The sequence below is a fragment of the Streptomyces sp. YIM S03343 genome (assembly GCF_054729195.1).
This window is the reverse complement of record NZ_JBPUKX010000001.1, coordinates 1,539,717-2,462,462: the sequence shown is the minus strand read 5'-3', so window position 1 is coordinate 2,462,462 and position 922,746 is coordinate 1,539,717. Positions and strand designations below refer to the sequence as shown.

Below are 922,746 nucleotides of genomic sequence, written 5' to 3'. Positions count from 1 at the left end.
GCGCACCGTCGAGGCACTGCATCCGCTGCTGCGCCGCCGCCCGGAGTTCGCGATGCTCAAGGGCAGATCGAACTATCTGTGCCTGCACCGCCTGCGTGAGGGCATGCCGCAGGACGAGGAGGAGGGCCTGTTCGACCAGTTCGAGGCCGCCGCGCCCACCAGCAAGCTGGGCCAGGATCTGCTGCGCCTGCGGGACTGGTCCGACGAGACCGAGACCGGCGACCGCGACGGCCTCACCCCGGGCGTGTCGGACCGTGCCTGGGCGCAGGTGTCGGTGTCGTCCCGGGAATGCCTCGGCGCCTCCAAGTGCGCGTACGGCGCGGAGTGCTTCGCGGAGACGGCCCGGGAGCACGCCAAGCTGGCCGAAGTAGTGGTCACCAATCACGCGCTGCTCGCGATCGACGCCATCGAAGGCGCCCCCGTGCTCCCGCAGCACGAGGTCCTGATCGTCGACGAGGCGCACGAACTGGTCTCCCGTGTCACCGGCGTCGCCACCGGTGAGCTCACCCCCGGCCAGGTCAACCGGGCGGTCCGACGCGCCGCCAAGCTGGTCGACGAGAAGGCCGCCGACCAGCTCCAGACCGCTGCCGAGGGCTTCGAGCGGCTCATGGAGCTGGCTCTGCCCGGCCGCCTGGAGGAGATCCCGGAGGACCTCGGCTACGCCCTCATGGCGCTGCGCGACGCCGCTCGCACGGTCATCTCCGCGATCGGCGCGACCCGCGACAAGTCCGTCCAGGACGAGGACGCGGTCCGCAAGCAGGCCCTGGCCTCCCTGGAGACCGTCCACGATGTGGCGGAGCGGATCGTGAACGGCTCCGAATGGGACGTGGTCTGGTACGAGCGGAACGACTCCCGCGGCGGAGCCGCATATCGACCCAGCGGCGCGTCCCTGCGGGTGGCCCCCATGAACGTCTCCGGGCTGCTGAGGGAGAAGCTCTTCGCGGACCGCTCCGTCGTCCTGACCTCGGCCACGCTGAAGCTCGGCGGCGACTTCAACGGCGTCGGCGCCTCTCTCGGGCTGGCCCCCGAGGGCACCCAGGGCGACGACCTGCCGCAGTGGAAGGGCGTCGACGTGGGCTCGCCGTTCGACTACGGCAAGCAGGGCATCCTCTACGTGGCCAAGCATCTTTCGCGCCCCGCGCGCGACGGTGACCGCGCCGACATGCTCGACGAGTTGACGGAGCTGATCCAGGCCGCCGGCGGCCGCACCCTCGGTCTGTTCTCCTCCATGCGGGCCGCGCAGCTCGCCGCCGAGGAGCTGCGCACGCGCATCCCGGAGTTCCCGATCCTGCTCCAGGGCGAGGAGACCCTCGGCGAGCTGATCAAGAACTTCGCGGCTGAGCCCGAGACCTGTCTGTTCGGCACGCTGTCGCTCTGGCAGGGCGTCGATGTGCCCGGCCCCAGCTGCCAGCTGGTCGTCATGGACAAGATCCCGTTCCCGCGCCCCGACGACCCGCTGATGAGTGCCCGCCAGAAGGCGGTCGAGGAGGCGGGCGGCAATGGCTTCATGGCCGTCGCCGCCACCCACGCGGCCCTTCTGATGGCTCAGGGCGCAGGCCGTCTCGTCCGGGCGTCGGGCGACCGGGGTGTCGTGGCGGTCCTCGACCAGCGGCTGGCCACCGCCCGATACGGGAGCTATCTCAAGGCGTCGATGCCGGACTTCTGGTTCACCACGGACCGTAACCAGGTGCGGAAGTCCCTGGCAGCCATCGACGCGGCGGCCAAGCAGCAGCAGTAGCGGAGGCGGCAGCCCCGGTATCGGCGCCGCCCGGTCTGCCGGGCCCCGGGGTGCCGCGCCGACCGCCCGGCCCGGCTCCCGGGGTGCCCGACCACCGGCCCGCGGACGCCCTTCGGCGGGGGAGCAGTGTCCGCACACAGCAGGACCCCGGAACCGGCGCAGTTGGTTCCGGGGCCTGTCCAGGGGGCAGGGAGATGAGGCCCGCCCGGCGCTGTCGTCAGACGCGGCGCAGTACGGCCACCACCTTGCCGAGGATGGTCGCGTCGTCGCCCGGGATGGGCTCGTAGGCCGCGTTGTGCGGGAGCAGCCACACATGGCCGTCCTCGCGCTTGAAGCGCTTGACGGTGGCCTCGCCGTCGAGCATCGCGGCGACGATGTCGCCGTTCTCGGCGACGGGCTGGCGGCGGACGGTGACCCAGTCGCCGTCACAGATCGCGGCCTCGATCATCGAGTCGCCGACGACCTTCAGCACGAACAGCTCGCCGTCACCGACGAGCTGCCGGGGCAGCGGGAAGACGTCCTCGACCGACTCCTCGGCGAGGATCGGGCCACCGGCGGCGATCCGGCCGACCAGCGGCACGTACGACGCGGCGGGCTTGCCCGCGGTGTCCGTGGGCTGCATGGAGACGGCCTGGTCGGAGCCGCGCACCTCGTACGCACGCGGGCGGTGCGGGTCGCGGCGCAGGAACCCCTTGCGCTCGAGCGCCATCAGCTGGTGCGCGACCGAGGAGGTGCTGGAGAGCCCGACGGCCTGGCCGATCTCCCGCATGGACGGCGGGTAGCCCCGCCGCTGGACGGAGTCCCTGATGACCTCGATCACCCGGCGCTGCCGGTCGGTGAGCCCCGAGCTGTCCGCCCGGATGCCTGGAGGTCGGCCCGGCAGGGAGCGCTTGTGTCCCTCTGGACTGATGGCTTCGTTCATCGCGTGCACCGGCTCGTATCGGCCCTGGGAGCGGTCCTGGGCGGTCATGGTGGCACTGTCTGCGGTGGTGGTCACGTCGTCGGCCCCTCTCGATGGTCTCCCTGCTGCACAACGGTAGTTGCTTTCGAAAGGTTGCGCCAAACACACGTTCGAGTGAAAAAGTGTGGATTGCCGGACTTGATCATGCGTCCGGGTGTATGGCCAACGCGACGCTGGGCGGGCGAAGGGGCTGGTTGTTGTACTCTTCGCCGCCGGGGTGCGACCTCGTGGGTGCCGCCCCAGTCTGTCATCCGGCGTTCCGCGGAGCGGGGTCGGACCCTTCCTGTGCGGGAGCTCCGAGCCTCCTCCGTGCGGCGCCCACGGTATCCGTGCGGCGGGCTCGGGGATACGGCCGTGCGCCCGCGTGTTCCGCCGTGGCGACCCTGGGTGCCCGGTGTGCGGCTGTCCGTAGGCGACACGCGGGATTGCCTCACTGTATGGGCCAATTCCCACATCTAGTGGTTGGATGGCTGAAGCGGCCCACAGGTTGTGGTCCCCCGGGTCTTCGCGACTCTGGCGATCGCCTATGCTTGGGGCTGCTTCGCGGGGCCCGAGTGGTCTGGCGAGGCCGTTGAGTCTGCCGTGAGGAGGGTTGGAGATCATGCACTGCCCCTTCTGCAGGCACCCCGACAGCCGCGTCGTCGACAGCCGTACGACCGACGACGGCACGTCGATCCGCAGGCGCCGCCAGTGCCCGGACTGCTCCCGTCGCTTCACGACCGTGGAGACGTGTTCGCTCATGGTGGTCAAGCGGTCCGGAGTCACCGAGCCGTTCAGCCGTACCAAGGTCATCAACGGTGTGCGCAAGGCATGCCAGGGACGGCCTGTCACCGAGGACGCACTCGCCCAGCTCGGCCAGCGGGTCGAGGAGGCGGTGCGCGCCACCGGGAGCGCCGAGCTGACCACCCATGACGTGGGACTGGCCATACTCGGCCCGTTGCAGGAGCTCGACCTTGTCGCCTATCTGCGATTCGCCTCCGTCTACCGGGCGTTCGACACGCTCGAGGACTTCGAGGCCGCCATCGCGGAGCTGAGGGAGGCGACACGAGGCCCCGCCGCGGACGACGAAGACGCGGGAGCGGGGAGCCACGAGGACGGAGCCGGGCCCGGAGGAACCGTGCAGTTCCCCGAGCCGGCCCACGCCGCCGACTGACAGGCGGGCCGGAAACCGGGCGGAGGCCCCGGATCCGGTCGCGCGGCGGCGCAGTGAAGACCTGTTGCGGGCGGCAGCGTGAGCGTGCCCGCAACACCAGACAGAAACACGATGTCACGGGAACAACGTGGCATTTCAGGGCGTTTTCGCCCGTACATGGGAGGCGGCATGACAGAGACGGCGAGCGGTCCGGCACGAGGTTCCCGGGCCAAGGGAACCAAAGCCGTCAAGGGACTGCGCATCGAGCGCGTCCACACCACCCCCGGCGTGCATCCGTACGACGAGGTGGTCTGGGAGCGCCGTGACGTCGTCATGACCAACTGGCGCGACGGCTCGGTCAACTTCGAGCAGCGTGGCGTCGAGTTCCCCGACTTCTGGTCGGTGAACGCGGTCAACATCGTCACCAGCAAGTACTTCCGGGGTGCCCTCGGCACCCCGCAGCGCGAGGTCAGCCTGAGGCAGCTGATCGACCGCATCGTGCGGACGTACCGGAAGGCCGGAGAGGACCACAGGTACTTCGCTTCGCCCGCCGACGCCGAGATCTTCGAGCACGAGCTGGCATACGCCCTGCTGCACCAGATCTTCAGCTTCAACAGCCCCGTCTGGTTCAACGTCGGCACCCCGCAGCCCCAGCAGGTCTCCGCCTGCTTCATCCTGTCCGTCGACGACTCCATGGACTCGATCCTCGACTGGTACAAGGAAGAGGGGATGATCTTCAAGGGCGGCTCCGGTGCCGGCCTGAACCTCTCCCGCATCCGCTCCTCCAAGGAACTTCTGTCCTCCGGCGGCAACGCCTCGGGGCCCGTCTCCTTCATGCGCGGCGCCGACGCCTCCGCCGGCACCATCAAGTCCGGCGGTGCCACCCGCCGCGCCGCCAAGATGGTCATCCTGGATGTCGACCACCCGGACATCGAGGGCTTCATCGAGACCAAGGTGAAGGAGGAGGAGAAGATCCGCGCCCTGCGTGACGCGGGCTTCGACATGGACCTGGGCGGCGACGACATCACGTCCGTCCAGTACCAGAACGCCAACAACTCGGTCCGGGTGAACGACGAGTTCATGAAGGCCGTCGAGCAGGGCGGCACCTTCGGCCTGCGCGCGCGGATGACCGGCGAGGTCATCGAGGAGGTCCAGGCCAAGGCCCTCTTCCGCAAGATGGCCGAGGCCGCCTGGGCCTGCGCCGACCCCGGCATCCAGTACGACGACACGATCAACAACTGGCACACCTGCCCGGAGTCCGGTCGTATCAACGGCTCCAACCCGTGCAGCGAGTACATGCATCTGGACAACACGTCCTGCAACCTCGCCTCGCTGAACCTGATGAAGTTCCTCAAGGACGACGGCAAGGGCACCCAGTCCTTCGACGTCGAGCGCTTCACCAGGGTCGTCGAACTGGTCATCACGGCGATGGACATCTCCATCTGCTTCGCCGACTTCCCGACCGAGAAGATCGGCGAGAACACCCGTGCGTTCCGCCAGCTCGGCATCGGCTACGCCAACCTCGGCGCCCTGCTGATGGCGACCGGCCACGCCTACGACTCCGAGGGCGGCCGTGCCCTCGCCGGCGCCATCACCTCCCTGATGACCGGCGCGGCGTACCGGCGCTCCGCCGAACTCGCGGCGGTCGTCGGCCCGTACGACGGCTACGCGCGCAATGCCGACGCCCACTACCGCGTCATGGAGCAGCACGCCGACGCCAACACGGTGGCCGTCCGCATGGACGACCTCGACACGCCGATCTGGGCCGCCGCCACGGAGTCCTGGCAGGACGTGCTGCGCATCGGCGAGAAGAACGGCTTCCGCAACTCCCAGGCGTCCGTCCTGGCGCCCACCGGTACCATCGGCCTGGCGATGTCCTGCGACACCACCGGTGTCGAGCCCGACCTCGCCCTGGTCAAGTTCAAGAAGCTGGTCGGCGGCGGCTCGATGCAGATCGTCAACGGCACCGTGCCGCAGGCCCTGCGCCGCCTGGGCTACCAGGAGGAGCAGATCGAGGCGATCGTCGCCCACATCGCCGACAACGGCAATGTGATCGACGCCCCCGGCCTCAAGCACGAGCACTACGAGGTGTTCGACTGCGCCATGGGCGAGCGCGCCATCTCCGCGATGGGCCACGTCCGCATGATGGCCGCCATCCAGCCGTGGATCTCCGGCGCCATCTCCAAGACGGTCAACATGCCGGAGTCGGCGACCGTCGAGGAGGTCGAGGAGATCTACTTCGAGGCCTGGAAGCTCGGTGTCAAGGCCCTCGCGATCTACCGCGACAACTGCAAGGTCGGCCAGCCGCTCTCCGCGAAGACCAAGGAGAAGGACAAGGCCGGGATCGCGGAGAAGGCCGAGGACACGATCCGTACGGCGGTCGAAAAGGTCGTCGAGTACCGCCCGGTCCGCAAGCGCCTGCCCAAGGGCCGCCCGGGCATCACCACCTCCTTCACGGTCGGCGGCGCCGAGGGCTACATGACCGCCAACTCCTACCCGGACGACGGTCTCGGCGAGGTCTTCCTGAAGATGTCCAAGCAGGGATCGACCCTCGCCGGGATGATGGACGCCTTCTCCATCGCGGTTTCGGTGGGCCTCCAGTACGGCGTGCCGCTGGAGACGTACGTCGCGAAGTTCACCAACATGCGCTTCGAGCCGGCCGGTATGACGGACGACCCGGACGTGCGGATGGCGCAGTCGATCGTCGACTACATCTTCCGCCGCCTGGCGCTCGACTTCCTGCCCTTCGAGACGCGCTCCGCGCTCGGCATCCACTCCGCCGAGGAGCGCCAGCGCCACCTGGAGACGGGTTCGTACGAGCCCGCCGACGACGAGGTGGACGTCGAGGGCCTGGCACAGTCGGCGCCGCGTGCCCAGGAGCTGAAGGCGGTTGCGGCCGCCGCGCCGGAGGCCGCGACGGCCAAGCCCGCCCCGCGGCAGGCCCACACCAGCGCCGAGCTGGTGGAGATGCAGTTGGGCATCCACGCGGACGCCCCGCTGTGCTTCTCCTGCGGTACGAAGATGCAGCGGGCCGGCTCCTGCTACATCTGCGAGGGCTGCGGCTCGACCAGCGGCTGCAGCTGACGCCGGGCGCCCGCCGGGCGTGAGACGACACGCCGAGGGCGGTGGAACCGGGAGCCCCGGTTCCACCGCCCTCGGCGCTGTCCGTCAGGACTGCCGGGCCCGGCCCATGACCCTCGTGAAGATCGCGGGGTCGTCCTCGAAGCCGTGCAGACCGGGACGGAAGTCCCAGCCGCCGCCCTCCCCGCGCACGAACTCCGCGACCGTGCTCGCCGTGGCGGCGGGCACCGAGCGGAACTCGTCCTCGGCGAGCACGGTGTAGCCCTCGCGGACACGCACAGCAGGGTTGGCGACGCCCGAGAACGTACGGTCCATGCCGCGCTGCTGGATGACGACACCGACGATCACGCGCGCGTAGCGGTCGTCGAGCCGGTCGAGTTCGACCGTCATGACCTCGTCCCAGCCGAAGCCCTTGCCGTCCGTGCTGTCACGGTTGAGGTAGATCGTGCCGTCGGGCGACCGGCTGTCGAAGTGCACCACGTATGCTGGCGGTCCGTACGGATCGCCCGACAGATAGGTCGCGGCGACGAGATCCAGATCGGTGGGCGGCTGCCCGGCCGGACTCGGATCCCACTTCAGCGCGACCTCGACCTTGCGGATGCCTTTGCTGAGGCCGTTCAACAGGCTTCCCCTTCCCCGTTCCCGTTGCCTCCACCCCAACTGCGGGGACAACAGGGCTTTTTGTCCATCGTGCCACGCGCGCGGGGGAGCATGCGCGGGTACCGTCCGCCGGGGCCATGCCGGTGGTGCGGTCCCTGGCCTTACCATGGCGCGGTGCTGGTCAAGTGGATTCGCTGCACCGTGGTGGACCGCCGCGGTTTCGAACGGGGACAGCGGAAGTGGGCGGGGCTTCTGGGGGAGCCGGGGTTTCGCGGGCAGGGCGGCGGCTGGAGCCGGGGGCGTCCCGGGGTGGCGCATGTCTTCGCCTTCTGGGAGAGCCGTGCCTTCTACGACTCCTTCATGGCCCGTTCGCACGACCGGCTGGCCGCCACGCAGGCGGGCACCTTCAAGGATGCCCAGGTCAAACTGTTCGAGTACCGCTTCGATGTGAAGACGGGCTTCGAACCGCGCTTCACCGAAGCCGACCTGGTCCGGCTGGCGCTGGCCCGCGTCCACAAGGAGCGCGTGGACAACTTCACCCTGATGCAGGAGAAGGTCTGGAACCCCGCCATGGCCGGTTCGCCGGGCATGGTCCGCGGGCTGTTCGCCGAGGCCCCGGGGAACGAGTTCCTCGTGATGTCGATGTGGCAGTCGAGCGCCGAGCACGGCAAGTACCGCACCGAGCGGGTGGAACGGCTCGCCCTGCGCGCGCAGACGGAGGCCGATGTCGCCGCCCTCACGGGTGACATCGTGGAACTCGAACCCACCTGGACGGTTTGAATTCCGGACGCACCGGGTAACAGGGATGGGCGTGAAGCCGGGGTGGAGGCCGTGCGCGGCGGGGTGCGGAGGGGACGACTGGTGCAGGATTGATGTGATCTACGCCGTATGGAGCCCGTACGAGTGCTCGATCGGCGGCAACCCGATCTAGGGTTTCCTTCCATGGCAAGACCACGGCGCATCGTCCTTGTCCGGCACGGAGAGTCGGCCGGCAATGTCGACGACTCCGTGTACGAGCGTGAACCCGACCATGCGCTCCCGCTGACGGACCGCGGCTGGCGGCAGGCGGAGGAGACGGGCAAGGCCCTGCGGGAGATCTTCGGCCGCGAGCGGGTGAGCGTCTACGTCTCCCCGTACCGCCGCACCCATGAGACCCTCCGCGCCTTCCACCTCGACCCCGACCTCATACGGGTGCGCGAGGAGCCACGGCTGCGGGAGCAGGACTGGGGCAACTGGCAGGACCGCGACGACGTACGGCTCCAGAAGGCGTACCGGGACGCCTACGGCCACTTCTTCTACCGCTTCGCCCAGGGGGAGTCCGGCGCCGATGTCTACGACCGGGTCGGCGGTTTCCTGGAGAGCCTGTACCGCAGCTTCGAGGCCCCCGACCACCCGCCCAATGTGCTCCTGGTGACCCATGGGCTGGCCATGCGGCTGTTCTGCATGCGCTGGTTCCACTGGACGGTCGCGGAATTCGAGTCGCTGTCGAACCCCGGGAACGCGGAGATGCGCATGCTCGTTCTGGGGGACGACGGCAAATACACCCTCGACCGGCCCTTCGACCGCTGGCGGGACCCCGAGTCGTACGGGATCGGCCGTTAGGACCTGTCCGGCGGATCATGCCGGGGGCGCGGGGGCTAGAGTGGCAGCTCGATGACCGCACATTCCTCTCTCGACGTACGTCTGGAGCGTGCCCTCGCCAGCCTGCGCGGCCTGGCGGTGGGAGATGCGCTCGGCTCGCAGTTCTTCGTCCCCGACAACTATCCCCTCCTCAGACGCCGGGAGCTGCCGACGGCTCCCTGGCAGTGGACGGACGACACGGAGATGGCCTGCTCCGTGGTCGCGGTCCTGGCCGCGAAACGCCGCGCCGACCAGGACGCCCTGGCGCAGTCGTTCGCCCGGCACCACGACTTCGACCGCGGCTACGGCCCGGCCGTCGGACGGCTCCTGCGGCTCGTCCGGGAGGGCGGTGACTGGCGCGAGCTGGCCGCTGGCCTCTTCGACGGCCAGGGGTCGTGGGGCAACGGCGCCGCGATGCGCATCGCCCCGCTGGGCGCCTGGTACGCCGACGACCCCGAACAGGCGGTCCACCAGGCCGAGATCTCCGCCTACCCCACCCATCAGCACCGCGAGGCGGTCGTCGGCGCCATGGCCGTGGCCGCTGCGGCCGCGCTGGCCGGCGCCCCGGGCGGACCGCCGACTCCTACGGCGCTGCTCGACGGCGTCGTCGCCCTCGTCCCGAAGAGCGCCGTCGGCGCGGGCCTGCGGCGCGCCCGGGACATGCTCGACTACGGCGACGCCACCACCGTCGCGGCCGTCCTCGGGTGCGGTAGGCGGACGTCCGCCCACGACACCGTTCCCTTCGCCCTGTGGTCGGCCGCCCGGGCCCTCGGTGACTACGAGACCGCCTTCTGGACGACCGCGCAGGTCGGTGGCGATGTGGACACCACCTGCGCGATCGTGGGCGGGGTGCTGGCCGCAGGGACGGGGACACCACCCCCTGCGTGGGTGGCGCACACGGAGCGGCTGCCGGACTGGGTGCCCGGAGCCGCCTGACACGGTGTTCCGGGGCTCGGTCTTCCGTGGCTCCCGCTGACTCCGCTTTCCTGACTCCGCGTGTTCGGCGGGAACTCTGCGTGATGCCCACCCGTTCTTCTCTCATCCGCCGTGCGACGTACGGGTGCGCACGGGGCGGTGGAGGAGAAGGCGCGGGAGGTGGTCATGCCGTTGTGGCGTTCCGTACGGTCCGCGTGGCTCGGGTTGATGCTCGTCGCCCTGACGGCCGTGGCCGCCGCACTGCGGCGGCCACGACCTCCCACCCGCCCTGCCGGACCGGCCGGTTCTGCGTGGCGGGTCCGGCAGGGCGGGTCAGCCGAGCCCGGGACCCGCCGTGCCGGCGAGCGCCTCGAGGTCGCTCCTGCGGACCTTGATCACGAGCCCAGCCGTGACCAGGGCGAGCCCCGCCATTCCGACCGCCGGGACAAAAGCGGTGGAGATGCCGTGCGCGAGCACTTCGTGCCCCCAGGGCGCGGGCAGCTGGTGCGTCTTGGCGAACTCCGCCTTCTGCTGGGGCGAGCCCTCCGCCAGGAATTTCGGCAGCTGCTTCTTCGCCTCGTCCTTGCTGGCCGTGCCGAACACCGTCGTCAGGATGGACAGGCCGAGCGAACCGCCCACCTGCTGGGTGGCGTTGAGCAGACCGGACGCCGCGCCGGCCTCGTGCGGGCGACCCCGGAGACGGCGGTGACGGTCACAGTCGCAAAGTTCAGACCCATGCCGAAGCCGAACACCACCATCGGCGAACACTCCGAAGGCCCGGTTCCGTTCCGGGCCCTCGGGGAAGGTGGTGGTGATCAGCGCCAACGAGGTGGGCGACGCTATCGCGCCGCCCACGCCCTGCAAGGCACGTGCGGCGAGCAGTTGCCACGGCTCCTGGGCGAGGCCGCCGAGCAGGGAGGCGAAGGTGAACAGCAGGATGCGTGTCATGAACACCCGGCGGCGGCCCAGGATGTCCCCGGGCTGTGCGCCGAGGAGCAGCAGGCCGCCGAAGGTGAGCGTGTAGGCCATGACGACCCACGTGAGGTCGGTCGTGCTGAACCGCAGCGCGTCTTGAGGTTCCGAGTTCAGCTTGCGGGCTGATGACGTCCACCCGCTGTCCCCCGATCGGCGGCGAGTCGTGGAAGCCGGCGCGCACATTCTGCGGGCGCCGTACGCTCGAATCATGAGCGCCAACATCGGCAAACGTCTTCAGGAAGTGCGCAAGCGGCGTGGCCTGACCCAACGCCAACTGGCCAGCGAATCCGGCGTTTCCCTCTCCCTGATCCGAAAGCTGGAACAGGGGGAGCGCGCGGATACGCGCTTGGAGACCGCGCGCCAGCTGGCACAAGCATTGCGGGTGCCGACCACAAACCTCATTGCCGACCATGAGGAGGAGCGGCAGGCGGCTCCTGGAGCGGATGAGCGTTGGGAGGGAGTCCGGCGGGCGCTCGTGGCTCCGGTCCGCGCGGACGGGCCGAGTGAAGAGCCGACCGTGCACGGTGTGCGGGGCGCTCTGGAGTCGGCCCTGCCGTTGTTCTCCGGCGATCGTTTCGCCGAACTGAGCGTTCTTCTCCCGCCACTGCTGCGGGACGCCGACCTCATCGCCGAGCATGGCCCGGAGGGACGGGCCGTGCGAGTACGGCTCTCTCAGCTGACGGGTTGGTTGCTGACTCAGACTCGGCAGTTCGAAGCGGCAGACATTGCCCTGTCCCGGTCTCTTGAGGAGTCCTCGGACCGGCTTCAGGCGGCGGCGACGGTGAGCACGCAGTGCTGGCTGCTGCTGCGACGCGGGCGTCTGGCGGAGGTGCGGACATTGGCGACGCGGTGGGCGGACGAGGTGGAGCCGCGCATCTCGCGGGCGACCCCTGGGGAACTGAGCGCGTGGGGCTGGCTGCTGTTGCGGGCCTCCGCTGCCGCGATCCGCGACACCGGCCTGGAGCGGCCGAGGATGCCTTGCGCTACGCCAACTCGGCGGCGGTCGCGATGGGGCGGGAGTTCGCACCTCGCGACGACTTCTTGCAGGCTTTCGGCCCGGTCACAGTGGCCCTGAAGCGTGCAGAGAACGCCATGATCGTCGACAAGCCGGACCTCGTGCTCAAACTCTCGGCGCGAATTCCGACCGGCGGCATGCGGCCGACTTCCAACAACCGAAACCGTCATCTGCTGGATGTGGCAGAGGCGCATGCGCGTTCTCGTGACTACGCGAAGACGGTTGAGGTTCTTCAAGGAATCCGCGCGGACGCTCCTCAGTGGCTGCCGAACCAGCGCTACGCGCGGGACATCTTCGGCCAGGTGATCGCGCGTCGGCGTACCCTCACGCAAGAGATGCGGGACCTTGCCGACGCCATTGGGGTACCGCAACACCAAGGCGTTCGGCCCGCCTCCGGGCGGCGGTCACAAACCCGGACGCCACCCGCAGGTCAAACTCGTCCTGCTGATCGCATGCGGCACCCGCGGCATCGTCGATGCCCGTTTCGGACCACGCCGCGACAACGAAGTCGCCCTGGCCAAGCACCTGGCCACGGCCCCGACCCTGTCCAGCGGGCAGCTCGTGCTGATGGACCGGGCCTTCCACGGCCACGACATCCTCACCCGGATCGCCGCCGGCGGCGCCGACTTCATCGTCCGGACCCACGCCCACCACTGGCTGCCCCACCTGCGCGAACTGGCCGACGGCAGTTTCCTGTCCTGCGTCCCGGACCGGGCCTCCAGCCAGCGCCAGGCCGACTCCCGGTTCTGCAACCGGCGCATGCCTCCAGGCCACCCGCACGGCATCCCGTGCGGGTCGTGGACGCCGACATCACCGCCACCCCCGAACACGGACCGCCCCGCACCCGCCCGCTGCGGGTGATCACCAGCCTGCTCAACCCCGACGAAGCACCCGCCCAGCAGGTCGCCGCCGTCTACGCGGAACGCTGGAACAGCGAAACCAGCCTGTCCGAGGCCAAGATCCTCCAACGCGACCACCGGCCCCTGCTGCGCTCCCACAGTCCCGACGGCGTCACGCAGGAAATCTACCGACTGCTCATCACCCACCAATACCTGCAGTCCCAACGCGCCCGAGCCGCCCAGGCCAGCCTGGATCCCACCACCGGCCAGGAACTGGACCCCGACCGCATCTCCTTCACCGCCGTCCTGCGCACCACCCGCCGCTACCTGCACTACCTACCGACCACAGGACAGCCCCCGCTGAGCACCCTCGTCCGGGCCGAGGCCCTGGCCCAGCTCATCCCCCGCAGACCCCGCCGCGTCAGGCCCCGCGCCAGACAGGGACCCAACCACCGCGTCCGAGCCCCCGGCCCCGTGCCCACCGGCAATGTCACCTACACGATCACCATCTGCCGCCGAGACGAGACACCCCGCGTCACACCTCAACCACCAGCCAAATAGCGACGCGACGTTAGGTCCACAGACTGCCCGACTCGGCGGAAGCTTACGGGGCCATGATCACTCGCCCCATGGCAGCTCCAGCCCAAAGTCTCGGAGCCAACCTCTCGCCATCGTCGTCTTCGGATCGCGGATGGCGATTCCAAAGACGGAACTCGATTGCAGTTCCTCCCACGTCTCCGGTGATACTCGGCCATGAGCAGATTCGCCGAGGTCATCGTGTTGGCCAGCAGCGCAGAAGAGATCATGGAACCGCTGACCCAACCGGACCGCAACCGTAAGTGGTCTGGGCAATTTGCCGATATCGGGCATGGCCTGTTCGGCGGCTGGGCCATCGAGTTCGCGCGACGGAGCAACTGGGTCGGACTCCTGGAACACCTGGAGTCTCAGCCCTGGCCATCCCCGCACTCCGTACAGGTGCTGATCCACGACGAGGAAGATGACTGCTTCGGCTTGTGGATGATGCACGACGGCCGACTTGTGGAGGTGCCGCTGCCGCGCACCAGTCGCTACTTCTGGCGAAACCACTACACGGGCGAAGTCGATCCAGACTGCCCCGGCATTCTCATGCGCACGGACAAGTCCGGTGGCTCACCCGAAGGGGACTGAGTGCCGATTTCGCATTCACAAGTTCGCGATGCCACATGGTGGCGACATTCCGAGCGCTCATGATCGCGCAAGTGCTGGCCGTCATGCTGCCCCGTCCAGGCAGGCTGCCCCGGGGTCCGATACAGCAATGAAGTACAGCAACCTCCTCGCCCACGACCGACCGCCTCCAGACCCAAGCGCTCGGCTGACGTGCCTGGTAGACCTCAGCGACCGCCCCGCCCATAGTTCGCATCGAGAGGGTCGCAATCCGGTCCGCTCCCTCATGTCACACTCCTACAGCGCCTGCTGAGAGCGCATCGGACTTGGAGGCAGACATGACGACTCCACGCATTCGAAGAATCGCCGGCCAGATCATGTTCTGTGTCAGCCTGCTCTGGGCCTGTGGGGAGTCGATCTATGAAACCGGCATGTATCGCGTCGCCTCCAACCTGATGTTGATCGTCGGCGGGGTGACGCTTGTCGGCACGGCCCTCGATCACATCCGTCCCCGGCCGAAACGTCGCAGAGCGCACAAGCAGGATGCCGAGAACTGAACACCCGCCCCGCCTGCCCGCCGTGTGCCCGCCTGAGGGAGGCCCTGAGACGGCGGTACAGCAGCGAAGTACAGCAACCACAGCAACCGGTACCGTCCCGTAGCGTCCCTGTAGACCCGAAGCGCGGCCTGTATGACCGTCACTGACCGATCTATCTAGAGCTACGGTTCACAAGGTCACGCCACCCATGAGGCGGCTCGGCGACTGGCCGGGCCGTCTCAGTTTCCGTCTCATTCAGCTTCCATGGCGTGGTCCGTGTCGACGGTCCGGCCGGTCCCGGCGCCTCGTCCCCCCAATGGGCCACAGCCGAACTGCTCACCGGCGCCGTACACGCGGCTGCCGCTGCGGCGAACGTGCGCGTCCCCGATTCCGACGCCTACGGAACTGAACTCCTCGTCTTTGGCGACCAGTTGGTCGTGCGGCCATCTTGGCCTTCGCCGACGATGAGGGACCCACCGATGACGCGGTCGCCGCTTACGTGGCCAAGTACGTTTCCAAGGGGACCGCTGAAACCGGCGCAGGACTGGACTACCGCGTCACCAGCCCGGACGACATCCACGCGGCCGTCGTCACACCCCACGTACGGGCCCTCATGGTCACGTGCTGGCGCCTGGGCGGCCTGCCGGGACTGGAACTCCTCCGGCTGCGCCCGGACAGCTCATTCACCACTCCGACCACGGCTGTCAGGGCGGATTCAATCGGTCGTTGCAACACCTCGTCCTCGGAGGTGTTGATGGGCAGGCCGGCGGGATCGATGGCGGCGTTGAACGGACGGTCGCCGATGAAGTCTCCGGGTGCGCCAGCGCTTCGGCGGGAAGTAGAACGCCAGTTCTGGCGGCAGATCGCGAAGGGGCTGCTTGCCGAGGAGGCGGCAGCTGCGGTCGGCGTATCCCAGGCGGCGGGTTGCAGGTGGTTCCGTCACGGTGGCGGCATGCCACCAATGGATCTTGCTCCGCAGTCCGGCCGGTACCTGTCCTTTCACGAGCGTGAAGAGATCGCGCTCCTCAAAGCACAGGGCATCGGAGTCCGGGAGACCGCGCGACGCCTCGGCCGCGATCCATCGACGGTATCCCGCGAGCTGCGCCGCAACGCCGCGACCCGCGGCGGCCGACTGGACTACCGGGCTTCGGTCGCGCAGTGGAAGGCCGACCTTGTGGCCCGGCGCCCCAAGACAGCAAAACTGGCCGCGAACGACCGGCTGCGGGACTACGTGCAGCAAAGGCTTTCCGGCCAGGTCAGCGGCCTGTCCGGGACGGTACTGGGGCCGGATGGCCCGCGGTGGAAAGGGAGGAACAAGCCGCACCGCGGCGACCGCCAATGGGTCATGGCGTGGAGTCCGGAGCAGATCGCGAACCGGCTGAAGGTCGACTTCCCCGATGATGAGTCCATGCGGATCAGCCATGAGGCGATCTACCAGGCCCTGTTCATCGAAGGCCGGGGAGCACTCAAGCGTGAGCTCGTTGCCTGCCTGCGCACCGGCAGGGCCCTGAGGGTGCCTCGTGCCCGGTCCAAGCGGAAGGCGTGGGCCCACGTCACACCGGAGGTGCTGATCAGCGAACGGCCGGCCGAAGCCGACGACCGCGCCGTACCGGGACACTGGGAAGGCGACCTCCTGATCGGACTTGAGCGATCGGCAATCGGCACGCTGGTCGAGCGCACGACCCGGTACACGGTGCTTGTCCATCTGCCCCGCCAGGACGGCTACGGTGTCGTCCCCCGCACCAAGAACGGACCGCCGCTGGCCGGTTACGGCGCGGTGACGATGAAAGACGCGCTTGCGGCGACGATCAGCACCCTGCCCGAGCAACTATGGCGGTCGCTGACCTGGGACCGGGGCAAGGAGTTGTCGGCGCACGCCCAGTTCACGATCGAGACCGGCGTCCCGGTTTACTTCGCCGATCCACACAGCCCCTGGCAACGCGGCACGAACGAGAACACGAACGGCCTGCTGCGCCAATACTTCCCGAAAGGAACCGACCTTTCTCGATGGGTGGCTGAGGATATCGAGGCGGTCGCAGCCACGCTCAACAGCCGCCCTCGCAAGAGCCTCGGCTGGAAGACACCCGCCGAAGCCCTCAACGACCATCTACTATCGATCAAATAAGGCGGTGTTGCATCCACTGGTTGAACCTGGCCAGTACACGTCGAACTCCTGGACTCACAGCCTCGGCTACCGGGGCCACATCCTTACCAAATCCCGCCGTTACTCCACCACGTACGGCGCACTGTGCGAGGAACGAGCCGAATACCAGCGCGGTGACACACAACCGACCGACAACCAGGCCGTCATTACAGAGTCGAACTGGCGCTACTTCGGCTCTGGATACACCGCCGGTGCTGCCCGGCTCGCCGCTGGCATTGCCGAGGATATCGCCGCAAGCCGCGAACTGGCCCGTGAGGAAAAGGCGGATCGGGGGTTTGAGGCATGAGCCGGAAACGGGTCGAGCATCGGGCTGACGGATCCACTGTCGAAGTTTGGCGTACGGCTGACTGGGGGCCTGCCGAACGCAGGCGGCTTGCCCGGCTCCTCTTCAGACACCTGGCGGAGAAGGAAGGCAATGCAACCGAGAGGAACGAGAGTTGGCGGGTCGGAACGTGACCACGACACGGGGCGCGAAGGCTGAGGTAGCCGTATCAGAGAACGACCCCGGAGAGACGTTGGCGCGCACTCCGGGGTCGGGCCAACCGACAGGCTGGCCTGCCAGTCGCGAAGGGACTGACATGACCCATACTCTCACGTCCGCCGTCCAGGTTGTGGGCACGGCCGTCAAGGGTGCTCAGCTCCGGGCCGTCGACTACCTCAGGGTGTCGACCGAGGAACAGGCCAAGGGCTACGGCATCGCCTACACGGGTAAGAAGACGGCGCAGTACATCCAGAAGAAGGGGTGGCACCACATTGCCACCTATGCCGACGAGGGCGTGAGTGGGAGTCTCGAAGCACATGAGCGGGACGACCTGAAGGGGCTCATGCAGGATGTCCGGCAGGACCCCCGGCCCTTCGATGTCGTGGTCGTCCCTGAAGGCCGTGCGATCGGTCGAACCGGTCGGGCCTTTTGGCGTTGGGTCTGGGAACTTGAAGATCTTGACGTCTATGTCGCCGTTGTAAAGGGCGACTATGACAACACAACCGTCGACGGTCGTAAGAAGATGCGTAAGGATGCCGACTACGCGGAAGAAGAGCGTGAGGTTATCCGAGAACGCACCCAGGGTGGTGTTCAGGAAAAGGCGGAAGAAGGCGGTTACACGGGCGGTACCGTCCCATATGGGTGGCGAGTCCAGGTAACTCGTTCCGGAGCGCCGTGGTCGAGTGAGAATCTGAAATGCCGCATGATGTCACGTGCTGTGCTTGAGGGTGTCCAGGTCTTCAGGGATGTCGAGTCAAGGGATTCCCGGTACGGTCGTGGTGCAAAAGTTGACTCCGACGGAAACCCGCTTTACGGGGCGACGGTCACGATTCGTCTGGATCCTGTGCTAGACGAAAAGCAAGTGGAGAAGCTGAAGAATGCTGCTGAGAAGATTACAAAGCGACGCTCCCCACGAAAGGGGAAGAATGTTTACCCGCTCTCCATGAGGATTGAAAGCCTTTGCGGCTCTTACTATGTGGGTCGAGTGCAATCCTCCACGGGTGAGCGCACCTACGTCTGCTCCGGGAAGCAACCGAAGTACGCTGGAGCTCCCGTGTGTAAGTGCAGTCAGATCAACGCCGAGCAGATTGAGGCTGAAGTGTGGGGCCGCACTGCCAAGATCTTTGGAGATCCCGAAGAATTGGTGGCCCTCGCCTCCGAGTGGATTGATGTGACGCTCGGGGGTAACTTGGAGCACGAAGACCGAATCGAAGACCTCGATCGCAATATGACGGTACAGGAAAAAGCGATTGCTGTCGTCATGGGGATGACGGCGAAACAGGCTGCAGAGATGGGCCTGGAAGGTCATGCAGCGCAAGAGCTGATTGCGGCCGCCGTCAAGCCGCTCACCGAGGAATTGGCGCGGCTCAAGAAACTCAAAGATGAAGCCGTTGCCTGGCAGATGGAAACCCTTGCGGCCGAGCAGAGGGCGCGAGACCTGCGGTCGCTCGCCGAGCTGGCCCGTACAGAAATGCCCAGCATGCCGCCAGAAGATCAGGCTGGGGTGATCGACCTCGCAGACATCAGGGTTCGAATTCAGGGGACGGTGCCGGTAAGAAGGGCTGGCAAGGAATGCTCAGTGGGTGCGTCGTTCCGGGAAATGGGCCTGGGCATTCCCGTAGTTGTTACCGATGATGCCTGGGCTCGGATTGAGCCGCTGGTGAAGAAGACTGGTCGGGGTTCTGGAAAGAAGACCGATCTGCCTCTCAGGGATGCCGTCGAAGCCATCTTGTGGAAGGGGCGCACGGGGGATGGCTGGAGCGAGGCTGCTGCTCGCATGCAGCGAGGCGCGAGCAAGTCCCTTATGTCGCGCTGGTCAAGGTGGGCTTACGACGGGACTCGGGGCCGTGTGGTGGCCGCTCTCGCTGGTGCTGAAACCGTTCCGGTGCCGATCATGTCCACAGCCGTTGGCCTGCCTGACCTGGAGATCTCCGGGGCCGTTGAACCGCGCCTCCTTTTGGAGGACTCTGAGACTCATGACCAAGCGGGTGCGTCGAGTACCACCATGAGTTGGCAGGCCGCGATGACGGTGAGCGCGATGCCGGGATGCCCGTCCCGGCGGGCCGCACCCGGCTTCTGTTCCTGAATCAACTGAGAGGTTGTCACTATTGGGTCCCTCACGAGTACGTTAGTGAACGCATGCGTTCACTGTCTGGACCACCTTAATGAGTCCCTCATAGAGAACGCAAGCGTTCACTTAAGTCGTTGTCGCGCGGTGTCTCCCCCCTTGTCTCCGCGTGGCACCTCCCCCGTCCCGCACGTTTCCGCTCCCCCTGTCCGCTGGAGAAACTCAGATGATTACCTCGCGCTGGACGGCCGCTCCCGCTCATGCGGCCTCCCTTCGCAGGCGCGGCGCCGTACTCGAACGCGCCATCCTCGACGCCGCGCTGGAACAGCTCAGCACGGTCGGATGGAAGGGCCTGACCATGGAGGGGGTCGCGGCCGCCGCCCAGACCGGCAAAGCCGCGGTCTACCGGCGCTGGCCCTCCAAGGAGGACCTCGTCGCTGACGCCCTTCAGGCCGGGCTGCCGCGTTTCGACGCGGCACCCGATCTCGGCGGTGTGCGTGAGGATCTGCTGGAACTCTGCCGCCAGGCGCGCGGGGCGATGTACTCACGTCCCGGATTCGCACTGCGCTCGGTCATTCACGAATGCGACCCGGCACAGGCCGAGCGTTTCCATGGGGTGATCTTCGAGGGGCTCCTGGAACCGGCCACCAGGCTGCTTCGCGAGGTCGTCGACCGTGGCATCGAGCGGGGAGAGGTGCGTCCCGATGCGTCGAACAGCTTTGTCTACGACGCCATCCCGGCCATGATGATGTACCGCGCCAAGGTGTGCGGGAGCGAATGGACCGAGGCTGACATCGAGGAGATGGTGGATCAGCTGATGCTGCCGCTGCTGCGACCGGTCACCCGCTGACGAAGAGTGGTGCACACCGCACACCCGCTCGGGGAAACCTGGGTGTCGCGGGGGGATCCAGGCGGCGTACGCTATGGGCGCCATGCCGTACGAACCGCCTACTCACACCGTTGAGCGCTCCCTCCGTGCCACGACCGGGGCGAAGGTCATCGCCGGTGTCGACGAGGTGGGGCGCGGCGCGTGGGCCGGTCCGGTCACCGTCTGCGCGGCGGTCACGGGACTGCGTCGCCCCCCTGAGGGGCTCACCGACTCCAAGCTGATCACCGTGCGGCGGCGTACCCAGCTCGCCGAGGCACTGCGCACGTGGGTCACGTCGTACGCGCTGGGCCACGCCTCACCGCAGGAGATCGACGATCTGGGGATGACGGCTGCGCTGCGGCTCGCCGCGGTGCGCGCCCTGGAGGCCCTGCCGGTCCGGCCCGACGCGGTGATCCTCGACGGGAAGCACGACTACCTCGGTGCCCCGTGGCAGGTCCGTACGGTCGTCAAGGGCGACCGGTCCTGTGTGGCCGTCGCGGCTGCTTCCGTGATCGCCAAGGTTCAGCGCGACAAAATGATGGCCGAACTGGGTATGGAACATGCAGACTTCGGTTTTGCGGACAATGCCGGGTATCCGTCGCCCGTGCACAAGGCCGCGCTGGAGGAGCGGGGACCCACCCCGTATCACCGGTTGACGTGGGCGTATCTCGATGCGCTGCCCCAGTGGCGGCACCTCAAGAAGGCCCGCAGTTGGGCGGACCGAGGCGGTCCGGAGATCGAGGGGCAGCTGGGCTTCGACTTCTGATCGTTCCGTTTCGCACTCATGTGCCACCCGACGGCGCGATCCGCGCCGACGTTTGATAGACATCAGCTCATGCCTCTCATTCCCGAGGAGCCTCAGATTCACGAGAGTGCCCAGGGTCCCCGCGCCACTCCGGCCAGTGGCCGTACCGCGCCGACCCCCCGCCCTGTACCCGGCCCGCGCCCCGCGGCTCCGTCGCGTCCGGGTCGTCCCGGACCTCTCCGGCCCACGCCTCCGGCGCAACGCACGCCGCGCGACGTGGCACCGGCCAAGCCCGGACCCAAGGGTCCGGCCGCTCCCTCCCCGTCCTCCGCTGCTTCCGCGACCCCGCAGATCCAGCTGATCCCGGCCACGGTCGGCGGTGCGCTCGACGCCGCCGAGGAAGCCGTGGACCTGCTGCTGGAATCGGGCCGTTCCCCGGGTGAGGTGCTGGTGATCACCACCGGCGAACCGCACCCGTGGGCCGCGCACGAACTGTCCTTCGGCGAAGCCGCCTACTGGGCGCAGCACGACGCGGGCGACGACGTGTTCTACACGGACGCCGCCGGTGTCGGACGTGCCGCGCCGCGTGCCGTGGTCGTCGTCGCCGTCAACGGCGACGACACCGCTGCCGTCACAGCCCTTCCGCTGGCCCATGCCAGGGCTGGTGCCCTGCTGATCGTCTGCGGCGACCCGCAGCAGATCAACTCGGTGCTGGGCGCGGGCGTCTGAGCGTCTCCGCGGCCCGGGGACGCTCGGGGGTGTGACGGAAGGTGCCGCCGAGGCGGCACCGGCACAGAGCGGCCTTCGGCGTGCCCGGACGGCCGGCGGCCGGGCATCCGCAGGCCTGCCGTCCGGCATCCGCGCCGCGCCTGTCGCCCGCGCCCCGGAAACTCGCTGAGTACCCGTGGGCCGGAATCGGCGCGCGCCCGACGCACTGTGACACGCGCATCCGCACGGCGTTCCGCGCCACCCTCGGGGCAGGGTGTCCTGTGCCCGGCAGCCGGACGCGGTGGATGGTTCCCGCTGTTCCGAGAGTGACGGCGCGCGGGTACGGCCGACGCTCGCTGCGTTCATGTCTTGAAGGCGGCGCGGGCCCCGTCCGGCGCCTGCAGGGCACAACCAGCCGACGTACGGGGCGGCCGGCCGCGTGCCCTGGCTGCCTGCCGTCGCTTCACCACGGCCTCAGCCCCAGCCGCAGCCGGGGCTGCGGCCGTGGCCGTGGCCGAAACGGGGACCTATCTCACCTGGCGGCCGCGCGCCGCAGGACCTCGGACACGGCACCGCCGGTGCGCGGCAGCGGGGGAGGCATCTCCGACAGCGCGAAGGGTTCGGGCGACGAGTGTGCGTTCGGACGGCGACCGCCGCGGCCCTCGCCGAGCACGTTCCAGCCGTCGTTCGTCAGCGTGATGTACGCCCCGCAGCGCAGCCCGTGCAAGGTGCACGCGTCACGCAGTCCCCACATCCATGCGCCGTCCTCCTCCGTCCAACCCGGTTCGCCCTCGCGGCAGTAGACCAGCACCGCGGTGCGCACGGGGGTCCGGCGCCGCAGGTCGTGCGGGATGATCCGGCGCAGCTGGGAGAGCAGCGCGTTGCGGAACATCCAGCCGTCGACAGGGGTGGGACGGCGGACGAACGAGGCGCTGGCCAGCAGCCGCTCCTCGGGATCGAGGACGGCCACGATCGCGGTCGACGGTCTGGGGCGGTGCCGGGAGTGCAGGCCGCTGACCACTTCACGGGGATTGCTCAGCAGCGGGATCCCGGCGGAGGCCCACTCCGCGGGCTCCAGCAGACGGCTGGCGGAAGCGGCGGACGCGGACGTCGACAGGGATGCCGCTGAGGACGGAGTGAATCCGAAGGTCACGTTCCTCCCTTCGGCTACGCGCCCACACTGCGGGCGAGGGGTCGGATTCGGGGGCGCACACCGCAGCAGGGCTCAACCTGGTCACGGCCGGGCCGTGCGGGGAGCGGACTTCAATTCTTGCTGTCGAACTGAGATGCGGCAACGAGCAATTGGGACCACTGGAAATTATCTAGTGATGTGTGGCAAATGTTCTTACCCAGCCTGCCCTCCGGAGATGCCCGGTGCGGGCGGGCGGTGCCATCCGGGCGACGGATCAGCCTCGCACGGCGAGGACCAGCGGCAGCACCTCCTCGGCACCGGACCGCAGAAGCATCCGGGCCGCGACGGCGAGCGTCCAGCCGGTTTCCGTGTAGTCGTCCACGAGGAGCAGGGGGCCCCTGGCTTCGGTGAGCGCCGCCGCCAGGGCGGGTGGCACGGTGAGGGCACCCTCCAGCAGCTTCAGCCGCTGAGCGCTGTTGCTGCGCGGGACCGGCGCGGTGTCCGCCTCGTACGCCACCGAGCCCAGCAGCGGCAGCCGTCCGACCTCCGAAATGCGCATGCCGAGGGAATGGATGAGCTGCGGCCGGGTCCGGGAGGAGAGGGTGACGACGCCCACCGGGCGGGGTCGGGCGTCGGCCGCTTTGGAGGCCCAGCCGCCCGGCCCCTTGGCCCAGTCCGCCAGCACGTCCACCACCGCCCGCGCCACATCGTCCGGCACCGGGCCGTCGGCGGCCCCGGGTGCCAGCAGCGGCCGGAGCCGATTGCCCCAGCCGATGTCGGACAGGCGTCCCAAGGCCCGCCCCGCGGCAGCCTGTTCGCGGGGCGGAATACGCCCCTTGAGGTTGATGCCGATCGCCGGCAGACCCGTCGGCCACATCCGGCGCGGCTCCACCTCGACGCCTGCCCGGCCCAGATCGGCGAGCGCGGCATCCACCGCCGCCGCGGAGGTGTCCGCCGTGAAGCGGGCGCCTGCGCAGTTGTCGCAGCGGCCGCACGGCTTGGCGCCCTCGTCGTCCAGCTGGTGCTGGAGAAACTCCATCCGGCAGCCCGTCGTCGCCGCGTACTCCCGCATCGCCCGCTGCTCGGCCGTCCGCTGCCGTGCCACCCAGGCGTACCGTTCGGCGTCGTACGCCCACGGCTGCCCCGTCGCCACCCAGCCGCCCTTGACGCGCCGGACCGCGCCGTCGACGTCCAGGACCTTGAGCATGGTCTCCAGCCGGGAGCGGCGCAGTTCCACCAGTGGCTCCAGCGCGGGCAGCGACAGCGGCCGGTCCGCGCCGGTGAGGACGCCGAGAGTGCGGCGCACCAGGTCCTCGGGCGGGAAGGCGAGCGACGCGAAGTACTCCCAGATCGCCTCGTCCTCCCTGCCCGGAAGGAGCAGCACCTCGGCGTGCTCGACTCCGCGGCCGGCGCGGCCGACCTGCTGGTAGTAGGCGATGGGCGAGGACGGTGAGCCCAGATGCACCACGAAACCGAGATCGGGCTTGTCGAAGCCCATGCCCAATGCGGAGGTGGCGACCAAGGCCTTGACCCGGTTGGCGAGCAGATCGTCCTCGGCCTGCTGACGGTCCGCGTTCTCCGTCTTTCCCGTGTACGCCGACACCGTGTGACCGCGCTCCCGCAGGAAGGCCGTGACCTCCTCGGCGGCGGCCACCGTCAGGGTGTAGATGATCCCGGAGCCGGGCAGTTCGTCGAGGTGGTCGGCGAGCCAGGCCATCCGGTGGGCCGCGTTCGGCAGCCGCAGCACCCCCATCCGCAGGCTCTCCCGGTCGAGCGGTCCGCGCAGCACCAGCGCGTCCGACGAGACGCCCGTGCCCAGTTGTTCGGCGACGTCCGCCGTCACCCGGGCGTTGGCGGTGGCCGTGGTGGCGAGCACGGGCACGCCCGGCGGCAGTTCGGTGAGCATGGTGCGCAGCCGCCGGTAGTCGGGGCGGAAGTCGTGTCCCCAGTCGGAGATGCAGTGCGCCTCGTCCACGACGAGCAGACCGGTGGCCGCGGCGAGCTCGGGCAGCACCTGGTCGCGGAAGTCGGGGTTGTTCAGCCGCTCCGGGCTCACGAGCAGCACATCCACCGCACCGGCCGCGATCTCCTCCTGGACGGTGTCCCACTCCTCGGTGTTGGCGGAGTTGATCGTCCGGGCGTGGATACCGGCGCGCGCCGCTGCGTCCACCTGGTTGCGCATCAGCGCGAGCAGCGGGGAGACGATCACGGTCGGCCCGCTGCCTCTGGCCCTCAGCAGCGAGGTCGCCACGAAATAGACCGCGGACTTGCCCCAGCCGGTGCGCTGCACGACCAGTGCCCGCCGCCGCTCGGCGACCAGCGCCTGGACGGCCCGCCACTGGTCCTCACGCAGCCGCGCCGCCCCCGTACCGTCGCCGACGAGCCGGGCGAGGACCGCGTCGGCCTCTGTCCTGAGATCCGCGTCGTTCGTGTGCTGCTCCATGCCCCCATCCAACAGGACGCCACTGACAAGCACCGGCCACGGCCCTCGCCGGTTGTCGTGTTCTTGATCGAACTTATCCACAGGCTCCGACGCGATCTTGGGAATCGCGAGATCGTCGGCGCATGACGAATCACAGCGAAACGACTGGATCCTCGGAAAACGGTGACATCGCCGGACGTGACGGGCACGGCGCGCGTGATGCGGGTCATGGGCGTGACGGCCATGGTGGGCACGGTGGGCTGGACGGGCACGGTGGGCAGGGCGGGAGTGCGGGTGACGGCGACGGCGCGTTGTACGACGTGCACTCCACGACGCACCAGGTCACCCTGCGCACGCCGGGCGAACTGGCGGACGCCCTGCCGTACCTCCTCGGATACCGTCCCGAGGACAGCATGGTCCTCGTGGCCCTCCATGAGGAGGACGGACGCGGCAGGCTCGGCGGACGCGCCCGGCTCGGTATCCCCGGGAACGCCGACGACTGGGCCGCGGCCACCCGGCAACTGGTCCAGGGCCTGGTCACGGGCAGCGAGCGCAGAGGAACACGCCCCGCTCAGATGGTCGCCTACGTCTGCCAGGAACCGGCGGACGGTGAGTCGGGGCGCGCGACCATGGAACGGCTGCGCCCGCTGGCCCAGTTGCTCCGCACCGAGTGCGGCCGACTCGACATCCCGGTGATCGAGGCGCTGTGCGTCTCCGACGGGCGCTTCTGGTCGTACTGCTGCGAGCAGGAGGCATGCTGCCCGTCCGAGGGAACGCCGATGGGCCTGGCCGGCACCTCCGTGCTGGCCGCCGCCGCGGCCTACGCCGGGGTCCAGGTCCGCGGCTCCCTCAGCGGGCTGCGGTCCAGGCTGATGCCCTGGGAGTGCGCTGCCGCGCTGGATCAGGAGAGCGCGCTCGACACAGCGGCGCGGACCCTGGTCCCACGGATCGTCGACGACGGGGCGCGCGCGGACGTGGCACGGGAGACCATGGTGCTCGCCGAACGCCTGGTGAACCGCTTCGCGGCGGCCTCGTCCGTGTCCGGCACGCTCCCGGCGGACCTCCGCGACGACGAACTGCTGGCGCATGACGAGGCGGCCACGCTCATCCTCGGCCTCCAGGACCGTACGACCCGTGACCGCGCCGCCGAGTGGATGGAGGGCGAGGAAGCGCCTCCGGCCCTGCGACTGTGGCGTGCGCTGGCCCGTCGCTGCGTCGGGTCCTACGGCGAGCACGCGGCGGCGCCGCTCACCCTCGCCGGATGGGTCGCATGGTCGACCGGTGACGACATCGAGGCCCGGGAGGCCTTCACCATGGCTCTGGCGGCTGATCCCGACTACCTCTTCGCCCGTCTGCTCCACCAGGCGTGCAACCAGGGCCTGGACCCGGAGTCCGTCCGCCGTTGCCTCCGCACGGAACGGGGCGGGCGGACGCAGACGTCAGTGAGCGGGGAAACCACGGGACCGGAAGGCACGGGACCCGAAGGCACGGGACGGGCAGGCATGGGACCGGAGAGCGCCGGGCCGGATTCCGGGCCGGTGAGCGGGGAGGCCGACGGGCCGGGCGGAGGAGGCAGGACCTCAGCCTGGCGCGGGACGACGAGGCGGACCGGGCCCGGTCCGCAGACGACGGCGACCGCCAGGTCGTGCGCCGACGCCGATGCCGGCCTCCTGGCCCGCCGCCGACGCCTCGCACGCCGTCGGGCGGAAGCCGCCGTCCTCCGCCCTCGCACCGCGCGCACCGTCGGGCGGCAGACGCGCCGCACACCCGCTGGCGGCCCCACCCACCCCGGCCCTGCCTCGCCCGGTGCACAGCGCAGGCGCACCTCAGGACCGGACGACGTGAGGCATGGTGGTGTCGGCTCCGGCGGCCGAGGACGGGCGTCCGCCGACCCGGACGGCTCGCGTCCCGTGAGCGAGAACGACACCGCTGAAGGGGAGGTGTGACCGGCCGACATGATGTGCGGGTCACGCGAGTGGTGCGGCCGGCCCCTCGGGCATCGAGCCGTGGCCGGGGCAGGGCGACTCCGCGTCGGCTCCGGACACGTCCGGGCGTGAACCGGATGACGGGCGGCGGCAGGTGTCCGCAGGGAGCACCGCCGCCCACCCGCCGCCCCGACCAGGCGCGGACCCGCTGCGGAACGATGCGGATCAACCATCGAAGCGATCGGCGAAGAGAGTGTTTATCGTCAGGAAGACGACTATGATCGCGGCATGCCCTACGACCCGTCAGCCTTTCCGCCCTTTGCCGTCACCGTGGACCTGGTCGTGCTGACCGTGCGCCGCCATGCCCTCTGTGCGCTGGCGGTGCGCAGGGGGGAAACGCCCTACCAGGGACGCTGGGCACTGCCCGGCGGATTTGTGCGGGCCGACGAGGATCTTGCCCAGGCGGCGGCGCGCGAACTGGCCGAGGAGACCGGGCTGCGCGCCCACGACCCCGCCGCCCCCGTCCAGGACAACGGCGCCCACCTGGAACAGCTTGCCACCTACGGCGATCCCGACCGGGACCCCCGTATGCGCGTGGTCAGCGTCGCCCACCTCGCGCTCGCCCCCGACCTCCCGGCACCCCGGGCGGGCGGCGACGCCAGCAACGCGCGCTGGGCGCCGGTCGAGGAACTGCTGCAACAGGGCGGATACGGACGGGACGGCGAACAGGCGGCCCCCCTCGCCTTCGACCACGCCCAGATCCTCTCCGACGGGGTCGAGCGGGCCCGGTCCAAGATCGAATACTCCTCGCTCGCCACTGCCTTCTGCACTCCTGAATTCACGGTCGGTGAACTGCGCCGGGTCTATGAAGCGGTCTGGGCCGTGGCTCTCGACCCGCGCAACTTCCACAGGAAGGTGACGGGGACGCCGGGCTTCCTGGTCCCCACCGGGGGCACGACCACACGCCAGGGCGGCCGCCCCGCCCAGTTGTTCCGCGCGGGCGGCGCCACCCTGCTCAACCCTCCGATGCTGCGCCCCGAGGTGTGACGGGGGAGGACCACGCGGTGAACCGCGGTCCTGAACTGGCGAGCACACATCGCCTGCCACGTCGCGTATGCCCCGAAAACCGAACATAGCGCGCTATCTTGCTGCGGGTGATCCAGGCGATCGGACTGACCAGCACCCCCCGCAAGGAGCATCCCCCCGCCGTCGACGACGTCTCCTTCGAGGCGCACACAGGCCATGTCACCGCGCTGCTGGGAGCACCGGGCGCGGGCAAGTCGACGGCGCTGCGGCTGATGCTCGAACTCCAACAGGGCCGCGGAATGACGTACTTCAGGGGCCGCCCCCTGCACCGCATCCCCCATCCCGCGCATGAGGCCGGAGTGCTGCTGGGCGATGTGCCCGGCCACCCCGCTCGCACAGTGCGCGGCCATCTGCGCATGCTGTGCGCGGCGGCGGGCGTTCCGGCCCGCCGCGCCGATGACGTCCTCGAAGAAGTGGGCTTGGTCAGCCTGCGCGGTGAACGCCTGGACACCTTGTCCCGCGGCATGGACCGCCGCCTCGGGCTCGCCTGCGCGCTGCTGCCCGACCCGCACGCCCTTGTGCTCGACGACCCCGCGGACGGTCTCTCGGTCGGTGAAAGCCGCTGGCTGCACGGCATGCTCCGGGCACATGTGGAGCAGGGCGGCACCGTCCTGTTCGCCACCGCGGACCCCAAAGAGGCTGCCCGCACCGCCGACCGGGTCGTCACCCTCGACCAGGGCAGGCTGGTGGCCGACCAGGAGGCCCGCGACTTCGCGCGCACCCGGCTCCGCCCCCGCGTGGCCGTCCGCAGCCCGCACGCCGCCCGTCTCGCGGTACTGCTCACCAAGGAGGCCCGGAGCGCCCGGTGTTCCGTCGAGGTGGTCCGGGAGAACGGCAACCGCCTCTCGGTCTACGGCAGTACGTGTGCCGATGTCGGTGAGGCCGCGTTCCGCCACGGCATCCTCGTCCACCAGCTCGCCGATGAAGTCGGAGACATGGGGCCGGGCGCCGTCGGAGAGTCCCCGGGGCACGACTCGACCGGACCGGATGCCCAACTGCCCGCGTCGCATGTGCTGCCCGCGCGGCATGTGGTGCCCTCGCCGCATGTGCTGCCCACGTCGTTTGTGCTGCCTGTATCAGGTGGGCTGCCTGCGTCAGGTGTGCGCCCCGAGCCTGCTTCGCTGGATGCAACGGATGCGCTGGATACGTCGTATGTGTCGGGCGCCCGGCCGCCGACACGGGTGCCCGCCGCGCTGGGCGCGACCGACACGGCGGACCCACCGCGCACTCCCGATCCGTCGGTACCGGCCGTGAGCGCGCCACTGCCCGCCGGGGCCCCGCAGCCGTCGCCGAACCCCCAGCCCGCCGAGGAGCCTCGGGCCGCCGCCACGCCCCATGACCCCGACGGACCTCAGCCGACCGGCACCGGGCTCTCACCGACACTCGTTCTCCCTGCGACGACCGGCATCGCCGACGATGACCTGTCCCCGCTCCCACCTCCCATCGCCGTCCGCCCGGTACGCAGTCCCCTGCGCCCGATCCGCTATGAGCTCCGCCGAGTCACCGGGGTGAGCACCGGCTATCTGATCGGCGCCGCCGTGATCGCGGTGTCCGCCCTCACCGCCGTACTGCTGGCCCGTGTCGGACACACCCCGCAGGCACGCCTGCTCGCCGCCTGGCCACGGGAACTGCCCCTGCCGCCCGCGGCCCTCGGTGCGGGACTGCTGGGCGCGCTGGCCTTCGGTGACGAGTTCCGCCACCCCGCGCTGGCGGCCGATCGCGGTACCGTGCCCCGCCGACTGGGGCTGCTCACTGCGAAACTCCTCGTCTCCACGGCCGTCGCACTGCTGCTGGCCGCCCTCACGATCGGCTGCGACGCGGGACTGCTGTATCTGTTGTACGGCCGGGAGATCGCGGAAGTTCCCGCCGACTGGTTCCCGCTCACCGCGAGTTGGCTGGGCCTCGCCGCCGGGTGCGCGTGGGCCGGAGTACTGGCCGCCGGCGTCTTTCGCTCCACCACGGCGGGACTCGCCGCCGTCGTGGCCGTACCGGTCCTCGTCGTGCCCCTGCTGCACAAGGCACTCGAAGGTCCGAACGTACGGACGGCGGCGGGCGTTCCGCTGCGGCTGCCGCAGCTGCTCCTGTGGCCATGGCCCTTCGGCGGCGAGCGTCACCTGCTCGCCGCGGTCCGGACGGCCGCCCAACCCGTGGGCGGTGCACTGGCGTTGTCGCTGGCCGTCCTGCTCTGCGCGTATCTGCTCACGACCCTGCGCAGCAGGGCTCGATGACGACCATCCGCTCCGTTCCGGTCCCGACTCGCGCACAACTCCCCATCGAAAGGCCAATTCTTTCCGATAAGGCGTCAATTGCGACGGGGTGAGCGATCACCCTTTCGTGTGCTTTTCACCAAAGCCCTCAAGGCAGTTGGGGGCGACGCCGACAAAAGATCCGTGAGTACCCTTGCGCACACCATGATGACCGCCGCCCGCTCCGCAGACTCCGGTCTGGCCGGCCCGGGCGAACTCGACCGCTACCCCTATGCCGAGGGCCCCGCCCCCGATCGCATCGGACCCCACATCTGGGACGGCGCAGATCCCGAGCTGACCCGGGTGGGCCGACGCGCCGCAGGCAGCCGAGGCCGTGGACTGCACGGCCAACTCGTCCAGCAGCTCGGTCAGATGATCGTCTCGGGTGATCTGGGCGCCGACCGCCCGCTGGTCCCCGAGGAGATCGGCCAGCGTTTCGAGGTGTCCCGTACCGTCGTCCGTGAGTCGCTCCGGGTCCTGGAGGCCAAGGGGCTGGTGAGCGCCCGCCCGAACGTCGGCACGCGCGTGCGTCCCGTCAGCGACTGGAACCTCCTCGACCCGGACATCATCGAATGGCGCGCCTTCGGACCGCAGCGCGACGACCAGCGCCGCGAACTGAGCGAGCTGCGCTGGACCATCGAGCCGCTGGCCGCCCGCCTCGCCGCCGGACACGGGCGCGAGGACGTCCAGCAGAGGCTCTCCGACATGGTCGAGATCATGGGCCACGCCATGGCGCAGGGCGACGCGCTCACCTTCTCGCGGGCGGACGCCGAGTTCCACGCCCTGCTCATCCAGGTCGCCGGCAACCGCATGCTGGAACACCTGTCGGGGATCGTCTCGGCCGCGCTCCAGGTCTCCGGCGGGCCGGTCACCGGCTGTGAACGGCCGAACGAGGCGACCCTGGCGCAGCACGGCCGGATCGTCGCCGCCCTCGGTGAGGGCGACGGTGCCGGAGCCGAGGCGGCCATGCGGCAGCTGCTCATCGTCCATCCCGAGGTCGAGCGTGTGGTGCCCGCCCCCCGCGAGCACTGACCCGCACACCGTGTGCGACGCCTCGCCGGGACGCGTCGCCGCTCGAACAACCGCCCGGCCCCGGGGGTCGCTCACTCGCCGGACCCTGCCGGACCCCGCCGTATCCTTCGGGAGACCGGCGGGGTCCGGTGCTGCGGCGGGGTGTACGCCGCAGCCGTTCGGCCCTGTCGAGCGGTCACAAGATCACACATCAGCCGCCCTGTGTGTATATGACTGGTTTTACATGCTTATGGGGTGTGACTCGGGCCACGCGGAATCGGCGTAACGCTCGTGGAAACAGCGCGATGACTTAAGAGGTGACAGCCGCGGAGGGAATACGGACGCCACGCAAGGCGCTGTGCATCTTCCCGGCCCCCGCCCGCGCCGTCGGCCCATCCCCAAGCCGGCGGTCGGCTCCAGTCCGTCGTGGACGGGGCCGGAAGCCGTTTTCCAACGTTCCGAGAGGTTGTTCGTGTCGGCCAGCACATCCCGTACGCTCCCGCCGGAGATCGCCGAGTCCGTCTCTGTCATGGCGCTCATTGAGCGGGGAAAGGCTGAGGGGCAGATCGCCGGCGACGATGTGCGTCGGGCCTTCGAAGCTGACCAGATTCCGGCCACTCAGTGGAAGAACGTACTGCGCAGCCTCAACCAGATCCTCGAGGAAGAGGGTGTGACGCTGATGGTCAGTGCCGCGGAGCCCAAGCGCACCCGGAAGAGCGTCGCAGCGAAGAGTCCGGCGAAGCGCACCGCCACCAAGACGGTCGCCGCGAAGACGGTGACCACGCGTAGGGCCACTGCCAGCACCGCGGCCGCCCCAGCCGCGCCCGTCGCCGGTGACCCCGCCGAGGAAGCCGCCCCCGCGAAGAAGGCCGTCGCCAAGAAGGCCGCGCCCGCGAAGAAGGCAGCGGCAGCCAAGAAGGCCGCGCCCGCCAAGAAGACGGCGGCCAAGAAGACCACCGCCAAGAAGGACGACGCCGAGATCCTCGAGGACGAGGTGCTCGAGGAGTCCAAGGCCGGTGACGAGCCGGAGGGTACGGAGAGCGCCGGTTTCGTGCTCTCCGACGAGGACGAGGACGACGCGCCGGCCCAGCAGGTCGCCGCGGCCGGTGCCACAGCCGACCCGGTCAAGGACTACCTCAAACAGATCGGCAAGGTTCCCCTGCTCAATGCCGAGCAGGAGGTCGAGCTCGCCAAGCGGATCGAGGCGGGTCTCTTCGCCGAGGACAAGCTGGCCAACGCCGACAAACTCGCCCCGAAGCTCAAGCGCGAGCTGGAGATCATCGCCGAGGACGGGCGCCGCGCCAAGAACCACCTCCTGGAGGCCAACCTCCGACTGGTGGTCTCCCTGGCCAAGCGCTACACCGGCCGCGGCATGCTCTTCCTGGACCTCATCCAGGAGGGCAACCTCGGTCTGATCCGCGCGGTCGAGAAGTTCGACTACACCAAGGGCTACAAGTTCTCCACGTACGCCACCTGGTGGATCCGCCAGGCGATCACTCGCGCGATGGCCGACCAGGCCCGCACCATCCGTATCCCGGTGCACATGGTCGAGGTCATCAACAAGCTCGCGCGTGTGCAGCGCCAGATGCTCCAGGACCTGGGCCGCGAGCCCACCCCGGAGGAACTGGCCAAGGAACTCGACATGACCCCGGAGAAGGTCATCGAGGTCCAGAAGTACGGCCGTGAGCCCATCTCCCTGCACACCCCGCTCGGCGAGGACGGCGACAGCGAGTTCGGTGACCTCATCGAGGACTCCGAGGCCGTCGTCCCGGCCGACGCCGTCAGCTTCACGCTTCTCCAGGAGCAGTTGCACTCCGTCCTGGACACCCTGTCCGAGCGCGAGGCCGGTGTCGTCTCCATGCGCTTCGGTCTCACCGACGGTCAGCCGAAGACCCTCGACGAGATCGGCAAGGTGTACGGCGTCACGCGTGAGCGCATTCGCCAGATCGAGTCCAAGACCATGTCGAAGCTGCGCCACCCGTCACGTTCGCAGGTGCTGCGCGACTACCTGGATTAAGCCAAGTATCAACAGAGCGCCCCTGACCTGCTGAATCGCGGGTCGGGGGCGTTTTTCATCGCAAGCGCAGCGCTCCTAGACCAGATATCCCAGCAGGGGATTGGCATATGCTTTCGGCATGAATGAATCGGACATGCGTGCGCTTCTGGACTCTTGGGTGCTCCATCTGGCGGCCGAACGGAAGTCTGCCCAGACCCTGAAAACCTACGGTGACGGGGTGCGGTCCTTCCTGCGGTGGACGGCCTCGACCGGCATTCCCCCGGCGCTGGACCGGCCCACGGTGAACGCCTTCACGGTCGCACTGATTGACGGCGGAGCGCAGGCGTCCACCGCACGTTCACGTCAGCTCGCGGTCCGCCGGTTCTCGGCATGGCTGGCCGACGAGGGCGAGATCGACCACGACCAGCTCGTCAATCTGCGCCCGCCGAAGCTGGATGCGAAGGTCGTCGAATGCCTGGATGACGATCAGCTGAAGGCGCTGATAAAAGCGTGCAAGGGAAACGATCTCCGCGACCGGCGCGACGAGGCAATCATCCGACTCATGATCGAGACCGGAGCGCGTGCCGGAGAGGTCGTCTCAATGACCCTGGACGACATTCACCTTCGCGACGGCGGTGCGGTCATCCGGAAGGGTAAGGGTGGGAAGGGTCGGACCGTACCTTTCGGCGCCCAGACCGGGCGTGCCATCGACCGCTACCTGCGGCTGCGCCGAGCGCATCAGCTCGCTGACACGCCTGCCCTCTGGCTCGGCGATCGGGGCAAGGGCTTCGGCTATGACGGCTTGTACGTCGCTCTGAAGGGTCGGGCGGAGCTGGCCGGTATCGATGGCTTCCACCCCCACCTGATGCGTCACACGGCAGCGTCCAGGTGGCTGGCGGCCGGTGGCAGCGAGGGCGGGCTGATGGCCGTTGCCGGATGGACGCGGCGGGACATGCTGGACCGCTATACCCGCGCGTCGTCCGAGCGCAGGGCAGCCGACGAAGCCCGCAGGCTCAACCTGGGGGACCTGTAAGCGGTACCGAGAGCATCCTCTGCGGTCCCGGCAGGGTTGCGACCGCTTTGTATGCCTGCGTGAACCTGTCGAGCCGCACCGGAACGTCAGCACCGCAGCGACATCGCCACCGCAGCACACGCTCATTGGCTACGATCCGGCCCGGAACCGAGCCTTCGCTGTACCGGAACAAAGGACGCTCGGCATCTCCGTAAATGTGATCGAGAGTGCGGCGGCAGTTGCCGCAGCGGACCCGCACCATGATCTCGTGATCACGGTTGAGTAGCGCACGGATCTTTCGCCCGGCGTCCCATACCATGAGCGCAATGCTAGCCTTGCGAGGAAATCTGCATCGCTACATGCGACGGGACCGGTAGAGCGCAATCCCGGATAAACGCTCCCACGCACCCACCCTCTCGGTGAGGTGCCGGGAGATCACGTGTCCGACGACATCACCGAGCGCACCGGCTTGAACGCCGGGCAGCGCCGCATCCGCGCCCGGATCGCAGCAGACACCCTCTGGTCCAAGACCGAAGACCCCTCTGCCCACACGGCACCTGCCAGGGCTGCCTTCCTCGACCGCTTCGAGCGGCAGGTCGACCCGGACGGCACTCTTGCTCCGGAAGAGCGCGCACGCCGCGCTGAGCACGCGCGCAAGGCCTACTTCAGCCGCCTGGCCCTGGCTTCGTCACGTGCCCGCGCCGCCAAGGCCGCTGCCCGCCGCACCGCCAAAGGCGGAGGTGGCGAAGATGCGGCATAACGGCACCGGAGCCGCCGCCCACGGCCAGGGCAACGGCTCCGCAATGATCAACAACCAGGCAACGGTTTCGATCCGTGCCAGGGTAACGCCGATGGCTGCCGCCATCAGCTGCGCCGAGCGTGGCTGGCGGGTCATCTGGGCACCGCCCGGCAGCAAGCACCCGACCGTGAAGGCGTGGCAGGAGCGCGCCACCACCGACGTCGCCACTATCGAGCGTTGGTGGACGCAGTGCCCTGACGCCAACGTCTGCATCGTCACGGGGCAGGCATCGGGGATCTGGGTACTCGACATCGACGACAAGAACGGGGCCGTTGGATCGACCACCCTCGCCGACCTGGAGCGCCGGTACGGAGAACTCCCGCTGACGTACGCCGTAGGTACCGGGAGCGGTGGCGTCCATTACTACTGGGCGTGGCAGGGCGTCGACTTCGACCTTGGCAACTCCGCTGGCAAGCTCGGCCCTGGCCTGGACACTCGGGGCAACGGGGGGCAGGTCGTCGCACCCCCGTCAAGGGCCGACGACTCCGCGCACACCATGGCGTATGTCGTGCTCGATCCCCGGCCGCCTGTCGCTGCGCCGGCGTGGCTTCTCGGCCTGCTGCGGCCCGCGCCGAGGCCGGTCACATCGAAGCCGCGTTCACCACTCCCTTCAGGCGATGTGGGCGGCATCCTCGGGTGGCTTGCCAGCGTTCACCCGGGCAACCAAGATGGCGCGCTCTGCTGGGCGGTCAGGGCGCTGCGGGATGAGGGGCTGAGTCCGCAGGAGGCGTGCGACCAGCTGCGGCCGATCGTCTTTGCGTGGCCCTGCTCGCGGGCCCCGTGGACTGAACGCGATATCCAGCGGCATCTGCGCTCCGCGTACAAGGGGGTGGCTGCATGAGTACCCCCGACGAGTTCATGAGTAGTGCCGCGTCCGAAGCGGCTTCAGACCGGTGCGAGCACGACCAGCTCAAGGGGAGGTGCATGCGCGCGGGGTGCCCAGACGGCTTCGGTACCGCTTCCGCCCTGCCCGAGGAGTACACGGCGTCGGCAGACGGCGCCCGGGTCCTGGATGAGCTGTACAACGCAATGCGTGAGTACGTCGTCTTCCCCAGCGACGCCGCCGCGGTCGCCGTCACCCTGTGGATCGCGGCCACGCACACGCAGCGGCACAGCTTTCATGCGCCGCGGCTCGCCGTGGTTGCCCCGAAGAAGCGGTGCGGGAAGTCCCGTCTCCTGGACGTGGTGTACGAGGCGTCCCATAAGCCGCTGTTGACGGTCAACGCGACCGTGGCAGCGGTGTTCCGGTCGATCGACGAGCACGACCCGCCGACGCTGTTGGTCGATGAGGCGGACTCCATCTTCGGCACGAAGAAGACCGCGGAGAACAACGAGGACTTCCGTGGCCTGCTGAACGCGGGTCATCAGCGCGGAAGGCCCGCGACCCGGTGCTCTGGGCCGAACCACGAGGTGAAGCAGTTCCCGACGTTCGCCATGGCGGCGCTGGCCGGTATCGGCGACCTGCCCGACACGATCATGGACCGTGCCGTAGTCATCCGTATGCGCAGGCGCCACCACGGCGAGGAGGTGAAGCCGTTCCGGGCACGGCGCGACGCGCCGCGGTTCAACGAGATCCGGGACAGCCTCGCCGTCTGGCTGGGCGCCGCGGACATCGCCGACACCTACCCCGACATGTTGCCCCTTGAGGACCGGGCCGCAGACACGTGGGAGCCGCTGTTCCTGGTGGCCGACCTTGCCGGGGGCTGGTGGCCTGACGCCGCTCGGAAGGCCGCAGGCGAGCTGGAGAAGGCCCGTGAAGAGGCGGAAGACGGCGCCGAGAACGCCATCCTCACGGATTGCCGCGACGCCTTCGCTAAGGCGTCCAACCCGAACGAGATGAAGACCGAGACGCTGTTGCAGTACCTGAAGCAGGACCCGCACTCGCAGTGGGCGACGTACGGCCGCGACGGGCTCAACGCGCACCAGCTCGGCAAGCTCCTCGCGCCGTACGAGATCCGGCCGAAGCAGATCCGGTTCTCCGACCATACGAGGCAGCGTGGCTACCTCCGGCCGCAGTTCGAGGACGCCTGGAATCGCTACTGTCCGTCGCCGCAGGAGGAGTGATGGAAGGTCCCGCTCCGCCCTAGCGAGACAAGTGGTCCAAGCGGGACATCACAGGTCAGGGCGCTGAGGCCGTCTCGCTTGTCTCACTTACCCGCTCTAAGTGAGACAGCCAAAAGTCTCTGACCTGCGGCGTACCGCTTGTCTCGCTTGTCTCACTTATGTGGGACGGGATGGTCGCCTCCGCCTCCGAAAGTCACTCTCCGCTGCCACGAATGGAAGATCCCCATGTGCCGCAGGAAGCCGCACAAGCCTCCCCGTGCGAGGCCCGACCGCCCTCAGCTTGCCGCGATGGCCGATGCCTACCGCTGCTCGGAATGTCACAGCGAGACGCGCTTCTCGTACGACGAGAAGCGCGGCATCGACTGCATCGACGTCTTCCACGACTCCAGGTGCCCGGCGCCGACGGGAGCGACCTCGTCGCTGGCCGACACCATGCGGGCCGTGCAGGCCGCGGGGGACGGTCCCGTGCTGGTCGGCCCCATCGCGCTCGCCGCGACGACGCCGAGGGGGCAGGGCGATCCTGGACGCCGAGGAATCCGCCCGCGAGACGGTCGAGGCGGCCGAGGAGCGGCAGGCCCGGGAGCTTGATACGCGCCCATCTGACGCCCTGCCAGTACTGCATCGGCAATCACTCACCGACCGCCTCAGCGCTGGCAGGTCCTGATGGCCGCGAAGACGGACTTGCGACCCCATTGCGGCCGACGAGGCACCCCCACTCGCCGCCTAATTTCTTGCCACCCCCGACTCCCTCTGCCTGGCGCGGTGCCATCCCACACCCCATCTGGCCCTTGTGCCGCCCCTCATGCCATGAGTGATGTGTTCATAACCATCAACATCAGAACAAGGCAAAGGAGAATCGAAGTCATCGAGTCATGGAACGAGTCGAAAGGGATCGCAGGGACTTTTGAGTGATCTTGTGGGCCTGGTACACGTACCCGACGTGCAACGTGACTCTCGCCGATGTCCTCGTCGGCTACCGAGCGGGTGGTCTAGCCCGAGTGCAGGGGAGTCCCCCTGGCCAAGGGGGGGAGGGGCTGCACGTAGCGAGATCAAGGGCCGCAGACTCCGCCCAGTCTGCGGTTTTCTCTCTCTAATGTGAAATGGTCCTAGTTGATCTTTGAAGCGGCCACCCTACGGAGAATCGAGGAGCTCAGCGATGACGGCCGCTCCGAGTTGCGCGGATCGTCCGCTTCGCCCGCCAGTAGAGCCCAGCGCAGCCCGATCAGTTACGCCACCGACCTTCGCACCGCGTCGACCAGCGAAGCTGCACGCATGTCGTCGGTACCCCCGATGATGTTGTTCATCACGTAACCGAAGGCAATGCCGTGCTCAGGGCCGGCGAAGCCGAGTGAGCCGCCTCGCCCCGTGTGGCCGAAGGCGCTCAGGCCGGTCATGGGGTTGGCCTCGGTGGGCAACATGTATCCGGAGCTGAACCGGCTCAGGATCAGCATGACCTGGTCCTTCCCGCTGGCCTGTTCCTTGGTCGCCGCCTCCAGGGTTTCCGGGGTGAGCAGGCGTACGCCGTTCACCTCGCCGATGAGCGCGGCGTACATGCGCGCCAGTCCGCGAGCGGTGCTGATGCCGTTGGATGCCGGGAGTTCCGCGGCCTGTACCTCGGGCGAGTCGAAGTCGATCTCGGTGGGGTCGGTGACGGCGTACGCCCTGTTGCTGAAGGAGCTCGGGTCGCGCCAGGCGGCGACCACTTCGCGGAGTTCGTCGGGAATCGACTCGGCGGGCACGGTGGTGAGGTCGACGTCCGGACGCTGGTACACCATGCGGCTGACCCGGTCCCGTTCATCCGCCGGCAATCCGATGAAGAAGTCCAGCCCGAGAGGGGCGGCGATCTCGTCGGCGAAGAAGCGGCCCGGCGTGCGGCCGGACACTCGGCGGATCATCTCGCCGACGAGCCAGCCCCAGGTGCGACCGTGATAGCCGTGTGCAGTGCCCGGCGTCCACAGTGGACGCTGAGCGGCCAGGGCGGCCGCCATCGGGTGCCAGGCCAGCGCCTCGTGCAGCGGGACCGGTTGGTCCAGCGCGATCAGGCCAGCCTGGTGGGACAGGAGCCAGCGCACCGGGATGTCCGCCTTGCCGTTCGCGGCGAACTCCGGCCAGTACTTCGCCACCGGCGCGTCCAGGTCCAACATGCCGCGCTGGGCCAGCATATGGGCTGCTGTCGCGGTCGCACCCTTGGTGGCCGAGTAGACCAGTTGCAACGTGTCCCGTGCCCATGGACGACCGGTCTCCGGATCGGCGACGCCACCCCACAGGTCCACCACCGGTCGGCCGTGCTGGTACACGCATACCGCCGCGCCGATGTCCCCGTGCTGGGAGAAGTTCGCCTCGAACGCCTCACGCACCGTTTCGAACCCAGCCGCGACCTCACCGTCGATCCTCGTCATGCCGTCCATCCTGGCATTTGGGCCGACTCCTCCTACGGGGCGGGCTCGCCCTCGGATTCCGAGAGGGCGCTTGTCAGGCCGCGATGGGAAGCGCCTGAAGACGCTCGCGGAACTCGCGGACAGCGGGGACGGACTTGCGCGGTTCGAGTCGAGCGGAGAACTCCTTCAAGCGGTCCAGAGCCCGCACGGAGCTGACACTGCTCTCCAAGAGCCCGGCGCCGTAGTTCGCGGCGTCCAGCGCCCCCTCCAGGTTGCCGCCGGCGAGCCGTGCCTCTGCCAGGCGGCTGGACCGTACGGCCTTGTCCCGAGGAGCCGCGCTCTCCACGGAGGTCTCCAGGGAACTCGTCGCGCGCTCTACCTGCCCGGAACGCAACAGGACCTTGCCTTCGGTCGACTTCAACTGCGCCTCGCCGAACCAGTTGAGCCAGTCCGGGTTCTCCTCCGCCGAGCCGTGCTCCCCGAGGGACACGGCTCGGTTGAGTGCCGTTCCGGCGTTCCGGTGGTCGCCATCGCGTGACAGTGCCTCGGCCTTGTGCAGGTAGAGGAAGGACTGGGTGTACGGCGACAGCGTTTGAGGCGCGTTGTCGATGGCGGTCGAGATGAGGTTGACCCGCTCGGCGGTCCGTCCTGCCTCGGAGACCTGGACTCCCATCTCCGCGAGGATGAAGGCGCCGAAGGCGTCGTCTCCGGAAGTTCGAGCGCTACGCAGGGCCCCGACGTAGTAGCGCTGGCCGGCGGACCGCAGGCCAGCGTCGTAGGCCATCCAGCCGGTCAGGTGCGACACCCGGGCCGCCAGCGAGTAGAGGCGGACGCGAATCCTGTCCGTGTACCGGCCGGTGCCGAGGAGACCAGTCACCAAGGCGAGGTCACCGCGTGCCTGCTCCAGGAGCCGGGCGCCTCCGAGCTGGTCGTCGAGCGTGCGAAGCGTGCTGATGCGCTGCTCGATCGTCGAGACCATCGTGTCCGTGACCCGGTCGCCGTTGAGTGCCGAGGCGAAGGCGGAGGGCGCGTCCGCCCAGCTCGCTGCGAGGCCCGTCAAGGCGGCGCCGGTGATGGTGAGAAAGCCCCGGCGGTCCATGCGGCCACTCCCCACGAGTTCGGACAAGGCTTCAACGGTACCGGCCTCGGTCCACGGTGTGGTGAGCCCCGCGATCTCCCAGACCGGGAGCCACCGTGGCCAGCCTTCCTCCCGGACCTGCTCGTACGGGACACACAGCAAGTCGGCGAGAACGCGCTGGGCGTCCGCGTCCGGCTCCTGGCCCTGCTCCCATTTCCACACGGTTGTGCGGTTGGTCGCCAGCGGGATTCCGAGTGATCTCCCGTGTGCTTGCATGAGGCGGGCGAACTCGGCCTTGCCCCATCCGCGCGTGTGGCGGAGGAAGCTCAGCGGGTGGACTGCCAACGGTTCACCAGGCACGTCATCACTCCCGTCATCCCCTCGCGGCGTAGTGGGGAGGCTACTTCGCGTGTCCGTGTAAGGGGAGGGCGTCCCCATGAGGAACCCCCTAGAAACGTTCCGCCTTGCCTGCTGGGGCCGTTGACTGAGTATCAGCCGTCCAACGAGGAGCGCGCGCAGGGCGACCGCTTCGGGAACGGTTCCTCAGATCGGCGGCTTCGCCCCCGTGTCCCCCGTCGGGGACGACGCCGCTCTCCAGCTCTTCGGAGGCGTCCGCCATGCCCACGCTCGTCCATCGGTTCGTCCTTGCGGGTACGGAAAGGGAGGTGCCCCTTGCCCGGCGCCAGGTCGTCGACAAGGTGCGTACCTGGGGTGTGCCGGTGGACGACGAGACAGCTGACGCCATCCGCCTTGTCGCTTCCGAACTCATCACCAACGCCGTGGTCCATGGGGAGGGGCCCGTCACCGTCGCCCTGTTCCACCGCCCCGGCAGTTTGGTGATCGACGTCGTCGACGGCAATCCTCTGGCCCCGCAAATGAGTTGTGCCCAAGACAACGATGAGAGTGGGCGCGGTCTTGCGCTGGTGGGTCTTCTCGCTTCGCGGTCTGCCTGGGAGCCCTCCGGTGGCGGGAAGCGCGTATGGGCGGAGATCGAGCTTCCCAGGGCGGCGTCTGCCATCCGAGCCGCCGTTCTACGCAGGTTATTCGCGCGCCGGCCGAAGCGCGGGGTCGTAGCCGAGCCCGAGTCGCTCACTCTGGCGGTCGCGTGATGGGACGGCACGCATTACGAGCGAATCCGCTTCCTGACCCCGACGTGGTCTTCCGGCCCACCCGCCGCGACATCGACCCCGTCACGAAGGAGCCCACTGATTACGCGCTGTGGGATCGCCACGAATGGCAGGCACGAGGCGAGTGCTGGCTGTGGTGCGGACGGGACGACGTCGAGGTGACGTGGATCGGGCCCGTCCGGTCGAGCGGTATGCACGCGGCCCTCTACGCCTGTCGTGCGTGCCTGTACGAACTGGACCAGCGCGTTCTGGAGATCAACATGCGCGAGGACGCAGGCGCTCGGCCGATTCACCGCTGATCTGCCCGGTCCCTGGCTCGGGACTGCGGCTCATCACGGTGCCCAATGACCGCCGCCCCACACGGCAACCCACTTCTCCCACGCCCGTGGGGCGGCCATCGACCTCCCGCCAGAGCCCTGGTGGGAGAACCGAAGAGGAAGGAGTACGAGGTGGCAGAGCCCACGACACCGCCTCCGGCCCGAAGTGGCCTTCTGGTGGCGGTAGAAGAGCTGACCGCCGTCCACGACCGGTACGACAGCCTCCGGTCGGACAACGCCGGGAGTTCCGGCGACGCGCCGTGGCCGGGTGGCGACGGCAACCTGCACGACAGCGAGTAGGCACCAAGCGGTGGGGTCGGAGCGGTCGGCCGTGCCGACCCCACCGCGCCCGAAGCACGTGGTCGAACCCATGGAGGAACGCACCGATGGAACATCAGTTGATCAGCGCCATCGAGACAGCACTCGGGTGGAGTGGAGCGGAGGAGCTGGGCAAGGGCTTCGTACGCGGGAGCATGGACGACCCCGAACTCGTCTCCCGCATCATGACCCCGAACCGCCTGCTCGACATCGCGATGCGCAGGAGCCTGAACCGCCCGCAGTTCCGGTGCTTCCAGACGGGCGAGGAGGTCCATCCGGCCATCTACTACACCGACAGCGTCAGCCCCCGGGGCCAGAGCATCCCCATGGTCAACATGCGCAGCCTGGGCAGGCTCCTGGGGGAAGGCGCGACGGTGATCATGGACCAGGCCAACGTCTTCGATCCGACGATGGAGGTCGCCTGCCGGGCCCTGCAGTGGTGGTCCCGCGAGCGAGTCCAGGTCAACGCGTACCTGACGACGAACGACGCCTCCGGCTTCCCCCTGCACTGGGACGACCACGATGTCGTCATCGTCCAGCTCGCGGGTGAGAAGGAGTGGGAGGTCCGTGCGACCTCCCGCAACGTCCCGATGTACCGGGACTCCGACCCCAACAACACTCCGAGCGACGAGATCATCTGGTCCGGCGTCATGCGGACCGGTGACGTCATGCACATCCCCCGGGGCCACTGGCACCAGGCGACACGCACAGGCAGCGGATCGGGCAAGAGCCTTCACGTCACGTTCGGCATTACCAAGCGCACGGGAGCGAGCTGGCTCGCGTGGGTGGCCGACTGGTGCCGCGAGCGCGAGATCTTTCGCCACGACCTCGACCGCTGGCAGGGGACCGGCGGCGAGGCCCTGACCGCGGCGGCCACCCAGCTGGTAGGTGAACGCTCGCCGACTGACTTCCTGGCCAAGTACGAGCAGGAGACGGCGCTGCCTCGACACGTGCCGTTCCTCGACATACTCGGCCCGCTCGACGCCGTGGTGTGCACCACCCACTTCCCTCCCCGGATCCAGGAAAACGGGGAGACCGTCGACGTCTTGGTCTCAGGGAAGAAGCTCACTCTCGCGGCCAAGGCCCTGCCCGTGCTGCGTCTGCTGCTGAGCGGCAGGCCGGTCGAGCTGGAGCGGGCCGCGACTGTCGGCGGGGCCGAAGTGGCGGAGGTCGCCGAGATCCTGGTGAAGGAGGAGCTGTGCGCGGTGCTGACCCCCGAGTTGTCCTCGGGCTACACCGGTCTCGTCACGAACGCCGTGTCCTGACTGGGGCGTTGGACCTTGGTGTCACCGCGCTCGACACCAGCACCAACTACCTCGGCTTCCGCTCGCATCAGGTCCTGGCGAGGACAGCCGGCGACCTGTTGCCGAAGTTCACGGTCTCGACGAAGGTCGGTTATTTCCCGGAGCCGGGTGGGGCGGAGCACTCCCTGGATCCCGCACGGCTGTACGCGGCTGTGGAACAGGCGGCTAAGGACCTCGGACGGGAGCCGGACCTGGTGTTCCTGCATAACCCGGAACATTCGCTCCCTGAAGCAGCCCCACGCAACCAGGAGTTGCTGGCACAGGCGTGCACTGCCCTCGACGATGCCACAGCGACGGGGCTGTGCGCCGCCTGGGGCGTGGCGTCCTGGGACCCGGCACCGCTGCTGAGCCTGATCGACGCGACCGTACCCAGGCCATCGGTCCTCATGGTCCGCGCCGGCCTGCTTGTCGGAGCCAGAACGCTGGATGCTGCGGATGCCCTCACCAAGGCGTGGGGTATGGGCGGCGAGGTATGGGGGATGAGCCCCTTCGGAGGCAGCACCAGTGCGCCGGTGTGGGCCAGGATTGACCCCCGCGTCTTTCTCCGGGACGGCGGTCAACTTTCCCGCGTACAGGCGGCCTTCAGAGCCGCCTATCACCTCCCGCTGGTGGACTCCGTCGCCGTGGGCACCGATGAGCCCGCACACCTGGGCGAACTCGTCGGCGCCCTGGCCGGCGAGATCGAGCAGCGGACCATTCAGGAGTACTGGAGTCTCCTTCGGGACCGCTGGCGCGATCAATCGGCCTGAAGCTCCTTGATGACCTGTTCGACCATGCGCCGGGCAGGTTCCAGGCGGGGGTCTTCTGGGTGCGCGTAAGGGCCGAGGATCTTCGAGCAGACGAACAACGTCATCAACTTGCCGTCCCGGCATTCGAAGTCGGACCGGCGCTCGTGCCATACACGATCGGCCAGAGCCGGGACGGCAAGGGAACTCGCCCACAGGGAGGCCGAGTCCAGCCCCCGCGGTGCGCTGCCCCAATCTTCCCAGTCGAAGAGGCTGAACGCCGGCGCGGTCATGTTCGCCCAGTTCAGGTCCGCGTGGGCCGGTACCCACCGCTCCACAGTCGTATCGAAGTCGCCGGAGAAGACGCCGCGGATGGACTCGGCGACGAGGGCTTGGGTGATGGTGACGGTGTCCGGTGTGGCGGTCCGCCTCGTGTCCTGTGCCGCCAGAGCGTCCAACGAGGCGTTCAATGCCTCCCACCAGGTGTCCGGCAGCTCCGGGGCGTCACTCAAGATGGCGTTTCCGACGGGAGGCCCTGGCAGGAGCTCGGTTTCGTCGGCTCGCCACATCACGGGCTCGTCCGTGTCCCGCCATACCAAGCATCCGTGCCATTCGGGCTGGGCGATGCCTGCCAGACGTGCGGCACTTTCAGTGCCGTTCCACCCCTGGTCGGGGATCTTGTCGGGCAAGCGTCGCTCGACGCGCACCCAGGTGTCGCGGTCTGTTCTGGCTCCGACGGATCGGCGTTTGCGCACCACCGTGTCCGGGAGCAGGCGCACTTGGAGGGACCGCTCGACGCGATCAAGAACCTCGTCAACCGGCTGTACCCGTAGATCAACAGCCTGACCCGTGGAGACCGAGAGAGTCATGAACGCGACCGTAGCAGTGGTGCGGCGGGAGGTTCCCGTCGTCGTTGAGTGGCAGCCGCCAGCCGCACTCAGAACCTGACTGTAGAGACTGCGCCCCGCGGGCTCTGCTCGCTGTGATAGAGCTCGTCCGCCAGCGGCGCCGGATCCGCGTGGACCAGGAACTCAGAATCTTCGAGCAATGCGCCGAGCTTGTCGGCCAGCGCGCTGTGGCGGGCGGCATGGCGCAGGAGGTACGGCTCGGCGGTCGCCCAACGCCCATTTCGTGCGGCGCCCATTCCTACCGTCGCGAGAAGACGCTCCCAGACTGTCACCGCATCCAGGACAGGCCGACCCCGGAGTTCGTCTGCGAGACCTTGGTGAAAAAGGCGGTACAGCGGCGTGCCGTCGCGGTCGACGTTTCGGCGTACGTAGAAGCGCAGGACCTGGAGGAGCTCCGAGGAATCCGGCTGTTCATCGCCACTCACGTCAGGTGCGATGCCCGCGACGTAGGCGAGCAGCCGCTCCGGCATGCCGGAACCTTCGGCCCACGCCAGCGCGGCGATGAGCTCGCGCAGCCCGGGACGGGCGAGGAATTCCAGGTTGAGGTCGAGGATCGCACCGAGAGTACGGGGCACGTCCCTGCCAAGGGCCTTGGCCTCGGTAGTGGTGGCCGGTGGGGTCTTCTGCTCTCGGAGGAGACGGAGGTAGAGCCCGGCTACGAGGAACTCACCCCATTCCCGAGATCCGCTCAGGAGGGTGTCCGCCATCGCCCGGCCCAGGCTTTCGGCGGCGGGTAGCGAGCACCACGCGGATACGCCGGTGCCGATGGGCCGGAGTACGCGGCTGACGAAGTTCACCAGGTCCCGTCGCAGTCGTTCGGCGGGGACCTCATCCAGGTCGAGCAGACCATCATGTTCGGCGGCGGCCTCGAAGAGATGCCGGAGTCCTTCTTCGGGACGGGTCGCGATCAGCACCCTGCACAGCGGCTTCATATCCACCCGTTGAGTCGACGTCAAGGGCAGCAACAGGGCGGTGACGAGGTCGTCGGGATGTTCTGCCTCATCCACGGCGTCCACGATCAGATAGGGAGGTTCGGCCCTCGTGCGCAGTGCGGCCACCAGTTGGTCCGTGGTCCAGGTCTTGCCGCGGGTAGGTGAGTCCAGGTTCCACTGGGCTGCAAGGGAGGAGAGTACCTCCGCGAGGGTCCGCCGCCGCGCGTGCACGACGGCCAGTCCTTCGACCGCCCCGGGCAGGTCGCCACCGGATGGCCTCCAGACCCGCTCTGTGGCTTCGCGCAGTGCAGGGTGTGCGGCGCAGGCGAGGAGACCGACCAGGGCGGACTTTCCGGCGCCGGCCACTCCTGTGATGACGCGCAGGGATGAGCCCTCGCCCTCCAACCATGTTGAGAGCTCGCGTAGTTCGTCGCTGCGACCCGTGAAGGTCGGCATGCCGCTGTCCCCGAAGGCGCTGTTGGCACCCTGGGCTCGGACCACGAAGTGACGCGAGTCGGCCACCTCGTCCAGGAGCGTGAACACCGCGGGATCGATGCCCTCGCGGCTGCGGAGGGCGGCCGGCTCGTAGCGCGGGTTGGGAAAGAAGCGGAGGTGCGACAGGTCGGCGCCGACTGCGGCCAGTGGAAGCCCGACCGTCTGTGGATAGGAGCCCACACTCTGTTTTTCGACGCTGAGGACGACTTCGCGGCAGAATAGGTCAAGCGGTATGTATTTCTGCGATTCGTCGAGCTTCAGAGCGCCGGATGCGAAGCCGCGGAGCACTTCGTCGACCGCGAGGCTGAGGCGGCCGTCGTAGGCGGACTGGGCGGAGTTACAGGCGGCCAGTACCCAGACACGTCGCCGCCCCGGGTCGACCAGCGATTGCAGATGTTCGGTCGCCACGGTGCCGGACTGGCACAGATCGAGTATCAGTAGTACTGCTGGCTCGTCTTCTCCGTCCGTCCTCCGGTTCTCGGCCATCTTGATCCAGCGCGCGAGAGTCTCAGTGAACTCGCCGTCGCCTCCTACGGCTTGGAGACCGTCGCCGTTCTGTTCGGGCTCCCCGTGCGCAAGCAGGTGGATGACAGTGAAGTCCGCATTGCCCATGACGGCTCTTGTGAGGGCATCACCGAGCGCAGCCGCAGTGGAGGCGGGGTCGGGGTCGGGCTCCAAGAGGACGTAGGAGTACTGCTTTCCTAGCACATCGCGTAAACGTTGCGCGTACGGCTTCGCGTACCCAAGTGGCTGCCATTTCGGCGGCGACTCGTCTGCCGGGCCTCCGATAGGGCCTTCGACGCCGACCACGAGCGCTTGACGGTGTATCACCGATCCCCCGTTCGCACGTGCCTCCTCCCTCAGCCCGGCATTCGTGTGAGGGAGGGACTCGACATCCTCTCGTAGGCTTCCGGCATCAGTTTCGCAGATCGTGATCAGCGACAGGCCGCGGTTGGCGACCCGTCCCACCGCACCCTCACGGGCATCCTGATTGCGGGCACCGAGACCGACCCCAGCCGGGCACGGGTAGATCGACGGACCGTCGGGCGCCAGCGCGGTCGACTTGAATGCGGCGTTCGCTCGCGGCGCGGGCTCGCAGTCGAGACTGTGTTGCGTCCGCGTCGACGGAAGCCTGCTTGACGAGGACAAGTGTCGTGTCAGATCAGGTCGGTTTCGATCAACTTCGGCTATGCGCTTGATCCCTCTACCGGCTCTCGCTCATTCTGATCGAGTTCGAAGAAGCAGAAGATGTCCGACCTTGGCGCCGTGCCAGGGCGGCTTCTGACTCGCGGACGTTGGAGACTCCGTGGACGTCCATGTCCTACGGGCTAGTTCGGCATACCTGTCGAACCGCGCCCTTGCACAACTGCTCGCTTTGCCCGGCGCTGACGATCCCGCGTCGTTCGTCTCAATCGACGCCTCCAGCCCGTTCGGTGCGACCTGGAGGGTCCGATGAGCGCACCGAAGTTCGAGCCGACCATCCCTCAGCAGACGGCGATGGTGGACCACCTCGTCAAGGCCGTCGTACGCGATGCGACCGGCGAATCGGACGGAGACGTCTGCCTGGGCGAACCTCCCAGCGCCCGCTACTACATGGCGAGCCTGGCCCCGAACGCCGGGCCCGGTGGCTCTGCTCAGAGCTACGGCCGCGCCGCTCCGGACAGCCTCGGCTTCGAGTTCGAGGCCCAGAACGCCAGTGAGATCAGCGTGAAGGCCCGTGCCTCCTTCTACTACGCCGTACTGCCGACCCGTGACCAGCAGCTGCAGTGGGCGGGCGAGCGCACGGAGCCGTACAGGCTCGCGCCCGTGTTCCGGCGTCTCGAGGTGGCGGTCGGACCCGTCGACGTCGTCCTCGGGCAGACGGGCCTGCGCCAGACGAAGACTCTGGAGCACGAGTTTCGTCGAGCCTTCGACGAGGCCGTGAGGCAAGCGCAGCGAGACCCTCGCATCGACCGTCGTCACGGACACGATCGTCGGGAGCGGATGGTCCCACCCGCCGCGATGGCCGACGAGGCGGCCTTCGAGCAGTGGCTGGCCCGGGAAGCCGTCGGTGATCCCGTCGTGCCGTCCCCCGACGCCCATGTCGTGATCACTTCGCGGCCTGTGGACACGGGCCGGCTTCGAGTGACCGCGACTCTGCAGAACCTCGCCACCGACCCGATGATCACCGTGCAGGGGCGCGGCACCAACGCCGGGCGATCCCGCCGAGACGAGGCCAGAGACCACACTCTCTTCCGGGCGGCACTCGAGATCGAGGGCGACCGTCTGCTCCCCATCGAGATGGACCTCGGTGCCGATGCGTATCGCTACTCCCGCGAGCTGGGCGCGTATGCCAACAACTGCGGTGTCGAGCGCTGGGGCGATGGACGTCTTGTCGGCATCCGCAGCGTGCCGGTTCCGGTGCACGACACGCACCGCGCCGTTCCCCGCACCGGCGAACGGTGGGCATACGACGCTCTCGCCGCCGATCCGCTCCCGGCCCTCGACGAGTTGGCAGACGCCATGGAGTCGTACCTGTCGAAGCCTGTGTGGGGCACCGTCGACCTCCAGGACGAACCGGCGCAGGCCCGTCAGAAGGAGGCCGACAGGGAGGCCTCTGCGTTGGAGGTGGCTCGGTTTCGCGACGGCATCGCCTGGCTGAGGCGTGATGAAAAATTGCTCCTCGCCTTCCGACTGGCCAACGAGTCGATGGTGGAGGTCAACAGCCGTAGTACGAAGCCGAGTCGAGGATGGCGCCTATTCCAACTCGTGTCCATCGTCAGCCAACTCGGCGCTCTGGCATGGCGTGAGCACCCGGAGGAGGAGTTCACGGCGGGACTCTGGGGCGACGAGTACAACGTCGATCCCACCGAGGCGGCGACGATCATCTGGTACCCCACGGGCGGCGGCAAGACCGAGGCCTATCTCGGACTGGTCGTGGTGTGCATGTTCTACGACCGGATCCGAGGCAAGAAAGAGGGCGTTTCAGCCTGGTGCCGGTTCCCGTTGCGTCTGCTGACCCTTCAGCAGACACAACGACAGCTCAATGTGGTCGCCGCGGCTGAGACCGTACGCAAGCTCGAGCGCAACGCGGCACGGATCAAGGCCATGGGCGGCGCCGACTGGCCCTTCTTCATCGGTTTCTACGCCGGTAGCGGAAACACGCCCAACTCGCTGTTGGCGGACGGGATGCTCGACCGACTGCGCACGAGTGAGGAAGCCCGCCACGAGTACCGCCTGGTGCACGAGTGCCCTTACTGCCGCGAGGCGTCCGTCAAGATTCCGCCCCCGGATCCGAGGAAGCTCAGGCTCCTGCACGTATGCGGCAATGAGCAGTGCGGGGAGACCCTGCCGATCATCGTCGTGGACACGGAGATCTACCGCTACCTCCCCACTGTGGTGGTGGGGACGCTGGACAAACTCGCCAACATCGGTCTGTCCGACAAGTTCGGCGCCCTCTTCGGCGATGTCGACTGTCACTGCCCCGACCACGGCTATGGACGGGGCGGGAAGTGCCATGAGCGCCATGCTCCGGGCCACTCGAAGGTCGCCCCCCGGCGCTTGAGGGAACCTCTCCGCGACCCCTCTCCGTCCCTAGAGATCATCGATGAACTCCACATGGTCAACGAAGAGTTGGGGGCTTTCTCCGGGCATTACGAAGGTCTGTTGGCCGAGGTCCAGCGCACCCTGTCGGCCCGACAGCGTACCGACGGTCGGGGCGTACGGATGAAGGTCGTGGCGACCACCGCGACCATTCGCGGCGAGGACCGTCAGAGTGAGCACCTCTTCGGGCTTCCGTCGGTGGTGGTGCCGCTTCCCGGACCCAGCCCGGACGAGAGCTTCTACTGGAAGCTGGACCGAGACCGGCCCATGCGCAGCTTCGTCGGGGTCATGCCGACCCGCGGCACGGCCGAGATGACGCTGGTCAGGATGCTCACCTCGGCGCATCGCGCGCTCTGGAAGCTCGTCCTGCGCAAGGACCTGCCCGATGAGTTCGCCGGTTGGCCGGCGGAAGAGCTGGCGGCGACGGTGGACCTCTACCGTACGAGCCTGACGTACGTGACCTCGCTCGTCGACTTCGGGAAGATCCGTCGCTCACTCGACACTCAGGTCAACGAGACCCTGCGCCGGGACGGATTCCCCGATCTCCGGGTGGCGGAGCTGAAGAGCGAGAACAACAGAGGTCTCGACGGTGTCCGCGGCGTTCTCGAGGATCTGAGCACCACCGACGGGGAGACGGGCATGGTCGTGGCCACCAGCATGGCCAGCCACGGCGTGGACGTGGACCGTTTGAACCTCATGCTGTTCAACGGCATGCCCCGCTCGATGGCCGAGTACATCCAGGCCTCTTCTCGCGTCGGCCGTGCCTATCACGGCCTGGTGTTCATGCTGTTCAACCCCGTACGGGAGCGCGACCGATCGCACTACCGCTATCACGGCAAGTTCCACGAGTACCTGGACCGCATGGTGGAACCCGTCGCGATCAACCGCTGGAGCCGCTTCGCGGTTCGCCGCACCCTCCCGGGCATCCTCATGGGCCAAGTCCTGCAGATCGCCAATCGCGATTGGTGGCAGGCGGGCAACGGCCCCGGGCATCTGCATGACCTGTCCAAGATGCAGGCGGCTCTGCGTGCCCCGGCTGTCGGAGGCCTGTCCACGGTTCAACTCACCCGGTTGTTGGAGACGATGCACGCCGTCTTCCAATCGTCGCGTCCCGAGGGAGAGGAACTGCGGACCGATCTGGAGCGGTTGGTGGAGGACGCGATCACCCATCTCCGGTCCGCCGGTGCATCCGCTGGCCTGGCGGGCGGCGACAACCGTGGTTACCGCTCGACCGGCGACCATCTGGGCCTGGAATACCGGCCCATGACGAGTCTCCGAGACGTCTCCGAAGGCATCCCGTTCCATATCGTGTCCGACGGGCGGAGGTCGTGATGGCCGTGTTCAACCCCCGAGAGCACGACATGTCCCGCGACCGAGGCCAGGTCCTCTACCGCTTCCGCCCGGGGCAGACCTTTGACCACCGCGGCGGATACACCGCTCAGGTGATGCAGTACGGCCGCGACGACGAGTTCGACGGCCCATCGCTCGACCGCGACCAGTTGGTTCAGGCCGCGATGCGGTTCGTCCGCACCTGGCGAGCAGCAGGTCGGGCGCAGGCGGCCGGCGCGGATCGGGCCCCCGAGTTCCCCGGCGATGAGGACCGTCTGGCTTCGCGGCACTACGAGGTCGTCGTGCCCGGCAAGGTGTTCTGCCGCGTCTGGCCTCGGGTCGTACGCTGCTCCAGCTCCCGCTGCGGGCATGTGTGGGCGGCCGGTGATCCGCGCCCGGGCGCCGACGAGTGGCCGCCGCCCTGTCCGCGCTGCGGCAACGGATTCGGCAATCGCCAGCTCCAGTTCGTCTTCGCGCACCGTTGCGGGGAGATCTCGCCGATGTATCCGCCGCAGAAGTGCCCGAGGGGGCATACGAAGTTCAAGCTCGACGACCGGCCGAGCCGGTTCCGCGACTTCCGCTGGGAGTGCTTGGACTGCGGCTTCCCTCTCCCGGTGCAGAGGAGCTGCGGAAACACTTCGTGCGGCTACCCGGACAAACTCATGAGCCCCCTGCTGCACACGGCCGGAACCGCGCACGTCGGCCAAGGCCTCACCCTCGTCAACGTCACCACGACCGAGGAAGCGGCGCGACAGAACAATCCGAACTACACCGTGGCGGTGCTCGGCCGTTGGCTCGGAGAGATCACCGAGGGCGAGTTTCGACGCCTCACCGACGGACACACGGTCGACGTTCCCGACGAGGTGATCGAGAGCGTCCGGGCCATGGAACAGGCCGGTCTCGTCGACCAGGCGAGAGCGCTGCGGGCGAGGTTCATGCCCGTCGAAGTGGGCGGCCTGCGCGAGCAGGTCGGCAAGACACTCGGCCTCGACGTCGACGGTGACGAGGCTCGCGCATTGGCCGCGGAGCTGCACACCTATCAGCGGGTGCGCAATCTGCACCGCCTCGACATCCGCCGCCTGGCCAAGGAGGCACGTACCCCCGCGCGTCGGGCGCTTTACGATCGGTACCCCGGGGTGCTCTCCCGAGCCGGCTTCGACGGCGAGCAGACCTGCCTCGTGACCGAGCTGCCCATCACCTATCTCGCGATCGGCTACAGCCGCACAGGCTTCAGCCCGGACGAGGCGGACCTCGTTCCCTACCGGGGCCGGGCGGGGAGAGGCGCTCCGGAGAAGACCCTTCTCTATGCGCACCCCACGCAGGCGGAGGCGTTGCTCTTCCCGGTGGACCGGGAGAGGATCAGCCGCTGGTTGGTGCGCAATGACTTGGTCGATCGCAACGACTTGGTCGAGGCAGGGGGTGTCGCCCGCTGGCTTGTCCACCAGCTCGGCCGCAGCGGAGGCAAAGCGCTCGCACACGAAACGCCACCGGCCGAAGGCCACCCCGACTTCGCGGTGCACGAACTGTTCGGGCTGTTGCACTCACTGTCCCACCAGCTGCTGCGGGCCCTGGCGGTCGACAGCGGGTACAGCGAAACGAGCTTGTCCGAATACCTGTTCCCGAACGACCTGGCCTTCGCCATCTACCCCAATGGAGGGAGTGACTTCACCCTCGGCGCCCTGCGCACCGTGCTCGAACAGAACCTGGACGCTGTGGTGACCAGAGCGGTCGACAACGACTCCTGTCTGTACGACCCGAACTGCATGCTCACCAACAAAGGTGCGGACCACGGCTGTCTGCAACTCCCGGAGACGGCATGCCAGTTGTGGAACCGCAACCTTTCGCGATGGCATCTCTACGGCACGCCGGACGGCGTGAAGATCGGTTATTGGGATCCGACGCTCTAGCGAGTCACCGCCCCGGTGCCCCTTCGTCGAGTGTTCGGCGCGCATGCGCCATAGCCCTCGAAGTGTCTCTGGGGCGGCTCACTTGCCTACATAGCGGCCAGCGGGACGGTGCCCGTGTTCGGCTCGCTCAGCAGGTGCACGCTGGCTATCGTTCCAAGACATAACAAAGTGGGGGAGGAAGAAGAAGCGATGGCGGGCACACAGCAACGACCGTGGTCACCGCTACCGTTAACGGCTGCCGACATCACCCGGGACGCCGTCATCGTCATCCCAGGAATCATGGGTAGTGCGTTGGAGGACGGTGCGACCGGCGAGCCCCTCTGGGGACTGAGCGTCAATCTGCTGGCGCGGGCCTGGAGCTGCCGCGACGGACTCCTGCCGCTGCATCTGACCGCCGAGGAACGCGCCGGTAAGTATGGACGGGTGAGAGCGACGGGACTGTTGAAGGTCCCGGCTTGGGCTCCGTTCCTGCAGGGCTTCGAACCGTACGGTGATCTGGTCGTCGCCGTGAGGAAGGCCGTTGCGGACCCTTCGGCCATCCTGGAATTCCCCTACGACTGGCGGCTGCCTGTGGCCGTCAACGGCGCGCGGCTTGCCACGGCGGCGCGCTCCCATCTCGACGTCTGGCGCGCTCATCCGATGGCCTCTGGAGGCGGCCGCCCCGCGCGTCTCGTCTTCGTCGCCCACTCGATGGGCGGCCTCGTCACCCGCGCCGCCCTTGCAGATCCGAATGTCGACCTGACCTCTGACACGCGTGCCGTGATCACCCTCGGTACCCCGTTCCACGGGTCCGTCAAGGCGGCCGCCATCCTCAACGGAAGTCGCCACGATCCTCTGCCCACCTTGCCTCGATACCGAATGGCCGCCTTGGCGGCGACCCTTCCCGGCGTGCACGACCTGCTGCCCGAATTTCGGTGTGTCGACGCAGGTCTGGAGGTCCACCGGTTGACCCCGCGTGACGTGGGCGGGCTCGGCGGCGACGAAGAACTCGCCGAGCATTCACAGGAGTTCCGGCAGCGGATACGGATGTCCGGTCCAGAGGCCTTGCCCGGTCATCGGGCCGTCGTCGGTATCGCTCAACCCACCATGCAGAGCCTGCGATTGGAGGGCGGGATCGTCCACGTGCAGTACGTCGGTTTCCGCCCGGACACCGACGGCGACCTCCGTCGCACCCCAGACGGTGTCCCCGAGCGTCACGACCGTGCGGGAGACGGCACCGTCCAGCGGGATGCCGCTTCTCTGAGCGGTGTCGGCGTCACCTATCTGCCCCTGCAGCACGGTGCTTTGGCCAAGGACAGCGTGGCACTGCGCTACGTGCAGGCGGTTCTCACGGAACCCGATGAGGAGTTGGGCCTCCCATTGGGAGCTGGCGAGATCGGCCTCGCCGTACCGGACGCGGTCGAGGTGGGGGAGACCTGGACTTTGCGTGTGACCGGTGCCGACTCGCCTGCGAGCATCCTCTGCAGTATCCACGACGCCGAGGACGATCGCCGACTCGACACCCCCCGTCTGAGGTGGATGGACGGTGAGATCGGAGCTCCGGTGACGCTGACGTCCCCCGGGCTGTACCGAGTCCGGGTTAATACCGGCGGCAATTCCCCCGTGACGCAGTTGCTTCTGGCGGCCGCGCTCGACGCCTCGGACTTGGACGGGTGAGGGAACGGTCGCCGCCATGCCGACGGATTCCGAGGACTCGCGTCCCCTTCAGTACTTCCCGGTCGCCATCGGCCGGTACGACCACCACGACCCGCTCGACACGACGGTGGAAGTCGAGAGCGTGGCCGAACTCCTCGCTCCGTTCGGTGCCGAGGTCCACCCGTGGGAGGTGCCCGACGAAGACCGGGGCGCTGACGCGGTCGAGGAACGCCTGAACGCCTGGGCCGCGCCGACCATCCACGCCGACACATTTCTGTACTGGCTCGGTCATGGGGAGAGCGACGGCCAGTCGGCGCGATTGGCCCATTCCCGTAGTCCTCGCCCGCTCACGACCGGCGGCGTGTCCCCCGAGAGGCTCGTTGACTACCTCACGTCTCGCCAGGGCCACAAGTTGGCGGACGGGACATGGGCGATCGTCGTCATCGATGCGTGCCGCTCCGCCAGGTTCGTCCAGCTGATGAGCGCCGAAGCCCATAGCGATGCCGCCGGTGGCCCACGCAACGTCCTGATGGTGGCGACCTCGGAGGAAGGTATCGCCAACCTGGGCCGGTTCCGCAAGGCTCTTGATACCGCCCTCACGGTCAACTTTCCCGCCGAGAACACCATCAGCCTATGGACCCTTGCGGCCGAACTCAGCCGGAACCTGCCTGGTTGCCCGGTCATACCACACGGCATCGAACCCACCGCTGCGCTGGAACGCAGGATTCCAACCTTGGCTGGCGCAATCGCAGCTCCACTGGACGTCCTCGCCGATATCGAAGCCGTACTCGCTGGTTTCACCGACGACGAGCGCCGCCACTTCATTCCCAAAGCAAGCGGCGCCGAATTCGGGGAACAGGCTTGGTATTTTGAAGGCCGTTCAACCGAGCGTGATCAGCTTTTGAACTGGCTCGACACTGCTCAGAGCGGCCTTGCAGTCGTCACAGGTGCGTCCGGTTCCGGTAAGTCCGCGCTCTTGGGGCATGTCCTAGTTCATACGCGGCCGCAGCTGTGCAACCTGTTGGAACGCGCGGGGCAACTCGACCCCCTGCCTTCTGGCGCTCCGCGCCCGTGCGACCCCTTCGACGCCGTCCTTCACCTGAGCGGTGCCACCCCGCAGGACGTGGTGTCTCGGATCGCGAAGGCAGCGGGGCTTCCCATGCCTCCCGCGGACCCGTCACCGACCGTCCAAACGGACTGGCTTCATACGCAGATGAAAGGACGGAGCAAGCCCTTCACCTTGCTCGCCGACGGCCTCGACGAAGGGCACCTCCCCGAGGTGACCGCCCAGCGCATCCTGCGTCGACTCGCGAAGCTCCCGCTGCTACGCGTCATCGTCGGTACCCGGCGGTCCACCAAAGAAGGGCCCGACCTCCCCCATCCCGATGACGAGGGTCTACTCGAGGCACTCGGTCGGGCCGACCTGTCGATCCACGTTCCCCGAGACGGTGACGCGGTGACGCGCTACGTACGCCGCCGCCTGACCGATGCCGTGTCCGCTCGGTCGGATCTGAGCCCGTCGGATCGCATCGAGCAAATCGCCGACGCCATCGGCGGCCGCGACCGGGAGTTCCTCTACGCACGTCTCGCCGTGCACGAGATCTTGCAGAACCCGACTCTGCTCACCGGGGACGGTGAGGACGAACTCAACGCCCTACTCGACGGCGACCACCGGAGTCTCTTCGGCCGCGCAGTCGACCGTTTGGCCGCCGGCGCCGAGGCGAACCGCCCTCTCCTCGAAGCACTCGCACTGGCTCAGGGACACGGGATGCCTTTGCGTGACGGCGTCTGGGCTTCAGCGGCGTCCGCGATCGCCGACGGTCTCACCGTGACGGACGAACACATCGACACTCTGACCCGAACCGCGGCCCCCTACCTCATGCTCGACGTGGAGTCCGGGCAGAGCGTCTATCGCCTTGCTCACCGCACATTCGCAGAACACTTCCGAGCCCCGTCCCTACCCGATCCCCGCCACCACCACATCTCGGCCCGCCTCACGACGGACGTCGAGTCCCGTCTCCCCGATCACGAGCTCAACGCCTACATCTCCCAGTACCTGCCCGCGCACGCTGCGCTCGGCGGTGTTGAAGCCTGGGAGGACCTGGCAGGCCACCCCGGCGTTCTGGACCGGCTCGACCCCACAGCGGTCACGACCAACGTCATGCTTCACACGTTCGGTCGCTCGAAGCTGCCGCCCGTGATCGCGGGGGTTCTCGGTGCACAACACATGCTCGCCGGTGCGGCACCCAGTGACCGTCGAGGTATCCGAGAGCTGGCGACGGTCCGCTACGCGGACCACTCTGAGAAGGTTCTTCCCCGGCCGGAGGTGCACGATCCGGTGTGTGCCTGGACAGTGAAATGGGCACGCCTGCCCCGACACTCCGTACATCTTCCCCTGACCGGCCACAGCGGCGGAGTGGGCGCCGTGGCGGCATTCACCGGCGGGGACGGCCGTGCCCGGTTGGCTTCCGGTGGTGACGACGGCATGGTGCGGGTTTGGGACGCGGCCAGTGGAACTCAACTCGCTGCTTGGCCCGCCAAGGTGCCCTGGGTGGGAGCTGTGGCGGCGTATGTCGGTTGGGACGGCGGTGTACGTCTGGCCACTGGCGGTGACTTCGGCGATGGGGCCGTTCGGATTTGGGATCCGAGCGACGGCGCCGAAATGGATGTATGGCCCAGTCGCCCCGGCTCAGTTGGCGCAGTGGCCTCCTTCGGCGACAGAGAAGGGCGAGTGCGGCTGATCTCCGGAGGCGGCGACGGTGCGCTGCGGATCTGGGATACGGAGAGCGGCAAGGAGATCGCCGAGATGACGGGTCATTCCGGTTCCGTGTGGGCGATCGCCGTCGTCACGGTCGAGGACAATGGCGTTCGTCTGATTTCAGGCAGTGGTGACGGTACGGCACGCGTATGGGATCCCGACAGCGGTCGCGAACTCACAGTGCTTGCCGGTCACCTCGGTGGGGTGTGGGCGGTGACGACGTTCACTGGACAGGACGACCGCGTCAAGGTGGCCACCGGTGGTGACGACGGGTTCGTGCGCATTTGGGCCGCAGACACCGGAGTCGAACTGGCAGCATGGACCTGCCACGACGGCGGGGTGTGGGCCGTGGAGGCACTTACGGGTCAGGATGGCGAGGTGCGACTGGCCACCGGGGGGAACGATGGAACGGTGCGTATCTGGGATCCGCGGACCGGTACCGAACTAGGGATGTTGGCCGGTCACAGTCGCTCGTTGGGATCGGTCGCGGCATTCATTGGCACCGGCGGCCGCGTGCTGCTTGCCACCGGCGGGACGGACGGGACAGTCAGGATCTGGGATGCGGCCGGCGGCATCGAGCGCGTCGAGCCGGTCGATCAGATCGGTGACACGCAGGCGGTCGCGCTGTTCGCGGGTACGGACGGTGCCCCTCGGCTGGTCACCGGCGGGGCGGACGGCATGGTGAGGATCCGCGATGCGGACGCTGGAAAGGAGCTCTCCGCATGGCTCGGCCATGTCGGAGGGATCCATGTTGTGGAGACGTTCATCGCCGGCGGCAGCGTTCAGATCGTCACCGGCGGAGCGGACGGCATGGTGCGAATCTGGAATCCGGACGGAGGAGTTCAGCTCTTCGCGCTGAACGGCCACGCGGACTCCGTCGGCTCGGTCACGGCATTCGCGGGCGTCGACGGCCTGACGCATCTGGTGACCAGCGGTGTGGACGGGACGGTGCGGATCTGGGACCCGAGCAGTGGCGACCATCTCGCCCCATGGGGTGGTCGCGGCCGCGGTGTGGGAGCGGTGACGACGTACACCGGAACGGACGGCGATGTTCGGCTGGCCCTCGGCGGGGCCGACGGCGTGGTACGAATCTGGGATCTGGATGGTGGGACGCCGGTGGCAACACTGACCGGCCACGTCGGGGAAGTGGAGGCGGTCGCTGCCTTCACCGGCTCCGACGGCAGGGCGAGGTTGGCCACCGGCGGGACGGACGGCACGGTGCGGATTTGGGATGTCGAGAGCGGTACCGCATCCACCACGCTGACCGGCCACTTCGGCGGGGTGCGGGCGATCGCCGCGTTCACTGGCATGGATGGCCGTATCCGATTGGTCGCCGGTTACGAAGGTGTCGTCCGGATCTGGGATCCACTCAGCGACCACGTTGAACTGACCGTTCCTCTGGGGACCTCGGTTCGAGACGTTGCAGTCCTCGGCGCGGACCTTTCGATTGCCACAGAGGAAGGCATCGTTCACATCTCGCTCACGCAACCGGTGCGGCAAGAAGAGCAGCAGACCGATGATCGGCAGGCCGGCAATGAATCGAGTGGCACGCAGTCAGATTGAACTCGCTTCCCTTCTGAGGCTCTGACACCGTACGGAGGCGCCCCAGGTTGGGAAGCCGCCCCGGCATCGCGTCGCAGCATCAGCGACCTGCACCGAGTTGCGGTCACTGCAGCAGGATCTCTTCCGGACGGCGATTGGTGACGGCGGTCTCCTGGCCGTTGAGGACTTGATCGATGCACGCAGACAGGTCCCCTCCGTGGTCGTCGCGGGCCATACTTCGGAGTTCTTCAACCAGAGTTCGGCCGTTGATGAGGACGATCGGGTATTGATCTTCGACCATCTCCAGCTGCGCCGCCTCCGAGTAGGAGCCCGTTGTCACGTAAACACCGATCCAACCTCGGTGGAGTCGGGCGACAACGCGGGCGACGTGCTCGGCGGTGATGAGGGTGTCGGGCCTGACGCACTTGGCCTGTCCGAGTACGACGAGGCTCGTTCCGGCCAGGCCGCTGCCGATGTCGAGTCGGCCGACGAAATCTGCTCCTCCGTCGCCGGAACGGCGCGTCAACCAACCCTCGATGTAGCCGTGGCCGGCGCCGCGCAATACACGGGCGGCCACAGTCGCAGCCAGTGCTTCGAAGTCGTGTTTGCGCCCGTCGAAGTACTTGTAGACCGCCTCCAGGTCCGTGGCATCCCTGCTTTCCGGGCGGGAACGCTGGTCGCGCACTTTGGCGACCTTGGCTCGGGCGACGCGGCGGCGGAGTCTCGGGAGAGCCGAGCTGCCGTGCTTGACCCATTCCCGCCACGATCGTGGCGCCATTTTGAGGGCCTCGGCATGGGTCACGTTCCCGTCTCGACGAGCGCGGATCCACTCCCATGCAACAGTGTCGTCCTCAGCGGTCAAATCGAGTAGAGCGATGTCGTAGACGAAATTGACGAAGGTCGTGTGTTCGCCACCGCCCCATTGGACCAGTCGCTCTGTGCGCTCGATTACGCCTACACCGCAGAACTCCACATATCCCTTTACCTGGCCGTTCCGTGAAACGGCGCGAAAGAGGAGAAGGGGGGCCGCAGCTGTGCGCTCCTCGGGAGTTCGGCCTTGATGGCCGGTGAGAGCATCCAAGAGCGCCGAATTTCCGGTGGTAGAGCCGGGTGCAACGGTCAGGCCGGGTTTGTGGTCGCCGAAATAGCGAACGTGACCGTTGGCCAGGCCGAACACGTCGTGCCATGGCGTCTGTTCGGTGCCGGCCTTCCATGGGCTCGACCGAATGAGGATTGCGGGGCGCCGGATTCCATCAGGCGCCTCGACTTCTGCTATCCCGTTGATTCCTGCGGTCAGCAAGACCCTCTTGAAACCCGGTGAGTGCGTGACGTAGTGGAAGTTCGAGTGGTCGTTCAGAGTCGCCGGCTTCGGGTCCTGGCTGCCTGCATAGCGATAGACCTGTCCGACTCGTAGCCCGCTGGCCAAAGTTCACCTGTCCGGATTCGAAACTTATTCGAGTGATGTTCACGGTCGCGAGATCGTCTCACCCGCTGGTGTAGGCCGAGCGTTCATGTGTTCTCGCCTGGATCTCCCTCATCTTGTCAGCGCGGCACGGGCCTCGGACCGGACCTTCCTCACCAAGTGCCCTAGTTCCGGCTCCGATGTGGAGTCGAGGTCGAGGAACGCCGTAAGTCGGAGAAGCCGCATCAGGCTCTGCCGGAACACCTCCCGGGTGGAGACGCTCCCGTCGGCCATGTCTTCCCGGTGCGCCCGGACGATCGCCCTGACTAGCACTGGCGACGCGGCGAGAGCGAAGCGTCTGGCCATGATCTGGTCGAGATCGTTCTCGCCCAAGACGTCCAGCAGGTGGTAGGGATCGTCGGCGGTCGGGTCGTGGAGCACATGCGCACGGGTCCACAGACGGGCGAGCGCGTGGCGGGTCAGGTCGGTTCCCTTGAAACGGTCGGCCGGGTAACGACCGTCCGAGTCCGCCTGCCACCTCCAGGCACACACGTCGGGGAGGAGGACAAGTGAGAGGAACGCCCACACCTGTCGCTGTGAGGCTTCGCCGGGCGCCATGAGGCACTGCTCGTACAGCATTTGGGCTGTTGTCCGGTCGAAGAGGCTCCGTTGCACGGTGGATCGGGATGACGGGAAACCTTGCTCGCGGGCCACGCGAACGATGCCGTCCCGGAGCTGATCGAGTTCCTCGGGTGAGATCCGGCGGCCTCCAGTGGCCGCGTAGACGGCTCGGCGGGAGTGGTTGGCAACAATGGTCGGGTGCTGGTCTGGAGCCGTGTCGTGGAGTACGCGAAAGCGGTGCTCCGTCTCGCTGGGGAGTAGGCGCGGGTAGAGCAGGCTCATGCCGTGGCCTCCCGTGGGAATCTGACGCCGGCGTGGACATCGGCTCTGAACCGGGACGGATCCCTGCGGCGTTCGTCGCGCAGCCGCTTGATCGCCTGCTCGGCGGACTCACCCGGACGCGATAGGTACGTGCGCACGAGCGCACGCACCAGACCCGCCATGGTCAAGTCGCCGTCGGGGTCGTCCGACGGTGTTTCATCGACGAACGCGTCGTCGTCCAAGGCCCGTCCCACGAGGTCGGTGACGATATCGACCTCGAGCACGCTCCACACCATTCCGGAGAGTTCGCCCTGCGCGGCTTCCATCGCCTGCTTGACCGCGGGATTGTCCTCGTTCAAGAGCACGAGCAGACTGCCCATCGCGGCTTGTTGCCAGTCCCCGCCGTCCATGCTCACGTACCAGGCTGAACCCGCCGGGAGACCGGCCTCCCTGAAGGACACAGGGGCGACTGGCAACAGACCGGCTCCACCCTCGAGATGGATGCGTTTCTGATCGCTCCACAAGATCGACCCGGTCCGGGTGGCGACGAAGGGCTCGACGGTAGGCAGGTCGGCGGCCAGTTCTATGAGCGTCTCGACGGTCAGGAAACCGCCGAGCTGAGCGCTGTCGGCTGAGATCTGCACCTCGCACGAGGCTCGGTCCGAGTGGGAGGGGAGCTCCTCCACGAAGGCGGACTTGCGAAGGAGTGACGTCGAAGGCCAGTAGCGCACGCACAGGCGCAGGGGCGCATCGCCTGGCAGCCCGCAGTCCTTGCGGAGCTCGGCTAGGTCGATTTCGACCACCCGTCTCAACGTAAAGTCGGTGGTGTAGTCCCAGGCCGTCAGCGCGTCGGGTGCGGGCTCGCCGGTCGCGTCGCCCGATCTCCACTGCTCGGCATGCACTCGGTCGACGGGCTTTCGGTACGGCCAGACGCGAACGCTCATGAGCGCCCCACCACATTGATGTCTATGAGCACGTCGGCGACGGCCCTGATGAGCAGATCGACGTCGGTGGCATCACCGGAGTGATAGAGGACCTCTCCGACCACGATGCGGCCGTCCACCGGTACACGCCAGCCGTACACCTCGGGCTGCACCGCACCCGTGGGGGACTGGCTCTCCGTTCCTCCGTCACCGGTGACGACTCGCACGGAACCTTCCACCCGGTCAGGCCCGTGAAGCCGAACTCGCTGTACCACGACCGGCATCCCGTTGATCACTTCGAAGTGCGGCTCGGCCGTCAGGGTGGGCCTGCGCACCCGTTGCCTTCTTCCGCCGCCCTGTTCCCAGCGACCGCCATGTGGCCCGCCCTCCCCCTGCGGAGCCGGCCCTGAGGGCGTCGGCGGGGCCTGAGTTCCCGATGCGTCGTCGGGCACGGGAGCCACTAGGGGCCGAGAGGTCCCGGGAAGTGGGCTGGCGGGCAGTACGGCGGCTCCCGTCCCGCCTGGGCCCGCCAACAGATGTCCCAGCCGTTGTGCCACCGAGCCCATGGCGTAGGTGCCGACTTTGACTGCCCTTCGTGCCTGGGCTCCGCTCAATCTGTCGCACTGGTCCTTCAGTCGCCGCCCTGTGGTGCGTACGAAGGTCGCCTCTCGTCCCTGCAATTGCTGGTGCTCCCACGCATCGTGGGTCGGCGGCTCTGCTCGTGCGAACGTCTCATCCAGTTCGTCGGTCACCTTGAAGACGGCGGCATAGCCGGCGTCCGGGTGCGATCTCTCCGGGCCGGAGTGGTACCGAACCACGAGCTCGGGACCGCGCAGAAGACAGACATGGTGCGGAGCTCCCTCGATGCCGAGTTCACGGGCCGCCAGGGAGGTTACGGAGGCCCCGTAGGTGTACTGGTAAGCGAAGTGCCCCAAGTCCTTGCGCGGCTTGCCACAGGCCAGTGGCTGCGCAGTACCTTCGGCGATCTTGTGATAGGCGGACGCGAATTCGGCGAGCGTCGCATCGGTCTCGGCGTTTGGAACGGCGATGTCCGTGCCGTTTGCCGTGACCGCGACATCCATGCGTACGGCTCGATCGACGAGTGTGATCGGCCACAGGTTCCACGCTGTCGCGTCAGCGAGGTAAGCGCCTGCCTCGTGCACGGACAGTTCCGGAGTCGTGTCCGAGTCCGGCAGGCTGGGGTCCGTCAGGTCGGGGTCGACCACGACGAGCGTCGTCCCGGTTTCCTCCATGTTGAAGACCGGGATGCCCAACTCGCGAGCGACCGTGTCCGCTTGAGCGTCCCGCAGCGGCTCACAGTGTTCCCGCTCCGGTAGACCCCACCAGTGTCGTCCGGTGTATCGAGAGTCTCCATCCCAGAAGGATTGACGAATGGCGACGCCGATGAAGCGCGTGCATAGGCGTCCGTCATCGCCCTTGAAGCGGGTGTATACGAGGACGCAGCCGGCTTTCGACAGTTGGAACAAAGCGCTCTTGCCGTACCCGTACGTACCCCCACTCGACGTGTTCGCGACTCCGTCACGATCGCCGCTGTTCAGCACGAACCGCGCCCACTCTCTTCGCGCAGTTTTTCCGGCGTCGGACCGGGTCGGGCCAGCGAGGCCGGTGGTGCCACGATCGGAGACCGCCAGATATCGGATGGCCGTCGCTTGAGTGAGTGAACGGAACATCCCGTTCTGGTGGCCGACGTTCGAGGACCCCTCCGAGAACATGCGGCGCCACGCGGCGGCATGACCGGCGCCTGCGGTGCTCAGGTCGAGTCGGAAGCGGACGACGGATTGCTCCGGCAGGCGGGCATCCCATGAGTTCTGGGCCGCTTCGCGGACGAGCAGCGTCAGCTGCGACAGACTGGGGCGCCCGAGCTGGCTCAGTAGACCGTTCGCGGTGATCCCGCCGTCGGCGCGAAAAGGCTGTGCGTACCAGCCGGGTTCGCTCACAGATCGGCCCCTACACGCTCGAGCACGGGCTCCCGTTCGGTGATGTGCGGGACTGTGTCGAGGTCTATTCGATATTCCAGATCCTGGACCCCGACGGGGACGGCTGCTCCGACGAAGCTCTGGGGGATAACCCGAGGAAAATCCTCGGATACTTCGTACCACCGTTGCTCCGTGGCGAGAAAACGGGTTCGGCCTATCGGCCCCTCATCGTCTTGTGGGAGACCCAGGGCTGTCAGCCGGGTTTCCAAGGCGCTGAGGTCGTCGGTCATTCCGCGACACTCGGCGAGCAACTCGAGAACGGAACGGGCGCCGGGGGCCGTCGACTCTGTGACTCGCAACCAGGCGAGGGTGAGGGTGCCCTGCTCCGGTGCCTCCAGCTGATCCACACCGTGGATGTGGACGACGCGGCCTTCGGCGGACGCGGTGCCCTTGACCTCGATGGCGTGGTGGGCGCCGCGGAAGTCCTGAGGGCACCCGAGGGGGCCCAGCCACGCACGGACGGCTCGCGGATCCACACCCAGCAGCTCCTCCAGCACGACGAGTTCGGCGAACAATCCCGCCAAACGCGGGACGGTCCATCGACTGGATCCTCCTCCGAACAGGAGCCTCCAGGCGTGCAATGTACGGACGATGAGCGAAGGCGCCCGATAGGGCTCCATCGCGATCAACCCGGCCAGGTCCGCGACCAGTCCTGTGAACGTTCCGGCGAGATCGCGTCGCCGACAGGCGATGTCGGCGTATCGGACGGGCAATGCGTCGTCGCTGGACAGCGTCCGAGTTGTGAGGTGGACGCCGGTGCTGCGAAGGTCGTCGTCGACTCTGTCGCCGGGGCCGATGGGCACGAGCAGGTGGCGCAGTCCCTCGGAATCACGGCCGAGCCGAAGAGCGCCGTGGATGGTGCCGACCTCCAGCCCTGCCGTGATCATCGCATCATCGATGGCTGTGGCAGCCTGTTGGTCGAGCAGGTCCCAGAGCCCCTCGAGCAGGTCCCGCAGTCGGAGAGAGGCAACTGACCAGCGGTGCTCGGTCATGCAGCAGCCTCGTTACCGACATCGAGATCCTGGTAGAGCACCGAGACGTCTTCGTCCTCGTCCTCGCCTGCGGACGGGAAGACCCGCGAGAGGTCGACTTGGAGGTAGTCGTACTCGACGCCCAGGTCCGGTCCGTTGGTCGGCTCGGGGAAGACGAGGGCGACGCCCCACACGATCTCACCCGGCGCGTCCAGCGGGGCCCGACCCGTCACCGGCTCTTCCTCGCCGTTCTTACTACGGATGGGCACGGGCGCCTTCGAATCGATCGGATAGAGGAGAATCAAGCCTCGCTCAGGCTGCTGCGACACCCTCAAGCGCTTGAGCAGTGTTCGGTTGACCGGCCCGTCGCCCTTCGAGAGGTCAAGGTCCAACGCTTCGTCGCGGGGACCTGTGAGCGTCTTGATGTCGGCGACGGATTCGTCGGCCGGCGATGCCAGACGGGTACGGACCACGGGATCTACTGAAGCGCCGTGAGGCAGTTCGACCCGGCCGCTCTCGGAGGTCGGCCTCTTCCCGATGACTCCGATGTTCCAGCGGGTCAAGCCGCTAGAGTTCTTGCTCCTGTTGACGATGTAGTCCTGCAGCAGATTGCGAGCGGCATCGAGGTCCTTGGGGTCGAACTGGTACTCGTCGATGAAGTTGAGGACGTGCTCCACGGGAATACCACGCCACAAGGCGCGACCGTCGGCAACATCGACGTCGACTGTCCCATCGCGATGCGCGGCGGTCATCAACTTCCACACGGCAAGACCGTTCTTGGCGTGCCATTGCTCGTCTTCCTCGTTGTGCCTGCATGGGAAGTAACGAGTCTCGACGAGCTGTCCTCCGTAAGAAGCTGCGGCACGGACTGCACTCTTGGATTTGGAGGGAGCGGTCACCTTCATCTTCGGGTGGGTTCGGATCCGCACACCCATGTCGAGTGGGGTGAGGTGTTCGGTGAGGTATCGGTCGATCTCGATGCGCATTTCCTCTTCGACCGTCGCCAGGTGGGCAAACCAACGTCGGGTTTCGTCGGGCATGAAGATGCGAGGAAGATCCTCATAGCCGGGGCGGTATCCAAACCAACGACCCATCTGAAGCAGCGTGTCGTAGACATTGGACGAGCGAACGAAGAAGCTGACTACGAGGCCCTCCAGAGTGAGCCCCCGGGAGAGGGTGTTGCCTCCCACTGCGATGACATTGACCGGCCCCGAGGCATAGTCGAGACGGTCTGTGCTGCGGTAGTGGTCCATGACGATTGTGGTCGTAGAGACGACCGCCTCCAGAGCCGGGAACACAGTCTCGAAGTCGAACTGTCGATTCCCGTCCGCAGGTTTGACGCGGCGAGACTCTTCGTCCCACAGCTTCCGTAGTTCCTCGACGACGCCGTCATTCGCCTGGATTCCCCGGAGAACCTCGTGGCGGAGTGTTTGGAGTACGGGGTGGTAGGAGTCATGGACACGTGTGTCAGAGTGGGCATGGATGAGCATCGAGGAATGCTGGTCGCTCTGCCCTCTGGCATGCCGCGCAGCGGTAGCCAGCCAGAACCAGAAAACGGCGCGGCGAAGGGAAGGAGCCGCTGTGGGGTTGAAGTCGGGAATCTCAGCCTTTTTCGCTGGCCGTAGGGCGCTCAGCTCCTCTACGGGGATGCTCCGGATCATGTCGAGTCCGCCTGGAACTTCGGACGGGTCTTCGTGCTCGAGCGGGTACCGACCAAACAGCGTCTCTGGTCCCTGATACCGCTCCCCGCGAGGAAGGCTGAGGATGAAATCTCGAGGGTAGAAGTCCTCGTGGTCCACGGGGTCGACGAGGAGGTTGGCGAACGGCGTGGCTGTGTATCCCACGTAGCAGACTTTGGGGATTCGGCCGATCACATCTCGGATGAGCGGATTGATCCGGCGGGTGGCAAGGGTTGCTTGGTCAGCCTCGTCATCGATGATCAACGTGGGGCAATTGCCGAGCTGCTCGCGCGCTTCCTCAAGCCAATCTCGCAACTTCTTGAGTACGGGGGCATTCTTCTTGACCACCAGAAGGAGGTATTGGTCCTTGGACGCCACCAATGATTGAGCGTTCGCCGGTGGTTGGAAGTCATGCTCCGGCTTGGTGATCTGATGCCACAACGCTGGATTGAGGTCCACCAGGTCGCGGATAAGGCGGGTTTGGGTCTGCTGGCGCAGTGAGTTGTGGATGCCGGACAGTACGATGAACATGCGGTAGCCGCGGTCTGCGGCCTTGCTCACGACGGCCGTGAAGTTACTCGTCTTGCCGGACTGCACGTGCCCGATGACCAGACCGCGGGAACGGAAGTTCGGGGTGGCCGGATGGTCGAGCATCGCGACGACGCGATCGGATGCCTCGTCGATCTTCCTGACTTCGTCCGCGTCCAGTTGGCGCCGCAGGCGCTTCTCGAACGCCGGCCAGTTCTTGTCCCCTGCTCGCGATCCCGCGTACCAGGGAGGGGTGTTCTCCCGACCGACTGCAAGCGGCTCCCGAAGGCTGACGATCTGTGTCGTGGCGGCTTCATGACGCTGCAGCATCTCTTCGATCACCTCTTCAGGCACGAAGAGATCGCGGAGCTGCTGTGTGGCCTCGTGCGGGAGCATCCCATCGAGCATGCTCCGAAAGCGTTCCCAGGCCGCGTCCATACGCGGGTTGCCCACCATGCCTCACAAGTGATCACAGTCGGCCAGCATCCCTGCCTGGCCGACACGACGTCCTTCCACTGACTTACGCTACCGATCAGCACTGACAACCGCGCCGGCTCTCCCCGAATCGACTCGCATTCTGGTTGCTCGGGCCGAAGCGCAGGTGCTCACGCCATTCGTAGAACGTCTCCGCCAGTGCCACTCGGGCGGCACCTCAGGTGGCTTTTTCCAGTGATGCCCCGTCGAGTGGTGTAGCCGCCATCGCAGCGAAGACGCAGTCGCGCACACGACCAGCCGCTCCGGCGCTCGTGGTCACCTGACTTGCCGTCAGTCAGCGGTCATGGTCGCGATGGCCGGCGCCAAGGCCATCCCGCTGGCCTTGGCGAAAGTCGTCACCACCGGCGATGCCACGCGAAGGCGGCCACGACTGACGCACCATCAGACTCGTGCGTTCGACTGGCCGTGGGTCAGGGCAGCGGTCCTGCGCTTTCACTGTGATCGCCGCTGTACCACGCGGCGGGGCACAATCCTCTTCCCCGGCTGTCACGCGCGTGTGTAACGCCAACCCCGGTTCGTCGTCAGCCGAGTGCCCATCCCGGTGGTGCTCCGTTTCCGAGGCGCTGGCCTGCCCCACCCGCTTCGGGCGGGTGCTGAACACGGTCCGACGCAGCGGGCTTGAGCCCGCCACAAGGCCCGTAACTTACACCGGTTGGTTGACGGGCAATGCCGCCTGCACAGGGAACGCTTCCTGAATCTGCAAGCCGGTGCTCCTGTTCCCAGCGGGCAACGGTGCCGATTCCGGCGCTGCCGCACGGCAGGCGATCGCCTTCTTGATAGCGGCGTCGCGAGCCTCGTTCCCCAGGTACAGCGCAGCGGCGAGGACGTGGACGGCGAGAACGGGCGGAACGGCGTTGCCGATCTGCTGGGAGGGGTCACTGCCCTGCCAGGGGAAGCGCTCGGGAAAACTCTGCAGTTGGCCGGCTTCGGCGTCGGTGAAGCGGTCTGTGGGGTCTGGGTCGCCGGGAAGACCCACCTTATTCCTGCGGATTTTGCCCGTGACGGTGAAAGCCGGCTCGTCGTCTCGTCGTCTGCCGCGGTTGCCAGGGATGCCGCCGGTGCCGTAGTTGGACTTGACCTCGAACGGTTTTGGGCGGCGGAGCGCATCGCCCATCGTCACACAGGGCCGCATGGTCTCGTCTTCCGGGGTGATCTTCTTGCGGAACGCGCGATGTGTCTTCTCCGGCAGCATCGCCGGTCCAGTGCCGCTGAGACGAGCGATCAAGACGGCGCGTTTACGGGTTTGCGGCACCCCGTACTCTTCGGCGTGCAGCACATCCGTGACCGCCGTGTAGCCCTTGCGCCTGAGGATGCTGCCGAAGGCTTCCCAAACCGGCAGCACGGTGGGGACCTGTTCCAGCACGATCGCCTCGTAGGGGGTCCCGTCCTTTAGGGCGGTCAGCGCCCACCGCAACGGTTCGAGGACCAGGCCCGTGCGGCCCTCGTCTCCCGGCGCTTCAGCCAGTTTGGCGAGCTTCCTTTCGACGTTCTTGCCCTTGGCCATGAGGTCGGCCAACCCGAGGACCTGGTCGAGTGCCCGGCGTCCGGCGCCCCCGGAGCGTCCGCCCGCGACGGTGTACGTCTGGCACGGCGGGCCTCCGGCCAGCACTCTGGCATAGGGGAAGTCGGCCGGGCTGAAGCCCTTCACGTCGCCTTGTTTGGTGACCAATCCCGCTGCATCGCGTGTAGCGCAGGCCAGGGTGTCCAGTTCGATGCCTGTGACGGGGATATCCAGCCACCCTGCGGCCACGTCCAGTCCACCGGGACCGGCGAAAAGATCCACAATCTGGTGGTCGGGCACGTAGTCTCCAGGCAGTAAATGGTCCGCGGCGGTGGTCACGAGGATGTCGCGAACGTGGCCGCCTCGATCTCCCCCCAAAGGGTCGCCGTCGTCGATCCGACAGAATAACCCCTGTTCATGGTGGCTAGCCACCATGGCACGCTAAGGCCATGCCGAGCCAGCACAAATTCCCGGCGGTGGTCTGCCGCCCGGCCCCGGAGCTTCACGAACGTGCCAAGCGAGCGGTCGCGGAGGTCGGCTCGGACATGAATGCTCACCTCATCGCGTTCCTGCACTGGCTCGTCGGCGACACGGACGAGCTCCCGACACGCCCGACGCCGCCGGACGACGAGTGATCACAGGCCCAAGGCCCCACCCGGGGAACTGGTCGATCCGCGTCCTGGGACTTCGGCGTGGAGGCATGTGATCATGCCAACGTCCCTTTTTCGATCAGATCGCGCATGGCATCCTCGGCACGGCGTAGCACGATGCGTCCGTCGCCCTGGCTGAAGGCCACAACCGAGCTCTCAGGGAAGAGTCCGGCTTCGGCGAGGAGCCCGAGGGGAAGCTCGATGCGGCCGTTCTCGTCGATCTTGATTTCCGTCGGTTCGCGAATCATGCGGTTCAGTCTGGCAGGCCCGAGTGCCGAGCGAGCCCGAAGGTCAGGAGCGGGCCGTGCCCGACCCTCTGCGAGCATTCCTGCGCTCAGCTTGAGCTCTCTCGAGCTCTTGGCTCCGCCGGCCGTAGACCTCACGCACTTGAAGTGCGGCGAGCTTCGGGTCTTCGTGCTCCCACACACGGAGCACCTCCCACCCCGCGTCGTGGAGCCACTGGTCCGTCTGGCGATCGCGGCGACGATTCGTCTCGACCTTATCCGTCCAGAATGTCGTGTTGGTCGCCGCCAGGGTGTGGTGCTCCGGGCAGCCGTGCCAATAACAGCCGTCCATGAAAACGGCTAGCCGAACCCGGGTGAAGACCAGGTCTGCAGTGCGCCTGACCTTGGGCAGTGGCCGTTCCGACACCAGGTAGCGAAGCCCCAAGCCGTGGACGGCACTGCGGAGTGCCAATTCAGGCTTCGTATCCCTCCCCTTGTTCGACTGCATACTCGCCTGCGTGGCGGGCGATGATGCCCAAGAGGGCTTGCCATCCTTGCGAAGGGCAGTGCTCTTGGCCTTGGCTTTTCGGGGGAGGGATGGGGCGGGTGGCATCGTCTGACCTCGATGGGACCACTCGTGACGGTGTTGGCACCCGAGAGTACTCGTCTGAGGACACGCAAGGATGATGAACCCCCGCGAGCACCCAGCGGGGCAAGCCGGACCTCAGTCCTCGCCCATGTCAACGAGTCGAAACGTCTACGGCGGCAATGGGAAAGGGTGAGGGCTCGCAGGCATCTGGCCGGCATCGAATCAGGTAAGGCGGCGGGCGACCCAACGTGAGATCGCAGCGCGGCGAGGCAGCGTGGATAGCCCAGCGGTCAAGTCGGGGGCATCCATGGCCACGAGGTCCAAAACCACCCAGGAACCGCCGAGCGCGTCCTTCCGGTCGGCTTCAATGCCTGGCTCCTCGACTGCGCGCCGGCCCCCGGCTGCAAGGTGTGTGCCGCGAACTGGAGGCAACTCAGCGCCGCGAAGGACGACGGCGACATTACGAAGGCCGTCAGGCACAGCCACCGCGATTCGCGATCACGCCGGAGGCGGGCACTGATGACCGTGGACTTGCAGATCTACCGGGACGGCCGTAAGCAGGCTACGAACGCAGCAGGGGCGATCCGGGCGGGGCTCGACCTCCCCGAGAGTGTCGGGGGGCAGTGTCCGGCCGATGGCGACCCACAGTGGCAAGGCTTACGTGCATCTGGGCATGGTCCGTGCTGACGCGGCCGAGCGGATGGCCGAAGCCATGAGCGCAGTTGGTCTCGCCCATGAGTAAAGCCGGGCAAGACTGTTTGCCCACCGGGGGCACGATCACCTGAGAGGCCCCGGTGGGCAAATTTAGACGATCTTCACCTTCTGAAGCTCGCCGGGCTTCTCCTCCACGTAGATCGCCCCTCCGTTGCGGTCGAGCTCTTCGAGCCAGCCGTTGATGATCAGTGCTCGGTTGACGGTGTCCGTCTTCGACCGGCCGGTGAGCTTGTGGACCTCTTCCAGTGCTGCATGCGCCCGCTCGGTGAGGTTCACGGTCAGACGATGCAGCTTCACGACCGGCTCTGTGGGGTTTCGGGTTTCAGTGGCCATTGTTGACACCTTCTAGATCTGCAGGGATGGGATTGCGAGGCGCTCTCACGGCCTCTTGGCCATCTTGCAAGCCTACCGCCTCATGCGGCTGATGTACATATTCTGCATGTGCTTCGTATGGTCCTAGACCATACATCTGATGGTCTACGTATGCCCACTCGCCCCAAGATGCACTCAGGTCCCACAGTTTGCAGACTTTCACATAAGAGTCGTAAGTGCTGAAACGAGGCGGCCATGGGTGTGCAGAGTGATCCCAAAGTGGACGAAGCGGGCGCTGTGATCGCGAGCAGCGAAGAAGATCTTTCGCAGGAGCGGCCGACCGAAGATGCGGAACCTCACAAGATCGTCGGGGCCATGGAAGGGAGTCCTGGCGGATGACCGGCGGTCTATTCCGGCGCGGTGCTCGCAAGGCGCAGGGGTCTCAGAGGCAACATGCTCCGTCTGTGCCTGAGTCGGTACCCAGGGTTGAGATCGTCTCGGAGGAAGACCTTTCCACCGATATTCCTTCCAGAGATCCGATGGAAGAGACCGAGTTCAGCTTCGGTGTCGCTTCGGGCAAGGTGAAGAGTCTTCCCGGTGGAATGTTGAACCGGGCCGCTGCGCTCGGCGCAGTGGTCGTAGTAGCGGTGATCGCCGGTCTTGCCGCGACCGAGGTGTGCTCTAAGAGGGCGGTATGAGAGTGGATAGGAGTTTTGTCGTCACCTGATCGTGTGGCGGTGCGGCGTCCCGGCCGGCTGGCGGCCATGGGCATGTTGGGCTGGTCGCCGTGAGCGAGCGCAAGCCCTACAAGACCGACGTGAGCGACGAGCAGTGGGCGCTGGTCGAGCCTGTGATCACCGCGTGGAAGGCCGCGCATCCGTCGGTCAGCGGCCATCAGGGTCGGTACGCGATGCGGGAGATCGTCAATGCGCTGCTCTACCAGGGCCGGACCGGTTGCCAGTGGGAGCTGCTCCCGCACGACTTTCCGCCGCCCGGCGCGGTGAAGTACTACTTCTACACCTGGCGTGACGACGGCATCGATCAGACCATTCACGACCTGCTGCGCTGGCAGGTGCGGGAGATGGCGCGTCGGAAGGCGGACCCGAGCCTGGTGGTGCTCGATACCCAGAGCGTGCGCGCGGCGGCTGGGGTGCCCGCTGAGTCGACGGGGTGTGATGCGGCAAAAAAAGTGCCGGGCCGCAAGCGCGGCCTGGCCGTTGACGTTCTGGGGCTGGTGATCGCGGTGGTCGTGGCGGCCGCGTCGGCGCACGAGAACGCCGTCGGCATCGCGCTGCTGGACAAGGTCGCCGCCGACACCGACACCGTGGAGAAAGCCCTGGTCGACCAGGGCTTCAAGAATGCCGTCATCGCGCACGGCCAGAAGGTGGGCATCGAGGTGGAGATCGTCGAGCGCAATCCCGCACAGAGCGGGTTCGTTCCCCAGGCCAAGCGGTGGGTCGTGGAGCGCGCCCACGGGATCTTGATGCTGCACCGCAGGCTGGTGCGCGACTACGAGCACCGGCCACGCAGCTCGGAGTCGCGGGTGTACTGGGCGATGACCGCGGTGATACTCCGTCGGCTGACCGGGGCCACCGCTACGGCCTGGCGCAGCACATGACCGGCGGGGAGCTGACCCTCGGGGCGGTACTGGCGCGACTGGAGGAGCAGGAACGGGAGATCGCCGTGCAGGCCGAGGTGACGAGGGAGCAGATCGCGCAGCTGACCGCACGGCTGGACGAACTCGGCCGGGCCGCCGAGGAGGTCCGGATCACCCGCAAGACGCTGCTGGCGCTGCCCGATCCGGCCCCGCCCGCGCCACCGGCCCCGAAACTGCCGGACCATCCGGCCTACCAGCAGATCATGGCGGTGTTCACCGCGGCCGACCATCCGCTGCGTGCGCGGCAGGTGTGCGAGGCGATGGACCTGGCGATCGCGCCCAACAACATCAACAACACCCGACTGAAACTCAAGCGGCTCGCCGAGCGCGGCATCCTGGCCGAGACCGAGCCGGGCTTGTTCACCCAGCCTCGGCCGTAGTCGCCCGGCGTCGCCACGACCTGCCCGCCTGTCCCGCACGAAACGAAGAATCGGGCATCAGGTCTCATACCGCCCTCTAAGGGGCATATGAGCGGCACCGTCGTCACCTGGGTGGGCCTGGGCACCATGCTTGGGGTGTTGGTCTTGGGCCTTGTCTGGATCACCCGTCGTCGCAGGAACCCCGCGCAAAAAGGGGGCGGTGCGAGGCGGCCCGCCTGACGCGCTGGACACGCTTAGTGATGATCGGAAACGACCCCAAGCGGCGGTCACCATATGCCCACGTCAGAGGCCCGGCGGCCGAGTCGTCACAGGTCGGGACACGCTCCGGTTAGTGCCGGGCGTATCTATAAACAGAGGGCGCGCATGCAGGGCGCTCAGTCCCGGAGATAGGGCCGGTGTCAGTGGCGTTCACTGGGGACCTTGGTCCACTCGGCGGGGAGCTGCTCCCGCTTGTCGCTGGGAAGCTCGTCCAGGGTTGGGCGAAGTCCCTCGATGATCTTCGCTATCTCCTGTGGGTCGCGCCGGACCGGCAGACCGAGGTGGTGGGCGATCGTGCGGAGGGTCATAGCGGTTCGGTTCATCTCAGAGGGCGGTATGAGACCTGATGCCCGATTCTTCGTTTCGTGCGGGACAGGCGGGCAGGTCGTGGCGACGCCGGGCGACTACGGCCGAGGCTGGGTGAACAAGCCCGGCTCGGTCTCGGCCAGGATGCCGCGCTCGGCGAGCCGCTTGAGTTTCAGTCGGGTGTTGTTGATGTTGTTGGGCGCGATCGCCAGGTCCATCGCCTCGCACACCTGCCGCGCACGCAGCGGATGGTCGGCCGCGGTGAACACCGCCATGATCTGCTGGTAGGCCGGATGGTCCGGCAGTTTCGGGGCCGGTGGCGCGGGCGGGGCCGGATCGGGCAGCGCCAGCAGCGTCTTGCGGGTGATCCGGACCTCCTCGGCGGCCCGGCCGAGTTCGTCCAGCCGTGCGGTCAGCTGCGCGATCTGCTCCCTCGTCACCTCGGCCTGCACGGCGATCTCCCGTTCCTGCTCCTCCAGTCGCGCCAGTACCGCCCCGAGGGTCAGCTCCCCGCCGGTCATGTGCTGCGCCAGGCCGTAGCGGTGGCCCCGGTCAGCCGACGGAGTATCACCGCGGTCATCGCCCAGTACACCCGCGACTCCGAGCTGCGTGGCCGGTGCTCGTAGTCGCGCACCAGCCTGCGGTGCAGCATCAAGATCCCGTGGGCGCGCTCCACGACCCACCGCTTGGCCTGGGGAACGAACCCGCTCTGTGCGGGATTGCGCTCGACGATCTCCACCTCGATGCCCACCTTCTGGCCGTGCGCGATGACGGCATTCTTGAAGCCCTGGTCGACCAGGGCTTTCTCCACGGTGTCGGTGTCGGCGGCGACCTTGTCCAGCAGCGCGATGCCGACGGCGTTCTCGTGCGCCGACGCGGCCGCCACGACCACCGCGATCACCAGCCCCAGAACGTCAACGGCCAGGCCGCGCTTGCGGCCCGGCACTTTTTTTGCCGCATCACACCCCGTCGACTCAGCGGGCACCCCAGCCGCCGCGCGCACGCTCTGGGTATCGAGCACCACCAGGCTCGGGTCCGCCTTCCGACGCGCCATCTCCCGCACCTGCCAGCGCAGCAGGTCGTGAATGGTCTGATCGATGCCGTCGTCACGCCAGGTGTAGAAGTAGTACTTCACCGCGCCGGGCGGCGGAAAGTCGTGCGGGAGCAGCTCCCACTGGCAACCGGTCCGGCCCTGGTAGAGCAGCGCATTGACGATCTCCCGCATCGCGTACCGACCCTGATGGCCGCTGACCGACGGATGCGCGGCCTTCCACGCGGTGATCACAGGCTCGACCAGCGCCCACTGCTCGTCGCTCACGTCGGTCTTGTAGGGCTTGCGCTCGCTCACGGCGACCAGCCCAACATGCCCATGGCCGCCAGCCGGCCGGGACGCCGCACCGCCACACGATCAGGTGACGACAAAACTCCTATCCACTCTCATACCGCCCTCTCAATCCAAGATATTTCGCAGACTGCGCTCCGCACCCACCTGTATCCATGCAAGCCAAGCACAGCGCTCACCCATCCATACTGCGCGACTACCTCGACTAGCACCGACTAGCACCGTCGTACACCACCACCAGGCCCGGTTCCCCTCGGGGAGCCGGGCCTGCGTGCTGCCGCGCGGGTGCGGGGTCCGGCCGTCTGGATCACTCTGGGTGTCTCGTAATCATCCCAGAGTGAGGAGTCTGTATGCGTCGTTCCCTGGTCCGGGCCCTGGCCCGGCCTCTGGTCCTGTCGGCTGCGGCGGCCGTCATACCACTGGCGTCGGCGGCCCCGGCGACCGCCGGCAGTGTCGTGGTCGGCGGTTTCCCGGTCGATGTGTCCGAGTCTCCGTGGACTGTGGCGCTCTCCAGCCGTGACCGGTTCGGGGGTACCCGCGCGGGACAGTTCTGCGGCGGGGTGGCGGTGGGCCCGACCACCGTGCTGACCGCGGCCCACTGCCTGGGCGACGAGGTGCTGGGCGCACCACCCCACCGCGCGTCCGACCTCAAGGTCATCGCGGGCCGTACGGATCTGCTGGCGGCCGGGGGAGAGGAGATCGCCGTACGCGACGCCCGGGTCGACCCGGGCTACGACGCCGCGAGTGATTCCGGGGACTTCGCCGTGCTCACCCTGGCGACCTCGCTCCCGGCGAGCGCGGTGATCGCGACGGCGGGCGAGGGCGACCCGGCCTACGCGACGGGCACACCCGCCACGGTCTACGGCTGGGGGGACACCTCGGGCACCGGCCAGTATGCGCACAGTCTGCATGCGGCACACCTGCATGTGCTCGCCGACGGCCAGTGCGAGCGCGCCTACCCGGGCGGCTTCGACGGCACCTACCGGGCCGACACGATGCTGTGCGGGGGTGAGACCGAGGGCGGTCCGGACGCCTGCCAGGGCGACAGCGGCGGCCCGCTCGTGGCAAAGGGGAAGCTGATCGGGCTCGTGTCCTGGGGGAGTGGCTGCGGACAGGCCGGGAAGCCGGGCGTCTACACACGGGTGTCGTACGTCGTGCGCGCGCTGGGCGGCGGCCGGGACGCTACGCGGGCGCAGGGGGCACTGAAAGGCCGCTGAGGGCGCGCGGGGGAACCGATGGGTACACGAAGGCGGGCGGTCGCCCCTTCTGCCAGGAGCCACCGCCCGCCCGCCGGCCTGTGCCGGAGATGCTCGTCGTGGGTGCGAGGTGTCAGCGCTCTTCGTCGGATGCCGATGCCGGAACGGTCGTCAGCCGCTCCGTCTCGTCCTGTATCTCAGCGGCGATCTTCTTGAGTTCCGGCTCGAACTTGCGACCGTGGTGGGCGCAGAAGAGCAGTTCTCCGCCGCTCAGCAGGACGACGCGCAGGTAAGCCTGGGCGCCGCAGCGGTCGCAGCGATCAGCGGCCGTCAGTGGGCTCGCGGGGGTCAGAACAGTAGTCACGTCGCCTCTTCTCTAGCTCGACGAGCTGTCGTACCAGGGTCAACATCCAACCAGGCCCAAAACGTTCCCGCTCGGGCCTCTCACTCGAAAAAAATCTACGAGGTGGCCGTCTGCTGCCGGTTGGCGGCGAATGTGCCGTAATGCGTCTCTCTGTGTCTTACGGTTTCGCGCTGTCGGTCAGTGTGTCGGTCCTCCCGGCCGGCTTGCCGTTTGTTCATGAGGACGTGCCCGGAGCCTAAATGGTTCATGCGCCGAAGGGAACGTGATATGTACTTCACTCCGTCGAGTGATCGAACACGCTTACGACTCTCGACTAGGCTGAGGGGCTGACGAGGGTGGCGTTACAACGGCTCTACCAGGGCTCGGTACCCTCATGGCGGCGAACGGAGCCGCACCCTTACCCCGAAGGGTCCCACTCAAAATTCAGCGAGGAGCGAACCGCGTGACCGCCGAGACGTCCGTGCCGTCCACCACACTGCTGGCCTCAGCAGACCGGGACGGTTCCAACTACACCGCGCGGCACCTGCTCGTCCTGGAGGGGCTCGAGGCGGTGCGCAAGCGCCCGGGCATGTACATCGGGTCGACCGACAGTCGCGGCCTGATGCACTGCCTGTGGGAGATCATCGACAACTCCGTCGACGAGGCCCTCGGCGGCTACTGCGACCACATCGAAGTGATCCTCCACGACGACGCATCCGTGGAGGTGCGGGACAACGGCCGCGGCATCCCCGTGGACGTCGAGCCCAAGACCGGCCTGTCCGGTGTCGAGGTCGTCATGACCAAGCTGCACGCCGGCGGCAAGTTCGGCGGCGGCTCGTACGCCGCGTCCGGCGGTCTGCACGGCGTCGGCGCCTCCGTGGTGAACGCCCTGTCGGCCCGGCTCGACGTAGAGGTGGACCGCGCCGGACACACCCACGCCATCAGCTTCCGCCGCGGTGTCCCGGGCGCCTTCGCGGCGAGCGGCCCGGACGCCGGGTTCGAGGCCGCGAGCGGGCTGCGCAAGGCCAAGAAGATCCCCAAGACCCGCACCGGTACGCGCGTCCGCTACTGGGCCGACCGCCAGATCTTCCTCAAGGACGCCAAGCTCTCCCTGGAGACGCTGTACCAGCGCGCCCGCCAGACCGCGTTCCTGGTGCCCGGCCTGACCATCGTCGTCCGCGACGAGTACGGCCTCGGCCCGGACGGCAGCAAGGGCGACGAGTCCTTCCGCTTCGACGGCGGCATCAGCGAGTTCTGCGAATACCTGGCCACCGACAGGCCGGTCTGCGACATCCTCCGCTTCTCCGGACAGGGCACCTTCAAGGAGACGGTCCCCGTCCTCGACGAGCACGGCCAGATGACCCCGACCGAGGTCACCCGCGAACTCGGCGTCGACGTGGCGCTGCGCTGGGGCACGGGCTACGACTCGACCTTCAGGTCCTTCGTCAACATCATCGCGACCCCCAAGGGCGGCACCCATGTCGCCGGCTTCGAGCAGGCCGTGAGGGAGACGATGAACGAGGCGCTGCGCGCCAAGAAGCTGCTGCGCGTCGCCGAGGACGACATCGCCAAGGACGACGCCCTGGAGGGGCTCACCGCGGTCGTCACCGTGCGGCTTGCCGAGCCGCAGTTCGAGGGCCAGACCAAGGAGGTGCTCGGCACCTCGGCGGCCCGCCGCATCGTGAACACAGTCGTCTCCAGGGAGCTCAAGGCGTTCCTGACCTCCACCAAGCGTGACGCCGCCGCCCAGGCCCGGGTGGTCATGGAGAAGGTCGTCGCCGCGGCCCGTACCCGCATCGCGGCCCGCCAGCACAAGGACGCGCAACGCAGGAAGACGGCCTTGGAGTCGTCGTCGCTCCCCGCCAAGCTGGCCGACTGCCGCAGCGACGACGTCGAGCGCAGCGAACTGTTCATCGTCGAGGGCGACTCCGCGCTCGGCACGGCCAAGCTCGCCCGGAACTCAGAGTTCCAGGCGCTGCTGCCCATCCGGGGCAAGATCCTCAACGTCCAGAAGTCGTCCGTGACGGACATGCTGAAGAACGCCGAGTGCGGCGCGATCATCCAGGTCATAGGAGCCGGCTCGGGCCGCACCTTCGACATCGACGCGGCCCGCTACGGCAAGATCATCATGATGACCGACGCCGATGTGGACGGCTCTCACATCCGTACGCTGCTGCTCACGCTGTTCCACCGCTACATGCGGCCGATGGTCGAGTCCGGCCGGGTCTTCGCCGCGGTGCCGCCGCTGCACCGTATCGAGATCGTCCAGCCCAAGAAGGGCCAGGACAAGTACGTGTACACGTACTCGGACCGCGAGCTGCGGGACAAGCTGCTGGCGTTCCAGAGCAAGGGCATCCGGTACAAGGACTCCATCCAGCGCTACAAGGGCCTCGGCGAGATGGACGCCGACCAGCTGGCCGAGACCACGATGGACCCGCGCCACCGCACCCTGCGCCGTATCAACCTCTCGGATCTGGAGGCCGCCGAGACGGTGTTCGACCTGCTGATGGGCAATGACGTGGCGCCGCGCAAGGAGTTCATCTCGAACTCGGCGGCCACGCTCGACCGGTCGCGGATCGACGCGTAAGGGCTGTCCGGCTCGATCCGGGCCGGATCCGGCCCGGATCGAGCCGGAGGATGCCGTTGGCGCTCGTCGGCCCAGGTGAGCCCCCCTCCGGCAGAATGCGCCGTACGGGTCCCAGGGTCTTTACGGCGAGAACGCCCCGGCCGAACACCCGGGCCGGGCCCGCCTGCCACGTCCAGGCGGGCACCCGGGTTGCCCCCGTCCGGTCCGCCCGCCCCGTCCGTCGGCCTGGTCGGCGGACGGGGGCTGTTCTCCACCCGTGGGTGGAGCCCCGTGCGGTCGCGGATCCACCCAAGATCCACCCTCGCTCCGATCCGCCGACCTGCGGATTTCCGTAGCGTCGAAGGTGCCGGCAGCTCTCGCTGCCGGTTCACCCTTCCCGCTCACGGAGGCTGCCCATGCCCGGGCTCGTCAAGGTGCTGGTGATCGCGGCCGTCGCCGTCCTCGTCATCGCCCGCCAGTTCGGCGCACGCGAGATCACCACGGAACGGCGCTGGTGGGTCCTGCCCGCGGTCCTCGCCGTCGTGGCGTTGGGCGAACCGGGCACCCTCGACGCCCACCACCGCACCGGGTCGGGCGTCCTGCTCGGCGCCGAACTGGTCATCGGCCTCGCGATCGGAGCCGGCTGGGCCTGGACCACCCGCATATGGGCGGAGCCGGACGGCGCGGTGTGGAGCCGGAGCACCAGGGCGAGCCTGGCCGTCTGGGGTCTCGGCATAGCCGTACGGGTAGGGCTGTTCGCGCTGGGCGCCGCACTCGGGGTGTACCAGAACAGCTCGGCCCTGATGCTGGCCCTCGCGGCGACCCTGCTGGTGCGCTCCGGGTTCCTGGTCCTGCGTGCGCAGTCCCTGACCGCGACGGCCGGTCCGGCGCCGGCGTACGGTGACCACGGGGTCCGGCCCGCCCGGAAGGAGCGCGTGTGACGGAGAACGCCTGGACACGCTGGCCGTCCCGGGAGGCGCTCGGCCGCGCGGGGATCTCCCCGCTGCGGCGCCTGCTGTCCTGGGCTGTGCGGGCGCTGGTGTTCCCCATGCTGCTGTGGGGAGCCTTCGCGAGCCACCATGTGCACGGCTGGGGAGTGGCCGCCGCGGTCGCCGGGATCCAGCTGACCGGCGCGCTCGCCTGGGCGTTCTGGCGGACCACGCTCCAGCACCGGCTGCTGTCGTCCCTCTGCCTGATCACCTTGCTGCTCGGGATGGCGGGCGTGGCGTACGCCGGCGGATTCCGGGGACCCGCGGTCGTCGTCTCGTGCGGCTGTGCGATCTCCGCACTGGAACGGATTCCGCTGCGGGCGGCCCTGCCGGTCGCGGCCGTCGCCCTCGCCGCGTTCGCCGTCGTCAACAACGACGTCTGGCTCACGACGGCCGCCACCGTCACGGGCCTGGCGCTCGTCGGCTATGTCCAGCGGCTGGACGCCGAGGCGCGCGGCAGCGCCCAGCGGCTGCTCGCCCAGGAACGGGCCGCGAGAGCGGCCGAGGCCCGGTCGGCGGCGCTCGCCGAGCGCGCACGGATCGCACGGGAGATCCACGACGTGCTGGCCCACAGCCTCTCGGCGCAGCTCGTCCACCTGGAGGCGGCCCGCCTGCTGATCGAGCGCGGCGCCGACCGGGACCAGATACTCGATCGGGTCGTGGCGGCCCGGGGCATGGCCCGCGACGGTCTCGCCGAAACCCGTCAGGCACTCTCCGCGCTGCGCGGTGAGCTGACCCCGCTGGAGGACTACCTGAGTGAACTCGTCGGTACCGCCGACGGGGCGGCGGAGGTCACCGTCACGGGTGAACGCAGGGCGCTGGCCGCCGAGGCCTCGCAGGCGGTGCGCAGGGTCGCCCAGGAGGCCCTGACCAACGTCCGCAGACACGCTCCGGGCGCCAAGGTCCAGGTGTGCCTGGACTACGGCGAGCACGAAGTGACGCTGGACGTCCGGGACTCCGGCGGCTCGCCGGGCGAATTCACCGCGTCGGGAGGGGGGTACGGTCTGCTGGGCATGCGGGAGAGAGCCGAGCTGCTGGGCGGTTCGCTGGCGGCCGGTCCGGACGAGGAAGGGTTCGTGGTGACCTTGAAGGTGCCGGCATGACGGAGGAGACCGGCCTCAGGACCGCGCGGGTGGTCGTCGCCGACGACCAGACCGTGGTCAGGGAAGGCATCGTGATGCTGCTCGGGCTGCTGCCCGGCGTCGAGGTGGTCGGTGCCGCGGGCGACGGGGACGAGGCGGTGAAGCTGGTCGCCGAACTCGACCCGGACGTCGTCCTGATGGACCTGCGGATGCCGCGCTGCGACGGTGTGGAGGCGACGCGCAGGATCCGGTCGGAGCACCCCCGCACCCAGGTGGTGGTGCTGACGACGTACGCGGACGACGATTCGCTGTTCCCCGCGCTGAGAGCGGGGGCGCGGGGCTATCTCACCAAGGACGGCGGCGGCGAGGAGATCGTGCGGGCCGTGCACAGCGTGCTGTCCGGCGACGCGGGACTGTCGCCGAGCATCCAACGGCGCCTGCTGGAAAGGCTGTCGGAGCCCGTGCCGCAGCCGCCGGCCCCCGCGGAGCCGCCGGACGGGCTCACCGCACGGGAGACCGAGGTACTGGTCCTGATGGCCGAAGGGCTCGACAACCGGGAGATCGCCCGGACGCTGCAGGTCTCCACCGCGACGGTGAAGACCCACATCAACAATCTGTTCGCCAAAACTGGGCTCAAGGACCGTGCGGGGGCCGTGCGTTACGCGTACGCGAAGGGGCTTGTGCGCCCTCCAGGGGATCCACTCACCTGATGGGGTGAATACCCCGAAGAAGAAGTTTTGGTGATCTTCCCGTTCTGTCCATCCTTGGGGTATGCAGTCAAGCAATGTCCGTCCCCGCGAGAGCGGCGGCGGCTCCGAGAGCTGGGCCGATAACGGCTGGCGTCCCGCGTCGGCGGCACCCGTGGCGGGGGAGCCGGCGTACGAAGATCCCTGGTACGACCTCCTCGCCCCCGGCTGGGGGGAGTCGGTCGGCCGTGGAACTCCGGCCCCCGGTCCCGCCGTTGTGCCGGCCGCCCGCCAGGAGCAGGAGGTCCCGGCCGTCCGCGCCGCTGATGTGTATCTGGAGGTGCAGCGCAGCGCGGCCTTCCAGGAGGTGCGCCGGCGGTACCGAAGGTTCGTGGGACCCGGAACAGCCGCCTTCCTGAGCTGGTACGTGGGCTATGTGGTGATGGCGACGACCGCGCCCGGCCTGATGGCACGGCCGGTGGCGGGCGTCGTGAACGTGGCGATGATCGCGGGACTGGGGCAGTTCTTCACCACGTTCCTGCTCACCTGGGCCTACGCCCTGCACGCACGGCTGCGCAGGGACCGGGCGGCGCTCGAACTGCGCTGGGACACACAGGAACTGACGCGTGGCATGGAAGGCGGCAAGCGGTGACGGGTCCGCACCAGACGCTGGCGCTCCTGCTGTTCAGCGTCTTCGTCGCCGTCACCCTGGCGATCACGACATGGGTGAGCCGCAAACGGCAGGGCTCGGCCGAGGAGTTCTACGCGGGCGGGCGTCTCTTCACACCGCTGGAGAACGGGTTCGCCATCGCGGGTGACTACATGTCGGCCGCCTCCTTCCTCGGCGTTGCCGGGGTGATCTCGCTCTTCGGCTACGACGGGCTGCTGTATGCGGTGGGCTTTCTCGTCGCGTGGCTGGTGGTGCTCTTCCTGGTCGCCGAACTGGTGCGCAACTGCGGGCGGTTCACCCTCGCCGATGTGCTCGCCGCGCGGATGAGCGAGCGGCCCGTGCGGATCGCGGCGGGAACCTCCTCGGTCATCGTGTCCGTCTTCTATCTGGTGGCCCAGATGGTGGGAGCGGGCAGCCTGGTGGCGCTGCTCCTGGGCGGCACGGGCGCCGCGGCCCAGGCATGGACGGTCATCGGCGTCGGCGCGCTCATGGTGATCTATGTGTCGTTGGGAGGGATGCGGGCCACCACCTGGATCCAGATCGTCAAGGCGGTCCTGCTGCTCGGCGGCACCGTCGTGCTGACGGTGCTCGTGATGGTGCGCTTCCACGGCGACTTCAACCAACTGCTGCGGACGGCCGCCGAACGCAGCGGCCACGGGGACTCGTTCCTGGCACCGGGCCTGAAGTACGGCGGGGACTGGACCGAGCGGTTCGACTTCATCAGTCTCGGCCTGGCGCTGGTGCTGGGCACCGCCGGTCTGCCCCACATCCTGTCCCGCTTCTACACGGTGCCGACCGCGCGGGCCGCCCGCCGTTCGGTGATCTGGTCGATCGCGCTCATCGGCGGCTTCTATCTGATGACCGTGGTCCTCGGCTTCGGGGCCACCGCGATCGTCGGCCCGGAAGCCGTCCGGGAGTCGAACGCGGCGGGGAACACCGCGGTTCCGCTGCTTGCCCTCGACCTGGGCGGCGGCGCGGATTCCACCGGCGGGACCGTGCTGTTCGCCGTCGTGGCGGCCGTCGCCTTCGCCACGATCCTCGCGGTGGTCGCCGGGATCACGCTCGCCTCCTCGGCGTCCGTGGCGCACGACCTGTACGCCTCGCTGCGCCGCCGGACCAAGCCGCGCAGCGAGGTGGCCGTGGCCCGGGTGGCGGCGGTCGGTATCGGCGTCGTCGCGATCGCCCTCGGCCTGCTGGCCCGGGACCTCAACGTCGCCTTCCTGGTGGGCCTCGCCTTCGCGGTGGCGGCCTCCGCGAACCTGCCCGTACTGCTGTACTCGCTGTTCTGGCGCGGCTTCACGACACGGGGCGCGCTGTGGGCGGTGTACGGCGGGCTCGTTCCGGCGCTGGTGCTGGTGGTGCTCTCCCCGGTGGTGTCCGGCAGCCCCGAAGCGCTGTTCCCGGGCCTCGACTTCCAGTACTTCCCGCTGGAGAACCCCGGCCTGGTCTCCATCCCGCTCGGCTTCCTCGCGGGCTGGATCGGCACGGTCACCTCGGCCGAGGCCCCGGACGAGGCCCGGCACGCGGAGACCGAGGTGCGCTCGCTGACGGGGGCGGGGGCCGTCTGACGGGACGCGGTGCCGTCTCCGCCGTAGCGTCTCCGCGCCGTGCTCGCGGGCTATGGCGGCTACGGCGGCTACGGCGCCACCCAGGCGTAACGGTGCTCGGGGCGGCCCGTGTCGCCGTACTTGAGGGACAGCCGTAGCCGCCCGGCCCGTTCCAGATGGCGCAGATAGCGCTGGGCCGTGGAGCGGCTCAGACCGGTGCGGGCGGCGACCTCGTGGGCGGACAGCGGCTCGCCGGCGCGGTGCAGCACACCGCAGATCAGGTCCGTGGTGGGCTCCGTATGACCGCTGTGCAGGCCGGGCGAGGACGACGGGGGCGCGGTCCGCAGCGCGCCGAAGATACGGTCGACCTGCTCCTGGCCCGCCAGGCCACGCCCTCCGACCCGGTCGACGGTGCGGCGCAGGGCGGCATAGGAGTCCAGCCGGGTGCGCAGCGCGGCGAAGGTGAACGGCTTGACCAGGTAGTGCAGCGCGCCCAGCCGCATGGCCCGCTGCACGGTCGTCACATCGCCGGACGCCGTGATCATGATGACATCGGCGCCGTGCCCCTGCTCCCGCAGGCGGTGCACGAGTTCCAGCCCGGTCTGGTCGGGCAGATAGTGGTCGAGCAGCACCAGATCGATACCGCCGCGCTGCACCGCCGTCAGGGCCTGGGCGGCGCTGTGCGCGCGGGCGGCCACCCGGAACCCGGGAACCTTTCCCACGTACTTGGCGTTGATCTCGGCGACGCGGAAGTCGTCGTCCACGACCAGGACGTCAATCATCGGGCCTCTCCCTCGAAGGTCGGCGAGCGTAAAGCCCGTGTTTCGTGCTGGCTTTTGTAGCGCGAGCAAAACGAGCACAACAGGCTCTTGCGAGCAAAAGAACGGCTTGCGACCGGAAGACTGCCGTGGCGTCCCGGGCCGCTTCTACGGTCCGGGCCATGAGCGCAGACACCAGCCCCGCCATCGAACTGCGGGGCGCGAGCAAGATGTTCAGGACCCCGTCGGGGGCCTTGCACACGGCCGTCAGTGGACTGGATCTCAGGGTCGGCCGGGGCGAGTTCGTCGCGGTCGTCGGCCCCACCGGCTGCGGGAAGTCGACCACACTGACCCTGGTCAGCGGTCTGGAGAAGCCCACCGAGGGCGAGGTCCTGGTCGCCGGTGAGCTGGTGCGTGGTGTGGGCGACAAGGTCGGCTTCGTCTTCCAGCAGGACGCCACCTTCCCCTGGCGCACGGTGCTGTCCAACGTCATGGCGGGCCCGCGCTTCCGCGGTGTACCGAAGGCCGAGGCCAGGGCGAGGGCGCGGGACTGGCTGGACCGGGTCGGCCTCGCCGGGTTCCACGACCGCTATCCGCACCAGCTCTCCGGTGGCCAGCGCAAGCGTGTCGCCCTCGCCGCGACCTTCGTGAACGACCCCGAGATCCTGCTCATGGACGAGCCGTTCTCGGCGCTGGACGTGCAGACCCGTGCCCTGATGTCGGACGAGCTCCTCGACCTGTGGGAGGGCACCGGCGCCTCGGTGGTCTTCGTCACTCACGACCTCGAGGAGTCCATCGCGCTGGCCGACAAGGTCGTCGTGATGACGGCCGGGCCCGCGACCGTGAAGCACATCTTCGACATCGACCTGCCCCGCCCGCGCAAGGTCGAATCGGTGCGCCTGGAACCGCGGTTCATCGAGATCTACCGGGAGATCTGGGAGTCGCTGGGCGAAGAGGTCCGTATCACCCGGGAGAGGGGTGCCGCCCGTGTCGCCTGACGTTCTCGCCGAACCTGTCGCCGACGCCGTCTCCGCCGCCGTCCCCGAGCGTAGGCGGTCCGGGGCCGGAGCCGCGCGCAGACGCAAGGCCGTCGTCATGGCCGCCCGTGTCCTGCTGCTGGTCGTCGTGCTCGGCCTGTGGGAGTCGCTCTCCCGGGCCGAGGTCATCGATCCGTTCAACTTCTCGATGCCCTCGAAGATCTGGGACCAGATCCGCACCTGGGTGATGCACGGAACCGCTCAGGGCTCCCTGGGCGAGCAGATCTGGTACACGCTGCACGAGGCGCTGCTCGGCTGGGTGCTCGGGGTCGCGACCGGTGTGGTCCTCGGCATCGCCCTCGGGCGGATCGCCTTCCTCGCCGATGTCCTCGGCCCGTACATCAAGGTCCTCAACTCCATTCCGAGGATCGTGCTGGCCCCGATCTTCGTGATCTGGTTCGGGCTGGGGCCCGCCTCCAAGGTCGCGTCGGCCGTGGTCCTGGTGTTCTTCCCGGTGTTCTTCAACGCCTTCCAGGGCGCCCGCGAGGTCGACCGCAATCTGGTGGCCAACGCGCGCATCCTGGGCGCGAGCGACCGCAGGGTGACATTCCAGGTGGTCGTTCCGTCGGCTACCTCGTGGATCTTCACCAGCCTCCATGTCAGCTTCGGCTTCGCTCTCATCGGCGCGATCGTCGGCGAGTACATCGGGGCGACCAAGGGCATCGGCCTGCTCGTCGCGCAGTCGCAGGGCACCTTCAACGCGGCCGGTGTGTACGCCGCGATGGTCATCCTCGCGGTCGTGGCCCTGGTGGCCGAGGGCCTGCTGACCTTCGCCGAGCGCCGCGTCTTCCGGTGGAAACCGGCGCACTCAGACCACTGAGCGCGCCCCTTCGCACTCCGACACCACCCCCCTCGGCCCGCACAGCCCTCTCACAAGGACGTGACACCGCCATGCGCAAGATCCGCACGATCCGCAAGACCGTCACCAACGTCAGAAGCGCCTCGCTCGCGACTGCCTGCCTGCTCGCCCTCGCCTCCCTCACCGCCTGCGCGAACGACGCGGCGAGCACCGCGTCCACCGGCTCCGGAGGCAAGGGCGACGGCAAGGGCGAGAAGGTCAAGATCATGGTGGGCGGCCTGGACAAGGTCATCTACCTGCCGGCGATGCTCGCCCAGCGGCTGGGCTACTTCGACGCCGAGGGCCTCGATGTGGAACTGCTCAGCGAGCCCGCGGGCGTTCAGGCGGAGACCGCGCTCGTCTCCGGTCAGGTCCAGGGCGCGGTGGGCTTCTACGACCACACGCTCGACCTTCAGGTGAAGGGCAAGACCGTCGAGTCCGTCGTGCAGTTCTCCCGGGCACCGGGCGAGGTCGAGATCGTCGCCGCGAAGCACGAGGACGACATCACCTCCCCGAAGGACTTCAAGGGCAGGAAACTCGGCGTCACCGGTCTCGGTGCCTCGACCGACTTCCTCACCAAGTACCTCGCCGTCAAGAACGGTGTGGGGACCGGCGAGTTCACCTCGGTCGCGGTCGGTGCGGGACCGACGTTCGTCTCGGCGCTCCAGCAGGGTTCCATCGACGCCGGTATGACGACCGACCCGACGGTGGCCACCGTCCTCGCCAAGAAGGCGGGCAAGGTCCTCATCGACATGCGCACGCCGGAGGGCTCGCAGTCGGCGCTCGGCGGGCCGTACCCCTCGTCGAGCCTCTATATGCGCACGGACTGGGTCGACGGCCACAAGGCCACCGTCCAGAAGCTCGCCGACGCCTTCGTCAGGACGCTCGGCTGGATGGCCACCCACAGCGCCTCCGAGATCGCCGACAAGATGCCCGCCGACTACTCCCAGGGCAACGGTGTCCTCTACGCCGCCGCGATCAAGAGCACACTGCCGATGTTCACCAAGGACGGAGTGATGCCGGAGAACGGGCCCGAGACGGTCGAAAAGGTCCTCAAGGCGTTCAATCCCGCGGTCAAGAACGCGGATGTCGATCTGAGCAAGACCTATACGACCGAGTTCGTGAAGAACGCGGCCGAGAACTCCGCGGGCTGACATACGTATGAAGGAGGGCGCGGCCTCTTCCCCCCCTCGCCCCCACGGGCCGTGCCTCAGGCGCGGGTCGCCCCTGCGACGGTGTCCCGGGCGACCCGCGCCGCCGTACGCCGTGAGCGCGGGTTGCTCATCGCCGCTCCTCGACGGCGGGCCCGGGCCCGGCATCCGGTACCGGCTCCGGCCCGGCCTCCGGTACCGGCAGCAGCTCCTGCCCGGCCAGCGCCTCCGGGAGCGGCAGCAGCTCCTGCCCGGCCAGCGCCTCCGGGAGCACCACCGTGAACTCCGCGCCCCCGCCGTCCGCCTCGCCCACCGTCGCGCTCCCGCCCTGGCGCTCGGCGAGCCGCCGTACCAGCGGGAGCCCTATGCCGCGCTGTCCGTGCGCGGGCGGCCGCTTCGTGGACCATCCCTCGGCGAAGACCAGCTCACGCTGCTCGGCCGGGATCCCGGGGCCCGTGTCACGCACCGTCAGGACGGCGGTACGGCCCTCGGCGCGCATCTCGACCTCCACGCGTGCGTGCGGACCGCCCGCGACGGCGTCCAGGGCGTTGTCCACCAGGTTGCCCACCACCGTGACCAGCCCCCTCGGATCGATCAGCCGGTCCGGCAGCCGCGTCCGCTCCGACACCCACAGGGCGACACCCCGCTCGGCCGCGACGGTCGCCTTGCCGACGAGCAAGGCGGCCAGCAGCGGATCCGCGACCTTCCCGGTGATCTGCTCCGCCGTGACCCGGTGATCACCCACGACCTCCCCGACGAACTCCACGGCGTCGTCGTACATCTCCAGCTCCAGCAGGCCCAGCAGGGTGTGCATGCGGTTGGCGTGCTCGTGGTCCTGGGCGCGCAGCGCGTCGATCAGGCCGCGTGTCGAGTCCAGCTCGCGGCCCAGCTGCTCCAGTTCGGTGCGGTCGCGCAGGGTGGCCACGGCGCCGCCGTCGCCGGTGGGCATGCGGTTGGCCACCAGGACACGGTGGCCGCGCACGGTGAGCAGGTCGGTGCCGGTCACCCGGCCCGCCAGCACATCGGTCGTACGGCCGGCGCCGAGCGCCTCGTCGAGCGACCGGCCGACGGCCTCGTCACCGATCGCCAGCAACCGGCGCGCCTCGTCGTTGAGGAGGCGCACACGGCCGGTGCGGTCCAGGGCGACGACACCCTCCCGGATGCCGTGCAGCATCGCCTCGCGCTCCGCGAGAAGCGCCGAGATGTCGGAGAAGGCCAGGTCACGGGTCTGCCTCAGGACACGCCGGGAGACCAGCCAGGCGGCGAACGCACCGACGGCCAGGGCCGCGCCGGTGTAGGCGAACAGCCCCGGGATCGCGCTCATCAGACGGGCGCGCACACTGTCGTAGGCGATGCCGACCGACACCGCACCGACGATCCGGCCCCGCGTGTCGCGCAGCGGCACCTTGCCCCGGGCCGAGCGGCCCAGGGTGCCGGTGTCGATCTGCATGACCTTCTCACCGGCGAGCGCCCTGCTGGGGTCGGTCGAGACCCGTCCGCCGATCATCGCCGGGTCGGTGTGCGACCAGCGCATACCACGCAGATCCATTACCACCACGTACTCGGCGTCGGTGGCCAGCCGAATCCGTTCCGCCTCCTGCTGCACGGGCCCGTCCGCCGTCGGCGCGGTGCTCTGGAGGTCCTCGGCGATCTGCGGCTCCTGCGCGGCGGTCTCGGCGATCGCGAGGGCGCGCCGCATCGCCTCATGGTCCAGCTGGTGGCTGAGCGGCGCCAGGAAAAGTCCGGTCGCGAGGACCGCGACGCCCGCCGCGATCGCCAGCTGCATCAGCAGGACCTGCGAGAACACCCGCCGGGGCAGACCGAGGCGCAGGCGGCGTACGGATGCGGTGCGACTCATGGCGACGACGGTACGGGGCAGGGCGGGGCGTACCGAAGGGGTGTGACGTGGATCGTTGCGGCCACAGGGCGCGGGACGGGTTGCGGCCTCCGCGCGCGTGAGGCCGGCGACGTCATGCATCGACCTGGCAGGGCATCACCAGGGGCCTCCTCGCGCGCGTGCGGCCGATGCCGCTCGGTGTCGCCTCGCGCGCGTGCAGTCGTTTTCGCCACGCGACACCCCGCGCGCGTACGGACGCCTCCGCGCCGTCCCACGCGCGCGGGCCGTGCTCCCGTGGTTCAGCGGGGGAGCACCGCCGCCAGCTCGTGCACCGCGACCACGTCCATGCTGCCCGGTGTGCCGAGCACGGAGGCGCCGCAGCTCTCCGGGCGGGGCGGCAGGGCGGCGCCCTGTGCCACGACGACGAGCCAGCGGCGCCCGTCGGTGTGCGCGACGGTCACCTCCCAGCGCGGCGCCGCGCCCTCGATGCGTACGACGCTCAGCGCGTCCGCCGTGTACTCGCCGGCAGCCGTGCGCACGGCCAGCTCGGCCGACTGCCCGGGCCGCTGCCAGGCCGAGTTGCCCCGACAGCCCTCGACGACGACGCGCCCCTCCTGGACGCTCTGGAGGATCTCCTTGACCGCGGGCGCCTCGACCCGCCCGTATGCGTAGCCGTACGGCAGCACGAGCACCGTGGGGGAGAAGCGGTGACCGCCCAGATGCGTGACCTCCCAGACACCCGGGACGCCGGAGGCACTGAGCTCGGCGGCGAGGGGGCGGCCGAGCAGGGCGCAGCAGCGGTCTCGCTTGCCGTTGGTGCACACGAGCGCGAGCGGATCCCGGGTGTGCCGGCTGCCGCCGAGTGCCGCGCCGAACGTGCGGTGGTCGCCGCGCCCGAGGGCGGCGAAGTCGAGGTCGAGCAGTCGGCGGGGGTCGCAGGTCGTGGCACTGTGCAGCCAGGCGTTCCCGGGCACTGTGTGGGCCGCGTACACCTGGCGTACGGCGGGCCCGCCGGGGTCGGCGTGCCGTCCCGGGCGGCGGATGAGCGCCATCCGTACGCCGGTGCCCTCGGTGGCCTGCTCCAGCGCGCGGCCGACCGCGGGGTCCAGGTGACTCGAGGTGAGCGCTCTGGCACCCCACGGGCCGGGCTGTTCCAGCAGCAGCCACGTCGTCGCGGTGGCCGCGGTTCCGGCGACGGGCTCGTCGAGGCTGCGGGAGACGGTCGCGCACGTACTCACGCAGGTGAGCCTAACCTGACTTACTGGTGACGGCCTCCAGGCATCCTGGTGCCGGGCTCCGGCAGCGGTCGAGGCGGCCGTTCCCCCACGTAGTGGCCGACGGGCCGCATGCGCAGGGGGCGTTCGCCGTACTCCTCCAGGGCGTGCGCGATCCATCCGGCCGTGCGGGCGACCGCGAAGACCGTCTCACCGGCCGAGGGAAGCATGCCGGAGGAGACGGTGAGCACGGCCAGGGCGAGGTCCACATTGGCGTGCAGCGGGGTGTGGCGCACGGTCGTGGCGATGATGTCGCGGGCCGCCGCGAGGGCGGGCGCGGCACCGGGAACCTCCTCCAGGAGGGTGAACAGGGCACGCGCGCGCGGGTCCTCGCCCTGGTAGAGCCGGTGGCCCAGCCCGGGGATACGGCGCCCGGCGCGCAGTTCCTCGGCGACGACCGGGCCTGCGCTGCCGTGGTCCAGTACTTCCAGCAGGAGACGGTGGGCGAGCCCGCTGGCCGCGCCGTGCAGCGGACCCTCCAGCACCCCGAGCCCGGCGGAAACCGCAGCGTAGGGGTGCGCGCGGGCCGACGCGGCGACTCGCACGGCGAGGGTCGAGGCGGCCAGGTCGTGGTCGACGAGCAGGCCGAGCGCCGTGTCCAGGACCCGCAGCCGCGCCTCGTCGGCCGGGTGACCGGTGAGACGGCCCCACAGCCGGTGGGCGAGCGGGCCGTCGTCACCGTGGCCGTGCATGCCCGGCAGGGCGGCGACCAGGGTGGGGATGAGGATGCGGGCGGTGCCGAGCACGGCCTCCTCGGAGAGGTCGAAACGCATCGGGTCCTCGGCCCCGGCCGCGATCGCCGCGACCCGCAGCCGGTCGGCGGGCCCGGTGTGTTCCGGCAGGGCGCCGACGGCGTGGCGGGCGGCGGTCACGGATGCCTCCGGAGCCGTGAAGGTGACGCCGGGGTCCAGCCGTCCGGTCCACAGCCACTCGGCGATCTCCTCGTAGGAGTGGCGCGCGGCCAGCTCGGTCGCGTCCACGCCCCGGAAGTAGTACCGGTCCTCCTCGATCAGCGTGATCCGGGTCCGCACCGACAGCTCGCCGCCGGAGCCCGGACTCTCCGCGCTCTCGCGCCTGTTGCGCCGGGCGAGCGCGGTCACCTCCTCGGGGTCGAAGGTGCTGCCGCGTCCGCCGGGCGCGCGGGCGCTGCTCAGCTGGCCCCGGCTCACATAGGCGTACACGGTCTCGGGCTTCACGCCGAGCTGCTCGGCGGCTTCCTTGGTGCTCAGCCTCCGCGCGGGGTGGCCGGCAGCGGGTTCCTGGTCAGGCATGCGGATCACCGTATCCACCGGGAGTAGATGTGTTGACTGATGTGTTGACTGAATCAATATTGACACCTATTTCATCAATCATGGACAGTCGAATCAAGTCCGAGGAGGAATCATGTCCGTCAACATGTCCGTCAACGGGGCCGCATCCACCCTTGTCGACGTACCGCGGGGGCTCGCGGGCGTCGCCGTCACCGACACCGCCCTGGGCGACGTCAGGGGGCGGGAGGGTTTCTACCACTACCGTCAGTACTCGGCCGTCGACCTCGCGCAGAGCCGCGGCTTCGAGGACGTCTGGCATCTGATGGTCCACGGCGAACTGCCCGGTGCCGCACAACTGGCCGCGTTCACCGCCCACACGGCGCGGCTGCGCCGACTGCCCGAGGACGTGCGCGCCGCGCTGCCCTCCGTCGCCGCCGCGAGCGGCCCGAGCGGGCCGCTGGCCGGTCTGCGCAGTGCGCTGTCCCTGCTCGGTGCGTCCAAGGGCTTCCGGCCGGTGTACGACGTCTCCGCCGACCGGCGCCGCGCGGACACCGTCGCCGCCGTGGCGGCCGTACCCACACTGCTGACGGCGCTGTACCGGCTGGGGAAGGGCCTGGAGCCGGTCGAACCGTGCACGGATCTGCCGTATGCCGCGAACTACCTGTACATGCTGACCGGTGCGGAACCGGACGCGGAGCGGGCCAGGGCGATCGAGCAGTATCTGATCTCCACCGTCGACCACGGCTTCAACGCCTCCACCTTCACCGCACGCGTGATCACATCGACGGGCGCGGACGTGGCAGCCGCCCTGGTCGGCGCCGTGGGGGCGCTCTCCGGTCCGCTGCACGGCGGCGCTCCGAGCCGCGCGCTGGACACGCTGGACGCGATCGGCAGCCCCGACCGGATCGACCCGTGGATCCGCGAACACGTCCTGGCCGGCGAGCGCATCATGGGCTTCGGCCACCCCGTCTACCGCACCGAGGACCCCCGTTCCCGCTTGTTGCGCGGCATCGCACAGCGGTTCGGCGGCCCGCTGGTGGACTTCGCGACCGAGGTCGAACAACGCGTGGAGGCCATCCTGGCCGAACTCAAACCCGGCCGGGAACTCCACACGAACGTCGAGTTCTACGCGGGCGTGGTCATGGAACTGTGCGGTCTGCCCAGGGAGATGTTCACACCGACGTTCGCGGCGGCCCGGACGGTCGGCTGGAGCGCCAACATCCTCGAACAGGCGGAGGACCCGAAGATCATTCGTCCGGCGGCCCGCTATGTGGGCCCCCAACCCCCGGCTGCGGTACCGGCGTTGCCCTGACGCCCGGGCACCGGCGAGGTGTCATGCTTGAGTCATGGGATCGGGGCGACGAAGTCAGGCCGAGCGGGACGAGATCACGGTGGAGATCGGCTATGCGCTGCTCAGCGCGTGCTTCCTCGCAGCTGTCATGTTCGCGGCGATCGCCGGTCCCGTCGTCGTCTGGCACCTTCCGCCCGCCGTCGACACGTTCCTGCTGGTGACGGGCGCTTCGGTCGCCGGAGTTCTCGGGGCCGTCCGTGTCGTGCATGTTCTTTGGCGACACGCCGCACACTCTCGCTGACCTCTGGATACCGTGGGATCACCCCAAACCCCCGGTCCCCGCCGGGTCGCTGTCCGGCGCGCAGGCCGGTGTGAAAGAGGTCGCACGTTGAGCCAGCCGAGCCCGAGCCAGAGCCCGGCCACCGGATCGCCGGACCCGGACAGCGACCGGCTTCGCAGCACCCGGCAGATCCCCGTCGTGGTCCTCGCCGGTTTCCTCGGTTCCGGCAAGACGACCCTGCTCAACCATCTCCTCCACCGCAGCGGAGGCAGCCGTATCGGCGCGATCGTCAACGACTTCGGGGCGATCGAGATCGACGCCATGGCCGTCGCGGGCGCCCTCGGCGGGTCCACGGTCTCGCTCGGCAACGGCTGTCTGTGCTGCGCGGTCGACACCGGTGAACTCGACGACTGTCTCGGGCGGCTCGCGCGGCAGTCCCTCGGTGTCGATGTCATCGTCATCGAGGCCAGCGGCCTCGCCGAACCTCAGGAACTCGTGCGGATGGTGCTCGCCAGCGAGCAGCCGGACATCGTGTACGGCGGGCTGATCGAGGTCGTGGACGCCACCGAGTTCGACGGCACCCGGGCCCGGCACCCCGAGATCGACCGGCATCTCGCCCTCGCGGACCTGGTCGTCGTCAACAAGGCCGACCGCGCCGAGGACAGCGGGCGGATCCTCGCGCTCGTACGGTCCCTCGTCGACCGGGCCGCCGTCGTACCGGCGTCCTACGGTCGCGTCGACCCGGAGCTCCTTTTCGACTGCCGGCCCGGCGAGGAGCGCATCGGGCAGCTGTCCTTCGACGATCTGCACGACCACACCGGCGACGACGTCCACGACCTTCACGCGGGCCATCTGCACGCGGCCTACGACAGCCTCTCCCACGTCAGCGAAGTGCCGCTCGACCCGCGCCGGTTGATGGCCTTCCTGGACAGCCGCCCGCAGGGCCTCTACCGCATCAAGGGGTACGTCGACTTCGGGCCGTACGACGTCCGCAACCGTTACGCCGTCCACGCCGTGGGCCGGTTCCTGCGCTTCTACCCCGAACCCTGGCCCGCCGCCGAGCCACGCCGTACCCAGCTCGTCCTCATCGGCTCCGGCATCGACACGCCCGCCCTCGCCAAGGAGCTGGAGCAGTGCGCGAGCGACGCCCCGCACACCGACGAGCACGGCATGTGGGGCGTCCTGCGCTATGTGCAGGAACCCGAGCAGCAGGACCCGGATCCCCGCACCCCGGCCCTCTGAGCCCGCGGCACTTCCAGCCGCACTTCCACCGGAGCGCTCAGGCCCGGTCGCCTTCCAGGGCCTGTCCCTAGGCGGGACCCGCGACCACCGACACCGTCTTCGCCAGCGACGTGCCCGAGCCGTCGCGGCGCGGGTCGACGTCCGGCAGGTCCACCGGGGTGCCGTTCTTCTGGGCGGCACGGGCCGGGGTCGGGCCCGCCCAGGCCAGCGACAGACAGTCCTCGCCCTTCAGGAACCGCTGGCAGCGCACGCCGCCGGTCGCGCGGCCCTTGCGCGGGTACTGGTCGAACGGGGTCAGCTTGGCCGTCGTCTGCACCGAGTCGTCCAGCGTGCCGCGCGAGCCCGCGACGGTGAAGACCACCGCCTCCACCGCCGGGTCCACCGCGGCGAAGCAGATCACCTTCACGCCGTCCGCGAGCTTGATGCCCGCCATACCGCCTGCCGGGCGCCCCTGAGGGCGGACCTGGGAGGCCTGGAAGCGCAGCAGCTGGGCGTCGTCGGTGATGAAGACCAGGTCCTCCTCCCCGGTGCGCAGCTCGGCCGCGCCGACGATGCGGTCGCCCTCCTTGAGGGTGATGACCTCCAACTCGTCCTTGTTGGACGGGTAGTCCGGGACGACGCGCTTGACGACGCCCTGTTCGGTGCCGAGCGCCAGGCCTGGGGAGGACTCGTCCAGGGTGGTCAGGCAGACCAACGTCTCGTCGTCCGTCAGCGGGACGAACTCCGTGAGCGATGCCCCGCCGGCCAGGTTCGGCGCGGACGCCGTCGCCGGAAGCTGCGGGAGGTCGATCACATTGATCCGCAGCAGCCGACCGGACGATGTCACGGCGCCGACCTCACCGCGCGCCGTCGCCGGGACCGCCGAAAGGATCACATCGTGCTTCGCGCGCGTGCCGTCGTCGTCCGTGTGGAACGGCTCGCCGTTGACCGTGCGGGCGAGCAGGCCCGTGGAGGACAGCAGCACCCGGCACGGGTCGTCGGCGACCTGGAGCGGCACCGCCGAGGCCGGGGCACCGCTCGACTCCAGCAGCACCGTGCGCCGCTCGGTGCCGAACTTCTTCGCCACCGCCGCCAGTTCGGCCGAGACCAGCTTGCGCAGCTCCACATCCGACTCGAGGATCCGGGTCAGCTCCGCGATCTCCTCGGTGAGCCGTTCCTTCTCGGACTCCAGCTCGATGCGGTCGTACTTGGTGAGGCGGCGCAGCGGCGTGTCGAGGATGTACTGGGTCTGCACGTCCGACAGGGAGAAGCGCTCCATCAGGCGTTCCTTCGCCTGCGCGGAGTTCTCGCTGGAGCGGATCAGCCGGATGACCTCGTCGATGTCCACCAGCGCGGTGAGCAGGCCCTCGACGAGATGCAGCCGGTCGCGCCGCTTGCTCCGGCGGAACTCGCTGCGGCGGCGCACCACTTCGAAGCGGTGGTCGAGGTAGACCTCGAGGAGCTCCTTGAGGCCCAGGGTGAGCGGCTGGCCGTCCACCAGAGCGACGTTGTTGATGCCGAAGGACTCCTCCATCGGCGTCAGCTTGTAGAGCTGCTCCAGGACCGCCTCCGGCACGAAGCCGTTCTTGATCTCGATGACCAGGCGCAGGCCGTGCTGGCGGTCGGTGAGGTCCTTGACGTCGGCGATGCCCTGGATCTTCTTCGAGCCGACCAGGTCCTTGATCTTGGCGATCACCTTCTCGGGACCCACCGTGAAAGGCAGCTCGGTGACGACCAGGCCCTTGCGGCGCGCCGTCACCGTCTCCACCGACACCGTGGCGCGGATCTTGAAGGTGCCGCGGCCCGACTCGTACGCGTCGCGGATGCCGGCCAGGCCGACGATCCGGCCGCCGGTGGGCAGGTCGGGGCCCGGGACGAACCGCATGAGGGTGTCCAGGTCCGCGTTCGGGTAGCGGATCAGATGGCGGGCGGCCGCGACGACCTCGCCGAGATTGTGCGGCGGCATGTTGGTCGCCATACCGACGGCGATGCCGGACGCGCCGTTGACCAGGAGGTTCGGGAAGGCGGCCGGGAGGGCCGCCGGTTCCTGCTCCTGGCCGTCGTAGTTGGGCGCGAAGTCGACCGTGTCCTCGTCGATCGACTCGGTCATCAGACCGGTCGCCGCGGCCATCCGGCACTCGGTGTACCGCATGGCGGCGGGCGGGTCGTCGTTGCCCAGCGAGCCGAAGTTGCCGTGGCCGTCGACCAGCGGGAGGCGCATCGAGAAGGGCTGGGCCATGCGCACCAGGGCGTCGTAGATCGACGCGTCGCCGTGCGGGTGCAGCTTGCCCATGACCTCGCCGACGACCCGCGCGCACTTCACATATCCGCGCTCAGGACGCAGTCCCATCTCGCTCATCTGGTAGACGATGCGGCGGTGCACCGGCTTGAGGCCGTCCCGGGCGTCGGGCAGGGCGCGGGAGTAGATGACCGAATACGCGTACTCGAGGAAGGAGCCCTGCATCTCGTCCACGACGTCGATGTCGAGGATCTTCTCCTCGTACGAGTCGTCGGGCGGCGGGGTCTTCGTGCTGCGGCGGGCCATCCTGCCGGCTCCTCCTGTTTCCTGGTCGCTCGCCTGCGGGGCACGCCCCTTCGGCTCGCTCGTGCTGAAGCGTGAACGGGATCTGCTGCGGACCATTGTGGACCGCTGGACTGACAACGCGGACCGGGACCGGTCGCGGCAGGGGCGCGCGAAGGCGCCCTGACCTGCGCGTCAGCGGCCCGGAACGGGTCCGCCGAGGGTCCGGCGACGCCCGCGCGGGGCAGCCGCGCCGCCCTCGCACCGTACCGCCGCGGTTCCGTACCGTACCCGCGCGGCCCTCGAACGGTACCCGCCGTGGCGCCGCACCGTGTTCTCGCCGCACCCGCACCGTACCGCCGTGTCCCCGGCGCCCGCGCCCTCCACATACCGCGGCCGCCGGGGGACGATCTCGCTCTGGGCGTACGGTCTCCGGGAACTTCGCCGCGGCACCGCACGCTTGCATACAGTGGCAGGACCGGCAGGATTCTGCAGTTCCGACCACAGTTTCCGCCAAAGCTCCGCGAGCGAAGGGACGTACATGCCCATGGGTCACACGGCCACAGCCGAGGCAGGCTCCGGGGGCCTGACAGCGACCGAGCACCGCCTGGCCAACGGTCTGCGCGTGGTGCTCTCCGAGGACCACCTGACCCCGGTGGCGGCGGTGTGCCTCTGGTACGACGTCGGCTCGCGCCACGAGGTCAAGGGGCGCACCGGTCTGGCTCACCTCTTCGAGCACCTGATGTTCCAGGGCTCCGCCCAGGTCAAGGGGAACGGTCACTTCGAGCTGGTGCAGGGCGCCGGCGGTTCGCTCAACGGCACCACCAGCTTCGAGCGCACCAACTACTTCGAGACCATGCCCACCCACCAGTTGGAGCTCGCCCTCTGGCTGGAGGCCGACCGCATGGGCTCCCTGCTCGCCGCCCTGGACGACGAGTCGATGGAGAACCAGCGCGACGTCGTGAAGAACGAGCGCCGCCAGCGCTACGACAACGTGCCCTACGGCACCGCGTTCGAGAAGCTCACCGCCCTCGCCTACCCGGACGGCCACCCCTACCACCACACCCCGATCGGCTCGATGGCCGACCTGGACGCGGCCACGCTGGAGGACGCGCGCGCGTTCTTCCGCACCTACTACGCGCCGAACAACGCCGTCCTGTCGGTGGTCGGCGACGTCGACCCGGCGCAGACGCTCGCCTGGATCGAGAAGTACTTCGGCTCCATCTCGTCGCACGACGGCAAGCCCGCGCCCCGCGACGGCTCGCTGCCGGAGGTCATGGGCGGGCAGCTGCGCGAGGTCGTCGTGGAGGAGGTGCCGGCCCGCGCGCTGATGGGCGCCTACCGGCTGCCGGAGGACGGCACGCGCGCGTGCGACGCCGCCGACCTGGCGCTCACCGTCCTCGGCGGCGGCGAGTCCTCCCGTCTCTACAACCGGCTCGTACGGCGTGACCGCACCGCTGTCGCCGCAGGGTTCGGCCTGCTGCGGCTGGCCGGGGCGCCCTCCCTGGGCTGGCTGGACGTGAAGACGTCGGGCGACGTCGAGGTCCCGGTGATCGAGTCCGCCATCGACGAGGAACTCGCCCGCTTCGCCGAGGAGGGCCCCACGCCCGAGGAGATGGAGCGCGCCCAGGCCCAGCTGGAGCGCGAATGGCTGGACCGGCTCGGCACGGTCGCGGGCCGCGCCGACGAACTGTGCCGCTACGCGGTCCTGTTCGGCGACCCGCAGCTCGCCCTCACCGCCGTCGGGCGCGTCCTGGAGGTGACCGCGGAGGAGGTCCAGGAGGTCGCCAAGTCCCGGCTGCGCCCCGACAACCGCGCGGTGCTCGTCTACGAGCCCGCCACAGGCGCCGACCAGCAGTCCGCCGAGGACGCCGGGCACACGGAGGACCCGGAGTCCGCGGCGACCGTGGAAGCCACCGACGACAACGAGGAGGCGGCCAAGTGACCGAGCTGGCCACGATGGAGTTCCACCCCCGGCCCCAGGCGGGCACGGCCAGGCCGTGGGCCTTCCCCGCACCCGAGCGCGGCGCGCTGGACAACGGTCTGACGGTGCTGCGCTGCCACCGCCCCGGCCAGCAGGTCGTCGCCGTCGAGGTGCTCCTCGACGCGCCCCTGGACGCCGAGCCGGCCGGCCTCGACGGTGTCGCCACGATCATGGCGCGCGCGTTCTCCGAGGGCACCGACACGCTCTCCGCCGAGGAGTTCGCCGCCGAGCTGGAGCGCTGCGGCGCCACCCTCGACGCGCACGCCGACCACCCCGGTGTCCGGCTGAGCCTCGAAGTCCCCGCCTCCCGGCTCCCCAAGGCGCTCGCGCTGCTCGCCGACGCCCTCAGGGCGCCCGCGTTCGCCGACAGCGAGGTCGAGCGGCTGGTGCGCAACCGCCTCGACGAGATCCCCCATGAGCTGGCCAACCCGGCCCGCCGTGCAGCCAAGGAGCTGTCCAGGCAGCTCTTCCCGGAGACCTCCCGCATGTCGCGCCCGCGCCAGGGCACCGAGGAGACCGTCGAGAAGATCGACTCGGCGGCGGTGCGCAGGTTCTACGAGCGGTACGTACGTCCCGCGACGGCCACCGCGGTCATCGTCGGCGACCTCACCGGTGTCGACCTCGACGAACTGCTCGCGGACACCCTCGGCGCCTGGACCGGCGCCCCCGCCCGGGACCGTGCCGTGCCGTCGGTGAGCGCGGACGACACCGGACGGGTCGTGATCGTGGACCGGCCCGGCGCCGTCCAGACGCAGCTGCTCATCGGCCGGATCGGCCCCGACCGCCACGACCGGATGTGGGCCGCCCAGGTGCTCGGCACCTACTGCCTCGGCGGCACCCTCACCTCCCGCCTCGACCGCGTCCTGCGCGAGGAGAAGGGCTACACCTACGGCGTGCGCGCGTTCGGCCAGGTCCTGCGCTCCACGCCGGACGGCACCGGCGCGGCGATGCTCGCCATCAGCGGCTCCGTCGACACGCCGAACACCGGGCCCGCGCTCCAGGACCTGTGGACGGTGCTGCGCACGCTGGCAGCGGAGGGGCTGACCGACCCCGAGCGGGATGTCGCCGTGCAGAACCTGGTCGGCGTGGCGCCGCTGAAGTACGAGACCGCCGCGGCCGTCGCGAGCACGCTGGCCGACCAGGTCGAGCAGCACCTGCCCGACGACTTCCAGGCGACGCTCTACCGGCAGCTCGCCGCGACCGGCACCGTGGAGGCCACCGCGGCGGTCGTGAGCGCCTTCCCGGTGGACCGCCTGGTGACCGTCCTCGTCGGCGACGCGGCGCAGATCAAGGAGCCCGTCGAGGCCCTCGGCATCGGCGACGTCACGGTCGTCACGGCGGAGTAGTCACACGGCAGCGACAAGCGCGCGTGCCGACATCAGGACGGCACGCGCGCGTGCTCGCATCAGGCGCCACGCGCGTGCCCGCATCGGACCGAGGCGTGCCTCACCCGGCAGGGCGTCGCTCGACGGGCCGCTGTGCCGCAGCCGTTCCAGGGCAGCCGCGGAGCGCGACGGCAGGGGGGCAGCAATAGCGGGCACACCGGCGCCCGCCGTAGGCCACCGGGACCGCGAGTCCGGAAGCATGGCGTGCGTGAGCCTCGTTCCGTGGCCCGCCGTGTCGCACGCGCCGCGGCGGCACCCGCACCTGAGCACGTGGACACGCGGGCGCACGAGACCCTCCGTGCGGCGACCGCGCCGACCCACGCGCGTGGGCCCGGGCGGCTGAGGCGCCGTCAGAGCGCGAGCCTCGTTCACCAACGGGACCGCCAGGGCTCCCGTTTGCCCGATTTGAGGCCGAGGGGCCCTGTCTGTCCTGTGGCATGCGCTACAAAAGTCGTGATCCGTTTGAGGACGGAAAGCCGCCCCGTCTAGCGTCGTCCGGGCCTGTCCGTCAGGCAGCACGCCGCACCCGCGGCACCGGACAGCCATCGCCGAGTCCCCGTACGGCGCGAGCCAGGGGAGCCGGGGACCCACAGCAGTCCCCTGGGGTGAATCGGGCGCCCGCGCGTGCAGCGAGGGGGTCCGTAGGAGACCTTCCTGCTCCGAACCCGTCAGCTAACCCGGTAGGCGAGAGGGAAGGAAAGGACCACCCACTTCATGGCGTCGTGCGCCACCGGGAAGCACCGTCGGCCCAGCCGGATGCAGCGTTCCACCGCCCAGGCCGCCGGTATCGCGGCCCTCGCCACCGGCGGCGTCGTGGGCACCCTCGCGGCTCCCGCACTCGCGGCCGAGGACTCCGCGCAGAACGCGGTCGAGACGAGCGGCCTCATCCCCGTCGTAGCCCTGGGCGACAAGGTCGCCGACAAGATCGACGCCCAGGCCACCGCCCAGCAGGCGGCCGCCGAGCGCAAGGAGGCCGAGCAGGCCGCCCGCAAGCGCGCCGCCGAGCTGGCCCAGAAGGCTCGCGAGGCCAAGGAGCGCGCCGCCCGCGAGGCCGAGCGCAAGCGCCTCAACACCTTCGTCGCGCCGATCTCCCACTCGTACGTCTCCACGGGCTACGAGGCCAGCAGCTCGCTGTGGTCCTCCGGCGCGCACACCGGCATCGACTTCCACGCCGCGAGCGGTACGACCGTCCACGCGGTGGGCTACGGCACCGTCGTCGAGACCGGGTGGGGAGGGGCGTACGGCAATCAGATCGTCATCAGGATGAACGACGGCACCTACACCCAGTACGGCCACCTGTCGTCCATCGCGGTGTCCGTGGGTCAGCGGGTCGTCACCGGCCAGCAGATCGGCCTGTCCGGTGCGACCGGCAACGTCACCGGACCGCATCTGCACTTCGAGGCCCGTACGACCGCGGAGTACGGCTCCGACATCGATCCCGTCGCCTACCTCCGCCAGCACGGCGTGAACGTCTGACACTCGCTGCCACCCACCCCGCGCGCGGGCGTACACCGACGCGCGGCAGGCATCCCGCGGGGCCCCGGCTCGTCCGAGCCGGGGCCCCGCGGTGTTTTGGGCGGCCCACTGTCCAAAAAATATCCCCGGATTCCGGTCCGCCGTCGGAAATTCCGTCCCGTTGCAATAGAGTCACGGAACACATGTCAATCGTCGACGTTTCACGGGGATTAAGGCGGAGGTCGGTCATGCGTATTCCGGCGCACTCGGTGTGCACCGCGATCCGGGACGACATCGTCGCCGGTGCCTACGAACGCGGCAGCCGCCTCACCGAGGAACTCCTCGCCCGCCGCTACGGCGTCTCCCGCGTCCCCGTCCGCGAGGCCCTGCGCACCCTGGAGGCCGAGGGCTTCGTCGTCACCCGGCGGCACGCGGGCGCGTGCGTCGCGGAGCCGACCGAGCACGAGGCCGCCGACCTGCTGGAGATGCGCATGCTCCTGGAGCCGCTCGGTGCCTCGCGGGCCGCCCAGCGCCGCACCGAGGCCCATCTGAAGGTGCTGCGCGGCCTGGTCAGGCTGGGCCAGGAACGCGCCCGGCGGGGCAACAGCGAGGATCTGCGCTCCCTGGGCAGCTGGTTCCACGAGACGCTCGCCCAGGCGTCCGGCAGCCATGCCCTGACCTCGATGCTCACCCAGCTACGGCACAAGATCGCCTGGATGTACACGGTGGAGGCACCCGCCAGCCCGGTCGACTCCTGGGCCGAGCACGGTGCCATCGTGGACGCGGTGGCGCGCGGCGACAGCGAGCGCGCGCGGGCGATCACCGCCCTGCACACCGAGCGTGCGACGGCCGCCCACCGGCTGCGCTTTTCCGGCGGCCCGGACCGTCTGGAGCGTGTGAGGACTTCGCAACCTCCCGTAAACATGACGGGTCTACGGCATTAACACGCGCACCGTATACAAAGAAGTGTTATTCCGCAGGGATGTATTTCCGCTGCCCGGATTTCCGCGCCCCGGTGTATTCCGCCGGTGCGCCTTTTGCATGCCCGCGTGACGCGTTCGATGTATGCCCCGGGTAATTCCATGCGCGCCGCGGTGACATCGCGGCCGGTGTGGCGAAACTCACGAGCGGTTCTGGAAAGCAACGGCGCCCGGAAAGCGACGCCGCCCGGGAACGGCATGGCCCGGGAGCGGCGACGCCCGGGTACGACAGAGCCGCGCCACCCGTAAGGGGGACGCGGCTCCGTGGTGTCTCGCCGTGGTTCAGACCGTCTCCGGAAGCTCCTCGAGCCCCTCGGCGACCAGCTTCGCCAGCCGGTCGAGAGCGGCCTCCGCGCCCTCGGCGTCGGAAGTGAGGACGATCTCCTCGCCGCCCTGGGCACCGAGGCCCAGGACCGCCAGCATGGACGCCGCGTTGGCGACGGTGCCGTCGGCCTTGGTGATCGTCACCGGGATGCCTGCGGCCGTGGCGGCCCGGACGAAGATGGAAGCGGGACGGGCGTGGAGGCCCTCGGCCCAGCCGACGTTGACGCGGCGCTCAGCCATGTGATGCTGCCCTTCAGAGTTCTCAGGGTTGTCTAGACCAGTGTTGCATATTGTGAGGAGTGTCCGGATGGGCCGTCCGGCCCGTCCGGGAACGGCCGCCGGGTCGCGGCCTCGGCCCGGTCTGCGTCCTCACAGGCTGCCCCGCGCCGTTGTCATGGGCGAGCCGTACGCTGGGCCCCATGCAGAGCTCGCCGGACCGGCACGAGTACCCCGCCCACTGGGAAGCCGACGTGGTGCTGCGTGACGGCGGCACCGCGCGGATCCGGCCCATCACCGCCGACGACGCCGACCGCTTGGTCAGCTTCTACGAGCAGGTCTCGGACGAGTCGAAGTACTTCCGTTTCTTCGCGCCCTACCCGCGGCTGTCCGCGAAGGACGTCCACCGCTTCACGCACCACGACTTTGTGGATCGGGTGGGACTCGCGGCCACCGTCGGCGGCGAGTTTATCGCCACCGTGCGCTATGACCGAATCGGCCCCGGCGGGACACCCGCCTCCGGACCCTCCGACGAGGCCGAGGTGGCCTTCCTGGTGCAGGACGCGCACCACGGGCGGGGCGTCGCCTCCGCCCTCCTGGAGCACATCGCCGCCGTCGCGCGCGAACGCGGCATCCGCCGGTTCACCGCCGAGGTGCTGCCCGCCAACACCAAGATGATCAAGGTGTTCAGGGACGCCGGCTACACCCAGAAGCGCAGCTTCGAGGACGGCATCGTGCACCTGGAGTTCGGCATCGAGCCCACGGACCGCTCGCTCGCCGTCCAGCGCGCCCGCGAGCAGCGCGCCGAGGCCCGCTCGGTGAGGCGGCTGCTCGCCCCCGGTTCCGTCGCCGTCGTCGGCGCGGGCCGCACCCGCGGCGGCGTGGGTCACGACGTCCTCGGCTACATCCGGGACGCCGGGTTCACCGGCCGCCTGTACGCAGTGAACCAGGCTCTTCCCGAGGGGCAGAAGGAACTCGACGGCGTCCCCGCCCACCGCTCCGTGCGCGAGATCGAGGGCCCCATCGACCTCGCCGTGATCGCCGTACCGGCCGAGCAGGTGCCCCCGGTCCTCGCCGAATGCGGCGAACACGGCGTCCAGGGCCTCGTCGTCCTGTCCGCCGGGTACGCCGAGAGCGGCCCCGAAGGCCTTGAGCGCCAGCGCGAACTCGTCCGGCACGCGCGCGCGTACGGCATGCGGATCGTCGGACCCAACGCGTTCGGGATCATGAACACCGCACCCGGTGTGCGGCTCAACGCCTCCCTCGCCCCCGCCCTGCCCCGCACGGGCCGGATCGGAGTGTTCGCCCAGTCCGGCGCCATCGGCGTCGCCCTGCTCGCCCGGCTGCACCGGCGCGGCGGCGGTGTCACCGGGGTCACAGGAGTGTCGACCTTCGTGTCGTCCGGCAACCGCGCGGACGTCTCCGGCAACGACCTCATGCAGTACTGGTACGACGACCCCGACACCGATGTCGTCCTCATGTACCTGGAGACCATCGGCAACCCGCGCAAGTTCACCCGCCTCGCCCGGCGCACGGCGGCGGTCAAGCCCCTGGTCGTCGTCCAGGGCGCGGGCTCCGTCCCGACGGGACACGCCGTCCGCGCGACACGCCTGCCGCGCGACACCGTCTCGGCCCTGCTGCGCCAGGCCGGCGTGATGCGCGTCGACACGATCACCGAACTCGTCGACACGGGCCTGCTCCTGGCCCGCCAGCCGCTGCCGGGCGGCCCGCGCGTGGCGATCCTCGGCAACTCGGAGTCGCTGGGCCTGCTGACCTACGACGCCTGCCTCGCCGAGGGCCTGAAGCCACTGCGCCCGCTCGACCTCACGACGAGCGCCTCGGCGGACGACTTCCACGCCGCCCTGACGAAGGCCCTGGGCGACGACGAGTGCGACGCCGTGGTGGTGACCGTCATACCCGCGGTCGGCGAGGACGCCACCGGGTACACCGAGCTGGCCGAGGCACTCCAGTCGGCCGCATGGCAGGTCCCCGGGAAACCGGTCCTCGTCGTGCACGTCGAACTCGGCGCCCTCGCCGCGGCCCTGTCCTTCGCCGCGGGCACCGCGCCCGAGCCGGACACCGACATCACCACCGAGCCCGCCGGCGACGCGGCCGGCCTCGGGCCCCGCACCGCGGAAGGACCCGCCACCGCACCGCCGCCCGCCCCGGTCACCGGCACCGCAGCCCCCTCCGCCGCACCCGCCGCCCCCACCCCCACCCACGTCCACTCCCGCCTCATCCCCGCCTACCCCGCCGCCGAGCGGGCCGTCCGCGCCCTCGCCGAAGCCGTCACGTACGCCCAGTGGCGGGCCGACGCCGCCGTGCCCGGCAAGGTGCCCGACCACGAGGACGTCGACGCGGAGGGCGCCGCCGCCGTCATCGGCACCCTCCTCGCCCGCGGCCAGGGACTGACCCTCAGCGACGAGGAGACCTGCGAACTGCTCGGCCACTACGGCATCGACGTGCACCGCGCCCTGCCCGCGGCCACCCCCGACGCCGCCGCCGAGGCCGCCCGCACCCTCGGCTACCCCGTGGCCCTCAAGGCCACCGCCCCGCATCTGCGCCACCGCGCCGACCTCGGCGGCGTACGCCTCGACCTCGCGGACGAGCGGGAACTGCGGCGGGCGTACGGAGAGTTGACCGAGCTGTTCGGATCACCCGTGGAGCTGCGGCCGGTCGTGCAGCGGATGGCGCCACGCGGTGTCGACACCGTCATACGCGCCGTGATCGACCCGGCGGCGGGCGCCGTCATGTCGTTCGGCCTCGCCGGAGCGGCCTCGCAACTGCTCGGCGACATGGCCCACCGGCTGATCCCCGTCACCGACCGGGACGCCGCCACCATGATCCGGTCGATCCGGACGGCACCGCTCCTGTTCGGCTGGCGCGGCTCCGCACCGGTCGACTCGGCCGCCCTGGAGGAACTGCTGCTGCGCGTGTCGCGGCTCGTCGACGACCATCCCGAGGTTGTCGCGGTCGCCCTGGAACCCGTCGTCGTGGCCCCGCACGGCCTGAGCGTCCTCGGTGCCACCGTGCGGCTGGCCCGGCCCCCGGCACGCGACGACCTCGGCCCCAGGACACTGCCGGTCTACTGAACAGACACCGCCGGTCCACCGGGAGGGGCACCTCCGGTGCACCGAGACGACCGCGACAGGTCCCTCGCAGTCAGTGCACCCCCGTAGGATGGACGTCATGGCCAAGACCAGTACGTCGACCCAGGGGCTGCGCGCGGCGATCGAGCGCAGCGGCTACTACCCGGCCCTCGTGGCCGAGGCGGTGGAGGCCGCCGTGGGCGGCGAGCCCATCCGGTCGTACCTGGTCCACCAGGAGACCACGTTCGACCAGAACGAGGTGCGCAGGCACGTCACCGTGCTGGTCCTCACCGGCAACCGGTTCATCGTCAGCCACACCGACGAGCAGACCGCCGACACCACCTCCCCGACGCCGTACGCGACCACCTCGACCGAGTCCGTGAAGCTCGGCCGGATCTCCTCCGTCGTCGTCAGCCGCGTGGTCGCCAACCCCGAGCAGTACGTGCCGGGCACCCTGCCCCGCGAGGTCGTGCTGACCATCGGCTGGGGCGCCGTCGCCCGCCTGGACCTGGAGCCCGCCGCCTGCGGCGACCCCAACTGCGAGGCCGATCACGGCTACACCGGCAGCTCGACGGCGGACGATCTCAGCCTCCGCGTCAGCGAGGCCGGCGACGGCCCGGAGACGGTGCGCCAGGCGCTCGCCTTCGCGCAGTCGCTCTCCGAGGCGACAGCGGACCTCACCCGCTGATGTCGCAGCCCACACCCGCCACCGCCCACGACCGGGGAGACCGCGTGCCCGTCCCGGCCGCATCGGCCGCCTGGGACGAGCCCCAGGCCCTCGCCCCGGACTCCGCGCCGCTGCCCGAGTACGGCAGCGGTTCCCTCGCCGACCTGCTCCCCACCCTGGCCGCCGGCCTCGCGGTCCCCGGCACCACCGCGGCGATCACCGAGCTCACCCCCGCCGACCGCAACTGTGTGTTCCTGATCGACGGCCTCGGCTGGGAGCAGCTGAGGGAGCACCCCGAGGAAGCGCCGTTCCTCACCTCGCTGCTCGCCGGCTCCCGCGGCGGCACCGGCCGCCCCCTCACCACCTGCTACCCGGCGACCACCGCGACCTCCCTCGCCTCCGTCGGCACCGGGCTGCCCCCGGGCGTGCACGGCCTGCCCGGCTACACGGTGCGCAACCCGGCGACCGGCGAGCTGATGAACCAGCTGCGCTGGCAGCCCTGGACCTCGCCGCAGGTGTGGCAGCCGTACCCCACGGTCTTCCAGCAGGCCCACGAGGCGGGTGTGCACACCGCTCAGGTGTCGTCGCCTACCTTCGAGGCCACCCCGCTCACCAAGGTCGCCCTCAGCGGCGGAACGTTCCTCGGGCGGCTGTCCGGCGAGGACCGCGTGGATCTCGCGGCCGAACAACTCGCCGTCGGCGACCGCTCCTTGGTCTACACCTACTACTCCGAGCTGGACGGCGCGGGCCACCGCTACGGCGTCGCCTCCGACACCTGGCGCGGCCAGCTGATGTACGTCGACCGGCTGGCCCAGCGGCTTGCCGAACAACTGCCCCCGCGCAGCGCGCTGTACATCACCGCCGACCACGGCATGGTCGACATCCCGTTCGACGAGCACCACCGCATCGACTTCGACGAGGACTGGGAGCTGCGTGCCGGGGTCGCCCTGCTCGGCGGTGAGGGCCGTGCCCGCCATGTCTACGCCCTGCCGGGTGCCGAGAACGATGTGCTGACCTGCTGGCGCGAGGTGCTCGGTGAGCAGTTCTGGGTGGCCTCGCGGAACGAGGCGATCGCGGCGGGCTGGTTCGGGCCGCAGGTCGACGAGCGGGTCCGCGGCCGGCTCGGTGACGTGGTCGCGGCCGCCCGGGACGACGTTCTGATCATCGCTTCCGAACGGGAGCCCAAGGAGTCGGCGATGGTCGGCAACCACGGCTCCATGACGCCCGCGGAACAACTGGTCCCGCTCCTCGAAGTACGCACCTGAAGCCGCCGCCCGCCACCACCCTGACCCGACCTCGCACTCCCTGTTCACGTTCCGCCGAAAGGTGCTCAACCTTCCATGTCCGAGCTGGTGTTCTTCTCCGGAACGATGGACTGCGGGAAGTCGACTTTGGCGCTCCAGATCGGGCACAACCGCTCGACCCGGGGGCTTCAAGGTGTGATCTTCACGCGGGACGACCGGGCGGGTGAGGGGAAGCTGTCCTCGCGACTGGGCCTGATCACGGAGGCTGTCGAGGCCACCGAGGGTATGGACATGTACGGGTATCTGGTCGATCAGCTGTCCAAGGGCGGCAAGGTCGACTATGTGATCGTCGACGAGGCGCAGTTCCTCGCGCCGGAGCAGATCGACCAGCTGGCGCGGGTCGTGGACGACCTCGGGCTCGACGTCTTCGCCTTCGGCATCACCACCGACTTCCGCACCAAGCTCTTTCCCGGCTCGCAGCGGCTGATCGAGCTGGCCGACCGGATCGAGGCCCTCCAGGTGGAGGCCCTGTGCTGGTGCGGCGCCCGCGCGACGCACAATGCCCGTACGGTGGGCGGGGAGATGGTGGTCGAGGGTGCTCAGGTGGTCGTCGGCGACGTCAACCGCCCGGCGGAGGAGATCGGTTATGAGGTCCTGTGCCGCCGCCACCACCTCCGCCGGTTGACCAGTGCGTCAGCCCGCGCCGGCGTGCTGTCCCCCGACGTCCTGCCGGTCACATCGGCTTGACCGCGACGTTCCGCCTCGTAGCCCTGCCGGGCAGACCGGCGCGATGTGGCTTCCGGCGTTCTTCCTGACGGGCAACCTTCGGGGCATCCCGTGCATCACATGTGCATGAAACCCAGGTACACGGTCTTCGGAGCAGCGCTGGTCGCCCTGGTGCTCGGCCTGGCGCCCGGTGCAACCGCCGTGGCCGGCGATCCGTCTGTCACACCGTCTTCTCTGCCCACGCAGGCATACGCGAGGATCGAGGCGGAAGCACAGCTCAACGTGGGGTCGACCGCGCAGACGGCCGGTGTGAGCTGGGGGTTCCAAAACGACGGTGCGCAAGTCCCCGTACCCACGAACGACACGCTCGTCATCGATGCGCGTGACCTCGCGGGCATGGCGAGCGTGGCGGTCGTTGACCCGAGATGCAAGGCCGACGGGCAGGTCATCACGTGCGTCAACACGGATTCCGCACAGAGCCCTTCGGCCCAGTTCACCGTGCGTGCGGACGCGGGCGCCGAGCTCGGTGACAGCGGCACGATCACGTACACGCTCACCGCCGACCATGCCACCGGCGCCACCGCGAAAGCGAAGGTGGTCGTCGGCATTCCGAACCTGGTCGTCGGCAAGGTCCCAGATGTGCCGCACGCCGAGATCGGATCCCGGCTCGCTGTTCCGCTCCGGCTCCGCAACACCGGGAATCTGGCCACCGACCGGCGTGTCATGGTGCAGTGGGAATCGGCGGGCGGTCTGGTCTTCGACCGGAAGTTCTCCAACTGCACCTACGGCGAAGGGGACGATGCTGTCGACCCGGGCGAACCGGGCGGCCGCGCATCCGTCACCTGCATCTTCAAGGCCCCCGTGCCCGCCGGTGCCACCGTGGAGCTGAGCAGTCCCCTGACCGCCACCGTCGGCAAGCGTGCCCTGAACGCCGTGACCGACTACTCGGTCACCTTCCTCAGACCGAACGAGCAACCCGGCGGCGGCAGTGAGCGGGGCACCGGACCCGCGCTCACGCTGGTCCCGGCTTCCGGGCCGGGAAGCGGCTTCGAGTCCGGCGCCAAGGGCCGCTTCACCGTCTCGGCCGACAACTCCGCCGACCTCGCCGCCACCGCCACGGCCAAGCCCGGCCGCAAAGCGGGTGAATGGACCCTCGATCTCAACGCCGTCAACCACGGCCCGGCCTCCGTGTACAACATCGTCAGCAAGGCCGTCGCCCAGGTCGATGTCGTCCTGCCCGAGGGAGCGGTCGCGACCGGCAACGCCTTCGACGAGGGCGAGGACACCCCGTACGGCCAGTGCCTGCTCCGGGTCGGCAACACCAGGACTGCGCCGTTCGAGGCGGGCCATCGGCACTACGTGTGCCCCGTGCCCTACGGTGTCGCCGCCGGCAAGAGCAGGCTGTTCGTGCTGTGGGTGAAGACCGCCGAGGGGTACGACGGGGCCAAGGGCACAGCGACCGTGCGTCCCGGCCCGGCCGGTGTCCCGCTCTACGACCCGGACGCCGCCAACGACCGCGTCACCTTCGCCTTCGGCGTGTCGGCCACCTCGACGGCACCGTCCGGCGGCACCGTGGCCGCCACGGGCGCGGACCGGACGGCACTCATCGCCACCGCGGCGGGCTGCGCCGCTCTGCTGGGCGGTGTGGTCCTCGTCGTCCGTCGGCGCAGGGGTTCGCACTGAGCGCCGGACGACCCGACAACGAGCAGGGAGGCTGAACCGGCAACAGGTTCAGCCAACCCCGCTTGTTTCAAGGGGACTATCAGTGTCCGTCGCCTCGGACTACGGCCGCTCGGCCGCCAGCAGTGCCGGAAACGCCTCATGCAGAGCCGCACGCCAGTCGCGGATCGGCTCGATGCCGACGGCCGACCAGCGGTCGTGGCCGAGGACGCTGTAGGCGGGCCGGGGAGCCGGGCGGACGAAGGCGGTGCTGGTGGTCGGGCGAACCCGCTCGGGGTCCGCGCCGAGCAGCCGGAAGATCTCCCGGGTGAGGCCGAACCACGTGGTGTCGCCCCCGCTGGTGCCGTGGTAGATCCCGGCCGGGGCGGCACCGGTCAGGGCGGAGCGGCCGAGGCGGACGAGCCGGTCGGCGAGGTCGACGGTCCAGGTGGGCTGGCCCCGCTGGTCGTCGACCACGTCGAGGGTGTCCTTGACACCTTCCAGTTTGATCATCGTACGGATGAAGTTGCCGCCGCCCGCTCCGTACAGCCATGCCGTGCGCACCACGTAGCCCGAGTCGGGGAGCTCGGCCAGTACCGCCTGCTCACCGGCGAGTTTGGTGCGGCCGTAGGCACTCTTGGGGGCGGTGGGGGCGTCCTCGGCGTACGGAGAGGTGCCGTCGCCGGCGAAGACGTAGTCCGTGGAGACCTGCAGCAGCTTGGAACCGGTCTTGGCGCAGGCTGCCGCCAGGTTCCGGGGACCGTCGCCGTTGACTCGCAGCGCCTCGGGCTCCCGGGTCTCCGCGTCGTCGACGGCCGTCCACGCGGCGCAGTTGACCACCACGTCCGGCTGGTGCTCCGCGACGGCCCCGTACACCGCCTCCGGGTCCGTGATGTCGACGTCCGCCAGGTCCAGGCCGACGCTCTGTACGCCGTCGGCCGCCAGACGGGCCAGGAGGTCTTTCCCGAGCATTCCGGCCGCACCGGTGATCAGCCAGGTGGAAGTCACAGCGCCGCGCGCTCCTTCAGGGGCTCCCACCAGCTGCGGTTGTCCCGGTACCAGGTGACGGTCTCGGCGAGGCCGGTGGCGAAGTCCTTGCGGGGTTCGTAACCGAGCTCCGTGCGGATCTTGGTGCAGTCCACGGAGTAGCGGCGGTCGTGGCCCTTGCGGTCCTGGACGTACTCGACGCTGTCCCAGCCGGCGCCACAGGCCTCCAGCAGAAGGGTCGTCAGTTCCTTGTTGGACAGCTCGGTGCCGCCGCCGATGTTGTAGACCTCTCCGGCACGGCCCTTGGTGCGTACCAGGTCGATGCCCTGGACGTGGTCGTCGATGTGCAGCCAGTCGCGAACGTTGGCGCCGTCGCCGTACAGCGGGACCTTCTTGCCGTCCAGCAGGTTCGTGATGAACAGCGGGATGACCTTCTCGGGGAAGTGGTGGTGCCCGTAGTTGTTGGAGCAGCGGGTCACCCGCACGTCAAGGCCGTGGGTGCGGTGGTACGACAGGGCGATCAGGTCGCTGGACGCCTTGGCCGAGGAATAGGGCGAGTTGGGCTGCAGCGGGTCGGTCTCCGGCCAGGAGCCCTCGTCGATGGAGCCGTAGACCTCGTCGGTGGAGATGTGCACGAAGGTCTTGATCCCGGCCCGGTGCGCGGCGTCGATCAGGGTGTGCGTGCCCACGACGTTCGTGCGGACGAACTCGGCCCCGCCGTCGATGGAGCGGTCCACGTGCGACTCGGCCGCGAAGTGCACCACCTCGTCGTGCTCGGCCATCAGCTTCCCGACGAGCTCGGGGTCGCAGATGTCGCCCTGCACGAACGCGAAGCCCGGGTGGCTGCGTACCTCGTCGAGGTTGGCCGGGTTGCCCGCGTAGGTGAGCTTGTCCAGGACGGTTATCGCCACGTCGCCCGGGCCCTCGGGGCCGAGCAGGGTACGCACGTAGTGGGAGCCGATGAAACCGGCGCCGCCGGTCACCAGGATTCGGGTTGTCATGAGGAGATCTGCACCTTGCTGTGGTCGCCGAGGACGAGACTGTGGGCTGCGGGGTTGCGGGGCGCAGGGGTGACCTCGACGCTGCGGCCGATGAGCGAGGTCTCGATGCGCCGTACGCCGGTGATGGAGGAGTCGCGCAGGACGATGGAGTACTCGACCTCGCTGTCGTCGATCCGGCAGCCCTCGGAGATGGAGGTGAACGGGCCGATGTACGAGTCGGTGATCACCGAGCCGGGGCCGATGATGGCGGGGCCGACGATGCGCGACCCGCGGACCTCGGCACCGGCGTCGATCCGCACGCGACCGATGATCTCGCTGGACTCGTCGACGGTGCCTTCGACGGTCGGCTGGAGCGTCTCGAGGACGGAACGGTTGACCTCCAGCATGTCGGCGACGTTCCCGGTGTCCTTCCAGTAGCCGGAGATGGTCGTCGAGCGGACGTCCTTGTGCTGGTCGACCAGCCACTGGATGGCGTGGGTGATCTCCAGCTCGCCGCGCCAGGAGGGCTCGATGCTGCGGACGGCCTCGTGGATCGAGGGTGTGAAGAGATACACACCGACCAGCGCGAGGTCGCTCTTGGGCTGCTTCGGCTTCTCCTCCAGCCCCTTGACGCGGCCGTTCTCGTCGAGCTCGGCGACACCGAACGAGGTCGGGTTGGGCACCCGGGTCAAGAGGATCTGGGCGTCGGGGCGTTCGGCGCGGAATCCGTCGACGAGGCCGGTGATGCCACCGACGATGAAGTTGTCGCCGAGGTACATCACGAAGTCGTCGTCACCCAGGAACTCGCGTGCGATGAGCACCGCGTGGGCCAGGCCGAGCGGCTTGTCCTGGGGGATGTACGTGACGTTGATTCCGAGCTTCGACCCGTCGCCCACGGCTTCCCGGATCTCTTCGGCGGTGTCGCCGACGATGATCCCGACGTCGGTGATGCCGGCGTCGGCGATGGCCTCCAGGCCGTAGAACAGCACGGGCTTGTTGGCGACGGGCACCAGCTGCTTGGCCGATGTGTGGGTTATGGGGCGCAGACGGGTGCCCGAGCCACCGGAGAGAACGAGAGCCTTCATGCGGCGCATCCTAACCGGGCTCTCAGCCGAGCACCTCTCCGTGTGTTCCCTCACAGTTCGCCAAACCATTGCGGGGGCTTTGTGATCTGTTCGTGCCCGTGGCCGCCGTTTGACGTGACCACGGTGCGACCGTGACCCGTTAGCCTTAGCCCTTGGTGGGCGGCGCCGCGCGCCGGGTCATCACATTGTGACTCCCAGTGACTGAAGCGGAAGAAGAGACATGCCCGTCAAGGTGAGCGTGGTGATCCCGGTCTACAACCCGGGCAAGTACATCGAGGACTGCATCGCCTCTCTTCTGCGCCAGAGCCTGCCGGACGACGAGTACGAAGCGATCTTCGTCGACGACGGCTCCACCGATGAGACCCCCGAGCGCCTGGACAGGCTTGCTGCCGAGCACCCGCACATGCATGTCATCCACCAGGAGGGGTCCGGGTGGTCGGGCAAGCCGCGCAACGTCGGTATCGCGGCGGCCAAGGGTGAGTTCATCCAGTTCGTGGACAACGACGACTGGCTGGGCGACGAGGCCCTCGAACGTATGTACAACTACGGCGTGGAGAACAACGCCGATGTGATCGTCGGCAAGATGGCCGGCAAGGGCCGCCCGGTCCCGCTGGAGCTGTTCCGCAAGAACCGCCCGCACGCGAACGTCGAGAACGCCCCGCTGATCGACAGCCTGACCCCGCACAAGATGTTCCGCAAGGAGTTCCTGGACCGGCACAACCTCCGTTACATGGAAGGACGCCGCCGTCTCGAGGACCACGTCTTCGTCACCGAGGCCTACCTGCGGGCCGAGAACATCGCCGTTCTCAGCGACTACCTGTGCTACTACCACGTCAAGCGCGAGGACGCGTCGAACGCGGGCTTCCAGCGGTTCGACCCGGTCGGCTACTTCAAGAACCTGCGCGAGGCGCTCGACATCGTCGAGGAGCTCACCGAGCCCGGCCCGCTGCGTGACCGGCTCTTCCGCCGCTGGCTGCGCAACGAGATGGTCGAGCGCATGCGCGGACAGCGTCTGCTCAAGCTGCCGGAGGACTACCGCCGGGAGCTCTTCGGCGAGATCCACAAGGTGGTCGTCGAGCGTTTCGGGCCCGGTGTCGCGGCCGGTCTGCAGCCCACCCAGCAGATCGTCGCCGGCCTGATCGCGGCCAACCGGCTCGGCGACATCGAGGAGTTCGCCCAGTGGGAGGCGGGGATCAAGCCCTCTGGCGCCCTGGAGAACCTCGGCTGGGAGAACGGCGAACTGACGATCGATTTCACCGCCGAGTACAAGTCGGGAGGTGAGCCCATCACCTTCCGCGCCGATGGCGACAAGGACCTGCTGGTTCCGCCGCTGCCGCAGACCAGCCTGGACGCCATCGCCCTGCTCGGCGCGGACACCTCCGCGCCGCTGGCCAAGTCCAAGGTGGACCTCGTCGTGCGTGAGCGCGCGACGGCTGCGGAGTTCTTCCAGCCCATCGAGCTCACCCGGGAGAAGGTCGCGGTGGAGGGCCGGGAGGGATACCTCCGTCAGGTCCTGCACGCCACCGCGCGGGTCGATCCGCTGGTGGCGGCGAACGGCGCAGCGCTGGACACGGGTGTCTGGGATGTCGTCATCCGCATCAGCTCGTGCGGGTGGACCAAGGAGACCCGTCTCGGTGCCCTGCGCAGCGAGGCGGCCGGGCGCGGGCGCGGTGCCGCCGTTGTCGGCTCCCCGGCCCAGATGGTGCTGCCGTACTGGACCGACCCGCACGGCAACCTCTCGCTCGACATCGACCAGAAGACCAACCGGATCTCGTACGAGTTCGCAGGTCTGGTCCCTGCCGACGTCACCGTGACGAAGGACCCCGGCCGGCTCGCCGTTGTCCTGCCGTTCCACGTCCAGGGCGAGAGTGAGGCAACCCTGAAGCTGACGAACGTCGCGACCAGCCGTTCGGTCGACCTCACCGCCACGCTGACCGCCCGCGTGACCGGCGACGCCGATCTGAAGGCCGACCTGCCGTTCGACGAGCTGGTGGACGGCTGGTGGCGGCTGGAGCTGACCCTGCCGTCGACCGGAGTCCGCAAGCCGGTGCCCCTCCCTCTGGCGCTCGATGTCTCCGCGAGCGGTGGTGCCGTGGTCAAACGCCTCGCTGACGCTGCCGCAGACCTGGCAGCCAAGGACCCCGGGCGGCGCAGCTCCGCCTCTCGTTCCGCCGAGCCGACGATCTTCAGCCGCGCGGCGGGCAAACTCCGTCGCGCTCTGAAGAAGTAACCGAACCACGCGAGCAAGGATCAACACGTGCGACCACTGGGCATTGAGGGCGCTTGGGTGCTGGAGCCCAAGGTCTTCCCCGACGACCGCGGCAGCTTCCACGAGTGGTTCCGCGGCGCCGAGTTCCGCGAGGCGACCGGCCAGGACCTCGACCTGGTTCAGGCCAACTGCTCTGTCTCCAAGTGGGGCACGCTGCGCGGCATCCACTTCGCCGACGTTCCGCCGAGCCAGGCCAAGTACGTCAAGTGCGTGCGCGGCGCGGTCATCGACGTCATCGTCGACATCCGCGTCGGCTCACCGACGTACAAGCAATGGGAAGCCGTGCGGCTCGACGACCAGACCCACCACGCCGTCTACCTGTCCGAGGGCCTCGGCCACGCCTTCTTCGCTCTGACGGACGACGCGACGGTGGTCTACCTCTGCTCCGAGGGCTATGCCCCCGAGCGTGAGCACGGCATCCATCCGCTGGACCCGGATCTTGCCATCGAGTGGCCGGCCGGCATCGAGCCGCTGCTGTCCCCGAAGGACGAGCAGGCGCCGACGCTGGCCGAGGCGGAGGCACAGGGTTTGCTCCCCTTGTACGAGGAATGCGTCGCCTACCGCAGGACCCTACGGGGCGACTGACGGCCGTTCAGGTTCTCGACGGGCCCTTCCGTGGACACACGGAAGGGCCCTGGTCTTTTTCCCTTTAGCGCCTTTTGGGGAACGCGGAAGGGCTCACAGCACTCCTTCTGGGTGACGGAAAGACCACGGGCAAGGAAATCAGGGATTGAGTGGTATGAGCCTGACCAGCGAGACAACCGTGTATGTGATGGCGGCTCTGTCCGCCGTTTGTGTAGCGCTGTTGGTCTGGTTGTGGCCACGCCTCGCCCGGCAGGGGCTGTGGCAGGTGCTCGGACGGCTGGCGGCCGTCGGAGTGACACAGGTGACGATCATCGCGGCTGTCGCGTGCTGGCTGAACTCGTCCTACCAGTTCTTCGGATCGTGGGGTGAGCTTTTCGGCAACGTCGACACGGCCCCCGTCGGTGTCACGGAGGCGTCGGTCCACAACGGCGACGGCCTGACGCCGGGTGGTTCCGTGCAGGGAGCGCTGATACAACCCGCCACCGATGAGCAGCTGAGCCGGGTCAGCGGACTGCCCACCGGTCCTGCGGCGGTGAACGGGCGGGTGGAGTCCGTGAAGGTCATCGGCCGCCGCACGGGTGTGGTCAACCCCGCGTTCGTCTACCTGCCGCCGCAGTACTTCCAGAAGGCGTACCACAGGCAGCGCTTCCCGGTGATCGTCGCGCTCAGCGGGTACCCCGGCAGCATCTTCAACCTCGCGCAGCACCTTCGGGTGTCACAGACCGCCGGTGACCTGCAGAAGAGTGGCCAGATGCAGCCCACCATCATGGTGATGATCCGGCCGACGATCGCTCCGCCGCGCGACACCGAGTGCGTGGACGTCCCGGGCGGACCGCAGACCGAGACCTTCCTGGCCAAGGACCTTCCGGACGCTCTGAAGTCCGCCTACCGGGTGGGCCACTCCGCCGGTTCCTGGGGTGTCATGGGCTACTCCTCGGGCGGCAGTTGCGCCCTGCAGCTGACGATGCGCAACCCCCACGTGTACACGACGGCCGGCGCCCTTTCGCCCGACTACAAGGTCAAGGACGATGCCACGACCGGGAATCTCTTCGGCAGTGGGCTGGGCCGGATCAAGCGGGTCAACGGGCACGATCTGATGTGGCGGCTCAAGCATCTTCCCGTGCCGCAGGTTTCCGTCCTGGTCGCCGAGAGCAAGCACGGAGAGAAGGGCTACCCGCAGACGCTGGCGTTCATCAAGGCCGTCAAGGCACCCATGCGCGTCGTGTCGATCCTGCCCGACCAGGGCAGCCACAACTTCCCCACCTGGGTACGGGAGATGCCGGCCACCCTGAAGTGGATGAACCAGCAGTTGACCTTCCCCCAGGACGTGGTGCCCCGGCACCACAAGAAACCGGCCCACACCACGGTGCGTGCCTCAGGCGCCGAACCGACCAAGGCGGCCACCACCCGCAGGTGACGGACAGCTGCCAGGGCCTGTCGTTCGGATCGAGCCGCGTCTGCGGCATGATCCGAACGACAGGCCCTAGTGCCGCGGCAGGCAACGTTTGCCCGTGAAGGAGCGGCGTCTGGTGCGTGCTCTCGGCGTGCCGGCCGGAGGCCCTCGTACTGGACGTACTTGGGTCTTCGGCCGGTGCGGCGAGAGTGCGTGCCGGGCGTCGCGACGGGGCGAACGTTGCCTGCCGCGGCACTAACTCTTCGGTACGTGGATGTCCGTGCTGCTCAGGGTCTGCGGCCTGTCGGTGAAAGCCCTCAGCCGTACCCGCAGGTGGGGCCGGTTCGGGAGGGAGTAGCGTCCGGTACTCGACACCAGGACGTAACGCGCCGACTGATGCGGGCGCAGCACGCTCGGGCCGCTGCGTACGGTCCAGTACGCAGATGTGCTCTGGCCGGTACTCGACGCGAAGTGCGGGGTCAGTGCGGTGTCACCGGTGTTCGTCGCCTGCACGGTGAGCCCGCTGATACCGCGGCTGTCACCCTGGACGTCGTTGACCGTCAGCCGGATCGGCGGCCCGCTCGCAGCGGCGATGGTCACAGAGACAGCGGCCGGAAGCAGCGCCGCCGCTGCCACGGCCGCGTTGACCGCCCGCCGTCGGCCCAGCGGCAACCGGGGCTGCCAGGCGGATGTGAAGGCGGACCAGGGGGCGGTGGCTGCGGCCGCGACCCACAGCGGTGTCATCATCAGGTAGTAGCCGTCCTGCGACCGTGTTGCCACGTAGAACGCGCACCACGGCAGTACGGTGGCGGCCGGGCCCAACCGCCGTACGAAGAGCACGAACAACGCGAGCAGTCCGGCGGCCAGCAGCATGCTGGCGTACGAGTAGAAGTCCAGTCGGCTGCTGCCGTCGGAGAAGTAGTACGACAGGCCCATGATGCCCTGGCCGTGCAGCACCCCGTGCTGGGTGAAAGGCAGGATCAGGCCGGAGACCCAGGCCCGCGGGCTCTGCGCGATGAAGTAGGCGTTGGCGGCCAGGGCCACGCCCGCGGAGATCGCGGTGAAGCGTGCGACCAGACCGAACGCGGCCCGCCCCGAGAGCTCACCGCGCCGCACCGCGTACAGACCGGTCAGCAGGAACGGCGCCACGAACCAGGGCAGTTGATGCGTCGCGCACGCGGCACCGAGAAGCCCCGCGCGAACGACGTCCCAGCGGCGAAGCCGCCCCCCGGCGCCGATGGAGGGCCAGCGCGTCACCACGGGGATGAGCAGGACGAGTGCCGGGATCGCCGGATAGCCCATGGCCGCGTACCCCTTGAGCATGGGGAAGCCGAGGCAGACCGCCGTCGCGGCCGACCGCCAGGGCGTCGGCAGCAGTACCCACAACACCGCGGCACCGACGATCAACAGGATCGTCGGGACGAAGGTGACCGCCTTGGTGCCGATCAACGCGTACACGGGGGCGTTGAACAGCAATGCCAGCGGCGGATACGCGAAGGAGTAGTCCGCGCCGCCCGACATGGTCTTCGTGACCCCGACATGGTGGCGCTGGAACACCCACGGCCACTCGTGCCCGTACACCGCATGCCCGTGGACCAGCTCGTGCGTGGCTTGGGTCATCAGCACCGTCTCGTCGTTCATGCTGGTGGCGAGAACGTACGAGCACAGCGCCAGAACGATGCCGAGCAGCAGGGCGCCCGCGTCGACGCGCACGAGGGCGCGGCGGCTGCGCACCGCGAGGGCGAAGATCCCGAGAGCCAGGATTCCGGCGTAACCGAGGGTGATGACAAACGCGATCGCCGGACGCTTCGCGATCGCGGTGCCCCAGTCGGCGCGCATGCCGATGAACAAGCTGATGATGGCGAGCAGTGTGATCGCGCGATGCAGTGGCGCGGGGTCGGCGGGTGACGACAGACCCGGACGGCTGGACGCGGTATCGGGGACGACGTCGGCGGCATCGGCCGTCTGGATCATGCGAGGAGACCTTCGGTCGAGCGAGTCATGATCAGATGAGGGAGCTCTCGTAGCACAGACTCGCCATCTTATCGGTGTCGGTGGCCGAGTCTTCCGAGGCCAACCCCATGACCGGCCGGCAGACAGCCGTGTTGCCGGTGCCCTGGATCTGCACGGCAGGGCCTTCGGGCTCCCGGTACTACAGGCTGAACGAGAAAGTGCTTTTGAGTCGATACCGTACGGCCAGGCGGCTGTTGTAAACGCCGACATTGTCAGGAATCCGGTGAAAGGCTTTCCTGGATGCAGGCCGTCTTTGTTAGTCCATGATCGCGCGGAGAGGCCGCCGCCAAAGCCCCGCCCGTCGGATCTTCGCGGCGCTTATGTGAGGTTCCGGCGATCAGATGTGCTCGCTATAGTGTCGTCCCAAGAATGGAGTGAGGTCGGACCGACCTGGGAGGCAGCCGATCTATGTCGGAGCGATTCGACTCCCGGCGTCACCAGTCGCCGCCGCTACTCGGGACCCTGTACGCCGATCAGCGTGCTGCCGCCGAAATGGTGCTCCTCGACCCGCAGAGCACCGTTATAGGACGGCTTCGTTTCCGTACCTGCAATAGCTGTCGCACGGGACTGATCCTCGATATCTGGATACACGAGACGTTTCAGCGTCAGGGGCTCGCTCGTGAACTCGTCCACGACCTTCTCGCACATCGCCACGGGTTTCGGTGGACCACCACCCGTCAAACCACGCTGGGGCAGCACTTTTTCCGGGCGATGACTCAGGAGACGTCGGTCTCCTTTTCTCATGGTGGCCCATTGTGCGTACATGTGGCAGGGCCGTTCGCGCGGATGTGGCGCCGCCTGATCAGCCGATGCGGGCTGGCTTCCGCCGACAGCACGACCTACTGATCACATCCCGAACTTCCTTGGCCCTGGCCTCCTGACGGTGAGTCCGACGGTGGAAGTCACGAAGATCGCCAGTCGCGAGGTTCTGTGCCGCCGCCACGACCACCGCCGCCGCATGACAGCGGCGAGGGCCCGGGCGGCGGCACTCTCCCCGGACGTCCTGCCGGTGCACCCGTCCTGAGCTGTCTCACACAGGTGCCCCGCCCGTCAGGACGGGTGGCGTCGGCTCAGTGCGGATCCTCGATCACCGAGAACACCGCACCCTCCGGATCCGCCACCGTGGCCACCCGGCCGTGCGGGCTGTCGTGGGCCGGTTCCAGGATCCTGCCGCCGAGTTCGGCGACCTGCCGCAGACTCTTGTCCGTCTCGGCCACCTCGAAGTACGTCCTCCAGTACGGGCCCCGGTCGCTCGGCACCGCGTTCCCGACGCCGTGGACACCGGCCACCGGCCTGCCGTCCACCGAGAGGTCCATGTAGTCGAGGCCGGCGGCCTCCACCGTCTCCTCCTGGTAACCGAACACCGTCCCGTAGAACTTGGCGACGCTCTGCGTCTCGTAGGTCACCAGTTCGTTCCACGCGGGCGTGCCGGGCACGCCGGTGATGCCGGTGCCGAGATGCCGTACGGCCTGCCAGATGCCGAACACGGCGCCCGACGGATCGGAGCCGATCGCCATGCGGCCCGCGTCCGCCGCGTCCAGCGGGCCCACCCCGATCGTGCCGCCGCACAGCCTGACCGTTTCCGCAGTCAGATCCACGTCGTCGGAGGCCAGATACGGTGTCCACGAGACCAGCAGATCGCGCTCCGGCGGCAATTGGCCGATGCCCGCCACCTCATGTCCGTCGAGCAGGGCCCGCAGTGAAGGGCCGAGCTGCCGCGGGCCCTCGATGAACTCCCAGCCGAACAGCGCCCCGTAGAACTCCTCGGTGGCGGCCAACGCGTGCGCCATGAGACTCACCCAGCAGGGTGTGCCGGGCGGGCGCCGGGCGTGCGTGTCGCCGTTCGGGCCCGCCGAAGCACGTGCGTCGGTCATCGTCACTCTCTCCCCGGCCACCCTTGTGATGGCCGTGTCGCTTCCGCTCTCCGCAACCCACGTACAGCAACCGCGCGCACGCTCGTGCCGATGCTCGCACCGCCGGCGGCACCACATGCCCTGCCGCGCCGCAGGTCCCCGCGCGGTCTGCGGGAAGGATGCCCGGCCTGTGGTGTCCCACCCGTCGACCGGGCGGCAGCCGTCGAATTTCGGTCGGCCGTACAGCATGTGCCCGATCCGGTACGCCCGGTGATCGAGACTGTTGGCGGAGCAGAGTAGCCGGACCTGGACGGCGCGGCCACCCCTGACGTAAGGATGGTGACCATGGAAGCCATCATCACCGCGTCCCGGCTCGCGGAACTGCTCCGCGGCGAGGACCCGCCCACCCTGCTCGACGTCCGCTGGCAGCTCACCCTGGCCAAGGCCGACGGCGAGCCGCCCTTCGACGGCCGGGCCGAGTACATGGCCGGGCACATCCCGGGCGCCGGCTATGTCGACCTCGACCGGGAGCTGGCCGCAGCCCCTGGCCTGCGGGGCCGTCATCCCCTGCCTGACCTGGCCGAATTCGGCGCAGCGATGCGTCGCGCGGGCGTGTCGGGCGACCGTCCGGTGGTCGTCTACGACGGCGGAGCGGGCTGGGCGGCGGCCCGCGCATGGTGGATGCTGCGCTGGACGGGTCACCCGGACGTGCGGGTTCTCGACGGCGGGCTGCCGTCCTGGGAGGGGCCGCTGGAGACCACGGAACCCGCTCACCCGGAGGGCGACTTCGTCCCGGCCCCGGCGGACGTCGCACTTCTGGACGCCGACGCGGCCGGCGCCGTGGCGCGTTCCGGGGTGCTGCTCGACGCGCGCGCGGGGGAGCGCTACCGGGGCGACATCGAGCCGATCGACCGGGTCGGCGGGCACATTCCGGGCGCTCTCTCTGCGCCGACGACCGAAAACGTGGCCGCGGATGGCCGGTTCCTGCCGGTCGACGAGCTGCGGGCGCGCTTCACGGCGCTCGGCGCGGCGGACGGCGCGGATGTCGGCGTCTACTGCGGCTCCGGGGTGTCCGGGGCGCACCAGGTGCTGGCCCTCGCGGTGGCGGGCATTCCGGCGGCGCTGTACGTCGGTTCGTGGTCGGAGTGGTCGTCGGATCCGGAACGGCCGGTGGCGGTGGGACCGGATCCGCAGTAGGGGCGGGTGGTTCTGATGCGGGCCGCGGTTCGTGGGACGTCAACGGTGGGTTGTGGGTCGTCGACAACGGTGGGTCGTGGGTCGTCGACGCTGGGCCGTGGTTCGTCAACGGCGGTCAGCCGAACAGCAAGCGGCGGCCGCCGAACGTCAAACAACGGCAGCCGAACGTCAAGCGGCGGCAGGCGAGCGTCAACTGCGTGCTGACGGGTGTCGATCGCGTGACGTCAATGGCGTGTTGACCGGCGTCCAGCGTGTGCCGGCGGGCGTTGGCTGCGGGCGGTCGGATGTGATCGCCAGCAGCCGGACGTCGGTCGCAGACAGCCGGAAACAGGGCCGCCGCCGCACTCGACCAGTGCCGCGGCAGGCAACGTTCGCCCGTGAAGGAGCGGCGTCTGGTGCGTGCTCTCGGCGTGCCGGCCGGAGGCCCTCGTACTGGACGTACTTGGGTCTTCGGCCGGTGCGGCGAGAGTGCGTGCCGGGCGTCGCGACGGGGCGAACGTTGCCTGCCGGGGCACTAGCTGCGCGGCCCCGTTGTCGTACGACCGGCTACTCCTGTTTCTTCCGCCGTGTCCCGAACACGATCTCGTCCCAGCTCGGCACCGCCGCCCGGCGGCCCGGGCGGACACCGTCCGCCTCGGCCTGGCGGTCCGTGGCACCGATGAGCCGGTCGCGGTGGCTGCTGACGGCGCGCGGCATGAGGACATCGGCGTAGGCGGACCCTGCCGACGCGGCGGGCGCCGGGGGTTCCTCCGCCACGGGCTCCTGCCCGGGATCCTCGGACGGTTCCGTCGGGCGCTCCGGTACGACCATGTCGCCCCGGAAGCTCGGCACCGCCTCCAACAGGCTGGTCAGTGAGTCGCGTTCGCCCGCGCTCTCCTCGGCCGGCTCAGGTGACGGCGAGGGCAGCATGGGGCGCTCGGGCCGGTCGAGGCCACGGTCGCGGGGCAGCCGTGCGATGCGCGGTACGAAGGGAAAACTCGGCTCGGGCACGGCGAGGTCGTCGGCCTCGCCGATCAGCGAGCGGGCCTCGTCGTCCACGGCCTGTACGAGCCGCCGAGGCGGGTCGTACGTCCAGCTCGCCGAGTGCAGTTCGCTTGCGACACGGTAGACCAGCAGGACCTCCCAGGTGCCGTCGTCGCGGCGCCACGAGTCCCACTGCACACTGTCCTTGTCGGCACCGCGCAGCACCAGCCGCTCCTGCACGGCCTCGCCGAGCTGCGGTCCCGCGTTCTCCCCGGGGCGGCGGACCGGGGTCTTGCGGGCCCGCTCCGCCATGAAGGCACGCTCGGCGAGCACCGGTCCCTCGAAGCGCCGAACACGGTCGACGGGGATACCGGCGAGCTGCGCGACCTCTTCCGCGGTCGCGCCGGCGCGTATCCGCGCCTGGATGTCGCGGGGGCGGAGATGGCTCTCCACCTCGATCTCGATCTGGCCGAGGCGGGGACGGTCGCCGCGCACGGCGGCACGGAGACGCTCGTCGATCGGAAGCGTGTACTCCGTGCTGTCCGCAGCCTTCAGCACCAGCCGTGTGCCGTCATTCGAGACGGCCACGACACGCAGTTCGGGCATGGGGACCTCCCGGGTGGTGCCTGCCGACGTCACGTGCGTCGCTGCTTCCGCTAGTCGAGTGTGGCCTGCCCGGGTGCAGCCTGCCACAACCTTGCCGAGTTGCCCGGCGTGTCGGGCGCGGGCCCTGGATCGCCGTTATGGCACGGTTACCTATTCGCAACGCTAAGTGACTGACCCTGTCACCCTGTGCAACAAGCCCCCTCCTGGCGGTCCAGCAGGGCCCGAAGCACCCTGGCGGGAAACTGGGCCCAGGGCTCGCAAGACTACTCCATTTGGACCATGTGCGTGGATGGGCACGCCGCTCAACTTCTGGCAAGGAGCGGGACTTGGTCGTACGGGACCGGCATTTCCTGATCTTGACAGTGGCACACTTCACGCAATCCCCGGAAACGGAACTCTTGATTTCGTAGGTATGCCCCTTCCTGCACGATCGATTCCTGTGGGGGCGGCTGCAGACGTGAACGGCGCCCGGTGGGCGCCGTTCCTGGTAGGTCGGCCGTTCCTCGTCGGGGCTAGTCCCCGAGAACCCTTCGCAAGTAGTCGTTCTGGAACAGACGATCGGGGTCGAGCCGGTCACGCAGTGCGAGGAACTCACCGAAACGGGGGTAGACCCCGGAGAGGTACTCCGCGTCGCGGGTGTGGACCTTGCCCCAGTGCGGGCGCCCCTCGTGCGCTGTGAAGATCCGCTCGGCGGCGGTGAAGTACTCCTGGTACGGCGTGCCCCGGAACATGTGGATGGCGATGTACGCGCTGTCACGGCCGGATGCCGTGGACAGCGTGATGTCGTCGGCCGGGGCGGTGCGCACCTCGACGGGAAAACTGATTCTGAGACGTGAACGGTCGACCATCGCCTTCAGTTCCCGCAGCGCCTCGACCACGGCCTCGCGCGGAACGGCGTACTCCATCTCCACGAACCGCACGCGCCGTGGCGAGGTGTACACCTTGTAAGGGATGTCGGTGTAAGTCCGTGCGGACAACGCCTTGCTGGAGATCTGGGCGATCGCCGGAATCGTCGCCGGTACCGCTCGGCCGATCCAATTGGCCGCCTGGAAGACGCCGTTGGAGAGGAACTCGTCCTCGAACCAGCCCGTCAGCCGCCCCACCGGCCGCTCCGGGCCTGCGCTGCGGTTGTTGCGCTTGGTATTGGTGCTGCCCGTGTGCGGGAACCAGTAGAACTCGAAGTGCTCGTTCTCGGCCCACAGTTCGTCGAAATCGGAGAGCACCTGCTCGAAGGGCATCGGCTCCTCGCGGGCCGTGAGCAGGAAGAGCGGCTCCACGGCGAAGGTGATGGCCGTGACGACGCCCAGGGCGCCGAGACCGATGCGGGCGGCCGCGAAGACCTCCGGGTTCTCCTTCTCGGAGCAGGGGAGCACCGTGCCGTCGGCCGTCACCAGCTCCAGGCCTCTGATCTGGGCGGCGATCGAGCCCGAGTCGCGGCCCGTGCCGTGGGTTCCCGTGCTCGTCGCGCCGGAGACCGTCTGGACCATGATGTCGCCCATGTTGGTGAGCGACAGCCCCTCACGTGCGAGGGCCGCGTTGAGCCGCTTGAGCGGCGTGCCGGCCTCCACGGTGGCGGTGCCGGCGGCGCGGTCGATGTGCCGGATGCCCGTCAGCAGCTGAGGGCGGATCATCACACCGTCGGTGGCGGCGATGGCGGTGAACGAGTGCCCCGAGCCCACCGCCTTCACCTTCAGACCGTCCTCGGCGGCCTTCCGTACCGCCGCCGCGAGTTCCTCGACGGAGGCGGGCTCGACCTCCCGCGCGGGGCGCGCGCCCACATTGCCGCCCCAGTTATGCCACGTGCCGTTCCTGCCGTTCGCTGTGATGCTCAACGGTGCCTCCCCGACCCGTAGCCGGCCTGCTGAGCCGGCGGTACCCGAGGAAACCGACCGCGACCGCGACGGATCCGGCCACGGCCGGAACCCCGTACCCGGAGCGCGCACCGGCCGCGTCGATCACCCAGCCGGCCACCGAGGAGCCGAGGGCGACCCCCACCGCCAGGCCGGTGCTCACCCAGGTCATTCCCTCGGTCAATTGCGCGCGTGGTACGTGCTCTTCGATGAGGGACATTGTCGTAATCATCGTGGGAGCGATGGACAGGCCCGCAACGAACAGCGCCACGGCCAGAAACGGTAGGTTCCCGACCAGTAGGAGGGGGATCATACTCACGGCCATCGCACATACGCCCAGCAGCCACCGGCGCGCGGGCGCCCCTGAGAAACGCATCAGCCCGAACACGATGCCCGCCAGGCAGGAACCCGCCGCGTAGAGCGCCAGGACGACGCTCGCGGCGCTCTTGTGGCCGTGCGCCTCGGCGAAGGCGACGGTGACCACATCGACCGACCCGAAGATCGTCCCGGTCGCCGCGAAGGTGGTCACCAGGACCTGGAGTCCGGGCGAGCTCATGGCCGTGCCACCGCCGTGGTGCTCACGAGGGTGCGGCTCGGGCTCCGTGGCCCGCTGCGAGGTCAGCCAGAAGACACCGACCATCAGGAAGCCCGAGGCCAGCAGAGGTCCCGCCTCCGGGAACCAGGCCGTGGACAGGCCGATGGAGAGGATGGGTCCGAAGATGAAACAGACCTCGTCCACCACGGACTCGAAGGAGTAAGCGGTGTGCAGTTGCGGCGTGCCCCGGTAGAGGACCGCCCAGCGGGCGCGGACCATCGCGCCGAGGCTAGGCACCGAACCTATTCCGGCGGCACACACGAACAGCACCCACTCGGGCGACCGGAAATGCGCCGCGAGGAGCAGTCCGGCCGCCGCGGTGAGCGCGACCAGGGCCGCGGGGCGCACTACGCGCCGCTGCCCGTGCAGGTCCACGAGCCGTGAGATCTGCGGCCCTATCACCGCCGCGGCCAGCGCGATGGTGGCCGACAGCGCGCCCGCGAGCCCGTACCGTCCGGTGAGCTGGGAGACCATCGTGACCACGCCGATGCCCATCATGGACAGCGGCATGCGCCCGATGAAGCCCGCGGCGGAGAAACCCTTGGTGCCGGGGGCGGCGAACAGGGCGCGGTACGGGCTGGGCACGGGACGCTCCGGTGGTCCGGTCACGCGCGGACGACAGCTCGGCGCGACGTGAGGGAAATGCGGCTCGGACAAGAATGCCGTATTCGACAGGCGTGAATCCAGCGAATACAGCTGACGACTTAGGTAGCCCTAAGAAACTTCCGGCCCCCTTGCCGCAGGTGACGGCTGGGTGCCGGGGGTGAACGCGGTCGGTGAGTACGGCGTCCAGCGCGCGTGCGTGGCAGGTGCCCGGCGCGTCGCGGCGTGTCGTCCCGTGCCTGCAGTGCCTGCGCGCGGGGCTGGATCGGCCGTGGGCACGGACGCCGGCCGGGCCGCCGCTGCGCGCTGCGGCAGCGGGTGGCGTGTTCATGATTGGCCGTGCGGGCCGTGTGCGGGTGGCGGCCGTGGTGGTCGAGTGGCCGGGCGATCGTCAGACGGGCTGCGCCAGACGGGCTGCGCCGACGGGTGATGGCGGCGGACGCGGAAGGACCGTGTGGCATGCGGGTGGGCGTGACACGGCGTCGCTGTGGTCGTCCGCTCGCCAGCGGAGTCTGTTGTGCGGCGGACTTGCTCGTGTCCCTCGTGTCCCTCGCGTCTCGCGTGTTCATGGCGCTCGGCGCGTCCGCCGTGCCAGGTTGCCTGGGCTTGGCGGTCCGTTCGCTGACGGCGCGGCGCGCACGCTGGTTCGGCAGGGTGGCCGGTCGGGCGTCTGACCGGGCTCCCGCGGCGGTCCTGAAAGCCCAAACGTTCCCCCTGCCGCTATGGCCGCCGCCTCACCCGCCATGGCCCGCCGCCTCACCGCAACGGCGCGCCGCCCACCCGCCGGGGGCCACCCGTCGTGCCCGGGCGTCAGTGGTGGGTGGGAGGATCGGGGCATGCCAGATGTGCTCGATGCCACCCCTTACGACGCCCTGCTCCTGCTCTCGTTCGGCGGCCCCGAGGGGCCGGACGACGTGGTGCCGTTCCTGGAGAACGTCACGCGAGGCCGCGGCATCCCCCAGGAACGCCTCAAGGAAGTCGGCCGGCACTATTTCCAGTTCGGCGGGGTCAGTCCTATCAACGCCCAGAACCGCGCCCTGATCGACGCCCTCCGCAAGGACTTCGCCGACCATGGCTTGGACCTCCCGGTGTACTGGGGCAACCGCAACTGGGCGCCGTATCTGACGGACACCCTGCGCGACATGGTCGCCGACGGCCGCCGCCGCATCCTGGTCCTGACGACCAGCGCCTACGCCTCCTACTCGGGCTGCCGCCAGTACCGCGAGAACCTCCACGACGCCCTGGCCACGCTGGAGGCCGAGGGCCTGGAGATCCCGTCGGTCGCCAAGCTGCGCCACTACTTCAACCACCCCGGCTTCCTGGAGCCGGTGATCGACGGGGTGGTCGAGGCCCTCGCCGACCTCCCCGAGGAAGTCAGGGACAGCGCGCACATCGCGTACTCCACGCACTCCATCCCGGCCTCTGCGGCGGACGCCTCGGGTCCGGCCGAGGGCCACGGCGAGGGCGGGGCATACATCCGGCAGCATCTCGACGTGGCCAGGACCGTCACCGACGCCGTCCGCGAACGCACCGGCGTCGAGCACCCCTGGAAGCTCGTCTACCAGTCCCGCTCCGGTGCCCCCCACATCCCCTGGCTCGAACCCGACATCTGCGACCACGTCCAGGACCTGCACGACGCCGCGGTCCCGGCGGTCGTCATCGCCCCGATCGGCTTCGTCTCCGACCACATGGAGGTCATCTACGACCTCGACACGGAGGCCAGGGCCAAGGCGGAGGAACTCGGTCTGCCGATGCGCCGCTCGGCCACCCCGGGCGCCGACCCACGGTTCGCCGCCGGGATCCGTGAGCTGGTCCTGGAGCGCGCGGCGACCGAGCGCGGCCAGGAGATCCCGCGGTGCGCTCTGGGCACGCTCGGCGCCAGCCACGACCTCTGCCCGGCCGGCTGCTGCCCGGCCCGCACCCTCCGCCCCGCCGCCGCGGGCACCGACAGTACGTACGCGTAAGGAGCATTGTGAACGACCCCGTGACCGACCCTGCGACCGATCCCCTGCACGCGGAGCTGCTGAGGATCGCCCTGGAGGCCGCCCGCCGCGCGGGCGAGTTGCTGCGGGACGGCCGCCCTGCCGACCTGGCGGTCGCCGCCACCAAGTCCAGTCCGATCGACGTCGTGACCGAGATGGACATCGCGGCGGAGAAGCTGATCACCGACCTGATCGCCGGATACCGCCCCGACGACGGCTTCCTCGGTGAGGAGGGCGCCTCCGTCGAGGGCACCAGCGGCATCCGCTGGGTGATCGACCCGCTCGACGGCACGGTCAACTACCTCTATGGACTGCCGACCTGGGCGGTGTCCGTCGCGGCCGAGAAGGACGGCGAGACCGTGGCCGGAGCCGTCTCGATCCCGATGCGCGGCGAGATGTTCCATGCCGTGCGCGGCGCGGGGGCCAGGGCCACCGGCGCGTGGGAGGGCGAGCGCGTCCTCGCGGTCCGCCCCGCACCGCCCCTGGACCAGGCGCTCGTCGCGACCGGGTTCAACTACGTCGCCAAGGTCCGTGCCCACCAGGCCGAGGTCGCCCATCTGCTCATCCCGCTGCTGCGCGACATCCGGCGCAGCGGTTCGGCGGCTGCCGATCTGTGCGACCTGGCGGCGGGTCGGTTGGACGGCTACTACGAGAAGGGCCTCCACACCTGGGACGTGGCCGCGGGCGACCTCATCGCGCGCGAGGCGGGCGCGCTGACCGGTGGACGCCCCGGAGAGCGCCCGACGGGCGATCTGACGGTCGCGGGCACCCCGGGGGTATTCGAGCCTCTCCAGACCCTCCTGGAGGACTTCGGGGCCTGGCACGACTGAGAGCGGGCCGTCACGGCTGAGCGGCCTGTCACGGCTGGGCGGGCCGTGCGGGTCACCCAGGACTCGCCTGGGACTGAGACCCAACAGACACAAAACGGGACCCCGGCGCTGGATTCGCCGGGGTCCCGCTCCGCTAGGGCTGTCAGACGCTGGACGCGCCGACCTCCACACCGTGTTCGGCCGCGAGGCGGCGCAGGTCGTCGAGCTCGCCCTGCTCCACCTCGACGAGGAAGTCGTCGCCTTCATTGCGAGCCCGAGTGAGGTCGGACTCGGTCGTCCTTATGCGCTGCAGAAGTCCTGCGGTGAATGCGTCCATGTGCGCCCCCTCGTCCTGGGTCGTGGGTCGGGTGGCACGGGGGTGTGCCGTTCGGGAAGGGGCGATCACGACTCCTGTGGGGTGCCCAGCGCTGCCCTGCCGGGCGGCCTCGGTGCCGGACATCCACGCCCGCTCCGGGTAAGCGGATGGTGACGTACCGCATGGCGCTGCGGCAGACACGCACAGAGCGTGATCGCGGGGTGTAAAGCCGTCCTCCCCCCGCTCCCTTCCACGGAAACCTCAACCGCACGAGAAAATTCCGCATTCCCGGACTCCCGCCCGACCCGCCCGCACCATCCCCCGGGGCTCGGCCCGCGTCCACGCCCGGAGATGACCACCACCCGGGCCGGGGGCCACCAACGGGAGTGGCGGCCGACTACCGGAAGGGCGTCCGCCGGGAACCCGGCCTGTGCCCCGGGAACCCAGTCCAGTGCCCTCGGGAACCCTGGCCCGTGCCCGCTTCGGCACCTTGACCCGTCTGGCCGCCCCGATCCTTACCGGCCCCGGGCCCGGCCCGCATGCATGTCCAGGTCCGACCACCACCCTGACCGGTGTCCAACGACTGGGGCTGCCCGTCCGCGCACCTGCACCGTCCCCCGGCCTCGGCCCTCGTCCGCGCCCGCGTCCAGATCCGTGTCCACGTCCGGAGCGAACCACCATCCGGACCGGTGCCAAACGGCAGGGCGCTGCCGCCCACCCCGCACCGGCCCCGCGCCCACCCCTGCCGCTCCGTCACCCGCCTTACCCCCGACTTATGGCTGAAAAGGGCAGGATGGAGGTCACACACTCACGCACACCCTGCCCGCGCCTGCCCGAGTGGCGCTACGCGGGTGGACAGAGGAAGGACAGCGACGTGCGCGTACTCGTCGTCGAGGACGAGCAGCTGCTCGCCGATGCAGTGGCCACCGGACTGCGCCGGGAGGCCATGGCCGTCGACGTCGTGTACGACGGTGCGGCCGCCCTGGAGCGCATCGGCGTCAACGACTACGACGTGGTCGTCCTCGACCGCGACCTCCCGCTCGTGCACGGCGACGACGTCTGCCGGAAGATCGTCGAGCTCGGCATGCCCACACGCGTGCTGATGCTCACCGCCTCCGGCGATGTCAGCGACCGCGTAGAGGGCCTGGAGATCGGCGCCGACGACTATCTCCCCAAGCCCTTCGCGTTCAGCGAGCTGATCGCGCGCGTGCGCGCCCTGGGCCGGCGCACCAGCGTGCCGCTGCCGCCCGTTCTGGAGCGCGCCGGGATCAAGCTCGACCCCAACCGCCGCGAGGTCTTCCGCGAGGGCAGGGAGGTCCAGCTCGCGCCGAAGGAGTTCGCCGTTCTCGAGGTGCTGATGCGCAGCGAGGGCGCGGTGGTCTCGGCGGAGCAACTGCTGGAGAAGGCCTGGGACGAGAACACCGACCCGTTCACCAATGTGGTGCGGGTGACGGTCATGACGCTGCGCCGCAAACTGGGCGAGCCCCCCGTCATCGTCACCGTCCCCGGCTCGGGTTACCGGATCTGATGACTGTGGCCGCCACCCCCGCTCCTCCCCAGGCACCGCCGAAGCCGACCTGGGACCCCAGGAGACCCGAGCCCCCGTTCCCCTGGCTGCGCCCGACGATCCGTATAAGGCTCACGCTGCTGTACGGCGGCATGTTCCTGATCGCCGGCATCCTTCTGCTGTCGATCATCTATCTGCTGGCCGCCCAGGCCCTGAACACGGGCAACCAGCCCCTGTTCAAGATCGTCGGCGGCGGCGCGGACATCAGGGTCACCAGCGACAACTGCCCGGCCGTCACGGGAAGTCTGAAGCTTTCCGAGTTCAACTCGGCGATCAGCCGCTGTATCGACCACCAGCGCCAGGTCGCCCTGGACAACCTGCTCAGCCGGTCGCTGCTGGCCCTGCTCGGCCTCGCCGTGATCGCCTTCGCGTTCGGCTACGCGATGGCGGGCCGCGTGCTGTCCCCGCTCGGCCGGATCACCCGGACCGCCCGCGCGGTGGCGGGTTCGGACCTGTCGCGCCGTATCGAGATGGACGGCCCGGACGACGAGCTGAAGGAACTGGCCGACACCTTCGACGACATGCTGGAGCGGCTCCAGCGGGCCTTCACGGCCCAGCAGCGCTTCGTCGGCAACGCCTCGCACGAGCTGCGCACCCCGCTGGCGATCAATCGCACGCTGCTTGAGGTGCACCTGTCCGACCCGCAGGCGCCGATGGAACTCCAGCAGCTCGGCAAGACCCTGCTGGCGACCAACGAGCGCAGCGAGCAACTCGTCGAGGGGCTGCTGCTGCTCGCCCGCAGTGACAACCAGATCATCGAGCGCAAGCCGGTCGACCTGGCCGAGGTGGCCTCCCAGGCCATCGACCAGGTGCACGCCGAGGCCGAGGCCAAGGGCGTCGCGATCCGCGGGGAGTGCAGTCCCGCCGTCGTCCAGGGCAACGGCGTCCTGCTGGAGCGCATCGCGCTGAACCTCGTGCAGAACGCGGTGCGCTACAACGTGCCCGAGGGCGGCTGGGTCGAGGTCAGCACCGAGGTGCAGCACGGCCAGGCGGTGCTGGTGGTGTCGAACACGGGGCCGGTCGTGCCGGCGTACGAGATCGACAACCTCTTCGAGCCGTTCAGGCGGCTGCGCACGGAGCGCACGGGCAGCGACAAGGGCGTGGGCCTCGGCCTGTCCATCGCGCGGTCCGTGGCCCGGGCGCACGGCGGCCACATCGCGGCCCAGCCCCGCGACGGCGGCGGGCTGGTGATGCGCGTCACTCTGCCCCTGTGAACCGGTGCCGAAATGAGCGGGTGCCGCAGGTGTCCCTGCGGCACCGGGAGCAGGCCGCCGACACACGGAGGATGTTCGCTTTGCGCGGAATTTTCCGGTCAACCGGCGGACCGCCGCATGTGTGATCGATCACATGGGCGATTTTCCAGCCATATACTCTCCGTGGCCGAAGTGCCTGCCGTAAAGCCTGGAAAGTCCGGGTTTTCGGGGCTCTTGATCACGGGAAGTACTCGGTGAGACGCCTTTGAGGTGCGGCCCTCGGACCGTGTACGGTCCCGATCGCCATCCAAGCCGATCACTCTTGAGGAGTCCGGTTGGGTGTCGATTGAGTAACAGACCTTGATGTGAGGCAAAATCTCCGCCTCAGGTCGGGCACAAGTCCGGCCTCTCGCGCGTTACGTGCGCTGGAGACACCGCAGACACCCAGAGGGGGAGAGCGACATGGCCACCGATTACGACACTCCACGCAAGACCGACGACGACGTCGATTCGGACAGCCTCGAAGAACTCAAGGCTCGGCGCAACGACAAGTCGGCCTCCGCTGTCGACGTCGACGAGTTCGAGGCCGCCGAGGGGCTCGAGCTGCCCGGCGCCGACCTCTCCAACGAGGAACTGGCCGTCCGTGTGCTGCCGAAGCAGCAGGACGAGTTCACCTGCATGAGCTGCTTCCTGGTGCACCACCGCAGCCAGCTTGCGCGGGAGAAGAACGGTCAGCCGATCTGCCGCGACTGCGACTGAGGCGGGGTCGGCCGTGACTGGCTCGACCCCTCCCCGGAAGCGCCGCTTCCCCCGGTCGGAAGCGGACGAGGGGCCGTCCGACGGCCCGCAGCGTGTACGCGACGACGAGCGGGGCTCATCCGGTGCCGGACCATCCGGCGGAGGGGCCCCGCTCGACGCTACGACCGCCCGGGACGACCTCCCGGCGGTGACACGACCCGCCGTGCCCTCGGCCCGGCGGCGGATGGCCGAGATCCGGGACAGGGCCCAGGAGAGGGCCCTCCAGGGGGTCCGCAACGGCGGCAACCGCGCCCGCGCGGGGCTGAGCCATCTCACCGACCGGATCATCGACATGGCCCCGCGCGTCCCGGTGCGTGACCTGGCCACGCTCCGCGCCCAGTTCCCGGGGCTGGGACCGGAGCAGCTCGCCGACAAGCTCGTGGCGGGCGCCGCGGCGGCGACCTCGGCGGTCGGGGCCGGAGTGGGGGCGGCGGCGATGCTGCCGGTGCCGCCCGCGATGCCCACCGAGATCGCGGTCGAGATCACCGGGGTCGCGGCGATCGAGCTGAAGCTGATCGCCGAGCTCCACGAGGTCTACGGCCTGCGACCGCCCGGAGGCCTCATGGACCGCAGCACCGCGTATCTGTCTTCCTGGTCGGGGGAGCGCGGCATCGAGGTGCTCAAGCCGTCGACCGTCAACGCGGCCGTCGGCAGCCATATGAAGCGCGAACTGCGCCAGCAGATCATGAAGCGCACGATCCGTGACCTGCCCAATCTGATGCCGTTCATGGTGGGCGCCGCCGTCGGTGCGGCCATGAACCACCGCGACACCGGAAGGCTCGCGGCGCGCATCCGCAAGGACCTCAGACATGCGCAGGTCCCCTGGGACGCGCTGCCCGAGCTGCCGCCGCTGGAGACCCCGGCCGACCCGTTTCCGATGGACGAGATCATCGGAGAGTCCGGCACCGGCACCGATATCGGCTGACGCCGCCGTGGCCGCCGTAGCCCCGACCGGGGCCCGGAAGGCGCCAGAAGGTCGCTGTCGCTGCCCTGGCTGCCGTGAAGACGTGCCAGAGGCGCTACGACGTGCTGCGGGCTCGCGCGCTACGCCGCGGCCTTGCGGGCCGTCTCGATGGCGGCCGCCAGCCGCTCCGGCTCCCGCGTCGACAGATACAGATACGGCGTCGGGTCCTCGGGGTCGGTGACGTCCACACGCAGGGCCGTGGGGATGTACGAGCGCAGCAGGAGGAAGGCACGGACGTCGGCCTTGTGGGTGCGCCAGGCGCGCGCCTCCTCGGCGTCCATGACATGCGCCTCGCCCAGCGCCGACACGGGGATCTTCGCCTCGCCCGCGATCAGCGAGTCGCCCACCACACGGATGCGCAGCGAGCCGTACGCACTGGCGACCACCGCCGCGGCCGCCGTACCGCCGACCAGGCCGCCGAGCAACGGCAGGGTGCCCAGCGGCAGCAGGATCAGCGCGAGGGAGATCCCGACCAGGAAGCAGATCACCCACCAGGAGCGGGGAGCGGTGAGGCGTTCGTCGTACGGGGACGAGGAGGGCTGCATGGGGCCAAGCTTGGCACGGTGTCCGAATCGGGCCGACGCGCGGGTAAGGTCTGCGGCTGTGAGTCGTAGTTCCGCAGCTCTTGAGCCTCCCGCCGACGCCGTGACACCGGTGCGTCACCCCGAAGCCCCCGCACCCGGCGAACTGCTCGGCGCGCACTACGGGGAGTGTTTCGGCTGCGGGGGCAACCAGTCCCACGGACTGCATCTGGCGGCCCGTGCGGGCGAGGGCGTCTCATTGACCGCCGAGTTCACCGTGCAGCCCGCGCACCAGGGTGCGCCGGGCCTTGCGCACGGCGGTGTGCTCACCACAGCCCTCGACGAGACGCTCGGCTCGCTGAACTGGCTGCTGCGCACCATCGCGGTGACCGGGCGGCTGGAGACCGACTTCGTACGGCCCGTGCCGGTGGGCACCACGCTGTACGTGGAGGCCGAGGTGACCGCGGTCGCCGGCCGGAAGATCTACTCGACCGCCACCGGACGCATCGGCGGCCCGGAGGGGCCGGTCGCGGTCCGTGCCGACGCCCTCTTCATCGAGGTGAAGGTCGAGCACTTCGTCGACAACGGCCGTCCCGCGGAGATCCGCGCCGCGATGAACGACCCGGACCAGGTCCGCCGCGCCCGCGCCTTCGAGGTGAACCCTTGACCGGTGAGCCCATGACGGGTGCCCCCGTGACCGATGGACCCGTGACCGGTGCCCCCGTGCCCGACGGACCCGTGGCGGGCTGGCCCGTGAGCCGTGCACCCCTCCAGGTGCTCATCCGGCGCGTCGACCCCGACGTACCGCTTCCGGCGTATGAACACCCCGGCGACGCGGGGGCCGATCTGCGCACCACCGAGAGCTGCGAGCTGGCACCCGGAGAGCGTGCCGTGCTGCCCACCGGGGTGGCCGTCGCGCTTCCCGAGGGGTACGCGGCCTTCGTGCATCCTCGTTCGGGTCTCGCCGCCCGGTGCGGCGTCGCCCTGGTGAATGCCCCGGGGACGGTTGATGCCGGGTACCGTGGGGAGATCAAGGTGATCGTGGTGAATCTCGACCCGCGCGAGTCCGTGCGGTTCGAGCGCTTCGACCGGATTGCCCAACTGGTCGTCCAGCAGGTCGAGAGGGTCCGCTTCCAGGAGGTCGCGGAGCTTCCCGGCTCGGCACGGGCCGAGGGGGGCTTCGGGTCCACCGGTGGCCATGCCGCGGTGGGCGGCGGGAGCGGCACAAGCGGTCAGGTCGCCGAGGGCGGCCGGACGGGTGGGAATCGATACGCTTCGGTCGTATCCGACCGGGAAGGACAGTGACGTGTTCGGACGTCGCAAGAAGAAGGGTGCCGCCGAGGACGCGGCCGGCGAGGCCGAGCAGGTCGTCGACAGCGTCGACACCGAGGCGGACGAGGAAGAAGTCGAGCGGGAGCGCGTACGGCTCGAGCCCGAGCCGAGGCCCGACGGGCCCTGGGACGGCTCCGAGGTGCGCGAGCCCGGTGAGGGCAGGGTCGACCTTGGCGGACTGTTCGTGCCCGGTGTCGACGGCATGGAGCTGCGGGTGGAGGTCGCGGGCGACGCGATCGTCGCGGCGACCGTCGTTCTGCGTGACAGCGCCGTGCAGCTGCAGGCGTTCGCCGCGCCCAAACGCGAGGGCATCTGGGGCGAGGTGCGCGAGGAGATCGCGTCCGGCATCACCCAGCAGGGCGGCATCGTCGACGAGGTCGAGGGGCCGCTGGGCTGGGAGCTGCGCGCGCAGGTGCCCGTCCAGCTGCCGGACGGCACGGGCGGCTTCCAGGTCGTCCGGTTCGTCGGCGTGGACGGTCCGCGCTGGTTCCTGCGCGGTGTGATCTCGGGGCAGGGCGCGGTGCAGCCGCAGGCCGCCGGGCTGCTCGAGCAGATCTTCAGGGACACGGTCGTGGTGCGCGGCGAGGGGCCCATGGCGCCCCGCGACCCGATCGTGCTGAAGCTGCCGAACGATGCCCAGATGGTCCCCGAGGGTGCCCAGCAGGAGGAGGGCGCCTCGCGCTTCTCGGGCGGCATGGGCCAGCTCCAGCGCGGTCCGGAGATCACCGAGGTCCGCTGACCGCGGGCCACATCAACAGAAGGGCCGTACCCGGGCGCCGGGTGCGGCCCTTTTCTCATGCCCCGTGCACCCGTGCCCCGGGAGCCGGCAGCCGGCAGCCGGGAGCAGCGGGGTGGCGGGGGCCAGAGGGAGGGGCAGGGCGGGTAGGGGATGGGAAATGGGGCCGGGGTGCCCACATGGGGCTCAACAGGGACTCAACGGGCCCTGTTTCCAAGCAACTTGACGGAAGTCTGGTCCAGACCTATGGTCCGGCGTGCGCGCGCGTTCAGAAGCCCATCTGTCGTTCACGTACAAGAACGGACGGTCCATGTCAGACACCCCCACACGACACCGCCGCGGAGCGCGTCCCGCTCTCGTCACCGGTGCCGCTGTCACCGCCCTCGTGGCCGGACTGCTCGCTTGGCCCGGAGCCCGCCACGCGGGCGCCGCCCCCACGGCCTTCGCGCACCCCGGAGTCACCGTCTCCCAGGCCCAGCTCGATTTCGCCCGTGGCAAGGTCCTCGGCGGAGCCCAGCCCTGGAAGGGTGCGTATGACCAGATGATGGCCAGTAAGTACGCCGATCTGAACCGCACCCCCAAGCCTCGCGCGACCGTGGAGTGCGGTCCGTACTCGAACCCCGACTACGGCTGCACCGACGAGCGCCAGGACGCCATCGCCGCCTACACCGACGCCCTGGCCTGGTACATCACGCGCGACGACCGCTACGCCAAGAAGGCGATCGCGATCATGGACGCCTGGTCCGCCGTGGTCAAGGACCACACCAACAGCAACGCCCCCCTCCAGACGGGCTGGGCGGGTGCCTCGTGGGCCAAGGCGGCCGAGATCGTCAAGTACACGTACACCGGCGGGTGGTCCAACTCCAGCCGGTTCTCGACCATGCTCCGGGACGTGTACCTGCCCAAGGTGATCAACGGCTCCAACTCCAACGGCAACTGGGAGCTGACGATGACGGAGGCCGCCGTGGGCATCTCCGTCTTCTTGGAGGACAAGACCTCCTACGACAAGGCCATGGCGACCTTCCGCACCCGCACCGCCGCCTACGTCTATCTCTCCACCGACGGCGATCTGCCGAAGACCGTGCCCAGCCAGCATCTCGACACCAAGGCCAAGATCGTCTCGTACTGGCAGGGCCAGTCGACCTTCGTCACCGGACTGACCCAGGAGACGTGCCGCGACTTCACCCACACCGGGTACGGCATCTCCTCGATCTCGCACATCGCCGAGACCAGCCGGATCCAGGGCCAGGACCTCTACGGCACCGATGTCGGCGAACGCCTGCGGCAGGCCCTCGGATTCCAGGCCAAGTACGAGCTGGGGGCGGCCGTGCCGAGCTCGCTGTGCGGAGGCTCGCTCAATCTGGGCCTCGGCCCGATCACCGAGGTCGGCTACAACGCGATGCACAACCGCCGGGGCGTGGCCATGACCAACACCCAGGCACTGACCGAGCGCAACCGCCCGGCTGGCACCAACAACCTGTTCGTCGCCTGGGAGACTCTCACGCACGGTGACAATCCCGCCTGAAATTCGTTGCTCAGAGTGAAACCATCCGGGAGTCTCGACCGTTGAAGTGGTGAGAGGCCGACCAGGCGACCGATCGACGGGCCGGGTGTCCAGCCAGCCGCACTGGCACCCGGTCCGCCCGCGCCAAGGGATCGCACGAGACCAAGGGATCGCACGAGACGGAGGGACCGGAGGTGAGCGACAGGGAGCGATGACACAAAGACAGGGTCAGTCCGTGCTCATGCCCGTGTCCGCGCGCATCAGAGTTGCGTAAAGGACGGCTCGCGGCCCCCCTTCCCGTCCCGCCCGGCGGGATGGATGGCCGTAGGGTCGACGCTGCGTAGGCGGACGTCACGGGAAGACAATGAGGCCATGGCACGCGGCAGACTGCGGATCTATCTCGGTGCGGCACCGGGCGTCGGGAAGACCTACGCCATGCTGTCCGAGGCGCACCGCCGCGCCGAGCGGGGCACCGATGTCGTGGTCGCCTTCGTCGAGAACCACGGGCGGCCGCGCACCGAGGTGATGCTGCACGGCCTGGAGCACATGCCGCGCAAGGAACTGGAGTACCGCGGCGGCACGTTTACCGAGATGGACGTGGACGCGGTCCTGCGCCGTGCTCCTGCTGTCGCCCTGGTGGACGAGCTCGCGCACACCAATGTCCCGGGCTCGCGCAACGCCAAGCGCTGGCAGGACGTGGCGGAGCTGCTGGCCGCCGGGATCGACGTGGTCTCCACGGTCAACATCCAGCACCTGGAATCGCTGGGTGACGTCGTGGAGTCGATCACCGGGGTCCGCCAGCAGGAGACCGTGCCGGACGAGGTGGTGCGGCGTGCCGACCAGATAGAGCTGGTCGACATGTCACCGCAGGCACTGCGTCGGCGGCTGGCGCACGGCAACGTCTACCAGCCGGACAAGATCGACGCGGCCCTGTCGAACTACTTCCGGCCGGGCAACCTCACGGCGCTCAGGGAACTGGCCCTGCTGTGGGTGGCCGACCGGGTCGACGAGTACCTGACGGAGTACCGCAGCGAGCACCGGGTGTCGCGGATCTGGGGCTCGCGGGAACGGATCGTCGTCGGGCTGACCGGTGGCCCCGAGGGGCGGACGCTGATCCGGCGTGCGGTGCGGCTCGCGGAGAAGGGCGCGGGCGGCGAGGTGCTGGCCGTGTACATCTCGCGCAGCGACGGCCTGACCTCGGCCTCCCCGAAGGAACTCGCCGTGCAGCGCAACCTGGTCGAGGACCTGGGCGGCAGCTTCCACCATGTGGTGGGGGACGACATACCGGGCGGCCTGCTGGACTTCGCGAGAGGAGTGAACGCCACACAGATCGTCCTCGGTTCGTCCCGGCGCAAGGCATGGCAGTACGCCTTCGGACCGGGCGTCGGCTCGACCGTCGCCCGTGAGTCGGGGCCCGACCTGGACGTCCACATCGTCACCCATGAGGAGGCGGCGAAGGGGCGCGGGCTTCCCGTGGCGCGGGGCGGCCGGCTCAGCCGGGCCCGCGTGATGTGGGGCTGGGCGGTCGGGGCGGGCGGACCCGTGGTCATGGCGGTGCTGCTCAAGACCGTGGACCTCGGGCTGGTCAACGACATGCTGCTGTTCCTGACGGTGACGGTGGCGGCCGCCCTGCTCGGCGGGCTCTTCCCGGCGCTGACGTCGGCAGCCATGGGGTCGATGCTGCTGAACTACTACTACACACCGCCGCTGCACCGGCTGACGATCTCCGACCACCGCAACTTCGTCGCCATCGTGATATTCGTCGGCGTTGCAGTGTCGGTGGCGTCGGTGGTGGACCTGGCGGCCCGGCGCACGGACCAGGCGGCCCGGCTGCGCGCGGAGTCGGAGATCCTGTCCTTCCTGGCGGGCAGTGTGCTGCGCGGTGAGAACACCCTGGAGGCGCTGCTGGAGCGGGTCAGGGAGACCTTCGGGATGGAGTCGGCGGCCCTGCTCGAACGCGGCGGCGGTACGGCTCCGTGGACCTGCGCGGGCCGGGTGGGCCGGGGCCGGCCGCTGGAACGGCCGGAGGACGCGGATGTGGACGTCCCGGTCGGCGACCACATGGCGCTGGCCCTGTCGGGACGGGTGCTGCCCGCGGCCGACCGGCGGGTGCTGGCCGCCTTCGGTGCGCAGGCCGCCGTGGTGCTGGACCGCCAGCGCCTCCAGGAGGAGGCCGACAAGGCCCGGGTGCTCGCCGAGGGCAACCGCATCCGTACGGCCCTGCTGGCAGCGGTCAGCCACGATCTGCGCACCCCGCTGGCGGGGATCAAGGCGGCGGTGTCGTCGTTGCGCTCGGACGACGTCGAGTGGTCGCCGGAGGACCGGACCGAGCTGCTCGCGGCCATCGAGGAGGGCTCGGACCGTCTGGACCACCTGGTGGGCAATCTGCTGGACATGTCCCGGCTCCAGACGGGTACGGTCCGGCCGATCGTCACCGAGGCCGACATCGACGAGGTGGTGCCGATGGCGCTCGGCGGGGTGCCCGAGGGCAGCGCGGAGCTGGACGTCCCCGAGACCCTGCCGATCGTGCTGGTGGACAAGGGGCTGGCGGAGCGGGTGGTGGCTAATCTGGTGGAGAACGCGGTCAAGTACAGCCCGCGCGGCGAACCCGTCCTCGTCTCCGCCAGTGCCCTCGGGGACCGGGTGCAGGTGCGGGTCGTCGACCGTGGGCCGGGCGTGCCGGACGTGGCCAAGGAACGCATCTTCGAGCCGTTCCAGCGCTACGGCGACTCCCCGCGCGGCTCCGGGGTGGGACTCGGTCTCGCCGTGGCCCGGGGCTTCGCCGAGGCGATGGGCGGCACTCTGGAGGCCGAGGACACACCCGGCGGCGGCCTCACCATGGTCCTCACCGTCCGCGCGGCCACGCCCCGGTCCGAGCCGCTCGACGCCCTGACGGCAGCCGGTCCGCCCCCTGCCGACCCGCGCTCGGCCGACCCGTCGCCGGCAGGCCCGGTACCGGCCGACGAGCCGCTGACCGGCGAGGCTCCGGTCGGCCCGCCTGTGGTCGGCTCGCCCGCGGACAACCCGTCTCCGGACAACCCGTCTCCGGACGATCCGACGCCGGCCGATCCGGCGGCGGTCGCCCCGTCCTCGGCCGATCCGCCCACTACCGACCCAGCCGCGTCCAGAACCGATACCGCACCGCCCGGAACCGCCCCAGCACCGCCCGGCGTCCCCTCCAGCCCGGCGCAGAGTGGTGAGCCCGTGGAGGGCTCCGTACAACCAGAAAGGCAGGCCTCATGACCCGGGTGCTGGTCGTCGACGACGAGCCGCAGATCGTGCGCGCCCTGGTGATCAACCTCAAGGCGCGCAAGTACGAGGTCGACGCGGCGTCCGACGGCACCACCGCCCTCCAACTGGCCGGTGCCCGCCACCCCGACGTGGTCGTGCTGGACCTGGGGCTGCCCGACATGGACGGCGTCGAGGTGATCAAGGGGCTGCGCGGCTGGACCCGGGTGCCGATCCTGGTGCTGTCCGCCCGGCACTCCTCCGACGAGAAGGTCGAGGCGCTGGACGCGGGCGCCGACGACTACGTCACCAAGCCGTTCGGCATGGACGAGCTGCTGGCCCGGCTGCGGGCGGCGGTGCGGCGGGCCGAGCCGGTCGGGGGCGGCGAGGACGATGCTCTGGTGGAGACCGACGCGTTCACGGTCGACCTGGCGAAGAAGAAGGTCAACCGGGACGGCAAGGACGTACGGCTGACCCCGACGGAGTGGCATCTGCTGGAGGTGCTGGTGCGCAACGCCGGCCGTCTCGTGGGGCAGAAGCAGCTGCTCCAGGAGGTGTGGGGGCCGTCGTACGGGACGGAGTCGAACTATCTGCGGGTGTACATGGCGCAGTTGCGCCGGAAGCTGGAGGTGGACCCCTCGCACCCGAAGCACTTCATCACGGAGCCGGGGATGGGATACCGGTTCGAGGGGTGACTGTCGGCTGACCGCCGGGTGGCCTACGGGCGCGACGGCAGGTGGCCGAGAGCGGCCGGTTCGCGTGACGGACCCACGGGTACGTAGCTGTCATTGCACCCCGGTACGCTTCAGACATGGGTGCTGTTCCTCGTTCCGAAAAGCCGGCGGGCCGCTTCCGGCGCATGATCGGTCGGCTCTCCTCCTCTCAGGAGGATCTGGAGTCCGAGGAGTTGCGTGAGGACGCGGACGACACGGGCTGCACCAGGATCGGCGACTGCCATGACCGGCAGCTCGTCACGGTTACTGGTACGTTGCGCACGGTCACCCTGCGGCCGCGTGCCGGAGTTCCGGCCCTGGAGGCGGAACTCTTCGACGGGACCGCCGCGCTGGACGTGGTGTGGCTCGGCAGACGTTCCATAGTGGGGATAGAGCCAGGGCGCAGACTGATCGCATCGGGCCGGATCTCGATGAGCCGGGGCCGCCGCGTGCTGTTCAACCCGAAATACGAACTGAGACCCCTCGGACGGGAGTAGCCGGTGACGTCACTCGACAAGCCGACGACCGAAGACACCACTCAGCAGGACGACGCCCGGGCGGTGACCGAGGCCGCGCTTTTCGAGGCGTTCGGCGGTGTCCGGGGCATGGTCGAGACGGTGCTGCCCGGCCTGCTCTTCGTCACCATCTTCACGATCAACAAGGATCTGCACTGGTCGGCGATCGCCGCCCTCGCGGTGTCCGTGGTGCTGGTCGTGGTCCGGCTGGTGATGCGGGACACCGTCAAGCACGCCTTCAGCGGTGTCTTCGGCGTGGTCTTCGGCGTCGCCTTCGCGATGCTGACGGGCAACGCCAAGGACTTCTATCTGCCGGGCATGCTCTACACCCTGGGCATGGGCGTGGGGTACATCGTCTCGACGCTCTTCGGGTTCCCGCTGATCGGTGTGCTGCTGGGCCCGGTCTTCAAGGAGAACCTCTCCTGGCGTAAACGCAACCCCGGCCGCAAGACGGCGTACGCGAAGGCCAGCTGGGCCTGGGGCCTGATCCTGCTGGGGAAGTGCGCCGTCCTCTTCCCGCTGTACTGGTGGGCCGACACCACCCAGCTGGGCTGGGTCCTGGTCGCCCTGAAGATCCCGCCGTTCCTGCTCGCCGTCTGGCTGACCTGGGTCTTCCTGGCGAAGGCGCCCCCGCCGATCGATGTGTTCGCGGAGATGGAGGCGGAGGAGCGGGCCGAGCGGGAGCGCGAGGAGGCACTCGCCCGAGAGGGCGGCGATGCCCCGGCAGGCGGCCGCCACCGCCGCGGGGCGTAGGTCACCCCCCGAGGTCGCGCCGACGGCCACCGGCAGGCGTGCGCGTGCAGCCGCCGCACGACTGACGAACCTCAAACGGGGCAGCCGCCCAGCGGCAGACGTCACACGACAGACGCGAGGGCGCCTGGAGGAGATCCCTCCGGGCGCCCTTCGCGCTACAGGCGTCGTACGAGCCCCTGACCCGGGGCGGCGCTGACGTCGGCTGACGCGCTTCTCACTCTTCCTCGGCGTCCTCCCGGCGCACCGACAGCAGATCCTCCAGCTGTCCCTCGCGGGCCTGGGCGGCCACGAACAACAGCTCGTCGCCCACCTCCAGGGCGTCCTCGCGGGACGGCGTGAGGACACGGGTGCCGCGGATGATGGTGACCAGGGAGGTGTCCCGCGGCCACTGCACATCGCCGACCGCGGTGCCCGCCAGCGCGGACTCCTCCGGCAGGGTCAGCTCGACGAGGTTGGCGTCGCCGTGGCTGAAGCGCAGCAGCCGGACCAGGTCGCCGACGCTCACCGCCTCCTCGACCAGGGCGGACATCAGACGGGGCGTGGAGACGGCGACGTCGACGCCCCAGGACTCGTTGAAGAGCCACTCGTTCTTCGGGTTGTTGACGCGGGCGACGACGCGCGGGACGCCGTACTCCGTCTTGGCGAGGAGCGAGACGACCAGGTTGACCTTGTCGTCGCCGGTCGCGGCGATCACGACGTTGCAGCGCTGGAGCGCGGCCTCGTCGAGCGAGGTGATCTCGCAGGCGTCGGCCAGCAGCCACTCCGCCTGCGGGACGCGCTCGACCGAGATGGCGGTCGGCGCGTTGTCGACGAGCAGAACCTCGTGACCGTTCTCCAGCAGCTCGCCGGCGATCGAACGACCGACCGCACCGGCACCGGCAATGGCGACCCTCATCGGTGACCGCCCTCCTCGGGACCCTCGGCGAACGCCGACTCGACCTTCTCGACCTCGTCCGTGCGCATCATCACATGCACGAGGTCACCTTCCTGCAGAACCGTCTGCGAGGAGGGCAGCACCGCCTCGCCGAGCCGGGTCAGGAACGCCACCCGGACGCCCGTCTCCTCCTGGAGCTGGCTGATCTTGTGCCCCACCCAGGCGGACGAGGCGTGCACTTCGGCGAGCTGGACGCCGCCGGTGGGGTCGCGCCACAGCGGCTCGGCCCCCGAGGGCAGCAGTCGGCGCAGCATCTGGTCGGCGGTCCAGCGGACCGTGGCCACGGTGGGGATACCCAGGCGCTGGTAGACCTCGGCACGGCGGGGGTCGTAGATACGGGCCGCGACGTTCTCCACACCGAACATCTCCCGCGCCACGCGCGCCGCGATGATGTTGGAGTTGTCGCCGCTGGAGACGGCGGCGAAGGCCCCGGCCTCCTCGATGCCCGCCTCGCGCAGGGTGTCCTGGTCGAACCCGACCCCGGTGACCCGGCGGCCGCCGAATCCGGGGCCCAAGCGGCGGAAGGCGGTGGGATCCCTGTCGATCACGGCAACTGTGTGTCCGTGTTGCTCCAGGGTCTGGGCGAGAGCTGAGCCCACTCTGCCGCAGCCCATGATGACGATGTGCACGACCGTCCTTCCGAAGGCGAGAATTGTCCGATGTCAAGAATATTTTGACTTGGCCTTACCAGGTTCTCAGAACCGGCGCCCAAGCTACACACGAGCCTTCCCCGGACGGCACCCCCTTGCACGGGGGCCATGATCAGCGGCGGCTGATGCTGCGGACGCTGGCGAAGGTCAGAAGGGCGAGGCCGACAAGTGCGGCTGCGGCACCGATGATTTCCGCGGGAGTTGATGACATCGAAGTCTCCGGGAGACGGTTGGACGGGGCAGGGGAAGGGCAAAGGTGAAGGCGGTGGCCGAAAGTGATGGGAGTAACAAAGGTGACGGGGGTTACCGCGGGTTCGGTTCCGGGGGCGGACTTCGGGACCAAAGGTGCTGACATCGGGACCAGAGGCGCTGACATCGGGGCCAGAAGGGTTGACATCGGGACCAATGGCACGGTCAGATCGCGCCAGGCCCCGGCAACGGCTGTGCCGGAGACCGGAGTCATGACTCCGGTCATCAAGGCATACGGACGCGTGCAGGGGTGCCGCCCGCCCCGTCGGCGGTCCATATTTCACTCGGATGTGCCCATGACGGCGCCAGAGCCTTACGATCCTCTCTCGTGTCCAAACTGACCGACCTGCCCAAACGGATTCTCATCGGGCGTGCCCTGCGCAGCGACCGGCTGGGCGAAACGCTCCTGCCGAAGCGCATCGCGCTTCCCGTCTTCGCCTCCGACCCGTTGTCCTCCGTGGCGTACGCACCGGGCGAGGTGCTGCTCGTCCTGTCCATCGCGGGCGTGTCGGCGTACCACTTCAGCCCGTGGATCGCGGTAGCGGTCGTGGTGCTGATGTTCACCGTGGTCGCCTCGTACCGGCAGAACGTGCACGCCTACCCCAGCGGCGGCGGCGACTACGAGGTCGCCACCACCAACCTCGGCCCCAGAGCGGGCCTCACGGTGGCCAGCGCCCTGCTCGTCGACTACGTCCTGACCGTCGCCGTGTCGATCGCCTCCGGCATCGAGAACCTGGGCTCGGCGGTCCCGTTCGTCGTCCAGCACAAGGTGCTCTGCGCCGTCGGCGTGATCCTGCTGCTGACCCTGATGAACCTGCGCGGTGTCAGGGAGTCCGGCAAGCTCTTCGCGATCCCGACGTACGTGTTCGTCACCGGCGTCTTCATCATGATCGCGTGGGGTGCCTTCCGCGGCCTCGCCCTCGGCGAGACCATGCGGGCGCCGACCGCCGCGTACACCATCAAGGCCGAGCATCAGGGCCTGGCCGGTTTCGCCCTGGTCTTCCTGATGCTGCGCGCCTTCTCCTCCGGCTGTGCGGCGCTCACCGGCGTCGAGGCGATCTCCAACGGCGTGCCCGCCTTCCGCAAGCCCAAGTCCAAGAACGCGGCGACCACGCTCCTGATGATGGGCCTGCTGGCCGTCACCATGTTCTGCGGCATCATCGCCCTCGCCCTGGTCACCAAGGTCCGGATGGCCGAGAACCCGGCCACCGACCTGCTGAAGAACGGCGTCGGGGTCGGCTCCGGCTATGTGCAGGACCCGGTGATCACTCAGGTCGCCGAGGCGGTGTTCGGCAAGGGCAGCTTCCTGTTCATGCTGCTCGCGGCGGCCACCGCGCTGGTGCTGTTCCTCGCCGCCAACACCGCCTACAACGGCTTCCCGGTGCTCGGCTCGATCCTTGCCCAGGACCGCTATCTGCCCCGCCAGCTCCACACCCGCGGCGACCGGCTCGCCTTCTCCAACGGCATCGTGATGCTCGCGGGCGCGGCCATGGCACTGGTGGTCATCTACGGCGCCGACTCGACCCGGCTGATCCAGCTCTACATCGTCGGCGTGTTCGTGTCCTTCACGCTCAGCCAGACCGGCATGGTCCGGCACTGGAACCGCCATCTGGCGACCGAGACCGACCCTGCGGTGCGCAGCCGTATGATCCGCTCCCGCGCGATCAACACCTTCGGCGCCTTCTTCACGGGCCTCGTCCTGGTCGTCGTCCTCGTCACGAAGTTCACGCACGGCGCCTGGGTGGCGCTGCTGGGCATGTGCCTGTTCTACGCGACGATGACCGCGATCCACCGCCACTACGAGCGTGTCTCCGCCGAACTCGCCGCCCCCGAGGGCCCGAGCGACGACAGCGTGCGCCCCTCGCGGGTCCACTCCGTCGTCCTCATCTCCAAGATCCACCGCCCCACGCTGCGCGCCCTCGCCTACGCCAAGCTGATGCGCTCCGACACCCTGGAAGCCCTCACCGTCGGCGTGGACCCGGCCGAGACGGCCGAACTGCGCAGGGAGTGGGAGCGGCGCTCCATCGACGTACCGCTGAAGGTGCTCGACTCGCCCTACCGGGAGATCACCCGGCCGGTCATCGAGTACGTGAAGAGACTGCGCCGCGAGTCCCCGCGCGACGCCGTCTCGGTGATCATCCCGGAGTATGTGGTCGGCCACTGGTACGAGCATCTGCTGCACAACCAGAGCGCGCTGCGCCTGAAGGGCAGGCTGCTCTTCACCCCGGGCGTGATGGTGACGTCGGTGCCGTACCAGCTCGAGTCCTCCGAACTGGCCCGCGACCGTGCCCGCAGACGCCAGGACTGGAACGCGCCGGGTGCGGTGCGCCGCGGCCCCGCGGAGGAGGAGCGGCGGGCGAAGGAGGCCGAGTCGCGCGGCTGACGGTAGCCCAGGCCCTGTCGTCAGGGTCTGGGGGAAGGCGCCCCTCGCTCACCCCGTAGACTGGTGGGCTGTTGCCGACCGGCACCGCTGCCCGAGGGTACGGCCGCCGACCGGCGACAGCCCACCGGTTCCGTTCCGGCACCGGCAACGGCACCCCGCCGCCCACCTGGATCGTCCTTTCGATGTGGAGTCACCCCGCCATGCAGGCAGAACCGAAGAACTCGCTGGTGGGGGAGGAGTACGAGGTCGAGGTCGGCCCCGTGGCCCACGGCGGGCACTGCATCGCCCGCACCGACGAAGGTCAGGTGCTCTTCGTACGGCACACCCTGCCCGGTGAGCGGGTGGTGGCCCGGGTGACGGAGGGCGAGGAGGGCGCCCGGTTCCTGCGCGCGGACGCGGTACGGGTGCTCCAGGCGTCCAAGGACAGGGTCGAGGCCCCCTGCCCCTACGCCGGTCCCGGCCGCTGCGGCGGCTGCGACTGGCAGCACGCCAAGCCCGGGGCGCAGCGCCGTATGAAGGGCGAGGTGATCGCCGAGCAGCTGCAGCGGCTGGCGGGGCTGACCCCGGAGGAGGCCGGCTGGGACGGCACGGTGATGCCGGCCGAGGGCGACAAGCTGCCGTCCGGCCAGGTGCCGCAGTGGCGGACCCGCGTCCAGTTCGCCATCGACGACGAGGGCCGCGCCGGCCTGCGCCGCCACCGCTCGCACGAGGTGGAGCGGATCGACCACTGCCTGATCGCGGCGGAGGGCGTCAGCGAGCTGGGCGTGGAGAAGCGTGACTGGACGGGCATGGCGTCGGTCGAGGCGATCGCGGCGACCGGCTCCCAGGACCGCCAGGTGATCATCACCCCGCACCTGGGCGCCCGCCTCCCGATCGTGGAACTGGACCGCCCGGTGTCCGTCCTCCGCATCGGCGAGAAGGACGGCGGCGTCCACCGCGTCCACGGCCGCCCCTTCGTCCGCGAGCGCGCGGACGACCGTACGTACCGCGTCGGCAACGGCGGCTTCTGGCAGGTCCACCCGAAGGCCGCCGACACACTCGTCACGGCGGTGATGCAGGGCCTGCTGCCCCGCAAGGGCGAGACGGCGCTGGACCTCTACTGCGGGGTCGGCCTCTTCGCCGGAGCCCTCGCCGACCGCCTCGGCGACCGGGGCGCGGTCCTCGGCATCGAGTCCTCCAAGCGAGCCGTCGAGGACGCCCGCCACAACCTCGCGGCCTTCGACCGAGTCCGCATCGAACAGGGCAAGGTCGACACGGCCCTGCCCCGCACCGGCATCACAGAGACAGACCTCATCGTCCTGGACCCACCCCGCGCAGGCGCGGGCCGCGCAACGATCGCCCACCTGACCTCCCTCACCGCCCGCCGCATCGCCTACGTCGCCTGCGACCCCGCGGCGCTGGCCCGGGACATCGCCTACTTCCGCGAGGGCGGGTACCGGGTGCGGACGCTTCGGGCGTTCGATCTGTTTCCGATGACCTCGCACGTGGAGTGCGTGGCGATTTTGGAGCCTACTGCAAAGGGGCTCTGACCTGCGGCTTTCTCGTGTTTTCCAGATGTGGTCGGTGGTGCTCGACCTGTTTCCCAAAGTTCACCGCGTGGAGCCTGTTGTAGGTAGCCGCCACGTGGCTCACCTGCGGTTTCGCAGCGGGAGCGTGAGTCCAGAACGCTCTGCTCAACTCCGTCAGAGACGGGTTCGGGAAATGTCTTGACGCTCGTTCGACGCTGTTTCTGACGGAGTGTGAGGTGGTCGTCCTGGGACCAGATGCGCGGGTCAATCGACTTTTCGGGCTCAACCCGTCGAGTAGCGCGTTAGGTCTGTTCTTTGGGCTTGGGCTATACGGCGACAGGTCTCGGATAGACGTGTGCTGATTGCGCTGGCCTCGTTACCCTGTGTCGCAGGGAGTGCCGAGGTACGTGGGGGCGGAGATGAGCACGGGGGATGCGGTGCGTCGAGCGGCTGCGGTGGAGCGGGGAATTGCGTCCGCCGATGCGCTCTTCTCCATGGAGGGCATCCCAGAAGGAGCCGTCGTACCGGAGCCGGAGGGTGAGGCGGCGACTGAGGCGGCGGTCGAGCGACTCGGCAGCCGGTTCGCGCGACTGGACGGTCAAGTACGGCACGCGCTGAGACGTACCCGAGATCACGCGGGGAATCTGTCGAGCGACCGTCTCCAGGGACTCTCGGAGATCGTGCAGAACGCCGAGGACCTCGGCGCCACGGACGTACGCATTCTGATGTGGGGACGGGAACTCCTCGTCGCCCACAACGGCAGTCCCGTACGGTTGCCGGACGTTCTGGCCCTGGCGATGCCCTGGCTGACGAGCAAGGCAGAGCAGGCGGAATCCACCGGTAGGTTCGGGATCGGCCTGATGACCCTCCAGTCCCTCTCCCCGCATCTGGAGGTTCACTGCGGGCATTACCGGTTCCGGGTCGGCGATCCTGACATCGCCGTGGCCAGGCCGTTCCCGTTGCCTGACTGGTTCGCGGGCGACACCTGGACGGTTCTACGGGTTCCTCTGGAGCCGGGCGTGCTCGGCGCGGACGAGGTGGACGCGTGGCTTGCCGAGTGGGGGGGACAGCGCGCTGCTCTTCCTCGGCAGTGTCGGCAGCGTCACGCACCTGGACGAACAAGGTCGTGTCCGGCACCCGCTGGCGCTCGACCGTGAGACCGGCGCGCCGTTCGAGGCCGTGGTGGGCGGGCAGAGCGCCGACGTGGAGACCGGCGAGGCACGCGCCGGCGACGGGTCCCGGTGGCTGATCTGCCGTACGACCGTTCCCAGCCCCTCCGGGATCACTCGGTCTCACAAGGCGGTGGGGTCCACCACCGCAATCGCTGTGGCTCTTCCTCTCGGACCCGATGACGCCGGGCGGATCTACGCCGGTCTTCCGGTCGCGGACACCGCTCTGTCCCTCTGTATCAACGCCCAGTTCGATCCGATCGCCAGCCGTCAGGCGCTCGACGACACCCCGTGGAACCGCGCACTGATTGAACTGGTGGGCGACCTGTGGAAGGCCGCCGCTCTGTGGCAGTTCCGGCGGGATCCGGCACGGGCCTGGCGCACCGTGCCGCTCCCTGACGACATGCGCGACTCCCGCGACCCGGTCGCTGCGCTGGAGCGACTACTCCTCGACCGTGCCAGGGCGGGCGTGTCCCACGGTCTCGTCCTGGACGTCCCGGGCTACGGGCCGCTCGGCCTGGATGATCTCGCGGTGGAGGACGAGACGCTGGTGGGCGTGGTCACCGAAGAAGAGATCTCCCGCGTCGCCGAGCGGACCGCCGTGCTGCCCAAGGTGGCGCGGGACGAGGACGGTCGATGGCGCGAGGTGCTGGCGGACTGGGAGAACCACGACAGTGCGGTTCCCGTGACGGTGGGCCTTTACGACGCGCTACGCCTCCTCGACGACGAAACCCGGTCGCCGCAGGCGAACATCCGCCTCGCCGCGGTGGGACTTGCCTCGAATATCTACTCCTCCTTGCTGTCGAGCCGCTGGCTCGTGGACAGCTCAGGGGGCCGTCACCGTGTGCCCCGGCCCGCGGAGCCAGCGGTGTTCACCGACGCCCCGCGGGGCCTCGGCGCCAGTCTCGGATTCTCCCGCGAAATCCATCCGGCATTCCTCGCCGACACCGACGAGGCGCGGTCGGTGAGGACATGGCTCCGTAAGCGGGAGGCGCTGCTGACCGACGCGGACGCGGTGGCCGTGATCCGGCGCCTCGCGGCCATCGGCGCGGCGGGGAGCAGCGGCCCGAACGTACTGCGGCTGACAGATGACCAGCTCATCGAACTGCGCGACGGGTTCGCACGAGTGCCGGACCATGAGCGTGAGACCTTGGGGCGCGACGTGGGCCAGGCAATCCGGCTGCAGGGGCATCGCTACGACCGGGCCGGAAAGCGTGAAGACATCGACGTCGCTCCCGCCCGGGCGTACCTACCCGCCCGACTGGACAGTTCGGAACGCGAGGAGAGCTTCGCCTTTGCCGCCGGTCGCACGGCCGGGCTGGTGTGGCTGCGGCCTCGGTACGCCGAGGTCCTGCAGCGCGGCGGCGCGGGGATGGGCGCCCGTAAGTTCCTGAGGCTCCTGGGCGCGGAGACCGCGCCGAGGTTGCGCAGGCACCCGGGGGCGCGGGAACGCTTCACGCAGAGCCCGAAGGGGCTGCCGGCGGCGGTCATTTCGGGACCTCGAGCACGCACTGATGCCCTGCGCGTTCTGGAAGCGACCTTCACGCTCGACGACTACGAAAGCCCCGACCTACGTGCCGTCGCCTCTGGCATAGCGGCGGAGCAGGACCCGCAGCTCCGCAGGCGCAGGGCGGCAGCGCTGTTTCACGTCCTCGGGCGGGCATGGAGCCGCTTCTCCGACCACGACGAGGTGGATGCCGTCCACGACTACTACGCATGGCAGAACCGGGGCAGGACCGCAGCTTTCTGGCTCTGGCAGTTGCGCGACACACCATGGTTGGACGCCGGTAACGGCGCACTGTCTGCCCCGGCTCGACTCCGCATGCGGACCACCGGCACGGTCGCGGTGTACGGGGCGGACGACGAGCGATTCCTCCATCCCGAGATCCAGCAACTGGTCGGCAGACGCAGTGATGTGCTGCGCGCCCTGGGCATTTCTGCAGAGGCCGCACGGAGGACCTCGTGGAATGTCTGCAGCGCCTGCGCCGACGGGAGGAACAGGGCGGCGACAGGGATGTGCCCGCGGCGCTGATCCTCTACCAAGCCCTGGCAGAGCGCGACGCGTGCGCGACTTGGCAGAGGGAACCGCTCGGTGCCGCTACCGATTACGAGTGGGGGAGCGACGGTGGCGGGCTAGCGGCCACCGTTTGCGGGGACGGCGAGGGCTCCGGACCGGTCGGCGGGACGCTCGAGGTCCCGCGGCTGGCCCGGAGGCGCGCAGCCTGGTCGTGTGCGGCCCACAGCACCATGGCCGTCAGCTGAAACACGGACTGTGATGACAGATCGTCCAGCGTCTCCAGGACCTGCCAACAGGTCCAAGTGCTGCGCAGGACCGTCACCGCGATGCTCACGGGCGTCCGCCGCGGCGCGCCGCCCGTCCGAAGGCGGGCGGCGGGACCGCGCAGGAGCCACGGCCCGACGCGGCGGGACCGCCCCGACGGGTGGCCGCGCCCGGCGCAAAGAGGATTGATCATCAGGTGATGCCCCTTCCGTACCTCAAGCCGGCTGGAGAGCCGGTCGATAGGGAAGGCTAGAGAGGCATCGTCCCCCGTATGTCCTCAACTTCCTTGAGACGTAAGGAGACGCAGGGAGGACTGTTGGCTCCGCCGGCGTCACCACTCCCAGCGGAAGCCGACGACCGTCTGCTCCATGTGGTCCAGGCAGTAGGCGGCCGTACCGGAGTCCGACAACGCAAGCGGCGTCTCACGGATGTGCATGCCGAGGTAGTGGTCCTCCCACACGGCGAACCACACTGATCGTGGCAGGGTATTGCGCGGAAAATGCACGTGCAGTGAGGGGTTGTAGGTGCGCTTCCGCGCGGGTCTGCGCACCTCCGTGACGCGCCTATCCGGCTCGTAGAAGGTCTGGTACTCGAGCGAGGCGCGCTCCCCCTTGCTCAGCACACGGTCGAGGATGATGTCGTCGCTGATCAGGCCCTCCCCGTACTCGTAGTGCCGGCCGAGCCGACCACCGTGGATCACGTCGATCTGTGTCGCGTGGGGTTCGTGGTTGTAGAGGTAGCTGTCGACGCCGTCCTCCAGCGCCTCCACACACTGCACGGTCCGGCGGCGGGACAGCGCCGACCGCTCGTCGATGTGCCAGTGCTCGAAGAGAGACAGCGTCCGGTGCCATTGACGCTTGCCGTGGGCGCGCGGGGTACGGATCGTGCCCTCGACCGCATGAGAGCCGGTCAACGTGCGCCACAGGTTGCCTTGATCGTCGGGGGTCATGTCGAAACCCTCGATGAAGTCCGCTAGGAGCTGACCGGGCAGGCTCTGTCCGGCGAAGGCGCGGTGGACGGAGTTCTTCAGCCGCCGGATCACCAGGGGTTCGGTGGGGTCTGAGATGTCGCCCCTCTCGTACTCCACTTGCGCGAGCACGCGGGCCACCGCGCGCTGGTTCACCTCGCCCCGCGCCCGCTGCCCGTGGACGCGCCACGTGCGCATGTACTGCGGGGTGGTGGTGAGCAGGCGCTGGAGGAGGGCGGCGGTGGCGGCGACTCCCGCTGAACTCTTGCCGGTCATGCCAGCCTCTTGGAGACATAAGCGGGACATAGCTGTGGTGGGATGCGGCTGAGATCGGAGAGGGTCGCCGGGTCCGGTACTTCTGGGTGCGTGCCGGCAGGGTGGGAAGGGGAGATTTCCATGGTCTACGGCTCATCCAGCCTTATGGACAACCTCAGGGGAGCAGTGCGCTCGATCAGGCGGGGCGACGGGTACGGGCCGTTCGCGATCCGGCGGGCCGCCGACGAGATCCGCCGTGAGCGGGAGGCCCTGGAGGGACCGCGCTACCCGAGGCCCTCGGGTGCGGGCTGGTACTCGAAGTACCGGCAGGACGACGGCAAGGTCCATGTGATGGTCGACCGCCACGGGGAGCCCACGACCAAGTACCCCCACGTCCATGTCATCCATGATGAGCGGGGCGGTGAGGTGGTCGTAGTGATCTCCCGAGGGGGAGGTATGCACGAGGAGAAGACCGTTCTCCGCGGGAGCCCCGGTGGCAATGAGGTGAATGCGGTCGTGGACCGGCTGCGCCGAAAGCTGTGAACCGGGATCAGTCCCATGGACACTCCTGGGTGATGCTGCCGACGTCGACTTCCTGACGGCCCCAGGCCAGAGCGTGACGGTACCAGTACGGACGACTGTCAGGCGTCTCGTACGGGTCGCCGGGGAACGGGGGAGAGGCGGGGCCGATCCACGAACTCGCCAGAAGGACGACTCCGCCGGACGTGCCCAGCACCAGGGAGACGGTGTGCGACGGAACGGGCCGCCGGGACCTGGTGAAGCGAGAGTAAGTGTCCCGGTTCAGGCGGCGGGCGTACACGATGTCGTCGGTAGCGTCTGTGGGGACGAGGTCCTGCTCGCCCACCACACGGTCGAACATGACGGACACGACTGTGGGCCCGTCGGACACCGTCAGGCGTGCCAGAGCCTCGCGGGTCAGTGCCGCGAGTTGCGGGGTGTCGGCGAAGTGGGTGGCGGCGTGCGAGCCCACAGGGGCGTAGTGGACTCGCACGCCGTCGGCCGATGTCGCCAGTACCTCCAACGGAACTGCCACGCTCGTCGGCTCCCTCAGTCTCTCGGGCCTTCGGGCCTGCCTGCCCAGCCCACTTGCTGTTCGCGCTCCACGGGGTCGACAGGGAGGATCAACTGATGACCGATGATCAGTTCTGCTGTTGGACCGTCCTCGCCCTGCTTCTCGACAACCTGCCAGAGCGGTGCGAGGGTCGCACGGTAGTGGGAATGCAGAGGCTCTGTGACCGGTGTTCCGGACTCATCGACCTCCTGGAACCTGTTCTGCTTGGCGCCTTCGCGGAAACGCATGCTGCCTTCGTGGTTCAGCAGAGTGAAGAAGTCGACCGTTGGCCGGCCGTCGACGTCGGCGGGTCTGACGCCCTCCTTCTGCGACTGCCCCTTCGGTACGTGCCATCCGGGCTTCATGACGATGAAGTCGTCGGAGGTCCTCGGCTCCTGCTGCTTGTCGTCCCGCTCCGGGAACCTTGGGCGGGCTGCCTCCCGGAGAGCGGTGGTCATCTCGGCGACCGCCTTCCGATCCGCCGCAACGGGCACCAGTACCGGCCGGCCTTCGACAGCGGCGCGCTGGGCCCGATCCGCGGCCGAGATCTCTGCGTCGACACTCCGCACTTTGGCATTCATGGCCCGTGTGGTCTCTCTCAGCTGCGCCAGCCGTTCCGCCAGCCGGGCGACGGTCGCGGGGTCGGCCCCGGCCGCCTTCGCACGGTCCATCGCGGATTGCGCTTGGCGCATCTCCTTCTCGGCCTTATCCAGTTCAGCAGGCGAGGGCACATTCAGGTCGGTGGGGTGACGCTGCTCCCACGCGGCGTGCAACAGGGCCTGCTCCTCCAGGCTCGTGCCCGGTGGCACGGTCGGGCCGAGGCTCTCCACGGCGGGCGTCGTCTCCCCGCCGGGCTTTGCGCAACCCATCGCCCTACCCCCTGCTCGCGCGTGTCCGACGCTCGTGCGCGCAGCCAAGAACAGCGCACTACCGACCGTAGTGTCAATGGTTTTAGGGATGTTTGAGGCATATATCGGAAAGAGTGTCGACATACTTCTGTCGTGCCCTAAGGTGCTCACACCTAGGAGGTCATGCGTTGTCCATAGCGTCACCCCCGCCTGTGTTAATAGATTTCGTCCGCGCTGCGGAAGAGGCGCTGGAGGTTGTCCTCCCGGACGGTGTGCGCACTGTCTACGCCGCTCCTCCATCTGGTTCGGAAGGGCTGCTCTACCGTCCTGATTTGGCGTCCGACGACCCCATGTCGCTGGCCGCCGCGCTCAACGCGCTGACCACCAGCGCCCAGACCGTGCCCCGCAACATCGTCCCCGTCGCACCGGTCGACGACCGGTCGTTCGCGGTGGTCGTCTGCCGGAAGCCTGGCATGGCGACGGTCCAGGGGGAGGGCGCCGTGCTGCGGTGGCACCTGGACGACATCCCCCGTGACCGTCAGGGAGTACTGCTCGACATCACCGCGCCGGACTACCTCCGCACGAGAACCCAGGAACAGGCCGCACGCGGGCGAGGTCTCGCCGAGATGGCAAAAGCCCAGGCCACCTATGCGGAACGGTACAGCGAGCCGGGCGTCCGGCCTCCTGGCTATGCGTTGCGCCCCGTCCAACTCGCCTGCCAGAACGTCGTCGTGGGGCTCGCGGCCTTCCGGCACGACTCGTCCTTCGACGGACTCAGTGTGCCCCTGTGGCAGACCTGCGAAGTGCCCCATGTCGCCACGCACGAAGGAACGCGTGCCCTGTCACTGCTCATGCTCTGCGACGCGTTCGCCTGCGGCGGCACCATGGAGATCCGGTTCCGCGGCCATCCGGAGCAGTCGGTGCCGGCCGCGCTCCGGCGCTTCGCCCGTACCAAGGGCATCACCCTCGGCCGGGAACGCCGCGACCTGATCACCCCTGAGGAAGCCAGGCGACTGTTCTGGGCGGCGACCGACATGCCAGCCGGACTGGCCAAGCGCGCCGCCGAGTTGACGGACAGCGGCCTGATCACCCCGGAGCGGCTGTGCTACATGCTGGCGGCCGGAGTCTGGTGGGACATCGAGCTGGACTTCATGCTGGCCACGAGCGGGCGAGCCGCGTCGGTGCTGGCGGGCGGTGCTCTGCCCGAGGAGCGCCGCGCCCGCGCTGCGGAGAGCGAGGTGTGCCGGGCCGCCGTGCTGGCGGGGACGCTCCACCGGCGGCTCGACTCGGTGGACTCGGCGGGCCGTACCGGACAGGCCCGGGTCTTCGAGGACGGGCGGCGGGGGGTCACCTGGGTGGTGGACGGCCTCAACGCCACAGTGGAGTTCACCGGCGTGGACACCCCGCTGCCCTGGCTCCCGGACCCGGAGGACCTCGCCCAGGCCGCGGACCGACCGCTGCTCGTACTCCCCAGGGCCCGGCCGACAGCCGAGGACGAGAGCCTCGGCGTCGACCTTGCCCGGCGTAGCGGGGCGCGGGTGGCGCTCGTGGTCCCGGACGACGCAGCTGGCCTCGACGGCTGCCGGCTGCCCGTGCTGCGCTGCCCGTACACCCTCTACGAACTGGACAGCAGTATCGAGGGCAAGCTGCTGTCGGCGCGGGTGAGCCGGGCATGAGCGCGGAACTCTTCCTGCTGATCGCGCTTGAGGGCGGCCAGCGTGACGAGGCGATGGCGCTCCACGACCGCTCCCGGAGCGCATTGACGCGTGCCGCCAGCAATCCGGCCGACAACGCGATCGACGTGGCGCGGTACGAGCGCGCGCAGAGTGCCCTCGAAGCGCTGGCGCTGGCGGCACGGGCGGCCGGGGCGCCCTGGACGATGAGCGACAGCCCGGTGGGCCGGGGGAGTTCGGCGCTGCTGGACACCGCCCCGCCCCCGTCCCCCGCGCCCCCGGAGGTTCGCCGCCTGCTGGAACGCGCCGGACCCGGGGCGGTGGTGGTCGAGGTGGTCTGGCCGTTCGCTCCCGGGGCGACGGTGCTGCCGGAGAGGGGGGACGCGGAACTCCCGCCGGCTCGCCGTTGGTCCGCCCAGGGCATGCGGGCCAAGGAGGCGATACAGGTCAGGTTCCGCGGTCAGCTGGAGGTCGCCATGAACACGGCCGTGGAGTCCCCGAGCCGCGGCCGGATAGCGTCTGGCACGGCGCGACAACGCCCCGAGGCGATCGTGCCGAGCGGCATCCCGAACGCCGTGCTGACCGACACACTGAGGGAGTTCGTTGCGCAGGTTCCTGGCCGAGGACCGGTCGACGTGCCGGTCCGCTATCGGGACGGATCGCGCGCCAAGCCGTTCCCCCTCGGCGCGGTTCCCATGGGCCGGACCTGGGAACCGACCGCACGCCTGCTGAGGTTCGCGCTGATGTCGATCCGTCACGTCGAACTCGACGCGACGGTGGACGGCGCCTGGCTGCGGAACAGCGAGATCAGCCGGCCCCGCCCCATGGCACAGACGGACGAACTCGTCTATGACACCAGCCGTTGGCAACTGGCGGCCCTGACCGGTACCGGCCAGGTCGCCCTGAAGATCTATCAGAGCGGTCTGGAGCCGGCCGTCGTCGGCTTCTACCGCGCGGTTGTGGACCACTTGCGCGAACAGCCGGGTTCTCTCGCCGTGCTGCCCGTCTTCTACCGCGACGACGGACCCTTCGGTGAAGGCATTCCATGGAGGTCACCGTGAACTCACAGCCGCCCCCCTCCCGTGGAACGGCGACGACCCACAGTTGGACGGCGGGCTGCAAGGACTGCCGGAACACGACCCGGGACGAGGAAGTGTTCGAGTACTCGGGCGAATGGTCCGACCGTGTGCTGGAACGCGGCGGATCGCGCTCGGACCGGTGCCCTCGCCATCGACGTGAACACCGCGACGCCATCCGGGCCATCGCGGTGCCGTACGTCGACCTGGCCGTTCTCGGCTCGGTGGCCGATCCGGCCGACCCCCGGGGGCCGCTCGGCGGACTGGGGCCGCTGCCTACGACCCACGAAGAGAAGTCCGTCGGCGTGGCACTGAGCGACCACGAGTTCGGCCTCGAGGATCGGCACATCCTGAACCTGCTCGACGGCCTCGCCGACCACCCCGGGCGGGTCACCAAACGCGTCGCGGTGTTGGAGGCCGGGACGGGGACGGGGAAATCGACCTTCGCCCCCCTGAGACTGATGCATCCGCCCGACGGCGCAGCGCTCCGACTCACGGACGCTGGTCCCATTGTGGTCACCGAACCGCGGATTCCGGCGGCGACGGGACTAGCTTCCTTCGTCGGCGAGGCGCTCTGTTACGGACACGACCCTGATTGCGGACGGCATACCGGGCCCGGCTTCCCCGTCGGCTTCCAGACGAGCGGCAACCAGCATTGGGACGACGCCTGCCGGCTGATCTACGTCACCGACGGCACGATGATCAACTGGATCCGGGACGGCAGACTGGCCCGGATTGGCGCGGTGATCGTCGACGAGGCCCATGAGCGCAGCGAGAACATCGACCTGATCCTCGCGCTCCTGAGGGAGCAACTGCCGCGATACCCGAGGCTGCGGGTCATCATCGCCTCCGCCACGATCGACAAGGACTTCTTCGTCGAGTACTTCGGCGGCCACGGACGCGTGCACCACTTGCCGGTGCCGGCCGTCAAGTCGTTCGGCTATGGCATCCCGTTCTTCCCGGACCTCGCTCTCGACGCGGCCGTACTCGCCGAAGGCATGGACGACGGACTCGACGGCCGGTTCGCCGGATTCGACGACACCGTGCTCGACGGCTCCGGCCAGACCGTGCACGACCACGCCCTGCACCTGGCCACCCTCCGTCCCACGACGGCGGTCGACCTCTGGGAATGGACCGAACGCCCCTCACCCGACGCCGAGAAGCGGGTGTCCGCGGCCGTCGCCGAACAGGCGTTGCGGGTCCTCGACGGCACGGAGGCCGGAGACATCCTCTGCTTCCTCCCCAAGTCCAGGATGATCGATGCGGCCGTGGCCGCCATCCAGGACGGCATCGACGAGCGGAACCCGGACGACGGCACCGTTCGGGTCCATCCGCTCCTAGCCTCCACCGACGACCGGATCAAGAAGCAGGCACTCGCCAGGTCGAAGCCGGGACAGCGCAAGATCGTGGTCTCCAGCAATCTGGCCGAGACGTCCCTCACTGTGCCCGGTGTCCGGTACATCATCGACTCCGGACTGATCTGCCAGTCGGAGTGGGACCCTGCGCTGGCCAAGGGCGACATCGTGACCAGGCAGCACAGCCGGTCCGGTGCCCGGCAGCGCTGGGGGCGGGTGGGACGGGACGCGCCCGGCTTCGTCTTCCCGCTGTACGACCACGAACAGTTCCTCCGGGTGATGCCCCGGAACACCCCGCCCGAGTCCACGCGCACCAACCTGGAGCAGTTCGTTCTCAGGCTGAAGTCGGCGGATGTGGACGACCCCGCCGCTCTGACCCTGCCGGCCAACTTCACCCACGAGGACTACGAGCCCGACGCCCACGGCAGGCGCAGCGCCACCCTGTTCACCACCGAACTGGCCCGCGCCAGAACCGCGTTGACGGCATCGGGCGCCTTCGATACGGAGGGGAACCTGACCGCGCTCGGCCGGGAACTGGAACGCGCCGAGGGCTCTGCACAGCGTGCCGTGGCCATCATGCTCGCTGACCGCCTCACCTGCCTGCACGAGGTGGCTGCCGCGCTGCATCTCCTCGACGGCCCCCTCACTGGACGCTCCGGTCTGTTCCGCTTCGACTTCTCCTGGCCGGCCGTGTGGCGCGCGCACGCCTACTCCTGCCACCGGGCCCTGGCGGTCGGCTGCGGCGACGATCTCGAACTGGTCCTGCGGGTGTTCAGCGCCTGGCAGAACGCTGAGAACCGCGAGGAGTGGGCGCGCACCTGGTGGCTGGACCACGACGTGCTGGTGGCGGCCGAGAATCGGGTGAAGGAGACGGTGGGCGGCTTGTCCTCGCACATGAAGAAGTCGGCCGACCGGTCCCTGGATCTGAGGCTCCTCGGGCGGGCCAGGGGCGTACTGAGCCGCGCCTACGCCATGACCGGCTTCACATTCGGCAACAGTGGTGAGGCGTGGACGGACGCCCAGGACCCCGGGAAGACGGTGACGCTCGCGCCGTTCCAGCTGACCCGCCCGGAAGGGCTGGTCGTCGCTTTCAGACGCACCCGACCGCTCGACAGGACGGCAGCCGCCGGGGAAGGTGATGGCCGGGAGACCGTCATCGGGCAGCTGCTCCGCATCGCAGGGTGGGCGGTCGAGGGTTCACCTGACCCCTTCGCGCTGTTGGAACGAACTTCCCGCCACGCTCCGCCCCTTCCTGAGCCTGCCGACCGGCGCACTCTCGATCTGCTGTGTGAGGCGCTGCCGGTGGGCGTGGTCGTCGACACGTCCTCGGGCCGCCCCCGGGCGGTGAGTGCCCCGCTCCCGTACCCCGGCGACAGCGCCCAGTCGGCTGAGGCCCCGGCAGACGGCTCCCGGACTCGCCGGCCGAAGCGCGGGAAGCGAGTCAGGACCGCCACACAGGGGCGCGGCCGGTCAGGAGGAACACCAGGAGCGAACCGCTCGGCGCAGTCGGACATCGAGGTGAACGTCCCCCTGGGACCCGTGCCGCAGGGAGAGGTGCCGGAGGAGGAGACCGCCCTCGCGCTGACGGCGCTGGAGGAGACCAACGACGAAGGCCCCGCCGCAGAGTGGACAGAGGATCGCGAGACGGACACGGGGCCGCGGGGCGGGTTCCCCGACGGCGTGCTTCTGCGGTGGACAGGAGAGCCCGAGCTGTACGACGTCGCCGACGACCACGGATGGTACGACCAGGGTCTGGGCAAGGTGGTCGGCTATGACCTTGCTGACGGCCAGGTGACCCTGCTCCTCGAACCGCTGAAGGAGGCCGGCGCCGCGAGCCTCGGCCTGGACGAGCGGTTCGGCACCGAACTGACTCTGAGAGCGGGCGGCTGGACCAGGGACTACCTGGACGAGTTCCGCGTCCTGTGGGCGGCCGACGGTCGGAGATTCCTGCTGCATCCGCAGACCCGGGGCCTGGGAGCCAGGCACGTGGACCTGCCGGGCACGCTGGCACGGGACACGGAGGCGGCCTGGACGGTCGTCCCAGGCCCGCGCGACAGGGACCCAGCCGAGCTGAGTCCGCTCCCCGCGCTGCGCCGGGCCCTGAGCCGGGCGCGTACGACCCCGGACGGCTGGTACCCGGCCCTTCTGGAACCAGCTGATGACCGGCAGGATGGCCCCGGCCCGCTGATACGCCTCACCCTCCCGGACCGAGACACCGGACTGTCCGCGCTCACCGTGTCCCCCCGCCTGATCGAGGGACTGGCGGCACGGGACACGTACGCGGAGGACGGCATGGTCGGGGAGCCGGCGAAGACCCGGGAGGTCGAGGTACGACTCGGCTCCGAGAAGGACCCCTCCCTCACCTGGCAGGGGAATCCCGCCGCTCTCACTCGGCTCGTGTCGGCGCACGCCGCCTTTTTGCGACTGGACGGTGCCCGCACGCTCAAGCCGACGGCGGACACGCTTCCCCGGGCCACGGTCGACGGGCTGCTGAGAGCGGACGACGACAACGGCTGGCAGCGGCGCGTCTGGCGCTTCTGGCTCGAAAGCCAGCGGCTGAGCGTGCGCGAAGTGCGCGTCACCGGGTCCTCGGACGTGGTACCTGCGCCGCCGTGGCTCCATGACGCGTGGCCGTCCGCCGTCGGCAAGAAATGGGCTGAGCAGTTCGGTCTGGACCGGCTCGTCTCGCGGTCCGCGGAGATCACGCTGGTGGGACCGCCTGCCGCGGTCGAATCCGCTCGAGCGGAACTGGCGGACGCGCAAGCCTGGGCCGGTGTACGCATCGAGGTGGACCCCGCCGTCATCGGCCGGGTACGCGGCAGACAGTCCCGGTACCTGGACGAACTCCTCGCCCTGCCGGATGTCCTCGTCTGCGAGATGCGGGGAAACAGCATGGTGCTCATCGGCCGGCGGCGCGCGGCACTGGTCCCCGCCGTCACCCGCGTACTGCGGAAAGCGCGGATCGTTGACGTGGTCATCACGCTGGACCCCGCGTTCCGGGGCCGCCCTATCCTCAACGGCACGGAACGACGCTCCCTGCTCACCCTGAGCGGCTGCACCTTCCTCCGGCAACGCGAAGCCGACCCGGTACTCGAAGCCACGGCTTCCGATATCGGCCAGATCCGTGCCCTGGTGGAGCTGATCCGACAACGGGTCGATAGGTGGGCCGACTTGAGCACGGCAGACGTCCGCTCCGTGCAGAGCACGGACCTGGCAACCGGGCGGGCGTGGGAGCACACCGAGTCCGAAGTCACTGACCCGTTCCGCGACTTCCGCCCGCCGCCGGTGCCGACGGCGCGCCGCCCGTCACCGCGGGGTCCTCAACTCCGTCCGTCAACCGGATTCGGCTGCATGCCGCCGGTGCCACTGCCCCCCATCGAGCAGGAGGGCCCCACAACCGAACAAGCCGTACAGGCCGGCCTCGCCCGCCTGGGGCTGACGAGCGACCAGGTGAGTATCGAGGTCCTCCGCGAGGCCCGGTACTCCTTCTTCCGTAAAATCCTCCAGGAAACGGCGCTGGTACGGCTCACGCCGCGCTCGACGCGGTAGCGACACCGCGCGTCTGCTCATGAGGGTTTTCGATCAGTCCGTGCCCGAAGGAGTAGTGGAGAAGTCGCCGCGCGGGGTTGGTCGGCAGTTGTGCGGGAGGTTTGCCCACACGCGGAAGTATGGTCAGCGCGCCTGTCGCACGTGGGGGAGTCGCTCAGCGCGAGCGGGCGGCGATAGGGCGGGGCGGGCCTGACGACGGTGTTACGTGAGGGCTGGGTCTGTGGTCACGGCCGGGCTTGGTCCAACCCAGAGGGTCCACGTGGCCATGTTCCGCGTCGGATGCTGAGCGGCGAAGGCGTCGCGAACTGCACTCCTGCGTCCCCAGCGGGGGACTTCCAGCGGACGTGTCGCCCGTGCACAGTGCAATTCCACCCGGCTTCGGAGAGGTTTCGCGTGCCGTCGGGGAGGATTTTATCGTCGACCGGTCGGTCGTGGGGTCTATCCAAGTCTCCGTCGGCGAGATGGTCCAGTAGTCGCTACAGCACGGGGGCAGACTTCGGACCGGACGGCGTCGATGAACTCGGCGGGCGGTCCGTAGAGGTGGTCGACGATGTAGTGGATGATCAGGTTCGGAGCGACGTAGAGCACTCCGTCGTCCGAAACGGCCCGAATCTCGGCATGGCCGAGCCTGTACGTGAAGCCCGCCCGTGCGGAGGTCGCCGTATGCTCGGTGTACTCCGGACAGAGGGTGCACGTGTGCCAGCCCCTGCTCGCGTGTTGCAGCAGCGAACCGAGATCGATGATGTTCGCGAGATCTTCCTCGGAGATCTCATCGATGGTGTAGTCGTGGCCATCCTCCAGCCAGCCGATGGTGAGACCCTCGGGCTCTTCGTATTCGATGAAGTCGTAAAGTGACAAATCCGCGTAGTAGGTCATGCCGTTTCTCGCCCCACCGATCGGTCAGGTCATATTTGGAATGGGTCGAACTCACGGCACAACGCCATACACCACCCATGCCCTGTTTGATCAGAACGCTGATGTGATCAGGGAGGATGTCAAAAGGACGGCGTAGTCCTCAGCCATCAGCGTCCGCGGGGCGGCGGGAGATCACCTGGGGGAGTTTTCCCGCCTTCCAGTAGCCGTCGAGGATCTTGAGCAGGCGTTCGTGGTCACGGAAAACCTCGGCGATCCGATCGCCGTATTCCTCGAGGAGCGGGTCGCTCTCCACCATCTTGCGGCCGGCGCCGTGGAAGGACGACGAGTAGGCGTGACAGTTGCCGCACCACAGGTAGTTGATCCACGCGGGTTCGGTCCGGCCGTATGTCGTGTGGTGGTAGATGCGCATGGTGACATGGCCGCAGATCGGGCAGGTTCGTTCGGTCACGGGCAGGTGCAGTTGGGCGCCGAGCGCTTCAAGGTGCTGCTGGTCGTAGGGGCGGGGCATGGTTCTCGGACCTCTCTGCAGAGCAAGGACGGGCACCGAGCCGGTCGGCCGTGGTGGGAGGTGATCCCACCACGGCCGACCGACGTCGCGTCAGCTCCTGGTCCTCGCAGCGCGCCGTCCTCCGCTAAGAGACCGTCAGCCTTCTACCGCCGCACCCAACTAAAACTCTGCGGAAGCACACCATCTTCCCACAGTCGGTCGAGTCTCGCGAAGAACTTGGAAAAGCTCGCGTCGAACTCTTCCCACGCCACCGGATCCACTTCTCGCCATGGATCAGAAATAATCAGCCCGACTGGAAGTGGGCCGGTGGAGCCGGACATCTTGCGGCAAGCAGCGCACCAAGTGTAGCTGATCACGGCGGGGCGATCCGGGTGCGGGACATTTCTGAGGTAGGTGCGAACCGAAACCTCTCCACACGAAGGGCAACGCCACTCCGACTGATTCTGGAGGAAATTCCACTCCCTCCCGAGGGTCTCGATTTCCGATTGCGTGAAACGCTTCATCTGAATCACGACCCCACCCTTCGCCTAAAAACGCTGAGCATGGATTCCCCATAGCTCTCTGCAGCGGACTCCTTGCCACCCAAAGACTTTGGCCAGGTAGCGAACATGCGATGGTGATAGGTCTCGTGAAAGATCGTTTTCACGGCCGTATCCATGTCAGCCAGCCCCATGTTCGAGATTTGAATCACAGGCCGCCCACGGGGGCCAAGGCTCGGTTTTCCAAACCCATCGTGAGGACTGTTCCCGTAAGCAGGCATGCCATTCGTTCCTCTGATTTCCGGCACGTGCACGATGTCATACCGGGAAACGCTCATGCCGGCTCTACCCAGCGCCATCTTCACCTGCTTGATACTAACGGCAGCGCCGTTCTTGCCCCCGGGGGCACTTTGGGGTGCTGCTCCCCTTTGGTCCGAAGGGGACTCGTTCGGCTTCGACTCGGGCTTGGGCTCCGGGGCCGGAGTCGGCTCCTCCCCGCCCCCGGCCTTCCCGCTGCCGCCCGGTTCCTTGCCGCCCTTGCCGGTGCCGGACTTGGGTGTGGACGGCGCGTCGCCGGACTTGGGCGTGGTGGGCGCGGGGTCGGCCGGGGTGGTGGTGGGCAGGTCACCGGAGAGCAGTCTCTTGACCGCTCCGACGAGGTCTTCGCCCTCCGACATGGCCGCCTTGACCGCCTTGACGGCCTTGATTCCGCCGCTGACCGCCTTGTAGGCGCCGTAGCCGTCGACGGCAAAGGTGCCGACCACGCCGGTCCACTGGCCGGCCACGTACGAGGTCGAGCCGGTGTCGACGCCGAAGAGGTTGGCCAGCGGGTGGTCGTCGACGTAGCCCGTGTAGCCGAGCTGGAACGGAGTCTCGTTCGAGTAGCCCGTCCAGCCGTTGAACCACTGGTTGTCGCCGTTGACGATGCTGGCGAACCCGTTCCAGCCGTCGGAGAGCTTGTTGACGCTCCACTGCCACGGGTCGCCGACGAAGCTGTCGCCCACGCCGCAGAAGAAGCTGCCGATCGAGCTGCCCCAGCCCGAGTACCAAGACAGTCCGTTGGGATCGCTTCCCGAGACGGGGTTGCCGGCTCCGTAGCCGTAGCCGCCCATCTGGTTCGGGTCGTCGCTCTCGAAGAGCGGGTCGACCGACAGGAAGCGGCCGGTGACCGGGTCGTAGTTCCGTGCCCCGAGGAGGTCCAGACCGGAGGTGGCGTCGGTGGGCTTGCCCAGATATCCGTGGTTGTCGGCCCACCCGGTCGGCGCGGGGCCGCGCGGGTTGCCGTACGGGTCGAAGGCGCGCCGCGTGACGGCCAACGTGCTGCCGTCCACCTGGAGCTGGGCGGTGCCCTGCGGCGTGGTCGGCTGGTAGCTGAACTGGCCCTTGCTGGAGCGGACCGTCATCGTGCCGTCAGGGGCGCAGTAGTAGCGCAGACCCGTGACGGCCTTGGTGGCGGTGTCGAGGCTGAGCTGCTCGTTGCCGCCGAAGAGGTAGAGCGTGTTGTTGCCCGGTCCGCGCTGGATCAGCAACTGGCCGTCGGCGTCGTAGAGGTAGCCGGTCTTCTTGCCGTCGGTGGTGGTGGCGGAGGTCAGGCCCTCCTCGTTGTACTCGATCCCCTGACTTCCCGGGCGGGCTCCGGTGGTGGTCCGGGTCTTCGTGTTGCCCGCGTCGTCGTACTCCGGGGTCAGCACGGACGTGCCGGTGGTGGGGTTGCGGGTGGTGACGGTGGACACCGCGTTGGGCCGCTTGGCGGGGGCCGTGCCGGCGCCCGGGTAGGCGAACGTCTGGGTGGTGTCCTTGGCGGCGTTGCCGGTCACGTCGTGCGCGACCTGCTGGGTGCGGTCACCGAGCTGGTTGAACTGCCAGTCCGTCCAGTACGGGGCCGGCCCGCCGATGGTCGCCGGGCTGGGGCGTGAGGTGGTGCACCGGGCGAGCTGGCCCGCGGCGGCCGTGGTGAGGCCCTTGGTATCTGTCCAGGCGGTGGTCAGCCGGTCCTGTGCGTCGTAGGCGAAGCACTGGGTGTCGGCGGTCCGGTCCGTGCCGCCGCTGGAGCGGATGTCGGAGATTGCGGTGATGTTACCGGCCTGGTCGTAGCCGTAGGTGGTGTCCGAGATCGGGTTGGCGGTGTTGGTCTGCAGGGTGACCCGGTTGGTGGCCAGTCGGCCCGTCGCCTGGTCGTACGTCTGCGCGGTGCGCAGCTGCTTCGACGGGGTGCCGACGGTGGTCTGCAGAACCTCCCCGAGCGGGCTGTAGTTGACCGTGGCGACGTACGGCCGGCTGGGCGTGCCCATGCTGACCAGGCCGCCCTGGAGGTTGTAGCCGTAACCGACGGTCTCGGCCGGCAGAGCGCCGTCGGCGCCGTACGTGGTCGCGGCCAGCAGGCCGACGTTCTCGGTGTAGGAGGCCTTGGCGGTGTAGGTGCCCGCCAGCGGGCCCTCGGCGTCCGGGATCACGGTCGAGGTGCTGGTCGGCTGGCCGATCGCGTTGTACGAGTCGATCTTCTGGACGTAGGCGCTGCCGTTTTTGCCGCCGACGTAGCGGATGGACGCGACGGGCAGTCCCTTGCCGAGCTCGTCGTAGGTCCACTCCGCCAGCAGCTTGGACGGGTCCGTCGTGCCCTCGCCCGAGTACTCGGCCTTGCGGCGGCCCAGCAGGTCGTGGGTGAAGGACAGGGTCTGCTTGCGGGCGTCGGTGGTGCGGTCCAGCCGCCCCATGTCGTCGTAGTGGGAGGTGGAGGTGCCGGTGTCCGGGTCGGTCTGGGAGACCACGCGGCCCTGCAGGTCGTAGTCGTAGGACCAGGTGTTGCCCACCGAGTCCTTGACCGTCTCGACCTGTCCGCCGCGCGTGTAGGTGTAGCGGGTGGTGATGTCCGCCGTCGCCGCCTTGTCGGGGGTCCCGGTCGACCAGAGCACGGTGTTCGACGCGTCGTACACCGCGACGTTGTCGTCGGACTGCACTTTCAGATAGCCGCCGGTGTGGCCCGAGGTCCGGCTGGACCACAGGGTGGTCTTGCCGGTGGCGTCCATGACCGCGAAGTTGCCGTCGGTCTGCATGACGGCGTACGCGCCCGGCTTACCGGCCGTGTCGGACGACCACAGCACCTTGTCGCCGACCAGCGAGGTCAGTACCAGGTTGCCGTCGGCCTGCATGGCCAGCCGGACACCGGCGGAGACCAACGAGGTGCCCGAGGCCAGCTTGCCGCCGGAGGCCAGCTTGCGGTCCGGCGTGGTGTCGCGCATCACCGTGGATGTGGTGCGGCCGAGAGCGTCGGTGTAGGTCGTGGTGGACTTGCCGCCCTGCGGCGGGGTGGTGTCGACCCGGTCGATGCCGCGGTAGTCCGTCGAGGACGTGAACAGAGTGCTGGCGAAGGAAGCAGTCGAGGTGGTGACTGGCCTGCCCTGCCCGTCGTACGACGTGCGGGTCACCGATGGGCCGGTGCGGTTGGTCTCCGCCCACATCGTGCTGCCCGGCTCGTGCTCTGCATCGGAGTACGCCGCGATGTCGGAGACGGTCCAGCCGTGTGAGTCGTAGTACGTCGAGGAGACGAGTCGGCCAGCCGAGTTGTCCGCCGGGGTCGACTGCGTCTGGCGGGGCTGCAGCGTACCGTCGTAGATGGTGACGGAGGTGCTGTAGGAGCCGTCCTCACGCAGGCTCTTGGACGTCACCGACGACGGTGTGGGGTTGTCGCCCACGCCGTGGACGTCGTAGCTGTAGATCCGGTCGGGGGTCTCGCTGTCCTTGTCCCGGCCCGGCGACCAGACCTTCTCCCGCCGCCCGAGCGCGTCGTAGGTCGCGTCGGTGACCTGCTTGTTGACGTCCACCGCGTGGGTCACCGAGCCGCGGCCCGGTGAGACCGTACTGGTGGCCGTCCACTTCAGCGGGTTCGTCGTGGACAGGGTGGTGGGCAGGATGCCCGAAGCGGGCTCGTACGACGAGGTCGTGGTGTTGCCCGCCGCGTCCGTGTTCGCGACGACCCGGCCGTACTTGTCGTACGACATGCCGCCGAGCGTCTGGTACTTCGGGTCGCCGCTCGCGTCGTACGAGGTGACCGACTGGGTCGCCGTGACCAGACCGAGCGAGTCACCGTTCTGGCCGAGTCTGCCCAGGGTGCCGACCTTGTCGACCGAGCCGTCCCCGTCGTAGAAGATCCGCTTGTCGGAGAGGGTGGTGTCCTTGCCGGGGGCGGTGCCGCAGGGGCCGGCGACGCTGCTGGTCTCCTTGGGGTAGACCAGCATCATCGGGTTGTCGGCGGGCGCGTCGGCGTAGTTCGTGGTGGTGCAGGTCTCCTGTGCGGGCTTGGAGACGTCGCCCTCGTCGTCGACCTTCCAGGTCCGGCCCTTGTCGTCGAAGGTGGTGCCGGAGCGGGTGGTGCGCCAGGTGCCGTCGGAGAGCAGCCCCATGGTGCGGGACGAGGTCGCCGTGATGCGGCGTGCCGTCATGTCCGGCAGGGTGGAGAGCTTGTCGGGCTTGGGGTCCTCGGACGTCCACGCCGTGCGGTTCCGGGAGACGGTGACCTTCGAGGTGGGCGGGTCGGTGAGGGTGCGGCCCACGACGGTGCCGCCGGCCTTGGGGTAGGTCAGGGCTTGGTACGGGGTACCGGCCAGCCAGGGGCTGTCTGTGATCTCCTCGTCCAGCGCGTTCTTGACCTTGACACTGCGCTTGGACCCGTCGGACTTGTAGTCGCCGTCCATACCCTGGAGGTAGGAGACGGTGTTCTGAGTGACCGGGTCCGGCGCCGCGCCGGTGGTGGTGGTGACGGTGCGGAAGCCCCGGAAGTCGTTCCAGGTGCGGTGCTTGTCGTCGGTCAGGTCGGAGTCGTCCCGGTGCCAGGCCGCGCCGCCGCCGTAGGTGTAGTTGGTGACCTTGGCGGGCGAACCGGCCTTTGTGCGGTCGCTGTCGGTGACCTGCGCGACGAGCGTCTTGTGGAACCAGTCCTCGATGGGCTCCACGCCGCCCGGGGTGTTCCAGAACACCGGGTAGCAGGCCATGGTGTTGCTGTCGGCTGAGGCCGGCATGTTCTTCTTCTCCCGCGAGCACTCCGGCGCGCGGTAGGTGACCGCGACCGACTCGCCGGTCTCGGTCTGCACGCTGGAGATCCGGGGGTGGAACAGCGGCGGGGCGGCCGGGGTCAGGCCGTCCACGCGGTTGTCCATCTCGATGCCGGCGAAGGTGACCGGGTCGAGGGTGATCGGCTTGTCGCCGCCGGCGGAGGTGTCCTTGCCGGTGTGGACGATGGAGGACAGCCACATCACCGACTGGAGCGAGCCGGTGCTCTTGGGGTCCTGGGTGTTGCCGGTGACCGGGTCGTAGGTGCCGCCCGCGTCCGAGAACACCTGCCCCAGGTCGTAGCTGTCGACGTCCTGCCAGCCGGAGGCGGTGCGCACCGAGGTGTCGATGCCCTTGAGCCGGTACGTCGACCAGAAGGTCGGACCGGAGGTCAGGCAGACGCCGTCGGTGTCGTCGTCCTTGACCTTGTTCTTCCAGTCGGATTCGCAGTGCAGGTCGTACGGGGTGTCCGGCCAGTTCTTCGCGGTCTTGGAGGAGAGGTTGTCCGCTTTGCAGACCGTGTCGGAGGTGGTGCAGCGCTGCGCGGTGCGGAAGACCACCTTCGCGGCCGGTTCGCGGCCCGCCCGGGCATCGGCCAGCTGGTAGCCGTAGGAGATCTGGGTGAGGTGCCCGCCGCGGACGTACTTGGTGATCTTGCCGCCCTTGTCGTCCTTGGCGACCTGGCCGTAGCCCATGTTGTAGTAGTTGGACTCGGTCGCCCAGTCGTAGCGCTGGACGTTGCCGTGCGGGTCGACGACGAAGTCCAGGTTGAACCGGTAGCCGACCGGCTTGTCGCACTGCGAGTCGTCGCCCTTGTCGGAGTCGTGGCAGGGGTCGCCCGACTTGGGGTGGTAGACCGGCACGCCCCAGGCGCTGTCCGTGGCGCTGTCGTCGGTGGTGCCGGGCGCGTGGTTCAGGCCCAGGTAGTAGGCGGTGCCGTCGGTCGTGGTGACCTTGAAGTACTCGCCGTCCCACAGGCCGTTGGACGCTCCGGTGAGCCGCTGGATCCGGGTGCCGTCGTCGGCCTGGAGGTGGTACTCGCCGTCCGAGTCGCGGACCAGCTGCCCGTTGTGGGTGCCCAGCTGGATGGTGGCGTTCCAGCCGCCCCAGCACTCGTCACCGGAGTCCTTGATGCCCTGGTCCTTGCAGCTCTTGTAGGAGCGCTCGATGAACCCGGGGCTGTAGGACCAGCCGTCGCCGACCCAGGAGGACTGGGAGTTGCGGGCCGAGGTCTCGCCGTCCACCGACTGGGAGTCGTAGGAGAGGCCGACGTTGGGCGCCTCACCGCCGAGGGAGGGCGGCACCGTGATCGGGTAGTTGTACGTGAACGCACCCGAGGCCGAGGATGACCAGGCGCCCGAGGCGGACAGCGAGGTGGCACCGAAGTCGCCCTGTGAACCGTTGCTGCCCGCTACCGCCGCGACCGCAACGCCCGAGGAGGCCAGGGCGGTGCGGGCGGAGGGAACGGCGGGCTTGCTGGGTGCCTTGGCAGCGGTACTGCCGGGTACGGCGACGGTTGCGGTCACCTTCCGGGCCTGCGGGTCGTTGACCGACTCCAGCGGCGTGCGGGCACGGCATTCCGCTACCTGAGGTGTCGTCAGGGCACAGGCCGGCATCGCCACCAGGCGCAGCCGGGAGGCCCAGCCACCGCCGTACGCCTGCTCGATGGCAGCGTAGTTCAGCGAGACGGACACGCCGCCGGCGCCGGTGCGGTGGTCGGCGCGCGCCAGGCCGACCAGCAGTCCGTCGACGCCGGCTCTCTTGGCCTGTCCACGGCCCGCGAGTTGCACCCGTACCGCGCCTGCCGGGGCCACCGGGGCGCTTCGCCCGACGAGTGCGCGGGCGTGTCCACCGATCGCCGACGGCGCGGCGGGCGACAGCGAGACGGGCAGCGAAGCGGCCTTCACCTTGCCCCCCGCGGCGGCCGCGGCCCGGCTCCGCACCGTGGGCGCCTTTCCGAGGTCGACGGTCGCGGTGGCGCCGACAGGCCACTTCGGGGTCTTCACCCCGTGTCGGGCAAGCTCGCGGGCGCCAGGCGGCGGGGTGGGTTCCCTGAGGCCGGGGCTGTCCGCGGGGTGTCCCGGGACCTTCGGCTGCTCGGGCAGCGGATCGGCCGCCCAGACCTCGTCCTTGTACTGGTAGCCGCCGACCACGACGTCGGCTACGGCTGGCTGAACCGCCAGTGAAAAGGCGGTGGTTATCGCCGCCCAGAGAAATATGCGCCGCACCCATGCCTGCTTTTGGGCGCGTTGATGTCGAACTGGTCTTCCGCGCATGCGTGAGTCCCCCATGTGAAGAGTCCAGAAGCCGAATTGAGCAGTGGTCAGCTGACGGCCTGTCTGGTCAGATCGGAACCGTATTGCGATGTCAGGGGCACAGCAATACCCTTCCTCAGCGGTCACACTGCTCTCAGCCTTAACACAGGTCCCTCATGAGTCCTTCACAGCGGGGCACGGCAGAAGAAACACCGCAAATCCGACACGCGACGGCCCTCGGGGGGACGCGCGCTGTGAGAAGGACCACAGCGGAGCGCCGGGGGACGCCGCCCACGCTCCTCGAAAGGGCGATTCATGGGGGAGTTCACCCGCGTCCGGAGTCATCCGGCACGCAATTTGACACGGCGTCTGTCGTTGTCGGCGGCCGTCATCGGCCTGTTGCTCGGCGCTGTCGGTCCTGTCTCGGCGGCAGTCCCGTCCGCGTCGGCGGCCGCCGACGGCGCGGACAGCTCACCGCTCGCGGCCGCCAGCGCCGAGGCGGCCAGGAGCGGACAGCCGGTCACCGTCGGCCAGTTGACCACTGAGACCACGGAGACCGTCGCCAATGCGGACGGCACCTTCACCCAGACCACGCATCTCCAGCCGACCCGGGTCCGCAAGGACGGTGACTGGAGGGACGTCGACGCCGGCCTGGCCCGGAACTCCGACGGCACGTTCTCCACCAAGGCCACGCCGTCGGCGCTGACCCTGTCCGGCGGTGGCGACGGACCGCTGGCCACCCTCGTCAACGAGGACGGGCACCGGCTTTCGTACACCCTCCCGTTCCGCCTGCCCACCCCGGTCGTCAGCGGTGCCGGCGCCCAGTACAGCGACGTGCTGCCGGGCGTGGACCTCAAGGTGACCACCACCGACCAAGGTGGCTTCCACGAGGTCCTGATCGTCCACGACGCCAAGGCCGCCGCCGACCCCGCCCTCGCCTCGCTCCGTCTGACCACCGCGACGAGCGACGGCATGGCCGTGAACGCCGACCGGGACGGCCAGGTGACCGCCGCCGCGTCGGACGGTACCGCCCTGTTCAGCTCGCCCACACCGATGATGTGGGACTCGTCCGGCTCACACTCCCCCGCCGCGGCGTCGAAGACGGTGGTCCGGAGCTCCGCCCGCGCGGAGAACGCCCCGGCCGCGAAGGGCGCCACCGGAGAGACCACCTCGACCGCGGAACAGCCGGGCAGCGCCGCACAGGTGAAGCCGATCGCCGTCACCAGCGAACCGGGCGCGCTCACCCTCACCCCGGACGCAGACCTGCTCGGCGGCAAGGACACAGTCTGGCCGCTCTACATCGACCCCTACACCAGCCCGATCACGAGCAAGAAGAGCCACTTCATCACGGTCAAGGAGGGCTGCCCCTCGCAGAGCCCGTACGACGACGCGCAGGACAACGGCGAGGGGGTCGGCTACGAGCACTGGCGGAACTGCTTCGGGCTCAACCGCGCGTATTACGAGCTCAACACCGGCAACCTCACCAAGTCGATGGTGATCTCCAAGTCCGTCGTGCACCTCACCTCGACCTACGGTGCCTCCTTCGACTGCGACAACGAGACGAGCGTGCGGCTCGCCACGGTGTCGGGGATCAGCAAGAACACCGACTGGGACCACCAGCCGAAGCTCGCCGGCGACGGCTACATCGGTGGTACGCAGAAGGTCAAGAGCTCCAACATGAGCCAGCACTGCGGCGACCACGACGTCAACTTCGACGTCACGGGGCAGATCAGGAAGCTGGCGGGCAAGGACGACAGCTGGACCTTCGGCCTGTGGGGCAACGAGTCCAAGTCCTCCAGCAATTACGACTTCGTACGGTTCGCGACCAACCCGTACCTGACCACGGTGTTCGACATCGCCCCCTCGGAGCCGGACAGACTGGGCACCACACCCGCCACGATCAACCCCGCGAGCAACGGCTGCGACGGCGCGGCCGACGGCTGGATCGGCGAGTCCGGGCTCGCCGGCGACACCTCCGACATCACGCTGAACGCGCACCTGAACACCGACATGAGCGGGGTCAACCTGCGCGCCCGGTACGAGGTGTGGGACACCAAGACCGCGGACGACGACGGCAGCTCCACCAGCAAGAGTAAGCCGGTCAGCGGCTGGGTCAGCGACGGCGGCACCACCCGGGTCAACATCGGCTTCAAGGCCGCGGACGGCCACCAGTACGGCTGGCACGTCAGGGCCGACGACGACACCCTGATGAGCGGCTGGTCGCCGAACTGCTACTTCAAGATCGACCTCAGCGCGCCGAGCATCCCCTCCTTCACCGACTCCACGGTCTTCCCACCGCTCGGCGCCGATCAAGCACCCACCGGCCACGCCGGCGACGAGGGCGTCAAGATCAAGGTGACCGCGAACGACCCGACGCCCACCGGCTGCACCCGGGGCAGCTGCGTCAGCAGCGGCATCGACCGGTTCGAGTACTCGCTGGACACCAACATCCCCGGCAACGGCGCGACCAAGGTGGACGCCGTCGCCGGCACGGGCGGCACCGCCACCGCGGAGGTCCCGATCGTACTGAGCGCCGCGCAGTGGGGCGCGCACACGCTCTACGTCCGGGCGGTCGACAACGCGGGCAACACCCAGGGCACCGTGGGGCAGTACAGCTTCTTCGCACCCTGGAACCCGAAGACCAAGGTCACCGCCGGTGACCTCGACGGCGACGCCGTGCCCGACCTCGCCGCTCCCACCCGCGACGGCGACCTGGTCCTGGTCCGCGGCAACGCCGATCCGGCCGCTCCGCCCAGCACGATGTCGACCAAGGCGCAGAGCCCGGACGGCACCGGCTGGGACAACTATCTGGTCGCCCACCGTGGCACCGCCACCGGCAGCAACGTGGACGACCTGTTCGCCTACAACAAGACGACCCACGAGCTTTACCTCTACGCCAACGACGCCGTCACCCCGGGCGGAACCGCCGGGCACTTCACCCTGACCCAGAACGTCGTTCCCATCCGCAATTCCGATTCCTGCCCCGCTAAGGGCTCCGACGGCACCTGGGACAACGTGACGCAGATCCTGGCGCCCGGCAAGCTGGCCCAGTTCGCGGACGTGCCCGACCTGATCACGGTCGACAACGGCGAGCTCTGGTACTACCCCGGCACCTTCCAGGCCGGCTGCAACCTCGGCCCGGGCGTGAAGATCGGTACCGGTGACTGGTCCGACACCACCCTGCTCGCCCCCGGCACCGTGGGCGGCGTCCCGACCCTCTGGGTCCGTGACAACGCCACCGGCGCGATCAGCAGCTTCCCGCTGACCTTCTCCGCGGGCGTCCCGACCGCCAAGCCGGCCGTCCCTCGGCACGCGCCGCTGGTCTCCGGCGTACTCGACACCAACAACAAGAACCTCTGCCTGGACATCGCCAAGTCCGGCACCGCCAACGGAACCCCGGCGCAGATGTACACCTGCAACGGCACCGACGCCCAGATGTTCACCCTGGGCACCGACCACACCGTGCACGTACTGGGCAAGTGCCTGGACGTCACCAAGGGCGACACCGACAACGGCACCCTGGTGCAGCTCTACCAGTGCAACAACACCGGCTCCCAGGAATGGGTCCCCGGCCCCTACCCGGGCACGCTCAAGAACCCCCAGTCCGGCCGCTGCCTCGCCGACCCCGCCGGCAACCGCAACCCGCGCACCCAGGTCGTCATCTGGGACTGCAAGAACATCGCCGACCAGAAGTGGGCCGCCACCAACGGCAATGTGCTGCCCGCCGCCCAGCCAGTGCTTCCGGTCGCCGTAGGCGAACAGGACTACCCGACCGCTGCCTCTCCGGGCGACGTGCAGGGCACCGGCTTCCCGGCGCTGTACGCCGCGTCCCGGTCCGGCCGCATGATCGAGTACCCCGGTGCCGCGGCCGAAGGCGGGCTGGCACAGTTCACCACCCCGGTGAACATCGGTCACGTCCACCGGCCCGCCGACTGGTGGAAGCTGGACGGCACCGCGGACAGCGTCCGCCCCGCCAACAGCCTCACCCTGAACGGCGGCGCCGCCCTGACCGCCGACGCCGCCCGGGGGAGCGCGCTCGCCCTCAACGGCAGCACCGGCTACGCCGCCACCTCGGGGCCCGTGCTCGACACCAGCCGCAGCTACACCGTCTCGGCCTGGGCCAGCCTGAGCAGCCTGACCGCGAACTCCACCTTCGTCTCGCAGTCCGGCACCAGCGCCAACGGCCTCCAGCTGTACTACTCCAGCGGCGCGCACGCCTTCGCCTTCGGCCACGCCCACGCGGACGACACCGAGGGCCAGTTCACCAGCGCCTACGGGCCGACCACGGGAGTGCAGAGCCCGAGGACCAACACGTGGTTCCACCTGGTGGGCGTCTTCGACGCCGACACACAGCAATTGCGTCTCTACGTCAACGACGACCTGGCTGCCACAGCCTCCTACGAGGGCACGGTCTGGAACGCGACCGGACCGCTGCAGATCGGGCGCAGGATCGCCGAGGGCACCTACGGGGAGTACACCGCCGGCAAGGTCGCCGACGTCCAACTCTTCACCGAGGCCCTCACCCCCGGCGGGGTGGCCTCACTCGGCCGGAACCGCCCTGTTCCGACCCAGCTTGGCTGAGTTCCGGGTGCTGTGGACGGGGGCCCGCCCACCCAGGGCTAGGGGTGGGCGGGGCTCCGCGCTTGTGCTACACAGAGCCGTACCGGCCTGCCCATGGCTGCCCGGGTGCGGGAGGCGAGTTGGGGGAAGGCGTCTTCCCACACGGTGCGCACGGTGCGGCCGACGAGTGTGCGCAGCACCGGCCACAGCTGGAGGAGCAGTTCCTGGTTGAGGTAGCGGGGCAGATCGGCGCGCAGTCCCTCGTGCAGGACGGTGCGGTACAGGCCCATGCGCTGGCGAGGCTTGCCCAGGTCGTACGAGGTCATCCCGTACCAGGCCATGTGCAGCGGTAGCTCCACGCCCCCTGGGTCGGGCCGCGCAACTCGTCCAGTGACTCCGGCAGACGCCGCCAGAACTTCTCCCGGTACAGCGCCAGGTCCTCGGCAACCGCGCCCGAGAGGTCGCTCGGCCTGGGTTGGGGGGTGCTGCGGGCTGGAGGGAATGACTCCATTATGGCGACCGGAGAAATCGTGCGGGGCATGATGTGCGAGTTGGCGTCCGGAGTGAGCCGAGGCGGATCCTGCCGGTGAGCTGGATGTGCAGTCTCTTCTGCTTTGAGCAGCAGGGACGGGCTGTCGGCCGTGACGCTCGTTTGACGCTCTGGACACCCGCACGCAGGGCGATGAAGCGAGAAAGGTGATCTGACCTGGTCTTTTCCGCGACTCGCTCAGACCGACATCTTTCCGATGACCTCGCACGTGGAGTGCGTGGCCATTCTTGAGCCCGCGGCAAAGGGTCACTGACCAGCGTTTTCGCGGTGATCTCGAGGGTCTGACCTGTTTCCGTCCTCGCAACAGGTCGATCCGCCCGCACCGGCACTGACCTGCGCGTTCCCGTCGGTCGGGGCCGCTGTGGCGCCCGATGGCATCGTCTTGTCGGAAATCTTGACGCTCATCTGACGCTCGTCCAAGCAGACCTGTACGTGTGGCGGAGTATTGGACCTGTTCCGATGTGAGGTCTCCTTGGACAAGAACTGCCGTGCCTCCTGCGTCCCGACACGATGCCCTCGTCACGCTCGCCGACCCCGTCATCCGCTGACGCTGCCTCAAGCCGCCATCCCGGAGCAGGGTTCGCGGAACAGGGTCGATGCCATCGCCCTGGCCCTCGGTGAGCGTCCGCAGGCTCCCCGTGCAAGGTCGTCCCCATCGGCGAGGCCAAGGCCACCGCCGCCCGCCGCGGCACCGGCTATCTGCCACGGTGCCTGGATTCCGGACGGCGACGCTCGGGACCTGTACGGATCGGGTGCGGATCTTGGTGACGGCCTGCTCCCGGGCGCCTGCTGGCCGACGGTGCGGGTGATGGGGTCGCCATCGTCGAACGGGCGGGCGCATTGACGTAGTTGACGGTGATCGGTTCTGGTGGGCACCCCGTCTGCTGACTGCGTCGGCAGTCAGGTTCGGTGTGCCGACCCGCGCTCCGCGTACGCTGCGGTCGCGAACGCCGGGCTGCCGGAATTCGGTTGTTTCGTCCGGGCTTCGGGAATCCACTACCAGCCACCCCGCGCGCGGGTGATGATACAAACGACAGGTGATCAGGTCGGTGGCCGCGTGAATACGGTGGAGTGGCCCGCCCGGATGAACTTGGGGGAATTTGTGACGTTCGAGCAGGAATGGGATGAATTGCGCGGGGCGGCGGCCAAGCGGACAGCCATGCAGATCGACAGCATTCCCGCCGACGGCGGCGGAGGTGGTGGCGGGGACGACCTGGTGGTCAATCGGGACGACCTCGGCGCAATCGGCAATGACGCGTATGAGCTGCTGGGTCGCCTGGGGAAGGAGGGCGACATCGCCCGTTCCTCCACATTCGACGCGGCGACGGCGCTGACCAACGGGAACTTCGTGAGCGGTTCGGCCGTGCTGAAGGTGCATGACTTCTGGCAGGCTCACCTGAAGACGCTGCTGGATTCCTGTGCGCAGATCTCGAATCACCTCGATTACAGCAAGGCCCAGCACGCCAAGGACGAGGCGAAGGTCGAGGGAGACCTGCAGCGGATATCCGTGCTCACGGAATACATGAAATAGGGCTCGGGGGAGCGCTCAACATGCTCAAGTACGAGGACATAGTCGACGCCCCGGTGGCGAAGCTGAAGGCCGCCGCCGACGACTGGTCGGAGATGGCGGAGAAGCTGGACAAGCTCGCCGCCGACGCCGCCGACGGGATGAAGGCGAAGGCGGACAGCGCATCCTGGGAGGGCGTCAACGCAGGGGTCACCAAGGCGTTCATCGGCAAGACGGCCAAGGAGTTCGCGGACGCCGCGGCCGAGGCCAAGGGTGTGAAGCTGATCCTGGAAGAGGGTTACGCGGCCATCAAGAAGGCCAGGGACGACCTGGTCGGCATCCGGGGCCACGAGGGGCCCGCGGCCGGTATCCACGTGGACGGCAGCGGCAAGGTCACGGCGCGGTCTCCTGTGTCGGAGGACCAGGGGGCGCGGCACGACCCCGACTACAGCGAGATGTTGCGTCAGGAGAAGCGCAACATCGAGTCGTGGCAGCAGAGGATCGACCTCATCGTCGACAACTGCAACGACACCGACCTCTCCCTCAAGAACTCCCTCGAGGCCAACGTCACCGACCGCAAGGACTTCAACGCTCCGACGTACACGAAGCTGGACCAGGAGGAGGCCGCCCGCGCCGCCGCGCTGGCGGCCAAGGGCCGGGACATCACACACACCGAACTCGAGCAGCTCAACGAGCTGCTGAAGGACAACAGTTCGTCGGTCGAGTTTTCCAAAGACTTCTACGAGAAGCTCGGCCCGGAGAAGTCGCTCGCGTTCTTTGGCCAGCTCGCCACGGACACGTACGAGTACGGCAAGGTCGACCCGGAGCGCCTCAAGGACGTCCAGGAGCTCCAGAGGAACCTGGGTCTCAACCTGGCCACCGCCTCCCACGACAAGGAGTTCACCGACAAGTGGGGCCCGGAGCTCCGCAAGTTGGGTACGGAGCGCATTCCGCTGGCCAAGAACGACTACAACGGACCGTTCGGATACCAGCTGCTCGGCGGGATCATGCGGTACGGGAACTACGACGCGAAGTTCCTCAACCCGATCGCCGAACACGTGGCGCAGCTGCACAAGAAGGACCCGTACATGTTCGCCGACAACAAGGTGGTGAACAGTCCGTTCAAGAACCCGTTCAACCCCTCCGGAGTGAACGGTGCCGGCTACGACCCGGCCACCGCCATGCTGGAAGCGCTCGGCAACAGTCCGGAAGCGGCGAAGAAGTTCTTCACCGACCCCCCGACCGCGTACAACGAGGACGGTACGGTCAACCACGGAGCCACAGCCGACCTCGGAAAGGACAAGGACGGCAAGGCGATCAACAACTACCTCGACTTCTTCGGCAACGAGAAGTGGGAGTCCTTCCCCGACGTCAACTCGCTCGACGAGAAGGAACTCAAGGCGTCGCTCGACCAGATGCCCGACGCCCTCGGCCACGCCCTCGAGGCAGCGACCCTCGGCTACCCGGCCGGGCACCCGGACGGCACCGTGGTGCGGGACGCGGACAACGCCGCGGTCATGCAGAAGGTCATGGAGAAGTACGGTGCGGACCCGGGCCTGCTCAAGGAGCACCACGAGGCGATGGCCGACAGCCTGGGCGTCATGGGCGCCGGCTACATCGACGACATCAACTGGGCGCTGGACAAGAACGATCCAGACAGCGTGTTCGCGCCGGGCAAGAACCCGGACGGGCACTTCGACTTCGCGGACACCACGGACATGAACGGGCGGAGCGTCGCCCGGAGCTTCCTCAGCACCCTGGGTCAGCACCCGGACGCCTACGCGACGGTCTCGACCGCGGAACAGGTCTACACCCGTAGCGCGCTGGAAGAGACCGTGGGCCCGGACGGAAAGATCGACGAGGGCGCTGCCAGGGCGACCGTGCGGGTGGGAGCCGAAGTGCAGGGCATGCTCGACCAGTCCCGGGCCGACCAGGTGGAGGCGACGAACCTCAAGACCCACGAGGACTACGAGAAGGCGGTCGCCAAGCGGTCGGGCTGGGTCGAGTTCGGGGCCACGGCGGGCGTCGCGGCGGGCGTCGCCTTCCTGCCCGCGACCGCGGCCGTGGGCACGGCCGCGGTGCTCATCCCGCTGGCGACCGATACCGCCAGTGGCGCTGCCGAACAGGTCATCAGCCAGATGGTCGGCGACATCTCCGACAACTCGGTGGATGAGCACAAGGAGAAGATGGAGGAGCTCACCAGGGAGGATAAGACCAAGATCTACTCCGCCGGTGAGAACATGGCCGAGTCCCCGATGAAGGAGTTCCTGCTGCAGCACGGCGTGGACAAGCGCAGCGTGTTCAGGCAGGACCTGCACGAATCGATGCTGATCGGCTACGGGGTCGGCAACGATCGGGAGAACCAGCAGGGCAACGACCCTGAGACCGGCTGAGGCCCGTGGACGGCCGACGACACATAAGGATGCGGACAGTGATCAGTCGTAGGTCGGTACGCGGGGGACTCCTCGCCGCGGCCATGGCCGGCTCGTTGTTTCTTGCGGCCACGGGTTGTGGAGGAGACGGAGACAAGGGCGGACTTCCGAAGGACTACAAGGTCGTGGCGGGGACACAACTCTGCGGTGGGGGGGCTGTGTCCGCCGACGCAGCCAGAGCACTGAAGGTAATCACGGGGGCGTCGCGGTTCGAGGCGTCGGCAGAGAAGTACACCGTCGCGCAGGCCGCGGCGGTCCTTGTCGAGGCGTCCCCGGCCTCCACCGTGACCGAGGACGTCTGCCGTGTCTACACGCCGCTCGGCACGCCGGATTTCGAACTCAGAATCACCTGGGATCTGGTCGACGGCGCCTCGACGGACGCCCCGGCCCCGAAGTTCACCGTTCTGAAGATGGGGGAGGATGCCGTGACGGCGGCGGACAGCGCGTTCGTCCAGTTCGCGTGCAGGAGTGACAGGTTGGCCGGGTCGTCGAGTGCGGCCCACATCATCATCGGCGTGGAGCGCGGGGGTATGCCGAAGGAGCCCGAGGGCGACGTCAAGGCGTTGAAGGATGCCTACGCGACCGTGGCCCACTCCTTCTCGCTGGCCATGGCCAAGGAACTGCGCTGCGAGAAGAACGGCGGGCTCCCCGCGCGGCCCGTGCTGGATCCCGCGTAGCCGCCGACGTACGCGGAAACGACATCAGCGGGCCCTTTCTGTCCGGAGGAGGGCCCTCTGATCTCCGCCCCCGTCGTCGTCCTCCGTCACGTGCCGATCCCCTTCAGGATCAGGTCTGCGAGCATCACGGCCACGGGTGCGGAGCACACCCCGAGGTGGACGAGTGCGTACCGGGCCTCGCCCTCACGCTCGTCCGCCCATGGGGTGCGGATGTCCATCGCGGGGAGCTGGATGCCGGCCCGGGTGAGGGCGGAGGCGAGGGCGTCACGGGCGTCCATGGCCTCCTTGATCTTCGGGCCGCTGGGAGGCGGGCTGTCCGGGACGGACGCGTGCGCGATCGTCGTGGCGTGGTCCGGGTGTCGTGGTGTGGGGGGCATCGTCATCCTTCTCGGTCCATTCCTGGGGATTCCGCGTCCCGGTTGCGCTGCGTGTATTACGTTGCGCAGTCCGGGCGTTACGAGAATGCGCCCGGATCGGGACAACTGAGGTGTGGACGGGGTCGTGCTTCCCCGGGCCCCGGAGGCCGTTCCACATCTTCCACACCGTCCACGTGAGTCGCTCGGAGGGGAGCCAGTCGTATGCCGCAACGACGCGTCATCACCGGCCGCAGCCAGGAGCCACGCCAGCGCTTCGCCGAGGAACTGCGCCGCCTGCGGGTTGCCAGCGGGTTGAGCCTGCGGCAGCTCGGAGAGCGGCTGGGCTGGGACTGGTCCCTGTTCGGCAAGATGGAGAAGGGTGAGACCCTGGGCAGCCCGGAGGTCGTCCAGGCCCTCGACACGCACTACGGAACGCCGGGACTGCTGCTGGCCCTCTGGGAGTTGGCCGCCGGGGACCACACACAGTTCCGCGAGCGGTACCGGCGGTACATGGCGCTGGAGGCGGAGGCGGTGTGCCTGTGGCACTTCGCGGTGGGTGTGCCTCCGGGTGTCCTCCAGACGCCGGGGTACGCGAGGGAGGTTCTGGCGGCGGGACGGCTGAAGGGCAAGGAATTGGAGCAGCAGGTCAAGGCCCGGCTGACTCGACGTGACCTGCTGGAAGGTGAGGACGCGCCACACTTCCGTACGATCCTGTCCGAGACGGTGCTGCGCACGCCGTTGCGGGACACCGCTGCATGGCGTGAGCAACTGGCCCATCTGGTCGAGATGTCCGAGCGGCCCATGGTGGCGATCCAGGTGCTTCCGCACAGCGCGGGACCTCACAGCCTCTCGCACACCGACGTGATGTTCCTGCGAGTGCCGGACGGCCGTGCCGTGGCCTATGTTGAGAGTGCGAGCCGGGGAGACCTTGTCGAGAACGCTTCCCAAGTCGAAAATCTCCAGCAAATGTACGATGCGGTGCGGGACTTGGCCCTGTCCCCGGACGAGTCTCGGAAGTACATCCGGCGCGTGTTGGAGGAAGTGCCATGCGAACCATCGACCTGAGCGCCGTTGCCTGGCGCAGGAGTAGCTACAGCAACTCGGACGGCGGTCAGTGTGTCGAGATCTCCGACGACTTCGCCGCCGTCGTCGTCCCGGTACGGGACAGCAAGGCCCCCCGAGGTCCGGTGCTCGTCTTCCCGGCCGACGGCTGGTCCTCCTTCGTGGCGGCCGTCAAGAGTGGTCGCCTGGGCGACTGATGTTTCAGGACGCCGCTGCCGATGTCGGCGAGAATCCCCTTGTTCTCCGTGGAGGTCACCGCCGACATGAGTCCCCTGGAACCCGAGTCCGGGAAAGCCAAGACGTTCTACGTCAGCACCCCCATTTACTACGTCAACGACACTCCTCACCTGGGGCACGCCTATACGACGGTCGCGGGCGACGTGCTCGCCCGCTGGCACCGTCAGCGGGGTGAGCAGGCGTTCTACCTCACCGGCACCGATGAGCACGGCCAGAAGATCATGCGCACGGCCGAGGCGAACGGTGTCACCCCGCAGGAGTGGTGCGACCGACTCGTCGACGAATCCTGGAAGCCTCTCTGGGAGCACCTGGGGATCGCGAATGACGACTTCATCCGCACCACGCAGCAGCGGCATACCGGTCGTGTTCAGGAATTCGTGCAGGACCTGTACGACAAGGAGCAGATCTACAAGGGAAGTTACGAAGGCCCGTACTGCGTCGGCTGTGAGGAGTACCGGCTTCCCGGTGAATTGCTGGACGGCGAGGCACAGTACGCGGGGCAGAAGCTGTGCCCGGTCCACAGGACGCCGGTGGAACTTCTCAAGGAGGAGAACTACTTCTTCCGGTTGAGTGACTACGCAGACAGGCTGCTCGCCCACTACGAGGCGAATCCGGGCTTCATCCGGCCCGAGTCGGCCCGCAACGAGGTCGTGAACTTTGTGAAGCAGGGCCTTCAGGACCTGTCGATCTCCCGCTCGACCTTCGACTGGGGCATCCCGATCCCGTGGGACGACAAGCATGTGATCTACGTGTGGGTCGACGCACTCCTCAACTACGCGACGGCCGCGGGATACAACGAGGACCCACGGAAGTTCGACTCCACCTTCCCCGCCGACGTCCACCTGATGGGCAAGGACATCCTCCGCTTCCACGCGGTGATCTGGCCGACGATGCTGATGGCGCAGGGCCTGCGGCTGCCCGGGAAGGTGTTCGGGCACGGCTGGCTGATGGTCGGCGGCGAGAAGATGTCGAAGTCGAACCTGACCGGCATCAAGCCGCAGGACCTGACCTCGCACTTCGGCGTGGACGCGTTCCGCTGGTACTTCCTGAGGGCGATCGCGTTCGGCTCGGACGGGTCCTTCTCGTGGGAGGACTTCACCGCCCGCTACACCTCCGAGCTGGCCAACGACTACGGCAACCTCGCCTCGCGCGTCGCGGCGATGGTCGGCAAGTACTTCGGCGGTGAGCTGCCGGCGTCGACGGCGGACGGTGACGCCGAGAAGGTGATCCACGAGGTCCTGGCGAAGACCGTGGCCACCGCCGACGAGAAGATCGGCGAGGAACTCGACTTCCAGGGCGGCATCCTGGCGGTCTTCGACTTCGTGAAGCAGGTCAACGGCTACATCACGGAGCAGGAGCCCTGGAAGGTCGCGAAGGACGAGTCCGAGGAGGGCCGTGCCCGGCTGGCGACGATCCTCTACACGGCCGCGGAGTCTCTCCGCGCGGTCGCGATCCTGCTGAACCCGGTCATGCCGGAGACCTCCCAGAGGCTCTGGGAGTCCCTCGGCGCCGAGCCGACTCTGGGCGCCCTGGCCGGCCAGCAGGTGCAGGACGCGGGCACGTGGGGCCGGCTCCCCGCGGGCGCCACGGTCACGAAGGGCGCGGTTCTCTTCCCCCGCCTGGAACAATCGCCACCACTGAGCACCGCGGGTCGACCCGACGCGGTGGGGGTGTGAGCGGCCGGTCGGCGCCTGCGGTGCTGCCCCCGGCGCTGCGCGCGTGGCTCGGGCCGATCGCGGCGCTTGCCGCGCTGGTGGTTGTCGTGGTCGGGGTTCTGTACGCCGGACGCAGTCGGCCCGGCAGGGTGGACGCCTGGATCCAGTCGGCGGTGTACGGCGTGCGGTCGCCGTGGCGGCAAGTCGCTCTGGCCATGGACTTCTTGGGGGAGCCCGTGGGATCGGTGATGGTGGTCGGGGCCGCCGTAGCGGGGTGCCTGCTGCTTCGGCGTCCTCGTTTCGCGGTGCTCGTCGTGGTCGGCGTCTGCATGACCGTGGGGACGGCGACGCTGCTCAAGCATCTGGTGGGACGCACCATCCACGGCGACGGCAACCTGTCCTACCCGAGCGGGCACACCGCGTTCGCCACCGCGCTCGCCCTAGTGGCGGGGCTGCTCGCGACCGGCATGCTCGGTCTCGGCACGGCCGCCGGCACGTCACTCGTGCTCGCCGCGGCGCTGGTCGCCGGTGCCGCCATGGGCTGGGCGCAGGTCGCCCTGGGTGCGCACTACCCGACCGATGTTCTTGGTGGCTGGTGTACCGCGCTGGCGGTGATACCGGCGACCGCGTGGTTGGTCGACCGGCTGGCTGACCGGCTGGCCGATCGGACGGCCGATGCCGGTCTGCGGCAGCGTCACTGATGTCGTGTTACGTCACGCCAAGCGGCGGAACACCGGCTTCACCGGTCGTCCGGCCAGCCAGGGGGTGGGGTCGGCGGCGTCCAGTGCCTTGCGATACACCGCGCATGCCTGGGCCACCACCTCGACGGTGTGGTCGATGTCGGCCTCGCTGAGTGCGCTGCTCACCACGAACGACGGGGCCAGCACTCCGCCCGCGAGGAGCCGGCGCAGGAACAGGGTGCGGTAGTGCTGTGACGGCTGCCGGTTCTCGTCGAGGGTGGCGAAGACCAGGTTGCTGGCCCGGCCCCGGACGACGATGTGGTCGCCGACGCCCATGCCCGCCGCGGCCTCGCGGACACCGGCGGCCAGGCGCTCGCCGAGGGTGTGCAGCCGCGCGGTGACGCCCTCTTCGACGTAGGTGGTGAGCACGGCCATCGCTGCTGCCAGGGAGTGCGTTTCCGCACCGTGTGTGGTGGACAGCAGGAACACCCGGTCGCCGGAGTGACGCAGCCCGCCCCGCTCCATCAGATCGCGGCGCCCGGCCAGCGCGGCGACGGCGAATCCGTTGCCCAGCGCCTTGCCGAACGTGGAGAGGTCGGGGACGACGCCGTACAGGCCCTGGGCGCCCGCCTCGGACCAGCGGAAGCCGGTGATCATCTCATCGAAGATCAGTACGCAGCCGTGCCGGTCGGCCAGTTCGCGCAGGCCGGTGAGGTACCCGGGCGGGGGCTCGGTGTGGGTGGCGGGTTCGAGGATCAGGCAGGCGACCTCGTCCTGGTACCGGGTGAGCAACTCCTCCGTGGCGGCCAGGTCCCCGTAAGGGAACGCCACGGTGAGTTCCTTGGTCGCCGCCGGAATGCCGGCGGACATGGGTGTGGTGCCGATGAACCAGTCGTCGACGGAGAAGAACGGGTGGTCGGCGCAGATGGCCACCCGATCCCGCCCGGTGGCGGCGCGGGCGAGGCGTACTGCGGCGGTGGTGGCGTCGGAGCCGTTCTTCGCGAACTTCACCATCTCGGCGGTCGGCACCGTAGACAGAAAGCATTCGGCGGCGTCGACCTCCATGATGGACGGCCGGACGAAGTTGCTGCCGCGGCCGAGTTCCCGCCGCACCGCCTCGATCACGCGTGGGTGGGCGTGGCCGAGGCTGACCGACCGGAGGCCGGAGCCGTACTCGATGTAGCTGTTGCCGTCGATGTCCCATACGTGGGCACCGTGGCCGTGGCTGATGACCGGGGCCAGGTTCTCGGGGTACTGGTCGTCGCCCTTGGCGTAGGTGTGCGCGCCCCCAGGGATCAGGGCGTGCAGCCGCTCGTTCGCCCTCCGCGACCGGGGGAGGAGGGGCCCTCCGGTGTCTTCGGTTTCTTCGGTGGTCACGCCGACCTCAACTCTCTTGGTGCTTCAGGACCTCGGCGAGGCTCGGCGCCTCCCGGTCCCGCCGGGACATCGAGGTGACCGGCAGCGGCCAGGGAATGGCGAGCTCCGGGTCGTCGAAGGCGATCGTCACGTCCTCGGCCGGATCGTGCGGGCGGTCGATCCGGTACGAGGTGTCGGCGGTCTCGGTCAGCGCCTGGAAGCCGTGCGCGCACCCCGCCGGGATGTACAGGGTCACCTGCGTGTCGCCGGACAGCTCGAAGAAGGCCCGGTTGCGGTACGTCGGTGAGTCCGGCCGCAGGTCCACGACCACGTCGAAGATCCTCCCGTACGAGCACCGCACCAGCTTGGCCTCGCCCGCGCCGGAGCGCAGGTGCAGGCCGCGCAGCACGCCCCGGACCGAGCGGGACACGCTGTCCTGGACGAAGGCGTTCGGGTCGAGGCCCACCGAGCGGACCACGTCGGCGTCGAAGGTGCGGCAGAAGAAGCCGCGTTCGTCGGCGTACGGGGTCGGCTCGAACAGGTATGCGCCGGCGATCTCCGGGACTTCGGTCGCTTTCATGGAGCCTTCCGCGGGGCGTGGGCGTGGACGTTCGCAGGGAACAGGGTCGTGGTCAAGGCGGTGAACTGGTCGGCGAGTTGCTGCGCGGCGACCCGGTTCCGCTCGGTGAGGGTCTGCCGTAGCTCCGCCGAATGCTTCTCCAGCTCCCGGAACTGTTCGAGCAGTCGGTCGGCGTCGACCTCGCGGGCCGGGTGGCAGTACGTGCCGAGGCCCATCCGGTCCATGAGGGCGTCGCTCTTCGCCGCGTAGCAGAGGGCGAGCACGGGCGTTCCGGTCTTCAGCGCGCAGATCAGGTTGTGGTAGCGGACGGCCACCACGGTGTCGGCGGCCGCCATCTCGTTCATCAGGTCGGCCAGTGAGGCCGGTTCGGCCGCGGTGACCAGCGGTGAGTCGACGGCGTCGAGGATCGCTGCGACCACCGACAGATCGCACTGGTCGCCGGTGAGCAGCCGGACCGGCCTGCCCTCCTCGACCAGCGTGCGCACGAACTTGATCGTCCCGTCGAGGTAGCGGCGGTATATCTCGTCGGCCCGGGCGCGGTCGTCGTTGCCGCCGTGGAAGTCCATGACGCCGAGGCAGACCGGGCCCGGCGAGCCCGAGGGCGTGCTCGCCGGGGGTGTCGGCAGAGAGAACGCGAGGTCCGGGTAGACCTCGTCGCGCGAGGTGTTCACGCCCATCGCCCGCATCGCGTCGCGGGACGGGGCGTCCCGGTACGACCGGTACGCGGCCAGCCGTGCCGACCAGCGCACCAGGACCCGGGTCGGCCGGTTGCCGATCGTCGCGGCGCCCACGCTGACCAGCGCGACCCGGGTGCGCAGCAGCCGACCGCTCGCGCAGAGCAGGAACAGCGAGTACGGGAAGCCCCACGGCCGCAGCGGCAGCGTGGCCTCCAGGACGCCCATGCCCGGCACGATCACCACATCGTGCCGGCGCACCCAGGCTGCCGTGCGGAAGACGTCGACGAGCTTGCCCAGACCCTTCGACGCGATCGCGCCCGCACGTGACGCGGTCCGGTACTCCCCGCGGTACCAGTGCAGCCGCGTCGCGGGGATCCCGAACCGGGCGGTGACGGCCTCGGGTCCGCCGCACAGCGCGTCCACGACCGCCTCCGGGTGCTCGGCGCGGAGATACCCGAGCACGGCCTCCAGCGACCCGTCGTTGCCGAGGTTGCCGGAGCCGAGCAGGCCGAACACCCCGACGCGCACCGGAGCCTTGTCCGCGGACGTCATGCCTGCCCCCCGTTACGACCCTCACGGCCGGCGACCAGGGCGTCGACGGAGACGGTGAGCAGGCCCGGGTCGACCGGGGCGCGGTCCTCGACCCGCTCGCCGGCGCCCGGCCGGACCCGGCTGGTCATCCATGCGGCCAGGTGGCGGTAGCACGCGCGCCGGTCGGCCGGGGACAACGGTGCCCGCCGGACCGCCGCGACGAAGCCCCAGACGTACTCGGCGAGCAGCCGGGGCGTCGGGTGCAGCGGGCCCGCCCGGCGCGGGTCCAGATTGACGCACCGGGCGCGCTTGGAAGGGTTCGCCCGCTCGGCGCGGGTGGGGTGGTCGCGGCGGAAGTACAGCAGTTCCGGGACCTGGTAGAAGGGCCCGTGCAGGGTGATCTCGGCGACGAACGTGCGGTCCGCGTGGTGGTAGCTGTCGAGCGGCTTCACCCGGCGCAGCATGTCGGCCCGCATCACCCCGTAGAAGTCGTCGCCGCCCGGCTCGAACAGCAGGCTCCGGAAGCGCTCCGGCGCGTGCGGCGAGTCGGTGGCGAGCCCGTACTCGTAGGGGACCTTCACCTGGCCGTCGCCGTCGATGACCGCCTGGCCGGTGTGCGCGAGGATCACCTCCGGCCGCTCGTCCAGCGCGTCGACGCAGCGCCGCAGCAGGTCCCGGCCGTAAAGGTCGTCGTGGGAGGCCCACTTGAACAGCTCGCCGCGGGACTCGGCGAACACATGGTTGTGGTTCGGTGTGGCGCCGATGTTCCGGGGCAGGCGGAGGTAACGGATGCGTGAGTCCTGCGCGGCGTACTTGCGGCAGATCTCCTGGGTCCCGTCGGTCGAGGCGTTGTCGGAGACGACCAGCTCGAAGTCCTCGTAGGTCTGCCCGAGCAGGGCGTCGAACGACTCGGCCAGGTACTCCTCGCCGTTGTACACGGGCAGGCCGATGCTCAGCCTGGGTCGGGCGGTCATGAGGTCCTCACTTCGGGAACTTCGGGAACGGAGTTGTGGTGGTGCTCGCGCAGGGCGGACCGCAACTGCAGCCACCACACGGCCGAGCCGCTGACGGTCGCGGCGGCGACGCCCCAGGCCGAGCCGACCGTGCCGGCCACGACCGCCCCGCCGAGCCCGCCGCCGACATAGCACGCGGAGGCGAACAACTGGCAGCGCAGGCTGCGCCGGGCCGCACCGAGCGCGCGCAGCCCGGCCGCCGCGCCGGTGCCGAGGCCCGCGCCCGCGACGCCGAGGGTGATCGGCACGATGAGCTCCGCGGCGGAGTGCCAGACCTCGCCGAGCGCGAACTCGCCGAGCCGGTCCGGCATCAGCAGCATCGCCCCGCCCCAGAGCAGCGCGCCGGTGGCCTGCCCGCCGCCGAGGAGGAGGCAGAACTTCCCGAGCCGCTGCGGGGCCTGCCGCAGCACCCGGGCCGCCTCCGGGACGGTGACCAGCGACAGCCCCATCAGTACGGCGAGGAACGGGCCCATCAGGAGCTCGGCGCCCCGCACCGCACCCACCGCGCCGACCCCGGCGATCGCGCCGAGCCCGTACGCCCGCAGCTGGCTCGCGCCGCTGAGGCTGACGTTCTCGACCAGGTACCGGTAGCCGAGATCGCGCTGCTCGCGAAGCCACCCGCGCGCCCCGGTCGGCCGGGGCCGGATGCCGGACTGGAGGCAGCCGTACGCGGCGGCCACCGCGGCGGACGCGCCCCAGGCGAGCACGAAAGCGGCCACGCTGCCCTCGTGGGCCGCCACGACCATGGCCGGGACGAGCGCGATGCCCCACACCACGTCGTTGACGAACGCCTTCCGCCCGTTCCCGGCGGCGAAGAACGAGAACCGCCAGGCGTCCTGCAGCAGCAGGCCCGGCAGCATGACGCCGAGGCAGGCGAACGCGGGCCCCACCCGGCCGCCGAGAGCAAGGCCGGCCACGAGACACGCCGCGCCGATGGTGGCACCGACGCCGAGCGCGGTACCCGACGACCGGGCCACCGCCCCGCGCCAGGACGCGTCCGGCACACCGCTGAAGCGCACCACGAGCGGGTCGGTGGCCAGCCCGCGGGAGACGTTGAGCACCACGCCGTAGGTCACCCAGGCCAGGCTGAACACGCCGAACGCGGTCACCCCCAGCGAGCGCGCCACGTAGATCCCCACCGCGAAGTTGGAGATGCTGGAGGCCGCCTGGTCGGCCAGCCCCCAGGACAGCCGGCCGACGAGGGCCCGCTTGGCGGATTTGGCCGGTGGCGCCGTCGTCTGCGGATTCTCCCTCTCGGCGGTCATCTCCCCCTCAGTGGTCTTCTCCCTCTCGGTGGTCATCTCCCTCTCGGCGGTCGTTTCCCCCTCGGCGGTCATCGGCGTCACGCCTTGAGCAGTTCGGCGCCGCGCAGGGCGTCCGCCGCGGCGGCGACGGCGTCGAACGGCAGCCCGGACCGCTCGGCGACGTCCAGCAGACTGTGCTCGCCGTCGGAGAGGCTGAGCACCCAGAGCATGGCCATCTGGGCCTGTTTGGTGTCGCTGCGGCCGCCGAGCGCGTCGTACAACCCGCGCCGGCCCAACTGCGGCTCGCCGTAGGGGCTGAGGTTGACGTACCGCCGGTTGCGGTCGAGGATGCCGAACGCCTCGCGGCAGACCGCGAGGGTGTCCGCCATCGCCTCCGGGGAGACGAAGTCCAGGTTGTCCGCCGAGGTGTGGTACTCGGGGTAGCCGGCGTACGGGGTCCGGCTGAGCGAGCCCACTCCTAGATCGAACCCGGGCGAGCAGAACTGCCGCTCGTCATAGCCGTACGGGGTGAACTCGGCGATGTGGTGCGGGCGTTCGGAGGCGGTCAGCACATGCCGCATCACCCGGTCGATCTCCGCGTCGCCGCGCCTGCTCCGCTTGTACGTCAGCTGCCCAGGGTCACCGGCGCAGGCCAGCACCACTCCGTGCTTCACGCGTTCCACCCGCTCCGCGTTGCGGGCCAGCCAGGTGATCGCCCCGATGGTGCCGGGCGCGAACAGGAACCGGTAGGTGTAGTACGGCGTCTGCTCCGCCAGTGCCCTGGCCAGGAACGTCGCCACCGCGATGCCGGCCAGGTTGTCGTTGGCCAGCGACGGGTGGCAGACATGGCAGGAGACGATCACCTCGTCGGCGACCTGCCCCGGGACCACATGCTCGGCGTAGGTGAGGTGGCCGTCGGCGAGCGTGGAGTCGACGCGCACCTCGTACTCGCCGTCCGGCAGCGCGTCCAGGGTCTCCTGGGCCAGGCAGAACCCCCATTCCGGCTGGTAGTAGCTGGTGCGGTACGGCACCCAGGACGGGTGGTCCGGCAGGGTGTGCAGATGTCCGCGCAGCTCGGCCAGCGGCATGGTCGCCGACACCGGCACGCTGTAGCCGAGCACGTGCAGGCTGGACTCGGCGAAGTCGACGACCCGCTTCCCGGCGGAGTCGGCGATGTACGCGTCCCGGATGTTCCACTCCTGCGGCACCGTCCAGTCGAGCACCTGAGTCCCGGTCGGCACCTCGTGCACCTGCAGCGGGACGTACTCGCCGACGATCTCCAGGGTGGCGCGCACACCGTCGCCGGTGATGCTCCGGCACAGCGGGTACAACCGCTCCACCAGCGCGTACATCTCCTCGCCGGCCGTCGTCATCGGCGCCACCGCAGGGTGTCGTCGACGGTGCCGGCGTCGGACGCCGCGCGCAGCACGGCCAGCCGGGTGAAGCGTCGCTCGAAGTCCTCCCGGGTCAGCCCGTGTTTCCGGTAGGCGTCGGCGAGTTCGAGCGCGCCCTGCTTCACGGTCCACTCGCAGTCGAAGCCGGGTATCGCCGTGCGGAACCGGGAGAAGTCCACCCGGTACGACCGCGGATCGGCACCGTTCTCCCCGGTGATCACCACCTTGGCGCCGGACACCGCCTCGGCGACCTGCTCGGCGATCTCGGCGACCGTGACGTTGTTGATCTCGCTGCCGATGTTGAACGCCCGGTCGTGCACCGCTTCCCGCGGCGCGACCAGCGCGGCCGCGAAGGCCCGTGCGATGTCGGCGGCGTGCACCAGCGGGCGCCAGGGGGTGCCGTCGGAGAGCACCAGGACCTCGCCGGACAGGAGCGCGTGGCCCACCAGGTTGTTCAGCACGATGTCGGCGCGCAGCCGGGGGGAGTAGCCGAAGGCGGTGGCGTTGCGCATGTACACCGGGCTGAAGTCGCCGTCGGAGAGCACGTGCAGGTCGTCCTCCACCCGCACCTTGGACTCGGCGTACGGCGTCACCGGGCGCAGCGGGGCGTCCTCGGCCACCAGGTCGTCGCCGCCGGCGGCGCCGTAGACCGAGCAGGTCGACGCGTACAGGAAGCGCCGCACTCCGGCGTCGCGGGCCAGCCGGGCGAGGCGGACGGACGCGTGGTGGTTGATGTCGTAGGTGAGTTCCGGCGCCAGCGATCCCAGCGGGTCGTTGGACAGCGCGGCCAGGTGGATCACGGCGTCCACCCCGGCCACGTGTTCGGCCGTGACGTCGCGCAGGTCGACAACGTGCCCCGGCGGGTCGGCGGGTGTCGGGCCGAGGACACAGTCGGCGAACAGGCCGGCGTCAAGACCGACGACGTCGTGTCCGGCGGCCGTGAGGACCGGGGCCATCACGGTGCCCAGGTAGCCCTGGTGTCCGGTCAGCAGTACGCGCAAGGTTCAACCCCCCAGGTTGAGCGTGAGTTTGGTGACGGCGAACGCCTCGGCGTAGTGCGCGTGGCATTCGATACCGCGGATCCGGGCCAGCCCGAGGAAGGCCTCCCGGTCGAACCAGGGCCGGTGCCGCTGCGAGGGGTAGTGCTCCTGCAGCAGCCGCACCTTCTGCTCGGCGATCTCCGGGGACAGCGGCTGGTACGCCGCCGGACGGCCGAGATCGCCGTCCCACTTGACGATCTCGTAGCCGAGCACGAGGTGGTCGCGGAACGCGGTGGGTATCAGCTTCGCCAGGCCGCGGTGATCCTGGTGCGCGTCATCGGTGCGCGGGGCCAGCACGAGATCAGGCTCTGTCCCCGCGCGCAGCTCCTCGACCGCGGCCTTGGCCTCTTCCCAGTGCGCGGGCAGCCGGCCGTCGGGCAGCTTGTGCACGGTCAGCCGCAGGTCGGCGCCCGGGCAGAAGGCGGCCAGCGCGGCCCGCTCCTCCTGCTCCCGCTCGCCGCCACCGCCGGAGAGCACCAGCGCGTCGACGCGGACACCCGGCCGCGCGAGGCACAGCGTCAGCAGCGTGCCACCCGCGCCGATGGCGATGTCGTCGCAGTGCGCGGCCACCGCGACGATCCGGTCCAGGCGCCCGGCGCCGAGCTGGATCACGAGGTCCTCACCCCGGCGTTCGCCCCCGCGCCGCCGTGTTCCCACACGGCCCACGGGCGGTCGCCCCGGGCGTAGGCGTCGTCGAGCGCGGCCCGCTCCTTCACGGTGTCGGTCGGCTTCCAGAAGCCGCGGTGCTGGTGCGCCACCAGCCGCCCCTGCTTGGCCAGTCGGGCGCATCCGTCGGCGACCAGGTCACCGCCCTCAGGGATGTGGTCGAAGACCTCCTGGCGGAGTACGAAGTAGCCGCCGTTCTCCCACAGCGGCAGTTCGCTCACCGGGGTGATGCCCCCCACCAGGCCGTCGTCGCCCAGGTCCACGCAGTGGAACGAGGACTGCGGCGGCACCACCATCATCGACGCACCGGCGTCGCGCCTGGCGAACCGGTCGATCATCTCCGGCAGCGGGGCATCGGTGAGCACGTCGGCGTAGTTGGCGAGGAACATCTCGTCGCCGTCCAGATGGTGCCGGACCCGGCGCAGCCGTTCCCCGATCGGTGACTCGACGCCGGTCTGCACGAACGTGATCGTCCAGGAGGCGATGTCGGTGGACAGCAGCTCGGTTTGCCCGCCCCGCAGCACGAAGTCGTTGGACGTCGTCTCCTCGTAGGTGAGGAAGAAGTCCTTGATGTGGTGCGCCCCGTACCCGAGACACAGGATGAACTCCGTGTGCCCGAAGTGCGCGTAGTAGCGCATGACATGCCAGATCAGCGGCCGCGGTCCGACCATCGCCATCGGCTTGGGCACGTCGTCGGAGGTTCCGTTGCGCATCCGCAGCCCGTAGCCGCCGCAGAACAGTACGACCTTCATGGCTTGACCTCGACAATGCTCAGTTCCGGTACGGGGAAGACCAGTCGGCCGCCCCAGGCGTGCACGAAGGACAACTGCTCGGTCAGCTCGGCCCGCAGGTTCCACGGGAGGACGAGGACGTATTCCGGTCTGTCGGTGCTGATCTGCTCGGGCGGCAGGATCGGGATGCGGGTGCCCGGGGTGAACCTGCCGTGCTTGTACGGGTTGCGGTCGACCGTGTACGGGAGCAGGTCGGGCCGGATGCCGCAGTGGTTGAGCAGGGTGTTGCCCTTGCCCGGGGCGCCGTAGCCGACGACCGTCTCACCGCGCTCGGCCGCCTCGATGAGGAACCGCAGCAGGTCCCGGCGCACCTTGGCCACCCGAGCGGAGAACTCCGTGTACCCGGACAGCTCCTGCAGCCCGGCGGCCTTCTCCCGGTCCAGCACGTCGGCCACTTGGCGGCTCGGCTCGCCGGCCACCTCGGCCGGCCGGGCCCACAGCCGGATGGAGCCGCCGTGCGTGGGCAGCAACTCGACGTCCACGAGCGCGAGTCCGCCGCTCGCCAGCGCCCGGGCCGCGGACGCGACCGTGTAGTACTGGAAGTGCTCGTGGTAGATCGTGTCGTACTGGTTCTCCTCGATCAGGGTCAGCAAGTGCTGCACCTCGATGGAGACCCAGCCGTCGTCGGCGACCAGGGCACGCAGCCCCCGGGTGAACCCGACCACGTCGGGGATGTGCGCGTACACGTTGTTCGCCACGACCAGGTCGGCCGGGCCGTGCTCGGCTCGGACGCCGGCGCCGGTGTCCGGGTCCAGGAACGCGGTGAGCGTGGGCACACCCGCGTCCCGCGCCGCCGCGCCGACGTTCACCGAGGGCTCGATGCCGAGGCAGCGGATCCCGCGGTCCACCACATGCCTCAGCAGATACCCGTCGTTGCTCGCCACCTCGACCACGAAGGCGTCGGGGCCGAGAGCAAGGCGCTGTACGGCGTCGGCGACGAAGGTGCGCGCGTGCTCCACCCAGGAGGTCGAGTAGGAGGAGAAATACGCGTACTCGCTGAACGTCTCCTCCGGCGTGATCAGCGGAGGGATCTGCGCGAGCCAGCAGTCGGTGCAGACCCGCAGGTGCAGCGGGTACGCCGGTTCCGGCTGGTCCAGTTGGTCCGCGGCGAGAAAACTCTCACACGGCGGCGTCGCCCCGAGATCGACGACGCTCGCCATCGCTTCCGAGCCGCAGAGTCGGCATCGTGTCATCTACTGTCCCCATCCCCCCTGCTCGCGCGGGTGTCCCCGCCGCGAGCCAGTGCTTTCTTCCCCTGTCTTCGGCGGGCTGTCCCCGCCGTCGTACCGACCCGCGATCGCGGTGCGGTACCCGTCCACCAGGCGCTCCAGTCCGACGGCCGGGCTGAAGCCCTGCTCGTAACGGCGCCTGGCCGCTTGGCCCATCTCCTGGTTTCGGGCGGACTCGGCCGTGATCCGGCGCAGGCAGGACGCGAGCGAGGCGGGCTCGCCCGGCCGGTGCAGCAGCCCGGTCACCCCGTCCTCGACGAGTTCGACGAAGGCGCCGTGACCGGCGGCGACGGCCGGGACCCCCGCCGCCATCGCCTCCACGACCACCAGGCCGAACGCCTCCAGCCATGTGGAGGGAGCCACCACGGCGACCGACCGCGCGATGGCCTGCCGGCACTCCGCCGCGTCGTACAGGCCGACGTATCGCACGTCGTCCCGGCCCGCCGCCCAGGCGGTCACCTCCGGCTCCAGCGGCCCCGCGCCGGCGATCACGAGCGGCACGCCCACACCGCCGCCGGCGGCGATCTCGTCCCACGCGGCCATGAGCAGCCGTACGCCCTTGGCCTCCGCGAGCCGGCCGAGATAGAGCAAGTGCTCGCCGTTGCCCGCTCGGCGGACGTCCGGGTCGGGCACGAAGTTGTGCTTCACCGCCAGCCGCTCGGCCGGCATACCGGCCCGCACCAGGACGTCGCGCTGCGCCGCGGAGATGCAGAAGAACCGCTCCACGCCGGACCACCACCGCCGCCGGTTGACCGACATGCTGACCGCGAGCGGCACCGTCGCCAGCCGGGAGTTCCGGTAGCAGCCGTGCCGGACGGCGGGCAGCGGCGTGGACCCGACGCACTCGGCGCAGGGCCGGCCGTCCCGCTGCAGCGTGCCGGGCGGGCAGACCTGGGTGTAGTTGTGCAGCGTGGCCACGGCGGGCACGCCGGCGTCGGCGCAGGCGGCCAGCACTGCCGGCGACAGGAGCGGGAAGACGTTGTGGACGTGCACCACGTCCGGCCGCTCGGTGCGTAGTCGGGCGGTGAGCTCCGCACGGACCGCCGGGTTCCACGGCACCAGCAGTGGTACCGCGGCCTTGCCCAGCAGGGACCGGGCGGCGATGTCGTCGCTGCGCCGCTCGAACACCTCGACCCGGTGGCCGGCCCCGCGCAGCAGCGCCACCTCCTGGTCGACGACCTTGTTCTCCCCGCTCGGCTGCGCCGAGGCGTAGCGGTTGTGCACCGCGAGGATGTGCATGCTCAGGTCACCTCCGAATCCGGGGCCCATCGCGGGACGCGTCGCCGACGGACTTCTCGCGTCGGACGGACCTCGGGCGTGACGTCGGGTGTCGCATGGACGTCGGGTGTCGCATGGACGTCGGGTGTCGCACGGACTTCGGGCGTCGCACGAACGTCGGGTGTCGTACGGATTTCGGGCGTCGAGAGGGGAGTGGCCGCGCCCGGTGCCGGTGTCGCCAGCAGCGAGGCGGCCAAGGCCAGATGCAGCAGATACGGCGAGGCGTCGCCCAGCCCGGCCTCGGTGTACGACGCGATCGCGCAGTAGCTGATCAGGAAGATCGCGCAGGCCCTCGACAGCGACGGCGGCCGCAGCAACGCGACGCCGCCCAGCACGATGATGAACGCCGCGACCAGGGCGACGCCGATCACGCCCTGCTCGTTGAAGACGGCCAGCCAGCTGTTGTCGATCGGCAGCCCGCCGAACGACTTGTCGCCCAGGCCCACGCCGAACAGGTACTCCGTGGTCGTCCGGGGCGCTGCCAGCAGGGCGTTCCAGACCTTGGCCCGACCGGTGAGGCTGGAGAAATTCTCCTGGCTCTGTCCGCGCAGGAACCACGCCTGCAGCAGCGAGCCGAGCGCCACCGCGGCCACCGCGGCGCACAGCACCGCCCAGCCGAAGAACCGGCGGGCGGCGGCGCTGGTCAGGACGAGCGAGCCGATCGCCAGCGCCAGCCCGAGGAGCAGGCCGAGTGTGGCCGTCCGGGTATGGGTCAACGCGAGCAGGACGAGTGACGGCACGATGACCACCACCGCACTGGTCCTGTCGGTCCGGCCGCCCAGGACGAGCAGCACGGTGAGCCCGATGATCACCGCGGCGTACTGTCCGATCTGTGGCGGGGTGAGCGGCCACAACGCGCCGACCAGCCGCCCGCCGTAGAGGTCGGGCAGGGCCATGCCCGGTGAGACGACCAAGCCGGCGGCCACCGACCCGAGTACCGCGAAATACATCCGGATGTGGTGCCGGACGAACGTCAGACCGCCGTCCCACCAGCGGCTCAGCAGCCACAGCGTGCCGACGAAGAGAGCCAGCCGGAAGCAGCGGAACAGCGCGCCGAACCCGGACTCCAGATGCACGCTGGAGATCACGCTCTCCACCAGCAGCAGGGTCAGCAGGAACACATAGGCGCCGGCCCGGATGCGCAGCCGGAGATTGACCGTGAGCGCCAGCGCGAACGCGGCGACCAGTGCGCCCATGGTGACCATCTGGATGAGGGAGCGGGGCAGCGGGACGATGGTCTTCGCCCCGGCGGAGCCGAGCGTGTTGAGGACCAGCAGCCCCCAGACCGTCCCGACGATCTTCGGCGTGCGGGAGGTGCGGTCGGTGCTCATCTCAGTGTGGGACGCGTGGTGGGTGCTCATCTCAACCACCGTCCCCTGCACGGAAGGTGCTGCCCGCGTCCTGCTGGTACGGCGTGCCCTGCCACTGACCGGAGTCGAGTATCCGGCTCGGGTCGTGGACGACGAATGTCCACGGTCCGACGTAGACGTTGTCGTGCCAGCGGTTGTGCTGCTTGAGGGTGATCGCCTCGGCCACCCGCTCGCCCTGGTACGGCGACCAGTCCGGATAGGTGCCGTAGTTGGCCAGCACCGCCATGCGGTCGCACTTCACCGTGCAGCCGACGACGGACTTGTCCAGCACGAACCGGTTGCCGTGGATGTCCACCCGCTGGGTCTTCCACCGGCAGTCGGCGTAGAGCGGTGCGGTGGCGATCGCCGGCTGTGCGCAGCGGTCGGTCTTCTTCACCAGCAGGGTGCAGTCACCGGACGAGGTGTTGGCCGGGCTGTTGCAGAACCGGTCGGCGTTTTCCCACAGGGTGATCCCGGACCAGTTGTTCTCCAGTACGTTCCGGTAGATCTCGATCTTGTCCGTGCGGGCCCGGATCCGTGGTTCGCCGCCGGACTCGGACAGATAGACGGTCGCGAACGGGAAGTTGTCGCCGCGGTCGGCGTACCTGCGGCCCTCGACCCAGTTGTTCCGCCGGATCGTGTTCTTCCGGATGACCGCGTTGTAGCTGGTCTCGTAGATCAGCGCGGCACCGTCGTTGGCTTCGAGCACGTTGTTCTCGATGAGGAAGTCGTTGTTGTCGGTGTCCGCCCACAACCCGGTTCCGCGGTTGTCGTGCACCCAGTTGCCGCGTATGTCGGCGCCGTTGACGGCCCAGAACTTGACGCCTCCGGTGCAGCCGCAGCCCGGCCGCCGCCGCTCCCAGTCGTCCTTGTTGTTGCCCACGATCTCGTTGCCCTCGACCACCAGGCCGCTGATACGGCCGGTGGCCTTGTACGCGTTCATGCCGTACTGACCGTTGCCGCGCAGGCAGTTGGCGCGGACACGCTGGCGGGCACCGGCCATCAGCCCGGCGCCGGAGTTGTTCTGGATCGTCGCGTGCTCGATCACCCATCCGTCGGCCGAGTCATGGTTGACCACACCCTCGTCACGCGGCGCGACGAAACCCTGCACGGTCAGATAGCGGATGGTGACGTCGCGGGCGGTGCCGCCGAACGCGTACTGGTTGGTCTTCCGGCCGTCGAGCACGGCGCCCGGCGCGCCGAGGTAGCTGTCCCCCTCCTTGGGGATGACCTGGGCGTAGCGGTTCGAGTCAAGCCTGTGCTTGCCTGGTCGGAGCCAGAACGTGGTGTGCGGGGGGCTGCTCTTGGTCTTCGCCGCCAGGTCACCGGCCACCGCGGGGTCGACCGTCACCGCGCCCGCCGGCGCCTTCGACGGACCGGCCGCGGGATCGGCGCACACCCGGGCCACGGACGTGGCGGGCGCGGCGGCCGGCTTCGGCCGCGCGTCCGGCGTGCTCTCACAGCCGGTCGCCGCCAGCAGGACCAGCGCCAGCGGTGCCGCCGGTAACGCCCAGTACCGCCACTTGATCTCCAAGCCTCCTCCCCCCTAGCCGCAGAACGTGAGCACGGTGGTGAACTCCCCAGACAGCGCGGTGCCGTCGGCGAAGCCGGTGCCGATCAGCGTTGTGGTGGGTTCCTTGCGTCCGAAGCCGGGGGAGTACCAGCCCAGCGGTGGGTCAGTCTCGCCGCGATGCGCCCGCCAGTTCAGTTGTCCGGGCAGGTCGAGCGCCGCGGAGCGGTCCTCGCCGTCCCGGGTCCAGGTGAGCACCGCCCGGTGCCCCACCAGATCCGCGGCGATCGCCGGGCCGAGGTGGAACGCCAGGCGTACGGCCCGGCGCGGGCCGCGCACCTCGTCGACCACCCTCAGCTCCCGGCTCGCGGCCGTCAGCTCCACGCGGCGACGGTGCACGGACTGCTGGTAACCGTCGTGCTCGGCGCACCAGCGGGCCGTCCCCCCGTCGACGGAACCGGAGGTGTCGGCGACCAGGACGCGGCTGCGGGCATGCCGGGTCCACAGGAACGGGCCGCCGGAGACTGACTGGTCACCGCCGTCCAACTCCAGGGTGTTGTGGCCCAGGGTCGACCGGAAGTACTGCCGCCACTCGGGCTGCCCGTGGTAGCAGAACGTCCCCGGGTCGGCGAGAACGTCGACCCCGTCGTGCCGGACCTCCACGGACAGCGCGTCCGCGTGAGCGTGCGCGGCGATGGACAGGAATCCGTGCGGACCGCCGTCGCAGCGGCACCAGATCTCTCCCGCGTCTCCCGCGTCTCCCGTGCCTCCCGTGCCTCCCGGACCGCGCAGGATGGTCATGCCCGCGTCGGCGAAATGGTCCGGTCGGCTCGCCGGGCGGGACACGGCCGGTGCGGTACCGCTTTTCGCGTACGGCCGGATGAGCGCGGCCAGCAGCGGGGTGCGCACATCGGTGCCGGTCACCGCCGGCCACCAGGCGAGCCGGCCGAACACGGCGTCCCCGGTGGCCAGCAGCGAGCCCCAGCGGTCGGTGCCGCCGCCGTCCACGATCAGACCGTGCCCGTCGTCCGCGTCCCCCTGGCGGGGTGGCCGTAGCCGGTTGTCCACGACGGCCGCGAGCGCGTCGGTCATCCGCAGCAGCACCAGCCGGACCGACGCGGGGACCGGTACGCCGGCGGTGTCCGCCTCGGCCACCGCGGCCAGGCCGAGCTCCAGCACCAGTCCGTGATACTCGGTGGCCAGCTCGCGGTTGAGGCCGGAGCCGAAGGTGTTGCTCCGCAGCTGCCGCTCAAGGGACCGCAGCGCGTCGGCGCGCCAGCGCGCCGAGGAGGGGAACCACCTGAAGGCGCAGGCCGCGGCGAACTGCCCGGCGGCCTCGGCGATGATGTGGTTGTTCGCCGAAGAACCCCGGCTGGGGAAGGCGGCCAGCCAGCGCTGGTGGTGCCAGATCTGGTTCAGCGCCACCGGGTTGTCCTCGAACAGCCCGGTCACGCCGGGCCAGCCGTCGAGCAGCCGGCGGATCCACACCCAGGACAGCAGCCGGATCCCCAGCTCGATGCCGCTGGTCCAGTGCACTCCGCGCAGCGGCGCGTTGGCCGCCCACCACGACCGCAGGTGCTCGGATATTCGCTCGGCGTACCGCTCGTCCCCGGTGATCGCGTAGGCGGCGGCGAGCACGGTGAGGTACTGATGCCGGGACAGCTCCCAGATCTGCTTGATGTCCCCGACCACGTCCTCGTTCCGGTACGGCACGTCGAAGGCGTAGCCCCACGGCGCCCGGCGCCCGGTCTTCGGGTCGTACCACCAGTCCGGGTCGGCCAGATCGTCGCGGTCCACCCCGAAGTACTCGGCGTGCCCGGCCATCAGCCGGTCCGCCTCGGCGACGAGACGTTTCGCGGCGTCCGGCGGCACCGCGGCGATCGTCCCCGCGGGCAGTACCGCGGTGAACCGGGCGCCGGTCACGCTCGGGCAGCCCGGCCGCGCCGAGCGCCACCGCCGCCTGCGCACCGCGTCGCCGACCCGGCCGCCGACCTCCCGCGGCCCCATCCGGGACAGCCGCCGCAGGTACCAGCCCGCACTCCCCGCACTCCCCGAGCTCACCGTCATCGCGCCGTCGCCAGCGTCACCGGAGCGCCGCCGGCCAGACCGGCCTGCACGGCGAGGGTGGCCGCCGTGGTGGAGACCAGCGACTCCAGCGGCACCGGCATCGGTGCGCCGGTCCGCACGGCCTTGACGAACGCGGCCAGTTCGGCGGACTGGCCCTTGTCCCGGGCCTTGGGCAGCCGCGAACTGACCCACCGCTTACGGCTGTACACCGAGGCACGGACGAAGTCGTCGAGCCGCAGCACCTTGCCGTCCGCGACCAGGTCCAGCGTCTCCTTGGGGAAGCCGGGTGCGCCGGTGGTGACGTAGCTGATGGTGGCCGTGGACCCGTCCGGGTAGCGCAGTACGACCTGCAGATCCTCGTTGCCGGACGCGGCGACCGCGTACACCGAGACTGGATCGGCGTCGAGCAGCCAGCTCGCCGTGTCGATGAAGTGTCCGCCCTCGCCGGCGAACCGCGAGCCCTCGGTGCCCTGTTGGAGGTACCAGCTGCCGTGCGCCAGCCGGCCCGCGTTGACCAGATAACGCAGGCTTGCCGGACCGGTCCTGACGCCGAACTGCCTCTTTGCCTCCTGCAGCAGCGGCGCGAACCGTCGGTTGAAGCCCACCTGCAGCCGGTCGTTGCCGGACTGCTCCACCGCCGCGAGCACACCGGCCAGTTCGTCCTCGGTGAGCGCCAACGGCTTCTCCACGAACACCGTCTTTCCGGCCAGCAGCGCCCTTCGGGTCAGCTCGGCGTGCGAGCTGTGCCGGGTGACCACGAACACCGCGTCGACGGACTTGTCGCCGAGCACGGCGTCGAGATCGGTGGTCGCCTCGGCGAAGCCGAACTTCCGCTGCGCGTTGGCCGCGGACAACGCCGTCGTGGTGACGACGGTCGACAGCTCGACGCCGTCGCGCTGTGCCAGGTGCGGCAGCAGCATCGACGTCGCGTAGTTTCCGGCGCCTACGAACGCCAGCCGCACCGGCGTTCTGACGGCGGCCCGGGCTGGGGCGGGCGCGGAACCGCTGCCTCGCTTCACCGCGGGCACGGCCACCGCCGGGGTCTGAGCCTCAGCAGCTTGGTCGGGGTGCTCGGGGTACCGGAACAGCACAGCCACGGCCTTCAGTTCGCCGTCCTTCAGACGCCGGTACGTCTCGACGGCGTCACCGAAGTCGGCGATGTGGGAGACCAGGGGCTCCACGTCGACGCGCCCGCGGGCGACGAGGTCCAGGAAGCACGCCAGATTGCGGCGCTCGGTCCAGCGCACGTAGCCGATCGGGTAGTCGCGCCCTTCGAGCTCGTACTCCGGGTCGTAGCGCCCGGGGCCGTAGCTGCGGGAGAACCGGACGTCGAGCTCTTTCTCGTAGTACGCGTTCCACGGCAGGTCCAGGCGGCACTTGCCGATGTCGACGACCCGGCCGCGGTCCCGGCTCAGCCGCGCGGCCAGCTCGACGGGCTGGTTGCTGCCGCCGCCGGCGGCCAGATACACCTGGTCCACGCCGTGACCGCCGGTGAGTTCGGCGACCGCGGCTTCCACGGCCGCGGAGGCGGGATCGCCGCAGGCCGCGGCGCCCAGGCGCTCGGCGAGCTCGCAGCGCACCGGGTCGGGGTCGACGCCGACGACGCGGACTCCCGAGGCGGCAAGGAGTTGCACCACCAACTGCCCGATCAGCCCCAGGCCGATGACCAGCGCCACCTCGCCGAGCTGTGGCTCGCCGCGGCGGACGCCCTGCAACGCGATCGACCCGACGGTGCCGAAGGCCGCGTGCCGCGGCGCGAGACCGTCCGGCACCGGGGCGTAGAGGTTCTTCGGCACCCAGTTCAGCTCGGCGTGCAACGCGTGCTCGTTGCCGGCGCAGGCCACGAGGTCGCCGACCTTCACGTCGTCGATCCCGGCGCCGACCTGCTCGACCACCCCGCACAGCGAGTAGCCCAGCGGCGTGTAGGAGTCCAGCTTGCCCATCACCTTGCGGTAGGTGGCGGGTACCCCGTTGGTGGCCACGCTCTGCATGACCTTGGCCACCTGGTCCGGCCGGGAGCGGGCCTTGCCCAGCATCGACATGCCGGCCTCGGACACCTTCATGAGTTCGGTCCCGGTGGATATCAGCGAGTAGGCGCTGCGGACCAGCACACCGCCCGGCTTGCATCCCGGCACCGGCACGTCGAGCACCGCCAGCTCGCCGCTCTTGTAGTTCTGTACAACCTGTTTCACCCGAAGTCCCTTGTCTCTGCGCCTGTCTCTACGCCGTCTGGTCTGTCTTCTACGCCGTCGAGGGAGAGTTCTGGCCGGACCCGGAGGTCGCGCCGCGATACCAGTACTCGAGGGTCAGCACATGCCACAGATGTTTGGAGAAGTCCCGCTGCCCGGCGGCGTCCTCGGCGACCATGCGCTGCAGCGCGTCCCGCCGCAGGAGCCCTGAATTGACGAGCACGCCGTCGTGCACCACCTCGCGCACCAGGGGTGCCAGGTCCCGGCTCATCCAGGCCCGCAGCGGGGCGCTGAACAGGCCCTTGGGCCGGTACACGATCTCCCGGGGCAGGATCGAGGTGGCCGCCTCCTTGAGGACGGCCTTGCCCTGCCGTCCGACGATCTTGCGATCACCGGGCACGGCGAACGCCGCCTTGACCACCTCGACGTCCACATACGGCACCCGCACCTCCGTCGACGCGGCCATGCTCGACCGGTCCGTGTAAGCGAGGTTCAGGCCCGGCAGGAACATCCGGGCGTCGCCCAGGCACATGCGGTTGACGAAGTCGTCGAGGTCGTTGTCCTCGTAGACATCGGCATGCTCGGTCAGCACGTCCTCGACCGCCGGGGCCAGGTCCGGATCGACCAGGGCGAGCAACTCGTCCCGGTCGTACATGGTGTAGCTGCGCCGGAACGCGGTCTCCTCCGGCAGATCGGCGAAGGAGAGGAACCGCTTCGCGAAGCGCACCGACCGGTACCCCCGGCGGGCCGTGGCCACCGGCAGCCGGTCCACCGCCCTGGACAGGCCGCGCCGCAGGGGCCGCGGGACGCGCTGGTAGCGCAGCGCGATCAGGTTGGCCAGGTGCTTGCGGTAACCGGCGAACAGCTCGTCGGCACCCATCCCCGAGAGCATCACCTTGACCCCGGCCTCCCGGGCGGCCGAGCAGATCAGGAACGTGTTGATCGCGGCGGGATCGCCGATCGGCTCGTCAAGGTGGTACGTCATCTGCGGCAGCAGGTCGAGCACATTCGGAGCGATCTCGATCTCCTGGAGATCGACGCCGAACCGCTCGGCCACCCGCCGGGCATAGCGCAGGTCGTCCGGCATCGCCTCGAACCTGGCGTCCTCGGCGCGGAACCCGATCGTGTACGCGGAGATCCCGGGCCGGTCGCGGGCCGCCAGCGCGGTCAGATAGCTGGAGTCCAGCCCGCCGGAGAGGAAGGTCGCCACGGGTACGTCGGAGAGCAGATGGCGGCGGGTCGACTCCTCGACGACGGCGGCGACATCCGGCTGCTCGCCGCCCCGGGCCCGGTCCCGGGCCTCGGCGGCGACGTCCCTCAGGTGCCAGAACCGGCCGCGCTCCACCCGGCCGTCGGGCCGGCACCTGAGCCAGCTCCCCGGCGGCAGCTTCTCCGCCTCGCGGAACGCGCACCGTGAGTCCGGCACCCAGTAGTACAGCAGCGAGGCCACCAGCGCCGCATGGTCCACCTGCAGCGACCTGCCGGTCACGGCGGCGAGCGCCTTGAGCTCGGAGGCGAACACCAGACCCTCGCCGCGCCGCAGCAGGAACAGCGGCTTGATGCCGAGCTGGTCGCGGGCGAGCACCAGGTCACCGGTGCGCTCGTCGAAGATCCCGAACGCGAACATACCGCGCAGCCGGGGCAGGCAGTCCGTGCCCCAGCGCCGCCAGGCCTCGAGGAGCACCTCGGTGTCGGAGGTACCGCGGAAGCGCACCCCGGCGGCTGCCAGTTCGGCACGCAGCTCGGGCGCGTTGTACAACTCGCCGTTGTAGGTCAGGACGAGGCCGCCCGAGACCATCGGCTGGGCGCCGGTCTCGGACAGGTCGATGATGGCCAGCCTGCGGTGCCCGAGGTGTACTTCGCCGTCACCGGCGGGGTGGCTGTAGCGGCCCGCCCCGTCCGGGCCGCGGTGGGCGAGGGTATCGGTGAGCCGGTCGGTCACGGCCTTCCCGTCCGGCCACCGGTAAGTGCCTGCGATGCCACACATGTACTACCGCGCCTCCTGGTCGCTGTCCGGGACCCGTGCCGCCGGCATCGGCAGCCGCTCCGTCCCCCGTCGGCCCTCCCCCACTGCCTGAACGGCGTGGGAGGTACCGCCACCGTTCTGCCGGGCCGGCCGCTCGTTCTGGCCGCGCAGCGCGGTGTGCGGCCCGTCCCACAGCGTGCCGTCGGTCCGGTCACGCGGATCGGGGTCGATCAGCACCACACCGATCACCACAATGCGCTGGTCCGAGAGCTGCCGCGCCACGGTGTGCAGCCATGCGGCGCTGCCGTGCCCGGCACGCACGACGAGCACGGTCCGAGTGCCGAGGTACTGGAGGTCGGTCCACGCCGTGCCGGGCGTCACCGAGCCGACGCCGAGCCGGAGTTCCTGATGCGACAGGGCCGCGGCACGTTCGCCGCCGACCACGGTCGGGTCTCCCGGTTGTGGGCGGCGCCTGGTGAGCTGCGAGCCGGGCAGACCGTCGATGACGGCCACGGGGCCGTCCGCCGCCAGTGCCCTGGCGAGGTCCAGGGCGATCACGCTCGCGCTGCGCGCACAGCCCAGTTCCAGCAGCGACACCGGTTCCGCGGAGCCGCGTACGGTGCGGGCCAGGGACACCGTGAGCCGTTCGCGTGCCGCCCGGACCCGTCGGCGCCGGAACAGCCTGGGCGACCGGCGGGGCAGCTCCGCGAGTACCGAGGCGCCGAGGTGCGCCGCGATCTCCCGGCGCAGCACGGGGCGGTCGGCCACCACCGTGCCGACCGCGGCCACCGCGAGCCCGAGGAAGAGCCCGAGAACGAGCCCGATCACGGCATCGGTGGCGGCGGTCCTGGGCAGGGAGTGCTGCAGTGCGTACGGGGCGTCCACGATCTGTGTGCCGGCCACGAGCTGGGGCGTGCCGATGCCCGCCTCCGCGGCGCGCTGGCCGAAATCGGTGATCCGTGAGGTGAGTTCGGCCCGGCGGGCGAAGAGCGACTCCAGGTTCGACGCCTTCGCCCCGCTCTCCTGTGATCCGTCTCCGATCGCCTTGTTGACCTGGGCGAGTTCCTCCCGCAGCCGGTCGCGTTGGGCGAGCAGGGCCTTGGCCTCGGCGTTCGCGGCTTCCTGAATCCGCCTCACATGGTCCGCGACGAACGCATCGGCCACCGCCTTGGCGCGGGCCACCGCTTCCGCGTCGCTGTCACCTGTCGCCGTGATCTGCAGCACGTTGTTGGTCAGGCCGATACCGCTGTAGGCCTGCATGAAGTCCTCTGGCTTCTCCGAGGACCCGAGGGACCGCAGGGCCTTGCCGGCGATCCGCGTGGTGTGCAGCAGTGCGACATCGGTGCGGATCAGCGTTCCGGGGTCGTTCGGCTGGTCCGCCTGATGGGCGACCAGCACCTTGGTCACCGCGGTCGGCGGCGGCGGCATCAGGACGGCCAGCGCCGCGCCGACGACCAGCCCCAGCAGCGCCATGGAGCCCCAGAGGCGGCGCCGCCTTCGCACCGCCACCACCAGCGCCTGCAGGTCCAGCAGCGGAGCGGCGGCCGACTGCTCCGGGGTCGAGCTCGTCGTCACACCGAACCTCCCGTCGCGTCGCTGCGCACCGCGAGCGCCGGTGCGGCGTCGTCCGGAGGAGGGGCGGCGGGCCGTGCCGGACGGGCCCGGACGGTGCCGGCGACGACGACGCCGACCACCTCATGCCCTGCGTCCGTACACGCCTCGGCGATGCCGGCGAGCTCCCCCGCGGTCCAGCTGCCCGCGCTGAGCACGACCAGGGCACCGGACTCGGTGTCGCGGTCCGGCACCATCGGCTGGGACACCGAGACCCCCACCACCCGCAGCATGGGGTATCCCCTGCTCGAAGAGCTCGGGGAAGGATCGTTCCCGGCCTCGGCGGCGAGCTGTCCGGCGGCCCGGCGGGCGGTCTCGTCGCCGTCCGGTACGACGACCAGCAGCCGCAGGGGGGCCGGAAGCCGGTCCCGGAGGCGGGCGTACACCCGCCGGTAGCGGATCCGCATGCTGGTCTCGTCGCCCGATGGCCGCGGGGTCGGTATGTCCCACCGGGTGTCGACACCCAGCATGCGCTTCATCAAGGCACGCGGGCGGCGGCCTCCTGGCCGGTGCCCGGGCCGTTCATCAGGCACGTCGACGGTGCCCAGCAGCACCGAGCCCAGCGCTGCGGCGATCTCCGGTTCGGTGCGCAGCCGACGGCTCATCCGTGCGGCGGCGAGATGGCCGATGACCGCGAGCAGGAAGAACAGCAGTGCCCCGGCGACGATGAGCTGCATCCTGGTCGGCGGTGCCGTGCCGGTCGGCCGGGCCGCCGACCCCATGACGACCATGTTGGCCTTGTTCGTCGCCGGGCCGGCCTGGTCCAGCTTCTTCATGGCCTCCGCCAGGGTGGTACGCAGCTTCTCGAGCTCGGTGCGGGCCTGCACGCTCTCCACGGTCTGCCCCGGACCGGCCGCATCGGCCAGGTCGGTGATGCGGCGGTTGGTCTGCACCACCTGCTGCCGCAGCGCTTCGAGCCCCGCCGCCGCGTCGGGGTCGGTGTTGTCGCCCGCGATCCGCGCGGCGAAGGTGACGAACTGCTGGGCCGTCTGGTCGGAGAGTTTCTGCGCGCGCTCCGGGGTCTCGGCCGTGCCCGAGATCTTGATGATGTTCCCGTCGGCGGCCGTGGCGCTCACCCGGGTTCGCAGCTCGCTGCCGCCGACCCCTCTCCAGCCCAGCGCGGCGGCCACGCGGTCGACCACCGCCGAACTGGTCGCGACCTGCGCCTGGGTCAGCAGCTCGCGCTCCTCCCACTGCCCCGACAGCAGTACCGAAGCCGACGTCGTGTAACGCGGCGGGAACAGCAGAGAGGCGCCGTAGCCGACGAGCGCACCCACCACGGCGAGGATGGTGAGCAGCCGCCAGCGCCGACGGAAAATCCGCCCGATCGTGACCAGGCGTATCGTGTCATCGCTCAATGGTGCGGCCTCCTCCCCGCCCGGTCCGGGCCGCCCGCCGATAACGGAGCGTGGTCACGGCAGGCAGCGGCGTAGGCGGCGAGCAGCGAGCGCTGGGAATTCCGCCAGGAGAGCGGCCCGTTGATCCGCTCCTGGCCGATCTTGCCCATCCGGGCCCGCTGTTCCGGATCGTCCAGCAGCAGCGCGATGAGCCCCGCGAACTCGCCCTCGTCGTCGGCGGGCGCGTACACAGCGGCGTCACCGGCGGAGACCCGGGCCTCCCGGAGGTCGAACGAGACCATCGGCCGGCCCATCACCATGTACTCCAGGACCTTGTTCATGGTCGACACATCGTTGAGCGGATTGTGCGGGTCGGGGGAGAGGCACACGTCCGCGGTGGACAGGTAGCGCACCAGGTCGGCGTCCGGTATGCGCCCGGTGAACTGCACCTGCTCCGAGAGCCCGAGGCGCCGGGACAGCTCCACCATCGCGTCGAAGGTGTCGCCGCCGCCGACGAACACCGCGTGCCAGTCGGTCCGCCCGAGCTCGTCGCGCAGCTTCGCGAGGGCCCGTAAGGCGTAGTCGACGCCGTCCTGCGGGCCCATGACGCCGAGGTAACACAGCAGATGAGGCTTGCCGCGCTTCAGCTCGGGCTCGGGCGGTACGGGGTGGAACCGGTCGATGTCGGGCGCGCTGCGCACCACGAAGACGTCCTCCGGCCGCCGGCCGCCACGGCGCACCGCGACGTCCCGGTAGCTCTCGTTCGTGGCGAGGACGATGTCCGCGGCCCGGTAGGTCCGCCGTTCCAGCGCGCACACGGCGCGGTAGAGCAGATCTTCGCCGCGGCCGAACCGGGAGAGGTACAGCTCGGGCACCAGGTCGTGCTGGTCGAAGACGAACCGCGCTCCGCGCCGCTTCAGCCACAGGGCCGGCAGGAACAGCAGGTCGGGCGGGTTGCAGGCGTGGACCACGTCGACCGGGCCGACCTTCCGGGCCAGCCGGAGCGTGTGCCACAACGCCGATCCGTACTCCCGCAGATAACCGGCGGGCCCTCCGGTGGCCGCGCGCAACGGGTAGCGGTGGATCCGCACCCCGTCGATCTCCACCTCGGGTTCCGTGTCCCGCTTGCTCCCCTGGGGACAGATGACGTGCACCTTCCAGCCCGCGTCGCGCAGCGTCGTGCACTCCTGCCACACCCGCCGGTCGAACGGCACCGACAGGTTCTCCACCAGGATCAGCGCGCGCCGGCCCCGCCGGCCGCCGTCGGCGTTGTCACCGGACGATGTGTCAGTAGATGATGTGTTACCAAACGATGTGTTGTCAGGCGATGTGTTGTCAGGCGATGTGTCACCGAACGATGTATTACCAAGCAAGGCCCATGTACCCCGGTTCGGCCCGGCGCGCCTCGGCGTCGGGAAGGCGGATGAGGTCGACTATCACCGGGCCGTCACCGTGGGGCAGCGCCGCCAGCACGGCCGGATCCCTGGTGCCGACCAGGCACACCTCGGCGTGTTCGAGCACCTCGTCGACGGAATCCGCGAGTAACTGCGCGAGGTGCGGCAAGCGGGTCTGGATGTACTCGCGGTTCGCGCCGAGCAGCCGGGAGAGGCTCACATGGGCGTCGTAGATCTTGATGTCGTACCCCTTGCCGAAGAGCCTCTCCGCCAGTTCGACCAGCGGGCTCTCACGGAGGTCGTCGGTGCCGGGTTTGAAGGACAGCCCGAACAGTCCGACCCGGCGCTTGCCGGTGCGCTCGACCAGCTCCACCGCGCGCTGCAGATGATCGGAGTTGGAGGGCAGCACATGGGCGAGGATGGGCACCGAGACGTCGGCCCGCTGCGCCGCGTGGACCAGGCTGCGCAGGTCCTTGGGCAGGCACGAGCCACCGAAGGCGAAGCCGGGCCGCAGATAGGCGGGGCTGATGTTCAGCTTGCGGTCGGCCAGGAAGACGTCCATCACCTGGTGCGAGTCCACCCCGAGCGCCTGGCACACCGCGCCCAGCTCGTTGGCGAAGCCGATCTTGAGGCCGTGGAACGCGTTGTCGGCGTACTTGATCGCCTCGGCCGTCGGGACCGGCACCCGGAACACTTCGCCGGGCAGGCCGTCGTACAGCGCCGTCACCGCATCGCCGCTTGCCGGGTCGAGCTCGCCGATGACGGTCTTGGGCGGGTCGAAGAAGTCCCGCACGCTGGTGCCCTCGCGCAGGAACTCCGGGTTGACCGCGACCCCGATGTCCGCCCCGGCCGTGCCGCCGACGTACTTCTCCAGGATCGGTACCAGCAGGTTCAGACAGGTGCCCGGGAGCATGGTGCTGCGGAACACGACGGTGTGCCGGCCCCTCTGCCCGGCCCCCTCGGCCAGCGCGGCGCCGATCTGCTCGGTGACCCGCTCCAAGTACGTGGTGCACAGGCTGCCGTTGGGCTCGGACGGCGTGCCCACGCAGACCAGCGACACCTCGCTGCCCATGACGGCCTCGCGGACGTCGCCGGTGGCGCGTAACGCCCCGGTCCGCACGACCTCGGCGATGAGCTCGCCGATCCGCTCCTCGACCACCGGGGCCTTGCCGTCGTTGACCAGGTCGACCTTCACCTGGTTCACGTCGACCCCGATGACCTCGTGACCCATGCTCGCCAGGCACGCGGCCGACACGCAGCCCACGTAGCCGAGCCCGAAAACGCTGACCTTCATGACGCGTTCCTCCCCCCAGACAGGCCCTGTGGGCCTGCGGTCCGCGCACCGACCGGACGACAACTCCCGCGCATCAGTCCGACCGGACGACAACTCCCGTGCATCAGTAGGCCCCCTGCCCGTAGAGCACCGCACGCAGCGTCTTCCACAAGATCACCGTGTCCAGGGCGAGCGACCAGTCCTCCACGTAGCGCAGGTCCAGCCGGACGGCCTCCTCCCACGACAGGTCGCTGCGTCCGCTGATCTGCCACAGGCCGGTGAGCCCGGGCTTGACCAGCAGTCGCCGCCGGATGTCCGGGCCGTACGCGGCGGACTCCTCCGGTAACGGGGGCCGTGGACCGACGAGCGACATCGATCCGGTGAGCACATTGAAAAGCTGCGGGAGTTCGTCGATCGAGTACCGGCGCAGCACTCCTCCGACCCGGGTCACCCGCGGATCCCGGCGGAGCTTGAACAGCAGACCGGCACCCTCGTTGCGGTCGGCCAGCTCGGCGCGTGCCCGGTCGGCCCCGGCGACCATGGTGCGGAACTTGAGAATGGTGAACTCGCGGCCGTCCTTGCCGACTCTTCGCTGGCGGTAGAACGCCCCACCCCGGCTGTCCACCAGGACGAGCAGCGAGACGAACAGCATCAGCGGAGCGAACAGCAGCAGCAGGACCGCCGCGCCCATCCGGTCGACGACCCCTTTGACCGCCCGGCGGCCCCCGGCGAAGGTCGGCATGCTGACCCGCAGCAGCGGGATCCCGAGCACCGCGTCGACGTGCAGCCGTGGGCCGGCCACCTCCATCAGCACCGGGGCCACGATCATCTCGGCGTCGCTGCCTTCGAGGTTCCAGGCCAGCCGCTGCAGCCGGGCCGGTGACCAGTGCGGGTCCGGTGTGACCGCGACGACACGGTAGCCGTCGCGGTGGACGTGGCCCGCGACGTCCGCCAGCCGGCCGACGACCGGCACTCCGTCCAGTTGGTCACCGTCGAGCCCGAGACCGTCCGTCGTGCACACCGCGTCCACCCGCCAGCCGAGGTGCGGGAACTTGCGGGTCCGGGTGATCAGGTCGCGTACGGTGGCCACGCTCCCGGCGGCGAGCACCGGTCTCAGGCACCGTCCTTCTTTGCGCTGTTTGTGCAGCCAGAGGCGCAGCAGATATCGCGCGGTCATGGTGATCAGCGCGATCGCGGGGATCGCGACGAAGATCCAGAGCTTGATATTGCGCGAGGTGAGGGCGATTCCGCCGAGCGCCAGTACGACGGTCGCCGTGAACAGTGAGCGTCCGAGCCGGCGGAATTCCTCGGCGCCCTGGCCGAGTACGGCCGGCGCCCACGACCGGCTCACCGCAAGCGCCCCGAGCACCAGCAGTTCGGTGCCGAAGGCGAGGATTCCCCACTTCTCGTGCCAGTTGGCCGCGTCCCGGGCCCCGAAGAACTGGCCGATCGCCGCCACCACGAAGGCGGTGGCCACGGTATCGCTGATGATCACGGTACGGCGGTACCGCTGCTCCCAGTCGATCGCGGGCCGGTTGATCTCCCCGTCCGCCAGATGCCCGCGCTCCGACGGAAACAGGCTGACTTGTCCCCCTTGCCGCACAGAACCCCCCAGGTTCCCAGTGGTTCGACGTGTTCGCCTCGCACTGTTGCTCCCCCCGGGAGGCCCCCGCCCCCCGCGCCGCGCTGTTCCTCCCCGTGGGAGGCCCCCACCCCTCCCCGCGCATGACGTTCCGGCTGTTTCAGAGCAATGTGAACAACCCACCCTGGCGGCATCGGACTCGTATGTCCTGCCAGACTCTCGAGGTGTGCGGGAACCCGTCGAAACCCCGGGTGCTCCCCGCACCCGAAGCCCCTTCTCGGGCTCCAAGAATTGATCACCCCCACGTCCGGCGCCGGGGACGCGACTACTTGTTCTCCGTAGCGCCGGACTTATAGATCATTATTGATCGCCTCATGTCCGAACAGCTGAAGCACCGGTCAATCTAGACCATGAAAGCCGGTATGAAGAGGGGGATGTATGTAATTTGTGCTGAACGTGTGAGGCTGGCTCACATTGATCGGTGACCGGCTGCGGGCGTCCTGACGCCACCCCCCGCGCGTTCCGGCAGCCCGCCCGGCCCCCGGGCGCGGCCTTCGCGCGGTGGTGATCGGCGAGCGATCGGCGAGCCGCGGCGGTCCTTCTGCGACGCCCGGTTCGGCGACAACTTCCCGTTGTTCGTGCACTACGGCGTGGTGCTGCGGGTGCCCGGGGCGGGCTGGGCGATCGACCCGGGCGGTCAGGAGCCGGCGCTGGGGGAGGGCGGGGCCGTGGAGTTGCGGACCACGAGATGGGTGCCGACCTCCATGTGCTCCATGAGCAGTTTCTTTCCTTCGACGAGGGTGAGCAGCGCGCGGGCCGCCTTCTGGCCCATGTCGTGCAATGGCTGGCGAACGGTGGTCAGACCGGGGAAGCTCTGCGCCGCCTGCGGGAGGTCGTCGAAGCCGACGACGGAGAAGTCCGTGGGCACGTGGAGCCCACTCGCCCGGGCGGCGTCGACGGCGCCGAGCGCCATCAGATCGGCGCCCGCGACGATCGCCGTGGGGGCGTGCTCGGCGATGATGCGGGTGGCGGTGCGGAAACCGCAGGCGTAGGAGAAGTCGCAGGAGACGACCATCCGCGTGTCCACCTCCAGCCCGGCCAGCCGCATCGCGTCCTCGAAGCCCTGGTAGCGGACGGACGTGCTGTCGAGGTCCTCCTCGCCGCGAAGGTAGGCGATCCGGGTGTGGCCCAGGTCGATCAGGTGCTGGGTGCCCTGGCGCATGCCGTGGTAGTTGTCGACGGTCAGCCGGGGCAGCGGCACGTCCAGGCGCAGGGGATCGATGATGACGCAGGGCAGGGACTGGCGGCGCAGCAGCTCGACCGTCTCGTCCTCCAGGACCGGCGCGATCATCAGGACGCCGTCGACGAGGCCGCGGCCCAGGAACTCGATGCGTGGTGCATCGTGACAGGAAAATCCGGACATCGTTCACAGTCACCGCCGGTGATCCGGAACAATGGACCGACGATGACCTCGCCGACCTCCGACCCCGTCCCGCCGCCCGGATCCGAACCAGCCGCGCCCCTCACCGACTACACCCCCTTCGCTCACCTCACCGCTCCCAACGCCCCCCTCTACCGCCAGGTGATGCGTGCCTTCCTCGCCGCCAAGGAGCGGTTCGCGGTCCATCTGCGGCCCGAGGACGTCCACGCGGCCCTGGATGCCGCCACCCGGCCGGGTGACGTCGAGCCGGTGGTGAAGGCGCTCGACAGCCTCGTCGCCTGGGGGAACCTGCGGGCCGACCCCGACCATGCGCGGGTGACGGCGGTCGAGGATTTCTACCGCAGGCGGTTCATCTACCAGCTCACCCGGGCAGGTGAAGCCGCCGAGGCGGCGCTCGGGACGTACGACCAGGCACTCGGGCGGCGCGGGGAACTGCAGGCGGTCGCGCTGCACGACATCGTCACCCAGTTGCGGGCGCTGCTGGTGATCGCCGGCGAGGACCAGCCGGATCCTGCCAAGGCCCACATCGCGCTGGCCGTGCTGACAGCACGCTTCACCGACCTCGCGGACAACGCACGTGCCTTCATGGGGTCGTTGCAGCGCACCATCGATCTCCACGACATCGAGGTCGAGGCGTTTCTCGCGTACAAGGACCGGCTGATCCAGTATCTGGAGCGGTTCATCCAGGATCTCATCACGCTGGGCGGCCGGATCGCCCTGCTGATCGGGGAGTTGGAGGAGCAGGGGAAGGTGGGAGCGTTGCTGTCGCTCGCCGCCGACCGGGAGTCCGCCGACGCCGCTCCCGAGGACGCCGAGCACGCTCGGGCCACGGCCGAAGAGAAGTGGGCCGCGCGGTGGTCCGGGCTCGCCCGGTGGTTCGTATCGGGCGAAGGGCGCGAGTCGCAGGCCCGTCTGCTGCGCGGGCGTGCGCTCGGGGCGATTCCGCAATTGCTGTCCGTCGTACGCCAGTTGAACGAACGACGGGCCGGGCGGTCCGACCGCTCCGCCGACTTCAGCACGCTGGCACGCTGGTTCGCGCAGGCGCCGGACGACGCGGCACGGCACCGGCTGTGGCGGGTCGCGTTCGGACTGCACTCCTCCCGGCACCTCACCGTCGACGCCGACACCCTCGCCGAACGGACCGCCACACCGGAGCCGGCCTCGACCCCGTGGGCCGCGGCCAGCCCCCTGCGGATCAGCCCTCAGCTCCGCCGCACCGGAAGCTACGAACGCCGCGGCAAGCCACGCCGGGTGGCCGACCGGAGCGAGGCCAGACGCAGACTCGCCGAGATCGCAGCCCGGCAGACGGAGGAGAGCCGGCAGGCCCGGGAGCGGTTGGCGACAGGCGGACCGATCCGGCTGTCCCGGCTGGGCGAACTCGACCCGCCCGTCTTCCAGTTGTTCCTGCGCCTGCTCGGCGACGCCCTCGCCACCTGGCGACCGGGAATGACGACCACCACGGCGACCAGCGGGGACGGAACGATGGAGATCCGGCTGACCGCGCTCGACGACGGGCGCACGGCGGAAGTGCGCACACCCGACGGGGTGTTCCGCGGCCCCGACCATCTGGTCGACATCGTCGACCTCACGGCGGGCCACGACGGCCGGGTGACCGCTCCCGGTTCGGGGCAGCCTGCCGGCGTTTCGGGGCAGCCTGCCGCTGTTTCGGGAGAGTCTGCCGCCGACTTGGGAGAGTCTGCCGCCGTTTCGGGGCAGCCCGCCGCTGTTTCGGGAGAGTCTGCCGCCGACTTGGGAGAGTCTGCCGCCGTTTCGGGGCAGCCCGCTCCCGTCCGGGGGCAGCCTGCCGCCGTTTCGGGGCAGCGTGCCCTCGCCCCGGGGCAGTCTGCCGCCCTCTTGGGAGAGCCCGCCGTTTCGGGGCAGCCCGGCGTCGTCCCGGGAGAGCCTGCCGTCGTCTCGGGGCAGCCCGCCCTCCTCCCGGCACACCCCGCCCTCGCCCCCGTCCCAGGACGACCCGCCCCCCTACACCTCACCCCCCGGCTCACGGAGAACCCATGACCGCCTCCGTCACCGAGATCCTCGACGGCCAGCGCGAGGCCGACCTCCAGCGGGCCGCACGGGCCCTGCTCAAGGAGCCACTGCTCACCTTCGACGGGCCGTACGCCGACGAGTTCCGGCTGGTGCGACGGTACGCGGCGGAACTGCGCGGCTGGTTCGAACGCAACACCGGCTGGACCCTGCGCACGGACGCCGACGCCGCACGGCTGCGCAAGACACCGGGTACCCTCACCGACGCCGCACACCCCGCCCGCGAGGCGTCCAGGGCCGGGCTGCCCTTCACCCGCCGCCGCTACGTCCTGCTCTGCCTGACCCTCGCCGCGCTGGAGCGGGGCGAGGCACAGGTGGCCCTCGGACGGCTCGCGGAACACGTCGTGCTGGCCGCGGCCGACCCCGAACTCGTCGCCGCCGGGATCACGTTCACCCTGGAGCGGCGCGACGAGCGGCTCGACCTCGCGGCTGTCGTACGCCTGCTGCTGCGGCTGGGCGTGCTGCGGCGGGTGGCCGGAGACGAGGAGGCGTACGTCAGCGGCTCGGGGGACGTGCTGTACGACGTGCGCCGACGCGTACTGGCAGGCATGCCCGCCACCCTGCGCGGCCCCTCCCTGGTCGAGGCGGAGGACTTCGAGGAACGACTGGTGGAGATGACGGCGCCCACCGCCCTCGACAGCGACGAGCTGAGGTTCCGCGCCATCCGCTGGACGCTGACCCGCCGCCTCCTCGACGATCCCGTGCTCTACTACGCCGACCTGGCCGACGACGAACTCGCCTACCTCACCCGGCAGCGCGGCTTCATCACCGCACGTATCGGCGAACTGACCGGACTGGTTGCCGAGGTACGCGCGGAAGGCATCGCCATGGTCGATCCGCAGGACGACCTCACCGACGTACGCATGCCGGAACAGGGCACACACGGCCACATCACTCTGCTGCTCGCCCAGCACCTGGCCCGCGCCGACGGGCCCGTCACCCCCGAACAGTTGGCCCTGCGGGTACGTGAACTGGCCGCCGAGCACGGCACCTTCTGGTCGAAGACGGCCCGGGAACCGGGAGCCGAACCCGCCTTGGTGGAACAGGCCCTGACCAAGCTCGAAGCCCTCGGGCTCGCCGAGCGCACCGCACGAGGCGTCGTCGCGCGCCCCGCCCTGGCCCGCTACGCCGTCGGCGACGCCGTAGTCCGGCACACCGGCGATGCCGCAGGCCGGCACACCGGCGACGAAAGGTGATCCGCCCAGTGACCGCGCCGACCCCGACCCCCGTCCATCCGGCCCCTGCCCTCCCGTCCCCCGCCCTCCCCACCCCCGTCCCCGGCCGGTGGCGCCCCCTGCGGATCGGGCTCGTCGACCTGTTCCACTACGACGTCGAGGAGTTCTGGTTCCGCGACGGGCGGCTGCTGCTGCGCGGCAACAACGGCACCGGCAAGTCGAAGGTGCTCGCCCTCACCCTGCCGTTCCTGCTGGACGGCGACCTCTCCGCCCGCCGCGTCGAGCCCGACGGCGACCCCGGCAAACGCATGGAGTGGAACCTGCTCCTGGGTGGAGAACATCCGCACCCGGAACGGCTCGGCTACACCTGGATCGAGTTCGGACGGCTCGACGAGACCACCGGCGAGGCGCACTTCCGCACCCTGCTGTGCGGGCTGAAGGCCGTCACCGGACGCGGCATCGCCCGCCACTGGTTCGCCGTCACCGGCCAGCGCGTCCGCGCCGGACTCGACCTGCTGGACGCCACCGGCACCGCGCTGTCCCGCGACCGGCTCGCGGAGGCCATCGGCGGTCACGGCATGGTGTACGACACCGCCAGGACGTACCGCCGGGCGGTGGACGAGGCGCTCTTCGGGCTGGGGGAGCGGCGCTACGGCGCGCTCGTCGACCTGCTGATCCAACTGCGCCAGCCCCAGCTCTCCAAACGCCCGAGCGAAGCCGCCCTGTCCCGGGCGCTGACCGAGGCCCTGCCGCCCATGGACCAGGCGGTCGTCGCCGACGCGGCGGAGGCGTTCCGGTCGCTGGACGAGGAGAAGGAGGAACTGCGCGCCGCCCGTGAGGCCGAACAGGCATCCTCGGCCTTCCTCGACCACTACCGGCGCTACGCCCGCATCGCCTCCCGCCGCCGGGCCCGCCTGCCCCGCACCGAACACGCCCGCTACGAACACCTCCAGCGGGAACTCGGCAAGGCGCAGGCCGACCGGGACCAGGCCGTGGCGGACCGGGCGGAAGCCGAGGAGCGGGCGCGGACGCTCGCCGAGCGGGCGGCCCGGCTGAGCGCCCAGGACGCGGCACTCAGGTCCGGGCCCGAGATGCGCGACGCACGCGCACTCGACCAGGCGGCGGCCGACGCCTCCCGGACAGCCGCGGAACGGACCCGGTCCGACACCGACCGGCAGACGGCGTCCCAGGCACACACCCGTGCCCTCGGCCGGCTCACCACCGCGCGGAACCGGCTGACCGGGGCCCAGGAAGCACTGGACGACATCCGGCACCGGGTGTCCGACAGCGCGGCGGCGGCGCGGATCTGCGTCCCGCGCACCGAGGGCGCCCCCGTCACCTCCCTGCGCCGCGCGGCGGACGAGGCCACGGCGGCCAGACGGCGCGCCGTGGAGCACGTCGAATCCCTGGTGACCCGGGCCGAACGCGCCGAGGAGGCACGCACGGCAGCCCGGCTGCGCGCCGACGAGGCCGACGAGGAGGCCGTGCACAGCGCCGAGCGGCTGGCGGAGGCCGAGGAAGGCGTCGCGGAAGCGGGGCGCGCACTGGTCGCCGCCGTGCGGGAGCACCTGTCGGGCTGCGTGGAACTGCACGTGGAGGGCCTGCCCGGGGTGCTGGACGCGGTGCAGGGCTGGGCGGGCGGACTGAACGGCCCTCACCCGGCCCGCGCGGCGGCGGACGAAACCCACCGCCGGATGGCCTCCCGGCTGGCCGACCGGGCCGCTGCCCTCGACCACCGCCGGGCGGCGACGGCACAGCGCCTGCGGTCCGTCGCCGAGGAACTCACCGCCCTGGAGACGGGCGGGCAGCGCGGCCCCGCCGCACCCCACACCCGCGCCGCCGACGCCCGCACCCTGGCACTCGGGGCACCGCTGTGGCGGCTGGTCGACTTCCTGCCGCACGTGACCCCTGCCGAACGCGCGGGCCTGGAAGCGGCACTGGAGGCATCGGGGCTCCTCGACGCCTGGGTACGACCGGACGGCTCCGCGACGACGGCGGACGGCCACGACGTGCTGCTCGCCCCCTTGGACCCGTTCGATCCCCCCTTGGGCCCGTCCGATCCACGACTCGCAGGACAGCTCGCGGGCGGTCTCGGCCGCGCCCTGTGCCCGGCGATCGACCACGCCGACGTGCGGGCCGCCGCCGTGGGGGAGGACACGGTAGGGCGGCTGCTGGCCGCCATCGGCCTCGCGGACGGCCACGGTGACGGAGCACAGGAGCAGCACATCCCAGTGACCGGTGGCGGTGGCGGGAGCCACGGGACATGGGTCTCGACGGACGGACGCTTCCGCGTCGGGGCGCTGATGGGGAGCTGGGCCAAGGACGGCGCCCAGTACGTGGGGGACGGGGCCCGGGAACAGGCCCGCCGTGTCCGGATCGGCGAACTGCGCGACGAACAGCAGACGTTGGAGACAGAGCTGGAGCAACTTGCCGGGGAACAGCGTGCGCTGTCCGAGCGCCGCCGGGTGCTCGACGCCGAGCTGGCGGCCGTACCGGGCGACGACGACCTGCGCCACGCCCACGCACGGGTCGGCGCGCTGGCCGACACGGTCCACCGGACCCGTACCCGGCAGCGGGAGCGGGCCGCCGAACTGGCCCGCGCGGCAGGGAAAGCCGACCACGCCGCGGCCGAACTCGTAGAGATCGCAGCAGATCTGACCCTCCCTCGGGACCGGGACGGGCTGGGCACCGTACGACAGGCACTCGCCGATCACACCGCCCACCTCGCCGCGTTGTGGCCCGCGTTGCGCGAGCGCGCGGACGCCGGACAGACGGTCACCGAGGAGCAGGCCGAGACCGACCGGGCAGAGCAGCAAGTCGTCGAACTGGCCGGGCGTGCCACCGAGGCGGCGCGGCTGGCCGTCGCGGCGGACGAACACCTGCGCACGCTGCGCTCCACCGTCGGAGCGGCCGTCGCGGAGCTCCAGCGGCGGCTGGAGGAGACCGCGGCCGCCGTTGTGGCCTGCGAGACCGAACAAGAGCGTGCCCAGCAGAGCATCGGCGACGCCGACCGGCGGGCGAGCCACGCCGAGGGCCGTATAGAGCGGCTCGCCGAGGACGTCACGGACGCCACCGCCGCGCGCGAACGGGCCGTCGCGGCGCTCCAGCGCTTCGTGTCGACCGGACTGCTCGCCGTCGCCCTCTCCGACCTCCCCGTGCCGGACGACGACGGCGGACCGTGGGCGGCGACTCCCGCCGTGAGCCTCGCCCGTGCCGTCGAGTCCCGGCTCTCGTCGATCGACGACTCGGACGCCGCCTGGGAACGTGTCCAGAAGCGCCTGAGCGAGGAACTCGGCAGACTCCAGGACGCGTTGTCGCGGCACGGCCACACCGCGACGGCCCGCCCGAGCGAGGACGGCATGCGCGTCGACATCGTCTACCAGGGCCGGGAGCGGGCCGTTCCCGAACTCGCCGCGGCCTTGTCCACCGAAGTCGCCGAACTGACCCGTCTGCTGTCCGCGCACGAGCGCGAGATCCTGGAGACCCACCTGATCACGGAGGTCGCCGGGACGCTCCAGGAACTGATCGGGGCGGCCGAACGCCAGGTGCGCGCGATGAACCAGGAACTGGAGGAGCGCCCGACCTCGACGGGAATGAAGCTGCGCCTGTTGTGGCGGGCCTCCCGCAGGGCCCCGCAGGGGCTGGCCCAGGTCCGTGAGCGGCTGCGGCAGTCCGCCGACGCCTGGTCGCCGCAGGACCGGGCCGCCGTCGGCGCGTTCCTCCAGGAGCAGATCGCCCGCCGTCAGGCCGACGACAGCGTCGGTAGCTGGCAGGAGGACCTCGCCGCCGCCCTCGACTACCGTGCCTGGCACGAGTTCGGCGTCGAGCGCCATCAGCACGGAAAATGGGTCCCGGCCACCGGACCCGCCTCGGGCGGCGAACGCGTACTGGCCGCGTCCGTGCCCCTCTTCGCCGCCGCGTCCTCCCACTACGCGAGCGCCGCGGGCGCGTACGCCCCCCGCCTGGTCACCCTCGACGAGGCGTTCGCGGGAGTGGACGACGACTCCCGCGCCAAGTGCCTGGGGCTGCTGCGCGCCTTCGACCTCGACGTCGTCATGACCAGCGAGCGGGAGTGGGCCTGCTACCCGCAGGTCCCCGGTATCGCCATCGCACAGCTGTCCCGGGTCGACGACATCGCAGCCGTCCTGGTGACCAGGTGGGAGTGGGACGGCGCTGAGAGACGGCACGGCACCGAGCCCGGACCGCTCACCGGACCAACAGGGTCCGCGGGACCCGGCAGCGCCGGAGAACAGGATTCCCTGTGGAGGTGAAGGCGAACGTGGACGTGAACGTGAAGGGTGCGGCGGACCCGCCCATGCCACCACAAGACGACAAGCGGGTCGATACGGAACGCCTGGGACGATTGCTCGGAGACCCCGGTCTCGCCTGGCTCCTTGAACGACTTCGCCGGCGGATGGCCGAGGCCCGCCCGCTCACCGGCACGGTCACCCTGGCACACCCCGACGACCTCCAGCGCCGGGCTGCCGAGCGTCTGTTGGGGCGCGCTCCGAGCGCCGGGCGCTCTCTCACCGTCCGCCTCGAAGCGGTGGACACGGTCCTGCGCCGCTCCGGCGTCAGCCCCGACGGCCTGGATGCCGCCGTGGTGGCCCTGACCGGACCTGTCGCACGGCGCGCGGAGACGCGCGAAAGAGAGGCACAGGCATGGGAGGAGGCGCTGACGCCGCTGGCCGCCCTGAGTACCGAACTGCCCGACTGGACGGACCGCCTCCGCAGGGATGGTCTCGTACGACGCCTCGCCCGCACGCCGGAAGCAGCCGGACCGCTCGTGAGGGCCGCCGTACAGGCACTGCGCGAGCTGCCTGCGGTCCCCCCGACGTCACGGGCGGCGTTCGCGGCACGTCATCTCTCCGGTGCCCACGCTCTGGACGAGGGAACACCCCTCGCCACACTGGTCCTGTCGGGGATCCGCGCCCTGACGGGCTTCCCCGACGGCGCCGGAGCCGAGTGGCGCCGCGCAGCGTGGGCTTCGGCCGGCCTGCTCAGGGACGACGTGTCGTCCACCGTCCTGACCCTCAACCTCCGAGGCACACCGGCCCTCGACTGGATGGCCGACGAGGGCGAACCCGCGGTCCTGACATTGCGTTCCCTCACCCACCACGGCACGACAGGCATCACCACCGCCAGTGGAACCGTCCACGTGTGCGAGAACCCGGCCGTGCTGTCCGCCGCCGCCGATGCCTTGGGTCCGGCCTGCCCTCCCATGGCGTGCCTCCAGGGCCAGCCGTCGGCAGCCGCCCTCGCCCTGCTGCGCGCCCTGTCCGCGCGAGGAGCGGTACTCCTCTACCACGGCGACTTCGACTGGGGCGGAGTGCACATCGCCACGGTGCTGGGCCGCGGAGTCCCCTGGCGCCCCTGGCGCTACGAGACCGCCGACTACCGGAAAGCGGCGGCCGGAGCGACCGATCCCCAGCCCCTGACGGGCCCGGCCACCCCGACGCCGTGGGATCCACCCTTGGCCGCCGCGATGACCGAGCACGCAATACGCGTCGAAGAGGAGTCGGTCCTCGACGCTCTCCTCTCGGATCTGGGGAACGCGGCCCACTGAACCAGGTTTCCGAGCGGTCTTCCCGCTTTGTGGTGTGGCCCCAGCGTGGGCCTGATCGCCGTCAAGGCCGGGGTCGCCAACCACGTGGCCGTGGCTCATGCCCTGCGGGCGGCTGTGCCGGAGCGTCCCTGCGCGCCCCAGCGCATCCCGGCTCAGACGGTCCGGTAGCGGGTGGCGAGCGCCGTGCTCTGTGCCCCGAACGCGGCGAGGTCCGCACGGAAGACCGCGTCCAGGAGCCCCGCGTCCTCGACCCCCGGGGCGCAGACGGTCTCGCCCAGTTCGAGACCGCGCAGGCTGGCGGTGACGACGTCCTCGGGGCTCATCCGGGGGATGCCGCTCAGGTCCAGGCCCTGCCGCTCGTGGAACTCGGTGGCCACCACGCCCGGGCACACGACCTGCACACCGACACCGGTCCCCGCCAGCTCGGCACCGAGCGTCTGGGACATCGCGACGAGATAGGCCAGGGTCCCGCCGTAGACGACGCGCCGCGGCAGCTGGGAGTGCGGGGCGGGGCCGCTGAAGGCGATCATCCCGGCGATGGTGACGATGGTGCCCCGGCCGCGTTCCTGCATGCCGGCGACCGCGGCGCGGGTGAGGAGGGTGGGGGCGAGGACCTTGACGTTGACGAGCTCGGTCGCCTTGTCTGCGGGGAGTTCGGCCAGCGGCATGTAGTGGGCGACCCCGGCGTTGTTCACGAGCATGGTCAGCGGCTCGCTCGCGCAGATCCCGGCGACCGTGCCGATACCCGTCGTAGTGGACAGGTCGGCGGCCACCGTCCTGACGTCGGCCTCCGGGTGCGCGGCGGCGAACTCCTCCAGGCGGTCCTTGCGCCGTCCGACGATCACCAGGTCGTAGCCGTCGGCGGCGAGGCGCTCGGCGAAGGCCCTGCCGATTCCGGAGGTCGCGCCGGTGACGAGTGCGAGCCCGCGCACCCCTGTTTCTTCTCGTTCGCTGTACGTGCTCATGAACCCAGGCTGCGCGGTGGCCGTACGGTCGGCCAGATGTCCCGGCTTCCTGGGAACGGCAGTACCAGGAAGACCGGAGAACGGGCAGGCACACTGGCTGTCATGGCGACGACGGAATTCGGGCAGGCGGTACGCCGGTGGCGCGACCGGATGCCGCCGGAAGCCGCCGGACTGCCCGTCGGCGGTCAGCGGCGTGCCCCGGGGCTACGACGGGAGGAACTGTCCCTGCTGGCGGGGATCTCGGTGGACTACATCACCCGGCTTGAACAGGGCCGGGCCACCAGCCCCTCCGAACAGGTCGTCGAAGCCCTGGCCCGGGCCCTGCGCCTGACGGACGTCGAGCGTGCCTACCTCTTCCGGCTGAGCGGGCTTCGACCACCGGGGCCCGACACCATGCCCACCCACCTCACCCCGAGCGTGCAGCGCATCCTCGACCGGCTGACCGGCACCCCCGTCGCCGTCTACGACGCCGCCTGGACCCTGCTCCTCGCCAATGTGCCCTACGCCGCCCTCATGGGCGATCCGTCCGGCTGGAGCGGTCACCGGCGCAACGGGGTGTGGCGCACCTTCCTCGGCCTGAACGACCGGGTGCGACGCACTCCGCAGTCACAGCGCGAGCTGGAGACCGCCCTGGTCGCCGACCTCCGCACGGCCACCTCACGCTACCCGGCCGACCCGCGGCTCAGGCACCTGGTCGCCGAACTCCTCGCCCACAGCGCCCGGTTCGCCGAGTTGTGGGAGACCGGCATCACCGGCCGTCACGAGGCGTCCCGCAAGACGATCGACCATCCGCACGCCGGTGCGGTCACCCTCGACTGCGACATCCTGACCGTGGCGGGCAGCGATCTGCACATCATGGTCTACACGGCCGAACCCGGCACGGAGGACGCCGAACGCCTCGCACTGATCACCACACTCGGCACACAGACACTCCTACCGTCGACACACGTCACGTGACCAGGAATTTCGGCAACCGCTCAGGTTGCTTTCAGGTTGTCCGCGTGAATTCAAAATTCATGCACCAGGGCCCTCAAAACCATGGCAAAGGCCCCTGGGGCACCAGGAGTTCACTGTGTCATCGTGCGGTTCATGTTCACAGAGCACCTCCTCGACGACCGTTCCCTTGTTCCTCTCCGCACCATGGCGAACAAGGTGCCGGAAGTGACCGTCTACTTCTGGATCATCAAGGTGCTCACCACCGGAATGGGCGAGACGGCGTCGGACCTCCTGGCACGAGTCCTCGGCCCGGTGCCCGCGGTCGCGCTCGGCGGTCTCGCCCTGGTGGTCTCGCTGGTCGTGCAGTTCGCTGTCCGCCGGTACATCGCCTGGGTGTACTGGACCGCCGTCGTCATGGTCAGCGTGTTCGGCACGATGGCCGCCGACGTACTGCACATCGGCCTCGGCGTGCCGTACGCGGTGTCCACCCCGTTCTTCCTCGTCGCACTGGCCGCGGTCTTCGCCCTCTGGTACGCCGTCGAGCGCACCCTTTCCATCCACAGCATCCGCACCCGCCGCCGTGAGAGCTTCTACTGGGGGGCCGTACTCGCCACCTTCGCCCTCGGCACCGCCGCCGGCGACCTCACCGCCACCACCGGCTTCGGCTATCTCGGTTCGGTCGCCCTCTTCGCCGCCGCGATCTGTGTCCCCGCGATCGCCCACCGCTACGCCGCCCTGAACGCCGTCACCGCCTTCTGGACGGCCTACGTCATCACCCGCCCCCTCGGCGCCTCCCTCGCCGACTGGATGGCTCTCGCCCACAAACGGGGCGGCCTCGAACTGGGCCTGGGACCGGTCACCGCCGCCTGGACGGTCGCCATCGTCGCGTTCGTCGGCTACTTGGCCGTGTCCCGGCGGGATACGGCCGGTGTTGGAACGGTCTGATTCCATGGGGCCCGGGTGACCGTCCTGGGACCCGTCGTCCTACCTGACGTTGAGGGGAGCTCGTGGTGCGCCCCTTCCGGTTCCGTGAGGCGGGCGCCTTCTGGGGGGTGGCGGACGAACCCGAACTGGCCTTCAGGATGCACGCGTTGCTGGGGGGCACCCCCGCGTACAAGGAGATGTGCGGGGGCGCGGGGCCCGACGGCCTCGCGGATTTCGACCGCTGGGTGGCCACCGGCTGCTGAATCCGGCGTCCGCCATGTTCCGTGAGGGCGGGCTGCTGCTGCGCGAGGAGCCCTCGATCTCGGACCCGACCTCGTACGCCGCCGTCCTGGCGGCGGTGAGCGCCGGTCATCACCGGCGGTCCGAGATCGCCGGTGCGCTGGGGCGGCCGAGCAGTGCGCTGGCGCACCTGCTCTCCGGACTTCAGGACATCGGGCTGCTGGAGCAGACCGAGGACGCCATAAGGGACAAGCGGAGCGTCTTCCGGGTGGCGGAGCCCGTGGTACGACTCCACCAACTGCTGATCCAGCGGCATGAACCGGAACTCGTGGTGGGCATGGCCGACCGGGTGTGGGAGGAGAACGCGGACACCGTCGCCGGGAAGATCTACGGCCCCCACTTCGAGGAACTCGCCCGCCAGTGGTGCTTCGAGCACGCGGCACCGGAGACTCTCGGCGGCCGTCCGAGCTGGGTACGCCCGACCGAGATCGCGTGCAGGGAACACCGCCAGGGCCACGAACTGGACCTCGTCGTGGCGGAGTCGCCCGCGTTCGGGACCGACCGGATCACGGCGATCGGTGAGGCGAAGGGCACTCTCACGCCTGTGAGCCTGCCGCAGTTGGAACGCCTGGAACATCTGCGGGGGCTGCTGCCCGCCGCCCGCGTGGCCGCACTGCCCAAGCTGCTGCTCTTCGCCCGCTCCGGCTTCACCGCCGACCTCCGCCGGGAGGCCGACCGGCGAGGCGACGTCGAGCTGATCGACATGGCACGTCTGTACCACGGCGAATGACGCTCGTGCCCGACCGTGCACGGGCCGTACGCCGTACGCCGGATGCGGGACCGCGGTCGCGGTCGCCGAATGATGCGGCGGATGTCGTCCCGGGCCACCCTCGGTGGCGGGGACCCCGGGGCCGAGACCGGCGCCGTCGGCGCGGCGGGCCTCACCCGGCTCGGTGGCCACGACTTCGGGGACGGTCGGGGGAGGGGAGAGGGTTCGGCATCCCACCCGTGCTGCCGCCGCACTGCGGTGCAGTGGGACCTGCCCGCTGGGGTCCAACGGCCCTGTCCCGGGGCGAAGGTGAGGCGGTTGACTTGGTGACGGCCCGGGTGGAGTCGTCTTCTCCTCCGCCCGGGCCATTGGCATGCGGACGCCGTCCCGTGGCGGTGGCCTCAGCCCGCCCCGCCGAACGCCTCCAGGATCCGTTCCGCCGCCGTCGTCGCCGTCAACCGGCCTTCCCTCACCTGCTGTTCGAGGCCGGGCGTCAGCTCCCGTACCGCAGGGTCGGAGTGCAGCCGGGTCAGCAGCTCGTCGTGGACCATCGACCAGGTCCAGCCGACCTGCTGATCGCGCCGCTTCGTGGCCAGCCGGCCGGTCCCGTCCAACAGCGAGCGGTGCTGTTCCAGCCGCTCCCAGACGATGTCAAGACCCATCGACTCACGGGCGCTGCAACTCAGCACCGGCGGAGTCCAGAACGCGTGCCTGCCGTGCATCAGCCGTAGCGCGCCTGCCAGTTCACGGGCGGCGGCGCGGGCGTCGCGCTCGTGCGGGCCGTCCGCCTTGTTGACGGCGATGACGTCGGCCAGCTCCAGCACGCCCTTCTTGATGCCCTGGAGCTGGTCCCCGGTGCGGGCCAGCGTCAGCAGCAGGAAGGAGTCGACCATGTCGGCGACCGCGGTCTCGGACTGGCCGACGCCGACGGTCTCCACCAGGATCACGTCGTAACCGGCCGCCTCCATCACGACCATGGACTCACGGGTGGCCTTGGCGACCCCGCCCAGGGTGCCCGCGCTGGGGGACGGCCGTACGAAGGCGTCGGGGTCGACCGCCAGACGCTCCATGCGGGTCTTGTCGCCCAGGATGGAGCCGCCGGTGCGGGTGGAGGACGGATCGACGGCGAGCACTGCCACCCGGTGCCCCAGCGAGGTCAGCTGCGTGCCGAACGCGTCGATGAACGTCGACTTGCCCACCCCCGGCACACCGCTGACGCCGATGCGCCGAGCCCGGCCGCTGTGCGGGAGCAGCTCGGTGAGCAACTCCTGCGCCAGCGCCCGGTGCTGCGGCCGGGTGGACTCGACGAGGGTGATGGCGCGGGCCACGATCGCCCGCTTCCCGTCGAGCACGCCCTTCACATACGCGTCCAGTTCGATCGCTGCCATGGGCGGCTACAGCTCGTGGCCGAGGTCGGCGGCCAGCCGCTTCACCAGGTCGTACGCCGCGTCCGGGATCACCGTCCCGGGCGGGAACACGGCCGCGGCACCCATCTCCAGGAGCGTCGGCACGTCCTGCGGCGGGATCACCCCGCCGACCACGATCATGATGTCCCCCCGGCCCTCCTCGGCGAGCTGCTCGCGCAGCGCCGGTACGAGGGTGAGATGACCGGCGGCCAGCGAGGACACGCCGACCACATGGACGTCGGCCTCCACCGCCTGCCGGGCGACCTCCGCCGGGGTCTGGAACAGCGGGCCGACATCGACGTCGAAGCCGAGGTCGGCGAAGGCGGTCGCGATCACCTTCTGGCCGCGGTCGTGGCCGTCCTGGCCCATCTTGGCGACCAGGATGCGCGGACGGCGCCCCTCGGCCTCCTCGAAGGCGTCCACCAGGGCGCGGGTGCGGTCCACGTTCGGGGACTCGCCTGCTTCGTTGCGGTACACGCCGGAGATCGTACGGATCTGGCTCGCGTGACGGCCGTAGACCTTCTCCAGGGCGTCGGAGATCTCTCCGACGGTCGCCTTGGCACGGGCCGCTTCGACGGCCAGCTCCAGAAGATTGCCGTCGCCGTCCGCCGCCCGGGTCAGCGCGTCCAGCGCGTCACGGCAGACGGTCTCGTCACGCTCAGCGCGCAGCCGCCGCAGCTTCTCGACCTGCTGGGCACGCACCGAGGAGTTGTCGACCTTCAGGACCTCTATCTGCTCGTCGCTGTCCACCCGGTACTTGTTGACCCCGATCACCGGCTGCCGCCCGGAGTCGATACGGGCCTGGGTGCGGGCCGCCGCCTCCTCCACACGCAGCTTGGGGATCCCGGCGTCGATGGCCTGCGCCATGCCGCCCGCCTGCTCGACCTCCAGGATGTGCTGCCACGCCTTGCGCGCGAGGTCGTACGTCAGCTTCTCCACGTAGGCGCTGCCGCCCCACGGGTCGATGACACGGGTGGTGCCCGACTCCTGCTGGATGAGGAGCTGGGTGTTGCGGGCGATACGCGCCGAGAAGTCGGTGGGCAGCGCCAGCGCCTCGTCGAGGGCGTTGGTGTGCAGCGACTGGGTGTGGCCCTGGGTCGCCGCCATCGCCTCGACACAGGTGCGCGTCACGTTGTTGAACACGTCCTGCGCGGTCAGCGACCAGCCGGAGGTCTGCGAATGGGTGCGCAGCGAGAGTGACTTGGGGTTCTTCGGCTCGAACTGGGCGACCAGCTTGGCCCACAGCAGGCGGGCCGCGCGCAACTTGGCGATCTCCATGAAGAAATTCATGCCGATCGCCCAGAAGAACGACAGACGCGGCGCGAACGCGTCGACGTCCAGGCCGGCTTCACGCCCTGCGCGGATGTACTCCACCCCGTCCGCCAGCGTGTACGCCAGCTCCAGGTCGGCCGTCGCACCCGCCTCCTGGATGTGATAGCCGGAGATCGAGATGGAGTTGTAGCGAGGCATCCGCTGCGAGGTGTACGCGAAGATGTCGGAGATGATCCGCATCGACGGCTTCGGCGGATAGATGTACGTGTTGCGGACCATGAACTCCTTGAGGATGTCGTTCTGGATGGTCCCCGCCAGCTTCTGAGGCGGCACGCCCTGTTCCTCCGCCGCCACGATGTACAGCGCCAGCACCGGCAGCACGGCGCCGTTCATCGTCATCGACACCGTCATCCGGTCCAGCGGGATCCCGTCGAACAGCTGGCGCATGTCGTAGATCGAGTCGATCGCCACGCCCGCCATGCCGACGTCACCGGTCACCCTCGGGTGGTCGGAGTCGTAACCCCGGTGCGTGGGAAGGTCGAACGCGACCGACAGGCCCTTCTGGCCGGCCGCCAGATTGCGCCGGTAGAACGCGTTGGACTCCTCGGCGGTGGAGAAGCCCGCGTACTGGCGGATCGTCCAGGGCTGGTTGACGTACATCGTCGCGTAAGGGCCGCGCAGATACGGCGCGATGCCCGGGTAGGTGCCCAGGAAGTCCAGGCCCTCCAGATCGCGCCCCGTGTAGAGCGGCTTGACGGCGATGCCCTCGGGCGTCTCCCACAGCGGCTCCTCGGAGCCGGTGGCCGCCTTGAGGGCCGTACGCCACGCGTCCGCGCCGCCGTCGGCGGACGGCTGTCCAGGTTGTCCAGGGGTCCCCAGGTCGATCCCGGAGAAGTCGGGGATTCCCATCCGGCCCATCAGGACACTCCCATCCGGTCCAAGGTCGCGGACAGCACCGCCACGGCGTCGCAGCCCGCGAAGACGTACGAGTCGACCGCCGGGTACCCGGCCGGACGGCCCGCCAGGAACACATGCCTGGCACCGGCCGACTTGAGCCCCTCGGCGGCCTGCGCCGCCTGCTCCTCGTACAGTGCGTCGCTCGAGCACAGTACGGCCTCGGCGGCCCCGCTGTCCTCGAAGCCGCCCCCGGTGACCGGCTCGATGCCGCCCGCCTGGAAGAGGTTCGCGGCGAATGTGGCCCGCGCGGTGTACGCGGCGGCCGGTCCGATCGTCGCCAGGTGGATCCGTGGACGGCTGCCGGTCGCCGCGAGATGGGCGTCGGAGCGGGCCCGCAGCGCCTCGAACGCCTCGTCGCGCCGTACCCGGGGCAGCCCGCCCTTGAGCGGCTCCGGTGCCGGCTCGCGGGTCACCGGCTTCTCGACCAGGTCCGGGAATTCGCTGACGCCGGTGATCGGTTCGCGCCGCTTGGCGAGCTTCGCGCTGCGCGCCTGCCAGGTCTCGGCAAGTTCCCCGCCGAGCCGCCCGGAGCGCAGTACCGCAGCCTGGCCGCCGTCCCGCTCGATCCCGCGGAAGAACTCCCAGGCGGCGTGCGCGAGTTCGTCGGTCAGCCGCTCCACGTACCAGGAGCCGCCCGCCGGGTCGATCACCTGCGCCAGATGCGACTCCTCGACCAGGATCGACGAGGTGTTGCGGGCGATACGGCGTGCGAACGCGTCCGGCAGGCCCAGCGCGTGGTCGAACGGCAGCACCGTCACCGAGTCCGCGCCGCCGACCCCGGCGGCCAGCGTGGCGACCGTGGTGCGCAGCATGTTCACCCACGGATCGCGACGCGACATCATCACCGGCGAGGTCACCACGTGCTGGAGCTGGGCGCCCGCGCCCTTCGCGCCGCTCACCTCCGCGACCCGCGCCCACAGCCGCCTGGCCGCGCGCAGCTTTGCGATGGTCAGGAACTGGTCGGCGGTGGCCGCGTAGCGGAACTCCAGCTGGGCGAGCGCCTGTTCCACCGGCAGCCCGGCCTCGGTCAGTGCGCGCAGATACGCGACGCCGGTGGCGAGGGACGCGCCCAGCTCCTGCGCGGCCGAGCCGCCCGCCTCGTGGTACGGCAGGGCGTCCACCGTGAGGGCCCGCAGCCCCGGGTACCGCTCGGCGCAGCGTACGGCGAGTCCGGCGGCCGGGGCGAGGTCGAGCGGCTCGCCGGTGCGGGCCTCGTACGCCAGTGGGTCGGCACCGAGGTTGCCGCGCGCCGTCTTGGCGGCGACCCCGCGTTCCTCGTGGACGCGCCACAGCTCCCGGGCGGCGGCCTCGGCCTCGGCACCCGGGTCGAGGACGACCGGGGCCAGATCGAGATACACCCCCTCCAGGACCGCGCCGAGCGAGCCGACGGGGATCCCGCCGTCGCCGGTGACCAGCCACAGGGAGGTGGCGCCGTTCTCCAGATCCGCGAGGACCGCGCCGTCCTGCACCGCCGTGTGACGCTGGCGCACGTCCCAGCCGCCGGTGAGGTTCCCCTCCGCACGGCCGCCCCGGACGTACGGCGCGAAGCCGGGGAAGCCCGTGTCGGGCGCGGTGTGGTGCGAGGCGCCGGGCGCGGTGCCGTGCTTGGCGCCATGCGCAGTGTCGTTCGCGGTGTCGTTCGCCGTGTAGAGGGGGCGGGTGCGCAGCCCGTCCTCCAACGTCGTGGACAGGGCCTCCTCTGCGGCAGTGCCGGAGACTTCCTTGCCCGACTTGCGCAGCACGCCCTCGACGAGGCGTTGCCACTGCTCATGTGTCGCGTCAGGGAACTCGGCGGCCAGGGAGAGCCCGTTCTCAGGCAAGACCGTCATGTTCGGATGCTAGGGGTGCGGACTAAAGCCGGGGCGCAGCCGGGCCTGTGACCTTGCCCTCTCCCGAGTTGTGACGTGGGCCTCTTGGGGTGGGGTCCGGGGCCGGTCGGGTAGGGGGCGGGGGCTCTTGGGGCCTTTCGGGCTCGGCTCGGTGTTCGGAGCAGTGCTCGGAGCGGTGTTCGGAGCAGTGCTCGGAGCAGTGCTCGGCTCAGTTCTCGACGAGGCCGGGGAGCAGACCGTTCACGGCCTCGCGCTGGGCGGGGCCGACGAACTGCTCCAGCGCCCGCTTCACGGTCTCGGCGAGTGTCCCGGAGGCGTCCTTGAGGAGATCGCGGGCCTTGCCGGTGAGGGCGACCTCCACACCGCGCCGGTCCCCGGAGACCGCCTTGCGGTTGACCAGCCCGGCGTGCTGGAGACAGGCGATCTGGTACGTCAGCCGGGTCTTGGGCCGCCCCAGCAGCTCCGCGATCTGTGTCATGCGGAGGCCGTCGGCGGGCTGCTCGGCCAGCAGGCACAGGACCAGGAACTCGTCGTGCGAGACCCCCAGGGACCCCTTGACCACGGTGCGCAGCTCCTGCTCCACCGCTCCCGTCGCCGCCAGCAGGATCATCCAGGCGTGCAGCTCGGCCGGCAGCAGGCCGCCGCCCTGCGCGGAGGGACAAGCGGGCTGGTCGGAGGGGGGTTCCTCGGGGGCGGGCATGCGGCGAGTATACCGCGTTGTCCAATTTTGAATGAGGCGGGATGAAGGGGTTGTTCAATTTTGGATGACCGGTTAACTTGAGGTCATTCAAATTTGGATGATCCAAGGATGATCTCTGGATGATCTGATTTCTGATCCGGACAGGAGTAGAACCATGACCGTCGCCGTGGAAACCGGGCTGTGGCAGCTCGACCCGACCGCCTCCACCGTCGCCGTGCGCCATCGGACGATGTGGGGTCTGGTCACCGTGAAGGGCGGCTTCGGCACCGTCGGCGGCCGTGGTGAGGTCCAGGCCGACGGCTCCGCGACCGGCACCGTGACCATCGGTGCCGCCTCCCTGGACACCAGGAACGGCAAGCGCGACAAGCATCTGCGGTCCGCCGACTTCTTCGACGCCGAGCAGCACCCGGAGATCGTCTTCGCGGTGCGTACCGCGGGGCCGCTCACCGAGGAGGGCACGGTCCCGGTCGGCGGTGAGCTGACCGTGCGGGGCATCACCCGGCCGCAGGACCTCACCGCCCGCGTCACCGGCGCGGACACCGGGGCGGTCACCCTGGAGACGGAGTTCACCGTGGACCGGGAGCAGTTCGGCATGAGCTGGAACCAGCTGGGGATGCTGCGCGGTCTGACGACGGTCGTCGCCACGCTGCGGTTCACGCGCGCGGAGGCGTGAGCGGGCGGGGCGTGAACGAAGGGCACGCGCGCGTGGGGATGTGCGCGACGTGCGCACGGTGCGCACGGTGCGCATGGTGCGCATGGTGCGTGCGGGATGGGGATGGGGATGGGGATGGGCGCCACGCGCGCGTGCGGCCGAGATGGGTGGCACGCGCGCGTGGACGCAGAAATGAGCTCCACGCGCGCGCTGGCGGGAGTCGGGTGCGCGCGCGTGGAGGCATGAGGGGCGGTGAGCCCGGGCGGCCCGCCCCCGGTCAGGGACGGCGTCGCGGATCCGGGCCGCCGCGGCCGGCGGCGGTGGACGGACCCGGAGGCCGCCCGGGGCCCGTCCACCGCCGCTGCCGTACGGCCGCCTACCGCCGCTGCGGCAGCCGTACGTCCGTGGACGAGAGGGTCTGTGGCGTGGCCGTGAACGCCCGCAGCCGGACCCGGACTCCGTTGCGGGGCAGGTCCCAGTGCCCCGACACCGGCCGGAGCACGACGTTTGCGCTGCTGTGCGCCGGAAGCGTGGCCGGGCCCTCGGTCAGGTCCCAGAATCTGCTCATGCCCTGTCCGGTCGTGACCATGAAGTGCGGGGTCAGGGTGCTGTCACCCGCGTTGGTGACCTTCAGTGTCAGCCGGGACAGGGCGGTGCCCGAGGCACGCTTGGCGGCGACGACCTGCATCCGCAGCGGGGGAGTGCCGGTGACGGCCAGCACCGCGCTCAGCAGCGCCGGGGCCACCAGCAGGGCCGACACGGTGACCAGGGCCGTACGTCGGTGCGGTCCGGTGATCAGCCGCGGCCGGGGCTGCCAGGCACCGGCGAACTCGGAGGCGGGCGCGGTGACGGCGGCGGCCAGCCACAGCGGGGTCATCATCAGGTAGTAGCCGTCCTGGGACCGGGTCGCCAGGAAGAATGCGAGCCAGGGCAGTACGGTCGCCGCCGGGCCCAGCCGCCGCATGAAGAGCACGAGCAGCGCCAGCAGGGCCGCGGCGAGCAGGAGGCTGGCGTGCGAGTACCAGTCCAGCCGGTTGCTGCCGTTGGTCATGTACAGCGAGATGTCGACCAGACCCTGGCCGTGCAGGACGGCGCCCTGGGTGAGCGGCAGCGCGATGCCTTTCAGCCACTGACCCGGCTCGTGCACGATGAAGTAGGTGTTGACCAGCAGCCAGACGAGGGCGGCGATCCCGACGACACGGAGCACGACGTACGCGGCCTGCCGGGCTCCCAGTTCGCCGCGGCGCACCGAGTAGATGCAGGCGAGCAGGAACGGCGCGACGAACCAGGGCAGTTGCTGCGCGGCGCAGGCCAGGCCGAGGCATACCGCCCGTGCGACGCCTGCGGCGCCGAGCCGTCCGCCCTGTCCTGTACGTGGGAAGCGCACCACCACCGGGATGAGCAGTGCCAGACCGAGGATCGCGGGGTAGCCGAGGCGGGCGTAGGTGGGCAGAAAGGCGAAGCCGAGGCAGGTCATGGTCGCCGCCGAGCGCCACGGCACCGGCAGCATCCGCCACAGTACGGCCGTGGCGGCGAGCAGGGCGACGGTGCTGACCGCCGTCGCCGCGCTGCCGGCGTGGTGCAGCCACAGCAGCGGCGCGGTGAGCAGCATCTCGAGCGGGGGGTAGCCGTAGGTGTAGTCGTACGTGCCGCTCACCGTCGGGGTGAGCGCGATGCCCGTGTTGTGGAAGAGGAAGGGCCACGGCTGGCCGTAGGCGGCGTGTCCGGAGACGAGCTCATTTGCCGCCTGGGTGGTCAGCACGGCCTCGTCGCCGCCGTTGTGGGCCATCACCCAGGCACAGAGGGTGAGTGTCATCGCGGTGATCAGGACGACCAGGTCCACGCGGGCGAGCGAGCGCGTACGGCGGACCGTCAGCGCGAGCACGCCGCACACCAGGATCGAGGCGTAGCAGAGCGAGACGATTGCGGCCACGGCCGGACGGTGGGTGGCCGCCGAGGTCCAGATCGCCCGGGTGCCGATGAAGAGGCTGACATCGGCGAGCAGGGTCAGGACGCGATGCCACTGAGCGGGGGGTTCCGGGGCGGACACCGCCGACTGTGCCCGCCGACCGGGTGCCACCCGCTGTGTTTCTGCCAAGTGCACGTCACCGCACGCTAATAGGGGCCGGTGAGCGGGGCCCCGAAGGATGTGAAGAGTCCGGTGTGAGCGCGGTAAGAACCACCGTATTCGGCGCGGATCGGAACAGAAGTGGCTGTCGGCGTGTCACACCGTGTCGTTGTTGGGCCGATCGGGTGACTTGCCGTAAGAATTGGCCGGTGCAGGCAATGACAGCGAGCCAGGTCGGGGGGAGCCGGTGAACCGTCGCGACGTCACCGATGAACAGTGGGAAGGACTCGCCCAGGTCGTGCCCCTGCGCGGCCGGGACGCCTGGCCGTCGGCGGTGGACCACCGCGCCAGGCCCGAGGCCGAGACGGAGGCGCGGCGCCGGTTCGTCGTGCTGCGCGTCAATGTCTTCGCGGACGCGCGCGAGGTCGCCGAGACCCTGATGTCGGGCATTCCGGTCCTGCTCGACCTGACCGGCGCGGAGGGCGACGTCGCCAAGCGCGTCCTGGACTTCAGCACGGGCGTCGTCTTCGGTCTGTCGAGCGGGATGCACCGGGTCGACCGCAACGTCTTCCTGCTGACCCCACCGGGCACGGAGGTCAGCGGGCTGATGGCGGGGATGCCTACCGGCTGACGGCGCAGGGAGCCCTGCGTCGTGGGGCGGCTTCGGGACGAGGTCGCCCGGGGCGGACCTCGTGGGTCCGGACGGACCGAGCCGGGGGTCCCGGCTTCGTCCGCCTGGGGTGCGGCGGGCCCCGGTGGCAGGCCGCGTCAATGCGGGTGGTCCCCCGGGGGTGGGAAGGGCGGGGTGCAGGAACGGTTCGGCCGGTGGGGCGGGTCTACGGTCCGCACATGACCGTGCCCTACGTGACACCGGGCGGCGCTGTCGCGCTGGAGACGCCCCCGCGGTCCTCCGGCCGGCTCCGGCCTCATGTCACCGAGCTGCATCTCTCCGCGTTCGCCGGACACCGGCGGGCCGGGTTCCCGCTCGGGGCGGTCACCTTGTTCGCCGGGCCCAGCGGCTGCGGCAAGAGCAGCGCGCTCAGGGCGTACGAGGCTCTCGCGCGGCTCGGCGGCGGGGCCACCGTCGGCGAGGTGTTCCCGGACCCCGTCGCCTGTGTACCGGAGCGGTCCAGGCCCGACGCGCTGCGCCGCCGCGGCTTCCGCATCGGCTGCACTTCCGACGGCCCCGCCGGACCGGTCCGGCTCGACCTCGCCGTACAGGCCGAACCGGAGCTGCGCGTCATGGGCGAACGGCTCACGTCCGGCGGACTCGTCCTCCTGGAGACCGCCCTGCGCGACCCCGCCGAGCCCGTCGTCCACGCGGTGTGCGACGCCGCCGGACCCGCACCGGTGACCCGCGCCCCGCTGCCCGACGACCGGCTGGCCACCGCCCTGCTGCCGCTGCGGGTCTCCGGGACGACCCGCGGCCAGCGCCATGTCCTCGCCGCGGCCGAACAGATGCTCGTCGCCTTGCGGTCAGTCTTCGCCTGCGACCCCCGGCCCGGCCTGATGCGTGCCCCCGTCCCGGCCGGTTCCGGACGGCTGCTGCGCGACTGCGCCAACCTCGCCGACGTCCTGCGCCGCACCCGCGCGGAGTGCGCGCAGCGGCACGCCCACCTCGTGGCGGCGGTGCGCGAAGGATGCTCGGGCCATGTCGCCGACCTGCTCGCCGAACCGCTGCCCGACGGCACGGTACGGGCGCTGCTCGACCGCGGCGACGGCTGCCGGACGGACCTCGGCCGCCTCGGCCACGGCGAACTGCGCTACGTCGCCCTCGCCCTGGTGCTGCTCACCGGACCCGGTGTCCTGGAGGTCGACCCGGCAGGTGAGGTGCCCGGTGCCCTCCAGGCGCTCACCGTCCTCGCCGACGGCTTCGACCGCGGCCTCGACGCCGGGCAGCGCGTCCGGCTGCTGCGGCTCGCGGCACGGATGGGTCGGCGTGGGCACATCCGCTGCGTGGGCGCGGTGAGCGACGCCTCCTGGGTGACACGGGCCGCGGGGGTCGCGGGCGTCACGGTGGTACACCTGGACGGTTGAATCCTCCCCTCCCTGAAGGAATCAGGTGAACCAAGAGCCCGAGCAACACCCGGACGTGCCCCGACTCCAGCGCAGGCTGGCCGAGTTCGCCGCCGCGCGGAACTGGCAGCCCTACCACACCCCGAAGAATCTCGTCGCCGCGCTCAGCGTCGAGGCGTCCGAACTGGTCGAGATCTTCCAGTGGCTGACACCCGAGGAGTCCGCCCGCGTCATGGCCGACCCCGGCACCGCGCGCCGGGTCCGGGACGAGGTGGCCGACGTGCTGGCGTATCTGCTCCAGCTGTGCGAGGTGCTCGACGTCGATCCGCTGGCGGCGCTGGAGGAGAAGATCGAGCGCAACGAGGTGCGGTTCCCCAGGCCGGGCGGGGAGTGAGGCAAGGAGTGAACGGCGGGCGGCTGACAGGGAGCCAGCAGGGAGTCCCACCGTCCACTTTCACTCTCCGGAGTCAAAAATGGCTCTGAAATCGATTTGTTGTCCATAGATTTCCGTCTTCCTCTAGCTTTTCGTCCCACCGTCCCTCACTCTGGGTAGTGGACGCGCGACCAGTGCGACGGGGACGGACGGGGACAGCGCATGGATGCGATGCGGCTCATCGTGACAAGCAGACGGGCCCTGGTGGGAAGCGGCGATGTGCCGCAAGTGATGACGGAGGTGTGGCAGGCACAGGCCCTGGCCCAGGCCATCGGCAGCCGTCTCGCGGTCTTCGGACCGCCGGAACTGCGGGGTGAGGCGCTGGGATTGACCGAGCTGGCGGGGCGCGGGTGCGGGGTGCTCGACACGCCTCGGCTCGCGCCGGGTGAGCTGCGGGCGGCGCAGTTGACCGAGTTGGGGGATGCGCGGCAGACATTGCTGTGCCTTGCCGGGCTGCTGGGGGAGGTCGGGATCGCGCTCGTGGGTGCGGCTTGCGCGGCGGGGGAGGAGGGCGCGTACTGGCAGTGCATGGAGGCGATCGATGCGGCGGACGAGGCGCGGGACCGGGTGATGGAGATGCTGCGGAAGCTGGCGGATCGGGAGGCGGTGGTGGCGGAGGCCGGCTAGCGGGGCCCTGCCAGGGTGCGGTGCGGTGGGGTTCTCGCCCCCGCCGCCCCTTCCGGTCCCGTCCTGGGGGCTGCGCCCCCAGACCCCCGTTCGGCCTGGACGGCCTCGTCCTCAAACGCCGGACGGGCTGGTGGGGGCCGGACTGGGTGGGAGCGTGCAGGATGGGGATATGGATGTTCGTCTTCGTATCTTCACCGAGCCTCAGCAGGGCGCTTCGTACGACACCCTGCTCGCCGTGGCCAAGGCCACCGAAGCGCTTGGGTTCGATGCCTTCTTCCGGTCCGATCATTATCTCCACATGGGTGATGTCGACGGGCTGCCCGGGCCCACCGACGCCTGGATCACCCTCGCAGGGCTCGCCCGTGAGACCAGCCGTATCCGCCTCGGCACCCTCATGACCGCCGGTACCTTCCGGCTGCCCGGTGTGCTCGCCATTCAGGTCGCCCAGGTCGACCAGATGTCCGGCGGCCGGGTCGAACTGGGGCTGGGTGCGGGGTGGTTCGAGGCGGAGCACGCTGCCTACGGCATCCCGTTCCCGAAGGAGAAGTTCGACCGGCTGGAGGAGCAACTGGCGATCGTCACCGGGCTCTGGAACACCAAGCTCGGCGACACCTTCGACTTCCACGGCGCCTACTACGACCTCACCGGCTCGCCCGCCCTCCCCAAGCCCGCGCAGGCCAGGATCCCGGTCCTCGTCGGCGGCCACGGAGCCAGCCGCACCCCCCGCCTCGCGGCCCGCTACGCCGACGAGTTCAACATGCCGTTCGCCTCGATCGAGGACAGTGAGCGCCAGTTCGGCCGGGTGCGGGCCGCCGCCGAAGAGGCGGGCCGGGCCGCCGACGACCTCACCTACTCCAACGCCCTCGTCGTATGCGTCGGCAAGGACGATCAGGAGGTCGCCCGCCGCGCCGCCGCGATCGGCCGTGAGGTCGATGAACTGAAGACCAACGGACTCGCCGGTTCCCCGGCCGAGGTCGTCGACAAGATCGGCCGCTATGCCGTGGTCGGCTGTCAGCGCGTCTACCTCCAGGTCCTTGACCTCCACGACCTGGACCACCTGGAGCTGATCGCCGGTCAGGTGCAGTCCCAGCTGTCGTAGGGGTTCGGCGGGATCTGGTGGGGTTCCGGGCGGCCGGAGTGCCGGAATATCCGCGGGCGCTCGCATGATCGATATGGCATGTTGAGTCGGTCGTCGCGGCTCCGGCCGCCCCAACACACCCAAGGCCCGCCCATGTTCCTGACCATCACCACCACCGGCACCCCCGAACACCCAGCCACCGACCTCGGGTTCCTGCTGCACAAGCATCCCGGGAAGGTCCAGGCGTTCAGCACCTCCTACGGCACGGCCCACGTCCTCTACCCCGAGGCCGACGCCGAACGCTGCACGGCGGCGTTGCTGCTGGAGGTCGATCCGGTGGCGCTGGTCAGGCGCGGCAGGGGCAAGGGGCGCGGCGGAGCCCCCGATGCGGCGCTCGCCCAGTACGTCAACGACCGCCCCTACGCGGCCTCTTCACTGCTCGCCGTGGCGCTCAGTTCGGTGTTCTCCAGCGCCATGCGCGGCGTGTGCAGCGCCCTGCCCGAGCGCGCCGCCCAGCCCCTGCCGCTGCGCGTCGAGGTGCCCGCGCTGCCCGCCCGCGGCGGACCGGACCTGGTGCGGAACCTGTTCGAGCCGCTCGGCTGGACGGTCACCGCCGAACCCGTCGCCCTGGACACCGAGTTCCCGGAGTGGGGCGACTCGCGCTACGTCCGCCTCGTCCTGGAGTCGGCGACCCTCACCCTCGCCGCCGCCCTGCGGCATCTGTACGTCCTGCTCCCCGTCCTCGACGACGCCAAGCACTACTGGGTGACGTCCGAGGAGGTCGACAAGCTGCTGCGGGCCGGTGAGGGCTGGCTGCCCGGCCACCCGGAGCAGCGGCTCATCACCAGCCGGTATCTCTCCCGCCGCTGGTCCCTCACGCGCGAGGCGATGGACCGGCTGGAACTGGTCCGGCTCGCCGAGTCCGACGACACCGACGTCGAGGAGATCGACAACGCGGTCGGGGCGGAGGAGGAGAGCGAGGGCCAGGGCCAGAGCCAGAGCGACGCCGGTGAGACCATCACGGCCGAGATAGGCACCGCCGACGCCGCCGACTCCGGCGCCGCCGGTGAGAAGCCCGTTTCCCTCGCCGTGCGCCGCCGGGAGGCGATCCTGGCCGCGCTGAAGGAGTCCGGCGCCGCCCGGGTCCTCGACCTCGGCTGCGGCCAGGGCCAGTTGGTGCAGGCCCTGCTGAAGGACATGGCGTTCGACGAGATCACCGGTGTCGATGTGTCGATGCGGGCGCTCACCACCGCCTCCCGGCGGCTCCGGCTGGACCGCATGGGTGAGCGGCAGGCCTCCCGGGTGCGGCTCCTCCAGGGCTCGCTCACCTACACCGACAAGCGGCTCAAGGGCTACGACGCCGCCGTGCTGAGCGAGGTGATCGAGCACCTCGACCTGCCCCGGCTGCCCGCCCTGGAGTACGCCGTCTTCGGCGCCGCCCGCCCGCGCACAGTCGTCGTGACCACGCCGAACGTGGAGTACAACGTCCGCTGGGAGAGCCTGCCCGTCGGACACACCCGGCACGGCGACCACCGCTTCGAGTGGACCCGCGAGGAGTTCCGCGCCTGGGCGGACTCGGTCGCCGTACGGCACGGTTACCGAGCCGTCTTCCGCTCCGTCGGCGACGACGACCCCGAGGTCGGGCCGCCGACCCAGATGGCCGTGTTCACCCTCCACAACCCCGACCCCGACGACAACCGCAGCCCCAGCCCCAGCCCCAGCCCCAGCCCCAGCCCCAACCCCAGCCCCAGCCCCAGCCCCAATGGGTCCGACAGCAGCACCGCCGCGAAGGAGGCGAAGGCAGCATGACCGAGAACCTCACGGACACCGCGTCCCCCGGACGTGTCCTCCCCGTCACCGACCTGTCCCTCGTCGTCCTCGTCGGCGCCTCCGGCTCCGGCAAGTCCACCTTCGCCCGGCGGCACTTCGCGCCCACCGAGATCATCTCCTCCGACTTCTGCCGCGGCCTCGTCTCCGACGACGAGAACGACCAGAGCGCAACCAAGGACGCCTTCGACGTCCTGCACTACATCGCGGGCAAGCGCCTGGCGGCGGGGCGTCGCACCGTGGTCGACGCGACCAGCGTGCAGTCCGACGCCCGGCAGCAGCTCATCGGCCTGGCCAGGCAGTACGACGTGCTGCCCATCGCCATCGTGCTCGATGTGCCGGAGGAGGTGTGCGCCGAGCGCAACGCGGGCCGCACCGACCGGGCCGACATGCCGCGCCGGGTCATCCGCCGCCACATACGCGAACTGCGGCGCTCGCTGCGGCACCTGGAGCGCGAGGGCTTCCGCAAGGTGCATGTGCTGCGCGGTGCGGAGGAGGCCGAGCGGGCCACCGTCGTCACCGAGAAGCGGTTCAACGACCTGACCCATCTCACCGGCCCGTTCGACATCATCGGTGACATCCACGGCTGCTCGGCCGAACTCGAGTCGCTGCTCGGCAAGCTGGGCTACACCGACGCCGGGCACCCGGAAGGCCGTACCGCCGTGTTCGTCGGCGACCTCGTCGACCGCGGGCCGGACAGCCCGGGCGTGCTGCGCCGGGTGATGTCGATGACCGAGGCGGGCCACGCGCTGTGCGTCCCCGGCAACCACGAGAACAAGTACGGGCGATATCTGAAGGGCCGCAAGGTCCAGCACACGCACGGACTCGCCGAGACGGTCGCGCAGATGGAGGGCGAGAGCGACGAGTTCAAGCGGCGGGTGCGGGAGTTCATCGACGGACTGGTCAGCCACTACGTCCTCGACGGCGGCCGGCTCGTGGTGTGCCACGCCGGTCTGCCGGAGAAGTACCACGGCCGCACCTCCGGCCGGGTCCGCTCGCACGCGCTGTACGGCGAGACCACCGGTGAGACCGACGAGTTCGGGCTGCCGGTGCGCTACCCGTGGGCGGAGGACTACCGCGGCCGGGCCGCCGTGGTCTACGGCCACACACCGGTCCCGGAGGCCACCTGGCTCAACAACACCATCTGTCTCGACACCGGTGCCGTCTTCGGCGGCAAGCTGACCGCGCTGCGCTGGCCGGAGCGGGAACTGGTCGACGTACCGGCCGAGCAGGTGTGGTACGAGCCTGCCAGGCCGCTGCGCAGCGATGCGCCCGGCGGTCATGACGGGCGCCCGCTGGACCTGGCGGACGTGCACGGGCGGCGGGTCGTGGAGACCCGGCACGCGGGCCGGGTCGCGATCCGCGAGGAGAACGCGGCGGCCGCGCTGGAGGTCATGAGCCGCTTCGCGGTGGACCCGCGGATGCTGCCGTACCTCCCGCCGACCATGGCGCCGACGGCGACCAGCCGCGTCGAGGGGTATCTGGAGCACCCGGCCGAGGCGTTCGCACAGTACGCCGAGGACGGGGTGGCGCGGGTCGTCTGCGAGGAGAAGCACATGGGCTCGCGCGCCGTGGCCCTGGTGTGCCGTGACGCGGAGACCGCCGCCAAGCGCTTCGGCGTCACCGCGACCCCGGGCGCACCGGCTCCCACCGGCTCGCTCTGCACCCGTACCGGCCGGCCCTTCTTCGACGACCCGGCGATCACCGAGGAGATCCTCGGCCGGCTGCGCGCGGCGATCGACGCGGCCGGGCTGTGGAGCGGACTAGAGACGGACTGGCTGCTGCTGGACGCCGAGCTGATGCCCTGGTCGCTGAAGGCGCGCGGCCTGCTGCGCAGCCAGTACGCCGCGGTCGGCGCCGCCTCCGGCGCGGTGTTCCCGGGTGCGCTCGCCGCGCTCCAGGGCGCCGCGGACCGCGGTGTCGACGTGGGTGACCTGCTGGCACGGCAGCGCGAACGCGCCGACGACGCGGCCGCGTTCACGGCGGCGTACCGGCGCTACTGCTGGACCACCGACGGCCTCGACGGCGTCCGCCTCGCCCCGTTCCAGATCCTCGCGGCGCAGGGCCGGAGCCTGGCCGCACTGCCGCACGACGAGCAGCTCGCGCTCATCGACCGGCTCGTCGAGCACGACGGCACCGGCCTGCTCCAGACCACCCGGCGGCTCTACGTCGACACCGGCGACCCCGAGTCGGTGCAGGCGGGCGTCGACTGGTGGCTGGAGATGACCGGACGCGGCGGCGAGGGCATGGTCGTCAAGCCGCTCGGAGCGCTGGTGCGCGGCGAGTCCGGCCGGCTGGTCCAGCCCGGCATCAAGTGCCGGGGCCGTGAGTATCTGCGGATCATCTACGGCCCCGAGTACACCCGCCCGGACCACCTCGCCCGGCTGCGGCAGCGGTTCCTCAACCACAAGCGGTCGCTGGCACTGCGCGAGTACGCGCTCGGTCTGGAGGCCCTCGACCGGCTGGCCGGGGGCGAGCCGCTGTGGCGGGTGCACGAGGCGGTGTTCGGGGTGCTGGCCCTGGAGTCGGAGCCGGTCGACCCCCGGCTGTGACCCGGTGCGATCGGTACGGCCCGGCTTGATCGGTACGGGTCCCGGCCCGATCCGCATGGGTGCGCTCCTCGCGCGTGGCATGCTTCGCGTGATCGACACGTCGTAAGCGGTGGGGAGTGCACCTGTGCGGATCTACATCAGCGCCGATATGGAGGGCATCACCGGACTCGTCGACCGCGACGACGTCCAGCCCGGCGGCCGGGACTACGAGCGCGGCCGCCGGATGATGGCGCTGGACGTCAACGCGGCGGTGCGGGGGGCCTTATCGGCCGGGGCGAGTGACGTCCTCGTCAACGACGCCCACGGCCAGATGCGCAATCTGCTCCCCGAGGACCTGCACCCGGCGGCCCGGCTCATCCGCGGCAGGCCCAAGCAGTTGGGGATGCTGGAAGGGCTGGCCCCCGAGCACGACGCGATGATCTGCGTCGGCTACCACGCCCGCGCCGGTGCCCTCGGCGTGCTCAGCCACAGCTTCATGGGCCACGAGATCGAGGACATGTGGCTGGACGGCCGCCCGGTCGGTGAGATCGGGCTGGCGCAGGCCACGGCGGCGACGCTCGGCGTCCCGGTGGTCGCGCTGACCGGCGACGACACCGCCTGCACCGAGGCCACCGAGTGGGATCCGTCGATCACCGCGGTCGCCGTGAAGTACGCGACCGACCGGTTCTCGGCAGAGCTGCGTCCCGAGGACGACGCCCGTCAGGCGATCGAGGACGCGGTGTCCGCGGCGCTCGCTGCACCGATTTCCTCACCCGAGCCGGTGGAGGGGCCGGCTGTCCTGGAGGTGCGGTGGCAGTCTGCGTCTGTCCCCGCCACGTTGCTGGGGCTGCCGGGTGTTACGGCGACCGACTCTCGCACGGTTCGCGTCGAGGGCGAACTTCCCTCTCTGTATCGCCAGTTCGGCGTCTGGATGCGGGTCGCTACGGCGCTTGGCCATCAGCCGCCGTATTGCTGACCGTCGGATTTCGTCTGCGGGCCCGTTGTGGCCGGTCGCGCAGTTCCCCGCGCCCCTAGGGAGTTGCGGCTCACGTCAGCCCGAACGGCGACCCCCGAGCCGCGGGCAGCCTCCCGCCCCAGCCGCGGGCAGCCTCCCGCCCCAGCCGCGGGCAGCCTCCCGCCCCAGCCGCGGGCAGACGCCCCGCCCAGCCGCGGGCAGTCGTGCCGCTGGGGCGGCACGGGTGGGCGCGGGCGGCACCCCGTAAGCGCCGGGCTGCGCGACCCACCCCCGGCCAGCCCCAGTAGCGTCGCACCGCACCCCCGGCCAGCCCCCGCGGCAGCGCCCCTCACCCCACCAACCGCAACCGCTCCCCGCACACCCCCACCCGCACCGTCTGCCCCCACGTCAGCTCCAGCGCGTCGCCCTCCATCCCGTCGCCGAAGGCGATCAGGCGTTCCGATTCCACGGTGAGCCGGAGCCGGGCCGAGCGGGTCAGTTCGCCGGAGATCAGGGTGGTGCCGGTGGCGGGGGAGGGCCAGGCCTCGCGGACGTACCACAGCAGGCGCTCCTCCGTGGGCGAGGGCAGCCGCAGCCCGCCCCCACCCCGCCGCTCCTGCCACACCGAGCGGATCCAGCCGGTCGCCCCGGTCCCGGTGCCCACCAGCACCCCGGAGGAGGCCTGGGCCTCGACGGCACCCCTGTCGCCGTCGAGTCCCAGGCGGTACCGAGCGGTCTGATGACCCGCGGCGCCGAGGTAGATCTCGTTGAGCGCCACCAGCCGCTGCGTGTCGTCTGCTACGGCCTCGACCATCGTGAGTTCGTCCGTCCCCGTGCCCCGGGCGAGCGCGGCGGGCAGCAGCGTCGCCGCGTCGGCGGCCCGGTGCCTTACCAGCACACCCGGATTGCGCCCCGGGTCGGTGTCGATGCCCACCACCGGCTGGCCCGCCAGGTACTTGGCGACGTTGGCCACCAGACCGTCCTGGCCGACCACGACCACCACGTCCTCCGGGGCGAACAGAAAACGGTCCAGGTCGGCCCGCTCCACGCTGGCCTGACGCCAGGTCAGGGGCACGGCGGCGGTCACCTCGGCGAGTGCCGCCTTCGTACGGCGATGGCGCTCGGCGACCTCGTCGATGCCGCGCCCCCGCGAGGACAGGAAGAACGCCGCTTGGCCGTGCGTGCCGTGATGGGCCACCAGCTCCTCGTACTCCGTGGTGCGATGGACCAGCACGACCCGCGGCGCGAGGCTCACGCCTCCTCCCGCCCGGCGAGCTTCGACAGCAGCCCGGTCAGTACGTCCGGCGACACCGTCACGCTCTCGATGTGCGGCAGGTTCTCCGCCAGCCGCGTCCCGGTGAGCGCGTGCAGCGTCGTCACGTCGACGTCCCCGTGCACCCGCAGCCAGGCCGCCTGGGCCTGGGCCCGCGCCTCGCCGACCTCGCGGGCCGCCTCGGCCTCCGCCCGGGCGAGCCGTACCGCACGCGTGGCCTCGGCGTCCGCCAGCTTCACCGTCCGCGCGGCCTCCGCCTCGGCGAGTTTCACCGTGCGGGCCGCCGCCGCCTCCGCGCGCACCGCGTCCGCGGCGGCGTGCTCCTCGGCCTCGCGGCGCGCGTTGGTGCCGCGCTGCTCGACCAACTGCTCCTCACGGCGGGCGAGTTCGATCTGGCTGGCCAGCTCGTTCTCGGCGATCGTCCGCTCCCGCTCGACGGCCACCGCGCGCCGCTCGTACGTCGCCCGGTCGGCCTCCTGCTGGATCTGCTCCCGGGCCGGGGTGCGCAGCGCCCGCTCCACCTCCGGCTCGGGCCGCAGCGCCACGACACGTACCGCGACCACCTCGATGCCGGTGGCCGGCAGCCGGGGCTCGGCGCCCAGCCCCTCCGCGACCCGCTCGCGCACCGCGGCCACCCCGTCGGCCAGCGCCGCCGACAGCGGCGTACGGGCGAGGACGGCCAGCGCGTGCTGCTGCGCGGTCTCCGTGAGCAGGGTGCCGAGCTGCTCCAGCGGGGCACCGCGCCACACGCCGGTGTCGGGGGAGACGGAGAAGTCGAGGCGGGCGGCAGCGACGGCGGGGTCGCTGATCCGGTAGGTGACCGTCGCCTGCACCGTCACGTCCTGGAAGTCGGAGGTGCGGGCGTGGAAGGTCATCGCCAGTTCGCGGTCGTCGACCGGTATCTCCGACAGCGCCGCGTGCAGCGCCCGGAACCAGAAGCTCAGCCCGGTTCCGTCATGGGCGAGCTGACCCGAGCTGTGGTGTCTGATGTGCGCCGTCGGCGCGCCCCGAAGATGGCGCCAGCCCAGGCGCCGGGTGATGTCGGCCATGTGGCCCCCCTTGCTGATTTTCGTCATGTGGACGATAAGCGGAACGCCTGCTTGTCGTCAAGGGGACGAAAACAGGGATCTCGAAAACAGGACTCCCGGCCGATCGGTGCCGCGATGTGACGGCCTCGTCCCGTCTCGTGGTGAGACGATCTCGTTATCGCACCACAATGGGTGAAGGCGGGCGCCGGTGGTCAGGATGGAGTCATGGGATTCCACGTCGACTCCGAGGCCGGGCGGCTGCGCCGCGTCATCCTGCACCGCCCCGATCTCGAGCTCAAAAGGCTCACCCCCAGCAACAAGGACGCCCTGCTCTTCGACGATGTGCTGTGGGTGCGCCGGGCCCGCGCCGAGCACGACGGGTTCGCCGATGTGCTGCGCGACCGCGGTGTCGTCGTGCACCTCTTCGGCGACCTGCTCACCGAGGCCCTGGACATCCCGGAGGCCCGAAGACTCGTCCTGGACCGGGTCTTCGACGAGAAGGAGTACGGCCCCCTCGCCACCGACCACCTCCGTGCCGCCTTCGAGGCGCTGCCCTCCCGTGAGCTCGGCGAGGCGCTGGTCGGCGGCATGACCAAGCGCGAGTTCCTGGAGGCCCACCAGGAGCCGACCTCGGTGCGCTTCCATGTCATGGAGCTCGACGACTTCCTGCTCCGCCCGCTGCCCAACCATCTCTTCACCCGGGACACCTCCGCCTGGATCTACGACGGCGTCTCCATCAACGCGATGCGCTGGCCCGCCCGGCAGCGCGAGACCGTGCACTTCGAGGCCATCTACCGGCACCATCCCCTCTTCCGGGACGAGGAGTTCCACATCTGGTCCGAGGGCCAGGCCGACTATCCGTCCACCATCGAGGGCGGGGACGTGATGGTCATCGGCCGTGGCGCCGTCCTCATCGGCATGAGCGAACGCACCACCCCGCAGGCCGTGGAGATGCTCGCCCACAAGCTGTTCGCCGCCGGGTCCGCCCGTACGATCGTCGCGCTCGACATGCCGAAGAGCCGGGCCCTGATGCATCTCGACACCGTGATGACGATGGTCGACGGCGATGTCTTCACCCAGTACGGCGGCCTCGGCATGCTCCGCTCGTACACCATCGAACCGGGTGTGAGCGAGAAGGAGCTCAAGGTCACCGACCATCCGCCGGAGCATATGCATCGCGCGATCGCCGCCGCCCTCGGGCTGAGCGAGATCCGTGTCCTGACCGCCACCCAGGACGTGCATGCCGCCGAGCGCGAGCAGTGGGACGACGGCTGCAATGTCCTGGCCGTCGAACCGGGCGTCGTCGTCGCCTACGAACGCAACTCCACCACCAACACCCACCTGCGCAAACAAGGTATCGAGGTCATCGAGATCCCGGGCAGCGAACTGGGCCGGGGCCGCGGCGGCCCGCGCTGTATGAGCTGCCCGGTCGAACGGCTGGCCGTCTAGGCGGCCTTCCCGGCGGATGGGCGGTCGCCGAGAACGGGTGCCGGTTGCACGGAACGGGTGGCCGGTCGCATGGGACGGGTGCCGGACGAGTCGAACGGGTGGCTGTATAGAAATGCTGAGCCTCGTATAGACTTCCGGGACTGATCGTCCGAGCCCCTCTCCCTCCTCCCACCCCCGCACCACCCGCGACCCCAGGAGCACGACCCATGGCGACCGTCCCGACCGCCCTCACCGGCCGTCACTTCCTCAAGGAGCTGGACCTCACCGACGGCGAGTTCCGCGCGCTGATCGAGCTGGCCGCCGAGCTGAAGGCGGCCAAGAAGGCCGGGACCGAGACGCGGTATCTGTGTGGGAAGAACATCGCGCTGATCTTCGAGAAGACCTCGACCCGCACCCGCTGCGCGTTCGAGGTCGCCGCCGCCGACCAGGGCGCCTCGACGACGTACCTCGACCCGTCGGGCTCGCAGATCGGGCACAAGGAGTCCGTGAAGGACACCGCGCGGGTGCTGGGCCGTATGTACGACGGGATCCAGTACCGCGGCGACAGCCAGGCCAAGGTCGAGGAACTCGCCGCGTACGCCGGGGTCCCCGTGTTCAACGGCCTCACCGACGACTGGCACCCCACCCAGATGCTCGCCGACGTGCTCACCATGACCGAGCACTCGGCCAAGCCCCTCACCGAGATCGCCTACGCCTACCTCGGCGACGCCCGCTTCAACATGGGCAACTCCTACCTGGTCACCGGCGCCCTGCTCGGCATGGACGTCCGGATCGTCGCACCCCGCGCCTACTGGCCGGCCGAGGACATCGTGGCCCGGGCCCGCAAGCTGGCCGAGGGGACCGGCGCCCGCATCACCCTCACCGAGCGGACCGACGAGGGCGTGCGCGGCGCCGACTTCGTGGCGACCGACGTATGGGTGTCGATGGGCGAGCCCAAGGAGGTCTGGGCCGAGCGCATCGCCGCGCTGTCGCCGTACGCCGTGACCATGGACGTCCTGCGCGCCACCGGCAACCCGGACGTCAGGTTCCTGCACTGCCTGCCGGCCTTCCACGACCTGGGCACCAAGGTCGGCCGCGAGATCCACGAGGAGTACGGCCTGGACTCGCTGGAAGTCACCGACGAGGTCTTCGAGTCCCCGTACTCGGTCGTCTTCGACGAGGCGGAGAACCGTCTGCACACCATCAAGGCGGTGCTGGTGGCGACCCTCGCCTGACCGCCCCCGCTCACGGCCTGCTCAAGGCCTGTTCACGGCCTGCTGAAGGCCTGCTCGCGACCCGTTCACGGCTGGGTCCGGTGCCGCCGCTGCGGCGGCACCACGGGCAGCCGGAACCACACCGCCTTGCCGGACCCACTGCGGCGATGCCCGCAGGACGAGCTGAGGGAGCGGATCAGCAGCAGCCCGCGACCGTGCTCCTGCCAGGGATCGGGACTGCCGTCCGTACCAGGCCGGGTCAGATCGCCCGGCGGCGCCGGGTCCGGGTCGTGCACCTCTATCCGGCACCCCGTCGGCAGCAGCTCCATCACCAGCTCGATCGGGGTGCTCCCGGCCGTGTGCTCCACGGCGTTCGCCACCAGTTCCGCGGTGAGCAGTTCCGCGGTGTCCCGGTCGGTCCCGTGCTCCGCCCCGGCGAGTGCCGTGCGGATCAGCGCGCGGGCCACGGGCACGGCCGCGGCCGAGTGGGGCAGCGCCACCCGCCAGGAGGCGGACGCTGAGGGACGTTCTTGCACGGTCGTTCCGTTTCTGAGCAGGTTGTCCTGCCTTCAACCTTATGAAGGGTGCGGCTCCGTCCGGCAGGGGCGTTTCGACGGATGCCGTACGGGACCTTCGGCCCCGGTACCAGGCGGAGTACCCCCGTCCGTGCCCGCCCTCCCGCGCCCGGGCAGTTTGTTACCACGCCATCGACGATCCGTGACACGTCGACGGGCGCCCCTCACGTTGTATCGCCTTGTATTGCTCTCGTGACGACGGTCACGAGAGAGTGATAACTTCGTAAGCAGGCCGAGCGATTCGGGCCCGCTGCTCACAAGATCCGCCCAGAGATCCGCCCAACGGATCCAACCAGAGATCCTCCGAGAGATTCGTGTCCGCGCCACCGTCCGAGGAGGCCGCACGTCATGAGTCCCTTCACCGGCTCCGCCGCCCGCACCCCCCACTGGCGGCATCTGCGCGTCGACATCGCCGACGGGGTCGCGACCGTCACCCTGGCCCGCCCGGAGACGCTGAACGCGCTCACCTTCGGCGCCTACGCCGATCTGCGCGATCTGCTCGCCGAGCTGTCCCGCGAGCGCTCGGTGCGCGCCCTGGTGCTGGCGGGGGAGGGGCGCGGCTTCTGCTCCGGCGGCGACGTCGACGAGATCATCGGTGCCACCCTCGCCATGGACACGGCGCAGCTGCTCGACTTCAACCGGATGACCGGGCAGGTCGTACGGGCCGTACGGGAGTGCCCGTTCCCGGTGGTCGCCGCGCTGCACGGGGTCGCGGCGGGCGCCGGGGCGGTGCTCGCCCTCGCGGCCGACTTCCGGGTCGCCGACCCCACCTCCCGCTTCGCCTTCCTCTTCACCCGCGTCGGTCTGTCCGGCGGCGACATGGGCGCCGCCTATCTGCTGCCCCGGGTCGTCGGGCTCGGCCATGCCACCCGGCTGCTGATGCTCGGTGAGCCGGTACGGGCCGCCGAGGCCGAGCGGATCGGCCTGATCAGCGAACTGACCGAGGAAGGCGGGGCCGACACGGCCGCCCGCGCTCTGGCCCGCCGCCTCTCCGAGGGCCCGGCGCTCGCGCTGGCGCAGACCAAGGCGCTGCTCACCGCCGAACTCGACATGCCGCTGGCTGCCGCCGTCGAACTGGACGCCGCCACCCAGGCCCTCCTGATGAACGGCGAGGACTACGCCGAGTTCCACGCCGCCTTCGCCGCGAAACGCCCGCCGAAGTGGCGGGGGAGGTGAGGCGATGGCCCAGAAGACTGCCTTGAAGGTCGCTGTGGCAGGCGGCGGACCCGGCGGGCTGTACGCGGCAGCGCTGCTCAAACGTCTCGACCCGGCCCGCGAGATCACCGTCTGGGAGCGCAACGCCCCCGACGACACCTTCGGCTTCGGTGTCGTCCTGTCCGACGAGACGCTCGGCGGCATCGAGCACGCCGACCCGGTCGTCCACGCCGCCCTCGAACGGCACTTCGTGCGCTGGGACGACATCGACATCGTGCACCGCGGCACCCGCCGCACCTGCGGCGGCCACGGCTTCGCCGCCCTCGGCCGGCGCACGCTCCTCCAGATCCTTCACGAACGCTGCCGCTCCCTCGGCGTCGAGCTGCGCTTTTGCACCGAGGCGCCGTTCCCCGCACGGCCGACGGAGGACTACGACCTCGTCATCGCCGCCGACGGTGTGCACAGCGCGCTGCGCACGGCCCACGCCGAGGTGTTCCGGCCCCGGATCACCGGCCACCGGTGCCGCTACATCTGGCTCGCCGCGGACTTCGCCTTCGACGCCTTCCGCTTCGAGATCGCCGAGACCGAGCACGGCGTGATGCAGCTGCACGGCTACCCTTACGCGCCGGACGCCTCCACGGTGATCGTGGAGATGCGCGAAGAGGTGTGGCGGGCGGCCGGGTTCGACCGGCTCGACGAGCGGGAGTCCGTCGAACGCTGCGCCAAGATCTTCGCGGACGCGCTCGGCGGACGGCCGCTGTCGTCCAACGACTCGGCCTGGACGACCTTCCGCACGGTCGTCAACGAGCGCTGGTCGCACGGCAATGTCGTCCTCCTCGGCGACGCCGCGCACACCGCCCACTTCTCCATCGGCTCCGGCACCAAGCTCGCCGTCGAGGACGCCGTCGCCCTGGCCGCCTGCCTGAGCGAACACCCCTCCCTGGAGGGGGCGTTGGCTGCCTACGAGGAGGAACGCAAGCCCGTTGTCGCGTCCACCCAGCGGGCGGCGCGGGCAAGTCTCGAATGGTTCGAGAACCTCGCCCTCCAGGTCGGCCAGCCGCCGTACCGGTTCGCGTTCAACCTGCTCACCCGCAGCCGCCGCGTCACCCATGACAACCTGCGGCTGCGCGACGCCCGCTTCACCGCGGCCGTGGAACGGGAGTCCGGCTGCCCGCCCGGCACGCCTCCGATGTTCACCCCGTTCCGGCTGCGCGGACTGACCCTGCGCAACCGGGTCGTGGTGTCCCCCATGGACATGTACTCCGCCCGCGACGGAGTCCCCGGCGACTTCCACCTCGTCCATCTCGGCGCCCGGGCGCTGGGCGGCGCCGGACTGGTGATGACGGAGATGGTGTGCGTCAGCCCCGAGGGGCGGATCACCCCGGGCTGTGCGGGCCTCTACACCGGGCAACAGGCCCAGGCGTGGCGGCGGATCACCGACTTCGTGCACCGCACGGCGCCGGGCACCGCCATCGGGGTGCAGCTCGGGCACAGCGGCCGCAAGGGGTCCACCAAGCTCATGTGGGAAGGCATGGACGAGCCGCTCGATGAGGGCAACTGGTCCCTGGTGGCGGCGTCACCGGTGCCGTACCGGCCCGGCGGGCAGGTGCCACGCCAGCTGACCCGAGCGCAACTCACCGACGTCAGAGGCCAGTTCACGGAAGCCGCGGTCCGTGCCGCCCGCGCCGGGTTCGATCTCCTCGAACTGCACTGCGCGCACGGCTATCTGCTCTCCGGCTTCCTCTCCCCGCTCACCAACCTGCGCACCGACGCCTACGGCGGCTCACCGGAGAGACGGCTGCGCTTCCCGCTGGAGGTCTTCGACGCCGTACGCGAAGTGTGGCCCTCCGAACGGCCGTTGACCGTGCGCATCTCCGCCGTCGACTGGGCCGACGGCGGCAACACCCCCGACGACGCGGTGGTGATCGCGCGGGCCTTCGCTGCGCACGGCGCCGACGCGATCGATGTGTCGGCCGGGCAGGTCGTGTCCGACGAACGGCCGGAGTACGGGCGGTCGTACCAGACGCCGTTCGCCGACCGGATCCGGCACGAGGTGGGCGTACCGGTGATCGCGGTCGGTGCGATCTCTTCCTGGGACGATGTCAACTCGCTGATCCTGGCGGGCCGTACAGATCTGTGCGCCCTTGCCCGCCCGCATCTGTACGACCCGCACTGGACCCTGCACGCCGCGGCCGAGCAGGCCTACGACGGCCCCGGCGCCGTCTGGCCCGCCCCCTACCGCGCGGGCAGCCGGCCGCCGCGGACCGGGCGCACGGACACTCCCCTGCCCCGGCTCGGCCGTGCCTGAGCCTCAGCCGCCGACCACCTGCCGATGGCCGCTGACCACCCGTCGGTCGACGCTGACCACTTGCCGATCGCCGACAGCGGATGGGCTGCCGACGCCGGCTGACAGGTGGTCAGCGGCAGCTCAGTCGCCGACCACGGCCATGCCCGCCGTCAGCGTCGCCCCGTCGGCCGCGTCGATCAGGATGAACGCGCCTGTGCGGCGGGAGACGGCGTACTCGTCGAGGGCGAGCGGCTCGGCGGTGCGCAGGGTGACCCGGCCAAGGTCGTTCACGGTCAGCGACTCGGCCCCGGCGAGGTCGTGGACGATCGCCTTGACCGTGCGGGTGGTGTGCTTGATCAGCACCCGGTCGCCGACCCTGAGCGGCCGGTCGGCCAGATGGCAGACGGACGCCCGTACCACCTGGGTCAGCGCGGGCACGTCCACCCCCGCCGTGATCATGTCGCCCCGCGAGACGTCCCGCTGGTCGGCCAGCCGCACCCCGATCGACTGCGGCGCGTACGCCTCGGTGACCTCGGTGCCCAGCACGTCGATCCCGGTGATCTCGGAGCTCTCCCCGGACGGATGCACCGTCACCCGGTCGCCGACGCGCAGCGTGCCGGACACCAACTGGCCCGCGTAAGAACGGTGTTCGCCGTGCCGAATGACGTACTGGACGGGGAAGCGGGCGGGGGCGTCGGCCTGGTCGACGTGGACCGGGACCTCCTCCAGGAACTCCAGCAGCGCCGGGCCGGTGTACCAGTCCATGTGCGCCGAGCGCTCTACGACGTTGTCGCCGATGAGCGCCGAGACCGGGATCGGGGTGAAGCCCGGCAGGTCCAGTTCAGCCGTCTGGACCGTGAAGTCCTTGACGATACGGTCGAATTCGGCCTGCTCGTAGCCGACCAGGTCCATCTTGTTGACGGCGAGGACGACATGCGGCACCCGCAGCAGCGCGGCGACGGCGGCATGCCGGCGGGTCTGCTCGACGACGCCGTTGCGGGCGTCGATCAGGATGATCGCCAGCTCGGCGGTCGAGGCGCCGGTGACCATGTTGCGGGTGTACTGCACATGGCCGGGGGTGTCGGCGAGGATGAAGCGGCGCTTCGGGGTGGCGAAGTAGCGGTAGGCCACGTCGATGGTGATGCCCTGTTCTCGCTCGGCGCGCAGGCCGTCGGTGAGCAGTGCGAGGTCCGGGCCCTCCTGGCCGCGGTTGCGGGAGGCGTGCTCGACGGCCTCCAGCTGGTCGGCGAGGACCGACTTGGAGTCGTGCAGCAGCCGTCCGACCAGGGTGGACTTGCCGTCGTCGACGGAACCGGCGGTCGCGAACCGCAGGGTGTCGATCGTGGCGCAGGGGGCCGCGGCCGACGGCAGCCCGGGCGCGGACGTCAGATCCGCGGACGCCGGATCCGCGGTCGCCGCGGCGGGTTCGGTGATGGTGGTCATGCTCAGAAGTACCCCTCGCGCTTACGGTCCTCCATGGCGGCCTCGGACAGCTTGTCGTCGGCACGTGTGGCTCCGCGCTCGGTGAGCCGGGAGGCGGCGATCTCGGAGATCACCTTCTCGATGGTGTCGGCGTCGGAGTCGACGGCGCCGGTGCAGGACATGTCGCCGACGGTGCGGTAGCGCACCTGGCGCTTCTCGACTCTCTCGCCCGCCCTTGGCCCGCCCCACTCTCCGGCGGTGAGCCACATGCCGCCGCGCCGGAACACCTCGCGGTGGTGGGCGTAGTAGATGGACGGCAGTTCGATCTCCTCGCGGGCGATGTACTGCCAGACGTCCAGTTCGGTCCAGTTGGACAGCGGGAAGACCCGGACGTGCTCGCCGGGGGCGTGGCGGCCGTTGTAGAGGTTCCACAGCTCGGGGCGCTGGCGGCGCGGGTCCCACTGGGAGAACTCGTCGCGCAGCGAGAACACCCGCTCCTTCGCCCGCGCCTTCTCCTCGTCGCGCCGTCCGCCGCCGAACACCGCGTCGAATCTCTCGTTCTGGATCTTCTCGGTGAGCGGCAGCGTCTGGAGCGGGTTACGGGTCCCGTCGGCCCGCTCGCGCAGCACTCCGCGGTCGATGTAGTCCTGGACCAGGGCGACGTGCAGCCGCAGCCCGTGCCGGGCCACCGTGCGGTCGCGGTAATCGAGCACCTCGGGGAAGTTGTGTCCCGTGTCGACGTGCAGGAGGGAGAAGGGAACGGGCGCCGGGGCGAACGCCTTCAGCGCGAGGTGCAGCATGACGATGGAGTCCTTGCCGCCGGAGAAGAGGATCACCGGCCGCTCGAACTCACCCGCCACCTCACGGAAGATGTGCACCGCCTCCGACTCCAGCGTGTCCAGATGCGAGAGGGGGACGCCGCTCACACCAGCCTCCGCTCCGCCAGCAGCGCGTACACCGCGTCCGCGGACTGCGCCGGGCTCTGCTCCTGGGTGCGCAGCACCAGCGCCGGATCGGCCGGCGGCTCGTACGGGTCGTCGACCCCCGTCAGCCCGGACAGCTCGCCCGCCGCCTGCCGGGCGTACAGGCCCTTCACATCCCGCTCGCTGCACACCTCGACCGGGGTGGCCACATGCACCTCCAGATACGGCGTGGCGCTCTTCTCGTGCCGTCTGCGCACCGCCTCCCGGCTGTCGGCGTACGGCGCGATGACCGGGACGACGGACAGCACGCCGTTGCGGGCCAGCACCTCGGACACCAGCCCGATGCGCTGCACATTGGTGTCGCGGTCCTCGCGGGAGAAGCCCAGACCGGCGGAGAGGAAACGGCGTATCTCGTCGCCGTCGAGCACCTCGACGCGCCGTCCTTCGGCCTTGAGCCGGTCGCCGAGCAACCGGGCGATGGTCGTCTTCCCCGCACTAGGCAGCCCCGTGAGCCAGACGGTGGCTCCCTGAGCCCTAGCCGTGGTGGTCATCCGCACCTGTCCTCTTTCTTACCTCGGGCAAACGCTGGTTGAACGCTAGGTAAGAAACATGAGAAGAGGGATGGAATGAGCTGAGGGTTCACTTAGGGCCAGCAGATGTGCCAGGGATCACAGCTACGTGCCGCCGGATCACAGGCGCGCGCCGCCGTCACGAGGATGTGCGTGCCGCCGTCACGAGGATGTGCGTGCCGCCGTCACGACGACGCTCAACTCCCGTGTCACACCCCGGCGAACACCGCCCCCGCGTCCCTCAGCCGCTCGTGCAGCCCCCGGAACACCGCCGTCGAGCGCGCGCCCGGCCAGTCGTCCGGCAGCAGATGCGCGGGCAGCCCGGGGTCGGTGTAGGGCAGCCGGCGCCAGGAGTCCAGGGCGAGGAGATAGTCGCGGTACGCCGCCTCGGGCGGGGTGTCCTGCCGCACCTCCCACGCCCCGAGGACGTCCGCGTACCGGTCGAGGAACGTCTCGTGGGCCTCGGCGATCGAGGCCAGATCCCACCATCGCGCCACGGCCTGCGCGGTCGGCGCGAAGCCAAGATGCTCACCGCGGAAGAAGTCCACGTAAGGGTCCAGCCTCAGCCGCCGCAGACTGTGCCGGGTCTCCTCGTACAGCCGCGCCGGGGCGATCCACACGCCGGGTGCCGCCGTGCCGAAGCCCAGGCCGGCCAGCCGGGAGCGCAGCACATGCCGCTTCTGCCGCTCCGACTCCGGCACCGAGAACACCGCGAGCACCCAGCCGTCGTCCTCGGGCGGCTTGACGGCATAGATCCGCTGATCGCCGTCCTCCAGCAACTGCCGGGCCTCCGGCGAGAGTTCGTACCCCGCCGCGCCCCGAGCGGTACGGGCGGGCATCAGCAGCCCGCGCCGCTTGAGCCGGGACACCGAGGACCGCACGGAGGGTGCGTCCACACCGACCGCGGCGAGCAGCCGGATCAGCTCGGCGACCGGTACCGGGCCGGGCACGAAGCGGCCGTACGCGCCGTAGAGCGTGACGATCAGAGACCGTGGAGCATGCTGGTCGGACACGTTGATCATCTTAGGTCTTCGGCATCACTACTGGTCACCTTCTGTGCGCAGTCTGAACCGCTGGAGTTTGCCGGTAGCGGTGCGTGGCAGGGCCGCCACGAAGACGATCTCACGCGGGCATTTGTACGGCACCAACTCGGCCTTCACAAAGGCACGCAGTGCCTCCGCGTCCCGCCGGGCATCCTCGCGCAGCACCGCGTACGCCACCACGACCTGCCCGCGCGCCTCGTCGGGGCGCCCCACGACCGCCGCCTCCACCACGTCCGGATGCCGCAGCAGCGCATCCTCGATCTCGGGTCCCGCGATGTTGTACCCGGCCGAGACGATCATGTCGTCGGCGCGCGCCACATAGCGGAAGTACCCGTCGCTCTCCCGGACATAGGTGTCGCCGGTGACGTTCCAGCCGCCCCGCACATACTCGCTCTGGCGCGGATCGGTGAGATAGCGGCAGCCGACCGGGCCGCGCACCGCCAGCAGCCCGGGCTCGCCGTCCGGCACGGGCTCGCCCCGCGCGTCCTGCACCCTCGCCTGCCAGCCGGGCACCGCGACGCCCGTCGTCCCGGGGCGGATCAGCCCGTCGGCCGCCGAGATGAAGATGTGCAGCAGTTCGGTCGCGCCGATCCCGTTGATGATCCGCAGCCCGGTCCGCTCGTACCAGGCCCGCCAGGTGGCCGCGGGCAGATTCTCCCCGGCGGACACACAGCGCCGCAGACAGGAGATGTCGTATGCGTCGAGCCTGCCGTCGCCGAGCATCGCCCGGTAGGCGGTCGGCGCGGTGAAGAGTACGGACACCCGGTGCTCGGCGATCGCCGGCAACAGCTGCCTGGGCGCGGCCTGTTCGAGCAGCAGCGCGCTCGCGCCCGCGCGCAGCGGGAAGACGAGGAGACCGCCGAGCCCGAAGGTGAACCCCAGTGGCGGACTGCCCGCGAACACGTCCTCCGCACGCGGCTTCAGCACATGCTTCGAGAAGGTGTCCGCGATCGCCAGCACGTCCCGGTGGACATGCGTACACCCCTTGGGGCGCCCGGTGGTGCCCGAGGTGAACGCGATCAGCGCCACATCGTCGGCCGCGGTGTCCACGGCGGTGTACGGCCCCTCGGGCGCCGGGCGGCCCAGCAGATCGTCGGGTGCGTCACCGCCGTACACGCTGATCCGCAGGCCGGGTATGTCGGCCTTCACGAGATCGTCGACGGTGCGCGCGTCGCACAGCGCGTGCCGCACCCCGGCGATCTCGCACATCGTGCGCAACTCCTGCGGCCGCTGCTGCGCCAGCACCGTCACCGCGACCGCGCCCGCCTTCAGCACCGCCAGCCAACAGGCCGCCAGCCAGGGTGTGTTGGGGCCGCGCAGCAGCACACGATTGCCGGGTACGACACCCAGGGCGCCGGTGAGCAGATGCGCGAGGCGGTCGACCCGGGCGCGCAGCTCGCCGTACGTCCACACCTCTCCGGCGGCGGTACGGACCGCGGGGCGGCCGGGGGCGGTGTGCGCCAGCAGTTCGGCGGCGGCGTTCAGCCGGGGCGGGTAGCGCAGTTCGGGCAGGTCGAGGAGGAGGTCGGGCCACTGGTCCGGGGGCGGGAGGTGATCGCGGGCGAAGGTGTCGACATGGGCCGAGGGCGTCGCCGGGGAGGGCTCCCGGGCGGAGTCTTCGGTGGGTTCCACGATGGTTCGCCCCCTTGCCTCGAACGCCTCGACGGCCTCGATGGCCGCGACGGCGCTGTGGTGGGCTCGCACAGGGAGCGTATCGTGTTGGTGACGGCAGTCAACTGTGCGCGATAACGTCGCGGTGGTCGTGGTGGCGGTCGCTTTCGTGGTCGTGGCCGTGGTCGTGGCCGACGGGAGCCGGGTGCTGCCCGGCCGGGGCCACGACCGGCACCGGGGCGCCCAGCAGTCGGGCCCCGTGGTGGTCACGGGTGCGGAGAGGACCGGGATGCCCGCATTCTCGCTCGAACCGGAACGGCTCGCCTGGTGCGCCGAGTTGCGCGACCTGGCCGCTGAGCGGCTGCGCCCGCTTGCGGAGAAGGGCGAGCCCGGCCGCGTCAACCGTTCCCTCGTCACCGAACTCGGCCGACTCGGGCTAACGGCCCGGCTGTTCGGGGCGGGGGCACTCGAACTGTGCCTGATGCGCGAGTCGTTGGCCTACGGCTGCACAGAGGCGGAGACCGCCCTCGCCCTCCAGGGCCTCGGCGCCCACGCCGTGCACACCTACGGCACCCCGGCCCAACACGCCCACTGGCTCCCCCGGGTGACCGACGGCACGGCGATCGCGGCCTTCGCCCTGACGGAGCCGGGGGCGGGGTCGGATGCGGCGGGGTTGGGGTTGCGGGCGGTGGGGGAGGCGGGGGGCGCAGGGGGCGGTGGCGCGGCCGGCGGGGCTTTGGCGCCCGGCGTGGGTCGGGGCGGGGATGGGGAGCGGGGGGACGTGGCTGCTCGGGTGGCGGGTGGCGCCGTAGCCGAAGCGGTTGCGGGGCCCGGTTCGGGCCGAGGCGCCGGAGGTCAGCCCGCCCCGCCCTTCGGCCCCGGCGACCAGGCCGCCGTAGCCCCCGATCTCGCCGCCGAGGCCGACGGCCCCCGGCGCTGGCGGCTCACCGGAGAGAAGTGCTGGATCTCCAACGCGCCCGAGGCCGACCTGTACACGGTGTTCGCCCGCACCACCCCCGGCACCGGGGCCCGGGGCGTCACCGCCTTCCTGGTGCCCGCCGACCGTCCCGGACTCACCGGCGCACCCCTCGACATGCTCTCCCCGCACCCCATCGGCACCCTCGGCTTCGACGCCGTCCCCGTCACCGACGACGACGTGCTCGGCGAGGTGGGCCGGGGCTTTCGCGTCGCGATGGGCACCCTGAACCTCTTCCGCCCCAGCGTCGGTGCGTTCGCCGTCGGCATGGCCCAGGCCGCGCTCGACGCCACCCTCGCCCACACCGCCGGTCGCGACGCCTTCGGCGGCAAACTCAAGGACCTCCAGGCCGTCTCCCACCAGGTCGCCGAGATGACCCTGCGCACGGAGGCGGCCCGCCTGATGGTGTACGCCGCGGCGACGGCGTACGACACCGGCGATCCCGACGTCCCGCGCCGCTCCGCGATGGCGAAGCTGCTCGCCACGGAGACCGCGCAGTTCGTCGTCGACACCGCCGTCCAGTTGCACGGCGCCCGCGCCCTGCGCCGCGGCCATCTGCTCGAACACCTCTACCGCGAGGTCCGCGCACCCCGGATCTACGAGGGAGCCAGCGAGGTCCAGCGCGACATCATCGCCAGGCAGTCGTACGCGCGGTACGTGGCGGCGGAGGGGCACGCGTGAGCGTCGAGCGTGTCAACCCGCGGGAGTTGTCCCCACCGGCCGGCTTCTCCCACGCGGTCGTCGCCATCGGCTCCCGGCTGGTCTTCCTCGCCGGTCAGACCGCCCTCGACACCGACGGTGAGGTGACCGGCGCGACGCTGCCGGAGCAGTTCGAGCGGGCGCTGGCCAATCTGCTGGCGGCGCTGCACGCGGCGGGCGGCACCCCGGCCGACCTCGCCCGCGTCACCGTCTACGCCACCGACGTCGCCGCGTACCGCGCCCACGCCCCCGAACTCGGCCGCATCTGGCGGCGGCTCGCGGGCCGGGACTATCCGGCGATGGCGGTCGTCGAGATCGTACGGCTGTGGGACGACCGGGCACTGGTCGAACTGGACGGCTTCGCGGTGCTGCCGTAGGACCGTGCGGTTCGGCAGCGCCCCAAAGGGGCGCGGGGCTGTATCGATATGCGGCTCCGCCGCGTGGGCGCGACCAGCCACGACGGCGCCGCAGACGACAGACGTCACATAGCGGCACACCCAGCGGAGCGCTTACGCAGCGATGACGTGCCCGGTACGGCAGTAACCCGGTGCGGGGCGACGATCCGGCCGTCGGGGAGCAGTTCGCCGGTGTCGTCGAAGACGATCACGCCGTCGCACAGCAGGGTCCAGCCCTGCTCGGGGCGGGCGGCCACGATGTGCGCGGCACGGGAGTCGGCAGGGCACGAAGGCTGGCGGGAACACATGGCGCACCTCCAGGTCGGACGGGTGCCGGCGGCTTCGGCGCCGCCTGACGCAACTCAACCATGCGCCGCTCGTGGACTCCTAGGAACGGCCTGGAGCCAGGTGTGACACGGTGCGGACGATCTCCGGACCGTTCCGCGAATCTCGCCGCAGATCCGTGCACTTGGGCGTGTACTCGCCACCGATGGGGTGACGGTCACACCGTTGGCCGTCGCCGACCGGTACCAGTGACCCCGGGCCCGCACGGCATCCCCGGCGGTCCCGCGAAGAACACACTCACCGCCTTCCTCATCGGAGGTACGTCCATGTTCACGACCAAGAGCGCGAGACCCGCACAGCGCCGTCGCGGCCTGCTCGGCACGGCTGCCGCTGCCGTCGCCGCGGCGGCCCTGCTGGTGCCGACCGCGTCGACCGCGTCCGCCGCTCCCGCCGCGCCCGCGAAGAAGCTCGCGCCGAACGAGTTCATCACGATCGACGCGACCGGCAGCGTCTCCGCCGGCGGCACCATCACCCTCTCCGGCACCTACTCCTGCACCGACGCCATCGGTCTGACGTTCGTCGGCGCGTCCCTCACCCAGAACTCGGGCTCGGGCACGGTCGGCGCCGGTGTCGGCGGCAGCCATGCGGTGTGCGACGGCACCGTGCACACCTGGGTGAACACGGGCGTGAGCCTGCCCGGCACGTTCGTGGCGGGCGCGGCTCACGTCGACGCCGCCATCGTGGAGCTGCGGCCGATCAACGGTCTGCCGCTGCCCCGCATCCACGCGATCGCGCGGCAGGACATCACCCTGGTACAGGTGTGACGGGCAGAGGTCCGACGGTGGTCTGAGGGCCGCCGGCGATCAGCGCCCCGCGTCCGCCTCCAGCGGAATCCGCCAGCGCAGGCGGGTGCCACCGGCCGCGGGGCTGGTCGCCTCGAACGTGCCGCCCAGCTTCTCCGCCCGGCGGCGCAGATTGGTCAGACCGCTGCTGCGGGTCGGCTGCCCGAGACCGCGGCCGTTGTCGGTGACCTCCAGCAGCAGATCGCGCCCGGCGTGCACGACGACCGTGACCGCGGAGGCGTGGGCGTGCTTCACGACGTTGGACAGCGCCTCACGCACCACCGCGAGCAGTTGGACGGCCGTCTCGTCGGGCAGTGCGGCGTCGACCGGGCCGTGGAACTCCACCACCGGCTCGAAACCGAGCCGTTCCGTGGCCGCGCTCGTCTCGTCGACGACCTGGGCGCGCAGGCTGATCGCCTTCTGGAGCGGCTGGTGGAGATTGAAGATGGTGCCGCGCAACTCCCGGATGGTGGCGTCGAGTTCGTCCATGACCGACTGAAGGCGCGGTGTGATGTCCGGGCGGTCGAGCCGGGTGGTGATGCTCTGCAGCGCGAGCCCCGCGCCGAACACCCGCTGGATCACCATGTCGTGCAGATCGCGGGCGATGCGGTCGCGGTCGGCCATGACCTCGCGGTCGGCGCGGGCGGCGGCCAGTTCGGCCCGGGCGGCCAGCTGATGCGTGATGTCCCGCGCCGTCGCGGCGAAGCCGATCAGCGCGCCCTCGGGGTCCCGCATCGCCGACACGGAGACGGACACGTCCACCTCGCTGCCGTCGGCGCGAAGCCAGTGCGACTCGTAGGAGTCCGCGCGCCGCTCGGCGCGGATCCGGTCGACCGCCGTGTGGAACGCCGTACCGGCCTCGCCGGACATCAGTACGTCCGTGGACTCACCGACGGTCTCCGCCTCGGTACGGCCGAGCAGCCGCTGGGCGCCGGGGTTCCAGGTCTGGATACGGCACGCGAGGTCCAGCGCGAACATCGCGTCGTCGGAGGAGGCCACGATCGCCGCGAGCCGGGTCTCCGCCCGCCGGGCGTGCTCCAGCTCCGTGTGCAGGGCGATCAGGCCGCGGTTGGTGTCCTCGAGCTCCTGACGCAGCTCGTCGATGAGACGGTCGCGGTGCGCCAGCTCAGTGTGCTGCGGCGCCGAGTCCCCGGAGCCGCTCCCGGGCCGGGGGCCGAGGGTGTCCCCCATGCTGTCCGTCCTTCACCACTGGGTGCCTGAGCCGCGCTCATCATGTCATGTCACCCGGCCGGACGACCATGTCACCCCGGTGGCGGGTACCGGACAACCCGGACGGGTGCAGTTGCGGCGGACGGGTGACTTCCTGGCCGGGGGCGGGTGGCCCGGCCCGGGGTGACTGGGGCGGTCGGCGCTGCGGACCGTCGCCCGGCCGCGAGGGGGAGCCGTGGCCCGGCCGCGAGGGGGAGCCGTGGCCCGGCCCGCCCCCCACCCCGTCTACGACTGCTGGACCACGAGGACCGTGGCGTCGTCGTTCGGTCTGCCGTACTCGCGGTGGAGCACAGCGGCCACCACCGCCGGATGGTGTCGCAGCAGCCCTGGGTGGTCCTCGGGCGCGGGAGTCCAGCCGGACCGGATCCCGTCGCTCACCAGGATCAGCGTGGACCCCGGCTGCCACGGGCAGTGCTGGACGCGGATCGTGGGCAGCGGGATATGGGTGCCGAGGGTGCCGGGGCGGTCCAGCAGATGCGTGCCGTGGCCGCCGGTGACGACACGGCCGGTGACATTGCCGACCGCCGCGTAGCCGAGTTCGCCGCGCACCGGGTCGATCAGACAGACGCCGAGCACCCCGCCGCGGGTGGCCCGCAGCACCTCGTGGGCGTGCCGGACGAACGGTTCCAGACCGGTCATCGGCGTCCGCTCGAACTCCGCGACCGCCGCACGGGCGGCGACTGCCGCGGCAGGGCCGTGCCCGAGGCCGTCGACGACCAGGGCGGACAGCGTCCGGCCCGGCGTCACCGCCCAGGCGTCGCCGGACTCGCCGTCGCCGCCGTAGGGGATGTTCACACCGCCGAACCGCCAGCCGCCGTCCCGGCCGGCGGAACCGGTGGGCGGCGGGCTGCCGAGACGGGCGTAGACGACGGTGCCGCGCCGGTTGGAGTACAGATCGAACTCGGCCGCCTGACGCCGCACGACACCGAGGCCCGCGTTGAGCCCGCCGCCCCGGTACGGCGGCGGGGGAGCGGGCGGCACCCCGGGAACGGAGACGGCGGCGGGAACGACCCTCTCCTGGCCGGACAGCGCCCGGGACACCGCCGTGGCGGGCATCCCCGGACCGCCGTCGACGGAGATCAGCTCGATCCCGTCGCCCGCCTTCCGGGCCAGCACATAGCCGCCCGGCATGGCGTGCCGCAGCAGATTGGTGCCCAGCTCGGTCGCCACCAGCTCGGCGGCACCGGGCCGTACCCCGGACTGCGTCACCGCCAACCGGGCCACGGCACGGCGCAGCGCCCCGACGTCCTCCTCGGCGGCGACGGGATGCCGACGGTGCTCGCTCTCACTCAGAACGGCACCACTCCTCGTACGCCGCCACCGTTCTCGGAGACCACTCCCGAGACCACTCCCGAGACCACTGGTACCCGACCGGCGGGCACGGCCGCCCCTCCGGCGCTCACCGCTGCCACTTCACGATCACCACGGTCGTGCCCGTGTCGCTCGCCGAGGTGAGGGTCATGCTGTCCACCAGGCGTTTTGCGCCGGGCAGCCCGAGGCCCATGCTGCCGCGGGTGCTGAAACCGTCGGTCATGGCGGCGTCGAGGTCGGCGATGCCGGGCCCGTCGTCGGCGAAGGTGGCCTGCACCCCGGACCGGCCGTCCCGCAGCACCCGCGCCACGCTGAAGCGGCCCCGGCCGCCGGTGGCGTAATTCAGGATATTGCGGGCCAGCTCGCTGCCCGCGGTGATCAGCTTGGTCGTGTCGACGAGGTTCAGCCCGGCGTCCTCGGCCTCGGTGCGCAGCACCTTGCGGACGCGGATGAGGTCGGACTCGTCGATGATGTCGAAATCGGCGGGCTCACGGCTCGTAGCGGTCTCCGCGCGCACGGTCATTCCGTACCGGAGGCGTTGCGGCGCAGCCGCCGGAGCAGCGCGAGGCCCTGCTCGGCGTTGAGCGCGGTGTCCAGATGCCCCATGGGCACGCCGAGTTCGACCAGGGTGATGGCCACGGCCGGCTGGATGCCCACGATCGCCGCCTGCGCGCCCAGCAGCCGCACCATGGCGACGATCCGGGCCAGCACACGGGCGATGAAGGAGTCGACGACGCTCAGCCGGCTGACGTCGACGAGCATGCCCGTGGCGCCGGTGCGCGCGACCTCGCGGGTGAGCTGTTCCTCGATCTGGATGACGGTGGTGTCGTCGAGGTCGCCCTGGAGCGCCACCAGCAGGGTGTCACCGATCTGCATGACCGGGACGACGTCGTCACTCACCGCGGCCTCCGGAGATCAGCGCACGGGCGGCGGTCGAGGCGCTGTCCGCGCGCTCGGCCAGCACCGCGAGGGCGAGCTGGAGGGCGTCCGAGAGGGTGTTGCGCGAGCGCAGCCGCCCCATGTCGATGCCCAGGTGCACCATGGACTGCGCCGTCTCGGGGCGCACCCCGCTCATGATGCTGACGGTGCCCATCAGGGCGGCGGCCTGCACGGTCTTGAGCAGATGCTGGGCGACCTGGGTGTCGATGGTCGGCACCCCGCTGATGTCGAGGATCGCGACTTCGGCCTGGGTCTGCGCGATCTTCTCCAGCAGACCCTCGGTGAGCCGGGTGGCGCGCAGGGTGTCGAGCGTGCCGATGATCGGAAGGGCGAGCACCTTGTCCCACACCTGGATCACCGGGGTGGACAGTTCGAGGATCTCGTCGCGCTGCCGCTGGAGCCGCTGCTCGGTCTCGCGGCGCTCGGTGACATCGCGGACGGCGGCGGCGACCAGCTGCCCCTCGGCGGTCTCCAGGGGGCTGAGGCTGATCTCGACGGGGAACTCGGTGCCGTCGCGGCGCATCCCCCACAGTTCGAGCCCGGCGCCCATCGGCCGCACCGTGGGGTGCGCGAAGAAGCCGCTGCGGTGTCCGAAGTGCCGGTCACGGAACCGGCCGGGCACCAGCACCTCGATCTCCCGGCCGATCAGCTCGGCGCGCTCGAAGCCGAACAGCACCTCGGCCTGTCGGTTGACCAGCACGATCCGCCCGTCCGAGGCGACGATGACCATGGCGTCCGGGGCGGACTCCAGCAGCCCGTGGAACAGCGACTCGGCGCGGGCGCTCTCGGTGGCGTCGCGCAGCACGGTGACGAAGCCGCTGCCGTTCCGGTCGGCCGTGAGCGAGGTGTGCGCGAGGAACCGCTCACCGCCCTTGCGGACCCACCAGCTCTGGAACTCGCGGCGCCCCTCGTCCCGTACCGCCGCCAGCTCCTGGTCGACGAATCCGGCCTCGCGGTCCTCCTCGGTGCGCAGCAGCGACAGCTGCCGTCCGACGACCTCGTCCTCGGTGTACCCGGTCATCGCGCGGGCACTGCTGCTCCAGCGCACGACCGCACCGTCCGGCCCCAGCTTGATGACGGCCTGGTCGGTCAGCGCGTCCAGCATCGATTCCAGGTCGCGCAGGCGCCCCTGCGGATCCTGCCGGTCCTGCCCGTCCTCCGGTGGCACAGTCATGGCCAGCCCCGCCCTTCGCCTTCTCGATCTGCGGTCGGGGCCCCGCTAGGCATACGTGAACCCCGGCGGGGCCGATGCTATCTCGCCGGTGTTCGGATGATCACAGGGGTGGTGCAGACGGAGGACGGTGGACGGTGGCGGTGGATGGTGGACGGTGGCGGTGGATGGTGGACGGTGGCGGTGGATGGTGGACGGTGGCGGTGGATGGTGGCGGTGGATGGTTGCGGTGGACGGTGAAGGGGTTGCGACGACCTCCGATACTCAGATACGACCGGTGTCGCCGAGCTCCCGCCCGGTGACGATCTCGGATTCGATACGTACGAAGATGGCGTCGGCGATCGGCATCCAGGACCGCGGCCCGGTACGGCTGAGCCGCTCGTGCTCGGCGGGATCGGTCACCACGGCCGCCCGCCCGGTGACGACGACGCTCCAGCCCGACCGGAGGGTGACGTCGAAGGCGTCGGCCTCGAACGCGACCACGACACCGTCGATGGCCCGCACCAGCTCGGACGAGGCCGAGGTGCGCAGCAGCACGGACGTGTCGGAGTCGATGGAGAAGTTGACGGGCAGCACGGCGGGCAGCGCATGCCGGGTGAAAACGATACGGCCGACCGGCGCCTTGGAGAGCAGGCGCAGGCATTCTTCCCGGTCCAGTGCCCGGAACGCATCGTCGTCGTGAGCCATCGACCCATCGTCCTCCACACGGCCTGAGCGAGGTTAGGGCCGGTCGGCCCCTTCCGCTTCCACGACATGGGCCGGACGGCTCGCCCACCCGACGCCGCGATGCCTGCGCCCGGGCCCCTCGCAGGCGTCTGCGGACCCGGGAATGACCATGGCCTTGGCGGAGAAGGGGCTGGTCAGGGCCGCAGGTGGGCCAGCAGTTCGTCACCGGCGGGGTATCGCTGCTCCTGGGGAAGCAGTCGTGCCGCGGAGTCCAGATCGCCGCGATCGACGAGTGCGCGGATCTCCCGGGCGAGCGGAGTCACGTCGCTGATGGACACGGTCCACTCGTCCGCGTAGCGCGACGATGCCTCGCCCGAGAGCCCGAGTTGCAGCGAACGGTGCGGCAGGGGACGCAGGTTCAGGTCGCGTTCGGGGTCCCACTGGACACGGGCCGGTGCGCGCTTGAGTTCACGCTGCCAGGTGCCGCGATCGGGATGCAGGCCGTGAACGTAGCTCGACAGGCAGGCGTGGCGCAGCGCCCAGTCGAAGCCGACGCGAGCGATCTCGACGGCAAGAACGGTCTCCTGCCCAGCACTGGTGCCCCAGTTCGAGCGGTACATCATCCATAGGAAGCTGGGCTTTATCCACGTCATGCGATTCCGCCGCCAGGTGGAGGGAAAGCGGCCGTCGCGGACGGCGGCCACGCCGAAATCAGGGGCGTAGGCCTGGTAGACGGTGATCGTGGATGCCGTGTGGAGCGCGCGGATCCCGCGGTGCGGTTCTTCCATGGCGTACAAGCGTGGGGTCGGCCGGCTCAGGCGGCCACCGATTTTCGACTGCTGCTCGCCGCGACGGAGCACGTCGGCCGTAACACCGTGCGAGTTGCCAGTCTCACGGCCGCCTTCTTCGGGCGCCTGCGCTTCCGTCGCTGCGGCTGGGCCACCAAGCCTGACCAGGAGCAGGTCCTCTCCATCGAGTTGATGGACTGAACGCGTTCCCCTCGGTGCTCCTCTCGGCTGTGTTCAGCTCCCGGACGGCGAAGAGCCGACGGTGACCGGGGGCCCACAGCGCCGCTGTCCTGTGCCGAGCAACGGGTTCGAGTTCTGCGCGGTCAGTCGAATGCCACCACCAGGCGGACACCGTCGTCACCGAAGCGGCCGGCCAGAGCCTTCATCACAGCGAATACATGCTGCCAGTGAGTCTCCGCACCCAGGACAGCTCCGGCGGTCAGTGGCTCGTAAACGCAGACCAGATCGCCGGTGGTCCACTCAACACGTTCTGAAGCATTGCGAAAGTCCAGAGGTGGCTCGCCCACCACGGACAAGAAATCCGACGACCACCGATGGGATACCGCCTGGCGATGCAGTGTCGACGGCAGTGACTTCTGGTACCAGGTCACACGACCGACGAAGTGCTCGGGCCCGGTCGCGGGATCGAGGGAAGCGAGCTCCCCCCAGCTGACCCAGCTCGCGCCGTCCATCTCGCCCCGCTCGACCCAGGAGCCCAACTGCGAGCGCATACCGCTCGACAGGTCATCGGGAAGACCACGACCGGGTGCAAGCGGCGGGAAGCCCACGTAGTTGCGCACCCCGAAGAGAAGGCCGAAGGCCGTGTAGTCGGTCTCGTCGTACAGCGGCCACAGATCCATGGCAGTCACCCATGGCTCGCCGCTGTAGTCATCGGTGCCGGCATAGGGATGACGAAACTCGATCCCGCCATAGATGTCCGTGCCCATGACGGCGCACCCTAACGGCCCTGGCTTGAACGGCGCACGTCACTATGGGCCGGCCTGTCGAGGCGTGGATCATGGGGCCGTGAAGAAGCGGACGAAGAGCGGGACCTCAGCAGGGCAGTCGGAGCATGAGCCAGAACTCTCGGCGTACCAGAGGGCGATGCGGAACCGGCTTCTCGCGGCCCCGGTGGTGACCGCACCCGAGCCCTGGCGACCCGTCTTCGAGAGTGAGTACGGCGTTGCTGTCGGCGGACTGCTCGGAATCGGGTTCGCGTCGGACCCCGGTACCGGCCGCGAACTGGTGATGGTCGTCTCGTCCGACGGGCACGGTCTCTTCGACGCCGTCACCGGGGAGAAGATCGCCAGGGATCGCGACCCCGATCCCGCGGACAGCACCCCCGACGCGGTTGCCGATCTGTCCTGCCCGGGGCTGGGGCCGATCGCCGGGAGCCGCGTACGCATCGCGGGGCTCTTCGGCGGAGGGCTGCACACCACCACGGAGGACGGCTGGACTCTGGAGGTCGTCACCCCGGCCTGGCCGAACGACCGTGTCCTGCTGTCCCGCGACGGCGGGCTCCCGCACGCGGGTCCGCACGGAGAGCGGTGGTGGCACATCTTTCATGCGAACTGCTCCACACTCCGTACGGCCGGCTTCTCGCCCTCAGGCCGCACCATCGCCGTAGCGACGAGCAGCGACTTCTCCCTGTGGACACGTGAGACGGCGAAAGCCCCCGATCCTGCCGGAGCCCGAGATCTCCTTCCCCAGGAACGCCCGTACCCTCTCACCGATTGCCTCACGACCCGAATCGGCCGTCTCTGAAAGTGGAGGAGATATTCCATGAGCCAGCAGTCCTGGTACGGCGTCAGATGCCTGTTCCGGCACCGTGCCCTGGAGGTCTACGAGGAACGGATCACCGTGTGGGTCGCCGGTTCCCTGGATGAGGCGATCGGCCGTGCCGAGGAGGAGGCGGCCGAGTACTGCGAAGACCTCGACGGAGTCGAGTACGTGCGATTCGCGGAGGCCTGTGCGATGGACGGCTCGCCGGACGACGGAGCCGAGATCTTCTCCTTGATGAGGGAGAGCAGCCTTGCACCGCCGGCCTACGTCCGCAGCTTCCACGCCACCGGAGCCGAGCGGACCGCGTGGCTGACGTGACCGGCAGCAGCCCCGACCGGCGGCCTGGACCCGGTCCTGACCAGGCCGCCGGTCGCGCCGCCCGGTTCGCGGGGGCGAGACGTTGTCCCCACGAGGACTGTCGGCAGACCACGTACCCGTCCTACCTGTAGAAGACGGCAACGCCCCCATGGTGCGAACAGGCGCCCTGGTGGTGGGCGGCGTAGGAGTAGGTGCCATCGTTGCAGAGTGCGGTGGCACCGTTCCCGGCAGTGCTGGAACCCCCTGAAGAGCCTGAGCCGCCGCTTGTGGACGACCCCCCGGACGAACTGCCGTTGCCGTCCGAACCCGCGGCCGCTGCCCCCGCGGTGACGGTCACCTTCACCTTGACCGTTTTCGTTGCCGTCACCGTCGGTCCGGGCTCCGGTGCCGCGGTCTTCGTCGCTGTGGCTGTCGCGGTGACCGTGGCGGTCGGCTGAACCGTGGCTGCCGCAGCCTTTGCCTCTTCCCCACTCCCCTGCCCGTCGGCGCCGACGCCGAGGAAGAAGGCCAGCCCGAGCGCTGGCAGCACGTACCGCTTCCGCGCCCACTTCGGGGCCGTTGTGACGCGCGGCTGTGGTGGCATGGTGTATGGATTGGTCATATGTCCCCCCCCAGGACGTACTTGCACAGCTGACCCTAGCGTCAGTTGTGATAGGTGGGGCCTCTTCGATGCGGCAGTCACCTATCTGTGACGTCTCCCCAGCGGACTCGACCGGGCCTCGCAACCGGGCCGCGCGACCGGGCCGCGCAACAGCATCGCCGGCCTGTGGGTCCGGACCGGCGGCAACGGGTCGGTCCGAGTGCACTGAGCTTCGGTCGACGGTGCCGCCGGATACCGGTATCTGACGGTCCGGAAGGAATCGCCTAGAGGGAGTCGAGGCCGAGTTCGTGGTTCTTGACGGCCTCGCGGACCGCGCTGACGAAAGCGTTCCAGAAGTGGTCGGCGTAGGGGCTGTCGGTGCTCGGGACGCCGGCCGTCGCCCTGCGCTTGGCGCCGCCGGAGAAGTCGCCGAACATCGCCTTGCGGAGCGCCGTCGACAGTTCCAGCTGGGCGCCGGCGGCGGTGCGGGTACGGTTGACGATGTTGGCCGGGTCGTCGCCGTTGATGGGGTCGGTGGCACCCGCGAAGGCCACGGTCACGTCCCAGTCGGCATTGGTCGCCGGGGAGGTCAGACCGTACTTCGTGAAGGCCGCCAGCAGGTTGCGCTTGAGGCGCTCGTCACGGCCGCCGATGCTGATCGTCCTGGTGGTCGTGTCGCTGGAGCCGTGCAGGGAGACGGCGTACAGGTTGTCGGCGCACACCGCGAGGGCGGCCGGGTCGTCGCAGTGTGTGGAAGTGACGTGCTGCGCGGCTGAGTTGGCCAGAGCTTCGAACATCCAGTAGTCCCGCTGCGGCTCTCCCGTCACCGCAGCGCTCGCCGGGTCCGTATCCGCGTCGAAGGGCGTGTAGCCGGCGACGGCCATGCACAGCTCGCTCGTACCTGCCTCGATCCCTCCGCCGTGCGGGGCCAGTACGGCCGTGCTGCCGAGGGGGCTGCTCGTGCTGCGGGCATTGTCCGTGACCGGCGTCGGCGCTCCGATGCGGAACCGGCGCATCCAGTCGGTGCCCTCCTTGTCGGCGGTACGGGTGTACAGCTCGCTGTTGGACGCGTACTGGTCGGCTGCGGCGGCCGGTGTCGCGCCCTTGCCGACCACGGCGTTGAGGGTGGGCAGCCCGGCGGCGACGGCGGCGACCGAGGCCAGGACGGTGCGTCTGCGGGTGTTGTTCATGGGGGTGATTCTCGTGGGGCCAACTGTCGCAGGGTCAAGTTCGTTTGCCAGTACGCGGCCACCGGCAACACCCGGTCTTCCAGCGGCAGGTTCCACGGCCGGCCCTTGCGGACCGGGTCCGCGTCAGCTTGATCGTCTCAACGATCGACGGCGTGGGACGATGACCGCCATGTCGGCTCCGGTCTGGGTGTCACTCATATCCTTGGGCGGCGTCGTCCTCGGCGGTTCGTTGTCCTACCTCGTCCAGCACAGGACACAGCTTTCGGCGGAACGTGCTGAACAGCAACGGCAGCAGATCGCCTTGTCAGAGGCCCGGCGAGCGGAACGGCTGGCGCTGCTGGAGCGGTTCGTCGAGGTGGGGGCCGAAGCGGAACGCGCGGCGTTCAGCAGGCCGGCCGAGTGGGACGACACCCACGACTGGTACCTGACGACCCGGGACGTCATGAACAGGCTGTGGGTCGCGGAACGGCTCATCCGCATCCAGTTCCCCCTGCCGGTGCATGACGCGGCACGCGCGTACTTCCTCGACCTCAACCGGACCGTGTGGGAAGGCCTGCCCGACGGCGAGAGCGTTCGGGACTACCTGGAGGACAACCGGCTGGCGTTCCTCGACGCGGCTCGCGCGGTCATGGGATAGCGCACGGCCGACCTCCGAAGCTCTCTCCGGGAGAACCGCTCCCCAAGATGCCGAACGCGGCACTCAGGGCCCGGCGCAGTCAACAGCGTGGCCCGTCTTCATGATCCGGACTGGTGCTTGTCCACCCAGCGGCGGGCGCCCACTTCGGCGGCGGACTCGCGAACGGCCAGGACGACGAGGAACTCGCCGACGGCGTAGGCGAACACCGCGGGCATGACCGGGATCACGACCAGCATGAGGATGCGGCCGGCCAAGGCCAGCCCCACACTGCGGCCGGCCCGGGCCCGTCGCGCTGCACGTGCCTCGCTCGGCGTGGGCGGGTCCAGGAGCGCTTTCTCGTGCCGTCGGCGCGCCGCCACCCATCCCCAGACCAGGGTCATGCAGGCCACGGCCACCTGTGCACAGTCCCACACCAGACGCAGAGTGGACGGCAGGTCAGCTCGGAACGACTGGTAGAGCCGGACCACGACATAGCAGGTAAAGGCCAGCACGGTGAGCCAGAGAAGTCCCGTGAGAACCCGGCGCAGCCAGTAGCGCGCCCCGCGCTCGTACCAGGAGGTGCCGAGTCCCGGCAGGGACGGGATCTGAACCGGGTCGTGGGGAGCGGCGGTGTCGGAAGATGCTCTTGAAGCCATGCCAGACGTCGTCCTTCAGCTGTACGAAGTCGTCCCCCCAGTCTCCGAGAGGACGTTGCCGGAGCCGTACAGTAGACCGCCGAACACACCGTGGCCGTGACTCCTCCACCCCGTAGGCGGGGCGGCTTCGCATGCCGAGGAGGCCGACCACGTCCGCAGCTTCCACGCCACCCACGATGTGGTCGGCGAGTGGATTATTGTGTACATTGTCAACGCGCTCTGCCCTAGAAGGGTAGCTGTGCCCCGTGTACGCTGGCCCCATGACGGACAATGCCGCTTCAACGGTCGGCCCGCTGGTCACCGGTTCCGAGATCGCTCGGCTGGCCGGTGTCACGCGGGCCGCTGTGTCCAACTGGCGTCGGCGTTACGACGACTTCCCCGCGCCGGCGGGTGGTGCCGCGAACAGTCCGCTCTACGCGCTCACCGAGGTCCAGGCGTGGCTGGACAGGCAACGCAAGGGGCAGGAGGTGGCGCCCGAGGTCGAGTTGTGGCAGGCGCTGCGGGCCGCGTACGGCGAGCAGATGATCGCCGGTCTTGCCGCGGTGGCCGGGTTACTGACCGGAGAGGCCGAGTCCGGACTGCCGGACTCCGTCGCCACCCGGCTGCAAGCGCCGCCGCTGTCAGAGTCACCCGTCGACCTTGTCAACGGACTCACCGAGCGTTTCCTGGACTCCGCCCGGCGTGCCGGATCGGACCAGGTGACACCCGAGCGCGTGGTGCGCGCCGTGTGTCGATTTGCACCCGGACTGCCGCCCCGCGCCACGGTGTTCGACCCCGCCTGTGGAATCGGCGTGCTGCTCCTGTCCGTCGCCGCCGAGGCGGCCTCACGGGTGGCCTCCGGGGCGGCTTCCGAGGCGGGCGCGCGCTGCTGCGGCCAGGAGGTGGACGCCGACAGCGCCCGTTTCGCACAGCTGCGCGCCGACCTCCTGGGGCGGTCCGACGTGCGCATCGTGGCCGCTGATTCACTGCGCACCGACGCATGGCCCGATCTCAAGGCGGACCTCGTCGTCTGCGACCCTCCGGCCGGTGTGACCGAGTGGGGGCGGGAGGAACTGCTGCTCGACTCCCGCTGGGAACTCGGCACCCCCTCCAAGGCAGAGGGCGAACTCGCCTGGCTCCAGCACGCCTACGCGCACACCGAGCCCGGCGGCCATGTCCTCATGGTCATGCCCGCCTCCGCCGCCTACCGCAAGGCCGGCCGCCGTATCCGGGCGGAGCTCGTACGCCGGGGCATCCTGCGCCAGGTGGTCGCCCTGCCACCGGGCACGGCCACCTCCCACGCCCTGCCCGTCCATCTGTGGTGCCTGCGGCGCCCGGAGAACCCCGGAGCCGCCGACACGAGCCTCACCGTCCGTATGGTCGATCTGACCGGCAACAGCCCCGACGTCGACGGAAGCCTCGACCCCCGACCCGACCAGACCGCCGACGTACCCCTGATCGAACTCCTCGACGACACCGTCGACCTGACTCCCGGCAGCCACCTGCGCACCCGCCACCGCGACTACCCCGCCGAGTACGCCGCCCTGCGGGGGGAACTCCACGACCGGATCCGCCGACTGGTCGCACTCCTGCCGGAGTTGGAGCCGGGCGGCGGACCCGGCTCGCTCGACGGCGCCACCACCAGCGTCGCCGACCTGGCCCGCGCCGGACTCGTCGCCTACGACGGTCCCGAAGCGGTCTCCGCGAGCGAGCAGCTCGACACCGACTATCTGCAGGGCTTCCTGCGCAGCTCCGTCAACTCCCGCCGCTCCACCAGCGCCAGCGGCACCTACCGTCTCGACAGCCGGGGCGCGCGCATCCCCCGTATGGGCATCGACGAACAGCGGCGCTACGGCTCCGCCTTCCGGGCCCTGTCCGCGTTCGAGGAAGGCATGCGGAAGGTGGAGGAGTTGAGCCGGCGACTCGCTGAGATCGCCCGCGACGGCCTCGCCACGGGAGCCCTGTCGCCGGAGGAGTGAGCAGGCGCAGGCGGTACGCGGCCGGCCCGCCCGCTCGGCAGGCACGCCACCGGGCCCCGTACCGCCCGCAACTCCGGCAACCTCAGGGGGCGTTCGGCCGCCTCAGCCGGCGTCCGGCAGGAACGGACTCGCCGCCCCGCTCCACGTCACGCTCAACGCCTCCCGCGCCCGCGTGCACGCCACGAAGAGCAGACACCGTTCCCTGAGCAGATCGGCGTCGTGCTGGAGCGGGTCCGCCTCCCGCGGGGTGATCTCACGGGTGAACGGGACGGCGCCCTCACCGACCCCGAGCACGGCCACCGCACGGAACTCCAGCCCCTTCATCGCATGCATCGTCGCCAGCCGCACGCCCTCGGCGCCCTGCGTGTCTTACGTACCTTCGGCGAGCCGCCCGGCGATGTCCCGTACAGCCGACAGGAGTTGCCCGGGCTCGCGGGAGAGTTCGAGGCTGTGCTGATACAGCCGCAGTCCCCGCCCCTCCGGCCCCGCCGCCGTACCGCGCACCTCGTGGCAGCGTTCCGGCTGCCGCCCCGCCGCGTACACCAGGTGCGCCTCGCGCAGCCCGAGCACGGTGGCATAGGCGAGCGCCTGGTAGAGGTCGGCGTTGTGGAGCCCGTCCGCCTTCTCGACCTTGTACTTGGCGTCGACGACCGCGAGCGGCGTACGGCCGTCCCCGGTCCGTACGACGAGATCGGGCCGCATCCGCACCAGCCGCGCGGTGTCGAGGTGGTGGGAGTCCTGGAGGCGCGCGGTCAGGCCGTGTTCGCGCAGGGCCTCGCGCAGGGCCACCGTGACGAAGTCCTCGAACAGCTTGTTCATGTCGAGCCGGAAACCGTCCACGGCGAGCGGCTCGGCCCCGGCCGGCCGGTGCTCCGGCGATGCCCCGCGCAGCACGGCCTCGGCGAGCCGCAGCGCGGGCTGGTAACGGGAGTTGAGCCGCGACGGCTGCCAGTGCGGCAGCTCCTGCCCACGTACGATCGGCAGGGCGTCGGCGAGCCGGACACGCTGGTGGGCCAGGCGCCGCCGTACGGCACCGGGCACGCCCGGCAGCCGCAGCAGCCGCTCCACGGCGCCGCGCAGAAGCCGGTTCTCGGCGGTGTCGGCGGTGTACGCGTCGTAGGTGATCTCCGCGGGCGGCGTCCGGCCGATGCCGCCGGATCTGCTCGGCCTCGCGCAGCCGCCCCCGTACGACCAGCGCGGACTCCTCCACCTCCCGGTACCCCTGGAGGACACCCCGGCGGAGCGCCGCGTCGATCCGGCGCTCCACGGCATGCGCGAGGGCGGGGACGATGTCGTCGTAGGAGCCGGTGTCCACCGTCCCCTCCCGGCTGTCGCGCCAGGCGCGGGCCGGGTCGAGGCTGAAGCCGAGGAGGAAGAACAGCCGGGTCACGGGGGTCTTGGGGGTGATCCGTACGACCGTTCCGCCCGGTGTGCGTACGGCGCCGACGCGGCTGCCCGCCCGCAGCAGCCAGTGCCCGTCCCGGCCGGGGTCCGGGTTCGCGCTCTCCAGGATCCCGGAGGCGGCCAGGGCCCGTCCGGCCGCCGTGTCCAGCGGTACGGAGACGGCGGGACCGTACTCGCGCAGCGTCACCTCGGGTGCGCCGGTGGCCACTGTCACGGGTGCTGCTCGCGCAGGGAGCCGAGGCCGTAGCGGGCGGAGACGTCGAGCCCCTCGCCGTAGTGGTGCTCCTCCAGCAGCGGCAGGATCTTGGTCCGCCAGGTCCGCTCAAGACCGCCGTCCCGGTAGACGCCCGGCTTCATGAGGTACGACGGCCCGATCGCGAAGTCGGCATCGTCGATACGGGAGTTGAGGGCGTCGAGAAGCCGGGCGGGCTCGGCGTCCCGGCCCTCGCTCACCAGCCAGCGCGCGAGCAGCCCGGCGGTCGGCTCGGTGCGCGGGGACAGCTCCACGAAGGCGAAACGGCGCCGCATCGCCGCGTCGACGAGGGCGATCGAGCGGTCGGCGGTGTTCATGGTGCCGATCACGAAGAGATTCGGGGGCAGTGCGAAGTCGTCGCCGGAGTAGGTGAGCCGGACCGATCTGGTCCGGTACTCCAGGAGGAAGTACAGCTCGCCGAAGACCTTGGCGAGATTGGCGCGGTTGATCTCGTCGATGATCAGGAAGTGCGGGATGTGCCGGCTGCCCTCGCGGGAGGCGAGATCGGCGAGTTCGCGCAGCGGTCCGGCGGTCAGCCGGAACGCCACCTCCCGGGTCTCGGGATCCTCCACGGGCCGGAAGCCCTCGAAGAAGTCCTCGTAGGCGTACGACGGATGGAACTGCACGATCTTGACCTGCTCGGGGCCGCCGCCGAAGTACTCGGCCATCTTCATCGCCAGGTACGTCTTGCCGGTGCCCGGCGGTCCGTAGAGGACCAACTGCCGCTCGTCGAGCAGCAGTTCGCGCATCTCTTCCAGCCAGGCGCGGTCGTGGACGAGGAGGTCGGCGGCGAGGTCGTCGGTGATGTCGGGCAGCGTCAACTCCCGTGGCGCGGGCCGCTCGACGACGGGGTGCTCGCCGGTGCCGTCGGCGGACGGCGGGACTTCAGTCCCACTGGGTCCGCTGAGCCCACCGGGCCCACCGGGACCGCTGGGCCCACTCGGCCCGATGAGCGTGTCGAGCGCGTCCATGACGCCGGTCAGATCGACGACGTCGTGCTGCACGGACAGCTTCTGCTGCACCTCGCCGGGCAGTTCCTCGTAAGCGTGGCTCTGCGACGACCAGTTGACCTTCCGGCGGAGATTGGACAGCCCGCCGGGTGAGGTGTTCTGTACGGCGTCCCCGGTGATCCGCCCGGTGTGCAGCAGGCCGTCCGCGATGGTGACCACCGTGTCGCCGACGCGCATCTGCGCCAGGAAGGCGTGCATCTCGTCGACCAGGTCCCGCTTCTGGTTGTACGACGTCGCCCCCTCGTACCCTTCCTCGACGAAGCGGCGCAGCGTGCTCTTGGTCGGGTCGCTCTCCTCCAGCGGAGGCAGGTGCGCTCCCGCGAGCGAGACGATTCCCTCCGTCAGCCACAACTGCCGTACCAGGTTGTGCCCCGAGACATTGGAGCCGCGTACCAGCCACGCCTTGCGCGGGGGACGCCAGCCGGTGGACAGATAGTCGGCGAGCGGGTGGCCCTCGGCGGTGCGCCAGGACTCCGGGCCGGAGGCGTCGTAGCCGTACACCAGCGCCGCGGCGGCCGAGGAGGAGTTGCACTCGATGTCCCGGGTCGTCACCCAGCGCGGCGGTGCCTGCGGCCGGTCGGGGTCGGGGGGTGTGTCGGCGAGGGCGCCGCTGGCCCGCAGTTCGGCACGCAACCGGCGTGCGTAGTCGCCGAGTCCGGGCCATGCCTCGGCAGCCAGCGTCGACCCCTCCAGCAGGAGGAACTTGTTGGTGCCGTTGCCGCCGTACTCGGTGAGCAGGTACCCCCGCGCCTCACCGCCGTCCTTGGGGAGTCCGATGCGGAACTCGGGCGTGCCGGGGAGCCGGTCGAGCTGCGGCATGGGTGACCTTCCGGGTCGGACGAGGCCTGCGCGAACAGCCCACACCCTACCTGTTGACGTTGTCAAGTGACGCAAAGTTCCGAGTGGGCATATTCAAGAGATGCGTTGACGGTGCAAACGCGCCGATCGTAAAGTAAGGGCAACTCTGGCCGGATCCTTCGCTCGGACACCGGCGCTTGGTCGCTGAATTGGGGGGGCACTCGGCGTACCGTCACCGCCGCGGGCGACGACATCCCCGCCCAGTTGCGCGGCCTCGACTATGGAATCGCCATTGCCTTCGAGGGCGGGTGTGGGTGAGGTCCAAGACCGTAACGGACCGCGGCCGAACAGACCACGCGGCTCGTAACACTCCTCGCGAGCTGACTGCCAGGAACATTTCGGTTCGAGTGCGGAGCCGGCAAGCACCGTTCCGAGGAGCTCCTTAAATGGGACGGCGGCCACCAACCGCCCAGTCGGCACCAAGGAAATGGCGCCGACTGGGGGACCCACGCATCTAGGGGGTGCCCATCGCGGCATCAAGCTCGACGCTGGGCTGCCCCACGCGCAAGGCAGGCAGCGGCCGGACCGGATACCGCGCCCCCCGAGAGGCTGGGCTACCCACCGGTTGGATACCTCTAGTGACGCAGGACGTGGAATATGACGCAAGAGATATGATGTCCAGTCACCCGATCGGTGGGGCGCACCGAGGAGCGCATTTCCAGAAGGATTAAGATATTCCCGAAAATCCTGCTCGTCGACAGTAGGGAACGCCTCTCGAGCATCCGCCGGGTGACTTTCAGTGGCGGTCCTGCTGCTTCAGCGTCATCTCGTCGTTGCTGTCGGTGTATGCGTTCACCGATTCCGAACGGCGACGAAGGTACGCCAATTTCATCTGATCAATACACGTGTGTGGGCCGGACGCAGATCGCCGTCCGGCCCACACACGCATCGATCACACGTAGGTGAATCCGCCCGCAACGGTCGCACTTCCGCCCGGGGTCGTCACGACGACCGCCTGGTTTCCGACCACTCCGGCGGGGGTGACGGCCGTCAGCACCGTGCCGGTGACGTCGACGACCACGCCGGTCGCCGGGACACCGCCGATGGTCACGGTCGCCCCGGTGAGGTTGGTGCCGACGATGGTGATCGGCGTACCGCCGACGGCAGTGCCGACAGCCGGGGTGATGGAGACCGCGGTGGGCGGCGGCGTGGCGACGTAGGTGAATCCGCCGGCGACAGAGGCGCTGCCGGCGGGAGTCGTCACGACGACGGGGACGTTGCCGGCGGCGTGCGGCGGCGTGATACCGGTCAGCACCACACCTCCGACGACGTTGACCCCGACGGCGGGTACCCCGTCGAAGGTGACGGTCGCGCCGGTGAGGTTGGTCCCGACGATCGTGAACGGGGTGCCGCCGGTCGTCGGGCCGGCGGTCGGGGTGATTCCGAGGACGGTCGGGGGCGGGGGCACGATGGGCCCCACGTAGATGTAGTTCGTCGGGTTGCTGACACCGGCCGGCGTGGTTACCACGACGGGCACGTTGCCGGCGGCGTGCGGCGGTGCGGTCACGAGGATCAGGACTCCGAAGGGGTCCTGGAAGACGATGGTCGCGGGCGAGCCTCCGAAGGTGACCGAGGTCGCACCGCCGAGGTTGGCGCCGATGAGCATGACGGGGTTGCCGCCGGCGGTCGGCCCGAAGCCGGGGACCGCGGCGAACAGCGTCGGCTGCGTCAGGACGGGGAGCAGGGTGGTTTGAGACATGAGTGTCCTCCTGGACTGGGTCGTTGTTGTACGAGGCGCATCAGCCGCTCCCCGCGGGTGCCTGCCTTGCCTTGTGCCGAGTTGGCACGGCCGCATCGGCGGGGGAGATGGCCTGGGCGAGGCGTTGGAGATCACGGTGCCGGGCGAGAGGCCATGAGCCTTGATCGACGGTGACGGCCTTCGGCGAGCTGGCGAAGACCTGTCGGTCAGCTCTCGACGTGGGCTGCGGCGCAGCTGCATGTGCTACTGACGCGCATGAGACAGCTGCGGGCATCAGCGATACGCACTACCCGAATGGGATGGGCCGCCCACCGGTATCTCCATTGATGCATACGGGTGATGGGGCGGCAAAGAGAAGTGACGGAACATCACCCGTATGGCGGGGCGCGCGGACGGGTGTCGAAGCCGCACAGCCCCCACCAGGCTTCCAGAGCACCTGCGTGCGCCCCAGTTCGCGGCGCTGCGAGTGTTTCATCGACGGCGGAGCACCCCTGCGCGCGCCGTGCCGCGGAGCCTTCTTCGGCCGGGAGCGTCGCCTGTCAGCGCAGTTGGTCGAATGCCTGGTCGGCGTCGGCCATGGCCTCGGGGTGGACGTCGTGGGCGGTTCGGCCGTCGGCGATCTTCTGCCAGTTGGCCCGGGCGAGCACCCGCTGGACCGCGAGTACCTGCGCGGCTCGCAGACGTGCCTGGATGCCTTCGCCGAGGGCGTCCGCCAGTGCCTCCTCGTCCTCCAGCTGGTACCGGGTGAGCCGTCCCGCCAGGCTCGGTGTGGTGAACACCAGCCGATGGAACGCCACCACCTCGGGATGATCGTTGAGACCGGTGACGGGGTCGTGCCGATCGAGGCCGGCCATGAAGTGCCGGTGCAGAGCCGTCACCGGCTCGATGCCCGAACTGCGGTCACGTACGACACGTGCCGCCTCGCCCTGGTGGTCCGCGAACCGGTGCAGCACCAGGTCTTCCTTGGTGGGGAAGTACCGGAAGAGGGTCGGCTTGGAGACCTCGGCCGCCGCGGCGATGTCGTTGACCGAGACGCGGTCGAAGCCGTGCTCTAGGAACAGCGAGACGGCCGCGTCGCCGATGGCGTCACGCGTCCGCTCCTTCTTGCGGGCCCGCAGTCCCGTCGGCTCGCTCATCTGACCAGACTAACATTCATTACCGGGTTGCTTTTTTAACCGAGTAACGTTTCCATGGACGGCGTGAAGCAGACAGACATTCCTCCCGTGCTCGTCACCGGGGCGACCGGCCGGATCGGCCGTGTCGTCATCGACCAACTCCTCGACGCGGGCGTGCCGGTCCGCGCCCTCACCCATCGCACCGAGGCGGCGGCGACGCTGCCGGCGAAGGCCGAGGTCTTCACCGGCGACCTCACCGTGCCCGAGTCGCTCGACCCGGCATTGCACGGCGCCGGTGCGGTCTTCCTCGTCTGGACCGCCCCGCCCCAGACCGCCGCGGCAGTCGTCGAGCGGCTGGCAGCCCACGTGCGGCGGGTCGTCTTCCTCTCCTCCCCGCACCAGACGCCGCACCCCTTCTTCCAGCAGCCCAATCCCATGGCGATGCTCCATGCCGACATCGAGCGGCACATCGCGGCCACCGGACTCGAGTCGACGATCATCCGGCCGGGGATGCTCGCGTCGAACTCGCTGGCCTGGTGGGCGCCCGCGATCCGGGCCGGCGAGGTCGTCCGGTGGCCTTACGGCGCTGCCGAGACCGCACCGGTCGACGACCGCGACGTCGCAGCCGTCGCCGCGCGGACGCTCTGTCAGGACGGACATGTCGGAGGCGACTACGTCCTCACGGGCCCCGAGTCGCTGACCCAGGCCGCGCAGGTGGGCGTCATCGGTGACGTGCTGGGGAACCGGATCGCATTCGAGGAGATGACGCCGGCCGAGTTCCGGAGCCTGTCGGAGGGCACGGCGCCCAGCCCGGTCGTCGACATGCTGCTCGCCGCGTGGAGCGCGGCGGTCGGACAGCCCGCGTACGTCACCACTGCGGTGGCCGACATCCTCGGAACGCCGCCGCGAACGTTCCGCCAGTGGGCCGCCGACCACGCCACGGCGTTCACGGAGAGTCCGGAGGGTTCGTAACCTCGTCGACCGGGGGACCTGCGCCCCCGGCCGCAGCCCTCAGCCCGCTGTCGCTCCGGCCCACGCGCGGCCTGTGCGCTACGTCTGTGCCGGGATGTCCAACTCCCCTGTGTTCCCCGGGATCTGTCCACATGCCCTCCCGCAGATTCGGCCACGGCCGGGAATCGACGACCGTGACCGAAAGGTAGAAGCGCCCCCTGTGGATCGATCCACTTCACGGGGGCATCCGCGGTCTTGACTGTGCGCCGACCGCGTGGAGTTGAGGGCTCCACCACGAGGGCGGTAGGTGATTCCTGTACGCGTATCGGATATCAGGCCCAACTCCGCCTGGCTCCGCCGCGTAATCCGCATCCGTGCCCCAGTCGCACGCATCCGGCTTGCGTGGGGTAGTTGATCAAGTTGTGACCGCGTCCTGGACCTGGACGCGACCGTGCACGCACGAGGGGGGCGACGGTGGCGATCACGCCAGGGATCGCCTCAACCGAACATCCGGGTGCGCACGGTGCGCACGGTGTGCAGTGGTACGAAGAGTGCAGTGGTACGAAGACCACGCTCCTCTCCGGCAGCGTCATCGTGCACAGGGCTCTGCGGCGAATCGAGGAACAGAACTCAGCGCAGCGACGTATCCGATGTGCGGCGTACGGTCCAGAGCTCCGGTTCCATATTTTCTTTCTGAACGTCGACAATGCACAGGCGTACGGTTGCGACGAGCTACACCTCACCGGTGGCGAACAGCTCAAGGTGCCCGCACTTCGGGCAGCGGAACGCCTCTATCTGCCGCCGGGGTCGGCCCATCCGCCTGGCGCCTCCGAAAATCCCCCGCTCCAACGCGCCCTCGATCCAGCGCGCATAGCCCCGCGAGTTCTGGCCGGCATCCTCGATGAAACCGTCCATCAGACCGACGGTGCCGCAACAGGTGCACCTGTAGTTGTTCATCCCGCGAGTGTAGGGAACGATGCGGCCAGGACGGACCCGTAGCCTTCGGCTCCCGTGCGGCTTCGACGACAACCCGCGGAACGGCGTCCGCACGTACGTCCGTCGCGACGTCCGGCGGGTTGAGGTGGCGTACCTGCCGTTTCTGGAGTCCCTCGGCGTGGAAACGGGTCGATCGTGATGACGGATACGACGGATACGAGGGATACGACGGATACGACAGCGGGGACTTGACCGCCGACGAGCGGCACGGTCACCGGTGGTACGGCGAAGCGTCTCTGACGCACCGCGTTTCTCGCTCAAACAGGCACCAGGGGGCGGCCGTTGCCAACCGTGCTGGGGTGGCCCCAGCGGGTGCTCGGCTGTCGCCGAGTCAATTACTGGGGCGGATCTCGGCGATACGTCTCCGCCCGTCACCTGTGCGGTGGCCCGGTAAGGTCTGTGGGATGCCGAGAGTCAAGGTCAGCGTCGTCGTGCCCGTGTACAACACCGGGAAGTACGTCGACGAGTGCGCGCCGTCGCTGCTGGGGCAGTCCCTGCCCGCCGACGAGTACGAGGTCATCTACGTCGACGACGGTTCGACGGACGACACCCTGGTCCGCCTGGAGAAGATCGCGGCGGAGCACCCGAACGTGCAGGTGCACACCCGCCCCAACTCGGGCTGGCCGGGCGCACCGCGCAACCTGGGCATGAGTCACGCCCGGGGCGAGTACATCCAGTTCGTCGACCACGACGACACCCTCGGCCCCGAGGCGCTGGAGCGGCTGTACGAGTACGCCAAGCGCAACGACGCCGACGTGGTGCTCGGCAAGATGTCCAGCACCATGGTCCGGCCCCGACGGCTGTTCCGGCACACGGTGGACGCCTGCACCATCGAGAACGACGAGCTCATGCAGAGCATGTCGCCGCACAAGATGTTCCGGCGCGCCTTCGTCGAGGAGCACGGCCTGCGCTTCCCCGAGGGCCCCTGGATCCTGGAGGACCTGCTCTTCGTCAGCGCCGCCTACCTCAAGGCGGAGCGGATAGCGATACTCGCCGACTACCCCTGCTACTACTGGATGAAGCGGGACGACGGCGGCAACAACACCCAGCACCGGTTCAACCCCCGGCACGGCTTCTGGCGCAACTGCCGCACCATCGTCCGCCAGATAAAGGACGGCACCGAGGCCTCCGACGACATCGACGCTCTGCAGAACCGCCTCCTGCACCGCCTCTACCACGTCGAGATACTCTCCCGCACCCGCGAGCCCGAGATACTCCGCGAGGACCCGGCCGAGCAGAAGCGGCACTTCGAGGCGGCCCGCGAACTGGCGCTGACGGAGTTCCCGGCGGCCGTACGCGAAGGCCTGCCCACCGTGTCCCGCCTACGCGCCGAACTCCTCGAACGTGACGACTTCGACGGCGCGTCGGCTCTCGCCCGGCGCGTCCGCGAGGTGAAGGCCCGCAGCGAAGTCGGCGGACTGCACTGGGAGGGCGGTCGGTTGGTCGCCGACATCACCGTCCACCTGATACGCGGGGACGGCGAACCGCTGGTCCTCGTCGAGCGGGACGGCAAGCGGTGGCTGGACCCCGAGCTGCTGGCCGGTGTGCCCGGCGCGGAGGACGGCTGGAAGGTCCGCGACCCGTTCCGGCTGGCGTACGCGGAACTCGTGGTCAAGGACCGGGACCGCGAGGACTGGTGGTACCCCGAGGGCGATCTGGAGGTGCGCCTGGAGCCGCTCGGCGAGGGCCGCTCACGGCTGGTCGCCTCCGGACGGCTGCTCCTCGATCCCGAGCGCCTGGCCGGCGGCCGTCCGCTGGAGCGCGGGGTGCACGACGTGTGGGCGTACGTCCAACTGCTCGGCGTAGACCGGATGGTGCGGGTCACCGGCGACGGCACCCCGGGCGCCCCGGCCACGGGCCCGGCGCTGACCGGCGGCCGCCTCGCGCTCCCGTACTGGACGGGCAGCGGCCAGCTCGCCCTCGACGTGGACCAGCGCCAGCGCAAGGTCGGCCCCGACACGGCCGCCGCCGCCGCGGCGAACACCGGACGCGGTGGACGTTCGCTCCCGCTGCCGTACGTGGCGACGAGGCCAGGCGGAGCCTCGGCTCGCATCAAGGTCACGGTCTCCGCCCTGACACTCGACGCCGAGCTGATCCCCGCCCCCGACGGCACAACGGTCGAACTGCGCCTCCCCACCCGCCTCAAGCTCCCGTCCGGCCGCCACCCGGTCACCCTCCCGAAGACAGACACCCCGGTTGCACACGCCGTCGTCCGCGACGGCGCCCTGCTCCGCCTGGAAGGCCCGGCATACGAGCCCGGCACCGGGCGCCGGCTCCTCGACTCGGTCGCGGACAACGGGCAAGTACGGCGGATACGGCGGCGGTTGGGCCGCTGAGCGCACCGCGGGCTGTGCCGATCCGTGACCACGCCGCGGGGCCATGACGGGCCGTCGACCGTCTGTGGCCCGACGTGGCTGGTCGGCCCGTACATCTACAGCAGCAGCTACCACTACACGTAGAAATCCGGGGCCGGAGAACCCACACCCATGTCGAATGTTCTGCCGACCGTCGTCGGCATCGCGGTGAACTGCGCCTGCTGCCTCCTCGCGTACCGCCTGGCGCCGCGCAAGGGAGCCGACCGCAGGGACTGGAGCTTCATCGCCCTGGTCATGGGCCCGATCGGGCTCCTCCTCATGCGGCAGTAGGAGAACCGGCATCGCCCCGGCCCACATCAGTGGGCCGGGGCGGTCCCGCATCGCGGAACAGCTCTGGGGCGACACACCGTCAGACACCCATGAACCCGACAACGTGACGGTGCCGGCGGGAGGCGGACTACGTCAGAGAGGAGTCTCTTCCACTTGGCTGATATCCACTCCTGTAGATGCCGCGTCCCGTTCCCAGGGGACGGACACGGTTCCGGTGTAGGTCTTGTTGGCGCCGACGGTCCGGGTGACCCATTTCGGATTCACTGCACCCGGGCCGTCTCCGTCGAACTTGAAGGCGATCTTGTACTCGACGGGTGACGGGCCGGTGTTGCGGATCGTGTACTGGGCGGAGAAGACAAGGCGCCCGTGGCTCATCTCGGTTCCGTACTGGGTCACTTCGACCGGCTTGGCGGGAGCAGGGGTGGGGGTGGGAGTGTGACTGGTGCACGCGGCGAGCGTGGCGAGGAGGGCTGCGGCGCAAGCAGCGATTCGTGTGCGCATGACGCCCGAAGGCTAAAGGCGGTGTTGCTGACGGGCAAGGAGTTTCATCAACTCGCCCGGATGACGGCGGTCGAGGGCGGAGTGATGCGCCGGCCATGAGCCGGTGCGTGAGAGGCGGGTTTCCGCCATCCGTAGAGCCCTCATGTGGAGCCCCACTCGTTCCGATTCACAGAGGACACACAGGTAGAGGCGCATGGCAGCGGGTTCCGCACAGCATGCCGGTTTCCCGTCATGCGCATGAAGTGTTCTTGCTGCTCCTGGTGTGCGTGTGCATACAGTGCCCCTGCTTGCAGCGAATGGATCAGACCAATCCGTCCGCACGCAGGCTGAGACCGGCAAGCGGGGGAGCGTATCCGACCATGTGCTCTCCCCTGCTTGCACACAGCTACCGAGGGGGAGAGCTTCCTTGCGTCTCACACTGGCCGCCGCCGCTACCGCCGCAGCCGCTGTGGTGGCCACCGTCATGAGCTCGCCGGCATCGGCTGTGACGTCCTACGTTCACAACGACTGCACGTCGAGCGACACCGGCCACCCGACGCACTGCTTCCGCATTCACTTCAACTCGCGCTCCGAGGTGACCCAGCAGTCCGACAGTGCCTGTCTGGCCACCCGGCACTCCCGTTCCAACGAGGAAGGCTACTCGCCCAACGGCGCCACGTTCATCAGCTTCGTGTTCGGCGCCTTCCCGTCCGACGCCTACGGCGGCATGAAGTCCCCCTGCGACAACACCGGATCCGGGCAGGGTGTCTATCACAACGCTGCTTCCGCGTGGAACCAGGACTCGTACGCCGGATACACGATGTACGCCAATACCAGCTACAGCGGCACGAGCAAGTACTACCCGAAGGCCGACGGGATCGCCCGCAACCTGGGCAGTGGCCTGAAGAACCACAACGGCTCGCACAAGAGAGGTTGATCGGTGATGTCGAAGACCGGAGCCCGGGCCGCTGCCCTCACGCTCGCCGCTGCCACGGCCGCCACCGTGTTCACCTCTGCATGCGGCGCCCCGCACGACACTTCGGGCAGCGCGAAGGACCGGCAACTGGCTGCCCAGGCCATGCCCCTGCCGGATGCCAAAGTCCGAGCCGCCTGGCCGAAGGCGCAGGTGGAACAGGGGCTGGCCAAGGGAATGCGGCTGCCGCTCCAGGACTACATGCTCGGCTATGCCGACGTCGTGGATGTGGAGAACGCCAGGGACCTGGTGAAGCAGCAGTGCATGCAGCGCCTCAATTTCCAGTTCACGCCGGAAATGTCCGGCCTGCACCCGGCCGCAGCCTACGACGCGATGAACATGAAGCGCCGCTACGGCATCACCGATCGCAGCGAGGCCGCCTCACACGGCTTTGCTCCGTCCCAGGCAGGCACCGAAGACGACAGCACCGCGGCAGAGAACGCCGAACTCGCCAGGGAGGACGACGAGTCGTCTGTTCCCGGCTGGGACGAGGCGATGAACGGCACATGCATTCCCGAGGCGAACGCGAAGGTCGGTGTCCTGTACCAGACCGACCTGGCGGGAGACCTCGCCTCGCAGTCCTACGGTGCCACCGGCAAGCAGACGCCCGTCAGGAACGCCGTCGCCGCGTGGTCGTCGTGCATGGCCGGCCACGGCCGCCGGGTGAAGACCCTCGGCGAGGCCGAGGATCAGTTCGCCACACCGAAGCTGCACGGTCTGAAGCCGGGCAGAGCCGAGGTGTCGATGGCGACCGACGACGTCGACTGCAAGCAGACCAGCAACCTGGTCGGCGCCTGGTACAAGGCGGAGTCTGCCTACCAGCACCAGCAGATCGCCTCTCACAAGCATGAGCTGGAGGCGGAGAAGGCCCGCAACAAGAAGTTGATCGGGCAGGCTCAGGCTGTCCTGGCCGCCCGAAAGTAGGCCGCTTCCCATTTTCCCAAGACAGCCGCCGCACCTCAAAGTTCGTCTCATTCCATTGAAGACAGCCCGAGGTGCGGCGGCTTTGCCCTGTCATGCACGAAAACATGCATCAGAAGGGGTAAAGGCGTTGAAGGTACCCAGACCGGCTCACCAGGCACGCGTCGTTGTTGCGGGCCTGACGGCCACCGTGGTCCTGACCGGGCTCATACAGGCTGCCGCACCAGCGCTCGCCGCCGAGGCGAATCCGAAACCGAGACCCGGACGATCCGCCAAGCCGACGCCCACGCCGCCTGCCCGGGTAACGGATCCGGACAGAAAGCTCGGCAGGAGTTGGAAGACCTCCAAGGACCGAGCCGTCACCGGCGCTGCCGACACCAGCGGCTTCAGAATCCTCGTCGCCGACTCGGCCACGGCGTACAAGTGGAAGAGTGCCGCCGTCCTGGCCGAGCCCGGTATGCCCGCGGACTCGTGGATCGGCAATCAATGCGTCATCGACCCCGATCACGCAGCCGTCGTGTACGCGCCGCGCAGTTTCACGAACAAGCCGGACCTGATGCAGGGCGGTGCGTTCACCGCCATCGTCGACCTCACCACGGGCCAGGTGACAAAGCTGCCGTTAACGGCGTCACTGGCGTATTTCGACCCCTCCTGCAATCCGGACACCCACACCGCCGCGTTCACCGCGTTCCGCGACATGAACGACCCGGCCGACACCAGGACCCGTGTGGTGAGCGTGAACTCCGCCGGGACGACCGTCGGTTCGGCCGCCACGAAGGGTGAGGTGACCAGCGCCGTCCCGGTCAAGGACGGCGCGATCGCCGCCGTCGGCCGCCACCTGGTCCACCTCGACCGCTCCGGCAAGGTCAAGAACCTGCTCACGGCGGTCGGTCTGCCCTTCGACATCCATCCGGCCGAGAACGGGAAGATCGCCTTCGTCGAACGCGACGGCAGCGAGAAGGCGCGCGCCCGGGTGTGGAACGGGCACAGTGCGCCGACCACGGTCGCCACCGGCAGGCTCGGCGACTTCGACCTGAAACGCGGCGGATCCGCGCAGATCTTCCTCACCGGGCAGGTTGCCGGCACCCCACGCACCCAGGGCAACGGGATCACCCGCGTCAACGCCCCGGCCGACACCGACGTCTCCAGCCAGGGCCGACTCGCCGTCGACCCGGTCCTCACCGCAGGTGTGCGAGCGGGCGTCGACCGGATCAGGAACGCGGGCAAGGGCTTCACCGGAACCGAGCCCTCCCCGCAGGGCAGCCCGGTTCCGGGGCCGGAAGAGCCGTCGGCGGACACACTGGTGACGGTGACGTCCACCGCCGTCAGCACGGGTGCGAAAATAAGCCAGACGGTCACGAACACCACCGAGCCGGCCGGGAACGAGCGGCTCTCGCCGGCTATGAACACCGCCGGCACATCGGGCTCGGGCTCAGACCCCGGCGAGCACGCGCAACTGATGCGGACCCCGGTGACCGCCAATGTGTCGCACGACCCGACGGATCCCGATCGCTGGTGCTCGGTCTCCCGCAACGACGTCAACGTGCAGGCCCTGCAACCCACTCCGAACCAGGTCGAGTGGGCCGTCGACATGGCGATACGCGGCAACCTGCGTGCGAGCTACATTCGCCAGGGCGGCTACCGCAACCAGGCCGGCCTCGGCACGATCGACCCGCAGGGCCTGTTCCCGCCGCCGACTTTGGCGGGAGCGAGCAACGCGCGTATCCCGGCGAACGTCATGCTGGGCATCATGGCCCAGGAGTCCAACTTGTGGCAGGCCGAGGCGGGTGCCATTCCCGGGCAGATGGGCAACCCGCTCGCCGCCGTGGACGGCTACTACGGCCACCAGAAAGACCCGGGCAACCCGGACTCCTACTGGAACATCAACTGGGACAAGTCGGACTGCGGCTACGGCGTCGGACAGGTCACCGACGGCATGCGCCTGGCCGGGCACGAGAAGGCCAACGAGACGAGTCTCTCGCCGGCTCTGCAGAAGGCCGTCGCCATCGACTACACGACCAACATCGCCGCGTCCATGAAGATCCTCGCCGGCAAGTGGAACGAGGTCCACACCGCCGGGCAGACGGTCACAGTGAACAACGACGACCCCTCCCGCGTGGAGAACTGGTTCACCGCGGTGTGGAACTACAACCTCGGCTTCAACCCGCCCTCCGCCGCATCGCAGCACGACGGACACTGGGGCCTCGGCTGGTACAACAACCCGGCCAACCCGATCTACAAGAAGAGTTGGGGCCACCCGTTCATGGACACGGACGTGGACGGCACCGAAGCCAACCACGACGCCGCTCATCCCCAGGACTGGCCGTACGAGGAGAAGGTGATGGGCTGGGCCGCCTGGTCCATCGACACCGGCTACTCGTACAGCACTGCCGGCCGGCAGGACTGGCCGGGCGAATCCGGGTTCTCCTCGGCCGGCTTCCGGCCCGCCTGGTGGACCAGCACCGGCCAGCGCAGCCAGGTCTCGCCGCCGCTGGGCACCTTCTGCAACAGCAACAACAACTGTGACCCGGACACACCCCCCAATTGCGGGACGGAAGCCTGCTACGCGCGGTACTGGTGGAACAAGCCCAACGCCACCTGGAAGACCAACTGCGACAACGACTGCGGGCATGAACTCATCAAATATCAGACGCTGATCGCAGAGCCGGGGCGCGGCTACCGCCTGAAGAACGGCACACCGCTCTGCAGCGGGGCACCGACGGGGTCCCATGTCGTGGCCTCCGTCGCCAACAGCACCGAAACCTGGAGCGACTGCGGGCAGATCACCTCTTCGGGCACCTTCCAGTTCACGTTCTTCCCGGACACCATGGGCACCCACTACGAGGCGAAAGCAGACCTGCACCAGATCGGCGGCGGCTACGGCGGCCACTTCTGGTACACCCACACCCGCAACGAGGACCACCTCGGTGGTGACGGCGGGCTGATGGACATCGACGGGACCTGGACGCTCGGCGAGAGCATGGACCTCGCTCAGGTCTGGGTGCACGTCCCGGACACCGGTGCACGGGCCAAAAACGCGCACTACGTGATACGCGGCGCCCTCGGCGGACCGTACGACCGCTATGTCGACCAGAAGGCCCGCAGCGGTACATGGGTGTCGCTGGGCGCCTACAAGTTCACCGGCACCCCTGGTGTCAGCCTGTCGAACTACACGCCCGACGGCACCGCTGACGACGACATCGCCTTCGGCGCGATCGCTTTCCAGCCCGTCAACGGCACCTACGTCTCAGACAGCGTCGAGGCAGACGCATACTTCGACGAGGACCAGAACATCGACGTCAGGCCCGAGAGCCGGCTTTTCAAGACCCCTCTGAAGTCGCGCCAGGACCTGTACGACTGGGCGATCGGGAAGTCGCAGAAGATCATCGATCTGCCGACCTGTGTGGTCGGAACGTCCCCGACCTGTGTCAAGCCCGAGACGAAGGCCGCCATGGTCCGGTGGAACCAGGAGGTGACGACGTCGGGGACCAGTACCACCGACCACCCCGACGGGCACAGCATCCCGGCGTGGATGCACTACTCCAACCCGTACACCAAGCGCCCCGCCGATGACACTAAACCGTCCTGGTTCGGTACGGACGACGCCGCCTTCAAGATGAACAACAAGGCCACCGTCTCGTACGTGAAGACCAGCGACGGAAAGATCATCAACGGCAGTGAGAGCGTGACGTACGACGACCGTACCGCCGACACCCACATGCCGGACTTCGTGCGCCAGTTCTTCACGGCACTCCAGCAGGACTACGGCACCCAACCGCCGGACCTGGACTACATCGCCAAGGATCTGAACGTCCACAACGGCAGGTCCACCACCACCTCGACCAACAGCAACGGCATCCTTCCCGGACGCGCCTACAAGTCGATCGGCGTGAAACCGGTCATCACCGACGCCGACGACAACGTGGTCACCGACAACAACGGCACCTGCGTCGCGGTGATGCACACCGCCGGCGGGTCCATCGGCTACCGCACCGCGCTGGCAGATGAGCACCTCACCGGCAGCGTGGCCGACTGGGTGACGCGGGTGTCGAACGACACCGGATCATCCGACAACCCCGTCGCAGCGATGGCCCAGGAAATCCGGAACATGTTCTTCAAGCCGGGTCTCACGGGATCCATCTTCGGGTCCGCCCCGCCGATCTGGCAGGAACTCGACTTCAAGACCTGCACCGACGGCACCATCAGGAAGGTGAGCGGAGCTCCCGTCCTTCGCTCCAGCTTCATGCCGAACCAGTACCTGTACCGCAACGGCAAAGCCATCGATCTCGACGGCAACTACACCGGATCCAGCGCCCCGGTGACGACCGGCGACTTTTACCACTTCAGTGGGATCGACGCCCCCCTACCCACCCCCGATCAATCAGAGCACCCGTATGCTTCGTGTGACATCACCACCGGCCATGGAGGCAATCCATGGAACATCGGAGCGATTGACGATGCGGGCATAGACCCGTCGAACGCCCACTTCTGCAACGCACCCGGCAAGAGCCCTGACCCGAACTTCAGCAGGTAGCGGGTTCCTCAAGGTGGCCTTCCGGACAACCCGTCCGGGAGGCCACCCGACCCGTCCACGTGAAAGGATCAACTGATGCCGAGCTACGCGTACGCGGCGTTCGCGGCTTTGAGCGTCGTCATCGGGGTCGCGTTCGGCATTCGGTGCAGATCGTTCAGGGACGGGCTCGCGGCCACCCTGATATGTGCCACAGTAATCAGCTGCTTCGCGTCTCTACGATATGCAGGAATAGCAGCATTCTCGTTGATCTTTTCCCCTGCGGCAGGGTTGAAGCTCCTGGGTACGATAGGTCTGATCGCACTCCCTTGGGTCCTGTTCCGGCGCGACAAGAAGGGTGCTGTCGTCTCTGCCGCGTGCATTGGGGTGGCGGCGGTCTTCCTTTGGATTCAGCCGTCACATTTCCCATTTCCCATCGTGTATGCGTCTGTGATCCTGTCCTCGGTGACTCGGATTACGCTTGCACTGTCAGCGTCCGTTGCGTAGATCTTTTTGTCCACGCCGTGCTCCAACGGTTGGCGACGGACGAGGAGGACGCCGTTCGCGATGCTGCGCGCGCGGTCGCTCTGGCGTTATCCCGCGCTCTGGCTGTTATCCCGGTCATGCGACCGCAGCCGACGAGGCAGGCGTGGGAGTCTAGAGTGCGTCCTCGTGAACGCTGCCGAACTTGACCGCCGGGACCGTACGCGCGACGGCTGGATACCTCCCCACCTGGTCTCCTGGCTCGTCGACCATGGCCATCTCGGCGAAGTCGAACACCAGGCACGTGGCGGCGACTGGTTCTGTGCCCAGGCGTGGGTGCGGATCCTCGTTGACCAGGATCGGCAGGACGAGGCCCTGCAAGTGCTCGCCCCCTACCTTGCCACGGGGTGGTGGAAGGCGGCCCGGAGCGTCGCCGAGTTGCTTGAAAGATGGGGACGGGCGGACGAGGCGATCGAAGTCTCCCGCTTGAACATGCAGGCCAACTGGCGGCTGGCGCTGGAGAATTTTGCGCTGCTGCTCGCCCGGCACGGCCGGGGCGATGAGGCATTCGGCCTGCTCCTGCCGTACCTGGAGGACTGGGTCATAGCTGATGCCCTGGTCGCGGTGAGCGCCGGCCCGGGGCGGGACGAAGAGGTCGCCGCGCTGCTGGCCGCCCGTGTCGAGGCAGGACATCAGGGCGGCTGGCCGGACTTCGGTGGCCGGAGTACCGAACCCGGCAACGCCACCGAGCTGCTGGCGACCGTGCGCGAGCGGCAGGGGCGGGTGGACGAGGCGATCGCCCTCCTGCGGACGCGGGAGATCACGTCGGTCAACGGCCGCGATCAATTGGCCGATCTGCTGGCTCGGCACGATCGGATCGAGGAACTGCGGGAGTACGCGGCGACCGAGACTCTCGGCGAGGCCGCCCAATGTCTCGCGGAGTACTTGGAGCAACGCGGGGACGTGGCGGGCGCGATCGACGCCTACAGAACGCTTGCTGCGGATGATTCGCCGCATACGGCAGTGCTGCTCGCGTGGCTCCTCGCCCGGCATGATCGGGGCGATGAGGCGATCGAGCTGCTGCGTTCTCTGCCGAGCGCGGGCGATGAAGACTGGGTCGTTGACGCGCTGTGCACGCTGTACACCGACCAGGGCCGTGCCGAGGAAGGCTTGACGTACCTCGATGACCGCAAGGCCCGATGTGGTTCTGAGGAGAGAGAGTTCTTCCGGCTGCGGACCAAGCTCCTGGTCGCCTGCGGTCGCCGGGAGCAGGCGATCGAGGAGGCCCGGTCGCGCCCTGAGTCGGACAACTGGTGCGAGGCGCAGGACCTCGCTGCGCTGCTTTCCGACGCCGGACGCTCGGAGGAGGCCGTCGTGATCCTGGACCCGGCGATCCCGGCCAACCGGAGCGCCCTCGCCGCACACCTCATGACGGCTGGGCGCATCAAAGACGCCGTGGCCCTGCTCCGGCAACCGCCGAAGTACGTGGAGCCTCTCCACCCTCTCCCCTGGAGCAACGAGGATCCCCCGTTCTAGGTCCTGTCTGGAGTCCGGATCACGAGTTCGGTAGATCGCCTGCGTCATGGGGTCCCTCCTTGATAGGCCATCGGCCATGGCGCGAGGCGATCTCACCGACGAGCAGTGGGCCCTGATCGAGCCCCACCTTCCGATCGCCGCAGTCGGGCCCATCCCCGACCTGCGGAAACACTTCAACGCGGTGATGTGGCGGTTCCGCACGGGCAGTCCCTGGCGCGACCTGCCCAGCGAGTTCGGGCCCTGGCAGAGCGCGTACGACCGCTTCCGGATCTGGGCGACGCAGGGCGTCTTCCAGCACCTGATGGAGGCGGTGATCGCCGAGGCCGCTGACCGGGGCCAGGCGGACCTGGGCCTGGTCAGCGTGGACTCGGCGACAGCACGGGCGCACCACCACGCCGCCGGGATGGCACTGGAACCCGAGCAGTTGGCGGCCCTGGAAGCGGCCGCCGAGTCCGAAAAGGGGGCGCCGTGGAGGGACAACAGCCGCAGGACGGACAGTGCGAGGACGACGCGGGCGCTGAGCGGCGACGGGCCCGCCGACGGCACCGGGCCCGTCTGAAGGCCGCACAACTGGGGCGTTCCCGGGGAGGGCTGACCAGCAAGATTCACCTGGCGGCCGACCGGCGCTGCCGTCCGCTGGCGTTTGTGCTCACCCCCGGACAGGCCGGCGACAGCCCGCAGTTCGTCCCGGTCCTGGAGCGGGTGAAGGTGCGCGGGCCGGTCGGGCGTCCCCGGACCCGACCGGACGCAGTGGCCGCGGACAAGGCTTACTCCAGCCGCCGTAACCGCCGCTACCTGCGGCGTCGTGGAATCCGGGCGGTGATCCCGGAGAAGGTGGACCAGGCCGCCAACCGGAAGAAGCGCGGTTCGAAGGGCGGTCGCCCGGTCAGCCACGACGCGGCCTTGTACATCGAGCGCAACACCGTGGAGCGGTGCATCAACCGGCTGCGGAACTGGCGAGGCATCGCGTTCCGCTTCGACAAGACCCCGGAGAGCTACGAGGCCGGACTGCATCTGTGCGGTGCGATGCTCTGGCTCCGCAGCATCGCACCGCAGTCGTGATCCGAACTCCAGACAGGACCTAGCCGACAGCCAACGCCAGGCATGGCCCGACAGGAGCAAGGACAAGCTCTACGGCCGCATCAAGAGAAGCGCCTCAAAGCCCTCGAGAACAGGACCAACGCGGCCTGACCTGCCACGGCGACAGGCAGCGTCACAACACCCGCGACGTGACCCGTCCCCTCGCTCTCCTCGGGCTCACGTGACCAGGAGCCGACATCCCACCGAAGCTCTGCCCACAGACCTACTCACCTGGCGGAACTCGAACGAAGCCCTCGGTCCAATCGTCCTCATCGAGCTCGCAGGGGTCGAAGTAGAAGCACTCCGGTTCATCACGGAAGCCCGGTAGCAGTCGAGCCTGCCGCACACGCTCCTCAACCCGTTCGAGGGTCGAGTAGATGCCGAGCAGCTTCACGTCGTCGCCGTCCGACTCGTCGCAGAACACGCCGCTTTCATCGACGTGCACGGTCGATCCGTCGTCGCCGGCTTCGTTCTGGTGGCCGACATGCCACAGCGGATACACGATCACGGACGCGAAACTATCAGCACTCGGGTTCGTGGGGACTGCGCCGTTCGACGCCCCTCACCGCGCGGGACCCCGAGATCACGAACCGGGCATCACGCGACTTTGCCGAGGCCCTGGGATCTGTCGATAAATAACTCCTCGGTTTCTGGCGTCTGTTGGCCCGTAGGATGCGGGTGTGTCGGAGGGGATCGAGGCGGGACTGGCGGAGGCGTTGGGGTTGTTGCTGCCGCATCTGGACGAGCGGCGGTGGCGGTTGGTGCTGGGGGCCGCTGCCCGTGTGCGAGGGCACGGCGGGATTCGCCGGGTGGCTGGTGCTGCGGGGGTGGCGGAGTCGACGGTGTCGCGCGGGCTGCGTGAGCTGGAACGCGGTGAGGAGCCCGATGGCCGGGTTCGGGCGGTGGGCGCGGGCCGCAAGCAGTTGCGGGACGTTGATCCGGAACTGGTGCCGGCGTTGCTCGCGCTGGTCGAGCCGGACCAGCGGGGAGATCCGGAGTCGCTGCTGCGGTGGACGGTGAAGTCGACCCGCGTCCTGGCCGCGGAGCTGTCCCGCCAGGGGCATCAGGTCGGCCACGACACGGTGGCCGCGCTGCTGAAGGTCGAAGGGTTCTCCCTGCAGGGCACTTCGCGCACGACCGAGGGTGCCCGCCACCCGGACCGGGACGCCCAGTTCCACTACATCAACGACCAGGTCAAGACGTATCTCGCGGACGGGCAGCCGGTCACTCGTCGTACAGGCGGAAGAACCAGTCGCCGTGTATGGGGCTGTACGTGAGCCAGTCGACGTTGTCGTCGTTGCCGCCGCCGTTGTAGCCGCCGACGTTGCCGATGATCTCGCCAGTGCCCTTCTTCCAGTCGACCCGGGAGAACCATGGGCCGCCGGAGACACCGCCCCACATGCCATGGCACTCGTGGAAGGCGGGGAGCAGAGTTCGGCGCGCGCCCACCGGTGCCCGCTCGACCCGCCCGGGGCACGGTCCGCGGCCGCCGGGTCCGCCGCTACGCGGAGGGCGCAGCCTTCCGTGAGCGGCGGCGCCGCACCGCGAACGCGCCGCCGGAGGCGAGGGCCAGCCCCGTGGCCGCGACGCCACCGGTGACCGCCCAGGACGAGCCGCCGCCGTCCGCGACGGGCTGGCCGGCGATCGTGACGTGCTGCTTCGTGGTCTGCTGCCCATGGTGGCTGACCACGGTCGCGGTGTAGCGGCCGTTGGGTACGTCGCCTCGCAACTGTCCGTGGCCCGCGTAGACCGTGCCGGGGTCGTCGCATTTGCAGCCGGGGTTGTCCGGGCTGTCCGTCTTGATGGTCAACGGGCCCTTGAAGATGGGCGACGTGACGGTGAGGGAGTCCTCCCCTGGTGCGGCCCGCAGGTCGGTGAGGACCACCCGGACGTCACTGCCCGGGCGGAGGGAGGCGGGTGTGTCGCTGCCGGGGGACGCGTTCCTGGGACCGATGACGAACCGGTAGATCTGCGCAGTGTTCTCGGCCAGGACCTTGAGTTGTGCGGTGGCGACGGTACGGCCGTGGCTGGTCGCGGTGACCGGATAGGTGCCCGCGCGCAGGCCCGAGCGGACGCGGTGGTCTGTTCCTGGCGCGTCCACCTGGACCGACTGCGTCGACCCCTTCTTCAGGGGAGTCAGGGTGATCGGCTCCTGCAGGGCCGGTGAGCTGACCTCGACCTTGTCCCATCCCGGTGGCATTCCGTCGAGGCTGAACGAGATGTCGTCGCCCGCCTCCAGGGCGAGGTTCTGAGCCACGTGGTACTCCAGGCGGACCGCCGGAGACGGGCTGCCGCCCGAAGCCGGGCTCGCGCCCTCGCCGGCCGACGCCCCCGCCGCCCCTCCCAGCAAGGCGACTACGGCAAGACCGGCGACGCCCGCGACCCCAACTGCCCTGCGGAACAACGATTCTCCCTTGAGCAGGGATGGCTGTGGCGGTTCGACCGCAGACATCTGTCGACCAGAAGAGGGCAGGAGCGGGCAGTTGGTTGCCGACGACCAGGGCTCAATCGGCGACGAAGCAAGTTCAGGACGCGACGGACTCAATACACCGTGTAGTCAAAATAAGCGGCGTCTCAGCCGGGGCGTGAGGGGAGGGGATGCGACGCGAGCCGCGTGGGGTGACCGGGGGTGGCGGGGCCGGGCGTGGTGATCGGGCCGGTGCGGGTTACTCGGGGGGTGGGGTGGTGAGGAGGGCTCGGATGGTTTTGCCGGTGGGTGGGTACGGGATGGTGTCCCAGTGGTCGGACAGGGCTGCTACGAGGGTCAGGCCTCGGCCGCCGGTGCTCAAGGGGTCCGGGGTGGTGTGCTGTGGGGGGAGCTTCGGGAGGCGGTCGCCTCGGGCGTCCGTTACCTCGATGTGGAGGGTTTCGGGCAGTGGGGCGTAGGTGAGGGTGAGGCGGAAGCCTCGGCCGGGGAGTCTGCCGTGCCGGACCGCGTTGTTCGCCAGTTCCGCTACGACCACTTCGGCACGCTCCGTGATGTTCTCCGGTACGTTCCAGGTGTGCAGTTCGTGCATGGTCAGGAGGCGGGCCAGGCGGGCGCCTCTCGGAGTCGACGACAGCAGTTGCGTGAAGGTGCTGGTGGGGGCGTCGACTTGGGGGAGTGGGTGGTTCATGGGGTCAGCGTGGTGGGTTCGGGGGCCGGGTTGCGAGGTGGCGGGCGCGTACGCGTAGTCAGCGTACGGGCACGCAGGGTGGACAGTACGGTTGCCTATAGCTCACTCTGAGTGTTGAGCACTGTGCGGCTTACTGGGCCGTTGTGGTGCGGTACGCAGAGAGGGGCGGCATTGACATCGTCAACGGGGACGAGGCCCTCGCCGGGAGCGGGATCGACGACAACGATGCCGGGGGCCTGCCGACCTTTGGGGGTGACGGGGAGGCGGGTGCGGTTGCCGCCGGGGGTTCGGTGGGGCTGAACAAGATGGGCGTACGGGCTGCCGCTCGGGAGGGGGACAAGAACCGCCCCACGGGCGCTCCGCCCGAGGCTCCCAAGACCACCAAGGACTTCGCGCTGACGCTGCCGGACGGCCCCGGGACGGCCCGTATCAACCCGGACATGATCCCGAAAGGCACGACGCTGCTCATCGTGGCGGAGTTCTACAAGGACGACTCGTGGCTCAGTTCGGTGTGGCTGCCCACCGCTGCGGCCGCCAGACGCAGTTCGGCAGGTGAGGGCAACGGCGTGCGCCGGTGTCCGGGACCGGTGTCCGGGGCGGGGCGGGGCGGGCAGTCGTCGTCGGCTGGGGGCCCGGCGGTCAACGCAAGAGCCGATCCGGCTCGGGGTGGCTGGAGGCGGCCCAGCCCCCATCGGCGATGGGGCGGTTGCGGTGAGCCGCTGCCGTGGCCCGCTCCGAGCCGCGGTATCAGGGCAGCGGGATCGACCGTAGGCCGCGATGTGTGCGCGCTTGGACGACGACATGGCCCGAGTCGCCGCCCGGGACGACGAGCGTGGGGTGTTCCCCGTCCCTCGTCTGCGGGTACGGCGCGGACATGCGTGGCGCGGCAGCTCCGGTCGCCTTTGGGCCGGCGTGCAGGTCGATCGTGATCACGCGTCCTCTGACGGTGGCGACGTTGCCCGGGGTGAAGGTGACGAACCGTTCGCCGGCCAGTTCTTCCTCCTCGGTGGTGTTGGCGTAACTCCACAGCCTCCGGTGGCGGACAAGGTCGTACGCGTTCCAGGCGCCGGCGCCCGGGTCCTCTGCGCTGTCCTCGTACAACACGAGCACACCGTCGGACGAGATCAGACCGCGCTCGGGCTTGTCGCCCGTGTCCTCGGCGGTCGGCAGCGGCCCGAGCGTGACCGGGTCCAGGCGCCGGAGCGGTGGGAAGGCGTCCCCGGCGAAGAGCGGGCTGCCGGTGCACACGAGGTAATGGCTGCCGGAGATGAGGTTCGGGCACTCGACTCCCCGGGGGCTGGTCGCCACGGCGACGCCGGTACGGGCGTCGCGGGCGGTGACCTTCGCGCCGTCGGTGGTGTAGACGCGGCCCCCGAAAGCGGCGATGCCCCCGTACGGGTCCGCGTCGACGGTGCGGTACCACAGCGTCCTGCCGTCGGACGCCCGGAAGGCGCCGAGGGCGATGCTCCCGGCGGTCTTTTCCGGCGTTTCGAGGACGTAGACCGTCCCGTCCGCCGCCCCGAGCGCATTGGAGGCGCTGCCGCCGTCGGCAAGCCGACGTGTCCAGGCGGCCGTGCCCGTGCGCAGATTTGCCGCGCGCAGTATCTCGCCGGAGCCGGTCACGGCCCGTTCGTCGGCCGAGTCGACGACGAGCGCGGCATCCTTGCCGCCGCCGGTCGGGGGGACGGCCCAGGTGAGCTCGCCGGTGACCCGGGATCGCCCGACGAGGCCGCCGAAGCCGGTGCGGCACACGACCTGATGAGCCGTCGCCCCGCAGCGGCCCTCCTGTCTGGAGAGGACAGTGGTCCACGCATGCCACGGACCGGAGACGGTCACGGGGGTGGATGGGGCGGAGGGGGCCCCGGGCGCCGAGACCGTCGTACGACTTGACTCGCGGGAAGGCGTATTCCCCGGGCTCGTACAGCCCGCGAGCGCCAGCCCGAGCAGCGCCGCGCCCAACAACCGTGTCCGTTGCATTCCGGTCACCCCCGTGAGACAAGGCCCCTCATCCTAGGGGCGATCAGCGTTCCAGCAGCATGCGTTGCAGTTCTCTGGCGGGCACGTGGGGGCCACATCGCTGCGGTGGGCCAGGGCGATCGTCCGGTGCAGGCCGGGACGGGCCGGCGGGGTCACCCGCGGCCCGCGCAACTGACTTCGTCGCAATCAGGAGCAGTACGACGGCCACGCCGAGCCCCGCCCGCACGCAGCCAGTCCGGTCAGCCCCTCAGCGGGGGCCAACCGGAGCCAGTACTCAAGGATTAGGAGCCGCCGTGCGCCGCACCGCCAGGCGTCGGGCTGCTTCCGCCGGTGATGAATCACCGGCACACGTCCCCGCAGTGGAAACAGCGAGGCCCGGTGTCGGAGGCCAGCTATAGTCCTGGTGTGGCCGTCGTAGCGATCTCTCGCCGATTTACCGGCCCCCTGGCCCCCGAAGGGTGCCGCAGGGGTCGGACTTTGCCACGTCTCCAGAGCTGAGTCGGCTGACCCCACCGTGCGGTCAGGCCCAGGGGCTGGGGGGTTTCCGAAACCCCGTCACTGCTCTTGGCCAGGAGGCCGACATGCCCGCCCACCTTTCCGCTGAACAGCTCGCCCGTGACCTGTCCATCCGGGACCTCACCGACCCTGCCACCGGACCACACGCTCTCCAGCTCGTCCTCAACCATGCCGTCGAGGCGCTGGCGGAACGCTGGGGCTGCGAGGTCCGCTGGTGCCGCGGCGAGCGCACGGTCACCGTCGAGGACAACTACGACAACCTCGGTTACCGTGCTGACGACATCACCCGCGACGCGCGCTACACCCGCTACGTCGACGATCGGAGCATGCTGCGCAGCCACTCCAGCGCGCTGATCCCGGCCGCGCTGCGTGCGCTGGCCGTGGACCCGGCCGACGACGTGCTCCTGGTCTGCCCCGGACTGGTCTACCGCCGCGACAGCATCGACCGCCTTCACACCGGCACTCCCCACCAGCTCGACCTCTGGCGCATCACCCGCCGCCCGGCCCCCATGACCACAGCCGACCTGGACGACATGGTCGCCACTCTCGTGGCGGGGATCCTCCCCGGGGCGAAGCACCGCCACGAGCACCGCGTCCACCCCTACACCCTCTCCGGCCGCCAGGTGGACATCGATCGCGACGGCGAATGGATCGAGGTGGCGGAGTGCGGCCTGGCGCATCCGGAGGTGCTGGAGCGGGCCGGCCTCGACGACTCGTGGAGCGGCCTCGCGCTCGGCATGGGACTCGACCGCATGCTGATGCTGCTCAAGGGCATCCCGGACATCCGGATCCTGCGTTCGGCCGAGCCGTCCGTGGCCGCGCAGATGGCCGACCTGGCCCCTTACCGAGCTGTGTCCGCCATGCCCGCCATCCGCCGGGACCTGTCCGTCGCTGTCGACCGCGACGACCTGGCCGAGGACCTCGGCGACCGGGTCCGCGACGCCCTGGGCCCCGAGGCCGACTGTGTGGAAACCGTCGAGATCCTCAGCCAGACGCCGTGCGCGGAATTGCCGCCACAGGCCCTGGAACGGCTCGGAGCCCGACCGGACCAGAAGAACGTCCTGCTCAAGGTGGTCCTGCGGCACCTGGACCGCACCCTCACAGACCACGACGCCAATCTGCTGCGCGACCGCATCTACGCCACCGTCCACCAGGGCAGCGCCCACCAGTGGGCGACGGTCAGCTGATGTGAGCCGAGGCCGGCGCCTTCCCCGCGGGGGCGCCGGCCTCGCCGCAGCGCCGACGGCAAGGTTGGCGCTGTAGGTGCCGGAGTCGGCAGCGAAGGCGACATCCGTGCAGCCAGGCGCGCAGCAGATGAGCCCGGAGGTCGAGCAGGCCCTGGTGGGCTGGGACCTGGTTGCTGTGTTGTGTCAGCCCAGCTCAGGATGGGTTTGACGTAGTGCGGCACACTCGTCAAACGAGCGCGATGGTGCGCGAGCTGTTCACGGACGGCCTGTTCGTCCGCCCAGCGGTCCGGGCTGCTGGCAAGTGGCCCGGACCGCTGGGTCAGCTCCCCTCTGGGGGACGGCCCTCTGGCGAACCTTTTTGGGGACGGTCCTCTGACAGATCGCCTGACAGGTCTGAGGGGCGGCGAACAGGACCCGATTCCCAATCAACGTCGTGCCCCGGAGTCTTGACATTGTCCAGCAGGTTTTGTCCCTGCCGGTCGACCGCGTGAGTGACTGATTCTTGCAAAATTCCGAATGCGGCAGCCCAGGCCACAATTTGCACTGAGGTATCAAGGGCAGTAAGTCCTGGCACGAAACTTCCGCTAAGTAGCAGGATTCCAATTACTGCAGTCAAGGCCCCGACTGGAAGCCGCAAAACCAGCAGACTCGTCGTTACGTGAAATGGACCGGAGGTTCCTCGAACCTTCCTTAGTGACACGGCGCCAGCCACCGCGGCAGCGAGCGCGCCTGTAAATTCAATAAACCAAACACCTTCCCAGCTTGGTTTTCCTCCCAGAGGGCATACATTTGGATTCCGTCGGGAGGCGATAAGGTCCGGGTTGTCTGGGAAGCAAAATAGTCGCGCGATATCGGGGGAGCCGACTTTTACCCAGGTCGAGAATCCAACTGCAATGCCAATCATCACTATTGTTGCCCACCATACCATCTGCGTGAAATTGCGAACTCTCGCCCTATCTGCTTCTTCTGCCTGGTAGGCGGCGTGGAGGGTGCCGGCTAGCAATTCTCGATCCGCGTTAGGGAGCTTCTTGAATTCGCCGCTTGGGGTCTGAAGGCGCCATTCGAGTTGCTGCAATCGGGCGTCAGAGCGGTCTAGATGTAGCCGTGCATGAACAAGAGCTGGCAGGGCCTTCCATTTCAATTCATTTTCAGGGAGAATGCGCAAAATCGCAACCTCGGCCTCATGTACGTTTGCCAGTGCGCGGTCAATCTGTCGCCCACTGAGGCGAGACCAGAGACCTCCATGCCGCAGGGTCTCCCGGGCGGTTTTGAGTTGTGTATTCGCCTTTTCTATGATGGGTTTATCTTCGTCGGCGGGGCTGCCACGTTCATTGATCTTGTTGATCTGGCTTTGGAGGTCTGAGATATGTGCACTGATGCGCTGGGCCCAGGATGTTCTTTCGTGTTCTACTACATCTCCGTCGTGATCTACCATGGTGAGTCCTCCTACTCGGTTGTAGAATCCGCCTCACCTTTAATTTCAGCGCAGACTGGAGAAGGCTGCAAACTGGGGAAGCGGCTCTGCAGGATGTAAGGAGGGCTCGGTCGATAAAGCCACAGTAGTGCCGTCGGTTGAGAAGGTGTGAAGGAGAATTTTCGACCCTGTAGTGCGACGGAGCAAGACGGGAAAGAGGTTCCTCAGGTTGAACTCGCGGAGTCCCGCGGTCTGATCGCGTCGTCGTCCATGGCCCGACCGATGGGTGGGAGACGGCCGTCGTCCAGGTGGGGCTTGTACTGGACCCTTACCGTTCTGTCTGGGTTCGCACCGGTCATTCGTAATGACCGGGAGGCCCAGGGGTGCTGCCTGCGGTGTGGGGGCCCCGCCCCAGCGGGTGTAGGCGATCTCCGTTGGGGTGACTGTGCGTAGGCGAGAGCCCAGGTGGTCGTGGGTGAGAGGCCAGGGGTCCAGGGTGCTGGGGCGGCTGCCGAGGTGGTGTAGATGATCCTTGTTTCGCCTGCCGCGCAGGTGGGTGCCGTCCCCGTCGTACGTCTAGTCCAGATCTATTGGGCGACGAGGAAGGTGGGGGCGGGGGTGCCGTGGTAGGTGAGGGTGAGGCGGAAGCCTCGGCCGGGGAGTCTGCCGTGCCGGACCGCGTTGTTCGCCAGTTCCGCTACGACCACTTCGGCACGCTCCGTGATGTTCTCCGGTACGTTCCAGGTGTGCAGTTCGTGCATGGTCAGGAGGCGGGCCAGGCGGGCGCCTCTCGGAGTCGACGACAGCAGTTGCGTGAAGGTGCTGGTGGGGGCGTCGACTTGGGGGAGTGGGTGGTTCATGGGGTCAGCGTGGTGGGTTCGGGGGCCGGGTTGCGAGGTGGCGGGCGCGTACGCGTAGTCAGCGTACGGGCACGCAGGGTGGACAGTACGGTTGCCTATAGCTCACTCTGAGTGTTGAGCGCTGTGCGGCTTACGGGGCCGTTGTGGTGCGGTACGCAGAGAGGGGCGGTGCATGGACATCGTCAACGGGGACGAGGCCCTCGCCGGGAGCGAGATCGACGACAACGATGCCGAGGGCCTGCCGGCTTGCGGCTGTGACGGGGAGGCGGGTGCGGTTTCCCCTGCGGGTTCGGTGGGGGTGTGGGAGCGGGAGCCCCATCCGTCGGACAGCTTGCGGACGTTCGGGGCGGTCGTGCAAGCCTTGCGGGAGCATGCGGGGCTCAGTCGTGTCGAGTTCGCCCGGCTGGTTCGGTACTCCAAGCACACCGTCGAGTCTGTCGAGTTGGGGCGCCGGATGCCGGACAAGGCGTTCGTCGAGCGTGGGGAGGAGGCGACTGGTAACACCGGTGCGCTGCGGAAGGCCGCCCGGTATCTGGCGCGGGGGGAGCCGGGGTTGGCGGCGTGGTTCCGGCGGTGGGCCGGGCTGGAGCGCGATGCGGTGAGCCTGTGCACGTACGAGAACCGGCTGGTGCCGGGGCTGTTGCAGTCCAAGGCCTATGCCCGTGCCGTGTTCGAGGGGACCATTCCCCTCCGGACCGATGAGGAGCTTGAGGAGCAGCTCTGCGCCCGGATTGAGAGGCAGGCGATGATGTGGGAGCGGCCGAAGGTGCCGTTCAGCTTCATCGTCGAGGAGCAGGTCTTCTGGCGCGGCTTCGGTGATGCGGAGGTGATGCAGGCGCTCATCGATCACGTCCTGGAGCGCACCTCTCTGCGCAACGTTACGCTTCAAGTGGTGCCCCTGCGCTCTGGGTTGCACGCGTGCTTGGACGGGCCTGTGCGGATCTTGGAGACTCCCGAAGGGCGGCGACTCGCCTACTCGGAAGGGCAGCAGAACGGGCGGCTGATTGCCGACCGGAAAGAGGTGAGCCTGCTCTGTCAGCGCTATGAAACACTGCGCTCGCAGGCCCTGCCCCCGCGTGAATCCCGGGCCTTGCTGGAGCGACTCCGAGGAGAGCTATGAAGACCGGTATGACGGAATTCGCCTGGTTCAAGTCCAGCTACAGCGGCAGCCAGGGCGACGACTGCGTGGAGATCGCCATCGCTGAACAGGGCGTCCACGTACGGGACTCCAAGGACGTGAGCCGCCCGCCTTTCGCGGTTGGCCGCGACGGATGGGGGTCGTTCGTGAGGTTCGCGTCGGGGCACTGAGTGCGGTTGGCTTGCCGCCCGCTTCCCGGGAAGATCACGGCCTCCCCGGGGTCGTCCAGCGTGGTGGACGTCCATTCCCAGCAGTTTCCCACCATGTCGAGAACGCCGAACGGCGAGCGGTTGTCCAGGCGTTCACCGGCCGGGGCCGCGGCGGCGTGGCGCACGGCGTCACCCGCGAAGTCTCGATACCACGCCTGATGCGTCACGACGGGCCGTCCGACCCAGGAGTCCGCGCAGTTGACGCGGTCGGCGTCGGGTGTGTCGCCCCAGGGGAACCGCCCGTCCCTGCCGCGTGCGGCCGCCTCCCCCTCCAGGGAAGTGGGCAGGCGCTGGCCGCCGAACGCGGCAAACGCGTACGCGCTCCACCAGTTCACGCAGATGGCCGGGTGATCGGCGTAGCGCGGACTCTCGTAGTAGTCCGGGTGTTTGAGCCGGTCGGTCCACGGGCGGTGGGAGATGTGCGCGGGCTGGTCCGGGTGGTCCCAGCGCGAGGTGCCGTCCGCCTCCCGCGCGTCCAGGAAACGGCGGTAGCGGTGACCGTCACCGCATGGCGGTCGAAACGTACGGGACGCCGGATGCGGCGGATCAGTAGGCGCTCCGCCGGACCGACGAGGTAGGGCCCGGCCGGGAGTACGCAGGCGTCGGTCTCCGGAGCCTCCGGCGTTGCCGCGAGGAAGGCGCGTACCTGTTCGGTGAGGAAGGCCGGGAGGTCCGCAGCCGATTCGAGTGGAACTGCTGGCCGCCCGGTACCTGTCGGACCCCGCGAACCTCGGTACGCGGTGTGCGCGAAGGCGACCTGGTCCGGCCCCGCAGGACGCAGCAACGGCGCGAGGAAGTACGCATCGATATCGAGCAGCCCGTTGGCGAAGGCGTCGGCGCCGAGGGCACGGTGGATCTCGGGGAGGGTGAAGACGGTCTGGTCGGCGAGGAAGGCGGCACCGAACGCTGCCGGCATCCGCTCTCCAGCTCCGGCCGCCCGCGCTCGGCCAGCGTGCGCGTGATGCGGGCGGCCAGTATGTCGCCGAGCGGTTGCCCAGGGGAAGCTCCAGGGGCTCCCGGGCCATCGGGACAAGTCAGTGCTTCAAGGACTGATAAAGGATCCCGCCGTAAGCGGAGGGATAGATCCCCTTTGTTGTCCCTTACCTTCATTAACCATGTTTTGGATCAAGGTAACTTCACGGTCGCTTCACATGTGTGATGCATCGTCACGAAGTGAAAAGACCGGTGAATCATGATGATTCGCAAGACGACGTCTGGTAGACGCAGACGTCCCTGGTTTGGCGGAAGGACTCGCTGGACAGCGGGAACTGTGTCGCTGGCCCTGACCGTCGCGCTGCTTAATGGCACGTACGCCGCGGCCGCCGCCGGGCTGCGAACCTCCAAGGCTCCGAGCAAGGCGGCGCCTACGCAGGCGGCGGACATCCCGTCCGCGCGCGTTGCGGCCCGTCTGTCGGGTAGGCGCGTAGAAGCGTTGTCCGAGCGTACGGAGACCTCCACGACATGGGCGAACAAGAATGGTTCGCTCACCACAGAACTCAACGCGGGTCCGGTCCGGTTCAGGGACGAGGCCACGGGAAAGTGGCGTTACGTCGACCTGGACCTGATCCAGAACGCGGACGGGTCAGTCGAGCCGGAGGCGCATCCGCGTGGATTGCGCCTGGCCGGCAAGTCCGGCACTCCGGCAAAGTCGCTGCGTGCCGCACGCACGGCCAAGGCCACGGACCTGGTGACACTGGGTGAAGGCGAACAGCAGATCACCCTCCAGTGGCAGGGCGGTCTGCCGAGGCCGAAGCTGGCCGGGACACGCGCGGACTATGTCAACGCTGTTCCCGGCGCGGACGTGGTTGTGGAGGCCACGCGGACGGGCTTTGAGCAGTACGTTCAAATCAAGCAGCGCCCCGACGCGGGCAGTTACTCCTACATGCTGCCGTTGAAGGCTAAGAACCTGAAGGCCAAGCAACTGCCCAACGGCAGCGTGCTCTTCACCGACAGGAAGAACAGGAAGCGGGCGGTGATGCCCGCCCCGGTCATGTGGGACGCAAGCGTCGACAAGCGGTCCGGGGAGCACACTCACAAGGCCAAGGTCGGCCTGAAGGTGATGCAGAAAGGTTCCTCCATCGACCTGGTGGTGACCCCGGACGCCAAGTTCCTCGCCGACCCGGCCACCACCTACCCGGTCACCGTCGATCCGTCCACCTCCTCATTGTCGAACGTTTTCGACACCTACGTGCAGCAGGGCGAGACCGTCGACTGGTCCACCGACACCGAACTCGACTTGGGCAACCCGGGCACCACGAACGCGGACGGTACCCCGCGCACCGCGCGGTCCTTCATCTCCTGGGACACCACACCGATCCGGGACGCGCTGGTCCTGGACGCGAAGCTGTCGTTGTGGAACTTCCACTCGGCCAACACCGACTGCCAGCCCTACCCGTGGGAGGTGTGGTCGACCGACGCGGCCTCCACGTCCTCGCGCTGGACGGATCAACCGTCGTGGATCTCGAAGAAGGCCACATCCACAGAGACCACCGGCAGCCCCGAGTGCTCGGCCCAACCGGACGGCTGGATCAACGCCGATGTGTCCACGCTGGTGCAGGAGTGGGCCTCGGCCAAGGCCACCCGCAGCCACATGGGCCTGCGCGCATCCGACGAGTCGGTGGTGGCGCAGTGGAAGCGGGTGAACTCCGCCAACGCCGCCTCCAACCCGCCGAAGCTGGTCGTGAACTACAACTACCGGCCCAGGACCGGTACGGGCCGACAGGCCGGGCCACCGTTCTTCAAAGGCACAGACGGCACCTGGTACGTCAACACGACCACGCCGACGCTGCGCGACACCTTCGTCGACGCCGACGGTGACAAGGTCAACGGCACCTTCGAGATCGACGACGCGGCCACGAAGACTCAGGTCGGCAAGTATGTGGTCTCTCCGTACGTGCCTTCCGGGCAGCCTGCGTCGGTGACCGTGCCGGCCGGGCTCCTGGAGAACGGCAAGACATACAAGTTCCGTACCAACCCCTACGACGGCACGCACTACAACACCGCGTGGTCGCCGTGGGAGACCTTCACCGTCGACACCTCCGCGCCCTCCGCACCCACGTCGGTGACCTCGACCGACTATCCCGCCGATCGGTGGGTCAAGGGCGCCGGTCAGGCCGGCACGTTCACCGTGACCCCGCCCAGCGGGGACCAGAACGGCATCGAGTGGTCGCTGGACGGCACCACCTGGAACAAGGTCGACACCGGCGGCAACACCAGCCCGGTGTCCTTTTCCGCGACTCCGGACAAGGCCGGCACCAACACCCTGGAGGTGCGTGCCACTGACAAGGCCGAGAACAAGTCCGAGCCTGTTTCCTATGCCTTCCATGTCGGACCTGGCGGGGTGACATCGCCGGACGACGGGACACGCACCGCTGCCCGTGCGCCGCTGGCAGCCGAGGCCGACGGCTCGAACTACGACCATGTGTCCTTCTCCTGGCGCCGCGGAGACGCGGACACCTGGACGAGGATCCCGGCCGGGGACGTCACCGAGGGCGGGCAGGCGCTCGCCTCCTGGCCGGTGAGCCTGTCCTCGGGCAAGAGCCCGAGCCTGACGTGGAACGCCACCTCCACCGTCACCCCGGACGGAACCGTCCAGGTCCGCGCCGACTTCACCGGCCCGAACAACGCCACCACCTCCTCCGACCCGATCACCGTGGTGGTGGACCGCACCGCCGACGGAGCCGCGAGCCAGGCCGTCGGGCCCGGCTCGGTGAACCTCCTCAACGGTGACTATGCCCTGTCCTCCACCGACGCCTCGATGTTCGGGATGACGGTGACCCGCACCGCCTCCTCCCGCAGTCCTCTTGACGGTGGCAACCAGGACGGCCAGGTGCCGATCTTTGGCAAAGAGTGGACCTCGGGCGTGGTCGCCGAGGCGACCAACTCCAACTTCGCCGAGATCCGCAAGACCTCGGACACCTCCCTCGACATCGCGACCGCCGACGGTGACAGCATCCAGTTCACCGCCAACGCCAGCAGTACAGGATGGGTACCCGAGCCCGGCTCTGAGAGCCTGACTCTCAAAGGCTCTTTTTCCACCGGCGATTTCACCCTCTCCGGCACCGACGGTACGGTGACCACCTTCTCCAAGGTGGATCCGGCCGCCACTACCTGGACGGTGACCAGTTCCCTGGCGGACGGGTTGGCCAACTCCACCACCAAGGTGGTCTCCGAGGCCGTCACCTCCGGTGGCAAGACCCTGGCCCGTCCCAAGCGGATCATCGCCTCCACCACCGCGACCACCCTGGCCGCCTGTGAAGCCGATCCCTCCACGAGGGGCTGTCGCGTAATGGAGTTCGTCTACCCGACGATCACCACCGCCACCTCGAGCGCCTTCGGCGATTACGCCGGGCAGGTCTCCCAGATCAAACTGTGGTCCACCGCACCCGCCGCCTCCACAGCCACCGCGGTCGTCGTCGCCCGATACAAGTACGACGACCAGGGACGACTGCGGCAATCGTGGGACCCGCGGATCAGCCCGGCACTGACGACTGCCTACACCTACGACAGCACCGGTCGCGTCACGACGCTCACCCCGCCCGGACAACTGCCGTGGACGTTCACCTACGGTAAGGCCGGATCCAACCCGGCAGCCGGTGACGGCATGCTGCTGTCCGTCTCCCGCCCGACCCTGACCCCGGGCAGCGCCAGCCAGACCAACGGCACCGCCACCACATCCGTGGTCTACGGCGTACCGCTGACCGGCTCGGCGGCACCGGAGAACCTGGGCGCGAGCGCGGTCGCCACCTGGGGGCAGAGCGACCTGCCCACCGACGCCACCGCAGTCTTTCCACCCGACCAGGTCCCCGCCTCCCATGACGGCACCGCCCTGGCCGCGGGCGACTACACCCGCGCCGGTATCCACTACCTCGACGCCTCCGCCCGCGTCGTCAACGAGGCCACCCCCGGCCACCACATAACGGTGACCGACTACGACCGGTTCGGCAACACGGTTCGGACGCTGACCGCCGGCGACCGCGAGCTCGCCCTGGGCACCACCCAGGCCCAGAAGGACCGGCTTACCGCGCTGGGCATCAACGCCCTGGCCGCCGGTGAGCGCGCCCAACTGCTGTCGAGCACCTCCGTCTACGACAGTGACGGCCAGCGGGAGACCGACACCTACGGCCCCCTGCACCAGATCACCCTCACCGCGAACCTCACCAGCGGTACCACCAAGCTGGCCGCCGCCGGCAGCCGGGTGATCGCACGCCAGCACACGACTCTGGAGTACGACGCCGACCGTCCGACCGACGGTACGGCAACGGTGAAGTACGAGATCACCAAGCAGACAGTCGGTGCCCAGGTGAGGTCCTGGCCGGACCTGGTCGCCGACCCGCGTGTGACCACCACCGGCTACGACTGGGGCAAGGGCCTGCCCACCAAGAAGGTCACCGACCCCGACGGGCTGGCTATTACCACCACTACCAGTTACGACTCCCAAGGTCGGGAGATCAAGATCACCCAGCCCAAGTCGTCAGGATCTGACGCCGGCACTACCCTGACGACGTATTATTCCGCGACCGGCAGCGGCACCTGCGGCGGAAAGCCGGAGTGGGCGGACCTGATCTGTGCCACAGGCCCGGCCAGCGACATCACCGGTGGCGACGCCAACCCATCGCAGCTTCCGACCAAGACCACCGAATACGACAGGTGGGGAAACACCGCGAAGCTGACCGAGATCGCCAACGGGGTCACTCGCACGACCGCCAACGCTTACGACGACGCTGGTCGTCCCATTCAGACCGTCGTCTCGGGCGGCGTGGGCACCGCGGTGCCAGACATGACCACCTCATACGATCCTGATAACGGTCAGATATCCGCGGTCACCTCAAGCGCCGGCATCATCAGTCATGGCTACGACCAGCTCGGGCGCCAGGTGTCCTACAGCGATGGTGCGGGTAACAGCGTCACCACCGAGTACGACGATCTCGACCGGCCGGTGAAAACCACCGACTCCGCCCCGTCCACCACCACCTACGCCTACGACTCCAGCGTGGACCCCCGCGGTCTGGAGACTTCCCGCACCGACTCTGTGGCGGGCACCTTCTCCGCGACCTACGACAGTGACGGTAATCTGGCCACCGAGAGGATTCCCGGCGGTTATACCCTCACTACCACCCAGGACGAAGCCGGCCAGGAGACGTCCCGGGTCTACACCCGCAACAGCGACGACATAGTTGTAGCCTCCGACACCGTCAGCCACACCGCTCAGGGCCAGACCGTCACGGATACCGAAACCAACGGTCAAGCCCGCACTCGCAACTACGCCTACGACGCCGTGGGACGTCTGACCCAGGCGGACGACACCAACCCTGACGGGTCGTGCACCCGCCGCGGTTACACCTTCGACAAGAACTCCAACCGCACCGCCCTGGACGTCTCGACCAGTGACGTCGGCTCGGACTGCACCTCCATGGGTGCAGCCACCACGTCGTACTCCCACGACAGCGCCGACCGCCTGGTCACGTCCGGCACGGTCTACGACGCCTTCGGCCGAACCACAGCAACCCCCGACGGCAGCACGATTGCCTACTTCACGAATGACCTTGTCCGGCAGGAGACCACCGGCACCGCCAGACAGACCTGGAGCCTGGATGGACTCCAGCGCCTGGCGAGCTGGACTACGCAGACGCTCTCAGACGGCGCCTGGACCACCACGAAGAGCAGGACAAACCACTACGCCGACAACACGGACCTGTCGACGTGGACCGCTGAAGACACTTCGGGCACGATCACGCGCAACGTGGACGACCTCACTGGCTCCCTCGCCGCGACCACCGATGCCACCGGCAGCATCGTGCTGCAGTTGACCGACGTCCACGGCGACACCATCGTTCAGCTCCCCACGGACACCACCAAGGCACCGATCTCCCGCTCCTACGACGAATACGGCAACCCCGAGGGCAGCGCGACGGCCACCCGCTACGGATGGCTCGGCAACCTGCAACGCTCCGCGGAGACCCCGAGTGGCTTGGTGCTGTTGGGCGTCCGCCTCTACGACCCGGCCAACGGACGGTTCTTGCAGACCGATCCGATTCCTGGTGGCAGCCAGAACCTGTACGACTACGCCGGGCAGGATCCGGTGAACACGTCGGACCCAATGGGGACGAATTTCAAGTACAAGAATGACGGCTGGCAGTGCAATACGGCAGGGTGCATACACCTGACAAGGAAATGCGCTGAACCGAGCGGATACTGCTCCATCTTCTGGGGCGCGAAACTTACGGGTCACTGGCGCTCGGCCTATTCTGTTCGTTTCGAATTCACCATCCTGGTCGAAGGTCACACAGTAAGCGAATGGCACGACTATGGTCACGCCGAGGAGGGCAGCTACTACTGGCACTCAAAGTGGGGGGAACACGCAGGAAGCGACCGCGGCCGGTACCGCTACGACCTGATCCTGCACGGTCATCTAGAGGCCTACAGCACCGTGGAGATCGACTTCTTGGGAGATGTGATCATGCCGGGCGGCAAGAAGTACGTCCTGTACGGCTACGGAAAATGGGACTAGTGAGGCTGCCGTGATTCTTAGAGCGGGTATGTTGCGTGTCATAGCCGGCAACAGCCTCGGTGACTTCGTGGCTGCAGCGATGACAGATCCCCGGGCCGGGAAAGAGAAAGTGACGACCGCTGTGGTGGTCGGCGAAGAGGGGCGGGTACTGCACGATGTTCCCGGCATGCGGGTGGCCGGAGAGAACGGTATCGTGCGCCTCACTCCTTCCCTGCTGAGTGAACTCCCGCTGGACCTGGACTGGGTGAGAGCAGCGCAGGACGCACCGGTCGACCTGATCCTGCTGGACTCGGATCTGCCGACACGATCCGCGTGCGACGTGCTGGTCTCGCTTCAGAGGGAATACGGCTTCCAGGGAATTGAGGTGCTGTCAGTCGGGGGACCGTATCGCTGCTCCTGTGGGACGGCGACGCGGCTGATGGCGCCAGGCCCATCCGGGAACGCCGTGGAGGCACTACTGTCCGTGCTCGCTTCCTACAGTGTCTGCATTGTGGGATCCGGGAACGGATCCGCCGATTCTTTCACGCACTACTGGGAATACGTGTCTGGACTGACCTCGGCCCAGGATTCGAGAATCGTGGGGTCTGTCGCCAGGCAGTTCTCTGCTTGCATTGCGGAGAACTGCTCGGACACCCTCGCGCTCGTGTGCGCGGGGGCGATGGGGTTCGAGGGAGAAGTGGAGACCTTTCCTGCGGGGGAGGTTGTGCGAGTTGATCGAAATTCAGCCAGAATCGTGCGATTCGCGGCGGAGGATGAACCCCTGGCGGTGGAACCGCACGAGTGCGCCGCCGTTCCAGCCGATCGGAAGCCCGCGGGGGAACGCACAGGCGAGCCCACGCGCGGCCACGATGCGCTGACCTGGAGGAGATTGGCCCAAACCATGGGAATCGTCGGCTCGGGAGCGGTGTCACGGACCGTGGACAAGCTGGTGGACATGGGAGCGGAGGTGACGAACTTCCCAGTCCATCGGGTGTGAGGCTGCCCCGATCTGCCGACATCGTCATCGTGACGGGCTCGACACTTCAGCATGAAGGGGATCCCGTGGGATGACGATAGCAATACACAGGATCTGATCAGGCACTTTGTGACGTTGGGCGGCCACGGCGGACTGCGTGGCGTTGCGAATGCTATATCTGATCTTCCACCGGCTCCTTGGCCTCCTCCTCCAGCTCTCTCGCTCGGATGAGACCAAGGAGCCGATCCACTTTTGACATCGGCGGCGCCCCGGACACCCCGGCTGTGTGACAAGTCCTGCCTGACGGGCACAGTCCAGGCGACCGTCAGCCCATCCGGTCACCGCCTCATCGCCGAGGTCGCCCGGGTCGTGGGGCCCCGGGGCAGGCAAGAGACATGGCCACCGAAGCAGCCCGAGGACTCGTCGACTGGCTCGGCCGGTGGCCGGTGTATGCCGTCATCACCCACATCCACTCCGAACTCTTCGGTGTTGGGGTCAGGCGGGGGTGGGGTGAGAGGCGGGCTCGGACCGTTTTGCCTGTGGGTGGGTAGGGGACCGTGTCCCAGTGGTCGGTCAGGGCGGTTACGAGGGTCAGCCGATTCGGCACGCTCCGTGATGTTCTCCGGTACGTTCCGACGCCCCCACCAGCACCTTCACGCAGCTGGCTCGCGGCGGGCCTGGGTCCAGGTGTTGCCAGCCTGGGTCTCGATGATGCGGATGAGGAGGAGGGCGAGCCAGCAGAGGATGACGTGGTACTCGAAGCACACCGTCGAGTCCGTCGAGTTGGGGCGCCAGATGCCGGACAAGGGGTCCGTGGGCAACCCTGTGCCCGACCGGACGCGTGGACACGAGCACATGAACGTTCGACTCCGGGGGTGGCCGACGATGTTTCCCGACCCTGCTCAGCAAGCCAGCCAGCAAGCCTTCAATGACTCCGTCAGGCGGCAGGCGAACGATCACCTGGCTCGTGCTCCTCGTCGTGGCCGTCGCCGCCTCGTGCAGAACCCTGAACTGCGCGCCGACCTCTGGGCGTTCGCCCAGAACGTGCGGACGGACCTCCAGGGGTTCTTGACGGACGTCCAGAACCGCTAGTGGTTCAGCCGTATTCGATGCCTGACCTGGGAAAACGTCTACTGACTTGCTAGCGCTTGGTCGGCGTCTTCCTAGGTGTACCCCCCTCCGTCTGCCGTCCGCCCTTCCCGGTCGGCGGCCGGTCCCGTTTGCGGTGGGCAGTCCGGCCGGTCGGTGCGGGGGCTGGGTGGTATCCCGTGACAGCGACGGCCCGCCGGAGGCCAAGCCGGGCGTGGGTGTAGGTGGTGGCTGTGAGGACGATGTGTGGTTCGTGTAAAGGGCTTCCTGTCGGTTTGGGAGGGTTTGTGGGGTGTTCGCGTCTTGACGTGCGTGGTGTAGACCTCTAGCTTTTCGGATCGGCAAGCTCCGTTTGCCGGTGCGTAGTTGGGGCCACCCGCAGCTTTCGTCGGCCCCCTGCGCGCGTATCCGCATGAAAGGCACCCCCCACTCATGGCCTCTCGCTCACTCTCCAGGACCGCCTTGAGGACTGCGCCTGTCGTGGCTCTCGTGGCGCTGTCGTTCAGTCCGCTCGGTACCTCGTCGGCGGAGGCCGCCGGCACCGGGCAGATCACCGGGCTCGCCGGCAAGTGCCTCGACGTCGCCGGGGCCAACAGCGCCGACGGCACGGCCGTACAGCTCTACGACTGCAACGGCACCAACGCCCAGCAGTGGACCGTCGGTTCGGACGGGACCGTCAAGGCGCTGGGCAAGTGCCTGGACGTCGTTGACAAGAGCACCGCCGACGGCACCAAGGTGCAGCTGTGGGACTGCGCCGGCAGTGCGAACCAGCAGTGGGTCGTCACCGCCGCGCACGACATCGTCAACCCCCAGGCGAACAAGTGCCTCGACGTGACCGACAACTCGTCCGCCAACGGGGCCCGGACGCAGATCTGGTCCTGCACCGGCGCCGCCAACCAGAAGTGGACCGCCCCCTCCCAGAGCGGCAACACCGGTGAGACGTGCTGGGCCACGCACTACGGCCCGATCCCCGCCGGTGCCTACACTGCCAGCGGCGAGGTCTACGACGGCAACGCCGACACCGCCGCCACGTCCCTCACCCGCCAGCCCCAACTGCCGTTCGGCACGCGGGTCCTGGTGACCAACAAGGCCAACGGACGTTCCCTCACCGTCCGGATCAACGACCGCGGCACGTTCGCCCAGACCCAGGCGGAGCCCAAGTGCCTGGATCTGACCGACGGCGCGTACGACCGGCTCGGCGGCGTGCTCAACCCTGACTCGGGGCACATCGTCGTGACGCAGACGATCCTCAACTGAGGTCGACGCCGACGGTATGCGGTCCGGCTCCACCCCCCACCAACCTCCTACCAAGGAGAAGCAGACACCTCATGTCTCCCCGTCTCATCCCCACCTCGCCCAGACGCGGGTCCCTCAAGCGGCTGACCATCGGCGCCGCCGTCGCCGCTGTCGTGTCCGCGATGTTCACGGTCGCCCCGGCGGCCCACGCGGCTGACGGCACCATCAGTGGGCTCGCCGGCAAGTGCGTCGACGTCGCGGGCGCGAACCCCGCCAACGGCACCGCCGTACAGCTCTACGACTGCAACGGCACCGGCGCCCAGGTATGGTCCAACCCGGGCGACGGCACCCTGCGCGCGCTCGGCAAGTGCCTGGACGTCGTTGACAAGAGCACCGCCGACGGCGCCGCCGTACAGCTGTGGGACTGCGCCGGCAGTGCGAACCAGCAGTGGGTCGTCACCGCCGCGCACGACATCGTCAACCCGGCCGCGAACAAGTGCCTCGACGTCCGCGACAACAACAGCGCCAACGGCACGCGGCTCCAGATCTGGACCTGCACGGGCGCCGCCAACCAGAAGTGGAACGCCCCCGCGGGCGGCGGCGGCAACACATCCGGCTTCGTGGTGAGCGAGGCCCAGTTCAACCAGATGTTCCCGAACCGGAGTTCGTTCTACAGCTACAGCGGGCTCACCGCCGCGCTGTCCGCGTACCCCGGTTTCGCCAAGACCGGCTCCGACACCGTGAAGAAGCAGGAGGCCGCCGCCTTCCTGGCCAACGTCAACCACGAGACCGGAGGCCTGGTCTACGTGGTCGAGCAGAACACCGCCAACTACTCGCACTACTGCGACTGGGGCCAGTCCTACGGCTGCCCGGCCGGTCAGTCCGCCTACTACGGGCGCGGCCCCATCCAGCTGTCGTGGAACTTCAACTACAAGGCCGCGGGCGACGCCCTCGGCATCGACCTGCTCAACAACCCCTGGCAGGTCGAGCAGAATTCCTCCGTGGCCTGGAAGACCGGCCTGTGGTACTGGAACACCCAGTCCGGCCCCGGCACCATGACCCCGCACAACGCCATGGTCAACAGCGCCGGCTTCGGCCAGACCATCCGCTCCATCAACGGTTCCCTGGAGTGCGACGGCAAGAACCCCGCCCAGGTCCAGAGCCGCGTCGACGCCTACCAGCGCTTCACCTCGATCCTCGGCGTGAGCCCCGGCTCCAACCTGTATTGCTGAACCAGCACATCGCATGACGGCCCGGTGCGGGTCCTCGGGAGCATCGACTCCCGGACCGCACCGGGCTTTTGGCGTCGTCAGCCATGGGACGTGCGCCGCGCCTTGCGCAGGAAGCGCCGCAGACGGGTCTCCGGCCAGGTGTTGATCACGTCGTCGCCGGTGAGCCAGCCGCGCTGTGCCGTAGCCACGCCGTAGCGCATGTTGGCCAGGTGGGGGACGGCATGGGCGTCGCTGTCGACGGCGAACTTCACGCCGTGCCGCAGGGCCCGCAGGACGTCCTCGTCGCGCAGGTCCAGCCGGTCGGGGTGGGCGTTGATCTCCAGGGCGGTGCCGGTGCGGCCGCAGGCGGCGAAGATCTCGTCGAGGTCGGCGTCGAGGGGCGGCCGCCTGCCGATGATGCGGGTGGTGGGGTGGCCGATGATGTTGACGTACGGGTTCTCGCAGGCCCGTACGATCCGCCTGGTCAGCGCCTCGCGAGGCTGGTTGAAGTGCGAGTGCACCGAGGCCACGCACACATTGAACCCGGCCAGGAACTCCTCCGGCCAGTCGACGCCGCCGTCCGGGCCGATGTTCAGCTCCACGCCGTGGAGCAGCCGCATACCGCGCCCGCTGCCCTTCCCGCCCCGCCTGCCCCTCCCGTACGCGCCGTCGAGTTTCCGCAGCTGCTCGCGCTGGGCCAGCATCCGCTCCTCGGTCATCTGCTGCATGTACAGATCCGGACCGTGGTCGGTGACCGCGAAGTAGGCGTAGCCGCGCCCGGCGGCCGCCTCGGCCATCTCCTCCAGCGGTGCGAGCCCGTCGGTGAGGTCGGTGTGCGTGTGCAGGTCTCCCCGGAGGTCCGACTCCTGCACCAGGGCGGGCAGTTCGCCGCGCAGGCCCGCCTCGATCTCCCCGCGGTCCTCACGCAGGGTCGGCGGGATCCAAGGCAGCCCGAGCCGGGCGTAGACCTCCTCCTCGGTCTCGGAGACGATCTTCTCTTCGCTCTCGGCGTCGAACAGGCCGTACTCGGACAGCTTCAGCCCCTGGTGCACGGCCAGCTCCCGGGTGCGGATGTTGTGGGCCTTCGACCCGGTGAAGTACTGGAGCGCCGCGCCCCAGGAATCCGGCGGTACGACCCGGAGATCGACGGCGAGCCCCTTGCCGGTGCGCACGGAGGTCTTCGTCGTGCCGTGCGCGACGACCTCCGTGACGTACGGCAGCTCGGCGAAGGCCTTCATCAGCGGCCCCGACTTCTCGGCCGCGACGAGGACGTCGATGTCGCCGATCGTCTCCCGCATACGGCGCAGCGATCCGGCGTAGGCGCAGCGGCGGCAGCCGGTGACACGGGACAGCTGCCCGACGATGTCGTCGGCGAGATCCATGGCCGCGTCGAGCTGCACACGGCCGCCGGAGGAGCGGAGGAGTTCCACGCCGTGCAGGATGTTCTCCTCCGTCCTGGGCCCGAAGCCCTTCAGATCGCGCAGCTTCTCGGCGTGTATCGCGTCGACCAGCTCGTCGACGGAGGAGATCCCCAGCTCTTCGTAGAGGGCCATGGCCTTCCTCGGACCGAGCGTGGGGATGGCGGTCAGCCGCCGGACACCGGCCGGGATCTTCGCGCGCAGTTCCTCGACCGCGGACACACTGCCGGTGCCGAAGTACTCGGTGACCTTCTCCGCGATCGACCTGCCGACCCCGGGGATCTCCCGCAGCCCCTTGGCGTCGAGCGTGGACACGTCAGCGTGATAGCCGCCGATCGCACGGGCGGCCTTCTCGTAGACGCGTGCCTTGTACGCCTCGCCGCCGGTGATCGAGATCAGGTCCGCGTACTCCTGGAACAGCCCCGCGACCTCGTCATTGGACCGAGCCATGGTTTCCGGGTGGCCCGGAACGGGCGGTTCATGCCTGCCTGGGGGCACGGGCCGGCCCACTGGAGGGATGCGGTGCCGCCGCGCCCCTCCGGACCCGCATCCCGGTGGGCCTGGCAGGGCGCGGCGGTACCCGCCCGTGCTCCCCACGGCCTCAGCCGCCCATCGGCGAGACGCTTTCCAGAGCTGTCGCGGGTCAGGTGATCCCCCCGTGCATCGGGCGTCCGGCCATTTCTCTCATCTCTTGACCGCACGGTCCATTTCGCCCACGGTGTCTTCGGCCTCCCAGCGCAGCAGGTCGCCCGGCTGGCACTCGAGCACCTCGCAGAGCGCGGCGAGCGTCGTGAAGCGGACCGCCTTGGCGCGGCCGTTCTTGAGTACCGCCAGGTTGGCGGGCGTGATCCCCACGCGGTCCGCGAGCTCGCCCACGGACATCTTGCGCCTGGCCAGCATCACGTCGATGTCGACGGCGATCGGCATCAGATGACCTCGTCCAACTCGGCCTGCATCTGCTCCGCTTCGACGTCGCGCGCGACGGCCTGGGCGAGCAGCATCCGCAGCACGAGCACGATGAGGGCGACCCCCAGGATGGCCACGCCGACCCCGCCCATGATGAGGGTGACGCCCGGGTCGTCCCGTTGGCCCGGCGCATTGATGGCCGTGACCGCGAACCACACGAGGGCAGCCGCCACGATCGAGCCGATCACGCCGTCCACGTACCGGAAGGCGGAGTGGGAGAACACGGTTCCGCGTCGCACCATCGTCACCAGCCGCCAGACGCAGACCACGGCGACCTGGGCCGACACCATGCCCAGGATCGTGACCACACGCAGCGGGGTCAGCGGGAGCGACCCGTCCTCCGGGTCGTTCCCGCTGACCAACACCCACACCATCCCCGCCTGTACGAACACGGTGCCGGCGAACACCACCACGAGCACGGCGCGCAGCGCACCCACTGTCAGCTTTCCCATGACCCACCCTTCCATCGAGTTGCGATGAGAATCTATCGTTTTTCGATAGGTGAAGCAAGGCTCGGACAGCGGGTGGGTGACGGTTTCGCACCGTGACAGGACGCCGCCGCCCCTCCTGAGGCATGGCGTGCACGTGAAGATCGGCCGTCAGCGTCCGCGGGGGCGGCGGGAGATCGCCTGGGGGAGTATTCCCGCCTTCCAGTAGCCGTCGGGCCATGGAATCGGGACCTCTCTGAGGGGCAGCGATGAACAGCGCGCGGGTCGGCTGCGACGGGAGCCTGTCCCGTCGCAGCCGACCCATTGGGGTTCAACTCGACTGCGCCGAAAAAAGAACGCCATGCGCTACGCCGGCCAGCAGTCCGCGCTGATGGTCGGGGGCGCTCTGGAAGAAGAGCACCGGCGTCCTCTCCATGTCAGACGGGGTGCGGCGGTATCTGTGTATCAAATGTCCCGGAAGATCTCGATCTGCGCCCCGATCGAGTTCAGGCGTTCCGCCAGGTCCTCGTAACCCCGGTTGATGACGTACACGTTGCGCAGCACCGACGTGCCCTCCGCCGCCATCATCGCCAGCAGGACGACCACCGCGGGGCGCAGGGCGGGCGGGCACATCATCTCCGCCGCTCGCCAGCGGGTCGGGCCCTCGACCAGTACGCGGTGCGGGTCGAGGAGCTGGAGCCGGCCGCCGAGACGGTTCAGGTCGGTGAGGTAGATCGCGCGGTTGTCGTAGACCCAGTCGTGGATCAGGGTCTTGCCCTGCGCCACGGCGGCGATCGCCGCGAAGAACGGGACGTTGTCGATGTTCAGGCCGGGGAACGGCATCGGGTGGATCTTGTCGATCGGCGCCTCCAGCTTGGAGGGGCGCACGGTCAGGTCCACCAGGCGCGTACGGCCGTTGTCGGCGAAGTACTCCGGTGAGCGGTCGTGGTCCAGGCCCATCTCTTCCAGGACCGCGAGCTCGATCTCCAGGAACTCGATCGGCACCCGGCGCACCGTCAGCTCCGACTCGGTGACGACGGCGGCGGCCAGCAGGCTCATCGCCTCGACCGGGTCCTCGGAGGGGGAGTAGTCGACGTCCACGTCGATGTCCGCCACACCGTGCACGGTCAGCGTCGTCGTACCGATGCCGTCGACCCGTACGCCCAGTGCCTCCAGGAAGAAGCACAGGTCCTGGACCATGTAGTTGGAGGACGCGTTGCGGATGACGGTCGCTCCGGGCTGGCGGGCCGCGGCCAGCAGCGCGTTCTCGGTCACCGTGTCGCCGCGCTCGGTCAGCACGATCGGGCGGTCCGGGCTGACCGAGCGGTCCACGGTGGCGTGGTAGTGGCCCTCGGTGGCCGCGACGTCCAGGCCGAAGCGGCGCAGGGCGATCATGTGCGGCTCGATGGTCCGCGTGCCGAGGTCGCAGCCGCCGGCGTACGGCAGCCTGAAACGGTCCATGCGGTGCAGCAGCGGGCCGAGGAACATGATGATCGACCGGGTGCGTACGGCCGCCTCGGCGTCGATGGTGTCCATGCCGAGGTCGGTCGGCGGCACGATCTCCAGGTCGACCCCGTCGTTGATCCAGCGGGTGCGCACACCGATGGAGCTGAGCACCTCCAGCAGACGGTAGACCTCCTCGATGCGGGCGACCCGGCGCAGTACCGTGCGCCCCTTGTTCAGGAGTGAGCCGCACAGCAGGGCAACGCAGGCGTTCTTGCTCGTCTTGACGTCGATGGCCCCGGACAGCTGCCGTCCGCCGACGACCCGCAGATGCATCGGCCCGGCGTAGCCCAGCGAGACGATCTCGCTGTCCAGGGCCTCACCGATTCGGGCGATCATCTCAAGGCTGATGTTCTGGTTGCCGCGCTCGATGCGGTTCACGGCGCTCTGACTGGTGCCGAGTGCCTCCGCGAGTTGGGCCTGAGTCCAGCCCCGGTGCTGCCGGGCGTCGCGGATGAGCCTGCCGATGCGTACGAGGTAGTCGTCTGCCATGGGGTTGAGGTTATCTCAGATATGAGATGGTGCCTGCCGGGTGGGCCATTCGGGTGACGCTCGGTCAATGCCACCTGCCCGAGCGGGAGCGGGGCCACCCGAAAGATCCGGGCAAATCAGCTGATGTCGTACGACATCCTGTGTCGCTGTGCGTATACCGCGGCCCGCGCCCAGGGCGATCTCGGGCTTCGCTCAGCGGCGATGCCATACGAGCGTGTAGCGCCAGAACAGCCGACGGCGCAACCGCGCGCCGGGCAGGGTGGCATGGGTCTCGCGGACGATGTCGGGAAAGCTCATGTCCGCTGGTCGGGTCCGGGCGGTCATCGAGACGGGGCGAGGTGCCCTGCGGCCCTTGTTCCTGAGCCAGCCGATGGCGGCGTTGAGCGGGACGGCCAGGTAGCCGAGCAGGTGGTCTCCCGGCGTCTGCGCTCGGGAGAGGCCGACGATCACCAGGGTTCCTCCGGGGGCGAGATGCCGACGGAAGACGGTGAGAGCTTCGATGAAGGGCAGGTGGTGGATGGTGGCGACGCAGGTGATGGCGTCGTAGGAACCCGCGGGGATGCCGGTCAGCGCGTCGGCGACAGTGAAGGTCGCTGGGGTTGCCGAAGGAGTCAGCTCCTGTGCACGGGCGATGATCGCCGGGTCGGAGTCGATCCCCTGCACCTTGCCGGCCCGTGTGGCCAGGAGCCTGGCCAGGTCACCGCTGCCGGCACCGACGTCCAGTGCATTGTCGAAGAGCCGGGGGAACTGCCGCAGGATCCACCGGTGGTAGTGGGCGTTGTGGTCCCAGGGGTGGGCCGCGTTGAACTGCTCGAGCGCTCGGAGGACGCGATGCGGCAGTGTCGTCACGCTCTGCCGGACTTCGCTCCTGTAGTCAGCCACCTCTGCCCCGTCTGCATCTCGACTGCTTCGGGTTCATGATCTCAGATGTGACGGTCCGAAAGGCAGCTCGTCACTCTGGTATGGCCGGATGGAGGCTGGGATCGAACGTGTTGTGCCCGGCCCCGCATCCAGCGAGTGGCGGTCACGGCCGGGTGGTCACCGGAGAGTGACTTCGCTCGGGCCATTGAACGGCGCCAAGGACAGCACGGTCCTTGGCGTCCGCAGCCCGGCGTTCTGCGCGAAGAGCTTCCGTGCCGTCTCGAAGGGGACGTCGTCGCAGGCCACCAGTGAGGTCCGGTCGTAGAGTTCACGGATCGTGTCCGTCATCTTATCGTCGCTGTCCGCTCCCGCACCCCAGATGTCCCACAGCAGTGTCTCGACCTTGTTCAGCGCCGCGAGGTCGAGCCGGATGCTGCCTGCCACGAACCACTCCCCGACCATCGGCCCCTCCTGTGGGGGAGTCCGAAGGTCTTCGGGTCCGCCTCGCCCGCTCGGATGGCCTGCCACGCCTTGCCCGCGACCAGAAAGGGTCGCGTGGCACGTCCATCGGGTCGAAGCCGATCCTGAAGGTGTCGATGACCATCGGGTCGGCCAGTTCGGGATCGGCGAGCAGCCAGCCCCGTTCGGTGTCCCAGTACTCGGTCACCATGTGGTCGCCGTGGAAACCGTCCGGGCCGAAGTAGTCGGCGAAGCCGGACCGCAGGCGCGCGGGAACGCCTGCGTGGCGCAGGAACGAGCAGTGCAGCAGCGCGAAGTCGCGGCAGACGCCGACGAAGCGGTCGCCGACATCACGCCGTTGCGTCAGCGGGGCGTCGTTGCGGTCGATGATGATCCGCAAGATGTCGTCGAGGTAGCGCGACTCGGCATCGTTGTGCAGGCGGTCCTGCGGGATGGCATAGCGGAACTGTTCGCCCTCCAGACGGTGGACCATCAGATCGCGTGCCACGCAGGCGAGTTGAGTCGGATCGTCCGGTAAGTCCGCATAGAGCGGGGCGAGGCTGCCGGGGTTGGAGAAGGCGCTCTGCGCGGCATAGAAGGCGGCAGCGTCCGGTGCGAGGCGAGCGGATGGCATGGTTGGCCCCCAGAAGGAATCGGCCGCATGTTCGATTCCTGGGCCGGTGCTCCTTACCGTGTCAAGATTTCCCGGCAATTGTCCAGGCCCGAGGTCACCGTGCGCGCCGCCGCGATGGTCCTGGAGTCCCTGGGTCAGTGGGCGGCTTCGAACGCCTCTCGGATTTCACCGGGGACGCGACCGCGGTCATTCACCTCATAGCCGTTCTCGCGAGCCCATGCACGAACCTCTTCCGCACTAGGACCGGCCGCGGCACCCCTGTGCACCCGACCCGTCACCTTTGTCCGGCCCATCTTTCGGCCCGTCTCGATGAACGGCCGGAGCGCTGCGTCTAGTTTGTCGTAGCTCTCCGGGGTGAGGTCGATTTCGTACTCAATGCCGTTCAGGGAAAACCTGTGCGTGCTCACCTCGTCCGATTCCGTACCGGTGAGGTCGTCCGAGTAAACGGTCACAATCTTCTGAACCATGAACGGATGCTACCCCCCGCTCCAGTCGCTTCCGCAGCCGGAGAGCAGAACGCTCAGCCTTTGGTGAGAATGCTCAGGCTTCGTTGCGACGGATCAATTTCGCTCGATTGTTCCGTGGGGTGGGAGCGGCGATGGGCTGCGACTCGTTCGCGGGTCGCGCACCGGCGGGAGCGGTAGCGGCGTTCGGGGCCGCTGACCTGGGTGATGAAGACGTTCTGGCAGCCGGGTGATGCGCAGATCCTGCCGGGCGGGCGCCGGCGGTCCCAGACGATCAGCCCTGAACAATCGCTCGGCCTTGGGTGAGAAGACTTGGCGGTCACCAACCTTCGGCGGCGACGCTCAGCCTTCCGCAGCGACGCTCAACCTTCGCCGCGAGAGATCGACCGAGCCCGGCATGACCATCCGGCCCCTATGTACTAGAGTTATCTCGACATCGAGATATCTGCCGAGGCGCACCGCAGTCGCCACCCGAGTAAGGGTCACCTGACTTAGCCTGACCTCAGTGGAAGGGCCAGGTCGGCGTGGCGGCAGGGTGCGGTGGTACGCGCACAAAAATGAAGGAGACTGTCGTGTCGGCGAACAGCTTCGACGCCCGCAGCACGCTGCCGGTGGGCGACGAGTCGTACGAGATCTTCCGGCTGGACAAGGTCGAGGGCTCCGCGCGCCTTCCCTACAGCCTGAAGGTGCTGCTGGAGAACCTGCTCCGCACCGAGGACGGCGCGAACATCACCGCCGACCACATCCGCGCCCTCGGCAACTGGGACTCGCAGGCCCAGCCGTCGCAGGAGATCCAGTTCACCCCGGCCCGCGTGATCATGCAGGACTTCACCGGCGTGCCCTGTGTCGTCGACCTCGCCACCATGCGCGAGGCCGTCAAGGAGCTCGGCGGCGACCCCGCGAAGATCAACCCGCTGGCCCCGGCCGAGCTGGTCATCGACCACTCCGTCATCGCCGACAAGTTCGGCACCCACGAGGCGTTTGCGCAGAACGTGGAGCTGGAGTACGGCCGCAACCGCGAGCGCTACCAGTTCCTGCGCTGGGGGCAGACCGCCTTCGACGAGTTCAAGGTCGTCCCGCCCGGCACCGGCATCGTCCACCAGGTGAACATCGAGCACCTCGCCCGGACCGTCATGGTGCGCGGCGGCCAGGCCTACCCCGACACCCTCGTCGGCACCGACTCCCACACCACCATGGTCAACGGCCTCGGCGTCCTCGGCTGGGGCGTCGGCGGCATCGAGGCCGAGGCCGCGATGCTCGGCCAGCCGGTGTCGATGCTCATCCCGCGCGTCGTCGGCTTCAAGCTCACCGGTGAGCTGCCCACCGGCACCACCGCCACCGACCTCGTGCTCACCATCACCGAGATGCTCCGCAAGCACGGTGTGGTCGGCAAGTTCGTCGAGTTCTACGGCGAGGGCGTCGCCGCCACCTCCCTCGCCAACCGCGCCACCATCGGCAACATGTCGCCGGAGTTCGGCTCCACCGCCGCGATCTTCCCGATCGACGACGAGACCCTCAACTACCTGCGCCTGACCGGCCGCAGCGACCAGCAGGTCGCGCTCGTCGAGGCGTACGCCAAGGAGCAGGGCCTCTGGCTCGACCCCAAGGCCGAGCCCGACTTCTCCGAGCGGCTCGAACTCGACCTGTCGACCGTCGTCCCCTCCATCGCCGGTCCCAAGCGCCCCCAGGACCGCATCGTCCTCGCGAACGCAGCCGAGCAGTTCAAGCAGGACGTACGCAACTACGTGGACGCCGTGGACGAGGCGGGCCAGGAGTCCTTCCCGGCCTCCGACTCCCCGGCCGTCGCCCCCAACGGCGCGCCCAGCAACCCGGTCCAGGTCACCGCCCCCGACGGGACGGTCTACGAACTGGACCACGGCGCCGTCACCGTCGCCGCGATCACCTCCTGCACCAACACCTCCAACCCGTACGTCATGGTCGCCGCCGCCCTGGTGGCCAAGAAGGCCGTCGAGAAGGGGCTCACGCGCAAGCCGTGGGTCAAGACCACGCTCGCCCCCGGGTCGAAGGTCGTCACCGACTACTTCGACAAGGCCGGGCTCACCCCGTACCTCGACAAGGCCGGCTTCAACCTCGTCGGGTACGGCTGCACCACCTGCATCGGCAACTCCGGCCCGCTGCCGGAGGAGGTCTCCAAGGCCGTCAACGACCACGACCTCGCCGTGACGTCGGTCCTCTCCGGCAACCGGAACTTCGAGGGCCGGATCAATCCCGACGTCAAGATGAACTACCTCGCCTCCCCGCCGCTGGTCGTCGCCTACTCCATCGCGGGCTCCATGAAGGTGGACATCACGCGCGACGCCCTCGGCACCGACCAGGACGGCAACCCGGTCTACCTGAAGGACATCTGGCCCACCGAGGCCGAGGTCAACGACGTCGTCGCCAACGCCATCGGCGAGGACATGTTCAGCAAGTCCTACTCCGACGTCTTCGCCGGTGACGCCCAGTGGCAGGCGCTGCCCATCCCCACCGGCAACACCTTCGAGTGGGACCCCGAGTCGACCTACGTCCGCAAGCCCCCGTACTTCGAGGGCATGGGCATGGAGCCGGAGCCGGTCTCCGACATCTCCGGCGCCCGCGTCCTGGCCAAGCTCGGCGACTCGGTGACCACCGACCACATCTCGCCCGCCGGTGCCATCAAGGCCGACACCCCGGCCGGCCAGTACCTCACCGAGCACGGAGTCCAGCGCCGCGACTTCAACAGCTACGGCTCCCGCCGCGGCAACCACGAGGTCATGATCCGCGGCACCTTCGCCAACATCCGCCTGCGCAACCAGATCGCGCCGGGTACTGAAGGCGGCTACACCCGCGACTTCACGCAGGACGGCGGGCCTGTCGCCTTCATCTACGACGCCTCCAGCAACTACATCGAGCAGGGCATCCCGCTGGTCGTCCTGGCCGGCAAGGAGTACGGCTCCGGCTCGTCCCGCGACTGGGCCGCCAAAGGCACCGCGCTCCTCGGCGTCAAGGCCGTCGTCGCCGAGTCGTACGAGCGCATCCACCGCTCCAACCTCATCGGCATGGGCGTGCTCCCGCTCCAGTTCCCGGAGGGTGCCTCCGCCCAGTCTCTCGGGCTGACCGGCGAGGAGACCTTCTCCGTCACGGGTGTCGAGGAACTCAACAACGGCACCACCCCGCGCACGGTCAAGGTGACCACCGACACCGGCGTCGAGTTCGACGCGGTCGTCCGTATCGACACCCCCGGTGAGGCCGACTACTACCGCAACGGCGGCATCATGCAGTACGTGCTGCGCAACCTCATCCGCAAGTAACAGCCCCCGGCGGCAGCCGAGTTGCGATGAGCGGGCCGCGTTCCCGGATCCCCGGGGGCGCGGCCCTTCGCCGTCCGTGCACGATACGCAAGCCGTCCGTGCGTCGCCGCCGGGCCGTCCGTACGCCGCCCGCCGGCCGTCCGTGCGCCGCCCGCCGGCCGTCCGTGCGCCGCCCGCCGGCCGTCCGTGCGCCGCCCGCCGGCCGTCCGTACGCCGCCCGCCGGCCGTCCGTACGCCGCCCGCCGGCCGTCCGTGCGCCGCCCGCCGGCCGTCCGTACGCCGCCCGCCGGCGGTCCGTATGCCGTACTCCGCCCGTCAGTTGCGCGCTTCTGCACGGGTATGACTCAGTGCGGCCACAGGGTTCTCTCAGCGGACTGGGACACGATCGGTACATGACTGGCATTCCAGGGTCCCCGGTGCGCGGGCGGCCGCCGTACGCGGCCCGCAGCGTGCGGAAACGTTCCGCGCGCCCCCGCCTGCGCGACCGGCTGCGCACGCGGCTGCGTCACCGCCTGCCCGGGCGGTCGCTGCGGGCCCGGTTGCTCGCGTTCCTCGGCATCACCCTCGTGGCCCTCTGCGCCGCGATGGCGCTCACCACCGCCTATGCCCAGCGGGCCTATCTGCTCGACGGGCTCGACGACCGCGTGGGCGACGCCGCCGAGCACAGCCTCAGCGACGCCTCGCTCCGGCCGCAACTCCCCGCCGACCTGACCTTCCTCGGCCAGCCCGGCCAGCCCGCCGGACTGCTCGCCGCCCGTGTGGACGACGACGGCACCGTCCTCGCCGCCGAGGTCGTCCGGCAGGGCACCGACCCGCAACCGCTCGACGCGACCCAGCGGGCGGCCCTCGCGGGGGTCACGGCCGACGGCGCGATGCACACCCGCTCCGTCCCGGGGCTCGGCACCTACCGGGTCGGGGTCCTGGAGGCGGACGGCATCCGCGTCCTCACCGGGCTGCCCATGGCCGACGTGCAGCGCACCATCGGCCGGCTGGTGCTCGTCGAGTCGGCGGTCGCGGGCGTGGGGCTCGCAGTGGCGGGCTGCGTGTGCGCGGTGGTCGTACGGCGTCAGCTCCGCCCCCTCGGCAGGGTCGCGGCGACCGCCGCCGCGGTGTCCCGGGCACCCCTCGGCCACGGCGAGGTCACCGCTCTCGCCCGGGTGCCCGAGCACGACACCGACCCCGGCAGCGAGGCCGGTCAGGTGGGCGCCGCCCTCAACCGGATGATCGACCATGTCGAGTCCTCCCTCGCGGAACGCCGCCGCAGCGAGGAGCAGGTCCGCCGCAGTGAGGAGCGCATGCGCCGGTTCCTCGCCGACGCCAGCCATGAACTCCGCACACCGCTCGCCTCGATCGCCGGATACGCGGAGCTGATGAACCGCGGCGCGAACCCTGTGGAGCCGCTGCTCGCCTGGCGCCGGGTGTCGGCCGAGTCGGCCCGGATGACGGGGCTGGTCGAGGACCTCTTGCTGCTGGCCCGGCTCGACGAGGGCCGTCCACTGGAGTCCGCCGAGGTGGATCTGACCGCGCTGGTCGCCGAGGCGCTGTGGGACGCGCGCGCCGCGGGCGGCGGCGGTCACGACTGGCAGCTCGAACTGAGCCTCGACACACCGGCGTCGGTTCGGGGCGACGCGGCACGGCTGCGTCAGGCGGTCGCCCATCTGCTGGCCAACGCCCGCGCCCATACGCCGCCCGGCACCCGGGTGGTGGCCTCCGTCGAGGCGACGGCCGGCGGCTGTGTGATCCGTGTGCGCGACAACGGGCCTGGTATCGCCGGTGAGTTGCTGCCCTCCGTCTTCGACCGCTTCACACGCGCCGACGCCTCCCGCACCCGCGCCGAGGGCACCGGCGGCGGCTCGGGGCTCGGCCTCGCCATCGCCGCGGCGATCATCACGGCGCACGGCGGGCGGATCGGGGTGGAGAGCGTGCCGGGGCACACGGAGTTCCGGGTCGAGTTGCCGGGGGCGGGTATGGCGGGCACGGCGGGTACGACCGAAGTGACGGCGACCGGTGCGGTACCGACGGGCGTGGCACCGACCGGCGCGGCGGTGACCGGACTTCCGGAGGGCGGTACGGGCGTCGCGGTGGTGCCGGGAATCTGACCACTGGGGCCGAATTGCCGTGCGCCGCCGGTGACTTGACCCCGCCGTACGACCTCATCAGTACGCCACAGACCGTTTACAGCTTTGCCCGTTCGCGCTAACTTCACCAAGGAGTGGGATGGGAGCGCTCCCATCGGTGGACCGGAACCCGTCGTGGGAGCTGCTCCCGTCCCGCCTCGCACGCGCGAGGACGTGCGCGTGCAAGAACCACAAGAACCCCTGCGCGCGTGAGGACCGCTGCGCGTGCAGGGGCCGGTCGGCCGACAGCGCACGCGCAGGGACCCCGTATCCGCGTCCCCATCCGCATGCCCGTGGATCACCCATCCGCAGAGGTATATCTGTCATGCATACGACAACATCGCCACCATCGCCCACCCCCCGCCGCCTCCGATTACCGCTCCCCGCCAGCCGCCCCCGGGCCGTCTTCCTCGTACTCCTCGCCCTCCTCGCCACCCTCCCCGCCCTCGCGCTGATCGTGGCGACCGGTACCCGGGCCGAGGCGCACGGCACCCCGATGAAGCCGGGCAGCCGTACCTTCCTGTGCTGGCAGGACGCGCTGACCAGCACCGGTGAGATCAAGCCCGTGAACCCGGCCTGCAAGGGGGCGCAGCAGGTCAGCGGGACCACGCCGTTCTACAACTGGTTCTCGGTACTGCGCTCCGACGGCGCCGGCCGCACCCGCGGCTTCGTGCCGGACGGCCAGCTGTGCAGCGGCGGGAACCCCAACTTCTCGGGCTTCGACCTGGCCCGCGACGACTGGCCGGTGACCCATCTGACCGCAGGCGCGACCGTCGACTTCTCGTACAACGCGTGGGCCGCGCACCCGGGTTGGTTCTACGTCTACGTCACGAAGGACACCTACGACCCGACCAAGCCGCTCACCTGGGACGAGATGGAGGACCAGCCCTTCCTCACCGTCGACCACCCGCCGCTGAACGGCACCCCGGGCACGGTCGAGGCCAACTACTCGTGGTCCGGCCAGCTTCCCGCGGGCAAGACCGGACGGCACATCGTCTACATGGTGTGGCAGCGCTCGGACAGCGCCGAGACCTTCTACTCCTGCTCCGACGTCGTCTTCGACGGCGGCCACGGCGAGGTGACCGGCATCCACGACCCGGGCAACCCGACCGAGCCCCCGCCCGGCACCTGCACCGCCACCCGCCGCACCACGGGAAGCTGGCCGGGCGGCTACCAGTCCGAGGTGACCGTCACCAACTCCGGTGATGTCGCGATGCTCGGCTGGATGGTCGACTGGACACTGCCGAGCGGCCAGTCGGTGGCCAGCCTGTGGAACGGCAACGCCACCTACAGCGGACAGGATGTGATGGTGCACAACGCCGACTGGAACGGCTCGCTCAGTCCCGGACAGAGCACGACCTTCGGCTATGTCGTCAGCGGCAACGGCGGGGACAGCGCGACGACCCTGCCCTGCCAGGTCGGCTGACCGGCGCACGCAGGCAGCCCGGCTACGGCTCTTTGACAGCTCGGGGCGGACCCGGTGGCGGTGCACACCGGGTCCGCGAGCCGGCCGGCTCGGGGGAGGCGCCGGTCCGGTGAGGGTGGCTTGTGACGACGCCGCGATGCGACAACGTTGTCTCATGCTGCAACACGACTTTATCGCTTCAACGGACAATGACGTCAAGGTAGTTGGTGTACTCGGCACAGATGACACGGTCACTTCCGGTTGGCTGGCCCGAACGGGCAATCGTGGAGGACATGCCGTCTGCGCAGAGGGGCAGTCTTCCGCGTCGCCCGCGTCTCGCCGCGGCTTGTGCAACGCGTGGTGCGCGACCCGTCCGAAGGAGGAGGGGTCGCGTCATGTCCTCCACGGCGCGTCCGCTTCACCGACCTGCACGTCTTTACCCTCGCGACGGGCCCGCAGGCCGGCTGACCCGCACAAAGCACCACCGGACAAGAAGGCGCCCCGCCGGTCAGTCCCAGCACCGGCGGGGGCGCCCCTCATGATGACTTGGACGTCACGCCAGCAGCTCCACCTCCGCCAGCGTCGACTCCCCGTCCAGCACCAGCCGGTACTTCGCGTACGAGCCCGGCGTCTTCACCGAGAACGCCCGGGTCTGCCGGTCCCAGGTGAACGACTCGCCGGAGCGCTTGTCCAGGGTCTGCCATGTGGTGCCGTCCGCCGAGCCCTGGAGGGTCCAACCGGTCGGTGCCTTGGTGTGGTCCTTGGACGAGGTGAGGGTGTACTGGACCGCCTTGGCCGCGGCGCCGACCGGAAGGTCCACCGATGTCACCGTGGCGTCCGTCGCCGAGGTGTTGTCGAACAGGGCCCCGTCGCCTTTCAGTACGTCCGCTCGCGGCGTCGGCACCTTGTCGTTCTGCGTGACGGAGACCGGGGCGGCGTTCCTGCCGGTGCCCCACGAGGACGGCTTGGAGCCCATGGCGAACTCCAGGACACCGCCCTTGGACAGCATCGTGTGGGGGAGCGACGTCGAGTTCCAGGCACGGCCGTTGAACTTCACGCCCTGCACGTAGACGTTCTTCGTGCTGTTCTTCGGCGCCTTGATCACCAGGTCGTGCCCGTTCTCCAGATGCACGGTCACCTTGGTGAACAGCGGCGAGCCGATGGTGTACTGGCCGCTGCCCATCACCAGCGGGTAGAAGCCGAGGGAGGAGAAGAGGTACCAGGCCGACTGCTCGCCGTTGTCCTCGTCGCCGTGGTAGCCCTGGCCGATCTCGCTGCCCACGTACAGCCGCGAGAGCGCCTCACGGACTTTCGCCTGCGCCTTGTACGGCTCACCGGCGGCGTCGTACATGTAGATCACATGGTGGGCGACCTGGTTGGAGTGGCCGTACTGGCCCATCCGCACGTCCCGCGCCTCGGTCATCTCGTGGATGACACCGGCGTAGGAACCCACGAAGTCCGGGGAGGCCGTCTCCGGGGTGGAGAAGTACGTGTCCAGCTTGTCGCCGAGGGCCGACCGGCCGCCGTAGAGATTGGCGAGGCCACGGCTGTCCTGCGGGGCGGTGAAGGCGTAGCCCCAGCCGTCGGTCTCGGTGTAGTCGTAACCCCATACGCGCGGGTCGAACTTGGCGGAGTCGACGCGCCAGTTGCCCTTGTCGTCCCGGCCCTGGAAGAAGCCTGCCTGCTTGTCGAACAGGTTGACGTAGTCCTGGGCGCGGTTGAGGAAGTACGCCGACTCCTCCTTGTAGCGCTTCTCTCCCGTCTTCTTGTAGAGCTCCTGGCCCATCCTGGCGATGCCGTAGTCGTTGACGTAGCCCTCCATCGCCCACGAGAAGCCCTCGCCCGTGGAGGTCGTGGTGTAGCCGAGGAAGGGGGAGGTGGTCATGCCCTTGCGGCCGACGCCGGACGCCGGAGGCACGACGGTCGCGTTCTTCACGGCCGCGTCGTACGCCGCCTTCGCGTCGAACTTCACGCCCTTGACGTATGCGTCGGCGAACGCCACGTCCGAGGAGGTGCCGGTCATGAGGTCCGCGTAGCCCGGCGAGGACCAGCGCGAGGTCCAGCCGCCGTCCTTGTACTGCTGCACGAACCCGTTGACCATCTCACCCGCCTGACTGGGCGTCAGCAGTGAGTACGCCGGCCAGGTGGTGCGGTAGGTGTCCCAGAAGCCGTTGTTGACGTACACCTTGCCGTCGACGATCTTCGCGCCGGTGTGCGTCGGGGTGTCCTGGCTCGGCATCGCGGAGAACGGCGAGGCGTACCGGTACGTGCCGCCGACCTTCTCGAAGCCCGAGTTGGGGTACAGGTACAGCCGGTACATGCTGGAGTACAGGGTGGTCAGCTGGTCCGAAGTGGCGCCCTGCACCTCGATCTTGCCGAGCAGCTTGTCCCAGGTGCGCTGGGCGCGGGCCTTGACGGTGGTGAAGGAGGTGCCGTCGGGGATCTCCTGCGCCAGGTTGTCCTTCGCCTGGTCGATGCTGATCAGCGAGGTCGCAAGGCGCAGGGTGACGGTGTGGTCCGAACCCGCGTCGAAGCGCAGATAGCCCTTGACGCCGCTCGACGAGCCGTCCGTCACCGGCTTGTCGAAGACGCCGTAGACGAACAGCCGGGTCGCGCCGGTCGACAGGCCGGACTTGACGTCCGAGTAACCGGTCACCGTGCCGGTGGACTTGTCGAGGGTGAGGCCCGCCTGGTCGGTGACGTTGTCGAACAGGACGCTCGCGTCGGCGCCCGGGTAGGTGAAGCGGAGCGCCGCCGCGTGGTCGGTCGGGGTCATCTCGGCCTTGAGACCGTTCTCGAACGTCACGCCGTAGTAGTACGGCCGCGCGGTCTCGTTCTCGTGCCGGAAGGCCAGCGCGCGGGCCGAGCGCCCGGTGTCGGGCGTGCCGGAGACGGCCGACGGCATCACCTGGAAGGTCTGCCGGTCTCCCATCCACGGGCTCGGCTCATGGCTCGCGCTGAACGCCTGGATGGTCGGCAGGTTGTCGGAGTTGTTCGCACGCGCGTAGTCGTACAGCCAGCTCAGCGAGGACGCGTTGGTCACCGGCGTCCAGAAGTTGAAGCCGTGCGGCACCGCCGTCGCCGGGAAGTTGTTGCCCCGCGAGAACGAACCGCTGGAGTTGGTGCCGCGGGTGGTGAGCACGTAGTCCGAGAGGTGGGCCTTGGGCTGCTCGGGTGCCGCCCGGTCGAGCTTCACGTCGTCCAGCCAGCCACGGAACTTCGCCGGGCCGCCGGGGGAGTCGTAGGCGATCAGGATGCGGTCGACGGTCTTGCCCGCCGCCACCGAGCCGATCCGCGCGATGACGTTGTTCCACTGGTTGACGTACAGCACCTTGGCGGCGCCCTGCCCCTGCGGGGTGAGCGCGAAGCCGTGCTGGTCGGTGGCGCCCAGGGAACTGAGGTGGGTGCCGTCGGTGAAGACGAGGTCCACGGAGACGTTCGTGGCGTCGTAGTCGCGGTCCCCGTCGGCCATCTGCGGGAAGATCCGGTACGAGAGTTCGGTGTCGCGGCCGACCGCCACATTCACATCGAAGATCTTGTTGTACGAGTACGCCCGCCCGTCGGCCGTGTGCCGTCCGGCGTAGCGCAGCGCCCGCTTGCCGGTGAAGCCCGCCGCCGCCTTCGCGGTCGGCGAGCCGCTCGGCCCCCGGTCGACCAGCGACAGCATGTCCTGCGGCACCGGGCCGCCGCTGCCGCCGGTGGAGAACTGCACGTCGGCGAGCTGGACGATGCCGGAGGCGCCGTTGTTCTTGGTGACGTCGAGCCGGAAGTGCTGGTACTCGGCCGGTTCGGCGAGGTCGTAGGTCTTGGTCTGGAAGCGCTCGGGGAACGTCTCGCCGGAGCGGGTGTCGACGGTCTTCCAGTCCTTGCCGTCCGCAGACCCCTGGAGTGTCCAGTCCTTCGGGTCGCGCTCGGCGTAGTCGTTGGCTGACGTCATGCCGTAGGTGACGATCTTCACCGGCTTGTCGAAGTCGAACTCGACCCAGCCGGTGGGCTCGAAGGTGAGCCACTTGGTGCTCGACTCGCTGTCGACGAGGTTCTCCTTGACCTCGCCCGCCCCGGAGTTCTCCCCGCTCGCGCGGAGATCGGTGACGTGGTCGTCGACATTGCCCGGAATGCCGTTGCTGTAGCCGCCGTCGACCCCGGAGGCACGCTTGGCCCCGTCCGGGCCGGTGTCGACGGTGTTCAGCCAGTCAGGAGCCGGGTCGCCCGTCTCGAACGAGGACGCGAACTCCCGGTCGGCCACCGTGGCTTGGGCGGGTATCGCGACCGCCGCCCCCTGCGAGCCGACCGCCAGTGTGAAAGCGGCCGCGAGGACGACCGCCGGACCCCATCTGTGCCGAGTTCTGCGCTGCATCAGCCAGCACCCTCCCTGCGCGTGCGGACAACGTTGTCAACTTTCTGCGCAAGGTCCAGTAGGGCGGCAAGTGGCCAGTGATGTCAAGGGTGTTGGGTGTGGCATTCGGGGACAATGTGGTTCATTGCCCGCACCGGGAATCCACAGCGGGGTCATATTTCCGGCAGGTCTCACTTCGGAAAAGACCAATGGCCAACTCTGTGCCCGATCTTGTCGGTTGGCGTGGAGTGGACTATACCTGTCCGCGTCCGCGTAGCCGTTCGACGGGCCGTGAACGGCCCCTGGGGGAGACCGAAAGGGTGGTTTGACGTGCGGAATCCGCATGTTGCCGGGCCTGTCGGTGATTCCCTTGTCCAGCAAGGATCATGACGGACCATCACCTAAGCGCCACACGGAGCATCGCCCGAACCATCGCACGAAGGACTGCCTGCACGAACCAGCTCGACCCGATCGCGGTGCCGGTCAGGATCCGGTTCACCGCCTGAGTCCTGGAGAAGGCGAGGACTTGAGCATGGGATCCACGTCAGCCGAGAACAGCAGCCCCCACGACGGCACCCCTCACGACGGCACCGGCCACGACGGCACCGGCCCGACCCCTGGCACCGGCGGCCTCCACGGCGTGGGCCGCCGCGATCTGATCCGGCGTTCCGCGGCGCTCGGCCTGCTCTCCGTACCGGCGCTGGGCGCCCTGTCCGCCTGTGCGAGCGGCGGCGGGGGTGACGGCGGGGACAAGGGCGCGACCGAGGGCAGAACCTCCAAGTCGAACCCCTTCGGCGCCAAGAAGGGCGGCACGCTCGACGTCGTCATCTTCAAGGGCGGCTACGGCGACGACTACGCCAAGGCGTGGGAGGCCGACTTCGACAAGAAGATCGGCATCGGCTCCACCCACACCGGCACCCAGGAGATCACCGGCAAGCTCCAGCCCCGCTTCAACGCGGGCAACCCGCCGGACATCGTGGACGACTCCGGTGCCCAGCAGATCAAGGTCGACGTCCTCTACAAGAACGGCCAGCTCCTGGACCTCGCCGCGGTGCTGGACGCGCCTTCCGTCGACGACCCGGCCAAGAAGGTCCGTGACACCCTCATCCCCGGCACCCTCGACCCGGGCGTCCAGGAGGGCAAGGTCGTCGCCCTGAACTACATCTACACGGTGTGGGGGCTGTGGTACTCCGGGAAGCTCTTCAAGCAGAAGGGCTGGACCGCACCGAAGAGCTGGGACGACCTGATCACCATCTGCCAGGACGCCAAGAAGCAGGGCATCGGCGGTCTCGCCCACCAGGGCAAGTACCCGTACTACATCAATGTCGCGATCATGGACATGATCGCCAAGCAGGGCGGGATCGACGCCGTCAAGGCGATCGACAACCTCGACCCCAAGGCGTTCGTCGGGTCCGACGCCGCGCAGGCGGGCATCGAGGCGATCTACGAGGTGGTGGAGAAGGGCCTGCTGATGCCCGGCACCAACGGCCTCACCCACACCGAGTCGCAGACCCGCTGGAACCAGTACAAGGCCGCCTTCATCACCTGCGGCTCCTGGCTGGAGAACGAGCAGCTCAAGCAGACCCCCGCCGACTTCGACATGAAGTTCCTGCCGATGCCGCTGCTCGACGGCGCCAAGATGCCGTTCGAGGCGATCCGGGCCGGCTCCGGCGAGCCCTTCATCATCCCGGCCAAGGCCAAGAACCTGCCCGGCGCCAAGGAGTTCATGCGGCACATGCTCTCCAAGGAGTGGTCGACGCTCTTCGCCAAGCAGGCCAACTCCCTGACGATCCTCAAGGACGGCGTCGACCCCACCGTCACGCTGCGCCCGGGCACCCAGTCCACCGTGGAGGCGTCCAAGGCGGCCGGGGACAACACGTTCCGGTATCTGTACCTGGAGTGGTACAGCGAGATGGACACGGCGATCCAGAACGCCTCCAACGAGCTGATGGCCAAGCGCATCCAGCCCAAGGAATGGCTGAAGCGCTGTCAGGCCGCGGTCGACAAGGCGGCCAAGGACCCGGCCGGCAAGAAGAACCACCACGACTGAGTCCGGTAGGCGGCCGACGGCGGATGGTGAGCGCTGACCAGGGCCGACGACGGCCGCCGACGCTCGCTCGATGAGAACCGCCACCGGACCGGGGACGACGCCCGTACCGCCGTGCGCCGTGCGGCCGCGTCCCCGGTCCGGTCGGCACACCCAGGGGGCAGGGACGCCAATGCGTAAAGGGCAGTATCGGTTCGTCGCGGGATTCCTGCTGGTCCCCGTGGCGCTCTATGTGATCTTCGTGATCTGGCCGTACATCCAGACCTTCGGCTACTCGCTGACGGACTGGAAGGGCCAGTCGCAGACCTTCGACTTCGTCGGGCTGGACAACTACCGGGCGCTGCTGAAGGACGACGTCTTCCTTCAGGCCATCTGGCACAACATCCTGTTCCTCGTCTTCATCCCGGTGATCACCATCCTGCTCGCCCTGTTCTTCGCGTTCATGGTGAACGCGGGCGGGCACGGCAGGGCCGGAGGGGTGCGGGGCGTGGCCGGCTCCGGGTTCTACAAGATCGTCTACTTCTTTCCCCAGGTGCTGTCCCTGGCGATTCTCGCCGTGCTGTTCAACGCGGTGTACCGCAGCGACGGCGGCGGTCTGCTCAACGGCTTCCTGATCAAGCTCGGGCTGGTCGACGCGAACAACCCCGTGGAGTGGCTCAACGAGCCGGACATGGTCCTGTGGGCGCTGATCGCCGTCGTGGTCTGGCACGGGGTCGGCTTCTACCTGGTGCTGTTCTCCGCCGCCATGCAGTCCGTGCCCAGGGACATCTACGAGGCCGCCCTGATCGACGGGGCGGGGCGCGGCCAGTCCTTCTTCCGTATCACCCTGCCGCTGCTGTGGGACACCGTGCAGACCACCTGGGTGTACCTCGGCATCGTCGCCATGGACATGTTCGTCCTGGTGTCGTCGATGACGCAGAACATGGGCGCGTACGGGGGCGGCCCCGACCACCACAGCGACGTGATGTCGACCGTGATGATGCGCAACTTCCAGTACTTCGGAAAGAGCGGCTACGCCTGCGCCATGGGCGTGGTCATGCTGCTGCTCACCCTGGTCCTGTCCGTGGTCACGCTGCGCGCCACCCGCCGTGAGCGCATCGAGTTCTGAGCGCATCGAGTTCTGAGCGGGAGTACCGATTCCGAGCGGGAGCAACAACTGACATGAGCACATCCCTCAAGGAGAACGCCGCCCAGGGCGGCCCCGTCCCGCCCCGCCGGGCCGCCGCGAAGGCGTCGGCGCGGTCCTCGGACGCCCGCGGCGAGGGCGTCGTACTGAATGCGTTCTCGCACGGCTTCCTGGCCCTGTGGGCGCTGCTGATCGTGCTGCCGCTGATCTGGCTGGTGCTGAGCTCCTTCAAGACCGACACCCAGATCGGCGGCTCGGCCTTCGGCTGGCCCGCGCACTGGTCCCTCGACGTGTTCCGCCGCGCCTGGGACAAGGGGATCGGCGACTACTTCCTGAACACCGTGATCGTGCTGGCCTTCTCCGTGCCGCTGACCATGCTGTTCGGCTCGATGGCCGCCTATGTGCTGGCCCGCTACCGCTTCCCCGGCAACCGGTTCCTCTACTACTTCTTCGTCGCGGGCGCGATGTTCCCGGTGTTCCTGGCCCTGGTGCCGCTGTTCTTCATGGTCAAACGGCTGGACATGCTGAACACCTACCAGGGCCTGATACTCGTCTACATCGCCTATTCGATGCCGTTCACCGTGTTCTTCATGCACGCCTTCTTCCGCACCTTGCCCACGGCGGTGTTCGAGGCGGCGATCCTGGACGGCGCCTCGCACACCCGGACGTTCTTCCAGGTGATGCTTCCGATGGCGAAACCTGGGCTGATCAGCGTCGGGATCTTCAACATGCTGGGGCAGTGGAACCAGTTCATCCTGCCGACGGTCCTGATGCAGCCGCAGACCGGTTCCGACCCCGAGCGCTATGTCCTCACCCAGGGCCTCATCCAGCTCCAGCAGCAGCAGGGGTACGCGTCCGATCTTCCGGTGCTGTTCGCGGGTGTGACGCTCGCCATGATTCCCATGCTCGTGGTGTATCTCTCGTTCCAGAGGCAGGTGCAGGCTGGTCTCACCTCCGCCACCTTGAAGTAGCGTCGGGGGGACTGGTGTTCAGAGTGTGAAAGACTCGCCGCCATACCGCTTGCGGCGCCTTTCGCGTGCGTGTTTGAGGGGGGCATGCCCCGATCCGGCTCAACCTCTTGACGGAAGGCGACCCGAACGGCTCAGCTTAGAGTTCACTAGTTGGACATGAACGGGACCTCATCGAAGCGGTCCCGCCGCGCAGGAGGTCGTCGTGGAGACTCCGGGGTCGCAGTCGTCGCTGCACCGAGCCAACCTGGAACGGGTCGTACGGGCCGTACGGCTCGCCGGGTCGCTGACCCAGGCGGAGATCGCGAGGACTACGGGGCTGTCGGCGGCGACGGTCTCCAACATCGTGCGCGAACTCAAGGACAACGGCACGGTCGAGGTCACCCCCACGTCCTCCGGAGGCCGGCGGGCCCGCAGCGTGTCGCTGAGCGGGGACGCCGGGATCGTCATAGGAGTGGACTTCGGGCACACCCATTTGCGGGTCGCGATCGGGAACCTGGCCCATCAGGTACTGGCCGAGGAGTCCGAGCCGCTGGATGTGGACGCCTCCGCCGCCCAGGGCTTCGACCGGGCGGAGCAACTGGTCAACCGGCTGATCGACGCGACCGGCGTCAACCGGTCGAAGATCGCCGGGGTGGGCCTCGGCGTACCCGGACCGATCGACGTGGAGTCCGGCACCCTGGGCTCCACCGCCATCCTGCCGGGCTGGACCGGCACCCGTCCCGCCGAGGAGCTCCGGGAGCGCCTCGGCGTTTCCGTGCACGTGGACAACGACGCCAATCTGGGTGCCCTGGGCGAACTGGTCTGGGGCAGCGGACGGGGCGTCCACGACCTCGCCTACATCAAGGTGGCTAGCGGCGTCGGCGCCGGACTGGTCATAGACGGCACGATCTACCGCGGCCCGGGTGGCACAGCAGGAGAAATCGGTCATATTACTCTTGATGAATCCGGGCCGGTCTGCCGCTGCGGAAACCGGGGCTGTCTGGAGACCTTCGCGGCAGCGCGCTATGTGCTGCCGCTGCTCCAGCCCAGCCACGGTGGTGGCCTGACCATGGAGGGCATGGTCCGGCTGGCGCGGGACGGGGACCCGGGCTGCCGTCGGGTGATCGCTGACGTCGGCCGTCACATCGGACGTGGAGTGGCCAATCTCTGCAATCTGCTCAACCCGAGCCGGGTTGTCCTCGGTGGTGATCTCGCCGAGGCCGGGGAACTGGTGCTCGGTCCGATCAGGGAGTCGGTCGGCCGCTACGCAATTCCCAGCGCGGCACGGCAGCTCTCCGTTCTTCCCGGGGCGCTCGGGGGCCGTGCGGAAGTTCTCGGGGCACTCGCTCTCGCGCTGAGCGAGATGGGTGATTCGACACTTCTGGACGGCTCGCTGCAATCGGCGGCACCCGCCTTCACTTAGAGGTGGCACCCGCCTTCAGCAGAGGCGGGCATCCGCCTTCACATAGAGGTGAGCACCCGCCTTCACTTAGAGAACGGATTGCGCCGTTGCCAAGCCGTTAAGAATTTACTTCTTGACGTCGTACGTGCGGCCGAGTTGACTTCCAGCCACCTCGGCCGCACCGTTGCGGCCCTGTCAGGGAGGCACCGCAAATGAACGCAATGATGCGTAGCGTCGTGATCGGAACGGCCGCGGTTTCCATGGCTGTTTCCATGGCCGCATGTGGCAAGGCCGGAGACAACAACAAGAGTGACTCCGGCAGCAGCAGTTCGGGCGGCAAGACCATCGGCCTTCTGCTTCCCGACAGTGTCACGGCACGGTACGAGAAGTTCGACAAGCCGTACTTCGAGGCCAAGGTCAAAAGCCTCTGCTCCGACTGCAAGGTCGAGTACGCGAATGCCGCGGGTGACCCGGCCAAGCAGGCCCAGCAGGTCAGCAGCATGATCACCAAGGGTGTCAAGGTGATCGTGATCTCCGCCCAGGACTCCGCCGCGATCAAGTCCTCGATCCAGACGGCCGTCGACAAGGGCATCAAGGTCGTCGCCTACGACCGTCTGGCCCAGGGCCCGGTCTCGGCGTACGTCTCCTTCGACAACGTCAAGGTCGGTCAGCTCCAGGGTGAGGCGCTGCTCACCGCCCTCGGCTCCAAGGCCACCCCCAAGACCAAGATCGTCATGATCAACGGCGACGACGCCGACCCGAACGCCGGTCAGTTCAAGCAGGGCGCCCACTCCGCGCTGAACGGCAAGGTGACCATCGCCTACGAGCAGTCCGGCCTGTGGAAGGACACCGTCGCGGCGCAGAAGATGTCCGCCGCCATCACCCAGCTGGGCGCCAAGAACATCGCGGGCGTCTACGCGGCCAACGACGGCATGGCCGGTGGCATCGCCAACACCCTGAAGGGCGCCGGTATCTCCGGCATCCCGCTGACCGGGCAGGACGCCGAACTCGCGGGCATCCAGCGCATCGTCGCCGGTACCCAGTCCAGCACCGTCTACAAGGCGTTCAAGCCCGAGGCCGAGGCGGCCGCGCAGCTCGCCTACAACCTGCTCCAGGGCAAGAGCATCACCTCGCAGGCCACCACCACCCAGACCAGCGGCTCCGGCAACAAGGTGCCCTCGCAGCTGCTGACCCCGGTGTCGGTCACCGTGGCCAACATCAAGGACACGGTCGTCAAGGACGGCCTCTACACCATCCCCCAGATCTGCACCGCCGCCTACGCGAAGGCCTGCAAGACGGCCGGCCTCGAGTAGCACACTGGCACAAAGGGAACCCGAGTTCCCTTTGTGTCGACGACTGCGCGGGCGACCGCCCATGACGGCCGCCATTCGCGCGGTCCCGCGATAAAGCCTTCCGACGGCTGCCCGGCATTTTCGACCACAATGCCGGGCGGGCGCCGGAACAAGCCGTTGCCGATGGCAGCGGATTCGCGCATGTTCATTCTGTAAACCGTGCATCGCGCACACCCTTCCGCGTCTTCGGCGAGTGTCAGGCGCGGCATCCCCGCCGGTCAGGCGGCGAAGGAGATGATTCACGTGTCCGCTACGCCCGTGCTGGCGTTGCGCGGAATCTCCAAGCGATTCGGTGCGGTCCAGGCCCTCACCGACGTAGATCTGGAGGTCCACGCCGGAGAAGTGGTCGCCCTTGTGGGCGACAACGGCGCAGGAAAGTCGACCCTGGTCAAGACGATCGCGGGTGTTCACCCCATCGATGAAGGCGTCATCGAATGGCAAGGCAGTCCGGTCAGCATCAACAAACCGCACGACGCCCAGGGACTCGGCGTGGCGACGGTCTACCAGGACCTCGCGCTGTGCGACAACCTCGACGTGGTCGGCAACCTCTATCTCGGGCGCGAACTGCTGCACCGGGGCGCCATCGACGAAGTCACGATGGAGAAGAAGGCCCGGGAACTGCTGGACACGCTCTCCATCCGGATCCCGAGCGTGCGCATCGCGACCGCGAGCCTCTCCGGCGGTCAGCGCCAGGTCGTCGCCATCGCGCGCGCCCTCATCGGCGAGCCCAAGGTCGTCATACTCGACGAGCCCACCGCCGCCCTCGGTGTCGAGCAGACCGCCCAGGTGCTCGATCTGGTGGAGCGGCTGCGCGAGCAGGACCTCGCCATCATCCTCATCAGCCACAACATGGCCGATGTGAAGGCCGTCGCGGACACGGTCTCCGTGCTGCGCCTGGGCAGGAACAACGGTGTCTTCTCCGTGAAGAACACCAGCCACGAAGAGATCATCGCCGCGATCACGGGTGCCACGGACAACGCCGTGACCCGTCGTGCGGGGCGGCGCACCACGGAGGCGGCGAAGTGAGCGACACGTCCAAGGTTTCCAAGACGGACGCCGCGCCGGAGCAGGACACTGTGGCTCCGTCCGACGACCCCACGGCCGCTCCGGTCACCGTCGTCGACCCGCGGCTGCTGGTCCGCGAGGAGGGCCTCAGGGGCTACCTCACCGAGTTCAAACGCAAGGTCAAGGGCGGTGAGCTGGGCTCCCTGCCGGTCGTCATCGGGCTGATCATCATCTGGACGATCTTCCAGCTCCAGAACGACCGCTTCTTCAGCGCCGACAACCTCTCGAACATCAGCTACTTCATGTCGGCCACCGGCATGCTCGCGATCGGCCTGGTGTTCGTGCTGCTGCTCGGCGAGATCGACCTGTCCGTCGGATCGGTCAGCGGTCTTGCGTCCACCCTGTTCGCGGTCTTCGTCGTCCAGCACGGCATGAACGACTGGCTGGCGGTGGCCCTCGCCGTCCTCTGCGGCATCGCCATCGGCGGGCTGCAAGGCTGGTTCTTCGCCCGGATCGGTGTACCGGCGTTCGTCGTGACCCTGGCCGGCTTCCTCGGCTGGAACGGTCTGATGCTGTGGCTGCTGGGCTCCAGCGGCACGATCAACATCCCGGCCGAGAGCGGCCCGGTGCATCTGCTCGGCCAGAGCTCCTTCTTCATGGACCAGGCAGTCATCGGCGCGTACCTCCTGGCCGGTCTCGGTGTGGTGCTGATGCTGGTCGGCTCCCTCAGCGAGCAGCGCCGCCGCCGGGCCGCGGGAGTGCCGTTCCGGGCCACCAGCGAGATCCTGCTGCGCGTCGGTCTGCTCGCCGTGGCCTCCTTCGCGGCGGCGGCCGTGCTGAACAACGCCTCCGGGGTGTCCAACGCGCTGGTGATCTTCCTCGCCTGTCTGGTGGTCGTCGACTTCGTGCTGCGCCGCACCACCTACGGCCGCAAGATCTTCGCGGTCGGCGGCGGCATCGAGGCGGCCCGCCGCGCCGGTATCAGCGTGCCGATGATCCGTATCACCGTGTTCGCCATCTCCGGCGGGTTCGCGGCGGTCGGCGGCATGTTCTTCGCGGGCCAGACCGCGAGCGCCACGCTGAACGCCGGCGGCGGCAACACCCTGATGCTGGCGATCGCCGCGGCGGTCATCGGCGGCACCAGCCTGTTCGGCGGGCGGGGCAGTGTCTGGTCGGCCCTGCTGGGCATGCTGGTCATCCAGTCGATCCAGACCGGCCTCGACCTGCTCAACATGAACACGTCCATCCAGTACATGATCACCGGTGCGGTGCTGCTGGGGGCCGTGGTCATCGACTCCGTGTCGCGCCGTAGCCAGAAGGCTGCGGGGCGGGCGTAGTCCAAGGCCTGGCCGGCAGGGGGACAGAGGGGACAGATACGGGTTGTGCCCGGCGCCGACGGTGGTGCCGGGCACAGTCGTGCCCGTGGGTTTCGCCCCCGCCGCCCCTTCCCGTTCCCGACCCTGGGGGCTGCGCCCCCAGACCCCCCTTTCGGCCCTTCGGGCCTCGTCCTCAAACGCCGGACGGGCTAAAGATCCCCTCCGCGTCATCAATGGGGCCGATGGTGGGTAGGGCCGTTCGCGTGACGTACGACGCATCGCCCCGACACCGGTTACCGGGGCGGAACATTAGACTCGACAAGCCCGGTAACAGCTCGAACAGCTCTACTGCAAGGAGGCACGGGTGCCGCTGCTGACCCGTATCACGGGACCGCGTGATCTGGACCGGCTCAGCCTGGAGCAGCTCGACCAGCTGGCCGAGGAGATCCGGACCTTTCTGGTCGACGCGGTCTCCAAGACCGGCGGCCACCTGGGCCCGAACCTCGGTGTGGTGGAGCTGACCATCGCTCTGCACCGGGTCTTCGAGTCCCCGAAGGACAAGGTGCTGTGGGACACGGGACACCAGTCCTACGTCCACAAGCTCCTCACCGGTCGGCAGGACTTCTCCCGGCTGAAGATGAAGGGCGGTCTGTCCGGCTACCCCTCGCAGGCGGAGTCCGAGCACGACGTCATCGAGAACAGCCACGCCTCCGCTGTCCTCGGCTGGGCCGACGGCCTCGCCAAGGCCAACCAGGTGCTCAAACGCGACAGCCATGTGGTCGCCGTGATCGGCGACGGCGCCCTCACCGGCGGTATGGCCTGGGAGGCGCTCAACAACATCGCCGACGCCAAGGACCGCCCGCTGGTCATCGTCGTCAACGACAACGAGCGTTCCTACGCCCCCACCATCGGCGGACTCGCCAACCACCTCGCCACCCTGCGCACCACCGACGGCTACGAGCGCTTCCTCGCCCGCACCCGGGAGGTCCTGGAGCGCACCCCGGTCGTCGGCAGGCCGCTGTTCGACACGCTGCACGGCGCGAAGAAGGGCCTGAAGGACTTCATCGCCCCGCAGGGCATGTTCGAGGACCTCGGCCTGAAGTACGTCGGCCCGATCGACGGCCATGACATCGAGGCCCTGGAGTCCGCCCTGACCCGCGCCAAGCGGTTCAACGGCCCGGTGATCGTGCACATCCTCACCGAGAAGGGCCGCGGCTACCAGCCCGCTCTCCAGGACGAGGCAGACCGCTTCCACGCCGTCGGCCGCATCCACCCCGACACCGGTCTGCCCATCGCCACCGCGGGCGCCGACTGGACGTCCGTCTTCGGCGACGAGATGGTCAGCCTCGGCAAGGAGCGGGAGGACATCGTCGCCATCACCGCCGCGATGCTCCAGCCGGTCGGCCTCGACAAGTTCGCCAAGGCGTTCCCCGAGCGGGTCTACGACGTCGGGATCGCCGAGCAGCACGGCGCCGTCTCCGCGGCCGGCCTCTCCCACGGCGGGCTGCACCCGGTCTTCGCGGTGTACGCGTCGTTCCTCAACCGCGCCTTCGACCAGGTCCTCATGGATGTCGCCCTGCACAAGTGCGGGGTGACCTTCGTGCTGGACCGGGCCGGGATCACCGGCACCGACGGCGCCTCCCACAACGGCATGTGGGACATGTCGATCCTCCAGGTCGTGCCCGGGCTGCGCATCGCCGCGCCGCGCGACGCCGACCAGGTACGCCTCCAGCTGCGGGAGGCCGTCGCCGTCGAGGACGCGCCGACCGTGGTGCGGTTCTCCAAGGGCGCGGTCGGCCCCGCCGTGGCGGCCGTCGGAACGGTCGGCGGCATGGACGTACTGCGCCAGCCGGGCACCACCACCCCGGACGTGCTGCTCGTCTCGGTGGGCGCGCTCGCCCCGGTGTGCCTGGAGGTCGCCGACCTCCTCGACAAGCAGGGCATCTCCACCACCGTCGTCGACCCGCGCTGGGTCAAGCCGGTCGACGAGGCGATGGCCCCGCTTGCCGAGCGGCACCGGGTCGTCGTCACCGTCGAGGACAACTCGCGGGTCGGCGGAGTCGGTTCGGCGATCGCGCAGGCCCTGCGTGACGCGGGCGTCGACGTACCGCTGCGCGACTTCGGCATCCCGCCGCGCTTCCTCGACCACGCCTCCCGCGGCGAGGTCCTCGCGGAGATCGGTCTGACCGCCCCGGACATCGCCCGCCAGGTCACCGGCCTGGTCGCCAAGATGGACGGTGTCCCGCACATCGCTCAGGTGAACGCCGAGGTCGACTCGGTGGAACCGGCGCGCGACTAGCCGTACCGGCACGGCGGGAACGGCCCCCTCGAACGGGCCGGTCGTACCACCCATCGCGGTGGCGCGACCGGCCCGTTCGCGTGAAATGCCCCGCGCCGGGGCACACGTACCACGCCGCCTCCCCATCATGTCGGGAATGTCGGGCGGCGAGCGTGGAGGTACACCCGTGAGCACCAGCCTCTTCAGAACGAAGAACGTCGAGCAGTCCATCCGTGACACCGAGGAGCCGCAGCACGCGCTCCGCAAGACCCTGTCCGCGCTGGACCTCACCGTCTTCGGCGTCGGCGTCATCATCGGCACCGGCATCTTCGTCCTCACCGGCAAGGTCGCCAGGGAGAACGCCGGGCCCGCGACCTCCCTGGCCTTTGTCGTCGCCGGTGTGGTGTGCGCCCTCGCCGCGATCTGCTACGCCGAGTTCGCCTCCACGGTGCCGGTGGCCGGATCCGCGTACACCTTCTCCTACGCCTCCCTCGGCGAGCTGCCCGCCTGGATCATCGGCTGGGACCTGGTCCTGGAGTTCGCACTCGGCACGGCGGTGGTGGCCGTCGGCTGGTCCGGCTACATCCGCTCGCTGCTCGACACCGCCGGCTGGCATCTGCCCGCCTCGCTCGCCGGGCGCGACGGCGCCCACGGCTTCGGCTTCGACATCCTCGCGGCGGCGCTGGTGCTGGTGCTGACGGGCATCCTGATCCTCGGGACGAAGCTGTCCGCGCGGGTCAACGAGCTGGTCGTCGCGATCAAGGTGACCGTCGTCCTCATCGTGATCGTCGCTGGCGCGTTCCTCGTCAAGAGCGAGAACTACAAGCCGTTCATCCCGAAGACCCAGACCGTGGAGGCGGGCGGCACCCTCAAAGCACCCCTGATCGAGCTGATCTTCGGCTGGGCGCCCTCCAACTTCGGCGTGATGGGCATCTTCACCGCCGCCTCCGTCGTCTTCTTCGCGTTCATCGGCTTCGACGTCGTCGCGACCGCGGCGGAGGAGACCAAGAACCCGCAGCGGGACATGCCGCGCGGCATCCTCGGCTCGCTGCTCGTGTGCACGCTGCTGTACGTCGCCGTGTCGATCGTCGTCACCGGAATGGAGCACTACACCAAGCTGACCGTGGACGCCCCGCTCGCGGACGCCTTCAAAGCCACCGGCCACCCCTGGTACGCCGGGGTGATCAGCTTCGGTGCCGCGGTCGGCCTGACCACGGTGTGCATGATTCTCCTCCTCGGCCAGAGCCGGGTCTTTTTCGCCATGAGCCGCGACGGCCTGCTGCCCCGCTTCTTCTCGGTCGTCCACCCCCGCTTCAAGACCCCGTACCGGCCGACGATCCTGCTCGGCGTGATCATCGCGATCGTCGCGGGCTTCACCAGCCTCAGCGCACTCGCCGAACTGGTGAACATCGGCACCCTGTTCGCCTTCATGGTGGTCGCCATCGGCGTGATCGTCCTGCGCCGCACCCGCCCCGACCTGCCCCGGGCCTTCCGCACCCCCTGGGTCCCGTTCCTCCCGATCCTCTCGGTCCTCGCCACCCTCTGGCTGATGATCAACCTCCCCGCCGAGACCTGGCTCCGCTTCGCCATCTGGATGGTCATCGGCTTCGTCGTCTACTTCCTCTACAGCCGCAGCCACAGCCGCCTCAGCCCTGGCCGGGCGGAGAGGGGACGGGCGTAGCCGCCGCGGGGGGTGGTGACTCCGGTTCCGGGGCAGGCCCCGGTCCCGGCCCCGCGGGGTGTGTGCGGCCGTGTGCCTGGCCCGGTGCGTGGTGGCTGTTGACTACTGGGCCCAGGCCGCGGATTGCACGCCGGGACTCCGGTCTCGTGTCACGGCCGTACCGTCCGTGGGCCCGCCACCTCCGCGCCCACCGCTGTGACGCGATGGCGGAGTTCGCGGTCTGCCGTGATCACCAGGACCGAGCGATCGGTGGCCGTGGCCGCCAGGTCGGTGATCAGGTCGTCGCCGCTGCCCGGGGCCGACTCGACTCGTACGCCGGGTACGGAACTGACGCCGCGTGCCGCTCCCTCCACCACCAGCACTATCTCCGTGTCCTCCGGCCGGCCCGGCACCCCGTGTTCCGCCAGCCGGTCGCGGAGGCGTTCCGCGGCGCCCTTGCGGTCGCGCCACCAACCGTCGGGCACCGAGCCGACGACGTTCGCGCCGTCCACGATCACGAGCAGGGGGAGTGTCTCGGTCATGCGGCCAGGGTGCCATGACGGCCCCGGCTCGGGGTCCATCCCCTGACGAGTGCACCGAACCGAACCGTTCCGCAGTGCCAAACGACTTTGAGTCGCTGGACGGGAGGAGCTGAGAGGCTTCGGGGGAGTGGACGCGCTTAGAGTGAAGCGGTGAACGGCGACTGGCTCATTCGCGGCCGTGACGGCCGGCTCAGTGTCTATCTGTCCTCGGGCGACGCCGTCCTGTGCCGGGCGGAGCTCATGCCCGGGGGGCCCTGGGACGAGGCGCGCCGGATGGGCGGCGAACAGAAGCTGCACCCCGGCGTCCTCGCGATCGGCCGGGGTGCCAACGGCTATGCCCATCTGGTGTCCTGGCGGCCCACCGCCGGAGGTGAGGCGGGGCTGGTGCACTCCACCCACTTCCGCCCGCTGCTCGCCGCCCTGGACTGGAACCCGGTGGGCCACCCCGACAAGAAGGGCGCCCTCACCGGTGGGCCCGCGGTGGCCGTCGACGCCGAGGGGCGGGCTCATCTCTTCGTGCGCGGCGCGGGCGGCGGGGTGCGGATGGTCGCCCAGAAGGCGAAGGGCGGCTGGGATCCCTGGCGGGATCTGAAGGGCCATGACATCCAGGGTGACCTCGCCGCCGTGACGGGGGAGTCGGGGCGGGTGGAGCTGTACGCTGCCGTCCCCGGCGGCGTGCTGCACTGGCGGCAGGGGGAGCCGGGCGCCCAGCCGGTGCTGCAGGAGGCCCTGGAGACCCCGGTCCGCCCGGGCACCCTGTACGCCCTGGCGACCTCGCCCACCAGCACCACGCTCTACTACACCGACGGCTCCGGCGACCTGTGCGCCTGGCGGGCCGGGGGCAAGCCGGCCGTGCTGCTGCCCTCGGCCGGGCCCGGGCCCGTCACCGCCGTGCGCTGCGAACTCGACGGCTACGACTGCACCTTGCTCGCCCAGCGCTCGGCGAGCGGCCGGGTGGCCTTCGCCGCCTATCCGACCGAGGACGAGGAGGCGGGCGCCTGGTGGACCGAGTCCGGTCCCGCCCTGCCCGCGGACGCCGTCGTGTCGCTCGCCGTGGACTTCGAGGGCCGGGTGGCGGCAGCGACGCTGTCCCCGTTGACCGGTCGGCTGCTGCTCACCCGCCGCAAGGAGGAGCCCGGCCTGGCGCTGGAGGCGTGGCGGGAGGTGTGAGTGCGACATGATGATGGTCGTGGACACCGAGACACTCATCGACGCCTGGCGGCGTCTTCTCACCGGCTCCGGAAAGTCATGGGTGCTGTTCGAGCACGGCACCTGCGTGGTGGTCGAGGACCCCGTCGGCGACCTCGCCGAGCACGCCACCGGCATCCTGCGCCAGTACGGCCCCGTGCAGGTGGCCTCGCCGGCCGGGGACTTCCGGGTGCTGGAGCTCAACAACGGCGAGGGCTGGCTGGTGACGGGCCATCACCCGGACGTCGTCACCTTCGTCCCGATCGGCGACTGCGACGACCAGTCCCACCTCGCCGTGGGCATCCTCGGCCGCACCAGACGCGGCCAGGACGGTGATGAACTCCGCGTCGTGCATGTGGAGGATGCGCGCTGAGCGCTCCGCTGGAACTGCCGCGATGTGCCGTCTGTCGTCTGCGGCATCGTCGTGGCTGGTCGCTCCCCCAAGCTCTCAACTTCGTTCGAGCAGGGAGGTACCCCCATCGCGGCGGAGCCGCAGATCGGTACAGCCCCGCGCCCCTTCAGGGCGCTGCCGAACCGTAGCGGACTTCGCCCGACCTGCTTGGCACGGGCCCGCGGGCCCGCATATGTATGGCGGTGAGGGGCCTGCCGGGCCCCGCGCAGAAGCGGACGAGCGCCTGCTCGCGCGCCGCGGGAGCTCACCTGCCTGCGCGTCCGGCCTCCGTGCGGTGGAAGCCGGCCGCCCGCGCCGGGGGACGGCCGTCGGTACACGCCCGGAGGAGGGGCTGGTTCCCTTCCGGGGACGCCGGTCGGAGTGCCCGCCGGTGTCCGCGCCGGGGCACCTGCGGGGCTGACACCCCCGTCGTGGGCGGTTGCGGAGACTGCGGGGACGTCCAGGGGGCCGGAACGGCGGTCGACCCCGTCCGGGGACGCCCGACGGCGCGCCCCGGACACTCGCCGACCGGTTGGAAGGGTCCGCCGCGCCGTCCCGGACACGCGCCGGGCCCGGCCCACCGGGGTGGTGGGCCGGGCCCGGGACGGGTTCGCCGGGGGCGGGGATTACGCCGGGACGCTCGCCACGCCGGGGGCGAGGAAGGCGTGGCCGGTGACGCGCTCCGAGACGCCCTCGCGGTCCAGGTACGGCGTGATGCCGCCCAGATGGAAGGGCCAGCCGGCGCCCGTGATCAGGCACAGGTCGACGTCCTGGGCCTCGGCCACGACACCCTCGTCGAGCATCAGGCCGATCTCCTGCGCCACGGCGTCCAGGACGCGGGTGCGGACCTGCTCCTCCGTCAGGACGGTGTCGCCCTGCTTCAGGAGCGCGGCGACCTCCGGGTCCAGCTCGGGCTTGCCGCTGTCGTAGACGTAGAAGCCGCGCTTGCCCGCCTTGACGACGGCCGCGAGGTTCGCCGAGACCGTGAAGCGGTCGGGGAAGGCGCGGTTCAGGGTCTCCGAGACGTGCAGACCGATGGCGGGGCCGACCAGCTCCAGCAGGACCAGCGGGGACATCGGCAGGCCCAGGGGCTCCACCGCCTTCTCCGCGACCGCGACCGGCGTGCCCTCGTCGATGACGTTCTGGATCTCGCCCAGGAAGCGGGTCAGGATGCGGTTGACGACGAACGCCGGGGCGTCCTTCACCAGCACCGCGGTCTTCTTCAGCTTCTTGGCGACGGCGAAGGCCGTGGCCAGCGAGGCGTCGTCGGTCCGCTCGCCGCGCACGATCTCCAGCAGCGGCAGGACGGCGACCGGGTTGAAGAAGTGGAAGCCCACGACCCGCTCGGGGTGCTTGAGCTTCGACGCCATCTCCGTCACCGACAGGGAGGAGGTGTTGGTCGCGAGGATCGCGTGCGCCGGGGCGACCGCCTCGACCTCGGCGAACACCTGCTGCTTGACGCCGATCTCCTCGAAGACGGCCTCGATGACGAAGTCGGCGTCCGAGAAGCCCTCGGCCTTGTCCAGGACCCCGGTCACCAGCGCCTTGAGGCGATTGGCCTTGTCCTGGTCGACCCGGCCCTTGGAGAGCAGCTTGTCGATCTCGGAGTGGACGTAGCCCACGCCCTTGTCGACGCGCTCCTGGTCGATGTCGGTCAGGACGACCGGCACCTCCAGGCGGCGCAGGAAGAGCAGGGCGAGCTGGCTGGCCATCAGACCCGCGCCCACCACACCGACCTTGGTGACCGGGCGGGCCAGGTTCTTGTCCGGGGCACCGGCCGGGCGCTTGCCGCGCTTCTGGACCAGGTTGAACGCGTAGATGCCGGCGCGCAGTTCACCGCCCATGATCAGGTCGGCGAGGGCGGTGTCCTCGGCGTCGTAGCCCTTCTGGAGATCGGCGTCCTTGGCGGCGGCGATGATGTCCAGCGCGCGGTAGGCGGCCGGGGCGGCGCCGTGCACCTTGCCGTCGGCGACGAAACGGCCCTTGGCGACCGCCTGGTCCCAGGCCTCGCCGCGGTCGATCGCCGGGCGCTCGACCGTGATCTCGCCCTTGAGGACGTTCGCGGTCCACACGAGCGACTGCTCCAGGAAGTCGGCGCCCTCGAACAGCGCGTCGGCGATGCCGAGTTCGTAGACCTGCGCGCCCTTGAGCTGCTTGTTCTGGTTGAGGCTGTTCTCGACGATCACCGAGACGGCCTTCTCCGCGCCGATCAGGTTCGGCAGCAGGGTGCAGCCGCCCCAGCCGGGCACCAGCCCGAGGAACACCTCGGGCAGCGAGAACGCCGGGATCGCCTTCGACACCGTGCGGTAGGTGCAGTGCAGACCGACCTCGACACCGCCGCCCATCGCGGCGCCGTTGTAGTACGCGAACGTCGGCACCGCGAGGTTCGCCAGACGCTTGAAGACCTCGTGGCCGCCCTTGCCGATGGCGAGCGCGTCGTCGTGGTTCTTCAGCAGCTCGACGCCCTTGAGGTCGGCGCCGACGGCGAAGATGAACGGCTTGCCGGTGATGCCGACGCCGGTGATCTCCCCGGCGGCGGCCTCCTTCTCGACCTGGTCGATCGCGGCGTTGAGGTTCGCGAGCGAGGCCGGGCCGAAGGTGGTCGGCTTGGTGTGGTCGAGGCCGTTGTCCAGCGTGATCAGCGCGAAGCGGCCGACGCCGTACGGCAGATCGAGGTGGCGTACGTGCGCGGAGGTCACGACCTCGTCGGGGAACAGCTCGGCCGCGCCCTTCAACAGCTCAGCGGTGGTGCTCACTTGTCCCCCTCGAAGTGCGGGTTCTCCCAGACGACCGTCGCGCCCATGCCGAAGCCGACGCACATGGTGGTGAGGCCGTAGCGGACGTCCGTGTGGTCCTCGAACTGGCGGGCGAGCTGCGTCATCAGCCGCACGCCGGAGGAGGCCAGCGGGTGGCCGAAGGCGATGGCGCCGCCGTACTGGTTGACGCGCTCGTCGTCGTCCGCGATGCCGTAGTGGTCGAGGAAGGCCAGCACCTGGACGGCGAACGCCTCGTTGATCTCGAACAGCCCGATGTCACCGATGCCCAGGCCCGCCTTGGCGAGCGCCTTCTCGGTGGCCGGGATCGGCCCGTACCCCATCACCTCGGGCTCGACACCCGCGAAGGCGTAGGAGACCAGCCGCATCTTGACCGGCAGGCCGTTCTCCCGGGCGAAGCTCTCGCTGGCGATGATCGAGGCGGTGGCGCCGTCGTTCAGACCGGCCGCGTTGCCCGCGGTGACCCGGCCGTGGACGCGGAACGGCGTCTTCAGGCTCGCCAGGTTCTCCAGGGTCGTACCGGGCCGCATGGGCTCGTCGGCGGTCACGAGCCCCCAGCCGGTCTCACCGGCCTCGGGGTTGGTACGGCGCACCGAGATCGGCACCAGATCCTGCTGGATCCTGCCGTTGGCGTACGCCTTGGCGGCCTTCTCCTGCGAGCGCACCGCGTACTCGTCGGCGCGCAGCTTGGTGATGTGCGGGAAGCGGTCGTGCAGGTTCTCCGCGGTCATGCCCATGAACAGGGCGGACTCGTCGACCAGCTTCTCGCTGACGAACCGCGGGTTCGGGTCCACGCCCTCGCCCATCGGGTGGCGGCCCATGTGCTCGACGCCGCCGGCGATGACGGCGTCGTAGGCGCCGAAGGCGATGGAACCGGCGGTCGTGGTGACGGCCGTCAGGGCACCGGCGCACATCCGGTCGATGGAGTAGCCGGGCACCGACTTCGGCAGTCCGGCGAGGATGCCGGCCGTGCGGCCGAGGGTCAGGCCCTGGTCGCCGATCTGCGTGGTCGCGGCGATGGCGACCTCGTCGATCTTCTTCGGGTCCAGGCCCGGGTTGCGGCGCAGCAGCTCGCGGATCGCCTTCACGACGAGGTCGTCGGCGCGGGTCTCGTGGTAGATGCCCTTCGGGCCCGCCTTGCCGAACGGGGTACGGACGCCGTCGACGAAGACGACGTCCCTGACGGTACGAGGCACGATGGCTCTCCTCCAGGGTGCGGGGTGCGCTGAGCGCGCGCTCAGCCCCATGCTACTTGTGGGTAACGTGGCTGCCCAGTCTTGTCTGTCGGAGCGGTGAACGTCACACCGGGGTGGGCTGGAGGGGTGTCGCCCCTCCAGGTGACGTACCAGGGGGCGCGCTGCCCCCCTGGACCCCCGGTCGGACGGGCGTCGCCCCTCCAGGGGGCGTACCACGGGGCTCCGCCCCCTGGACCCCCGAGCTGGACGGGTGCCGCTGCTCCAGCAGGCGTCCCAGGGGGCTCCGCCCCCTGGACCCCCGGCCTATGCCCAACCACCACCCGACTCGGTGGGCTGGATGGGGACCGCCGCGCTTGCCGCTCGGCTCGGTGGGCCGGGTGGGCGGGGCGGGAGGGCCGGAGGGGTGTGGTCGTAGGGCCTCAGGGACGGGGTGTTGCGCCGGGCAGGGAGCCGGTTGTGTTGTGGCCGGTCGGTCCTGCCCGGGTGTGCCGCGGTGTGCCGCTGGTGTTGTGGCCGGGTGTGGCCGGTGGGGGCGTGGCCGGGTGTGGCCGGTGGGGGTGGGGCCGTGCCGGAGGCGGTGACCCGTCGGGGTGTGGGGGCGCCGCAGCCCGGCCGGGCAGGGGCGCTGGTCGGTCGTCCCTGCCCGGGCGTGGCCGGTGGTGTCGGGGTCAGGGGCCCAGGGGCCCTGGCCGGGGTTATGCCGTGGGGGTGGTGTTGGTTGTCAGGGCTGAAACCAGGGCGGGGGTCACCAGGTCCACCTGCCAGTTGCGGGCGCCCAGGGTGGTGAGGGATGTGGACAGCGTTGTGGGGTCCACGGGCTTGGGGGGTTCCCAGCAGACTCTGCGGACCGTGTCCGGGGAGATCAGGTTCTCCTGGGGCATGTTCAGCTGCTCGGCCAGGGCCGACACCGCCGCGCGCGCCGCGGAGAGGCGGGCCGCGGCCGCCGGGTCCTTGTCGGCCCAGGCGCGCGGTGGCGGCGGGCCCGTCACCGGCTGGCCGGGCTGGGGCAGTTGCGCCTCGGGCAGCGACTTGGCGCGGTCCACCGCGGCCTGCCACTGTTCCAGCTGACGGCGGCCCATGCGGTGCCCGAAACCGGTCAGCGCGGTCAGCGCCTGCACCGTGCCGGGCAGGGTCAGCGCCGCCTCGACGATCGCCGCGTCGCTCAGCACCTTGCCGGGTGACACATCCCGCTTCTGCGCGATCCGGTCCCGGGTCTGCCACAGCTCCCGTACCACCGCCAGCTGTCGGCGTCTGCGTACCTTGTGCATGCCGGACGTACGCCGCCAGGGGTCCTTGCGCGGTTCGGCGGGCGGTGCTGCGGCTATCGCGTCGAACTCCTGGAGCGCCCACTCCAGCTTGCCCTGCCGGTCCAGTTCCTTCTCCAGCGCGTCGCGCAGATCGACGAGGAGTTCCACATCGAGCGCGGCGTAGCGCAGCCAGGGTTCGGGCAGCGGGCGGGAGGACCAGTCGACGGCGGAGTGGCCCTTCTCCAGCACGAAGCCCAGCACGTTCTCGACCATCGCCCCGAGGCCGACCCTCGGGAACCCGGCGAGCCGCCCGGCCAGCTCGGTGTCGAACAGCCGCGTCGGCATCATGCCTATCTCCCGCAGGCACGGCAGATCCTGGGTGGCGGCGTGCAGTACCCACTCGGTGTCGGCCAGCGCCGTCCCGAGCCCGGAGAGGTCGGGGCAGGCCACGGGGTCGATCAGTGCGGTCCCGGCGCCCTCGCGGCGCAGCTGGACCAGATAGGCGCGCTGTCCGTAGCGGTAGCCGGAGGCGCGCTCGGCGTCCACGGCGACCGGGCCGCGGCCCGCGGCGAAGGCGGCGGTCACCTCGGCGAGGGCCGTCTCGTCCGCGACGACGGGCGGAATGCCCTCGCGCGGCTCCAACAGAGGAATCGGCGCCCCCGCAGCAGTAGCTCCGCCTTCGTCCGGAGGGGCGCCTCCGGTGGTTCGCAGTGAAGTGTCTGCTGCGATGTCTTGGGCGTCGGTCACCTGTCAAGGGTATCCATGGACGGACGGCGCCCGCCGACGGAACGTTCCGTCGGCGGGCGCCGGAGGGTCGTAAACCGGACAGGTCCGTGAAACGCCTGGTTCACCCAGGGTGGGGCGGCGAGAACGGCGGGGACAGGGGGGAGGGGGGAGGAGGGAGGGGGAGGGGACGGGTGACTGGGAGGGGGTCAGTGGATGATGCCGGTCCGCAGGGCCACGGCGACCATCCCGGCGCGGTCACCGGTGCCGAGCTTGCGGGCGATACGGGCGAGGTGGCTCTTGACGGTCAGCGCGGACAGGCCCATGGAGACGCCGATCGCCTTGTTCGACTGGCCTTCGGCCACAAGGCGCAGCACCTCGACCTCACGGCCGGACAGCTCGCGGTAGCCGCCCGGGTGGCTCGGGGCACCCGGGGGGCGGCGGTGCATCCGGGCGGCGGCCGAGCCGATGGGGGCGGCGCCCGGCCGGGCGGGGAGCCCGATATTGGTACGGGTGCCGGTGACGACGTAGCCCTTGACACCGCCGGCGAGCGCGTTGCGCACGGCGCCGATGTCGTCCGCGGCCGACAGCGCCAGGCCGTTGGGCCAGCCGGCGGCGCGGGTCTCGGACAGCAGGGTGAGACCGGAGCCGTCGGGGAGATGGACGTCGGCGACGCAGATGTCGCGCGGATTGCCGACGCGGGGACGGGCCTCCGCGATCGACGACGCCTCGATGACGTCGCGGACTCCGAGCGCCCACAGATGCCGGGTGACAGTGGACCTGACCCGCGGGTCGGCCACCACCACCATCGCCGTGGGCTTGTTGGGGCGGTAGGCGACCAGGCTTGCGGGCTGCTCGAGGAGAACGGACACCAGGCCTCCTGGGGTGCGGGACGGGGCCGGCTCATGGGGGGTGAAGCCGGTACGAACCGTGCTTTCAAGGTCACAGTCGTCTTCGGCAGCGAACCCGTGCTCCTTTAGAGAATGATCACGATCCGGTGAGAACATTCCGTGCAATTCGGACGCGCGATCGATCATCCGAAGATCGAATCGGTTCACTCCGGCGGCCATGGGTGACTGAAAGTGCCCGAATGCATCTGAATCGACAAAGTGACCAAAGTGGTCGGTGGTGTCACCGAGGACGGTGACGGAGGATCGCGGAGGACGCGACGGGGGATCACGGAGGACGGAAACGGAGGATCACGGAGGACGGCGACGGAGGATCACGGGTGCGGCCAGGGGTGCGGCCGTCGCCGGTCGTGGCGCCGCCGGTGCGTACGGCGGGCGGGTCAGCGGGACTGCGGTCCCCTGCGCTGCGGCAGCGTCACCACCGAGGCGTCCCCGGGCGCGGCCGGGGGCAGCCCGCCGACCTGCGCCAGCAGATCGCACCAGGAGGCGAGATGCGCCGCCGTGTCCGGGATGCCGCCCAGGTTCTCGCGAGGCGTCCAGGATGCCCGGATCTCGATCTGCGAGGCGGCGGGGCGGGCTGCGAGGCCGCCGAAGTAGTGGGAGCTGGCCCGGGTGACGGTGCCGCTCGGCTCGCCGAAGGCGAGACCGCGGGCCTGGAGCGCGCCGGTCAGCCACGACCAGCACACGTCGGGCAGCAGCGGATCCGCGGCCATCTCGGCCTCCAGCTCCGCACGCACCAGCGTGACCAGGCGGAACGTGCCCTGCCAGGCGTCGTGCCCGGCCGGGTCGTGCAGCAGGATCAGCCGGCCGTCCGCGAGTTCCTGGTCACCGTCCACGACCGCCGCCTCCAGGGAGTGCGCGAAAGGGGCCAGCCGCTGCGGCGGACGTACCGTCTCCACCTCCACCTGGGGCCGCAGCCGCGCGGTACGCAGCGCGTCGACGGCGGCCCGGAAGGCCGGCGGAGCGGTCCTGGTGTCGTACAGGTCCTCCTCCTTCGCGTCGTCCATTCCGTCAGTGCCGTCCGACAGTCGTCCCTGAGCCGCAGCCATGCGGGGAAGAGTAAAGGGAACAGACCCCGTGCGCAGGGCAAGACACCCCACCGGTGTGACGCCGTGCGAGACTTGCCGCTGTGAGTGCCAACGCAAGCCCTTCGGGCCAGCAGCCGACAGCGACGTACGACTCCGCGTTCCTCAGGGCGTGCCGGCGCGAACCCGTGCCGCACACTCCGGTGTGGTTCATGCGGCAGGCCGGCCGCTCGCTGCCCGAGTACCGCAAGGTGCGCGAGGGCGTCCCGATGCTCGAGTCCTGTATGCGGCCCGAGCTGGTCACCGAGATCACGCTGCAGCCGGTACGGCGGCACAACGTGGACGCGGCGATCTACTTCAGCGACATCGTCGTACCGCTCAAGGCCATCGGCATCGCCCTCGACATCAAGCCCGGTGTCGGCCCGGTCGTCGAGGAGCCGGTGCGCACCCGCGCCGACCTGGCCCGGCTGCGCGACCTCACCCCCGAGGACGTCTCCTACGTCACCGAGGCCGTCGGCCTGCTCACCCGCGAGCTCGGCGCCACCCCGCTGATCGGTTTCGCCGGCGCCCCCTTCACCCTCGCGAGCTATCTCGTCGAGGGCGGGCCGTCCCGTACGTACGAGAACGCCAAGGCGATGATGTACGGCGACCCCGAGCTGTGGGCCGACCTGCTCGACCGCCTCGCCGACATCACCGCCGCCTTCCTCAAGGTGCAGATCGAGGCGGGCGCGAGCGCCGTGCAGCTCTTCGACTCCTGGGCCGGAGCCCTCGCCCCCGCCGACTACCGGCACTCGGTGCTGCCCGCCTCGGCGAAGGTGTTCGACGCCGTCGCCGGGTACGGCGTGCCGCGCATCCACTTCGGCGTGGGCACCGGTGAACTGCTGAAGCTCATGGGCGAGGCGGGCGCGGACGTCGTCGGCGTCGACTGGCGCGTCCCGCTCGACGAGGCCGCGCGCCGGGTCGGCCCCGGCAAGGCGCTCCAGGGCAACCTGGATCCGACGGTCCTGTTCGCCGGCAAGGAGGCCGTCGAGGCCAAGACCCGCGAGGTGCTCGACGCCGCCGCCGGTCTCGAAGGCGATGTCGGTCATGTGTTCAACCTCGGGCACGGTGTGATGCCGTCCACCGACCCGGACGCACTGACCCGGCTGGTCGAGTACGTCCACACCCGGACCGCTCACTGAGCCTGCCCGCTGTTCACCGCTTCACCACGTGTACCGGGTCCGCGCCCGTCTGCCGAACAGCAGGCGGGGCGGTTCCGGGGGCGGCGGGGTGCCCGCCTTCAGCGGCCACGCCAGCAGCATGCCCGCCAGGAAGCCGAAGACATGCGCCAGGTACGCCACCGTGCCGACGGTGGACACGCCTCCGCCGGACGAGTAGACCGCCTGGAGCACGAACCAGAAGCCCAGCACCAGCCACGCCGGGAGCCTCAGCGGCAGGAACACCAGGAACGGCACCAGCACCCACACCCTGGCCCTCGGGAACAGCACCAGATAGGCGCCCAGCACTCCGGCGATCGCCCCGGACGCGCCGATCAGCGGGTCGGCCGAGTTCGCGTTCAGCACGGCGAAGCCGTATCCGGCCGCGTAGCCGCAGACGACGTAGAACAACAGGTACCGCACATGCCCCATGCGGTCCTCGACGTTGTTGCCGAAGATGATCAGGAACAGCATGTTCCCCAGCAGATGCAGCCAGCTCCCGTGCAGGAACATCGCCGTGAAGACGGACAGCGGCGGGGACTTGTCGTAGCCCGGCGCGCCCACCACGCAGCCCGCGGCGCCCTGCGGGGTGAGCCCGACCTGGCCGGTGGGCACCAGGTGCGGCATCCGCTGGTGGATCAGTTCCCTCGGCACCGCGGCCCATTGGTCCAGGAAGGCGTGCAGATGGCACAGCTGGGAGAGGCTGCTGCCGCCCGCCACGGAGCCGATGACGCCGGGCGTGACCAGGAACACCAGGACGTTCGCTGCGACGAGCGCGTACGTCACGTACGGGGTGCGGCGGACCGGGTTCACGTCATGAACAGGGATGACCACACAGAAGTAGTGCCCCCGATGTGCACGCCGAACCGGTGAACGCGACCGGCGGCGGCTGCGTATGACTTCTCAACCGCCCGCGGTGCAGGGGAAGGCGTGTCGCGGGGACGACGTGAGGAAACCGGCGATGACCGAGCGAGTTGCTCCACCGATCCACGCGCTGCCCGACGGCGAGGCGGAGATCGCCCTTGTGATCCATCTGCCCTGGGAGGACGTGGCCCGCCTGGGCCAGGAGGCGGCGCGGCTGGCCTCGCAGACCCAGCGTCCGGTCACTCTCGACGAGGCGGTCAGCCACCGGCTGCGGTCCCTGCGGGCCTCCGCCGCCCACGCCCGTCCCACCACGACGGACACTTCAGTGACCCCGCCCCAGACGGCCTCCGTCTCCTCCCTCCCACCCCGTCCCCCGGCGGAACAGGCCCGACAGGTCATCGAGCGCATCAACGGCAGCAGCACGGCGTAGCCTGCCCGGCGGGTCGACGGCTCCGGGCGCGGCCCGGTTGCCTGCTGTGCCGTGCCGGACGCGGTCGGGTTTTCGCCCCCGCCGGGTCAGAGCGCGGAGGCGCGGAGCTTCGCGGCTGCCTTGCGCGCTGCGACCAGGATCGGGTCCCAGACCGGGGAGAAGGGCGGGGCATAACCGAGGTCCAGGGACGTCATCTGTTCCACCGTCATACCCGCCGTGAGGGCTACCGCCGCGATGTCGACGCGCTTGGCCGCGCCCTCTCTGCCCACGATCTGAACGCCCAGGAGCCGGCCGGTGCGGCGTTCGGCAAGCATCTTCACCGTCATGGGGGACGCGCCGGGGTAGTACCCCGCGCGGCTGGTCGACTCGATGGTGACCGTCTCGTAGCGCAGACCCACGCGGCGGGCGTCCTTCTCCCGCAGGCCCGTGCGGGCGATCTCCAGGTCGCAGACCTTGCTGACCGCCGTCCCGACCACCCCCGGGAACGTCGCGTAACCGCCGCCCACATTGGTGCCGATCACCTGCCCGTGCTTGTTGGCGTGCGTGCCCAGCGCGATGTGCCGTTCCTGGCCGGAGACCAGGTCCAGTACCTCCACGCAGTCCCCGCCCGCCCAGATGTCCGTATGGCCGCGCACCCGCATTGCCCGGTCCGTCAGCAAGCCTCCGTGGTCGCCCAGTGGAAGACCCGCCGCGCGCGCGAGCGAGGTCTCCGGTCGTACGCCGATGCCCAGCACCACCACGTCCGCCGGGTACTCGGTGTCCTCCGTGGCCACCGCCCGTACCCTGCCGTCGTCCCCGGTGAGCACCTTGGTGACCTCGGCATCGTCGACCATGGTGATGCCCAGGCCCGTCATCGCCGTGTGGACCAGGCGGCCCATGTCCGGGTCGAGCGTCGCCATGGGCTCGCTGCCGCTGTTGACGACCGTCACCTCGTAACCCCGGTTGATCAGCGCCTCGGCCATCTCCACGCCGATGTAGCCCGCGCCGACGACCACCGCGCGGCGGCCCTGCGAGCGGCTCAGCGTGTCGAGCAGCGCCTGACCGTCGTCCAGGGTCTGCACGCCGTGCACCCCGGGGGCGTCCGCGCCGGGCATCTCCGGGCGGACCGGCCGTGCCCCGGTCGCGATCACCAGCTTGTCGTACGACGTCCACGACTCCGCCCCGGAATCGACGTCACGCGCGCGTACCCGGCGCCCCGCCACATCGATCTCGGTGACCTCGGTGCGCATCCGCAGATCGATCCCGCGCGCGCGGTGCTCCTCGGGCGTACGGGCGATGAGCTGCTCCGGCTCGGGCACGTCGCCGCCCACCCAGTACGGGATCCCGCACGCCGAGTACGACGTGAAGTGACCGCGCTCGAACGCCACGATCTCCAGCTCGTCGGGGCCGCGCAGCCGCCGGGCCTGCGACGCCGCGGACATGCCCGCGGCGTCGCCACCGATCACCACCATCCGCTCCCGGCCGTCCGTACCCATACCCGTACCCGGGCCCGTTCCCGTCGCGGTGCTCGCGCTCGCGCTCGTGTTCGCGCTCGTGTCCATGGCCATGTGAACACGCTACGGGTGTACGGCATTTCGGGCCCGGTGCGGCCGTTCCCTGGCAGCCCTCGTCCGTCAGTCCTCGTCGACCGTGTGCTCGTCCGCCGAGCGGTACTGCGGCAGCGAGCCCTGTGCGGGGACCGCGGGACCGGCCGGAGTGGCCGGAGTGACCGGCGTGGCCGGGCGGTGGCCCCGGCGGGGCCGTACCAGGCGCAGCCACACGACCGCAAGCAGCGCCGCCACCGCGGCGAACGGCAGGACCGCGCCGATGGCGAGGACGATCCAGCGCACCACCGTCAGGAAGACGTGCCAGCCGCCCGAGAGGGCGTCGATGAAGCCGGGGGTGTCGTCCTTCGCGGCCTTCTTCACCGGGGTCTCGGTCAGCGTCAGCGTGATGGTGGCGAGACCCACCTGGTCCTTGAGGGACGCCTGCTGGGCGAGCAGCGCCTCCAGATCGGACTCGCGGCTGCTCAGCTCGCCCTCCAGCGTGACCACGTCGCTCAGCTTGGTCGCCCGGTCCATCAGCTCGCGCACCCGGGCCACGCTGGCGCGCGCCGACTTCACCCGGCTGTCGACGTCGACGACCTGGTCGGTGACGTCCTGCGCCTTCGCCGTGCGCTCGAGCAGCTTGCCGCTGCCCTGGAGGTCGGCGAGGACCTTGTCGTAGCGATCGGTGGGGACGCGCAGCACGACACGCGTGCGCTCGTGTCCCCGGGTGTCACGGGTGGTGGATTCGTCGCCGATGTAGCCGCCCGCGTTCTCGGCGGTGGTGCGGGCGTCGTCCAGGGCCTTGGGTACGTCCTTGACCTGCACGGTCAGGGAGGCGGTGCGGATGATGCTGGCCGCGTTGAGCTTGGGCGTCTGCGACGTCCCGGAGCGCGTGCCCGAGGCGGCGCCCGAACCGCCGCTCTTGGCGTCACCGGCGCCGTACTGCGCGCCCTTGCCCGCGCTGTCCGCGGCGGCCTTGTCGGCGGAGGAGGCGGAGGAGCCGCCGGAGCTGCTGCACCCGGTGAGCGCGAGCGAGGCCGCGGCCAGCAGCGCGGCGAGCGCGAGCACGGGTCGGCGTACGGTGCGTACGGCGTGGACGGGGTGCATGGGGTGCGCGGGGTCCGCGGAGCCCGGTGCGGCGGTCTGTCGTGTCTGTCGTGGGTGCATGGCTGATCCCCCCGAAGGTCGATGTCGACGGACGCTCCTTCGACGCCCGGACCAGGAGAAACGTTGGCGCGAATTGGTTCCGAAGCGGTCACGATCACATCGCGACCAGGGCCACAAGGCCCTGGCACGGGTGTCAGTGGGATCTGAGAGGGTGGAGCCCATGAGCGGAACAGGCGGAACAGGTACGGGTACCCACCATGTGGTCGTTGTCGGAGCGGGCATCGCGGGTCTTGCCGCGGCCCACCGGCTGCTGGAGCGCGGCGCGCGCGTGACGGTGCTGGAGGCTTCGGAACGGGTCGGCGGCAAGCTGCTGCCCGGCGAACTGGCGGGCGCCCGTGTCGACCTGGGCGCCGAGTCGATGCTGGCGAAGCGGCCGGAGGCCGTCGGCCTCGCGCGCGAGGTGGGCCTCGCCGACCGGCTCCAGGCACCCGCCACCGCGTCCGCGACGATCTGGACCCGGGGCGCCCTGCGCCCCATGCCCCGCGGCCATGTGATGGGCGTCCCCGGCACCGCCGCCGCCCTGTCCGGCGTGCTGTCCGACGAGGGCCTGCGCCGTATCGAGCAGGACGCCGACCTGCCCCGCACCGAGGTCGGCGACGACGTGGCGGTCGGGGAGTACGTGGCGGCCCGCGTCGGCCGTGAGGTCGTCGACCGGCTGGTGGAACCCATGCTCGGCGGGGTCTACGCGGGCGACGCCTACCGCATCTCGATGCGCTCCGCCGTCCCCCAGCTCTACCAGGCGGCCCGCACCCACGACTCGCTGACCGAGGCCGTCCGCGAGATCCAGGCCAAGGTGGCCGCGGCCCAGCAGCCCGGTCAGCAGCCGGGCCCGGTGTTCCTCGGCATCGAGGGCGGCGTCGGCAGTCTCCCGCTCGCCGTGGCCGAGTCCGTGCGCGCGCGGGGCGGCGAGATCGTCACCGACGCGCCCGCCACCGGACTGCGCCGCGAGACGAACGGCTGGAGCGTCACCGCGGGCGACCGCGTCCTCACCGCCGACGCCGTCGTCGTCGCCGTACCCGCCCCGGCCGCCGCCAGGCTGCTGCGCGCCGAGGCCCCGGGCGCCGCCGCCGAGCTGGCCGCCGTGGAGTACGCGTCGATGGCCCTGGTCACCCTCGCCTACCGCAGCAGCGAGGTCGACCTGCCCGGGGGCAGCGGCTTCCTGGTCCCGCCGGTCGACGGCCACACCATCAAGGCGTCCACCTTCGCCTCCCGCAAGTGGGGCTGGATCGCCGAGCAGAACCCGGACGTGACGGTGCTGCGCGCCTCCTTGGGCCGCTACGGCGAGACGGCGGTCCTGGAGCGCGACGACACCGGCCTGGTCGATGTCTCGCGGCACGACCTGCGCGCGGCCACCGGCCTGGACGCCACGCCGATCGACACCCGCGTCACCCGCTGGGACGACGGCCTGCCTCAGTACCCCGTCGGCCACTACGCGCGCGTGGCCCGCATCCGTGAGCACGTGGCGAAGCTCCCGGGCCTCGACGTGTGCGGCGCGCAGTACGACGGGGTCGGCATCCCGGCGTGCATCGCGAGCGCATACAGCGCGGTGGAGCGGCTCGAAGCAGACCTCGGCGGCGGACCGCGCCCCGACGCCGACCCGGTGCAGACCGCCTGAGGGCGAGCGGGAGAATGAGTGCATGAGTGACGACGTCCCCACCACCGAGTCCGGCAGGGTCCCCAACAAGGGCAAGCTGGCCAAGGACCTCAACGAGGTCATCCGCTACACCATGTGGTCCGTCTTCAAGCTGAAGGACGTGCTGCCCGAGGACCGCGCCGGATATGCCGAAGAGGTCCAGGAGCTGTTCGGGCAGCTCGCCGCGAAGGAAGTGACGGTCCGCGGCACGTACGACATCTCGGGGCTGCGTGCCGACGCCGACCTGATGATCTGGTGGCACGCGGAGACCAGCGAGCAGCTCCAGGAGGCGTACAACCTCTTCCGCCGCACCCGGCTCGGCCGCACGCTGGAGCCGGTCTGGTCGAACATGGCGCTGCACCGCCCGGCCGAGTTCAACCGCTCGCACATCCCGGCGTTCCTCGCCGACGAGACGCCCCGCAACTATGTGAGCGTCTACCCCTTCGTCCGCTCCTACGACTGGTACGTGCTGCCCGACGAGGACCGCCGCCGGATGCTCGCCGACCACGGCAAGATGGCCCGCGGCTTCCCGGACGTGCGCGCCAACACGGTCGCCGCGTTCGCGCTCGGCGACTACGAGTGGATGCTGGCCTTCGAGGCCGACGAGCTGTACCGCATCGTCGACCTCATGCGTCATCTGCGGGGCTCCGAGGCCCGGATGCATGTCCGTGAGGAGGTCCCGTTCTTCACGGGCCGCCGCAAGGACATCGCCGAGCTGGTCGCGGATCTCGCCTAGGGCCTGTCCGGCGGATCAAGTCGGAGGAAACCGACGGTACCCATCGGCCCAGGTGAGCGGGGGCTGGTGCGTGCAGCTGCAAGGCGGAGGAGGGAGTCGACGCGGAGCGTCGGCGAGTGACGACAACGCTGCAGATGTGCGTGCCAGCCCCGCGTCTCCGGCATGATCCGCCGGACAGGCCCTAGCGGTTCGACACGTCCGGCGTGCCGGTCGGCCCGCTCCGTGCCAGGTTCTGCGGGAGTCCCTGGCACAGGAGCGGCCGTCCGGCACGCCGGCTTTTTCCTTGCCGGGTCGCCTGTGGGGCCGCCACCGAAGACGCTCCCGCTGATCAAGCATGACGATTATTTGAATTACAAACCATCCGCGATCCTGCAGGGGCCGGAATCAGATCCTCCCTCGGTCCGTGCGACGGTGCGAATATCTGACGCTTGTATGCCTGGCGCTGGGGACGTCGGCGGGCCCGTCCTGTCCGCAGGGCCTTGGTGAGTTCACGGCGGAGTTCTCCGCGGCCTTGGACGTAGAGCGCCTGGTAGATCGTCTCGTGTGTCACGCGACGGACGTGTCACCTGGGTGCACCAGAGCAAGTACGCTTCCCCGCTCTGCCTCGTCGGCGCCATGCTGTGCGACCTGACGAACCTCACCGGCTACTACGGCACGTACAAATAACCGTCCGGCATGAGGAACGGCCCGGACCGCCTCGGGTTTCAGCGACGGCGCAACGGGCGCGACACGTTCGGCCGGTACAAGGCGGCACCACCGGTCATCGCGGTGGTGCCGTCCCTCGTTGACGGACCCGAGCCTCCTGTCTGACGACGTCGCCGACAAGACTCTCAGCAGTCTTCTAGGCGAAGACCTTCTTCCAGGCCAGCCCACCGAAGACGAACACGAAGAAGACATAGCCGGTATACAGGGCCCAGATCAGCAGCATCCCGCCCCACTCGCCCCACGTCGCGGCCACACCCATCACGGTGAACAGCGCCAGAAGAGCAAACGCCAGGCCCGCTCCCGGCCAGAAGTCGGAGCGCAGACCGTCATAGCGCCGGAAGACCGCCACCGTGCCGACGACCTCACCGACCAGCAGCAGCGGCACCAGCGCCATCCGGGTGCCGAACGTCAGGAACAGCCCGTCCGACTCCGTCGAGAACCCCCACAGCGTGGTCGCCGCTGTAGCGAGCAGCCACGGCACCACGGCCACCCAGACGACCAGTGGGAGCATCACACGCCTGACCGGCAGCACACCGCACCCCCGAACAGCATCGATCACGAAACCCACACTACTGTCGGCCCCCGCGCTCCCGGCATCCGCCCCCAACCACAACCCAAGGGGCCCGGAGGCGACCCAGGACTCCGGCCACCAAGATCCACCTGGCTTGCGAACAAGGCCAGCGGCCGCTGTCCCTGCTGGTCACCGCACGCCGGCGTGGTGACAGCCCGCAGTTGCCGCCGCGGGAACGACCTAGGTCCTGTCTGGAGTTCGGATCACGACTGCGGTGCGATGCTGCGGAGCCAGAGCATCGCACCGCACAGATGCAGTCCGGCCTCGTAGCTCTCCGGGGTCTTGTCGAAGCGGAACGCGATGCCTCGCCAGTTCCGCAGCCGGTTGATGCACCGCTCCACGGTGTTGCGCTCGGTGTACAAGGCCGCGTCGTGGCTGACCGGGCGACCGCCCTTCGAACCGCGCTTCTTCCGGTTGGCGGCCTGGTCCACCTTCTCCGGGATCACCGCCCGGATTCCACGACGCCGCAGGTAGCGGCGGTTACGGCGGCTGGAGTAAGCCTTGTCCGCGGCCACTGCGTCCGGTCGGGTCCGGGGACGCCCGACCGGCCCGCGCACCTTCACCCGCTCCAGGACCGGGACGAACTGCGGGCTGTCGCCGGCCTGTCCGGGGGTGAGCACAAACGCCAGCGGACGGCAGCGCCGGTCGGCCGCCAGGTGAATCTTGCTGGTCAGCCCTCCCCGGGAACGCCCCAGTTGTGCGGCCTTCAGACGGGCCCGGTGCCGTCGGCGGGCCCGTCGCCGCTCAGCGCCCGCGTCGTCCTCGCACTGTCCGTCCTGCGGCTGTTGTCCCTCCACGGCGCCCCCTTTTCGGACTCGGCGGCCGCTTCCAGGGCCGCCAACTGCTCGGGTTCCAGTGCCATCCCGGCGGCGTGGTGGTGCGCCCGTGCTGTCGCCGAGTCCACGCTGACCAGGCCCAGGTCCGCCTGACCCCGGTCAGCGGCCTCGGCGATCACCGCCTCCATCAGGTGCTGGAAGACGCCCTGCGTCGCCCAGATCCGGAAGCGGTCGTACGCGCTCTGCCAGGGCCCGAACTCGCTGGGCAGGTCGCGCCAGGGACTGCCCGTGCGGAACCGCCACATCACCGCGTTGAAGTGTTTCCGCAGGTCGGGGATGGGCCCGACTGCGGCGATCGGAAGGTGGGGCTCGATCAGGGCCCACTGCTCGTCGGTGAGATCGCCTCGCGCCATGGCCGATGGCCTATCAAGGAGGGACCCCATGACGCAGGCGATCTACCGAACTCGTGATCCGGACTCCAGACAGGACCTAGGCCGTGGCCGCCGGGCTGGACGCAGAGATCGCCTGGCGGTTCCTTCCGGGCCCGTCCGTCGCGGCGGGGTTCCTGCGGCGTGCGGGTGGGCCTGACAGACTGTGGAGTCGACGTTGACCTCCCACGTGATCAGCCCTGCCGCGTCCGCCCGGGCTTGCAGTCCGGTCAGCAGCACGGCCCAGGTGCCGTCGCGTTGCAAATCCCTCCACGGAGCACCTGGCCGCATTCGCCGGCGGATCCCGTCGATCAGCTTCCTCCGGCCAACCGGCGGCCGCCCCGACACCGCGTCCGGCAACAACGGCTCCAGCAAGGACCACTGCTCGTCAGAAAGATCCCCTCGTCCCACACCGAAATCATCACGACGCGAGACAAAGGGATCGAGGCACTTTCAGAACACGGCCTAGTCCCGCCAGTGCGGCTGGTCGCGGTGGGCGAAGGCCGCGCGGAGTTCGGGTTCGCCGATCGCGCGGACGCCGCGGACCGCGACGGACGTGAGGTCCGTACGGCCGTCGCGCGCGGGGCGGGACCCGCGGCGCATCAGCGAGCCCAGCAGCCGCTGACCGGCCGGTGAGGCCCAGCGGGTGTACGGGTGCACCTCGAACCGGGCTATGACCAGACAGCTCAGCGTCAGCGCGAGAGGCAGCGCGAACCACAGCGCGACCAGGTTCCGCGACAGATCCGTCGGGGCGGGCGTGAGCAGCGCGGCGGTGCCCAGCGCCACCACCGCCAGCGCGGCGATCCGCACCTGGCGCACCCCGGACGCGACCGTCGTACGGTCCCCGTCCGGCACGGCGAGGCCCTCCCGCACCAGCCGGTCGCCCAGCCCCTGTACGGCGTCACCGGCGGCCGCCGTCTCCCGCACCGGGGCTATGCGGGACTGGCCCTCCGGGCCGATCGCCCCTATCACCGTGCGCTCCATGTCGTCCCGGCCGCGCGGGTCGACGACCGTCGCCCAGCCCGTGTGGGCGAGCAGCAGCCGTTGCTGGCGCGCCATGGAGACCAGGGTGAGATCGGCGACCCGGCCCGGTCCGCCGGACAGGAACGCGGCCTCGTAGAGCGTCAGATCGTGGGCGGCGCCCGCGGCGACGAGCGCCGCGTACTCCGTGTCCACGGACGCCGCGCGTACGGCGGCCAGACACAGCCTGGTGCATGCGATGCCCGCGACGGCCCAGGCCAGCAGCAGGAGAAGGACCCAGAACATGCCAATTTTCTATGCCAAAGGCGCAGTCGCGCGCCATGCCGGGGGTAGGAATCAGGACGCGCTGTTGTGGGTTTGTGACGTTCCGCTCGGCCCGCAGCTCAGGGTGAGGGGCAGGGTCAGGGCGTCGGGGGCGGGGCGGTGGCGGCGGGCGGCAGCGACCAACCGGTGCCGAGGCTGCCCGCCGGGGCGACGGGGACGGCCGGGGAGGGGTCGGCGACGGGCGCCGGGGGCACCGAGGCGGGGGAGGTGGGGGTGGGGCTCGCCGCCAGGTCCCGGGCGAGCGCGTCGAAGTCGACGAACCCCGTGCCCTCCAGCATCCTGATGTGGTCCAGCACGGTCGTGTTCGCGTCGTCCGCCAGCGCGCGGACCAGGGTGTTGCGGGTGCTCGCACGGACATCGGCGACGAGCGAGAAGACCCTGCCGTGCGCCAGCCGCAGCAGGTTGGCGAACTCCCGGTCGAAATCCTCGCCCTGAGCGGTGTTCAGGGTGCTCAGCCACTGCTTCTGCTGCTCGGTGGGCTGGTCGGGGAGGGGCAGGCTGAGCTTGGCGGCGACGTCACGGACGCGTTCGTCCAGGAAGGTGTGCCCGTCGATCAGATGCTGCCCTGCGACCCGTACGGCGTCGGTGGTGCCCTTCTCCTCTGCCTGCCGCCCCGCGGGCAGCTCCCACAGCCCGGCCAGCCGCACCTTGGCGATGAAGTCCCGGTCCGCCACCGACAGCGGGCCGTACGGCGTCGACACCGAACGGTCGCTGAGCACCTCGGCGTCGTTCACACCCGGGCCGGACCGGTCGGAGTACGACCAGACCGGGTAGATCAGCGCGGCCAGCGTGGCCGCCAGGCCGGTGATGATGAGCCCGGTGCCGCTGAAGATGCCCCGGCCCTTGACGGGGGGTCTGGGTCGCATGGTGCCTCCTGCCCACGCCGCACGCGAGGACGCCTGCGGGGTGCGGGAGGACGCATATTACCGGGGAGTTCTCCGGGGGCGGTGGGGCGGGTGCGGGGAGCGGCCGGTGGTGCGTGTGCGGTGAGTTCTCGGGGGCGTGCGGCTGTGGAACGCCTCCGCCCGGCCACCGGTCGGCCGGGGAGTGTACGGCCGGCCGATGGGCGCGTCTGCCGCCCGGCTCAGCGGCGCAGCAGGACCCGGCGGGCCGTCCGGGCCAGACGTGTCGTACGGCGGCCGGAGCGTGGCACCGGGCCGCTGCGTTCCAGCCACCACTCCCGCAGCTCCCGTCGGGCCGCGCCCGCTTCGAGCGTGCCGCCGGTCAGCAGGTGCTCGGCGAAGTCCAGTGCGTCACGCCGGTAGCCGCCGGTCATCGGGTGGCCGTGGGCGTAGTCCAGGAAGGCCGGCCGGTAACCGGCGCCGAGGATGCCGGGCAGTTCCGAGGCGATCTTCGCCACCACGTCGGCCCGTTTGGCGGCCAGCGCCCGGGACTGCACCCGCAGCCGCGCCCGGTCGAAGCCCTCGGGCGCGGGCGTCCCGGCGACGAGAGCCGACAGCAGGGCGGTCTGTGCGAGGGCGAGACGCTGACGGGCGGCGGGAGCGGAGCCGGGCTCGGAGGCGGACTGGGAGTCCGGAGCGGAGCCGGAGCCGGAGTCGGGCTCGGAGGCAGACTGGGAGTCCGGAGCGGTGGTCACGGCGACTGCCGTGCGCGCGGCGCGCGAGAGCTCCGGCGGGCGTGCCTGCACGCGCCGCCGCCTCACGCTCCCCTTCACCACCGCACCCCGTATCGCCGTCAGTTCCCGTTGCAGTGCGGCCGGTTCGGGGAAGTTGTCGTCCCGTTCCAGGAGAACTCCGGGCGGTGCGGTGCGGGAGGCCAGGTCGGTGAGGATCGCGAGGACCGGTACCGGGACGGGGTGGGCGTGGCTGTCGTGCCAGACGCCGTCCCGCTCGACGCCGCCCGCGACATGGACGTAGGCGAGGGCCTCCAGGGGAAGCGCGGCGAGCGCCTCGGCCGGGACCTCGCCCCGGTTGACGTGGTTGGTGTGCAGGTTGGCGACGTCGATGAGGAGCTGTACGCCGGTGCGGTCGGCCAGCTCGTACAGGAACTGGCCCTCGGTCAGCTCGTCGCCGGGCCAGGCGATCAGCGCGGCGATGTTCTCGACGGCGAGCGGTACGGGCAGCGCGTCCTGGGCGGCGCGGATGTTCGCGCACAGCACGTCGAGGGCGTCGCGGGTGCGCGGCACGGGAAGCAGATGGCCCGCCTCCAGGCCGGGCGAGGCGGTGAGCGGGCCGCCCGCCCGTACGAAGGCGATGTGCTCGGTGACCAGGGGCGAGCCGAGGGCCAAGGCCCGCTCGGCGAGAGCGGTCAGCCGCCGTTCGTCCGGGGGTTCGGCGCCGCCGAGACCAAGGGAGACGCCGTGCGGGACCACGGTGACCCCGCGGGCGCGCAGTCGCAGCAGGGACTCGGGGAGGTGACCGGGGCACACGTTCTCCGCGACGACCTCGACCCAGTCGATGCCCGCCATCTCCTCCACGGCGTCCGCGATCTCCGGTCGCCAGCCGATCCCCGTCCCCAGCGGCACCGGCACCGGCATCGGCTTCGGTGCCAGCGTGCCCGCAGCTGCCGCCGTCCTAGGCGTCGGCGCCGCAACCGTCCTGGCCGTCGCCGCGGCCGTCTCCCCTGTCGCCACAGTCCCGGCTGTTGCCGCCTCTCCCGTCGCCACCGCCATGGGTGTCGCCTCCCCCGATGTCCGCATGGTCCGTCCCCCTTCGGCGCCTTTCGGCACCGTAGTCCGTTCCGGCGTTAGGGCCTGTCTGGGGTTGTGATCTGGATCAGGGAGCGCGGCGTGGTGCGTGCGATCGCAAGGCGCCGGAAGGTCCTCGTAGCGGAGCTACTAGGACCTTCCGGCAACGCGGCCGGGGGTACCCCCTGCTCGAAGAGCTTGGGGGAGTGCGTGCCACGCCCCGCGAGCCCAGATCACAACCCCAGACAGGCCCTAGGGGGGTATGGCCCGGGTAGCGGCGCGTGAATCCATGGCCGCGGGTCTTCAGAGCAACATTTGAGGTTCGGTCAGAGCGGCAGCGCCGGATGCTCCGCGACGACCGTGCAGCTGCCCGGGACGACCTCGGTGAACCCCGCGTCCCGCACCAGCGGCAGCCCGCTGCGGGTCAGCCGCTCCCAGTGGGCCGGGTCGGCGGGGCGCACGGCGAGCGGGAAACCGGCGTCCCGCCAGGCCGTCCGCTCCCGGTCCGGCAGTGCCCACCAAGCGAGCTGGGCCGCGTGCCCGGCCTGGGCCATGGCCTTGCCCGCCGACATCTCCAGCCCGGGGTTCAGCCACAGCACCGGCACGTTCGGCCCGGCGGCGGCAGGCGGCTCGGGGTCGTCGAGGTCGGTGCCGGAGACCTGGAGCTTCGCCAGCTCCTTGGGCCACCCGTCGAGCGGCACCGGCGGGAACACCCGCACCTCGGCCGACTCCCCGGTGACGGTGATCCCGGGCAGGGTGGAGGCCCGCCGCCACTCGGCGCCCCGGGCCCGCCGTACGACCTTGCGGATCCGCCCGTCCTGCCAGTCCCGCACCAGCTCTGCCCACTCCCCGTCCCCGGTTGCGCGCGGGTCGGTCAGCAGCGCCAGCACCGCGCGTGCGGCGGTCTCCAGGGCGTCGGTGCGGGCGGGCGGGGCGTCCCGCTCGATCCGTACCACCAGCGGCAGCGCGAACTGCGGTGCCTCGTCGCGGGCGGTGGGCTCGATCTGGAAGGGACTCTCGCCGGAGGGCGGAGTGTGCAGAGTGTCCGGGGCGTCCGGGGTGTCCCGGGTGTTCGGCGTTTCAGGGCTCACGGTCGTGTCCGTCGCATCAGGGCTCACGCCCGCCAACCCTACAAACCGCTCACCCCGAGCAAGCGGTCCGCTCCGCCTCCCGCCACTCGCACACGGGGCACAACGTGATCCCCTTGTACGACTGCGGATACTCGGTCGGCTCCCGGCACAGCACGCACTCCGCATACGGCGGGCCGTCGGCCTTCGGGGGCCGTACCGCCTCGATGGTGCAGTAGTCGTCCTCGCTCATCTCTTCAGACTACGGCGGTCACCGGCGCGGTCACCGGCGGGCGCCCGCGGCGGCGATCAGCTCGGACACCTTCACGAACCGGTAGCCCTTCGCCCGCAGCGCGGGCACGATCGTCCGTACGGCGCGCTCGGTCGCCGGGGCCGCGCTGCGGGTGCAGTGCATGACGACCACGGACCCCGGCCGGACCCCGTCCAGCACGTTGCGGGCCACGGCGTCGGCGTCCGTGGCGAAGGGGTCCCCGCTCACCACGTCCCACTGCACCACCGCGTTGACCCCGGTGCCGCTCAGCGCCCGCAGCGCCGACCGGTCGTAACAGCCGCCGGGGAAGCGGAAGTACGGCATCGGGTGCGGCACCCCTGCCGCCCGCAGCGCGGTGTACGCCCGCTCCACATCGCTCCGCATCCGCTGCTGGGCCAGGACCGGCAGCCCGTAGCAGTCGGCGGTGAAGGCGTAGTGGCTGTAGGAGTGGTTGGCCACCTCGAAGAGCGGGTCGGTGCCGAGGGAGCGGGCCTCGGCCGGGTACTGCTCGGCCCACCGGCCGGTCATGAACACGGTGGCCGGAACCTTCAGCCTGCGCAGGGTGGCGATGAGCGCCGGGTTGTCGAAACGCTCGCCCGCCGCGGCGCGCGGGCCCTCGTCGGCGGTCATGTCGGCGTCGAAGGTGAGGGCGACGACCTTGCCGACGGTGCGCGGGCCGTTGCGGAACACCGGCGTCAGTCCGGACGGGCCGGGGGCGAGGGTGGGGACGGGGGAACTGGAGGGGGACGGCGAGGGGGACGGCGAGGCGGAGGGGGAAGCGGAGGGGTGTGCCGGGGCGGGGTGGGCGGCGTGGGCGGGGCGGGTCGCCTGGGTTGCTCGGGGGGTGCTGCAGGCCGTCAGGGCTGTGCCGAGGGCCGTGGCGAGGGCGGTGGTGAGGGCGCAGACCATGCCGATGCGCCGCAGAGCGGGGGTGAAGGTGATCATCATACGAAAGTATGGCGATCGTTTCTGATCGCAGCGGGGCACGCGCCGGTCGTCACCCCGGTTGTCGCGAGGACGGCCGAGTGCCGTCGCTCAGCGGCCGTAACGGCCCGTCAGTGTGCCGGAGGCGAGGACGTGGCCCTCCAGGGCGCGCTTCAGGGTGTCGGCGGAGGCGCCCGGGGCGAGGCCGAGGGCCCTGTCGGTGGCGTACACCGTGAAGACGTAGTGGTGTGGGGCGCTGCCCCTGGGCGGGCACGGGCCGCCGTAGCTGTTCTTGCCGAAGCCGTTGCGGCCCTGCACCGCGCCGCGCGGGGCCGTGCCCGCGGCCCACCGGGTCTCGTGTGGATCGGCGTCCCAAAGCAGCCAGTGCGTGAAGGTGCCGCGCGGGGCGTCGGGGTCCTCGACAAGCACGGTGAGCCCGGCGGCGCCCTCCGGTACGCCGGAGAAGGCCAGCGGGGGCGAGACGTCCGCGCCGTCGCAGGTGTGGCGGCGCGGGACGGTGCCGTCCTCGGCGAACGCGCTGCTCGACACCGTGATCCGCCGCGCGGCGGTGGGGGAGGGGGCCGCCGACGAGGCGGACGAGTCGCCGCCGTTCGCGCCGCCGCCGTCCCCGCTGTCCGCGCAGCCCGCCATGAGGGCGGGCGCGATCATGAGCGCCACCATGGCCGTCACACTTCCCCTGCCGCGCATGCCCCGAATGCCCCGCATGCCGCGCACGCTAGCGGCCGGACGCGTACCGCGGCCACCCGTCGGCGGCACCCCATGGCGGCCACCCGTCTGCGCCGCGCGTCCTCACCCCGCCGCCTTCTGCCGCTTGGACAGCTGTTGCGGCGGCGGTGGGAACTCCTGGGGCGGCGGCGGAGGCTTCGGGAGCTGTTCCACCGGCTTTTCCGGGTGCTCCGGCTGCTGGGCCCGCTCCAGGAAGCGCAGCAGCTCCACCGGGAACGGCAGCACCAGCGTGGAGTTCTTCTCGGCGGCGACCGCCACGATGGTCTGGAGCAGCCGCAGCTGGAGCGCGGACGGGGTGGCCGCCATCTGCTGGGCGGCCTCGGCGAGCTTCTTCGACGCCTGGAGCTCGGCGTCCGCGTTGATGATCCGTGCCCGGCGCTCCCGGTCTGCCTCGGCCTGGCGGGCCATGGACCGCTTCATGGACTCCGGCAGCGACACGTCCTTGATCTCGACCCGGTCGATCTGCACGCCCCAGCCGATGGCTGGGCTGTCGATCATCAGCTCCAGGCCCTGGTTGAGCTTCTCCCGGTTGGAGAGCAGATCGTCGAGGTCGCTCTTGCCGATGATGGAGCGCAGCGAGGTCTGCGCCATCTGGGAGACGGCGAACCGGTAGTCCTCGACATTGATGATCGCGGCCGGCGCGTCCACGACCTTGAAGTAGACGACGGCGTCCACCCGCACCGTGACGTTGTCCCGGGTGATGCCCTCCTGGGCCGGGATCGGCAGCGTCACGATCTGCATGTTGACCTTGCGCAGCCGGTCCACCGCCGGCACGATCACCGCGAGCCCCGGCCCGCGCGTCTCGCCCCGCAGCCGGCCGAGCCGCAGGATCACTCCGCGTTCGTACTGCTTGACGACCCGTATCCCCGCTGCCGCGTACACCAGGCCGACGGCACCGGCTGCCACGATCACCCCGATCAGCGCCTGGAGCATGGCGACCTCCTCCATCAGGGGCCCGACATCCCAATATCCCGATATGCCTGCTCCTGCCACGATATGCCCGATGCCGGGTCCCGGGCCACGAGGGCTCGGGCCCGGCACCGGGCGCACGGCTGGGCGACCCCAGCGCGGCCTCGTACCGGAGTACTGGAGGGCCGCGAATGCTCGCGAATGAATGCTCTAGAGGGCCGTGAACGTGTCGCTCTCGGGGTGGTGCGCCAGGACGGCGCCGGTGTGCACCTCGTAGTACCAGCCGTGCAGGGTGATCCGGCCGTCCGCCAGCCCCCGCTCGATGCACGGGTAGGCGCGCAGCCGCAGCAACTGGGCCAGGACGTGGTTCTGCACGCCCCCGGCGACGGTCCGGTCCTCCGCCGCGCCCTCCGGACGCGGGGTGGCCTGCGTCAGCCAGTCGCGCACGGCGGGTACCGCGTCGAGGCTGTCGCCGCGCACCAGCGCGCCGACGGCTCCGCAGTGCGAGTGACCGCACACAACGATGTCCCTGACGCCGAGCACCCCCACCGCGTACTCGATCGTCGCGGCCTCGCCGGTGGGGTGCCCGGACGCGTACGGCGGGACGATGTTGCCGGCGGTGCGCAGTTCGAACAGTTCGCCCGGACCGGCGCCGGTGATCAGGGCCGGGACCACCCGGGAGTCGGAGCAGGTGATGAACAGGACCTGCGGGGACTGGCCCTTGGCGAGTTCGGCGAAGTCTTCGGGGTGCTGTCCGAAGGCACGGGCGTGCTCGATGAGGGGCTGCTGCATGGGTCTGTTCCTCCTCGCCCGCCGAGCGGCGCGTCGGGCCCGCACGACGGTTCGGTACGACGCCGTTCCGCGCTGAGCCCGGCTGTCGTGCCGCGCGCCGCAGCGTCCCCCTCCCGTCTACCGCCGGCCCGGATCTCCCGCTCTGCGCCAGGTGTTCCAGGGACTGGTCAAGGGAAAGTCAAGGCGGATGCTAGGCCCGGCCGCCGGTGCACGGCGAAGGCTTGGCGCTCGGGGGCGGGGAGGGGCTAGCGTTGGCAGGTTGGGCGGATGCGGGTCAGCGGCCAGCCGGGCGGGGAGGGCGGCCGGCGGCCGGCCCACATCCTGCGACCTGATCCACACGACAGGCCCTGGGACACGCTCTCAGGGCACGCCCTCAGGGCACGTTCTAGCGGCTCCCGACCAGCGCCCCGGCGTCGCGGGCGAGGGCGGTGAGCCGGGATATCGCGCGGAAGTACTTCTTGCGGTAGCCGCCGTTCAGCATCTCCTCGCTGAACAGCCGGTCGAACGGCAGCCCCGACGCCAGCACCGGTACCTCGCGGTCGTAGAGCCGGTCGGCGAGTACCACCAGCCGCAGTGCCGTCGACTGGTCCGGCACCGGCCGCACATCGGTGAGGCACACCGCGCGCAGGCCGTCGGTGAGGGCGCCGTAGCGGCTCGGGTGCACGCGGGCCAGGTGGTCCAGCAGATGCGGGAAGTCGTCCAGGGAGGCGCCTTCGGTGGCGTACGCCGTCTTCGTCACCGTCTCGTCGGAGTACGGCGCCGGGGCCTCGGGCAGGCCGCGGTGGCGGTAGTCCTCGCCGTCGATGCGCAGGGCGCGGAAGTGCGCGGACAGGCCCTGGATCTCGCGCAGGAAGTCGGCGGCCGCGAACCGGCCCTCGCCGAGCTTGCCGGGCAGGGTGTTGGAGGTGGCGGCGAGCGCCACACCGGCGTGGACGAGCTTGCCGAGCAGCGTGGAGACCAGGACGGTGTCACCGGGGTCGTCGAGCTCGAACTCGTCGATGCACAGCAGACGGTGGCCGGAGAGGGTCTGCACCGTCTGCTGGAAGCCGAGGGCGCCGACCAGGTTGGTCAGCTCGACGAAGGTGCCGAACGCCTTGAGCGCGGGCTCCGCCGGAGTGGCGTGCCAGAGAGAGGCCAGCAGATGGGTCTTGCCGACGCCGTAGCCGCCGTCCAGATAGACACCGCGGGGGCCCGTCGGGACCTTGGGCACCCTGGGCCTGCCCAGACCGAACAGCCCGCGCCGCCCGGCACCCGTGGCGTGTGCGCCGCCGAGCCCGCCGGTGAAGTCCTCCAGGAGGCGGACGGCTGCGGTCTGGCTGGGCTGGTTCGGGTCCGGGAGGTACGTCGCGAAGCGGACCGAGTCGAAGCGCGGCGGCGGCACCATCTCGGCGACCAGCCGGTCCGCGGGGACGAACGGCTCACGGGCGCACAGGGACAGCGGGGCGGCGTCGGCTGTCGGGACGACTCCGGTGGCAGGGGAGGAGGTCGACACGGTCACCCATGCTAAGCGGCGTGTCACACTGCACGGCATGCGACGTCTGTTCCCTGTGACCTACGAGACAGCGGCCCGGCCCGGCCGGACGACGGACGGGGCGGACGGGGCGGACGGGACCAGTGGGGACGGCGGTGCCGGAACCGGCCCCGCGGGTGCTCCGGCCGCAGGTGCTCCGGCCGCCGGTGCGGAGGCCGCCGCGGACCGGGAGTGGACCCTCGCCGAACTGGCCGCCGCCTACGCCTACCCCGACCCCGACCCCGAGCCCCACCCCGAGCCCGACGTTGTTCCTGGCACCACCCCGCGGCGACCCTGGCTGCGGGCCAACATGGTGAGCACCCTGGACGGCGCCGCCCAGCACGAAGGCCGCTCGCAGTCCATCTCCAGCGCCGCCGACATGCGGATCTTCGGCACCCTGCGCGCACTGGCGGACGTGGTGCTGGCAGGCGCGGAGACGGTACGGCAGGAGCGCTACCGCCCGGCCCGGGAGCGCCCGGAGTTCGCGGCGCTGCGCGAGGCGGCCGGGCAGCCGCCGGTGCCGGTGATCGCCGTGGTCACCGCGAGCCTGGAGCTGGACTGGACGCTGCCCCTGTTCACCTCGCCCAAGGTGCCCACACTGATCCTCACCGGCGCCGCGGCCGACCCCGCCCGGATCGCGGTGGCCGAGAAGGCGGGGGCCCGGGTGGTGATCGCCGGTGACGGTGTCGGCGTCGATCCGGTGCGCGCCGTACATGCCCTGGCGGAGCTGGGCCACACCCGGCTGCTGACTGAGGGCGGCCCCCGGCTGCTCGGCCAGTTCGTGGCCGCCGGGGTGCTCGACGAGCTGTGCCTGACCGTCGCCCCGATGCTCACCGCCGGGGACGCGCAGCGTATCGCCGGGGGGCCGTCGGTGGCGGTGCCCAGGCGGTTCGCGCTGGCGTCGCTGCTGGAAGAGGACGGGTTCCTCTTCAGCCGGTACCGGTCGGCCTGATGTGCGGACTGCTGGTCCCCAAAACACCGGAACGAGTCGTTCCGCTCGGCCTCACCTGGGCAGACTGGTACCGGCAGTACAGCAGCGATCACGGGGCAGGATGGTTTTTGCAGGCCCGGCACCGGCGTTGGCGCGGGCCCGGCACGGACTACGCAGGACGGAGGACGGGGGTCCTCCCACAAGAAGGGGCGCCTGGTGTTCACAAGCGTATTGATGATCGAGAAGGCCCTGACGTCCGCCGACGTGGAGTTCGTCACCACCTTGCACGGGGACGAGCAGGTCTTGTTCCATGTGCTGCTCCAGCCGCGCGGTGACCAGGCGGACCGTCTGCTGCGCGCGCTCGACGACGTGGCGATGGGCGAGCTCGACACGGCCGTGCGGGAGAGCGAGACGCCCGAGGGCGAGCAGGCCAGAGAGATCGGGGAGCGGGCCCTGGAGGTGTCCCTGGTCGCCCTGCGCGCGGTCACCGGCGCGGCGGAGGGCCGCCTCGTCGAGGACCATCCGCTGGACGCGCTGAAGTCCCTGGTCGAGGAGGTCGAGGCCGACGAGGTGATCGTCCTGACCGATCCGCACTACGTGGAAGAGTTCTTCCACCGCGACTGGGCCTCGCGGGCCCGCCACAAGGTGGGCGTGCCGGTGCTGAAGCTGTTCTCGCACAGCAAGGCGTGAGCAGGGGGAGAACACAGCAGGGCGCGAGCGCGGGGTACGGCGGACGCTGAGGTCCCCGCACCGTGACAGGCAATAGGCTGAGGGCGCGCTTCCTGTGAGCAGGAGGCGCGCCCTCACGCCGTACCGTCACACCGCCGTACCGTCACACAGAACCACAGCACCACAGCACCACAGCACCACAGCACGTCGTACTACCGTCGCACCGCACCCTGGGAGAAACGCGCATGGCACCCGGCCTTCCTACCGCCATGGACCGACCGCACTTCATCGGCATCGGCGGCGCCGGGATGTCGGGGATCGCGAAGATCCTCGCGCAGCGCGGGGCCAAGGTCGCCGGAAGCGACGCCAAGGACTCGCCGACCGTCGAGGCGCTGCGGGCGCTCGGCGTGACGGTGCACATCGGCCACGCCGCCGAGCACCTGGCCGACGACGCGAGCTGCATCGTGGTCTCCTCGGCGATCCGCCAGGACAACCCGGAGCTGGCCAGGGCCGCCGAGCTGGGCATCCCGGTCGTGCACCGCTCCGACGCCCTCGCCGCCCTGATGATCGGCCTGCGCCCGATCGCGGTGGCCGGCACCCACGGCAAGACGACCACCACCTCGATGCTGGCGGTGTCCCTGACCGAGTTGGGCCTGGACCCGTCGTACGCCATCGGCGGCGACCTGGACGCGCCCGGCTCCAACGCGCTGCACGGCACCGGTGACATCTTCGTCGCCGAGGCGGACGAATCGGATCGCAGTTTCCACAAGTACGCGCCCGAGGTCGCGATCGTCCTCAACGTGGAGCTGGACCACCACGCCAACTACGCCTCGATGGACGAGATCTACGAGTCCTTCGAGATCTTCGCGAGCCGCGTCGTCCCCGGCGGCACGCTGGTCGTCTCCGCAGACCACGCGGGCGCGCGCGAGCTGACGCGACGGCTCGCGGGCAGCGTGCGGACGGTCACGTACGGCGAGGCGGAGGACGCCGACGTACGCGTGCTGTCGGTGGCGGCGCAGGGCCTGAAGAGCGAGGTCACGATCCTTCTGGACGGCTCGGAGCTGACCTTCACGGTGTCCGTCCCCGGCCGCCACTACGCGCACAACGCGGTCGCGGCCCTGACCGCGGGCGTCGCCCTGGGCATCCCGGCCGCCGAGCTGGCCCCCGCCCTGGCCGCGTACACGGGTGTGAAGCGGCGCCTGCAGCTGAAGGGCGAGGCCGCCGGGGTACAGGTGATCGACTCCTACGCCCACCACCCCACGGAGATGACGGCGGACCTGGAGGCCATGCGCGCGGCGGCGGGCGACGCCCGGATCCTGGTCCTCTTCCAGCCGCACCTGTTCTCCCGCACCCAGGAACTGGGCACCGAGATGGGCCAGGCCCTGGCCCTCGCCGACGCCTCGGTCGTCCTCGACATCTACCCGGCCCGCGAGGACCCGATCCCCGGTGTCACCAGCGCCCTGATCATCGAGGCCGCCGAGGCGGCGGGCGCGGACGTCACCGCCGTCCACGACAAGGCGGAGGCGCCGTCCGTGGTCGCGGGAATGGCACGGGCGGGCGATCTCGTTCTCACCATGGGCGCCGGGGACGTCACGGACCTGGGCCCCCTGATCCTGGACCGTCTGACGAAGTGAGGGGCTGAGACCCATGTCGTACGACGTCGAGAAGCCGGACGAGCAGTGGCGCACGGAGCTGACCCCGGCCGAGTACGCCGTACTGCGGCAGGCCGCCACCGAACCCGCCTTCACCGGTGAGTACACCGACACCAAGGCCAAGGGCGTCTACTCCTGCCGCGCCTGCGGCGCCGAGCTCTTCACCTCCACCACCAAGTTCGAGTCGCACTGCGGCTGGCCGTCCTTCTTCGACCCGAAGGACACGGAGGCCGTCGAACTGATCGAGGACCGCACCCACGGAATGGTCCGCACCGAGGTCCGCTGCGCCCGCTGCGGCTCCCACCTGGGCCACGTCTTCGAGGGCGAGGGCTACCCGACCCCGACGGACCAGCGGTACTGCATCAACTCGATCTCGCTGCGGCTGGAGCCGGGGGAGAAGTAAGCGGGCGTCGGCGGCGAGCTGCTTGAAGCGCGTTGTGCCACAGACGTGCACGTCGATCGACGAGGCCGACAGTTGCGTCTCTTTCCTGCGACGCGAAGCGCCCGTTTCTGTCGGTGCTGACGGGAACGGGCGCTTGCGTGTGTGGGTCACTTCTGGAGCTTTATACCCTTTGGTGAAGTGAGTCCTTCGTCGGGGTGGGCGCGGAATGTCGCCGTCCAGGCAGTGGGCGGACAGGATTTGCCGTTGGGATGCTGTTCCGTCAGTTTGACGCGGGTGCTGTCCTCGACGATCGGGTCACCGCTTTTCGTGGACGTCACGGTGAGCCGCACGAGCACGGTGGACGCGCCGATGTCGTCGGGGAGATGGATCGACATCGAGGCGAACGGGTCGTCGGGGCTGCCCGACGTCCGTTCCTTGCAGGTGCCGTCCACGCACAGTCGGATCTTTGCCGCGTCCGCTCCGCCGAAGTCGGTGGGCGGCCATATGACGGTGACGTGCGAGTCCATGCCGGTCTTGGTGCACGGCGCGTCCTGGCCGAGGAACGAGCATCCGGTCAGGGCCACCGCGAGCAGTGGTGTGAGAAGGGCATGTTTCATGTCAGTACCGCGCTACTGTGCCGGGGAAGGCGCTGTTGGCCAGTCCGATGTCGGTGAAGACCAGCTCGCAGGGGTCGAAGTACCCGCCGCTGTGATCGCTTCCGCCGCCACCGCCGCCGGAGACGATGCCTTTGGCATAGGCTGCGCCGTTGCTGTCGACGGTGTATACCGGGCCGCCGGAGTCACCACCGATGACGCAGTGTCCGGATGTCTTTCTGGCGACGACCATGTTCTTGGCGGTGGTTCCGGTGGAGTAGTGGACGGTCGCCTGGGTTGCGATCACCTTCCATCCGCACAGCTCGCCGCTCATCATGCCGCCCGTGCAGACGCTGTCGCCGCTCTGTGCCCAGCGGTGCCAGTAGTCGTGGACGGGACGAGACGAGCTGGACGTCGGGCCGCCCTTGTAGATCCGGGCGGATGCGGCACTGTCGCTGTTGACGTGGTACAGCGAGAGGTCGCCCGAGTAGTAGCTCTGGCCGGCGAGTTTCACCGACCCGTAGTCGTTTTTCCAGTTGTCCCGGACGACGGGGCCGATGTAGTCGCTGTCGTTGGGTGTTGTGATGGCGCCGTTGCCGGTGGTGCAGTGGCCCGCAGTCACCATGTACCACTTGCCGTCGTACCGCCAGGCGAAGCCCGCGGTGCACCACTTGAATGTGTTGGTGGTGACCCACGACTTGATGCGTGCCCCGCCGTAGTAGGGCGAGGTGTCGTTGTAGCGGGTCGCCTGGGGCACCAGGGTGTCGGAGCCTGGGGTGAGGAGCACGGCGACAGCGTCGGTGCCGTATCGCTCGCCCAGGGCTGTGGCGAGTTCCGGCGCTGCCGTCTCGGTTTCCACGACGACGCGGTTGTCCGCTGCGTCCAGGTATGCGATACGCAGTCCGCTGACGCCGGGCAGTTCCGCTTCCGGTAGCTGCAGGACCTCGTCGCGTACGGACTCCAGTGTGGTGACGCTGTGTTCGACCACTTCCGAGCGCGGGGTGACCTGCTCGGTGACGGTAGGGCCGTCCGGTGCGGGGGTGGGCTGGGTGGTTTCCTCCGGCATGGGGAACGATTCCTCGCCGGTGGTCTCTGCGGACCCGTCGGCGGGTGGCGTCGGAGTCTCCGTTTCGGTGGATTCGGTGTCGGGTTTGGCGCCGTCCTCCGTGTTGTCGGCGGTGAGTCCGCTGCCTTCGTCGGCTGGGGCCTGCATGACCTGGATCGGGGCGGATGCCTCGTCGGCCGATGCAGGGTTGACGACCGGCGCGACCAGTTCACTTGTTGCGGGGTCGATGTAGGGCGGGGCGAAGGCGTCGGGGTCTTCGGCCGCGCGCGCTGTGGCCTGCTCCAGGGCGTAGGCCTGGGCCGGTTCGGCCTGCGGAACGTCGTTGTTCGATCCGCCCTCGATGACCTCGACGCGGTCGACGACCACGGAGACGGGCTCGGCCTTCGGCGGGTCGTACGACCCGCCGAAGCGGGCGCCGATCTGCTGGCTGCCGCTGGCGGACAGGGCTGAGGTGTCCCACAGTAGTTTCGGTGCGGACCCGCCGGTCAGTGACACCGGCCAGGTCACGGTGGTGCCGTCGGCGCGGGTGACCTGGGAGGCGGGTATGTCCTGCCACGGGTCGGCCGCCGAGGCGCGCTGGAGAAAGGTGACGTCCGTCAGCGAAGCCGGGGCGGTGACCGCGAGGTCGACCGGGCCGACGAGCACCTCGCCGTTGGCGGGCGCGGTCACCGTCGCGCGGCCGACGTGGAAGGTGCGCTTGGCCTCGCCCGAGACGTTGCCCGCCCGGTCGGTCGCGGTGACGACGAGCTGGTGGCTACCCTCCGCGGCCGGAGTGATCGGTAGCTCCACGGGGCCGCCGCTGGTGGTCACCGTCTGCGGGGACCCGGCGTCGACCGTGTACGTCAGGCTCCGTGTGTCGCTGCCGTCGGGCGTCAAGGTGAACGTCCCGGTCACGTCCGCGCCACCGGCCCAGGCATCCGCCGGGTAGGCCGCGGAGGCCACCGCAGGGGCACCGGGCGCGGTGGTGTCGATCGTGAAGCGGTAGTGCGAGGTTGCCCCGCCCGTGCCGTTGCCGTCGATGCCGCGCACATGCAGGTACCAGGTGCCCTCGGCGCGAGTCGTCGTGTACAGGGTGTCGCTCGTGTCGGCCGTGGTGTCGGGCACGGTGTCGGCGGTGTCGTCCACGACGATGCTGTATCCGGCAGAGGCGCCGGCGGGCTCGGTCCAGGTCGCGCCGAAGGTGCCGCTCTGGTACGCGCCCGTCTGGTCCGGGTGGGTGTACGAGCTGATCACCGGGCTCGGCGGCAGGGTCATGTCGACACGGAACGCCGTATGCGCGGCGGTGGACGACCAGTTGCCTGCCTGGTCCTTGGCCCGCACATGCAGGTACCAGGTTCCGTCCGCGTCGACGGTGGTGGTGTATTTCGTCGATGCCTGCACGGTGCCCGTGGTGTCCGGCAGCGTGTCGGCGTTGTGGTCCACGGATACCGCATAACCGGCTGCGCCGGACAGGTCGGCGGGGGCCGACCAGCTGAAGGATGCCGTGCGGTTGGCGTATGCGCTGGTGGTCACGGGGTGTGTGGATGACACCAGGTCACCGGGGACACCCGGGGCGGTGGTGTCGACGTTGAAACCGAGGTGCCGGGTCGCGGACCACAGATCGGCCTTGTCCTTGGCGGCTGCGTGCGCCCACCAGGTGCCGTCGGTGCGCCCGCTGTAGCTCAGGGCGGTTCCCGTCTGTGTGACGGTGGTTCCGGCGGCGGTCGTCGGGTTCTGGTCGACCTTGACGGCGTATCCGGTCACGCCGGAGGCGTCCGTCGCGGCCAGTGTGCCCGTGAAGGTCGTGGCGTTGTACCAGGTCGACGCGGAGGGGTGGCTGGTGGAGGTGATGGTGGGGGCGGAGGGGGCGGTGGTGTCGACGGTGAACGTCTGCCAGGTCGACCATGCCCCGGTGTCGGTGCCGTCGGACGCCTTGGCCCGCCACTTGTAGTCACCGGGCGCAAGGGTGCCGGCCGTGTGAGTCGCCACCGCCCCGGACGCCACGGAGGCGGACGTGCCGGACTGCAGGGCCGCGGTGCCGTTCGCCGCCCAGATCTCGAAGGTCAGCGTGAGCTGCTGGCTGTCGGCATCGGTGGCCTTGGCGGACAGTGTGGGCGTGGTGTCCGAGGTGCAGGTGCCGGACAGCGGGGAGACGGCCGTTGCGGCACCGGGCTTGGAGTTGTAGGTGACCGTCAGGGAGGGCTCGTAGTCGGGGTTGTGGGAGCCGTCGGTCTGGTTCGCCGAGTAGTAGCGGCGCCAGGTCAGCGGGTCTGTCTCGTCGACAGCCGCGATGCGCACGCCGTAGTTGGGCTGGCCGTCGGCCCAGGCCTGGACGATCCCGTCGATGTCCCAGGAGACGTGGCCGGCCGGGCAGCTGGAGTTGTAGCCCTTGGCCGCGGTGGAGGTCACGGCGCCGGTTGAGGTGGTCGTCGGCTGCTCGGACCAGGTGATCGCCGACGGATCCCAGGACGAGCTGATCCGGCGTACTTGGTTGCCGGAGTTCGTGGTGCTGCACGTGGACGAGTAGTACGAGTACAGGCGCAGATCGGTGTCGAGGACATGCTTGTCGGCATACTTCGCCACATCGAACTTCAAGTACGAGCGGGCCTTCTCGCTGCCGTTGTAGGTGCCGGCCTTCAGCTCGGTCGAGCCGCGCTGCGAGGTGAGGTAGTCGTCGTACTGGATCCACGTGTCGGTCACCGGACCGAACAGCGAGTCGGTCGGATCGATGGTGACCGGGTACTTCAGATCCGGGTCGGCGAGGAACTCTGCGTCGGGATTGAGAACCAGGACCTGGTCCCCGGTGTCTGTGTCGCGCTCGACGGTGACGTCGATGGCAGCAAGATCCTCGGGTTCACCGGAGACGCGTTCCTCCCCCGAGCCCCACATCACCGGCAGCGGCGCGGTGGCCACCGTATGGCCGCTGCTGTCACTCCAGCGCAGCCGGTCGTCGTCGGTCTCATGCAGAGTCAGGCCGTCGGCCGAGACAGGAAGCCGGTAGCTGACCGGGCCGTCGGGGCGCTCGTGCAGGACGATCGAGTGGGAGAAGCCCTCCTTGAGGGCAGTCACCACCAGATCGCCGCCCTCGACGGCGTCGGGGTAGACGGCGGTCGGGCCTTCCAACCGCGGCTCGGGCAGCTTGCCGGGCCAGTCGAGACCGAGCGTCCGGCTGCCTCGGGAGACCTCGGCCAGCGGCTGCTCCGAACCGCCGGCGGAGAAGGCGATGTCAGCGGCGGCTGTCTTCGGCCGCACCACCCCCTTCTCGGCCACGAGCGTGGTGTCGATCGGGTGCCAGCTGCTGTCTGGTTGCTTGACCCGGATCGGGCCCGTATACGCCTCGATGGTGGTCGTTCCGTCGGCGTTGGCCCACGTGGTGGTCGAGTCGGTGCGCTCGGACACGATCTCGGTCCGGGCCCTGGGCCCCTCCTGCGCCACCGGGGCATCAGCGGGCGGGGCGGCGTCTTCGGCGAACGCGGGCTCGTCGAGCAGCGGCAGTGGCGTAAACACAAGAGCGGCCAGCAGAACCGCAGTCAGCGCTCGTTGCTTCCGACAGAGTCTTCGCCCGCCCGGGGCCGGGTCGGTCGAGACGGAGAGATGCACAGGAAATGCCTTTCAGTCATCATGGCTGAAGATCAACTAAGCTTAGAGCTGTACATGCCATGACGGAAGAGATCATTCCGGTTCACAGGGGCCTAGTTGACAGATCATCTGGAGATGAACCCCGGCCAGGAGCGGACCAGCCTGCACCCCTGCGTGGCCCTGGGCCTGAACCCGCACACGCGCGCGTCGTGGCGGTCGCGTCATGCCCAGGAACGACGGACGTCCTCATCGCCGCCGTCCATGCGCCACATCGCATTTTCCGGCAGCGTGGCGGGATCGAAGGTGGCGGCGATCAGGCGGCAGGGGGAGCCGGGGCCGTGGCCGCCCAGACGGGCGTCGGTGGCCCAGTAGGTTTCGGTGTGCCCGTCACGGAACTGACGCTCAACGGGCGTCCAGTCACCTGGACGATCGGCGTCCGTACGGTTCAGGGCGTGGGCGGCGTCGATGGGGGTGTGCGGTTGGTCGGCCGGGGCCCAGGTACCGCGATGCGGTTTGAGTGCCACCACGTAGGCCGACCCGGCCTATTCGGTCTCCCGGCGAAGATAGTTGGCTTCTCAATGAGATTGGATCACGTCCATAGCAGCCTCCAATGCCACTCCGGACACACCCACCGGGACGCCCCGGGCCTGTACTCGACCGGCGACATCACCTTCTATCGGTCGACGGCGACGGCGTACGGGGCGGAAGCCGCGGTCGTCGAGGGGAAGAACCATCGACCAGGTGTGGCCGGGACTGGACGGGGCTCATGTCACTGTTGGTGAACTTGGTCAGCCCGTTGTGGAGTCTGGGACCAGCGGAAGACACGCCCACACGGACTTGCCGCCGTCCTCGTAGGTTGTCGTGCCCCAATCCGAGCACAGGGCCGTTACGAGGGCCAGGCCGCGCCCGTGTTCGTCCTCGTCGTTGTCCGGGTTCTGCGGGACGGGGAGTTGCGAGCTGCCATCACGTACCTCGATGTGGAGTTGGTCGGTGACCTTGACCACGACAGTGACCGAGGTTGAGGCGGGGGAGTGGAGGATCGCGTTGGTGGTCAGCTCGCTCACCGCGAGGGCCGCGGTGTCCTGGACTTCGGGGGCGATGCCCCAATGGCGGAGCAGTCGCGTGACGACGTGGCGGACTTCGGGGACGCGTTCGCGTTCGGGCCGGAAGCCGAGGATGGCGTAGCGGCTTCGCACGTCACCGATGTCGGCCGGGGGAGTGGTGGGCAGCGGGGCCGGATGGAAGCAGATCAGGGGTGTGGTCGGGGGCGGAGTGTCGGTGTGGAAGGTCATCCTGGACCCACCTTGCTGACGGGCGCGGTTGCGCTGGAGCGGACATCGGCGATGTGAACAGCCGGAGTTGTGGGACGAAAGCGTGCGATATGCCCACTTCGATGGCTCAACCACCATGCCGTGTGTCAGAGTTGCTTCGCAATGAAACAGCTCAAGAAATTACACCGCGAACGAAACTGGCACATGCCGGAGCAAGCGCATGACCTGTTGCGGCACGCAGATGGCATGTCACACTGCGCGCATCGCGGTTTCTCACGAACCAATGCGATGGAGAGGCAAGCACATGGCGGCAAAGCCCCGACCGACGGTGCGCCGAATCGAACTCGGCTATGAACTCCGGCAGTTGCGTGAACACGCCGGTTTGACCTTGGAAGAGGTCGTCAACAGCGGCGCGATCAAGGGCCTTTACTCGACCAAGCTGCATCGAGTCGAGAAGGGCATGCAGGACCTGCGTAGTGCGGGCGACCTGCGAGCACTGCTCGAACTGTACGGCGTGACCGACGACCGCGACGTGGACCAACTCCTACACATCCAACGGGACGGCTCCAGCCAGGACTGGTGGACCCCCTTCCGCTCCACGATGCCCTCGGGCATGCCCCGCTTCGTCGGCATCGAGAGTGCCGCCCGTGAGGCTTGGGCCTACCACCCCGCCCTCGTCCTCGGCCTCCTCCAGACCGAGGCCTACGCCCGCGCCCTGTACGAACTCGCCAAGCCGATCGAGGAGACGACGACTGAGTTCATCGACAAGAACGTGCAGGTCCGCGTTCGCCGCAAGGACGCACTGATCCGCGAGGATGAACCCTTGCGCCTGCGCGCGATCCTCTACGAGCCGGCCCTGCGATACGTCGTCGGAGGCCCGGAGATCATGCGCGAGCAATACGCAGAGATCACCCGCCTCACCGCCCTCCCCAACGTGAGCGTCCAGGTCCTCCCCCAGTCCCTGCGCGGCTACCTGGCCGTCCACGACTTCAGCATCTTGCACCTGGACGACGGCATGCCCACCTCGGTACAGGTGGACAACGCGTGGAGCGCCACGTCGGTATCCGACAAGCCCCGCGAAGTCGGCCGCTTCACCCGTAAGTTCAATGCCCTCACGGCGTCGGCGCTGCCACCCGAGGACACCCCCGCCTTCCTTGAACGACTCACCCGAGAGATGACCTGATGACTCACCCCCGCACCTACACAGCCTCGGAACTCAGCGCGACTGGCGCCCGCTGGATCAAGTCCTCGTACTCGGACGGTGCCGGCAACAACTGCGTCGAGGTCACGGACCTCACCAGCACGCGGTACAACGGCATAGCGATCCGGGACAGCAAGCGGCCGAACGGGCCTGCGTTGCTCATCCCCGCGCCCGTCTTCACTGCACTTGTCGACGCCATACGCCGCTAGTCCTGCAAACGGGAAGTCAACTGGTGACTGACTGCTACGGAGGCGGAGTTGTATCCGTTCCACCACAAACCTCTCCACCTTCATTCGGCAGTGGAGTCGTGGCTGCTGAAACTGACGGAGGAGGATCCGCACAGCCCGGTCGTCGGAATCAGTGGTACAGCGTGGCGATCCTGGTGGCTGAGGCCGGTTACGACGAGTAGCTTACCGCCGTGCGGCTTGCTGGAGAGGAAGGCGAAGGCCGGTGAGCGGCTACACCAGTTGGCGTGAGACGAAGCGGCGGCTGCGCGCGACTCGTCCGGAGACCTCCGACGAGGAATGGGCGGCCCGCAAGCGGAAGGCGCGGACGGCCACCGAGGCATACGTCCTCGGATATCACCTGCGTGAGATTCGCGAGGAGCGGGGCCTGAGCCAGGCGGAGGTCGCGGCGTCGGTAGGTATCTCGCAGGCTCGGGTGTCACAGATCGAGCGGGGTGAGATCCACAACCTCGAGACGATGCGGACGTATGCCGCAGCACTCGGCGCCCGGCTCACGGTGTCGATCGAGTACGGCGACAGGACCACAGGCGCCGCTTGAGAGCGGTCTGGGCATCCCCGCGGTGGGTGTGCTTCTCAGCGCCGGCGCTCAGGCGGGACCGGGGCTGGCGATTTCCTCCTTTCCCAGGCGCCATCGCACATGAGGTGCCTGTTCCGCGTGGGGCTAGTGCCGCGGCGATTTGGGTCAGATCGGCCGACGGCCGGACAGCGGCGTGGCGGAGTGCGTGGACGCCGGGTGCTGACGAGGGCGCCGCCCTCCGCGCGGGAGCAGTCGGTGCCGGTCCAGTAGCCTGCGTCTCCAGGAAGACGGCGGCGAGACCCTTGGGGTCTGCGACCCGGGCCCGGGCGGCGAGGGCGGCGGCGACACGAGAAGTGGCGTCGGCTGGAAGGGCGGCGTCGCCGAGGGTGCTGAGCCGGAGGAGTAGACGAGCGTCGGGGTCGTCGGTGCTGCCCCCGGGCCAGCCCGGCCCCGCTCACCCGGCGGGGCCGGCCCGGCTCACATCAGGCGGCCATCAGCAGCAGCATCCCGGACATGGTCGCGCCCATGCCGATGTGTGCCGCCAGAGCCGCGTCCGGTGCGGCGCCGACCTTGCGGCGGCGGCCACGGCCGCCCTCTTCGCCCGCCCGAGCCTTGTCCCACACCGAGAGCGTCAGCGAGGCCAGGAACACGACCAGCGTGTCCGGGACGGCGAGCAGCCAGCGCCCCCAGCTCCGGCTCGAGGCGAGGTTCTTGTCCGTGCCGCGCACCCGCGCGAACACGGACGCGGCGATCGACAGCAGGAAGTACACGGCGAGCGCTGCGATGAGGTAGCGCCACACGGAGCCCGAGTCTCCGGAAGCACCGGCGCCCGCCGTAGCGTTGGTCATGCCCGGCATGTTCATCCCGGGCATCGACTGCATTCCTTCCATGCCCTGCATGGAGTCCATCCCGGCCATGCTGCTGGTGTTCGTGGTGCTCGCCATGTTCTCCATGCCGGGCATGTCGGCCATGGAGGAGCCGAGCGCGAGGACGGGACCGGACGACGTGTTCGTCATCGCGAGCGTCATTATCACCATGCCGGCGCTGCCGACGATGAGGTGCACCCAGTGGCGGCCGTGCTTCCACCCGTATGTGCGCGTGTGCTTGACCGCCAGCGCCACACCGCCGAGCCCGAGCAGCGCGAACACCACCGCCCACCAGACGCCGTAGTCCGCATACCAGGCGATGGTCGCGGGCAGGGTCATGAGGACCATGCACAGACCCATGAGCAGCTCGCCACCCGCCGCGAAGCGTGTCTCTCCGCTGGTGGTCACCACCCGGACCGCGCTGACGGCGGCCACCAGAGCGGCGATTGCTGCGATGGACCAACTGAGCGCGACGTTTCCCATCGTCACCTTCCCGATCATCTTCGTACCGGCAGCCAACTGCTAGTGCTCTTAGTACGTTTGGGAGTCGGGGAGTGTTCAGGTGACTGGTGGGACTTCGCGCTTCCGTCAACCCGGCTGGAGCTGCGGGACGCGTCGGCCACGGCCGGAACGGGCGACGGAGACGGGGATGGCCGCGGCCATTCCGTGCAGGACCACGGTCGCGGCGGTCCGGCCGGATGCCGAGGGCGACGAGGAAGCCGACGCTGTCCCGGCGCACGTAGGCCGCCGGGGGCCGGGCGAGGTCGGGCTGGTGTCGGGGGCGGCCTGCGCGGCCTCTGCCTTGGGGTGGCCGAACGGCCGGGCGGCGTTCAGGACTTGGCGTCGAATACGCCGGCCCGCCAGGCCCCGACGGCGGCGCCCAGGATGCCGCCTGTCAGGTAGAACACGGAGTGGCCGCCGGGCAGGGCGTTGAGTGTACTGAACTCCTCGATCCAGTTGAGCACGACCACCACGATGTTCAGCCAGAACAACGACCAGCCGAAGAACCGGGAGGGCACGGAGCGGGTGTGCATGCGCCCGATCTTCGTCTGCTCGGGCTTCTTCGTCTTGGTCATGCCGTGCTCGCCTTCTGCTCGGTGGCGGCCGGAGTGTCGGCGCCGGCCGGTGCGTCGGTGTCGGTCAGCTCTTCCCGGCCCGGCCGCCGCCGCGCCGAGATCATGAGGCAGGCGACGGCCGCGATGAACACCGCGATCGAGTCCAGTCGTTCAGGCGCAGCCCCAGGATGCGGTGGGCCTCGTCGATGCGCAGGTACTCGGCCCAGAAGCGGCCGGCGGTGTAGGCGGCCACGTAGAGGGCGAAGGCCCGGCTGTGGCCCAGTACCTCAGCGGGATGGGGCCCAGATGGAGAACAGCCGTGGACGGGCTGGGCAGGTAGGCGAGCCGCATGCCTTGCAGTATAGGCGGAAGCTGCTAAGTGGTTTAGTGAAAGCTTCCTCTGTGATCACGCCGGGAACCAGGAAGGGGTGCCCGCACGTCTGCTAAATGACTTAGTTTTACCTCGAACGGAGGACGGCAGTGCAGCACAGTCGACGCGGGCTCTCGGAGCCCGCAGGCCCACGGAGCCGACGCAGGCGGTTCGGATGCGTCGTCCTCACCGCAGCCGGAATCGTTACGCTGGCGGCGTGCAGCCGGGGTGCGTCGGCGTCGGACGGCTCGAAGGCGGGGGGCGGGGCGGCCCCGGGCAAGGCCAAGGGGGTGGCGGCTGTCTCACTCTCTCCGGTGGTGAAGGGTGACCAGGTCATAGCCGACGAGCCGCTCGTCGTGAAGGCCCAGGGCGGCAAACTGTCCTCGGTGTCGGTCGTCACCCGCGACGGCAAGGTCCTCGACGGCAAGGTGTCCGCCGACGGCGCCATTTGGACCTCGACCCACGACACCGAGTACGGCACCGGCTACACGCTCAAGGCCGAGCTCACCGGCTCCGACGGCTCCAAACTCTCCCGTAGCAGCAGCTTCACGACGGTGAGCAAGCAGGACATCTTCGTCGGCACCTACAACGTCAATGCCGGTTCGACCGTCGGTGTCGCCCTGCCGGTGTCGGTGGTGTTCAACAAGCCGATTCACGACAAGGCGGCGGTGGAGCGGCAGCTCAGTGTCACCTCCTTGCCGGCCGTCGAGGGCTCCTGGAGCTGGATGAAGGACCGCGATGGCAAGGACCGCGTGGACTACCGCCCCCGGGACTACTGGAAGCCGGGAACCAAGGTGACGTTCCGGATGGACCTGGTCGGGGTGAAGAGCGGCGACCTGATCGGCACGCAGAAGCGCGAGGTCGACTTCACCGTCGGCAAGGCGGTCACCACGACGGTCGACGTCGTCAAGAAGACGCTGACCCTGAGCGAGAACGGCAAGGCGGTGCGGACCATCCCGGTCTCCGCCGGCAAGAAGTCCTTCGAGACCTGGAACGGCACCATGGTCGTGCTGAGCAAGGTCCCCAGCATCCGGATGAACTCCGCCACGGTCGGCATCTTCGGACCCGAGGCGTACGACCTCGGTTCGGTCAAGTGGGACGTCCAGCTCACCCCCTCCGGCACCTACACCCACGCCGCGCCCTGGAACGAGGGCAAGTTCGGCAAGGTCAACGCCAGCCACGGCTGCATCGGGATGAGTACCGCCGACGCCAAGTGGTACTTCGAGCGCGTGAACTACGGCGACCCGGTCACGGTCGTCAACTCCAAGGACACCGCGGCTGTCAACAACGGCTACGGCGACTGGAACGTCGACTGGGCCAAGTGGAAGGAAGGCAGCGCCCTGAGCTGACGGCCCGGCACCGCCTCGTCACGAAGTCTTTGCCCACCACGCGTCCGCCGTCCAGGGCAAAGGCTTCGTCACCCTCTGTGCCGCGGCAATTGGGTCGGCGAGGGCATAGGCGTGGTTGGGCAGGTTCTCGCTAGCCCCGCCGATGGCCCGGGCCCGTGCCCGGGTCAGCGGGGTTCGTGGCGCATCTCGCGGGGGCTGATGCCGAAGCGGCGGCGGAAGGCCGTGCTCATGGCGCTGGCCGAGGAGAAGCCGGCGGCGTAGGCGAGTTCGGTGATCGTCAGGTGTTCGCAGTGGCCGCAGCGGAGGCGGTCGCGGACCATGCGCAGCCGTTCCTCGCGGATCAGGTCGCGGGGGGTGGTGCCCGCGCGTTGGAGGGCCAGCTGAATCTGGCGCAGCGACCAGCCCAGGGAGCGGGCCATGGACGTGCCCGTCAGGGCCGGGTCGGTGGCGTGGGCGCGGATGTGGCGGCGGACCACCGTCTCCACCTCGGTCAGCGGGTTCGCCGGGTCCGCGCGGTCCTCGCCGGAGGTGAGCATGCACAGGAGCTCGACGATGCGGTCCGCCACCGCGTTGAACTCGGGGGTGCTGAGCGTGTGGCGCTCCTCGTGCAGCTCGTCGAGCATCGAGCGCAGCACCCGGCCCAGGCCCTGGGCCAGATCGAGGGCGGTGGCCATCGGGGGTCTGCGGTTCAGCGGGTCGTCCATCTCGCGGGCCGGGATCGTCAGGACGTACACCCAGGTCGCCGGCTCCTGGACGCAGCGGAACGGCGCCCCGAAGGCGAGCAGCGCGCCCGATCCCGGGGAGAGGCTGGCCTCCCGGTCGTCCTGGCGCAGGGTGATCCTGGCGTCGATCGGGACCAGGAGACGGTAGTCGTCGTCGGGGGCCAGGTGGATCTGCTGGGTCGTGCGGCCGTACTCCGGCTCGTCCGCTCCGAAGCGGGTGAGGCGGTAGGTGGCGTAGGCGGCGGTGCGCCGGCGGGTTGTCGCGTTGTAGAAGGCGTCGGCGGTGCGCTCGTGGCACCGGTCCGACGGGGATCCGTACGGTGCCGGGTGCCCGGCCTCTGAGCCGGCCCGTTCGTGCGGGGCCGGACCGTAGGTGCTCTTCGACTCCACGAGGTAACTTCCCGCGGGCAAGGTGACTCCTCCGCTGGAATGGTCCGATGGCATATGTGGAAGCGGCGCGGGTAAGCGTTCGGGCGTGAACTGCCCTGTGCTCACAGGTCGTTACGTGTAGTCAGGTTAGGGCACGGGGTGGGGCGGGCCGAGCGTCGGGGGACATTTGGCATATGCCAACGGTAAGTTGGAGGTGGGGGCGCGTATCGGCGCCGGTCGTCTTGGGGTTCCGCCGTCCGTACGGTGCGTGCGCACCGGCACAACTTCCGTGCGCGTGCACGCAAGCCGGGGGACGGGTCCGGACCTAGGGTTCGACATGTTCGGATCAGAAGACGTGTGGGGGCGATGACGGTGAGAGCGGTCCCGGGTTGGCTGCCGGGGCGCGGCGCGGAGGTGCGCGCTCTGGCTGCCGGTGACTGGTTCGACGCCGTACGTGTGCCGCTCGACCTCGGCCTGACCGCGCTGCGTCTGCTCGGCGACGACTCCGGCGCGGTGATCCGGGACGGCTTCGGCGCCATTCTCTATTGGCTGGTCGCCCCCGGGTCCGCTGACGGGTGGCGGCTGGAGCGGGTCTCCGTCCTCGGGCGCGGACATCATGTGGCGTTCCCGCCCCTGCACCGCACCGCCGGTCCGGGCCTGTACTGGCAGGTCCCGCCGACCCGTGGCCACGGCCGGCCCACGGCTACCGACGGGCCGGCGTCCCCCTGGACCAGCGCCCCCCGCCTCCACGCCGCCCTGCACGCCGCCCTCCACGAGGAGGACCGGCAGGCCCCGGCCTCCTGAGCCGCGCCGCGACACCTCACCCCGCCCCCTCCTCCGATCCGGGCCGCTGTCCAACAGACGTTCGCCCCAGTCCGGTTGACGCGTGTCGGTGGTGCCGCGCTGCTAGCCTGCGCGCAGGTCGTCGGACGAGACGCAGGTCGTCGGGCGAGGCAGGGGAAGGAGTTGACCGGCGTGGTCCAGCCGTTCGCCGTGTACCGGGACGCCATGCGTGAGGCGTGGGGCGACTGGTGGCTGGCCTGGCCGCTGCTCCAGCAGGTCGCCGTCGGCGATGTGTTTCAGCTCGCCGACGGCTCCGTACGCACCGCCGGGACCCTCGCCGAGCGGCGCGTCCCCTTCCGGGAGAGCCCGCCCGCGGCACGCGGCAGCTTCGTCTACGACGCCGGTGGCGGCCTCGATGTGCGCTTCAAGGCGTCCGGCACCACCGACCCCCTGTTCTCGGCGCTCGCCGACGCGGATGCCGGAGTGCTGGTGCGGTTCGCCCGGGAGCGCGCGGCGCTGGTGGCGTACCGGGGGCTGACCGCGTCCGGGGTCACCGATGTGCGGGACCTCGCGGTCAGCCTCATCGGCCGTTACTGGCAAGGCCGTTGGGATGCGGAACTGCTCGCGGTGACCGAGGTCGTCAGGGCCGATGCCGCCGCCGTCCTGGTGGCCGCGGGTGCCGAGGCCGCCGTGGAACTGCGGTTGGCCACCTCCGCCGGGGCCGGGCCGGTGCAACTGGTCGACCTCGCGGGCGCAGCCCAGGTCGCGCACAGCCGACGGCTCGGCTTCCAGTGGGTCGGCGACACGGCCACCCCGCTCTACCGGGTCGTACGGCTGCGGCGCACCTGGCTCGGCGGGGTGCGCCGGGAGTTCGGGCCTCCGCAGCCCGGCCAGGGGCTGAGCGGTGAGCCCACCCCGCCGGTGCTGCTGGAGGAGGCCCTGGACGATCCGGCCGCCGTGCTGGAGTCGCTGCCGTCCCCGCAGTGGTCCGAGGGGCCCGGAGCCGAGGAGCCCGGGTCCGAGGAGCCCGGGGCAAGGAAACCTGAGGCCGAGGAGCCCGGGCCGGAGAAGTACCGCCGAGACCCCGGGGCTGAGGTCCCCGGGGCGGAGGTGTGACCGCCCCGCTGTCCGAGCGGCGCGCCGCCGCCCGGCGGCACGCGGTGGACGGGCTGCTCGGCGAACTGCGCCAGTGGGAGGGCGTCAGCCGCCTCGGCGGCCCGCTGGAGAAGCACCGCAGCCAGATCGACGCCGTGCTCGCACTGCTCGGCCCCGGCGTGGCAGACGTCCGCGCCCGGCTCGACGACGGGCACGGCGCCGAGGTGCCCGCCAGGATCCTGGACCTCCACCACGTCTGGGACTTCTACCGCACCCGCCTCATGCTCCGCAGGGTGCGGGAGTACCGGCGCACCCTGGACGTCGCCGACGAACTCGCCTGGCAGTGCTACCGGCCCGTCCTGGATCTCACCGGCGCCCGCCCCAAGGAGCCGCCGCTCACCTGCTTCAGCCGCACCGCCGCGCCCCGCGCCCATCGCCGGGGCAGCGCCTACCACGACCTCCTGCCCCGCGGCGGCATCCACACCCGGGAGGGTCGGGCCGCCGCCGCGTGTCTGCCGTTCCCGGTGATCGAGATGCCCTGGCACTACGGCTCCCGGCCACCCGCGCTGCTGACGGTGACCCATGAGACCGCTCACCACATCGAGGACGACCGCGGCCTCGGCGACGAACTCCAGCTCCGGGTACGGGAGTCCGCCGGATTGTCCGCCGACCGGTCCGCGCACTGGGAGCGGTGGGCGGGGGAGGCGTTCGCCGATGTGTGCGCGGCGGTCGTCTGCGGGCCAGCCTACGCCGGAGTCCTCACCGAACTCCTCGCCGGAGACGGACAGGACGAGGCCGCGGTGATCGAAATGACGGACGAGGAAGCGGAGTTCGACGGACCCCACCCGCCCCCCGCCACCCGGGTACGGCTGGCCCTCGCCGCCGCCCGCGCGGCCGGGCACCCCGGCGAGTACGAGACGCCCGACCCGGAGACCCAGCGGATCGCCGCCGCCCTCCTGGACGGGGGATACCGCGGCCTCGACGGCCATACCCTCATCGATCTCCTCCTGCCTCCGGACACCGCCCGAGTCCCGCGCGGCGCGGCCCGGTTGCTGAACGGCCACCCCTCGGGTTGCGGCACCGCCGCCACCGTCCTGGCCGCCGCCGCCCTCGCCTTCCAGACCGACCCCGCCGCCTACGACACCCACGGCACCGCCGACCGCGCCGTCACCGAGGTACTGCGCCTGCGCCCCACCGGCTCCCGGGACGCCCTCCCGGCGTCGGACACCGACCCGGCCCGCCGGACCGCCCGCGCCGAGGCCGCCGTAGCACTGCTCGCCGCGCTGGACGCCACCGCGGAACCGGGGCCGACGGACGGGCCGAGTCGGCGCGTTCGCCCGTGAGGCGGCAGGGAACGGCGTTACTCTGGCGATGGCTCAGAAACCGGACGAGGGACGGTACATGGCCCTGAAGTGGACACCGGCACTGCTGCATCGGCCGCACCACGGGCGGGTGCAGTGCGTCCTGTGCCCCTTCCGCTGCTCCCTGCAGGACGGTGAGACGGGACTGTGCGGGGTCCGCCGCCGGGCCGGCGATCGGCTGGAGACGGCGACCTTCGCGTCCTCCGTACGGCACTGGGACACCGTCGAGCGCAAACCGCTGTTCCACTACCGGCCCGGCACGCCCTGTCTCACCCTGGCCGCGCCCGGCTGCACCTTCGCCTGCGACTACTGCATCAACCACCGGATGTCCCAGTACGGCCGTGAGGACGCGGTCCCCTGGGACGCCGAGCCCGTGGACCCCGCCGAGGTCGTCGCCGAGGCCGCCGCCCGCTCGGGCTGCGTGGCGATCTCGTACACCGAGCCCTCCCTGGCCCTCGAACTCACCGCCGCGCTCGCCGAGTCGGGCCGACCGCTCGGTGTGGACGTGGTGTGGAAGAGCAACGGCTTCCTCACCCCCGAGGGGGTCGGACTCGCCGCCCGGTATGTCGCCGCCGTCAACGTCGACCTCAAGACGCTCGACGAACGCGACCACCGCGAGCTCACCGGCGCCCGCCCGGGTCCCGTCCTGGATGCGCTCACCGGGCTGCGCGAACTCGGGGTGTGGGTCGAGGTGTCGACCCCGCTCATCCCCGGACTCACCGATGAGCCACGCCAGTTGCGGCCCATCGCACGCGCCCTGGCCGCTCTGGACCCGCAGATGCCCTGGCATCTCGTCCGGGCCACCCCCGCCCACCACCGCACGGGCCATGCGCCCACCCCCGTCGCCGCGCTGGAGGCCGGGGTGCGGACCGGGCACGAGGAGGGGCTGCGGCATGTGTATGTGGAGCGGGCCCTGGGGGCCGAGGGGCGGGCCACCCGCTGCCCGGAGTGCCGTACCACCGTGGTCGCACGCGACATCTGGGCGCTCGACGGCAGCACACTCGAACCCGACGGACGGTGCCCGCGCTGCCGGGCACTCGTGGAAGGACGCTGGTGATCCCGTGATCGAGCAGAACATCCCCGACGAACTGCCCAACGACCGCTCCGACACCCGTTCCGACGCCCGCGTCGACGACCGGTCCGTCCCCCACCCGCACTACCGGATGGTCCCGCACATCCCCGACCTCATCCAGCCCGAGGAGTACGAGCAGCATCCGCAGGGCCGCCTGGTACGTATCAGCATCAGCAGCGACGGCAACGGTGTCCAGCTGATCGGCGACGCCTTCCGCCCGGAGCTCCTGGAGAGACTGCTGGAGTCCCTGGGACCGGATGACATCGAGCAGATGCTGTGCGGGTGACGCGGGCATTGACGCGGGCTGCTTGGGCGGACTCACTGGCGGAGCCCGCCGTACGGCCCGTCGGCGGAGGCGCTGTCCGTCGGCCGCTCGGGGGATTTCGCCCCCGCCGCCCCTTCCCGTTCCCGTCCCTGGGGGCTGCGCCCCCAGACCCCCTGTCGGCCCTTCGGGCCTCGTCCTCAAGCGCCGGACGGGCTGGAAGAAGCGTCTCACTCCTCCAGCAGCAGTGCCGTGAGCGCTGCTCGCAATTGTTCGGCGGACGGGTCCGGGGGGAGGACGTGGCGGTGGGGGGACTGTTCTCGCCAGGGGATGTGGGGGTAGTGCACGCGTAGTTCGCGCAGGCCCGGGAGCGGGGTGGGGCGGAGGTAGGGGTGGCTGAGCAGTACCACCCTCGGTGGGCCCGACACATCGGCGGTGAGCCGTGCCGCCACCACCCCGGCCTCCCGGAACGCGGTCGCCACGTCACCCGCCTCCAGCGCGCCCGTCGCCCACACCCGCACCAGGTCCTCCGGGCCCGCCAGCACCCCCGCCCGCCACGGCTCGGTCAGCGGTACGAGGGCGCAGGGGCGGCCCAGCCGCAGCGCCGCCGACGCCATCAGATGCGCGGCGAGCCGCAGCACCGAGCCGACCTTGCCGTGGGTGGCGGGCGTGTCGTCGAGGACCAGGACGACTCCGTGCGGGTCGCGCGGGAGACGGCCGCTGCTGGTGCGGTACAGCAGCTCGTCCCGGGCGTGCCGGGCGCGCAGCAGGTCGGTGGGCAGGGCGAGTTGGGTGGGCAGCAGACGGTTCGCGGGGCCGTGCCGGGCCAGTCCCGAGCGGCCGGTGCCGCCCGCGCCGCCCACCGCGAGCCCGGTGTCGCCGTCCAGCAGGCGCAGGCCCAGGAGGGCACGTTGTTCGGGGCCCGGTGGGGTGAGTGACAGCCGCAGTGCGCGCATCCTGGCGGGCAGCGTGGGGTCGGCGGCGACCGCCTCCGGGCCCAGGATCCGCAGCAGCGCCAGCAGCCGGTCGTCCACGGCGCCGAGGGCCGCCGTCAGCTCGGTGAGCACCGGCGCCGAGCGGCGCGCGGGCACCGAGGAGCCCGCCAGGGCCCGGCCCAGGGCGTTTGCGAGGTCGTCCGCCGTGGCCTCCGGTGGCGGCAGATACGCCGGGTCGCCGGACAGGGCGGCCACGAGCAGCAGGGCCAGACCCGCCTGTGCGGGCCCCGGCCAGCCCAGTTCGCGCAGCGCGTGCAGCCCGCGGTGGTCCGCCAGGGCGCGCAGCCGGGGCGGGACCGTGCCGCGCAGCAGCGCCAGTACGTCCGCCAGCAGGTCCAGCGGCACCGCGAACCCGCCCGCCGCGGCGAGCGCCCCCACCCGCACCAGCTCCTCCTGCCCGCTGGGCGGCACGGCGCCGGAGCCGGTGAGACCGCCGGTGAACAGGTCCCAGAGGACCACCGCCCCCGAGTTGTAGGTCGCCGCGAGCTGGTCCCCGACCGGTGACCAGCGCAGCGTCCACAGATGCCGGCCCACCCCCTCCGGCGGCAGCAGCGAGCGCACCCGGCGGCCCTCCTCGGCGTCCCACACCTCGGCCACCGACTCCTGGTCGGCGGACGGGAGGGCGAGCAGCCGCGAGTCGGCGCACCAGGACAGCGCGGGCGCCCAGTCCCGGCCCCCGGCCTGCCCGAACTCCCGCAGCCGCCGCCAGGACGCGGTGTCCCACACGGCCACGGGACCGCCGGTGCTGCCCTCGGTCGCGGCGAGCCGGGTGCCGTCCGGCGACCATGCCACCCGGCACACCATGGCGTCCCGGTCCGGCCACTCCAGCACCCGTACCCGACGCCACCGCTGTCCGGCGCCCGGACCCCATACGATCACCCGGCCCCGGGTGCCCGCGGCGAGCAGCCGTCCGTCGGGGGAGAACGCGGGGCGCCGTACGCCGTTCTCGACCGGCAGCCGCTGTGGGCCGCCCGCGTCCCGGTCCAGATCGTGGACCAGCAACTGCACGGGTTCCGGGCCCGATTCAGGTACCGCCCAGCGCAGCGGGCGCACCGGGTCGGCGGCCACGGCCTGGCCCGCGGGGCGCTCGGCGATCAGCCGTCCGGTGCGCGGCTCCACCACCCGGTTCACCCCGGTGCCGCAGTGCGCGGCGAGCACCAGCACCGGCTCGGGCCCGGCCAGGCAGACAGCGTCGTACCAGCCGTGGTCGAAGCCGTTCACCGCCTGCTCGCCGACGGGAGCCGTGCCGTCGGCGGCGAACTCCAGGATCCGGCCGGGCCCGGACTCGCACCAGTGCCGGGCGCCGTCCGGCGACCATGCCAGGGCGGGCGCCACACAGCCCGTCCCGGCGCCCGGGAGCAGCGCCGAACGCAGCACGCCCCGGGGCCGTTCCGCGGACCGGGTGTGGACCTTGCCCACGGTGACACCCATCGCGTTGGCCCAGCGGCGCAGCGCGGCCGGATCCCGGCGCCGGTGCGGACGCGGCACGGAGCCGGGCGGCTCCCACACGGCCACCGAGTCGTCGTCCAGGCGGGCGGCGAACAGGCCGCTGGCCGAGAGCGCGAGGTCGCCGGGTCCGGTCACCCGGCCCGGCAGCACCCCCAGTGTGTCGAGCCCCGGGCCCAGGATCCGCAGCCCCTCCAGCACCGAACCGGCGATCAGCAGCGAGCCGTCGTGGCTGTACGTCAGCGCGGTCACCCGGTGCGGCAGGAACTGCCGGCGCAGTTCCCGGCCGGAGCCCGCGTCCAGCAGCCGCAGTCCGCTGTAGTCCTCGACGGCCACGGTCCCGTTCTCCGGCGAGGCGGCCACCCGGCGCAGCTCCCGGAACGGCCCGCCGAGCGTGCCGGTCATGGTGCGGCCCTGCGGCTCCCACAGTTGCGCGGAGGTGCCGGTGGCCACGCACAGGATGTCCGGCGTGCCCGGCACCCAGGCGACCTCGACCACCGGGTCGACGCCCCGCAGCCGGGCCACGGACTGGTCGGTCCGGTCGAGCAGCAGCACGTCCCCGGACCGCAGCCCGGCCGCCAGCAGCCGCCCGTCCGGCGACAGTCCTACGGCGGTGACCTCGCCCTCGTCGTGCAACTGGCCGGGCAGCTCCAGCAGTTCACCGGTGTCCGCGTCGACGAGCGCCAGCCGCCCGCCGGTGAGCAGCAGCAGCCGGTCACCCTCGGGGTTCCACACGGCGGCCCCGCCCGCACCGCCCGGCCCCTCCCGGGACGCCAGCCGCCACACCGTCCGCCCCTCGTCGTCGTAGCGCACGACTTCCTCACCGTGTACGACGACCAGTCCGGTGCCGTCGGGCGAAAGACACAGACAACGCGCGTCGACGGCGGCCAGGGTGAGCACCCGCTGGGCGTACCAGGGGGCGTCGGGCCGGGCGGCCGTCACCGGGGGCCACCGGGGGCCGACGCCCTTGCCGCGGGGGCGCGTCGGGCGGGTGCGGTGTCTGTCACGGCGCCGGGTACGAGGCCGCGGCTCTGTCCGGGAGCGGCGCGCCACCTGAACCGCTCGACGGGCCACCTGAACCTAGTGCCCTGCGCGAATCCGGCACGTCCCGCGGATACGGTGCATCGCGCGGCCCCGATGCCGGACCCGGCCCCGATGCCGGACGCGGCCACGGCGCCGGACGCGGCCACGGCGCCGGACCCGGCCACCGCGTCCCGCATGGCGGAACAGCCCGGCGTGGCCGAACCGCCCGTCGCCGTCGCCTCGCCCGGCCCGAACGCCGCGCACGCCGCGCCCTCCGTCCTCACTGCCCCCTCCGTCCTCACTGCGCCCCCCGCCCTCACCGTGCCCCCCGCCCTCACCGTTCCTCCCCCAACTCCTCCGCCGCCCGTTCGTACATCTGGGCCGCGCGCTGGAAGTGGCCCGCCTGTTCCAGGAGTTCGGCGGCCTTGCGGTAGTCGCCGCGCAGAAGGTGCTCCATCGCCTCCTGGTTGAGGCGGGCGCGTTCCGTCTCCGTGGTGCGCGGGGCGGACGGGGTCGTGGGGTCCGGGGCGGGGACCAGGTCGGCCAGGCGGTTCAGCAACTCCCGTGCCGGGTGCGACAGTCCGCTCTCGAAGGCCGGTGCCGCCGGTACCCAGAGCTGCCAGGCCGGCCGTACGTCCGCCAGCCGAAGCTGCCACGCGCCGTCCCTGCACAGCACCTTGATGACATCGGGCCCCAGCCCGAACACCTCGTCGCGCGCCGGTTCCGGCAGCGGGGGATTCAGGACGCAGCCGCTCTCCAGGTAGAGGGATCCCGGGCCCGCCTGGTAGACCGGCACCCCGAACGGCAACGCCTCCAGCAGCCCTGGTGGTTCAGTCACCAGATGCCGTCCCGGGCCGAAGGCCACCACCGCCGTCTCGTGCAGCGGGCGGCAGCGCAGAAACCGCCGCAGACCGTCCAGTTCGGCGTCCGCGACCAGTACGGCGTCCACCCGGCGCGGGGCACGGGCGCTGGGCACCAGCCGTACCGGCAGCGGCGGACCGAGCGCGGGCACCGGCACCGGGACCGAGACGGGCGCCCTTGTGCGGCCCCGTACCGGGCCCGCGTCGAGGAGTTCCGCCGATGCCGGTTCGCCCAGCGGACGCCACTGCCAGGGCGGCCCGGCCGCCGCACGCTCCACCACCACATGCCGTCCCGGCGGGGTCTCGTCGAGCAGCAGGGCGTCGTCCAGCGGCAGCCGCAGCCCGAGGTCCACCAGCACCCGGCCGTCGGGATCCGCGGCCCGGCACGCCACAGTCCCCGGCAGCCGACCGCACGCCTCCACCAGCCCCCGCGGCACCGCCCCGGCCGCGCCGAGGCGCAGCAGCAGCCAGCCGGGGTCGCCCCGCCCCGCCCCGTCCAGCCGCTCGACCGGTGTGAATGTGGCCGCAACCCCGGCGGCCAGGCTCCGGCGCAGCAGCCAGCGGGCCAGGGCGCCCGGCGCCAGCACCGAGATCTCCCGCAGCCCCTGCGGCGGGGCGCCGACCGGGCTGTGCGCGGCGAGTTCGGCCACGGGGAGCGGGGCCCAGCCGGCCACGTCGGCCATCCGGGGCGTGGGCGGCGTCTCGCGCCGGGCGTGTTCCGCGGTGGTGGCCGGCCACGGGATGCGGGGCGCCGGGGCGGCAGAAGCGACGGGGGCGACGGGGGCGGCGGGCGGCGGCCACGGCAGGCGCGGCACGGTCGGTGCCGGAGGCACGGGCGGTGCGGGTGGTACCGGCGGTGCGGGTGGTACGGGCGGTGCGGCGGTGGTCCGGTCCGGGACACCACCCGCCGGGTCCGAGGGGTCGTAGGGCCACAGCAGTCCGTCCCCGTCCGGCTGGAAGGCGGTACCGCCGTATCCGGCGACCAGCGGCAGGGCCGCCAGATGCGCCGTGTCCAGCAGCACCCACACCGAGTCGTCGTACGGCGAGCTGCGCAGCCCCGGCACACCCAGTTCGGCGGTGGCCGCGAGATGGCCGAGGGCGGCGCGCGGCGCGGGGAAGCGGGCCGCGGCGGACCAGGGCGAGGCCTGCGGCGGTTCGGGAGCCGGGGGACCGTACGGGGGTTCGTCCGGCGGCGGGGGCGGGGGGACCCTGCCGCCGGATGCGTCCACCGGTCTGGCCGTGAAGCGCGGCGGCGCCGGTGGCGGGGTGGGCGGCGGTTCGGGCACCGCTGAAGGGAAGAACCTTCTCTTGCGGCGGCGTGGAGTCGTCATAGGTACGGGTCCCCCGATGAGTGGAGCGGTGTTGCCGATGTGTCCTGTCGTGCCTGAACGGAAGTCTTGTGGTGCTTGTGGTGCCTGTGGTGCTACCTGTGGTGCTGTGGTGCTAGCCGGCCGCCGGGGTGTCCGGCTGCGGTGGTGGCGGGCCGGTCGGTACGCCCGTGGTGTCGCCCAGGGCGTGGACCGCCCACCGCTGCCAGCGGCCGGCGCAGCCCGGCACACCTGCGCGGTAGGACGCGGCGAGGACCAGCGCGCCGAGGTCGGGTCTGCGGATCGCGTCGGCCGCGGCGACCGCCCACCGCTCGGCCTCCACCCGCTCCCGGGCCGGGGCGAGGGTGCCGATGCGGTCCGGCACCCCGGACAGGGTGGCCACCAGGGCGGCCGTGGTGCCGTAGGCCAGCGCGGCGGCCAGTTCGTGGCCCAGCCGACGGCGCAGCCGTTCGCCGGGGCCGGTGGGCCGGGCCGCGGCGAACAACTGCTCGGCGGTGGCGTAGGAACGGGTACGGGTGACCAGGGTCCAGCCCGCCCACAGCGGGTCGCCGGCCTGCTCGAAGCATGCGGCGGCCTCCTCGGGGCGATCCGCCCGCAGCAGGCACTCGGCGGCCAGGCGGGCCCGGCCCGCGCCGCGCCAGCAGTCGGCGGCACGGACCAGATCCCCGGCCTGTTCCCACAGTTCGGCCGCCCGCAGCCGGTAGCCCGCCTCCTCGTGGCAGCGGGCGGCCTGCGCCAGGTCGCCCGCCTGCGCGTAGCAGAGGGCGGCGCGTTGCAGGAGGCCGGGCTCGCGGATCATCCGTCGCCTTGCCTCAGCCGCTCGTCGCGCCGTACGGCGTCAGTGTTCTCGTCCTCGGCCGCGGGCCGTTGCCCCGCGGGCATGCTCTCGCGGCCCCGGCTCACATCGACGACCTCCTCCACACCGGGCCTGCGGTCCAGCACCTGGCCCAGGTCGAAAGCGATCTGCTCGTGCGCGGCGTCGTGGTCCTGGACCCTGGTGGTGCGCCCGATGTCGTCCACCTGGAACAGTTCCACCTCCCCGGTCTCGGCGTTGTAGCGGAACTCGACCCTGACCCGCATCGCTCAGGCCTCCATCTCGAACTGGATGCTGAGCACCCCGTCCGTGTCGTCTACCTGGAGGGCCTGGGCGCCGTGGGTACGCGCGTACTCCAGGATCGCGTCGCGGTAGGCCACCGCGAGGACCTCGTGCACCGGGCGCAGGAAGTCCTCCCTGGCGTCGGCCAGCCGGTCGGCCGCGTCCCGGGACAGCTCCTCCCGGCGCTGCTCGGCCGGTGCCGCCAGCCGCCGCTCGGCCTCCTCCTGGGCCTCGGCGTCGAGTTCACCGCGCTGCCCGGCCAGCAGGTGCTGCCCGGCGAGGCGTTCCTTCTCCTCCTTGCGGGTGATCTGCTCGGCGGCGTCCTGGTCGGCGCGCTGCTGTGCCTCCAGCCGGGCGGAGCGCTCCGCGACATCCTTGGTCAGACCGCCCCAGCTGTCGTCGTAGTAGCGTGCGGTCTCCTCGGCGGTGGCCTCCACGACGACCGTGCCCTCCACGGTGCGGGTCACCTCGGCCTCGGCGGTCACCACATCGCTCACCCAGGTCGTCATCTCGATCTCGCCCGTGTCGAGGTGATAGGTGATGGAGCCGTCCTCGACGTCCAGCCGGTAGGTGCCGTCCTGCCAGGTCCAGCGGGTGTCGGCGCCGAGCGCCGTCTCGAAGGCACGGCGGGCCGCCGCGCCCAGCTGTGTCCCGAACGGCTGCCGCAGCGTGGCCTGCCCGGCGACCTCCATGCTGGCCCGGCCCGTTCTGCGCAGTTCCTCCTGCCACATACGGGTGAGCCGACTCGAGGCCCGGACCTGGACCCGTCGGGGATTGCACATCGGATAGCCTCCCTGCTGTCTTGCCCAGTCGAAACGGTCTCGCCTGCCCTGCCCTGCCCAGCGGCACCGGCCACGGACCCGGCCACGGATCCGGACCCGCCACGGACCCGGATCCGGACCGAACCCGCCACCGCCCCCGCCTCTCCCCCCGCCTCTGCCTCCGCCTCCGCCCCCGCTCACCCGAACCGGTCGAGCAGCGCGTTGACCCCGGCGATGATCCGGGACAACTCCGACTCGGCACCCGAGTCCACCGGCTGATGCTCCCTCAGCTCTCGTGACAGGTCGCCGAGTTTGTGCAGCCCGTCGATGACGCTCCACTCGCTGGGGTGGCGCCCGCCGGTGAGCGGGGCGCTGATCTCCCGGGCGTCGAGCAGGATCTCGCGGTCCGGGCGGCGCCGCCGGGCCGGTTCGCCGCCGTGCTTCTCCACCACGGCGTGCACGGCCTCCTCGACGGTGACGCGGTCGGCCGGGTCGGTCCAGATGTACGCCAACGGCCACAGGTCCACCGGCTGGGCGGTGTGCGACTCCCGCAGCAGCGCAGCCCCCGCGACCAGCTTGAGGCTGCGCACCACCCGCCGGTCCGACAGTCTGACCCCTTGGATCAGCAACTGCCGTACCAGCTCCCGGTGTTCACCGAGCACCGGATCGAGGTCGATGTCCCGCAACCGCAGCGCGAGCTGCCCGAGGCGCTCCACGGTCAGCGTGCCGGTGACCTGTGGGCGCGGCCCGGCCGCCGCGCCCACCGACGCCGCCAGCCGACGCTTCTCGTGCTCCCACCCCACCCGGAGCAGCCGCTCCAGACCGATGCCGCCGACCGGCTCGACCTGGAGCCGGATCAGGAACCGGTCGGAGAAGGCGGTCAGTCCCGGGTCGTCCGGGATGTCGTTGGTCGCGCCGAGCAGACTGATCAGCGGAGCGTTCTCGGCGTGCGCCCCGTTGTGGTAGCGGCGCTCGTTGAGCAGGGTGAGCAGGGTGTTGAGGATGGCGCTGCTGCCCTGGAACACCTCGTCCAGGAAGACCAGTTCGGCCTGCGGCAGCATCCCCTCGGTGCGCACGTGGTACGTGCCCTCGCGGAACCGCTCGAAGTCCAGCGCCCCGAAGATCTCCGACGGCTCGGTGAACCGGGTCAGCAGATAGCTGAAGTGCCGCGCCTGGATGTGCCGGGCCAGCGCGGCGATCAGCTCGCTCTTGGCGGTGCCGGTCGGCCCGAGCAGCAGCGCGTGCTCCCGGCACACCATGGCGAGCTGGAGCAGCCGTACGGCACGCTCGCGCCCCACGAACTCGTCGCCCAGCCGCCGCCGTACGTACTCCAGGTCCCTGACGGTGTCGACGGTGTCCTGTCCCCAGCTCACCCGGTACCTCCTCTCCCGTCCTGCCGGTGTCCGTTCAACGCCTGCTGGAGCGCCGCTGCTCACGCCGGGTGCGCTGCAACTGGCCGACGATCTGGCCCAGTTGCTCCGGGGTGGGCGGCAGCGGCGGATTGCGGAAGTGCGCGGCGACGAACGCGTCGCGGAACACCGAGTGGATGTCGTCGCCGTTGCGGCCGCGCAGGGCCGCCGCGATCAGCTCGTCCACCCCGCCGCCGACGTCGATGCCGAACTTCGCCGCGTGCAGGTTGATCATCTTCAGCCGGGCCTCGTCGTTGGGCACGTCGATGCCGATGGTCTCGAAGCGGCTGGGCCGCAGCAGCGCCTCGTCGATCAGGTTCAGCCGGTTGGTGGTGCCGATCACCAGCGTCGGCACCTCCGGGCGGAAACCGTCCATCTCCGTGAGGATCTGCGCGACCACCGCGTTGCCCGCGCGGGTGCCGCCGTCGGAGTGGTCGGAGCGGCGCGAGGCGATCGAGTCGAACTCGTCGAACACCACCACCGAGGGGGCGTTGCGGCGTGCCTCGGCGAAGATCTCCCGCACATTGCGCTCGCTCTCGCCGACGTAGGTGCCCATGATCTCCGGGCCGGACACCACGAGGATGGTGGCGTTCATCCGGTTGGCGATGGCCTTCGCGAACAGCGTCTTGCCGGTGCCGGGCGGCCCGTGGAAGATGAAGCCGCGCGGGATCAGTTTGGTGCGCAGATGGTCGTACTCCGGGGGCAGCCGGTGGTGCCCGATGACGATGTCGATGGCCCGCTGGATGTGCTCCTTGACCTCGTCGTAGCCCGCGATGTCGTCGAAACCGACGTCCGGGACCTCGAAGTTGCTCGACATCTGCGCCTTGAACGCGCGGATCGTGGCGTACAGGTCGCGGGCGGTGGGCGCCTCGGCGTCGCGGTGCACGCTCATCGCGTAGCGCATCGCCTGGCGCAGCAGCACCGGGTTCATACCGGCCACATGCTTGTAGCACTCGACCGGGTCGTAGCGGCTGAAGCGCTCCGACTCGGATACCGTCACCAGTGCCCGGCCCAGCGGCTGTTCCTCGTCGTCGTCGCGGAACCACACGGTGCGCGGCACCCCCGTGATCGACACCCGGGTGCTGAACCGCTCGGCCAGCACCTCCGGCACCGACAGGGAGGGCGCCGCGAACGCCAGCATCACCCGCTCGGGCGCCCCGTGCAGCAGCTCGGTCACCTCGCGGGCCTCCGCCGACAGCGAGCCGTCGCTGCCCCCGGCGAGCAGATCGAGGTGCTGCACCACCAGCACCGTGTCGTCGTTGAGGGCACGCACCAGCTCCCGCAGCCGGGCCAGCAGCCGCTGCCGGGCGTTCTGCTGGACCGGGATCAGCTGATCGCCCTGCGGCGGGCCCGCCTCCTGCGGCTGGGCGGCGGTGCCGTCGGTGGAGTCGTCGGTGGACTCCAGGACCTCGGCGCGCAGCCCGGCGCGGCTGGCCATCTCCCGCCACAGATGCGGCACGACCGGTTTCTCCGCGACCACCAGCACCGACAGCCGGGCCCGCAGCAGCGAGGCCACCTGGGCGATGTCCCGGCCGTACGCCAGCACGGTCGCCTCGGCCTCGTGCAACTCGTCGGGCTGCGGATGCCGGTACTCCGGCTCCGCGGGCGCGGCCTCCACCGGGGGTGTCTCCTGCGGCGGCTTGCTGAAGGCGATGGGCTGCGGCGCGGCGGTCGGCGCGGTGTACGTCGGTGGGTAGACCGGGGTGCCGTACGCCAGCTCCGACTGGAGCAGCAGATCCGCGGAGACGGACTCCCAGCGCAGCACCGCCCAGCCCGGTTCCAGCGGGGTGAGCAGGGTGTACGGCCCTGACGCGAGGGCCTCGGCGACGGTGATACCGCCGGGCTGGCGGCGCAGCGCCCGCAGGGCGCTCTCGTCGGGTGCGACGACGGAGATCCGGCGTGTGGACGTGGTCATGCGTTCATCGCCTCCAGTCGTTCGAACTGCCGGAACAGCCGTACGCCCGCCAGATAGTGGCGGGTGATCCCGGTGCGCGCCTTCACCAGCCGGGGGTGCGAGCGCTCCAGCCGGGCCAGCGCGGCCCACCACTGGGCGACCGGGCGGGCGGCGGGCAGGTCGGGCGGCGGGACGAGGACGGCCCCGGCCCGGTCGAGCAGCGAGCGGTGCGCGGGCAGGTGCCGCAGCAGCGCCGCCTCGTACACGTCGAGCACCAGCTCGCGCTCCGTCATGCGCAGCCGGTCGAGCACCTGGCCCCGCCACAGGGCCTGGCCGGGGGAGGCGGGGGCCTCGCAGTACACGGTGACCAGCAGACGGCGGCCGTGCGGATGCTCCAGCAGGACGTCCTCCAGGAGGAGTTCGGCAGCGGCTTCGCCCGCCCGGGTGGGCCGGTCGAGGAGCGCGGTCAGCGGTGAGGCGTCCCGCAGCCGGCCGGCCAGCACCGGGTCGGCCGCGCAGTGCCGCAGGGCGGGCGCGACCACGGCGTGATGGGCGAGGGCGTCCCACAGCGAACGCGGCGGCGGTACGGCCCGTACGGCCTCGGCGGCCAGCCCCGCCCGGCCGCGCGCGCCCACCGCGGCAGCCAGCACCACGGCGCCCGCGCCCACCGGGCGCCGCTCGGCCGCCGCGGGCCCGTCCAGCCGCAGCCGGGCCGCGGTCCGCGCGGCCAGCCCGGTCACCGCCGCCGTGATGTCCGGCGGCGGACCGGCCAGTGCCTGGGGGTCCGTCAGATCTCCCTCGGGCGGGGCGGATTGCACCGGCTGCCCCGGTTCAGCGGCCGTCGACCACTGCAGTACGCGCAAGGCGGTATCGACCGCGCTCATCCCTCACCCACTGTTCGCACTCCCGGACGTCGTCCCCGGAGCGCGCGTAGAAGCGCAGCAGCCGGCCGTCGCCCGTGATGTTGATCAGTCCGGCCACCTGCCACGGCTGCCGGAACGTGCCCAGATGCAGTTCGACGTCGACGGCGGACAGGCCCATGTCGTCCCCGGAGAACAGATGGGTGTGGTACCAGCCCATCAGCTGCTTGTCCTCGCCCGCGATCGTGATCAGCCGGTTCATCTCGCGGAACGAGTCCCCGGTGAACGTGAAGTGCAGCGCCCCGGCGCCCGAGTGGTCCGCCGGGGTGACCTCGGTGATCTCGACCAGATAGCGTTCCCCGCCGCCGTGCCTGCCGCCGCTCCTGCTGTCCCCGCCGCCGGTCACCCGCAGCACCTTGCCGAGCAGGAAGCCGCCCTCCTCCAGCCGCAGGGACAGCTTCATCAGATGCAGATGGTCGTAGGTTCCGCCCGGCAGCAGCACGGTCACCGGTCCCAACGTGTCCGGGTCCAGGCCGAGTTCGGCCGGATCCACCTCGGGGACCGGCGGCTCGGCGACCTTCCGGACGGTGAAACTGCGCCGCGGCTCCCTGAGATCGAGGTCCATGGCGCCCGCCACCTCGGGGGTCGAGCGGCCCAGCGCCATGCCGCTGATCGACGGGTGGTCGAGACAGAAGCCCCACACCTCCTCGTCCGGGTCGATCTGCTGCACCACGTGCTGGAGCACGGGGCCGAGCAGCTCCCGCACCGGGAACTCCCGGTCCAGGACACTCTCGCCGTTGCGGGAGATCACCACCCCGAGCCGGCCGATCTGGGCGCGCAGATTGTGGATGGTGCGCGGACCGTCCATCAACCGCGGGTCCGGCCTGCGGACATAGCGCAGATGCATGATCAGATGCTCGTCCTGGTCGCCCTTCTCCAGGAGCTGCCGCAGCGCCTCGACCAGCAGCGAGGTCAGCGAGATCTTGCCCACCAGATCGAACGACGTGCCCTTGTAGAGCAGCACCATGGCCGTCGCGGCACGGTTCTCAGCGCTCATCCGGACCCGCTTCCACGCCGATGCGCTCATCCGCGCCCGCTTCCACGTCGGTGTCCGCGGTGGTCTCCACCCGGTGCAGGGTCAGGGACCGGGCGCGGCCTGCGGGCCGGATCAGCCCGGCGCGGGCCAGCCAGGTGGTGCCGCCGATCTCCTTGATGCGTTCCTGCCCCTCGATGGAGAACGCCCAGGCCGCGGCGGCCCCGTCCAGATAGCCGCCGCGCTCGATGATGTCCCGCACCAGGCTGTCGAAGTCGAGCGCCATCTCGTAGTCGTGCGGGAGGATCTCGTAGTTGCGGTAGCAGGCCATGTCGATCAGCATCTGGCCGACCGAGTACAGGCTGAGGTCGGGTGTGTAGTCGGTCATCAGAGGGCCCAGGCACACCGAGCCCTTGCGCTCCGGGTCACGGGCGATGTTCGGATGGAACACCTCCGACACCCACAGCACCCGCGGCGCCTGGATGGGGAACTCGCCCGGCAGCCACACCACCAGCTCGTGGTGGTCGATGACCTTCGGGTCCAGCGGCCAGGCCTCCATGTCGTCCGGCGGGGCGAAGCCGGGCACATGCAGCTCCACCTCGAACCTCACGGGCCACCTGTCGTCGTCCATCCTGACGAGCGTGAACTCCGGGTGCTCGTCGGCGAAGTCGGTGATGTCGTCCCGGGCACGGGAGATCGCCTCCAGCCGCAACTGGGCGTCCACCCCGGCCGTCGACTCGGCCGACACCTCCAACTGGCCGCCCTCCCGGACCCCTTGCCCGTGCAGCGGCACTTCCGGGTCCAGCCGGCGGGCCTCGCCGTTCTCGTCGCGGAAGTCGACGACCGCCCGCAGCAGCTGGCCGTTGGCGTCGCGGGCCACCTCCGGGCGGTACTGCGCCCACACCGCCGGGACCAGCTCGCTCGGCAGGGTGGTGTTCGGCACGTACTGGATCTCGTACAACTGCCGGTCGGGGCCCATGATCTGGAGCCGGGTGTAGAGGGCGGGCCTAAAGCCGTGCTCGCCGTACAGCACCTGCACACCGGGCGCGATGCGCTCCACGCGCTCCTGGAGCTGCTCCTGCACCGTCTGGGGCGGCAGATCGGCGACCTGGAACGCCGCCTGCTGGTTGCCCGCGTACAGCTGGAGCGCCTCCGGGTCGACGATCTCCCGCAGCAGCCGGTGGAACTCCGGGTACGCCTCGCTGCCCACGAACTCCACGGTCCGGTACAGGGTGTCGGCGTTGCCCGCGGCCTGGGCCTGCTCCTGCCGCTCGGCCCGCAGGAAGGTGAGGATCTTCTGGAGGTCGTGGTTGCCCGGCCAGCGCCGCAGGGCGGTCTCCACCAGCCTGAGCAGTCCGTCCTGCTGCACGGCGCCGAGTTCGAGGGCGCGTACGAGGTCCCGCCAGAAGGCGACCACCTCCTGGGCGCCGTCCCAGCGCGGTCTGGTTCGCGGCGGGAACTCCATGTCGTCGAGGAGTTCCTCGGCCTGGTTCTGGGTGCGGTAGAGATCGGCCAGGGTGTCGATCAGGGCCCGTTTGATCTCGGTGGGCAGCTTGGCTGGGTCGGTGTTCACCGGGAGATTCCTTTCCCGCCGGCCTCGGACAGTTCCAGATACCGGACTTCGCTGGTGCGGCCGGCCCGCAGGACCGGCAGGATCTCGCGCGGCGCGACACCGAGATCGGTGAGGCGGGCGCGCGGCGGGGCGTCGGCGAGCCGGGTCGACTCCCGCGCGGGTGCGGCCCCGGGCAGCGGCGCCCAGGTCAGCACGGACTCCTCCGGGCCGAGCCGGGCGGCGAGTTCGGCCGGGGTGGACAGCACCGTGTGCTCGGTCGACGCCACCCGGTCGGCCGGGATACGGGTGTGCAGCGGGCAGTGCGGGTCACGGGCGAGCCGCACCGGGGTGGCCGTACCGCCCGCCGCGTCCACCCGGACCAGCCCCGGCGCGGTGTCCGCGCCGCACAGCAGCCGTACGGCCGTCACCGCGAGCCAGGAGCCGATCAGCGCCGAGACCGGCGCCGAGGCACCGGCCTCCCGCGGCGCGGCGTCGGTGCAGGCCCACGGGTCGTCCTGGGCCGCCCGGTCCCTGGGACCCAGCCCGCAGCCGAAGCACGGCCCCGACGGCTCGTACAGCCGTATCTCCCCGCCCCACGGTCCGGTGCCGCCGTCCAGCAGGGCGGCGCCCATCTGGAGACACCGCCCGGCGAGCTGGAGGCGTGCGGCGAGGCTGTCCAGGCAGCTCACGACCAGCGAGGCGTCCCGCAGCTCGGCCAGGCCCACCCCGCTGATCAGGGGTGCGACCCGGGCGTCCACCCGGGTCACCGGCGACAGCCCGGCCAGTCGGCGCGCGGCGACCGCCGCCTTGGGGCTGCCCACGTCGGCGGGGAGGAAGAGGGGGGCGCGGCTGAGGTTGGACTCGGCGATCTCGTCGGGGTCGCACAGCACCAGCCGCCCCACCCCGGCCAGCGCCAGCTGCTGGGCGAGCTGATTGCCCAGCGCGCCGACCCCGCACACCACGACGGTGGCCGCGGCGAGCCGCTGCTGGTCCCAGCCGGGGAGATGCGCGTGCCGCGCGAAGCGCTCCGAGGCGGCCGCCATGTCAGTCCCGCCTCAGCGTGCGGAAGTTCATCGGGCACTGTGCGACGTCGAGATCGCTGCGCCACTGCTCGAAGCAGCCGAGCCCGCGCGCCGGGTCCTGGTGGACGGCCTTGAGGCAGCCGCGGTCGCCGGGTGAGCAGGGGCACACCACCACGGTCTCGAACAGCCGGAAGGTGTGGGTGCACACGAAGCACGCGTTGCGTTGTCGCAGCTGGCCCAGCACCGGGTCGCCGGGCATCAGACGGACGGTGCGCAGGGTGTCCGGCGACGGGTCGGTGCCGTCGACCCCGCGGAAGAACGCGGCCTGCCGCTGCGGATCGGGCCGTTCGGCGGCCGGTGCCTCGCCGCTGCACGGCAGGGTGCGCAAGTGGTGGGTGACGTCGACGAGTTTGCCGTCGTCGGAGTGCCGGAGATACACGGTGTCGTCCTGCCGGAACGTGTGCCCGCACACCCTGCACGGCACCCGCCGCCGGGTGCCCGGCCGCCGCCAGGTGCCCAGCCAGCGGGAGTCGAGCGTGGTGGAGGCCGGGCCGTCGGCCCCGGCGACCTGCGGGTTCTCCCCGCGCTGGAGACCCCGCTCGAAGCCGCTGGCCACCTCGGGCGCACCCGAGAACGGCGGTTTCTCCTCAGGCTGCTGACGGTCAGTCATACGAGGTGCTCCGTACGGGAGACCCGGCGGACCCCGGCGGGGGAGTGGCCCCGCAGTTCCATCGCCGCCCGGGCGGCGTCGCAGGCCCGCGCCACGGAGGGGGAGTGCGCCAGGGAGCCGTAGAAGCCTTCCGTGAACAACAGCGCGGCCTCGTCGGGCAGTTCGCCGGCGGTGCCCACCACCTCGTCGGCCCGGTCCAGCAGTCCGTCCGCGTATCCCGCCGACCAGCAGGAGTTGAGGACCACACAGCGCAGCGGGGCGTACGGCCGAAGCGCCCCGGCCAGCGCCTGCACCGGCACCGGTACCGAGATGCCCGTCTCATCCTCGAACAGCAGCCGTCCGTCGTCCGTGCCGTGTCCCGCGACATGAAGGATCTGCGGCCGTACGGCCTCCAGCCGGGGCTGGATGTCGCCGACCCGGGTCGCCGGATGGACGGTCACGGCGAGCCGTCCGCCCGAGCGGGCCGCCGCCTCCGCCAGCACCCGCTGTTCCGCGCCGAGCCGCAGCCGGGCCTCGTCCAGAGGCGCCGCCATCAGGCACAGCACCCGCAGCCGGGCCTGCCCGCCCAACTCCCGGAATGCGGGATTCCCGGGGTAAAGGGCGGCGGCCCCGCCGACGAGCACGCCGAGTGTGACACCGGCGAACCGGCCCTGGTCGACAATGCGGCAGACCGAGCGCCACCAGGAGGCGGCGGGCAGCGGCGGCGCGAAAACCGGCAGGAGCGCGGGATTTACGCCGAGGTCCTCCAGGAAGGCGTGCGCGCCCACCGCGTCGGGAAACAATTCGCCCAGTGTTTCGAATGCGCCTGCATCACGCAATTGTGTCCAGCCCGGACCGGCCATGTGTACATCCCCCGTGCCAACGTCCGTTGTGCCATTGCCAGTTCATACGTCCTGTCTTACATGGTTCAGGAGAAGCGTACGCGCTGGGAAGGGTTCTGGGTGTATTTTCGGGTACGCAGCACACTAAACGGGGGACAGGTTTTGATCGAGCGTCTGGAAATGATCACCTCTGGCGGCGGTACGGCAAAATCGATCTTCGAAATCGATTTCGAACAAGGTGAATACACGAGGGACGGATTCCGTGAACGCCGTGGAGTTCTGGTGCACGGCGGCGGTGAACAGGTCGTCCAGCGCATCGCCTACACCGACCAGGCACGCCAGGAACTGCAACGAGCCGTGCGGACCGCCGACATGCTCACCCGCAGGCTCGGTGTCACCGGCTACCCGCGGGAACTGACCCGCATCGTCGGCCACCGCCCCGACGGCAGGGCACCCTACCTGGTCGCCACCCGGCGCGGCACGCCTCTCTCCGAACTCCGCGACGAACTACCGCTGCACCCTGGCCGGTTGGGAGCCGTGATCGACGGTGTGATCGCCGTGCTGACCCAGCTCGCCGATCTGCGCCTCGTGCACCGCGACATCCGGCCCGAGACCCTGCTGTGGGACGGCACGGCCCTCCAGCTCACCGAATCCGGCCTCGTCACGGACGAGTTCGACGAGCGGGGCAGGCCCGTCGGCACCGATCCCTGGCGGTCCCCGGAACAGGCCGGCGGCCTCGGCAAGGCCGACAGCCGCGACGACGTCTACTCCGCCGGAGCCGTGATCTTCCACCTCGCCACCGGCGAGGAGGCCTCCACCGCCGCCGACATGCGGACCCGGGTGCAACTCCTCGACAGCAGTCTGCACAACCTGCTCGAAGGCGTCTTCACGGACCATGCCCGCCAGCGCGTCAGCGGCTTCGCCCTGCGCCGCCGCCGGGCCGCCCAGACCGGCCGCGATCCGGGCGTCCCGGCCGGGCCCCCCGTCCCGCCGCCGGTCCCCCAGATCGAACAGCAGGCCAGGGAGAACTTCCGCGCCCTGCGCGCCCAGCAGCTCGCCCACCGGGCCGCCCGCCTCCCGCGCCCCGCGCCCCCGCCGTACGTGGCGTCGGCTCCGCCGCCCGACCCCTGGTGGCGGGTGCGCACACCCGTCGTCGTCGTGCTGCTCGCCGCCGTGGTGGCGCTCGGCGCGCTGATCGTCGCCGTCACGCTGGCCTGACCGGCAGGAGGAGACCATGACCGCACCCGTCAGATGCCCCATCTGCCTCAGCACCGTGGACTGGGCGAGGGCGCAGACCGTCACCATGAATGCCGACGGCCGCCCCGAACCCCTGCTCCGCCAGGAGACCGAGGACGAGCTGCACTGGAACCACCGCAGGCTCGACGCCTACCGGCTGTGCGAGGGCGGCGGCGGTGAACCCCACGTCCTGCCCGGCCGCTACGGCGACTTCGGCGAACCCCTCGTCATCGGCGTCGTCGGCGAGTCCGCCGCCGGCAAGAGCCATCTGCTGGCCGCGATGATCGGCATGCTGTCCGACGTCGAGCGGATGTCCCGGCTCGGCCTGGTCGTCGGCGGCCTCGACCTCAAACTCCACCAGCGCTACCTCAAGGACACCGTCCGCCCCTTCCTCGACCAGGGCCGCGGCCTGGCCGGCACCCCGGCCCAGCCGCCCGAGTTCACCGACGCCCTGTGGGTCCACAACAGCACCACCAAGCGCAGCTTCGCCGTCGCCTTCTTCGACGTCTCCGGCGAGTGGCTCGCCGACCACGACGCCCAGGTCCCCTTCCTCGGCGCGGTCAGCGCCCTGGTCTTCGTCGTCGACCCGACCAGGATCCGCGGCATGACCGCCGCCTCCGGCTCCGTCACCGGCGACCCGTCCTTCGGCGTCGTACTCGACAAGATCGCCAGGCTGCGCGGGGCGGACGGCGAACGGTTCCTACCGCTGCCGGCGGCCGTCGTCGTCGGCAAGTCCGATCTGCTGCGCCACCACGAGCCCCTGGTGGAGCGATGGCTGCGCAACTCCACCGCCGAGGAGGAGTTCGACCTGCGCACCGTGGAGGCGGAGAGCGAGGACGCCTATGTCTTCCTCAGCACCCGCGGCGCCCAGGGCTGGCTCGCCCCCTTCCTCCGCTGCGCGCAGTCCACCCTGCACTTCGCCACCGCCACCGGCCACAAACCCGTCGAGGAGAACGGCGCCCAGCGCTCCCCGCTGGGCGGCTTCACCCCGCGCCGCACCCTCAAACCCTTGCTCGCGCTGTTCGCCATGTGCGGGGTCCTCGGCCCCGCCGACCTCGGCCAGGGAGCAGTCCGGTGACTCGGATGACCACGGTTCATCAGATCCTCTTCGGCTGGGCCGAGCGGGACGGCGAGGGCAACGCCGGGGTGCGCCCCGTCGCGCACTCGGCACCCCCCACCCTCGACCGCTGGACCGGCAGCCGTCTCCAGAACGTCTGGGCCAGCCGCGACGGCAGCGGCGATGCGGCCGACGCCACCGCCGCCCTGGTGCACCTCGTCTTCGACGACGAGGCCGCCGTGCTGCGCAAAGTCCCCTCCCGCAACCTCCACGGCCGCAGCGGCGCCACCCTCACCCACGCCCTCGTCGGACCCCGCGACGCCATCGACGCCCAGCTCGCCCTCGGCCTGCACGACTGGACCGGCTGGCGCGAGAGCACGCCCGACAGCGCCCCGGCTCCCCTCGGCCCGCTCGACCTCGCCGACCTCCAGGACGCCGCCCGCCCCGGCCTCGACGCACTGCGCGACCGCGTCCAGGACATCCCCCGGCCGCAGCTCACGGCGCTCGTCGAACACGTCCTGCACGACCCCGCCGCCGACTTCACCGTCATCACCCGCCCCGAACTGGCCCTGCCCATGATGACGGCGCTCCTCGACATCACCGGCCCGGTGCCAGGCCACCCGTGGACCTTCACCAGCCACGAGTCGAACGACGTCGGCGGCCACCAGCCCCGCGTGGTCTTCCTCCCCGCCCGCCCGCCGCAGTCCATGTACGTCAACACCCGGCTGCGCGTCGAACCCGCCGTCGCCGAACCCGGCACCGACCCCTTCCCCGGCCAACTGGCCGACCTCTACCTGGAGTCGGGGAACGCCGCCCTCGACCGCATCCGCCCGCACTTCGCGCTCGGCGCCGCCGAGGACGTGGCCCGCTGGCGGCTCTCGGTGCCCGTCGTGGACGGCCGGATCGCCGACCCCCGGCTGCGCCGCGACGTCCTCGTCGACGACGATCTGCTCGCCGCGGCGGCGGCCCGCGGCGGCCTGGACTCCGTACGGACCGAACTCGTGGGCGAGCTGCGCCGTCAGCCTGCGGACTGGCTGGTCCAGGTGCTGGACCGCTGGGGCCCCGACGCCCAGCGGGGCGTACGCCACCCCTCGCTGCGGGACCTGGTCCTCCACGAGGCGGTGGAGGCGTGCCTGGCCGAGTCCGGGCCGAACGAACTGGTCGAGGCGACGCTGGTCGCCGGCCCGCCGCGCGACATGGTGGCCACCGTGTTCCGGCGCCAGATCCCCTACGAGGGACTGGACCTGAGGCGTAAAGGGCACCAGCGCCTGCTGATCGTCGCCCTCCACCTCGGCCTGGACCCGGACCAGCTGGACCGCGAGGGCCTGCTGGCAGCCACCCCCGCCGCGGTGCTCCTCGAGTTCTTCCTCGCCAAGTACACCGCGGACTTCCCGCGGGCGGCGTACGTGCTGCTCCGCCATCATGTGGGCACCCGGGACGGCGCCGCGGGCGCGGCCGAGGTCTGGTACGGGCACGATCTGCTGCTCGCCCAGGTCGACACCATTGCCGACGGTGACCGCGACCGCGAACTCGACTGCTACCGCTCGCTGCTGACCGCCGCGTACGGTCGCCGGCTGCGCCGCGAGGACACCGCCGAACTGCTGGAGCGGGCCGGCACCAGAGCCCCGCTCGGCCTGCTCGCTGCCGCGCTGGAGCGGGCCGGGGACGAGGGGGCCGAGCGGAACGTGCGGTACGCGATCGCCGAACGGTATCTGCGGGAGGAGGGGTACGACCTTCCCGCGCGCCGGACGGCTCCGGCCGGGCAGGGGACGGCGGGCGGCGGCGCGGGGCAGGGGTGGAGCCCGTACCCGCCGAGGACGCCGTACGGCACGACGACGCCGTACCCGGCGAGGGCGCCGTACCCGGGACCCCAAGGACAGCCCCCGCAGCCGCGGACACCCCCGAACGCATCCGCGACGGCCGACCCGACCGCTCACCCGCAGCACGAGCGGGACCGGAAACGCGACCGGGACCCGGACGATGACCGCCTCAGCAAGATCGTCGTGACCACCCTCATCTGCATTCTGGCCGTCATCGTCCTCGGCGGCCTCGTCTACATCGCCGCCGCGAGCCTCAACCCTTGACGCCGACGCGCCCACCTCCACCTCACCCCTCACCCCTCACCCCGCCGCCCGGACCCGACGACCCGGAATGACACCGCATGACGACGCCGCATGACGAGGCAACCGAAGAACTGACCCGGATCGCCGCCCGGATCCGCGCCCTGGGCGCCCGATCCCGCGCCGACGGCACGGACACCCGTGTCCTGGACCGGATCGCCGACGACCTGGACGCGGGCGGCGTCACCCTCGCGGGGACCGACCTGGTCACCGCCTACCCGCCCGAGGTCCTGCTGCCCGACGCGCCGCTGCGCCGCTGGCACGAGGCGGAGAGCTGGATCGGGGTGGTCCGCGACGTCCTGGTGTTCGCACCGGTCGCGCTCACCTGGTGGCGGCTGCGGGACGCCCTGCACGCCTACGACGCCACGAAGAGCAAGGACCCCTTCCTGCTCGGCTGGGCCCGGGGCTTCCCGGAAGGCAGCCCGCCCGCCCGCACGACGGTGACGCTGGGGACCTCGGCGGTCCATGTCACGCTGCTGATCGTGCTGGTGGTCGCCCTGACCCTGGGCGTGCACGCCGTGCAGCACCTCAGGGAACGGCGGCTGTCGCGCGAGGACGGACGGCAAGAGTTGGCCGTCGAACTGGCGCTGGCCACCTTCCTGCTGGCCGCCCCGGCCGCCCGTCCGGCAGGCAAACCCCTGGACAGCGCGGGCGCCGACCGGCTCGCCGCCCAGATCCTGGCCAGCACCGTCAACCTGGAGTCGGCGCTGCGGCGTACGGCCGAGGAGATCGTGAACGTGATGGAGACCGGCCCGGCCAGCCGGATCCAGACCGCGCTCGACGCCTGGACCACGACGGTCGACGAACTCAAGGGCCTGATCCGCTCGTTGACCGTGCCGGGCGAACTCGCCCAGGACCTGATCAGGATCCGCCGGCAGACCGCGGAGGACGAGGCGAAACTCCGCGCCGCCCTCGACGCGCTGGTGACGGACCTGCGCAACGCCCACGAGATCACCGGCCGGGAGATCCACCGCCACGACCTCGCCGTCGCCGCCGTACGCGATCTCGCCCAGCAACTCGGCACCGCGCTCCAGGTGTTCTCCGAGCGCACCGGCAATGTCGTCGAGTCCACCCGGGGTATCTGGCAGGTCGTCGACCGGCTCGACCACGCAGGCGGCCACGGCCCGCTGCGGGCCCGCCCGCTGGACAACGCCGACATGCCGCCCCCGCCGAGGAGCGGATCGTGAGCGGCCGTCCCCCGGCAGGCCGCACGGTTCTGCTCGCCGGGTGGCTCTTCGCCGACCTGCTCCTGCTGCTCCTCGTGATCGCGCTGGGTTCGCTGCCCCGCGAGGACCGCACCGACGTCTCCGCCACCTCGACCCCGAGCCGCTCCGGCACGGTGAGCCCGTCGCCGAGCGAGCGGGCGGAACGCGGACTGGTCCTCAAACCGTGCAGCTTCACGGTGGCGACCGGCAGCGCGGGCTCGGTGACCCGGCAGATCAGCGGCCAGCTGAAGAAGGCGGGCGTGGCGAACCGCACGGCGGGCTTCGTCCTCTCCTTCGGCACGGCCCCCGACCCGGGTCCCGGCCAGGCCGCCGCCGAGAAGGTCAACTCCCAGATCACCAAGGACCTGCCCCGCTTCAGCCACGCCCCCAAACGGGGCTACTGGAAGGGCGGCCCCTCGGGAAAGGTCAGGATCGACGTCTTCTTCCTGGCCGACCGCGGCGGCGACACGTCGTTCCCGAAGGGGTGCCGGTCGTCGGACGACTGACGGCCCGCCGGGCCTGCATGACGGATGTGGCGGTGGACCCGGCCCCGCGGACACAGCGGCGGACTCGCCGGTGGCCGGAGTGGCTGCCTCGGAGGACACCGACGGTGGCGACCTCAGATCGGCTGCGGCTCGAAATCCCAGCCGGGCGGCTCCCCGGCGCCGTCGCCCAGGGCGTGCTCGCAGGCCAGCAGCAGGGGATGACCGGCCTCCACCAGACCGCGGGCCCGCCGCACGGTGTCCTCGCGGAGCGCAGCGGCCTCCTCCACACTGCCCGCCGCATGCCGAACGGCGGCGGCGTTCAGGGCACAGCCAAGGGTCCACGGATGGCCGTCGCCCAGCGCGCGCCGCATGCCCAGGAACGCCTCATCGATCAGCAGGGGCGCGCGTGTGCGGTCACCGCCATGCCAGCGCAGCAGACCGCGGTTGCCGAGCACGCCCATGGTGTGGGGGTGGTCGTCGCCCAGCAGCTGCCGGTAGCCGTCCAGGACCAGAGAGGTCAGCTCGACGGACTCGGCCGGGTCGCCGTGGACGCGCAGCAGAGACGCGTGGTCGGACTCGACCATGAGAGTCATCGGGTGCCGTACGCCCTGGATCTGGCGGCACCGGTCCACCAGGTCACGCAGCAGATCGGCGGCGCCGGAGACATCACCGCAACGCCGCAGGCACAGGGCGTGGTTGTGCAGCGCGGCCAGGGTCTGCGGATGATGATCGCCCATGGTGTGCCGGTGCAGTGCGGAGTTGGCCTCCTGGCGGGCGATGGCGTCCTGGTGCAGTCCCTGCATCCGCAGCGCACGGGCGTAGCTGAGGCCACTGTTGAGGACGAGCGGATCGTCCGCCGGGTACAACCGCTCCCGCAGGACGAGCAGTCCGAGGTGGACGGAGACCGCTTCACGGTAGCGGCCGACCAGACCGAGAGAGGTGCCGAGATTGCTGAGCGAGCTCTGGGCGCGCGGGGACTCCGGCCCGGCCAGGCCTTGGTAGGCGCGGTTGACCTGCTGGAACAGCTCCTGCGCCTCGGAGAACTGGCCGAGGGCCATCAGGGTGCCGCCCAGACCGCCCTGGGCGCGCAGCAGGTCGCCGTCATCCGGCGGCCGTTCCTCGGCGAGCTGCTCCACGACGGCGCGGCCGACCCCCTCCGCTTCCCGGTAACGGCCGCAGCGGCGGAGCATGTTGGCGTGCTGATGTACGAGCATCAGCATCGACGGATGGGTGGGCGCGAGCCGCGGCTGCCAGTGGGCCAGCACCTGTTCGCACAGGGTCAGACCGGTGCTCTCCTGTTCGCGCAGCCGCAGATACTCGATGCAGTGCAGTACGAGGTCGCGGACCGGGGCCTCGGTGTTCCCCAGCGCCCCGGACGGGCTGAGGTGCGGCAGGAGTTCGGCGTACACCGGCCAGGAGCGCACGGCCGACGGCTGCCCGGGGTCGGCCGCGACCAGCACTCGGCAGGCCACCGCCGAGAGGTTGTCGCGGTCGTCGGGGGAGAGGCTGTGGCGCAGGAAGCGGTGGTAGATGCCGTGGATCTCGACGCTGGCGACATAGCTGTCGTTCTCGGAGGTCTGCACGGTGTCCAAACGGACCGCGGTGGACTCCGACAGCCGACTGAGCGCGTCGCGCCAAGCCGCCAGGTCGGCCGCGAGCGCCGCCAGCCGCGGCGGCAGAGCGTCGGGCGGGGACAGCTCGAGACGCCGTACCGGCACCGAGGCGGGCGAGAACATCGCGAACAGGCGTAGTAGTTCGGCCGCCGCGGGGCTGTTTCGCTCCAAGGAGCTGAGGGTGATGGCCCAACTGGCCTGGAAACCGAGAGGATAGTCCGGCAGCGTCTGGATCCTGATGGTGTCGGCGTCGGCACCGCGCAGCAGCCCGATGTAATCGGGGGCCGGCATGGGGTTCGCGTCGAGCCACGCACAGGTCTGTGCCAGCAGCAGTGGGAAGTCCTCCAGGGCGTCCGCGAGCTGGTCGGCCTCGGCCTCGGTGAGCCGGGCCACATGACGGCGTGCGTAGCTGATGCTCTCCGCTCGGGTGAACGGCTCCACATGGATCCCCGGCACTCCGCCGGACGCCGCCGAGCCCCGGTTGAGCGTGGTGAGCGCGATATGGCCGCCGCTCTCCGGCAGCAGGTTCTCGACCTGCTCCAGATCCTCGGCGCCGTCCACGATGAGCAGCCACCGCCGGAACGGGCGCCCGTCCTGCAGTGCCGCCTGCACCGTGCGCACCGGATCGCCGCCGCCCTGCTGCCCCAGGCCCAGATGCGCGGCGAGTTTGGCGAACTGCTGGCGCACGGTGGCGCGGTAGCTCGCTCTGATCCACCACATCGCGTCGTACTCGTTGGCGAACCGGTGGGCGTACTCGATGACGATCTGGCTCTTGCCGACGCCCGAGATGCCGCGCAGCGCCACCCGGGCCCCGGCCGTGCCGCCGTCCGCGAACCGGGTGTGCAGCTCCTCCAGGACCGCTTCACGCCCGGTGAACCGGGAATTGCGTCGCGGCACGTTCCACACATCGGGCGGTGTGTCAGGGAAGCGCGGCACACCGGGCGGCTCCCCGGCCGGGGCGGGCGGGGTCTGCGCCAGGCCGACGGCGGCCAGCAGCCGGTGCAGCGCCTCGTCGGCGTCGAGGTCGGTCAGGTCCGGCGGGTCGAGCACGGCCAGCGGTGCGGGCGGCGGCCCATGGGACAGGTTGACCGCCGCGAACCGTTCGGCATGGGGTACGACGACCTCGTGCAGCGCCTCGGCCCACTCCCCGGCGCCGTGCTGCCCGAGCCGCACAAAGGTGTCGTCGAGGAGCAGCAGGATCCGGCCCGGGGCGGTGAGCAGTCCGGCGAACGTCTCGGCGAGTGGGATTTCGGGCGGCGGATCCCAGCGCAGCAGCGCCGTGTGGCAGCCGTGCCGCTCCAGCTGGTGTGTCGCCCACACGGCCCAGTCCCGGCGGGCACCGGCGTGGCAAACCGTGAAGTGCCTGGCCGACCAGCCGCCCGGTGACTCGGCGACGAGGCGGTCTGAGCGGGTGGCCGGGACGTCGTACCGAGTGCCGGGGGAGGGGTCTCCGGACGAGGGCACCAGGACATGGCTGGGCCCCGCGGTCACCGGCTCCGTGACGATCTCGCTGAGCAGTTCCACCGTACGGACCGGAACTCCCCAGCGATTGCTGACGGTCAGCCACAGGGTGCCCGGGCCGGGGTCGCGGTGCGCGGTGACGACGAAGCGCGCCGGACCGTAGGTGCCCCCGAACCTGTGCAGCACGACCGTGGGTTCGCCCAGCGCCTCGCAGGTGAACCGCGGCGAGCCGTCCAGGGCGACCCCGAAGTCGAATTCCTCCTCATCGAACCGGTCCCAGGCGCCGCCGTCCACCGGGCCGCCCAGATCGACGGTGACCAGATAGCTCTGCCCCGCCTGGGCCTTGCGCGGCCAGCCCACCAGTGGCTCGATCGTCAGCGAAGCCGGGTCCGGGGTCATGCTGTCGCCTCCTGGGCCCGTACGCTCAGCCGCAGCGTGGTCCGCGGATGGCCGAAGTACAGGAACATGAAGCTGTACAGAAACGGAAGCAGCGACTGCTGCCCGGCGGCGTCGACATAGCCGTCGTCGCCGTACAGGAAGGGCAGCGGGTCCGGCAGCCGGGCCGCCGCGGCGGCTCGGAACTCCCGCAGGGCGTGCGCCACCGGCAGCTCCGGACGGGCGCCCAGCCGCCCCATCAGCTCCCGCACCAGTTCGTGCGCGAGATCGTCGCCGACCTGCCCCGAGGTGGCGATGCAGCCGCCCGCGCCCTTGCGCAGGAACAGCTCGGCGAAGCCCCGCAGGGCGTTCTCGCCGCGCGCCGCGTTGTGCACCAGACGGGCCGAGTGGCAGGCGTTCAGGCAGACCAGGGTGCTCCCGCCGTCCAGCGCGGGCATCGCCTGCGCGTTCAGCTCGCTCCAGGTCACCGTGTCCAGCCGCAGGTTGTAGAGCTTTGGGCCGTAGGTGGCGTGGCAGCCCATGTAGACCAGGCCCGCGCCCAGATCGGGGCGGGCCAGATCGTTGAGGAAGGTGCGGGTGCTGCCGGAGTGCGCGATGTGCACGAACGGCTCGAAGACCTCGCGGTCGCGGCGCATGGGCTCGGCGTAGTAGCCGAGCACCTGCCCGGTGCAGTCGGCCGGTCTGCCGAAGGGGGTGGTCCCGGCCTTGCGGATGGTGGTCCAGCGCACCACCGTCACCAGCGCCCCCAGGATCCCGGGGGCCAGTCCGCGCCGCGGATCGGCCGTCAGGCGCAGCAGCTCCCACGGGATGTCGTAGTCGGTGTCGTCCCAGATGACCAGCTGGAGGGTCGCCCCGTGCCGGGCCCGCAGATCGTTGATCCAGCGGACCAGTTCCTCCTGGCCCTCGGACCATTCCCCGACGGCGTGGAAGAACTCGCTGGGTGCGAAGCCCTTCTGGCGCACATTGCTCAGCGTGATGTCCTCGGGGCGCAGCCGGGTGTCCGCCGGTCCGGGCGCCAGCTCCAGATCGCCGCCGTGCCCGGTCAGCCCGAACAGTTCCCGTCCCCGCTCGTCGTAGGCGCGGTGCACGGCGAGCCGTACGAAACCGTCGGGGAGCCGTTCCTCGGGGTCGACCGGGGCCGGGGGCAGCGCGACGGGTTCGTACGGCTCGGCCAGGTGCTCGGGGACCGCGGCGGTGCGCGGCGCGGGCAGGGCATCGGGGGCCGGGGGGCTGGCGGGCATACCGGGACCCAGTGGGATCACCCCGCCGAGGCCCGAGGGGAAGGGCGGTTCAGTGGACATGGTCCACCCCCTGTGCGCCGCGTCCGGCGACGGTCACCCCGCCGAGCGCCTCGGCCAGCAGGAACGGCAGATCCGGGTGGGGCTCGCGGGCGGCGTCCACGACGACCGAGTGCAGCCGCATCCGGCCCATGGCGCCGATCCGGCCCGCCGCCGATATCGCGTCCTCGACGCCCGCCCGCCGCACCGGCCCCGACAGCCGGCCGCTGGCGCTGGCATCCAGCGGCACGTTCCCGCGCCCGTCGGACACCACCACCAGCCATGCCTCGGCCAGATTGGAATGCTGCTGGAAGGCGCGCCGCAGCAACTGGTCGGCCAGCGCCAGACCGTGCGCGAGTGGACTGCTGCGCCCCGCCGGGCGGTGCAGGGCCCCGGCGACGCGCGGGTCGAGGACGCTGCGGGCCACGAAGTGGTCGGCGCGCAGCTCGTGCGACGCGTCCCGGCGGCCCACCTCGACCGCGCACACCGAGGCCCGGCCGGTGTACGCCCACTGGAGGTACGGGGCGAGCGCCGGGCGCCAGTCCCAGCCGCGCCGGCAGGTGTGGTCGAGGACCAGCACCAGCATCCGCTCCGTCGCGGGCAGCCGGGCGTAGCTGCGGAAGTCGCCCGGGAGCACGACCAGTCTGCCGTCCCCGGCCGCCCGCAGCGTCCGGCGGCCGGGCAGATTCCGGTGCTTGGTGGCCTCGATGGCGGTGGCGACGAACGCCAGGTCGCGCAGGGTGGTGACGGACCGTACGCCGATCACCGGGCCGCGCGCCGAGCTGGGTTCCGGGCGCCGCTGCCAGGGGATCCTGAGCGCGGCGAACTCCCGCAGGAAATGCGCCTCGTCCTCCGGGTAGGGGGAGCGCTGACCGTCCCCGGCGTCGGCCGGGAAGGCGTCCATCGCCTCGGCGGGGCTCGCGGGCAGGGCGAGCGCCGAGCCGGCCGGGGCGGCCGGGGCGCTCTCCTCGGGCGCGGCATCCGGTTTCGGCGCCTCGGGCGGTGTACGGCTCTCGGCGACGGGCCCGGCGGGCAGCGGCGGACCGGCCGCGGACACCTCGGTGCCGGCCGGCGGCTCGGGCCGGGCGGCCACGCCGATGAGCCGCGCCGCCTCGTCGATTCGCTCGGGGCCGCAGACGGCCGCGCCGTCCAGGACGGCGAGCGCCCGGCCCAGCCGGGCCAGTCCGATCGCACGGCGGCGGCCGGTGTCACCGGTGAAGAACCCCACGGCGCGGGCCGCGGCCTCCTCACCGATCGGGCACGGCGGCCGTGGCGCGGACAGTACGGCGCGCCAGGCGTCGGGCAGTTCACCGAGCCCCGGTTCGGGCCCCAGGTCCTCCAGAGCGCGCCGCACCCGCTCACGGCCGTTGCCGGGCGGTCGCAGCCCGGAGACGTCCAGACGGAGCGGGAAACGGTCGAGCAGATGCGGCGACAGGCTGCCCACCTCGTCCTTGCGGCACACCGCGAGCCAGCGCGCCCGGGGCCGCCAGCGGGCCCGGAACCCGGACCGCTCCACGGCGGCCACGTCCGCCCCGAGCAGCTGCACCGCGGCCCGCATCCCGGGAAGGCTGAGGCGCACCAGATCGGGCACCACCACCAGCGTCGCCGGGGCGTCCGGCCGGTCCACCAGGGGACCCGGTGCCAGCGAGAAACCGACCCCGGACGCCTCGCGGCGCAGCGTGGGCCGCAGCCACAGCTCGTCCTCCCCGCTCACCGAGCCGAGCACCGCCCGCCGTACCGGACGCCCGTCGCGAAGTTGCAGACAGGCGGCGAACGTGTCGGAGGCGGGGGCCATCAGCTCCGGCTCCAGGTCGAACAGCAGCACCCCGTCGAGCCCGGGGCCCAGCGCGGCGCAGGCCAGCACTTGGACCAGGCGCTCCCGCTGAGACGGCCGCCCCTGACCGGCCGCCGTCATCCCCGCCGCCGTCATCCCAGCAGCCCGTCGAGCAGCTCCGACTCCTCCGCCGTCCACTCCACGGGCCCGCCGTGCGCCGCCTCGGGCCGCCGGTGCCGCAGGGACAGCGGGACCACCCGGCGCACATGGTCCACGGTCACCTCCCCGGCGCCCTCGAAGGACGCCAGCGCGCGGGCCGCCCACGCGGTGACGACCTCGCCGCGGTGTCCCACGGCGCGCAGCCGGCCGGCCACGTCGGCGCAGAGCTGGGCGATGTCCTCGCCGAGCCGTACGTCCCGCAGCGCGTCCCGCGCCCCGTCGAGCCGCCGGCGCAGCTCCTCGTCGGCTTCCACGCCCTTGGCCAGCCACTCGGAGGCGGTGCCCGCCGCGTCGTCGAAGCGCAACACCGTGAGGACCAGCTCCCGGCGTGCCTCCTGGTCGAGCTCGGACACGGTGACCATCAGGCCGAACCGGTCGAGCAACTGCGGCCGCAGTCCGCCCTCTTCGGGGTTCATCGTGCCGACGAGGCCGAAGCCGAGGGTGCGGACGGTGTCGATGGCCTCGCGCTGCACGGAGAGCACACCCGTGGAGACCACGTCGAGGATGATGTTGACGATGTGGTCGTCCAGCAGATTGACCTCGTCGATGTAGAGCATCCCCTTGCCGCCGGCCTCCTCCAGCAGGCCCCGCTGGGTCCTGGCCTCGCCCTGCATCAGGGCGTCCAGCTCCCAGCCGCCGAGGACCCGGTCGTCGGTGGCGTTGATCGGCAGGGTGACCGGCAGCTCGCCCCGGGTCATCAGGGAGAAGGCGCGCACCGCCGTCGACTTGGCCGTGCCGCGCTGCCCGCTGACCAGAACCCCGCCGATCCGCGGTGCTATGTAGTTGAGTTCGAGCGCCAGCTTCAGCTCGCTCTGCCCGACCACCAGGCTGTACGGCAGGATGTGCACGTCATCGGCTGCGGTCACGACGCCGACCCCGGGGCCCAGCGGAAGGTGATCTGGAGCTGCGCCTCCGCGCTGGACTTGACCAGGACGGCGCCCAGTTCCGCGTCGAGCCTGATGGCAAGCTGGAGCTCGATCTCGTCCGGCGTCAGCCCCTCGCCGAGGTCGCCGAGGTCGCCGAGCCGCCCGGCGGCCTGCGCTGCCAGGGTGCGGGCCAGCCGCAGCCCGTCCTCGTAGACGTCCCGTGTCATGCCCACGACCCTGGCCGCGGGATTGCCCCGGGTGCCGACGCCGCCGTAGATCTCGTCGAGGCCGTCGGACGACTGCGCGGTGTCGACCTCGATGTAGACCGGTGTGCCCCGGTCGTCGGCAGCCGAGTGTGTCACGATCGCCATGCAGCACTACCCCCGTAGCTGAGCCGGATCCTGCGCTTACCCTCCCCATTTCCGACGAGTAGCCAACAACCCTGTTTTCAGCGAGCGTCGGCTCCGTCGCGGGTGGCGGTCAGATCGGCGGCGCGCCGGACGCGGTCCGCGATGTGCAGGATGAGGCGTCGCAGGTCGTCGCAGTGGACGGACGGATTGCGGAAGCCCTCACCCGGCCGGTAGCGATGGGCGTAGTTGCCGCCCGCACATACGTCCACCACAGGGCAGCTCAGACACGCGTCGGCCAGCGCCGCGCGGCCCAACTGGCGTGCCGCCACACCCGGGTGGTCCAGCACCTCGTCGAAACTGTGCTCGGCGACATTGCGGCCGGTGGCAGGCGCCCCGGCGTAGGCCGACTTGAGCGAGTCGACCTGCTCGATGCTGCCGTCGGTGTCGACGACCACTGCGACCATCGGTGAGTTGCCCACCGCCTCGGCCCCGCTGCTCACCCCGAGCAGCAGCCCGATGATCTCGTTGAACAGCCGCACCGGTACGACGGGACCGGAGGTATCGAACCACAGATCGAACACCTTGATCAGCCAATCGGCGTAAGGGTGGCGGCCTCTGCCGGGCGGCGGCGCGCCCCAATGGGCGTGCGGCAGCAGCAGATCCATCGAGGGCGGCGCGAAGGCGGCCAGCGAGGTGTACACCTCGATCGGATCGGTGTCCGGGTCGATCACCGCGAGGATGCCCGCGTACGCCTCCGGGTGACGCCGCAGGATCCTCAGCCCCGCAGCCGTCGCCGACCAGGCGGAGCGCCCCGCGTGGTCGACACGGCGGTTGTTGAGCCGGGGCAGCCCGCCGTCCAGGGACATCCCGATCCCGATGTCCGCGGCGGCCAGTTCGCGCACCGTCCGCTCGGTGAGGAGCGTGCCGTTGGTCTGCACGGACGCCGCCACCACGCAGTCCTGGCCCAGTCTGCCGCGTACGGCTTTCCGTATCTCTTCGACATGGGCGATCAGCCGGGCGGTCCCGGCCAGCAGCGGTTCCCCGCCGTGCAGATTGAGGTGCAGCCGGTCCAGTCCGTGCACGGCGGCGTGCTCGGCGATGCGGAACGCAGTGTCCTTGATCACCCGGTCGGACACCCTGCGCGGTCGCTCGCGCCAACTGCTGTCGGCGCCCTCGTACACGTAGCAGTAGGTGCAGGCCAGATTGCACCAGCTGTGCACCTTCAGCACGAACTGGTGGAACGGCACCGGTGCGACGCCCGAAGCGCGTAACGCAGGGATGTCCAGTTCCTCAAGTGGCCAGGGAGCGTTCATAGTTGATAGGGGCCGTCCTCGTAGAACGCCATCGGCGGCCGGCCGCTCAGCGTACGGGGCAGCAGCCCCGCGGCCACCGCTGCGAGCACCGGATGGCCCGACTGGCGGGACAGGGTGAGCAGGTTCAGATCACCGAATTCGGGCAGCACGCGACTGTCGGCCTGCGCTGCACTTATGGGGGTTCGGTCCCCATGTTCTGCCAGCACGTTCTCTCTCCAGAAGGTCGAATCCCAAACGGATCAACCCCAAGGTTTTGGACATTTTGAATCGACCGCCGTCGGCGTCATTGTGCATCGGCCGCGTTTCCCCGGATGCGATTCCCGTAGACCTGAGGGGAGAAGTTCTGCGCGACAATCTGGCCGCCGGCCCTTGCGCGCTCGGCTCTCGTAGGCAACGGCTCGAAGCCCCAATAGGGAAGCTTCCGTTTCCACACGGAGAGCGTATGCGGATGATGTTCGCCGGGGGTGTCGGCGAGCAGTCGGAGTGCCTCCGCCTCCGGCTTGGCGGCCTTCTCGCTGCACTGTAGGGAGCGCAGGTCGGCGGTCAGGGCGGCCTTGCGGGAGAGCGTCAGCGGGTGGGTCTCGCTCAGCACGCGGCGTCCTGACTTCCGCATGTCCGGGCTGAGTTGGCCAGCCCCTTCCTCGTCCCCCGTCAGGCTGCGCGCCCGTGCCGCGTTGAGACCCACGCCGAGCGTCCAGGGGTGATCGAGGCCCACCGTTGCGCGCATTCCGTTCTGTGTGCGCCGGATATTCGGCTCCTGCCGGGAAGCGGCCTCGGCATAACGGCCGAGCAGACTCAGCATTCAGGCGTAGAACATGCCGGAACGCAGTGTGAGATGGAGCCGTTCGCCCAGCTGCCGCTCGTGGATCAGCAGGAGCTCGTGGTGCTGGGCGAGCGATTCCTCGTAGTGGCCGACCAGACCGGTGACCACGGCCGGACTGCCGCGGTCCTGAAGGGTGCGCGGGTGCCTGCAGCAGCCGGACCGGGATGGCGTCCGGTGAGAACAGTGCGAACAGATAGAGGAGTTCGACCGCCTCGGGGTTCTTGTCCTGGAGGGTGTTCAGGGTGATCGACCAGTTGGCCTGGAACCCCATGGGGTAGTCGGTCGGGATACAGATGCCGATCCGGCTGGCCTCGCCGCGCCGGATCATGTTGATGTAGTCCTTGGCGAGTATGGAGTTGGCGTCCAGCCAGGCTCCGGTCTGGACCAGCAGCAGCGGCAGGTCCTGGACGGCCTCGGCGAGCAGGTCGGCCTCGTCGGCCGTGAGGCGTTCGGCGTGGCGGCGGACGCAGGCGACGGACTCGACACGCTGGAAGGGCAGCACCTCGATCTCCGTGACGGCGCCGGAGGCATGCCAGTCCTGGGCGGGCGTGGTGTCCAGAACGTGTCCGTTGCCCTCCGGGAGCAGGTCCTCGATCTGCTCCATGTCGTCGGTGTTGTCCAGGACGATCAGCCACCTCTTGTGCGGACTCCCGGTCCGCAGCGCCTCGTGGACGGCCCTGATCCGCTCGCTCAGCTCCTGGCCGACATCGAGACCGAGGCTCGGGGCGAGTGGGCGGAGCGCCCACGGGCCGGAGCACTGAAGCGCGCGGACCCACCACACGATGTCGTAGTCGTTGCCGAACCGGTGGGCGTACTCGATCGCGATCTGGGTCTTGCCGACGCCGGAGATTCCCCGCAGTGCGACCCGGGCCCCATTCCAGCCGCCCCGCTCGAAACGGTCGTGCAGCTCCTCAAGGATCTCGTCGCGGCCGATGAAGCGGAGATTGCGGTGCGGCACGTTGTCGCGCAAATCGACCGGGCGCAGCCAGGCGGCAATGGGCGGCAGCGCCCGGGTGGCCACGCTGACGGCGGAGACCCGGTCGACGAACGGCGGGACCACCTCTTGCAGCGCATCGGTCCACTCGGCCTCGGAGCGCGGGCCCAGGCTGAAGTACCAGTTGTCGTGGACCAACAGCACCCATCCGGGGGCCTGGAGCAGACTGCGCACGGCGTCGGCCAGGGAGGTGGACAGCGGCGGGTCCCAGCGCGGCAGGGTCGTCTCATGACCGAGCTGGTCCAACTGGTGCGCGATCCAGGTTGCCCAGGGGCGGTTGAATCCCGCATAGCTGATGGTGAAGCGCTCGTGGGATCCGCGTCCCTTGGACCTGTCAGGCATCCGACCGTAACCCCTACCGTGTGAACAACAGAATCGAAGACTTGTGGGCGGTTTTGATGTCACCTAACTGATGGGTTCCCCCGTGCAGCTACGCAACGTCAGCTCCGAACCGTGCACACACCCGTTGAGGTCAATGGAGCGCGGCCGGGCCGATCGTGGATCAGCCCGGTACGGGTGCACCTCGCTCAACCGCAGCACCGCATGCCGTACCAGCCGTTCCAGATCGCCGCAGTAGACCGACGGATGCCGGTGTCCCGTGCCCGGTGGAGCCGGTGCCCGAAGTTCCCGCCCCCGCACACCCGCCCCACCGGACACGCCTTGCATGCCCAGCAGCAGGCCCACGACCTCCGTGAACAGGCGCACGCAGCTGCTCGCCGTCAGGCCCGGCGTCCCACCACAGGCCGAAGGCGGCGGCCAGCCCGTCGCGGGCAGGACAGGCGTGCCCAAGGCACCGGAGAACACCGGAGAACGGGCATTCCCTGTCACAGTGCGCGTGCGGTGTCCGGTCAACCGCTGTTTCCGGCCGGGGCCGTGGGCTCCGCCGGGGCGCAGGGTTACACAGAGCCGGAATAAAGGGCGTCTAGACTCTCCCCCCAACGGCCCGCACGTGCGGGCCGGGCCCCACGGCCCGCACCTGCCCGACCCGAAGGGTGTTCGGCGTTTTGATACGGATAGATTCAGTCACCAAGCGGTACCCGGACGGCACCACGGCGGTCGACCGGCTCTCCCTGCAGATCCCGGACCGCTCGATCACGGTCCTCGTCGGCCCCTCCGGATGCGGCAAGACGACGACCTTGCGGATGATCAACCGGATGGTGGATCCGACCGAGGGCACCATCTCCCTCGACGGTGTCGACATCACCAAGCAGCCCGTCAACACCCTGCGCCGGTCGATGGGTTACGTCATCCAGAACGCCGGTCTCTTCCAGCACCGCACGATCCTCGACAACATCGCCACCGTGCCCCGGCTGCTGGGCTGGAGCAAGGACAGGGCGCGGGGCAGGGCGCGGGAGCTGATGGAGCGGGTCGGGCTCGACGCCTCGCTCGCCAAGCGGTACCCGTACCAGCTCTCCGGCGGCCAGCAGCAGCGCGTCGGTGTGGCGCGGGCGCTCGCCGCGGATCCGCCGGTGCTGCTGATGGACGAGCCGTTCTCTGCCGTCGACCCCATCGTGCGCAAGGGGCTTCAGGACGAACTTCTCCGTATCCAGGCCGAGTTGGGCAAGACCATTGTTTTCGTCACCCATGACATCGACGAGGCCATCAAGATCGGCACCATGGTTGCCGTGATGCGCACCGGCGGACATCTCGCGCAGTACGCGCCGCCCGCCGAGCTGCTGTCCGACCCCGCCGACGACTTCGTGGAGGACTTCCTCGGCACCGACCGCGGCATCCGCCGGCTGTCCTTCTTCCCGTCCGCCGCACTGGAGTTGGAGACCTCGCCGGTCGTCGCCGTGGACTCCACCGCCGAGCAGATCGCCGCGCGCCGCGATTCCGGGGCGCCGTACCTCCTCGTCACCGATCTCGCGGGCAAGCCGCTCGGCTGGAGCCCCGCCGGCGAACTGACGGCCGGGTCCCTCGACACGGCGCGGCTGCTGCCGCACGGGCGGCCCTTCGTGCACGGCACCGATTCGCTGCGCGCCGCCCTCGACGGCGCCGTGCTGTCGCCCACCGGCTGGGCCGTCGGCGTGGACGGCGCCGGACGGGTCACCGGGGTGGTGTCGCAGCAGGCCGTCGCCGAGGCCATCCGCGCCGCGCACGCCGAAAGCCACAGCGTCGATGGCCACAGCGTCGATGGCCAAAGCGTCGATGGCCACAGTGTCGAGAAGGTGGCCGGATGAGCGGCGGCCTCTTCCACATCCCGAGCGACCTCCAGAACACCTACTGGGGCCTGGTGGGCGTGCATCTGCGCGAGGCGCTGGTGCCGGTGCTGGCCGGTCTGGTGGCGGCGCTGCCGATCGCGCAGCTCTGCGTGCGGCTGCGCTGGCTGTACGCGCCGGTGCTCGGTGTGACGACCGTGCTCTACGCGATCCCGTCGCTGGCGTTCTTCGTGATCCTCATCGACTACACCGGCCAGAGCGAGACCACCGTGATGATCCCGCTGGCCGTCTACAGTCTGGTGATCTTCGTCCCGGCCATCGTGGACGGCGTCCGCTCGGTGCCGCAGGAGACCCTCGACGCGGCCACCGCCATGGGCTTCGGGCCCGTACGCCGTTATCTCCAGGTGCAGTTGCCCATCGCCGCGCCCGCCATCATCGCGGGGCTCAGGGTGGCGACCGTGTCCAGCATCTCGCTCGTCAGCGTCGGCATGCTCATCGGCAACCAGGGCGCCCTCGGCAACCTGCTGCACGACGGCATGATCTATCACCAGACCCGGCTGGTCTGGCTCTCCGTGATCGGCATCGCTGTCCTCGGCATCCTCGCCGACGCCCTGCTGGTGCTCCTGCGCATCGTGCTCACCCCCTGGATGCCCAGCGACAGCCGCCGCGGACGCGCGCGGACCGCCGAGCAGCCGGGGCCCGCCCTCGCTCTGGAGGACGCGGCCCGGTGAACGTCCTCCACTTCATCAACGCGTTCTTCGACGACAGCTCCCACTGGCAGGGCTACGACGGCATCCCCACCCGCACCTGGGAGCACATCCAGTACTCCCTGATGGCGCTCGGCATCGCCGCCGCCATCGGACTGCCCGTCGGCCTGATCACCGGTCACACCGGGCGCGGCGGCAACGTCCTCGCGATGATCGCCACCGCCGCCCGGGCGCTGCCCAGCTTCGGTCTGCTGGTGCTGATGTTCATCCTGCTCGGGCTCGGTCTGCTGCCGGTGATGATCCCGCTGGTGGTGCTCGCCGTCCCGCCCGTCCTCGTCACCACGTACGAGGCGATGCGCTCCGTGGACCCCTCGCCGGTGGACGCGGCCCGGGGCATGGGCATGCACGAGGCGGAGATCCTCTTCCGGGTCGAACTGCCCGTCGCGCTCCCGCTGATCCTCAGCGGACTGCGCTCGGCGGCCATCCAGATCGTCTCGACGGCCACCATCGCGGCCTACGTCAGCCTCGGCGGCCTCGGCCGGTACATCGTGGACGGGCTCTACCAGCACGACTACGAGAAGGTCGTGGGCGGCGCCACCCTGGTCGCCGTGCTGGCCCTGGCGACCCTCGCGGTGTTCTGGGCGCTCGCCCGGGCCACCGTCTCGCCGGGAGTGCGCAGGAGCGGCGTCTGAGGGCCGTACGGCAGCGCGGAGGGGGCGGGTTCCGCATCGGGAACCCGCCCCCTCGCTCGTGCCAGCACCGGCGCCCGCGGCGCCCTGAAGGGGCGCGGGGAACTGCGCGACCAGCCACGACGGTGCCGCAGCCGAAAGACGACAGACGGCGACGGCACATCGCGGCTAGCGCTCGGTGCGCGCCAGCGCCAATTCCAGCACAACTAGCAGCGCGTCCCGCACCGAGCCTCGTTCACGGGCGTCGAACACCACCAGCGGGGTGTTCTCGCCGATGTCGAGGGCCCAGCGGACCTCGTCCAGGGTGTGCTGCACCTTGCCGTCGAAGGCGTTGACCGCGACGGCGAACGGCAGGCCCTTGTGCTCGAAGTAGTCGACGGCCGCGTAGCAGTCGTCCAGGCGCCGGGTGTCGACGATGACGAGGCCGCCGACCGCGCCCTCCACGATGTCGTCCCACATGAACCCGAACCGCTCCTGGCCGGGTGTGCCGAACAGATAGAGCTTCAGGGTCGGGTCGATGGTCAGGCAGCCGAAGTCCATCGCCACCGTGGTGGTGGACTTGGCCGGGGTGTGGGTGAGGTCGTCCACCCCCGCCGCGACCTCGGTGATGGCCGCCTCGGTGGTCAGCGGCCGGATCTCGGAGATGGCGCCCACGGCGGTGGTCTTGCCCACGCCGAAACCGCCCGCGATCACCAGCTTCACCGGCAGCGGCGGTCGTACGGCAGTCTGCGCGGCCCCCCCGCCGAGCATCGGTTCAGTCGGTGTCACAAGGTCTCCTTCGAGGATGCCCCGTCCTTTGGGGCGGGGAGGAGTCGAAGCTCCGGCGGAGCGGGGCATGGGATGGGGCAATCGCCGTCAGGGCGATTGGTCGTCTCCACCCACTGGGCCGAGCGCGGCCTCAAGCAGGTGAATGATCTCGGAGTTGAGGGACCGCCGGTCGGCGCGGGCCGCCTCAACCAGGCGTGCATGCAGGTCTGTCGGTAGGCGGAGAGAGATCCGCTTCTCGTCTTCCATGCTAAAATGATGCCATGACGACACCATGGAAAACGGCGGAGGACACCGGGTACGCCCGGTACACCTACCGGCTCCGCGTGTCGTCGACCGCCCGCAAGGCGCTGCTCGCCGAGTGGGACCGCTGCCGGTGGGTGTGGAACGAATGCGTGGCCAAGTCCCGCGCAGTACACGCCCTCAACCGCGCACACCCGAACGACAGGCTGACGTGCGGTCCGGCGCAGCTCGACAAGATGCTGACCGAGTCCCGTGCCAGGCTGACATGGCTCCGCGACGGCGCGAGCGTCCCTCAGCAGCAGACCGTCCGCGACTTCGCCAAGTCCCGCTCCAAGGCGCTGAAGGACATCGGGAAGCGGCTGCCGGTCCGGCAGCGCGCCGGGATGCCGAGGGTGAAGAAGAAGCGTGAGGCGCTGCCGACGCTGAACTACACCACCCGGGGTTTCCGGCTGAAGGACGGCCGTCTGCACCTCGCTGGTGGGATCGTTGTGACGGTGGTGTGGTCGCGGGACCTGCCGTCCGTGCCGTCCTCGGTGCGCGTGTACCGGGACAGCGTCGGCCACTGGTTCGCGTCGTTCGTCGTCGCGACCGAGGTGCAGCCGCTGCCCGGGACGGGCGCCGTGATCGGCATCGACTGGGGCGTCAGGGAGACCGCCACCACCACGTCCGACGCGCACGACCTGCCGCACACCCAGCACGGGAGGACCGCAGCGCAGAAACTCGCCCGCTACCAGCGGATGACGGCCCGCCGAAAGCCCGCGCGCGGTCAGGCCGCCTCCAAGGGCTACCGGACGGCTCAGACGCAGGCCGCGAAGCTCCACAAGAAGATCGCCCGCCGGCGGCAGGACACCGCCCGCAAGTGGGCCAAACGCGTGGTCCGCGACCACGACGCCATCGCCGTGGAGGACTTCCGACCGAGGTTCCTCGCCAGGACCACCATGGCCCGCAAGGCGGCCGACGCCGCGATCGGCGCCACGAAAAACGCACTGATCGAGATGGGCCGCAAGCACGGGCGCGACATCCGCCTCGTGCATCCCGCGCACACCACCACGGACTGCGCATCGTGCGGAGCGAGAACCAAGCACGCACTGCCTCTCTCAGAACGAACGTATGCCTGCACCGCATGCGGAGCCGCATCCCCCAGGGACAAGAACTCCGCACGCGTGATGCTGGTCCGGGCTGGTCTCAACCCGGCTGGTACCGAGGGCGCAAGACCCCCGGGAGCGCTGCTCCCGGAGGCAGCCTGAGCCAGGAATCCCCCTCTTCAGGAGGGGGAGGACGTCAATCACTTACCCCTATGGAATCGGGGATGGCGCGGAGGCCATCGATAACCCTTCGCAGGACGGAGGCGTCGTGGACGACGCCGGTATCGGGCACATGCACCGTCAGCTGCCCCGCGGCGCGCAGGTCCTCGGCGAGGACCCGCACCACGTTGAGGTGCAGCCGCAGCCTGGCCGCGATCTCCGCGATGGACTGCGGTATGCGGCAGGCGGCGACGATGTCGTACTGCTCGAAGGAGAGCCGGTCCAGCCCGGCGAGACCCTCGGCGGTGGCGACCACCTGGGTCTCGACCGGCACCGGCCTGCCGATCGCGGTGGGTGCCACCCGGCCGGCGGTGACCAGGAACGGTCGTACGGCGGGGGCGGGTCCCACCGGGTCGGGGCCCGGAGGCGTCGTGCCGTCCGCCATGGATGTCTCTTCCTCTCTCGACGTGCTGCCGTTCGGGGCGTCCGGCGTCCGGCCGACGTCCGGCTGGCGGATCGGGCCGGAGACGCAGGGCCGGGCACCTGCGCCCCGGACACGGCGGACAGGCGGCGACCCCCGTCGCGTCGTCCTGCTCCCCGCCGTGCCTCCACGCGCACCGGCCCCCGCTCACCGGCCTCCGCCGGCACCGGTCCATTCCGCTGAACGGCCTTCCGCCGAACGGCCTTCCGCCGAACGGCCTTCCGCCGAACGGCCTTCCGCCGAACGGCCTTCCGCCGAACGGCCTTCCGCCGGACCGGCTCAGCGCGCCGACGTCATGCCGACGCTGTTCTTCAGCTCCAGCACCAGCTGCGGATTGAGCGCGGCGCCCGCACGGTTGGCGAACAGTGTCATCTCGTAGGCGATGTTGCCGAGCTTGGCCTCCTTGTCGGTGACGACGCCGAGCACGGCGCCGTTGCCGATCGCGGAGACCAGCACATGGCCGCCCTCCAGGTCGATGATGACCTTGTTGAGGGCGCCCAGGCCGTAGTTGCCGGAGGCTCCGGCGGCCAGGCTGGTGATGCCGGAGACGATCGCGGCCAGCCGCTCGGAGTCGGCGTGCTCGCGCAGCTGGGACACCGCGATGAGCAGTCCGTCCGAGGACACGGCGATGGCGTCCACGACGCCCGCGGTCTCGGTCGCGAAGCGGTTCAGCAGCCAGGTGAAGTCGGCTGCCGCGGCCCGTAGGTCGGTCGGCGTGCTGCCTCCCGGGGCTGCGCCTCCTGTCGATGTACTCACTGCTCGGCTCCTTCCGGGAGGTCGTTCTGGTCGTGCCGGTCGTGCCGGTCGTGCGGGGGTCGAAGGGCCGACTGGCCGCTGTCGCGGTTGGCCCGTGCCACGGCGGCCTCGAACTCGTCGAGGGAGTCGCGCACTTCGTCCGCGTCGGCGGGTCGTGCAGCCTGGCGCGCGGCCTGTGCCGCGGCGTCGGCGGTCGTCCGGAGCGTGGCGCCCCGGACCCGGCGCCGCAGCGGATGGGGGCCGCCCGGGCCGGCGCCGTCACCTCCCGCGCCGCCGGGGCCTGCCGGGCCGGACCCGGTGGGCCCGTGCGGGTGGGTGGTGTCCTCGGTACGGCTGTGCTCGGTCACCGTCGCCTCGGTCCGGGCCCGCGGGATCAGCGGGGGCGTGTCGTCGGTCCCCGTCGTCTCGCGCCGCGGGACCCGGCGGGGGAGGCGGTCGGGGTGGTCGGGGGCGGCCGTGTGGTCGGGGAAGCCTGTCTCGGCGTCGAGTGCGGTCGACGGGACGGGGCCCGAGGGCGCAGGGGGCGGGAGGGGCGCGGGTGCCGTTTCCGGTGCCCGCGGCGACGGTACGACGCCTGCCGCGGTGCTCGCTTCGGCGGGCAGGGGCTGCGCTTCGGGCAGCTCGTGCCCGACGGACTCCGCCGACGCGGTGCGCCGGGAGCGTGGACCGCCGTGCCGGTCGCCGGTGTTCATGTCCTCGGTGGCCAGCGCGCTCATGGTCAGCAGCAGCGACGGCGGCAGGGACACCTCGGTGGTCACACCGCCGCCCGGGGTGCGGGAGAGTGTGACGCCGATGTTCCAGCGGCGCGCGAGGGCACCGACCACGAACAGGCCGAGCACCTTCGTCGGTACGACGTCGAGGCGCTCACGGCGCACCAGACGCGCGTTCTCCTCGGCGACCCGCTCGGGGCTCATGCCGAGACCGTGGTCGGCGATCACGATGAACGTGCCGTCCTCACCGGAGCGCACGGTCACCTCGACGGGGCTGCCCGCCGGGGAGAACGACACGGCGTTCTCCAGGAGTTCGGCCATCATCAGGGTGAGGTCGCCGATGACGTCCGGCTCCACCACGGCCTCGGTGCCCGCGTGCAGCCGTACCCGCTGATAGCCCTCGATCTGGCCGAGCGCTGCGCGCACCACATTGCTGAGCGCGGTCGGACCCGAGTCCAGCACCGTCTCCCGGATGCCGGCCAGCAGCATCAGGCTGTCCGCGTTGCGGCGCAGACGTACGGCGATGTGGTCGATGGAGTACAGCCGCTCCAGCAGCGCCGGGTCGGTCTCGCCGCGCTCCACCGCGTCGATCAACGAGAGCTGACGTGCCGTCAAGTTGCTGACGCGGCGCCCCACGTTGCCGAACATCTCGGCGACGTTGCGCCGGCCGACTACCTGGCGTTCCAGCAGTGCGGCGGCCCTGGTCTGGACATGGTTGAACGCCTCGGCCAGCTCGCCGATCTCGTCCTGCGCGGTGACCGGCATCTCGCGCAGCCGCGGCGGGCCGTCGTCCTCCGCGTCGTCGTCGGCCACCCGGGCCAGTTCGCGCCCGGCGACCTCTGCGACCTCCTGCGCGGCCCCGGTGAGGGCCTGCACCGGCCGGATCACCGAGCGCCGCACGGCCACCGCGAAGGCGATCCACAGCGCGAAGGCCAACAGTGCGAAGCCGAGCAGCAGAGCGGCGCGCCACTGGGCGTCGGTCGATGATTTGTCGGCCCGGTCGGCGATCTGCCCGACCAGCGAGGTCGTGATCGCCAGACGGGACTTGGCCTGCTGCGGGTAGGACGGGTAGTCGCGCATCGCGTCCCGGAAGGCCGCGCGGATCTGCGCGGGGGAGTCCTTCTGGAGTCCGCTCGGGTCCACCTGGAGCCCGGCGTACGCCTCCGCGATGTCCCGCTGGGCGGTGCTGTGCTCGATCCCCGCCAGCTCGTCGCCCTGCTCCTCGGAGGCGAACCGGCCGAACCGGTCGGCCTGGTAGGAGTACACGTCGTAGGAGCCGACCGCGCTGGTGTACTCGATGAGCGCGTTGGTGTCGCCTGTCGTCGCCGAGAACACGCTGGTCTCGAAGGACGCGTGGGCGGCGTTGGCGCGCAGCAGCGAGTCGAGCAGATTGCCCGTGAAGGTGGCCGCGAGTGACCCGTTGCGGTCGAGACCGAGTCCGTCGATCAGGGACTTGGCGGCGTTGGTGTACGCCGGGTCGATGTTGGACGCGGGCAGATAGCTCTGCTCGATGGTCACCCGCAGCACGGACAGACCGCTGACCTCCTTCAGCGCCTGCTCCTCGGTGTCGGGCAGCCGGTCACCGAAGGCCTCGCGGACCTTCTCGACCTGCGCGTCGACCCTGGTCTGCGCCGCACGGAACGCGGCGAGCGAGGGCCTCTTGCCGGATTCCGCGGCCTCGTGACGCACCGACAGGAGAATGGCCTGCTGGTGCTCGATCTCCACACGGTCGACGAGGACGGCGACCTGGGCGCTGTCCCGGACCAGCCGTGCCGCCGTCTTGGCGCTCTGAGACTGGCCCACCTGGTCGGTGATGAGATACGCGAGCAGGATCGCCACCACCGCGAGCGGCACACCTACCAGCAGGTTCAGCTTGCGCCGGAAGGGCCAGCGGTTGGCGAAGCCACGGACAGGCGCGTCCACCGCTTTCGTGGACACCGGGCCTCCTTCGTGGGGGGTGTCTCCACCCGGACCTGAGGGGGTGTTTCCACCCGTGGAGCAAGGGCGTCGCCGCCCCTGAAGCGTGTTGCGTGACGACACCGTAGCGGGCCCCGTGCACCGCGTGACGGACGTCAACTCGGCTGAGACTATCGCCTTCCTGAAGCGACAATCACTCGCCCTACGTCAAGAATCCATCACAAAGAGCACTTGTTCCGCCGTGTTTCATGCGCAGTTCGTTCACAAGTGCCCGCGTATCGAAGCCAATCGGTGATCCAAGACCACTTGACTGACGGAGAACGACCTGGATTGGATCGATGACAGCGGATTCCGACCCACCGCTTCCTGACCCACCCCTGCCCGATCACAGCCTGCCCGATCACCACCCGGCATCAGCCTGATCGGCACCGCCCGATCCACACATCCCCGAGCCCGGAACTGGAATCGTGACTGCAAACGCCCACAGCAGCAGGTCCCTCAGCAAACACTCCGGCGCGGCGGTTCTTGCGCTCGCCGTGACGTCGGCCCTGCTGGCGGGATGCTCCTCCGACGACAGCACGTCCGACAACCCGCTGAACGACAGCAAAGCGAGCGGTGACAGCGTCGTCGTCGGCTCCAACAACTTCGCCGAGAGCATCCTGCTCGCCGACATCTACGGCGAGGCCCTCAAGGCCAAGGGCATCAAGGTCACCTACAAGCCCAACATCGGCACCCGCGAGACGACGTACGGCCTGCTCAAGAACGGGTCCATCACGGTGCTGCCGGAGTACAACGGGGCGCTGCTGGCCTACCTCGACCCGAAGGCCACACCGAAGACGGTCGAGGCCACGACCGCCGCGATCAACGCCAAGCTGAACTCCAAGCTGACGCTGCTCGACGCGGCGCCCGCCCAGGACAGGGACTCCGTCACCCTCAACGCGGACACCGCCAAGAAGTACAGCCTGACGTCCAAGTCCACCATCGCCGACCTCAAGACCGCGGCGAAGGACCTGGTCATCGGCGGCTCGCCGGAGTTCCAGACCCGCCAGCAGGGCCTGGTCGGCCTGAAGTCGGTGTACGGCGTGGAGTTCAAGTCCTTCAAGGCGCTCGACGCGGGCGGCCCGCTGACCGTGGCGGCGCTGAAGAAGGACACGGTGCAGGCCGCGGACGTGTTCACCACGGACCCGACCATCAGCCAGGAGAAGTTCGTCGTCCTCCAGGACCCGGAGAACCTCTTCGGCTTCGAGAACGTCCAGCCGCTCGTCTACAAGTCGGGCCTGTCCCAGAAGGGCGTCGACGCGCTCAACGCGGTCTCCGCGAAGCTCGACACCTCGACACTCCTCGACCTGGACACCGACGTCCAGTCGAAGAACATGGACCCGCTGGTCGCGGCCAAGACCTGGCTGCAGTCCGTCGGCCTCATCTGACGGCCGCAGTTGGACAGCGCCACTGACGACCCGACGCGGGTGTCCCCGGACGCCGGGGACACCCGCGTCGTGCTCGACGGCCGCGCGCTAGGCGTCCCCGGACTGGTCCGCCTCGCCGACCGCGCCGCCCTGCCCGCCGTCGCGCCGGAAGCCCTCGACCGGGCCCGGCGCGCCTGGGCGAACGCCCAGCGGCTCGCCGCCGAGGGCCGCTGGTACGGCCGCGGCACCGGCGTCGGCGCCCACCGGTCGGTGCCGGTCGAGCCGCACGACGAGGCCGAGCACGGCCTGCGGCTGCTGCGCAGCCACGCGGGCGGCGCCGGGGCGCTGCTCCCGGCCCGCCAAATCCGCGCGATGCTCGCCGTGCGCGCCAACCAGCTGCTCGCCGGCGGCTCCGGCATCCAGCCAGCCTTCATCACCGCCCTCACCGAGGCACTGCGCCTCGGAGTACACCCCGCGGTCAACGAGTACGGCGGCGTCGGCACCGGCGATCTGACGGCGCTCGCCCAGACCGGCCTGACCCTGATCGGCGAACGCCCCTGGCTCGCCGGCACCGGACGCGAACAGGCCGCAGCAGCCGAACAGGCCCCACTGGCCGAACAGGCCGCAGCAGCCGAACAGGCCGTAGTGCCCGTACCGGACACCGTCCCGCCCGGCCCCGCGGGCACCGCCCCCTCGGACGCGGCGCCCGGCCCCGTGGACACCGGCCCCGCGGATCCGGCCCTGTCGCTCACCCTCCCCGCCCCCGTCACCCCGCAGCCCGGTGACGCCCTCGCACTTCTCAGCAGCAACGCCCTGGCGCTCGGCCAGGCCGCCCTCGCCGTGCACGACCTCGACATCCTGCTGAGGGCCACACATACGGTCGCGGCCCTCTCGCTCGCCGCGGTCTCCGGCTCCCCGGAGGCCTACGCCGCCCCGGTGCACGCCCTGCGCCCCTACCCCGGCCCGGCCCGCGCCGCAGCCGAGGTGCGGAGGCTGCTCGGCATGGCCGACCGGCCGTTCGGCACCGGCCGCCGGATCCAGGACCCCTACGGCTTCCGTGCCTTCCCCCAGGCGCACGGCACCGCCCTGGACGCCGCCGAACGGCTGCGGCAGGTGATCGAGGTGGAGATCAACTGCCCCTCGGAGAACCCGGTCCTGGACCCCGACGGCACCGCCGTCCACCACCACGGCGGTTTCTACGCCGCCCCGCTGGCCCTCGCCCTGGACTGTCTGGGCCTCGCCCTGCTGGGGACCGCCCAGTTGTCCGCCGCCCGGCTGTCCGCGCTGACCAGACCCGACCTCACCGGACTGCCCGCATTCCTGGCCACCGGGCCCGCGAGCAGCTCCGGCACGATGATCCTGGAGTACACCGCCAACTCCGCTCTCGCGGAGCTGCGTTCCTGTGCCGTGCCCGCCTCGGTGGGGCACGCCGTCCTCTCGGACGGTCTGGAGGAGGCGGCGAGCTTCGCGGGCCAGGCCGCCCGCCAGGCACTGCGCGCGAGCGATGCCTATGCGATCGTCCTGGCCTGCGAACTCGTCACCGCCGTACGGGCGTTGCGCCTGCACCCGGGACCGCCGCCGGTCCTGGCCTATGCCGTCGCGGCGGCCGCGCTGCCCTCCGGCACCGAGGACCGCCCGCTGTCCGGCGATGTGGCGACGGCGGTGCAACTCCTCCCGGAACTAGCCCGGTTGTAGACGGTTCCTTTCCGGGTGCCGCTGCTCAGAGCCCCGAACAAAATGGGCGCCTGGCTCGCGACGCCTGGCACGCACTCCCCCAAGCTCTTCGAGCAGGGGGTACCCCCGGCCGCGTTGCCGGAAGGTCCTAGGGCGCGTATTGAGTCGTGATCACTGGGTAGTCCGAGTGAGGTCTTTGACCCAGATCATCGAGGCGCGCAGTTGGAGGCTGGCGAGGTAGCTGCCGGGGGTCTTGTCGTATCGGGTGGCGATGCCTCGCCATGCCTTGAGCCTGTTGATCAGGCGTTCGACGGTGTTCCGGTCCTTGTAGAGGTCGGCGTCATGGCTGACGGGCCGACCGCCTCTGGAGCCCTTCTTCTTCCGGTTGGCGGCCTGGTCCTTCTTCTCCGGGATGACCGCTTTGATACGGCGTTTGCGCAGGTGGGCGCGGTTGCCGCGGGACGAATACGCCTTGTCTCCGGCGACCGCGTCCGGCCGGGTGCGGGGACGGCCGACGGGCCCGCGCACCCGCACCTTGTTCAGTACGGGGATGAACTGCGGGCTGTCCGCGGCCTGGCCCGCGGTCAGGATGAACGCCAGTGGGCGGCACTTGCGGTCGGCAGCGAGGTGGACCTTGCTGGTCTGCCCGCCTCTGGAGCGTCCGAGGAGGGCGGCCTTCAGCCGGAGTTTGTGCCGTCGTCGGATGCGTCTTCGTTCTTCCCGCGCGGGATCTTGACCGCTTTGTTCTTCGAGGCCGCCCCCTTTGACCTGGCCTTCTCTTCCTCTGCGGCGGCCTTCTCCAGGGCGGTTACGGTGTCCTCGTCGAGGTGCATCCCGGCTGCGTCGTGGTGGGCCCGGGCGGTGGTGGAGTCGATGCTGACCAGGGACAGGTCCACCTCACCACGCTTGGCGGCCTCCGCGATCAGACCCTCCAACAGGGCCTCGAAGACCCCGGCGTCACGCCACTGCCGGAAGCGGTTGTGGACGGTCGACCAGGCGCCGAACTCCGTCGGCATCTCCCGCCACTGCCCGCCCGTCTTGAACCGCCAGATCACGCCCTCGAACTGCTGCCGCAGCCGCTCGGGGTACGGGCCGTACTCGCCGATCGGCAGGTACGGCTCGATGAATTCCCAGTCCGCGTCGGTCAGTTGCACTCGTGTCACGTCAGACGGTCTATCGGACCGAGCCGTGCCCCGAAGGCACATCCCGCAGATTGATCACGACTCGATACGCACCCTAGTAGCTCCTCCCCCGAGCTCTCGGCTTCGCTCGAGCAGGGGGGACCCCCATCGAGGACCTTCCGGCGCCTTGCGATCGCACGCACCAGACGCCGCGAGCTGATCGGACTCCCATTTTGTTCGGGGCTCTCAGTAGCCGACGGAGAAGGTCGCGTCCTGGAGCTCGGTGGCCGTGGAGACCGGGTCGATGCGCAGCACGTAGTTGGAGTGACGGATGTAGCGGGTCGGGTTGTTGTACGACCGGAAGGACGCCCACGAGGAGTCCGCGAGGCCGGCCGTGCGATAGAACGTTGCGTCCGCGGCGTACGCCGACGTGCCGTCGTTGACGTCCAGCTGGAGCTGGTAGTTGTAGTGCCGCAGATAGCGGGTCGGGTAGTTGACCGACTGGAAGGACACCCCGGCGCTGTCGGCGAGGCCCGGGACCAGCTTCCACTGCGAGTCGGTGTACGGGTCGAAGGGGTACTCGTCGATGCGGCCGACGTAGTTGGAGTGGCGGACGTAACGGGCCGGGTAGTTGTAGGACTTCAGCCGGTTCCAGGCCGGGGCGCCCCACTTGGCGAGCAGGTTGTCGTACTCGGTGGTGGTGATCGGCTGGATGCCGGCGTGCTTGGAGTTGACCGGCTGGGTGTAGAGCTTCTGGTCGAGCGCGGTCCAGGTGCCGGAGGCGAGACTGCTGGACTGCCAGGCGTAGAACACCCCGTTGGGGGTGTAGGTGTCGCCCCAGAGGTACCAGGTCCCGGTCGACTGCGATTTCGCCAGGATCGGGGCCTCGGTGCCGCCGTGCGAGGCGGGGGTGCTGAACACGGTGAAGCTGCCCGGGTCCAGCGTGCTGGAGCGGGCGCCCACCAGGGTCTGGTCCTTCTTGAAATAGAGGTAGTTGACGCCGTTCACGCCGACGGCCATGTCGCCGTCGATCACGTCGTAGCCCGGGTCGAAGAAGACCTGCGGGTCGGACACCGTGACGAAGTCGCTGGTGTAGTTGACCATGATGACGTTGTGGCCGCTGGAGTTCACGGCCGAGTAGATGAGCGCGTACTGGCCGCGCCCCGCGTCCCAGAAGGCCTCCGGCGCCCAGGCGTGGGTGGCCATGTCGTGCAGCTTCAGGCGGTGGTAGCCGGTGAAGGTGCGCAGGTCGGTGGAGTTCCAGACATGCACGTACTGGCTGATGTAGGTCCAGTCGGTGCCCTTGAGATCGGTGGCCAGCACCACGAAGGTGCCGTCCTGCTTGCGCAGCACGAACGGGTCGCGCAGCCCGAGGTCGCCCTCGGTGGGCGTGACCACGGGGTTGTTCTGGTTGAGCGGCGTCCACTGCAGCGAGTCGGTGCTGACGGCGAGATGGAGGCCGTAGTCGGTGCCGGTGCCGCTCGGCGACTCGGTGAAGTAGACCATGACGTACGCCGATCCGGCCGCCCGGGCGGAACCGGCGCCGAGGGCCAGGGAGAGCGGCAGGGCGGCGGACATGCCGAGCAGGCCGCGGCGGGACAGTCGGGGGGCGTGGGGTGTCATGTCGCTCCAGGGGGTGCGGGTACCTGAGATCTGACGAGATTTCGAACATGGTTCGGAAAGTCGGTCAGAAAGTAGGAGCGCTGACGAGTTCGCGTCAATGGCGGATGCGCTCTTGGCCGGATCTCGACGCGAACCTGTGAACTGGCGTGGCGGAGCCTGTGGGGTGGCGAGTGCTGGGTGCCGAGTTCAGGGGGGAGGGCTCGCGTCACCGACGGGGCCGAACGGCCTCAGCGGCCGTGTCCGGTGAGCCGCCCCGACCCGTCGGAACTGCGCGCTGTGGCGATCAGCTGGTCGATCAGCGCTATCAGCACGTCCCGGCACGAATCCCGTTCCCGCGCGTCGCACAGCAGCACCTTGGCGTGCTCCGGCAGCGCCAGCGAATCCCGGATCTCCTCGGGCGGATAGGGATGCTCGCCGTGGAAGCCGTTGACGCCGACCACGAAGGGGATGTTCCGGCGCTCGAAGAAGTCGATCGCGGCGAAGCTGGTCTGCGGCCGCCGTACGTCGATCAGGACCACCGCGCCCAGCGCGCCGATCGCCAGGTCGTTCCACATGAACCAGAACCGCTGCTGCCCCGGTGTGCCGAACAGATACAGCACCAGGTCCGAACTGATGGTGATCCGGCCGAAGTCCAGGGCCACCGTGGTGGCCGTCTTCCCCTCGATGCCGTCCAGGTCGTCTATGCCCAGGCCCGCGGTGGTCAGCGGTTCCTCGGTGCGCAGCGGCGCGATCTCGCTGACCGACCCGACCAGGGTCGTCTTGCCCACGCCGAAGCCCCCGGCGATCAGGATCTTGACCGTGTCCGGGGCCGACCCGGCCCGGGCGGTGGCGCTAGAGCCGGCCAAGGCCGTCCCTCACTTTCTGAAGCAGTTCCAGATCGGGTGCGGTACGGGAGACGGGATGCGGCGGACGGGCGGTGATCCGTCCCGCCTCCAGCAGATCGCACAGCATGATGACAACCACGCTCACCGGCAGGTCGAGCAGCGCCGCGAGCTCCGCCACGGCGACCGGCTCGGCGCACCGCCGCAGGATCCGCACGTGCTCCGGCTGCGGCCGGGTCGCCCACGGGGGCGGCGGATCCACCGCGGTCACCGTCGTGATCAGGGTGAAGTCGGCGCGGGAGGGCCGGGTCCGGCCGCCCGTCAGTGTGAACGGCCGTACCAGCCGGCCCGCCGCGTCGCCTCCGCTCACTTCACTCGCCGCGGTCCGACGGGACGGCGCCGGCCCGCGGAGCCGCGCTCAGATGCTCGCCGATCTTCTTCACCAGCATGTTCATCTGGTACGCCACCACGCCGACGTCGGCGCCCTGGCTGGTCAGCACCACCAGATGGGCGCCCGGCCCGGCCGAGGTGAGGATCAGATAGCTGTGTGCCATCTCGATCAGCGCCTGGCGCACCGGACCGCCCCGGAAGTCCATGCTGACGCCCTTGCTGAGGCTCATCAGCCCGGACGCGGTGGCCGCGAGCCGCTCGGCGTCGTCCCGCAGGAACCCGGTGGACTTGCTGACCACCAGCCCGTCCTCGGAGAGCACGACGGCGTGGTTGACCTCGGCGACCCGTTCCACGAGTCCGGTCAGCAACTGGTCGAGCTGGGTGTGGGTGGCGGGGATGGGGCGTGTCATGGTGATGTCCTTCATGAACGGTCGGCGGGCGGCGTGGGGCTGACGGGGCGTCCCGCGGCGGACACCGGGCGGACCGTTTCCTCGGCCGCGGTCGGATCCTCGTCCTCCCCGTCGTACGGCGTCGGCGCGCCCTCGTCGCGCGCCTGGAGCGTGCCGCGCTGGAAGCCTGCCAGGGAGGAGGCGGCACGCTCGGCGGTGAACTCGCTGAAGTCGCTGAACTCGTCGAGGGTGTCCTTCTCCTCGGGACTCCTGGGCTCGTCGAACAGCTCCGCGGCGAGGCTGGTCTGCGGCACCCGGCGCGGCAGCGGGGTGAGGGCGCCGTTTCTGGAGGGTCGGGGCGCGGTCGGGGTGTCGGCGCCGGGGTGGCCCTGCCTGGCGGCGGGGCGGGGGCCGGGGACGACCGGCTCGGTCCCGGCCCCCGCCCCGGCGTAGGAGCCGGTCCCGGCCGTGACCTCGGCCCGCGGCTCGGGCGTCCCCATGTCGTCCGCGGTGTCCAGGACCACGATCTCGTGCGGCACCACCACGATCGCCGTCGTACCGCCGTACGGCGACGGGCGCAGCGTCACCGCGACACCGTGCCGGGTGGCAAGCCGCGCCACCACGAACATGCCGAGTCTCAGATCGTCGGCGAGACCCGCCACGTCGAACTGCGGGGCCACCGCCAGCTGGGCGTTGAAGGAGGCGTAGTCCTCGTCGGACAGGCCGAGCCCGCGGTCCTCGATCTCGATGGCGAGCCCCTTGGCGACCATCGCCGCCGACACCGCGACCGGGCTCGGCGCCGGTGAGTACGCCGTCGCGTTGTCGATCAGCTCGGCCAGCAGATGGATCACGTCGGCCACCGCGGGCGGCGCCAGCGACACCTCCTCCTCGGTGTGCACCTCCACCCGCTGGTACTCGGCGACCTCGCCGACGGCACTGCGCAGGATGTCGATCAGCGCGACCGGCTCGGTCCAGCTGCGGCGCGGCTGCTCACCGCTGATGATGACCAGGTTCTCCTCGTAGCGGCGCAACTGGCTCGCGGCGGAGTCCAGTTCGTAGAGCCCCTTGAGGACCTCCGGGTCGTTGTGGGTGCGCTCCAGCGCGTCCAGCTTGGTGAGCTGGAGGTTGACCAGGTTCTGGCTCTGCCGGGCGATGCCCAGGATGACCTTCTGGAAACCGCGCCGGGTGTCGGCCAGTTCGACGGCGGTGCGCACCGCCGTACGCTGGGCGGTGTTGAACGCCCGTGCCACCTGGCCGAGTTCGTCACCGCCGTAGTCCAGCGGCGGGGTGGCGAGCTCCACATCGACCTTCTCGCCCCGGTCGAGCCGCGCCACCACGTCGGGCAGCCGCTCCTCGGCGAGGCCCAGGGTGGCCATCCTGAGGCCGTGCAGCCGACGGGACAGCGAGCGCGTTATCCGCATCGACATGCCGACGCTCAGCAGCAGCGCCACCAGGCCGCCGGCGCTCAGCGAGAAGGCCGTCACCAGCAGCCCGTGTGCCTTTTCGGCGCTGTGGGTGAGCAGCGTGGAGGTCTGCCCGCTGATCAGCGTGGAGTACTCGTCGGAGACCACCCGCAGCGAGGTCCGCCACTGGTGCTCCATACCGGGCTGCAGAATCCGTCCCTTGCCGTTCTTGGTGGATTCGGCCGAGAGCACCGTGTCCTCGATCGTCTCCAGGGCCTTCCAGTCCGAGCTCTGCAGGATCGCCTCGGTCTGCGACTTGGCCCTGCCCGTCAGGGACGGCATGACCTGGTCCTTCACCAGCCAGCGGCGGGTGCTCACCAGTTGGGTGAAGGTGGTCCACGCCTCGTCGTCCATCACACCGGTCGGCCCGGACAGGGTGAGCTGGGCGTCCTCCTGGGAGACCAGCTCGGCCGCGTGTTCCAGGGCGATCAGGGGACCGGCCTGCGAGGTCAGATCGCCGTCGTCGACCTGGGACAGCTCCTGGAAGCCGTGGATCTGGTCGTCGATGATCGAGGTGTACTGGTCCAGCACCTGTGCCGCGGTGATGTCCGTCAAGTCGTCCACCTGGCCCCGGTAGTACTCCAGGCTGCTCACCGAGGCCACGACCGAGTACAGCCGGTCCTTGACGCGGGTGGGGACCTGTTTGATCGCGTCGGCCTGGCGGACCAGCTTCGCGACCGCCTCGTCCGTCTTGCGGCGCTGGGCGTCCAGTTGGCCCCGCGGGCCCTTCGGCGTCGCCAGCATCTGCGCCGACATGCTGCGCTCCTGCTGGAGAGCGAGGGTGGCCTCGGTGCCCATGGCGCCGGTCGACCGGCTCAGCTGCGTCTGGGAGCGCAGATCCAGGCCCTCCGTGAACATCTGCGTCGTCGTCACACCCCACATGGCGGTGAGGGTGACGCTGGGCACCAGCGCCAGGAGGATCAGGGAGGTACGAATGGTGCCGAGATGGCGCCGGGGACCTGTCCGTGGAGACATCGTCGTCCTAGGGCGAGCAGCGAGGGAGTTGGCGGGGTCGGAGCGGGCGGAGGGCTGGATGGGAGTCGAACGGGCTGGTGGAGCAGGTGGGGACGGGGGACGGGTGCGGCGGGTGGCTGCGGGTCCGGTGGAGCGCAGGGGGTGCGCAGATGCTATCCGTGCAAGTGACCGTACGCACGGTGAGGGTGGACACAACTGCCGCCGAATGCACCCAAGGTGCCGGGCCGGACCCGCCCGGAGGGTGCCGCCGACGGCTCAGCGTGTGCCGCCCGCCGCGAGCTTGGCGACCGACGCCACGTTGGTCTTCGTCACGAACGCCGGGCCGGTGAGCACCGGGGCAGCGCCGCCGCCGCTGATGTTGCCGTTCGTCCGGTACAACCACAGCGCGTCCACGGCGAGATACCCCTGGAGATACGGCTGCTGGTCCACGGCGAACTGAACGTCGCCGCTCTGCACGGCCTTCACCAGATCGCCGTTCAGGTCGAACGTGGCCACCTGGGCCCGGGCGCCGGCCTGCTGCACCGACTTCACCGCGGCGAGGGCGGGCTGCGCCCCCAGCATCACCACTTCGTCGATGCTCGGGTCCTGCTTCAGGCGCGCAGTGACGGACTCGGTCACCGCGTCGGTGTCGGTGCCGTCCGCGTACAGGATGTCGGTCTGGCCGCCGAACGCCTTCTTCACCCCGGCGCAGCGCGCCTCCAGGGCGACATTGCCGCGCTCGTGGATCACACACAGCGCGTGCTTGGCCTTGAGGGCGTCCAGTTTGTCGCCCACGGCGCGGCCCGCGACGCTCTCGTCCTGCCCGACGTACTCCAGCGCCCCGTCGGCCTGCCAGGCGCCGATACCGGAGTTGAGGCCGACGACCGGGATGCCCGCGGCCTTGGCCTGCGCGATCGGGCCCTTCATGGCCTCCGGCTTGGCGAGCGTCAGCGCGATGCCGTCGACGCCGTCGCGGATCGCGTCCCGGACCAGTTCGGCCTGGCCGGCGGCGTCCGGGTCGCTGGCGAAGGTCAGGGCGATGTTGTCCTTGGCGGCCGCGTCCTCGGCGCCCCTCTGCACCCGCGCCCAGAAGTCGTCGCCCTTGGCGCCGTGGGCGACCAGGGCGACCTTGAACCGGGCGTTGCCCTTGCCTGCGGTGGAGCCCCCGGAGCCGCCGCCCGAGCCCGAGCAGCCGGCCAGCAGCAGTACACAGACGGCGCCGATGGCGCCGACGGCGATCGCGGCCGGGCCGCGCGTGCGTCTGTCAGAGGCGGATGGTGGAGTGTTCATGAGGGTACGGCACCTCACTGTGCGGCCGAGCAAGGGGAAGCGGAAGCCCGGCCCGGCCGGTGACGCCGCCCGGGTGACTCTCCTGGGCCGGAGCCAACCGTGTGGGGCCGCCGGTAGTCAAGTGACCAGCCACTTGGTGTGAATTCTCGCTGCCGCATTGTGATGATCGGAGCGCGGCCCCGGGGGCGGCGGGGCGTGCGGCGTCCTACGTCCTGCTGCGGGTGCCTGTACGGCCGTACCGGCACCCCCCGCAGCAGGACGTAGGACGCCGGCGGTTCTCAGAGGTCGAACTCGTGCGGGGGAAGATCGAGCGTGTAGCACGCCTCGCGGACCACTGCCTGCTCGGTTTTGTCGAAGTCGCCGTCCGCGCCGCCGATCACGATGCCGATCTGGATGACGGCCCGAGCCTCGGCGGGCTTCTTCTTGGCCTTGGCCACCTCCTGGAGCACGCTCACCTTGCCGAACGCGAAGTCGGTGACGAGCTTGTTCAGGTTCTCCTCGAAACGGCGCCGCAGATCGTCGGCCGGGAAGTTCTGGAGGACCTCGTTGGTGGCGATGAGCTGGGCGACACGCTGCCGCTCCGAGGGGTCCACGGTGCCGTCGGCTGCCGCCACGAGCGCGCACATCGCCATGCTGGCGTCACGGAACGCGCCGCTCTTAAGATCGTTCTTCTTCGCCACGAGCTGGGTCTGCATCTGAGACGCGGACTCCTTGACACGGTCCCACAGGGCCATCGGAACTCCAGGTGGTGATAGTCGAACACGAGTCTGCAGATGTAGATCCACAGGGGTGGATCGACAACACCGTGGAAACTGGCGGGGCGGTGGATAAGTTCCGCTTGGTTCCGCGGCGTCCTTACCCATCGCTCACCTTCTGCACCCGGTCCGGCTCACCCCGGGTTGTACCGTTGCGTGCGGTGACCACCGCAGCGGTGGACCTGATCTGGAGGAGGGGCGGTCATGCTCCGCAACGGACTGGAACCCTGGCATCTGCTGGTCGTGGCCGTCGTGTTCCTCATGCTGTTCGGCTCGAAGAAGCTCCCGGACACGGCGCGGGCCCTGGGCAGGTCGATGCGCATCCTCAAGAGCGAGGCGAAGGCGATGAAGGACGAAGATCCCGCTTCCGGTCCCGCTTCCGGGACGCAGTGACGGAAAAGCCCGGTGTCCCCTCCGCCGAAGCGGACGGGACACCGGGCTGAGCGTTCCTTCTTCCGGGTGAGTGCGGGGAAGGCGTCAGCCCGCCTCCGCCGTGCTGGGGACCGCCGATGCGAACGCCTCTCCGGCGTCACCCGTCTCCGCGGTGCCGGCGGCCTCCTCGGCCCCCTGGCCCTCCCGCAGCGCCGCCTCCCGGGCGGCGGCCTTCCTGCGCTGCCGCCGACCGATCCGCGGCTCCTGGTCGGGCAGCCAGCCGAAGGCCATGCAGCTGCCGGTGGCCCCGAGGAGCAGACCGATGAAGAAGCCGCCGAGGTTGGACGTCACCCAGGTTCCCAGCGACAGCAGGATGCCGAGGATGGAGTAGAACAGCCGCTGGGCCGGGTTGAAGAGCACCAGCAGCCCGCACACCATCATCAGCACGGGCAGCAGAAGGCCGGCCACGCCCTGCATACCGATATGGAGGAGCACGCCGAGCGGTGCCTTCATGGTCACCAGGATCTCGGCGCCGCCCACGGTGAGCAGCACCCCGCCCACGAACGGCCGGCCGCCCCGCCACTGCCGGAAGCGGGTCATTGCGGGCAACCCTCGCTCCCGAAGCGCATGTGCAGGTCGGGCAGCTTGAACACGGCCGCGGTGGCGGCGTAGTTGTGCTGGTAGAGGTGGTTGATGACGACGCCGTCCGCCTGCTGGCCGTAGACGCCCTTCGGACCCTGGACGCCGGCCTTGTCGAAGGTGCTGGCGTCGCGGCCGATCTCGATGTTGTTGAACGACGCGTCGCCCTTGATGTCGTCCGAGTCGATCGCGAGGTTCGACACACTGACCGGCTTGGACCCGGCGCCCGCGGTGAGGACGAGCTGGATGCCGCCGAGGTCGACGCTCTGGCACATGTTGGTGAGGGTGCCGTTCTTCACCACCGAGGTGACGACCAGCTCCTGGCCGCCGGTGTCCCCGGCGTTGGGGCTGTTCTCGATCATGTTGTCGAGCCCGCCGAACTGCTCGAAGCCGGTGCCGTCCAGCTTGTCGGCGGTGACCACGAACGGCATGCCGGAGATGGCGAACTGGACGCCGAGGGCGCCCTGGGCGGTGAGGACCGCGAGGCCGGCGGTGACCGCGGCGGCCGGCACCGCCATGACCGCGGCCCGGCGCAGCCGGACCCGCCCGCGTCTGTGGGGGCCTCCGCCGGTCACGGCGGACGCCGGTGCTTCTGGTCCGGAACCGGTGTCGGGGTTCCCGGGGGTGTTGTCGGCGGACGAGAAGTCCGAGGACGAGGCCATGTCTGCTCCCATGGGCATAGTCATGCGGGTTGGGCTTCAGTGGCACGTTGTCCTGGCGCGGACAGCGGCTGCCGCGCACCCGTCCGTGCAACTCCCGGCGTCGCAGGGGCTTTGTGGTTACGCGGCAGTAGCCTTCCAGGAAGTTACCGGGGGTTACATTGAAGGGTCAAGGGAGTTGTGAAAAACGGGTGTCGATGATGTGACACCCGCCGACCGTAATATCAACTTCCCTGCAATGTCTTGACGTTGACGGAACATCAGGTCTACAACTCTGCCTGACTTCCCCCCAGGATCCGTGGCGCCGGATCCGCCGCGCGGCACACCGTCCGCGTTCCCGGGACTGTCCCGTCACCCCCCCTTCCGTCGGGGCGCTTTCTGCCCCGGCCCAGTTCAGTGCGGCACGGACACGGTCGGCTTCCCCCTTCGCCCGTGTCCCGCCACCTCGCGCCCGGCCCGGCCGAAGACCTTCCCCCGGAGGGACTTCGGCCGGTGACCGGCCGAGGCCGTCGCCGGTCCGTCACGTACGGAGAAGGCGTGACGGACCGCGACGGCCGACGCCGGTCCGCCTCGGCCCCACGGGGCCCGAACCCACCCTCAGCAGCCCCACATCGAAGAAAGAGGCACCCGCATGCGTACCCGAACCCTCCTGGCCCTCGCCGGTACCGCCGCCGCGCTCTCCCTCACCGCCGTCCCCGCCTCCGCCGCCGACACCCCGGTCCTCACCACCGACGCCGGTGCCGTCGCGGTCGGCGACGTCCTCACCGCCCCCCTGGCGACCGGCACCAACGCCACGCTCTACTCCAGCGCCACCGGCACCAGCGGCGTCAAGTGCTCCACCTCGCAGTTCACAGCCACCGTCACCGGCAACCCCACCGCCCCGGGCACCGCCACGGAGTCGGTGAGCGGCCACACCTTCACCAGCAGCAGCTGCACCAGCAACGTCCTCGGTGTCACCGGCGTCACCAGCATCACCGTCGACAACCTGCCCTACACCACCAGCGTCACCTCCGGCGGCGCCCTCACCGTCTCCGCGGGCAGCGCCGGCGCGATCCAGACCACGGTCAAGCTGCGCACCCTGCTCGGCTCCATCACCTGCGTCTACCAGGCGTCGAGCCTGACCGGCACCGCCGACAACAGCGACCACAGCATCAACTTCACCAACCAGCAGTTCACCAAGGTCTCGGGTTCGACGCTGTGCTTCGCGAACGGCTACTTCACCGCCAAGTACGCCCCGGTCACCGACGGGGGCGCGACGGTGACCGTGAACTGACATTCCGTTGCAGTGAACTGATGGACCATCAATCTGCTTGTATGTAAAGGGCGTTGATGGATCAGCGGCTGCTGCGCAGTCGCACCAACAAGGCGGCGCCCCCGGTGAGCACCAGCACCGCGGCGGCGCCGCCCGCCACGAGCGGGGCCGAGGGCCCCGAACCCTCGCGGGTGGCCGAGGCCACCGGGGTGCTCGCCGACTGCGGCGCGGCCGGTGCCCCGGTGGTCCGGCTGCCCGCGTCGGACGTCGCGGCGGGCCTGCCGGCGGCGGTCGCCCCGGTCGAGGGTGTGGACGTGGCGGACGTCGATGCCGAGGGCGCCGCCGAAGCCGGCCGGGACGGTGAGGACTTGGACCCGCCGCCCGTGAACACCACGTCGGAGCACGAGTAGTAGGTGTCCGGTGTGCTGGTGGTCTGCCAGATCGTGTACAGCACCTGCCGGCCCGTACGGTCCGACGGCAGCGTCGCGTTGATGCGGTAGGCGCCGTCCGTCAGGGGCGGGTCCGTCACCTCGGCGAACGGCCGCTCGGGCAGGTCGGACCACGTGAGTGCGCGGGTGGGGTCGTAGCCGGGCTTCGTGAGATAGAGCCGGAACGTGCCGGTGTGCGGGATCGGCGCGGCGTACGTCATCGTCAGCCGGGCGCCCGGAGCGAGCCGGGTGGAGGGCCAGTCGGAGCGCGGCAGATCGAGCCCCTTGTAGTCGGACAGCCCGCCGCCGCACAGTTTCCCGTCCGGGATCACCTGCCGGTCCCTGCCGTTCACGTCCGGCACCCGCACATTGTCGAAGAGGGTGAAGGGCGCGCCGTTCGCCGCGACCGCCGCCCGGCAGGCGGCCGTACGCGCGTCGGCGCCGCCGTCGGGAGAGCAGGCGAAGGTCCGGCTGACCGGGCTGGTGGGCGCGCCGTGCGCCTGTGCGGGACCCGCCGCCCACAGGGCGAGCACGGCTCCGGCCGCCGCGGCGGCTCCGACGGCCCTGAAGGGTGCGGTGGTACGGCTCATCGGGGACGTCTCCTCGGCCGGCGCGGGACGGTGAACGGTAACGAGCAGTACGGGCGGGCGGCGTGGTGCGTTCAGCCCGTCCTCGGTCCGCCCCTCGTCCGCCCTCCGTCCGTCCTCGGTCCGCCCGAGTCGTGCCTCGCCACGTTGAAAACAAACCGTTCGGCTCGTAATCTGGCGATCTCCGGGTCGAGCGCCCGGTCGCCAGTCATGGCCGCGTGGCAACGAGGGAGGGCGTGCTGCGACCGCGAACACTTGCGAACGCCGTGGCATCTGCGGCCTCGTACACATCCGTTACACGTGTCGTTCGACCATTCTGCATGCGAACGGCAGCGCGAAATGGCCGAAAGACAAGGGTGTGGGGCGGGTGTCGAGCGTTCCCGTCGCTTCCCTTATGGTTACTGATGCGTGAACCGTCATGTACGAGTGGTGACCAAAAACAAACGGCGCGTCCGGTTTTCTCCGTCTTCGATTCCGCGCTCGATCCCGTTCTTGATCCCGTTCTTGATCCTGTTCCCGATTCCGTCCCAAGGGGGAGTCCAGCCGATGGCGAGGCAGTTACGCGCCGAGCAGACCCGCGCGACGATCATCACGGCCGCCGCAGACCTGTTCGACCGTCACGGCTATGAATCGACAAGCCTGAGCGACATCGTCGAGCACGCCCAAGTCACCAAAGGCGCCCTCTACTTCCATTTCGCGGCCAAGGAGGACCTGGCCCAGGCCATCCTGGAACTCCATGCCCGTCAGTCCCGGCAGGTGGCACGCGAGATGGAGAGCCGCGGCTACTCCTCGCTCGAGTCGTTGATGCGCACCACGTTCGCCTACTCCCGCCTCGCCGTGCAGGGCCCCATCCCGCGCGCGGGACTGCGGCTCGCCGCCGGCGAGGTCGAGGTACGGCCGCCGCTGCGGCACCCCTACGCCGAGTGGCTGGAGATCACCTCGCGGCGGCTGGTGGGCGCGGCCAAGGAGTCGGACATACATCCGGACATAGACGTCGAGGCCGCCGCACACTCCCTGGTCTGTTTCTTCGTCGGCACCCGCGTCGTCGGACGCACCCTCGAACCGGTCGGGCGCCATCCCCGCCGCCTTGCCGAAATGTGGCACCTGGTGATCCGGGGCATGGTGCCCGTGCCCCGCCGCGCCCGCTATCTCACCCTCGCCACCCAGCTGGAGCGGGAGATCAGGATCCCCTGACGGGTCGCCGCCGCCCTCCGCCGGACCGCCCGCGCGCCCCACACTCGGTGAACACCATCGCCCCCGCCGGAAGTTGCCGTTCCGGCCACGGTTCACGCAATGGTGTGATCAGCCCCGGCCCCGCGGATGCCCGCTCGGGACCACGGGTAGGGCCCGGCCATGACGCAGCCGTTCGAACTCCCGCACTTCTACATGCCGTATCCCGCGCGGCTCAACCCGCATGTCGACGAGGCGCGCGCCCACGCGACCGGGTGGGCCCGCGAGATGGGCATGCTGGAGGGCTCCGGGGTCTGGGAGCAGGCCGACCTCGACGCGCACGACTACGGACTCCTGTGCGCGTACACGCACCCCGACTGCGACGGCCCCGCCCTCTCGCTCGTCACCGACTGGTACGTGTGGGTGTTCTTCTTCGACGACCACTTCCTGGAGATGTACAAGCGCACCCAGGACCGCGCCGCGGGCAAGGCCCACCTCGACCGGCTCCCGCTGTTCATGCCCCTGGACCCCGCCGCGGACGTGCCCGAGCCGCTCAACCCGGTCGAGGCCGGCCTCGCCGACCTGTGGGCGCGCACGGTCCCGGCGATGTCCGCCGACTGGCGCCGCCGATTCGCCGTGGCCACCGAGCATCTGCTCAACGAGTCCCTGTGGGAGCTGTCCAACATCAACGAGGGACGCATCGCCAACCCCGTCGAGTACATCGAGATGCGCCGCAAGGTCGGCGGCGCCCCCTGGTCGGCGGGGCTCGTGGAGTACGCGACGGCCGAGGTGCCCGCGCAGGTCGCCGAGAGCCGTCCCCTGAGGGTGCTGATGGAGACCTTCTCCGACGCCGTCCACCTGCGCAACGACCTGTTCTCCTACCAGCGCGAGGTGGAGGACGAGGGCGAGCTGAGCAACGGTGTGCTCGTCCTGGAGACCTTCTTCGGCTGCACCACCCAGCAGGCCGCCGACACCGTCAACGACATCCTCACCTCCCGGCTCCACCAGTTCGAGCACACCGCGCTCACCGAGGTCCCGGCGATCGCCCTGGACCAGGGCCTCACCCCTGCCGAGACCGCGGCGGTGGCGGCGTACGCCAAGGGGCTGACGGACTGGCAGTCCGGCGGCCATGAATGGCACCTGCGCTCCAGCCGCTATATGAACGAGGGCGCCCGCTCCACCAGCCCCTGGCACGGTCCGACCGGCCCCGGCGCCTCCGCCGCCGACGTCGGCGCGCTGCTCGCCACGGCCGCCGCCGAACGCCTGCGCGCGTACACCCACCAGCCCTACCAGCGGGTCGGCCCGTCCCTGCTGCCCGACTTCCACATGCCCTTCCAGGCACGGCTCAGCCCCCACGTGGACGGCGCCCGGAGCAGCCTCGCCGCCTGGATGCACACCATGGGCATGCTCCAGGAGGGCGTCTGGGACGAGGACCGGCTCGCCGCCGCCGACCTCCCGCTCTGCTCCGCCGGCATCGACCCGGACACCACCCCCGAGGCCCTCGACCTCAGCGCCCAGTGGCTGGCCTGGGGCACCTACGGCGACGACTACTACCCCCTCGTCTACGGCCACCGCCGCGACCTGGCCGCCGCCCGTCTGACCACGGCCCGCCTGTCGTCCTGCATGCCCGTCGACGGCGAGGCCGTCCCCGGGCCCGTCAACGGCATGGAACGCGGCCTGATCGACCTGTGGGCCCGCACCACCGCGGCGATGACGCCCGACCAGCGGCGCACGCTCAAATCGGCCGTCGACTCGATGACCGAGAGCTGGGTCTGGGAGCTGTCCAACCAGCTCCAGCACCGTATCCCCGACCCGGTCGACTATCTGGAGATGCGCCGCGCCACCTTCGGCTCCGACCTCACCATGAGCCTGTGCCGGATGGGCCACGGCCCCGCCGTACCGCCCGAGGTGTACCGCAGCGGACCCGTCCGCTCCCTGGAGAACGCGGCCGTCGACTACGCCTGCCTGATCAACGACGTGGTCTCGTACCAGAAGGAGATCGAGTACGAGGGCGAGATCCACAATGCCGTCCTGGTGGTGCAGAACTTCTTCGGCATCGACTACCCGACCGCACTCGGCGTCGTCCACGACCTGATGACCCAGCGCATGCGCCAGTTCCAGCACGTCGCCGCCCATGAGCTGCCCGTCCTGTGCGAGGACTTCGGCCTCTCGGACGAGGCCCGCGAGATCCTCGCCGACTATGTCACCGACCTGGAGAACTGGATGTCCGGCATCCTCAACTGGCACCTGTCCGTGGACCGCTACAAATCCGCCTACCTCGCCCGCCGCGCCCACGGCTTCCTTCCGGATCGGGCACCGGTGATTCCGGTGGGGTGAGGCCGGGCGGTGGCGTGAGCTGTGGCGGGCGCCACTGAGCGGCCTCGGCGAAGTCGACGACGGTCCGGCAGCACCCAGGGGCGCGGGGAACTGCGCGACCAGCCACAGCGGGCCCGCAGACGGTCGACGGCCCATCGTGGCGCTTCCCGCGGAGCGCTCAGGTGTCTGCCGGGCGTCCCCGTCGGCCAGTCCGAGGGTCGGGTGCCCGGTCATCGGCGTGGCGTGAGCTGTGGCGGGCACGACTGAGCGGCTTTGGCGAAGTCGACGACGGTCCGGCAGCACCCAGGGGCGCGGGGAACTGCGCGACCAGCCACAACGGCCCCGCAGACGATCGACGGCCCCTCCTGCCGCTTCCCGCGGAGCGCTCACGCGGTGCCGGTGTTCGAGCCGAGGGGTGATTCCGGGAAGCCGGGGGCGTCAAAGGCGCCTCATCCGCTCGCGTTGATCTGCGCAGACGGGCAGGATGCTGCCCGTAGCATCGTCTCGCCCGTTCACGGAGGTCCCGATGGCCGCCAGCACACTCGCCCCGTTCAGCGCCGACGACTACCGGGCGCGGATGACACGGGCCGCGCGGGCGGCCGCCGACGCGGGTCTCGCGGGGCTGCTCGTCGCGCCGGGCCCCGACCTGGTGTGGCTCACCGGCTACGCGCCCACCGCCGCCACCGAACGCCTCACCATGCTGGTCCTCGTCCCCGGAAAGGACCCGGTGCTCGTGGTGCCCACGCTGGAGGCCCCCGACGCCGCCAAGGCGACCGGCGCCCCCGCCCTGGCCCTGCGCGACTGGACCGACGGCCGGGACCCCTACGCGCTCACCGCACAGCTCCTCGGCCCCTCAGGATGCTTCGGCATCAGCGACAACGCCTGGGCGATGCATCTGCTCGGCCTCCAGAAAGCGCTGCCCGGCACCTCCTACGCCTCCCTCACGAACGCCCTGCCGATGCTGCGCGCCGTGAAGGACGCGCCGGAGCTGGAACTCCTGGCCGCGGCGGGCGCCGCCGCCGACGCCACCTTCGAGGAGATCCGCACCGTGCGCTTCGGCGGGCGCCGCGAGTCCGAGGTCGCCGCCGACCTCGCCGCCCTGCTGCGGCGCTTCGGACACTCCCAGGTCGACTTCACCATCGTCGCCTCCGGGCCGAACGGCGCCAACCCGCACCACGAGGTCGGCGACCGCGTCATCGAGCACGGCGACATGGTCGTCCTCGACTTCGGCGGCCTGAGGGACGGCTACGGCTCCGACACCTCCCGCACCGTCCACGTGGGCGAGCCGAGCGACGAGGAGCGCCGCGTCCACGACATCGTGCGCCGGGCCCAGGAGGCCGGTTTCCGTGCCGTCCGCCCCGGCGTGGCCTGCCAGGAGGTCGACCGGGCCGCGCGCGCGGTCATCGAGGACGCCGGATACGGCACGTACTTCATCCACCGCACCGGCCACGGCATCGGCGTCACCACGCACGAGCCGCCGTACATGATCGAGGGCGAGGAACAGCCCCTGGTGCCCGGCATGTGCTTCTCCGTCGAACCCGGCATCTATTTGCCCGGCCGCTTCGGCGTACGCATCGAGGACATCGTCACGGTCACCGAGGACGGTGGCCGCCGCCTCAACGACACGACACGCGAGATGGTGATCGTGGACTGACGTGCAGCCACCGCGTCCGGCCCCCGCGTCCCGCGCCAGGTCCCCCGCCAGGCCCCGTCCCCCCGACATCAGAAGGTGCATTACGACGACCCGCACGACTCATGACAGCAGAGGCAGCAGAGGCAGCCGAGCCGGCCGAGGCACCGCAGACAGCAGAGGCACCGCAGACAGCAGAGGCACCGGAGACGGCAGCGGTACCGACAGCACCGGCCGGACCCTGCAGGCCCCCTCACCCCGGCCCCACCCGAACGACGACGGCGCGACCATGACCCAGGCACCGACACCCACCGCGGACATCGTCCGCAGACTGGTCCGTTCCCTCCTCAAGGAAGGCGAGGAGGGCAAGCAGACCGGGAACGGCACCGCCGGACCCGACGTCCGGCCTGTCTCCGCGGGCGGCGAGAGCGCCACCTGGTGGGTCGGCGCCCGCCATGTGCTGCGCCTCGCTCCCGACCGCGAGGCCACCGTCCGTCAGCGCCGTGAACTGCGGGTGCGCGACCTCGTACGCCCACACGTCCCCGTCGCCGTGCCGACCAGCGTGGCGCACGGGGAGTGGGCGCCCGGACTGTCGTACACGCTCGACACCAAGGTGCCCGGCAGTTCGGCGGAGGAACTCGACGTCACCGCCGTCGGCGAGGCCGACCTGGCCGCACTGCTGACGGGGCTGCGCCATGTGCCCGTACGGCAGGCCGAGGGGCTCGGCGTGCCGCGCGTGCCCGCCCGCTCCCTGGAGGCGCTGCGCCGTATGGCGGTGCACGCCGCCCAGCAGCTCGGCGCCGCGGACGAGTTCGAGCCCGCCCTGCTGCACCAGCTCACCCCGCCCGTCGCGGCCCAGCTCTCCGCCCAGCCCGGTACCGCGGTCCTCGTGCACCACCATCTGCGGGGAGAGCATCTGGTGGTCAGCCCCGACGGCCGGGTGCGTGGGGTGCTCGGCTGGACCGATGCCGCCGTCGGCGACCCGGCCGAGGACATCGCCGGACTCGCCCTCGCCGTCGGCTCCCCGACCGCCGTGCGGGCCGCAACCCTGGCCGGTTACGGCGCCCGCCCCTGTCTGCGCGGTCTGTGGCTGGCCCGCTGCGACGCGGTCGTACGCCTCGCCGCCCGCCTGGATGGCCGCGAGAGCACCCCGCTGTCCGTGCTGCGCACCCATCTGCGGCACGCCTGGGAGACGATCCTGCTGGAACGGGTCACGGAACTGCGAGACCACGGAGCCGGGGGCCACCACGACCTGTGAGGTCCGCCCCCGTCCCCCTTGTCTGCGACTGGAGTACTAGGGCGTGTCTGACAATTCCCGCCGGGCGCGCGACGCCTGGCACGGCACCTCGCCGCGTTGTCGGATCACCCGAGTACGTCCAGTACACGGGCGATCCTCCGCCTTGCGATGCACCGCACCAGACGCCGCGCGCTGATCCGACGCGAATTGTCAGACACGCCCTAGGGCGTGTTTCGAAAGTCCCGCCTGCCCTGCGACGCCTGGCACGCACTCCCCCAAGCTCTGACGAGCAGGGGGTGCCCCCGGCTGTGTTGTCGGGATCGCCCATGTACGCCCAGTACGAGGGCGACCCTCCGCCTTGCGATCGCACGCACCAGACGCCGCAGGGCCCGCCCTTCGGGCGGTCGGCGCTACTTTCGAAACACGCCCTAGGACTGCGCGAGCACCACGCACGACTCGCCGGGCAGATGCAGCAGCCCGTCCGCGCCGGGTGCCTCGACCGGCTCCCACGCGGCGAGCACCACCGCGCGCCGGGGCCCGAGAGGGATCGCCGCGGGTTCCTTGCCGAGGTTGACGGCGACCCGGATGTCGCCGCGCCGGAAGGCGAACCAGCGGGCGTCCTCGTCGTAGGCGGCCCTGATGTCGGTGAGGTCCGGGTCGAAGAGGTCCGGCTGGTCGTGGCGCAGCGCGATGAGCCGCCGGTACCAGGCCAGCATGCGCGCGTGCGGCTCATGGCCCGGCTCGGACCAGTCGAGGCAGGAGCGGTCGCGGGTCGCCGGTTCCTGGGGGTCGGGCACGTCCTCCTCGGCCCAGCCGTGCGCCGCGAACTCCCGCCGCCTGCCGCGCCGTACGGCCTCGGCGAGTTCCGGGTCCGTGTGATCGGTGAAGAACTGCCACGGCGTGCCCGCGGCCCACTCCTCGCCCATGAACAGCATCGGGGTGAACGGCGCCGTCAGCGTCAGCGCGGCCGCGCAGGCCAGCAGACCGGGTGAGAGCGACGCGGCGAGGCGGTCGCCCTGCGCGCGGTTGCCGACCTGGTCGTGGGTCTGGCTGTAGCCGAACAGCCGGTACCCGGCGACCCGCGCACGGTCCAGCGGCCGCCCGTGGCCGCGGCCCCGGAAGCTGGAGTACGTGCCGTCGTGGAAGTAGCCGCCCGTCAGCGTCTTGGCGAGACCGCCGAAGGACGCGCGCGCGAAGTCGGCGTAGTAGCCCTGCGACTCGCCGGTGAGCACGGTGTGCAGACAGTGGTGGAAGTCGTCGTTCCACTGGGCGTGCAGACCGAGGCCGCCCTCCTCGCGCGGGGTGATCAGCCGGGGATCGTTGAGGTCCGACTCGGCGATCAGGAACAGCGGCCGTCCTAGGCGCTCGGCGAGGCCGTCCACGGCCGTGGAGAGCTCCTCCAGGAAGTGGCACGCGCGCGTGTCCTTCAGCGCGTGCACGGCGTCCAGCCGCAGTCCGTCGATCCGGTAGTCGCGCAGCCAGGCCAGCGCGCTGCCGAGAAAGTACGCGCGCACCTCGTCCGAGCCGGGCGCGTCCAGGTTGACGGCGGCGCCCCACGGGGTGTGATGGGTCTCGGTGAAGTAGGGGCCGAAGGCGGGGAGATAGTTCCCGGACGGGCCGAGATGGTTGTGCACGACGTCCAGGACGACACCCAGACCGAGCTCATGGGCCCGGTCCACGAAGCGTTTCAGTGCCTCGGGGCCGCCGTACGGCTCGTGCACGGCCCACAGCGAGACCCCCTCGTACCCCCAGCCGTTCCGTCCGGGGAAGGGGCACAGCGGCATCAACTCGACGTGGGTGATGCCCAGTTCGACCAGGTGCTCCAGCCGTGCGGCGGCCGCGTCCAGGGTGCCCTCGGGGGTGTACGTGCCCACGTGCAGCTCGTACAGCACCGCGCCCGGCAGGGACCGCCCGGGCCAGCCCGCGGTGCGCCACACGTACTGCTCGTGGTCGACCACGGCGCTCCAGCCGTCCGGCCCCTCCGGCTGGCGGCGGGAGCGCGGGTCGGGCAGCACGGGGCCGTCGTCCACCGCGAAGCCGTAGTGCGTGCCGTCGTGCGCCTCGGCCTCGCCGTGCCACCAGCCGGGGCGGCCGGGATCGTGCCGCATCGCCTGTGTGATGTCGTCGCAATGGAGCGTCACACGGCCGGCCTGCGGTGCCCACACCTCGAACTGCACGGACGGTTCCCCTTCGTCTGCTCACCGGGATGCCGGGAGGTGGGGCCTGTCGCTCGCCTAGTGCCCCGACAGGCAACATTCGCCCCGTCGCGACGCCCGGCACGCACTCTCGCCGCACCGGCCGAAAGCCCAAGTACGTCCAGTACGAGGGCTTCCGGCCGGCACGCCGAGAGCACGCACCGGACGCCGCTCCTTCACGGGCAAACGTTGCCTGCCGGGGCACTAGCTCTGGCCAGACCCCGCGTCTGCCCGTCCATCGTGCGCCAAACGAGATCGATCCGCCCCGGAATCACCTTTGAATCACCCCTATTACGCCAGGTGTCACCCGGTACGCGCGTGAGGCGTGCGCTTCTCGGTTTCTGGACACCCGGGGTTCACTGACCGACAATCACCACTGTGACGTCGTCATTCGAGTTCCACACGTACCCCGCGCGGCCGTCCGACGCGGAGCGCGACAAGGCGTTGAAGGTGCTGCGCGACGGTGTCGCCATGGGACGGCTGTCGCACGACACGTTCGTACGGCGCATGGAACTCGCCCTGGCCGCCCGGCACAGCGACGAACTCGCGGTGCTCACCGCGGACCTGCCGCAGGAGAACCGCTTGTCGCGCGCGGTGTTCGGCACCGTCGAGGCGGTCTCCGGCTTCACCGTACGGCTGCGGCGCGCCTGGCGGGCCGAGCGGCTGCCCAAGCTGCTGCTGCCGCACCCCGCGGGCGGCCGGACGCTGCTCATAGGCCGCGACCCCGCCAGCGGCCTGCGGCTCACCCACGAGACCGTCTCCCGGGTCCACGCCGAGCTGCGGATGCAGGGCGGCATGTGGGTGCTCAGGGACCTCGGCTCGACCAACGGCACGACGGTGAACGGGCGCCGGGTGATCGGCGCCGCCGTCGTCCGCGAGGGCGACCAGATCGGCTTCGGGCGGATGATGTTCCGTCTGTCTGCGAACTGAATTGGTGTGGCGCTTGAACCGGTGTGGCGCTCGGCGACCGGGCGGGCGTCTGCGGCGGGGGAGTCGGCAGCGGGGGAGTCGGCAGCGGGCCGCAGCCCGGGGGCCGGTTGGTGGACAAAGGTTTGAAGAAAGGTTTCTTTCGTTGTGGTGTTGACGTACCCCGCCACTCGTGACTGACTGTGTGTACACCATGCACACCAGGTGAAGCGACGGCGCCGCATTGTGGAGGTGTGTCCTGCCGCCACGCCTCCGTTACCCGTCCGTCGACGAGCTGGGCGAGCGCGCCGCCGCGCTCGCAGCCCGCCACCCCCGGCACGCCCGGCTGCGCCGCGTCGGCACCTCACGCGCGGGCACACCCCTGTGGCTGCTCTCCGTGGGCCGAGGCGACCGCCACGCCCTCGTCGTCGCCGGACCGCACGCCAACGAGCCCGTCGGCGGCGCCACCGTCCTGCGGCTCGCCGAGCGGGCGCTGGCTGGCCAGGGCCGCGGCGAGGACACCGACACCACCCTCGACCTGCTGCTCTGCCTCGACCCTGACGGCTCCCGCCGCAACGAGGGCTGGCTGACCGGCCCGTACACCCTGGGCCGCTACTTCCGGAACTTCTTCCGGCCCGGCTTCGCCGAACAGCCCGAATGGCTGCCCGACGGCCCCGCCGCCGCGGCCCTGCCGGAGACCCGCGCGCTGCTCGGCCTCCAGGACGAACTGCGGCCCTTCTTCCAGTGCTCCCTGCACGGCGTCGACGTCGGCGGCGGCTTCGTGGAGCTCACCAGGGACCTGCCCGGCCTCGCCCCGCGCCTCGCCCGCATCGCGGCCGGACTCGGCATCCCGCGCGAACTCGGTCCCTACGACGCCCTGTACTGGCCCCGCCTCGGCCCCGCCGTCTACCGCATCCCCCCGCCGCGCCCCGGCAGCCGGGCCGCCGCCATCACCGAGGCCGCCGTCGAGTCGACATGGTTCCACCCCCAGCGGCACGGCACGGTGACCGCCGTCGTCGAGGCGCCCATGTGGGGCGTGACCGCCGTGGAGGACGGCTCCCCGCCCGCCGACCGGGACACCCTGCTGCGCACCGTCAGCCGTACCCTGCGCGCCGACACGCGGCTCCTGGAGCGCCTTCTGGAGCGCCTGCGGCCCCATCTCGCCGACGCCCCCGACACGGCCCGCCTGCTCGCCCCCGTCGACGACTACCTGCTCGTCTGCCCCGGGCTCGCCGACGCCTGGGACCCCGACACCGACGACGGCACCGCGCTCCGGCTGCCGCCGCTCAGCACCGGCCATCTGGTCGCCCTGAGCATCTCCGGACGGCGGCTCGCCCTGCGCACGGCGGGCCTCCTGTACCGCCTCGTGCGCGGCTCCGGCCACGACCCGGCCGGGGTGCTGCCCGACCTGGACGGACTGATCGACACCTGGTGCGCCGAGTACCGCGACGGCTTCCAGGCGCGCTGGATCCCCGTCTCCCGCCAGGCCGAGTACCAGGCGCGCGTGGTCCTCAGCGCCCTTGCGCTCGCCGCGCGCCGCCCGCGCGTGCGTTCCCGTTCGGGTGAGCCGGACTGGGGTACGGAGGCCGCCGTGCCGATGCACCGGGAATGAACCACTTCACCCGAGCGACAGCCGTGCGCGGCGCTCTGCTCGCCGCCACCGCCCTCCTCGCCGCCGGCCCGGTGCCCGCCCAGGCGGCCCCGCACGCGCACGGCAACGGCAACTGGCTCTACGTCACCGTCACCCACGGCGAGGCGCGCGCGGGCGGCAGCCGCAGCAGCCTCCTGATGTGCGACCCGCCCCAGGGCCACGCCCACGCCGCCGACGCCTGCGCCGAACTCGAGGCGGCCTCCGGCGACATCGGTGCCGTTCCGCACAAGGAGGTCATCTGCCCGATGATCTACGCGCCGGTCACCGCCCAGGCGGAGGGTGTCTGGAACGGCAAGCGGGTCGCCTACGCGCACACCTTCGCCAACACGTGTGAGATGACCGCCCACACGCGCGACGTCTTCGCCCTCGACGCCTGACCCGCGGCTCCGCCGCCCCGGCCCCCACCTGCCCCGGGGCTCAGCCCCGGGGCCCGTAGCGGTGCTCGGGGGCTGCGCCCTGACTGCTTGATGGCTGCTGGGAGCCGAAGGCGGGCGAAAATCGCCAAGACGCCCCCTGCTTGTGACGGGGGGCGCCTTCGTTGCACGGTGCCGGTTGCGGACCGTCGGCTGCGGTCAGGCCGGGACCGGGGCCTTGCCGGCCGACCGCTCGGTCCCAGACGCTGCCCGCCTGGCGAACAACCGGTCCAGTCCCAACGCCCCGGATCCGGTGAAGACCAGCAGGAAGAAAGCCCAGCAGAACATCGCCGAGGCCTCGCCGCCGTTCTGGATCGGCCACAGGGCCGTCTGCTGGTGCATGTCGAAGTACGCGTACGCCATCGATCCCGAGGCGAGGAACGCGGCGGCACGGGTGCCGAAGCCGAGCAGTACGAGGCCGCCGCAGACCAGCTGGATCACGGCTGCGTACCAGCCGGGCCAGGTCCCGGCGTCGATGGTGCCGCCCTTGGTGCCGACGGCTCCGCCGAGGACGCCGAAGAGCGAGGCGGCGCCATGGGCGGCGAAGAGCAGACCGACGACGATGCGGTACAGGCCGAGAACGTAGGGCTGGGCGCTGTTGAGGCGTCCGGTCATGAGGGACGAACTCCTTCGGTTCGAGGCACGGCCCGGGCAGGAGCCGGCCCACTTGGGGGCCGCGGTACCGAATGGTGGACCTACGCTAGGCAGACCCGTTCAATAGTTGCAAGTTCAACATCTGCCCGTTCCCGGGATTCCGTTTCCGCTTCCGCTTCGACCGCCGCGGCACGGCGGACGGCTCTCGTGACCGCATCGGCGTCCCACGTACGGGCTTGCGCCGCGATCACCCGGTGCACGCCTTCCGTCGGTACACCGGAAGCGAACCGCTGAGCGTGCGGCCGACTTTGACGGCCGGTCAGCTGGCGGGGCGTGGCGTCCCGTCCGGGCCGCCGGTGGTGCGACCGTTGGCCGTGTGCGGTCGGCACTGCCCGGTCTCGAGCGCCGCGCGAGCTGGCCGTCGGCCGTGCGTCGCAGATCCGGTTCCACCTTTATGAGAGTGGTCACACGCACCGCCGACACAGACACAGACACAGACACAGACACCGGCACCGGCACCGGCACCGGCACCGGCACCGACACCTCGGGCGAGTGCACCACTCGGGTCCCGTCCCGTGATCCCGGCGGAATCGTCAGGATGCTTTGGCGACGCGGCGAGCGTCCGGAGCCCGCCCGGCACGCCGAATGCTGCCTACGCCACCCAGTTCCGGCGCTCGACGGGCAGGCCGCGTTCGAAAGCGGGCTCCGGCGCGGACGAGGGCGACGAGGTGGGGTGCGTTGACGGCTTGCCACCGCTGCTGTGCGGACTCCCGTGGTACGCCTCGCGGTCCCGCCCAGCGGTGCTGTCACCCGCCCTGCCCATCGGTATCGGGTCCGTCTGTGCGTTCCAGGAGGGCCACCGGCAGGTCGGCGAAGAGGTCTGTCAGGTGGGCCTGGGTCTCGAAGTGGTGGTTCGGGGTCAGGAGGTCGGTCCAGTGGCCCGGGGGGAGGGGGAGGCTGGTGTCACGCCAGCCGCCCGATTCCGCCAGGCGGAGGGAGAGGCGGGTGACCGCTGTGATCGTCCGGCCGGAGCGGGTGAAGGCCAGGCAGTGGGGTGCCGCCGGGCCCTCGGCGGGCAGAGGGGTGTAGGTCGCCGACTCGCCGAAGGTTTGCGGGCGTCTTGCGCGCAGGTGCAGTGCCGCCGCCGTCAGCTCGTCCTTGTCGCCGGATGCGTCCGGCGACAACGGTGCCGGGCTGCGGTTGTCGGGGTCCACCAGGGCCCGGTACTCGCTCTCCGTGCCCTGGTAGATGTCCGGCACGCCCGGCATCGTCAGATGGACCAGGGCCGTGCCCAGGACGTTCGCCCGGATGTGCGGCTCCAGGACGGCGCGGAGGGCCGCGACACGCTCGCCGGGCGCCCCGCACGGCCCCGCCGCCACGAACGCCGCCACTGCCTCCTCGTACGCCGGCTGCTGCTCCGTCCAACTGGTGTGCAGCCCCGCCTCCCTCACATGCTTCAGCAGCGCCCCCTGGACCCGCTCGGCGGCTGCCGGGCCGAGTCCGAACACTGTCTGCCAGGCCGCCCACGCCAACTGCGCGTCCGGCACCCCCTCACCCCCCGCCTCGGCCTCGGCCAGCGTGTCGGCCCAGCGGTCCGGGCACTCGGTCAGTACCGCCAGGGCCGCCCGTACGTCGGCGCTGCGCTTGGTGTCGTGAGTGGACACGGCGGTCCCGGTGAGCGGCCAGTCGCGCTGCACGCGCGCGCAGTACGCGTGGAAGTCCTCCGGTGACACGGCGGGGGCGCCCGGGTCGCCGCCCACCTCGGTCGCGGACAGCAGCGGCACATAGCGGTAGAACGCCGTGTCCTCGACGGACTTCGCGCGCAGCGCCGACGAGGTCTGCGCGAACCGCGCGTGGAACTCCGCCAGGTCGCGCGGGTCGTGCCCGCCGTCGTCGGCCGACGCGAGCAGCAGGCCCCGTACGACGCCGACCGCCTCCGCCTCCTCCGGGACGGTGAACGCACGCCGCGCCTCCTCGGCGGCTGCCTCGGTGACGACGGCGGCCGCGTCGTCGGGGCCGTAGGGCCGGTAGACCTCCATCCGGACCAGCAGCTCCCGCAGCGCCGCCCGGAGCGCCCAGGGCGCCCGGTCGCGAAGGGTGAGGCCGGGCACCGCGGCGCACAGCCGGACCGCCACCCGGGTCAGCCGGTCCAGCTCGGCGGCCAGCTCGTGCGTGATCACCTCGTGCGCCGCGCGCCGTACCGTCGCCGCCCAGTCGCCGCCGCGGTCCGGCGGCGGGGCCGCGTGCCGCCGGTACCGGCCGAGCAGGCCCTCGGCCCCCACCGGGTCGGTGAAGACGCCGTCCACGCGGCGCAGGGCGTCGTAGCCCGTGGTGCCTGCCACGGGCCAGGCGGCGGGCAGCCGCTCGCCGTCCGCGAGGATCTTCTCCACGACCGTCCAGCGCCCCCCGGTGGCCTTGTGCAGGCGCGCGAGATAGCCGCCGGGGTCGGCGAGGCCGTCGGGGTGGTCGACGCGCAGCCCGTCGAGGACGCCCTCGTCCAGGAGCTGGAGGATCTTGCCGTGGGTGGCGTCGAACACCTCCGGGTCCTCCACCCGCACCCCGATCAGCTCCGAGATACTGAAGAACCGCCGGTAGTTCAGTTCCGTGCGGGCCAGCCGCCACCACGCCAGGCGGTACCACTGGGCGTCCAGCAGCCGTGGCAGCGGCAGTCCCTCGGTGCCCGCACGCAGCGGGAACGTCTGGTCGTAGTGGCGCAGCACATCGCCGTCGACCTCCAGCCGGTCCAGCTCCGCGCCGAGCGGCCCGCCGAGGACGGGCAGCAGGACGCGGCCGTCCTGGGCAGGCCAGTCGATGTCGAACCAGCGCGCGTACGGCGATCCGGGGCCCTCCCGCAGCACCTCCCACAGGGCGTGGTTGTGCCGCGGGACCATCGCCATGTGGTTGGGCACGATGTCGGCCACCAGACCGAGCCCGTGCTCCCGCGCGGTGCGCGCCAGCGCGCGCAGGCCCTCCTCGCCGCCCAGCTCCTCGCGCACGCGCGCGTGGTCCACGACGTCGTAGCCGTGCAGGGAGCCCGGGACGGCCTCCAGGACGGGCGACAGATGCAGATGCGAGACGCCGAGCGACGCCAGATACGGCACGGCCGCCGCCGCGGAGGCGAACGGGAAGCCGGGCTGGAGCTGGAGCCGGTAGGTGGCCGTGGGCACTTCCGCTTCGGGGCGCTCAGGTGTCATGGACTCCTACGTACCCGCCGCGGCGGAATTCGTGTCATCGGCCCGCCGCTGATCCACGGGCGCTCGCCCGCGCGTGCGGCCCGCTTCGAGCGCGGATCGGCTGGACCTGCGGATCGATCGGATCCGTGGATCGGCCGGGCCCGTCGGGCTCGCGGGTCTGCGGGCCCCGCCGGACCCGCGGAACGGTGCGTGCCGCCCGCTTCGAGTGCGTACCCGCCGGACCGGCCGGGCCCGCCGGGCCAGCGGACCGACCCGCCCCGTCGAACGCGCGAACCCGCCCGGAGGGCACCCGCGCGCGTGCCGCCCATAAATGCGGCCACGCGCGCGTGATGCCCGAGGCGGCGGCCAGACCGCCGTCGGACCGCCGTCGGACCGCCGTCAGACCGCCGTCAGACCGCGCCGGACCGCCGCCTACGCCGGCCGCCGCAGCACGGCCATGCTGCGGTCCACCAGTGTCAGTCGCTCCCCGGCCTCCACCTTCTCGCCCGTGCCCGGTGGTACGCCCTCCGGGCGGCCCGTGTCGACCACGATCTGCCACTGGCGGCCGTGATCGACCGGCACGACGAAGTCGAGGGTCTGCGGGGAGGCGTTGAACAGCAGCAGGAACGAGTCGTCGGCGATGCGCTGGCCGCGCGAGCCCGGCTCCGAGATCGCGTTGCCGTTCAGGAACACCGACATCGCCGAAGCGGGCGCCGAGTCCCAGTCCCGCTGGGTCATCTCCCTGCCCTCCGGGGTGAACCAGGCGATGTCGGAGAGGTCGTCGTGGGTGCCCTCCACGGGCCGCCCGTGGAAGAAGCGGCGCCTGCGGAAGACGGGATGGTCCTTGCGCAGCCACACCATCGCGCGCGTGAAGTCCAGCAGCGTGCTGTCCTCCTCGCCCTCGCCCGCCTCGGCCCCTCCGTCCGGGTCGGGCCACTGCACCCAGGCCACTTCGCTGTCCTGGCAGTACGCGTTGTTGTTGCCGTGCTGGGTGCGCCCCAGCTCGTCGCCGTGGCTGAGCATGGGCACGCCCTGGGACAGCATCAGCGTGGCGAGGAAGTTCCGGGTCTGCCGGGCGCGCAGCTCCAGCACCACCGGGTCGTCGGTGTCGCCCTCCACGCCGCAGTTCCACGATCGGTTGTGGTTCTCGCCGTCGCGGTTGTCCTCGCCGTTGGCCTGGTTGTGCTTCTCGTTGTACGACACGAGGTCGCGCAGCGTGAAGCCGTCGTGACAGGTCACGAAGTTGATGGAGGCCAGCGGGCGGCGTCCGTCGTCCTGGTAGAGGTCGGAGGAGCCGGTGAGGCGGGAGGCGAACTCCGCGAGTGCCCGCGGCTCGCCCCGCCACAGGTCGCGCACGGTGTCCCGGTACTTGCCGTTCCACTCGGTCCACAGCGGCGGGAAATTGCCCACCTGGTAGCCGCCCTCGCCCACGTCCCAGGGCTCCGCGATCAGCTTCACCTGGGAGACCACCGGGTCCTGCTGCACGAGGTCGAAGAACGACGACAGCCGGTCCACCTCGTGGAACTGCCGGGCCAGGGTCGCCGCGAGGTCGAAGCGGAAGCCGTCGACATGCATCTCGGTGACCCAGTAGCGCAGCGAGTCCATGATCAGCTGGAGCACGTGCGGGGACCGCATCAGCAGCGAGTTTCCGGTGCCGGTGGTGTCCGTGTAGTAGCGCCGGTCGTCCGCCAGGCGGTAGTACGACGCGTTGTCGATGCCCCGGAAGGACAGCGTCGGGCCCATGTGGTTGCCCTCGGCGGTGTGGTTGTAGACCACGTCGAGGATGACCTCGATGCCCGCCTCGTGCAGCGCGCGCACCGCCGACTTGAACTCCAGGACCTGCTGGCCGCGGTCGCCCCACGAGGCGTACGCGTTGTGCGGGGAGAAGAAGCCGATGGTGTTGTAGCCCCAGTAGTTGCCGAGGCCCATGTCGGCCAGCCGGTGGTCGTTGACGAACTGGTGTACGGGCATCAGTTCGAGCGTGGTGACGCCGAGCGAGGTGAGATGGTCGATGATGGCCGGGTGCGCGAGCGCCGCGTAGGTGCCGCGCAGCTCCTCCGGCAGCCCCGGGTGGCACATGGTGAGGCCCTTCACATGGGCCTCGTAGATCACCGTGTGGTGGTACCCGGTGCGCGGGCGCCGGTCGTCGCCCCAGTCGAAGTACGGGTTGACCACGACCGACGTCATGGTGTGCGGCGCGGAGTCGAGGTCGTTGCGCTGCTCGGGGGCGTCGAAGTGGTAGCCGTAGACCTCCTCGCCCCAGTGCACCGAGCCGCTGATCGCCTTCGCGTAGGGGTCGAGCAGCAGTTTCGCGGAGTTGCAGCGCAGTCCGCGCTCGGGCGCGTACGGTCCGTGCATCCGGAAGCCGTAGCGCTGCCCTGGCATGACGCCCGGCAAGTACGCGTGCCGTACGAATGCGTCGGACTCCTTGAGCTCCACCGCCGTCTCCGAGCCGTCGTCGTGCAGCAGACACAGCTCTACTCGGTCCGCGGCCTCCGAGTAGACCGCGAAATTGGTGCCGGCGCCGTCGTACGTGGCACCGAGGGGATACGCCTCGCCAGGCCAGACCTGCATGGTGACGACTCTTTCAGGTTGCCGCGCCGTTCGGGGGGCCTTGTCACCGAGTCTCCCCGAAAGTGATGGAACCACCTGTGACTTACGCCCCTCTTACCGCTCGACCAGTGCATACACGGTGGAGCGGCCCGCATTCCTGCCAAGGGTGACCAATCGGGTCGAACACGTGCTCCCGTGGACTCAGGGGAAGTAGGGGGAACTACGTGAGAGGGACAGTGCGCCGTCATCTGGGCAAGGTGATGGCCGGCGCGGCCGTCGCGGTGGCCGGGACGGCCGTGATGGTGGCGATCACCCTGCCGGGCACGGCCGGGGCGGACGAGAAGGGCGGGGGCGGCAGCGGCAGCGATCGGTCGGCCCAGGCCGACCGGGCCGACGGGGGCGGCGGCGCGGTCGCGCCGGGTGTCGTCCGGGCGGCCCCCGCCGAGGGGGAGAAGGGCAAGGGCCTCGACCCGCTCACCGACGACGAGGTGAAGCGTGTCGAGCGGATCGCGCTGAACCGGCAGCTGCTCGACTCCGGTGAGAGCGTCACGGGCGCCCGCGGCCCGCAGCGCCTGACCGTCGAGCTGGCGGAGCCCGACGCGGACGAGGTGGACGCCCCGGACGCGGCGCGGCGCGCCGACGTGACGTACTACGACTACCGGGACGACAGCGTCGTCACCCGGACGGTGGACCTGGACACCGGCAAGGTCGTGGAGACCTCCGAGCAGCACGGTGTGCAGCCGCCGCTCAGCCTCGCCGAGCAGACCGAGGCAGCCCGGTTGCTGATCGCCGATCCGCTGGGTGCGGGCCTGAAGGCGGACTACAAGGACGCCACCGGCAAAGAGCTGACCTCCCCGGACCAGCTGACGCTCACCAGCATGGTCTTCCGGGCCGTCCCGGGCGTCCGGCCTGCCGCGCTCACCGCCTGCGGCGAGCACCGCTGCACCCGGCTGTTCCCGAAGATCAAGAACGGTGCGTGGATCGACACCCGGGACTTCGTGATCGACCTGAGCGCCCGCAAGGTCGTCAGGCTCGGCTGAACCGCGACCGGGCGACGGCGGTCGGTGCCGGATGACCGCGGTCGGTTCCTGACGGCCCCAGTCGGTTCCTGGCGGTCGTGATCCGCGCCGGGCAGCCGCGATGCGCATCAGACAGCCGTGACCCGCTCCTGCCGGTCGTGATCCGCTCGGGGCGACGGTGTCCGTTCGTTTTTCCAACGCAACTTGCCTTCTCTGCACCTCCGCACCTCCTTACCTCCGCAAGGGAGCGACTTCGTCATGCGCGAAAGCAGAAACAGCCGTGCCGCCCGCCGCAGGGTGCCGCGTGGGCGGGCCGCGGCCGGCCTGCTCGTGGCCGCCGCACTCGCCTTCGGTGGCACGGCGACCGCCCCGGCCTTCGCCGGTCCGAAGGCGGCACCCGCCGCCCCGGCCGCCGCCTCGTGCAGCGCCGCCTACCAGATCGAGCAGAAGCTCTCCACCGGCACGACCTGGCGGATGTGCTGGCGCTTCGAGAGCCGGTCCGGGGTGGTCCTGGACGACATCTCCTACCAGCCGCCCGGCGCCGCCGCGCCGATCAAGGTCCTGAACAGCGCCAAGCTCGCCCAGATCGATGTGCCGTACGACGACGGCAGCGTCGAGTACAGCGACGTGACCGACTACAACTTCGGCAAAGGCCTGCTGAATCTGACGCCCGCCGAATGCCCCGGCGGCACCATCAGGACCGTCAAGGTCACCGACCCCTTCTACTCCTCGACGCCGAACGTCAAGGGCCTGTGCGCCACCACCCGTTCGCGCGGCCACGCGTACCACATGCTCAGCGACACCAACGGGAAGAACTACCAGGCGCAGGGCAAGGATCTGCTGCTCTACACCGTCAACAAGGTCGGCTGGTACGAGTACATCACCGAGTGGCGCTTCCAGGACGACGGGCTGATCAGCATGAACGCCGGTGCGACCGGCAGCCTTTCGCCCGACGACTACGACGCGGGCGACGGCCGCGGCTGGCCCCTCGGCAAGGGCGCCAAGGCGTACGCCACCAGCCACAGCCACAACATCTTCTGGCGGCTCGACTTCGGCCTCGACGGCTCCTCCAAGTCCCGCGTCGAGCAGTACGACTCGGTGGTCAGCCCGCCCGCCCACGGCCAGGAGGCCCCGACCAACCGCACGACGCTCACCAAGGTCACCAAGGAACTCGCGGGCGACGCCAAGGACATGCGCTGGTGGCGGGTCGTGAGCACCGCGGGCAAGAACAACGACGACCACCCGCGCTCGTACGAGATCGTGCAGGGTGCCACGGCCAAGTACCCGGGCCGCGGCTTCACCCGGCATGACGTGTACTTCACCGAGTACAACAAGTGCGAGCAGTACGCCAGCGGCAATCCGCTCGACTGCGGTGCCGGGCACGGCAGGTCGGTGGACACCTGGGTCAACGGGCAGACGCTGACTCACCCCGTGGTGTGGGTGAACGTGGGATTCCATCACATCGCCCGTGACGAGGACCAGCAGCCCATGCCGGTGCACTGGCAGGGCTTCTCCATCGCTCCGCGCGACGTCACGGCCATGAACCCGCTCACCCCCGCCGAGCTCGCTTCACAGAACGGTCACTGGCGGTAGGACACTTCGGAATCCTCTTGTCCATCCGGCTGCACCGCCGACCGCTCCCGGAGTACCCTTCCTTGATCGTTGGGACAGGGAGTGCTCGGGGGAGCGGAAGGCGGTGCACGGGTGGGCTCGGGAGGGCTTGAGTTGCCCCCTGGTGACGACGGTCACGAGGGGAACTCGGCAGAAGTCCCGCCCGGCGCGGTGTCCTTGGCGCGTCCGATGAACGCGGCGGGGGCCATTGGCCCGGAGCTGGACTGGGACGCCGGCGCCTGGCACGAGGTACGCGTCCGGGCCCAGCGGGCCGGCCGGGCCTACATCTGGCTGAACCTCGTGGAACAGCGGCTGCGCGCCGTCGTCGCCGCGGTGCTGCGCCCCGTCTACGAACCCGTCCACGGGGACGACTGGGTGGTCGCCGCGGCCGGACCGGCCGGACAGGAATGGGTGCAGCGCGCCGTCGCGGTACGCGAAGTCAGCCGCCGCAAGGGCTACCTGCTGGACCCGGCCGACGACAACGTGATCAGCTTCCTGACCCTGCCGCAGCTCCGCGAGCTGATGGTGCAGCACTGGCCGTGCTTCGAGCCGTACATCGACGAGCGCCGCGACGTCGAACTCGCCCTGGACGAGCTGGAGGTGACCCGCAACGTCGTCTCCCGCAACCGCGCGCTGTCCGAGGCCGTGCTCAGCCAGGCCGAACGGGCCTCCGCCCGGCTGCTGGAGATCCTCGGCGCGGGCAGCGACGTGCCCTCCGCGAGACGGCTGCCCGTCGACGCCGTCGAGGACCTGGTCGGCGACCGGTACGCAGACGTCGTCGCGGTGCACCCCGACCGGGTACGGCTGCTGCGGCAGTTCCCCGCCGAGGACATCTTCGGCGGCGCCCGCCGGCTGGACGTCATCGGCATCGGCCTCAACCTCCTCGTGCAGAACTTCTCCGGCCGCCGGCTGGTGCGGCTGGCCGAGGCGGGCTGCCGGGTACGGCTGCTGTTCCTCAACCCGGCCTCCAGCGCGGTGAAGCGCCGAGAACGCGAACTCGGGATGAAACGGGGCGAACTGTCCCGCTCGGTCGAGATGAACATCCTGCACATGCGCCGGGTGCGCTCGCGGCTGCGTGATCCCGGTGCCTTCGAGATCCAGGTCTACGACGAGACACCGCGGTTCACCTGTTACCTGGTCGACGGCGACGGCACCGACGGTGTCGCCGTCGTGCAGGCCTATCTGCGGCGCAGCCGCGGGATGGAGACGCCGGTGTTCGTGCTGCGGGGCGGGAGCAGGGTCGTCAAGTCGGACGAGATCGACGAGGGCGGGCTCTTTCCCGCCTACCGCGAGGAGTTCGAGCAGATGTGGGCGGATTCGCGCCCGGTGTCCTGAGTTCACCGGGTTGAATCGGGTTTTCATCGGGTTTTCATCGGGCTTCGGGGGCGGCTGGGGAGCCTGCCCGCCGGCATGAGCGGAACGCGGGCGTCTGATTGTCAGTGGCGCATGCGATGGTGGAGATCACTGGGGGAGAGCACCACGAAAGGGGGGCCGCCATGGGCTGGCACCGGGAGCTGCTGATCGGCTTCGACCTGGAGACGACCGGGACCGATCCGGGTGAGGCGCGCATCGTCACGGGCGCCGTGATAGAGGTCAAGGACGGACAGCCGCTCGGGAGCCGGGAGTGGCTCGCCGACCCGGGGGTGGAGATCCCGGCGGACGCGGTGGCGGTCCACGGGATCAGCAACGAGCGGGCGGCGAGCGAGGGCCGTCCGGCGGACCAGGTGGCCGACGCGATCGCCGATGTGCTGGTGGGGTACTGGAACTCCGGCGTGCCGGTCGTCGCGTACAACGCGGCGTTCGATCTCACGCTGCTCTCCGCCGAGCTGCGGCGGTACGGGCTGGCTTCGCTGCGGGAGCGGCTGGGCGGGCGGGAGCCCGCACCGGTCATCGACCCGTACACCATCGACCGGCGGGTCGAGAGGTACCGGCCCGGGAAGAGGAACCTTGAGGCGGTGTGCGCGGAGTACGGGATAGCCGTGGGGCGGGCGCACGACGCCTCGGCCGATGCGCTGGCGGCTGCGCGGCTTGCGGGGGCGATCGCCTGCCGGCACGGGAAGGTCGCGGCGCTGGCTCCTGCGGAGCTGCATCGGCGGCAGGTCGAGTGGTACGCGGCTTGGGCGGCGGACTTTCAGGCGTTCTTGCGGGGCAAGGGGGATGCGGGGGCTGTGGTGGACGGGACGTGGCCGATGCGGTCCCCCTCCGGGGTGCGGTGCTGAATTCGGTGCGGGTGCGTGGGGGTTCTCGCGCAGTTCCCCGCGCCCCTGATGGGGTGGTTGCTGTTGTGCGTCATTTGCGCGTGGGTTGTGGCTTGTCGCTCCCCCAAGCTCTCAACTTCGTTCGAGCAGGGAGGTACCCCCATCGCGGCGGAGCCGCATATCGATACAGCCCCGCGCCCCTGAAAGACCGCGGAGTTGCTCAGAACGAGTGCCACCGCACCGTTTCGTCTGCTGTGCGTAGTGAGGCCACTCTGCGGGTGAACTCGGTCAGGGCTCTTGGGTTTGTCGGGGTGTGTTGGGCTACCCAGGCGCAGCTTGCTGTTTCTCGGGCGGCTCGGAGGGTTTCGCAGCCGTCCCAGTCGCTTACGTCCCAGCCGTAGGCCTTGGTGAAGGCTGCGTAGGACTCGGGGGGCAGGCCGTAGCGGTCTCGGGTCAGGGTCATGACCACCAGGTCGTGTTCGCGCAGGTCGGTGGAGAAGGTCTCCAGGTCCATGAGGACCGGGCCGTCGGGGGTGATGTGCACATTGCGGGGGAGGGCGTCGCCGTGGATCGGGCCGGGTGGGAGGTGGGGAGTCAGGGATGCTGCCGCGGCGGCGTAGGTGTCGCGGCGGGCGCGGAGGTAGGCCGCGTCCGCCGGGGGGATCGCGTCGCCGGCCAGGCGCAGCCAGCGTTCCACTCCGCCCAGCAGGTCGCGGGGCGGGAGGGGGAAGGGCGGGGCGGGCAGGGCGTGGACCTGGCGGAGGAGGTGGGCCAGATCCTGTGGCTCGGCGGGGCGTACCGGGTCGGGCAGCCGCTGCCACACCGTGACCGGGTGGCCCTCGACGAGCCGTGGTTCCGGATCGGCCGCCCGTACCGCCGGGACACCGGCCCCGGCCAGCCATACCGTGACGGCCAGTTCACGGCGGGCACGGTCGAGGAGTTCGGCGTCGCGGCCCACCTTGACGACCAGGTCACCGGCGGCGAACACGGCGTTCTCGCCCAGGGCGAGGAGGCGGGCGTCCCGGGCGGACGTGGTGGGCAGCACCCCGGCCCTGGTCAGTACGTCCCGCGCCTGTGCCTCGTCCATCCGCCCGCCTTCGCCTCCGACCCGTGATCCAGGGCCGTCCGGCGGTCAGTCTCGCACCCGGTGTCCGTGCCGGGGCACGGGCGAGGGCCCGCCGGTCCCCGGAACCGGCGGGCCCTCTGTCCAAGGGGGCCAAGGGAGAGGAGGTCACAACACCTTGGCGGGCTCGGTCTCGTCCTCGTCCTCGCCCCGGACCACCCTGGTCACCGCCACGGGCGACTCGTCGTGGCTGAGGTCGGGCAGCCAGCGCAGCCAGGTCGGCAGGTACCAGTTGCGCTCGCCCAGCAGCGCCATCACCGCCGGGAGCAGCACACCCCGGATGAGCGTCGCGTCGATGAGCACCGCCGCCGCGAGGCCGACGCCCATCTGCTTCATCGACTGCATGGACAGCGTGCCGAAGATCGCGAACACCGCGACCATGATGGCGGCGGCGCTGGTGACGACACCGGCCGTGGTGACCACGCCGTGCTGGATGGCGTCCCGCGTGGTGCGGCCGCGCAGCCGGGCCTCACGGATCCGGGACACCACGAACACGTGGTAGTCCATCGACAGACCGAAAAGGATCACGAAGAGGAACAGCGGCAGCCAGGTCACGATGGCCCCCACCCCCTCCGCGCCGACCAGTGAGGCGCCCCAGCCGTGCTGGAAGACGGCGACGAGGATGCCGTAGGCCGCCCCCACCGACAGCAGGTTCAGCACGATCGAGGTGATCGCCACCGTCAGCGAGCGGAAGGACAGCAGCATCAGCAGGAAGGCGAAGACCACGACGAACGCGAAGACCGGGCCGACGGAACCGAGGAGCTGGTCGTTGAAGTCGTGCGAGCCGGCGACCTGGCCGGTGATCGGCGCCTGGACGCCGTCGACCTTGCCGAGCGTGGCGGGCCGTACCTCGTCGCGCAGCTTCTCCAGGCTCTTCGTCGCCTTGCCCATGTCGGAGCCGCCGACCAGCGGGACATAGACCAGGGCGACGTTCTGGGCGTCGTGCACCTTGATCTCGACCGGGCCGCGCGAGGCGCCCGAGCTGATCGCCTCGTCCTTGAACCGCACCAGTGCGTCGCGCACCTCGGCGGAGTTGATGTCCTTGGCCTTGACGACCACCTCGGCGGGCTCTGAGCCGCCGGGGAAGGCGTCGTTGATCCGGTTGTACGTCTGGACGATCGGCAGCTTGTCGCCGAACTCCTGGTCCAGGGTGAGCTGCGAGGTCTTCATGCCCAGCGCGGGCGACGCCACGGCGAGCAGCACCCCGGCCGCGAGCGCCACCGCGACCCACGGCTTGGCCAGCACACCGCGCAGCACGGTGCTCCAGAACCGGCTCTCGGTGCTGCCGCCGGTACGGCCGCCTTTACGGCCACGGAGCCGGCCGAGGAACGGGATGCGGCCCTTCTCGACCCGCTCGCCCAGCAGTGACAGCAGCGCGGGCAGCACGGTCACCGAACCGACCATGGCGACCGCCACGACCATCAGCGAGGCCAGGCCCATCGCCTCGAACTCGGCGAGCCCGGTGAACAGCATGCCCGCCATGGCCACGCACACCGTGACACCGGAGATGATGATGGCGCGGCCGCTGGTCGCGGCGGCGATCCGCAGCGCGGTCCCGGCGTCCCGGCCCGCCGCCCGCTCCTCGCGCTCCCGGCGCAGATAGAACAGGCAGTAGTCGACCCCGACCGCCATGCCGACCAGCAGCATCACGGAGTTGGCGGTGTCGCTCATCGGCTGGAGATGGCTGACGACGCCCATCAGGCCCATCGTCGCCACGATCGCGGTGATCGCCAGGGCGACCGGCAGCAGCGCCGCCACCAGCGCGCCGAACGCGATCAGCAGGATGCCGAAAGCCACGGGCACGGCGGACAGCTCGGCCTGCTGGAAGTCGTCGCCGAACGCGTCCTGGTACTGCTTGTTCATACTGGCGCCGCCGATCTCCTCGATCCGCAGCGACGAGTGGTCCTTCTGGACCCCGGCGACGGCGTTCAGCACCGGCTCCACCCGGTCGGCGGCGGTGTCGGCGTCACCGCGCATGTCGAACTGCACGAGCGCGCTGTGCCCGTCCCGGGAGATCGTCCTCGTGTCGTAGGGCGAGGTCACGTCCGTCGCCTTGCCGGTCGACTCGACGGCCCGGACGACCGCGCCGACGGCGGACCGGAACTCCGGGTCCGTGGCCTTGGTGGTGCCGTTCCTCGCCTGGACGAGCACGGACTCGCTGGCCGGAGCCTTGATCCCGGCGTCTTCGATGATCTGACCGGCGGTGTGGATCTCGCCCTTGAGCTGGCCGGACTCCTTGACATCGACCCGGCCCGCCGCCGAACCGAGTCCCATCGCCAGGACGACGAACAGCACCCATATGCCGACCGCCGCCCATCGGTGCCGTGCGCTCCAGCCGCCGGCTCGGGCGGCCAAGCCCCGCACCCGCGATTCTCCGTTCTGCATGACGGGCTTTCCCCCTTGTCGTCGTGACGGCCCGCTGCCGTCACCTTTCGATCGGTTCGATTCGAAGGTATGGGCGGGATAAATCCATCTCGTCGTGCTGTCCGGTGAAGTGCCGAGGACCCCGCTCCTCCCCTCGGAGCGCGGCCCCTCCGCACTGGGGAGGACGGGTGACCCTGACATCCTTCGGCCGATGTCAGGGATGAGGTTCAGGGTTACGGGCCGGTATCCGGACCGGCTCCGGGGTGGTCCGGAGCGGGTCCGGACCACCCCCGAACCGTCGGCGGAGCGCTCTCCGCAATTACTCAACCTTGTTGAATAACCCGCAGCCGCGTGTGGTTGTTGATCTGCGCGCCCCGATCGGCGAGAGTTTCGCGGGGTCGCCCAGCCTCCCCCAGCGGCGGTCGCGCCCACCCCCACGGGGCGCGGACGCCCGCTCAGGGTCTGCCCTAGGGTTGGCCGCGTGACGACGACGTATGCGGTGCTGCTGCGCGGGATCAACGTGGGCGGCAAGAAGAAGCTTCCGATGGCCCGGCTGCGCAGCCTCATGGAGGGTCTCGGGCACACCGGTGTGAGCACCTATCTCCAGAGCGGCCAGGCCGCGTTCACCGCCGACCACGGCGACGAGGACTCCCTGGCCGCCGAACTGACCGAATCGATCGAGCAGGAGTTCGGTTTCACGGTGGACGCCCTGGTGCGCGACCACGCCTATCTCGCGGCCGTCGTCGCGGCGTGCCCCTTCCCGGCCGCCGAACTGGAGGCCAAGCAGTTGCACGTCACCTACTTCTCCGCACAGGTCGACGAGGAGCGCTTCGCCGAGGTCGACCGGCCGGCCTTCCTGCCCGAGGAGTTCCGTCTCGGCGACCGCGCCCTGTATCTCTACGCGCCCGGCGGTCTCGGCCGCTCCAAGCTCGCCGAGTACCTCAGCCGTCCCCGCCTCAACAAGGGGCTGATCGCGACCACCCGCAACTGGAACACGGTCGTGAAACTGGCGGAGCTGACCCGTGCGGGGTGAGGGAGCGTCAAGTCCCGTTCTCGCACGGTCAGATCGCACTGTGACACCAACGGCGCAAGAGGCGCAGTAAGTAGTGCCGACCACGACAAGAAGGCGTGCCACTGCGGTACGACGTGGTCAGCCGTGGTCGCGGTCCGGCAACACAGGGGAGTGCCGGACCGCGACCACCGTGCCCCGGACCGCCGCCGAACCGGCCACCACTCCGCATGCCGATCGCGCCCGACTCGGGTGAACCCCGGGACAATGCGCCCGTGTTGTCCCTAGGGTTGATAGCGCGCCGCACAGACACTCGGGGGACGGGAATCGGGGGCCGGTCGAAGTGAGCACAGCTGTACCGTCGAGAGGGCTGCCGACGCTGCCCCAGTACCGCAAGGACGGGGTGACGCGGCGGCTGTGCGCGTCGGTCCACCTCGACGAGCAGTTCGCCCTGGATGCCGACCGGGAACTCACCGGCGACGGGATCACCGCCATGGGCCTCACCCTCGGCATCAACTTCGTCGCCCTCGCCCGGCACGCCCGCGCGGCCCTGCGCCGCCGCGAGACGCTGGACCGGCAGCTCGCCTGGCTCTCCGTCGCGTTGCTGGCGGCCTTCGCGGCGGTGGTGTCGGGCCTCGTCCGGGGCATCGGGTCCGTCGCTCTCGGTGGGGGCTACGGCATCGCCGGCATCCTCGTCGTCTCCTGGTGGCTGGTGCACCGCGCCGAGTCCGAGGCCCGTACCGCCGCCCGCGGCGTGTTCCAGCACCCCGACAAGGCCGAGAAGCTCGCCCCTCCCGTGGAACCCGAGGCCGAGGCGTGGCTGCACGAGCTCAAACGCGCCAACGTCCTGGCGTACGCCGACGCCGCCGCCCGCGCCAACCCGTTCGTCGGCAGCGGCAGCAAGATCAAGGAAGTCGTCTGGCAGCCCATCGACGTCAGCCGCCCGGCCGACGCCCCGAACGGCGGCAAGCTCACCCTGCGCCCCTTCGACGCCGTCGACCTCCACACCTATGTGGCACGGGAGATGGAGGGCATCTCCGGCCTCGACGGGCTGCGCGCCAAGAACCGGCTCTACGTCCTCGGCTCCAAGGCCCATCTCCTGCCCGACCTGCTGCCCGACCCGGTCGGCAGACCCTGCGCCCGGATCGACAAGCAGTGGGTGCAGTCGGGGCTGATCAACCCCGGTGCGGGCATGCGCACCCATCTGTGCCTGGAACGGGTCGGTGAGGGCGGGCGGTTGATCGTCTCCCTGTATCTGCGGGCGATCCTCAGCGGGCCCAGCCTCACGTGGGAGGTCGCCGCCTACGCCATCCCCCCGCTCGGCGGCCGCTTCTACCAGGTCGACCGGCTGCCGGTGGCCAGCTTCGAACGCTGGTGGAGCCTCGTCTCGTACGCCACCTCGCACACCCTGCCCGAACTGAAGGGCGCCATCGGACGGATCACGGCCCGGAGCCGGTGGCGGCGCACGGCGGAGAAGGCTCTCGCACGGCAGCGCCGGGAGATCACCGACCACCATGTGATCTACGACCGCGGCGCCGTCGGCAGTGTGCGCCAGGGGCTCGGCGACTGGCGCCAGGCGGGCTACGACGAGGAGGTCGACGCCCAGGACTTCCTGTTCCGGCTCCAGCAGGGCGTGCTCGTGGCCACCGAGCGTTTCCTCCAGGACCACAACGTCGACACCAGCTCCTTCGACAAGGCGCAGGCCGTCATCAGCACCCAGACCTACAACATCGGCAACGTCACGGGCAGCAACATCGGCCCCAACGGGCAGGTCAACAACAACAACGGTCCGCAGGGGCAAGGGCCTTCGGGACAGGGGCCGGGCGGCCCCGGCGGGCCTCAGCACCCCTGAACGTCGGGTCCTCAGCGCCCACTGCGCAACGCCGACCACAGCACGCACACCGCACACCGCAGAACGCAGAACGCAGAACGCACACCGCAGAACCGGGAGCCGGCACATGGGTACGTACAACATCGAAAACGTCACGGGCAGCAACATCGGCGACAACGGCCGTATCGAGATCAACCACTACGGCGCCGACCCGGCCGCCGTCCTGCAGCTCGCCGACCGGCTGGTGGACCGGCTGCGGCAGGACAACCCCGCCCTCGTCCCGCAGGCCCAGGTCATCCAGGGCGAGCTGGCGAGCGCCGGACAGGGCGGCGAGCCCGCCAACCGGGGCCGGATCAAGGCCGCCCTGGAGACCATCAGCGTGGGCGTCGCCGCGGGCAGCGGCGGGCTCGCGCTGGTCCAGGAACTGGGCCGGGTCCTCGGGCTGTAGACCCCGGTCGGACGGACCCGGTCGACAGACCCGGACGGACAGAACGGAGCGGCCCCGTCACCGCGGGCGTGCGGTGACGGGGCCGCCGTACGTTCACCGGCTCACTTGGCCCGTACGACCGCCCGGGCCCCTCCCCCGAGCTCCAGTTCCAGGCCCGAGCGCAGCGGCACCGTCTGGCCGGGGCCGATCCGCTGCGCGCTGCCGTCCGAACGGGTGCCCGTCCAGGTGTCCTTGGAGCGGTTGGCGATGCCGTAGCGGCCCGGCTTCGTCGGGTGCTCGACCAGCTCCGCGACCAGCGAGGCGTCCGAGCAGTCGTGCCGGGTCGGCTCCGGGTGCAGATGGTGCGCCTGTACCCGGGCGGCCCGGCGCAGCCGGATGTGGTGTTCGGTGCGCGGCGGGGGAGTGGTCACCGTCAGCCGCGGCGGCAGCACCAGCCGTCCGCTGCAGCCCCAGCACAGCCGCGGCGGCGGGTTCTCGCCGGGCTCGGTCATGTTCTGCCGCCCGCAGGAGGCGCACTCCACCACCGAGTCCAGCACCGCCCGCAGCGCGTTGCGCCACTCCGACTCGCGCACCCGGGACGCCGGGTCGTGCAGTCCGGTGGTGAAACTGCGGCGGAACAGCTCCTGGAGGCGCCCGGCCGCCGCGTCCCAGGTGGCCAGCACCGTCGCGTGCTCCATCGGGTCGGGCGCGTTGGAGTCGTCGGCCGGGTCGAAGACGAACAGCGGGTTCTTGCCGTACAGCTTGCGCTCGGCCGCCTCGTCCAGGCAGTGGATCTGCAACTCCCGCCTGCCCTTGAGCGGGTGATGATTCATCAGGAACATGAACAGCAGCACGGCGAGGGAGTGCAGATCGGACTGGGTGCCGGGCCGGGCGCCCGGATCGCCGCGCACCAGCTCCGGTGCCATGAACTCCATCGTTCCGGAGATGCCGCTGACGTCGCCCTCGACCACCGCGTTGTCGTTGTCGCAGACCAGCACGTCACCGGTGGCCGGGTCGAAGAAGATGTTGCCCCAGGAGATGTCCCGGTAGGCGATGCCGCGCGAGTGCAGCGCCTGGTACGCCTCCACCGTGTAGAGGCACGCCGTCAGCAACGCCTGTGTATTGGTGCGCAGCTGGCGGCGGAACAGTGCGGGCAGACCCTTGAACCGGTCCGGGCGCAGCCCCATCAGATAGCCGTACGAGCCGTGCCGCTCCGGCACGTACGCCTCCGGCCACAGGAACCGGTCGTCGGCGAAGTCCCGGTCCACCAGCTCCCGTACGATCGCCTCCTGCTCCGGGGTCGCGCACGTCGGGTAGTACCACTTCAGCGCGCGTTCCCCGTTCGGCGTCCTGACCCGGTAGACCTCGCCCTGGCCGCCCGCGCCGAGGAAGCCGGTGATCTCGGCCTCGTCGCCGTTCTCCACCGTCAGGCGCGTACCGCTGTCGAGCATGCCGCTCATCTACGTCTCCGTATTCCGTTCCAGTTCCGTGCGGCCGCCGCCGGCCGCGGACGCCTCGCCGGGAAGGGCTGCCGCCGGCGCTCCGGTCCCGGCCTCGGCGGTCGCGTCACCTGCCCCGGCCGTCGGACCGTCGGCCTCGCCGCCCGCGTCGTCGGCCTTCGCGTCGTCCGCCGCCTCCGGGGCCGCTGCCGCAGCAGCCGCCGTCGTCCGCTCCGCGACCTGTGCGTGGTCCGCGTAGGCGTACCTGAGCGCCGCCACCAGGGTCGTGTCGTCGCCGGAGTACTGCGACGCCTGCGCCAGCCACTGCGGCAGCGCGGCCCGTACGTCCTCGCCGCCCTCCGCCGTCAGCCGGCCGTCCAGACCCGCGACGAACTGCCGGTAGCCGTCGCCCGAGGCGAAGCTCTTGGACAGCCCGTCCGTGGACAGCACCACCAGCCGCGGGGTGCGCGATTCCTCGAACACCGGCGCCCAGTGCATCCGCACCGCCCGCCATGCCTCCCGCCCGCACAGCGACTCGGTCTCGTCGCCCAGGTCCTCCTCCGCGGGCGCCAGCGGGCGGCACAGCGTGCCGTCGTGCTCGACGACCGCGAGATCGCCGTCACCGATCTGCCAGGCCACGAGCAGCCACGGCGTGAGGACTGCGCCGATCAGCGTGGTGCCGTACAGCACCAGCTTCTGCTCCGGACCGGGCTCCGGGCCGCCCGTGTCGGGGTACGGAGGGTTCCGCTCCCAGTGCCCGAGGGCCGACTCCCGCCACTCGTGGACGAGCGTGCGCGGGAAGCCGTCCCGGGCGTACGCCATCAGGCGGGCCAGCCGCCCCGGTTCATGGCAGTCGCGGGCCGACCGGCCGAACTCGGCGGCCAGGGCGGTGAACCGGTCCACGGCGAAACGCGCACCCAGGCCGCTGCGCGCGTGCACCGCCGAGCCGTGCCCGTCGGCCACCGCAAGGACCAGCGGGTCGTCACCGGAACCGGTGCCCTCGACCGTGAACCAGTCCTGGTTGCGCTTCTTGTTGACTCCCTGGACCGTGCCGCTCAGTGTCTCCCAGCGTCGCACCCCGAGCGTCACCACACGTCGTCGTCATCGTCGTCGTCCAGGACCGGCGGTGCGAACGGCTGCTTGGCCATGGTCACCCCGGAGCCCGAACCGTTGCCCGCGACAGGCTGGGAGGCCGCCTTGACGGCCGCCGTGGACGCCCATCTGATGGCCGCCGCGAGCTGTTTGGGGCTGTTGGCGTCCAGCGGCTGCAACTCCGGGTTGCCGAGGAACTCCTGGAGCACCCCGCGGTCCGCGTCGGTGCCGATCGCGATGGCGACCCGTACCGCCTTGCGGCCCCAGGGCGTCGCGTCGATCGCCTTCAGGCCCGCCCGCCAGTCGTCGGTGGGCACCCCGTCCGACACCAGCGCCAGCACCGGCTTGAGGGCGCGCTGCGGCATCGGCGGGGTCTTCAGCTCCCGGGACACCAGGTGCAGCGCCTCGCCCAGGTTGGTCATGCCGTCCACCTGCACGTCCTGCCAGGTGAAGTCGTCGACCGGGACGGGGTTCTGGGTGTGCCACCGCGCGGTGGACGAGAACGTGATGGTGCGCAGCAGCAGTTGGGCGGCCGGGTTGTCATGAGCCACCGAGCGCATCTCGGGAATGGCCTCCCGGATCGCGTAGTTGAGCTTGGCGATCTTCTCGCCCTGCATCGAGTACGAGCAGTCGAGCAGCCAGATGAAGTGGACCGGCCGGTTCGCCATGGGCCCGCCGGGGATGTCACTCACTGCGTGTCCTTCCGGTGGTCGTTGCCGTCTTCTCGGTCATCTGTCCTGTCCTGTCTTGTTCTATTCTGTTCTGTTCGTCTTCTGTTCGTCGGGCGCGGGGCAACCACGCTTCCTGCCCTGGCCGTTGCCCGGCTGCTCAGCGCAGCAGCCACCACGCGCCGCCCGCCATCGAGGCCGCGGCCAGCACCAGCGAGGCGACGAACAGGCCCGCCACCACCCGCCGGGCCCGCCCGACCGCAGGAGTCACCTGGCTCATACCGCGCTGTACCTCCTCTCGTTCCCGGTCCTCTGACGGAGCCTCAGTACGCGCAACCGCGACAGCCCGCCCCGGCCGCCATCGGCGCGCCCGGGCCCGGAGCCGGATCCGGTGAGCGCGCCGGTGCGCAGCCCCGAGGCGGCCAGCAGCCACAGCACCGGCTCGGCGGCCCTGCGCTGCTCGCCCTCCAACTGGCCCGGCCCGGTGGCTGCGTGGGCGCTGACCGCCCAGTAGCGGTCGGCGCGGAAGTCGTGCCCGAGGGCCCGCACCAGCCCGCCGAGACCGATGTCGGCGAGCCAGGTGTCGATCCGCGCACCGGGCACCGGGAGCGACACCAACTGGTCGAGGACGTCCCGTTTGGTGACCACTGTTGCCACCGGCAGCCGGGCACGCCGCCCGGTGAGCGCGGCGAGCTCGCCGGTCAGCCTCTGGTACGTCTCCCACGGCCCCTGCGCCGACGGGCGGGCGTCGGCCGCCCGCGTCCGGTCCGTGTCGCTCAGCCTGCCCCGCACCTTGGGATCGGCCAGCACATCGGCCACCAGGATCACCCCGTCGGCGTGCGCCAGATACTGCTGCTCGCGGACCCGTTCGGCGTCCTTCACCGACTCGCCCATCGGGTCGTAGAGGTAGAGCAGCCGACGGCGTCGGCCCCGGGTGACGGTCAGCATCTGGGCGCGCGGCCGGGCGTTGGTGGTGGCGCGGGCCCAACCGGTGCTGTGCAGCTCCTGGTCGAGGTCGTTGTGGGCGCGGCGGTCGTCGGCCGAGGCGTACTCGACCTTCAGCTCGCCGTTCCTGGACAGCGCGTGCAGTCCTTCGACCATCGCGGCCAGCAGCATCGTCTTGCCCGAGGACGTGCCGCCGACCAGCGGTGTGTGCACCACACGGGTGGTGCCGACGGCGTCCGGCAGATGCCGGTCGCAGTGCGGGCACACCATGGTCAGCTTGCCTCGCCCGGCTGTCCGGGTCGTCGGCAGCCGGTGCCCGCAGACGCACACATGCCACAGCACGCCGTACTGCCCGGGCCGTAACGCACGGTGCGGGGCACGGCAGTTGGGGCAGCGGTGCACGGCCAGCGGGACCGGCCGCCAGCAGCCCGGGTGCGGGCACACCACACGGATACGCCGCACCAGCGCCCAGCTGCCCTCCGCACCCCGCAGCACCGGCACGGCCGCCGCGCAGCCCAGCCACACCAGCCCCGTCAGCAGCGCGAAGAACAGCAGCGCCCAGCCCAGCAGCACGGTCGCCAGGACCGCCCCGAGCAGTGCTCCGCCGGCGGTGCCGGGCGCGACGAACACGATCAGCCACATCCGGTACAGCGGCGCCCGCGCCCGCATCCCGGAGGGGCGCCGCCCCCGGAAGAGGTTCCGTGCGACGCGGTGCATCCACGGATCCATGAACGCCGTCCAGATCACCCGCATGCCGTAGGCCGCCGCCGAACCGCAGTCCACCGGCAACTGCCCCCACCAGTACCCGGGATACGCCGGTTCGACAGCGCCGATCCGCGGCGGCAGCCGCTGGTCGTGCCGTCCGGCCTGCCAGGGCCCGAGGCCCCGCCACACGGCACGCACCCCCAGCACCAGGAACTCCCACAGCGTGCGGAACAGGCACACGGCGACGGCGATCGCCGAGGTCCAGCCCAGCAGGGCCAGCAGCCCGGTGTACTCGGCTCTCATCTGCGGCCCCCCGCCCCCGGTGGCTCGACATCGCCGTACCAGCCGCCCTGCTCGCCGCGCCGCCCCCGCCCGGCGAACCGCCCCGCCAGCCGGCCGAACGCACCGGGCCGGTTCCAGGCGCGGTAGGCGTCCAGCTTGCCGCCGCCCGCCCGGCCGAGCGCCTCCTCGACCCCGGTCTGGTCCGCGGCGGGCAGCGCCCGCACGATCGGCCGCAGCACCTTGCCGAGCAGCGCCGTCCGGGTCTGGTCCCAGCCGGGAGCGGTGCCCGGGAAGGCGCTCCAGTCGCAGAAGCGGGCGGCGAGATACGAGGGTGAGGTGCGCAGTCGGTCACCGGTGCGCTCCGAGCGCGCCGCCCGCTCGTACGCCGCCAGCATTCCCGGCTCGCCGGAGCGGGCCAGGCCGTACAGCTCGCTCTCGGGTACGTACGTCCTCAGCAACCGCCGCGCCAGCACCGTGTACGCGCGCTCGGCCACCGGCTCCGGGACCGGCTCGGCGGCGCCGTCGCGCAACTGCCGTATCGTGTACACCCAGTTCTCGCCCTCGGCCTCGGTGCCGAGCCGTCCCGTGAACTCCAGCAGGAGCAGGGCGGCACGCCGGCCGGGGCTCAGTTCGTCGGAGAAGCGGGTCAGCAGATCGACGGCGAGGAACGGGACATCGGGGTCGTCCGCGGGCGCGGACAGCGCGGCCTCGATCAGCAGGTCCCGGGTGCCCGCGGCGCGGTGCGCGTCCGAGCCGATCTCGTTGAGCAGCAGGCTCGCCTCCTCACCGGTCGGACGGTCCTCCGGCCCCGGCCACACCAGGTGGAACGCCGTGCGCAGCACCGGTGGTTCGGCGTGCGGGGAGACACCGGCCGTGCGCAGCAGGGCCTGGAAGCGCGCGAGACGGTCGCCGCCCGCGGGCTCGGGCGGGATGACGCACATCCGCAGATGCGGGCGGACGGGCGGCAGGGCGACGGGCAGCCCCGAACCGCCGAGCCGGGCCGCGACCCGCACCGGATGCGCGGCGGCGAGCGCGTCGAGCGCGCCGAACAGGGCGATGCGCAGGCCGGGATGACCGTGCACGGCGTCCAGGACGGCGGGCGGGCAGCCCGGGGCGTCGGCGTCCGCCGAGGCCGTGGGGTCCGAGTCCGGCGGGGCAGGGGTGCCCGCCGGATGCGCCGGGCCCGCCGCGGACCCGGTGGGCCGTGCGTCCGGCTCGGGGTCCGGGCCGGGGCGACCCACCAGGGCGCGCGCGAGGCGGCCCGCCAGGTCCGGGAGTACGTCCGCGCAGTCGATGTCGAGCAGATCGGCGACTCGCAGCAGGGCCAGCGGGCGCCCGGCGGGCGGCTCGGCCGCGTCCGCGATACCGGACCACAGGGCGGGGGCGAGGTCGCGGGCCAGTTCCGTCTGGGCGTCCGGGGTGAGCGAACCGGCGCGCAGCATCGGCACCGGGCCCCGCGCCAGCACCGCCGACGCCAGCACCAGCGCGGCGAGCGGCGCGGACACCGAGGTCGGCACCTGGCCGTCCAGCCGGGCCAGCAGGGCGGCCAGCGCCTCCTGCTCACCGGCGGCGGAGCCGGCCGCGGAACCGTCGGCCGCACTGTCGGCGGCGAGGGCTCGGGCACGGCTGACGGCACTACGACCCGACCCCGCGCCCCACCCCGCGCCCGGCCCCGCGTCCGCTCCGCCGCCGCTCCCCGTGCACAGCGCGCCGACCAGCCGGGCCAGCGTCTCCTCGTCCACCGTCCCGGCCCGCTCCACCGCCAGGCGGGCCGCCGCCGCACGCCCGTCCGGGCGCAGCTCCACCCCCGCGGTCAGCGCCGCCACGGCGAGCGGGCCCAGCTCGTGCGGCACGTCCCGGAACAGCTCGGGCAGCCCCGCGCACCAGATCCGCGCGGCGACCTCCGCCCAGGCGTCCGTCACCGGGGCGGCCGGGGCCGGTCCCGTGCCGTCGTGCACCCGGAACCGCTGGTCGTGCGCCACCGGTTCGGACGACGGCAGCGCGCCGACCACCTGCTGACGGGCCTGCTGCGGACGGCGGGTGTACGTGGTGAAGGTCAGCCGGTGGGCCTGCTCGCGCGGCAGCACGGTACACGCCAGCGCGATCCACAGCGCCACATCGGCGCTGTCCCGCTCCACGATCACCAGCTGACGGGCGTCGGTGCCGTCGGCCAGGGTGCGCAGATCGGCGAAGAACGGGGCCAGACGCTCGGCCCGCGACCGAGCGAACGCGATCAGTCCCTCCCGGCGCAGCATCCCCGACGGCTCCAGCCGGTCGACCGGCACCGGCCGCCCGTCCGCCGGGGTGGCGTCCGCCCAGGTCGGCGACTCCCATACGGTGATGGGCAGCGCGCCGTCCGGCAGCCGTGTCCCGGGCGGCAGATGGAGGGCGTGGGCGTGGAAGTTGCCCCAGCGCCCGCTGTAGTCCGCCCCGGTGTAGACGGAACGGCTCAGCAGACGGCCGCCGTCGGCGAGTTCGGTGCAGCTGAACGCCTTCGGGAAGCCCTTCAACTGCTCGGCGTCCGGGCGGGCCGGGCAGTCGCGGGGCGGCTCGTAGCCGATGAGCTGCTCGGCCTCCCTCAGCAGCGGCTGCGGCACACCGGGGCTGACCGCGGTGAACCGGAAGCCCGAACCGTCGGGTCCGGGCGGCGCCGAGGTGTAGTGCAGCTGGACCAGGCTCACTTGACACGCCCCTTCTCCGCGCTGCGCACCGGCAGCACACCCCGCCGGGCCAGCAGCCACAGCAGCGGATCCTCCACCCGCACCGGCTGCGGCCCCGACTTCGGTACGTCAGCCGGTGCGTCGGCCGGTGGTGGTGCGCCCAGCGCGGAGATACCGAACAGCGACAACTCGGTGAAGTCCAGTTCCAGTTGCCGGACCAGCGCCCCCGAGTCCCAGTCGGCCATCAGGGAGCGGATCTCCTCGTGGACGCCGAGCCGCTCGTCCGCGTCGAAGGCGCCGTCGGTGTGCGGGGCGTTGCGCAGCACCGGGGAGTGCGGGTCGAGCAGCGGGCGCAGCATGTCCGTCTTGGTGACGGCCACCGCGATCGGCGTGGACACCCTGCCGCGCGAACCGCCCTTGCCGTGGGCGCGCAACTGGGCGGCGAGATCGGCGGCGATCTGCTGCGGCGGGGTCTCCACGACGGGCAGCGGCGGCCCGTCATGCCCCGCCAACCGGTCCCGCACCGAGCCGAGTTGGAGCGGATCGACGAGCAGCACTATGCCGTCGGCGGCGCTCAGATAGCGGGTGTAGCGGTCCATGGCCTCGCTGCCCGCGAGATCCTCACCCGCCGCGTCGAAGAACACCAGCGTGGTGTGCCGGGTGCCTCCGCTGCCGAGCGGTCCGCGCCGGGGCACGCTCAGCCGGTACAGCAGCGGGTCGTTGAAACCGAGCGCGGCGGGCCGGGTGGCCTCCGGCAGCCGCAGCCGCTCGTACAGGTCCTCCGCCATCTCCCGGTCGCGCTGCTGGGTGCTCTGCCCCATCGCGGCCAGCGAGGCGTGGAACGCCTGCCCGACGCGCTGGTTCAACTCGTTGACCAGCACCGAGACATAGGTGCTCTTGCCGGACGCCTTCGCCCCGACCAGCGCGATGATCCGGCTGTCCTGGTCGCAGTAGTCGCTCGGCAGATCACTGTGGCACGACCGGCACACCCGCACCGGCGTCGGCACCCCGCACTGGGGGCACGGCACACTGCTGCCCGACCTGCCGCGCAGCCCCGCCGCCAGCGACGCGACGCTCCTGGCCGGAGCGAACACCGGGCCGCGCTGCCGTGCCGCCGGGGGCACGCTCGGGCCCATGAAACCGGCCCACACGTCGTCGCGTTCGGGCCCGCAGGGGGTGCCCCCGCGGACGCCGCTCGGGGTCATCAGACAGCGGTACGGCAGTCTTGCCGCCGACGCGCGGTCGAAGCAGTAGGGGCAGATCACGGTCGTCATGGCTTCAGCGCACCACCAGGGTCGCGGGGGACGGTTCTTCCAGGCGCACCGCGTCCGCGTGCTCGCCGAGCAGAAACCCGCGCAGCGTGTACGGGGCCGGGCAGGGCGCGGCCGGCAGCTCCTGCTCGACCGTGCCGTGCCGCGCCAGATCCGTGCCCGCGATCCGCAGCAGGGTGGTCCCGTCGGCCGCGCTGCGCGGCCGGAGGGTGCCGCTGCGGGCGACGCACACGAACTCCGGGACCTCGGGAAACGCGCCGGGCGCGGACAGGGTGACCCGCAACAGGGTACGACCCCTGCCCCTGCCGAGAAACCGTCGTGGCGAGCGCACGACGTGATACCCGATCGCCGCATCGGGCGGCAGCACCACCTCGGCGGCGTCCGGCACGACCACGACGGCCCCGGGCACCCGCGGCGCGGTCGCGACCCGGATCCGCACGGCTCCGGGGCCGAGGGGGAGGTGGAGGCCGTTGCGGCGGTAGGAGTGGGCGGTGACGATGTGTTCTTGGGTGGTGCGGGGGTGATTGGTCGCGGGGGCGGGTGAGGGAGCGGGTCCGAGTGCGGCGGTCGGTTCGGTCGTTGGGGCCGTGAGTGCGCTGTGTGCGCTGTCGCGGGTGGCGACGGCGGCGCCACCGGTCCCGGTGGCGGGTTCGGCTCCCGTCGCAGTCGAGGCCGCCGTTGCCGTTGCCGTCGCCGTCGAGGCCGTGGCCTGGCGCGGTACGGCGCGGGTTTCCTGGGCGGTGCGGGTGGCGGTCCGGCGGCTCCGTCGAGTGTGGCCGGATGTCTCGGCCGGGGCGGTCTGCGTCGGCAGGCTGTGCGGTGCGGCTTCCCGGTCATGGGTGGCGTGGGCGAGATCGGCGGGCGGGGGCGCCGGGTCGTCGAGGGGTTCCCAGGTCACCCTCAACTGGCCCGCGTCGTCCGGCCAGTCGAGGGTGATGCGGACCTGGCCGTCCGGGAGGCGGTGGGCGGCGAGACCCGTGACCGGATGCAGGACCTCCACATCGACCGCCGGGCCCGCGATCGCCCGTTCCCCGAGGACCGCGACCGAGGCCACCCGGGCATGTCTGCCGGGCGGCGGACACAGCGCCCCCGCCCGCTCGGGCCACAGCAGCCGCGGTGGCACCTCCGCCGTACGCAGTTCCTTCCCCGGCGCCGGAGTCTCCCCGGGCCACTCCACCAGCCGTACCTCGGCGTCCCGCGCCCCGGTCCAGGCGAACCGCAGCGCCCCGCCCTCCGCCGAAGCGGTGAGCGCAAGGACGGACTCCGGCCAGCGATGCACCGTGCGGGAGACGCGCACCCCGGCCGACGCGACCCGCTTGCCCCCGGGCCCGGCGTAGTGGCACACGACGCGGAAGGCGTGCGTGCCGTTCGCCAGGTCCGAGGCCGTGAAGCCGTCGGAGTCCGGGCGCACCCGCTCGGTCGAACCGTCGGGACCGGTGCGCTCGACGGTCACGTCCGCCGCTCCCGCCGGGCGCCGCCAGGTGCAGTCGACCCGCCCGGGCCCGTCCGCCAGAACCGGCTCGGCCACCTCCGGGGCGACCAGCACCCGGCGCGACACCAGCGGCGGCCCGGCCACGCGCCCGTCGCGCAGCGGGAACACGGCGTAACGCACCGCCGAGCCCAGCGCCACGGCTTCGTCACGGGCGGTCCCGGATCCCGCGCGCACGTCCCGCACCCTCGGGGTGCCCCGCTCGTCTCGGTACAGCCGCAGCAGCCGCCAGGCGCCGACGGTCCCCTCGCCCACCCTCTCGCCCGTCCCGTCCACCGGCCAGGCCAACTCGACGGCGCCCGAGGAGAGTTCCGTGCTCACCAGGGCCTCGCGGTCCCGCCGGGGCTGGTGGACTCGGACCAGGCCGCGAAGTGCCCGCCGGTCGTCGGCGGCGGTGCGCAGGGCGTGCAGATACTCCTCCGATGCGGCGTCCGGGTCCCCGGCGTCCTCGGCGCGGCGGGCGGCGCGCAGTGCGGCGTCGGCCTGGGCGAGCCGTGCGGCGGTCTCGGCGGTGAGCGTGTCGAGGGCCGGGTCACCGCGCGGAATCCGTTCCAGCAGGGTGCGTACGGAGTGCAGCCGGTGCCGTTCCCAGGCGTCGGCGACGGACTCGGCCGCGCCGCGCTGCCGCCGGTCGAGGGTGGGACGCAGCCGTGCGGCGGCGAGCAGACCGGCCCTCTCCTCCTCATGCACGCCCAACTCGGCGGCCGTACGCATGCGTTCCGTGACCGGACGGTCCTGGAGCAGCCCGATCAGCTGGTACAGCACGACCCGGCGCGGTGCCTGCGGATCGTGCCGGTGCAGAGCGGCGAGGAGTCCGGCGACCGTGTTCCCGGTGCGGGCGAGGCCGTCCAGCAGAGCGGCGTCCACCCGGCGCCGGCCGCGCGACCCGGAGGGCACGTACAACCCGTCGAGGACCCCCAGTCCACCGCCCGGTGAGAGCGCCTGGCCCGCGTGACGCAGGCCCGCTGCCTGCTGGGCGGCGACGAGAGCGCCGTAGCCGGGGGCGAGCGGGCTCAGGGGCAGCCCGGACAGGGCGCGGGGCAGCCCCAGATGATGCCCGAACTCACGACCCGCCACGTGCCATGCTCCCCCGATAGCCCTACCGCACCATCCCAGCAGATCCAGCCATGAACAGGTGGGGTTTTCGGGTAATCCGGGCAGGTCGGCACCTGCTGTGATGACGGTGCCTCAGCCGCCGGGGACCCCGACCAGCCTCTCGGACCCCAAGGGCCCCGGCCGACACGGGCTGCCGCTACGTGCCTCGTCGCAGCGGCACCTGCGCGACTTCGGGTGCCGGGCTGAGCGCCGTGGCCCCCGGCGGTGTCCCGGGTGATGCGGTTCGCCAGGACACCGGGGGCGGCCGAGTGAGGCCGAGGGCCTCGACCGGCTCATGGCCGGCTCCGCCGCGTGTCTCGTCGTGGCGCCGTGGCGGGGCGTGCACGGCATTGGGCGCCGGGCTGGGCGCGGTCGCCTCGGTGGTGCATCCGAGTCAGACGGCCCGGCTGCACAGCGGGCGGCTCGGGCCCCCGGGGCCCGCCCCGCCGCTCAGGCCCCGACGGCCGCCGCCCGTGCCGTCCCCACCGGCACCGACGCCCCCACGCCGCGCGCCTCGTCGTAGCGCCGCAGCAGCAGCCGGGCCACTTCCGGGGCCGGGCCGAGGACGTCGGCGAGGATGTCCGCCTCCCCGGCGCCGAGGGCGATGCGGTCCGGGAGGAAGCCGGGGGCCAGGACGTACGGGGCCACGGCCACGCGGGCGCAGCCCAGGGCGCGGAGTTCGCGTACCGCGTCCTCGGTGCGCGGGGGTGAGGCGGAGGCGAACGCAGGCCGCACGGCGCACCAACCGGCGTGCCGCCACTCCCGCGCGATTTCTGCGATCACTGCGATCGCCTCCGGGTCGGAGGACCCCGCCGAGGCCAGTACGACCCCGGTCGAGGGCTTGTCGGCGGGTGACAGCCCCGCCTGGTACAGCCGCCGCTCCAGGGCGGCCAGCAGCAGCGGGGACGGGCCGAGCACCTCGGCCTGCCGGATCCGCAGCCGCGCCGGAGCGTCCCGCAGGACGGCCGGGATGTCGGCCTTGGCGTGGAAGGCGCGGTTCAGCAGCAGCGGCTGGGCGACGACGTCACGTACGCCGTCCGCCGCCAGGGACTTCAGCACCCCGCGCACGGAGGGGAGGTTGAACTCCAGGAAGCCGGTCTCCACCCGCAGCCCCGGCCGCAGGGACCGTACCCGCCGCGTCAGGGCGTGCACGGTCGCGGCGTGCCGCGCGTCGCGGCTGCCGTGCGCGACGAGCAGCAGAACCGGCTTCCCGTACATGACCGTTCAGCTCCTCACCAGCAGACCGCGGCTGCGCAGCACCCACCGCTCCAGCGGGCTGAAGATCAGCAGGTCGATCGCGATCCCGACGAACAGGATGAGGAAGATCGCCTCGAACACCATCGCCATGTCGCTGGCGTTGCGGCCATTCTCCAGCAGCTGTCCGAGGCCGACACCCAGGTCGGGGAAGGACGCTATGATCTCGGCCGCCATCAGCGACCGCCACGAGAACGCCCAGCCCTGCTTGAGGCCCGCGACATAACCGGGCATCGCGGCGGGCAGGGTGATGTGCCAGGTGCCCTTCAGCCCCGTCGCGCCCATCGTGCGGCCCGCCCGCAGGAACAGCGGAGGCACCTGGTCGACGCCGGACACCAGACCGTTGGCGATCGACGGGACCGCACCGAGCAGGATCACGGCGTACATCATCGAGTTGTTCAGGCCCAGCCAGATCACCGCGGGCGGCACCCAGGCCACCGACGGCAGCGACTGGAGGCCCGACAGGATCGGGTGGATCGCGGCCCGCAGGAACTTCACCCGCGCCACGAGCAGCCCCAGAGGGGTGCCGATGAGCAGGGCGAAGAAGAAGCCGAGCAGACCGCGCGAGACGCTGGTCCAGATGTAGCCGAGCAGGGTGCCCTTGAGCCACGACTGGTGGATCTCGTCCCACACCGCGGACGGCGAGGGCAGTTTCGTCGGGTCGTCGACGATCTTCAGGGTGATCAGGCCCTGCCAGACCACCAGGACCAGCAGGACAGCGGTGACCGGCGGCAGGACCTTGTGCAGCAGCGTCTGCCGCAGCGGCGTACGGCCCGCGACCGTGGTCTCGAGGGCGTCGAGCCCCGCCTCCACGCTCGCGAGACCCGTGCTCTCGGCCTCCTTGACGGTGTCGGTCGTGTCGGTCGTGTCGGTTGTCGTCTCAGTGCTGGCCATGGCGGCGGATCTCCCCACGCAGTACTTCGGTGATCTCCAGGGACAGTTCCGCCACGGGGGCGTCCTCGATACGGCGCGGCTGCGGGATGCCGACGGTCCACTCCCGGGCCACCCGGCCCGGCCGGGACGACAGCAGCACCACGCGCTGGGCGAGCCGTACGGCCTCGCGCACGTTGTGCGTGACGAACAGGACCGAGAGGCCGGTCTCCTGCCAGACCCGGGTCAGCTCGTCGTGCAGCACGTCCCGGGTGATGGCGTCGAGCGCGGCGAACGGCTCGTCCATCAGCAGCAGTCGGCTCTCCTGCGCCAGCGCCCGGGCCAGCGCCACCCGTTGCCGCATACCGCCGGACAGTTCGTGCACCCGCTTGCCGTACGCGCCCTTCAGCCGGACGAGTTCGAGCAGTTCCTCGGCCTTGCCGCGCCGCTCGTCCTTCGCCACGCCCCTGAGCCGCAGGGCGAGTTCGATGTTCTTGCCCGCGGTCAGCCACGGGAACAGGGCGTGCTCCTGGAACATCAGGGCCGCGCGTCCGTCCGTGGTGATGGTCCCGGCGGTGGGCTTGTCGAGGCCCGCCACCAGGTTCAGCAGCGTCGACTTGCCGCAGCCCGAGGCCCCCAGGAGGGTGACGAACTCGCCCGGCGCGACATCGAGGCTGATGTCGTCCAGGACGAGCTGCTGCCCGCCCCGCCCCGCAAAGGACTTGGAGACGTGCTCCAGCCGGGCCGCGTACGGCGCGTCACCGGTGTCACCGGTGTCACGGGCTGCCCCGGTGGACCGCTCGGACTGCGCGGACCCCGCGGACGCCGCGGACTTGGCGAGGGTGGTCGCCATGGTCGTCACCTCCTGGGAACTCATCGGGACCTGGTCAGCTGCTGCCGAGGCCGGCGTCGTCGACGGTGCTCGCGCCCTCGGCCGTCAGGACCTTGTTGAGGAGCGTGAGGTCGTAGATGCCCTTGAGATCGGGCTTCTCCAGCAGTCCCGCCTTGACGGCGTGCGCCGCCTCGGTGCCGAGGGTGGCGGCCAGCGGGTCGTCGAGGACATGGATCGACTGCCATGCCGGGTCGAGGACGTCGGCCGGGAGCGCCTTGCCGGAGTCGGCCTCCAGCTGCTTGTTGGCGGCGGCCTTCGCCTCGTCGGGGTGGGCGTTGATCCACTTGTTGGTCTCGACGGAGCCCTTCAGGACCGCCTCGACGGCCTTCGGGTGCTCCTTGAGGAACGTCTGCGACACGATGATGTTGGTGATCACGAACTTGCCGCCGGGCCACAGCGTCGACTCGTCCAGCAGGACCTTGCCGCCCTCGGCGACCAGCTTCGACGCGGTCGGCTCCGGCACCCACGCGCCGTCGACGGAACCGGTCTTGAAGGCGTCCGGGGTCACCTTGTTGTCGCTGCGTACGACGGTGACGTCGCCCTTGCCGCTCTGCGCGTCGGTCTTCCAGCCCTGCTCGGCGATCCAGTTGAGGAATGCCACGTCCTGGGTGTTGCCGAGCTGAGGTGTGGCGATCTTCTTGCCCTTGACGTCCTTCAGGGACGTGATCTTCTTGGGGTTCACCACCAGTTTCACCCCGCCGGAGGCCGAACCGCCGATGATCTTGAGGTTCTTGCCGCCGGACTTGGTGTACCCGTTGATCGCCGGGGACGGGCCGATCCAGCCGATGTCTATGGAGCCGGAGTTGAGCGCCTCGATCTCGGAGGGGCCCGCGTTGAAGGTGGCGTACTCGGCCTTGGTGGCGCCGAGTTCCTTCTGGAAGATGCCCTCACCGCGGCCGACCAGCGCGGTCGCGTGGGTGAGGTTGCCGAAGTAGCCGATCTTCACGGAGCCGAGGCCGTCGATCTTCGACGAACCGGCGGCGACCTTCTGCTTCGGCGAGTCGTCGGCGGCCTGGGAGCCGTAGCCGCAGGCGGTGAGGGCGAGGAGGGGGAGTGCGGCGAGCGCGAGTACGCCGCCGCGGACGAGGGCGGTTCGGGACACGGGGTAGGCAGGCACGGGAGGCTGTCCTCTCGTTGGCCCGGCGGTCACGGACTCTCAGGTCGTGGCCGGGAGTTCGGCAGGTCGTCGTCGTGTTCGGTGGGGGGTGAGGGCGCGCATGCGGTGCGCGTACGTCATTTCGCACATCGCGTCACACCGCCCTGACCGCTGCCGAGGTGGCCGCTGCCGACACGGCCGCCCTCCTTCGCGAACGTCGCGTAGACGTCGTACACATCGGGGGAGTTCATGCTCAGAAGTCCCAACCGTCGTCGTCGGCATCGTCGTTGACGGGCTCGGGGGAGGCGAACGACTCGCCGACCATGCCCGCGGTGAGCGTGGTGCCGTCGGCCGGGTCGATCAGGATGAAGGAACCGGTACGACGCGAGTCCGCGTAGGAGTCGACCGGCAGCGGCTCGGCGGTACGGATTTTCACCCGGCCGATGTCGTTGGCGACGAGCTGCCCGGGATGCGGGTGCAGGGACAGGTCGTCGAGGGTGAGCCGGGACGGTATGTCCTTGACGATCGCCTTCACCGTGCGGGTGCCGTGCTTGAGCAGCACCCGGTGGCCGACCGCCAGCGGCTGGTCGGCGACATGGCAGACGGTCGCCTCGACCTCCTGCGTGGTCTCCGGTGCGTCCTTGGCCGGCACGATCAGATCGCCGCGCGAGACGTCGATGTCGTCGGCCAGCAGCACGGTCACCGACTGCGTCGTCCACGCCACGTCGACCGGCGTGCCCAGCAGATCGATGCCGGAGATCGTCGTCGTACGGCCGGACGGCAGGACCGTGACCCGCTCGCCCACCCGGAACGAGCCCGCCGCGATCTGCCCTGCGTAGCCACGGTAGTCGGGGTGCTCGGCGGTCTGCGGACGGATCACGTACTGCACCGGCAGCCGTGCGTGGCAGTGCGCCAGGTCGTGGCTGACCGGGACGGTCTCCAGATGCTCCAGGACGGTGGGGCCGCCGTACCAGTCCATGACCGCCGACGGCTCGACCACGTTGTCCCCGGTGAGCGCCGAGATCGGGATCGCGGTGACCTCGGGGACGCCCAGCTCGGTCGCGTACGCCGTGAACTCCTCGGCGATCGCGGCGAACACGCTCTCCTCGTAGCCGACCAGGTCCATCTTGTTGACGGCGAGGACGACATGCGGGACGCGCAGCAGCGCAGCGATCGCCGCGTGCCGGCGGGTCTGCTCGACGACGCCGTTGCGGGCGTCGACGAGGACCACTGTCAGCTCGGCGGTGGAGGCGCCGGTGACCATGTTGCGGGTGTACTGCACATGGCCGGGGGTGTCGGCGAGGATGAAGCGGCGCTTCGGGGTGGCGAAGTAGCGGTAGGCCACGTCGATGGTGATGCCCTGTTCGCGCTCGGCGCGCAGGCCGTCCGTCAGCAGCGCGAGGTCCGGGCCCTCCTGGCCGCGGTTCGCCGAGGCCCGCTCCACGGCCTCCAACTGGTCGGCGAGGACCGACTTGGAGTCGTGCAGCAGCCGTCCGACCAGGGTGGACTTGCCGTCGTCGACGGAACCGGCGGTGGCGAATCGCAGCAGGGTGGTGGCCTGGAGTTCCGCGGCCGTGATCGTGCTCATCGTTAGAAATACCCCTCGCGCTTACGGTCCTCCATGGCGGCCTCGGACAGCTTGTCGTCGGCACGGGTGGCGCCGCGCTCGGTGAGCCGGGAGGCCGCGATCTCGGCGATCACCTGCTCCAGCGTCACCGCGTCGGAGTCGACGGCGCCGGTGCAGGACATGTCGCCGACGGTGCGGTAGCGCACCTGGCGCTTCTCGACTCTCTCGCCGTCCTTCGGGCCGCCCCACTCACCGCCGGTCAGCCACATGCCGCCGCGCCGGAACACCTCGCGCTCGTGCGCGAAGTAGATCTGCGGCAGTTCGATCTTCTCGCGGGCGATGTACTGCCAGACGTCCAGTTCGGTCCAGTTGGACAGCGGGAAGACCCGGACGTGCTCGCCGGGGGCGTGGCGGCCGTTGTACAGGTTCCACAGCTCGGGGCGCTGGCGGCGCGGGTCCCACTGGGAGAACTCGTCGCGCAGCGAGAACACCCGCTCCTTCGCCCGCGCCTTCTCCTCGTCGCGCCGCCCGCCGCCGAACACCGCGTCGAACTTCTCGCTCTGGATCTTCTCGGTGAGCGGCAGCGTCTGGAGCGGGTTACGGGTCCCGTCGGGCCGTTCCTTCAGCACACCGCGGTCGATGTAGTCCTGGACCAGGGCGACATGCAGCCGCAGCCCGTGTTGCGCGACGGTCCGGTCGCGGTACTCCAGCACCTCGGGGAAGTTGTGTCCCGTGTCGACGTGCAGCAGCGAGAACGGCACCGCGGCCGGGGCGAACGCCTTCAGCGCGAGGTGCAGCATGACGATGGAGTCCTTGCCGCCGGAGAAAAGGATCACCGGCCGCTCGAACTCACCCGCCACCTCACGGAAGATGTGCACCGCCTCCGATTCGAGTGTGTCCAGATGCGAGAGGGCGTACGGGCTGTCTGTGCCCTCCCGGCCCTCCTGGCCCTCCCGCGAGGACGGGACGGTCGTCGTCATACCAGGCCCCTCTCACCGAGCAGCGCGTACACCGACGCCGCGGAATCCTGCACGCTCTGGTCGCGGTGCTCGATGCGCAGCTCCGGCGTCTCGGGCACCTCGTACGGGTCGTCGACCCCGGTGAGCCCGGTCAGCTCGCCCGCGGCCTGCTTGGCGTACAGGCCCTTCACATCGCGTACGGAGCACACCTCGACCGGCGTCGCCACATGCACCTCCAGATACGTCGTCCCGCTCTCCTCGTGCCGCTTGCGGACCGCCTCGCGGCTGTCGGCGTACGGCGCGATCACCGGGACCAGCGCCTTGACGCCGTTGCGGGCCAGGAGTTCGGCGAGGAAACCGATGCGCTGCACATTGGTGTGCCGGTCCGCGCGGGAGAAGCCGAGGCCGGACGAGATGAACTCGCGGATCTCGTCGCCGTCGAGCACCTCGACGCGGTGGCCCTCCTCACGCAGCCGGCCGGCCAGCTCGTACGCGATGGTGGTCTTGCCGGCGCTCGGCAGACCCGTGAGCCAGACGGTGGCTCCGGTCGTCACGTGTGTCTCCTGATTCCGGGGGGTCTCGGGGGTTTCCGGGGTCTCGGGGTCCCCGGTGCTCTCGGTCCTCTCGGCGCTCGCGGGGTACGCCGTGGAGTCGGTCGGGGCGGTCATTCGTGCAGCCCGCACTCGGTCTTGGCACGGCCCGCCCAGCGGCCGGCACGCGCGTCCTCGCCGTCCAGCACCCGGCGGGTGCAGGGCGCGCAGCCGACGGAGGCGTAGCCGTCCATCAGCAGTGGGTTGGTGAGCACACCGTGCTCGGCGACGTACGCGTCCACTTCGTCCTGGGTCCAGCGGGCGATCGGGGAGATCTTGACCTTCCGCCGCTTCTCGTCCCAGCCGACGACCGGGGTGTTCGCCCTGGTGGGGGACTCGTCGCGGCGCAGCCCGGTGGCCCACGCCCGGTAGTCCTTCAGACCCTCCTCCAGCGGCTGGACCTTGCGCAGCTTGCAGCACAGGTCGGGGTCGCGGTCGTGCAGCCGGGGGCCGTACTCGGCGTCCTGCTCGGCGACCGACTGGCGCGGGGTGAGCGTGATGACGTTGACGTCCATCACGGCCTCCACCGCGTCACGGGTGCCGATGGTCTCCGGGAAGTGGTAGCCGGTGTCCAGGAACACCACGTCGACGCCCTTGAGCACGCGGGACGCGAGATGGGCGACCACGGCGTCCTCCATGGAGGAGGTCACGCAGAAACCCTTGCCGAAGGTGTTCACCGCCCACTGGAGGATCTCCAGAGCACTGGCGTCCTCCAGTTCGCGCCCGGCCCGCTCGGCCAGCGCCTTCAACTCCTCGCTCGTACGCGCTTCCTGAGCCGTCGTCATGTCCCGTCCCCTCGGTGGTCGGCTCTCTGGACGCCCCGGGTGAGCAGCCCCAGGAACTTCAGCTGGAACGCGCGGTTGCAGGACCCGCACTCCCAGGCACCGTGACCTTCTTCGTTCGGCCGCAGGTCTTCGTCGCCGCAGTAGGGGCAGTGGAAGGGGGCCGCGCGCTCGCTCACGACAGGGCCTCCTCGGGGGCCCGCGCCACCCAGGCCGCGAACCGCTCGCCGTCCGTGCGCTCGGCCTCGAACCGCTTCAGCACCCGCTCGACGTAGTCGGGCAGTTCCTCCGAAGTGACCTTCAGACCGCGGACCTTGCGCCCGAGCCCGGCCTCCAGGCCGAGCGCGCCGCCGAGATGGACCTGGTAGCCCTCGACCTGCTCGCCCTTGTCGTCGAGGACGAGCTGGCCCTTGAGACCGATGTCCGCGACCTGGATACGGGCGCAGGCGTTCGGGCAGCCGTTGACGTTGATGGTGATCGGCTCGTCGAACTCGGGGAGGCGCCGCTCGAGTTCGTCGATCAGGGCACTGGCGCGCGCCTTGGTCTCGACGATGGCGAGCTTGCAGAACTCGATGCCGGTGCAGGCCATGGTGCCGCGCCGGAACGGGGAGGGCGTGACCGTGAGGTCCAGCGCCTCGAGCCCCTCGACGAGCGAGCCGACCTGCCCCTCCTCCACATCGAGCACGATCATCTTCTGCTCGACGGTGGTGCGGACCCGGCCCGAGCCGTACGCCTCGGCCAGTTCGGCGATCTTGGTGAGGGTGGTGCCGTCGACCCGGCCGACCCGCGGGGCGAAACCGACGTAGTAATTGCCGTCCTTCTGCCGGTGCACTCCGACGTGGTCGCGCCAGCGCTGCACCGGCTGCTCGGGCGGGGGCCCGTCGACGAGCCGGCGCATCAGGTACTCGTCCTCCAGCACCTGCCGGAACTTCTCCGCGCCCCAGTCCGCGACGAGGAACTTCAGCCGGGCCCGGTTGCGGAGCCGCCGGTAGCCGTAGTCGCGGAAGATCGAGATGACGCCCTCGAAGACGTCCGGCACCTCGTCCAGCGGCACCCAGGCGCCCAGCCGTACCCCGATCTTCGGGTTGGTGGACAGACCGCCGCCGACCCACAGATCGAAACCCGGCCCGTGCTCGGGGTGTTCGACGCCCACGAACGCCACGTCGTTGATCTCGTGCGCCACATCCAGCAGCGGCGAGCCGGAGATCGCGGTCTTGAACTTGCGGGGCAGGTTGGAGAACGCCGGATTGCCGATGTAGCGCCGGTGGATCTCCTCCACCGCCCAGGTGCCGTCGACGATTTCGTCCTCGGCGATCCCCGCGACGGGCGAACCGAGGACCGTGCGGGGCGTGTCACCGCACGCCTCGGTCGTGGACAGGCCGACCCCCTCCAGCCGCCGCCAGATCTCGGGCACGTCCTCGATACGGATCCAGTGGAGCTGCACGTTCTGACGGTCGGTGATGTCAGCGGTGCCGCGCGCGAACTCCTGGGAGATCTCACCGATCACCCGCAGCTGCGCGGTGGTGAGCCGCCCGCCGTCGATGCGGACGCGCATCAAGAAGAACTCGTCGTCCAGCTCCTCCGGTTCGAGGATCGCGGTCTTGCCGCCGTCGATCCCCGGACGCCGCTGGGTGTAGAGGCCCCACCAGCGCATACGGCCGCGCAGATCGGTGGGGTCGATGGAGTCGAAGCCCTGCTTGGCGTAGATCGTCTCAATGCGTGTCCGCACATTGAGACCGTCGTCGTCCTTCTTGAACTGCTCGTTGCCGTTGAGGGGGGTGTGGTGACCCAAGGCCCACTGACCCTCACCACGGTGACGGCTCACCTTGCGGCGGGGCGCTGCGGCGGAAGGGTTCTGCGGGGTGGCGGCCATGGTGGATACGTCCTTCGGGACAGGCGGGATGCGGCTCTGACCTGCGCGTACGGGCGCATGGAGGCATGCCCGCGCATCATTGCGCAGGCAGCGGAGAAGGCAGGTCTTCTCCGCTGCCTGAACGGAGAAGAACAGAGAACAACAGCAGGGAGTGAAGAAGGCAGGAAAACCGGCGTGAGCGAGCTGCGGGACCCGTCAGCAGGCCGGACAGATGGCGCTGGACACGCGGCCGAGGTCGACGTGCCGCCGACTCACCAAGGCGATTCCAGTTCCAGACATGACGGAAGCGTGGCACGGCGTTCTGGACACAGTCCAGCTTCGTCCGCGATACGGACACTCACGTCCCGGAATACGGACCACCGGTGTCATCGCTCACATGGGCCGTAATCGGCCGTACGCGGGCTTGTACCGGCAGGTCAGAGCTGGTATGCCCCAGGCCAGGGGCCGGGCGTGGCCAGATCCGGCTCCTCCTCCACCCTGGTGTCGAACAGCCGGAATCCGCGCCTCAGATAGTTGTCCATGGCGTGCTCACCGTCCCAGCTGCAGGTGTGCACCCACACCCGCTTCGTCGGCGCCAGCCCCGGCCAGCGGTCCGCCAGGTCCCAGGCGCGGGCGGTGGCGTACGACAGCAGGTGCCCGCCGATCCGCCGGCCGCGGAAGGCGGGGAGCAGGCCGAAGTAGACGATCTCCACGACCCCGTCGTCCTGCGGTTCCAGCTCCGTGTACCCGGCGGGCGTGCCCCTGTCGTACGCCACCCAGGTCTCCACGCCGGGCCGCTCCAACTGCTCCCGCCAGCGGGCGTACGGCCAGCCGAGCCGGTCGGTCCACCGGATGTCGCCGCCCACCGACGCGTACAGATACCGGCTGAACTCCGGCGAGGGCACCCCGGCGCGGACGATCCGCACCTCGCTCTCCGGGTCCGGGGCGGGGGAGGGCACGAGGTCGGCCGGGTCGGTCTGTTCCAGGGACCAGGTGGTCACGGCGATGCTGTTCATGACGGCCAGGGAAGCACACCTGCCCGGGACGGTGTCAGTGCAGGGCGCTGCCGATCGATGTGAGCGGCAGGGCGAACAGCACCCGGTCCGACTGGGACCAGACCTCGCCGGTCTCCGGCCAGTACGACAGCGGCCCGGGCCGCGGTGTCCAGCAGCGTTGGGTGTCGTCCGTCCCGCACTCGGTGGCCGCGGCGCCGTCGGTGTCCTGGCGCCACAGCGTGCCGTGGCCGTCCGGCTGGTCGGCCGCCCGGCCCACGTACCAGCCCGAGCGGTACGACAGCACACCGCGCACCCCGGTCGCCTTCGTCTCGTACGCCTCGCTGGCGTCCGCGCGGCCCGCGTAGTCGGTGGCGAGCAGCCCGCCGCGGGCCGGGACGCCGGTGCTGTCGAAGGCATAGCGCCACAGCCGGGTGTGCCCGTCGTAGTCGGTGTCCGCGGGCACCTGCTCGGCGGCGACCAGGCTGTCGGGAGCCGTGCTGCGGTCGAGCGAGACGGCGTCCACGCAGGGGGTGCCGGTGTCCGAGCGGGCGGTGCAGGCACCGCCGGTCAGCCGGTAGGTGCCGACCGAGGGCATCACGTACTGGTACCCGGCCGCGGCGAAGCCGCCCGGCACCCGGCCGACCGCGTCGGACTGCACGGTGGCGCGCTGGATGCGGTGCAGGTCGTAGACGTAGAGCGCGTCGGAGCCGTGGCCCGAGGCGGTGACCAGGAGCTTCTGCTGGTACCAGACCATGCCCGTCACGGTGGAGGCGAGCGCGCGGTAGTCCCGGCCGCCGTCCACGGGGAGGGCGAGAAGGACCCAGGTGTAGGTGAGGCGGCCGAGGTCGCGCGCGTCGACGAACGCCACCCGGGCGATGCTGCCGTGCCGGCTCCAGCCGGACAGGATGACGCGGCTCTCGCCCCACCAGCCGTCGTCGTCGGCGTCCCCGGAGGTGGTGACCGCACCGGGCTGCCAGGCCTCGGTGTCGGCGGCGCTCCAGCAGTACGCGCGCGTGGCCGCCGGTTCGACGGGCAGCGCCTGCTTCTCGGTCTGCGTGCAGGAGGACGCGTCGCGCAGGGAGCGGTCGGCGCTCTTCAGGACGGCGTCGACACCGACGGGGCGGCCCATCGACGAGGCGAGCCGGTCGAGGGTGGTCTGCGGCTGCGGGCGCTCCTGGAGCTGGAGTTTCTCGATCCCGGCGGACGAGGTGAGCGGCTTCAGCGCCCCGGGATCGGCGGCGCCCGTGGCCTGCGAGGCGCTGATCATGGTGGCGGCGGCGGTGAGCGCGAGTGCGGTTCCGGCCAGGAAGGCCCGTATCGCCCTGCCCCGCCTGCGGCGGCGGTGTCTGCCCCGATGCGTCATCTGTCCTCCCGAGGCGAGCCAACTGTGCCCGGTGATCCTTGCGTTGACCTAGACACAGGTGGGGTGGCCCGTAGAGGGATGCTACGGCAGCCGGGTGTGGACCAAGCCCCAGACTGCGGAAGTTGTGGGGTCTGCAGGGGGGATGCGGGTAATTGGCATATGCCGTTGTCCGGTGCGCGGCTTGGCTGGGTGTTCGACTGCACCCCCGTGCCCCTTCAGGGAATTGATGTGCCGTCGGGAAGGAGGCCGCCCGAGTCCTCGGGCCGGCGCAGGTCCAGGTCCACGTCCGAGCGGAAGCGGTACGGGCGGTGGTCCAGGAGGTCGGCCAGATAGCGGCGGACGCGGGACATCTCGGCGCGTACCGTCACCGTACGGGCCGGGTCGCCGAACACCGCATCGGCGAGTTGCGCGGCGCTGCGCCCCGAGCGGTGCACGGCGAGGAGATAGAGCAACTCGGCGTGACGCGCGCTCAGTTCGCGGGTCCAAGAGCCCGAGCCGCCGGACACCGTCAGCGACCAGCGGCGCGGCTGGGACAGATCCAGGACGACCCGCGCGGCGTCCTGCGGCACCGGCTCGTCGCCCGCCCGCACCAGCCAGCCCCCCGCCATCGGCTCCAGCGCGCACAGCCCCAGCGCGGGCAGCCAGCGGCGGCCCGGTGAGAGGGACTTGGGCAGCGCGATCCGCCCGGTGTACGGCATTCCGGTGAGCGCGGCGGTCCAGCCGTCCCGGTCCACCACGAGGGCGCGCCCGGTCAGCCGGGCCAGCACCGGGGCTGCCACCGAGCGCAGTTGCTCCAGCGACCTCAGATGCATCTCGTGGAGCCGGGCCTCGGCGAGCTTCGCGACAGCGTCGACCCAGGCGAGGGTGGCCGGGTGCATGGTCTCCAGCGGGCCGCTCACATCCACGACGCCGAGCAGACTGCCGTCGCGCGGGTCGCTGATGGGGGCGCCGGTGCAGGTCCAGGAGCCCAGCGACCGGGCGAAGTGCTCGGCGGCGAAGACCTGGACGGGCCGCCGTACGACCGCGGTGGTGCCGACGCCGTTGGTGCCGACGACCTCCTCGCGCCAGTCCGCGCCGGGTCCGATGCCGGTGTCGTCGGCCTTGCGGAGCACGGCGGGGGAGCCCTCGCACCACAGCACCCTGCCGTCGGCGTCCGCGACGACCATGATGTGCTGGGCGACGTCCGCGACCGACAGCAGGCCCTCGCGCAGCACGGGCAGCACATGCCGCAGCGGGGAGCGGGCGCGTAACTGGCGGACCTCCTCGCGGGCGAGCAGACCTCCGGCCCGGAAGTCGTGATCGGGGTCGACACCGCCGCGCAGCACCCGCTCCCAGGACCGCTCGATGACGGGCCGGGGCGCGACCCCTGAGCGCCGTCCCGCGAGGGCCGACTCGCGCACCTCGCTCAGCACCCGTGCGGCACCGGCCGCGTCGACGGCGGAGAGTCGTGCCACGTCCATCGGCGGCTTCGCCACAGGGATCCTCCCGGGGGTCCAAACGGGCGGTCCGGCCGTCGGGCGTCCCGAACGTCGGGCGTCCCGGCCGACGGTTCCCGGTCCGGCGGCCGGTCCAGCTGTCGGACCCATACTGCCGTTCACCGGTGACACAGGGGCACCGTACGCACACAGTCGCCAACAAGTTGCAACCCCTTGCAACCCTGGTGAACGTGGCGTGTGGTCATTGAAACTTGTCCCACGCCGCCGAGAGCGGTGCACGCGGCCCGCGAACGGCCCGTGAGGCGGGGGTGGTGCCGTGTCGGCGCAGCACCACCCCCGCGCGTGCCCAGGCGGCGCCTTGACCGGCCATCCAACCCCGTGGGTACGCGGGCTCTGCCCTCGTCCGCTCCCGTCCCAGGGAGGCTCCGCCCCCTGGACCCCCGGGCCTATGACCACCCACCACCGACTCGGCAAGCCGAATGGGTACCCGCTCAAGCCACCGGCCGCGCCCGCTCCACCACCGACGCCAGCCCTCCGCCGTAGGGCAGGGTGCCGAAGGCCGCTCCCCAGTCGCCGCCCAGGCGGGAGCCGCAGAAGGGGTCGGAGATCTCCGGGGGTGTGTGCCGGACCAGGAGGGCGCCCTGGAGGACCAGGGCCAGCCGTTCGACCAGGCGCCGGGCCCGGCCCTCGGCGTTGTCCAGGTCGGCGAGTTCGGTCAGGAGGTCCTTGATCGCGGCGTCGAGGCGGTGGTCGGCGCCGCGGGCCCGGCCCACCTCCAGGAGGAAGGCGTCGAGGGCCTGCGGCTCCCGCTGCAGCGCTCGCAGGACGTCCAGGGCCTGGATGTTGCCCGCGCCCTCCCACACCGAGTTCAGCGGCGACTCCCGCACCAGCCGGGGCAGCCCGGACTCCTCGACGTACCCGTTGCCGCCCAGGCACTCCGCGGCCTCCACGACGAGCGGCGCGCACCGCTTGGTCACCCAGTACTTCGCCGCCGGCACCGCGAGCCGCAGGAACGCCCGCTCCTGCTCGCCCCCGTCGTCGTGCGCCGCCGCGAGCCGCATTCCGAGCGCGGTCGCCGCCTCCGACTCCAGCGCCAGGTCGGCCAGTACGTTGCGCATGAGCGGCTTGTCGGCGAGCGGTCCGCCGAACGCCTCCCGGTGCGTGCAGTGGTGGATCGCCTGCGCCACCGCCTGCCGCATCAGGCCCGCCGAGCCGAGCACGCAGTCCAGCCGGGTCGCCGCGACCATGTCGATGATGACGCGCACCCCGCGCCCCTCCTCACCGACCCGGCGCGCCCAGGTGCCGTCGAACTCGACCTCGGCGGAGGCGTTCGAACGGTTGCCCAGCTTGTCCTTGAGCCGCTGGATGAGGAAGACGTTGCGGCTGCCGTCCTCCAGCACCCGCGGGACCAGAAAGCAGGTGAGGCCTCCCGGCGCCTGCCCCAGCACCAGGAAGCCGTCCGACATCGGCGCCGAACAGAACCACTTGTGCCCGGTCAGCTCGTACGTCCCGTCCTCCGCCAGCGGCAGCGCCGCCGTCGTGTTGGCGCGTACGTCGCTGCCGCCCTGTTTCTCGGTCATGGCCATGCCGAACAGCACCCCGGCCTTGAGCCGGGCGGGCCGCAGCTCACGGTCGTAGATCACGGAGGTCAGCCGCGGCTCCCACTCGGCGGCCAGCCCGGGGTCGGCGCGCAGCGCGGGCACCGCCGCGTGGGTCATCGACAGCGGGCAGCCGTTGCCCGCCTCGACCTGCGACCACAGCAGGAACGCCGCCGCCCGCCGCACATGCCCGGCAGGCCGCACCCAGGCCGCGGTCAGGCCCGCCCCGACGCCCTTGCCCAGCAGCCGGTGCCAGGCGGGATGGAAGTCGACCTCGTCTGCGCGCCGCCCGTACCGGTCGTGGGTGCGCAGCCGCGGCGGGTTCTCGTTCGCCAGCACCCCCCACTCCTGCACCTGCGCCGACCCGCAGGTGCGGCCCAGCAGGGAGAGCTCGTCGCACACCTCGTCGAGCATCGCGGGATCGGTGTACCGCTCGACCGCCGCCACCAGGGCACGGTCCGTGGCGAAGGTGTCGTGACCGGTCAGCGGGGGCGGCTGATTGGTCACGGTGTGCGTGGTGCGTGCCATGTCCAGGAACCTACCCGGGCGGCCCCGACCGCTCACCCGGAACGCCTCCGCCGGGGCCCCGGGTCCCGGGCAAACGGGCCACAGGGCCCGGTCGGCAGAACCGGCCACGGGGCCCGCGGGATGAGTGCGACCTGCCACGACGGATACCGTTAGGTCGTGCAGCATGCCAGTGACACCCCCGAGAGGCCCGTGGGCCGCCTCCACCGGGCGCGAGCCCTGTACCGGAACGTCTCCAAGCGCAGGACCGCCTGGCTGCTGCTCAAGGACACCGTCGACTCCTGCATGCACTACCGCATCCTGGGCCTGGCGGCCGAGGCGGCCTTCTTCACCCTCCTCTCCGTGCCACCGCTGCTGCTCAGCCTGATCGGAATGCTCGGCTACGTCGACGAGTGGACCGGCACCGACTCCATCAGGAGCCTGGAGGACAACATCGTCGAGGCGTCCCGCACCGTCCTGTCGGAGAAGGGCGTCCACGACATCCTGGTGCCCCTCCTGCACGACGTGAACAAGGGCGGCCGCCCCGATGTCATCTCGCTCGGCTTCCTCTTCGCCCTGTGGTCGGGCTCCCGAGCGGTGAACGTCTTCGTCGAGACCATCACCGTCATGTACGGCCTGGACGGTGTGCGAGGCGTCGTCTGGTCACGGGTGATGTCGTTCCTGCTGTTCGTCGTGGCCCTGCTGATCGGCTCGGTCGCGCTGCCGCTGATGGTGGCGGGCCCGGACGTGGTGGTGGAGGTGGTCCCCTGGTCGGAGACGCTTGTGCAGATCCTCTACTGGCCTGTGCTGATCATTCTGTCCGTGGTCTTCCTGACCACGCTGTACCACGTGTCCGTGCCGGTGCGCTCCCCGTGGATCGAGGACGTGCCCGGCGCCCTGGTCGCCCTCGGCATGTGGGTGCTCGGCAGCTTCCTGATGCGCATCTACATCACCCACGAGATCGAGGGCGCCACGATCTACGGCTCCCTCGCCGCGGCCGTCGCCGTCCTGCTGTGGATCGGTGTGTCGGCCTTCGCCGTCCTGGTCGGCGCGGCGGTCAACGCCGCCGTCGACCGGGTCTGGCCCGCCGCCGCGACCGCCGCGGCGCGCGCCGCGAACGAGCGGCTGCGGGAGGCGCAGATCGTCGAGTACGTCGCCCGGGTGGCCGAGGAGCGCGAGCCCGACCCCGACGACCCGGACATGCCGTCCGAGTTCCCGGAGCGCTGGTCCCGCTTCCTGCCCCCCGAGGACGTCACCTCCCGACTGCGCACCCATGTGAAGAGCACCCACCACAGCGGCGGGCAGCACGGCGCACAGCACACCGACCACAACACCGGCCACAACACCCACCCGCAGCAGAAGCACGACGGGACGTCGCCGTAGACATGACCGTCGCGGACCGCCGCGGAAGTCAGCCTCCGTATACGGTGCCGCGCTCCACGAAGCACAGCGGGTTGCCCCAGGGATCATCGGCGTAGAACGACCGCTCGCCCCACGGGCGGACGACGATGGCCCCGGCGCTCTGGTCGTGGACGAGGTCCGTGGACAGGCAGCCGAGGCCCTCGGCGCGGGCGAAGACGGCTTCGAGGTCCCGGACGGTGAAGTACAGGGCCTTCGCCGCGGTGTGCGGCGTTCCGACGGCCGAGACGTCCAGGACCGAGAGGATGACGGGCCCGCAATCGAAGTAGCAGCGGGCACCGGGCTGCCGATGGCCTTCGATGCCGAACAGTTCGCTGTAGAAGGCGACGGCCCGGTCGAGGTCGCCGACCTCGACGCTGAGGCGGAAGAGCTGAGGAGTGTCGGGCGGGGTAACCGGTGCGGTGGAGGCTGACATGTCAGGGGGCTCCTTCGCGGGGTCGGGCGAGACGGAGAAGTGAGCGAGGCGCCGGGCGTGCCGGCGCACTGAACACCGCCTCGTACTCATTGAGCGCTGGACGTAGCGATCGGGCAAGGTGGGCGGATGCCTGAGTCGTCCTTGCCCGGAGGTTTCGTCAATGCTGTCGTTCGTGTCGGGGACACGGTGCGCCGTCCGGCCTCGGCTCGCACGAACTTTGTGAGTGATCTGCTGAGGTTGCTGGAATCCAGTGGCTGGAGTGGTGCTCCGCGGTATCTCGGTATGGACGACGAGGGCCGTGAAGTCCTCAGTCACCTTGATGGCCATGTGGCATGGGAGCCGCGCCAACCCGCTGCCGTGTCATCCGACGAGAGTCTGACGGCGGTCGCCCGGCTCGTGCGTGAGTTCCACGACCTGACGGCCGGCACCCCGCTGGCCGGAGACCAAGAGGTCGTGTGTCACAACGACCTGTCGCCGAAGAACACCGTCTATCAGCTGTGCGGTGGCGAGCTCCGGCCGACGGCGTTCATCGACTGGGACCTTGCTGCGCCGGGCGCGCGGATCCATGACAACGCTCATGTCTGCTGGCAGTACCTCGGTCTGGGCCCTTCGGTCACCGACGTCGAGGAGGCAGCCCGGCGCATGAGGCTGATCGTCGACGGCTACGGGTTGTCCGACCGGCAACGTCTCCTGTCCACGATCTTGTGGTGGCAGGACCGGTGCTGGCGGGGCATCGAGTCCCAGGCGGATACGGGTGACGTCGCCATGGCCCGGCTCCGTGACGCGGGGGTGGTGAGGCAGGTTCAGACGGCCTATCAGTGGGTTTCCGATCACCGGACCGCGTTGGAACGCTCAGTACGGTGAGCGTGGGCGCTGCGCGCGGCTGAGAGCACCTGACAGAAAGCCTGGTCGTAGCCATATCCCTTTGCTGGCTGAGTCGGCAGTGCTGCGGGAGGCGCTCGCGTCCGAGCTGTACGGGGCCGTGCCGGCCGTCCGCCGCGCGGAGGCGGAGCTGTTCGCGATGTTCACCGACGCGGACGTCATCGAGGCCGTTCGCCGGCGGTTTTGACTGGCTACTCCTCGGGCTCCCAGGCGATCAGCTGCTCGAACACCTGCTGGTCGCCCTCAATGTTCAGGTCGCTCAGCGTGAGGCGGCCCCAGACGAAGAGGAGCAGCTGCTCGGCCGTGCCCGTGGCCGAAGCGGAGGCGGGCGCGGCGTCGATGGTGAGGGGTGCGGGCCAGGCGCCTGTGCTGTCCAGCGCGAGGAGCCAGGAGCGGCCCTCGGTGGCGTGGTAGTGGATGGTGGCGGCCTCGTGCGGCCAGGCCGCCGGGGTGGAGTTGCAGGTGTCGAGAAACTCGGCCACGCCGTCGATCGCGACGTCCGTCGGCATCGGCTGCACGGCGCCTGTGGCGAGCTGGGCGTCGTAGGTGTGCACCAACACCTCGTGCACCCGGCGCCGGGCAACGCCCCAGGCGTTCGCCGGCGACACGCCGGCGCTCCACCACGCCCAGCACTCGCGCTCCGGGCCGGCCTCGCGCAGCGCACTCAGCAGCAGCTCGTTCGACTCGGCGTACCAGGCCAGCAGCGCCTGGAGCTCGCGCGGCACCTCCGCGGCATCCTTGGCCGGCGGAGCCTCGGCCGGGCCCGCGGCGACGATCGCGGCCCACCAGCGCTGGCCCGTACCCAGGTGCTGTACCAGATCGAACAACGTCCACTCGGGGCAGGACGGCACCGGCGCGTCAAGGCTGGGCGCGGCGGCAACCGCACTCCGGAACGCGGCCGACCGCTCGTCGATCAGTTGCAGCAGGGCGGAATACTCAAGGCTCTCTGTCACATCGCTTGCCTATCACCCCAGTTCAGCCGACCGCACCCTGTTTTCCAGGCCGTCAGCTGCGGGGAACTGCGCGACCGGCCACGACGTGCCCGCACTCGACCCGCAACGCCTCACCCCGCCCCCACCGCCGCCTCAGCGATCGCCCGGATCCCCTCCGGCCCCACCCTGCAGCACCCCCCGATCAACCGCGCCCCCGCATCCGCCCACGCCCCCACCCGCCCCACCGAAAACCGGGAACCGCCGATCCAGCGACGCGCCCCCGCATCCCAGGACTCCCCGCTGTTCGGGTACACCACGACCGGCTTGCCGGTGACCCGTGCGGCGACGGCGGTCGCCTCGTCCACATCCGACGGCGCGCAGCAGTTGACCCCCACCGCGACCACCTGGTCCACACCGGCGACAACGGAGAACGCCGACTCCAGCGACTGCCCCGCCCGGGTACGCCCACCGGCGACCGTGTACGACACCCACACCGGCACCCCCACCCCCCGTACTGCCCGCAGCAGCGCCCTCGCCTCGTCCACGTCGGGAATCGTCTCCAGTGCCAGCACGTCCGGCCCCGCCGAGGCCAGCGCCTCCACCCGGCGCCGGTGGAAACGCTCCAGTTCGGCCACGCTCAGCCCGTACCGCCCCCGGTACTCGGAGCCGTCCGCGAGCATCGCCCCGTACGGACCGACCGATCCGGCCACCCACAGCGGACGCGTCACGCCTCCGGCCCGGGCCCGCCGTGCCGCCTCCCGCGCCAGCTCCACGCTCAGCCCCATCAGCCGCGCGGCCTCCGGCGCCCCGATGCCCCGCCTTGCGAAGCCCTCGAACGTGGCCTGGTAGCTCGCGGTGATCGCCACGCTCGCGCCCGCCTCGAAATAGGCCAGGTGCGCCTCCGTGATCGCCTCGGGCTGCTCGGCGAGCAGCCGGGCCGACCACAGCTCGTCGCTCAGATCGTGCCCCGCGGACTCGAGCTGGTTGGACATCCCACCGTCGAGGACGACCGGTCCGGCGGCGAGCGCCTCGGAGAGGCTCGGGGAGGGCATAGGCGTATCGGTGGTGCTCACGCCTCGACGCTAGTCCATACGACAGCGTCCGACACCGCTCAGAAAACGCTTACCACCTTGTCCCGTCTGTCCCGTTGACCTTCCCGTACCCCGCCCTTACCTTTTTATCGTTCGTAATGCCAGATAGCGTTCGAAACCACGAACGATGAACGACGGAACGACGAACGACGGAACAACCGCACAGCCGGGCAACTGAGCAACTGACAACTGAACAACTGCATCCCTCCGCCGAGAGGCAGTCCGCATGAGCCGCGAACAGCATCTGCCCCCCACCCCCAGTCGGCGCCTGCTGCTGAAGGGCGCCGCCTCCGGAGCCGCCCTGGCCGCCGCGTCCGCCATCCCCACCGCGACCACCGCCATCGCCGCGCCCGCAGCGCACGCCGCGCCCGCCAAGTCCGCCAGGCCCGCGACACCCTTCGTCAACCCCCTCGTCCCCCAGCGCGCCGACCCACACATCAGCCGCCACACCGACGGTGTCTACTACTTCACGGCCACCGTCCCCGAGTACGACAGGATCGTGCTGCGCCGCTCCCGCACCCTGGGCGGCCTGCACACCGCCGCCGAGTCGGTCGTCTGGCGGGCGCACACCACCGGGCCGATGAGCGCGCACATCTGGGCGCCCGAAATGCACCGCATCGGTGGCAAGTGGTACATCTACTTCGCCTCCGCGCCCGCCGAGGATATCTGGGCGATCCGCATCTGGGTGCTGGAGAACGCCAACCGTGATCCGTTCAAGGGGACTTGGACGGAGCGGGGGCAGATCAAGACCGCCTGGGAGACCTTCTCCCTCGACGCCACCACCTTCACCCACCACGGCAGCCGCTATCTCGCCTGGGCCCAGCACGAGCCCGGCATGGACAACAACACCGCCCTGTGGCTGTCCAAGATGGCGAATCCGTGGACTTTGACTGGTCCTCAGATACGGCTGTCCACGCCCGAGTTCGACTGGGAGCGCGTCGGCTACAAGGTCAACGAGGGTCCGTACGTCCTTCAGCGCAACGGCCGGGTCTTCCTCACCTACTCGGCCAGCGCCACCGACTACCACTACTGCATCGGCCTGCTCACCGCCGACGCCGGTCGCGACCTGATGGACACGGCCAACTGGTCCAAGTCCCCTGTTCCGGTCTTCACCAGCAACGACACCACCGGGCAGTACGGCCCCGGGCACAACTGCTTCACCGTCGCCGAGGACGGCCGCAGCGATGTCCTCGTGTATCACGCCCGTCAGTACAAGGAGATCACCGGCGACCCGCTGAACGACCCCAACCGCCACACCCGGATCCAGCGGTTCGGCTGGCACGCCGACGGGACACCGGACTTCGGCATCCCGGTCGCCGACACCGCGACGGAGGGATCGAGTTGAGACGCGCCCGAGCTCTGCTCCTCGCCCTCTGTCTCGCGCTCGCCGGCGCGTTCGGCTTCGCCGGTACGGCCCAGGCGGCGGCCCAGACCGTCACCAACGGCGTCCAGTTCACCGACACTTCGGGCAACACGGTGCACGCGCACGGCGGCGGCGTCATCAAGGTCGGCAACTATTACTACTGGTTCGGGGAGGACCGTAACTCCGACAACACCTTCAGATACGTGGACGCCTACCGCTCCACCGACCTGAAGTCCTGGGAGTTCCGCGGCCATGTCCTGTCCCAGTCCTCCGCCGACGAACTCGGCACCGCCTACATCGAGCGCCCCAAGGTCATCTACAACGCGGCCACCGGCACGTACGTGATGTGGATGCACAAGGAGAACGGCGTCGACTACAGCCAGGCCAGGGCCGCCGTCGCCGTCTCCAGCACCGTGGACGGGACCTACACCTACCAGGGCAGCTTCCGGTCGCTCGGCCAGTACATGTCCCGCGACCTCACCACCTACGTGGACACCGACGGCACCGCCTACATGGTCTCCGCCGCCAACGAGAACTACGACCTGCACATCTACAAGCTCACCGCCGACTACACCGGCATCGACAGCCTGGTCGCCAACCCCTGGCCCGGCGGCCACCGGGAGGCCCCGGCCCTGTTCAAGCGCGGCGGCGTCTATTTCATGCTCACCTCGGCCGCCACCGGCTGGAACGCCAACCAGCAGCAGTACGCCACCGCGACCTCCGTCGCCGGTCCCTGGACCTCCTGGACCAATGTCGGCGACTCCACGACGTACAACTCCCAGACCGCCTACGTCCTTCCGGTCACCGGGACCTCGGGCACCTCGTACCTCTACATGGGCGACCGCTGGGGCAACTCCTTCGGCGGGACCGTCAACGACTCCCGGTACGTATGGCTGCCGCTGATCTTCCCGACCTCCACGTCGATGTCCATGTCCTGGTACCCGGAGGTCTCCGTCGACACCGCGGCCGGGACCGTCACCGGGACCGCCGCCACGTACAACACACTGATCGCCAGGCACAGTTCCAAGTGCGCCGACGTGCCGAGCCAGTCCCTCTGGCAGGGCGTCGCGATCAACCAGTACACCTGCAACGGCGGCACCAACCAGAAGTGGTGGTTCAAGGATCTCGGCTCCGGCTATTACCAGCTCATGGGCCGCGGCAGTTCCTTGTGCCTCCAGGAGAACGCCACTGACGTCACCCAGGAGAACTGCACCTCGGGCACCGCACAGCAGTGGTCGCTGGTCACCTCCGGTTCCTATGTGAACATCAAGTCCCGCGCGAGCGGCGAGTGCCTGGACGTGTCCGGCGCCTCCACCGCCAACTCCGCCGCGATCATCACGTACACCTGCAACGGAGGGACCAACCAGCAGTGGACACGCGGGACCTGACATCACATCGGCGGATCGGTCAGGCCGTCAGGCCAGCAGGTCGATCGCGTCGACCGCGGTGCCGGCGCTGAGATAGCTCGTCGTCCCCGAGCCGCTCACCACATAGATCCTCAGCAGGTTGTACTGACTGGTGTCCGTGAGCCAGGCGCTCGCCGGAACGCTGTAGGTGAAGGTGTGGTTGTTGCCCCGGTACGAGCCCACGGTCAGCGACCGCGTGCTGGGCTGCGTGGGCGGCGAGGGGATCGACGACGTCCAGTCGTTGACGGCGATCTGCGGGCGGCCGTTGGCGTACGCCGTCGTCACACCGATCCGCAGGGTGTGCGCGGCGGCGGCCTGCGCCGAGGTGAGCCTGAAGTAGACGATCAGACCGCTGTTGACGTCCTTCCAGAGATACGCCGGGAAGGCCGCCGTCTCGCCGCCGCTGCCGATCACCACGTTCCCGGTCCAGGCGGCGGCCCGTACGTCGGACGGGTGGGCGTACGTCATCAGGGCGGCGTTCTTGAAACCGCCCGGCGTCCCGTCCCACTCGCCCAGCCGCCAGATCGCGGTGGCGTTTCCCGGGTCGTTGGAGGTGGGGACCGTGATCGTGTTGAGGGTGGTGGTGGCGCCCGCGGTGACCGTCACCGAGGTGGTGTAGACGGCCAGTTCACCCTTGAAGACGGTCAGGGTGTACGTCCCCGGCAGCACATCGGTGACGGAGAAGTAGCCGTCCGAGGCACGCGCCGATCCCCAGTACTGGGCCGCCGAGTTGGCGAGCCCGACGGTGTAGGCGTAGGCCGTGTTCCGTCCGGCGATCCCGACGCCCGCCACCCGGCCCCGCCCGCTCGCGGGCACGTACCCGGCGATGCCGAGCGCATCCGCCCACGAGGGAGAGGGGGTGAGGCCGGCGTGGAAGAGCGAGGAGGACGGGGCGCCGCCGTCGGTGAAGGCGATGACGTACGGGCCCTGGAGGCCGTAGCGCTCCGACTCGGTCTGGTTCTCGCCGTAGTACAGGATCTCGTACAGCCCGCCGCCGTCCGCGCTCTGGTGGCGCAGCAGCGAGCGGTAGAAGGGACCGCCGGAGGCCTTCTCGTGGTTGCTGCGCACCACCCACAGGCCGACGGCGCCGGTGGTCCAGCCGACGTAGTCGTAGTCGATGACGCGGAGCTTGGAGTAGTGCTTCGAGCGGGTCTGGCCGTCGGTCTTCTGGAACACGTCCGACGCCTCGATGGTGGTGGGCGCGTAGGTGTAGGAGTCGGGCTCGTCGTTGAGGAACATGCCCGCCCTGACGCGCACGATGTAACGGGTTGCGCTGACCGAGGCGTCGGCCTTGTTGGTCCAGACATACACATTGTTCTCGCCACTGCGGGCCGCGTAGTAGTGCCTGAGCGTGCCGTACGTCACGGAGATCAGGATCGTCGAGCCGGACTGCGCGACGGTCACGGTGGAGGTGCCGAGCCCCGACTCGACGTGCGAGTTCTTGCCGCCGTAGCCCTGGTACTCGGTTCCCTTGTAGACCAGGGAGGTCAGATCGCCGTTGGTCTTGCTCACCTTGAAGACCAGGCTCGCGCCGGTGTCGACGACATAGTTCGAGCCGTCGTCGCTCCAGCCGAAACCGGCCGCCGCCGCGGTGGGTGCCAGCGGACCGGCCAGCGCCGCGGAACCGGCGGCGGCCGTACCGAGCACGAAGGTACGGCGTCGCACCGGCCTGTTCACGGATCCGGACATGGGGTGCCTCCTTCGGAAGGGGAGGGGGTGCGGGTGCTCGTGCGGTGTCAGGCAGGGTGGCAGTTGAATCGTTATTGCGAAAGGGCTTTCGCCGGTGGGAAGTCGGCTTTCTTGTGAAGCACGGCGGAAGTCTAGAAAGCGCTTGTCGAGAGCGGTACGGTCCTGCGGCCGGCTCTGTACCGCGCCCCGGCCGCCCCGCCCCGCCGCTCGTGCTCGATCACTCCCGCTCACGTTCGATCCGGAGGAGCCGACGTATGACGCCCACGACGCCCATCACATCCACGACGCCCATCACGCCTGTGACGCCCGTCCCGTCCAGGACGCCCAGCAGACGACTCGCCCTCTCCGCCCTCGCGGTGCTCACCCTGAGCACCGCCCTCACGGCCGTACCGGCCCAAGCGCACGAGCGGTCGCAGCCCCCGCAGCGCCCGCTCGGCATCGCCGACTGCACCGCAACCGCCTGCCACTTCGACGTCCCGCCCGGCACCTACGACATACGGGTCCGCCTCGGCGGCGCGGCGGCCGCCAGCACGAGCATCAGCGGTGAGACCCGCCGCTCGCTGCTCCCCGAGACCGCCACCGCCGCCGGTGAGACCGTCACCCGCTCCTTCACCGTGAACGTCCGCACCCCCGAGGGCGAGCCCACCGGCCCCGACGGCACCCCCGGCCTCGACCTCGTCCTCGGCGGCACCGCCCCCGCCCTCGCCGGCATCACCGTCACCCCGGCCAGGCGCGCTCGCCAGATCCTGCTGATCGGCGACTCCACCGTGTGCGACCAGCCCGCCGACCCCTACTCCGGCTGGGGCCAGCAGCTGCCGCAGTTCCTGCGCCGGGGTCTGTCCGTCGCCAACTACGCCGACTCCGGGGAGAGCACGGTCAGCTATCTGGCCGACCCGCGGCTGTTCGGCACCGTCCAGCCGCTGATCCGCCCCGGCGACCTGGTGCTGATCCAGCTCGCGCACAACGACAAGACGACCGACGAGGTGACCTACCGGGCCAATCTGGAGACGCTGGTCGCCGGTGTCCGGGAGAAGGGCGGCCGGCCCGTCCTCGTCACGCCGATCGTCCGGCGCTGGTTCAGCGCCGACGGCACCCTGAACAACGGCACCGCCCTGCTGGTCAACGGGCTCGGCGTGGACCACCCGGCTGTGATCCGCTCGGTCGCCGCCGCCCAGGACGTCCCCCTCGTCGATCTGACCGCGCGGACCAAGGCGCTCGTGGAGTCCCTCGGCGTGGAGGGCTCCAAGGCGCTCTACCTCTACAACGAGAAGAGGGACAACACGCACACCTCCGCCCACGGAGCCACCGTCTACGCGGGCCTGGTGCGTGACGCGCTGGTCGCCCTGCATCTGGTCCCGGAGCGGGGGGTAAGAAGCGGGGGATAACGGGGGTAAGAGGGGAGCAGGGGCGGGCGGACCAGATGGCCGACCGGCCTATGGACGAGCCGGTCACCCCATAGGACCCTGGGGCATCCTGACCGGAACCGATCCGTCCCAGGCCGTTGCCGGCTCTTGTCGGCCCTTGCCCGGGGCCCCGCCACCACTGTGGCGCATTTCACCCCGCGGCAAACCAGGTCAAAACCATAGTGCCGAACTTCACAGACTGAATGATCAAGGTCTCAGGAGGGGGAAAGTGCTTTCACAAGCTGAACGAGCACGCAGCGGGTGATTTCAAGGGTTGAACGAATCAAGGGCTGTTTCGGGGTGGATGCTTTCACCTGCCGAAGGTTTTGGCCCTCTGTCGTCGGCTCGAAACCCCCACAGTAAGGAGCGAAGCCTCCCATGCACCTGCCCCCCGCCGACCGTACCCTCAGCCCGCGCACCGGCTACACCCGGGCCCACTGGGAGGCCGCCGCCGACGCCCTGCTCGCCGCCGTACGGCCGTACGCCACCGAGGATCTGGCCCTGTATCACCTCCCCGGAGACCGCCAGAGCTGGTCAGGGCGCCTCTCGGACGGTCTGGAGGGCTATGCCCGCACGCTGCTCCTCGCGGCCTTACGCCGGGACGGGAACGCCCTCGGGCGGTACGCGGAGGGCCTGGCGGCGGGCACCGCGGGCGTCTGGCCGCGGATCGAGGACCGCGGGCAGCCCCTCGTCGAGGCCGCCTCGATCGCCCTCGCCCTGCGGCTGACCCGGCCCCTGCTGTGGGACCGGCTGTCCGACAGAGTGCGCCAGAGAGCCGCCGACTGGCTCTCCGACGCTCTTGTCGCGGAACCGTGGCATTGCAATTGGGAACTGTTTCCCGTCACGGTCGGAGGCTTCCTCGTCGAGGTCGGACACACCCCCGACGTCGCACGCAAAGCGGTCGAAAGAGGACTGGAGCGCATCGAGGACTGGTATATCGGCGAGGGCTGGTACTCGGACGGTCCCGGCCGCGCCTTCGACTACTACAACGGCTGGGCCCTGCACCTCTATCCGGTGCTGCACGCATGGCTGGCCGGTGACGCAGAGTTGCTGGAACGCTACGGCAGTCGTCTCGAACGCCATCTCGCCGACTACGCCCGCCTCTTCGGCGGCGACGGCGCCCCCATGCACCAGGGGCGCTCCCTGACGTACCGCTTCGCCACGGCGGCCCCGCTCTGGCTGGGCGCGCTCACCGGCCGGACACCGCTCACCCCCGGCGAGACCCGGCGGCTGGCGTCGGGCGCGCTGAAGTACTTCCTCGACCGCGGCGCCGTGGACGAGCGGGGCCTGCTCACCCTGGGCTGGGACGGCCCCGACCCGGCCGTGCTGCAGGGCTATTCGGGCCCCGCGTCGCCGTACTGGGCCAGCAAGGGCTTCCTCGGGCTGCTGCTCCCGCCGGACCATCCGGTGTGGACGGCGCCGGAGGAACCCGGCCCGGCCGAGCGCGCCGACGAGGTGACCTCGATCACAGGCCCCAACTGGCTGCTCCAGTCGACCCGTACGGACGGCATCGTCCGGCTGCACAACCACGGCAGCGAGGACGTCCGCTATGACCCCTATTACACGCGTCTCGCCTACTCGACGGTGACGCGGCCGGTGGGCTCACCGCCGGACAACTCCCTCGCGGTCGGCGGCGATCCGGAGCGTACGGGCATCGTGCCGCTGGGGGTGGGGGAAGGCTGGGCGGCCTCCCGTCACATCACGGCCGCCGGGGCGTCGGTCGTCAGCCTCGTGGTGGCCGAGGGCGCCGCGGAGATCCGGGCCCATCTGGTGGCGGGCGCCGCTCCCGGGACGGAGGTCCGGGTCACGGGATGGGTGCCGTGGGACGAGAACGGCGAGACGGCCGAACTGCTGCCGCTGCACGGCCTGCTGGGCCTGCAGCGGGGAGACCTGCACCATGCGGACCTGCGCTATGCGGACCCGCGCCATGCGGACCCGCACGATGCGGACCCGCGCCATGCGGACCTGCACCGGGCGGACGGCGGTGACCCCGAACCGTCCGCGGACCTCTCGGACATGCCGCCTGCCGCACCGGCCCCCCTGACCGGTGTGACCGGCGACGCCCCCGCGACCCTCTTCGTGGCGGCGGCCCGCCTGACCGCCGAGCGGGACCCGCTGCCCCTCCCCGAGCTGGTGTCCGTCACGGTCCGCGGGGGCCGGGCCGCGGACGACCCCCGGCAGGCCGCCGGACCGGACGGTGCGCAGGACATCGAACTGGACGTCACCTGGCGCACCCGCCGGGTTCGGCGGTTCAGGTTCACGGCGTCAGACGGGCCGTCCGCAGCGTCGTCGTGGTCGGTGACGCCGCGCTGAGCGGGCTGCCGTACGACGGGGTGACCGGCGCGTACGCCCAGGTCAGCGTGCCATCCTTGAGGACCGCGATGTCCCCGGTGATACGCGCCGAGACCACCTTGTCCGCGCTCTTGAAACCACCGTTCCAGTCGATCAGCCGCAGATGGGTGCCCGTGAAGGTGCCGGTGCAGGTGCCGCTCTTGCAGGTGGCGTTCTTGAGCGACTCCCAGGACAGCAGCAGCCGGTCCTTGCCGTACGGCGCCACGTGGACGTTGACGTGCTCGGTGCCCTTGGCGTTGGTCAGGTACAGCGCCTTGCCGGGGCCGGAGGACTTGTTCTTGAGGAAGGCCACCGCCACCTGATGGGTGCTGGTCTTCGGGGTGACCGACCAGCCGCGGCCGCTGGAGTCGGCGGGGTTCTTCTTCGCGGAGGCGGCCCCGCGTGAGGCGAACGCCGTGGCGTAGCGGCCCGTGGACGATTTCACCAGGTCACCGGTGCGGCTGGGGAAGGTACCACCGCAGTACCCCGCCCAGCACTCCTCCCGCTGCACCACCGGTGCCACGTCCGGGGCGGCGATCCCGGTGGATACGAACAGGCCGGAACGCCAGTCGTCGAAGCAGACCGAGGTGAACGCGCCGGACGACTCGGCGTGCAGTGCGATGCCCTCGTTGTGGCTGCATCCCCAGTCCCAGCCGCCGCTCAGCTTCCCGCCCTTGGTGCTGACGTACGCCAACTTGTCGCCGTAGTGCCCGTCGGCGAAGCCGCCCGCGCCGTGCACCACGAAGTAGGCACCGTACTTGGCGCCGTTCCAGGTGAGCTGGCCGTCCAGCAGCGGGGACGTGTCGTGCGAGGCGGTGCCGGTGAGCTTCGTACGCCATGCCTGGGTACCGCCCTTGTAGCGGACGATCGCGGCCGCCGTCTCCTTCCACTTGTTGGTGTCGGAGACCCGGGTGAGCAGCGCGAAGCCGTCGTTGTGCGCGACCAGACCGCCCACCTCCTTGGCGCCCTTGACCACGGTGTCCGCGCCGGAGCGCTTTCCGGCCGCGGTGAGCGGGGTCACATGGACGCCGTCGGAGGCGGGCCAGGCCACCCGCAGCGTGCCGTCGGGGGCGACCGCGGTGGAGGTCCGGGTCCACTCCCGGGTGTTGTTGTAACCCGCCGACAGGTAAGGGAACTTGGCGGACAGCGTGACGGTGGTGCTGGTCGGCGTGAGGGCGGTGGCGGTGGTGGTGGCCGCGCCGGCGGTGGCGTACCACGCCCCGGCCAGCACCCCGGCGGCGGCGAGCGCGCCGATCGCGGGCTTGCGTGCGGCGCGGATCCGGCGGTGATCTGTCGTGCGTCGTGCGGTAGTCATGCCCTTCGGTCGCCGCCGGAGCGCGGGAGGTTGCCGCACGGTCTGTACCGCGGGTGCCGTACGACCCGAACCGGGGTGCCTCGGCCAGGTGGATGGGGGCGGTCACCGTTGACACGCCACCGACCACGGGGCCGAGCACTGGTCCGGGCACGAGGCCGAGCGCCTGGCGGGCGGGGCTCCTGCCGAGCACACGCAGGGCGGGCGGACGCAGGGCGGGTGGACGCAGGCCGGACGCGCTCCTGCCTGCAGCTCTCCCGGCCGGAACGGCCGGATCGCCGCGACGGTCAGTTCGAGAGGAGCGACGACAACTGCGGTGAGTACAGGGCGTGCAGGACCAGCGCCGCGCTGCCCACCACGGCCGCGTCGGGACCGAGGGGCGAGGCGGCCACCTCCACGACCCGAATGTGACGGGACAATGGCCTGGTTTCGAGGGCGGACTGGACCACTTCGACGTACCGTGACTCCACGAACTGGATGCCGTGCCCGCCGAGGATGACGAGGTCGATGTCGATGAAGTTCACGATGCTGGCCGCGACCGAGGCCACATGGCCCGCCGCCTCGTCGATCACGGCGGCCGCGACCGGGTCGCCCTCCGAGGCGGCGATACGGACCGCGGCATGATCGACAGACGCGGGATCCTTCGCGAAGAGTTGCGACAGCACACTATGGCAACCGGGTTCGGCGAGCCTTCGGCGCACCTCGGCCACGAGGGCGGACGGATGGGCGAGCTGGTCCAGGCAGCCCCGGTTGCCGCAGTGGCACTCGGGCCCGTCGGGGAGCAGCGAGGCATGTCCGAACTCTCCCGCGTTCATCGAACCTCCCCTATAGACCTGGTAGTTGAGGATGAGCCCGCCGCCGATCCCGGTGCCGAAGAAGAAGTAGGCGAAGTTCGCGACTCCCTTGCCCGCTCCGGACCAGCGTTCGCCGATCGCGGCCGCCGTGGCATCGTTGTCAAGAGTCACAGGCAGGCCCGTCACATCGCTCAACATTCGCTGCAACGGCACCCCTGTCCAGCGCGTGAGCTGCGGCTGAGCGACGATCATGCCCTGCCCCCGGTCGATCGGCCCCGGAGTGGCGAGCCCGAGGCCCAAGACCTCGTCCCGCGACAGCCTCGCCTCGGCCAGTACCTGGGACACCAACTCGGCCATGGCGGCGATGACTTGGGGCGGATCGGCGGCCGGTGGAGTGGGCCTTCTGCGGACCACGAGCGGCTTGCCGAGCAGGTCGATGACGGCGCAGGTGAGATGGGCGGAGTCGAAGTGCAGCCCCACCGCACGACCCGCGCCCGGGTCCACCCGCAGCGTGGTGCGCGGCTTTCCGCCGCTGGCCACACGGCTCGCGCCGTCCTCGCGCACGATGCCTTCGTCGAGCAGCCGGCGCACGATTCCGGACACCGACTGCGGGGTGAGACCAGTTCGTTGCGCGATCTCTACTCGGCTGATTCCGTCCGCCATCTGGATCTGATCGAGCACCACAGCCTGGTTGTATCGCCCGACTTTGGGGAGGTTCGTGCCAGCCTTGCGCACGCCTCCACTTCCTGAAATGTCCGTTTTGTACCTCCAAAGCTCCTGGCTTGACTAAGTAAAACAAATGGATTTAGCGTCCGCAGCAACGGAATAAGCCGGACATGAAGGAAGCACGGCGTAGTGCTATCGGAGGCAAGCTGATGTCCACAAAGTGCCGCATCCCCGACGGCATGGAGCCGCGCGGTCACGGCGCCCGCTCCGCGGAGCCCCTCTCGTGAGCGGGGCATCGATACTGCTGGAGATGCAGTCGATCACCAAGACCTTCCCCGGCGTAAAGGCTCTCGACGACGTCAACCTCGTCGTCCGTGAGGGCGAGATCCACGCGATCTGCGGTGAGAACGGTGCCGGCAAGTCCACCCTGATGAAGGTGCTGAGCGGGGTCTACCCGCACGGCAGCTACACGGGCGAGATCATCTACCGGAACGAGCACTGCCGGTTCAGCGACATCCGTGCCAGTGAGCACGCCGGGATCGTCATCATCCACCAGGAACTCGCCCTGGTGCCGGGGATGTCGATCACCGAGAACATCTTCCTCGGCAACGAACCGCGCAGGCGGGGCGCCATCGACTGGAAGCAGGCCCAGCGCAGGGCCATCGAGCTGATGAAGCAGGTCGGCCTCGACGAGGACCCCGACACGCTGATCAAGGACATCGGTGTCGGCAAGCAGCAGCTCGTGGAGATCGCGAAGGCGTTCGCCAAGGATGTGAAGCTCCTCATCCTCGACGAGCCGACCGCGGCCCTGAACGAGGACGACTCCCGTCATCTGCTCGACCTGCTGCGCGGCTTCAAGCAGCAGGGCATCACCTCGATCATGATCTCGCACAAGCTCAACGAGATCGAGGCGGTGGCCGACACCATCACGATCATCCGCGACGGCAAGACCATCGAGAGCCTCGACGTCAAGGGCGACGGGGTCAACGAGGACCGGATCGTGCGCGGCATGGTCGGCCGCGAGCTCAGCAGCCGCTTCCCGGAGCACACGCCCGACATCGGCGATGTCTTCTTCGAGGTCAAGGACTGGACGGTCCGCCACCCGATGGCCGAGGACCGGCTGGTCTGCAAGAACTCTGCTTTCAATGTCCGGCGTGGTGAGATCGTCGGCTTCGCCGGCCTCATGGGCGCCGGCCGCACCGAACTCGCCATGAGCCTGTTCGGCCGTTCCTACGGCACCTGGCTGTCCGGCAGGGTGTTCAAGGACGGCAAGGAGATCCATGTCAAGACGGTGGCGGACGCCATCCGGCACGGCATGGCGTACGTCAGCGAGGACCGCAAGGCGATCGGCCTCAATCTGCTCGACGACATCAAGACGTCGGTGGTCGCGGCCAAGCTGTCGAAGATCGCCAAGCGCGGTGTGGTGGACAAGGTCGCCGAGCACGGCATATCGGACGAGTACCGCCAGAGCCTGAAGATCAAGACCCCCACGGTCGACGAGGGTGTCGTCAAGCTCTCCGGCGGCAACCAGCAGAAGGTCGTCCTGGCGAAGTGGATGTTCACCGACCCGGACCTGCTGATCCTCGACGAGCCGACCCGCGGTATCGACGTGGGTGCCAAGTACGAGATCTACGGGATCATCCACAAGCTTGTCAGCCAGGGCAAGGGCGTCATCATCATCTCTTCGGAGCTGCCCGAGCTCATCGGCCTGTGCGACCGCATCTACACGGTGTTCGAAGGCACCATCACCGGCGAGGTGGCGCGTAGCGACGCCGATCCGGAACTCCTCATGAAGCAGATGACCGCGATGAAGAAGAGCCCGACAGCATGAGCAAGTTCAAAGAGTTCCAGAAGAACCTCTTCGGAGGCACCGGCTCCAACGCCCGCCAGTTCGGCATGATCTTCACCCTCGTGGCGATCGTCCTCCTGTTCCAGATCTGGACCGGCGGCCTGACCCTGACCTCCAGCAACCTGATCGCGGTGGTCAGCCAGTACTCGTACATCCTGATCCTCGCCATCGGCATGCTGATGGTCATCGTGGCGGGGCACATCGACCTCTCGGTCGGCTCGGTCGCCGCGTTCACTGGCATCGTTGTCGCGAAGGCGATGCAGGAGTACGACATCCCGTGGCCGCTGGCCATCCTGCTCGGTCTGCTCGTCGGCGCGGCGATCGGCGCCTGGCAGGGCTTCTGGGTCGCCTACTTCGGGGTCCCGGCGTTCATCGTCACCCTGGCCGGTATGCTCCTGTTCCGCGGTGGCAACCAGTACATCGGCAACGCCGACACCATCCCGGTACCCGAGGGCTTCCAGAAGATAGGCGCCGGCTTCCTTCCCGAGGTCGGTCCGGACACCGGCTACAACAACCTGACGCTGCTGCTCGGCGTGCTGGCCTGCGTGGGTGTGGTCTGGCGTGAGTGGAAGTCCCGTCAGACGCGGCTGGAGATGAAGGCCGACGCGGGTCCGCTGTGGGTCACCGGTATCCGTGCCGCTGTCATGGTCGCTGTCATCATCTTCGCCACCCTGCGCTTCGCCGGCGGCCGTGTGGGCACCAGCTTCCCGATCTCGGGTATCATCCTCATGGTCCTGGTGCTGGCGTACTCGCACTACACCCGGAACACCATCGGCGGCCGTCACATCTACGCCGTCGGCGGCAACTCCCGCGCCGCAGAGCTCTCCGGTGTGAAGCTCAAGCGGGTCAACTTCTTCGTCATGATGAACATGTCGATCCTGGCCGCTCTGGCCGGCATGATCTTCGTGGCGCGGTCCACGGCCTCCGGGCCGCAGGACGGTCTGAGCTGGGAACTCGACGCCATCGCAGCTGTCTTCATCGGTGGCGCGGCGGTCTCCGGCGGTCTCGGCACCATCAGCGGCTCGATCGTCGGTGGTCTCGTGATGGCCCTGCTCAACAACGGCCTGCAGCTTGAGGGCATCGGCTCGGACAGGGTCCAGATCATCAAGGGCCTGGTCCTTCTCCTCGCTGTCGCCCTCGATGTGTACAACAAGAGCCAGGGGCGGTTCTCGATCACCGGAACGCTGATGCGTCCATTCCGACGAGAAGAACCGGCGGCACCGGCCGACTCCTCCGGGTCGGCCTCTGATCCCCAGAAGGCCTCGGTCACCAGCTGACCACGGTCTACCGCTCGCGGGCTGCCGTCAGTCCGCTCCTCCAGTGCCGATTCATCGGCGCGAACTCCCGCACCATTGCTAGAAGGGCACAACTCGTCATGCGCAGACTCACCACCAGAGCCGTTGCCACGGTCGGCGCTGCCGCACTCCTCACCCTGGGCGCCACCGCTTGCTCCAGCGGGCGCGACAGCTCCTCCTCCAGCGACAAGGCCGCTTCGGGCTTCGCGAAGGACTCCCTCATCGGTGTCGCTCTTCCGGCGAAGACCTCCGAGAACTGGGTGCTCGCGGGCAACCTGTTCACCAACGGCCTGAAGGATGCGGGATTCAAGGCGGACGTCCAGTACGCCGGTGCCTCCACCACGGTCGCCGACCAGCAGGCGCAGATCTCCTCCATGGTCACCAAGGGCGCCAAGGTCATCGTGATCGGTGCCACCGACGCCACCCAGCTCGCCACCCAGGTGCAGCAGGCCAAGGACGCCGGCGCGGTGGTCATCGCCTACGACCGCCTCATCACCAACACGAAGAACGTCGACTACTACATCGCGTACGACAACTTCAAGGTCGGCCAGCTCCAGGGCCAGGCTCTCATCGACGGCATGAAGGCCAAGAACCCCAAGGGCCCCTGGAACATCGAGCTGTTCTCCGGTTCCCCGGACGACAACAACTCGAAGGTCTTCTTCAACGGCGCGATGAGCGTGCTGAAGCCGCTGATCGACAAGAAGCAGATCGTCGTCGGCTCCGGCCAGACCGACATCAAGCAGACCGCCACCCAGGCGTGGAAGGCCGAGAACGCCCAGTCCCGCATGGACTCGCTGCTGAACTCGACCTACGCGGGCAAGAAGAAGCTGGACGGCGTCCTCTCCCCGAACGACACCCTGGCCCGCGCGATCCTCACCTCGGTGAAGGGCGCCGGCAAGGCGACCCCGGTCGTCACCGGCCAGGACTCCGAGGTCGAGTCGGTCAAGTCCATCATGAAGGGTGTGCAGTACTCCACCATCAACAAGGACACCCGTAACCTGGTCAAGGAGACCATCGGCATGGTCACCGCCCTCCAGAAGGGCGACAAGCCGACCGTCAACGACACCAAGTCCTACAACAACGGTGTCAAGGTCGTCCCGGCCTACCTGCTCGCCCCGGTCATCGTGACCAAGGCGAACGCGGCCGAGGCCTACGCCAACGACCCGAACCTGGCCCCGCTCACCAAGTAATCCCCTGCGGACCTCCCGCGCCCCGGTGCACCCTCCGGGGCGCGGGAACCCCGCGCCGAGCCGCCGCCCGAGCCACCACCCCCGGCCCGAGCGGCCCCCGGGAACCGCCCCACCGACGGCGGTTCCCCTCAGAACGGCGGACGGCGCCCCGGCCCACCGCGACCCGGACCTGACACCGGATCGCCCCGGGCCCACCGGTCCTCAGCCGAGGGGAGACAGCGCTCCGGACCTGACACCGGACCGCCCGCTCCTGTCGGCAACGCCGCCGAGGAACCGGACCCGCCCGCCCTCCCCGAGAAGCCTTCGTGCTTCTCGGGGAGTTCTGCGTTTCGGTCCCCGGTCCGTCCTCAGGTTCTCAGCTGCTCTGTGCCGCCCCCTCCCTCCCGGGGCCAGTGCGTCAGAGCCGTGTGGAGGGCGTCCACGGCCTTGTGCCAGGACGCCTGGACGTCCCTGTCGGCTCCGAAGGCGCCGGCCGCCTCCAGAACGCAGTAGCCGTGGAAGGTGCTGCGCAAAAGGCGGACGGCGTCGGTGAGGTCGGGCTCGGTGAGGCCGTAGGCGCGGAGCATGCCGTAGGTGATGTCCGCCGTACGGCGCATGGCCGGGGTACCGGCGATCAGGGACTGGTCGACGCGGATCTGGGTGGCCGCGTAACGGCCTGGGTATGCCAGCGCGTAGGCGCGGTAGGCGCCCGCGAAGGCCGCCAGCGCGTCCTTGCCCGCACGGCCCGCGACGGCCTCCGCGACGGTGCCGATGAGCTCGCCGCCCGCCAGCAGCGCGATCCTGGTGCGCAGGTCCTTCAGGCCGCGCACATGCGAGTACAGGCTGGCGTCCTTCACGCCCAGCCGGCGGGCCAGCGCGGACACGGTGACGTTCTCGAAGCCGGACTCGTCGGCCAGATCGGCGGCCGCCGCGACGACCAGGTCGGTGGTGAGGCCGGCGCGGGCCATTCAGGGGTGGTCCCTTCTCTCACGGGAGTCGGATCAATTCTCTTCGGATCAATTCTCCGACGGGAACCGGATCACCGGGACCGGTCACAACGGCATGCCGTGCGCAGGGCCGACAGGGCCGCCCACGCCGCGTCCCGGCGGGTCTCGTCGAACACCTGCGGGGCCATGGAGCCGTCGTGTGCGTACACCACGTGGAACTCGGGGACGTACGACAGGTCGCCCCAGTCCTCGCGCTCATGGGCCCGGGCCAGGGTGCGGCCGCAGGGGCCGCAGGCGATCCACGGGACGAGGAACAGGTCCGGGGTCGGGTGCTCGGGCAGCACGGTGCGCACCGGCATCGGCTGCGCCGCGGTGCCGGTGAGGACGCGCAGCGGCGCGTGGTCGGTCTCGTCGGTGCGGCAGCGCATGATCTCCGCCGCCAACCGGTCCCACACTCCCCACTGCGCCGCCATCACGGCGAGTTCGGCGCGGGTGGGCTCGGCGATGGCCAGTTCCTGTTCCAGCAGCCGTCCCACCAGTACGTCCAGCCCGGCCTCCTGCTCCCCGATGTCCCAGCAGCCCTGCACCCGGTCCACGTCGTCGGGGTCCGGGAGCAGGGCTGCGAGACGGCTCCAGACGGAGCCCTCGTCGATGTACGCCTGGGCTGACAGGTCACTCATGGAGGCCGAGCGTAGCGGGGCAGGACGGCGCCGCGGGCGTCGCCGCCCGGCGCGGGCGGGTCCGGCACGACTTCTGCCGTTTACTCCTCCTTAACCGTGCCGGTCCGGCCGGTTCCGGGCGCCTCCGACTGTGCCTCCGAGTGTGCCTCTATGGTCCTTCCGTCGGATTCCTGGGTGTGCGTCAGTCCGTATCGGTTCGTGTGAGGTCGTGTCAGTCCGTTGTCGGTCCGCGGTCGGTCTGTGGTCAGTCCTCGCGAGTCCGTTTCAGTCCGTCTCCGAGAAGGTGAGTGTGAATTCCGCGGGCCGTGGCCACAGGTGGTACTGGGGGAGCGGGCCCGGGCCGCAGGACTGGGAGCCGATGCCGTGCTGGCCGTGGTCCAGGTTCACCCAGACCTTGTCGCCGGGGGTCAGGTCGGTCAGATGCCTGGCGGCGTCGAGCTGTTCGGAGGTCCAGCGGCGGGCCGTCAGCCAGAACTCCGGGTCTCCCTCGATACGCAGGCCGCCCAGCTCGGCCCAGCGGACATCCGCCCGGGCGCCGTTCTCCTGGGGGCGGACGTACGGCGTCTGGAGCCCGTCCACCGTCGACCGCCAGCGGCCCAGCCGCGACGCCGACCTGGTGTCCGGGTACGCCTCGCCGGGGCCGCCGCCGAACCAGGTCACCTCGTCGGCTCCGGTCAGGGCGAGGCGGATGCCGAGGCGGGGGAGGGGGACGGTCCAGTCGGCGTCCGGTGAGACGGAGACGGTGAGCCGCAGGCGGGTGCCGTCCGACGTCCAGCGGTAGGTCGTCGCCAGGCCCGCCTCCCGGGCCGCCGGGGCCACCCTGGTCCGTACGGTCAGGGCGTCCTCGGTCACCTCCACCGCGTCCAGCCGGTGGCGCATCCGGTGCAGACCGAACGTGCGCCACAGCAGGCCGTACCGGACGTCCGACTGCCAGGCGGCGCCGTCGTCGTTGTCCGTCGTCGCCCGCCAGACGTCCAGACGGAGACCGCTGACGGCCACCGCTCCCAGGGTGCGCAGTGCGCCCGTTCGAGGGTCGAAGGCGGCCGGGCCCAGGGTGATCGCCCCGTCGGTGTGGACGGGTCGTGCCGGTGCCGCGGCGACAGGCGATGGGATGCGGCGAGGGGAGGACGGCGGGAACTGGGCCCAGGCGATCACATGGCCCTGCGGCGCCCAGATGGTGTCCGCGGCGAGCGACGCCCTTACGGTGCAGTGGACTTCGGCGCCCACGGCGGTCGCCGGCGGTGCCGGGAGTTTCACCTGTGCCGTCTCACCGGGGGCGAGGGACGGGACCTGGAGGGGGCCCGACTCCGCGGTCTCGCCGTCCACTTGGTACGACCACTCGAAGGCCAGCGCCGAAAGGTCCGCGAAGTCGTGCTTGTTGGTGATCCGTACGGTGCCGTCGGCCCCGTTCGGGGCGATGGCGACCGGCTCGATCACCTTCGCGTACTCGATCAGCCCGGGGGAGGGCCGCCGGTCCGGGAACAGCAGGCCGTCGCAGACGAAGTTGCCGTCGTGCAGTTCCTCGCCGAAGTCACCGCCGTACGCGAAGCCGTACCGCTCGTCCCGGATGCCGTGGTCGATCCACTCCCAGACGAAGCCGCCCTGGAGACGGTCGTACGACTCGAAGAGCCGCTGGTAGTCGGCGAGTCCGCCGGGTCCGTTGCCCATGGCGTGGGCGTACTCGCAGAGGATGAAGGGGAGTTCGCGGCGGCGGTGCGGTCCCCCGTCCAGGCGTCGGCCGATCCGCTCGACCTCGGCGTGGTCCGCGTACATCCGTGAATAGACGTCGGTGTCCCGGCAGTTGATGTCGCCCTCGTAATGGAGCAGGCGGGAGGGGTCCCGGTCGCGGATCCACTCGGCCATCGCAGTCAGACCGCGCCCGGTGCCGGCCTCGTTGCCGAGGGACCAGATCACCACCGACGGATGGTTCTTGTCCCGTTCGACCATCCGGGCCGTACGGTCGAGCAGTGCGGGGGTCCAGCGGTCGTCGTCGGACGGGTTGTCGCGCCAGCCCTGTTCGGTGAAGCCGTGGGTCTCCAGATCGCACTCGTCGATCACCCACAGGCCGTACTCGTCGCACAGGTCGAGGAAGGCCGGATGCGGCGGATAGTGCGAGGTGCGGACGGCGTTGACGTTGTGCCGTTTCATCAGCAGCACGTCCTCGCGCATGGTCGCGAGATCGAGGGCGCGGCCCCGCTCCGGGTGCCATTCGTGCCGGTTGACGCCCTTGAACAGCACCGGCCTGCCGTTCACCTTGATCAAGCCGTCCGCCAGCTCGACGGTGCGGAAGCCGATGCGCAGCGGGATCCGTTCGCCGCCGGTGGCCAGTTCACCGTCGTAGAGCGCCGGGGTCTCTGCCGTCCAGGGGCGGACCGGGACGGTCACCACCGCGCCCGTGGCGACATCGATGTCCAGCACGGGCACCGTCACCCGCCCCTCGACGTCGGAGTCGACGCGCAGGGTGCCCTCGCCGGTGCGGTGATCGTAGGAGGCGTGCACGAAGAAGTCCGCGACGGCGCCCGGCGGACGGTGCAGCAGGGTGACGTCACGGAAGATGCCGGGCAGCCACCACTGGTCCTGGTCCTCCAGGTACGAGCCCGCCGACCACTGGTGCACACGGACCGCGAGGACATTGCCGGCCGGCTTCAGCAGCGGGCCCACCGCGAACTCGTGCGGAAGCCGCGAGCCCTTGAACCCGCCGAGCTCCGTGCCGTTCAGCCATACCTGGGCGCACGACTCCACACCGTCGAAACGGAGCACCGCCCCGCCCTCCGCGGGCCAGCCGGACGGCAGGTCGAAGACGCGCAGATGGTCGCCGGTCGGGTTCTCGGTCGGCACCCGGGGCGGGTCGACCGGGAAGGGATAGAGGTGATTGGTGTAGATCGGGGAGCCGAAGCGGCCGTCGCCCTGGAGCACCCAGTGGCCGGGGACGGTGACCTCGGGCCAGCCCCCGGCGTCGAAGCCGGGCGCGGCGAACGCGTCGTCCTCGGCATCCGCCGTGGGGGAGACCCGAAGGCGCCAACTGCCGTTCAGCGAGAGCGACTCGGCGTCCGAGGCGGGGTGCCGGGCGCGGGGCGGCAGGGCCCCGTGGCCCGGGGAGACGTCTTCTGTTGAGGTGGCCGTCGTGGTGTCCGTCGTGAGGTCCGTGGTGGTGTCCGTGGTGCCCGCGGTGCGGAATGACATCCGGTCTCCTAGCTCAGCCCTTGATGCCGGTCTGTGCGACGCCCTGGACCAGCCAGCGCTGGAGGAACAGGAACACGAACAGCAGGGGCAGGATCGAGATGGCGGTGGCCATGAAGATCAGGTGGTAGTTGACGGTCTGGTTGGTCATGTACGACGACAGCGCGACCTGGACCGTCCAGGCACTGGGGTCCTGGCCGATCACCAGCGGCCACAGGAAGGCGTTCCAGCCGCTGATGAAGGTGATCGTCGCGATCGCGGCGAAGAAGTTCAGCGAGTTCGGCACGACGACGCGCCAGTACGCCCGCCAGTGGCCGAGTCCGTCCACGCGCGCCGCCTCCTCCAGCTCCCTCGGGAATCCCAGGAAGTACTGCCGGAAGAGGAAGCAGGTGAAACCACTGAACAGCACGGGGATCACCAGTCCGCGGTAGCTGTCCACCCAGCCGAGTGAGGACACCAGCACAAAGCTCGGTACGAAGGTGACGGCGGGCGGCACCATCAGGGTCACCAGAACGGCGTAGAAGATCTTGTTGGCGTGCCGGTAGGGGATGCGCGCGAGGCCGTACCCGGCGAGCGAGCAGACCAGCAGGGTGCCGGCGGTGATCAGCACGGCGACGATCGCGGAGTTGACCATGGAGCGGCCGAACTCGACGGTCGTGTCGTCGAACGGCTCGGTGAGATTGCCCCACTGGATGTCGGTGGGGAAGAACTTCCAGTTCTCGCCGGTGATGTCGCTGTCCTTGGACAGCGCGTTGCGGACGATCAGATAGAAGGGGACCAGGAACAGCAGCGCGGCCACGCCGGTGGCGATATAGAGGCCGGTGCTGCCGAGGAGGGTGCCGCCGTTCTTGTTCAGCGGGCGTTTGCCGCCCGCCCGGGGCGCGGCGTCGCCGGTGCTGCTCATCGGGTGTCCTCGTTCCTTCCGAATCCCATGAACCTGCCCTGGGCGAGGGTCACGATGCAGATCAGCAGGGTGAGGATCACGGCGCCCGCGCTTCCGGCGCCGTAGTCCTGGTTCTGGCCGAGGGCCCGGTAGTACAGCTCGACGAGCGGCGGGCGTCCCCAGGTCGTCTTCGAGAGCAGATTGAAGAACTCGTCGAACGCCTGGTACGCCGCGACGAGCAGCAGCAGGAGCACGGCGGTCGAGGTGGCCCGCAGTTGCGGCAGGGTGATGTAGCGGAAGGTCTGCCAGCCGGGCTTGGCCCCGTCGATGGCGGCGGCCTCGTACAGCTCGTCCGGGATGTTCTGGAGGGCGGCCAGGAAGAGGATCATGTAGAAGCCGGACTGGAGCCACAGCCGCACCGTCACGATGACCAGCCAGTACCAGGGCGGGTCGGGGTTGGCGAGCCAGGCGATGTTGTCGACGCCGAACCAGCCGATCACGGTGTTCGCCAGGCCGAAGCGGACGCCGTTGAAGATGGACATCTTCCACACCAGCGAGGCGGCGACATAGCTGCACGCCGTCGGCAGGAAGAACACCGAGCGGAAGAACGCCCGCATGAACCGCAGCCGGTGCACCAGCATCGCGAGGCCCAGCGACAGCGCCCAGGTGGTCGGCACGATGAACGCGGCGAACACGGTGAACGTCCCGAGCGAGCCGGTGAACCCCGGATCCGTCAGCATCTGGCGGTAGTTGTCGAAGCCGACGAACTTGCTGGGCGTGACCGTGAAGCGGGCTTCGAAGAAGCTCAGCCACACGCTCCAGCCGATCGGTATGTACACGAAGACGGCGAGCCCGATCAGGAACGGGCCGGTGAAGAGCCAGAAGTTCAGCGTGTTGGAGCCGCGCAGTCCCCGAAGTCCCCGCCGCGGCCGGGCGGCATGGCCCTCGGCCGGGGCGGGGCTCGCGAGGCCGCGCGTCGTGGTCGTCGACATGGTCGTGATCCGTCCGTCCGCTCGGTCTCCTCCGGCCTATCCGAAGAGCTTCTTCAGCTCGCGGTTCACGGTCTTGTCGCAGGCGTCGAGCGCGGACTCGGGGTCGCCGCCCTTGCGGACGCAGTTGGCGAACACGTCCTCGGTGGCGGAGATCATGGCCTGGGTCCAGCCGATGTTGTCGAAGTGCCCGTAGTCGCTGAAGAGTTTGACGCCCTCAGCCGGCAGCCCCGACTTCAGCTTGGTGGCCGACTGGGCGATCGAGGTGCGCGGCGGGATGTGGAAGCCGTAGGACAGCGCCCAGTCCTCCTGGTACTTCTTCTGCTCGATCCACAGCCACTTGACGTACTCCTTGGCCAGGTCGGCCTTCTTGCTCTTGGCGTTGACGAACATCGACCAACCGCCGTTGTAGACCGAGGGCTTGCCCGCGTCGGTGACCTTCGGGAAGGCGAAGACTCCGAGGTCGTCGCCGAGCGCCTTCTGCATCTGCGGCATGGCCCACATCCCGCAGAACTGGATGGCGCACAGGCCCTGGCTGATCGCGGACGGGTCCCAGTAGTCGGCCGGGGCGTCGAGCAGCAGATGCCCGCTGGTGAACAGCTTGCGCAGCTTCTTCAGACCTTCGACGACCCCGTCCGTGTGGTACGCGATCTGGTTGTTCGAGTCGAGGGTGTCCGCACCGGCCGCCCAGATCATCGGGGTGATGATCGCGTGCAGGTCGTTCCCGAGGAACAGGCCCTTTACCTTGCCGGTGGTGAGCTTGGCGGCGGCCTCGATCAGCTCGTCGAGCGTGGTGGGCACCTCGACCTTGGCCTTCTCCAGCAGCGAGGGCCGGTAGAAGAAGAACTGCGGGTCGTCGATCATACGGACGCCGTAGATCTTGCCGTCCACCGTATGGGACTGGATGTCCGCCTGGTTGAAGTCGCTCTTGACCGGCTCGATGATGTCGGTGAGATCGGCCACCTGACCGCTCTTGACCAGCTGGATCTGCGGGTGGAACTCGAAGAGGTCCGGCGCGTTGTCGGTGAGCAGCGTCGCGAAGAGCTTGCTCTCGAAGTCCGAGCCCGTGATCCACTGCGTGGTGACGTCCGCCCCGGTGTACGCCTTCGCATAGCGCTTGATCGCCTGTTCGGTGCCGGACTCGCCGTAGGCGTGGAAGTACTGCACCAGCCCCTTGCCCGAACCGCTGCCCCCGCCACGGCCGTTGTTGCTGCCGCAGGCGGCCAGCGAACCGGCTGCGGCCATGCCCGCGGCGGCTCGCAGGAGTGATCGGCGGTCCCAGTTGCTGCTCATTGCCGACATGGTGACGTCCTTGTCTCGAGTACGGCTGCGGCTCCCCGGCTGAGCGCCAGATGGCTCGAAATTGCGGTGCGGTGCCGGACGTTAACCTTCCACTAAGGCTTCGGCAAGGGGTTGGACGAAGTCTGTGCGAAACGTTGTGTGCGGTTCGGAATGACGAACGTTCCTAGTGGGCAACGAAGTTGACGGGGGGTGAGGGCCGCCGGGTCAGGGGGGTGCCGGCGGCCCTCGGTCAGTAGGCTTCAGCGGTGCGCTACGGCGTCACGGAGACGGCGCCCGTCACAGAGACGGCGTTGTACTGCGCTACGGCGTTGTACGGCTGCCGCGCGCGGAGCCGGTCCGCTTGCCGCCGCGCTGCCCCGCCGACTGGAGTGCCCCCTCCAGGGCGAAGGTCGCCGCACCCAGGCACACCGGGTCGGTGGGGATGGGGGACAGGACGATCGCGGTCGAGGCGTACGGCCGTTTGAGCGCATGCCGTCCGACCGCCTCACGCACCTCCTCCAGCAGCGGCTCGCCGAGCGTGGCCGCGACCCAGCTGCTGAGCACCACCACCTCCGGGTTGAGGAGGTTGACCAGGCTGGCGATCCCGGCACCGAGGTAACGGGCTGTGTCTCGCACCACCTTGACGGCCACCGGATCGTCCGCCGCGACCCCGCGGGCCAGCGCGTCGATGGTCGCGGTCTGGTCCTCGGAATGCAGCAGCGGACTGCGCGGGCTCAACTCCCTTAGATTCAGCATGATTCCGGGCGCCCCGACATAGGTCTCCACACAGCCGTGGTTGCCGCAGTGGCACAGCCGCCCGTCGAGCACCAGGGTGGTGTGCCCCCACTCACCGGCACTGTTGCTGACGCCCCGGTGCAGCCCCCCGCCGAGCACCAGCCCGGCGCCCACACCCGTGCCGAGGTTGACCACCACGGCGTCCCCGTGCCCCCGCGCCGCCCCGAACCACAGCTCGGCGACCGCGCAGGCGCGCAGCGGGTTGTCCAGATAGAGGGGATGGGCGATGTGCTCGGTGAGGAGATCCAGCAGGGGCACGTCGTGCCAGTTCCAGTTGGGCGCGTACTCCGCCACGCCCGTGTCGCGGTCCACCTGGCCCGGCACGCTCACCCCGACCCCGAGCACCCGCGAGCCGTCCACCCCGGCCTGGGCGACCACCGAGCCGACGGCCGCGGCGACATGGCCGACGACCTGTTCCGGGCGGCTCTCGCCGGGGCGGATGTCCTCGTCGGCGCGGGCCAGGACGTTGAGCGCGAGGTCGAACAGTTCGACCCTGACGTAGGTCTCCGCGATGTCCACACCGATCAGCGCGCCGCCCGCCGCGTCCACGGCCACCAGACCCCGGGGGCGGCCGCCCGCCGAGTCCTCGAAGCCGACCTCGGTGATCATGTGCAGTTCGATCAGCTCGCCCACCAGAGTGGCCACAGTGGCGAGACTCAGCCCGGTGGCCGCGGCCAACTCCTGGCGGGAGGTGGGGGATTCGGCGATGATCTGGCGCAGTACCTCGTAGCGGTTCGCGGTGCGGATGTCACGTGACGTGCGCTTCACCGAGGTGTGCCCCCATCCCGACAGGCCAGGCCGACCGGGACGACGACACCGGCGCTGGCAAGGCTATGGGCTGCGGGGGACTTTCGACAAGGGGTTAAGAAAGGGGCTTTACGAAGCGTACGGTGGAGATCGACTGTGCTCCGCTCCGTACCGAGCCGGAAGGCCACCGCCGTGACCGAGCGTCCCCGGGCCGTGTTCGCCATGACCGCAGAGAACGTCCCGCAGATCTTCCCACCCGAGGTCCTGGAGCTCCTGCGCTCGTCGCTGGACATCGACCCGGGCTTGGTCTTCCAGCAGGCCGAGGACCTAGTGGATGCGGCCCTCGCGGGGGCTCTCTCCCGCGCCGAGGTACTGGTCACCGGCTGGGGCTGCCCCCGCCTCGACACGGCGGTGCTCGACGCGGCACCCCGGCTGCGGGCGGTGCTGCACGCCGCCGGTTCCGTGAAGGGCTTCACCACGCCCGAGCTGTGGCGGCGCGGCATCACCGTCTCCTCGGCGGCCGACGCCAACGCCGTACCCGTCACGGAGTACACGCTCGCCATGATCCTGCTCGCCGGGAAGGACCTGTTCGCCTTCCGCGACCGGTTCCGCGCCCGCCGCGCCTTCCCCTACGGCGGGATCGTCCCCGGCATCGGCAACTACGGCCGCCGCGTCGGCGTCATCGGCGCGTCTCGCATCGGGCGGCGCCTGATCGAGTTGCTGCGCCCGCACGATCTGCGAGTGAGCCTGGCCGACCCGTACGTCGACGAGGCCGGTGCCGCGGTGCTGGGCGTGGGCCTGCTGCCCCTCGACGACCTGCTGCGCAGCTCGGACATCGTCACTGTGCACGCGCCGGAGACCCCCGAGACCTACCATCTGCTCGGCCGCCGTGAACTGGCGCTGATGCCCGACGGGGCGGTACTGATCAACACGGCGCGCGGGTCTCTGGTGGACCACGACGCGCTGATCGCAGAACTGCGCACCGGCCGCCTCAGCGCCGTGCTGGACGTCACCGACCCCGAACCCCTGCCGCCCGACTCCCCCCTCTTCGACCTGTCCAACGCCTTCCTGACCCCCCACCTGGCGGGCTCCCAGGGCAACGAGGTCGCCCGCCTGGGCCGCACGGTGGCGGAGGAGGCCGGGCGCCTGGCGGCGGGCGCGCCTCTCGAGCACGTGGTGAACCCGGCCACGCTGAGCTGGACGGCGTAACGGGGATTTCGCCCCCGCCGCCCCTTCCCGTTCCCGTCCCTGGGGGCTGCGCCCCCAGACCCCCCTTTCGGCCCTTCGGGCCTCGTCCTCAAACGCCGGAGGGGCTTAATACTTCAGCCCCTCCGGCGTTTGAGGAGCGGGGGGACGGGGGCGGAGCCCCCGTGACGGGACGGGTAGGGGCGGCGGGGGCGAAAAACACCCCCGGCAACGTCGTAGGCTCGGCGGGGCATACCGTGAGGAGTCGTACGACCCACCCCGGAGGAGAACAAGGCATGGGCAGCCGCACCGCACTGGTCGAAGATCTGATGGAGCGGTTCCCGCACGTACCGCGAGAGGCGGTCTTCAAGGAGGACCTACTCCGCGGCGGCGTGGCCTTCGACGCCTCCGCCCTCTCCGACAACGAGGACGGCGAGGTCAAACCGAAGTCGTACTTCATCTTCTCCTTCGACCACGGCACCCTCCCCGAACTCGGCGAGGCAGCCCTGCGGCGCCCCCCGGAGGAGATCATCCTCACCGGCGGCCCCTACGACCTCCGCCGCACAGTGGTCTCCGTACGCGTCAACCCGGCATCGCCGTACCGCGTCGCCGCCGACGACGAGGGCCTGCTCGGCCTGTACCTCGACGGCAAGCGCATCGCCGACGTGGGCGTGCCCCCGATGCCCGAGTACTACCGGCACACCCTGTCCAACGGGAAGTCGGTCATGGAGGTCGCCCCGACCATCCAGTGGGGCTATCTGATCTATCTGACGGTCTTCCGCGTCTGCCAGTACTTCGGTGCCAAGGAGGAATGCCAGTACTGCGACATCAACCACAACTGGCGCCAGCACAAGGCCGCCGGCCGGCCCTACACCGGGGTGAAGGACGTCGAGGAGATCCTGGAGGCCCTGGAGATCATCGACCGGTACGACACCGCGAAGGCGTCCACCGCCTACACCCTCACCGGCGGCGCGATCACCAAGACGGTGGCGGGACGCGACGAGGCGGACTTCTACGGGCAGTACGCCAAGGCCATCGAGGAGCGCTTCCCCGGCCGCTGGATCGGCAAGGTCGTCGCCCAGGCACTGCCGAAGGACGACGTACAGCGCTTCAAGGACTACGGCGTGCAGATCTACCACCCCAACTACGAGGTGTGGGACCGGCGGCTGTTCGAGCTGTACTGCCCCGGCAAGGAGCGCTACGTCGGCCGCGACGAATGGCACAAGCGGATCCTCGACTCGGCGGACGTCTTCGGCGCGCGCAATGTCATCCCCAACTTCGTGGCGGGCGTGGAGATGGCGGAGCCGTTCGGCTTCACCACGGTCGACGAGGCGATCGCGTCCACCACCGAGGGCCTGCGCTTCTTCATGTCGCAGGGCATCACGCCCCGCTTCACCACCTGGTGCCCCGAGCCCACCACCCCGCTCGGCAAGGCCAACCCGCAGGGTGCGCCGCTGGAGTACCACATCCGCCTGCTGGAGGCGTACCGAGCGACGATGGACGAGTTCGGTCTCTCCTCCCCTCCCGGCTACGGCCCTCCCGGCCCCGGCCGCGCCGTGTTCTCCGTGAGCTCCTTCATGGACAGCCTCCCGGCCCAGGAGGAGGCGGCGCTCCAGGCCTGAACCGGCCGGAACCGGCCATCCGAGGCAGGAACGGTCAGGAACGGGCGGGAACGGGCAGGCTCCGACCCGCCCCAACTCACCAGCAACACCAGTCCCATTGACGCGCCGACAAAATCATGGGAATACGGTGAGTCGGAACACCGTCGCCGTCCGTACCACACACGAAAGCCGTGGGGTACGGGCGGTCACCGGCCGGTGACCGGCGGTGGGGCGGCGGAGCGCGACCCGTCGTACCACCGGCGGCAGCCGGATCGGGGAACGCCGCTTGTCAGTTGTGCACGTGGCGTGAAAAGCTCGGACACTGCGGCGAGGTTCCCCGCAACTCCATTGCCAATAAGGCGAGTTGACCTCGCCTGCTGATGCAGGAGACCCATGCCCGACCTGCCGACCCCCGAGGACGCGACAGAGGAAGCGCTGTTCTCCGAGTACTGGGACGCGGTCCTCTCGTACGCCGACCTGTGCACGGCCGGCTCCAGCGCGGCCAACCAGCTGGCCACCGAGGCGTTCACGCTCGGCATGCGTGAGGCCCGTGCCGCCGGGACCGGATCCGCCCGGGGCAGCGGCCGCCGTGCCTCCCGGCTGCCGATGATCCCGCTGCTGCTCACCGCCGTACGCAACACGGCCGCGGCATGGGAGGAGGAGGGCCATGGCCATCGCCTCGATCCGGATCTGCGGCTGTGGCTCAACTCCGAGAAGGCGGCGCGCTATCTGAGCCCGCCCCTCCAACGGCCCATCGCCCTGCGGGGACTGCGCGACATGCAGGAGGCGGACGCCGAACTGCTGTGGCTGGCCGAGGTGGAGGCAATGCCGCTGCCCGCCGTCACCCGCCGCCTCGGTCTCGACCCGGCCGCCGCCGACCGTGAACTCGAGCAGGTGCGCGGCCTGTTCAGGGACCGCTGCCACCGTAACCACCTCGACACCCCGATGGACGCGCAATGCCGTAGCTACGCGCGTCTGCTCGACGCCGTCACCCGCTCGCCCTCCGCCGAAGCCCCCGTCGACCTCTCCAGGCACCTCGCCACCTGTGTGCAGTGCGCCGAGGCCGCCGCGTGCCTGCGGCTGCACGGCGGCACGCTTCCCGCGGCCCTCGCGGGCGGCGTCATCGGCTGGGGCGGGCTCGCCTATCTGGAACGCCGTCGCCGCGCCGCCGAGGTGCGCCGGGGCGGCCGTCCGCCGGCCGTGGACCCCGAGACCGGCGAGCCGAAGAACGGCGAGAGCCATGCCCGCGTGGTGCGCAACTCGCTGCTCGGGGCGGCCGTTGCGCTCTCCTTGGTGGCGCTCGCCGTGTCGATGGCGCCGTTCGGCGGCTCGGGCTCCGGCTCCGACGACACCGCGGCCGCCGACTCCGAGCAGCGCTCGGTCGCCGACTCCGCCGCCGCGACCCCGTCCGTGAGTGCGCGACCCACCGGCCAGGCGGCGTCCCGCACCGCCTCGCCCTCCGTGACCGGTACGGCAAGTACAAGCCACGGCACCAAGACCCACCCCGACCCCGAGCCGCAGGGCACCTCGTCCTCCACCGCGCACGGCACCGACCCCACTACGACCAGGAGCGCGCCGGCCACCTGCAGCGCCGAGTACCGCCTGGACAGCCAGTGGACCGACGGCTTCCAGGCCACCGTCACCGTCACCACAAGCAGCCCGCTCACCGACTGGACGGTCGCCTGGACCTTCCGGGACGGCCAGCGGGTCGGCCAGATGTGGGACGCCGAGGTCGCCCAGAACGGCTCCCGGGTGACCGCCTCCGCCGCCGACTACAACAAGACGGTCACCGCAGGCGGCACCCTCAGCTTCGGTTTCCTCGGGACCTGGGACGGCGGAAACTCGGCCCCGCACGACATCACCCTCAACGGGAACCGCTGCACGACGGGGTGAGGCCCGGTGCGTCCGCCGGGGCCGCCGGGTCGGTGGACGACCGTCAGTGCGCTCGCTAGTCGAACTCCGGAATCACGGCAGGCAGTTCACTCGCCTGCCTGGCGGCGGACAGACTCGGTTGTCGTTGTGCGCGGGGCTGTTCGTGCTGTATGTGGGGCCGGTCGTGCTGTACGTGGATGTGCTGCGCGTGGCCCGGTTGTGCCGCGCGCCGACCGTTGATGGTCCTGCTCGGTCAATTGCCGCCCGATGATGCGGACCTGAAGTCCGACGGCGGATCAACTCGCCTTACTATGGTGATCACTTGACTGCCACGCCCACCCCTGGAGTTCGCCATGTCAGCGTCGGGGAACGACAGCACGCCACCTGTGATCGACACCAGCAGGCCGCATCCGGCACGGATGTACGACTGGTTCCTGGGCGGCAAGGACAACTATCCGGTGGACGAGGCGATGGGCTGCCAGGTGCTCGCCGTCGAGCCGAGCGCTCCGCTGATCGCGAAAGTCAACCGCGCCTTCATGCGCCGCGCGACCCGCTGGGCCGCCGACCAGGGGATCCGGCAGTTCCTGGACATCGGCACAGGGATCCCCACGGAGCCGAATCTGCACCAGGTCGCCCAGCGCGTCGCTCCGGAGTCGCGGGTCGTGTACGTGGACAACGACCCCATCGTCCTCGCCCACGCCGCGGCCCTGCTCCGCGGCTCTTCCGAGGGCGCCCTCGACTACATACAGGCCCACGCGCAGGACACCGCCACCATCCTCGAACGGGCGGCGAAGACCCTGGACTTCGACCGCCCCGTCGCGCTCTCCCTGGTCGCCCTGCTGCACTTCCTGACCGACGACGACGGCGCCCACGACGTGGTCGAACACCTCCTCGCCGCCCTCGCCCCCGGCAGCTGCCTCACCATCTCCCACATCACTGCGGACTTCCTGCCGGACCAGGCCGAGCAGGTCAGCGGCATGTACAACGCCAACGCGATCCACCTGACCCCCCGCACCAAGGCCGAGTTCGCCCGCTTCTTCGAGGGCCTGGACTTCGTTGAACCGGGCATCTCCCCGGCGCAGGCATGGCGTCCGGAGCTGGGCGAGCCGGTCCCCGGCCAGGAGGACATCGTGACGGGGAACTACGTGGCGGTGGCGCGTAAGCCGTGAGGCCGAGGTGAGTGTCCAGGACATCGTCGGCCCCGGCAGCGTGGTCGCCACCGACTGGCACCCCGAACTGGGCGAACCGGTCGCCGGGCAGGACGGCTTCATCGTGGGGTGCCACGCGGCGGCGGCGCGTGAGCCGTAAGCCGTGATCCGTTGCAGGGGGCAGGCCCCTGCAACGCCCTGCGCTCACTCGCCCATCGGGGGCCGCCCATGCGTGGCTCCCGGCGCCCTCCGCCGTCGGCGCACCCGGCCGTCTCCAGCCACTCCTCGCTCAGGACACCGTCCTCGACCGCGTCGTGCAGCCACGCGGCGGTGAGCTCTGTCTGCGCATACGTTGTCCAGGCCGGGTACGAGGCCCTCGAAGGCGTCCGTCCTTGGTGCTGGCTTGCGGCGGTCGGCGTGCGATGCCAAAATGATCAAAATGATCAAGCTGGATGATGTAGCCCGCGCGTCCGGCGTGTCCATCTCGACCGTCTCCCGAGCACTGTCCGAGCCCGAGCGCGTCGCCGAGCCGACCCGCCGTCGCATCTACGCCGCTGTCCGTGAGCTCGGCTACCGGCCCAACCGGGCCGCCAGTCTGCTGCGGTCCGGACGCACGGGGTCGCTCGGTCTTCTGGTGCCGGACCTGGAGAACCCGTACTTCGCCTCCCTGACCAAGGGCGTCCAGGCGCGTGCCCAGGAGGCCGGGATGGCGGTGCTGGTCGCCGACTCCGACGAGAACCTGCGGCGCGAGACCGACCTGGTGGGCCAGCTCGCCCAGCAGACCGACGGAGTGCTGGTCGCCTCTCCGCGGATCCTTGACCTCGACGTCGCCGCCCTGGACGGCACGCCGAGCATCCTCATCAACGCCGAGGCTCCCGGCCTCCCCTCGGTGTCCGTGGACTACGCCGACGCGACGATGCAGGCCGTCGCCCACCTGCACGCTCTGGGTCACCGACGCATCGCGTACGTAGGCGGACCTGCCGGCTCGAGCGCGGACGCGCGCCGCAGGGAGGGCCTGACGCAGGCCGGCGAACGGTTCAGCGACGTCCAGATCGTCGATCTGGGGGCGTTCAGCCCGCGGGTCGAGGGCGGCGAGGCCGCCGCCGACCTTGCCGTCGGGTCCGGTGCGACCGGCATCATCGCGTTCAACGACCTGGTGGCCGTGGGACTGCTGGCGATGCTCGCGCGGCGCGGCATCGCCGTCCCGGACCGGTTGAGCGTCGTCGGCTACGACGACATCCTGGTCTCCCGGCTGGCGACGCCCACGCTGACGACGATGCGCGTCGACATCCGTGGTGTCGGCGAGGCGGCGGTGCAGATGTTCGTCGACCTGACCACGCGGCGTCCCAAAACGCGCGCCGGCGCCGCCGACGAGCGTCGGACGATGCCCACCCGGCTGGTCGTCCGGGAGTCGACCGCAGCGCCGGTGCAGCGCGGCTGAGCGGCCCTTTTTGCGTCGGCCCGGCGGTCGGTGCCCGGGCCGGCCGTCGTCCCGTACCTCCTGACGACGACGTCCGTCCGGCGGCGGAGACCCGGGCCTGAGCGCTCCGCTGAAAGTGCCGCGATGTGCCGTCTGTCGTCTGCGGCGCCATCGTGGCTGGTCGCGCAGTTCCCCGCGCCCCTTCAGGGCGCTGCCGAACCGCAGCGGACTTCGCCCGACCTGCTTAGGCCCTGTCGTCACATTCCCGCCTGCCCTGCGACGTCTGGCACGCTCCCCCAAGCTCTTCGAGCACGGGGCACCCCCACCCCCGAGCTCTCGACTTCGCTCGAGCAGGGGGACCCCCCATGACGCCGCAGGGCCCGCCCTGCGGGCGGACGGCGGGGATGTGACGACAGGGCTGAGGACCCATGCCGGGCGGGCCCAAGGTCCCGCTCCACTCGGCCCCCATGGACCCGTTACACGCGGCCCGGGGAGGTCTATGGTCACATCAATGCGAACGTTCGCATAGTGCTTGAGCAGGCATGATGCTGGTTGGCGTACAAACGTATGCAGAAATCCACCACCACGCCTGGCCCCGGATCGACATCGTGGGAGATGGACAGATGGCTGTCAGCAGCGGAGCCGACGCCCGGGCGGGTGTCGCCCCCGAAGGGATCGTGCCGTGGGCGGGTGTGCCCCTCGAGGACGGTGACGTCCGCCTCGTCTCGACCCCGGACGGTCTGACCGCCGTCGAGATCCACGCGCCCGCCGCCGAGGCACGCGTGTATCTGCAGGGCGCCCACATCGCCGGGTGGACTCCCCGCGAGCAGGCCCCCGTGCTGTGGATGGGGCCGTCGACCGCCTTCTCACCCGGCGTGGCGCTGCGCGGCGGGGTGCCGGTCTGCGCACCGTGGTTCGGTTCCGGCCCCGACGGCACGCGTCAGCCGAACCATGGCTGGGCTCGCCTGCGCACCTGGGACCTGGCCGAGGTGCGGGCCGCCGCGGACGGCGGCGTCGACCTCGTACTGGCGCTGCCGGCGGACCGGCCGGACGCCGACTCGACGCCGGCCGGCCTGTCGCTGCGCCTCGACCTGCACGTCGGCGCGGACCTGACCATGGTGCTCACGGCGACCAACACCTCCGATCGCGCTGTCACGCCGGAGCTCGCCCTGCACGCGTACTGGTCCGTCGAGGCCAGGCGGACCACGCTCGGCGGGCTGGACGACGTCGCGTTCCTGGACCGCGTCCAGGGCGGCGAGCAGACGGCATCGCCGTTCCCCGGCATCGAGGGGCAGACGATCGACCGCGTCTACCCCATGCCGGCGCACATCACGGTGCACGATCCGGGGCACGGGCGCACGATCGAGCTCACCTCCGCCGATGCGCCGCAGGCCGTGGTGTGGAACCCGGGGATCGAGGGCTGCGCGAGCGCGTCGGATCTCGGCGCCGACGACTGGCAGCACTTCCTGTGCGTCGAGGCGGCACGAGTCCGCGGCCAGGCGCCCACGCTGGAGCCGGGGGCCGAGGCGACGCTCACCCTGACGGCCGCCGTCCGGCAGGAGCCGCTGCCCCGGCTGAGTGACGAGCTCGTCACGGTGCCGGACCTGCCGACCCGGATCATCCAGTTCGGTGAGGGCAACTTCCTTCGGGCCTTCGTCGACTGGCAGGTGCACAAGCTCAACGAGCGCACCGACTTCAACGGCGGGGTCGCGGTCGTCCAGCCGCTCCCCGTGGGCCTGGTCGCCGACCTGGAGCAGCAGGACCGGCTGTACACGGTGCAACTGCAGGGCCTGCACGACGGCGCCGAAGTCAGGAGCCGCGAGGTCATCACGGCCCTGACCACGACCGTCGATCCCTACCGGCAGTGGGACACCTTCCTCGCCCTCGCCGAGGACCCCGAGACGCGGGTCATCGTCTCCAACACGACCGAGGCCGGCATCGCGGTCGACCCGCGCGACACCGCCGAGACCACGGTGCCGCGCGGATTCCCGGCCAAGCTGACCCGGTTGCTCCAGCGCCGCCACGAGGCCGGCCTGCCCGGGTTCGTCATCATCCCGTGCGAGCTGATCGACGACAACGGCCGGCAGCTGTGCGAGGCCGTCCTGACGTGCGCCCGCGCGTTCGGGCTGCCCGAGGAGTTCATCGCCTGGGTCGAGCGGGAGAACACCTTCTGCTCCAGCCTGGTCGACCGCATCGTTCCCGGGTTCCCGGCGGACGACGCGCCGGGTGTCTGGCGGGAGCTGGGCTATGAGGACCGGCTGCTCGTCAGCGCCGAGCCCTTCATGCTGTGGGTCATCCAGGGCCCGGCATGGCTCGATGAGGTGCTGCCGCTGCGGACGGCGGGCCTCGGTGTCGTCATCACCGATGACCTGCAGCCCTATCACGACCGCAAGGTGTTCCTGCTCAACGGCCCCCACACGACGATGTCGTCGCTGGCGCGCAACGCCGGCCTGGCGACCGTCGGCGACGTGATGGCCGACGACCTGTTCCGGGACTTCCTCCGCGCCGAGATGTACGACGAGATCTTCCCCACCATCGACCTCCCCGAGGAGGAGCTGCGGGCGTTCGCCGACCAGGTGGAAGAACGGTTCCGCAACCCGTTCGTGCGCCACTCGCTGGATTCGATCGCGCTCAACGCGGTCTCGAAGTTCGCCGCGCGGCTGCTGCCCGTCGTCAACGCCCACGCCGACCGCGGCGGCCCGCTGCCCCGCCGGATCGTGCTGACCCTCGCGGCGCTGCTGTGGACCTACTCCGGCAAGGCCCCGGCGGCTCCGGTCGACGCCGAGGAGACGATCGCGCGGTTCGCCGGCGTCCTGGAGCCGGGCGGCGTCGAACGTGCCCTGGGCGACCAGGAGACCTGGGGCCAGGACCTCACCCGGGTTCCCGGGCTGCTCGACCTGGTCCGCGCCGACCTCGAGCGGCTCCAGACCGACGGCGTGCTCGCACTCGTTGGCGAGCTGCGTGGCTCCGAGAGCTCCACGGAAGGACGTCGACATGGCTGACGCACTGGTGCTGCACCCCACCGACACGGTCGCCGTCGCCGTGCGCGCCGTACGCGCCGGGCAGACCCTCACGCTGGGCGGCGATCCGGGATCCACGGTGCGTGTCACCGTAGTTGAGGACATCGCACCGGGTCACAAGATCGCCCTCACCGCCGTCCCCGAGGGCACGGACGTCGTCAAGTACGGGCTCCCCATCGGGCGTACGACGACGGACATCCCCGCAGGCGCGTGGATCCACTCCCACAACCTCCGCACCAACCTCGGATCCGACCTCGCCTACCGGTTCGACCCGACGCCGCACCGCACCGCGCCCGGGTCGAGCGCCCGGACGTTCCGGGGATACCGGCGCGCCCACGGCCTGGTCGGCATCCGCAACGACCTGTACGTCGTGCCGACGGTCGGCTGCATCAACGCCCTGTGCGAGGGCATCCTGCGCGACTTCGACGCGGCGCACCCCGAGGGTCAGCCGTTCGACTCCGCGATCGTCATGCGGCACCCCTACGGCTGCTCGCAGCTCGGTGGGGACCTGGACATGACGCGCCGGATCCTTCAGGACATCGTCCGGCACCCCAACGCCGGGGGCGTCCTGGTCGTCGGGCTGGGTTGCGAGAACAACCAGCTCGATGAACTTCGTGCGGGGCTCGGCGACCACGACCCTGCTCGCGTGCGGTTCATGGTCGCCCAGGACGTCGACGACGAGTACGAGACCGGGGTCCGACTGCTCGGGGAGCTGCGCGAGGCGGCGCTCGGCGACCGGCGCGAGGAGGTCCCGATCTCCGAGCTGCGCGTCGGGGTCAAGTGCGGAGGGTCCGACGGCTTCTCCGGGATCAGCGCCAACCCCCTGATCGGACGTTTCACCGACTGGCTCGTCTCGCACGGCGGTTCAGTGGTGCTCACCGAGGTGCCCGAGATGTTCGGTGCCGAGACCGTGCTGATGTCCCGGGCCCGCGACGCCGAGGTCTTCCACGAGATCGTCGGCCTGATCAACGACTTCAAGGACTACTTCCGGCGCTACGACCAGCCGATCTACGAGAACCCGTCCCCTGGCAACAAGGCGGGCGGCATCACGACGCTCGAGGAGAAGTCGCTGGGCTGCACCCAGAAGGCCGGCACCGCCGAGGTGCAGGACGTGCTGGCCTACGGCGCCACCGTCCGTCGGCCCGGGCTCTCGCTGCTGCAAGGCCCGGGCAACGACCTGGTGTCGTCGTCCGCGCTCGCGTCCGCGGGCTGCCAGCTGGTGCTGTTCTCCACCGGGCGCGGCACGCCCTTCGGCACCTACGTGCCCACGCTGAAGATCGCGTCGAACACGCCGCTGGCCCAGCGCAAGGCCCGATGGATCGACTTCGACGGCGGGCGCACCCTGGCCGAGCCGATGGATCAGGTCCTCGACGACTTCGTCGAGCTCGTCTCAGCCGTCGTCGACGGTGCCCCGACCCGTAACGAGAAGTACGGCATGCAGGAGATCGCGATCTTCAAGGACGGCGTGACCGAATGAGGCACCCCGGCGCGCGATGAACGGCGCTGTCTCGGGCGCCGGTGACGCCGGGCGCCGACGCAGCAGTTTCCCCATCCAGACACAAGGCGAGCAAGCAGGAGAAACAACGATGTTTCTGGACGATGACTTCCTTCTGACCACCGGCACCGCGAAGACGCTGTTCCACGAGTACGCGAAGCCGCTGCCGATCATCGACTACCACTGTCACCTCAATCCGTCCGAGATCGCCGAGGACGAGAACTTCTCCGGCATCGTGGAGGCATGGCTCGGGGGTGACGACTACGGCGACCACTACAAGTGGCGTCTGATGCGCGCGAACGGCGTCGACGAGGAGCTGGTGACCGGCCACGCGGACGACTGGGAGAAGTTCCAGGCGTTCGCGGGGGCCATCGAGAAGGCCGTCGGCAACCCCGTCTATCAGTGGACCCACCTGGAGCTGCGCAGGATCTTCGGGATCGAGACCGACCTCAATCGAAGCACCGCGCGGGCGATCTTCGACCGCACGAATGAGCTGCTGGCCACCCCGGAGTTCTCCCGGCGCGGCCTCATACGGAAGTTCGGCGTCGAGGTCGTCTGCACCACCGACGACCCCGCCGACGACCTGCACTTCCACCGTGAGCTGGCGGCCGACAAGACCGTCGAGGTCATCCCCGCGATGCGCCCGGACAAGGCGCTCAACATCGACAAGGACGGCTACGGGGCCTGGGTGGACCACCTGGAGGAGGCCGTCGGCCACCCGGTGTCGGGGTTCACGGGGCTCACCGACGCCCTCGCCGAGCGGGTCGACCACTTCCACGAGATGGGCGGGCGGTTGTCCGACCACGCCGTCGACGTCGTCACCTACGACGAGGCGAGCCCGGCGCAGCTCGACGCGATCACGGACAAGGCGCGCCTCGGACAGTCCCTGTCCGCGCTCGAGGTCTCGCAGTACCGGACCGGGCTCCTCAAGAGCCTGATGCGGATCTACCACGACCACGACTGGACGATGCAGATCCACCTCCGCGCGGCCCGGAACCTCAACTCGGCGATGTTCGCGGTGCACGGTGCCGACACCGGCTACGACGCGATGTGGGACCGCCCGATGGTGGAGCCGCTGACGCGCCTGCTCGACTCCGCGCAGACCGCCGGCGTCGTGCCCAAGACGATCATCTACTCCCTCAACCCCAACGACTGGCTGCCGATCGCCACGGCGTTCGGTTGCTTCCAGGGCGGCACGGTCCAGAAGTTCCAGCTCGGCAACGCGTGGTGGTTCGACGACACCCGCTCGGGCATCCGCCGCCAGCTGGAGACCCAGGCGGAGCAGTCCCTCCTGGGCAACTTCGTCGGGATGACGACCGACTCGCGGTCGTTCCTGTCCTACCCGCGCCACGAGTTCTTCCGCCGCATCCTGTGCGAGCTGGTCGGCGAGTGGGTGGAGCGCGGCGAGGCCACCGGCGACATCGAGGCGCTCGGACGCCTGGTCGCCGACGTCTCGTACCACAACGCAAAGGCAATCTTCGCCGCCTGAGTCCCCCGACCGGATACACCGGGCCCCCCGTCCGCGGTGACCCGCACACAGGTCGCCGCCGACCGGCGTACGCCGAGACGGGTCACGGACGTCCGGCGACTCGGCAATCAACAGAACGGCCTGCCGCATACCGCACGTGGCGCGATGAGATTCCACGCGTCCCGATGCGCTTCTGCGGCACCGGCGCGGATTCACGCAATTCATTCTCCTTGGCTGAGAACGGTCTTGCCGAACCGCACCCGACATTGGTGTCAGCAAAAAATACAAGCGGAGATGATGGGCAATGGCAACGGAGACAAGCCCAGACCCGAGTGGCTTGGCGGCCTCGCCGCCGGACGGTGACAGAGCGGTCGCTCTCAAGAACCCCAAGAGCGGGGAGATCGAGACCAAAGAAAAGGCCCTGTACGGCTTCGGCGACTTCGGCAACGGCTTCATGTTCGACCTGGGCCAGAGCTACCTGACGAAGTTCTGGATCGACGAGAACGGGATCGGCGCAGGCGTCGTCGCCCTGATCTTCTCCCTCACGAAGGTCTTCGACGCGTTCATGGATCCGCTGGCCGCCAGCTGGATCGACTCCCGGAAGATCGGCAAGCGGGGCAAGTTCCGTCCGGTCATGATGGGCGGGGCCGTCGCCCTCGCCGTCCTGACGGTGGTCACCTTCACGATGCCCGACCTCTCCATGGGCTGGAAGATCACGTGGGCCGCCGGCAGCTATGCGCTCTGGGGCGTCGTCTACGCGTTCACCAACAACCCGTACCAGTCCATGGCGTCGGTCATGACGCGCGGCGTCGAGGACAGGGCCTTCCTGGCGTCGAGCCGGCAGGTGGGATCGCTGGGCGCCCAGTGGATCACGGGCTTCGCCTTCATCCCGATCCTCACCTGGCTCGGCATGACCCACAGCTCCTGGGCGTTGACGTCGCTCGTGATGGCCGGCGTCGGCGTCATCGGGTTCTACATCTGCTACAAGAGCTCGCACGAGCGGGTCCAGGTCAACCGCTCCGTCGGGTACCAGCGCAACTCGGCCAAGGACTACGCGAAGGTCGTCTTCACCAACCGACCGCTCCTCGGCCTTGTGCTGATGACGCTGTTCCTCATCTCCGCGATGAACGTGAACAACATGATGATGGTGTTCTTCGCGCAGTACAACCTCGGCAGCATGGGCCTGCAGCCGAAGATCAACCTCATCATGATCGGCGTGTCCGCACTGACCGTCCTGCTCATCCCGAAGATGGTGAAGCGCTGGGGCAAGAAGAAGCTCGCGATCGTCGGGTGCACCGTCGGCGCGTGCGCGAACCTCCTGAACTTCATCCTCCCCACCCACCTGTGGTCCTTCATCGTCCTGGTGACGATCGGCTACGTCGGCCTTGCCATCCCGAACGGCGTCACCTGGGCATTCGTGTCCGATACGATCGACTACTCGGAATGGCACACCGGGGTCCGCAAAGAGACGATGGTCTCGGCGGCCTTCAACTTCTCGCGGAAGATCGCGCAGTCGCTGGCGGCGCTGATCGGCGCCGGGATGCTCTCGCTGACCGGGTACGTCGCCAACAAGGATGACCAGTCGTCCGGGACGCTGAGCGGGATCAAGAGCGTCATGACGCTCTACCCGGCGATCGCGCTGGTCGTCGGCGGGATCGTCCTCGCCTTCGTCTACAACCTCACGGACGACAAGTTCAAGGCGATCGCGGCCGACCTCGAGGCCGGCCGCTGGGAGCACGGCGTGATCGGCGCCGACCAGTCCGCGCAAGCTGTTGACGGCGACGAGTCGACGGAGCACTGACCCCAGGCAGCCGCGGTGTGGTCAGCCGTCAGGCCGGCGGCCGCTCTCGATCAACCACCACCGGCCGGGGCGCCTTTGACGTTCGGGCGGGAAATCCGGTGGCGCCGGTGTCCGTGTCGTCGTATGGTCTGCCGCGTGATCGAGCAGCGGCTGTAGCCGCTGTGCCGGAGCCGAGTAGCAGGAGGTGTGACCGATGACTGTCTTTGCGATGGGCGCTGCCCGCATCCAGACGTTCGTCCGATCCACCTCCGTGGCTCCCGGCTGACCACTTCGACTTCGCGCACACCGCGCGCTGCCGGGGCTGCCCTTCCGAAGGGTTCCTCCGTTGTCTTTCGCTTCACTTCAGGTTTCATCCGCTTCGTCGTACCCTCTCGTCCCCTACGGCTGGGACGCCGACTGGGCCGCCGAGTTCGCCCCGTACGGCGAGCAGGGCCTCCTGCCCGGTCGTGTCGTGCGTGTCGACCGCGGGCAGTGCGACCTCGTCACCGCCGACGGCGTGGTGCGCGCCGACACCGAGTTCGTCGTGCCCCGCGACCCCATGAAGGTCGTGTGCACGGGCGACTGGGCTGCCGTCGATCTGTCCGGGGCCGACCCGCGGTACGTACGAGCGCTGCTGCCGCGCCGTACCGCCTTCGTACGCTCCACCTCCTCCAAGCGGTCCGAGGGACAGATCCTCGCCGCCAACGTCGACCACGCGATCGTCGCCGTGTCGCTGGCCGTCGAGCTCGACCTCGGTCGTGTCGAGCGCTTCCTCGCCCTCGCCTGGGAGTCCGGGGCACAGCCAGCGGTCGTGCTGACCAAGGCCGACCTGGTGCCCGACGCGGCGACGCTGGCGTACCTGGTCCAAGATGTCGAGGCGACCGCGCCCGGGGTGCCCGTGCTCACCGTCAGCGCGCTGCACGACGACGGCCTCGACGTCCTCACCGCCGTGGTCGGCGGCGGTACCTCCGTCCTGCTCGGGCAGTCCGGCGCGGGCAAGTCGACGCTCGCCAACGCGCTGGTCGGTGAGGACGTCATGTCCGTCCACACCGTGCGTGACATGGACGGGAAGGGACGGCACACCACGACCACCCGCAACCTCCTCCTGCTGCCCGGCGGGGGAGTGCTCATCGACACCCCCGGGCTGCGCGGCGTCGGGCTGTGGGACGCCGAGGCGGGCGTGGGGCAGGTGTTCGCCGAGATCGAGGAACTGGCGGAGAGCTGCCGCTTCCACGACTGTGCCCACGAGAGTGAGCCGGGGTGCGCGGTGCTCGCCGCCGTTGCCTCCGGCGGGTTGGCGGAACGGCGGCTGGCCAGTTATCGCAAGCTGCTGCGGGAGAACCAGTGGATCGTCGCCAAGACGGACGCGCGGGTTCGGGCCGAACTGCGGCGGGAGTGGCGGCGGAAGGGGCAGGAGGGGCGGGCTCTGGGCGAGGCGAAGCGCGGGCTGCGGGGCCGCTGACACTTGGTCTCGGCAAGGGCTCCTCGGCTTCGCCTTCGGAGCCTTTCGTTCCCACCCGCACCGCCCGTGCGGGAAGCGTTGCCGGGTGCGGGTGGCCCCGTGGGGGTTGCCCGCACCCGGCGGCTGCCGGGTGTGGGGTGGGTGCGCGCGGCCGGGGAGCTGCGATAACCGGTTTCAGGACCGGCCGTCCGCGTGCTTTTGTGGGCCATGCTCTCCACCGACCGGCTGCTCGCCTTCGCGGCGATGTCGTTCCTGCTGATCGTGATACCGGGACCGAGCGTCCTGTTCGTGATCGGACGTGCCCTCGCCCAGGGCCGGCGGGCCGCGCTGACCACCGTGCTCGGGAACACGCTGGGCGCGTACGTCCTCGTCGTGGCCGTCGCGCTCGGCGTCGGGCAGATCGTGGAGCGCTCGGTGCCGGTGTTCACCGTGCTGAAGCTCGCCGGAGCCGCCTATCTGGTGTACCTGGGCGTCAAGGCGGTGCGGCGGCGCGGTGCGCTGAGCGCCGTGTTCCAGGGCGGGGAGAGCGTCGCGCACGGGGGACTGCGGACCCTGGGCGAGGGGTTCGCGGTCGGGGTGACCAACCCCAAGACGATCGTGTTCTTCGCCGCCGTACTGCCCCAGTTCGTCGACCGGGACGGCGGGCACATCACCTGGCAGATGCTGCTGCTCGGGCTGGTCTTCAACGCCATCGCCCTGGTCTCCGACGGAGTGTGGGGCCTGACCGCCGCCACCGCCCGCGACTGGTTCGCCCGCTCCCCGCGCCGTCTCGCGGCCGTCGGCGGCATCGGCGGCCTCACCATGATCGGCCTCGGCGTCACCGTCGCGGTGACCGGCCGCAGGGACTGACACCCGGAGACAAGTCGACACTTTCACCCGGGAGGGGGGTCGCGGGTGACGTTGTGCGCCCCCCGCCGTTCTCCATGTCGCTGCCACTTCGGTGGCTTTGACCTGCGATGAAGAACGGATTTTCATGATCGGGGCTGGTTCATGAGCAGGACCCGGCGCATGCTCGCCGGACTGCTCTTCCTCACCCTCGCGGCCCCCGCCGCGCACACCGCCACCGCACACGCCGCACCGGCCGACACCACACCGGCGTACATCGTGGCCGCCCGCCCGGCCGTGCCCGACGGCACCGGCGGGTCCGAGGCCGCGCACGTCCCCGTGTGGACCGGCAGCTGGGAAGCCGCCGTCTCCGGTGCGGGCGCGCTGCCGCCCGGGTCCGTGGTGCGCAATGTCGTGCACCTCAGCGTCGGCGGTACGGCCGTCCGGGTACGGCTCAGCAACCGGCTCGGCACCGAGCCGCTGCGCCTCGACGCGGTCACCGTCGCCCGGCGGGGGCCGGGGCGCCCCGACAGCCCCGTGGCGGAGCCCGGTTCGATGCGCACCCTCACCTTCCGGGGCGAGCGCGCGGTCGTCGTCCCGCCCGGCGCGGACGCCGTCAGCGACCCGGTCCGGCTGACCGTGCCCGCGGGCGCCGACCTCCTCGTCACCGTCGGCCCCCGCCCCGGCTCCGCACTCGTGAGCTATCACCGCACCGCCCTGCGCACCAGCTTCGTCGCGCCGTACGGCACCGCCGCCGACGACGAGGAGGGCGACGCATACAGCGACACCACCCGCTCCTGGTACTACGTCACCGGCATCGACGTCCGCACCACCCGCGCCGCGGGCAGCGTCGCCGCGTTCGGCGACTCCCTCACCGACGGCAACGGCTCCACCCCCGACACCGACCACCGCTGGCCCGACCTGCTCGCCGCCCGGCTGCGCGACCTGCCCCCCTACCGCCGCCTCGGCGTCCTCAACGCCGGGATCTCCGGCAACCGGCTCCTGCACGAGGGCGTCGGTCCCGACGCCCTGTCCCGGCTGGACGCCGACGCGCTGAGCAGGAGCGGGGTACGGGTCCTCGTCATGTTCGAGGGCATCAACGACCTCAAGGGCAGCCCCGCCGTCACCGACGCCGCGGCCTTCGAGCGGGCGTACCGCACGATCGTCGACCGCGCGCACCGGCACGGCATCCGGGTCATCGGTGCGACCATCACCCCGTTCGCCGGCCACCCCGGCTACACGCCCGCCCGCGACGCCGTACGACGGGAGGTCAACTCCGTCATCCGCGGCGGGGACCTCTTCGACGCGGTGGTCGACTTCGACGCCGTCGTCCGCGACCCCGACCAGCCCTGGCGGATCCGCCCGCTCTACGACTGCGGCGACCATCTGCACTTCGGTGACGCGGGCATGCAGGCGCTGGCCGACGCGATCGACCTCGCCGAGCTGACGGTCCCCTACGGCCCCTCCGGCCCGGACGCCCCCGTTTGGGTCACCCCCAGATCACCGCGCCCAGCCACGCCCCCGCGATGAGCATGCACGTGAACAACTCCGCGAGCACGCTGGAACCGCCCGAGCGCATCGTGGTGCGCAGCGACGCGAGCGCCTCGCGCCGGCCGCCGAGGCGCAGCCGCTCGTGGAGATAGATCCCGGCCATGAAACCGGGTATCGCGCCGAGCACCGGGAGCAGGACGAAGCCCAGGAGGGCGCCTGCTCCCGCGTAACCCCACAACTTCGGTGTGGCTCCGATGGTGCGCAGCCGGCGGGGCGGCAGCGCCCAGCGCACCACCTGGGAGAGGAACAGCACGGCCGTCGCCCCGACCAGGATGCCCCACGCGACCGGTTGCGGGTCCTTCAGCGCCCACCACAGGACCGCTGACCACACCAGCCACGAGCCCGGCACCCCGGGCACCAGCACTCCGCACAGGCCGAACAGCACGACCAAGCCGACCAGCAGGAGTTCCCACACTCCCATCTGCCCAGAGTGCCGGACCCCGGCCGGGACGGCAGGTCGCGGGTGACCAGGACTGTCTCCCCCCTCGCCATCCCGCTCGTGGCCTGCCGCTACGGGCACGCCGCCTGGCAGATTTTCGGGATGCCCCGTTTCCAACTGCCCGTAGCGGTGGACAATTGGGGGCATGAGCCAGCAGGGGGGAAGGCCCACCCGTCGGGACGACGACTGGTGGGGGCAGCTGTACGACGACTCCACCGAGGACACGGGCCCCACAACCGGCCCGGATTCCGTGGACGACCGTTTCACCTCGGCGAGAAACACTCTCACCGGCCCCCCACCACCCCCGACAACCCCTCCCGGCAACCCCGCCCCGCAGCAGCTCACCGACGCCGCCGACCGGCAGCCCCCGGCCGACCGCGCCTGGTGGGAGTCCACGGAAGGCCGGGCGGGGCGGGGGCCCGGTTCGGGAGCGCAGCGTGGCTCAGGCGGGAGCATGCCGCAGGACTCCGCACCGCCTCCGCCTCGGGAGCCGGGTGACGGTGTCCCGCAGGCGCCCGGTGGTGGTACCGGCCGGTCTTCGGGCGAGCGTGCTCAGGGTCAGGGGGATTCCGCGGAGGGCCGCGCCCCGCAGCCGCCCGGGCCAGGCTCGCCGGAGGTGCCCCCCGGGGGTGCGCCGCAGGGCTTCGGTGGGCGTCCGCCTCAGGGGCGAGGCGGCAGCACCGACCGGGCTTCGGCCGATCCCGCTCGCAGGGAAGCCGGAGAAGGCCGCGCGCCCCAGGGGCCGCCGTCGGGCTCCCCGCAGGGTTTCGGTGGTCCTCCACCTCAGCCACTCGGCGACCGCCGTGGCGACGCCTCCGTCGGCCGTGCCCGTGACGATTCCGCACCGGGCCGCACTCCGCAGCCGCCCGTGTCGCGTCCGCCGCAGGGTTTCGCCGGGCGTCCGCCACAGCCGCCCGGCGCCCCTGCCCCGCGGCCTTCCGGTACCAGCCCGGCCCCGCAGACCTACGGCACCCCCCGCGCCCCGCAGCCGCCTGGCGCTGCCGCTGCCCCGCAGCCTCCCGGCACCGACCGCGGTCCCCGGCCGCCCCGCGCCACCGCCCCCCAACCCCCCGTCGCCCCTGCGCCGCAGGGCGCCGTCCCGCCGTCACGGGCGGACGCGCCGCCGTCCATGCCGCCGTCCATGCCGCCGTCCTGGGCGGACGGGCCGCCGCCCGTGACGCCGCTCCCCACGCGCGCCGACTCCCCGTACCCCCGGATCCCCGGTGCCGGTACGGGGCGGCACCGGGCGCCCTGGGAGGCGCCTCCCGCCGTGCCGCCGGGGCCCGTGAACTTCCCCTCCGGCCCGAAACCACCCGCCGCCCCGGCCGGTGGCCCCGCCGTCCCCTCCGCCGGGCCACCGTCCCCCGCCACCCACCCGCCGGGATTCCCCGGCGTCACCCGCCCCGACATCCCCTCACCCCCTGGATCCATGCCACAGCCTGAGTCGTCCGCCCCGTCCGCCCCGTCCGCCCCGTCCGTCCCCTCGAACCCGTCCGTCCCCTCGAACCCGTCCGCCGTTCTCGACTACGTCGGTTCCGGCCCGCCCACCTACGCCGCCGAGCCCACCGCGCTCCCCGCCGCCGATCCCGACGGGCTCGGTGATCTCGTCGCCGACACCGTGCTGGACGGTGCCCGGTACGGGGCCTGCACCCTGCGGGCGGTCTCCGTGCGCGGGGACTCGGCACGGTTCCGCGGGGAGCCGCGCCGGGACTCGCTGCTCACCGCCCGGTTCGGCGACGGCGACCAGGCGCTGGTGCTGGTCGCGATGGCCACCGGCGCGCGGGCCACGCCGAACGCGCACCGGGCGGCCGCCGAGGCGTGCCGGTGGATCGGACGGGCCGTGGGCCGCAGCCATGCCCGGCTCGCCGAGGACATCCGCGCGGCCAGACGCGGCGACCTCAAGTCCGGGCTCCAGCGCCTGACCGACCGCAGCCTCGGAAAGCTGCGCGCGGGCGCCGCCGAGCAGGGCGTCGATCCGGAGGAGTACACGGCCACCCTGCGCTGTCTGCTGCTCCCGGCCGACCCGGAGTGCCGTATCCGGGTGTTCTTCGGCGTCGGCGCGGGCGGTCTGTTCCGGCTGCGGGACGGCGAGTGGCAGGACATCGAGCCGCGGGTCACCGACGCCACCGGCGACGCGGTCGTCGGCTTCGGTTCACGGCCGGCCGAGACCCCCGAGGGCGACCGGCTCACCATGGACCTCGGCATCCCGACGCCGCCGAGCCCGTACGAGGCCGCCCCCGAGCCGCCCCGCGAGCCGTTCCGGTTCCGGGCGTCGGTAGCCCGGCCGGGTGATGTGCTGCTGCTGAGCACCGGCGGCCTCGCCGATCCGCTGCGCGGTGCGCCGGAGCTGTCCGGGCATCTGGCCGGACGGTGGGCGGGGGCGGCGCCGCCCGGTCTGGCGGCGTTCCTCGCGGACACCGGCGTACGGGTCAAGGGGTACGCGGACGACCGTACGGCGGCGGCTGTCTGGGAGGCGTGAGAGCGGTCGCTGTGGATGGATGGACCCAGGGAACGGAAGGGGTGCATCGATCCATGGCCAAGCAGAACGTCGCCGAGCAGTTCGTCGACATCCTCGCCCGCGCGGGCGTACGGCGTATCTACGGTGTGGTCGGGGACAGCCTCAACCCCGTCGTGGACGCCGTGCGCCGCACCTCCGCCGTCGACTGGGTGCATGTACGGCACGAGGAGACCGCCGCGTTCGCCGCGGGCGCCGAGGCACAGATCACCGGGAAGCTGGCAGCCTGCGCGGGCTCCTGCGGCCCCGGCAATCTGCACCTCATCAACGGCCTCTACGACGCCCACCGTTCCATGGCGCCCGTGCTCGCCCTCGCCTCGCACATCCCGGCGAGCGAGATCGGGCTGGGCTACTTCCAGGAGACCCACCCCGACCAGTTGTTCCGCGAGTGCAGCCACTACAGCGAGCTGATCTCCAGCCCCCGGCAGATGCCGCGTCTGCTCCAGACCGCCATCCAGCACGCCGTGGGCCAGAGCGGCGTCAGCGTCGTCTCGCTGCCCGGCGACATCGCCTCGGCGCCCGCGCCCGAGAAGTCCGCCGCGTCCGCCCTGGTCACCTCGCGGCCCACCGTACGGCCGGGTGACGCCGAGATCGATCGGCTCGTCGAGATGATCGACGAGGCCGACAAGGTCACCCTGTTCTGCGGCAGCGGCACGGCCGGGGCGCACACCGAGGTGATGGAACTCGCCGGGAAGATCAAGTCTCCGGTGGGGCATGCGCTGCGCGGCAAGGAGTGGATCCAGTACGACAACCCGTACGACGTCGGGATGAGCGGCCTGCTCGGCTACGGCGCCGCCTACGAGGCCACCCACGAGTGCGATCTGCTGATCCTGCTCGGCACCGACTTCCCGTACAACGCGTTCCTGCCGGACGACGTCAAGATCGCCCAGGTGGATGTGCGGCCCGAGCACCTCGGCCGCCGCTCCCGGCTCGACCTCGCGGTGTGGGGCGATGTGCGCGAGACACTGCGCTGTCTGACCCCGCGGGTGGGGACCAAGGAGAACCGGCGCTTCCTGGACAGGATGCTGAAGAAACACGCCGACGCCCTGGAGGGGGTGGTGAAGGCGTACACCCGCAAGGTCGACCGGCACATCCCCATCCACCCCGAGTACGTCGCCTCCGTGCTCGACGAGCTCGCCGACGACGACGCCGTGTTCACCATCGATACCGGGATGTGCAATGTCTGGGCCGCCCGGTACATCACGCCCAACGGCCGCCGCAGGGTCATCGGTTCGTTCTCGCACGGCTCGATGGCGAACGCGCTGCCCATGGCGATCGGCGCGCAGTTCACCGACCGGCGCCGCCAGGTGGTGTCGATGTCGGGCGACGGCGGATTCGCCATGCTGATGGGCGACTTCCTCAGCCTCGTCCAGCACGATCTGCCGGTGAAGGTCGTCCTGTTCAACAACTCCGCGCTCAGCATGGTCGAGCTGGAGATGCTGGTCTCCGGACTGCCCTCCTACGGCACCACGAACGTCAACCCCGACTTCGCCGCCGTCGCCCGCGCCTGCGGCGCCCACGGGACACGGGTCGAGAAGCCGAGGCAGCTCGCGGGCGCCCTCAGGGACGCGTTCCGGCACAAGGGCCCGGCCCTCGTCGACATCGTCACCGACCCCAATGCCCTGTCCATCCCGCCCAAGATCAGCGCCGAGATGGTCACCGGCTTCGCGCTGTCCGCCTCCAAGATGGTGCTGGACGGCGGCGTCGGCCGGATGCTCCAGATGGCCCGTTCCAACCTCCGTAATGTGCCACGCCCCTAGACCTTTTCCCCAGCGCGGTCCGGCCGGCGGACCGACGGATTCCGGCTCACCGCAGGGGGAGGGGACCGCTGGGTTCCGGCCAGATTCACGTGCAGCGCGAGAAGTACCGGGCCGCCCGCCGGTGCCCGTCGCGTCATCCGCCCCGGGCGGCCCCCGCACCGCGTCGCGAGGGATCATGCGAGGTTACGGTGCCGTAGGCAGGAGATCCGCGGACGGGGCCGTACGACCGTCACGGCGTCGTCCGGACGCCGGGGACCGGCCGTCGCGGCGGACGGCCGGGCGCGGCCGGATCGGGGCGCCGTTCCCGCGCCCCGGGACGGCCTGAGCATGGCCGAACACCTGGTCGTCAACTACTGGACATGACTGGCCCGTTCACCACCCGGGCATGGATCGGGTGAACGTGTTCGATCAGGAGGGGTACCTGCGACAGCGTGCGGGCGGGGGTCATGGAGAGGCAAGCACGAGGGGGCGGTCCCGTGACGATCGGGGCTTCCTCGGCCAAGGCAGCGGAGGAAGAGACCGGCACCGTCACGGAACGGGCGCCGGAACCGCAACTCAGACGCAGACTGGGCAGGGCGGACCTGCGGGCCGTCTCCGAATCACGCAAGGCTCTGCGAGAACTTCTGTGCGAGTGGGGCGGGGGAGGGGGCGGGGGCGGCGGAAGCGGGCGGTCCGGGGCACCGGAGTCGGCGACGCACGGCGCCGGCGGCTCGGCCACGGCGAACGGTTCGGCCGCCGTGAACGGTCAGCCCGTGTCGGGCCTCTCCGAGGAACCGGACGCATCCGAGGTGGCGGACGTCGCGGTGCTGCTCACCAGCGAACTTGTCACCAACGCCCTCATCCACACCGACCACGACGCCGTTCTGACCGCGACCGTCGGACCCGGTGGACTGCACGTGGAGGTACGGGACTTCGTGGCCCGCAGACCGCGCCTGTGCGTACCCGACGTGGACGACGGCACACACGGCAGGGGCCTGCTCCTGGTCCAGTCCCTCGCGGACGCCTGGGGCGTGCGGACCCATGGGGTGGGGAAGTCGGTGTGGTTCGAACTGGACGTTGCCTAGCGCCTGCCCCTGGGACCGGAGCATGAGCGGGCGACCATGACACGGGGCGGGGGCGCGACCTGTCACAGGTCGCGCCCCCGCCCCGAATCGTGCCTGCGGCCGAGGCCGCTCACTGACTGCTTGTCAGCCGAACTGCTGCTCCAGGTCCTTCAGCTTGCGCTCCAGGGAGTCGAGCCGCGGGAGAGCCATGGTGTCGTCCTCCGCGGTGAGATCGACCTTGAGGGAGTCAGAACCTTGGCGCACGGGCTGGAGCGAGGGACGGGTACGCACGGGCAGCTGGTCGGCTGCTATGGCAGGCTCCGCGGACACACGCTCGGCGCTCGCCCGCTCCAGTGCGGCGGGCTCGGGAGCCTGGTGGCCCGGACCCCGGCCGATGAAGCGGTGACCCCGGCTGAGCGCCTTGAGCTGGGCGCGCTCGACGCGCTGCTGCTCCCGGCGGCGCATCCGGGCGTCCTCCTTCTGGCGGCGGTCGTCGCGCACCTCCTCGACGGCCTCGTCCAGGCTGCGCACGCCCTCCAGCAGCATCAGCGACCAGGCGCTGTACGTCTCACGCGGGGCCCGCAGCCAGCGCACCATACGGATCTGCGGCAGCGGACGCGGCACCAGACCCTGCTCGCGCAGCGCGGCACGGCGGGTCTGCTTCAGCGCGCGGTCGAACAGCACCGCGGCGGACAGGGACATGCCGGCGAAGAACTGCGGGGCACCCGCGTGGTCGATGCCGCGGGGCGCGTGCACCCAGTTGAACCAGGCCGAGGCGCCTGCGAAGGTCCACACGAGGATGCGCGAGCCGAGCGCCGCGTCACCGTGGCTGGCCTCCCGCACCGCGAGCACGGAGCAGAACATCGCCGCACCGTCGAGGCCGAACGGCACCAGGTACTCCCAGCCGTCCGTCAGTCCGAGGTTCTCCTGGCCGAAGCCCACCAGGCCGTGGAACGACAGGGCGGCCGCGACCGAGGCGCAACCGAACAGGAGTACATAGGACGCCGTCGCGTAGATGGCCTCCTTGCGCCTGCGGCGCTCCTCGCTGCGCTCCCACGAGTCCTCCGCCTTCGCGTGCTCCCCGGACCGCTTGCTGCGCGCGAGCACCGCCACCGCCGCCAGCATGCCCAGGAGCAGTACGGCGCCCGGAAGCAGCCAGTTCAGCGATATGTCGGTCAGTCTCATCTGGGGTCCCTTGCATTGGGATAGGGCGTAACGCCCGTCATAGTGGCCCACTCCGCCAAGCCCTCAGGGGGTTTCGGGGCAAGAGGCCGCCAAGGAAGTGCAAGGGGATGCCATGGGCGGCGTACTGCCCGAACTGCCGTTTGAGGGGCGGGAGTTGAGTTCGAGTAAGACTACCCGTACGGATGGTTCCACGGAAAGTTACTGCGAAAAGTGAGAAACTTGTGAAGCGCCTGTAACCGTACGTGCGCCCTGCTCGCCGGTGATCTTACGCGAGGGGTGTGGCGCACGGTGCTGAGGAGGGTTCAAGCCGCCGCAATCGTTATGGGTTTGACGTTCCGGACGGTGCCACAGGTACGGGGACAGGTCGCGCAGGTGTCCGTGGGACGGATGGTGTAGAACATGCAGCAACTGGCCCGGAGGTACGGCCCGGTGCCCCGGACGGCCCCCGGCAGCAGCAGCGCCAGCTCACGCAGCGCGCGCCGCTCCATGCTCCCACTGCCCTCACCGTCCTTGCCGTCCTCGCCGTCCTCGCCGTTGTCGCCGTTGTCGCCGTCCTGACCGTGCCTGCTGTCCTCGCCGAGCAACGGGGCGATGTAGCGCAGCCCTTCGACGATCTCGTCGGTCACCGTCGCCCGCAGCGCGCGCCCGCGCCGCCGCATCCGCGGCCCGAACGCGGCCAGCAGCGGCTCCAGATGCTCCGCGACGGCCGCCTGCAGCTCTGTGCGCAGCGCCTCCTCGTCCGGGACCACGCGGGCGCCGGGCAGCGCGGCGGCCGGATCGTCCGGGAGGCAGGCGAAGGAGACGGGGCATACGGCCATCCGGCCGGCCATGCGGTCGTACGCCACGTGCGTCACGGGGAGTCGCGGCACCCGGTGCTCCAGCAGCCAGGGGACGGTGAACAGCAGACAGGCCGGCCAGGCGTACCGGTGCAGGGCGAAGCTCGCGACCACGTCCGCGCGGGCCCTGGTGCCGTAGTCCCGCAGGACCTGGGCGTCGTCCCAGGCGAGGAAGGCGTCCAGTTCGGCTCCGCCAGAGGCCAGCGAGGCCGCGCCGAACCAGCCGCCGCCCTGCGGGAGCCCTTCACCGGGACCCGGTTCCGTCACGGCGAGGCCCGGGAAGGCGGCGGTGAGCCGGGTGTACGCGGACGTGAGGGGCGACGTGAGGACGGGCATGCCGGGACCGCCGATTTCGACATCGAGTGTAGGTAAGGCTCACCTTACTAGGCGGGGCCTGGATTTGAACTGCCGTCGGCTACCCCTAAGGTGCTTGACGGACGAGTAACAACCCGCAGTAATGACCCCAAGACCGACGAACCCGGAGGAGGCCCCCGTGAAGCAGAGCGCCCAGAGCTCGGCGGGGGAATCCAAGCCGGGGCCGGATACGGGGTCCGCGGCGGAACCGGTCACGGGGCTGAGGCTCAGGACGGAGCCGGGGCCGGCCATGGCGTCGAGCACCGGGACGGAACCGGGTCCGGTCCAGGAGCCCCGCCCGGCGCCGGGACCCGTCCAGCCCGTCCGCGCCGTCCCGCAGCACGGCCACCCCCGGGTGCCGCTCCAGCCGACCGCCGCTGACATGAACCGACCCGCGCAGGGCACCGGACAAGCCCGAGGCCCGGTTCGGCAAGCCGGGCACGGCCCCGCGGAAGGGCCCGCCGCAAGGCCCGCACAGGCGGCCCCGTCCGGCGCCCGGGGAGAGCACACGCACAGTGAGCCTCCCGCCCCGGCGTCCCGGCCGGTGGTTCAGCGTTCCTCCGTGCGGGGGCAGATCCTCGACGCGCTGCGCACTGCGCTGGCCGCTGGGAAACTCACCCCCGGTGAGGTGTACTCGGCGCCCGTGCTCGGTGAGCGGTTCGGTGTCTCCGCGACGCCCGTGCGGGAGGCCATGCAGCAGCTCGCCCTGGAAGGCGCCGTGGAGGTCGTACCGAACCGCGGCTTCCGTGTCGTACGGCGGGGGGCCCGCGAACTCGCCGAACTCGCCGAGATCCGCGCCCTGATCGAGGTCCCGGTGCTGCTCCAGCTGGCCCGCACCGTGCCCGCCGAGCGCTGGGCGGAACTGCGGCCCGCCGCCGAGCAGACGGTCCGTGCGGCGGCCTCCGGCTGCCCCGCCGCCTACGGCGAGTCCGACCGCGCCTTCCACCGCGCCGTCCTCGCCCTCTCCGGCAACGAGCAACTGGTCCGCCTCGCCGAGGACCTGCACCGCCGCGCCCAGTGGCCCCTCACCAACGCCGCGTCCCACCACCCGCGCACCGACCTCCTCGCCGACGCGACGGAGCACACGGCCCTGCTGGACGCGCTGACCGCTCGCGACCTCGACGCCGTGCGCTTCGTACTCGGCGAGCATTTCGCGGGCACCGCCTGAGGGGTGGGGGCGCGGGTCGCGGAGAGCGGCTGATCGATCGCACGGTGCCGTGGGGCTCGGTCGCTTCACCGCGCTGGAGCGCGTGACCGCTCGGCAGGCTCATCGCCCCCGTCCGCCCCCTGGCGTCCCCGTGTGCGCACAGTGCCGTAGGGCGCAAAAAAGACCCGTGCGGGACGGTCCGCTCGGCCGGACCGTCCCGCACGGGTCGCTCAGGGGAGTGGGGTCACTCGCCCCCGTCGCCCTTGCCGCCGGTCGCCGTCTTGGAGTAACCGTCGTGCCACGCGGCCTTCGCGCCGGAGTCGCCGATGCGGTACACATCGACGACCGCGCCGGCGGCCACCACCACGGACAGCACCGCGGCGGCGATACGGACGATCGACGCCGTGCGACCGGCACCCAGACCGCCGCTCTCCGGCCCGCTCTGTGCCCCGCCCTGCGCGCCGTCCTGCGCACCGCTCTCCGCGGCGGCAGCCTTGCGCGTGATCCACCACACCACCGCCGCCAGCAAGAACAGGCCCAGCGCCCACGGAAGCATCCCGTCACCCAGCTCGGCGTGGCGCTGTACCAGGGGGTCGCTGTCGACATGCCGCTCCAGCCACTCGCCCGCCTGGGTGGCCACCGGCACACTCGCCAGGGTCACCAGGGCCATGACGGGGAGACCGATGCCTATGCGCCGCGCCGCCGCTGGCCAGACAGCGGAGGCCACCAGGGCCAGCGCGGTCAGCGGGACCATGACGACGACGAAGTGGACAAGCAGGACATGCGCGGGCAGTCCATTGATGAGGCTCATGCGAGGCGCTCCTCAGGGGGGTCGGGCGCGCCAGCCTGGCACAGGAACTTCTCAGGTTCCTCTGAACACCCGCTCAGACGCCGCCTGTTGGAACTCCAGAGTTCAGACAGGCGGTAGACAGGCGACCATGGCACCGGACAGCGCAGGGCAGGCGCCCGGCGTCGTGGTCGGCCCTGCCCGGCGTCGTGGTCCGCCCCGCCGGATCCCCCCTCACGCCGTGGCGGCCCCGGCCTCCGGCTCAGGCTCCGGCTCCGGCTCCGCCTTCGGCGGTGTCAATTGCCGGGACAGCCACGTCGGCACGCCGCCCAGCAGCCGGAACAGCCGCCAGGCCTCCTCGCGCAGCCGGGACGCCTCCGGCTCGGTCTCGGCGTCGGCCAGGGATGCCAGCGCCGGTGCGGTGCCGACGAGGTAGCCCAGCTCCTCACGGATCCGCAGGGACTCGGCGAAACCGTGCCGGGCCTCGGCCAGCTCCCCCTCCCGCAGGGCGAGTCCGGCGAGGTGCCGCCAGGTGAACGACAGCAGCAGCGGGTCGGGATGTGCGGAGGCACCGGCGTGGGCGCGGAGGTAGGCGGCCTTGGCGGCCTGCGGGGAGTGCGAGAGGTTCTCGGCGAGCAGTCCGCGCCGGAAGTCCAGCAGCGCCCGGCCGTCGGCCCCCGGAGGGATCAGCGCCGCCGCCCGCCCCAGCGCGGCCCGCGCCTCGTCGGCCCGGTCGCGCACCCCGTGCAGGGTGGCGGCGTAGGCGAGCTGGCCGCGCTCGCAGGCGGCCGCGCCGCGCTGTTCGTCACCCTGGGCCAGCGCCTCCGCCGTACGCAGCGCGTCCTCGGCGTCCTCCCATCCCGTCTCGGTGTACAGGCAGCGCTCGACGAGCAGGGCGGCCCGCTGGAGGGCGCCGGCCGCCGTGTCTCTGGGGAGCAGCGCCGCGGCGTCGGTCCAGCAGGCGCGGGAGCGCAACCGCCACACCGCGTTCTGGAGCGGACCGTCATCCGGAATCGCCGTTCCGTTCCCAGACATGGCGGAAAACGCCACATTGCCCTCCCTGAGCGCACCATTGAGCTTTGAGTCCTGAGCCTGAGCAGTCGCCGCATTCCAGCATCTTTGTGCGGGCCCGGCCAAGAGGGTGGGTGAAAGATTTCACAAAGTCGTGGGCCATGGGGAGCGTGTGAAGCTCCCCGGCGTACCCCCTTCTGACCTCAGCTCATGCGCAGCGCGAGGAAGAAATCGACCTTGTCCTCCAGCCGCGAGAGATCACGACTCGTCAACTGCTCGATACGCCCGACACGGTAACGCAGGGTGTTGACGTGGAGATGCAGCCGGGTCGCGCACCGCGTCCACGAGCCGTCGCAGTCCAGGAACGCCTCCAGCGTCGGGATCAGCTCGGCGCGGTGACGGCGGTCGTAGTCCCGCAGCGGGTCCAGCAGCCGGGCCGTGAAGGCACGCCGTACGTCGTCCGGGACGAACGGCAGCAGCAGCACGTGCGAGGCCAGCTCGTGGTGCCCGGCCGCGCACACCCGTCCGGGACGCGCGGCGGCCACCCGCCGGGCGTGCCGGGCCTCCTCCAGCGCCCCGCGCAGCCCCTCCGCCGAGTGCACGGTCGCACTCACCCCGAGCGTCAGCCGCCCGTCGTCGTCGAGCCCCGCCGACAGCGGGTCCCGTACGGCCTCCAGCAGCGCGTCGGCGAGGATCCCGGTCTCGGACCCGTCGTGCTCGCTCGACACCGCGGGCAGCGGTACGAGCGCCACCGCCTCGTCGTCGGTGTACGCGACGGCGATACGATCGGACTGCTCGGGCCCGCTGCTGCGCGGGTCGACCAGGATCTCCTCCAGCAGCGCCTGGGCGACCGGGCCGCCCTCGATCTCGCCGCCCGCCCACTCCACCCGGGCCACCACGACCTGCCAGTGCGGGGCGGCGCCGAGCCCGGGCAGCAGCACCGGCGCGGCCACGCGCAGCCGTGCCGCGATCTCGGTGGGCGCGGCGCCCGCCCGCAGCAGCTCCAGCACCTCCTGGGCGAGCCGCCGACGCACCGTGCGCGCGGCGTCCGTGCGCTCGCGTTCGACGGCGATGAGCTCGGTGACGCCGTGCAGCAGGTCCAGCCGCTCCGAGGGCCACTCCCCGGCGTCCGCGTCCACGGCCAGCAGCCAGTCCGACAGCACGGTCTCCCGTACGTCCCGGGGCGCCTGCGGGGCACGCCCGCCGCTCCCGCCGCGGACCGGGAAGAGGCTGTACGTCGTGTGCCCCAGCGTCACCCGGTGCGGCGCGCGCCGCCCGGCACGGGTGGCGGCCAGATGCTCGGCGGCCAGCGTGGCGCACACATCGTCGGGCAGTCCCGGCACCTCGGTCTTCGGGCCCGCGATCAGCCGCCCGGCGGAGGAGAGCACCCAGGCGCGCAGATCGAGGTCGGACCCGAGCAGATCGAGGACCACGTCATGGCCGCCGCCCGCGGGTCCGGCCGTCATCATCCGCCGGTGCCGCTCGACGACGGCCGCGAGGTCCCCGGCCCGCTCGCCGCTGACCTGCCGTACGACATGCTCGGTGATCGTCGCGAACGCCACCGACTCGTGCACCGCGAACAGCGGCAGCCGGTGCCGGGCGCAGGCCAGCACCAGGTCGTCGGGCACATTCCCCAGCTCGGCCTCACCGGCCGCCAGCGCGGCCACCCCGGCCTGCACCAGGATCTGCACGAAGGACTCGGAGTCCGCCGCGCCCCGCCGCCAGGCCAGGCCCGACAGGACCAGTTCCCCGCCGGAGAGGTAGCGGCTGGGGTCGCGCAGGTCGGTGGTCATCACACCCCGTACGGTGCGGTCCAGCTCTCCCTCGCCACCGAGCAGCCGCAGGCCCAGCCCATCGGTCTCCAGCAGTGCGCGCAGCCGCATTTCTCGTCGCCGCCGTTCTGTGTCTCTGTGTCTCGAAAACTACGATGAACCGCAGTCACCCGCCGCCGGGCCGCGCCGTGTGTTTCCACGGGAAAACGACGAGGTTTCCGACGACCTTCGTTCATACGAATCTACAAGATTACCCGCCTGGCCAGCCAACTCCTTCATGCTTTCCGTGACTGACCCCCCACACCCACCCCCCTGTCTACTGAACCCCACACCCCGCCCGAGCCCCCAAAGAGTCGCCCCCACAGACCGCCGGGAACTGCGCAAAAACCGACCACAGCACCGCCCTTGAGGGCCGCGGGGACCTGCGCAAGAAAACACCACAACGGGAACGCCCCCCAGGGGCGCGGGGAACTGCGCGGAACCCCCCACAACCGGAGCACACCGAAGCACCTCAGCCACCCACGCCCCCAGGGGCGCGGGGAACTGCGCGAGAACCCCCCCACAACCGGAGCACACCCAAGCACCTCAGCCACGCACCATCCAGGGGCGCGGGGAACTGCGCGACAAGCCCCCACCCACCCGCACCCGAGAAGCAACGCAGCCGTGCGCAGCACTAACAGCACCGAAGAATCAACGCAGCCGTGCGCAGCACAACCCGCCCCCGGAGCAATCGAGAGAAAAGAGGCCAGGCCATGGACTACCTACGCCCCACCACCTGGCCGGAGGCCCTGCGTGCAAAGGCCGAACACCCCACCGCCCTCCCCCTGGCAGGCGGCACCGACGTCATGGTGGAGCTCAACTTCGACCACCGCCGCCCCACCCACCTCCTGGACCTCACCCGCATCCCGGACCTCTACGACTGGGAGACCGGCGAGCACGAGATCCGCCTCGGCGCCTCCGTCCCGTACGCCCGCATCATGCAGCACCTCCGCACCGAACTCCCCGCCCTGGCCCTCGCCGCGCACACCGTCGCCTCCCCGCAGATCCGCAACCGCGGCGGCGTCGGAGGCAACCTCGGCACCGCCTCCCCGGCCGGCGACGCCCACCCCGCGCTGCTCGCGGCGGGCGCCGTGGTCGAGGCGGAGTCGGTGCGCGGCACCCGTCTGATCCCCATCGACGACTTCTACACCGGCGTGAAACGCAACGCACTCGCCCCCGACGAACTGATCCGTGCCGTACGGATCAGAACGGCGGACGGCCCGCAGCAGTTCGCCAAGGTCGGCACCCGTAACGCCATGGTGATCGCGGTCTGCTCCTTCGGCCTCGCCCTGCACCCCGCCACCCGCACGGTCCGCACCGGCATCGGCTCGGCGGCCCCCACCCCCGTCCGGGCCGAGGCTGCCGAGGACTTCCTGACGGCGGCGCTGGACGAGGGCGGCTTCTGGGACAATGGAAGGGCCGTCCCCCCTTCCCTGGCCCGGCAGTTCGCGCAGCTCTGCGCCGCCGCCTGCAACCCGATCGACGACGTCCGGGGCACCGCCGCCTACCGTCGCCACGCCGTCGGCGTCATGGCCCGCCGGACACTCACCTGGACCTGGGAGTCGTACCGGGGCACCCGCCCCGGCTCGCCACCGTCGGCCGGTACCCCGCAGGCACCGGAAGGAGCCGCGTGATGCGTGTCAGCCTCATCGTGAACGGGCGCCCGCAGCAGACGGACGACGTATGGGAGGGCGAGTCCCTGCTGTACGTCCTGCGGGAGCGCCTCGGACTGCCCGGCTCGAAGAACGCCTGCGAGCAGGGCGAGTGCGGCTCCTGCACGGTCCGCCTGGACGGCGTACCGGTGTGCGCCTGCCTGGTGGCGGCGGGCCAGGCGGAGGGCCGCGAGGTCGTCACCGTGGAGGGCCTGGCACGGTACGCCGAACAGCGAGCCCGAGGCGGCCCCACGACCGCAACCGCCACTGGAACTGCACCTGACACCTCCGCCACCGGAACCGCACCAGGCACCTCCGCCCCCGGAACCGCACCAGGCACCTCCGCCCCCGGAACCGCACCGGGTGCCTCCGCCCCCGGCACCTCCCTCGACGAGGCCCGCGCCTGGGCGCCACGGGGCATCGACTCCCAGACCGGCGAGGGCATCGGCCTCGCCCCCGTCCAGCAGGCGTTCATCGACGCGGGAGCCGTCCAGTGCGGCTTCTGCACCCCCGGCCTGCTGGTCGCCGTCGACGAGCTGCTGGAACGCGACCCGGACCCGTCCGACGCCGACATCCGCGAGGCCCTGTCCGGCAATCTGTGCCGCTGCACGGGCTACGAGAAGATCATGGACGCGGTCCGCCTGGCAGCCGCCCGGCAGCCGGAGGAGGGCTGACCCATGCCGTCACCCGAACCCCCGACCCCGCCCGTCCCCGGCGCTCCGATCGGCGCCCCCGGCAGCGCCCCCAACGGCGCGCCCACGAAACTCACCCAGCACTCCGGCATCGGCGGCGGTACCGGCGGCATCGGCGAGTCGACCCTCCGCCCCGACGGCACCCTCAAGGTCACCGGAGAGTTCGCGTACGCCTCCGACCTGTGGCACGAGGACATGCTGTGGGGCCAGATCCTGCGTTCCCCGGTCGCCCACGCCGAGATCCTGTCCATCGACACCGGTGAGGCCCTCGCCGTCCCGGGCGTGTACGCCGTGATGACCTACGACGACCTGCCCACCCCCGTACGCCACTACGGCCTGGAGCTCAAGGACACCCCCGTCCTCGCCCACCGCAGGGTCCGCCACCACGGCGAGCCGGTCGCACTCGTCGCCGCCGACCACCCGGAGACCGCCCGCCGGGCCGCCGCCAGGATCAGGGTCGAGTACCGCGAACTGCCGGTGATCACCGACGAGGCGTCGGCGACGGCACCGGACGCACCGGTGCTCCACGAACACCGCACCGACCCCCACGCCGCCCACGCCCCCCACCCGAACGTCCTCCACCGCCAGCCGATCGTCCGGGGCGACGCCGCACGGGCTGCCGAGCGCGCCGAGGTGATCGTGCGGGGCGAGTACCACTTCGGCATGCAGGACCAGGCGTTCCTCGGCCCCGAGTCCGGCCTCGCCGTGCCCGAGGAGGACGGCGGCGTCCACCTCTACATCGCCACCCAGTGGCTGCACGCCGACCTGCGCCAGATCGCGCCGGTCCTCGGCCTTCCCGAGGACAAGGTGCGGATGACCCTGTCCGGCGTCGGCGGGGCGTTCGGCGGCAGGGAGGACCTGTCGATGCAGATCCACGCCTGTCTGCTCGCCCTGCGCACCGGCAAGCCCGTCAAGATCGTCTATAACCGCTTCGAGTCCTTCTTCGGCCATGTCCACCGCCACCCGGCCCGCCTCTCCTACGAGCACGGGGCCACCCGAGACGGTAAGTTGACCCACATCAGGGCCAGGATCGTGCTGGACGGCGGCGCGTACGCGTCGACCTCCGCGGCGGTCGTCGGCAACGCCGCCTCGCTCGGTGTCGGACCGTACGCCGTGGACGACGTCGACATCGAGGCCCTCGCCCTCTACACCAACAACCCGCCCTGCGGAGCGATGCGCGGCTTCGGCGCGGTCCAGGCGTGCTTCGCCTACGAGGCGCAGATGGACAAGCTGGCGCGCGAACTCGGCATGGACCCGGTCGAGTTGCGGCAGCGCAACGCCATGGAGCAGGGCACCCTCATGCCGACCGGCCAGCGCGTCGACTCCCCGGCCCCGGTCGCCGAACTCCTCCGCCGCGTCAAGGCGTTGCCGATGCCTGAGGAGCGCCAGTGGGAGAGCAGCGAGGGCGTCGACGTACGGCAGCTGCCCGGCGGTCTGTCCAACACCACCCACGGGGAGGGCGTGGTGCGGGGCGTCGGATACGCGGTGGGCATCAAGAACGTCGGTTTCTCCGAGGGGTTCGACGACTACTCGACCGCCAGGGTGCGCATCGAGGCCGTCGCGGGTGAACCCGTGGTCACCGTGCACACGGCGATGGCGGAGGTCGGCCAGGGCGGCGTCACCGTCCACGCCCAGATCGCCCGCACCGAACTGGGCGTCGCCCACGTCACCATCCGCCCCGCCGACACCCGGGTGGGCAGCGCCGGTTCGACCTCCGCGTCACGGCAGACGTATGTCACCGGCGGCGCCGTGAAGCACGCCTGCGAACTGGTGCGGGAGAAGGTACTGGAGCTGGGGCGGCGCAAGTTCGGTACCTACCACCCGGCCTGGGCCACCGCCGAACTGCTCCTGGAGGGCGGCAAAGTGGTCACCGACGGCGGGGAAGCCCTCGCCGACCTGGCCGACGTGTTGGAGGACGAGGCCGTGGAGTCGGAGACGGAGTGGCGGCACCGCCCGACCCGGCCGTTCGACCCGCACACCGGCCAAGGCGACGGACATGTCCAGTACAGCTTCGCCGCGCACCGCGCCGTCGTGGAGGTCGACACCGAACTGGGCCTGGTGAAGGTGATCGAGCTGGCCTGCGCCCAGGACGTGGGCAAGGCCATCAACCCGCAGTCCGTGGCGGGCCAGATCCAGGGGGGCACCGTCCAGGGCCTGGGCATCGCGGTGATGGAGGAGATCCTCGTCGACCCGAGGACCGCGAAGGTCAGGAACCCGTCCTTCACGGACTACCTGATCCCCACCATCCTCGACACCCCCACGATCCCGGTCGACGTCCTCGAACTGGCCGACGACCACGCCCCGTACGGCCTGCGAGGCATCGGCGAGGCCCCCACCCTGTCCTCGACCCCGGCCGTCCTGGCGGCGATCCGCGACGCCACCGGCCTGGAGCTGAACCGCGTACCGGTCCGCCCGGAACACCTCACGGACCCCGACGCCCCCAGGACCGCAGGGCCCCAGGCCGACAGGGCCTAAGCCCGCCGCAGCAGCCGATTGACCGCCCGCCCGAACACCGACCGCGCCGCCGCCCCCAGCACCGGATCGAACGCACCCGGCAGGAACCGCACCCGCAGCTCCTCGCGCCAGACGACCCGGGTGCGCCCGCCGGGCCCCTCCCGCACCTCGATCTCGGCCCAACCCCGCACCATCCGGCCCCGCTTGACCAGCCGGACCAGACCGGGCTCACCGTCCTCCGGCGGACGCCAGACGGTCACCTCCATCCGATCGTCGAACGACAGCGGACCGATCCCGGAGCGGGCCACGAAGACCGTGCCCACCTGCGTCGGCGGCGGAGTGACCACGGTGACGCGGGTCAACGGGACCACATCACCGTGCCGGGACCACTCCGTGAGCCGGCGCCACGCCTCGTCGAGGGGGAGCGGCGCCGTGCGTTCGAGAAGAAGGACGACCACGCAACGATCTTAGGCAACCCGGGGCGTGCGGCCGGAGGTTCCCATCCGGGTCACTCGGATGGCTCACTCGCCCGGCAAGCAGGACGGCTCCACCCGATCACGCCGAACTCCCGTCGTCCGCCCGGGGGTTAGGGCCTGACTCTGTCGGGGATCTTGAGGATCCCCGGCGGGGCAGCATGATCAACGGGCATGCTCGGCTCTGTTCAAGGACCGATGCAGTTGTCGAGGTGCCCGTTGTCGCTTCACGCCCGTTCTGGTGAGCAAGTCCCTTCTCTGACCATGCAGATGGCGCGGGCGAGCAACCCGAGCGGTACAACGGCGATGTGGGTGAGAGACCGCCTGGGCGGGCTGTGGCGTGACGAGGACTTCGCCGACTGGTACCCCCGCGACGGCCGCCCAGGGCTCTCGCCCGCCCAGCTGGCCACCGTCTGTGTGCTCCAGTTCCTGCTCGGTCTGTCGGACCGGCAGGCGGCCGAAGCGGTTCGCTGCCGCATCGATTTCAAATACGCGCTGGCCATGGAACTGGACGATCCCGGCTTCCACCACAGCGTGCTGGCCGACTTCCGCGACCGTCTCACCGAGGACGGCCGAGCCGACCGTCTCCTCGACCTCGCGCTCGAACGCCTGAAGGAGGCCGGTCTCGTTCGCGAACGCACCACCCAGCGCACGGACTCCACCCACGTCCTGGCCGCGGTGCGCGACCTGACCCGGCTGGAACTGGTCACCGAGGCCGTCCGCGCCGCGCTGGAAGAGCTGGCCGGCACCGCTGATCACCTGCTGGCCGGCCTGGTGGACGAGGAGTGGGGGCGCCGCTACGGCCGTCCGGTCCGTCTGGGCAAGAACCCCACCCGCCCCAAGACCAGAATCCTCGCCACCGGAGGCGACGCCGTCCGGCTGATCGAGCACCTCGGGCAGCACGGGCCGGAACGCCTGTCAGGGCCCCGCGTCCAGGCCCTGCGGCAGATCATGGTGCAGAACTACTACCGTGACGGGGCCGGGCGCCTGCGCTGGCGCACCGTGGAGGACGGCGGGCTGCCGCCCTCGTCCGTCGCGGTCGTCTCGCCCTACGATCCGACGGCCCGCTACGCGCGCCGCGGACACGTCACCCGTTGGAAGGGGTTCGTCGCGCATCTCACCGAGACCTGCGATCCCGACGGCGTCAACGTGATCACGGATGTGGCCACCACCGATGCCACCGGCTACGACGCGAAGGCTCTGCCCGGCATCCACACCCGGCTCAAGCGCCGCGGGCTGCTGCCCGCCGAGCATCTGGTCGACGGCGGCTACACCTCCCTGGTCCATCTGGAACAGGCAGCCCGCGAACACCAGGTCACGGTCACCGGACCACTGCCGGTCAACACCACCCGCCAGAACCGCAGGAACAACGGGTTCGGCCGCGACGACTTCCACATCGACTTCGACCGTCGGCAGGTCACCTGCCCGCAGGGCGAGACCAGCGCGGGCTGGCACGGCCCCTACCCGACTTCCTCGCCCACGGCGGCACCTCTGATCGTGGCCCGGTTCACCAAGAGCCAGTGCCGGCCCTGCCCGGTCCGCACCCGCTGCACGACCACCGCCGACAGCGCCCGGAGCGTGGGCTTCCCCCCGCGAGAACTCCGTGACCTGCAACTCCGAGTCCGTGCCGAGCAGCAGACACCCGAATGGCAGGCTCGCTACGCGGTCCGCTCCGGAGTGGAAGGCACCATCAACGAGCTCGCCCACGGACACGGCATGCGCCACTGCCGCTACCGGGGACAGCACAAAGCCCACTTACAGCACGTGTTCACAGCCATCGCTGCAAACATCGAGCGCCTCAGCCGACGGCCGCCGACCGGAGAAGCGCCTCCGTCCCGACGGCCGACCGCCTTCCAGAACTACCTGGACCAGCACGGGATCCCCCGGCCGAGGTCTTGGCGGTCCGCCAGAGACTGAGCAGACCGCCAAGATCCCCGACAGAGTCAGGCCCTACGGCGCCGCCGTCCTTTCGAGGGTGCGGCGCAGACGGCGTTCCGAGAGACGGCCGTAGCCGAAGGGGCGGCCGTCCAGCAGGATGCCGGGGGCGAAGAAGAACCCGGCACCGGCGGCCAGCCGTTGGCCCTCCTCGCTCGCCAGACCGATCTCGGTGACCGTGAGCGGATGATCGGCGCCGACCCTGGCCAGCACCTCCTTGGCGTGGTCGCACAGCGGGCAGTCGGCCTGGGTGAGCAGGGTGACGGAGCGTCTCATTCCTTCGTCGCTCATTCCTTCGTCGCTCATGCTTTCCGGCCCGCCTTCAGATCGGCGAGCAGCTTGTCGACCTTGACGTACATCGTGTACTTCGGGGCGCCGCCGTAGTCCGCCCGCCACTGGATCTTCCCGTCGGGGCCGACCAGCAGGAAGCTGTGGCCGGGGCGGTCCATCCCCATCATCCCGTACTTCTCGGCCTCGTACTTCTTGGAGATCTTCAGATCCGGGTCGGAGAGCACGGGCATGGTGATTCCCTCGTCCTTGACCTTGCGGGCGATCAGATCCACCTTGTCGCTGGTGATGGAGACCACGTCGTCGATCCCGGCCGCCTTGATCCTGGCCGCGCTCTTCTCCATGTCCTTCATCTGGTCCCAGCACGGCTGGCAGGTCAGGCCCTCCTGGAAGTAGAGCAGCACGGATTTGCCCCGGAAGGAGGACAGGTCGGTGGTACCGCCCTTGCTGGACGCCAGTGAGAAGGCGGGCGCGACTGCGCCGATGCCGGGTTTGCCGACGTCGTAGCCTCCGCTTGCCGCCGACTCCTCGGAGCGGTTGAACACCGCGTACAGCCCACCGGTCACCGCAGCCAGCACCACTGCCGTCACCGTCAGCCGGGTCACCCGGCGCCTGCGCAGTTCCAGCCGCTGCTGCCGTTCGCGCTCCAGCCTGAGCCGGGTGCGGCGGTCGGCTTTGGTCTCGCGTTTGGTGTCAGTGGCCATGGCAGGAGTGCTCCAGGTCTTCGGTTCCGTCGGTGTCCGGGTCGGCCGGGCCGACGCTCTCAGTCGTGTCGCCGGTGTCGCCGGTGTCGCCGGTGTCGGGGGTGTCGGCGGAGTCCGTGGCGTCCGTTGTGTTGCCGGTGTCGGTGTCCGCACCGTCGCGTGGGCTCAGCGCGCGCCAGATCAGGAGGGCCAGGGCGATGGCACCGGCGAGAGCGACGGCCCAACCCGGGAGCCAGGAAAGGGACTTGGTGGCCCGTGACGCGAAGTGCTGGAGGTCGGCGGTGAAGGTGACCCGCCAGCCACCGGTGGCCATCGAGTTGTCGGAGACCGCGAAGACGAGCGTCAGGACGCCCATCGCCACCAGGAGGCAGCCCGCCAGCAGGTCGCCGAGCGGCAGGGTGCGCCGCCACCGGCCCGCTCGCAGTGTGACCTTGCGGCCGGTCAGGAAGCGGGCGGGTCCGCGGTTGCCGCGCTCCCATGCCAGGGCGATCAGCGCCAGCGGGGCCACCATCCCCAGCACATACATCAGCCCCACGCTCAGCGCCGCCGGGAAGGATGCGGTCGCACCGGACAGCACCACCACACCGGCCAGCACCGGAGCACAGCAGGCGCTGGCGATCCCGGAGAACGCGCCCAGCGCGTAGGCGGAGCCGAAGCCGCTGCGGCCGGGAGAGCGCCCGGACGGCATCGGCAGATCGAGCTTCCAGCCGCCGAGCGTGGCCAGCCCGCCGAGCAGCATCAGAGTGCCGCCGACGAGATAGATCCACAGGTGGTAGCGCTGGAGCGCGGCCGTGGCCGCCGCGGCGCCGAGCCCGACCGGCACGATGACCGTGGCCACCCCCGCGCCGAACGCCAGCGTCGCGGCGACCACCCGGCCCCGGGAACGGAAGCCCGAGGCGAAGTAGGCGGGCAGCATCACGGAGATGCAGCAGGGGGCGAGCAGGGCCACGACCCCGCCGAGGAACGACGCGAGCAGCGTCGTACCGAGGAGCATTTCGCTCATGTGCGTGTCTTTTCTGTCGGACCGGCCGCGGGAGTGGCCTGCGGCATCAGGACTGCGGGGGTGCGTCGTCCGTGGTCCGTCGGCGGGTGGTCGTCGTGGCGCGCAGGATGCGCACCTCCTCCTGGAGATCGGCGATCTGCCGGTGCAGGTCGGAGTCCGCGGACGCCTTGTGCAGCTGCGGCTGCGGAGTGCCGGACCCGGACCCGGCCCCGGTGCTCCGGCCGCTCGCGGCGCCGTGCATCCCGCGCATCATGAAGATCATGCTGAGCGGGCAGAGGGCCAGGAGCAGCAGGGGAAACGCGCCCGCGATCCAGCCGGGCCTGAGGGCGAGCAGGGCGGCGACGACGACTGCGCCGCCGATGAGCACGTTCTTATTGATGTGTTTCACGGGGGATTCCTCCGGAGGCGAGGCCTGGATCCGATGGGGAGACGAGGATCAGGAGCCGCCGCCGAGGCCCTGCATCATGCCGCTCGTCGAGGTGCCGGAGGAGCCGCCCATCATGCCGCCCATCGACGTGCCCGAGCCGCCGCCCATCATCGAGCCGGAGCTTCCGGACCCGTGGCCGCGACCGGACATCATGTCCCGCATCTGCTTCCTGGCCTCGGCGCGGTCCTTGGCGGGCACATGCTTGACGCACTGCTGGAGCATGGCGTTCAAGTTCTTCGGGTCACCCGTCCGGGAAGACTGGGCCGAGGCCGAGGTCGTGCCGCCGGTCGCGGGCGTCGCCGTCGGGGACGACGCGAACGCCGTGGTGGCTCCGAACGTGCCGAGTCCGACGAGCAGAGTGGCGGCCGTGGCCACCGCGAGGGTCCTGGGCCTGGTCATGACTGGGGCTCCTTCCATCGCCGTACGCCACCTGCCGGCGTCGGCAATCCGGAACGTAGGCACGCGGTGTGAAGAAGCCGTGAAGCGGCCGTGTGCTCGTGCTGTGCGCCGGAGCCGGAACCCGTACGGCATCAGGGTCACCGTCGGCGTGGCGGCATGATGGAGGCCGTACGAAGGAGGGTGTCCGTGACCACGACGGTTCTGGTCGTCGACGACGAGGCGAAGCTGCGCGGGCTGCTGCGCGACTACCTGGAGCGCGACGGCTACACGGTCCTGGAGGCGAGCGACGGGCGCGGCGCCCTGGAGACCGCCGCCCTCTCCCACCCGGACCTGGTCGTGCTGGACCTGGGGCTGCCCGGGCTGCCCGGCGAGGAGGTAGCCCAGGTGCTGCGCCGCACCAGCGACGTGCCGATCATCATGCTCACCGCGAAGGCCGGCGAGAACGACCGGGTGATGGGCCTGCGGCTCGGCGCCGACGACTACGTCGTCAAGCCCTTCAGCCCCCGCGAACTCGTGGCCCGCGTCGAGGCGGTCCTGCGCCGCGCCCGCGGCCCGTACGCGGGGACGGCGGCGCCCGTCTCCTACGGCGACGGGCGGCTGCGGATCGACACCGACCGCCGTGAGGTGCACAGCGACGGACGGCCGGTCGAGCTCACCCGCACCGAGTTCGACCTGCTGGCCGCGCTCGCCTCGCGCCCGGGGCGGGTGTGGAGCCGTATGGAGCTGGTCGGCCATGTCCAGGGGCACTCCCTGGACGCGTACGAGCGGACCGTCGACGTGCATGTGAAGAACCTGCGCCGCAAACTCACCGACACCCCGCCGTCCACCGTGGTCGTCACCGTGCCGGGGATCGGCTACAAACTCGGGGTCGAGCGTGACGACCGCGGTGGACGTGACGAGCACGGTGGGCACGATGACGCCGCCGGGCGCGACGAGCGCCCCGACCCTCGCCGGGAGACGTGATGCGTGAGCTGCTCCGCGGCCGGTTCGCGCGCCGTCTCGCGCTCGCCTTCGCAGCCCTCGGGATCGGCACGGCCGCACTGACCGCCGTTCTCGTGAACGCCGCGTTCGGCGACCGCTTCGACGACTACCTCGCCGACCAGCAGCATGTGCGCCAGCAACAGCTCACCGCCCTGTTCACCGGCGCATACGAACGGGACGGCGGCTGGCGCACCGCCGCCCTCGACCGGCTCGCGGGCACGGTCGAGATGAGCGGCTCCGAGACCGAACTGCTCGACGCGCACGGCCGGAGGATCTGGTCGCTCGCGGACGCGGACGTCGACTCCGCCACTCTCCAGATGCACCGGACCATGATGGGCACCGGCGACCTCGGCTCCCCGACCAGCCTGCCCGTCACCGTCGACGGCCGACGGGTCGGCACCCTCGACGTCCGGGTGCCGCAGGGCGCCGTCCCGGCCGTCGACAAGGAGTTCCGCGACTCCGTCAACCGGCTCCTGGCGGGCGGCGCCCTGGTCGCGGGCCTGGCCGCCCTGGTCGTCGGCGTTTACACCGCGCGCCGCGCCACCGCGCCCATCGCGGAACTCACCCGCGCCGCCGAGGACCTGGCCGCGGGCCACCGCGACCGCCGCGCGACCGCCATCCCCGACAACGAGATCGGCGAACTCGCCACCGCCTTCAACACGATGGCCGACCGGGTGGAGAAGGAGGACGAACTGCGCCGCACCTTCGCCGCCGACGTGGCGCACGAACTGCGCACCCCGCTCGCCATCCAGCGCAGCGAACTGGAGGCGATCCAGGACGGCATCCGCGAGCCGAGCGACGCGGCCATCGGCTCCCTGCACGACGAGAACATGCGGCTGACCCGCCTCGTCGCCGACCTGGAGGCACTCGCCTCCGCCGACGCGGCCGTGTTCACCCTCGAACGCCGCCCGCTGCCGCTGGCCGACCTGGTCACCGACACCGTCGACGGACTCGCCGACGCCTTCACCGACGCCCGTATCACCGTGCGCACCGAACTGGTCGAGGTGCGGGTCGACGGCGACCCGGTGCGGCTGCGGCAGATCGTCACCAACCAGCTCACCAACGCCGTGAAGTTCGTGCCCGAGGGCGGCTCGGTCGCCGTAGGGCTGCGCAGGGAGGACGACTGGGCCGTGCTCACCGTGGCCGACACCGGTCCGGGGATCCCCGGCGACGAACTGCCGCACATCTTCGACCGCTTCTTCCGCAGCCGTACCGCCCGTGCCGACGGCTCAGGCATCGGCCTCGCCGTCGCCGCCGAACTCACCACCGCCCACGGCGGCACGCTCACCGCGGCCAGCGAACCCGGCCACGGCACCACCTTCACGACCCGGCTGCCCGCTCTCGCCGACTGACATCACCCGGCAGTGCCCAGGCCGCCTTCCGCCCGGTGGCGTCAGACAACGCCTTCCGCCCGCCCGGGGCTGCGCCCCCGTACCCCCGCTCCTCAAACGCCGGAGGGGCTGAATTTCAGCCCCTCCGGCGTTTGAGGACGAGGCCCGAAGGACCGACAAGGGGGTCTGGGGGCACAGCCCCCAGGGACGGGAACGGGAAGGGGCGGCGGGGGCGGAATCCCCCTCGGCGGCGTCAGACCGTACCGCAGGACGCGATCCAGCGGCTGTGCTCCTGCGCCGCGGCCAGCCAGGCGTCCGTCGCCCGGGTGTGCGCCGTACGGGCGGCGGGGTGGCGGCGGTACTGGCCCGCGAGCTGCCTGCCCACCATGTGCGTCAGGGCCAGCAGCCGCGCCTGCTCCCGGTCCGCGTCACCGCCGCGCGGTGACCACGGCGGGCAGCCGGGACGCCGCAGGGCGGCGTCGCCGCCGAGCAGCAGCCACGGTGCCTCCAGCGCGAGCGGCAGCCGGCCGCCCGGGACACCGGAGCCCCGTACCGGGGGCCGCGGTCCCGCCGGTACGGCGGTGGCGCGGTCCAGCACGCGCCGCTGGGCCGGGGACAGCCCTCCCGCCTCGGCGAGCGCCCGCTGGGCGTCCAGCGACAGCAGTCGGAGGGTCTCGCACGCGGTCTCCACCTCGCCGAGGACCTGGATCATCCGGTCGGCAGGGCAGCCCGCCTCGAACAGATCGGCCGCGGACCGCGGAAGCCCGGCGACCGCGGCGAGCATGGCGGTCTGCGCGGTGAGCTGCCGGGCCAGTTGCGGGGCGGCGTCCGGTGAGGGCCAGCAGTACAGCGGTTCCAGCGCGTCGGCGGCCAGCAGCTCGGCGGGCTCGTAGGGGCGGCCGGTGCGGCCGCTCGGTACGTCCAGGCGCCAGTTCCAGGTGGCCAGCACCGGTCCCACCGGAACCGTCGGCCGCCGGTACAGCCGTAGACACAGCGCCTGCCACAGCCGGGTCAGGGACTGAGGCGGGTCGTCGGTCGACGAGTGCTCCGACGCCGCGTCGGCCGTCGGCGCCGGTCCGGGGGCGAAGTCGGGCCAGTCGCAGCACAGCCCCATCACGGCGAGCCGCAGCAGCGCCCCTCCGGCCGTCTGGCGCGGCAGCAGGTCGATGTCCGCCGGCTGCGTCAGCAGAGCGGCGGACTGAGCCCAACGCCATGTCCAGCGCCGGGCGTTGGTCGTCAGCGCCTCCTTGGGCAGGTGCTGCGCCGGTTTGTCGAGCGCCGACCAGGCATCGGCAAGCCGCAGATTCGGGCTGACCGAGGGCAGCAGGGAGAGCCCTGCCGCCGTGGCCGCGCCGGTGGTCGTCGGTGCGACGACCCCTGGGACCGCTCCGACCACCGGCCCGGTTCCCGTTCCCGTTCCCGTAACGGTCATGGGTGTCCCGGTGGTGATGAGCGGCGCCGCGGGAGTCCCCATGGTCGGATCCGCCTTTCATGCATGGATGCCGGTTCTCTCACCCGAAGCGTCATCCCCGGCGACTCGCATGCCGCTGCATTCAAGGTCCCTGCCGCATGGGCTGGTCGGCCCTGAATTCCAGGGACCTTTGGCCCGTCAGGGCACGTCAAAGCGGGTGCGCAGGAACGGAGGTGTTTGTATACGTATACCGCGCCTCTCACCCGCCGATCTTCCCGCCCGTCGTCAGCGCCGATGAATGGCATACGGATTCATGCACGGAGACGGACGTTATGCGCTCCTGGGGCGCATAGCCATTCACTCGACGCCCGGATGGGCCGACATACGGCGACTCGGCTCATGCGAGCGCATGGCTGCAAATATGCAGCGCCTTGCGTAGGGCGAAACGGCCATTCGAGGGCGGTTCGCTTCCGTGGCCCGGTTCGGGCACCGCCGACGTTCAACGCCATCGGGTCGCGGCGGATGCAGACTGGCGTCGCCCCCAGGAACTCAGGACGGGCGGCGGAACGTAATCCGGCCGCAAGCCCGTTCAGGCGAGTACGGAGAAAGAAATGACGACGACGTCATCACCGGCGGAGAGACAGGCGAGCCCTCCCGACGGCCCCGAGGTGCCTTCTGACAAGGCGTCGGCAACCCTCGGACTGCCCGCGGCGACCGCCCTCGTGGTCGGATCCATCATCGGCACCGGGATCTTCCTGCTGCCCGCGACCATGGCGCAGTACGGGACGATCAGCCTGGTAGCCCTGCTGGTGGTGACGGTCGGCGCCCTCGCCGTCGCGTCCGTCTTCGGCAAGCTGTCCACGCGGATCCCCGGTTCGGGCGGACCGTACATCTACGCCCGGCACGGCCTCGGAGAATTCCCGGCGTTCCTCAGCGCATGGTCGTACTACATCACCGTACTGGCCGGTGACGCCGCGATTTCTGTGGCGTGGGTCGGCTATGTCAACTACTTCCTGCACTGGGACAGCAAAGTCGGCTCGGCGATTCTCGCCATCATCGGCGTGTGCATTCCCACCGCGATCAACCTGGCCGGCCTGCAGAAGGTCGGTTTCATCCAGACGATCGTCACCGCGGCGAAGTTCCTGATGCTGCTGTTCGTGTCGCTGGTCGGCCTGTTCTTCCTGAAGGCCGCCAACTTCGGCCCGTTCATCACCGACGGCAACTCCTGGATGGGTGCCATCTCCTCGGCCGGTGCCGTGGTGCTGTTCGCCTACTCCGGCGTCGAGACCGCCGCCATCGTGGCCAGCCGGGTGCGCAACCCCGAGCGGAACATCTCCCGTTCCGGTCTCTACGGCACGCTGGCCTGCGCCCTGGTCTACTTCCTCAGCACGATCACGATCTTCGGCACAGTCCCGCACGACAAGCTGCTCAAGTCCTCGGCCCCGTTCGCCGACGCCATGGTCAACATGTTCGGCGGCGCCTGGGGCGGTGTGGTCTCCGCGCTGGCGGTGCTGTCCGGCATCGGCGCGCTCATCGGCTGGGCCACGGTCTGCGCCGAGGTGCCCTACGCGGTCGCCCAGGACAAGCTGTTCCCGCAGGTGTTCACCAAGCAGAGCAAGAACGGCGCGCTGTGGGCAGCCCTGTTGATCTCGCTCGTCCTCAAGATCGTGCTGATCCTGTTCAACTACGCCGGTGCGGCCAACGTGTTCGAGACGGTGGTGCTGCTCACCACGCTGACCACCGCGATCCCGTTCCTGCTGGGCACCAGCGTGCAGCTCTTCTGGCTGATCGCCAAGGGCCGCGCGGTGACGGAGACCTTCGTCCGCGACGTGGTGATCGCCGTCTTCGCGGTCGCGTTCTCCTTCTGGCTCATCTACGGCTCCGGCCAAGAGGCCGTGTTCAGCGGCACGCTGATGGTCTTCGCCGGTGTCGTCGTCTACATCTGGGTCAAGGGCCGGCGCGGTGAGTACGGCGGAAAGGCCGACGATCCCGTGGCCGCCGCCCCTGCTCCCGCCACCGCCCCCGACGCGGACGCGGTCTGACCCCCACAGCCGCCCCGGGGCGGACACCACCTGGCTCCGCCCCCACGGCCCTCGTTCCCGCCGCCCCCACAGCCACCGCCCCCGACGCGGAAACCCACCGGATCCACTGCCGCCGCGGTGTCCCCTCCACCTCAGAAAGCGAGACCCCGATGTCCTTCCACGTCGATTCCGAGGCCGGCGTCCTGCGCCAGGTCATCCTCCACGAGCCCGGTCTGGAGATGCAGCGCCTCACCCCCAGCAACAAGGACGGCCTGCTCTTCGACGATGTGCTGTGGGTGCCTCAGGCGCGTGAGGAGCACCAGACCTTCCAGCGCACGCTGCGGGACGAGGGCGTGACGGTCCATCTGCTCAAGGACCTGCTCACCGAGACGCTCAAGGTGGACGAGGCACGGGAGTTCGTCCTCGGCCGGGTGCTCGACGAGCGGCAGGAACTGGTGGGCGGCGGCCTCTCCCGGCTGGCGTACGGCGTGCTGAGCGACCTGCCCCCGGACACCCTGGCCGACCACCTGATCGGCGGCATCAACAAGCGGGAGTTCAAGGCGCTCGCCGGCCCGGCGATCCCGCGCACCCTGGGCCTGGAGGCGCTGGAGGACTACGAGTTCCTCCTCACCCCGCTGCCCAACCACCTGTTCACCCGCGACACCTCGTGCTGGATGTACGAAGGCGTGTCGATCAACCCGATGATGATGCGGGCCCGCAAGCGCGAGACCGTGCACTACGAGGCGATCTACCGCTACCACCCGCTGTTCGCCGACGCGGAGTTCCCGCTGTGGAGCCCGGGCGAGGAGCAGGCGCCCGCCACCATCGAGGGCGGCGACGTCGAGGTGATCGGCAACGGCACGGTGCTGATCGGCCTGAGCGAGCGCACCACGCCGGCCGGTGTGGAGCTCGTGGCCCGTTCGCTCTTCGCGCACGACGCGGCCACCCGCGTCATCGCCGTGGAGCTGCCCAAGGCGCGCTCGTGCATGCACCTGGACACCGTGATGACCATGGTCGACCGGGACGTGTTCACCCTCTACAGCGAGCTCGACCCGGACAGCCTGAAGTCCTGGACCCTCACCCCGAGCGGTGGCCCCACCGGCCTCACGGTCAAGGAGAACCGTTCCTTCTTCGACGAGATCGCCGACTCCCTGGGCCTCAACTCCGTCCGGGTGCTGCGCACCGAGCAGGACCCCTACGCCGCCCAGCGCGAGCAGTGGAACGACGGCTGCAACGTGCTGACCGTCAGCCCCGGCAAGGTCGTCGCCTACTCCCGCAACGAGGTCGCCAACCAGATGCTGCGCGACAACGGCATCGAGGTGCTCGCCGTCCCCGGTTCCGAGCTCGGCCGCGGCCGTGGCGGCCCGCGCTGCATGAGCTGCCCCATCGAGCGCGAGCCCGTCCCGGCCGCCTCCTGACCACCCCTTCCTGACCCCCTCCTGACCCCTCCCGTACCGAACCCCCACTGGAGACAACCGACATGGCCGCCAACCTGCGCCACCGCAACTTCCTCAAGGAACTGGACTTCACCCCCCGCGAGTTCCTCTCCCTCATCGACCTCGCCGCCGAGCTCAAGGCCGCCAAGCGGGCCGGCACCGAGCGTCCCCGGCTGCGCGGCAAGAACATCGCGCTGATCTTCGAGAAGACCTCGACCCGCACCCGCTGCGCCTTCGAGGTCGCCGCCCACGACCAGGGCGCCCACGTCACCTACCTCGACCCGAGCGGCTCGCAGATCGGCCACAAGGAGTCCATGAAGGACACCGCGCGGGTGCTCGGCCGGATGTACGACGGCATCGAGTACCGCGGCAGCTCCCAGTCGCTCGTCGAGGAGCTCGGCGCGTACGCCGGCGTCCCGGTCTGGAACGGCCTGACCGACGAGTGGCACCCCACCCAGATGCTCGCCGACATGCTGACCATGCGCGAGCACTCCGACAAGCCGCTGCACAAGATCTCCTTCGCGTACCTCGGCGACGCCCGCAACAACCTCGGCAACTCGCTGCTGATCGCCGGCGCCATGCTCGGCATGGACGTCCGACTGGTCGCCCCGAAGGAGCTGTGGAGCGCCCCGGAGATCTTCGAGGAGGCGGAGCGCATCGCCGAGAAGACCGGCGCCCGCGTGACCCGCACCGAGAACGTCGCCGAGGGCGTGGCCGGGGTCGACTTCCTCTACACCGACGTCTGGGTGTCCATGGGTGAGCCCAAGGAGGTCTGGGACGAGCGGATCGCCCTGCTGAAGCCGTACCAGGTGAACGCCGACGTGGTGAAGGCCACCGGCAACCCGGACGTCAAGTTCCTGCACTGCCTGCCCGCCTTCCACAACCGGGAGACCAAGGTCGGCGAGGACATCTTCCAGAAGACCGGCATGACGGCCCTGGAGGTCACCGAGGACGTGTTCGAGTCGGAGCGGTCCGTCGTCTTCGACGAGGCGGAGAACCGGCTGCACACCATCAAGGCGGTCATGGTCGCCACCCTCGGCGACTGACCCGGTCCCACCGAGAAGCCCCCGGCCGGGGCAGGACAGGAGGAAAGCCCCTGCCCCGGCCGGGACCCACTCACCCCCCAACCCCCAAAGAAGACCACCCCCACCCCCCCGACCCCCCACCCCATAACTCATCTGCAAGGAACAAGAAAAATGCGCGTTGTCGTAGCCCTCGGTGGGAACGCCCTGCTTCAGCGCGGGGAACGCCCCGACGCCGACATCCAGCTCGCCGGTGTGCGCCGGGCCATGCGGGCCCTCGCCCCGATCGCCGCGGAACACGAGCTCGTCGTCACCCACGGTAACGGCCCCCAGGTCGGCGTCCTGGCGCTGGAGAGCGCCGCGGACCAGGCGCTCAGCAAGCCGTACCCCTTCGACGTGCTCGGGGCCGAGACCCAGGGCATGATCGGCTACTGGCTCCTCCAGTCCCTCCAGAACGCCCTGCCCGGCCGCCAGGTGTGCACCATGCTCAACCAGACGCTGGTGTCCACCGCCGACCCCGCCTTCGACAACCCGACCAAGTTCGTCGGCACGGTCTACAGCGAGGAGGAGGCCAAGGCACTGGCCGCGGAGAACGGCTGGACCGTGCGCCAGGACGGCAAGTACTGGCGGCGCACCGTGCCCTCCCCGAAGCCGCAGCGGGTCGTGGAGACCCGGCTGATCCGCCAGCTCCTCGAGTCCGGCACCACCGTGGTGTGCGCCGGCGGTGGCGGCGTACCGGTGATCAGGGACGAGACCGGCAAGCTGGCCGGTGTCGAGGCGGTCGTCGACAAGGACCTCACCGCCTCCCTCCTGGCGGAGACCCTGGAGGCCGACGCACTCCTCCTGCTGACCGACGTCCCGACCGTGATGCGCGGCTACGGCACCCCCGACGCCGCGCCGATCAACAACGCCACCCCCGCCCAGCTGCGCGCCGAGGACTTCCCGGCGGGCTCCATGGGACCGAAGGTGGAGGCGGTGTGCCGCTTCGTGGAGACCACGGGCGACATGGCCGCGATCGGTGCACTGGAGGACGCAGCGGACATTCTGGCCGGTAAGACGGGGACTATCATCACACCGAGTGGTTTCTTCCCCGAGCAGGGCCACTTCTGAGTGACGGGCGAGGTGGCGGTCGGTGAAGGCAGTGGACACGACGCGCACGTCCGGTGACGGTGGACGCGCCCAGCGGCTGGAGCTGATCGCCAGGCTCGTGGGCCATCAGGCGGCGACGACCCAGGGCGATCTGGTGACCTTGCTCGCGGAGCGCGGCATCCACGTCAGCCAGTCCACGGTGTCCCGCGACCTCACGGTCCTCGGCATCAAACTGGGCAGGCAGTCCACCAGCCGGCGGCCCGCCTCCCGGGCCGGCATCCCGGCGGCGAGCTGGCCGACGGTGAAGCGCCTGCTGATCGCCGCGGAGACGTCGGGCAGCATCGTGGTACTGCGCACCCTGCCCGGCGCCGCCAAGCTTCTGGCCTCCCTGCTCGACGCCGCCGGCCTCCCGGACGTCCTGGGCATGGTCGGCGGCAACGACTCGGTGGCGCTGGTCTGCCGGGACCCCGAGAGGGCCGACCATCTGGCGGACGACCTGATGGCGGCGCTGGCGGGCTGAAACGGGGCGGGGTACGGGCGCCCGTGCCCCACCCACCGAGGCACGGTCGCCCGTACCCCGCCCCGTATTCCCTGGTGCTCAGTACTCCAGCGCGTAGGACGCGCCGACCTTCTTGAATCCGATCCGGCCGTAGTAGGGGTCGACCTCGCCGGGCGGAGTCAGCACTCTGCGGAACCCGCGGTCGGTGAACAGACTGCTGGAACGGAAGACGAACTCGCCCGGCGTGAAGTCCCGGTACGGCTTGGTCACATAGTCCAGCTCCACCTGCGCGGTGGTCTCGTCGACCGCCCGGACCAGGACCACGCCCACGAGATCGTCGCCGGTCAGCACGAGATAGGCCGAGTGATCCGGGCCGTCCTCCCAGCGGAATTCCGGGTTGTAACGGGCTATGTCGTCGGCGTGGACCCGGAGCACGTACTCGAGGAACGTGTCGTCGGTACCGACGGGGACCACCTTGTACTGCCGCTGGTCGTGCCGGGTGGCGATCAGGCTGCGAAGGAACCACAGGTTGATACCGGCCAGCACGAGGTTCATCGCCACCTGGGGCCACACCCCGAGCGCCCAGTTGAAGGTGACCAGGATCAGGCAGGCGACAAGATTGAGGGCCCGCAGCCGAAGCTGCCGAGCCTGCAAAAGCGAACAGACGAGTACGGCCGACCCGACCCACCCGAGAACATCAACCCAACCCATTTCCCTACCCTCTCTCTCACTGGAACCCGAGCCGTTCGGCTGTCCCGGCCCAGTTCGAGGCTGGGCGGCGGCGGAGTCACAGGTCCAGCAGGGGGGCAGCGGCGTTGCGGTCGAGCACGGCAGCGGCGATGGCGCCGGTGCCTCAGTGATGGTAGGCGATAGCGCACGGGAACCGGAGCGCTGCGCTCATCGGGGACATTACCGACAAGTAACCTATCGGCTCTTTTTCGTGGGTGCGGCGGACCAGTCCGTACGGCAGTGTGACCCGGGTCACACTGCCCCCCGGACGGGACGGCTTCCTGTCTGGCGCCATGGCGTGTGCCCTCGGCGGGTGATCGCTTCGGCGCTTGAAGATCATGTACGGGTCACGCCAGACCGCGTCATGAGGCCGGTGACCCTCACCACTCCGCCGAGCAGTGGCAGGGCCGCCCTGCCGTCAAACCCGGACCGGGTGTGCTGGACGCGCGCGTTACCGCCGGTGTCTTAAGGACACTGATCAGGCGAAGCACCCCCGCGCCTGCAGAGAGGGCGCTGACCGTGCACCGCGAGGACACCTCGATCACGGAACACCCCCGCTACCGCTGGGAGGACTCAGACACGGTTGCGGCCACGAGCGTGGTCGACGGAGCATTCCCACACCTGCGGGGAGGACGTGCCGGAGTCGTTGAGGAGGACCCCGTAGATCGGAACACCCCCGCGCCTGCGGGGAAGACTCACCGGACACGCGCGGGTCCGTGTCCACTGCCGGAACACCCCCGCGGCTGCGGGGAAGACGATCATGGCTACCGAAGCCGCCTGTGAGAGCGCGGAACACCCCCGCGCCTGCGGGGAAGACGCGACGCCCTTGCGGAACTGACCGGCCTTCATCGGAACACCCCCGCGCCTGCGGGGAAGACGCCCGGATCGCCGTACGGGGGACCGTCTTGAGCGGAACACCCCCGCGCCTGCGGGGAAGACGCCTGAGCCTTGAGACCGGGGGAGGGCGCACTCGGAACACCCCCGCGCCTGCGGGGAAGACTGGGCGGGGTCGGCCCAGAGGGGGTGGGGCTGCGGAACACCCCCGCGCCTGCGGGGAAGACGCCGTGCCGCCTCCGGTGTTGTAGCCGCCCGTCGGAACACCCCCGCGCCTGCGGGGAAGACGCGCCTGTACGCGGCGGTCGGCCCGATCTGCGCGGAACACCCCCGCGTCTGCGGGGAAGACGCTGAGCGGAGGGTGGGCAGCCGGTTGAGCCGCGGAACACCCCCGCGTCTGCGGGGAAGACAGCAGCCGCCCGAACGAGACGTGCGGCTCCGGCGGAACACCCCCGCGTCTGCGGGGAAGACCCGCCCGAAGCTCACATGCGGCTCCGGTGCGGCGGAACACCCCCGCGTCTGCGGGGAAGACACGCCTTCCCACCCTGCCGCACCAGGCCCGGTCGGAACACCCCCGCGTCTGCGGGGAAGACGCCGTAGGGTCGGGTATTCCCGGCGTGCAGAACGGAACACCCCCGCGTCTGCGGGGAAGACGGGACCGCACAGGCTGACGCCCCGTTCAACATCGGAACAGCCCCGCGTCTGCGGGGAAGACGGCGAGCGGGCGCCTCCTGGCCATGGCCGAGTCGGAACACCCCCGCGTCTGCGGGGAAGACCGAAAGAAGCCCCGCCCGGTGATCCGGCGGGGCGGAACACCCCCGCGTCTGCGGGGAAGACTTCGGCACCGACGGCGTGGCGATCCAGCAGATCGGAACACCCCCGCGTCTGCGGGGAAGAGCGGGGGCCACTGGTAGGCGCCGAGGATTTCGGCGGAACACCCCCGCGTCTGCGGGGAAGAGAAGCAGATGCTCGCTGCCGACCTGCCGCCGGACGGAACACCCCCGCGTCTGCGGGGAAGAGGTTGGCGTCCTTGCCCTCGGCGGCCTGTACGGCGGAACACCCCCGCGTCTGCGGGGAAGAGATGTGGCTCGTGTCGAGCGGCGCGACGTTGACCGGAACACCCCCGCGTCTGCGGGGAAGAGCCGGGGACTGAGCAGACGTGCCAGCGTTGGGACGGAACACCCCCGCGTCTGCGGGGAAGAGGCCGTCGTCGAGGAGCGGGGTTCCGTCGTCGTCGGAACACCCCCGCGTCTGCGGGGAAGAGGACGGGCCGACCGCAGCCGACATCAACATCGACGGAACACCCCCGCGTCTGCGGGGAAGAGTCCTGACGCACCTGGAACTCGCGCACCTTGAGCGGAACACCCCCGCGTCTGCGGGGAAGAGACGGACCGCACCTCCGCACGCCGCTGCATGTTCGGAACACCCCCGCGTCTGCGGGGAAGAGCCCCAGGTTCCGCTGGCGATGACGAAGACGAACGGAACACCCCCGCGTCTGCGGGGAAGAGTCTCTCTGACCAGGCATGTAAGAGCGACTTTACTTTCTCTTTGCCTGGGTTGAGAGTTGCTCGACCGCTGTCTGATGCTTCACGTTGCCACCCTAGCCGCCGCAGAGGAGGGGGCGCTGTCGGTGTGCTGTGCTTGGATCTGCAGGAAGTGGGCGAGCCGGGGGCGGCCAGTCGTGATCGGGGGCATATGTCTGTGGGGGCAGGGGAAGCGCCGGACGAGTCGCTGTGGGGGAAGTCGCGGGGACTCGATCCTGGGTTGCCGCCGTATCCGCTGGTACGGCATCTGCTGGATGCGGCGGCGATGGCGTTGGGGCTCTGGGATCTGTATCTGTCGGAGAATCAGCGCCGCAGCGTCGCGTCCGGGATGGGGCTGGCGCACGACCAGGACGCGGCACGCGCCTTGGTAGGGCTGTGTGCCGGGCTGCACGACATCGGCAAGATCTCGGGGTTCCAGTTCTGTTCCCGCCATGGCCGGGACCATCTGGGTGCGCCCTTCCGCAAGGACGAGAAGGAGATGACCGCCGGGCGGCTCGGTCACGATGTGGCCGGTCTGGAGGCGGCCGATCACGTCCTGCAGATCCTGGGATTCGACACTGAGCAGGAGTTGGGTGCCGCGGAGCGCATTGCGGAGATCATCGGCGGTCACCATGGCCGATTTCACCGCACGGACGGTGTGGGCGGCTGCCTTCCGTTTCTGGGTGCGGGCGATTGGGCGCACCAGCGCGCACTGCATGCCGATGTGGTGTACGGGCTGGTGGGGGCCCCTGCGGAGCCCGAGTTCTTCAAGGCTCCCCAAGCCGCGCTGGTGACGGGGCTGGTGATCCTGGCTGACTGGCTGGTCAGCAGGGAGAAGTATCTGCGCAGCCGTCAGCGGGAGTTGGATCCGTCGTTAGAGAGCCACTTCGCACGGTCCTGTGCAGACGCGCCGGATCTGTTGGCCGATGCCGGGCTGATGCCAGTGCAGCTCCGGTGCCGCGGATTCAGCGAGGCATATGGGATCGATGGAGAACCGAATCCGTTGCAGCGATCGGTGATGACGGAGCTACCCGAGGCCGTGGGCGCGGGCGGGCGGGGCGGGATTCTGCTGATCACGGCGGCCCCGGGCGACGGTAAGAGCGAGGCGGCACTGGAGGCGGAGCGGGTGCTGTCGGCTGCGTTCGGAACCCGCGGGTTCGCCTTCCTGTTGCCGACGATGGCGACTAGCGATCAGATGTACGAGCGTATCGCTGGGGCGTTGCGCCGACAGTCGGGGCAGACGGCCGGACTGACACTTGTGCACAGCATGGCCTGGCTCAACAGCGCTTACTCCGATGTGGAGTTGGAAGCTGATGCGCGGGTGGTGACCTGTGACGGGGACGAGAGTCCGCCGGGGCGTCGACAGGACGAGGCGGACATGCGCCCTCGGCAGTGGCTGCGCGGCCCGAAGCGGCCGCTGCTCGCGCAGTTCACGGTGGGTACGGTGGACCAGGCCCTGATGTCCGTTCTGCCGGTAAGGCACAACGCCTTGCGGCTGCTCGCTTTGTCGGGCAAGACGTTCATCGTGGACGAGGCGCACGCCTACGACCCGTATATGCAGGTCCTGTTGGGGCGGCTGCTGAACTGGCTGGGTGCCTACGGTGTTCCGGTCGTTCTGCTGTCGGCGACGTTGCCGGCGTCTGTCAGCGACCGGCTCGTCAAGGAGTACCTGAGGGGCGCCGGTCACGGGATACGCGATCTCAAGAAGCGCTCGTTTCCGGCACCGTACCCGGGCTGGCTGTATGTGGCAGCGGATGCCGATGCACGCGCCACCGCGATGTCGGAGCCGCAGCGGCACGAGCAGGCCGGCGAACGTAGCATGCGGTTGCGGGCGAGGGTGGAACCGGTTGTCCAAGGAGAAAAGGGCGGGGCGCGAAACCGGTCGGTGGTTGTCGCGCGGTTGCTGGAACCGCTGATGGGGGAGGACGGGGGTGTCGCTCTCGTGGTGTGCAATACGGTGGCAGACGCCCAGGAGACCTACCAGATGCTGCGCACGCGTTTCGACGAACGTTCCCACCGGGACGGTGGAGTGGTGCAGTTGTTGCACGCCCGCTTCCCCGGCGATGTCAGGGAACTGCGCACCAGGCAGGTCACGGGAGGGTTGGGTCGAAGCGGTCCCCGGCCCGTCCGCAGGATCGTCGTGGCTACCCAAGTGGTCGAACAGTCGCTCGACCTGGACGCCGACATGGTGATCAGCGATCTCGCACCGCTCGCCCTACTGTTGCAACGGGCCGGTCGCTGCTGGCGGCATGAGAACTGGTGGGTCCGACACGGCCGTCCCCAGGACCGCCCCCGTCCGGCATGGGCGCGGGAATCGGCTCTCGTCGTTCTCGATCCACTGGCCGATGGCGGCACTCTGCCGGGGCACTGGGGCGAGGTCTATACGGAACATCTCCTGGTTACGACATCGGTGGCGGTGGGCAAACTCAGCGGCGGCATCGTCTCGATTCCGGATGACGTGCAGGAATTGGTGGAATCCGTACACGGCACAGCCGCGGAGTCGGTCGAGTGGGACGCTCTCGATGCCCGGCGCCGTACGGCCTGGACGCAGCATCGGGGCAAGGAGACCGCCGAACGCGGCCAGGCCGGGCTGGTGGCTGTTCCCCGGGCGGGGCAAGTGGGCAGTTTGCAGGGCCTGCACAGCCTGCCCGGTGAGGAAGACGAGTGGGAGACCGCCACACGGCTCGGTGCGGACTCGGTACGGCTGCTGTGCGCGTACATCCAACAGGATGGTCGTACGACGCTCGACCCCGCCGGCGGTGAAGTGCTTCCCGAAGACGGTGGGGTCAGGGCGGCGGTACGTACCGTGATGCGTCGCACCGTTCCGGTCCGCGCGGACTGGTTCCATGAGCAGGACCGGGAAGTGCTCGCGCCACCGCGTGCGTGGACGGAACACCCGATGCTGAACGATGTCCGAGTCCTGCGCCTGCCGGTGCGGGACGGACGGGCGCAACCCGCTGCCGTGGGAGGCAAAACCCTTCGCTTGGACGAAGACCTCGGACTCGTACGGCTGTAATGGCCGCCCCGGCGCGACGTGCACCCCCACGACTGCGGGGAGGCGGGATCTCGACGGCGAACACCCGCGCTCGTGCAGCGGCTCACCCTCACTGCTGCGAGGAACTCTGATGCCAGGGCATACGGCAGTCGATCTCGCAGCGGTCAGGGTGTCATACGGTGGTACGACTCGGCAGCCGCGATCAGCAGGGCACAACAGGACCCGACAGTCGTCAAGTCCGGCTGCAGGCTGATCACGACGATGATCACTGTGATGACGACTGCCCATGGCACGGCCTGCGGCGCTGGGGGTTCGGACACGGCGGGGCGGTGTTGTCGCAAGTCCCTTGTACTGCTGGGGCCGTGAGGCCACAACACCCTCGGTCTTGCAGCTTCTGTATGGCTCGATCCGGTCCCTGGAGACAGCTTCCGTCGGCTCGGGTGGGGCCTACCGACCGCCGTTGTCAGTGGTGGCTGCTTCAATGCTGGGCATGGCGCGGGGGAGGGCGGTCGGGGAGACGAGCGGACAACTGATGTCCAACTCAGGCCCCTTTGGACAGCCATGTTCGCGAGGGAGGCGGATGGCGGTGGGCGAGGGCTTCGACCTGCGGGACGAGCCGTGGATTCCGGTGCGCATGACGGATGGCGCGGTGCTGTGCCTGGGACTGAGGAATGTGTTTGAGCGTGCCCACGAGATCCGTGATCTGGAACTGCCCGTGGCGCCCGCAGCGGCGGGACTGCTGCGGATCCTGGCCGCGATGACAGCCCGGATCGCCCGGGTCGGTGACACCGCTCTCGGTGATGCGGGGCTTGCGGAGAGCGTGGATGACTGGCTGCTGGCGCGTCGCAGCGTGCTGAGCCAGGGACGATTCGACCCGGACGCGGTGAACGCCTACTTCGACGAGGAGGTTCCATCCGGCAGGTTCGATCTCTTCGACGCCGAGCGGCCGTTCCTGCAGGACCCGAGGCTGACCGTGGAGTGCGTGGGGCCTAAGTGGTCTGCGTCGTAAGTCCTTCGGGGGTTGACTTCAGAGCCGGTCGTGGGTGTGTGCACTGTCAGCTGTCGAAGGCGGTGAGGTGGAGGTGGCAGGCGGTGTCGAGGGCGTCCTCCGGGGTGCCGCTGCCAGTGCCGGTGGGCAGGAGGGCGTCCTGGTAGCGGTCGCTGGCCGGGTCGTGCAGGGCGAAGCCCCAACGGCTGGCGGTGCCGTGGTAGCGCAGGCGCATCAGCTTGACGCTCTGGCCGTCGGCCAGTTCACCGTCCACGTAGGCGTACTGGCCCCGGTGGCGGACGCGCAGGCCGGCCAGCTGCGGCCAAGCGGCCTTGGCGTGCATGTTCAGATACAGCTCGAGTTGGAGCCGGGTATGTTCCGAGGGCGTTGGCACAGCGGACATCCTGCCGGAGGGCCGGCGATCGGGGGGCGGGCAGGATACGGCCTGTCGTGATCCACTTCTCGTGATCGGCTTGCCCGCCTTGCCCGTTGCCCCTGCCCGCTCGATAACCCTGACCGCCTCCGAGCGCAGGCGGCTCAAGACGATGGCCTACGGCCACAAGACCGAGCACCGGCTCCGTCAGCGCGCCCAGGTCGTCCTGCACGCAGCCCGGGGCCGCCCCAACGCCCGCATCGCCCGCGAGACCGGGCTGCACCTGGACACCGTCCGCACCTGGCGCGGCCGATTCGCCGAGCACCGGCTGCCCGCGCTGTCCGACCGCAAGCGCTCCGGGCGTCCCGCCTCCTTCACGCCGCTGCAGACCGCCCAGGTCAAGGCCCTGGCCTGCCAACTGCCCGCCGAGAGCGGCACACCGCTCTCGCGCTGGTCAGCCCCGGAGCTGGCCCGCGAGGTCGTCGGCCGCGCCATCGCCGGCGCGATCTCCGCCTCCACCGTGCGGCGCTGGCTCAGGCAGGACGCGCTCAAGCCCTGGCAGTACCAGTCCTGGATCTTCATCACCGACCCTGCCTTTCGGTCCAGGGCCGAGCTCGTACTCGACCTCTATGCCCGCATCTGGAACGGCGAAGCGCTTTGCGCGGACGAGTACGTGATCAGCGCGGATGAGAAGACCTCCATCCAGGCCCGCTGCCGCTGCCACCCCGCCCTGGCCCCCGGGCAGGCCAGGGCGATGCGGGTGAACCACACCTACGGCCGCGGTGGCGCCCTGGCCTACCTGGCCGCCTACGACGTCCACCACGCGAAGACCTTCGGCCGCTGCGAGCCGAGAACCGGCATCGCCCCGTTCATGGCCCTGGTCGACCAGGTCATGACCCAAGAGCCCTACGCCAGCGCGAAACGCGTGTTCTGGGTCGTGGACAACGGATCCTCCCACCGCGGCAAGAAGGCCGCCGACCGGCTGACCGCCGCCTACCCGAACGCGGTCCTCGTCCACACCCCGATCCACGCCTCCTGGTTAAACCAGGTGGAGATCTACTTCTCCGTTGTGCAGCGCAAGGTCGTGACACCCAACGACTTCACCGACCTCAACGAGGTCGCGGACCGGCTCCGAGCCTTCGAAGACCGCTACAACGCCACGGCACAGCCGTTCCAGTGGAAGTTCACCACCTCCGACCTGGACGATCTCCTGGCCAGGCTCGACCGGCACACCGCCGATCACCCAGAAGAATCCTCCGCCGCCCCGGCAACATGATCAACCCCCGAAGGACTTACGACGCAGACCACTAAGGGCGAGCCGAACACCTCCGGAGTGAACAAACTGGTGTTCGGGCGTCCGACTGGCATCAACGGTGCAGTTCTCTTCGGGCATTTCACCGACGCAGACCCGGTGCCTGTCCCGGCTGCCGAGGCCGTGTGGCATCTCATCGGCCAGCTCTACTTCGGTCCTTCGGGCCAGTGCACTCCGCGCAGGATCACCGAGTACCGGACCGGGAGCACAGACGCGGCGCCGCTGCGGAAGACCCTGTCGTATTTCGCTTGGGCACCGGATCTCTTCACGACGCTGGTACTGGCCTTACCACGACCGGACATCGAGGTTGACTGGGAGGCGGAGGACGCCTGTCCCTGGGAGGAGGACCTCAACGCTCCGCTGGCGCCGCAGAGAGCGATGACTTGGCCCGGACGCCTGCTGACCGGACGGTTCCGGCACGCGGCGCTCCTGGTCCCGTCCACCGACCGCAGGTCGGTCGCGGACGCCTATCTGACCTGGGCGACCCATGAGCCCGCCACGGCTGTGCGCGAACCGTACCTGATCATGGACCGCCGAAAGGACGGCGCGTTCGAGCCCCGCGAGGCGGACAGCGGACGGGCTCTGTGGCGGGACCTGGACTCCCTGCTGCTGAAGACCGACCGGCGCGACGCGCGGCGCCCCCCATGCCTGGAGGCCCTGCCGAAGGCACTTGCTCCGGGGTTGCGGGTGCGTGCGTACGGGTTCGAGCAGGACGGACAGCAGAAGGACAGCATCTGGTTCCAGGCCACGACTCCGCCGGTGCTGCAGTGGCAGGAGGAGAACGACCGAGTGATGGCCCTTCACATCGCCCGCTGTCACCAGGCCGCCGAGGAGGCCGGGGACCGGCTGGACCTCGCGGCCAAGGTCGCCTGGAAGATGGCCGGCGATACGACCACCGCCACTTCGTCCAAGGCCAGGATCCGCTTCGACGCGCGCAAGCCCGGGCCCTGGGCATCCGCCGCCCTGAGCCGCTTCTGGCCGGCGGCTGAAGCCGAATTCTGGCGCCTGGCATCACCGGAGCACGCCGGTACGGAGATCCGGCAACCCTTCGTCCATGCCGCACTGACGGCGCTCGACGAGGCCATGGGTCAGGTCGGCCGCTCCGACATCCGGGTGGCACGGGCCCGAAGCCGTGCCCGCGGCATGCTTCTTGCCCTTCTGCGCTCAGCCACGGCGGTCGGCTGACCGGTTTCGTCCACCCACCCCGCCGCACGCACCACCGCAGACACAGCCGGTTCGGCCGTGATCCAGAGCAGTCCTCATCCAGGGAAACGCCATGACCAGTCCGACACCCACGACGCCCGCACCGCCGCAGCAGCACCAACGGTCCGACCGATTCGTCGCCTACGTGTACGGCCTGTGCGCCAACAACAGGACGCGGGCAGAACTCCGCCGTGGGCTCGGGCTGCCCGTCGTGCGCTGCAACTACCTCCATCGGTACCTCGTACCGTTCATCTCCCGCAACCACGGCGAAAGGATCAGCGTCGACCGACGCCGCGCCTACTACGCCGTGGCCGCGCTCATCGCGGCCCGCCCCCGCGCCGCCCGCACCACCGAACCCCCGGGCCGGGCTGACGCACAACCGGCGGCCAGCTGGTACGCGCGGCCGAACCTGGGCGCCGCGCTGGGGGAGGCCGTTGTGAAGGGGATCCTCAAGGAGGGCTCCGCCGACAGCGCCCTGCATCTGATGACCCGGCAGTCCGCTGATGCGGTCCACCCCGGACTTCCGTCCCTCGCCCGGCAACTGGCCAATGGCGGCGTGCAGTTGGATTGGGCGGTCCTCTTGGAGGATCTTGCGTTCTGGAACCAGTACCGCGACCAGATCGCCACCCGTTGGCTGGAGAGCTATTTCCGGATCCGGGACGCCGAGAACGCACTTGGCGACACAGTGGAGAAACAGTTCAACGAGCCCGAACACCGTGATCACCCCGACCGGCAGGGGCATCCCCACAAGCAGGACCGGTCCCACAAGAACGAGAACCACGAGAACCACGAGGAAGACGAGCGATGACGAGCCTCTATCTCGACCTGAGCGCACTGCAGTCGGTTCCGGCCGCCAACCTCAACCGCGATGACCTCGGCTCGCCGAAGCAGGTTCGCTACGGCAACGCCTCCCGCATCCGGGTCTCCAGCCAGTCCTGGAAGCGGGTGATCCGCCAGGCTGTGGAGGCAGACCTCGGCGAACGCGCCGCACGTACCCGCATGGTGCCGGTCAGGGTCCGCCAGGCACTGGAACACGACGGTTGGCCAAAGGAGTTGGCGGACTTCGCAGGGCGGCAGGTCGCGGCCAGCGCCGGGAAGAAGGGCATTGGCACGGAGAAGGAGGGACACACCTCCGTCCTGCTGTTCCTGCCCGAGGCAGCCATCGAGGAACTTGTAGCAGTCTGCCGCGAACACCGCAGGGCGTTGGAGAAGGGTCAGGACCAGAAGAAGCCAGGGCAACTGCTGCCTGCCGCCCGTGTCGAGGAGATCCTCAAGCGGCGCACCGCCTCGATCAGCCTCCTCGGCCGCATGCTCGCGGAACTGCCGGATGCCAACGTGGACGGAGCCGCACAGGTCGCGCACGCCTTCACCACGCATGCCGCCGAACCGCAGCGCGACTACTTCACCGCCGTGGACGACTGGCTCGGCGAGACCGAGACCGGAAGTGGTCACCTGGACACCGCCGAGTTCAGCGCCGGCGTCTTCTACCGGTACGCCACCGTCAACGTCACCGACCTCGTGACCAACCTTGAGGGTGACACCAAGGCCGCCCGTACCGTACTCGCCTCGTTCGCCGAACATTTCCTGCTCTCGCTGCCTCAGGCCAAACGCACCAGCACAGCCCCGCACACCGTGCCCGACCTCGCCTACCTCGCCGTACGGGCACACCGGCCGATCTCCCTGGCCGCCGCTTTCGAGACGCCAGTCGCTGCCGACGAGCAGGGCGGCTTCTCCCGGCCCTCCCGTTCAGCCCTGGCCATGTACGCGACGGCGATCAACCGGTTGACAGGCCACCGCAACTGCTGCTTCCACGGTCACACCACTGTTGATCCCCACGAGCGTCTGGGCGGCCTGGGCGACACCGTTGATTCGTACGACGAACTGATCGAAGCGGCAGCCGAGGCAGCACTCCCCACGGCCGGGCAACCGGAATGAGCGGACTCGTTCTGCGTCTCGCCGGGCCCCTCCAGTCCTGGGGGGAGCGTTCCGTGTTCAGCCCTGTCCGCGACACGGCGCCTTTCCCCACTCGCTCCGCCCTCACCGGGCTCTTCGCCGCAGCCGAGGGCATCGGCCGCTGCGACGAAGCCGGACTCGACCGCTACCGCCCGCTACGGTTCACCGTCCGTGTGGACCGGCCCGGTACCCCACTCATCGACTACCACACGGTCGGCGGAGGCTTCCCCAAGGCCCGCACCGCGGCCACAAGCGGCGGTAGCCACAAGGGCGCCGCAGTCGTCACCCGACGCCACTACCTCACCGACGCCGTCTTCGTCATCGCGGTCTGCGGCCCCCAAGAGATCACCGCACCCCTCGCCCGCGCCCTGCGCCGCCCCCGCTGGGCGCCCTACCTCGGCCGCCGCTCCTGTGTCCCTGACGAGCCGTTCCTCCTGCGCGCGCACGCGGTCGACCCAGAGGAAGAACTACTCATGCGCGTGCCTCTCAGCCGCACTGTTCCGCACGGGACCGACGACGACGCCACACTCGCCGTCCCATTCCTGCGCGAGACGCCACCGCCCGGCGGCCCCGGCGTGAAGGCCGACAGCCTCACCCTCAACGACGTTCCGCTCAATTTCTCCCCCCAGGCACGCGCCCACGGCAGCCGTACCGTCTACCGCACCCTGGAGGACCTCCCCCTGTCTCTCGCCGGACCCCAGCACACCCTGCTGCAACGACTGATCGACTACGCCATGGTCCAGGACCGCACATGACCGAGTACCCGATGATCGCCCGCATCCGTCTCAATCCGCACAGCCGCGAAGTCCAGCGCGACCTGCGCGACGCCACCCAGATGCACCGTACGGTGATGCGTATGGCCCCCGACGGGCTCGGGGAATCCTCCCGTCAGCAGGCCGGCCTCCTCTACCGAGTCGACGAGAACGACACAGCCAGCGTCCTCCTCGTCCAGGCCGACCGGCTCGATCCCGCCAGCCTGCCCGATGGCTACGGTCACGCCGACGTGAAGAGCCTGGCCGCCATGTTCCACGCCCTGCGCGAAGGACTGGCGGTCCGCTACCGCATCGTCGTCAATCCCGCCAAACGTGAGCTGCTTCCGCGCACCGTCGATCGTGGGCGCGGACGGATCATCCCGCTCTCCGGCTCCGACGCCGACCAGTGGTGGACCCGCCGCGCCGGCGACCTCGGTCTCCGCCTGCACGTGCTCACGCCCACCCAGCTCCAGCCCGTGCGCCCCCGTGGCAAGGACGCCTCACCCATGCGGCACAGCCTCATCCGGTACGACGGCACCGCCACCGTCACCGACCCCGAGACCCTCTCCCGAGCCATCCGGACCGGCATTGGCCGAGGCAAGCCCTACGGCGCCGGTCTGCTCAGCCTGGCCCCGGCAACCACGCCATGAGTGCCCCGAAACCCGGCGGCGACGCCCGCAGACGCCTCGCCGCCCCCACCCTCGCCATGCTGCCCCGCGTCGCGGACTCCCTCTCCTTCCTCTACCTGGACATGGTTCGCGTCGTCCAGGACGACACAGGAGTCTGTGCCCAGATACAGGCCATGAACCGCACTGACCTCGTCTACCTCCCCACGGCGGCCCTCTCCTGCCTGCTCCTCGGTCCTGGCGTCTCGATCACCACCCCCGCCTTGAGTACCCTCGCCCGTCATGGCACCAGCGTCGTCTGTGTCGGAGCCGGCGGTGTCCGTGCCTACGCAGGCATCCTGCCCGACTCCCTCACCACCCATTGGCTCGAACAGCAGGTCACCGCCTGGGCCGACCCGGCCCGCCGCCTCTTCGTCGCCACCCGCATGTACGCACACCGCTTCGGCGACACCGACCTCCCCGACGATGTCACCCTTGAGCAACTGCGCGGCATGGAGGGCCAGCGCATGAAGGCCCTTTACAAGATCCTCGCCCAGCAGCACGGCATCGGCCGCTTCCGGCGCAACTACCGCCCCGACCAGTGGGACGCCCAGGACCCCGTCAACCTCGCCCTCTCCGCCGCGAACACCTGCCTCTACGGCATCGTCCACGCAGCGCTTCTCGCCCTCGGCCTCTCCCCGGCCCTCGGCTTCGTCCACGCCGGAACCCAGCATGCTTTCGTCTACGACATCGCCGACCTCTACAAAGCCGAAACCACTCTCCCCCTCGCTTTCGCACTCCACCAGGCCCACCAACCCGAGCAGGAAGCCCGCCGCAGGTTCCGCGAAGACCTCCGCCTCCTCCGCCTGCTGCCCCGCGTGGTCCAGGACACCCAACGCCTCCTCACCCGGCCGACTGACCGGAGCGACGGACTCCGCGGACGCCACGGAACGCACCGAGCGCCAAGACGTTGAAATGGTCCATCTCTGGGACCCCAAGAAGGGCATCCTGCCCGCCGGCACCAACTACGCCGACGGCGGCGCCTGATGCCCTCCATGCTTGTCATCGCCACCACCGCCGTCCCCGACCACCTTCGTGGCGCCCTCAGCCGTTGGACGAGCGAGGTCGTTCCGGGCATCTTCGTAGGCACCGTCTCCGCGCGCGTCCGCGACCAACTGTGGCAAGCCGTCACCGAGACCGTCGGCGACGGCGCCGCCGTCCTCGTCCACCCCGCCGACACCGAACAGGGCTACGCCATCCACACCGCAGGCACCCGCCGCCGCACCCCCATCGACTTCGACGGCCTGACCCTCATCCGCATGACAGGCACACCAACGGCAAAGAAAGAGCAAACCCACCCCTAAAGCCCAGGTCACGAAGAGTCCTCCCCGCAGGCGTGGGGGTGTTCCGCAGGGCAAGGGCCAGACGGCGCCGGACGACCCGTCCTCCCCGCAGGCGTGGGGGTGTTCCTCCCGTCAGGGCGGCGGGCCGCGACTGGCCTGTGTCCTCCCCGCAGGCGTGGGGGTGTTCCGTCGGGGGTGACCGTCACCAGGGGCGCCTCTGAGGCCTCCCCGCAGGCGTGGGGGTGTTCCGGTGACCGAGGTCTCGCCGGTCTCCGCCAGGCCGTCCTCCCCGCAGGCGTGGGGGTGTTCCGTCATCAAGGGTGACGCCATGTCGGGCGGCTGCGTCCTCCCCGCAGGCGTGGGGGTGTTCCGAGGGCCTGGACCAGTGGACGCCCGCCTCGTCGGTCCTCCCCGCAGGCGTGGGGGTGTTCCCGTTCTCCTTCATGACCTGATAGGCGCCCACAGGTCCTCCCCGCAGGCGTGGGGGTGTTCCGACGCGCATGACCTGCCCGTCCGAGTACTCGTCGTCCTCCCCGCAGGCGTGGGGGTGTTCCGCCCGCGACGGCGCCGCCCTCCGCCGCCACCTCGTCCTCCCCGCAGGTGCTGGGGGGTTCCGATGCTGAACGGGGCGTCAGCCTGCGCGGTGCCGTCCTCCCCGCAGGTGCGGGGGTGTTCCGTGGCTCGGCATGGTGAAGGTGCGCGAACTCTGTCCCATTTGCCTGTGCTCACGTGCATCGGATCCGGCTCGGGCTCGATCACGGATGTATGGGCGAAATGATGTGGCGCCTTCCATGGCCAGGAGAGAGGCCATCGCGGTGGCGGGGCGGGTGATGGGGGTACAACGGACGGTGCCGAGTGGAACACTGTCCGCTGTGCTGAAGAAGCTGCCAAGAGAGGCAAGGCCGTCATGTCTCACGATGCGGCCCCCGACCCGTACGCTGATCCGCTGAGGTTCGGTCAGCGGGTGCAGATCCTTCGAGAGCGCCGTGGAATGACCCAGACCCAGTTGGGTGACCTCGTGGTATCTCACCGCACACCCTCCGGAAGATTGAGAACGGCCAGCAAAAAGCGCCGGGCATCGACATGGTGATGCGGATTGCCACCGCGCTGCGGGTCCGTGACCTTGCGGACCTGACGGGACGCCCTGAGGCGCACGTCGATCTGTTCATCGGCCCTGGCCATCCGCGGCTGGCCGCGGTGAAGGCCACCACCGACTCGGTGACCCTGACTGGCGGGGTGGAGCCGCCGAGAACCGCGCACCTGGAAGCCCGCCTCGAAACCGCCTGGAAGGCGAGGCACCAGTCTCCGAATCACCGTGAGGCCATCGGGCAGTTACTGCCCGACCTCATTCGGGACGCCCAGTTGCTGGTACGGCACGCGGACACCGGAACCGAGAGGCGGGCAGCGCAGGCCCTCCTGGCGCAGACCTACAGTCTCAGCCAGTTCTTCCTCGCCTACCAGCCCGACTCGTCACTCCTGTGGCGCGTAGCCGAGCGTGGAATGATCGCAGCCCAGGAGAGTGAGGACCCGCACGCGATCGGGGTGGCTGCCTGGCTGCTGGCCCAAGCTCACCGGGACTCCGGAGCAGGCCACTTCGACGCTGCGGACGCGATCAATCAGGCAGCGGTCAGCTGCCTTGAGCCGCTGCTGCCCGACGTCCCGGACCAGGTGCTGGCCATCGTAGGGGCCCTGGAGTTCGAGCTCGGCTACACCGCAGCCCGGCGGCGTGACACGGGCACGGCATGGCGGCACTGGGACAAGGCCAACGACATCGCCACGCGACTGCCCGCCGACTACTACCACCCGGTCACGAGTTTCTCCCGGGCGGTGATGGGCGCGCACGCTGTCACCGTCGCTGTCGAGTTGCATCAAGGCGGCGAGTCCGTCCGGCGGGCCGCGCGCGCCGACAAGAGCGTCATCAAGTCGCGGCCGAAGCGGTCCAGACACCGGATCGAGGAAGCTCGGGGATATCAGCTCGACAACCAGCCGGATGTCGCCATCGCCTCTTTGGAGAAGGCGTTCGAGGCGGCGCCGGAGACGATCCGGTACAACGGTTATGCAAGGGCGATCCTCCTGGAGGAGATCGAGTCCACACGGGCTCCTCGGCGGCGGCGCGCGGCTGATCTGGCGGCCAAGGTCGGCATTCTCGCTGCCTGAGCGTAGCGACCGGATCACGGTCGGCGATTGTCTTGTGGTGCCCATAACGTCGAAGCGCCAGACCCCGACGAGGTGGTGACGCCTCGTCGGGGAGCCAATGCTGCTAGGAGCGCCGACATGACCAACGCCGCAACCCCCGACGAACCCGGCCCGCCGCTCGCCAAGATGACGCTGCGCGTCTACACGGTGGACCGCTACGGCGCGGTGACGGAGGACCGGGGGGTGACAACTGCTGCGTGATTCATCAGTAAATCTCAGTTTTTGTCATCTGTTATCTTGATCGTGTGAAGCTTTCCGAGTGGGCGGCGCGCAATGGCGTGCACTACCAGACCGCGTGGGCGTGGGCGAAGGAGGGCCGTATGCCGGTCCCGGTGCGCCAGACGCCGTCCGGTACGTGGCTGGTCGACGAGCCCGCCCGGGAGGTGTCCGGCCGCGTCGTGGCGTACTGCCGGGTCTCGTCGGCGGACCAGAAGCCGGACCTTGACCGGCAGGTGGCCCGCGTGGTGCAGGGGGCCACCGGTCTCGGCCTGCCGGTTGCGGAGGTCGTGACGGAGGTCGGTTCGGGGCTGGACGGGCGTCGGCGCAAGCTGCACCGGGTTCTGTCCGACCCGTCCGCCGCGGTGATCGTGGTCGAGCGCCGTGACCGGCTGGCCCGGTTCGGCGTCGAGCACCTGGAAGCCGTGCTGTCGGCGTCCGGGCGGCGCCTGGTGGTCCTGGACCCCGATGAGCCGACGGATGACATGGTGCGGGACATCACCGAGGTGCTCACGTCGATGTGCGCGCGCCTGTACGGGCGGCGGGCGGCGAAGAACCGGGCCGCCCGCGCGGTGGCCGTGGCGACCGGCGAGGCCGCCGGGTGAAGAAGTTCCAGCCCCAGCCCGGCTTTGTGGTGCAGGCCTACCGGTTCGCGCTCGACCCGAACGCCGCCCAGGAGGCCGCGCTGCGCTCCCACTGCGGTGCCGCCCGCGCCGCGTACAACTGGGCCGTCGGCTGGGTGACCGCCTCCTGGTGGCAGCGCCGGGCCGAGGAGACCTACGGCGTTCCCGAGACGGAGCTGACCGGTTGGCGGCCGTGGTCGCTGCCGTCGCTGCGGAAGGCGTTCAACGTCGCCAAGCACGTCGATCCCCGGTTTGCCGGGTGGTGGCAGGAGAACTCCAAGGAGGCGTACAGCACCGGCCTGGCGAACGCGTCGGCCGCGTTCGACAACTACGCCAGGTCGAAGAACGCCAAGAGGCGTGGCAGGAAGATCGGGATGCCCCGGTTCAAGGCGAAGCGGAAGGCGCGCCTGTCCTGCCGGTTCACCACAGGCACCATCCGCGTGGAGGCTGACGGCCGGCATGTCACGCTGCCAAGGCTGGGCACGATCCGCACCCACGAGCCCACCGCAAGCCTCCTGGCCCGGGTGCAGGCCGCAACGGCACGCATCCTGTCCGCGACCGTCCGGCACGAACGCGGACGCTGGTTCGCCTCGTTCCAGGTGGAGGTCAAGCGGGACCTCGAACGCGTCACGCGCCCGGACGTCGCGGTCGGCATCGACCTCGGCGTGAAGACCCTCGCGGTCATGGCCGACAGCACCGGCGAGATCCGCACCGTCGCCAACCCGAAGCACTACGACCGGGCGCTCAAGGAACTGCGCCGCGCCTCCCGCACCGTCTCCCGACGCCGGGGCCCCGACCGGCGCACCGGGCAGAAGCCGTCGGGGCGGTGGGAGAGGGCCGACGCCGCCCGCAACAAAGTGCACCACCGGGTGGCGAACCTCCGCGCGGACGCCCTGCACAAGTTCACCACCGCTATCGCGGCCGAGTACGGCACCGTCGTGGTCGAGGACCTCAACGTCGGCGGCATGCTCCGCAACCGGCGCCTGGCCCGCCGGATCGCCGACGCCGGATTCGGCGAGATCCGCCGCCAGCTCACCTACAAGACCCGCCAGCGCCATGCCACCCGCACCATCGTGGCCGACCGCTGGTATCCCTCCTCCAAGACCTGTTCCGGGTGCGGCGCGGTGAAAGCCAAGCTGCCGCTGCACGTCCGGACCTACCACTGCGACACCTGCGGCCTGGTCATCGACCGGGACGACAACGCCGCACTCAACCTCGCCGCTCTCGCGGCAGCCGCAACAACTGGTACCGGAGTGGCCGGAGACCAGGACACCGCCCCGGCGGTGTCGAAGCCTCGTGGAGCCGACCGTAAGACCCGCGCCACCCGCACCCGTCGCAAGACGAGTGCGGGGCGGGCAGGTGGCGCGACCCTGCCGCACCAGCGGCAGACGGAAGCGAGAGACCGTCGTCAGGACACCGAAGCGCAACTCGCGCTCTGGTGACACCGTCACGGACCTCCCAGGCCGAAATGCCCGGAATGCTGAGAGCCGCTGAGGCTCTGAGTAACGGACCGTGAGTGTCCCGCGTTCAGGATCCGCCCCCCCATGATGTCCCCGACCCCGCCCTGCGGGTGCCGCCGGTGTGCGGGCGGGCCGGTGGTCGTGCGGTGAACGCTCCCGCCGAGAACGGCAGCGGTGTTCAGCGGGGGGTGGACCTCTCCGTGATGCGTGAGACCGAGAGGCTCCTCCTCGGAGCGGACGCGGCGCCCGGCGGCCTGCCGCTCGATTCCGGTGAACTGGTCACTTTCGCCGCTGCGTTGCGCGAGCACCTGACGGTTCTCGTGCCGGAGGTCGAGCGTGCGGCCGCGCGGGTCGAGGAGGGCGGCGGCAGGTGTTCCGCCGCGCTCGGGTGCGTGTGGGAGGCGAAGAGCAGGCTGGCGGCCGAGCCCAGTGCCAGGACCGGCGGGGCCGTCGGCCACGCCCGGCGCCTCGCCCACGTCCTGGACGCCCTGTGCGGGCATTACGAGGCGTTCGGCAGGAACTTCGCCAGGAACTAGGTCCTGTCTGGAGTTCGGATCACGACTGCGGTGCGATGCTGCGGAGCCAGAGCATCGCACCGCACAGATGCAGTCCGGCCTCGTAGCTCTCCGGGGTCTTGTCGAAGCGGAACGCGATGCCTCGCCAGTTCCGCAGCCGGTTGATGCACCGCTCCACGGTGTTGCGCTCGGTGTACAAGGCCGCGTCGTGGCTGACCGGGCGACCGCCCTTCGAACCGCGCTTCTTCCGGTTGGCGGCCTGGTCCACCTTCTCCGGGATCACCGCCCGGATTCCACGACGCCGCAGGTAGCGGCGGTTACGGCGGCTGGAGTAAGCCTTGTCCGCGGCCACTGCGTCCGGTCGGGTCCGGGGACGCCCGACCGGCCCGCGCACCTTCACCCGCTCCAGGACCGGGACGAACTGCGGGCTGTCGCCGGCCTGTCCGGGGGTGAGCACAAACGCCAGCGGACGGCAGCGCCGGTCGGCCGCCAGGTGAATCTTGCTGGTCAGCCCTCCCCGGGAACGCCCCAGTTGTGCGGCCTTCAGACGGGCCCGGTGCCGTCGGCGGGCCCGTCGCCGCTCAGCGCCCGCGTCGTCCTCGCACTGTCCGTCCTGCGGCTGTTGTCCCTCCACGGCGCCCCCTTTTCGGACTCGGCGGCCGCTTCCAGGGCCGCCAACTGCTCGGGTTCCAGTGCCATCCCGGCGGCGTGGTGGTGCGCCCGTGCTGTCGCCGAGTCCACGCTGACCAGGCCCAGGTCCGCCTGACCCCGGTCAGCGGCCTCGGCGATCACCGCCTCCATCAGGTGCTGGAAGACGCCCTGCGTCGCCCAGATCCGGAAGCGGTCGTACGCGCTCTGCCAGGGCCCGAACTCGCTGGGCAGGTCGCGCCAGGGACTGCCCGTGCGGAACCGCCACATCACCGCGTTGAAGTGTTTCCGCAGGTCGGGGATGGGCCCGACTGCGGCGATCGGAAGGTGGGGCTCGATCAGGGCCCACTGCTCGTCGGTGAGATCGCCTCGCGCCATGGCCGATGGCCTATCAAGGAGGGACCCCATGACGCAGGCGATCTACCGAACTCGTGATCCGGACTCCAGACAGGACCTAGGGCGCAACAGCACGGATAGGGGGCGTTGCGGGCTGCTCGTGGAAGCCCGCAACGCCCCCTGCGCTGCAACAGCGTCACCATGATCTTGACATTCGTGTTCGCCGGGAGGTGGCCCAACGGCACAGGGCAATACACCTGGCGCCGCCGCGGTGGCGGCTGGTGAATCCGGTGAGGGGCTACGTCCCTGCTTCCTCCGGGACCGCCACGAAGGTCACTCCGAGTTCGTGATCTTGCGCCGGAGTGCGACGGCCCTGTCCTGGTCGCCTCGGTGCCGCGCGTGCCGGGCCTGCGCCCGCTGGCCTTCGCCGAGGAGGAGGTCGCGGCGGTCGCCGACGCCTGCCCACGGACCCCGGAGGTCCTCCGAGGCGGTGATGCGACACAGGACGCCGTCACCGGGCGGCTGTGTCCGCATCACCGACGTGACCGTTTGCTCAGAGCCGATCGCGCCGCTTGAAGATGACATACGGTCACGCCGGCGACTTCTTCGGTCCTCTCAAGTCCGCGAAGAGCCGCGCAGCCGCAGCCGCCTGCTTGCGGGCACAGCGCATCGACGCGCCCCCGCAGCCGTCGCCGTCGTAGTTCAGGGCGGCTATTCGACTGCGTGGGGAAAGACGCATGCCCTTGGTCCTGGCCCGATTCGGGGCGGAGAAGTCGAGGCCGACCGGTGACGCGTACCCGGTCGCAGCGATGATGTGGTCGAATTTCTGAACACTCCCGTCGGAGAATTCAACTCGCTCTCCATCGACCTGGAGGACACGGGTCGGCATGATCGTGCAGCGGGTCGGGACCGTGGAGGGGCTCTTGGTGATCACGAATCCGCGGGGCGCTTCACCTCTCGTGGAATATCGCACGCACGTCCCCAACATGGCGAGGGGGGAGAGCCGGGATATCAGTCTCACCCTGCGCCCGGTGCACCACGACAGCCGTATGTCGGGCCGGTCCTCGATGATCTCCTCGCAGATCTCCACCCCGCTCTGCCCACCGCCGATCACGAGGACCGACTGGTCGGGTTGGATGCGCGAAAGGTCCTGCAGGCCGGAGGCGTGGTAGCAGTTGTCCCCCGTCCAATCGCCCGGGACGTTCGGCGCCCCGTAGTGACCCGTCGCAACGACGACGAATGCGTACGGTGTCTCGCCGTGAGGGGTCGCCACGCTCACGTGCGAGTCGTACTCCAGGACACTGCCGACGCGGGTGAGGAAATGCCTCTGCTGGAGGTCGGTGTTCTCGTCGGACCAGGACTTCAGGAGAGCGCGGAACTCCTGAACCGTCACCGTCGGCTTCGTTCGGAATTCCGGGGCGATGCACCACCCCGGATTCACCAGCTCGGTGCTTTCGCGGGTCTTTCCCCACGGCATGGGCTGCCAGATTCCACCCGGTTCGGGATCCGATGAGTACCAGTCCACAAAGATCCCCCGGCGCGTCAACGCGCGGACGGCCTGGATGCCGAAGAGGCCGCTTCCGATGACGGCGCAGTTGTTGTCCGTTCCCATGCGGTCGAACTACCTTTCCGAAGGACTGACGTGGCATGTGCTCGGTAGCCGGTCGAGCAGGTCGGTACGGCGGGTCCGGCCGCCGCGATCAGAGCAACTCGGCAGGCCCTTCGACCGTGACCGGGGTTCAGCCGGCTCGCAGGTCTCTGCGTCGGAAGGCGAGAACGGCAGTTGCTGCCAGGGCGAGCGCCAGGAGCGTCATGACCAGCGCGGCAGGCCGGTCCCAGCCGTCCCGGGGAACCGCACCCACCCAATGCAGCGGGGACAGCCGCCGTGCCCACTCCGGGAGGTCGAGCAGGTCCGCACGCAGGCATACGACGGTGCCCCAGCCGACGGCGAGCCACATGACGCTGACCGCGCGGGGGTTCACCGACTGCAGCGCCAGGGCGGTCACCGCCAGGAGCAGCACCGCCGGCGTGTACGCGAGTGTGGCCGGCACGCCGTCGTCGAGATAGCCGGTGTCACCGAATCCGGCCGCGAGTCCGAGACCTGTGCTGACGCCCATGCAGATCAGCAGGATGAGCGACCAGCCGGTCACCAGCGAGGCGCTGGCTCCCCACCAACGTCGCCTGCTCACAGGGCTCGCGAGGGCGTACCCCACACGTCCGGTGGTCTCCTCGGTGGCCAGCCACTGGGTGAGCTGGATGGCAGCCGCGGCCGCGAGCAGTGCGTTCATCTGGACGAAGAGCGACAGAGTGGTGTCGATGTTGTCGTCCCGTGCGGTGCCGGAGATTGCGCTCAGGACGCTCATCTGCTTGGTCAGGTATCCGAAGGAAAAGGCGAAGAGGCTTCCACCGATGGTCCAGCTGAGGCAGACCCCGAGTGTGAGCCGGATCAGCAGACGCAGCGGTGTCGTCATCCAGGACGGCGCTGTGGCTGGTCCGGGGCGTGGTGGGATGAGCCCGGCACCTTGGTCGCGATGAGTGGCCACCACTGCGGCGGCCAAGAACGAGGCCGCGGCCGTCGCCGCGACGGCGATCCACGGCCACAGCGGCGGCTGGGCCGCGAACGGACGGATCTCCGCCAGCCAGGACTCCGGATTCACCCAGGTCAGATCGGTGCCGCGGGCGTCCACCACGGCGCGGGCCAGGTAGCTGACCATCCAGCATGCGATGGCGAGGACGTACGAGGTGCGCGCGTCCCGGCAGCACTGGGCCACCAGGGCGCCGATGCCGGTGAAGGCCAGCATGAGCGCACCGAGGCCGCCTGCGTACCGCAGCGATCCGGCGACCGGATAGTCGAGCCCGACCAGCGCGGCGGCGCTGAGGAGGAAGGTCAGGACGGCGGTGAGGGCGGCGGCGGTCAGCCCGGCGGCGGCCGGGGCGAGCCGGTGGACCGACCCCGCGGTCAGGATGTCGAGCCGGCCGGTGTCCTCGACGCTGCGGGTGAAGCGGATGGCCAGGTGCAGGCCGATCAGCGGCAGCATGATGAGGGTGAGGTAGCCCATCTCGTTGGCCAGGATGCCGCCCAGGGTCGCCAGGTCGTAGCCGCGGCCCTGGAGGGCGGCGCTGCTCTGCGTGCCGACGTAGGTGGCCGCGTAGGCGTCCCGGTGCGCCTGATCGGTGTAGTTGTCGCTGATGGTGGACGCGCTGCTGGCAACGAGCGCGCAGACGGCCAGGGCCCAGCCGAGGATCTGGGCCGGCGCGGTGCGCAGGGTGACGGCGACCAGGCGCCAGTATCCCGTCATGCCGGGGTCCCCTGGCTGACCACCGTGTCGGCGCGGTAGTTCGTCAGGAACAGCTCGTCCAGGCTCGGCGGTTCCACGGTGAGGGCCGTCGGGTCGGCCGCGGCGACGTGTCCGACCGCGCTCGCCAGCGCGGCGCGGCCGACCCGGAAGCGGGTGTGCACGCCGTCCGGCTGCTGCTGGACGGTGAGGTCCACGATGCCGTCGAGGTCGGCCAGCCGCGTCACGGCGGTCCCGGTGATGGCGGTCACCGTCGTCAGCGTGTGGCTGCGCAGGTCGGCCAGCGTGCCCCCGCGGATCACCACGCCGTGCCGGACGATGCTGACCCGGTCGCAGAGGGCCTCCACCTCGGACAGGATGTGGCTGCTCAGCAGGACGGTGCGGCCGGCGTCCTTCAGCTCCCGGACGCAACTCTGGAACACGTTCTCCATCAGCGGGTCGAGTCCGGAGGTCGGCTCGTCGAAGAGGTAGAGGTCCGCGTCGACGCTCAGGGCCGCGACCAGGGCGACCTTCTGCCGGTTGCCCTTGGAGTACGTCCTGGTCCGCTTGGTGGGGTCCAGCTCGAACCGCTCGACGAGGGCGTCGCGGCGCTTCGGGTCGAGGCCACCCTGCAGCCGGCCGAGGATGTCGATGCAGCTGCCGCCACTGAGCCCCGGCCAGAGAGCCACGTCGCCGGGCACGTAGGTGAGGCGCCGGTGCGCCTGCACGGACTGGCTCCAGCAGTCCAGCCCGAAGATCGTGGCGCGGCCCGAATCCAGCGTGATCTGACCCAGCAGTGCGCGGATCGTGGTGCTCTTGCCCGCGCCGTTCGGCCCGAGGAACCCGTGCACCTCGCCTTGCCGCACGGTGAGATCGAGGCCGTCCAGGGCCTGCGTGCGCCCGAACCTCTTGCGGAGAGCCTCCGCTTCGATGGCATGCATGCTGATACGATGACACAACTTGGCAGTCTGTTTCATTAAGCGAGGGTGAATCAACTCATGGTGCGAGGGTGAATCAACTCACCGGCCGACTCCATATGCTGGCGGTATGCCGATGACTCTGCGCCAGCGCAACCGGATGGCCGCCGTCCAAGCGGTCCAGGACGCCGCGATGAACCTCTTCGACCAGCACGGGTACCACCAGGTGACGGTCGACGACATCGCCCGGGCGGCAGGCGTCTCCACCTCGACCTTCTACCGCTACTTCGGGACCAAGGAGGGGGTGTTCACCGTCGACAGCTTCGTCATGGCCGACGTGGACGTCTTCCAGGAGATCGTCGACGTGGACGACCCCGCCGCGACCATGGAGCGGCTGGCCGGAGCGTCGGGGGACAGCGAGCCGTGGCGAGGGATGCGCTATGTGATCGAGGAGCCGGTCGTCCGCGCCGCCGTCTACGCGACCCTGGACACGCTCGTGGATCGCTTCGTTCCCGTGCTGATCTCCCGCGGGAACACCCCGAACCGGGCCCGGGTGCTGGCCCGCAGCTACCTCTTCGGGGTCTACTTCGGCGCGCTGGAGGAGTGGCACCGCGACGGCCGCAAGCGCCCGATCGGTGACTACGCCCGCGACGCGATGGCGGCGCTGGGAGGTGCGGCGGGTCAGTGAACCCCTGTCAGGTCACCATGACCTGCCCTTCCCGTCACCGGCCGCCGTCCACGCGGCCGCTGACGCCATGGCTGCCGGGCCGACCCGGTCCGCCGCCGACGAGTGTTCGACGCGGTGGAACCACATCCCGCGCCACGAGGACCTGCTCGAACCCCTGCGGCCGATGGAATACGCCGATGGGCACGAGAATGCGTGGCCGCCGACCGGGGAATCGGCGGGCATTGCCGCGCTGATGCATGCCGCCGGAGAAAAGGCCAGCCCGATATCCGGAGCGAAACGCAAGGTATCGATATGGTCGGCGTTCGTCAACCTCTCGGCCGACCCTGCCGAGAGCCCCGGCAATCCGGATGCGAGAATTCCGGGGGCAAACGCCGTTGATTGTCTCGAAACAGATCATTTGGCGTGCTTAACACCGCCTGTGGACTCGGTCTCTGTCCATCGTTCCGGAACTAGCACTTACGGTTGTTGCGTCCAGTGGCTGACACGTGTCAGGGATGTGAAGCTGTCGCAACCTTTTCCTGAACTTTCATAGGCGCTGGGGCGGCGCCTCGGACTCGTTCATTCGGACATGCTGAACGAAGTTCAATGTCCGGGTTGAATGGACCATGCGTAGGTGATGCTGCGTCAGGTTACTAGCGAGGTAAGGGGGTTGGAGGGGCGAGGCGTTGACATTTTCCCTGTACACGGAGAGGCTGTCGTTAAGGCACACCTGACCGGCGCGCATACCGATGCGCTGCCCTGAGTGGATGTTTGTAACTGACGTCTTTTCAAGATCGACCGACAATGCGGCAGTGACCTATTCCAGCACGTGGCACCTTGTTCTGCTCTCGCTTCGCTCACACGAGTACTGCAGCCGTCTGCGGCCGTAGATACGAGCAGGCGGAGGATCTTCGTTTTTTGGGAGAACGATGAAGATGAATCGACGCCGTCGAGCATCTTGCGGGGAAGTAACTACATCATCCTGGCCGCCGGCCGTCTCCCGTCAGGGGCGTTGCCGCCGGAGGCCTTCCACTGGGCGCAAGACCGGCTGAGGGCGATCATTTCCGGCCGGCCTCCTGACTTTCCTACACCTGCAGACCGTGCCGTGTGCCGAGCCGCGAGAACCATGATCGCCGGCACGAAGGCCACCGGCATGCGTCACGCAGCCGCCTCCCCTCCCGTCCTCGCTGTGGCCGCACCATGGCGGAGCAGCACGTCCTGAAAGCCCGCCGGCGGCAGGCGCACACTGCCTCGCCGGTGCTCCGGCCTGTCCTCCAGCCGTCATCGGGAGCACAACGCTGTGCCTCGCGCCGGCCGGACCGACCCGGCGGCGGACTTTCCCGCCTCACCCGGCGCGATGCCGAACCCGTCCGGGAGCAGGCGCCCCCACCGCCCTGAGGAGCCGAGATAAACGTTCTAGTGATCACCGAGTCCTGCTTCGGCAACACCTCACGGGTCGCCGAGGCGATCGCCACAGGCCTGCGGTCCCGCAACGCCACCGTGACCGTCGCCGCCGCGGCCTCCGGACCGGCGCTCGACGGCGTCGACCTGCTGATCCTGGGCACTCCCACACACAACATGGGGCTTCCCTCACCGGCCTCCCGGCGGCAGGCCCAAGAGAAGGGCGGCCAGGCGCCCGCCACCGGTGTGGCGGAGTGGCTCGAAGCGCTTCCGGGCGACCCGGGATGCCGCGTGGCGGCATTCGACACCGTCACCGGCAAGGGGTTCTTCGCCGGATCCGCGGCGAAGGCGATCGAGAAGCGACTCCGCCGACGCTCCGTCAGCCTGATCACCCGCGAGAGCTTCCTCGTCACCTCGACGCAGGGTCCGCCAGCCGACGGCGAAGTGGACCGTGCCGAACAGTGGGGGGCCTCGCTCGCCTGAACACCCCGGCCGGTGCGCCGGCCGCCGCACGACGAGCCGGGCGTGTCCCAAGCTCGGCCGCCTTTCCACGGCCTGTCTCCGAGGCCGGAACCAGAACGCTGCACGAGGTGGAAACATGGACATGGGGGCTTCACCCGACAAGACACTCATAGACCGCTTCGGCGCCGTCCTGCTGGGGCGCGCCGAGGAACCGTTCTACCGGTTCTTAGTCCATGGGGAGGACCAGGCCGAGCTTCTCACCGGCGCGGTGCTCGACCGGCGTGCGCGCGCCATCGCGGTGGCACTGGGCGAACGCGCGGCGGTCGGCGACCGGGCTCTGATCCTCTGCCCCCCGGGCATCGACTATGTGGCGGCCTTCTTCGGCTGCCTCTATGCCGGAGTGGTGGCGGTGCCGGCCTATCCGCCCGACCCCGGCCTCGTCCCCCGGATGCTTCCCCGGTTGCTGGGCGTGATCGAGGATGCCGCACCGTCGGTGGTGCTGGCGCCCGCCGCCGCAGCGGCGATGGCGGATCAGATCGCGGAGCTGGCACCGGAGACGGCGGCGCTGCCGTGGCTGGCGGTGGACGAGGTCGACGAGGCGGGGGCGGCGGACTGGCGTCGGCCGGGCGTGCGCGGGCACGATCTCGCCTTCTTGCAGTACACGTCCGGCTCCACGGGGCGCCCCAAGGGCGTGATGCTCAGTCACGACAACCTGCTCGCCAACCTCGCGGCCATCGACCGGCACATGCTCGGGGGCGATGCCCCGAGCTGCGTCATCTGGCTGCCGCCCTACCACGACATGGGACTCATCGGCGGCCTGCTGGAGCCGGCCTACCGGGGTTACCCGGTGACGTTCATGTCGCCGCTGGCCTTCCTCAAGCGGCCCGCCCGCTGGCTCCGTGCCGTCTCCGACTTCCGGGCCACCCACAGCGGTGGCCCGAACTTCGCCTACGACCTCTGCGTAGCGAAGATCTCCGAGGAGGAGCGCGCGGGCCTCGACCTCAGCAACTGGCAGGTGGCCTTCTCCGGCGCCGAGCCGGTACGCGCGGAGACGCTGGAGCGGTTCGCCCGCTCCTTCGAGCCCAACGGGTTCCGCCGCTCGGCGTTCTATCCCTGCTACGGGATGGCGGAGGCGTCCCTGCTTCTCTCCGGAGGCGCCCGCACCACCAACCCGCCCGTGTTACGAGTACGCGCCGACCTGCTGGAACAGAACCGTGTCGAGCCCGCCGAGCCCGGAGCGGGCACCCGGACCCTGGTCAGCTGCGGACAGATCATTTCCGGACACCGGCTGGTGATCGTCGCGCCGGACGCGGGTACCCCGCTGCCGGACGGGGAGGTCGGCGAGATCTGGGTCGCCGGACCCAGCATCGCGCGGGGATTCTGGGGCCGCCCCGAGGAGAGCGCCGAGCGACTGGACGCCCGCCTCCCCGACGGCGAGGGGCCGTTCCTGCGCACCGGTGACCTCGGCTTCCTGCACGACGGCGAGCTGTACGTCACCGGCCGGATCAAGGACCTGATCATCATCGCCGGCAAGAACCACTACCCGCAGGACATCGAGCGCACCGTGGAGGAGGCGCACCCGGCCCTGCGCCGTGGCGCCGGCATCGCGTTCTCGGTGGACTCCGGCGAGGCGGAGGAACTCGTCGTGGTGCAGGCCGTTCGGGGCGCCGCCCGCGCCGCGGCCGAGGAGATCTTCACCGCCGTCCGGGCGGCGATCGCCGAGCAGCACGGTCTACAGGTGCATGACATCGTGCTGGTCGCGCCGGGGAGCATCCCGAAGACGTCGAGCGGCAAACTGCAGCGCTACGCCTGCAAGGAGGCGTACCTCGCCGGTTCGCTCGCCGCGGTCGAGCGCTGGAGCGTCCCCTCCGCCGCCGACTCCTCCGATGACCGCGGCGCACCGGCCACCCGGCCGGACGGCGAGGCAGCAGCCAGGCCGGACGGTGAGCTTCGCGCGACGTACGAGAAGCGCCTCATCGAGGAGCTCGCCGGGCGTCTGCGCGTCGCCCCCGAAAGCCTCGACCCCCGGATGCCGCTCGCCGGATACGGGCTGCAGTCCGTGGAGCTGGTCGGGATGATCGGCGAACTGGAGCGGTGGTCCGGACGCTCGCTTCCGGCGACGCTGGCCTGGGAATACCCGACGGTCGAGGCTCTGGCGGCCTTCCTGGCGGACGGCGCCGAGGCCGTCGCGCCGCTGCCCACCCCGGCCGCGGGCGGCGACGGCACCGAGCCGGTCGCCGTCATCGGTATCGGCTGCCGCCTGCCCGGCGGCGCCGACGGGCCGGACGGGTTCTGGCAGCTGCTCGGCGAGGGCCGGGACGCGGTGACGGAGGTGCCCGCCGACCGCTGGAAGGCCGACGACTTCTTCGACGAGGACCCCACCGCGCCGGGCAGGACCACCACCCGGTGGGGCGGGTTCCTCCAGGACATCGACCGCTTCGACCCTGCTTTCTTCGGGATCTCCCCGCGTGAGGCCGCCCGCATGGACCCCCAGCAGCGGCTGCTCGCCGAGGTCGCGTGGGAGGCCCTGGAGGACGCGGGCATCGTGCCGGAACGCCTCGCAGGCTCGGCCACCGGCGTGTTCGTGGGCATCGCCACCAACGACTACGGTCACCTGCAGTTCCAGCAGTACGACCAGATCGACGCGCACACCGGCACCGGCAACGCGCTCAGCATCGCAGCGAACCGCCTCTCCTACCTGTTCGACCTGCACGGGCCGAGCCTGGCGATCGACACGGCCTGCTCGTCCTCCCTGGTCGCCGTGGAGCAGGCCTGTACGAGCATCGCGAAGGGCGACTGCACGCTCGCCCTCGCGGGAGGCGTCAACCTCATCCTCTCCCCGGCGCTGGCGATCAACTTCGCCAAGGCCGGAGCGATGGCCCTGGACGGGCGCTGCAAGACGTTCGACTCGCGCGCCGACGGCTACGTCCGCGCCGAGGGCGCCGGGGTGGTGGTGCTGAAGCCGCTCTCCGCGGCGCTGCGCGACGGGGACGACGTGTACGCCGTCATCCGCGGCGGCGCGGTGAACCAGGACGGCCGGACCAACGGCCTCATGGCACCCAACCCGCGCGCTCAGGAAGCGGTCCTGCGCACCGCGTACGCCCGGGCGGGCGTCGCGCCGGAGGACGTCCACTACGTCGAGGCGCACGGCACCGGCACGCTGCTCGGCGACCCCATCGAGGCGAAGGCGCTCGCGGCCGTGGTCTCCGAGCGCCGCGACCGTGGCCGGCCCTGCCTGGTGGGCTCGGTCAAGTCCAACCTCGGTCACCTGGAGGCCGCGGCGGGCGTCACGGGCCTGATCAAGGTCGCCCTGATGCTGCGCCACCGCCGGATCCCGGCGAGCCTGCACTTCCGCGAGGCCAACCCGCACATCCCCTTCGAGGAACTGGCGCTGCGGGTGGCCGACACCGCGCGGCCCTGGCCGGCCGGGGACGGTCCGGCACTGGCCGGCGTGAGCTCCTTCGGCTTCGGCGGCACCAACGCCCACCTGGTCCTGCAGGAGGCCCCGCCGTCGGTCGCGCCGCAGCGGAAGCGTTTCAGCGACCGGGCCCACCTCCTCACCGTCTCCGCCCCGACCGAGCAGGCCCTGCGTGAACTCGCCGCCCGCCACGCGGCTCAGCTCGACGCACCGGACGCGGAAGCCACCGTGGCCGAGTACTGTGCCGCGGCCGCGGTGCGCCGGACCCACCACACGGAGCGGCTGACCTGCGTCGGCCGATCGGCGGACGAACTCCGCGACGGCCTGGCCGCGTTCGTGAACGGCGAGGAACACCCCGGCGTGACCTGGGGCGGCCCGAGCACGGGCCGCCGCTCCCGGGTGGCGTTCGTCTTCTCCGGCCAGGGACCTCGCTGGTGGCCGCTCACCGTGGAACTGCTCGACCAGGAGCCGGTGTTCCGCGAGGCCCTGGAGCGTTGCGACGCCTCGCTCCGGCAGCACGTCGAGTGGTCGCTGATCGATCAGCTCACCATGGCGCCGGAGCGCTCCCGGCTCGCCGACCCCGGCGTGGTGCAGCCCGCCACCTGCGCGCTGCAGATCGCCCTCGCCGCCCTGTGGCGGTCCTGGGGCGTCGAGCCGGACGCGGTGGTCGGGCACAGCGTGGGGGAGATCGCGGCCGCGCACGTCTCCGGCGCGCTCGATCTCGACGACGCACTCCGCGTGGCCCTGCACCGCGGCCGGGTGATCCGCACCGTGATCGGCCGGGGCAAGATGGCCGTCGTCGGTGCCACGTTCGACGAGACGCAACGGATCCTGGACCGGCTCGGCCACGGATCGGTCTCGGTCGCCGCGAGCAACAGCCCGACGACGACCGTCATCTCGGGCGAGACCGCGGCGGTCGAAAGCCTCGCCGCCACCCTCGACGACGAGGGGGTGTTCTGCCGGGTCCTCGAGTCGGTCGACTACGCCTCGCACAGCCCCCAGATGGAGCCGTTGCAGGGCGAGCTGCGGGAGGCGGTCGCCGGCATCACGGCGCGCCCGGCGGAGCGTACCGTCGTCTCCACCGTCACCGGGCGGGTGATCGAGGGCACCGAGCTGGACGCCGGGTACTGGGCGACGAACCTGCGCCGGCCGGTGCTGCTGGACCGGGCCGTCGACACCCTCCTCGACGCCGGGCACGACGTCTTCGTGGAGATCTCCGGTCATCCCATGCTGGTCGGCGCGCTCAACGAGAAGCTCGGGACCCGGGACTCGGACGGCGTGGCCGTGGCCTCGCTGCACCGTGATCAGGACGGCCGCGCCGCTCTGCTCGGCGAGCTCGGCCTGCTGTACTGCGCCGGCTTCCCGGTCGACTGGGCGCGCCTGTACGGGGCCGTACCGCCGGTGATGCCGTTGCCCACGTACCCCTGGCAGCGTGAGCGTTGCTGGTTCCCCGGCATCGACGAAGCGCCGACCGTGGGCCGGACCGGCCCCCCGCAGGGGACGGCTCCGCAGCGCTCCGGCGCCGAGGAGGCGCTCTGGCAGAGCGTCGAGCGCGGCGACCTGGAGGCGCTCAGCGGTGTGCTGAGGATCGCGGACCCGGCTCGGCGCGACGCCCTCGCCGCCGTACTCCCCGCCCTCTCGGCCTGGCACCGGGAGAGCCTCGACCAGGAGACCGCCGACGCCTGGCGCTACCGGGTCGTCTGGACCCCGACGGCAGGTACGGCCGCGGCCGCGCTGCACGGCACCTGGCTGGTCGTGGCCCCGGACGGGCAGATCCCGGACGAGCTGACCGGATGGCTGCGCGCGGCGATCACCGCGCGGGGCGGTACGGTCGCCGAGATCGCCGTAGCCGCGGACGCCGACCGTGCGGCGCTCGCCGCGGCGCTCGACGACGCGGCCGGGCGTGAGCCCGCCCTGCGCGGAGTGGTGTCGCTGCTCGCCCTGGACGAGACGCCGCTGCCCGGTCAGCCCGGGCTGGCACGCGGGGCAGCCCTGACCCTGGCTCTGGTGCAGGCGCTGGGCGACACCGGGGTGGGCGCGCCGCTGTGGCTCCTCACCCGAGGCGCCGTCGGCACCGGCCCCGACGATCCGGTCACCCGCCCGGCGCAGGCGCTCGCCTGGGGACTGGGCCGGGTGGTGGGCCTGGAGCATCCGGAGCGCTGGGGCGGACTCGTCGACGTCCAAGGCCCGCTCGACGAGGCCGCGGGCGACCGGCTGGCCGTCGCCCTCAGCAACCCGGACAACGAGGACCAGATCGTGCTGCGGCCCGACGGCATCCTCGCCCGGCGGCTGGTACGGGCGCCGTCCGACGACGTCGAGCCCCCGGCGTACCGGCCCGAGGGAACCGTTCTCGTCACCGGCGGCACCGGCGCGCTCGGCGTCCAGCTCGCGCGCTGGCTGGCGCGCCGGGGCGCGGACCATCTTGTGCTCGCCAGCCGACGGGGTCCCGCCACCCCGGGCGCCGCGGACCTCGAAGCGGAACTCACCGGGCTGGGCGCCCGGGTCACGCTGGCCGCCTGCGACGCGGCCGACCGTGACGCCCTCGCCGCGCTGCTGGGCAAGCTGGAGGCGGCCGGTGACCCGGTCCGCGCCGTGTTCCACGTCGCCGGCGACGTCTCGCTGGTGAAGCCGCTCGCCGGCACCACCACCGCCGAGCTGGCCCAGGTGGTCGCGGGCAAGGACGCGGGCGCCCTGCACCTGCACGATCTCCTGCGCCGCCCGCTCGACGCCTTTGTGCTCTTCTCCTCCATCACGGGCGTGTGGGGGAGCGGGCGCCAGTGCGCCTACTCCGCCGCCAACGCCTATCTGGACGCGCTCGCCGAGCACCGGCGCGGCCTGGGGCTGACGGCCACCTCGATGCAGTGGGGCCCGTGGGCCGGGCGGGCACACGACGAGCACGAGCACGAGCTGGCACGCCGGGGACTGCGGCTCATGGACGCCGATCCGGCCCTCGTGGCGCTGGACCGCGCCCTGGGCCGGGACGAGACCACCACCGTCGTCGCCGACGTGGACTGGTCGCTGTTCGCCCCCGCCTACGCGGCGGCACGCCCCCGCCCGCTCCTCGGCGACCTGCCCGAAGCGCAACGGGCCCTCCGGCCGGGCGGACTCGCCCCGGCGGCGGGTGACAGCCCGACGGGTGAGCTGCGGCGGGCGCTGCTCGCGGCGCAGCCGGGACGACGGCGCCGCGACGTGCTCGTCGACCGGTGCCGACGGGAGGTCGGCCGCGTGCTGCGGCTCGAACCGGCCCGCGTCAACCCCACCGTGCCGTTCACCAGCCTGGGCCTCGACTCACTGATGGCCCTGGAGGTCAGGAAGGGCCTGGAGACCGCCGTGGAGGTCGCCCTGCCGGCGACGCTCGCCTGGCGCTACCCGACCATCGACGCGCTCGCGCCCTTCCTCGCCGAGCGCATGGGGATCCCGCTCGACGCGACGGCCGCCGAACGCCCTCCCGCCGCACCGACCGAAGCCGCCGAACCGACCGAAGCCGCCGCGCCCGCCGAGCCGGAGCTCGACGTCGAGGCGCTCGATGACGACGTTGTCGAAGCGCTTCTCCTCGAACGACTGGAATCCCTAGAGGGAGGCCGACATGACGCTGCGGACGAAAGGGCCTGAGATGAGTCAGCCGGCCGACACCAAGTCGTCCTCCACCCTGAAACGGGCGTTCGCCGCCATCGACCGGCTCCAGCGCGAGCTGGAGGCGGCACGCCGCCCACGCACCGAGCCCATCGCGGTGGTGAGCGTCGGCTGCCGCTTCCCGGGCGGCGTGGACGACGCCGACTCGTACTGGCGGCTGCTCGCCGGTGGCGTCGACGCCATCAGCGAGGTTCCGGCCGACCGCTGGGACGCCGGCGCCTTCTACCACCCGCAGGTGGGCCGCCCCGGGAAGATGACCACGAAATGGGGTGGCTTCCTCGACCGGATCGACGAGTTCGACGCCGCGTTCTTCGGCATCTCACCGCGCGAGGCCGAGGCGATGGACCCCAGCCAGCGCCTGGTGCTGGAGGTGGCCTGGGAGGCGCTGGAGAACGCCGGGTACGCCGACCTGGCCGGGAGCCGGACCGGTGTGTTCGTCGGCGTGATCGGCAACGACTACGGGATCCAGCGGTTCTCCCGCCCCGACGACCTGACGTCGTACGCGGTGACCGGCAACGCGCACAGCATCGTCTCGGGCCGCCTCGCATACCTGCTGGACCTGCGCGGCCCGGCGGTGTCGATCGACACCGCCTGCTCCTCCTCGCTGGTCGCCGTTCACCTCGCCTGCCAGAGCCTGCGGACCGGCGACTGCGACATGGCCCTCGCGGGCGGCGTGAACGTCATCCTCTCGCCGCTGGCCGGCGTCGGCTTCTCGCAGTTCGGCATGATGGCGCCGGACGGCCGGTGCCGGACCTTCGACGCCGGGGCGAACGGCTTCGTCCGCGGCGAGGGCTGCGGGATGGTGGTCCTCAAGCGCCTCTCCGACGCCGTCGCCGACGGCGACGACGTCCTCGCCGTCATCCGCGGCGGTGCCGCCAACCAGGACGGCCGCAGCACCGGCCTCACCGCCCCCAACGTGCTGTCGCAGCGCGAAGTGCTGCGCCGCGCCCTGGAGACGAGCGGTGTCGAGGCCGGGCAGGTGTCGTACGTTGAGGCACACGGCACCGGCACCGCTCTCGGCGACCCCATCGAGGTGGAGGCGCTGGCCGACGTCTACCCGGCGGCACCGGGGGCCGAGTGGCACCTCGGCTCGGTGAAGACCAACTTCGGCCATCTCGAGGCGGCCGCCGGGGTCGCGGGACTGATCAAGGTGGTCCTGTCGCTGCGTCACCGCAAGATCCCGCCGCACCTGCACTTCGAGCGCCTCAATCCCCACATCGCCCTCGACCGGCCTCCCTTCGCCATCCCGACTGAGCTGACCGAGTGGACTCCGCGCGACGGCCGCCGTATCGCCGGTGTCAGCAGCTTCGGCCTGAGCGGGACCAACGTGCATCTCCTCGTCGAGGAGGGCCCCGGCCGGGCGTCGGCCACCGCGGACGAGCGCCGGCCGCTGAGCGTTCTCGCCCTCTCCTCCCGCAGCGAAGCCGGACTGCGCCTGCTCGTGGAGCGGCACCGCGACCGGCTGGGGCACGCGGATGCGGCGCCGGTCGCGGACCACTGCTGGTCCGCCAACACCGGGCGCTCCCACTTCCCGCACCGCCTTGCGGTGGTGGGCGGGTCGGCGGCCGAACTCGACGTGGCGCTCGCCGGCGTCCTGGACCGCTCCGCGCCGAACCGGGGCGTCTTTACCGACGGGCGCGAGCCCGAGGTGGCGTTCCTCTACAGCGACGAGGGCACCGAGCGTCCCGGCATGGCCCACGCCCTGTACGAGGGCGCGCCGGTCTTCCGGGAGGCACTGGACCGCTGTCACGAACTGCTCCGGGACGACCTGGAGGTGCCGCTCCTCGACGTCCTGTTCCCCGAGGACCCGGGCGCGGCGCACCTGGCCCGGCCCGCCCTGGCGCAGCCGGCGATCTTCGCCGTGCAGTACGCGCTCACCGAGCTGTGGAGCGCGTGGGGCGTGCGGCCGACCGTGGTGTTCGGGCACGGCCTGGGCGAGATCGCGGCCGCCTGCACTGCCGGGGTGATGAGCCTGGAGGATGCGCTGCGGCTCGTGACGCAGCGGGCCCGCCTGCAGCTTCCGCCCGACTCACTTGCGGCCGAGCCAGACCTCGCGCCGCTGCGTCAGGTCGCCGGAGAGATCACCCAGTCGCCGCCGCGCATCCCGTTCGTCTCGGGCCTGGACGGGGCGCTCTGGCCGTGGGACGTGGCCCCCGACGCCGAGCACTGGTGCCGGCAGGTCCAGCGGCCGGTCCGGTTCGCCGACGCCGTATCGACGCTGGGAAGCCTCGGGCACACCCGCTTCGTCGAGATCGGCCCGGACGCGGTCCTCGTCGACCGGATACGGGCGGAACGGCCCGGCGACGAACTGCTCACCGCGCCGAGTCTCCGGGCCGGCGAGGACGACTGGCGTACCGTCCTGTCCACGCTCGCCGAGCTGTACGAGCACGGCACCGACGTCGACTGGGCCGGGTTCGACCGGGGCTACTCGCGCACGCGGGTGCCGGTGCCCACCTCGCCCTTCGTCCGGACGCGCCACTGGTACGACGCGCCGGAGGCCACCGTGGCCACGACGGCCGGTGACGAGGCCGACCGGCAGGACACGCCGGTCGCCGGGGAGACCACGGCCGCGTCCGCCGCCGACGGTTCGCGGCTCACCCGCGAGGCGCTGCTGGAGCTGAAGGAGGACGAGCGCTTCGACGTCCTCGCCGACCATCTCGCTCGCGGCGTCGGGGCGGCCCTGTCCGGCAGCGGCCCGCGCCGCCGCCTCGGCGCTCCCACCGTCGAGGTGGGGCTCGACCAGATCCTGCTCGACCTGGGCCTGGACTCGCTGATGGCCACGGGCCTGCGGAACCAGATCCGGGAACAGCTCGGGGTCACCCTGCCGCTCGTCACGCTGCTCAAGGGCGCGTCGGTCCGGCGGGTGGCGGAGCAGGTCCTCGAACAGCTGGAGGATGACGAGACCGGCACCGCGATCGGCACCGCGGAGACCGGCACCCCGGAGATCGGCGCTGCGGTCGGCACCGCAGAGGCGTCGGCCGACGACACCGAAGCGCTCCTCGCCGAGCTGGAGCGCCTGCCCGAGGCCGAGGCCCGCGCGCTGCTCGAGGAGGGACGCTGATGGCGAGCCTGCGCGAACGGCTGGCGAGTCTCTCGCCCGAGCAGCGCGAACTCCTCGCGAAGCGGCTGGCGGCACAGGCGCGGGAGAAGGTCTATCCGCTCTCCGCCATGCAGCAGCGGTTGTGGTTCCTGGAACGGCTCACACCCGGCACGACGGCGTACGTGGTGCCCGCGGCCGTGCGTGTGCGCGGTGCCCTCGACCGTGACCTGCTGCGCGCCGCCGTCACCGAGCTGGTCCACCGGCACGAGTCGCTGCGGACCGTCTTCGCCGAACGCGACGACAGCCCGGTGCAGGTGGTGGCGCCGCACCTGGCGGTGGAGATTCCGGAGGAGGACCTGCGCGCACTGCCCGCGGCGGAGCGGGAGGCGGCCTGCACGGAGAGGATCGCCGCCGAGATCTCGGCACCGTTCGACCTGACGGCCGGGCCGCTGCTGCGGATGCGGCTGCTGCGGACGGCCGACGACGAGCACCTCCTCGTCGTGGTCCTGCACCACATCATCTCGGACGGCTGGTCGGTGACCCTCCTCTTCGCGGAGTTCGCCGAGCTGTACGCGGCCTTCGCCGAGGGCCGTCCCTCCCCGCTGCCCCCGCTGGAGATCCAGTACGGGGACGTCGCCCTGTGGGAGCGGCGAAACGCGCAGCCGCAGGCCTCGGCCGGAGCGCTGCTCTACTGGAAGGAGCGCCTCGCCGGAGCCCCGCCGGTGCTGGAGCTGCCCCTGGACCACCCGCGTCCTTCGGCACAGTCCTTCCGCGGCGGCTCGTGGCACTTCGACCTGCCCGCCCAGCTCGTACGCGACCTGGCCGCCACCGGCCGTAAACGCGACGCCACGCCGTTCATGGTCCTCCTCGCGCTGTTCCAGGTGCTGCTGCACCGCTACACCGGACAGGACGACCTGGTCGTCGGCATCCCGGTCGCGGGCCGTGAGCGGGCCGAACTGGAACGGCTCATCGGCTTCTTCGTCAACACCCTGCCCATCCGCACCGATCTCTCCGGTGACCCGACCTTCGCCGAACTGCTGGAGCGGGTCCGCGACGCCTGCCTCGGCGCCTACGCACACCAGGAAGTGCCGTTCGAGAAGCTCGTGGAGGAGCTGAAGCCACCGCGCGATCTCAGCAGGCCGCCGATCGTCCAGATCAGTTTCGCCCACCAGACCCAGCCGCTGCCCACCCTGCACGTGGCGGGGCTCGAGTTCTCCCGCGTCACCGTCCGCAGCCGCACGGCACGGTTCGACCTGGAGCTGCAACTCGTCGAGGACGAGGGCGGCCTGAGCGGACTCTTCGAGTACAACAGCGACCTCTTCGACGAGGCGACCGTCGCCCGGCTGGCGGACCACCTGTGCCGACTGGCGCGGGAGGCGGCGGCCGACCCTGACCGGCCCGTCGGGGCGCTGCCGCTGCTCGGCGACGAGGAGCGGCGGTCGTTGTCGGCGCCGGGCGGCGACACCCGGCGTACCTGGCCCGAGGGCGACCTCGCTCACCTGCGGTTCGCCCGCCGGGCGCAGGAAGCGCCCAACGCCGAGGCGGTCCGCTTCGCGGACCACGCCCTGTCCTACGCGGAGTTGGACCGGCGTGCCAACCAGCTCGCCCACCGGCTGCGCCGCCTCGGGGTGGGCAGGGACGTGCTGGTCGCGCTCTGCCTGGAGCGGTCGCTCGACATGGTGGTCGCCCTGCTGGCCGTCCACAAGGCCGGCGGCGCCTACCTGCCCCTCGACCCGGTCTACCCCCGCTCGCGCCTGGAGTTCATGCTGCAGGACTCACGGGCCCCGGTGGTGCTCACCCAGCGCCGCGTGGCCGAGAGTGTGCCCGCCGGCGCCGCCGCCGTGCTCTGCCTCGACGAGCTGGGCGAGGAGCTCGCCGACGAGCCGGCTCACGCGCCCGCCGGTCAGACCGGCCCCGGCGACCTCGCGTACGTGATCTACACCTCGGGCTCGACCGGTAGACCGAAGGGTGTGCAGATCACCCACCGTGCTCTCGCCAACTTCCTGCGTTCCATGCAGGAGCGCCCGGGCATCACCCGCGACGACGTCCTCCTGGCCGTCACCAGCCTCTCGTTCGACATCTCCGTCCTGGAGCTTCTGCTGCCCCTGGTGGCCGGCGCGCACGTGGTGGTGGTCCCCCGGGACGTGGCCGCCGACGGCCCGGCGCTGGTGGAGGCGCTCGACGCCGCCGGAGCGACGCTCATGCAGGCCACCCCCGCGACCTGGCGGATGCTGGTCGAGTCGGGCTGGGCGGGCCGAGAGCACCTGCGGATGCTGTGCGGCGGCGAGGCACTGCCGGCGAGCCTCGCCGACCGGCTCCTGCCCCTGGGCGCGGAGCTCTGGAACATGTACGGCCCCACCGAGACCACCATCTGGTCGGCAATCTCTCGGATCGGCACCGGGCCGATCTCCCTCGGCGAACCGATCGCGAACACCGAACTGCTCGTCCTCGACCTGCGCGGACAGCCGGTGCCCACCGGCGTGCCGGGCGAGCTGCACATCGGCGGCGCCGGGCTGGCCCGTGGCTACCTGAACCGGCCGGAGCTGACCGCCGATCGCTTCGTCGCCCACCCGGCGCCGAACGGCCTGGGGGAGCGGCTCTACCGCACCGGCGACCTGGTGCGCCGACGCGGTGACGGCAGCATCGAATTCCTCGGCCGCATCGACTTCCAGGTGAAGGTCCGCGGCTTCCGCATCGAGCTCGGGGAGATCGAGCAGGCGCTCACCGCCCACCCCGGGGTGAGCGCCGCGGTCGTCACCGCCCGCGAGCACGCGGGGGACACCAGGCTGGTCGCCTACCTCACCTGTGCCGAGGCGCCGACGTCCTCGGAGGTCGCCACCTGTGCCGAGGCGCCGACGTCCTCGGAGGTCGCCGCCTTCCTGCGGGACAGCCTGCCCGAGTACATGGTGCCGTCGGCGTTCGTGTTCCTGACCGCGTTCCCGCTCACCCCCAACGGCAAGATCGACCGCGCGGCATTACCGGAGCCGGAGTTCGGCCGCGCCGGTCTGCGGACGCCCTACCGGGCCCCCGCCGACCCGCTGGAGCAGACGATCGCCGACGTCTTCGCCGGCCTGCTCGGCGTCGACCAGGTGGGAGTGGACGACGACTTCTTCGTACTGGGCGGCCACTCGCTGCTCGCCACTCAGGTCACCACCCGCCTGCGGTCCGTCCTCGGGGTGGAACTGCCCCTGCGGGAGCTCTTCGAGCGCCCCACGGTGTCCGCGCTCGCGGACCGGCTGCGGGAACGGGGCGCACAGCCGACGACGGGTACGGCACCGGGCGAGGGCGAGGTGCCGACCGTGCCCCGCCGTGCCGACCCCGGCCTGCCCGTGCCGCCGGCGTTCGCGCAGCGGCGGCTGTGGTTCCTCGAACAGCTCTCCCCCGGCAACCGCGCCTACCTGATACCCGCCGCCCTCCGTGTCCGCGGCCGTCTCGACGCCGCGGTGTTCCGGCGGGCCTGCGACGAGGTGATGCGGCGTCACGAGGCGCTGCGCGCGGTCTTCCCCGAGAGCGACGGCCAGCCCCGACTGGTCGTACGCCCGGAGGTCCCCGCCGAGTTGGAGGTGCACGACCTGGTGCCCCGACAGGCAGCGGCCCAGGACGGCGTCGAGGAGCAGGTCCGCGCCCGCGCGGAGAGCTTCTTCGCGCATCCCTTCCAGCTCTCGGACGGACCGCTGCTCCGCTTCGAGCTGCTCCGCGTCTCCGCCGAGGAGACCGTCGTGCTGCTCGCCATGCACCACATCGTCTCGGACCAATGGTCCCTGGGCGTCCTGCTGCGGGAAGTGCTCGCCCTCTACGCCGCCTTCGGTGCCGGCCGACAGAGCCCCCTGCCCGAACTCTCCGTGCAGTACCCGGACTTCGCCCTCTGGCAGGAGCAGGAGCTCGGCCGGCAGGCCGACGCGGACGACCTCGGCCACTGGGTCCGGCAGCTGCGCGGGGCACCCGCCGAGCTCAACCTGTCGCTGGCCCGCCCGCGCCCGCCGGAGAAGAGCTACCGGGGTGCCGCGCTGGAGCTTCGGCTCGACCCGCTCGTCGTCCGGCGGCTGCGCGCGCTCGGCCGGCAGGAGGGCGTCACGCTGTTCATGGTCCTGGCCGGCGCCTTCCAGACCCTGCTCGCCCGCCTCGGCGGCGCCGACGACGTGGTGATCGGCACGCCGGTGGCCAACCGGCGGCTGCCCGAACTCGAAGGGCTGATCGGGCTGTTCGTGAACACGCTGGCGCTGCGTACCGACCTCTCCGGCGACCCGAGCTTCAGGGAGCTGCTCGGGCGGGTGAGGCAGGTGTGCCTCGACGCGTACGAGCACCAGGACGTTCCGTTCGAGCGGCTGGTCGAGGCGCTCAAGCCGGAGCGCAGCCTGGCGCGTACCCCCATCTTCCAGGTCGGATTCGCCCTGCAGAACGTCCCGTTCCCGGCCTGGAGCGGCGGCGGGCTGCACGTCGAGCCGATGCCCGCCGACGGCGGCACGGCCAAGTTCGACCTCGAACTGCTGCTGACCGAGGAGGGCGACACCGTACACGGCCGTCTCGAGTACAGCCTCGACCTCTTCGACGCACCCACCGCCGGCCGCATCGCGCAGTACCTTCAGCGCCTCCTCGCCGCCGTGGCCGACCGGCCCGACCAGCCCGTCGCCGGCCTCCCGATCCTCGACGAGGCGGAGCGCCGCGAGGTGCTGGCCCTGGGCGACGGCGGCCTTCAGGAGTGGCCGGACGCGGGTCTCATCCACGAGATCTTCGAGGCGCAGGCCGACGCGACGCCGCACGCCGAGGCGCTGCGCTTCGAGGGCGAGCGGCTCACCTACGCCGAACTGGACCGCCGCGCCAACCGGCTGGCCCACCGTCTGCGCCGGCTGGGCGTGGGCCGGGACGTGCTGGTGGGCATCTGCATGGAGCGCTCCACCGAACTGGTGGTCTCACTGCTCGCCGTGCTCAAGGCCGGCGGCGCCTACCTGCCGCTGGACCCCGGCTATCCGCGCTCGCGCCTGGAGTTCATGCTGGCCGACGCCCGCGTGCCGGTGCTGCTGACGCAGCGCCGCCTGGTGCCGGGGCTGCCGGACCACGAGGCGGCCGTGCTCTGTGTGGACGAGGCGGCCGAGGACCTCGGGCGCGAGTCCGGCGAGCGGCCGCAGGTCCACGTCGGCGGCGAGGACCTCGCCTACGTCATCTACACCTCCGGCTCCACTGGGCGTCCCAAGGGCGTCATGAACGTCCACGCCGGCATTCGCAACCGCCTGCTGTGGATGCAGGACGCCTACCGGCTCGACGCCTCCGACCGCGTGCTGCAGAAGACGCCGTACTCCTTCGACGTGTCGGTCTGGGAGTTCTTCTGGCCCCTGACGACCGGCGCCTGCCTGGTGGTGGCCCGCCCGGAGGGGCACAAGGACGCCCGCTACCTGGTGGAGACCGTCCAGCGCGAGGGGATCACCACGCTGCACTTCGTGCCCGCGATGCTGCATGTCTTCCTGCTGGAGGACGGGGCGAAGGACTGCCGCGGACTGCGCCGGGTGATCTGCAGCGGCGAGGCGCTGCCCCGGGAGCTCCAGGAGCGCTTCTTCGACCGCCTGCCGGCCGAGCTGCACAACCTGTACGGCCCGACCGAGGCGGCCGTGGACGTCACCGCCTGGGCCTGTCGGCGCGACGGTGACACCCGGCCGGTACCCATCGGCCACGCCATCGCCAACACGCAGATGTACGTGCTCGATCCGGAGCTGCGGCCGGTGCCGAGCGGTGTCGTCGGCGAGCTGTGCATCGGCGGCCGCAACCTGGCCCGCGGGTATCTCGACCGCCCGGAGCTGACCGCCGAGCGTTTCGTCGCCCATCCGTTCGACCCGGATCCGGGGGCCCGCATCTACCGCACCGGGGACCTGGCGCGCTTCCGCGACGACGGGGCCATCGAATACCTGGGCCGGCTCGACCATCAGGTGAAACTCCGCGGGTTCCGCATCGAGCTCGGCGAGATCGAGCAGGTGCTGGCCGGTCATCCCGCCGTGCAGGAGGCCATCGTCACCGCCCGCGGACAGGGCGGCGACACCCGGCTCGTGGCGTACCTGACCGCCGACCAGCCGCCCACGGCGGGCGAGCTCATCGCCTACCTGAAGGAGCGGCTGCCGGACTACATGGTTCCGGCCGCCTTCGTCACCCTGCCCGCCTTCCCGCTCTCACCCAACGGCAAGGTGGACCGCGCCGCCCTGCCCGAGCCGGAGCTGTCCCGCCCCGAACTGGCTGTGCCCTACGAGGCGCCCAGGGACCGGGTGGAACGCACCATCGCCGAGATCTGGACCCGGTTGCTCGGCGTCGACCAGGTGGGCGTCAACGACAACTTCTTCGAGCTGGGCGGCCACTCGCTGCTCGTGGCCGAGCTGCGCAGCGCACTCGCCACGGAGCTGCGGCGTCCCGTCACGCTCGTCGAGCTGTTCCAGTTCCCGACGGTGCGCACCCTGGCCGAGCATCTGGCCGGCACCCCGGGCACGGCCGCCGATCCGATGGCCGACGTCCGCGGGCGGGTGGCCGGCCGCCGGGAGGCCATGGCGGCGCGCCGTGATGCCGCCGGCCGACGCTCCCGGAACCGCAACGAAATTCAAGGAGACCGACCGTGAGCGACTCGACCGACGACCTGTCGCAGGTGGCCATCATCGGCATGGCGGGGCGCTTCCCCAAGGCGGCCGACGTCGGCGCGTTCTGGGACAACCTGGCAGCCGGTGAGGAGTGCCTCTCCTTCTTCTCCGAGGAGAAGCTGCGCGAGCAGGGCGTCAGCCCGGCGCTCCTGGCACAGCCCGGGTACGTGCGTGCCAAGGGCGTCCTGGAGGGGGCCGACACCTTCGACGCCGGCTTCTTCGGGCTGTCCCCGCGCGAGGCCGAGCTGATGGACCCGCAGCACCGCGTGTTCCTCGAATGCACCTGGGAGGCGCTGGAGTCGGCCGGGTACGACCCGCAGGCGTTCCCGGGCCGGATCGGCGTCTTCGCCGGCGCCAGCCTCAACACCTACCTGCTCTTCAACCTGCTGGCGAACCGCGGCGTCGTCGAGACCCTCGGCCAGTACCAGACCCAGCTCGCCAACGACAAGGACTTCCTCGCCACCCGGGCCTCGTACAAGCTCGGCCTCAAGGGCCCCGGCATCACGGTGCAGACCGCCTGCTCCACCTCGCTGGTGGCGGTCCACCTCGCCTGCCAGAGCCTGCTCTCCGGGGAGTGCGACATCGCCCTGGCCGGCGGCGTCTCCGTCAACGTCCCGCTCCGCAACGGCTATCTGCACGAACCGGGCGGCATCCTGTCGCCGGACGGACACTGCCGTCCGTTCGACGCCGCCGCCGGGGGCACCGTCATCGGCAACGGCGTCGCCCTCGTGGTGCTGCGCCGGCTCGCCGACGCGCGTGAGCAGGGCGACCTCGTCGACGCGGTGATCCGGGGCTCGGCCGTCAACAACGACGGCGCGCTCAAGGTCGGCTACACCGCGCCGAGCGTCGAGGGCCAGGCGGAGGTGATCGCCGAGGCGCTGGGGATCGCGGGGGTGTCGCCGGAGACGGTGGGCTACGTGGAGACCCATGGGACCGGTACGGTCCTCGGCGACCCCATCGAGATCGCCGCCCTGACCCGCGCCTACCGTGAGGAGACCGAGGCGCGCGGCTACTGCGCCATCGGGTCGGTGAAGAGCAACGTCGGCCACCTCGACGCCGCCGCCGGGGCGACCGCGCTGATCAAGGCCACTCTCGCGCTCAAGAACGAGGCCATCCCCGCCAGCCTGCACTTCGAGCGGCCCAATCCGGAGCTTGCCCTGGAGACCAGCCCCTTCTTCGTGAACACCACGCACCGGCCCTGGCCCCGAGGCGGGGTGCCGCGCCGGGCCGGGGTGAGCTCGTTCGGCATCGGCGGGACCAACGCACACGTGGTGCTGGAGGAGGGGCCCGCGCCCCAGCCCGGCGAGCCCGGACGGCCCTGGCAGCTGCTGACCCTCTCGGCACGCACCAGCCAGGCCCTCGAACAGGCCGCGCAGCGACTGGCGGACCACCTCGAGACCAACCCGGGCGAGGAGCTCGCCGACGTCGCCTTCACCCTGGCGGCACGGCGGCGCGCCTTCGAACAGCGCCGGGCCGTGGTCTGCGCGGACCGCGCCGACGCCGTACGGCGGCTGCGGCAGGCGGCACGCGTCGGCGAGACGCGCACGGCGGGCCGGGCCGCGAAGGTGGCCTTCCTCTTCCCGGGCCAGGGGACGCAGTACGCCGGCATGGCCCGCGAGCTGTACGCCGACGAGCCGGTCTTCCGCGCCGAACTCGACCGCTGCCTCACGCTGTTCGCCCCGCATCTCGACGAGGATCTGCGGGCGGCCCTGTTCCCGCCGCCGGAGGAGGCCGAGAAGGCCGCGGAACGCCTGGAGCAGACGGCGCTCGCCCAGCCCGCCCTCTTCGCCGTGGAGTACGCCCTGGCCCGCACTCTGATGGCGTGGGGTCTCGTACCGCATGCCATGGCCGGTCACAGCATCGGTGAGTACGTGGCCGCCTGCGTTGCCGGCGTGTTCACGCTGGAGGACGCCACCGCGCTGGTGGCGGCACGCGGCCGGCTGATCCAGGCGACCCCGCACGGGGCGATGCTCGCCGTCTTCCTGCCCGAGGACGAGACGAAGGCCCTGCTCGACGACGACCTCTGCGTCGCAGCCGTCAACTCCGCCTCGCTCAGCGTGGTCGCCGGTCCGGTCCAGGCCGTCGAACGCCTGCAGCAGCGGCTCACCTCGTCCGGCATCGGCTGCCGACGCCTGCACACCTCGCACGCCTTCCACTCGCCCCTGGTGGAGGGGGCGGTACACCCCTTCCGGGAAGAGATCCGCAAGATCCGGCTGCACCCCCCGCAGATCCCCTTCAGCTCCAACGTGAGCGGGACCTGGATCGAGGACGCCCAGGCCACCGACCCCGAGTACTGGGGCACCCACCTGCGCTCCGCCGTGCGCTTCGCCGACAACCTGTCGGTGCTGCTCGCCGACCCGGACCTGCTCCTGCTGGAGGTCGGCCCGGGCCAGACGCTGTCGAACTTCGCCCGGCAGCACCGCTCGTGGACGCCGGACCGGGTCGTGGCCGCCACACTGCGCCAGCCCCGCGAGGAGCGCCCCGACCGGCAGGTGCTGCTGGAAGCCGTGGGGACGATGTGGTCCGGGGGTGCGGAGGTCGACTGGGAGGCACAGCACGACGCCGACAGCCGCCGCCGGGTGCGCCTGCCCTCGTACCCCTTCCAGCGGCAGCGGTACTGGGTGGAGCCCGGTCCGGCGGACCGTGCCCAGCCCGGCTCAGCCGAGGCCAGCCCGGCGGAGTCCGCGACCTGGACCTACACACCGAGCTGGCGGCGCCTCCCACCGACCGCGTCCCGGCCCCTCGACGCGTCGGGACCGTGGCTCGTGCTCGGCGCGGAGCTGCCCCTGGGCCGGACGCTGCGGCAGGGCCTGGAGGCCGCCGGCTGCACCGTCGTCGGGGTGTCCGCGGGTGACGGCTTCGCGCGGGACGGCGAGCGTTCCTTCACCGTCGACCCGGCCGACCGGGACGACTTCGAACGCCTCTTCGCCGCCCTCGGCGAGGACGACCTGCGACCGGCCCGCGCCCTGCACCTGTGGAGCCTCGCCACTGAACCCGCCGAAGACCTGGACCGGGCGCGGCTTGACCGCGCCCAGGACGCCGGCTTCCACAGCCTGCTGGCTCTCGCGCAGGCCCTGTCCGAGCAGCCCGGGCACCCGCCCCTCGCGCTCGACGTCCTCACCCGCGGCGTCTTCGATGTGACCGGAAAGGAGCGGCTCCAGCCCGAGAACGCCACCGTCCTCGGCCCGTGCACGGTGATCCCGCAGGAGGTGCCGGACGTCGGCTGCCGCGTCCTCGACCTCACCGGGCAGATCCTGGCCGCGCCGCCCGAGACGGTGCTCGACGCCCTGCGGGCTGCGGTGGGCGCGCCCCCGGCGGAGCGCGCGCTGGCCTGGCGCGGCAGCCACTGGTGGGCGCGGACGTTCGACCCCGTCCCCCTGGACGAAGGCGAGGGCGAGAGCGAGCCGGACAGCGGGCGGCTCCGCGACGAGGGCGTCTACCTCATCACCGGCGGGCTGGGCGGCATCGGTCTCGCGCTCGCCGAGCACCTGGCCGGCTCCGTGCGGGCACCGGCCATCGGGCTGCTCGGGCGCAGCGCCTTCCCGACGGAGGACGCCTGGCCGCAGTGGCTCGCCGAGCACGACGCCGACGACCCGACCAGCGCCCGGATCCGGCGCCTGGAAGCGCTGCGGAGCCTGGGCGCCCGGCCGGTGGTGCTCCACGCCGACGTCACCGACGCCGAGCAGACGAGCCGCGCGGTCAAGGAGCTGCGGGCCCGTTTCGGCGCGCTCAACGGCGTCGTCCACGCGGCGGGGACCCCAGCGAGCGGGCTGCTCGCCGGGAAGTCCCGCGCCGACGCCGAGGCCGTGCTCGCCGCCAAGACGCGCGGCACGCTGGTGCTCGACACGGTGTGCTCCCACGACCCCCTGGACTTCTTCATCCTGTTCTCGTCGCGGACCGCGGTCGTCGGCGGGCCCGGCCAGGTCGACTACTGCGCGGCCAACGCGTTCCTGGACGCCTTCGCCGCCTGGCGCACCGCGGACGGGTCCGCGCCGGTGACGGCGGTGGCCTGGGACACCTGGCGTGAGACCGGCATGGCGGCGGGCCTGCACGCGCTGCCCGGCGCCGACGCGGGCACCGGCGAGGACTTCGGTCACCCGCTGCTGCAACGCCGCCTGCAGCGGACGGAGAGCACCGAGGTCTTCAAGACCACGATCCGCACCTCGGACAGCTGGATCGTCGACGAGCACCGGATGCAGGGGCACGGCCTGGTTCCCGGTACCACTTACCTGGAGATGGTCCGGGCTGCGGTGGAGCCCCTGGCGGCGGGACGCGAGATCGAGTTCCGTGACGTGCTGTTCCATCTGCCGGTGATCGTCCCCGACGGGCAGGAGCGTGACCTGTACACGGTCCTGGACCGCAAGGACGGCGAGGACGGCGAGGACGGCGACCTGAGCTTCCGGATCCGCAGCCGCGTGCCGGGGGCGGCGCAGGACTGGCAGGAGCACGCCACCGGCTCCGTGCTGCTGCACGAACGCTCGGAGCGTACGCCGCGCGAGGTCGCCGAGCTGCTCGAGGAATCCGGTGCCGAGGAGGTGATCGAGGGCGAGCAGGCGCTGCGGCACCGGCTCCGGCTGGACTTCGCCGCCGAGGGCGGGATCATCCGGTTCGCCGTGCAGGGCCGCTGGCGCTGCCTCACCCGCATCCACGTCGGCCCCCGGGGCCTGGTGGCGGTCCTGGAGCTTCCGGAGCAGTACGCCGACGACCTCGACACCTACCGGCTGCACCCCGCGCTGCTGGACGTGGTCGGCGGTTCGTCCCGCGTGCACGCCGCCGAGGGCTACTACCTGCCGTTCTGGTACGGCAGCCTACGGTTCGTACGCGGCCTGACCCGGCGGATGGCCTGCCACATCCGGATCAAGGAGGGCGGTGACACGTCCGGCGAGACCCTGGTCTGCGACGCCGACGTCTACGACGACGAGGGCCGGCTGCTGGTGCGGCTCGGTGACTTCATCATGAAGCGCATCCACGAGCCCGAGATGATGCGCGAACAGGTCGAGTCGGCAGCGGCGGCCCTGGCACCCGAGGCTCCGGAGCCCGCCGCGCACGAGCCGGCGGGACTGGCGGCGCTGCACGCCCTGGCCACCGGCATGACCGCGCAGGAGGGCACGGAGCTGTTCGGCCGCATCCTGCGGGCCCGGCCGCTGCCGGCGCAGCTCGTCGTCTCCCGGCAGGACCTGGACACCGTGCGACGCCTGGCCGCCGAGATCGACCCGGCCCGGCTGGCGGCGGAGCTGGAGACGGCCGCGCCGGCCGCGGCGCACCCGCGTCCCGACCTGGACACCCCGTACGTGGCGCCGGGCACCGAGGCGGAGGCCGCCGTCGCGGCCATCTGGCAGGAGGCGCTCGGCGTCGATCCGATCGGCCTGCACGACGACTTCTTCGCGCTCGGCGGTCACTCGCTGGCGGCGGTGCAGATCGGCACCCGGCTCCGGGCCCACTTCGGGGTGGAGCTGACACTGCGTGACTTCTTCGACCTGCCGACCGTGGCCAACACCGCCCGGCTCCTCGCCGCCGGCGGCTCGGACGGCGGAACGGCGGCGGAGGAACCCGCCCCCATCGTGCGGCTGGCACGCGACGAGCCGGCCGACGTGACCGACGTGGGCGACGTGACCGACGTGGACGAGCTCCAGGACGACGAAGTGGACGCCATGCTGCGGAAGCTCCTCGCGGAGGAAGCTGCCGCGGAAGGGGAGAACGAGGCATGAGCATGCCTGATCTGGACGGCATGACCGCCGAGCAGAAGCGGAAGCTGCTGGCCGAGCGGCTGGGCCGGGCCCGGCGACCGCGGGTGCGCCAGTTCCCCGTCTCCTTCTCGCAGCAGCGGCTCTGGTTCCTGCAGCAGCTGGTGCCGGGCAGCGCCGCCTACAACGTCCCCACCGCGGTGCGGATCAACGGGCCGCTGGATCTGGACGTGTGGCAGCGCTGCACCGACGAGATCGTGCGGCGCCACGAGGCGTTGCGCACCACCTTCACGGAGGTCGACGGCGAGCCCGTACAGCGGGTGGCCGAGACGGGGCGGGCCGACTTCGCCGTGGTCGACTGCACCCACCTCTCCGGCGACGACCGTGAGCGGGAGGTCCGGCGCCTGGCCCGTGAGGAGGTCCGGCGGCCGTTCGTGCTGGAGCAGGGCCCGCTCCTGCGGGTCAGGGTGTTCCGGCTGGCTCCCGAGGAGCACGTCCTGCTCCTCACCATGCACCACATCGTCGCCGACCTCTGGTCCATGGCGGTGGCGGTCCGGGAGCTGGTCGCCCTCTATCCGGTCCTGCGCGCGGGCGGCGGCTCACCGCTGCCCGAGCTGTCCGTCCAGTACGCTGACTACGCCGCTTGGCAGCGCGGTCAGGCGGACGGCCCGGGCGTGGCCGGTGACCTGGCGTACTGGAAGGAGACGCTCGACGGCGCCCCGCCGGTGCTCGCCCTTCCGACCGACCGCCCGCGCCCGCCCGTGCAGACGTCACGCGGCGGATCGGTCCCCTTCGAACTGCCCGGACCGCTGATGAGGCGGCTGCGCGCGCTGAGTCAGCGGGAGGGCGCGACGCCCTTTATGACGCTGATGGCCGCGTTCGCCGTGGTGCTCCAGCGCTACGCCGGCCAGGACGACCTGGTGATCGGCGCGCCCGTCGCGGGCCGGACCCGTCCCGAACTGGAGCCGTTGATCGGGTTCTTCGTCAACACCCTGGCCCTGCGGGCGGACCTGACCGGCGACCCCACGTTCCGCGAGGCCCTGGCGCGGGTGCGCGCGACCTGCCTGGGCGCCTACGCCCACCAGGAGCTGCCGTTCGAACGGCTGGTGGAGGAGCTGCACCCCAAGCGTGACCTCTCCCGGTCGCCGCTGTTCCAGGTGTCGTTCGTCTTCCAGAACATCGACATGCCGGAGCTGGACCTGGGCGGGCTGAGGGTCACCCCGCTGACGCTGGAGAGCGCCACCGCCCGGTTCGACCTGGAGCTGCAGGTCTTCGACCGGCCGGACGGGCTGAGCGGCTGGTTCGAGTACAACGCCGACCTGTTCGACGGCGCCACCATCGAGCAACTGTCGACGTCGCTGCGCGTCCTCGTCGAGGAGATCACCGACGCACCCGACCGCCGCCTCTCCGAGCTGAGCCTGCTCACCGAGGAGCAGCAGCGCCGGCTGGCCCGGGAGCCCAATGACACCCGGCGCGCCTGGCCGGACCTGCGCCTGGCCCATCACGCCTTCGAGGAGCGGGCCCGGGCGACACCGGAGGCGGAGGCCCTGCGCTGCGGGGAGCAGACCCTGACGTACGCCGAACTCGACCGGCGGGCCAACCGGTTGGCGCACCACCTGCACCGGCTGGGCGTCGGGCGGGGCGACCTGGTCGGGATCTGCACCGAGCGCACACCGGAGATGGTGGTGGCGGTCCTCGGCACGCTCAAGTCCGGCGCCGCCTACGTGCCGCTGGACCCGGCGTACCCGAGCGAGCGCCTCGCCTTCATGCTGGCGGACTCCGGGCTCAAGCTCCTGCTCACCCAGCGCACTGTCCTCGCCGGCCTGCCCGAGCCGGCCGTAAAAGTCGTCTGCCTGGACGAGGCCGGCGAGGCGCTGGAGGCCGAGCCCGCCACCCGGCCGGACGTGGAGAGCCAGGGCGAGGACCTGGCCTACATCATCTACACCTCCGGCTCGACCGGCAGGCCCAAGGGCGTGCAGATCCCGCACCGCGCGCTCGCCAACTTCCTCCGGTCGATGGGGGAACGGCCGGGGATCGGCCCGGACGACACCCTGGTGGCGGTCACCACGCTGTGCTTCGACATCTCCATGCTGGAGCTGCTGCTGCCGCTCACGACCGGTGCGCGGGTGATCCTGGCGGACCGCGAGACGGCCTCCGACGGCCGACGGCTGCGCGCGGTGCTGTCGGAGTCCGGGGCCACGCTGATGCAGGCCACTCCGTCCACGTGGCGGCTGCTGCTCGACGCCGGCTGGTCGCCGCGCCCCGGCTTCCGCATGCTGTGCGGCGGCGAGGCGCTCCCCGCCGACCTGGCCCGCCGGCTCAGCCGCGACGGCGGCGAGCTGTGGAACATGTACGGCCCCACCGAGACCACCATCTGGTCGGCGGTGGCCCGGATCGTCGAGGGCACCGTCTTCCTGGGCGAGCCGATCGCCAACACCGAACTGCACGTGCTCGACGCCCGGGGCGCGCTCGTCCCGCCGGGCGTTCCCGGGGAGCTGCACATCGGCGGTAGCGGGCTGGCGCGCGGCTATCTCGGCCGCCCGGAGCTCACCGCCGAGCGGTTCGTGCCGCACCCGTTCCCCATCGGCCTCGGCAACCGGCTGTACCGCACCGGGGACCTGGTCCGCCGGCGCGGCGACGGCAGCCTCGAATTCCTCGGCCGCATCGACCATCAGGTGAAGCTGCGCGGCTTCCGGATCGAGCTGGGGGAGATCGAGGCGGTCCTGGCACGGCAGTCGGCCGTCCGGCAGGCGGTGGTGACCGTACGCGAGGACACACCGGGCGACCAGCGCCTGGTGGCGTACGTGGTCGCCGACCCGTCCGGAGCCGATTCCGGCGCGGGTTCCGACGAGCTGGACCAGTGGCGCGACATCTGGGACACGGCGTACGACGAGCCGGACGCGGACGTCGACCCGTCCTTCGACATCCGCGGCTGGACGAGCAGCTACACCGGCGAGCCCATCCCCGCCGAGGAGATGCGTGACTGGGTCGACCGCACCGCTGAGCGCGTGCTGAGCCGCGAGCCGCAGTCGGTGCTGGACGTGGGCTGCGGCACCGGCCTGATCCTGCACGCGGTCGCACCGCACTGCAAGCGGTACTGGGGCACCGACTTCTCGGCTGTGGCGCTGGCGCGGCTGCGCCGGGCGGCGGCCGATCCCGATCGCTTCCCCGGCGACGTACAGCTGCACGAATGCGCCGCGGACCGCCTCGACCGGCTGCCGGACCAGCAGTTCGACGTCGTCCTCCTCAACTCGGTGGTGCAGTACTTCCCCGACGAGGAGTACCTGGCCCGGGTGATCGCGGGAGCGCTGCCCCGGCTCGCCCCGGGCGGCGCCGTCGTGGTGGGCGACGTCCGCAGCCTTCCGCTGCTGGAGGCGTTCCACGCCTCGGTCGAGCTGCACAAGGCGGCACCCGACGTGAGCGCCGACGCGCTGCGCAAGCTCGTGCGACGCCGGGCCGCCGAGGAGGAGGAACTGGTCATCGACCCGCGCTTCTTCCTGGCGTTGCAGGCCCGGCTGCCCGGCATCGCCGGAGTGCGGATCCTGCCCAAGCACGGCGGGTACGACAACGAGCTGACCCGCTTCCGGTACGACGTGATCCTCACGACCGAACCGGAGGCCCCGCCCGCCGCCCTTTCCCCGCTCGACTGGGATGCCGACGGGCTCTCCCTCCCGGCCCTGCGGGAGCGGCTCGCCCCGGCCGCCGCGGACGTCATCGCCGTCCGGGACGTGCCGAACGCGCGGGTGCGGCCCTTCGCCGACCTGCTGGAGCGGCTGGACAGCACCGGTGGCACGGCCGCCGACCTGCGGCAGAGCCTGGCGCTCACGACCGCGGACGCCGTCGATCCCGAGGAACTGGCCGCCCTGGCCGAACAGACCGGATACCGGGCCGAACCGGACTGGACCCGGCACGGCCCGGACGGCGCGTTCGACCTCGTGCTGCGCCGGCTGGGCGGCGACGGACACCCCGTGGCTCCGGCGTGGGCCTTCCCGCAGGCGGCTGAGGTGCCGCCCGGGCCGCTGTCCACGTGGGTGAACGGTGCCGCGTCCCGCCGCGCCCGCAAACTGCAGCCGCAGCTGCGTGCCGCACTGGGCGAGAAGCTGCCCGACTACATGCTCCCCTCCGCGTTCGTGTTCCTCGACGCGCTGCCCCTCACCCCCAACGACAAGGTGGACCGCAAGGCGCTGCCCGAGCCCCAGGCCGTCCGCTCCGATCCGCGCACGCCCTACCAGGCGCCGCGCAACGACTTGGAGCGGGACCTCGCCGAGATCTGGGAACAGCTCCTGCACCTGGAGGAGGCGAGCGTCCACGACGACTTCTTCGAATCGGGCGGCCACTCGCTGCTCGCCACTCAGGCGATCTCGCGGATCCGGACCCGGCTGGGACGGGAGGTGTCCCTGCGCGACATCTTCGAGTACCCGACCGTCGCGGCGCTCGCCGCATGGCTGGCGGACGGCGACGCGGAGGGCGGCGGCGCGGCGTTCGTACCCATCCCGGCGGCCGAGCGCAGCGGGGACCTCCCGCTGTCGTACGCGCAGGAATGGCTCTGCGTCGACCACCCGCGCGGCCCCGAGAGTCCCGCCCACAACGTGGTGACCGCCGCGCGTCTGCGCGGACCGCTCGACGAGGACGCCCTGGCACGCGCCTTCGACCACGTGGTGCGGCGGCACGAATCGCTGCGCACCCGCCTGGTCCCGCGGCCGACGGGACTGGTACAGGTCGTCGACGCCACCGGCACCTGGCCGCTGACCCGGTCCCGGCTGGAGGGCCCCGCGTCCGAAGATCCGCGCCGGGCGATCCGGGACATCCTCGACGAGGAGAGCAGCCGGCCCTTCCGCCTGGCGGAGGGCCCGCTGGTACGGGGGCGGCTGGCCACCCTCGGCGACGAGGAGCGGATCCTGGTGCTCACCGTCCACCACGCCGTCACCGACAACTGGTCGTACGGGGTGCTGCTGCAGGACCTGGCCGGCGCCTACGAGGCCCTCGCCGACGGGCGGGAGCCGAAACTTCCGGACCTTCCGCTCCAGTTCGCCGACTTCGCGGCATGGCAGCGCCAGGCGTTCGAGAGCGGCGCGCCGGCCGCGGACACCGAGTACTGGCGCCGTACCCTCGCGGAGCTTCCGCCGCCGCCGCGGCTGGACGACGTCCGGCTCCCGGACGAGGCGGCGCCGACCCCCTCGGGCCACGCCTTCGAACTGTCCCCGGACCTGACCGCCGCGCTGCGGGAGTTCGCCGAGCGCGAGGGCGCGACCCTCTTCATGGCGCTCCTGGCCGCCTTCGGCGTCTCGCTCGCCGCGTACACCGGGAGCCGGGACCTCGCCGTCGACTTCCCCGTCGCGGGCCGGGACCGGCCCGAGACCGAGCAGCTCATCGGCTTCTTCGTGAACCCGCTGGTGCTGCGCGCGGATCTCGGCGGGAATCCCAGCTTCCGCGAGCTGGTCGCCCGGGCCCGGGAGCGGATCCTGGAGGCGTACGCCCACCAGAGCGCGCCGCTGCAACCCCTGCGCCGCGAGTTCGCGGCGCAGTGCGAACGGGTCCGCCTGGGGTTCAACCTGCTCAACGCGCCACTGCCCGCCGCGGTGCTGCGCGACGTCCGGCTGGAACCGCTCGCCGCCGACTGGGGATTCGTGTACGTGCCGCCGGGGATGGAACCGGGGTCGGTGGATCTCAGCCTCATCATGCTCGAGGACGCGGGGGCGCTGCGCGGGATCTGGATGCACGCCGCCGAACGCGTCGATCCACGGCTGGTCGGCCGGGTGACCCGCCAGTGGAGCCGGTTGCTGGAGATGGTGGTGGCCGATCCCGACCGCCGGATCGAGGAGTTGTGCCGGCTCCTGCGGGAGGACGAGGCGCCCGCCACCGCGAGCGGTGCCGGCGCGGAGGGGAACGAAGAATGACGCAGCAGTGGTTCCGGGTGCCGCAGCCCCGGCCGGCCGCGGCCACCCGCTTGGTGTGCCTGCCGTACGCAGGCGGGTCGGCCGCGGTGTACCGCACATGGGACCAGCTCGTACCGAGCGACGTGGAGGTCTGTCCCGTCGAACTGCCCGGCCGCGGCATGCGCATCGGTGAGCAGCCCTTCTCCCGCCTCCGGCCGCTGGTCCGTGCGCTGGCGGACGCGATGGAGCCGCTGCTCGACCGGCCCTTCGCACTCTTCGGGCACAGTCTCGGCGGACTGGTGGCGTTCGAGCTGGCACGGCTGCTGCGCCGCCGCGGGTGGCCCGTGCCCTGCCACCTGTTCGTGTCGGCTTCCGCAGCCCCCGCCCGACGCCGCGAGCCGGTGCTGCACAACGCCTCCGACGCCGAGTTGAAGGCCCGGTTGCGCGAGTTCAACGGAACGCCCCGCGAGGTCCTGGAGAACGACGAGCTCATGGAGCTGATCATGCCCGTGCTCCGTGCGGACTTCGCGGTCCTGGAGACGTACGAGTACCACGAGGAGCCACCGCTCGACGTGCCGATCACGGTGTTCGGCGGCATCCACGACCGCACGGTGCGGCCCTCGGAACTGGAGGGATGGCGCGGGCAGTCGACCAGCTCACGCCTTCGTCTGCTGCCGGGCGATCACTTCTTCATCCACGGAATGGCTTCCGAACTCGTGCGGCTCGTCGTCGCCCACCTCACGCCGCAGCAGCTCGTCGGCGCGGTGGGCGAAGAGGTGGGCTTCGCGCTCGGTGGACAGTGCCAGGGCTCGTTCGGCGGTGGCCCGGACGGTGGCGGCGGGTTCGCCGCGGGCTTCTAGGACCCGCGCCCGCAGCAGGAGCAGCAGGCCCTCGGCGGAGCGCTGGCCGTGTGCGTCGAGGGCCGAGTCCGCCCGGTCGAGGGCTGCGGCGGCTTCGTCCAGCTTGCCTGCTGTGAGCCACATTTCGCCGAGGAGGCCGTACCAGGTGGCGAGGCCGGAGCGTGGTGGGTCGGCCAGTGCGGCGGCGATCAGCCGTTGTGCGTCGGCCGCGGCGCCGGCCGGGTCCTCGCCGGTCACGGCGTGTGCCCAGCACAGGGCCAGCCGCTGGTAACTGCCGAAGTAGGAGAAGGAGAAGTCCGGGTCCACGGCCATCCCCCGCTCCGCCACCTGCAGCGCCCGCTCGGGGGCGCCGGCCAGAGCCGCTGCGGTGCAGGCGAACGCGGCCCAGACGGTGATCACATAAGGGTCGTCGTCACCGGCGGACTCGATGGTGTCGAACAGTGTCCGCGCCGTGCCGAGGTCGCCGTACAGGGCGGTTGTCAGAGCGAGCATGACCGGCCCGAGCAGCCGTAGATCGTGCCGCAGCGGGTTCGCCCCGCCGCGGGCCAGGTCGTCGAGCATGGTCGAACCGGTTCGGTTCAGGTACCTGTACGCCTCGCCGATGTTGCCGACGGACCACTGGTGGATGCCCCACGCGTACTGGCCGTACGTGCGGACGACCGGGTCGGCGGATGCGTCGCCCTGTTCCAGCAGCTGCCGCGCCAGTCGCCCGGCGCGGTCGATCTGGATGCCCTGGGAATGGGCGGCCCAACGGGCGAAGAGGAAGTCGGCGGCCTCCCGTTCCCGCCCCAGGCCACGCGCCAGGTGCTCGGCCCGCTCCAACGACGCGGGCGTCGAACCGAGTTGCCCCGCCCGTATCCCGCCCACCGCGGTGAAGAGCGACAGGGCGGACAGCTCCAGCTCCGCCAGGCCCGCTCTGCGCGCCACCTGCGCGGCGGACTGCAGCTGTCGTGCGGCGGCCCTGAACGCCGACTTTCCCGCCGCGCAACGGCCGGCGCGTATCAGCGCGCCGGCGGTGCGGGCCGGGTCCGCGAGTGGGCCGGCGGCCCACAGGTGATGGGCGAGGAGTTCGGCCACCGGCTCGTCGTCCGCTGTCGTGTGCTCCAGTGCGTCGGCGACGAGCAGGTGCAGTCGGCTCGCGCGAGGTGGCGGTGTGGCATCGGCGACGGACTCGCGGACCAGGTCGTGCGCGAAGCGGAACGCATGCGGGTCTCCGGGCGAGGGTTCGAGAAGGCCGAGTTCCTGCAAGGGTTCAAGGAGGTCGAGGCAGGCCGGCATGTCGAGTCCGGCGGCCCGCGCGAGCAGCGCGAGGTCGACGTCCCGGCCGATCAGCGCGGCGATCTGCAACAGGTGTCCGGTGTCGTTGTCCAGCCGGGCCGTCCGGTCGCGGACGACGTCCCGGACGGTGGCGGGCACTCCGGTGCGTGCGGTGGCGGCCTCGGTGAGGACGCTGCGGTCGGCGAGGAGTCGGGACAGTTCCCGGACGAAGAAGGGGTTGCCTGCGGTGCGGGCGTGGATGGTGCGGGTGGCGCCGGGGCCGGGGTCCTGGCCGGTCTCATGGCGGACGAGTTCGGCCACTTCGGCCGGGTCGAGCGGGTCGAGCCGGATCCGGCGGTGGCGGGGCAGCCGGCTCGCCGCGGCGAGCAGCCGTTCCAACTCCGCGCCCGGTGCGGGCGCACGGTCACGGAGCGCCCCGATCACGGCCGTGCCGCGCGGCAGGTGAGCCGTCAGGTGGCCGAACAGATCCAGTGAGGCGGCGTCGGCCCATTGAAGGTCGTCGACGACGAGCACCACCGGCCGCCGTGCCGATACCTGACGGACGAGCGCGGCAGTCTGCTCGAACAGGCGGAACCGGGCGGTGCTGTCCGGCAGTACCGGCGTCGCGTGGCCGCTGCGGTGAGGTGCCATGAGACGGCCGAGCTCGCCCGCGTGCCAGTCCTCCCGCGCCGTGGTCGGCACGTCGTCCAGGATCGCGCCGACGGCCTGCACCCAGGGCCACATCGAGGGCGTGCCGTCTCCCTCCAGACAGCGGCCCCAGACGACGAGTGCGCCGCGCCGGTGGGCTTCGGCGTCGGCCTCCTCGAGCAGGCGGGTCTTGCCCGCCCCGGGTTCTCCCTCGACCAGGACGAACCCGGTGCCTGCAGCCAGCGCCGACTCCACCGCCTGCCGCAGCACCGCGAGCTCCTCGTCCCGGCCCACCAGGCGGCTCACGCCCGGCATCCCTGTGGTGGGTGCCGCCGGCCGCGCGGAGAATGCTTCCTCGGCCGGTGCCGGTGTCTGTTCCAGTACGCGCCGGTGTGCGGTCACCAGCGCCGGGCCGGGATCGATGCCCAACTCCTCGGCCAGCTGGGCGCGAACGGTCCGGAACACCGACAGCGCCTCCGCCTGTCGGCCGGCGGCGGCCAGGGCGATGACGAGACTCGCCTGCACCGTCTCGTGCAGCGGCGTCATCCGGGCGGCGAGATGCAGGGAGGGGAGTACGCGCTCGGGCTGACCCAGCGACACCGCGAGGTCGGCCGCCGCGACGCAGGCGTCGAAGAACTCGCCGTCCAGTGCGGTGAACGCTGCCGTCGCGGTCGATCCATGGGCGATTCCGTCACCGGCCGAACCGTGCCAGAGCCCTACCGCCTGCAAGTATCCGTCGAGCGCGACATCCGGTCGCTGCTGCGCGGCGGCGGTTCTGGCTGTCCGGACGAGTTCCCGGAAGGTGACGACATCGAGCATGCCGGGGACGGCGGCGAAGAGGTATCCGTTGCCGCGGCGCTGAAGATACGCGCCGGGTTGACGTGGGGGCAGGGCGGGCTCCAGCAACCGCCGTAGTGCACCCACGTACTTCTGGAGGATGTTGACGGCCGAGACCGGGACGTCCTCGGCCCAGATCAGGTCGACCAACTCGCTCATGCTGACCGGCTTGCCCGCCTCGGCGAGCAGCACCGCCAGCAGATACGCCTGCTGCGGAGGCCCCGCATCCAGTTCGACACCGTTCCGCCAGATCCGCAGCGGACCGAGAATCTGCAGACGCACAGGCGTGCCGGAGGAAGCCATTCTCATTCCCAATCCCAGGTTCTGGTACGCCGTTTGCCGCCATCCGTTGTCAACGGAGACTCAGCTCTTTCGACATACGCCTCGGCCGACGAGGAATATCCGTGCGGCATTTCGAGCGGCGGCCCCTGTGCCGAAGACCGCTGACACCGACCGCCGGTGGTGGACCGGCGGCCCTGGGGCGAGGCCGGGTCGTGCGACCGCCCCGCCCGCGTCTACAGAGCGATCATCAGGTTCTCGGTGGGCAGTGTCTGGCAGGCCAGCCGCCAGCCCGCGCGCAGCTCGTCCGGGGAGAACATCCCCCGGGTGTCGGTGTCGTAGGAGCCGGAGAGCACCCGCACCCGACAGGTACCGCAAGCGCCTTCGCCGCACGACTGCGGCATCGGGACGCCGGCGGCGTTGGCGGCGTCGAGGACCGACTGCCCGGGGTCGCAGGGGAACGCCGGGTCGCTGCCGGCCATCTCGACGGTGAACTCGGTGACACCGGCCGCCGCGGCGGCGAGAGCGATGGCGTGCGCCTTCTCCCGGCGGGTCTCCCTGCTCCGGCCCGATACGAACGCCTCGGTGTGGATGGCCTCTCGCGGCACCCGCAGCTCCGTCAGATGGCCGATCAGATCCTGCATCATCGGCGCCGGTCCGCAGAGGTGCACGCGGGTCGCCGGGCCGGCATGGGGCCGCAGCTCGTCGAGACCGATCCGCCCCTCCCGGTCGGTCACGAAGACCGACACCTCCAGCCCCGGCAGCCTGGCCCGCAGCGCCGTGATCTCGGGCCGGAACACCACCTCGCCCTCGGTCCGGAAGCTCGCCAGGAGAGTGATCCGGCCTGTGTGACCGGCGTCGGCGGCCGCGAGCAGGACACTCATCAGCGGGGTGATCCCGACGCCCCCGGCGATGAGCAGGAGCGTGCCCTCCGTGCTCGCAGTGCCCGCCGTGCTCTTCCCGGCGCCCGGATCCCAGGTGAACTCGCCGTGCGGGCCGCTCACCCGCAACGCCAGCCCGGCCTCCAGTTCCGCATGCAGGAAGCCCGAGCCGAGCCCGTCCGGTTCGTGTTTCACGGCGATCTCGAAGAAGCCGCTCTCCCCGGGGCTGCTGCAGATCGAGTACGACCGTTCGATCGGCTCGACGGCGACGGGCAGGTCGACCTTGACGTACTGTCCGGCGGCGAACGAGAACGGCACGGTGTCCCCGTCCAGCGGTTCGAAGCGGATCCGCCGGACCGTGGGGGTCATCGCCTCGGTCCGGGCCACGCGCAGGTAACCCTGCCAGGGCGTGGCCGGGTGCCGGGCGGGCCCGCCGGAGCGGAGGGCCCGCCACATGGTCCCGAGCTGCCGCGGTCTCAGGACGGCGTTCGCCGCCATCAGCCCGCCCGCCAACGCCCCCACCACGCCGGAACCCCAGGCGTCCTGTCCGGCCACGAAGAGGCCCTTGACCGGTGTACGGCATCCGGCCCGCGCGGATCGCAGTCGCCGGGGAGTCGCCGCGAGACCGTAGAAGGAGCCCCGGACGCTGTGCTGATAGGTCTCGAACGACAGCGGCGTCGCGAGTTCGGCGAACGCGATCGCCTTCCGGAAGCCGGGCCAGCGTTCCTCCAGCCGGGCGATCAGCCGGCCGGTCAGCTCGTCCTTGAGCTGCCGGTAGCTGTCCGGCCGCTCGTTCTCGGGTGTCCCGCGCCACTGGTCGACCACCTTCGGATCGACGAGTTCCAGCGCCTCCACCGTGTGGAACCGGGCGGCCGGGTTGTTGAGCGATGCGAACGAGACGTAGAGGGTGCCGTCCCCGGGCAGGCGGCGAAAGCCGTCGTGGTCGTCGAGGTCCGGCATGAACCAGTGGTTCTCGCCGCGCAGCCCGAACTCGGCCGGTGACCGGTCCAGTCCGAGAAACAGCATGACCGCCGACGGTTCCTCGGGCAGGTCCGCCAGTTCGTGGCTTCTCCCGATCAGGGCGTACGTGTTGCGTACTCCGGCCGCCGAGACAACGGTGTTCGTCCGCACGCGGTAGCGGCGGCCGGTGGCGGTGTCCTCGACGCCAACACCGGCCACCTCGCCTCCCTCGACAACGACCTCATGAACCCGCTGCCGGGAGCGCAGCACCACGCCGTACCGCTGGAGGATCTCCAGCACGATCCGGTTGAGCTCCTGCGGGCCGCCCACGGGGTGCGCGGTGCCCTCCATGAAGAAGGTCAGCGGGACCGCCGCGTGGAAGCCGAACGCGCTCGATGCCGGCGGAGTGCCGTACAGCCCCCACCGCGCGGCCATAACGGCCCGCAGACGCGGATCGCGGAAGCTGCGGGAGACCTCGTCCCGCACCGATCGGAACGCCGACGGGAAGAGCCGCTCGACGACGGGCGCACCCGCTTTTCGTACGCCGGCGGGGAACGACGCGAAGACATTGCGCGCGGCCAGCCCGGCCATGGCCCGGCGAGTGGTCCGGAAGAAGCCGTCGACGGCGTCGGCCTCGGCCGGGAAGTGTTCCACCAGACGCGCCCGGAATCGTTCCTTCGTGGCGGGGACGGCGAAATCGAACCCCGGGAAGTGCAGCGCGTCGTACTCGTCCGGCAGCGGCGAAAGCTGCACCCGCCCGTCCGTCATGAACTCGAGGAACGGGCCGGCGTTCGCGCTGATGTAATGCAGCCCGGTGCCGAACCGGTACCGCCCGGCGCGGGAGAACTCGTGGGTCATCCCACCGAGCGTGTAGTGCTGTTCGAGGACGAGAACCCGCCTTCCGCCGAACTGCGCGATCGTGCGGGCCGCCGCGAGACCGCCCATGCCCGACCCGATGACAACGACATCGGCCTCCTCGATCTCCTCGTTCGCCACCATCGACGCCCCCAGTCGTCCGTCCTCCGGAGGCTCACAGTGGCCAACCCGGCTTGACGTCGACTGAAGAATCCGTGGATTCCGTACGGGCCGTGCGCCGATCTCATTCCATTCCCGTCCAGTGCGACGCCGTAGCTTTGGGCCGCGCGGGCGCGAGTCGAGCCGAGTCGAGCCGTGTCGGTGTCGCTCTTCGCCGAATTCATCCGGGAGGTCGTACATGGTGAGCAGGAATCCGACGATCGTGCTCGTGCACGGAGCCTTTGCCGACAGCAGCGGCTTCAACACGGTCGCCAAGCGGCTTGTCGCCGACGGCTATCCAGTGGTCGCCGCGCCTAATCCGCTCCGGGGGCTCGCTTCCGACGCGGCACAGGTCAAGGCGCTGCTGGACAGCATCGAGGGACCGATCGTGCTGGTCGGGCACTCCTACGGCGGTGCGGTCATCTCCACTGCCGCGGTGGGGAACGCGAACGTGAAGGCACTGGTCTACCTGGCGGCGTTCGTGCCGGAGACGGGCGAGAGCGCGCAGGCATTGGTCGAGAAGTTCCCGGGCAGCACCGTGGGCGAGTCCCTGAAGCCTGTGCCGCTGCCCGACGGGCAGGTCGACCTCTACATCGACCCCGAGGTCTTTCATGCCCACTTCGCGGCCGATGTGTCAGCCGAGGAAGCCACTCTCTACTCGATCATGCAACGCCCGGCCGCCGGCGCCGCCCTGGGCGAGCCCGCCACCGGTCCGCAGGCCTGGCACACGATCCCGAACTACAACCTCATCAGCGATGCCGACAGGATCATTCCACCGGCGGCGCAGGAGTTCATGGCCCAGCGCTCCGGTGCGAAGGTCCAGGTGGTCGAGGGCGCCTCGCACATGGTGTTCGTCTCCCGGCCGGGCGCCACGGTGGCTCTCATCGAGACGGCGGCGCAGGAGCGGGCACTCCCGGAATGACGCATCTGCCGGTCGCGATGTGATGGATCCGGTCCCTGGGAGGAAGAATGCACAAAAGCGTGCAGGCCATGAGAAGGGGTCTGTGGATACACCTTTTCTGGTACATCGTCGCCAACCTGGCTCAGATCCTGCTGTGGCGGCTTCTCACCCCGGACCATTTCTTCTGGCCCTTGTGGTCGATTCTGGGCTGGGGAATCGGGCTGGTGGCCCACATCTGGGCGTTTCGCTCGGCATCCCGATCATTCGCCCGGCCGTGACCTGAGCCGCCCGGCAGCCCCGGGGCAGAGGGGGGCCGAAGCCGAGGAGGCCGAGGCGGTGCAGTCAGATCCAGGGCCTGTCCGGCATGATCTGCCGGACAGGCCCTGGGCCGCGCCTTGTCGTCGTCACTGCTGGGCAGTTGACGGATCTGGACCGGGGACCGGCACGTCGAAGCAGTTCAGCACCATCGCGATGAGGCAGTAGCTGCCGATGAGGAACACGAGCTCGCCGACCCCGTCATGGCCCAGCAACTGCGTGGCCCGGTCGTACAGAGAGTCCGGCAGTATGCGCCCGGAGGTCAACGCCATCGCGACGTCGTGGGCGACGGCCTGTTCGTCACTCAGCCCGGAGGGTCGCCCGCCCGCCGCCAAGGTCGCGATCTGTGCCGCCGGAAGGCCGACCTCATCTGCCGTCTGCTCGTGTGCGTACAGCAGGTACCGGGCGCCGTAGGCGCCGCCGACGGTGAGGATCGCCACCTCGCGAACGATGGGATCGAGGTGAGCCTCGGCCGCGACCGCCCGCTGGAGAAACAGCGCCGGAACCCCGAACGTGGGGAAGTGCAGCATCGCCGCGAACGGCCCGACGAGCGCGCCGTCGTCGTCGAGGATGACGACGCGGCCCTGCTCCTCGGTGACGAGACCGGCGATGCCGTCATGCACCTCGCGGAGCCGCGGGTCGAGCTCATCGGGCGGGATGGGTCGGATACGCATACGACGCTCCTCCTCAGAGTCCGTCGGTGTACTGGCCGTCGATGAGGACGAAGGCGACCCGGCAGTTCGCAGCCGACCGGTTCGCCCATGCGTGGTTGGTGCCGCGCTGAATCACGATGTCTCCGGTGCGGACGACGGTCTCGCCGTCGTCGAGAACCAGCGTGAGCTCGCCCTCGATGACGATCCCGTAGTCGATCGTCTGCGTGCGGTGCATCAACGGATGCGGCGCGCCGGCGGCGGACCGAGCGGCGTCGGCACCGCCCATCTCCCCGAACTTCTCGGCCGCCTCGGCCCCCGTCAGGTTCCGGATCCGGTCGTCCTCCGGAGGGAAGTCGATCACCCGGATGCGAGTGCCGCGCTCGGGAGGTCCGAGCACCAGACCGTCCTCCGCCGGCTCACCCGACTGCCGGTCGATGACGGCCGGCGTCTGGCGTGTGTTCCACACCTCATGGAAGACCGGGCCACCAGGCCCGCCGATCTCCACCACGCGAGTCGGCGGTGCGTCCTGCGTGATCACCGCGCGGTCGGACGCGTCATGGCCGGTCACGATTCTCCGGAACGGTTGCAGTGGGCTCATGTGGTGAGTCCTGCCCCTTTCATCTGATGTGGGCATTCAAGGTCGTCGAGTCAGTGGGGTAAGCAGCCCGGCAGGCAATGACGCCGCCGCACACCGAAAGACTGGCGCCCTCCACTTGACGCAGAGTGGACCGCCTGCGGGCAGTGCTCCACTGTCCGTAAAGTCCGTCTCGGTACGCACGCCCAGCGAGAAGGGCGCCGACCGACGTCGCCCTCGCCCGAAGGTGAAGTCGGCACCCGCCACGGAGGATCCGGCGACGGTGCCTGTGCGCTGAGCACGTGCAGGGGCGAGCTTTTCCGCACCCAGCGGTGGAATTGGGCCGGTCCACGTACACTCGCACGAAGTCGGACCCAGCGAAGATCGCGTCGTGTCATCCCCGGATCGAGGAGTCAGCGGTGCCAGTCCTTGCAGCCCGGTCCGGCGGTGAAGACCAGCCGGCCGGTAGAGGCTCGCCGTATCTGCAGATCCTGGGCCCGTTACGGATCTGGCGCGACGGCGCGGAACTGGATGCCGGGCCACGGCAACAGGCATACCTCCTGGCTCTGCTGCTGGCCCGCACCGGCAGGCCGACCAGCACGAGCGAGCTGATCGACCTGATCTGGGGCGATGACGTCCCCTCCAGCGCCTTGAACGTTCTTCAGAAGTACATCGGCGCGTTGCGACGGCTGCTCGAGCCTCTGCGGCCCGTCCGCGAAGCCGGCTCGTTCCTCCACCGTCGCGGCAGTTCCTACCTCTTCGCCGCCGGCCCCGCCACGCTGGACCTCGTCGCCTTCCGGGAACTCGTCGATGCCGCCAGGGCCGCGCTGACTCGGCACGATCACGAGGTGGCCCTCGATCACTACGTCGGAGCGCTCGGGCTCTGGCACGGTCCGGCGGGCGACGGCATCGCCGACGGGACACTCGCCACCACGGTCTTCGCCGCACTCGACAACGAGTTCTACGACGCGTGCACGGCGGCGGCGGAGCTCGCCGTGTCGACGGGCCGACCGGAGCGGGTGCTTGCGGCTCTTCAACTGGCCGCATCGATGGCACCGTTCAACGAACCCGTGCTGGCCGGTCTCGTCGGCGTTCTCGGTGCCACCGGACACCAGGCGGAGGCGCTGTCGGTGTTTCGTCAGGTCCGCGACCGGCTCGCCGACGAGCTCGGCATCGACCCGGGTCCGGCGCTGGAGGACGCACACCGGCGGATTCTCACCCAGTCCCCGGCGTCGCCGCTCGTGCGGGAGGCGGACGAGGAGGCCGGGCGGACCACGGCGGCCACCTTGATCGGCCGGACCGAGGAACTCGCCACGCTGCGGCGCATGGTGGAGCGCGCACTCGCCGGCGACACCGCGATCGGCGTCGTCGAGGGCGAACCGGGCGCAGGCAAGACCCGGCTGCTGGAGGAGGCCGCCGCCGTGGCGGGCCGGCTGGGTGCACTCACCGTCTGGGGCTCCTGCCTGGAGGGCGACGGGACGCCGGCGATGTGGCCATGGGAACAGGCACTGAGCCAGGTCGTCCACAGTCTGCCCGCCCCGGCGGGCAAACAGTGGTTCACCGGCGGGCTGGGAAGCCTCCTTGCGGCGCGGGACGACGCAACCCGGGAGTTTCCCGACGGCAACGCCCAGTTCCGGCTGTTCGAACAGGTCGTCGCCCTCGTCGGACAGGCCTCGGCGCGGCGGCCCACACTCCTGATACTCGACGATCTCCAATGGGCCGACGCCACCTCCCTGCAGTTGTTGCAGCACCTGGCGGGGCGGCTGCCCCATGGCACCGCGATCATCGGCGCGCTGCGTGACCGCGCACCCGCACTCAGCCCGGACCTCTCCCGGGTGCTGGCCGCTGCCAGCCGGCGGCCCGGTCACCGGAGGTTCCGGCTCGGCCCGCTTGGTCCGGCCGACGTGGCCGAACTCATCCGGCAGGAGGCCGGCCAGGATCCCGGCGACGCCGTCGCCCGCGCGATCCACGCCCGTACCTCCGGCAATCCGTTCTTCGTCCGCGAACTGTCCCGGCTCCTCAGCGGGGCCGGCGCGATCGGCGACGGCGACACGTCCGCCTCGGCCGGGGTCCCGTCCACCGTCCACGACGTCGTCCGCGACCGGATGGCCGGGCTCGACGACCACGCCCGCGACCTGCTGCGGGTGGCCGCGCTCATCGGCCGCGACGTCGACCTCAGGCTGCTGTCCCGCGCCACCGGTGTGGACGTCGCGGACTGTCTCCACCGCCTGGAACCGCTGCACACTCTCGGGCTGCTCGAACCCGGGCCGCAGGACCCGTCCTCGCTCCGCTTCGCGCACGACCTGGTGCGTGAGTCGGTCTCCGAGACCTCGACGAAACAGCAGGCCGCCCAGCTGCATCTGCGCGTCGCGGACGCGCTCGAACAGATCCATGCCGACGACGAGGACATCGCCGAACGCCTCGCCTACCACCTGTGGGCCGCCGGCCCCCTCGCCGAGCCCGTTCGCGCCGCGGAGGCACTGATCCGCGCCGGGCGCCGCGCGGCAGCCAAACTCGCGTTCGAGTCCGCCAATCGACAGCTGCGCTCCGCCATACAGGTCACGCGGGCTTCCGGACTCATGGAGCTGGAGTTCTCCGCCCTCACGCTGCTCGCCATCGTCGTCAGACGACAGTCGGGGTACGACGCCTCGACATTCGATCTGCTGGAGCGGGCCGAATACCTGGCCCGCACCCTCGGCCGGGAGGCGGAGGCCGCCGACTTCCTCTTCATCCGTCTGATGGGTGCCTACACCTCCATCGAGAAGGGCCGCGGGCAGTTGGCCCGGAGCATGCACGAGCTCGGTCAGGTGTCCTCCGATCCGGCCGTCCGACGCTACGGCCGGCAGGCCTGGGGCCTGCATCAGTGGGACATCGGCAACATCGGCGAGGCGTACCGGTCCTTCAGCAAGGAGGATGTCGCCGCTGCCGGCGGCACCCTCGCCCCGGACGAAGAGACACCGCTCCGGCGGGACGGCAGCATTCCCGGAGAAGGGCCCGGCTGGCGGGCGGTCATGACCGCGCTGCACGGCGATGTCGACGCGGCACTGGCTTTCGTCGACACCTGGGACACCCCGGGGGACCCGTACGCGACCTCGGTCTGGGTCTACTACACGACCATGATCGCTTCCATGGCCGGGGACGCCGAAGCGGCACGGCGAGCCGGCGAGCGGTGGGCCGCCGCCGGCCTCGCCCGTCTCGGCGCCCAGATCGACCACTACATCAGGCAGTTCTGGTGCTGGGCACGCGCCCTCACCGGCGAGGATCCGGCCGACGCCGCGGCTGAGGCTGAGGAACTCCTGGTCGCCAACCTGCTCGATCCGCCGCAATGGGGCATCGCCTACCACTACGCACTGATCGCCGAGATGTGGCTGGCAGCCGGATCGCCCGATCGGGCCGACGCCGCTCTCGACCGAGCCGACCAGGCCATGTGGGACTACGGCCAGCGTTACGCCGAAGGGCTGCTCCTGCTGCTGAAGGCGCGCCTGCTGCAGGCCCGCGGTGCACCCCTCACCGCTGTCCGGGCCGCCGCCGAACGGGCCTGCATGCACTCCACCGCATGTGAGGCGCACCTGTTCGCGCGACGCGCCGAACGACTCCTCTCAGGACTGGAGGCAATGCATGACCGCGGGCTCTGAGGAACAGAGCGGGCTGACGGCCCTGGCCCGGGGGCTCTCGGCGCCGAAGGGCTTCGTCGACGCCAGCCTGGCCGCCCCCGCCCCCGGAACGATCAGCCTGCTGGGTGGCATCCCCGCGCCCGAGGCTCTGCCGGTCGAGGCGATCGGCCGGGCATCGGCGCGGCTGTGGCAGGCCCCCGACGCCGCGGTCGCGTGCCTGCAGTATGCGCCGGCGCGCGGATCCGCCGCGCTGTGCGACTGGATCGCGAAGCGGGAAGGCGTCGACCCGAGCCGGATCGTGGTGACGAACGGTGGCATGCACGGCCTCGCCCTGGCGGTGCTGACCGTCGTCGAGCGCGGTGCCACCGTCGCGGTGGACGATCCGGTGTTCCCGGGTTTCCTGTGGGCCCTGGAGGTGTCGACGACGCGGATCCTGCCGGTACCGGTCGTGGCCGACGGCTTCGACGTCGAACACCTCGCCCGGCGGCTCGCCACCGGCACCCGGATCGCCGCGGCCTACACCGTGCCCGACTTCCACAACCCCGCCCAGGTCAGTCTCTCGGCGCCGAAGCGGCAGGCACTGATCGAGCTCGCCGAGCGGTACGGCTTCTATGTGATCGTCGACAATCCGTACCGCGAACTGCGCTTCGGCGGCCAGGACCAGGGTGTCGCCGTCTTCAACCAGTCGGATCGGGCGATCCACGTCAACACCTTCACCAAGACCCTCGGCCCCGGCTGGCGCGTGGGCTGGCTGGTGCTGCCCGACCACCTCGTGGACCCGGTGATCCGGCTGCGCAACCGCCTCGACGTACACACATCCTCGGTGACCCAGGCGATGATCGAACGGCTGCTCACCGACGACGCCCCATGGTTCGACCGGGTCGTGCGCAGCGCCACCGCGCTGTACCGGGAACGCGCCGGCGTGCTCATCGACGCCCTCCGGGAACAACTCCCGGGCGCCCTCGACATCGTGGCCCCCGAAGGCGGGCTGTTCCTCTGGCCGCGGCTCACCGACGACGCCGTGGACCCCGCGGCGCTGTTCCGGCGGGCGGCCGCCCACGGCGTGCTCTACCAGCCGGGCGAGTACTTCGCGGCGGACCCCCGGCAGCGGTCTTCGGCCCGGCACCTGCGGTTCGCCTACAGCGACCGCACTCCGGAAGAACTGCGAGAGGCCGTACGCCGGCTGGCCCTGGCCTTCTGAGGACGCACACGAGCAACGACAGTCCCCCATGGCGGATTCCCGGAAGGCGGCTCATGACCAACGTTCGGCTCCCCCTGCGCGCACTCGTCCCGTTCGCCGCCGGTTCCATCGGCATGGGCATCTGGGCCACCGTGCCGGGCATCTTCCTGCTGTACTTCCTGACCGACGTCCTGGCCGTGCCGCCGCAAGTGGCCGGCCTCGCGCTGCTGCTGCCGAATGTCGCCGACATCGTGGTGCGCCCGTGGGTGGGCCGGATCTCCGATGCCGGCCTGGCCCGCGGCGGCCACCGCCGGCGACTGATGGCGGCCGGCTGCGTCGTGGTGCTCGCCTTCGTGGCCGTGTTCGCCGTGCCGTCGGACCTGCACGGGACAACCGCCGCGCTATGGGTCGCGGCGGCGCTGGTCGCCGGCAAACTGCTCTACTCGTGCTACCAGGTCTCCTATCTCGCCACACCGGCCGACCTGGGCATCGGCTACCACGAGCGGACCCGCCTCATGGGCTACCGCAATGTCGTGATCACCGTGAGCGTCCTGCTCGCCGGCGTGGCCGCGCCGGTGGTCGCCGGCGACGATCCGGGCGTCGGCGACTACACGAGAATGGCCCTGCTGCTCGGCGCGGTCATGCTCGCGGCGATGCTGGTCGGCATCACCGGCGTCGCCCGCCTCAACCGGGCCGCGCCGGGCACCCCGGCCGGGCCGGGGCACCGGGGCGGGCTGCTGGTGGCGCTGCGCGACCGGCAGTTCCGTGCGCTGACCGCGTCGTATCTGACCGTCGCGATCACGATGAAACTGGTACTGGCCGCCATGCCGTACTTCGCCGAGTACGTGATGGGCCGCTCCGCGCTCACGCCCGTGCTCATCGCGGCGTTCATGGCGCCGGCGGTCCTGACCACGCCCCTGTGGGTACTGGTGGCCCGGCGTCTCGGCAAGCAGCGCAGCCTGCTCGCCGCCCAGGCCGCGTTCGTGGCCGGCTCGCTGGTGCTGGCCCTGGGTGCCGCGGCGGGCCTGCCCCTGCTGATCGCAGCCGTGGCCGTGCTGGGCGTCGCGTTCGCCGCGATGCAACTGATGCCGCTGTCGATGGTGCCCGACGTCATCGCCGCCGCCGGGCCGGCCGGTAGTGCCAGTGCGGGCAGTTACACCGGCGTGTGGACCGCCGCCGAGGCCACCGGCGGCGCAGTGGGGCCGTACGTGTACTCGGCCTGCCTGGCTGCGGGCGGGTTCGTGGCCAGTACCGCGGGCGAGCATGCCACGCAGTCCTCCGGCGCGCTGGCGGCCGTTCGCTACGGCTTCACCCTGGTGCCGGCCGTGCTCATGACGATCGCCATCGCGTTGCAACGCCGGTACACCTTGGACGAGCGCGCCCACACCGCGGCGCCGAGTGCCGTCGCCCCGGAAAAAGCAGCGGGGTAACGGAACTTATAGTGAAGCGGCCCCTGTAGGGCGCCCGGATTTGTGTTCAGTGCCCGTCAAGTAACCGGTCCTACGCTGACCCGCGTTCACAGCGAGAACACCGGATACCGAAGGGTACACATCGATGACGACAACTCGCCGGGGGCTGCTGGCCGGATCCGCCGCGGTCTTGGTGGGCGCCGCACTCGACGCGCCCGCCGCGCAGGCACACACCGGAAGCGGCAGCGGAAACGGCAGCGGCAGCGGCCAGAAGCCCACCGTGGTACTCGTGCACGGCGCGTTCGCCGACGCCTCCGGGTGGAACGGGGTCGCCTCCCGGCTCATCCGCGACGGCTATCCGGTCATCGCACCGCCCAACCCACTGCGCAGCGTGGCCTCCGACTCCGCCTATCTGGCCGGCATCCTCGCGACCCTCAGCGGCCCGCTCGTCCTCGTCGCGCACTCCTACGGCGGGATCGTCGTCACGAACGCCGCGACCGGCAACCCGAACGTGAAGGCGCTGGTCTACGTGACCGCGTTCGTGCCCGATCAGGGTGAGACGCTGCTGGGCCTGCAGACGAAGTACCCGGGAAGCAGGCTCAGCGAACAGGCGCTGGACTTCCGTCCCTACGGTGAGGGACTCGTCGACGGCTACATCAAGAAGGAGCTCTTCCACGACGTGTTCGCCGGGGACCTGCCGAAGGCGACCACCGAGCTGATGTGGGCCGGCCAGCGGCCGGCGGACGTGCGCACCCTCGGGGAGCCGTCCGGCGCCCCGGCCTGGAAGACCGTTCCGTCCTGGTACCTCGTGGGCCGCGACGACCAGGTGCTGCCCCCGGCGGCGCAGCGGTTCATGGCGCGCCGGGCCGGCGCCCACACCTTCGAGGCCGACACCTCGCATGTCGCGATGATCGCGCAGCCCGCGGCGACGGCCGCCCTCATCAAGCGCGCCGCCGTCAAGCACGCCGCGCGCTGACACCGACAAGCCGACGAAGCCAGGAGGGGGACGGCGATGTTCGAGAGGTTGGGGCGGACGATGGTCCGCCGACGGTGGTGGGTGATCGGCCTGGCCGCGGCCTTCCTGGCGTTCGGCGGCATCTGGGGCACGCGGGTCTTCGGCTCGCTGACCACCGGAGGGTTCGACGACCCGGGCGGCCAGAGCTCGCGCGCGGTCGCACGTGCCGAGGCGACGCTGGGCCGGACCGGCAACGACGCGGTGGTCCTGTACACCAGCCCCAGCGCGACAGTTGACGACCCGGCGTTCCGGCGAGCCGTCACGGAGAAGCTCCAAGCGCTTCCCCATGACGTGGTGACCCGGACCGTCACCTATTGGAGCACCGGCAGCCCGGCCCTGGTCAGCCACGACCGGCACGCCACCTACGCGGTGCTGACTCTGGCCGGCGACGACGAGGCGCAGCGCGGCGATGGGCTGGACGGGATCGAGAACGAACTGGCCGCGCCCGGCCTGCGGACCCAGGTCGGCGGCGTCACCACGGTCGACCGCGACATCCGCGAGCGGGTCGCGGCGGACATCGCTTTCGCCGAGACGATCTCCATACCGGTGCTGCTCATGCTCCTGGTCGTCGTCTTCGGCAGTGTGGCCGCGGCGAGCCTGCCGCTCGCGATCGGCGGTCTGGCCATCCTCGGAGCGTTCACCGCGCTGCGCGGGATGACCTACCTGACCGACGTCTCGGTCTTCTCGGTCAACGTGGTGACGATTCTCGGGCTGGGACTGGCCATCGACTACGGCCTGTTCATGGTCGGGCGGTTCCGGGAGGAGATCGCCCGCGGGCTCGGTGTCGAGGACGCCGTCGCCCGCACGATGGCCACCGCCGGGCGTACGGTCGCGGTCTCCGGCGTCACCGTCGCCGTCTCGCTGGCCGGACTGCTGATCTTCCCGATGACCTTCCTCCGCTCGATGGGCCTCGGCGGTCTGTCCGCGGTCGTGGTGGCGATGGTGGCGGCACTGACCGTGCTGCCCGCCCTGCTCGCCGTCCTCGGCCCCCGGGTCGAGGCACTGTCGGTGCGGCGCCTGATCCGCCGCGCGCCGCCGGCTCTCCCGCAGACCGAGGTCGCGCACGGGTTCTGGTACCGCCTCGCGCACAGCATCATGCGCCGCCCGGTCGTCTATGCGACCGGGGTCCTCACGGTCCTGTTGCTGGCCGCCGCGCCGTTCCTGCGCGTCGAGTTCGGCGGCATCGACCCCAGGGTGCTGCCGGCGGGTACCGAGAGCCGTGTGGTCTCGGAAACCGTCGACCGGGACTTCGTCCGGAACGGTCAGGTGCCCATCGAGGCGATCGTGACCTCGTCGGACCGGGCCGGTCTGGAGCGCTACGTCGCCGCCGTCCGGACCGTCGACGGGGTGTCCGGAGCCGAGGTCACGGGTCGGTCCGGCGACGTCGCCCGGGTCACGGTCATGTACCGGGGCGACCCCATATCGCCCGGGTCGCGGGATCTCGTGAGCCGGATCCGGGCCGTACCGGCACCACCGGGCGGTGAGGTGCTGGTGGGTGGCGAGACCGCGACGCTGGCCGACCAACTCGACGCCGTGGGCGAGCTGCTGCCCTGGATGGCGCTGATCATCGGCGGCGCCAGCTTCGTCCTGCTGTTCCTCGCCTTCGGCTCCGTCGTGCTGCCGATCAAGGCGATCGTGATGAACATCCTGTCGCTCGGCGCGTCGTTCGGCGCACTGGTCCTGATCTTCCAGGACGGCCATCTGTCCGGCCTGTTGGACTTCACCTCCACCGGGACGCTGGAGGCGACCCAGCCGATCCTGGTGCTCGCGGTCGTGTTCGGGCTGTCGATGGACTACGAGGTCTTCCTGATGTCCCGGATCCGCGAAGAGTACGACCGGACCGGCGACAACACCGCGGCGGTCGCGGTCGGGCTGCAGCGCAGCGGCCGGATCATCACCAGCGCCGCGCTGCTCATCCTGGTGGTGATCGGCCTGTTCTCCATCTCCGGAATCACGTTCATCAAGCTGATCGGGGTGGCGATGCTCATCGCCGTCCTGGTGGACGCGACGATCGTCCGGGCGCTGCTGGTACCGGCCACGATGCGCCTGCTCGGAAACGCGAACTGGTGGGCGCCGGCGCCCCTGCGGCGCTTCTACGCCCGCCACGGCCTCCGGGAGGGCGACGACCCGCCCCCCACGCCTGATCTCCGTCCCGTACCGGCCCGTACGCCGTCCGACTGACCCTTCGACCAGCACTCCAGCAAGAGACCCTTCTGGTCCGGTGTGACGGAGGAATCACGTGAACGACGGTGCGGCAGAGCGCGGGCCGGTCCTGGACGACGAGCAGTTCCGCCGGCTCGCCGAGTACGGTGAGGTGGAGCATGCCGAGCCCGGCCGGGATCTGTACACCTCCGGCGACGACACCTACGACTTCTTCCTGCTCCGGTCGGCGACCGTGGACATCGTCCGGGACGCGACGGCGATCGAGCCGGAGCGTCTGATCTACCGGGGCGGCCCAGGAGACTTCCTCGGCGAGCTCAACCTGCTGACCGGTCAGCACGTCTACCTGACCGCCCGGGTGGTGTCTGCCGGGACAGTCGTCCGGATCCGGGCGGCGATGCTGCAACGGGCCCTCGCCGAGCAGGTCGACATCGCCGACACACTGATCGAGGCGTTCAGGGAACGGCGCGAGGTGATCCGCGGGGCGGCGGGCAACGCCCTGGAGCTCGTCGGCCGGCCGTACGCCGCGGAGTCGCTGGAACTACGCACCTATGTGGCGCAGATGCTCCTGCCGAACTCCTGGCTCGACGCGGCCTCGCACCCCGGACGCTCGCTGATGAGACTCGCGGGGCTCGGCGAGGACGACCTCCCGGCCGCCATGGTCAACGGTTCGCTGCTGAGGCGCGCGACGCCCAGAGCTGTCGCCGAGGTGCTCGGTCTCACCTACCGAGCCGACGGACGCGTTGTCGATCTCGTCGTGGTGGGCGCCGGCCCGGCGGGTCTGGCCGCCGCCGTGTACGGGGCGTCCGAGGGCCTCGCCACCGTACTGCTGGACTGCGCCGGGCTCGGCGGGCAGGCCGCCAAGAGCGCCCGCATCGAGAACTATCTGGGCTTCCCGCACGGAGTCAGCGGCGAAAACCTGACCCGTCTGGCGATGGTCCAGGCGCTCAAGTTCGGTGTACGGATCCACTCGCCCTGCGCGGTGGCCGGCCTGGACCTCACCGAGGAGCGACGGCCGGCCGTCCTGCTGGAGGACGGCCCACGCATCCGCTGCCGCGCGGTGATCGCCGCGACCGGGGCGCGCTACCGGCACCTCGACCTGCCGCAATGGTCGGCTTTCGAGAAGTCCGGTGGCGTCCGGTACGCCGCGACCGAGCTGGACGTCCGAGGCTATGAGGACCAGCCGGTGACGGTCGTCGGCGGCGCCAACTCGGCAGGGCAGGCGGCCCTGTCCCTCGCCGCCCGTGGTGCGACGGTGGATCTGATCGTCCGCGGCGCCGATCTCGGAGCCCGGATGTCGTCCTACCTGACCGACCGGATCCGAGCGCATGCGCGGATCCAGGTCCGCACCGGCAGCACGATCCGCGAACTGGGCGGCGACGACACCCTCGCGTCGATCGTTGCCGAGAGGTCCGACGGGCGGCGGGACCGGCTGGCCTGCCGCGCCCTGTTCTGCTTCATCGGCGCCGACCCGGTGTCGGGCTGGCTGGACGGCGTGGCCAAGGACCACAACGGCTTCGTCCTCACGGACAGCCGCCTGCCCGCCGAACGGTTCGGTACGGCCCTGCCGTTCCAGACAAGCGCACCCCGGGTCTTCGCAGCCGGCGACCTCCGCGCGGGCTCGACGAAAAGAGTGGCCACCGCAGTCGGCGACGGCGCCGGCGCAGTCTCCTCCGTCCACGAGGCACTCGCCGGCGACTGACAACTGCTCAGAGCTGCTGCCAGCTGCCCTCGCGGGCGCCGGTCGGCGCACCGCGGCGGGACGAGACGGTGACCACCTCGCCGTCGAGAACAGTTGCGACCCGCAGCTGCGTGGGATCGGAGTCGTCCGCGGGGCAGGTCAGGGCGGTGCTCACCACCAGGTCACGCACCTGCGGGCGCCCGGTGCCCGCAGCCGAGAACGCCAGCTCCACATACGCCGAGCCCGACAGCACCGTGGCGCCACCGACCACGTGATCGCGCAGCCGCGGCACCCGGGCCGACTCGAGGGGGCCCTCCCACTGGGGTGTGGGAAGCGCGACCCGTTCGCCGAGCAGCGGGTGGACGAGCACGCCGTCGCCGACGCCGCTCGCCCACCACGATTGGCGCGCCGAGCCAGACCTTCTCCCGCGATCGACGATCGCTGATCAGCTGAGGCTGTGACGCAACAGTGGCCACACGGGTTCTGCGGGTGCGAGCCGTCTGCCGAGTGCCCGCCTCCTGCCGAACGATCCGCCGCGCCCAGGGCCACTCGCTCCGGATCACCGCACCTCTCGAACTCCACCGCGCCGCGCTTCAGCAGGGCGCCGCCCGTCTGAGCGCATCACCCGAACCAGCGATCGTGCAACACCTGTTGCGGCTGCTGGTGCTGTGACCGGAAAGGTTCACCGGCCCGCGACGCCCGGCCCGGCACCTCGCCGCGTTGTCGCATCACCCGAATACATCCAGTACGCCGGCGATGCTCCGCCTTGCGATGCACCGCACCGGACGCGGCAGGCTTTCCGGCAAACCTTTCCGGACACAGCACTGGCGTCAGGGAACCTGGCACTGAGCTGCGGAAATCCCCCTAAATCTGCCTCGTGCCACAGCATCTGCCCCAGAGAATTCCTGCCCGGACGGGCACCTCGACGACTGCATCGGCCATTGGAGCGGCCCCGAGCGCGCCTTCTGACCGTGCTGCCGGACCGCGAAACTCCAGGATCCCCGGCGGTGTGTCAAGCTCAGCTGCCCGGGATGATCCGGTGGGTCTCGTAGGCCCACATCGCGATCTCCACCCGGTTGCGGGCGCCGAGCTTGGCCATCAGGCTCGCCAGGTGCGTCTTCACTGTGCTGAGGCTGATGTAGAGGGCATCGGCGATCTCGGTGTTGGTCAGGCCGCGCGCAACGGCGAGCAGTACCTCTTCTTCGCGGGCGGTGACGGGGGAGACGGGCTGCTCGGCAGGGCGCCCGGCGGGGACGTCCGCGAAAGCCCGCAGCAGGCGCACGGTGACGCTCGGTGCGATGAGGGCTTCGCCGTCGGCGGCCGACCGTACGGCCTGCGCCAGTAGTTCCGGCCCTGTGTCCTTGAGCAGGAACCCTCGGGCTCCCGCGCGCAGGGCGCCGTAGACGTACTCATCCAGATCGAAGGTCGTGATGACGACCACGACAAAGGGGTCGGCGACGCCCGGACCGGCGAGGAGACGGGTGGCCTCCAGCCCGTCGAGCACGGGCATTCGGATGTCGAAGAGGCAGACGTCGGGGCGCAGGTCGCGGGCCAGGCGCACCGCCTCCTGCCCGTCGGCCGCCTCGCCGACCACCTCGATGCCGGGCTGGGCGTCCAGCATGATGTGCAGTCCGGTGCGGATGATGGCCTGGTCGTCAGCGACGAGGACGCGGATGGACACCGTTGTCCGCCCTCCCCCGTGGCAACTCGGCCTGGACGCACCAGCCTTGGCCGTCGCCCGGACCGGCCTGCAGCTGCCCGCCGAGCAGGACGGCCCGCTCGCGCAGCCCGGCCAGGCCGTACCCGTCGCGGCCTCGGCCGGCTCTAACTCCGTCGTCCCGTACCGTCACCCGTACCTTCTTCGGATCTCCGGTGACACGGACGACGACCTCCGTCGCGTCGACCGCGTGACGCATGGCGTTGGTCACGGACTCCTGCACGATACGGTAGACCGCCACGTCCACCGCCTGGGGAAGTGCGTCCAGGTCGCCGTCGAGACACAGGTCGACCCGAAGACGGCCGCCGGGGGCCGGCACCAGGCGCCGGAGGTCGGCGACTCCGGCCGGTGGCGCCAACTCGGCGCCCGCTGCGCCGTCCCGCAACGCGGCAACCATGGCGCGCATCTCCTCCAGCGTCCGTGCCCCCTCTTCTTCGACGCCCTCCAGCGCTTCGAGTGCAGCGGCAGGGTCCCGGGCGGCGACCACCCGGCCGGCCTGGGCGCGGATCACCATGGCGGAGACGTGGTGGGCCACGGTGTCGTGCAGTTCCCGGGCGAGTTGCTCGCGCTCGCGGGAGCGCACCTGCTCCAGTTGCCGATCGCGAGCCGCCGCCCGGAAGCGCACGGATGCCCCGATCACGGCAGGCAGGAGCAGGAACACGAAGCCCACGACATCTTCGCCGGCCGGGGTGTCGTCCGTGACGGCCGCCAGTGCGAAGGCCGCGAGGATCATGGCGCCGCCCAGCACGACCTCCCGTCCCGATCCCCAGCGGGGCAGCGCGTACACCAGGACGAACACGAGCGCCCCGGTGTACAGGCCGACCGGCTCGGGCGGATCGGCTGTCACCGAAGCAACCTGCAGAAAGATCATCGAGCCGAATGCGAGCGTGACCGTCATCAGCGGGCGGGTCCGGCGCCACATGGTCAGCACGCACAGCCAGACGGCGAACACCACGGCCACCGGCCGCCATACGACGTCCTCCCGCAGGGTGGCCTCCAGCACCACACCGCCCAGGCCCACGGCGAGCAGCGCCCAGTCCCGCCACACCCGGGCCGGTGCGTCGGGCGGGCGTGGTTCGGTCCACAGGGTTCGCAGGTCGTCTCGCAGCACGGTCCTCAGCCTAGGGAGCCCGGCACGCCGCGCATCGGCCGAAAGGACGGTACCTCTCTCCGCCCGGGGACGGACCGATTCACGGCTCCTGAGCCGATGTCCGGGAGTGCCGCCGCGGCGAACCTCGGCGTTGACGGCCGTACGGAGACGGCCGACGAGGTGTTCTGGAGGACCCGATGCTCTCACGTGTGCTCTCCCGTGTGGGCGGCAGCGCCGCCCGTCATCCTTGGCGCGTGATCGCGGTATGGCTGCTCGCCGCCGCACTCGCGGCGGTGGCCGCGGTCGCCTTCGGCGGACGGACCGCTGACTCCGTGACCGCTCCGGGACTGGACTCGCAAAAGGCCGCGGAACTCATCGAACGGGCCGGCACCGGCCAGGAGGGGATGACCGCCCAGGTGGTCGTCAGCCCCGTCGCCGACGGGGCGACGTTCTCCGACCACGGCCCGGCGCGCACCGCGCTCGTGCGGCTGCAGGCGGAGTTGAGGCGACTGCCGCACGTGCTCGGCATGAGCGACCCGGCCGGGGCGCTCGACAGAGGCGGGAACGCCGGCGTGCGCGGCGGCCTGGTCTCGGCGGACGGGCGGATCGCCGTGGTGCGCGTTCAGTACCCCGGCCAGAACCGGCTGTCGGCCAGAGACCTCGACGCCCTCGTCGCCCTCGGTGACCGGTTGCGCGGTGAGATGCCCCTGCGCATCGAGATGGGCGGGGAGCTCTTCTACGTCTTCTCCGACCCCGACGGCGGCTACGGCGAGCTGATCGGCATTCTCGCCGCGGCCGCGATCCTGTTCCTGACGTTCGGCTCGCTCGTGGCCGCCGCGCTGCCGATCGGCATGGCCGTTTTCGGGCTGACCGTCGGAGTGGCCACGATGACGGTGCTCGCGGGGGTGACGGAGATTCCCACGTTCGCGCCGGTACTCGGCAGCATGGTCGGGCTCGGGGTGGGCATCGACTACGCGCTGTTCGTGCTCGCCCGGCACCGGGAGTACCTCGCGCAAGGCGTCGAGCCCCACGACGCGGCAGGGCGGGCGGTGGCCACGGCCGGACGGCCCGTGGTCTTCGCCGGCGGCACCGTCGTCGTGTCCATTCTCGGCATGGCCGTCGCGAACGTGCCGTTCATGACGGTAGGCGGGATCGCCGTCTCCATCGTCGTCCTGATCATGGTGATCGCGTCGGTGACACTGCTGCCGGCTTTCCTCGGAGCCGCCGGACCGCGCCTGGCCCGACCCGGCCGGCTCGGCCGCGCCCACCGGATCGGAAGGCTGGGTCGGTTCATCCGGCCGCGTCGGCCCGCACGGCGCCGGACCACCGCGTCGGGCCCCGTCACCGCGCCAGGGTGGCGGCGCTGGATCGGGCACGTCAACCGCCACCCGGTGCCGTACGCGATCGGCGCGGCCGGGCTGCTGCTCGCCGCGGCCCTTCCTCTCTTCGGCCTGCGTGTCGGCCTGCCCGACGACGGATCACTGCCGGAAAGCCGCACCGAGCGCCGCGCCTACGATCTCGTCGCCGAGGGGTTCGGCCCGGGCACCAACGGTCCCCTCGTCGTCGCCGTGGACCCCGCCGGTGACCCAGGCATCGTGGACCGCCTGGTCAGAGGGGTCGCTGCGGACCCGGGCATCGCGTCGGTCGCTCCGGCGCGGGTCGATCAGGCCACCGGGATCGCGACCCTCGTGGTGTTCCCGACCACCGGCCCCCAGGAGCGGGCCACGGCAGATACCGTCGCCAGGCTGCGCGCTGATGTTCTGCCCGCGGCGGTCGGGCGAGGCCCGGCGAGCGCCCATGTCGGCGGCGCCGCGGCGAGCCTGTCCGATGTGGGCCGGCGCACCAGCCAACGCCTGCCGGTCTTCGTCACCGCCGTGCTGGCGCTGTCGTTCGTGCTGCTGATGCTGGTCTTCCGTTCGGTGCTCGTACCGCTGAAGGCAGTGCTGCTGAACCTGCTGAGCATCGGCGCGGCCTACGGCATCCTGGTCGCGGTGTTCCAGTGGGGCTGGGGCGGTGCGCTGATCGGGCTGGAGGCGACGGTACCGATCGTGTCGTTCATCCCGATGTTCCTGTTCGCGATCCTGTTCGGGTTGTCGATGGACTACGAGGTGTTTCTCCTGTCGCGCGTGCGTGAGGAATACCTCCGCACCGGCGACAACAACACGGCGATCGTGCGGGGCGTCTCGGGCACCGCCCGGATCATCACGTCGGCCGCCCTCATCATGGTGGCGGTGTTCCTGTCCTTCGTCGCCGCCGAGGGGCCCTCGACCAAGATGTTCGGGCTCGGCCTGGCCACCGCGATCTTCGTCGACGCCACGCTCGTACGCATGGTGCTGGTACCGGCGACCATGACACTCCTCGGCCGGGCCAACTGGTGGCTGCCGGGCTGGCTGGACAGTGTGCTCCCCCGAGGCCCGGTCGGCATCGACGCCACAGACCAGCCTGAAGCCGAGCCCACCGCCGAGGCCGGCCCGCCCCGGTCCTCGCCGCAAAACTGCTGATACGGCCGCTGCCTCCCAATACCACGGCCAGGCCACGGCCACGCACGACATCATGCCCGTCGCATGCCGTCTCCTGGTCCGTTCCCGCAGCTCGGAAACCCCTGTCCGCGTCATGGACGACCGCTTCCCTGGTACCAGCGTCCCACAGGAGCGCGACCTGATCGAGGCCGGGGGTTTCGGCCGCCGGGGGCAGCAAGGCCGGCCGCTGGGAGGGCGGCTCACGGACAGGGATCGGCGCTGTTCCCGGAGTGTGTGCTCCCGGCGGGGCCGCCGCCTCTCACACCTTCCTGGGAACCTTGCGTGTCCAGGTGGCCACCCGGCACAGCGCCTTGTGCATGCCGTCGGCGGTCGGGTCGAACATCAGCGGGCAGCCGCCGTCGATCACGGTGATTCCATGCTTGCGGCCGTACTCGGTGGCGGCGGTGGAGACGCTGCCGGTTCCGAACAGGCGGTGCATCCACACGTGTTTGATGCCGAGTTCGGCGCACTCCCGCATGGTCTGCTCCGCGGTCTCCGGCCTGGTGCCGATCAGCACCGCCTCGACACCGCCGGGGACCGACGCCAGGTCCGGGTAGCACGGATCGCCTTCGACCTGGTCCGCATGGGGGTTGATCGCGAACACCTCGTAGCCGCGCTCCCGCAGACGCTGGTACATGCCGTTGGAGCCGTGTCCTTGCGGGTTCCTGGAGACGCCGGTCACCGCGATGCGTTTGTTGGCCAGGAAATCCGATGCGGCCTGTTTGGTCGTGACCACGACTGCCTCCCCATGTGCCGGGATGCCTTACGGCTCCGCAACTGGACGGATCTTCTCCTTCCCTCAACCTGTGCCCGTGGTCGGCCGCTGTCCAGGGCCGGCCGTCACCCTCCTGGACGCCATGGGGCCTCAGGCCCGCAGCCGTGGCGAGTAGCGCCCCCTGCGCTCGCCGGGCGGTGGTTGAGGCCGCATGCCGTAACCACCCCGAGCACACGGTGCAGGCCCGGGCCTTGCACACCCGACGGGGAGCCTGAGCGGCAGCTGCTGTGCTGCGGATCGCCAGATGGAATCGGATGCCATGCCGAGCCTCCCGAAGTGGGCAGTTGGCTCATGGAGAGCGACCGTCGGCCTGTGAAGCATCGGCCGAGTCGCGGAACGTCACAGATCAAGGCGGAGCGGCACCACTTCTCAGCGCGTCGCGCAGTACTGCTATGGCCTGGGTGACGGCCGCACGGGTGGCATGGGTGTCGCTGAGGGGGTTGAGCGTCATGAAGTCGTGGGTGCTGCTGTCGTAACGGACCGTGGTGATGTCGACGTCCGCGGAGCCGGTCATCCGCCAGACGGCCCCTTCCAGCAGATCTGCGCGGACGGCCAGGAAGTCACGGAAGCGATAGCCCCCCGAAGGGGGCGGCGGTGCGGAGCCGTGCGCCGGTGGGCGGCCACTCCTCGCCGCGGTTGTACGACCGCTGTTCGAGGTCGACGATTGTTACAGCCCGCAGTCGGAAGGAGCACCATGAGCGAGCCGACGACCAATGCCCCGCCGATCGTGCTGATCCATGGGCTCTGGATGACCGCCAGAAGCTGGGATCGCTGGGCGCAGCACTACCGAGCGAAGGGCCACGAGGTGGTCGTGCCGACGTACCCGGGGTTCGAGATCGAGGTGGAGGCGCTGCGCGAGAAGCCCGAGATCATCGCCGCGGCATCCGTCCCCGAAACCCTCGACCATCTCAGCGACGTGGTCGAGAACCTGGACCGTCCGCCGATCATCATGGGCCACTCCTTCGGTGGGACGTTCACCCAGCTCCTGGTCAACCGGGGGCTGGGCGCCGCTGCGGTGACGATCGACTCGGCGCCACCCGAGGGTGTGCGGGTGAACCCGCCGTCCCAGATCAAGTCCCTGTTCCCGATCCTCGCCAACCCGGCCAACCGGCACCGCGCGGTGGGCTTCACCAGGGAGCAGTTCCACTATGCGTTCGCCAACACGTGCAGCCGGGAGGAGTCCGACGCGGCGTACGACCGCCTTCACATCCCGGCGCCCGGCAGCTGGGTGTGGGCCTACGGCCTGATAGCCAACTGGAAGCCGGGCCACCAGGAGACCTGGGTCGACTACGACCTGGACGACCGGGCGCCGCTGCTGTTCATCATGGGCGGCAAGGACCACCTGATGCCGCCCTCGGTGATCCGCTCGAACGCGAAGAAGTACCGCAACTCCGAGGCTTTGACCGAGACCTACGAGTTCCCGGACCGCTCGCACTTCACCGGTGTCGAGCCCGGCTGGGAACAGGTGGCCGATTACGCACTCGAATGGGCGACCAGCCACGCCCGAACCCCGCAGGGCTGATAGACCACCGACGGACAGTGGCAGCCCACGACGCCTTATCGCCGACCCGGTTGGCGCGCACCGATCTGCCTGTACCCAGTTGAGCCGTAGGCGTCCGCATCAAGAATCACCATGTCCTGGTCCTCGATGTCCAGGCCGCGAAAGCGTGGAGGGAAAGGCATGGCCATGTGCTCGGCCATCATCTGCGAGAGCGCGTCGAGCTTCTCTTCGAACATGCGTGAGAACCTGCGGGATCACACCCGGCGAACCAAAGCGGTCACGGCACTAGCGGTTGGTCTGGGCTTCGAGGTGGTCGGGGTAGCGCCCGCCATGGATCTCGATCTTCGCCGACGCCTCGGTGAGCTGGGCCGCCTCCTCATTAGGCCGTGTACACGCACCGTACGGTGTCCCCACCGGCGGGCCTGCAATGGGCCGACTCCGCCCGGGGTATCTCCTCGGCGGCCGAGGACGCCGTGACCTCTTCGGAGAAGGTGAAGGTTGTCAGGGCATCCGATGAACGACCTCCGTCACGCACAACCACGGGCCCCCGATCCGAGGAGCAGCACATATACCCGCATACCGGGGCAAGTGGAAGTCTTGGGGCATGGCCCTTAGACCATGGCAGGACTTCCGACGTTCCTGGCAGCCGGGTCACGCACCCGCGCTGATCATGATCCCACTGGGGTTGATCATCACGGTCTGCGTGGTTGATGTGCTGGCACCGCCGCACATCCACCTCGGTCCCCTGCTGGTGGCGGCACCCGCGATCACCGTGGCGTTCGCCGGCGCCCGCGTGACGGCACTGATGGGAGCCCTCGCGGTCGCGGCCCAGGTGCTGATCGGCGTGCTCAGAGGAGTCCTGACCACCACCAACATCCAGGCCCAGGTCACCGCACTGATCATCGTTTCCATCATCTGTGTCACCCTCTGCGTGGTACGGGACCGGCGTGAGCGACAACTGCACCGCGTGCGGTCGGTGGCCGAGGCGGCGCAAAGCGTGCTCTTGCAGCCACTGCCCGCACACGTCGGCCCGCTGCGGATCGCCGGCCTGTACATCCCTGCCGAGGAAGAGGCCGACCTGGGCGGAGACCTGTATGCGGCCGCACGGACCGCCCACCACAGCACCCGGCTCCTCATCGGCGATGTACGCGGCAATGGCCTGGCCGCGATCAACAACGCCGCCCTGCTGCTCGGCGCCTTCCGCGCAGCCGCCCATCGACAGGCCACCCTGCCCCGCCTCGCCGTCCACCTGGACGGCGCATTCCGCTGGGACACCAGCCAGTGGCGACCACAGGGAGAGGAAGACACCAACGAGGACTTTGCCACTGCCATGCTCCTCGACATCCCCGACCAGGATCCGGCTGTCCACCTGCTCAGCTGCGGCCACCCACCACCGCTCCTCCTGCACGGGAATCAGCTCACCCCGCTCATGCCGGAGGCGAGCCACCTCCCGATCGGATTCGGCGGGGCCTTCGGCATCGCCGCCTACGACGTCCAGACCTTCCCGTTCGAGGTCGGCGACCTGCTGCTCCTCTACACAGACGGCGTCATCGAAGCCCGCAACGCCGACGGAGTCTTCTACCCCTTCACCGAACGCGCGCCCGAGTGGACCAAGGACGACCCCGAGGAACTACTGCACCATCTCCAGAACGACCTGCTGGCCCACGTCCACGGACACCTCAACGACGACGCAGCCGTAGTCGCGATCCGCCGCCTGACAGTCTGATCCCCAGCCACCCGGGCCGACCGCGTGGTCACCAGATCCCGCCCATACGCGACCCGGCCAAGACCTCTCAGCCCCAGCAGTGATGGCATGCCTCCTGCCGTGCCCAGCAACCGCTCATGAGAATTGGGTGCGCACCCCGGACCGGCCGACATATCGAAGCGCCTTGGCCCGATACTCACTCGCAGTTTCGGCTCAGCACAGATGCTGGGTTCTTCCGGGTGTGAGACTCTGAGGCGATCCGACCCCACGAGCCCGGCGGCGACGATCAGCGGGGGCGCATATCTCTTCGAGGCACGCGGCCAAGCCGATGTGGGACTCATGTGATGGGATTGAGTCCACTTACGGCTGGGACGAGCCGACGGTGAACCAGGGTTTCACCGGCGGGGGCACGGACGCGCAGGTCATCGCGCATCTGAAGTCAGCCCTGCGAAAGTTGGGCTGGACCTTCGATACCGCGAACTCCGCCCCTACCGGGCCTTGGTACTGACACAAGACCGTGGCCAGGAACGTCCAGGGCACCGTGCAACTGCTGGGTGGTTCGGCCTTCAACCCCTCCGACTGGGACCTCCAGGCCACCACTCCCCCCAGCCACCCACCCGGTCACCGGCTGTTGAACTGTTCCCGCCTCCTACAACCGCTTGCCGGCGAGTGCAGGAGAACTGAGCACTGCCCACCCAATCAAGATCATTCACGCAATCGCGGCCAGATCCTTGATTCTCCCCAGATTCTCCCCAGCGCCCTTCGAGCCGTTCGAGACGACCACGACCGGGGGCCTCCGACCCCCGGCGGGGACACTCCGCCTGTGATCACTCAGAGCCAATCACGGCGCTTGAAGATGATGTACAAACTGGCACAAACAACCGCCATCAGGATGATCGCGAAGGGATATCCGAGCACCCAGTGCAACTCCGGCATGTGGCCGAAGTTCATCCCGTAGATGGTCCCGACCAGGGTCGGAGCGAACAGGATCGCCGCCCACGAGGAGATCTTCTTGATCTCCTCGTTCTGCTCGAAGCCCGCCTCCGCCAGGGCTCTCATCTCCGTGTTCTGCTGCTGGCTGACCAGTGTCGCGTTCACGGTGAGGATCTCGGTGAGGGCCTGGCGGAAGCCGTCGACGCGCTCGCTGATGTGGGTGACATGGTCGGCCACGTCGCGCAGATAGCGCTGGAGTTCCTCGTCGGTGCCGTATTTGGAGAAGCCCGCGATCAGGCCGTGCAGCATGCCGACCAGGGGGCGGGTGGCGCGCTGGAACTCGACCATCTCGCGGGAGAGTTCGTAGATACGGCGGGACACGTCCGGGTCGCCGCGGAAGACCTCGGTCTCGATCTCGTCGATGTCGTTCTGCACGCCGGAGACGACCGGCGCGTAGCCGTCCACCACCGCGTCGAGGATCGCGTAGAGGACCGCCTCCGGGCCCAGTTTCAGCAGGTCGGGCGTCTTCTCCATCCGCCGGCGCACCGCGGAGAGGTCCGGGGCCGCGCCGTGCCGGACCGTGATCACGAAGTCCGGGCCGACGAAGATGTGCAGTTCGCCGAAGTCGACCTCCTCCGGTGCGTCGAGATAGCGGGCCGCGCGCAGGACGACGAAGAGCGTCTCGCCGTAACGTTCCAGCTTCGGGCGCTGGTGCGCCTCCATCGCGTCCTCGACCGCCAGCGGGTGCAGGTCGAACTCGCCTGCCAGGGAGAGCAGTTCGGCCTCGGTGGGGCGGGCCAGGCCGATCCACGCCATGCCCGGGCGCTCGCGCAGTTCGTGGAAGGTGTCGGTGAGGCTGGTCGGGGAGGAGACCCGTACGCCGTCCTGGTAGAGGGCCGCCTGGACCACGCTCGGCACCTCGGCCGTCTCCGGGGCGGGTGGCTCCGGTGGCGCGGCCTCGTCGGCCGGGGGCTGGGCCGGGGGGAGAGAGCGTCGCCACATGGCCGCCCTTCTGCCGTTTCTCGCCGGGGGTCGGACACGTCGTTCGGACATCGCCGCCGCCTCTCACTCCACCCGCTCCGGCTCCGCGCCGGGCCCCGTCCCGGTGCCGGGTTGATCACGGGGCAGGATATACGGGCAAAACGACATTCAGGCTCGGTGCGGAGTGCGGGCGGCGGTCGCTGGTGCCGGGTTGCGGACAGTGGGTGTCCGCATGCCGCCGTAGCGTGGTGAGCATGACCGACTCGGCGGCACCCCGGCTCGACCTGCGCGCCCTCAACCGCGCGACCCTCGACCGGCAGCTCCTCCTGCGCCGCACGCCCCCGCGTGCCCTCTCCGCCAAGGACGCCGTCGGGCATCTGCTCGGGCTCCAGGCGCAGAACGTCAAGCCGCCCTACTACGCCCTCGCCGCCCGCCTCGACGGCTTCGCCCCCGAACTGCTCTCGGCGCTCATGGCCGACCGCGAGGTCGCCCGTATCGTCACCCTGCGCTCCACGATCCACACCCACACCGCCGACGACTGCCTCACCCTGCGGCCGCTGGTCCAGCCCGCCCGGACCCGGGAGCTGAGGCTCTTCCGTTCCGGACTCACCGGTGTCGACCTCGACCGCCTTGCCGCGCTCGCCCGGGACCTGGTCGAGGCCGAGCCGCGCACCATGGGGCAGCTGCGTGACGCCCTGCTCGCCGAGTGGCCCGGCGCCGACCCGCAGGCCCTCGGCGTGGCCGCTCGCTGTCTGCTGCCGCTGGTCCAGGTGACCCCGCGCGGGCTGTGGGGCCGCAGCGGCCAGGTGGCCCTGACCACCGCGGAGCAGTGGCTGGGGCGCCCCGCCGACGAGCCCGGACCGGAAGCGCTGGACGCGCTCGTCCTGCGCTACCTCGGCGCCTTCGGGCCCGCCTCCGTCAAGGACGCGCAGACCTGGTCGGGGCTGACCCGGCTGCGTGAGGTCTTCCGGCGGCTCCGGCCCCGCCTCGTCGCCTTCCGCGCCCCGGACGGCACCGAGCTGTACGACCTCCCCGACGCACCCCGCCCCGGCCCGGACACTCCCGCCCCGCCCCGCTTCCTCCCCGAGTTCGACAACCTGCTCCTCTCCCACGCCGACCGGACCCGGGTCGTGCCGGCCGAGTACCGCGGGCGCCACTGGCAGGCGAACACGGTGTATCCGACGCTCCTGGTCGACGGTTTCCTGGCGGGCGTGTGGCGGCTCACCGACGACTCTCTCGTCGTCGAGAGCTTCGCCGACCTCACCGCGCGGCGGCGGGACGCCGTGGTGGCGGAGGGGGAGCGGATGCTCTCGGTGATGCATCCCGGGGGCGGGCACGGGGTCCGGTTCGGGACTGTCGTACGGCGATGAGGACATCCACAAGGAGACGGACATGCACACGGGCGCGGACATGGAGAGGGGGGGCGTTGCGGGCTGCTCGTGGAAGCCCGCAACGCCCCCCGGCACTGGCCCGAGACCTGCTCGGGCGGTTCACTGGGTCAGGAGTTGACCTGTGTGGTCACGAGGCCGGAGAACGTGGTCAGCCGGGTGTAGACACCCGGGTACCCCGCCTCCGCGCACCCCTCGCCCCAGGAAGTGATCCCTGCCAGGACGCCCCCGATGAGCAGGGGACCGCCGCTGTCGCCCTGGCAGGTGTCTACGCCGCCGGAGGAGTATCCGGCGCACACCATGTCGCTCGCGACGAAGTCGGAGCCGTAGCTGCTGCTGCAGCTGGAGTCGGACACGATCGGCACCGTCGCCGTCCGAAGCTGGTTGGAGGAGCTGCCGTTCTCGGACGTCGTGCCCCAGCCGAGCACCCGGGCGGTGGTGCCGGCCGCGTACACACCGGTGTCCGAGGCGGAGACGTACGACGCCGGTGTGTACGACATCGACGTCGACAGGGTCAGCACGGCCACGTCGTCGCCGTTGGTGGCGTCCGTGTAGTTCGGGTTGATCCAGATCTTGCTGACCCTGCTGACCGTGCCGTTGGTGCCGTTGAGATAGGTGCGGCCGCCGACCACGCGGACGCTGCTGGTGGTCTCGCCGACCATACAGTGGGCGGCGGTCACGACCTTCTTGGCCGCGACCAGGGTGCCGCCGCAGAACTGGCTGCCGGACGAGTCCGTGATCTGCATCATGAACGGGTACGCGGTCGTCGTGGTGGTCGTGCCGCCCACGATGGGCTCCGGGGCGGCCTCAGCGGTGGGGGCGCTGAGCAGTGCGGTCGCCGTGGCTGCGGCGGTCGCCGCCAGGACGGCGGCGGTCTTTCTTGCGCGGTCGATCCCGAACATGGGTCTCCTCGTGGGGGTTGCCGGTGGGGGGACGCGCGGGTGTGGGGGAGCGTGCTGTACGGGGACCGCGGGACCGGTCCCCGTCATGCCCGGGCGAGCGGCATGTCGCATACGCTAGGACCCGGAACCTCCACCTCCCAATGAGGGAACCCCCTAGGGGTACGGGGCAGGGAAAACCCTCTATCCGGCCCGGGTTCGGGGACGTTCGGCCCTTGCGCTCGTCGTGTGTCCTGGTGGGGCGGGTGTCCGGTGTGTCGCCTGTCCGGTGTGTCGCCTGTCTGATGTGTCGCGTGTCCGGTGGTCGGAAGTAAACTCCCGCCGCCGTTACTTCGGGCGGCGCCCCGCCGCCAGGCGGACGATGTCCACCCGGGAGCGGATGCCGAGCTTGCGGTAGACCCGGGTCAGCGTGGCCTCGACCGTCTTGACGCTGATGAACAGGCGGGCGGCGATCTCCCGGTTGGTGGCGCCCTCCATGACGAGCGCGGCGACCTGACGCTCCATCGCGGCCAGCCCCTCCAGCGCGTCGAGCGTGGCGGGTGCGGGCGCCGCCGGGGCGGGCGGACCCGCGACGGCCGCGGTGACCGTGGCGTCCACCTGGCGCAGCCAGGGCAGCGCCCGGCAGCGCCGGAACAGCCGCGCCGCCTCGTCGTACGCCGTCGGTCCGGGCCGCCCGGTGCGGAGCTGGGCCAGCGCGAAGGCGGCCCGCGCCTCCTCCAGGCCGTAGCCCAGCTTGCCGAGCCGGTCCTGAGCTGACGTCAACTGGGCGACGGCTGCGTCATGTTCGCCGCCTGCCGCACGCACCAGCGCCTCCGCGCGGTCGAGTACGGCGAGCACGCTCTCACGCTCCAGCCGCAGCGCGTGTTCGCGGGTGACGTCGATGACGTCCTGCGCCTCGGCGCTCTCGCCGATCCGCACCAGGGCCTCGGCGAGGTCGCCGTGCCAGCGGCCGCGGGCCGGGTCGGTGATGCCAAGGTGCTGCTCCAGCTCCCGCACCCGGCGCAGCGAGCGCACCGCGCCCGCCGCGTCACCGGCGACCAGCTGGGCGTGGCCGAGGGCGCCCAGGGCCCGCGACAGATACATCTGGTCGCCGTCCTCCTCGGCGTGCTCCACCGCCTCCCGGGCCAGCACGAGCGCCCGGTCGACGTCCCCGCCGGAGGCCTCGGCGAGCGAGGTGAGCATGGCGGAGGCGGTCTCGCCGATCCCGGAGTCACGGGCCAGCCGCAGCCCCTCGCGGGCGAGATCGAGGGCGCGGCCGCAGTGCCCGGAGCGCAGCTCGGTCTCGGCCAGACCGCGCAGGAAGTGCACCTCGCTCTCCACCGACCCGCGCCGCCGCACCTCGCGCAGCAGGGTGCTGATGGCGGCGCGGGCCTCGGCGAGCTGGTCGCTCATCACCAGCCACCGGAACCGGGCCGAGCCCGCGCCGTTGTGATGGCAGGCCACCTTGGGGTCCTGGGGCTCTTTGAGGGCGCGCCTGATGGTGGCGGGGGCGTCGGGGTGGCCCATCAGGGTCTCGGTCTGCGCCTGGAAGGCGAGGGCGAGGAGTTCGGTGCGCCGGTCGCCGCCGCGTTCGGCGAGCTGCGCCGCGTGCGCGGCGGCCTCGCGGGCCTCGGTGAAGTCGCCCTCCACGATCAACGCCCGCCAGGCGAGCTGGTAGTGGACCAGCGCGAGCAGCCGGGGGTCGTCGCCCGCGTCGGCGAGGGCCTGCGGGAAGACCGCGTCGACCTCCGACATGGTGTGACCGGCCGTGTCGATCACGATGATCCAGGCCCGCACCCGGTCCGCGGGCACGGTGGCCCGGGTCAGCACGTCCCGGGCGATGTCACGGGCCAGGTCCACCTCGCCCGCGGTGATGGCGTCCTCGGCCGCCTGGAGCCGCCGTTCGTCGGGGCTCGGTGTGTCCTCGGCGGGGGTGTGCCGGGCGGCGAGGAGTCCGAGCTGGGCGGCCACCGAGGGCGCCCCGCGGTCCCGGGCCGCCGCGGCGGCCTCGGCGAGGCGGGCGGCGGTCTCCGGGTCGGTGCCGGTGGTGGCGAGCGCGAGATGCCGGGCGCGTTCTATGGGGTCGGGGGCGGCGGTGGACAGCGCGGCGTGCGCGGCGCGCCGCTCATGGGCGGGGGCCTCCGCGTAGAGGGCGGCGGAGATCAGCGGGTGGGCGAACCGGACCGTCGGCCCCTCCGGCTCGGTCGCCAGCAGCCCCAGCTCGGCGGCCTGCGCGCACTCCGCCTCGGCGTTCGCCCGCCCGGCGGCCTGGAGCAGCGCCGCCGTGGGTCTCGCACCCGCGCTGGCCACCAGCAGGGTGCGGCGGGCCTCGACCGAGAGCAGGTCGAGCCGGCTGAGCACCAGGGCGCGCAGCGAGGTCGGCACCGGCAGCGGCTCGCCCGGGCGCGGCGGGGTGGGGCTCTCCGCGAGGGCGCGGCCCAGCTCCAGGGCGAACAGCGGGTTGCCGCCGCTGGTGCGGTGGATGTCGCGGACCGTGGAGCGGGACAGGCCGCCGTAGCCGCGGTGTTCCAGGAACGCGGAGACCTGGGCGCGGGAGAGCGGGCCGAGCCGGACGGCAAGGGTGTCGGGGGGTGACGCGCGTAGGTGACGGTCGTACTCCTGGCCCTCGGTCCGGACCGCGGCCAGCAACTGCACCGGTGTGTCGCCGAGCCGGCGGGCGGCGAAACCGAGCAGTTCGGCGCTGGCCGGGTCGAGCCACTGGAGGTCGTCCGCCACGACCAGAACGGGCCCCCGCACGGCGAGCGCGCGCAGCGCGGACAGCACCGCGAGCCGCAGGGCGAGACCGTCGCGCTGCAGGGTGGACTCGCCGCGTCCGGTGAGGGCCGACTCCAGCGCGGTGCGCTGTGCGGCGGGCAGCCGTCCGGACACCTCGTCGAGGACGAGGCCCAGCAGGTCGGCGAGCGCGAGGAAGGGGAGATGGGATTCGGACTCCGTGGCCGAGCACCGCAAGACGCGCGCGGCGGCGCCGTATTCCGTGGCCAATGCCCGCAGGACTGTCGACTTTCCTATTCCGGCGGGGCCGTGCAGCAGCACACTGCCCCCTCGGGCGAGCTGCTCCCGTGCCGCCGAGAACAGCTCCTCCCGGCCGATGACCAGGTCGGGGCGGCATCGGGCAGGCTCCTGGAAGTCCCGTCGCACGGTCACCGCTCCCCTCCGTGTGTCGTGTCCGGGGCAAATTCTAGGCAACTGCTCCGTGAAATTCGGACAGATGGCTTGGTGAGGGAAATAACAACGGGTCGGATGAGAGAAATTCGGGGTGCGGACGAATGTTTGGCCGCGGGGCGGGCAGTGGGGCCGGCGGCAGCGGCTCCGGCGGCTCCGACGGGCGGCGGCTGCATCAGGTGGTGGCTACGACAGGTCGGTGGGGCTACGACAGCCGGTGGATCCGGTGCCGGCGGCAACGGATCCACGGCGCCGCCGACGCCTCTGCCACCGGGATTCCACGGCATCGTCGCCGCTGGAACCCCGCGGCACCCTAAAGGCCTGTCGTCAGACCCTTGCCGCCCGGAACGCCCGGTCCTGCCGTGACCCGAAGACCACGGCACCGCCGTGAGCCGGAACCCTACGGCACCGCGACCTCGCCCGAAACCCAAAAACCCCGCTCCGCCCCACCCGGAATCCAGGACTTTCGGTCCCTCGCCGCCCGCCGCTACGGCAGCGCCCCCGCCCGCCGGGCCACCGCCACCGCCTCCCCCCGGGTGTGAGCGCCCAGCTTGCGCATCGCCGAGCGCAGATAGCCCTTCACCGTCTCCGGCCGAAGCCCCAGCCGCTCGGCTGCCACCGCGTTCGTCGAACCCGCCGCCACACAGGCCAGGACATCCACCTCACGCGGCGCGAGCGGCACCTCGGCCACCGGGGGACCGGACGTGAGGAGCCCGCACGCCTCCAGCAGCTCGGTCCGCAGCGTCCGGTCCCCGATCCGCGGGGCCAGCGCCCGTAGCGCGGCGTGCGCCTCACGCACCTGCTCCCAGGCCGCTCCGGACCCCGGCGGAGGATGGGCCGCCGCCAGCAGCCCGCACGCCTCGTCCCGGACCACGAGCGCCTGCTCCACGTCCCGCGCCACCTCCACCGCAGCGCTCAGCGTGCGGTCGCCCAGCGGCTGGGCCGCGCGCAGGGCGCCGTAGAGGACGCCGCGGACCCGGCGCCGTACGACGACCGGGACGGCGAGCACCGAGTGGAGGCCCTCGACCGCGACCGGGATGTCGTACTCGTGGCTGATCTGCCGTGACGTCGAGTAGTCGGTCACCGCGCACGGCCGGGCGAGTGCGACCGCCTTGCCGCCCAGTCCGTTGCCCGAGACCACCGCGAGCGACAGCAGCGAGCAGGTGGCCGTGCCGCTCAGCTCGCTGATGCGCATCAGCCCCCGGCCGTTCTCCATCAGGCCGCCGAAGGCGACCGGGAGCCCCGTCGTGCGCCGCAACCGGGCCAGCGCACCCCGGATCTCCACCGTCCCCACCGCGTCTGCCGCCACCTGATCGCCCCTTCCCGGCGGGCCACACCCCCGTTCGGGGGTGGTGAGACCTGCATCACGGATTACACGATGGCAGAGAGCCGCCCGGCAATGGCCCGGCACCGAGGAGGAGTGAGCCACCGGGGCAACGACCGCAGCGCCCCCAGGCAAACCACCGCGAAACCACCGTGAGACCGCCGCGAGACCGCCGCGGAGCCACCGCGGACGCATCGCGGAACCACCGCGGACGCATCGCGGAGCCACCGCGGACGCATCGTGGAGCCACCGCGCAACACCGCGAACCACCGGAAAAGAGGACAGATGACCACGGCGACGGACCTCTTCCGCAGGGCACGGGACTTCCTGCTGGAACACCGCGAGGACTATGCCACGGCCTACCAGGGCTTCTCCTGGCCCCGCCCCGAGCGCTTCAACTGGGCGCTCGACTGGTTCGACGTCATCGCGGCCGGAAACGATCGCACCGCCCTGCACATCGTGGAGGAGGACGGCACCGAGACCAAGGTCTCCTTCGCCCGGATGGCCGAACGCTCCGACCAGGTCGCGAACTGGCTGCGCGAGAGCGGCGTACGGCCCGAGGACCGCCTCCTCGTCATGCTCGGCAACCAGACCGAGCTGTGGGAGACGGCGCTGGCCGCGATGAAACTGCGTGCCGTCGTCATCCCCGCCACCCCGCTGCTCGGCCCCGCCGATCTGCGCGACCGCGTCGAGCGCGGCCGGGTGCGGCATGTGCTGGTGCGCACCGCGGACACCGCGAAGTTCGACGACGTGCCCGGCGACTACACCCGTATCGCCGTGGGCGGCGCCCCGGAGGGCTGGCAGCGGTACGAGGACGCGTACGACGCCCCCGCCGAGTTCTTCCCCGATGGTGAGACCCTCGCCGACGACCCGCTGATGCTCTACTTCACCTCCGGCACCACCGCCCGCCCCAAGCTGGTCGAGCACACCCACATCTCGTACCCCGTCGGCCACCTCGCCACCATGTACTGGATCGGCCTCAGGCCCGGCGACGTCCACCTCAACATCTCCTCGCCCGGCTGGGCCAAGCACGCCTGGTCCAATCTGTTCGCCCCGTGGAACGCCGAGGCGACCGTCTTCATCCACAACTACACGCGCTTCGACGCCGCCCGGCTGATGGCCGAGATGGAACGGGCGGGAGTGACGAGCTTCTGCGCCCCGCCCACCGTCTGGCGCATGCTCATCCAGGCCGACCTCGGCCAGCTGCGCACCCCGCCCCGGGAGGTCGTCGCCGCGGGCGAGCCGCTGAACCCCGAGGTCATCGAGCAGGTCCGGCGGGCCTGGGGGGTCACCATCCGGGACGGCTTCGGCCAGACCGAGACCGCCGTCCAGGTCTCCAACAGCCCCGGCCAGCCCCTCAAGACCGGGTCCATGGGCCGCCCCAGCCCCGGCTACCGCGTCGTCCTCCTCGACCCGGTCACCGGCGCTCCCGGCGCCGGCGAGGGTGAGATCGCGCTCGACCTCGCGGACCGCCCGGTCGGTGTCATGGCCGGCTATCACGGCGACGCCGACCGCACCGCCGAGGCCATGGCCGGCGGCTACTACCGCACCGGCGACATCGGCTCCCGCGACGCCGACGGCTACATCACCTACGTGGGCCGGCGTGACGAGGTTTTCAAGGCCTCGGACTACAAGATTTCTCCATTCGAGCTGGAGAGCGCCCTGCTGGAGCACGAGGCCGTCGCCGAGGCCGCCGTGGTGCCCGCGCCGGACGAGCTGCGGGCGGCCGTCCCGAAGGCGTATGTCGTCCTCGCCGAGGGCTGGGAGCCGGGACCGGACACGGCGAAGGTGCTCTTCGAGCACTCCCGCCAGACCCTCGCGCCCTACAAGCGGGTCCGCCGCATCGAGTTCGCCCCCCTGCCCAAGACCGTCTCCGGCAAGATCCGCCGGATCGAACTGCGCGAGGCCACCGAGCACGGCTCCGACAACGAGTACCGCGAGGAGGACTTCCGATGAGTGAACTGGCCCCCGGCGTACCGCCGATGAGCGAACCCACCCACGGCGCCCAGCCGGTGAGTGAACTGGCGGACGGCGCCCAGCCGGTGAGCGGCCTCTCCTACACCCATGGGACCAGCCGGACCGTCCTGCTCGGTGACACCATCGGCGCCGACCTGGCCCGGGCCGTTGCGGCCTGGCCGGACCGCGAGGCACTGGTCGACGTGCCCTCCGGACGGCGCTGGACCTACGCGCAGTTCGCCGCCGACGTCGAGAAACTGGCGTGCGCGCTGCTCGCCGACGGCGTCGCCAAGGGCGACCGGGTGGGCATCTGGGCGGTCAACTGCCCCGAGTGGGTGCTCGTCCAGTACGCCACCGCACGCGTCGGCGCGATCATGGTGAACATCAACCCGGCCTACCGCACCCACGAGGTGGAGTACGTCCTCAAACAGGCCGGAATCTCGCTGCTGTTCGCCTCCCTCAGCCACAAGACCAGCGACTACCGCGCGATGGTCGAGGAAGTGCGCGGCAACTGCCCGCAGTTGAGAGAGACCGTCTACATCGGCGACCCCGGCTGGGACGCCTTCACCGCCCGCGGAACCGCCGACCTCACCGGACAACTCGCCGCACGCGAGGCCCAGTTGTCCTGCGACGACCCGATCAACATCCAGTACACCTCGGGCACCACGGGCTTCCCCAAGGGCGCCACCCTCTCCCACCACAACATCCTCAACAACGGCTATTTCGTGGGCGAGTTGATCGCCTACACCGAGCAGGACCGGGTGTGCATCCCGGTGCCCTTCTACCACTGCTTCGGCATGGTGATGGGCAATCTGGCGGCCACCTCGCACGGCGCCTGCATGGTGATCCCGGCGCCGTCCTTCGACCCGAGGGCCAGCCTGGTGGCGGTGCAACAGGAGCGCTGCACCTCGCTGTACGGCGTGCCGACCATGTTCATCGCGGAGCTGAACCTCCCCGACTTCGCGACGTACGACCTCTCCTCGCTGCGCACCGGCATCATGGCGGGCTCACCCTGCCCGGTGGAGGTGATGAAGCGGGTCGTCACCGAGATGCACATGGCCGAGGTGTCCATCTGCTACGGCATGACCGAGACCTCCCCGGTCTCCCTGCAGACCCGGATGGACGACGACCTGGAGCACCGCACCGGCACCGTCGGCCGCGTGCTGCCACACATCGAGGTCAAGATCGTCGACCCGGTCGACGGCACCACCCAGCCCCGCGGTGTCCCCGGCGAGCTGTGCACCCGCGGCTACAGCGTCATGCTCGGCTACTGGAACGAGCCCGAGAAGACCGCCGAGGCCATCGACCCCGGCCGCTGGATGCACACCGGGGACCTCGCGGTGATGCGTGAGGACGGGTACGCCGAGATCGTCGGCCGGATCAAGGACATGATCATCCGGGGCGGCGAGAACGTCTACCCGCGCGAGATAGAGGAGTTCCTCTACGCCCACCCCCGCATCCGGGACGTCCAGGTGGTCGGGGTGCCGCACGAGAGATACGGCGAGGAGGTGCTGGCCTGCGTCATCCCGCGCGACCCCGCGGACCCGCTGACGCTGGAGGAACTGCGGGCGTTCTGCGAGGGGCGGTTGGCGCACTACAAGATCCCGAGCAGGCTGCGGATCCTGGAGTCCTTCCCGATGACGGTGTCGGGGAAGGTGCGGAAGGTGGAGCTGCGGCAGGGGGCGGTCGGGGAGGGCTGAGGCGGGGGGAGGCGCCGCCTGTTGCCACTCACTGGCGTTTGCGGCGGGCGTTCGCGTGGAGTTCGTCCGCGGGGTCGTTGACGGGCTGCGGGGTGCCCGTGAGGTCCAGCAGGTCCAGCCGGAAGAGCGGGATGCCGAGGGAGTCCGCGCGGCTGCGGGCGTCCTCGGCGTAACCGGCGAGGGAGAAGCAGACGCAGTCCGCCGACTCCGTCATCGCCGTGAGCCACAGGCACTCCACGTCGCGCAGGGCGACCGGGCGCAGACTCGGGTCGACGCGGGCGAGCAGTCCGGGGGCGGTGAGGGAGACACCGGTCGGCGGGGGCTCGTCCGCCTGACGTATGTCGTCGTGGCCGAGCCGGTGCAGATACTGCGTGACGGCGGTGACGGCGGCGCGGGTGGTGTGGTCGGGGGAGGACGACCCGGGTTCCGGTTCCGGTGACTGCGGGGAGCCCGGGAGCAGTACCGGGATGCGCAGCACGGTGCCGCAGGGGCAGCCCAGTTCCGGGTGCGGCCACGGGGTGAGGCCGTCGCAGGACGGGCAGCGCAGGGTGACCCAGTCGTCGTCCCAGGTGCGGTGGGTGACGGTGACGGGTTCTGCGGTGGGATCCAGCGGCGGGCGGACGGGGGTGCCGCAGGCGCAGGGATATGCCGGCGCGATGTAGACGTGCTCCCGCCGGCAGACCGGACAGTGCACCGGCATGCTCTCGGACATGGCTCAACCCCGGGGCGATTGCGTTCGGACAGCGGACCCATGTTCCTCCAGCGGGGTGGGCTTGTCCGCCGGTTCGGTGGGACCCGGGCGGTTCGTGCCACGCGTTACGCCGGTTCGTACTGCGCACCATGCCGGTCCGTGCGCTCTTGACGGCCTGTGAGCACCTTCCTACATTGGGCGTTGTTTCCATATCTCAGAATTGAATTTCCGTATTATGGAATAACGGACTGGGTGAAGGATGACGAAGGGGACGGCATGGCTCGTATGACCGCTGCCCGAGCGGCAGTCGAGATCCTTCGGCGCGAAGGCGTCACGGACGCGTTCGGGGTCCCCGGCGCGGCGATCAACCCCTTCTACGCGGCGCTGAGGGCGTCCGGCGGTGTCCGCCACACCCTCGCCCGCCATGTCGAGGGCGCCTCGCACATGGCCGAGGGCTACACCCGTGCGCACCCCGGCAACATCGGCGTGTGCGTGGGCACTTCGGGCCCGGCGGGCACCGACATGATCACCGGCCTGTACTCGGCGATCGGCGACTCGATCCCGATCCTGTGCATCACGGGCCAGGCACCGACCGCCGTGCTGCACAAGGAGGATTTCCAGGCCGTGGACATCGCCGCGATCGCCCGTCCGGTGACGAAGTCCGCGGTCACGGTGCTCGAAGCCGCGCAGGTGCCCGGGGTGTTCCAGCAGGCGTTCCATCTGATGCGCTCGGGCCGCCCCGGTCCGGTCCTGATCGACCTGCCGCTCGATGTGCAGCAGACGGAGATCGAGTTCGACCCGGAGACCTACGCGCCCCTCCCCATCCACCGACCGGTCGCGACCCGCCCGCAGATCGAGAAGGCGCTGCGGATGCTCAACGCCTCTGAGTGTCCCCTGATCGTCGCAGGGGGTGGTGTGGTCAACGCCGACGCGGCCGGACTCCTCGTGGAATTCGCCGAGTTGACCGGCGTACCGGTGGTACCGACGCTGATGGGCTGGGGCACGATCCCCGACGACCACGAACTGAACGCCGGCATGGTCGGGTTGCAGACCTCGCACCGCTACGGCAACGCCACCTTCCTGGAGTCCGACTTCGTTCTCGGCATCGGCAACCGCTGGGCCAACCGCCACACCGGCCGCCTCGACGTCTACACACGGGGCCGGACCTTCGTGCACGTCGACATCGAACCCACGCAGATCGGCCGGGTGTTCGCCCCGGACTACGGCATCGCCTCCGACGCGGGAGCCGCGCTGGAGCTGCTCGTCACCGTGGCACAGGAGGTGAAGGCACGGGGCGAGCTGCCCGACCGCTCCGGCTGGGCGTCCGCCGCCCAGGAGAAGCGGGCGCGGCTCCAGCGTCGTACGCACTTCGACGACATCCCGATCAAACCGCAGCGGGTCTACGAGGAGATGAACAAGGCGTTCGGCCCCGAGACCCGGTACGTCACCACCATCGGCCTCTCCCAGATCGCGGGCGCGCAACTGCTGCACGTCCACCGGCCACGGCACTGGATCAACTGCGGCCAGGCGGGCCCGCTCGGCTGGACCGTCCCGGCGGCGCTCGGCGTCGCGACGGCCGATCCGGAGGCGCTGGTGGTCGGCCTCTCCGGGGACTACGACTTCCAGTTCATGATGGAGGAACTGGCGGTCGGGGCCCAGCACAAGATCCCGTACGTACACGTCCTGGTCAACAACTCCTACCTGGGCCTGATCCGGCAGGCACAGCGGGCGTTCGACATGGATTTCCAGGTCAGGCTGGAGTTCGAGAACATCAACTCGCCCGAGCTGGGCTGCTACGGCGTCGACCATGTCAAGGTCGCCGAGGGACTGGGCTGCAAGGCGATCAGGGTGACCGATCCGGCCGACCTGGGCGGCGCCTTCGAGCAGGCGAAGAAGCTCGCCTCGGAACTCCGGGTGCCGGTGGTCGTGGAGGCCATCCTGGAGCGGGTGACGAACATCGCGATGTCGACGACCAACGACATATCGAGCGTGGTCGAGTTCGAGGAGATCGCGACCGAGCCGGGGCATGCGCCGACGTCGATCAGGACGTTGAAGGTCTGACGGGGCGGCCGGTGGTACGGAAGGGCGGCCCGTCCTGAGCCGGACGGGCCGCCCTTCGGCGCCGACGGACTCTCAGCCCGCCGTTCCGGACAAGCGCTCGACCCCTCGCAGCAACGCCGAGTGATCAAGCCCCCCGTCCCCCTGCGCCCGGACCGCCCCCACCAACTGGGCGACAACGGCCCCCAGCGGCAGCACCGCACCCACGCCCCGGGCGGCGTCCGTGACGATCCCCATGTCCTTGTGATGGAGATCGATCCGGAAGCCGGGCGCGAAGTCGCGGTGGAGGAAGTTCTCCTTCTTGCGCGCGAGCACCGTCGAACCGGCGAGTCCGCCGCCCAGGACCTCCAACGCGGCCGGGAGGTCGACCCCGGACTTCTCCAGGAAGACCACGGCCTCGGCGCACGCCTGGATGTTGACGGCGACGATGAGCTGGTTGGCGGCCTTGACGGTCTGCCCGGCGCCGTGCGGACCGCACAGGACGACGGTCCGCCCCAGCACGTCGAAGATCGGCCGGGCCGCATCGAAGTCGGCCCGCTCGCCGCCGACCATGATGGACAGAACGGCCTCGACGGCGCCCGCCTCGCCCCCGGACACCGGGGCGTCCAGGACCCGTAGCCCCTTCTCCCGCGCGGCGGCGGCCAGATCGACGGAGGTCTGCGGGGTGATCGACGACATGTCGATGAGGAGGGCGCCGGGGCGGGCGTTCTCCAGGATGCCGGCGGGGCCGTAGGCGATCGCTTCGACCTGCGGGGACGCGGGAACCATCGTGATGATCACCTCGGCGTCCCGGACGGCCTCGGCGACGGAACCGGTGGCGGTGCCGCCCGCGGCGGTGAGCCGGTCGAGCTTGTGCTGTTCGAGGGTATGGCCGGTGACGTCGTAGCCCGCCTTGACCAGGTTCTCGGACATGGGGGAGCCCATGATGCCGAGCCCGATCCAGGCGACTGTGGGGAGGACCTCGGGGAGAACACTGCTCACGGACGAACCCATGGACGGGGTCACCTCTCTGACGGCGGACGGCGGACGGCGGACAGTTGGGTGGCTGGGCTGCCGACTGGGTCGTGGCTGGGTGACTGAGGCATGCCCGGAAAGTGGTGCTACGTCGGTGAGTCGACGCGTCGGCGGGCGGCTACGGGCAGCCACCCGAACGCCTCGGCGCTCGGCCCGTCGCCCGGCTTGTACTCCAGGCCCACCCAGCCGTCGTAACCGGCCTTCCGCAGCCGGTCGACGAGATCGGCGAGCGGCAGCGCCCCGGAGCCGGGGGCGGCGCGGCCGGGGACGTCGGCGATCTGGACGTGGCCGGTCCGTGAGGCGTACTGGTCGATCACGGAGGGGAGGTCGGCGCCGTTCATGGCGAGGTGGTAGAGATCCATCAGGAAGCGTGCGTTGCCGAGGCCGGTCGCCTCGTCGACCCTGTCGGCGACCTCGACGGCGGCCGGGGCCGACACCAGCGGGTAGTGCGGGGACTCGGGCCGGTTGAGGGCCTCGATCAGCAGCACCGCGCCGACGCGATGGGCGGCGCGGGCGGCGAGGGCGAGGTTGGTGAGGGCCAGCGCGTCCTGCTCGGCCGGGTCGGCACCGGCGACGCGGTTGCCGTACAGGGCATTGAGCGCACGGCAGCCGAGCGAGCCGGCGAAGTCCGCGGCGACGTCGATGTTGGCCCGGAACCGCTCGGACTCCATGCCGGGCACGGACAGTGCCCCGCGGTCGGGCCCGGGAAGCTGCCCGGCATAGAAATTGAGGCCCGTGAGCCGGACACCGGCGTCCTCGATCGCCTTGCACAGCGAGTCGAGTGCGGACCGCTCGGGCACGGGGGAGCCCACCCAGGGCCACCACAGCTCGATCGCCCCGAACCCCGCCGCCGCGGCGGCTGCCGGGCGCTCCAGGAGCGGGAGTTCCGTGAAGAGGATCGACAGATTGACGGTGAAGCGCTGGTCTGCGAGTCCCATGCTTCCTTCATTCCATATGGTGGAAGTGTATTTCTGCTTGACGGAATCTGCTGGCAGGCTCCCGCTGGGTGTGGCGCCTTGTCAAGACGCCGGGGTCAGGCCGGCCCCGAGGATGCCGTGCTCTCCTGGGTGGGTGGGGCCCTGTTGACGCCGGTCCGGTGGTACGGATTGGCTGTCCGCAGTTTCAGGGTGTCCGGGTTCCCGCACCCCGTCCCGTACGGCCGCTCACGACCAGGAGGTGCCCGTGACCTCGACGACCACGCCGCCACCGGGTCTGACCAGGCTCAACGCCCTGGAGGAGCAGGCGGCCCGGGCCGTGCTCCGCGGAGTGTGCGCCTCCGCCGCCTGGGCGGAGCGGCTGCTGGCCGCACGCCCGTACGCCACCCCCGAGGCCCTCTACGCCGCCAGTGACGCAGCCATGGCCACCCTGACCAGTGCCGATCTGGCCGAGGCGATGGCCGGGCACCCTCCGATCGGCCGCCCCGGCCCGGGCGACCCCGCTTCCGCTCGCGAGCAGCGCGGCATGGCCGGAGCCTCCGAGGAACTACGCGCCGAGATGCTCGAACTCAACCTGGCCTACCAGGAGAGGTTCGGCCATGTCTTCCTCATCTGTGCCACCGGCTTGACCGCCGGGCAGATGCGCGACGCGGCGAAGGCCCGGATCGGCAACACACCGGAGCGGGAACGGGAGATCGTCCGCACCGAACTGGGCAGGATCAACCGCATCCGTCTCGCCCGACTCGCGGAAACCGCGGAGGACACCCGGCCATGACCAAGTCCAGCAAGGCATCCGTGTCCACGCACATCCTGGACACCTCCGTCGGCCGCCCCGCCCCGGGCGTCGCCGTCCGGCTCTCCGCGCGCGGTGCCGACGGCTCCGGTGGCTGGCAGTCGGTCGGCGGATCCGTGACCGACGAGGACGGCCGATGCCGGGACCTCCCGGACCCGCCGCAGGGGACCACGCACGTACGGCTGGAGTTCGCCGTAGAGCCGTATCTCGCGGCGACGGCGGCCGCACACCCCGATGGCGCCGCCGTCTTCTTCCCGGAGGTGACCGTCGCCTTCGCCGTCCGCCCCGGGGAGCATCATCATGTGCCGCTGCTGCTCAGCCCGTTCGGCTACTCCGTATACCGAGGGAGCTAGCTCATGACCGACCAGTCCCGCCCTGCCGCGCCCGCCAGGGCCGTCCGCCCCGTGCTGCTGGGCCAGAACCAGTACGGCAAGGCCGAGTGCCGCGTCGTACGGATCACCCGTGACGGCGCCACCCACCACATCAAGGACCTGAACGTCTCCGTCTCGCTCTCCGGCGCCATGGACGAGGTCCACTACTCCGGCTCCAACGCCAGTGTCCTGCCGACGGACACCACCAAGAACACGGTGTACGCGTTCGCCAAGGAGCACGGCATCGAGTCCGCCGAGCAGTTCGGCATCCACCTCGCCCGGCACTTCGTGACCTCGCAGCCGTCCATCCACCGGGCGCGCATACGCATCGAGGAGTACGGCTGGGAGCGCATCGCGGGCGGGCACTCGTTCGTACGGCAGGGGCAGGAGGTCCGGCTCGGCCAGATCACCTACGACGGCTCGTCGTGGGAGGCCGTGTCGGGGCTCAAGGACCTTGTCGTGATGAACACGACCGACTCGGAGTTCTGGGGCTACGTCAAGGACAAGTACACGACGCTCCCCGAGGCGTACGACCGCGTCCTGGCCACCGAGGTCTCCGGCCGCTGGCGCTTCAACTGGATGGGCGAGGAAGCGGACATGCCCGACTGGAACACCTCGTACGAGGAGACGAAACGGCACCTGCTCACGGCGTTCGCCGAAACCTACTCCCTCTCGCTCCAGCAGACCCTGTACCAGATGGGCGCGCGGATCATCGAGCACCGCGAGGAGATCGACGAGGTCCGCTTCTCCCTCCCGAACAAGCACCACTTCCTGGTCGACCTGGCGCCGTTCGGGCTGAAGAACGACAACGAGGTCTACTTCGCCGCCGACCGCCCGTACGGCCTGATCGAGGCCACCGTCCTGCGGGACGGCTGCGAGGCGAGGATCCCCGCGGACCTCACCAATCTCTGACGGCGAAAACAGCGAAAACGGCATACGGACAACGGCTGACGAGGAACGACTGACGACGAACGGCTGAGGCCGGAGGAAGGACCGACCGCCATGGCAGCAGCAGCAGCCGGCGCGCAGCGCACGGTGATCGAGAACTGCGCGATCGCGACCGTCGATCCCGCAGGCACCGAGTACGCGAGCGGGTATGTCGTCATCTCCGGCAACCGGATCGAGTCGCTCGGAGCGGGTAGGGCCCCCGAGGGACCGGCGGATGTCGTACGGCGCATCGACGCGACCGGGCACCTGGTCACGCCCGGGCTGATCAGCACCCACCACCACTTCTACCAGTGGATCACCCGGGGCCTGGCCACCGACCACAATCTCTTCGACTGGCTGGTCGCCCTCTACCCGACCTGGGCGCGGATCGACGAGCCGATGGTGTACGCCGCGGCGCAGGGCTCGCTCGCGATGATGGCGCGCGGCGGGGTGACGACCGCCATGGACCACCACTACGTCTTCCCCAAGGGCACCGGCGACCTGTCCGGCGCGATCATCCGCGCAGCGGATGAGATCGGCGTGCGCTTCACCCTGGCCCGCGGCTCCATGGACCGCAGCGAGAAGGACGGCGGACTGCCGCCCGACTTCGCCGTGGAGACCCTGGAGGGCGCCCTGGCCGCCACCGAGGAGACCGTCCACCGGCACCACGACCCTTCCCCCGACGCGATGACCCAGGTGGCCGTGGCCCCCTGCTCGCCCTTCTCGGTCTCCACCGAACTCCTCCGCGAGGGCGCGGAGTTGGCCCGTCGGCTCGGCGTGCGGCTGCACACGCACGGCTCGGAGACCGTCGAGGAGGAGAAGTTCTGCCACGAGTTGTTCGGGATGGGTCCGACCGACTACTTCGAGTCCACCGGCTGGCTCGGCGAGGACGTGTGGATGGCGCACTGCGTCCATATGAACGACTCCGACATCGCCGCCTTCGCCCGCACCGGCACCGGTGTCGCCCACTGCCCGTCCTCCAACGCCCGGCTCGCGGCCGGTATCGCCCGGGTGCCCGACATGCTGGCCGCCGGGGTCCCGGTCGGCCTGGGTGTCGACGGCACCGCGTCGAACGAGTCGGGCGAACTGCACACCGAACTGCGCAACGCCCTGCTCATCAACCGCCTCGGCGCCCACCGCGAGTCCGCCCTCACCGCCCGCCAGGCGCTGCGTCTCGGCACCTACGGCGGTGCCCGGGTCCTGGGCCGTGCCGCCGACACCGGCTCACTGGAACCCGGCAAGCTCGCCGACCTGGTCCTCTGGAAACTGGACACCCTGGCCCACGCCTCCATCGCCGACCCGGTGACCGCCCTGGTCCTCGGCGCGGCGGCCCCGGTCACGGCGTCGTTCGTGAACGGCCGCCAGATCGTCGAGAACGGCCGCCTGCTGCACGCGGACGAGGACGAGATCGCCCGCACGACGAGGGCGGAGGCCCAGCGACTGGCGAGGATCACCGCCGGGGACTGACCAGGGAGTTGCGCAATCCCGGCGGCGGACCCGTGCCCGGTGCCACCTTGGCCCTGACCGGCCCTGACCGGCCCTAGAGCCCGAACGGACCCAGTTCGCTCGCCAACTCCTTGAAGATCTCACGGGGATCGGTGACGAGCTTCCGCGCCTCAAGGTCGAGCAGTCCGCCGACCGCGGTGATCTCCGCCGCCACCGTTCCGTCGTCGGTCTTGCGGATCTCCTGGCGGATCCGGAACGTCTTGCCGCCGCCCCACTCGAACTCGCAGGTCACGTCGACCTCGTCGCCCGCGAGCAGTTCACGGCGGTAGCGGATGGTGGTCTCCAGCGCGACCGGGCCGACCCCGCGGCCGATCAGGCGGGCCTGGCTCACTCCGTACGCCTGGAGCATCGACCAGCGGGCGTGCTCCGCGTAGTTGACGTACACCGCCTGGTTGAGGTGACCCTGTACATCGGTCTCGTACCCGCGGACGGTCACACGGACGGAATACGGTTCGCTCACGACTTCCCCTTCTCGTGCACGACAGAGTGATCCCCCGTTGATCCCCTGATCCTGGCATGCGCTCACACCCGCCGAGGGGACGCCAGCAGATATCGCGCTCTTGACCGCGGCTCGGTGTGCTCCCCGGCCTGCCAGCCGGCCCGCTCCAGCGTGACCGCGCAGGCGCGCAGTGGCTCGCCCTCCGGCGCGTAGACGGCGACCGCCTCGGGCTGCGAGGTGGCGCGCACCCGGTAACCGTCGGTGCCGCCGGGCCCGGCAGGCGGATGCCCGGCCGCCTCCAGGGCCAGCGCGGCGGCCCGCACGAGATGCGTACGCTCCCACCTGCATGGCCGGTCCCTGGCCCCGTCCGCGTTGCTCATGCGCCGCAGCTCCAGCAGCCCCTCCCAGGCGCTGCGCACCTCCCGCACCCGCGCGGGCCCGTCCGCCACGGCCTCCTCCTCGCCCCCGACCCGCGCGGCGAAGCCCCCGCCGCCGCCCGGCGTCGACGCCACGGGCGGCTCTGCGACGGCCTCCCGCATCCGGTGCCCTGCGGGCGTCAGGAAGTGATCGTGCGGCGGCCGAGGATGCCGGAACGCCAGCCCCCGCTTCACCAGCGTCGCAAGCTGAGCCTCGGTCCCCCGCAGCCGTCCGCTGACAGGATCGGCACCGTCGATGACTCGCCGCAGGGCGGCACTCGGCGCTCGCACCACTATGCCCACCTCCCCGGCCGCGATCCCGGCAATGTCTGAACCCCACAATGTCTGAAGACTACGACCGGGGTCTGACAACGGGCCGTGGCGGCGGGCCGTGCCCGCGCGGTGTGGCGGCGGGGTGCGGCGGCGGGGTGCGGCGGTCCGCCGCGGCTGCCCCTACTGCCGGTATCCGCTGAGGAAGCGCCCGATCCTGCCGATCGCCGTCTCCAGGGTCTCGGCGTGGGGGAGGGTGAGGATGCGGAAGTGGTCCGGGGTGGGCCAGTTGAAGCCGGTGCCCTGGACCACCTGGATCTTCTCGCGGAGCAGCAGGTCCAGGACGAACTTCTCGTCGTCGTGGATGGGGTGGATCTTGGGGTCGATGCGCGGGAAGGCGTAGAGCGCGCCCTTCGGCTTGACGCAGGAGACGCCCGGGATCTCGTTCAGCTTCTCCCAGGCCACGGTGCGCTGCTCGTGGAGCCGGCCGCCCGGTGCGGTCAGGTCCTTGATGGACTGGCGGCCGCCCAGCGCGGCCTGGATGGCGTACTGCGCGGGCGCGTTGGCGCACAGGCGCATGGACGCCAGCATGGTGAGGCCCTCCAGATAGTCCTTCGCGTGCTGCTTCGGGCCGGTGATCACCAGCCAGCCCGAGCGGAAGCCCGCCACGCGGTAGGTCTTGGAGAGGCCGCAGAAGGTGAGGACGACCAGGTCGGGGGCGAGCGCGGCGACCGAGTGGTGCACGGCGTCGTCGTAGAGGATCTGGTCGTAGATCTCGTCGGCGAAGACCATCAGGCCGTGCCGCCTGGCGAGGTCGAGGATGCCCTCGACGATCTCCATCGGATAGACCGCGCCCGTGGGGTTGTTGGGGTTGATGATGACCACGGCGCGGGTGCGGTCCGTGATCTTCGACGCCATGTCGTCCAGATCCGGGTACCAGTCGGCCTGTTCGTCGCAGAGGTAGTGGACCGCCTTGCCGCCGGCGAGGGTCGTCACTGCCGTCCACAGGGGGAAGTCCGGTGCGGGGATGAGGACTTCGTCGCCGTCCTCCACAAGTGCCTGTACGGCCATGGAGACCAGTTCGGAGACACCGTTGCCCAGGAACACGTCGTCGACGCCTACCTCCAGACCCAGCGTCTGGTAGCGCCCGGCGACCGCCCGGCGGGCGGACAGGATGCCGCGCGAGTCCGTGTAGCCGTGAGCCTGCGGGAGCATCCGGATCATGTCCTGGAGGATCTCCTCCGGCGCCTCGAAACCGAAGAGTGCCGGGTTGCCGGTGTTCAGGCGGAGCACGCTGTGGCCCGCCGCCTCCAGCGCGTCCGCGTGCTCGATCACCGGACCGCGGATCTCGTAACAGACTTCGCTGAGCTTGCTGGACTGCCGGAACTCCATGCGCCGCTTCCCCTCCGCTAAAGGTCTTGCTTGGTTTTACCAAGTGGGAGCTTGGAAAGTCCAACATCTTGTCTAGACTGCGTCGCATGTCACCTCGCCGAAGCTACGACCAGTACTGTTCCACCGCCCGTGCGCTCGACCTCGTCGGCGACCGCTGGACCCTGCTGATCGTCCGGGAGCTGCTCGCCGGGCCGCGCCGCTACACGGACCTGCACGCCGATCTGCCGGGGGTCAGCACGGACATGCTCGCCTCGCGGCTGAAGGACATGGAGCGGGACGGGCTCGCCACCCGGCGGCGCCTGGCCCCGCCCGCCGCCGTCTTCGTCTACGAACTCACGCCTCGCGGGCGCGAGTTGCAGCCCGTGCTGGAGGCACTCGGGAAGTGGGGCGAGCCCGAGCTGGGAGAGCGGCGGCCCACCGATGCCGTACGCGCCCACTGGTTCGCGCTCCCGCTGCTGCGGGGGCTGCGGCAGGGCGGCGCGGATCGCCTCATGGACGGCGTCACGGATCGCGTCACGGATGAGGGCGGTCTCGTCGAAGTGCGGTCGGAGGAGGGGGACTTCCATCTGCGGCTGGGCGGCGAGGAGGGGCCCGTCTACGGTGCCGGGCCCGCGCCGACCGAGCCCGACGCGCGGCTCGTCCTGGACCCCGGTGTCTGTGCGGCCGTTCTCCGGGGGGAGACGGATGTGCTGGACGCCGTGCGGGACGGGCGGATCCCGGTGACCGGTGACAGCACGCTGGCCAAGGCGCTGCGGGAGGTGTGAGAGCGGTTCCCGCTCCATGCGGCCTGCGCCCCATGCGGCCTGCGCCCCATGCCGCCTGCGCCCCAAGCGACGTGCGCTCCATGTGGCGTGGGCTCCGCGCGACATGGAGCGCACGCCACATGTGGCGTGGGCTCCGCGCGACATGCGCTTCACACGGCGTGGGGCCCGCCGCGCGTGTATGCGCGGCGGGCCCCACCCGCGACCGTGCGACCGTTGTCGCCTCAGATGTTCGGCGGTACCTGGCGCGGCCGTCCCGATCCGCGCGTCAGCGCATAGCCGCCGATTCCGGCCAGGGCGGCCAGGACTCCGCCGATCCCCGTCCAGATCCAGCGGTCGGACCACCAGCCGGACGACCAGCCTCCGTCGGGCTCGATGCTCGACAGCACGGCCGACTTCACCGAGTTCGAGTCGTCCGAACCGGAGTCCTCCGAAGCCGACTTCACCGCGATGCCCGGCACCAGCGGCTTCGCCAGCGTGCCGTCCACCGCCGCCGAGCCACCGATGTCCTTGGAGTCCACCTGGACCTCGGCGCTCATCGGCTTGCCGAGGTCGGAGGAGCCGAAGTTCAGCGCCGTCAGCCGGATGTAGTACGTGCCCGGCAGCGGGTCGTCGGCCCACGGCTCCGACCAGCCGCGGACCGTGCGCAGCACACAGGCCAACTCGACCGACGTGGTGCCCTGGGCCGCGGTCCGCGTCTGGGCGCCGTACTGGCAGGCCTGACGGCGCCGCAGACCGTCGTAGACGTCCACCTGCCAGGTCTCGGTGCTGTGCGAGTCCGGCAGCTTCACCGTGGCCTTGACGGTGGGCCGCTGGCCCGCGTCGGCCGGGAACGACCAGTACATGTAGTCACTGGTCGAACCGCTCGCTGTGGCCTTCTGCCCCTGGTCGATCTCGGTCGCCGTACGGAACGACGTGCCCGCCTGGGTGGGCGCGCTGCTGTCGCCCGAGGCGCTCGGCGAGGGCGAGGAGTCCGCCGCCGCCGGACCGGCCAGTCCGGCGGTCATGCCCACGGCCATGCCCGCGGCCAGCAGTGCCGCGCTCAACACACGTGTGATCCACATCAGTTCGTCCTCCAGACGGCGACCCGCCAGCGCGACACCCAGCCCCACAGAAGACCCGCGACAAAGCCGGTCAGCACCAGCGCGCCCAGCAGCCACCAGCCGCGGCCGAGGCCGAAGGAGGCCACGTCGCTCGCCTGGTCGGGACCGCCCACGACGTCGACGGTCAGCTCCAGCGGCAGACCGGGCGTGCTCTTCACCCCGGCCGCCGCGGAGAAGGAGTTGGTGACCTGGAGACACACCGTCTCCGCCGGGGCGTTCTCGTCGTCGCTCTCCGCCTTCGGATAGCGCAGACCCGTGGAGATCACGTCCGTACGGCCGTCGCCCGCGGCCTCGCCGCGCACGATCTCTCTGCCGTGCACCGTGACCGCCCGCAACAGCACCCCGTAGTCGGGGTTGACGGTGCGGTCGTCGGCCACGCTCACCGAAGCCCGCAGCTCCTGGCCGGGCTTGACGTCGACCTTGTACCAGCGCTGCCGGCCGAACTCCGCACGGTCGGTGTAGAGGCCCGACTTGAGGGCCGGCGCCTGGGAGCACTGGGTCGCGCCCTCGGTGGCGACCGGTGTCACCACGGGATCCGCCGCCCGGTCCACCAACTGGCCGACCCGGTCGGTCAGTTCCTCCTTGTGCTGCACGGAGGTGTACGTGCCGCCGGTGGCCTCCGCGATACAGCTCAGCTGGACGCGGGTCTTGGCGTCCGGCACCAGGCCGAGGGTGTCGATGGTCAGCCCGATGCCCTTGGCGGCTATCTCACGGGCCACCTCGCACGGGTCCAGCGGCTGGCAGGTGTCCTCGCCGTCGCTGATGAGGACGATGCGGCGGGTGCCCTCACCGCCGTTGAGGTCGTCCGCCGCCTTCAGCAGTGCGGGTCCGATCGGCGTCCAGCCGGTCGGCGCCAGCGTCGCCACCTGGGTCTTCGCCTCGGTACGGTCCAGGGTGCTGACCGGGTACAGCTGCGCGGTGTCCTTGCAGCCCGTCTTCCGGTCGTTGCCCGGGTAGTTGGCGCCGAGGGTGCGGATGCCGAGCTGGACCCCTTCCGGCGTCGCGTCGAGCACTTCGTTGAACGCCTGCTTCGCCGCGGCCATCCGCGTGCCGCCGTCGATGTCCCTGGTGCGCATGGAACCGCTGACGTCCAGGACCAGTTCGACCTTCGGGGAAGCCTGCGAGTTCGTCTCGTCGGCGGCCGCCGAGGCCGGGAAGGCCAGTCCTGCCGTCAGGGCGGCGAGCAGGGCACAGACTCCTGCCGCCAGCCGTTGTGTTCTGATCATCGGCGGATCTTATTGAGCCGAGGGGCCCGGCTTCAAAACGAGAGAGGGACAAATGGGTTGGGCAGCGCGGCCCATTGGTCACCGGGCGTCCCTCGTGATAGCCGCATCAGCGTCAACGCCTTGGTGGGCAGCGGTCCTTCGCGGAGCGCGGCCAGGTCGGGCGTGCGCGGCAGATCCGGTGCGGCCGTCTCCAGCGCCGCCCGCAGCGCGGTGGCCGAACCCGCCAGGGCGGTCAGCGCGCCCGCCACGAGCGAGCCGAACAGCTTGCGCCGCAGGGCCGTCACGTCGTCGGTGAGGATCCGCGCGGGCAGCTCGGACATTGCGATCCCGTGCGCGGCCAGCCTGGCGGGCCCGACGCGGATGTCGGCGAGGTCCCGGTACACCAGCCGCACCGGAGCGCCGGACTCGTCCAGCACCACCAGGAGATTCTGACCGTGCGCCTCCAGCGCCACACCCAGCTCCAGCAGACGCAGCCCCACGGTGAGCGCGAGCCGGGCGAACTCGGTGAGCCAGGAGGGGGATCGGGGGAGATCGGTGGTGGCGAGAGCGGCCACCGGCAGGACACGTTCCCCGCTGCGCGCGTACACCTGCGGCGACTCGCGCAGCACCGCCGCCAGATCCGGTGAGCCGTCCGTGGCCGCGCCCAGTGTGCGGGTGGTGTGCAACAGGCCGCCGGTGTACGCCTCGAACGACTCGGCGAAGGCGGAGAGAGCGGCCGACGCGCGGACCGAGCCGACGGAGATGTCCCGCACGGAGGAGGTGAGCCGGGTGGTCAGCGCGGTCTTCACATGCAGGCCGTGCGGGCCGTGTGGGCCGTTCGGGGAGTGCGGGTCGTGCGGGGCGGCGGGGAGGGCCAGGGTGCGCAGGGACATCAGCGGGTGCGCGTCGAGTATGCCGGTGTTGTCGTAACCCCCCGGCCGCTCGCCCCGCTTGAGGACGTGAGCCGCCTGCCAAGGGTGCACCGGGATCAACAGCCGCCCCCTGTCCCGCAGTTCCTCCGGCCACACCCCCGACACCAGGCACTGTTCCGCCGGGACGGGGACCACACCGAGCCGTACGACCGGCCGGTGCTCGGGGCCGTAGGCCAGCTGTTCGGCCACCGAGAAGCCGGGCCGGGAACGGCAGTTGGGATGGAAGGGATGACCGTCCACCACCCGCTGCTCCCACATCCACTCCCGGTCCGGGCCCTGCCACTGGTCCGGGTCCTGCCGCCGGTCCGGCTGATCGGCCCGTGAGAGCGCCAACGAGGCGGTGCTGTCCGCCAGTTCATCGGCGAAGTCGGCGCCGTGCGGCACGCCGAGATCGTTCATCAGGCGGGCCGGGTCGTCGTGGGTCACCGTATCGAGGTGGACGGCGGTGACATGGTCGCCGGTGGCGTAGGGATCGGCCGCGGGCCCGCGCAGCCGGCGCCCGTCGCCGAGGGTGAGGACGAGTTCGTCGCCGTCGTACGCCCGCCCGGCGACCCATGGCAGCGGCTCGTACGCCAGCGCCCGCCACAACCGGGACAGCACGGCCGCCCGCGCGCCGGGCAGCTCGGCCGTGTACCGGGGCACGAGAGCGGGGCGCAGAGCGGCCAACTCGTCGGCGACCTCGGCCTCAGCGGTGGGGAAACGGCGCACGGTCGGCTCCTGGATCGGTTGAGCGTCGGCCACGGTGGCGGCCGATCGGTGGTGCGACGGCCACGGTGGCGGCCGCCGGGATTCATACTGGTCGTGATCCCACCATGCGGATGTAGGGAACGAATGGACCGCCCCCAGCTCATGCCCCCCGACGGCGATGTCGCAGCACTCGCGGATGCGTACGCGGCGGCACCGCTGCTCAACTGCCTGTTCAGGGAGATCGCCGAGCCGTGCGGCGACGAGGGAGAACGGCGGACGTACCGGCTGCCCGGCAGCGGCAGGCTGCTCAAAGTGCTCGACGGCAGACGGCCCGGCCGTCCCGAGGTGCAGTCGGCCGGTGCCTGGCAACGCATCGGCCACCCCGAGCTGGTGAAACTGGTCGCGGAGGAACTGCACCGCCACACCGGGATCGTCAACGACGAACTGCCGGCCGAGATGATCGACAGCCGGCACGCGGTGGCCGCGCTGCTCACCGCGCGGGCGCGCGCCACGGCGCCCGATGACCCGTATCTGCGCTCCGAGCAGTCGTTGATCACCGGCCATCCGTATCATCCCGCGCCCAAGGCCCGCGGCGGCGGCCCGGTCGCGGCGTGGCTGCCGTACGCCCCCGAGGCGCACGCCCGCTTCCCGCTGGCGCTGCTCGGGGTGCGGGAGGACACGGTGGCGGAGGAGGGCGACACCTCCGCCTTGGACGCCCTGGGCACCGCGCCACCCGGTTACCGGCTCCTGCCCGCCCACCCCTGGCAGCTCGACCTCGTCGCCCGCGAGCTGGCCCCCGCCTTCGCCGACGGCCGTCTCGTCCGCCTCGGCACCACCGCGTCCGCAGTCTGGCCCACGGCGGCCATCCGCACGGTGTACGCACCCGGGGACGACCTGTTCCTGAAATTCAGCCTCGATGTACGCATCACCAACGACATACGGCGGCTGTGGCGCCACGACCTGCTGAAACTCCGCCGCACGGACGCCCGGGCCGCTGCCGCGTTCGGCGCCGCCGGTGCGCCGCCCGCCGCCTGGCTCAGCGACCGCGCCTACCGCACCGCGGACTTCGCCTTCGAGGAACTCGCCGTCGTCGTCCGAGACGGACTGAACGACCATCTGCCGCCCGGTACGACGGCGCTGCTGGCGGCCGGGCTGGCCGAGGGCTTCGAGGGCAGCCCGCTTCAGGACGGCCGTACGGCGCCGGACGCCTGGTGGCGGGCGTATCTCCGCCAGGTCGTCCCACCGGCCCTCGCGGCCTTCGCCGAGCACGGCGTCGTGGTCGAGGCACATCTCCAGAACACGCTGGTCGCGGTCGACGCCGAGGGCATGCCGGTGCGGGCGCTGTTCCGGGACGCGGAGGGCGTGAAACTCCTGCCGGAGGTGGACCGGGCGGCGGGCTGGCAGCGGCTGGTGTACTGCCTCGTCGTCAACAACCTCATGGAGATCGCCGCGCTGCTGGCGGACCACCACCCCGGCTTCGACCCGTGGCCCGCGGTCCGCCGCGAGCTGGCCCGCCGGGACGACCTGCCCGAGACGGCGGCGCTGCTGGGCGGGGCGGCACTGCCGGGCAAGACCAACCTGCTGCTGCGGTGGACGGGCGCGGACGGCGCCGACGCGCGGTATCTGGGTGTGGCGAACCCGCTGGGTGCGGGGTGACGGCGGGCTGACGAGGCGCGGTGCACTCGGGGCCGGGGCCCTCGCCGGAAACCCTGAGGATTCGAACCGGCGTTCTCCCTTACGCTGGCCGGTGTGCTGCGTGATGTGACTGCTGTCCGGTATGTGACCCCCCTCCGCTCCGGCGGCTCCGTCCCCGGAATCGTCGAGGCCGACGACCTCGGGACGTACGTCGTGAAGTTCACCGGGGCCGCGCAGGGGCACAAGGCGCTGGTCGCCGAGGTGATCGTGGGGGAGCTGGCGAGGGCGCTCGGGCTGCGGTTCCCGGAGCTGGTGCTGGTCCACTTCGATCCGGCGCTGGCCGCGCACGAGCCGCACCAGGAGGTGCGCGATCTTCTCGACGCCAGCGACGGGCTCAACCTCGGCATGGACTATCTGCCGGGCGCGAAGGACTTCACACCCGAGATCGCCAAGACCTTCCCGGTCGACCCGCTGGAAGCAGGGAAGATAGTCTGGCTGGACGCGCTCACCGTCAATGTCGACCGGACGATCCACAGCTCCAATCTGATGATCTGGCCGACCTTCGGCACCGCGCCCGCGCACCTGTGGCTCATCGACCACGGCGCGGCCCTCGTCTTCCACCACCGCTGGGACACCTCGGAGCCCACGAAGGCCTACGACTTCCGGCACCACGCACTCGGCCACTACGGCCCCGATGTGCGCGCCGCCGACGCCGCACTCGCGCCCGAGGTCACCGAGGACCTGCTGCGCGGCATCCTGGCCGAGGTACCGGACGCCTGGCTCGCCGGTGAGCCGGGCTTCGCGAGCCCCGACGCGCTCCGCGAGGCGTACATCGGCTATCTCGCCGCGCGTGTCCGGGCCTCCGCCGCCTGGCTGCCCACCGACTTCCCGAGCCGTGACCAGATCGCCGCCGAGGAGGCCGACCGCGCGGCGCGCACCCGGCGCGGTCGGCCCGGCTGGCTCAAGCAGGTACCCGACCTGCACGGCGAACCGGCGGCCGAGCAGGACTGGTCCGTGCACCTGGGGTGACGGACGCGCAGTGCGGAGCCGGGAGTTCAGCCCTCCAACTGCTCGTAGGCGGGCAGGGTGAGGAAGTCGGCGTAGTCCTCGTCCAGCGCGACCTTCAGCAGCAGGTCGTGGGCCTGCTGCCAGTGGCCGGCGGCGAAGGCCTCGTCGCCGGTCTCGGCCCGGATCGCGGTGAGTTCGTCGGCCGCGACCCGGCGGGCCAGGTCGGCGGTGACCCGCTCGCCGTTGTCGAGGACGACGCCCGCGTTGATCCACTGCCAGATCTGCGAGCGGGAGATCTCCGCCGTCGCCACGTCCTCCATGAGGTTGAAGATCGCGACCGCCCCGAAGCCCTGGAGCCACGACTCGATGTAACGGATGCCGACCTGAACCGCGTTGACGAGGCCCGCGTACGTCGGGTGGGCGTCCAGCGAGTCGATCGCGATGAGGTCGTCCGCCTTGACGTCGACGTCCTCGCGCAGCCGGTCCTTCTGATGCGGACGGTCGCCGAGGACCCGGTCGAAGGACTCCATGGCGAGCGGCACCAGATCGGGGTGGGCGACCCAGGACCCGTCGAAACCGTCGTCCGCCTCACGGTCCTTGTCCGCCCGGACCTTCTCGAAGGCGACCCGGTTGACCTCGGCGTCCCGGCGTGACGGGATGAACGCAGCCATCCCGCCGATCGCGTGCGCGCCGCGCTTGTGGCAGGAGCGGACCAGGAGTTCGGTGTACGCGCGCATGAACGGGGCCGTCATGGTGACCACGTTGCGGTCCGGCAGGACGAACTTCGCTCCGCCGTCGCGGAAGTTCTTGACGATCGAGAACAGATAGTCCCAGCGGCCCGCGTTCAACCCGGAGGCGTGGTCCCGGAGTTCGTAGAGGATCTCCTCCATCTCGAACGCGGCCGGGATCGTCTCGATGAGGACCGTGGCCCGGACGGTGCCCTGCGGGATGCCGAGGTGGTCCTGGGCGAAGACGAACACGTCGTTCCAGAGCCGGGCCTCCAGATGCGACTCGGTCTTCGGGAGGTAGAAATAGGGGCCCTTGCCGAGGTCGAGCAGACGCCGCGAGTTGTGGAAGAAGTACAGCCCGAAGTCCACGAGGGCGCCCGGCACCTGCTGCCCGTCGACCAGCAGGTGACGCTCGCTCAGATGCCAGCCGCGCGGGCGCATCACGACCGTCGCGAGTTCCCCCTCGGGGCGCAGCGCGTACGTCTTGCCGGAGACCGCGTCCGTGAAGTCGATCTTCCGGGCGTAGGCGTCGATCAGGTTGAGCTGGCCCAGAACCACGTTCTCCCAGGTGGGCGCCAAGGCGTCCTCGAAGTCCGCGAGCCAGATCCGGGCGCCCGAGTTGAGAGCGTTGACGGTCATCTTGCGGTCGGTGGGGCCGGTGATCTCGACGCGCCGGTCCTCCAGGGCCGGGGGCGCCGGGGCCACCCGCCAGGAGTCGTCCGCCCGGATGGCGGCGGTCTCCGGGAGGAAGTCCAGCCGGGAGGTGCGGGCGATCTCGGCACGGCGCTGCGCCCGGCGGGCGAGCAGCGCGTCACGGCGCGGAGTGAACCGCCGGTGCAGTTCGGCGACGAAGGCGAGGGCCGCGTCGGTGAGGACCTCGTCCTGCCGGGGCAGCGGCTCGGCGGCGATGACGACACCCGCCGGGGACGTGGGCCCGGACGGCGACGCTGGTGCGGACATGAGCGGTCACTTCCTTCACCCGGGTACTCTTCTGAAGAGTGGACGATAGATTCCTCATCGTGGAATTTCAATCGGTGCCGACTGGGATGCCGGGCGGGTGCGAGCGGGCGGTGTGCGGGTACGAGCGGGTGCCGTGCGGGGTGACGCGGGCGCCCGGTCACTCCAGGTGCCGGGCCAGGTCCTCCGTCGTGTCGATGTCGTACGGCTGTGCCACGTCCCCGCACTCGACGAGCCGCAGCGCGTCGCCGTGCGCCTTCAGATAAGCGCGTGCCCCGCGGTCCCCGCTCGCACTCGCCGCGACCCCTGCCCAGTGAGCCGACCCGAGCAGCACCGGATGGCCGCGTGTCCCGTCGTAGACGGCGGAGACCAGCGACGCCTCGCCCTCGTACGCCGCGCACACCCGCCGTACCGCCGCCGCCCCGATCCCCGGCTGGTCGACCAGCGACACCAGCGCGGCGCCTGCCCCCGTCCCCGTCAGCGAGGCGAGCCCGGCCCGCAGTGAGGACCCCATGCCCCGCTCCCAGTCCGGGTTGTGGACGAGCACGCAGCCGGTCAGCTCCGCCCGCTCCCGTACGGCGTCGGCGGCCGCCCCCAGCACCACGTGCACCCGGTCGCAGCCCGCCGCCCGCAGCACGCCGACCGCGTGCTCGACGAGCGGCCGCCCGCGGTGCGTGAGCAGCGCCTTGGGCCGCCCGCCGAGCCGCCGTCCGCCGCCGGCGGCGAGCAGCAGTCCGGCAATGGGGCTCGTGATCGGATTTTCGTTCTCGGTCATGAATTCCTGCATGCCTGACCGGAAGCCGACCGGATCCGTTCCATGGGCTGATTTTCGGTCCATGGAGTGGCGCACGGCACATCGGGTGGCGTTAACTGACCCGCGTCCCCCGGCGCCCGACCAACGCCACGGGGACGGGGTGGGAGTACGCACGTCAGGCGCGCCGTGGTGCGGTGCGTGAAGGGGGAGAGCTGTGTTGCGGAGCTTGGGACAGAGGTCGGTGACCGGCAGCGACGAGGATCCGAGGGTGGCGGGGCTGCGTACCGCCGTGTCCCGGTTACGACGTGAACTGGCCGCGCATCCCGCCGAGTTCCCCGATCGCACGATCGCCGAGGACGAACTGGCGGCGCTGGCCGCAATAATGGCGAGCGGCAGCCCCGAGGTCCCGCGCCTGCGGCGCTCGCTGCTGCTGATCGCCGGGTCCATCGGCTCGGTCAGCGCGCTGTCGCGGGGGCTGTCGGATGTGCGGGCGGCGGTGGATCTGTTCGGGGAGCCGCCGCGGGGCCGAACCGGCGGCGACATCGTTTCCGCCGGGGAGTGACGAGCCACCAGGGCCCGGCAGGGCGCAGGCGCGGGTCCCGGATGTACGGGCCCCAGGTGTGCGATTCCTGGGTGTGCGGGTCCTGGATGTGCGGCCGACCAGGGTGAGGGGCAGGCCCCGGTGAAGGGCTCAGGCGCCCGTCCCCGCCAGTGCCTGCGACAGCTCGTCCGCCACCTGCCGAAGCGCCGGAACGATTCGCTCCATGGCCTCCTCCGTGACGCGTCCGGCCGGGCCGGAGATGGAGATCGCCGCGGGGGTGGGGGAGCCGGGCACCGAGACCGCGAGACAGCGGACGCCCATCTCCTGCTCGTTGTCGTCGACCGCGTACCCGAGCCGGCGCACATCGTCCAGCGCGGCGAGGAAGCCGTCCGGCGTGGTGATCGTCTTCTCGGTGGCGGCGGGCATCCCGGTGCGGGAGAGCAACGCGCGCACCTCGTCGTCCGGCGCGTCGGCGAGCAGGGCCTTGCCGACACCCGTGGAGTGCGGCAGGACACGCCTGCCGACCTCGGTGAACATGCGCATCGAGTGCTTGGACGGCACCTGGGCGACGTAGACCACCTCGTCCCCGTCCAGCAGGGCCATGTTCGCGGTCTCGCCGGTCTCCTCGACCAGCCGGGCGAGATGGGGGCGGGCCCAGGTGCCGAGCAGCCGGGATGCCGACTCGCCGAGCCGGATGAGGCGGGGGCCGAGCGCATAGCGCCGGTTGGCGTGCTGACGTACATAGCCGCAGGCCACGAGGGTGCGCATCAGACGGTGGATGGTGGGCAGCGGCAGCCCGGTGTGCGCGGCCAGCTCGCTCAGGCCGACCTCGCCGCCCGCGTCCGCCATCCGCTCGAGCAGTTCGAAGGCGCGCTCGAGGGACTGGACCCCACCGCTCACGGACTTGGCGGAGCCGGTATGGGGGGCGCTGGACGGCGGCACGACGCGTTCCTTTCGCGACTGGCGTGAAGGGCAGCAGCGTACCCGGCAGCCGTTCGATTCTGTGGCGGTGCGCGAACTCGTACTGCTTCCCGGAATTTTAATTTCGCGTTGTGGAAACGTCCAGGGTGCGGCCACTTGGTCTTGACGGCATTCGGGCGGGGATGAAGACTCCTGACTCCCATCAACAGAAGTTGAATTCCGTTACGCGGAAGTAAATCGTGTTTCCTGGCCATGACAGGAGGAGCGGGGACTCGGTGGAGCCGGTGGAATCGGAAGAGACGGTTGGGCCGGGTGCGGCTGCGACAGGTAGTGAGGCGGGTGAGTCGATGGCTCCTGCCGGACGCGGGGAATCCGTGGACCTGATTCTTCGATCGACGCGCGTCATCACCCCCGAGGGCACGCGGGCGGCCTCCGTGGCGGTCGCCGCCGGACGGATCGCGGCCGTGCTGCCGTACGACACGCCGGTCGCGCGGACCCACGCGCGCGTGGCGGACTTCGGCGACGACGTCCTGATGCCCGGCCTTGTCGACACCCACGTGCACGTCAACGACCCGGGCCGCACCGAGTGGGAGGGCTTCTGGACCGCCACGCGCGCGGCGGCGGCCGGTGGCATCACCACTCTGGTCGACATGCCGCTCAACTCCGTCCCGCCGACCACCACCGTCGGCAACCTCCGCACCAAGCAGGCGGTCGCCGCGGACCGGGCGCACATCGACGTCGGCTTCTGGGGCGGCGCCCTGCCCGGCAATGTGGCGGACCTGCGCCCCCTGTACGAGGCCGGCGTCTTCGGCTTCAAGGCGTTCCTGGCGCCGTCCGGCGTGGACGAGTTCCCGCACCTCGACCAGGACGGACTCGCCCGCTCGCTGGCCGAGATCGCGGATTTCGGCGGGCTGCTGATCGTGCACGCCGAGGACCCGCAGCAACTGGACACGGCCCCGCAGAGCGGCGGCCCCCGTTACGCGGACTTTCTCGCCTCCCGGCCGCGACACGCCGAGGACACCGCGATAGCGCACCTCATAAAGGCGGCGAAACGCCTCCACGCGCGCGTGCACGTGCTCCACTTGTCCTCCGGCGACGCGCTGCCCCTGATCGCCGCAGCCAAGGCCGACGGCGTACGGATCACCGTGGAGACCTGCCCGCACTATCTGACCCTGACGGCGGAGGAGGTCCCGGACGGGGCGAGCGAGTTCAAGTGCTGCCCGCCCATCCGTGAGGCCGCCAACCAGGACCTGCTGTGGCGGGCGCTGGCCGACGGCACGATCGACTGCGTGGTCACCGACCACTCGCCGTCCACGGCCGACCTGAAGACCGCCGACTTCGCGACGGCCTGGGGTGGCATCTCGGGCCTGCAGCTCAGCCTGGCGGCCGTGTGGACGGGGGCACGCAGGCGTGGACACGGTCTGGAGGACGTGGTCCGCTGGATGTCGGCGCGCACGGCGGCGCTCGTAGGACTCGACCGCAAGGGCGCCATCGAGTCCGGCCGCGACGCCGACTTCGCGGTCCTGGCACCCGACGAGACCTTCACCGTGGATCCGGCGGCCCTCCAGCACCGCAACCGCGTCACGGCGTACGCGGGCCGGACCCTGCACGGTGTCGTGAAGTCCACCTGGCTGCGCGGTGAGCGCGTCTACGCGGACGGCGAGTTCACCGAGCCGAGAGGCACGCTCCTCACCCGCACCCCCTGAGCCGTCCGCCGGGGTGAACCGGCGGCTTCCGACGTCAGAAGGGCACCCCAGTGGCAGCGACACCGCGCTTCACCGGCGACGCCGACCCCTACGGCGGCGGCGACCCGTACGCGGACTACCGCACCGCCGACTTCCCCTTCGCGCACCGCTTCGCCGACCTCGCCGACCGGCGGCTCGGCGCCGCCGTGATCGCCGCCGATGACGAGTTCTTCGCCCAGCGCGAGAACCTGCTGCTGCCGGGGCGTGCCGAGTTCCGTCCCGAGCACTTCGGGCACAAGGGCAAGGTCATGGACGGCTGGGAGACCAGACGGCGGCGGGGCACCGGCGCAGGGGACCCCTGGCCCGCGGACGACGACCACGACCGGGCGCTGATCCGGCTCGGCGCGCCCGGCGTCGTACAGGGTGTGGTCGTCGACACTGCGCACTTCCGCGGCAACCATCCGCAGGCGGTGTCGGTCGAGGGCGCGTCCGTGCCCGGCTCGCCGTCCCCGGAGGAGCTGCTCGGCCCGGGCGTGCGGTGGACGACCCTCGTACCGCGCACCCCGGTCGGCGGTCACGCGGCGAACGGCTTCCCGGTGACCGTCCAGCGGCGCTTCACCCATCTGCGCCTCAACCAGCATCCCGACGGCGGCATCGCGCGCGTGCGCGTGTACGGCGAGGTCGTGCCGGACCCCGGGTGGCTGGCGGTGCTCGGCACCTTCGACGTGGTCGCCCTCGAGAACGGCGGCACGGTCGAGGACGCCTCGGACCTGTTCTACTCGCCCGCCGCCAACACCATCCGCCCCGGCCGCTCCCAGCGGATGGACGACGGCTGGGAGACCCGCCGGCGCCGCGACCGGGGCCACGACTGGATCCGCTACCGGCTGGCCGCGCAGTCCCTGATCCGCGCCGTCGAGATCGACACGGCGTGTCTGCTGGGCAACAGCGCGGGCTGGGCATCCGTGTCGGTGCGGGACGGGCGACAGACCGGGGAGGCACCTGCCGACGATGCCGTGACCAGCGGGGTCGACGGGGTCGACGGGGTCGACGGGGTCGGCGAGTGGCGGGAACTCGTCCCCCGCACCCGTCTTCAGCCCGACACGAACCACCGTTTCGTCCTGCCGGACCCCGCTGTCGCCACGCACGCGCGCGTGGACATCTTCCCGGACGGCGGTATCTCCCGGCTGCGCCTGTACGGCTCGCCCACCGAGGAGGGCGCGGCCCACCTGGCGGACCGTTACCGCCGGCTGGAGAGCTGAGCCGGGCGTGCCGCACGCGCGCGTGTACGCCGTCCGGGACCGGCAGGAACTCCCGAAGCCGCCTCCCGCGTTCTCCCCGTGTGACCCTTCAGCAAGAGATCGTCGGCAACGCCATGCAGATGGCGGTCGTCAGCCTGAACCCCGGCCAGAGCGTGTACTGCGAGGCCGGGAAGTTCCTGTTCAAGACGACGAACGTGACCATGGAGACCCGGCTGTCCGGCTCGTCGAGCGGCGCCGGAGGCCAGCAGGGCGGCGCCGGCGGCGGCATGGGCGGGATGCTGCGGCAGGCCATGGGCACCGCCATGCAGGCCGGCCAGCGCGCGCTGGCGGGCGAGTCGCTCGCGTTCCAGTACTTCACCGCCCAGAGCGGCGAGGGCACGGTCGGCTTCGCGGGCGTGCTCCCCGGCGAGATGCGCGCACTGGAGCTGGACGGCACGCGCGCGTGGTTCGCGGAGAAGGACGCCTTCGTGGCCGCCGAGTCCGGTGTCGAGTTCGGCATCGCCTTCCAGGGCGGCCGTACCGGCATGAAAGGCGGCGAGGGCTTCATCCTGGAGAAGTTCACCGGGTACGGCACGGTGATCATCGCGGGCGCGGGCAACTTCATCGACCTCAACCCGGCGGACTTCGGCGGCCGTATCGAGGTCGACACCGGCTGTGTGGTCGCCTTCGAGGAGGGCATCCGGTACGGCGTCCAGCGCGTCGGCGGCCTCAACCGGCAGGGGATCATGAACGCCGTCTTCGGCGGCGAGGGACTGTCCCTGGCCACCCTGGAGGGCAACGGCAGGGTGATCCTCCAGTCGCTCACCATCGAGAGCCTGGCCAACGCCTTGAAGAAGGCCCAGGGCGGCGACAAGCAGGGGCCGACAGGAGGCCTGTTCTCGACGCACGCCGGGTGAGCGGAGGAGTGGCGGGTACCGCGGAGCCGCCCGACGGCGGACACCGCGGCACCGCACCGATGAGTTGCGGGCGCCGACGAGGTCTGAGGTGATGACAACAGACCCCGCTGAAGGAAGAGGCATCCGTCATGGGCAAGCTCGTCTCCACGGTCTTCGTCACCCTCGACGGCGTCTACCAGGCCCCCGGCGGCCCCCAGGAGGACACCAGTGGCGGCTTCACCCAGGGCGGGTGGAGCTTCGTCTACGGCGACGACGACTTCGGCCGTTTCGTCACCGACGTCTTCAGCCGCTCCGGCGCCTATCTGCTCGGACGTCGTACGTACGACATCTTCGCCTCGTACTGGCCGAAGATGACCGACCCCGCCGACCCGATCGCCTCCAAGCTCAACTCCCTGCCGAAGTACGTCGCCTCCAGCACCCTGACCGACCCCTCATGGGCGGGCACCACGGTGCTGAACGGCGATCTCACCAAGGAGGTCACCGGGATCAAGGAGCACACCGACGGCGAACTCCAGGTGCACGGCAGCGGCGCGCTGGTCCGGTCCCTGCTGGCGCTCGACCTCGTCGACACCCTGCACCTGCTCACCTTCCCGGTGGTGCTCGGCGCGGGCCGGCTGCTGTTCCCCGCGGGCACCGTACCGACCGCGTTCCGGCACACCGGCGGAAGCGTCACCGCCCGGGGCGTCTCCATCCAGACGTACGACGTGGCCGGCCGCCCGGAGTACGGCGACTACACGGTTCCGGACGAAGCGTGACGACCCGGTGCCGACAGACGCCGGAGGCCCGGCCGCATGCGGGGCCGGACCTCCAGCGGGTCGCACCGTTCCTGTGGCTGAGACGTGGGGGACTCAGCAGCCGAAGTCGATCAGGTCGAACGTGACGTAGTGGTCGGAGGTGTAGTAGTCCTCCTGGTACTGCTGACCGGTCACGATGCGGCGCGCGCCACGCGTGGTGGAACCCGGCGTGATCACCGTGTACTCGTGGTAGTAGCCGGTGGAATGGCTGGGCAGGACTCCTTCCCGGTTCTGGAAGACGGCGCCGTCCTGCGAGTACGGGAAGGGGCCGCCCTGGTCGATCAGGTCGAGCGTGTCGTACGCCTGGGAGGGCAGGTCGCTGTAGCAGATGCTGCCGACGGACGCGGCGGCGGCGTCCGCCGTGCCGGCGGAGACGGTGCCGCCCACGAGGACGGCGGACAGCAGCGCGACAGCGGCGCCGATGCGGGTTGCGCGTGGGGGGAATCTCATGCCCTCATGATGACGCGCGTAGACCATGGCATGTCAATGACAACTTGGGGATTTCTCCCGTCGCGTCCGATGACTTTTCCGGAAGTTAACTTCGGGAACGAAATCCCCACCGGGTCATGGGCACCTGAAGGCCGGTGCGAACGTTGTCGGGGTAACCGGAGGGGGATGGGAACCATGACCACAGAAGTGATCGACTTAGGGGACTTCGGCATCGGGTTCAGGGACGACCCGCACCCCGTCTACGCGTCCTTACGGGAGCGCGGCCCGGTGCACCGGGTGCGGCTGCCGGCGCCCGACGAACGGCTGGTGGTCTGGCTCGTGGTCGGGTACGACGAGGCGCGCGCGGCGCTCGCCGATCCACGGCTGGCCAAGGACGCCTCGAAGATCGATCTCGGGTTTCCCGACCAGGGGCTGATCGGCCGGCATCTGCTGTCCGCCGACCCGCCCGAGCACACCCGACTGCGCTCGCTGGTGTCGCGCGCGTTCACCATGCGGCGCGTGGAGGCGCTGCGGCCGAGGGTCCAGGAGATCACGGATCAACTGCTGGACGCGATGCTGCCACGGGGCCGGGCCGACCTCGTGGAGTCCTTCGCCTACCCGCTGCCGATCACGGTGATCTGCGAACTGCTCGGTGTGCCCGAGCTGGACCGCGCCGAGTTCCGCAAGATGTCCACGGAGGCGGTGGCGCCGACCAGCGCTGACAGCGAGTACGAAGCGTTCACCAAGCTCGCCGCCTACCTGGAGGAGCTGATCGAGGACAAGCGCTGCGCCGGGCCGAGCGACGACCTGCTCAGCGAACTCCTGCGCACCACCGCCGAGGACGGCGACCGACTTTCCGCCGGGGAACTGCGCGGAATGGCCTTCCTCCTGCTCATCGCGGGCCATGAGACCACCGTCAACCTCATCGCCGGCGGGGTGCACAACCTGCTCACACACCCCGACCAGCTCGCCGCGCTGCGCGCCGACCCCGGCCTCGTCGACGGCGCGGTCGAGGAGATGCTGCGCCATGAGGGCCCGGTGGAGAACGCCACGTTCCGGTTCGCCACCGAGGACCTGGAGATCGCCGGTGTGAGCATGGCGAAGGGCGACCCGGTCATCATCGGTCTCAGCGCGGCCGACCGCGACGCCGGGCGGTTCCCGGACCCGGACCGCTTCGACATCCGTCGCGACACCCAGGGCCATCTGGCCTTCGGCCACGGCATCCACTTCTGCCTGGGCGCCCCGCTGGCCCGCCTGGAAGCGCGCACGGCGATCCGCTCCCTGCTGACCCGCGCCCCCGGCCTGACCCCCGACGGCCCACCCGGCGAATGGCTCCCCGGCACCCTGATACGCGGGCCGCGGAGCTTGCCGGTGCGGTGGTGACGTAGGCGGGGATCCCGGGCCCTGGGGCTCGGCGGGTCAGTCGGCAACGGGCAGGCGCTGGGGTCCCCCTCTGGGGAGGCGACCTGTCAACGCTCGGTGGGGCCTGCCCCCAGGCCCCCCGCGGTGCGCGCTGTCTGTGTGGTCCGGCCCGGTGTCACCCGTACGCCGGTACCGGGCCGCCCGGGAGCTCCGCCAGGGCCACCGGTCTGCGCTCCCGTCTGGAGATCTCGCACGCCTCGGCGATCCGCAGGGCCTGGAGGGCCTCTCGGCCGTCGCAGGGGTTGGCCCGTTCACCGCAGACCACCTCGACGAACGCCTTCAGTTCGGCCTCGTAGGCGGCGCCGAAGCGGTCCAGGAAGCCGGTCCACGGCTTGTCCGCCGCCGGAGGGCCGGTCGGTTCGGTGGACGCGACCGGGGTGCGGTCGTCCAGCCCCACCACGACCGTGTCCCGTTCCCCGGCGAGCTCCATACGGACGTCGTACCCGGCGCCGTTGAGCCGGGTCGCGGTGGCCGTGGCCAGCGTGCCGTCGTCCAGGGTGAGCAGGGCGGCGCCGGTGTCGACGTCTCCCGCCTCGCGGAACATCGCGGGCCCGGCGTCGGACCCGGTGGCGTACACGTCGACGGCTTCGCGGCCGGTCACCCAGCGCACCACGTCGAAGTCGTGGATGAGGGTGTCCCGGAACAGCCCGCCGGACAGCGGCAGCCACTCCGCCGGGGGCGGCGACTGGTCGCAGGTCATCGCGCGGACCGTGTGCAGCCGTCCGAGGCGGCCCGAGCGCACGGCCTCCCGGGCGCCGGTGTAGCCGGTGTCGAAACGGCGCTGGAAGCCCATCTGGAGAACCGTGCCGGCCGACTCGACCTCGGCGATCGCATGGAGTGTGCCGGGCAGGTCCAGGGCGATGGGTTTCTCGCAGAACACCGGGAGCCCGGAGCGCGCCGCCCGGCCGATCAGCTCGGCGTGCGCAGCCGTCGACGTGGTGATCACCACGGCGTCCACACCCCAGGTGAAGATCTCGTCGACCCCCGGAGCCGCCGTCTCCCCGAGCCGGAGGGCCAGCTCCTGGGCCCGTGCCGGACTGGTGTCCGTGAGGATGAGAGAACCCACCTCGTGATGGCGACTCAGTGTGTTCGCATGAATCGTGCCGATGCGGCCCGTACCGATGACCCCGATGCGCATGTAGACAAAGTGTGCGCCGAGTGCGCGCGCTGTCAATGCATATGTCCTGACAATCAGACGACCCAACTTCCCGTCAACCAGCAGCGGGACTACGCTCGCCCCGTGCCCAAAGCAGAAGTGGACCCGACCGTGCAGCTCGAACTCAGTGTGGACCGGAGCTCTCCGGTGCCGTTGTACTTCCAGCTCTCCCAGCAGTTGGAGGCCGCGATCGAGCGCGGGTCGCTCACTCCGGGCAGTCTGCTGGGCAACGAGATCGAGCTGGCCGCGCGGCTCGGGCTGTCGCGGCCCACCGTCCGTCAGGCGATCCAGTCCCTCGTCGACAAGGGCCTGCTGGTCCGCCGCCGGGGCGTCGGCACCCAGGTCGTGCACAGCAAGGTCAAGCGCCCTCTGGAGCTCAGCAGCCTCTACGACGACCTGGAGGCGGCCGGTCAGCGCCCGGCGACCAGGCTGCTCGTCAACACCGTCGTCCCGGCGTCCACCGAGGTCGCCGCAGCCCTCGGGCTGGCAGAGGGGAGCGAGGTGCGCCGGATCGAACGGCTGCGGCTGACCCACGGCGAGCCGATGGCATACATGTGCAACTATCTGCCGCTCGGCCTTTTCGACTTGGACACCGGGCAGTTGGAGGCCACCGGGCTGTACCGGTTGATGCGCGCGGCCGGGATCACCCTGCACAGTGCCCGCCAGTCCATCGGCGCGCGCGGCGCCACCGCCGTCGAGGCCGAGCGGCTGGGCGAGCCCGAGGGCGCCCCGCTGCTCACCATGCAGCGCACCACGTTCGACGACACCGGCCGGGCGGTCGAGTTCGGTGATCACACCTACCGGCCGTCGCGGTATTCGTTCGAGTTCCAGTTGCTCGTGCGTCCCTGACGGTCCCGTGCTTGTGTGTCCCTGAACGTCCCCCTGCTGGTGACGTTCGGGCCGCGGGCCGCTGGCTGATCATCGTCGAAAAATCTTGGCCGAATCCCGACGGGTGTCGCGCCACGCTCGTCACAATGTAAGGACAATGCGATTACCGTGCGTTCGTCGGGCATGTGACGCAAGAGTCACGTGTAACGAAATGAGGCGCATGGGGCTCATGAGGTCATGTACCCGTCGCTCCCCGTGACGGCTGTGGGCGGGTGCCTGTCTCGCACAGTACGGCCACCAAGGCCTGATTTCGCCAAGATTCCGCCGTAATTCTGCGCGGTTCCGTCGCCATCCGCCCACCCAGGCGCTGCCCGGCAGCAGACCGGCCCCGCCCGGCCATTGCGCGACCACACCCGCGACGCCGACGCGACCTTTGTTCGCCCGTACGGCGCAGGGGCCCTCCGTGAGGCAGAATCGGGCGCGATGAGCACCTACCGCGACCTCACCGCCCCCATAGGCTCCCGCCGGGCCCCCGTACTGCGCACGGTCGGCACCAGGGAACGCCGCTCGCACCTGACGGCACCCCGGGTGCCGACGGTGGGCATCGACATCGGCGGCACAAAGGTGATGGCGGGCGTCGTCGACGCCGACGGCAACATTCTGGAGAAGCTCCGCACCGAGACCCCGGACAAGTCCAAGAGCCCGCGGGTCGTCGAGGACACCATCGTCGAGCTGGTCCTGGATCTGTCCGACCGGCACGATGTGCACGCGGTCGGTATCGGAGCGGCCGGCTGGGTCGACGCCGACCGCAACCGCGTCCTGTTCGCGCCTCATCTGTCCTGGCGCAACGAACCGCTGCGCGACCGGCTCTCCGAGCGGCTGTCCGTGCCGGTCCTGGTCGACAACGACGCCAACGCCGCCGCCTGGGCGGAGTGGCGCTTCGGAGCGGGCCGCGGCGAGGACCACCTGGTCATGATCACGCTCGGCACCGGCATCGGCGGCGCGATCCTGGAGGACGGGCAGGTCAAGCGCGGCAAATTCGGTGTCGCGGGCGAGTTCGGGCACATGCAGGTCGTACCCGGCGGACACCGCTGCCCCTGCGGCAACCGTGGCTGCTGGGAGCAGTACAGCTCGGGCAACGCGCTCGTCCGTGAGGCACGCGAGCTCGCGGCGGCCGACTCGCCGGTGGCGTACGGGATCATCGAGCACGTCAAGGGCAACGTGTCCGACATCACCGGCCCGATGATCACCGAGCTGGCCCGCGAGGGCGACGCGATGTGCGTCGAACTCCTCCAGGACATCGGCCAGTGGCTCGGCGTCGGCATCGCCAACCTCGCCGCCGCCCTCGACCCGTCCTGCTTCGTGATCGGCGGCGGTGTGTCGGCCGCCGACGACCTGCTGATCGGCCCCGCGCGCGAGGCGTTCAAACGGCACCTCACCGGCCGCGGCTACCGCCCCGAGGCACGCATCGTCCGCGCCCAGCTCGGCCCCGAGGCCGGTATGGTCGGCGCCGCCGACCTGGCCCGCCTGGTCGCCCGCCGGTTCCGCCGCGCCAAGCGGCGCCGGGTGGAGCGGTACGAGCGCTACGAACGGTACGTGGAGGCCCGCAGAAGGAGCCGGGACAGCGCATGACAGCTTCGCTGCCACGCCAGGCCGTGCTGCCGGACGAGCCGCACCGGCCCGAGGACCCGCGTCACAAGGCCCGCCGCCGGGCCCTCACCCTCCTCATCATCGTGCTGCTCATCGGCGTGCCCGCGGGGTACCTGGCGATCTCCGCCGACCAGAGCCGCAACAGCGGCAAGGAGAAGGAGGAGAAGTACTCCGCGACCGGTCTCACCGTGGGCTGGCCGTCGAAGGTGCAGCGCCGTCTCTACCGAGTGCCCGTCCCGCACCCCGCCGAACAGATCGCCTACTACGAGACCAACAACTGGAAGACGAGCCGCCTCTACGTCCAGTTCCGCACCAGCGCGGCCGGTCTCGACGCCTTCCTCGAAGGGGCCGGTGTCTCGCGCGAGGAGCTGACCAAGGGCCGTGTCACCATCAGCGACCGTGACCAGAAGGTCACCGGCTGGGTGTTCCGACAGCCGGGGCCGTGGTGGGGCCTGGTCCACCAGCAGAAGAACCCGACGCCCACCCAGGACATAGTCGTCAACATGTCCGACCCTTCCTACCCGATGGTGTACGTCGTCTCGCGCACCGTCCCCTGACCCGGCGCCGTGTTTCCTGCCCCTGCGTTTCCTGCCCCTGCGGTCGCCGCGGCGACCGATTGTCAGACCCCGCCCGTAGAGTCGTAGACGTCTGATCCGACACACGGGCGGGAGGTGGCAGAACGTATGAGCGGCACCGTCGCGGTGGCCGGGCGCACGGGGGAGTCCGTCCCGGTGCGGCTCGCCGCCGTCTTCCTGCCCGCGCCCCTGCCGCGCGACGGCCGGATCGCGTTCTGGGACCCCGAGGGCGGCCCGCTGCCGGCTGCGGACGGATCGGCCGACGTGTCGACTGCGGCCGGATCGGCCGACGCGCCCGAGGACACGGCGGCAGGCAACGGCAACACGCCGACAGGCACCGCGGGCACCACCGCAGGCACGGCCCCGGTGGCCGGCCGCCGCACGGCGGTCACCGACCTCATGGTGGTCCGGCGGCACGGCGGAGGCGTGCGCCGCAGGCAGACGCCCGCCCTGTCCCTGCCCCTCGCCGAGGCGCTTCCGCTGCTGATCCGGGCCCGCCGCGACCCGGCCGCCCATCCCGCCACCGCCTGCTGGGGCGCCGCCGCGCTCCACGCGCTGCACCTCACCGCGCGCGGGCGCCTGCTGCCCGGACTGTCGCCCTCCGGTCATGACGCCTGGCGCGCGGGCCCCCTCGACCGCGACGACATCGCCCACCTGCGCGCGGTGGCCGCCGCCCTCCCGCCCGAGGGACACGCCGTACCCCTGCCGGGCCCCGGCCCCCTCCGGCTGCCCGCGCCGGAAGCCCTGATGCGCGCCTTCCTCGACGCGGTCGCCGACACCCTGCCCCGCACCCCGGCCGCACCGCACACCGCCGGGAAGCCCTTCGCCGCGCGCGCACCCCAGTACCTGCCCGGCGCCCACGCCTGGGCGGCCGAGGTCGCCGCCGGTATGGATGCCGGGGTGCGGATCTCGCTCCGCCTTGACCTGTCGGCGTACGACCTGTTCGACGCGGGCGAGGAGGCGCGCCGGGCGGGCGCGGCGATCGTCCAGGTGCACAGCCTCGCCGACCCCACCCTGGTCACGGACACGGCCGCCCTGTGGGCAGGGGAGGCCGACGCGGCGTTCGGAGCACGCGCGCGCGTGGACGCCGCCCTGGCCGTACGGCGCGCCGCGCGCGTCTGGCCGCCGCTGGACCGGCTCGCCGAACAGGACGTCCCCGACGTCCTGGCGCTGTCCGAGGAGGAGGTCGGCGAACTGCTGGGCGTCGCCGCGACACGCCTCGCGGCGGCGGGCGTCGCCGTGCACTGGCCCCGGGACCTGGCGCAGGACCTGACGGCCGCGGCGGTGGTACGGCCGGCGCCGGGCTCCGCGACCGACGGGACCGGCTTCTTCGAGAGCGAGGACCTGCTCCGGTTCCACTGGCAACTGGCCCTCGGCGGCGACCCGCTGACCGAGGCCGAGATGGACACGCTCGCCGAGGCCCACCGCCCCGTCGTCCGGCTGCGCGACCGGTGGGTCCTCGTCGATCCGGCGCTGGTCCGCAAGGCCCGCCGCCGCGATCTGGGCCTGCTCGACCCGGTCGACGCGCTGTCCGTCGCCCTCACCGGCAGCGCCGAGGTCGACGGCGAGACGGTCGAGGCGGTGCCGACCGGCGCCCTGGCCGCTCTGCGCGACCGGCTCACCGCCGGCCTGCGGCCGGCTCAGCCGCCCGCCGGTCTGAAGGCCGTCCTGCGCGACTACCAGCTACGCGGACTGGCCTGGCTCGACCTCATGACCTCCCTCGGCCTCGGCGGCTGCCTCGCCGACGACATGGGGCTCGGCAAGACGGTCACCCTCATCGCCCTGCACCTCCGGCGCGCGCACACGGCGCCCACCCTGGTGATCTGCCCCGCCTCACTGCTGGGCAACTGGCAGCGGGAGATCCTCCGTTTCGCCCCCGAGGTCCCCGTGCGCCGCTTCCACGGCGCCGACCGCACCCTGGACGGCGTCGCCGGCGGCTTCGTCCTCACCACCTACGGCACGATGCGCTCGGCCGCCGCGCTGCTCGCCGGGCAGCGGTGGGGCATGGTCGTCGCCGACGAGGCCCAGCACGTCAAGAACCCGTACTCGGCGACGGCCAGGGCCCTGCGCACGATTCCGGCCCCCGCGCGCGTGGCGCTCACCGGTACGCCCGTCGAGAACAACCTGTCGGAGCTGTGGGCGCTGCTCGACTGGACGACACCCGGACTGCTCGGCCCGTTGAAGTCCTTCCGTGCCCGGCACGCGCGCGCGGTGGAGACCGGCGAGGACCCGGAGGCCGTCGAGCGGCTGGCCCGGCTGGTCCGCCCCTTCCTCCTCCGCCGCAAGAAGTCCGACCCCGGGATCGTGCCCGAGCTGCCGCCCAAGACGGAGACCGACCACCCCGTCCCGCTCACCCGCGAACAGGCGGCGCTCTACGAGGCGGTGGTGCGCGAGTCGATGCTCGCTATCGAGACGGCGGACGGCATCGCACGGCGGGGCCTGGTCCTCAAGCTGCTCGGCGCGCTCAAGCAGATCTGCGACCACCCGGCGCTGTATCTGAAGGAGGAGGCCACCGCGGTCGGCACCGACGGGCCCGCGGCTCGCTCGGGCAAACTCGCCCTGCTGGACGAGCTGCTGGACACCCTCCTCGCTGAGGACGGCTCGGCGCTCGTCTTCACCCAGTACGTCGGCATGGCCCGCCTCATCACGGCGCACCTCGCCGCCCGCGCGATCCCCGTCGACCTGCTGCACGGCGGTACGCCGGTCCCGGAGCGCGAACGCATGGTGGACCGCTTCCAGAGCGGGGCCACTCCGGTCCTGGTGCTGTCCCTGAAGGCCGCGGGCACCGGTCTGAACCTCACCCGCGCGGGGCATGTCGTCCACTTCGACCGCTGGTGGAACCCGGCTGTCGAGGAACAGGCCACCGACCGCGCCTACCGCATCGGCCAGACCCAGCCCGTCCAGGTCCACCGCCTGGTCACCGAGGGCACGGTCGAGGACCGCATCGCCGAGATGCTGGCGTCGAAGAAGGCCCTGTCCGATGCCGTCCTCGGCTCCGGCGAGGCGGCCCTCACCGAACTGGCCGACCGCGAACTGGCCGATCTCGTGTCGCTGCGGAGGCCGTCGTGACGGGGACGGGAGGCCGACCGGCCGGTGAGGAGCACGCGGTGGACTCCGGCGACACGCCGATGCGGGCTGCGCGTCCGTCCGGGGCGGCCGACACGCCGATGCGTGAAGCACGTCCGTCCGGTTCGGCCGACGCGGCACGCCAGGCCCTGCGGGCCGCACGGGGGCGTGGCCGCGGGCCCGCAGCGGGGGAAGCGGCGGATCCGGAGCACCCGTTGGTGCCGGGGCCGACCGGCGGGCCCGAGCAGGGCCGGGACGCGGTGGGCCGGGCGACCGCATCGGCCCGGGCCGACACCGACACACCTCTCGGCGCGCGGGGGCGTGACGGCGCACGGGGCGCAGGGCGGGGTTCGGCCGATGCGGGTGAGGGGTCCGGGCTGGGTCCGGGTGATGGTGCGGCAGGGCGTCCGCCGCGCCCGAGTGAGGCTGAACGGGGTTTCAGGTTCCGGCGAAGTGACGGTGCCCGGGGCGCAGGGCCGGGTTCGGCCGATGCGGGTGAGGGGTCCGGGTTGGGTCCGGGTGATGGTGCGGCAGGGCGTCCGCCGCGTCTGAGTGAGGTCGATCGGGGTTCCCACCTCCAGCGGGATGACGGCGGTCGGGGCTCGGAGCCGAGTTCGCGCGACACCGGCCGGGGCCCGCAGCCGCGCCCCGGCGATGTCGCGCGGGAGGCACTCCGCCGCGCGATCTCCGCGCGCCGTGGGGTGGAGGCGGGAGCCGAACGCGATGCCGGTGCGGCTGCGGATGCCCCACACGTGACCGGTGCTCCCCGGGCGGCGGGGGAACCCCCGACCGAGGGCACCCGCCCCGGACCCGCTCAACGACCCGGAGCGCGCCGCTCCGGTGACGACCGCCGCTCCGGTAACGACCCCCGCCCCGGAGATGTGGCCCGCGAAGCCCTTCGCGCCGCCCGCAGAGAGGCACGGCGCGATCCGCGGCCGGAGGACGAGGGCTCGGAGAAGGACGGGGGAGCGGCGCCGATCATGGGCCCGCGTTCGGCGCGGGCCGCGATACGCGGCGGGGCGAGGACGGCACGCCGCCGGGTGTCGGACGCGGAGGGAACGGGGGTCCCGGACGGCGGGTCGACAGAAGCCCCTGGCACAGGGGCGGGCACGGCGGCCGACCCGCGGTCGAGCGGCACCGTCCCCGCCGCCTCCCGCGGCCGGGCCGCAGGGTCGGCTGCGGAACGCCGAAGCCGTCCCCGCATTCCTGCCGCGCAGGAGACAGCCGGGGAACCGCTCGCGACCGAGGTCCTCACCCCGTCCGGTACCGCGGTGCCTGAAGCCGGTCGCCGACATGGCGACCCCGCGGGCGAGTCGAGTTCGTCCGCCGGACAGTCCGCTGATCTTGCCGAGACGCGCGGAACCAGGCCGACCGCCACTGCTCCTTCCCCGGCCGCCGAAGGCACCGGCGACACCACGTCCGGTGCCGCAGCGCCCGAGGCCGGATCCGGTCACACCGGGCGGTCCGCTGCCCCCGACCGCCTCCACCCGCACGGCACCCCACGCACCCCACCCGCTTCCCCCACCGACCCGACACCTCCCGCCGACACCGCCCTCCCCGTCCCCCGCCTCCCCTCCATGGCCTCCCCCCGCCGTGACGGCGACCTGCGCCGTACCTTCCCCGCCTTCCCGCCCCGTGCGTCGAGGGGCGCCGCCGCCGAGGTCGCCGAGAGCTGGTGGGGGAACGCCTGGATCGAGGCGCTGGAGCAGGGCGCGCTGGACGTCAAACGGCTGGTGCGCGGGCGGGACTACGCGCTGAAGGGGTACGTGGACGCCATCACCGTGACCCCCGGGCTGGTGCTCGCCTATGTGCAGGGCAGCCGTCCGCGCCCGTACCGCGTGCAGCTGGGGTTGCGAACCCTCGACGACACGGACTGGGAGCGCTTCCTGGACACGGCCGCCGACCGGCCCGGGCACATCGCCGCGCTGCTCGACAAGGAGCTGCCCCGGTCCTTGGCCGACTGCGGAGTCCCGCTTCTCCCCGGCCCCGGCGATCTCGAACCGCGCTGCAACTGCCCCGATTCCGGTCACCCTTGCAAGCACGCCGCCGCCCTCTGCTACCAGACCGCGCGTCTGCTGGGCGCCGACCCGTTCGTCCTGCTGCTCCTGCGCGGACGCGGCGAGCGTGCGCTGCTCGACGCGCTGTCCCGCCGTAACGCGGCCCGTGAGGCCCGGGCCGCCCGGGAACACGAACCGGCTGCCCTCCCCGGCGTCCGCGCCTCGGAGGTGCTGGCCGCCACGCGCGAACTCCCGCCGCTGCCGCCGCCGTTGCCCGTACCGGCGCACCCCGGGCAGCCCCCGGCGTACCCGGCGGCTCCGGGCGGACCGGACCCCTTCGCGCTGGATCAGCTCGCGACGGACGCCGCCGCCCGCGCCCACGCCCTGATCGGCACCGGCCGGGACCCGGTGGGGGAGCTGACGCTGTGGCAGGACGCGGTGCGGCTCGCCGCGGCCCGTCCGGGCTCCGGCCTGACCGCCGCCACCCGCGGGCTGTACGCGGCCCTCGCCTCCGCCACCGGCCGCACCACGGCCGACCTCACGTGCGCGGTGGCCGCCTGGCGGCAGGGCGGGCTCGACGGACTCGCCGTGCTGGAGGAGCCCTGGGACCCGCCGGCGGGGCGCTTCGACCGGGCCCGCCCGCTCCTCCTCGCCGCCGACTTCCCGCGCTTCCGCCCCTGGCGCAACCGCCTCACCCACCCCTTGGGCCATGTCCAGCTCCGCCTCGGCCGCGACGGCCTGTGGTACGCCTACGAGTCGGAACCGGGCCGCGACACCTGGTGGCCCCGAGGTACCCCCGACCACGACCCGGTCGGCGCCCTGACCGGCCTCGGGAACGCCACCGACCTGTGAATCCCGCGCACCGTCAGGCCTCTGAATCCCGCGCACCGTCAGGCCGCTGAACCAACCACCAGCTCTATCTCGGCCAGATCAGCCCCGAGCAGTTCTGCGCCCAGATGGACCGGGCGGCGGCGAAGTGACCCTCTCCGGCACATCCGGGGCCGCCTCCCGCAGGCGGCCCGGCGCAATCCGTGCGCGAGCCGACGGCCCACCGTTCCTCATGGCCCTGCCCGCCCTGCTGCTGTTCGCCCTGTTCGCCCTCGTACCGATGGCGATCGTGGTCTACCTCAGCTTCACCCACTGGGACGGCCTGGGAGCCCCCGCCTGGACAGGCTTCGACAACTGGCACACCGCCCTCACCGGCGAGGTCACCCGGCACGCCCTGTGGCTCACGCTCAAGATGATGGTCATCTCCTGGGCGGTGCAGACCCCGCTCGCCCTGCTGCTGGGCGTGTTCGTCGCCGGGAAGCAGCGCTACCGCGCCCTGCTCGCCGTCTTCTACTTCGTCCCGTTGCTGATCTCGACCGCGGCGATCGCCATCATCTTCAAGAACCTGCTTGACCCGAACTTCGGCCTCGGAGCGACGCTCCACCTGCCGCTGCTGGACAACGACTGGCTCGGCGACCCCCAACTCGCCTTCTTCGCCGTCGTGTTCGTCATCTCCTGGCAGTTCCTGCCCTTCCACACCCTGCTCTACCAGGCCGGGGCCCGGCAGATCCCGGCGTCGCTGTACGAGGCCGCGTCGATCGACGGAGCCGGACGGATCAAGCAGTTCTGGCACATCACGCTGCCCCAGCTGCGCTGCACGCTCGTCACGTCCTCCACGCTGATGACCGTCGGCTCCCTCACCTACTTCGACCTGGTGTTCGTGCTCACGGGCGGCGGTCCCGGCTACTCCACCCGCATTCTGCCGCTCGACATGGTGCAGGCCGCCGAGGGACTGCCGGAACAGGCCACCGAGGAACTGCCGAGGCAACCGACCGAGGGACTGCCGACGTCGGCGGAGCAGTGCCACACCATCTGACGGCTTGTACGGGACTCCGGCCTGTGCGCGTGAGACGTCGTGAGATGTGAGAGCGTGCAGGACGTGAGTGACAGCGCGACGAACACCCTGCAGTACCGCTTCGACGGGCCGGAGGAGGCTCCGGTCCTGATCCTGGGCCCGTCCCTCGGGACAACCTGGCACATGTTCGACCGTCAGGTCCCCGAACTGGCCAAGCAATGGCGGGTGTTCCGCTTCGATCTGCCGGGGCACGGCGGCGCCCCCGCGCATCCGGCGTCGTCCGTGCCCGACCTCGCCGCCCGGCTGCTCGCGACCCTCGACGGGCTCGGTGTGGAGCGCTTCGGCTACGCGGGCTGCGCGCTGGGCGGCGCCATCGGGATCGAGCTCGCCCTGCGCCACCCCGAGCGGCTCGCCGCGCTCGCGCTGATCGCCGCGTCACCCCGGTTCGGCACCGCCGACGAGTTCCGGCAGCGCGGAGTGATCGTCCGTACCAACGGGCTCGACCCCATCGCCCGCACCTCGCCCGACCGCTGGTTCACCGACCGGTTCGCCACCGCCCAGCCCGCGATCACCGACTGGGCCGTGCAGATGGTGCGCACCACCGACCCCGGCTGCTACATCGCCGCCTGCGAAGCGCTTGCCACCTTCGACGTCCGGGCCGAACTCCCCGGCGTCGGTGTGCCGACCCTCGCCCTGGTCGGCTCGGACGACCGGGTCACCGGCCCCGCCGAGGCCCGCACGCTCGTCGCCGGGATACCGGACGCCCGGCTCGCCGTCGTACCCGGAGCCTCCCACCTCGTGCCCGTGGAACAGCCCGCCGCCGTCAGCGACCTTCTCGTCCGGCACTTCTCCACGGTCCTTCAGCCCGGCCACGAGACGATGACCACCACCGGGCGGATGCTGGTCCCGGCAGGGGCCGCGAACCGGACCCTCACGGCCGTCGTCGTGCCGACCGTGCCCGGCGGCCCGCCCACAGCGGTTCCCAGCCCTGCCGTGGGGGCCACCGCCTCGGCCGCGTCCACCGCGTTTCCCGCCTCCCCGGCCTCCGCCGCATCCCCCATCTCCACCGCCTCCGCCATGTCCCCGGCCGTCACTCCCATCGCCGAGATCGAGCCCGCCGCGGTGGAACCCCCGCCGCAGGGGCGGCCCGACGCCTACGACACCGGGATCAAGATCCGCCGCGAGGTGCTCGGCGACGCGCATGTCGACCGTGCGCTGAGCCAGGCCGACGAGTTCTCCGAGGAGTTCCAGGACTTCGTCACCCGCTACAGCTGGGGCGAGATCTGGGACCGGCCCGGGCTCGACCGGCGCTCGCGCAGCTGTGTCACCCTCGCCGCGCTGGTCGCGGGCGGACATCTGGAGGAACTCGCAGTGCACACCCGCGCCGCCCTCCGCAACGGCCTGACCCCGGCCGAGATCAAGGAGGTACTGCTCCAGACGGCCGTCTACTGCGGCGTACCCGCCGCGAACAGCGCCTTCCGGGTGGCGCAGCAGGTCGTACGGGAGGAGACCACCCTCGACGACTGACCTCCACCGGGCCGCGCGGCAACCCCCGGTGATCGTCAGCCGGGTGGCCGGAGCACCCGCCTCCCGGTGCCCGCGGCCGGGGAGGCGGGGGGAGGATGGGAGACATGAAGCTCACGAAGAAGACGCACGCCTGTGTCCGCCTGGAGAAGGACGGCCGGACCCTCGTCATCGACCCCGGGATGTTCAGCGAGCAGGACGCCGCCGACGGCGTGGAGGCAATCCTGGTCACCCATGAGCACGCCGACCACTTCGACGAGGCCCGGCTGCGGGCGGCCCTGGAGGCCGACCAGGGCCTTGAGCTCTGGACGCTGCGCTCGGTGGCGGACAAGCTCACGGCGGCCTTCCCCGGCCGGGTGCACACCGTCGGCCACGGCGACACCTTCACGGCCGCGGGCTTCGACATCCAGGTGCACGGCGAGCTGCACGCCGTGATCCACCCGGACATCCCGCGCATCACCAACGTCGGCTATCTCGTCGACGGCGGCCGCGTCTTCCACCCCGGCGACGCGCTCACCGTCCCGGACCGGCCGGTGGAGACGCTGATGCTCCCGGTGATGGCGCCCTGGAACAAGATCGCCGAGGTCATCGAGTACGTCCGCGAGGTGAAGCCGCAGCGCGCCTACGACATCCACGACGCCCTGCTGACCGACCTCGCCCGCCCCATCTACGACAACCAGATCGGCGCCCTCGGCGGTGCCGAGCACCTGCGGCTGACCCCGGGGGCGTCGGCCGACGTCTGAGCAGGTCAGAGGCAGGTCAGGGGGGTTTGCCGCCGGGGCGGGACGGCGTTGTCGTACCCGCCCGGTAGGTTGTGGGGCATGCGCATCGCGACCTGGAACGTGAACTCGATCACCGCCCGTCTGCCGCGGCTGCTGGCCTGGCTGGAGAGCAGCGGCACCGATGTGCTGTGCCTCCAGGAGGCCAAGGTCGCCGAGGACCAGTTCCCGACCGACCAGCTGCGCGAGCTGGGCTACGAGGCGGCGGTCCATGTGACCGGCCGGTGGAACGGGGTGGCGGTGGTCTCCCGGGTCGGTCTGGCCGATGTGGTCAAGGGCCTGCCGGGCGACCCGGGGTACGAGGGCGTCGAGGAGGCCCGCGCGGTCTCGGCGACCTGCGGCCCGGTCCGCGTCTGGTCGGTGTACGTGCCCAACGGCCGCGAGGTGGACCACCCGCACTACGCGTACAAGCTCCAGTGGTTCGAGGCCCTGAGAGCGGCGGTCGCGGGCGACGCGGTCGGTGGCCGCCCGTTCGCCGTCCTCGGCGACTACAACGTGGCGCCGACGGACGACGACGTCTACGACGTGGCCGCCTTCGAGGGCGCCACCCATGTCACCCCCGCCGAGCGCGCCGCCCTGTCCGCGCTGCGCGAGGCGGGCCTGTCCGACGTGGTCCCGCGCCCGCTGAAGTACGACCGGCCGTTCACGTACTGGGACTACCGCCGGCTCGGCTTCCCGAAGAACAACGGTATGCGCATCGACCTGGTGTACGGCAACGAGCCCTTCGCCAAGGCCGTCACCGACGCCTATGTCGACCGGGAGGAGCGCAAGGGCAAGGGCGCCTCGGACCACGCACCGGTGGTCGTCGACCTCGACGTGTAGGTATGAGACGTGCGGGAAGCAAGAGGTGCCCGCGAGAAGGGGAAAGTGCCCGCGCGGAAGTAAGAAGTGCCCGCCAGGAAGTAAGAAGTACCCGCCGCTGAAGTAAGAACTGTCGCGCGCGACACCCCGCGTCCGCCGCACTGTGGTGCGCACCGCGCCGCTGGTGCGACGCTGGGCGCATGAACATCCCCTTCCTGGGCAACAGGCACAAGAACAGCGGTGACACGATGCAGCCCGCGGATCCCGAGGGCGTCGCCGAGCTGCTCTCGGAGTGCGAGCTGCTGCGCGGTCAGGCGTCCCGGGAGGGCGTCGTCCTGGACGATTCGGCGGCCTCGCTGGAGGCGCTCGACCAGCTGCTGCCGCGCTGGCGCGACGACCGCGGGAGCCACGGCGTCCGCGACGAGGAGAGCCTGCTGTGGCTGGGCAACGACGCCGGCCTGTATCTGGGCACCGTCATCGTGCGGACCGTGCCCGGAGCGAGCTGGGATCTGCGGCCCGGCGAGGCGCCCGTCGTACGGCTGCTGTCCGGGCGCGAGTTCGATGTGGTCGAGTCGGGCCAGGAATGGGTGGCGAGCGGCGCCCCCGAGCTCTCCCAGGTCTACGCCGAGGTCGCGGAGGACTAAGAGCCCCGAACAAAATGGGCGCCCGGCTCGCGGCGTCTGGCACGCACTCCCCCAAGCTCTTCGAGCAGGGGGTACCCCCGGCCGCGTTGCCGAAAGGCCCTAGTAGCTCCTCCCCCGAGCTCTCGGCTTCGCTCGAGCAGGGGGGACCCCCATCGAGGGCCTTCCGGCGCCTTGCGATCGCACGTACCAGACGCCGCGAGCTGATCGGACTCCCATTTTGTTCGGGGCTCTGAGCCGGGACCCCGGCTCCGGCGCGGGCGAGGCGGCACGGGCGGTGAGCCGCGACCTAAAGATGACGTAAATACGGCTTATGTCCGGATTGCGGGGAAAGAGTGCGTGTCGCGGCTCAAGTGGCCGCCGGTCTGGATAGTTTGCGGCAACCAGGACCACTGAGCGGGCCCGCCCGGCGGCAGCCGAAGATCACTCCTCGCACGACGGGGCCGACCGTACGACGGGTCGTCCGCGCCGCGGCGAGGAGAAGGTCAGCTGCACGCCGGACGGGTTGGGCTCCCCCTTGCTCCCCCGTGTTCCCCGCGTGAGCGCCCTGGGCGGGCGCATCGCGCGGGCGCCGCCCTATGACGCCCGGTGCGAGCTGCGCTTCCCGTTGGCGGGCGGCGCCGGCAGCGGCTCCTGCGCCGCCCGGGTCACATCGCCGACCACCTCGACCACGTCCGGACCGTACGCCTGCGAGTTGACGACCTTGAGCAGCAGGACGAAGGAGTTCCCGTTGTACTTGCGGAACAGCCGCTCGTGGTGGCGGGCGAGATAGCGCGCCGCCGCGGCGTTGGTGATCGCGCGCTGGCCGCAGAACAGGAAGACCGGCCGTGCCTCGCGCCGCTCACCGGCGGTCAGCCGCGCCAGGATCACATACTCGTCCTTGCCCGGCTCCAGCCGGTAGCGCTCGCTGCCTATCTGGAACGCGCCCCGGTCCGGGCCGGGTTCGGCGTCGACGTTCACCCGGATGCCCGGCAGCAGCGACGCGAGATGCGCCGCCATACGGCGGTTGGAGGCGGGGCCGCCCACGCAGAACTCCGTGCGCTCGCCGAAACCCTGCTGCGCGGCGTCGTGCGCGACGACCTGTGCGTGCGCGTTGCAGTCCTTGATGAGCGCGGCCAGTTCGAGCAGGGCGAACACATCGTGCCGCATCACCGTCAGCTCGGGTCCGCCCGCCTCCCGGTTGACCACGAGGAGTGACTCGGAGTTGTCGGGCAGCCCGAAGAACGCCTGCTTGCGGCGGAGTTTCCGCTGCCACAGATAGGTACGGGCCAGCCAGCCGAGCACGGCGCTGATACCGGCGGCGATCAGGCCCAGAACGATGTTGCGCAGGTCGTCATTCATGGGCGCGCATGCTAGCGGTCCCAGGCGGCTGATACGTACCCGTGTTCGATCTGGACGGTGATGTGTGGTGTTCATATGAAAACCACAGACAAGGGGTGACAACCACTCAGACGGTCTGTCGGCTGCGCAGTGATGCGGTTACGCTGCGCGAACTGTCTCGGGCTGGAGGAGCGGATGCGTCGTCCCGTGGTACGGAAACTGGCGGTCCTGGCGGTCTCGGCCGCCGTCGTGTCGGTGGGGGCAGCGGCCCCGCCGGACTTAGCGGCGCCGACCGGAACCCCCGCGAAAGTCCCGGTCGCCGTCGGCTACGGCGGCGCGGTGGCCAGCGTCGACGCCGACGCCTCCGCCGCCGGGATCGAGGTGCTGAGAAAGGGCGGCAACGCCGTCGACGCCGCCGTCGCCACAGCCGCCGCGCTCGGCGTCACCGAGCCCTACTCGTCCGGCATCGGCGGGGGCGGCTACTTCGTCTACTACGACGCCAAGTCCCGTACGGTGCACACCGTCGACGGCCGTGAGACAGCCCCGCTGACCGCGGGCAGCGACCTCTTCGTGGAGAACGGCAAGGCGCTCGCCTTCGCCGACGCCGTCAGCAGCGGTCTGAGCGTCGGCACCCCGGGCACACCCGCCACCTGGCAGACCGCCCTGGACCGGTGGGGCACCAGACGGCTCGGCACGGTCCTGAAGCCCGCCGAGCGCATCGCCCGCGACGGCTTCACCGTGGACGACACCTTCCGCTCGCAGACCGCCGCCAACGAGACCCGCTTCCGCTACTTCCCCGACACCGCGGCCCTGTTCCTCCCGAACGGGCAACTCCCCGTCGTCGGCTCCACGTTCAAGAACCCCGATCTGGCGCGCACCTACCAGGAACTGGGCCGCGAGGGCGTCCGGGCGATCTACGGCAGCGGCGGCGGCCTCGGCCGGGACATCCTCGACACCGTGGGCGACCCGCCGGTGGACCCGGCCTCGGGCTGGCAGGCCCGCCCCGGCAAGCTGTCCGCCGAGGACCTCGCCGCCTACCGGGCCAAGCTCCAGGCGCCCACGAAGGTCTCGTACCGCGGTCTGGACGTGTACTCCATCGCACCCTCCTCCTCCGGCGGCACGACCGTCGGCGAAGCGCTCAACATCCTGGAGAAGACCGACCTCTCCAAGGCGAGCGAGGCGCAGTATCTGCACCACTTCATCGAGGCGAGCCGGATCGCCTTCGCCGACCGCGGCCGCTGGGTCGGCGACCCCGCCTTCGAGAACGTCCCGGCCAAGGGGCTGCTGTCCCAGAAGTACGCCGACTCACGCGCCTGCCTCATCACCGACGACGCCGTCCTCACCAGCCCCCTCGCGCCCGGCGACCCGGCGAGCCCGGCCCCGTGCGCCACGTCGGGCAAGGCGGCCCCGACGACGTACGAGGGCGAGAACACCACGCATCTCACGGTCGCCGACAAGTGGGGCAACGTCGTCTCCTACACGCTCACCATCGAGCAGACCGGCGGCAGCGCCATCACCGTGCCCGGCCGTGGCTTCCTGCTCAACAACGAGCTGACGGACTTCTCCTTCACCCCGGCCAGCCCCGCCGTGCACGACCCCAACCTGCCGGGCCCCGGCAAGCGGCCCCGGTCGTCGATCTCGCCGACCATCGTGCTCGACCGGCAGCACCGTCCCGTCGTGGCCCTCGGCTCGCCGGGCGGCGCGACCATCATCACCACCGTGCTCCAGACCCTCACCGAGTTCCTCGACCGTCGGCTGCCACTCGTCGACGCCATCGCCGCACCCCGCGCCAGCCAGCGCAACGCGGCACAGACGGAACTCGAACCGGCCCTCTACAACAGCGACTTGAGAGCCAAACTGGAAGCCATCGGGCATTCCTTCAAACTGAACGCCGAGATCGGCGCGGCGACCGGGGTGCAACGCCTCGGTGACGGACGGTGGCTGGCCGCCGCCGAGACGGTACGCCGCGGCGGCGGCTCGGCGATGGTGGTCCACCCGGCGGTGTAGCGCCCGGAGTTCAGTCCTCGGGGAGGGGCGGCTCGGGGAGGGGCGGCTCGGGGAGGGGCGGCTCGCGGAGGGCCGCGTCCTGTGTGCGGAACATGAGCTGCCCGTCCTCGACCTCCACCGTGACCCGGCTGCCCGCGCCGATCCGGCCGTCCAGCAGCAGCCGGGACAGCCGGTTGTCGACCTCCCGCTGGATGGTGCGGCGCAACGGACGGGCGCCGTACTCGGGTTGATGCCCGCGCTCGGCGAGCCAGCCCACAGCCGCTTCGCTGAACTGCACGCCGACGTCCTGCGCGTGCAGCAGCCGCCGGGTCCGCTCCAGCAACAGATCGGTGATCTGCCGCAGTTGACCGGCCGTCAGCCGCCGGAAGACCACGATCTCGTCGATGCGGTTGAGGAACTCGGGCCGGAAGTGCTCGCGCAGCGGCCGCAGGATCCGCTCGCGCCGCACCTCCTCGTCCGCGTCGCTGTCGCCCGTCGCGAAGCCGAGCCCGGCGCCGCGCCGGGTGATCGCATCGGAGCCCAGGTTGCTGGTCATCACGATGACGGTGTTGGTGAAGTCCACCGTGCGGCCCTGCGAGTCGGTGAGCCGTCCGTCGTCGAGCACCTGGAGCAGGATGTTGAAGACGTCCGGGTGCGCCTTCTCCACCTCGTCGAGCAGCAGCAGCGAGTACGGGTACCGGCGCACCGCCTCGGTGAGCTGACCGGCCTCCTCGTGGCCGACATAGCCGGGTGGGGCGCCCACCAGACGGCTGACGGTGTGCCGCTCCTGGTACTCGCTCATGTCGAGCCGGACCATCCGGTCCTCGCTGCCGAACAGCGCCTCGGCGAGCGCACGCGCCAGCTCCGTCTTGCCGACGCCGGTCGGGCCGAGGAACAGGAAGCTGCCGATCGGCCGGTCCGGGCTGGCGAGCCCCGCACGGGAGCGCAGCACCGCCTCCGAGACGGCACGTACCGCCTCGTCCTGCCCGATCACCCGCCGGTGCAGATGCTCCTCCAGGCCCAGCAGCCGCTCCTTCTCCTCCTGGGTGAGGCGGCTGACCGGGATGCCCGTCAGCCGGGACACCACCTCGGCGACGGCCTCCGCCGTGACCTCCAGATGCTGCTCCTCGTCCGACGTGTCGTCCCCGGCGGCCTCGGTGATCCGCTGCTTGAGCTCGCCGATGCGGTCGCGCAGTGCGGTGGCCTGCTCGTACTGCTCGTCGGCGACCGCCTGGTCCTTGTCCAGGGTGAGCTGCTCGACCTCCCGCTCCATGGCCCGTACGTCCGTGCCCTTGGTCCGCGCGCCCAGCCTCACCCGGGCCCCGGCCTGGTCGATCAGGCCGATCGCCTTGTCGGGCAGCCGCCGGTCGGTGAGGTAGCGGTCCGACAGTTCCACCGCCGCGATCAGCGCCTCGTCGGTGTAGCGGACCTGATGGTGGGCCTCGTAGCGGTCGCGCAGGCCGCGCAGGATCTCCACGGTGTCCGCGGTGGACGGCTCCGGCACCAGGATCGGCTGGAAGCGGCGGGCCAGCGCCGCGTCCTTCTCGATCCTGCGGTACTCCTCCAGCGTCGTCGCGCCCACGATGTGCAGCTCGCCGCGGGCCAGGGCGGGCTTGAGGATGTTGCCCGCGTCCAGCGAGCCGCCCTCGCCGCCCCCGCCCGCGCCGACCACGGTGTGCAGCTCGTCGATGAAGACGATCAGCCGGTCGGAGTGGGTGCGGATCTCCTCGACGATCGTGTTGAGCCGCTCCTCGAAGTCGCCCCGGTAGCGGGTACCGGCGACCACGCCGGTCAGATCGAGGGCCACCACCCGCCGCCCGCCGAGGATGTCCGGCACCTCCCCGTCGGCGATCCGCTGGGCCAGCCCCTCCACCACGGCGGTCTTGCCGACCCCCGCGTCGCCGATCAGCACGGGGTTGTTCTTGCCGCGCCGGGACAGCACCTCGACGGTCTGCTCGATCTCCTCCTCCCGGCCGATCACCGGGTCGACACGGCCCTGCCGGGCGAGGTCGGTGAGATCACGGCCGTACTTGTCCAGCGTCGGCGTCCCGGTGGGGCGGCGCGCCTCGGGCCGGGGCGGCAGGGCCTCCGGCGGCTCGGGCGGCAGGGCCGCCTGCTCGAAGCGGGAGCCGTGCAGGATGTGCCCGGCCGCGGAGTCCGGGTTCGCGGCGAGCGCGCTGAGCACATGCTCGGGGCCGATGTAGCCCGCGCCCCCGGACCGGGCCAGCTCGTGCGCGTCCAGCAGGGCGCGCTTGACGGCAGGGGTGAGGGACAGCGTGGTGGGCGGCGGGGTCTCGTCCGGGCGCTGCCGCACGGGGCCCGACCGCTCGTCGATCTGTGTCGCCAGCGAGTCGGGGTCCGCGCCCGCGCGGCTGATCAGGCTCCGGGTGGGCTCCACGGCCAGTGCGGCGCGCAGCAGATGCTGGGTGTCCAGGTCCCGGCTGCCGTGCTCGGCGGCGTATTGGGCGGCGCCGCGCACCAGTTCCCTGGCCGGCTGGCTCAGCAGACGGCCGATGTCGATCTGGCGGGGGCCGGGGCGGGGGCCGCCGAAGAAGCGGGCGAGGAATTCTCCGAAGGGGTCGGGGCCGTAGCCCTGCGGGTCGGTGAAGCCGCTGGTCATGGCGTTCGTTCCGTTCCGTCGACTGCCGGTTCGGTTCGCACGCGGGTACCCGGCCCGTGCCGGGTGCACACCGTTCGGGCCGCCCCGTGCCCGTAGACCACGATGGCACGCCCGGCTGTGGGCGGCATGTCGTGCCGTACCGGTGACCGGGACCGCGGGCCGGTGGCCGGGGCCGGTGGTCGGTGACCGGGCCGGTACGGTCGGGCGGTGCCGTCAGGGGGTCTCCCGTGCCGTGAGGATCCGCGGGCCCGACTCCGTGACGGCGACGGTGTGTTCCGCATGGGCGGCCCGGGAGCCGTCGTCGGTGCGCAGGGTCCAGCCGTCCGGTGCTGTGTGCCAGCCGTCCCGGCCGCTCGCGATCAGCATCGGCTCGATGGCCAGCACCATGCCGTGCCGCAGGGTCATGCCACGGCCCGGACGGCCCTCGTTGGGGACCGGCGGGTCCTCGTGCATACTCCGGCCCACACCGTGCCCCCCGAAGCCGTCCGGGATGCCGTAGCCGGCGGTGCGGCAGACCGTGCCGACCGCGTGGGCGATGTCGCCGATCCGGTTGCCGACGACGGCCGCCGCGATCCCGGCCGCCAGGGCCCGCTCGGCGGTCTCGATCAGCCGCAGGTCCGCCGCGCGCGGGGTGCCGACGGTGAAGCTGATCGCCGAGTCGCCGACCCAGCCGCCGAGTTCGGCGCCGAAGTCGGCGGAGACCAGGTCGCCGTCGCGCAGCCGGTAGCCGGTCGGGATGCCGTGCACGATCGCGTCGTTGACCGAGACGCAGAGCACGGCGGGGTAGGGGACCGGGGCGAACGACGGCCGGTAGCCGAGGAACGGCGAGGTCGCGCCCGCCTCGCGCAGCACCTCCCGTGCCACCGCGTCCAGTTCGAGCAGGGAGACGCCGACGTCAGCGGCCTTCCGTACGGCGGTGAGAGCCCGCCCCACGACCTGTCCCGCCACCTGCATCGCGTCGATCGACGCGTCCGTCTTGAGTTCCACCATGCCAATTACTATACCGGTGGTACCGGTATTTGTTTACCGGTGCCGGGTGGCCGGGAGCGACCGGCGCCGGTGGTCGGTGCCGGAAGTCGGTGCCGGTCTCGGCCGGTATTGGTATACCGGTATTAGAATGTTGGCATGGTCCGCAACCCCCTCACCCCCGAGGAACGCGAACGCGGCGAGCGTCTCGGTCGGCTGCTCCGCGAGGCCCGGGGCGAGCGCAGCATGACGGAGATCGCGGCGAGCGCGGGCATCTCGGCGGAGACGCTGCGCAAGATCGAGACCGGCCGCGCCCCGACCCCCGCCTTCTTCACGGTGGCGGCGCTGGCGCGGGCGCTGGGGCTGTCGATGGACGAACTCGTGGGACGGTGCGCACCGGTGACGGTATGAGCCGAGGCGGCCTCCGGCCGGGTCCTGCGGTGCTGGTCGGGCCGTGTTTCCGGCGTCCGCGTTGGCTGGTTCTGGCGGTTTCTGTGCCGTGATCCTGTGGTGATTGGTGAGGTCCGCGGCGTTTCGTGAGATTCGGGGAGCCTGTGGACCTGGGCATATGTGGCGGGTGTACGTTACGTTCTGGCAGGGAGGGCACACTCTGCGTCCGGTCCGCAAACTCCTTGTAGCCCACTTGTAACGCTACTGGTGTTTGCTACGGAGCGGAGAATTCCGGTCTTGCGGGAGAAAAGCGATGACAGTGGACCAACTCTCGCAGCAAATACGGGAGTTCGCGAACTACCTGGAGGGACTGCTTACGCGGCTCGACCAGGGTGCCGGCTGGTGCGCGGTGTTCTGGCAACGCGATCCGGACGGCATGCGGGCCTGCCTCGGCGGGCGTGAACTGCCGCCCTGGGACGTGGTGGAGTCGCTCCTTCAAGATTTGGCCAACGCCTACGGCCCCGATGTCGCCCTCCAGGAGACGGAGCGCGCCGGGGCCCTGCACAGGGCCGCCGTCACCGCGCACGACAGCCGTCCCGGCGCCCGCGAGGCACTCGTCGAGCGGTTCGACGCGATGGTCCGCGAGCAGCGGACCGCCGCCGAACGACGGGCCGAGCTGGGCCGGATGCTGACCGCCGCCACCACCCGCGAGCAGTCCGACGCCCTCCGTCTCGACCTCGCCTGGGCCAGCGACGACCACGAACGCGCCACGGCCCGCTGCGCCGAACTCCGGGCCCGGCTGCGTGACCTGGACCACCGCACGGGCGGCGACCGGGCCGACGGCGCGCGCGGCGCGATGCCACGCCGGCGTGAGATGCGCGGGGGCGGCCCGGGGGCGGCGGCCTCGCCGGGTTCCGGCGCCACGGCGTCCCCCGCCTCCGGGGGGTCGGCGGTGGCGCGGCGCGACGCCGGTGCCGGTGCCGCGCAGACCGGCGCGGGCGCTCAGTCCGGTGCGATCGACTGGCGTGCCGCGCGACGTGCGGCGGAGGGCTGGTGGGCCGCCGAACTCGACGCGTCCGAGACCGGTGCCGGGCAGGCCACCGGCCCCGCCGCCGTGGACCGGAGCCACGACTTCACGGCCTCCGTCCCCGAATCGGCCGTCCCGCAGCCCGGCACCGACGCTCCTGCCCCCGACACGGCGGACCAGCGCAGGCGCCGCAGGAGCGGTGCCCGCACCGCCGGGCTGCCCGAGCAGCAGACGGCGCCGGAAGCGGCGGCCCCGGCTCCGGCACCGCCCGCCACGGGCCGCGCCGCCCGGGGCCAGCGCGGCGCCCGCTACGCCGGAACCGGAGCACAGCCGACGGTGCCCGCCCCCGGCGCCGTACCCCAGCCGGAGCCCGCCGTACCGCAGCCCGACCCGGGCGTCCCGGAGACGGAGGACACCCGCGCCGTCCGCGAGACGGTCGCCGCCCTGGTGCGGCTGCGCGGCGAAGGCCGCACCGGCGAGGCACACGCCCAGCTGGTGGAGGCCGCGTACTGGCCCGCCGCCCGCTTCCCACTGCTCGCCGACCTGATGGAGCGCGCCGGGCTCACCGCCGACTGGGTGACGCTGCTGTGGGAGGCCGCCTCGCTGCCGGCCGACCTGCTGGTCGCGGCGGCGGACGCGCTGGTCGAGGCCGGGCGGGCCGAGGACGGGCAGCAGATGCTGCGCCAGGGCGTCGCACGGCCGGCCGCGGAGATCGGCGGCGCGGTGCTCGCGCTGGTCGCGGAGGGCCGTGACCGCGAGGTGCGCGAGCTGCTCGACGCCTACGTCCGCGTCCGCACCCCGGAGGAGGCGGCCCGCAGCGCCGAGGCCGACCCCCGCCGCCTGGCCCCCCTCCTCCTGGCCGCGGCCCGAGCCATCTCCGACGAACGCCACTGGGACCTCCTGCACGCACTCCGAGTGGCAGGCCACACCATCTGACCGCCCACCCACCCAGCCTGCGGGCAGTCGTGCTGCTAGGGCGTGTTTCGAAAGTAGCGCCGGCCGCCCGAAGGGCGGGCCCTGCGGCGTCTGGTGCGTGCGATCGCAAGGCGGAGGGTCGCCCTCGTACTGGGCGTACGTGGGCGATCCCGACAACACAGCGAGCGTGCGTGCCAGGCGTCGCAGGGCAGGCGGGACTTTCGAAACACGCCCTAGGGCGGCACGGGTGGGCACAGGGGGTACCCCCTACTCGAAGAGCTTGGGGGAGGCACCCCGTCAGCGCCGGGCTGCGCGACCCGGAGCTGTGACCGGGGCCCCGCCCGGCCCAGCCGCGGCAGTCCGACGTCGCACCCGCGCCCGGCCGCCCGCACTGGCCACCCGCCGTGCCACCCCGCCCCCGCACCGGGTGCGAACGGATCACCCCGCCAGGCGTGCCCGGGGCACCGGGCAAGGCCCCCTGACCAGCCACTCCCGCCGGCCAGGCGCCGCTCACCCACTGGAGTGCGAAACATGATCGACTCCGCGGCTTAACGACGATGGTCTTGGCAAGGCCGTCGCGGGGGCTTACGTTCGTGCCTCTACCGCCTGCGTCTACGGGCGTAGAGGCGCTGGCGTCCCGTCGAAGGAGCAGCTCATGGCCAACGTCGTACGCGCCGCTCTGGTCCAGGCCACCTGGACCGGCGACACCGAGTCCATGGTCGCGAAACACGAGGAGCACGCCCGGGAGGCCGCCCGGCAGGGTGCCCAGGTCATCGGGTTCCAGGAAGTCTTCAACTCGCCCTATTTCTGCCAGGTCCAGGAACCGGAGCACTACCGCTGGGCCGAACCCGTGCCCGACGGGCCGACCGTGAACCGGATGCGGGAACTCGCCCGTGAGCTCGGCATGGTGATCGTGGTCCCGGTCTTCGAGGTGGAGCAGTCCGGCTTCTACTACAACACCGCCGCGGTGATCGACGCCGACGGGAGCTACCTCGGCAAGTACCGCAAGCACCACATCCCGCAGGTCAAGGGCTTCTGGGAGAAGTACTACTTCAAGCCCGGCAATGTGGGCTGGCCGGTCTTCGACACCGCCGTCGGCAAGGTCGGCGTGTACATCTGCTACGACCGCCACTTCCCGGAAGGCTGGCGCCAACTCGGCCTGAACGGCGCCCAGCTGGTCTACAACCCGTCCGCCACCTCACGCGGCCTGTCCGCCTATCTCTGGCAACTGGAGCAGCCCGCCGCCGCCGTCGCCAACGAGTACTTCATCGCCGCCATCAACCGGGTCGGCCAGGAGGAGTACGGCGACAACGACTTCTACGGCACCAGCTACTTCGTCGACCCGCGCGGCCAGTTCGTCGGCGAGACCGCGAGCGACAAGGAGGAGGAACTCGTCGTCCGCGACCTGGACTTCGGTCTCATCGACGAGGTGCGCCGGCAGTGGGCGTTCTACCGCGACCGCCGCCCCGACGCGTACGAGGGGCTGGTCCAGCCGTGAACGAACTGCACGCCCGCCACCGCAACGTCCTGCCCGAGTGGCTCGCGCTCTACTACGACGACCCGCTGGAGCTCACCCACGGCGAGGGCCGCCACGTCTGGGACGCGAGCGGCAAGAAGTACCTCGACTTCTTCGGCGGCATCCTCACCACCATGACCGCGCACGCGCTGCCCGAGGTCACCAAGGCCGTCACCGAGCAGGCCGGGCGGATCATCCACTCCTCCACCCTCTACCTCAACCGGCCGATGGTCGAACTGGCGGAGCGCATCGCCCAGTTGAGCGGCATCCCGGACGCCCGGGTGTTCTTCACCACGTCCGGCACCGAGGCGAACGACACCGCCCTGCTGCTGGCGACGGCGTACCGGCGCAGCAACACCGTCCTCGCGATGCGCAACAGCTACCACGGTCGTTCCTTCAGCGCGGTCGGCATCACCGGCAACCGCGGCTGGTCCCCGACCTCGCTGTCGCCGCTCCAGACCCTCTACGTCCACGGCGGCGTGCGCACCCGGGGCCCGTTCGCCCACCTCGACGACGAGGCGTTCATCGCGGCCTGCGTCGACGACCTCAAGGACCTGCTCGGCCACACCCGTCCGCCTGCCGCCCTGATCGCCGAACCCGTTCAGGGCGTCGGCGGGTTCACCTGCCCGCCGGACGGCCTGTACGCGGCGTTCCGCGACGTGCTGAGCGAGCGCGGCATCCTGTGGATCTCCGACGAGGTGCAGACCGGCTGGGGCCGCACCGGCGAGCACTTCTGGGGCTGGCAGGCGCACGGCCGCAGCGGCCCGCCCGACCTCGTCACCTTCGCCAAGGGCATCGGCAACGGCGCCTCCATCGGCGGTGTGATCGCCCGCGCCGAGATCATGAACTGCCTGGACGCCAACAGCATCTCGACGTTCGGCGGCACCCAGCTCACCATGGCGGCGGGCCTCGCGAACCTGACGTATCTGCTGGACCACGACCTCCAGGGCAACGCCCGCCGGGTCGGCGGCCTGCTCATCGAACGGCTGCGGGCCGTCGCCGCCCAGCTCCCCGGCGTACGGGAGGTGCGCGGGCGCGGGCTGATGATCGGCGTCGAACTGGTCAGGCCCGGCACCGACGAGGCCGACCCGGCCGCGGCCTCCGCCGTGCTGGAGGCGGCACGCGAGGGCGGGCTGCTCCTCGGCAAGGGCGGCGGCCACGACACCAGCGCCCTGCGCATCGCACCGCCGCTGTCCCTGACGGTCGCGGAGGCCGAGGAGGGCGCCGAAATCCTCGAACAGGCGCTGCGGAGCGCGCAGTAGCCGCGAGCACCCCGCCGCGCCCCGCAAGCCGACCAGCCGACCAGCCGGGACGGCGGACCAGCCGGAACGACCGACGACCAGCCGGAACGACCGACGACCAGCCGGAACAGCAGCCGTGCCCGAGCGCGCGACCGCGACCGCGGCCCACACCCCACCGGAAGGAGAGGGAGCATGAGCCGTACCGTCATCCGCGGCGGCCTCGTCATCACCGCGTCCGACGAGATCCACGCCGACATCCTGATCGAGGACGGCCGCGTCGCCGCCCTCGCCGCCGCCGGCACCCCGGCCGCTCAGGCGTTCACAGCGGGCCGGGTCATCGACGCCACCGGGAAGTACGTCGTCCCGGGCGGCGTCGACGTCCACACCCATATGGAGCTGCCGTTCGGCGGCACCTTCGCCTCCGATACCTTCGAGACCGGCACCCGGGCCGCGGCCTGGGGAGGCACGACCACGATCGTCGACTTCGCGGTGCAGAGCGTCGGCCAGTCCCTGCGCGAGGGCCTGGACGCCTGGCACGCCAAGGCCGAGGGCAACTGCGCCGTCGACTACGGCTTCCACATGATCGTCTCCGATGTGAACGAGGACACCCTCAAGGAGATGGATCTGCTCGTGGCGGAGGGCGTGACCTCCTTCAAGCAGTTCATGGCCTACCCGGGTGTCTTCTACAGCGACGACGGCCAGATCCTGCGCGCCATGCAGCGCTCCGCCGACAACGGTGGCCTGATCATGATGCACGCCGAGAACGGCATCGCCATCGACGTCCTGGTCGAACAGGCCCTGGCCCGCGGCGAGACGGACCCCCGCCACCACGGCGAGGTCCGCAAGGCGCTGCTCGAGGCCGAGGCCACCCACCGCGCGATCCGGCTCGCCCAGGTCGCGGGCGCCCCGCTGTACGTGGTGCACGTCTCGGCGACGGAGGCGGTCGCCGAGCTGACCAGGGCGCGCGACGAGGGCCTGAACGTGTTCGGCGAGACCTGCCCGCAGTATCTGTTCCTGTCGACCGACAACCTCGCCGAGCCCGATTTCGAGGGCGCCAAGTATGTGTGCAGCACACCGCTCAGGCCCCGCGAGCACCAGGCCAGGCTGTGGCAGGGGCTGCGCACCAACGACCTCCAGGTGGTCTCCACGGACCACTGCCCCTTCTGCTTCGTGGGCCAGAAGGAGCTGGGCCGGGGCGACTTCTCCAAGATCCCCAACGGGCTGCCCGGCGTGGAGAACCGGATGGACCTGCTCCACCAGGCCGTCCTCGACGGGCACATCGGCCGCCGCCGCTGGATCGAGATCGCCTGCGCCACCCCGGCCCGGATGTTCGGCCTCTACCCGAAGAAGGGCACCATCGCCCCCGGCTCCGACGCCGACATCGTGATCTACGACCCGCACGCCGAGCAGGTGATGTCCGCCGAGACGCACCACATGAACGTCGACTACTCGGCGTACGAAGGCAAACCGGTCACCGGCCGCGTGGAGAGCGTGCTGTCGCGCGGCGAACTCGTCATCACCGAGCGGGAGTACACAGGACGCGCGGGTCACGGCGTCTACACCCCGCGCTCCACCTGTCAGTACCTCAACTAGGAGTGGCGCCCATGGACTTCGGACTCGTCCTGCAGACCGACCCGCCGGCATCCCAGGTCGTCAGCCTGATGAAGCGTGCCGAGCGCAACGGCTTCACCCACGGCTGGACCTTCGACTCGGCCGTGCTGTGGCAGGAACCGTTCGTGATCTACAGTCAGATCCTCGCGAACACCCAGAAGCTGAAGGTCGGGACGATGGTCACCAACCCCGGCACCCGCACCTGGGAGGTCACCGCGTCGACCTTTGCCACCCTCAACGACATGTTCGGCAACCGCACCGTCTGCGGCATCGGCCGGGGCGACTCCGCGATGCGCGTCGCGGGCCGCAAGCCCAACACGCTCGCCCGGATCAGTGCCGCCATGAAGGTCATCCGCGCGCTGGGCCGCGGCGACGAGGCCGACCTCGGCGGTACGGTCGTACGCTTCCCGTGGATCAAGGAGGGCGCCGAACTCCCCGTCTGGATGGCCGCGTACGGCCCCAAGGCCCTGAAGATGACCGGTGAGGAGGCCGACGGCTTCATCCTCCAACTGTCCGACCTCTATCTGACCGAGTACATGGTCACGGCGGTGAAGGAAGCCGCGGCGGCAGCCGGCCGCGACCCGTCCGAGGTGACCATCTGTGTCGCCGCCCCGGCGTACGTCACCGAGGACGACTCGCCCGCCGCCCTCGCCCACGCCCGCGAACAGTGCCGCTGGTTCGGCGGCATGGTGGGCAACCATGTCGCCGATCTGGTCTCCCGGTACGGCGAACACTCCGCGCAGGTGCCCGACGAACTCACCGCCTACATCAAGTCCCGCCAGAGCTACGACTACTCGCACCACGGACGCAGCGGCAACCCGGACACCGAGTTCGTGCCCGACGAGATCGTCGACCGCTTCTGCGTCATCGGACCCGTCGAGACGCACATCGAGAAGCTGAACGCCCTGCGCGAACTCGGTGTCGACCAGTTCGCGATCTACGACATGCACGATGCCCGGGAAGCCGTCATCGACGCCTACGGGACACGGATCATCCCGGCCGTCAACAGCACCGGCTGAGCTGCCACTTCGCGCCCACCCCCGGCAACAACCGCTCCAGGAACAGCGCTTCGTGTGACTTCGGGCAATTCTGAGACTGTCCCCCCGGCGACGCCCGCACGGCCTCTCTCCCCGGCCCCACCTCACCGATAGGCCTGCCCATGACCGAAACCGCTCCCACGGCCATAGCCCCGCCCTCTCAAGTCACCCTCCCCGACGGACGCGTGGAGCTCGCCCCGGGCGCCGAGCAGCCGAGCGGTCCGTACGCCAACGCGGACCTGCTGCCGGTGCCCGTCGAGAAGCGGACCTGGACCACGTACAACTTCACCGCGCTGTGGGTCGGCATGGCCCACAACACGGCGTCCTGGACGCTCGCCTCCGGGCTCATCGCCGTCGGCATGGACTGGAAGCAGGCGGTGTTCACCATCGCCCTGGCCAATGTGATCGTCCTGGTCCCGATGCTGCTCACCGGGCACGCGGGACCCAAGTACGGCATTCCCTTCCCGGTCTTCGCCCGCGCGTCCTTCGGTATCCGCGGCGCCAACCTCCCCGCTGTCGTACGGGCGTTGGTGGCGTGCGGCTGGTTCGGTATCCAGACCTGGATCGGCGGCGAGGCCATCTACTTCCTCGCCGGGAAGCTCATCGGCGACGGCTGGGCGAACGCCACCGAGATCGGCGGGCACGCCTGGACCATGTGGCTGTCGTTCGCGATCTTCTGGGTGATCCAGGTCGCCGTCATCTACCGGGGCATGGACACCATCCGCCGCTTCGAGAACTGGGCGGCGCCCTTCGTGCTCGTCGGCGCCTTCGCGATGCTCTGGTGGATGAGCGGCAAGGCCGGGGGCCTCGGCCCGCTGTTCGACCAGCCCTCCCGGCTCGGCTGGGGCGCCGACTTCTGGAGGCTGTTCGCGCCCTCCCTGATGGGCATGATCGGCTTCTGGTCGACGCTGTCCCTCAACATCCCCGACTTCACCCGCTACGGGAAGAGCCAGAAGGCGCAGACCTGGGGCCAGGCGCTCGGACTGCCCACCACCATGTCCCTGTTCGCCTTCCTCTCGGTGCTCGTCACCTCCGGCTCACAGGCCGTGTACGGCAAGCCGATCTGGGACCCGGTGCAACTCGCCGCCCAGACCGACAACGTGGTCGGCCTGCTCTACGCCCTGGTGACCGTGCTGGTGGCGACCCTCTCCGTCAACATCGCGGCCAACCTGGTCTCCCCGGCGTTCGACTTCTCCAACATCGCGCCCAGGAGGATCAGTTTCCGCACCGGGGCGCTCATCACGTGTGTGCTCGGCGTGCTGATCTTCCCGTGGAAGCTGTACTCCGACCCGCAGGGCTACATCTTCACCTGGCTCGGTCTGGTCGGCGGGCTGCTCGGCACGGTCGCCGGTATCCTCATCGCCGACTACTGGATCCTGCGCCGCGGCCGGCTCGACCTCACCGACCTGTACCGCGGCGGCGGCCGGTACTGGTACGAGAGCGGCTGGAACTGGCGGGCGGTCGTCGCCTTCGCCACGGGCGGCGTGCTCGCCGTCGGCGGCGCCGACCTCCACCCGCTGATCGACGGCCGCCCCCTTCCCGCGCTGTCCTCCCTCGCCGACTACGGCTGGGCGGTGGGCCTGGGCACCTCGGCGGCGGTGTACGTGGCGCTGATGCTGCTCACCGGCAGGAGACCGCAGCCGACACAGGCCTGACAGGTAGTCCCCACAGCCCCCGGGATCCCGGAGGACGGTCAGCTCTTCTGGCCGTCCTCCAGCGCCGCCACCGCTTCCTTCGCGGCCTTGATGGCGCCCTTGTTGATGACGTCCGTGTCCGGAGCCTTCTTCGACTCGAAGTCGCTGCCGTTGTAGGTGACCGTGACCAGCGCGTTCGACACCTGAGCGATCACCACGCCCTCACGAGTCTGCTGCTTCGACTCGGTCGTGAGGTTCACCACCGAGTACCCCGCGCTTCCGAGCCCCGGCACCGCCCCGCCGCCGCTGCGCTCGGCGATGCGGTCCTTGTACTCCTTCTGCGCCGCCGCGTCCGAGGCGGTGATCTCGTAGGAGACGTCGAGCCACCGGTAGTTGTACCCCTTGAGTGCGTTCCACGAGCAGGTGCGCCGCACCGTGGTGTCCGTCGAGGGGATCTCCTTCCCGGCCGTCTTGGCGCCCGGCACCAGCGACTTGACCGTGCCGGTGGTGATGCCGGTGCACGGCGCGGGCGCGGAAGCGTAGGTCTTGGTGACCGTCGTGGTCGAGGGAGCGGTGGCACTCTGCTTCTGCGTCGCGGTCTGCCCCCCGGAATCGGACGTGTGGTCCGGCGTCGCCGACGCGGCGAACGGACCGGACGCCAGCGCCCAGCCGGCCGAGGCGAGCACGACGACCGGAGCGATGCGCGCGGTCAGAGCGAGCGGCAAAGGAAGATCACGCACGGGCGCACTTCTCGTGGGGGACGGTGTGCGGAACGGGTCCGCACCGCGGACGGGACGCCAGTGTCACATGAGTTCACATGAGGCGGAAAGTGGGAACGAATTCTGTCTCTCTGTGTGCTCAAACAGACACCGTGAACGGCGGCCGCATGGGTGATGTATCCGTATATGTCCGGCGGTCGGTGTTCTTCGTGCGACGGCGCGACCGCCCGACGGCTCCTCGGCGAGCGCAACCGCGTGGTGCGTCCGTCCCCGGAGCTGTCAGGTCCCCGGTGCGGGACGGACGGTGAGCAACTGCTCGGCCCGGCCGACCGGCCCGTCTATGTCGTGCAGGACCGTACTGTGAGTCCTTGCTCGGCCGCGGGGCGGCCCGCTTCGGACCTTGGCTGCACAGGCAGCTCCGTCCGCGTGAGAAAGTGCACATGGCAACCAAGTGCACCAGGCAACCAGCGGACCCCCAGGTCTCTGACCTGGCGGCTAGTTGCGTACCGTGCGGCATGTGGAAGTGACAGGAGCCGTCAGGCGTCGCTTTTGAGACCCGGATTATCGATTTCAGGCCGAAATGGATTCCGGGCTTTACAGATGCAGTCACCAATGATCGACACTGAGCCGGAGGAAGGAAATCCGATTTACTCGGTGGTGCGGCTGAGTACCCCGCTCACGTTGAGGACCTCGTGGCATTCCTGCGCCTGCTGGCCCGTGGCCGGTGTACCGGGCTTCGCGCAGGTCACGTTGACGGTCACCGTGTCGTTCTCGGGGATCTTGATGGGGGTGACCCAGTGGTAGTCCTGGTTGCGGAACGTCTCCAGAGCGATGGTGGTGATCTTGCGATCGCCGAAGGTGATCGTCATCACTCCTTCGTCGCCCTGGAAGTTGGCGACGACGATGTCCGTGACCCCGAAGATGCTGTTCTCGGGCACCTTGTAGGTACCGGTCTTGGTCTGCCCGGTGCCCGTCTTCAGGTCGATGGTCGCCGAGCTCTGCTGACCGGCGCCGGCCGCGGTGCCGCTGCCGGCCGAGGAGCCGCCGCCCCCGCCCGATCCGGTCGCCGCCCCCGACTCCTGGCCGGCACCCGGCTGGTTGTCCGCGCCGGTGCCGGGGGACTGTCCGCCTGGTTGGTCCCCCGCCGGCGTGGGACGCGGCTGGACCGCCTTGGTGGCCGCCTCCTTGGCGGCGCTGCGCACCGCGGGACGGACCAGCGCGAACCAGGCGAGCAACAGCGCGAGCAACGCGGCGAGCACCGCGAGCAGCCACTTCGGGAAGATCGGTATCTGGACGAACTCCGCGTCCAGCGGCGGCCGGACGACGGGCTCGTCCCAGCGGGCCTCCGCCGTCTCCTCCTGCTGGCCGGTCTCACGGGTGTCCACCGTGAACGGCCACACCACGGGGTTGCCGAACCACACCGGCTTGGCGGTACGGACCCTCAGCCGGACCTCCGTCGACTCCCCGGGCTCCAGCTTCGGCTCCGCCGGGGCGAAGGCGAACCCCAGCTCCTCGCCGGCCTGGCCGGGAGCGAAGCGCACCTGAACCGGGGTGTTGCCCTGGTTGCGCACGGACAGCAGATAGCGGCCGCGCAGCCAGCCACGCCGGCGGCGCGGGGCGAGCTCGGCCTGGAGCTCGTGGAACTCCCCGACGTGCACGATGGTTTCGAGGATCTTGACCGACTCGGGGTGCTCGTTCGGCAGGACCCGTACGCCGAGGGGCATCTCGCCGGCCCGGATCTCCGGCGAGCGCGGCGGCGCCAGACGGAGCGTCACCGTCTCCGAGGTGCCGGGGTAGAGGGAGACGCGCTCGGGTTCCACGGTGGTCCAGGCCGCGCAATCGCCGATGACCTCCAGGTCGTACGCTTCGACGATGTCGCTGTAGTTGCGCACGGTCAGGCTGGTGGTGGCGATGTCACCCGGCGTCACCGTCACGGCCGGAATGTCGAGGCCGGGCGCACTAGGACCGGAAGAGGCTGCGGAATGCGTCACTCTCCCACCGTAAGAGGGTGCCCGGGAGGCCGGGGAGGAACGGGAGGGCAAGGCGCGGGCAGTAATGCTGCCCGGCAAGCCAATATCAACTCCCTTGTAACAGGGGGCTCTTGATGTGGCGAGCCGCCTCGCGTGCACCACCGGCCCCATGGTCGCCTCGCACCCTGCCACCCAATCCCCCCACCGACTCATGAAAACAGGTACCCATGCTGCGCGCAGAAGAGAACGGGCCTGTCATGTCCGACACCACGAGACGTGATCTCGTTCGGGCCGGCTCGGTCCACCGCACCTCTCACTCCGATCGCCCGACCCGGGTGACCGTGGCCGTCTACGCGGCCGACCCGGTGCTGCGGGTCGGCGTCGTCCAGCAACTGCGTCAACGCCCGGAGGCCGAACTGGTCGACGACGCGGACGCGGAGCGGGCCCAGGTCTCGCTGGTGGTCGTGGACGTCCTCGACGACGACGTGGCCGTTCTGCTGAACCGGCTGCGGTACAACCACGCCACCCGCACCGGCCTGGTGATAGGCACCCTCGGGGCTGGCGGGCTGCAACGCGTCATCGAGTGCGGTGTGTCGGCGGTGCTGCGCCGCGCCGAGGCCGATCAGGACCAGCTCGTGCGGCTGGTCCTGGCGACGGCCAACGGTGAGGGGGTGCTGCCCGGCGATCTGCTCGGCGAACTGCTCAGCCACGTCGGCAGTCTCCGGCGCTCGGCGCTCGACCCCGGGGCCCTGTCCCTGTCCACGCTCACCACGCGCGAGGCGGACATGCTGCGTCTGGTGTCGGAGGGCCTGGACACTGCGGAGATCGCCCGCAAGACCTCGTACTCCGAAAGGACCGTCAAGAACGTCCTGCACGAGATCATCACGCGACTCCAACTGCGCAACCGGGCCCACGCGGTGGGCTACGCACTGCGCAACGGGCTGATCTGACAGGCCGGTTCGACGCACCGCCCGGCGACGGCGGGGAAGGCGGCGCTGCCCGAAAGCACACCGCGTGCTTCCCCCGGGTGCGGCCCCACCGCTCTGCCGCCCCGCACGCGGCCGGTGCAGGGTGGCGGGGGCACATCCAGATGCCGCACCAGACTGCGAAGGGGACCGTGATGGAAACCGCTGGCCCCGGCGGGCGGTACCGCCTGGGGAGACTCGGCACCTCGCTCCTGTTGCTGATCCCCCTGCTCGGGGTGACAGCGGCGGCCGGGCCGGGCGGTGCCGAGCCCGCGGCGGCTGCCGACGCCGCGGAAACCCGGATCGCGTACGCGGGCACCGGCCACCGCAGCCTCGGTGAGGTCGCTTCCACCACCTCCAGCACCCCGCTGTTCGGTGACGGCCCGGTCCACTACGACACGCAGCCGTCCGCCCTCGGCGACCAGATGGTCTTCGCCGGCCGACGCGACGAGAAGGACCCGCAGATCTATCTGCGGGCCGCCGACGGTTCGGTACGACGGCTCACCAGTGGCATGGACGCGGCGCACCCTCAACTGACCCCCGACAGCAGGTCGGTGGTGTTCGACGCGGCCGAGTCCGCAGGACCGGGCGGCGGGACCCAGCGCGACCTGTGGCTGGTGCGCACCGACGGCACCGGCCTGACCCGGCTGACCGACACGTCCGCGAGCGAGGAGGACCCGACGGTCTCCCCCGACGGGCAGCGCATCGCGTATGCGAGTGACAGTGACCCGCTGGTCGGCCAACAGATCTACATACGGGCCCTGAGCGGCGGCACCGCCGCCCGGGTCACCGACCCCGCCGACGGCACGGCCTCCGAGCCGGCCTGGAACCCGGTCGACGACGACGTGAACCGCGACTGGATCGCGTACACCGCCACCACGACGGTCGACGGGCGGTCCGTGCCCCGGCTGCGGATCACGAACGGGACCGCCGACGAGCCGTTGCTCAGGGGCGCACGGGCAACCTGGCGGGCCCACGGGGCAGCATGGCTGCCCGATGGGGACGGTGTGCTGTTCCTGAGCCCCGAGATCACCTGTCAGTGCGAGGGCGACTGGGACCACGTGTTCCGTTCGACCGCCCACTCCGAGCAGGTCCCCTTGCTGGTGCTCAACGAGGACCGGGACGTGCTGTCGCCCACCTGGCTCGGCTCCATGGACGGCGGCGGGGCGGTGGTGGAGCGCACCTCGGCCACCGGCCCGCACGTGGTGACCCTCCAGGACATTCGGATGGACGGCTCCGACCCACGCGACCTGGGGCTGACGATCCTCAACGAGGATCCCGCGGCCGACACCAACACCGACCCCGCCAAGGACCCGCTGTTCCAGCCCGCGGCCGGCTACGACCCGTGGACCGAGCGGCAGAACTACACACCCGACGGCCGCCGGATCGTCCTCACCCGCTTCGAGGACAGCGCCGACGGCGGGCGGATCGAGCGGATCTGGATGGCGGACGCCGACGGCTCCAACGCGGCCCCCCTGCCGCTGGCGGGACGCGGGGCGAAGGACTGGGACACCGACCCGACGTTCTCCCCGGACGGCAAGTTCCTCGCCTTCACCCGGACTTCGCCGGGCGGCCTGGGGCAGCCGAGCCGCATTCTCATCGCGGACGCGGCCACCGGTGCGATCACCGGGCAGATCACTCCGCCCGCCGGGCAGCTCCAGGGCCAGGATGCCCAGCCCGCCTGGTCCTCCGACGGCACAACCCTGGCCTTCACCCGCAACATGGAGATCAACGGGGGCGGCGGCAACAAGCACATCTGGACCGTGCCCGTGAACAACCTGTCCCAGCAGCGCGACCTGAGCGCCACGATCTGCCCGGGCGACTGCCAGGTCATCGACGACAGCCCGGCGTTCTCCCCGGACGGTCTCAGCATCGCCTTCAACCGCAAGAACGGCGCCGGCCGGATCGACGAGCAGAACGGCATCCTCCTGACCTCGCTGTCGGGCGACGATTGCCAGGTGCTGCTGCCCCCCGCCGCCCGCGACGTGCCCGGCGCCTGTGGCCGGGAACTGCCGGAGAACACCGGCCCGTTCCAGCCACGGGACGCCGCCTGGACGGCCGACGGCAAGGGGCTGGTGATCAGCGCCCGCCCCAGCCGCGCGGTCAGAACCCCCGAGAAACTCAAGCTCCTGGACATCGCGTCCGGCAAGCTCACGAAGCTCACGACAGATCTCCCGGGCCGGCAGAAGGAACCCAGCGTCCAGCAGTCCGTGGACCTCGCCGTCAAGGCGCCCGGCACCGCCCCCGAGGTCACCGTCGGCGACTCCACCACGGTCCGCGTCGACGTCGTCAACAACGGCCCCGCCGCCTCGCCCGGCACCCGCCTGACCGTCGCCCCGCCGACCGGCGTACAGGTCACCGGGATCAGCTGGTCCGGCGGCACCTGCGACGCGTCCTCGCTCCAGTGCGACCTGGGTGTGGTGGAACCCGGCACCACCGTGCCGGTGGACGTCACGCTCACCGGAGTCACCCCCGGCGACGCGCCGGTCGACTGGTCGGTCACCGGCGCGGTCCTGGATCCGCGGCCCAGCGACAACGCGAGCCGGACCGTGGTGCCGGTGCGCGAGGCCACGCCGCCCCCGACTCCTACGCCTACCCCCACGCCGACTCCTACGCCGACCCCGACTCCCACCCCTACTCCCACGCCGACCCCGGCTCACACCGCGCCGCCCACCGTGCCCCCGGAGCCCGCGGAGCCGAAGGCCGGTCCCGGTGTACGGGTCACGGCCCAGCCGAACCCCGGCTACGTCGGCGGGCGCGTCGTGGTGACGTACACCGTCCGCAACGGCCGCAACGCGCTGGCCACCGGGCTGCGGCTGCGGATCGGCCTGCCCACCGGCATCCCCGACAGCGGGCCGCCGGCGGGCTGCGACCAGAGCTGGGTGTGCGCGCTGCCCGACCTCACGCCGGGCGCGAGCACCGTCGTACGGGTCGTGCTCAGCCCGAAGAAGGCGATGACCGGCCAGGTCACCGGCGTGCTCACCACCACCGGCACGGACGCGAACAAGAACGACAACTCGGCCAAGGAGCGGCTGCGCATCCTCCAGCCGCGCATCGTCGCGGTGCCGGACATCGGCAAGCCCGGCTTCGTCACCTCCGTGCGCGGCAGGGACTTCCCGCCGGGAGTGCCGGTTCGGTTCACGTGGAAGCCGGGGATCACCGCGGCGGCCGCGCCGACGATCCCGCTGCCCGACGGCACGTTCATCGGGCAGCTGCTCATCCTCGCCAAGGACCAGACCGGGCCGCGCACCATCACGGCCGGCGGCCCCGGATTCTCCCCGGTGAAGACCGACTTCCTGGTCGTCAACGGTAGTGTGCAGCCGCCGGACGAGGTGACCCGCCGGTGATCCACGAGGTCGACGAGGGCTTGCGGCGGCTGCTCGCCGAGAGCGGTCTGGAGGCGTCGGGCGTCGAGGTGGTCTTCGACGCCCCCACCCGGGACTGGGCGGCCCGCCGCAGTGCCCCGACGGTCTGCGTCTTCCTGTATGACATCCGCGAGGACGCCCTTCGGCGCGGTACCGGCGCCGGGGAGGTGTACGACGAGGACGGGCACCTCGTCGCACGGCGCTCCCCGCCGCGCTGGTTCCAGCTGACGTACCTGGTCACGGCGTGGGCGAGTCGCCCGCAGGACGAGCACCGGCTGTTGTCCGAGGTGCTCGGCTGTCTGGTGGCCCACGACACGCTGCCCGGGGAGCTGCTCACCGGCTCGCTCGCCGAACTCGGCCTGACCGTGGGCCTGGAGACCGCCGGGGCGGGGATGGACGCACCCGCCGCCGCGGACGTCTGGTCGGCGCTCGGCGGGGAGATGAAGGCGTCCCTCGGGATCCGGGTGCGGGCCCCGCTCGCCGGTGTGACCAGGGCCTCCGCGCCGCCCGTCACCGAGGGCCTCGTCGTGCGCTCCGCCGCCGCACGCGAGGGTGAGGAGGCGAGCCCGGGACGCCGGCTGCGCTACACGGAGGTCACCGACCCCGGCCGCGACGGCTTCACCGGCCCGCGTGAACGCCCGCCGGCTCCGGCTCGACGGCGCCGCAGGGGAGACCGCCAGCCGTGACGCACACCGTGGAGCCTGGGATCGACGACGGACTTGACGTGAGAGACCTCGGACTTGACATGAGAGGGGACGGCGGGGCCGGAGGGGAGCCCGAGGCGGACGGTGCCGTGCCGCCGTCGGGCGGCGGGGCTGAGGCCGATGGTGCCGTGCCGTCGGCCGGCCGGGCCGGCGCCGGTGCCGTCTCCGTCGGCGTGGATCCCCTGTGGGACAGGCTCGGTGCCGTCGAGGCGCGGGTTCGGGAGGCCGTGGCGGTGCGGCGGGCCGCCGACCCCGATCCGGACGACCCCTACCGGGGGCAGTACCTCACTCCGGAGGCCGTGGCGCGGATCCTGGAGGAACCGGGCGGGCTCGGTCTGCCCGCCCAGGGGCCCTGGCAGCCGCCGGCCGGGTCCGTTCTCGACGGACTCGCGCGGCGGTTCGGGCTGTCCTCGCTCGACCTGGACCTGCTGCTGGTGGCGATGGCGCCCGACCTGGACGCGCGGTTCGAGCGGCTCTACGGGTATCTCAACGACGACCTGACACGCCGTCGGCCCACGGTCGGGCTCGCGCTGGAGCTCTGCGGGCTCGGCGGCGCCTCGCCCGCCCGGTTCCGCCTCGACCCCGAAGCGCCGCTGATCGCGCACGGTCTGCTGGAGGTCACCGAACCGGAACGGCCGCCGCTGTCCCGCGTCCTGGTCGTCCCCGACCGGGTCACCGCGCACCTCCTGGACGGTACGCGGCCCGACGCCCGGCTCACCGGCGTGCTCGGTGAGGTCCGGAAGGACCCGACCGCCGAGGCCGCGGACGTCCACCGCGCGGCTGCCGCGGCCGGCACCGGCGTCGGTCTCGTCCATCTGCGCAGCCGGGGCGGTGACGCCGAGGGGCTGGCCACCGCTGCCCTGCACGCGGCCGGCCGCAGCCCGCTCGTCCTGGACGCGGTGGCGCTCGCCCGGCGCTCGGCCGACGTGCCGGCGCTCGCCCGGGTGATCGCCCTCGAAGCCCGGCTGACCGGTGCCGGTGTGGTCCTCGGTCCGCTGACGGCACTGCCCGGCGAACCCGCCGAACGGGCCCGTACGCTCTCGTCGTTGTGCGCCGCACTACGGGGTATCCCCCTTTTCACCCACAGCACGATCGGCTGGGACCCGGCATGGGCGGCCGACACCCCCGTCGTCCTGAACGTGCCGGCACCCTCCCCCGAACGACAGGCCACGCGCTGGCGGCACGCTCTCACCCGGGCGGCCGGTGGCGTCGACGGGTTCGCCCAGGCGGCCGGTGAGGCCGGGGGCCCCGGCAGGGCCGCCCGTCTCGTCGACCCGGCCGCTGACGTCGAGGCGCTCGCCCAGGCCGTCGCCGCGCATCGGCTGGACTCCGGGCAGTTGCGGCGAGCGGCCGACGCGGCGGTGCGGATGGCCGCCCTCGAAGGACGGCAGGTGGGTCCCGACGATCTGCGGACCGCCGTACGAGCGCAGAACGGCGCGGGGCTGGACCGGCTCGCCCGTCGTGTGGAGCCGGGTGTCGGCTGGGACGACCTGGTGCTGCCGCCGGCCACCCACCGCCGGCTGCGTGAACTCGCGCTGCGCGCCCGCCACCGGGAGCAGGTGCTCGGGCAGTGGGGGATGCGGCCCGGCGGCGGTCGCGGCCGCGGTGTCATCGCGCTGTTCGCCGGCGAGTCGGGCACCGGCAAGACCATGTCCGCCGAGGTCGTTGCCGCGGACCTCGGCATGGACCTGTACGTGGTGGACCTGTCCACGGTCGTCGACAAGTACATCGGGGAGACCGAGAAGAACCTGGAACGGATCTTCACCGGCGCGTCGGCGGTCAACGCGGTGCTGCTCTTCGACGAGGCCGACGCGATCTTCGGCAAGCGCTCGGAGGTGAAGGACGCCCACGACCGGCACGCCAACATCGAGTCGGCGTATCTGCTCCAGCGCATGGAGTCGTTCGACGGGATCGCGGTGCTGACCACCAACCTGCGGGCCAACCTGGACGAGGCGTTCACCCGCCGCCTGGACGTGGTGGCGGACTTCCCGATGCCCGACACCGGCCAGCGCCTCGCCCTGTGGGACCGGTGCCTGGGCGACCGGCTGCCCCGCGACGACGACCTGGACCTCGCCTTCTGCGCCGACCGCTTCGAACTGGCCGGCGGCTCGATCCGGGCCTGCGCGGTCACCGCGGCCTACCTGGCGGCCGAGTCCGGCGAACCGCTCACCATGCGGCAGGCGGTCACCGCGGTCGCCCAGGAGTACCGCAAGCTCGGCCGCCTGGTCCTGGAGAGCGAGTTCGGGCCGTACCTGGCGGAGGCCACCGGCGCCTGAGGCCGGTGGCCTCCTGCCGTCCCGTCAGGACTTGACCCGCATCGTGGCGTTGCTGAGATCCACGCTGTTGGGCAGCATCGCCTGCGGACGCAGGAGGTCCTTGAGGAGGAACTTCATCAGTTCCGCGCCGGACATACTCTTCAGCTGGTTCGCCAACGCGGGATTGGCGTCCTCCATCCGCATGATCTCCAGCACCGCGCGGTCCACCAGGCCGGGAATGATGTCCCTGCCCCTCAGGGTGTTGGAGCGGATCCGCTCCTTGTACCCCTTCTCCTTCCGGTGGCCGGCGCCGTAGGTCATCGTGCTGAACTCGTCCGCCGCGACCTCGCTCTTGACGACGGGGAGCAGGCTGGCCCGCTCCGGGTCCGTCTCCTGCGCCTTGGCCTGCATGACGAGCTCCATCATGTCGAGGTCCGGCTTGGTCAGCCCGCGGTCGAATTCCCGCACGGGCCGGGAGAACTTCTTGGGCATCTTGTCCATGCGGGTGGGCAGTTCACTCTTGAAGGCCGTGGGGTCTTCGGGGTCGGCCTTGATCACCGGATACTCACGCTGGGCGAAGTCGCTCAGCATGAGCCAGCCCTGGGACTCCAGGGGCGAGTCCGCGAGCGGGATCTCGAACCGGACCTTTCCGAACCGGGTGTCGCGGAACTCGCTGCCCGGCGCCTCCAGGAAGAAGAAGACGAAGCCCTCGTTCGCCAGGACGTGTGCGTCGTAGCCCTCGGAGTTGTTGGCCGCGTCGGGGTCGTCCTTCAGCAGCTCCGTCTTCGACTTGATCTGGTTCGCCTGCGACAGCAGGTCGGCCCGGGCCTCGTCCTTGGTGTAGTGGCACAGCACGCTCTGCCGCAATGCAGCTGTCAGGTTCCGCTCGACGCCGCTCACCCAGTCTTTGCGCCCGCGGGTACTGATCTCGTTGGCCATACCGGCCCGGTTCATCTCGGAGAGTTCGCGGAAATAGCTCGGCCCGTTCATGGCGAACGCCACGGCGCTGTCGGCCCAGGTCTCCTCGTTCCAGAGCAGGCCGCGCGCGGTCATCGCCTCGAAGGGGGCGTGTGCTTCGGCGGGGAAGTCGCCGTCCCTGCCGATCTGTTCGGTCACCAGGTTGTTCTCGGCCTTGAGAGCCGTGCGGGCCTCGGTCAGGAAGTGCCGGGCGGCGCTCCCGGACTCCTTGGTGAGGTTCTCTTCGGCGCTGCCGACCGCCAACAGCAGCGTCATCAGCACCTGCGCACAGTGCAACGGGTCACGCTTGGGATCCGCGTCGTACGCCTTGATGGCCTCGCGGATCTCCGCCAGCTCGGGAGACTCCTGCGCGGGCGTGCTCCCCCAGGACTTGAGGAAGGACTTCAGGGGGTTGCCGTCGGACCCGACCGCCGGCAGCTTGTCCGAGAGCGCCTCATGGCCCTTGCGCTGGATCACCGCCGCCCCGGAGGACACCGGCCCGCAGTGCTCCGCGGTGCACGCTTCCGCCCGCTGCACGGGTGCGGGCCCCGACATGATCCGGTGCGCGTTCGCCTCCGCCTCCCGTTCGAACCGGTCGGAAGGGTCGGACACGCGCAGGCCGTTGCCGTGGTCCGTGCCCGCGACCGGACCCTGGCGCTGCTGCACGACGTGGGTGAGTTCGTGGGCGAGGGTGTGCTTGTCGGCGCCGCCGTCGCCGAGGACGACATGGCTGCCGGAGGTGTAGGCGCGCGCCCCGACGGAGCGGGCCGAGCGGGCCGCCGCGGGGCCGGTGTGCAGTCGTACGCCGGAGAAGTCGGTGTCGAACCGGGACTCCATCTCCTGGCGCACGGGCCCGGCGAGCGGTTTGCCGGCCGAGCGCAGGACGTCGTGCACCTCGGTGCCGGGCTGCTCCGGGGCTTCCATGGTGCGCGCGCGGCGGGCGATCATGCCGGTCACCGCGGCGTTGCCCGCGGTGACCTGGGCGGCCTGGAGCGCGGCGGCCGTGAGCGGGGGCGGTACGGCGGCGCCGTTCCCGGACGTCTCCCGTCGGGCGCCGGCCTGGCCGCGCGCCGGTTCCTGGTCCTCGCTCCGGCCGGTGCGCGGCTTGGAAGTCTGCACCTGCTGCCTCCTCGTCGGCGCCATGCTGCGGCTCTCCAGTTCATCGCGGGGGAGAGCGGGGCGTCCAGGTCCGAAGGGGCAGCGCGAGGGCAACGGTGGGCGACGTCGGGACGGTCAATCCGGGGCGTCCGTAAAGGCAGATGTATTGCCCCCGCCAGGTCCGCAGGTCCCTGCCGCTCCGCCGGGACGCCGCGCAGACTCGGCCTGGACACAGGTGACCATAAGGACGTTAAGGAGCGAGCATGCCGACGTACCTCACCCCGGGCGTGTACGTGGAGGAGGTGCAGTCCGGTGCCCGACCGATCGAAGGGGTCGGCACGGCCGTCGCCGCGTTCGTCGGTTTCGCCGAGAAGGGGCCGTTCCACGCGCCGACGCTGGTCACCAGTTGGGATCAGTACTCCCAGGTGTTCGGCGGCTTCACCGAGGGCACCTATCTCGCCCACGCGCTCTACGGGTACTTCTCCAACGGCGGCGGCGCCGCGTACGTGGTGCGCATCGGCGGGGCCGCCGAGGCCGCCTCGGGCCCGTCGGTCAATGGCGGCCGGCAGCCGAAGGCGGTTCGCCCGGTCGAACTCGGCGGCTTCCTGATCGCGGCCAAGCCGGGCGTGACCGGAGTGTCGGTGGAGGTCGCCGACGTGGACGGCGAGAACCCGCCGGAGGACCGCTTCAAGGTCCTGGTCCGGCGCGGCGACGAGGTGGTGGAGACGTACGACGCCTCCACCCGCAAGAACGTCAAGGGATACCTGGTCACCCAGGCCCGCGCCTCCAAGCTGATCGAGGTCACCGAGCAGCGCGGCGCCACCCAGTCCAAGCCCGCCGCCCAGACCCTCGCGATCCCCGACGCCTCCGGCGCGCCCGCCTCCAACGGCTCCGGTGAGCTGGCCCGTATCGACCCCGCCGAGTACGTGGGCGACGCGGCGGCCCGTACCGGGTTCGGCGGCCTGGAGACCATCGACGAGATCACCATGGTCGCGGTGCCCGATCTGATGGGCGCCTACCAGCGCGGCGACATCGATGCCGAGGGCGTGCGCACCGTGCAGCTCGCCGTCATCTCGCACTGTGAGCAGATGGGCGACCGTGTGGCCGTCCTCGATGCCCCGCCCGGGCTCAACGCCCAGCAGGTGCGCACCTGGCGCAACGACGAGGCGGGCTACGACTCCCGGTACGCCACCCTCTACTACCCGTGGGTGCGGGTCTTCGACCCGGCCCTCGGACGCAACACCACCGTCCCGCCGAGCGGTCACATCGCCGGTGTGTGGGCGCGCAGCGACGCCGAGCGCGGGGTGCACAAGGCGCCCGCCAACGAGGTGATCCGCGGCGCGGTCGACCTGGAGATCAGGCTCAGCAAGGGCGAGCAGGACCTGCTCAACCCGATCGGCGTGAACTGCCTACGGGCCTTCCCCGGCCGCGGCATCCGGATCTGGGGCGCCCGTACCCTCTCCTCCGACCCGGCCTGGCGCTACCTGAACGTGCGCCGCCTGTTCAACTACCTCGAAGAGTCCATCCTGCTCGGCACCCAGTGGGTGGTGTTCGAGCCGAACGACGACCGCCTGTGGTCGAGCATCAGGCGCAACGTCACCGCGTTCCTCCAGGAGGAGTGGCGGCGCGGCGCGCTCTTCGGCCGCACCGCCGACGAGGCGTTCTACGTGAAGTGCGACCGCGACAACAACCCGCAGGAGTCCATCGACCAGGGCCGGGTCGTCTGCGAGATCGGCATCGCACCGGTCAAGCCCGCGGAGTTCGTGGTGTTCCGGCTGGCCCAGTTCTCCGACACCACCAGCCTCATCGACGAGTGACCCGCGGGTCCGCAAGGAAAGGTTGACAGACAGTCATGGCAACGGGCGATGCTCTTTCCACTCACGTCTTCGGCGTGCAGCTCGGCGGATACCTGGTCGAGTCGATCCAGGAGATCAGCGGGTTCACCGTCGAGGAGGATGTCGTCGAGGTCAAGCAGGTCACCGCTGAGGGCAAGCAGATCATCCGCAAGCAGCCGGGGGCCCGGCAGGCCGGCGAGATCACGATCACCCGGGGACTCGACCAGAGCAGCGAGTTCACCAAGTGGATCAAGGAGACCCTGAACAACGGGGCCGTCAACTCCGCTCGGCAGAACCTCACCATCGAGATCAAGGACACCGAGGGCAACACGGTCCGCCGTATCCAGCTGTTGCAGGGCTGGGCCTCCAAGTGGGAGGGCCCGTCCCTGAAGGCGGGCGAGTCGTCCCCGGCCACCGAGTCCGTCACGATCGTGTTCGAGGAGATCGTCGTCGAATGAGGCGCCGTACTGTGACGGCGGGCAACCTGGAGGAGCTCCTCCTGGCGACGGCGCCCGCCCAGGCGCCGGAGCAGCAGGCGGCGGCCACCCCGGCCGCCGCCCCGACGCGTCGGGAGGACGACGGGCTGCGCACCGAGTTCGAGTTCGAACTGCCGCGCGGGTACGTGGACGAGGCGGGCACCGTGCACCGGCACGGCGCGATGCGGCTGGCCACGGCCCGCGACGAGCTGCGGCCCCAGATCGACCTGCGGGTCAAGGAGAACCCGGCGTATCTGAGCGTGGTGCTGCTGAGTCAGGTGATCACCCGGCTCGGCTCCATCACCGATGTGCACGCCGGGATCGTGGAGCGGATGTACGCCACCGACGTCGCGTTCCTCCAAGACTTCTACCGCCGCGTCAACAGCGAGGGTCACACCCGCGCGGCGGTGACCTGTCCGCACTGCGAGGGCGGCTTCGAGGTCGACCTCTCGGGTGGGCGCCTGGGGGAATCGTGACGTACGCCCTTCCCCGGCTCCGGGAGGAGATCGCGTACATCGCCTACCACTTCCACTGGCAGCGCGAGGAGATCCTCGACCTCGCCCATGGTGAACGCCAGCAGTGGGTGGCCGAGATCGCCCGTATCAACACCCGCATGAACGAAGGCGGTTGAGTAGATGGCATGGCGGGTCAGGCTGCGCCGCCGCACGGGGGCGGGCGGCCGGTCCGGCGACGGCATGAACGGCCGGTCAGGCTCCGGCGGTCCGGCCGGTGACGTCCAGAGCGCGGGCGTGTCCGACGCCCCCGGTTCCGTCGTGCCCGGCGACTGGGACGGTGGCTGGCGCCGCTCCGCTCCGCCCCGACTCACCATTTCCAGCGCCCCGTTGGGCGTCAGCGACGGCCTCACCTTCCGCGCGGGCCTCGCCGCCTGGCAGAACCCTTCCTTCGACAGCGGCCTCGGCCACGCCCTGCTGCCCACCGCCCCGACCGGGCTGGTGCGCGGGGTGACTCGGCCGGCCGGCCCGCGCGCCACCAGCGTCGGCGGCGGGCCGCTGCTGCTCCGGGCGGTGCGGACGGAGGGGGCCGATGGGCCGGAGGACGGCCCGCAGGGGGGTGCGTCGGACTCGGTGCGTCCGGACGCCCTGCCGACGGCCGTGCGCCGGACTCGGGCGTCCGGTTCCGGGGCGTCCGGTCCGGCCTCGGCGTCGGTACGTCCGTCCCGTAGCGACTCGGGTGCCAACCGACCTGTGGTACGGGGTGGTTCGGGGGATACTCCGCAGAGCCGTGACATCACGTTCGCGGATTCTCCCGCTGTCCTTTCCCCGTCGGCTCCCGCTGTGCAACGGGCCGTGACCCCGTCCGACACCGGCCGCCCGGCGGCCCCCGCGCCGATTCCGCTCGTACGACGTGTCGCGGTGCTCCCGGGTGTGGCCGGCGCGAACCCTGGGCGCGCGTTCCGCTCGTCGGTGCCAGGCACGTCCGTCCAGCGGACCGGGACCGGGACGGGGACGGCGGATGCACCTCCCGCGCAGAGCGGCGGTCAGCCGGAGGTGCCTCGCGCGACCGTCCGACCCCGTTCGGTGGGGCCCCACTTGACCGTCGCCCGCCGCGTGACCGCACCCGTACGCCACGTCCCCGCGCTGAGACCCGCCACTACGGTGGTGTCCGACACGACCGCACCGAGCACCCCCGTCCAGCGCACGGGAAACCGCCCTCCGCTGGGCGCCCCGCTGGCCGAACTGCCTTCCACGGCCGAACCGTTGGCGAAGGACGCCCCCGCCGTGCCCGCCGCGGGACCCGCACTCGGTCCGGTGCTTCCCGTCGTCCAGCGGCAGACCGAGGACACGGTCGGCACGCCGTCCGACGCCAGTGTCCGGAACACGACCGCACCGAGCACCCCTGTCCAGCGCACGGGAAACCGCCCTCCGCTGGGCGCCCCGCTGGCCGAACTGCCTTCCACAGCCGAACCGTTGGCGAAGGACGCCCCCGCCGTGCCCGCCGCGGGACCCGCAGTCGGTCCGGTGCTTCCCGTCGTCCAGCGGCAGACCGAGGACACGGTCGGCACGCCGTCCGACGCCACTGTCCGGAACACGACCCACAGCGCCCCCAACAGCCCTGCTCCGACCCCGATTCCGGTCCCGCAGCGCTCCGGTGCACGCACGCGCGGCGGCCTGGGCGCGCCCCTCCCCGCGATGCCGCCCAGCGTCGGCATGCCCGGCGCCACCGCGTCCGGCGCCCGAGCCTCCCGTACGACGTCCGGGCCTGACATCCAGCGCCCTCCGGTGTCGCCCACGCCTGGCGGGGACCGGACGCCGCCCGCAGAGCCCGCCCCGGATACGGCACCCCACGCGGCGGACGCCCCTCTGCTGGGGACCGTCGACGTCCAGCGCCACCCCGCCCCCCAGGGCAGCCCCACGGCCCACGGAACCGCCCCAGCCACCCCGTTGGTGACACCGTCCCCGAGGGCCGCGCCTCAGGCCTCGGCAGGGGGAGGCGCCGCGGCCCCGGGAAGCCCGGCGGGGAACGTCGTACGGCCCGACGCGACGTCCGCCGGGTCGGGTCCCGGCAACCGACGGCCCCAAAGCCCCGCCGTCCAGGCCCCGGTCGTCGCCCGTGCAGTGTCCGAACCCACCGCAAGCGCCCGGGTCGCACCCGAAGGCACCAGCGGCCCCCGGCGCGCGACCGAGCCCACCGCAGGCCCCCGTCCCGCGGTCGAACCCACGGGCTCCCGTTCCTCGACAACGCCCATCGTCGGCGCCCGTCCCGCGACCGAGCCCACCACCGGGCGCCCCGCGCCCCAGGGCACCTCAGGCGCGCGTCCCACGCCCCGGGCCGCCGGCGGCCCCCAGCCCACGACCGAACCCACCGTGGGAACCCGGCCCGCCGCCAAGGGCGCCTCCGGCGCCCGCCCCGCCGCCGGAACCGCCCCCCGCCCCGCAACCCGCTCTCTCCCAGTCGCTCGCCGCACCCTCGCGCTGCTGCCTGCACGCTCGCTCACCCTCAGCACCCGGGCCCCGGAAGGCCCGGCACCGTCCGCCGCCTCCCGTCCCGGCGGCGGCCCTCCCGTGGTGGCGGCACGCTGGAGCGGGGCTCCGGACGGCATCCCCGGCGGCACGCCCGCACCGTCCGCCGGGGCGCCCGCGCGCCCCATGCCGGCACCGTCCGTCGGCGCCCCGGTGACGCCGCCCGTCCAACGGGCCGTAACCGCGCACGCACCGCAGCACCCGCGGGTACGGGTAACCGGCTCGCCCGGAGCCGCCGCGACGGCACACGCACCGCAGCACGGCTCGGGCGGGCGAGCGACCGGCGCCCCCGGTGTCGTCCAGCGTGTCCCGGTCGTCAAACCCGCGCCGCCCGGCGGGGGAACCGGTACGGCGGCGGTCTCCGCGGCGCGGCCCCTGCCAATGGCGCCCCCGCTGACGCCGCCCCTCACGGACGGACCGTCGGCCACCTCGGCACCGGCACCCGAGGCGGCCGTCCCCGTGGTCCGGCCGCGGGCCGTGACACCGGGCCCCCGATCGGCGAGCGGCGGCGGCAACAGTCCCGCGGCGCCCCAGATCCAGCGCGCGATCTCCGGCGCCGGGAGGGCCGCATCCGACGTGTCCAAGGGCGTACCGGCGAAGGCGGTGCCCGCGCGCGGCGAGCAGCATTCGTCCGAGACGGCTTCCGCCTCCGGCCGGCGCACGGAGCGGCCCGCCGACGCAGCGCAGGGCCCCGGCCTCGACCTGGACGACCTCGCGCGCCGCCTGCTCGACCCGATGGTCCGCCTGCTGCGCACCGAACTGCGGCGCGGCCGGGAACGTACGGGCCGCCCCTACGACGGACGCCGCTGAGAGCACGGAACGGATGACGGACCAATGACGGACAACATCTTCGCGAGCAGCGTGTTCTTCCGGCTCGCGATCGGCGGCAACGACCTGGGCGCGTTCCACACCTGCTCCGGCATGGGCGCCGAGGTCGAGATGGAGAGCTACGCCGAGGGCGGCAACAACGGCTTCACCTGGCAGCTGCCCGGCCGGGTGACCTGGTCGAACATCACGCTCACCCGGCCGGTCACCGCCGACACGGCGAAGATCGGCCGCTGGCTCGACGAGACGCTGAAGCGGGTGGAGCCCAAGGACGGCGAGATCGTGGCGCTGAAGCCGGACCTGACCCGGATCATCAGCTGGCAGGTGTTCGGGATCGTCCCGGTGCGCTGGCAGGGTCCGTCCTTCGACCCCAGCAGCTCGCAGGCGGCGGTGGAGACCCTGGAGATCGCCCACGAAGGGCTGCGCCCCTCCTGACCCGACATCGACTCCCCGCCCCCGTACGAGCCCCGGAAAGGAAGTCCCGGCATGTCCCCAGCGTCCCGCTCCAGTCGGGCCAGGGCCCAGCTGACGCTGAAGGAGCCCCCGGCCTCCGTCGGCGCCAAGCCCGGCGGGACGATCGCGCGGCTGAACCTCCAGTTCAACCCTTCCAGCCTGGAGCTGCGCAAGACCACCGAGTGGCGGCGCTCCCCGTCGCGGATGGCGGAGGAGTCGGCACTGCCCGAGTTCGTCGGCAGCGGCCCGCGCGAACTGAGCCTCGAGGTGTTCCTGGACGCCACCGCCAAACACGACAACTCCGTGGAGCAGGCGGTGGAGAAGCTGATGAAGGCCTGCGTGCCGACCAAGGCCAGCCTGGGCCGCAAGAAGCCGGCCAGCCCGTGGGTGCGGTTCGAGTGGGGCAGCGCACGGACGACCTCGTTCGACGGTGTGCTCTCCAGCCTGTCCGTGACGTACACGCTGTTCGACGTGGACGGCAAGCCGCTGCGGGCCACCTGCCGGCTGTCGATCGAGGAGGCGAGCGTCGGTCCGGCGGGACAGAACCCGACGTCCGGCGCGCGCACCGGTCGCAGTACGCACATCGTCGTGGCGGGCGACAGCCTGGCCCTGCTGGCCTGGCGGGAATACGGCGACGCGACGGCCTGGCGGGTCATCGCGGAGGCCAACGGCATCGACGACCCGATGGCGCTCGTACCCGGCACCGAACTGGTGCTGCCGGCCATGAGCGACGCGGGCGCTGAGGAGGAGCAGTGACAGGCGCACAGGACGGCAGGTCGTTTGCGGCGGACCCCATCGTGGAGACGCCCGGCGAACTTCCGCCCATCTGGGCCGCCCAGTTGGTGAGCTGCGTGGTGGACGAGAACGTGGGCCTGCCGGACGCGGCGGTGCTCACCTTCCGCGACCCCGACCACGAGTTCCTGCAGAAGACCGGCATCACCATCGGCACCCCGCTCAGTGTGTCCGTGGTCACCGTGACCGGGCAGGCGCGCGAGCGGCTGTTCAATGGCGAGGTGACGGCCCTGGAGGTGGACCGGGACCGCACCGGCTCCTTCACGGTGGTGCGCGCCTACTCCAAGGCGCACCGCCTCCAGCGGGGCCGCAAGGTGGTGGCGTACCGGAACATGACGGCGGCGGCCATCGTCCGCAAGGTGGCCGCCGGGGCGGGCCTGGCCTGCGGCACCGTGCAGGCCGCGCCGGTCACCTACAAACAACTGTCCCAGGCGAACGTGTCCGATTGGGACTTCCTCCAGTTCCTGGCCGCCGAGAGCGGCGCGCAGGTGCGCGTCGACGACAAGGGGCTGCTCCAGTTCACCAAGCCGGTGAAGGCGTCCGGGGCGCCCTCGCCGTCCACGTCGGCCGCCCGCAACCCGATGGTGCTGGAGTACGGGCGCAACCTGCTGGCGCTGCGGGCCTCGCTGTCGGCGGCGGACGGTGCGCAGCAGGTGGAGGTGCGCGGCTGGGACGTCACCACGAAGCGGCCGCTGGTGGCCCGGCAGCCGTCGGTGAACAGTGACACGGTGATGCCGGGGCTGAGCCCGGCCATCGCCGCCCGGTTCGGCAACTCGTCGAAGCTCACCGTCACCGACACCCCGTACCGCACCCAGGCCGAGACGAAGGCCGTCGCCGACGCGGTGGCCTCCCAGGTCAGCGCCGGATTCGGCGAGTTGGAGGTGCTGGCCGAGGGCAACCCCAGGCTGCGGGCCGGCAAGCCCGTCGCGCTCGGCAACGTCGGGCAGGCGTTCTCCGGCAAGTACACGGCGACAGCGGTGCAGCACGTCCTGGAACCGCACGGCGGATACCGGACCACGGTGTGGGTGAGCGCCAGCCCGGACCGCTCCCTGACCGGCCTGGTCACCGGCGCCAACGCGCCCTCCCGCGGCCCGCGCATGCCGGGCCTCGCGATCGGCGTGGTGACGGACGTGCGCGAGCCCGCCGGCTCCGAACGCGGCGCCGTGAAGCTGAAGTTCCCCTGGCTGGACGACACCTACGTCACCGACTGGGTGCGCACCGTGCAGTGGGGCGGCAAGGGGGGCGGCGGCGTGGTGAGCCCCGAGGTCAACGACGAGGTCCTGGTCGGCTTCGAACAGGGCCTGCTGGACAGCCCGTACGTCATCGGAGGGCTCTACAACGGGGTGGACAAGCCCTCGCCGCACGACGTCCCGCTGATCGACAAGACCACCGGCAAAGTCAACCGCCGCTCCATCGTGTCGCGTTCCGGGCACCGGGTGGAGCTGCTGGACGCGCGGACGCCGGGCCGCTCCGGGGTGCGGCTGATGTCCGCCGACGAGCGCCTCGAAGTGTTCCTGAACGACCGGCAGGACCGGATCGAACTCAACGTGTACGCGGGGAAGGGCAGTCGGCAGGCCCTCAGCTCCGTCGTGCTCGACAGGAAGGGCATCACCGTGGACGCGGGGCGGGGCGACGTGAGCGTGTCGGGCCGGAACGTGGACATCCAGGGCCGGGTAGGGGTGAAGATCGGCGGCCGCACGGTGGACGTCACCGGCGCCTCGGGCGTCACCGTGGACGGCGGTCTGCTCGGCGTCCTCAAGGCCAGGCTCATCCGGATCAACTGACCTTTTTCCGCGACCTTTCGAAAGGAGCGCCGCATGCCTGCCGCAGCCCGTACCGGTGACCCCACCAACCACGGCGGCCGGATCGCCACACCGCCGCCCGCCGCCGCGCGGTCGGTGGCGACCGTGCTGATCGGCGGCCGCCCCGCCGCCGTCGTCGGCAGCCTGACCGTCTGCGTGGTCCCCCCGCACGCGGCCCTGGGACCGGCCAATGTGATCATGCCCAACCCGGCCGGGCTCGCCTCCGGACAGGTCCTCATCGGCGGGCTGCCGGCCGCGCGGGCCCGCGACCAGACGGCGTGCGGCGCGATGATCCTCACCGGCGCCCCCGACGTCCTGATCGGGGGTGTGTGATGAGCGAGCGGTTCATCGGCCGCGGCTGGGCGTTCCCGCTGCGCGTCGGGCCGACCGGCGGGATCGCCCTGGTCGAACGGGAGCGGGAGATCGAGGAGGCGATCCGCCTGGTGCTCGGCACCGCGCCCGGCGAGCGCCCCATGCGCCCCGAGTTCGGCTGCGGCATCCACGACTACGTCTTCGCCCCCGGCGACGGCGCCACCGCCGGCCGTATCGCGCAGCAGGTGCGCGAGGCCCTGGAGCGGTGGGAGCCGCGGATCGCGGTGGACGACGTGGTGGTCGCCTTCGACGCGGTCGAGGACGGCACCCTCTACATCGACGTGCACTACACACTGCGTTCCACCAACGACCGGCGCAACCTGGTCTTTCCCTTCTACACGATCCCCTCCGAGGAGGGGGCCGAGGAAGCAGGCGCGGACTGATGGCACTGCCCTCCCCGAACCTGGACGACCGGCGGTTCCAGCAGCTCGTCGACGAGGCGAAGCGGTACGTGCAGCAGCGCGCCCCGGAGTGGACCGACCACAACGTCTCCGACCCGGGCGTCACCCTGATCGAGACGTTCGCCTACCTGGTGGACCAGCTGCTGTACCGGCTCAACCGTGTCCCGGACAAGAACTACCTCGCGTTCCTGGACCTGTTGGGCATCCGCCTGTACCCGCCGACCGCGGCCGGCGCCGACGTCGACTTCTGGCTCTCGGCACCGCAGCCCGACACCGTCGCGCTGCCGCCGGGCACCGAGGTGACCACCGCCGGCGGCGAGAGCGATGAGGCCGTGGTGTTCATGACCACGGACGAACTGCGCATCCTGCCCAGCGAGTTGATCCGTCTGGTGACCGCGCCCCGGACCGGTGAGCAGAGCGACCGGACCGGCATGCTCGCCGACGGCCTCGACATCCCCTGCTTCCAGAGGACGCCGGAGCCCGGCGACGCGCTGCTGTTCGGGCTGCCGACGGCGGTGCCGCGCTGCATCGTCGCCGTACGTCTGGACAGCCGGGTGGAGGGCATCGGTGTGGACCCGCGCCAGCCCCCGCTGGTGTGGGAGGCGTGGGACGGCGGTGGCTGGCGGCTGTGCGAGACCGGCACCGACACCACCGGCGGTCTGAACCGGCCCGGCGAGATCATCGTGTACGTACCGGACGGGCACACGGCGTCGGTGATCGGCGGGACCCGGGCCGGCTGGCTGCGCTGCCGGGTCACCGAGGCGGAGCCGGGCCAGCCGTTCTACTCGGAGTCCCCGACGGTGCGCGAGGCGGCGGTGTTCACCGTCGGCGGCACCATGTCCGTCGAGCACGCCGAGACGGTGACCGACGTGCCGCTCGGCACCTCGGAAGGGGTCGCCGGGCAGAGGTTCCCGCTCGGCCGCCCGCCGGTCCTGCTCGACGCCGAGCCGCCCGTGGTGGAGGTCTCCTCCGACGAGGGGTGGCAACGCTGGGAGGTGGTCGAGCACTTCGGCCGCTCCGGACCCGACGACCGGCACGTCGTGGTGGACGCCACCACCGGCGAGTTCGGCTTTCCCCCCGCGCTGCGCGAACCCGACGGCACGCTGCGGCAGTGCGGTGCCGTGCCTCCCAAGGGCGCCCGGATACGGGTCGCCCGCTACCGCACCGGCGGCGGCCCCGCGGGCAACGTCGCCCGCGGCGCGATCTCCGTACTGCTCAGCTCCGTTCCGTACATCGCCCAGGTCAGCAACCGGGAGGCGGCGCGCGGCGGGGTCGCCGGGGAGACCGTCGAGAACGCCCGGCGGCGCGCGCCGGAGACGCTGCGGATGCAGGACCGCGCGGTGACCGCCGAGGACTACGAGATCATCAGCCGCCAGGCCGCGCCCTCGGTGCGCCGGGTCCGCTGTCTGCTGGCCGCGGACGCGCCGGGTGCGGTACGGGTCCTGGTGGTGCCGGACGCGGTGGCCGACGAGGGTGACGACCGGCTGAGGTTCGAGCAGCTGATCCCCTCTGACCAGGTGCTCTCGGCGATCACCGCGAGCCTCGACGAACGGCGTCTGATCGGAACGCGTCTCGTGGTGGAGCCGCCGGTCTACCAGGGCATCACCGTGGTGGCCCGCCTCTCGGCGGTTCCCGGCGACACGGACAAGGTGCGCGAGGCGGCGCTGGACGCCCTGTTCCGCCACCTCAACCCGCTGGTCGGCGGCCCGGACGGCACCGGGTGGCCGTTCGGACGACCGGTCCAGTACGGCGAGATCTTCGGCGTCCTGCAACGCGCCACCGGCAACGCCCTGGTCGAGGAGATCCGCCTGTTCCCGGCCGACCCGGTCACCGGCCGCCGCGGCGCCCCGACGGACCGCATCGACGTGAGTCCGGGCACGCTGGTCTTCTCGTACCAGCACCAGGTGGTCGTGACGGGGGCCGGAGCGGAGGGGCGGGGATGAGCCGCGCCGCGATACCCGGGCTGCCGAGCAGGTACCCGATCGGGGAGCAACTGCCCGCGCTGTACGCCGACGACGACTTCGCGCAGCGGTTCACCGCCGGGCTCGACACCGTTCTCGCGCCGGTGTTCTCGACGCTCGACAACCTGCCCGCCTACCTCGACCCCCGGGTGACGCCGGCCGACTTCCTGGCCTGGCTGGCGTCATGGGTCGGTGCCGCGGACGATCCGCAGTGGCCCGTCGAGCTGCGCCGGGAGGCGGTCGTCCGGGCGGTGGAGCTGCACCGGTGGCGCGGCACGAAGCGGGGGCTGGTCGAGGCGCTGCGTCTCGCGCTCGGCGTGCACGTCGAGGTGAGCGGCGACGGCGGGGCGGTGTGGTCGAGCACCCCGGGGTCCGACCTGCCGCCCGAGCCCCCCGCCGAGACCCTGATCCGGATGCTTCCGGACCGCGAGACCCGAGTGGACGAGGACAGGGTCAACGAGATCGTCCGGGCCATGTGCCCGGTGCACATGGCATTTCGGGTGGAGATCCTCCCCGGCCCGCCCACCGAGGAAGGGAACTGACCCATGCGCGCATGTCCCGTGTGCGGGGCGTCCAACGACCCGGCGGACGACTTCTGCGGCAACTGCGGCGCGTATCTGGGCTGGTCGGAGGCACCGGCACCCACGTCGGCGAGCACGGATACGCCCACGAACACACCGGCATCCACGACCACGCGGGGGCCCGCGAGTACGCCGACGGCCGGCTCGGCTGCCGCGGGATCCACGGCGGCCCGGCACCCCCCGGCTGCCCCGGAGCCGCTGGCGAACGCGGGCCGTGCAGCCGTCCCTGCGCCCACGGACGCCCCGGCCCTCCCGGAGTTCCCGGCGGCCCCGGAGATCGCTGACCGCCCCACTGCTCCGGCGCCCACGGCCCGCCCGGCTGCTCCGGCCGCCCCCAGGTCCCCGGCGGCTTCCCCGCCGGGGGCCTCCGCGGCACCGTCGTCGGCGCCTGCGCCGGCCGCCTCGGGGGCGGGTTTCGCGTCGGCTCCGCCGGACGCCGCCCGCACCGAGCCCCCGGCCCCCACATCCGACTCGCTGACCGGCGAGACCTCCGGCGACGATGCACCCGCCTCCACCGCCGAAGCTCCCGCCGCCCCGGCACCAGAGCCTTCCGCGTCCGTACGACCCACCGCGCCCGCCCCTTCCACCGCATCCGGAACAGGCGCCCGGCCCCCGCAAGCCCGGCCAGCCCCCACCACTCCATCGTCACCGACCGGCCCCCGCCACCCAACCACCCCCGGCACCGACCCGGACCCCGACCCGATCCTCCCCGTCCTCCCCGCGAAGGCTGTCGCCCCCCGTCCCGTCGTACGTCCCGTCGCCGTGCAGGACGACGGGACCGGGCGGCCCTGTCCCGCATGCGGCGCCGTCAACCGGCCGGAGCGGAAGTTCTGCCGGCGGTGTGCGGCGGATCTGAGGCCGGCCGTGAAGGCCGCGCCGCTGCCGTGGTGGCGGACCGTGTGGCCGTTCCGGCGTCGGGCGCGGGCGGGTTCGGGGCGAGGCCTGCGGCTCCTCGTGATCCTGGCCGTCGTGATCGCGCTCTGCGCCGCCGGTCTCTTCCTGCTCCCCGCCGGACGCGCCCTGTTCGAGGACACCCGGGACAAACTGAGCAAGGCGACTCCTGTGACCCCGGTGGACGTCAAGGCGAGCGCCGCACTCCCCGGGCACCCGGCGACGAACACCACGGACGGGCTGAACAACAAGTACTGGGGCGCCCCCGGACCGGGTGCCTCGGTGACGTACACCTTCCGCAAGCCGTTCCGCCTGGTCGACATGATCATCACCAACGGCGCGTCCACCTCACCGGAGGCGTACGCCCGCCAGGCCCGCGCCCTCCAGGTGAACCTGGAGGTGACGACGGAGGACGGCACGCGGCACGACAAGGAGTTCACCCTCAGCGACAAGCCGGGCCCGCAGACGATCCAGACCGGGATCAGCGACGTGAAGACGGTACGCCTGACACTGAGCTCACCCGTCGACCTGTCCCAGGGACGTCATCTGGCCCTGTCGGAGGTGGAGTTCTTCCAACGGAGCTGACCCTCGCCGTCCCGCCCCTCACATGACCCTGCGACATACGAAAGTTGACGTAAACCGTGGCCCAGAGACGGCGAATCCGCCGGGAGTTGACGGAGAGCCAGTGCCCCGTCCCGCAGTGGCTACGACCTCCGAGTGTCCGATGGCCCCTCCGGCAGAGCAGAAAATAGCTGTTGACCTGCTGGTATGTCACTTCCCTCACCTAGTGCTGCCAGGCGGCGCCTCGGTAGTCTGCTGCCCGATCTAGCCGACCGGGGCCGAGCTCGAACTCCCCAGATTCTCCCCAGAGCGGTCTGGAGCACTGATGGGGTCGGCCGACGTATGAGAACACCGAGGTGAGGGATGCAGTTCACCACCCGACCCACGCTTCAAGGATCCTTCGGCATGGCGTCGTCCACCCACTGGCTGGCCTCGCAGTCGGCGATGGCCGTGCTGGAGGACGGCGGCAACGCCTGTGACGCCGCCGTGGCCGCCGCGTTCGTACTGCATGTGGTGGAGCCGCACCTCAACGGCCCGGGCGAGGTCCCGATCCTGCTCGTCCCGGCGGGCGGGCCGGTGCGGGTGCTGTGCGGGCAGGGCGTCGCCCCGGCCGGAGCGACCGTCGCGCACTACCGCTCCCTCGGCCTGGACCTCGTCCCCGGCACCGGCCCGCTGGCCGCCGCCGTGCCCGGCGCCTTCGACGCCTGGATGCTGCTGCTGCGCGACCACGGCACCAAGCCGCTGCCCGACGTGCTGAAGTACGCCATCGGATACGCCGAGCACGGGCACCCACCGGTGGAGAACCTGGGAGCGACCGTGCAGAGCGTACGGCGGCTGTTCGAGACGGAGTGGACCTCCTCCGCCGCGATCTATCTGCCCGGCGGCAGACCGCCCCGCCCCGGCCGTCTCTTCCGCAACCCCGACCTCGCCGCCACCTGGCGGCGGCTGCTCGCCGAGACCGCCGGGCCGGGCGGCCGTGAGGCCCGGATCGACGCCGCCCGCGAGGTGTGGCGCACCGGATTCATCGCCGAAGCCCTGGTACGGCAGGCCGGGCGCCCCGCCCTGGACACCAGCGGCGAGCGTCACACCGGCACCCTCACCGCCGCCGACCTCGCCGGCTGGTCCGCGGGCTACGAGGCTCCGGCGACCTACGACTGGAACGGTTGGACCGTGTGCAAGGCGGGCCCGTGGAGCCAGGGGCCCGCCTTCCTCCAGCAACTCGCGCTGCTCCCCGCCGACCTGCCTCCGTACGGCACCGCCGACCACATCCACCTCCTCGCCGAGGGCTGCAAGCTCGCCATGGCCGACCGCGAGGCATGGTACGGCGACGCCGCCGAGGTCCCGCTCGACGACCTGCTCTCCGACGCCTACAACGCCGGGCGGCGCGCACTGATCGGCGACACGGCGTCGTACGAGCTGCGGCCGGGCCACCCCGGCGGCCGCACCCCACGGCTGGCCGCCCTCGCCCACCGGATCGCCGACGAAACACCGGGTTTCGACCCGATGGGCGCCGGTGAGCCGACCCTCGCGCGGTACGGCGGGGGAGCCGGGCCGCAGGTCGGCGCCGACGGTGCCGTGCGCGGCGACACCTGCCACCTCGACGTCGTCGACCGCTGGGGCACCATGATCGCCGCCACGCCCAGCGGCGGCTGGCTCCAGTCCAACCCCGTCGTGCCGGGGCTCGGCTTCCCGCTCGGCACCCGGCTCCAGATGACCTGGCTGGAGGAGGGGCTGCCCAACACCCTCACCCCGGGCCGCCGCCCCCGCACCACGCTCACCCCGTCCCTCGCCCTGCGCGGCGGCGTCCCGGTGCTGGCCTTCGGCACCCCCGGCGGCGATCAGCAGGACCAGTGGCAGCCGCACTTCTTCCTCGGCCTCGCCCAGCGTGCCCCGGTGCGCGGCGGCCTCGACCTCCAAGGCGCCATCGACGCCCCGAACTGGCACAACGACGGCTTCCCCGGCTCCTTCCACCCCCGCGGGATGCGGCCGGGCAGCCTGACCGTCGAAGCCCGCACCGACCCCCGGACGGTGGCGGAACTGCGGCGGCGCGGCCACCACGTCACGGTGGCCGACGGCTGGTCCGAGGGACGGCTGTGCGCGGTGGCCAGGGACCCGGAGACCGGGATCCTGTCGGCGGGGGCCAATCCGCGGGGGATGCAGGGGTATGCGGTGGGGCGGTGAGCACGGCCACTGAGGCGCTGTCGCCGCGAAGGGGGATGTCCACGAAAGGGGATTTCATCGTGAACGCGGATTTCATGATGAACACGGGATTTCACGCCGATTCCACCCGGGGTGCACCGGGTGGGCGGGGAATGTCAGTGGCGCGTGTTCTCATGGAGCCATGATCGGACAGAACGAAACCATCGAAGAGTTTCTCACGCACTGCTCGGCCGAGGTGGAGAGGGCGGTCCGCGAGGCCGCCGCGGCCGAGATCATGCCCCGCTTCCGCCGGCTCGCCGAGGACGAGGTCGACCAGAAGAGCGGCCCGCACGACCTGGTGACGGACGCCGACCGGCTCGCCGAGAAGTACCTCACCGAGGCGCTCGGCGCGATGCTGCCCGGCTCCGTCGTGGTCGGCGAGGAGGCGGTGCATGCCGACCCGTCGGTCTACGAGGCGATACAGGGCGACGCACCCGTCTGGATCGTCGACCCCATAGACGGGACCCGCCAGTTCGTGCACGGCGAGCCGGGCTTCTGCACCCTGGTCGCGCTCGCCCAGCGCGGCGTACTGCTGGCCTCCTGGACCTACGCACCGGTCCGCGACGAGCTCGCCACGGCGGTGCGCGGCGGCGGCGCGTACCTCGACGGCGAGCGGCTGTGGGCCGGACCGCCCGCCCCCGGCCGGGACCTGGAAGTGGCCACCTCCCACCCGGACTTCACCACCGACGAGGAGAAGCGCTCCCTGCTCGGCCTGTGGACGTCCGGTGTCGCGCCGCGCCCGTGCGGCTCGGCGGGGCTGGAGTATCTCGCCGTCGCGCGCGGCGAGTCGGATGCCACGGCGTTCTCGTGGGAGCTCGCCTGGGACCACGCGGCGGGCATCCTCCTCGTCGAGGAGGCGGGCGGCGCCCATCTGACCCTCACCGGCGAGCCGTTCCGCATCACCGGCGGCAACACGCTGCCGTTCACCGCCGCCCGGGACGCCGCCACCGCGCAGCGGGTGGCGGGGCTGTTGAAGGCGGGACAGATGTAACGCAGGTTGCCGTAGGACGCGGTGGGGTGTCAGGCCCCCGGCATATCCTGACCCCCTGTGGCCGTCGGCTGACGAAGGGGTCCGAAGGTGCCGTCGATGCTCGATGCGGTCGTGGTGGGAGCGGGGCCGAACGGTCTGACGGCTGCCGTGGAGCTGGCCCGCCGCGGTTTCTCCGTCGCCCTCTTCGAGGCACGGGACACCGTGGGCGGGGGAGCGCGCACCGAGGAGCTGACCCTGCCCGGCTTCCGGCACGACCCGTGCTCCGCCGCGCATCCGCTCGGCATCAGCTCGCCCGCGTTCCGCGCCCTCCCGCTGGAGCGCTACGGCCTGGAGTGGCTGCACGCCGAGCTGCCGATGGCGCACCCCTTCCCGGACGGCACGGCCGCCGTGCTGGCGCGGTCGGTCGCCCGGACGGCCGCCTCCCTCGGCCCGCGCGACGCGGGAGCGTACCGCAGACTCGTCGAGCCGTTCCTGCCCAGGTGGGACACCCTGGTCCGGGACTTCATGTCCCTGCCGCTCACCGCGCTGCCCCGCGATCCGGTCACCCTCGCCCGCTTCGGCCTGGCCGGGCTGCCGCCGTCGACGCTGCTGATGCGCCGCTTCCGCGACGAGCGGGCCAGGGCCCTGTTCTCGGGCCTCGTCGCCCATGTGATCTCGCCGCTCGGCGGGTTCGCCACCGGTGCGGTCGGCCTGGTCTTCGCCCTCGCCGCGCACGCCCGCGGCTGGCCCGTCGCCCGCGGCGGCTCCCAGGCCGTCTCCGACGCGCTCGCCGCGTACCTGAAGGACCTGGGCGGCGCCGTCCACACCGACTACGAGGTCAAACGGCTCGACGACCTGCCACCCTCCCGCGCGTACGTCTTCGACACCTCACCCACCGCCCTGGCCCGGATCGCGGGCTTCGGCGGCTACTACGACCACTACCGCTACGGCGCCGCCGCCTTCAAGGTCGACTACGCCCTCGACGGGCCGGTGCCCTGGACCGCACCGGAGGCCCGGTCCGCCGGGACCGTACAACTCGGCGCGACCAGCCGGGAGATCGACACCGCGCTGCGCGCCGCGTCCCGCGAGGGGAGGGCGCCCGACGTACCGTTCCTGATCACCGTGCAGCCGTCCGTGGCCGACCCGACCCGGGCCCCCGAGGGCAAGCACACCTTCTGGGCGTACGGCCATGTGCCCCACGGCTGGACCGGCGACCTCACGGACGCCATCGAACGCCAGTTGGAGCGCTTCGCGCCCGGCTTCCGCGACCGGGTCCTCGCCCGCGCCACCGCGGGCCCGCCCGAACTCGCCGCCCGCAACGCCAACTACATCGGCGGCGACATCGCCACCGGCGCCGCCTCCGGCCTCCAGCTCCTGCTCCGCCCCAGACTGTCCCTCTTCCCCTACAACACCCCGCACCCGGCCGTCTTCATCTGCTCCTCCGCCACCCCGCCCGGCCCCGGTGTGCACGGCATGTCCGGGCACAATGCGGCCAAGGCGGTGTGGCGCAGACTGCGTCAGCAGGACAGCCGGGCGGCGGCGCGCTGACGGCCGGCTGCGGGCCCGGAGGCCGGCACGGAGACTGGTATGAAGACGGCATGACCTCCATCACCCTCGTCCAGGGCGACATCACCCGCCAGTCCGTCGACGCCATCGTCAACGCGGCCAACTCCTCCCTGCTGGGCGGCGGAGGCGTAGACGGCGCGATCCACCGGCGCGGCGGCCCCGCCATCCTGGAGGAGTGCCGCGCCCTGCGCGCCTCGCACTACGGCAAGGGCCTGCCCACCGGCCAGGCGGTGGCCACCACCGCGGGCGCCCTGGACGCGCAGTGGGTGATCCACACCGTGGGCCCGGTCTGGTCGGCCACCGAGGACCGCTCCGACCTGCTTGCCTCCTGCTACCGCGAGTCCCTGCGCATCGCCGACGGCCTCGGCGCCCGCACGGTCGCCTTCCCGGCCGTCTCCACCGGCGTCTACGGCTGGCCGATGGACGACGGGGCGAGGATCGCCGTGGAGACGGTACGCGGCACGACGGCTCCGTCGGTCGAGGAGGCCAGATTCGTCCTCTTCGACGAGCGGGCATACGAGGCGTTCGCCCGGCAACTCGGCTGACGGAAGCCGCGGTGGATCGGCCCATGGGCCTGACCGGGCGCAGTCGTCCGATGGAGTGCCGCATGCCCGGCTTGGGCCGCGCCTGCCGAATGGCCTACTTGAACGGCCTTCAACAGGCACAGGCTCCCCCTGCTGCTTACCTTCACCAGAGGACGCCCCTTGATCACTCTGGTGAGGATGGCAATGGTGACACGAGAGCGCCGGACGGGGAGAAGGACCCGTCGTACCGTCGAGGCCTGCACACTCGCTGTGGGGTGTGTCGTCGCAAGCTTCGTGCCGTCGGCCGCGGCGAGTTCCCGAGAGGGCGCGCCCGGCCTGTGTGCGACGACGCCCTTCCCTCCATCGGAAAGTACTCCGCCCCCGATCCTGTCGGGCAGCAATGTGTGGAGTTTCGTCTCCGAGCCGGGCCTTCACCCCATGAAGGTGAACGTGATCACGGACAAACCGGGAACGGCTCGCGGAGACATCTTCGTCGCCCCGTTCAGCGCGGACCAGATGGTCGGTCAGACCGGGGCACTGATCAACGACAACGCCGGCGATCCGGTCTGGTTCCGCCCGCAGCCCTCCACCGACCTCCAGAACGCCGACTTCAAGGTCCAGACCTATTACGACAAAGGTCAGCGCAGTGGCCAGCCAGTGCTGACATGGTGGCAGGGGACCCTCGCCCTTCCCCCCGCCTATACCAACCTGCCGGCCGGTGCACCGGAACAAGGCGGGTGCTACTACATCTACGACAACCACTACCGCCTGCTCAAGACGGTCTTCGCGCATCACGGCTACTACCCGGACGAACACGAATTCACCCTGACCCGCAGGGGCACCGCACTGTTCCTCGCGTCCAAACCGGTGCCCATGGATCTCACGCCCTATGGGGGCCCGAAGGACGGCGCCATCCTGAACAGCGAGGTCCAGGAGGTCGACCTCGCCACGGGAAAACTCCTCTACTCGTGGAACGCGCTGGACCACATCGACCCCGCCGACTCCGAGGAGCCCGCCTCGAACGCCTCGTCCTCCGACGGGGTGTGGGATCCCTTCCACGTCAACTCGATCGACGAGGGCCCTGACGGCCAGCTGCTGGTCTCCTTCCGGAACATGTGGGCCGTCTACGACATCTCCAAGACATCCGGGAAAATCCGCTGGCAGCTCGGAGGCAAGAAGAGCGACTTCGCCTTCGGCCCGAACGCGGACTTCTACTGGCAGCACGACGCCCGGTTCCGGCCGGGAAACCGGATCAGCATGTTCGACGACGGCTGCTGCGAACTGCCCGACGGCGCACCCGAACAGCAGTCACACGGCCTGATCCTCGACCTTGATCTCCACAACCGCAGGGCGACCACGGTGAAGACCTACTACCACGAGCCGCCGCTGAACTCACCGACCCAGGGAAACACCCAGGCCCTTCCCAACGGCAACGAATTCATCGGGTGGGGCCAGAGTCCGTACTACTCGGAGTACGCGGGTGCGGGCAACACCGAGGGAGACGGCTCGCGGAACCTGCTCTACGACGCGAAGCTGCCGGGCTCCGACATCTCGTACCGAGCATTTCGGAACGAATGGATCGGCACGCCGTATTACCCGCCGAGTGCCGCGGCACGGGCCGACGGCCGGGGCAGCGTCGTCTACGCGTCGTGGAACGGATCGACGCAGACAAGATCGTGGCAGGTGCTCGCCGGACCTGACCCCGATTCCTTGTCGGTGGTCCTGAGACACGTTGATCGGTCCGGGTTCGAGACGGCAGTCAGAACGGACAATACCGGACCGTACTTCCGGGTGAGAGCACTGGACGCGGCCGGGAAGATCCTCAGAGCCTCCCCGATCGTCAAACGGTCCGGCTGACGCCTGCACGGCGGGGTCCGAGGCTGATGTCGGATTCCCGCCAGCCCCACCCTGCCCGGTGCCGGATCCTGGACCTATGCACACCGGAATGCACGCCGACAGGGAGCACTGCGTCCGTGCCGTCCAGTCCAAGGACGCGCGCTTCGACGGCTGGTTCTTCACCGCCGTCCTGACCACCCGCATCTACTGCCGCCCGAGCTGCCCGGTCGTCCCGCCGAAGCCCGAGAACATGGTGTTCTACCCGAGCGCCGCGGCCTGCCAGCAGGCGGGCTTCCGGGCCTGCAAGCGCTGCCGCCCCGACACCAGCCCCGGCTCCCCGGAGTGGAACCACCGCGCCGACCTGGTCGCCCGCGCCATGCGCCTGATCGCGGACGGCGTCGTCGACCGCGAGGGCGTCCCCGGCCTGGCCGCCCACCTCGGCTACAGCACCCGGCAGATCGAACGCCAGCTGCTCGCCGAGCTCGGCGCGGGACCGCTGGCCCTGGCCCGGGCCCAGCGCGCCCAGACGGCGCGGCTGCTGATCGAGACGACACCGCTGCCCATGGCGGAGATCACCTTCGCGGCGGGCTTCGCCTCGATCCGCACCTTCAACGACACAGTCCGCGAGGTCTACGCCCTCACCCCGAGCGACCTGCGCACCAGAGCACCGCGCACGTCGGCCCCGACCACCCCGGGCACACTCACCCTCCGTCTCCCCTTCCGCGCGCCCCTCAACCCGGACAACCTCTTCGGCCACCTGTCGGCGACGGCGGTGCCGGGAGTGGAGGAGTGGCGTGAGGGCTCGTACCGCCGCACCCTCCGTCTGCCCTACGGCCATGGCATCGTCGCCCTGACGCCGCGGCCGGACCACATCGGCTGCCGGCTCGCCGTGAGCGATCTGCGCGATCTGCCCGTGGCCATCAGTCGCTGCCGCCGGATGCTGGACCTGGACGCGGACCCGGAGGCGGTCGACGACCGGCTGCGCGCCGACCCGGACCTCGCGCCCCTGGTCGACAAGGCCCCCGGACGCCGGGTGCCGCGCACGGTCGACGAGGCGGAGTTCGCCGTACGGGCGGTGCTCGGCCAGCAGGTCTCCACGGCCGCCGCACGCACCCACGCCGCACGGCTGGTCACGGCGCACGGCACCCCGGTGGAGGACCCCGAGGGCGCCCTGACCCATCTCTTCCCGTCGCCGGAACAACTGGCGGCAGCCGCCCCGGACTCACTGGCGATGCCCCGCACCCGCCGCGCCACCTTCACCACCCTGGTGAACCAACTGGTCTCCGGAGAACTCCGCTTGGGCGTGGAGAGCGACTGGCCGGAAACCCGCACCCGCCTCCTGGCCCTTCCCGGCTTCGGCCCCTGGACGGTCGACGTGATCGCGATGCGGGCCCTCGGTGACCCCGACGCGTTCCTCCCCACCGACCTCGGAGTCCGCCGCGCGGCACAGCAGTTGGGCCTGCCCTCGACCCCGGCGGCCCTCACCGCCCACGCAGCCGCCTGGCGCCCCTGGCGGGCGTACGCGGTCCAGTACCTCTGGGCGACCGACAATCACCCGATCAACTTCCTCCCCGCATGAACGAGTTCAAGGACAAAGCCCGCACGATGAGGACGAAGGACGCACCATGAAGCAGCACACGGTCATCGACAGCCCGTACGGCCCCCTCACCCTCGTCGCCGAGGACGGCGTCCTGTGCGGCCTCTACATGACCGATCAGCGCCACCGCCCCCCGGAGGAGACGTTCGGCGAACGCGACGAGACCCCGTTCGCGGAGGCGGAGACACAGCTGAAGGCCTACTTCGCGGGCGAACTCAAGGACTTCACCCTCGAACTGCGCCTGAACGGGACCGAGTTCCAGCACCGCGTCTGGGAACAGCTCCGCCTGATCCCCTACGGCGAGACCCGCTCCTACGGCGAACTCGCCCAGGCCCTCGGCAACCCGGGTGCCTCCCGCGCCGTGGGTCTGGCCAACGGCAGGAACCCGATCGGCATCATCGTGCCCTGTCACCGGGTGGTGGGCGCGAGCGGCAGCCTCACCGGCTACGGCGGCGGCCTGGACCGCAAGCAGCGCCTGCTGTCCTTCGAGAACGGAACGGCGCTGTTCTGACTCTGACTGTGGTGCGACCGGGTGGAGTGATGCGCGACATGCGCGGCCTTCACCACGGTGGTGGAATGGGGATCGAAGCGGCGTGCGTCCTTCCACGCCGTCCGTCGGCCACCGACTCGGTCCCCGAACCCTCCGCTCCAGAGGAGTGACCATGAGTGACGACGCCGAAGAAATGGGCCCGGTCGACTATCTGGTCGTCGAGTTCCCCGGCAACCGGATGACGGGCGAGGGGTTCCCGCTGCTCGTGGACCTGGTCGACCGTGGCATCATCCGTGTCCTCGATCTTCTTTTCGTCCGGAAGGAAGAGGACGGTTCGGTATCCACTCTGGAGCTGACGGATCTCGGGGACGAGGCCGACCTGTCCGTCTTCGAGGGAGCCTCCTCCGGCCTGATGGACCAGGAGGACATCACCGAAGCGGGAGCCGCTCTGGAGCCCGGCAACTCCGCCGCGGTCCTGATCTACGAGAACGTGTGGGCGGCGCCTTTGGCGCGGGCGCTGAGGCGCAGCGGGGCCCAACTGGTGGCGAGTGGCCGCATTCCTGTCCAGGCCCTGCTGGCCTCCCTGGAAGCCGCCGAGGCCTCACCGTCGGAGGCGGGACCAGCGCTCGCCTGACTCCTGCCGACCGACGGGTCCGTACCCCCGGTCCCTTGTATCCAGACACATCGCGCACCCTTGGGAGATGAGTGGACATGCCCGGACTGCTTCGCGGCGTCGCCCGCACCGCCGTCGTCGCCGGCACCGCCACAGCGGTGTCGAACCGTGTCTCGCGGCGCCAGGCGGGCCGGTGGGCACAGCAGGATCAGGAACAACAACAGGCATACCAGCAGGCTGCGGCACCTGCTGCGCCGGCCCCGCCGAGCGGGGGGTCGGACGACATGGATAACAAGATCGAGCAGCTCAAGCAGTTGGGTGAATTGAAGGCCCAGGGAGTGCTGAGCGACGAGGAGTTCGAGGAACAGAAGCGACGTGTTCTTGGATGACAGGCCCGGACGGAGCGGCTACGAGCCGTCCCCGTTGCTCAGCCCCCGCAGCAATGAGGGCAGCGCGGTGCCGATCGGCTCCCGTACGACCTCGTCGGCGAGGTCGTCGTACGGGGTGGGCTCGGCGTTGACGATTACGAGCCGTGCCCCGTGGTCGGTGGCGACGCCGGCGAGGCCGGCGGCGGGCTGGACCTGGAGGCTGGTGCCGACGGCGATGAAGACATGGCACGCCTTGGTGATCGCGACGGCCTGGCCGAGCACCTCCGGATCGAGTCGCTCGCCGAACATCACGGTCGCCGATTTCAGGATGCCGCCGCAGTCCAGACAGGGCGGGTCCTCCTCGCCGGCCTCGACTCGGGCGATCGCGTCCACCATGGGCCCGCGGGTGTGGCACTTCGTGCACACGAACTGCCGTGCCGTGCCGTGGAGTTCGAGGACCTTGCGGTCCGGCATCCCGGCGAGCTGGTGCAGCCCGTCCACGTTCTGGGTGATCACCCGCACGGGCACCCCGGACCGCTCCAGCTCGGCCACCGCCCGGTGCGCGGCATTCGGCTCGGCCTTCAGCGCCCGGTTCTTGCGCCGCAGCTGCCACGACCGCCGCCGGATCTCCGGGTCGCCCATGTAGTACTCGTACGTCACGAGCTTCTCGGCCCCGGGATCCTTCCGCCACAGCCCGTTCGGCCCGCGATAATCAGGGATCCCGGAATCGGTGGATATACCTGCGCCGCTGAGGATGGCGACAAGGGGCCTGGTCATGGTGCCGAGGGTAGGGCGGGGGTGGCGCGCGGGGCGAACGCTTTACGGGTGTGCTGCTGGTTGCGGCTGCGGTGCGGGGCTCGTAGCTCCGGTACGGGGCTCACACCTCTGGTGCGGGTACGTCGACTCGGTGGCCGTTCTCCAGTTCCGCGGTGCCGGAGCCGTCGGCGAGAACATCCAGGGCGTTGTGGACGCGGTGGCCCAGGGCGCCGGGGAGGTGGGAGGTGAGGTCCTCGCGGGGGACCAGGCGCCAGGACAGCAGCTCCTCCTCCTGGAGGCGGATCGCGGCGAAGTCGGCGTCGGTGAGGACGCCGCCGTCGTAGAGGTACGCCACCAGCGGCGGCCGTCCCGCGCCGTGCTGCACCCAGTCCACTGCCAGCAGCCGCCCGAGCGTCACATCGAGGCCGATCTCCTCGGCGGTCTCACGGCGGGCGCCCTGCCGCGGGGTCTCCCCGTCGTCGGACTCGACCGTGCCGCCCGGCAGTGCCCAGCCGTCGCGGTAGTTCGGTTCGACGAGCAGGACCCGACCCTCGGCGTCACGGAACAGGGCGGCAGCCCCGACGAGGACACGGGGCAGGCCCGCGAGGTACGTGGCGAAGTCAGATGCAGAGGCAGAGTCAGAGGCCGAGTCAGAGGCAGAACTGGAGGTCATGGCGTGAAGGCTATCCACCCGCCGTGGACGGATTCCCGAACACGGATTAGCCGATCAGTTCGGCTCCGCCTCCGCCTCCGCCGACTGCCGGTGATCGGAGAGGGCCAGCCATAGCGTCCGCTCCGCCAGGTCGCTGATGCGGGCGCCGTCGAAGCCGAACACCGCGCTGCGGACCGTGTCCTCCAGCGGGTCCTTCCACTGCGCCGGGATCGCGGCGGCGCCGCGGTGCACCCCGGCCACCGAGCCCGCCGTAGCGCCGTTGGAGTCGGTGTCCAGGCCGGCGCGGACGGTGAGGGCGATGGTCCGGGTGAAGTCGCCGTCGCCGTACAGCAGCCCGGCCGTGAGCACAGCGGCGTTCGGGACGGTGTGGATCCAGCCGAGCCCGGCTGTCTCCTCCGACACCGTGGCGAGGGTGTCGTCCCAGCTCATGCCGGTGTCGTGGAGGGAGAGGACCCGGCGGACGGTCCGGGCGAGACGGCTGCTCGCCGGGATCACCGTCAGCGAGGTGTCCAGCGCCTGCCGTACGGTCGGGGCGGTGAAGGCCGCCGCGATCAGCGCGGCCGCCCACATCGCGCCGTAGACACCGTTGCCGGTGTGCGACAGCACCGCGTCGCGGCGGGCCAGGGCGGCGGCGCCCTGCGGGTCGCCGGGGCAGGTCCAGCCGTGGACGTCGGCGCGGATGAGGGCGCCGATCCACTCCTGGTACGGGTTTTCGTACGTCGCCGTCAGCGGCGGCTTCAGCCCGTTCGCGAGGTTGCGGTAGGCGGCCCGTTCCGCCGTGAACGTCTGGAGATACGGCAGGCTCAGCAGCCACAGCTCCCCGACCTGTTCGGTGGTGAAGGCGAAGCCGTGGGTCTCCAGGAGGTGCAGACCGAGGATCGCGTAGTCGACGTCGTCGTCACGGCAGCTCCCGTGGATATGTCCGCGCACGCACTCCCGCCACTCTGGGCGCAATAGGAAATCGTCCCCTGGAGGCTCGGGCAGATAGTCGGTGAGCGGCAGCGCTCCGGCCTGCCGCAGATAGCCGTCGATGCGCTCCCGCGTCCACACCTCGCCCTGCTCGACCGGCTTGCCGAGCATGTTGCCCGCGATCCGCCCGAGCCAGCCGCCGAGAATCCGGTCGCCGAGTTCCGCCTCGCTGCCCACGATGCCCACGCTGCCCACAAGGGTCATGCCTACGGTCTACCCGATTCCGGGACGGATCGCCCGCCGCCTCATCCCCTGGGCACAGGTCCGGGCCCGTACGCACAGGTATTTCGAAGGGTCCTGATGGAGTATGACCCTCGGGGGCACCCGCCGGTTACTGTCGCAACGGTGCGGCTGGCTCCCGCGGGGCGTGGGGCCCGGAGAGCGAGGGGTAGGCAAGGTGGCGGACGCTGCAGTGGAGGGCGGGACCCGGCGGGTCCTGGTTGCCGCGGACAAGTTCAAGGGCTCGCTGACGGCCGTGGAGGTCGCCGAGCGGGTCACGGCTGGTCTGCGGCGGGTCGTACCGGAGGTGGAGGTGACGGCGCTGCCCGTGGCCGACGGCGGCGACGGGACGGTGGCGGCGGCGGTCGCCGCCGGGTTCGAGCGGCGGGAGGTACGGGTCGCGGGGCCCCTGGGCCATGAGATCACCGCCGCGTTCGCGCTGCGCGAGGGCATGGCGGTGGTGGAGATGGCCGAGGCGAGCGGGTTGCAGCGGCTTCCGGCCGGGGTCTTCGCGCCGCTGACGGCATCGACGTACGGCTCCGGGGAACTGCTGCGGGCGGCGCTGGACGCCGGGGCGCGGACCATCGTGTTCGGGGTCGGCGGGAGCGCGACGACCGACGGGGGCGCGGGGATGCTGACCGCGCTCGGGGCACACTTCCTGGACGAGGAGGGCGAGCCGGTGACCCCGGGTGGCGGGGGCCTCGCGGATCTGGCTCGGGCCGATCTGTCGGACCTGGACCCTCGGCTGTCCTCGGTGGACCTGGTCCTTGCCAGCGACGTCGACAACCCGCTGACCGGCCCGAAGGGGGCGCCCGCCGTCTACGGGCCGCAGAAGGGTGCCTCGCCGGATGACGTGGAGGCGCTGGACGCTGCGCTTGCGCACTACGCGGAGGTGCTGGAGGCGGAGGTCGGGGCGCGGGCGGCGGAGTGTGCGGTTGCGCCGGGGGCGGGGGCGGCGGGGGGTATCGGGTACGGTGCGCTGCTGCTCGGCGCGCGGTTCCGGCCCGGTATCGAGGTGATGCTCGATGTTCTGGGCTTCGGCCCGGCGCTGGAGTGGGCGGATCTGGTGATCACCGGGGAGGGGTCTTTGGATCAGCAGACGTTGCACGGCAAGGCGCCGGCGGGGGTCGCGGCGGCGGCGCGGGCCGCGGGTAAATCGGTGGTCGCGGTGTGCGGTCGCGTGACGTTGTCCGCGTCTGCGCTGAGCGGGGCCGGTATCGGCCGTGCGTATCCCCTCACGGGGGAGGAGCCGGATGTGGCGAGATGTATCGGGGAGGCGGGGCCGATTCTCGAACGGGTGGCGGCTCGGGTGGCGGAGGACTTCCTGTCCTGACAGGAGTCGCCCCCGCCGCCCCTTCCCGTTCCCGTCCCTGGGGGCTGCGCCCCCAGACCCCCCTGTCGGCCCTTCGGGGCCTCGTCCTCAAACGCCGGACGGGCTGAAGATCAGCCCCTCCGGCGTTTGAGGAGCGGGGGTGCGGGGGCGGAGCCCCCGGGTCGGGTCGGGAAGGGGCGGCGGGGGCGAAAAAACCCGCTACGGCAGCTGCGCCGCCCGCGCCTCCCGGCGGTTGTCGCGGAAGTTGTTCACCCGCCGAGCCGTCGCGAACAGCGGAATCACCGCGCCCATGACCAGCTGCAGCGCACACCCCGTCTGGAGCAGCAGCTGTCCGCTCGGCGCGTCGAAGGCCCACGCCGCCAGCAGCCCCATCGAGAGGACGATCCACGACAGCATCGCGACCGCGAGCCGCCCCCGGGGCTTCGGGTACTCGACGCGGCTCACCATCAGCCACGCCGTCCCGAGGATGGCCAGCAGTGTCGCCACGAAGGGCAGCTCCAGGAGCACGATGGAGACCACGGTCAGTGCCCCGAAGGGCGAGGGCATGCCCTGGAACATGCCGTTCTTAACCGTCACGCAAGAGAACCGTGCGAGTCTCAGCACCACCGCCAGCAGCACCACGATCGCCCCCAGCGCCGCCACTCTCTGGTGGGCGTCGTCGGCGACCATGCCGTAGACGAGGACGAAGTACGCCGGAGCGAGGCCGAAGCTGATGAGGTCGGAGAGGTTGTCCAGTTCCGCGCCCATGGGGGAGGAGCGCAGCTTGCGGGCGACCAGGCCGTCGAACAGGTCGAAGACGGCCGCGCAGAGCATGAGGATGACGGCGGTCGCGGCGCTGTGCCGTGCCATGCCCGCCGACTCGTCGTTGCCGGTCAGGTGCGGGATGAGGATTCCGGTGGTGGTGAAGTACACCGCCATGAAGCCGCACGTGGCGTTGCCGAGGGTGAGGGTGTCCGCTATCGACAGGCGCAGCGAGAGAGGCATCTCCTCCTCGTCGTCCAGGTCGTCCGCCTCGGGCACCCAGCCCGCCTGTGTGTCCGGATCAATCACGGTCAATGCGAGTCACCCCAGCCACGGTCTTCTGCCCGACCTCGACCGCGACCTCCACGCCTTCGGGCAGATAGATGTCGACGCGCGAGCCGAAGCGGATCAGACCGATGCGGTCGCCCTGCTCGACCTTCGTGCCCTGCGGGATGTAGGGGACGATACGGCGGGCCACCGCGCCGGCGATCTGGATCATCTCGATGTCGCCGAGTTCGGTGTCGAAGTGCCAGACTACGCGCTCGTTGTTCTCGCTCTCCTTGTTGAACGCGGGAACGAAGCCGCCCGGGATGTGCTCGACCGAGGTGACCGTGCCGGAGAGCGGGGCGCGGTTGACATGGACGTTGAGCGGGCTCATGAAGATCGCGACGCGGGTGCGGCCGTCCTTCCAGGGCATGATGCTCTGCACCACACCGTCGGCGGGCGAGATGACCCGGCCCGGGGCGATCTCGCGCTCGGGGTCGCGGAAGAACCACAGCATGCCCGCGGCGAGCGCGGTGGCGGGCACGGCCACGGCCTTGGCGGCGCCGGAGCGGCGGGCGCGGACCAGGCTGATTGCTGCGGTGGCGACGGTCGGGAGAAGCCACGGCGATGCTCCGCGCGCGAGGCGTACGCCGACCAGGCTGTCGCGAGGTGCAGAGGTTTGGCTGTGGGGCATGGATGACCTTCGTAGCGGATGATGCCGCGCTGGTTCAAAATCAGGGGACGGCGGCTTTCCCGCGATCGTAGCGGCTAAACGCCACAACTGGGTAAGGCAGGCAACCGAGTCGACGGCCGAAGAATGTCGGACGCGCGTTGACGGGGTGTGACCTTCTTCTCGAAGAAAACACCCCGTAACCGGACAATCACCCCTGGAATCGATACTCTTCGAGCAGTCGGCGTCCGATGATCATTTTCTGGATCTCGGCGGTGCCCTCGCCGATCAGCAGCATCGGGGCCTCCCGGTACAGACGCTCGATCTCGTACTCCTTGGAGAAGCCGTAGCCGCCGTGGATCCGGAAGGAGTCCTCCACGACCTCCTTGCAGTACTCGGAGGCCAGGTACTTCGCCATGCCGGCCTCCAGGTCGTTGCGCTCCCCGGAGTCCTTCTTGCGCGCGGCGTTGACCATCATCGCGTGCGCGGCCTCCACCTTGGTGGCCATCTCGGCCAGCTTGAACTGGATGGCCTGGTGCTGGGCGATGGGCTTGCCGAAGGTGTGGCGCTGCTGGGCGTACCGGATCCCGAGCTCGAAGGCGCGCTGGGCCACGCCGCAGCCACGGGCCGCCACATTGACGCGGCCCACCTCCACGCCGTCCATCATCTGGTAGAAGCCCCGGCCGGTGGTGCCGCCGAGCACCCGGTCGGCGGGGATCCGCAGACCGTCCATGATCAGCTCGGTGGTGTCCACCCCCTTGTAGCCCATCTTCTCGATCTTGCCGGGGATGGTCAGACCGGGCCGGACCTCGCCGAAGCCGGGCTCCTTCTCCACCAGGAAGGTCGTCATCGACTTGTGCGGGGCCGTGCCCGCGGCGTGTCCTTCGTCACTGCGCACCAGCACGGCCACCAGCGACGAGGTGCCGCCGTTCGTCAGCCACATCTTCTGACCGGTCAGGACGAACTCGTCGCCGTCCCTGACCGCCTTCGAGGTGATGGCCGACACGTCCGAGCCGAGACCCGGCTCCGACATGGAGAACGCGCCGCGCACCTCCCCGGCCGCCATGCGCGGCAGGAAGGTGTCCTTCTGTTCCTGGGTGCCGTGCTGCTTGAGCATGTACGCCACGATGAAGTGCGTGTTGATGATCCCGGACACCGACATCCAGCCCCGGGCGATCTCCTCCACGCACAGCGCGTAGGTGAGGAGGGACTCGCCGAGGCCGCCGTACTCCTCGGGGATCATCAGGCCGAACAGGCCCAGCTCCTTCAGGCCGTCGACGATCTGCTGCGGGTACTCGTCGCGGTGCTCCAGCTCGGTGGCGACCGGGATGATCTCCTTGTCCACGAAGTCGCGGACGGTGGAGACGATCTCCTGCTGGATGTCGGTGAGTCCGGCGGTGCGGGCGAGACGGGCCATGGCTTACTTCTCCTGCTCCCTCAGCTCGGGGCGGCCGGGCTGCTCTCCGCCGCGCTCCTTGATGTACGTCTCGGTCGGCACCATGACCTTGCGGCGGAACACGCACACCAGCGTGCCGTCCTGCTTGTAGCCCTTGGTCTCGACGTGCACGATGCCGCGGTCGTTCTTCGACTTCGACGGCCACTTGTCCAGCACGGTCGTCTGGCCGTAGATCGTGTCGCCGTGGAAGGTCGGCGCCACATGCCTGAGCGACTCGATCTCCAGATTGGCGATCGCCTTGCCGGAGACGTCCGGGACGGACATGCCGAGCAGCAGGGAGTAGACGTAGTTGCCCACGACGACGTTCTTGCCGAAGTCCGTGGTGCTCTCGGCGTAGTTGGCGTCCATGTGGAGCGGGTGGTGGTTCATGGTGAGGAGACAGAAGAGATGGTCGTCGTACTCCGTGACCGTCTTGCCGGGCCAGTGCTTGTACGTCGCCCCGACCTCGAACTCCTCGTAGGTCCGTCCGAACTGCATGGTCCTACGCCTCCGGGATCTCGAACTTGCTGGTGCGCGTCATACCGGCGGCCCGGCCCTTGCCGGAGATGACCAGGGCCATCTTGCGGCTGGCCTCGTCGATCATCTCGTCGCCGAGCATCGCCGAGCCCTTCTTGCCGCCCGCCTCGGACGTGTAGTAGTCGTACGCGTCCAGGATCAGCTCGGCGTGGTCGTAGTCCTCCTGCGACGGCGAGAAGATCTCGTTGGACGCCTCGACCTGGCCCGGGTGCAGCACCCACTTGCCGTCGAAGCCGAGCGCCGCGGCGCGCCGGGCGACCTCGCGGTAGCCGTCCAGGTTGCGGATCTGGAGATAGGGGCCGTCGATCGCCTGGAGGTCGTTGGCGCGGGCCGCCATGAGGATCTTCATCAGGATGTAGTGGTAGGCGTCCGCCGGGTAGCCGGGCGGCTGCTCGCCCACCACCAGCGACTTCATGTTGATCGACGCCATGAAGTCGGCCGGCCCGAAGATGATCGTCTCCACCCGCGGGCTGGCCTGGGCGATCTCGTTGACGTTGTTCAGGCCCTGCGCATTCTCGATCTGCGCCTCGATGCCGATGCGGCCGACCTCGAAGCCCATCGTCTTCTCGATCTGCGTCAGCAGCAGGTCCAGTGCGACGATCTGCTCGGCGTTCTGCACCTTGGGCAGCATGATGCAGTCCAGGTTCTGCCCGGCGCCCTCGACCACCGTCGTCACATCGCGGTACGTCCACTGCGTCGTCCAGTCGTTGACGCGCACCACTCGTGTCTTGCCCGTCCAGTCGCCCTCGTTGAGGAACTTGACGATGGTGTGCCGCGCCTCCGGCTTGGCGAGCGGGGCGCACGCGTCCTCCAGGTCCAGGAACACCTGGTCGGCGGGCAGGCCCTGCGCCTTCTCCAGGAAGCGGGGGTTGCTTCCGGGGACCGCCAGGCAGGATCGCCGGGGACGGAGGCGGTTGACGGGCGTTGTCATGCGGGGACCTCCAGGGGGTCGAGCTTGTTCGCTGTGCGGATCTCGTCGACGATGCGGCCGATGATGCCGGTGATGTCGAAGTCCTTCGGGGTGAACACCGCGGCCACTCCGGCGGCCCTGAGCTGTTCGGCATCTCCGCCAGGGATGATGCCACCGGCGATCACGGGTATATCTGTGGCACCGGCCACACGCAGCCGTTCGAGCACGTCCGGGACCAGTCGGGCGTGCGACCCGGACAGGATCGACAGCCCGACCGCGTGCACGTCCTCGGCGAGCGCCGCGTCCACGATCTGCTCCGGGGTGAGCCGGATCCCCTGGTAGACGACCTCGAAACCGGCGTCCCGCGCGCGTACGGCGATCTGCTCGGCTCCGTTGGAGTGTCCGTCCAGGCCGGGCTTGCCGACCAGGAAGCGCAGCTTGCCCACACCGAGGTCCCGCGCCGTGACGGCCACCTTGCGGCGTACTTCGGCGAGCGCCGAGCCCTCCTCGGCCGGCACGGCCACCGGTGCCGACGACACGCCCGTGGGCGCGCGGAACTCGCCGAACACCTCACGCAGCGCGCCCGCCCACTCGCCGGTCGTGACACCGGCGCGGGCACACTCCAGCGTCGCCGCCATGAGGTTCTCCGTGCCCTTCGCGGCCTCCTTCAGGCGCTCCAGCGCCTTGCAGGGGCGCGGGTGGTTGAAGGGCGCCTGGTACCGCGTGTCGCGCCACTCCTGGAGCGCGGCCACGACCTGCGCCTCGACCGCCGGGTCGACGGTCTGTACGGCCGTGTCGAGATCGGCGGTCAGCGGGTTCGGCTCGGTCGTCCCGAAGACGTTGACGCCGACGATCTTCTCCTCGCCGGACTCGATCCGCGCCCGCCGCTCGGCGTGCGAGGCGACCAGGTGCGACTTGAGATAACCGGACTCGACGGCGGCCATCGCGCCGCCCATCTCCTGGATCCGCCCGATCTCCGCGAGCGACTCCTCGACCAGCTGCGCGACCTTCGCCTCGATCACCTTCGAGCCCTCGAAGATGTCGTCGTACTCCAGCAGATCGCTCTCGTGCGCCAGCACCTGCTGGATCCGCAGCGACCACTGCTGGTCCCACGGCCGCGGCAGACCCAGCGCCTCGTTCCAGGCGGGCAGCTGCACGGCACGCGCGCGGGCGTCCTTCGACAGCGTCACCGCCAGCATCTCCAGCACGATCCGCTGGACGTTGTTCTCCGGCTGTGCCTCGGTCAGTCCGAGCGAGTTGACCTGGACGCCGTAGCGGAAGCGGCGGTGCTTGGGGTTCTCGATGCCGTAGCGCTCGCGGGTGATCGTGTCCCAGATACGGCCGAAGGCGCGCATCTTGCACATCTCCTCGATGAAGCGGACGCCCGCGTTCACGAAGAAGGAGATCCGCCCCACGACGTCGCCCATCCGCTCCTGCGGCACCTGGCCGCTGTCGCGCACCGCGTCGAGCACGGCGATCGCGGTGGACATCGCGTACGCGATCTCCTGCACCGGCGTGGCCCCGGCCTCCTGGAGGTGGTAGCTGCAGATGTTGATCGGGTTCCACTTCGGGATGTGGGACACCGTGTACGCGATCATGTCCGTGGTCAGGCGCAGACTCGGCCCCGGTGGGAACACATGTGTGCCGCGGGACAGGTACTCCTTGACGATGTCGTTCTGGGTGGTGCCCTGGAGCTGCGTGATGTCCGCGCCCTGTTCCTCGGCGACGACCTGGTAGAGCGCCAGCAGCCACATGGCGGTGGCGTTGATCGTCATCGAGGTGTTCATCTGCTCCAGGGGGATGTCCTGGAACAGCCGGCGCATGTCGCCCAGGTGCGCGACCGGCACGCCGACGCGGCCGACCTCGCCGCGGGCGAGCACATGGTCGGAGTCGTAGCCGGTCTGCGTCGGAAGGTCGAACGCCACCGACAGACCGGTCTGCCCCTTGGCGAGATTGCGCCGGTACAGCTCGTTGGAGGCCTCCGCCGTGGAGTGACCGGCGTAGGTCCGCATGAGCCAGGGACGGTCCTTGTGACGCACGGCAGTGGCAGGCTGACGCTCAGTCATCTATGACCTCGGGTGTGTCAGATGTTGCGGAAGCGGTTGATGGCGTCGATGTGCTTGGCGCGCATCTCCTCGTCGTGCACGCCCAGGCCCTCCCCGGGGGCCATGCAGAGCACGCCGACCTTGCCCTGGTGGAGGTTGCGGTGGACGTCGAAGGCGGCCTGCCCGGTGTCCTCCAGGCTGTACACCCGGGAGAGCGTCGGGTGGATCTTCCCCTTGGCGATCAGCCGGTTGGCCTCCCACGCTTCACGGTAGTTCGCGAAGTGGGATCCGATGATGCGCTTCAGGGACATCCACAGATAGCGGTTGTCGTACTCGTGCTGGTAGCCGGACGTCGAGGCGCAGGTGACGATCGTGCCGCCCTTGCGGGTGACGTACACGGAGGCGCCGAAGGTCTCGCGGCCCGGGTGCTCGAAGACGATGTCGACGTCCTCGCCGCCGGTCAGCTCGCGGATGCGCTTGCCGAAGCGCTTCCATTCGCGGGGGTCCTGGTTGTGCTCGTCCTGCCAGAACCGGTAATCCTCGGCTGCCCGGTCGATGATCAGCTCGGCGCCCATCTTCCGGCAGATCTCCGCTTTCTGCTCGCTGGAGACCACACAGATCGGGGTGGCGCCGCCGGCCAGCGCGAACTGGGTGGCGTACGAGCCGAGGCCGCCGCTGGCGCCCCAGATCAGCACATTGTCGCCCTGCTTCATGTCGGCGCCGTTGCGGGACACCAGCTGCCGGTACGCGGTCGAGTTGACCAGACCCGGCGCGGCGGCCTCCTCCCAGCTGAGGTGCCGCGGCTTGGGCATCAGCTGGTTGGACTTCACCAGTGCCAGCTCCGCAAGCCCCCCGAAGTTGGTCTCGAAGCCCCAGATGCGCTGCTCCGGGTCGAGCATCGTGTCGTTGTGCCCGTCGGAGGACTCGAGTTCCACGGACAGACAGTGCGCGACGACCTCGTCGCCCGGCTTCCAGGCGTTGACGCCGGGACCGGCGCGCAGCACGACGCCAGCGAGGTCGGAGCCGATGATGTGGTACGGCAGATCGTGGCGCCGGGTGAGCTCGGAGAGCTTTCCGTAGCGCTCCAGGAAGCCGAAGGTGGGCAGCGGCTCGAAGATCGAGGTCCACACGGAGTTGTAGTTCACCGAGGAGGCCATCACGGCCACCAGGGCCTCGCCCGGGCCCAGTTCGGGCACCGGCACCTCGTCCAGGTGGAGGGACTTGCGTGGGTCTTTCTCACGGGTGGTGATCCCCGCGAACATGTCCGTCTCGTCCTTGTGCACGGTGATCGCGCGATACGACTCGGGGAGCGGCAGGCTTGCGAAGTCGGCCGGCACGGAGTCCGGCGACTGGATCGCGTCCAGGATGTCCTTCACGGTCACGGTGTTGCCTCCGGCGTCGAGCGCCCTGAGGGAGGGGCGCTGAGGGTTACGTCGGTGCTGCTGAAAGGGGTGAGGGTGTGCCGTCGGTCCGGCGAGGGGTGGTGCGGTTCGGCAGCGCGTTGTGGCGCGGGAAGGTTGCCTGTGACGCAGGCGTCCGGGCGCGCAGGACGTGGCTTGCGGGGACAGCCGGCGTACGAGTCATCTCTGCACGCCGGCCGCCCGGACCTCTTCAACGTATGGCACGGCGTGTCACCTGGCAAGGCACTGCGTGCCAGAGATTACGCTCATACGAATTCTTTACGTAACAAACGAGCGATGATCGATCGAGCGGTGCCTGAAATATGCCCGAAACGGTCCGTTCATCATTCCCAGTAGAACGTTCATCTGTCCCCATGGAAACAGAACGGCCACCCGGAGGTGGCCGTTGTCACAGCTGATTCCCAGCAGGGGACGGGGTGCGTCTCTGCGTCTGCGTCTCAGCGGTCCTTGAGCGCCGCCTCGATGGTGCGCATCACCTCGTCGAGCGGGGCGTCGGTGCGGGCGACCGTCACCAGGACCTCGCCCTGCGCCGCGACCGCCGCAGGGGCGGGCTGCCGGGGCGCCGCGGCACGCCCGGCGCCGATACCGGTGCCGAAGGTCCTGCGCACGATCGCGAAGGCGTGGTCGAGCTCGGTCTCCACATCGCCCTGGCCGTCGGCCCGCAGCCAGCGGCGCAGCACATGGTTGTGCGCGGTGACCACGGCCGACGCGGCCACCTCGGCCAGCAGCGGGTCGTCGCCCGTGTCCTCGTCGCGCGCGTGCTCGTCGAAGTGGCCCAGGAGATAGCGGGTGAACAGTCGCTCGTAGCGGGCCACCGACGCGATCTCCGCCTCGCGCAGGGTCGGCACCTCGCGGGTCAGCTTGTAGCGGGCGACCGAGATCTCCGGCCGCGCCGCGTACATCCGCATGACCTCCTTGATGCCACGGCACACCGTGTCCAGCGGATGCTCGTGCGCGGGGGCCGCGTCGAGCACCGCCTCGGCGCGGACCAGGGTGTCGTCGTGGTCCGGGAAGATCGCCTCCTCCTTGGAGCGGAAGTGGCGGAAGAACGTACGGCGGGCGACCCCGGCCGTGGCCGCGATCTCGTCGACGGTGGTCGCCTCGTACCCCTTGGTCGCGAACAACTCCATCGCTGCTGCCGCCAACTCCCGGCGCATCTTGAGGCGCTGCGCCGCGGCGCGACTGCCTGCGGCACTTTCCGGCGCGTCGGGCGTAGCTGGTGTACGTGAGGACTTGGCGGGCTGGGACATGCCCCGAACGTACTGCATGTGCGCAGCGTGCCGCGCATGTACGGGGTTTCCCCCGCCGCCCGCCGACGGGGGAAACCCGACCCGCGGCACCGGCGCCGGACACCCCGGCTCCAGCAGCCCGCCCCAGTCCTCGCCTCCTCGGAACCAGTCGCCGGGACGGGCGGAGCCGTTCCGGCGGATCGTGCCGGGGACGTCGGGGACGTCGGGGACACCGGGGACGGCAGGCCCTGCGCCGGGCTCTGCGAACGCAGGGGGACCTTCAGCCGCGTCGTCGGTCGCCGGCTCGGCCGCCGGTTCCCCCCGGTTCTCTTGCACATGCACGCGCGCCAGCCCCCAGACGTCCAGGTCGGGTCGGTCGAAGTCGGCTCCAGTTCGGCAGCGCCCCCGAAGGGGCGCGGGGAACTGCGCGACCAGCCACGACGGTGCCGCAGCCGAAAGACGACACACGGCACATCGCGGCATTACCAGCAGAGCCTCAGCGGCGCGCGTACTCGCGGAAGCCACGGCCCGTCTTGCGGCCCAAGCAACCCGCGGCGACCAGGTGCTCCAGCAGCGGTGCCGGGGCCAGGCCCGGGTCGCGGAACTCGCGGTGCAGCACCTTCTCGATCGCCAGCGAGACGTCCAGGCCGACCACGTCCAGCAGCTCGAACGGGCCCATCGGGTAGCCGCCGCCCAGCTTCATCGCCGCGTCGATGTCGTCGAGCGTCGCGTAGTGCTCCTGCACCATCTTGATCGCGTTGTTGAGGTACGGGAACAGCAGCGCGTTGACGATGAAACCGGCCCGGTCGCCGCAGTCCACGGCGTGTTTGCGGACCGTGGCGCACACCTCGCGGACCGTCGCGTGGACGTCGTCGGCCGTGAGCACCGTGCGGACCACCTCGACGAGCTTCATCGCCGGGGCGGGGTTGAAGAAGTGCATGCCGATCACATCCTGCGGGCGCGAGGTGGCGCGGGCGCAGGCCACCACCGGCAGCGAGGACGTGGTGGTGGCCAGCACCGCGCCCGGCTTGCAGACCTTGTCCAGCGTCGCGAAGAGCTGTCGCTTGACCTCCAGGTCCTCGGCGACGGCCTCGACGGCCAGGTCGACGTCCGCGAACGCGTCCGCGGAACCGGCCGCGGTGATCCGCTCCAGGGCCTGCGCGGCGGCCTCCGCCGTCATCCGGCCCTTGTCGACCGAGCGGGCCAGGGACTTGCCGATCCGCGCCTTGGCGATCTGCGCCTTCTCCTCGGTGCGGGCGGCCAGGACGACGTCGTAGCCCGCCTTCGCGAAGACCTCGGCGATGCCGGACGCCATGGTGCCGGAGCCCGCGACACCGACCGAGTGCACCGTACGGCCCTGGACGCCACCGGCGCCCTCCGGCGGCGTCAGCGCGTCCCGCACGACGCGGGCGCTGCCGGGGGCCTCGTAGGTGTAGAAGCCGCGCCCGGACTTGCGGCCGGTCAGGCCCGCCTCGCTGAGCTGCTTGAGGATCGGCGCCGGGGCGTGCAGCCGGTCGCGGGACTCGGCGTACATGGCGTCCAGGACGGTGCGCGCCGTGTCGATGCCGATCAGGTCCAGCAGCGCCAGCGGGCCCATCGGCAGACCGCAGCCGAGCCGCATGGCGGCGTCGATGTCCTCGCGGGAGGCGTACTTCGCCTCGTACATCGCGGCCGCCTGGTTGAGGTAGCCGAACAGCAGCCCGTCGGCGAGGAAACCGGGCCGGTCGCCCACCGCGACGGGCTCCTTGCCGAGTTCCACGGCCAGATCGAGCACCGCGGCGACGGCCTGCGGCGCGGTGAGCACCGAGGAGACCACCTCGACCAGCTTCATCGCCGGGGCCGGGTTGAAGAAGTGCAGGCCCAGCACCCGCTCCGGGCGGGACGAGTCGGCGGCCAGACGGGTCACGGACAGCGCGTTGGTGCCGGTCGCGATGATCGCGTCGGGGCGCACGATGCCGTCCAGCTCGCGCAGCACCTGCCGCTTGATCTCGTACGACTCCGGGACCACCTCGATGACCAGGTCGGCGCCGGCCACGGCGCGCAGATCGGTGGACATGTGCAGCCGGGCCAGCAGGTCCACCCGCTGCTGCTCGGTCAGCCTGCCGCGGGCCACGGCACGCGCGGTCGACGTCTCCAGGGCGGCGACGGCCTGCGCGGCCGCGGCCTCGCTGACGTCGACGCCGATCACGTCGCGGCCGGCCTTCGCGAGCACCTCGGTGATACCGGTGCCCATGGTGCCGAGGCCGACGACGGCGACGGTCATGATCGGGGTCAGGGAAGGGTCGGGCAGGGGAGCGGCCATCGCGAGACTCCAGGAATGAGGGTGACGACTGGAAGGACGCCCCGGTGCGCCGGAAGAACGGCGCACCGGATGCGTGCGGAGTGCGGGTGATGCCGGGCTACTGGCGCACACGCCCGGTGCCGTCGTACGAGGCGCGCACACGCCCGCATCGACGGCGGATTCCGACCGGCCCTGTCCCGGGGCCACGTCGTACTGCGGTACACACGTACCGAACCGACTGCACTCGCGGTGGCTGCGTCACCAGGCCACCACAAGAAACGCGAGTGGGTGACTCGCTCGTCTGAGCTTAACCGATGGGTAATGAGCGCACTAGACCCCGGGCTGATCGATCACTTACCGCACCGGGATGCCGGTCTTCGGCGTCCGCCGGACGCCAGGCCCTAGGGTCTAGGACCATGGACGAAGAGTTGCGATCACTCACGGAACGCTTACGCCGGGAGGCCGCCGCCTCCGCAGTACCGGGCGCGCCGGCGGTCTGCGACCGGCTCGCCGCCACCGACGACCCCGAAGAACTGGCCAGGGTCCTCACCGAACCGGGACAGCCGCTGTGGGCCAGGGAACTGGCCGCCTTCCGGCTGGGCCTCGCCGGGGACCGGCGGGCCTTCGAGGCCCTCGTCCTGCTCCTCAACCACCGCGACCCGCCACGCTGTGTCTCCGCCGCCCATGCCCTGGCCCGCCTCGGCGACCCCCGCACCGCCCGCGCGGCCGCCGCCCTCGCCACCAACGAACTCCGCGTCGCCTACGCCCTGCAGCCGGTGCGGCTGCTCGTCGAACTCCGCGCCCCCGAGTCCGTCCCCGCGCTGATCACCACCCTGTGCCGCCGCCTCACCCCGCACGACCCCTACCGCCGGGTGGCCCTCGCCTGTGTGGAGGGGCTGGGCACCCTGGCCGACGACCGCGCCAGACCCGTCCTGACGGAGGCCCTGGCCCACCCCACCCTGGCGGAGGCGGCGGTCCACGCCCTGGCCCGCATCCCGCGCCAGCGGCGATGACACCGGGCCGCCCGCTCGCGGGCCGCCGCGTACCCCTCCTCGCCGGGCCCGTTCTCGTGGAGTGCGGGCGCCTGCCGCTCGGGGCCGCCCTGGAGCACCCAGGCGTGGTCGTCGAGCAACGCGTAGGCGGCGGTGAGGAGGTTGCCGGTGAGTTTGCCGAGTCCGGCGTAGCCGAGGTCTTTGGTGATCCAAGTGCGGATGTCCTCGACGGCGACGTGCCGCGCTGGTTGTGCGCGGCGGCGGCCCCCGGCGTACACGTCCTCCTTGATGTAGAGGACATCCCTTCAGTACGACGGTGTCGCCACCCCTGGCCATCGGCTGCTCCCGCTCACTGGTTCCCCTCGCAAGTCGTCCTTGTCCGGAGGCCGAGGAGGGGGCGCGGAGGGAGCCGAACAGCCCCGGGAGAAACTGGGTGGCGTGCCCCAGGCGAGTGCCAGAGCCGGGGCTCATATCATGGACACGACGAGGCGGGTGTGCACGACACCGAGGGGGCGGGTGCAAGGTATGGGGCAGGACGGACTCGGCTCGCGGCGGGGCGGCACCCCGGATCTCAGAGTGTCCGCGGAAGACCTTACGAAGCTCGCGACCGACCTCGGGGACATGCGTGATCACCTGGACAACCAGGTCACGCGCATGGACGCGGTTGTAGACCGGATCGAATCGGGCTGGCGCGGTCCGGCGGGCACTGCGTACCGGGAGTTCCATCGCGCTGCTGCCGAGGACGCTGTGCGGATTCGGGAAGTGGTGAAACTGCTGGAGGAAGCCGTACGGCTGAGCCGGGACGGATTCTCCGAGACCGATCTCGGCGTGCTCTCCCGGATGCGCCAGGTCAGCGTGGACGTCGACAGCGAGATCGACAGGCTGTCCACGCCGGCCCCGGAGGCGGCGGCCTGCGCGCGCAGCGTTTTGGACGATTACTGACGTACAGCGTCACATTCCACGCGGGATGGCAGGGCACGACACGAGGGGGAGCATGTCGGACGGGACAGTGTCCGGGGAGCAGATCACGGTCTCCTTCGGGGCGCTTCAGGAGCTCGCTACCGACCTGGAGGACATACTCAAGAAGCTCAACGAGAAGCTGGAAGAGCTCTACGGCCGTGTCGAGCCGGTGGTGCTGTCCTGGACGGGTGAGGCCAGGGAGGTCTTCGTCGAGAAGCTCGACGAATGGGAGCGTTCCGCCCAGGATCTGGAAGCAGCCCAGAAGTGGCTGCACGACTTCGTCACGACCGGGCGCCTCAACTATGCGGCCGCGCACCAGGCGGTGCTGCGCGGTTGGGGTGCGTCCTGATGGCTACACCGGTTCCGGGACCATCGGCGAGCCCGGCTCCCACTCCGTCGAGCACCGGCGGATCCCCCCAGCCGTCCGCTTCGGACGGCACCGGCCCTACGCCTCGTCCCTCTCCCGGCAGCCTGACCGATCCCGACGGCAAGGACATCTCACGTGGCGACACGGATTCCGACCGGCACGGACGCGCCGCCGAACTGGAGGCGATGAAGCCCGCGCCGCCGGGGAACGCCATCGGCTTCGACGTCCAGCCGCAGCACGTCTACTACGCCTCGTACATGCTGCGCAACGCGCAGTACGACTTCGCGGGCCGTGCCAGGGATCTGGTGGGCGGCCTCGAAGGGTACGAGCACGCGGTCGGCTGCGGCAGCGGCCCCGAGGCGTTCGCGAGGGCGTACGCCGATGTCGCCGCGCTCTTCCTCTCCGCGTGGGACAAGGCGACGGAAGGCGTCGGTGGTGCGGCCGTGGGCCTCACGGTCACCGCGAACAACTACGCGCGGGCGGACCACGCCACCCACCCGCTGACCCCGGCCGTGGCCACGAGGAACCCGCCGGACGTCCTGCGGACCACCGGCGCGACCGGCCCTGTCGCCGGGCTCGGCTGGGGCGGCGCCCGGGGCGAGGACGGCTGGGGCGGCGCGATCGTCGACGAGGTCTCGGGGGGCCTGGGCACGATCGCCGCCGAAATTCTGCGGCCGATCCTCGCCAACGCGCTGCGCCACGGCAAGGTCGCCGACATCACGCCCGGCGGTGACGACCTCGCCCTGCCGGAGATCGCCCGGCTCTGGAGACAGGCGGCCAAGGACGCCGGGACCTCCGCCGGCGAGTTCGACGACGCCATCGCCTACATAACGGACCCGGCGCCGGGAAACGACGAATGGCAGAGCGCGATGAAGCAGTTCTGCTCCGCGCTGTGGGGCACATCGGCGTGGGGCAGGGAGCACCACGGCTACCGGTGGGCCCACGCCGACGGCGGACGCCCCGCCCTGGATGTCCTTCAGGACTCCGCCCGGGACGTGGCGACGGCGTGCGACGCCGTGGGCTCGGAGGTGACGAAGATCCGCTCGACCATCGTCGAGGTCTACAAGGACGCTGCGGCCAAAACGTTCGCGCTGAAGAGCTTCAAGGATCTCGAGGATCTTGTCGGCGAACTCCCCACGCTGGCTCTGGAGTTCATCAACAACATCGACACAGGCCGCCTGAACGGCGCAGTGGACTCCTACAACCGCGCGATCCACGGCTTCGCGACCGATGTGGCGAGGCTCGGGCCCGGTCTGGAGGAGGCCGTGAACGGCGTTCCCGCCTACGCCGCGGAAGAAGCGCGGGCCGAGGCGTTCGGAGCCCGCTCCCTGAACGACTTCAGGCAACAGCTGCGCTACACGGTCGCGGAAGAGGACAAGGAAAACCACTTTTACACGGTCGACCTCGCAAACCAGGAAGGCGTCCACGGCAGCCACGTCATCGACAAGCACGTGGGGCAGACCGACGCGCAACTCCTCAATCGGCTGCGGGACCAGCCGGGGATCACCGCCGCCTCCACGTTCACCGACCTCGCCACGGCACAGAAGGCGACGCAGGACGCGATGGACGAGATCGGCCCGTCCAACACGACAGCGAACGCGGGAAGACCGAACATAGGGGTCAATAACCCGCAAAAGATAGAGAATTGGCTGTCCCGGCCGCGGAGCGACCATTCGAAGCTCGTACTCGATCCGGTGGAATTCGACTATGTGACCGGCCGGACCATCCCGACCGGTTCTACGTCCGCCCATGACACGTACAGTGTCAAGGTGGTCCTCAAGTACAAGAACGGGATCGATCCGCCGTACGTCGTCCTCACCTCCATGCCCCAGTGACCTCCGTACCCGAGTGAGTGATGTCCGTGAACCCAGGCGCTCTGCCCGAGTGCGTGGCCGCAGTGTTCGACCAGTCCCGCACCGTCGTCTGTCTCACAGCCAGGACGCATCGGGACTGGGTGGACGACGTGACGGCGTTCATGCGAGGGGAAGCGGGCGGACAGAGCACCGGCGTCGACCCGGCTCCCATGTTCGAGGAGATCATCGGTGAACTGGTGAGGGAGAGCCTTCTGCCGGTCGCCGAGAAAGGCGCGCGGGACCTGTTGAAGTTCCTCGCGGTGGGATCCTTCTACGAGGGCCCGCACCCGTCGCTCCGGGAGCCCGATGAGGTCAGAGACGGGTGTGTTCGCGAATTGCTGGCTTCGGTGGGAGATTCCCCCGATTTCTTCACGAACCACGGTCACGCCGAGGACGGTCCGGACGCGGACTTCCTGGTGTCCAGCTTTCACTGGAATTCTCTCGCCGCCACGCTCTACGACGTGTGCCTCGTAGGGGTGGCCCCGGACCGCCTGCTCGTTGTCTGGAGGTTCGAGGACGCCTGACGCGTCGCGACGAACCGACCGGTGCGGACGCAGCGAGCGGCTGCGTCGTGCCATCAGGCGCACTGTAGTTTTCACGAGGAGGTGGTGAGCGTGTCCGAGGCGCGTCCGGTGCGCACCAGAACGTCGACCTATCCCGACCGGGAGACGGCCCAGTGGGCCACCCAGCACGTGGTCACCGCCAACGAGCAGCTCATCCACCGTTGGTTGGCCCAGGGCACCCGTCCCCGTCTGACCATCGAGGCCTCGTGGCCTTCGAGGGAGGACCCGGTGGGCCGGGTGCTGCTGCAGGCGATGATGCTGGCCGGCCGCAGCCCGGTCGACGTCAGGGCGGCCCGGGTGATTCTCAGGCGGGACGCCGACCGCCCCCATGGCTTCGCCGTCCAGGCCACGTTCCCCGTTTACCTGTAGCACCTTGTAGAGGCTGACTCCGTGCCCCTGAGCCCCATCGAACACGACCGCCGCTATGGCGAACTCGACCAGGTGATCCGTGCCTACGCGGGACATCAGGCTGACGACACATCCGACAGACCGAGTGAGGCCCTGACCGCCTACCTGTGGTGGACATGGCACGCCCGTCCATGGGCCCTGGCCGTCGCGGAGCGCCAGTTGCGGGAGTACGCCGACCACCCGCCCGGACGTCTCCGGCTTCGCCTGGGCGAGTTCTACCCGGTGCCCGACGTCGGCCTGCCCGACGGAGAGATCCAGCAGTGGCTGCGCTGCCTGGCCGATCACATTGGGAACAGCGTCGAACGGGGTGAGGTACCGTCCCCGGCCACGCCGGTGACCCACTGGGAGTGGCACGCGCGCTTCCCTGAACTCGGCCAGTTCCTCGGCGGCTGGTTCTCCCAGGACATGCCGGACGAGTTCGCTGACCACGCTTCCGCCGTCGACGACTACCGGGCGGCCACTGATGCGCAGTTGGTGGCCCGGCTGATCGGCGAACTCCATGAACTCCTCGCGCTCGATCTGGAGGAGTCCGATTACGCCCTGGCCTGTGTCGAGCTGGGCATGGAGGTCGATCCTCCGGCTCCGTACGCGCCCAGTTCCTGGCTTGCGCTGGTCGCCGACCGGCTCGGGCGGTTGCCCGCTGTGTATGCCCCGGAGACCCCGGCCGACCGGGAGTGATCCTCCGGGCGGCCGGTCTTCCCGGTGCTCGCGATGGCTCGGGGGGCGCAGAAGACGACGGCCCATACCGTCTTGGCCGGTGCGCCCTGCCGTTCGGTGACGCCCCAGTTCTCGGCCAGTGCCGCGATGAGGGTGAGCCCGCGTCCGCTGTCCGCGAGCGGCAGTAGGTCGTCCGAGGCGGGGGTCGGCAGCCGCTCGCCCCGTACGTCGCTCACCTCCACGCGCACATGGCCTTCCGCCGTGTTCCTGGCGCGCCGCAGTTCGGAGTCCCGCCCGGGTACCCGTCCGTGCGTGACGGAGTTCGCGGCCAGCTCGGCGACGATCAGTTCCAGGGTGTCGTGCGCGGAGGTGCCGTATGTCCAGCCCCGGGTGTGCATCTGGTGGGAGGCGAGGTGCCATGCCAGGCGGGCGCCCCGGGGAGTGGCGGTGAAGCGAAGGGTGAAGACGGCCGAGCCCGTCGGGCCGGTCGCGGTGTGCGACAAGTGCGCGGTGTGCAAGGTGGTCACAGACGGGAAGGTTTCCGGGTCGGAGGGGCTATGACCAGCACCGATGGCCCCACAGCGGGTTTCTGTGGGGGTGGCGTGGCGGCTGTCGTGGTCGTCGGAGTCGTGCGGCTTTGGCTACTTCGGGTGATGGCGACATTCCCGCGGAGTCGTTGGGGTGGCAGAGGACTGCCCGGGCATGGTCGCCCTCGCAGGGCACCGCCCGGTACGTGCCCTAGCCCTGATGGACAAAAGGACGCTCCCCGCAGTGAACCTCGACGAGTACCAGACGACCTTTCTGTTCTATGCCCCGGCGGAGACTCCCGGCGGCTGGAACCTCGATCTGGCCGCCTTCACCGCGGCGCTGGAAGCCGCCTTTCCGGAAGTCCGCTACGAGACCCGGCAGGGCAGGCAACTGCGGCTGTCCTTCTGGGCGGTGACGGAGGAGGGTGTCGAGTTCACCGGCTTCGCCAGCAACGAGGGCCGTGACACCGTCGTTCTCACGGACAACACCGCCGATGAAGCCGCTGCTTCAGCTCGGAGCCTGCCGTGGAGGAGGGCATCGAGACGGACTGGCGTGTGCCGACGGGTGGAGACACGACTTGTATCGCTGAGGAGTTGCGGCACGCCCGGATGCGCTCACCCGGGGGGCAAGGCGCGGGCGGTGAGTGAGCGGCATGTTTTCGGGGCTGTTCACTCGTGCGAGGCAACTTGTCCGGTTGTGAGCCTGTTTGACTTGCTGTCGTCCTAGCCTGCGGTCATCGGGATCGGCTTGATCGGCAGCTTCGGCGGCAAGGGGGCGAGTGCGATGGACATGGGTATGGATTCGGGCGCGGGCAGCACGGAGTCGGATTCGAACGTCGCGTTCCTGCGCTGCTTCGGCCGCCAGATGAAGCTGCTGCGGGAGGCCGCGGGGCTCACACAGGTGCAGGTGGCGACCATGTCGGGTACAGCGAGGCAATGATCGCGGCGGTGGAGCAGGGGCGGCGGATTGCCAAGCCGGATCTGATCGACGCAGTGGATCACGTGGTGGACGGGCGGGAAGTGCTGATCGCCATGAAGGAAGAGGTGGCCAAGGCGCGGTACCCCTCCTTCTTTCGGCGATACGCGCAACTGGAGGCGGAGGCAGAGCAGTTGCACGCCTACGACAATCACGTGGTCAAGGGGCTTCTGCAAACGCCGGATTACGCACGAGCCGTCTTCAGCATGTGGCGTCCACTGCTCAGCGAAGAGGTCGTTGAGCAGCGCGTGGCCGCGCGGATGGAGAGGCAGAAACTGTTTCCCAAGAGTCCGGCCCCGCTCCTGAGCTTCGTCATCGAGGAACAGGCTCTACGTCGCCCCGTCGGCAGTGACCAAGTGCTGCGTGGCCAGTTGGAACAGCTGGTGATGTACGCGTGCATGCGCAACGTCGAGATGCAGGTCATGCCGACAAGGCGCCACCAGCATGCAGGACTTGGTGGCGCATTCACGTTGATCCATCTCCAAGAGGAGCGCAGGATTGCCTACATGGAGGTGCAGGAGGCGAGCATCCTGTACACCGAGCCCAAGAAGGTCAGTCCGCTGGAAGCGACGTACGGCGTTCTCCGAGCGCAGGCGCTGACTCCCACGGAGTCCCTGACCTTCGTCGAGAAGCTGTTGGGAGAGCTATGAAGGCAAGCAGCCCCGGGCCTGCCGCTGGCGCGCTGAACTGGCACAAGAGTAGTTACAGCTCCGGCAGCGGCGGTGACTGCGTCGAGGTTGCGGACGCCGGTACGGCAGTACTCGTCCGTGACTCCAAGCAGCCGGGGGAGGCATTTCTCTCTGTCGGCGTCGATGGATGGGCCGCGTTCGTGCGGATGGCCGCGCGCGGTTGACGTGAGACGGAGGGGCGGCCGGTTGTTCGGCCGCCCCTTTCTCGTTCACTCGGGTGCGCCGTCCGCCAACTCCGCGACATAGCGCACCTCGGGTATCTCGACCCCGCCCGCCTCGAACGGCTCCTCGGCCCCGTCGGCACGGAAACCGGCCCGCTCGTAGAAGCGCCGCGCGCGGGTGTTCTCCTTCACCACCCAGAGGAACATCCGCGCCCGGCCGCCCGCGGCGCTCTGCCGTACGCACTCCGTCAGCAGCGCGCGCCCGGCGCCGGTGCCGAGGCGGTCGGGGGCGACGTAGATCGCGTACAGCTCGGCGTCCCCTGTGCCGGTGTCGTCGTCCCGGCACGGACCGTGGCACGCCCAGCCGACGACCTGCCCGCCGGACTCGGCCACCAGGTCCACCCCCGCGCCCTCGGCACGCCCGAGCCGCTCCCGGTGCCGCTCGGCGTCCACGGCCACGCTCAGGGCGTCGAGATACGGCTGCGGTATCAGGCCCCGGTAGGCCGACTGCCAGCCCCGCACTCGGATCTCGGCCACCCGCTCGCAGTCGCCGAGCCGCATCGGCCGTAACGCGAAGTTCTCGTTCATCGGCCCATCCTGGACCATGGGCGTGACAGCGCCCCCGGCGGACCGTCGCAACGATGCACCGGGGGCGTCGGGGTGAGGGGGTGTCAGCCGCGGGGGCCGAGCAGGCCGTGCAGGCCCAGGCCGTGCAGGCCCAGGTCGTGCGGGGCCGTGCCGTGCGACACCGTGGTGGATGCCATCGTCCTGCTCGTGCTCAGCGGCTTCGGGTCGGGCAGCTTCTCGCACACCGCGTCGGCCACACCGCTGCCGCGCGGCACCGTGCCCTTGGCGAGGTAGGCCGACAGGTAGTCGTCCAGGCAGGTGTTCCCGCTCAGCGTGATGCCGTGGTTGCCGCCGCCCTGCTCGACGACCAGGCTGGAGCCCGCCAGCAGATGGTGGACGGTGACGCCGCCCTCGTAGGGGGTCGCCGCGTCGTCGGTGGCCTGGAAGAGCAGCGCGGGCGGGAGCTTGCCGTTGGCGATGTTCACCGGCTTCAGCGAGCGCGTCGGCCAGAACGCGCACGGTGCGTTGTACCAGGCGTTGTTCCAGGTCATGAACGGCGCCTTCTCATACGCCGCCCAGTTGTCCGCGCGCAACCGGTTCCAGTTCCGCGGCCAGGCGGCGTCACGGCACTGCACCGCGGTGTAGACGCTGTACCCGTTGTCGCCCGAGGAGTCGACCGCGGCGAAGGTCTCGTACGCCTCGATCAGCGGCTCGGCGTTCTTGTCGTTGACGTAGGCCGCGAACGCCTCGGCGAGGTAGGGCCAGTAGCCGTTGTAGTAGCCGCCCGGCAGGAAGGTGTCCTCCAGTTCGGATGCGCCGACCTTCCCGCCCGCCGGCTTCTTCGCCAGGGCCGCCCGCATCGCGTACCACTCGGCCTCGATCTTCTCCGGATCGGTGCCCAGCTTGTAGGCGGAGTTGTACTTGGCGATCCACGCCATCAGCGCGCGCTGCCGGTCGTTGAAGGTGAAGTCCTGGTCGAGGTTGTCGCCGTACCAGACCCCGGTCGGGTCGACGATCGAGTCGAGAACCAGACGGCGCACCTGACGCGGGAACAGCTTGGCGTAGACCGCGCCGAGATAGGTGCCGTACGAGTAACCGAAGTAGTTGATCTTCTTCGCGCCCAGGGAGCGGCGGATCGAGTCCATGTCGCGCACGGCGCTGACCGTGTCGATGTACGGCAGCAGGCTCGCGTACTTCCTGCCGCAGGCGGCGGCGAAGGACTTGGCGCGCTCCAGGTCGGCCTTCTCGATGGCGGGCGTCGACGGCACCGAGTCCGGGCGGACCGGGTTGAAGAAACCGGGCTTGCAGTCCAGGGCGGGCTTGCTCGCGCCCACCCCGCGCGGGTCGAAGCCGATCACGTCGTACTGCGAGGCCACCGACTTGGGCAGCGCCGACGCCACGAACCCGGCGAGGGTCAGTCCGCTGCCGCCCGGGCCGCCCGGGTTGACCAGCAGCGGCCCCTGATAGGTGGACGACGTGTGCGGGACGCGGGACAGGGCCAGGGTGATCTGCCGGCCGCCCGGGTGCGCGTAGTCGAGGGGCACCTTCAGCGACGCGCACTGGAGCGTCGGGTAGTCGTCGGTGGCGCACTTCTTCCAGGTGGGTTTCGCCGTCGGGACGGCCGCCGCGGCGTGCGGTGTGCTCGCGTCGGCGGGGACGGCGGTGAACGTACCGGCCACGACGACGGCGGCGCCGCACAGCGCTGCTGCGCGCTTTCTCATGAGTCCTCCCGGGACGAAGGGCTTCGGGCCGCGGCTGTCGCGGTCCTCGCCGCATCGTCCCGGAAAGGTCACTCGGGTGAACGCGTTCTGGCGATACTTGACCCAATTGGGCCGTCAGATGCGCTCCAACGCTCTCAGATCAGGGTGAGTTGGACTGATTCCGCTGTACGAGGCGTATGGGATGCGGCAGGCGTGACGGGTCTCATCGGATCGTGCGGGGGTGACGGGCGGGGCTGCGCGGGCCGCCGGTGCTGTCCCGCGTGCGTGGGGCCGATGCCGTACTCCCGTGCCAGTTCGTGCACCTGACGGGTGATCCGGCGCTGGTACCACTTCGGGGCGTACGCGCCCTCCGCGTACAGCCGCTCGTAACGGCGCACCAGATGCGGGTGCTCCCGGCCGAGCCAGGCCATGAACCACTCGCGTGCGCCGGGCCGCAGATGCAGCACCAGCGGGGTCACCGAGGTGGCGCCCGCCGCCGCGATCGCCCGCACGGTGGCGCGCAACTGCGCCGGGTCGTCGCCCAGGAAGGGGATCACCGGCGCCATCAGCACCCCGCAGCCGATGCCGTGCTCGCCGAAGACACGGACCACCTCCAGGCGGTGTTCCGGTGCGGGCGTGCCCGGTTCCGCCGTGCGCCACAGCCGTTCGTCGACGAAGCCCACGGAGACCGAGACCCCGACGTCGGTGACCTGGGCTGCCTGCACCAGCAGATCCAGGTCGCGCAGGATCAGGGTGCCCTTGGTCAGGATCGAGAAGGGATTCGCGTGGTCGCGCAGGGCGGCGATGATGCCCGGCATCAGCCGGTAGCGGCCCTCCGCGCGCTGGTAGCAGTCGACATTGGTGCCCATCGCGATGTGCTCGCCCGTCCAGCGCACCGAGCCGAGCCGGCGGCGCAGCAGCTCCGGCGCGTTCACCTTGACCACGATCTGGCTGTCGAAGCCGAGACCGGTGTCGAGGTCCAGATAGCTGTGCGATTTCCTGGCGAAACAGTAGACACACGCGTGGGTGCAGCCGCGATACGGGTTGACCGTCCACTCGAAGGGCATACGGGAGGCTCCCGGTACCCGGTTGATGATCGAACGGGCCTGGATCTCATGGAACGTGATCCCGCGGAACTCGGGCGTGTCGAAGGTACGGGTGGTCACCTCGTCCGCGTCGAACAGTGCGGGATCGGCCGCCCTGCGGTGGTCGCCGGACTCGGCTGTGAGGTTCTCCCAGCGCATGAGGCCTCCTCGGTAGCACTGTCCGAAGAATAGAACATATGTTCCCTTGATCGTGCGAGCTCGTTTCCGACCGGATCCGGAACCGGGTTCCGATCGGTTCGCGCACCCCGATTTGGGCGGCCGGGCACGGGGATGGTTGGCTTGTCCGAACCCCGAAGCCGAGCTGCAGGAGGAAGCGATGGCGCAGGTCGAGGCCACTACGGAGCGAGTCGTCACGGCGGACGCGGAGAGCGTGTTCGACGCCGTGGCCGACTACGCCGGTACCCGCGCGAAACTGCTCCCCGAGCAGTTCAGCGAGTACGAGGTGCGCGAGGGCGGCGACGGCGAGGGCACCCTCGTCCACTGGCGGCTCCAGGCCACCAGCAAGCGGGTGCGCGACTGCCTCCTGGAGGTCAGTGAGCCCACCGAAGGCGAACTCGTCGAGAAGGACCGCAACTCCTCCATGGTCACCACCTGGCGCGTCACCCCGGCCGGGGAGGGCAGATCGCGCATCGTGGTCACCAGCACCTGGCAGGGCGCGGGCGGCATCGGCGGCTTCTTCGAGCGGACCTTCGCGCCGAAGGGCCTCGGCCGGATCTACGACGCCGTGCTTGCCCGTCTGGCCGCCGAGGTCGAGAAGTAGCGCGGAGCGCTCCGCTGTCAGTGCTGCGATGTGTCGTGTGTTCGTCTGCGGCGCCGTCGTGGCTGGTCGCTCCCCCAAGCTCTCAACTTCGTTCGAGCAGGGAGGTGCCCCCATCGCGGCGGAGCCGCAGATCGAAACAGCCCCGCGCCCCTTCAGGGCGTTGACGCTCCTCACCGGATCGGGTGCAACCCGGCCCGGGCCCTCGCGCCGCCGTAACCCGCCGTGCCCGGCCGCCGTTGTCCACCGTGTACGGGCGACGCGCGACCCGTGCGAGGCGTGGGATGTGCGGGCCGTGCGGGCACGGCGAGGGGAGCGGAACGTGGGCGGTACGACTCTGGTGCGGGACGAACCGGCCGTGGCGCCCTCGCACGCCCCGGACCCTCCGCCCACCGCCCCCGCCGGACTCGGCCCGCGCCGGGTCCGGCTGGTCTTCGCCGGGCTCACGCTCGCGCTGCTGCTGGCCGCGCTCGAGCAGATGATCGTCGCCACCGCGCTGCCCCGGATCGCCGGCGAACTGCACGGCGCGGACCGGATGTCCTGGGCGATCACCGCCTATCTCCTCACCGCCACCGTCGGCCTGCCCGTCTACGGCAAGCTCGGCGACCTCCTCGGCCGCAAGGGCGTCTTCCAGTTCGCCGTCCTGGTCTTCGTCGCAGGCTCCGCATTGGCCGGACGCGCCCGGACCATGGAGGAGCTGATCGCCTTCCGCGCCGTCCAGGGCGCCGGAGCGGGCGGCCTCCTCACCGGCGTCCAGGCGATCACCGCCGACATCGTGCCGCCCCGCAGCCGCGGCCGCTATCTCGGCCTGATCGGCGCCGCCTTCGGCCTCGCCTCCGTCGCGGGCCCGCTGCTGGGCGGCTGGCTCACCGACCAGTTCTCCTGGCGGTGGTGCTTCTACGTCAATGTGCCCTTCGGCCTGGTCACCCTGGCCGTCGTCAGCGTCGTGCTGAGACTGCCCAAACCGGCCAGGCGCGCCCGGCTCGACGTCCCGGGCACCCTGCTGCTCGCCGCCCTCTCGGCCTGCCTGGTCCTGCTGACCGCCTGGGGCGGCACCCGCTACGCCTGGGACTCCCGCCAGGTCGCGCTTCTCGCGGCGGGCGCGCTCGTCTGCGCCGCCCTCTTCCCGGTCGCCGAACGCCTCGCCGCCGAACCCCTGGTCCCGCTGCGGCTGTTCAGGGACTCCGTCTTCAACGTCACCAACCTCGTCGGCCTGGTGGCCGGCGCCGCCCTGTTCGGCGCCGTCGGCTATCTGCCGACCTTCCTCCAGATGGCCCACGGCGTCTCCGCCACCGGGGCCGGGCTGCTGATGCTGCCCATGACGGGCGGAATCGTCGGCGCGTCCGTCCTCACCGGACAGCTCGTCAGCCTCACCGGCCGCTACAAGCCGTTCCCCCTGATCGGCAGCGCGCTCGCCGCCACCGGCATGTGGCTGCTGTCCCGGCTCGACGCCGACACGCCGAGGCTGCACTTCGCCCTCTGGACAGCCGTCCTCGGTACCGGCATCGGCATGGTGATGCCCGTCCTGGTCCTCGCCGTGCAGAATTCGGTGCGCCCTGCCGACCTCGGCACCGCCACCAGCGCCAGCAACTACTTCCGGCAGATCGGCGGCAGCGCCGGAGCCGCCCTTTTCGGTGCCCTGTTCACCGCCCGGCTCACCGACATCCTGCCCACGCGCGCGGACGGCGCCCCGCTGCCCGACCCGCGCTCCCTCACCCCGCAGCTCGTCCACGCCCTGCCCCCGGCGCTCCGCGACACCTACGCGCGCGCGTACGCCGACGCGATGCCGCACATCTTCCTGTTCCTCGTCCCGGTGCTCCTGATGGGCCTGCTGCTCTCCTGCTTCCTCAAGGAGGGACCCCTGCCCGCCCGCCACACCCCCGCCGAGCCGGTGCACGACACCATTCCCCCGGACACCGAGCACCGGGACACCGTCCCCCTGGCCGTCCTCCTCCAGGACACCGTCCCCCTGGACGCCGCCATCCCGCAGGCCCGCACCCCGCTCACGGACGCCCTCACCGTGCACGGCGCCGTACGGCACCGCGACGGCACCGGCGTCCCGCGCGCGACACTCACCCTCGTCGACGCCGCCGGACGCCAGACCGGGCGCGCCGAGAGTGACGCCGACGGAGGGTACGCACTGACCGCGCCGGGCCGGGGACCGTACGTCCTCATCGCCGCCGCGGCCGGGCACCAGCCCCAGGCGGTCCTGGTGAGCGCCGAGGGAGGACCCGTCGAACTCGACGTCGTCCTCGACGGCACCGGCCGGCTCGGCGGCAGCGTGCGCACACCGGACGGCAGCCCCGTGCCGGACGCCACCGTCACCCTGACCGACGCCCACGGCGAGGTCACCGCCACCACCCGCAGCGGCCGCGACGGTGGCTACACGCTGGACGACATCACGGCGGGCGAGTACACCCTCGCCGCGGGCGCGCCCGCCCTGCGCCCCACCGCGCTGCCCGTCACCGTGAGGGCGGCCCGCGCCACCCGCCAGGACGCCGTCCTCACCGGTGGCGCCGTGCTGCGCGGCACCGTGCGCACGGGCGCCGGACGGCCCGTCGAGGACGCGCGCGTGACCCTCCACGACGCCTTGGGCAACCCCGTCGACACCTTCGTCACCGGCCCCGACGGCACCTACCGGTTTGCCGACCTCACCACCGGCGAGTACACGGTCGTGGCCACCGGTTACCCGCCCGTTGCCACCGTGCTGCACGTGCCGGGCGGGGTGCACACAGAACACGACCTGAGACTCGGTCACGAGGACGGGACGGACCGGACGGACCGGAGGGACTGGACAGACCCGATGGACGGGATGGACCGGAGGGACTGGACAGACCCGATGGACGGGATGGACCGGACGGACTGGACGGACTGGACGGACCGGATCGACCGACCGGACCGAACGTCGGACGCGGACCCGGGCGCGGACCAGCACACCGGCGCGGACGACTGAAACCAATTTCAGGCATTGCCACACATCGCAACCGGCCGCAGCCGTACGGTAGTGAAGGCGGCAGATCTTGAGGGAGCCGTGGGGAGAGAGGGCCTGGGCCATGGACCGTGGCACCGAAGGGGACACGCCTCCCGGCCGCACGGCCGGTGACGGTGTGACAGCGGGCGGCGCCGTGTCCGGCCGCATCCCGCTGGCCGTGGTCGTGGTCGACCGCGAAGGCCTGGTCTCCCACTGGAGCAGAGGCGCCAACCGACTCTTTGGCGCGGCCAAGGAGGAGGCCATCGGCCGCCCCGTGGGAGACCTGCTGCCCGTCGCGGGAGCGCTCCCGGAGGACGACGAGATCACTCCCTACGGAGCGTTCACCGCGTACGACGGACTCGGCCCCGACCTGGAGTCCTCCCTCGGCGGACGGCTGTCCTACCCGGCCGCGGGCCGCGCCCGCCTCACCGTGCCCGGCCGGGACCGCGCGGACGTGCTGTGGTGGGCGTACCCGCTGGTCGGCCCCGGCGCTGAGCGGCTGCTCGTGCTCGCCGCCGACGCCGCCGCGCTGCGCCCCGCGGAACCCGGCCGGGACACCGCGTACGAGCGCATCGCGCCGGGCTTCGCGCTGCACACCGACTTCCCCGGCGCCGAGGACCTCGCCCGCAGACTGCCCGACATCCTGCCCAGCATGAGCGTGGGCGAGAGCGCCCGCATCGTCGCCCAGGTCCTCGAACTCGGCTATCCGGTCCTGGAGTTCAGCCAGAACGACCGGGTGCCCGTCACCCCCGACTGGGGCGTGACCCGGCGCGCCGAGCGCACGGCCCGCCGCGAGCGCGCCGCCCGCGCCGCCGCCCATGGCCTGCCGGCGGCCGAGCACGACGGGAGCACCGCGGAGTCGGAGTACGACGACGCGGAGGACCTCGAGTTCGCGGCCGTCCGCGAACGCCTGGAGTTCCTCAACGAGGTCAGCGGCTGCATCGGCACATCCCTCGATCTGTCACGGACCGTCGTCGAGGTCTGCAAGGCCGTCGTACCGCGCTTCACCGACGTCGCCGGCACCTATCTGCGCGAACAGGTCGTCGCCGGTGAGGGTTTCCCCGACGGCGTGCCCGACACCACCACGATGTGGCACCGCGTGGCCGTCGAGCACACCGACGAACCCGGCCGCTGGGACGACGTCATCCCGGTCGGCGAGGCCATGCCGTTCCCCGCGCATACCCCGTTCTTCCAGTGCATGACCACCGGCGACCCCGTCCTCGTTCCGCGCATCAGCGAACCCATGGCCCACGCCATCGCCTCGCAGTTCGAGAAACGCGACATCCGGCCCCTCATCAACGGCCGCTCGATGCTGGTCGTCCCGCTCAAGGCACGCAATGTCGTGCTCGGCTTCATGGTGCTGCTGCGCCATCCGGCGCGCGTCGAGTTCAACGACATGGACCGCGTCACCGGCGCCGAACTCGCCGCCCGCGCGGGCCTCGTCCTCGACAACGCGCGCATGTACACCTATCAGGAGAGCGTCGCCGAGACCCTCCAGGACAGCATGCTGCCGCACATCCCGCCGCGCATGGCGGGCTGCGACATCGCCACCCGCTATCTGCCCGGCACCCTGCTCGGCCGGATCGGCGGCGACTGGTTCGACTCCGTGAAACTGCCCGGCGCCCGCACCGCCCTCGTCGTCGGCGACGTCATGGGCCACGGCCTCAACTCCGCGGCCATGATGGGCCAGTTGCGCACCGCCGTACAGACCATGGCCGGGCTCGACCTACCGCCCGCGCAACTGCTGCGCAACCTCGACGACCTCGCCCAGCGCCTCGGCGACACCTACCTCGCCACCTGCCTCTACGCGGTCTACGACCCCATCGCCGGCGAACTTGTGATCGCCAATGCCGGTCACATCCCGCCGGTCCTGGTGCGCGCCGCGGACGGCCGCAGCGAACTGCTCGACCTGCCCACGGGCGCGCCGATCGGCGTCGGCGGGGTGCCCTTCGAGGCGCAGCGCGTGCCGGTGTCGAGCGGCGACCGGCTGGTGATGTGCACCGACGGACTGGTGGAGGTGCGCGGCGAGGACATCGGTGTCGGACTCGCCACCCTCTGCGAGTCGGCAGCGCACCCGGCCGCGTCCATGGACGACGCCTGCGACACGATCATCCGCGCCCTCAACACCCGCGGCGGCCGCAAGGACGACGTCGCCCTGCTGATGGCCCGCCTCGGCGGCATCGACCCCGAGAACGTCGCCGAGTGGCGCCTGCCCCTCGACCCCGCCGAGGTCGGCCGCGCCCGCGCCGCGGTACGCGAACAGCTCCATGAGTGGGGCCTGGCCCGGCTCGCCGACGCCGCCGAACTGATGGTCAGCGAACTCGTCACCAACGCCGTCCGGCACTCCCACCGCCACCCCGTGCAGCTGCGGCTGGTCCTCGGCGACACCCTGCTGTGCGAGGTGGACGACGACGACCACGACCTGCCCACCCTGCTCAGCGCCGGACCAGGCGACGAGTCCGGCCGGGGGCTGCGCGTGGTGAGCACCCTGGCCCGCGAGTGGGGCACCAGCAGGACCGGGGCGGGCAAGACCGTCTGGTTCGAACTGACGCTGCCGCGCCGCGGACGCGGCTGAGCGCCGTGCGGGAAGGGCCGCGACGGGCCGTCGATCGTCTGCGGGCCCGTCGTGGCTGGTCGCGCAGTTCCCCGCGCCCCTTGGGGGTGCTGCTGAACCGTAGCCGACTTCGCCCGGGCCGCTCAGGGAGCGCGGCCCACTCGCGGTGCGCATGGGGCGCACGGAGGGCACAAGGGGCGTACACGCGTCGAATGCGGCGTGAAGGAATGCGCCGCCTGCTTGTGAGTGTGCCCCGGGGCGCGATACACCGTACTGACCCGTCACTTTTTTGACGGATCGGCGCCGCACCCTGGGGGAGTTGGGCATGAGCGTGACGAGTCGGTACCGGGCCGCCTGGGAGGGCTTCTGGAGCGAGGCCCCGGAGGAGCAGGGGGCCGTCTTCTGGGACACCGAGCCCACCCTCACCGCCGGACCCCATCTCGCCCTCTTCGAGCCGTACCTGACGCATCCCAACCTCCCGATGGTGGACCTGGGCTGCGGCAACGGCACCCAGACCCGCTTCCTCGCCGACCGCTTCCCGCACGTCGTCGGCGCCGACATCGCCGGGGCCGCCCTCGACCGCGCCCGCCGCGCCGACCCGGCGGGGATGGCGACGTACCGGCTGCTCGACGCGGTCGACAAGACGGCCGCCCAGAATCTGCACGCCGAACTCGGCGACTCCAACGTCTATATGCGCGGGGTGCTCCACCAGGCCGAACGCGACGACCGCCAGCTCCTCGTCGACGCCATCGCGACCCTGGTCGGCGAGCACGGCCGCGCCTTCCTGCTGGAGCTCTCCGAGCACGCCCGCCCGGTGCTCGGCGGCCTCGCCGCGCGCCCCGACGGCCCTCCGCCCAAGCTGGCGCCGGTCTTCCGGCACGGCATCGCCCCCGGTGAGGTCGCCGACGACGCCGTACCCGTGTTCCTGCACGCGGCCGGGCTCACCATCCTCGCCTCCGGCGAACTCTCCCTCATCACCACCGAACGGGTGGACGACGGCACCCGCATCGAACTGCCGTCGAACTGGTGGGTCGCGGGGCGCACGAACTAGGGTCCGCAACAGTCCCCCGGTGAAGGGGGCGCACGTCCGGCAGCACGGGGCGGACGCGGGGGTGTCGCGCTCCGGGGCGTGTGCCCCGGCGGGCGGGCCGGGAGGGCAGACAGAGGGCTGCGCTTCGTAGCCGGTTGCCCCCGCACCGCGTACCGTGGCGAAGTATGAAGATCCTCATCAGTGCCGACATGGAGGGCGCCACCGGCGTGACCTGGCCCGGCGATGTGCTGCCGGGCACGCCCCAGTGGGAGCGCTGCCGCTCCATGTTCACGTCGGACGTCAACGCCGCCGTGCTCGGATTCTTCGACGGCGGCGCCGACGAGGTACTGATCAACGAGGCGCACTGGACGATGCGGAACCTGCTGCTCGAACGGCTGGACGAGCGGGTGCAGATGCTCACCGGGCGGCACAAGGCGCTGTCGATGGTAGAGGGCGTGCAGCACGGCGACGTGGACGGTATCGCCTTCATCGGCTACCACGCCGGAGCCGGTATGGAGGGCGTCCTCGCCCACACCTACCTCGCAAACTCCATCACCGGCGTCTGGGTCGACGGCGTACGGGCCAGCGAGGGTCTGCTCAACGCGCATGTCGTCGCCGAGTACGGCGTACCCGTCGTCCTCGTCACCGGCGACGACGTGGCCTGCGAGGATGCCCTGGGGTACGCGCCCGAGGCCCGCAAGGTCGCCGTCAAGGACCATGTGTCGCGCTACGCCGCCGTGTGCCGTACGCCCGCCCGCACCGCCGCCGAGATCCGCGCCGCCGCCAAGGAGGCCGCCGCGCTCGCGGTGCGGTACGAGCCCGTGCGGGGCGGCCCGTTCACCGTCGCCGTCGAGTTCGACGCCGAGCACCTCGCGGACGCCGCCACCGCCGTCCCCGGTGTCGAGAAGACCGGGGAGCGCAAGATCGCGTACACCAGCGCCACCATGTACGAGGGCATCCGGGTCTTCAAGGCGGTCACCACGATCGCCTCGTCCGCGGTGGAGGAGCAGTATGGCTGACCGGCGGGCGCTGGACGAGGTCGTCCGGTTCACCTCCGAGCTGATCCGGATCGACACCACCAACCGAGGCGGCGGCGACTGCCGGGAACGCCCGGCCGCCGAGTACGCCGCCGAGCGGCTCGCGGAGACGGGACTCGAACCCGTCATGCTGGAGCGCACCAAGGGCCGTACGAACGTCGTCGCACGCATCGCGGGCAGCGACCCCTCAGCCGACGCGCTGCTGCTGCACGGTCACCTCGACGTGGTGCCCGCACAGGCCGCCGACTGGACCGTGCACCCGTTCTCCGGGGAGGTCCGCGACGGTGTGGTGTGGGGGCGCGGCGCCGTCGACATGAAGAACATGGATGCGATGATCCTCGCCGTGGTGCGCGGCTGGGCCCGCGAGGGCGTACTGCCGCGCCGGGACATCGTGATCGCGTTCACCGCGGACGAGGAGGCCAGCGCCGTCGACGGCTCCGGGTTCCTCGCCGACAAACACCCCGAGTTGTTCGAGGGCTGCACCGAAGGCATCAGCGAATCAGGGGCGTTCACGTTCCACGACGGCGCCGGACGGCAGCTCTACCCCATCGCTGCCGGTGAACGCGGCACCGCCTGGCTGAAGCTGACCGCGCGCGGCCGGGCCGGGCACGGCTCCAAGGTCAACGGCGAGAACGCGGTCACCCGGCTCGCCGCCGCGATCACCCGCATCGGCGATTACGCATGGCCGCTCCGGCTCACCCCGACCGTGCGGGCCGCGCTCATCGAACTCGCCGCGCTCTACGGCGTCGAGCCCGACCTGACCGATGTCGACGCACTGCTGGGGAAGCTGGGCCCGGCCGCAGGGCTCGTCGAGGCGACGACCCGCAACAGCGCCAACCCGACCATGCTGGAAGCGGGTTACAAGATCAACGTCATCCCGGGCGAGGCCGTCGCCTACGTCGACGGGCGTTATCTCCCGGGCGGCGAGGAGGAGTTCAGGACAACCCTCGACCGGCTGACCGGACCCGACGTCGACTGGGAGTTCCACCACCGTGAAGTCGCCCTCCAGGCACCGCTGGACTCACCGACCTACGCCGGACTGCGCGCCGCCGTCGAGGAGTTCGCCCCCGAGGGACACGTGGTGCCGTACTGCATGTCCGGCGGCACCGACGCCAAGCAGTTCTCCCGGCTCGGCATCACCGGCTACGGGTTCACCCCGCTGAAGCTCCCCGAGGGCTTCGACTACCAGGCCCTGTTCCACGGGGTCGACGAGCGTGTCCCGGTCGGGGCACTGGAGTTCGGCGTCCGCGTCCTCGACCGTTTCCTGCGGACGGCCTAAGTGACATGGGGGAAGAAGTGCGGCAACTCGCGTACGGATCCTGGCCCTCGCCCATCGATGCGGCCCTGGCCGCCGCGCACGACGGGCACCCCGAGTATGTGGGCTTCGTCGGCGACGAGGCGTGGTGGACCGAACCGCGCCCGACCGAGGGCGGCAGGCGCACCCTGGTCAGACGGCGCGCAGACGGCACGGAGGAGTCCGTGCTGCCCGCGCCGTGGAACGTGCGCAGCCGGGTCATCGAGTACGGCGGCACGCCCTGGGCCGGGGCCGTCCTGGACGGCGAACCGGTTGTGGTGTTCACGGACTTCGCCGACCAGCGCCTGTACCGGTTCACGCCGGGCGGCGAACCCGTCCCGCTGACCCCGGTCTCGGCGGTGGGCGGCGGACTGCGCTGGGCCGAGCCGCAGCTCAGGCCGGAACGCGGCGAGGTGTGGTGCGTACTGGAGGAGTTCACGGGGGAGGGGCCGAGCGACCTGCGGCGGGTGCCGGCCGCCGTACCGCTGGACGGCTCGGCCGCCGCCGACCGCGCCGCCGTACGCGAACTCGCCCCGCAGCGGCACCGGTTCGTGACCGGGCCGCGTCTGTCCCCCGACGGGCATCAGGCCGCCTGGCTGGGCTGGGACCATCCGCGGATGCCGTGGGACGGCACCGAACTGCTGCTGGCCGAGGTCGGCGCGGACGGTGTGCTGCGTGACGCGCGCGTTGTCGCGGGCGGGGAGGCGGAGTCCGTCTGCCAGGCCGACTGGGCGGCCGACGGGAGCCTGCTGTACGCCAGTGACCGCAGCGGCTGGTGGAATCTGTACCGCGACGGGGAACCCCTCTGTCCCCGCGAGGAGGAGTTCGGCGGGGCGCTGTGGAAGCTGGGCCAGCGCTGGTTCGCGCCGCTCGACAGCGGACTCGTCGCCGTCGTGCACGGGCGCGGTGCGACCCGGCTCGGCGTGCTCGATCCGGAGAGCGGCGATGTCGTCGATGTGGGCGGCCCCTGGACCGAGTTCACCTCGACGCTCGCGGTGCGCGGGGAGCGGCTCGTCGGGGTCGGCGCCAGTCCGCGCAGCGGGTTCGAGGTCGTCGAGGTGGAGACACCGGCGTCGGGGCGCGGGGGCGGTGCGCTCGCCGGAGGGGCCCGGGTGATCGGCGCCCGGCACACCGACCCCGTGGACCCCGCGCTCTACCCCGAGCCGCAGATCCGTACCTTCGCCGGGCCCGCGGGACGGGAGATCCACGCGCACGTCTATCCGCCGCACAACCCCGGGTGCGTCGCGCCCGGCGGTGAGCTGCCGCCGTTCGTGGTGTGGGCGCACGGCGGCCCCACCGGGCGCTCCTCGCTGGTGCTGGATCTGGAGATCGCCTACTTCACCTCCCGGGGCATCGGTGTCGCCGAGGTCAACTACGGGGGATCCACCGGGTACGGGCGGGAGTACCGCAACCGGCTGCGCGAGCAGTGGGGGGTCGTGGACGTCGAGGACTGCGCGGCCGTCGCGCTCGCGCTCGCCGAGGAGGGCACCGCGGACCGGGAGCGGCTCGCCGTGCGCGGAGGCAGCGCGGGCGGCTGGACCGCCGCCGCGTCCCTCGTCGGCAGCAGTGTCAGCAGCAGTGTCGGCGGCACTGTCGGTAGTGGCCTCGGCGGTAGCGTCGGTGGCAGCGTCTACGCCTGCGGAACCATCATCTACCCGGTCCTCGACCTGGTTTCCTTCGCCTCCGGGGAGACCCACGACTTCGAATCGCAGTATGTGGAGAGCCTGGTCGGACCGCTCGACGAGGTCCTCGGCCGCTATGTCGAACGCTCGCCCGTCGAGCACGCCGACCGCGTCAGCGTGCCCTTCCTCCTGCTCCAGGGCCTCGACGACGTGATCTGCCCGCCGGCCCAGTGCGAGCGGTTCCTCTCCCGGCTCGCCGGACGGCAGGTGCCGCACGCCTACATCGCCTTCGAGGGCGAGGGCCACGGGTTCCGCCGCGCGGACACCATGGTCCGCGCCCTGGAAGCCGAACTCTCCCTGTACGCCCAGGTGTTCGGACTCAGTCAGCCGGGCCTGCCGGTGCTGGAGCTGACCAAGTGAAGCCTCTCGTACGGCCGCCCCGGCTCGCCCCCGGAGCCCGGGTGGCCGTGGTGGCGCCCAGCGGTCCGGTCGCCGGGGAACGCCTCGAAGCCGGACTCGACATCCTGCGCGGCTGGGACCTCGACCCCGTCGTGGCACCCCATGTGCTGGACCGGCACACCGAGTTCGGCTATCTCGCGGGCACCGACGCGGACCGCGCCGCCGACCTCCAGAACGCCTGGTGCGACCCGTCGGTGGCCGCCGTGCTGTGCGCCCGGGGCGGCTACGGCGCACAGCGCATGGTCGACCTGCTGGACTGGGACGCGATGCGGGCGGCCGGGCCGAAGGTGTTCACCGGCTTCAGCGACGTCACGGCGCTGCACCAGGCGTTCGCCGCCCGCCTCGGCCTGGTCACCCTGTACGGGCCCGCGGCAGCCGGCGTCGACTTCGTCAAGAACGCCCGGGCCCAGGACCATCTGCGGGCGACCCTCTTCGACCCGGAGTCCGTGCGGGTCGTCACCGCCACCGGCGGCGGCACCCTGGTGCCGGGACGGGCCAGAGGCGTCACCCTCGGCGGCTGCCTCAGCCTGCTCGCCGCAGACCTCGGCACCCCGCACGAGATCCCCGCCGCGCGGGGCGGGCTGCTGATGCTGGAGGACGTCGGCGAACTGCCGTACCGCCTCGACCGGACGCTCACCCAGCTGCTGCGCGCGGGCCGCCTCGACGGTGTGAGCGGCATCGCCCTCGGTTCCTGGGACCACTGCGGACCCTACGAGGAACTCCGCCCGCTGCTGGCCGACCGCCTCGGCGCACTCGGTGTACCCGTCGCGGAGGAGTTCGGCTTCGGGCACTGCGAGGGCGCGCTGACCCTGCCTCTCGGGGTGGGCGCCGTACTGGACGCCGAAGCGGGAACGCTGACCCTGGACGAGCCCGCGCTGGGCTGAGGACGCCCAGCGGGAAGGGGTTCATCCGTTCGCGGAGGGCAGGGGCTCACCCGTTCGGAGCAGCGCCCGGCGCGCAGCGGCGGCGGACGCGGCCCATGCTGGTCGTATGACCACGAAGTCCTCAGAGAAGCGTCGTACGGCAGACGGGCAGGGCGGTGCCTTCCGGCAGGCGATGACGCCGGGCCGGGTCGCCGCTCTGGTGCTCGCCGCCCTCGGCCTGATCTTCATCTTCGAGAACACCCACGACACCAAGATCCGGCTGCTGATCCCCGAGGTCGTGATGCCGCTGTGGTCCGCGCTCCTCATCAGCGCGATCATCGGCGTTCTGTGCGGGGGGTATTTCATGAGAAGACGCTGACAGCGTCGGCGTAGGGTGACCGAATGCCGCACGTCGCCGATCGTTATCTCGCCGAGGGACCCCGGGTGGGGATCCGGCACTTCACATATGAGGACGGGGCAGAGTTCACCGCGCGCGCCCGGGAGAGCAAGGATCTGCACCATCCCTGGCTGTTCCCGCCGGTGACCGGTGACGCCTATACCGCCTATGCCGGGCGGCTGATCGAGGACCGCACCAAGGCCGGATTCCTGGTGTGCGAGAAGGACAGCGGTGCGATCGCCGGATTCATCAACATCAACAGCATCGTCGAGGGCGCCTTCCAGTGCGGTGCGCTCGGCTACGGCGCCTTCGCGCACGCCGCCGGGCGCGGGCTGATGCGCGAGGGGCTCGGCCTGGTGATCGGCCGTGCCTTCGGGCCGATGCGGCTGCACCGGCTGGAGATCAATGTGCAGCCGCTCAACGCCGCGTCGATCGCCCTCGCCCGCAGCTGCGGCTTCCGGCTGGAGGGCTACTCACCGGACATGCTCTACATCGACGGCGCCTGGCGCGACCACGAGCGGTGGGCGCTCACCATCGAGATGTGGGCCGCCGGCAGGTGACCTACAGCCGCGGGCACCTCGGATTCCGCGGTCCAGGCACTCGTAGTCAGACTCTGCGGTCCACGTACTCGTAGACCGAACCGTCCGGGTGCATCGCCAGCAGATTGCGGCCCCCGGGGGTCGGCAGCGGGCCCGCGAGGACCCGCGCGCCGAGTTCCGTGAGCACCTGGTTGGTCTCGTCGACGTCCTTCACGGCGATCGTCGCGGCCACCTTGCGCAGCACCTCCAGCTCGGTCTCCGGGCCGCTCATCAGCAGAAAGCAGCCGACGGCGGCGGCCTGCACCCCGCCGCGCTCGAAACGGAGGGCTGTGGTGCCCGCGAGCCGTTCGTAGAAGGAGACCGCGGCCTCCAGATCGTCGACGCAGATCCGCAGCGTGGCTCCCAGAATCTCCATGCGCAAAGCCTAGGGCCCGGGCCCCGGCCACGTGATCGATTCGACCGCCGTCGACAGGGCAGTCGTAACAGGTGTCGACTGGTGGGAGCCGGTGAGGAGACAGCCATGATCGGATTTCGGTACGTCTACGCCATGTGCCGACCCTTCGCCTCGCCCCTCCAGGCCCAGCTGACCGGCCTGGCGGGCGCACCGCCCCGGCTGCTGGGCCATCACGGGCTGGTCGCCGTCGTCAGTACGGTGCCGGAGAGCGACTTCGCCGCGGAGCCGCTGCGCGTGCACCTCGCCGACCCCGTGTGGCGTGCCGAGACCGCGCGGGCCCACCAGGTCGTGATCGACGCGCTCACCACCGTCACCACACCCCTGCCGCTCCGGCTCGGCACCGTCTTCCGCGACGACAGCGGTGTACGCACCATGATCGAGGCCCGCGAGGACGACTTCCGGCGCACCCTGGACCGGCTGGAGGGGCGGGTGCAATGGAGCGTGAAGGCGTACGCCGGGGATCCGGCGGGCGGGTCGCAGGCCGCGGAGTCGTCCGCGGCCCGGCTGCACGAGCTGCTGTCCGCCCATGCCGAGGACGCCCGGATGCGGCACAGCGGTGAGGGCGGGGCGAGCGTGCTCGACGCCGTGTATCTGGTGCCCCGGGCGCAGGCCGAGGAGTTCGTGGAGCTGGTGGAGCGGGCGGGCGGTGGTACAGGTGGTACGGCGGGATCGCGGGAGTGGCCTGAGCTGCCTGAGCTGCCTGAGCTGGCGGGTCTCCGGGTCGAGCTCAGCGGGCCCTCGGCGGCCTACTCGTTCGCGGGGGTGTATCTGTGATCGGTACGGCTCTCGGCGTGCCCGCCGGGTTCAGCGCGGCTTGCGGCACAGGAGCTCGCCGTGCAGGACGCTGAACCAGCCGTCCTCCCGCTTCCCCCACTCCCGCCACGCCTCGGCGACCGCCGCCAGCTGCTCCGGGGTGGCGTGGCCGCCCTCCGTGGCGCGCTCCGCGTACGACGAAGCCACGGTGCGCTCCGCCCACAGCCCGCTCCACCAGGCCCGCTCCTCCCCGGACGAGAAGGTCCAGGTGCTGGAGGACGCCGTGACGTCGCTGAGCCCTGCCGCCAGCGCCCAGGACTTCAGCCGCCGCCCGGCGTCCGGCTCGCCGCCGTTGGCGCGGGCCACCCGCCGGTACAGGTCCAGCCAGTCGGTCATCCCCGGAATCTCCGGGTACCAGGTCATCGCCGCGTAGTCCGCGTCACGCACGGCGACGAGACCGCCGGGCTTGGTCACCCGCAGCATCTCGCGCAGCGCCCGCACCGGATCACCCACATGCTGGAGCACCTGGTGGGCGTGGACCACGCAGAACGTGGCGTCTGGGAAGTCCAGCGCGTGCACGTCGGCGACCGCGAAGTCCACGTTCACCAGGCCCCGTTCGGCGGCCACGGTACGCGCCCTGTCCAGCACGCCGGGCTCGCGGTCGACACCGGTGACATGCCCGTCCGGGACCAGGGCCGCGAGATCGGCGGTGATGGTGCCCGGGCCGCAGCCGATGTCCAGGATCTTCATATGGGGCTTGAGCGAACCGAGCAGATAGGCCGCCGAGTTGGCAGCGGTGCGTGAGAGGTGCGACCGCAGCACCGACTCGTGGTGCCCGTGCGTGTAGACGGCGGTCTCCCGTGCTTCCGGCACGACCGTGCCCCTTCCCGTCGGCCCCGCTGCTCCGTGCGGCTTCGTCGGTCACGCTACGCGCGAATGCCGGATAGTGAGATCTGCGTTCTGGGATATGGACTGACGGTGTGTCAGTGCATGCCGGTCTCTTGCTCGGCCGCTCGTCAGTCGTTCGGGAGCGGACGGTAGACCGACAGGGTCTGCGGCGGGGCGGGCGGTGCGCCCTGGGGCCTGGTCGGCACCATGCCTCGTACGGCGAAGGCGGCTCCCACGCCCAGCGCCGCGCCCGCGAGCACATCGCTCGGGAAGTGCACACCGGTGTAGACACGGGACGCCGCCACCGAGAACGCGACCGGCGCCACCACCGCGCCCCAGGCCGGTGACTCCAGGGCGATCCCGGTCGCGAAGGCCGCCGCGGACGCGGCGTGACCGGACGGGAACGACGTGGTGACGGGCTGGCGCGACAGATGCCGGGCGGTCGGCACCTGGTGCAGCAGCGGCCGGGGGCGGCGTACGGAGCGCTTGCCGAGGGTGTTGATGGTGAGGGAGGCCAGGCTCAGGGAGACAAGGCCGCGGGTCGCCGCCCGACGGGCCCGCGGGGTGCGGCTGGCGGCCATCACGGCCGCGGTGGCGAACCACAGCTTCCCGTGGTTGGCGGCGTGGCTCAGCCTCGGCAGGACGGGCCCGGCGCCCGGCCAGTGGCGCTCGGCGGCCAGCTGGAAGATCCGGAGGTCCAGGTTGAGCAGCCGGTTGCGCAGCGGGTGCCGGCCGGGCGGGAGGACGGTGAGATCGACGTCTGGGCTCATGCCGGGACGGGTACCCTGAAGTGGCCGTGTGCCGACCTGCGGACCGGGTGAACGTTGCCGGACCGGTGGGGAGCGGCGACCGGCGACCGCCGAACGACCACGACCGATGTCCGACGACCGACGTGACACGTCCGATGTGTCCGATGACCGGTCCGACCGAAGCGACCGGTCCGACCGGTCCGAGCGAGAGGAAATCCACCCGAGTGCGCCTGCTCCTCATCCGTCACGGCCAGACCACCGCGAACGAAGCCGGCCTCCTGGACACCGCCATACCCGGCGCCGACCTGACCGAACTCGGCGAACGCCAGGCCATGGCCCTGCCGGAGGCCCTCAGCGACGAGGACATCGAGGCCGTCTACGCCTCCGTGCTGGTCCGCACCCAGCGCACCGCCGCCCCGCTGGCCGCGGCCCGGGGCCTCGACGTGATCGTGCGCGACGGCATCCGCGAGCTGTCCGCGGGTGACCTGGAGATGCTGCCCGGCGACTCGCCACGCGGCGAGGAGTACATGCGCGTGGTGTTCGCCTGGGCGGCCGGGGACACGGGACTGCGGATGCCGGGCGCGGAGAGCGGTACGGAGGCGCTTGCTCGCTACGACGCGGTGGTCGCCGAAGCGGCGGCGAGCGGAGCGGGGACGGTCGCCATGGTCAGCCATGGTGCCGCCATCCGGATGTGGACGGCCGCTCGCGCCGACAACGTCGATGTGCCCTTCGCCGCGGCGCACCCCCTGCGCAACACCGGGGTGGTCGTCCTGGAGGGCTCTCCGACCGACGGCTGGAAGGCGCTGTCCTGGGCGGGCGAGACGGTCACGCCCTCCGGCGGGGACGGCCCGACGGGGATGCCTGTCCGCCCGCTGTCCGACTCGTCGTTGCGGGTCTCTGAGGCGGCGGAGCCGGGGGCAGGGCCGACGGAGTAGCCGTTTCGGCGGCGCGGACGAACCTCTGCCAGCCCTTAGGGGCGGCCCCGCACCTATTTCGCCCCCGCCGCCCTTACCTATTCCCGTCCCCAGGGGCTCCGCCCCTCCCGACCCCCACCGGGGGCTGCGCCCCTCGACCCCAGTGGGGGACTGCGCCCCCAGTCCCCCGACGGGGCTGCGCCCCAGTCCCCCGACGGGGCTGCGCCCCAGTCCCCCGACGGGGCTGCGCCCCAGTCCCCCGACGGGCTCCGCCCGTCGACCCCACCGAGGGCTCCGCCGCCGGCTCCCGACGGGGCTCCGCCCCTGCGCCTCGGTGGGAGCGAGTGGTTGCGCGTGGACCGGGGGCTGCGCCCCATGGGCCCCGGTGGGGCTGGGGGCGGGGGCGGAGCCCCCGTTGGGGTTCGAGGGGCGTAGCCCCTCGGGGACGGGAACGGGTAGGGGCGGCGGGGGCGATTCAGCCGGGGTGTGCCCCGCGCCGCGCCCGCGGCCGATCGGGGCGGAAGGAGCCCGGCGCCCGGAGCGGGTCCCGCCCGGCCGGGATAACGGTTTGCCCGCGCCCGGCAGCAGGTTCCAGAATGCGTGCCCATGGGACATCTGGAGGCCGCGCATCTCGAGTACTACCTGCCCGACGGGAGGGCGCTGCTCGGGGACGTGTCCTTCCGGGTCGGCGAAGGGGCCGTCGTGGCGCTCGTCGGGCCCAACGGCGCGGGCAAGACGACCCTGCTGCGGCTGCTGTCCGGCGAGCTGAAGCCGCACGGCGGCACCGTCGCCGTCGGCGGCGGGCTCGGGGTGATGCGCCAGTTCGTGGGATCCGTACGGGACGAGACGACCGTACGGGACCTGCTGGTGTCCGTCGCCCCGCCCCGCATCCGGGAGGCCGCGCAGGCCGTCGACCGTGCCGAGCACGCCATCATGACCGTCGACGACGAGGCCGCCCAGCTGCGGTACGCGCAAGCCCTCGCCGACTGGGCCGAGGCACGCGGCTACGAGGCCGAGACCCTGTGGGACATGTGCACCACGGCCGCGCTCGGCGTGCCCTACGAGCGGGCCCAGTGGCGCGAGGTGCGCACCCTGTCCGGCGGTGAGCAGAAGCGGCTCGTGCTGGAGGCGCTGCTGCGCGGCACCGACGAGGTGCTGCTGCTCGACGAGCCCGACAACTACCTCGACGTACCCGGCAAACGCTGGCTCGAGGATCGGCTCCAGGAGACCCGCAAGACCGTGCTGTTCGTCTCCCACGACCGTGAACTCCTCGCCCGTGCCGCCCAGAAGATCGTCTCCGTCGAGCCCTCGCCCGCCGGTGCGGACGCCTGGGTGCACGGCGGCGGCTTCGCCACCTACCACGACGCCCGACGTGAACGCTTCGCCCGCTTCGAGGAGCTGCGCAAGCGCTGGGAGGAGAAGCACGCCCAACTGAAGAAGCTGGTACTGACACTCCGTCAAGCGGCCGAGAACAGCCACGAGATGGCGTCCCGCTACCGCGCCGCCCAGACCAGGCTGCGCAAGTTCGAGGAGGCCGGACCGCCCCCGGAACCGCCGCGTGAGCAGGACATCAGGATGCGCCTGAAAGGCGGCCGCACCGGCGTGCGCGCCGTCACCTGCGGGGCGCTCGAACTCACCGGCCTGATGAAGCCGTTCGACCTGGAGGTCTTCTACGGCGAACGGGTCGCCGTGCTCGGCTCCAACGGCTCCGGCAAGTCGCACTTCCTGCGGCTGCTCGCCGGCGACGGCGTGGCGCACACCGGGCGGTGGAAGCTCGGGGCGCGCGTGGTGCCCGGCCACTTCGCACAGACCCACGCACACCCCGAACTCCTCGGCCGCACCCTTCTCGACATCCTCTGGAAGGAGCACGCCCAGGACCGCGGCGCCGCCATGTCCCGGCTGCGCCGCTACGAGCTGACCCAGCAGGCGGAGCAGAACTTCGAGCGGCTCTCCGGCGGCCAGCAGGCCCGCTTCCAGATCCTGCTGCTGGAGCTCCAGGGCGTCACCGCGCTGCTGCTCGACGAGCCGACCGACAACCTCGACCTGGAGTCCGCGGAAGCCCTCCAGGACGGTCTGGAGGCGTTCGAGGGCACGGTCCTCGCGGTCACCCACGACCGCTGGTTCGCCCGCTCCTTCGACCGCTACCTGGTGTTCGGCGCCGACGGCCGGGTCCGCGAGACCTCGGAGCCGGTGTGGGACGAACGCCGCGTCGAACGCGCCCGCTGACCCGGCCCGCCGGACGGGCCGTGGTGCCGGCTGTCGTCCGCCGTCGTACACCTCCGTGCACACGGAGGGCCCGGGTGGCGGATTGTTCGTACAGTGGAGGCGGAAGCGCACGGAACGGACACGACGAGCGGGGCACCACCATGACCGGAGTCGACCCCAGCCGGCTGGACGACCAGCAGCTCATGAAAGAGCTGGAGAACATCCACCGGACGCGCCACGACACACTGCTCTACGGCTCGAACGAGGCCCTGCGGACCCACAACGAGCGCATGGCCCAGCTGGAGGGCGAGTATCTGCGGCGCAACCCGCGCCGCCTCATCGCTGCGTCCCGCACCCGCGAGGGCGCCCGGGAACGCCGGTCGGGGGAGTCGGTCAGCCCGCGCCCGTAACGCCTCCCGGGCACGGGCCGGTGGGGTGATGAGCTACGTCCCGCGCGCGGCGATCACCGCTTCGGCCAGTTCCTGCGCGTTGCCGTAGCGGGTCCGGCGCGGCAGCGGCTCCAGCGCCTCGACCAGCGTGTCGGGCGCGTTCTCGCTGCGCAGGGCGCGCATCAGATCGGCGGGGCCAGCGGGGAAGGCGCCACGGCCGAGGATCCGGCCCAGTTCCAGCCGTACCTCCTCCATCGAAGCCCGGCTCGACCGGCCCGGCACCACAGGCCCGCGCCAGACCTCCGGGTCGTCCTCGGCCGCCGGTTCCGGATCGTGCCACTCCGCGGTGCGGGTGGGGTGGCGCGACCTCATCAGTTCCTTCAGCTCATGCTTCATCTCGTCGTCCCGGTGGACGCTCAGCCGGTTGCTCCCTCGCTGCATGTCTTCTGTCCCTCCACCTGGTCGTCCGGTTGCTTGATCGGTTCGTCGGTTCGTCGGTTCGTCGGTTCGTCGGTTCGTCGGTTCGTCGTGGGAGGGTCGCGTACCCCGGCAGCGCGCACCGACACGGGTTCATGGAAGGCGGAGTGCCGGGTGGCCGGGCATCGGCAGCGCTTCGCTCCGGATTTCCGGAATCCGAATTCCGGAAAATTTCGCCGGTATGCGTTTGTCCGATACGGCCCGGGGCAAGGGGAGAATCAGTGCTTCGGACCGGAGGCACGTCCGTGGGATCGCCTCCAGGCCTCCCGGGCTGGCGCATACGCCTCCGGCGACTTCGGGGCGTGCGCTCCCACGGTGACCGTTCCAGCCAGAGCACCTGTGAGGGAGCTACGAGCCATCATGGCCGAGCCAGCGACTGCCCCCCACCGCACCACCCGCCACCCCCATGACGACGCCCCCGACACGGCGGAGGAGTTCCGCAGGCTGGCCGTCCTCCCCCAGGGCCGGGAGCGCGACCACCTCCGTGACGAACTGTTCGAGGCATGGCTGCCCATGGCCGAACGGCTCGCGGGGCGTTTCCGCAGCCGCGGCGAGAGCTACGAGGACCTGCGCCAGGTGGCGGCCCTCGGCCTCGTCAAGGCCATCGACCGGTACGACCCCGAGCGCGCCAACGCCTTCGAGAGCTACGCCGTACCCACCATCACCGGCGAGATCAAGCGGCACTTTCGCGATCACCTGTGGACCCTGCACGTGCCCCGCCGCGTCCAGGACCTGCGCAACAGGGTGCGGCTCGCCTGTCAGGAACTGTCGGCCTCGACACCGGGCCGACAGCCGGACGTGCCCGAGATCGCCGCTCACGCGCACCTGAGCGAGGACGAGGTACGGTCCGGTCTGGAGGCCCTGGACAGCTTCAGCACGCTGTCCCTTGACGCTGAGCTGCCGGGCAGCGAGGACGGGTACTCCCTTGGCGACGCCCTCGGCTCGTCCGATACCGCGCTCGACGTCGTCGTCGACCGCGAGGCGGTCAAACCCCGGCTCGCTGCCCTCCCGGAGCGTGAACGGACCATCCTCTACATGCGGTTCTTCGGGGACATGACGCAGAGCCGGATAGCCGAGCAACTGGGTATCTCGCAGATGCACGTGTCCCGGCTGATCAGCCGGTGCTGCGACCGGCTGCGCGACCAGGTGATGCGGGACGCGGCCTGAGCCTCTCCCGGGGCCCGGGGCCCGGGGCCCAGGGCCCCGAGCCGTGGGTCGCGGGGCAGGGGTGCGTTTCACCCGGAAGGACGGCGTGTGTCCCGCGAATGGGGTCCGGCCGCGCGCGGCGCGCGGTCGTACGGGCTGTGATGGCCGAGGGAGCACGCGTTGCGTCCGGCGCACGCGTCGCGCCCGCCGCCTTCCGTCCGTGGAGGTCCGTCGGAGGTCCGTCGACCGAGGAGTACCGCTCATGCACCGCACTGCCCGTGCCCTGTCCGTCGCCGTCCTGGCCGGTGCCGTGCTCGGCGGCGGTACGCCGGCCGCGTTCGCGGATCCCTCGGCGGAGGTGAGCCCCGGCACGGCCGAGGCGGGCGGCAATGTCTCCGTCTCCGTGTCCTGCGATCCGGTCGGTACGGCGCCCGAGACCCTCGACGCCACCTCGGAGGCGTTCGACCCCGGCACCGTCCGGCTGACGCATCTGCCCGCCGCCGACGACGCCGTCTCCGGGCCTCAGTACCAGGGCACGGCCCGGCTCACCGCGGCGGCCGGTGACAGCGGCGCAGGGAACGGGGACGGGGCGAGCACGGGCTCCGGCGACGGAACGGACACGGTCGGTCCGGACACCGTGCCGGAGCCGGCCGGCTCGGGCGCGGCCGGTACGGACGCGGTCACCACCGACGGCGTCGTCGGCGGCCCCGCCTGGACCGTGGGCGGCACCTGCCCCGCGGCCCCCGGCGAGCAGGGACAGCCCTGGAGCACGACGTTCACGGTGGGGAGAGGGACCCACCAGACCGCCGGAGATACAGGCGGCACAGGCGGTACAGGTGACACGGGCGGCACCGGCGCCCTCTGCCCCAGGCCCCAGCCCAGGGCGGACGCCGTCGTGCCCCGGCCCACCCCGACCCTCGCCCCCGACCACGACTCCTGCGTCCCGACGCCCCCGCCGGCCGATGTCTCCACCACCGCCCCCACCCATCACCACCCCACCTCGACACCCGCCCCCGTCCAGCGCGGTGTGGAGGCGGGCGCGGGAGGCTCCCTCACCCCGTCCGTGCCCGCCCTCGCCACCGGCGCCGCCCTGATCGCGGCGGCGCTCGGCGGCGCCGTGTACCGGCTGCGCCGCAAGGGCCTGCGCCGACACGGCTGACCGGTCCGCGCCACCGGCGCCCCACGGGCTCCGGGGCCGCCGGGATCGCAGGGACCGCCGGGACCGTCGTACGCCGCGCGCCCTGCGCCCGCCACCGGCACCCTGGAACCCACCGGACGCCGCACACGCGGGCACCCGGGGACGGCGATCGCGGCTCGGCTCGGCACGGCACGGCACGGCACCGCACCCACGACGGCGGGAGGCACCATGCGGCGGACGGATCCGGAAGGTCACGGCCCCGTCCGTTACGGGCCGCGGTTCCCCGGCGACGGGCTCCCCGTTCTGCCCGAGCTGGCCGAGGCCCTCGCCGCCGTCGCCCGGCGGGCCGAGGAGCAGCCCGTCGGCGGGGACCTGGTGCTGCGCGAGGCGGCGTGCGGGTACTGGGAGCGGCGCGGGCTGCCCGCCGCGGCAGACCGTGTCGCGGCCGCGCCCGGCGCCCCCACCCTGCTGGTCGCGCTGACCGCGGCGCTCGGCGGTGACGTCCTGGTGCCCCGGCCGTGCGCCGCCTGGTGGGCGCCCTACGCGCGGCTGCTGGGCAGGCCCGTGTTCCATGTGGCGACGACGGCCGAGTCGGGCGGGGTCCCCGACCCGTACGCGCTGCTGGAGACCGTGCGCCGGGTGCGCGCCGAGGGCGGCGACCCGCGGCTGCTGGTGCTGTCCGTCGCCGACGACCCGACCGGCACCGTGGCCCCGCCGGAACTGCTGCACGAGACGCTGGAGGCCGCCGCAGGGGAGGGGCTGCACCTCATCAGCGACGAGACCTGGCGCGACACCGTGCACCGGCCCCACGACACGGTGCTGCTCAGCCCCGCCGAGATGCTGCCCGACCGGGTCACCGTCGTCGCCGACCTGGCCGGTGCCCTGTTGCCGCCCGGCTGGCCGGCCGCCGTGGTGCGCCTCCCGGCGGGCGAGGCGGGAGACGGCCTCCACGCGCGCGTGCTCGACGTCCTCACCGCACTCGGCGCGCGGGTCGCGGAACCGGTCGCCGTGGCCGCCGGGTACGCGCTCGGCGAGCCCGGGCCCGTGGTCGCGCGCCGTACGGCGGCCGTACGGCTGCACGCGCGCGTGGCCGCCGCCGCGCACACCGCCGTCGTCGCCGCGGGCGCGCTCGCCCGGCCGCCGCAGGCGGGGCGTCATCTCTACGTCGATCTGGGCCCGTTGCGCTCCGCGCTCACCGCGCACGGCGTCGGTGACGCTCAGGAGCTGGAGGACTTCCTGACCGCCCGTCTGGGCATGCCCGCACCGGGCGGCCACCGGTTCGGTGACGACCTCGCCGAACCGCGCGTACGGCTCGCCACGGGACCGCTGCTCGGTGGCACCGGCGAGGAAGGCAAGGAATGCCTCACCTCACCCTCGCCGTTGGAACTGCCACACGTGCAACGTGCGTTGAACCATCTGAGGTCGGTCTTCGACGATCTCCGTGACGACGCTCAGCGATGGGAGTCTCCTCGATGACGCAGCAGTCCGAGTCGCCCACCACCACGACGACCACGGCCCCCGCCACGACCACCGCCACCGCCACGACCACCGCCTCGACGACGACAACGACGACAAGGACGACAGGGACGACAGGGACGACAAGGACACCTACGACCGCTACGAAGACCGTGATCACGGCTACCACGCCCCCGGCAGCCACGGCTGGCGCCACGACTTCGATCCTCGCGCCCTCCGTCCCGCCGCTCGCCGAGCCCCGGCCGCTCTGGGAGCGGCGCTTCTGGCCGCGGGCCTTCCACGACCGGCTGACCGCACCGCTGCCCGGCATCAAGGCGTTCGCCCGCTTCGCCCGTGAGGGCTCCGTGCGCCCCGGCCGCGACGGCCTCGCCGACATCCCGCTGCTGCCCTACGAGCCCGCCCCGCTGCCCGGTGTCGGTGCGCGCACGATTGCTGTCTCCTGGGCGGGGCACGCCAGTTGGGTGGTGCGCATCGGCGGGCTGACCGTCCTGACCGACCCCGTCTGGTCCCAGCGCATCCTCGGTACCCCCGCCCGTATCACGCCCGTCGGCATCGCCTGGAGCGATCTGCCGCGGATCGACGCCGTCGTCATCAGCCACAACCACTTCGACCATCTGGACGCCCCCACCCTGCGCCGACTCCCGCACGACACACCGGTGTTCGTGCCTGCCGGGCTCGCAGGCTGGTTCCGGTACCGCCGGTTCACCCGTGTCACCGAGCTGGACTGGTGGGAGGCGGCCGAACTCGGCGGTGTGCGTTTCGACTTCGTGCCCGCGCACCACTGGTCCAAGCGCACCCTCACCGACACCTGCCGCAGTCTGTGGGGCGGCTGGGTGCTCACCGACCCGGAGGGCCGGCGCCTGTACTTCGCGGGCGACACGGGCTACGGCCACTGGTTCTCCCGTATCGGCAGCCGCTATCCCGGTATCGACCTCGCCCTGCTGCCCATCGGCGCGTACGACCCGCGCTGGTGGCTCAGCGACGTCCACTGCAACCCGGAGGAGGCGGTGCGGGCCGCCCAGGATCTCGGGGTGCGGCGGATGGCGCCCATGCACTGGGGCACCTTCGTCCTCTCCGCCGAGCCCGTCCTGGAGCCGCTGCTCAGAGTCCGGGCCGCCTGGGAGCGGGCGGGGCTGGAGCGGGAGGACCTGTGGGACTTGCCGGTGGGCGGGTCGGCGGTGCTGTCCGTCTGAACCGTCGCGTCCTACGACAGGCCCTAGACCCGTTCCGTCCTGCGCATCCGCCGCCACACGCTCGGGGCCGCGCTGATCAGCAGGGTCAGCGCGACCGCGGCGACCACGCCCTCCCAGGGCTCGGGGAACAGCGAGCCGCCGAGGATCCCGATGAGCTGGTAGGTCGCCGCCCACGCCACACAGGCCGGAAGATTGCCCCGTACGAAGCGGCGCATCGGCCAGCGTGCCATCAGACAGGCCAGTATCACCGGGATCCGCCCCGCCGGCACCAGCCGGGACAGCACCAGCACCGACACCCCGTGCTCGGCCAGCTTGTCCTGAGCCTGCGCCAGCCGGTCCTCCGGCGCCCGTGCCCGGATCGCCTCCAGCCAGCGCGAACCGTTGCGCGAACCCATCCCGCGCTGCCCCAGCCAGTACAGCGTCGCATCGCCCAGGAACGCCGCCGTCGAGGCCGTCACCAGTACCAGCGCCAGCGCGAACGGCGCCGTCTGATGGAAGGCCACCACCGCAGCCGTACTCACCAGCGCGCCCGTCGGCACCACCGGCACCAGCGCGCCGATCAGCACCAGCAGGAACAGTGACGGATAACCGATCGCCTGCTGGGTGGACTCCGGCGGCACCGTCGTCGCGGTGGCGGCCAGCCAGCTCACCGGGCGCCCTCCAGGCGCACACTCTCCCCGTGCCCGAGCCGGTGCACCGCCACCGCGGGGGCCCGCTCGGCCGCCAGGCGCACGAACTCGTCGCCCGGCGCATGGAATTCATGGGGGCGCACGGCGTCCATGCCGATCGGCCAGTATGTGCCGTAGTGCACCGGCACCGCGCTGCGCGGCGCCAGCCGGGCCAGCGCCTGCGCCGCGCGACCCGCATCCAGATGTCCCTCCCCGAGGTACGGCCCCCAGCCGCCGACCGGCAGCAACGCCACATCGACCGGGCCGACCTCCGCCTCCATCGCGTCGAACAACCCCGTGTCCCCGGCGAAGTACGTCCGCGCCTCGCCCTCGATCACATAGCCCAGGGCGGGGGAGCGGTGCGGGCCGACCGGCAGACGGCGTCCGTCGTGCCGTGCCGGTACCGCGCGTACGACCAGGTCGCCGACCTTGGTCACATCGCCCGGCGCCACCTCGACGAGCCGCAGATGGGTCAGCCGGCGCAGCGCCGGTACCGCCAGCGGTGCGCCCCGGGGCACCAGCAGGCGCGTACCCGGCGCAAGCCGCGCCAGCGTCGGGACGTGCAGATGGTCGGCGTGCAGATGCGACACCAGCGCCACGTCCGCGCGCAGCGCACCCGGGGGCGGCACCTCGCCCCGGCGGCGGCGCAGGTGCGCGAGCCGGCGCGCGAACAAAGGGTCGGTCAGGACGCGTATGTGCGAGTCCTCGACCGTGCAGGTGGCGTGACCCCACCAGGTGATCTCCACCGGCACCTCTTTGCCTCCTTCGTGCGCCTCCCCCGAAGCCTACGGGCAGGAGTAGGGTCGGCGGCGAAACCCGGAGGTGAGGGGGACGCCATGGCGGGTGCGGTGCTGGTGCGTGTCACTTCCATTGCGAGTCTCACTCCGCTGGAGGAACTGGACGCGGATCCCTTCCTGGTCGATACCCGCAGCCAGCACGCGATGTGCGCCCGGTGGGCGGCCGAGCAGGGGTATGTGGTCAGCCGGGAGCTGGTGGTGCGGGGGCTGCGGGCGGATCACTGTGTGCTGTGGGACGGGGTGCGGGCGGGGGCGGATCTGTTCGTGGCGCCCAGTCGGAGGGTGCTGGAGAGTGCGCTGTCGTCTGCCGACGAGTTTGTGGCGGAGTGCGGGCGTCGGGGTGTGGGGGTGGAGGTGGTGGGGTTTGCTGAGCCGCGGTATGACGCGCAGATGAAGGCGAGGGTGCATCGGCGGTTGTCCATGCCTACGGCGGGTTATGACGGGCGGTAGCGTTTTCGCGGGCTTGGCCCCACGGGGCCGGGTTGCTTTCGACCGCGGGTCGGTTCGGTTTTGCTTGGCTGCGGGCGGTGGGGGTTGGTCGCGCAGTTCCCCGCGCCCCCATGGGGTGGTGCGGTTCTATGGCCCGTGCGGGTTCGTGGGACTTCCCGCGCAGTTCCCCGCGCCCCTGAGTGTGCGGGCCGGTCGGGGTTGATCGCGCAGTTCCCCGCGCCCCTGAAGAGTGCGGGCCGGTGGGGGCTGGTCGCGCAGTTCCCCGCGCCCCTTTGGGGTGGTTGCGGATGTTCGTGCCGTGCGGGCGGGGGCTCTCGCGCCCCGCGGCGGAGCCGTGTATCGGTGCAGTCCCGTGCCCGCTGTTCTGCTCGGGGCTGTGACAAGGTTGTGGTAGGCCTGCTCGGGTGGTGGGCGGGATGTGAGGGGTGTGGGGCGTGCGGTGGAGGCGGGTGGCCAGTCAGGTGGGGCGGAGTGTCTCCGTGTGGGCCGTGTCCACGCTCACCATGCTGGTGCTCGCCGGTGTTCTGCCCGACTTCCGGCTCCAGTCCGCCAGCGGTGACAGCGCCACTCGTATAGCCGTCACCGCCGCGCTCGGGGCCGGTGCCTTCGGTCTGCTGTCGGCCCTCGTCTGGCCTTTGCTGGTGCGGCTGTTGCTGCTTGTGCCTGCGCTCGTGCTCGGGTTGCTGGTCTTCTTTCTCAACGGGTCGTTGTTGCTCGTCGCGCTGCGGATCAATCCCTCCGGGAGCAGTGAGGCCGCCCCCGAGACCGCCGTGATCGTCGCCGCCGTGATGTCCGCCGTCGCCTCCGCCACCGGTGCCGCCCTCGCCGTACGGGACGACGACGCGTACCGGCGGCGGCTGTACCGGCTCTCCGACCGGCGGCGGCGCAGGCTGCCGCCCGCGCCCTCCAGCCCAGGCACCGTGTTCCTCCAGCTCGACGGGGTCGGACACGACGTGGTGCGCGACGCCGTGGACACCGGGCTGACGCCCACCCTCGCCCGATGGCTCGGAGCCGAGGCCGGTGTCCGGGCCACCCACCGTCTCACCCCCTGGCGCACCGACTGGTCCAGCCAGACCGGCTCCAGCCAGCTCGGCATCCTGCACGGCTCCAACCACGACGTGCCCGCGTTCCGCTGGTACGAGAAGGACAGCCGCGAGGTGATGGTCTGCAACCGCCCGACCAGCGCCGCCGAGCTCCAGCACCGTGCCGTCGTCCGCAGCGGTGACGGCGGGCTGCTCGAAGTGGACGGTGCGAGCCGGGGCAACCTGTTCAGCGGCGGCGCCGGGGAACAGGCCCTCGTGCTGTCCATCGCGGCCCGCAGACGCAGCAGGGAGAACCGTTCCCGCGCCGGGTACTTCGCATACTTCTCCGACCCGGCCAACGCCGTGCGCACCGCGCTTTCGTTCATCGCCGAGGCGAGTCGCGAGATCGGCCAGTCCACCCGGGCGCGGCTGCGCAAGCAGAGCCCCAGGGTGTCGCGCGGTGGGCTGTATCCGCTGGTGCGTGCTTTCGCGACCGTCGTCGAGCGGGACGTCGTCATCGCCGCGGTGATGGGCGACATGCTCGCCGGGCGCACCGCCGTCTACGCCGATCTCGTGGCCTACGACGAGGTCGCGCACCACTCCGGGCCGTTCGGCCGGGACGCCGGGAAGGTCCTGGAGCGGCTCGATCGGGCTCTCGCGCTGATCGAGAACGTCGCCGAGCACGCCCCTCGGCCGTACCGGATCGTCGTCCTCTCCGACCACGGACAGAGCCCCGGCGAGACCTTCCGGGCCCGCTACGGCCTCACCCTGGGCGATCTGGTGCGGGCGGGCTGCGGGCTGCCCGTGCCGCGCAAGGCGCAGCGCACCCGCAGCGGTGCCGAGGCCCGCTCCGCCGTACGGGCCGCACTGCGCAGGCCCGTCGAGGAGGGCGGGGAGCAGCACCGCCCCACCCGCCGCTCCGAGCCGATCGTGCTGGCGTCCGGCAACCTCGGCCTGATCTCCTTCCCGGATGTCCCGCACCGGATGACCAAGGAGGAGATCGACGCCCGCCACCCGGCCCTCCTCACCACCCTCGCCAACCACCCCGGCGTCGGCTTCCTGCTGGTCGGCAGCGAGCTGCACGGCGGTCTGGTGCTCGGCGCGTACGGCGCGGAGATCCCGCTGGACGAGCTCGACGCCGACCCGGGCCCGCTGGCCGAGTTCGGCTCGGGGGCCGCCGACGCCGTGCGCCGTACGCACGGGTTCCCGCACACCGCCGACATCATGGTCAACTCGTCGTACGACCCGAGCACCGGCGAAGTCCTCTCCTTCGAGGAGCAGATCGGCTCCCACGGCGGCCTCGGCGGCGCCCAGACCCGGCCGTTCCTGCTGTCCCCGCTGGTGCTGTCCGACCCGGCCGCGGACGGCTCGGAACTCTCCGGCGCCGAGCACATCCACCGGGTGCTGCGCCGCTGGCTCGGCGAGTCCGGCGGACCCCAGGTGCCGATCACGGCAGACCTTGAAGGGGAAGGGGCAGAGGAAGGGGAGGCGGAGGCGGACCGCCGGGCCGCCTGACACTCGTGCGCCCTGCGCCCTGCGCCCTGCGCCGTGTGCCGTGACGGTCGCGGGAAAGGACCGGCTGCGAAAAAAATCGGCTGCGCTGCAGACGTCGTAGGCACACACTGGTCCGGACGTCCGGACCCTCGTGCACCGCCGTGGGTACCGCGCTCTGCGCACTACCCGTGCGCACTTCCCGTACAACCCCAGGAGCCCCGCCCTTGCAGGCTGCCGTCACCGTCACTCCCGCCCGTCTCCCGGAGCTGCTGCTCGGCCTCGCGACCGTGCGGCCCGTGTTCCTCTGGGGCGCCCCCGGCATCGGAAAGTCCTCCCTGGTCAGGCAGTTCGCCGAGTCGCTCGGACTGGAGTGCGTGAGCCTGCTCGGCACTCAGCTCGCGCCGGAGGACCTCATCGGCGTACCGCAGATCCGTGCCGGCCGCTCGGTGTTCTGCCCGCCGGAGGCGATCGCCCGCGACGAGCCGTACTGCCTCTTCCTCGACGAGCTGAACGCGGCCACCCCGGATGTGCAGAAGGCGTTCTACTCGCTGATCCTGGACCGCCGCATCGGCAACTACGAGCTGCCCAAGGGCTCCATCGTCATCGGCGCCGGCAACCGCTCCACCGACAACGCCCTCGCCCGCCCCATCGCCTCCGCGCTGGTCAACCGGCTCACCCATGTGCATCTGGAGGCCTCCGCCCGCGACTGGCTGGGCTGGGCCGCGGCCCACGGCATCCACCCCTGGGTCCTGGACCATCTCACCGACCGCCCGGACCATCTGTGGTCCAAGCCGCCGAAGACCGAGGAGCCGTTCTCCACGCCCCGCTCCTGGCACATGCTCTCCGACGCCCTGCACTCCTTCGGGCCCGGTCTCGACGAGGCGACCCTCCAGGTCGTCGCGCACGGCACGCTGACGCCCGCGCACGCGGTCGCCTTCTGCGGCTACGTCAAGATCGTGCGCAGCCGTTTCGGCATCGAGGCCATACTCAAGGGCGACGCCGGGTGGCCGCACCGGCTGGAGGACCGCGACCTGCTGTACTACCTCGCCGAGTCGTTCCGCGGGCGTCTGGTCAAGGAACTCCCGGCCAGCCGCGAGCATCTGTCCGGCAACGGCAGACAGGCCGCGCACCGCGCCAAGTCGCTGCTGGTGCAGCTCGCCGAGATCTCCGTCGAGGTCGCCCAGTCCGTCATCGCCCCGGACACCGACGGCAACCCCGTGCTGCCCGCCTGGTTCCTCGTCGAGGCGGCCCGTGACATGCCCCGCCTGGTGGAGGCCCGGCGGTGAGCCGTACCCGCGGCGGCAAGGGCGGCAAGGGCGGCAAGGGCGGTAAAGGCGGCAAGGGCGGCAAGGGCGGTAAAGGCGGCAAGGGCGCCAAGCCGAAGAAGGACCCCGCGGCCGAGGCCTTCGAGGCGGGCCTCCGGCTGGTGCGGGCCAACCGGGCGCTCGCCGCCGTGGGATTCAGCGTCTGCCGCAAGGACGACACGGAGGACAGGAACAACAAGTACGGCAAGGGCGGCAAGTACGCCTGCCCGCACGCGCCCGCCGCGGGATTCGTCCGCGTCGACTCCGACGGCGTCCTGCACGCCCACCCCACCCGCCTCGCCGAACCGGAGGAATGGGCCTGGGCACTGGCCCACGCCATCATCCACCTCGGCTTCGGGCACGTCCCCGCGGCGGCCGGCCGGCGCACCCAGCCCGACCGGTACGAGCTGGCCGCCCGCTGCGCCGTCGTCAACCGCTTCCTGCTCGGCTTCCCCGTCGGCCGCACCCCCGACGACCTGCCGCCCGCGTACCCGGACGGCGACGAGGAACAGCTCGCCGCCCGCTGGCGCCGCGACGGCGTCCCCGCCGCCTACGAGCGCTGCGGTACCGCTGGCGGCGACCCCGATCTGCTGCTGGTGCCCTGGGACACCTGGCTGGGCGGCACCCCCAAGGACTGGCAGCTCGACTTCGCGCACGCCCTGATCCGCAGCGTCGGCACCGCCATGGACCTGGCCGGGGGCCGCCGCGACTCGCTGCGCGGCGGGCCCACCCCGCGCCGCCCCTGGGAACGGGCGCTGAGCTGGTTCGTCTCCTCCTACCCGCTGCTCGGCGGCATCGCGGCCGGGATCACCCTGGTCGCCGACGCCGAACTCGCCCGCGCCCACGGCATCGCCGTCGCCGCGGTGGACGCGACGGCCGGGGAGATCTACGTCAACCCGCTGTGCACCCTCGACGACGAGGAGTGGCGGTTCGTGCTCGCCCACGAGATGCTGCACGCCGCCCTGCGCCACGGCGACCGCTGCGGCACCCGCGACCCCTACCTCTTCAATGTCGCCTGCGACTACGTCATCAACGGCTGGCTCCACGACATGCGGATCGGCACGATGCCCGAAGGAGTGCTGCACGACCGTGAGCTGGCCGGTCTGTCGGCCGAGGAGGTCTACGACCGCATCGCCCGCGACCTGCGCCGTATCCGCCGGCTGTCCACCCTGCGCGGCAAGGGCGCCGGTGACATCCTCGGCGGCCCGCTGGGCCCGCCCCGCGACTACGTCGACCTCGACGAGTTCTACCGCCGCGGCCTGTGCCAGGGCCTCGACCTGCACCAGCACCAGGGGCGCGGCGAGCTGCCCGCAGGACTGGTCGAGGAGATCCGCGCGCTCAGCCATCCGCCGCTCCCGTGGGACGCGCAACTCGCCCGCTGGTTCGACGAGTTCGTGCCCCGTCCGGAAGCCGTACGGACCTACGCGCGGCCCTCGCGCCGCCAGTCCGCCACCCCGGACATTCCACGCGCGGGCCGGTACTTCCCGCCCGAGGAGATCACCCGGTGCACCTTCGGCGTGGTCCTCGACACCTCCGGCTCCATGAGCCACACCCTGCTCGGCAAGGCCCTCGGCGCCATCGCCTCCTACGCCGAGGCCCGTGACGTGCCCGCGGCCCGGGTGGTGTTCTGCGACGCGGCGCCCTACGACGCCGGGTACGTGCCGGTGACCGAGATCGCTGGGCGGGTCAGGGTGCGCGGGCGCGGCGGCACGGTGCTCCAGCCCGGGATCGATCTGCTGCACCGGGCGGACGACTTCCCGCCGGGTGCCCCGGTGCTGGTGATCACGGACGCCTGGTGCGACGTCCTGCGGGTGCGGCGCGAGCACGCCTATCTGATCCCCCAGGGCGGCCGCCTGCCGTTCACCCCCCGCGGGCCCGTCTTCAAGGTGCAGTGAGGGCGGATGTGATCGGATGGGGCGTACGGGCCCCGTAGAGGGGATCCGGCACGCTCCACATGCTGCACACTCACCGCGAAAGGAAGAACCGTGGCCACCACGCGCACCGCTCACACCGTCTGGGAAGGCAATCTGCTCGAGGGCAGCGGCGTCGTCACCTTCGACTCCTCCGGCATCGGCGAGCAGCCGGTGTCGTGGCCCTCGCGCGCCGAGAAGGCGAACGGGAAGACCAGCCCCGAGGAGCTGATCGCAGCGGCCCACTCCAGCTGCTTCTCCATGGCGCTGTCGCACGGCCTGGCCGGGGCCGGTACCCCGCCCACCAAGCTCATCACCTCGGCGGACGTCACCTTCCAGCCGGGCGAGGGCATCACCGGTATCCACCTCACCGTGGAGGGCACCGTCCCCGGCCTCGACAACGACGCGTTCGTCGCCGCCGCCGAGGACGCCAAGAAGAACTGCCCGGTCAGCCAGGCCCTCACCGGTACGACGATCACCCTGTCGGCCAAGCTCGCCTGACGCCGGCGCCCGGCACCGCTCCGTATACCGCATACCGCGATACCGCATACCGCGCCTCCGCCGTCCTGCCGGCCGGAGGCGCGGTATCGCCCTTCCGGGGGGTCCGGGGCGATCCTGGTACCGGGTCCCGGACTCAGCTTGTCCGATGACCCCGGGTCCTTCGGGATCCGCCGCGATGCCGCATTGACAACAGCGCACTCAAGTTTTGTGCTGGAGTCGGGAACGCGCCCTGGCGGAAGGGGATGGAGATGGCACGTGCGGTCGGGATCGATCTCGGGACGACGAACTCGGTGGTGGCCGTCCTGGAGGGCGGTGAGCCCACCGTCGTGGCGAATGCCGAGGGGGCACGGACGACACCGTCCGTGGTGGCCTTCGCCAAGAACGGCGAGGTGCTGGTCGGTGAGGTCGCCAAACGGCAGGCCGTGACCAATGTGGACCGCACCGCGCGCAGCGTGAAGCGCTACATGGGCGACGGCACCTGGCGCTTCCCGGACAAGGGAAGCATCGACGGCAGCCGCTACACCGCCCAGGAACTCTCGGCGCGGGTGCTCCAGAAGCTGAAGAGGGACGCGGAGGCCTACCTCGGCGAGGACGTCACGGACGCCGTCGTCACCGTGCCCGCCTACTTCGACGACTCCCAGCGGCAGGCCACCAAGGAGGCCGGGGAGATCGCGGGCCTGAAGGTGCTCAGGATCATCAACGAGCCCACCGCCGCGGCGCTCGCCTACGGCCTCGACCGCGGCGAGGAGCAGACCGTCCTCGTCTTCGACCTCGGCGGTGGCACCTTCGACGTCTCCCTGCTGGAGATCGGCGACGGGGTCATCGAGGTCAAGGCCACCAACGGCGACACCCACCTCGGCGGCGACGACTGGGACATGCGGGTCGTCGAGTATCTCGTCAAGCGCTTCAAAGGACAGCAGGGCGTCGACCTCGGCAAGGACAAGATGGCGCTGCAACGGCTGCGGGAGGCCGCGGAGAAGGCGAAGATCGAGCTGTCCTCGTCCACCGAGACCTCGATCAACCTGCCCTACATCACCGCCTCCGCCGAGGGTCCGCTCCACCTGGAGGAGAAACTGACGCGCTCTCAGTTCCAGGAGCTGACCGCCGATCTGCTGGACCGCTGCAAGACGCCGTTCCACCAGGCCGTGAAGGACGCCGGGATCAAGCTCTCGGCGATCGACCATGTGATCCTCGTCGGCGGCTCCACCCGGATGCCCGCAGTCACCGAGCTGGTGCGCGAACTCACCGGCAAGGACCCGCACAAGGGCGTCAACCCCGACGAGGTCGTCGCCGTCGGCGCCGCGCTCCAGGCCGGTGTCATCCGCGGCGACGTCAAGGACGTGCTGCTCCTCGACGTCACTCCGCTGTCCCTCGGCATCGAGACCAAGGGCGGCATCATGACGAAGCTCATCGAACGCAACACGACCATTCCGACCCGGCGTTCGGAGATCTTCACCACCGCCACCGACAACCAGCCCTCGGTGGGCATCCAGGTCTACCAGGGTGAGCGCGAGATCGCCGCGTACAACAAGAAGCTCGGCGTCTTCGACCTCACCGGGCTGCCGCCCGCCCCGCGCGGGGTGCCGCAGATCGAGGTCGCCTTCGACATCGACGCGAACGGGATCATGCATGTGTCCGCGAAGGACCTCGCCACCGGGCGCGAGCAGAAGATGACCGTGACCGGCGGCTCCGCGCTGCCCAAGGACGACATCGACCGGATGATGCGGGAGGCCGACCAGTACGCGGAGGAGGACCGGCGGCGGCGTGAGGCGGCGGAGACGCGGAATCAGGCGGAGCAGCTTGTCTATCAGACGGAGAAGTTCGTCCGGGACAACGAGCAGCGGATCCCCGCGGAGACGAAGGCCGAGGTCGAAGCGGCTGCTTCCGAGCTGAAGGCTCTGCTTGAACAGAACGCGGATACGGCTGCGCTGCGTGCCGGCGTCGACAAGCTTGGCTCTGTGAGTCAGAAGATGGGGCAGGCCATGTATGCGCAGGCATCTCCCGATGGGGGTGGGACTGAGCAGCAATCGGCTGCGCCGGACGAGGAAGGGGTCGTGGACGCGGAGATCGTCGACGACGAGCGGGATGCGCAAGGGGGCGCTGCGTAGTCCTTTGTCCGCGGGCGCGTGGGGGCTGGTCGCGCAGTTCCCCGCGCCCCTAGGTCAGTTGGGGCTGGCCGCGTTGTCAGGGACCGGTGCTCCTGAAAAGGGCGCTGCCCACCCCGGCGACCTTAAGGACCCGTCCTATCCAGCCCTTAAGACCCCGTGCGCTCCCAGCCGCGTCTCTCCGGGCGTGGGCCCAGTTCTCGTGGGTCTCTCGTTCGGTACACGATGTATGGGCGGAAGAGGTACTGGAGTGGGGCGCTGAACATGTGGACCAGGCGGGTGTAGGGGACCATCGCGATCAGGATCATGCCGACCACGGCGTGGATCTTGTACAGGACCGGTACGTCGTCCATGCGGTAGACGTCGGGGGTCAGGGTGAAGAGGCTGCGGGCCCAGGGGCCGATGGTCTCGCGGTAGTTGTAGCCGTCGCCCGAGGTGTGCTGGAGCTTGGCGATCATGCCGAGCAGGATGGCGCCGACCAGGAAGACGTACATCGTCTTGTCGTTGGCCGTCGTCGCCCGGAACACCGGCGCGTTGGTGCGGCGGCGGTAGATCAGCAGCACGATCCCGACGACCGTGAGGACACCGGCCGTCGTGCCGCCGTAGAGGGAGAAGAGGTGGTAGGTGTGCTCGTCGATGCCGATGGAGTCGGTCCAGGACATGGGGATGAACAGGCCGACCAGATGGCCGATGAGCACGAAGAGGATGCCGTAGTGGAAGGCCGGTGAGGCGAAGCTCAGCAGCCTCGACTCGTAGACCTGGGACGAGCGGGTGGTCCAGCCGAACTTGTCGTAGCGGTAGCGCCAGATCAGGCCCGCGACCAGCAGGGCGAAGGCGATGTAGGGCAGGGCGCCCCAGAGCAGGACGGTCATCGGTGGGCTCCGGTGGGGACGGGCGGCAGGGTCGCGCACACCGCGTCCAGGACGGCGGCGTACGGGGTGCCGCAGTCGGCGAGACGGGAGCGCAGCTGCTCCAGGGCGTTGCGGTGCTCGGTGAGCAGATGGGTCTCGCCGGTGCGGGCGGTGAACTCCAGCACCGCGGGCAGGAAATCGGGCAGTTCCTCGCCGGTGAACTCCAGGCCGTGGGCGCGGTAGACGTCCTTGAAACGGACCAGCGACATACCGCGCCGCCGGGTGTCGCCGTCGGTCCACCAGCTCAGATAGAGACTGTGCCGGTTCTTGAAGTCGAAGACCTGGACATAGTGCTCGGCCAGTTCGCCCGGCGGGGTGAGGGCGGCGTGGTCGGTGAACTCCCGCAGTTGCGGAGCGGCTTCGCGCACCAGGGGGAGCCGGGTGTGGAAGTCCTCGTCCGGGTACGTCAGGCAGAGCGCGGCCGCCTGGTAGAGCACGGCGTCGGAGGGCATCAGGTCTCCTTCGCGTCGTCGGTGGTCTGGCGCCGGCGCAGTTGGCGGAAGGTCTCGACCGACACCAGCGGCAGCTGTTTGCGGCCGGAGTCCTGGCCGAACGGGCCCTCGCCGCCCATTCCGGGGCCGCCCTCGTAGTCGAGGCTGCACCCCTCGGGCAGGGCGGACTCCTCCAGCCGGCGGGCGTCGCCGACCGCGGCGGTGGGGATGACGTACCGCTCGTCGTACTTGGCGATGGCGAGGAGCCGGTACATCCGCTCGATCTCGTCCGGGGTCATGCCGACCGTCTCGGAGATCGAACGGTCCGGTGTCTCACCGAGGTTGACCGCCCGCATATGGGAGCGCATCGCGGCGAGCTTCTCCAGCGAGGCCCGCACCGGGGCGGTGTCGCCCGCGGTGAACACCTCCGCCAGATACTCCAGCGGGATGCGCAGCGTGTCGATCGCGCCGAAGAGATTTCCGGCGTCCTCCCCGTCGTGGCCGGTCCCGGTCAGCGCGTCGACCACCGGGGACAGCGGCGGGATGTACCAGACCATCGGCATGGTGCGGTACTCCGGGTGCAGCGGCAGCGCCACCTTGTATGTGTTGATCAGGGCGTGGACGGGGGAGCGACGGGCGGCCTCGATCCAGTCGTGCGGGATGCCCGCGTCCTCGCAGGCCCGCCGTACCGCCGCGTCCTCCGGGTCGAGGAACACGCCCAGTTGGGCTTCGTACAGGTCCTGCTCCGACGGCGTGGAGGCGGCCTCGGTGACCTTGTCGGCGTCGTAGAGGATGACGCCGAGATAGCGCAGCCGGCCCACACAGGTCTCCGAGCAGACGGTCGGCAGGCCCACCTCGACGCGCGGATAGCACATGGTGCACTTCTCCGCCTTGCCGGTGCGGTGGTTGAAGTACACCTTCTTGTACGGGCATCCGGTCACGCACATCCGCCAGCCCCGGCAGCGGTCCTGGTCGACGAGAACGATGCCGTCCTCGGCCCGCTTGTACATCGCGCCGGACGGACAGGACGCCACGCAGGACGGGTTGAGGCAGTGCTCGCAGATCCGCGGAAGATAGAACATGAAGGTCTGCTCGAACTCGAACCTCACCTTGTCCGAGGCCTGTTGCCGGGTGCGCTCGACCATCGGATCGAGGTCGCCGTAGGCGGGGGCGCCGCCGAGGCTGTCGTCCCAGTTGGAGGACCACTCGACCTTCATGGGCTTGCCGTCGAGCTGGGAGAGCGGACGGGCGACCGGATAGTCCTCGCCGAGCGGGGCCTCGATGAGGTTCTTGTAGTCGTACGTCCAGGGCTCGTAGTAGTCCTTGATCTCCGGGAGCCGGGTGTTGGAGAAGATCCCGGCGATCTTGTGGAAGCGGCCGCCCGCCTTGAGTCTGAGCGCGCCCCGCCGGTTCAGCTCCCAGCCGCCGCGCCAGCGTTCCTGGTCCTCGTAGCGGCGTGGATAGCCCTGGCCGGGCCGGGTCTCCACATTGTTGAACCAGACGTACTCCATGCCGCGCCGGTTGGTCCACGCCTGTTTGCAGGTCACCGAACAGGTGTGACAGCCGATGCACTTGTCGAGGTTCATGACCATCGCGATCTGGGCCATCGGACGCATCAGTACCGCACCTCCTGGCTGCGGCGACGGATCACCGTCACCTCGTCGCGCTGGTTGCCCGTCGGGCCCAGATAGTTGAACGCCCAGCTCAACTGGGCGTAGCCGCCGATGAGATGGGACGGCTTGAGGATCAGCCGGGTCAGGGAGTTGTGGATGCCGCCGCGCATACCGGTGGTCTCGGTGAGCGGGACGTTCACCGTGCGCTCCTGCGCGTGGTGCATGAAGACCGTGCCGGGCGGCATCCGGTGCGAGACGATCGCGCGGGCGACCACTACGCCGTTGCGGTTGACCGCCTCGATCCAGTCGTTGTCGGCGACGCCGATGGCGTCGGCGTCCTTCGGGGACATCCAGATGTTCTGGCCGCCGCGCGAGAGCGACAGCATGAACAGGTTGTCCTGGTACTCGGAGTGGATCGACCACTTGTTGTGCGGCGTGAGATAACGGACCGTCACTTCCCGTTGCCCGTCCGGTCCGAGCCGGGGTTCGCCGAACAGCCGGTGCATGTCCAGCGGCGGCCGGTACACCGGCAGGGCCTCACCGAGTTCGTGGATCCAGTCGTGGTCGAGGAAGAAGTGCTGGCGCCCGGTGAGGGTGTGCCAGGGCTTCAGATGCTCGGTGTTGAGGGTGAACGCGGTGTAGCGGCGGCCTCCGGACTCGCTGCCGGACCACTCCGGCGAGGTGATCACCGGCACCGGCGCCGCCTGGGTGTCGGCGTAACTGACCCGCTTGCCCTCGTGCTCGGCGGCCAGATGGGCCATCTCCTGGCCGGTGCGCTGCTCCAGGGTGCGGAAACCCTGTGTGGCGAGGCGGCCGTTGGTGGTGCCGGACAGGGTGAGCACGGCGTTGGCCGCCTTGATCGCGGTGTCCAGGGAGGGGCGGCCCTCGTAGCCGGTGCCGTTGAGGTCCCGCAGCCGCCGCACCTCCTCGTCGGGCTTGAGCACGATGCCCTTGGCGGGCAGTCCCAGCTCCTCCACCAGCGGGCCGAGCGCGGCGAACTTGTCGCCGATCGCGGTGTAGTCCCGTTCCACGACGGTCAGGTTGGGCATGGTCCTGCCGGGCTCCGGATCGCACTCCCCGCGCCGCCAGTCCAGCGCCAGGCCGCCCGGCTGGGCGATCTCACCCGGGGTGTCGTGCTGCAGCGGCGTGGCGACCAGGTCCTTGCGCACGCCCAGATGGTCCACGGCCAGCTCGCTCAGCCGCTCGGCGATCGCCTTGAAGGTGTCGAAGTCGGTGCGCGCCTGCCACGGCGGATCCACGGCCGGGGCGAAGGAGTGTACAAAGGGGTGCATGTCGGTGCTGGACAGGTCGTGCTTCTCGTACCAGGTCGCGGCGGGCAGCACCACGTCCGACAGCAGCGTCGAGGAGGTGTGCCGGAAGTCCAGCGACAGCAGCAGGTCGAGCTTGCCCTCCGGCGCCTCCTCGTGCCACACCACATCGCGGGGCCGCTCGTCCTCGTCGGCCTCCAGGGCCCGCAACGAGGAGTGGGTGCCCAGCAGATGGCGGGCGAAGTACTCGGTGCCCTTCGCCGACGAACCCATCAGATTGGCCCGCCACAGCGTCAGCACCCGTGGCCAGTTGCGCGGCGCGTCCGGGTCCTCGCAGGCGAACTTCAGCGAACCCGTCCGCAGTTCGGCCACCACCTTGGCCACCGGATCGCCGAACACCTCGCCCAGCTCCAGCGGATTGCGGTCGAACGTCGGATACGACGGCATCCAGCCCGAACGCGCCGACTGCGCCAGGCAGTCCGCGCCGGTCATCCCCGCGAACCGCCCCTCGCCGACAGGCGAGGACAGCACATCGGCGGAGAAACGGTCGTAACGCCACTGGTCGGTGTTGAGATACCAGTACGCGGTGCCGATCATCTGGCGCGGCGGCCGGGACCAGTCGGAGGCGGCGGCCAGCGTCGCCCAGCCGGTCACCGGACGGCATTTCTCCTGGCCCACGTAGTGCGCCCAGCCGCCGCCGTTGCGGCCCTGGCAGCCGGTGAGCTGGAGCAGGGCCAGGAAGGCGCGGTAGATCGTCTCGGAGTGGAACCAGTGATTGGTGCCAGCGCCCATGAGGATCATGCAGCGGCCCTTGGAACGCTCGGCCGTGCGCGCGAACTCCCTTGCGATCTTCACGCACTTGGCCGCCGGGACCGAGGTGTGGATCTCCTGCCAGGCGGGGGTGCCGGGCGTGTCGGCGTCGTCGTAGGAGACGGGCCAGTCGCCCGGCAGGGCAGGGCGCCGCACCCCGTACTGGGCGAGCAGCAGGTCGAACACCGTCGTCACCAGGGGGCCGTCGGCCCCGCCGAGCCGGGTGGCAGGCACCCCGCGCCGCAGCACCTCGCCGCGGCCCTGCCCGTGCTCGCCGCCCTCGGTGTCGAACCGGGGCAGCAGCACCTCGACACCCACCGCGACCTCACTGTCATGCAGGCTCAACTGCGGGTTCACCGAGCCGAGTTCGAGGTTCCAGCGGCCCTTGCCCGAGTCGGTCCAGCGGAAGCCCAGGGAGCCGTTGGGCACCACCGCGCGGCCGGTCGCCTCGTCCAGCACGACCGTCTTCCACTCCGCGCCCTCGCTGTCCTGCCCGATGTCCGTGGCCCGCAGGAACTTCCCCGGCACGAACGCCCCGTCGCGCTCGGTGAGCGTCACCAGGAACGGCAGATCGGTGAACTGGCGTACATAGCCGTCGAAGAACGGTGTCTCGCGGTCGACGAAGAACTCCTTGAGGACGACATGCCCCATCGCCATCGCCAGCGCGCCGTCCGTACCGGGGTGCGGGTGCAGCCACTCGTCGGCGAACTTGGTGTTGTCCGCGTAGTCGGGGGAGACCACCACGACCTTCTGGCCCCGGTAGCGGGCCTCCGCCATCCAGTGGGCGTCCGGCGTCCGGGTCACCGGCACGTTCGAGCCCCACATCATCAGATACGCCGCGTCCCACCAGTCGCCCGACTCCGGTACGTCGGTCTGGTCGCCGAACACCTGCGGCGAGGCCACCGGCAGGTCGGCGTACCAGTCGTAGAACGACAGCATCGGCGCGCCGATCAGGGAGTGGAAGCGGGCGCCCGCCGCGTGCGACACCATCGACATCGCCGGGATGGGGGAGAAACCGGCGATGCGGTCGGGGCCGTACTCCTTGATGGTGTGGACGTGCGCGGCGGCGATGATCTCCACGGCCTCGTCCCAGCGGGCCCGGACCAGACCGCCCTTGCCGCGCGCCTTCTGGTAACGGCGGCGCCGCTCGGGGTCGTTCTGGATGTCGGCCCAGGCCAGTACCGGGTCCCCCAGACGCTGCATGGCCTCGCGGTACATCTCCAGCAGCACACCGCGGACGTACGGGTAGCGCACCCGGGTCGGCGAGTAGGTGTACCAGGAGAACGCCGCCCCGCGCGGGCAGCCGCGCGGCTCGTACTCGGGGCGGTCCGGGCCCACCGACGGATAGTCCGTCTGCTGGGTCTCCCAGGTGATGATGCCGTCCTTGACGTACACCTTCCACCGGCACGAGCCGGTGCAGTTCACCCCGTGGGTGGAGTTCACCACCTTGTCGTGCGACCAGCGGTCCCGGTAGAAGGAGTCCGCCTCCCGCCCGCCGGTCAGCCGCACGCTGTGCAGATCGCCCGCGGCCGTGCCGTGCCGGAAGAACCGCCCGGCACGCAGCAGCGCGGCGCCCGGCTCGGTGGGTGGTGTGCGCGTGTCGGTCACGTACGCTCCCTTGCTCGCCCCGTGCGTCGACGCGAGGCCTGGCTTCGACGCTAGGGGCGGGCGCGGGAGCGCACCTTTTCAGGTGACCCGTACGGGTTGAGGGGGGTCAGGGGTGTGCCACGCGCTTCGGGCGGGCGACGGGACTCTCGAAACGCGCCCTGGCGAGGGCACGCCGCCTCACGGCTTCCGCGCCACCCCCGCGTACACCGGCACGATGCCCTCCGCCTGGGCCGCCACGTCCTCCGGCTCGGGCCGCCAGCCGCACACCGGGATGACACCCGGGCCCAGCAGTTCGAGGCCGTCGAAGAAGCGCGAGAACTCCGCGAGGGTGCGCGGATGGAACGGGGTACCGCTGCGCCGGAAGGCGGTGGCGGCGGCCTCCATCGCCTCCGGGCTCAGGTCCGCGGTGGTCTGCGACAGGATCAGACAGCTGCCCGGCACCAGCTCCGCGAGGTACCGCTCCAGCAGCCCGTAGACGTCGTCGCCGTCCTCCGCCTCGCCCAGATAATGGGTGAGCGCGACCAGAGACAGCGCGACCGGCTGCTTGAAGTCCAGGGTCTTTCCGGCCAGCCGCAGAATGGTGTCCGGGTCACGGACGTCGGCGTGCACATAGTCGGTGCTGCCCTCCGCGCTGCCGCGCAGCAGCGCCTGCGCGTGCCGCAGCACGATCGGGTCGTTGTCCGCGTAGACGATCTTCGCCTCCGGGGCCACCGCCTGCACCACCTGGTGCAGATTGGGCTCCGTGGGGATGCCCGTGCCGATGTCCAGGAATTGCCGTATCCCCGCCTCGGCGGCCGTACGGACCGCACGGTGCATGAACCGGCGGTTCGCTCGGGCCCCGCGCACCGCCGCGCCGTCCACGGAGAGGATCCTGCGGGCCAGTTCCTCGTCCACCGGGTAGTTGTCCTTGCCACCGAGCCACCAGTCGTAGACCCGGGCGGGGTGTGGACGGCTGGTGTCGATGGGTGTGGGCGCGTCCTCGGGTGCGGTCATACGGGTTCGGCTCCTCGGAATAGGGCTCGAATCGGATCAGGAACAGCGCGCGGATCAGACCAGGGACAACGCTCGAACCAGACTCGGAACGACGCTCGAATCAGACTCGGAACGACGCTCGGATCACGCTCTCAGAAGTCCTCGCGGCGCTCCCGCAGCAGCTGCTTGGTGCGTTCGACCGACGCCGCGCGCGCCGTCATGTGGTCCAGCACCTCCAGATGCGCGGAGACCTCGTTGCGGGAGTCCAGATAGAGGGCGCCGGTCAGATACTCGGTGAACACCATGTCGGGCAGCTCCGGTTCGGCGAACCGGAAGAGCGAGAAGGGCGCGTACGTCCCCGGGTGCGGGCCGTCGCGGAACTCCGCGAACTGGAGGGTGATGTGCTCGCGCTCGCTGAACTCCAGAAGTTTGTCGAGCTGTTCGCGCATGACCTGGCCGTGGATGCTCACCGGGCGGGCCAGTACCGTCTCGTCCATGATCACCCAGAGGCGGGGCGGGTCGGTCCTCTCCAGCAGCTTCTGGCGGGTCATGCGCAGCGACACATGGCGCTCGATCGCCTCCTCGCCGATCTGGCCGATCGTCCCGGCCTCCATGACGGCGCGCGCGTAGTCCTCGGTCTGGAGCAGTCCGGGCACGAAGTGCGGTTCGTAGGAGCGGATGATGCGGGCGGCGCCCTCCAGGCTCACATACAGGCTGAACCACTCCGGCAGCACATCGTGGAAGCGCTGCCACCAGCCCGGCTGATTGGCCTCCTCGGCCAGCTCGACGAACGAGGCCGCCTCCTCGTCGGGCACCCCGTACGTGGTGAGCAGCACCTGTACGTACGGGATCTTCAGCGCGACCTCGGCCATCTCCATCCGGCGCACGGTCGCCGGGGCGACCCGCAGCACCTTCGCGGCCTCCTCGCGCTTGACGCCCGCCGTCTCGCGCAGCTCCTGGAGCCGTCTGCCCAGCACCACCTGGCCGACCGTGGGCGCGGCCCGTCGCTCACTCACGCCACGCCTCCCCTGGGCCTGTCCGGCCCCAACACGCCGAAAACTGTCGGCCAGTGTGCCATGCGTGGCGTGATCGTACGCATGCCCGTCGTGAAAGCGCGACCCAAGTGCAACCTGGTGCCGCGTCAGATCACTGGTGTACGACCATACTTCACGGCGTCCCGACGTGTGTCCGGCGGCCCGGAGCACCCGTTCCGAGCGGCGGCCCCCGCCGGGACCCGGGCCGTCTGCGGTCCCGGTCCCGCGACCAGGGCCCCGGCGGCCCGGCTGTGGCACGCTGAGAGGGGGCCGTACGGCAGGAAGGAACGAGGTCATGGCCGTCGAACCGCTGTCGCAGCAGGAACTGCAGACCCGGCTGGCCGAGCTGCCCGGCTGGACCCTCGACGGGGACCGGCTCACCCGCTCCTACCGGCTCGGCTCGCACTTCGCGGCCACCGCGATGGTCGTACACATCGCCCAGGTCCAGGAGGAGCTGAACCACCACTCCGATCTCACCCTCGGTTACAACACCATCTCCCTGAGTGTCCACACCCACAGTGCGGGCGGCGCCGTCACCGGGAAGGACGTCGAGCTGGCCCGACGGGTCGAGAGCCTCGCCGCCGCCCACGGCGCGACCTGACCACCCGCGGACCGGCCCGTACGCACACCCGAGCACCGTACGACGGGGGGACACGTGCTCGACTACGACAAGGAAGCCGCCGCCTACGACATCACCCGCGGCGGCGAACCGCGCGCCGCGGCCGCCGCCGAAGCGATCCTCGGCCTGCTGCCCTGCCGCCCGTCCCGGCTGCTCGACGTGGCCTGCGGCACCGGGATCGTGACCCGCTGCCTCGCGGCCGCCCTGCCCGCCACCCGGGTGACCGGCGTGGACCTCACCCCCGGGATGGCCCGTCGTGCCGCCGCCCGGCTGCCCGGCGCGGTCGTCGTCGCCGACGGCAGACGGCTGCCGTTCCCCGATGCCACGTTCGACGCGGTCACCAGCGTCTGGCTGCTGCATCTGATCGACGACCCCGCCGACGTCCGCGCGGCCGTCGCCGAGTGTGCCCGGGTGCTGAGCCCCGGCGGTGTCTACATCACCACGGTCGACAAGGCGTCCGCGCATGACGTGGGCAGCGACATCGACGCCGTGCTCGCCGGCCGCCCGCGCCGTCCCGCCCCCGACGCGGCGTTCGCCGTCGACCTCTACGCCGCCCTGAGCGGGCTGCCGCTCCCCGCCGGGCGGGCCCGCTTCCCCGGCCACGGGCAGGGCCGCAGCCCGCGCGGCACGGTGGCCGACCTGCGGCGCGGCTGGTTCACCCGGCTGCCGCCCGGCGATCCGCTCACCGAGTGCTACGCCGAGCGCCTCACCGCGCTCCCGGACCAGGACCGGCCGCGCCCCGACCCGCAGTTCAGCCTGCGCGCCTACCGCAGAGCGCGGCGGAGCGGGCGGTCGGCCGAAACAGGCGGCAACCACAGCGCGCACAGCGGCGACTGAGAGGCGGAACCCTTCCGCCCCTTCAGGAGGTATGTCCCGTGCAGCACCCGCACAGACACCGCAGGCGCCGTGCAGCCCTGGCCGCGGCCGGGGCCGCCGCCGCGCTGGTCGGCGGCGGTCTGACCGCGCTCACCGGCAGCAGCGCCGAGGCCGCCACCGGCCGCCAGGTCGAGAAACTCGACCGGGGCGTGGTCAGCGTCCACACCGACAGCGGCAATCTCGTCAGCTGGCGCTGGCTGGGCACCGACGCGGACAAGGTCTCCTTCAACGTCTACCGCTCCGGTACGAAGGTCAACGCCACCCCGATCACCGGTTCCACGAACTACTTCCACTCCGGCGCCCCCGCCCAGGCCGACTACACGGTCCGCGCCGTCGTCGGCGGGGTCGAACAGGCCGACTCCGTGCACGCTATCCAGCTCCGCACCGGCTACAAGGACGTACCGATCTCCCCGCCCTCCGGCGGCACCACACCCGACGGCGTCGCCTACACCTACGAGGCCAACGACGCCTCCGTCGGCGACCTCGACGGCGACGGCCGGCTGGAGTTCGTTCTCAAGTGGCAGCCGACCAACGCCAAGGACAACTCCCAGTCCGGTTACACCGGCGACACGATCCTCGACGGCATCAAGCTCGACGGCACCCGTCTGTGGCGCATCGACCTGGGCCGTAACATCCGCTCCGGCGCGCACTACACCCAGTTCCAGGTGTACGACTACGACGGCGACGGCAAGGCCGAGATCGCCATGAAGACCGCCGACGGCACGGTCGACGGCACCGGCACGGTCATCGGCAGCTCCTCTGCCGACCACCGCAACTCCAAGGGCTATGTGCTGTCCGGCCCCGAGTATCTGACCATGTTCAACGGCCGTACCGGCAAGGCGATGGGCAGCGTGGACTATGTCCCGGCGCGCGGCACGGTGTCGTCCTGGGGCGACTCCTACGGCAACCGCGTCGACCGCTTCCTCGCCGGCACCGCCTATCTGGACGGCTCCCGCCCCTCGCTGATCGAGGCGCGCGGCTACTACACCCGTACGGTCATCTCGGCCTGGGACTGGCGCAACGGGGCCTTCACCCGCCGCTGGACCTTCGACACCAGCTCCTCGGCCAACAGCGGCAAGGGCTACGACGGCCAGGGCAACCACCAGCTGTCGGTGGCCGACGTCGACGGCGACGGCAAGGACGAGATCGTGTACGGCGCGATGGCCGTCGACAACAACGGCGCCGGGCTGTGGACCACCAAGAACGGCCACGGCGACGCCCAGCACGTCGGCGACCTCGACCCGTCCCGGGCGGGCCTGGAGGAGTTCAAGGTGGACGAGAGCTCCTCGAAGCCGTCGTCGTTCATGGCCGACGCGAAGACCGGCAAGGTGATCTGGTCCACCGCGGCCGACGGCGACAACGGCCGGGGCGTGTCCGGGGACATCTGGGCGGGCAGCGCGGGCGCCGAGTCCTGGTCGTCGGCCGTGAGCGGCATCCGCAGCCCCAAGGGCACCGTCGTCGCGAGCCGCAAGCCGTCCAGCACCAACTTCCTCTCCTGGTGGGACGGCGACACGGTCCGTGAACTCCTCGACGGCACCCACATCGACAAGTACGGCACCTCCGGCGACACCCGTCTGCTGACCGGCGCCGACGTCCACTCCAACAACACCACCAAGGCGACCCCGTCGCTGTCCGGCGACATCCTCGGCGACTGGCGCGAGGAGGTCGTCTGGCCGACGACGGACAACAAGGCGCTCAGGATCTACTCGACGCCGTACCAGACGAGTACGAGGATCACCACACTGCTGCACGACACGCAGTACCGCACCGCGCTGGCCTGGCAGAACACGGCGTACAACCAGCCGCCGCACCCGAGCTTCTTCATCGGCGACGGCATGGCCACCGCACCCCGGCCCACGGTCTACACGCCGTAGCGCGGGTCCACGGCAAGGAAGAGGGCGCGTGCCCGGTGCGGCACGCGCCCCAGGGCCTGTCCGGCGGATCATGCCGGAGACGCGGGGGCCGGCACGCACATCTGCGGCGTTGTCGTCGGTCGCCGACTCCCCCGAGTTCTCGGCTGCGCTCGAACAGGGGGGACCCCCGTCGCGTCGACTCCCTCCTCCGCCTTGCAGCTGCACGCACCAGCCCCCGCTCACCCGGGTTGACAGGTGCCGTCGGTTTCCTCCGACTTGATCCACCGGACAGGCCCTCGGTGTGTCAGGCGACCGTGCAGGTCTGGTCGCCCAGCTTGAACGCCGTGGGTTTTGAGTTGGTGCCCGTCCAGCTCCCGGTGAAGCCGAAGGAGACCGACGAGCCCGCCGCCACGGTGCCGTTCCAGGCGACGTTCTTCGCGGTCACCGTCGCACCCGACTGGGTGAAGTCGGCGTTCCAGAGCTGGCCGATCTGCTGTCCGTCGGCGAAGGACCAGCCGAGCGACCAGCCGCTCCACGCCGTGGAGCCGGTGTTGGCGAGCTGGACGTCGGCCTGGAAACCGCCGGTCCACTGGTTGGTGATCTTGTACGTGACCGTGCAGGCGCCGGTCGGCGTCGGATCCGTACCGCCGCCACCGCCCCCGCCGCTACCCCCTCCGCTGGTGTCGGAGGAGTCGCCGTAGATCACGCCCCGCCCGTTGGTCGAGACGTAGACCCGGCCGTAGACCCGCGGGTCACCGGTGATGGCCGCGCCGGTCCAGCCCCACTGGTGGGCGTCGTCGTTGATCCGGGTCCAGCTCGCGCCCGCGTCGGTGGAGCGGAAGATGCCGCGCACCCCGCCGATCTTCGCGCTGGTGTAGAGCGTCTGGTAGGATGCCCCGGCCGCGGCCTTGCCGAAGCCGATGGTGTCGGCCTGCTGGACGTTCGACAGCTTGGTGAAGGCGGTGCCGCCGTTGGTGGAGTGCCACAGCCCGTAGGCGCCGTCACTCGCGCCGCCCGCCAGCCACACCTCGCCCTTGGTGCCGGGCAGCGCCTTGAAGCGCACGCTGTCCCCACTCGGCAGCCCCGTCGCCGCGGACGCGGTGAAGGTCGTCCCGCCGTCCGAACTGACGTAGAACTTGCCGGACTTGAAGCCGTAGAAGGTCTTCGGGTCGACCCGGTCCGACTCGACGACGGCGCCCGCCGGGATACCGCTCGACGCCGACCAGGAGGTACCGAACCCGGTCGTGTACTGCACTCCGGTACCGGCCGGGCTCCACACGAACCGGCTGCCGTCCGAGGCCGCCGCCACCGTGCCGCCGCCGCTCACTCCCGAAGGGTCGGTCCCGGCGAACCAGTTGGCGCCGTTGTCCGTCGAGAACGCCACATGCGCGCCGGAGTCGACATTGCCGACCCGCACCACCGTGTTCGGGTTGGTCTCGGCGAAGTCCAGAGTGGTCGTCGAGGTGAAGGTGGGCGAAGTGAACATCATCGAGGGGACCTTGGTGAGGTCCGTGTGCCGGAAGCCGCCGATGTCACCGAGGGCGCTGAACAGCTGGGCGCCGCCGGAGGGCGGGGCGGCGAGATCGCTGACCGAGGTCTCCTCCAGGCCCTGCACCATCGGCTTCACGGTGAACTGGCCGCCGCTGTCCCAGTTGGTGAGGTTCTCGGTGCCGTAGAGGGTGGCGCCCGTGCCGTACATCATGCGGGCCGAGTCGAACGGGTCGATCTCCAGGGCTTCCGTCATCCACCCGAGTTTGGGGGTCTGTTCGGGCGGTGACGGGTTCGCGCCGAAGGTCAGCCAGGGGGAGGACGAGACGTCGATCGTGTAGCGGTTGGAGCGGTTGGGGTACGACGTGTAGTCCCAGGCCTTCGTCCAGGTGCCGCCGCTGTCCGTGGAGCGGAAGATCTGGGTGTCCGGCCACCAGGAGCTGTAGGCGGTGGCCATCACCGTGCCCGGATGCTGCCGGTCGACGGTCAGTCCGCTGAAGCCGTAGTAGGTGTCGGCCTCCGCGACCGGACTGATGTTCGTCCAGGTTCCGCTCGCGGTCGCGTACCGCCAGAGCCGGCCCTTGCCGCCGTCGTAGGGGCCGCCCTTGTCGCTGTAGGCGAGATAGAGGTAGCCGTTCTTGGCGTCCAGGACGCCCTTGTGGGCCAGATAGCCGGTGGGCTGTCCGGCGAGCCGCGTCCAGGTGGAGCCCGCGTCGGTCGAGCGATACACCGCGTTGTCCTTGTCGGCGACACCGACGTAGACCGTCTTCGTCGCCGTGCCGGAGGTGCCGGTCGACTCGTCGAAGGTCACCCAGACGACACCCTGGTTGTCACTGGCGTAGCCGGAGGTGTCGGTCGGATCCTGCTGGTAGTTGCCGGAGTTCGGGAAACTCGTCACCTGTGACCAGGTCACCCCGGAGTCCGTCGAACGCCACAGGCCCTTGCCGCTGGGGGCGCCCAGATACAGGACGCTGTCCTTGTTCGGGTCGACGGCCAGGCGCTCGCCCATGCCGCGGCCCGGCATGTTGCCGCCCAGCTTGAACGGCAGGTCGGTCTTCTGCCAGCTCGCGCCCCGGTCCGAGGAGCGCAGCACGGCCCCGTTGCCGGGATCCCAGCTGTTGGTGTACGTGCCGACGGCCGCGTACACCTTGTCCGGTGCGAGCGCGTCGGTGGCGATGCTGACCACGCCCGTGTGGCCCCAGTCGTCCCAGCCGACCGAGTCCAGCAGCGGGGTCCAGGTCTTGGTGGACTGCTGCCAGCGGTAGGCGCCGCCGATGTCGGTGCGGGCGTAGACGAGGTTCTTCTCGGAGCGGTTGAAGACGATGCCGGGGACGAAACCGCCGCCGTCGACCCGGGCGTTGTGCCAGGTGTAGGTGTCGGCGGCGAGCGCGGTGGTGGCCTTCGGGGTGCTCGCGGCCAGTGCGGGCGGGGTGCCCGCGAGCAGTCCGGCGGCGAGCGCCAGGACGGCCGTGATGACGCGGGTTCTTCGCACGGGTGGGGGTCCTCTCTGATCGCTGCTCATCGGAGCGGAGCTGGGCATGGCATGAAGACCAGGCGGGCCCCCAGTGCGGGTGGGGACCGCCCGGTCCGGTGGCCTCGCCGTCCGGTGGCGGGGCCGGGCACACGGAGCACCGGCGGGGCGTGGCGAGGTACTCCGTGTACGAGCCCGAGGTGTGGCTGTTCGGGCAGTTCCGCGTACGAGCCCGAGGTGTGGCCGCTGGAGCGGTTCCGCGAGCCCGAGGTGTGACTACTCGAGCAGTTCCGCGTACGAGCCCATGGCCAGCGCGATGTCTGCCTGGGCCCAGAAGCGGTGATAGGTGAAGCTGGGCGCGGCGCCGCCCGCCAGATAGGCCGCGATCTTCGACCAGGACGGGTCGTTCTTGTAGAAGGACCGGATCGAGGTGAAGGTCGAGGACGAGTTGACCGTGTCGCCGTTCGGCATCTTGCCGCTCCAGCCGCTCGGGACGTAGACGCTGTCGTCGAAGCGGTTGTAGTCGGCGCGGGTCTCCGGGACGGCGACGCCCATGCTGTCCTGGTAGTTCGCCCACATGCCGTCGAGGAGCGCCTTGGCCGTCGACTTCGCCGTCGCGTCACCGGACTTGGCGGCGTAGTACGTCAGGGTCTTGGCGTACGCGGCGGCCACACCGACGTCATTGGTGTAGTCGGCGACGGTGACATGGAGCCCGCTGTTGGAGCCGGGGCTCGACGCGTTCCAGGTGTCGGGCTGGCCCGACCACTGGAGGGTGGAGGGGATCAGATAGGTGCCGTCCGGGTTGACCGTGGTCTTGGACAGCGCCCACTTGACCCACTTGTCGAGGACCGCCTTGGCTGTGGTGTTCCCGGTCTGCTGGTAGTACTCGGCGACCCGCTCCATCGACCATGCCTGGAAGCCGAACCACTGGTTGGACGGAGGGTCGTGGTAGACCGGCTGCCAGTCGTAGTACATGCCGTAGAAGGTCGACGTGCCGGCCGGCGGGGTGGCGTAGCGGCCCTGCCAGCTGTTGGTGGCGCCGCCCGCGATGGCGCCCTCGGACGACTGGAGCCACTGGTAGAACTCCAGCTGCCGGGTGAGCGACTTGCCCCAGTCGGCCACGCCGGTCGCCGACTTGGGCTCCAGGTCGGCGTAGTTGCTCAGCGCGTACGCGGCCAGCGGGTTCTGGTAGCCGCCGTGCACATGGCTGGAACCGATCCGCCAGGCCCAGCCCGCGCTGGTGTCGGTCGCGCCGCCCCAGGCGTAGTACCAGGAGAGCAGATAGTGCGAGGCGTCCTTGCCGGTGCCGGCCGCGCAGCCGGTCGGCGAGGTGCAGTTGCCGATCTTCTTGAAGTACTTGTCGTACATGGCGTAGCGCAGATAGTCGCCCATCTTCGCCGCCTTGCCGACGGTGGTGGAGACATCGCTGCCCTTGCCCTGCTGTTTGGCCCACACGTCCGCCCAGTACGCGGCCTGCACCGCACGCGCGTCGGCGTCCGGGGCGTCGGTGTACTTCCACTGCTTGGCGTAGGAGGAGTCGCCGGTGAACAGGTCCAGATAGCCGTTGGTGCCGCCGTACTTGAAGGCGTCGCAGGTGGGCTGCGGGACGGTCTCCCACACCGACTCCTGCGGGCCGCGCTGGAAGGTGTTGAGGTAGGAGGGACCGGTCGCGGTCGGGCCGGCCTCGCACTTGCCGGGCTCGTCGCCGTAGCCGTAGACGTTGTCGACGTCCTGGATCCAGTGCATCCCGTAGACGTCGTCGGTGCCGTAGGTGCTCTTCAGCTCGCCCGCGATCGGGTCGGAGCCCACCGACACACCGGTGTCCAGCTTCGCCGGATACTGGTCGGGGGTGTCCTGCTCGGGGGCGTAGGTGGCCGGTTTCGAGGCGTTGTAGAAGGAGTTGGTCGGCTGGTCGGCGTGGGTCGGGATCATGTACTTCTCCATGAGGTCCCAAGCGCCGTTGAACTTCGTCCAGTCGCCCGTCACCTTGCCGTACATGGCCTGGAGCCACAGGAGGTAGCTGTACGCCTCCGAGGTGGTCTCATGGCCGTAGTCCGGCGCCTCGACGATCAGCGTCTCGACCGAGTGGTACGGGATGCCCTCCGGCGAGAAATAGCCGTTCGCCGGGTTGGTGATCTTCCCGTAGAGGTCCAGGAAGCGGGCGTCGTACGCCTTGGTGGCACCCAGCTCCGTGACCGTGACCGCCGCGCCGGTGTAGCCGGTGGCCGTCGCGGTGAAGGTCGCCGTCCCGGTGCCGGACGCGTCGGCGGCGATCGTCACCGTCTGCGCCGTGCTCCAGTTGGACGGGGTGAAGGTGAGCGAGGAGCCGGAGCTGACGGACAGTCCGGTGCTGCCCGCGGTCCGGGCGACGCTCACGCTCACATTCGCGCTCGGCTGCGTGGACAGCTTCACCGTGAACGTGCCCGTCTTGCCCTGCTGGACGCCCAGTTGGGACGGCGACGCCACCAGGGCGGGACCTGACGCGACGGTGATGCCCACCGGCGCGGACGGCGCGGACGCGCCCAGGCTGTCGTACGCCTTCGCCAGCAGAGAATGACTGCCCACGGTCAAACTTGAGACCGAAAGAGAGTACGGCGCGCTGGTGTCCGTGCCGAGCAGCGTGGTGTCGTCGTAGAACTCCACCTTGCTGATCGTCGCGTTGTCGGCCGCCGCCGCGGTCGCCGCGAGCGGGACCGCCGTGCCCTGGGTGTAGACCGCGCCCGCGGCCGGGCTGGTCAGCACGGTGATCGGCGGCTGGTGCGCGCCGGTACAGGTGGTGCCGTTGACCGCGAAGGCCGTGGGGGCGGTGTTGGTGCCGCTGTACGTGAACTGCGCGCCGGTGGAGACGGCCGCGCCCGCGGCGATCGTCCCGTTGTACGACGCGTTCTGCACGGTGATCGACTGGCCCGACTGGGACCAGGTGCCGTTCCAGCCGTTGGCCAGCTTCTGGTTGCCCGAGTAGCCGTAGGTCAGGGTCCAGCCGTTGATCGCGTCCGTGCCCCGGTTGGTGATCGTGAGGTCGGCGGTGAAGCCCGAACCCCAGTCGTTGGTCTTGTAGTCCACGCTGCACTGGACCGTCGCCGCCTGTGCGGGTGTCGTACCCGTGGCGAGCATCGACAGCGGAAGGGCGAGCGCGGCCACCACGGCGGTCCACAACCGCCGCACCCTTCTGTGTCTGCGTCCGTGAGGTCCAGGATCCATGTGCTGGTTCCTCCTTGCGGCTCGACGTAGTCAAGGCTTGAACCAGTGGGAGCGCTCCCATAGTGGGGACGGTGCAAGGGGCGGTCAAGACGCTTGAAGACTCGAAAAGATTCGACAGTCTCGGAGTGATCGGTTCCGGCCTTTTTGAGGAAAAGTCAAGCGACACCCCTGTCCTTTGCCGTCTCTTGGCGCTACCTTCCTTCGCACCAGTGGGAGCGGTTCCATCAGTCGACGCGCCGGTCACGGCGCGCCCGAGCTGCGAGGAGTCGCTCATGCGTCACCCCCCGCGTTCAGTACTTTTAGCCGTCACCGGTACGGTCGCCCTTCTGGGCACCGCCCTGGTGCCGGTCGTCACGGCGCACGGCGCCACGCGCGCCTGCACGGTGGAGTACTCCGTCACCAACCAGTGGGACGCCGGCTTCCAGGGCTCCGTGAAGATCACCAACAACCAGGCCGCGCTGAGCAGTTGGAACCTCACCTTCGACTTCGCGAACGGTCAGAAGGTCACCCAGGGCTGGAGCGCCAAGTGGTCCCAGTCCGGTACCACCGTGACCGCCGCGAACGAGAGCTGGAACGGCTCGCTGGGCACCGGCGCCAGTGTCACCGCCGGGTTCATCGGCTCCTGGTCGGGCAGCAACGCCGTACCGACGACGTTCAAGCTGAACGGCACGGTGTGCAACGCGGACAGCGAGCCGTCCCCGTCACCGACCCCCAGTGACCCGCCCCCGTCCGGCGGCGGCAGCGCACCCGCGCTGCATGTGGCCGGAAACAAACTGGTGGACGCGAACGGCGCGACCCGCCGGCTGCTCGGTGTCAACCGCTCCGGCGGCGAATTCATGTGTGTCCAGGGCTATGGCATCTTCGACGGCCCGGTCGACGACGCCGCCCTGAAGGCGATCGCCGACTGGAAGGCCAACGCGGTCCGCATCCCGCTCAACGAGGAGTGCTGGCTGGGACTTTCCAACATCAAACCTGAGTATGCGGGCACCAACTACATCAACGCCGTCAAGGACCTGGTGACCCGGGTCGAGGCGCACGGCATGACTCCGATCGTCGAACTCCACTGGTCCTACGGCCAGTACACCGGCAACTCGGCGGGCTGCTCCGACGTCCACGCCACCTGCCAGAAGCCGATGCCGGACGCGCAGTACACACCCTCGTTCTGGTCGTCGGTGGCGAGCACCTTCAAGAGCGACCAGGCCGTGGTGTTCGACCTGTTCAACGAGCCCTATCCGGACCGCGCCACCTCCACGACCACCCAGGCGTGGCAGTGCTGGAAGGACGGCGGCACCTGCCCCGGCATCTCCTACGAGGTCGCCGGGATGCAGGACCTGGTCGACGCGATCCGGGGCACCGGGGCTCAGAACGTCATCATGGCCGGCGGGCTCGCCTACTCCAACGACCTCAGCCAGTGGCTGACGTACAGGCCCAGCGATCCGACCGGCAATCTCGCCGCCGCCTATCACGTGTACAACTTCAACACCTGTGCGAGCGAGAGCTGCTGGAACTCCACCCTCGCCCCCGTCGCGGCCGTGGTGCCGCTGGTGGCCGGGGAGGTCGGTGAGAACACCTGCTCGCACGGGTTCGTCGACCAGGTCATGAAGTGGTTCGACGACCGGAACCTGTCCTATCTGGGCTGGACCTGGAACACCTGGGACTGCTCCTCGGGCCCCTCGCTGATCTCCAGCTACGACGGCACGCCCACCGCCTACGGCATCGGGCTGCGCGACCATCTGCGCGCCGTCAACCCCTGACCCCCACCACTACCCCCACAACCGCACACCGCAACAACCGCACACCGCAACAACCGCACACCGCAACAACCGCACACCGCAACAACCGCACACCGCAACAACTGCACATCCCGCACATGGTGAAACTCCCCGCAACTCCGGCACATCTCAAGGAAGAAGGACACCCGCACTCATGAGTCGTACCAGAACAGCGATATTCGCCGCCCTGGCGCTCGTCGCAGGGGCCACCGGGACGGTCATCACCACCGCCCCGGCCGACGCCGCGGCGACGGTGATCCCCTGCACCGTGGACTACAAGGTGCAGAACCAGTGGGACAGCGGCTTCACCACCGCCGTGACGATCACCAACAACTCGGCCGCGAAGTCCAGTTGGTCGCTGAAGTGGTCGTACGCCGGGAACCAGAAGGTCACCAGCTTCTGGAGCACCAAGCTCACCCAGAGCGGCACGGCCGTCACCGCCAACAACGAGACCTACAACGGCACGCTGGCCACCGGGGGTTCGGTCAGCTTCGGCTTCAACGGCTCCTACAGCGGCACCAACGCGGTGCCCACCACCTTCACCCTCGACGGCGTGACCTGCAACGTCGACGACGGCAGCAGCGGCGGTGGCGGTGGCGGGGGCGGCGGCACCGGCAGCCGCGTCGACAACCCGTACAGCGGCGCCAAGGTCTATGTGAATCCGGAATGGTCCGCCAAGGCCGCGGCGGAGACCGGCGGCAGCCGTGTCTCCAACCAGCCCACCGGTGTCTGGCTCGACCGCATCGCCGCGATCAACGGTGTCAACGGCGGTATGGGCCTGCGTGCCCACCTCGACGCGGCCCTCGCCCAGAAGGGCACCGGCGAAGAGGTCGTCCAGCTGGTGGTCTACGACCTGCCCGGACGTGACTGTTCGGCCCTCGCCTCCAACGGCGAACTCGGCCCGACGGAGATCGACAAGTACAAGACGCAGTTCATCGACCCGATCGCGGCGATCCTGGCCGACTCCAAGTACGCCTCGCTGCGGATCGTCACCACCATCGAGATCGACTCGCTGCCCAACCTCGTCACCAACACCGGCAGCCGCGCCACCGCCACGGCCAACTGCGACACCATGCTGGCCAACGGCAACTACGTGAAGGGCGTCGGCTACGCCCTCGCCAAGCTCGGCGCGATCCCCAACGTCTACAACTACCTCGACGCCGGCCACCACGGCTGGCTCGGCTGGGACGACAACTTCGCCCCCTCGGCCACCCTGTTCAAGCAGGCGGCCACCAGCGAGGGCGCGACCGTGGACGACGTGGCCGGATTCATCACCAACACGGCCAACTACAGCGCGCTGAAGGAGAACAACTTCACCATCAACGACACGGTGAACGGCACGTCGGTGCGCCAGTCCAAGTGGGTCGACTGGAACCGGTACGTCGACGAGCTGTCCTTCGCGCAGGCCTTCCGCAACCAGCTGGTGTCGGTCGGCTTCAACTCCGGCATCGGCATGCTGATCGACACCTCCCGCAACGGCTGGGGCGGCACCGCCCGTCCGACCGGTCCGGGCGCGAAGACCACCGTGGACACGTACGTCGACGGCGGCCGCTACGACCGGCGCATCAACACGGGCAACTGGTGCAACCAGTCCGGAGCGGGCCTCGGTGAACGGCCGCAGGCCAGCCCGGCCACCGGGATCGACGCCTACGTCTGGATGAAGCCCCCGGGTGAGTCCGACGGCTCCAGCACCGCCATCGCCAACGACGAGGGCAAGGGCTTCGACCGGATGTGCGACCCGACGTACACCGGCAACCCCCGCAACAACAACAACATGTCCGGCGCCCTGCCAAACGCCCCGCTGTCCGGACACTGGTTCTCCGCCCAGTTCCAGCAGCTGATGCAGAACGCCTACCCGCCGCTTCCGTAGGGTGACAGTACCCCGCCGGGGCCGCTCCCCTCTGGGACCGGCCCCGGCGGATCACGTGTGTGCGCCCGGCTTTCGCCCGCCGCCGGAGCTTGCCGAAGTTGTCCGTCTTTTTGCCGTCTCCGCAACAGAAGTGGCCCCCGGCTGGTGTGCCGTCGCACCCTGTCGGTACGCGGACGAAAGGCTGACCACCATGGCACATCAGACGGACGAGCACGGCCACCACCACGGCCACCGTCAGGGCCACGACCACACCGACCTCGACTGGGCCGAGATGGGCCCGATGCTGGAGTCCCAGGCGGAGCTGTTCACGCCGCTGTACGAGCGGGCGCTGGCCTGGCTCGGGAAGGAGGTGACCGAGCCGGGACTGATCGTGGACGCGGGCAGCGGGCCCGGTGTGCTGTCCTGCCTGTTCGCCGAGGCGTTCCCCGGTGCCCGGGTGGTGGCGGTGGACGGCGCCGAGCCGCTGCTCCAGCGCGCCGCCGACCGTGCCGCCCGCCTCGGTGTCGCCGACCGCTTCGGCACGCTCGCCGGTGAACTCCCCGGCGTGCTGGACGAGTTGGACTACCCGGCCGATCTGCTGTGGGCCAGCCGCAGTCTGCACCACCTCGGTGACCAGCGGGCGGCGCTCGCCGCGTTCGCCGCCCGGCTGGCGCCCGGCGGCACCCTGGCGATCCTGGAGGGCGGACTGCCGTCCCGTTTCCTGCCCCGCGACATCGGCATCGGCCGTCCCGGCCTCCAGGCCCGGCTGGACGCGGTGGAGCAGGAGTGGTTCGCGAAGATGCGGGACGAACTGCCGGGTTCCGTCGCCGAGACCGAGGACTGGCCCGCGCTGCTGGGCTCCGCGGGCCTCAAGCACACCCGCACCCGCAGCTTCCTCCTCGATCTGCCCGCCCCGGCCACCGACCGCGCCCGCGAGTATGTCGCAGGGACCTTCGGCCGCTTCCGCGACACCTTCGGCGAGGTCCTCGACGCGGAGGACCGCGCCACCCTGGACCGGCTGCTCGACCCGGCGGACGAGGCGAGCGTGTACCACCGCCCCGATGTGTTCGTGCTGGCGGCACACACGGTCCACACGGCGGTCCGCACCGTCTGACTACGGCCTTCGGCAGTCGGACCGGGCAGCCGGACCGGGCCTCCGACCGCATCCGCAACCCCGGCGCCGTGCGGGGCGGCGCGACCCGCGCGCCCCGCACAGCCGCGGCCCCGGCAGGTCAGCCCGCGTTGAAGGTGGTGGGGTCGGGGCCCAGTCGGCGGTTCTCGTTGAGGGCACTGATCGCGGCGAGGTCCTCGATGTCCAGGGTGAAGTCGAAGACGTCGATGTTCTCCTTGATCCGGGACGGCGTCACGGACTTCGGGATCACGATGGTGCCGAGCTGGAGATGCCAGCGCAGCACGACCTGGGCCGGGGTGCGGCCGTGCTTCTGCGCGATCGCCACGATCGCCGGGACCTCCAGGAGACCCTTGCCGGAGCCGAGCGGCGACCACGCCTCGGTGGCGATGCCCTGTTCCGCGTGGTACTCGCGGGCCCCGTGCTGCTGAAGATGCGGGTGCAGCTCGATCTGGTCGACGGCCGGCACCACCGACGTCTCGGCGATCAGCTGCTCCAGGTGCTGCGTCTCGAAGTTGGAGACGCCGATGGCCCGCACCCGGCCGTCCGAGTACAGCTTCTCGAGCGCCTTGTAGGTGTCGACAAAGGTGTCGCGGGCGGGGGTCGGCCAGTGGATGAGATACAGGTCGACATAGTCCAGGCCCAGCTTCGCCAGCGAGGTGTCGAAGGCGCGCAGGGCGGCGTCGTACCCATGGTCGCCGTTCCACAGCTTGGTGGTGACGAAGAGGTCGGCGCGCTCGATGCCGGAGGCGGCGATGGCGCGGCCGGTGCCCTCTTCGTTGCCGTAGATCGCCGCCGTGTCGACGCTGCGGTACCCGGACTCCAGCGCGGTGGCGACCGCCCGCTCCGCCTCGTCGTCCGGCACCTGCCAGACACCGAAGCCCAGCTGGGGCATCTCGACACCGTTGTTGAGGATGATCGGGGGGACCTTGCTGCTCACGGGTTCTTGATCCTTCGGTCGGTCGTCAGGTCTACGCACATCGTCAACGATCACGGGCCGTGATGCATTCCTGACAGCGGAATCGACCGGAATCGGCCAGGGATCGGGCGCGGATCGGCCGGGGATGGGCCAGGCATAGGCCATGGATAGGCCATGGACAGGCCACGGAAAGGCGGGCGGACGGCCGGACCCGGCGCAATTCAGCCCGCCTGCCCATCCCCTCGCTCCTTCACGCCCCGTACAGCGCCTCGACCTCGTCGGCGTACGCCTTCTCGATCGCCCGGCGCTTCAGCTTCAGGGACGGGGTGAGCAGACCGTGCTCCTCGGTGAACGGCTGGGCGAGGATACGGAAGGTGCGGATCGACTCGGCCTGGGAGACCAGGGTGTTGGCGGCCACCACCGCGCGGCGCACCTCCGTCTCCAGGTCCGGGTCGCGGACCAGCTGGACCGGGGGCATCGGGCGTTTGTCGCGCATCATCAGCCAGTGCTCGACGGCCTCCGGGTCAAGGGTGACCAGGGCGGCTACGAAGGGGCGGTCGTTGCCGACCACGATGCACTGGTTGACCAGCGGATGGTCGCGCACCCGCTCCTCCAGGACACCGGGGGAGACGCTCTTGCCGCCGGAGGTCACCAGGATCTCCTTCTTACGGCCGGTGATCGTGAGATAGCCGTCCTCGTCGAGGGCGCCGATGTCGCCGGTGGCGAGCCAGCCGTCGTGCAGGGTCGCGTCGGTGGCCTTCTGGTTGTTGAGATAGCCCTGGAAGACGTTCGGGCCGCGCAGCCAGATCTCGCCGTCCTCCGCGATGTGCACGGAGACGCCGGGGACGGGCTGCCCCACCGTGCCGTACCGGGTGCGCTCGGGCGGGTTGGCGGTCGCGGCGGCCGTCGACTCGGTCAGGCCGTAGCCCTCGTAGATCTGCACACCCGCGCCGGCGAAGAACAGCCCGAGCCGCCGGTCCATGGCCGAGCCGCCGGACATGGCGTTGCGGATGCGGCCGCCCATCGCGGCGCGCAGCTTGGTGTAGACGAGCTTGTCGAAGAACTGGTGCTGCATGCGCAGCCCCGCCGAGGGGCCGGGGCCGAGGCCCCATGCCCTGGCCTCCAGCGCCTCCGCGTAGTTCACCGCGACGTCGACGGCCTTCTCGAACGCCCCCGCCCTGCCCTCCTTCTCGGCCTTGCGGCGGGCGGAGTTGAAGACCTTCTCGAAGATGTACGGCACGGCCAGGAAGAACGTCGGCCGGAACGCGGCGAGATCGGGCAGCAGGGCCGCGGCGTTGAGCTGCGGCTGGTGGCCGAAGCGCACCCGGCCGCGGATCGCCGCCACCTGCACCATGCGGCCGAAGACATGCGCGAGCGGCAGGAACAGCAGGGTGGCGGCCTCGTCGCCCTTCCTGGAGCGGAACACCGGCTGCCAGCGCTCGATGACGGTGTCCGCCTCGTACATGAAGTTGCCGTGTGTGAGGACACAGCCCTTGGGGCGGCCGGTGGTGCCCGAGGTGTAGATGACGGTGGCGGTCGAGTCGGGGGTGACGGCCTCCCGGTGCCGGTGCACCACCTCGTCGTCGAGATGGGCGCCCGCCTCGTACAGCTCCTGCACGGCGCCGGTGTCCAGCTGCCACAGCTCACGGAGGCCGGGGAGGCGGTCGATGACGGTGGCGATGGTCATGGCGTGGTCCTCGTGCTCGACCATCGCCGCCGTCACCTGTGCGTCGTGCAGCATCCAGAAGCACTGCTCGGCCGACGAGGTCGGATAGACCGGTACCACCTGGGCGCCGATCGTCCACAGCGCGTAGTCGAAGAGCGTCCACTCGTAGCGGGTCCTCGACATGATCGCGACCCGGTCCCCGAAGCGTACGCCGCGCGCCAGCAGGCCCTTCGCGAGCGCCAGCACCTCGTCGCGGAACTCGGCGGCGGTCACGTCCCGCCACTGCCCCGACTCGTCCTTGCGGCCGAGCGCGATGTGCAGCGGGTCCTCCTCGGCATGCCGGAACACGGAATCGGCCAGTCCGCCCACCGGCGGTGCCGACACCAACGGAGGATTGGTGAACTCGCTCAAACCCGCTCCCCGCTTCCAGCCCTCGGGGGGCCTTTCTGGTCACGCTCCGGACAGCGCCGTGAAAGCTACCTCACGGGCAGGCGGTGCGGGAGGGGGTGCGAAACGGAGCATTGCTCACGTTCGGACGCACCTATGTTCAGAAAATACGCTCACATGGGGAAGAGCCGGACAGATTACCTACGGGCCGGTAAGTTTCGGGACTGTAATCTCCACGGAATCTGTACGGCCTGATTACGGCCCTCACCCGTCGAGGCGGGGTGTCTGCCGCCGGTGCAGGCGGTCGCCGCCCGCCAGGATGACCGCCGCCAGCGCGTCCGCCGCCTCCTGCGCCGCGGCCCGGCGTCGCCCGTGCACCAGCACGAAGTCGACCGGGTCCAGCTCCGGCAGCCCGGCCCGCTCCGGCATCAGTGCGAGACCCGGCGGGACCAGCCGCCGTGAGTGCGCCATCACCCCGAGCCCGGCCCGCGCCGCCGCGACCAGACCGTTGAGACTGGTGCTGGTGCACACGATGCGCCATGGCCGCCCCTGCCGCTCCAATGCCTCCATGGCCACCGCGCGGGTGATCCCGGGCGGCGGGAAGACGATCAGCGGAACCGGCCGTTCCGGGTCCAGCCGCAGCCGTTCCGCGCCGATCCACACCAGCCGGTCGTGCCACACCAGCTCCCCGCGCGGGTCCTGGGGGCGGCGCTTGGCCAGCACCAGGTCCAGCTTCCCGGCGGCCAGTTGCTCGTGCAGGGTGCCGGACAGCTCCACCGTCAGCTCCAGGTCGACCTCCGGATGGTCGTAGCGGAAGCCCTCCAGGATCTCCGGCAGCCGGGTCAGCACGAAGTCCTCCGACGCGCCGAACCGGAGACGGCCGCGCAGCCGGGTCCCGGTGAAGAACGCCGACGCCTGCTCGTGCACGGCCAGGATGCGCCGGGCGAAGCCGAGCATCGCCTCGCCGTCCTCGGTCAGCTCCACCGAGTGCGTGTCCCGGGAGAACAGCCGCCGTCCGGTGGCCTCCTCCAGGCGCCGCACATGATGGCTCACCGTCGACTGCCGCAGCCCGAGCCGCCGCGCGGCCTGGGTGAAGCTCAACGTCTGTGACACCGCGAGGAAGGTGCGCAGGTGGGCGGGGTCGTACACACCGCCCACGATAACCGGACGGGGGCCGGTCATCACGAATGTCGATGACAGTCAGAGCGGCGTACCGGATTCCCGATCACCTCGGTGAGGAGGACCATGAGACGGGGCACCCCTGCCCAGGAAGCAAGTGGAGCACCGTGAAACGCCTGCGTCTGCCGAAGTGGCTGCCGATCGACCCGTACATCCTGCTTCTGATCGGGACCGTCGGCGTCGCCGCGCTGATCCCGGCGCGCGGCACCGGCGCGGACATCGCCTCCGGTGCCTCGACCGCCGCGATCGCCCTTCTCTTCTTTCTCTACGGCGCCCGGCTCTCCACCCATGAGGCCCTGGAGGGGCTCAAGCACTGGCGGCTGCACATCACGGTGCTCGCCGCCACCTTCGTGGTCTTCCCGCTGCTCGGCCTCGCCGCCCGGGGCCTGGTCCCGGTGTTCCTCTCCCACGACCTCTACACCGGTCTGCTCTTCCTCACCCTCGTCCCGTCGACCGTCCAGTCCTCGATCGCGTTCACCTCGATCGCCCGCGGCAACGTGCCCGCCGCGATCTGCGCGGGCTCCTTCTCCTCGCTGGTCGGCATCGTGGTCACCCCGCTGCTCGCGGCCGTGCTGCTCGGCAACAGCGGCGGCGGCTTCTCCACCGACTCGGTGGTCAAGATCGTGTTCCAGCTGCTGGTGCCGTTCGTCGCCGGGCAGGTGCTGCGCCGCTGGATCGGCGGCTTCGTGCAGCGGCACAAGAAGGTCCTCGGCTATGTCGACCGGGGCTCGATCCTCCTCGTCGTCTACACCGCGTTCAGCGAGGGCATGGTCCAGGGCATATGGCACCGGGTGAGTCCCGCGCGGCTCGGCGGGCTGCTCGTCGTCGAGGCCGTCCTGCTGGGTGTGATGCTCACCCTCACCTGGTTCGGCGCGAGGGCGATGGGGTTCGGCCGCGAGGACCGTATCGCCATCCAGTTCGCCGGCTCCAAGAAGTCCCTCGCCTCCGGGCTGCCCATGGCCGGTGTGCTGTTCGGCGCGCAGGCGTCCCTCGCGGTGCTGCCGCTGATGCTGTTCCACCAGATGCAGCTCATGGTGTGCGCGGTCATCGCCAAGCGCCGTGCACGGGACCCGGAGGCCCAGGAGGACGACCGGTTCCCGGCGCCGCCGTCATCAGGCGCGGCGCCGGGAACCTCGGTCGGCACACCGACCTCGTCCCGCTGACGCGGGGTTCGGCGGCGCGTCTGAGGCGGGGGTCAGTGGCCGCCGCGCACCTGGTCGAGCGGCAGCCACAGCACGGTCCCGTCGGCCGACGGCTGCTGTCCGCCGGACAGTTCCGTGTCGCTCAGGGCGCGGTCCCAGACGTGCACGTCGTCGATCGCACCGGTGAAGAACGCCTGGCTGTCCATCCGCTGCCCGATGTGCACACCGAACGGCGAGTTGCGGCTCACGGAGCCGGGCACATCGGCGGTGCCGATCCGGGTGCCGTCGAGGAACAGGCTCAGCTCACCCCCGCCGCGCCGCAGCGCCAGACGGTGCCACTCGCCGTCGTTGTACGCCCCGCTGGTGCGGACGAACGCGCTCTGCGGCGCCGACGCCCCGTTCCGTACGGTGATCAGGCCCTGGACGCGGTTGTTCGCGGGTTCGGCGCGCAGCCACACCTGCGGCTGCGAGGTGCCGATCCCGCCCATCCACAGCAGCGGCTGCTCCCCACTCGTCGCTGAGTACCGGAACCACAGCGACGCCGTGAAGTCCTTCGTCCCGAGCGGCAGCCGGTCGCTGTACGGCAGCCGTACGGCGTCGTCGACCCCGTCGAACTCCAGTGCGCCGCCGCTCACGCCCGCGGTCTCGGCGGCGCCCCCGAGCACCGCCGCCGGCCTCGCACGCCGGGCCAGATCGGCGGTCGTCGGATCGGGGCCGCGGCGCGGGGTGAGCCAGTCGGTGGTGAAGCGGGCGAAGCGGATCTCGTCGCGGGCGTCGACCGCGCCGCCCTCGTACAGCAGGCCCACCGTGTCACCGTCGATCCGGGCCATGTCGGAGTAGCCGGACCAGTCCGTGGTGACGACGGTGCCGCGGTCCACGCTGTCCCAGGTGCGTCCGCCGTCGTAGGAGGAGCGGATCATCATGGTCCGGCGCCGGTCGGGGTCGCCCGGGCAGGACAGCAGGATGCGCCCGCCGAGCCGAAGGGTGGCGCACTGCACCTGCGGGGCGTACAGATCGGGCAGATCGCGGAACGGGGCGGTGAAGCTGTCGCCGCCGTCCCGGCTGACCGCCTGGGTGCGGTGACCGAGGTCGGTGCCGTCCTGCTCACGGCCGCTGACCAGCACGGTGCCGTCGGAGCGCTCGGTGAGGGTGAGTTCGGACGGCTTCTGCCGGAAGGTGCCGTCGGCGGCGATCGGCCGGCTGTCGGTGGCCCCGGCCCGCCAGTGCCCGCCGTGGTCGTCGCTGACGATCAGCGCGGCGTGGTTCGCGGAGATGCGGCTGCCGTCCCAGGTCTCGGTGTTGACGCCGAACACCAGGCGTCCGGCATGCTTGCCGCGGCTCAGCTGGAGTCCGTGCACGGGGCCGGTGGCGTACCAGGAGTTCCAGGCCGGGGGCAGGATCTCGTCGCTCAGATCGCGCGGCGCGGACCAGGTCAGCCCGTCGTCGTCGCTGTACTGGAGATGCGGGGTGCGATCGCACGGGACGGAGCAACTGGCGCTGTCCGTACGGCCCGTGTTGTACGTCTCGGCCAGCAGGATCCGCCCGGTCTCCCGGTCGACGATCGGCGCGGGGTTGCCGTGCGTGTCACCGGCGCCCTCGTTGACCACGGTCAGCGGGCCCCAGGTGCGGCCGCCGTCGGTGGACCGCTTGAGCACGACGTCTATGTCGGCGGCGTCCCCGCAGTTGAGGACCCGCCCTTCGGCGAAGGCGAGCAGGGTGCCGTCGGAGGTCTTCACGATCGCCGGGATGCGGAAGCAGGCGTAGCCGGGGTCCTGGGACGCCTTGAAGAGGATCTGCTGTGTGAACTCGGCTGCGGGGGAGGTGGGTTGAGCGTGCGCCGGGTGCGGGAGCACGCTCAACGGCGCGGCCGCCGTGAGGACGGCGGCCAGGACGGTTCTCAGTCGTGCGCGGACGCGTAACGGCATGTGCGACCTGCCCTTCACGCTTCGGGACACAAGGACACGAGACAGAGGAACGTAGTTGGGAGTTCCTCGCCTCACAAGGCACGGGCGCCCACCGGGTTCTCGCCCCCGCCGCCCCTTCCCGTTCCCGTCCCTGGGGGCTGCGCCCCCAGACCCCCGCTGTCGGCCCTTCGGGCCTCGTCCTCAAACGCCGGAGGGGCTGAAATCAGCCCCTCCGGCGTTTGAGGAGCGGGGGTACGGGGGCGGAGCCCCCGTGACGGGACGGGAAGGGGCGGCGGGGGCGAAACACCCTCCCGGGTACGTCCGATCCCGCCGAAGGCGACACGACGGGGCCCCGGTGCGGCGCAGGGGGCGCTCCCCGCCGTCGGAGCCCCGCCGCCCGTGCCGCGGGAGCGGAGCCTCAGCCCTGGGCGGCCGCGGTCCGCAGAGCGAGACGCTCCTCGCCCGCGTACACGTTCATGGAGGTGCCGCGCAGGAAGCCCACCAGCGTCAGACCTGCCTCGGCGGCGAGGTCGACGGCGAGCGAGGAGGGCGCCGAGACCGCGGCCAGCACGGGTATGCCGGCCATCACCGCCTTCTGCGCCAGCTCGAACGAGGCCCGCCCGGACACCAGCAGAAGGGTCCGCGACAGCGGCAGCTCCCCGTTCTGCAGGGCCCGTCCGACCAGTTTGTCCACCGCGTTGTGCCGGCCGACGTCCTCCCGGATGTCGATCAGCTCGCCCTCCTCGGTGAACAGCGCGGCGGCGTGCAGACCCCCGGTCCGGTCGAAGACGCGCTGGGCCGCCCGCAGCCGGTCGGGGAGGCGGGCGAGCAGGTCGGCGTCGATCCGGACCGGGGGAGTGTCGGCGATCGGCCAGCGGGCGGTCGTACGGACTGCGTCCAGGCTCGCCTTGCCGCACAGCCCGCACGACGAGGTGGTGTAGACGTTCCGCTCCAGCGTGATGTCCGGTATCACCACCCCCGGCGCGGTCCGCACGTCCACCACGTTGTACGTGTTGGCCCCGTCCACCGTTGCACCCGCGCAGTACACGATGTTCTGGAGGTCGCCCACCGCTCCCAGCACGCCCTCGCTGACCAGGAACCCGGCGGCCAGCGCGAAGTCGTCGCCCGGGGTGCGCATGGTGATCGCGAGCGCCTTGCCGTTCAGCCGGATCTCCAGGGGTTCCTCGGCGACGAGCGTGTCGGCCCGCGTGGAGACGGCACCGCCCCGGATGCGGAGCACCTTGCGTCGTTCCGTGACTCGTCCCATGTCCTGATCAGCCCCGGTTCTGTACGTGCTGGTAGCCGAATCGGCCCTTGATACACAGGTTCCCGTGGGTCACCGGACTGTCGTGCGGCGAGGTGACCTTCACGATCTCATTGTCCTGCACGTGCAGCGTCACATTGCAGCCCACTCCGCAGTACGCGCACACGGTCGTCGTCTCGGTCTGCGCCGACTCGTCCCAGGTACCCGCCGCGCGCATGTCGAACTCCGACCGGAACGACAGCGCCCCGGTCGGGCACACCTCGATGCAGTTGCCGCAGTACACGCACGCCGAGTCGGGCAGCGGCGCGTCGTGCTCGGCGGCGATCCGGGCGCCGAAGCCGCGGCCCGCGACGGAGATGGCGAAGGTGTTCTGCCACTGGTCCCCGCACGCGTCCACGCACTTGTAGCAGAGAATGCACTTGCCGTAGTCGCGCACATACAGGTCGTTGTCGGCCTTCGGCTCCTCGTTCAGCCGGGCCGCGTCCGGGCCGAAGCGGCCGGGTTTCGCCTCGTACTCCTTGAGCCACCCGGCCACCCGCGGTGTCGTCGACAGATCCACGGAGGAGGCGAGCAGTTCCAGAACGACCTTGCGGCTGTGCCGGGCGCGCTCGGTGTCCGTGTGCACGGCCATCCCTGGCTCCGCCGTGCGCGAGCACGCAGGGACCAGGGTGCGGGCGCCCTCGACCTCGACGACACAGACCCGGCAGGCGTTCTTCGGGCGCAGGGTGTCGCCCTCGCATAAAGTCGGCACGTCCTTCCCGGCGGCCCGGCAGGCGTCGAGGATCGTCGACCCCTCCGGGACCCGGGCCTGCTGCCCGTCCAGGGTGAACTCCACCAGCCGGCGCGGTACTCCGAGCGGTATCGCGGTCATGCGTACGCCCCCAGACGGTCGACGGCGGACTCCACGGCGTTCCACGCGGCCTGCCCCAGCCCGCAGATCGAGGCGTCCCGCATCGCGCGGCCCACCTCCCGCAGCAACGCGATGTCACCGGCCGCCGCCGCCCCGGTGCGCTCGGCGATCCGGCGCAGCGCCTCCTCCTGGCGCACCGTCCCGACCCGGCACGGCACACACTGCCCGCACGACTCGTCGCGGAAGAACTCCGCGATCCGCAGCAGCAGTTGGGGCAGCGGCACCGTATCGTCGAAGGCCATCACGACCCCCGAGCCGAGCGTGGTCCCCGCCTCCCGGGTGCCCTCGAAGGTGAGCGGGATGTCCAGCTCGTCCGCCCGGACGAACCCCCCGGCCGCGCCGCCCAGCAGCACCGCCCGCAGCCCGTCCCGCACCCCGGCCAGGGCCAGTACCTCGCCCAGCGTCGCGCCGAACGGCACCTCGTACACCCCGGGCCGCGCCACGCTGCCCGAGACGCAGAACAGCTTGGGCCCGGTGGAGCCAGGCGTCCCGATTGCCGCGTAGGCCTGCGCGCCCATCGTGATCACCGGCAGCACATTGACCAGCGTCTCCACGTTGTTGGCGACCGTCGGCTTCCCGAACAGGCCGTGCTCGACGGGGAACGGCGGCTTGGAGCGGGGCTCGCCCCGGAAGCCCTCGACCGAGTTGAACAGCGCGGTCTCCTCACCGCAGACGTACGCGTTCGCGCCGCGCCGGATCTCGATGTCGAAGGCGTAGCCCTGGCCGAGGACGTCGTCGCCGAGCAGCCCGCGTGCCCTCGCCTGCGCCACGGCGTGCTCCATACGGCGCAGCGCCCGCGGGTACTCGCCGCGCAGATACAGGTAGCCGCGGTGCGCGCCGGTGGCGAACCCGGCGATGGTCATGGACTCGACCAGCGCATACGGGTCGCCCTCCATGATCACCCGGTCCTTGAAGGTGCCCGGCTCGGACTCGTCCGCGTTGCACACCAGGTAGTGCGTGCGGCCGGGCTGGGTCGCGGTGGCCTGCCATTTGCGGCCGGTGGGGAAGGCGGCGCCGCCACGCCCCATCAGACCGGAGTCGGTGATCTCGCGGATGACGCCGCCCGCGCCGAGGTGGAAGGCGCGGCGCAGGGCCGCGTAGCCGCCGTGGGCGCGGTAGTCGTCCAGGCTCGCCGGATCGGCGACACCGATGCGGCGCAGCAGGATCAGCTCGTCGTGCCCGGGCTGCCCGGGCTGCCCGGGCTGCCCGGGGCGCCCGGACCGCCCAGGCCGCCCGGCCTGCGGGACGGCGTGGGCGGCGGGCGGCTCCTGGGGCGCCGATCCGGGCGATGTCGCGGCGAGTACGGCGCTCTCGGCGGTCGCCGGTGCGGACACCGCCGTGCGCACCGGGTCGCCCGCCTTGATCGCGAGGGCGGCCGGGGCGCGTTCGCACAGGCCGAGACAGGGGCTGCGTTCGACGGTGACTCCGCTGCCGGGGCCGAGCCGGGCCTCGGCGGAGTCGCACAGCGCGTCCGCACCGGCCGCTTTGCAAACCAGGTCGGTGCACAGATGCAGCACGGTCGCGGGGCGCGGGCGGACGGAGAACATGGCGTAGAAGGAGGCGACGCCGTACGCCTCCGCGGGCGGCACCGTGAGACGGCGGCACAGATAGCCGAGGGCGCCGTCGCTGATCCAGCCGACCCGGTCGTTTATGGCGTGCAGCCCCGGCAGCAGCAGATCGCGCCGTTCGCGGGCCTCCCGGCCGCCCCTGGCCCACCTGAGGTCCGCGTCCGAGCGGTCGGCGCCCTCCCAGGCGGACTCCGGGGGGCCCAACAGGGCGTCCACGGCGGCCCGTTCGTCGTCGGTCGGTTTGCTGTCGCCGAAGCGCAGATCCATCAACGTCACCCCACCCAGGTCACAACCGGCAGCTTCTCGATGCGGATCGCGGACGCCTTGAACTCCGCCGTGCCGGCGATCGGGCAATTGGCCTCGATCGTCAGCTGGTTGGTGTCCACCTCGTCCGGGAAGTGGAACGTCATGAAGGCCAGGCCCGGCCGCAGCGCGGTGTCGATCCACACCGGCGCCCGCACCGAGCCGCGCCGCGAGCTCACCCGCACCTCCTCGCCGACGACGACGCCGTAGCGCTCGGCGTCCTCAGGGCTCAGCTCGACGTACTCGCCGCGCCGCAGCGGGGAGGCGAAACCGCCGCTCTGCACACCGGTGTTGTAGGAGTCGAGCCGCCGTCCGGTGGTCAGCCGGATCGGGTACTCCTCGTCGGTGAGGTCGACCGGCGGATCGTGCCGCACCATCCCGAACGGCGCGGCCGGGCCCCGTTGCTCGGGGTTCCGCTCCCACAACCTGCCGTGCAGGAAGGCCGGTTCGAGACGCTCGGTGCTGGTGCAGGGCCATTGGATGCCCTGGTGCTCGTCGAGGCGGGCGTACGTCATCCCGTAGTGGTCCGGGGAGACCGAGCGCAGCTCGTTCCACACGGCCTCCGCGTCGGCATACTTCCAGTCGTGGCCGAGCCGGGCGGCGAGGTCGCACAGGATGTCGATGTCCTCACGCGCCTCACCGGGCGGGTTCACGGCCCGCCGAACCCGCTGGACGCGCCGCTCGCTGTTGGTGGTGGTGCCGTCGGTCTCCGCCCAGCCGGCGGTGGCGGGCAGTACGACATGCGCCAGCTCGGCCGTCCGGGTCAGGAAGATGTCCTGCACCACGAGGAAGTCGAGCCCGGCGAGCCGTCGTACGGTCTGCTCGCTGTCCGCCTCCGACTGCGCCGGGTTCTCGCCGATGCAGTAGACGGCCCGGATCGTGCCGTCCCCCATCGCCTCGAACATCTCCGTGAGGTTCAGCCCGTAGTGCGGCTCGATCGCGGTGTCCCAGGCGGACTCGAACTTCAGCCGGGTCTGCGGGTCGAGGATGTCCTGGAAGCCGGGCAGCTTGTTGGGGATGGCGCCCATGTCGCCGCCGCCCTGCACGTTGTTCTGCCCGCGCAGCGGCTGGAGCCCCGAGCCGTAGCGGCCGACATGGCCGGTCAGCAGGGCCAGGTTGATCAGCGCGCGGACGTTGTCGGTGCCGTTGTGGTGCTCGGTGATGCCGAGGGTCCAGCACAACTGGGCGCGCTCGGCGCGGCCGTAGGCATGCGCCAACTCCCGGATCGCGGCCGCCGGGACCCCGGTGACCTTCTCGGCGAGCGACAGCGTCCACGGTTCGACCAGCGCCCGGTACTCCTCGAAGCCGCTCGTCGCCCGCTCGATGAACGCCTCGTTGACCAGACCGGCGTGGATGATCTCCCGGCCGATCGCGTGCGCCATGGCGATGTCCGTGCCGACGTTCAGCCCGAGCCAGCTCTCCGCCCACTCGGCGGTGGAGGTACGGCGCGGATCGACGGCGTACATCCGGGCGCCGTTCCTGATGCCCTTGAGGACGTGCTGGAAGAAGATCGGGTGCGCGAAGCGGGCGTTGGAGCCCCACATCACGATCAGATCGGTGTGCTCGACCTCCTCGTACGACGAGGTCCCGCCGCCCGAGCCGAACGCCGCCGACAGCCCGGCGACGCTCGGCGCATGACAGGTGCGGTTACAGGAGTCGACGTTGTGGGTCCCCATCACGACCCGGGCGAACTTCTGCGCCACATAGTTGGTCTCGTTGGTGGCGCGGGAGCAGGAGAACAACCCGAACGCACCCCGCGCCGCCGCCAGTTCACGTGCAGTGCGGTCCAGGGCCTCCGCCCAGGTCGCCTCCCGGAACGGCTCGTCACGACAGGCGCGCACCAGGGGGCGGATGAGCCGGGTGTACGTCTTCGGTTCACGGTCGCGGTGCTGACGCTTCGTCATGCGACGCTCCTCAGCGCGAGCAGGTCCGAGATGGCGTGCACGGTGCGCAGGGTGGGCACCTCCACGCCGGTGATCTCCGCGAGTTCGATCACGGCCGCGAGCAGCACGTCGAGCTCCAGCGGCTTGCCGCGCTCCAGGTCCTGGAGCGTGGAGGTGCGGTGCTCGCCGACGCGTTCTGCGCCCGCGAGCCGCCGTTCGACGGAGACGCCGACCTCGCAGCCGAGGGCCTCGGCGACGGCGAGCGTCTCGCGCATCATGGTCTCGATGACCTTGCGGGTGCCGCCGTGCAGACACATCTGCCGCATGGTCGCGCGGGCCAGGGCACTGATCGGGTTGAACGAGATGTTGCCGAGCAGCTTGACCCAGATGTCGCCGCGCAGCTCCGGCTCCACCGGGCACTTGAGGCCGCCCGCGCGCAGGGCGTCGCTGAACGCCAGACAGCGCGCCGAGACGCTGCGGTCGGGCTCGCCGACCGAGAACCGGGTGCCCTCCAAGTGCCGTACGACGCCCGGGGCTTCGAGTTCGGTGGCGGCGTACACCACACAGCCGACGGCCCGTTCGGGCGCCAGTACCGCGCTGACCGCGCCGCCGGGGTCCACACTCTCCAGACGGTGCCCGTCGTGGGGGCCGCCGTGCCGGTGGAAGTACCACCAGGGGATGCCGTTCTGGGCGGCCACGACCGCCGTGTCCTCGGCCAGCAGGGGCTCGATCAGCGGCCCGCACGCCGCGTACGAGTTGGCCTTCAGGCCGAGGAAGACGAAGTCGACCGGGCCGATCTCGGCCGGGTCGTCGGTTGCGTGCGCGCGGGCGGTGAAGTCGCCGCGCGGGCTGCGCACCCGGACGCCGTGCTGCCTCATGGCCGCCAGATGCGGTCCACGGGCGACGAGATGCACATCGGCGCCCGCGCGGTGCAGTGCGGCGCCGACGTAGGCGCCGATCGCACCGGCGCCGAGGACTGCCACTTTCACGAAAGGAGCTCCGTTCGGTTGAGGGTACCGAGGAACTTCGGGGGACTTTTGGGGGCTTTGAGGGACTTCGAGGAACTTCGCCGAGCAGTGTCGAGCGGTGTCGACTGAATATTGTCTACAGTATGGCGGTGGGGTCGACAAGGGTCCATGCAAAGGCCGTTCGGCTCTTGACGTTCGATCAATTACCTTGTGACGTACGACCGTTCACCGCAGCGTGCATACCGCTCACCGCATACGGTCGACAGGACGCTTTTCAACTACCTGCCCGCTGCCTACCGTGCGGGATCCATGAGCCCCCCTGTAGCCCCGCCCGGCTGGAGCCGCTGGCTGGTTCCCCCCGCCGCCCTGTCCGTCCACCTCTCCATCGGCCAGGCCTACGCCTGGAGCGTGTTCAAACCGCCCCTGGAATCCGCGCTCGACCTCAGCGGCACCCAGAGCGCGCTGCCGTTCCAACTGGCCATCGTGATGCTCGGGTTGTCCGCCGCATTCGGCGGCACACTCGTCGAACGGCGCGGCCCGCGCTGGGCGATGACCGTCGCCCTGGTCTGCTTCTGCTCCGGTCTCCTCATCTCCGCCCTCGGCGCGCAGACCCGGCAGTACTGGCTGATCGTCCTCGGCTACGGCTTCGTCGGCGGGATCGGCCTCGGCATCGGGTACATCTCCCCGGTGTCCACGCTGATCAAGTGGTTCCCCGACCGGCCCGGCATGGCCACCGGCATCGCCATCATGGGCTTCGGCGGCGGTGCGCTGATCGCCTCGCCCTGGTCGGCGCAGATGCTCGCCTCCTTCGGTTCGGACCACTCCGGCATCGCGCTCGCCTTCCTCGTACTCGGGCTGTCGTACGCGGTGTTCATGTCGCTCGGCGTGCTGCTGGTCCGCGTGCCGCGCACCCAACCGCCGACCGCCACCGTCACCGGTGCGGCGGTCGTGGGGGCGGGCGCCGGGCCGCAGGTGTCCGCCCGCAACGCCGTGCGCACCCCGCAGTTCTGGTGCCTGTGGATCGTGCTCTGCATGAACGTGACCGCGGGCATCGGCATCCTGGAGAAGGCCGCACCGATGATCACGGACTACTTCGCCACCTCCTCGGCTCCCGTCTCCGCCTCGGCAGCCGCAGGGTTCGTCGCCCTGCTGTCGGCCGCCAACATGGCCGGACGCATCGGCTGGTCCTCCACCTCCGACCTGATCGGCCGCAAGAACATCTACCGCCTCTACCTCGGTGTCGGCGCCCTGATGTACCTGCTGATCGCGGCGTTCGGCGACTCCTCCAAGCCGCTGTTCGTGCTGTGCACGCTCGTGATCCTCTCCTTCTACGGCGGCGGATTCGCCACCGTGCCCGCCTATCTCAAGGACCTGTTCGGCACCCACCAGGTCGGCGCGATCCACGGACGGCTGCTGACCGCCTGGTCGACGGCCGGGGTCCTCGGGCCGCTCATCGTCAACTGGATCGCCGACCGCCAGGAGGCCGCGGGCAAGCACGGCCCGGCGCTGTACGGAGTGTCGCTGCTCATCATGATCGGGCTGCTGTTCGTAGGCTTCGTCGCCAACGAGTTCGTCCGCCCCGTCCACCCCCGCCACCATGTCCCCGTACCGCCGAGGGAGGCCGCCGATGTCGCACGACAGCAGCCCGAGTCCGCCTGACCGCCGGCCCCTCATCGCCTTCGCCTGGCTGTGGGTGGGCGCGCCGCTGGCCTACGGGGTGTACGAACTGGTACAGAAGGCGGCGAAGTTGTTCACCGGGTGACACCAGGACGTGACACCCGGACGTGACAGGGAATACTCGGGCGTCCGACGGCATGAGGGAAGCTGACAACACGGGCGCCCGTTTCCTGTGCCCTCACCACCCGTCGTACCCGTGAGTCACTGATCAGACTGGGGCCGTCCCGCTGACCACGGCATGACGGAGGCCCCCGATGAACGGCTCGCGGATCACCGCAGTCGGCCACTACCAGCCCGCCAAGGTGCTCACCAACGAGGACCTGAGAGGCATGGTCGACACAAGCGACGAGTGGATCACCAGCCGGGTCGGCATCCGCACCCGCCACATCGCGGGCCCCGACGAGCCCGTCGACGAACTCGCCGCGCACGCCGCCGCCAAGGCGCTCGCCGCGGCGGGCCTCGCGCCCGGCGACATCGACCTGGTCCTGGTCGCCACCTCCACCGCGATCGACCGCTCCCCGAACACCGCCGCCCGCGTCGCCGCCCGGCTCGGCATTCCGCGGCCCGCCGCGATGGACATCAACGTGGTCTGTGCCGGCTTCACGCACGCCCTCGCCACCGCCGACCACGCCGTGCGCGCCGGTGCCGCCACCCGCGCCCTGGTCATCGGCGCCGACAAGATGTCCGAGGTAACCGACTGGACCGACCGCACCACCTGCGTCCTGGTCGGCGACGGAGCGGGCGCCGCCGTGGTCGAGGCCGCCGCTCCCGGCGAGGGGCCCGGCATCGGGCCCGTGCTGTGGGGCTCGGTGCCCGAGATGGGGCAGGCGGTGCGCATCGAGGGCATGCCGCCGCGGTTCGCCCAGGAGGGGCAGAGCGTCTACCGCTGGGCCACTACCCAACTGCCGCCGCTCGCCCGCCGCGCCTGCGAACTCGCCGGTACGGCACCCGAGGAACTGGCCGCTGTGGTCCTGCACCAGGCGAACCTGCGGATCATCGAGCCCCTCGCCGGGAAGATCGGCGCCGTGAACGCCGTCGTGGCGCGCGATGTCACTGAGTCGGGCAACACCTCCGCCGCCAGCATCCCGCTCGCCCTGTCGAAGCTCGTCGAACAGGGTGAGATCTCCTCCGGCGACCAGGTCCTGCTGTTCGGATTCGGCGGGAACCTGTCGTACGCCGGACAGGTCGTGCGCTGTCCCTGACCCCGCTGACCCCGCTGACCCCGCTGACCCCGCTGACCCCGCTGACCCCGCTGACCCCGCTGACCTGCGCGGACGGGCGGTGTGACGCGTCATACCCCGTGCTGCCCTGGCGCGCCGGGCGCCGTAGACTGTAGACGAAAGACAATCGATACTGGTCTTACGGCTGCCCGCCCGGTACCGCCCAGGAGGGGACGATGTTGTCGACAGGACTGCCGCAGGGTGCGGTGCCCAGGCTCGAACGCCCCGGCCCGCTGCGTGACCGCGTCTACGAGGCACTGCTCGAACTCATCACCACCCGCGCCCTCCAACCCGGCCAGCATCTCGTCGAGAGCGAACTCGCCGGGCATCTCGGCGTCTCGCGCCAGCCGGTCCGTGAGGCGCTCCAGCGGCTCAACACCGAGGGCTGGGTCGATCTGCGGCCCGCGCAGGGCGCGTTCGTGCACGAGCCGACCGAGGCGGAGGCCGACCAACTGCTCACCGTGCGCACACTCCTGGAGGCCGAGGCCGCCCGGCTCGCCGCCGCCAACGCCGGCAGCCCCGGCATCGAGGTGCTCCGGCAGCTCTGCACGGAGGGGGAGAAGGCCGTCGAGGCGGACGACGTGGAGAGCGCCGTCGCCCTCAACGCCCTCTTCCACACGAAGATCATGGAGCTGGCGGGCAACACCGTCCTCGCCGGACTCGCCGCCCAGGTCGACCGCCGGGTGCGCTGGTACTACACCCCGGTGGCCCGGCAGCGCGGCAACCAGTCCTGGATCGAACACCGCGAGCTGATCGCCGCCATCGCCGACCGCGACGAGTCGCGCGCCACCAGCCTGATGCGGGAGCACACCGAGCACACCCGCCGCTCCTATCACGCCCGGGCCACATCCTGAACCCGTGCGGCATACAGGTGTTCCCCCTGCGGTCATCGGCATGATCGCAGGGGGAGCCGAGCTCACGACGGACCGTCAGTCGGCCACAACGGTGTGGTGAGCGGGCGTCAGGCCGTCACATCGCGGCGGCCGCCTGTCCGTCCGTTCCGGTGACGCCCTTGCCACGGCCCGGCTGGCGCAGCAGCAGGGCGACCGCCGCCGCGACCATCGACACACCGCCGGCCAGCGCGTACGCCCCGTTGTAGCCCCAGGACGCCACCACCATCGAGCCGAGGCCGCCGCCGAACAGCCCGCTGATCAGCTTGCCGCTGTAGACCAGGCCGTAGTTGGTGGCGTTGTAGTTCTCCCCGAAGTAGTCCGGGGTGAGCGCCGCGAACAATGGGTAGAAGGCGCCGCCGCCGAAGCCGGACAGGAACGCGAAGAACAGGAACAGCCACTCGCTCTTCATGTCGCCCGCCCAGATCACCCCGAACTGCGCGAGACCCAGGACGACGATCACGAACACCAGCGTCTTCTTGCGGCCCAGCCGGTCCGACACCCAGCCCACGGTGGGCCGCCCGAAGCCGTTGACGACCGCCATGACACCCATCGACGACGCCGCGACCAGCGGCCCGAAGCCCAGATCCTTGGCGTAGTCGACCTGGAAGGAGATCCCGAAGATCGACACACCCGCGGTCATCACGATCGAGATCCACATCAGCGGGAGCATCCCCGTACGGATGGCCTCCTTCGGCGTGAACTGCCGTACGGCGGGCGGGTTCTTGGCGGGCCCCGCCGAGTGCTCGGTGTGCCCCGCGTGGACGAGCGGGTCGATGTGCGCGGGCCACCAGTTCTTCGGCGGGTCCTTGAAGAAGAACGCGGAGGCCAGCACCACGACCAGGATGTAGCAGCCGATCAGATCCAGCACCCTGTGGTAATTACCCGTGTCGAACGCGTAGTTGAAGATGAAGATGAAGGGCAGCGAGCCGTACGCGAAGCCGCCGTTGACGAACCCGGTGCGCGCGCCGCGCCGTTCGGGGAACCACTTGCCCACCATGTTGATGCACGTCGCGTACACCAGCCCGGCCCCGAGGCCGCCGATCACACCGAAGCCGAGGATCGCCAGCAGCACATTGCTCAGATGCGACAGGGCGAGAAAGCCCACCAGACACATGGCCGAGCCGGTGAGCATCGCCCGGCGCGCGGTCAGGATGCCCCGCTCCCGCAGCCAGCCCGCCGGGAAGGCCACGCCCGCCTGGAAGAACACCCAGACGCTGAGGATCCAGAAGGTGTTGCTCTGCGTCCAGCCGTGCGCCTGGGACAGGGTGTCCTCCGCCGAGCCGTACGCGTACTCGAAGACGCTGATCGCCATCATGGCGACCCACGGCAGGTACACCATGAGACTGCGCGAGTGGCCGAGGATGTCCCGGTCGGTCTCCCCGACCCGGTAGACGCGGCCGTGCGCGTCGGTCACCTCGCGGTAGGGACGGTTCGCGGCACCTGCACCGGCCGCCGAGCTGTTCGTAGCCATGGGTTCTGCACTCATGTCACGCCATCTCCTCGCCGTGCGGGTGCGGGTCGGGACGATGCGCCGGACGTTCCGTATCGACATCGCTCGCGCCGATCCGGAACACGCGGCCGTTGCGGTCCGTCACCTCCCTGACGGGGACGGACCTCGAATAGCCGGTCGTTGACATACCTGCTCTGCACCCCTTGCGTTCGAAAGTCCTGGCCAGCGCCCCCTGTCCATTGCCCTTTCGACTGCCCGGTCGCCGCCGGGGTGCCATGTGCCTCCCCTGCGGCTCCCTCTCGGGCGTGCGCGCACGCTCCCGGGGCCGGCCGACGCGCACCGTCGGCCGCCCCGGCGGTCGTTCACCTCATGAACCACCGCCCAGCAACCCCGCCGCCCGCGCCCAGCGGGCGGTGTTTCGCCCGGGGGACAACCCCCGGACCCCCGGCCGATCGTGAGCCGGCCCCAGGCATCACAGGACCCCTGCCGCCCGCGCCCAGCGGTACTTCGCACCGAGCACGGCCACCGGCCGCTCCGTGGTGTACGGATAGGCCACCACGCCCCGCTCGTACAGGTACTGGCTGGCGGCCTCGACCTCCACATCGCCCGCCAGGGACGCCACCACCGGCTTGTGCACGCCCCGTTCGCGGAACTCGGCCACCACACGCGCGGTGAGCTCGGCGAAGACCATCGGGGGAGTGACGATGGTGTGCCAGTAGCCGAGGACCAGCGCGTGGATACGCGGATCCTCGAGACCGAGCCGGATCGTCGCCTCGTACGTCGACGGCGGCTCGCCCCCGGTGATGTCCACCGGATTGCCCGCGGCCCCGAAGGGTGGGATGAACCTGCGGAACGCCTCGTCCAAGTCCGGCGGGATCTCCATCAGCGACAGGCCGTTGTCGGTCACCGCGTCGGACAGCAGCACACCGCTGCCGCCGGCGCCGGTGATGATCACGACGTTGTCGCCCTGCGGCGTCGGCAGCACGGGCAGGGCGCGCGCGTACTCCAGCATGTCGCTCAGCCCCGGCGCCCTGATCACGCCGGCCTGCCGCAGGATGTCGTCGTACACCGCGTCGTCGCCCGCGAGCGCCCCGGTGTGCGAACCGGCCGCCCGCGCCCCGGCCGCCGTACGGCCCGCCTTCAGCACCACGACCGGCTTCCTGGGCACGGTCCTGCGCGCCGCCTCGACGAACGCGCGCCCGTCCTTGAGGTCCTCCAGATGCATGGCCACGCACTCGGTGTGCGGGTCCTCACCGAACCAGGTCAGCAGGTCGTCCTCGTCGAGGTCCGACTTGTTGCCCAGCCCGACGATCGCCGACACCCCGGTCTTCGTGGTGCGCGCGAAGCCCAGGACGGCCATGCCGATGCCGCCGGACTGCGAGGTCAGCGCCACCCCGCCCTTGACGTCGTACGGCGTGCAGAACGTGGCGCACAGATCCTGCCAGGTGGAGTAGTAGCCGTAGATGTTCGGCCCGAGCAGCCGCACCCCGTGCCGCCGTCCGATCTCCACGATCTCCGCCTGGAGTTCGTGCTCGCCGGTCTCCGCGAACCCGGAGGGAATCAGCACGGCGTTGGGGATCTTCCTGCGCCCCACCTCCTCCAGCGCCGCGGGCACGAACCTGGCGGGGATCGCGAAAACCGCCACATCCACGTCGCCCGGGACGTCGGTGACACTCTTGTACGCCTTGCGGCCGAGGATGTCGTCGGCCTTCGGATTCACCGGATGGATGTCCCCGGCGAAGCCGCCGTCGACGAGATTGCGCATCACCGAATTGCCGATCTTCCCCGCCTCGTTGGAGGCGCCGATCACGGCGACGGCCGACGGCTGCATCAGCCGGCGCATCGAGGTGAGGATCTCCTCCCGGGTGTACGTCGGCCGCGGCGGCGGCAGTTCGGAGGCGAGGATGACCCGGACGTCGGCGGCCACAGCGCCGTCCGCCGTGGCGATCACTGGGTTGAGGTCCACCTCGGCGATCTCCGGGAAATCCGCGACCAGTTGGGACACCCGCCGGATCTGCTCGGCCAATGCCCACCTGTCCACGCCCGCCTGCCCACGCACCCCGTGCAGCACCTCGGCCGCCCGGATCGAATCCAGCATCGACAGCGCCTCGTCGGCGTCCACCGGTGCCAGCCGGAACGTCACGTCCTTCAGCACCTCGACCAGCACCCCGCCGAGCCCGAACGCCACGATCTTCCCGAACGTCGGATCGGTGACCGCCCCGACGATCACCTCCTGCCCCCGCGGCAGCAGTTCCTGCACCTGTACGCCTTCGATCCGGGCGTCCGCGTCGTAGGCGCGCGCGTTCTCCACGATCCGGTGGAACGCCGCCCGCACCTCGCCCGCGCCCTCCACCCCGACGACCACCCCGCCGGCGTCGGTCTTGTGCAGGATGTCCGGCGAGACGATCTTCATCACCACCGGCCCGCCGAACCGCGCCGCGTACGCCACCGCCTCGTCGACGTCCCTCGCCAGCTCCTCGCCGGGCACGGCGATCCCGTAGGCGTCGGCGATCACCTTGCCCTCGGGCGCGGTCAGCGCGGTGCGCCCGGCGGCCCGCACGGAGTCGAGCAGGGCACGCACCCGCAGCATTCGGTCCTCGGCCATCACCTCAGATCACCCCGCTCGACTTCAGCAGGCGCAACTCCTCGTCGCCGAGGCCGAGTTCGCCGACGTAGATCTCCTCGTTGTGCTCGCCCAGCAACGGCGAACTCTCCACGACGACAGGGGAGTCGGAGAGCTTGATCGGGCTGCCGACGGTGACGAACTCGCCGCGCTCGGGGTGCGGGACGGTCACCACCATCTCGTTGGCGACCAGCGACTCGTCCCGGATGATCTCCTCGGTCGAAAGGATCGGCCCGCAGGGGATGTTGTGCGCGTTGAGCCGCTCCAGCACCTCCCACTTGGGCAGCGTCGAGGACCACTCCTCGATCAGCTGGAACATCTTGCTCAGCTTCGGCAGCCGCGCCTTCGGGGTGGCCCACTCGGGGTCCGCGGCCAGCTCGGGACGGCCGATGAGCCGGGTGATCGGCTCCCAGCCGACGGGCTGGACGATGATGTACACATAGTCGTTGGGCCCGCCCGGCGCGCACCTGACCGCCCAGCCGGGCTGGCCGCCGCCGGATGCGTTGCCCGAGCGGGGCACCTCGCTGCCGAAGTCCTCGTTGGGGTACTCGGCGAGCGGGCCGTGCGCCAGGCGCTGCTGGTCGCGCAGCTTGACCCGGCACAGATTGAGCACGGCGTGCTGCATGGCCACGTTGACACGCTGGCCGCGCCCGGTCCGCTCACGCTGGAAGAGGGCCGCGAGGATGCCCGCGACGGTGTGAACACCGGTCCCGGAGTCCCCGATCTGCGCGCCCGTCGCCAGCGGCGGCCCGTCCTCGAAGCCGGTGGTCGCCATCGAGCCGCCCATCGCCTGCGCGACGACCTCGTACGCCTTGAAGGCGGTGTACGGGCCGTCCCCGAACCCCTTGATGGAGGCGTACACGATCCGGGGGTTGATCTCCTGGATGCGGTCCCAGGTGAAACCCATCCGGTCCACCGCGCCCGGTCCGAAGTTCTCCACCATGACGTCAGAGCGCCGGATCAGCTCGGTCAGCAGCTGCTTGCCGCGCTCCGTCTTGGTGTTGAGGGTGATGCTGCGCTTGTTGCAGTTGAGCATCGTGAAGTAGAGCGAGTCGACGTCCGGCAGATCCCGCAGCTGCCCCCGCGTGATGTCGCCGGTCGGCGCCTCCAGTTTGACGACGTCCGCGCCGAGCCAGGCCAGCAGCTGGGTCGCGGACGGCCCGGACTGGACGTGGGTCATGTCGAGGACGCGGATGCCGTCGAGCGCCTTGCCGCGCCGGGCTCGGCCATTGCTCGGCTGACGCTCAAGTGCGTTGGCGGTCATGGGCGTTCACCTCACTTGTACATCGTCTGGTTCATGGTTCCGGGGGCGTACGCGTCCGGGTCGACCCAGACGTTGACCAGCGAGGGCTTGCCCGACTCGCGGGCGCGGCGCAGGGCGGGACCGATGTCGGCGGGGTCGCGGACCTCTTCACCGTGGCCTCCGAGCATCTGGGCGAACTTGTCGTACGGCACGTCGCCGAGGGTGTTGCCGACCCGCTCGCGCTCCTTGCCGTACTTGGCGGCCTGCCCGTAACGGATCTGGTTCATCGAGGAGTTGTTGCCGACGATGCCGACGAAGGGGAGGTCGTAGCGCACCAGCGTCTCGAAGTCCCAGCCGGTGAGCGAGAACGCGCCGTCGCCGAACAGTGCCACGACCTCCTTGTCGGGTCGTGCCTGCTTGGCGGCCAGCACAAAGGGGATGCCGACGCCGAGGGTGCCCAGCGGACCCGGATCCATCCAGTGGCCGGGCGACTTGGGCTGCACGACCTGCCCGGAGAAGGTGACGATGTCGCCGCCGTCGCCGATGTAGATCGAGTCCTCGGTGAGGAAGTCGTTGATCTCACTGACCAGCCGGTAGGGATGGATCGGCGAGGCGTCCGACCGCAGTTGCGGCAGCCGTTTGTCGAGGGCGGCCTGCTCGGCGGCGCGCAGCTCCTCCAGCCACTCCTTGCGTCGTGCCGCACCGCCGTTCAGCCGCCCGGAGGCCGCCTCCGCCACCGACCTGAGCACGAGCCCCGCGTCCCCGACGATGCCGAGGTCGATGTCGCGGTTCTTGCCGACGGTGCGGTAGTCGAGGTCGATCTGCACGACCGTTGCGTCGGGGGAGAGGCGTTTGCCGTAGCCCATGCGGAAGTCGAAGGGGGTGCCGACGATCACGATGACGTCGGCGTTGGAGAAGGCATAGCGGCGCGAGAGCTGGAAGTGGTGCGGGTCGCCGGGCGGCAGGGTGCCGCGCGCGGCACCGTTCATATAGGCCGGGATGTTGAGGGTGCGGACCAGTTCGATGGCCGCCGCGGTGCCGCGAGTGGTCCACACCTGGCTGCCGAGCAGGATCGCGGGCTTCTCCGCGTGCGTCAGCAGGTCCGCGAGGCGCTCCACGGCCTCGGGGTCGCCGGCCGAGCGGGTGGAGGCGCGGTAGCCGCCGGGCCGGGGCACCCTGGCCTTGTCCACGGGCACCTTCGCGTCGAGCACATCGCGCGGGATCTCCAGGAACGACGGCCCCGGCGCGCCGTGGTAGCACTCACGGAACGCCATCGACACCATGTCCGCGGCGCGGGCGGTGTCGGGGACGGTGGCCGCGAACTTGGTGATCGGGGACATCATGTCGACGTGCGGCAGGTCCTGGAGAGACCCCATCTTGTGCTGGGTCAGGGCGCCTTGGCCGCCGATCAGCAGCATCGGGGACTCCGCACGGAAGGCGTTGGCGACCCCGGTGACGGCGTCGGTGGTCCCCGGCCCCGCCGTCACCACCGCGCAGCCCGGCTTCCCGGTGATCCGGGCACAGCCGTCGGCGGCGTGCGCGGCGACCTGCTCGTGACGCACGTCGACGACCTCGATGCCCTCGTCGACGCAGCCGTCGTAGATGTCGATGATGTGGCCGCCGCAGAGCGTGTAGATGCGGTCGACGCCTTCGGCCTTGAGCGCCTTGGCGACGAGATGGCCGCCGGAGATCAGGTTGTCGTCGGTGCGGGCGTGGGCGCTGTGCCGGGTGCCGGCCCGGGTGTCGTCCCTGGTGTGGTTGTTGGTGCCGTTGCTGGTGCCGTCCCTGGTGTCGTCGGGCATGGCGAAGTCCTGTCCCTTTCGTAGGGGATGGAGGTGGTTTCGCGGGTTGGTGCGCGGGTCGGGCTCATGGACCCTTTGGTACATTGCATACAGTCGACGAATACTGTATGAAGCTTGTTATCCCGCATCCGGTGGGTGGTGTCCAGGGGGCGTGCGGCACTTTCGACTCAGGAGCCGGAATGGACCTGTACGAGCACCAGGCAAGGGAACTCTTCGCAGCACACGGCATCGTGGTACCGAGGGCCGAGGTCACCGACTCGGCCAAGGAGGCCCGCGAGATCGCGCGCGCTCTCGGCGGACGCGTGGTCGTCAAGGCCCAGGTGAAGACCGGCGGGCGCGGGAAGGCGGGCGGCGTCAAACTCGCCGCGGACCCGGCCGCCGCCGAACTGACGGCACGTCAGATCCTTGGGATGGACATCAAAGGGCACCGGGTCGCCAAGGTGATGATCGCCGAACCCGTCGACATCGACCGGGAGTTCTACGTCTCCTACGTCCTCGACCGAGCGGCGGGCGGCTTCCTCGCGATCGCCTCCGCGGAGGGCGGTACGGAGATCGAGGAACTCGCCGCGAACCGGCCGGACGCGGTCGCGCGCATCCCCGTCGACCCGGCGCGCGGTGTCACCTCGGCGAAGGCCGCCGAGATCGCGGAGGCGGCGGGCCTGCCCCCGCGCACCGCCGACGTCCTGATGAGGCTCTGGAACGTACTGACCGGCGAGGACGCGCTCCTCGTCGAGGTCAACCCGCTGGTACGCACCACCGACGGCCGTATCGTCGCCCTCGACGGCAAGGTCACCCTCGACGACAACGCCCGCTTCCGCCAGACCCGTTGGGGAGACGAGGCGGAGGAGGCGGCCGACCCGCTGGAAGCCGCCGCAGCCGCCAAGGGCCTCACCTACGTGAAGCTGGACGGCGAGGTCGGCGTCATCGGCAACGGCGCGGGCCTGGTCATGTCGACCCTGGACGTGATCGCGGGCTGCGGCGCGCGCCCCGCGAACTTCCTGGACATCGGCGGCGGAGCCTCCGCGCAGGTCATGGCCGACGGCCTCTCGGTGATCCTCTCGGACCCGGCTGTGAGGTCGGTGTTCGTCAACGTCTTCGGCGGCATCACCGCCTGCGACGCCGTGGCCGACGGCATCGTACGGGCCCTGGAGACCGTCCGGTTGACCAAACCGCTGGTCGTACGGCTCGACGGCAACAACGCGGCGGAGGGCCGTGCCGTCCTCGACCGGCGAGCACACCCGTTGGTCGAACAGATGCCCACCATGGACGGCGCCGCCCGCCGTGCCGCCGAACTCGCCCAACTCGCCCACACAGCCTGAGGAGCCGGGACATGGCGATCTACCTCACCAAGGAGAGCAAGGTTCTCGTCCAGGGCATGACCGGCGGCGAGGGCATGAAGCACACCCGCCGGATGCTCGCCGCCGGCACGAACATCGTGGGTGGCGTCAACCCGCGCAAGGCGGGCCGCACGGTCACCTTCGACGAGCGGACCGTCCCGGTCTACGGCTCGGTCGTCGAGGGCATGGACGCGTCGGGCGCCGATGTGTCGGTCGTCTTCGTGCCGCCCGCCTTCGCGAAGGCGGCGGTGCTGGAGGCCGCCGACGCCGGGATCGGCCTGGCGGTCGTCATCACGGAGGGCATCCCCGTCCACGACACGGTCGCGTTCACCGCGTACGCACGGGCCCGAGGCACCCGCCTCATCGGCCCCAACTGCCCCGGCCTGATCACCCCGGGGCAGTCCGACGCGGGCATCATCCCCGCCGACATCACCAAGCCCGGCCGGATCGGACTGGTGTCCAAGTCGGGCACACTGACCTACCAACTCATGTACGAACTGCGGGACATCGGCTTCTCGACCTGCGTCGGCATCGGCGGCGACCCGGTGATCGGCACCACCCACATCGACTGCCTGGCCGCGTTCGAGGCCGACCCCGACACCGATGTGATCGTGCTGATCGGCGAGATCGGCGGCGACGCGGAGGAGAGGGCGGCGGCGTACATCCGCGATCACGTCACCAAGCCGGTCGTCGGCTATATCGCCGGCTTCACCGCTCCCGAGGGCCGCACGATGGGCCACGCGGGCGCGATCGTCTCGGGCTCGACGGGCACGGCGCAGGCGAAACGGGCGGCGCTGGAGGCGGTGGGGGTACGGGTGGGAACGACACCGACGGAGACGGCGGGGCTGGTGGTGGGGGTGCTGGATGAGGCGTGACCGGAATGGGTAGAAAACCATCCATATGTGCCAGCGTCGCCCCCGCGGCCCTGATGTGCATTTGATCCGATCCGCTCCCTCCTCCTCCCTCCCCGCTGTTCCCTGACCGATACCGGAGCTGACGAGAATGGCACCCACCCTCACCCCTCTCACCACCACCCGCCCCATCCGGGTCCTGAAGTCGGGAACATCCTGGTCGGACGCCTGGCAGCGCTGTCTGGCCGTGGCCCCCGAGGCGTTCCGGGACGGGGAGGTCCTCAACCTCTGGAACGCCGACTGGCAGGAGGGCGGCCGGGCCCGCCCCGCCACCACGCCGGTCGACGGCAGCCCGATCGTGGGCGCCCCGCGCCTGGACGGCGCCACCGCACACCGGGCCGTACGCGCCTCCCTGGACCAGCACCGCGCCTGGCGCCACGTTCCGCTCCCGGAGCGGCGGGCCAGGGTGGCCGCCACCCTGGACGCGCTCACCGGGCACCGCGAACTGCTGGCCCTGCTGCTGGTGTGGGAGATCGGCAAGCCGTGGCGGCTGGCGCAGGCGGACGTGGACCGGGCGATCGACGGGGTGCGCTGGTACGTGGACGGCATAGAGCCGATGGTCGAGGGCCGCACCTCCCTCGACGGCCCGGTGTCGAACATCGCGAGCTGGAACTACCCGATGAGCGTGCTCGTCCACGCGGTACTGGTGCAGGCGCTGGCGGGCAACGCGGTGATCGCGAAGACACCGACCGACGGCGGGGTCGCGTGCCTGACGCTGGCCTGCGCGCTGGCGGCCCGCGAGGGCATCCCGGTGACCTTGGTCAGCGGCAGCGGGGGTGAGCTGTCGGAGGCGCTGGTGCGGGCGCCGGAGATCGGCTGCGTGTCCTTCGTGGGCGGCCGGGACACCGGGGCGGGGGTGGCGACGGCGGTGGCCGACCTGGGCAAGCGCCACGTCCTGGAACAGGAGGGCCTGAACACCTGGGGCATCTGGAAGTACACGGACTGGGAGTCGCTGACGGCGGTGATCCCCAAGCTCTTCGACTACGGCAAGCAGCGCTGCACGGCGTACCCGCGCTTCGTGGTGCAGCGCGAGCTGTTCGACGAGTTCCTGGCGGCGTACCTCCCGGCGGTCGCCACACTCCGGGTGGGCCATCCGCTGGCGGTGGCGCGGGAGGGCGACCCGTACCCGGAACTGGACTTCGGGCCGGTGATCAACGCGGCCAAGGCGCGCGAGCTGCGTGATCAGGTGGCCGACGCGATCGACCGGGGTGCGGTACCGCTGTACCGGGGCAGGCCGGAGGAGGACCGTTTCCTCCCGCACCAGGACGTATCGGCCTACGTCCACCCGGTCACCCTCCTCAACCCACCCCCCTCCTCCCCGCTCCACCACGCGGAGCCGTTCGGCCCGGTCGACACGATCGTCCTGGTCGACACGGAGGCAGAGCTGCTGGCCGCCATGAACGCGTCCAACGGTGCCCTGGTCGCCACGCTCTCCACGGACGACCGATCGACCTTCGACCGGCTGGCCCCGCAGATCCGTGCCTTCAAACTCGGCCACGGCAAGCCCCGCTCCCGGGGCGACCGCGATGAGCTGTTCGGCGGCTTCGGCGCGTCTTGGCGCGGCGCGTTCGTCGGCGGCGAGCTGCTGGTCAGAGCGGTCACCCAGGGCCCGGCGGGGGAGCGCGTGCCGGGCAACTTCCCGTCGTATCAGCTGATGCCCTGAGCGGGCCCGAGCCGGGCGACTCCTCACCCCGGGACACCGCCCGGCTCGCGTCCCGGGAGGCCGCTCACCCACGCCGTGGGAAGCCCCTCACCCACGCTGTGGGAGGCCGCCCGCCCACGCCCCCGTACGCACGGATATGCAGGTGAAGCGCACTCCGAAAGCTTGGTATTGTTATCCGTGTCGCCCCGGGGAACACCCCTGGCCAAGCGGCAGACACCTTGTCCGGGTGGCGGAATGGCAGACGCGCTAGCTTGAGGTGCTAGTGCCCTTTAACGGGCGTGGGGGTTCAAGTCCCCCCTCGGACACGCAGTGGGATGTTTACAAGATCGTCCCGGATGCGTTCACGAATTACCGGTTGAGTCATATGGCTCACCGGTATTTCGTCGTTCCTGAGGTGTTTTCGCTTCCCGTGATCGGCTCGGTGAGGGGAAACTCTTTGGCCACGCCCACATCGACGCAACCGCCACGGCCCCGCGTCGAGTCGGTACGGGTGCGGCGGCGGGTCAGCGCGGTGGGCACGGTCATCGTCTGCCGGCAGACCGTCTCCCTCGGCCGTCCGCACGCGGGCCAGACGGTGACCGCGCACGTGTCGGACACGATGATCACCGTCGAGTTGGACGGCCAGATCCGGGTCATCCGGCGCACCACCGACGTCCCGGCCCGTAACGTGAAAGCGGACAAGCCCCACAGGGCTTCCCATGGTGTCCAGGCCCACCGTCAAACGTCAGCCGGGACCAGAACGTCAAACACCAACTGGGACCCGATACCGCCTTGGCGCTATGCCGTAGCCGTCGGCTGGCTGTTCGGCTGGGATGTGGCCCGAAGCGTCGGACCGGCAGGTGTGGTTCTGCGGGCAGTCGGGTGATCGTTGTTCGGCCGGTCCGGGGCGGTGTTGCAGGGGTACCGTCTGAGTGTTGCCGCAGAACGGAGTTCGCCGTGTCGCAGAGCATCGAGGAGTACACCGGCGCTCGGATCGCCCGGATCCGGAAGCAGCGCGGTCTGACGCAGCAGGGGCTGGCGATGCGGGCGCACCTGTCGAAGTCACTGTTGTCGAAGGTCGAGTGCGGGCAGAAGCCTGCTTCCCCTGCTCTTGTCGCCGCCTGCGCCCGTGCATTGGGTGTTTCCACATCCGACCTGCTGGGGCAGCCGTATGCCGACGAACTGCGGCGCGACCGCATGGACGCCCTGATCCAGCCGATTCGTGAGGGGCTGGAGAACTGGGACATCGCGCTGGACTGGGAGACGACTCCGCGTCCGGCCGCGTTGATCTGGGCGGATGTCCAGCGGGCTCTGGAGCAGCGTCGTCAGGCGCAGTACACGGACATGGTGCGCGACCTGCCCCTGCTGATCGACGAGTCGGTGCAGGCGGTGCACACCAGTACCGGGGAGGAGCAGCGGCTGGCCTACGAGTGCCTGGCGGAGACGTTCCGGTGTGTGTTCACTGTGGCGTGGAAGCTCGGCTTCCTCGATCTGGCGACCGTCGCGCTGGACCGGCTGGCGTGGACCGCGCCGCGCGCCGACGAGCCGGGGCTGGCCGCGATGCATGCCTTTCTGCGCGCGCAGACCACGTTGTCGTCGGGCCGGTACGACGTGGGTCTGAGGGTGGTCAACCGGGCGCTGCGGGACCTCGATAGCCAGGAGTCACGCCGCCCGGCGGGCATTGAGGCGATGCGGGGCATGCTGCACCTGCGGGCCGCGACCATCGCGGGCCGGATGAAGGACCGGGACCACGCCGACGCCCGCCTGGCCGAGGCCCGTGCCCTGGCCCAGACAACGGGCGAGTTGCCGGACTTCGGCGTCACCTGGGGGCCGGTGAACGTCGGCGTGCATGCCGTGGCGATCGCCTCGGAGGCTGACGACTTCGGGCGTGCGATCGAACTCGCGGACAACGTGCGCATCCCGCGCGGCTGGACCCGTTCCCGGGCCGGTCACCACTGGATGGACCTTGGCCGGGCCCACGCCTGGTCAGGCCACCCGGACAGGGCTCTGGACTGCCTGCACCAAGCCCGGCGCATCGCTCCGCAGCAGACCCGCTACCACCCGACCGTGCGGGAGACCGTGCTGGCGCTTAAGCGGCGGGAGCGGGCACGTAACGGCTCGTTGGCGCAGTACGCGGAGTGGGTCGGGATATAGCGGATTTCTGGCGGGAGGAGTTGCACCCTTCGGTGCAACTGCGGTGCATCGCCGGTCGGCAGGCTGACATCTCGTCAGGACCTCCGCGACCGCGCGAACGGTCCGGGGGCGTGGCCAATGCTGACAAGGAGCGTCGACATGCCGCACTGTATCGCCCACATCTTCGAACCGCTGCTACGGCTGCTGTGGCCCGCACCAAGCCGCCACCGTGCACCGGCTCGCCGTTCTACCAGCATCGGTGTGGAGGCATCGACTGAATGCCCGCCTCGCGAACCCGCTGCCCCGGTGCTGCACGGTGAGAGCAACGGGCTGGTCCGCCCGTACCTGCTCGCACACGAGCGGCGGGAGCGGCAGTGCCGACGGGCACCGCGGCGCGCACTGTGGCTGGCCGTGCACGGCATCGGCACCGGTTTCCTGCTGACCCGCGGCACGGAGATGGGGCCCCGATGAGCCTCACGAACCAGGCCCGTCTGCTGCCCTGGGCCGGGCCGGAAGGAAAACCGTGCTACCTCGCGGGTGACGGGACCGGACACCTGTCGCGCCTCGCTGACAACATGGAGTCGATCCAGCTCGGCCTGGCCGGTGAACTCGTTCAGGAGGCACAAATGGTTCTGGACGGGCGCCAGTGGACCGCTGGCGAACTGCACCTTCTGGCAGTCCGGTTGACTGAGGCATTGGCGAACGTGCACCGGATCGCGGTGAGCCGGGGAGCACGCCTGCCCGCACCGGCCTATGAGGACCTCGATGCCCTCGACGCGTCGGACGACGAGCATGACCAGCAAGACGTCGCGCAGCCCATCCAACTCGGCTGACCTGCCCATCGCTTACCCCTGTGCCGACCGGATGCCTGCTGCATCCCGACCGGAGCCGTGCCGCACACCAGGAACCCCGGGAGGCTGCAGCCGATCCAGGCTACGCTCGCCCTGACCGGCAAGGCCCGGCTCTGGGAACCTTGCCGCCTGTGGTTCGGCCTGTTCACCGAAGCCGCCCAGCTCATCACCACCGGACACCGCAAATCCGCCTCGTCCGACACTGGCCTCGGACCAGTGAGATCACCATCGACCGGCTCGTCCCCCTGTCCAACCCCGGCACCGGACCCCGGCGCCCACCCGAGACGACATTGCGGCTACCGACCTGCCCACCACTTGGCCCAGAGTGCAGAACGGTCCGCCGACTCCGTCGACGGACCGTCACACAGGATCGAGGCTGGAAGACTGCTCGGCTGCGGAGACCTACAGCCGACGAGCCGCCTTCAGCCTCATGTACTCGTCGACCCCTCGCACGAACCGGCACTCACCGGTCTGCTCGTTCACGACGATGGGCCAGTTCCCACCCAGCCGCGCACCGCTCTCCGCACTCGGCGGCCAGGCAAAGACGTAGTGGCCGGGCAGGTACAACCTGTCGGCAGGATGAATGTGGCATCCCAATTTGTCCCATTCGGGAATATTGGACCTGCCGAATTCTTCGGCCAGACGTGCTGCCTCTTGTTGCTTCAGTCTGCCTCCATGGTTGTTGCCGTCGCTATTGGGTCGTGTCCCTTGTTGTGCTCTGCAAGGGACACGACCCAATCTGCAACCGCTCCGCCTGAGCATCGCTGAGTCGGCGCGGTGCTCCTGCGCTTAGCTACCGAGGCCGGATGGTAGGGGTCACCCTTGAGCGCAAGGGAAGAGGAATACCCCTCCGGAAGGGAGGGATGAAGCCTTCCGGAGCGCCGGGACAGGGACTGCTCGCTTCATTGCACCGTCCCGATACTTCGACCCTTGTCCTACCTGGCGAGCCAGGCCAGCGTGTCCTGGTCCTCAGCACCTGAGTTCGACTAGCCGCGATGACTTGACGGCAAACTTGGCCCGTTGCGTCAGACGTTGTCAGCCTACGCCGAAAATACTGTCCAGCGTTGATGGCCAATCAGCGTGCGCAAGTTCTGCCGCGATAAGCAGGTCCCGCCAATCGATCTCCATCAGTCTAATCGCATCGAGAAGTTTATCCACGCTACCGTCCGCCAGGATCAGAACGGCGGCCGTGATCTTCTCTTCGGCAACACGATGAAATACTCTCAACTCAGCCTCCTCCAACAAGGAGGTAACCGAAGCAGCGTCAGCCCCGTACTGCTCTGCAACTCTTGAGGCAATGCGGCTTGTGATCGCCATGAATCCCCTCCGAAGGTCAAACGATTATTGTGCTTGATCAACCGTGCCGCACTATACCTGAGTCACTTCTCCGGAGGCAGCAAATAGTCTCCCCTCCGCGTGTAGCCAGCCTCATCCAGTTGCCTTAGCTCCCTGGAAAATACGGTTGGACGCCCTTCGACGGTCAGGTTTCCCTTTGCCGGCGAAGCGACATACACAGACTTACGGGCCTTAATTATCCCGCGAATCCAACGATCATTATCCTCAAGGGAAGTCCATTCCTTTTCCGGCAGATCGAGCACTTCATGGTTGGGCCAGCTTTTGGCCTCCTCAACGTCTACCTGCCTTCCTATCACCGCAATTTCATCCGTCGATGTCGAGGGAAGTACAGTGCAGGTGGAATTGTGGACGAGTATTGGTATGGCTCCCGCCAGCACATAGTACGTGTGCAGGCCCTCGACGGTGAGGTTGTAGGTGCGAGCATACTGCGTGAACGCACGGTTCGCCCGAACCGGGACGGTACTTCCGTCATCGACCCTCAAAGTCATTCCAGGCTTGAGGTCGCCCGCATCAATCCAGCGCCCCTCGGACGGAACCCAGAATGGATGCTCATGAGTGGCCGTGAGTTTTTCTCTTCCATTCTTCGTGGAAATTGTCAGCTCGTTAAAATATTTATCGCTATCGGTGACGATAAGACGAGTGACTGCCTTCGCTTCACTCTTCCCCGTCTCCGGGTCTGTCGCGAGGACCTTGTCGCCGACTCGAATGTCTTCGATGTTCTTGGTTGTGCTGTCCGCCATTTCGACATCGGTCCCGGCAAGGAAACACTTGCAGTGGATTCCCAATACCTCTGCAGCGCCCCCCTTTGCAACCCGCTCCGCGTCCTTCACTCCTTCCTTGAGTAGCTTCTTCCCAATTCCTCTGGCGAGGCCCATAATGCCGGTGAAGAACCCGGCTACCTGGACAACACCGTCGCCGGCGTCGTAGGCCTTATTGTCTTTCTTCAGGCCGTGTTCCTTGACGAGTTTGTCGTAATCGTCCCGGTTCGGGTGGCAGCCGCGGTCGGTCCAGCTGCACCACGGAGTGACAGCCATGTACGCAAGGTCCGCGGTATCGGCGAGGGCGGCGCCTGTACCGACGAGAATCCCTTGCCCGAAGTCTTTGAAGCTGCCCTGGGCCCGCGGGTCCGCGGGTTCAACGTTGCATCCGGGCTTGAAGGCCGGGTAGGTCGCGCTGCAGTCTGTTCCGCCGCCCCCGCCTGATCCGTAGTTGGCACTTCCCTGAGTGGTCATGCCGCCGGAGCTGGAGGACCCGCTGCCGCTGCTCACGTAGTTGATCACTGCGACGACGAAGAGGACGACGGCGATGATCAGCCCGATGATCGAGTCGAAGAACTTTCCGTCAGGGTCGGCGAAGCTGACGGGGTTGTTGCTGCTGTATGCGTAGCCGTTGACCTGTTGCGGGTCCTTGAGGTCCGCGACCGGGTCGACGCTGACGAATCTACCGGTGGCCGGGTCGTAGTCGCGGGCTCCCAGGTGTGTGAGGCCGGTGGGGTCTTGGGTGCCTCCGACGAAGCCCTTGTCACCGACCCAGGCCTCCGTTGCGCTTCCTCGCTCTTCCCCGAACGGCATGGTCTGTCGTCTGGTGAGGGCCTGTGTGGATGCCTCTATCTGGACGTTGCCCGTGCCGTTGTGGTCGCTGGTGATCCAGGTCAGGCTGGTCGGGGTTCGTACGGCGACCGTTTTGCCGGCGTGGCTGTAGTAGCGGGTTGCTGTGACGGTGCCGCTTGCCTTGTTCAGCCGGAGTTCGGTCTCGCCCAGGTACAGGGTGGTGCCGGTGGCATCGCGGCGGATGAGCCGGTTGCCGTCTGCGTCGTTGAGGAACGACGTTGTGGTCTTGTCGGCTGCCGTGACGGATGCGAGGTCGCCTTCAAGTCCCCAGTCGAGTTTCTGCGTCTGGTTGTTGAGGGTACGGGTCTGTGTGTTGCCCGCGCCGTCGTAGGTGTAGTTGCTGTCGTCGGTCTTCGTACCGGCGGCGTTCTTCGTTTCTGTTGAGGAGAGCGCGTGAGGGCGCGGCTGGTCGGCAGTCTTGTAGTTGTACGTGGTGGTGGCGGGTCCACCGGTGGCCAACTCGTCGGTGGCGGTCTTGCGGTTACCCGCAGCGTCGTAGGTGAAGGACTGCCAGTACGGGGTTGACCCGCCGACCTGGTCCTTGGTGGGAGGCGTGGTTGTGCAGTCTGCGGTGGCGGTCCAGGCGGTCTTCAGGCGACGGTATCCGTCGTAGATGAAGCACTGTTTGTCGCCCGGTGAGGTGGCGCTTTCGTCGACCTCGATGGGGTTGCCGGCCGGGTCGTAGCGGTAGTTGACGTCTGAGTCCGTACCCGTGCGGGTTTCGGACTTGACGGTCTGCCGGGCCAGGCGCTTGGTGCCGTCCTCGTACGAAGTATCGATATCGGTCCAATTGGCGGTCGAGGAGACGCCGAGAGTGGTACGGATCTGTTCACCGGCAGGCAGGTAGTCGGTGTTCCGGACGATATCTGTCAGGCCGCTGAGAGTGTCCGGGAGACGCTGGTCGGTGTACCCGTAGTTCAGTGCTTCTGCGGCGAGTCCGCCCATGGCGGGGATGGTGCGCTTTTGCAGGGTGCCGTCAAGGTTGTAGGCGTTGCTGATGGTCCAGGTGCCGGTCCCGGCGAGGGCGCCTTCGGACTTGCTGACCGTGTACTGCTCCTTGAGGACCCGGTAGAGCGAGTCGTAGGCCGCGGCGGTGCTGGCATAGACCTGGCCGCTCTTTCCTCCGACGTAGCGGATGGAGGAGGTCGGGTGGCCGATGGCTACCGTGTCGTAGGTCCAGCGGGCCAGGTACTTGGTGTCGTCGATGACGGGCTTGCCGTCGACGAGGGGGATACGGCCGTCGAGCTCGCCGGTGCGGCGGCCGATCAGGTCGTAGGTGTAGGCGAGGGTGTTGGCTTTGCGTCCGTCGGTGGTGGCGACGATCTGGTCGACGTCGTTGTATTCGGTTGTGCTGGTTCCCGAGTCCGGGTCGCTGCTGCTGATCTTGCGGCCCAGGAAGTCGTATCCGTAGGTCCAGGTGTTGGCGTTGGTGTCGCTGTCCTTGACGCTGGTCAGCCGGTCGGCGTGGTCGTAGCCGTAGGTCAGTTTCGTGTAGTTGGTGCTGGCCGTGTTGCCGTCGTATTGGAGCTTCTCCACCGTCCGACCGCGGGCGTCGGCCTTCTCCAGGATTGCCGAGGCTCCTGTGGGGGGCTCGACCAGGGTGGTGTCTCCGTTGTAGGTGGTTTTGGTCCGTGAAAATTCCTTGCCGTTGGTGAGGGTCTTCTCGATGGTGGGACGGCCCGCCCCGTCAAAGACCGTCTCTGTCCCCGCTGGTGCGGCATTCTTGAGTGTTGCCAGTACACCCGAGGGCGCTGTGGTGTCGATGTAGTCCGCTGCGGTCTCGACTTCCAGGCCTCGCGTGTCGTACTTCTTCTCGGTGATGACGCGGCCGCCGCCGACAGCGGCAGGGCTCTGGGACTGGCGTGGCCGCAGGAGCGCGTCGTAGATCGCGTAGCTGGTCTGGTAAGTAGTGCCGTCGTTGTTGAGCGACTTGGTGGCAACCCACGAGGCGGTCGTGCTCTGGACCTTGTATTCGAACCTCTGGCTCGGTGTCTGCGTGGTGCGGTTGCGGTCGGCGAACCAGACGTCGGTCAGTCGGCCCAGTCCGTCGTAGGCCATTTCGGTGCGGTGGAGGTTGGGGTCGATGCTGGCGGCGTTCAGGCCCCAGTCCGGAATGATCTCGGTTGTTACCGTGTGGTCGAGGGCGTTCTTCTCCACCTGCTTGGTGAGCGGTCCCCCGGCTGCTGGGGTGTATTCCGCATGTTTGGTGCGGGTGTGGTTGGTGTCCCAGGAGTCCGTGGGGCGGCCCAGATCGTCGTAGGCGAACGTGGCTACGGTCTGCAGCTTGGGGGTGCTGTCAGTGTTGTACCCGGTCACGCGCTCGATGGTGCTGATTTCGCCCTGGGTAGGTGCCTTGCCCCAGAGCTGGCCGTCGTAGGAGGTCCGAACGTCGGAGATGGCGTCGGTGGTCTTCGGGTCGCCGGTGCGTTTGGGGGTTTCGGTGCAGCCGACCGAGACCTTCTCCACCTTCTTGGGCAGGGAGAGGATCCATGCGCTGGTGTTGGTGGCGTACTCGGTGAGGGTGCAGTCCTTGAGGCCGGCTGCGTCCGTCTCGGCCGTCAGTGCCAGGCCGCTGGTGGTGTCGTACGTCGTGGTGTTCTTCGACGTCAGCTCCCCGCCGTCCGCGATGGCTGTGCGCGTGACGGTGCTGGCGGTGCGCACCATGTAGGCGTTGACTGTGCCATAGGAGTGCGTTTCGGCGGCGGTGGTCTGTGACCAGGGGGTGGTGATGTTGCCGGATATTTCGGCGCCGTCTGTGCCGTTGTAGGTGATCTGCTCGCGCTGCTGGCCGGCGAATTGCTCGGAGTCGGTCTTGACCGTGCCCTTTGAGTCGGTGACGGTCTCCTTGCGGGTGCTGCCGTCGGACTGCTTGTCGCCGTCCATGCCCCGGTAGTAGAGGACAGTGCTCTTGGACCGGATTCCGGCGGCTTCGCCGGTGGTGGTGGTGACCTTCTGGTAGCCGCGCCAGATGCCCCAGGTGCGGTATTTCGCCGGGGTGATGGGCGATTCGTCGTCGTAGGCCCACGCGCCCCCGCCGCTGTAGGTATAGTCCGTCTCCTTGAGCGGCGAGCCGCCGGTCGGGTCAGATTCGGTGACCTGAGTGACGACGTACTTGTGGAACCAGTCGGTGCGTGGTTTGGGGTCGGTGCCCGGAGTCGGGTTGGACGGCGGAATCCATTTCACCGGGTAGCAGCGTTTGGTGTTGTCATCCAGCTTGGCGGGGATGTTGGTGTCAGCGATGCAGTCCTCGCCGGAGTAGTTGACCGTCAGGACCGAGCCGGTCTCCGACGTCACCCTGCGCACGCGCCACTTGATGTAGGGCGCGACATCGTCGCCGATCTTGTCGACCCGGTTGTTGAGCTGGATACCGGTGAAGGTGACCGGGTTCATCTGGATATCTGTGCCGACCAGGCCGGTGTGTTGAATGGACTTCAGCCACAGTCCCGCGTTCGAGCCGTCACCTGGGTCAGGGAACGACTGCTCCAGGTGCCAGTTGTTGACATCGCGGTAGTCGGTGTCCGCACCGGCGCCGGTGCCCTTGTAGACCTGGGTGGTCACGTCGGTGAGGCGCTTGCGGGAGAAGAAGGATGGTGCGGGCTGGTCAGTGCAAGGACTGTCGGCCTTGCAGATCTGGTCGAAGGGCACGTCGGGCCAGGCGTTGCGGTTGCTGGACGTCAGGGAGGCGCAGGTCTCGCCTCCGGTGACGGGGATACAGCGCTCGGCGGTGGTGAAGTTCACGCGCGCGGCAGGCGGGGTGGCGAAGACCGTGTCCTTGGCGGCGTCGTAGCGCTGACCGTAGTCGATGCGCTTGAGGTGGCCGCCAGCGGTGTAAGCGGTGCCTTTGCCGGTGGTGCCGTTCTTGGCGTAGGAGTTGCTCTCCTTGTCGTACCAGTAGGTCATGACGTTGCCGTGCGGGTCCACGACGTAGTCGAGGTTCCACCGCCAGGCCTGGGTCTTGGCGCGGTCGGCGAAGGCGCTGCCGCTGGAGTAGCCGGGTTCGCCGGTGTCGTCGCCGAAGACCGGTACGGTCCATACCGAGTTGGTTTCGTCCATGCTGGCGGTCCAACCGGGCAGCCGGTTCTTCCCGAAGACGTACTGGGTGCCGTCGGTCGACGTCACCGTCCAGGTCTCGCCGTCGTTGTCACCGTTGGTGGCGCCGGTGCTGTGGACGACGCGCTCGCCGTCGTCGCTCTTGGGCCGCCACTGCTTCTTGGTCTCGTTCCAGACCAGCGGGGTGGACTTGCCGTTGAGGACGAGCGAGGCGTTGTCCTCCTTCCAGCACTGGTCGTACTTCTTGTCCTGGCCGTCGTCCTCGCAGCTGCCGTAGGCCCGCTCCACGTAGGAAACCGGAAGGTCGAAGCCATCACCGATCCACGAGGGCTGGGCGCTGGTGGAGGATGTGTGGCCGTCCACGCTCTGCGCCGAGTAGCCGAAGGACAGGTTCGGGGACGGGCCCGCCGGAGTCGGCGGGACATCCAGGGGATAACTCCAGGTGAAATCGCCGTTGGAGCCGCCGGCACTCCAGGTGGAGGAGACCTCCAGCGGGGTCGCCC

Annotated in this window: 698 protein-coding genes, 1 tRNA gene, 26 pseudogenes, 2 CRISPR repeat arrays and 1 riboswitch (2 of these 728 running past the window's edge); of the genes and pseudogenes, 390 read left to right on the top strand and 335 right to left on the bottom strand. The window is 70.5% G+C overall.

The genetic code is table 11. The features are described 5' to 3' along the window. A protein-coding gene (locus ACSYGN_RS10470) for an ATP-dependent DNA helicase (protein ID WP_460394178.1) crosses the window boundary here: on the top strand, nt 1-1,738 show its 3' portion. It extends 257 nt beyond the left edge of the window; the window shows 1,738 of its 1,995 coding nt (coding positions 258-1,995); its start codon lies off the left edge, out of view; its stop codon occupies nt 1,736-1,738. Nucleotides 1,739-1,955: 217 nt separating this feature from the next. Here the strand turns inward: ACSYGN_RS10470 and lexA are convergent, their stop codons facing one another. Then, on the bottom strand, nt 1,956-2,735 hold the full coding sequence (lexA, locus tag ACSYGN_RS10465; protein ID WP_460394176.1) for a transcriptional repressor LexA: 780 nt from the start codon (nt 2,733-2,735) through the stop codon (nt 1,956-1,958). Nucleotides 2,736-3,300: 565 nt separating this feature from the next. Between lexA and nrdR the strand changes: the two genes are divergently transcribed. Together nrdR and ACSYGN_RS10455 are read left to right on the top strand one after the other, a co-directional pair. Then, on the top strand, nt 3,301-3,852 hold the full coding sequence (gene nrdR, locus ACSYGN_RS10460) for a transcriptional regulator NrdR (RefSeq protein ID WP_460394174.1): 552 nt from the start codon (nt 3,301-3,303) through the stop codon (nt 3,850-3,852). 168 nt (nt 3,853-4,020) lie between these two features. Then, nucleotides 4,021-6,915 (top strand): vitamin B12-dependent ribonucleotide reductase, encoded by a 2,895-nt coding sequence (locus tag ACSYGN_RS10455; protein WP_460394172.1) that lies wholly within the window; start codon nt 4,021-4,023, stop codon nt 6,913-6,915. An 84-nt stretch (nt 6,916-6,999) separates the two neighbouring features. On the opposite strand, the gene ACSYGN_RS10450 is transcribed toward ACSYGN_RS10455, so the two are convergent. Beyond that, nucleotides 7,000-7,533: a TerD family protein gene (locus ACSYGN_RS10450; protein ID WP_460394170.1), complete on the bottom strand. Its 534-nt coding sequence runs from the start codon at nt 7,531-7,533 to the stop codon at nt 7,000-7,002. Between the two features lie 153 nt (nt 7,534-7,686). Here ACSYGN_RS10450 and ACSYGN_RS10445 point away from each other — a divergent pair, with 153 nt between their 5' ends. The 3 genes from ACSYGN_RS10445 to ACSYGN_RS10435 all read left to right on the top strand — a co-directional run bounded on the left by ACSYGN_RS10445 (nt 7,687) and on the right by ACSYGN_RS10435 (nt 10,068). Next, nucleotides 7,687-8,292, top strand: a complete 606-nt coding sequence (locus ACSYGN_RS10445) for a YdbC family protein (RefSeq protein ID WP_460394168.1) — start codon at nt 7,687-7,689, stop codon at nt 8,290-8,292. A 162-nt stretch (nt 8,293-8,454) separates the two neighbouring features. Next, nucleotides 8,455-9,114: a histidine phosphatase family protein gene (locus ACSYGN_RS10440; protein ID WP_460394165.1), complete on the top strand. Its 660-nt coding sequence runs from the start codon at nt 8,455-8,457 to the stop codon at nt 9,112-9,114. Between the two features lie 51 nt (nt 9,115-9,165). Further along, nucleotides 9,166-10,068 (top strand): ADP-ribosylglycohydrolase family protein, encoded by a 903-nt coding sequence (locus ACSYGN_RS10435; RefSeq protein WP_460394163.1) that lies wholly within the window; start codon nt 9,166-9,168, stop codon nt 10,066-10,068. 312 nt (nt 10,069-10,380) lie between these two features. Here ACSYGN_RS10435 and ACSYGN_RS10430 read toward each other — a convergent pair. Then, a pseudogene (locus ACSYGN_RS10430) lies at nt 10,381-11,121 on the bottom strand (MFS transporter); the annotation flags it as partial. A gap of 109 nt (nt 11,122-11,230) precedes the next feature. Here ACSYGN_RS10430 and ACSYGN_RS10425 point away from each other — a divergent pair. The 11 genes and pseudogenes from ACSYGN_RS10425 to ACSYGN_RS10375 all read left to right on the top strand — a co-directional run bounded on the left by ACSYGN_RS10425 (nt 11,231) and on the right by ACSYGN_RS10375 (nt 21,610). Continuing rightward, nucleotides 11,231-12,097 (top strand): helix-turn-helix domain-containing protein, encoded by an 867-nt coding sequence (locus ACSYGN_RS10425; protein ID WP_460394161.1) that lies wholly within the window; start codon nt 11,231-11,233, stop codon nt 12,095-12,097. Between the two features lie 285 nt (nt 12,098-12,382). Further along, nucleotides 12,383-13,437: pseudogene (locus ACSYGN_RS10420) on the top strand (transposase). Nucleotides 13,438-13,629: 192 nt separating this feature from the next. Further along, on the top strand, nt 13,630-14,043 hold the full coding sequence (locus ACSYGN_RS10415; protein ID WP_460394159.1) for a hypothetical protein: 414 nt from the start codon (nt 13,630-13,632) through the stop codon (nt 14,041-14,043). Nucleotides 14,044-14,357: 314 nt separating this feature from the next. Continuing rightward, entirely contained in the window at nt 14,358-14,576 is a 219-nt protein-coding gene (locus ACSYGN_RS10410; RefSeq protein ID WP_460394157.1) for a hypothetical protein, read from the top strand. Nucleotides 14,577-14,824: 248 nt separating this feature from the next. Beyond that, nucleotides 14,825-14,989, top strand: a pseudogene (locus tag ACSYGN_RS10405) (replication initiation protein); the annotation flags it as partial. 14 nt (nt 14,990-15,003) lie between these two features. Next, complete coding sequence (locus tag ACSYGN_RS10400; RefSeq protein ID WP_460394155.1) at nt 15,004-16,680, top strand: IS30 family transposase; 1,677 nt, start codon at nt 15,004-15,006, stop codon at nt 16,678-16,680. After that, nucleotides 16,571-17,005: a replication initiator gene (locus ACSYGN_RS10395; protein WP_460403363.1), complete on the top strand. Its 435-nt coding sequence runs from the start codon at nt 16,571-16,573 to the stop codon at nt 17,003-17,005. The genes ACSYGN_RS10400 and ACSYGN_RS10395 overlap by 110 nt, the downstream gene beginning before the upstream one ends. Nucleotides 17,006-17,297: 292 nt before the next feature. Further along, nucleotides 17,298-19,040: pseudogene (locus ACSYGN_RS10390) on the top strand (recombinase family protein); the annotation flags it as partial. Nucleotides 19,041-19,494: 454 nt separating this feature from the next. Beyond that, nucleotides 19,495-20,118 (top strand): TetR/AcrR family transcriptional regulator, encoded by a 624-nt coding sequence (locus ACSYGN_RS10385; protein WP_460394153.1) that lies wholly within the window; start codon nt 19,495-19,497, stop codon nt 20,116-20,118. 82 nt (nt 20,119-20,200) lie between these two features. Further along, nucleotides 20,201-20,902, top strand: coding sequence for a ribonuclease HII (locus ACSYGN_RS10380; protein WP_460394151.1), 702 nt, complete (start codon nt 20,201-20,203; stop codon nt 20,900-20,902). A gap of 69 nt (nt 20,903-20,971) precedes the next feature. After that, nucleotides 20,972-21,610: a hypothetical protein gene (locus ACSYGN_RS10375; RefSeq protein ID WP_460394149.1), complete on the top strand. Its 639-nt coding sequence runs from the start codon at nt 20,972-20,974 to the stop codon at nt 21,608-21,610. A 511-nt stretch (nt 21,611-22,121) separates the two neighbouring features. On the opposite strand, the gene ACSYGN_RS10370 is transcribed toward ACSYGN_RS10375, so the two are convergent. Further along, nucleotides 22,122-22,742, bottom strand: a complete 621-nt coding sequence (locus tag ACSYGN_RS10370; RefSeq protein ID WP_460394147.1) for a hypothetical protein — start codon at nt 22,740-22,742, stop codon at nt 22,122-22,124. Between the two features lie 253 nt (nt 22,743-22,995). Then, a complete protein-coding gene (locus tag ACSYGN_RS10365; RefSeq protein WP_460394145.1) occupies nt 22,996-25,164 on the bottom strand; it encodes a RecQ family ATP-dependent DNA helicase in 2,169 nt (722 codons plus the stop codon). Nucleotides 25,165-25,286: 122 nt separating this feature from the next. Here ACSYGN_RS10365 and ACSYGN_RS10360 point away from each other — a divergent pair, with 122 nt between their 5' ends. From ACSYGN_RS10360 to ACSYGN_RS10320, 9 genes are all read left to right on the top strand, one after another. After that, complete coding sequence (locus tag ACSYGN_RS10360; RefSeq protein ID WP_460394143.1) at nt 25,287-27,089, top strand: DUF4192 domain-containing protein; 1,803 nt, start codon at nt 25,287-25,289, stop codon at nt 27,087-27,089. Between the two features lie 267 nt (nt 27,090-27,356). Then, complete coding sequence (locus ACSYGN_RS10355) at nt 27,357-28,115, top strand: NUDIX hydrolase (RefSeq protein WP_460394141.1); 759 nt, start codon at nt 27,357-27,359, stop codon at nt 28,113-28,115. Between the two features lie 107 nt (nt 28,116-28,222). Further along, on the top strand, nt 28,223-30,382 hold the full coding sequence (locus ACSYGN_RS10350; protein WP_460394139.1) for an ABC transporter ATP-binding protein: 2,160 nt from the start codon (nt 28,223-28,225) through the stop codon (nt 30,380-30,382). Nucleotides 30,383-30,544: 162 nt separating this feature from the next. Continuing rightward, nucleotides 30,545-31,432 (top strand): FadR/GntR family transcriptional regulator, encoded by an 888-nt coding sequence (locus ACSYGN_RS10345; protein ID WP_460394137.1) that lies wholly within the window; start codon nt 30,545-30,547, stop codon nt 31,430-31,432. A 451-nt stretch (nt 31,433-31,883) separates the two neighbouring features. Continuing rightward, nucleotides 31,884-33,428, top strand: a complete 1,545-nt coding sequence (locus ACSYGN_RS10340; RefSeq protein ID WP_460394135.1) for an RNA polymerase sigma factor — start codon at nt 31,884-31,886, stop codon at nt 33,426-33,428. A 118-nt stretch (nt 33,429-33,546) separates the two neighbouring features. After that, nucleotides 33,547-34,440 carry a tyrosine-type recombinase/integrase gene (locus ACSYGN_RS10335; RefSeq protein ID WP_460394133.1) on the top strand — a complete coding sequence of 298 codons (894 nt, stop codon included), beginning with the start codon at nt 33,547-33,549 and terminating at the stop codon, nt 34,438-34,440. 418 nt (nt 34,441-34,858) lie between these two features. Further along, on the top strand, nt 34,859-35,179 hold the full coding sequence (locus tag ACSYGN_RS10330; RefSeq protein WP_460394131.1) for a hypothetical protein: 321 nt from the start codon (nt 34,859-34,861) through the stop codon (nt 35,177-35,179). Further along, on the top strand, nt 35,169-36,059 hold the full coding sequence (locus ACSYGN_RS10325; RefSeq protein ID WP_460403361.1) for a bifunctional DNA primase/polymerase: 891 nt from the start codon (nt 35,169-35,171) through the stop codon (nt 36,057-36,059). Before ACSYGN_RS10330 ends, ACSYGN_RS10325 begins: the two co-directional genes overlap by 11 nt. Beyond that, entirely contained in the window at nt 36,056-37,282 is a 1,227-nt protein-coding gene (locus ACSYGN_RS10320) for a DUF3631 domain-containing protein (RefSeq protein ID WP_460394129.1), read from the top strand. Before ACSYGN_RS10325 ends, ACSYGN_RS10320 begins: the two co-directional genes overlap by 4 nt. Before the next feature lie 317 nt (nt 37,283-37,599). On the opposite strand, the gene ACSYGN_RS10315 is transcribed toward ACSYGN_RS10320, so the two are convergent. The 3 genes from ACSYGN_RS10315 to ACSYGN_RS10305 form a co-directional block, all read right to left on the bottom strand. Beyond that, nucleotides 37,600-37,764, bottom strand: a complete 165-nt coding sequence (locus ACSYGN_RS10315; protein ID WP_460394127.1) for a hypothetical protein — start codon at nt 37,762-37,764, stop codon at nt 37,600-37,602. Nucleotides 37,765-38,508: 744 nt separating this feature from the next. Then, nucleotides 38,509-39,681 (bottom strand): serine hydrolase domain-containing protein, encoded by a 1,173-nt coding sequence (locus ACSYGN_RS10310; protein WP_460394125.1) that lies wholly within the window; start codon nt 39,679-39,681, stop codon nt 38,509-38,511. 73 nt (nt 39,682-39,754) lie between these two features. Then, the gene (locus ACSYGN_RS10305; protein WP_460394123.1) at nt 39,755-41,098 is read right to left on the bottom strand and encodes a transcriptional regulator; all 1,344 of its coding nucleotides are present in this window, start codon (nt 41,096-41,098) and stop codon (nt 39,755-39,757) included. A gap of 257 nt (nt 41,099-41,355) precedes the next feature. Here ACSYGN_RS10305 and ACSYGN_RS10300 point away from each other — a divergent pair, with 257 nt between their 5' ends. The 5 genes from ACSYGN_RS10300 (at nt 41,356) to ACSYGN_RS10280 (ending at nt 44,553) form a co-directional block, all read left to right on the top strand. Next, entirely contained in the window at nt 41,356-41,847 is a 492-nt protein-coding gene (locus ACSYGN_RS10300) for an ATP-binding protein (protein ID WP_460394121.1), read from the top strand. Nucleotides 41,848-41,891: 44 nt separating this feature from the next. Next, entirely contained in the window at nt 41,892-42,164 is a 273-nt protein-coding gene (locus ACSYGN_RS10295; RefSeq protein WP_460394119.1) for a hypothetical protein, read from the top strand. A 150-nt stretch (nt 42,165-42,314) separates the two neighbouring features. Then, the gene (locus ACSYGN_RS10290; RefSeq protein ID WP_381622573.1) at nt 42,315-42,482 is read left to right on the top strand and encodes a hypothetical protein; all 168 of its coding nucleotides are present in this window, start codon (nt 42,315-42,317) and stop codon (nt 42,480-42,482) included. Between the two features lie 86 nt (nt 42,483-42,568). Next, nucleotides 42,569-43,765 carry a JmjC domain-containing protein gene (locus ACSYGN_RS10285; RefSeq protein WP_460394117.1) on the top strand — a complete coding sequence of 399 codons (1,197 nt, stop codon included), beginning with the start codon at nt 42,569-42,571 and terminating at the stop codon, nt 43,763-43,765. After that, entirely contained in the window at nt 43,699-44,553 is an 855-nt protein-coding gene (locus tag ACSYGN_RS10280) for an aldo/keto reductase (RefSeq protein ID WP_460394115.1), read from the top strand. The genes ACSYGN_RS10285 and ACSYGN_RS10280 overlap by 67 nt, the downstream gene beginning before the upstream one ends. Here ACSYGN_RS10280 and ACSYGN_RS10275 read toward each other — a convergent pair. Both ACSYGN_RS10275 and ACSYGN_RS10270 read right to left on the bottom strand, forming a co-directional pair. Continuing rightward, complete coding sequence (locus tag ACSYGN_RS10275; protein WP_460394113.1) at nt 44,541-45,398, bottom strand: hypothetical protein; 858 nt, start codon at nt 45,396-45,398, stop codon at nt 44,541-44,543. The genes ACSYGN_RS10280 and ACSYGN_RS10275 overlap by 13 nt on opposite strands. 68 nt (nt 45,399-45,466) lie before the next feature. Continuing rightward, nucleotides 45,467-47,476 (bottom strand): hypothetical protein, encoded by a 2,010-nt coding sequence (locus ACSYGN_RS10270; protein ID WP_460394111.1) that lies wholly within the window; start codon nt 47,474-47,476, stop codon nt 45,467-45,469. An 840-nt stretch (nt 47,477-48,316) separates the two neighbouring features. Between ACSYGN_RS10270 and ACSYGN_RS10265 the strand changes: the two genes are divergently transcribed. The 4 genes from ACSYGN_RS10265 to ACSYGN_RS10250 all read left to right on the top strand — a co-directional run bounded on the left by ACSYGN_RS10265 (nt 48,317) and on the right by ACSYGN_RS10250 (nt 59,638). Continuing rightward, nucleotides 48,317-51,778 carry a helicase-related protein gene (locus tag ACSYGN_RS10265; protein WP_460394109.1) on the top strand — a complete coding sequence of 1,154 codons (3,462 nt, stop codon included), beginning with the start codon at nt 48,317-48,319 and terminating at the stop codon, nt 51,776-51,778. Next, entirely contained in the window at nt 51,778-53,682 is a 1,905-nt protein-coding gene (locus ACSYGN_RS10260) for a hypothetical protein (protein WP_460394107.1), read from the top strand. The genes ACSYGN_RS10265 and ACSYGN_RS10260 overlap by 1 nt, the downstream gene beginning before the upstream one ends. Before the next feature lie 168 nt (nt 53,683-53,850). Then, the gene (locus ACSYGN_RS10255; protein WP_460394105.1) at nt 53,851-55,338 is read left to right on the top strand and encodes an esterase/lipase family protein; all 1,488 of its coding nucleotides are present in this window, start codon (nt 53,851-53,853) and stop codon (nt 55,336-55,338) included. Nucleotides 55,339-55,354: 16 nt separating this feature from the next. After that, a complete protein-coding gene (locus ACSYGN_RS10250) occupies nt 55,355-59,638 on the top strand; it encodes a hypothetical protein (RefSeq protein ID WP_460394103.1) in 4,284 nt (1,427 codons plus the stop codon). 103 nt (nt 59,639-59,741) lie between these two features. On the opposite strand, the gene ACSYGN_RS10245 is transcribed toward ACSYGN_RS10250, so the two are convergent. The 7 genes from ACSYGN_RS10245 to ACSYGN_RS10215 all read right to left on the bottom strand — a co-directional run bounded on the left by ACSYGN_RS10245 (nt 59,742) and on the right by ACSYGN_RS10215 (nt 70,334). Continuing rightward, complete coding sequence (locus tag ACSYGN_RS10245; protein ID WP_460394101.1) at nt 59,742-61,043, bottom strand: restriction endonuclease; 1,302 nt, start codon at nt 61,041-61,043, stop codon at nt 59,742-59,744. A gap of 108 nt (nt 61,044-61,151) precedes the next feature. Then, a complete protein-coding gene (locus ACSYGN_RS10240; RefSeq protein WP_460394099.1) occupies nt 61,152-61,922 on the bottom strand; it encodes a DUF6339 family protein in 771 nt (256 codons plus the stop codon). Beyond that, nucleotides 61,919-62,845, bottom strand: a complete 927-nt coding sequence (locus tag ACSYGN_RS10235; RefSeq protein WP_460394097.1) for a hypothetical protein — start codon at nt 62,843-62,845, stop codon at nt 61,919-61,921. Before ACSYGN_RS10235 ends, ACSYGN_RS10240 begins: the two co-directional genes overlap by 4 nt. Further along, nucleotides 62,842-64,782 carry a hypothetical protein gene (locus ACSYGN_RS10230; protein WP_460394095.1) on the bottom strand — a complete coding sequence of 647 codons (1,941 nt, stop codon included), beginning with the start codon at nt 64,780-64,782 and terminating at the stop codon, nt 62,842-62,844. The genes ACSYGN_RS10235 and ACSYGN_RS10230 overlap by 4 nt, the downstream gene beginning before the upstream one ends. Further along, complete coding sequence (locus ACSYGN_RS10225) at nt 64,779-65,813, bottom strand: PD-(D/E)XK motif protein (protein ID WP_460394093.1); 1,035 nt, start codon at nt 65,811-65,813, stop codon at nt 64,779-64,781. Before ACSYGN_RS10225 ends, ACSYGN_RS10230 begins: the two co-directional genes overlap by 4 nt. Then, entirely contained in the window at nt 65,810-68,455 is a 2,646-nt protein-coding gene (locus tag ACSYGN_RS10220; protein ID WP_460394091.1) for a Z1 domain-containing protein, read from the bottom strand. The genes ACSYGN_RS10225 and ACSYGN_RS10220 overlap by 4 nt, the downstream gene beginning before the upstream one ends. A gap of 682 nt (nt 68,456-69,137) precedes the next feature. Then, complete coding sequence (locus ACSYGN_RS10215; RefSeq protein ID WP_460394089.1) at nt 69,138-70,334, bottom strand: DNA cytosine methyltransferase; 1,197 nt, start codon at nt 70,332-70,334, stop codon at nt 69,138-69,140. Between the two features lie 110 nt (nt 70,335-70,444). On the opposite strand from ACSYGN_RS10215, the gene ACSYGN_RS10210 reads away from it, so the two are divergent. Next, complete coding sequence (locus tag ACSYGN_RS10210; RefSeq protein ID WP_460394087.1) at nt 70,445-70,630, top strand: hypothetical protein; 186 nt, start codon at nt 70,445-70,447, stop codon at nt 70,628-70,630. A 71-nt stretch (nt 70,631-70,701) separates the two neighbouring features. Here ACSYGN_RS10210 and ACSYGN_RS10205 read toward each other — a convergent pair whose 3' ends face one another. The 3 genes from ACSYGN_RS10205 to ACSYGN_RS10195 all read right to left on the bottom strand — a co-directional run bounded on the left by ACSYGN_RS10205 (nt 70,702) and on the right by ACSYGN_RS10195 (nt 72,469). Next, on the bottom strand, nt 70,702-70,893 hold the full coding sequence (locus ACSYGN_RS10205) for a hypothetical protein (RefSeq protein WP_460394085.1): 192 nt from the start codon (nt 70,891-70,893) through the stop codon (nt 70,702-70,704). A 43-nt stretch (nt 70,894-70,936) separates the two neighbouring features. Continuing rightward, nucleotides 70,937-71,377, bottom strand: a complete 441-nt coding sequence (locus ACSYGN_RS10200; protein WP_460394083.1) for a very short patch repair endonuclease — start codon at nt 71,375-71,377, stop codon at nt 70,937-70,939. 885 nt (nt 71,378-72,262) lie between these two features. Beyond that, complete coding sequence (locus ACSYGN_RS10195) at nt 72,263-72,469, bottom strand: hypothetical protein (protein WP_460394081.1); 207 nt, start codon at nt 72,467-72,469, stop codon at nt 72,263-72,265. Between the two features lie 479 nt (nt 72,470-72,948). On the opposite strand from ACSYGN_RS10195, the gene ACSYGN_RS10190 reads away from it, so the two are divergent. The 3 genes from ACSYGN_RS10190 (at nt 72,949) to ACSYGN_RS10180 (ending at nt 74,521) form a co-directional block, all read left to right on the top strand. Continuing rightward, on the top strand, nt 72,949-73,182 hold the full coding sequence (locus ACSYGN_RS10190; RefSeq protein WP_460394079.1) for a hypothetical protein: 234 nt from the start codon (nt 72,949-72,951) through the stop codon (nt 73,180-73,182). 89 nt (nt 73,183-73,271) lie between these two features. Next, nucleotides 73,272-74,102: an IS5 family transposase gene (locus ACSYGN_RS10185; RefSeq protein WP_460394073.1), complete on the top strand. Its 831-nt coding sequence runs from the start codon at nt 73,272-73,274 to the stop codon at nt 74,100-74,102. Continuing rightward, entirely contained in the window at nt 74,099-74,521 is a 423-nt protein-coding gene (locus tag ACSYGN_RS10180) for a hypothetical protein (RefSeq protein WP_460394075.1), read from the top strand. Before ACSYGN_RS10185 ends, ACSYGN_RS10180 begins: the two co-directional genes overlap by 4 nt. A gap of 398 nt (nt 74,522-74,919) precedes the next feature. Here ACSYGN_RS10180 and ACSYGN_RS10175 read toward each other — a convergent pair whose 3' ends face one another. The 3 genes from ACSYGN_RS10175 to ACSYGN_RS10165 all read right to left on the bottom strand — a co-directional run bounded on the left by ACSYGN_RS10175 (nt 74,920) and on the right by ACSYGN_RS10165 (nt 76,433). Then, the gene (locus ACSYGN_RS10175) at nt 74,920-75,087 is read right to left on the bottom strand and encodes a hypothetical protein (protein WP_460394077.1); all 168 of its coding nucleotides are present in this window, start codon (nt 75,085-75,087) and stop codon (nt 74,920-74,922) included. Between the two features lie 96 nt (nt 75,088-75,183). Continuing rightward, on the bottom strand, nt 75,184-75,606 hold the full coding sequence (locus ACSYGN_RS10170; protein WP_460394075.1) for a hypothetical protein: 423 nt from the start codon (nt 75,604-75,606) through the stop codon (nt 75,184-75,186). Beyond that, on the bottom strand, nt 75,603-76,433 hold the full coding sequence (locus tag ACSYGN_RS10165; protein ID WP_460394073.1) for an IS5 family transposase: 831 nt from the start codon (nt 76,431-76,433) through the stop codon (nt 75,603-75,605). The genes ACSYGN_RS10170 and ACSYGN_RS10165 overlap by 4 nt, the downstream gene beginning before the upstream one ends. Nucleotides 76,434-76,777: 344 nt before the next feature. Between ACSYGN_RS10165 and ACSYGN_RS10160 the strand changes: the two genes are divergently transcribed. Further along, nucleotides 76,778-77,644: a serine protease gene (locus ACSYGN_RS10160; RefSeq protein ID WP_460394071.1), complete on the top strand. Its 867-nt coding sequence runs from the start codon at nt 76,778-76,780 to the stop codon at nt 77,642-77,644. 112 nt (nt 77,645-77,756) lie between these two features. On the opposite strand, the gene ACSYGN_RS10155 is transcribed toward ACSYGN_RS10160, so the two are convergent. Next, nucleotides 77,757-77,987 carry a DUF7455 domain-containing protein gene (locus tag ACSYGN_RS10155; RefSeq protein WP_460394069.1) on the bottom strand — a complete coding sequence of 77 codons (231 nt, stop codon included), beginning with the start codon at nt 77,985-77,987 and terminating at the stop codon, nt 77,757-77,759. A gap of 442 nt (nt 77,988-78,429) precedes the next feature. Here ACSYGN_RS10155 and ACSYGN_RS10150 point away from each other — a divergent pair, with 442 nt between their 5' ends. From ACSYGN_RS10150 to ACSYGN_RS10125, 6 genes are all read left to right on the top strand, one after another. Continuing rightward, nucleotides 78,430-80,553: a DNA gyrase/topoisomerase IV subunit B gene (locus tag ACSYGN_RS10150; protein WP_460394067.1), complete on the top strand. Its 2,124-nt coding sequence runs from the start codon at nt 78,430-78,432 to the stop codon at nt 80,551-80,553. Nucleotides 80,554-80,948: 395 nt separating this feature from the next. Continuing rightward, nucleotides 80,949-81,473 (top strand): DUF1453 domain-containing protein, encoded by a 525-nt coding sequence (locus ACSYGN_RS10145; protein WP_460394065.1) that lies wholly within the window; start codon nt 80,949-80,951, stop codon nt 81,471-81,473. Beyond that, nucleotides 81,470-82,624 (top strand): sensor histidine kinase, encoded by a 1,155-nt coding sequence (locus ACSYGN_RS10140; RefSeq protein WP_460394063.1) that lies wholly within the window; start codon nt 81,470-81,472, stop codon nt 82,622-82,624. Before ACSYGN_RS10145 ends, ACSYGN_RS10140 begins: the two co-directional genes overlap by 4 nt. Beyond that, nucleotides 82,621-83,313: a response regulator transcription factor gene (locus ACSYGN_RS10135; protein WP_460394061.1), complete on the top strand. Its 693-nt coding sequence runs from the start codon at nt 82,621-82,623 to the stop codon at nt 83,311-83,313. Before ACSYGN_RS10140 ends, ACSYGN_RS10135 begins: the two co-directional genes overlap by 4 nt. A 61-nt stretch (nt 83,314-83,374) precedes the next feature. Next, the gene (locus ACSYGN_RS10130) at nt 83,375-83,941 is read left to right on the top strand and encodes a DUF485 domain-containing protein (RefSeq protein WP_460394059.1); all 567 of its coding nucleotides are present in this window, start codon (nt 83,375-83,377) and stop codon (nt 83,939-83,941) included. Then, a complete protein-coding gene (locus ACSYGN_RS10125; protein WP_460394057.1) occupies nt 83,938-85,527 on the top strand; it encodes a solute symporter family protein in 1,590 nt (529 codons plus the stop codon). Before ACSYGN_RS10130 ends, ACSYGN_RS10125 begins: the two co-directional genes overlap by 4 nt. Nucleotides 85,528-85,595: 68 nt before the next feature. On the opposite strand, the gene ACSYGN_RS10120 is transcribed toward ACSYGN_RS10125, so the two are convergent. After that, nucleotides 85,596-86,288 (bottom strand): response regulator, encoded by a 693-nt coding sequence (locus ACSYGN_RS10120; RefSeq protein WP_460394055.1) that lies wholly within the window; start codon nt 86,286-86,288, stop codon nt 85,596-85,598. 158 nt (nt 86,289-86,446) lie between these two features. Here ACSYGN_RS10120 and ACSYGN_RS10115 point away from each other — a divergent pair, with 158 nt between their 5' ends. From ACSYGN_RS10115 to ACSYGN_RS10105, 3 genes are all read left to right on the top strand, one after another. Beyond that, nucleotides 86,447-87,262, top strand: a complete 816-nt coding sequence (locus tag ACSYGN_RS10115) for an ABC transporter ATP-binding protein (RefSeq protein WP_460394053.1) — start codon at nt 86,447-86,449, stop codon at nt 87,260-87,262. After that, a complete protein-coding gene (locus ACSYGN_RS10110; RefSeq protein ID WP_460394051.1) occupies nt 87,252-88,121 on the top strand; it encodes an ABC transporter permease in 870 nt (289 codons plus the stop codon). Before ACSYGN_RS10115 ends, ACSYGN_RS10110 begins: the two co-directional genes overlap by 11 nt. A gap of 71 nt (nt 88,122-88,192) precedes the next feature. Next, entirely contained in the window at nt 88,193-89,293 is a 1,101-nt protein-coding gene (locus tag ACSYGN_RS10105; RefSeq protein WP_460394049.1) for an ABC transporter substrate-binding protein, read from the top strand. 127 nt (nt 89,294-89,420) lie between these two features. Here the strand turns inward: ACSYGN_RS10105 and ACSYGN_RS10100 are convergent, their stop codons facing one another. The 3 genes from ACSYGN_RS10100 to ACSYGN_RS10090 all read right to left on the bottom strand — a co-directional run bounded on the left by ACSYGN_RS10100 (nt 89,421) and on the right by ACSYGN_RS10090 (nt 93,672). Then, on the bottom strand, nt 89,421-91,148 hold the full coding sequence (locus tag ACSYGN_RS10100; RefSeq protein WP_460394047.1) for a sensor histidine kinase: 1,728 nt from the start codon (nt 91,146-91,148) through the stop codon (nt 89,421-89,423). A 278-nt stretch (nt 91,149-91,426) separates the two neighbouring features. Beyond that, a complete protein-coding gene (locus ACSYGN_RS10095; RefSeq protein ID WP_460394045.1) occupies nt 91,427-92,365 on the bottom strand; it encodes a sucrase ferredoxin in 939 nt (312 codons plus the stop codon). Between the two features lie 20 nt (nt 92,366-92,385). Continuing rightward, nucleotides 92,386-93,672: a citrate synthase family protein gene (locus ACSYGN_RS10090; protein ID WP_460394043.1), complete on the bottom strand. Its 1,287-nt coding sequence runs from the start codon at nt 93,670-93,672 to the stop codon at nt 92,386-92,388. A gap of 124 nt (nt 93,673-93,796) precedes the next feature. On the opposite strand from ACSYGN_RS10090, the gene ACSYGN_RS10085 reads away from it, so the two are divergent. The 3 genes from ACSYGN_RS10085 (at nt 93,797) to ACSYGN_RS10075 (ending at nt 96,464) form a co-directional block, all read left to right on the top strand. Further along, nucleotides 93,797-94,963 carry a citrate synthase gene (locus ACSYGN_RS10085; RefSeq protein ID WP_460403359.1) on the top strand — a complete coding sequence of 389 codons (1,167 nt, stop codon included), beginning with the start codon at nt 93,797-93,799 and terminating at the stop codon, nt 94,961-94,963. Between the two features lie 34 nt (nt 94,964-94,997). Continuing rightward, on the top strand, nt 94,998-95,243 hold the full coding sequence (locus tag ACSYGN_RS10080; RefSeq protein ID WP_460394041.1) for a DUF6332 family protein: 246 nt from the start codon (nt 94,998-95,000) through the stop codon (nt 95,241-95,243). A gap of 87 nt (nt 95,244-95,330) precedes the next feature. Beyond that, nucleotides 95,331-96,464, top strand: coding sequence for a CobW family GTP-binding protein (locus ACSYGN_RS10075; protein ID WP_460394039.1), 1,134 nt, complete (start codon nt 95,331-95,333; stop codon nt 96,462-96,464). 67 nt (nt 96,465-96,531) lie between these two features. Here ACSYGN_RS10075 and ACSYGN_RS10070 read toward each other — a convergent pair whose 3' ends face one another. Continuing rightward, nucleotides 96,532-98,988: a DNA gyrase/topoisomerase IV subunit A gene (locus tag ACSYGN_RS10070; RefSeq protein WP_460394037.1), complete on the bottom strand. Its 2,457-nt coding sequence runs from the start codon at nt 98,986-98,988 to the stop codon at nt 96,532-96,534. 517 nt (nt 98,989-99,505) lie between these two features. Between ACSYGN_RS10070 and ACSYGN_RS10065 the strand changes: the two genes are divergently transcribed. From ACSYGN_RS10065 to ACSYGN_RS10050, 4 genes are all read left to right on the top strand, one after another. After that, nucleotides 99,506-100,909 (top strand): M16 family metallopeptidase, encoded by a 1,404-nt coding sequence (locus tag ACSYGN_RS10065; RefSeq protein WP_460394035.1) that lies wholly within the window; start codon nt 99,506-99,508, stop codon nt 100,907-100,909. Then, a complete protein-coding gene (locus ACSYGN_RS10060) occupies nt 100,906-102,294 on the top strand; it encodes a M16 family metallopeptidase (RefSeq protein ID WP_460394033.1) in 1,389 nt (462 codons plus the stop codon). The genes ACSYGN_RS10065 and ACSYGN_RS10060 overlap by 4 nt, the downstream gene beginning before the upstream one ends. A 575-nt stretch (nt 102,295-102,869) precedes the next feature. Further along, nucleotides 102,870-103,035: riboswitch (cyclic di-AMP (ydaO/yuaA leader) on the top strand. A 12-nt stretch (nt 103,036-103,047) separates the two neighbouring features. Then, complete coding sequence (locus ACSYGN_RS10055; RefSeq protein WP_460394031.1) at nt 103,048-103,809, top strand: M23 family metallopeptidase; 762 nt, start codon at nt 103,048-103,050, stop codon at nt 103,807-103,809. A gap of 227 nt (nt 103,810-104,036) precedes the next feature. Beyond that, nucleotides 104,037-104,732 carry a GntR family transcriptional regulator gene (locus tag ACSYGN_RS10050; RefSeq protein ID WP_460394029.1) on the top strand — a complete coding sequence of 232 codons (696 nt, stop codon included), beginning with the start codon at nt 104,037-104,039 and terminating at the stop codon, nt 104,730-104,732. Between the two features lie 318 nt (nt 104,733-105,050). On the opposite strand, the gene ACSYGN_RS10045 is transcribed toward ACSYGN_RS10050, so the two are convergent. Next, nucleotides 105,051-105,332 carry an HPr family phosphocarrier protein gene (locus ACSYGN_RS10045; protein WP_460394027.1) on the bottom strand — a complete coding sequence of 94 codons (282 nt, stop codon included), beginning with the start codon at nt 105,330-105,332 and terminating at the stop codon, nt 105,051-105,053. Between the two features lie 179 nt (nt 105,333-105,511). Between ACSYGN_RS10045 and ACSYGN_RS10040 the strand changes: the two genes are divergently transcribed. From ACSYGN_RS10040 to ACSYGN_RS10020, 5 genes are all read left to right on the top strand, one after another. Next, on the top strand, nt 105,512-108,400 hold the full coding sequence (locus ACSYGN_RS10040) for a bifunctional acetate--CoA ligase family protein/GNAT family N-acetyltransferase (protein ID WP_460394025.1): 2,889 nt from the start codon (nt 105,512-105,514) through the stop codon (nt 108,398-108,400). A 97-nt stretch (nt 108,401-108,497) separates the two neighbouring features. Continuing rightward, nucleotides 108,498-109,085, top strand: a complete 588-nt coding sequence (locus ACSYGN_RS10035; protein WP_460394023.1) for a DUF5998 family protein — start codon at nt 108,498-108,500, stop codon at nt 109,083-109,085. Beyond that, a complete protein-coding gene (locus ACSYGN_RS10030) occupies nt 109,085-110,329 on the top strand; it encodes an alkaline phosphatase family protein (protein WP_460394021.1) in 1,245 nt (414 codons plus the stop codon). Before ACSYGN_RS10035 ends, ACSYGN_RS10030 begins: the two co-directional genes overlap by 1 nt. Nucleotides 110,330-110,404: 75 nt before the next feature. Then, nucleotides 110,405-111,055 (top strand): thymidine kinase, encoded by a 651-nt coding sequence (locus ACSYGN_RS10025; protein WP_460394019.1) that lies wholly within the window; start codon nt 110,405-110,407, stop codon nt 111,053-111,055. A 105-nt stretch (nt 111,056-111,160) separates the two neighbouring features. After that, on the top strand, nt 111,161-112,717 hold the full coding sequence (locus ACSYGN_RS10020) for a hypothetical protein (protein WP_460394017.1): 1,557 nt from the start codon (nt 111,161-111,163) through the stop codon (nt 112,715-112,717). 99 nt (nt 112,718-112,816) lie between these two features. Here ACSYGN_RS10020 and rfbD read toward each other — a convergent pair whose 3' ends face one another. The 3 genes from rfbD to ACSYGN_RS10005 are packed head-to-tail and all read right to left on the bottom strand — an operon-like array spanning nt 112,817 to nt 115,745. Further along, nucleotides 112,817-113,665: a dTDP-4-dehydrorhamnose reductase gene (gene rfbD, locus ACSYGN_RS10015; RefSeq protein WP_460403357.1), complete on the bottom strand. Its 849-nt coding sequence runs from the start codon at nt 113,663-113,665 to the stop codon at nt 112,817-112,819. Between the two features lie 32 nt (nt 113,666-113,697). Then, complete coding sequence (rfbB, locus tag ACSYGN_RS10010; protein ID WP_460394015.1) at nt 113,698-114,681, bottom strand: dTDP-glucose 4,6-dehydratase; 984 nt, start codon at nt 114,679-114,681, stop codon at nt 113,698-113,700. After that, entirely contained in the window at nt 114,678-115,745 is a 1,068-nt protein-coding gene (locus ACSYGN_RS10005) for a glucose-1-phosphate thymidylyltransferase (protein WP_460394013.1), read from the bottom strand. The genes rfbB and ACSYGN_RS10005 overlap by 4 nt, the downstream gene beginning before the upstream one ends. A 220-nt stretch (nt 115,746-115,965) precedes the next feature. On the opposite strand from ACSYGN_RS10005, the gene ACSYGN_RS10000 reads away from it, so the two are divergent. The 3 genes from ACSYGN_RS10000 to ACSYGN_RS09990 all read left to right on the top strand — a co-directional run bounded on the left by ACSYGN_RS10000 (nt 115,966) and on the right by ACSYGN_RS09990 (nt 120,016). Next, a complete protein-coding gene (locus ACSYGN_RS10000) occupies nt 115,966-117,975 on the top strand; it encodes a glycosyltransferase family 2 protein (RefSeq protein ID WP_460394011.1) in 2,010 nt (669 codons plus the stop codon). A 27-nt stretch (nt 117,976-118,002) separates the two neighbouring features. Beyond that, a complete protein-coding gene (rfbC, locus tag ACSYGN_RS09995; RefSeq protein ID WP_460394009.1) occupies nt 118,003-118,599 on the top strand; it encodes a dTDP-4-dehydrorhamnose 3,5-epimerase in 597 nt (198 codons plus the stop codon). Nucleotides 118,600-118,753: 154 nt separating this feature from the next. Beyond that, a complete protein-coding gene (locus ACSYGN_RS09990) occupies nt 118,754-120,016 on the top strand; it encodes an alpha/beta hydrolase (RefSeq protein ID WP_460394007.1) in 1,263 nt (420 codons plus the stop codon). Between the two features lie 231 nt (nt 120,017-120,247). Here ACSYGN_RS09990 and ACSYGN_RS09985 read toward each other — a convergent pair whose 3' ends face one another. Next, complete coding sequence (locus tag ACSYGN_RS09985) at nt 120,248-121,966, bottom strand: hypothetical protein (protein WP_460394005.1); 1,719 nt, start codon at nt 121,964-121,966, stop codon at nt 120,248-120,250. Between the two features lie 447 nt (nt 121,967-122,413). Between ACSYGN_RS09985 and ACSYGN_RS09980 the strand changes: the two genes are divergently transcribed. Both ACSYGN_RS09980 and ACSYGN_RS09975 read left to right on the top strand, forming a co-directional pair. Then, the gene (locus tag ACSYGN_RS09980) at nt 122,414-122,851 is read left to right on the top strand and encodes a GNAT family N-acetyltransferase (protein WP_460394003.1); all 438 of its coding nucleotides are present in this window, start codon (nt 122,414-122,416) and stop codon (nt 122,849-122,851) included. 76 nt (nt 122,852-122,927) lie between these two features. After that, a pseudogene (locus ACSYGN_RS09975) lies at nt 122,928-123,029 on the top strand (thymidine kinase); the annotation flags it as partial. Between the two features lie 46 nt (nt 123,030-123,075). Here ACSYGN_RS09975 and ACSYGN_RS09970 read toward each other — a convergent pair. Further along, nucleotides 123,076-123,879, bottom strand: a complete 804-nt coding sequence (locus tag ACSYGN_RS09970; RefSeq protein ID WP_460394001.1) for a VOC family protein — start codon at nt 123,877-123,879, stop codon at nt 123,076-123,078. A 324-nt stretch (nt 123,880-124,203) separates the two neighbouring features. Between ACSYGN_RS09970 and ACSYGN_RS09965 the strand changes: the two genes are divergently transcribed. Then, a complete protein-coding gene (locus tag ACSYGN_RS09965; protein WP_460393999.1) occupies nt 124,204-125,055 on the top strand; it encodes a sulfurtransferase in 852 nt (283 codons plus the stop codon). A gap of 546 nt (nt 125,056-125,601) precedes the next feature. Here ACSYGN_RS09965 and sepH read toward each other — a convergent pair. The 3 genes from sepH to ACSYGN_RS09950 form a co-directional block, all read right to left on the bottom strand. After that, nucleotides 125,602-126,624, bottom strand: coding sequence for a septation protein SepH (sepH, locus tag ACSYGN_RS09960; RefSeq protein ID WP_460393997.1), 1,023 nt, complete (start codon nt 126,622-126,624; stop codon nt 125,602-125,604). Between the two features lie 512 nt (nt 126,625-127,136). Next, on the bottom strand, nt 127,137-128,456 hold the full coding sequence (locus tag ACSYGN_RS09955; protein ID WP_460393995.1) for a D-arabinono-1,4-lactone oxidase: 1,320 nt from the start codon (nt 128,454-128,456) through the stop codon (nt 127,137-127,139). Continuing rightward, a complete protein-coding gene (locus ACSYGN_RS09950) occupies nt 128,416-129,654 on the bottom strand; it encodes an MFS transporter (protein ID WP_460403355.1) in 1,239 nt (412 codons plus the stop codon). Before ACSYGN_RS09950 ends, ACSYGN_RS09955 begins: the two co-directional genes overlap by 41 nt. An 854-nt stretch (nt 129,655-130,508) precedes the next feature. On the opposite strand from ACSYGN_RS09950, the gene ACSYGN_RS09945 reads away from it, so the two are divergent. Both ACSYGN_RS09945 and ACSYGN_RS09940 read left to right on the top strand, forming a co-directional pair. Beyond that, on the top strand, nt 130,509-131,636 hold the full coding sequence (locus ACSYGN_RS09945) for a ferrochelatase (RefSeq protein WP_460393993.1): 1,128 nt from the start codon (nt 130,509-130,511) through the stop codon (nt 131,634-131,636). A 20-nt stretch (nt 131,637-131,656) separates the two neighbouring features. Beyond that, on the top strand, nt 131,657-132,484 hold the full coding sequence (locus ACSYGN_RS09940; RefSeq protein ID WP_460403353.1) for an inositol monophosphatase family protein: 828 nt from the start codon (nt 131,657-131,659) through the stop codon (nt 132,482-132,484). 142 nt (nt 132,485-132,626) lie between these two features. Here ACSYGN_RS09940 and ACSYGN_RS09935 read toward each other — a convergent pair whose 3' ends face one another. Continuing rightward, nucleotides 132,627-132,800 carry a hypothetical protein gene (locus ACSYGN_RS09935; RefSeq protein ID WP_460393991.1) on the bottom strand — a complete coding sequence of 58 codons (174 nt, stop codon included), beginning with the start codon at nt 132,798-132,800 and terminating at the stop codon, nt 132,627-132,629. An 853-nt stretch (nt 132,801-133,653) separates the two neighbouring features. Between ACSYGN_RS09935 and ACSYGN_RS09930 the strand changes: the two genes are divergently transcribed. The 4 genes from ACSYGN_RS09930 (at nt 133,654) to ACSYGN_RS09915 (ending at nt 137,262) form a co-directional block, all read left to right on the top strand. Next, nucleotides 133,654-134,307, top strand: coding sequence for a response regulator transcription factor (locus ACSYGN_RS09930; protein ID WP_071369401.1), 654 nt, complete (start codon nt 133,654-133,656; stop codon nt 134,305-134,307). A gap of 5 nt (nt 134,308-134,312) precedes the next feature. After that, nucleotides 134,313-135,560, top strand: coding sequence for a sensor histidine kinase (locus ACSYGN_RS09925; protein ID WP_460403351.1), 1,248 nt, complete (start codon nt 134,313-134,315; stop codon nt 135,558-135,560). 441 nt (nt 135,561-136,001) lie between these two features. Then, nucleotides 136,002-136,298, top strand: a complete 297-nt coding sequence (locus ACSYGN_RS09920; protein WP_003993510.1) for a DUF4193 domain-containing protein — start codon at nt 136,002-136,004, stop codon at nt 136,296-136,298. Nucleotides 136,299-136,311: 13 nt separating this feature from the next. Continuing rightward, the gene (locus ACSYGN_RS09915) at nt 136,312-137,262 is read left to right on the top strand and encodes a hypothetical protein (protein ID WP_460393988.1); all 951 of its coding nucleotides are present in this window, start codon (nt 136,312-136,314) and stop codon (nt 137,260-137,262) included. A gap of 119 nt (nt 137,263-137,381) precedes the next feature. On the opposite strand, the gene ACSYGN_RS09910 is transcribed toward ACSYGN_RS09915, so the two are convergent. Beyond that, entirely contained in the window at nt 137,382-137,846 is a 465-nt protein-coding gene (locus tag ACSYGN_RS09910) for a DUF3093 domain-containing protein (RefSeq protein WP_460393986.1), read from the bottom strand. A gap of 58 nt (nt 137,847-137,904) precedes the next feature. Here ACSYGN_RS09910 and ACSYGN_RS09905 point away from each other — a divergent pair, with 58 nt between their 5' ends. The 8 genes from ACSYGN_RS09905 (at nt 137,905) to ACSYGN_RS09870 (ending at nt 146,603) form a co-directional block, all read left to right on the top strand. Then, nucleotides 137,905-138,489, top strand: a complete 585-nt coding sequence (locus ACSYGN_RS09905; protein WP_460393984.1) for a PaaI family thioesterase — start codon at nt 137,905-137,907, stop codon at nt 138,487-138,489. An 86-nt stretch (nt 138,490-138,575) separates the two neighbouring features. Further along, complete coding sequence (dut, locus tag ACSYGN_RS09900) at nt 138,576-139,127, top strand: dUTP diphosphatase (protein WP_460403349.1); 552 nt, start codon at nt 138,576-138,578, stop codon at nt 139,125-139,127. 1 nt (nt 139,128) lies between these two features. Beyond that, nucleotides 139,129-139,893 (top strand): DUF3710 domain-containing protein, encoded by a 765-nt coding sequence (locus ACSYGN_RS09895; RefSeq protein ID WP_460393982.1) that lies wholly within the window; start codon nt 139,129-139,131, stop codon nt 139,891-139,893. 307 nt (nt 139,894-140,200) lie between these two features. Next, nucleotides 140,201-141,415: an alginate lyase family protein gene (locus tag ACSYGN_RS09890; RefSeq protein ID WP_460393980.1), complete on the top strand. Its 1,215-nt coding sequence runs from the start codon at nt 140,201-140,203 to the stop codon at nt 141,413-141,415. A gap of 351 nt (nt 141,416-141,766) precedes the next feature. Next, nucleotides 141,767-144,637 carry an ATP-binding protein gene (locus tag ACSYGN_RS09885; protein WP_460393978.1) on the top strand — a complete coding sequence of 957 codons (2,871 nt, stop codon included), beginning with the start codon at nt 141,767-141,769 and terminating at the stop codon, nt 144,635-144,637. Beyond that, nucleotides 144,634-145,317 carry a response regulator gene (locus ACSYGN_RS09880; RefSeq protein WP_460393976.1) on the top strand — a complete coding sequence of 228 codons (684 nt, stop codon included), beginning with the start codon at nt 144,634-144,636 and terminating at the stop codon, nt 145,315-145,317. The genes ACSYGN_RS09885 and ACSYGN_RS09880 overlap by 4 nt, the downstream gene beginning before the upstream one ends. A gap of 116 nt (nt 145,318-145,433) precedes the next feature. Next, the gene (locus tag ACSYGN_RS09875) at nt 145,434-145,832 is read left to right on the top strand and encodes an OB-fold nucleic acid binding domain-containing protein (protein ID WP_460393974.1); all 399 of its coding nucleotides are present in this window, start codon (nt 145,434-145,436) and stop codon (nt 145,830-145,832) included. Nucleotides 145,833-145,835: 3 nt separating this feature from the next. After that, a complete protein-coding gene (locus ACSYGN_RS09870; RefSeq protein ID WP_460393972.1) occupies nt 145,836-146,603 on the top strand; it encodes a DUF3159 domain-containing protein in 768 nt (255 codons plus the stop codon). A 214-nt stretch (nt 146,604-146,817) separates the two neighbouring features. Here ACSYGN_RS09870 and ACSYGN_RS09865 read toward each other — a convergent pair whose 3' ends face one another. Then, the gene (locus tag ACSYGN_RS09865; protein WP_460393970.1) at nt 146,818-147,498 is read right to left on the bottom strand and encodes a potassium channel family protein; all 681 of its coding nucleotides are present in this window, start codon (nt 147,496-147,498) and stop codon (nt 146,818-146,820) included. Then, the gene (locus ACSYGN_RS09860) at nt 147,495-148,166 is read right to left on the bottom strand and encodes a potassium channel family protein (RefSeq protein WP_460393968.1); all 672 of its coding nucleotides are present in this window, start codon (nt 148,164-148,166) and stop codon (nt 147,495-147,497) included. Before ACSYGN_RS09860 ends, ACSYGN_RS09865 begins: the two co-directional genes overlap by 4 nt. Before the next feature lie 598 nt (nt 148,167-148,764). On the opposite strand from ACSYGN_RS09860, the gene ACSYGN_RS09855 reads away from it, so the two are divergent. From ACSYGN_RS09855 to ACSYGN_RS09840, 4 genes are all read left to right on the top strand, one after another. Then, complete coding sequence (locus ACSYGN_RS09855) at nt 148,765-150,819, top strand: APC family permease (RefSeq protein WP_460393966.1); 2,055 nt, start codon at nt 148,765-148,767, stop codon at nt 150,817-150,819. Nucleotides 150,820-151,019: 200 nt separating this feature from the next. Then, complete coding sequence (locus ACSYGN_RS09850; RefSeq protein WP_460393964.1) at nt 151,020-152,348, top strand: class I SAM-dependent RNA methyltransferase; 1,329 nt, start codon at nt 151,020-151,022, stop codon at nt 152,346-152,348. A gap of 398 nt (nt 152,349-152,746) precedes the next feature. Continuing rightward, entirely contained in the window at nt 152,747-153,484 is a 738-nt protein-coding gene (locus ACSYGN_RS09845) for a sacsin N-terminal ATP-binding-like domain-containing protein (protein ID WP_460393962.1), read from the top strand. Beyond that, nucleotides 153,378-155,528: an NACHT domain-containing protein gene (locus tag ACSYGN_RS09840; RefSeq protein ID WP_460393960.1), complete on the top strand. Its 2,151-nt coding sequence runs from the start codon at nt 153,378-153,380 to the stop codon at nt 155,526-155,528. Before ACSYGN_RS09845 ends, ACSYGN_RS09840 begins: the two co-directional genes overlap by 107 nt. A 580-nt stretch (nt 155,529-156,108) precedes the next feature. On the opposite strand, the gene ACSYGN_RS09835 is transcribed toward ACSYGN_RS09840, so the two are convergent. Beyond that, complete coding sequence (locus ACSYGN_RS09835) at nt 156,109-157,020, bottom strand: hypothetical protein (RefSeq protein WP_460393958.1); 912 nt, start codon at nt 157,018-157,020, stop codon at nt 156,109-156,111. A 120-nt stretch (nt 157,021-157,140) separates the two neighbouring features. Here ACSYGN_RS09835 and ACSYGN_RS09830 point away from each other — a divergent pair, with 120 nt between their 5' ends. Next, nucleotides 157,141-157,542 carry a hypothetical protein gene (locus ACSYGN_RS09830; protein ID WP_460393956.1) on the top strand — a complete coding sequence of 134 codons (402 nt, stop codon included), beginning with the start codon at nt 157,141-157,143 and terminating at the stop codon, nt 157,540-157,542. Nucleotides 157,543-157,549: 7 nt separating this feature from the next. Here the strand turns inward: ACSYGN_RS09830 and ACSYGN_RS09825 are convergent, their stop codons facing one another. Next, the gene (locus tag ACSYGN_RS09825; RefSeq protein WP_460393954.1) at nt 157,550-158,053 is read right to left on the bottom strand and encodes a hypothetical protein; all 504 of its coding nucleotides are present in this window, start codon (nt 158,051-158,053) and stop codon (nt 157,550-157,552) included. A gap of 14 nt (nt 158,054-158,067) precedes the next feature. Continuing rightward, nucleotides 158,068-158,901, bottom strand: coding sequence for a hypothetical protein (locus tag ACSYGN_RS09820; RefSeq protein ID WP_460393952.1), 834 nt, complete (start codon nt 158,899-158,901; stop codon nt 158,068-158,070). A gap of 350 nt (nt 158,902-159,251) precedes the next feature. Between ACSYGN_RS09820 and ACSYGN_RS09815 the strand changes: the two genes are divergently transcribed. From ACSYGN_RS09815 to ACSYGN_RS09805, 3 genes are read left to right on the top strand one after another with little or no spacing between them, the layout of a single operon-like run. Next, nucleotides 159,252-160,595, top strand: coding sequence for a hypothetical protein (locus tag ACSYGN_RS09815; protein ID WP_460393950.1), 1,344 nt, complete (start codon nt 159,252-159,254; stop codon nt 160,593-160,595). Continuing rightward, nucleotides 160,592-161,653, top strand: a complete 1,062-nt coding sequence (locus ACSYGN_RS09810) for a hypothetical protein (RefSeq protein WP_460393948.1) — start codon at nt 160,592-160,594, stop codon at nt 161,651-161,653. Before ACSYGN_RS09815 ends, ACSYGN_RS09810 begins: the two co-directional genes overlap by 4 nt. Then, entirely contained in the window at nt 161,650-166,572 is a 4,923-nt protein-coding gene (locus tag ACSYGN_RS09805; RefSeq protein ID WP_460393946.1) for a helicase-related protein, read from the top strand. The genes ACSYGN_RS09810 and ACSYGN_RS09805 overlap by 4 nt, the downstream gene beginning before the upstream one ends. A gap of 438 nt (nt 166,573-167,010) precedes the next feature. On the opposite strand, the gene ACSYGN_RS09800 is transcribed toward ACSYGN_RS09805, so the two are convergent. From ACSYGN_RS09800 to ACSYGN_RS09785, 4 genes are all read right to left on the bottom strand, one after another. Beyond that, the gene (locus ACSYGN_RS09800) at nt 167,011-167,448 is read right to left on the bottom strand and encodes a DUF7919 family protein (RefSeq protein WP_460393944.1); all 438 of its coding nucleotides are present in this window, start codon (nt 167,446-167,448) and stop codon (nt 167,011-167,013) included. Nucleotides 167,449-167,587: 139 nt separating this feature from the next. After that, a complete protein-coding gene (locus tag ACSYGN_RS09795) occupies nt 167,588-167,956 on the bottom strand; it encodes a hypothetical protein (RefSeq protein ID WP_460393942.1) in 369 nt (122 codons plus the stop codon). 143 nt (nt 167,957-168,099) lie between these two features. Further along, on the bottom strand, nt 168,100-168,468 hold the full coding sequence (locus tag ACSYGN_RS09790; RefSeq protein WP_460393940.1) for a hypothetical protein: 369 nt from the start codon (nt 168,466-168,468) through the stop codon (nt 168,100-168,102). Then, on the bottom strand, nt 168,465-175,709 hold the full coding sequence (locus ACSYGN_RS09785) for an RHS repeat domain-containing protein (protein ID WP_460393938.1): 7,245 nt from the start codon (nt 175,707-175,709) through the stop codon (nt 168,465-168,467). Before ACSYGN_RS09785 ends, ACSYGN_RS09790 begins: the two co-directional genes overlap by 4 nt. A gap of 342 nt (nt 175,710-176,051) precedes the next feature. Here ACSYGN_RS09785 and ACSYGN_RS09780 point away from each other — a divergent pair, with 342 nt between their 5' ends. Next, entirely contained in the window at nt 176,052-180,317 is a 4,266-nt protein-coding gene (locus ACSYGN_RS09780; RefSeq protein WP_460393936.1) for a ricin-type beta-trefoil lectin domain protein, read from the top strand. Between the two features lie 38 nt (nt 180,318-180,355). On the opposite strand, the pseudogene ACSYGN_RS09775 reads toward ACSYGN_RS09780, so the two are convergent. Further along, nucleotides 180,356-180,799: pseudogene (locus ACSYGN_RS09775) on the bottom strand (hypothetical protein). A 1,149-nt stretch (nt 180,800-181,948) separates the two neighbouring features. Here ACSYGN_RS09775 and ACSYGN_RS09770 point away from each other — a divergent pair. From ACSYGN_RS09770 to ACSYGN_RS09760, 3 genes are all read left to right on the top strand, one after another. Beyond that, nucleotides 181,949-182,377, top strand: coding sequence for a hypothetical protein (locus tag ACSYGN_RS09770; protein ID WP_460403347.1), 429 nt, complete (start codon nt 181,949-181,951; stop codon nt 182,375-182,377). 20 nt (nt 182,378-182,397) lie between these two features. Next, nucleotides 182,398-184,746, top strand: coding sequence for a hypothetical protein (locus ACSYGN_RS09765; RefSeq protein ID WP_460393934.1), 2,349 nt, complete (start codon nt 182,398-182,400; stop codon nt 184,744-184,746). Between the two features lie 197 nt (nt 184,747-184,943). Next, nucleotides 184,944-185,462 (top strand): hypothetical protein, encoded by a 519-nt coding sequence (locus ACSYGN_RS09760; protein WP_460393932.1) that lies wholly within the window; start codon nt 184,944-184,946, stop codon nt 185,460-185,462. A gap of 86 nt (nt 185,463-185,548) precedes the next feature. On the opposite strand, the gene ACSYGN_RS09755 is transcribed toward ACSYGN_RS09760, so the two are convergent. Further along, the gene (locus ACSYGN_RS09755) at nt 185,549-185,839 is read right to left on the bottom strand and encodes a hypothetical protein (protein ID WP_460393930.1); all 291 of its coding nucleotides are present in this window, start codon (nt 185,837-185,839) and stop codon (nt 185,549-185,551) included. Between the two features lie 201 nt (nt 185,840-186,040). Here ACSYGN_RS09755 and ACSYGN_RS09750 point away from each other — a divergent pair, with 201 nt between their 5' ends. From ACSYGN_RS09750 to ACSYGN_RS09735, 4 genes are all read left to right on the top strand, one after another. After that, entirely contained in the window at nt 186,041-186,883 is an 843-nt protein-coding gene (locus tag ACSYGN_RS09750; RefSeq protein ID WP_460393928.1) for a helix-turn-helix domain-containing protein, read from the top strand. After that, a complete protein-coding gene (locus ACSYGN_RS09745; protein ID WP_460393926.1) occupies nt 186,865-187,077 on the top strand; it encodes a DUF397 domain-containing protein in 213 nt (70 codons plus the stop codon). The genes ACSYGN_RS09750 and ACSYGN_RS09745 overlap by 19 nt, the downstream gene beginning before the upstream one ends. 66 nt (nt 187,078-187,143) lie before the next feature. Continuing rightward, nucleotides 187,144-188,793 carry a methionine--tRNA ligase gene (gene metG, locus ACSYGN_RS09740; RefSeq protein ID WP_460403345.1) on the top strand — a complete coding sequence of 550 codons (1,650 nt, stop codon included), beginning with the start codon at nt 187,144-187,146 and terminating at the stop codon, nt 188,791-188,793. Further along, nucleotides 188,790-189,473 (top strand): phosphatase PAP2 family protein, encoded by a 684-nt coding sequence (locus tag ACSYGN_RS09735; RefSeq protein ID WP_460393924.1) that lies wholly within the window; start codon nt 188,790-188,792, stop codon nt 189,471-189,473. Before metG ends, ACSYGN_RS09735 begins: the two co-directional genes overlap by 4 nt. Before the next feature lie 12 nt (nt 189,474-189,485). Here the strand turns inward: ACSYGN_RS09735 and ACSYGN_RS09730 are convergent, their stop codons facing one another. From ACSYGN_RS09730 to ACSYGN_RS09625, 22 genes are all read right to left on the bottom strand, one after another. Further along, nucleotides 189,486-190,829: a glutamate-1-semialdehyde 2,1-aminomutase gene (locus ACSYGN_RS09730; protein WP_460393922.1), complete on the bottom strand. Its 1,344-nt coding sequence runs from the start codon at nt 190,827-190,829 to the stop codon at nt 189,486-189,488. A gap of 7 nt (nt 190,830-190,836) precedes the next feature. Beyond that, the gene (rfbC, locus tag ACSYGN_RS09725; RefSeq protein ID WP_460393920.1) at nt 190,837-191,388 is read right to left on the bottom strand and encodes a dTDP-4-dehydrorhamnose 3,5-epimerase; all 552 of its coding nucleotides are present in this window, start codon (nt 191,386-191,388) and stop codon (nt 190,837-190,839) included. Then, nucleotides 191,385-192,617: a polysaccharide pyruvyl transferase family protein gene (locus ACSYGN_RS09720; protein WP_460393918.1), complete on the bottom strand. Its 1,233-nt coding sequence runs from the start codon at nt 192,615-192,617 to the stop codon at nt 191,385-191,387. The genes rfbC (ACSYGN_RS09725) and ACSYGN_RS09720 overlap by 4 nt, the downstream gene beginning before the upstream one ends. Beyond that, nucleotides 192,614-193,570, bottom strand: coding sequence for a glycosyltransferase family 2 protein (locus ACSYGN_RS09715; RefSeq protein ID WP_460393916.1), 957 nt, complete (start codon nt 193,568-193,570; stop codon nt 192,614-192,616). The genes ACSYGN_RS09720 and ACSYGN_RS09715 overlap by 4 nt, the downstream gene beginning before the upstream one ends. Continuing rightward, nucleotides 193,567-194,874, bottom strand: coding sequence for a hypothetical protein (locus ACSYGN_RS09710; RefSeq protein ID WP_460403343.1), 1,308 nt, complete (start codon nt 194,872-194,874; stop codon nt 193,567-193,569). Before ACSYGN_RS09710 ends, ACSYGN_RS09715 begins: the two co-directional genes overlap by 4 nt. A 77-nt stretch (nt 194,875-194,951) precedes the next feature. Beyond that, nucleotides 194,952-196,235: a DUF4910 domain-containing protein gene (locus ACSYGN_RS09705; protein ID WP_460393914.1), complete on the bottom strand. Its 1,284-nt coding sequence runs from the start codon at nt 196,233-196,235 to the stop codon at nt 194,952-194,954. Next, a complete protein-coding gene (locus ACSYGN_RS09700; RefSeq protein ID WP_460393912.1) occupies nt 196,223-197,248 on the bottom strand; it encodes an NAD-dependent epimerase/dehydratase family protein in 1,026 nt (341 codons plus the stop codon). Before ACSYGN_RS09700 ends, ACSYGN_RS09705 begins: the two co-directional genes overlap by 13 nt. Nucleotides 197,249-197,251: 3 nt before the next feature. Further along, entirely contained in the window at nt 197,252-197,899 is a 648-nt protein-coding gene (locus tag ACSYGN_RS09695) for a PIG-L deacetylase family protein (RefSeq protein ID WP_460393910.1), read from the bottom strand. Further along, nucleotides 197,896-198,705, bottom strand: a complete 810-nt coding sequence (locus tag ACSYGN_RS09690) for a glycosyltransferase family protein (protein WP_460393908.1) — start codon at nt 198,703-198,705, stop codon at nt 197,896-197,898. Before ACSYGN_RS09690 ends, ACSYGN_RS09695 begins: the two co-directional genes overlap by 4 nt. Continuing rightward, nucleotides 198,702-199,937, bottom strand: coding sequence for a class I SAM-dependent methyltransferase (locus ACSYGN_RS09685; RefSeq protein ID WP_460393906.1), 1,236 nt, complete (start codon nt 199,935-199,937; stop codon nt 198,702-198,704). Before ACSYGN_RS09685 ends, ACSYGN_RS09690 begins: the two co-directional genes overlap by 4 nt. Further along, on the bottom strand, nt 199,938-201,212 hold the full coding sequence (locus tag ACSYGN_RS09680; RefSeq protein WP_460393904.1) for a glycosyltransferase: 1,275 nt from the start codon (nt 201,210-201,212) through the stop codon (nt 199,938-199,940). It lies immediately after the preceding gene. Nucleotides 201,213-201,214: 2 nt separating this feature from the next. Then, nucleotides 201,215-202,612, bottom strand: a complete 1,398-nt coding sequence (locus tag ACSYGN_RS09675; RefSeq protein ID WP_460393902.1) for an O-antigen ligase domain-containing protein — start codon at nt 202,610-202,612, stop codon at nt 201,215-201,217. Between the two features lies 1 nt (nt 202,613). Beyond that, complete coding sequence (locus tag ACSYGN_RS09670) at nt 202,614-204,134, bottom strand: right-handed parallel beta-helix repeat-containing protein (protein ID WP_460393900.1); 1,521 nt, start codon at nt 204,132-204,134, stop codon at nt 202,614-202,616. A 12-nt stretch (nt 204,135-204,146) separates the two neighbouring features. After that, nucleotides 204,147-206,177, bottom strand: coding sequence for an alginate lyase family protein (locus tag ACSYGN_RS09665; RefSeq protein WP_460393898.1), 2,031 nt, complete (start codon nt 206,175-206,177; stop codon nt 204,147-204,149). Further along, entirely contained in the window at nt 206,174-208,369 is a 2,196-nt protein-coding gene (locus ACSYGN_RS09660; protein ID WP_460393896.1) for a bi-domain-containing oxidoreductase, read from the bottom strand. Before ACSYGN_RS09660 ends, ACSYGN_RS09665 begins: the two co-directional genes overlap by 4 nt. 49 nt (nt 208,370-208,418) lie before the next feature. Beyond that, nucleotides 208,419-210,353: an asparagine synthase (glutamine-hydrolyzing) gene (gene asnB / locus ACSYGN_RS09655; protein WP_460393894.1), complete on the bottom strand. Its 1,935-nt coding sequence runs from the start codon at nt 210,351-210,353 to the stop codon at nt 208,419-208,421. Between the two features lie 3 nt (nt 210,354-210,356). Continuing rightward, nucleotides 210,357-211,907: a Wzz/FepE/Etk N-terminal domain-containing protein gene (locus tag ACSYGN_RS09650; RefSeq protein ID WP_460393892.1), complete on the bottom strand. Its 1,551-nt coding sequence runs from the start codon at nt 211,905-211,907 to the stop codon at nt 210,357-210,359. After that, on the bottom strand, nt 211,904-213,301 hold the full coding sequence (locus ACSYGN_RS09645; protein WP_460393890.1) for a Wzz/FepE/Etk N-terminal domain-containing protein: 1,398 nt from the start codon (nt 213,299-213,301) through the stop codon (nt 211,904-211,906). Before ACSYGN_RS09645 ends, ACSYGN_RS09650 begins: the two co-directional genes overlap by 4 nt. After that, entirely contained in the window at nt 213,298-214,518 is a 1,221-nt protein-coding gene (locus ACSYGN_RS09640; RefSeq protein ID WP_460403341.1) for a glycosyltransferase family 4 protein, read from the bottom strand. The genes ACSYGN_RS09645 and ACSYGN_RS09640 overlap by 4 nt, the downstream gene beginning before the upstream one ends. A gap of 124 nt (nt 214,519-214,642) precedes the next feature. Then, entirely contained in the window at nt 214,643-215,968 is a 1,326-nt protein-coding gene (locus tag ACSYGN_RS09635) for a nucleotide sugar dehydrogenase (protein WP_460393888.1), read from the bottom strand. 103 nt (nt 215,969-216,071) lie between these two features. Next, nucleotides 216,072-217,550 carry a sugar transferase gene (locus tag ACSYGN_RS09630; RefSeq protein WP_460393886.1) on the bottom strand — a complete coding sequence of 493 codons (1,479 nt, stop codon included), beginning with the start codon at nt 217,548-217,550 and terminating at the stop codon, nt 216,072-216,074. Between the two features lie 676 nt (nt 217,551-218,226). After that, nucleotides 218,227-218,952, bottom strand: a complete 726-nt coding sequence (locus ACSYGN_RS09625) for a LacI family DNA-binding transcriptional regulator (protein WP_460393884.1) — start codon at nt 218,950-218,952, stop codon at nt 218,227-218,229. Between the two features lie 42 nt (nt 218,953-218,994). Between ACSYGN_RS09625 and ACSYGN_RS09620 the strand changes: the two genes are divergently transcribed. The 4 genes from ACSYGN_RS09620 to ACSYGN_RS09605 are packed head-to-tail and all read left to right on the top strand — an operon-like array spanning nt 218,995 to nt 227,757. Further along, a complete protein-coding gene (locus tag ACSYGN_RS09620) occupies nt 218,995-220,986 on the top strand; it encodes a TIGR02677 family protein (RefSeq protein ID WP_460393883.1) in 1,992 nt (663 codons plus the stop codon). Continuing rightward, nucleotides 220,983-222,212 carry a TIGR02678 family protein gene (locus tag ACSYGN_RS09615; RefSeq protein ID WP_460393881.1) on the top strand — a complete coding sequence of 410 codons (1,230 nt, stop codon included), beginning with the start codon at nt 220,983-220,985 and terminating at the stop codon, nt 222,210-222,212. The genes ACSYGN_RS09620 and ACSYGN_RS09615 overlap by 4 nt, the downstream gene beginning before the upstream one ends. Nucleotides 222,213-222,220: 8 nt before the next feature. Next, complete coding sequence (locus tag ACSYGN_RS09610) at nt 222,221-226,462, top strand: TIGR02680 family protein (protein WP_460393879.1); 4,242 nt, start codon at nt 222,221-222,223, stop codon at nt 226,460-226,462. Between the two features lie 8 nt (nt 226,463-226,470). Next, on the top strand, nt 226,471-227,757 hold the full coding sequence (locus tag ACSYGN_RS09605) for a TIGR02679 family protein (protein WP_460393877.1): 1,287 nt from the start codon (nt 226,471-226,473) through the stop codon (nt 227,755-227,757). A 152-nt stretch (nt 227,758-227,909) separates the two neighbouring features. Here ACSYGN_RS09605 and ACSYGN_RS09600 read toward each other — a convergent pair whose 3' ends face one another. Next, a complete protein-coding gene (locus tag ACSYGN_RS09600) occupies nt 227,910-228,722 on the bottom strand; it encodes an SDR family NAD(P)-dependent oxidoreductase (protein WP_460393875.1) in 813 nt (270 codons plus the stop codon). Nucleotides 228,723-228,824: 102 nt separating this feature from the next. On the opposite strand from ACSYGN_RS09600, the gene ACSYGN_RS09595 reads away from it, so the two are divergent. From ACSYGN_RS09595 to ACSYGN_RS09580, 4 genes are all read left to right on the top strand, one after another. Next, nucleotides 228,825-229,679: a helix-turn-helix transcriptional regulator gene (locus tag ACSYGN_RS09595; RefSeq protein ID WP_460393873.1), complete on the top strand. Its 855-nt coding sequence runs from the start codon at nt 228,825-228,827 to the stop codon at nt 229,677-229,679. A 132-nt stretch (nt 229,680-229,811) separates the two neighbouring features. After that, a complete protein-coding gene (locus tag ACSYGN_RS09590; protein WP_460393871.1) occupies nt 229,812-230,603 on the top strand; it encodes a COG4705 family protein in 792 nt (263 codons plus the stop codon). A gap of 62 nt (nt 230,604-230,665) precedes the next feature. Next, nucleotides 230,666-230,845 (top strand): hypothetical protein, encoded by a 180-nt coding sequence (locus tag ACSYGN_RS09585; RefSeq protein ID WP_460393869.1) that lies wholly within the window; start codon nt 230,666-230,668, stop codon nt 230,843-230,845. Between the two features lie 14 nt (nt 230,846-230,859). Further along, nucleotides 230,860-231,612: a hypothetical protein gene (locus ACSYGN_RS09580; RefSeq protein ID WP_460393867.1), complete on the top strand. Its 753-nt coding sequence runs from the start codon at nt 230,860-230,862 to the stop codon at nt 231,610-231,612. 380 nt (nt 231,613-231,992) lie between these two features. Here the strand turns inward: ACSYGN_RS09580 and meaB are convergent, their stop codons facing one another. From meaB to ACSYGN_RS09560, 4 genes are all read right to left on the bottom strand, one after another. Next, the gene (gene meaB, locus ACSYGN_RS09575) at nt 231,993-232,979 is read right to left on the bottom strand and encodes a methylmalonyl Co-A mutase-associated GTPase MeaB (RefSeq protein ID WP_460393865.1); all 987 of its coding nucleotides are present in this window, start codon (nt 232,977-232,979) and stop codon (nt 231,993-231,995) included. 6 nt (nt 232,980-232,985) lie between these two features. Further along, nucleotides 232,986-235,178 carry a methylmalonyl-CoA mutase gene (scpA, locus tag ACSYGN_RS09570; RefSeq protein WP_460393863.1) on the bottom strand — a complete coding sequence of 731 codons (2,193 nt, stop codon included), beginning with the start codon at nt 235,176-235,178 and terminating at the stop codon, nt 232,986-232,988. 8 nt (nt 235,179-235,186) lie between these two features. Next, nucleotides 235,187-237,055 (bottom strand): methylmalonyl-CoA mutase family protein, encoded by a 1,869-nt coding sequence (locus tag ACSYGN_RS09565; protein ID WP_460393861.1) that lies wholly within the window; start codon nt 237,053-237,055, stop codon nt 235,187-235,189. Nucleotides 237,056-237,263: 208 nt separating this feature from the next. After that, on the bottom strand, nt 237,264-237,755 hold the full coding sequence (locus tag ACSYGN_RS09560; RefSeq protein WP_460393859.1) for a MarR family winged helix-turn-helix transcriptional regulator: 492 nt from the start codon (nt 237,753-237,755) through the stop codon (nt 237,264-237,266). Between the two features lie 154 nt (nt 237,756-237,909). On the opposite strand from ACSYGN_RS09560, the gene ACSYGN_RS09555 reads away from it, so the two are divergent. Next, entirely contained in the window at nt 237,910-238,428 is a 519-nt protein-coding gene (locus ACSYGN_RS09555) for a YceI family protein (RefSeq protein WP_460393857.1), read from the top strand. A gap of 355 nt (nt 238,429-238,783) precedes the next feature. On the opposite strand, the gene ACSYGN_RS09550 is transcribed toward ACSYGN_RS09555, so the two are convergent. Continuing rightward, nucleotides 238,784-240,511 carry a hypothetical protein gene (locus ACSYGN_RS09550; RefSeq protein WP_460393855.1) on the bottom strand — a complete coding sequence of 576 codons (1,728 nt, stop codon included), beginning with the start codon at nt 240,509-240,511 and terminating at the stop codon, nt 238,784-238,786. A gap of 211 nt (nt 240,512-240,722) precedes the next feature. Here ACSYGN_RS09550 and ACSYGN_RS09545 point away from each other — a divergent pair, with 211 nt between their 5' ends. The 8 genes from ACSYGN_RS09545 (at nt 240,723) to ACSYGN_RS09510 (ending at nt 249,963) form a co-directional block, all read left to right on the top strand. Then, complete coding sequence (locus ACSYGN_RS09545; RefSeq protein ID WP_460393853.1) at nt 240,723-241,106, top strand: cell division protein SepF; 384 nt, start codon at nt 240,723-240,725, stop codon at nt 241,104-241,106. Between the two features lie 218 nt (nt 241,107-241,324). Then, the gene (locus tag ACSYGN_RS09540; protein WP_460393851.1) at nt 241,325-242,512 is read left to right on the top strand and encodes an AAA family ATPase; all 1,188 of its coding nucleotides are present in this window, start codon (nt 241,325-241,327) and stop codon (nt 242,510-242,512) included. A 25-nt stretch (nt 242,513-242,537) separates the two neighbouring features. Beyond that, entirely contained in the window at nt 242,538-242,885 is a 348-nt protein-coding gene (locus ACSYGN_RS09535) for a nucleotide pyrophosphohydrolase (protein ID WP_460393849.1), read from the top strand. A gap of 201 nt (nt 242,886-243,086) precedes the next feature. Beyond that, nucleotides 243,087-243,551: a DUF6099 family protein gene (locus tag ACSYGN_RS09530; protein WP_460393847.1), complete on the top strand. Its 465-nt coding sequence runs from the start codon at nt 243,087-243,089 to the stop codon at nt 243,549-243,551. Nucleotides 243,552-243,720: 169 nt separating this feature from the next. Continuing rightward, nucleotides 243,721-244,650 (top strand): LLM class F420-dependent oxidoreductase, encoded by a 930-nt coding sequence (locus ACSYGN_RS09525; protein WP_460393845.1) that lies wholly within the window; start codon nt 243,721-243,723, stop codon nt 244,648-244,650. 132 nt (nt 244,651-244,782) lie between these two features. After that, entirely contained in the window at nt 244,783-246,438 is a 1,656-nt protein-coding gene (locus ACSYGN_RS09520; RefSeq protein ID WP_460393843.1) for a 3' terminal RNA ribose 2'-O-methyltransferase Hen1, read from the top strand. Beyond that, complete coding sequence (locus ACSYGN_RS09515; RefSeq protein ID WP_460393841.1) at nt 246,435-249,008, top strand: polynucleotide kinase-phosphatase; 2,574 nt, start codon at nt 246,435-246,437, stop codon at nt 249,006-249,008. The genes ACSYGN_RS09520 and ACSYGN_RS09515 overlap by 4 nt, the downstream gene beginning before the upstream one ends. Nucleotides 249,009-249,132: 124 nt before the next feature. After that, nucleotides 249,133-249,963 (top strand): M55 family metallopeptidase, encoded by an 831-nt coding sequence (locus ACSYGN_RS09510; RefSeq protein WP_460393839.1) that lies wholly within the window; start codon nt 249,133-249,135, stop codon nt 249,961-249,963. 328 nt (nt 249,964-250,291) lie between these two features. Here the strand turns inward: ACSYGN_RS09510 and ACSYGN_RS09505 are convergent, their stop codons facing one another. Together ACSYGN_RS09505 and ACSYGN_RS09500 are read right to left on the bottom strand one after the other, a co-directional pair. Next, on the bottom strand, nt 250,292-251,197 hold the full coding sequence (locus ACSYGN_RS09505) for a hypothetical protein (RefSeq protein ID WP_460393837.1): 906 nt from the start codon (nt 251,195-251,197) through the stop codon (nt 250,292-250,294). Then, complete coding sequence (locus ACSYGN_RS09500; protein ID WP_460393835.1) at nt 251,194-252,264, bottom strand: SPFH domain-containing protein; 1,071 nt, start codon at nt 252,262-252,264, stop codon at nt 251,194-251,196. The genes ACSYGN_RS09505 and ACSYGN_RS09500 overlap by 4 nt, the downstream gene beginning before the upstream one ends. Nucleotides 252,265-252,468: 204 nt before the next feature. Between ACSYGN_RS09500 and ACSYGN_RS09495 the strand changes: the two genes are divergently transcribed. Both ACSYGN_RS09495 and argF (ACSYGN_RS09490) read left to right on the top strand, forming a co-directional pair. Then, a complete protein-coding gene (locus ACSYGN_RS09495; RefSeq protein WP_460393833.1) occupies nt 252,469-253,692 on the top strand; it encodes an arginine deiminase in 1,224 nt (407 codons plus the stop codon). A gap of 206 nt (nt 253,693-253,898) precedes the next feature. Continuing rightward, complete coding sequence (gene argF / locus ACSYGN_RS09490; protein WP_460393831.1) at nt 253,899-254,906, top strand: ornithine carbamoyltransferase; 1,008 nt, start codon at nt 253,899-253,901, stop codon at nt 254,904-254,906. Nucleotides 254,907-254,971: 65 nt separating this feature from the next. Here argF (ACSYGN_RS09490) and ACSYGN_RS09485 read toward each other — a convergent pair whose 3' ends face one another. Beyond that, nucleotides 254,972-255,421 carry an ATP-binding protein gene (locus tag ACSYGN_RS09485; protein WP_460393829.1) on the bottom strand — a complete coding sequence of 150 codons (450 nt, stop codon included), beginning with the start codon at nt 255,419-255,421 and terminating at the stop codon, nt 254,972-254,974. Nucleotides 255,422-255,808: 387 nt separating this feature from the next. On the opposite strand from ACSYGN_RS09485, the gene ACSYGN_RS09480 reads away from it, so the two are divergent. Then, nucleotides 255,809-256,636, top strand: coding sequence for an enoyl-CoA hydratase family protein (locus tag ACSYGN_RS09480; protein WP_460393827.1), 828 nt, complete (start codon nt 255,809-255,811; stop codon nt 256,634-256,636). Between the two features lie 4 nt (nt 256,637-256,640). Continuing rightward, nucleotides 256,641-258,923 (top strand): bifunctional salicylyl-CoA 5-hydroxylase/oxidoreductase, encoded by a 2,283-nt coding sequence (locus ACSYGN_RS09475; protein ID WP_460393825.1) that lies wholly within the window; start codon nt 256,641-256,643, stop codon nt 258,921-258,923. Between the two features lie 120 nt (nt 258,924-259,043). On the opposite strand, the gene ACSYGN_RS09470 is transcribed toward ACSYGN_RS09475, so the two are convergent. The 5 genes from ACSYGN_RS09470 to ACSYGN_RS09450 all read right to left on the bottom strand — a co-directional run bounded on the left by ACSYGN_RS09470 (nt 259,044) and on the right by ACSYGN_RS09450 (nt 264,491). After that, nucleotides 259,044-260,345, bottom strand: a complete 1,302-nt coding sequence (locus tag ACSYGN_RS09470) for a sulfate adenylyltransferase subunit 1 (RefSeq protein ID WP_460393823.1) — start codon at nt 260,343-260,345, stop codon at nt 259,044-259,046. Nucleotides 260,346-260,347: 2 nt separating this feature from the next. Next, nucleotides 260,348-261,250 (bottom strand): sulfate adenylyltransferase subunit CysD, encoded by a 903-nt coding sequence (cysD, locus tag ACSYGN_RS09465; protein WP_460393821.1) that lies wholly within the window; start codon nt 261,248-261,250, stop codon nt 260,348-260,350. Next, nucleotides 261,247-261,798: an adenylyl-sulfate kinase gene (cysC, locus tag ACSYGN_RS09460; RefSeq protein WP_460393819.1), complete on the bottom strand. Its 552-nt coding sequence runs from the start codon at nt 261,796-261,798 to the stop codon at nt 261,247-261,249. The genes cysD (ACSYGN_RS09465) and cysC (ACSYGN_RS09460) overlap by 4 nt, the downstream gene beginning before the upstream one ends. Before the next feature lie 227 nt (nt 261,799-262,025). Continuing rightward, nucleotides 262,026-262,838, bottom strand: coding sequence for a PaaX family transcriptional regulator (locus ACSYGN_RS09455; protein WP_460393817.1), 813 nt, complete (start codon nt 262,836-262,838; stop codon nt 262,026-262,028). Between the two features lie 18 nt (nt 262,839-262,856). Beyond that, nucleotides 262,857-264,491: an AMP-binding protein gene (locus tag ACSYGN_RS09450; RefSeq protein WP_460393815.1), complete on the bottom strand. Its 1,635-nt coding sequence runs from the start codon at nt 264,489-264,491 to the stop codon at nt 262,857-262,859. 268 nt (nt 264,492-264,759) lie between these two features. On the opposite strand from ACSYGN_RS09450, the gene ACSYGN_RS09445 reads away from it, so the two are divergent. Both ACSYGN_RS09445 and ACSYGN_RS09440 read left to right on the top strand, forming a co-directional pair. Then, nucleotides 264,760-266,127: an acyl-CoA dehydrogenase family protein gene (locus ACSYGN_RS09445; protein ID WP_460403339.1), complete on the top strand. Its 1,368-nt coding sequence runs from the start codon at nt 264,760-264,762 to the stop codon at nt 266,125-266,127. Beyond that, nucleotides 266,124-266,522 (top strand): RidA family protein, encoded by a 399-nt coding sequence (locus tag ACSYGN_RS09440; RefSeq protein WP_460393813.1) that lies wholly within the window; start codon nt 266,124-266,126, stop codon nt 266,520-266,522. Before ACSYGN_RS09445 ends, ACSYGN_RS09440 begins: the two co-directional genes overlap by 4 nt. A 104-nt stretch (nt 266,523-266,626) precedes the next feature. Here the strand turns inward: ACSYGN_RS09440 and ACSYGN_RS09435 are convergent, their stop codons facing one another. Then, nucleotides 266,627-266,848, bottom strand: coding sequence for a DUF5999 family protein (locus ACSYGN_RS09435; protein ID WP_460393811.1), 222 nt, complete (start codon nt 266,846-266,848; stop codon nt 266,627-266,629). 303 nt (nt 266,849-267,151) lie between these two features. Here ACSYGN_RS09435 and ACSYGN_RS09430 point away from each other — a divergent pair, with 303 nt between their 5' ends. Next, nucleotides 267,152-267,649 (top strand): DUF6299 family protein, encoded by a 498-nt coding sequence (locus tag ACSYGN_RS09430; protein ID WP_460393809.1) that lies wholly within the window; start codon nt 267,152-267,154, stop codon nt 267,647-267,649. A gap of 39 nt (nt 267,650-267,688) precedes the next feature. Here the strand turns inward: ACSYGN_RS09430 and ACSYGN_RS09425 are convergent, their stop codons facing one another. The 8 genes from ACSYGN_RS09425 to ACSYGN_RS09390 form a co-directional block, all read right to left on the bottom strand. After that, nucleotides 267,689-268,858 carry a PAS domain-containing sensor histidine kinase gene (locus ACSYGN_RS09425; protein WP_460393807.1) on the bottom strand — a complete coding sequence of 390 codons (1,170 nt, stop codon included), beginning with the start codon at nt 268,856-268,858 and terminating at the stop codon, nt 267,689-267,691. Nucleotides 268,859-269,122: 264 nt separating this feature from the next. Continuing rightward, the gene (locus tag ACSYGN_RS09420) at nt 269,123-270,106 is read right to left on the bottom strand and encodes a SpoIIE family protein phosphatase (RefSeq protein WP_460403337.1); all 984 of its coding nucleotides are present in this window, start codon (nt 270,104-270,106) and stop codon (nt 269,123-269,125) included. Between the two features lie 190 nt (nt 270,107-270,296). Further along, nucleotides 270,297-270,725 (bottom strand): ATP-binding protein, encoded by a 429-nt coding sequence (locus ACSYGN_RS09415; RefSeq protein WP_460393805.1) that lies wholly within the window; start codon nt 270,723-270,725, stop codon nt 270,297-270,299. 2 nt (nt 270,726-270,727) lie between these two features. Beyond that, entirely contained in the window at nt 270,728-271,084 is a 357-nt protein-coding gene (locus tag ACSYGN_RS09410; protein WP_460403335.1) for an STAS domain-containing protein, read from the bottom strand. 16 nt (nt 271,085-271,100) lie between these two features. Beyond that, nucleotides 271,101-272,321, bottom strand: coding sequence for a PAS domain S-box protein (locus ACSYGN_RS09405; RefSeq protein ID WP_460393803.1), 1,221 nt, complete (start codon nt 272,319-272,321; stop codon nt 271,101-271,103). Nucleotides 272,322-272,582: 261 nt separating this feature from the next. After that, entirely contained in the window at nt 272,583-273,005 is a 423-nt protein-coding gene (locus ACSYGN_RS09400; protein WP_460393801.1) for a pyridoxamine 5'-phosphate oxidase family protein, read from the bottom strand. Between the two features lie 173 nt (nt 273,006-273,178). Then, on the bottom strand, nt 273,179-273,772 hold the full coding sequence (locus tag ACSYGN_RS09395; RefSeq protein WP_460393799.1) for a DUF4291 domain-containing protein: 594 nt from the start codon (nt 273,770-273,772) through the stop codon (nt 273,179-273,181). A 323-nt stretch (nt 273,773-274,095) separates the two neighbouring features. After that, entirely contained in the window at nt 274,096-274,719 is a 624-nt protein-coding gene (locus tag ACSYGN_RS09390) for a hypothetical protein (RefSeq protein WP_460393797.1), read from the bottom strand. A 157-nt stretch (nt 274,720-274,876) separates the two neighbouring features. On the opposite strand from ACSYGN_RS09390, the gene ACSYGN_RS09385 reads away from it, so the two are divergent. Both ACSYGN_RS09385 and ACSYGN_RS09380 read left to right on the top strand, forming a co-directional pair. After that, a complete protein-coding gene (locus tag ACSYGN_RS09385; protein WP_460393795.1) occupies nt 274,877-275,536 on the top strand; it encodes a hypothetical protein in 660 nt (219 codons plus the stop codon). 18 nt (nt 275,537-275,554) lie between these two features. After that, a complete protein-coding gene (locus ACSYGN_RS09380; protein ID WP_460393793.1) occupies nt 275,555-275,872 on the top strand; it encodes a hypothetical protein in 318 nt (105 codons plus the stop codon). A gap of 121 nt (nt 275,873-275,993) precedes the next feature. On the opposite strand, the gene ACSYGN_RS09375 is transcribed toward ACSYGN_RS09380, so the two are convergent. Continuing rightward, a complete protein-coding gene (locus tag ACSYGN_RS09375) occupies nt 275,994-276,209 on the bottom strand; it encodes a DUF3761 domain-containing protein (protein ID WP_460403333.1) in 216 nt (71 codons plus the stop codon). On the opposite strand from ACSYGN_RS09375, the gene ACSYGN_RS09370 reads away from it, so the two are divergent. Next, on the top strand, nt 276,139-276,309 hold the full coding sequence (locus tag ACSYGN_RS09370) for a hypothetical protein (protein ID WP_460403955.1): 171 nt from the start codon (nt 276,139-276,141) through the stop codon (nt 276,307-276,309). The genes ACSYGN_RS09375 and ACSYGN_RS09370 overlap by 71 nt on opposite strands. Nucleotides 276,310-276,736: 427 nt before the next feature. Here the strand turns inward: ACSYGN_RS09370 and ACSYGN_RS09365 are convergent, their stop codons facing one another. Then, on the bottom strand, nt 276,737-277,642 hold the full coding sequence (locus tag ACSYGN_RS09365; RefSeq protein ID WP_460393791.1) for a poly-gamma-glutamate hydrolase family protein: 906 nt from the start codon (nt 277,640-277,642) through the stop codon (nt 276,737-276,739). A gap of 14 nt (nt 277,643-277,656) precedes the next feature. Beyond that, nucleotides 277,657-277,764, bottom strand: a pseudogene (locus ACSYGN_RS09360) (IS5/IS1182 family transposase); the annotation flags it as partial. A 38-nt stretch (nt 277,765-277,802) separates the two neighbouring features. Between ACSYGN_RS09360 and ACSYGN_RS09355 the strand changes: the two are divergent. Continuing rightward, nucleotides 277,803-278,279: a hypothetical protein gene (locus tag ACSYGN_RS09355; RefSeq protein ID WP_460393789.1), complete on the top strand. Its 477-nt coding sequence runs from the start codon at nt 277,803-277,805 to the stop codon at nt 278,277-278,279. A gap of 98 nt (nt 278,280-278,377) precedes the next feature. Here the strand turns inward: ACSYGN_RS09355 and ACSYGN_RS09350 are convergent, their stop codons facing one another. After that, entirely contained in the window at nt 278,378-278,914 is a 537-nt protein-coding gene (locus ACSYGN_RS09350; RefSeq protein ID WP_460393787.1) for a hypothetical protein, read from the bottom strand. Nucleotides 278,915-279,174: 260 nt separating this feature from the next. Here ACSYGN_RS09350 and ACSYGN_RS09345 point away from each other — a divergent pair, with 260 nt between their 5' ends. Further along, complete coding sequence (locus ACSYGN_RS09345; protein ID WP_460393785.1) at nt 279,175-280,872, top strand: N-6 DNA methylase; 1,698 nt, start codon at nt 279,175-279,177, stop codon at nt 280,870-280,872. 102 nt (nt 280,873-280,974) lie between these two features. Here the strand turns inward: ACSYGN_RS09345 and ACSYGN_RS09340 are convergent. From ACSYGN_RS09340 to ACSYGN_RS09320, 5 genes and pseudogenes are all read right to left on the bottom strand, one after another. After that, nucleotides 280,975-281,232: pseudogene (locus ACSYGN_RS09340) on the bottom strand (3'-5' exonuclease); the annotation flags it as partial. Between the two features lie 9 nt (nt 281,233-281,241). Then, nucleotides 281,242-282,490 (bottom strand): annotated as a pseudogene (locus tag ACSYGN_RS09335) (McrC family protein). Then, complete coding sequence (locus ACSYGN_RS09330; protein ID WP_460393783.1) at nt 282,487-284,358, bottom strand: DUF4357 domain-containing protein; 1,872 nt, start codon at nt 284,356-284,358, stop codon at nt 282,487-282,489. Before ACSYGN_RS09330 ends, ACSYGN_RS09335 begins: the two are co-directional and overlap by 4 nt. A 931-nt stretch (nt 284,359-285,289) precedes the next feature. Next, entirely contained in the window at nt 285,290-286,096 is an 807-nt protein-coding gene (locus ACSYGN_RS09325) for an IPT/TIG domain-containing protein (protein ID WP_460393781.1), read from the bottom strand. A gap of 539 nt (nt 286,097-286,635) precedes the next feature. Next, nucleotides 286,636-287,232, bottom strand: coding sequence for a TetR/AcrR family transcriptional regulator (locus ACSYGN_RS09320; RefSeq protein WP_460393779.1), 597 nt, complete (start codon nt 287,230-287,232; stop codon nt 286,636-286,638). Between the two features lie 54 nt (nt 287,233-287,286). On the opposite strand from ACSYGN_RS09320, the gene ACSYGN_RS09315 reads away from it, so the two are divergent. Then, a complete protein-coding gene (locus ACSYGN_RS09315) occupies nt 287,287-288,183 on the top strand; it encodes an SDR family oxidoreductase (protein ID WP_460393777.1) in 897 nt (298 codons plus the stop codon). Between the two features lie 711 nt (nt 288,184-288,894). On the opposite strand, the gene ACSYGN_RS09310 is transcribed toward ACSYGN_RS09315, so the two are convergent. Beyond that, nucleotides 288,895-289,119 carry a hypothetical protein gene (locus ACSYGN_RS09310; protein ID WP_460393775.1) on the bottom strand — a complete coding sequence of 75 codons (225 nt, stop codon included), beginning with the start codon at nt 289,117-289,119 and terminating at the stop codon, nt 288,895-288,897. Between the two features lie 443 nt (nt 289,120-289,562). Between ACSYGN_RS09310 and ACSYGN_RS09305 the strand changes: the two genes are divergently transcribed. Both ACSYGN_RS09305 and ACSYGN_RS09300 read left to right on the top strand, forming a co-directional pair. Next, nucleotides 289,563-291,494, top strand: coding sequence for a glycosyltransferase family 2 protein (locus ACSYGN_RS09305; RefSeq protein ID WP_460393773.1), 1,932 nt, complete (start codon nt 289,563-289,565; stop codon nt 291,492-291,494). Nucleotides 291,495-291,644: 150 nt separating this feature from the next. After that, nucleotides 291,645-291,803, top strand: coding sequence for a hypothetical protein (locus tag ACSYGN_RS09300; protein WP_460393771.1), 159 nt, complete (start codon nt 291,645-291,647; stop codon nt 291,801-291,803). Nucleotides 291,804-291,935: 132 nt separating this feature from the next. Here ACSYGN_RS09300 and ACSYGN_RS09295 read toward each other — a convergent pair whose 3' ends face one another. Next, nucleotides 291,936-292,304, bottom strand: coding sequence for a hypothetical protein (locus tag ACSYGN_RS09295; protein ID WP_460393769.1), 369 nt, complete (start codon nt 292,302-292,304; stop codon nt 291,936-291,938). Between the two features lie 406 nt (nt 292,305-292,710). Between ACSYGN_RS09295 and ACSYGN_RS09290 the strand changes: the two genes are divergently transcribed. The 5 genes and pseudogenes from ACSYGN_RS09290 (at nt 292,711) to ACSYGN_RS09270 (ending at nt 301,768) form a co-directional block, all read left to right on the top strand. Further along, nucleotides 292,711-293,220: a hypothetical protein gene (locus tag ACSYGN_RS09290; RefSeq protein WP_460393767.1), complete on the top strand. Its 510-nt coding sequence runs from the start codon at nt 292,711-292,713 to the stop codon at nt 293,218-293,220. 6 nt (nt 293,221-293,226) lie between these two features. After that, a complete protein-coding gene (locus ACSYGN_RS09285; protein WP_460393765.1) occupies nt 293,227-294,180 on the top strand; it encodes a hypothetical protein in 954 nt (317 codons plus the stop codon). Between the two features lie 127 nt (nt 294,181-294,307). Then, on the top strand, nt 294,308-298,711 hold the full coding sequence (locus ACSYGN_RS09280; protein WP_460393763.1) for a carbohydrate-binding protein: 4,404 nt from the start codon (nt 294,308-294,310) through the stop codon (nt 298,709-298,711). A 648-nt stretch (nt 298,712-299,359) separates the two neighbouring features. After that, nucleotides 299,360-300,706 carry a tetratricopeptide repeat protein gene (locus ACSYGN_RS09275; RefSeq protein WP_460393761.1) on the top strand — a complete coding sequence of 449 codons (1,347 nt, stop codon included), beginning with the start codon at nt 299,360-299,362 and terminating at the stop codon, nt 300,704-300,706. Nucleotides 300,707-300,782: 76 nt separating this feature from the next. Further along, nucleotides 300,783-301,768, top strand: a pseudogene (locus ACSYGN_RS09270) (IS5 family transposase). A gap of 241 nt (nt 301,769-302,009) precedes the next feature. On the opposite strand, the gene ACSYGN_RS09265 reads toward ACSYGN_RS09270, so the two are convergent. Further along, nucleotides 302,010-302,294, bottom strand: a complete 285-nt coding sequence (locus tag ACSYGN_RS09265) for a DUF7336 domain-containing protein (protein ID WP_014140622.1) — start codon at nt 302,292-302,294, stop codon at nt 302,010-302,012. 172 nt (nt 302,295-302,466) lie between these two features. Here ACSYGN_RS09265 and ACSYGN_RS09260 point away from each other — a divergent pair. Next, nucleotides 302,467-303,012, top strand: a pseudogene (locus ACSYGN_RS09260) (ISAzo13-like element transposase-related protein); the annotation flags it as partial. Here ACSYGN_RS09260 and ACSYGN_RS09255 read toward each other — a convergent pair. From ACSYGN_RS09255 to ACSYGN_RS09235, 5 genes and pseudogenes are all read right to left on the bottom strand, one after another. Beyond that, the gene (locus ACSYGN_RS09255) at nt 303,011-303,235 is read right to left on the bottom strand and encodes a hypothetical protein (protein ID WP_460393759.1); all 225 of its coding nucleotides are present in this window, start codon (nt 303,233-303,235) and stop codon (nt 303,011-303,013) included. The pseudogene ACSYGN_RS09260 and the gene ACSYGN_RS09255 overlap by 2 nt on opposite strands. A 52-nt stretch (nt 303,236-303,287) precedes the next feature. Continuing rightward, entirely contained in the window at nt 303,288-304,043 is a 756-nt protein-coding gene (locus ACSYGN_RS09250; protein WP_460393757.1) for a hypothetical protein, read from the bottom strand. 409 nt (nt 304,044-304,452) lie between these two features. After that, the gene (locus ACSYGN_RS09245) at nt 304,453-304,902 is read right to left on the bottom strand and encodes an ATP-binding protein (RefSeq protein ID WP_460393755.1); all 450 of its coding nucleotides are present in this window, start codon (nt 304,900-304,902) and stop codon (nt 304,453-304,455) included. 747 nt (nt 304,903-305,649) lie between these two features. Further along, the gene (locus ACSYGN_RS09240) at nt 305,650-306,879 is read right to left on the bottom strand and encodes an outer membrane protein assembly factor BamB family protein (RefSeq protein ID WP_460393753.1); all 1,230 of its coding nucleotides are present in this window, start codon (nt 306,877-306,879) and stop codon (nt 305,650-305,652) included. Between the two features lie 43 nt (nt 306,880-306,922). Beyond that, nucleotides 306,923-307,111 (bottom strand): annotated as a pseudogene (locus tag ACSYGN_RS09235) (LysR family transcriptional regulator); the annotation flags it as partial. A gap of 349 nt (nt 307,112-307,460) precedes the next feature. On the opposite strand from ACSYGN_RS09235, the gene srmL reads away from it, so the two are divergent. After that, a complete protein-coding gene (gene srmL, locus ACSYGN_RS09230) occupies nt 307,461-308,582 on the top strand; it encodes a PheS-related mystery ligase SrmL (protein WP_460393751.1) in 1,122 nt (373 codons plus the stop codon). Nucleotides 308,583-308,901: 319 nt separating this feature from the next. Here srmL and ACSYGN_RS09225 read toward each other — a convergent pair whose 3' ends face one another. Continuing rightward, entirely contained in the window at nt 308,902-310,017 is a 1,116-nt protein-coding gene (locus tag ACSYGN_RS09225) for a hypothetical protein (protein ID WP_460393749.1), read from the bottom strand. A gap of 566 nt (nt 310,018-310,583) precedes the next feature. Next, nucleotides 310,584-310,856, bottom strand: a complete 273-nt coding sequence (locus tag ACSYGN_RS09220; RefSeq protein ID WP_460393747.1) for an ATP-binding protein — start codon at nt 310,854-310,856, stop codon at nt 310,584-310,586. A 172-nt stretch (nt 310,857-311,028) separates the two neighbouring features. Between ACSYGN_RS09220 and ACSYGN_RS09215 the strand changes: the two genes are divergently transcribed. Both ACSYGN_RS09215 and ACSYGN_RS09210 read left to right on the top strand, forming a co-directional pair. Then, a complete protein-coding gene (locus ACSYGN_RS09215) occupies nt 311,029-311,976 on the top strand; it encodes a helix-turn-helix domain-containing protein (protein ID WP_460393745.1) in 948 nt (315 codons plus the stop codon). Beyond that, nucleotides 311,973-312,164 carry a DUF397 domain-containing protein gene (locus tag ACSYGN_RS09210; protein ID WP_460393743.1) on the top strand — a complete coding sequence of 64 codons (192 nt, stop codon included), beginning with the start codon at nt 311,973-311,975 and terminating at the stop codon, nt 312,162-312,164. Before ACSYGN_RS09215 ends, ACSYGN_RS09210 begins: the two co-directional genes overlap by 4 nt. Here ACSYGN_RS09210 and ACSYGN_RS09205 read toward each other — a convergent pair. Continuing rightward, nucleotides 312,161-313,228: pseudogene (locus ACSYGN_RS09205) on the bottom strand (formylglycine-generating enzyme family protein); the annotation flags it as partial. The gene ACSYGN_RS09210 and the pseudogene ACSYGN_RS09205 overlap by 4 nt on opposite strands. 257 nt (nt 313,229-313,485) lie before the next feature. Here ACSYGN_RS09205 and ACSYGN_RS09200 point away from each other — a divergent pair. Both ACSYGN_RS09200 and ACSYGN_RS09195 read left to right on the top strand, forming a co-directional pair. Continuing rightward, nucleotides 313,486-319,713: a DNRLRE domain-containing protein gene (locus tag ACSYGN_RS09200; RefSeq protein WP_460403331.1), complete on the top strand. Its 6,228-nt coding sequence runs from the start codon at nt 313,486-313,488 to the stop codon at nt 319,711-319,713. Nucleotides 319,714-319,741: 28 nt separating this feature from the next. Further along, complete coding sequence (locus tag ACSYGN_RS09195; protein WP_460393741.1) at nt 319,742-320,689, top strand: hypothetical protein; 948 nt, start codon at nt 319,742-319,744, stop codon at nt 320,687-320,689. A gap of 632 nt (nt 320,690-321,321) precedes the next feature. Here ACSYGN_RS09195 and ACSYGN_RS09190 read toward each other — a convergent pair. Continuing rightward, complete coding sequence (locus ACSYGN_RS09190; RefSeq protein ID WP_460403953.1) at nt 321,322-321,474, bottom strand: hypothetical protein; 153 nt, start codon at nt 321,472-321,474, stop codon at nt 321,322-321,324. Nucleotides 321,475-322,189: 715 nt separating this feature from the next. On the opposite strand from ACSYGN_RS09190, the gene ACSYGN_RS09185 reads away from it, so the two are divergent. Next, nucleotides 322,190-323,014 (top strand): lectin, encoded by an 825-nt coding sequence (locus ACSYGN_RS09185; RefSeq protein ID WP_460393739.1) that lies wholly within the window; start codon nt 322,190-322,192, stop codon nt 323,012-323,014. 161 nt (nt 323,015-323,175) lie between these two features. Continuing rightward, nucleotides 323,176-324,225, top strand: a complete 1,050-nt coding sequence (locus ACSYGN_RS09180) for a glycoside hydrolase family 19 protein (RefSeq protein WP_460403329.1) — start codon at nt 323,176-323,178, stop codon at nt 324,223-324,225. Nucleotides 324,226-324,302: 77 nt separating this feature from the next. Here the strand turns inward: ACSYGN_RS09180 and polX are convergent, their stop codons facing one another. The 9 genes and pseudogenes from polX to ACSYGN_RS09135 form a co-directional block, all read right to left on the bottom strand. Further along, nucleotides 324,303-326,072: a DNA polymerase/3'-5' exonuclease PolX gene (gene polX, locus ACSYGN_RS09175; protein WP_460393737.1), complete on the bottom strand. Its 1,770-nt coding sequence runs from the start codon at nt 326,070-326,072 to the stop codon at nt 324,303-324,305. A 234-nt stretch (nt 326,073-326,306) separates the two neighbouring features. Further along, complete coding sequence (locus ACSYGN_RS09170; protein WP_460393735.1) at nt 326,307-326,549, bottom strand: helix-turn-helix domain-containing protein; 243 nt, start codon at nt 326,547-326,549, stop codon at nt 326,307-326,309. Continuing rightward, entirely contained in the window at nt 326,549-327,040 is a 492-nt protein-coding gene (locus ACSYGN_RS09165) for a DUF2975 domain-containing protein (RefSeq protein WP_460393733.1), read from the bottom strand. The genes ACSYGN_RS09170 and ACSYGN_RS09165 overlap by 1 nt, the downstream gene beginning before the upstream one ends. Before the next feature lie 441 nt (nt 327,041-327,481). After that, nucleotides 327,482-329,011 (bottom strand): helix-turn-helix domain-containing protein, encoded by a 1,530-nt coding sequence (locus ACSYGN_RS09160; RefSeq protein WP_460393731.1) that lies wholly within the window; start codon nt 329,009-329,011, stop codon nt 327,482-327,484. 192 nt (nt 329,012-329,203) lie between these two features. Further along, nucleotides 329,204-329,860, bottom strand: coding sequence for a class I SAM-dependent methyltransferase (locus ACSYGN_RS09155; protein WP_460403327.1), 657 nt, complete (start codon nt 329,858-329,860; stop codon nt 329,204-329,206). Nucleotides 329,861-330,049: 189 nt separating this feature from the next. Further along, nucleotides 330,050-330,220 carry a hypothetical protein gene (locus ACSYGN_RS09150; protein WP_460393729.1) on the bottom strand — a complete coding sequence of 57 codons (171 nt, stop codon included), beginning with the start codon at nt 330,218-330,220 and terminating at the stop codon, nt 330,050-330,052. Nucleotide 330,221: 1 nt separating this feature from the next. After that, nucleotides 330,222-330,965 carry a transglutaminase-like domain-containing protein gene (locus tag ACSYGN_RS09145; protein WP_460393727.1) on the bottom strand — a complete coding sequence of 248 codons (744 nt, stop codon included), beginning with the start codon at nt 330,963-330,965 and terminating at the stop codon, nt 330,222-330,224. A gap of 134 nt (nt 330,966-331,099) precedes the next feature. Next, complete coding sequence (locus ACSYGN_RS09140; protein ID WP_460393725.1) at nt 331,100-331,432, bottom strand: histone-like nucleoid-structuring protein Lsr2; 333 nt, start codon at nt 331,430-331,432, stop codon at nt 331,100-331,102. 53 nt (nt 331,433-331,485) lie between these two features. Further along, nucleotides 331,486-331,704: pseudogene (locus tag ACSYGN_RS09135) on the bottom strand (CGNR zinc finger domain-containing protein); the annotation flags it as partial. Between the two features lie 297 nt (nt 331,705-332,001). Between ACSYGN_RS09135 and acnA the strand changes: the two are divergent. From acnA to ACSYGN_RS09120, 3 genes are all read left to right on the top strand, one after another. Further along, nucleotides 332,002-334,719: an aconitate hydratase AcnA gene (gene acnA, locus ACSYGN_RS09130; protein WP_460393723.1), complete on the top strand. Its 2,718-nt coding sequence runs from the start codon at nt 332,002-332,004 to the stop codon at nt 334,717-334,719. Between the two features lie 392 nt (nt 334,720-335,111). Then, a complete protein-coding gene (locus ACSYGN_RS09125; protein ID WP_460393721.1) occupies nt 335,112-336,818 on the top strand; it encodes a sensor histidine kinase in 1,707 nt (568 codons plus the stop codon). A 343-nt stretch (nt 336,819-337,161) separates the two neighbouring features. Further along, nucleotides 337,162-338,262, top strand: a complete 1,101-nt coding sequence (locus tag ACSYGN_RS09120; protein WP_460393719.1) for a lytic polysaccharide monooxygenase auxiliary activity family 9 protein — start codon at nt 337,162-337,164, stop codon at nt 338,260-338,262. Nucleotides 338,263-338,794: 532 nt separating this feature from the next. Here the strand turns inward: ACSYGN_RS09120 and ACSYGN_RS09115 are convergent. Beyond that, nucleotides 338,795-342,598: a GH92 family glycosyl hydrolase gene (locus ACSYGN_RS09115; protein ID WP_460393717.1), complete on the bottom strand. Its 3,804-nt coding sequence runs from the start codon at nt 342,596-342,598 to the stop codon at nt 338,795-338,797. 511 nt (nt 342,599-343,109) lie between these two features. Between ACSYGN_RS09115 and ngcE the strand changes: the two genes are divergently transcribed. From ngcE to ACSYGN_RS09070, 9 genes are all read left to right on the top strand, one after another. Then, nucleotides 343,110-344,627, top strand: coding sequence for an N-acetylglucosamine/diacetylchitobiose ABC transporter substrate-binding protein (gene ngcE / locus ACSYGN_RS09110; protein ID WP_460393715.1), 1,518 nt, complete (start codon nt 343,110-343,112; stop codon nt 344,625-344,627). Nucleotides 344,628-344,796: 169 nt separating this feature from the next. Next, nucleotides 344,797-345,732, top strand: a complete 936-nt coding sequence (locus tag ACSYGN_RS09105; RefSeq protein WP_460393713.1) for a carbohydrate ABC transporter permease — start codon at nt 344,797-344,799, stop codon at nt 345,730-345,732. Nucleotides 345,733-345,785: 53 nt separating this feature from the next. Next, on the top strand, nt 345,786-346,721 hold the full coding sequence (locus ACSYGN_RS09100) for a carbohydrate ABC transporter permease (RefSeq protein ID WP_460393711.1): 936 nt from the start codon (nt 345,786-345,788) through the stop codon (nt 346,719-346,721). 202 nt (nt 346,722-346,923) lie between these two features. Further along, nucleotides 346,924-348,123, top strand: coding sequence for an ROK family transcriptional regulator (locus ACSYGN_RS09095; RefSeq protein WP_460393709.1), 1,200 nt, complete (start codon nt 346,924-346,926; stop codon nt 348,121-348,123). Between the two features lie 203 nt (nt 348,124-348,326). Next, nucleotides 348,327-349,415 carry a sugar ABC transporter substrate-binding protein gene (locus ACSYGN_RS09090; protein ID WP_460403325.1) on the top strand — a complete coding sequence of 363 codons (1,089 nt, stop codon included), beginning with the start codon at nt 348,327-348,329 and terminating at the stop codon, nt 349,413-349,415. A 273-nt stretch (nt 349,416-349,688) separates the two neighbouring features. Next, nucleotides 349,689-350,480, top strand: a complete 792-nt coding sequence (locus ACSYGN_RS09085) for an ATP-binding cassette domain-containing protein (RefSeq protein ID WP_460393707.1) — start codon at nt 349,689-349,691, stop codon at nt 350,478-350,480. After that, nucleotides 350,477-351,796 (top strand): sugar ABC transporter permease, encoded by a 1,320-nt coding sequence (locus tag ACSYGN_RS09080; RefSeq protein WP_460393705.1) that lies wholly within the window; start codon nt 350,477-350,479, stop codon nt 351,794-351,796. Before ACSYGN_RS09085 ends, ACSYGN_RS09080 begins: the two co-directional genes overlap by 4 nt. Nucleotides 351,797-352,139: 343 nt before the next feature. Next, a complete protein-coding gene (gene dxs, locus ACSYGN_RS09075) occupies nt 352,140-354,074 on the top strand; it encodes a 1-deoxy-D-xylulose-5-phosphate synthase (RefSeq protein ID WP_460393703.1) in 1,935 nt (644 codons plus the stop codon). A gap of 166 nt (nt 354,075-354,240) precedes the next feature. Further along, nucleotides 354,241-355,734, top strand: coding sequence for an amino acid permease (locus ACSYGN_RS09070; RefSeq protein WP_460393701.1), 1,494 nt, complete (start codon nt 354,241-354,243; stop codon nt 355,732-355,734). Between the two features lie 149 nt (nt 355,735-355,883). Here ACSYGN_RS09070 and ACSYGN_RS09065 read toward each other — a convergent pair whose 3' ends face one another. Next, complete coding sequence (locus ACSYGN_RS09065) at nt 355,884-356,255, bottom strand: PIN domain-containing protein (RefSeq protein WP_460393699.1); 372 nt, start codon at nt 356,253-356,255, stop codon at nt 355,884-355,886. A 150-nt stretch (nt 356,256-356,405) separates the two neighbouring features. Here ACSYGN_RS09065 and ACSYGN_RS09060 point away from each other — a divergent pair, with 150 nt between their 5' ends. Further along, nucleotides 356,406-357,425, top strand: a complete 1,020-nt coding sequence (locus ACSYGN_RS09060; RefSeq protein ID WP_460393697.1) for a PLL family lectin — start codon at nt 356,406-356,408, stop codon at nt 357,423-357,425. 10 nt (nt 357,426-357,435) lie between these two features. Further along, nucleotides 357,436-357,816 carry a hypothetical protein gene (locus ACSYGN_RS09055; RefSeq protein ID WP_460403323.1) on the top strand — a complete coding sequence of 127 codons (381 nt, stop codon included), beginning with the start codon at nt 357,436-357,438 and terminating at the stop codon, nt 357,814-357,816. Nucleotides 357,817-358,460: 644 nt separating this feature from the next. On the opposite strand, the gene ACSYGN_RS09050 is transcribed toward ACSYGN_RS09055, so the two are convergent. From ACSYGN_RS09050 to ACSYGN_RS09030, 5 genes are all read right to left on the bottom strand, one after another. Next, nucleotides 358,461-360,590 (bottom strand): 3-hydroxyacyl-CoA dehydrogenase NAD-binding domain-containing protein, encoded by a 2,130-nt coding sequence (locus ACSYGN_RS09050; protein WP_460393695.1) that lies wholly within the window; start codon nt 360,588-360,590, stop codon nt 358,461-358,463. Further along, nucleotides 360,587-361,804: a thiolase family protein gene (locus ACSYGN_RS09045; RefSeq protein WP_460393693.1), complete on the bottom strand. Its 1,218-nt coding sequence runs from the start codon at nt 361,802-361,804 to the stop codon at nt 360,587-360,589. The genes ACSYGN_RS09050 and ACSYGN_RS09045 overlap by 4 nt, the downstream gene beginning before the upstream one ends. A gap of 695 nt (nt 361,805-362,499) precedes the next feature. Continuing rightward, nucleotides 362,500-363,798, bottom strand: coding sequence for an HRDC domain-containing protein (locus tag ACSYGN_RS09040; RefSeq protein ID WP_460393691.1), 1,299 nt, complete (start codon nt 363,796-363,798; stop codon nt 362,500-362,502). Between the two features lie 185 nt (nt 363,799-363,983). After that, complete coding sequence (locus ACSYGN_RS09035; RefSeq protein WP_460393689.1) at nt 363,984-364,646, bottom strand: LuxR C-terminal-related transcriptional regulator; 663 nt, start codon at nt 364,644-364,646, stop codon at nt 363,984-363,986. Nucleotides 364,647-365,062: 416 nt separating this feature from the next. Next, nucleotides 365,063-365,731 (bottom strand): DUF3000 domain-containing protein, encoded by a 669-nt coding sequence (locus ACSYGN_RS09030; protein WP_460393687.1) that lies wholly within the window; start codon nt 365,729-365,731, stop codon nt 365,063-365,065. Nucleotides 365,732-365,811: 80 nt separating this feature from the next. On the opposite strand from ACSYGN_RS09030, the gene hemE reads away from it, so the two are divergent. Further along, nucleotides 365,812-366,888: a uroporphyrinogen decarboxylase gene (gene hemE / locus ACSYGN_RS09025; RefSeq protein ID WP_460393685.1), complete on the top strand. Its 1,077-nt coding sequence runs from the start codon at nt 365,812-365,814 to the stop codon at nt 366,886-366,888. A gap of 21 nt (nt 366,889-366,909) precedes the next feature. Here the strand turns inward: hemE and ACSYGN_RS09020 are convergent, their stop codons facing one another. Continuing rightward, entirely contained in the window at nt 366,910-367,737 is an 828-nt protein-coding gene (locus tag ACSYGN_RS09020) for a rhomboid family intramembrane serine protease (RefSeq protein ID WP_460393683.1), read from the bottom strand. Nucleotides 367,738-367,864: 127 nt separating this feature from the next. On the opposite strand from ACSYGN_RS09020, the gene ACSYGN_RS09015 reads away from it, so the two are divergent. Further along, complete coding sequence (locus tag ACSYGN_RS09015; protein ID WP_460393681.1) at nt 367,865-368,197, top strand: hypothetical protein; 333 nt, start codon at nt 367,865-367,867, stop codon at nt 368,195-368,197. 86 nt (nt 368,198-368,283) lie between these two features. Here the strand turns inward: ACSYGN_RS09015 and ACSYGN_RS09010 are convergent, their stop codons facing one another. Further along, entirely contained in the window at nt 368,284-369,672 is a 1,389-nt protein-coding gene (locus ACSYGN_RS09010) for an FAD-dependent oxidoreductase (protein ID WP_460403321.1), read from the bottom strand. Between the two features lie 138 nt (nt 369,673-369,810). Next, nucleotides 369,811-370,830, bottom strand: coding sequence for a DUF4349 domain-containing protein (locus ACSYGN_RS09005; protein WP_460403319.1), 1,020 nt, complete (start codon nt 370,828-370,830; stop codon nt 369,811-369,813). Nucleotides 370,831-371,050: 220 nt separating this feature from the next. Here ACSYGN_RS09005 and hemG point away from each other — a divergent pair, with 220 nt between their 5' ends. From hemG to ACSYGN_RS08990, 3 genes are all read left to right on the top strand, one after another. After that, nucleotides 371,051-372,505 carry a protoporphyrinogen oxidase gene (hemG, locus tag ACSYGN_RS09000; RefSeq protein ID WP_460393679.1) on the top strand — a complete coding sequence of 485 codons (1,455 nt, stop codon included), beginning with the start codon at nt 371,051-371,053 and terminating at the stop codon, nt 372,503-372,505. A 22-nt stretch (nt 372,506-372,527) separates the two neighbouring features. Beyond that, nucleotides 372,528-373,259, top strand: a complete 732-nt coding sequence (hemQ, locus tag ACSYGN_RS08995) for a hydrogen peroxide-dependent heme synthase (protein ID WP_460393677.1) — start codon at nt 372,528-372,530, stop codon at nt 373,257-373,259. A 543-nt stretch (nt 373,260-373,802) separates the two neighbouring features. Continuing rightward, complete coding sequence (locus ACSYGN_RS08990; protein WP_460393675.1) at nt 373,803-373,925, top strand: hypothetical protein; 123 nt, start codon at nt 373,803-373,805, stop codon at nt 373,923-373,925. 175 nt (nt 373,926-374,100) lie between these two features. Here the strand turns inward: ACSYGN_RS08990 and ACSYGN_RS08985 are convergent, their stop codons facing one another. The 13 genes and pseudogenes from ACSYGN_RS08985 to zapE all read right to left on the bottom strand — a co-directional run bounded on the left by ACSYGN_RS08985 (nt 374,101) and on the right by zapE (nt 385,893). Further along, complete coding sequence (locus tag ACSYGN_RS08985; protein WP_460393673.1) at nt 374,101-374,523, bottom strand: hypothetical protein; 423 nt, start codon at nt 374,521-374,523, stop codon at nt 374,101-374,103. Nucleotides 374,524-374,738: 215 nt separating this feature from the next. Next, a pseudogene (locus ACSYGN_RS08980) lies at nt 374,739-375,724 on the bottom strand (IS5 family transposase). Nucleotides 375,725-375,766: 42 nt separating this feature from the next. Then, a complete protein-coding gene (locus ACSYGN_RS08975) occupies nt 375,767-376,087 on the bottom strand; it encodes a hypothetical protein (RefSeq protein WP_460403317.1) in 321 nt (106 codons plus the stop codon). Nucleotides 376,088-376,204: 117 nt separating this feature from the next. Beyond that, complete coding sequence (locus ACSYGN_RS08970; RefSeq protein ID WP_460393671.1) at nt 376,205-377,005, bottom strand: TIGR04222 domain-containing membrane protein; 801 nt, start codon at nt 377,003-377,005, stop codon at nt 376,205-376,207. 116 nt (nt 377,006-377,121) lie between these two features. Beyond that, nucleotides 377,122-377,910, bottom strand: coding sequence for a DUF4142 domain-containing protein (locus ACSYGN_RS08965; RefSeq protein WP_460393669.1), 789 nt, complete (start codon nt 377,908-377,910; stop codon nt 377,122-377,124). 218 nt (nt 377,911-378,128) lie between these two features. Beyond that, a complete protein-coding gene (locus ACSYGN_RS08960) occupies nt 378,129-379,541 on the bottom strand; it encodes an MbnB/TglH/ChrH family RiPP precursor modification enzyme (RefSeq protein WP_460403315.1) in 1,413 nt (470 codons plus the stop codon). Nucleotides 379,542-380,017: 476 nt separating this feature from the next. Next, the gene (locus tag ACSYGN_RS08955) at nt 380,018-380,731 is read right to left on the bottom strand and encodes an aminoacyl-tRNA hydrolase (RefSeq protein WP_460403313.1); all 714 of its coding nucleotides are present in this window, start codon (nt 380,729-380,731) and stop codon (nt 380,018-380,020) included. 100 nt (nt 380,732-380,831) lie between these two features. Continuing rightward, nucleotides 380,832-381,011, bottom strand: a complete 180-nt coding sequence (locus tag ACSYGN_RS08950; protein ID WP_460393667.1) for a hypothetical protein — start codon at nt 381,009-381,011, stop codon at nt 380,832-380,834. 30 nt (nt 381,012-381,041) lie between these two features. Next, complete coding sequence (locus tag ACSYGN_RS08945) at nt 381,042-381,974, bottom strand: polysaccharide deacetylase family protein (protein WP_460393665.1); 933 nt, start codon at nt 381,972-381,974, stop codon at nt 381,042-381,044. Nucleotides 381,975-382,064: 90 nt separating this feature from the next. Continuing rightward, on the bottom strand, nt 382,065-382,679 hold the full coding sequence (locus ACSYGN_RS08940) for a YbhB/YbcL family Raf kinase inhibitor-like protein (RefSeq protein ID WP_460393663.1): 615 nt from the start codon (nt 382,677-382,679) through the stop codon (nt 382,065-382,067). An 84-nt stretch (nt 382,680-382,763) separates the two neighbouring features. Next, the gene (locus ACSYGN_RS08935) at nt 382,764-383,633 is read right to left on the bottom strand and encodes a slipin family protein (RefSeq protein ID WP_460393661.1); all 870 of its coding nucleotides are present in this window, start codon (nt 383,631-383,633) and stop codon (nt 382,764-382,766) included. A 186-nt stretch (nt 383,634-383,819) separates the two neighbouring features. After that, a complete protein-coding gene (locus tag ACSYGN_RS08930) occupies nt 383,820-384,401 on the bottom strand; it encodes a carbonic anhydrase (RefSeq protein WP_460393659.1) in 582 nt (193 codons plus the stop codon). A gap of 385 nt (nt 384,402-384,786) precedes the next feature. Continuing rightward, nucleotides 384,787-385,893 (bottom strand): cell division protein ZapE, encoded by a 1,107-nt coding sequence (gene zapE, locus ACSYGN_RS08925; protein ID WP_460393657.1) that lies wholly within the window; start codon nt 385,891-385,893, stop codon nt 384,787-384,789. Between the two features lie 37 nt (nt 385,894-385,930). Between zapE and ACSYGN_RS08920 the strand changes: the two genes are divergently transcribed. From ACSYGN_RS08920 to msrB, 4 genes are all read left to right on the top strand, one after another. After that, nucleotides 385,931-386,863 (top strand): pyrimidine reductase family protein, encoded by a 933-nt coding sequence (locus tag ACSYGN_RS08920; protein ID WP_460393655.1) that lies wholly within the window; start codon nt 385,931-385,933, stop codon nt 386,861-386,863. 213 nt (nt 386,864-387,076) lie between these two features. Continuing rightward, nucleotides 387,077-387,532 carry an indole-3-glycerol phosphate synthase gene (locus ACSYGN_RS08915; protein WP_460403311.1) on the top strand — a complete coding sequence of 152 codons (456 nt, stop codon included), beginning with the start codon at nt 387,077-387,079 and terminating at the stop codon, nt 387,530-387,532. A gap of 224 nt (nt 387,533-387,756) precedes the next feature. Next, complete coding sequence (gene murC, locus ACSYGN_RS08910) at nt 387,757-389,145, top strand: UDP-N-acetylmuramate--L-alanine ligase (protein ID WP_460393653.1); 1,389 nt, start codon at nt 387,757-387,759, stop codon at nt 389,143-389,145. 13 nt (nt 389,146-389,158) lie between these two features. Continuing rightward, nucleotides 389,159-389,566, top strand: a complete 408-nt coding sequence (gene msrB / locus ACSYGN_RS08905) for a peptide-methionine (R)-S-oxide reductase MsrB (RefSeq protein ID WP_460393651.1) — start codon at nt 389,159-389,161, stop codon at nt 389,564-389,566. 146 nt (nt 389,567-389,712) lie between these two features. Here msrB and ACSYGN_RS08900 read toward each other — a convergent pair whose 3' ends face one another. The 4 genes and pseudogenes from ACSYGN_RS08900 to ACSYGN_RS08885 all read right to left on the bottom strand — a co-directional run bounded on the left by ACSYGN_RS08900 (nt 389,713) and on the right by ACSYGN_RS08885 (nt 396,054). Beyond that, on the bottom strand, nt 389,713-390,162 hold the full coding sequence (locus ACSYGN_RS08900) for a hypothetical protein (RefSeq protein ID WP_460393649.1): 450 nt from the start codon (nt 390,160-390,162) through the stop codon (nt 389,713-389,715). A 1-nt stretch (nt 390,163) separates the two neighbouring features. After that, nucleotides 390,164-394,690, bottom strand: coding sequence for a DNRLRE domain-containing protein (locus ACSYGN_RS08895; protein ID WP_460393647.1), 4,527 nt, complete (start codon nt 394,688-394,690; stop codon nt 390,164-390,166). 338 nt (nt 394,691-395,028) lie between these two features. Next, nucleotides 395,029-395,304: pseudogene (locus ACSYGN_RS08890) on the bottom strand (IS701 family transposase); the annotation flags it as partial. A gap of 246 nt (nt 395,305-395,550) precedes the next feature. Continuing rightward, nucleotides 395,551-396,054 (bottom strand): ATP-binding protein, encoded by a 504-nt coding sequence (locus tag ACSYGN_RS08885; protein ID WP_460393645.1) that lies wholly within the window; start codon nt 396,052-396,054, stop codon nt 395,551-395,553. A gap of 283 nt (nt 396,055-396,337) precedes the next feature. Between ACSYGN_RS08885 and ACSYGN_RS08880 the strand changes: the two genes are divergently transcribed. The 3 genes from ACSYGN_RS08880 to ACSYGN_RS08870 all read left to right on the top strand — a co-directional run bounded on the left by ACSYGN_RS08880 (nt 396,338) and on the right by ACSYGN_RS08870 (nt 398,017). Then, nucleotides 396,338-397,216 carry a helix-turn-helix domain-containing protein gene (locus ACSYGN_RS08880; protein ID WP_460393643.1) on the top strand — a complete coding sequence of 293 codons (879 nt, stop codon included), beginning with the start codon at nt 396,338-396,340 and terminating at the stop codon, nt 397,214-397,216. Then, the gene (locus tag ACSYGN_RS08875; protein WP_460393641.1) at nt 397,216-397,443 is read left to right on the top strand and encodes a DUF397 domain-containing protein; all 228 of its coding nucleotides are present in this window, start codon (nt 397,216-397,218) and stop codon (nt 397,441-397,443) included. Before ACSYGN_RS08880 ends, ACSYGN_RS08875 begins: the two co-directional genes overlap by 1 nt. 241 nt (nt 397,444-397,684) lie before the next feature. After that, on the top strand, nt 397,685-398,017 hold the full coding sequence (locus ACSYGN_RS08870) for a helix-turn-helix domain-containing protein (protein WP_460393639.1): 333 nt from the start codon (nt 397,685-397,687) through the stop codon (nt 398,015-398,017). A gap of 461 nt (nt 398,018-398,478) precedes the next feature. Here ACSYGN_RS08870 and ACSYGN_RS08865 read toward each other — a convergent pair whose 3' ends face one another. From ACSYGN_RS08865 to ACSYGN_RS08855, 3 genes and pseudogenes are all read right to left on the bottom strand, one after another. Further along, nucleotides 398,479-399,345 carry a DUF5134 domain-containing protein gene (locus tag ACSYGN_RS08865; RefSeq protein WP_460403309.1) on the bottom strand — a complete coding sequence of 289 codons (867 nt, stop codon included), beginning with the start codon at nt 399,343-399,345 and terminating at the stop codon, nt 398,479-398,481. Nucleotides 399,346-399,692: 347 nt separating this feature from the next. Next, entirely contained in the window at nt 399,693-399,938 is a 246-nt protein-coding gene (locus ACSYGN_RS08860; RefSeq protein WP_460393637.1) for a hypothetical protein, read from the bottom strand. Beyond that, nucleotides 399,935-400,200: pseudogene (locus ACSYGN_RS08855) on the bottom strand (prolipoprotein diacylglyceryl transferase family protein); the annotation flags it as partial. The gene ACSYGN_RS08860 and the pseudogene ACSYGN_RS08855, both read right to left, overlap by 4 nt. Nucleotides 400,201-400,604: 404 nt before the next feature. On the opposite strand from ACSYGN_RS08855, the gene ACSYGN_RS08850 reads away from it, so the two are divergent. After that, nucleotides 400,605-401,636, top strand: coding sequence for a L,D-transpeptidase (locus ACSYGN_RS08850; RefSeq protein WP_460393635.1), 1,032 nt, complete (start codon nt 400,605-400,607; stop codon nt 401,634-401,636). A 164-nt stretch (nt 401,637-401,800) separates the two neighbouring features. On the opposite strand, the gene ACSYGN_RS08845 is transcribed toward ACSYGN_RS08850, so the two are convergent. Then, nucleotides 401,801-402,769, bottom strand: coding sequence for an AraC family transcriptional regulator (locus ACSYGN_RS08845; protein ID WP_460393633.1), 969 nt, complete (start codon nt 402,767-402,769; stop codon nt 401,801-401,803). Nucleotides 402,770-403,093: 324 nt separating this feature from the next. Here ACSYGN_RS08845 and ACSYGN_RS08840 point away from each other — a divergent pair, with 324 nt between their 5' ends. The 5 genes from ACSYGN_RS08840 (at nt 403,094) to ACSYGN_RS08820 (ending at nt 407,324) form a co-directional block, all read left to right on the top strand. Further along, nucleotides 403,094-403,531, top strand: coding sequence for a hypothetical protein (locus tag ACSYGN_RS08840; RefSeq protein WP_460393631.1), 438 nt, complete (start codon nt 403,094-403,096; stop codon nt 403,529-403,531). A 171-nt stretch (nt 403,532-403,702) separates the two neighbouring features. Continuing rightward, on the top strand, nt 403,703-404,626 hold the full coding sequence (locus tag ACSYGN_RS08835; protein WP_460393629.1) for a hypothetical protein: 924 nt from the start codon (nt 403,703-403,705) through the stop codon (nt 404,624-404,626). Next, nucleotides 404,623-405,948 (top strand): hypothetical protein, encoded by a 1,326-nt coding sequence (locus ACSYGN_RS08830; RefSeq protein ID WP_460393627.1) that lies wholly within the window; start codon nt 404,623-404,625, stop codon nt 405,946-405,948. The genes ACSYGN_RS08835 and ACSYGN_RS08830 overlap by 4 nt, the downstream gene beginning before the upstream one ends. 28 nt (nt 405,949-405,976) lie before the next feature. Continuing rightward, complete coding sequence (gene amrS, locus ACSYGN_RS08825) at nt 405,977-407,023, top strand: AmmeMemoRadiSam system radical SAM enzyme (RefSeq protein WP_460393625.1); 1,047 nt, start codon at nt 405,977-405,979, stop codon at nt 407,021-407,023. A 4-nt stretch (nt 407,024-407,027) separates the two neighbouring features. Next, nucleotides 407,028-407,324 (top strand): radical SAM-modified peptide, FtsH ternary system-associated, encoded by a 297-nt coding sequence (locus tag ACSYGN_RS08820; protein WP_460393623.1) that lies wholly within the window; start codon nt 407,028-407,030, stop codon nt 407,322-407,324. Nucleotides 407,325-407,530: 206 nt separating this feature from the next. Here ACSYGN_RS08820 and ACSYGN_RS08815 read toward each other — a convergent pair whose 3' ends face one another. The 13 genes from ACSYGN_RS08815 to ACSYGN_RS08755 all read right to left on the bottom strand — a co-directional run bounded on the left by ACSYGN_RS08815 (nt 407,531) and on the right by ACSYGN_RS08755 (nt 424,091). Beyond that, nucleotides 407,531-410,683: a hypothetical protein gene (locus ACSYGN_RS08815; RefSeq protein ID WP_460393621.1), complete on the bottom strand. Its 3,153-nt coding sequence runs from the start codon at nt 410,681-410,683 to the stop codon at nt 407,531-407,533. A 415-nt stretch (nt 410,684-411,098) separates the two neighbouring features. After that, a complete protein-coding gene (locus tag ACSYGN_RS08810; protein WP_460393619.1) occupies nt 411,099-412,910 on the bottom strand; it encodes a hypothetical protein in 1,812 nt (603 codons plus the stop codon). Between the two features lie 157 nt (nt 412,911-413,067). Next, nucleotides 413,068-413,751 carry a hypothetical protein gene (locus tag ACSYGN_RS08805; protein WP_460393617.1) on the bottom strand — a complete coding sequence of 228 codons (684 nt, stop codon included), beginning with the start codon at nt 413,749-413,751 and terminating at the stop codon, nt 413,068-413,070. Further along, on the bottom strand, nt 413,748-414,032 hold the full coding sequence (locus ACSYGN_RS08800) for a hypothetical protein (RefSeq protein WP_460393615.1): 285 nt from the start codon (nt 414,030-414,032) through the stop codon (nt 413,748-413,750). The genes ACSYGN_RS08805 and ACSYGN_RS08800 overlap by 4 nt, the downstream gene beginning before the upstream one ends. 3 nt (nt 414,033-414,035) lie before the next feature. Beyond that, nucleotides 414,036-414,830 carry a hypothetical protein gene (locus ACSYGN_RS08795; RefSeq protein ID WP_460393613.1) on the bottom strand — a complete coding sequence of 265 codons (795 nt, stop codon included), beginning with the start codon at nt 414,828-414,830 and terminating at the stop codon, nt 414,036-414,038. A gap of 176 nt (nt 414,831-415,006) precedes the next feature. After that, entirely contained in the window at nt 415,007-416,182 is a 1,176-nt protein-coding gene (locus ACSYGN_RS08790; protein WP_460393611.1) for an AAA family ATPase, read from the bottom strand. Nucleotides 416,183-416,216: 34 nt separating this feature from the next. Next, the gene (locus tag ACSYGN_RS08785) at nt 416,217-418,133 is read right to left on the bottom strand and encodes an ATP-binding protein (protein ID WP_460393609.1); all 1,917 of its coding nucleotides are present in this window, start codon (nt 418,131-418,133) and stop codon (nt 416,217-416,219) included. Beyond that, entirely contained in the window at nt 418,130-418,930 is an 801-nt protein-coding gene (locus ACSYGN_RS08780; RefSeq protein ID WP_460393607.1) for a hypothetical protein, read from the bottom strand. The genes ACSYGN_RS08785 and ACSYGN_RS08780 overlap by 4 nt, the downstream gene beginning before the upstream one ends. Before the next feature lie 13 nt (nt 418,931-418,943). Next, on the bottom strand, nt 418,944-420,029 hold the full coding sequence (locus tag ACSYGN_RS08775) for a JAB N-terminal domain-containing protein (protein WP_460393605.1): 1,086 nt from the start codon (nt 420,027-420,029) through the stop codon (nt 418,944-418,946). After that, a complete protein-coding gene (locus tag ACSYGN_RS08770; RefSeq protein ID WP_460393603.1) occupies nt 420,019-421,578 on the bottom strand; it encodes an effector-associated domain EAD1-containing protein in 1,560 nt (519 codons plus the stop codon). Before ACSYGN_RS08770 ends, ACSYGN_RS08775 begins: the two co-directional genes overlap by 11 nt. Beyond that, nucleotides 421,575-422,600: a HesA/MoeB/ThiF family protein gene (locus ACSYGN_RS08765; protein WP_460393601.1), complete on the bottom strand. Its 1,026-nt coding sequence runs from the start codon at nt 422,598-422,600 to the stop codon at nt 421,575-421,577. Before ACSYGN_RS08765 ends, ACSYGN_RS08770 begins: the two co-directional genes overlap by 4 nt. A 1-nt stretch (nt 422,601) precedes the next feature. Continuing rightward, on the bottom strand, nt 422,602-423,249 hold the full coding sequence (locus tag ACSYGN_RS08760) for a hypothetical protein (RefSeq protein ID WP_460393599.1): 648 nt from the start codon (nt 423,247-423,249) through the stop codon (nt 422,602-422,604). Then, nucleotides 423,246-424,091 (bottom strand): CHAT domain-containing protein, encoded by an 846-nt coding sequence (locus ACSYGN_RS08755; RefSeq protein ID WP_460393597.1) that lies wholly within the window; start codon nt 424,089-424,091, stop codon nt 423,246-423,248. Before ACSYGN_RS08755 ends, ACSYGN_RS08760 begins: the two co-directional genes overlap by 4 nt. Before the next feature lie 261 nt (nt 424,092-424,352). Between ACSYGN_RS08755 and ACSYGN_RS08750 the strand changes: the two genes are divergently transcribed. The 5 genes from ACSYGN_RS08750 to ACSYGN_RS08730 all read left to right on the top strand — a co-directional run bounded on the left by ACSYGN_RS08750 (nt 424,353) and on the right by ACSYGN_RS08730 (nt 430,194). After that, nucleotides 424,353-425,288 (top strand): protein kinase domain-containing protein, encoded by a 936-nt coding sequence (locus ACSYGN_RS08750; RefSeq protein WP_460393595.1) that lies wholly within the window; start codon nt 424,353-424,355, stop codon nt 425,286-425,288. A gap of 16 nt (nt 425,289-425,304) precedes the next feature. Beyond that, a complete protein-coding gene (locus tag ACSYGN_RS08745; protein ID WP_460393593.1) occupies nt 425,305-426,384 on the top strand; it encodes a hypothetical protein in 1,080 nt (359 codons plus the stop codon). Nucleotides 426,385-426,389: 5 nt separating this feature from the next. Next, nucleotides 426,390-428,447 carry a hypothetical protein gene (locus ACSYGN_RS08740; RefSeq protein WP_460393591.1) on the top strand — a complete coding sequence of 686 codons (2,058 nt, stop codon included), beginning with the start codon at nt 426,390-426,392 and terminating at the stop codon, nt 428,445-428,447. A gap of 77 nt (nt 428,448-428,524) precedes the next feature. After that, the gene (locus ACSYGN_RS08735; RefSeq protein WP_460393590.1) at nt 428,525-429,670 is read left to right on the top strand and encodes a hypothetical protein; all 1,146 of its coding nucleotides are present in this window, start codon (nt 428,525-428,527) and stop codon (nt 429,668-429,670) included. After that, nucleotides 429,667-430,194, top strand: coding sequence for a hypothetical protein (locus ACSYGN_RS08730; protein WP_460393589.1), 528 nt, complete (start codon nt 429,667-429,669; stop codon nt 430,192-430,194). Before ACSYGN_RS08735 ends, ACSYGN_RS08730 begins: the two co-directional genes overlap by 4 nt. A 113-nt stretch (nt 430,195-430,307) precedes the next feature. Here ACSYGN_RS08730 and fxsT (ACSYGN_RS08725) read toward each other — a convergent pair whose 3' ends face one another. The 8 genes from fxsT (ACSYGN_RS08725) to fxsT (ACSYGN_RS08690) form a co-directional block, all read right to left on the bottom strand. Continuing rightward, nucleotides 430,308-433,646 carry an FxSxx-COOH system tetratricopeptide repeat protein gene (gene fxsT, locus ACSYGN_RS08725; RefSeq protein ID WP_460393587.1) on the bottom strand — a complete coding sequence of 1,113 codons (3,339 nt, stop codon included), beginning with the start codon at nt 433,644-433,646 and terminating at the stop codon, nt 430,308-430,310. Further along, a complete protein-coding gene (locus ACSYGN_RS08720; RefSeq protein ID WP_460393585.1) occupies nt 433,643-434,944 on the bottom strand; it encodes a CHAT domain-containing protein in 1,302 nt (433 codons plus the stop codon). The genes fxsT (ACSYGN_RS08725) and ACSYGN_RS08720 overlap by 4 nt, the downstream gene beginning before the upstream one ends. Beyond that, nucleotides 434,934-436,850, bottom strand: coding sequence for a magnesium chelatase (locus tag ACSYGN_RS08715; RefSeq protein ID WP_460393583.1), 1,917 nt, complete (start codon nt 436,848-436,850; stop codon nt 434,934-434,936). The genes ACSYGN_RS08720 and ACSYGN_RS08715 overlap by 11 nt, the downstream gene beginning before the upstream one ends. Next, nucleotides 436,847-437,779, bottom strand: coding sequence for an AAA family ATPase (locus ACSYGN_RS08710; RefSeq protein WP_460393581.1), 933 nt, complete (start codon nt 437,777-437,779; stop codon nt 436,847-436,849). Before ACSYGN_RS08710 ends, ACSYGN_RS08715 begins: the two co-directional genes overlap by 4 nt. After that, nucleotides 437,776-438,150 (bottom strand): CU044_2847 family protein, encoded by a 375-nt coding sequence (locus ACSYGN_RS08705; protein WP_460393579.1) that lies wholly within the window; start codon nt 438,148-438,150, stop codon nt 437,776-437,778. Before ACSYGN_RS08705 ends, ACSYGN_RS08710 begins: the two co-directional genes overlap by 4 nt. A gap of 77 nt (nt 438,151-438,227) precedes the next feature. Then, a complete protein-coding gene (locus ACSYGN_RS08700) occupies nt 438,228-439,442 on the bottom strand; it encodes an FxsB family cyclophane-forming radical SAM/SPASM peptide maturase (RefSeq protein WP_460393577.1) in 1,215 nt (404 codons plus the stop codon). Next, a complete protein-coding gene (locus ACSYGN_RS08695) occupies nt 439,439-439,591 on the bottom strand; it encodes a YxD-tail cyclophane-containing RiPP peptide (RefSeq protein WP_460393575.1) in 153 nt (50 codons plus the stop codon). Before ACSYGN_RS08695 ends, ACSYGN_RS08700 begins: the two co-directional genes overlap by 4 nt. Before the next feature lie 90 nt (nt 439,592-439,681). Beyond that, on the bottom strand, nt 439,682-441,601 hold the full coding sequence (gene fxsT, locus ACSYGN_RS08690; RefSeq protein WP_460393573.1) for an FxSxx-COOH system tetratricopeptide repeat protein: 1,920 nt from the start codon (nt 441,599-441,601) through the stop codon (nt 439,682-439,684). A gap of 662 nt (nt 441,602-442,263) precedes the next feature. Here fxsT (ACSYGN_RS08690) and ACSYGN_RS08685 point away from each other — a divergent pair. From ACSYGN_RS08685 to ACSYGN_RS08675, 3 genes are read left to right on the top strand one after another with little or no spacing between them, the layout of a single operon-like run. Further along, nucleotides 442,264-443,439 (top strand): ABC transporter ATP-binding protein, encoded by a 1,176-nt coding sequence (locus tag ACSYGN_RS08685; protein ID WP_460403307.1) that lies wholly within the window; start codon nt 442,264-442,266, stop codon nt 443,437-443,439. Next, the gene (locus ACSYGN_RS08680) at nt 443,436-444,149 is read left to right on the top strand and encodes an ABC transporter permease (RefSeq protein WP_460393571.1); all 714 of its coding nucleotides are present in this window, start codon (nt 443,436-443,438) and stop codon (nt 444,147-444,149) included. The genes ACSYGN_RS08685 and ACSYGN_RS08680 overlap by 4 nt, the downstream gene beginning before the upstream one ends. After that, nucleotides 444,146-444,817 carry an ABC transporter permease gene (locus ACSYGN_RS08675; protein WP_460393569.1) on the top strand — a complete coding sequence of 224 codons (672 nt, stop codon included), beginning with the start codon at nt 444,146-444,148 and terminating at the stop codon, nt 444,815-444,817. Before ACSYGN_RS08680 ends, ACSYGN_RS08675 begins: the two co-directional genes overlap by 4 nt. A 165-nt stretch (nt 444,818-444,982) precedes the next feature. On the opposite strand, the gene ACSYGN_RS08670 is transcribed toward ACSYGN_RS08675, so the two are convergent. Continuing rightward, the gene (locus tag ACSYGN_RS08670) at nt 444,983-445,582 is read right to left on the bottom strand and encodes a GTP-binding protein (RefSeq protein WP_460393567.1); all 600 of its coding nucleotides are present in this window, start codon (nt 445,580-445,582) and stop codon (nt 444,983-444,985) included. 87 nt (nt 445,583-445,669) lie between these two features. Further along, nucleotides 445,670-445,828, bottom strand: a complete 159-nt coding sequence (locus ACSYGN_RS08665; RefSeq protein ID WP_460393565.1) for an Arc family DNA-binding protein — start codon at nt 445,826-445,828, stop codon at nt 445,670-445,672. 14 nt (nt 445,829-445,842) lie between these two features. Here ACSYGN_RS08665 and ACSYGN_RS08660 point away from each other — a divergent pair, with 14 nt between their 5' ends. Next, nucleotides 445,843-447,069: an RNA-guided endonuclease InsQ/TnpB family protein gene (locus tag ACSYGN_RS08660; protein WP_460393563.1), complete on the top strand. Its 1,227-nt coding sequence runs from the start codon at nt 445,843-445,845 to the stop codon at nt 447,067-447,069. A gap of 34 nt (nt 447,070-447,103) precedes the next feature. Here ACSYGN_RS08660 and ACSYGN_RS08655 read toward each other — a convergent pair whose 3' ends face one another. The 3 genes from ACSYGN_RS08655 to ACSYGN_RS08645 all read right to left on the bottom strand — a co-directional run bounded on the left by ACSYGN_RS08655 (nt 447,104) and on the right by ACSYGN_RS08645 (nt 450,951). After that, entirely contained in the window at nt 447,104-447,511 is a 408-nt protein-coding gene (locus ACSYGN_RS08655) for a DUF742 domain-containing protein (protein ID WP_460393561.1), read from the bottom strand. 315 nt (nt 447,512-447,826) lie between these two features. Next, entirely contained in the window at nt 447,827-448,303 is a 477-nt protein-coding gene (locus ACSYGN_RS08650; protein WP_460393559.1) for a roadblock/LC7 domain-containing protein, read from the bottom strand. Continuing rightward, entirely contained in the window at nt 448,300-450,951 is a 2,652-nt protein-coding gene (locus tag ACSYGN_RS08645; RefSeq protein ID WP_460393557.1) for a sensor histidine kinase, read from the bottom strand. The genes ACSYGN_RS08650 and ACSYGN_RS08645 overlap by 4 nt, the downstream gene beginning before the upstream one ends. Nucleotides 450,952-451,397: 446 nt before the next feature. Between ACSYGN_RS08645 and ACSYGN_RS08640 the strand changes: the two genes are divergently transcribed. Both ACSYGN_RS08640 and ACSYGN_RS08635 read left to right on the top strand, forming a co-directional pair. Then, nucleotides 451,398-452,357, top strand: coding sequence for an ABC transporter substrate-binding protein (locus ACSYGN_RS08640; protein WP_460393555.1), 960 nt, complete (start codon nt 451,398-451,400; stop codon nt 452,355-452,357). Nucleotides 452,358-452,366: 9 nt separating this feature from the next. Further along, nucleotides 452,367-454,031 (top strand): aromatic amino acid ammonia-lyase, encoded by a 1,665-nt coding sequence (locus tag ACSYGN_RS08635; protein ID WP_460393553.1) that lies wholly within the window; start codon nt 452,367-452,369, stop codon nt 454,029-454,031. Nucleotides 454,032-454,181: 150 nt separating this feature from the next. On the opposite strand, the pseudogene ACSYGN_RS08630 reads toward ACSYGN_RS08635, so the two are convergent. The 8 genes and pseudogenes from ACSYGN_RS08630 to ACSYGN_RS08595 form a co-directional block, all read right to left on the bottom strand. After that, a pseudogene (locus tag ACSYGN_RS08630) lies at nt 454,182-455,173 on the bottom strand (IS5 family transposase). 204 nt (nt 455,174-455,377) lie between these two features. Continuing rightward, nucleotides 455,378-456,754: a glycoside hydrolase family 43 protein gene (locus tag ACSYGN_RS08625; RefSeq protein WP_460393551.1), complete on the bottom strand. Its 1,377-nt coding sequence runs from the start codon at nt 456,752-456,754 to the stop codon at nt 455,378-455,380. Between the two features lie 227 nt (nt 456,755-456,981). Then, nucleotides 456,982-457,599 carry a GTP-binding protein gene (locus ACSYGN_RS08620; protein WP_460393549.1) on the bottom strand — a complete coding sequence of 206 codons (618 nt, stop codon included), beginning with the start codon at nt 457,597-457,599 and terminating at the stop codon, nt 456,982-456,984. After that, nucleotides 457,586-457,945 (bottom strand): DUF742 domain-containing protein, encoded by a 360-nt coding sequence (locus tag ACSYGN_RS08615; protein WP_460393547.1) that lies wholly within the window; start codon nt 457,943-457,945, stop codon nt 457,586-457,588. The genes ACSYGN_RS08620 and ACSYGN_RS08615 overlap by 14 nt, the downstream gene beginning before the upstream one ends. Nucleotide 457,946: 1 nt before the next feature. Continuing rightward, nucleotides 457,947-458,375, bottom strand: coding sequence for a roadblock/LC7 domain-containing protein (locus tag ACSYGN_RS08610; protein ID WP_460393545.1), 429 nt, complete (start codon nt 458,373-458,375; stop codon nt 457,947-457,949). 11 nt (nt 458,376-458,386) lie between these two features. Then, nucleotides 458,387-460,792 (bottom strand): sensor histidine kinase, encoded by a 2,406-nt coding sequence (locus tag ACSYGN_RS08605; RefSeq protein WP_460393543.1) that lies wholly within the window; start codon nt 460,790-460,792, stop codon nt 458,387-458,389. A 255-nt stretch (nt 460,793-461,047) separates the two neighbouring features. Next, complete coding sequence (locus ACSYGN_RS08600) at nt 461,048-462,061, bottom strand: substrate-binding domain-containing protein (protein ID WP_460393541.1); 1,014 nt, start codon at nt 462,059-462,061, stop codon at nt 461,048-461,050. 278 nt (nt 462,062-462,339) lie between these two features. Beyond that, nucleotides 462,340-462,795 carry a tellurite resistance TerB family protein gene (locus tag ACSYGN_RS08595; RefSeq protein WP_460393539.1) on the bottom strand — a complete coding sequence of 152 codons (456 nt, stop codon included), beginning with the start codon at nt 462,793-462,795 and terminating at the stop codon, nt 462,340-462,342. A gap of 225 nt (nt 462,796-463,020) precedes the next feature. Here ACSYGN_RS08595 and tatA point away from each other — a divergent pair, with 225 nt between their 5' ends. Beyond that, entirely contained in the window at nt 463,021-463,209 is a 189-nt protein-coding gene (gene tatA / locus ACSYGN_RS08590) for a Sec-independent protein translocase subunit TatA (protein ID WP_460393537.1), read from the top strand. An 84-nt stretch (nt 463,210-463,293) separates the two neighbouring features. Here the strand turns inward: tatA and ACSYGN_RS08585 are convergent, their stop codons facing one another. Further along, nucleotides 463,294-463,788 carry a DUF6114 domain-containing protein gene (locus tag ACSYGN_RS08585; protein WP_460393535.1) on the bottom strand — a complete coding sequence of 165 codons (495 nt, stop codon included), beginning with the start codon at nt 463,786-463,788 and terminating at the stop codon, nt 463,294-463,296. Further along, the gene (locus tag ACSYGN_RS08580) at nt 463,785-464,489 is read right to left on the bottom strand and encodes a DUF6230 family protein (RefSeq protein ID WP_460403305.1); all 705 of its coding nucleotides are present in this window, start codon (nt 464,487-464,489) and stop codon (nt 463,785-463,787) included. The genes ACSYGN_RS08585 and ACSYGN_RS08580 overlap by 4 nt, the downstream gene beginning before the upstream one ends. Before the next feature lie 628 nt (nt 464,490-465,117). Here ACSYGN_RS08580 and ACSYGN_RS08575 point away from each other — a divergent pair. Further along, a complete protein-coding gene (locus ACSYGN_RS08575) occupies nt 465,118-465,759 on the top strand; it encodes a Tat pathway signal sequence domain protein (protein WP_460393533.1) in 642 nt (213 codons plus the stop codon). A 61-nt stretch (nt 465,760-465,820) separates the two neighbouring features. On the opposite strand, the gene ACSYGN_RS08570 is transcribed toward ACSYGN_RS08575, so the two are convergent. Further along, entirely contained in the window at nt 465,821-466,756 is a 936-nt protein-coding gene (locus ACSYGN_RS08570) for a lytic polysaccharide monooxygenase auxiliary activity family 9 protein (protein WP_460393531.1), read from the bottom strand. A 543-nt stretch (nt 466,757-467,299) separates the two neighbouring features. Here ACSYGN_RS08570 and ACSYGN_RS08565 point away from each other — a divergent pair. The 4 genes from ACSYGN_RS08565 (at nt 467,300) to ACSYGN_RS08550 (ending at nt 473,127) form a co-directional block, all read left to right on the top strand. Beyond that, complete coding sequence (locus ACSYGN_RS08565) at nt 467,300-467,947, top strand: ScbR family autoregulator-binding transcription factor (RefSeq protein ID WP_460393529.1); 648 nt, start codon at nt 467,300-467,302, stop codon at nt 467,945-467,947. A gap of 159 nt (nt 467,948-468,106) precedes the next feature. After that, nucleotides 468,107-470,260: a germacradienol/geosmin synthase Cyc2 gene (gene cyc2, locus ACSYGN_RS08560; protein ID WP_460393527.1), complete on the top strand. Its 2,154-nt coding sequence runs from the start codon at nt 468,107-468,109 to the stop codon at nt 470,258-470,260. A 505-nt stretch (nt 470,261-470,765) separates the two neighbouring features. After that, on the top strand, nt 470,766-471,893 hold the full coding sequence (locus ACSYGN_RS08555) for an aminopeptidase P family protein (RefSeq protein WP_460393525.1): 1,128 nt from the start codon (nt 470,766-470,768) through the stop codon (nt 471,891-471,893). A gap of 265 nt (nt 471,894-472,158) precedes the next feature. Beyond that, nucleotides 472,159-473,127, top strand: coding sequence for a phosphotransferase family protein (locus tag ACSYGN_RS08550; protein WP_460393523.1), 969 nt, complete (start codon nt 472,159-472,161; stop codon nt 473,125-473,127). Nucleotides 473,128-473,534: 407 nt separating this feature from the next. On the opposite strand, the gene treZ is transcribed toward ACSYGN_RS08550, so the two are convergent. Beyond that, nucleotides 473,535-475,283, bottom strand: coding sequence for a malto-oligosyltrehalose trehalohydrolase (gene treZ, locus ACSYGN_RS08545; RefSeq protein WP_460393521.1), 1,749 nt, complete (start codon nt 475,281-475,283; stop codon nt 473,535-473,537). A 396-nt stretch (nt 475,284-475,679) separates the two neighbouring features. Between treZ and ACSYGN_RS08540 the strand changes: the two genes are divergently transcribed. The 3 genes from ACSYGN_RS08540 (at nt 475,680) to ACSYGN_RS08530 (ending at nt 478,235) form a co-directional block, all read left to right on the top strand. Next, the gene (locus tag ACSYGN_RS08540) at nt 475,680-476,231 is read left to right on the top strand and encodes an FHA domain-containing protein (protein ID WP_460393519.1); all 552 of its coding nucleotides are present in this window, start codon (nt 475,680-475,682) and stop codon (nt 476,229-476,231) included. Nucleotides 476,232-476,451: 220 nt separating this feature from the next. Then, nucleotides 476,452-477,819 (top strand): M14 family zinc carboxypeptidase, encoded by a 1,368-nt coding sequence (locus ACSYGN_RS08535; protein WP_460393517.1) that lies wholly within the window; start codon nt 476,452-476,454, stop codon nt 477,817-477,819. Further along, entirely contained in the window at nt 477,816-478,235 is a 420-nt protein-coding gene (locus tag ACSYGN_RS08530) for an SSI family serine proteinase inhibitor (RefSeq protein WP_460393515.1), read from the top strand. Before ACSYGN_RS08535 ends, ACSYGN_RS08530 begins: the two co-directional genes overlap by 4 nt. A 195-nt stretch (nt 478,236-478,430) precedes the next feature. Here ACSYGN_RS08530 and ACSYGN_RS08525 read toward each other — a convergent pair whose 3' ends face one another. The 3 genes from ACSYGN_RS08525 to glgX all read right to left on the bottom strand — a co-directional run bounded on the left by ACSYGN_RS08525 (nt 478,431) and on the right by glgX (nt 484,612). Further along, nucleotides 478,431-478,886: a DoxX family protein gene (locus tag ACSYGN_RS08525; protein ID WP_460393513.1), complete on the bottom strand. Its 456-nt coding sequence runs from the start codon at nt 478,884-478,886 to the stop codon at nt 478,431-478,433. Nucleotides 478,887-479,671: 785 nt separating this feature from the next. Continuing rightward, the gene (gene treY / locus ACSYGN_RS08520; protein WP_460393511.1) at nt 479,672-482,059 is read right to left on the bottom strand and encodes a malto-oligosyltrehalose synthase; all 2,388 of its coding nucleotides are present in this window, start codon (nt 482,057-482,059) and stop codon (nt 479,672-479,674) included. Between the two features lie 411 nt (nt 482,060-482,470). Then, nucleotides 482,471-484,612, bottom strand: coding sequence for a glycogen debranching protein GlgX (gene glgX, locus ACSYGN_RS08515; RefSeq protein WP_460393509.1), 2,142 nt, complete (start codon nt 484,610-484,612; stop codon nt 482,471-482,473). 203 nt (nt 484,613-484,815) lie between these two features. Here glgX and ACSYGN_RS08510 point away from each other — a divergent pair, with 203 nt between their 5' ends. From ACSYGN_RS08510 to ACSYGN_RS08495, 4 genes are all read left to right on the top strand, one after another. Beyond that, on the top strand, nt 484,816-485,631 hold the full coding sequence (locus ACSYGN_RS08510) for a Tat pathway signal sequence domain protein (protein ID WP_460393507.1): 816 nt from the start codon (nt 484,816-484,818) through the stop codon (nt 485,629-485,631). A 237-nt stretch (nt 485,632-485,868) separates the two neighbouring features. Then, complete coding sequence (locus tag ACSYGN_RS08505) at nt 485,869-487,203, top strand: copper amine oxidase (protein ID WP_460393505.1); 1,335 nt, start codon at nt 485,869-485,871, stop codon at nt 487,201-487,203. Nucleotides 487,204-487,284: 81 nt separating this feature from the next. Beyond that, nucleotides 487,285-488,556 carry an SAV2148 family HEPN domain-containing protein gene (locus ACSYGN_RS08500; protein ID WP_460403303.1) on the top strand — a complete coding sequence of 424 codons (1,272 nt, stop codon included), beginning with the start codon at nt 487,285-487,287 and terminating at the stop codon, nt 488,554-488,556. Between the two features lie 161 nt (nt 488,557-488,717). After that, nucleotides 488,718-489,440, top strand: a complete 723-nt coding sequence (locus ACSYGN_RS08495) for an exonuclease domain-containing protein (protein ID WP_460393503.1) — start codon at nt 488,718-488,720, stop codon at nt 489,438-489,440. Nucleotides 489,441-489,639: 199 nt separating this feature from the next. On the opposite strand, the gene ACSYGN_RS08490 is transcribed toward ACSYGN_RS08495, so the two are convergent. Both ACSYGN_RS08490 and ACSYGN_RS08485 read right to left on the bottom strand, forming a co-directional pair. Beyond that, a complete protein-coding gene (locus ACSYGN_RS08490) occupies nt 489,640-490,506 on the bottom strand; it encodes a phosphotransferase enzyme family protein (protein ID WP_460393501.1) in 867 nt (288 codons plus the stop codon). Nucleotides 490,507-490,650: 144 nt separating this feature from the next. Next, nucleotides 490,651-492,927, bottom strand: a complete 2,277-nt coding sequence (locus ACSYGN_RS08485; RefSeq protein WP_460393499.1) for an MMPL family transporter — start codon at nt 492,925-492,927, stop codon at nt 490,651-490,653. A 460-nt stretch (nt 492,928-493,387) separates the two neighbouring features. Here ACSYGN_RS08485 and ACSYGN_RS08480 point away from each other — a divergent pair, with 460 nt between their 5' ends. From ACSYGN_RS08480 to ACSYGN_RS08470, 3 genes are all read left to right on the top strand, one after another. Beyond that, a complete protein-coding gene (locus ACSYGN_RS08480; protein WP_460393497.1) occupies nt 493,388-493,939 on the top strand; it encodes a DUF1697 domain-containing protein in 552 nt (183 codons plus the stop codon). Between the two features lie 319 nt (nt 493,940-494,258). Further along, nucleotides 494,259-495,767, top strand: a complete 1,509-nt coding sequence (locus tag ACSYGN_RS08475) for a hypothetical protein (protein WP_460393495.1) — start codon at nt 494,259-494,261, stop codon at nt 495,765-495,767. Between the two features lie 106 nt (nt 495,768-495,873). Beyond that, nucleotides 495,874-496,194: a hypothetical protein gene (locus ACSYGN_RS08470; protein WP_460393493.1), complete on the top strand. Its 321-nt coding sequence runs from the start codon at nt 495,874-495,876 to the stop codon at nt 496,192-496,194. Between the two features lie 101 nt (nt 496,195-496,295). On the opposite strand, the gene ACSYGN_RS08465 is transcribed toward ACSYGN_RS08470, so the two are convergent. From ACSYGN_RS08465 to ACSYGN_RS08360, 22 genes are all read right to left on the bottom strand, one after another. Then, complete coding sequence (locus tag ACSYGN_RS08465) at nt 496,296-497,633, bottom strand: protein kinase domain-containing protein (protein WP_460393491.1); 1,338 nt, start codon at nt 497,631-497,633, stop codon at nt 496,296-496,298. Beyond that, nucleotides 497,634-498,689, bottom strand: coding sequence for a protein phosphatase 2C domain-containing protein (locus ACSYGN_RS08460; protein ID WP_460393489.1), 1,056 nt, complete (start codon nt 498,687-498,689; stop codon nt 497,634-497,636). An 8-nt stretch (nt 498,690-498,697) separates the two neighbouring features. Beyond that, complete coding sequence (locus ACSYGN_RS08455; protein ID WP_460403301.1) at nt 498,698-499,372, bottom strand: vWA domain-containing protein; 675 nt, start codon at nt 499,370-499,372, stop codon at nt 498,698-498,700. Between the two features lie 276 nt (nt 499,373-499,648). Next, complete coding sequence (locus tag ACSYGN_RS08450) at nt 499,649-501,325, bottom strand: TRAFAC clade GTPase domain-containing protein (RefSeq protein ID WP_460393487.1); 1,677 nt, start codon at nt 501,323-501,325, stop codon at nt 499,649-499,651. After that, nucleotides 501,322-503,985 carry a GTPase-associated protein 1-related protein gene (locus tag ACSYGN_RS08445; RefSeq protein ID WP_460393485.1) on the bottom strand — a complete coding sequence of 888 codons (2,664 nt, stop codon included), beginning with the start codon at nt 503,983-503,985 and terminating at the stop codon, nt 501,322-501,324. The genes ACSYGN_RS08450 and ACSYGN_RS08445 overlap by 4 nt, the downstream gene beginning before the upstream one ends. Further along, on the bottom strand, nt 503,982-505,238 hold the full coding sequence (locus tag ACSYGN_RS08440; protein WP_460393483.1) for a TRAFAC clade GTPase domain-containing protein: 1,257 nt from the start codon (nt 505,236-505,238) through the stop codon (nt 503,982-503,984). Before ACSYGN_RS08440 ends, ACSYGN_RS08445 begins: the two co-directional genes overlap by 4 nt. A 4-nt stretch (nt 505,239-505,242) precedes the next feature. After that, nucleotides 505,243-507,801 (bottom strand): hypothetical protein, encoded by a 2,559-nt coding sequence (locus ACSYGN_RS08435; RefSeq protein WP_460393481.1) that lies wholly within the window; start codon nt 507,799-507,801, stop codon nt 505,243-505,245. A gap of 468 nt (nt 507,802-508,269) precedes the next feature. Then, a complete protein-coding gene (locus tag ACSYGN_RS08430; protein WP_460393479.1) occupies nt 508,270-509,037 on the bottom strand; it encodes a sirohydrochlorin chelatase in 768 nt (255 codons plus the stop codon). Between the two features lie 6 nt (nt 509,038-509,043). Then, complete coding sequence (locus tag ACSYGN_RS08425; RefSeq protein WP_460393477.1) at nt 509,044-509,967, bottom strand: ABC transporter permease; 924 nt, start codon at nt 509,965-509,967, stop codon at nt 509,044-509,046. Continuing rightward, entirely contained in the window at nt 509,954-510,805 is an 852-nt protein-coding gene (locus ACSYGN_RS08420) for an ABC transporter ATP-binding protein (protein WP_460403299.1), read from the bottom strand. The genes ACSYGN_RS08425 and ACSYGN_RS08420 overlap by 14 nt, the downstream gene beginning before the upstream one ends. Before the next feature lie 25 nt (nt 510,806-510,830). Beyond that, complete coding sequence (locus tag ACSYGN_RS08415; protein ID WP_460393475.1) at nt 510,831-511,952, bottom strand: aliphatic sulfonate ABC transporter substrate-binding protein; 1,122 nt, start codon at nt 511,950-511,952, stop codon at nt 510,831-510,833. Between the two features lie 232 nt (nt 511,953-512,184). After that, entirely contained in the window at nt 512,185-513,519 is a 1,335-nt protein-coding gene (locus ACSYGN_RS08410; protein ID WP_460393473.1) for a sulfate adenylyltransferase subunit 1, read from the bottom strand. Between the two features lie 2 nt (nt 513,520-513,521). Next, a complete protein-coding gene (gene cysD, locus ACSYGN_RS08405) occupies nt 513,522-514,478 on the bottom strand; it encodes a sulfate adenylyltransferase subunit CysD (protein WP_460393471.1) in 957 nt (318 codons plus the stop codon). Continuing rightward, nucleotides 514,475-515,011 carry an adenylyl-sulfate kinase gene (gene cysC / locus ACSYGN_RS08400; RefSeq protein ID WP_460393469.1) on the bottom strand — a complete coding sequence of 179 codons (537 nt, stop codon included), beginning with the start codon at nt 515,009-515,011 and terminating at the stop codon, nt 514,475-514,477. The genes cysD (ACSYGN_RS08405) and cysC (ACSYGN_RS08400) overlap by 4 nt, the downstream gene beginning before the upstream one ends. 110 nt (nt 515,012-515,121) lie before the next feature. Beyond that, the gene (locus ACSYGN_RS08395) at nt 515,122-515,832 is read right to left on the bottom strand and encodes a phosphoadenylyl-sulfate reductase (RefSeq protein WP_460393467.1); all 711 of its coding nucleotides are present in this window, start codon (nt 515,830-515,832) and stop codon (nt 515,122-515,124) included. After that, nucleotides 515,829-516,008: a hypothetical protein gene (locus ACSYGN_RS08390; protein ID WP_460393465.1), complete on the bottom strand. Its 180-nt coding sequence runs from the start codon at nt 516,006-516,008 to the stop codon at nt 515,829-515,831. Before ACSYGN_RS08390 ends, ACSYGN_RS08395 begins: the two co-directional genes overlap by 4 nt. Then, a complete protein-coding gene (locus ACSYGN_RS08385) occupies nt 516,005-517,702 on the bottom strand; it encodes a nitrite/sulfite reductase (RefSeq protein ID WP_460393463.1) in 1,698 nt (565 codons plus the stop codon). The genes ACSYGN_RS08390 and ACSYGN_RS08385 overlap by 4 nt, the downstream gene beginning before the upstream one ends. 195 nt (nt 517,703-517,897) lie before the next feature. Beyond that, the gene (locus ACSYGN_RS08380) at nt 517,898-517,981 is read right to left on the bottom strand and encodes a putative leader peptide (RefSeq protein WP_460403297.1); all 84 of its coding nucleotides are present in this window, start codon (nt 517,979-517,981) and stop codon (nt 517,898-517,900) included. Nucleotides 517,982-518,118: 137 nt separating this feature from the next. Further along, nucleotides 518,119-518,697 carry a GNAT family N-acetyltransferase gene (locus tag ACSYGN_RS08375; RefSeq protein WP_460393461.1) on the bottom strand — a complete coding sequence of 193 codons (579 nt, stop codon included), beginning with the start codon at nt 518,695-518,697 and terminating at the stop codon, nt 518,119-518,121. Nucleotides 518,698-518,731: 34 nt separating this feature from the next. Beyond that, a complete protein-coding gene (locus tag ACSYGN_RS08370) occupies nt 518,732-520,039 on the bottom strand; it encodes a hypothetical protein (RefSeq protein ID WP_460393459.1) in 1,308 nt (435 codons plus the stop codon). A 215-nt stretch (nt 520,040-520,254) separates the two neighbouring features. Next, nucleotides 520,255-521,514: a helix-turn-helix domain-containing protein gene (locus ACSYGN_RS08365; RefSeq protein WP_460393457.1), complete on the bottom strand. Its 1,260-nt coding sequence runs from the start codon at nt 521,512-521,514 to the stop codon at nt 520,255-520,257. 452 nt (nt 521,515-521,966) lie between these two features. After that, a complete protein-coding gene (locus ACSYGN_RS08360; RefSeq protein ID WP_460393455.1) occupies nt 521,967-523,601 on the bottom strand; it encodes an acyl-CoA dehydrogenase family protein in 1,635 nt (544 codons plus the stop codon). Between the two features lie 156 nt (nt 523,602-523,757). Here ACSYGN_RS08360 and ACSYGN_RS08355 point away from each other — a divergent pair, with 156 nt between their 5' ends. Next, the gene (locus tag ACSYGN_RS08355) at nt 523,758-524,960 is read left to right on the top strand and encodes a YihY/virulence factor BrkB family protein (RefSeq protein ID WP_460393453.1); all 1,203 of its coding nucleotides are present in this window, start codon (nt 523,758-523,760) and stop codon (nt 524,958-524,960) included. Between the two features lie 28 nt (nt 524,961-524,988). Here the strand turns inward: ACSYGN_RS08355 and ACSYGN_RS08350 are convergent, their stop codons facing one another. Beyond that, on the bottom strand, nt 524,989-525,411 hold the full coding sequence (locus tag ACSYGN_RS08350) for a VOC family protein (RefSeq protein ID WP_460393451.1): 423 nt from the start codon (nt 525,409-525,411) through the stop codon (nt 524,989-524,991). Between the two features lie 282 nt (nt 525,412-525,693). Between ACSYGN_RS08350 and ACSYGN_RS08345 the strand changes: the two genes are divergently transcribed. Both ACSYGN_RS08345 and ACSYGN_RS08340 read left to right on the top strand, forming a co-directional pair. Beyond that, nucleotides 525,694-526,275, top strand: a complete 582-nt coding sequence (locus tag ACSYGN_RS08345; RefSeq protein WP_460393449.1) for a phosphotransferase — start codon at nt 525,694-525,696, stop codon at nt 526,273-526,275. Between the two features lie 61 nt (nt 526,276-526,336). Then, nucleotides 526,337-526,480, top strand: a complete 144-nt coding sequence (locus ACSYGN_RS08340; protein WP_460393447.1) for a hypothetical protein — start codon at nt 526,337-526,339, stop codon at nt 526,478-526,480. Nucleotides 526,481-526,484: 4 nt separating this feature from the next. On the opposite strand, the gene ACSYGN_RS08335 is transcribed toward ACSYGN_RS08340, so the two are convergent. Both ACSYGN_RS08335 and mmuM read right to left on the bottom strand, forming a co-directional pair. Further along, nucleotides 526,485-527,246 carry a maleylpyruvate isomerase family mycothiol-dependent enzyme gene (locus ACSYGN_RS08335; protein ID WP_460393445.1) on the bottom strand — a complete coding sequence of 254 codons (762 nt, stop codon included), beginning with the start codon at nt 527,244-527,246 and terminating at the stop codon, nt 526,485-526,487. Nucleotides 527,247-527,356: 110 nt separating this feature from the next. Beyond that, entirely contained in the window at nt 527,357-528,277 is a 921-nt protein-coding gene (mmuM, locus tag ACSYGN_RS08330; protein ID WP_460403295.1) for a homocysteine S-methyltransferase, read from the bottom strand. A 265-nt stretch (nt 528,278-528,542) separates the two neighbouring features. Here mmuM and ACSYGN_RS08325 point away from each other — a divergent pair, with 265 nt between their 5' ends. Both ACSYGN_RS08325 and ACSYGN_RS08320 read left to right on the top strand, forming a co-directional pair. After that, nucleotides 528,543-529,661, top strand: coding sequence for a glycoside hydrolase family 43 protein (locus ACSYGN_RS08325; protein ID WP_460393443.1), 1,119 nt, complete (start codon nt 528,543-528,545; stop codon nt 529,659-529,661). Next, nucleotides 529,658-531,067: an RICIN domain-containing protein gene (locus ACSYGN_RS08320; protein WP_460393441.1), complete on the top strand. Its 1,410-nt coding sequence runs from the start codon at nt 529,658-529,660 to the stop codon at nt 531,065-531,067. Before ACSYGN_RS08325 ends, ACSYGN_RS08320 begins: the two co-directional genes overlap by 4 nt. 27 nt (nt 531,068-531,094) lie before the next feature. On the opposite strand, the gene ACSYGN_RS08315 is transcribed toward ACSYGN_RS08320, so the two are convergent. After that, nucleotides 531,095-532,774 (bottom strand): rhamnogalacturonan lyase B N-terminal domain-containing protein, encoded by a 1,680-nt coding sequence (locus ACSYGN_RS08315; RefSeq protein WP_460393439.1) that lies wholly within the window; start codon nt 532,772-532,774, stop codon nt 531,095-531,097. 254 nt (nt 532,775-533,028) lie between these two features. On the opposite strand from ACSYGN_RS08315, the gene ACSYGN_RS08310 reads away from it, so the two are divergent. After that, nucleotides 533,029-534,159: a rhamnogalacturonan acetylesterase gene (locus ACSYGN_RS08310; protein ID WP_460393437.1), complete on the top strand. Its 1,131-nt coding sequence runs from the start codon at nt 533,029-533,031 to the stop codon at nt 534,157-534,159. A gap of 396 nt (nt 534,160-534,555) precedes the next feature. Beyond that, nucleotides 534,556-536,490: a DUF2264 domain-containing protein gene (locus tag ACSYGN_RS08305; RefSeq protein WP_460393435.1), complete on the top strand. Its 1,935-nt coding sequence runs from the start codon at nt 534,556-534,558 to the stop codon at nt 536,488-536,490. Here ACSYGN_RS08305 and ACSYGN_RS08300 read toward each other — a convergent pair. Both ACSYGN_RS08300 and ACSYGN_RS08295 read right to left on the bottom strand, forming a co-directional pair. After that, on the bottom strand, nt 536,435-537,823 hold the full coding sequence (locus ACSYGN_RS08300; protein ID WP_460393433.1) for a hypothetical protein: 1,389 nt from the start codon (nt 537,821-537,823) through the stop codon (nt 536,435-536,437). The genes ACSYGN_RS08305 and ACSYGN_RS08300 overlap by 56 nt on opposite strands. Nucleotides 537,824-538,107: 284 nt before the next feature. After that, the gene (locus ACSYGN_RS08295; protein ID WP_460393431.1) at nt 538,108-539,298 is read right to left on the bottom strand and encodes an ROK family transcriptional regulator; all 1,191 of its coding nucleotides are present in this window, start codon (nt 539,296-539,298) and stop codon (nt 538,108-538,110) included. 292 nt (nt 539,299-539,590) lie between these two features. Between ACSYGN_RS08295 and mmsA the strand changes: the two genes are divergently transcribed. The 3 genes from mmsA to ACSYGN_RS08280 all read left to right on the top strand — a co-directional run bounded on the left by mmsA (nt 539,591) and on the right by ACSYGN_RS08280 (nt 543,614). Then, entirely contained in the window at nt 539,591-541,111 is a 1,521-nt protein-coding gene (gene mmsA, locus ACSYGN_RS08290; RefSeq protein WP_460403293.1) for a multiple monosaccharide ABC transporter ATP-binding protein, read from the top strand. Next, complete coding sequence (gene mmsB, locus ACSYGN_RS08285; protein WP_460393429.1) at nt 541,108-542,406, top strand: multiple monosaccharide ABC transporter permease; 1,299 nt, start codon at nt 541,108-541,110, stop codon at nt 542,404-542,406. The genes mmsA and mmsB overlap by 4 nt, the downstream gene beginning before the upstream one ends. A 98-nt stretch (nt 542,407-542,504) precedes the next feature. Next, complete coding sequence (locus ACSYGN_RS08280; protein ID WP_460393427.1) at nt 542,505-543,614, top strand: substrate-binding domain-containing protein; 1,110 nt, start codon at nt 542,505-542,507, stop codon at nt 543,612-543,614. A 347-nt stretch (nt 543,615-543,961) separates the two neighbouring features. On the opposite strand, the gene ACSYGN_RS08275 is transcribed toward ACSYGN_RS08280, so the two are convergent. The 7 genes from ACSYGN_RS08275 to ACSYGN_RS08245 all read right to left on the bottom strand — a co-directional run bounded on the left by ACSYGN_RS08275 (nt 543,962) and on the right by ACSYGN_RS08245 (nt 553,116). Beyond that, nucleotides 543,962-544,561, bottom strand: coding sequence for a TetR/AcrR family transcriptional regulator (locus ACSYGN_RS08275; protein ID WP_460393425.1), 600 nt, complete (start codon nt 544,559-544,561; stop codon nt 543,962-543,964). Nucleotides 544,562-544,632: 71 nt separating this feature from the next. Next, nucleotides 544,633-545,220 carry a hypothetical protein gene (locus ACSYGN_RS08270; protein WP_460393423.1) on the bottom strand — a complete coding sequence of 196 codons (588 nt, stop codon included), beginning with the start codon at nt 545,218-545,220 and terminating at the stop codon, nt 544,633-544,635. A gap of 264 nt (nt 545,221-545,484) precedes the next feature. Beyond that, nucleotides 545,485-548,403, bottom strand: coding sequence for a glycoside hydrolase family 2 TIM barrel-domain containing protein (locus ACSYGN_RS08265; protein WP_460393421.1), 2,919 nt, complete (start codon nt 548,401-548,403; stop codon nt 545,485-545,487). 13 nt (nt 548,404-548,416) lie between these two features. Continuing rightward, a complete protein-coding gene (locus ACSYGN_RS08260) occupies nt 548,417-549,304 on the bottom strand; it encodes a carbohydrate ABC transporter permease (RefSeq protein ID WP_460393419.1) in 888 nt (295 codons plus the stop codon). After that, nucleotides 549,301-550,275, bottom strand: a complete 975-nt coding sequence (locus tag ACSYGN_RS08255; RefSeq protein ID WP_460393417.1) for a carbohydrate ABC transporter permease — start codon at nt 550,273-550,275, stop codon at nt 549,301-549,303. The genes ACSYGN_RS08260 and ACSYGN_RS08255 overlap by 4 nt, the downstream gene beginning before the upstream one ends. Before the next feature lie 36 nt (nt 550,276-550,311). Further along, entirely contained in the window at nt 550,312-551,574 is a 1,263-nt protein-coding gene (locus tag ACSYGN_RS08250; RefSeq protein WP_460393415.1) for an ABC transporter substrate-binding protein, read from the bottom strand. Nucleotides 551,575-551,874: 300 nt separating this feature from the next. Further along, entirely contained in the window at nt 551,875-553,116 is a 1,242-nt protein-coding gene (locus tag ACSYGN_RS08245) for an ROK family transcriptional regulator (RefSeq protein WP_460393413.1), read from the bottom strand. 171 nt (nt 553,117-553,287) lie between these two features. Here ACSYGN_RS08245 and ACSYGN_RS08240 point away from each other — a divergent pair, with 171 nt between their 5' ends. From ACSYGN_RS08240 to ACSYGN_RS08180, 13 genes are all read left to right on the top strand, one after another. Beyond that, nucleotides 553,288-554,304 (top strand): hydroxyacid dehydrogenase, encoded by a 1,017-nt coding sequence (locus ACSYGN_RS08240; protein ID WP_460393411.1) that lies wholly within the window; start codon nt 553,288-553,290, stop codon nt 554,302-554,304. Between the two features lie 272 nt (nt 554,305-554,576). After that, on the top strand, nt 554,577-555,902 hold the full coding sequence (locus ACSYGN_RS08235) for a radical SAM protein (protein ID WP_460393409.1): 1,326 nt from the start codon (nt 554,577-554,579) through the stop codon (nt 555,900-555,902). A gap of 372 nt (nt 555,903-556,274) precedes the next feature. Continuing rightward, nucleotides 556,275-557,774, top strand: coding sequence for a cellulose binding domain-containing protein (locus ACSYGN_RS08230; protein ID WP_460393407.1), 1,500 nt, complete (start codon nt 556,275-556,277; stop codon nt 557,772-557,774). Nucleotides 557,775-558,106: 332 nt separating this feature from the next. Then, a complete protein-coding gene (locus ACSYGN_RS08225; RefSeq protein ID WP_460393405.1) occupies nt 558,107-558,922 on the top strand; it encodes an SAM-dependent methyltransferase in 816 nt (271 codons plus the stop codon). 7 nt (nt 558,923-558,929) lie between these two features. Further along, nucleotides 558,930-559,061 carry a hypothetical protein gene (locus ACSYGN_RS08220; RefSeq protein ID WP_460393403.1) on the top strand — a complete coding sequence of 44 codons (132 nt, stop codon included), beginning with the start codon at nt 558,930-558,932 and terminating at the stop codon, nt 559,059-559,061. Nucleotides 559,062-559,340: 279 nt separating this feature from the next. After that, nucleotides 559,341-560,342, top strand: coding sequence for a LacI family DNA-binding transcriptional regulator (locus ACSYGN_RS08215; RefSeq protein WP_460393401.1), 1,002 nt, complete (start codon nt 559,341-559,343; stop codon nt 560,340-560,342). 602 nt (nt 560,343-560,944) lie between these two features. Then, complete coding sequence (locus ACSYGN_RS08210) at nt 560,945-563,323, top strand: tagaturonate reductase (protein ID WP_460393399.1); 2,379 nt, start codon at nt 560,945-560,947, stop codon at nt 563,321-563,323. Next, a complete protein-coding gene (locus ACSYGN_RS08205) occupies nt 563,316-564,818 on the top strand; it encodes a UxaA family hydrolase (RefSeq protein ID WP_460393397.1) in 1,503 nt (500 codons plus the stop codon). The genes ACSYGN_RS08210 and ACSYGN_RS08205 overlap by 8 nt, the downstream gene beginning before the upstream one ends. A 109-nt stretch (nt 564,819-564,927) precedes the next feature. Continuing rightward, a complete protein-coding gene (gene uxaC, locus ACSYGN_RS08200) occupies nt 564,928-566,325 on the top strand; it encodes a glucuronate isomerase (RefSeq protein ID WP_460393395.1) in 1,398 nt (465 codons plus the stop codon). A 283-nt stretch (nt 566,326-566,608) separates the two neighbouring features. Further along, entirely contained in the window at nt 566,609-568,105 is a 1,497-nt protein-coding gene (locus ACSYGN_RS08195; protein WP_460393393.1) for a glycoside-pentoside-hexuronide (GPH):cation symporter, read from the top strand. A 325-nt stretch (nt 568,106-568,430) separates the two neighbouring features. Further along, nucleotides 568,431-569,546 (top strand): ribosome small subunit-dependent GTPase A, encoded by a 1,116-nt coding sequence (gene rsgA, locus ACSYGN_RS08190; protein WP_460393391.1) that lies wholly within the window; start codon nt 568,431-568,433, stop codon nt 569,544-569,546. A 207-nt stretch (nt 569,547-569,753) separates the two neighbouring features. Then, a complete protein-coding gene (locus ACSYGN_RS08185; RefSeq protein ID WP_460403291.1) occupies nt 569,754-570,395 on the top strand; it encodes a LysE family translocator in 642 nt (213 codons plus the stop codon). 141 nt (nt 570,396-570,536) lie between these two features. Then, entirely contained in the window at nt 570,537-571,901 is a 1,365-nt protein-coding gene (locus ACSYGN_RS08180) for an SGNH/GDSL hydrolase family protein (RefSeq protein WP_460393389.1), read from the top strand. Here the strand turns inward: ACSYGN_RS08180 and ACSYGN_RS08175 are convergent. Continuing rightward, nucleotides 571,861-572,343, bottom strand: coding sequence for a DUF456 domain-containing protein (locus ACSYGN_RS08175; RefSeq protein ID WP_460393387.1), 483 nt, complete (start codon nt 572,341-572,343; stop codon nt 571,861-571,863). The genes ACSYGN_RS08180 and ACSYGN_RS08175 overlap by 41 nt on opposite strands. Nucleotides 572,344-573,790: 1,447 nt before the next feature. Here ACSYGN_RS08175 and ACSYGN_RS08170 point away from each other — a divergent pair. From ACSYGN_RS08170 to ACSYGN_RS08160, 3 genes are all read left to right on the top strand, one after another. Continuing rightward, nucleotides 573,791-574,840, top strand: coding sequence for a protein phosphatase 2C domain-containing protein (locus ACSYGN_RS08170; protein ID WP_460393385.1), 1,050 nt, complete (start codon nt 573,791-573,793; stop codon nt 574,838-574,840). Between the two features lie 53 nt (nt 574,841-574,893). Continuing rightward, nucleotides 574,894-576,636, top strand: a complete 1,743-nt coding sequence (locus tag ACSYGN_RS08165; protein ID WP_460393383.1) for a pyruvate dehydrogenase — start codon at nt 574,894-574,896, stop codon at nt 576,634-576,636. Between the two features lie 482 nt (nt 576,637-577,118). Beyond that, complete coding sequence (locus ACSYGN_RS08160; RefSeq protein ID WP_460403289.1) at nt 577,119-577,700, top strand: ATP-binding protein; 582 nt, start codon at nt 577,119-577,121, stop codon at nt 577,698-577,700. Between the two features lie 123 nt (nt 577,701-577,823). Here ACSYGN_RS08160 and ACSYGN_RS08155 read toward each other — a convergent pair whose 3' ends face one another. Both ACSYGN_RS08155 and ACSYGN_RS08150 read right to left on the bottom strand, forming a co-directional pair. Continuing rightward, nucleotides 577,824-578,864, bottom strand: coding sequence for a DUF2637 domain-containing protein (locus ACSYGN_RS08155; protein ID WP_460393381.1), 1,041 nt, complete (start codon nt 578,862-578,864; stop codon nt 577,824-577,826). A 302-nt stretch (nt 578,865-579,166) separates the two neighbouring features. After that, nucleotides 579,167-580,036 carry a (2Fe-2S)-binding protein gene (locus ACSYGN_RS08150; RefSeq protein ID WP_460393379.1) on the bottom strand — a complete coding sequence of 290 codons (870 nt, stop codon included), beginning with the start codon at nt 580,034-580,036 and terminating at the stop codon, nt 579,167-579,169. A 400-nt stretch (nt 580,037-580,436) separates the two neighbouring features. Here ACSYGN_RS08150 and ACSYGN_RS08145 point away from each other — a divergent pair, with 400 nt between their 5' ends. Further along, entirely contained in the window at nt 580,437-581,222 is a 786-nt protein-coding gene (locus ACSYGN_RS08145; protein WP_460403287.1) for a GntR family transcriptional regulator, read from the top strand. A 223-nt stretch (nt 581,223-581,445) separates the two neighbouring features. Here ACSYGN_RS08145 and ACSYGN_RS08140 read toward each other — a convergent pair whose 3' ends face one another. From ACSYGN_RS08140 to ACSYGN_RS08130, 3 genes are all read right to left on the bottom strand, one after another. Continuing rightward, nucleotides 581,446-582,012, bottom strand: coding sequence for a DUF2231 domain-containing protein (locus ACSYGN_RS08140; RefSeq protein WP_460393377.1), 567 nt, complete (start codon nt 582,010-582,012; stop codon nt 581,446-581,448). 210 nt (nt 582,013-582,222) lie between these two features. Then, nucleotides 582,223-583,038, bottom strand: coding sequence for a hypothetical protein (locus ACSYGN_RS08135; RefSeq protein WP_460393375.1), 816 nt, complete (start codon nt 583,036-583,038; stop codon nt 582,223-582,225). A gap of 164 nt (nt 583,039-583,202) precedes the next feature. Continuing rightward, nucleotides 583,203-584,882 carry a helix-turn-helix domain-containing protein gene (locus ACSYGN_RS08130; RefSeq protein ID WP_460393373.1) on the bottom strand — a complete coding sequence of 560 codons (1,680 nt, stop codon included), beginning with the start codon at nt 584,880-584,882 and terminating at the stop codon, nt 583,203-583,205. 641 nt (nt 584,883-585,523) lie between these two features. On the opposite strand from ACSYGN_RS08130, the gene ACSYGN_RS08125 reads away from it, so the two are divergent. The 3 genes from ACSYGN_RS08125 to pucD are packed head-to-tail and all read left to right on the top strand — an operon-like array spanning nt 585,524 to nt 589,629. Continuing rightward, a complete protein-coding gene (locus ACSYGN_RS08125) occupies nt 585,524-586,444 on the top strand; it encodes an FAD binding domain-containing protein (protein ID WP_460393371.1) in 921 nt (306 codons plus the stop codon). Beyond that, the gene (locus ACSYGN_RS08120; protein WP_460393369.1) at nt 586,444-587,136 is read left to right on the top strand and encodes a (2Fe-2S)-binding protein; all 693 of its coding nucleotides are present in this window, start codon (nt 586,444-586,446) and stop codon (nt 587,134-587,136) included. The genes ACSYGN_RS08125 and ACSYGN_RS08120 overlap by 1 nt, the downstream gene beginning before the upstream one ends. A 3-nt stretch (nt 587,137-587,139) precedes the next feature. Beyond that, on the top strand, nt 587,140-589,629 hold the full coding sequence (gene pucD, locus ACSYGN_RS08115) for a xanthine dehydrogenase subunit D (RefSeq protein ID WP_460393367.1): 2,490 nt from the start codon (nt 587,140-587,142) through the stop codon (nt 589,627-589,629). Here the strand turns inward: pucD and ACSYGN_RS08110 are convergent. Further along, nucleotides 589,626-590,066, bottom strand: coding sequence for an SRPBCC family protein (locus ACSYGN_RS08110; RefSeq protein WP_460393365.1), 441 nt, complete (start codon nt 590,064-590,066; stop codon nt 589,626-589,628). The two genes, pucD and ACSYGN_RS08110, sit on opposite strands and share 4 nt — an antisense overlap. A gap of 279 nt (nt 590,067-590,345) precedes the next feature. Here ACSYGN_RS08110 and ACSYGN_RS08105 point away from each other — a divergent pair, with 279 nt between their 5' ends. Beyond that, nucleotides 590,346-591,998, top strand: a complete 1,653-nt coding sequence (locus ACSYGN_RS08105; RefSeq protein ID WP_460391610.1) for an IS1182 family transposase — start codon at nt 590,346-590,348, stop codon at nt 591,996-591,998. A 33-nt stretch (nt 591,999-592,031) separates the two neighbouring features. Here ACSYGN_RS08105 and ACSYGN_RS08100 read toward each other — a convergent pair whose 3' ends face one another. From ACSYGN_RS08100 to ACSYGN_RS08080, 5 genes are read right to left on the bottom strand one after another with little or no spacing between them, the layout of a single operon-like run. After that, nucleotides 592,032-592,322, bottom strand: coding sequence for a glutaredoxin family protein (locus tag ACSYGN_RS08100; protein ID WP_460393363.1), 291 nt, complete (start codon nt 592,320-592,322; stop codon nt 592,032-592,034). After that, nucleotides 592,319-593,008 (bottom strand): peroxiredoxin family protein, encoded by a 690-nt coding sequence (locus ACSYGN_RS08095; RefSeq protein ID WP_460393361.1) that lies wholly within the window; start codon nt 593,006-593,008, stop codon nt 592,319-592,321. Before ACSYGN_RS08095 ends, ACSYGN_RS08100 begins: the two co-directional genes overlap by 4 nt. After that, nucleotides 592,998-594,011: a cytochrome c biogenesis CcdA family protein gene (locus ACSYGN_RS08090; RefSeq protein ID WP_460393359.1), complete on the bottom strand. Its 1,014-nt coding sequence runs from the start codon at nt 594,009-594,011 to the stop codon at nt 592,998-593,000. The genes ACSYGN_RS08095 and ACSYGN_RS08090 overlap by 11 nt, the downstream gene beginning before the upstream one ends. A 46-nt stretch (nt 594,012-594,057) precedes the next feature. Next, complete coding sequence (locus ACSYGN_RS08085; RefSeq protein WP_460393357.1) at nt 594,058-594,399, bottom strand: DUF2933 domain-containing protein; 342 nt, start codon at nt 594,397-594,399, stop codon at nt 594,058-594,060. 48 nt (nt 594,400-594,447) lie between these two features. Then, on the bottom strand, nt 594,448-594,837 hold the full coding sequence (locus ACSYGN_RS08080) for a hypothetical protein (protein ID WP_460393355.1): 390 nt from the start codon (nt 594,835-594,837) through the stop codon (nt 594,448-594,450). 186 nt (nt 594,838-595,023) lie between these two features. On the opposite strand from ACSYGN_RS08080, the gene ACSYGN_RS08075 reads away from it, so the two are divergent. Continuing rightward, nucleotides 595,024-595,800: a response regulator transcription factor gene (locus tag ACSYGN_RS08075; RefSeq protein WP_460393353.1), complete on the top strand. Its 777-nt coding sequence runs from the start codon at nt 595,024-595,026 to the stop codon at nt 595,798-595,800. Further along, complete coding sequence (locus ACSYGN_RS08070; RefSeq protein WP_460393351.1) at nt 595,800-597,170, top strand: sensor histidine kinase; 1,371 nt, start codon at nt 595,800-595,802, stop codon at nt 597,168-597,170. Before ACSYGN_RS08075 ends, ACSYGN_RS08070 begins: the two co-directional genes overlap by 1 nt. A gap of 232 nt (nt 597,171-597,402) precedes the next feature. Here the strand turns inward: ACSYGN_RS08070 and ACSYGN_RS08065 are convergent, their stop codons facing one another. Next, entirely contained in the window at nt 597,403-598,623 is a 1,221-nt protein-coding gene (locus ACSYGN_RS08065; protein WP_460393349.1) for a hypothetical protein, read from the bottom strand. Between the two features lie 548 nt (nt 598,624-599,171). Here ACSYGN_RS08065 and ACSYGN_RS08060 point away from each other — a divergent pair. The 5 genes from ACSYGN_RS08060 (at nt 599,172) to ACSYGN_RS08040 (ending at nt 604,648) form a co-directional block, all read left to right on the top strand. Further along, a complete protein-coding gene (locus tag ACSYGN_RS08060) occupies nt 599,172-600,602 on the top strand; it encodes an amino acid permease (RefSeq protein ID WP_460393347.1) in 1,431 nt (476 codons plus the stop codon). A gap of 149 nt (nt 600,603-600,751) precedes the next feature. Beyond that, entirely contained in the window at nt 600,752-601,999 is a 1,248-nt protein-coding gene (locus ACSYGN_RS08055) for an arginine deiminase (RefSeq protein ID WP_460393345.1), read from the top strand. A 62-nt stretch (nt 602,000-602,061) separates the two neighbouring features. Further along, a complete protein-coding gene (gene argF / locus ACSYGN_RS08050; protein WP_460393343.1) occupies nt 602,062-603,063 on the top strand; it encodes an ornithine carbamoyltransferase in 1,002 nt (333 codons plus the stop codon). Between the two features lie 150 nt (nt 603,064-603,213). After that, complete coding sequence (gene arcC / locus ACSYGN_RS08045) at nt 603,214-604,149, top strand: carbamate kinase (protein ID WP_460393341.1); 936 nt, start codon at nt 603,214-603,216, stop codon at nt 604,147-604,149. A gap of 22 nt (nt 604,150-604,171) precedes the next feature. After that, a complete protein-coding gene (locus tag ACSYGN_RS08040; RefSeq protein ID WP_460393339.1) occupies nt 604,172-604,648 on the top strand; it encodes an arginine repressor in 477 nt (158 codons plus the stop codon). A 78-nt stretch (nt 604,649-604,726) separates the two neighbouring features. On the opposite strand, the gene ACSYGN_RS08035 is transcribed toward ACSYGN_RS08040, so the two are convergent. Beyond that, complete coding sequence (locus tag ACSYGN_RS08035; protein WP_460393337.1) at nt 604,727-605,281, bottom strand: hypothetical protein; 555 nt, start codon at nt 605,279-605,281, stop codon at nt 604,727-604,729. A gap of 741 nt (nt 605,282-606,022) precedes the next feature. Next, nucleotides 606,023-607,698: direct repeats of the CRISPR family, unit length 29 nt; unit sequence CGGAACACCCCCGCGTCTGCGGGGAAGAG. Nucleotides 607,699-607,831: 133 nt separating this feature from the next. Here ACSYGN_RS08035 and cas3 point away from each other — a divergent pair. Both cas3 and ACSYGN_RS08025 read left to right on the top strand, forming a co-directional pair. Then, entirely contained in the window at nt 607,832-610,729 is a 2,898-nt protein-coding gene (gene cas3, locus ACSYGN_RS08030; protein ID WP_460393335.1) for a CRISPR-associated helicase Cas3', read from the top strand. A gap of 559 nt (nt 610,730-611,288) precedes the next feature. After that, a complete protein-coding gene (locus ACSYGN_RS08025; protein ID WP_460393333.1) occupies nt 611,289-611,717 on the top strand; it encodes a type I-E CRISPR-associated protein Cse1/CasA in 429 nt (142 codons plus the stop codon). 46 nt (nt 611,718-611,763) lie between these two features. Here ACSYGN_RS08025 and ACSYGN_RS08020 read toward each other — a convergent pair whose 3' ends face one another. Then, nucleotides 611,764-612,090 carry a hypothetical protein gene (locus ACSYGN_RS08020; protein WP_460391562.1) on the bottom strand — a complete coding sequence of 109 codons (327 nt, stop codon included), beginning with the start codon at nt 612,088-612,090 and terminating at the stop codon, nt 611,764-611,766. An 88-nt stretch (nt 612,091-612,178) separates the two neighbouring features. On the opposite strand from ACSYGN_RS08020, the gene ACSYGN_RS08015 reads away from it, so the two are divergent. From ACSYGN_RS08015 to ACSYGN_RS07955, 13 genes and pseudogenes are all read left to right on the top strand, one after another. Then, nucleotides 612,179-613,345 carry an IS630 family transposase gene (locus tag ACSYGN_RS08015; protein WP_460391564.1) on the top strand — a complete coding sequence of 389 codons (1,167 nt, stop codon included), beginning with the start codon at nt 612,179-612,181 and terminating at the stop codon, nt 613,343-613,345. Between the two features lie 57 nt (nt 613,346-613,402). Further along, nucleotides 613,403-614,566: a type I-E CRISPR-associated protein Cse1/CasA gene (gene casA, locus ACSYGN_RS08010; RefSeq protein WP_460393331.1), complete on the top strand. Its 1,164-nt coding sequence runs from the start codon at nt 613,403-613,405 to the stop codon at nt 614,564-614,566. A gap of 91 nt (nt 614,567-614,657) precedes the next feature. After that, a complete protein-coding gene (gene casB / locus ACSYGN_RS08005; RefSeq protein ID WP_460393329.1) occupies nt 614,658-615,392 on the top strand; it encodes a type I-E CRISPR-associated protein Cse2/CasB in 735 nt (244 codons plus the stop codon). Further along, on the top strand, nt 615,389-616,519 hold the full coding sequence (gene cas7e / locus ACSYGN_RS08000; RefSeq protein ID WP_460393327.1) for a type I-E CRISPR-associated protein Cas7/Cse4/CasC: 1,131 nt from the start codon (nt 615,389-615,391) through the stop codon (nt 616,517-616,519). The genes casB and cas7e overlap by 4 nt, the downstream gene beginning before the upstream one ends. Next, complete coding sequence (gene cas5e / locus ACSYGN_RS07995) at nt 616,516-617,292, top strand: type I-E CRISPR-associated protein Cas5/CasD (RefSeq protein WP_460393325.1); 777 nt, start codon at nt 616,516-616,518, stop codon at nt 617,290-617,292. The genes cas7e and cas5e overlap by 4 nt, the downstream gene beginning before the upstream one ends. Continuing rightward, a complete protein-coding gene (cas6e, locus tag ACSYGN_RS07990) occupies nt 617,289-617,939 on the top strand; it encodes a type I-E CRISPR-associated protein Cas6/Cse3/CasE (RefSeq protein WP_460393323.1) in 651 nt (216 codons plus the stop codon). The genes cas5e and cas6e overlap by 4 nt, the downstream gene beginning before the upstream one ends. A gap of 56 nt (nt 617,940-617,995) precedes the next feature. Further along, nucleotides 617,996-618,941, top strand: a pseudogene (gene cas1e, locus ACSYGN_RS07985) (type I-E CRISPR-associated endonuclease Cas1e). Continuing rightward, complete coding sequence (gene cas2e, locus ACSYGN_RS07980) at nt 618,941-619,258, top strand: type I-E CRISPR-associated endoribonuclease Cas2e (protein WP_460393321.1); 318 nt, start codon at nt 618,941-618,943, stop codon at nt 619,256-619,258. Before cas1e ends, cas2e begins: the two are co-directional and overlap by 1 nt. A 17-nt stretch (nt 619,259-619,275) precedes the next feature. Continuing rightward, nucleotides 619,276-619,913: direct repeats of the CRISPR family, unit length 28 nt; unit sequence GTCCTCCCCGCAGGCGTGGGGGTGTTCC. 231 nt (nt 619,914-620,144) lie between these two features. Beyond that, a pseudogene (locus tag ACSYGN_RS07975) lies at nt 620,145-621,394 on the top strand (helix-turn-helix domain-containing protein). A gap of 117 nt (nt 621,395-621,511) precedes the next feature. Further along, nucleotides 621,512-621,634: a hypothetical protein gene (locus ACSYGN_RS07970; RefSeq protein ID WP_460393319.1), complete on the top strand. Its 123-nt coding sequence runs from the start codon at nt 621,512-621,514 to the stop codon at nt 621,632-621,634. 44 nt (nt 621,635-621,678) lie between these two features. Further along, entirely contained in the window at nt 621,679-622,254 is a 576-nt protein-coding gene (locus tag ACSYGN_RS07965) for an IS607 family transposase (RefSeq protein ID WP_460393317.1), read from the top strand. Continuing rightward, nucleotides 622,251-623,714, top strand: a complete 1,464-nt coding sequence (gene tnpB / locus ACSYGN_RS07960; protein ID WP_460393315.1) for an IS607 family element RNA-guided endonuclease TnpB — start codon at nt 622,251-622,253, stop codon at nt 623,712-623,714. The genes ACSYGN_RS07965 and tnpB overlap by 4 nt, the downstream gene beginning before the upstream one ends. Before the next feature lie 221 nt (nt 623,715-623,935). Then, nucleotides 623,936-624,268, top strand: a complete 333-nt coding sequence (locus ACSYGN_RS07955) for a DUF6415 family natural product biosynthesis protein (RefSeq protein WP_460393313.1) — start codon at nt 623,936-623,938, stop codon at nt 624,266-624,268. Between the two features lie 19 nt (nt 624,269-624,287). Here the strand turns inward: ACSYGN_RS07955 and ACSYGN_RS07950 are convergent. From ACSYGN_RS07950 to ACSYGN_RS07930, 5 genes and pseudogenes are all read right to left on the bottom strand, one after another. Then, nucleotides 624,288-625,273: pseudogene (locus tag ACSYGN_RS07950) on the bottom strand (IS5 family transposase). Nucleotides 625,274-625,564: 291 nt separating this feature from the next. Then, entirely contained in the window at nt 625,565-625,768 is a 204-nt protein-coding gene (locus tag ACSYGN_RS07945; protein ID WP_460393311.1) for a hypothetical protein, read from the bottom strand. Nucleotides 625,769-625,820: 52 nt separating this feature from the next. Next, on the bottom strand, nt 625,821-626,843 hold the full coding sequence (locus ACSYGN_RS07940; RefSeq protein ID WP_460393309.1) for an NAD(P)-binding domain-containing protein: 1,023 nt from the start codon (nt 626,841-626,843) through the stop codon (nt 625,821-625,823). A gap of 127 nt (nt 626,844-626,970) precedes the next feature. Next, nucleotides 626,971-628,530, bottom strand: a complete 1,560-nt coding sequence (locus ACSYGN_RS07935; protein WP_460393307.1) for an ABC transporter permease — start codon at nt 628,528-628,530, stop codon at nt 626,971-626,973. After that, a complete protein-coding gene (locus tag ACSYGN_RS07930) occupies nt 628,527-629,447 on the bottom strand; it encodes an ABC transporter ATP-binding protein (RefSeq protein WP_460393305.1) in 921 nt (306 codons plus the stop codon). Before ACSYGN_RS07930 ends, ACSYGN_RS07935 begins: the two co-directional genes overlap by 4 nt. 106 nt (nt 629,448-629,553) lie before the next feature. Between ACSYGN_RS07930 and ACSYGN_RS07925 the strand changes: the two genes are divergently transcribed. The 8 genes from ACSYGN_RS07925 to ACSYGN_RS07890 all read left to right on the top strand — a co-directional run bounded on the left by ACSYGN_RS07925 (nt 629,554) and on the right by ACSYGN_RS07890 (nt 661,075). Beyond that, nucleotides 629,554-630,111: a TetR/AcrR family transcriptional regulator gene (locus ACSYGN_RS07925; protein WP_460393303.1), complete on the top strand. Its 558-nt coding sequence runs from the start codon at nt 629,554-629,556 to the stop codon at nt 630,109-630,111. Between the two features lie 1,398 nt (nt 630,112-631,509). Next, entirely contained in the window at nt 631,510-631,974 is a 465-nt protein-coding gene (locus tag ACSYGN_RS07920) for a flavodoxin family protein (RefSeq protein ID WP_460393301.1), read from the top strand. Between the two features lie 121 nt (nt 631,975-632,095). Next, nucleotides 632,096-638,983 carry a type I polyketide synthase gene (locus ACSYGN_RS07915; RefSeq protein ID WP_460393299.1) on the top strand — a complete coding sequence of 2,296 codons (6,888 nt, stop codon included), beginning with the start codon at nt 632,096-632,098 and terminating at the stop codon, nt 638,981-638,983. A 1-nt stretch (nt 638,984) separates the two neighbouring features. After that, nucleotides 638,985-642,065 carry a type I polyketide synthase gene (locus ACSYGN_RS07910; RefSeq protein ID WP_460393297.1) on the top strand — a complete coding sequence of 1,027 codons (3,081 nt, stop codon included), beginning with the start codon at nt 638,985-638,987 and terminating at the stop codon, nt 642,063-642,065. Beyond that, nucleotides 642,065-648,637 (top strand): amino acid adenylation domain-containing protein, encoded by a 6,573-nt coding sequence (locus ACSYGN_RS07905; protein WP_460393295.1) that lies wholly within the window; start codon nt 642,065-642,067, stop codon nt 648,635-648,637. The genes ACSYGN_RS07910 and ACSYGN_RS07905 overlap by 1 nt, the downstream gene beginning before the upstream one ends. Further along, entirely contained in the window at nt 648,634-654,363 is a 5,730-nt protein-coding gene (locus tag ACSYGN_RS07900; RefSeq protein WP_460393293.1) for a type I polyketide synthase, read from the top strand. Before ACSYGN_RS07905 ends, ACSYGN_RS07900 begins: the two co-directional genes overlap by 4 nt. Next, nucleotides 654,360-660,236, top strand: coding sequence for an amino acid adenylation domain-containing protein (locus tag ACSYGN_RS07895; RefSeq protein WP_460393291.1), 5,877 nt, complete (start codon nt 654,360-654,362; stop codon nt 660,234-660,236). Before ACSYGN_RS07900 ends, ACSYGN_RS07895 begins: the two co-directional genes overlap by 4 nt. Further along, entirely contained in the window at nt 660,233-661,075 is an 843-nt protein-coding gene (locus ACSYGN_RS07890; protein WP_460393289.1) for a thioesterase II family protein, read from the top strand. The genes ACSYGN_RS07895 and ACSYGN_RS07890 overlap by 4 nt, the downstream gene beginning before the upstream one ends. 1,719 nt (nt 661,076-662,794) lie before the next feature. Here the strand turns inward: ACSYGN_RS07890 and ACSYGN_RS07885 are convergent. Both ACSYGN_RS07885 and ACSYGN_RS07880 read right to left on the bottom strand, forming a co-directional pair. Continuing rightward, nucleotides 662,795-664,120 (bottom strand): annotated as a pseudogene (locus ACSYGN_RS07885) (AfsR/SARP family transcriptional regulator); the annotation flags it as partial. A gap of 212 nt (nt 664,121-664,332) precedes the next feature. Next, nucleotides 664,333-666,936: an FAD-dependent oxidoreductase gene (locus ACSYGN_RS07880; RefSeq protein WP_460393287.1), complete on the bottom strand. Its 2,604-nt coding sequence runs from the start codon at nt 666,934-666,936 to the stop codon at nt 664,333-664,335. A gap of 214 nt (nt 666,937-667,150) precedes the next feature. Here ACSYGN_RS07880 and ACSYGN_RS07875 point away from each other — a divergent pair, with 214 nt between their 5' ends. Continuing rightward, entirely contained in the window at nt 667,151-667,873 is a 723-nt protein-coding gene (locus ACSYGN_RS07875; protein WP_460393285.1) for an alpha/beta fold hydrolase, read from the top strand. Between the two features lie 47 nt (nt 667,874-667,920). Next, nucleotides 667,921-668,130, top strand: coding sequence for a 2TM domain-containing protein (locus tag ACSYGN_RS07870; RefSeq protein ID WP_460393283.1), 210 nt, complete (start codon nt 667,921-667,923; stop codon nt 668,128-668,130). Nucleotides 668,131-668,256: 126 nt separating this feature from the next. Here ACSYGN_RS07870 and ACSYGN_RS07865 read toward each other — a convergent pair whose 3' ends face one another. Further along, nucleotides 668,257-668,841: a carboxymuconolactone decarboxylase family protein gene (locus ACSYGN_RS07865; RefSeq protein WP_460393281.1), complete on the bottom strand. Its 585-nt coding sequence runs from the start codon at nt 668,839-668,841 to the stop codon at nt 668,257-668,259. A 13-nt stretch (nt 668,842-668,854) separates the two neighbouring features. Next, entirely contained in the window at nt 668,855-669,418 is a 564-nt protein-coding gene (locus ACSYGN_RS07860) for a cupin domain-containing protein (RefSeq protein WP_460393279.1), read from the bottom strand. A 395-nt stretch (nt 669,419-669,813) separates the two neighbouring features. On the opposite strand from ACSYGN_RS07860, the gene ACSYGN_RS07855 reads away from it, so the two are divergent. From ACSYGN_RS07855 to ACSYGN_RS07830, 6 genes are all read left to right on the top strand, one after another. Next, nucleotides 669,814-673,029 carry a BTAD domain-containing putative transcriptional regulator gene (locus ACSYGN_RS07855; RefSeq protein WP_460393277.1) on the top strand — a complete coding sequence of 1,072 codons (3,216 nt, stop codon included), beginning with the start codon at nt 669,814-669,816 and terminating at the stop codon, nt 673,027-673,029. Continuing rightward, complete coding sequence (locus ACSYGN_RS07850) at nt 673,013-674,209, top strand: aminotransferase-like domain-containing protein (RefSeq protein WP_460393275.1); 1,197 nt, start codon at nt 673,013-673,015, stop codon at nt 674,207-674,209. The genes ACSYGN_RS07855 and ACSYGN_RS07850 overlap by 17 nt, the downstream gene beginning before the upstream one ends. A gap of 53 nt (nt 674,210-674,262) precedes the next feature. Then, complete coding sequence (locus tag ACSYGN_RS07845) at nt 674,263-675,618, top strand: MFS transporter (RefSeq protein WP_460393273.1); 1,356 nt, start codon at nt 674,263-674,265, stop codon at nt 675,616-675,618. A 124-nt stretch (nt 675,619-675,742) separates the two neighbouring features. Next, nucleotides 675,743-676,573 carry an alpha/beta fold hydrolase gene (locus ACSYGN_RS07840; RefSeq protein WP_460393271.1) on the top strand — a complete coding sequence of 277 codons (831 nt, stop codon included), beginning with the start codon at nt 675,743-675,745 and terminating at the stop codon, nt 676,571-676,573. Nucleotides 676,574-676,609: 36 nt separating this feature from the next. Then, a complete protein-coding gene (locus ACSYGN_RS07835) occupies nt 676,610-678,793 on the top strand; it encodes an MMPL family transporter (RefSeq protein WP_460393269.1) in 2,184 nt (727 codons plus the stop codon). A gap of 58 nt (nt 678,794-678,851) precedes the next feature. Beyond that, complete coding sequence (locus ACSYGN_RS07830; protein WP_460393267.1) at nt 678,852-680,474, top strand: FAD-dependent oxidoreductase; 1,623 nt, start codon at nt 678,852-678,854, stop codon at nt 680,472-680,474. Between the two features lie 7 nt (nt 680,475-680,481). Here ACSYGN_RS07830 and ACSYGN_RS07825 read toward each other — a convergent pair whose 3' ends face one another. The 3 genes from ACSYGN_RS07825 to ACSYGN_RS07815 form a co-directional block, all read right to left on the bottom strand. After that, the gene (locus ACSYGN_RS07825) at nt 680,482-680,823 is read right to left on the bottom strand and encodes a hotdog family protein (protein ID WP_460393265.1); all 342 of its coding nucleotides are present in this window, start codon (nt 680,821-680,823) and stop codon (nt 680,482-680,484) included. A 648-nt stretch (nt 680,824-681,471) separates the two neighbouring features. Continuing rightward, a complete protein-coding gene (locus ACSYGN_RS07820) occupies nt 681,472-682,134 on the bottom strand; it encodes a response regulator (protein ID WP_460393263.1) in 663 nt (220 codons plus the stop codon). Further along, the gene (locus tag ACSYGN_RS07815; RefSeq protein ID WP_460393261.1) at nt 682,109-683,281 is read right to left on the bottom strand and encodes a sensor histidine kinase; all 1,173 of its coding nucleotides are present in this window, start codon (nt 683,279-683,281) and stop codon (nt 682,109-682,111) included. Before ACSYGN_RS07815 ends, ACSYGN_RS07820 begins: the two co-directional genes overlap by 26 nt. A gap of 176 nt (nt 683,282-683,457) precedes the next feature. On the opposite strand from ACSYGN_RS07815, the gene ACSYGN_RS07810 reads away from it, so the two are divergent. Next, nucleotides 683,458-685,761 (top strand): MMPL family transporter, encoded by a 2,304-nt coding sequence (locus ACSYGN_RS07810; protein WP_460393259.1) that lies wholly within the window; start codon nt 683,458-683,460, stop codon nt 685,759-685,761. Between the two features lie 277 nt (nt 685,762-686,038). On the opposite strand, the gene ACSYGN_RS07805 is transcribed toward ACSYGN_RS07810, so the two are convergent. Together ACSYGN_RS07805 and ACSYGN_RS07800 are read right to left on the bottom strand one after the other, a co-directional pair. Next, nucleotides 686,039-686,515, bottom strand: coding sequence for a CoA-binding protein (locus ACSYGN_RS07805; protein WP_460393257.1), 477 nt, complete (start codon nt 686,513-686,515; stop codon nt 686,039-686,041). A 385-nt stretch (nt 686,516-686,900) separates the two neighbouring features. After that, nucleotides 686,901-687,068: a hypothetical protein gene (locus ACSYGN_RS07800; protein WP_460393255.1), complete on the bottom strand. Its 168-nt coding sequence runs from the start codon at nt 687,066-687,068 to the stop codon at nt 686,901-686,903. Between the two features lie 180 nt (nt 687,069-687,248). Here ACSYGN_RS07800 and ACSYGN_RS07795 point away from each other — a divergent pair, with 180 nt between their 5' ends. Then, nucleotides 687,249-688,076, top strand: coding sequence for an alpha/beta hydrolase (locus ACSYGN_RS07795; RefSeq protein ID WP_460393253.1), 828 nt, complete (start codon nt 687,249-687,251; stop codon nt 688,074-688,076). A gap of 35 nt (nt 688,077-688,111) precedes the next feature. On the opposite strand, the gene ACSYGN_RS07790 is transcribed toward ACSYGN_RS07795, so the two are convergent. Together ACSYGN_RS07790 and ACSYGN_RS07785 are read right to left on the bottom strand one after the other, a co-directional pair. Beyond that, nucleotides 688,112-688,291 (bottom strand): hypothetical protein, encoded by a 180-nt coding sequence (locus tag ACSYGN_RS07790; RefSeq protein ID WP_460393251.1) that lies wholly within the window; start codon nt 688,289-688,291, stop codon nt 688,112-688,114. Nucleotides 688,292-688,340: 49 nt separating this feature from the next. Further along, nucleotides 688,341-688,469 (bottom strand): hypothetical protein, encoded by a 129-nt coding sequence (locus ACSYGN_RS07785; protein ID WP_460393249.1) that lies wholly within the window; start codon nt 688,467-688,469, stop codon nt 688,341-688,343. 190 nt (nt 688,470-688,659) lie between these two features. Here ACSYGN_RS07785 and ACSYGN_RS07780 point away from each other — a divergent pair, with 190 nt between their 5' ends. Next, nucleotides 688,660-689,781 carry a PP2C family protein-serine/threonine phosphatase gene (locus ACSYGN_RS07780; protein ID WP_460393247.1) on the top strand — a complete coding sequence of 374 codons (1,122 nt, stop codon included), beginning with the start codon at nt 688,660-688,662 and terminating at the stop codon, nt 689,779-689,781. A gap of 810 nt (nt 689,782-690,591) precedes the next feature. On the opposite strand, the gene ACSYGN_RS07775 is transcribed toward ACSYGN_RS07780, so the two are convergent. Then, complete coding sequence (locus tag ACSYGN_RS07775) at nt 690,592-691,746, bottom strand: magnesium and cobalt transport protein CorA (protein WP_460393245.1); 1,155 nt, start codon at nt 691,744-691,746, stop codon at nt 690,592-690,594. 182 nt (nt 691,747-691,928) lie between these two features. Between ACSYGN_RS07775 and ACSYGN_RS07770 the strand changes: the two genes are divergently transcribed. Continuing rightward, complete coding sequence (locus ACSYGN_RS07770; RefSeq protein WP_460393243.1) at nt 691,929-693,044, top strand: winged helix DNA-binding domain-containing protein; 1,116 nt, start codon at nt 691,929-691,931, stop codon at nt 693,042-693,044. Nucleotides 693,045-693,172: 128 nt separating this feature from the next. Here ACSYGN_RS07770 and ACSYGN_RS07765 read toward each other — a convergent pair whose 3' ends face one another. The 3 genes from ACSYGN_RS07765 to ACSYGN_RS07755 form a co-directional block, all read right to left on the bottom strand. After that, entirely contained in the window at nt 693,173-693,964 is a 792-nt protein-coding gene (locus ACSYGN_RS07765; RefSeq protein ID WP_460393241.1) for a S1 family peptidase, read from the bottom strand. 324 nt (nt 693,965-694,288) lie between these two features. Then, on the bottom strand, nt 694,289-697,105 hold the full coding sequence (locus ACSYGN_RS07760; protein ID WP_460393239.1) for a helix-turn-helix transcriptional regulator: 2,817 nt from the start codon (nt 697,103-697,105) through the stop codon (nt 694,289-694,291). A 505-nt stretch (nt 697,106-697,610) separates the two neighbouring features. Further along, entirely contained in the window at nt 697,611-698,432 is an 822-nt protein-coding gene (locus ACSYGN_RS07755) for a helix-turn-helix transcriptional regulator (RefSeq protein WP_460393237.1), read from the bottom strand. A 300-nt stretch (nt 698,433-698,732) separates the two neighbouring features. On the opposite strand from ACSYGN_RS07755, the gene ACSYGN_RS07750 reads away from it, so the two are divergent. Together ACSYGN_RS07750 and ACSYGN_RS07745 are read left to right on the top strand one after the other, a co-directional pair. Next, nucleotides 698,733-700,403, top strand: coding sequence for an AMP-binding protein (locus ACSYGN_RS07750; protein ID WP_460393235.1), 1,671 nt, complete (start codon nt 698,733-698,735; stop codon nt 700,401-700,403). Continuing rightward, nucleotides 700,400-702,103, top strand: a complete 1,704-nt coding sequence (locus ACSYGN_RS07745) for an AMP-binding protein (RefSeq protein WP_460393233.1) — start codon at nt 700,400-700,402, stop codon at nt 702,101-702,103. The genes ACSYGN_RS07750 and ACSYGN_RS07745 overlap by 4 nt, the downstream gene beginning before the upstream one ends. A gap of 28 nt (nt 702,104-702,131) precedes the next feature. Here the strand turns inward: ACSYGN_RS07745 and ACSYGN_RS07740 are convergent, their stop codons facing one another. Beyond that, complete coding sequence (locus ACSYGN_RS07740) at nt 702,132-702,815, bottom strand: hypothetical protein (protein ID WP_460393231.1); 684 nt, start codon at nt 702,813-702,815, stop codon at nt 702,132-702,134. Nucleotides 702,816-703,070: 255 nt separating this feature from the next. Here ACSYGN_RS07740 and gcl point away from each other — a divergent pair, with 255 nt between their 5' ends. Next, nucleotides 703,071-704,855 (top strand): glyoxylate carboligase, encoded by a 1,785-nt coding sequence (gene gcl / locus ACSYGN_RS07735; RefSeq protein ID WP_460393230.1) that lies wholly within the window; start codon nt 703,071-703,073, stop codon nt 704,853-704,855. Between the two features lie 72 nt (nt 704,856-704,927). Here gcl and ACSYGN_RS07730 read toward each other — a convergent pair whose 3' ends face one another. Then, nucleotides 704,928-705,833 carry a 2-hydroxy-3-oxopropionate reductase gene (locus tag ACSYGN_RS07730; RefSeq protein WP_460393229.1) on the bottom strand — a complete coding sequence of 302 codons (906 nt, stop codon included), beginning with the start codon at nt 705,831-705,833 and terminating at the stop codon, nt 704,928-704,930. 119 nt (nt 705,834-705,952) lie between these two features. Continuing rightward, the gene (locus ACSYGN_RS07725; RefSeq protein WP_460393227.1) at nt 705,953-706,804 is read right to left on the bottom strand and encodes a TIM barrel protein; all 852 of its coding nucleotides are present in this window, start codon (nt 706,802-706,804) and stop codon (nt 705,953-705,955) included. A 244-nt stretch (nt 706,805-707,048) separates the two neighbouring features. On the opposite strand from ACSYGN_RS07725, the gene uraD reads away from it, so the two are divergent. From uraD to ACSYGN_RS07705, 4 genes are all read left to right on the top strand, one after another. After that, nucleotides 707,049-707,576 (top strand): 2-oxo-4-hydroxy-4-carboxy-5-ureidoimidazoline decarboxylase, encoded by a 528-nt coding sequence (gene uraD, locus ACSYGN_RS07720; RefSeq protein WP_460393225.1) that lies wholly within the window; start codon nt 707,049-707,051, stop codon nt 707,574-707,576. Continuing rightward, entirely contained in the window at nt 707,573-707,947 is a 375-nt protein-coding gene (gene uraH / locus ACSYGN_RS07715; RefSeq protein ID WP_460393223.1) for a hydroxyisourate hydrolase, read from the top strand. The genes uraD and uraH overlap by 4 nt, the downstream gene beginning before the upstream one ends. 3 nt (nt 707,948-707,950) lie before the next feature. Continuing rightward, a complete protein-coding gene (pucL, locus tag ACSYGN_RS07710) occupies nt 707,951-708,877 on the top strand; it encodes a factor-independent urate hydroxylase (protein ID WP_460393221.1) in 927 nt (308 codons plus the stop codon). Nucleotides 708,878-708,967: 90 nt separating this feature from the next. Further along, on the top strand, nt 708,968-710,359 hold the full coding sequence (locus ACSYGN_RS07705) for an 8-oxoguanine deaminase (RefSeq protein WP_460393219.1): 1,392 nt from the start codon (nt 708,968-708,970) through the stop codon (nt 710,357-710,359). 73 nt (nt 710,360-710,432) lie between these two features. Here the strand turns inward: ACSYGN_RS07705 and ACSYGN_RS07700 are convergent, their stop codons facing one another. The 3 genes from ACSYGN_RS07700 to ACSYGN_RS07690 all read right to left on the bottom strand — a co-directional run bounded on the left by ACSYGN_RS07700 (nt 710,433) and on the right by ACSYGN_RS07690 (nt 712,915). Then, nucleotides 710,433-710,858, bottom strand: a complete 426-nt coding sequence (locus ACSYGN_RS07700) for an acyl-CoA thioesterase (RefSeq protein ID WP_460393217.1) — start codon at nt 710,856-710,858, stop codon at nt 710,433-710,435. 62 nt (nt 710,859-710,920) lie between these two features. After that, nucleotides 710,921-711,547: a hypothetical protein gene (locus ACSYGN_RS07695; protein WP_460393215.1), complete on the bottom strand. Its 627-nt coding sequence runs from the start codon at nt 711,545-711,547 to the stop codon at nt 710,921-710,923. 159 nt (nt 711,548-711,706) lie between these two features. Further along, nucleotides 711,707-712,915, bottom strand: a complete 1,209-nt coding sequence (locus ACSYGN_RS07690) for a pyridoxal phosphate-dependent aminotransferase (RefSeq protein ID WP_460393213.1) — start codon at nt 712,913-712,915, stop codon at nt 711,707-711,709. Nucleotides 712,916-713,001: 86 nt separating this feature from the next. Here ACSYGN_RS07690 and ACSYGN_RS07685 point away from each other — a divergent pair, with 86 nt between their 5' ends. Then, a complete protein-coding gene (locus tag ACSYGN_RS07685; protein ID WP_460393211.1) occupies nt 713,002-713,679 on the top strand; it encodes a winged helix-turn-helix transcriptional regulator in 678 nt (225 codons plus the stop codon). A 221-nt stretch (nt 713,680-713,900) separates the two neighbouring features. On the opposite strand, the gene ACSYGN_RS07680 is transcribed toward ACSYGN_RS07685, so the two are convergent. From ACSYGN_RS07680 to ACSYGN_RS07670, 3 genes are read right to left on the bottom strand one after another with little or no spacing between them, the layout of a single operon-like run. Next, on the bottom strand, nt 713,901-714,740 hold the full coding sequence (locus ACSYGN_RS07680; RefSeq protein WP_460393209.1) for a hypothetical protein: 840 nt from the start codon (nt 714,738-714,740) through the stop codon (nt 713,901-713,903). Then, nucleotides 714,740-716,005, bottom strand: coding sequence for a VWA domain-containing protein (locus ACSYGN_RS07675; protein WP_460393207.1), 1,266 nt, complete (start codon nt 716,003-716,005; stop codon nt 714,740-714,742). The genes ACSYGN_RS07680 and ACSYGN_RS07675 overlap by 1 nt, the downstream gene beginning before the upstream one ends. A gap of 32 nt (nt 716,006-716,037) precedes the next feature. Next, nucleotides 716,038-717,624, bottom strand: a complete 1,587-nt coding sequence (locus ACSYGN_RS07670) for an IucA/IucC family protein (protein WP_460393205.1) — start codon at nt 717,622-717,624, stop codon at nt 716,038-716,040. 123 nt (nt 717,625-717,747) lie between these two features. Between ACSYGN_RS07670 and ACSYGN_RS07665 the strand changes: the two genes are divergently transcribed. Then, entirely contained in the window at nt 717,748-719,259 is a 1,512-nt protein-coding gene (locus tag ACSYGN_RS07665; protein ID WP_460393203.1) for an IucA/IucC family protein, read from the top strand. Between the two features lie 93 nt (nt 719,260-719,352). Further along, the gene (locus tag ACSYGN_RS07660) at nt 719,353-720,267 is read left to right on the top strand and encodes a HipA family kinase (RefSeq protein WP_460393201.1); all 915 of its coding nucleotides are present in this window, start codon (nt 719,353-719,355) and stop codon (nt 720,265-720,267) included. A 26-nt stretch (nt 720,268-720,293) separates the two neighbouring features. Here ACSYGN_RS07660 and aceB read toward each other — a convergent pair whose 3' ends face one another. Both aceB and ACSYGN_RS07650 read right to left on the bottom strand, forming a co-directional pair. Further along, nucleotides 720,294-721,934: a malate synthase A gene (aceB, locus tag ACSYGN_RS07655; protein ID WP_460393199.1), complete on the bottom strand. Its 1,641-nt coding sequence runs from the start codon at nt 721,932-721,934 to the stop codon at nt 720,294-720,296. Nucleotides 721,935-722,091: 157 nt separating this feature from the next. Further along, nucleotides 722,092-722,706, bottom strand: a complete 615-nt coding sequence (locus tag ACSYGN_RS07650; RefSeq protein ID WP_460393197.1) for a nucleotidyltransferase family protein — start codon at nt 722,704-722,706, stop codon at nt 722,092-722,094. Nucleotides 722,707-722,926: 220 nt separating this feature from the next. On the opposite strand from ACSYGN_RS07650, the gene ACSYGN_RS07645 reads away from it, so the two are divergent. After that, a complete protein-coding gene (locus tag ACSYGN_RS07645; RefSeq protein ID WP_460393195.1) occupies nt 722,927-723,247 on the top strand; it encodes a DUF5955 family protein in 321 nt (106 codons plus the stop codon). A gap of 129 nt (nt 723,248-723,376) precedes the next feature. Here the strand turns inward: ACSYGN_RS07645 and ACSYGN_RS07640 are convergent, their stop codons facing one another. After that, nucleotides 723,377-724,168 (bottom strand): IclR family transcriptional regulator, encoded by a 792-nt coding sequence (locus ACSYGN_RS07640; protein ID WP_460393193.1) that lies wholly within the window; start codon nt 724,166-724,168, stop codon nt 723,377-723,379. A 326-nt stretch (nt 724,169-724,494) separates the two neighbouring features. Here ACSYGN_RS07640 and allB point away from each other — a divergent pair, with 326 nt between their 5' ends. From allB to ACSYGN_RS07620, 4 genes are all read left to right on the top strand, one after another. After that, nucleotides 724,495-725,853 (top strand): allantoinase AllB, encoded by a 1,359-nt coding sequence (allB, locus tag ACSYGN_RS07635; RefSeq protein ID WP_460393191.1) that lies wholly within the window; start codon nt 724,495-724,497, stop codon nt 725,851-725,853. A gap of 50 nt (nt 725,854-725,903) precedes the next feature. Further along, nucleotides 725,904-727,091, top strand: coding sequence for an allantoicase (gene alc / locus ACSYGN_RS07630; protein WP_460393189.1), 1,188 nt, complete (start codon nt 725,904-725,906; stop codon nt 727,089-727,091). Between the two features lie 80 nt (nt 727,092-727,171). After that, nucleotides 727,172-727,987, top strand: a complete 816-nt coding sequence (locus ACSYGN_RS07625; RefSeq protein ID WP_460393187.1) for an AIM24 family protein — start codon at nt 727,172-727,174, stop codon at nt 727,985-727,987. 128 nt (nt 727,988-728,115) lie between these two features. After that, entirely contained in the window at nt 728,116-728,742 is a 627-nt protein-coding gene (locus ACSYGN_RS07620) for a dihydrofolate reductase family protein (RefSeq protein ID WP_460393185.1), read from the top strand. Between the two features lie 93 nt (nt 728,743-728,835). On the opposite strand, the gene ACSYGN_RS07615 is transcribed toward ACSYGN_RS07620, so the two are convergent. Then, on the bottom strand, nt 728,836-729,231 hold the full coding sequence (locus ACSYGN_RS07615; protein ID WP_460393183.1) for a guanyl-specific ribonuclease: 396 nt from the start codon (nt 729,229-729,231) through the stop codon (nt 728,836-728,838). 174 nt (nt 729,232-729,405) lie between these two features. Here ACSYGN_RS07615 and ACSYGN_RS07610 point away from each other — a divergent pair, with 174 nt between their 5' ends. Then, on the top strand, nt 729,406-730,593 hold the full coding sequence (locus ACSYGN_RS07610; RefSeq protein ID WP_460393181.1) for a cytochrome P450 family protein: 1,188 nt from the start codon (nt 729,406-729,408) through the stop codon (nt 730,591-730,593). A gap of 154 nt (nt 730,594-730,747) precedes the next feature. Here the strand turns inward: ACSYGN_RS07610 and ACSYGN_RS07605 are convergent, their stop codons facing one another. Then, on the bottom strand, nt 730,748-731,770 hold the full coding sequence (locus ACSYGN_RS07605) for a Gfo/Idh/MocA family protein (protein WP_460393179.1): 1,023 nt from the start codon (nt 731,768-731,770) through the stop codon (nt 730,748-730,750). Between the two features lie 129 nt (nt 731,771-731,899). Between ACSYGN_RS07605 and ACSYGN_RS07600 the strand changes: the two genes are divergently transcribed. The 10 genes from ACSYGN_RS07600 (at nt 731,900) to ACSYGN_RS07555 (ending at nt 745,495) form a co-directional block, all read left to right on the top strand. After that, on the top strand, nt 731,900-732,637 hold the full coding sequence (locus tag ACSYGN_RS07600; protein ID WP_460403285.1) for a GntR family transcriptional regulator: 738 nt from the start codon (nt 731,900-731,902) through the stop codon (nt 732,635-732,637). A gap of 462 nt (nt 732,638-733,099) precedes the next feature. Beyond that, on the top strand, nt 733,100-734,248 hold the full coding sequence (locus tag ACSYGN_RS07595; RefSeq protein WP_460393177.1) for an ROK family glucokinase: 1,149 nt from the start codon (nt 733,100-733,102) through the stop codon (nt 734,246-734,248). Beyond that, nucleotides 734,245-734,823 (top strand): sugar kinase, encoded by a 579-nt coding sequence (locus tag ACSYGN_RS07590; RefSeq protein WP_460393175.1) that lies wholly within the window; start codon nt 734,245-734,247, stop codon nt 734,821-734,823. The genes ACSYGN_RS07595 and ACSYGN_RS07590 overlap by 4 nt, the downstream gene beginning before the upstream one ends. Nucleotides 734,824-734,949: 126 nt before the next feature. After that, nucleotides 734,950-737,910, top strand: coding sequence for a DEAD/DEAH box helicase (locus tag ACSYGN_RS07585; RefSeq protein WP_460393173.1), 2,961 nt, complete (start codon nt 734,950-734,952; stop codon nt 737,908-737,910). 1,268 nt (nt 737,911-739,178) lie between these two features. Further along, a complete protein-coding gene (locus tag ACSYGN_RS07580) occupies nt 739,179-740,756 on the top strand; it encodes an SWIM zinc finger family protein (RefSeq protein ID WP_460393171.1) in 1,578 nt (525 codons plus the stop codon). A gap of 208 nt (nt 740,757-740,964) precedes the next feature. Continuing rightward, entirely contained in the window at nt 740,965-741,768 is an 804-nt protein-coding gene (locus ACSYGN_RS07575) for a carbohydrate ABC transporter permease (protein WP_460393169.1), read from the top strand. A 63-nt stretch (nt 741,769-741,831) separates the two neighbouring features. Beyond that, on the top strand, nt 741,832-743,274 hold the full coding sequence (gene pcaDC, locus ACSYGN_RS07570) for a bifunctional 3-oxoadipate enol-lactonase/4-carboxymuconolactone decarboxylase PcaDC (protein WP_460393167.1): 1,443 nt from the start codon (nt 741,832-741,834) through the stop codon (nt 743,272-743,274). A 104-nt stretch (nt 743,275-743,378) separates the two neighbouring features. Beyond that, nucleotides 743,379-744,014 (top strand): MBL fold metallo-hydrolase, encoded by a 636-nt coding sequence (locus tag ACSYGN_RS07565; RefSeq protein ID WP_460393165.1) that lies wholly within the window; start codon nt 743,379-743,381, stop codon nt 744,012-744,014. Between the two features lie 78 nt (nt 744,015-744,092). Further along, the gene (locus tag ACSYGN_RS07560) at nt 744,093-744,872 is read left to right on the top strand and encodes an exodeoxyribonuclease III (RefSeq protein WP_460393163.1); all 780 of its coding nucleotides are present in this window, start codon (nt 744,093-744,095) and stop codon (nt 744,870-744,872) included. Between the two features lie 179 nt (nt 744,873-745,051). Further along, nucleotides 745,052-745,495 (top strand): DUF6278 family protein, encoded by a 444-nt coding sequence (locus tag ACSYGN_RS07555; RefSeq protein WP_460393161.1) that lies wholly within the window; start codon nt 745,052-745,054, stop codon nt 745,493-745,495. A 573-nt stretch (nt 745,496-746,068) separates the two neighbouring features. Here ACSYGN_RS07555 and ACSYGN_RS07550 read toward each other — a convergent pair. After that, entirely contained in the window at nt 746,069-746,833 is a 765-nt protein-coding gene (locus tag ACSYGN_RS07550; protein WP_460393159.1) for a hypothetical protein, read from the bottom strand. Nucleotides 746,834-747,007: 174 nt separating this feature from the next. Between ACSYGN_RS07550 and ggt the strand changes: the two genes are divergently transcribed. Beyond that, on the top strand, nt 747,008-748,819 hold the full coding sequence (gene ggt, locus ACSYGN_RS07545; protein WP_460393157.1) for a gamma-glutamyltransferase: 1,812 nt from the start codon (nt 747,008-747,010) through the stop codon (nt 748,817-748,819). 10 nt (nt 748,820-748,829) lie between these two features. Here the strand turns inward: ggt and ACSYGN_RS07540 are convergent, their stop codons facing one another. Together ACSYGN_RS07540 and map are read right to left on the bottom strand one after the other, a co-directional pair. Continuing rightward, on the bottom strand, nt 748,830-751,418 hold the full coding sequence (locus ACSYGN_RS07540) for an ATP-dependent Clp protease ATP-binding subunit (RefSeq protein WP_460393155.1): 2,589 nt from the start codon (nt 751,416-751,418) through the stop codon (nt 748,830-748,832). A gap of 213 nt (nt 751,419-751,631) precedes the next feature. Beyond that, on the bottom strand, nt 751,632-752,408 hold the full coding sequence (gene map, locus ACSYGN_RS07535; protein ID WP_460393153.1) for a type I methionyl aminopeptidase: 777 nt from the start codon (nt 752,406-752,408) through the stop codon (nt 751,632-751,634). 135 nt (nt 752,409-752,543) lie between these two features. Between map and ACSYGN_RS07530 the strand changes: the two genes are divergently transcribed. The 7 genes from ACSYGN_RS07530 to ACSYGN_RS07500 all read left to right on the top strand — a co-directional run bounded on the left by ACSYGN_RS07530 (nt 752,544) and on the right by ACSYGN_RS07500 (nt 761,776). After that, entirely contained in the window at nt 752,544-752,795 is a 252-nt protein-coding gene (locus ACSYGN_RS07530) for a helix-turn-helix domain-containing protein (protein WP_460393151.1), read from the top strand. A gap of 292 nt (nt 752,796-753,087) precedes the next feature. After that, on the top strand, nt 753,088-754,737 hold the full coding sequence (locus tag ACSYGN_RS07525) for a hypothetical protein (RefSeq protein ID WP_460393149.1): 1,650 nt from the start codon (nt 753,088-753,090) through the stop codon (nt 754,735-754,737). Between the two features lie 634 nt (nt 754,738-755,371). Then, nucleotides 755,372-756,214, top strand: coding sequence for a nitrilase-related carbon-nitrogen hydrolase (locus ACSYGN_RS07520; protein ID WP_460393147.1), 843 nt, complete (start codon nt 755,372-755,374; stop codon nt 756,212-756,214). After that, nucleotides 756,211-757,494, top strand: a complete 1,284-nt coding sequence (locus ACSYGN_RS07515; RefSeq protein ID WP_460393145.1) for an aspartate aminotransferase family protein — start codon at nt 756,211-756,213, stop codon at nt 757,492-757,494. Before ACSYGN_RS07520 ends, ACSYGN_RS07515 begins: the two co-directional genes overlap by 4 nt. A 171-nt stretch (nt 757,495-757,665) precedes the next feature. Then, the gene (hydA, locus tag ACSYGN_RS07510; protein WP_460393143.1) at nt 757,666-759,066 is read left to right on the top strand and encodes a dihydropyrimidinase; all 1,401 of its coding nucleotides are present in this window, start codon (nt 757,666-757,668) and stop codon (nt 759,064-759,066) included. A gap of 11 nt (nt 759,067-759,077) precedes the next feature. Further along, complete coding sequence (locus ACSYGN_RS07505; RefSeq protein ID WP_460393141.1) at nt 759,078-760,103, top strand: TIGR03842 family LLM class F420-dependent oxidoreductase; 1,026 nt, start codon at nt 759,078-759,080, stop codon at nt 760,101-760,103. A gap of 140 nt (nt 760,104-760,243) precedes the next feature. After that, nucleotides 760,244-761,776 (top strand): NCS1 family nucleobase:cation symporter-1, encoded by a 1,533-nt coding sequence (locus ACSYGN_RS07500; protein WP_460393138.1) that lies wholly within the window; start codon nt 760,244-760,246, stop codon nt 761,774-761,776. Nucleotides 761,777-761,814: 38 nt separating this feature from the next. On the opposite strand, the gene ACSYGN_RS07495 is transcribed toward ACSYGN_RS07500, so the two are convergent. Beyond that, nucleotides 761,815-762,495 carry a hypothetical protein gene (locus tag ACSYGN_RS07495; protein WP_460393136.1) on the bottom strand — a complete coding sequence of 227 codons (681 nt, stop codon included), beginning with the start codon at nt 762,493-762,495 and terminating at the stop codon, nt 761,815-761,817. A 626-nt stretch (nt 762,496-763,121) separates the two neighbouring features. Continuing rightward, the gene (locus ACSYGN_RS07490) at nt 763,122-764,408 is read right to left on the bottom strand and encodes a COG1470 family protein (RefSeq protein ID WP_460393134.1); all 1,287 of its coding nucleotides are present in this window, start codon (nt 764,406-764,408) and stop codon (nt 763,122-763,124) included. Nucleotides 764,409-764,701: 293 nt separating this feature from the next. Between ACSYGN_RS07490 and ACSYGN_RS07485 the strand changes: the two genes are divergently transcribed. The 4 genes from ACSYGN_RS07485 (at nt 764,702) to ACSYGN_RS07470 (ending at nt 771,754) form a co-directional block, all read left to right on the top strand. Then, nucleotides 764,702-765,394 (top strand): helix-turn-helix transcriptional regulator, encoded by a 693-nt coding sequence (locus ACSYGN_RS07485; RefSeq protein WP_460393132.1) that lies wholly within the window; start codon nt 764,702-764,704, stop codon nt 765,392-765,394. Between the two features lie 170 nt (nt 765,395-765,564). Further along, the gene (locus ACSYGN_RS07480; RefSeq protein WP_460393130.1) at nt 765,565-768,756 is read left to right on the top strand and encodes a hypothetical protein; all 3,192 of its coding nucleotides are present in this window, start codon (nt 765,565-765,567) and stop codon (nt 768,754-768,756) included. Continuing rightward, nucleotides 768,753-769,460, top strand: a complete 708-nt coding sequence (locus tag ACSYGN_RS07475) for a Pvc16 family protein (protein ID WP_460393128.1) — start codon at nt 768,753-768,755, stop codon at nt 769,458-769,460. The genes ACSYGN_RS07480 and ACSYGN_RS07475 overlap by 4 nt, the downstream gene beginning before the upstream one ends. Further along, nucleotides 769,457-771,754 carry an ATP-binding protein gene (locus ACSYGN_RS07470; protein ID WP_460393126.1) on the top strand — a complete coding sequence of 766 codons (2,298 nt, stop codon included), beginning with the start codon at nt 769,457-769,459 and terminating at the stop codon, nt 771,752-771,754. The genes ACSYGN_RS07475 and ACSYGN_RS07470 overlap by 4 nt, the downstream gene beginning before the upstream one ends. A 24-nt stretch (nt 771,755-771,778) precedes the next feature. On the opposite strand, the gene ACSYGN_RS07465 is transcribed toward ACSYGN_RS07470, so the two are convergent. Further along, nucleotides 771,779-773,809: an eCIS core domain-containing protein gene (locus tag ACSYGN_RS07465; protein WP_460393124.1), complete on the bottom strand. Its 2,031-nt coding sequence runs from the start codon at nt 773,807-773,809 to the stop codon at nt 771,779-771,781. 242 nt (nt 773,810-774,051) lie between these two features. Between ACSYGN_RS07465 and ACSYGN_RS07460 the strand changes: the two genes are divergently transcribed. The 22 genes from ACSYGN_RS07460 (at nt 774,052) to ACSYGN_RS07355 (ending at nt 797,903) form a co-directional block, all read left to right on the top strand. Continuing rightward, entirely contained in the window at nt 774,052-775,605 is a 1,554-nt protein-coding gene (locus tag ACSYGN_RS07460; protein ID WP_460393122.1) for a phage tail sheath family protein, read from the top strand. Nucleotides 775,606-775,640: 35 nt separating this feature from the next. Further along, complete coding sequence (locus ACSYGN_RS07455; protein ID WP_460393120.1) at nt 775,641-776,081, top strand: phage tail protein; 441 nt, start codon at nt 775,641-775,643, stop codon at nt 776,079-776,081. Further along, nucleotides 776,078-776,575 (top strand): hypothetical protein, encoded by a 498-nt coding sequence (locus tag ACSYGN_RS07450; RefSeq protein WP_460393117.1) that lies wholly within the window; start codon nt 776,078-776,080, stop codon nt 776,573-776,575. The genes ACSYGN_RS07455 and ACSYGN_RS07450 overlap by 4 nt, the downstream gene beginning before the upstream one ends. Further along, a complete protein-coding gene (locus ACSYGN_RS07445; RefSeq protein ID WP_167353846.1) occupies nt 776,572-776,730 on the top strand; it encodes a DUF6760 family protein in 159 nt (52 codons plus the stop codon). Before ACSYGN_RS07450 ends, ACSYGN_RS07445 begins: the two co-directional genes overlap by 4 nt. A 4-nt stretch (nt 776,731-776,734) precedes the next feature. Further along, nucleotides 776,735-779,890 (top strand): DNA polymerase III subunit gamma/tau domain-containing protein, encoded by a 3,156-nt coding sequence (locus tag ACSYGN_RS07440; protein WP_460393115.1) that lies wholly within the window; start codon nt 776,735-776,737, stop codon nt 779,888-779,890. 24 nt (nt 779,891-779,914) lie between these two features. Continuing rightward, nucleotides 779,915-780,340 (top strand): phage tail protein, encoded by a 426-nt coding sequence (locus ACSYGN_RS07435; protein WP_460393113.1) that lies wholly within the window; start codon nt 779,915-779,917, stop codon nt 780,338-780,340. 51 nt (nt 780,341-780,391) lie between these two features. Then, on the top strand, nt 780,392-781,114 hold the full coding sequence (locus ACSYGN_RS07430) for a CIS tube protein (RefSeq protein WP_460393111.1): 723 nt from the start codon (nt 780,392-780,394) through the stop codon (nt 781,112-781,114). After that, nucleotides 781,111-782,934 (top strand): VgrG-related protein, encoded by a 1,824-nt coding sequence (locus ACSYGN_RS07425; RefSeq protein ID WP_460393109.1) that lies wholly within the window; start codon nt 781,111-781,113, stop codon nt 782,932-782,934. The genes ACSYGN_RS07430 and ACSYGN_RS07425 overlap by 4 nt, the downstream gene beginning before the upstream one ends. 33 nt (nt 782,935-782,967) lie before the next feature. Continuing rightward, nucleotides 782,968-783,285, top strand: a complete 318-nt coding sequence (locus ACSYGN_RS07420) for a PAAR domain-containing protein (RefSeq protein ID WP_460393106.1) — start codon at nt 782,968-782,970, stop codon at nt 783,283-783,285. Then, nucleotides 783,285-783,707: a GPW/gp25 family protein gene (locus ACSYGN_RS07415; protein ID WP_460393104.1), complete on the top strand. Its 423-nt coding sequence runs from the start codon at nt 783,285-783,287 to the stop codon at nt 783,705-783,707. The genes ACSYGN_RS07420 and ACSYGN_RS07415 overlap by 1 nt, the downstream gene beginning before the upstream one ends. Next, a complete protein-coding gene (locus ACSYGN_RS07410) occupies nt 783,707-785,668 on the top strand; it encodes a putative baseplate assembly protein (protein WP_460393102.1) in 1,962 nt (653 codons plus the stop codon). Before ACSYGN_RS07415 ends, ACSYGN_RS07410 begins: the two co-directional genes overlap by 1 nt. Further along, nucleotides 785,665-786,228: a phage tail protein gene (locus tag ACSYGN_RS07405; protein ID WP_460393100.1), complete on the top strand. Its 564-nt coding sequence runs from the start codon at nt 785,665-785,667 to the stop codon at nt 786,226-786,228. The genes ACSYGN_RS07410 and ACSYGN_RS07405 overlap by 4 nt, the downstream gene beginning before the upstream one ends. 3 nt (nt 786,229-786,231) lie before the next feature. Next, entirely contained in the window at nt 786,232-787,743 is a 1,512-nt protein-coding gene (locus ACSYGN_RS07400) for an NADase-type glycan-binding domain-containing protein (protein WP_460393098.1), read from the top strand. Nucleotides 787,744-788,082: 339 nt separating this feature from the next. After that, nucleotides 788,083-789,900 carry a gamma-glutamyltransferase family protein gene (locus ACSYGN_RS07395; RefSeq protein WP_460393096.1) on the top strand — a complete coding sequence of 606 codons (1,818 nt, stop codon included), beginning with the start codon at nt 788,083-788,085 and terminating at the stop codon, nt 789,898-789,900. Nucleotides 789,901-790,060: 160 nt separating this feature from the next. Beyond that, nucleotides 790,061-790,909: an inositol monophosphatase family protein gene (locus ACSYGN_RS07390; protein WP_460393094.1), complete on the top strand. Its 849-nt coding sequence runs from the start codon at nt 790,061-790,063 to the stop codon at nt 790,907-790,909. A gap of 87 nt (nt 790,910-790,996) precedes the next feature. Next, nucleotides 790,997-792,436: a phytoene desaturase family protein gene (locus ACSYGN_RS07385; RefSeq protein WP_460393092.1), complete on the top strand. Its 1,440-nt coding sequence runs from the start codon at nt 790,997-790,999 to the stop codon at nt 792,434-792,436. Between the two features lie 50 nt (nt 792,437-792,486). Beyond that, nucleotides 792,487-792,999 (top strand): O-acetyl-ADP-ribose deacetylase, encoded by a 513-nt coding sequence (locus ACSYGN_RS07380; protein WP_460393090.1) that lies wholly within the window; start codon nt 792,487-792,489, stop codon nt 792,997-792,999. 417 nt (nt 793,000-793,416) lie between these two features. After that, entirely contained in the window at nt 793,417-794,835 is a 1,419-nt protein-coding gene (locus ACSYGN_RS07375; RefSeq protein WP_460393088.1) for an arylsulfotransferase family protein, read from the top strand. A 76-nt stretch (nt 794,836-794,911) separates the two neighbouring features. After that, complete coding sequence (locus ACSYGN_RS07370; protein WP_460393086.1) at nt 794,912-796,393, top strand: AlkA N-terminal domain-containing protein; 1,482 nt, start codon at nt 794,912-794,914, stop codon at nt 796,391-796,393. A gap of 46 nt (nt 796,394-796,439) precedes the next feature. Further along, nucleotides 796,440-796,922, top strand: a complete 483-nt coding sequence (locus ACSYGN_RS07365; protein WP_460393083.1) for a methylated-DNA--[protein]-cysteine S-methyltransferase — start codon at nt 796,440-796,442, stop codon at nt 796,920-796,922. A gap of 151 nt (nt 796,923-797,073) precedes the next feature. Further along, nucleotides 797,074-797,535, top strand: coding sequence for a DUF6325 family protein (locus ACSYGN_RS07360; protein WP_460393081.1), 462 nt, complete (start codon nt 797,074-797,076; stop codon nt 797,533-797,535). Between the two features lie 77 nt (nt 797,536-797,612). Then, nucleotides 797,613-797,903, top strand: coding sequence for an SHOCT domain-containing protein (locus tag ACSYGN_RS07355; protein WP_460393079.1), 291 nt, complete (start codon nt 797,613-797,615; stop codon nt 797,901-797,903). Between the two features lie 18 nt (nt 797,904-797,921). Here ACSYGN_RS07355 and ACSYGN_RS07350 read toward each other — a convergent pair whose 3' ends face one another. The 3 genes from ACSYGN_RS07350 to ACSYGN_RS07340 all read right to left on the bottom strand — a co-directional run bounded on the left by ACSYGN_RS07350 (nt 797,922) and on the right by ACSYGN_RS07340 (nt 800,484). Further along, on the bottom strand, nt 797,922-798,659 hold the full coding sequence (locus tag ACSYGN_RS07350; protein ID WP_460393077.1) for an SIR2 family NAD-dependent protein deacylase: 738 nt from the start codon (nt 798,657-798,659) through the stop codon (nt 797,922-797,924). A gap of 100 nt (nt 798,660-798,759) precedes the next feature. Then, a complete protein-coding gene (locus ACSYGN_RS07345; RefSeq protein WP_460393075.1) occupies nt 798,760-799,311 on the bottom strand; it encodes an NUDIX domain-containing protein in 552 nt (183 codons plus the stop codon). A gap of 54 nt (nt 799,312-799,365) precedes the next feature. Continuing rightward, the gene (locus tag ACSYGN_RS07340) at nt 799,366-800,484 is read right to left on the bottom strand and encodes an ADP-ribosylglycohydrolase family protein (protein WP_460393073.1); all 1,119 of its coding nucleotides are present in this window, start codon (nt 800,482-800,484) and stop codon (nt 799,366-799,368) included. Nucleotides 800,485-800,677: 193 nt separating this feature from the next. Here ACSYGN_RS07340 and ACSYGN_RS07335 point away from each other — a divergent pair, with 193 nt between their 5' ends. Beyond that, nucleotides 800,678-801,832 carry a glycerate kinase gene (locus tag ACSYGN_RS07335; RefSeq protein WP_460393071.1) on the top strand — a complete coding sequence of 385 codons (1,155 nt, stop codon included), beginning with the start codon at nt 800,678-800,680 and terminating at the stop codon, nt 801,830-801,832. 198 nt (nt 801,833-802,030) lie between these two features. On the opposite strand, the gene pssA is transcribed toward ACSYGN_RS07335, so the two are convergent. The 9 genes from pssA to ACSYGN_RS07290 all read right to left on the bottom strand — a co-directional run bounded on the left by pssA (nt 802,031) and on the right by ACSYGN_RS07290 (nt 813,386). Beyond that, nucleotides 802,031-802,852: a CDP-diacylglycerol--serine O-phosphatidyltransferase gene (gene pssA, locus ACSYGN_RS07330; RefSeq protein ID WP_460403283.1), complete on the bottom strand. Its 822-nt coding sequence runs from the start codon at nt 802,850-802,852 to the stop codon at nt 802,031-802,033. 22 nt (nt 802,853-802,874) lie between these two features. Further along, complete coding sequence (locus ACSYGN_RS07325; protein WP_460393069.1) at nt 802,875-803,531, bottom strand: phosphatidylserine decarboxylase; 657 nt, start codon at nt 803,529-803,531, stop codon at nt 802,875-802,877. Nucleotides 803,532-803,718: 187 nt separating this feature from the next. After that, nucleotides 803,719-804,924, bottom strand: coding sequence for an acyl-CoA dehydrogenase family protein (locus ACSYGN_RS07320; protein WP_460393067.1), 1,206 nt, complete (start codon nt 804,922-804,924; stop codon nt 803,719-803,721). 3 nt (nt 804,925-804,927) lie between these two features. Then, nucleotides 804,928-805,440, bottom strand: a complete 513-nt coding sequence (locus ACSYGN_RS07315; RefSeq protein WP_460393065.1) for a MaoC family dehydratase — start codon at nt 805,438-805,440, stop codon at nt 804,928-804,930. A 4-nt stretch (nt 805,441-805,444) separates the two neighbouring features. Continuing rightward, nucleotides 805,445-806,410, bottom strand: a complete 966-nt coding sequence (locus ACSYGN_RS07310) for an HpcH/HpaI aldolase/citrate lyase family protein (RefSeq protein WP_460393063.1) — start codon at nt 806,408-806,410, stop codon at nt 805,445-805,447. Further along, nucleotides 806,407-808,455: a protein meaA gene (locus ACSYGN_RS07305; RefSeq protein WP_460393061.1), complete on the bottom strand. Its 2,049-nt coding sequence runs from the start codon at nt 808,453-808,455 to the stop codon at nt 806,407-806,409. The genes ACSYGN_RS07310 and ACSYGN_RS07305 overlap by 4 nt, the downstream gene beginning before the upstream one ends. A gap of 17 nt (nt 808,456-808,472) precedes the next feature. Then, nucleotides 808,473-809,810 carry a crotonyl-CoA carboxylase/reductase gene (ccrA, locus tag ACSYGN_RS07300; RefSeq protein ID WP_460403281.1) on the bottom strand — a complete coding sequence of 446 codons (1,338 nt, stop codon included), beginning with the start codon at nt 809,808-809,810 and terminating at the stop codon, nt 808,473-808,475. A gap of 482 nt (nt 809,811-810,292) precedes the next feature. Beyond that, nucleotides 810,293-811,123: a TetR family transcriptional regulator gene (locus ACSYGN_RS07295; protein WP_460393059.1), complete on the bottom strand. Its 831-nt coding sequence runs from the start codon at nt 811,121-811,123 to the stop codon at nt 810,293-810,295. A 457-nt stretch (nt 811,124-811,580) separates the two neighbouring features. Continuing rightward, complete coding sequence (locus ACSYGN_RS07290; RefSeq protein ID WP_460393057.1) at nt 811,581-813,386, bottom strand: 3-hydroxyacyl-CoA dehydrogenase family protein; 1,806 nt, start codon at nt 813,384-813,386, stop codon at nt 811,581-811,583. A 395-nt stretch (nt 813,387-813,781) separates the two neighbouring features. Here ACSYGN_RS07290 and ACSYGN_RS07285 point away from each other — a divergent pair, with 395 nt between their 5' ends. From ACSYGN_RS07285 to ACSYGN_RS07255, 7 genes are all read left to right on the top strand, one after another. Next, nucleotides 813,782-814,378, top strand: a complete 597-nt coding sequence (locus ACSYGN_RS07285; RefSeq protein WP_460393055.1) for an adenylosuccinate lyase — start codon at nt 813,782-813,784, stop codon at nt 814,376-814,378. Between the two features lie 504 nt (nt 814,379-814,882). After that, a complete protein-coding gene (locus tag ACSYGN_RS07280; RefSeq protein WP_460393053.1) occupies nt 814,883-815,299 on the top strand; it encodes a WXG100 family type VII secretion target in 417 nt (138 codons plus the stop codon). Nucleotides 815,300-815,351: 52 nt separating this feature from the next. Next, nucleotides 815,352-815,666, top strand: a complete 315-nt coding sequence (locus ACSYGN_RS07275; RefSeq protein WP_460393051.1) for a WXG100 family type VII secretion target — start codon at nt 815,352-815,354, stop codon at nt 815,664-815,666. Next, on the top strand, nt 815,666-817,519 hold the full coding sequence (locus tag ACSYGN_RS07270) for an RNase A-like domain-containing protein (RefSeq protein ID WP_460393049.1): 1,854 nt from the start codon (nt 815,666-815,668) through the stop codon (nt 817,517-817,519). Before ACSYGN_RS07275 ends, ACSYGN_RS07270 begins: the two co-directional genes overlap by 1 nt. Before the next feature lie 53 nt (nt 817,520-817,572). Further along, a complete protein-coding gene (locus ACSYGN_RS07265; protein WP_460393047.1) occupies nt 817,573-818,061 on the top strand; it encodes a hypothetical protein in 489 nt (162 codons plus the stop codon). A gap of 108 nt (nt 818,062-818,169) precedes the next feature. Next, nucleotides 818,170-818,469: an RNase A-like domain-containing protein gene (locus ACSYGN_RS07260; RefSeq protein ID WP_460403279.1), complete on the top strand. Its 300-nt coding sequence runs from the start codon at nt 818,170-818,172 to the stop codon at nt 818,467-818,469. Between the two features lie 21 nt (nt 818,470-818,490). Beyond that, nucleotides 818,491-819,186: a contact-dependent growth inhibition system immunity protein gene (locus tag ACSYGN_RS07255; protein ID WP_460393045.1), complete on the top strand. Its 696-nt coding sequence runs from the start codon at nt 818,491-818,493 to the stop codon at nt 819,184-819,186. A gap of 104 nt (nt 819,187-819,290) precedes the next feature. On the opposite strand, the pseudogene ACSYGN_RS07250 reads toward ACSYGN_RS07255, so the two are convergent. After that, a pseudogene (locus ACSYGN_RS07250) lies at nt 819,291-819,692 on the bottom strand (ATP-binding protein); the annotation flags it as partial. 244 nt (nt 819,693-819,936) lie between these two features. Here ACSYGN_RS07250 and ACSYGN_RS07245 point away from each other — a divergent pair. The 4 genes from ACSYGN_RS07245 to ACSYGN_RS07230 are packed head-to-tail and all read left to right on the top strand — an operon-like array spanning nt 819,937 to nt 821,521. Continuing rightward, entirely contained in the window at nt 819,937-820,419 is a 483-nt protein-coding gene (locus ACSYGN_RS07245; RefSeq protein ID WP_460393043.1) for a hypothetical protein, read from the top strand. A gap of 21 nt (nt 820,420-820,440) precedes the next feature. Beyond that, on the top strand, nt 820,441-820,632 hold the full coding sequence (locus ACSYGN_RS07240) for a helix-turn-helix domain-containing protein (protein ID WP_460393039.1): 192 nt from the start codon (nt 820,441-820,443) through the stop codon (nt 820,630-820,632). Next, on the top strand, nt 820,629-821,318 hold the full coding sequence (locus ACSYGN_RS07235) for a DUF5753 domain-containing protein (RefSeq protein ID WP_460393036.1): 690 nt from the start codon (nt 820,629-820,631) through the stop codon (nt 821,316-821,318). The genes ACSYGN_RS07240 and ACSYGN_RS07235 overlap by 4 nt, the downstream gene beginning before the upstream one ends. Beyond that, complete coding sequence (locus tag ACSYGN_RS07230; RefSeq protein ID WP_460393034.1) at nt 821,315-821,521, top strand: DUF397 domain-containing protein; 207 nt, start codon at nt 821,315-821,317, stop codon at nt 821,519-821,521. Before ACSYGN_RS07235 ends, ACSYGN_RS07230 begins: the two co-directional genes overlap by 4 nt. Before the next feature lie 45 nt (nt 821,522-821,566). On the opposite strand, the gene ACSYGN_RS07225 is transcribed toward ACSYGN_RS07230, so the two are convergent. The 3 genes from ACSYGN_RS07225 to ACSYGN_RS07215 all read right to left on the bottom strand — a co-directional run bounded on the left by ACSYGN_RS07225 (nt 821,567) and on the right by ACSYGN_RS07215 (nt 825,029). Beyond that, nucleotides 821,567-822,106, bottom strand: coding sequence for a GNAT family N-acetyltransferase (locus ACSYGN_RS07225; protein WP_460393032.1), 540 nt, complete (start codon nt 822,104-822,106; stop codon nt 821,567-821,569). Nucleotides 822,107-822,189: 83 nt separating this feature from the next. After that, complete coding sequence (locus ACSYGN_RS07220) at nt 822,190-823,806, bottom strand: alpha/beta hydrolase (protein WP_460393030.1); 1,617 nt, start codon at nt 823,804-823,806, stop codon at nt 822,190-822,192. 134 nt (nt 823,807-823,940) lie between these two features. Further along, complete coding sequence (locus ACSYGN_RS07215) at nt 823,941-825,029, bottom strand: Rv2578c family radical SAM protein (RefSeq protein WP_460393028.1); 1,089 nt, start codon at nt 825,027-825,029, stop codon at nt 823,941-823,943. A gap of 178 nt (nt 825,030-825,207) precedes the next feature. Between ACSYGN_RS07215 and ACSYGN_RS07210 the strand changes: the two genes are divergently transcribed. The 10 genes from ACSYGN_RS07210 to ACSYGN_RS07165 all read left to right on the top strand — a co-directional run bounded on the left by ACSYGN_RS07210 (nt 825,208) and on the right by ACSYGN_RS07165 (nt 838,435). Beyond that, the gene (locus ACSYGN_RS07210; protein ID WP_460393026.1) at nt 825,208-825,651 is read left to right on the top strand and encodes an SRPBCC family protein; all 444 of its coding nucleotides are present in this window, start codon (nt 825,208-825,210) and stop codon (nt 825,649-825,651) included. A 319-nt stretch (nt 825,652-825,970) separates the two neighbouring features. Further along, complete coding sequence (locus ACSYGN_RS07205; RefSeq protein WP_460393024.1) at nt 825,971-828,601, top strand: MFS transporter; 2,631 nt, start codon at nt 825,971-825,973, stop codon at nt 828,599-828,601. A gap of 100 nt (nt 828,602-828,701) precedes the next feature. After that, nucleotides 828,702-831,194, top strand: coding sequence for an ATP-binding SpoIIE family protein phosphatase (locus tag ACSYGN_RS07200; protein WP_460393022.1), 2,493 nt, complete (start codon nt 828,702-828,704; stop codon nt 831,192-831,194). Nucleotides 831,195-831,498: 304 nt separating this feature from the next. Continuing rightward, nucleotides 831,499-832,224 (top strand): class I SAM-dependent methyltransferase, encoded by a 726-nt coding sequence (locus ACSYGN_RS07195; protein WP_460393020.1) that lies wholly within the window; start codon nt 831,499-831,501, stop codon nt 832,222-832,224. A gap of 164 nt (nt 832,225-832,388) precedes the next feature. After that, entirely contained in the window at nt 832,389-833,222 is an 834-nt protein-coding gene (locus ACSYGN_RS07190) for a M55 family metallopeptidase (RefSeq protein WP_460393018.1), read from the top strand. Beyond that, nucleotides 833,215-834,519 carry a M20/M25/M40 family metallo-hydrolase gene (locus tag ACSYGN_RS07185; RefSeq protein ID WP_460393016.1) on the top strand — a complete coding sequence of 435 codons (1,305 nt, stop codon included), beginning with the start codon at nt 833,215-833,217 and terminating at the stop codon, nt 834,517-834,519. Before ACSYGN_RS07190 ends, ACSYGN_RS07185 begins: the two co-directional genes overlap by 8 nt. 5 nt (nt 834,520-834,524) lie before the next feature. Continuing rightward, nucleotides 834,525-836,576 (top strand): prolyl oligopeptidase family serine peptidase, encoded by a 2,052-nt coding sequence (locus ACSYGN_RS07180; protein ID WP_460393014.1) that lies wholly within the window; start codon nt 834,525-834,527, stop codon nt 836,574-836,576. Beyond that, a complete protein-coding gene (locus tag ACSYGN_RS07175) occupies nt 836,573-837,499 on the top strand; it encodes a S66 peptidase family protein (protein ID WP_460393012.1) in 927 nt (308 codons plus the stop codon). Before ACSYGN_RS07180 ends, ACSYGN_RS07175 begins: the two co-directional genes overlap by 4 nt. A gap of 172 nt (nt 837,500-837,671) precedes the next feature. Continuing rightward, the gene (locus ACSYGN_RS07170) at nt 837,672-837,857 is read left to right on the top strand and encodes a LapA family protein (protein WP_460403277.1); all 186 of its coding nucleotides are present in this window, start codon (nt 837,672-837,674) and stop codon (nt 837,855-837,857) included. Between the two features lie 23 nt (nt 837,858-837,880). Beyond that, nucleotides 837,881-838,435, top strand: a complete 555-nt coding sequence (locus tag ACSYGN_RS07165) for a GNAT family N-acetyltransferase (protein WP_460393010.1) — start codon at nt 837,881-837,883, stop codon at nt 838,433-838,435. Between the two features lie 46 nt (nt 838,436-838,481). Here ACSYGN_RS07165 and ACSYGN_RS07160 read toward each other — a convergent pair whose 3' ends face one another. Continuing rightward, complete coding sequence (locus ACSYGN_RS07160; RefSeq protein WP_460393008.1) at nt 838,482-838,829, bottom strand: VOC family protein; 348 nt, start codon at nt 838,827-838,829, stop codon at nt 838,482-838,484. Nucleotides 838,830-838,934: 105 nt separating this feature from the next. Here ACSYGN_RS07160 and ACSYGN_RS07155 point away from each other — a divergent pair, with 105 nt between their 5' ends. Then, complete coding sequence (locus ACSYGN_RS07155) at nt 838,935-839,642, top strand: GvpL/GvpF family gas vesicle protein (protein ID WP_460393006.1); 708 nt, start codon at nt 838,935-838,937, stop codon at nt 839,640-839,642. Between the two features lie 30 nt (nt 839,643-839,672). On the opposite strand, the gene ACSYGN_RS07150 is transcribed toward ACSYGN_RS07155, so the two are convergent. Together ACSYGN_RS07150 and ACSYGN_RS07145 are read right to left on the bottom strand one after the other, a co-directional pair. Continuing rightward, nucleotides 839,673-840,494, bottom strand: a complete 822-nt coding sequence (locus tag ACSYGN_RS07150) for a class I SAM-dependent methyltransferase (protein ID WP_460393004.1) — start codon at nt 840,492-840,494, stop codon at nt 839,673-839,675. 179 nt (nt 840,495-840,673) lie between these two features. Then, a pseudogene (locus tag ACSYGN_RS07145) lies at nt 840,674-841,279 on the bottom strand (phosphatase PAP2 family protein); the annotation flags it as partial. Nucleotides 841,280-841,482: 203 nt separating this feature from the next. Here ACSYGN_RS07145 and ACSYGN_RS07140 point away from each other — a divergent pair. From ACSYGN_RS07140 to ACSYGN_RS07130, 3 genes are all read left to right on the top strand, one after another. After that, nucleotides 841,483-842,193: a histidine phosphatase family protein gene (locus tag ACSYGN_RS07140; protein WP_460403275.1), complete on the top strand. Its 711-nt coding sequence runs from the start codon at nt 841,483-841,485 to the stop codon at nt 842,191-842,193. A gap of 585 nt (nt 842,194-842,778) precedes the next feature. Then, nucleotides 842,779-844,398, top strand: a complete 1,620-nt coding sequence (locus ACSYGN_RS07135; protein ID WP_460393002.1) for an ABC-F family ATP-binding cassette domain-containing protein — start codon at nt 842,779-842,781, stop codon at nt 844,396-844,398. Nucleotides 844,399-844,538: 140 nt separating this feature from the next. Further along, nucleotides 844,539-844,787: a DUF6158 family protein gene (locus ACSYGN_RS07130; protein ID WP_460393000.1), complete on the top strand. Its 249-nt coding sequence runs from the start codon at nt 844,539-844,541 to the stop codon at nt 844,785-844,787. A gap of 33 nt (nt 844,788-844,820) precedes the next feature. Here the strand turns inward: ACSYGN_RS07130 and ACSYGN_RS07125 are convergent, their stop codons facing one another. Continuing rightward, nucleotides 844,821-845,207: a DUF2795 domain-containing protein gene (locus ACSYGN_RS07125; protein ID WP_460392998.1), complete on the bottom strand. Its 387-nt coding sequence runs from the start codon at nt 845,205-845,207 to the stop codon at nt 844,821-844,823. A 396-nt stretch (nt 845,208-845,603) separates the two neighbouring features. Here ACSYGN_RS07125 and ACSYGN_RS07120 point away from each other — a divergent pair, with 396 nt between their 5' ends. The 4 genes from ACSYGN_RS07120 (at nt 845,604) to ACSYGN_RS07105 (ending at nt 850,196) form a co-directional block, all read left to right on the top strand. After that, nucleotides 845,604-846,410: a SigB/SigF/SigG family RNA polymerase sigma factor gene (locus ACSYGN_RS07120; RefSeq protein WP_460392996.1), complete on the top strand. Its 807-nt coding sequence runs from the start codon at nt 845,604-845,606 to the stop codon at nt 846,408-846,410. A gap of 241 nt (nt 846,411-846,651) precedes the next feature. Beyond that, complete coding sequence (locus ACSYGN_RS07115; RefSeq protein WP_460392994.1) at nt 846,652-847,548, top strand: hypothetical protein; 897 nt, start codon at nt 846,652-846,654, stop codon at nt 847,546-847,548. Between the two features lie 207 nt (nt 847,549-847,755). Beyond that, complete coding sequence (locus ACSYGN_RS07110) at nt 847,756-849,003, top strand: aminotransferase class I/II-fold pyridoxal phosphate-dependent enzyme (RefSeq protein WP_460392992.1); 1,248 nt, start codon at nt 847,756-847,758, stop codon at nt 849,001-849,003. Next, nucleotides 849,000-850,196 (top strand): MBL fold metallo-hydrolase, encoded by a 1,197-nt coding sequence (locus ACSYGN_RS07105; RefSeq protein WP_460392990.1) that lies wholly within the window; start codon nt 849,000-849,002, stop codon nt 850,194-850,196. Before ACSYGN_RS07110 ends, ACSYGN_RS07105 begins: the two co-directional genes overlap by 4 nt. 23 nt (nt 850,197-850,219) lie before the next feature. Here the strand turns inward: ACSYGN_RS07105 and ACSYGN_RS07100 are convergent, their stop codons facing one another. Both ACSYGN_RS07100 and ACSYGN_RS07095 read right to left on the bottom strand, forming a co-directional pair. Continuing rightward, nucleotides 850,220-850,846: a DedA family protein gene (locus ACSYGN_RS07100; RefSeq protein ID WP_460392987.1), complete on the bottom strand. Its 627-nt coding sequence runs from the start codon at nt 850,844-850,846 to the stop codon at nt 850,220-850,222. After that, nucleotides 850,843-851,616 carry an MBL fold metallo-hydrolase gene (locus ACSYGN_RS07095; protein ID WP_460392984.1) on the bottom strand — a complete coding sequence of 258 codons (774 nt, stop codon included), beginning with the start codon at nt 851,614-851,616 and terminating at the stop codon, nt 850,843-850,845. The genes ACSYGN_RS07100 and ACSYGN_RS07095 overlap by 4 nt, the downstream gene beginning before the upstream one ends. 84 nt (nt 851,617-851,700) lie before the next feature. On the opposite strand from ACSYGN_RS07095, the gene ACSYGN_RS07090 reads away from it, so the two are divergent. The 6 genes from ACSYGN_RS07090 (at nt 851,701) to dnaK (ending at nt 860,450) form a co-directional block, all read left to right on the top strand. After that, nucleotides 851,701-852,111, top strand: coding sequence for a hypothetical protein (locus tag ACSYGN_RS07090; protein WP_460392982.1), 411 nt, complete (start codon nt 851,701-851,703; stop codon nt 852,109-852,111). Between the two features lie 425 nt (nt 852,112-852,536). Next, nucleotides 852,537-854,648 carry a phage holin family protein gene (locus tag ACSYGN_RS07085; RefSeq protein ID WP_460392979.1) on the top strand — a complete coding sequence of 704 codons (2,112 nt, stop codon included), beginning with the start codon at nt 852,537-852,539 and terminating at the stop codon, nt 854,646-854,648. Between the two features lie 203 nt (nt 854,649-854,851). After that, the gene (locus ACSYGN_RS07080; protein ID WP_460392976.1) at nt 854,852-855,913 is read left to right on the top strand and encodes an ATP-binding protein; all 1,062 of its coding nucleotides are present in this window, start codon (nt 854,852-854,854) and stop codon (nt 855,911-855,913) included. Next, complete coding sequence (locus ACSYGN_RS07075) at nt 855,910-857,826, top strand: vWA domain-containing protein (protein ID WP_460392974.1); 1,917 nt, start codon at nt 855,910-855,912, stop codon at nt 857,824-857,826. The genes ACSYGN_RS07080 and ACSYGN_RS07075 overlap by 4 nt, the downstream gene beginning before the upstream one ends. Nucleotides 857,827-857,916: 90 nt before the next feature. After that, nucleotides 857,917-858,342 (top strand): OsmC family protein, encoded by a 426-nt coding sequence (locus ACSYGN_RS07070; protein WP_460392972.1) that lies wholly within the window; start codon nt 857,917-857,919, stop codon nt 858,340-858,342. 248 nt (nt 858,343-858,590) lie between these two features. Further along, complete coding sequence (gene dnaK / locus ACSYGN_RS07065; RefSeq protein ID WP_460392970.1) at nt 858,591-860,450, top strand: molecular chaperone DnaK; 1,860 nt, start codon at nt 858,591-858,593, stop codon at nt 860,448-860,450. 146 nt (nt 860,451-860,596) lie between these two features. On the opposite strand, the gene narI is transcribed toward dnaK, so the two are convergent. The 6 genes from narI to ACSYGN_RS07035 form a co-directional block, all read right to left on the bottom strand. Next, the gene (gene narI, locus ACSYGN_RS07060; protein WP_460392968.1) at nt 860,597-861,319 is read right to left on the bottom strand and encodes a respiratory nitrate reductase subunit gamma; all 723 of its coding nucleotides are present in this window, start codon (nt 861,317-861,319) and stop codon (nt 860,597-860,599) included. Continuing rightward, the gene (narJ, locus tag ACSYGN_RS07055) at nt 861,316-861,810 is read right to left on the bottom strand and encodes a nitrate reductase molybdenum cofactor assembly chaperone (RefSeq protein ID WP_460392966.1); all 495 of its coding nucleotides are present in this window, start codon (nt 861,808-861,810) and stop codon (nt 861,316-861,318) included. Before narJ ends, narI begins: the two co-directional genes overlap by 4 nt. Beyond that, nucleotides 861,810-863,405: a nitrate reductase subunit beta gene (gene narH / locus ACSYGN_RS07050; protein ID WP_460392964.1), complete on the bottom strand. Its 1,596-nt coding sequence runs from the start codon at nt 863,403-863,405 to the stop codon at nt 861,810-861,812. The genes narJ and narH overlap by 1 nt, the downstream gene beginning before the upstream one ends. Then, nucleotides 863,405-867,088 (bottom strand): nitrate reductase subunit alpha, encoded by a 3,684-nt coding sequence (locus ACSYGN_RS07045; RefSeq protein ID WP_460392962.1) that lies wholly within the window; start codon nt 867,086-867,088, stop codon nt 863,405-863,407. The genes narH and ACSYGN_RS07045 overlap by 1 nt, the downstream gene beginning before the upstream one ends. A 177-nt stretch (nt 867,089-867,265) precedes the next feature. Then, on the bottom strand, nt 867,266-868,081 hold the full coding sequence (locus tag ACSYGN_RS07040; RefSeq protein ID WP_460392960.1) for an SAM-dependent methyltransferase: 816 nt from the start codon (nt 868,079-868,081) through the stop codon (nt 867,266-867,268). A gap of 131 nt (nt 868,082-868,212) precedes the next feature. Continuing rightward, nucleotides 868,213-869,076 carry a helix-turn-helix domain-containing protein gene (locus ACSYGN_RS07035; RefSeq protein WP_460392958.1) on the bottom strand — a complete coding sequence of 288 codons (864 nt, stop codon included), beginning with the start codon at nt 869,074-869,076 and terminating at the stop codon, nt 868,213-868,215. A gap of 313 nt (nt 869,077-869,389) precedes the next feature. Here ACSYGN_RS07035 and ACSYGN_RS07030 point away from each other — a divergent pair, with 313 nt between their 5' ends. Genes ACSYGN_RS07030 through ACSYGN_RS07020 form a run of 3 tightly spaced genes read left to right on the top strand, consistent with a single transcriptional unit; the run spans nt 869,390 to nt 872,463 of the window. Further along, nucleotides 869,390-869,695 carry a 4a-hydroxytetrahydrobiopterin dehydratase gene (locus tag ACSYGN_RS07030; protein ID WP_460392956.1) on the top strand — a complete coding sequence of 102 codons (306 nt, stop codon included), beginning with the start codon at nt 869,390-869,392 and terminating at the stop codon, nt 869,693-869,695. A gap of 54 nt (nt 869,696-869,749) precedes the next feature. Then, nucleotides 869,750-870,550, top strand: a complete 801-nt coding sequence (locus tag ACSYGN_RS07025; protein WP_460392954.1) for a class I SAM-dependent methyltransferase — start codon at nt 869,750-869,752, stop codon at nt 870,548-870,550. Between the two features lie 38 nt (nt 870,551-870,588). Beyond that, nucleotides 870,589-872,463, top strand: a complete 1,875-nt coding sequence (locus ACSYGN_RS07020) for a rhamnogalacturonan lyase (protein WP_460392952.1) — start codon at nt 870,589-870,591, stop codon at nt 872,461-872,463. Nucleotides 872,464-872,746: 283 nt separating this feature from the next. Here ACSYGN_RS07020 and ACSYGN_RS07015 read toward each other — a convergent pair whose 3' ends face one another. Continuing rightward, nucleotides 872,747-875,422 carry a cellulose binding domain-containing protein gene (locus tag ACSYGN_RS07015; RefSeq protein ID WP_460392950.1) on the bottom strand — a complete coding sequence of 892 codons (2,676 nt, stop codon included), beginning with the start codon at nt 875,420-875,422 and terminating at the stop codon, nt 872,747-872,749. Nucleotides 875,423-875,677: 255 nt separating this feature from the next. Further along, the gene (locus tag ACSYGN_RS07010; RefSeq protein WP_460392948.1) at nt 875,678-878,602 is read right to left on the bottom strand and encodes a glycoside hydrolase family 48 protein; all 2,925 of its coding nucleotides are present in this window, start codon (nt 878,600-878,602) and stop codon (nt 875,678-875,680) included. Between the two features lie 272 nt (nt 878,603-878,874). On the opposite strand from ACSYGN_RS07010, the gene ACSYGN_RS07005 reads away from it, so the two are divergent. From ACSYGN_RS07005 to ACSYGN_RS06995, 3 genes are all read left to right on the top strand, one after another. After that, the gene (locus ACSYGN_RS07005) at nt 878,875-880,356 is read left to right on the top strand and encodes a cellulase family glycosylhydrolase (RefSeq protein WP_460392946.1); all 1,482 of its coding nucleotides are present in this window, start codon (nt 878,875-878,877) and stop codon (nt 880,354-880,356) included. A gap of 172 nt (nt 880,357-880,528) precedes the next feature. Beyond that, a complete protein-coding gene (locus ACSYGN_RS07000) occupies nt 880,529-882,244 on the top strand; it encodes a glycoside hydrolase family 6 protein (RefSeq protein WP_460392944.1) in 1,716 nt (571 codons plus the stop codon). 190 nt (nt 882,245-882,434) lie between these two features. Continuing rightward, nucleotides 882,435-883,337, top strand: coding sequence for a class I SAM-dependent methyltransferase (locus ACSYGN_RS06995; RefSeq protein ID WP_460392942.1), 903 nt, complete (start codon nt 882,435-882,437; stop codon nt 883,335-883,337). 118 nt (nt 883,338-883,455) lie between these two features. Here ACSYGN_RS06995 and ACSYGN_RS06990 read toward each other — a convergent pair whose 3' ends face one another. From ACSYGN_RS06990 to ACSYGN_RS06980, 3 genes are all read right to left on the bottom strand, one after another. Next, nucleotides 883,456-884,292: an aldo/keto reductase gene (locus ACSYGN_RS06990; protein WP_460392940.1), complete on the bottom strand. Its 837-nt coding sequence runs from the start codon at nt 884,290-884,292 to the stop codon at nt 883,456-883,458. A 229-nt stretch (nt 884,293-884,521) separates the two neighbouring features. Beyond that, a complete protein-coding gene (locus ACSYGN_RS06985; RefSeq protein ID WP_460392937.1) occupies nt 884,522-886,348 on the bottom strand; it encodes an AMP-dependent synthetase/ligase in 1,827 nt (608 codons plus the stop codon). A gap of 240 nt (nt 886,349-886,588) precedes the next feature. Further along, a complete protein-coding gene (locus ACSYGN_RS06980) occupies nt 886,589-887,473 on the bottom strand; it encodes a LysR substrate-binding domain-containing protein (protein WP_460392935.1) in 885 nt (294 codons plus the stop codon). Between the two features lie 137 nt (nt 887,474-887,610). Here ACSYGN_RS06980 and ACSYGN_RS06975 point away from each other — a divergent pair, with 137 nt between their 5' ends. Beyond that, nucleotides 887,611-888,666 (top strand): bile acid:sodium symporter family protein, encoded by a 1,056-nt coding sequence (locus ACSYGN_RS06975; RefSeq protein WP_460392933.1) that lies wholly within the window; start codon nt 887,611-887,613, stop codon nt 888,664-888,666. 32 nt (nt 888,667-888,698) lie between these two features. Here ACSYGN_RS06975 and ACSYGN_RS06970 read toward each other — a convergent pair whose 3' ends face one another. The 6 genes from ACSYGN_RS06970 to ACSYGN_RS06945 all read right to left on the bottom strand — a co-directional run bounded on the left by ACSYGN_RS06970 (nt 888,699) and on the right by ACSYGN_RS06945 (nt 897,466). Further along, on the bottom strand, nt 888,699-890,570 hold the full coding sequence (locus ACSYGN_RS06970) for an exo-alpha-sialidase (protein ID WP_460392931.1): 1,872 nt from the start codon (nt 890,568-890,570) through the stop codon (nt 888,699-888,701). 397 nt (nt 890,571-890,967) lie between these two features. After that, nucleotides 890,968-891,816, bottom strand: a complete 849-nt coding sequence (fdhD, locus tag ACSYGN_RS06965) for a formate dehydrogenase accessory sulfurtransferase FdhD (RefSeq protein ID WP_460392929.1) — start codon at nt 891,814-891,816, stop codon at nt 890,968-890,970. Nucleotides 891,817-891,823: 7 nt separating this feature from the next. Next, on the bottom strand, nt 891,824-892,684 hold the full coding sequence (locus tag ACSYGN_RS06960; protein WP_460392927.1) for a 2Fe-2S iron-sulfur cluster-binding protein: 861 nt from the start codon (nt 892,682-892,684) through the stop codon (nt 891,824-891,826). Then, complete coding sequence (locus ACSYGN_RS06955) at nt 892,681-894,558, bottom strand: NADH-ubiquinone oxidoreductase-F iron-sulfur binding region domain-containing protein (RefSeq protein WP_460403272.1); 1,878 nt, start codon at nt 894,556-894,558, stop codon at nt 892,681-892,683. Before ACSYGN_RS06955 ends, ACSYGN_RS06960 begins: the two co-directional genes overlap by 4 nt. Before the next feature lie 5 nt (nt 894,559-894,563). Beyond that, nucleotides 894,564-896,498 carry a molybdopterin oxidoreductase family protein gene (locus tag ACSYGN_RS06950; protein WP_460392925.1) on the bottom strand — a complete coding sequence of 645 codons (1,935 nt, stop codon included), beginning with the start codon at nt 896,496-896,498 and terminating at the stop codon, nt 894,564-894,566. Next, a complete protein-coding gene (locus ACSYGN_RS06945; protein ID WP_460392923.1) occupies nt 896,495-897,466 on the bottom strand; it encodes a 2-dehydropantoate 2-reductase in 972 nt (323 codons plus the stop codon). The genes ACSYGN_RS06950 and ACSYGN_RS06945 overlap by 4 nt, the downstream gene beginning before the upstream one ends. A gap of 288 nt (nt 897,467-897,754) precedes the next feature. Here ACSYGN_RS06945 and ACSYGN_RS06940 point away from each other — a divergent pair, with 288 nt between their 5' ends. From ACSYGN_RS06940 to ACSYGN_RS06925, 4 genes are all read left to right on the top strand, one after another. After that, nucleotides 897,755-899,104, top strand: a complete 1,350-nt coding sequence (locus ACSYGN_RS06940; RefSeq protein WP_460392921.1) for an OFA family MFS transporter — start codon at nt 897,755-897,757, stop codon at nt 899,102-899,104. Continuing rightward, complete coding sequence (locus ACSYGN_RS06935; RefSeq protein ID WP_460392919.1) at nt 899,073-899,207, top strand: MFS transporter small subunit; 135 nt, start codon at nt 899,073-899,075, stop codon at nt 899,205-899,207. Before ACSYGN_RS06940 ends, ACSYGN_RS06935 begins: the two co-directional genes overlap by 32 nt. 169 nt (nt 899,208-899,376) lie before the next feature. After that, nucleotides 899,377-900,324, top strand: a complete 948-nt coding sequence (locus tag ACSYGN_RS06930) for a beta-ketoacyl-ACP synthase III (protein ID WP_460392917.1) — start codon at nt 899,377-899,379, stop codon at nt 900,322-900,324. A 194-nt stretch (nt 900,325-900,518) separates the two neighbouring features. Beyond that, nucleotides 900,519-901,196, top strand: coding sequence for a GntR family transcriptional regulator (locus tag ACSYGN_RS06925; protein ID WP_460392914.1), 678 nt, complete (start codon nt 900,519-900,521; stop codon nt 901,194-901,196). Between the two features lie 115 nt (nt 901,197-901,311). Here the strand turns inward: ACSYGN_RS06925 and ACSYGN_RS06920 are convergent, their stop codons facing one another. The 4 genes from ACSYGN_RS06920 to ACSYGN_RS06905 all read right to left on the bottom strand — a co-directional run bounded on the left by ACSYGN_RS06920 (nt 901,312) and on the right by ACSYGN_RS06905 (nt 908,353). After that, the gene (locus ACSYGN_RS06920; protein ID WP_460392912.1) at nt 901,312-902,721 is read right to left on the bottom strand and encodes an OFA family MFS transporter; all 1,410 of its coding nucleotides are present in this window, start codon (nt 902,719-902,721) and stop codon (nt 901,312-901,314) included. Nucleotides 902,722-903,157: 436 nt separating this feature from the next. Further along, nucleotides 903,158-905,290, bottom strand: a complete 2,133-nt coding sequence (locus ACSYGN_RS06915) for an acetate--CoA ligase family protein (RefSeq protein ID WP_460392910.1) — start codon at nt 905,288-905,290, stop codon at nt 903,158-903,160. Between the two features lie 4 nt (nt 905,291-905,294). Continuing rightward, complete coding sequence (gene frc / locus ACSYGN_RS06910) at nt 905,295-906,572, bottom strand: formyl-CoA transferase (RefSeq protein WP_460392908.1); 1,278 nt, start codon at nt 906,570-906,572, stop codon at nt 905,295-905,297. An 11-nt stretch (nt 906,573-906,583) separates the two neighbouring features. After that, the gene (locus ACSYGN_RS06905; protein ID WP_460392906.1) at nt 906,584-908,353 is read right to left on the bottom strand and encodes a thiamine pyrophosphate-binding protein; all 1,770 of its coding nucleotides are present in this window, start codon (nt 908,351-908,353) and stop codon (nt 906,584-906,586) included. 179 nt (nt 908,354-908,532) lie between these two features. Here ACSYGN_RS06905 and sucC point away from each other — a divergent pair, with 179 nt between their 5' ends. The 9 genes and pseudogenes from sucC to ACSYGN_RS06860 form a co-directional block, all read left to right on the top strand. Continuing rightward, entirely contained in the window at nt 908,533-909,672 is a 1,140-nt protein-coding gene (gene sucC / locus ACSYGN_RS06900; protein WP_460392904.1) for an ADP-forming succinate--CoA ligase subunit beta, read from the top strand. 11 nt (nt 909,673-909,683) lie between these two features. After that, the gene (sucD, locus tag ACSYGN_RS06895) at nt 909,684-910,565 is read left to right on the top strand and encodes a succinate--CoA ligase subunit alpha (RefSeq protein ID WP_460392902.1); all 882 of its coding nucleotides are present in this window, start codon (nt 909,684-909,686) and stop codon (nt 910,563-910,565) included. Between the two features lie 127 nt (nt 910,566-910,692). Further along, nucleotides 910,693-912,264 carry an aldehyde dehydrogenase family protein gene (locus ACSYGN_RS06890; RefSeq protein ID WP_460392900.1) on the top strand — a complete coding sequence of 524 codons (1,572 nt, stop codon included), beginning with the start codon at nt 910,693-910,695 and terminating at the stop codon, nt 912,262-912,264. 220 nt (nt 912,265-912,484) lie between these two features. Next, a tRNA-Leu gene (locus ACSYGN_RS06885) sits at nt 912,485-912,569 on the top strand. A 155-nt stretch (nt 912,570-912,724) separates the two neighbouring features. Further along, nucleotides 912,725-912,961 (top strand): annotated as a pseudogene (locus ACSYGN_RS06880) (IS481 family transposase); the annotation flags it as partial. Between the two features lie 239 nt (nt 912,962-913,200). Beyond that, complete coding sequence (locus tag ACSYGN_RS06875; RefSeq protein WP_460392898.1) at nt 913,201-914,397, top strand: helix-turn-helix domain-containing protein; 1,197 nt, start codon at nt 913,201-913,203, stop codon at nt 914,395-914,397. 138 nt (nt 914,398-914,535) lie between these two features. Beyond that, nucleotides 914,536-914,847, top strand: a complete 312-nt coding sequence (locus ACSYGN_RS06870) for a hypothetical protein (protein ID WP_460392896.1) — start codon at nt 914,536-914,538, stop codon at nt 914,845-914,847. Beyond that, nucleotides 914,844-915,209, top strand: a complete 366-nt coding sequence (locus tag ACSYGN_RS06865) for a hypothetical protein (protein ID WP_460392894.1) — start codon at nt 914,844-914,846, stop codon at nt 915,207-915,209. The genes ACSYGN_RS06870 and ACSYGN_RS06865 overlap by 4 nt, the downstream gene beginning before the upstream one ends. 105 nt (nt 915,210-915,314) lie before the next feature. Beyond that, nucleotides 915,315-915,487 (top strand): annotated as a pseudogene (locus tag ACSYGN_RS06860) (IS1380 family transposase); the annotation flags it as partial. A 775-nt stretch (nt 915,488-916,262) separates the two neighbouring features. Here ACSYGN_RS06860 and ACSYGN_RS06855 read toward each other — a convergent pair. After that, nucleotides 916,263-916,544 carry a hypothetical protein gene (locus ACSYGN_RS06855; protein WP_460392892.1) on the bottom strand — a complete coding sequence of 94 codons (282 nt, stop codon included), beginning with the start codon at nt 916,542-916,544 and terminating at the stop codon, nt 916,263-916,265. Nucleotides 916,545-916,606: 62 nt separating this feature from the next. Continuing rightward, nucleotides 916,607-922,746, bottom strand: partial view of a polymorphic toxin-type HINT domain-containing protein gene (locus tag ACSYGN_RS06850; RefSeq protein ID WP_460392890.1) — the 3' portion only. 733 nt of this gene lie beyond the right edge of the window; only the last 6,140 of its 6,873 coding nucleotides appear in the window; the start codon falls outside the window, past its right edge; the stop codon is at nt 916,607-916,609.

What these genes read in the sequence shown, in the direction of transcription:
- nrdR (WP_460394174.1), top strand. Translation starts at nt 3,301, where the DNA reads ATGCACTGCCCCTTCTGCAGGCACCCCGACAGCCGCGTCGTCGACAGC.
- ACSYGN_RS10455 (WP_460394172.1), top strand. Translation starts at nt 4,021, where the DNA reads ATGACAGAGACGGCGAGCGGTCCGGCACGAGGTTCCCGGGCCAAGGGA.
- ACSYGN_RS10440 (WP_460394165.1), top strand. Translation starts at nt 8,455, where the DNA reads ATGGCAAGACCACGGCGCATCGTCCTTGTCCGGCACGGAGAGTCGGCC.
- ACSYGN_RS10435 (WP_460394163.1), top strand. Translation starts at nt 9,166, where the DNA reads ATGACCGCACATTCCTCTCTCGACGTACGTCTGGAGCGTGCCCTCGCC.
- ACSYGN_RS10425 (WP_460394161.1), top strand. Translation starts at nt 11,231, where the DNA reads ATGAGCGCCAACATCGGCAAACGTCTTCAGGAAGTGCGCAAGCGGCGT.
- ACSYGN_RS10415 (WP_460394159.1), top strand. Translation starts at nt 13,630, where the DNA reads ATGAGCAGATTCGCCGAGGTCATCGTGTTGGCCAGCAGCGCAGAAGAG.
- ACSYGN_RS10410 (WP_460394157.1), top strand. Translation starts at nt 14,358, where the DNA reads ATGACGACTCCACGCATTCGAAGAATCGCCGGCCAGATCATGTTCTGT.
- ACSYGN_RS10385 (WP_460394153.1), top strand. Translation starts at nt 19,495, where the DNA reads ATGATTACCTCGCGCTGGACGGCCGCTCCCGCTCATGCGGCCTCCCTT.
- ACSYGN_RS10380 (WP_460394151.1), top strand. Translation starts at nt 20,201, where the DNA reads ATGCCGTACGAACCGCCTACTCACACCGTTGAGCGCTCCCTCCGTGCC.
- ACSYGN_RS10375 (WP_460394149.1), top strand. Translation starts at nt 20,972, where the DNA reads ATGCCTCTCATTCCCGAGGAGCCTCAGATTCACGAGAGTGCCCAGGGT.
- ACSYGN_RS10365 (WP_460394145.1), bottom strand. Translation starts at nt 25,164, where the DNA reads ATGGAGCAGCACACGAACGACGCGGATCTCAGGACAGAGGCCGACGCG.
- ACSYGN_RS10360 (WP_460394143.1), top strand. Translation starts at nt 25,287, where the DNA reads ATGACGAATCACAGCGAAACGACTGGATCCTCGGAAAACGGTGACATC.
- ACSYGN_RS10355 (WP_460394141.1), top strand. Translation starts at nt 27,357, where the DNA reads ATGCCCTACGACCCGTCAGCCTTTCCGCCCTTTGCCGTCACCGTGGAC.
- ACSYGN_RS10335 (WP_460394133.1), top strand. Translation starts at nt 33,547, where the DNA reads ATGAATGAATCGGACATGCGTGCGCTTCTGGACTCTTGGGTGCTCCAT.
- ACSYGN_RS10325 (WP_460403361.1), top strand. Translation starts at nt 35,169, where the DNA reads ATGCGGCATAACGGCACCGGAGCCGCCGCCCACGGCCAGGGCAACGGC.
- ACSYGN_RS10320 (WP_460394129.1), top strand. Translation starts at nt 36,056, where the DNA reads ATGAGTACCCCCGACGAGTTCATGAGTAGTGCCGCGTCCGAAGCGGCT.
- ACSYGN_RS10315 (WP_460394127.1), bottom strand. Translation starts at nt 37,764, where the DNA reads ATGGGGCCGACCAGCACGGGACCGTCCCCCGCGGCCTGCACGGCCCGC.
- ACSYGN_RS10310 (WP_460394125.1), bottom strand. Translation starts at nt 39,681, where the DNA reads ATGACGAGGATCGACGGTGAGGTCGCGGCTGGGTTCGAAACGGTGCGT.
- ACSYGN_RS10300 (WP_460394121.1), top strand. Translation starts at nt 41,356, where the DNA reads ATGCCCACGCTCGTCCATCGGTTCGTCCTTGCGGGTACGGAAAGGGAG.
- ACSYGN_RS10285 (WP_460394117.1), top strand. Translation starts at nt 42,569, where the DNA reads ATGGAACATCAGTTGATCAGCGCCATCGAGACAGCACTCGGGTGGAGT.
- ACSYGN_RS10275 (WP_460394113.1), bottom strand. Translation starts at nt 45,398, where the DNA reads ATGACTCTCTCGGTCTCCACGGGTCAGGCTGTTGATCTACGGGTACAG.
- ACSYGN_RS10270 (WP_460394111.1), bottom strand. Translation starts at nt 47,476, where the DNA reads ATGGGCAATGCGGACTTCACTGTCATCCACCTGCTTGCGCACGGGGAG.
- ACSYGN_RS10265 (WP_460394109.1), top strand. Translation starts at nt 48,317, where the DNA reads ATGAGCGCACCGAAGTTCGAGCCGACCATCCCTCAGCAGACGGCGATG.
- ACSYGN_RS10260 (WP_460394107.1), top strand. Translation starts at nt 51,778, where the DNA reads ATGGCCGTGTTCAACCCCCGAGAGCACGACATGTCCCGCGACCGAGGC.
- ACSYGN_RS10250 (WP_460394103.1), top strand. Translation starts at nt 55,355, where the DNA reads ATGCCGACGGATTCCGAGGACTCGCGTCCCCTTCAGTACTTCCCGGTC.
- ACSYGN_RS10240 (WP_460394099.1), bottom strand. Translation starts at nt 61,922, where the DNA reads ATGAGCCTGCTCTACCCGCGCCTACTCCCCAGCGAGACGGAGCACCGC.
- ACSYGN_RS10235 (WP_460394097.1), bottom strand. Translation starts at nt 62,845, where the DNA reads ATGAGCGTTCGCGTCTGGCCGTACCGAAAGCCCGTCGACCGAGTGCAT.
- ACSYGN_RS10225 (WP_460394093.1), bottom strand. Translation starts at nt 65,813, where the DNA reads ATGACCGAGCACCGCTGGTCAGTTGCCTCTCTCCGACTGCGGGACCTG.
- ACSYGN_RS10220 (WP_460394091.1), bottom strand. Translation starts at nt 68,455, where the DNA reads ATGGTGGGCAACCCGCGTATGGACGCGGCCTGGGAACGCTTTCGGAGC.
- ACSYGN_RS10210 (WP_460394087.1), top strand. Translation starts at nt 70,445, where the DNA reads ATGCCGAGCCAGCACAAATTCCCGGCGGTGGTCTGCCGCCCGGCCCCG.
- ACSYGN_RS10205 (WP_460394085.1), bottom strand. Translation starts at nt 70,893, where the DNA reads ATGATTCGCGAACCGACGGAAATCAAGATCGACGAGAACGGCCGCATC.
- ACSYGN_RS10200 (WP_460394083.1), bottom strand. Translation starts at nt 71,377, where the DNA reads ATGCAGTCGAACAAGGGGAGGGATACGAAGCCTGAATTGGCACTCCGC.
- ACSYGN_RS10180 (WP_460394075.1), top strand. Translation starts at nt 74,099, where the DNA reads ATGACCGGCGGGGAGCTGACCCTCGGGGCGGTACTGGCGCGACTGGAG.
- ACSYGN_RS10175 (WP_460394077.1), bottom strand. Translation starts at nt 75,087, where the DNA reads ATGACCCTCCGCACGATCGCCCACCACCTCGGTCTGCCGGTCCGGCGC.
- ACSYGN_RS10170 (WP_460394075.1), bottom strand. Translation starts at nt 75,606, where the DNA reads ATGACCGGCGGGGAGCTGACCCTCGGGGCGGTACTGGCGCGACTGGAG.
- ACSYGN_RS10160 (WP_460394071.1), top strand. Translation starts at nt 76,778, where the DNA reads ATGCGTCGTTCCCTGGTCCGGGCCCTGGCCCGGCCTCTGGTCCTGTCG.
- ACSYGN_RS10145 (WP_460394065.1), top strand. Translation starts at nt 80,949, where the DNA reads ATGCCCGGGCTCGTCAAGGTGCTGGTGATCGCGGCCGTCGCCGTCCTC.
- ACSYGN_RS10135 (WP_460394061.1), top strand. Translation starts at nt 82,621, where the DNA reads ATGACGGAGGAGACCGGCCTCAGGACCGCGCGGGTGGTCGTCGCCGAC.
- ACSYGN_RS10130 (WP_460394059.1), top strand. Translation starts at nt 83,375, where the DNA reads ATGCAGTCAAGCAATGTCCGTCCCCGCGAGAGCGGCGGCGGCTCCGAG.
- ACSYGN_RS10120 (WP_460394055.1), bottom strand. Translation starts at nt 86,288, where the DNA reads ATGATTGACGTCCTGGTCGTGGACGACGACTTCCGCGTCGCCGAGATC.
- ACSYGN_RS10115 (WP_460394053.1), top strand. Translation starts at nt 86,447, where the DNA reads ATGAGCGCAGACACCAGCCCCGCCATCGAACTGCGGGGCGCGAGCAAG.
- ACSYGN_RS10105 (WP_460394049.1), top strand. Translation starts at nt 88,193, where the DNA reads ATGCGCAAGATCCGCACGATCCGCAAGACCGTCACCAACGTCAGAAGC.
- ACSYGN_RS10100 (WP_460394047.1), bottom strand. Translation starts at nt 91,148, where the DNA reads ATGAGTCGCACCGCATCCGTACGCCGCCTGCGCCTCGGTCTGCCCCGG.
- ACSYGN_RS10090 (WP_460394043.1), bottom strand. Translation starts at nt 93,672, where the DNA reads ATGCCTGACCAGGAACCCGCTGCCGGCCACCCCGCGCGGAGGCTGAGC.
- ACSYGN_RS10085 (WP_460403359.1), top strand. Translation starts at nt 93,797, where the DNA reads ATGTCCGTCAACGGGGCCGCATCCACCCTTGTCGACGTACCGCGGGGG.
- ACSYGN_RS10080 (WP_460394041.1), top strand. Translation starts at nt 94,998, where the DNA reads ATGGGATCGGGGCGACGAAGTCAGGCCGAGCGGGACGAGATCACGGTG.
- ACSYGN_RS10070 (WP_460394037.1), bottom strand. Translation starts at nt 98,988, where the DNA reads ATGGCCCGCCGCAGCACGAAGACCCCGCCGCCCGACGACTCGTACGAG.
- ACSYGN_RS10065 (WP_460394035.1), top strand. Translation starts at nt 99,506, where the DNA reads ATGCCCATGGGTCACACGGCCACAGCCGAGGCAGGCTCCGGGGGCCTG.
- ACSYGN_RS10055 (WP_460394031.1), top strand. Translation starts at nt 103,048, where the DNA reads ATGGCGTCGTGCGCCACCGGGAAGCACCGTCGGCCCAGCCGGATGCAG.
- ACSYGN_RS10050 (WP_460394029.1), top strand. Translation starts at nt 104,037, where the DNA reads ATGCGTATTCCGGCGCACTCGGTGTGCACCGCGATCCGGGACGACATC.
- ACSYGN_RS10045 (WP_460394027.1), bottom strand. Translation starts at nt 105,332, where the DNA reads ATGGCTGAGCGCCGCGTCAACGTCGGCTGGGCCGAGGGCCTCCACGCC.
- ACSYGN_RS10040 (WP_460394025.1), top strand. Translation starts at nt 105,512, where the DNA reads ATGCAGAGCTCGCCGGACCGGCACGAGTACCCCGCCCACTGGGAAGCC.
- ACSYGN_RS10035 (WP_460394023.1), top strand. Translation starts at nt 108,498, where the DNA reads ATGGCCAAGACCAGTACGTCGACCCAGGGGCTGCGCGCGGCGATCGAG.
- ACSYGN_RS10030 (WP_460394021.1), top strand. Translation starts at nt 109,085, where the DNA reads ATGTCGCAGCCCACACCCGCCACCGCCCACGACCGGGGAGACCGCGTG.
- ACSYGN_RS10025 (WP_460394019.1), top strand. Translation starts at nt 110,405, where the DNA reads ATGTCCGAGCTGGTGTTCTTCTCCGGAACGATGGACTGCGGGAAGTCG.
- ACSYGN_RS10020 (WP_460394017.1), top strand. Translation starts at nt 111,161, where the DNA reads ATGAAACCCAGGTACACGGTCTTCGGAGCAGCGCTGGTCGCCCTGGTG.
- rfbD (WP_460403357.1), bottom strand. Translation starts at nt 113,665, where the DNA reads ATGCTCGGGAAAGACCTCCTGGCCCGTCTGGCGGCCGACGGCGTACAG.
- rfbB (WP_460394015.1), bottom strand. Translation starts at nt 114,681, where the DNA reads ATGACAACCCGAATCCTGGTGACCGGCGGCGCCGGTTTCATCGGCTCC.
- ACSYGN_RS10005 (WP_460394013.1), bottom strand. Translation starts at nt 115,745, where the DNA reads ATGAAGGCTCTCGTTCTCTCCGGTGGCTCGGGCACCCGTCTGCGCCCC.
- ACSYGN_RS10000 (WP_460394011.1), top strand. Translation starts at nt 115,966, where the DNA reads ATGCCCGTCAAGGTGAGCGTGGTGATCCCGGTCTACAACCCGGGCAAG.
- ACSYGN_RS09990 (WP_460394007.1), top strand. Translation starts at nt 118,754, where the DNA reads ATGAGCCTGACCAGCGAGACAACCGTGTATGTGATGGCGGCTCTGTCC.
- ACSYGN_RS09985 (WP_460394005.1), bottom strand. Translation starts at nt 121,966, where the DNA reads ATGATCCAGACGGCCGATGCCGCCGACGTCGTCCCCGATACCGCGTCC.
- ACSYGN_RS09980 (WP_460394003.1), top strand. Translation starts at nt 122,414, where the DNA reads ATGTCGGAGCGATTCGACTCCCGGCGTCACCAGTCGCCGCCGCTACTC.
- ACSYGN_RS09970 (WP_460394001.1), bottom strand. Translation starts at nt 123,879, where the DNA reads ATGACCGACGCACGTGCTTCGGCGGGCCCGAACGGCGACACGCACGCC.
- ACSYGN_RS09965 (WP_460393999.1), top strand. Translation starts at nt 124,204, where the DNA reads ATGGAAGCCATCATCACCGCGTCCCGGCTCGCGGAACTGCTCCGCGGC.
- sepH (WP_460393997.1), bottom strand. Translation starts at nt 126,624, where the DNA reads ATGCCCGAACTGCGTGTCGTGGCCGTCTCGAATGACGGCACACGGCTG.
- ACSYGN_RS09945 (WP_460393993.1), top strand. Translation starts at nt 130,509, where the DNA reads ATGCCAGATGTGCTCGATGCCACCCCTTACGACGCCCTGCTCCTGCTC.
- ACSYGN_RS09935 (WP_460393991.1), bottom strand. Translation starts at nt 132,800, where the DNA reads ATGGACGCATTCACCGCAGGACTTCTGCAGCGCATAAGGACGACCGAG.
- ACSYGN_RS09920 (WP_003993510.1), top strand. Translation starts at nt 136,002, where the DNA reads ATGGCCACCGATTACGACACTCCACGCAAGACCGACGACGACGTCGAT.
- ACSYGN_RS09910 (WP_460393986.1), bottom strand. Translation starts at nt 137,846, where the DNA reads ATGCAGCCCTCCTCGTCCCCGTACGACGAACGCCTCACCGCTCCCCGC.
- ACSYGN_RS09890 (WP_460393980.1), top strand. Translation starts at nt 140,201, where the DNA reads ATGTCAGACACCCCCACACGACACCGCCGCGGAGCGCGTCCCGCTCTC.
- ACSYGN_RS09885 (WP_460393978.1), top strand. Translation starts at nt 141,767, where the DNA reads ATGGCACGCGGCAGACTGCGGATCTATCTCGGTGCGGCACCGGGCGTC.
- ACSYGN_RS09880 (WP_460393976.1), top strand. Translation starts at nt 144,634, where the DNA reads ATGACCCGGGTGCTGGTCGTCGACGACGAGCCGCAGATCGTGCGCGCC.
- ACSYGN_RS09875 (WP_460393974.1), top strand. Translation starts at nt 145,434, where the DNA reads ATGGGTGCTGTTCCTCGTTCCGAAAAGCCGGCGGGCCGCTTCCGGCGC.
- ACSYGN_RS09865 (WP_460393970.1), bottom strand. Translation starts at nt 147,498, where the DNA reads ATGAGGGTCGCCATTGCCGGTGCCGGTGCGGTCGGTCGTTCGATCGCC.
- ACSYGN_RS09850 (WP_460393964.1), top strand. Translation starts at nt 151,020, where the DNA reads ATGCAGGCAGAACCGAAGAACTCGCTGGTGGGGGAGGAGTACGAGGTC.
- ACSYGN_RS09845 (WP_460393962.1), top strand. Translation starts at nt 152,747, where the DNA reads ATGAGCACGGGGGATGCGGTGCGTCGAGCGGCTGCGGTGGAGCGGGGA.
- ACSYGN_RS09835 (WP_460393958.1), bottom strand. Translation starts at nt 157,020, where the DNA reads ATGACCGGCAAGAGTTCAGCGGGAGTCGCCGCCACCGCCGCCCTCCTC.
- ACSYGN_RS09830 (WP_460393956.1), top strand. Translation starts at nt 157,141, where the DNA reads ATGGTCTACGGCTCATCCAGCCTTATGGACAACCTCAGGGGAGCAGTG.
- ACSYGN_RS09810 (WP_460393948.1), top strand. Translation starts at nt 160,592, where the DNA reads ATGAGCGCGGAACTCTTCCTGCTGATCGCGCTTGAGGGCGGCCAGCGT.
- ACSYGN_RS09800 (WP_460393944.1), bottom strand. Translation starts at nt 167,448, where the DNA reads ATGACCTACTACGCGGATTTGTCACTTTACGACTTCATCGAATACGAA.
- ACSYGN_RS09795 (WP_460393942.1), bottom strand. Translation starts at nt 167,956, where the DNA reads ATGCCCCGCCCCTACGACCAGCAGCACCTTGAAGCGCTCGGCGCCCAA.
- ACSYGN_RS09780 (WP_460393936.1), top strand. Translation starts at nt 176,052, where the DNA reads ATGGGGGAGTTCACCCGCGTCCGGAGTCATCCGGCACGCAATTTGACA.
- ACSYGN_RS09765 (WP_460393934.1), top strand. Translation starts at nt 182,398, where the DNA reads ATGCTCAAGTACGAGGACATAGTCGACGCCCCGGTGGCGAAGCTGAAG.
- ACSYGN_RS09755 (WP_460393930.1), bottom strand. Translation starts at nt 185,839, where the DNA reads ATGCCCCCCACACCACGACACCCGGACCACGCCACGACGATCGCGCAC.
- ACSYGN_RS09750 (WP_460393928.1), top strand. Translation starts at nt 186,041, where the DNA reads ATGCCGCAACGACGCGTCATCACCGGCCGCAGCCAGGAGCCACGCCAG.
- ACSYGN_RS09745 (WP_460393926.1), top strand. Translation starts at nt 186,865, where the DNA reads ATGCGAACCATCGACCTGAGCGCCGTTGCCTGGCGCAGGAGTAGCTAC.
- metG (WP_460403345.1), top strand. Translation starts at nt 187,144, where the DNA reads ATGAGTCCCCTGGAACCCGAGTCCGGGAAAGCCAAGACGTTCTACGTC.
- rfbC (WP_460393920.1), bottom strand. Translation starts at nt 191,388, where the DNA reads ATGAAAGCGACCGAAGTCCCGGAGATCGCCGGCGCATACCTGTTCGAG.
- ACSYGN_RS09720 (WP_460393918.1), bottom strand. Translation starts at nt 192,617, where the DNA reads ATGACGTCCGCGGACAAGGCTCCGGTGCGCGTCGGGGTGTTCGGCCTG.
- ACSYGN_RS09715 (WP_460393916.1), bottom strand. Translation starts at nt 193,570, where the DNA reads ATGACCGCCCGACCCAGGCTGAGCATCGGCCTGCCCGTGTACAACGGC.
- ACSYGN_RS09710 (WP_460403343.1), bottom strand. Translation starts at nt 194,874, where the DNA reads ATGACCGCCGAGAGGGAGAATCCGCAGACGACGGCGCCACCGGCCAAA.
- ACSYGN_RS09690 (WP_460393908.1), bottom strand. Translation starts at nt 198,705, where the DNA reads ATGAAGGTCGTACTGTTCTGCGGCGGCTACGGGCTGCGGATGCGCAAC.
- ACSYGN_RS09685 (WP_460393906.1), bottom strand. Translation starts at nt 199,937, where the DNA reads ATGACACGATGCCGACTCTGCGGCTCGGAAGCGATGGCGAGCGTCGTC.
- ACSYGN_RS09680 (WP_460393904.1), bottom strand. Translation starts at nt 201,212, where the DNA reads ATGCACATCCTCGCGGTGCACAACCGCTACGCCTCGGCGCAGCCGAGC.
- ACSYGN_RS09675 (WP_460393902.1), bottom strand. Translation starts at nt 202,612, where the DNA reads ATGAGCACCCACCACGCGTCCCACACTGAGATGAGCACCGACCGCACC.
- ACSYGN_RS09665 (WP_460393898.1), bottom strand. Translation starts at nt 206,177, where the DNA reads ATGACGGTGAGCTCGGGGAGTGCGGGGAGTGCGGGCTGGTACCTGCGG.
- asnB (WP_460393894.1), bottom strand. Translation starts at nt 210,353, where the DNA reads ATGTGTGGCATCGCAGGCACTTACCGGTGGCCGGACGGGAAGGCCGTG.
- ACSYGN_RS09635 (WP_460393888.1), bottom strand. Translation starts at nt 215,968, where the DNA reads ATGAAGGTCAGCGTTTTCGGGCTCGGCTACGTGGGCTGCGTGTCGGCC.
- ACSYGN_RS09625 (WP_460393884.1), bottom strand. Translation starts at nt 218,952, where the DNA reads ATGTCCGGATTTTCCTGTCACGATGCACCACGCATCGAGTTCCTGGGC.
- ACSYGN_RS09620 (WP_460393883.1), top strand. Translation starts at nt 218,995, where the DNA reads ATGACCTCGCCGACCTCCGACCCCGTCCCGCCGCCCGGATCCGAACCA.
- ACSYGN_RS09615 (WP_460393881.1), top strand. Translation starts at nt 220,983, where the DNA reads ATGACCGCCTCCGTCACCGAGATCCTCGACGGCCAGCGCGAGGCCGAC.
- ACSYGN_RS09600 (WP_460393875.1), bottom strand. Translation starts at nt 228,722, where the DNA reads ATGAGCACGTACAGCGAACGAGAAGAAACAGGGGTGCGCGGGCTCGCA.
- ACSYGN_RS09595 (WP_460393873.1), top strand. Translation starts at nt 228,825, where the DNA reads ATGGCGACGACGGAATTCGGGCAGGCGGTACGCCGGTGGCGCGACCGG.
- ACSYGN_RS09590 (WP_460393871.1), top strand. Translation starts at nt 229,812, where the DNA reads ATGTTCACAGAGCACCTCCTCGACGACCGTTCCCTTGTTCCTCTCCGC.
- ACSYGN_RS09580 (WP_460393867.1), top strand. Translation starts at nt 230,860, where the DNA reads ATGTTCCGTGAGGGCGGGCTGCTGCTGCGCGAGGAGCCCTCGATCTCG.
- meaB (WP_460393865.1), bottom strand. Translation starts at nt 232,979, where the DNA reads ATGGCAGCGATCGAACTGGACGCGTATGTGAAGGGCGTGCTCGACGGG.
- scpA (WP_460393863.1), bottom strand. Translation starts at nt 235,178, where the DNA reads ATGGGAATCCCCGACTTCTCCGGGATCGACCTGGGGACCCCTGGACAA.
- ACSYGN_RS09565 (WP_460393861.1), bottom strand. Translation starts at nt 237,055, where the DNA reads ATGACGGTCTTGCCTGAGAACGGGCTCTCCCTGGCCGCCGAGTTCCCT.
- ACSYGN_RS09560 (WP_460393859.1), bottom strand. Translation starts at nt 237,755, where the DNA reads ATGCCCGCCCCCGAGGAACCCCCCTCCGACCAGCCCGCTTGTCCCTCC.
- ACSYGN_RS09555 (WP_460393857.1), top strand. Translation starts at nt 237,910, where the DNA reads ATGACCGTCGCCGTGGAAACCGGGCTGTGGCAGCTCGACCCGACCGCC.
- ACSYGN_RS09540 (WP_460393851.1), top strand. Translation starts at nt 241,325, where the DNA reads ATGACCGTGCCCTACGTGACACCGGGCGGCGCTGTCGCGCTGGAGACG.
- ACSYGN_RS09530 (WP_460393847.1), top strand. Translation starts at nt 243,087, where the DNA reads ATGGATGCGATGCGGCTCATCGTGACAAGCAGACGGGCCCTGGTGGGA.
- ACSYGN_RS09525 (WP_460393845.1), top strand. Translation starts at nt 243,721, where the DNA reads ATGGATGTTCGTCTTCGTATCTTCACCGAGCCTCAGCAGGGCGCTTCG.
- ACSYGN_RS09520 (WP_460393843.1), top strand. Translation starts at nt 244,783, where the DNA reads ATGTTCCTGACCATCACCACCACCGGCACCCCCGAACACCCAGCCACC.
- ACSYGN_RS09515 (WP_460393841.1), top strand. Translation starts at nt 246,435, where the DNA reads ATGACCGAGAACCTCACGGACACCGCGTCCCCCGGACGTGTCCTCCCC.
- ACSYGN_RS09500 (WP_460393835.1), bottom strand. Translation starts at nt 252,264, where the DNA reads ATGGCCGACATCACCCGGCGCCTGGGCTGGCGCCATCTTCGGGGCGCG.
- ACSYGN_RS09495 (WP_460393833.1), top strand. Translation starts at nt 252,469, where the DNA reads ATGGGATTCCACGTCGACTCCGAGGCCGGGCGGCTGCGCCGCGTCATC.
- argF (WP_460393831.1), top strand. Translation starts at nt 253,899, where the DNA reads ATGGCGACCGTCCCGACCGCCCTCACCGGCCGTCACTTCCTCAAGGAG.
- ACSYGN_RS09480 (WP_460393827.1), top strand. Translation starts at nt 255,809, where the DNA reads ATGAGTCCCTTCACCGGCTCCGCCGCCCGCACCCCCCACTGGCGGCAT.
- ACSYGN_RS09475 (WP_460393825.1), top strand. Translation starts at nt 256,641, where the DNA reads ATGGCCCAGAAGACTGCCTTGAAGGTCGCTGTGGCAGGCGGCGGACCC.
- ACSYGN_RS09470 (WP_460393823.1), bottom strand. Translation starts at nt 260,345, where the DNA reads ATGACCACCATCACCGAACCCGCCGCGGCGACCGCGGATCCGGCGTCC.
- cysC (WP_460393819.1), bottom strand. Translation starts at nt 261,798, where the DNA reads ATGACCACCACGGCTAGGGCTCAGGGAGCCACCGTCTGGCTCACGGGG.
- ACSYGN_RS09455 (WP_460393817.1), bottom strand. Translation starts at nt 262,838, where the DNA reads ATGATCAACGTGTCCGACCAGCATGCTCCACGGTCTCTGATCGTCACG.
- ACSYGN_RS09445 (WP_460403339.1), top strand. Translation starts at nt 264,760, where the DNA reads ATGCCCGCATTCTCGCTCGAACCGGAACGGCTCGCCTGGTGCGCCGAG.
- ACSYGN_RS09435 (WP_460393811.1), bottom strand. Translation starts at nt 266,848, where the DNA reads ATGTGTTCCCGCCAGCCTTCGTGCCCTGCCGACTCCCGTGCCGCGCAC.
- ACSYGN_RS09430 (WP_460393809.1), top strand. Translation starts at nt 267,152, where the DNA reads ATGTTCACGACCAAGAGCGCGAGACCCGCACAGCGCCGTCGCGGCCTG.
- ACSYGN_RS09425 (WP_460393807.1), bottom strand. Translation starts at nt 268,858, where the DNA reads ATGGGGGACACCCTCGGCCCCCGGCCCGGGAGCGGCTCCGGGGACTCG.
- ACSYGN_RS09410 (WP_460403335.1), bottom strand. Translation starts at nt 271,084, where the DNA reads ATGCAGATCGGTGACACCCTGCTGGTGGCGCTCCAGGGCGACCTCGAC.
- ACSYGN_RS09405 (WP_460393803.1), bottom strand. Translation starts at nt 272,321, where the DNA reads ATGACTGTGCCACCGGAGGACGGGCAGGACCGGCAGGATCCGCAGGGG.
- ACSYGN_RS09400 (WP_460393801.1), bottom strand. Translation starts at nt 273,005, where the DNA reads ATGGCTCACGACGACGATGCGTTCCGGGCACTGGACCGGGAAGAATGC.
- ACSYGN_RS09395 (WP_460393799.1), bottom strand. Translation starts at nt 273,772, where the DNA reads ATGGAAGAACCGCACCGCGGGATCCGCGCGCTCCACACGGCATCCACG.
- ACSYGN_RS09390 (WP_460393797.1), bottom strand. Translation starts at nt 274,719, where the DNA reads ATGGGCACGGACATCTATGGCGGGATCGAGTTTCGTCATCCCTATGCC.
- ACSYGN_RS09385 (WP_460393795.1), top strand. Translation starts at nt 274,877, where the DNA reads ATGCGGAACCGGCTTCTCGCGGCCCCGGTGGTGACCGCACCCGAGCCC.
- ACSYGN_RS09380 (WP_460393793.1), top strand. Translation starts at nt 275,555, where the DNA reads ATGAGCCAGCAGTCCTGGTACGGCGTCAGATGCCTGTTCCGGCACCGT.
- ACSYGN_RS09365 (WP_460393791.1), bottom strand. Translation starts at nt 277,642, where the DNA reads ATGAACAACACCCGCAGACGCACCGTCCTGGCCTCGGTCGCCGCCGTC.
- ACSYGN_RS09355 (WP_460393789.1), top strand. Translation starts at nt 277,803, where the DNA reads ATGACCGCCATGTCGGCTCCGGTCTGGGTGTCACTCATATCCTTGGGC.
- ACSYGN_RS09350 (WP_460393787.1), bottom strand. Translation starts at nt 278,914, where the DNA reads ATGGCTTCAAGAGCATCTTCCGACACCGCCGCTCCCCACGACCCGGTT.
- ACSYGN_RS09345 (WP_460393785.1), top strand. Translation starts at nt 279,175, where the DNA reads ATGACGGACAATGCCGCTTCAACGGTCGGCCCGCTGGTCACCGGTTCC.
- ACSYGN_RS09330 (WP_460393783.1), bottom strand. Translation starts at nt 284,358, where the DNA reads ATGCCGCAGCTCGACCGGCTCCCCGGCACGCCCGAGTTCCGCATCGGA.
- ACSYGN_RS09325 (WP_460393781.1), bottom strand. Translation starts at nt 286,096, where the DNA reads ATGTCTCAAACCACCCTGCTCCCCGTCCTGACGCAGCCGACGCTGTTC.
- ACSYGN_RS09320 (WP_460393779.1), bottom strand. Translation starts at nt 287,232, where the DNA reads ATGAGCGAGCCGACGGGACTGCGGGCCCGCAAGAAGGAGCGGACGCGT.
- ACSYGN_RS09315 (WP_460393777.1), top strand. Translation starts at nt 287,287, where the DNA reads ATGGACGGCGTGAAGCAGACAGACATTCCTCCCGTGCTCGTCACCGGG.
- ACSYGN_RS09310 (WP_460393775.1), bottom strand. Translation starts at nt 289,119, where the DNA reads ATGAACAACTACAGGTGCACCTGTTGCGGCACCGTCGGTCTGATGGAC.
- ACSYGN_RS09305 (WP_460393773.1), top strand. Translation starts at nt 289,563, where the DNA reads ATGCCGAGAGTCAAGGTCAGCGTCGTCGTGCCCGTGTACAACACCGGG.
- ACSYGN_RS09300 (WP_460393771.1), top strand. Translation starts at nt 291,645, where the DNA reads ATGTCGAATGTTCTGCCGACCGTCGTCGGCATCGCGGTGAACTGCGCC.
- ACSYGN_RS09295 (WP_460393769.1), bottom strand. Translation starts at nt 292,304, where the DNA reads ATGCGCACACGAATCGCTGCTTGCGCCGCAGCCCTCCTCGCCACGCTC.
- ACSYGN_RS09285 (WP_460393765.1), top strand. Translation starts at nt 293,227, where the DNA reads ATGTCGAAGACCGGAGCCCGGGCCGCTGCCCTCACGCTCGCCGCTGCC.
- ACSYGN_RS09245 (WP_460393755.1), bottom strand. Translation starts at nt 304,902, where the DNA reads ATGAACCACCCACTCCCCCAAGTCGACGCCCCCACCAGCACCTTCACG.
- ACSYGN_RS09240 (WP_460393753.1), bottom strand. Translation starts at nt 306,879, where the DNA reads ATGCAACGGACACGGTTGTTGGGCGCGGCGCTGCTCGGGCTGGCGCTC.
- srmL (WP_460393751.1), top strand. Translation starts at nt 307,461, where the DNA reads ATGCCCGCCCACCTTTCCGCTGAACAGCTCGCCCGTGACCTGTCCATC.
- ACSYGN_RS09225 (WP_460393749.1), bottom strand. Translation starts at nt 310,017, where the DNA reads ATGGTAGATCACGACGGAGATGTAGTAGAACACGAAAGAACATCCTGG.
- ACSYGN_RS09220 (WP_460393747.1), bottom strand. Translation starts at nt 310,856, where the DNA reads ATGAACCACCCACTCCCCCAAGTCGACGCCCCCACCAGCACCTTCACG.
- ACSYGN_RS09215 (WP_460393745.1), top strand. Translation starts at nt 311,029, where the DNA reads ATGGACATCGTCAACGGGGACGAGGCCCTCGCCGGGAGCGAGATCGAC.
- ACSYGN_RS09210 (WP_460393743.1), top strand. Translation starts at nt 311,973, where the DNA reads ATGAAGACCGGTATGACGGAATTCGCCTGGTTCAAGTCCAGCTACAGC.
- ACSYGN_RS09195 (WP_460393741.1), top strand. Translation starts at nt 319,742, where the DNA reads ATGTTGCGTGTCATAGCCGGCAACAGCCTCGGTGACTTCGTGGCTGCA.
- ACSYGN_RS09185 (WP_460393739.1), top strand. Translation starts at nt 322,190, where the DNA reads ATGGCCTCTCGCTCACTCTCCAGGACCGCCTTGAGGACTGCGCCTGTC.
- ACSYGN_RS09180 (WP_460403329.1), top strand. Translation starts at nt 323,176, where the DNA reads ATGTTCACGGTCGCCCCGGCGGCCCACGCGGCTGACGGCACCATCAGT.
- polX (WP_460393737.1), bottom strand. Translation starts at nt 326,072, where the DNA reads ATGGCTCGGTCCAATGACGAGGTCGCGGGGCTGTTCCAGGAGTACGCG.
- ACSYGN_RS09170 (WP_460393735.1), bottom strand. Translation starts at nt 326,549, where the DNA reads ATGCCGATCGCCGTCGACATCGACGTGATGCTGGCCAGGCGCAAGATG.
- ACSYGN_RS09165 (WP_460393733.1), bottom strand. Translation starts at nt 327,040, where the DNA reads ATGGGAAAGCTGACAGTGGGTGCGCTGCGCGCCGTGCTCGTGGTGGTG.
- ACSYGN_RS09160 (WP_460393731.1), bottom strand. Translation starts at nt 329,011, where the DNA reads ATGGCAGACGACTACCTCGTACGCATCGGCAGGCTCATCCGCGACGCC.
- ACSYGN_RS09150 (WP_460393729.1), bottom strand. Translation starts at nt 330,220, where the DNA reads ATGACGGACACGATCCGTGAACTCTACGACCGGACCTCACTGGTGGCC.
- ACSYGN_RS09145 (WP_460393727.1), bottom strand. Translation starts at nt 330,965, where the DNA reads ATGCCATCCGCTCGCCTCGCACCGGACGCTGCCGCCTTCTATGCCGCG.
- ACSYGN_RS09140 (WP_460393725.1), bottom strand. Translation starts at nt 331,432, where the DNA reads ATGGTTCAGAAGATTGTGACCGTTTACTCGGACGACCTCACCGGTACG.
- ACSYGN_RS09125 (WP_460393721.1), top strand. Translation starts at nt 335,112, where the DNA reads ATGACTGGCATTCCAGGGTCCCCGGTGCGCGGGCGGCCGCCGTACGCG.
- ACSYGN_RS09120 (WP_460393719.1), top strand. Translation starts at nt 337,162, where the DNA reads ATGCATACGACAACATCGCCACCATCGCCCACCCCCCGCCGCCTCCGA.
- ACSYGN_RS09115 (WP_460393717.1), bottom strand. Translation starts at nt 342,598, where the DNA reads ATGCAGCGCAGAACTCGGCACAGATGGGGTCCGGCGGTCGTCCTCGCG.
- ngcE (WP_460393715.1), top strand. Translation starts at nt 343,110, where the DNA reads ATGGGATCCACGTCAGCCGAGAACAGCAGCCCCCACGACGGCACCCCT.
- ACSYGN_RS09105 (WP_460393713.1), top strand. Translation starts at nt 344,797, where the DNA reads ATGCGTAAAGGGCAGTATCGGTTCGTCGCGGGATTCCTGCTGGTCCCC.
- ACSYGN_RS09100 (WP_460393711.1), top strand. Translation starts at nt 345,786, where the DNA reads ATGAGCACATCCCTCAAGGAGAACGCCGCCCAGGGCGGCCCCGTCCCG.
- ACSYGN_RS09090 (WP_460403325.1), top strand. Translation starts at nt 348,327, where the DNA reads ATGCGTAGCGTCGTGATCGGAACGGCCGCGGTTTCCATGGCTGTTTCC.
- ACSYGN_RS09085 (WP_460393707.1), top strand. Translation starts at nt 349,689, where the DNA reads ATGATTCACGTGTCCGCTACGCCCGTGCTGGCGTTGCGCGGAATCTCC.
- ACSYGN_RS09065 (WP_460393699.1), bottom strand. Translation starts at nt 356,255, where the DNA reads ATGACCGAGACACTCCCCCTGCTCGTGATCGTGGACGGCGCGAACGTC.
- ACSYGN_RS09055 (WP_460403323.1), top strand. Translation starts at nt 357,436, where the DNA reads ATGATGGTCGTGGACACCGAGACACTCATCGACGCCTGGCGGCGTCTT.
- ACSYGN_RS09030 (WP_460393687.1), bottom strand. Translation starts at nt 365,731, where the DNA reads ATGGCTGCGGCTCAGGGACGACTGTCGGACGGCACTGACGGAATGGAC.
- ACSYGN_RS09015 (WP_460393681.1), top strand. Translation starts at nt 367,865, where the DNA reads ATGACCGAGCGAGTTGCTCCACCGATCCACGCGCTGCCCGACGGCGAG.
- ACSYGN_RS09010 (WP_460403321.1), bottom strand. Translation starts at nt 369,672, where the DNA reads ATGGGTACGGACGGCCGGGAGCGGATGGTGGTGATCGGTGGCGACGCC.
- ACSYGN_RS09005 (WP_460403319.1), bottom strand. Translation starts at nt 370,830, where the DNA reads ATGCACCCCGTCCACGCCGTACGCACCGTACGCCGACCCGTGCTCGCG.
- hemG (WP_460393679.1), top strand. Translation starts at nt 371,051, where the DNA reads ATGAGCGGAACAGGCGGAACAGGTACGGGTACCCACCATGTGGTCGTT.
- hemQ (WP_460393677.1), top strand. Translation starts at nt 372,528, where the DNA reads ATGAGTGACGACGTCCCCACCACCGAGTCCGGCAGGGTCCCCAACAAG.
- ACSYGN_RS08970 (WP_460393671.1), bottom strand. Translation starts at nt 377,005, where the DNA reads ATGTTCTGGGTCCTTCTCCTGCTGCTGGCCTGGGCCGTCGCGGGCATC.
- ACSYGN_RS08965 (WP_460393669.1), bottom strand. Translation starts at nt 377,910, where the DNA reads ATGCGACCCAGACCCCCCGTCAAGGGCCGGGGCATCTTCAGCGGCACC.
- ACSYGN_RS08960 (WP_460403315.1), bottom strand. Translation starts at nt 379,541, where the DNA reads ATGCCGGTGCCGGTGCCGCTGGGGACGGGGATCGGCTGGCGACCGGAG.
- ACSYGN_RS08950 (WP_460393667.1), bottom strand. Translation starts at nt 381,011, where the DNA reads ATGAGCGAGGACGACTACTGCACCATCGAGGCGGTACGGCCCCCGAAG.
- ACSYGN_RS08945 (WP_460393665.1), bottom strand. Translation starts at nt 381,974, where the DNA reads ATGATCACCTTCACCCCCGCTCTGCGGCGCATCGGCATGGTCTGCGCC.
- ACSYGN_RS08940 (WP_460393663.1), bottom strand. Translation starts at nt 382,679, where the DNA reads ATGCGGGGCATTCGGGGCATGCGCGGCAGGGGAAGTGTGACGGCCATG.
- ACSYGN_RS08935 (WP_460393661.1), bottom strand. Translation starts at nt 383,633, where the DNA reads ATGCTCCAGGCGCTGATCGGGGTGATCGTGGCAGCCGGTGCCGTCGGC.
- ACSYGN_RS08930 (WP_460393659.1), bottom strand. Translation starts at nt 384,401, where the DNA reads ATGCAGCAGCCCCTCATCGAGCACGCCCGTGCCTTCGGACAGCACCCC.
- ACSYGN_RS08920 (WP_460393655.1), top strand. Translation starts at nt 385,931, where the DNA reads ATGCGACGTCTGTTCCCTGTGACCTACGAGACAGCGGCCCGGCCCGGC.
- ACSYGN_RS08915 (WP_460403311.1), top strand. Translation starts at nt 387,077, where the DNA reads ATGATCGAGAAGGCCCTGACGTCCGCCGACGTGGAGTTCGTCACCACC.
- murC (WP_460393653.1), top strand. Translation starts at nt 387,757, where the DNA reads ATGGCACCCGGCCTTCCTACCGCCATGGACCGACCGCACTTCATCGGC.
- msrB (WP_460393651.1), top strand. Translation starts at nt 389,159, where the DNA reads ATGTCGTACGACGTCGAGAAGCCGGACGAGCAGTGGCGCACGGAGCTG.
- ACSYGN_RS08900 (WP_460393649.1), bottom strand. Translation starts at nt 390,162, where the DNA reads ATGAAACATGCCCTTCTCACACCACTGCTCGCGGTGGCCCTGACCGGA.
- ACSYGN_RS08885 (WP_460393645.1), bottom strand. Translation starts at nt 396,054, where the DNA reads ATGACCTTCCACACCGACACTCCGCCCCCGACCACACCCCTGATCTGC.
- ACSYGN_RS08880 (WP_460393643.1), top strand. Translation starts at nt 396,338, where the DNA reads ATGGCGGCAAAGCCCCGACCGACGGTGCGCCGAATCGAACTCGGCTAT.
- ACSYGN_RS08875 (WP_460393641.1), top strand. Translation starts at nt 397,216, where the DNA reads ATGACTCACCCCCGCACCTACACAGCCTCGGAACTCAGCGCGACTGGC.
- ACSYGN_RS08865 (WP_460403309.1), bottom strand. Translation starts at nt 399,345, where the DNA reads ATGGGAAACGTCGCGCTCAGTTGGTCCATCGCAGCAATCGCCGCTCTG.
- ACSYGN_RS08860 (WP_460393637.1), bottom strand. Translation starts at nt 399,938, where the DNA reads ATGACCAAGACGAAGAAGCCCGAGCAGACGAAGATCGGGCGCATGCAC.
- ACSYGN_RS08840 (WP_460393631.1), top strand. Translation starts at nt 403,094, where the DNA reads ATGACGGTGAGAGCGGTCCCGGGTTGGCTGCCGGGGCGCGGCGCGGAG.
- amrS (WP_460393625.1), top strand. Translation starts at nt 405,977, where the DNA reads ATGGCTCAGAAACCGGACGAGGGACGGTACATGGCCCTGAAGTGGACA.
- ACSYGN_RS08805 (WP_460393617.1), bottom strand. Translation starts at nt 413,751, where the DNA reads ATGATCCGCGAGCCCGGCCTCCTGCAACGCGCCGCCCTCTGCTACGCG.
- ACSYGN_RS08800 (WP_460393615.1), bottom strand. Translation starts at nt 414,032, where the DNA reads ATGCGGGTCAGGGTCGAGTTCCGCTACAACGCCGAGACCGGGGAGGTG.
- ACSYGN_RS08795 (WP_460393613.1), bottom strand. Translation starts at nt 414,830, where the DNA reads ATGTGCAATCCCCGACGGGTCCAGGTCCGGGCCTCGAGTCGGCTCACC.
- ACSYGN_RS08785 (WP_460393609.1), bottom strand. Translation starts at nt 418,133, where the DNA reads ATGACCACGTCCACACGCCGGATCTCCGTCGTCGCACCCGACGAGAGC.
- ACSYGN_RS08775 (WP_460393605.1), bottom strand. Translation starts at nt 420,029, where the DNA reads ATGAGCGCTGAGAACCGTGCCGCGACGGCCATGGTGCTGCTCTACAAG.
- ACSYGN_RS08765 (WP_460393601.1), bottom strand. Translation starts at nt 422,600, where the DNA reads ATGGCGGCCGCCTCGGAGCGCTTCGCGCGGCACGCGCATCTCCCCGGC.
- ACSYGN_RS08760 (WP_460393599.1), bottom strand. Translation starts at nt 423,249, where the DNA reads ATGACTGACCGTCAGCAGCCTGAGGAGAAACCGCCGTTCTCGGGTGCG.
- ACSYGN_RS08755 (WP_460393597.1), bottom strand. Translation starts at nt 424,091, where the DNA reads ATGGCCGGTCCGGGCTGGACACAATTGCGTGATGCAGGCGCATTCGAA.
- ACSYGN_RS08745 (WP_460393593.1), top strand. Translation starts at nt 425,305, where the DNA reads ATGACCGCACCCGTCAGATGCCCCATCTGCCTCAGCACCGTGGACTGG.
- ACSYGN_RS08740 (WP_460393591.1), top strand. Translation starts at nt 426,390, where the DNA reads ATGACCACGGTTCATCAGATCCTCTTCGGCTGGGCCGAGCGGGACGGC.
- ACSYGN_RS08735 (WP_460393590.1), top strand. Translation starts at nt 428,525, where the DNA reads ATGACGACGCCGCATGACGAGGCAACCGAAGAACTGACCCGGATCGCC.
- fxsT (WP_460393587.1), bottom strand. Translation starts at nt 433,646, where the DNA reads ATGACCCCGGACCCGGCTTCGCTGACGATCGAGCCACTGGTGGGCTGG.
- ACSYGN_RS08720 (WP_460393585.1), bottom strand. Translation starts at nt 434,944, where the DNA reads ATGTCCACTGAACCGCCCTTCCCCTCGGGCCTCGGCGGGGTGATCCCA.
- ACSYGN_RS08715 (WP_460393583.1), bottom strand. Translation starts at nt 436,850, where the DNA reads ATGACGGCGGCGGGGATGACGGCGGCCGGTCAGGGGCGGCCGTCTCAG.
- ACSYGN_RS08705 (WP_460393579.1), bottom strand. Translation starts at nt 438,150, where the DNA reads ATGGCGATCGTGACACACTCGGCTGCCGACGACCGGGGCACACCGGTC.
- ACSYGN_RS08700 (WP_460393577.1), bottom strand. Translation starts at nt 439,442, where the DNA reads ATGAACGCTCCCTGGCCACTTGAGGAACTGGACATCCCTGCGTTACGC.
- fxsT (WP_460393573.1), bottom strand. Translation starts at nt 441,601, where the DNA reads ATGCCTGACAGGTCCAAGGGACGCGGATCCCACGAGCGCTTCACCATC.
- ACSYGN_RS08680 (WP_460393571.1), top strand. Translation starts at nt 443,436, where the DNA reads ATGAGCGGCGGCCTCTTCCACATCCCGAGCGACCTCCAGAACACCTAC.
- ACSYGN_RS08665 (WP_460393565.1), bottom strand. Translation starts at nt 445,828, where the DNA reads ATGGAAGACGAGAAGCGGATCTCTCTCCGCCTACCGACAGACCTGCAT.
- ACSYGN_RS08660 (WP_460393563.1), top strand. Translation starts at nt 445,843, where the DNA reads ATGACGACACCATGGAAAACGGCGGAGGACACCGGGTACGCCCGGTAC.
- ACSYGN_RS08655 (WP_460393561.1), bottom strand. Translation starts at nt 447,511, where the DNA reads ATGGCGGACGGCACGACGCCTCCGGGCCCCGACCCGGTGGGACCCGCC.
- ACSYGN_RS08625 (WP_460393551.1), bottom strand. Translation starts at nt 456,754, where the DNA reads ATGACACCCCACGCCCCCCGACTGTCCCGCCGCGGCCTGCTCGGCATG.
- ACSYGN_RS08610 (WP_460393545.1), bottom strand. Translation starts at nt 458,375, where the DNA reads ATGACACGCCCCATCCCCGCCACCCACACCCAGCTCGACCAGTTGCTG.
- ACSYGN_RS08605 (WP_460393543.1), bottom strand. Translation starts at nt 460,792, where the DNA reads ATGTCTCCACGGACAGGTCCCCGGCGCCATCTCGGCACCATTCGTACC.
- ACSYGN_RS08600 (WP_460393541.1), bottom strand. Translation starts at nt 462,061, where the DNA reads ATGAACACTCCACCATCCGCCTCTGACAGACGCACGCGCGGCCCGGCC.
- ACSYGN_RS08595 (WP_460393539.1), bottom strand. Translation starts at nt 462,795, where the DNA reads ATGGCCCTGTGGGACCGTGTCAAGGAGTCCGCGTCTCAGATGCAGACC.
- tatA (WP_460393537.1), top strand. Translation starts at nt 463,021, where the DNA reads ATGCTCCGCAACGGACTGGAACCCTGGCATCTGCTGGTCGTGGCCGTC.
- ACSYGN_RS08585 (WP_460393535.1), bottom strand. Translation starts at nt 463,788, where the DNA reads ATGACCCGCTTCCGGCAGTGGCGGGGCGGCCGGCCGTTCGTGGGCGGG.
- ACSYGN_RS08580 (WP_460403305.1), bottom strand. Translation starts at nt 464,489, where the DNA reads ATGGCCTCGTCCTCGGACTTCTCGTCCGCCGACAACACCCCCGGGAAC.
- ACSYGN_RS08575 (WP_460393533.1), top strand. Translation starts at nt 465,118, where the DNA reads ATGCGTACCCGAACCCTCCTGGCCCTCGCCGGTACCGCCGCCGCGCTC.
- ACSYGN_RS08570 (WP_460393531.1), bottom strand. Translation starts at nt 466,756, where the DNA reads ATGAGCCGTACCACCGCACCCTTCAGGGCCGTCGGAGCCGCCGCGGCG.
- ACSYGN_RS08565 (WP_460393529.1), top strand. Translation starts at nt 467,300, where the DNA reads ATGGCGAGGCAGTTACGCGCCGAGCAGACCCGCGCGACGATCATCACG.
- cyc2 (WP_460393527.1), top strand. Translation starts at nt 468,107, where the DNA reads ATGACGCAGCCGTTCGAACTCCCGCACTTCTACATGCCGTATCCCGCG.
- ACSYGN_RS08555 (WP_460393525.1), top strand. Translation starts at nt 470,766, where the DNA reads ATGGCCGCCAGCACACTCGCCCCGTTCAGCGCCGACGACTACCGGGCG.
- ACSYGN_RS08550 (WP_460393523.1), top strand. Translation starts at nt 472,159, where the DNA reads ATGACCCAGGCACCGACACCCACCGCGGACATCGTCCGCAGACTGGTC.
- ACSYGN_RS08530 (WP_460393515.1), top strand. Translation starts at nt 477,816, where the DNA reads ATGAACCACTTCACCCGAGCGACAGCCGTGCGCGGCGCTCTGCTCGCC.
- ACSYGN_RS08525 (WP_460393513.1), bottom strand. Translation starts at nt 478,886, where the DNA reads ATGACCGGACGCCTCAACAGCGCCCAGCCCTACGTTCTCGGCCTGTAC.
- treY (WP_460393511.1), bottom strand. Translation starts at nt 482,059, where the DNA reads ATGACACCTGAGCGCCCCGAAGCGGAAGTGCCCACGGCCACCTACCGG.
- glgX (WP_460393509.1), bottom strand. Translation starts at nt 484,612, where the DNA reads ATGCAGGTCTGGCCTGGCGAGGCGTATCCCCTCGGTGCCACGTACGAC.
- ACSYGN_RS08505 (WP_460393505.1), top strand. Translation starts at nt 485,869, where the DNA reads ATGCGCGAAAGCAGAAACAGCCGTGCCGCCCGCCGCAGGGTGCCGCGT.
- ACSYGN_RS08495 (WP_460393503.1), top strand. Translation starts at nt 488,718, where the DNA reads ATGGGCTGGCACCGGGAGCTGCTGATCGGCTTCGACCTGGAGACGACC.
- ACSYGN_RS08490 (WP_460393501.1), bottom strand. Translation starts at nt 490,506, where the DNA reads ATGGACGAGGCACAGGCGCGGGACGTACTGACCAGGGCCGGGGTGCTG.
- ACSYGN_RS08485 (WP_460393499.1), bottom strand. Translation starts at nt 492,927, where the DNA reads ATGCAGAACGGAGAATCGCGGGTGCGGGGCTTGGCCGCCCGAGCCGGC.
- ACSYGN_RS08470 (WP_460393493.1), top strand. Translation starts at nt 495,874, where the DNA reads ATGGGTACGTACAACATCGAAAACGTCACGGGCAGCAACATCGGCGAC.
- ACSYGN_RS08465 (WP_460393491.1), bottom strand. Translation starts at nt 497,633, where the DNA reads ATGAGCGGCATGCTCGACAGCGGTACGCGCCTGACGGTGGAGAACGGC.
- ACSYGN_RS08455 (WP_460403301.1), bottom strand. Translation starts at nt 499,372, where the DNA reads ATGGCGAACCGGCCGGTCCACTTCATCTGGCTGCTCGACTGCTCGTAC.
- ACSYGN_RS08450 (WP_460393487.1), bottom strand. Translation starts at nt 501,325, where the DNA reads ATGAGAGCCGAGTACACCGGGCTGCTGGCCCTGCTGGGCTGGACCTCG.
- ACSYGN_RS08440 (WP_460393483.1), bottom strand. Translation starts at nt 505,238, where the DNA reads ATGACGACCGTGATCTGCCCCTACTGCTTCGACCGCGCGTCGGCGGCA.
- ACSYGN_RS08430 (WP_460393479.1), bottom strand. Translation starts at nt 509,037, where the DNA reads ATGTACGGGAAGCCGGTTCTGCTGCTCGTCGCGCACGGCAGCCGCGAC.
- ACSYGN_RS08425 (WP_460393477.1), bottom strand. Translation starts at nt 509,967, where the DNA reads ATGGCCAGCACTGAGACGACAACCGACACGACCGACACGACCGACACC.
- ACSYGN_RS08410 (WP_460393473.1), bottom strand. Translation starts at nt 513,519, where the DNA reads ATGAGCACGATCACGGCCGCGGAACTCCAGGCCACCACCCTGCTGCGA.
- cysD (WP_460393471.1), bottom strand. Translation starts at nt 514,478, where the DNA reads ATGACGACGACCGTCCCGTCCTCGCGGGAGGGCCAGGAGGGCCGGGAG.
- ACSYGN_RS08395 (WP_460393467.1), bottom strand. Translation starts at nt 515,832, where the DNA reads ATGACGACGGCTCAGGAAGCGCGTACGAGCGAGGAGTTGAAGGCGCTG.
- ACSYGN_RS08385 (WP_460393463.1), bottom strand. Translation starts at nt 517,702, where the DNA reads ATGGCCGCCACCCCGCAGAACCCTTCCGCCGCAGCGCCCCGCCGCAAG.
- ACSYGN_RS08380 (WP_460403297.1), bottom strand. Translation starts at nt 517,981, where the DNA reads ATGTCTGGAACTGGAATCGCCTTGGTGAGTCGGCGGCACGTCGACCTC.
- ACSYGN_RS08375 (WP_460393461.1), bottom strand. Translation starts at nt 518,697, where the DNA reads ATGAACAGCATCGCCGTGACCACCTGGTCCCTGGAACAGACCGACCCG.
- ACSYGN_RS08370 (WP_460393459.1), bottom strand. Translation starts at nt 520,039, where the DNA reads ATGACGCATCGGGGCAGACACCGCCGCCGCAGGCGGGGCAGGGCGATA.
- ACSYGN_RS08360 (WP_460393455.1), bottom strand. Translation starts at nt 523,601, where the DNA reads ATGGCACGCACCACGCACACCGTGACCAATCAGCCGCCCCCGCTGACC.
- ACSYGN_RS08350 (WP_460393451.1), bottom strand. Translation starts at nt 525,411, where the DNA reads ATGTCAGCCTCCACCGCACCGGTTACCCCGCCCGACACTCCTCAGCTC.
- ACSYGN_RS08345 (WP_460393449.1), top strand. Translation starts at nt 525,694, where the DNA reads ATGGACGACGAGGGCCGTGAAGTCCTCAGTCACCTTGATGGCCATGTG.
- mmuM (WP_460403295.1), bottom strand. Translation starts at nt 528,277, where the DNA reads ATGCCCTCCCCGAGCCTCTCCGAGGCGCTCGCCGCCGGACCGGTCGTC.
- ACSYGN_RS08325 (WP_460393443.1), top strand. Translation starts at nt 528,543, where the DNA reads ATGAGCCGCGAACAGCATCTGCCCCCCACCCCCAGTCGGCGCCTGCTG.
- ACSYGN_RS08315 (WP_460393439.1), bottom strand. Translation starts at nt 532,774, where the DNA reads ATGTCCGGATCCGTGAACAGGCCGGTGCGACGCCGTACCTTCGTGCTC.
- ACSYGN_RS08310 (WP_460393437.1), top strand. Translation starts at nt 533,029, where the DNA reads ATGACGCCCACGACGCCCATCACATCCACGACGCCCATCACGCCTGTG.
- ACSYGN_RS08305 (WP_460393435.1), top strand. Translation starts at nt 534,556, where the DNA reads ATGCACCTGCCCCCCGCCGACCGTACCCTCAGCCCGCGCACCGGCTAC.
- ACSYGN_RS08300 (WP_460393433.1), bottom strand. Translation starts at nt 537,823, where the DNA reads ATGACTACCGCACGACGCACGACAGATCACCGCCGGATCCGCGCCGCA.
- mmsA (WP_460403293.1), top strand. Translation starts at nt 539,591, where the DNA reads ATGCAGTCGATCACCAAGACCTTCCCCGGCGTAAAGGCTCTCGACGAC.
- mmsB (WP_460393429.1), top strand. Translation starts at nt 541,108, where the DNA reads ATGAGCAAGTTCAAAGAGTTCCAGAAGAACCTCTTCGGAGGCACCGGC.
- ACSYGN_RS08280 (WP_460393427.1), top strand. Translation starts at nt 542,505, where the DNA reads ATGCGCAGACTCACCACCAGAGCCGTTGCCACGGTCGGCGCTGCCGCA.
- ACSYGN_RS08275 (WP_460393425.1), bottom strand. Translation starts at nt 544,561, where the DNA reads ATGGCCCGCGCCGGCCTCACCACCGACCTGGTCGTCGCGGCGGCCGCC.
- ACSYGN_RS08270 (WP_460393423.1), bottom strand. Translation starts at nt 545,220, where the DNA reads ATGAGTGACCTGTCAGCCCAGGCGTACATCGACGAGGGCTCCGTCTGG.
- ACSYGN_RS08265 (WP_460393421.1), bottom strand. Translation starts at nt 548,403, where the DNA reads ATGTCATTCCGCACCGCGGGCACCACGGACACCACCACGGACCTCACG.
- ACSYGN_RS08260 (WP_460393419.1), bottom strand. Translation starts at nt 549,304, where the DNA reads ATGAGCAGCACCGGCGACGCCGCGCCCCGGGCGGGCGGCAAACGCCCG.
- ACSYGN_RS08255 (WP_460393417.1), bottom strand. Translation starts at nt 550,275, where the DNA reads ATGTCGACGACCACGACGCGCGGCCTCGCGAGCCCCGCCCCGGCCGAG.
- ACSYGN_RS08250 (WP_460393415.1), bottom strand. Translation starts at nt 551,574, where the DNA reads ATGTCGGCAATGAGCAGCAACTGGGACCGCCGATCACTCCTGCGAGCC.
- ACSYGN_RS08235 (WP_460393409.1), top strand. Translation starts at nt 554,577, where the DNA reads ATGGGCAGCCGCACCGCACTGGTCGAAGATCTGATGGAGCGGTTCCCG.
- ACSYGN_RS08230 (WP_460393407.1), top strand. Translation starts at nt 556,275, where the DNA reads ATGCCCGACCTGCCGACCCCCGAGGACGCGACAGAGGAAGCGCTGTTC.
- ACSYGN_RS08225 (WP_460393405.1), top strand. Translation starts at nt 558,107, where the DNA reads ATGTCAGCGTCGGGGAACGACAGCACGCCACCTGTGATCGACACCAGC.
- ACSYGN_RS08215 (WP_460393401.1), top strand. Translation starts at nt 559,341, where the DNA reads ATGATCAAGCTGGATGATGTAGCCCGCGCGTCCGGCGTGTCCATCTCG.
- ACSYGN_RS08210 (WP_460393399.1), top strand. Translation starts at nt 560,945, where the DNA reads ATGGCTGTCAGCAGCGGAGCCGACGCCCGGGCGGGTGTCGCCCCCGAA.
- ACSYGN_RS08205 (WP_460393397.1), top strand. Translation starts at nt 563,316, where the DNA reads ATGGCTGACGCACTGGTGCTGCACCCCACCGACACGGTCGCCGTCGCC.
- uxaC (WP_460393395.1), top strand. Translation starts at nt 564,928, where the DNA reads ATGTTTCTGGACGATGACTTCCTTCTGACCACCGGCACCGCGAAGACG.
- ACSYGN_RS08195 (WP_460393393.1), top strand. Translation starts at nt 566,609, where the DNA reads ATGGCAACGGAGACAAGCCCAGACCCGAGTGGCTTGGCGGCCTCGCCG.
- ACSYGN_RS08185 (WP_460403291.1), top strand. Translation starts at nt 569,754, where the DNA reads ATGCTCTCCACCGACCGGCTGCTCGCCTTCGCGGCGATGTCGTTCCTG.
- ACSYGN_RS08180 (WP_460393389.1), top strand. Translation starts at nt 570,537, where the DNA reads ATGAGCAGGACCCGGCGCATGCTCGCCGGACTGCTCTTCCTCACCCTC.
- ACSYGN_RS08175 (WP_460393387.1), bottom strand. Translation starts at nt 572,343, where the DNA reads ATGGGAGTGTGGGAACTCCTGCTGGTCGGCTTGGTCGTGCTGTTCGGC.
- ACSYGN_RS08170 (WP_460393385.1), top strand. Translation starts at nt 573,791, where the DNA reads ATGCCACAGCCTGAGTCGTCCGCCCCGTCCGCCCCGTCCGCCCCGTCC.
- ACSYGN_RS08165 (WP_460393383.1), top strand. Translation starts at nt 574,894, where the DNA reads ATGGCCAAGCAGAACGTCGCCGAGCAGTTCGTCGACATCCTCGCCCGC.
- ACSYGN_RS08155 (WP_460393381.1), bottom strand. Translation starts at nt 578,864, where the DNA reads ATGAGACTGACCGACATATCGCTGAACTGGCTGCTTCCGGGCGCCGTA.
- ACSYGN_RS08150 (WP_460393379.1), bottom strand. Translation starts at nt 580,036, where the DNA reads ATGCCCGTCCTCACGTCGCCCCTCACGTCCGCGTACACCCGGCTCACC.
- ACSYGN_RS08145 (WP_460403287.1), top strand. Translation starts at nt 580,437, where the DNA reads ATGAACCGACCCGCGCAGGGCACCGGACAAGCCCGAGGCCCGGTTCGG.
- ACSYGN_RS08140 (WP_460393377.1), bottom strand. Translation starts at nt 582,012, where the DNA reads ATGAGCCTCATCAATGGACTGCCCGCGCATGTCCTGCTTGTCCACTTC.
- ACSYGN_RS08130 (WP_460393373.1), bottom strand. Translation starts at nt 584,882, where the DNA reads ATGCGGCTGCGCGCACTGCTGGAGACCGATGGGCTGGGCCTGCGGCTG.
- ACSYGN_RS08125 (WP_460393371.1), top strand. Translation starts at nt 585,524, where the DNA reads ATGGACTACCTACGCCCCACCACCTGGCCGGAGGCCCTGCGTGCAAAG.
- ACSYGN_RS08120 (WP_460393369.1), top strand. Translation starts at nt 586,444, where the DNA reads ATGCGTGTCAGCCTCATCGTGAACGGGCGCCCGCAGCAGACGGACGAC.
- pucD (WP_460393367.1), top strand. Translation starts at nt 587,140, where the DNA reads ATGCCGTCACCCGAACCCCCGACCCCGCCCGTCCCCGGCGCTCCGATC.
- ACSYGN_RS08105 (WP_460391610.1), top strand. Translation starts at nt 590,346, where the DNA reads ATGCAGATGGCGCGGGCGAGCAACCCGAGCGGTACAACGGCGATGTGG.
- ACSYGN_RS08100 (WP_460393363.1), bottom strand. Translation starts at nt 592,322, where the DNA reads ATGAGCGACGAAGGAATGAGCGACGAAGGAATGAGACGCTCCGTCACC.
- ACSYGN_RS08095 (WP_460393361.1), bottom strand. Translation starts at nt 593,008, where the DNA reads ATGGCCACTGACACCAAACGCGAGACCAAAGCCGACCGCCGCACCCGG.
- ACSYGN_RS08090 (WP_460393359.1), bottom strand. Translation starts at nt 594,011, where the DNA reads ATGAGCGAAATGCTCCTCGGTACGACGCTGCTCGCGTCGTTCCTCGGC.
- ACSYGN_RS08080 (WP_460393355.1), bottom strand. Translation starts at nt 594,837, where the DNA reads ATGACCAGGCCCAGGACCCTCGCGGTGGCCACGGCCGCCACTCTGCTC.
- ACSYGN_RS08070 (WP_460393351.1), top strand. Translation starts at nt 595,800, where the DNA reads ATGCGTGAGCTGCTCCGCGGCCGGTTCGCGCGCCGTCTCGCGCTCGCC.
- ACSYGN_RS08065 (WP_460393349.1), bottom strand. Translation starts at nt 598,623, where the DNA reads ATGGGGACTCCCGCGGCGCCGCTCATCACCACCGGGACACCCATGACC.
- ACSYGN_RS08060 (WP_460393347.1), top strand. Translation starts at nt 599,172, where the DNA reads ATGACGACGACGTCATCACCGGCGGAGAGACAGGCGAGCCCTCCCGAC.
- ACSYGN_RS08055 (WP_460393345.1), top strand. Translation starts at nt 600,752, where the DNA reads ATGTCCTTCCACGTCGATTCCGAGGCCGGCGTCCTGCGCCAGGTCATC.
- argF (WP_460393343.1), top strand. Translation starts at nt 602,062, where the DNA reads ATGGCCGCCAACCTGCGCCACCGCAACTTCCTCAAGGAACTGGACTTC.
- arcC (WP_460393341.1), top strand. Translation starts at nt 603,214, where the DNA reads ATGCGCGTTGTCGTAGCCCTCGGTGGGAACGCCCTGCTTCAGCGCGGG.
- ACSYGN_RS08025 (WP_460393333.1), top strand. Translation starts at nt 611,289, where the DNA reads ATGGCGGTGGGCGAGGGCTTCGACCTGCGGGACGAGCCGTGGATTCCG.
- casB (WP_460393329.1), top strand. Translation starts at nt 614,658, where the DNA reads ATGACCAGTCCGACACCCACGACGCCCGCACCGCCGCAGCAGCACCAA.
- cas7e (WP_460393327.1), top strand. Translation starts at nt 615,389, where the DNA reads ATGACGAGCCTCTATCTCGACCTGAGCGCACTGCAGTCGGTTCCGGCC.
- cas5e (WP_460393325.1), top strand. Translation starts at nt 616,516, where the DNA reads ATGAGCGGACTCGTTCTGCGTCTCGCCGGGCCCCTCCAGTCCTGGGGG.
- cas6e (WP_460393323.1), top strand. Translation starts at nt 617,289, where the DNA reads ATGACCGAGTACCCGATGATCGCCCGCATCCGTCTCAATCCGCACAGC.
- cas2e (WP_460393321.1), top strand. Translation starts at nt 618,941, where the DNA reads ATGCCCTCCATGCTTGTCATCGCCACCACCGCCGTCCCCGACCACCTT.
- ACSYGN_RS07970 (WP_460393319.1), top strand. Translation starts at nt 621,512, where the DNA reads ATGACCAACGCCGCAACCCCCGACGAACCCGGCCCGCCGCTCGCCAAG.
- ACSYGN_RS07955 (WP_460393313.1), top strand. Translation starts at nt 623,936, where the DNA reads ATGCGTGAGACCGAGAGGCTCCTCCTCGGAGCGGACGCGGCGCCCGGC.
- ACSYGN_RS07940 (WP_460393309.1), bottom strand. Translation starts at nt 626,843, where the DNA reads ATGGGAACGGACAACAACTGCGCCGTCATCGGAAGCGGCCTCTTCGGC.
- ACSYGN_RS07935 (WP_460393307.1), bottom strand. Translation starts at nt 628,530, where the DNA reads ATGACGGGATACTGGCGCCTGGTCGCCGTCACCCTGCGCACCGCGCCG.
- ACSYGN_RS07930 (WP_460393305.1), bottom strand. Translation starts at nt 629,447, where the DNA reads ATGCATGCCATCGAAGCGGAGGCTCTCCGCAAGAGGTTCGGGCGCACG.
- ACSYGN_RS07925 (WP_460393303.1), top strand. Translation starts at nt 629,554, where the DNA reads ATGCCGATGACTCTGCGCCAGCGCAACCGGATGGCCGCCGTCCAAGCG.
- ACSYGN_RS07915 (WP_460393299.1), top strand. Translation starts at nt 632,096, where the DNA reads ATGGGGGCTTCACCCGACAAGACACTCATAGACCGCTTCGGCGCCGTC.
- ACSYGN_RS07910 (WP_460393297.1), top strand. Translation starts at nt 638,985, where the DNA reads ATGAGTCAGCCGGCCGACACCAAGTCGTCCTCCACCCTGAAACGGGCG.
- ACSYGN_RS07905 (WP_460393295.1), top strand. Translation starts at nt 642,065, where the DNA reads ATGGCGAGCCTGCGCGAACGGCTGGCGAGTCTCTCGCCCGAGCAGCGC.
- ACSYGN_RS07895 (WP_460393291.1), top strand. Translation starts at nt 654,360, where the DNA reads ATGAGCATGCCTGATCTGGACGGCATGACCGCCGAGCAGAAGCGGAAG.
- ACSYGN_RS07890 (WP_460393289.1), top strand. Translation starts at nt 660,233, where the DNA reads ATGACGCAGCAGTGGTTCCGGGTGCCGCAGCCCCGGCCGGCCGCGGCC.
- ACSYGN_RS07880 (WP_460393287.1), bottom strand. Translation starts at nt 666,936, where the DNA reads ATGGTGGCGAACGAGGAGATCGAGGAGGCCGATGTCGTTGTCATCGGG.
- ACSYGN_RS07875 (WP_460393285.1), top strand. Translation starts at nt 667,151, where the DNA reads ATGGTGAGCAGGAATCCGACGATCGTGCTCGTGCACGGAGCCTTTGCC.
- ACSYGN_RS07870 (WP_460393283.1), top strand. Translation starts at nt 667,921, where the DNA reads ATGCACAAAAGCGTGCAGGCCATGAGAAGGGGTCTGTGGATACACCTT.
- ACSYGN_RS07865 (WP_460393281.1), bottom strand. Translation starts at nt 668,841, where the DNA reads ATGCGTATCCGACCCATCCCGCCCGATGAGCTCGACCCGCGGCTCCGC.
- ACSYGN_RS07860 (WP_460393279.1), bottom strand. Translation starts at nt 669,418, where the DNA reads ATGAGCCCACTGCAACCGTTCCGGAGAATCGTGACCGGCCATGACGCG.
- ACSYGN_RS07850 (WP_460393275.1), top strand. Translation starts at nt 673,013, where the DNA reads ATGACCGCGGGCTCTGAGGAACAGAGCGGGCTGACGGCCCTGGCCCGG.
- ACSYGN_RS07845 (WP_460393273.1), top strand. Translation starts at nt 674,263, where the DNA reads ATGACCAACGTTCGGCTCCCCCTGCGCGCACTCGTCCCGTTCGCCGCC.
- ACSYGN_RS07840 (WP_460393271.1), top strand. Translation starts at nt 675,743, where the DNA reads ATGACGACAACTCGCCGGGGGCTGCTGGCCGGATCCGCCGCGGTCTTG.
- ACSYGN_RS07835 (WP_460393269.1), top strand. Translation starts at nt 676,610, where the DNA reads ATGTTCGAGAGGTTGGGGCGGACGATGGTCCGCCGACGGTGGTGGGTG.
- ACSYGN_RS07810 (WP_460393259.1), top strand. Translation starts at nt 683,458, where the DNA reads ATGCTCTCACGTGTGCTCTCCCGTGTGGGCGGCAGCGCCGCCCGTCAT.
- ACSYGN_RS07800 (WP_460393255.1), bottom strand. Translation starts at nt 687,068, where the DNA reads ATGACCGGCTCCGCGGACGTCGACATCACCACGGTCCGTTACGACAGC.
- ACSYGN_RS07795 (WP_460393253.1), top strand. Translation starts at nt 687,249, where the DNA reads ATGAGCGAGCCGACGACCAATGCCCCGCCGATCGTGCTGATCCATGGG.
- ACSYGN_RS07790 (WP_460393251.1), bottom strand. Translation starts at nt 688,291, where the DNA reads ATGTTCGAAGAGAAGCTCGACGCGCTCTCGCAGATGATGGCCGAGCAC.
- ACSYGN_RS07780 (WP_460393247.1), top strand. Translation starts at nt 688,660, where the DNA reads ATGGCCCTTAGACCATGGCAGGACTTCCGACGTTCCTGGCAGCCGGGT.
- ACSYGN_RS07775 (WP_460393245.1), bottom strand. Translation starts at nt 691,746, where the DNA reads ATGTCCGAACGACGTGTCCGACCCCCGGCGAGAAACGGCAGAAGGGCG.
- ACSYGN_RS07770 (WP_460393243.1), top strand. Translation starts at nt 691,929, where the DNA reads ATGACCGACTCGGCGGCACCCCGGCTCGACCTGCGCGCCCTCAACCGC.
- ACSYGN_RS07765 (WP_460393241.1), bottom strand. Translation starts at nt 693,964, where the DNA reads ATGTTCGGGATCGACCGCGCAAGAAAGACCGCCGCCGTCCTGGCGGCG.
- ACSYGN_RS07750 (WP_460393235.1), top strand. Translation starts at nt 698,733, where the DNA reads ATGACCACGGCGACGGACCTCTTCCGCAGGGCACGGGACTTCCTGCTG.
- ACSYGN_RS07745 (WP_460393233.1), top strand. Translation starts at nt 700,400, where the DNA reads ATGAGTGAACTGGCCCCCGGCGTACCGCCGATGAGCGAACCCACCCAC.
- ACSYGN_RS07740 (WP_460393231.1), bottom strand. Translation starts at nt 702,815, where the DNA reads ATGTCCGAGAGCATGCCGGTGCACTGTCCGGTCTGCCGGCGGGAGCAC.
- gcl (WP_460393230.1), top strand. Translation starts at nt 703,071, where the DNA reads ATGGCTCGTATGACCGCTGCCCGAGCGGCAGTCGAGATCCTTCGGCGC.
- ACSYGN_RS07725 (WP_460393227.1), bottom strand. Translation starts at nt 706,804, where the DNA reads ATGGGACTCGCAGACCAGCGCTTCACCGTCAATCTGTCGATCCTCTTC.
- uraH (WP_460393223.1), top strand. Translation starts at nt 707,573, where the DNA reads ATGACCAAGTCCAGCAAGGCATCCGTGTCCACGCACATCCTGGACACC.
- pucL (WP_460393221.1), top strand. Translation starts at nt 707,951, where the DNA reads ATGACCGACCAGTCCCGCCCTGCCGCGCCCGCCAGGGCCGTCCGCCCC.
- ACSYGN_RS07705 (WP_460393219.1), top strand. Translation starts at nt 708,968, where the DNA reads ATGGCAGCAGCAGCAGCCGGCGCGCAGCGCACGGTGATCGAGAACTGC.
- ACSYGN_RS07690 (WP_460393213.1), bottom strand. Translation starts at nt 712,915, where the DNA reads ATGGAGTTCCGGCAGTCCAGCAAGCTCAGCGAAGTCTGTTACGAGATC.
- ACSYGN_RS07685 (WP_460393211.1), top strand. Translation starts at nt 713,002, where the DNA reads ATGTCACCTCGCCGAAGCTACGACCAGTACTGTTCCACCGCCCGTGCG.
- ACSYGN_RS07680 (WP_460393209.1), bottom strand. Translation starts at nt 714,740, where the DNA reads ATGTGGATCACACGTGTGTTGAGCGCGGCACTGCTGGCCGCGGGCATG.
- ACSYGN_RS07675 (WP_460393207.1), bottom strand. Translation starts at nt 716,005, where the DNA reads ATGATCAGAACACAACGGCTGGCGGCAGGAGTCTGTGCCCTGCTCGCC.
- ACSYGN_RS07665 (WP_460393203.1), top strand. Translation starts at nt 717,748, where the DNA reads ATGGACCGCCCCCAGCTCATGCCCCCCGACGGCGATGTCGCAGCACTC.
- aceB (WP_460393199.1), bottom strand. Translation starts at nt 721,934, where the DNA reads ATGTCCGCACCAGCGTCGCCGTCCGGGCCCACGTCCCCGGCGGGTGTC.
- ACSYGN_RS07650 (WP_460393197.1), bottom strand. Translation starts at nt 722,706, where the DNA reads ATGACCGAGAACGAAAATCCGATCACGAGCCCCATTGCCGGACTGCTG.
- allB (WP_460393191.1), top strand. Translation starts at nt 724,495, where the DNA reads ATGGCTCCTGCCGGACGCGGGGAATCCGTGGACCTGATTCTTCGATCG.
- ACSYGN_RS07620 (WP_460393185.1), top strand. Translation starts at nt 728,116, where the DNA reads ATGGGCAAGCTCGTCTCCACGGTCTTCGTCACCCTCGACGGCGTCTAC.
- ACSYGN_RS07615 (WP_460393183.1), bottom strand. Translation starts at nt 729,231, where the DNA reads ATGAGATTCCCCCCACGCGCAACCCGCATCGGCGCCGCTGTCGCGCTG.
- ACSYGN_RS07610 (WP_460393181.1), top strand. Translation starts at nt 729,406, where the DNA reads ATGACCACAGAAGTGATCGACTTAGGGGACTTCGGCATCGGGTTCAGG.
- ACSYGN_RS07605 (WP_460393179.1), bottom strand. Translation starts at nt 731,770, where the DNA reads ATGCGCATCGGGGTCATCGGTACGGGCCGCATCGGCACGATTCATGCG.
- ACSYGN_RS07595 (WP_460393177.1), top strand. Translation starts at nt 733,100, where the DNA reads ATGAGCACCTACCGCGACCTCACCGCCCCCATAGGCTCCCGCCGGGCC.
- ACSYGN_RS07590 (WP_460393175.1), top strand. Translation starts at nt 734,245, where the DNA reads ATGACAGCTTCGCTGCCACGCCAGGCCGTGCTGCCGGACGAGCCGCAC.
- ACSYGN_RS07585 (WP_460393173.1), top strand. Translation starts at nt 734,950, where the DNA reads ATGAGCGGCACCGTCGCGGTGGCCGGGCGCACGGGGGAGTCCGTCCCG.
- ACSYGN_RS07575 (WP_460393169.1), top strand. Translation starts at nt 740,965, where the DNA reads ATGGCCCTGCCCGCCCTGCTGCTGTTCGCCCTGTTCGCCCTCGTACCG.
- ACSYGN_RS07565 (WP_460393165.1), top strand. Translation starts at nt 743,379, where the DNA reads ATGAAGCTCACGAAGAAGACGCACGCCTGTGTCCGCCTGGAGAAGGAC.
- ACSYGN_RS07560 (WP_460393163.1), top strand. Translation starts at nt 744,093, where the DNA reads ATGCGCATCGCGACCTGGAACGTGAACTCGATCACCGCCCGTCTGCCG.
- ACSYGN_RS07555 (WP_460393161.1), top strand. Translation starts at nt 745,052, where the DNA reads ATGAACATCCCCTTCCTGGGCAACAGGCACAAGAACAGCGGTGACACG.
- ACSYGN_RS07550 (WP_460393159.1), bottom strand. Translation starts at nt 746,833, where the DNA reads ATGAATGACGACCTGCGCAACATCGTTCTGGGCCTGATCGCCGCCGGT.
- ggt (WP_460393157.1), top strand. Translation starts at nt 747,008, where the DNA reads ATGCGTCGTCCCGTGGTACGGAAACTGGCGGTCCTGGCGGTCTCGGCC.
- ACSYGN_RS07540 (WP_460393155.1), bottom strand. Translation starts at nt 751,418, where the DNA reads ATGACCAGCGGCTTCACCGACCCGCAGGGCTACGGCCCCGACCCCTTC.
- map (WP_460393153.1), bottom strand. Translation starts at nt 752,408, where the DNA reads ATGGTGGAACTCAAGACGGACGCGTCGATCGACGCGATGCAGGTGGCG.
- ACSYGN_RS07530 (WP_460393151.1), top strand. Translation starts at nt 752,544, where the DNA reads ATGGTCCGCAACCCCCTCACCCCCGAGGAACGCGAACGCGGCGAGCGT.
- ACSYGN_RS07525 (WP_460393149.1), top strand. Translation starts at nt 753,088, where the DNA reads ATGACAGTGGACCAACTCTCGCAGCAAATACGGGAGTTCGCGAACTAC.
- ACSYGN_RS07520 (WP_460393147.1), top strand. Translation starts at nt 755,372, where the DNA reads ATGGCCAACGTCGTACGCGCCGCTCTGGTCCAGGCCACCTGGACCGGC.
- hydA (WP_460393143.1), top strand. Translation starts at nt 757,666, where the DNA reads ATGAGCCGTACCGTCATCCGCGGCGGCCTCGTCATCACCGCGTCCGAC.
- ACSYGN_RS07505 (WP_460393141.1), top strand. Translation starts at nt 759,078, where the DNA reads ATGGACTTCGGACTCGTCCTGCAGACCGACCCGCCGGCATCCCAGGTC.
- ACSYGN_RS07500 (WP_460393138.1), top strand. Translation starts at nt 760,244, where the DNA reads ATGACCGAAACCGCTCCCACGGCCATAGCCCCGCCCTCTCAAGTCACC.
- ACSYGN_RS07485 (WP_460393132.1), top strand. Translation starts at nt 764,702, where the DNA reads ATGTCCGACACCACGAGACGTGATCTCGTTCGGGCCGGCTCGGTCCAC.
- ACSYGN_RS07480 (WP_460393130.1), top strand. Translation starts at nt 765,565, where the DNA reads ATGGAAACCGCTGGCCCCGGCGGGCGGTACCGCCTGGGGAGACTCGGC.
- ACSYGN_RS07460 (WP_460393122.1), top strand. Translation starts at nt 774,052, where the DNA reads ATGCCGACGTACCTCACCCCGGGCGTGTACGTGGAGGAGGTGCAGTCC.
- ACSYGN_RS07455 (WP_460393120.1), top strand. Translation starts at nt 775,641, where the DNA reads ATGGCAACGGGCGATGCTCTTTCCACTCACGTCTTCGGCGTGCAGCTC.
- ACSYGN_RS07450 (WP_460393117.1), top strand. Translation starts at nt 776,078, where the DNA reads ATGAGGCGCCGTACTGTGACGGCGGGCAACCTGGAGGAGCTCCTCCTG.
- ACSYGN_RS07440 (WP_460393115.1), top strand. Translation starts at nt 776,735, where the DNA reads ATGGCATGGCGGGTCAGGCTGCGCCGCCGCACGGGGGCGGGCGGCCGG.
- ACSYGN_RS07435 (WP_460393113.1), top strand. Translation starts at nt 779,915, where the DNA reads ATGACGGACAACATCTTCGCGAGCAGCGTGTTCTTCCGGCTCGCGATC.
- ACSYGN_RS07430 (WP_460393111.1), top strand. Translation starts at nt 780,392, where the DNA reads ATGTCCCCAGCGTCCCGCTCCAGTCGGGCCAGGGCCCAGCTGACGCTG.
- ACSYGN_RS07420 (WP_460393106.1), top strand. Translation starts at nt 782,968, where the DNA reads ATGCCTGCCGCAGCCCGTACCGGTGACCCCACCAACCACGGCGGCCGG.
- ACSYGN_RS07415 (WP_460393104.1), top strand. Translation starts at nt 783,285, where the DNA reads ATGAGCGAGCGGTTCATCGGCCGCGGCTGGGCGTTCCCGCTGCGCGTC.
- ACSYGN_RS07410 (WP_460393102.1), top strand. Translation starts at nt 783,707, where the DNA reads ATGGCACTGCCCTCCCCGAACCTGGACGACCGGCGGTTCCAGCAGCTC.
- ACSYGN_RS07405 (WP_460393100.1), top strand. Translation starts at nt 785,665, where the DNA reads ATGAGCCGCGCCGCGATACCCGGGCTGCCGAGCAGGTACCCGATCGGG.
- ACSYGN_RS07400 (WP_460393098.1), top strand. Translation starts at nt 786,232, where the DNA reads ATGCGCGCATGTCCCGTGTGCGGGGCGTCCAACGACCCGGCGGACGAC.
- ACSYGN_RS07395 (WP_460393096.1), top strand. Translation starts at nt 788,083, where the DNA reads ATGCAGTTCACCACCCGACCCACGCTTCAAGGATCCTTCGGCATGGCG.
- ACSYGN_RS07390 (WP_460393094.1), top strand. Translation starts at nt 790,061, where the DNA reads ATGATCGGACAGAACGAAACCATCGAAGAGTTTCTCACGCACTGCTCG.
- ACSYGN_RS07380 (WP_460393090.1), top strand. Translation starts at nt 792,487, where the DNA reads ATGACCTCCATCACCCTCGTCCAGGGCGACATCACCCGCCAGTCCGTC.
- ACSYGN_RS07375 (WP_460393088.1), top strand. Translation starts at nt 793,417, where the DNA reads ATGAAGGTGAACGTGATCACGGACAAACCGGGAACGGCTCGCGGAGAC.
- ACSYGN_RS07370 (WP_460393086.1), top strand. Translation starts at nt 794,912, where the DNA reads ATGCACACCGGAATGCACGCCGACAGGGAGCACTGCGTCCGTGCCGTC.
- ACSYGN_RS07365 (WP_460393083.1), top strand. Translation starts at nt 796,440, where the DNA reads ATGAAGCAGCACACGGTCATCGACAGCCCGTACGGCCCCCTCACCCTC.
- ACSYGN_RS07360 (WP_460393081.1), top strand. Translation starts at nt 797,074, where the DNA reads ATGAGTGACGACGCCGAAGAAATGGGCCCGGTCGACTATCTGGTCGTC.
- ACSYGN_RS07355 (WP_460393079.1), top strand. Translation starts at nt 797,613, where the DNA reads ATGCCCGGACTGCTTCGCGGCGTCGCCCGCACCGCCGTCGTCGCCGGC.
- ACSYGN_RS07350 (WP_460393077.1), bottom strand. Translation starts at nt 798,659, where the DNA reads ATGACCAGGCCCCTTGTCGCCATCCTCAGCGGCGCAGGTATATCCACC.
- ACSYGN_RS07345 (WP_460393075.1), bottom strand. Translation starts at nt 799,311, where the DNA reads ATGACCTCCAGTTCTGCCTCTGACTCGGCCTCTGACTCTGCCTCTGCA.
- ACSYGN_RS07340 (WP_460393073.1), bottom strand. Translation starts at nt 800,484, where the DNA reads ATGACCCTTGTGGGCAGCGTGGGCATCGTGGGCAGCGAGGCGGAACTC.
- ACSYGN_RS07325 (WP_460393069.1), bottom strand. Translation starts at nt 803,531, where the DNA reads ATGCCCCACAGCCAAACCTCTGCACCTCGCGACAGCCTGGTCGGCGTA.
- ACSYGN_RS07320 (WP_460393067.1), bottom strand. Translation starts at nt 804,924, where the DNA reads ATGGCCCGTCTCGCCCGCACCGCCGGACTCACCGACATCCAGCAGGAG.
- ACSYGN_RS07315 (WP_460393065.1), bottom strand. Translation starts at nt 805,440, where the DNA reads ATGCAGTTCGGACGGACCTACGAGGAGTTCGAGGTCGGGGCGACGTAC.
- ACSYGN_RS07310 (WP_460393063.1), bottom strand. Translation starts at nt 806,410, where the DNA reads ATGACAACGCCCGTCAACCGCCTCCGTCCCCGGCGATCCTGCCTGGCG.
- ACSYGN_RS07305 (WP_460393061.1), bottom strand. Translation starts at nt 808,455, where the DNA reads ATGACTGAGCGTCAGCCTGCCACTGCCGTGCGTCACAAGGACCGTCCC.
- ACSYGN_RS07295 (WP_460393059.1), bottom strand. Translation starts at nt 811,123, where the DNA reads ATGCAGTACGTTCGGGGCATGTCCCAGCCCGCCAAGTCCTCACGTACA.
- ACSYGN_RS07290 (WP_460393057.1), bottom strand. Translation starts at nt 813,386, where the DNA reads ATGGCCGCTCCCCTGCCCGACCCTTCCCTGACCCCGATCATGACCGTC.
- ACSYGN_RS07285 (WP_460393055.1), top strand. Translation starts at nt 813,782, where the DNA reads ATGGACGAAGAGTTGCGATCACTCACGGAACGCTTACGCCGGGAGGCC.
- ACSYGN_RS07280 (WP_460393053.1), top strand. Translation starts at nt 814,883, where the DNA reads ATGGGGCAGGACGGACTCGGCTCGCGGCGGGGCGGCACCCCGGATCTC.
- ACSYGN_RS07275 (WP_460393051.1), top strand. Translation starts at nt 815,352, where the DNA reads ATGTCGGACGGGACAGTGTCCGGGGAGCAGATCACGGTCTCCTTCGGG.
- ACSYGN_RS07270 (WP_460393049.1), top strand. Translation starts at nt 815,666, where the DNA reads ATGGCTACACCGGTTCCGGGACCATCGGCGAGCCCGGCTCCCACTCCG.
- ACSYGN_RS07235 (WP_460393036.1), top strand. Translation starts at nt 820,629, where the DNA reads ATGATCGCGGCGGTGGAGCAGGGGCGGCGGATTGCCAAGCCGGATCTG.
- ACSYGN_RS07230 (WP_460393034.1), top strand. Translation starts at nt 821,315, where the DNA reads ATGAAGGCAAGCAGCCCCGGGCCTGCCGCTGGCGCGCTGAACTGGCAC.
- ACSYGN_RS07225 (WP_460393032.1), bottom strand. Translation starts at nt 822,106, where the DNA reads ATGAACGAGAACTTCGCGTTACGGCCGATGCGGCTCGGCGACTGCGAG.
- ACSYGN_RS07220 (WP_460393030.1), bottom strand. Translation starts at nt 823,806, where the DNA reads ATGAGAAAGCGCGCAGCAGCGCTGTGCGGCGCCGCCGTCGTCGTGGCC.
- ACSYGN_RS07215 (WP_460393028.1), bottom strand. Translation starts at nt 825,029, where the DNA reads ATGCGCTGGGAGAACCTCACAGCCGAGTCCGGCGACCACCGCAGGGCG.
- ACSYGN_RS07210 (WP_460393026.1), top strand. Translation starts at nt 825,208, where the DNA reads ATGGCGCAGGTCGAGGCCACTACGGAGCGAGTCGTCACGGCGGACGCG.
- ACSYGN_RS07200 (WP_460393022.1), top strand. Translation starts at nt 828,702, where the DNA reads ATGGACCGTGGCACCGAAGGGGACACGCCTCCCGGCCGCACGGCCGGT.
- ACSYGN_RS07195 (WP_460393020.1), top strand. Translation starts at nt 831,499, where the DNA reads ATGAGCGTGACGAGTCGGTACCGGGCCGCCTGGGAGGGCTTCTGGAGC.
- ACSYGN_RS07190 (WP_460393018.1), top strand. Translation starts at nt 832,389, where the DNA reads ATGAAGATCCTCATCAGTGCCGACATGGAGGGCGCCACCGGCGTGACC.
- ACSYGN_RS07185 (WP_460393016.1), top strand. Translation starts at nt 833,215, where the DNA reads ATGGCTGACCGGCGGGCGCTGGACGAGGTCGTCCGGTTCACCTCCGAG.
- ACSYGN_RS07180 (WP_460393014.1), top strand. Translation starts at nt 834,525, where the DNA reads ATGGGGGAAGAAGTGCGGCAACTCGCGTACGGATCCTGGCCCTCGCCC.
- ACSYGN_RS07170 (WP_460403277.1), top strand. Translation starts at nt 837,672, where the DNA reads ATGACGCCGGGCCGGGTCGCCGCTCTGGTGCTCGCCGCCCTCGGCCTG.
- ACSYGN_RS07165 (WP_460393010.1), top strand. Translation starts at nt 837,881, where the DNA reads ATGCCGCACGTCGCCGATCGTTATCTCGCCGAGGGACCCCGGGTGGGG.
- ACSYGN_RS07160 (WP_460393008.1), bottom strand. Translation starts at nt 838,829, where the DNA reads ATGGAGATTCTGGGAGCCACGCTGCGGATCTGCGTCGACGATCTGGAG.
- ACSYGN_RS07155 (WP_460393006.1), top strand. Translation starts at nt 838,935, where the DNA reads ATGATCGGATTTCGGTACGTCTACGCCATGTGCCGACCCTTCGCCTCG.
- ACSYGN_RS07135 (WP_460393002.1), top strand. Translation starts at nt 842,779, where the DNA reads ATGGGACATCTGGAGGCCGCGCATCTCGAGTACTACCTGCCCGACGGG.
- ACSYGN_RS07130 (WP_460393000.1), top strand. Translation starts at nt 844,539, where the DNA reads ATGACCGGAGTCGACCCCAGCCGGCTGGACGACCAGCAGCTCATGAAA.
- ACSYGN_RS07125 (WP_460392998.1), bottom strand. Translation starts at nt 845,207, where the DNA reads ATGCAGCGAGGGAGCAACCGGCTGAGCGTCCACCGGGACGACGAGATG.
- ACSYGN_RS07120 (WP_460392996.1), top strand. Translation starts at nt 845,604, where the DNA reads ATGGCCGAGCCAGCGACTGCCCCCCACCGCACCACCCGCCACCCCCAT.
- ACSYGN_RS07115 (WP_460392994.1), top strand. Translation starts at nt 846,652, where the DNA reads ATGCACCGCACTGCCCGTGCCCTGTCCGTCGCCGTCCTGGCCGGTGCC.
- ACSYGN_RS07110 (WP_460392992.1), top strand. Translation starts at nt 847,756, where the DNA reads ATGCGGCGGACGGATCCGGAAGGTCACGGCCCCGTCCGTTACGGGCCG.
- ACSYGN_RS07105 (WP_460392990.1), top strand. Translation starts at nt 849,000, where the DNA reads ATGACGCAGCAGTCCGAGTCGCCCACCACCACGACGACCACGGCCCCC.
- ACSYGN_RS07090 (WP_460392982.1), top strand. Translation starts at nt 851,701, where the DNA reads ATGGCGGGTGCGGTGCTGGTGCGTGTCACTTCCATTGCGAGTCTCACT.
- dnaK (WP_460392970.1), top strand. Translation starts at nt 858,591, where the DNA reads ATGGCACGTGCGGTCGGGATCGATCTCGGGACGACGAACTCGGTGGTG.
- narI (WP_460392968.1), bottom strand. Translation starts at nt 861,319, where the DNA reads ATGACCGTCCTGCTCTGGGGCGCCCTGCCCTACATCGCCTTCGCCCTG.
- narJ (WP_460392966.1), bottom strand. Translation starts at nt 861,810, where the DNA reads ATGCCCTCCGACGCCGTGCTCTACCAGGCGGCCGCGCTCTGCCTGACG.
- narH (WP_460392964.1), bottom strand. Translation starts at nt 863,405, where the DNA reads ATGCGTCCGATGGCCCAGATCGCGATGGTCATGAACCTCGACAAGTGC.
- ACSYGN_RS07040 (WP_460392960.1), bottom strand. Translation starts at nt 868,081, where the DNA reads ATGACCGCACCCGAGGACGCGCCCACACCCATCGACACCAGCCGTCCA.
- ACSYGN_RS07030 (WP_460392956.1), top strand. Translation starts at nt 869,390, where the DNA reads ATGGCCGTCGAACCGCTGTCGCAGCAGGAACTGCAGACCCGGCTGGCC.
- ACSYGN_RS07010 (WP_460392948.1), bottom strand. Translation starts at nt 878,602, where the DNA reads ATGGATCCTGGACCTCACGGACGCAGACACAGAAGGGTGCGGCGGTTG.
- ACSYGN_RS07005 (WP_460392946.1), top strand. Translation starts at nt 878,875, where the DNA reads ATGCGTCACCCCCCGCGTTCAGTACTTTTAGCCGTCACCGGTACGGTC.
- ACSYGN_RS07000 (WP_460392944.1), top strand. Translation starts at nt 880,529, where the DNA reads ATGAGTCGTACCAGAACAGCGATATTCGCCGCCCTGGCGCTCGTCGCA.
- ACSYGN_RS06995 (WP_460392942.1), top strand. Translation starts at nt 882,435, where the DNA reads ATGGCACATCAGACGGACGAGCACGGCCACCACCACGGCCACCGTCAG.
- ACSYGN_RS06970 (WP_460392931.1), bottom strand. Translation starts at nt 890,570, where the DNA reads ATGCCGTTACGCGTCCGCGCACGACTGAGAACCGTCCTGGCCGCCGTC.
- fdhD (WP_460392929.1), bottom strand. Translation starts at nt 891,816, where the DNA reads ATGGGACGAGTCACGGAACGACGCAAGGTGCTCCGCATCCGGGGCGGT.
- ACSYGN_RS06960 (WP_460392927.1), bottom strand. Translation starts at nt 892,684, where the DNA reads ATGACCGCGATACCGCTCGGAGTACCGCGCCGGCTGGTGGAGTTCACC.
- ACSYGN_RS06955 (WP_460403272.1), bottom strand. Translation starts at nt 894,558, where the DNA reads ATGGATCTGCGCTTCGGCGACAGCAAACCGACCGACGACGAACGGGCC.
- ACSYGN_RS06950 (WP_460392925.1), bottom strand. Translation starts at nt 896,498, where the DNA reads ATGACGAAGCGTCAGCACCGCGACCGTGAACCGAAGACGTACACCCGG.
- ACSYGN_RS06940 (WP_460392921.1), top strand. Translation starts at nt 897,755, where the DNA reads ATGAGCCCCCCTGTAGCCCCGCCCGGCTGGAGCCGCTGGCTGGTTCCC.
- ACSYGN_RS06935 (WP_460392919.1), top strand. Translation starts at nt 899,073, where the DNA reads ATGTCGCACGACAGCAGCCCGAGTCCGCCTGACCGCCGGCCCCTCATC.
- ACSYGN_RS06930 (WP_460392917.1), top strand. Translation starts at nt 899,377, where the DNA reads ATGAACGGCTCGCGGATCACCGCAGTCGGCCACTACCAGCCCGCCAAG.
- ACSYGN_RS06925 (WP_460392914.1), top strand. Translation starts at nt 900,519, where the DNA reads ATGTTGTCGACAGGACTGCCGCAGGGTGCGGTGCCCAGGCTCGAACGC.
- ACSYGN_RS06920 (WP_460392912.1), bottom strand. Translation starts at nt 902,721, where the DNA reads ATGAGTGCAGAACCCATGGCTACGAACAGCTCGGCGGCCGGTGCAGGT.
- ACSYGN_RS06915 (WP_460392910.1), bottom strand. Translation starts at nt 905,290, where the DNA reads ATGGCCGAGGACCGAATGCTGCGGGTGCGTGCCCTGCTCGACTCCGTG.
- frc (WP_460392908.1), bottom strand. Translation starts at nt 906,572, where the DNA reads ATGACCGCCAACGCACTTGAGCGTCAGCCGAGCAATGGCCGAGCCCGG.
- ACSYGN_RS06905 (WP_460392906.1), bottom strand. Translation starts at nt 908,353, where the DNA reads ATGCCCGACGACACCAGGGACGGCACCAGCAACGGCACCAACAACCAC.
- sucC (WP_460392904.1), top strand. Translation starts at nt 908,533, where the DNA reads ATGGACCTGTACGAGCACCAGGCAAGGGAACTCTTCGCAGCACACGGC.
- sucD (WP_460392902.1), top strand. Translation starts at nt 909,684, where the DNA reads ATGGCGATCTACCTCACCAAGGAGAGCAAGGTTCTCGTCCAGGGCATG.
- ACSYGN_RS06890 (WP_460392900.1), top strand. Translation starts at nt 910,693, where the DNA reads ATGGCACCCACCCTCACCCCTCTCACCACCACCCGCCCCATCCGGGTC.
- ACSYGN_RS06870 (WP_460392896.1), top strand. Translation starts at nt 914,536, where the DNA reads ATGCCGCACTGTATCGCCCACATCTTCGAACCGCTGCTACGGCTGCTG.
- ACSYGN_RS06865 (WP_460392894.1), top strand. Translation starts at nt 914,844, where the DNA reads ATGAGCCTCACGAACCAGGCCCGTCTGCTGCCCTGGGCCGGGCCGGAA.
- ACSYGN_RS06855 (WP_460392892.1), bottom strand. Translation starts at nt 916,544, where the DNA reads ATGGCGATCACAAGCCGCATTGCCTCAAGAGTTGCAGAGCAGTACGGG.